At 73.4% G+C, this 755,610-nt stretch carries 581 protein-coding genes, 1 tRNA gene, 7 pseudogenes and 1 riboswitch (2 of these 590 only partly in view); of the genes and pseudogenes, 335 read left to right on the plus strand and 254 right to left on the minus strand.

Annotation, left to right across the window (positions count from 1 at the left end):
- Positions 1–275, minus strand: partial view of a response regulator transcription factor gene (locus J2S41_RS02830; RefSeq protein WP_310362656.1) — the 5' end (the start) only. Its footprint begins 403 nt before the window's first position; 275 of the gene's 678 nt are visible here — the first part of the coding sequence; the start codon lies at positions 273–275; its stop codon lies off the left edge, out of view.
- A 183-nt stretch (positions 276–458) separates the two neighbouring features.
- Between J2S41_RS02830 and J2S41_RS02835 the strand changes: the two genes are divergently transcribed.
- The 3 genes from J2S41_RS02835 (at position 459) to J2S41_RS02845 (ending at position 5,456) form a co-directional block, all read left to right on the plus strand.
- On the plus strand, positions 459–740 hold the full coding sequence (locus tag J2S41_RS02835; protein WP_310362659.1) for a DUF2087 domain-containing protein: 282 nt from the start codon (positions 459–461) through the stop codon (positions 738–740).
- A 158-nt stretch (positions 741–898) separates the two neighbouring features.
- On the plus strand, positions 899–2,965 hold the full coding sequence (locus tag J2S41_RS02840) for a DNA gyrase/topoisomerase IV subunit B (protein ID WP_310362661.1): 2,067 nt from the start codon (positions 899–901) through the stop codon (positions 2,963–2,965).
- A gap of 10 nt (positions 2,966–2,975) precedes the next feature.
- Positions 2,976–5,456 (plus strand): DNA gyrase/topoisomerase IV subunit A, encoded by a 2,481-nt coding sequence (locus J2S41_RS02845; protein WP_310362663.1) that lies wholly within the window; start codon positions 2,976–2,978, stop codon positions 5,454–5,456.
- 1,581 nt (positions 5,457–7,037) lie between these two features.
- On the opposite strand, the gene J2S41_RS02850 is transcribed toward J2S41_RS02845, so the two are convergent.
- On the minus strand, positions 7,038–8,873 hold the full coding sequence (locus J2S41_RS02850; RefSeq protein WP_310362665.1) for a LamG-like jellyroll fold domain-containing protein: 1,836 nt from the start codon (positions 8,871–8,873) through the stop codon (positions 7,038–7,040).
- A gap of 193 nt (positions 8,874–9,066) precedes the next feature.
- Here J2S41_RS02850 and J2S41_RS02855 point away from each other — a divergent pair, with 193 nt between their 5' ends.
- The 3 genes from J2S41_RS02855 to J2S41_RS02865 all read left to right on the plus strand — a co-directional run bounded on the left by J2S41_RS02855 (position 9,067) and on the right by J2S41_RS02865 (position 11,866).
- A complete protein-coding gene (locus J2S41_RS02855; protein WP_310376251.1) occupies positions 9,067–9,462 on the plus strand; it encodes a YciI family protein in 396 nt (131 codons plus the stop codon).
- Complete coding sequence (locus J2S41_RS02860) at positions 9,459–10,652, plus strand: RNA polymerase sigma factor (protein ID WP_310362667.1); 1,194 nt, start codon at positions 9,459–9,461, stop codon at positions 10,650–10,652. Before J2S41_RS02855 ends, J2S41_RS02860 begins: the two co-directional genes overlap by 4 nt.
- A gap of 173 nt (positions 10,653–10,825) precedes the next feature.
- A complete protein-coding gene (locus J2S41_RS02865; RefSeq protein WP_310362669.1) occupies positions 10,826–11,866 on the plus strand; it encodes a glycoside hydrolase family 19 protein in 1,041 nt (346 codons plus the stop codon).
- A 110-nt stretch (positions 11,867–11,976) separates the two neighbouring features.
- Here the strand turns inward: J2S41_RS02865 and J2S41_RS02870 are convergent, their stop codons facing one another.
- The 3 genes from J2S41_RS02870 to J2S41_RS02880 all read right to left on the minus strand — a co-directional run bounded on the left by J2S41_RS02870 (position 11,977) and on the right by J2S41_RS02880 (position 16,044).
- Positions 11,977–12,240, minus strand: coding sequence for a hypothetical protein (locus J2S41_RS02870; protein ID WP_310362672.1), 264 nt, complete (start codon positions 12,238–12,240; stop codon positions 11,977–11,979).
- 404 nt (positions 12,241–12,644) lie between these two features.
- Positions 12,645–14,786: a 3-hydroxyacyl-CoA dehydrogenase NAD-binding domain-containing protein gene (locus J2S41_RS02875; RefSeq protein ID WP_310362675.1), complete on the minus strand. Its 2,142-nt coding sequence runs from the start codon at positions 14,784–14,786 to the stop codon at positions 12,645–12,647.
- Between the two features lie 28 nt (positions 14,787–14,814).
- Complete coding sequence (locus J2S41_RS02880) at positions 14,815–16,044, minus strand: acetyl-CoA C-acetyltransferase (RefSeq protein WP_310362678.1); 1,230 nt, start codon at positions 16,042–16,044, stop codon at positions 14,815–14,817.
- Positions 16,045–16,161: 117 nt separating this feature from the next.
- On the opposite strand from J2S41_RS02880, the gene J2S41_RS02885 reads away from it, so the two are divergent.
- Both J2S41_RS02885 and J2S41_RS02890 read left to right on the plus strand, forming a co-directional pair.
- Positions 16,162–17,358, plus strand: a complete 1,197-nt coding sequence (locus tag J2S41_RS02885) for a TetR/AcrR family transcriptional regulator (RefSeq protein ID WP_310362680.1) — start codon at positions 16,162–16,164, stop codon at positions 17,356–17,358.
- Between the two features lie 157 nt (positions 17,359–17,515).
- Positions 17,516–19,372 (plus strand): AMP-dependent synthetase/ligase, encoded by a 1,857-nt coding sequence (locus J2S41_RS02890; RefSeq protein WP_310362682.1) that lies wholly within the window; start codon positions 17,516–17,518, stop codon positions 19,370–19,372.
- A gap of 19 nt (positions 19,373–19,391) precedes the next feature.
- On the opposite strand, the gene J2S41_RS02895 is transcribed toward J2S41_RS02890, so the two are convergent.
- From J2S41_RS02895 to J2S41_RS02915, 5 genes are all read right to left on the minus strand, one after another.
- Positions 19,392–20,306 (minus strand): oxygenase MpaB family protein, encoded by a 915-nt coding sequence (locus tag J2S41_RS02895; protein WP_310362683.1) that lies wholly within the window; start codon positions 20,304–20,306, stop codon positions 19,392–19,394.
- A gap of 111 nt (positions 20,307–20,417) precedes the next feature.
- Positions 20,418–21,713, minus strand: coding sequence for a P1 family peptidase (locus tag J2S41_RS02900; protein ID WP_310362685.1), 1,296 nt, complete (start codon positions 21,711–21,713; stop codon positions 20,418–20,420).
- Positions 21,714–21,853: 140 nt separating this feature from the next.
- Positions 21,854–23,446, minus strand: a complete 1,593-nt coding sequence (locus J2S41_RS02905; protein ID WP_310362688.1) for an oxygenase MpaB family protein — start codon at positions 23,444–23,446, stop codon at positions 21,854–21,856.
- A gap of 10 nt (positions 23,447–23,456) precedes the next feature.
- Complete coding sequence (locus J2S41_RS02910) at positions 23,457–23,642, minus strand: acyl-CoA dehydrogenase family protein (protein ID WP_445343916.1); 186 nt, start codon at positions 23,640–23,642, stop codon at positions 23,457–23,459.
- Entirely contained in the window at positions 23,639–24,712 is a 1,074-nt protein-coding gene (locus J2S41_RS02915) for a CaiB/BaiF CoA transferase family protein (protein ID WP_310376253.1), read from the minus strand. The genes J2S41_RS02910 and J2S41_RS02915 overlap by 4 nt, the downstream gene beginning before the upstream one ends.
- Before the next feature lie 35 nt (positions 24,713–24,747).
- On the opposite strand from J2S41_RS02915, the gene J2S41_RS02920 reads away from it, so the two are divergent.
- From J2S41_RS02920 to J2S41_RS02935, 4 genes are all read left to right on the plus strand, one after another.
- Positions 24,748–25,386, plus strand: coding sequence for a GntR family transcriptional regulator (locus J2S41_RS02920; protein WP_310362689.1), 639 nt, complete (start codon positions 24,748–24,750; stop codon positions 25,384–25,386).
- A gap of 94 nt (positions 25,387–25,480) precedes the next feature.
- Positions 25,481–26,602 (plus strand): acyl-CoA dehydrogenase family protein, encoded by a 1,122-nt coding sequence (locus J2S41_RS02925; RefSeq protein WP_310362691.1) that lies wholly within the window; start codon positions 25,481–25,483, stop codon positions 26,600–26,602.
- A gap of 60 nt (positions 26,603–26,662) precedes the next feature.
- Complete coding sequence (locus tag J2S41_RS02930) at positions 26,663–27,355, plus strand: dienelactone hydrolase family protein (protein WP_310362693.1); 693 nt, start codon at positions 26,663–26,665, stop codon at positions 27,353–27,355.
- Positions 27,356–27,357: 2 nt separating this feature from the next.
- Positions 27,358–28,008, plus strand: coding sequence for a phosphoribosyltransferase (locus tag J2S41_RS02935; protein WP_310362694.1), 651 nt, complete (start codon positions 27,358–27,360; stop codon positions 28,006–28,008).
- Between the two features lie 216 nt (positions 28,009–28,224).
- On the opposite strand, the gene J2S41_RS02940 is transcribed toward J2S41_RS02935, so the two are convergent.
- The gene (locus J2S41_RS02940) at positions 28,225–30,150 is read right to left on the minus strand and encodes an ATP-binding protein (RefSeq protein ID WP_310362696.1); all 1,926 of its coding nucleotides are present in this window, start codon (positions 30,148–30,150) and stop codon (positions 28,225–28,227) included.
- A gap of 78 nt (positions 30,151–30,228) precedes the next feature.
- The gene (locus tag J2S41_RS02945; protein ID WP_310362699.1) at positions 30,229–31,053 is read right to left on the minus strand and encodes a class I SAM-dependent methyltransferase; all 825 of its coding nucleotides are present in this window, start codon (positions 31,051–31,053) and stop codon (positions 30,229–30,231) included.
- A gap of 96 nt (positions 31,054–31,149) precedes the next feature.
- On the opposite strand from J2S41_RS02945, the gene J2S41_RS02950 reads away from it, so the two are divergent.
- On the plus strand, positions 31,150–31,749 hold the full coding sequence (locus tag J2S41_RS02950; RefSeq protein WP_310362701.1) for a DUF305 domain-containing protein: 600 nt from the start codon (positions 31,150–31,152) through the stop codon (positions 31,747–31,749).
- Positions 31,750–32,661: 912 nt separating this feature from the next.
- Here J2S41_RS02950 and J2S41_RS02955 read toward each other — a convergent pair.
- The 5 genes from J2S41_RS02955 to J2S41_RS02975 all read right to left on the minus strand — a co-directional run bounded on the left by J2S41_RS02955 (position 32,662) and on the right by J2S41_RS02975 (position 37,097).
- Entirely contained in the window at positions 32,662–33,135 is a 474-nt protein-coding gene (locus tag J2S41_RS02955; protein WP_310362704.1) for an aminoacyl-tRNA deacylase, read from the minus strand.
- 335 nt (positions 33,136–33,470) lie between these two features.
- Entirely contained in the window at positions 33,471–33,737 is a 267-nt protein-coding gene (locus tag J2S41_RS02960) for a hypothetical protein (RefSeq protein ID WP_310362707.1), read from the minus strand.
- A 182-nt stretch (positions 33,738–33,919) separates the two neighbouring features.
- Complete coding sequence (locus J2S41_RS02965; RefSeq protein ID WP_310362710.1) at positions 33,920–35,011, minus strand: alcohol dehydrogenase catalytic domain-containing protein; 1,092 nt, start codon at positions 35,009–35,011, stop codon at positions 33,920–33,922.
- A complete protein-coding gene (locus J2S41_RS02970; protein WP_310362713.1) occupies positions 35,008–36,414 on the minus strand; it encodes an aldehyde dehydrogenase family protein in 1,407 nt (468 codons plus the stop codon). Before J2S41_RS02970 ends, J2S41_RS02965 begins: the two co-directional genes overlap by 4 nt.
- 35 nt (positions 36,415–36,449) lie before the next feature.
- Positions 36,450–37,097, minus strand: a complete 648-nt coding sequence (locus J2S41_RS02975) for a TetR/AcrR family transcriptional regulator (protein WP_310362716.1) — start codon at positions 37,095–37,097, stop codon at positions 36,450–36,452.
- An 80-nt stretch (positions 37,098–37,177) separates the two neighbouring features.
- Between J2S41_RS02975 and J2S41_RS02980 the strand changes: the two genes are divergently transcribed.
- From J2S41_RS02980 to J2S41_RS03005, 6 genes are all read left to right on the plus strand, one after another.
- Positions 37,178–38,329 (plus strand): acyl-CoA dehydrogenase family protein, encoded by a 1,152-nt coding sequence (locus tag J2S41_RS02980; RefSeq protein ID WP_310362719.1) that lies wholly within the window; start codon positions 37,178–37,180, stop codon positions 38,327–38,329.
- Between the two features lie 14 nt (positions 38,330–38,343).
- Positions 38,344–39,513 (plus strand): acyl-CoA dehydrogenase family protein, encoded by a 1,170-nt coding sequence (locus tag J2S41_RS02985; protein ID WP_310362720.1) that lies wholly within the window; start codon positions 38,344–38,346, stop codon positions 39,511–39,513.
- 40 nt (positions 39,514–39,553) lie between these two features.
- Positions 39,554–40,540: an NAD-dependent epimerase/dehydratase family protein gene (locus J2S41_RS02990; protein ID WP_310362721.1), complete on the plus strand. Its 987-nt coding sequence runs from the start codon at positions 39,554–39,556 to the stop codon at positions 40,538–40,540.
- The gene (locus tag J2S41_RS02995) at positions 40,540–41,055 is read left to right on the plus strand and encodes a macro domain-containing protein (protein WP_310362723.1); all 516 of its coding nucleotides are present in this window, start codon (positions 40,540–40,542) and stop codon (positions 41,053–41,055) included. The genes J2S41_RS02990 and J2S41_RS02995 overlap by 1 nt, the downstream gene beginning before the upstream one ends.
- Positions 41,052–41,408, plus strand: coding sequence for a VOC family protein (locus J2S41_RS03000; protein ID WP_310362726.1), 357 nt, complete (start codon positions 41,052–41,054; stop codon positions 41,406–41,408). Before J2S41_RS02995 ends, J2S41_RS03000 begins: the two co-directional genes overlap by 4 nt.
- A 90-nt stretch (positions 41,409–41,498) precedes the next feature.
- Entirely contained in the window at positions 41,499–41,990 is a 492-nt protein-coding gene (locus J2S41_RS03005) for a YkvA family protein (protein WP_310362729.1), read from the plus strand.
- A 122-nt stretch (positions 41,991–42,112) separates the two neighbouring features.
- On the opposite strand, the gene J2S41_RS03010 is transcribed toward J2S41_RS03005, so the two are convergent.
- From J2S41_RS03010 to J2S41_RS03020, 3 genes are all read right to left on the minus strand, one after another.
- A complete protein-coding gene (locus tag J2S41_RS03010; RefSeq protein ID WP_310362731.1) occupies positions 42,113–43,606 on the minus strand; it encodes a hypothetical protein in 1,494 nt (497 codons plus the stop codon).
- A gap of 642 nt (positions 43,607–44,248) precedes the next feature.
- Positions 44,249–45,085 carry an LPXTG cell wall anchor domain-containing protein gene (locus J2S41_RS03015; RefSeq protein ID WP_310362734.1) on the minus strand — a complete coding sequence of 279 codons (837 nt, stop codon included), beginning with the start codon at positions 45,083–45,085 and terminating at the stop codon, positions 44,249–44,251.
- A gap of 54 nt (positions 45,086–45,139) precedes the next feature.
- Positions 45,140–46,306, minus strand: coding sequence for an RtcB family protein (locus J2S41_RS03020; protein WP_310362737.1), 1,167 nt, complete (start codon positions 46,304–46,306; stop codon positions 45,140–45,142).
- 137 nt (positions 46,307–46,443) lie between these two features.
- On the opposite strand from J2S41_RS03020, the gene J2S41_RS03025 reads away from it, so the two are divergent.
- Together J2S41_RS03025 and J2S41_RS03030 are read left to right on the plus strand one after the other, a co-directional pair.
- Complete coding sequence (locus tag J2S41_RS03025) at positions 46,444–47,868, plus strand: sigma 54-interacting transcriptional regulator (protein WP_310362739.1); 1,425 nt, start codon at positions 46,444–46,446, stop codon at positions 47,866–47,868.
- Position 47,869: 1 nt separating this feature from the next.
- On the plus strand, positions 47,870–49,846 hold the full coding sequence (locus tag J2S41_RS03030; protein ID WP_310362741.1) for a hypothetical protein: 1,977 nt from the start codon (positions 47,870–47,872) through the stop codon (positions 49,844–49,846).
- Between the two features lie 64 nt (positions 49,847–49,910).
- Here the strand turns inward: J2S41_RS03030 and J2S41_RS03035 are convergent, their stop codons facing one another.
- The 5 genes from J2S41_RS03035 to J2S41_RS03055 all read right to left on the minus strand — a co-directional run bounded on the left by J2S41_RS03035 (position 49,911) and on the right by J2S41_RS03055 (position 53,834).
- Positions 49,911–50,159 carry a hypothetical protein gene (locus J2S41_RS03035; protein WP_310362744.1) on the minus strand — a complete coding sequence of 83 codons (249 nt, stop codon included), beginning with the start codon at positions 50,157–50,159 and terminating at the stop codon, positions 49,911–49,913.
- A 69-nt stretch (positions 50,160–50,228) separates the two neighbouring features.
- The gene (locus J2S41_RS03040; RefSeq protein ID WP_310362747.1) at positions 50,229–50,765 is read right to left on the minus strand and encodes a hypothetical protein; all 537 of its coding nucleotides are present in this window, start codon (positions 50,763–50,765) and stop codon (positions 50,229–50,231) included.
- A complete protein-coding gene (locus J2S41_RS03045) occupies positions 50,755–51,774 on the minus strand; it encodes a hypothetical protein (RefSeq protein WP_310362749.1) in 1,020 nt (339 codons plus the stop codon). Before J2S41_RS03045 ends, J2S41_RS03040 begins: the two co-directional genes overlap by 11 nt.
- 23 nt (positions 51,775–51,797) lie before the next feature.
- Positions 51,798–52,199 (minus strand): TIGR03668 family PPOX class F420-dependent oxidoreductase, encoded by a 402-nt coding sequence (locus J2S41_RS03050; RefSeq protein WP_310362753.1) that lies wholly within the window; start codon positions 52,197–52,199, stop codon positions 51,798–51,800.
- The gene (locus J2S41_RS03055; protein WP_310362757.1) at positions 52,200–53,834 is read right to left on the minus strand and encodes an FAD-binding dehydrogenase; all 1,635 of its coding nucleotides are present in this window, start codon (positions 53,832–53,834) and stop codon (positions 52,200–52,202) included. It abuts the gene before it with no gap.
- 75 nt (positions 53,835–53,909) lie between these two features.
- Between J2S41_RS03055 and J2S41_RS03060 the strand changes: the two genes are divergently transcribed.
- Positions 53,910–55,061, plus strand: coding sequence for a PucR-like N-terminal domain-containing protein (locus J2S41_RS03060; protein WP_310362758.1), 1,152 nt, complete (start codon positions 53,910–53,912; stop codon positions 55,059–55,061).
- Here J2S41_RS03060 and J2S41_RS03065 read toward each other — a convergent pair.
- Positions 55,048–55,581: a hypothetical protein gene (locus tag J2S41_RS03065; protein WP_310362760.1), complete on the minus strand. Its 534-nt coding sequence runs from the start codon at positions 55,579–55,581 to the stop codon at positions 55,048–55,050. The two genes, J2S41_RS03060 and J2S41_RS03065, sit on opposite strands and share 14 nt — an antisense overlap.
- Positions 55,582–55,827: 246 nt before the next feature.
- On the opposite strand from J2S41_RS03065, the gene J2S41_RS03070 reads away from it, so the two are divergent.
- The 3 genes from J2S41_RS03070 (at position 55,828) to J2S41_RS03080 (ending at position 59,772) form a co-directional block, all read left to right on the plus strand.
- Entirely contained in the window at positions 55,828–57,513 is a 1,686-nt protein-coding gene (locus J2S41_RS03070; RefSeq protein ID WP_310362761.1) for a long-chain-fatty-acid--CoA ligase, read from the plus strand.
- A 241-nt stretch (positions 57,514–57,754) separates the two neighbouring features.
- On the plus strand, positions 57,755–58,879 hold the full coding sequence (locus tag J2S41_RS03075) for a cytochrome P450 family protein (RefSeq protein WP_310362764.1): 1,125 nt from the start codon (positions 57,755–57,757) through the stop codon (positions 58,877–58,879).
- A gap of 17 nt (positions 58,880–58,896) precedes the next feature.
- Positions 58,897–59,772, plus strand: a complete 876-nt coding sequence (locus tag J2S41_RS03080; protein ID WP_310362766.1) for a phosphatase PAP2 family protein — start codon at positions 58,897–58,899, stop codon at positions 59,770–59,772.
- Positions 59,773–60,241: 469 nt separating this feature from the next.
- On the opposite strand, the gene J2S41_RS03085 is transcribed toward J2S41_RS03080, so the two are convergent.
- The 4 genes from J2S41_RS03085 to J2S41_RS03100 all read right to left on the minus strand — a co-directional run bounded on the left by J2S41_RS03085 (position 60,242) and on the right by J2S41_RS03100 (position 65,243).
- Complete coding sequence (locus J2S41_RS03085; RefSeq protein WP_310362769.1) at positions 60,242–60,628, minus strand: response regulator; 387 nt, start codon at positions 60,626–60,628, stop codon at positions 60,242–60,244.
- Positions 60,629–60,721: 93 nt separating this feature from the next.
- The gene (gene hrpB / locus J2S41_RS03090; protein ID WP_310362772.1) at positions 60,722–63,253 is read right to left on the minus strand and encodes an ATP-dependent helicase HrpB; all 2,532 of its coding nucleotides are present in this window, start codon (positions 63,251–63,253) and stop codon (positions 60,722–60,724) included.
- A 32-nt stretch (positions 63,254–63,285) separates the two neighbouring features.
- Complete coding sequence (locus J2S41_RS03095) at positions 63,286–63,516, minus strand: hypothetical protein (protein WP_310362775.1); 231 nt, start codon at positions 63,514–63,516, stop codon at positions 63,286–63,288.
- Positions 63,517–63,599: 83 nt separating this feature from the next.
- Positions 63,600–65,243 (minus strand): ABC-F family ATP-binding cassette domain-containing protein, encoded by a 1,644-nt coding sequence (locus J2S41_RS03100; RefSeq protein ID WP_310362777.1) that lies wholly within the window; start codon positions 65,241–65,243, stop codon positions 63,600–63,602.
- A 99-nt stretch (positions 65,244–65,342) separates the two neighbouring features.
- Here J2S41_RS03100 and J2S41_RS03105 point away from each other — a divergent pair, with 99 nt between their 5' ends.
- The 3 genes from J2S41_RS03105 to J2S41_RS03115 are packed head-to-tail and all read left to right on the plus strand — an operon-like array spanning position 65,343 to position 66,817.
- Positions 65,343–66,299, plus strand: a complete 957-nt coding sequence (locus J2S41_RS03105; RefSeq protein WP_310362780.1) for a DUF4240 domain-containing protein — start codon at positions 65,343–65,345, stop codon at positions 66,297–66,299.
- A 33-nt stretch (positions 66,300–66,332) separates the two neighbouring features.
- Positions 66,333–66,491 (plus strand): hypothetical protein, encoded by a 159-nt coding sequence (locus J2S41_RS03110; protein WP_310362781.1) that lies wholly within the window; start codon positions 66,333–66,335, stop codon positions 66,489–66,491.
- Entirely contained in the window at positions 66,488–66,817 is a 330-nt protein-coding gene (locus J2S41_RS03115; RefSeq protein WP_310362783.1) for a hypothetical protein, read from the plus strand. The genes J2S41_RS03110 and J2S41_RS03115 overlap by 4 nt, the downstream gene beginning before the upstream one ends.
- A gap of 3 nt (positions 66,818–66,820) precedes the next feature.
- On the opposite strand, the gene J2S41_RS03120 is transcribed toward J2S41_RS03115, so the two are convergent.
- Positions 66,821–67,786, minus strand: coding sequence for an FAD-dependent oxidoreductase (locus tag J2S41_RS03120; RefSeq protein ID WP_310362785.1), 966 nt, complete (start codon positions 67,784–67,786; stop codon positions 66,821–66,823).
- 205 nt (positions 67,787–67,991) lie between these two features.
- Here J2S41_RS03120 and J2S41_RS03125 point away from each other — a divergent pair, with 205 nt between their 5' ends.
- A complete protein-coding gene (locus J2S41_RS03125; RefSeq protein WP_310362788.1) occupies positions 67,992–68,918 on the plus strand; it encodes an SCO2521 family protein in 927 nt (308 codons plus the stop codon).
- Positions 68,918–69,856, plus strand: a complete 939-nt coding sequence (locus tag J2S41_RS03130) for a phospholipase D-like domain-containing protein (RefSeq protein ID WP_310362791.1) — start codon at positions 68,918–68,920, stop codon at positions 69,854–69,856. Before J2S41_RS03125 ends, J2S41_RS03130 begins: the two co-directional genes overlap by 1 nt.
- Here the strand turns inward: J2S41_RS03130 and J2S41_RS03135 are convergent.
- The 5 genes from J2S41_RS03135 to J2S41_RS03155 all read right to left on the minus strand — a co-directional run bounded on the left by J2S41_RS03135 (position 69,840) and on the right by J2S41_RS03155 (position 75,375).
- A complete protein-coding gene (locus tag J2S41_RS03135; RefSeq protein WP_310362793.1) occupies positions 69,840–70,811 on the minus strand; it encodes an SCO2522 family protein in 972 nt (323 codons plus the stop codon). The genes J2S41_RS03130 and J2S41_RS03135 overlap by 17 nt on opposite strands.
- Positions 70,808–71,725 (minus strand): SCO2523 family variant P-loop protein, encoded by a 918-nt coding sequence (locus tag J2S41_RS03140; RefSeq protein ID WP_310362795.1) that lies wholly within the window; start codon positions 71,723–71,725, stop codon positions 70,808–70,810. Before J2S41_RS03140 ends, J2S41_RS03135 begins: the two co-directional genes overlap by 4 nt.
- Position 71,726: 1 nt before the next feature.
- Entirely contained in the window at positions 71,727–73,577 is a 1,851-nt protein-coding gene (locus J2S41_RS03145; protein WP_310362797.1) for an SCO2524 family protein, read from the minus strand.
- On the minus strand, positions 73,513–74,352 hold the full coding sequence (locus J2S41_RS03150) for an SCO2525 family SAM-dependent methyltransferase (protein WP_310362798.1): 840 nt from the start codon (positions 74,350–74,352) through the stop codon (positions 73,513–73,515). Before J2S41_RS03150 ends, J2S41_RS03145 begins: the two co-directional genes overlap by 65 nt.
- 390 nt (positions 74,353–74,742) lie before the next feature.
- Complete coding sequence (locus J2S41_RS03155; protein ID WP_310362801.1) at positions 74,743–75,375, minus strand: TetR/AcrR family transcriptional regulator; 633 nt, start codon at positions 75,373–75,375, stop codon at positions 74,743–74,745.
- 106 nt (positions 75,376–75,481) lie between these two features.
- On the opposite strand from J2S41_RS03155, the pseudogene J2S41_RS03160 reads away from it, so the two are divergent.
- Together J2S41_RS03160 and J2S41_RS03165 are read left to right on the plus strand one after the other, a co-directional pair.
- Positions 75,482–76,673 (plus strand): annotated as a pseudogene (locus tag J2S41_RS03160) (cytochrome P450).
- Positions 76,673–76,873 carry a ferredoxin gene (locus J2S41_RS03165; RefSeq protein ID WP_310362803.1) on the plus strand — a complete coding sequence of 67 codons (201 nt, stop codon included), beginning with the start codon at positions 76,673–76,675 and terminating at the stop codon, positions 76,871–76,873. The pseudogene J2S41_RS03160 and the gene J2S41_RS03165 overlap by 1 nt, the downstream one beginning before the upstream one ends.
- A gap of 370 nt (positions 76,874–77,243) precedes the next feature.
- Here the strand turns inward: J2S41_RS03165 and J2S41_RS03170 are convergent, their stop codons facing one another.
- On the minus strand, positions 77,244–78,758 hold the full coding sequence (locus tag J2S41_RS03170) for a metallophosphoesterase family protein (RefSeq protein ID WP_310362809.1): 1,515 nt from the start codon (positions 78,756–78,758) through the stop codon (positions 77,244–77,246).
- Between the two features lie 228 nt (positions 78,759–78,986).
- Positions 78,987–80,729, minus strand: coding sequence for a gamma-glutamyltransferase (ggt, locus tag J2S41_RS03175; protein ID WP_310376255.1), 1,743 nt, complete (start codon positions 80,727–80,729; stop codon positions 78,987–78,989).
- 193 nt (positions 80,730–80,922) lie between these two features.
- On the opposite strand from ggt, the gene J2S41_RS03180 reads away from it, so the two are divergent.
- Together J2S41_RS03180 and J2S41_RS03185 are read left to right on the plus strand one after the other, a co-directional pair.
- The gene (locus J2S41_RS03180) at positions 80,923–81,198 is read left to right on the plus strand and encodes a hypothetical protein (protein ID WP_310362814.1); all 276 of its coding nucleotides are present in this window, start codon (positions 80,923–80,925) and stop codon (positions 81,196–81,198) included.
- A gap of 42 nt (positions 81,199–81,240) precedes the next feature.
- Positions 81,241–82,569, plus strand: coding sequence for an APC family permease (locus J2S41_RS03185; protein WP_310362817.1), 1,329 nt, complete (start codon positions 81,241–81,243; stop codon positions 82,567–82,569).
- On the opposite strand, the gene J2S41_RS03190 is transcribed toward J2S41_RS03185, so the two are convergent.
- Complete coding sequence (locus J2S41_RS03190; RefSeq protein ID WP_310362820.1) at positions 82,547–84,349, minus strand: serine/threonine protein kinase; 1,803 nt, start codon at positions 84,347–84,349, stop codon at positions 82,547–82,549. The genes J2S41_RS03185 and J2S41_RS03190 overlap by 23 nt on opposite strands.
- 205 nt (positions 84,350–84,554) lie before the next feature.
- The gene (locus J2S41_RS03195) at positions 84,555–85,019 is read right to left on the minus strand and encodes a hypothetical protein (RefSeq protein ID WP_310362822.1); all 465 of its coding nucleotides are present in this window, start codon (positions 85,017–85,019) and stop codon (positions 84,555–84,557) included.
- A 151-nt stretch (positions 85,020–85,170) separates the two neighbouring features.
- On the opposite strand from J2S41_RS03195, the gene J2S41_RS03200 reads away from it, so the two are divergent.
- Entirely contained in the window at positions 85,171–86,070 is a 900-nt protein-coding gene (locus tag J2S41_RS03200) for an SPFH domain-containing protein (protein ID WP_310362823.1), read from the plus strand.
- A gap of 148 nt (positions 86,071–86,218) precedes the next feature.
- Positions 86,219–87,061 carry a hypothetical protein gene (locus J2S41_RS03205; RefSeq protein ID WP_310362825.1) on the plus strand — a complete coding sequence of 281 codons (843 nt, stop codon included), beginning with the start codon at positions 86,219–86,221 and terminating at the stop codon, positions 87,059–87,061.
- A gap of 4 nt (positions 87,062–87,065) precedes the next feature.
- On the opposite strand, the gene J2S41_RS03210 is transcribed toward J2S41_RS03205, so the two are convergent.
- The 4 genes from J2S41_RS03210 to pdhA all read right to left on the minus strand — a co-directional run bounded on the left by J2S41_RS03210 (position 87,066) and on the right by pdhA (position 91,251).
- Positions 87,066–87,866, minus strand: coding sequence for a carbohydrate ABC transporter permease (locus J2S41_RS03210; protein ID WP_310362827.1), 801 nt, complete (start codon positions 87,864–87,866; stop codon positions 87,066–87,068).
- Positions 87,863–88,711: a carbohydrate ABC transporter permease gene (locus tag J2S41_RS03215; protein WP_310362830.1), complete on the minus strand. Its 849-nt coding sequence runs from the start codon at positions 88,709–88,711 to the stop codon at positions 87,863–87,865. The genes J2S41_RS03210 and J2S41_RS03215 overlap by 4 nt, the downstream gene beginning before the upstream one ends.
- A complete protein-coding gene (locus tag J2S41_RS03220; RefSeq protein ID WP_310362833.1) occupies positions 88,708–89,997 on the minus strand; it encodes an ABC transporter substrate-binding protein in 1,290 nt (429 codons plus the stop codon). The genes J2S41_RS03215 and J2S41_RS03220 overlap by 4 nt, the downstream gene beginning before the upstream one ends.
- A 159-nt stretch (positions 89,998–90,156) precedes the next feature.
- On the minus strand, positions 90,157–91,251 hold the full coding sequence (pdhA, locus tag J2S41_RS03225; protein WP_310362834.1) for a pyruvate dehydrogenase (acetyl-transferring) E1 component subunit alpha: 1,095 nt from the start codon (positions 91,249–91,251) through the stop codon (positions 90,157–90,159).
- A gap of 180 nt (positions 91,252–91,431) precedes the next feature.
- Between pdhA and J2S41_RS03230 the strand changes: the two genes are divergently transcribed.
- Positions 91,432–91,968 (plus strand): YflT domain-containing protein, encoded by a 537-nt coding sequence (locus J2S41_RS03230; protein WP_310362836.1) that lies wholly within the window; start codon positions 91,432–91,434, stop codon positions 91,966–91,968.
- A gap of 90 nt (positions 91,969–92,058) precedes the next feature.
- Complete coding sequence (locus tag J2S41_RS03235; RefSeq protein WP_310362838.1) at positions 92,059–92,985, plus strand: hypothetical protein; 927 nt, start codon at positions 92,059–92,061, stop codon at positions 92,983–92,985.
- A 285-nt stretch (positions 92,986–93,270) separates the two neighbouring features.
- On the opposite strand, the gene J2S41_RS03240 is transcribed toward J2S41_RS03235, so the two are convergent.
- Entirely contained in the window at positions 93,271–94,152 is an 882-nt protein-coding gene (locus tag J2S41_RS03240; protein ID WP_310362840.1) for an LLM class F420-dependent oxidoreductase, read from the minus strand.
- Positions 94,153–94,167: 15 nt separating this feature from the next.
- A complete protein-coding gene (locus tag J2S41_RS03245; RefSeq protein WP_310362843.1) occupies positions 94,168–94,527 on the minus strand; it encodes a winged helix-turn-helix transcriptional regulator in 360 nt (119 codons plus the stop codon).
- A gap of 133 nt (positions 94,528–94,660) precedes the next feature.
- Here J2S41_RS03245 and J2S41_RS03250 point away from each other — a divergent pair, with 133 nt between their 5' ends.
- The gene (locus J2S41_RS03250) at positions 94,661–95,518 is read left to right on the plus strand and encodes an SDR family oxidoreductase (RefSeq protein ID WP_310362845.1); all 858 of its coding nucleotides are present in this window, start codon (positions 94,661–94,663) and stop codon (positions 95,516–95,518) included.
- A 260-nt stretch (positions 95,519–95,778) separates the two neighbouring features.
- Here the strand turns inward: J2S41_RS03250 and J2S41_RS03255 are convergent, their stop codons facing one another.
- The 4 genes from J2S41_RS03255 to J2S41_RS03270 form a co-directional block, all read right to left on the minus strand.
- On the minus strand, positions 95,779–96,732 hold the full coding sequence (locus tag J2S41_RS03255; protein ID WP_310376257.1) for an IS481 family transposase: 954 nt from the start codon (positions 96,730–96,732) through the stop codon (positions 95,779–95,781).
- Between the two features lie 110 nt (positions 96,733–96,842).
- Positions 96,843–98,051, minus strand: coding sequence for a diguanylate cyclase domain-containing protein (locus J2S41_RS03260; protein WP_310362847.1), 1,209 nt, complete (start codon positions 98,049–98,051; stop codon positions 96,843–96,845).
- 64 nt (positions 98,052–98,115) lie between these two features.
- On the minus strand, positions 98,116–99,216 hold the full coding sequence (locus J2S41_RS03265; protein WP_310362849.1) for a M20 family metallopeptidase: 1,101 nt from the start codon (positions 99,214–99,216) through the stop codon (positions 98,116–98,118).
- Between the two features lie 17 nt (positions 99,217–99,233).
- Positions 99,234–100,409, minus strand: a complete 1,176-nt coding sequence (locus J2S41_RS03270; protein WP_310362850.1) for a 4-hydroxybenzoate 3-monooxygenase — start codon at positions 100,407–100,409, stop codon at positions 99,234–99,236.
- A gap of 71 nt (positions 100,410–100,480) precedes the next feature.
- On the opposite strand from J2S41_RS03270, the gene J2S41_RS03275 reads away from it, so the two are divergent.
- Positions 100,481–100,777, plus strand: coding sequence for a hypothetical protein (locus J2S41_RS03275; RefSeq protein ID WP_310362851.1), 297 nt, complete (start codon positions 100,481–100,483; stop codon positions 100,775–100,777).
- Between the two features lie 11 nt (positions 100,778–100,788).
- Here the strand turns inward: J2S41_RS03275 and J2S41_RS03280 are convergent, their stop codons facing one another.
- Genes J2S41_RS03280 through J2S41_RS03290 form a run of 3 tightly spaced genes read right to left on the minus strand, consistent with a single transcriptional unit; the run spans position 100,789 to position 103,642 of the window.
- Entirely contained in the window at positions 100,789–101,532 is a 744-nt protein-coding gene (locus tag J2S41_RS03280; RefSeq protein WP_310362853.1) for an alpha/beta hydrolase family protein, read from the minus strand.
- The gene (gene kynU / locus J2S41_RS03285) at positions 101,526–102,791 is read right to left on the minus strand and encodes a kynureninase (RefSeq protein ID WP_310362855.1); all 1,266 of its coding nucleotides are present in this window, start codon (positions 102,789–102,791) and stop codon (positions 101,526–101,528) included. The genes J2S41_RS03280 and kynU overlap by 7 nt, the downstream gene beginning before the upstream one ends.
- Positions 102,792–102,847: 56 nt before the next feature.
- Positions 102,848–103,642, minus strand: coding sequence for a tryptophan 2,3-dioxygenase (locus tag J2S41_RS03290; RefSeq protein ID WP_310376258.1), 795 nt, complete (start codon positions 103,640–103,642; stop codon positions 102,848–102,850).
- A gap of 122 nt (positions 103,643–103,764) precedes the next feature.
- On the opposite strand from J2S41_RS03290, the gene J2S41_RS03295 reads away from it, so the two are divergent.
- Together J2S41_RS03295 and J2S41_RS03300 are read left to right on the plus strand one after the other, a co-directional pair.
- Positions 103,765–104,211, plus strand: a complete 447-nt coding sequence (locus J2S41_RS03295) for an Lrp/AsnC family transcriptional regulator (protein ID WP_310362857.1) — start codon at positions 103,765–103,767, stop codon at positions 104,209–104,211.
- 50 nt (positions 104,212–104,261) lie between these two features.
- Complete coding sequence (locus tag J2S41_RS03300; RefSeq protein ID WP_310362859.1) at positions 104,262–104,780, plus strand: RICIN domain-containing protein; 519 nt, start codon at positions 104,262–104,264, stop codon at positions 104,778–104,780.
- Here the strand turns inward: J2S41_RS03300 and J2S41_RS03305 are convergent.
- Together J2S41_RS03305 and J2S41_RS03310 are read right to left on the minus strand one after the other, a co-directional pair.
- Complete coding sequence (locus J2S41_RS03305; protein ID WP_310362863.1) at positions 104,777–105,931, minus strand: LCP family protein; 1,155 nt, start codon at positions 105,929–105,931, stop codon at positions 104,777–104,779. The genes J2S41_RS03300 and J2S41_RS03305 overlap by 4 nt on opposite strands.
- Positions 105,932–106,024: 93 nt before the next feature.
- A complete protein-coding gene (locus J2S41_RS03310; RefSeq protein ID WP_310362866.1) occupies positions 106,025–106,855 on the minus strand; it encodes a hypothetical protein in 831 nt (276 codons plus the stop codon).
- 54 nt (positions 106,856–106,909) lie between these two features.
- Here J2S41_RS03310 and J2S41_RS03315 point away from each other — a divergent pair, with 54 nt between their 5' ends.
- The 3 genes from J2S41_RS03315 to J2S41_RS03325 all read left to right on the plus strand — a co-directional run bounded on the left by J2S41_RS03315 (position 106,910) and on the right by J2S41_RS03325 (position 108,726).
- Positions 106,910–107,428: a MarR family winged helix-turn-helix transcriptional regulator gene (locus J2S41_RS03315; RefSeq protein ID WP_310362869.1), complete on the plus strand. Its 519-nt coding sequence runs from the start codon at positions 106,910–106,912 to the stop codon at positions 107,426–107,428.
- Positions 107,429–107,491: 63 nt separating this feature from the next.
- Positions 107,492–107,890, plus strand: a complete 399-nt coding sequence (locus J2S41_RS03320; protein ID WP_310362870.1) for a YchJ family protein — start codon at positions 107,492–107,494, stop codon at positions 107,888–107,890.
- A 68-nt stretch (positions 107,891–107,958) separates the two neighbouring features.
- Positions 107,959–108,726 (plus strand): hypothetical protein, encoded by a 768-nt coding sequence (locus tag J2S41_RS03325; protein WP_310362871.1) that lies wholly within the window; start codon positions 107,959–107,961, stop codon positions 108,724–108,726.
- Here J2S41_RS03325 and J2S41_RS03330 read toward each other — a convergent pair.
- From J2S41_RS03330 to J2S41_RS03345, 4 genes are all read right to left on the minus strand, one after another.
- Positions 108,723–108,998: a helix-turn-helix domain-containing protein gene (locus tag J2S41_RS03330; protein WP_310362872.1), complete on the minus strand. Its 276-nt coding sequence runs from the start codon at positions 108,996–108,998 to the stop codon at positions 108,723–108,725. The genes J2S41_RS03325 and J2S41_RS03330 overlap by 4 nt on opposite strands.
- Before the next feature lie 128 nt (positions 108,999–109,126).
- The gene (locus J2S41_RS03335) at positions 109,127–109,816 is read right to left on the minus strand and encodes a lytic polysaccharide monooxygenase (RefSeq protein WP_310362875.1); all 690 of its coding nucleotides are present in this window, start codon (positions 109,814–109,816) and stop codon (positions 109,127–109,129) included.
- A 1,619-nt stretch (positions 109,817–111,435) separates the two neighbouring features.
- Positions 111,436–112,068, minus strand: coding sequence for a hypothetical protein (locus J2S41_RS03340; protein WP_310362877.1), 633 nt, complete (start codon positions 112,066–112,068; stop codon positions 111,436–111,438).
- Positions 112,065–113,462 carry a selenium-binding protein SBP56-related protein gene (locus J2S41_RS03345; protein ID WP_310362879.1) on the minus strand — a complete coding sequence of 466 codons (1,398 nt, stop codon included), beginning with the start codon at positions 113,460–113,462 and terminating at the stop codon, positions 112,065–112,067. The genes J2S41_RS03340 and J2S41_RS03345 overlap by 4 nt, the downstream gene beginning before the upstream one ends.
- 95 nt (positions 113,463–113,557) lie before the next feature.
- Between J2S41_RS03345 and J2S41_RS03350 the strand changes: the two genes are divergently transcribed.
- The 3 genes from J2S41_RS03350 (at position 113,558) to J2S41_RS03360 (ending at position 116,517) form a co-directional block, all read left to right on the plus strand.
- The gene (locus tag J2S41_RS03350; RefSeq protein ID WP_310362880.1) at positions 113,558–114,742 is read left to right on the plus strand and encodes an SfnB family sulfur acquisition oxidoreductase; all 1,185 of its coding nucleotides are present in this window, start codon (positions 113,558–113,560) and stop codon (positions 114,740–114,742) included.
- Positions 114,743–114,769: 27 nt separating this feature from the next.
- The gene (locus tag J2S41_RS03355) at positions 114,770–115,933 is read left to right on the plus strand and encodes an LLM class flavin-dependent oxidoreductase (protein WP_310362883.1); all 1,164 of its coding nucleotides are present in this window, start codon (positions 114,770–114,772) and stop codon (positions 115,931–115,933) included.
- A gap of 185 nt (positions 115,934–116,118) precedes the next feature.
- Complete coding sequence (locus J2S41_RS03360) at positions 116,119–116,517, plus strand: hypothetical protein (protein WP_310362886.1); 399 nt, start codon at positions 116,119–116,121, stop codon at positions 116,515–116,517.
- A gap of 713 nt (positions 116,518–117,230) precedes the next feature.
- Here J2S41_RS03360 and J2S41_RS03365 read toward each other — a convergent pair.
- From J2S41_RS03365 to J2S41_RS03375, 3 genes are all read right to left on the minus strand, one after another.
- A complete protein-coding gene (locus J2S41_RS03365) occupies positions 117,231–119,333 on the minus strand; it encodes an ATP-binding protein (RefSeq protein ID WP_310362888.1) in 2,103 nt (700 codons plus the stop codon).
- 73 nt (positions 119,334–119,406) lie between these two features.
- Complete coding sequence (locus J2S41_RS03370; RefSeq protein ID WP_310362891.1) at positions 119,407–120,165, minus strand: CbtA family protein; 759 nt, start codon at positions 120,163–120,165, stop codon at positions 119,407–119,409.
- 14 nt (positions 120,166–120,179) lie between these two features.
- Positions 120,180–120,383: a CbtB domain-containing protein gene (locus tag J2S41_RS03375; protein WP_310362895.1), complete on the minus strand. Its 204-nt coding sequence runs from the start codon at positions 120,381–120,383 to the stop codon at positions 120,180–120,182.
- Positions 120,384–120,416: 33 nt separating this feature from the next.
- A riboswitch (cobalamin riboswitch) is annotated at positions 120,417–120,592 on the minus strand.
- 104 nt (positions 120,593–120,696) lie between these two features.
- On the opposite strand from J2S41_RS03375, the gene J2S41_RS03380 reads away from it, so the two are divergent.
- The 4 genes from J2S41_RS03380 (at position 120,697) to trmB (ending at position 124,766) form a co-directional block, all read left to right on the plus strand.
- Positions 120,697–121,383 (plus strand): hypothetical protein, encoded by a 687-nt coding sequence (locus J2S41_RS03380; RefSeq protein ID WP_310362897.1) that lies wholly within the window; start codon positions 120,697–120,699, stop codon positions 121,381–121,383.
- Positions 121,384–121,643: 260 nt separating this feature from the next.
- Complete coding sequence (locus J2S41_RS03385) at positions 121,644–122,591, plus strand: TolB family protein (protein ID WP_310362899.1); 948 nt, start codon at positions 121,644–121,646, stop codon at positions 122,589–122,591.
- Positions 122,592–122,778: 187 nt separating this feature from the next.
- A complete protein-coding gene (locus tag J2S41_RS03390; protein ID WP_310362901.1) occupies positions 122,779–123,888 on the plus strand; it encodes a cellulose binding domain-containing protein in 1,110 nt (369 codons plus the stop codon).
- A gap of 140 nt (positions 123,889–124,028) precedes the next feature.
- On the plus strand, positions 124,029–124,766 hold the full coding sequence (gene trmB, locus J2S41_RS03395) for a tRNA (guanosine(46)-N7)-methyltransferase TrmB (protein ID WP_310376259.1): 738 nt from the start codon (positions 124,029–124,031) through the stop codon (positions 124,764–124,766).
- A 2,127-nt stretch (positions 124,767–126,893) separates the two neighbouring features.
- Here trmB and J2S41_RS03400 read toward each other — a convergent pair.
- Positions 126,894–129,167 carry a putative bifunctional diguanylate cyclase/phosphodiesterase gene (locus tag J2S41_RS03400; protein WP_310362904.1) on the minus strand — a complete coding sequence of 758 codons (2,274 nt, stop codon included), beginning with the start codon at positions 129,165–129,167 and terminating at the stop codon, positions 126,894–126,896.
- The gene (locus J2S41_RS03405; RefSeq protein WP_310362906.1) at positions 129,154–129,720 is read right to left on the minus strand and encodes a hypothetical protein; all 567 of its coding nucleotides are present in this window, start codon (positions 129,718–129,720) and stop codon (positions 129,154–129,156) included. Before J2S41_RS03405 ends, J2S41_RS03400 begins: the two co-directional genes overlap by 14 nt.
- 194 nt (positions 129,721–129,914) lie before the next feature.
- Between J2S41_RS03405 and J2S41_RS03410 the strand changes: the two genes are divergently transcribed.
- The gene (locus J2S41_RS03410) at positions 129,915–131,804 is read left to right on the plus strand and encodes an IPT/TIG domain-containing protein (RefSeq protein WP_310362908.1); all 1,890 of its coding nucleotides are present in this window, start codon (positions 129,915–129,917) and stop codon (positions 131,802–131,804) included.
- 69 nt (positions 131,805–131,873) lie between these two features.
- Here J2S41_RS03410 and J2S41_RS03415 read toward each other — a convergent pair whose 3' ends face one another.
- A complete protein-coding gene (locus tag J2S41_RS03415) occupies positions 131,874–132,797 on the minus strand; it encodes a proteasome assembly chaperone family protein (RefSeq protein WP_310362910.1) in 924 nt (307 codons plus the stop codon).
- A 191-nt stretch (positions 132,798–132,988) separates the two neighbouring features.
- On the opposite strand from J2S41_RS03415, the gene J2S41_RS03420 reads away from it, so the two are divergent.
- From J2S41_RS03420 to J2S41_RS03440, 5 genes are read left to right on the plus strand one after another with little or no spacing between them, the layout of a single operon-like run.
- Positions 132,989–135,217: a putative bifunctional diguanylate cyclase/phosphodiesterase gene (locus tag J2S41_RS03420; RefSeq protein ID WP_310362913.1), complete on the plus strand. Its 2,229-nt coding sequence runs from the start codon at positions 132,989–132,991 to the stop codon at positions 135,215–135,217.
- 41 nt (positions 135,218–135,258) lie between these two features.
- Positions 135,259–137,145 carry a glycosyltransferase gene (locus J2S41_RS03425; protein ID WP_310362915.1) on the plus strand — a complete coding sequence of 629 codons (1,887 nt, stop codon included), beginning with the start codon at positions 135,259–135,261 and terminating at the stop codon, positions 137,143–137,145.
- On the plus strand, positions 137,090–138,253 hold the full coding sequence (locus J2S41_RS03430) for a hypothetical protein (protein WP_310362917.1): 1,164 nt from the start codon (positions 137,090–137,092) through the stop codon (positions 138,251–138,253). Before J2S41_RS03425 ends, J2S41_RS03430 begins: the two co-directional genes overlap by 56 nt.
- A gap of 46 nt (positions 138,254–138,299) precedes the next feature.
- The gene (locus J2S41_RS03435; RefSeq protein WP_310362922.1) at positions 138,300–138,449 is read left to right on the plus strand and encodes a hypothetical protein; all 150 of its coding nucleotides are present in this window, start codon (positions 138,300–138,302) and stop codon (positions 138,447–138,449) included.
- 48 nt (positions 138,450–138,497) lie between these two features.
- Positions 138,498–139,229 (plus strand): EcsC family protein, encoded by a 732-nt coding sequence (locus J2S41_RS03440; protein ID WP_374728105.1) that lies wholly within the window; start codon positions 138,498–138,500, stop codon positions 139,227–139,229.
- Positions 139,230–139,335: 106 nt separating this feature from the next.
- Here J2S41_RS03440 and J2S41_RS03445 read toward each other — a convergent pair whose 3' ends face one another.
- The gene (locus tag J2S41_RS03445; RefSeq protein WP_310376263.1) at positions 139,336–140,172 is read right to left on the minus strand and encodes an SGNH/GDSL hydrolase family protein; all 837 of its coding nucleotides are present in this window, start codon (positions 140,170–140,172) and stop codon (positions 139,336–139,338) included.
- Positions 140,173–140,331: 159 nt separating this feature from the next.
- On the opposite strand from J2S41_RS03445, the gene J2S41_RS03450 reads away from it, so the two are divergent.
- Positions 140,332–141,684: a transaminase gene (locus tag J2S41_RS03450; RefSeq protein ID WP_310362925.1), complete on the plus strand. Its 1,353-nt coding sequence runs from the start codon at positions 140,332–140,334 to the stop codon at positions 141,682–141,684.
- 130 nt (positions 141,685–141,814) lie between these two features.
- Here the strand turns inward: J2S41_RS03450 and J2S41_RS03455 are convergent, their stop codons facing one another.
- Positions 141,815–142,267 carry a response regulator gene (locus J2S41_RS03455; protein ID WP_310376265.1) on the minus strand — a complete coding sequence of 151 codons (453 nt, stop codon included), beginning with the start codon at positions 142,265–142,267 and terminating at the stop codon, positions 141,815–141,817.
- A gap of 140 nt (positions 142,268–142,407) precedes the next feature.
- Entirely contained in the window at positions 142,408–143,118 is a 711-nt protein-coding gene (locus tag J2S41_RS03460; protein WP_310376267.1) for a SigB/SigF/SigG family RNA polymerase sigma factor, read from the minus strand.
- Between the two features lie 363 nt (positions 143,119–143,481).
- On the opposite strand from J2S41_RS03460, the gene J2S41_RS03465 reads away from it, so the two are divergent.
- Complete coding sequence (locus J2S41_RS03465; protein WP_310362927.1) at positions 143,482–144,015, plus strand: RBBP9/YdeN family alpha/beta hydrolase; 534 nt, start codon at positions 143,482–143,484, stop codon at positions 144,013–144,015.
- A 92-nt stretch (positions 144,016–144,107) separates the two neighbouring features.
- On the opposite strand, the gene J2S41_RS03470 is transcribed toward J2S41_RS03465, so the two are convergent.
- The gene (locus tag J2S41_RS03470) at positions 144,108–144,983 is read right to left on the minus strand and encodes a class I SAM-dependent methyltransferase (RefSeq protein WP_310362930.1); all 876 of its coding nucleotides are present in this window, start codon (positions 144,981–144,983) and stop codon (positions 144,108–144,110) included.
- Between the two features lie 81 nt (positions 144,984–145,064).
- Between J2S41_RS03470 and J2S41_RS03475 the strand changes: the two genes are divergently transcribed.
- A complete protein-coding gene (locus J2S41_RS03475) occupies positions 145,065–145,565 on the plus strand; it encodes a GNAT family N-acetyltransferase (protein WP_310362932.1) in 501 nt (166 codons plus the stop codon).
- A 65-nt stretch (positions 145,566–145,630) separates the two neighbouring features.
- Positions 145,631–146,236, plus strand: coding sequence for a hypothetical protein (locus J2S41_RS03480; protein ID WP_310362935.1), 606 nt, complete (start codon positions 145,631–145,633; stop codon positions 146,234–146,236).
- On the opposite strand, the gene J2S41_RS03485 is transcribed toward J2S41_RS03480, so the two are convergent.
- Positions 146,223–146,603: a universal stress protein gene (locus J2S41_RS03485; protein ID WP_310362938.1), complete on the minus strand. Its 381-nt coding sequence runs from the start codon at positions 146,601–146,603 to the stop codon at positions 146,223–146,225. The genes J2S41_RS03480 and J2S41_RS03485 overlap by 14 nt on opposite strands.
- Before the next feature lie 134 nt (positions 146,604–146,737).
- Here J2S41_RS03485 and J2S41_RS03490 point away from each other — a divergent pair, with 134 nt between their 5' ends.
- On the plus strand, positions 146,738–147,871 hold the full coding sequence (locus J2S41_RS03490) for a PP2C family protein-serine/threonine phosphatase (protein ID WP_310362939.1): 1,134 nt from the start codon (positions 146,738–146,740) through the stop codon (positions 147,869–147,871).
- Between the two features lie 49 nt (positions 147,872–147,920).
- A complete protein-coding gene (locus J2S41_RS03495; protein WP_310362940.1) occupies positions 147,921–148,427 on the plus strand; it encodes a MarR family transcriptional regulator in 507 nt (168 codons plus the stop codon).
- Here the strand turns inward: J2S41_RS03495 and J2S41_RS03500 are convergent.
- From J2S41_RS03500 to J2S41_RS03520, 5 genes are all read right to left on the minus strand, one after another.
- On the minus strand, positions 148,401–149,270 hold the full coding sequence (locus tag J2S41_RS03500) for an NAD-dependent epimerase/dehydratase family protein (protein WP_310362941.1): 870 nt from the start codon (positions 149,268–149,270) through the stop codon (positions 148,401–148,403). The genes J2S41_RS03495 and J2S41_RS03500 overlap by 27 nt on opposite strands.
- Before the next feature lie 27 nt (positions 149,271–149,297).
- Positions 149,298–150,497 (minus strand): cytochrome P450, encoded by a 1,200-nt coding sequence (locus J2S41_RS03505; RefSeq protein ID WP_310362943.1) that lies wholly within the window; start codon positions 150,495–150,497, stop codon positions 149,298–149,300.
- A gap of 304 nt (positions 150,498–150,801) precedes the next feature.
- Positions 150,802–152,277 (minus strand): AMP-binding protein, encoded by a 1,476-nt coding sequence (locus tag J2S41_RS03510; protein ID WP_310362946.1) that lies wholly within the window; start codon positions 152,275–152,277, stop codon positions 150,802–150,804.
- Positions 152,277–153,281 carry a 3-oxoacyl-ACP synthase III family protein gene (locus tag J2S41_RS03515; RefSeq protein WP_310362949.1) on the minus strand — a complete coding sequence of 335 codons (1,005 nt, stop codon included), beginning with the start codon at positions 153,279–153,281 and terminating at the stop codon, positions 152,277–152,279. The genes J2S41_RS03510 and J2S41_RS03515 overlap by 1 nt, the downstream gene beginning before the upstream one ends.
- A 128-nt stretch (positions 153,282–153,409) precedes the next feature.
- Entirely contained in the window at positions 153,410–155,464 is a 2,055-nt protein-coding gene (locus J2S41_RS03520; protein WP_310362951.1) for an amylo-alpha-1,6-glucosidase, read from the minus strand.
- A gap of 350 nt (positions 155,465–155,814) precedes the next feature.
- Here J2S41_RS03520 and glgX point away from each other — a divergent pair, with 350 nt between their 5' ends.
- The 3 genes from glgX to treZ are packed head-to-tail and all read left to right on the plus strand — an operon-like array spanning position 155,815 to position 161,970.
- On the plus strand, positions 155,815–157,932 hold the full coding sequence (gene glgX, locus J2S41_RS03525; protein WP_310362954.1) for a glycogen debranching protein GlgX: 2,118 nt from the start codon (positions 155,815–155,817) through the stop codon (positions 157,930–157,932).
- Positions 157,933–157,936: 4 nt separating this feature from the next.
- Entirely contained in the window at positions 157,937–160,210 is a 2,274-nt protein-coding gene (gene treY / locus J2S41_RS03530) for a malto-oligosyltrehalose synthase (RefSeq protein WP_310362956.1), read from the plus strand.
- 23 nt (positions 160,211–160,233) lie between these two features.
- The gene (treZ, locus tag J2S41_RS03535; protein ID WP_310362958.1) at positions 160,234–161,970 is read left to right on the plus strand and encodes a malto-oligosyltrehalose trehalohydrolase; all 1,737 of its coding nucleotides are present in this window, start codon (positions 160,234–160,236) and stop codon (positions 161,968–161,970) included.
- 59 nt (positions 161,971–162,029) lie between these two features.
- On the opposite strand, the gene J2S41_RS03540 is transcribed toward treZ, so the two are convergent.
- Together J2S41_RS03540 and J2S41_RS03545 are read right to left on the minus strand one after the other, a co-directional pair.
- Entirely contained in the window at positions 162,030–163,766 is a 1,737-nt protein-coding gene (locus tag J2S41_RS03540; protein ID WP_310362961.1) for a hypothetical protein, read from the minus strand.
- A gap of 133 nt (positions 163,767–163,899) precedes the next feature.
- Positions 163,900–164,304 carry a hypothetical protein gene (locus J2S41_RS03545; RefSeq protein ID WP_310362963.1) on the minus strand — a complete coding sequence of 135 codons (405 nt, stop codon included), beginning with the start codon at positions 164,302–164,304 and terminating at the stop codon, positions 163,900–163,902.
- A gap of 159 nt (positions 164,305–164,463) precedes the next feature.
- Here J2S41_RS03545 and J2S41_RS03550 point away from each other — a divergent pair, with 159 nt between their 5' ends.
- Positions 164,464–165,420: a TIGR03885 family FMN-dependent LLM class oxidoreductase gene (locus tag J2S41_RS03550; RefSeq protein ID WP_310362966.1), complete on the plus strand. Its 957-nt coding sequence runs from the start codon at positions 164,464–164,466 to the stop codon at positions 165,418–165,420.
- A gap of 165 nt (positions 165,421–165,585) precedes the next feature.
- Entirely contained in the window at positions 165,586–167,847 is a 2,262-nt protein-coding gene (locus J2S41_RS03555; RefSeq protein WP_310362968.1) for a serine/threonine-protein kinase, read from the plus strand.
- A gap of 123 nt (positions 167,848–167,970) precedes the next feature.
- Here the strand turns inward: J2S41_RS03555 and J2S41_RS03560 are convergent, their stop codons facing one another.
- The 3 genes from J2S41_RS03560 to J2S41_RS03570 form a co-directional block, all read right to left on the minus strand.
- Complete coding sequence (locus tag J2S41_RS03560; protein ID WP_310362971.1) at positions 167,971–169,002, minus strand: LacI family DNA-binding transcriptional regulator; 1,032 nt, start codon at positions 169,000–169,002, stop codon at positions 167,971–167,973.
- Between the two features lie 77 nt (positions 169,003–169,079).
- Positions 169,080–170,342 carry a DUF1996 domain-containing protein gene (locus J2S41_RS03565; protein ID WP_310362973.1) on the minus strand — a complete coding sequence of 421 codons (1,263 nt, stop codon included), beginning with the start codon at positions 170,340–170,342 and terminating at the stop codon, positions 169,080–169,082.
- Between the two features lie 15 nt (positions 170,343–170,357).
- Positions 170,358–172,028: a discoidin domain-containing protein gene (locus J2S41_RS03570; protein WP_310362977.1), complete on the minus strand. Its 1,671-nt coding sequence runs from the start codon at positions 172,026–172,028 to the stop codon at positions 170,358–170,360.
- A gap of 212 nt (positions 172,029–172,240) precedes the next feature.
- Between J2S41_RS03570 and J2S41_RS03575 the strand changes: the two genes are divergently transcribed.
- The gene (locus J2S41_RS03575) at positions 172,241–173,272 is read left to right on the plus strand and encodes a glutathione S-transferase family protein (RefSeq protein ID WP_310362980.1); all 1,032 of its coding nucleotides are present in this window, start codon (positions 172,241–172,243) and stop codon (positions 173,270–173,272) included.
- A gap of 151 nt (positions 173,273–173,423) precedes the next feature.
- On the opposite strand, the gene J2S41_RS03580 is transcribed toward J2S41_RS03575, so the two are convergent.
- On the minus strand, positions 173,424–174,845 hold the full coding sequence (locus J2S41_RS03580; RefSeq protein WP_310362982.1) for an Nramp family divalent metal transporter: 1,422 nt from the start codon (positions 174,843–174,845) through the stop codon (positions 173,424–173,426).
- Positions 174,846–175,033: 188 nt separating this feature from the next.
- Between J2S41_RS03580 and J2S41_RS03585 the strand changes: the two genes are divergently transcribed.
- Positions 175,034–175,474: a DUF3307 domain-containing protein gene (locus J2S41_RS03585; RefSeq protein ID WP_310362985.1), complete on the plus strand. Its 441-nt coding sequence runs from the start codon at positions 175,034–175,036 to the stop codon at positions 175,472–175,474.
- 120 nt (positions 175,475–175,594) lie between these two features.
- Here J2S41_RS03585 and J2S41_RS03590 read toward each other — a convergent pair whose 3' ends face one another.
- The 4 genes from J2S41_RS03590 to J2S41_RS03605 all read right to left on the minus strand — a co-directional run bounded on the left by J2S41_RS03590 (position 175,595) and on the right by J2S41_RS03605 (position 179,682).
- A complete protein-coding gene (locus J2S41_RS03590) occupies positions 175,595–175,861 on the minus strand; it encodes a YggT family protein (RefSeq protein WP_310362987.1) in 267 nt (88 codons plus the stop codon).
- 63 nt (positions 175,862–175,924) lie between these two features.
- Positions 175,925–176,389 (minus strand): type II toxin-antitoxin system PemK/MazF family toxin, encoded by a 465-nt coding sequence (locus J2S41_RS03595; protein ID WP_374728241.1) that lies wholly within the window; start codon positions 176,387–176,389, stop codon positions 175,925–175,927.
- A 142-nt stretch (positions 176,390–176,531) separates the two neighbouring features.
- On the minus strand, positions 176,532–177,299 hold the full coding sequence (locus tag J2S41_RS03600) for a hypothetical protein (RefSeq protein ID WP_310362995.1): 768 nt from the start codon (positions 177,297–177,299) through the stop codon (positions 176,532–176,534).
- Positions 177,300–177,414: 115 nt separating this feature from the next.
- Entirely contained in the window at positions 177,415–179,682 is a 2,268-nt protein-coding gene (locus J2S41_RS03605) for a transglycosylase domain-containing protein (RefSeq protein WP_310362997.1), read from the minus strand.
- 370 nt (positions 179,683–180,052) lie between these two features.
- Between J2S41_RS03605 and J2S41_RS03610 the strand changes: the two genes are divergently transcribed.
- From J2S41_RS03610 to J2S41_RS03625, 4 genes and pseudogenes are all read left to right on the plus strand, one after another.
- A complete protein-coding gene (locus tag J2S41_RS03610) occupies positions 180,053–180,979 on the plus strand; it encodes a transporter substrate-binding domain-containing protein (RefSeq protein WP_310362998.1) in 927 nt (308 codons plus the stop codon).
- Positions 180,976–182,067, plus strand: a complete 1,092-nt coding sequence (locus J2S41_RS03615; protein WP_310363001.1) for a hypothetical protein — start codon at positions 180,976–180,978, stop codon at positions 182,065–182,067. The genes J2S41_RS03610 and J2S41_RS03615 overlap by 4 nt, the downstream gene beginning before the upstream one ends.
- Positions 182,068–182,167: 100 nt before the next feature.
- Positions 182,168–182,881 (plus strand): annotated as a pseudogene (locus J2S41_RS03620) (PP2C family protein-serine/threonine phosphatase); the annotation flags it as partial.
- A 165-nt stretch (positions 182,882–183,046) separates the two neighbouring features.
- A complete protein-coding gene (locus J2S41_RS03625) occupies positions 183,047–185,383 on the plus strand; it encodes a putative bifunctional diguanylate cyclase/phosphodiesterase (protein ID WP_310363005.1) in 2,337 nt (778 codons plus the stop codon).
- 7 nt (positions 185,384–185,390) lie between these two features.
- Here the strand turns inward: J2S41_RS03625 and J2S41_RS03630 are convergent, their stop codons facing one another.
- Both J2S41_RS03630 and J2S41_RS03635 read right to left on the minus strand, forming a co-directional pair.
- On the minus strand, positions 185,391–185,810 hold the full coding sequence (locus J2S41_RS03630; RefSeq protein WP_310363008.1) for an organic hydroperoxide resistance protein: 420 nt from the start codon (positions 185,808–185,810) through the stop codon (positions 185,391–185,393).
- 5 nt (positions 185,811–185,815) lie between these two features.
- The gene (locus tag J2S41_RS03635; RefSeq protein ID WP_374728242.1) at positions 185,816–186,247 is read right to left on the minus strand and encodes a MarR family winged helix-turn-helix transcriptional regulator; all 432 of its coding nucleotides are present in this window, start codon (positions 186,245–186,247) and stop codon (positions 185,816–185,818) included.
- A 91-nt stretch (positions 186,248–186,338) separates the two neighbouring features.
- Between J2S41_RS03635 and J2S41_RS03640 the strand changes: the two genes are divergently transcribed.
- The 7 genes and pseudogenes from J2S41_RS03640 to J2S41_RS03670 form a co-directional block, all read left to right on the plus strand.
- Positions 186,339–186,941 carry a nucleotidyltransferase family protein gene (locus J2S41_RS03640; RefSeq protein WP_310363012.1) on the plus strand — a complete coding sequence of 201 codons (603 nt, stop codon included), beginning with the start codon at positions 186,339–186,341 and terminating at the stop codon, positions 186,939–186,941.
- A 28-nt stretch (positions 186,942–186,969) separates the two neighbouring features.
- On the plus strand, positions 186,970–187,464 hold the full coding sequence (uraD, locus tag J2S41_RS03645) for a 2-oxo-4-hydroxy-4-carboxy-5-ureidoimidazoline decarboxylase (protein WP_310363015.1): 495 nt from the start codon (positions 186,970–186,972) through the stop codon (positions 187,462–187,464).
- Positions 187,461–187,799: a hydroxyisourate hydrolase gene (gene uraH, locus J2S41_RS03650; RefSeq protein WP_310363017.1), complete on the plus strand. Its 339-nt coding sequence runs from the start codon at positions 187,461–187,463 to the stop codon at positions 187,797–187,799. Before uraD ends, uraH begins: the two co-directional genes overlap by 4 nt.
- Before the next feature lie 5 nt (positions 187,800–187,804).
- Positions 187,805–188,641, plus strand: a complete 837-nt coding sequence (gene pucL, locus J2S41_RS03655) for a factor-independent urate hydroxylase (RefSeq protein WP_310363019.1) — start codon at positions 187,805–187,807, stop codon at positions 188,639–188,641.
- Positions 188,638–189,987 (plus strand): 8-oxoguanine deaminase, encoded by a 1,350-nt coding sequence (locus J2S41_RS03660; protein ID WP_310363021.1) that lies wholly within the window; start codon positions 188,638–188,640, stop codon positions 189,985–189,987. The genes pucL and J2S41_RS03660 overlap by 4 nt, the downstream gene beginning before the upstream one ends.
- 189 nt (positions 189,988–190,176) lie before the next feature.
- Positions 190,177–190,950: a pectate lyase gene (locus tag J2S41_RS03665; RefSeq protein ID WP_310363023.1), complete on the plus strand. Its 774-nt coding sequence runs from the start codon at positions 190,177–190,179 to the stop codon at positions 190,948–190,950.
- Between the two features lie 120 nt (positions 190,951–191,070).
- A pseudogene (locus tag J2S41_RS03670) lies at positions 191,071–191,994 on the plus strand (M28 family metallopeptidase); the annotation flags it as partial.
- A gap of 5 nt (positions 191,995–191,999) precedes the next feature.
- Here the strand turns inward: J2S41_RS03670 and J2S41_RS03675 are convergent.
- A complete protein-coding gene (locus J2S41_RS03675) occupies positions 192,000–192,503 on the minus strand; it encodes a pyridoxamine 5'-phosphate oxidase family protein (protein ID WP_310363026.1) in 504 nt (167 codons plus the stop codon).
- A gap of 95 nt (positions 192,504–192,598) precedes the next feature.
- Here J2S41_RS03675 and fdh point away from each other — a divergent pair, with 95 nt between their 5' ends.
- The 4 genes from fdh to J2S41_RS03695 all read left to right on the plus strand — a co-directional run bounded on the left by fdh (position 192,599) and on the right by J2S41_RS03695 (position 198,944).
- Complete coding sequence (fdh, locus tag J2S41_RS03680; protein ID WP_310363028.1) at positions 192,599–195,859, plus strand: formate dehydrogenase; 3,261 nt, start codon at positions 192,599–192,601, stop codon at positions 195,857–195,859.
- On the plus strand, positions 195,860–196,765 hold the full coding sequence (locus J2S41_RS03685; RefSeq protein ID WP_310363032.1) for a 4Fe-4S dicluster domain-containing protein: 906 nt from the start codon (positions 195,860–195,862) through the stop codon (positions 196,763–196,765).
- 146 nt (positions 196,766–196,911) lie between these two features.
- The gene (gene nrfD, locus J2S41_RS03690; protein ID WP_310376268.1) at positions 196,912–197,868 is read left to right on the plus strand and encodes an NrfD/PsrC family molybdoenzyme membrane anchor subunit; all 957 of its coding nucleotides are present in this window, start codon (positions 196,912–196,914) and stop codon (positions 197,866–197,868) included.
- Positions 197,865–198,944, plus strand: coding sequence for a Gfo/Idh/MocA family oxidoreductase (locus J2S41_RS03695; protein ID WP_310363035.1), 1,080 nt, complete (start codon positions 197,865–197,867; stop codon positions 198,942–198,944). Before nrfD ends, J2S41_RS03695 begins: the two co-directional genes overlap by 4 nt.
- Positions 198,945–198,947: 3 nt before the next feature.
- Here J2S41_RS03695 and J2S41_RS03700 read toward each other — a convergent pair whose 3' ends face one another.
- Positions 198,948–199,661, minus strand: a complete 714-nt coding sequence (locus J2S41_RS03700; protein WP_310363038.1) for a DUF2382 domain-containing protein — start codon at positions 199,659–199,661, stop codon at positions 198,948–198,950.
- Positions 199,662–199,787: 126 nt separating this feature from the next.
- A complete protein-coding gene (selD, locus tag J2S41_RS03705) occupies positions 199,788–200,798 on the minus strand; it encodes a selenide, water dikinase SelD (RefSeq protein WP_310363041.1) in 1,011 nt (336 codons plus the stop codon).
- Between the two features lie 186 nt (positions 200,799–200,984).
- Between selD and J2S41_RS03710 the strand changes: the two genes are divergently transcribed.
- Positions 200,985–201,078: transfer RNA gene (locus J2S41_RS03710), tRNA-Sec, on the plus strand.
- Here J2S41_RS03710 and selB read toward each other — a convergent pair.
- The 4 genes from selB to J2S41_RS03730 all read right to left on the minus strand — a co-directional run bounded on the left by selB (position 201,079) and on the right by J2S41_RS03730 (position 206,364).
- Positions 201,079–202,830, minus strand: coding sequence for a selenocysteine-specific translation elongation factor (gene selB / locus J2S41_RS03715; protein ID WP_310363044.1), 1,752 nt, complete (start codon positions 202,828–202,830; stop codon positions 201,079–201,081).
- Entirely contained in the window at positions 202,818–204,095 is a 1,278-nt protein-coding gene (selA, locus tag J2S41_RS03720; RefSeq protein ID WP_310363048.1) for an L-seryl-tRNA(Sec) selenium transferase, read from the minus strand. The genes selB and selA overlap by 13 nt, the downstream gene beginning before the upstream one ends.
- A 177-nt stretch (positions 204,096–204,272) precedes the next feature.
- Positions 204,273–205,403, minus strand: a complete 1,131-nt coding sequence (locus tag J2S41_RS03725) for a S1C family serine protease (RefSeq protein ID WP_310363053.1) — start codon at positions 205,401–205,403, stop codon at positions 204,273–204,275.
- A gap of 82 nt (positions 205,404–205,485) precedes the next feature.
- Positions 205,486–206,364, minus strand: coding sequence for a hypothetical protein (locus J2S41_RS03730; RefSeq protein WP_310363056.1), 879 nt, complete (start codon positions 206,362–206,364; stop codon positions 205,486–205,488).
- A gap of 87 nt (positions 206,365–206,451) precedes the next feature.
- Here J2S41_RS03730 and J2S41_RS03735 point away from each other — a divergent pair, with 87 nt between their 5' ends.
- From J2S41_RS03735 to J2S41_RS03760, 6 genes are all read left to right on the plus strand, one after another.
- Positions 206,452–206,730 (plus strand): DUF1707 SHOCT-like domain-containing protein, encoded by a 279-nt coding sequence (locus J2S41_RS03735; protein WP_310363059.1) that lies wholly within the window; start codon positions 206,452–206,454, stop codon positions 206,728–206,730.
- A gap of 23 nt (positions 206,731–206,753) precedes the next feature.
- Positions 206,754–208,310, plus strand: coding sequence for a malate synthase A (gene aceB, locus J2S41_RS03740; RefSeq protein WP_310363061.1), 1,557 nt, complete (start codon positions 206,754–206,756; stop codon positions 208,308–208,310).
- Positions 208,311–208,316: 6 nt separating this feature from the next.
- Entirely contained in the window at positions 208,317–209,498 is a 1,182-nt protein-coding gene (locus J2S41_RS03745) for a DUF6986 family protein (protein ID WP_310363064.1), read from the plus strand.
- Between the two features lie 83 nt (positions 209,499–209,581).
- A complete protein-coding gene (gene allB / locus J2S41_RS03750; RefSeq protein WP_310363067.1) occupies positions 209,582–210,898 on the plus strand; it encodes an allantoinase AllB in 1,317 nt (438 codons plus the stop codon).
- Positions 210,895–211,908, plus strand: a complete 1,014-nt coding sequence (gene alc / locus J2S41_RS03755; RefSeq protein WP_310363070.1) for an allantoicase — start codon at positions 210,895–210,897, stop codon at positions 211,906–211,908. Before allB ends, alc begins: the two co-directional genes overlap by 4 nt.
- Positions 211,909–211,979: 71 nt before the next feature.
- Complete coding sequence (locus J2S41_RS03760; protein WP_310363073.1) at positions 211,980–212,510, plus strand: hypothetical protein; 531 nt, start codon at positions 211,980–211,982, stop codon at positions 212,508–212,510.
- Between the two features lie 153 nt (positions 212,511–212,663).
- Here the strand turns inward: J2S41_RS03760 and J2S41_RS03765 are convergent, their stop codons facing one another.
- Together J2S41_RS03765 and J2S41_RS03770 are read right to left on the minus strand one after the other, a co-directional pair.
- Positions 212,664–213,152 carry a CAP domain-containing protein gene (locus J2S41_RS03765; protein WP_310363076.1) on the minus strand — a complete coding sequence of 163 codons (489 nt, stop codon included), beginning with the start codon at positions 213,150–213,152 and terminating at the stop codon, positions 212,664–212,666.
- A 139-nt stretch (positions 213,153–213,291) separates the two neighbouring features.
- On the minus strand, positions 213,292–215,205 hold the full coding sequence (locus tag J2S41_RS03770; RefSeq protein ID WP_310363079.1) for a hypothetical protein: 1,914 nt from the start codon (positions 215,203–215,205) through the stop codon (positions 213,292–213,294).
- A 206-nt stretch (positions 215,206–215,411) separates the two neighbouring features.
- On the opposite strand from J2S41_RS03770, the gene J2S41_RS03775 reads away from it, so the two are divergent.
- From J2S41_RS03775 to J2S41_RS03785, 3 genes are read left to right on the plus strand one after another with little or no spacing between them, the layout of a single operon-like run.
- Positions 215,412–223,925, plus strand: coding sequence for an RHS repeat-associated core domain-containing protein (locus J2S41_RS03775; RefSeq protein WP_310363082.1), 8,514 nt, complete (start codon positions 215,412–215,414; stop codon positions 223,923–223,925).
- Positions 223,922–225,013, plus strand: coding sequence for a hypothetical protein (locus J2S41_RS03780; protein WP_310363085.1), 1,092 nt, complete (start codon positions 223,922–223,924; stop codon positions 225,011–225,013). The genes J2S41_RS03775 and J2S41_RS03780 overlap by 4 nt, the downstream gene beginning before the upstream one ends.
- Before the next feature lie 56 nt (positions 225,014–225,069).
- On the plus strand, positions 225,070–229,800 hold the full coding sequence (locus J2S41_RS03785; protein WP_310363088.1) for a ricin-type beta-trefoil lectin domain protein: 4,731 nt from the start codon (positions 225,070–225,072) through the stop codon (positions 229,798–229,800).
- Between the two features lie 51 nt (positions 229,801–229,851).
- On the opposite strand, the gene J2S41_RS03790 is transcribed toward J2S41_RS03785, so the two are convergent.
- A complete protein-coding gene (locus J2S41_RS03790) occupies positions 229,852–230,853 on the minus strand; it encodes a coiled-coil domain-containing protein (RefSeq protein ID WP_310363090.1) in 1,002 nt (333 codons plus the stop codon).
- 265 nt (positions 230,854–231,118) lie between these two features.
- Between J2S41_RS03790 and J2S41_RS03795 the strand changes: the two genes are divergently transcribed.
- Positions 231,119–231,847 (plus strand): maleylpyruvate isomerase N-terminal domain-containing protein, encoded by a 729-nt coding sequence (locus tag J2S41_RS03795; protein WP_310363093.1) that lies wholly within the window; start codon positions 231,119–231,121, stop codon positions 231,845–231,847.
- A 123-nt stretch (positions 231,848–231,970) separates the two neighbouring features.
- Here the strand turns inward: J2S41_RS03795 and J2S41_RS03800 are convergent, their stop codons facing one another.
- The 5 genes from J2S41_RS03800 to J2S41_RS03820 all read right to left on the minus strand — a co-directional run bounded on the left by J2S41_RS03800 (position 231,971) and on the right by J2S41_RS03820 (position 235,448).
- Positions 231,971–232,213 carry a PspC domain-containing protein gene (locus J2S41_RS03800; protein ID WP_310363095.1) on the minus strand — a complete coding sequence of 81 codons (243 nt, stop codon included), beginning with the start codon at positions 232,211–232,213 and terminating at the stop codon, positions 231,971–231,973.
- 120 nt (positions 232,214–232,333) lie between these two features.
- Positions 232,334–232,948 carry an FMN reductase gene (locus tag J2S41_RS03805; RefSeq protein ID WP_310363097.1) on the minus strand — a complete coding sequence of 205 codons (615 nt, stop codon included), beginning with the start codon at positions 232,946–232,948 and terminating at the stop codon, positions 232,334–232,336.
- Positions 232,945–234,060, minus strand: coding sequence for an LLM class flavin-dependent oxidoreductase (locus J2S41_RS03810; protein ID WP_310376269.1), 1,116 nt, complete (start codon positions 234,058–234,060; stop codon positions 232,945–232,947). The genes J2S41_RS03805 and J2S41_RS03810 overlap by 4 nt, the downstream gene beginning before the upstream one ends.
- A gap of 168 nt (positions 234,061–234,228) precedes the next feature.
- Entirely contained in the window at positions 234,229–234,465 is a 237-nt protein-coding gene (locus J2S41_RS03815) for a hypothetical protein (RefSeq protein WP_310363100.1), read from the minus strand.
- 164 nt (positions 234,466–234,629) lie between these two features.
- Positions 234,630–235,448, minus strand: coding sequence for a transglutaminase-like domain-containing protein (locus J2S41_RS03820; protein WP_310363103.1), 819 nt, complete (start codon positions 235,446–235,448; stop codon positions 234,630–234,632).
- A gap of 61 nt (positions 235,449–235,509) precedes the next feature.
- On the opposite strand from J2S41_RS03820, the gene J2S41_RS03825 reads away from it, so the two are divergent.
- Together J2S41_RS03825 and J2S41_RS03830 are read left to right on the plus strand one after the other, a co-directional pair.
- Positions 235,510–236,739 (plus strand): phosphotransferase family protein, encoded by a 1,230-nt coding sequence (locus J2S41_RS03825; protein ID WP_310363106.1) that lies wholly within the window; start codon positions 235,510–235,512, stop codon positions 236,737–236,739.
- 4 nt (positions 236,740–236,743) lie between these two features.
- Positions 236,744–237,838, plus strand: a complete 1,095-nt coding sequence (locus J2S41_RS03830) for a protein-L-isoaspartate O-methyltransferase family protein (protein ID WP_310363109.1) — start codon at positions 236,744–236,746, stop codon at positions 237,836–237,838.
- Here J2S41_RS03830 and J2S41_RS03835 read toward each other — a convergent pair whose 3' ends face one another.
- Positions 237,839–238,174, minus strand: coding sequence for a hypothetical protein (locus J2S41_RS03835; RefSeq protein WP_310363112.1), 336 nt, complete (start codon positions 238,172–238,174; stop codon positions 237,839–237,841).
- A 147-nt stretch (positions 238,175–238,321) separates the two neighbouring features.
- On the opposite strand from J2S41_RS03835, the gene J2S41_RS03840 reads away from it, so the two are divergent.
- A complete protein-coding gene (locus J2S41_RS03840) occupies positions 238,322–240,658 on the plus strand; it encodes a putative bifunctional diguanylate cyclase/phosphodiesterase (RefSeq protein ID WP_310363114.1) in 2,337 nt (778 codons plus the stop codon).
- Between the two features lie 8 nt (positions 240,659–240,666).
- Here the strand turns inward: J2S41_RS03840 and J2S41_RS03845 are convergent, their stop codons facing one another.
- On the minus strand, positions 240,667–242,208 hold the full coding sequence (locus tag J2S41_RS03845; RefSeq protein WP_310363117.1) for a phospholipase D family protein: 1,542 nt from the start codon (positions 242,206–242,208) through the stop codon (positions 240,667–240,669).
- A gap of 143 nt (positions 242,209–242,351) precedes the next feature.
- Here J2S41_RS03845 and J2S41_RS03850 point away from each other — a divergent pair, with 143 nt between their 5' ends.
- Positions 242,352–242,477 (plus strand): hypothetical protein, encoded by a 126-nt coding sequence (locus J2S41_RS03850; protein ID WP_310363119.1) that lies wholly within the window; start codon positions 242,352–242,354, stop codon positions 242,475–242,477.
- Between the two features lie 72 nt (positions 242,478–242,549).
- Here the strand turns inward: J2S41_RS03850 and J2S41_RS03855 are convergent, their stop codons facing one another.
- Positions 242,550–243,011, minus strand: a complete 462-nt coding sequence (locus J2S41_RS03855) for a MarR family winged helix-turn-helix transcriptional regulator (protein WP_310363121.1) — start codon at positions 243,009–243,011, stop codon at positions 242,550–242,552.
- 59 nt (positions 243,012–243,070) lie between these two features.
- Here J2S41_RS03855 and J2S41_RS03860 point away from each other — a divergent pair, with 59 nt between their 5' ends.
- Positions 243,071–243,649, plus strand: coding sequence for a DUF1684 domain-containing protein (locus tag J2S41_RS03860; RefSeq protein WP_310363125.1), 579 nt, complete (start codon positions 243,071–243,073; stop codon positions 243,647–243,649).
- Positions 243,650–243,750: 101 nt separating this feature from the next.
- Entirely contained in the window at positions 243,751–244,233 is a 483-nt protein-coding gene (locus J2S41_RS03865; RefSeq protein ID WP_310363127.1) for a hypothetical protein, read from the plus strand.
- On the opposite strand, the gene J2S41_RS03870 is transcribed toward J2S41_RS03865, so the two are convergent.
- Positions 244,217–245,872: a CATRA conflict system CASPASE/TPR repeat-associated protein gene (locus tag J2S41_RS03870; protein WP_310363129.1), complete on the minus strand. Its 1,656-nt coding sequence runs from the start codon at positions 245,870–245,872 to the stop codon at positions 244,217–244,219. The two genes, J2S41_RS03865 and J2S41_RS03870, sit on opposite strands and share 17 nt — an antisense overlap.
- A gap of 106 nt (positions 245,873–245,978) precedes the next feature.
- Between J2S41_RS03870 and J2S41_RS03875 the strand changes: the two genes are divergently transcribed.
- From J2S41_RS03875 to J2S41_RS03885, 3 genes are all read left to right on the plus strand, one after another.
- The gene (locus J2S41_RS03875) at positions 245,979–246,464 is read left to right on the plus strand and encodes a Pycsar system effector family protein (RefSeq protein ID WP_310363132.1); all 486 of its coding nucleotides are present in this window, start codon (positions 245,979–245,981) and stop codon (positions 246,462–246,464) included.
- A 22-nt stretch (positions 246,465–246,486) separates the two neighbouring features.
- On the plus strand, positions 246,487–247,191 hold the full coding sequence (locus J2S41_RS03880; RefSeq protein WP_310363135.1) for a Crp/Fnr family transcriptional regulator: 705 nt from the start codon (positions 246,487–246,489) through the stop codon (positions 247,189–247,191).
- A 103-nt stretch (positions 247,192–247,294) separates the two neighbouring features.
- Entirely contained in the window at positions 247,295–248,608 is a 1,314-nt protein-coding gene (locus J2S41_RS03885) for a LuxR C-terminal-related transcriptional regulator (protein WP_310363140.1), read from the plus strand.
- A 71-nt stretch (positions 248,609–248,679) separates the two neighbouring features.
- Here J2S41_RS03885 and J2S41_RS03890 read toward each other — a convergent pair whose 3' ends face one another.
- From J2S41_RS03890 to J2S41_RS03915, 6 genes are all read right to left on the minus strand, one after another.
- Positions 248,680–249,408, minus strand: coding sequence for an SDR family oxidoreductase (locus tag J2S41_RS03890; RefSeq protein WP_310363143.1), 729 nt, complete (start codon positions 249,406–249,408; stop codon positions 248,680–248,682).
- On the minus strand, positions 249,405–250,550 hold the full coding sequence (locus J2S41_RS03895; protein ID WP_310363146.1) for an FAD-dependent monooxygenase: 1,146 nt from the start codon (positions 250,548–250,550) through the stop codon (positions 249,405–249,407). Before J2S41_RS03895 ends, J2S41_RS03890 begins: the two co-directional genes overlap by 4 nt.
- Before the next feature lie 460 nt (positions 250,551–251,010).
- Complete coding sequence (locus tag J2S41_RS03900; RefSeq protein WP_310363150.1) at positions 251,011–252,285, minus strand: phenylacetate--CoA ligase family protein; 1,275 nt, start codon at positions 252,283–252,285, stop codon at positions 251,011–251,013.
- The gene (locus tag J2S41_RS03905; protein WP_310363152.1) at positions 252,278–253,036 is read right to left on the minus strand and encodes an amidohydrolase family protein; all 759 of its coding nucleotides are present in this window, start codon (positions 253,034–253,036) and stop codon (positions 252,278–252,280) included. Before J2S41_RS03905 ends, J2S41_RS03900 begins: the two co-directional genes overlap by 8 nt.
- Positions 253,033–254,097: a 3-dehydroquinate synthase II gene (locus J2S41_RS03910; RefSeq protein ID WP_310363155.1), complete on the minus strand. Its 1,065-nt coding sequence runs from the start codon at positions 254,095–254,097 to the stop codon at positions 253,033–253,035. Before J2S41_RS03910 ends, J2S41_RS03905 begins: the two co-directional genes overlap by 4 nt.
- The gene (locus tag J2S41_RS03915) at positions 254,094–254,912 is read right to left on the minus strand and encodes a 2-amino-3,7-dideoxy-D-threo-hept-6-ulosonate synthase (protein ID WP_510183735.1); all 819 of its coding nucleotides are present in this window, start codon (positions 254,910–254,912) and stop codon (positions 254,094–254,096) included. The genes J2S41_RS03910 and J2S41_RS03915 overlap by 4 nt, the downstream gene beginning before the upstream one ends.
- 226 nt (positions 254,913–255,138) lie before the next feature.
- Here J2S41_RS03915 and J2S41_RS03920 point away from each other — a divergent pair, with 226 nt between their 5' ends.
- From J2S41_RS03920 to J2S41_RS03945, 6 genes are all read left to right on the plus strand, one after another.
- A complete protein-coding gene (locus J2S41_RS03920) occupies positions 255,139–257,007 on the plus strand; it encodes an anthranilate synthase family protein (protein ID WP_310363160.1) in 1,869 nt (622 codons plus the stop codon).
- 153 nt (positions 257,008–257,160) lie between these two features.
- On the plus strand, positions 257,161–259,884 hold the full coding sequence (locus J2S41_RS03925) for a helix-turn-helix transcriptional regulator (protein WP_310363163.1): 2,724 nt from the start codon (positions 257,161–257,163) through the stop codon (positions 259,882–259,884).
- A gap of 84 nt (positions 259,885–259,968) precedes the next feature.
- On the plus strand, positions 259,969–261,621 hold the full coding sequence (locus J2S41_RS03930; protein WP_310363167.1) for an FAD-dependent monooxygenase: 1,653 nt from the start codon (positions 259,969–259,971) through the stop codon (positions 261,619–261,621).
- The gene (locus J2S41_RS03935) at positions 261,618–262,244 is read left to right on the plus strand and encodes a hypothetical protein (RefSeq protein WP_310363170.1); all 627 of its coding nucleotides are present in this window, start codon (positions 261,618–261,620) and stop codon (positions 262,242–262,244) included. The genes J2S41_RS03930 and J2S41_RS03935 overlap by 4 nt, the downstream gene beginning before the upstream one ends.
- 113 nt (positions 262,245–262,357) lie before the next feature.
- Positions 262,358–263,716, plus strand: coding sequence for an alpha/beta hydrolase family protein (locus tag J2S41_RS03940; RefSeq protein ID WP_310363172.1), 1,359 nt, complete (start codon positions 262,358–262,360; stop codon positions 263,714–263,716).
- Between the two features lie 1,057 nt (positions 263,717–264,773).
- Positions 264,774–265,595, plus strand: a complete 822-nt coding sequence (locus tag J2S41_RS03945; protein ID WP_310363174.1) for a polysaccharide deacetylase family protein — start codon at positions 264,774–264,776, stop codon at positions 265,593–265,595.
- 49 nt (positions 265,596–265,644) lie between these two features.
- Here the strand turns inward: J2S41_RS03945 and J2S41_RS03950 are convergent, their stop codons facing one another.
- Positions 265,645–266,061, minus strand: a complete 417-nt coding sequence (locus tag J2S41_RS03950; protein WP_310363176.1) for an OsmC family protein — start codon at positions 266,059–266,061, stop codon at positions 265,645–265,647.
- 164 nt (positions 266,062–266,225) lie between these two features.
- Here J2S41_RS03950 and J2S41_RS03955 point away from each other — a divergent pair, with 164 nt between their 5' ends.
- Positions 266,226–267,122, plus strand: coding sequence for a universal stress protein (locus tag J2S41_RS03955; protein WP_310363179.1), 897 nt, complete (start codon positions 266,226–266,228; stop codon positions 267,120–267,122).
- Positions 267,119–267,652 (plus strand): hypothetical protein, encoded by a 534-nt coding sequence (locus J2S41_RS03960; protein ID WP_310363181.1) that lies wholly within the window; start codon positions 267,119–267,121, stop codon positions 267,650–267,652. The genes J2S41_RS03955 and J2S41_RS03960 overlap by 4 nt, the downstream gene beginning before the upstream one ends.
- 77 nt (positions 267,653–267,729) lie before the next feature.
- Here J2S41_RS03960 and J2S41_RS03965 read toward each other — a convergent pair whose 3' ends face one another.
- Positions 267,730–268,221 (minus strand): FBP domain-containing protein, encoded by a 492-nt coding sequence (locus J2S41_RS03965; RefSeq protein ID WP_310363184.1) that lies wholly within the window; start codon positions 268,219–268,221, stop codon positions 267,730–267,732.
- Positions 268,222–268,271: 50 nt separating this feature from the next.
- On the opposite strand from J2S41_RS03965, the gene J2S41_RS03970 reads away from it, so the two are divergent.
- From J2S41_RS03970 to J2S41_RS03990, 5 genes are all read left to right on the plus strand, one after another.
- Entirely contained in the window at positions 268,272–268,856 is a 585-nt protein-coding gene (locus J2S41_RS03970) for a TetR/AcrR family transcriptional regulator (RefSeq protein ID WP_310363187.1), read from the plus strand.
- A gap of 340 nt (positions 268,857–269,196) precedes the next feature.
- Positions 269,197–270,543: a glycoside hydrolase family 6 protein gene (locus J2S41_RS03975; RefSeq protein ID WP_310363189.1), complete on the plus strand. Its 1,347-nt coding sequence runs from the start codon at positions 269,197–269,199 to the stop codon at positions 270,541–270,543.
- 105 nt (positions 270,544–270,648) lie between these two features.
- Positions 270,649–271,590, plus strand: coding sequence for an aliphatic sulfonate ABC transporter substrate-binding protein (locus J2S41_RS03980; protein WP_310363191.1), 942 nt, complete (start codon positions 270,649–270,651; stop codon positions 271,588–271,590).
- On the plus strand, positions 271,587–272,354 hold the full coding sequence (locus J2S41_RS03985; RefSeq protein ID WP_310363192.1) for an ABC transporter permease: 768 nt from the start codon (positions 271,587–271,589) through the stop codon (positions 272,352–272,354). The genes J2S41_RS03980 and J2S41_RS03985 overlap by 4 nt, the downstream gene beginning before the upstream one ends.
- Positions 272,327–273,052 carry an ABC transporter ATP-binding protein gene (locus J2S41_RS03990; RefSeq protein ID WP_310363194.1) on the plus strand — a complete coding sequence of 242 codons (726 nt, stop codon included), beginning with the start codon at positions 272,327–272,329 and terminating at the stop codon, positions 273,050–273,052. The genes J2S41_RS03985 and J2S41_RS03990 overlap by 28 nt, the downstream gene beginning before the upstream one ends.
- Positions 273,053–273,109: 57 nt before the next feature.
- On the opposite strand, the gene J2S41_RS03995 is transcribed toward J2S41_RS03990, so the two are convergent.
- The gene (locus tag J2S41_RS03995) at positions 273,110–273,733 is read right to left on the minus strand and encodes a TetR/AcrR family transcriptional regulator (protein WP_310363196.1); all 624 of its coding nucleotides are present in this window, start codon (positions 273,731–273,733) and stop codon (positions 273,110–273,112) included.
- 61 nt (positions 273,734–273,794) lie between these two features.
- Between J2S41_RS03995 and J2S41_RS04000 the strand changes: the two genes are divergently transcribed.
- The gene (locus tag J2S41_RS04000) at positions 273,795–275,180 is read left to right on the plus strand and encodes an FAD-dependent monooxygenase (RefSeq protein WP_310363198.1); all 1,386 of its coding nucleotides are present in this window, start codon (positions 273,795–273,797) and stop codon (positions 275,178–275,180) included.
- Positions 275,181–275,271: 91 nt separating this feature from the next.
- On the opposite strand, the gene J2S41_RS04005 is transcribed toward J2S41_RS04000, so the two are convergent.
- Positions 275,272–275,961: an MOSC domain-containing protein gene (locus J2S41_RS04005; RefSeq protein WP_310363200.1), complete on the minus strand. Its 690-nt coding sequence runs from the start codon at positions 275,959–275,961 to the stop codon at positions 275,272–275,274.
- A 44-nt stretch (positions 275,962–276,005) separates the two neighbouring features.
- On the minus strand, positions 276,006–276,758 hold the full coding sequence (locus tag J2S41_RS04010; RefSeq protein WP_310363202.1) for an ROK family protein: 753 nt from the start codon (positions 276,756–276,758) through the stop codon (positions 276,006–276,008).
- A 54-nt stretch (positions 276,759–276,812) separates the two neighbouring features.
- On the opposite strand from J2S41_RS04010, the gene J2S41_RS04015 reads away from it, so the two are divergent.
- Positions 276,813–277,469, plus strand: coding sequence for an HAD family hydrolase (locus tag J2S41_RS04015; protein ID WP_310363204.1), 657 nt, complete (start codon positions 276,813–276,815; stop codon positions 277,467–277,469).
- 60 nt (positions 277,470–277,529) lie between these two features.
- Here J2S41_RS04015 and J2S41_RS04020 read toward each other — a convergent pair whose 3' ends face one another.
- From J2S41_RS04020 to J2S41_RS04040, 5 genes are all read right to left on the minus strand, one after another.
- Positions 277,530–278,882 (minus strand): glycoside hydrolase family 6 protein, encoded by a 1,353-nt coding sequence (locus tag J2S41_RS04020; protein WP_310363207.1) that lies wholly within the window; start codon positions 278,880–278,882, stop codon positions 277,530–277,532.
- 143 nt (positions 278,883–279,025) lie between these two features.
- A complete protein-coding gene (locus J2S41_RS04025) occupies positions 279,026–279,775 on the minus strand; it encodes a VOC family protein (RefSeq protein WP_310363209.1) in 750 nt (249 codons plus the stop codon).
- Positions 279,776–280,019: 244 nt separating this feature from the next.
- Positions 280,020–281,336 carry a cation:proton antiporter gene (locus tag J2S41_RS04030; RefSeq protein WP_310363211.1) on the minus strand — a complete coding sequence of 439 codons (1,317 nt, stop codon included), beginning with the start codon at positions 281,334–281,336 and terminating at the stop codon, positions 280,020–280,022.
- Positions 281,337–281,341: 5 nt separating this feature from the next.
- Positions 281,342–282,019 (minus strand): HAD family hydrolase, encoded by a 678-nt coding sequence (locus J2S41_RS04035; RefSeq protein ID WP_310363214.1) that lies wholly within the window; start codon positions 282,017–282,019, stop codon positions 281,342–281,344.
- 147 nt (positions 282,020–282,166) lie between these two features.
- The gene (locus J2S41_RS04040) at positions 282,167–284,248 is read right to left on the minus strand and encodes a SpoIIE family protein phosphatase (RefSeq protein ID WP_310363216.1); all 2,082 of its coding nucleotides are present in this window, start codon (positions 284,246–284,248) and stop codon (positions 282,167–282,169) included.
- 284 nt (positions 284,249–284,532) lie between these two features.
- On the opposite strand from J2S41_RS04040, the gene J2S41_RS04045 reads away from it, so the two are divergent.
- Positions 284,533–287,661, plus strand: coding sequence for a cellulose binding domain-containing protein (locus tag J2S41_RS04045; RefSeq protein WP_310363218.1), 3,129 nt, complete (start codon positions 284,533–284,535; stop codon positions 287,659–287,661).
- Positions 287,662–288,162: 501 nt separating this feature from the next.
- Here the strand turns inward: J2S41_RS04045 and J2S41_RS04050 are convergent.
- Positions 288,163–288,393: a hypothetical protein gene (locus J2S41_RS04050; RefSeq protein WP_310363219.1), complete on the minus strand. Its 231-nt coding sequence runs from the start codon at positions 288,391–288,393 to the stop codon at positions 288,163–288,165.
- A 174-nt stretch (positions 288,394–288,567) separates the two neighbouring features.
- Here J2S41_RS04050 and J2S41_RS04055 point away from each other — a divergent pair, with 174 nt between their 5' ends.
- On the plus strand, positions 288,568–289,719 hold the full coding sequence (locus J2S41_RS04055) for an MFS transporter (protein ID WP_310363222.1): 1,152 nt from the start codon (positions 288,568–288,570) through the stop codon (positions 289,717–289,719).
- Here J2S41_RS04055 and J2S41_RS04060 read toward each other — a convergent pair.
- Complete coding sequence (locus tag J2S41_RS04060; RefSeq protein ID WP_374728106.1) at positions 289,716–290,168, minus strand: hypothetical protein; 453 nt, start codon at positions 290,166–290,168, stop codon at positions 289,716–289,718. The genes J2S41_RS04055 and J2S41_RS04060 overlap by 4 nt on opposite strands.
- A 76-nt stretch (positions 290,169–290,244) precedes the next feature.
- Here J2S41_RS04060 and J2S41_RS04065 point away from each other — a divergent pair, with 76 nt between their 5' ends.
- The gene (locus tag J2S41_RS04065) at positions 290,245–290,604 is read left to right on the plus strand and encodes a DUF6401 family natural product biosynthesis protein (RefSeq protein WP_310363228.1); all 360 of its coding nucleotides are present in this window, start codon (positions 290,245–290,247) and stop codon (positions 290,602–290,604) included.
- Positions 290,605–290,654: 50 nt separating this feature from the next.
- Here the strand turns inward: J2S41_RS04065 and J2S41_RS39790 are convergent, their stop codons facing one another.
- From J2S41_RS39790 to J2S41_RS04080, 4 genes and pseudogenes are all read right to left on the minus strand, one after another.
- Positions 290,655–290,993 carry a hypothetical protein gene (locus J2S41_RS39790; protein ID WP_374728107.1) on the minus strand — a complete coding sequence of 113 codons (339 nt, stop codon included), beginning with the start codon at positions 290,991–290,993 and terminating at the stop codon, positions 290,655–290,657.
- Positions 290,994–291,123: 130 nt separating this feature from the next.
- Positions 291,124–291,974, minus strand: a pseudogene (locus J2S41_RS04070) (mechanosensitive ion channel family protein); the annotation flags it as partial.
- Positions 291,975–292,085: 111 nt separating this feature from the next.
- Positions 292,086–292,553, minus strand: a complete 468-nt coding sequence (locus tag J2S41_RS04075) for an SRPBCC family protein (protein WP_310363231.1) — start codon at positions 292,551–292,553, stop codon at positions 292,086–292,088.
- Positions 292,554–292,634: 81 nt separating this feature from the next.
- Positions 292,635–293,609, minus strand: a complete 975-nt coding sequence (locus tag J2S41_RS04080) for a YihY/virulence factor BrkB family protein (RefSeq protein WP_310363234.1) — start codon at positions 293,607–293,609, stop codon at positions 292,635–292,637.
- 103 nt (positions 293,610–293,712) lie between these two features.
- Here J2S41_RS04080 and J2S41_RS04085 point away from each other — a divergent pair, with 103 nt between their 5' ends.
- From J2S41_RS04085 to mmsB, 4 genes are all read left to right on the plus strand, one after another.
- Entirely contained in the window at positions 293,713–295,308 is a 1,596-nt protein-coding gene (locus tag J2S41_RS04085) for a phytoene desaturase family protein (protein ID WP_310363235.1), read from the plus strand.
- Positions 295,309–295,698: 390 nt separating this feature from the next.
- On the plus strand, positions 295,699–296,823 hold the full coding sequence (gene chvE, locus J2S41_RS04090; RefSeq protein WP_310363239.1) for a multiple monosaccharide ABC transporter substrate-binding protein: 1,125 nt from the start codon (positions 295,699–295,701) through the stop codon (positions 296,821–296,823).
- Between the two features lie 93 nt (positions 296,824–296,916).
- Positions 296,917–298,425, plus strand: a complete 1,509-nt coding sequence (gene mmsA / locus J2S41_RS04095; RefSeq protein ID WP_374728243.1) for a multiple monosaccharide ABC transporter ATP-binding protein — start codon at positions 296,917–296,919, stop codon at positions 298,423–298,425.
- A 7-nt stretch (positions 298,426–298,432) separates the two neighbouring features.
- Positions 298,433–299,692: a multiple monosaccharide ABC transporter permease gene (gene mmsB, locus J2S41_RS04100; RefSeq protein WP_310363245.1), complete on the plus strand. Its 1,260-nt coding sequence runs from the start codon at positions 298,433–298,435 to the stop codon at positions 299,690–299,692.
- Positions 299,693–299,812: 120 nt separating this feature from the next.
- Here mmsB and J2S41_RS04105 read toward each other — a convergent pair whose 3' ends face one another.
- The 3 genes from J2S41_RS04105 to J2S41_RS04115 all read right to left on the minus strand — a co-directional run bounded on the left by J2S41_RS04105 (position 299,813) and on the right by J2S41_RS04115 (position 302,373).
- Positions 299,813–300,868, minus strand: coding sequence for a MerR family transcriptional regulator (locus J2S41_RS04105; protein ID WP_310363247.1), 1,056 nt, complete (start codon positions 300,866–300,868; stop codon positions 299,813–299,815).
- A 77-nt stretch (positions 300,869–300,945) separates the two neighbouring features.
- Positions 300,946–301,872, minus strand: coding sequence for a hypothetical protein (locus tag J2S41_RS04110; protein ID WP_310363249.1), 927 nt, complete (start codon positions 301,870–301,872; stop codon positions 300,946–300,948).
- Between the two features lie 39 nt (positions 301,873–301,911).
- Positions 301,912–302,373: an SRPBCC family protein gene (locus tag J2S41_RS04115; protein WP_310363252.1), complete on the minus strand. Its 462-nt coding sequence runs from the start codon at positions 302,371–302,373 to the stop codon at positions 301,912–301,914.
- 90 nt (positions 302,374–302,463) lie between these two features.
- Here J2S41_RS04115 and J2S41_RS04120 point away from each other — a divergent pair, with 90 nt between their 5' ends.
- Entirely contained in the window at positions 302,464–303,450 is a 987-nt protein-coding gene (locus J2S41_RS04120; RefSeq protein WP_310363255.1) for a glycosyltransferase, read from the plus strand.
- 72 nt (positions 303,451–303,522) lie between these two features.
- Here the strand turns inward: J2S41_RS04120 and J2S41_RS04125 are convergent, their stop codons facing one another.
- The 10 genes from J2S41_RS04125 to J2S41_RS04175 all read right to left on the minus strand — a co-directional run bounded on the left by J2S41_RS04125 (position 303,523) and on the right by J2S41_RS04175 (position 312,769).
- A complete protein-coding gene (locus tag J2S41_RS04125; RefSeq protein WP_310363260.1) occupies positions 303,523–304,509 on the minus strand; it encodes a helix-turn-helix transcriptional regulator in 987 nt (328 codons plus the stop codon).
- Positions 304,506–305,438 carry an SDR family NAD(P)-dependent oxidoreductase gene (locus J2S41_RS04130; RefSeq protein WP_310363262.1) on the minus strand — a complete coding sequence of 311 codons (933 nt, stop codon included), beginning with the start codon at positions 305,436–305,438 and terminating at the stop codon, positions 304,506–304,508. Before J2S41_RS04130 ends, J2S41_RS04125 begins: the two co-directional genes overlap by 4 nt.
- 109 nt (positions 305,439–305,547) lie before the next feature.
- On the minus strand, positions 305,548–306,195 hold the full coding sequence (locus tag J2S41_RS04135) for a hypothetical protein (RefSeq protein ID WP_310363264.1): 648 nt from the start codon (positions 306,193–306,195) through the stop codon (positions 305,548–305,550).
- Positions 306,196–306,261: 66 nt separating this feature from the next.
- Complete coding sequence (locus J2S41_RS04140) at positions 306,262–306,864, minus strand: DUF4291 domain-containing protein (RefSeq protein WP_310363266.1); 603 nt, start codon at positions 306,862–306,864, stop codon at positions 306,262–306,264.
- Positions 306,865–306,913: 49 nt separating this feature from the next.
- Positions 306,914–307,417 (minus strand): hypothetical protein, encoded by a 504-nt coding sequence (locus tag J2S41_RS04145; RefSeq protein ID WP_310363267.1) that lies wholly within the window; start codon positions 307,415–307,417, stop codon positions 306,914–306,916.
- An 85-nt stretch (positions 307,418–307,502) separates the two neighbouring features.
- The gene (locus tag J2S41_RS04150) at positions 307,503–308,186 is read right to left on the minus strand and encodes a SanA/YdcF family protein (protein WP_310363269.1); all 684 of its coding nucleotides are present in this window, start codon (positions 308,184–308,186) and stop codon (positions 307,503–307,505) included.
- Positions 308,187–308,202: 16 nt separating this feature from the next.
- Complete coding sequence (locus J2S41_RS04155; RefSeq protein ID WP_310363271.1) at positions 308,203–309,366, minus strand: CehA/McbA family metallohydrolase; 1,164 nt, start codon at positions 309,364–309,366, stop codon at positions 308,203–308,205.
- A gap of 69 nt (positions 309,367–309,435) precedes the next feature.
- Positions 309,436–309,585: a hypothetical protein gene (locus J2S41_RS04160; protein ID WP_310363273.1), complete on the minus strand. Its 150-nt coding sequence runs from the start codon at positions 309,583–309,585 to the stop codon at positions 309,436–309,438.
- A gap of 340 nt (positions 309,586–309,925) precedes the next feature.
- Positions 309,926–310,861 carry a helix-turn-helix transcriptional regulator gene (locus J2S41_RS04170; RefSeq protein ID WP_310363275.1) on the minus strand — a complete coding sequence of 312 codons (936 nt, stop codon included), beginning with the start codon at positions 310,859–310,861 and terminating at the stop codon, positions 309,926–309,928.
- A 1,056-nt stretch (positions 310,862–311,917) separates the two neighbouring features.
- Positions 311,918–312,769, minus strand: a complete 852-nt coding sequence (locus J2S41_RS04175; protein ID WP_310363277.1) for a helix-turn-helix transcriptional regulator — start codon at positions 312,767–312,769, stop codon at positions 311,918–311,920.
- A gap of 161 nt (positions 312,770–312,930) precedes the next feature.
- On the opposite strand from J2S41_RS04175, the gene J2S41_RS04180 reads away from it, so the two are divergent.
- Both J2S41_RS04180 and J2S41_RS04185 read left to right on the plus strand, forming a co-directional pair.
- On the plus strand, positions 312,931–313,878 hold the full coding sequence (locus J2S41_RS04180; RefSeq protein WP_310363279.1) for an SDR family oxidoreductase: 948 nt from the start codon (positions 312,931–312,933) through the stop codon (positions 313,876–313,878).
- 23 nt (positions 313,879–313,901) lie between these two features.
- Positions 313,902–315,197, plus strand: a complete 1,296-nt coding sequence (locus J2S41_RS04185) for an MFS transporter (protein WP_310363281.1) — start codon at positions 313,902–313,904, stop codon at positions 315,195–315,197.
- Between the two features lie 168 nt (positions 315,198–315,365).
- On the opposite strand, the gene J2S41_RS04190 is transcribed toward J2S41_RS04185, so the two are convergent.
- The gene (locus J2S41_RS04190; RefSeq protein ID WP_310363284.1) at positions 315,366–315,494 is read right to left on the minus strand and encodes a hypothetical protein; all 129 of its coding nucleotides are present in this window, start codon (positions 315,492–315,494) and stop codon (positions 315,366–315,368) included.
- A gap of 85 nt (positions 315,495–315,579) precedes the next feature.
- Here J2S41_RS04190 and J2S41_RS04195 point away from each other — a divergent pair, with 85 nt between their 5' ends.
- A complete protein-coding gene (locus J2S41_RS04195; protein WP_310363286.1) occupies positions 315,580–316,146 on the plus strand; it encodes an ArsR/SmtB family transcription factor in 567 nt (188 codons plus the stop codon).
- Positions 316,147–316,181: 35 nt separating this feature from the next.
- Complete coding sequence (locus J2S41_RS04200) at positions 316,182–317,387, plus strand: MFS transporter (RefSeq protein WP_310376271.1); 1,206 nt, start codon at positions 316,182–316,184, stop codon at positions 317,385–317,387.
- Positions 317,388–317,603: 216 nt separating this feature from the next.
- On the opposite strand, the gene J2S41_RS04205 is transcribed toward J2S41_RS04200, so the two are convergent.
- Complete coding sequence (locus J2S41_RS04205; protein WP_310376272.1) at positions 317,604–318,119, minus strand: 2'-5' RNA ligase family protein; 516 nt, start codon at positions 318,117–318,119, stop codon at positions 317,604–317,606.
- Positions 318,120–318,289: 170 nt separating this feature from the next.
- Here J2S41_RS04205 and J2S41_RS04210 point away from each other — a divergent pair, with 170 nt between their 5' ends.
- On the plus strand, positions 318,290–319,417 hold the full coding sequence (locus tag J2S41_RS04210; RefSeq protein ID WP_310363288.1) for a PASTA domain-containing protein: 1,128 nt from the start codon (positions 318,290–318,292) through the stop codon (positions 319,415–319,417).
- A 2-nt stretch (positions 319,418–319,419) separates the two neighbouring features.
- Here the strand turns inward: J2S41_RS04210 and J2S41_RS04215 are convergent, their stop codons facing one another.
- Positions 319,420–321,090 (minus strand): RecQ family ATP-dependent DNA helicase, encoded by a 1,671-nt coding sequence (locus J2S41_RS04215; RefSeq protein ID WP_374728244.1) that lies wholly within the window; start codon positions 321,088–321,090, stop codon positions 319,420–319,422.
- Between the two features lie 242 nt (positions 321,091–321,332).
- On the opposite strand from J2S41_RS04215, the gene J2S41_RS04220 reads away from it, so the two are divergent.
- Together J2S41_RS04220 and J2S41_RS04225 are read left to right on the plus strand one after the other, a co-directional pair.
- Positions 321,333–322,508, plus strand: a complete 1,176-nt coding sequence (locus tag J2S41_RS04220) for an MFS transporter (RefSeq protein WP_310363294.1) — start codon at positions 321,333–321,335, stop codon at positions 322,506–322,508.
- Positions 322,509–322,666: 158 nt separating this feature from the next.
- A complete protein-coding gene (locus tag J2S41_RS04225) occupies positions 322,667–322,864 on the plus strand; it encodes a hypothetical protein (protein ID WP_310363297.1) in 198 nt (65 codons plus the stop codon).
- Positions 322,865–322,979: 115 nt separating this feature from the next.
- Here the strand turns inward: J2S41_RS04225 and J2S41_RS04230 are convergent, their stop codons facing one another.
- The 3 genes from J2S41_RS04230 to J2S41_RS04240 form a co-directional block, all read right to left on the minus strand.
- Positions 322,980–325,499, minus strand: coding sequence for a M14 family zinc carboxypeptidase (locus J2S41_RS04230; protein ID WP_310363300.1), 2,520 nt, complete (start codon positions 325,497–325,499; stop codon positions 322,980–322,982).
- An 82-nt stretch (positions 325,500–325,581) separates the two neighbouring features.
- Positions 325,582–326,025: a MarR family winged helix-turn-helix transcriptional regulator gene (locus tag J2S41_RS04235; protein WP_310363302.1), complete on the minus strand. Its 444-nt coding sequence runs from the start codon at positions 326,023–326,025 to the stop codon at positions 325,582–325,584.
- A 444-nt stretch (positions 326,026–326,469) separates the two neighbouring features.
- Positions 326,470–327,144 (minus strand): pentapeptide repeat-containing protein, encoded by a 675-nt coding sequence (locus J2S41_RS04240; RefSeq protein WP_374728108.1) that lies wholly within the window; start codon positions 327,142–327,144, stop codon positions 326,470–326,472.
- Positions 327,145–327,226: 82 nt separating this feature from the next.
- Between J2S41_RS04240 and J2S41_RS04245 the strand changes: the two genes are divergently transcribed.
- The 3 genes from J2S41_RS04245 to J2S41_RS04255 all read left to right on the plus strand — a co-directional run bounded on the left by J2S41_RS04245 (position 327,227) and on the right by J2S41_RS04255 (position 329,083).
- The gene (locus J2S41_RS04245) at positions 327,227–327,385 is read left to right on the plus strand and encodes a hypothetical protein (RefSeq protein ID WP_310363304.1); all 159 of its coding nucleotides are present in this window, start codon (positions 327,227–327,229) and stop codon (positions 327,383–327,385) included.
- Positions 327,386–327,473: 88 nt separating this feature from the next.
- The gene (locus J2S41_RS04250) at positions 327,474–328,100 is read left to right on the plus strand and encodes a winged helix DNA-binding protein (protein WP_310363305.1); all 627 of its coding nucleotides are present in this window, start codon (positions 327,474–327,476) and stop codon (positions 328,098–328,100) included.
- A 29-nt stretch (positions 328,101–328,129) separates the two neighbouring features.
- On the plus strand, positions 328,130–329,083 hold the full coding sequence (locus J2S41_RS04255; protein ID WP_310363308.1) for an LLM class F420-dependent oxidoreductase: 954 nt from the start codon (positions 328,130–328,132) through the stop codon (positions 329,081–329,083).
- On the opposite strand, the gene J2S41_RS04260 is transcribed toward J2S41_RS04255, so the two are convergent.
- Together J2S41_RS04260 and J2S41_RS04265 are read right to left on the minus strand one after the other, a co-directional pair.
- A complete protein-coding gene (locus tag J2S41_RS04260) occupies positions 329,080–329,361 on the minus strand; it encodes a GNAT family N-acetyltransferase (protein WP_310363310.1) in 282 nt (93 codons plus the stop codon). The genes J2S41_RS04255 and J2S41_RS04260 overlap by 4 nt on opposite strands.
- 41 nt (positions 329,362–329,402) lie before the next feature.
- Positions 329,403–330,608, minus strand: coding sequence for a cysteine desulfurase-like protein (locus tag J2S41_RS04265; protein WP_310363315.1), 1,206 nt, complete (start codon positions 330,606–330,608; stop codon positions 329,403–329,405).
- A gap of 59 nt (positions 330,609–330,667) precedes the next feature.
- Here J2S41_RS04265 and J2S41_RS04270 point away from each other — a divergent pair, with 59 nt between their 5' ends.
- The 6 genes from J2S41_RS04270 (at position 330,668) to J2S41_RS04295 (ending at position 334,361) form a co-directional block, all read left to right on the plus strand.
- Complete coding sequence (locus J2S41_RS04270) at positions 330,668–331,003, plus strand: hypothetical protein (protein ID WP_310363318.1); 336 nt, start codon at positions 330,668–330,670, stop codon at positions 331,001–331,003.
- A gap of 42 nt (positions 331,004–331,045) precedes the next feature.
- Positions 331,046–331,867, plus strand: a complete 822-nt coding sequence (locus J2S41_RS04275) for a DUF1206 domain-containing protein (RefSeq protein WP_310363321.1) — start codon at positions 331,046–331,048, stop codon at positions 331,865–331,867.
- 137 nt (positions 331,868–332,004) lie between these two features.
- Positions 332,005–333,198 (plus strand): mechanosensitive ion channel family protein, encoded by a 1,194-nt coding sequence (locus J2S41_RS04280; RefSeq protein WP_310363323.1) that lies wholly within the window; start codon positions 332,005–332,007, stop codon positions 333,196–333,198.
- Between the two features lie 39 nt (positions 333,199–333,237).
- On the plus strand, positions 333,238–333,693 hold the full coding sequence (locus J2S41_RS04285; protein WP_310363325.1) for a phage holin family protein: 456 nt from the start codon (positions 333,238–333,240) through the stop codon (positions 333,691–333,693).
- Positions 333,690–334,073, plus strand: coding sequence for a DUF3618 domain-containing protein (locus tag J2S41_RS04290; RefSeq protein ID WP_310363327.1), 384 nt, complete (start codon positions 333,690–333,692; stop codon positions 334,071–334,073). The genes J2S41_RS04285 and J2S41_RS04290 overlap by 4 nt, the downstream gene beginning before the upstream one ends.
- 15 nt (positions 334,074–334,088) lie before the next feature.
- Positions 334,089–334,361, plus strand: coding sequence for a DUF4235 domain-containing protein (locus J2S41_RS04295; RefSeq protein ID WP_310363330.1), 273 nt, complete (start codon positions 334,089–334,091; stop codon positions 334,359–334,361).
- A 300-nt stretch (positions 334,362–334,661) separates the two neighbouring features.
- Here J2S41_RS04295 and J2S41_RS04300 read toward each other — a convergent pair whose 3' ends face one another.
- The gene (locus J2S41_RS04300) at positions 334,662–334,973 is read right to left on the minus strand and encodes a hypothetical protein (protein ID WP_310363332.1); all 312 of its coding nucleotides are present in this window, start codon (positions 334,971–334,973) and stop codon (positions 334,662–334,664) included.
- The gene (locus tag J2S41_RS04305; protein ID WP_310363334.1) at positions 334,967–335,953 is read right to left on the minus strand and encodes an aldo/keto reductase; all 987 of its coding nucleotides are present in this window, start codon (positions 335,951–335,953) and stop codon (positions 334,967–334,969) included. Before J2S41_RS04305 ends, J2S41_RS04300 begins: the two co-directional genes overlap by 7 nt.
- 80 nt (positions 335,954–336,033) lie before the next feature.
- Between J2S41_RS04305 and J2S41_RS04310 the strand changes: the two genes are divergently transcribed.
- From J2S41_RS04310 to J2S41_RS04335, 6 genes are all read left to right on the plus strand, one after another.
- On the plus strand, positions 336,034–336,825 hold the full coding sequence (locus J2S41_RS04310) for a trans-aconitate 2-methyltransferase (RefSeq protein WP_310363337.1): 792 nt from the start codon (positions 336,034–336,036) through the stop codon (positions 336,823–336,825).
- Positions 336,822–337,829, plus strand: coding sequence for an adenosine deaminase (locus J2S41_RS04315; protein ID WP_310363341.1), 1,008 nt, complete (start codon positions 336,822–336,824; stop codon positions 337,827–337,829). Before J2S41_RS04310 ends, J2S41_RS04315 begins: the two co-directional genes overlap by 4 nt.
- A gap of 99 nt (positions 337,830–337,928) precedes the next feature.
- Positions 337,929–338,933: a zinc metalloprotease gene (locus tag J2S41_RS04320; RefSeq protein ID WP_310363344.1), complete on the plus strand. Its 1,005-nt coding sequence runs from the start codon at positions 337,929–337,931 to the stop codon at positions 338,931–338,933.
- Positions 338,930–340,111, plus strand: coding sequence for a trypsin-like serine peptidase (locus J2S41_RS04325; RefSeq protein WP_310363347.1), 1,182 nt, complete (start codon positions 338,930–338,932; stop codon positions 340,109–340,111). The genes J2S41_RS04320 and J2S41_RS04325 overlap by 4 nt, the downstream gene beginning before the upstream one ends.
- A complete protein-coding gene (locus tag J2S41_RS04330; protein ID WP_310363349.1) occupies positions 340,108–341,889 on the plus strand; it encodes a trypsin-like serine peptidase in 1,782 nt (593 codons plus the stop codon). The genes J2S41_RS04325 and J2S41_RS04330 overlap by 4 nt, the downstream gene beginning before the upstream one ends.
- On the plus strand, positions 341,886–344,894 hold the full coding sequence (locus J2S41_RS04335; protein ID WP_310363351.1) for a hypothetical protein: 3,009 nt from the start codon (positions 341,886–341,888) through the stop codon (positions 344,892–344,894). The genes J2S41_RS04330 and J2S41_RS04335 overlap by 4 nt, the downstream gene beginning before the upstream one ends.
- A 6-nt stretch (positions 344,895–344,900) precedes the next feature.
- Here the strand turns inward: J2S41_RS04335 and J2S41_RS04340 are convergent, their stop codons facing one another.
- The 4 genes from J2S41_RS04340 to J2S41_RS04355 all read right to left on the minus strand — a co-directional run bounded on the left by J2S41_RS04340 (position 344,901) and on the right by J2S41_RS04355 (position 350,254).
- The gene (locus J2S41_RS04340; RefSeq protein WP_310363353.1) at positions 344,901–345,212 is read right to left on the minus strand and encodes a hypothetical protein; all 312 of its coding nucleotides are present in this window, start codon (positions 345,210–345,212) and stop codon (positions 344,901–344,903) included.
- Positions 345,213–345,218: 6 nt separating this feature from the next.
- Complete coding sequence (locus J2S41_RS04345) at positions 345,219–347,753, minus strand: RICIN domain-containing protein (RefSeq protein ID WP_310363355.1); 2,535 nt, start codon at positions 347,751–347,753, stop codon at positions 345,219–345,221.
- Between the two features lie 378 nt (positions 347,754–348,131).
- Entirely contained in the window at positions 348,132–349,535 is a 1,404-nt protein-coding gene (locus J2S41_RS04350; RefSeq protein ID WP_310363357.1) for a sensor histidine kinase, read from the minus strand.
- 29 nt (positions 349,536–349,564) lie between these two features.
- Positions 349,565–350,254 (minus strand): response regulator transcription factor, encoded by a 690-nt coding sequence (locus J2S41_RS04355; RefSeq protein ID WP_306832792.1) that lies wholly within the window; start codon positions 350,252–350,254, stop codon positions 349,565–349,567.
- A 183-nt stretch (positions 350,255–350,437) separates the two neighbouring features.
- On the opposite strand from J2S41_RS04355, the gene mgrA reads away from it, so the two are divergent.
- The 4 genes and pseudogenes from mgrA to J2S41_RS04375 all read left to right on the plus strand — a co-directional run bounded on the left by mgrA (position 350,438) and on the right by J2S41_RS04375 (position 355,690).
- Positions 350,438–351,472 carry an L-glyceraldehyde 3-phosphate reductase gene (gene mgrA, locus J2S41_RS04360; RefSeq protein ID WP_310363365.1) on the plus strand — a complete coding sequence of 345 codons (1,035 nt, stop codon included), beginning with the start codon at positions 350,438–350,440 and terminating at the stop codon, positions 351,470–351,472.
- Positions 351,473–351,777: 305 nt separating this feature from the next.
- A pseudogene (thrS, locus tag J2S41_RS04365) lies at positions 351,778–353,778 on the plus strand (threonine--tRNA ligase); the annotation flags it as partial.
- 346 nt (positions 353,779–354,124) lie between these two features.
- Positions 354,125–355,144: a pectinesterase family protein gene (locus tag J2S41_RS04370; protein WP_310363368.1), complete on the plus strand. Its 1,020-nt coding sequence runs from the start codon at positions 354,125–354,127 to the stop codon at positions 355,142–355,144.
- An 84-nt stretch (positions 355,145–355,228) separates the two neighbouring features.
- Positions 355,229–355,690 (plus strand): HIT family protein, encoded by a 462-nt coding sequence (locus J2S41_RS04375; protein WP_310376275.1) that lies wholly within the window; start codon positions 355,229–355,231, stop codon positions 355,688–355,690.
- Positions 355,691–355,780: 90 nt separating this feature from the next.
- On the opposite strand, the gene J2S41_RS04380 is transcribed toward J2S41_RS04375, so the two are convergent.
- Positions 355,781–357,937, minus strand: a complete 2,157-nt coding sequence (locus J2S41_RS04380; protein WP_310363370.1) for an elongation factor G-like protein EF-G2 — start codon at positions 357,935–357,937, stop codon at positions 355,781–355,783.
- A gap of 219 nt (positions 357,938–358,156) precedes the next feature.
- Here J2S41_RS04380 and pgsA point away from each other — a divergent pair, with 219 nt between their 5' ends.
- The 21 genes and pseudogenes from pgsA to J2S41_RS04485 all read left to right on the plus strand — a co-directional run.
- Complete coding sequence (gene pgsA, locus J2S41_RS04385; protein ID WP_310363372.1) at positions 358,157–358,801, plus strand: phosphatidylinositol phosphate synthase; 645 nt, start codon at positions 358,157–358,159, stop codon at positions 358,799–358,801.
- Positions 358,798–359,694, plus strand: coding sequence for a phosphatidylinositol mannoside acyltransferase (locus J2S41_RS04390; protein ID WP_310363376.1), 897 nt, complete (start codon positions 358,798–358,800; stop codon positions 359,692–359,694). The genes pgsA and J2S41_RS04390 overlap by 4 nt, the downstream gene beginning before the upstream one ends.
- A gap of 10 nt (positions 359,695–359,704) precedes the next feature.
- On the plus strand, positions 359,705–360,847 hold the full coding sequence (locus J2S41_RS04395) for a glycosyltransferase family 4 protein (RefSeq protein WP_310363379.1): 1,143 nt from the start codon (positions 359,705–359,707) through the stop codon (positions 360,845–360,847).
- Positions 360,848–360,852: 5 nt separating this feature from the next.
- Complete coding sequence (locus J2S41_RS04400; RefSeq protein ID WP_310376277.1) at positions 360,853–361,461, plus strand: hypothetical protein; 609 nt, start codon at positions 360,853–360,855, stop codon at positions 361,459–361,461.
- 705 nt (positions 361,462–362,166) lie between these two features.
- Positions 362,167–363,084, plus strand: coding sequence for a pyridoxal 5'-phosphate synthase lyase subunit PdxS (gene pdxS / locus J2S41_RS04405; protein ID WP_310363381.1), 918 nt, complete (start codon positions 362,167–362,169; stop codon positions 363,082–363,084).
- A complete protein-coding gene (gene pdxT / locus J2S41_RS04410) occupies positions 363,081–363,686 on the plus strand; it encodes a pyridoxal 5'-phosphate synthase glutaminase subunit PdxT (RefSeq protein ID WP_374728109.1) in 606 nt (201 codons plus the stop codon). Before pdxS ends, pdxT begins: the two co-directional genes overlap by 4 nt.
- A gap of 23 nt (positions 363,687–363,709) precedes the next feature.
- Positions 363,710–364,465, plus strand: coding sequence for a YebC/PmpR family DNA-binding transcriptional regulator (locus J2S41_RS04415; RefSeq protein ID WP_310363384.1), 756 nt, complete (start codon positions 363,710–363,712; stop codon positions 364,463–364,465).
- A 160-nt stretch (positions 364,466–364,625) separates the two neighbouring features.
- Positions 364,626–365,369, plus strand: a complete 744-nt coding sequence (locus tag J2S41_RS04420) for a hypothetical protein (RefSeq protein ID WP_310363388.1) — start codon at positions 364,626–364,628, stop codon at positions 365,367–365,369.
- Complete coding sequence (locus J2S41_RS04425; protein ID WP_310363391.1) at positions 365,366–366,601, plus strand: sensor histidine kinase; 1,236 nt, start codon at positions 365,366–365,368, stop codon at positions 366,599–366,601. The genes J2S41_RS04420 and J2S41_RS04425 overlap by 4 nt, the downstream gene beginning before the upstream one ends.
- Positions 366,598–367,254 carry a response regulator gene (locus tag J2S41_RS04430; RefSeq protein ID WP_310363394.1) on the plus strand — a complete coding sequence of 219 codons (657 nt, stop codon included), beginning with the start codon at positions 366,598–366,600 and terminating at the stop codon, positions 367,252–367,254. The genes J2S41_RS04425 and J2S41_RS04430 overlap by 4 nt, the downstream gene beginning before the upstream one ends.
- 94 nt (positions 367,255–367,348) lie before the next feature.
- On the plus strand, positions 367,349–368,452 hold the full coding sequence (locus J2S41_RS04435) for a DUF1996 domain-containing protein (protein WP_310363397.1): 1,104 nt from the start codon (positions 367,349–367,351) through the stop codon (positions 368,450–368,452).
- A gap of 105 nt (positions 368,453–368,557) precedes the next feature.
- Positions 368,558–370,159: an MFS transporter gene (locus J2S41_RS04440; protein ID WP_310363399.1), complete on the plus strand. Its 1,602-nt coding sequence runs from the start codon at positions 368,558–368,560 to the stop codon at positions 370,157–370,159.
- A 101-nt stretch (positions 370,160–370,260) separates the two neighbouring features.
- The gene (locus tag J2S41_RS04445) at positions 370,261–370,875 is read left to right on the plus strand and encodes a TetR-like C-terminal domain-containing protein (protein WP_310363401.1); all 615 of its coding nucleotides are present in this window, start codon (positions 370,261–370,263) and stop codon (positions 370,873–370,875) included.
- An 82-nt stretch (positions 370,876–370,957) separates the two neighbouring features.
- Positions 370,958–371,533 carry a crossover junction endodeoxyribonuclease RuvC gene (ruvC, locus tag J2S41_RS04450; RefSeq protein ID WP_310363404.1) on the plus strand — a complete coding sequence of 192 codons (576 nt, stop codon included), beginning with the start codon at positions 370,958–370,960 and terminating at the stop codon, positions 371,531–371,533.
- Positions 371,530–372,132, plus strand: a complete 603-nt coding sequence (gene ruvA, locus J2S41_RS04455; protein ID WP_310363406.1) for a Holliday junction branch migration protein RuvA — start codon at positions 371,530–371,532, stop codon at positions 372,130–372,132. Before ruvC ends, ruvA begins: the two co-directional genes overlap by 4 nt.
- 46 nt (positions 372,133–372,178) lie before the next feature.
- A complete protein-coding gene (ruvB, locus tag J2S41_RS04460) occupies positions 372,179–373,228 on the plus strand; it encodes a Holliday junction branch migration DNA helicase RuvB (protein ID WP_310363408.1) in 1,050 nt (349 codons plus the stop codon).
- A 196-nt stretch (positions 373,229–373,424) separates the two neighbouring features.
- Complete coding sequence (gene yajC, locus J2S41_RS04465) at positions 373,425–373,769, plus strand: preprotein translocase subunit YajC (RefSeq protein WP_310376281.1); 345 nt, start codon at positions 373,425–373,427, stop codon at positions 373,767–373,769.
- Between the two features lie 162 nt (positions 373,770–373,931).
- A complete protein-coding gene (secD, locus tag J2S41_RS04470; protein WP_310363411.1) occupies positions 373,932–375,872 on the plus strand; it encodes a protein translocase subunit SecD in 1,941 nt (646 codons plus the stop codon).
- 1 nt (position 375,873) lies between these two features.
- Complete coding sequence (secF, locus tag J2S41_RS04475; RefSeq protein ID WP_310363413.1) at positions 375,874–377,037, plus strand: protein translocase subunit SecF; 1,164 nt, start codon at positions 375,874–375,876, stop codon at positions 377,035–377,037.
- A 104-nt stretch (positions 377,038–377,141) separates the two neighbouring features.
- Entirely contained in the window at positions 377,142–377,702 is a 561-nt protein-coding gene (locus J2S41_RS04480; RefSeq protein WP_374728110.1) for an adenine phosphoribosyltransferase, read from the plus strand.
- 201 nt (positions 377,703–377,903) lie between these two features.
- A pseudogene (locus J2S41_RS04485) lies at positions 377,904–380,364 on the plus strand (RelA/SpoT family protein); the annotation flags it as partial.
- Positions 380,365–381,083: 719 nt separating this feature from the next.
- Here J2S41_RS04485 and J2S41_RS04490 read toward each other — a convergent pair.
- The gene (locus tag J2S41_RS04490; protein WP_310376283.1) at positions 381,084–381,848 is read right to left on the minus strand and encodes a peptidylprolyl isomerase; all 765 of its coding nucleotides are present in this window, start codon (positions 381,846–381,848) and stop codon (positions 381,084–381,086) included.
- 112 nt (positions 381,849–381,960) lie between these two features.
- Positions 381,961–382,821 carry a peptidylprolyl isomerase gene (locus J2S41_RS04495; RefSeq protein ID WP_310363421.1) on the minus strand — a complete coding sequence of 287 codons (861 nt, stop codon included), beginning with the start codon at positions 382,819–382,821 and terminating at the stop codon, positions 381,961–381,963.
- A 211-nt stretch (positions 382,822–383,032) separates the two neighbouring features.
- Between J2S41_RS04495 and J2S41_RS04500 the strand changes: the two genes are divergently transcribed.
- The 7 genes from J2S41_RS04500 to urtE all read left to right on the plus strand — a co-directional run bounded on the left by J2S41_RS04500 (position 383,033) and on the right by urtE (position 389,943).
- Positions 383,033–383,719, plus strand: a complete 687-nt coding sequence (locus tag J2S41_RS04500) for an MBL fold metallo-hydrolase (protein ID WP_310363424.1) — start codon at positions 383,033–383,035, stop codon at positions 383,717–383,719.
- A gap of 30 nt (positions 383,720–383,749) precedes the next feature.
- On the plus strand, positions 383,750–385,090 hold the full coding sequence (gene hisS, locus J2S41_RS04505) for a histidine--tRNA ligase (protein ID WP_310363426.1): 1,341 nt from the start codon (positions 383,750–383,752) through the stop codon (positions 385,088–385,090).
- 184 nt (positions 385,091–385,274) lie between these two features.
- Entirely contained in the window at positions 385,275–386,495 is a 1,221-nt protein-coding gene (gene urtA, locus J2S41_RS04510; RefSeq protein ID WP_310363428.1) for an urea ABC transporter substrate-binding protein, read from the plus strand.
- A complete protein-coding gene (gene urtB, locus J2S41_RS04515) occupies positions 386,495–387,346 on the plus strand; it encodes an urea ABC transporter permease subunit UrtB (RefSeq protein ID WP_310363429.1) in 852 nt (283 codons plus the stop codon). Before urtA ends, urtB begins: the two co-directional genes overlap by 1 nt.
- A gap of 17 nt (positions 387,347–387,363) precedes the next feature.
- Positions 387,364–388,413 (plus strand): urea ABC transporter permease subunit UrtC, encoded by a 1,050-nt coding sequence (gene urtC, locus J2S41_RS04520; protein WP_310363431.1) that lies wholly within the window; start codon positions 387,364–387,366, stop codon positions 388,411–388,413.
- Positions 388,414–388,489: 76 nt separating this feature from the next.
- Positions 388,490–389,248, plus strand: coding sequence for an urea ABC transporter ATP-binding protein UrtD (gene urtD, locus J2S41_RS04525; RefSeq protein ID WP_310363433.1), 759 nt, complete (start codon positions 388,490–388,492; stop codon positions 389,246–389,248).
- Positions 389,245–389,943, plus strand: coding sequence for an urea ABC transporter ATP-binding subunit UrtE (urtE, locus tag J2S41_RS04530; RefSeq protein WP_310363437.1), 699 nt, complete (start codon positions 389,245–389,247; stop codon positions 389,941–389,943). The genes urtD and urtE overlap by 4 nt, the downstream gene beginning before the upstream one ends.
- A 14-nt stretch (positions 389,944–389,957) precedes the next feature.
- Here urtE and J2S41_RS04535 read toward each other — a convergent pair whose 3' ends face one another.
- Both J2S41_RS04535 and J2S41_RS04540 read right to left on the minus strand, forming a co-directional pair.
- Positions 389,958–391,586 carry a HAMP domain-containing methyl-accepting chemotaxis protein gene (locus J2S41_RS04535; RefSeq protein ID WP_310363439.1) on the minus strand — a complete coding sequence of 543 codons (1,629 nt, stop codon included), beginning with the start codon at positions 391,584–391,586 and terminating at the stop codon, positions 389,958–389,960.
- A gap of 105 nt (positions 391,587–391,691) precedes the next feature.
- Complete coding sequence (locus J2S41_RS04540; RefSeq protein ID WP_310363442.1) at positions 391,692–392,186, minus strand: PaaI family thioesterase; 495 nt, start codon at positions 392,184–392,186, stop codon at positions 391,692–391,694.
- 56 nt (positions 392,187–392,242) lie between these two features.
- On the opposite strand from J2S41_RS04540, the gene J2S41_RS04545 reads away from it, so the two are divergent.
- Together J2S41_RS04545 and J2S41_RS04550 are read left to right on the plus strand one after the other, a co-directional pair.
- Positions 392,243–392,722 carry a winged helix-turn-helix transcriptional regulator gene (locus J2S41_RS04545; protein ID WP_310363445.1) on the plus strand — a complete coding sequence of 160 codons (480 nt, stop codon included), beginning with the start codon at positions 392,243–392,245 and terminating at the stop codon, positions 392,720–392,722.
- Positions 392,723–392,730: 8 nt separating this feature from the next.
- A complete protein-coding gene (locus J2S41_RS04550; RefSeq protein WP_310363450.1) occupies positions 392,731–394,308 on the plus strand; it encodes an MFS transporter in 1,578 nt (525 codons plus the stop codon).
- A 476-nt stretch (positions 394,309–394,784) separates the two neighbouring features.
- On the opposite strand, the gene J2S41_RS04555 is transcribed toward J2S41_RS04550, so the two are convergent.
- The 5 genes from J2S41_RS04555 to J2S41_RS04575 form a co-directional block, all read right to left on the minus strand.
- Positions 394,785–395,618: an SDR family oxidoreductase gene (locus J2S41_RS04555; RefSeq protein WP_310363452.1), complete on the minus strand. Its 834-nt coding sequence runs from the start codon at positions 395,616–395,618 to the stop codon at positions 394,785–394,787.
- 13 nt (positions 395,619–395,631) lie between these two features.
- Positions 395,632–396,108, minus strand: a complete 477-nt coding sequence (locus tag J2S41_RS04560; protein WP_310363455.1) for a hypothetical protein — start codon at positions 396,106–396,108, stop codon at positions 395,632–395,634.
- A 117-nt stretch (positions 396,109–396,225) separates the two neighbouring features.
- Positions 396,226–396,603, minus strand: coding sequence for a DUF6069 family protein (locus J2S41_RS04565; RefSeq protein ID WP_310363457.1), 378 nt, complete (start codon positions 396,601–396,603; stop codon positions 396,226–396,228).
- On the minus strand, positions 396,600–397,256 hold the full coding sequence (locus J2S41_RS04570; RefSeq protein WP_310363460.1) for a TetR/AcrR family transcriptional regulator: 657 nt from the start codon (positions 397,254–397,256) through the stop codon (positions 396,600–396,602). The genes J2S41_RS04565 and J2S41_RS04570 overlap by 4 nt, the downstream gene beginning before the upstream one ends.
- Positions 397,257–397,389: 133 nt before the next feature.
- Positions 397,390–398,364 carry a 2-dehydropantoate 2-reductase gene (locus J2S41_RS04575; RefSeq protein ID WP_310363465.1) on the minus strand — a complete coding sequence of 325 codons (975 nt, stop codon included), beginning with the start codon at positions 398,362–398,364 and terminating at the stop codon, positions 397,390–397,392.
- 110 nt (positions 398,365–398,474) lie between these two features.
- Here J2S41_RS04575 and J2S41_RS04580 point away from each other — a divergent pair, with 110 nt between their 5' ends.
- Positions 398,475–399,143, plus strand: coding sequence for a TetR/AcrR family transcriptional regulator (locus tag J2S41_RS04580; protein ID WP_310363468.1), 669 nt, complete (start codon positions 398,475–398,477; stop codon positions 399,141–399,143).
- A gap of 45 nt (positions 399,144–399,188) precedes the next feature.
- Here the strand turns inward: J2S41_RS04580 and J2S41_RS04585 are convergent, their stop codons facing one another.
- The gene (locus J2S41_RS04585) at positions 399,189–401,861 is read right to left on the minus strand and encodes a hypothetical protein (protein WP_310363470.1); all 2,673 of its coding nucleotides are present in this window, start codon (positions 401,859–401,861) and stop codon (positions 399,189–399,191) included.
- 287 nt (positions 401,862–402,148) lie between these two features.
- On the opposite strand from J2S41_RS04585, the gene J2S41_RS04590 reads away from it, so the two are divergent.
- Positions 402,149–403,369, plus strand: a complete 1,221-nt coding sequence (locus J2S41_RS04590) for a glycosyltransferase family protein (RefSeq protein WP_310363472.1) — start codon at positions 402,149–402,151, stop codon at positions 403,367–403,369.
- A gap of 9 nt (positions 403,370–403,378) precedes the next feature.
- Here the strand turns inward: J2S41_RS04590 and J2S41_RS04595 are convergent, their stop codons facing one another.
- From J2S41_RS04595 to J2S41_RS04620, 6 genes are read right to left on the minus strand one after another with little or no spacing between them, the layout of a single operon-like run.
- Positions 403,379–404,170, minus strand: coding sequence for an urease accessory protein UreD (locus tag J2S41_RS04595; RefSeq protein WP_310363473.1), 792 nt, complete (start codon positions 404,168–404,170; stop codon positions 403,379–403,381).
- A 22-nt stretch (positions 404,171–404,192) separates the two neighbouring features.
- A complete protein-coding gene (ureG, locus tag J2S41_RS04600; protein WP_310363475.1) occupies positions 404,193–404,861 on the minus strand; it encodes an urease accessory protein UreG in 669 nt (222 codons plus the stop codon).
- Positions 404,862–404,898: 37 nt separating this feature from the next.
- On the minus strand, positions 404,899–405,558 hold the full coding sequence (locus J2S41_RS04605; RefSeq protein WP_310363477.1) for an urease accessory protein UreF: 660 nt from the start codon (positions 405,556–405,558) through the stop codon (positions 404,899–404,901).
- Positions 405,558–407,264: an urease subunit alpha gene (locus tag J2S41_RS04610; RefSeq protein WP_310363478.1), complete on the minus strand. Its 1,707-nt coding sequence runs from the start codon at positions 407,262–407,264 to the stop codon at positions 405,558–405,560. The genes J2S41_RS04605 and J2S41_RS04610 overlap by 1 nt, the downstream gene beginning before the upstream one ends.
- Positions 407,261–407,668 (minus strand): urease subunit beta, encoded by a 408-nt coding sequence (locus tag J2S41_RS04615; RefSeq protein WP_310363481.1) that lies wholly within the window; start codon positions 407,666–407,668, stop codon positions 407,261–407,263. Before J2S41_RS04615 ends, J2S41_RS04610 begins: the two co-directional genes overlap by 4 nt.
- A gap of 15 nt (positions 407,669–407,683) precedes the next feature.
- Positions 407,684–407,986 carry an urease subunit gamma gene (locus J2S41_RS04620; RefSeq protein WP_310376285.1) on the minus strand — a complete coding sequence of 101 codons (303 nt, stop codon included), beginning with the start codon at positions 407,984–407,986 and terminating at the stop codon, positions 407,684–407,686.
- Between the two features lie 740 nt (positions 407,987–408,726).
- Here J2S41_RS04620 and J2S41_RS04625 point away from each other — a divergent pair.
- From J2S41_RS04625 to J2S41_RS04690, 14 genes and pseudogenes are all read left to right on the plus strand, one after another.
- Positions 408,727–409,236 carry an Atu4866 domain-containing protein gene (locus J2S41_RS04625; protein WP_310363483.1) on the plus strand — a complete coding sequence of 170 codons (510 nt, stop codon included), beginning with the start codon at positions 408,727–408,729 and terminating at the stop codon, positions 409,234–409,236.
- A 2-nt stretch (positions 409,237–409,238) separates the two neighbouring features.
- Positions 409,239–410,546 carry an amidohydrolase family protein gene (locus J2S41_RS04630; protein WP_310363485.1) on the plus strand — a complete coding sequence of 436 codons (1,308 nt, stop codon included), beginning with the start codon at positions 409,239–409,241 and terminating at the stop codon, positions 410,544–410,546.
- 425 nt (positions 410,547–410,971) lie between these two features.
- The gene (gene aspS / locus J2S41_RS04635; RefSeq protein ID WP_310363487.1) at positions 410,972–412,774 is read left to right on the plus strand and encodes an aspartate--tRNA ligase; all 1,803 of its coding nucleotides are present in this window, start codon (positions 410,972–410,974) and stop codon (positions 412,772–412,774) included.
- Positions 412,771–413,595 carry an SDR family oxidoreductase gene (locus J2S41_RS04640; protein ID WP_310363490.1) on the plus strand — a complete coding sequence of 275 codons (825 nt, stop codon included), beginning with the start codon at positions 412,771–412,773 and terminating at the stop codon, positions 413,593–413,595. The genes aspS and J2S41_RS04640 overlap by 4 nt, the downstream gene beginning before the upstream one ends.
- Before the next feature lie 46 nt (positions 413,596–413,641).
- On the plus strand, positions 413,642–414,985 hold the full coding sequence (locus J2S41_RS04645; protein WP_310363492.1) for a sulfatase-like hydrolase/transferase: 1,344 nt from the start codon (positions 413,642–413,644) through the stop codon (positions 414,983–414,985).
- 64 nt (positions 414,986–415,049) lie between these two features.
- A complete protein-coding gene (locus J2S41_RS04650) occupies positions 415,050–415,271 on the plus strand; it encodes a hypothetical protein (RefSeq protein WP_310363493.1) in 222 nt (73 codons plus the stop codon).
- A gap of 216 nt (positions 415,272–415,487) precedes the next feature.
- Positions 415,488–416,924, plus strand: a pseudogene (locus tag J2S41_RS04655) (replication-associated recombination protein A); the annotation flags it as partial.
- 4,321 nt (positions 416,925–421,245) lie between these two features.
- Positions 421,246–422,028 (plus strand): hypothetical protein, encoded by a 783-nt coding sequence (locus J2S41_RS04660; RefSeq protein ID WP_374728245.1) that lies wholly within the window; start codon positions 421,246–421,248, stop codon positions 422,026–422,028.
- A gap of 108 nt (positions 422,029–422,136) precedes the next feature.
- Complete coding sequence (locus J2S41_RS04665; protein WP_310363497.1) at positions 422,137–422,589, plus strand: DUF948 domain-containing protein; 453 nt, start codon at positions 422,137–422,139, stop codon at positions 422,587–422,589.
- 27 nt (positions 422,590–422,616) lie between these two features.
- Positions 422,617–422,916 carry a hypothetical protein gene (locus J2S41_RS04670; protein ID WP_310363499.1) on the plus strand — a complete coding sequence of 100 codons (300 nt, stop codon included), beginning with the start codon at positions 422,617–422,619 and terminating at the stop codon, positions 422,914–422,916.
- Positions 422,913–425,597, plus strand: a complete 2,685-nt coding sequence (gene alaS, locus J2S41_RS04675) for an alanine--tRNA ligase (RefSeq protein ID WP_310363501.1) — start codon at positions 422,913–422,915, stop codon at positions 425,595–425,597. The genes J2S41_RS04670 and alaS overlap by 4 nt, the downstream gene beginning before the upstream one ends.
- An 89-nt stretch (positions 425,598–425,686) precedes the next feature.
- Positions 425,687–426,142 carry a Holliday junction resolvase RuvX gene (gene ruvX, locus J2S41_RS04680; RefSeq protein ID WP_310363504.1) on the plus strand — a complete coding sequence of 152 codons (456 nt, stop codon included), beginning with the start codon at positions 425,687–425,689 and terminating at the stop codon, positions 426,140–426,142.
- Positions 426,142–427,335, plus strand: coding sequence for an endolytic transglycosylase MltG (gene mltG / locus J2S41_RS04685; RefSeq protein WP_310363506.1), 1,194 nt, complete (start codon positions 426,142–426,144; stop codon positions 427,333–427,335). Before ruvX ends, mltG begins: the two co-directional genes overlap by 1 nt.
- Positions 427,332–428,165 carry a shikimate dehydrogenase gene (locus J2S41_RS04690; protein WP_310363507.1) on the plus strand — a complete coding sequence of 278 codons (834 nt, stop codon included), beginning with the start codon at positions 427,332–427,334 and terminating at the stop codon, positions 428,163–428,165. The genes mltG and J2S41_RS04690 overlap by 4 nt, the downstream gene beginning before the upstream one ends.
- Positions 428,166–429,445: 1,280 nt before the next feature.
- Here J2S41_RS04690 and J2S41_RS04695 read toward each other — a convergent pair.
- Positions 429,446–430,660, minus strand: coding sequence for a multidrug effflux MFS transporter (locus J2S41_RS04695; RefSeq protein WP_310363508.1), 1,215 nt, complete (start codon positions 430,658–430,660; stop codon positions 429,446–429,448).
- Between the two features lie 79 nt (positions 430,661–430,739).
- Between J2S41_RS04695 and J2S41_RS04700 the strand changes: the two genes are divergently transcribed.
- The 3 genes from J2S41_RS04700 to J2S41_RS04710 are packed head-to-tail and all read left to right on the plus strand — an operon-like array spanning position 430,740 to position 433,016.
- Positions 430,740–431,315: a MarR family winged helix-turn-helix transcriptional regulator gene (locus J2S41_RS04700; RefSeq protein ID WP_310363510.1), complete on the plus strand. Its 576-nt coding sequence runs from the start codon at positions 430,740–430,742 to the stop codon at positions 431,313–431,315.
- A 13-nt stretch (positions 431,316–431,328) separates the two neighbouring features.
- Complete coding sequence (gene aroC / locus J2S41_RS04705) at positions 431,329–432,507, plus strand: chorismate synthase (RefSeq protein ID WP_310363511.1); 1,179 nt, start codon at positions 431,329–431,331, stop codon at positions 432,505–432,507.
- A gap of 5 nt (positions 432,508–432,512) precedes the next feature.
- Positions 432,513–433,016 carry a shikimate kinase gene (locus tag J2S41_RS04710; RefSeq protein WP_310376289.1) on the plus strand — a complete coding sequence of 168 codons (504 nt, stop codon included), beginning with the start codon at positions 432,513–432,515 and terminating at the stop codon, positions 433,014–433,016.
- Positions 433,017–433,166: 150 nt separating this feature from the next.
- Here the strand turns inward: J2S41_RS04710 and J2S41_RS04715 are convergent, their stop codons facing one another.
- Entirely contained in the window at positions 433,167–433,499 is a 333-nt protein-coding gene (locus J2S41_RS04715; RefSeq protein ID WP_310363513.1) for an RNA polymerase sigma factor, read from the minus strand.
- A gap of 78 nt (positions 433,500–433,577) precedes the next feature.
- Here J2S41_RS04715 and aroB point away from each other — a divergent pair, with 78 nt between their 5' ends.
- Together aroB and aroQ are read left to right on the plus strand one after the other, a co-directional pair.
- Positions 433,578–434,669, plus strand: a complete 1,092-nt coding sequence (gene aroB / locus J2S41_RS04720; protein ID WP_310363515.1) for a 3-dehydroquinate synthase — start codon at positions 433,578–433,580, stop codon at positions 434,667–434,669.
- Positions 434,666–435,097, plus strand: a complete 432-nt coding sequence (gene aroQ, locus J2S41_RS04725; RefSeq protein ID WP_310363517.1) for a type II 3-dehydroquinate dehydratase — start codon at positions 434,666–434,668, stop codon at positions 435,095–435,097. Before aroB ends, aroQ begins: the two co-directional genes overlap by 4 nt.
- 210 nt (positions 435,098–435,307) lie before the next feature.
- Here the strand turns inward: aroQ and mptB are convergent, their stop codons facing one another.
- Positions 435,308–436,885, minus strand: coding sequence for a polyprenol phosphomannose-dependent alpha 1,6 mannosyltransferase MptB (gene mptB / locus J2S41_RS04730; RefSeq protein ID WP_310363519.1), 1,578 nt, complete (start codon positions 436,883–436,885; stop codon positions 435,308–435,310).
- A gap of 173 nt (positions 436,886–437,058) precedes the next feature.
- Here mptB and efp point away from each other — a divergent pair, with 173 nt between their 5' ends.
- Together efp and nusB are read left to right on the plus strand one after the other, a co-directional pair.
- A complete protein-coding gene (gene efp / locus J2S41_RS04735; RefSeq protein ID WP_310363521.1) occupies positions 437,059–437,619 on the plus strand; it encodes an elongation factor P in 561 nt (186 codons plus the stop codon).
- Positions 437,620–437,642: 23 nt separating this feature from the next.
- A complete protein-coding gene (gene nusB, locus J2S41_RS04740; RefSeq protein WP_310363524.1) occupies positions 437,643–438,053 on the plus strand; it encodes a transcription antitermination factor NusB in 411 nt (136 codons plus the stop codon).
- 328 nt (positions 438,054–438,381) lie between these two features.
- Here nusB and bldD read toward each other — a convergent pair whose 3' ends face one another.
- A complete protein-coding gene (gene bldD, locus J2S41_RS04745; RefSeq protein ID WP_033341766.1) occupies positions 438,382–438,870 on the minus strand; it encodes a transcriptional regulator BldD in 489 nt (162 codons plus the stop codon).
- A gap of 275 nt (positions 438,871–439,145) precedes the next feature.
- On the opposite strand from bldD, the gene pyrR reads away from it, so the two are divergent.
- From pyrR to metK, 13 genes are all read left to right on the plus strand, one after another.
- Positions 439,146–439,718 (plus strand): bifunctional pyr operon transcriptional regulator/uracil phosphoribosyltransferase PyrR, encoded by a 573-nt coding sequence (gene pyrR / locus J2S41_RS04750; protein ID WP_374728112.1) that lies wholly within the window; start codon positions 439,146–439,148, stop codon positions 439,716–439,718.
- The gene (locus J2S41_RS04755; RefSeq protein ID WP_310363528.1) at positions 439,715–440,623 is read left to right on the plus strand and encodes an aspartate carbamoyltransferase catalytic subunit; all 909 of its coding nucleotides are present in this window, start codon (positions 439,715–439,717) and stop codon (positions 440,621–440,623) included. Before pyrR ends, J2S41_RS04755 begins: the two co-directional genes overlap by 4 nt.
- On the plus strand, positions 440,624–441,910 hold the full coding sequence (locus J2S41_RS04760) for a dihydroorotase (protein ID WP_310363530.1): 1,287 nt from the start codon (positions 440,624–440,626) through the stop codon (positions 441,908–441,910). It abuts the gene before it with no gap.
- Complete coding sequence (gene carA, locus J2S41_RS04765) at positions 441,907–443,040, plus strand: glutamine-hydrolyzing carbamoyl-phosphate synthase small subunit (RefSeq protein WP_310363532.1); 1,134 nt, start codon at positions 441,907–441,909, stop codon at positions 443,038–443,040. Before J2S41_RS04760 ends, carA begins: the two co-directional genes overlap by 4 nt.
- The gene (gene carB, locus J2S41_RS04770; RefSeq protein ID WP_310363534.1) at positions 443,033–446,350 is read left to right on the plus strand and encodes a carbamoyl-phosphate synthase large subunit; all 3,318 of its coding nucleotides are present in this window, start codon (positions 443,033–443,035) and stop codon (positions 446,348–446,350) included. The genes carA and carB overlap by 8 nt, the downstream gene beginning before the upstream one ends.
- The gene (locus J2S41_RS04775; RefSeq protein WP_310363536.1) at positions 446,350–447,369 is read left to right on the plus strand and encodes a quinone-dependent dihydroorotate dehydrogenase; all 1,020 of its coding nucleotides are present in this window, start codon (positions 446,350–446,352) and stop codon (positions 447,367–447,369) included. The genes carB and J2S41_RS04775 overlap by 1 nt, the downstream gene beginning before the upstream one ends.
- Positions 447,366–448,649 (plus strand): adenosylmethionine--8-amino-7-oxononanoate transaminase, encoded by a 1,284-nt coding sequence (locus tag J2S41_RS04780; RefSeq protein ID WP_310363538.1) that lies wholly within the window; start codon positions 447,366–447,368, stop codon positions 448,647–448,649. The genes J2S41_RS04775 and J2S41_RS04780 overlap by 4 nt, the downstream gene beginning before the upstream one ends.
- A 149-nt stretch (positions 448,650–448,798) precedes the next feature.
- Positions 448,799–449,638, plus strand: a complete 840-nt coding sequence (gene pyrF / locus J2S41_RS04785; RefSeq protein WP_310363540.1) for an orotidine-5'-phosphate decarboxylase — start codon at positions 448,799–448,801, stop codon at positions 449,636–449,638.
- A gap of 173 nt (positions 449,639–449,811) precedes the next feature.
- Complete coding sequence (mihF, locus tag J2S41_RS04790) at positions 449,812–450,129, plus strand: integration host factor, actinobacterial type (protein WP_306832627.1); 318 nt, start codon at positions 449,812–449,814, stop codon at positions 450,127–450,129.
- 96 nt (positions 450,130–450,225) lie between these two features.
- The gene (gene gmk, locus J2S41_RS04795) at positions 450,226–450,828 is read left to right on the plus strand and encodes a guanylate kinase (protein ID WP_310363543.1); all 603 of its coding nucleotides are present in this window, start codon (positions 450,226–450,228) and stop codon (positions 450,826–450,828) included.
- Positions 450,829–450,862: 34 nt separating this feature from the next.
- Positions 450,863–451,126, plus strand: a complete 264-nt coding sequence (gene rpoZ / locus J2S41_RS04800) for a DNA-directed RNA polymerase subunit omega (protein WP_307245511.1) — start codon at positions 450,863–450,865, stop codon at positions 451,124–451,126.
- Between the two features lie 5 nt (positions 451,127–451,131).
- The gene (coaBC, locus tag J2S41_RS04805) at positions 451,132–452,385 is read left to right on the plus strand and encodes a bifunctional phosphopantothenoylcysteine decarboxylase/phosphopantothenate--cysteine ligase CoaBC (RefSeq protein WP_310363544.1); all 1,254 of its coding nucleotides are present in this window, start codon (positions 451,132–451,134) and stop codon (positions 452,383–452,385) included.
- Between the two features lie 81 nt (positions 452,386–452,466).
- Entirely contained in the window at positions 452,467–453,660 is a 1,194-nt protein-coding gene (gene metK / locus J2S41_RS04810) for a methionine adenosyltransferase (RefSeq protein ID WP_310363546.1), read from the plus strand.
- A gap of 65 nt (positions 453,661–453,725) precedes the next feature.
- Here the strand turns inward: metK and J2S41_RS04815 are convergent, their stop codons facing one another.
- From J2S41_RS04815 to J2S41_RS04845, 7 genes are all read right to left on the minus strand, one after another.
- The gene (locus J2S41_RS04815; protein WP_310363547.1) at positions 453,726–454,580 is read right to left on the minus strand and encodes an NAD(P)-dependent oxidoreductase; all 855 of its coding nucleotides are present in this window, start codon (positions 454,578–454,580) and stop codon (positions 453,726–453,728) included.
- Between the two features lie 681 nt (positions 454,581–455,261).
- Positions 455,262–455,684, minus strand: a complete 423-nt coding sequence (locus J2S41_RS04820; RefSeq protein ID WP_310363548.1) for a VOC family protein — start codon at positions 455,682–455,684, stop codon at positions 455,262–455,264.
- A 155-nt stretch (positions 455,685–455,839) separates the two neighbouring features.
- On the minus strand, positions 455,840–458,536 hold the full coding sequence (locus tag J2S41_RS04825) for an FtsX-like permease family protein (protein ID WP_310363549.1): 2,697 nt from the start codon (positions 458,534–458,536) through the stop codon (positions 455,840–455,842).
- On the minus strand, positions 458,533–459,255 hold the full coding sequence (locus J2S41_RS04830; RefSeq protein ID WP_310363550.1) for an ABC transporter ATP-binding protein: 723 nt from the start codon (positions 459,253–459,255) through the stop codon (positions 458,533–458,535). Before J2S41_RS04830 ends, J2S41_RS04825 begins: the two co-directional genes overlap by 4 nt.
- Positions 459,252–459,857: a PadR family transcriptional regulator gene (locus J2S41_RS04835; RefSeq protein ID WP_310363552.1), complete on the minus strand. Its 606-nt coding sequence runs from the start codon at positions 459,855–459,857 to the stop codon at positions 459,252–459,254. The genes J2S41_RS04830 and J2S41_RS04835 overlap by 4 nt, the downstream gene beginning before the upstream one ends.
- Positions 459,858–460,032: 175 nt before the next feature.
- Positions 460,033–460,746, minus strand: a complete 714-nt coding sequence (locus J2S41_RS04840) for an aspartate/glutamate racemase family protein (RefSeq protein WP_310363555.1) — start codon at positions 460,744–460,746, stop codon at positions 460,033–460,035.
- 2 nt (positions 460,747–460,748) lie between these two features.
- Entirely contained in the window at positions 460,749–462,260 is a 1,512-nt protein-coding gene (locus J2S41_RS04845) for an NCS1 family nucleobase:cation symporter-1 (protein ID WP_310363557.1), read from the minus strand.
- Positions 462,261–462,586: 326 nt separating this feature from the next.
- Here J2S41_RS04845 and J2S41_RS04850 point away from each other — a divergent pair, with 326 nt between their 5' ends.
- Complete coding sequence (locus J2S41_RS04850; RefSeq protein ID WP_310363559.1) at positions 462,587–464,137, plus strand: GGDEF domain-containing protein; 1,551 nt, start codon at positions 462,587–462,589, stop codon at positions 464,135–464,137.
- Between the two features lie 9 nt (positions 464,138–464,146).
- Here J2S41_RS04850 and J2S41_RS04855 read toward each other — a convergent pair whose 3' ends face one another.
- Complete coding sequence (locus J2S41_RS04855) at positions 464,147–466,126, minus strand: APC family permease (protein WP_310363561.1); 1,980 nt, start codon at positions 466,124–466,126, stop codon at positions 464,147–464,149.
- Between the two features lie 92 nt (positions 466,127–466,218).
- Between J2S41_RS04855 and J2S41_RS04860 the strand changes: the two genes are divergently transcribed.
- Positions 466,219–467,016 carry an alpha/beta hydrolase gene (locus J2S41_RS04860; RefSeq protein WP_310363563.1) on the plus strand — a complete coding sequence of 266 codons (798 nt, stop codon included), beginning with the start codon at positions 466,219–466,221 and terminating at the stop codon, positions 467,014–467,016.
- On the opposite strand, the gene J2S41_RS04865 is transcribed toward J2S41_RS04860, so the two are convergent.
- From J2S41_RS04865 to J2S41_RS04875, 3 genes are all read right to left on the minus strand, one after another.
- On the minus strand, positions 466,981–467,445 hold the full coding sequence (locus tag J2S41_RS04865) for a hypothetical protein (protein WP_310363564.1): 465 nt from the start codon (positions 467,443–467,445) through the stop codon (positions 466,981–466,983). The genes J2S41_RS04860 and J2S41_RS04865 overlap by 36 nt on opposite strands.
- 182 nt (positions 467,446–467,627) lie before the next feature.
- Positions 467,628–468,353, minus strand: coding sequence for a VOC family protein (locus tag J2S41_RS04870; protein ID WP_310363566.1), 726 nt, complete (start codon positions 468,351–468,353; stop codon positions 467,628–467,630).
- A 65-nt stretch (positions 468,354–468,418) separates the two neighbouring features.
- Positions 468,419–468,670: a hypothetical protein gene (locus J2S41_RS04875; RefSeq protein WP_310363568.1), complete on the minus strand. Its 252-nt coding sequence runs from the start codon at positions 468,668–468,670 to the stop codon at positions 468,419–468,421.
- A 114-nt stretch (positions 468,671–468,784) separates the two neighbouring features.
- On the opposite strand from J2S41_RS04875, the gene J2S41_RS04880 reads away from it, so the two are divergent.
- On the plus strand, positions 468,785–469,021 hold the full coding sequence (locus J2S41_RS04880; RefSeq protein ID WP_310363570.1) for a hypothetical protein: 237 nt from the start codon (positions 468,785–468,787) through the stop codon (positions 469,019–469,021).
- 174 nt (positions 469,022–469,195) lie between these two features.
- Here the strand turns inward: J2S41_RS04880 and J2S41_RS04885 are convergent, their stop codons facing one another.
- From J2S41_RS04885 to J2S41_RS04900, 4 genes are all read right to left on the minus strand, one after another.
- Positions 469,196–470,266: an acyltransferase family protein gene (locus tag J2S41_RS04885; protein ID WP_310363572.1), complete on the minus strand. Its 1,071-nt coding sequence runs from the start codon at positions 470,264–470,266 to the stop codon at positions 469,196–469,198.
- A gap of 78 nt (positions 470,267–470,344) precedes the next feature.
- Positions 470,345–471,550, minus strand: a complete 1,206-nt coding sequence (locus J2S41_RS04890; RefSeq protein WP_310363573.1) for a WD40/YVTN/BNR-like repeat-containing protein — start codon at positions 471,548–471,550, stop codon at positions 470,345–470,347.
- Entirely contained in the window at positions 471,543–472,133 is a 591-nt protein-coding gene (locus J2S41_RS04895; protein ID WP_310363575.1) for an RNA polymerase sigma factor, read from the minus strand. The genes J2S41_RS04890 and J2S41_RS04895 overlap by 8 nt, the downstream gene beginning before the upstream one ends.
- A gap of 139 nt (positions 472,134–472,272) precedes the next feature.
- Positions 472,273–473,010: a GntR family transcriptional regulator gene (locus J2S41_RS04900; RefSeq protein ID WP_310363577.1), complete on the minus strand. Its 738-nt coding sequence runs from the start codon at positions 473,008–473,010 to the stop codon at positions 472,273–472,275.
- 131 nt (positions 473,011–473,141) lie between these two features.
- Here J2S41_RS04900 and iolC point away from each other — a divergent pair, with 131 nt between their 5' ends.
- The 12 genes from iolC (at position 473,142) to J2S41_RS04960 (ending at position 485,596) form a co-directional block, all read left to right on the plus strand.
- Positions 473,142–474,089 carry a 5-dehydro-2-deoxygluconokinase gene (iolC, locus tag J2S41_RS04905; RefSeq protein WP_310363579.1) on the plus strand — a complete coding sequence of 316 codons (948 nt, stop codon included), beginning with the start codon at positions 473,142–473,144 and terminating at the stop codon, positions 474,087–474,089.
- A complete protein-coding gene (locus J2S41_RS04910) occupies positions 474,082–474,966 on the plus strand; it encodes a Cgl0159 family (beta/alpha)8-fold protein (protein ID WP_310363580.1) in 885 nt (294 codons plus the stop codon). Before iolC ends, J2S41_RS04910 begins: the two co-directional genes overlap by 8 nt.
- Positions 474,966–475,781, plus strand: a complete 816-nt coding sequence (gene iolB, locus J2S41_RS04915) for a 5-deoxy-glucuronate isomerase (protein WP_310363582.1) — start codon at positions 474,966–474,968, stop codon at positions 475,779–475,781. The genes J2S41_RS04910 and iolB overlap by 1 nt, the downstream gene beginning before the upstream one ends.
- On the plus strand, positions 475,778–477,643 hold the full coding sequence (gene iolD / locus J2S41_RS04920) for a 3D-(3,5/4)-trihydroxycyclohexane-1,2-dione acylhydrolase (decyclizing) (RefSeq protein WP_310363584.1): 1,866 nt from the start codon (positions 475,778–475,780) through the stop codon (positions 477,641–477,643). The genes iolB and iolD overlap by 4 nt, the downstream gene beginning before the upstream one ends.
- 62 nt (positions 477,644–477,705) lie before the next feature.
- Positions 477,706–478,695, plus strand: a complete 990-nt coding sequence (locus J2S41_RS04925; RefSeq protein ID WP_310363586.1) for a sugar ABC transporter substrate-binding protein — start codon at positions 477,706–477,708, stop codon at positions 478,693–478,695.
- A complete protein-coding gene (locus J2S41_RS04930) occupies positions 478,695–479,741 on the plus strand; it encodes an ABC transporter permease (protein WP_310363588.1) in 1,047 nt (348 codons plus the stop codon). Before J2S41_RS04925 ends, J2S41_RS04930 begins: the two co-directional genes overlap by 1 nt.
- Positions 479,738–480,580: an ATP-binding cassette domain-containing protein gene (locus tag J2S41_RS04935; protein WP_310363591.1), complete on the plus strand. Its 843-nt coding sequence runs from the start codon at positions 479,738–479,740 to the stop codon at positions 480,578–480,580. The genes J2S41_RS04930 and J2S41_RS04935 overlap by 4 nt, the downstream gene beginning before the upstream one ends.
- Positions 480,577–481,440, plus strand: coding sequence for a TIM barrel protein (locus J2S41_RS04940; protein WP_310363593.1), 864 nt, complete (start codon positions 480,577–480,579; stop codon positions 481,438–481,440). The genes J2S41_RS04935 and J2S41_RS04940 overlap by 4 nt, the downstream gene beginning before the upstream one ends.
- A complete protein-coding gene (locus J2S41_RS04945) occupies positions 481,437–482,606 on the plus strand; it encodes a Gfo/Idh/MocA family protein (RefSeq protein ID WP_310363595.1) in 1,170 nt (389 codons plus the stop codon). The genes J2S41_RS04940 and J2S41_RS04945 overlap by 4 nt, the downstream gene beginning before the upstream one ends.
- Positions 482,603–483,592: a Gfo/Idh/MocA family oxidoreductase gene (locus J2S41_RS04950; protein ID WP_310363597.1), complete on the plus strand. Its 990-nt coding sequence runs from the start codon at positions 482,603–482,605 to the stop codon at positions 483,590–483,592. The genes J2S41_RS04945 and J2S41_RS04950 overlap by 4 nt, the downstream gene beginning before the upstream one ends.
- Before the next feature lie 148 nt (positions 483,593–483,740).
- Entirely contained in the window at positions 483,741–484,418 is a 678-nt protein-coding gene (locus tag J2S41_RS04955; RefSeq protein ID WP_310363599.1) for a GOLPH3/VPS74 family protein, read from the plus strand.
- A 449-nt stretch (positions 484,419–484,867) separates the two neighbouring features.
- Positions 484,868–485,596: an SDR family oxidoreductase gene (locus J2S41_RS04960; protein WP_310363601.1), complete on the plus strand. Its 729-nt coding sequence runs from the start codon at positions 484,868–484,870 to the stop codon at positions 485,594–485,596.
- Positions 485,597–485,632: 36 nt separating this feature from the next.
- Here J2S41_RS04960 and J2S41_RS04965 read toward each other — a convergent pair whose 3' ends face one another.
- Positions 485,633–487,009: a glycoside hydrolase family 43 protein gene (locus J2S41_RS04965; RefSeq protein WP_310363602.1), complete on the minus strand. Its 1,377-nt coding sequence runs from the start codon at positions 487,007–487,009 to the stop codon at positions 485,633–485,635.
- Positions 487,010–487,114: 105 nt separating this feature from the next.
- On the minus strand, positions 487,115–487,519 hold the full coding sequence (locus tag J2S41_RS04970) for an SRPBCC family protein (protein ID WP_310363603.1): 405 nt from the start codon (positions 487,517–487,519) through the stop codon (positions 487,115–487,117).
- A 261-nt stretch (positions 487,520–487,780) separates the two neighbouring features.
- On the opposite strand from J2S41_RS04970, the gene J2S41_RS04975 reads away from it, so the two are divergent.
- The 6 genes from J2S41_RS04975 (at position 487,781) to J2S41_RS05000 (ending at position 493,467) form a co-directional block, all read left to right on the plus strand.
- Positions 487,781–489,199: an alpha/beta hydrolase gene (locus J2S41_RS04975; protein ID WP_310363604.1), complete on the plus strand. Its 1,419-nt coding sequence runs from the start codon at positions 487,781–487,783 to the stop codon at positions 489,197–489,199.
- 8 nt (positions 489,200–489,207) lie between these two features.
- Positions 489,208–490,326, plus strand: a complete 1,119-nt coding sequence (locus tag J2S41_RS04980; protein ID WP_310363605.1) for a sensor histidine kinase — start codon at positions 489,208–489,210, stop codon at positions 490,324–490,326.
- A complete protein-coding gene (locus J2S41_RS04985; RefSeq protein WP_310363607.1) occupies positions 490,314–490,967 on the plus strand; it encodes a response regulator transcription factor in 654 nt (217 codons plus the stop codon). The genes J2S41_RS04980 and J2S41_RS04985 overlap by 13 nt, the downstream gene beginning before the upstream one ends.
- On the plus strand, positions 490,964–491,683 hold the full coding sequence (locus J2S41_RS04990) for a hypothetical protein (RefSeq protein ID WP_310363608.1): 720 nt from the start codon (positions 490,964–490,966) through the stop codon (positions 491,681–491,683). The genes J2S41_RS04985 and J2S41_RS04990 overlap by 4 nt, the downstream gene beginning before the upstream one ends.
- Positions 491,684–491,879: 196 nt before the next feature.
- On the plus strand, positions 491,880–492,827 hold the full coding sequence (locus J2S41_RS04995; RefSeq protein ID WP_310363609.1) for an asparaginase: 948 nt from the start codon (positions 491,880–491,882) through the stop codon (positions 492,825–492,827).
- Between the two features lie 46 nt (positions 492,828–492,873).
- Positions 492,874–493,467 carry a formylglycine-generating enzyme family protein gene (locus tag J2S41_RS05000; RefSeq protein WP_310376291.1) on the plus strand — a complete coding sequence of 198 codons (594 nt, stop codon included), beginning with the start codon at positions 492,874–492,876 and terminating at the stop codon, positions 493,465–493,467.
- Positions 493,468–493,488: 21 nt separating this feature from the next.
- Here J2S41_RS05000 and J2S41_RS05005 read toward each other — a convergent pair whose 3' ends face one another.
- Complete coding sequence (locus J2S41_RS05005; RefSeq protein WP_310363611.1) at positions 493,489–495,210, minus strand: CocE/NonD family hydrolase; 1,722 nt, start codon at positions 495,208–495,210, stop codon at positions 493,489–493,491.
- Between the two features lie 180 nt (positions 495,211–495,390).
- Between J2S41_RS05005 and J2S41_RS05010 the strand changes: the two genes are divergently transcribed.
- A complete protein-coding gene (locus J2S41_RS05010) occupies positions 495,391–505,593 on the plus strand; it encodes a hypothetical protein (protein WP_310363613.1) in 10,203 nt (3,400 codons plus the stop codon).
- A 13-nt stretch (positions 505,594–505,606) separates the two neighbouring features.
- Positions 505,607–507,676: a hypothetical protein gene (locus J2S41_RS05015; protein ID WP_310363615.1), complete on the plus strand. Its 2,070-nt coding sequence runs from the start codon at positions 505,607–505,609 to the stop codon at positions 507,674–507,676.
- Positions 507,677–507,721: 45 nt separating this feature from the next.
- On the opposite strand, the gene J2S41_RS05020 is transcribed toward J2S41_RS05015, so the two are convergent.
- Positions 507,722–508,399 (minus strand): WXG100 family type VII secretion target, encoded by a 678-nt coding sequence (locus J2S41_RS05020; RefSeq protein ID WP_310363616.1) that lies wholly within the window; start codon positions 508,397–508,399, stop codon positions 507,722–507,724.
- Between the two features lie 225 nt (positions 508,400–508,624).
- On the opposite strand from J2S41_RS05020, the gene J2S41_RS05025 reads away from it, so the two are divergent.
- The 8 genes from J2S41_RS05025 (at position 508,625) to J2S41_RS05060 (ending at position 522,080) form a co-directional block, all read left to right on the plus strand.
- The gene (locus tag J2S41_RS05025; protein ID WP_310363618.1) at positions 508,625–511,567 is read left to right on the plus strand and encodes a hypothetical protein; all 2,943 of its coding nucleotides are present in this window, start codon (positions 508,625–508,627) and stop codon (positions 511,565–511,567) included.
- A gap of 117 nt (positions 511,568–511,684) precedes the next feature.
- Positions 511,685–512,326 (plus strand): response regulator transcription factor, encoded by a 642-nt coding sequence (locus J2S41_RS05030; RefSeq protein ID WP_310363620.1) that lies wholly within the window; start codon positions 511,685–511,687, stop codon positions 512,324–512,326.
- A 14-nt stretch (positions 512,327–512,340) separates the two neighbouring features.
- On the plus strand, positions 512,341–513,114 hold the full coding sequence (locus J2S41_RS05035; RefSeq protein WP_310363622.1) for a hypothetical protein: 774 nt from the start codon (positions 512,341–512,343) through the stop codon (positions 513,112–513,114).
- A 40-nt stretch (positions 513,115–513,154) separates the two neighbouring features.
- The gene (locus J2S41_RS05040; protein WP_310363624.1) at positions 513,155–515,896 is read left to right on the plus strand and encodes a right-handed parallel beta-helix repeat-containing protein; all 2,742 of its coding nucleotides are present in this window, start codon (positions 513,155–513,157) and stop codon (positions 515,894–515,896) included.
- A gap of 8 nt (positions 515,897–515,904) precedes the next feature.
- A complete protein-coding gene (gene eccCb, locus J2S41_RS05045; protein WP_310363627.1) occupies positions 515,905–519,954 on the plus strand; it encodes a type VII secretion protein EccCb in 4,050 nt (1,349 codons plus the stop codon).
- Between the two features lie 90 nt (positions 519,955–520,044).
- On the plus strand, positions 520,045–520,365 hold the full coding sequence (locus J2S41_RS05050) for a WXG100 family type VII secretion target (protein WP_310363631.1): 321 nt from the start codon (positions 520,045–520,047) through the stop codon (positions 520,363–520,365).
- A 26-nt stretch (positions 520,366–520,391) separates the two neighbouring features.
- Positions 520,392–520,703: a WXG100 family type VII secretion target gene (locus J2S41_RS05055; protein ID WP_310363634.1), complete on the plus strand. Its 312-nt coding sequence runs from the start codon at positions 520,392–520,394 to the stop codon at positions 520,701–520,703.
- Entirely contained in the window at positions 520,704–522,080 is a 1,377-nt protein-coding gene (locus J2S41_RS05060) for an EsaB/YukD family protein (protein WP_310363636.1), read from the plus strand. It begins immediately after the preceding gene.
- A 46-nt stretch (positions 522,081–522,126) separates the two neighbouring features.
- Here the strand turns inward: J2S41_RS05060 and J2S41_RS05065 are convergent, their stop codons facing one another.
- Positions 522,127–522,756 carry a hypothetical protein gene (locus J2S41_RS05065; protein WP_310363638.1) on the minus strand — a complete coding sequence of 210 codons (630 nt, stop codon included), beginning with the start codon at positions 522,754–522,756 and terminating at the stop codon, positions 522,127–522,129.
- A gap of 191 nt (positions 522,757–522,947) precedes the next feature.
- Here J2S41_RS05065 and J2S41_RS05070 point away from each other — a divergent pair, with 191 nt between their 5' ends.
- Positions 522,948–538,538, plus strand: a complete 15,591-nt coding sequence (locus J2S41_RS05070; RefSeq protein ID WP_310363640.1) for a hypothetical protein — start codon at positions 522,948–522,950, stop codon at positions 538,536–538,538.
- 43 nt (positions 538,539–538,581) lie between these two features.
- Here J2S41_RS05070 and J2S41_RS05075 read toward each other — a convergent pair whose 3' ends face one another.
- Positions 538,582–538,923, minus strand: coding sequence for a YbaB/EbfC family nucleoid-associated protein (locus J2S41_RS05075; protein ID WP_310363643.1), 342 nt, complete (start codon positions 538,921–538,923; stop codon positions 538,582–538,584).
- 301 nt (positions 538,924–539,224) lie between these two features.
- Between J2S41_RS05075 and J2S41_RS05080 the strand changes: the two genes are divergently transcribed.
- Positions 539,225–541,426, plus strand: coding sequence for a hypothetical protein (locus J2S41_RS05080; RefSeq protein ID WP_310363645.1), 2,202 nt, complete (start codon positions 539,225–539,227; stop codon positions 541,424–541,426).
- Positions 541,427–541,437: 11 nt separating this feature from the next.
- Here the strand turns inward: J2S41_RS05080 and J2S41_RS05085 are convergent, their stop codons facing one another.
- Positions 541,438–542,838, minus strand: a complete 1,401-nt coding sequence (locus tag J2S41_RS05085) for a S8 family serine peptidase (RefSeq protein ID WP_310363647.1) — start codon at positions 542,836–542,838, stop codon at positions 541,438–541,440.
- Positions 542,839–542,991: 153 nt separating this feature from the next.
- Here J2S41_RS05085 and J2S41_RS05090 point away from each other — a divergent pair, with 153 nt between their 5' ends.
- Entirely contained in the window at positions 542,992–544,722 is a 1,731-nt protein-coding gene (locus J2S41_RS05090) for a hypothetical protein (RefSeq protein WP_310363650.1), read from the plus strand.
- Here the strand turns inward: J2S41_RS05090 and J2S41_RS05095 are convergent.
- A complete protein-coding gene (locus J2S41_RS05095; RefSeq protein ID WP_310363653.1) occupies positions 544,698–545,627 on the minus strand; it encodes a hypothetical protein in 930 nt (309 codons plus the stop codon). The genes J2S41_RS05090 and J2S41_RS05095 overlap by 25 nt on opposite strands.
- Positions 545,628–545,806: 179 nt before the next feature.
- Here J2S41_RS05095 and J2S41_RS05100 point away from each other — a divergent pair, with 179 nt between their 5' ends.
- The 3 genes from J2S41_RS05100 to J2S41_RS05110 all read left to right on the plus strand — a co-directional run bounded on the left by J2S41_RS05100 (position 545,807) and on the right by J2S41_RS05110 (position 549,161).
- Positions 545,807–547,351 (plus strand): S8 family serine peptidase, encoded by a 1,545-nt coding sequence (locus tag J2S41_RS05100; RefSeq protein WP_310363654.1) that lies wholly within the window; start codon positions 545,807–545,809, stop codon positions 547,349–547,351.
- Positions 547,352–547,512: 161 nt separating this feature from the next.
- Complete coding sequence (locus J2S41_RS05105; RefSeq protein ID WP_310363655.1) at positions 547,513–548,085, plus strand: sigma-70 family RNA polymerase sigma factor; 573 nt, start codon at positions 547,513–547,515, stop codon at positions 548,083–548,085.
- Positions 548,086–548,123: 38 nt separating this feature from the next.
- Positions 548,124–549,161, plus strand: a complete 1,038-nt coding sequence (locus J2S41_RS05110) for a zf-HC2 domain-containing protein (protein ID WP_310363657.1) — start codon at positions 548,124–548,126, stop codon at positions 549,159–549,161.
- Between the two features lie 20 nt (positions 549,162–549,181).
- Here J2S41_RS05110 and J2S41_RS05115 read toward each other — a convergent pair whose 3' ends face one another.
- The 13 genes from J2S41_RS05115 to J2S41_RS05175 all read right to left on the minus strand — a co-directional run bounded on the left by J2S41_RS05115 (position 549,182) and on the right by J2S41_RS05175 (position 564,665).
- Positions 549,182–549,568: a hypothetical protein gene (locus J2S41_RS05115; protein WP_310363659.1), complete on the minus strand. Its 387-nt coding sequence runs from the start codon at positions 549,566–549,568 to the stop codon at positions 549,182–549,184.
- Entirely contained in the window at positions 549,565–549,945 is a 381-nt protein-coding gene (locus tag J2S41_RS05120; RefSeq protein WP_310363661.1) for a VOC family protein, read from the minus strand. Before J2S41_RS05120 ends, J2S41_RS05115 begins: the two co-directional genes overlap by 4 nt.
- A 10-nt stretch (positions 549,946–549,955) precedes the next feature.
- Complete coding sequence (locus J2S41_RS05125; protein ID WP_310363664.1) at positions 549,956–550,609, minus strand: response regulator; 654 nt, start codon at positions 550,607–550,609, stop codon at positions 549,956–549,958.
- Between the two features lie 235 nt (positions 550,610–550,844).
- Positions 550,845–552,359, minus strand: a complete 1,515-nt coding sequence (locus J2S41_RS05130; protein WP_310376293.1) for a sensor histidine kinase — start codon at positions 552,357–552,359, stop codon at positions 550,845–550,847.
- On the minus strand, positions 552,359–552,733 hold the full coding sequence (locus J2S41_RS05135) for a hypothetical protein (RefSeq protein WP_310363667.1): 375 nt from the start codon (positions 552,731–552,733) through the stop codon (positions 552,359–552,361). The genes J2S41_RS05130 and J2S41_RS05135 overlap by 1 nt, the downstream gene beginning before the upstream one ends.
- 116 nt (positions 552,734–552,849) lie before the next feature.
- A complete protein-coding gene (locus J2S41_RS05140) occupies positions 552,850–553,968 on the minus strand; it encodes a CE1758 family FMN-dependent luciferase-like monooxygenase (RefSeq protein ID WP_310363669.1) in 1,119 nt (372 codons plus the stop codon).
- Positions 553,969–553,986: 18 nt separating this feature from the next.
- Positions 553,987–558,024 carry a hypothetical protein gene (locus J2S41_RS05145; protein WP_310363673.1) on the minus strand — a complete coding sequence of 1,346 codons (4,038 nt, stop codon included), beginning with the start codon at positions 558,022–558,024 and terminating at the stop codon, positions 553,987–553,989.
- Positions 558,025–558,042: 18 nt separating this feature from the next.
- Positions 558,043–560,121 (minus strand): hypothetical protein, encoded by a 2,079-nt coding sequence (locus J2S41_RS05150; protein ID WP_310363676.1) that lies wholly within the window; start codon positions 560,119–560,121, stop codon positions 558,043–558,045.
- A 270-nt stretch (positions 560,122–560,391) separates the two neighbouring features.
- Entirely contained in the window at positions 560,392–560,784 is a 393-nt protein-coding gene (locus tag J2S41_RS05155; protein ID WP_310363678.1) for a nuclear transport factor 2 family protein, read from the minus strand.
- A 73-nt stretch (positions 560,785–560,857) separates the two neighbouring features.
- The gene (locus J2S41_RS05160; RefSeq protein ID WP_310363681.1) at positions 560,858–562,045 is read right to left on the minus strand and encodes a cytochrome P450; all 1,188 of its coding nucleotides are present in this window, start codon (positions 562,043–562,045) and stop codon (positions 560,858–560,860) included.
- Positions 562,046–562,150: 105 nt separating this feature from the next.
- Positions 562,151–562,816, minus strand: coding sequence for a carbohydrate-binding protein (locus J2S41_RS05165; protein WP_310363683.1), 666 nt, complete (start codon positions 562,814–562,816; stop codon positions 562,151–562,153).
- Complete coding sequence (locus J2S41_RS05170) at positions 562,813–563,472, minus strand: LuxR C-terminal-related transcriptional regulator (protein WP_310363686.1); 660 nt, start codon at positions 563,470–563,472, stop codon at positions 562,813–562,815. The genes J2S41_RS05165 and J2S41_RS05170 overlap by 4 nt, the downstream gene beginning before the upstream one ends.
- Positions 563,469–564,665, minus strand: coding sequence for a sensor histidine kinase (locus J2S41_RS05175; RefSeq protein WP_310363690.1), 1,197 nt, complete (start codon positions 564,663–564,665; stop codon positions 563,469–563,471). Before J2S41_RS05175 ends, J2S41_RS05170 begins: the two co-directional genes overlap by 4 nt.
- 182 nt (positions 564,666–564,847) lie before the next feature.
- On the opposite strand from J2S41_RS05175, the gene J2S41_RS05180 reads away from it, so the two are divergent.
- The 3 genes from J2S41_RS05180 (at position 564,848) to J2S41_RS05190 (ending at position 572,107) form a co-directional block, all read left to right on the plus strand.
- Positions 564,848–566,392, plus strand: a complete 1,545-nt coding sequence (locus J2S41_RS05180; protein WP_310363692.1) for a DUF1996 domain-containing protein — start codon at positions 564,848–564,850, stop codon at positions 566,390–566,392.
- 238 nt (positions 566,393–566,630) lie between these two features.
- Complete coding sequence (locus J2S41_RS05185; protein WP_310363695.1) at positions 566,631–569,210, plus strand: helix-turn-helix transcriptional regulator; 2,580 nt, start codon at positions 566,631–566,633, stop codon at positions 569,208–569,210.
- 2 nt (positions 569,211–569,212) lie between these two features.
- Positions 569,213–572,107, plus strand: coding sequence for a hypothetical protein (locus J2S41_RS05190; RefSeq protein ID WP_310363698.1), 2,895 nt, complete (start codon positions 569,213–569,215; stop codon positions 572,105–572,107).
- Between the two features lie 16 nt (positions 572,108–572,123).
- Here J2S41_RS05190 and J2S41_RS05195 read toward each other — a convergent pair whose 3' ends face one another.
- Both J2S41_RS05195 and J2S41_RS05200 read right to left on the minus strand, forming a co-directional pair.
- Entirely contained in the window at positions 572,124–574,550 is a 2,427-nt protein-coding gene (locus tag J2S41_RS05195) for a hypothetical protein (RefSeq protein WP_310363700.1), read from the minus strand.
- Positions 574,551–574,560: 10 nt separating this feature from the next.
- A complete protein-coding gene (locus J2S41_RS05200; RefSeq protein WP_310363701.1) occupies positions 574,561–576,330 on the minus strand; it encodes a hypothetical protein in 1,770 nt (589 codons plus the stop codon).
- 219 nt (positions 576,331–576,549) lie between these two features.
- On the opposite strand from J2S41_RS05200, the gene J2S41_RS05205 reads away from it, so the two are divergent.
- From J2S41_RS05205 to mycP, 9 genes are all read left to right on the plus strand, one after another.
- Complete coding sequence (locus J2S41_RS05205) at positions 576,550–576,798, plus strand: hypothetical protein (protein WP_310363702.1); 249 nt, start codon at positions 576,550–576,552, stop codon at positions 576,796–576,798.
- Positions 576,795–577,094, plus strand: a complete 300-nt coding sequence (locus tag J2S41_RS05210) for a hypothetical protein (protein ID WP_310363704.1) — start codon at positions 576,795–576,797, stop codon at positions 577,092–577,094. The genes J2S41_RS05205 and J2S41_RS05210 overlap by 4 nt, the downstream gene beginning before the upstream one ends.
- A 57-nt stretch (positions 577,095–577,151) precedes the next feature.
- The gene (locus J2S41_RS05215; RefSeq protein ID WP_310363707.1) at positions 577,152–578,096 is read left to right on the plus strand and encodes an anti-sigma factor; all 945 of its coding nucleotides are present in this window, start codon (positions 577,152–577,154) and stop codon (positions 578,094–578,096) included.
- 152 nt (positions 578,097–578,248) lie between these two features.
- Entirely contained in the window at positions 578,249–578,806 is a 558-nt protein-coding gene (locus tag J2S41_RS05220; protein ID WP_310363710.1) for a sigma-70 family RNA polymerase sigma factor, read from the plus strand.
- An 89-nt stretch (positions 578,807–578,895) separates the two neighbouring features.
- A complete protein-coding gene (locus J2S41_RS05225; RefSeq protein ID WP_310363713.1) occupies positions 578,896–580,590 on the plus strand; it encodes an RICIN domain-containing protein in 1,695 nt (564 codons plus the stop codon).
- 70 nt (positions 580,591–580,660) lie between these two features.
- The gene (locus J2S41_RS05230) at positions 580,661–582,343 is read left to right on the plus strand and encodes a S8 family serine peptidase (protein ID WP_310363714.1); all 1,683 of its coding nucleotides are present in this window, start codon (positions 580,661–580,663) and stop codon (positions 582,341–582,343) included.
- A gap of 106 nt (positions 582,344–582,449) precedes the next feature.
- Complete coding sequence (locus J2S41_RS05235) at positions 582,450–583,421, plus strand: zf-HC2 domain-containing protein (RefSeq protein WP_310363717.1); 972 nt, start codon at positions 582,450–582,452, stop codon at positions 583,419–583,421.
- A gap of 117 nt (positions 583,422–583,538) precedes the next feature.
- Positions 583,539–586,358 (plus strand): hypothetical protein, encoded by a 2,820-nt coding sequence (locus J2S41_RS05240; RefSeq protein ID WP_310363720.1) that lies wholly within the window; start codon positions 583,539–583,541, stop codon positions 586,356–586,358.
- Positions 586,355–587,596 carry a type VII secretion-associated serine protease mycosin gene (mycP, locus tag J2S41_RS05245; protein WP_310363723.1) on the plus strand — a complete coding sequence of 414 codons (1,242 nt, stop codon included), beginning with the start codon at positions 586,355–586,357 and terminating at the stop codon, positions 587,594–587,596. Before J2S41_RS05240 ends, mycP begins: the two co-directional genes overlap by 4 nt.
- Positions 587,597–587,665: 69 nt before the next feature.
- On the opposite strand, the gene eccCa is transcribed toward mycP, so the two are convergent.
- The gene (gene eccCa, locus J2S41_RS05250) at positions 587,666–591,619 is read right to left on the minus strand and encodes a type VII secretion protein EccCa (RefSeq protein WP_310376295.1); all 3,954 of its coding nucleotides are present in this window, start codon (positions 591,617–591,619) and stop codon (positions 587,666–587,668) included.
- Positions 591,620–591,767: 148 nt separating this feature from the next.
- On the opposite strand from eccCa, the gene eccD reads away from it, so the two are divergent.
- The 16 genes from eccD (at position 591,768) to J2S41_RS05330 (ending at position 654,008) form a co-directional block, all read left to right on the plus strand.
- Positions 591,768–593,165 carry a type VII secretion integral membrane protein EccD gene (eccD, locus tag J2S41_RS05255; protein WP_310363725.1) on the plus strand — a complete coding sequence of 466 codons (1,398 nt, stop codon included), beginning with the start codon at positions 591,768–591,770 and terminating at the stop codon, positions 593,163–593,165.
- A 1-nt stretch (position 593,166) separates the two neighbouring features.
- Positions 593,167–594,582, plus strand: a complete 1,416-nt coding sequence (gene eccB / locus J2S41_RS05260) for a type VII secretion protein EccB (RefSeq protein ID WP_310363727.1) — start codon at positions 593,167–593,169, stop codon at positions 594,580–594,582.
- 191 nt (positions 594,583–594,773) lie between these two features.
- A complete protein-coding gene (locus J2S41_RS05265; RefSeq protein ID WP_310363729.1) occupies positions 594,774–595,064 on the plus strand; it encodes a type VII secretion target in 291 nt (96 codons plus the stop codon).
- A gap of 42 nt (positions 595,065–595,106) precedes the next feature.
- Positions 595,107–595,397, plus strand: a complete 291-nt coding sequence (locus tag J2S41_RS05270) for a hypothetical protein (RefSeq protein ID WP_310363730.1) — start codon at positions 595,107–595,109, stop codon at positions 595,395–595,397.
- A 144-nt stretch (positions 595,398–595,541) separates the two neighbouring features.
- Complete coding sequence (locus J2S41_RS05275) at positions 595,542–596,207, plus strand: WXG100 family type VII secretion target (RefSeq protein ID WP_310363733.1); 666 nt, start codon at positions 595,542–595,544, stop codon at positions 596,205–596,207.
- 33 nt (positions 596,208–596,240) lie between these two features.
- On the plus strand, positions 596,241–599,267 hold the full coding sequence (locus tag J2S41_RS05280) for a hypothetical protein (RefSeq protein WP_310363736.1): 3,027 nt from the start codon (positions 596,241–596,243) through the stop codon (positions 599,265–599,267).
- Positions 599,264–600,136, plus strand: a complete 873-nt coding sequence (locus J2S41_RS05285; protein ID WP_310363739.1) for a hypothetical protein — start codon at positions 599,264–599,266, stop codon at positions 600,134–600,136. Before J2S41_RS05280 ends, J2S41_RS05285 begins: the two co-directional genes overlap by 4 nt.
- 51 nt (positions 600,137–600,187) lie before the next feature.
- On the plus strand, positions 600,188–600,643 hold the full coding sequence (locus J2S41_RS05290; RefSeq protein WP_310363741.1) for a YbaB/EbfC family nucleoid-associated protein: 456 nt from the start codon (positions 600,188–600,190) through the stop codon (positions 600,641–600,643).
- Positions 600,643–600,960: a hypothetical protein gene (locus J2S41_RS05295; protein WP_310363744.1), complete on the plus strand. Its 318-nt coding sequence runs from the start codon at positions 600,643–600,645 to the stop codon at positions 600,958–600,960. The genes J2S41_RS05290 and J2S41_RS05295 overlap by 1 nt, the downstream gene beginning before the upstream one ends.
- Positions 600,961–600,980: 20 nt before the next feature.
- Positions 600,981–644,894: a WXG100-like domain-containing protein gene (locus J2S41_RS05300; RefSeq protein WP_445343917.1), complete on the plus strand. Its 43,914-nt coding sequence runs from the start codon at positions 600,981–600,983 to the stop codon at positions 644,892–644,894.
- Between the two features lie 34 nt (positions 644,895–644,928).
- Positions 644,929–645,555 (plus strand): hypothetical protein, encoded by a 627-nt coding sequence (locus J2S41_RS05305; protein ID WP_310363749.1) that lies wholly within the window; start codon positions 644,929–644,931, stop codon positions 645,553–645,555.
- A gap of 121 nt (positions 645,556–645,676) precedes the next feature.
- Entirely contained in the window at positions 645,677–648,079 is a 2,403-nt protein-coding gene (locus J2S41_RS05310) for a right-handed parallel beta-helix repeat-containing protein (protein ID WP_310363752.1), read from the plus strand.
- 67 nt (positions 648,080–648,146) lie between these two features.
- Positions 648,147–648,674 carry a sigma-70 family RNA polymerase sigma factor gene (locus tag J2S41_RS05315; RefSeq protein ID WP_310363754.1) on the plus strand — a complete coding sequence of 176 codons (528 nt, stop codon included), beginning with the start codon at positions 648,147–648,149 and terminating at the stop codon, positions 648,672–648,674.
- A 166-nt stretch (positions 648,675–648,840) separates the two neighbouring features.
- Positions 648,841–650,865: a hypothetical protein gene (locus tag J2S41_RS05320; protein WP_310363757.1), complete on the plus strand. Its 2,025-nt coding sequence runs from the start codon at positions 648,841–648,843 to the stop codon at positions 650,863–650,865.
- A 1,217-nt stretch (positions 650,866–652,082) separates the two neighbouring features.
- Complete coding sequence (locus J2S41_RS05325) at positions 652,083–653,429, plus strand: discoidin domain-containing protein (protein ID WP_310363759.1); 1,347 nt, start codon at positions 652,083–652,085, stop codon at positions 653,427–653,429.
- A gap of 204 nt (positions 653,430–653,633) precedes the next feature.
- A complete protein-coding gene (locus J2S41_RS05330) occupies positions 653,634–654,008 on the plus strand; it encodes a zf-HC2 domain-containing protein (RefSeq protein WP_310363761.1) in 375 nt (124 codons plus the stop codon).
- On the opposite strand, the gene J2S41_RS05335 is transcribed toward J2S41_RS05330, so the two are convergent.
- From J2S41_RS05335 to J2S41_RS05355, 5 genes are all read right to left on the minus strand, one after another.
- Complete coding sequence (locus J2S41_RS05335; protein ID WP_310363764.1) at positions 654,005–654,718, minus strand: GntR family transcriptional regulator; 714 nt, start codon at positions 654,716–654,718, stop codon at positions 654,005–654,007. The two genes, J2S41_RS05330 and J2S41_RS05335, sit on opposite strands and share 4 nt — an antisense overlap.
- 53 nt (positions 654,719–654,771) lie before the next feature.
- Positions 654,772–655,593: a helix-turn-helix transcriptional regulator gene (locus J2S41_RS05340; protein ID WP_310376296.1), complete on the minus strand. Its 822-nt coding sequence runs from the start codon at positions 655,591–655,593 to the stop codon at positions 654,772–654,774.
- A gap of 306 nt (positions 655,594–655,899) precedes the next feature.
- Entirely contained in the window at positions 655,900–657,018 is a 1,119-nt protein-coding gene (locus J2S41_RS05345; RefSeq protein WP_310363767.1) for a carbohydrate binding domain-containing protein, read from the minus strand.
- A 73-nt stretch (positions 657,019–657,091) separates the two neighbouring features.
- On the minus strand, positions 657,092–658,345 hold the full coding sequence (locus J2S41_RS05350; RefSeq protein ID WP_310363768.1) for an ATP-binding protein: 1,254 nt from the start codon (positions 658,343–658,345) through the stop codon (positions 657,092–657,094).
- Positions 658,346–658,460: 115 nt separating this feature from the next.
- Positions 658,461–660,572 carry a primosomal protein N' gene (locus tag J2S41_RS05355; RefSeq protein WP_310363771.1) on the minus strand — a complete coding sequence of 704 codons (2,112 nt, stop codon included), beginning with the start codon at positions 660,570–660,572 and terminating at the stop codon, positions 658,461–658,463.
- A 97-nt stretch (positions 660,573–660,669) separates the two neighbouring features.
- Here J2S41_RS05355 and J2S41_RS05360 point away from each other — a divergent pair, with 97 nt between their 5' ends.
- Positions 660,670–661,848, plus strand: coding sequence for an LCP family protein (locus J2S41_RS05360; protein WP_310363774.1), 1,179 nt, complete (start codon positions 660,670–660,672; stop codon positions 661,846–661,848).
- A gap of 46 nt (positions 661,849–661,894) precedes the next feature.
- Here J2S41_RS05360 and J2S41_RS05365 read toward each other — a convergent pair whose 3' ends face one another.
- Complete coding sequence (locus J2S41_RS05365; RefSeq protein WP_310363778.1) at positions 661,895–663,610, minus strand: VWA domain-containing protein; 1,716 nt, start codon at positions 663,608–663,610, stop codon at positions 661,895–661,897.
- Between the two features lie 251 nt (positions 663,611–663,861).
- Between J2S41_RS05365 and J2S41_RS05370 the strand changes: the two genes are divergently transcribed.
- The 3 genes from J2S41_RS05370 (at position 663,862) to J2S41_RS05380 (ending at position 669,332) form a co-directional block, all read left to right on the plus strand.
- Positions 663,862–667,299, plus strand: coding sequence for a DUF6318 family protein (locus tag J2S41_RS05370; RefSeq protein ID WP_310363781.1), 3,438 nt, complete (start codon positions 663,862–663,864; stop codon positions 667,297–667,299).
- Between the two features lie 48 nt (positions 667,300–667,347).
- A complete protein-coding gene (locus J2S41_RS05375) occupies positions 667,348–668,541 on the plus strand; it encodes a sulfotransferase family protein (protein WP_310363784.1) in 1,194 nt (397 codons plus the stop codon).
- A gap of 284 nt (positions 668,542–668,825) precedes the next feature.
- A complete protein-coding gene (locus J2S41_RS05380; RefSeq protein WP_310363786.1) occupies positions 668,826–669,332 on the plus strand; it encodes a cupin domain-containing protein in 507 nt (168 codons plus the stop codon).
- A 28-nt stretch (positions 669,333–669,360) separates the two neighbouring features.
- Here J2S41_RS05380 and J2S41_RS05385 read toward each other — a convergent pair whose 3' ends face one another.
- Entirely contained in the window at positions 669,361–670,047 is a 687-nt protein-coding gene (locus J2S41_RS05385) for an alpha/beta fold hydrolase (protein ID WP_310363788.1), read from the minus strand.
- Positions 670,048–670,099: 52 nt separating this feature from the next.
- Here J2S41_RS05385 and J2S41_RS05390 point away from each other — a divergent pair, with 52 nt between their 5' ends.
- Positions 670,100–671,038, plus strand: a complete 939-nt coding sequence (locus J2S41_RS05390) for a GlxA family transcriptional regulator (protein ID WP_310363791.1) — start codon at positions 670,100–670,102, stop codon at positions 671,036–671,038.
- A gap of 9 nt (positions 671,039–671,047) precedes the next feature.
- On the opposite strand, the gene J2S41_RS05395 is transcribed toward J2S41_RS05390, so the two are convergent.
- Positions 671,048–672,328, minus strand: a complete 1,281-nt coding sequence (locus J2S41_RS05395) for a class I SAM-dependent methyltransferase (protein WP_310363794.1) — start codon at positions 672,326–672,328, stop codon at positions 671,048–671,050.
- Between the two features lie 274 nt (positions 672,329–672,602).
- Between J2S41_RS05395 and J2S41_RS05400 the strand changes: the two genes are divergently transcribed.
- Positions 672,603–674,465, plus strand: a complete 1,863-nt coding sequence (locus J2S41_RS05400; protein WP_310363797.1) for an Hsp70 family protein — start codon at positions 672,603–672,605, stop codon at positions 674,463–674,465.
- Between the two features lie 10 nt (positions 674,466–674,475).
- Here the strand turns inward: J2S41_RS05400 and J2S41_RS05405 are convergent, their stop codons facing one another.
- Complete coding sequence (locus tag J2S41_RS05405; protein ID WP_310363799.1) at positions 674,476–674,943, minus strand: Cif family virulence factor; 468 nt, start codon at positions 674,941–674,943, stop codon at positions 674,476–674,478.
- A gap of 84 nt (positions 674,944–675,027) precedes the next feature.
- Positions 675,028–677,259: a putative bifunctional diguanylate cyclase/phosphodiesterase gene (locus tag J2S41_RS05410; RefSeq protein WP_310363800.1), complete on the minus strand. Its 2,232-nt coding sequence runs from the start codon at positions 677,257–677,259 to the stop codon at positions 675,028–675,030.
- Positions 677,260–677,358: 99 nt separating this feature from the next.
- Here J2S41_RS05410 and J2S41_RS05415 point away from each other — a divergent pair, with 99 nt between their 5' ends.
- A complete protein-coding gene (locus J2S41_RS05415; RefSeq protein WP_310363802.1) occupies positions 677,359–678,003 on the plus strand; it encodes a class I SAM-dependent methyltransferase in 645 nt (214 codons plus the stop codon).
- Positions 678,004–678,573: 570 nt separating this feature from the next.
- Here J2S41_RS05415 and J2S41_RS05420 read toward each other — a convergent pair.
- Positions 678,574–679,539, minus strand: coding sequence for an SDR family oxidoreductase (locus J2S41_RS05420; protein ID WP_310363806.1), 966 nt, complete (start codon positions 679,537–679,539; stop codon positions 678,574–678,576).
- 176 nt (positions 679,540–679,715) lie between these two features.
- On the opposite strand from J2S41_RS05420, the gene J2S41_RS05425 reads away from it, so the two are divergent.
- A complete protein-coding gene (locus J2S41_RS05425) occupies positions 679,716–680,567 on the plus strand; it encodes a helix-turn-helix transcriptional regulator (protein WP_310363808.1) in 852 nt (283 codons plus the stop codon).
- Here the strand turns inward: J2S41_RS05425 and J2S41_RS05430 are convergent.
- From J2S41_RS05430 to J2S41_RS05445, 4 genes are all read right to left on the minus strand, one after another.
- Positions 680,549–681,274 (minus strand): hypothetical protein, encoded by a 726-nt coding sequence (locus J2S41_RS05430; protein WP_310363811.1) that lies wholly within the window; start codon positions 681,272–681,274, stop codon positions 680,549–680,551. The two genes, J2S41_RS05425 and J2S41_RS05430, sit on opposite strands and share 19 nt — an antisense overlap.
- Before the next feature lie 66 nt (positions 681,275–681,340).
- Positions 681,341–681,808: a hypothetical protein gene (locus J2S41_RS05435; RefSeq protein WP_310363814.1), complete on the minus strand. Its 468-nt coding sequence runs from the start codon at positions 681,806–681,808 to the stop codon at positions 681,341–681,343.
- A gap of 89 nt (positions 681,809–681,897) precedes the next feature.
- Complete coding sequence (locus J2S41_RS05440) at positions 681,898–683,121, minus strand: esterase-like activity of phytase family protein (protein ID WP_310363817.1); 1,224 nt, start codon at positions 683,119–683,121, stop codon at positions 681,898–681,900.
- Positions 683,122–683,192: 71 nt separating this feature from the next.
- A complete protein-coding gene (locus tag J2S41_RS05445) occupies positions 683,193–684,407 on the minus strand; it encodes an esterase-like activity of phytase family protein (protein WP_310363819.1) in 1,215 nt (404 codons plus the stop codon).
- Positions 684,408–684,513: 106 nt separating this feature from the next.
- Here J2S41_RS05445 and J2S41_RS05450 point away from each other — a divergent pair, with 106 nt between their 5' ends.
- The 4 genes from J2S41_RS05450 to J2S41_RS05465 are packed head-to-tail and all read left to right on the plus strand — an operon-like array spanning position 684,514 to position 688,787.
- Positions 684,514–685,695, plus strand: a complete 1,182-nt coding sequence (locus tag J2S41_RS05450; RefSeq protein WP_310363822.1) for a cytochrome P450 — start codon at positions 684,514–684,516, stop codon at positions 685,693–685,695.
- A gap of 52 nt (positions 685,696–685,747) precedes the next feature.
- Entirely contained in the window at positions 685,748–686,302 is a 555-nt protein-coding gene (gene def / locus J2S41_RS05455) for a peptide deformylase (protein WP_310363824.1), read from the plus strand.
- Positions 686,303–686,307: 5 nt separating this feature from the next.
- Positions 686,308–687,234 carry a methionyl-tRNA formyltransferase gene (gene fmt, locus J2S41_RS05460; protein ID WP_310363826.1) on the plus strand — a complete coding sequence of 309 codons (927 nt, stop codon included), beginning with the start codon at positions 686,308–686,310 and terminating at the stop codon, positions 687,232–687,234.
- Positions 687,231–688,787, plus strand: coding sequence for an RsmB/NOP family class I SAM-dependent RNA methyltransferase (locus J2S41_RS05465; protein WP_310363829.1), 1,557 nt, complete (start codon positions 687,231–687,233; stop codon positions 688,785–688,787). The genes fmt and J2S41_RS05465 overlap by 4 nt, the downstream gene beginning before the upstream one ends.
- A 147-nt stretch (positions 688,788–688,934) precedes the next feature.
- Here the strand turns inward: J2S41_RS05465 and J2S41_RS05470 are convergent, their stop codons facing one another.
- From J2S41_RS05470 to J2S41_RS05485, 4 genes are all read right to left on the minus strand, one after another.
- Complete coding sequence (locus J2S41_RS05470; RefSeq protein WP_310363832.1) at positions 688,935–690,167, minus strand: XdhC family protein; 1,233 nt, start codon at positions 690,165–690,167, stop codon at positions 688,935–688,937.
- Positions 690,168–690,173: 6 nt separating this feature from the next.
- Positions 690,174–692,387, minus strand: a complete 2,214-nt coding sequence (locus J2S41_RS05475; protein WP_310363834.1) for a xanthine dehydrogenase family protein molybdopterin-binding subunit — start codon at positions 692,385–692,387, stop codon at positions 690,174–690,176.
- Between the two features lie 85 nt (positions 692,388–692,472).
- Complete coding sequence (locus J2S41_RS05480; RefSeq protein ID WP_310363837.1) at positions 692,473–693,390, minus strand: serine hydrolase; 918 nt, start codon at positions 693,388–693,390, stop codon at positions 692,473–692,475.
- Positions 693,387–694,232, minus strand: a complete 846-nt coding sequence (locus tag J2S41_RS05485) for a LysR family transcriptional regulator (protein WP_310363839.1) — start codon at positions 694,230–694,232, stop codon at positions 693,387–693,389. Before J2S41_RS05485 ends, J2S41_RS05480 begins: the two co-directional genes overlap by 4 nt.
- A 112-nt stretch (positions 694,233–694,344) precedes the next feature.
- Here J2S41_RS05485 and bla point away from each other — a divergent pair, with 112 nt between their 5' ends.
- Positions 694,345–695,187, plus strand: coding sequence for a class A beta-lactamase (gene bla / locus J2S41_RS05490; RefSeq protein ID WP_310363840.1), 843 nt, complete (start codon positions 694,345–694,347; stop codon positions 695,185–695,187).
- A 28-nt stretch (positions 695,188–695,215) separates the two neighbouring features.
- Here the strand turns inward: bla and J2S41_RS05495 are convergent, their stop codons facing one another.
- Positions 695,216–695,800 (minus strand): TetR/AcrR family transcriptional regulator, encoded by a 585-nt coding sequence (locus J2S41_RS05495; protein WP_310363842.1) that lies wholly within the window; start codon positions 695,798–695,800, stop codon positions 695,216–695,218.
- 73 nt (positions 695,801–695,873) lie between these two features.
- On the opposite strand from J2S41_RS05495, the gene J2S41_RS05500 reads away from it, so the two are divergent.
- The 4 genes from J2S41_RS05500 (at position 695,874) to J2S41_RS05515 (ending at position 698,381) form a co-directional block, all read left to right on the plus strand.
- The gene (locus tag J2S41_RS05500) at positions 695,874–696,506 is read left to right on the plus strand and encodes an NAD(P)-dependent oxidoreductase (RefSeq protein WP_310363845.1); all 633 of its coding nucleotides are present in this window, start codon (positions 695,874–695,876) and stop codon (positions 696,504–696,506) included.
- 44 nt (positions 696,507–696,550) lie between these two features.
- Positions 696,551–696,733 (plus strand): hypothetical protein, encoded by a 183-nt coding sequence (locus J2S41_RS05505; protein WP_310363848.1) that lies wholly within the window; start codon positions 696,551–696,553, stop codon positions 696,731–696,733.
- Positions 696,734–696,828: 95 nt separating this feature from the next.
- Positions 696,829–698,103, plus strand: a complete 1,275-nt coding sequence (locus J2S41_RS05510) for an alpha/beta fold hydrolase (protein ID WP_310363851.1) — start codon at positions 696,829–696,831, stop codon at positions 698,101–698,103.
- Positions 698,104–698,228: 125 nt separating this feature from the next.
- Positions 698,229–698,381, plus strand: a complete 153-nt coding sequence (locus tag J2S41_RS05515) for a hypothetical protein (RefSeq protein ID WP_310363854.1) — start codon at positions 698,229–698,231, stop codon at positions 698,379–698,381.
- On the opposite strand, the gene J2S41_RS05520 is transcribed toward J2S41_RS05515, so the two are convergent.
- Together J2S41_RS05520 and J2S41_RS05525 are read right to left on the minus strand one after the other, a co-directional pair.
- On the minus strand, positions 698,378–699,046 hold the full coding sequence (locus J2S41_RS05520; protein WP_310363856.1) for a maleylpyruvate isomerase N-terminal domain-containing protein: 669 nt from the start codon (positions 699,044–699,046) through the stop codon (positions 698,378–698,380). The genes J2S41_RS05515 and J2S41_RS05520 overlap by 4 nt on opposite strands.
- Before the next feature lie 13 nt (positions 699,047–699,059).
- Positions 699,060–699,575, minus strand: coding sequence for a mycothiol transferase (locus J2S41_RS05525; RefSeq protein WP_310363858.1), 516 nt, complete (start codon positions 699,573–699,575; stop codon positions 699,060–699,062).
- 55 nt (positions 699,576–699,630) lie between these two features.
- Here J2S41_RS05525 and J2S41_RS05530 point away from each other — a divergent pair, with 55 nt between their 5' ends.
- Positions 699,631–700,224, plus strand: coding sequence for a TIGR03086 family metal-binding protein (locus J2S41_RS05530; RefSeq protein WP_310363860.1), 594 nt, complete (start codon positions 699,631–699,633; stop codon positions 700,222–700,224).
- Between the two features lie 142 nt (positions 700,225–700,366).
- Here J2S41_RS05530 and J2S41_RS05535 read toward each other — a convergent pair whose 3' ends face one another.
- On the minus strand, positions 700,367–701,773 hold the full coding sequence (locus J2S41_RS05535; RefSeq protein WP_310363861.1) for an aldehyde dehydrogenase family protein: 1,407 nt from the start codon (positions 701,771–701,773) through the stop codon (positions 700,367–700,369).
- 142 nt (positions 701,774–701,915) lie between these two features.
- On the opposite strand from J2S41_RS05535, the gene J2S41_RS05540 reads away from it, so the two are divergent.
- Genes J2S41_RS05540 through J2S41_RS05585 form a run of 10 tightly spaced genes read left to right on the plus strand, consistent with a single transcriptional unit; the run spans position 701,916 to position 713,269 of the window.
- Positions 701,916–703,559 carry a carbamoyltransferase family protein gene (locus J2S41_RS05540; protein WP_310363863.1) on the plus strand — a complete coding sequence of 548 codons (1,644 nt, stop codon included), beginning with the start codon at positions 701,916–701,918 and terminating at the stop codon, positions 703,557–703,559.
- On the plus strand, positions 703,556–704,926 hold the full coding sequence (locus J2S41_RS05545; protein ID WP_310363866.1) for a glycosyltransferase family 2 protein: 1,371 nt from the start codon (positions 703,556–703,558) through the stop codon (positions 704,924–704,926). Before J2S41_RS05540 ends, J2S41_RS05545 begins: the two co-directional genes overlap by 4 nt.
- Before the next feature lie 46 nt (positions 704,927–704,972).
- Positions 704,973–706,538 (plus strand): HAD-IIIA family hydrolase, encoded by a 1,566-nt coding sequence (locus J2S41_RS05550; protein WP_310363869.1) that lies wholly within the window; start codon positions 704,973–704,975, stop codon positions 706,536–706,538.
- Complete coding sequence (locus tag J2S41_RS05555; protein ID WP_310363872.1) at positions 706,535–707,467, plus strand: glycosyltransferase; 933 nt, start codon at positions 706,535–706,537, stop codon at positions 707,465–707,467. The genes J2S41_RS05550 and J2S41_RS05555 overlap by 4 nt, the downstream gene beginning before the upstream one ends.
- Complete coding sequence (locus J2S41_RS05560; RefSeq protein ID WP_310363875.1) at positions 707,458–708,678, plus strand: glycosyltransferase; 1,221 nt, start codon at positions 707,458–707,460, stop codon at positions 708,676–708,678. The genes J2S41_RS05555 and J2S41_RS05560 overlap by 10 nt, the downstream gene beginning before the upstream one ends.
- Positions 708,678–709,277 carry a D-sedoheptulose-7-phosphate isomerase gene (locus J2S41_RS05565; RefSeq protein ID WP_310363877.1) on the plus strand — a complete coding sequence of 200 codons (600 nt, stop codon included), beginning with the start codon at positions 708,678–708,680 and terminating at the stop codon, positions 709,275–709,277. Before J2S41_RS05560 ends, J2S41_RS05565 begins: the two co-directional genes overlap by 1 nt.
- A gap of 20 nt (positions 709,278–709,297) precedes the next feature.
- The gene (locus J2S41_RS05570; RefSeq protein WP_310363879.1) at positions 709,298–710,686 is read left to right on the plus strand and encodes a PfkB family carbohydrate kinase; all 1,389 of its coding nucleotides are present in this window, start codon (positions 709,298–709,300) and stop codon (positions 710,684–710,686) included.
- Between the two features lie 5 nt (positions 710,687–710,691).
- Positions 710,692–711,372: an SDR family oxidoreductase gene (locus J2S41_RS05575; RefSeq protein WP_310363882.1), complete on the plus strand. Its 681-nt coding sequence runs from the start codon at positions 710,692–710,694 to the stop codon at positions 711,370–711,372.
- Positions 711,369–712,292 carry a glycosyltransferase family 9 protein gene (locus J2S41_RS05580; protein ID WP_310363886.1) on the plus strand — a complete coding sequence of 308 codons (924 nt, stop codon included), beginning with the start codon at positions 711,369–711,371 and terminating at the stop codon, positions 712,290–712,292. Before J2S41_RS05575 ends, J2S41_RS05580 begins: the two co-directional genes overlap by 4 nt.
- Positions 712,293–712,324: 32 nt before the next feature.
- Positions 712,325–713,269 carry an AraC family transcriptional regulator gene (locus J2S41_RS05585; RefSeq protein WP_310363889.1) on the plus strand — a complete coding sequence of 315 codons (945 nt, stop codon included), beginning with the start codon at positions 712,325–712,327 and terminating at the stop codon, positions 713,267–713,269.
- 3 nt (positions 713,270–713,272) lie between these two features.
- Here the strand turns inward: J2S41_RS05585 and J2S41_RS05590 are convergent, their stop codons facing one another.
- On the minus strand, positions 713,273–714,832 hold the full coding sequence (locus J2S41_RS05590) for a beta-N-acetylhexosaminidase (RefSeq protein WP_310363891.1): 1,560 nt from the start codon (positions 714,830–714,832) through the stop codon (positions 713,273–713,275).
- Between the two features lie 42 nt (positions 714,833–714,874).
- Positions 714,875–716,311, minus strand: coding sequence for an MFS transporter (locus tag J2S41_RS05595; protein WP_310363893.1), 1,437 nt, complete (start codon positions 716,309–716,311; stop codon positions 714,875–714,877).
- A gap of 258 nt (positions 716,312–716,569) precedes the next feature.
- On the opposite strand from J2S41_RS05595, the gene J2S41_RS05600 reads away from it, so the two are divergent.
- From J2S41_RS05600 to fxsT, 3 genes are read left to right on the plus strand one after another with little or no spacing between them, the layout of a single operon-like run.
- Positions 716,570–717,178 (plus strand): hypothetical protein, encoded by a 609-nt coding sequence (locus tag J2S41_RS05600; protein WP_310363897.1) that lies wholly within the window; start codon positions 716,570–716,572, stop codon positions 717,176–717,178.
- Between the two features lie 13 nt (positions 717,179–717,191).
- Complete coding sequence (locus J2S41_RS05605) at positions 717,192–719,222, plus strand: VMAP-C domain-containing protein (RefSeq protein WP_310363900.1); 2,031 nt, start codon at positions 717,192–717,194, stop codon at positions 719,220–719,222.
- Complete coding sequence (fxsT, locus tag J2S41_RS05610; protein WP_310363902.1) at positions 719,219–723,010, plus strand: FxSxx-COOH system tetratricopeptide repeat protein; 3,792 nt, start codon at positions 719,219–719,221, stop codon at positions 723,008–723,010. Before J2S41_RS05605 ends, fxsT begins: the two co-directional genes overlap by 4 nt.
- Positions 723,011–723,018: 8 nt before the next feature.
- Here fxsT and J2S41_RS05615 read toward each other — a convergent pair whose 3' ends face one another.
- The 3 genes from J2S41_RS05615 to J2S41_RS05625 form a co-directional block, all read right to left on the minus strand.
- Complete coding sequence (locus J2S41_RS05615) at positions 723,019–724,656, minus strand: HEXXH motif domain-containing protein (protein ID WP_310363904.1); 1,638 nt, start codon at positions 724,654–724,656, stop codon at positions 723,019–723,021.
- Between the two features lie 197 nt (positions 724,657–724,853).
- Positions 724,854–725,033, minus strand: coding sequence for a hypothetical protein (locus tag J2S41_RS05620; RefSeq protein WP_310363906.1), 180 nt, complete (start codon positions 725,031–725,033; stop codon positions 724,854–724,856).
- Between the two features lie 255 nt (positions 725,034–725,288).
- A complete protein-coding gene (locus J2S41_RS05625; RefSeq protein WP_310363909.1) occupies positions 725,289–725,624 on the minus strand; it encodes a hypothetical protein in 336 nt (111 codons plus the stop codon).
- Positions 725,625–725,781: 157 nt separating this feature from the next.
- Here J2S41_RS05625 and argC point away from each other — a divergent pair, with 157 nt between their 5' ends.
- From argC to J2S41_RS05670, 9 genes are all read left to right on the plus strand, one after another.
- On the plus strand, positions 725,782–726,783 hold the full coding sequence (gene argC / locus J2S41_RS05630) for an N-acetyl-gamma-glutamyl-phosphate reductase (RefSeq protein ID WP_310363912.1): 1,002 nt from the start codon (positions 725,782–725,784) through the stop codon (positions 726,781–726,783).
- Complete coding sequence (gene argJ, locus J2S41_RS05635) at positions 726,780–727,949, plus strand: bifunctional glutamate N-acetyltransferase/amino-acid acetyltransferase ArgJ (RefSeq protein WP_310363915.1); 1,170 nt, start codon at positions 726,780–726,782, stop codon at positions 727,947–727,949. The genes argC and argJ overlap by 4 nt, the downstream gene beginning before the upstream one ends.
- Entirely contained in the window at positions 727,946–728,839 is an 894-nt protein-coding gene (argB, locus tag J2S41_RS05640; protein ID WP_310363917.1) for an acetylglutamate kinase, read from the plus strand. Before argJ ends, argB begins: the two co-directional genes overlap by 4 nt.
- 37 nt (positions 728,840–728,876) lie before the next feature.
- On the plus strand, positions 728,877–730,046 hold the full coding sequence (locus tag J2S41_RS05645) for an acetylornithine transaminase (RefSeq protein WP_310363920.1): 1,170 nt from the start codon (positions 728,877–728,879) through the stop codon (positions 730,044–730,046).
- Positions 730,043–730,969 (plus strand): ornithine carbamoyltransferase, encoded by a 927-nt coding sequence (gene argF, locus J2S41_RS05650; RefSeq protein WP_310363923.1) that lies wholly within the window; start codon positions 730,043–730,045, stop codon positions 730,967–730,969. The genes J2S41_RS05645 and argF overlap by 4 nt, the downstream gene beginning before the upstream one ends.
- Complete coding sequence (locus J2S41_RS05655; protein ID WP_310363927.1) at positions 730,966–731,475, plus strand: arginine repressor; 510 nt, start codon at positions 730,966–730,968, stop codon at positions 731,473–731,475. Before argF ends, J2S41_RS05655 begins: the two co-directional genes overlap by 4 nt.
- Positions 731,476–731,485: 10 nt before the next feature.
- Entirely contained in the window at positions 731,486–732,922 is a 1,437-nt protein-coding gene (argH, locus tag J2S41_RS05660; protein ID WP_310363930.1) for an argininosuccinate lyase, read from the plus strand.
- Positions 732,923–732,971: 49 nt separating this feature from the next.
- A complete protein-coding gene (locus tag J2S41_RS05665) occupies positions 732,972–733,586 on the plus strand; it encodes a DNA-3-methyladenine glycosylase (RefSeq protein ID WP_310363933.1) in 615 nt (204 codons plus the stop codon).
- A 98-nt stretch (positions 733,587–733,684) separates the two neighbouring features.
- A complete protein-coding gene (locus J2S41_RS05670; RefSeq protein ID WP_310363934.1) occupies positions 733,685–734,194 on the plus strand; it encodes a GNAT family N-acetyltransferase in 510 nt (169 codons plus the stop codon).
- A 257-nt stretch (positions 734,195–734,451) separates the two neighbouring features.
- Here the strand turns inward: J2S41_RS05670 and J2S41_RS05675 are convergent, their stop codons facing one another.
- Positions 734,452–735,624: an ROK family transcriptional regulator gene (locus J2S41_RS05675; protein ID WP_310363936.1), complete on the minus strand. Its 1,173-nt coding sequence runs from the start codon at positions 735,622–735,624 to the stop codon at positions 734,452–734,454.
- Between the two features lie 87 nt (positions 735,625–735,711).
- Between J2S41_RS05675 and J2S41_RS05680 the strand changes: the two genes are divergently transcribed.
- Positions 735,712–736,398: an SDR family NAD(P)-dependent oxidoreductase gene (locus tag J2S41_RS05680; RefSeq protein WP_310363939.1), complete on the plus strand. Its 687-nt coding sequence runs from the start codon at positions 735,712–735,714 to the stop codon at positions 736,396–736,398.
- Between the two features lie 10 nt (positions 736,399–736,408).
- A complete protein-coding gene (locus J2S41_RS05685; protein WP_310363942.1) occupies positions 736,409–738,097 on the plus strand; it encodes a phosphodiester glycosidase family protein in 1,689 nt (562 codons plus the stop codon).
- Between the two features lie 47 nt (positions 738,098–738,144).
- Here J2S41_RS05685 and recQ read toward each other — a convergent pair whose 3' ends face one another.
- A complete protein-coding gene (gene recQ / locus J2S41_RS05690) occupies positions 738,145–739,968 on the minus strand; it encodes a DNA helicase RecQ (protein ID WP_310376298.1) in 1,824 nt (607 codons plus the stop codon).
- A 248-nt stretch (positions 739,969–740,216) separates the two neighbouring features.
- Between recQ and J2S41_RS05695 the strand changes: the two genes are divergently transcribed.
- Positions 740,217–740,813 carry an acetoacetate decarboxylase family protein gene (locus J2S41_RS05695; protein ID WP_310363945.1) on the plus strand — a complete coding sequence of 199 codons (597 nt, stop codon included), beginning with the start codon at positions 740,217–740,219 and terminating at the stop codon, positions 740,811–740,813.
- Here J2S41_RS05695 and J2S41_RS05700 read toward each other — a convergent pair.
- The 3 genes from J2S41_RS05700 to J2S41_RS05710 are packed head-to-tail and all read right to left on the minus strand — an operon-like array spanning position 740,794 to position 744,111.
- Complete coding sequence (locus tag J2S41_RS05700; protein WP_310363948.1) at positions 740,794–742,242, minus strand: flavin-containing monooxygenase; 1,449 nt, start codon at positions 742,240–742,242, stop codon at positions 740,794–740,796. The two genes, J2S41_RS05695 and J2S41_RS05700, sit on opposite strands and share 20 nt — an antisense overlap.
- A 19-nt stretch (positions 742,243–742,261) precedes the next feature.
- Positions 742,262–742,975, minus strand: coding sequence for a carbon-nitrogen hydrolase family protein (locus J2S41_RS05705; protein WP_310363951.1), 714 nt, complete (start codon positions 742,973–742,975; stop codon positions 742,262–742,264).
- Positions 742,972–744,111, minus strand: coding sequence for a cytochrome P450 (locus J2S41_RS05710; protein ID WP_310363954.1), 1,140 nt, complete (start codon positions 744,109–744,111; stop codon positions 742,972–742,974). Before J2S41_RS05710 ends, J2S41_RS05705 begins: the two co-directional genes overlap by 4 nt.
- A gap of 276 nt (positions 744,112–744,387) precedes the next feature.
- Between J2S41_RS05710 and J2S41_RS05715 the strand changes: the two genes are divergently transcribed.
- Both J2S41_RS05715 and J2S41_RS05720 read left to right on the plus strand, forming a co-directional pair.
- Positions 744,388–745,164 (plus strand): SAM-dependent methyltransferase, encoded by a 777-nt coding sequence (locus J2S41_RS05715; RefSeq protein WP_310363958.1) that lies wholly within the window; start codon positions 744,388–744,390, stop codon positions 745,162–745,164.
- Positions 745,165–745,274: 110 nt separating this feature from the next.
- Positions 745,275–746,957 (plus strand): putative bifunctional diguanylate cyclase/phosphodiesterase, encoded by a 1,683-nt coding sequence (locus J2S41_RS05720; protein WP_310363960.1) that lies wholly within the window; start codon positions 745,275–745,277, stop codon positions 746,955–746,957.
- A gap of 82 nt (positions 746,958–747,039) precedes the next feature.
- Here the strand turns inward: J2S41_RS05720 and J2S41_RS05725 are convergent, their stop codons facing one another.
- Genes J2S41_RS05725 through J2S41_RS05735 form a run of 3 tightly spaced genes read right to left on the minus strand, consistent with a single transcriptional unit; the run spans position 747,040 to position 750,413 of the window.
- The gene (locus J2S41_RS05725) at positions 747,040–748,461 is read right to left on the minus strand and encodes an ATP-binding protein (protein WP_310363962.1); all 1,422 of its coding nucleotides are present in this window, start codon (positions 748,459–748,461) and stop codon (positions 747,040–747,042) included.
- The gene (locus J2S41_RS05730; RefSeq protein WP_310363965.1) at positions 748,458–750,116 is read right to left on the minus strand and encodes an NAD(P)/FAD-dependent oxidoreductase; all 1,659 of its coding nucleotides are present in this window, start codon (positions 750,114–750,116) and stop codon (positions 748,458–748,460) included. The genes J2S41_RS05725 and J2S41_RS05730 overlap by 4 nt, the downstream gene beginning before the upstream one ends.
- A gap of 33 nt (positions 750,117–750,149) precedes the next feature.
- On the minus strand, positions 750,150–750,413 hold the full coding sequence (locus tag J2S41_RS05735) for a UBP-type zinc finger domain-containing protein (protein WP_310363970.1): 264 nt from the start codon (positions 750,411–750,413) through the stop codon (positions 750,150–750,152).
- Positions 750,414–750,509: 96 nt separating this feature from the next.
- On the opposite strand from J2S41_RS05735, the gene J2S41_RS05740 reads away from it, so the two are divergent.
- Positions 750,510–750,974: a DUF5709 domain-containing protein gene (locus tag J2S41_RS05740; protein ID WP_310363973.1), complete on the plus strand. Its 465-nt coding sequence runs from the start codon at positions 750,510–750,512 to the stop codon at positions 750,972–750,974.
- 9 nt (positions 750,975–750,983) lie between these two features.
- The gene (locus J2S41_RS05745; protein WP_310363976.1) at positions 750,984–751,625 is read left to right on the plus strand and encodes a DUF1707 SHOCT-like domain-containing protein; all 642 of its coding nucleotides are present in this window, start codon (positions 750,984–750,986) and stop codon (positions 751,623–751,625) included.
- A 78-nt stretch (positions 751,626–751,703) separates the two neighbouring features.
- Here the strand turns inward: J2S41_RS05745 and J2S41_RS05750 are convergent, their stop codons facing one another.
- A complete protein-coding gene (locus J2S41_RS05750) occupies positions 751,704–752,513 on the minus strand; it encodes a zf-HC2 domain-containing protein (RefSeq protein ID WP_310363978.1) in 810 nt (269 codons plus the stop codon).
- A gap of 116 nt (positions 752,514–752,629) precedes the next feature.
- Here J2S41_RS05750 and J2S41_RS05755 point away from each other — a divergent pair, with 116 nt between their 5' ends.
- Positions 752,630–753,196, plus strand: a complete 567-nt coding sequence (locus J2S41_RS05755) for a sigma-70 family RNA polymerase sigma factor (protein ID WP_310363981.1) — start codon at positions 752,630–752,632, stop codon at positions 753,194–753,196.
- 44 nt (positions 753,197–753,240) lie between these two features.
- Here the strand turns inward: J2S41_RS05755 and J2S41_RS05760 are convergent, their stop codons facing one another.
- Entirely contained in the window at positions 753,241–753,774 is a 534-nt protein-coding gene (locus tag J2S41_RS05760; RefSeq protein WP_310363984.1) for a GAF domain-containing protein, read from the minus strand.
- 130 nt (positions 753,775–753,904) lie between these two features.
- The gene (locus J2S41_RS05765; protein WP_310363988.1) at positions 753,905–754,342 is read right to left on the minus strand and encodes a YdeI/OmpD-associated family protein; all 438 of its coding nucleotides are present in this window, start codon (positions 754,340–754,342) and stop codon (positions 753,905–753,907) included.
- Positions 754,343–754,526: 184 nt separating this feature from the next.
- On the opposite strand from J2S41_RS05765, the gene tyrS reads away from it, so the two are divergent.
- Positions 754,527–755,610, plus strand: the 5' portion of a protein-coding gene (gene tyrS, locus J2S41_RS05770) for a tyrosine--tRNA ligase (RefSeq protein ID WP_310363991.1). 206 nt of this gene lie beyond the right edge of the window; 1,084 of the gene's 1,290 nt are visible here — the first part of the coding sequence; it begins with the start codon at positions 754,527–754,529; the stop codon falls past the right edge of the window.

The following is a 755,610-nucleotide window of genomic DNA, read 5'->3' on the forward strand; positions in this document are numbered from 1 at the left end:
ACCAGCAGGTCCGTCTCGTCGTCGCGGGCGGTCAGCATCAGCACCGGCACCGGCCGCTCGGCCTGCAGCCGGCGGCACACCTCCAGGCCGTCGAAGCCGGGCAGCATCAGGTCCAGCACCACCGCGTCCGGGCGGATCCGGCGCGCGGCCTCGACCGCGCCCGGGCCGTCGGCGGCGCAGTGCACCTGGAAGCCCTCGGCGCGCAGCCGGGCGGCGACCGCGTCCGCGATGGTGCGCTCGTCCTCGACGACCAGGATCGTCCGTTGTGCGGTCATGTGTCCCCTCCTCGCAGTCCCCGTGAGGGTGACTCTAGGGACCGATCGTGCAGGCCGGACGCGGGACTTGTGAACGAACTGTGCAGAAAGCCGCGGGCGCTCCACAGTGGAAATCGGTTGACCCGCGGCGCGCCCGGCGTCCAGGGTGACGTGGATCTCTATCGTCCCACCGGAGGTGACGCAGTGTCAGACGCCGACGACGCTGCCGTCCGCACGTTCGTGCGCGACGGCCGGCTCACCGCCATGCCCGGCAAGCTGAGCCGCCGCCGCGCCGTGCTGGACCACCTCGCGCGCGCGTCGTTCGCGCCCGGCCGCCGGTATCGGGAACCCGAGATCAACGACATCCTCCGTGCCTGGTGCGACGGGGTGCCGGGGGTGGACCACGTGGCGATCCGGCGATACCTCATCGATCTGGACATCCTGGCCCGCGAGGACGGTCTCTACTGGCGCGCCTACGAGGCGTGATTAGCACAACTGTGCGATAGTCTTCCCGTTCGTGCGCGTGTGACGCCCCGCAATCCGCGGCATGGAGCGACGGACTCGTCGGACCCTGCGGTTAGGCTCGCGGGGTCGAGTTACGGCGCCCACCCAGCACAAGCGCGAGGATCTGGAGTCAAGAACCGGTGACTGCACAGCCCGAGACCCTGTACGGGGCAGCCGACCTCACCCACCTCGAGGGGCTGGACGCGGTCCGCAAGCGCCCCGGCATGTACATCGGGTCCACCGACAGCCGTGGCGTGAACCACCTGTTCAACGAGATCGTCGACAACTCCACGGACGAGGGCGTGGCCGGGTTCGCCACCCGCGTCAAGGTGACGCTGCACGAGGACGGCTCCGTGCAGGTCGACGACGACGGGCGCGGCATCCCGACCGACATCCACGCCAAGTCCGGCATGTCCGGCGTCGAGCTGGTGATGACGCGGCTGCACGCGGGCGGCAAGTTCGGCGGCTCCGGCTACAAGACCTCCGGCGGCCTGCACGGCGTGGGCGCGTCCGCGGTCAACGCGCTGTCGCTGCGCTTCGACGTGGTGGTGCGGCGGGACGGCAAGGTCCACGAGATCTCCTTCCGGCACGGCATCCCCGGCGAGTTCCACGGCCCGGGCCCGGACGCGTCGTTCACCGAGGGCGGCGGCCTGCGCGTCACCGGCAAGATGAAGCGCGGCGAGCCGACCGGCACCACCATCCGGTACTGGTACGACGCCCGCTACTTCGAGGCCGGCGCCGCGCTCGACGTCGAGGCGGTCCGGGCGAAGATGCGCAACACCGCGTTCCTGGTCCCCGGCGTGACGTACGTGCTGCGCGACGCGGGCGTGGACCCGATGTCCGGCGACGGCACCGAGACGTTCCACTTCCCGAACGGGCTGGCCGACATGGTCGACTTCCTGGCGCCGTCCAGTGAGAAGCCGGTCTGCGGCACGCTACTGATCAACGGCTCGGGGACGTACCGGGAGAACGCCGCGGACGAGAACGGCGTGATGCGCTCCAACGTCGAGCGGCACGCCGAGGTGGAGATCGCGTTCCGCTGGGGCACCGGCTACGAGCGGACCGTGGAGTGCTTCACCAACACGATCCGCAACGTGCACGGCGGCACCCACCGCAAGGGCTTCGAGCGCGCCGCGGTCCGCGCGCTGGTCGAGGCCGTGCGGAACACGCGCGGTCTGCTCAAGCCCAAGGAGGAGCCGCCGGTCCTGGACGACGTGCTGGAGGGCATGACCGCGGTCGTCCACGTGCGCGTGCCGGAGCCGCAGTTCACCTCGCAGACCAAGGACGAGCTGTCCACGGCCGGCATCACCCGGGTGGTGCAGCAGATCGTCGAGGCGCGGCTCAAGGACTGGGTGCAGGACAAGAAGACCAAGACCGAGGCGCGTACGGTCCTGCAGAAGATCGTCGACGCGGGCCGGGTGCGGCTGACCCAGAAGCAGCAGAAGGACGCGGCCCGGCGCAAGACCGCGCTGGAGGGCGCGTCGATGCCGGCCAAGCTGGTCGACTGCCGCTCCACCGGCGTCAGCCGCAGCGAGCTGTTCATCGTCGAGGGCGACAGCGCGCTCGGCACCGCCCGGATGGCGCGCTCCTCGGAGTACCAGGCGCTGCTGCCGATCCGCGGCAAGATCCTCAACGTGCAGAAGGCGAGCCTGCAGCAGGTCCTGGACAACGCGGAGTGCTCCGCGATCGTGCAGGTGCTGGGCGCGGGCTCGGGCCGCACGTTCGACCTGGGCGCGATGCGCTACGGCCGCATCCTGATCATGGCGGACGCGGATGTGGACGGCTCGCACATCCGTACCCTGCTGATCACGCTCTTCGCCAAGTACATGCGGCCCGTGATCGAGTCCGGCCGGCTCTACGCCGCGATGCCGCCGCTCCACAAGATCACCACCAAGGGGCGGAACAGCGAGACCATCTACACGTATACGCAGCCGGAGATGGACAGCACGGTCGCCCGGCTGACCAAGGCGGGCAAGCAGATCGTCACGCCGATCCCGCGGTTCAAGGGTCTCGGCGAGATGGACGCGGACGAGCTGTGGGACACCACGATGAATCCGGCGACCCGCGCCGTCCGCCGGATCACGCTCGGCGACGCGGAGGCGGCCGAGCGCACGCTGGAACTGCTGATGGGCGAGAAGGTCGAGCCCCGCAAGAACTGGTTGATCGAATCGTCCGACCGCGTCGACCGCGACGCCATCGACGCCTGAGGGATCTGTAATGGCACGCCGCAAGGACTCCAAGTCCGCCAAGGTCGACCTGTCCGCGTTCGACGCGGCCGGGGCGCGGATCATCGACAACCCGCTCACCACCGAGGTCGAGGACTCCTATCTGGAGTACGCGTTCTCGGTCATCCACTCGCGCGCGCTGCCGGACGCCCGCGACGGGCTCAAGCCGGTGCACCGCCGCATCCTCTGGTCCATGTACGAGCAGGGCTACCGGCCGGACCGCGGTCACGTCAAGAGCGCCCGCGTGGTCGGTGACGTGATGGGTAAGTACCACCCGCACGGCAACGTGGCGATCTACGACGCCATGGTCCGGCTCGCCCAGGACTTCTCGCTGAACGTGCCGCTGATCGACGGCCACGGCAACTTCGGCTCGCCGGACGACGGCCCCGCCGCCGAGCGGTACACCGAGGCGCGCATGTCCCGCGAGGCGATGCTGCTGGTCGGCGAGCTGGGCGAGGGCACCGTCGACTTCGTGCCGAACTACGACGGCTCGCTCGAACAGCCTTCGGTGCTCCCCGCCGCCTTCCCGAACCTGCTGGTCAACGGCGCGGCCGGGATCGCGGTCGGGATGGCGACCAACATGATCCCGCACAACCTCGGCGAGGTGGTCGCCGCGGCCCGGTGGCTGATCAACCACCCGGACGCCACGCTCGACAAGATCATGACGTTCGTGCCCGGCCCCGACCTGCCGACCGGCGGGCTGCTGCTCGGGCTGGACGAGGTGCGCCGCGCGTACGAGACCGGCCGCGGCGTGGTGCGCATGCGGGCCAAGGTGGTGATCGGGCCGCTGGAGGGCTCGCGCGGCCGCCAGGCGATCACGGTGACCGAGCTGCCGTACGGCATCGGCGCCGAGAAGGTGATCGAGAAGATCACCGACGAGGTCAACAAGACCCGCCGCCTCCAGGGCATCGCCGACGTCAAGGACCTCACCGACCGGGAGAACGGCACCCGCCTGGTCATCGAGTGCAAGGTCGGCGTCAACCCGCAGGCGCTGCTCGCCGACCTCTACCGGCTCACCCCGCTGGAGCAGTCCTTCGGCGTCAACAACCTTGTCCTGGTCGACGGCCAGCCGCAGACCCTCGGGCTCAAGGCGCTGCTGGAGGTGTTCCTCCGGCACCGCTACGAGGTGGTCACCCGGCGGACCACCTACCGGCGGACCAAGCGCCAGGAGCGGCTGCACCTGGTCGACGGACTGCTCATCGCGCTGCTCGACATCGACCGGGTGGTCGCGCTGATCCGGTCCAGCGACGACGCCGCGTCCGCCCGGGACGGCCTGATCGAGCAGTTCGGCCTCTCCGAGATCCAGGCGACGTACATCCTGGACACGCCGCTGCGCCGGCTCACCCGCTTCGACCGCCTGGAGCTGGAGTCCGAGCAGGAGCGCCTCAACTCGGAGATCGCTGCGCTGTCGCTGATCCTGGACGACGAGAAGGTGCTGCGGAAGGTCGTCTCCGACGAACTCGCCGCCGTCGCCAAGGACCACGCCACCCCGCGCCGCACCGCGCTGATCGACGGCGACCTCAAGGAGGTGCTGGCCGCGTCCGTACCGGCCGGTCCGCTCGAGGTCAAGGACGACCCCTGCCAGGTCATCCTCTCCGCGACCGGCCTGGTCGCGCGTACCGCCGCCGAGTCCGAGGAGTCCTCGGAGAGCACCCGCCGCAACGGCCGCGACCGCCACGACGCGGTCCGCGCGCTGGTCCACACCACCGCCCGCGGCCAGGTCCTGCTCATCACCAACCGCGGCCGCGCCTTCAAGACCGACGTGCTCCCGCTCCCGGTCCTCCCCGAGCACACCGGCACCGTCTCGCTGCGCGGCGGCATGTCCGCCAGCGAACTCGCCGACCTCGACCCCGGCGAGACCGTCATCGGCCTCGCCCCGCTCACCCCCAAGCCGGGCGAGACGCTCGCGCTCGGCACCCGCCAGGGCGTGGTCAAGGTCTGCGCCCCCGAGTGGCCGGTCCGCGCCGACGTCTTCGAGGTCATCGGCCTCAAGGACAACGACGAGGTCATCGGCGCCACCTGGATCACCGGCGACGAGACCCTGGCCTTCGTGACCAGCGACGCCGCCCTGCTCCGCTTCGCCGCCTCACTGGTCCGCCCCCAGGGCACCAAGGGCGGCGGCATGGCCGGCATAAACCTCACCACCGGCTCCACCGTCATCTTCTTCGGCGCCATCGGCACCGACGACCCGGCCCACGGCGCCCCACTGGTCATCACGTCCACCGGCCGCACCGTGAAGGTCACCCCCTTCGGCGAATACCCGGCGAAGGGACGTGCCACCGGCGGCGTCCGCGCACACCGATTCCTCAAGGGCGAGGACGCTCTGGCGGTCGCCTGGATCGGCGTCCGGCCCGCGGCCTCCACCACGACGGGCGAGCCGATCGACCTGCCCGCGATCGACCCGCGCCGCGACGGTTCGGGACACGCGGGCATCTGCCCGGACCTGGTGGGGCATCTGATCGAGCGCGATTAGCGGACATCTTTGCCCACTTCCGGCGTGGCTGGTGTCCGCATGCTCCCGCGGGCACCGGTCGTCGCTGGCGCTCCTCCCTGCCGGTCCCGCCGTGGCTCGGGACCCCCGGCTTCGTCACCACCGCCGGTTCCGGCCGGGCTCCGGTCCGCCCCGGTTCCCGGCCTCGGGCGCTCCGCGCCCGAAATTTCGTCATATGGGGGCCGATTGCGATCGGTCTTCCGTGGCGACGGCTCGCATTCGGATGGCGACTCGGAATCCGCCTGCTTCGTGCATCGGGAGCGCGGTCTCCTTCCTCGGCAGCGCGGCCTCCTTCCGCTGGATTCGGCGGACGACGCTGGCCCTTCGTTGGTGCCGCCGTGCTGCCCCGCAGGCGGTGCCGGATATTTCCGGACATTTTTGGCGCTTGTTGATCGCCAACGTCACTTTGTGAGCCTCAGGCACGTTATTCGGCCGGAATAACGTGCCTGAGGCTCACAAAGTGAGGTGATCAATCAGGATCTCAGGAAAGATTCCGAATTATCGAGCGCATAGCGGGCATTTCGGCTTGAAGTCCGGCTCGCATCGGCTCGAACGGCGATTGAGGGCGGAACGAAGATCCTCTTCAGTGCGGTATTTCCAGGCCGCCGGCCAAGAATTCGGCAGTCGTGTTAACGATCTCGCCATGGCCCGCGCCGCCCGCCATATAACCAACTCCGGGCAGCTCGTGGGAATGCCCACTCGACACGCAGCACGGCAACGTCCATCAGGTGCGCCTCCATTTCGGGTGCGCCCGGTTGCGGCCGCCAGGCCGCTTGGGGTTCGCTTTCGTGCGCCAGCACATACCGCCTCCGCCTGGCTGTCCCCGTCGCCGTCGACCTGCCCTTGGGGTGCAGATCATCGGCAGGGCCGCCACCACCGACGAAACCACCACCGACGAGACCAAAGCTGGCGGCCCTGCCGATGATCTGCTCGGCTTCGCCCGGGAGACGGTGACGGGGACAGCCAGGCACACCAGACGCAACCCACCCACCCACGAAAAAACAGCCGGGCCAACGACCCCCGCCGCGACCGGCAAAGCCACGCCCATTCCCCGGCGCCTGAGGCCCCCAGAGGGCGCCCTGAACGCAGCCACCCGACGAAAGCCCCCAATAAGCCGAAATTTCGGGCGCGAAGCGCCCGAACAGACTCCCCCGACCGTCAAGAGGCGCGGCCAGCACTCGAGAAAAGGGAGTAGCCCGTTCATGGCTGAAATAGAGCGGCCGGGTCCACGATTTTGCGGGAAGGAGTTGGCACGGCTGAAAGGGCCGACGCGATCGGTCGCGGAAAGCGGCGATGAAAGCCGCGATTTCTTGTCCGCGGGAGGGGAGGGCTTGCGGCCACGGATAGTGCAGGGAGGAGCGCAAGCGACGACCGGTGCCCGCGGGAGCATGCGGAAATCGAGCCGCCGGAAGTGGGCGATGAATAAGGATGGGATGCCGCCTCGCGGCACCGCCGGGCCGCGGGCAGCGAGACGGCACTACCCCTGGGACTGCGGTGGGGTAGGTGGGCGCCGGGCGGCGCGAAAGGTGAGTGGGTGGGCCGCCCGGCGCCCGGGAGGAAAGATCAGAAGGTGGTGGTGAGGAAGTCGCGGGTGGGGAGGGCGCGGGCGGTGATGCGGACGTCGCCGATCCAGCCGTAGAAGCCCTGGCCGAAGCGCTCGGCGAACTGGGTGGCGCCGATGGTGAAGGGCTTGCCGAGGGTGGAGATGCCGCGGGAGGACTGCGTGGGGTTGCGGGCGATCTTGGAGCCGTCGACGTAGATGGTGGTGCGGCGGCCGTCGTTGACGACGGCGAGGTGCATCCAGCGGCCGGTGGGGAGCGCGTGGCTCCAGGAGGTCGGGTCGGCGTCGCGGTCGGTGGGGTAGACGACGTACTGGAGGAAGCGCTCGCCGGAGATGTTGAGGCTGCAGGTGGGCTCGTCCTGGGACCAGCCGCTGGTCTTGCCGGCGTCGCCGCTGCGGCCCTGCCAGCTGAGGATGCCCATCCACGCGTGGTCGCCCTCGAACGGCGCGGGGAGCTTGATGAACGCCTCGATGGTGTAGCCGGACTCGAACCTGAGAGAGTTCAGCGGTGCGGTGGCGCCGGTGGCGAGGATGGTGCCGCGGTCCGGGCCCTTGCCGCCGTTGAAGCGGAGGCTGGCGTGCGCGGGCGCGCCGAGGTGGTGTTCGGTGGAGGCGAGCAGCGGGGCGCCGGCGCCGATCGACTGGACCGTGAGGTCGTTGCCGCGCTTGGACAGGTCGCGGATGACGGTGCCGGCGGCGACGGCGGCGCCGTCGGTGAGGCCGAGGTTGTCGAAGCGCCAGTAGGCGACGGTGTCGCGGACCAGGACGGCGGACGCGGGGCGCGGCGCCGGCGTGACGATCGGGGCGAAGCCGGCGAACCGGGCGTCGAAGTCGATCTCCAGGGAGAAGCGGTCGACCGGGCCGGTCAGCTCGATCGTCTCCTCCTCCAGCGCGGTGCGCTTCTCCGGGTCCTTGGACAGGAACCACGGCGAGAGCGTGGACACGTCGATCACGCCGCGGGCCAGGTCGAACGCGTACAGGCGGATCATGCCGGCGCCGCCGTAGTAGCGGTCCTGGTAGTTCGTGATGTGGACGTGCACGTCGTGGCCGGCGTCGTTCTTGAGCACGGTACGGCCGGGCGGCCAGTAGTGGCCGTTCAGCGTGAGGAAGATCTGGTCGTTCTTCCGGATCAGCTTGTTCCAGAGCTGCTGCCCGTAGGAGGAGAGGTACGCGGTGCCGCTGTCGTCCGCGTAGGCCAGCTCGTGCGTGGTGACGATCGCGGGGAGCGTCTTGTGCTTGTCCAGCACCGACTGCGCCCAGGCCACGCCGGCGTCGGAGATCCGCCAGTCCAGCGCCAGGATCAGCCACTTGCGGCCGCCGGCGTCGAGCACGTGGTAGCTGTTGTAGCCGTCGGGCGACGCGCCGCCGAACGTGGGCGCGGACTTGAACCGCTGCGGATTGAACGCGCGCAGGTACGCCGAGTCACCGCGGGTGTCGGCCGTGGTGCCGCCGTTGATGTCGTGGTTGCCGGCGAGCACGCTGTACGGGAACTTGCCGTCGAGGTCCTTGAACGTCTTCGACGCGAGGCTGATCTCGTGCTCGCTGCCGTGCTCGGTCACGTCGCCGAGGTGCGTCATGAACGCGACGTTGCCGTCCTTGCGGGCCTCGCGCAGGTACTTGAAGGTGGCGCGCAACGGCTCCGGGTCGGAGGCGTCCTCGTCGAACAGGTACTGCGTGTCGGGCAGCACCGCGATCGAGAAGCGCGGGCTGTCCACGTCGAACTTTCCGCTGCTCGCCTCGGCGGGCGCGGCGTCGAGGGTGCTGCCGGCGATGAGGCCGGCCGCCGGTGCGGCGACCGCGGTCTGCAGCAGCATGCGGCGTGGCAGGCGCTGGGACATTGTGGTACTCCCAAGTGTCGCGATCAGGTGATCCGGCGTGAGCCTGCGCCCCGTCCATGACGCCCGGGCGTCCTCCGCCTGAAAAAACCAGATCTTCGGCGGGTACGTGTCGAGAACGGCCGGACGGCTTCTACCTGTCTGTGAGAGCGTCGACGGCGGCGTCCCGACAGACAGGAGCAGCACCGTGAAGTACATGCTGATGATGCAGTTCTCGCAGGCGGCGGCCGAGTTTCCGGCGATCGGCACGTGGAAGCCGGAGGAGGTCGAGCGGCACATCGCGTTCATGGGGGAGGTGAACGCGGCGCTGACCGAGGCGGGCGAGTGGGTCTCCGGCGAAGGGCTGGCCGACCCGGCCGAGCTGAAGATCGTCCGCGCGGGTGCGGACGGCGCGCCGGTGGTTACCGAGGGGCCGTTCCCGGAGACGAAGGAGTTCCTGGCCGGCTACTGGATCGTGGACGTGGAGTCGCCGGAGCGCGCGATCGAGCTCGCCGCGCGCATCTCCACCGCGCCGGGCCCGGGCGGCCGGCCGCTGAACATGCCGATCGAGGTGCGCCAGATCATGGACGCGCCCGCGCCGGACGCGTGGTGACCGAATTCGCCTTCGAGGGCCTGCTGCGCGATCTCGCGCCGCAGGTCCTCGGCGTGCTCACCCGGCGGTTCGGCGACTTCGCGGCCGCGGAGGACGCGGTGCAGGAGGCGCTGCTGGCCGCGTTCCAGCAGTGGCCGGCCCAGGGGGTGCCGGGTAACTCGCGCGGGTGGCTGATCCAGGTGGCGCACCGGCGGCTGATCGAGCAGATCCGCGGGGCGGACGCCCGTCGCCGCCGGGAGTCCTCGGCGTTCCAGCTCTCCGCGCCGCTCGCCGACGCCGAGGTGGCGGACCGGGACGACACGCTCGACCTGCTGTTCCTGTGCTGCCATCCGGCGCTGAGCCGGGCGTCCGCGATCGCGCTGACGCTGCGCGCGGTCGGTGGCCTCACCACGGCGGAGATCGCCCGGGCGTTCCTGGTGCCGGAGGCGACTATGGCGCAGCGGATCAGCCGGGCGAAGCGCACCGTCCAGTCCGGATTCTCCGAGCCCGGCGACCTGGACGCGGTGTTGCAGGTGCTCTATCTGATCTTCAACGAGGGGCACACCAGCTCGGCCGGGCCGTCGCTGCTGCGGGTGGAGCTGTCGGCGGAGGCGATCCGGCTCACCCGGGCGGTGCGTGCGCTGCGGCCGGAGTCCGCGGAGGTCGGCGGGCTGCTGGCGCTGATGCTGCTGACCGAGGCGCGGGCGCCGGCGCGGACCGGGCCGGTCGGCGAGCTGGTGCCGCTGGCCGCGCAGGACCGGTCGCGGTGGGACGCGGCCGCGATCGCGGAGGGCATCGCGCTGGTGCACGAGGTGCTGCCGCGCGGGCCGGTCGGGCCGTACCAGGTTCAGGCCGCGATCGCGGCGCTGCACGACGAGGCGCCGTCGGCGGAGGCCACGGACTGGCCGCAGATCCTCGCGCTGTACGGCGTGCTGGAACGGCTGACGCCCAGCCCGGTGGTGGCGCTGAACCGCGCGGTGGCGCGGGCGATGGTGGAGGGACCGGCGGCGGGCCTCGCCACGCTGGACGCGCTGGCCGCGGATGAGCGCCTGGCCCGCGGGCACCGGCTGCCGGCGGCGCGGGCGCACCTGCTGGAGATGGCGGGCGCGCGGGCCGAGGCGGCGGAGGCTTACCGGCTGGCGGCGGCGCGGACGGCCAGCGTGCCGGAGCGGAACTACCTCACGCTGCGTGCCGCCCGGCTCGCCGAGTGATTTATAAGGTTCATTTACCATTCCTTTAGCCCGCCGCTGAACCCGTCGCTGCCACGATCATCCCGTCTCCGATCTATGGCTGTACGGAATGGGAGTGGTGCGCGGTGAAGCTTCGAGTCGTCGCTACGGTACTGGCGATCGCGGGTGCGGGAACGGCCGCAGCGGTCCTGCCGATGACCATGGCCTCGGCGGCCGAGTGCGCGAGCCCGTACAGCGCGTCCCAGGTGTACTGGGGCGGCAACACGGCGTCGTTCGGCGGCCACAACTGGCGGGCCAAGTGGTGGACCCAGGGCGAGCAGCCGAGCGCGGCCGGGACCGGGGTCTGGGAGGACCAGGGGACGTGCGGGTCGGGCTCGGGTTCCGGCGCTGGCTCGGGCTCCGCGGCCTGTGATCACCCGGCGTGGGTGGCGGGCAAGGCCTATGTCACCGGGAACATCGTGAAGTATACGGACGGTAAGTACTACATCGCCGAGCATGACAACCCGGGGTACGACCCGGTGATCAGCACCTGGTTCTGGGAGCCGTACACCTGCTCGGGCACCGGTGGTGGCACGCAGCCGACGCCGCCCGCGCCGACCGGTGGGGCCAACCCGTCCGGGTTCGTGGTGTCCGAGGCGCAGTTCAAGCAGATGTTCCCGAACCGGAACCAGTTCTACACGTACGCCGGCCTGGTGCAGGCGCTGTCCGCGTACCCGGCGTTCGCCGGCACCGGCAGCGACACCGTGCGCAAGCAGGAGGCGGCCGCGTTCCTCGCGAACATCAACCACGAGACCGGCGGCCTGGTCCACATCGTCGAGCAGAACACGGCGAACTACCCGCACTACTGCGACGCCAACCAGCCGTACGGGTGCCCGGCCGGCCAGGCCGCGTACTACGGCCGTGGGCCGATCCAGCTGAGCTGGAACTTCAACTACAAGGCCGCGGGTGACGCGCTCGGTATCGACCTGCTGCGCAACCCGAACCTGGTGCAGAACGACGCGGCCGTCGCCTGGAAGACCGGCATCTGGTACTGGATGACGCAGTCCGGCCCCGGCACGATGACCGGCCACAACGCCATGGTCAACGGCCGTGGCTTCGGCGAGTCGATCCGCAGCATCAACGGCGCGCTGGAGTGCAACGGCGGCAACCCGGCCCAGGTGCAGAGCCGGATCGCCGCGTACCAGAACTTCGCCGCGATCCTCGGCGTCTCGCCGGGCGCGAACCTCAGCTGCTGATACTTCCGTTCCCTGGCCGGTGCCGCCCGTCGCGGCACCGGCTGGTTCTCTCAACACGGGTACGGCGTGAGCGCGTCCCTTGTCTGTCAGATGTGACGGCGAGGGCGCGCTTACGCCGTTTCCTTCTTCAGAGTCAGCCGTAGCCCGATCGTGCTGTACCGCGCGGTCTCCGCCCGGCCGAACGCGCTCCGCCCGGCCAACTCGTGCAACTGCTCCGGCGTGTGCGCCCGCCGGCGCAACCAGCCCGGCGTGACCCGGGCGAACAGCGCGCTCCCCGGGCCCAGCCGCATCGCGGCGACCTCCGTGGCGATCTCGGCCCGGGACACGCGCGGGTCCAGGTCCTCGATCATCGCCACGCCGCCCGGCCGCGGCACGCGGTTCCGCGGCCCTGCCGTTCCGGGGGTTCCGCGGCGTGTGGCTCTTGCGGTCCCGTGGCCCTTGCGGTTCCGCGGGGTTTCGCAGCGCGCGGCGGTTCTGCGACCCTTGCGGTTCCGCGGGGTTACGCGGCCTGCGGTCCCGGCGTCCCGGCGGTCCCCGCGGTCCCGGCCGTCCCGGCGGTCCCCGCGGTCCCGGCGGTCCCCGCGGTCCCCGCGGTCCCGGCGGTCCCCGCGGTCCTCGCGGTTCCGGCGGTCCTCGCGGTCCCTGCGGTCCCCGCGATCCCTGCGGTCCCCGCGGTCCCACGGCCCTCGCGGTCCCGGCGGTCCCACGGCCCTCGCGGTCCCGGCGGTCCCACGGCCCGGCGGACCCCGGCCCGGCGGGACCGGCGGTGAGGTGGGTGTTACTCGAAGCGCTCCCCTCGATCGGCCTTCTCGAGGAGGAGGCGTGGGGGAGTGAAGCGCTCGCCGTAGCGGTCGGCCAGTTGCCGCGACCGGGCGATGAAGCCGGGGAGGCCGCCCGCGTACTGGTTGATGTACTGGAGGACGCCGCCGGTCCAGCCGGGGTAGCCGATGCCGAGGATGGAGCCGATGTTGGCGTCGGAGACGTCGGTGAGAACCCCCTCGTCCAGGCACTTCACCGACTCGATCGCCTCGATGAAGAGGAGGCGTTCCTTCAGGTCGTCGAACGGGATCGTGACGGCGGGGTTCGCCATGGACGCCAGGCCGGGCCAGAGGCGGGTGCGCGTGCCGTTCTCGTACTCGTAGAAGCCCGCGCCGCCGGAGCGGCCGGTGCGGCCGGCCTCGATGAGACGGTCGATGACCGCGTCGGCGGGGTGCGGGGTCCAGGTGCCGCCGGCGGCGACCACGGCGGCGGCGGTCTCCTTGCGGATCCGCTGCGGCAGCGTGAGCGTCAGCTCGTCCATCAGCTGCAGCACCGGCGCGGGGTAGCCGGCCTGGCTGCTGGCCTGCTCGATGGACGGCGCGGGCACGCCCTCGGCGAGCATGGCGACGCCCTCGTTGGTGAACGTGCCGATCACGCGGCTGGTGAAGAAGCCACGGCTGTCGTTGACCACGATCGGTGTCTTGCGCAGCCGGCGGACCACCGCGAGTGCGCGCCGCACGGTGGCGTCGCTGGTGCGCTCGCCGCGGATCACCTCGACCAGCGGCATCTTGTCGACGGGGGAGAAGAAGTGCAACCCGACGAAGTCGGCCTGGCGGCGCACGCCCTCGGCCAGCATCGTGATCGGCAGCGTCGACGTGTTGGAGCAGAGCAGCGCGTCCGGCGCGACCAGTTCCTCGATCTCGGCGAAGACCTTGTGCTTGAGCGCCGGGTCCTCGAACACGGCCTCGATCACCACGTCCACTCCGGACAGGGCGGCCGGGTCGTTCGCGGGCGAGATGCGGGACAGCAGCTCGGTGCCGGCGGACTCGGTGAGCCGGCCCTTGGCGACCGCCTTCGCCACCAGCCGCTGGGAGTAGCCGAGTCCGCGCGCGGCGGCCTCGACGGAGACGTCCTTGAGCACCACGTCGAGCCCGGCCTTGGCGCACACGTACGCGATGGCGGCGCCCATCATGCCGGCGCCGATCACGCCGACCCGGGTGAACGGCGGGACGTCGCCGATGTCGCGCGCGTTCGCCGCGTTCAGGTCGAAGAAGAACGCCTGGATCATGTTCTTCGCGATCTGGCCGGTGACCAGCTCCACGAAGTAACGGTTCTCGATCACGAACGCGGTGTCGACGTCGACCTGGGCTCCCTCGACCGCGGCCGCGAGGATGTTGCGGGGTGCCGGGTACGGCGCGTTCTTCAGCTCCTTGCGCAGCGTGGCCGGGAACGCGGGGAGCATCGCGGCCAGCGACGGGGTCGACGGCGTACCCCCGGGGATCTTGTAGCCCTTGACGTCCCACGGCTGGGCCGCGCCCGGGTTGGCGCGGATCCACTCGCGGGCCGCGGGCAGCAGGTCGTCGGCGGACGGCACGAGCGCGGAGATCAGCCCCAGGTCGCGGGCGGCGGCCGCGCGGTGCCGCTGGCCGCGCAGCAGCACCTGGGTGAGCGCGGTGACCAGGCCCAGCAGGCGCACGGTGCGCACCACGCCGCCGGCGCCGGGCAGCAGGCCGAGCGTCACCTCGGGGAAGCCGACCTCCAGCCGCGGGTCGTCGACCGCGATCCGGTGGTGGCAGGCGAGCGCCAGCTCCAGTCCGCCGCCGAGCGCGGAGCCGTTGAGCGCGGCGACCACCGGACGGCCCAGCGTCTCCAGCCGGCGGAACTGCGCCTTCACCGCCGCGGCGCCGGCGAAGGAGGCCGCTGCCTGGTCCGGCCCGGGCGTGCGGAGCTGGTCGAGGTCGCCGCCGGCGAAGAACGACTTCTTCGCGGACACGAACACCACGCCGGTGATGGAGTCGCGCTCCGCCTCCAGCCGGGTGACGGTCTCCGCCATGCTCCGCACATACGCCGCGGTCATGGTGTTGGCGGCGCGCGCGGGATCGTCCAGCGTCAGCACGACGATGCCGTCGTCCTCGCGGTCCCAGCGGATCGTCGACGTCATGTGCGAATCCTCCGTGTGCGTGCGCCGGTCAGAGCCGCTCGACGACCGTGGCGATGCCCATGCCGCCGCCGATGCAGAGCGTCACCAGGCCGTATCGGCCGCCGCGCCGCTCCAGCTCGTCGATGAGCGTGCCGAGCAGCATCGCGCCGGTCGCGCCGAGCGGGTGTCCCATGGCGATCGCCCCGCCGTTGACGTTGACGATCTCCGGGTCGAGCTTCATGTCGTCGATGTAGTGCAGGACCACGGCCGCGAACGCCTCGTTGATCTCGACCAGATCGAGGTCGTCGACGGTGAGGCCGGCGCGATCAAGCGCCTTCCTGGAGGCCGGGGCCGGACCGGTCAGCATGATGGTCGGATCTGCGCCGCTCAGCGCCGCCGAGACGATCCGCGCCCGCGGGGCCATGCTCGCCGCCTCGCCCGCGGCCTCGGACCCCACCAGCACCAGCGCGGCGCCGTCCACGATGCCGGACGAGTTGCCGGCGTGATGCACGTGCTCGATCCGCTCGACCCAGTGGTATTTCTGCAGGGCCACCGCGTCGAACCCGCCCTGCTCGCCGATCTGCGCGAACGACGGCGTCAGCGCGCCCAGGCCCTCGAGCGTGGAGTCCGGCCGGATGTGCTCGTCGCGATCGAGGATGAGCAGCCCGTTGCGGTCGCGCACCGGCACCACGCTGCGCGCGTTGCGCCCCTCCGCCCAGGCCTGGGCCGCCCTGTGCTGCGAGCGCACCGCGAACCGGTCCACATCCTCCCGGGAGAAGCCGTCGAGTGTGGCGATCAGGTCGGCGCTGATGCCCTGCGGGATGAAGTCGGTCGTCAGGTTCGTCTCCGGGTCGAGCGCCCAGGCGCCGCCGTCCGACCCCATCGGGACGCGCGACATCGACTCCACGCCGCCGGCCAGCACCAGGTCCTCCCAGCCGGAGCGGACCTTCTGCGCCGCGATGTTCACCGCCTCGAGACCGGAGCCGCAGAACCGATTGACCTGCACGCCGGCCACGACCGGTGGCAGGCCGGCCGCGATCGCCGCGGTCTTGGCCAGGTCGGAGCCCTGATCGCCGAGTGGGGAGACGATGCCGAGCACCACGTCGTCGATCCGCTCCGGATCGACGCCGGGGAAGCGCCGGCGCAGCTCGTGGATCAGCCCGACCACCAGGGAGATCGGCTTGACCCCGTGCAGCGCGCCGGTCCGCTTGCCGCGGCCGCGCGGCGTGCGCACCGCGTCGTAGATGAACGCCTCGGCGTTTCGCTGCGCGCCACCCATCGGAGCCTCCCGTGTCTGCGAACCGGCGTTAACTTTCCACCCCGTTTCCGCTCTCTGTCAAGGACTTCAACAATTCTCCGGTGCGAACACGCTCTCACCAGCGGTATGCTTCCGCCGGTGCGCAGCGCAGAGACGATCGAACCGCCACGGCGGCGGCCGAAGAACCGCAAGGACCAGATCGCCCTGGTCGCGGCCGAGCTGTTCTGCGCGCACGGTTACCACGGCGTCGGCATCGACCAGATCGCGGCCGCGGTCGGCATCAGCGGTCCCGCGGTCTACCGGCACTTCCAGGGCAAATACGCGATCCTGGTGTACGCGACGCGCCGGCTGATCGAGCGCGCGCTGGAGGCGGTGGACGCGGACGACGCCGATCCGGCCGCCCGGCTGGACGCGCTGCTCGCGGCGTTGGCCAGGGTCGCGGTCGAGGGGCGCCGGGTCGGCGGCCTCTACCAGTGGGAGTGGCGCTATCTGGAGCCGGTGCACGTCGCCGAGTTCGCGGAGCGGCTGGACGAACTGATGGGCCGCTTCGTCGTACCGTTGCTGGCGGTTAGAGAAGATCTTGACAAGCGTGCCGCGTCGGCGCTGGTCCGGGCGATGTTCAGCGTCTTCGGCAGCCTCTCGACGCATCGTGCCGCGATCGCGCGCGGCCGGGCCGAGCAGATCCTGCACCGCGTCGGCCTCGCCGTGCTGCACGGCGAGGCGCCGGTGCCCCGGCCGCTGACCAGGAAGCCCAGACCAGATCAAGATCTTTCGGGGGTACGGCCGGGAGCGCGCCGGGAGCTGATCCTCGCGGAGGCCATCCGGCTGTTCCACCGGCACGGCTACCACGCGGTCGGGATGAACGACATCGCGCTCGGCGTGGGCATCAACGCATCAAGCCTCTACCGGGTTTTCCCCGGCAAGGCGGACATCCTGGCCGCCGCGTTCTACCGCGCGTCGGAGCGCGTGGCGGAGGCGACCGCGGTCGCGCTGGACGGCGCCGCCGACGCGCGCGACGCGCTGCGCCGGATGGCCGAGTCCTACGTGGAGCTGACGTTCGAGCGCAGCGACCTGGTCTCGGTCTACCTGGCGGAGAACAGCAACCTGCCCGGCGGCGACCGCCATGAGCTGCGCAAGGTGCAGCGGCTGCACGTGGAGGAGTGGGTGCGGCTGCTGACCGGGGTCCGGCCGGACCTGCCGGTGCCGGAGGCGCGGGTGCTGGTGCACGCCGCGCTCAACCTGGTGACCGATCTGAGCCGATGGGTCCGGTTCGACCGGCGGACTGGGATGGACGCGCATCTGGTCCGGCTCGCGATGTTGATTATGGCCGCGTGAGTTAATCCCGGTTCGCGAGGCTTGGCGGCGACATCGTGACCGATTGAGCGGAATCTCTTCCCGCCGAAGTTAACCGCCGTTTACAGTCTCGGCATGAGCGACGCACCCCCGCCCGCAGCGCCTCCCACGCGGCGCGGCGCCGAAGGAGGCCACCGTCATGCCGTCCACCGTTCCCCCTGCCACTGACCGCGCCGCGCGCTGCGCCCAGACCGCGCGCGGCCTGACCGTCCCACGGCTGCTGCACCGCAACGCCACCGAGTTCGCCGACCTGCCCGCGCTGACCGCCCTCGGCGCGCAGGAGACGCTCACCTGGTCGGCGCTGCGCGACCGGGTCGCCCACGCCGCGCGGGGCCTCGAGGCGCTCGGCCTCGCCGCCGGCGACCGCATGCTGATCAACATGTCGAGCCGGCCCGAGCACTGGATCATCGACCTTGCCGCCGTCCATCTCGGTGCGATTCCCTCCACGATCTATGCCACGCTCAGCCCTGATCAGATCGACTACCTCGCCCGGCACAGCGGCGCCGAGATCGTGGTGCTGGAGGGCGACGCGGAGCTGGCCCGCTGGGCGCCGATCCTGGCCGAGGTGCCGACGATCCGGCACGTGGTGACCGTGGCCGGCCCGTCCTCCGCCGACGGCCGCGTCGTCACGCTCGCCGACCTGGAGTCCGCCGGCGCGGCCGCGCACCGGGCCGACCCGGAGGCGTTCGGCGAGCGCGCGCGTGAGGTGTCGCCCGAGGCGCCGCTCACCATGCTCTACACGTCCGGCACCACCGGCGACCCCAAGGGCGTCCTGCTCACCCACCACAACGTGATGTACCAGTGCGTGCTGATCGAGGACACGATCACCACGCCGGACCACCCGGCGTCGCTGGCCTACCTGCCGCTCGCGCACATCGCGGAGCGCATCCTCGGCATCTACTACCCGCTCTACCGCGCCGGGCACGTGCATGTCTGTCCCGACCAGAAACAGCTGGTCGCCGGGCTGGCCGCGGTCCGGCCGATCTCGTTCTTCGGCGTGCCCCGCGTCTGGGAGAAGATCGCGGCCGGCGTGCAGGCGCAGATCTCCGCCGCCGACCGCCGGGTGCGCGCCGCGTTCGAGGCGGCCGGTGAGGCCGCCCGGGAGAGCCATCGGCTGCGCGCGGCCGGTGCGCCGGTCCCGCCGGAGCTCGCGGCCCGGGTCGCCGCGCTCGACGAGTCCGTGCTGCGCCCGCTCCGGGCCCGGCTCGGGCTCGACAACCTGATCTGGGCGGGCAGCGGTGCCGCGCCGATCCCGGTGTCCACACTGGTCTACCTGGCGGGCATCGGCATCGACGTGTTCGAGGTCTGGGGCATGACCGAGACCACCGGCACCTGCACCATCAACACGCCGCAGGCGTTCCGGGTCGGCAGCGTGGGCCGGGTCAACCCGGGCATGGAGCTGCGCATCGCGGACGACGGCGAGATCCTGGTCCGCGGGCCGCTGGTCTGTGCCGGCTATCTGGCGGCGGGCGGCGGAGTCGAGTCGGTCACCGACGCGGACGGCTGGCTGCCCACCGGCGACGTCGGCGTGCTCGACGACGACGGCTTCCTGACCATCACGGACCGCAAGAAGGAGCTGATCATCAGCTCCGGCGGGAAGAACATGTCGCCCGCGCGGATCGAGTCGCTGCTGCGCGTGCACCCGCTGATCGGGCAGGCGGTGGCGATCGGCGACCGCCGGCCGTACGTGACCGCGTTGATCGTGCTGGACGAGGAGATCGCCCCGATGTGGGCCCGATCGAAAGGGCTCCCCGACACATCGATCGCCGGGCTCGCCGCCGAGCCGCGGATGCACGCGGAGATCGCGGCCGCGGTCGACGCGGCGAACGCGAAGCTCTCCCGGCCGGAGCAGGTCAAAGCGTTCCGCATCATGCCGTCGACCTGGACGCCGGAGACCGGCGAGCTCACCCCGACGCTCAAGCTCCGCCGACGGGTCGTCACCGACCGCCACGCCACCGCGATCGACGCGCTCTATGACACGCCGTCCGGCGTCTGACCGCGCGATGCGACCGCCGTCAGCCGGCGTGTGCGCTTGCCGGCTGGCGGTCGTCCTTCTCCGTCTGCTGCTGTCGCTCCGTGCGCCGCTTGCGTTCTTCGCGGTCGGCCAGCGCCGTCGTCACACGCGCCGCGCCGACCCCACCCGCGATCCGCAGCGGCCGGGGCACCACGGCCATCGTCGCGCGGACCACCCGGGCGAGACGGCGCAGCCGCCGCTCCTGCTCCGGGGACCAGGTGAGGCCGAGCCGGTCGCGCATCACCTCGGGCAGCGCGCCGACCGTGACCAGGTGGGCCAGCCGCCCGGCCGCGCCGCCGACCGGGCGCCACACGACGTCCGGGATCACGCGGAGCGGCTTCTTCAGGTGGCGGACGCTGTCGATCACGTCCCACACCGCCTGGTTGTCCTCCAGCCGGTTCAGCACGCGCTCGTCGTAGTAGGCGCGGAAGCTGGCCCAGTCCGCGGGCAGGTGGTGCTCACGCAGGCCGAGCAGCAGGCCGACCTGGCGCATGTCCGCGTAGTACTCCGCGATCTGCGCGTCGGTGAGGGGTCGGCCGAAGATCCGATGCGCGTCCACCGCGCCCTGGACCAGCGTGGCGTGCACCCACAGGTACGCCTCCGGGTTGAGCGCGTGATAGCGCCGGCCCTGGTCGTCGACGCCCTTGATCGTCTCGTGCAGCCGCCGCAGGCGCGCGCTCTCCCGCTCGGCGCCGCGCTGCCCGCCGTAGATCACGGTGGAGAGCGACAGGTAGGTGCGGACCAGGCGCTGCCACGGCTCCTCGCGATAGTTCGAGTGCTGCAACACGCCCGCGCCGACCACCGGGTGCGCCGTCTGCAGCACCAGCAGCGGCGGCCCGAGCAGCATGTTCCGCGCGTCGCCGAAGTACCGCCAGACCACCGATCCGCGCCGCGGGGCTCGTGCTTCCGCCGGCATGCCGTCGCCTCCCTCTGGCGTTGCTCTCCGCTGTCTCCGCGCGCCGGCCCTCGGCCCTCCCCGGAGATACCGCAACCGTATCCGCGCCCGCGTACTTTGTCCGAGGAGCGGCTAGACGGCTGCGTTCCGGATCGCGGCGGCGACGACGTCGATCGCGGTCGCGCGGATCGTGTCGAGTCCGTGCTCCCCGGTGGCCGGCGTGGTGCCGGTGGCGAGCGCCACCACGGCATCGCCGTCGAAGCGGGTGTGAGACGGATGCAGCGCACGCGCCATGCCGTCGTGGCCACTCTGCGCGAGCAGCAGGCACTCGGTCTTGGTCAGCGCCGCATCCGTCGCGACCACGACGATGGTCGTGTTCTCCCGCGCCGTCCCGCCGAACGGCCACACCGGTCCGTCGCCGGGCGCCGCGGTCGGCGACGTCGTGCCGTTGGAAGGAGCGGCAATCTGTGCCGCGGCGTCGCCACCGGCCGAGCCGCTCGGTGCGGTATCGCCGTTGCCGGTCGAGTCGCTCGGGGTGGGTGCGCTGGTGCCGGTCGCGTCGGTCGGTGCGGGCGTGTTGCGGGTCAGGGTGCTCGGGGTGGGTGCGCTGGTGCCGGTCGCGTCGGTCGGCGCGGGCGTGTTGTTGCCGGTTAGGGGGCTCGGTGTAGGCGTGCTGGTGCCGGTCACGCCGCTCGGTGCGGGCGGGGTGGAGCCGTTCGGTGTCGATGTGCCGCTGCTCGTCGAGCCGTTCGGCGGGGTGAGCGGGTGGGGATCGTCGGAGGGGGCCAGGTGACGGCCGTCGGGGGTGATGATTGAGCCGAGGGCGTTGACGACGGCGAAAGCGGTGACGATGGCGCCGCTGCTGTCGCGGGCGGAGGCGACGCCGAAGCCGCCGGGGTCCTGACGGCCGCGCCAGCGGCCGGTGGTGGCACCGGTTCCGGCACCGACGCGTCCCGTCCGGAGCACGTCGACGGGAGCGGACAGCGCGTCGAGGAGCGCGGCGCGGCCGGACGCGGCGTCCGGCGGGGTCGTGGCCACGGAAGCGTCGAAGATCGACATGCCGACCACGATGGGGACCGGGCCGTAGGCGGTGGCGAAGCCCTCGCCCCTGTCGCGCAGCGCGCGCATCACGCCGTCGCCCGCGGCCAGGCCGAACGCGGAGCCGCCGGACAGGACCACCGCGTCTACCCGATCCACCATCCGTTCCGGTGCGAGCAGGTCGAACTCCCGGGTCGCCGGGGCGCCGCCGCGCACCTCCCCGGAGGCGGTCGTTCCGGGCGGCGGCAGTACGACGGTGACACCGGTGCCGTCCCCGGTCCAGTGGCCGACGCGGACACCGGCCGGCATCTCGACCGTCACCACCACCGACCCGCCGTCGCCGTCGCGCGGATCGGTGACGCTTCCAGCGGCGCCGACACCCGTGGCCATGTCTCCACCGGCCGAAGCCAGGGCACCGGAAGGAAACGCGGTGGCCGGAGAGGGCGTGACGCTGGAAGAAGAGGCGGGGGAGGAAGCGGAGCGATGGGGATCAGTGCCCATGACGTGATGCTATGCCCGCCTCCTGCCTGCTAGGCGCCGTGGCGGCGGGATGGTGAGGCATCACGCACCTCCGGGCGGTGGAAGCCCTCATCGGAAGCGCGATCCGCGGACGACGCCGGATCCGCCGCAGGATGCGACGCCGGAATCGACCCGAGGTCCTGCGCCGGGCCCGCCGCGGGATGCGACGGCGGGTTGGTCGCCGGGTCCGCCGCTGGATGCGATGGCGTATGCGTCGCCGGGTCCGGTGCGGGATGCTGCGACGGCGAGTTGGTCGCCGGGTCCGGCGTGGGATGCGATGGCGGATCCGGCGCTGCGTCCGCCGTGGGATGCGATGGCGTATGCGTCGCCGGGTCCGGCGCGGGATGCGACGGCGGGTTGGTCGCCGGGTCCGGCGCGGGATGCGACGGCGGGTTGGTCGCCGGGTCCGGCGTGGGATGCGATGGCGTATGCGTCGCCGGGTCCGCCGTGGGATGCGACGGCGGGTTCGTCGCCGGGTCCGGCGTGGGATGCGATGGCGTATGCGTCGCCGGGTCCGGCGCGGGATGCGACGGCGGGTTCGTCGCCGGATGCGACGGCGGGTTGGTCGCCGGGTCCGCCGCTGGATGCGATGGCGGGTGCGTCGCCGGGTTCGGTGCGGGATGCTGCGACGGCAGATCCGGCGCCGGATGCGATGCGAGATCCGGCGGTGGTACACGGCTGGGCGGGGCCGTGTGCTCGGCACGCCGGTGGCCGGGATTCCGAAGGCAGTGGGCCGGGATGTCGGGACCCGGTGGCGGTGCGCCCAGCATTTCCGGGTGGTATCCCGACGGATAGCCCGGGTACGACCGGTTCCGCGGCATCACCGCCAGCGCCGACCGTGTCCGTGGCGGGAAGAGCCACCGCAGCGCGATCGCCCGCGCCCGCAGCCCCGCCCGCAGCACGGCGCCCACCCCGGGCGGCGCGGGGCGCATCCCGAAGGCGTGGAGTATCGCGGGGGTGAGCATGCTGCGGACGCCGGCGCGGGCGGCGGGGCGGAGGAATCGCGGGAACCACGCGGCGAACAGCGCGACCGTGTAGTCGCCGACCTCGCGATTGCTGGGTGCGAAGGCGAAACGGCTCTGCTCGTACCGCTGCTTGAAGTCCTCGAAGTGCGCGAACGAATCGGGGATGTCACGGATGCCCATCCGGGCGCCGACCTCGCGGTAGTAATGAAAAGCGGCCAGCCTCTCGTGCGCGTGCAACGGCCGCCAGCCGTACCGGTCCACCCACGCTATCGGGTCGTAGATGAACGTCGACAGTACGTAGAGCATGTCGTCGTTGGAGATGGCGTAATGGGCGTGGGCGCGATTGACGACCCGGAGCGCGGAGCGGCCGCGCGGGGAATCGTAGCCGTGGGCGGCGATCTCGGCCATCAGCAGGGCGGTGTCGTCGTAGCGTTGCTGCGGGCGGGCACGGAATTCGCCGGTGGCGGCCAGGAGTGCGGAGATGGACGGTACGCAGTACGTGCGGAACAGCGCGAACTCCAGCGCCCGCGTGTAGTCCCAGGGGAATTCCAGACCGGCGGAGATGCGGTAGATCTCCGCGTGGTCCCGGACCGGATCGAGCCGCTCGATCCGCCTCAGCCAGCGGTGACGGTCGCGCATGGGGGCATCCTCACAATCCGAGCGAACGGCCGATGACCTCCTTCATGATCTCGGTCGTACCGCCGTAGTCGGTGTGAACGCGCGAATCGAGGAACGCCCGGGCGATCGGGTATTCGCGCATGTATCCGTAACCGCCGTGCAATGGGAGGCAGCGGTCGACGACGCGCTGCTCCTCGGTGAAGATCTCCCGGGTCACGATCCCGCCTCCCATTCGGCGAGCACCTCGTCCGTGTGCTGTCCGGGCAGCGCCGGTGGCCGTCCGAGCGCGGCCGGCGTGCCGGAGAACCGGGGCGCCGGCGCCGGCTGCACCACGCCGTCCCGTTGCGTGAACGTGCCGCGGGCCACCAGGTGCGGGTCGTGCGGCGCCTCGCCGAGCGACAGCACCGGCGCCACGCACGCGTCGCTGCCCGCGAAGATCTTCACCCATTCATCCCGGGTACGGCCGGCGAACGCGCGCCCGATCCGCTCCCGCAGCTGCGCGTGGTCGCCGGCCGGGGTGATGCCGAGCAGCCGGGCGAACTCCGCGAAGAACCGCGGCTCCAGCGCGCCCACCGCCACGTGCCGGCCGTCCGCGGTCTCGTACACGTCGTAGAACGGCGCGCCGGTGTCCAGCAGGTTCACGCCGCGCTCGTCCCGCCACGCGCCGGCCGCGAGCAGCCCGGACAGCATCGTGGTGAGGTGCGCCGCACCGTCCACGATGGCCGCGTCCACCACCTGGCCCCGGCCGGAGCGCAGCGCGGCGAGCACGCCGACGACCAGGTAGAGCGAGCCGCCCGCGAAGTCGCCGAGCAGGTTGACCGGCACCTGTGGGGGACCGCCGGCCCGGCCGATCGCGTGCAGCGCGCCGGACAGCGCCAGGTATCCGATGTCGTGCCCGGCCGTGCGCGCCAGCGGACCGTCCTGCCCCCACCCGGTCATCCGGCCGTAGACCAGGCGCGGGTTGCGGGCCAGCGCCGGCTCCGGGCCGACGCCGAGCCGTTCCGCGACGCCGGGCCGCCAGCCCTCGATCAGCACGTCCGCGCGGGCGGCCAGCGACAGTACCCGCTCCACGCCCTCCGGCGTCTTCAGGTCCGCGAGCACCGAGCGTTTGCCGCGGTTGAGCAGGTCGCGGGCCGGGTCGACGGTCAGCGGCGAGCCGGGGCCGGGCCGGTCCACGCGCACCACGTCCGCGCCCAGGTCGGCCAGCAGCATGGCCGCGAACGGCGCCGGCCCGATCCCGGCCAGCTCCACCACCCGGAGCCCGTGCAACGGCCCGCTCACCACGATCTTCTTATATCGTGATATTTGATATTGTCGTCGCCATGCGACCGCAGCTTGCCGACGAGGTGGCGGCCGCGCTGCGTGCCCGGATCATGTCCGGCGAGCTGCGCCCGGGCGACCGGATCCGGCTGGAGGAGGTCGCCTCGCAGCTCGGCGTCAGCATCACGCCGGTCCGGGAGGCGCTGCTCCACCTGCGCGGCGAGGACATGGTGGAGCTGGAGCCGCGCCGCGGTTACGTGGTGGCGCCGCTGTCCCGGCAGGACATCCGCGACGTGTTCCAGTTGCAGGGCGACATCGCGGGCGAACTGGCCGCGCGCGTCGCCGCCCGGATCACCGACGCGCAGCTCGCGCAGCTGAGCCTGCTGGACCGGGCGCTGGCCCGCACGCGCGCGGCCGGCGAGGTCGAGACGCTGGAGTTCGACTTCCACCGCGCGGTGAACCGGATCGCGGAGGCGCGCAAGCTGAGCTGGTTCCTGCACACGGCCACGCGGTACACGCCGGCGCGCTTCTACTCCGCGGACGCGGGCTGGCGGGCCGGGATGCGCGAGGACCACGAGGCGCTGCTGGCCGCGTTCGCCGCTCGGGACGCGGCGGCGGCGCGCACGGTCATGACGCGTCACTTCACGGACGGCGCCGACCGGCTGGTCAAGCACCTGGACGACCTCGGCATCTGGTCCTGACATGCCTCTCCCAGCAGGGAAACGTACCGCCGGATTTGATATTTGATATGTTACGGTCGCTGTCAATGCCCTGTTCGGAGGCGGAGGACGCACGATGGACATCGATCTTGTCGAGCTGACCGATGAGCAGCGCGCGTTCGCGGAGGCGATCCGCGACCTCTGCCGCCGCGAGGCCGGCACGCGCGCCCGCCGCGACGAGCTGACCGGCCACGGCCGGCACGGCCACAACCAGGAGCTGTACGAGAAGCTGGCCCGCCTCGGCTGGCTCGGCGCCGGCGGCATGGCCGACGCGTGCGTGTTCCTGGAGGAGACGGCGTACGGGCTGCTGCCGATCGGCGGCTACACCACTTCGCTGATCGTCGCCGGCGCCGTCGAGCGCTTCGGCGGTGACGCGCAGCGCGCGCTGATCGCGGAGGGCATGCGGCGCGGACGCACCTACGCGATCTCCATGTCCGAGCCGGACGCCGGCTCCGACGTGGCCGCGCTGGCCTGCCGCGCGACGCCGGACGGCGACGGCTGGGTGATCGACGGCCAGAAGACCTGGTGCTCCAACGCCCACTTCGCGGACGCGATCCTGCTGGTCGCGCGCACCGACGGCGCGCCGGGCGACCACGACGGACTGACCATGTTCCTGGTCCCGGCGGACGCGCCCGGCCTGCGGATCAGCGGCATCGACACGATGGGCGGCCGCGAGGTCAACGACCTGTGGTTCACCGGGTGCCGGGTGCCGGCGGACGCCGTGGTCGGCACGCCCGGCGCCGCGTGGAAGCAGCTCATGGCCGGCCTCAACGTGGAGAGGCTCATCCTCGGCGCGGTCATGCTCGGCATCGCCCGCCGCGCGTTCGACGACGTGCTCGGCTACGTGCGGGAGCGGCGCCAGTTCGGCCGCCCGATCGGCAGCTTCCAGGCGCTGCGCCACCGGATCGCGGACCTGGCCGTCGAGATCGAGTGCACCCGGCTGCTCGTGCACCGCACCGCGCGCCTGGTCGACGCCGACCCCGCGCGCGTGCTGCCCCGCCAGGCCTCCATGGTCAAGCTCAAGGCCACCGAGGTGGCCCGCCGGGTGGCGCTCGACGGCATGCAGATGATGGGCGGGTACGGGTACGCCACCGAATTCGACATGGAACGCCACGTCCGCGCCGCGCTCGTCTCCACGGTCTACGGCGGCACCAGCGAGATCCAGCGCGACATCATCGGCCGCACCTACGGCCTCTAGCGTTTATCGCCCCCACCCACGGGTACGCCGTTGTATCCGCTGGTCAGAGGGGAGTCGGCGATGGGACTGCACACGCTCGCCACCGGAATCGACGCCGCCGGGGTGCGCCTCGACGCCGACCTCGTGATGCCCGCCGAGGCGCTCGGCGTGGTGCTGTTCGCGCACGGCAGCGGCAGCTCCCGGCACAGCCCGCGCAACACGGTCGTCGCGGAGCACCTGCACCGGCACCGGCTCGGCACGATCCTGCCCGACCTGCTCACCCGCGACGAGACGATCGAGGACGAGCACACCCGGCGGCTGCGCTTCGACATCGGGATGCTCGCGGACCGGCTGATCGGCGTGATCGACTGGATCGGCGCGCAGGACTGGCGGCACGGGCAGCCCTACCAGGGCAACCACGAGCCGAACGTACCGCCGGTGATCGGGCTCTTCGGCGCCAGCACCGGCGCCGCGGCGGCGCTGGTGGCCGCGGCCGCCCGCCGGGACGCGGTCCGCGCGGTGGTCTCCCGCGGCGGGCGCCCCGACCTGGCCGGCCCCGCGCTGGTGCAGGTGGCAGCGCCGACGCTGCTGATCGTGGGCGAGCACGACCCGGACGTGATGGCGCTCAACCGCGACGCCCGCGCGCAGCTCACCACGCTCTCCGACCTGCTGATGATTCCCGGCGCCGGCCACCTGTTCGAGGAGGAGGGCGCGCTGGAGCAGGTCTCCGCCGCGGCCGCGGCCTGGTTCGCCGACCACCTGCGGAGGGCGTGAGCATGCGGTTCGCCGACCGCACCGCCGCCGCCCGCCGCCTCGCCGCGACGGTCGCCGCGCACCTCGGCACGCTGCCCGCCGGCCGCCCGCTGATCCTGGGCCTGCCGCGCGGCGGCGTACCCATGGCCGCGATCATCGCCCGGCACGTCGGCGGCGACCTCGACGTCACGGTCGCCCGCAAGATCGGCGCGCCCGGTCACCCCGAGTTCGGCATCGGCGCGGTCGCGGCCTCCGGCGCCCCGATCTTCGACGCGCACTCGCTCCACCGGCTCGGTCTCACCCCGGACGACCTGGCCGTCGCCGTCGAACGCGAGCGCACCGAGGCACACCGCCGCCTCACCGCCTACCGCGGCACCCGCCCGGCCCCGGAGATCACCGGCCGCATCGTGATCGTCGTCGACGACGGCCTCGCCACCGGCGTCACCGCCCGCGCCGCCGTCCGCGCGCTGCGCGCCCACCGCCCCGCGCACCTGGCGCTGGCCGTCCCGGTCTGCACGCCCGAGGCCCGCGACCTGCTCGCCGCCGAGACCGACGCGGTCCTCTGCCTCCACTGCCCGTCCGACTTCCGCGCGGTCGGCGCCTTCTACGACGACTTCGCCCAGCTCACCGACGAGGACGTACACGCGGCGCTGGCCGCCGCCGTACACCCGTGAGATCTTCCGTTTCGATCAGCTTCCGCGGGAAACCGATTTTCCCGCTCCCGGCGTGGTGCGGCCCGCATGCTCCCGCGGGCCAACCTCGCGGCGGCTCCGCCGCCGCTCCGCCGCCGCGTCGGAGCCGGTCCCGCCGCCGGTCACCACGATCCGCGGCATCCGTGCCCGCCGCTTTCCGGCCGCGCGTCCCGCCGCCGGTGGGCCGGAGCGTGCCGGTCAGATCAGGGCCGGGGTGAGGGAGACCGGGAGGCTGATGGTGACGTGGGTTCCCTGGTCGAGTTCGGAGACGAGGCTGATGTCGCCGCCGTGGCCCTCGATGATGCTGCGCGTGATCGCCAGGCCCAGGCCGGAGCCCTGGATCGCCTGCTCACTGGCGTTGGCCGCGCGGTAGAAGCGGCGGAACAGGTTGGCCTGGTCCTCGACCGGGATGCCCATCCCGGTGTCGCTGACCGTGATCTCGACGTGGTCCGGCCGGCTGTTCGGGATCGCGCACCGGATCGTGACGTGCCCCGGCCCGGGCGTGAACTTGATCGCGTTCGAGAGCAGGTGCAGCAGCGCGCGTTCGAGCAGCTCGGGGTCGCCCGCCACGTGGGCGTCACGGGCCCGGTTGTCGACCGTGAAGACGATGCCCGCGCCGTCCGCCATCGGCGCCAGCGAGGTGGTGGCCAGCTCGACCACGCTGGCGATCCGGACCGGCCGCTTGTCCAGCTCCGTGCTGGCGGCCTCCACCTGGGAGAGCGTGAGCAGGTCCTCGACCAGGTTGAGCAGCCGGCGGGCGTTGCGGTCGACCACCCCGAGCATCCGCTGCTGCGCCGGCGGGATCGTGGACATGTCGTCCTGGATCGCCTCCAGGTAGCCCTGGATGCTGGTCAGCGGCGTCCGCAGCTCGTGCGAGATGGTGGAGACGAACTCGTCCTTGTGCCGGTCCAGCGCCTGCAACTCGAGCACGACCGCGCGCTGCTGGGCGTAGAGCGCGGCGTGGTGCAGCGCGCGGTTCAGGTCCTCCACCACCAGGTCGAGCAGCTGCCGGTCGTCGTCGGTGACCTGGCGGCGGCCGTCCAACTCGACGCTGATCACGCCGCGCGCCTCGTCGGTGACGCCGACCTGCCGGCTGAGATCCTTCCCGGGTACGGCGCGGTCGAGCAGCATCGGCTCCAGACCCGGCCGGTACCACTGCGCGGCCCGGGGCGTGCCGCCGCCGAGCCGGATCCAGACCCGGTCCGCGCGCATGGCGACGCCCAGCCGGTCGACCACCTCCTGAAGGATCACGTCGGTCTCCAGCGCGTCGCCGATCGCACCGCCGATCGCGCGGGCCAGCGCGCGCGTCTCCAACTGCTGTTGCAGCAGGCGGCGCAGCCGGTCGTTCTCCTCGGCGAGCGTGTTCAGCGAGATGCCGGCCTCGCGCAGTTCCGCCGGGCCGGACACGGTGGCCCGGGCGCCGTGCTCGGCCGCGGCCAGCCGGCGCAGCGTGCGGGTCAGGTTGGTCAGCGGCAAGCCCACGCCACGGACCACACGCACCGCGAGCAGCAGCACGAACGCCACGCTCAGCAGCGACAGCACCACCGTGGTGGCGTCCGCGATGGGGACCAGCCGGCTGATCGTACGTACCACCTGGTTCTGCTTGTCGGCCAGCCACTGCTCGGCCTCGCGGTGCGCGGCCCGGAACCGGTCCGTCCACTGCTTGCCCACCGCGTCCCAGGCCGTGCTGACGGCCGCGGGCCCACCCGGCCCGGCCGCGATCGGCGCGGCGAACTCGGTGAACCAGCGTTCACCGAGCGCGCGCTCGGTCTCCAGCAGGCGGCGCAGCGTGGCATCGTCGGTGTGGCTGAGCGCGTCCTCGATCGCGGGTACGAACGCGGCGGAACCCCGCAGGTACGAGTCGAGGAAGCGGGCGTCCGCGGTCAGCTGGTACCCCCGGATGCCGGTCTCCGCGTCGGTGAGCGCCTGGAGCGCGCGGGTGTTGGCGGCGCCGGCCGGGTAGATCGCCTCGGTGAGGACTCGGGCGGACGCGGTCAGCTGGCCGATCATCGACCACCGCACCACGCCGGCGACCAGCAGCAACACCGTGAGCACGGCGAAGCCGCCGATGAGCTGCCGGACCGCGGAGCCACGCGGAGCGTCACGCCACCATGCTGCGCGCATCTCTCTCCAGTCGTCGTGGAACCCCGTGCGGGTCCATACGGCGGCCGGGCAGCGAACCTGAGTCTTTGCGGTCCCGGCTCAGCCCGCGACGGCCCGCAGCGTGTAGGTCAGCGGCAGCCGCTCCGGCCGGTCGGTGAGGTGCCATTCGCCGAACTCGCCGGCCTGGTGCATGCGCCCCGGCAGCGCGTTCCACGGCACGGAGTCGTGCTCGGCCAGCCCGGTCAGCCGCAGGCCCGCGTCCAGCACCGCGGTCACGATCTCGCCGAGCCCGTGGTTCCAGCTGTGCGTGGTGGTGTTGGTCAGCTTCCGCTCCGTCGCCACGTACGTCTCCGCATCGTCCCAGACGAGCGGCTCCGGCGTCTCGAAGTACGGCAGTTCGACCGCGAGCGGGTCACCGTCGCGCCGCTCGTCGATGGTCCACAGCATCGGGTGGCCCTCCCGGATGAACAGCCGTCCGCCCGGCCGGAGCAGCCCCGCCACGGTCCGCGCCCAGCGCCGGATGTCGGGCAGCCAGCCGATCGCGCCGATCCCGGTGTAGACCAGGTCGAAGCGGTGCGCGCCGAGCGCGTCCACCGCGCCGTACACGTCCGACTCGACGTAGGTCACGTCCGCGCCGGCCGCCTCGGCGAGACGCCGCGCCTCGGCCAGCGACGCGGGGGAGAAGTCCAGGCCGGTCATCCGCGCGCCGAGCCGGGCCAGCGACAGCGTGTCCGTACCGAGATGACACTGCAGGTGCACCGCGTCCAGGCCGGAGACGTCACCCAGCCGCGGCAGGTCGAAGCGGACGGTGTCACTGAGGAACGCCGGATCGTCCACGAACCGGTGCAGCCGGTAGCCGGCCACGTGCAGGCCGGCGCGCTCGTCCCAGTTGCGGCGGTTGATGTCGAGGTAATCGCTGCCCACGGCCGAAGGCTAGCGGTTGATCGAGCGGGCACCGACCGAAATAATGGCGCTGCCTCCGGTTGACACCATCTGGGTGGCTCGCCAGACTGTGCCCCGATGAGAGCGCTCTCCGAGAGGCGGGGATTCGTGCGGTACAAGGCCTGGTGGGCGGCGCTCGTCGTACCGGTGCTGGCCCTGTCCTCCGGCTGCGCCGATCCCGCGCCGGAGGCCGCCGCCCCGCCGTCCGCGCCCAGCGTGGCGACGTCGAGCACCTTCAACGGTACGGACGTGGCCTGGATCCAGCTGATGATCCCGATGACGGAGCAGCTCGTACCGCTGCTGGAGATCGCCGCCGAACGCGCGTCGTCGGCACCGCTGCGGGACCTGTCGGCCCGGCTCCGCGACACGCACCGCGCCGAGGCGGTCGAGCTGCGCGCGCTGCTGGCCCGCACCGGCCTGCCCGACACGAACCCGCACGAGGGCCACAACATGCCCGGCATGGTCACGCCGGACGAGGTGACCACGCTCGCCCAGGCCCAGGGTGCCGCCTTCGACGAGGGCGTCACCACCTCGCTGCGCGACTACCTGGCCCAGGTCGCCATGATCTCCGGCAGCGAGAGCGAGGTCGGCACGGACCCGCAGACCACCGCCCTCGCCGCCCGCATCGCCGCGTCCCGCGAACAGGACCTCGCCGCCCTGGAGAAGGCCGCCACATAACGCTTCCCTCGCGCCGACTGTTGACTGACACCTCTGTCCGAAATATCGGCTCATGTGGGTGTGGCCACTGGGGTGTTGGCGACTAAAGATGCGTAGAGCACGTAGTGAGCGGCTCAGAACGTGCTCTACGTATCTTTAGTCAGTGGCTCATGGGGACGTAGGCGGTTGATCGGCAGGCGGCCAGGTTGCGGATATTCGCTTTCCGGACATAACGACCGCGGGATCGCTGGCTGAAGACGGGCTTGATCTTGCGGCTACGCAGCGTGCCCCGCCCCCGGCGCACGTCGGGATTCCGGCTTCCTGGCCGTGTTCGTGGCCGCGCGTGCGATCCGCGGCGCCGAACGCGACCACGCGCCGCAGCTGCCGCCGGAGGCGGTCCAGGAGCGGCCGGGGTGGCGGAATTGGCCTGCCCGCGGGACGGCCCGCGGCTTGCCCGCGACCGGGAAGCCCCGCGTGGAGGCGGCTTCGCCGCCGCCGAGATCGCCGTCTCCAGCGGCGGACCGTCACGCGCGCCGCCTGACGCGAGCGGCGGCGATTGGCGCGGGGTGTGCCCGGCTACGCCGGGACCGGCTCCGATGTCGCCCGCGGGGCGGAGCGGCCGGCGGAACGCTACGCGCGCCGCGGGACGTGAGCGGCGGCGGGGGCGGGTGGTTCTGGCCGGCCACGCCGGGACCGGCTCCGATGTCGCCCGCGGGGCGGAGCGGCCGGCGGAACGCTACGCGCGCCGCGGGACGTGAGTGGCGGCGGGGGGCGCCCGGTTCTGGCCGGCCGCGCCGGGACCGGCTCCGTCGCCGCGAGCGGAGCGGAGCGCCGGCGGAGTCGGAGCCCGCGGCGAGGTTTGCCCGCGGGAGCGTGCGGACCGCGACCGCGCCGGAAGCGGGAAGATCAAGGCCTTGATCTTGAAGAGGCCCGTCAGGGAGCCGGTTCCGGGTCGGTGACGTCGGCGACGGTGGCGGAGAGGGTGGTGATGGCGTCGTCGGCGGAGAGGGTGATGGCGGTGCCGTGGGCGCCGCCGCCGAGGGAGATCTGGCGGCCGGTGATGCGTTCGTCGGCGATGACGGGCCAGGGGGTGGTGGCGCCGAACGGGGTGATGGTGCCGCGTTCGTAGCCGGTGGCGTCCTTGGCGGTGGCGGCGTCCGGCATGGAGAGGCGGCTGACGCCGAGCAGCGTGCGCAGCTTGGGCCAGGAGATCATCCGGCCGCCGGGGACCAGCACGAAGAGGTAGTCGTCGGGGCCGCGGCGGACGACGATGGTCTTGACCACGTCGCGGATCTCGGCGCGCCGGGCGGCGGCGGCCTCGGCCAGGCTCGAGACCGGGCCGTGCGTGATCACCTCGTGGGCGATCCCGGCGGCGGCGACCGCGCGTACGGCAGGGGTGTCGCTCATGACGACGATCAAATCACCGATGCGCCGGTACGGTTCCCGGTAGTGGCGCACGTCGCCATCAGGAACCTCGGGCGCGATCTCGGCGTCTCACCCTTCGCCGGTCCACCGGGCCGGGAGACGGACAGCCGAGGGGGTCGTTGACTCGATGCAGCCGTACGCCGATGCACCCGATACCCGAATCCGCAGCCGCCGGGCGCCGATCGTGCCCGTGACCCGCGACGGTGAGCTGCCGTCCGTGGGAATCAACCCGCGCCCGCCGGTGAGGCGGGCGGACCGCCGGAAGCGGTGAAGCGAGCCGGGCCCTCGGTGCCTGGAAAGGCCCGAGGGCACCGGGCTCAGCGCGCGACGGCCGCGGCCTTGCGCAGTGCGGTGATCTCCGGATACGCCACCGCGAGTGTGTCGCGCACCCAGAGCATCCGCCGCACGGCGGTATCCGGATCGTCGCCGAACTCGGCCGCCATCACGGCGGCACATCCCTCACTGCCGAGGCGCAGGATCATCCGGGTCACTTCGGCCTGGACCGCCTCGCAGGTGGGGCGCTGCGACGGCTGCAGGCACGAGACGAAGAGTGCCTCCGCAGCCAGATCGTCAACTGTTGTCATCACCATGTCCCCGCTGCTAGCTCCAACACGTTTCCAACGTAGCACTTCTGTGATCTACCTAACTCCCAACTACGTACCGCATCGGCGGACAGTGGGTACGTCGACCGGCCATTTCGATAGTCGCCTGAACGGTCATATCCCGAAAAATGCTGGAAAAGCGAGCCCTGGCGTCGTTTTCCGGATCAGCTGCGTTTTGTGGACAGCAGGACGACGGTACGGGCGCCCTCGCCGCGGCTCATCCGGGCGAACGCGGCCGGCGACTCGTCCAGCGTGGCGTGATGGGTGACCAGCGGGCGCAGGTCCAGTGTGCCGTCCAGCACCGCGGCCGCCAGGCGCGGAATCTCCACGTCGAAGTCGGCGGCGCCGTAGACGCAGCCGCGCAGCGTCCGGCCGGAGTGGAACAGCTCCAGCGCGGACAGCTCCACGATGTCCGATCGCGCGCCCATGCCGACCACCGTGACCCGCCCGCCGCGGCGCGCGCTGCGGTACGCGGACCGGATCGTCGCGGCCCGGCCCACGCACTCGAACGTGACGTCCGCGCCGCGCCCGCCGGTCAGGCCGCGGATCGCCCGGCTGAGCGCGTCGTCCGCGACCAGGAAGTCGGTGGCACCCGCGGCGATCGCCAGCGCCTCCTTGGCGGGCGACACGTCGACCGCCACGATCGGCCCGGCCCCGGCGGCGCGTGCGGCGCCGACCACGGACAGGCCCACGCCGCCGAGCCCGAACACGACCACGGACTCGCCGGGCGCGACCCGGGCCGTGTTGCGGACCGCGCCGAAGCCGGTCAGCACCGCGCAGCCGAGCAACGCCGCGTCGGCGAACGACAGCTCGGCCGGCACCGCCACGGCGGCCCGGGCCGGGATCACCACGCGGGTGGCGAGCGCGCCCAGGCCCAGCGTGACGTGCAGCGGCGTGCCGTCCGGCAGCGTGCCGCGCGGCGCGGACGGCGCGCCGGAGGTCTCGCACAGCCACGGCTCGCCGCGCGCGCAGAACCAGCAGTCCCGGCACGGTGGCGACCAGTTCAGCACCACCCGGTCGCCGGGCGCCACGCGCGTCACGCCGGGGCCGGCCGCGATCACGGTGCCGGCCGCCTCGTGGCCCAGCACCAGCGGGAACGACGGCGCCAGCGTGCCGTTGACCATGGACAGGTCGGAGTGGCAGACGCCGGCCGCGCCGATCTCCACCTCGATCTCACCCTCGCCGGGCGGGTCCAGCAGAAAGTCCTCGACGGTCAGTGACGAGCCGCGCGCGATCAGGCCGCGGGCCGTGGTCACCGCTGGATGGCCTTGGTCTCGAGGAACTCGTGCAGGCCGTGCGGGCCCAGCTCGCGGCCGAGGCCGGACTGCTTGTAGCCGCCGAACGGCGCGAGCGGGTTGAACCGGCCGCCGTTGATGTCGACCTGGCCGGTACGCATCCGCCGGGCCACCCGCAGCGCGCGCTCCTCGTCGCCGGACCAGACGCCGCCGGCCAGCCCGTACCGCGAGTTGTTCGCGATGGTCACCGCGTCGTCGTCGTCCGCGAACGGGATGATCGACAGCACCGGGCCGAAGATCTCCTCCTGCGCCACGGTCGCGTCCGGCAGCACGTCCGCCAGCACGGTGGGCGCCACGAAGTGGCCGGTCGCGGGGACCGGGGCGTCCAGGCCGCCGGTGGTGAGCCGGGCGCCCTCGGCGAGGCCCTTCTCCACGTACCCCCGGACCCGGGTCTTCTGGGCCCGCGAACTGACCGGGCCGAGGCGCGTGTTCTCGTCGAACGGGTCGCCCATCGTGTACCGCGCGGCGGACGCGGTGGCGAGCTCGACCGCCTCCTCGTAGCGGGACGAGTGCACGAGCATGCGCGTCCAGGCGGTGCAGGTCTGCCCGGAGTTGAGCAACGCGTTGCCCACGCCGACCTTGACGGCCTTGGTCAGGTCCGCGTCGGCGAGGATCACGTTGGCGGACTTGCCGCCCAGCTCCAGCGCCACGCGCGCGATCCGGTCCGCGGCGAGGTGGCTGATCCGCGCGCCGACCCGGGTGGAGCCGGTGAACGACACCAGGTCCACGTCCGGGTGGGCCGCGACCGCCTCGCCGACCACCGGGCCGGTGCCGGTGACCAGGTTGACCACGCCCGGCGGCAGGCCCGCGGCGTCGATCGCGTCGAAGAGCAGGTACGCCACCAGCGGCGTGATCTCGCTCGGTTTCAGCACCACGGTGCAGCCGGTGGCCAGCGCGGGCGCCAGCTTCGCCACCACCTGGTGCAGCGGGTAGTTCCACGGGGTGATCGCGCCGACCACGCCGATCGGCTCGCGGACCACGGTGGAGTTGCCGATCGTCTCCTCCGGCAACGGCCGCGCGGCCAGGTCGGCATAGGACCGGAGCACGGTCAGCGGCAGCCCGGCGTGCACCGCGGTTGCCACCTTCATCGGGGAGCCCAGCTCGCGCGCGACCGTGCGGGCGATCTCGTCGGCCCGGCCGGCCAGCACGGTGTGCAGCTTGTCCAGGTGCGCCGCGCGCTCGGCCGGGTCCGCGGCGGCCCACGCCGGGAACGCCCGCCGCGCCGCCGCCACCGCGCGGTCCACGTCCTCGGCGGTGCCGGCCGGGACGTGCTCGATGATCGTCTCGTGCACCGGATCCTCGACCGGGATCGTGTCCCGGCCGGCCGGTGCCACCCATGCGCCGTCGATGTAGAAGCGGTCCATCGGTGTGCCCCTTCGTCGGTGAAGAGATCATAAAACTAGCGCCGCAAGTTTTCACCGTACCCGAATCGCTCGTAGGCGAGCGTCAGGCCGTCGATCAGCGCGTCCAGGCCGAGCGCGAACGCGCCCTCGTCCACGCTGCGCTGGTGCTCCGCGAGCCGATGTGCCTGGTGGAGGTGCGGGTAGTCCTCCGCGTACAGGCTCGGGTCCTCCACGAACCCGCGGGCGAACGAGCCGAGCGCGGACCCGGCCACGAAGTACCGCATCAGCGCGCCGATGTGCGTGGCCCGGGCCGGCGGCCAGCCCTCGCGCACCAGGCCGCCGTAGACCGCGTCCGCCATCCGCAGCGCGGCCGGCCGCCGCCCGGGGCCCTGTGCCAGGTACGGCACGATGTTCGGATGCGCGGCCAGCGCCTCCCGGTAGGAACGGCCCCAGGCCCGCAGCGCCTCCGGCCACGGCCGATCCGCGAACACGCCGATGTCGACGCGCTCGGTGATCGAGTCGGCGACCGCGTCCAGGATCTCGTCCTTCGTCGCGAAGTGGTTGTACAGCGACGGGCCGCGCACGCCCAGCTCGGTCGCGAGCCGCCGGGTGGAGACCGCGGCCAGCCCCTCCTCGTCGATCAGCGTGGTGGCGGTCGCGATGATCCGCTCCCGGCTCAGGAGGGCCTGCTTCGGCCTGGGCATCGGAATGTCTCCCTGGACTTCATAAAACTAACGGCGCTAGTTTAATGGCGTCGGGCCGCCCGCGGACAGGGGGACGCACCATGGATCTCGCACTCTCACCGGAACAGGACGCCGTGCGCGAGCTGGCCGCGCGGTTCGCCGACCGCGAGCTGCTGCCGCACGCGGCCGAGTGGGACCGCCGCGAGTCGATCGACCCCGGCATCGTCAAGCAGCTCGGCGACCTGGGCTTCCTCGGGCTCACCATCCCGGCCGCGCACGGCGGGTCGGAGGGCGACCACCTGGCGTACTGCCTGGTCCTGGAGGAGCTGGGCCGCGGCGACTCGGCGGTGCGCGGCGTGCTCTCCGTCTCGCTCGGCCTGGTCGCCAAGACCATCAACGGGTACGGATCGGACGCGCAGAAGGCCGAGTGGCTGCCCCGGCTGTGCGCGGGGGACGCGCTCGGCTGCTTCGCGCTGACCGAGCCCGGCACCGGCTCCGACGCCGGCGCGCTCACCACGCGCGCGGTGGCCGACGGCACGGACTGGCTGCTCACCGGCGCGAAGACCTTCATCACCAACGGTACGTGGGCGGACCTCGCGCTCGTCTTCGCCCGCACCGGCGGGGAGGGGCCGCGGGGGGTGAGCGCGTTTCTCGTACCCACGGATGCTCCGGGCTTCTCCCGGCACGAGATCAAGGGGAAGCTGGGGCTGCGGGGACAGGCCACCGCGTCGCTCGCCCTCGACGACGTCCGGGTGCCGGGAACGGCGCTGGTCGGCGAGGTGGGGAAGGGCTTCCGGATCGCCATGTCCGCGCTGGCCAAGGGGCGCATGTCGGTGGCCGCCGGGTGCGTGGGCATCGCGCGCGGCTGCCTCGACGCGGCCGTCTCCTACGCCACGGCGCGCACCCAGTTCGGCAAGCCGATCGCCGGCCACCAACTGGTCCAGCAACTGCTCTCGGACATCGCGGTGGACACCGCGGCGGCCCGGATGCTGACCTGGCGGGTGGCCGACCTGATCGACCGCGGCGCCGAGTTCGCCACCGAGTCGTCGATGGCGAAGCTGTTCGCCAGCGAGGCCGCGGTCCGGTGCGCGAACAACGCGCTCCAGGTCTTCGGCGGGTACGGATACATCGACGAGTATCCGGTCGGCAAGTACCTGCGCGACGCGCGCGTCATGACGCTCTACGAAGGCACCAGCCAGATTCAGCAGCTCATCATCGGCCGGGCGCTGACCGGCATCAACGCCATCTCTTGAGAGGGAGCTTTCCGGTGGATTTCTCGCTGAGCGACGAGGAAAAGGCGATCCGGGACACGGTCCGGAGTTTCGTGGAGAGGGAACTGCTGCCGCTGGAGGACACGGTGCTGCGCCGGGAGCGCGCGCACGAGCCCGGCCTCCGCCTGGACGAACTGCGCGAGCTGCAGCAGAAGGCGCGCGCGTTCGGATTCTGGGGGCTGGCCACGCCCGAGGAGTACGGCGGGATGGCGCTGCCGGCCGTGCTGCAGTCGCTGATCTGGACCGAGCTGGGCCGGACGATCGTGCCGTTCCGGTTCGGCGGCGAGGCGGACAACATCCTCTTCCACGCCTCCGAGGAGCAGAAGGAGGAGTTCCTGCTGCCGACGATCGAGGGCAAGCGGATCTCGTGCTTCGCGATCACCGAGCCGGGCGCGGGCTCGGACGCGGCGAACATCAGGATGTCCGCGCGGCGCGACGGCGACGACTGGGTCCTCAACGGTGAGAAGACGTTCATCACGAACGGCAACGAGGCCGACTTCGCCATCGTGGTCGCGGTGACCGACCGGGAGTTGGGGGCCCGGCGCGGAGGGGCCACGGCGTTCCTGGTCGACCGCGCGATGGGGTGGCGGTCCGAGTTCATCCAGACCATGGGCGAGGGCGGGCCGGCGTCGCTGATCTTCGAGGACGTGCGGGTGCCGTCCCGCAACGTGCTGGGCCGCATCGGGCAGGGCTTCGAGCTGGGCATGCAGTGGATCGGCAAGGGGCGGTACACGATCCCGTCGCACGCGATCGGCATCGCGGAACGCGCGCTGGAGATGGCGCTGGAGCACGCGCGCACCCGGGAGACGTTCGGCAAGGCCATCGGCGAGAACCAGGCGATCCAGTGGATGATCGCCGACTCCGAGGTCGAGCTGGAGGCCGCGCGCATGCTGGTGCTGCGCGCGGCGTGGACCGTGGACGCCGGGCTCGACCCGCGGCACGCCTCGTCGATGGCGAAGCTCTACGGCGCCGGCATGGTCAACAACGTGGTCGATCGCGTGCTCCAGATCCACGGCGGCATGGGATACACCCGGGAGTTGCCGATCGAGCGCTGGTACCGGCAGGTGCGCCTCTACCGGATCTTCGAGGGTACGGACGAGATGCAGCGGCTGATCATCTCCCGTGACCTGCTGCGCGGGTACACGAAGGTCGGGCTTCTGCTGTAGGCAGAGTGCATTCCGCGGGATTTCCGGCAATCTCAACGGCATGAGGCTGCTGGTGTTGGGCGGGACCGAGTTCGTCGGACGGGCCGTGGTGGAGGCCGCGGTCGCGCGCGGGTGGCGGGTGACCGTGCTCAACCGCGGCCGCCACACCGTGACACAGGCCGGGGTGGTGTCACTGCGCGGCGACCGGACCGCGCCGGACGGGCTGGCGGCGCTGTCCGGCCGGTCCTTCGACGCGGTGGTGGACACGTGGAGCTGGGCGCCGTCGGCGGTCACGGCGTCGGCGTCGCTGCTCTCCTCGGTCGCCGGCTCCTACGCGTACGTCTCCAGCCGCTCCGTGTACGCGTGGCCCGCTCCCCGGGGTGCGGCCGAGGACGCGCCGCTGGTCCCGCCGTCCGACGATCTCGCGGACTACGCGGGCATCAAGCGGGCGGGGGAACTGGCCGCGATCGAGCACTTCGGCGACCGGGCGCTGCTGGTCCGCGCCGGGCTGATCCTCGGCCCGCAAGAGAACGTCGGCCGCCTGCCCTGGTGGCTCACCCGGATCGCGCGCGGCGGCGACGTGCTCGCGCCCGGGCCGGCGTCGCTGCCCCTGCAGTACGTCGACGTGCGCGACCTCGCCGAGTGGACGCTCGACGCGCTCGCGGCCGGCCTCGGCGGTGCGTACAACCTGGTCAGTCCGCCCGGCCACGCCACCATGTCGTCGCTGCTGGCCGCGTGCGCCGACGCCACCGGCGCCTCCGCCGCGCTGCGCTGGGCCGACCCGGAGCCGATCCTGGACGCGGGCGTCGAACCCTGGACCGACCTGCCGATCTGGCTGCCGCCGGGCGAGACGCACGACGCGATGCACACGTCCGACGTGTCCCGCGCGCTCGCCACCGGACTGCGCTGCCGCCCGGTCGCGGAGACGGTCGCGGACACCTGGGCCTGGCTGCGCTCCATCGGCGGCGTCGCACCCCAGCGTGACGACCGGCCGCCGCTCGGCCTCGACCCGGACACCGAGGCCGCTCTCCTGAAGCGGCTCACCTGATGCCCGCGATCGAGGTCGTGCTCGGCGACCTGACCACGCAGCACGTCGACGCGATCGTCACCGCCGCCAACGAGTCGCTGCTCGGCGGCGGCGGAGTGGACCGGGCGGTGCACGCGGCGGCCGGGCCGGAGCTCGCGGCCGCCGGGTCCCGGCTCGCACCGCTCGACCCGGGCGACGCGGTCGCCACGCCCGCGTTCCGCCTGGACCCGCCGGTCCGGCACGTGATCCACACGGTGGGGCCGGTGTGGGAGGGCGGTGGATACGGCGAGGCGGACCTGCTCGCCTCCTGTTACCGGCGGTGCCTGGAGGTCGCGGACGCGCTCGGCGTGCGCAGCCTCGCCGTCCCGGCGATCAGCACCGGCGTGTACGGGTACCCGCCCGCGGACGCGGCCCGGATCGCGGTGTCGACGCTGCTGGGCACGCGTACCGGCGTGGACGTCGTCCGTTTGGTCGCCTTCGACGAGGGAACTCGTGATCTCCTGGAGACGGAGCTGGCGGCACAGGGGGGACGATGACGGTACGCCTCACACAGTGGACCATCGACGTGCTCGACGTGGAGCTGATGGCGTCGTTCTGGAGCGCCGCGCTGGGCTACCGCACGGAACGCGGCGACGACGGGGCCGCGAAGCTGTACCCCTCGTCCGCGTACGCGCCGACCGTGTGGCTGCAACCGGGCGGGGCGGTGAAGCGGGACAAGAACCGGAACCATCCGGACCTGACACCGGCGCCCGGGACCACGGTGGACGAGGAGGTGGAGCGGCTGATCGCGCTCGGCGCCCGGCGCGTCGACATCGGGCAGACGGGCGACGAGCCGTTCGAGGTCCTCGCCGACCCGGAGGGCAACGAGTTCTGCGTGCTGCATCCGTGAGGTCACGCACGCCGGACGGTCCCGTCTCACTCATGGATGACCGCGGCTCGTCGCGGGGCGGGGGAGTGACGGGAGCGCTACGGTAGCGGTATGTCTGTGGAAGACCGGCTGCTGATCGCCGGCATCGCCCTGCTCGCGCTCGCGATGCTGGCGGGCGTGATCGTCCTCGGTTTCCGGGTGTGGAAGATGCGCCGGATGCTGACGGAGCTGGGGGCGGGCGGCAAGTTCGCGTTCTGGGGCGCGATCATCTACACGATCTCGCCGGTCGACCTGCTGCCGGACCCGATTCTGCTGGACGATCTGGGTCTGCTGGCGGGCTCGTTGGTGTATCTGACCCACTTGGTCCGCAAGGTGCGAGCGAGTCGAGCCGCGCAGGTTCAGCCGCCGCACGGGCCGGGTCCGCAGCTCCGGGCGCCGCACCCGACGGGCTCGCAGCCACCTGTTCCGCAGGGGCAGCAGCCGTACCGGCCGGGTCCGCAGGTGTCGGCTCCTGCGCAACCGCAGCAGCCGCCGGCTCCGCAGCCGTTCGGTCCGCCGTATCAGCAGTCCGTGCCGCCGCAACCGCCCTATCCACCGCAGTAGCCGAAGGGGCGTGCCGCCCCTCGGCGGACAGGGTCGCGCTCATCCTGAGCTGCCGGTCAGCGCTTGCTGATCCATCAGTCAGCGATGTCCGTTTGACCGGTCAGTTGTGACTGGCTGAGGGATCAGTCCGCGTTCTCGGTCAGCCGGTCGCCGCGGCGGGCCAGCATCTTCAGGCCCGGGATACCGGCGACCGCGAGCCGCAGCTCCCGGGTGACCTCCAGCAGCTCGTGAATGTCCGGGCCGACCCGGTCCAGCGTGCTCAGCATCGGCAGGATGTTCTGCGTGACGTGCTGGGTCAGCTTCGGCAACTCGTCGATCAGCCGGATCGCCGCGGTGACCTCCTCCGCCGACAGCTGCTCCACGAACCGGTGCGCCATCGGCGCGGCCCGGTAGAGCGTCGGCGCGTACGACGCGAGCAACTCGTCCGCCGTGACCGCCGTGCTCTCCACCCGCGCGACCAGCGCCGACGCGCGGCCGGCCACCTTCTCCGCGCCGGAGACCACGCCCTCGGCGGACCCGGCGACCCGCGTCGCCGCCTCGATGATCCGCGCCGCCTCCTCGATCGCCGTGGTGGCCGCCGCGCTGATCAGCACCACCTCGCGGATCGCGGCCTCCGCCTCGGTCACCAGCGTCCCGGCCGTGCCCACGGCCTCACCCGCACGCCCGAGGAGCCCACCGGCCTCACCCAGCAGCGCCTCGATCGCCGTCACCGCATGCTCGGCCCGCGTGATCAGCCCCGACGCCCCGCTGATCGCCTCATCCGCATGGGTGACCAGCGCCTCGGCCCGCCCGATCGTCGTCCCGGCCCGCGCCACCAGCGCCCCGGCCTCATCGATGGCGCCACCCGCCCGGACGACCAGCAGCCCCGCGTCGTCGATGGTGTCACCAGCCCGCCCGACCAGCGTCCCGGCTTCGTCGATGGTGCCGCTCGCGCGGGTGACGAGCGTGCCGGCTTCGTCGATGGTGCCGCTCGCGCGGGTGACGAGCGTGCCGGCTTCGTCGATGGTGCCGCTCGCGCGGGTGACCAGCGTTCCGGCCTGGTCGATGGTGGTGCCGGCGCGCAGGACGAGGCCGTCGGCCGTGGTGATGGTGCCGTCGGCGCGGGTGACCAGGGCGCCGGCGGTCGTGACGATCTCGCCGGCGCGGATGACCAGGGCCTCGGCGGTGCCGACCGTGGTCTCGACGCGGCTGATCAGGGCCTCGGCGGTGTCGACCGCGGCGCCGACCCGGGCGGTGAGCGTCTCCACGTCGCTCAGCACGGTCAGCAGTCGTCCGGGGGCTCCGGCCAGCGCGACCGCGGTGGAGACCGCACCGCGCGCCGTCTCGGTCGCCGCGTCCCGGGCCGCACCGGCGACGCCCGGCGCTCCGGCGATCACGCCCTGCGCAATGTTGAGCGCACCCTGCGCCGCGCCTATCGCGCCCTGTGCGGCCAGCAGCCCCACGTCCACCGCGGTGCGGGCGGCCCCGGCGGCGGCCCGCCCGGCCGGGTTGTCGCGGGCGGCCCGCCCGATCGCGCGGTGCGCGACGCCGCCGAGCGAGGCGGCGCCGAGCGCGGCCCCCTCCAGCACGGCACGGCCGTGGCCGAACAGGTCAGCGGGGCGGGGTAGCGGAGCCATGCCGCCCATTGTCCCCTGCCGGGGCCATCGTCAACCAGGAACGGCCGACGCCTTCACCCCCGCCCAGGTCACGCGCCCCGCGCGGCGTGGCCCACCACCTCACCGATGCGGCCACCCACACCAACCCTCGACGGCATCCACCCGGACCGCCGCTCCGCCGGGCGCGTAGGTGCGAGGTGCGGCACCTGCCTGGACAGAGTGTGGCGTGGCCGGCGGCGTCGGCCACGGTGCGGTGCGGCTTACGGCGCCGGCCCAGACCGAATGCGGCTGGCCGCGTCGGTCTTGGTGCGGTGTGAGCTGCGGCGCGTGGCGGGACCGCACGTGGCGTGGCTGGCGGCGTCGGTTTTGGTGCGGTGCGGGCTGCGGCGCGTGGCGGGACCGCACGTGGCGTGGCTGGCGGCGTCGGTTTTGGTGCGGTGAGCTGCGGCGCCTGGCCGGACCCAGCGTGGCGCGGCTGGCGGCGTCGGCTTGGGTGCGGTGCGGGCTGCGGCATCGAAACAGAACGGGTGCGGCCCGGCCGGCGGCGTCGGCCGGGGTGTAGCCCAACGGGGCCCAGCGCGGCGCGGCCGGGCAGGCCGCGCCGGCTGCGGAACGCCCTTCGAGAGACGGAGAACGCTACGCGGCCGGCCGGCGGACAGCGTGTCAGGAGATGAAGCGGGTGCGGCGGCGGGCAAGGAGGAAGCCGATGGTGCCGGCCAGGACCAGGAGCGCGCCGACGCCGGCGATCACGGCGGTGTTCGCGCCGGTCACCGGGAGACCGCCACCCTCACCGCCGGGAGCGGGAGCGGAGGTGGGAGTGGAGGTGGGGGCGGGAGCGGCGGCGGTGCCGGAGGCGGTGGCGGCCGGGGACGCGGTGGGCGAGGCCGTGGCGGACGGGGTGACGAGCCTCGGATAGGCGAAGCCGACCCGGGAGGGCTGCGCCGGCACCGTGAGGGCGCGCGGTGCGAGGGTGAGCGCCGTCTTGGTGCCGGCCACCGGTACGACGCCGCCGCTGCTGTCGGCCGCGGCCAGGGCGTCGATGTCGCCGCCGAGGTCGGCCTCGGCCTTCGGGGTCCAGGAGAAGATGACGGACTGCACCCGGTCGGGCTGGGCGTCGGGTGTCGCGGCGATCTCGAACTGCGCGGTCGCGTACGTACCGCCGGCGGCCAGTTCCCCGTCGAACGAGCACCAGGCGCCGTCGAGGTTGCTGTCGGTGAAGTACCGGCAGTTGGTGAAGTCCTTCGGCAGGTCCAGGTCGTTCAGCGCGTAGATGCGCACCAGCACACCGGAGACCGGCTCGGCGCCGTAGTTGTGGACGCCCACCGTGACGGGCACGGACTCGCCCCGCTGGATCGGGAACGGGATCGGCTTACCGGCCGCGTCCACATCGGTCGCGGTGCCGAGCACGGCCGGGGCGGCGGCGGCCTGGGCGGCGGCCGGGACCGCGAGCGCGCCCACGGTCAGGGCCACGACGCCGAGCGTGCGGAACAGGTGATTCATCGGTCTCCCCGTCGGTCGAAAGCAACGGGGAGACCCTACAAAGGACACGCAACCTCAGTCGCCCTTGACGTTGACGAACTGGCGCAGCGTGTGGCGGATCTCGACCAGGTCGGCCGCGTCCGTCATCACCTGGTCGATCGGCTTGTAGGCCTGCGGGATCTCGTCGATGAACGCGTCCGTGTCGCGGTACTCGATGCCCTTCATCGCCTCGCGCAGCTGGTCGCGGGTGAACGCGCGGCGCGCGGCCGATCGCGAGTAGTTGCGGCCCGCGCCGTGCGGCGCGGAGTTCAGCGCGACCGGGTTGCCCTTGCCGACCACCACGTACGACGCGTCGCCCATCGAGCCGGGGATCAGCCCGGCCACGCCGCGCGCCGCGTTGATCGCGCCCTTGCGGGACAGCCACACCTCGCGGCCGAAGTGCTTCTCCCGGGTCGTGTAGTTGTGGTGGCAGCTGACCCGCTCGGACTCGATCACGGCCTCGCCCTGCCACTCGGAGAAGCAGGCCACCAGGCGGTCCATCATCTCCTCGCGGTTGAGCAGCGCGTACTCCTGCGCCCAGTTCAGCGCCGCGATGTAGGCCTCGAACTCGTCCGTGCCCTCGGCCAGGTACGCCATGTCCAGGTCGGGCAGGTCGATCCAGTACCGCTTCATCAGGTCGCGCGCGATCTGGATGTGGTGGCCGGCGATCCGGTTGCCGACGCCGCGCGAACCGGAGTGCAGGAACAGCCAGACCATGCCGTTCTCGTCCGTGCTGCACTCGATGAAGTGGTTGCCGGAGCCGAGCGAGCCCAGCTGCAGCTCCCACTTGGCCGCGAAGTCCGCCGGGTTGAACCCCGCCTTGTCCGCCAGCCGGGTCAGGTGGGCGATCCGTGCGGCCGCGGTGTCCGACAGGCGCGAGTTCACCCCGCCGGCGGAGAGCGGGATCGCGCGCTCGATCGCCTCGCGCAGCGCCGACAGGTTCCCGGTCAGCGACGAGCGGTGGAACTGCGTCTTCACGGCCGCCATGCCGCAGCCGATGTCCACGCCCACGGCGGCCGGGATGATCGCGCCGAGCGTCGGGATGACCGAGCCCACGGTCGCGCCCTTGCCCAGGTGCGCGTCCGGCATCAGCGCGAGGTGCGGGAAGATGAACGGCAGCGTGGACGTACGCTCCGCCTGCTCACGGGTCTTCGGTTCGAGGATGCTGGCCCAGTTGATGAGCCGTTCGTTGATCTTCTCCACGGTGACGTTCCTCCCCTCGGAACAACAAGAACGATGATCAGCCTGACGTACGTCCGCGACGGGAGCAGCCGATTTTTCAGCCGCCAGCGGACAAACAAAAGCGGCGGAGCCTCCGTTTCGCGGGCTAGGTTCGGTGGGTGACAGAAACGCCAGAGGCGCTTGTGCCGAACCCGCCCGCCGGCCTGCCCCGCACGATCGGGGAGCTCAAGGCCGCCGGGCACATCTTCCGTACCGTCAAGGAGGAGCTGCGGGAGAACCTGCTCGCCCAGCTCCGCAGCGGGGAGGCGCGCTTCCCCGGCGTCGTCGGCTACGACGACACCGTGCTGCCCGAGGTCGAGCGCGCGCTGCTGGCCGGGCACGACATGGTGCTGCTCGGCGAGCGCGGCCAGGGCAAGACCCGCCTGATCCGCTCGCTGGTCAACCTGCTGGACGAGTGGACGCCGGTGCTCCCCGGCTCCGAGCTCAACGAGCACCCGCTGAACCCGATCACCCCGTCCGCGCGGCAGCACGTGATCGAGAACAAGGACGACACCAGGATCGCCTGGCTGCACCGCTCCATGCGGTACGGCGAGAAGCTGGCCACCCCGGACACCAGCGTCGGCGACCTGATCGGCGACGTCGACCCCATCAAGATCGCCCAGGGCCGGACGCTCGGCGACCCGGAGACCATTCACTTCGGTCTGGTGCCGCGCACCAACCGGGGCGTCTTCGCGGTCAACGAGCTGCCCGACCTGGCCGAGCGCATCCAGGTCAGCCTGCTCAACGTGCTGGAGGAGCGGGACATCCAGGTGCGCGGCTACCAGCTCCGCATGCCGCTGGACATCCTGCTGGTCGCCAGCGCGAACCCGGAGGACTACACGAACCGCGGCCGGATCATCACGCCGCTGAAGGACCGGTTCGGCGCGGAGATCCGTACCCACTATCCGGTCGATCTTGATCTTGAACTCGACCTGGTCAAGCAGGAGGCGGACCTGGCCGCCGAGGTGCCCGAGCACGTGCTGGAGATCGTCGCCCGGTTCGCCCGCGCGGTGCGCGAGTCGCCGAGCGTGGACCAGCGCTCCGGCGTCAGCGCCCGGTTCGCCATCGCGGCCGCCGAGACCGTGGCGGCCGGTGCGCTGCGCCGGGCCGGGCTGCGCGGTGAGGCCCAGCCGGTCGCGCGCGTCGCGGACACCACCTCGATCGTCTCCACGCTGCGCGGCAAGGTCGAGTTCGAGAGCGGCGAGGAGGGCCGGGAGATCGAGATCCTGGCGCACCTGCTGCGCCTCGCGGTGGCGGACACGTTCCGTGCCCGGCTGTCCGGGCTGGACCTGTCCGGCTTCACGGACCTGGCCGCGGACGGCACCATCATCGAGAGCGGTGACATGGTCAGCGCGGACGAGCTGCTGGCGCAGGTCGGCACCGTGCCCGGCCTGGCCAAGGTCCTCGAGCGGCTCGGGCTCGGCGACGCGCCCACCCGCGGCGAGGCGGCGGCCGGCGTCGAGCTGGTCCTGGAGGGCCTGCACCTGACCCGGCGGCTGGCCAAGGACGTCACCGACGACGGCCGCACGATCTACGGGAGCTGAGATGGCCGGAAACCGCTTCCGGTACGGCGCGTGGCGGGACGGGCCCGACCCGCTCGCCCCGCCGTTCGACGTGCGCGCCGCGGTGGACCAGGTCGGTGGCGAGATCCTGGAGGGCCGCAACCTCCGGGACGCGCTGCGCGACCTGCTCCGCCGCGGCCCGCGGGGCGAGCGCGGCCTGGACGACCTCGCGGCCCGGGCCCGTCGCATGCGCCGCGAGGCGATGCGCCGGGGCAACCTGGACGGCGCGGTCACCCGCTCGCGCGCGCTGCTCGACCAGGCGCTCGCCGCGGAGAAGGACGCGCTCAACCGCAGCGACGACCCCGAGGCGATCTTCAAGCACGCGCAGCTGGACAACCTGCCGAGGTCCACGGCGCGCGCGGTCGAGGAGCTGTCCGACTACCGGTGGACCAGCGACGAGGCCCGGCGGCTGTACGACCAGATCCTCGAGGGTCTCCGGCAGGAGGTCCTGGAGCAGCGCTTCGCCGGCATGAAGCAGGCGCTGCAGAACGACCCGGAGGCCGCCGCGCGGATGGCCGAGATGATGACCGACCTGAACGCGCTGCTGGAACGGCACGCGCGCGGCGAGGACACCACGGACGCGTTCGCCGAGTTCATGCGCCGGCACGGCCAGTTCTTCCCGGAGAATCCGCGGGACGTCGACGAGCTGATCGACGCGCTGGCCCGCCGGGCCGCGGCGGGGGAGCGGCTGATGCGCTCGCTCTCCGCCCAGCAGCGCGAGGAGCTGGAGAACCTGATGGCGCAGGCCTTCGGGAACTCCGGGCTGGCCGAGCAGCTGGCCGCGCTCACCGACAACCTGCGCACGCTGCGGCCCAACCTCAACTGGGGCGGTCGCGAGCGCGTGCAGGGGCGCGGCGAGCTGGGCTACGGCGACGCGGCCGGCGCGCTGGAGGAGATCGGTGACCTGGACGACCTGATCGACCAGCTCGGCCAGGAGCACCCCGGCGCCACGCTGGACGACGTCGACGTCGAGGCCGTCGAGCGGCAGCTCGGCCGGTCCGCGGCGGACGACGTACGCCGGCTGCGTGATCTTGAACGGGAACTGCGCCGGCAGGGCTGGGTGCAGCGCGGCCAGGACGGGCTCACGCTCAGCCCCAAGGCGCTGCGCCGGCTCGGCGGCACCGCGCTCCGGCAAGTCTTCGCGCACCTCGCCGAGGGTCGCCGGGGCCAGCACGACCTGCGCTCCGCGGGCGCGGCCGGCGAGTTGACCGGCGCGTCGCGCGCGTGGGAGTTCGGCGACGAACAGCCGCTGGACGTGGTGCGCACGCTCGGCAACGCGATCCGGCGTACCGCCTCGCAGGGGTCCGCCCCGCTGCCGCTCCGGCTCCAGCCGGACGACTTCGAGGTGGCCGAGACCGAGCGCCGCGCGTCGGCCGCCGTCGCCGTGCTGGTCGACCTGTCGTACTCGATGTTCGCCGACGGCCGGTGGGGGCCGATGAAGCAGACCGCGCTCGCGCTGTCCCACCTGGTCGCCACGAAGTTCCCGCAGGACGCGCTGGAGATCATCGGATTCAACCGGTACGCCGTGCGCCTCACCCAGCAGGAACTGGCGGAGATCGAACCGACCCGGCTGCAGGGCACGAACCTGCAGCACGCCCTGATGCTGGCCGGCCGTCACCTCCGCCGGCACCCGCAGGCCGAGCCGGTGGTCCTGGTCATCACGGACGGCGAGCCGACCGCGCACCTGGACGCGGACGGCGAGGCGTACTTCGACTGGCCGACCACCGTGGAAACGCTGCGCGCCACGCTCACCGAGGTCGACCACCTCACCCGCTACGGCGCCACGCTCAACACGTTCATGCTCGGCGACGACGAGGGCCTGCGCCGCTTCGTCGAGGGCCTGGCCCGCCGCAACGGCGGCCGGGTGTTCGCGCCGGACGCGGACGAGCTCGGCTCGTACGTCGTCTCCGACTACATCCGGGCCCGCCGCGGCCGCCGGGGCGGCGGACTGGCGGCCTGACCGCCACCACCGGCGCCGGTTCCCCGCACGCGTCCCGTGCGCGGCCGGCGTCGGTGGTGCACCGTCAGCGGAGCTGGTCGACGGGCTGGTCCTCGACGATGATCCGGCCGCCGCTGTGCAGCGAGATCGCGCCGGCGATCTCCGCCCGGCCCGGCACCACGAACGCCAGCTCGATGGCGAGGTCCGCCCCCGACCGCGCCCGCCGCTTGCGCATCGCCTTGCGCAGCGCGTCGTTCGCCCCGGCGATCACGTCGGGGTCGCGCACCCGGATCAGGATCCCGCGATCCCAGAACGACCGGATCGTGAGCGTCACCCGGCCGCCGCTGACCCGCGCGACGTCGGCGCCACGGGGACACCCGGCCACGGAGGACGAGCTCGGGCGTCATGACCGGTCCGCCGGCGGACGACTCGTCGCGAGCGTGTGCCGACCGCCGCTGAGGCGGTGGATGGCCTCGGCGAGGCCGGGCCCGCTCGGAACGGAGGATGTCGTGGATATGTGCAGATCGGCGCCGGTGCGGCGGCGGTTGTGCCGCATCCGCTCGCGCAGCCGGGTGGAACGTCCGGCGACCGCGTCCGGATCGTGGAGACGGACGTGGATGACGCGCCCCGGCGTGAGCCAGATCCGGTCGATCCCCTCCCAGTCGACGTCGATGTCGTAGCGGAACAGGTGGGCGGCCCGGGTGCGCAACCCGGTGGCCGAGAAGCGGGTCGGCAGGGTCAGTCCGGTCATCGCGACGCCGATGATGAACAGGTAGAACGGCAGGATGACGAGGATTCTCAGCACGAGCGAGGCCGTCGGCTCCTCGGTGTGGGCCGCCATCGCGGCGCTGGAGCGCACGTAGAGCGGCAGCGTGACCATCGTCTGGAGCAGGATGATCCAGGTCCACGCCGGTTGACGGAGGGCCAGGTCAGGCGACATGTTCGAGCCTCCTGGTGCCGCCGCTGCGGTGGGCGACGGCGAGCGCGAGGTACGACTCGTCCATGTTCGAGCCCGCGGTCGGGATGATCAGGTCGGCGCCGGAGCGGGCGCGGTTGCGGCGCATGCGGGAGCGCAGGCGCGGGTCGCCGCCGGCCACCGCGTCCGGGTCGTCCAGGTGGACCAGCACGGCCGGGCGGCCGTGATACCGGCTGTGCCAGATGCGCTCGACGCGCGCCCAGGGCACCTCCAGGTCGTACGCGAACGGGCGCACCACGCGCAGCCGCAGCCCGCGCGGGCCGATGATGTGCGGCGCGTACAGCGGGCCGGCGATCCGCACCCCCGCCGGCACCGCCACGGCCGTGAGCGCCACGGCGACGGCCAGCGGCAGCAGCGGCGACTCACCCCCCTCGATCGCGCCCATGACGAACGTCCACGGCACGGCCAGCGGCAAGCCGATCAGCAGCAGGAACAGGAACGCCCGGTTGTCGCCGATCACCACGTCGAACGAGCCGGGCACCGGGTCGACGTGCGCGCGTTCCAGCCGAAGCCGCCCGCCGCCGAACCGGGCGACCGCGTCGGCGACCGCGAGCCTGCCCTGCTCGCCCGCGGGCATCGGCAGGAGCAGGTCGGCGCCGTACCGGGCGCGGTGGTAGCGCATGCGCGCCCGCAGCCGGGCGTCGCCGCCGGCCGCGGCGTCCGGGTCGCGCAGCCGGACCCGGATCGACGGCCCGTCCGTCCAGATCCGGCCCACGCCGTCCCACGGCACGATCGAGTGGTACCGGAAACCGACCACCATCCGTGCGGCGAACCGGATGCCGCGCGGGGACAGCCGGGGCGGGGTGAGCGCATGGCCGGCCGTCACCGCGACGATGAACGCGAACCAGGCCAGGCAGAGCACGCGCAGGACGGGGGGCAGGGAAAAGGCGCCGAAGAGGGAGACCAGGAGAAGCGGGTACAGCATGACCAGGGGCGAGACGGAGGGGCGGAGGACGAGTTCGTCGGCGCGCACGGACGTGATCCTAGGAGCGGACGTCAAACGTCCGAATAGGACCAGGCGGACCAGCGATCAGCGGTGAGGACCAGCATCGGGCCCGCCGGGGGCCTCGCGGCGTACTGCGGGTATTTGGCCGTCAACGCGGCCAGCGCGGCCGGGGACACGGCGGGCAGCACGGACACGGTGCCGTCCACCCGCACCCACCACAGCCGGGTCCAGTCGTCGTCGTACTCGTCGACGAGCAGCGACGCGACGCCGGTCTCCCGTGCGTTCGCCAGGCGGCGCAGCCGTACCGACCGCTTGGGTTTGTGGTCCACCGCGCTCACGATCCGGTCGCCGGCCAGCGCGAAGCAGATCGGCACCAGGTGCGGCCGGCCGTCCGCGCCGACCGTGGCCAGGCGCCCGACCCGGGCCGCCGCCACCCGCTCCCGCGAATCCACCTAGGCCACCGCCGCCGCGGCCTCGCGCCCGGCCACCCGCCCGGTGAACAGGCAGCCGCCCAGGAACGTGCCCTCCAGCGACGCGTACCCGTGCATGCCCCCGCCGCCGAAGCCGGCCACCTCGCCGGCCGCGTAGAGGCCGGGGACCGGCTGCCCGGCGGGGCCGAGCACGCGGGCGGACAGGTCGGTCTGCAGCCCGCCGAGCGTCTTGCGGGTCAGCAGGTTGAGCCGTACCGCGATGAGCGGCCCGGCCTTCGGGTCGAGGAGGCGGTGTGGTGCCGCGACGCGTTGCACCCGGTCGACGATATAGCGCCGGGTGGCCCGGACCGCGGTGAGCTGCGCGTCCTTGCCGAACGGGTTGGCCGCCTCCCGGTCCCGCGCCTCGACGGTCTCCTGGATCGCGGGCAGGCTGAGCGGCACCTCGGGGACCAGCTTCCGCATGCCGTCGACCAGTTCCGGCAGCGTCGGCGCGATCACGAAGTCCTCGCCGTGGCGCATGAACGCGGCGACCGGCGCGGGCGGGCCCGGCCGGACCCGCTGGACCACGCCGGGGACGCTGCGGCCGGTCAGGTCCGGGTTCTGCTCGGAGCCGGAGAGCGCGAACTCCTTCTCGATGATCCGCTGGTTGAGGATGAACCAGCTGTGGTCGTACCCGGTGGCCCGCAGGTGGGTGAGCGTGCCGAGCGTGTCGAAGCCGGGGAAGTACGGCGCGGGCAGCCGCCGGCCGGTCGCGTCCAGCCAGAGCGGCGACGGCGCGGGCAGGATGCGGATGCCGTGGTCCGGCCAGACCGGGTCCCAGTTGCGCAGGCCCTCGGTGTAGTGCCACATCCGGTCCGCGTTGACCACCCGGCCGCCGGCCGCCTCGGTGATCGCCAGCATGCGGCCGTCCACGTGTGCGGGCACGCCGGAGATCAGGTGCTCCGGCGGCGTGCCGAGCCGGGCCGGCCAGTTCGCCCGGACCAGCGCGGGATCGCCGCCGAGGCCGCCGGAGGCCACGATCACGGCCTGCGCGCGGTGCTCGAACTCGCCGGCGGCCACGCGTGACGTCGCGACGCCGCGCGGGGCGTCGCTGGGTTCCAGGATCGTGCCGCGCACGCCGACCACGGCGCCCGATTCGACCACCAGCTGATCGACGCGGTGCCGGAAGAGGAACCGCGCGGACGCGACGGCCCGGGCCGCGAACGGCGCCACCACGCCGGGGCCGGTGCCCCAGGTGATGTGGAAGCGCGGCACCGTGTTGCCGTGCCCGCGCGCGTCCCCGCCGCCGCGCTCGGCCCAGTACACCAGCGGGAACACCCGGTGGCCGAGGCCGCGCAGCCAGGCGCGTTTCTCGCCGGCGGCGAAGTGCACGTACGCCTCCGCCCAGCGCCGCGCCCAGTCGTCGGTGTCCCGGTCGAACGCGGCCGTGCCGAGCCAGTCGTGCCAGGCCAGCTCCACCGAGTCGCGGATGCCGAGCCGCCGCTGCTCCGGCGTGTCCACCAGGAACAGCCCGCCGAACGACCAGTGCGCCTGCGCGCCGAGGTTCTGCTCCGGCTCCTGGTCGAGGACGAGCACGCTGCGCCCGGCGCGCGCCGCCTCGACGGCCGCCACCAGCCCGGCGAGACCGGCCCCGACGACGATGACATCGACATCCATGCCGCCACGGTACGTACGATCGTGCCAAAATACTGTCCGCCGGCGTGACAAAGTGGCCGCACTATTATCATCCCGGTGACAAACGACGCGCTGCTCGACCTGGAACCCGGCCTGGCCCGGCTGCCGCCCGAGGCCGGCGCGCGGCTGCGCCTGCTCCGGCCGGAGCTGCACGCCCGCGTGCTGGGCGCGATCCGGTCCGCGCTCGCCGGCCAGGGCCGCCCGGTCGCCGTCCGCAACGTGGAGCTGGGCGTACGGACCGCGGTGGACGCGTTCGCGGAGGGCGTGGCGGACCCGGCCCGCCCGATGGGCGCGAGCCGCGAGGTCTTCCACGCGCTCGGCCGCACCGAGTTCGACGAGGGCTACCGAGTGGACGCGCTGCGCTCCGTGCTCACGCTGGGCGCGCGGGAGATCTGGTCGTTCGTGACCGCGCACGAGGTGGCGCCGCCGGCCGACCTGTATCTGCTGGCTGGCGCGCTGTTCGGCTTCGCCGACTCGCTGGCCGGCGCCGCCGCCGAGGGCTACCTGGCCGCGCAGCGCGACTCCGGGCACGACTGGGCGCTCGCCCGGCGCCGGCTGATCGCGCTGCTGGTGCAGGCGGACCCGCCCGGCGAGGCGGCGCTGCGCGCGGCGGCGGACGCGGCGCGCTGGCCGCTGCCCGCGACGGTCGCGGTGGCGAGCGTGGAGGGCACGGACGCGGACCACGTCGCGCGCGCGGTCGGCGGCGGCGCGGTGGCCGCGGTGATCGACGACGCCGTCCGCGTGGTCGTACCGTCGCCGCCCGGTCTCGATCCGCTGAAACGGGCGCTCGCGGGTCGCCGGGCCGCGCTCGGGCCGGTCGTGGACACCGCCCGCGCCCGGCTCTCCTACCGGTTGTCCCAGCGCGCGCTCCACCAGCTCGCGCCCGCGGCCGGGGTGATCGAGTGCGACGCCCACCTGGTGCCGCTGCTGATCGGCTGGGAGCCCGGGCTCGCCGATCACCTGGCCGCGCGCACGCTGGCGCCGCTGGACGGCCTGCGCCCGGCGGCCCGCGCCACGCTGGAGGCGACGCTGCTGGCCTGGCTGCGCGCGCAGGGTCAGGTGATCCCGGCCGCGGCGGCGCTGCACACGCACCCGCAGACCGTGCGGTACCGGCTGCGGCGGCTGCGCGAGCTGTTCGGCGACGCGCTCGACGACCCGGACGCGCGCCTGCGCCTGTGGCTGGCGGCCGGCGCGGTCACCAGCCGGTGAAGCCGGTCGCGGCCAGTGTGCGGGTGAGCTCCGGCAGGTGCAGCGCGCTGATCGCGTGCATCCGGTCCGGGTGACGCAGCTCCGCCGCCGCGGCCAGGTCCCGCGCGTCCGGCGCGGTGAGCCGGTCCACGTCGTCCGGCACCGGCGCGACCGCGGTCGCGGCCACCGCCAGGTCCGCGTCCGTGAGCAGCGCGGCCGCCCAACTCGCCAGCACCTCGTCGACCTGTGCGCGCCACGGCTCACCCGGCGTCGGGTGCACGTCGGAGCCGGTCAGCCAGTCCAGCCGCCCCGCGCCGCCGGTGCCGGTGATCAGCAGCAGGCCGGCCTCCAGGTCGGTCGGGTAGCGCAGCCGGGCCGCGACCGCGACCGCGGCGCGCACCTGCTCCTCGGCCAGCCGGAAGGAGAGGAAACCGGGGCGCGGAGGGTACGCCGAGAGCAGCCAGCGGGTCGTCGCATGGATCACCGGGGAGAGGTCGGTGAAGGGTGCCGACCCGGTGGACTCGATCGGCTCGGTCGTCATGAGAACCTCGCAAAGGCGTGGTGCGCTTGGAGACTCGCCGTGCGACGGTGCGAGCGAGCAGGCCTCATGGTAGGGGAGCCGGGCCCGCCCGCCAGCCCCGTGATCGGGTGAACCCGAAAAAATTACCCGTTCGCGGGGTGATCAATCGGACTTGTGGCCGTCGATGGACGCATGAGCGACGCTCGGATTCCGATCACGCTGCTGGTAACCTACGGACACGTAACTTACGGAGTCGTAGGAGAGCGCGTGGCAGACGATCGTCCCTGGCTGGCGGCGTATCCGGAGGGTGTCCCGGCGGAGATCACGGTCCCCGACAAGCCGCTCACGGCGAACCTGGACGCGGCCGTGGCACGCTTCCCGGACCGGGTCGCGCTCGACTTCCTCGGCGCCGCAACGACCTACCGTGAGCTGGGCGAACAGGTCGCGCGCGCAGCCGGCGCGCTGCACGAGCTGGGCGTCCGCGCCGGTGACCGGGTCGCGCTGGTCCTGCCGAACTGCCCGCAGCACGTGGTGGCGTTCTACGCGGTCCTCCGGCTCGGCGCGATCGTGGTCGAGCACAACCCGCTCTACACCAAGGACGAACTGGCGCAGCAGCTCGCCGACCACGGCGCGCGCGTCGCCGTGGTCTGGCAGAAGGTCGCGGCGCTGGTCGAGGCCACGCGCGACCGGACGAGCGTCGAGACGATCATCGCGGTGGACCTGCCCGCCGCGCTGCCCACGCTCAAGCGGCTGGCGCTGCGGCTGCCGCTCGCCCAGGCCCGCCGCACCCGCGCGGACATGACCGCGCCCGCCCCCGCCTCCGCGCTGAGCTGGGAGAAGCTGGTCGCGCGCGCGGCGCCGATCCCGGACGGCGTGCCCGGCCCGTCGGTGGGGGACACCGCGCTGTTGCAGTACACCGGCGGCACCACCGGCACGCCCAAGGGCGCGATCCTCACCCACCGCAACCTCGCGGCGAACGCGGAGCAGAACCGGGCCTGGGTGCCGGGCCTGCGCGACGGCGGCGAGGTGTTCTACGCGGTGCTGCCGATGTTCCACGTGTACGGCGTGACGCTCTGCCTCACCACGGCCGTGATGATCGGCGCGACCACCGTGCTGCTGCCCCGATTCGACCCCGGCATGGTGCTGGACGCGGCGAAGCGCCGGCCGCCCACGTTCTTCCCGGGCGTGCCGACCATGTACGACCGGCTCGGCGCCGAGGTGGTCAAGCGCGGCGCCGACCTCTCCTCGGCCCGGTACGCGATCTCCGGTGCGATGGCGCTGCCGCCGGACACGGTCGAGCGCTGGGAGAAGATCACCGGCGGGCTGCTGATCGAGGGGTACGGCATGACCGAGACCTCCCCGATCACGGTCGGCAATCCGATGTCCACGGGCCGCCGCGCCGGCTCGATCGGCGTGCCGTTCCCGTCCACCCGCGTCCGGCTCGCCGACCGCGACGACCCGAGCGTGGACGTGCCGCCCGGCGAGCCCGGCGAGTTGCTCATCCAGGGCCCGCAGGTGTTCTCCGGCTACTGGAACCTGCCGGACGAGACCGCGCGCGTGCTGCTGCCCGGCGGCTGGATCCGCACCGGCGACGTGGCCGTGATGAGCGAGGACGGCTACCTCACCATCGTCGACCGGATCAAGGAACTGATCATCACGGGCGGCTTCAACGTGTACCCGTCCGAGATCGAGACGCTGCTGCGCCGCCACCCCGACGTGGCGGACGCGGCCGTGGTCGGCCTGCCCTCGGAGAACGCGGGCGAGCAGGTCGTCGCCGTGGTGGTGCCGGCCGAGGGCGCCACGCCCGACCCGGACGAGCTGCGTGCCTGGGCGCGGGAACGACTGGCCGGCTACAAGGCGCCGCGCCGCATCGTGATCGCCACCGAGCTGCCGCGCAGCATGATCGGCAAGGTGCTGCGCCGCCAGGTCCGGGACAACCTGCTGGCGTCGTAGTTTTCCGGCGGGGTGGCCGGGTAGTTCCGTTCTCATGAGCGAGCGTGCGAGCGGGACCATCGGCTCAGCGCCGACCACACGGGCACCGCGGCCGGCGGACGGAGGCCGGGCATGGCTCGGCGCCGCGACCGCGGCCGCGGATGGGGCCGGGCATGGCTCGGCACCGCGGCGGGCGGATGCGGTCCGGCATGAGTGAACCATCGGCTCAGCGCCGGGACCGCGGCGGGCGGATCGGCCCGGCATGAGCGTTTCCGGAACCGCGGTCGGGGCGCCGCGCACCGAGAGCGGTCGCACGGAACGGCGGCGGCCACCCCGGGCCACCGCGCGGGACACGGTCCGCGTGCTCACCCGGGTGCTGGCGCCCGGCGTCGCGCGCGGCGTGGTCGCGCCGCGCCCGTGGGTGGGACGGCTCGGCCTGGACCGCTTCGCGGACGCGGAGATCAACCGTCTGCGCGACCGGTACGGCCTGGGCCCGCTGCGGCTCACGTTGCCGGGCCGCTCGGTCGCGCTGATCCTGGACGACGGCCACGCCCGGCGCGCGCTCTCCGGCGAGTTCCCGCAGGCGGCGCGCGAGCGCCTCAGCGCGCTGGCGCACTACGCGTTCCCCGGCGGCCCGTCCGCCGGTTCGGAGCCGGCCGGGGACGTCGAGCGGGTCATGCGGGAGGAGATCCGGCCGCTCGCCGCGGACGGCACGGTCGGCTGGGACGAGGTGCGGCCCGCGCTGCGCCGCGCGGTCCGGCGGATCGTGCTCGGCGACGCCGCCCGCGACGACGATCTGCTCACCGGCCTGCTCGACCGGCTGCGCGACGACGCGAACTGGGGCTACCTGCGCCGCCGCCGCGACCCGGTGCGCTGGCGCTTCCACGCCCGGGTCCGCGCCCACCTGCGCCGCGCCGGCCACCCGGCCCTCGCCGAACGCGCACCCGAGCTGCTGGCCGAGCTGGAGGACGCGGGCGCGGCGGCGTACCGGACGCTCGGCCTGCTCGCCACGCACCCGGGCGCGCTGGCCACCGCGCGCGCGGACACCGCGTACCTCCAGGGCTGCGTGCGCGAGGCCCGGCGGCTGTGGCCGGACGAGCCCGCCGCGCTGCGCCAGACCCGGACCCTGACCCGCTGGGACGGCGCCGAACTCCCGGCCGGCACCACGCTGGTCGTACCCACGATCTGGTCGCACCGGCCGGCCCGCTTCACGCCCGAGCCGTCGGCGCGGCCACCCGGCCCGGCGCTGCGTACCGCCAGCGCCATGATCCAAAGCCTGATCGACGGGTACGACCTGCGCCTCACCGGCTCGGACCGCCTCCACCCGCTCCCGCGCACGCTGTACCCGCACGAGTTGCGGTTCTCGTTCCGCCGTTCCCAGGTCTGACGGTTATCGTCTCGCGGATGGACCGGCGGCAGGCATACCTCGCGATCTGGCTCGTGCTGCTGACCGCGGCCCAGTCGGCCGCGCTGCTCGCCGTCTACCGCGTCTTCGTCCAGACCCGCACCGGCCAGGCCGTCGACACCATCTCGCTCACCGCCAACCAGATCGGCCGCGACGAGTTGGAGGGCCCGGTCACCCTGGTGCTCAACGCCATGTCCGTGGTGTCGCTCGCGCTGGTCACCGCGCTCGTCTTCTTCATCGCCGCGATCCGCCGCCGGTACCTGCTCGCCGTGGTCGCCATCGTGATCATCGTCGGCGCGAACGTCACCACCCAGTTGCTCAAGCTCCGCGGCCTGCGTCCCGACTACGGCATCGACCCCGACCGGGTCACCGTCGGCAACACCCTCCCCAGCGGTCACACCACGATCGCCGCCTCGGTGGCGATCGCCTTCATCCTGGTCCTGCCGCGCGCGCTCAGCGGCCCCGGCACGATCGCGGTGGCCGTCTGGTCCGCGTTCGCCGGCGTGGCCACGCTTGCCGCCGGCTGGCACCGCCCCAGCGACGCGGTGGCCGCGTTCCTGGTAGCGGGCGTCTGGGCCTCGGCCGCCTGCCTGCTGCTCGTCCCATCACTGCCCCGATCCGGCCTGGACCCGCCCGCCCGGGGCCTCGGCTGGGCCGCGGGCGTGCTGCTGGGCGCCGGCGTGGCCGCACTGATCATGGCCGTCCTGCTGCTCCGGCTCACCCACGACGTGATCAACTGGTCGATCGAGGACCTCAGCCGGTCCCGCCTGCTGGTGGCCTACGCCGGCGGCGCCTCCGGCATCGCCGGCACCGCCTGTCTCGTCCTGGGCCTCGTAGCGGCCACCGTTCCCCGAATGGTCCCCGCCCGCCCGTAGTCTCCCGCTGCGGCTGCCTGATTCATCACTCAGCGAGCGAATGCCGCGGCGAGGCTGCCGAGGCAGGACTCGCGGACTCGCCCGCAGTGGATTCAACCCTCGCCACGCTCGATATACGGATGTCGCGGGCGGTCGAGTGGCGTGGCGGCTGGCATGCGGTCCCGAGAGCGTCATATGCCGAAATATCGGGCGCGGAGCGCCGATCGACCGGCCCCTGCCGTCGGACCGGCGCGGCGAGCGCTGCGCATCCGCGCGGGCCTCAGCGCTGCTCGAAAGGGGGCGTGGCCAGGCCGCCCTGTCCCGTCCGGCCCGAGCCGGCTCCCGTGCCTCAGGCTCCGGATCGAATGCGATCGAGGCGGGAAACGGACGGCCCGGCCGGAGGTCTCTTGCGGGAGAACCGGTGATTCTGCCGGCGCGGGCCGCCGCGGCGAGATCCTACGGCCCGCGCCGATCAACATTGAGGCCGGGATCAGGTGCGGGTCACGGTGACCGCGGCCGCCGCCAGCGCGCGCTCCACGGTCTCCAGCAGTTGGCGGGACTGGAACGGCTTCGGGACCAGGTAGTCGCGCGGGCTCGGGGGGTCGTTCAGTTCCTCAGGGCGCAGTGAGCCGCTGGCCAGCACGATCGGCAGGTCGGCGGTGCGCGGGTCGAGGCGGAGCGTGTTGCGTACCTCCAGGCCGGTCATGTGCGGCATCTGGTTGTCGATGATCAGCACGTCCGGCTGCTCCGCGCGGACCCGGGCCAGCGCCGCCGCGCCGTCCTCCTCGACCCGGACGGTGTGGCCGGCGCGGCGCAGCACGGCCGCCACGATGGCGCGTAAGTCCGGATCGTCGTCGGCAGCGATGATGGTCGCCATACGGTCCTCCAAGTGCCCAACTGGCTTTCAAGCACTAAAACACCATATGTCGTAATTGTTGGTTGAATTTGTGTCGGGTTGGCGACAGGTGGGTCAGCTCCGGCGTGGCTGCGTCCGCCGCGTGGGTGGTGCGGTGGTCGGGTCCTCCGGCCACGGGTGGCGCGGATACCGTCCCCGCAACTCGGCCCTGACCTGCGGATATCCGTTCGCCCAGAAGGACGGTAGGTCGCGCGTCACCGCCACCGGACGCCCGGCCGGGGACAGCAGGTGCAGCACCACCTCCACCCGGCCGTCGGCCACCCGCGGCGCCCGTGCCCAGCCGAACGCCTCCTGCACCTTCACGGCCAGCACCGGCGCGGCCGGATCCGCGTAGTCCAGCCGTACCCGCGACCCGCTCGGCACCGTCACCCGCTCCGGCGCCACCTCGTCCAGCCGCGCCGCCTCCCGCCACGGCAGCAGTCGCCGCAGCGCCGCGCTCAGGTCGGCCCGCCGCAGATCACCGAGGCGCCGCGCGCCCGCCAGTTCCGGGCCCAGCCACTCGTCCAGCCGCGCCAGCAGCGCGTCATCGCTCACGTCCGGCCACGGCTCGCCCAGCGCGGCTCGGCAGAACGCCAGCCGCTCGCGCAGCGCGGTCGCCTCCCGCCCCCAGGTGAGCGTCCCGGTCAGGCCCCGATCGGCGAGGGCCTCGCGCAGCGCGGCGGCGATCAGCGCCGGGTCCGGCCGGGCCGGCGCGCGTTCGCGCAGCACCAGCGCGCCCAGCCGCTCCACGTGCCGGGCCCGCACCTCGTCGCCGTCCCAGGCCACCTCGTCGCCGGCGCTCAGCAGCGGCGCGCCGGCCTCGCGCGCGGTGGCCTCGTCGATCACGGCGGCCAGCCGTACCCGTGCGTTGGCCCGCCCCGCGGCCCGATCCGCGGCCGCGATCGCCAGCCACGGGCTGCCCGCCAGCGCCGACCCGTCCGCCAGTTCGGCGGCGGTCCCGCCGGCCATGAGATAACCCCCGCCGTCGGTACGCCGTGCCCGCGCCAGCCACTCCGGATACGCCAGCCCCGCCACCAGCCCCGCCGCGAGATCATCCGCCGGCCGCCGGCCTCCCGGGCGCCCGCCGTCCGGACCGTCGCCGGTCACGGCCGCGCGCAGGCGGCGGGACTCGGCGCGCCAGCGGCCCGAGGCGGCCGGATCGGCGCCGGAGCGCAGCGCCCGCCAGACCGCCGCCAGGTCGTCACGGCGCCCGGTCAGCGTGTCGTCGGCCAGCAGCGCCACCACCTCGGCCGCCCGGTCGGCGCCGACCGCCGCGGCGCCGTCCAGCAGCGCGCGGGCCAGCCGCGGATGCGCGCCCACCCGGGACATGGCCCGGCCGCGCGGCGTGACCCGGCCGTCCGCGCCCACCGCGCCGAGCGCGCGCAGCGTCGCCGTGGCGACCTCCATCGCGGCGGCCGGCGGCGGGTCGGGCAGCGCGAGCCCGGTGCCGTCCGGCGCGCCCCAGCAGGCCAGCTCCAGCGCGAACCCGGTCAGGTCCGCCGCGACGATCTCCGGCGCCGGGAACGCGGGCAGCCGCTCGTGCTCCGCCTCCGCCCAGCAGCGGTAGACGCGGCCCGGCGCCTCCCGGCCGGCCCGGCCCGCGCGCTGCGTGGCCGACGCGCGCGAGACCCGTACCGTGGCCAATGAGCCGAGACCCCGGGACAAATCCATCCGGGGTACGCGGCTGAGCCCCGCGTCCACGACCACGCGCACGCCCGGCACGGTCAGGCTGCTCTCCGCCACCGCGCTGGCCAGCACCACGCGCCGCCGCGGGCCCGGCCGCAGCGCCGCGTCCTGGGCGCCGGAGTCCTGCCGGCCGTGCAGCGTGATCAGGTCGGCGTCGTCGCGCAGCCCGGACAGCCGGCCCGCGACCGCGCCGATCTCCCCGGCGCCGGGCAGGAAGACCAGCAGGTCCCCGTGGCTGTCCGCCAGCGCGCGCCGCACCACGGCCGCCACGTGGTCGAGGAAGCGCGGCTCCACCCGCATCCCGTGCGGCGGCGGGATCGGCCGCTCCGGTGGCGCCCACACCACCTCGACCGGGTGCACGGCCGCGGTCGCGGTCACCACCGGCGCCGCGGGGGAGGCCAGGCAGCGGGCGATCCGGTCCGCCTCGGCGGTGGCGGAGGTGGCCAGCACCAGCAGGTCGGGGCGGAGGTTGGCGCGGACGTCGGCCGCGAACGCGAGCGCCAGATCGGAGTCGAGGTGGCGCTCGTGGCACTCGTCCAGGATCAGCGCGGCCGTGCCGGGCAGTTCCGGATCGCGTTGCAGCCGGGCGACGAGCACACCGGTGGTGACCACCTCGACGCGGGTGCGCGGCCCGGTCCGGCGATCGCCGCGGACCGTGTAGCCGACGGTCTCGCCGACCGGCTCACCGAGCAGCGCGGCCATCCGCCGCGCGGCGGCCCGCGCCGCCACCCGCCGCGGCTCCGCGACGATCACGCGCCCGCCGGCGGCCGCGGCGGAGAACGCCAGCGCCGGCGGGACCACGGTGGTCTTGCCGGTGCCGGGCGGCGCGACCAGCACGGCCGCGCCGTGGCCGGCGAGCGTGGAGATGAGCGACTCCAGGACCTCCTCGACCGGAAGCCCGGTGTCCCGCCAGCCCGTCACGCGATCGCCGCCTCTCGTCCGTACCGTGGGAATCAGTCTCGGTAGGAGCGGCTGACCATGTCGAGCGCCCAGGTCATCCGGTGCGCGGCGGACTCCGGGTGGTCGCCGAACTCGCCGGCGACCTCGCCGGCGCAGCCGGTCTCGCCGAGGCGGCCGAGCGTGTCGACGACGGCGGCGCGGACCTCGGCGTCGGCCGGGCGCTGGGACGCTTGCAGGCAGGAGGCGAACAGCGCCTCCGCGCGGACGGCTTCACGTGTGTTCACGGTGACCCCCTGGGTGTCTTGCCTGGTGACATAGCTAACCCGGCACACGGTGCCGGTCGGGTAGGCGCGCGGGTGCCAACCGGTTACAGCGGCGGCTCGGTGACCGTGCCCGCGTCGACCGCGAGCCGGCGGTTGACCCGGACCGCGTCCAGCATCCGGCGGTCGTGCGTGACCAGCAGCAGCGTGCCGGGGTAGCTCTCCAGCGCGGACTCCAGCTGCTCGATCGCGGGCAGGTCCAGGTGGTTCGTGGGCTCGTCCAGGACCAGCAGGTTCACGCCGCGCGCCTGGAGAAGGGCCAGGGCCGCGCGGGTACGTTCGCCCGGCGACAGCGACGCGGCCGGCCGCGTCACGTGCTCCGCCCGCAGCCCGAACTTGGCCAGCAGCGTGCGCACCTCGGCCGGCGCCTGGTCCGGCACGTGCGCGGCGAACGCGTCGACCAGCGCGTCGTCGCCGAGGAACAGCCCGCGCGCCTGGTCCACCTCGCCGACCACCACGCCGGAGCCGAGCGCGGCCGTGCCCGAGGTCAGCGGCACCCGGCCCAGCAGCGCCGCCAGCAGCGTCGACTTGCCGGCGCCGTTCGCCCCGGTGATCGCGACCCGGTCGGCCCAGTCGATCTGCACCGTCACCGGCCCGAGCGTGAACGACCCGCGGGCCACCACGGCCTCGCGCAGCGACGCCACCACCGCGCCGGCCCGGGGCGCGGCCGCGATGGTCATCCGCAGCTCCCACTCCTTGCGCGGCTCCTCGACCACCTCCAGCCGCTCGATCATCCGCTCGGTCTGCCGGGCCTTCGCGGCCTGCTTCTCGGTCGACTCCGCGCGGTGCTTGCGGCCGATCTTGTCGTTGTCCGTGGACTTGCGGCGGGCGTTGCGGACGCCCTTCTCCATCCAGTTGCGCTGCATGCGGGCGCGCGCCTCCAGGCCGCCGAGCGTGTCCGCGTACTCCTCGTAGGACTCGCGGGCGTGCCGGCGCGCGGTCTCCCGCTCCTCCAGGTACGCCTCGTAGCCGCCGCCGTACGTGTTGACCTGCTGCTGCGCCAGGTCCAGCTCGACCACCCGGTTCACGGTCCGGGCCAGGAACTCGCGGTCGTGGCTGACCAGCACGGTCGCGGCACGCAGCCCGGTCACGAAGCGCTCCAGCCGGGCCAGGCCGTCCAGGTCCAGGTCGTTGGTGGGCTCGTCGAGCAGCACCACGTCGTACCGGCTGAGCAGCAGCGACGCGAGCCCGGCACGGGCCGCCTGGCCGCCGGAGAGCCCGGTCATCGGGTGGTCGAGGTCGACCGCGAGCCCGAGGTCGGCCGCCACCTCGCCGGCCCGCTCGTCCAGGTCCGCGCCGCCGAGGTCGAGCCAGCGCTCCAGCGCGGCCGAGTAGGCGTCGTCCGCGCCCGGCCGCTGTTCGGCCAGCGCCGCCGTGGCCTCGTCCAGCGCCGTCTGCGCCGCGGCCACGCCGGTCCGCCGGGCCAGGAACGCGCGCACCGACTCGCCGGGCACCCGGTCCGCCTCCTGCGGCAGGTAGCCGACGGTCGCGGTCGGCGGATTGACCTGCACCGCACCCTGCTCGGCCGGGATCAGGCCGGCCAGCGTGCGCAGCAGCGTGGACTTCCCGGCGCCGTTCACCCCGACCAGCCCGACCACGTCGCCGGGCGCGACGACGAGGTCCAGACCGGAGAAGAGGACGCGGTCCCCATGGCCGGCGGCGAGGTCGCGGGCAATCATCGTGGCGGTCACAAGGAGACGATGCTACCGATGGCGGATTCCACCCCGGAGGTACGGCCGAGCGGTTACGTTGTGCCTGGTGGCCGGTGTGGCGGGAGCGGGGTGAGCGAGATGGATGAGCGTTCGTTCTGGACCGCGGTGGCGCTGCTGACGGCGGAGGAGCCGGACGCCGCGGTGGCCACGCTCACGGCCGAGCTGGCCGCCCGCCCGATCCACGAGATCACCGCGTTCGCGGACCACCTGGCCGTGGTCGTGCACGCGATCGACACGCCCGCGCACGCGTCCTACGTGCCCGGCGGCGCGGAGGCGTTCCTGGCGGCCCGGTGCGCCGTCGTGGCGGCCGGGCGAGACACGTACCAGCGGGTGTTCGCGGCTCCGCCGGAGATCGAGGCGTTCGCCGCGCCGGGCGCGGAGTGGCTGCTGGCGGTGCCGGCCAACGCGTACGAGCGGGCCACCGGCACGGCCTGGACGCACGAGCCGCCGGTCAGTGTGGAGACCGGCAGCAACCCGCTCTGGTCTCCGATCACGGCGGACGACACGGACGAGGAGAGCTGGCTGACGTACGGCGGCGGCCTGCACACCGTGCTCGGCACCCGCCCCGCCTACGACGCCACCATGCAGGTGCTGATCGCCGCCGTCGACGCCGACCCGCGCTGGCGGCGCTGGTGGTCCCGGGCCGGCGTGCACACGCTCGACCTGGCGCCGTACTACAGCGACGGTGACGCGCCGGGCGTGACGATCCGCCGGGGCCGGCAGCGCGTGGTGGTGGACGCGATCCTGGACCCGCGCGGCTTCGCCCGCACCGACCGCACGTTCCTCTGCGAGCTGGCCCGCACCGACCTGCTCACCATGCTCTCCGCCGTCCGTACCGCGCTCGACCTCGGCGCGCTGCCACCGCTGCCGCGCATCCCCGACCTGCCGGACATGCCCGACTCGTTCGCCCCCGGCCAGGACCTCCCCCGCCTCGACGTCGACGACGTAGTCCGCTTCGCCGAGGAGGTCGGCGGCGTCGATCTCGAGGAACTCCGCCCGGTCCTCCACATGCTCGCCACCGACCCACCCCTCTGACCCCCGGCCCGGCCGAATCGAGTGGGGGATTCCATGGCTTCCGAGCCCGTACGATCCGTCTGGCCGATCGCCGTCGCGGTGGCCGCCGGCGCACTCGGCTACGTGATTCTGGCGCTCGCCGCCGTGCCGCCGGCCGTGGGCGTCCCGCTCGCCGTGCTGGCCGCGGGCGGTGCGTTGCTAAGCGCGGGGTGAAGGTCCGCCGCATCTTCCTGATCGATCAGCCCGGTGGCGGCATCGAGCCCGAGGTCCGGCGCACGTGTGAGCGGCAGAGCCGGATGGGCATCGAGATCCGGTTGCTCGACCGCGCCATGATCCCCGACGTGCGGCGCGTGGACGGGCTCGGGTTCATCGTCTTCGACGGCCTGATGACGTACGAGGTCATCCCGTCGTCGATGGAGGTCGAGGCGCGATCGGCCATCGCGGAGACCCGGCTGCTGCTGTCCCAGAAGCGGGTGCGGAAGTTCACCGAGATCTTCCACGATCTGTGGGAGGCGGGGCAGGAACTGCCGAGGGCGTGACGGTCAGCGCAGCAGGCCGGTCACGACGTCGCGGACCTCGGCCGCGCAGCCCCAGGAGAGGCTGACGCCGGCGCCGCCGTGGCCGTAGTTGTGCACCACGTGATGGCCGTCGACCAGCTCGTGCTCCACCCGGACCGGGTCACGCGCCGGCCGGATGCCGATGCGGTGGCCGACGACCGGCAGCGCGGCGATCCGCGGGTCGACGCGGGCGCACCGGTCGACGATGCCGGCCGCGATGCGGGCGTCCTCGGCGACGTCGGCCCGGCCGGTCTCGGCGCTGCCGCCGAGCAGCAGCAGCTGGCCCTGCGGCAGCAGGTACGTCATCTCCCGCAGGTCGTCCGTGTGTTCCGCGAAGAACTCCTCGATGCCCGGGTTCTCCACCACGACCAACTGCCCCCGGATCGGTACGACCAGCGGGTCCGGCACGAACGCGCCCGCGCCCGGGCCGGTGCAGTTGACCACGACCGGCGCCTCCCCGGCGACGCCGGCCAGCCGCGGTGAGTGCCCGATCGCCATCGTGCCCCCGGCCGCCTTCAGCCGCCGTTGCAGGTATTCCAGGTAGACCGGCATGTCGACGACCGGCGCGGAGTACCGCCACCCGGCGGTGAACCCCGGCGGCAGCTCGCCGGGCGCGCACGGCCGGTAGCCGGGCAGGCCGGGCGCGTACTCCGCGGGGGTGGTGCGGGTGCGGGACGCCTCGGTGCCGTCCACCAGGCGGACGCCGGAGTCCGGCGCGGCGGCGGACAGCTCCGCGAGTGTCCGATAGGTGACGCCGCTCCACAGCGGAACCCGCTCGTGCGAGGCGTAGAGCGGATCCCAGATCGCCCCGGCCGCGCACGAGGTGGACTCCGACGGCGGGGTCGCGGTGCGGACGTGGACAGCCAGCCCGGCCTCCGCCACCAGCACCGCCGTGGTGAGGCCGGACACGCCGGCGCCGATGATCAGTACATCCGCGCGAACGCTGGTCATTCCGTGACGATATCGGGGCTCTGCGTAGTCCGACAGTGATCCGCGCTATGTCGTTCGTCGATATATCTGTAATGGGCACCTTGCGACTGTATGGTGCTGAATCCAAAACTGAGCGTTGCATTATCGACACGCAGTGCGGTGCAATCGGAGGATCTGCGTGAGCTGAGCCACTCCGGGGGCGACCCCGGATCCCGATAAGGAATCCATGTTGATCCTCGGAGAGATCCATACCGGGCTGCTACGGCATTCCGCCCCGGTCACCACGGGTCTGGCGCGGGAATTGCTCGATCTGGTCGCGGGCGAGACGGTGCGCGTCTCGGAGCGGCCGATATCGTGCGTCTGGTCGCCGGACCTGACCACGGGTGTCGACTGTGGCCTCACCGGCGCGTCCGGCGGGACCGGCCGGGCCGTCGGTACGGTGCGTCACCGCGCCGTCATCACCGGCGGGCGGGTGGTGCAGGCGTCCGCGCACGCGGTGGTGGACCGGGCCGCCGACGTCCGCCGGCTGCCGTGGTCGCACTACATCGCCCGGCCCGGCCACCTGGAGGTGCTGACCAAGGGGCCGCTGGACGCCCTCGCGGACGGCTTCCTGTCCACCGAGCGCGCTCCCGCCGCGCTCGACCTGGGCGGCATCTGCGCCCGGACGTTCGACCGCGTGCAGGCCGCGCCGCAGCTGGACCGCCGGGTGGCGCTGCGCGCGCCGCGCACCCGGTTCCGCTGGTCCGCGACGCCCGGCGCGAGCGCGGTGCATTTGGCGATCGAGGACGGTGACCTGCGCCGGCTCCGGCTCACGCTGCCCGAGCTGCCGGCCGCCCGGATCGCGGACCTGTGCGCGGACATCGCGCGGCACGACTGGCTGCTCAGCACGCTGATCGAGGTGATCGGCGCGAGCGCGCTCGGCGTCCGGTCGCGCGAGGAGGCGCTGCGCCGGCTGGCCCCGGCCATCGACACGCTGCTGGACCTGTGGATGCCGGCGGCCCGGCTGGACGACGACATGGCCGCGGTCTGGGCGTCGCTGGAGCGCCGGCCCGGCTTCACCCGGCAGTGGGACACGCTGGTCGGCCGCATCCGGGACCAGCTGCTGGCCGGCACCGTCCAGGCGATGTCGTCCACCGCCGGGGTGGGGGTCTGATGCAGAGCACAGCCCGGTCCCGGGTGGTGCGGCGGGTCGCGGTCACGCTGGCCATCGGCGCGCTGACGTACCTGGTCACCGACTACTTCGAGCAGCCGACGATCCTGGCGATCGCGCTCTCCATCCTGCTCGGCAGCGTCACGCTGATCAGCCAGTTCCTGATCGAGTTCGAGCAGCGGCTGGCCGCGGTCGAGGAGCTGGAACGCGACCGGTCGCAGCGGATGGAGGAGCTGGTCCGGGAGGCGTTCTCGAAGATCAATGAGGCGACCGAGCTGTTCGGGCTGGTGGAGGCGTCCGCGTTGCAGACCGACCTGGTCACGCAGCTGGTCCGGCACTCGACGCAGATCACGCCGGCCTCGCCGCCGCTGGTCTACGACTTCGTCCAGTCGGAGATCAGCCGGATGTCCGACTTCCTCAAGGAACTGGCCGAGGGCGGCAGCGTCACCTACTACGGCGAGGACCGGGACTGGCTGCTCGGCCTCACCCGGCACGCGCGGGTCAGCATCGACGCGGTCAGCATGGAGTGGGTCGACCGCGGGCTGTGGGACAGCGAGATCGGCCAGCGCTATCTGCACGCCCAGCGCGGCGCCGTGGAGCGCGGCGTGAAGGTGCGCCGCATCTTCCTCATCGACCGGCCCGGCGACGGCCTCGCGCCCGGCATCAGCGAGGCCTGCGAGGAGCAGAGCCGGATGGGCATCGAGGTCCGGCTGCTGGACCCGGCCGCGCTCCCCGGCCCGCTCAGCGTGCAGATGCGCGACTTCATCGTCTTCGACGGCCTGGTCAGCTACGAGACCACGCCGGTGATGCTGGACGGGAAGATCCGGCCGGTGGTGGCGGAGACCCGGTTGGTCATGCGCGATTCCCGGGTACGGGAACGGTGCGATCTCTACGGCGAGGTCTGGGACCTGGCGACGGAGGTTCCTACGCCCGGGAGGTGAAGACGTAGTCGATCCGGTCGACCACCTCGTCCGGCAGCGTGACGCCCTCCGCCGCGGCGCGCCGCGCGACCTGCGCGCCCACCTCGGGCTGGATCGCGACCTGGCTCAGGATCACCCGTACCGCCTGCTCGATCTCGATGAACCGGGTGTCGAGCACCGAGGCGGTACGGAACGCGGCGAACGGCGCGGCCCGCGGCTCCCACTGCACCACGGCCGGCATCTCGTGCCAGGTGCCCGGCAGCTCCGCGGGCGTGACCGGCTCCGGCCGCCACACCGGCTCACCGTGGTCGCGCAGCAGGCCCATCCGGAGCAGCTGCCAGACCGCGGCCAGGAACGGGCACGCCCACAGCCGGCCGGTCTTGTGCTCCTGCCAGATCTCCACGTCGACGTAGATCGAGTGGTTCTTCACCGCGTTCTGCCGGGGCGGCTGCCAGCCGGGGTGCGCGTCCATCGCCTCGGACACGGCCACGCCGGTGGACGGCGGCTCGCCGTTGGAGAGCCAGCCGCTCTGGTGGGTGGGCGGGCGCGACCCGTTCGTGCCCCGGGGCGGGTCCGCCACCAGGCGGCCCTCCACGATCCGCGCCACCTCGACGCCGTCCGCGGCGGCGCACGCGGACTCCCGCGCGATGTAGTCGATCCGCAGCCCGCTCTCCTCCGCCGCGCTCACCAGCGCGGGCAGCACCTCGGCGGGCGAGCCGAACGGCGCGAAGTAGTCGTCGATCAGGAAGCAGGTGCTGATCCGGGTGGCCTGGCCCGGCCGGCTGTCCGCCTCCATCCGCCGCAGCGCCTCCGCCCACGGCCGGACCCGCCGGAACTGCGCGCGCAGCCGCTCCGGCCCGGCCGCGAAGTCCTCCATGTAGAGGTGACCCAGCTCGATGGAGAGGTGGGAGAGCGGGGTGGACCTGACCTTCGGCGTCGCGGTGCTCTCGCTGTACGTCACCTCGGGAACGGTCACAGGCCCTCCCACGCGGCGTCGTCCACGATCCGCTTGGCCAGCGTCTCCAGCGCGTCCACGGTCTGCTGGTTGGCCGCGTGCCGCTGCCACACGTCGCCGTCGGTGAGCAGTTGCTCGCGCCACTGCAGCACCGGGTCGAGCGGGATCTGGCCGAGCATCAGCGTGCGCCCGACGCGCTCCCGCGCGGCCTGGCGTTGCAGCTCCTGGTTGCACGCGTTCACCCAGGCCAGTTGCTCCGGGCGGAGGCCGGCGTGCTCGGGCGAGCTGGGGTCGACCACCGCGGTGCGCACGAACCGCACCGAGTTCGCGAGCCGGTCCGGGTCGTGCCCACGGACCGCGCCGATCTTCAGGATGCCGCGCGCGCCGTAGACCAGGCTGGACGCCGCCACGATGTGCTGGCTGGTCCACCGGTGGAAGACCAGCCACCGGTGCCGCAGGTGGGCCAGCTCGTCCCGCGCGGTCGCGGCCAGCGCGATGTCGATCGCGTACGACCGGCCGGCGCTGAGGTCGACCAGGCAGAGATCGAACTCCTCGTCCAGCCGGAGGAACAGGTCGGCGCACCGGTCCACGATGTCGCCGGTCGAGGCGAACTCGCCGCCGCCCGCGTCACCCGGGTAGAGCATCAGCCGGCCCGCCCCGGCCGGCCGGGTGCGCAGGCTGGGCCGCTGCGACTCGGCCCAGACGTTCAGCCGGCGCGGCGCCGCGCACTGACCGCGCAGGTACGAGTGCATGCCCTCGCGCTCGACCCCGGCCTGCGCGGCGGAGATCTGGAAGATCGCGCCCGCCGTGGGCGAGCCGAAGTCGAAGTCGAGGTAGCAGGCGTTGCCGCCCTGCAACGCGTGCCGGTAGACCACGTTGCTGCTGGTCACCGACCGCCCGGTGCCGCCCTTGTCGGACGTGGCGAAGACGAGCATGTCACACCGGTTCCGCGGTGGCCTCGCGCGCGGCGGCGAGACGGTCGAGCCGGATGAGCACGTCCTCGGCCAGCGCCTTGGCGCTGCCCGGCCGCTGCCGCAGGATTCGGCGGGCGCGCTGGAGCTGCCGGTTGACCTGCTCGAGTTCGTTGCGCAGCCGCTCGCCGCGCTGGGGCAGGCCGTTGAGCTGCTCCTGGTCGTACAGGTGCTCGGCCTCGATCAGCAGGTCGGAGGCGATGTCCGCGAGCCGCTCACTGCGCGGCGGCGAGCTGCGGATCACCTGCGCGGCCGTGATCAGGCAGTCGACCACCCGCTTGGTGTAGTACCAGGACGGGAGCGTCTGCGTGGTGCCGACGTCGAACACGCGGGACGGGTCGTCCCACAGGTCGGCGGCGCGGTCGTCCGCGATCCGGCGCTCGGTCAGGTGCGTCCACACGCGACCCGCCAGCGACGTGGCGTTCTGCCGGGCCTCGTTGTCGGAGAGCAGGCCGGCCAGGTGCACCGTGCGCTTGAGCAGCACCGGCGCGAAGTCCGACGCCACCCAGCCGAGCTGCGGCCCGCCCGACTTCTCGCTGCCCACCAGCGGGAACGCCTCACCCGGGTGGTGCAGCCGGATCGCCGGGTCGTGCTCGAACGGGCGGCGGGTGATGCGGCTGCGGTTGGCCAGCTCGTCCAGCACCACGCCGACCCGGGCGAGATCCGCGTCGGACGCGCGCCGGGTGATCAGGTCCTGCACCACCATGCCGCTGATCAGCAGGCTGAAGTAGTCGGAGGCGCGCCCGTCCGTGGTCTGCCACGGCAGGTCCTCCAGCGGCCAGCGGTCCGACCCGAACGTGCCGACCACCGACCAGTACGACTGGGTGAGGTCCCAGCGCAGCTGGAGCGCCTGCGCCAGGCGCAGCTGGTCCTCGTTGAGCAGGCCGAGCAGGCGGGTGCGCTCGGAGAACAGCGACCGGATCGCGTCCAGCGCGACCACCGTGAAGTACAGGTACGGCTTCGGCTCGGCCACGCCGTCGCGCTGTCGCCCGATCGGGTCGTTGACCTGGACCACCGGCGCGTCCTCCACCAGCCCCCAGGACCAGCCGCACTCGAACAGCCGGTGCGGGTTGTCCAGCCGGCTGCCCTCCTCGGCGCCGGAACCGATCGTGACGTCGTCCCGCAGGCGGGCGTTGATCTCCCGCAGCGAGCGGCGGAGCTCCTCCACGACCTGCCGCTCCGGCTGCGCACCCTGGTTGGTGGTGCGCAGCAGTTGCCGGCCCTCCTCCTCGGTGGCGTCGAAGACGTTCACCGCGAAGCTGCGCAGCAGCCCGACCATCGCGGCGGTGAGCCGGGCGCTGGCCATCTGCTCCAGCCGGTCGACCTGCTGCCGCAGCGCCTCGCGGGTGAGCACCGCGCGGAACGTCTTCGCGAAACCGATGGTGGCGAGCATCAGCGTGACCGAGATCGAGAACGAGTCCACCACGTCGAGGCCGCGCTGCTCGGGCTTGATCTCGTCGATCGCCTCCGGGTCGGCCGCGCTGAAGTAGCTGTCACCGGAGAAGATCGGCGTGCCGTCGTCCGCCGTGTACTTCTCCAGGTACACCGTGATCAACTGGACCAGTCGCTTCGGCACCTCCAGGTGGTCGCCGAGCGCGGCCAGCGAGCCGATCACGTCATCCTCGGTCTCGTCCGGTCGGTCGATCCGGAACGTCGGCACGTCCGCGGCCGGGGACATGATGCAGAGCAGCTGCTCCGCGTCGCTGATCGAGTTGCTGCCGTCGCGGCCGCCCCAGCGCCAGTCGGCGCCGTTACCCGAGTAGCTGGCGAATGCCCGCCAGATTTCCAGGAGGTGCTGGCGAGGTTGGACGTCCATCCCGGTGGCTCACCTTCCTGTGAGACGCACTGCCTCTACCTGCGAAACCAGTTACGACGATCATTCCCTTGTAGCCGTCGCGGAGGGTGGTGTCGTCCACGGTGTGGACATCGATATTGTGCGTCAGCCCCGCAAGGCAACGCTCGATGTCGTTCTCGTCCACGGCCAGGGCGGGAAAGTCCAGCCCACCCACGCGGTAGCCCTGGGACTCCTTCATGAAGGCGGCGACGAACGGGGCGAATCGCTTCAGTGATCCGATGAAGTTGCGGGTGGCGCGCTCGAACTCCTTGCCGTTCTGCGTGATCGACTCGGCGACGAAGAACATCGTGCCCATGTCGTACTCACCGTCCTGCGGCAGCGTGAACACGTTTCCCGGCACGACCTCGGTCCGGTCCCGGATGGCGGCGGCCGGATCGGCGATGGCGTCGTAGTCGGGACGGCCGGCCCGGAGCCGTTCGGTGAACGCGGCCCAGCTCGGGCTCGGCGACTGCCGCTGGCGGGTCAGCCACGCCCGGTTGGTCCTGGCCCGCTCGTACAGCGTCACCCGGTCGGCCCAGGGCAGCATGGAGAGGGCGGGGTAGAGGTTCGTGCCGGTGCCGACGTCGATCGCCCGGCCGTGCCGGCGTGGCTGGGCCGCGGCGAAGAAGTCACCGAGATAATCCAGGATCTCGCTGTCGTCGTCCCGCAGGCTGCCGTAGTTGTGCTCGAAGTACCAGTCAGAGTCGAATGCGTCCCACGCCCACTCCGCGTTCGACCGAGTCCGTGTATCGGTCATAACCGACTGTAACTCCCTCGTTGGTCGCGAGCACTCAACTTGGGGTTCCGGGTCGGCTCCGGATGTGCGCGGTGACTCGCTTTGGAGACCCGACCCCGGTCGGTGTGCTGTCACTGTGATGGAGCCAGTTGAGTGGCCATATTGGACGGACCTAGTTATACACCATCTATGTGCGCGTTCGTGGCCCCGCACGATGTTTTGCCGAGATCTACCCACAAGCATGAAGCACGCCCGCCAGCCCGCGACGCTCCGTCGTTTGCGCGGCGACTCTGTGGCGTGATCATCTGCTTTCCCTCGCGCATTAATGCATTCGGGACATAAAGGAGGTCTCGCATCCGAATCGGTGTCGCCGTCGCATGGTGAACGACCGGGGCCGCCACGGGTTTCGGCTCAGCCCAGCCCTTCCACCGCCTCGCGCGCCCCCGTCGCCCGGCCGGGCAGCGGCGCGCCCGGCGACGCCCGCAGGCCGTCCAGCATGATCGACAGTGCCCGCGCGCGCATCTCGTCCGTACCGAACTCGCCCCGGCTCAGCAGCAGTGAGCCGAGCACCGCGATGTCGCCCGCGCCCACGTCCGCGCGCAGCGCGCCCTCCGCCTGCGCGCCCCGGACGATCTCGTCCAGCAGGTCCAGGATCTCGTCCCGGTGCCGCGCGGCCGCCGGGTCGTCGTGCGCGGCTCGGCAGGCGGCGGGGGAGAGCAGCGACAGGCGCAGGCTCAGGCGCAGGTCGCGCGAGTGCTCCAGCAGCCGGACCAGCGCGTCCCAGGCCGACGGCTGCTCCGCCACCGCGGTGCGCGCCTCCGCGGCCAGCGCGCCGAGGTTATCCCGCGCCACCGCGCGCATCAGCGCGTCCCGGTCCGGGAACCGCCGGTACAGCGTCCCGGTGCCGACGCCGGCCCGGCGCGCGATCTCCTCCATCGGGTGTTCCGTGCCCTCGTCCAGGAAGACCTGCTTGGCCACGGCGATTATCTGGTCGCGGTTGCGCCGCGCGTCGGCGCGCAGCCGCATCCCCTGCTCGGTGGACATGGCCAGATTCTGCCGTGGACTTCGCCGGGTGGCCGGTCTACGGTCGGACTGTAACCGGAAGCGTTTCATCCACTTCTAATCGATCTTTTGCGATGGGATGGCACCGATGACCGCTCCGCACCTCCAGACCACGCGCACCTGCCCGTTCGCGCCGCCCGCCGAGCACGAGCGGCTGCGCGACCTCGGGAAGCCGACCAAGGTCACCATGCCGAACGGTGAGCAGGCCTGGGCGCTCGGCCGGCTCGAGGACATCCGCGCGATGCTGTCCGACCCCCGGTTCAGCTCCGACCGCTTCCAGCCCGGCTTCCCGACGCTGGTCAAGGAGCGCCCGCAACAGCTGCGCCAGGGCGGGTTCCGGCCGTCGTTGATCATGATGGACCCGCCGGAGCACGGCGAGGTGCGCCGCACGATCATCGGCGAGTTCACCGTCAAGCGGATGGCCGCGCTGCGCCCGCGCATCCAGCAGATCGTGGACGACCACATCGACGCGATGCTCGCCGGGCCGAACCCGGCCGACCTGGTCAAGGCGCTGTCCCTGCCGGTCCCGTCGCTGGTCATCTGCGAGATGCTCGGTGTGCCGTACGCGGATCACGACTTCTTCCAGACCTCGTCCGCCACGCTGCTGCGGCTGTCCGCCCCGCCCGAGGAGCGCGCCGCCGCCTCCGAGGCCATCCGGGCGTACCTGGCCGATCTCGTCGACCGCAAGCGTGAGCAGCCCGCCGACGACCTGCTCAGCCGCCAGCTCGCCAAGACCGGCGACATCGAGGAACTGGTCGGCCTCGGCTTCCTGCTGCTGCTCGCCGGCCACGAGACCACCGCCAACATGATCTCGCTCGGCGTGGTGGCGTTGCTGGACCACCCCGACCAGCTCGCCGCGCTGCGCGCCGACCCGTCGCGCACGCCCGCCGCCGTCGAGGAGCTGCTGCGCTACTTCACCATCGCCGAGTTCGCCACCTCCCGGGTGGCCCGCGAGGACGTGGAGCTGGGCGGCGTGCTCATCCGCGCCGGCGAGGGCGTCGTGACGCTCGGCAACGCCGCCAACCGCGACCCGGCCGCGTTCGCGAACCCCGCCGACTTCGACGTCGACCCGCGGCGCCCGCCACCACATCGCGTTCGGCTACGGCCCCCACCAGTGCCTCGGCCAGAACCTCGCCCGCCTCGAACTCCAGATCGTCTTCGACACCCTCTTCCGGCGCGTCCCCACGCTGCGCCTCGCCACCCCCGCCGACGACCTTCCCTACAAGGACGACGCCACCATCTACGGCATCTACGAACTCCCCGTCACCTGGACCACCTGATGCCCACGATCGTGGCCGACGCCACCCGCTGCGTCGGCGCCGGCCAATGCGTCCTCACCGACCCCGACGCCTTCGACCAGGACGACGACCAGGGCCTCGTCCTCATCCTCCACCCCACCCCCACCAGCGCCGACGCGCTGTCCCGCGCCCGCCAGGCCATCCTCCTCTGCCCCAGTCAGGCCCTCTCCCTCCACGAATAACCCGCCCCGCCAGTCCCGGTCGCGTCGGTGCCGGTCCGCGAGTTCCGAAACGCCGTCGTCAGAGAGCCGCCGGGCACGGCGGCGCGGCCGGGAATGGCGGTGGCGAACTCGCGCGGACTTGCCGCCTCGGCTCCGGCAGGGAGGAGCGCCAGCGACGACCGGTGCCCGCGGGAGCATGCGGATCCCGTGCCGCCGGAAGCGGGAATATCAAGAACTGGAAACGCACGCGGCCGGTACGGAGGTCGCGCCGCATAGCGAAATTGCGCGAAAAAAGGTTCGCGCCATGATGTGCATCAATTTCGATTCGCTTCCGGTCCCCACTCGCGACGTTGATTGGGCAATCAGCCGAGCGCCCTCGACGCACCCCGCCTCACAGCGGAAACTCGTCGAACAGCAGCACGTCCCCACCCGCCACCGTGTCATAGCGGTAGGAGCGGACCACCCCCGCCGCCGAGTCGAGCACGCTGAAGACCGTCACCTCGTCGCTCGACACGAACGGCAACGGCGCCCCGCCCGGCCCGGTCAACGGCGCCACCGTCGGCACCACCGGCTCCAGCCCGCCCGGATCGCCCTGCAGCACGTAATCCGGACCCGCGGGCGCCGCCCGCACCCGCCCCGACAGCTTGTGGAACGCCCCCCACGTGTTCCCCACGTTCGACGTCTCCAGCCAGTTCACCCCCGCGTCGTCCCGGAACCGGGCCCACACGTGCGAGTGCCCGTTCAGCACCAGGTTCACGTAGTACGCCGAGAACACCGGCGCCAGATCCCGCAGCACGTAGTCGTCCGCCAGCGGATACTCGTACCGCACCGTGTCCTCCGTGATCACCGGCACCGGGTCGGTGAACGCCGGTACCGAGTTGAACCCCAGGCCGTGACTCGGGTGGTGGAACATCACCGCCCGGTACCGCGCCGCCCGCGCCTCCGCCGACGTCAGCGCCGACACCAGGAACTCGTACTGCGGTGACCCCTTGCCGATCGGCGCGAAGATGAACCGCCCGTGCGTGTGCGGGCCGTCCTGGTAGGTGCCGGAGCGCTCCGGCCGCCAGATCTCCGTGCCGAACAGCGACACCACGTACACGTCGCCGACCGTCCGGGCCCACCAGCGCGGCCCGCCGCTGTCGCTGGCCGGGACCGGGAACATCGCCTCGTACGTGCTGACGTCCCAGTCGTCCGGCACCGCGTCGTTGAACTGGAAGTCCAGCGTCTCCGTCGCCGACCAGCGCCCGATCACCTCGTGGTTGCCGATCGCCGGGTACAGCGGCGCGGACGAGATGAGCGGCGCCCCGGTGAACGTGCGCCCGGCCGCGGTCCACGAGGCGCGCCCGCCGAGCGCCGCGAAGAACGCCCGCCCGTTCGCGTGGTCGAACCAGTCGCTGGCCCGGTCCACCACGTTGACCATGTCGCCGGCGAACAGCACGCCGTCCAGCGAGCCCGCGGTCTCCGCCGCCAGCTCCAGGTTGGCCGGGACCATCGGCCCGAGCTGGTGGTCGCTGGTGAGCAGCAGCCGCACCGGGCTCCCGGCCGGCGGCGCGCCGCGCAGCGCGTGCACGCCGGAGACCGAGACCTCGCCGTCCGACCGGACCGAGACCACCCGGTACGGCGTGTCCTCCTCCGGTAGGCCGTCGACCACCGCGAGCTGGCGGTGCACCGGCCGCGGGACCGGCCCGGCGGGGGAGTCCTCCCGCATCCGGGGCAGCGGCGTCGTGCCGGCGCGCACCACCCGTACGCCCGGAACCGCACCGCGCAGTGCCGCGGCCGGATCGGCGGCGGCCACCGCGGGCCCGAGCAGCACCGCGTTGTCCGTGCCGGGGGAGGTGGTGTGCCAGACGACGGTGACGGATCCGGGCCGGGGATCGAGCAGGTACGGCTCACAGAGCAGGTCCATGATCCCAGGCTAGGGAGGACGGGGCGCCGGACCGGCGAACAGGACGTGACCGCGACGTGAGCAGACGCACACGGGAACCCAAGGTGAGCAGACGCACACGGAAAAGGGGTTGACCACCCACGGGGGAAGGTGGTCAACCCCTTGTGCGCTCAGCGTACGACGCCCGCGCCAGGAACACCAGGCCCGACGTCGTACTTTCGCTTCACCGTCCGGTCACCGTGCCGTCCCCTAACGTCCGGCGCGGACCACCCCGGCGGCGCCGACCCCTCGCCGGACCGGCTCGGCCACGGCCGTGAGCTGCCCGTTCCGGCCGAACTCGATCGCGGTCGCCGCGCCGATCTCGGCCGTGGAGGTGAACGCCGGATGCCCGAGCGCGGTCAGGTCCGCGCCGTACGCGGCGATGAACGCGGGCTCGGCCTGCGGCGTGGGCGAGTTGCGCTGCGACGCCCGCGGCGCGGCCACCGCCTCCGGCAGGGTCATGTCCAGGTCGATCCGGTTGACCAGGATCTGCAGCACGGTGGTGATGATGGTGGCGCCGCCGGGCGAGCCGACCGCCACGAACGGCTTGCCGTCCTTGAGCACGATCGTCGGCGACATGGAGCTGCGCGGGCGCTTGTTCGGCCCGGGCAGGTTCGGGTCAGCCGCGGTGCCCTGGGTCGGCGTGAAGTTGAAGTCGGTCAGCTCGTTGTTGAGCAGGATGCCCCGGCCCGGCACCACGATCCCGGAGCCGCCGATCTGCTCGATGGTGAACGTGTACGACACCACGTTGCCCCACTTGTCCGCCACGGTCAGGTGCGTGGTGCTCACGCTGTTGTCCGTGTCCGGCGCCGGAGAGGCCGCCGTGGCGCAGCCCGTGTACCGCCCGTCCGGAACGCCCGGCGCGACCGGCTTGGGCAGCGCCGTCGCGGAGACCGCGCACCGCCGCTCCGCCGCGAACCGGTCGCTGAGCAGCTCGTCCAGCACCGCGCGGCGGGTGTAGTCGCCCACGTACCGGTTGCGGTCCGCGAACGCCAGCGCGGACGCCTCCAGGTACCGGTGCAGCGCGTCCGCGTCGGAGAGCGCCCCCAGGTCGTACCCCTCCAGGATGTTGAGCGCCTCGCCCACCGCGGTCCCGCCGCTGGACGGCGTGGCCATGCCGTAGACGTCCAGCCCGCGATATCCCGAGCGGGTCGGGGCCGGGAACCGCGCCTGGTAGCGCGCCAGGTCGCGGACCGTCATCCCGCCCGGCCGGATCGGGTGCGCCCAGGTGCCGATCGGCGTGTCCGACACCGGCGGGTCCTGCACGGCCGCCGCGATGTCCCGCGCGACCGGGCCGGAGTAGAACACGTCCGTGCCGCGCTTGCCGATCAGCCGGTACGTGTCCGCCAGGTCCGGGTTGCGGAACGTGGACCCGACCGCGGGCGGCGCGCCGCCGGGCAGGAACAGCTCCGCGGACGAGTCGAACTGCCCGAAGATCGCCGCGTTCGCCGCGACCTGCGCCTGGAACGTGGCGTCCACCGTGAAGCCGCGGTCCGCCACGTCCGCGGCCGGGCGCAGCAGCTCGCCGAGCGGCCGGCTGCCCCACCGGTCCGCCGCCGCCTCCCAGGTCGCGAGCGTGCCCGGCACGCCGACGGAGAGGCCGCTGACCCGGGCCGCGTTGAAGTCCAGCGCCGTACCGTCCGGGTTCTGGAACGAGGTCTCGCGCATGGACGCGGGCGCCGCCTCCCGCCCGTCGATCGTGTGCACGCGCCGGGTGCGCGCGTCGTAGTAGAGGAAGAACCCGCCGCCGCCGATCCCGGCCGAGAACGGCTCGGTGACGCCGATGGTGGCCGCGGCCGCGATCGCGGCGTCGACCGCGTTGCCGCCCCGGCGGAGCACCTCGAGGCCGACCGCGGTGACGGTCGGGTCGACCGAGGAGACCGCGCCGCCGTACCCGGTGGCGGTGGGGGAGATCGCCGGCTGGTACGCCTGCGCGGGCGTGGCACTGATCATGGTGGCGGCTAGCGTGGCGGCGGTCAGCGCCGCGAGTTGCTTCACAGTGGCCCTCCGAGATCGACGAGTGTCAGACCAGACCTACCGCCCACCACCCCGCGACGCAAGCACCCGGAGCAGTTCGGTTGCGGCCGGGTAGCAACGGGCGGCCGGACCTTCCCCGGGCCGCACCCGATTTCCTACCGTCGTGACCATGCGTGACAACGAGAAGGTGCGGTTCGACCCCACCGCCCCCGACATCCGCCCGGTCGGCTGGCAGGTGCAGATGCGGATCGACTGGGTGGTGACCCAGGTGATGGCCACCCACCGCGGCCTGCCCGAGGAGCAGGTGCGCATCGAGTTGGCCCAGCGGCTGCGCGGCATGGGCGCCACCGCCGGCCAGCGTCAGGTGGACAACTACGCGCGCGCGATCTCCGCGATGCCGCAGCTCCCCGCGACCGGCACCGCCACCGACACCGCCGGTCGTTAAGACCACGTTTACCGATCATGTACCGGCGGCATTCCTGCCGCCATGACGACCACGGAGCGCACCGAGCTGCGGCGCGTGATCAGCCGGCCGGTGCTGACGTTCTTCATCCTCGGCGATGTACTGGGCGCCGGCATCTACTCGCTCACCGGCGAGGTCGGCGCGGACTCCGGCGGTGCGATCTGGGCCAGCTTCCTGATCGCGTTCGCGCTGGCGTTCCTCACCGCGTTCGCGTACCTGGAGCTGGTCACCAAGTACCCGCAGGCGGCCGGCGCGGCGCTCTACGTCGACCGCGCGTTCGGCATCCGCGCGCTGTCGTTCATGGTCACGTTCGCGGTGATGGCCTCCGGCGTGACGTCCGCGGCGTTCGCGGCCAGCCGGGTCGGCGGCCGCTACTTCACCGGCCTCACCGGCGTGGAGAACCCGCCGGCCGTGCTGATCGGCGTCGTCGCCATCCTGCTGGTCGCGGCCGTGAACCTGTGGGGCGTGGCCGAGTCGCTGCGGGTCAACGTGGCGATCACCTGCATCGAGCTGGCCGGCCTGCTGTTCATCATCGGCCTGGGCGGCTGGGTGCTGGCCACCGGTGGCGGCGACCCGTCCGCCGCGTTCGAGTTCTCCGGCACCGGCTTCGGCGTGGTCACCGGCCTGCTCGCCGGTGCCGCCACCGCGTTCTACGCGTTCATCGGCTTCGAGGACTCGGCGAACCTGGCCGAGGAGGTCACCGAGCCGCGCACGTGCTTCCCGCCCGCGCTGGTCACCGGCCTGGTGCTGGCCGGCGTCGTCTACCTGCTGGTCGCGTTCACCGCCGCGATGACCGTGCCGCTGGGCACGCTGATCGAGTCCACCGGCCCGCTGCTGGAGGTGGTCCGGATCGGCGCGCCCGGGTTGCCCGCCGACCGGGTCTTCTCCGCGGTCTCGATCATCGCGGTCAGCAACACCATGCTGATCAACATGCTGATGGCGTCCCGGCTGCTCTACGGCATGGCCAACCGCGGCGTGCTGCCGGCGGTCTTCGGCCGGGTCGGCGCGCGCCGCACGCCCTGGGTGTCGATCGCGTTCACCACCGCGGTCGCGATCCTGCTGCTGATCGCGGTGGACGACCTCGGCGACCTCTCCGACACCACGGTGCTGCTGCTCACCGCCGTGTTCCTGGCCGTCAACGTCTCCGCGCTGGTGCTGCGCCGCGACACCGTGGAGCACGACCACTTCCGTGCGCCGACCGCGGTGCTGGTGCTCGGCGCGCTCGTCTCGGCGGTCTTCCTGCTGCCCGTGGTCCGCGAGGCCGGGGTCTACCTGCTGGCGTTCTGGCTGCTGCTCGGCGGCGCGGTGCTCTGGGCGATCAACTGGGCGGTCACCCGGTCGACCGCACGCTGATGTCGCGCACCCGCACCGTGTAGGGCGGCGGGTTCTCCCGCGCGCTGCCGGACGCGCCGAGCGTCACCGTGCCGGCCGGCACCGGCTCCGGCAGCTCCATCACCGCGACCTGCTCGGTGCCGCGCCACACGGTGACCCGGTCCGGGCCGGCGCGCATGGTCAGCTCGACCGGCTCGCCGAGCGCGATCGGCGCGGCCAGCGCCTTGCTGCCGATCTCCGTCTTGGCGGCGCCGCCGGTCGGCTGGCGGTGCAGGTCCAGGCGGCCCTGGCAGACGTGCAGCACGTGCCCGTCCGGATCGTTCACGCCGAACCAGAGCGACGCGCACGCGCCCGGCGAGAGCAGCGTGATCGTGGCGGCGATCTCCAGGTCACCGCCGAACACCGTGGCCGGCCCGGTGCACCGGAACCAGCCGTCCGACTCGCGGGTGATCGTCATCCCGCCGTCCGCGCTGGCGCAGATGCCGCCGAACTCCGTGCTCGGCGCCCAGTTCGCGCCGGTGTTCAGCGCATCGGTCAGCGCCTTCCCGTTCGCGCCGGTGGCCAGCGGCTCCGGCAGCGCGATCCCGGTGCCGGACTCCGCGCCGGGCGCCTCCGGGTTCGGCCGCACGCCGCCGTCCCCGACGGCCGGCGGCGCGCTCGCACCCGCCTGGCCGAGCTCGCCCGCGGACAGCCCGCCGGCGCGGATCACCAGCAGGACCGCGATCGTGGCGACCAGCGCCACCGCCGTCAGCACGCCGGCCACGGTCGCGACCAGCCCGCTCCGCCACCAGGCCGTCCCGGCCGGTGCGGCCGGTGCCGCGGAAGCCACCGGGGACACGGGGGCGGCCGCGACCACCGGTTCGGCCGGCGGGTCCGGCGTCAGCACCGCGACCACCTCGGCCGGCGGCAGCTCGTCCGTGGCCTCGCCGCTCGCGTCCAGCAGCATGTCGAGCAGCTTGCGCGCGGTCGGCCGGTCCTCCGGCTTCTTCGCCAGCGCGGCCGCGACCACCTTGCGCAGCTCCGGCGTCAGCCCTTCCAGGTCCGGTTCCTCCGAGAGGATGCGCATCGCGGTCAGCGGCATCGACGCGTCCTGGAACGGCGTGCGCCCGGTCCCCGCGTACATCACCACGGCACCCCAGGCGAAGATGTCCGCCTTCGGGGTGGTCGTCACCTTGGTGGCCGTGTCCAGCCGCTCCGGCGGCATGTACGCCACCGTGCCCAGCATCTCGTGCGTCTTCGTGACGTTGCTGGTCGCGTCCGTGGCCCGGGCGATGCCGAAGTCGATCACCTTGGGGCTGCCCGGTGGCAGCAGCACGTTGCGTGGCTTCAGATCCCGGTGCACCACGCCCGCGCCGTGGATCGCGACCAGCGCGGTCGCCATGCCGATCGCCAGGCCGTGCAGGTTCGCCGCGGTGAGCGGCCCCTGCTCCTTGACCACGTCCGCCAGGCTCGGCCCGTCCACGAACTCGACGACCAGGTAGGGGTACTCGTGGTCGGGGTCCGCGTCCAGCACCTCCGCGGTGCAGAACGGCGGCACCTGCTTGGCCCGGTTCACCTCGCTGCGGAACCGCCGCCGGAAGTCCGGCTGGGCCGCCAGGTCCGCCCTGATCACCTTGACCGCGACCGGCCGCCCCTCCTCGTCCTCCGCGAGGTAGACCGTGCCCATGCCGCCCTCGCCGAGCCGGCCCTTGATGCGGTATCTGCCCAGCTCAGTGGGGTCGAGCGAGTGCAGCGGCGAGACCTTGGCACCGCGCGACACGTCCGCCGCGCCCTCGTCCGGCGCAACTCGAGGCGATTTCACCCGGCACAAGTTACTAGGCGCGCCTGTTCCGGGAGCGTGCACCGCCCCTTTAGGACGACTTTCGGATAGACCCGCTCCCGGCGCCAGACGATCCGCGTGCTCCCGCGGGGCCCCCGATGACCTGCCGGCCACGCTGCGCTGGTGGCGGATCGGGTGCGATCACGGTGCCGGTCACCGTCGTGACCGGCACCGTGGCGCTGAGGGATCAGTTGTCCGGGCTGGTCCACTCGCAGTGGGCGACGCCGCCGGTCTGCTTGCCGGCCTTGACCACCTGTACCGAGGAGCCGTGCACGAAGATCTCGCAGGTCACGTCGTCGGTCTGGCCGGACATGGCGATGACGACCACGTGCGTCGCGCCGCCGTCCGGGTCGACCGTCTTCTGCCACGGCATGGTCGCGTTCTTGTCGTCCGTGGCCGTGCCGTCGACCTGGTACGTCACCTGGGCCGACGTGCCCGCGCCGGTGACCCGCACCGTGATCCCGTCGGCCGGGACGGTGGAGGTGTCCGAGCCGCCGGCGCCACCGGTCGAGGCGGACGCGACGGGCGTGGGGCTGCTGGTCGGCGCCTTCGGGGAGGCGGACGCGCTATTGCCGGAGGAGCCGCACGCGGCCGTGGTGAGGGCGAGCAGCGAGGCGGCGACGACGAGGGGCAGACGACGATTGCGGATCAACGCGAATCTCTTTCACTCGTTGGGATGCCCCAAGCGTGACCGATTTGCCGAGTGAATCCTAATTCATGTGCATGTGCTTCCCGTCATACCGCGCCTCGTTGACGCAGCTCCCTACCCTTCGGTCACCACTTACCAGAACGGGAGGAGATCGATGCGGCGGACGGTGGCGGTGATCGCGGCGGCAGCGGTGATCATGCCGGTGCTCGCGGGGTGCAGCACGGTGAGCACGGAGTCGGACCAGGTGGCGTTGCACTACGACGCCGGGGCCTTCTCCAGCACGACGTTCCAGGAGTGCGTGACGCAGAACAACCGCACCTGGGACGGGCCGGGGGAGAAGTACTACAAGTACCCGGCCGGGCAGCGGAACTTCGACTTCACCGGGAGCGACGACGCGGAGAGCGCGCCGTACACCGTGGTCTCCCGGGACAACCAGGAGCTCACCGTCTCCGGCGGCCTCACGTTCCACCTGGACACCTCGTGCGATCCGGACGGCGGCATGCTTCGCGAGTTCCACGAGGAGATCGGGCTGAAGTTCCAGCCGACGATGGACGGCGACGGCCAGACCACGGACCGGTGGCTGGAGATGTTGCGCTTCTACATCGGACAGCCGCTGAACAAGGCGCTGGCCACGGAGGCGCAGAAGTACGACTGGCTGGCGCTCTACAACGACCCGGCCACCCGCGCGCAGTTCGAGACCGCGATCAACGCGAACCTGGGCAACGCGGTGATGGCCACCACCGGCGGCAAGGCGTACTTCCTGCAGTTCAACCTCACGCTGCAGAAGCCCACGCCGCGCAAGGAACTGGTCGACGGGCTGGCCGCGGTCCAGGTGGCGATCACCGAGCGGCAGGCGGTCAAGGAGCAGAACGCGACCGTCGACGAGAAACTCAAGCAGATCGAGAAGCTGGTCGCGGTGCTCGGCCCGGACGGCTACGTGCTCTACGACGCGATGCAGCGCTGCCTCACCGGTGAGGCGCCGAAGGGCTGCCCGCAGTTCCTGGCGCTCCCGCAGGGCGGCAGCGTCGATGTCCCCGCGCCGGCGAGCAGCTGACGGGTTTCCCTTGGGCCGGCAGGCGCCGCGCCGATACTGCTGACGCACCGCTCACGGACGAGCGGCGGGGCGAGCCCGGGGATCCACGGGCTCGCCCGTTCACATGCTGAGCACGGAGGCGGCGATGGCGGGCCGGTGGAGATTCAGGATGGCTACGGCCGCGCTGGCGGTGGTCGCCGCCGCGGTGCCGGTCGCCGCGCCGTCGCTGACCAGCGTCGGCACGCCGCAGGTCGCGGCCGGGTCGCGGGCCATGTGGCTGTGGAGCCGCGCCGAGGCCGCGGAGGTCGTGCCGTGGGCCGCGGCGCACGGCGTCACCGAGATCTTCGCGTACGTGGAGACGGACGTGGCCTCGACGCCGCAGCTCGCCCGGCTGAAGGAGATCCGGAAGCGGGCCGGCGCGGTCGGCATCCGGCTGATCGCGCTGAACGGCGAGCCCGGCTGGGTGAACGACCCGGCCGCGGCCGTCGCCTGGCGCCGGGCCGTCACCGCCACCGGTCTCTTCGCCGGCCTGCACGTCGACGTCGAGCCGCACGTGCTCCCCGGCTGGGAGGCCAACCGTTCCACGATCGGCGCCCGCTACGTGTCCATGCTGGACAAGCTGCGCACCGGCGCCACGCTGCCGATCGAGGCGGACGTGGCGTTCTGGTACGGCGAGGTCACCGTCACCGGCGGCCGCAACCTGGCCACCGAGACGCTCAAGCGCGTCGACGCGGTCACGGTGATGAGCTATCGGGACACCGCCACCGGCGCGAACTCGATGTACGCGGTCAGCCGCGACTGGCTCGCCCGCGGTGCCACCGCGGGCAAGAAGGTCCGTCTCGGCGCGGAGACCGCACCGCTGCCCGACTGCGCCTACTGCAGCTTCGCCGAGGAGGGCGCCACGATCCTCGGCGCCGAGCTGGCGCGGCTGGACGTCGCCGCGGCCCGGGACCGCGCGTACAACGGCATCTCGATCCAGCACTACGCCAGCTGGCGCGCGCTGCACGCCTGATCCGTCAGCCCTTGACCGCGCCCGCGGTGATCCCGGCGACGAACCAGCGCTGGAGGAAGGCGTAGAGCAGCACCATCGGCACGGACGCCACCACCACGCCGGTGAACAGCAGCGGATAGTCGGTCAGGTACTCGCCGGAGAAGTCCAGCAGCGCCAGCGGCAGCGTGCGCCGGGCCGGGTCGTCGATGAACAGCAGCGGGTAGAGCAGGTCGTTCCAGTGCATGACCAGCAGGAAGATCGCGGTGGCGGCGAGCGACGGCAGCGACAGCGGCACGGCGACGCGGCGGTAGGCGGCCCACGACCCGGCGCCGTCCAGCGCGGCCGCCTCGAACAGCTCGCGCGGCAGCGTGCGCATGAAGCCGGACAGGATGAAGACCGCGACCGGCAGCGTCACCACCACGTTGATCAGCATCAGGCCGGCCAGGCTGTCGCGCAGGCCGAGCCGGTCGAACTGCACGTACTGCGGGATCATCATCGCCTGCGCGGGCACGGCGAGCCCGGCGGCGAAGACGGCGAACAGCACCCGGGACGGCCAGCGGGGGAGCCGGGCCACCGCGTAGCCGACCAGGCTGGCCAGCAGCAGCGTGGCCGGGACCGAGACCAGCACGACCAGCACGCTGTTGCCGAAGACGCGCAGCAGCCCGGCGTCGCCGAGGATCTCGCGGTAGTTGGCCAGCGTGGGGGAGAGCGGCGGCCCGAACGGCGACGCGAAGAGATCCGGCGTGGTCTTGAACGACCCGAACAGCACCACCAGCAGCGGTACGGTGATCAGCAGCGCGTAGAGCGCGAGCAGCGGGCGCCTCACCGTCCGGCTCCGATCCGGGCGGCTCGGCCCTGCAGCCAGGTGACCACGCCGATCGCCACCATGAACACGACGGACTCCGCCGCGGCGTACCCGAGCTGGCTGTTGGCGAACGTGGTGTAGATGCGCGTCGACAGGATGTCCAGCGAGGACCGCGGCGGATTGCCCGCCAGCCCGAGGATCAGGTCGAACGCCTTGAACGACTGGATCGTCGTGTACGCCACCACCAGCGCGGTCGCCGGCGCCAGCATCGGCCAGGTGACGAACCGGAAGCGCTGCCAGCGCCCGGCGCCGTCGACGTGCGCGGCCTCGTGCAGCTCGGCCGGGATCTGGTTGATGCCCGCTATGAAGATCACCATCATCTGTCCCGCGTGGAACCAGACCTGTGCCACCGCCACCCACAGGATCGCGGTGTCCTCGTCGCCGAGGAACGTGCCCGGCACGCCGAGCGAGTGCAGCAGCCCCAGGTTCGGGTCGTAGACGAACCGCCAGACGAACGCGACCGAGATCGAGGAGAGCACGGTCGGCAGGAAGAACAGCGCGCGCAGCGCGGTCGAGCCGCGGCTGCGGGCGGCGAGCAGCACGGCCAGCCCGAGCGCCAGCACCGTCTGCCCGCTCACCACGGCCAGCAGGAACGTCAGGTTGTTGCCGAGCGCGTTCGCGAACTGGTCGTCATCGGTGGCGATGCGCACCAGGTTGTCCGCGCCGACGCGGTTGAAGCCGGGGCTGAACCCGTCCCAGTCCGTCGTGGCGTACTGCAGGCCCTGCGCGGCCGGCAGCACGAAGAAGGCCAGGTAGAGTGCGAGCGCCGGAATCGGGAAGAGGTAGAGACCCCAGGTGCGCCTCACCGCTTCTGGTCCACCACCCGCTGCGCCGCCTCGGCCGCCTCCTCCGGCTTCGTGCCGCCGACCACCTTCACGGCCGCCTCCTCCACGGCCGTACGGATGTCCAGGTTGTTGAACTGGAAGCGCGGTGCCAGCAGTGTCTTGCGGGTCAGCCAGGGCGCGAACGCCTTGAGATCCGCGTTCGTGTACTCCACGCCCTTCACGGTCACGTGCTGCGACGTGCCGTTCGCGTAGACCCCGGCCACGGCCGGATCGGACAGGTGCTGGAGCCAGGCCAGCGCCGCGCCCCTCTTCGACGAGTTCGCGTTGACGCCCAGGATGAACGTGGCGTTGAAGATGCCCTCGTACCGCGCCTGCCCGGCCGCGACCGTGATCGGCGCGTAGAGCCCGAGCGGGAACCGCGCGCCGAGCTTGCGGACCGGGCCGGCCGCGTAGGAGCCGGTGGCCAGGAACGCGGCCTTCCCGGTGGCGAACAGCTGCATCGCGGCCTCGTTCGCCGAGCCGGTGGCGCCGTCCTGGAAGTACGGCTTGAGCTGCTCGTACTGCCGGAGCGTGGTGAGGAACCAGTCGTCCGTGACCTTCAGTGTGCCGGCCTCGACCCGCGCGAAGGCGTCGTCGGCGGGCGCGTTGTTCATCACCATCGAGTTGATCAGCTGGCCGCCGTTGCCGCTGTCCCCGCCCGGCCAGGCGATCGGCGTGACGCCCTTGGACCGCAGCCCGTCCAGCACGCCGAGGAAGCCGTCCCAGTCCTGCGGCAGGTTCGCGTACCCGTGCGTGGCCAGCAGGTCCGGGTTCGTCACCGGCATGTTGAAGACCAGCTGGTACGGCAGGCCGAGCTGCTTCCCGCCGCCGGCCCCGGCCGTGATCAGCGCCGGTTCGTACGCATCGACCAGCGACTGCCCGGTCAGGTCGCTCCACACGCCGGCGGACGCGATGTTGGCGAACTGCGCGCCGCGGAACGCGGTGAACGCGTCGCCCACGCCGCCGCCGCGGATCTTCGTCAGCGCCGTGCTCTGGTAGTCCGCGGAGGCGGAGATGTCCTGCCGGACCGTGACCTTCGGGTGCTTCCGCGTGAAGCTCGCGATCACCTGGTCGAAGACCTCCTTGTCCTCGGCCCGCCAGTGCGCGAACGACAGCTCACCCTCGACCGGGCCGTCGAACCCGGCCGCGCCGCTGCCCCGCGGCGCGGCCTCACCGCCCGGCCCGGCGCACGCGGCGAGCGCGACGGCGCCACCGGTGAGACCGGCGGCCTTCAGCAGGCCTCGGCGGGAGAAGACGTGGTTGGACATGCGCGTGCGCCTCCGTGCGATGAGATCGTTGCGCCGAAACTTCCCACATTTCCTACCGACTTGCAAGGTTTTAGTGATGACGTCGTGTGTTCACGTGCACGGCGTGATCGTCATGAGCGCGACGGTACGCGCCGACCGTCCAAGATCGACAGAGGGCGGTCAGCTCTCGAACGAGGTGGCGTACGCCTCGAACCGGGCCCGCTGCTGCTCGACCAGCGGAGACCCGTGCGCGTACGCGTGATCGAAGATCGCCGACCGGCCCGGGTTCGGCAGGTTCACCACCCGCTCGCGCAGCCCCACCGCGAGGTGCTGGACCTCCTCCTCGATCTTCACGAAGAAGTCCTCGTCCGCGAGCTGCTGACGGCGCAGGAACGTGGCCAGCCGGGCGATCGGGTCGCGCGCCGCCCACGCCTCCTGCTCCGCGGCCAGCCGGTACCGCGTCGGGTCGTCCGAGGTGGTGTGCGCGCCCATCCGGTACGTGTACGCCTCGATCAGCGTGGGCCCGCCGCCGCGCCGCGCCCGGTCCATCGCGTGCCGCGTCACCGCGTAGCTGGCCAGCACGTCGTTGCCGTCCACCCGCAGGCCGGGGAAGCCGAAGCCGGCCGAGCGCCGGTGGATCGGCGCCCGGGACTGCCGCTCGGTGCCCACGCTGATCGCGTACTGGTTGTTCTGGCAGAAGAAGACGATCGGGGCCTGGTGCACGCCGGCCCAGATGAACGACTCGTTGACGTCACCCTGTGCGGTCGCGCCGTCACCGAAGTAGACGATCACGGCCTCGCCGTCGTCGCCGATCCGCCCGTCCAGCGTCACGCCCATCGCGTACCCGGTGGCGTGCAGCGTCTGCGCGCCCACCACCAGCGTGTACATGTGCGTCTTGTAGGCCTCCGGGTCCCACGCGCCCTGATCCACGCCGCGGAACAGGCCGAACGGCAGCAGCGGGTCCAGGCCGCGCGCGGTCAGCACGCCGTGCTCGCGGTAGCTCGGGAACACCATGTCCTGCGGCCGCAGCGCCCGGCCGGAGCCGATCTGCGCCGCCTCCTGCCCGTACAGGCTGGCCCACAGCGCCATCTCGCCCTGCCGTTGCAGCGCCACGCCCTCCGCGTCCAGCCGCCGCGTGACGACCATGTCGCGGTAGAGACCGCGGTACTCGTCGTCGGTCAGGTCGACGGTGTACTCCACGCCGTCGTGGCCGACCGCGCGCTCGGTCCGCTCGCCGTCCGGCGTCAAGAGCTGTACGAAGTCCCCGTCGCCCATGTTCAACCCTTCGCTGGATGTTTCCGCTGGATCTTGAGGCGCCACAGATTCTCGCAGGCGGCAGCCTGTCACCCCGGTGACCCTGCACACAACGAATTCACATCGATACCGGTACAGAACCGTGTCGTTACGCGGGTAATCCCTTCGGGTACAGCGGACCCCGAACACCTGGAGGAGATCATGACCGTTCCCGATTCCGGTACGCCCATCCCGCCCGGCCCGACCGGCGCCGTACCCGCCGCGCCCGCGCCCACCGACACGAGTTCCTCGGTCTCGGTGGCGAGCTACCCCGACTACCAGTCCGCGCAGCGCGCCGTCGACTACCTCTCCGACAACCAGTTCCCGGTGGAGAAGACCGCCATCATCGGCACCGACCTGCGCCTGGTCGAGAACGTGCTGGGCCGGCTCACCATCGGCCGCGCCGCGCTCGCCGGCCTGGCCAGCGGCGCGTACTTCGGCTTCTTCATCGGCCTGCTGCTCGGCCTCTTCACCGAGGGCGGCTGGCTCGGCATCATGCTGTCCGCCGTGCTGATCGGTGCGCTGTGGGGTGCGGTCTTCGGCGCGATCGCGCACGCCCTCACCGGCGGTCGCCGTGACTTCACGTCTCGTAGCTCGCTGCAGGCCGGCCAGTACGCCGTCACCGCCACCCCCGACGTCGCCGAGCAGGCCCGCCAGCTTCTCGTCCGCCTCAACTGGCAGGCGTCCGGCGCGTCCTGAATCACGTCCGGTCGATTCCGTGGTTCGTCGCCGGCTCGTGGGTATGTCCACATCGGGACCCGCACGCGAGGGAGGGGAACGGGCCACGGAATGACCAGGGACCAACACCACGAGGACAGGGACGAACGCCGCGTCTGGTCGAAGATCGACCTGATCAAGCTCTCGGCCGGCACGCTCGCCGCGATATCGTCGGCCGTGTGCGCGTCCTGGCTGGGCGTCGCCGGCACCATCGTCGGCGCCGCCGTCGCCAGCGTGATCGCCACGGTCGGCCAGGAGCTCTACGCCCACTCCCTCAAACACACCTACCAACGCCTCCGGGGCGTACGCCTGGAACAGGCCCTCGCCGTCGTCGGCGCCACCAACCGCCCCGCCGCCAACCCTCCGGTGCGCCCCGCCGACCGGGCCATCGCGGCGGACACGGTCGAGACGGTGCTCCTGGACGACTTCGCCGACGCGGACCCCGGCCCGTCGCGCACCGCCCCGGACCGCCGCGCCTCCGACCGCCCGATCCCGGCCCGCGCCGCCGCTTCGGCCTCGGCGTCCGGCCCCGATCACGACGAACCCGCCGCCCGCACCCGCTTCGCCGACCGCTCCGACGACGACTCCACCGTCCGCCGCGCGCACCGGCTCCGCCTCGTCCTCGCCACGGTGGCCATGTTCGTCTTCGCCATGCTGGCCATCACCGCCTTCGAGCTGATGGCCGGCGACTCCCTGGCCGGCCTCTTCGGCGACGGCTCCGCCGGTGCCACCACGCTTCCCTTCGTGACCGGCAACGGCGACCCGACCCCGATCTACACCCCGGAGCCACCCCTCTCCACCGTGCCCGCCGACGCGACCCCCACCGCCCCGGCCGACCCGCTCCAGTCCACGGCCCCCGCCGAGACCCCCGCCGCCACCGACCCGGCGCCGACCACCGAAACCAACCCCCGGCCCGACCAGCCCACCGACCCCCTGACGCCACCGGCGCCCGCCGACCAGCCCCCACCCGCCGCCGACCCGGCCGCCCCGATCGGCTGACCACCCACCTTCTCCGAGGCGTCCCCCACTCGCGGGGGACGCCTCGGCGTCTACGCCACCATCCCGCCGGCTCGATCCGATCGGGGGATGCGACCGCCCGATCGGAGTTCCATCGATGTGCGGTCCGCGCATGATCAGCTCTGTCGCGCGCCGCAGGGCGCCACGAGCCCACCACCACGACGCGATTCGCGCCCCGAGGGCCGGCGGGCCGATCCCGTGCCGCGGCGACGCGGCGGCCCCGGGGTGGACGCCACGAATTCCACCCCGGGGCCACACGCGAGAACGTCAGGAATACTGCGGAATGATCTCCGAAGCGAACATGAGCAACTGGTCGTGGTTGTAGGCGACCCGCGGGAAATACAGGATCGGATAATCCGCTCCCGCCTCCAGCACCGAGTCGATCTTCGCCTGCAGCCGCTCCTTCGACCAGTCCACCTCCACATTGACCGACGTCGACTTCACGATGTCGTCATAGTCCCGCCCCACCGTCTCGCAGTGACGACGCAGGATCTCCAGCTTCTCCCGGATCACCTCAGGATCGCCGTTGCCGAAGTTCGCGCCGTTCGCGTACTTGGCGACCAGCTTCAGCGTCACGTTCTCCCCACCGCCGCCGATCCAGAACGACGGGTGCGGACGGCGTACCCCCTTGGGCTCGTTGATCGGCTTGTCGATCGAGTAGTACCTGCCGTTGAAGACCGGAGAATCCTCGGTCCACATCTTGGTGACGATCTCGACGGCCTCGCGGAACGCGCCCATCCGGTCGCGCAACTCCGGCCACTCGTAGCCGTACGCCCGCCACTCGTGCTCGTACCAGCCGGCGCCGATGCCCGCGTAGAGCCGGCCGTGGCTGGCCACGTCCACGGTCGACGCGATCTTGGCGTAGAGCGCGGGGTGGCGGTAGCCGTTGCAGCCGACCATCTGGCCGATGTTGACGCGCGAGGTGTCCCGGGCCAGCGTGGACGTGATCGTCCAACACTCGAACACGGTGTTCATGGTGGGCTCGGGCGTGGTGTGGAAGTGGTCGTAGACCCAGATCGAGTCCCACGGACCCGCGTCCGCGGCCTTCGCCACCGCGGTCATCGCCTCGTACTGCTCGATGGGGTCGGCGATCTCGGTGAGATCCATCCGCCAGCCCTGGGGAACGAACACGCCAAATCGTACGGTCATGGGATGATCCTATGATCATCCGACGTTGCGGCGATCCACCTCGTCCTGGATGAGTTCGACCAGTTCGACGACCTTCCCGGCGACGGTCGCGCCGAACGGCGTGAGGCTGTACTCGACCCGCGGCGGGATGGTGGCCTGCACGTCGCGGCGGACCAGGCCGTCGCGCTCCAGCGCCTGCAACGTCTGGGCGAGCATCTTCTCGCTGACCCCGTCGACGCGGCGGCGCAGCGCGTTGAACCGGTAGGTGCCGCCGTTCAGCGCCGCGAGCGCCAGCACCCCCCACTTGCCGGCGACGTCCTCCAGGATGCCGCGCGAGGTGCAATGACGCGCGAAGACGCTGGCGGCGAGCTGGTCGACGGCATCCTGCGTGGTCACGCCCTCCACCGTATCCGGTTCCGCGGCACGGCGTTTCGTGTCGGTGCTCACTTCTGGTTGGCACTTTCTAAAAGTTAGTACAGTCTCGGTGTGCAGCACTGAGCTGTCGCACGGACCAACCGAGGAGCAATTCATGATCGTCGTCACCGGCGCCACCGGACACCTGGGCCGCCTCGTGGTGCAGGACCTGCTCGACCGCGGCGTGCCCGCCGGCGAGATCGTCGCCGCCGTGCGTACCCCGGACAAGGCCGCCGACCTGGCCGCGAGCGGCGTGCAGGTGCGCGAGGCCGACTACGACCGGCCGGAGACGCTGGCCCCGGCGTTCGCCGGCGCGGACCGGCTGCTGTTCATCTCCGGCAGCGTGCCGGGCGCGCGCCTGCCCCAGCACCACGCCGTGGTCGACGCCGCGAAGGCCGCGGGCGTGGGCCTCATCGCGTACACCAGCATCCTCAAGGCCGACACCACCACGATGCTGCTGGCCGCCGACCACCGCGCGACCGAGGCCCGGATCCGCGAAACCGGCCTGCCGCACGTGTTCCTGCGCAACGGCTGGTACCTGGAGAACTACACCGAGCGCCTCACCGACACGCTCCGCAACGGCGCGATCCTGGGCGCCGCCGGCGACGGCCGGCTCGCCGCCGCGGCCCGCGCCGACTACGCCGCGGCCGCCGGCGCCGTGCTCACCTCGGACGGCCCAGTCAACGTCGCCTACGAACTGGCCGGCGACGAGTCGTTCACGATGGCCGAACTCGCCGCGCAGATCACCGAGCACTCCGGCACCCCGGTCACCTACCGCGACCTCCCGGTCGACGAGTACGCGACCACCCTGACCGGCTTCGGCCTGCCCCCCGAGGCCGCCACGGTCATCGCCGACGCCGACGCCGGCATCGCCCGCGGCGAGCTCACCACCGACTCCCGCGACCTGTCCCGCCTGATCGCCCGCCCCACCACCTCCATGCCCGACGCCATCGCCACCACCCTCAACAACTGACCCCCTCCCCCCTCCCCACGCCGGCCGCCCCCTCGCCGGCCCCTCTCGCCGGCCGCCCCCACGCCGGCCCCCCTCGCCGCGTCGATCTAGGCCGGATTCACGTGATCGGAGATCACCTCGTCGGAATCCGCCCTAGATCGGCGCGGCGCGGCGAGGGGCGGCGCGGCGCGGCGAGGGGCGGCGCGGCGCGGCGAGGCGAGGGGCGGCGCGGACGAGGGGGCGGCGCGGCGAGGGGCGGCGCGGCGCGGGGGCGGCGCGCGCTAGCTGTGCTGTCCCGACAGGTTGGTGACGCGGTGGGCGGGTGGGTGGCCGCCGAGGGCGGTGTGGGGTCGGTGGTAGTTGTACCAGTCGAGCCAGCCGGGGTAGGCGTCGCAGCGGGCGGTGTCGGTGGTGTAGGGCTGGTGGTAGGCCCATTCTTCGGTGAGGGTGCGGTGGAAGCGTTCGACTTTGCCGTTGGTCTGGGGTCGCCAGGGCCGGGTGTGGCGGGGTTGGATGCCGAGGTCTGCGCAGGTGGTGTGCCAGGTGTTTTTGGTGTAGGCCCAGGCGTTGTCGGTCAGGACGCGGTGGACGCGCACGCCGTGTGCGGTGAACCATGCGGTGGCGCGGCGTAGGAATCCGGCGCAGGTGGCGGCGGTTTCGTCGGGAAGGATTTCGGAGTAGGCCAGGCGGCTGTGGTCGTCGAGGGCGGTGTGGATGTAGGCGTAGCCTGCGCCGTTGCGGTTGGTGCGGCCGGCGGGTCGGCCGAGGGTTTTGTGTCCGCCGCCGTCGGGGATACGGGCGAGTTTCTTGACGTCGATGTGGACGAGTTCGCCGGGCTGGTCGCGTTCGTAGCGGCGTACGGGTTCGCCGGTGGCCCGGTCCAGGCAGGCCAGGACTGGTTCGCCGTGCCGGACGAGGATGCGGTGCGCGGTCGACGGTGCGATACCGGCGCGGGTGGCCAGCCGGGCAGGGCCGATGCGGTGCGCACGGCGCATCGCGAGGACGTGTGCCTCGACTGGGGCGGGGGTGCGTGCGGGGCTGTGGTGCGGCCGGCTGGAACGGTCGGTCATCCCGGCTGGTCCGTGTTCGCGGTAGCGGCGGGCCCACCGCTGTGCGGTGGTCGGCGAGACCTGGAACCGCGCCGCAGCGGCCCGTAACGGCCATCCGTCATCGACCACGCAACGCGCCAGGCGCAGCCGCCCGGTCGGTGTCAGGGATGCATTAGCGTGAGTCACGAGGACCTTCCTGAGATCGGTGCGGCTGTTGTGGTAGCTCCACACCTATCCGGAAGGTCCTCACCTCATCAAGATCCCGTACCCGTCACCAACGTCCCGAGACAGCACAGCTAGCGCGGCCGGGCCGCCTCTGGTGGGGAGGCGCGGTGGCGGCCGCGCTTCGCCGCCGCCTCCGTCTCCGCGGGGGTGGGGGGTGGCGGGGTGCGAGCCGGGTCCTGCTTGCGGTTCGCCTTGACCGTGTACATGTGCGCGTCCGCTGCCCGGAGTACGCCGTCGAAGTCGCGCCGGCCGAAGCTGGCGGTGCCGGGCACGCCGACCGTCCCGTCGCCGACCGTGGTGGCGAAGCCGATGCTGGTCCCGACGTGCACCGTGGTGCCCTGGAGTTGGATGGGGGCCGCGACCGCCTCCATGCAGCGCCGCGCCACTTCCGCGGCCACGCCCGCGTCCGCGCCGGACAGCACGATGACGAACTCGTCGCCGCCCAGGCGGGCCACGATGTCGTCGTCGCGGGCCTGGGCGAGCAGGCGTGCCGCGACCACCTTCAGCAGTTCGTCGCCGGCTGCGTGCCCGAGTGTGTCGTTGACCTGCTTGAAGCCGTCCAGGTCGAGCGCGAGCACGGCCATCTCGCGCCGGTCGGCCATCGCCTGCCGGGCGAAGTCGTGCAGCCGGGTACGGTTCGCCAGCCCGGTGAGCGCGTCGTGGTGCACCTGGTAGCTGAGCGCGGCCTTGACGTCCTGCATCGCCCGGATGCGCTTGTTCGCGCCGCGGGCCGGCAGCCCGGTGAGCAGCGTGAGGCAGACCAGCACGGTCACGATGACGATCAGCGAGAATCCGTCGCCGGGGGAGAGCCAGACCGGTTCGTGGATGAGCACGGTGCCGAGCAGCCCGGCGATCGCGGCGGCGCCGGAGACGAACGCACCGCGCAGGTCGTCGCGGAACGCGGCGGCGTAGATCGGGACCAGCAGCACCGCCCACATCTGCCCGGCGCGCGGATCCTCGGACGTGCCGTAGACCAGCACCAGCGCACTGAGCAGGTCGATCGGGATCTGCGCGAGGCTCAGTACGCGGTAGCCGCGCCCACCCCGGTGGCGTAGCGCGATCAGCGAGAGCAGGCAGCCGACGGCGATCAGCGCCACGGCCAGCAGCACCCAGGTCAGTTGCGCCAGCCCGTGCGGCGCCGGCCCGGGAGTGATCATCGAGAACGTGACCAGGCAGGCGACGGCACCGAATACGCGCACGCCGAGCGTGGCCAGCTCGACCACGCGCCGCTGCTGAAGCGAGCCGGCGTCGCCTTCGCCGTGCCCCGCCTTACCGTTCATCCCCACCGTCCCCGGCCGCCGTGCCTGTCCCATCGGCCGTGAAGGTGCGAACTTTACAAACCGCCTACCCGGTCACACCGAGCAGGAACTCGCGGAGCGCCGCCCGGTACGGCGGGACCGTGGTGAGGTCCGCGTGCTCGTCCGGGCCGTGCTGCCCCTCGCCGCCGATGCCGAACGCGACCGCGGCCATCCCGGCCTGGAAGTAGAACCGGCCGTCCCCGGCGCCGTGCCGTCGCAGGTACTCCCCGCCGTACCCCTGCGCCCGCGCGGCGCGGCGGAGCACGGCCACGTCCGGATGGTCGCGCTCGGCCAGGTGCGGCGCGTCCACGTGCGCGACGCCGACCGCCACGCCCGGGCCGGCGATCTCGGAGAGGTGCGTGGTCACCTCCGCGACGCTGCGCCCGGTGAAGTCCGGGTCGGTGGGCGGGAAGCGCAGGTTGAGCCAGGCGGACGCGGCGGCCGGAACCTGGTTGAACGCCACGTTCGGCGTGTCGATCTTCGCGACGTTGATGGTGGTGCGCCAGGCCTCCTCGCGCGGCACCGGGTAGCGCTCCAGCAGCGCGCGCACCGCGCCGACCACGGTGAGCAGCGCGTTGTCGCCGAGCCAGGGGTACGCACCGTGCGCCGCCCGGCCCTCCGCGGTGAGCGTGACGTCGATCAGGCCCTTGGACTCGACCGTGATGTCCAGCCGGCTCATCTCGCCGATCACCGCGAAGTCCGCGCTCACGCCGGCCTCGATCTGGTGCCCGGTGCCGTCGCGGCCGCCGACCTCCTCGTCCGCCACCAGCTGAAGGCCCAGCGGGTACGGCAGCTGCGGCGCCAGTTCCCGGAAGACGTCCGCCATGACCAGCGCGGACAGCTTCATGTCCTGGGCGCCGCGGGCGTACAGCAGGTCGCCCTCGCGGCGCGGCGTGAACAGCGCGTCCGGCGCCGGCACCACGTCCAGGTGCCCGTTCAGGATGATCCGGAACCGGCCGGGCCGCACGTCACCGCGGTAGAGCAGCACGCTGGGCTTGCCGCGGGACTCGAACCGCTCGACCGTGAAGCCGGGCCCGGCCCGGTCGACCATCCAGTCCAGCGCGCGGGCCAGCTCGCCCGGCCGGTCCGCGGTGCTCGGAATGCGCAACAGCTCATCGGCCGCGGTCAGCCACGCCTTGTCCAGCATCGCTTCAGTGTGGCGGCTCAATCCGAATACGGCAGGCCGACGTAGTTCTCCGCGAGTGACGTCGCGGCGGGTTCGGAGGTGGCGGTGTAGCGGAGCTGGGCCAGTTGCAGCTCGCGCTGGAAGGGGTCGTGCTCCGGGAACGTGTGCAGCATCGACGTCATCCACCAGGAGAAGTGCTGCGCGCGCCAGACCCGGCCGAGGCAGGCGTCGGCGTACCCGTCGGCGAGTCGTTCGTCGCCGGACCGCAGCAGCGCGGTGAGCGCGAGGCTCAGCCGGCGCACGTCGGCGATCGCGAGGTTCATGCCCTTCGCGCCGGTCGGCGGCACGATGTGCGCGGCGTCGCCGGCCAGGAACAGCCGCCCGTGCCGCATCGGCGCGACCACGAAGCTGCGCATGCCGGTCACGCCCTTCTCCAGGATCGGGCCCTCGGCCAGCGTGAATCCGTCCGCGGCGAGCCGGGTGTGCAGCTCGTCCCAGATCCGCCGGTCGGACCAGTCCTCGATCCGCTCGTCCGGCGGCACCTGGAGGTAGAGCCGGGTGACCGACGGCGACCGCATGCTGTGCAGCGCGAACCCGCGCGGGTGGTACGTGTAGATCAGCTCGTGGTGCGACGGCGGCGCCTCGGCGAGCACGCCGAGCCAGGCGAACGGGTACGTGTGCTGGTGCACGGTGAGCGCGCCGGCCGGCACCGAGTCCCGGGTGATGCCGTGGAACCCGTCGCACCCGGCGATCGCGTCGCAGTCGAGCGCCCGCGCGCTGCCGTCCGCGTCCGTGAAGCTGATCAGCGGCCGGGTCGAGCCGACGTCGTGCACCGCCACGCCGGAGACGCCGAAGCGCAGGTCACCGCCGTCCGCCAGGCGCCGCGCGATCAGGTCCTTGACCACCTCCTGCTGACCGTAGACCGTGATCCGCCGCCCGGTGAGCGCGGCGAAGTCGATGCGGTGGTCGGCGCCGTCGAAACGCAGCGAGATGCCGTCGTGCGGCAGGCCCTGCGCGTCCATCCGGGTGCCGACGCCGGCGGCGCGCAGCAGCTCGACCGTGGGCTGCTCCAGCACGCCGGCCCGGACGCGGCGCTGCACGTAATCCCGGTCGCGCAGCTCCAGCACGACGGAGTCGATGCCCTCCAGGTGCAGCAGGTGTGACAGGAGCAGGCCGGCGGGGCCGGCGCCGATGATCCCGACCTGAGTCCGCATGGCAGCACGCTATCGCCTGAACCGCTCGGTGAGAACAGCCGCCTACCCGTGAGTAGGGTAGCCTCGCGCACATGAGCATCTCGGGAACCTGGAACGTAGAGATCAGCACGCCGATGGGCAAGCAGTCGGCGATCCTCGACCTGGTGGCGGACGGTGACGTGCTCACCGGCACCGCGAAGCAGGGTGGCGAGACCGCCCCGATCCAGGACGGCACGACCTCCGGCGACAACGCCACGTTCACGCTCGACCTCACCAAGCCGATCCCGGTCAAGCTGGCCTTCAACGTGACCGCCAGCGGCGACGCGCTCTCCGGCGATGTCAAGCTCGGCGCGTTCGGCACCTCGAAGGTGTCCGGCACGCGCGCCTGACACCCCGCGGCTCACGCTCTCCGGCTCAGCCCGGAGAGCGTGACCGTGAGCGCCGGCCAGTGCGGGCCGAGCGGGTCGATGAACGAGTAGTGGTGCGCGTCCGCGGGCGCGACCAGCGCGGCGCCGTGCCGCGCCGCGTAGGCCTCGGAGAGCCCGACCGGCACCGTCCCGTCCCGCCGGCCGTGCAGGAGCACGACCTTCTCCGGCGGTACGGACGGCAGCCGCATCGGATCGAGCCCGGCGTGCCCGGTCGCCGGCCCGCCGAGGAACGCGCGCACCGCCCCGTCGCCGAGCCCCAGTTCCTCCGCCCGGCACAGGTCCGCGACCGGCGCGATCGCCACCACCGCGTACACCGACCGATCATGTGCGGCCACCGCGAGCGCGAGCTGGCCGCCCGCGGAGTGACCGATCACGATCATGCGGCCGTCGTGCGCGGTGACCAGCGACGGCAGCGCGCCGAGCGCGGCGCGCACGTCGGACGCGGTCACGCCCGGGTCGCCGGGGACGCGGCGGTACTCGGCCGAGGCCGTGGTCCAGCCGGCCGCGCGCAGCGCCTCCGCCATCGGGCCGGTGTGCGCGTGGCCGAAGCGCGGGCGCCAGAAGCCGCCGTGCAGGAGCACCAGCAGCGGGCGGTCCGCGTTCCCGGTCCGTACCGCCGCGATCTGGTCCTGGTGGTCGCCGTAGGCGACCGTGAAATCAGGGGCTGGGGCCGGCCGGGACAGGACCGACTCGTCGTCCGCGACCGGGTTCAGCACAGCGCGGCCAGCGCGGCGGCGGCGCGCCAGCAGTCGTGGTAGCTGGAGTAGAGCGGCACCGGGGCCAGCCGGACCACGTCCGGCTCGCGCGAGTCGACCAGCACGCCGTGCTCGAAGCGCAGCCGCTTGGCAAGCTCGCCCGCGCTCTGCCCACCGACGCGCACGGAGACCTGCGCGCCGCGCCGCCCGGGCTCGCGCGGCGTGATCACGTCCAGCGGCCGGCCGGGCGTGACCGCGTCCAGCGCGTCCATCAGGTACGAGGTCAGGCGCACGCTGCGGGCGCGCAGCCGAGGCATGCCGGCCTCGTCGAACAGCTGGAGCGCGCTGGTCATCGGCGCCAGCGCGAGCGTCTGCGGTGTGGACACCTGCCACGCGTCCGCGGTGGCCGGCGGCCGGTTGACCGGCGCCATCTCGAACCGGGTGCTCTCGTCGTTGCCCCACCAGCCGTCCAGCCGGCGCACCGCGGGGTCGCCGAGGTGACGGGCGTGCACGAACGCGCTGCCGGGCGCGCCCGGCCCGGAGTTGAGGTACTTGTAGTTGCACCAGGCGGCGAAGTCGACACCCCAGTCGTGCAGGCGCAGCTCCACGTTGCCGGCCGCGTGCGCCAGGTCCCAGCCGACGATCGCGCCGGCCGCGTGCCCGGCCTCGGTCACGGCCGCGATGTCGACCAGCTCGCCGGTGAGGTAGTTGACGCCGCCGAGCAGCAGCAGCGCGACCGTGTCGCCGGAGTCCCGCAGGTACCCGACGACGTCCTCGGTGCGCAGCGCGTCCTCGCCGGCGCGCGGGCGCAGCCGTACCACCGTGGTCTCCGGGTCCAGCCCGTGCAGCGCGGCCTGGCTGCGCACCGCGTAGCTGTCCGACGGGAACGCGGCGTCCTCGATGACGATCCTGGTCCGCGTGCCGGACGGCCGGTAGAACGAGATCATCAGCAGGTGCAGGTTGACGGTCAGCGAGTTCATCACCACCGTCTCCTCCGGGCGTGCGCCGACGAGGCGCGCGGACGGCACGGCCAGCCGCTGCGGCAGGCTCAGCCAGGGATCGTGCGCCTCCCAGTGACCCTCGACGCCGAGCGTGGCCCAGTCGTCCAGGTGCGCGGCCAGTTCGTCGCGGACCGCGCGGGGCTGCAGGCCGAGCGAGTTGCCGACCAGGTAGGCGGCCTCCTCGTACCGGCCGCCGGACGCGGGCGGCACCAGGAACATGTGCCGCCGGCCGGGGTCGTCGGCGTCCCGGCGCAGCGCGTCGGTCTCGTCCAGCGTCATCGGGTCTCCTGGATCCACGTCGAAAGGGCGCACGTCTCGTCTCTCCGGCTCACGGATCACATGTGGGTGCGAGCTTCCCACAGCTCCGGGAAGACCACGCGGGACATGGACCGTTCCAGCCACGCGATGCCCGCGGAGCCGCCGGAGCCGGGCTTCGCGCCCATCGTGCGGCGCACCGCCAGCAGGTGCTGGTGCCGCCACTCGCCGAACGCGACCGCCACGTCGGTCAGCGCCTCGCCGAGCATGCGCAGGTGGTTGTCGGGGCCGTCGCCGTCCCGGTAGACCTGCACCCAGTCCGCCTTGCCGCGGCGGGCCAGCAGCGCCATGGTCTCGTCCCACAGGCTCGGGTCCTCGAAGGCCCTGACCAGCCGCGGGTACGCGGCCGAGCGCCGGAACGGCCGGATCAGCGACTCGGTCTTGAGGCCGAGGATGAACTCCAGCTCCCGGTACGCGGCCGACTGGAAGCCCGAGCCCTCGCCGAGCAGGTCCCGGAAGCGGTTGAAGTCGGCCGGCGTCATCCAGCTCAGCGCCTTCCACGCCGCGTTCAGCCCGTCCAGGTCCAGCGCGGCGCGGCGCAGCGGGGCGAGCGCGCCCCAGGCGTCGTCCTTCACGATCAGCGTGCGGGCCTCGTCCAGCTCGAACCGGGTCAGCCCGAAGTAGAGCTCCATGATCTGGCTGACGACCAGGAACGACATCTCGCCCGGGTCGCCGCTGAGCGTGCGCTGCAACGAGTGCAGCGTGCCGGCGTGGACGTAGGCGTCGTACGGGATGCGGCCGGGGAACTCGGTGGTGGGCTCGCCGCCGTTGGCGCCGGCCCGGGCGTCGCGTTGCTCCGCGGTGCGGCTCTCGATCACGTCGACAATGATTGCTCCGTGGTTCGCCTTTTCGGAATGCCTTGTCCACGGTCCCGGCGCGGTTCTACTTTCTGAACGGTACGTTGTTTCGCCATCGACTTTGTGATCGGAAACCACGCATGGATGACATGGACTGGGCAATCCTCGGCGAGCTCCAGGTGGACGCGCGGCTGTCCTACTCCGAGTTGTCCCGGCGCGTGCACCTCTCCGCGCCCGCGGTGGCCGAGCGGGTGCGCCGGCTGGAGGAGTCCGGCGTGATCACCGGCTACCACGCGCACGTCGACCCGGCGAAGGCCGGCCGCAGCGTGCTCGCGCTGATCCGGATGTCCTGCTACGGGCCGCTCTGCGTGCTGCGCGACCCGGACGTGGCGGCCTGGCCGGAGATCCTCCAGATCCACCGCGTCACCGGCGACACGTGCTGCATGCTGCGAGTGGCGGCCGCGTCGATGATCGGGTTCGAGCGCGTGATCGACCGGCTCGGCCGGTACGGGCCGCCGTCCAGCACGATGATCCTTTCCACGCCGCTGGAGTGGCGCCCGCTCACGCCCACGTCTACCGTAGACTGATTCGTCGATTTGCGGATTATCGGCGCGTTATCGCCGGTAGCCTTCCCGGCATGACGAGAACTGCGAAGTCAACCTTTATCCTCGCCGCATCCGTCTCCCTCGCCGGGCTCTCTCTCGCGCTCTCCGCACCCGCATACGCGGACGACAACGCGTACTTCGAGATCCGTAACGTATACAACGACAAATGCCTGGACGCGGACAAGAGCATGCTCGTGAAAGCCGGCACCCGGCTGCAGTTGTGGGACTGCCACGACGGCGACAACCAGCTCTGGTACGCCGACGGGGACGCCATCCGGAACAAGGCCAGCGGGCGCTGCCTGGACGCGGACACCCAGACCGCCGCCATGAACGGCACCCGCGTGCGGCTGTGGAACTGTTCCGGCTCCACGCAGCAGCAATGGCGCATGGAGCGGATGGAGAACGGCAACACCATGATCCGGAACGTGGCCACCGGGCGCGGGCTGGACGCCGACCGCAACGTGCTCTTCCAGAACGGCACCGAGGTCCAGTTGTGGGAGGACTGGAACGGTGCGGACAACCTCAACCAGCAGTGGTACACCACGCCCTAATCGTCATTCACCACCGTCGGATTGCTCGTCAGAAAAGACTCGACCTCGTCCTCCGCGATCGCGTCGAACAGCGCGACCGACGTGTCGTCGAGAATCTCCGCGCTGCCCACTCCGTCGATGGTCTCGGAGTTGAATTCGCCGTCGTTGACCTTGAGCGTGGTCAGCGCGTCGGAACGGATCCCGCGCATCGCGAAGATCCAGTCCTCCAGCGGAATGCCGCCGTCGTCAACCGTCATGGTCCTGCCGACGGCGGCCAGCAGGGACGGCAGCTCGGTCGTCTCCTCGTCCAGCACGTTCTTGAGCACCGCGCGCATGAACTGCTGCTGGTGCCGCTGCCTGCCGTAGTCGAAGTCGTTCGTCTCCAGCAGGTCCCGCTGCCGGACGAAGTCCAGCGCCTCCTCCGGCGTGAAGCAGCGGTTCCCCTTCTCGTACACGTTCGGCGTCACGCCGCGGACCTTCGCCCGGATCGTGCCGTCCGGGTTCACGACGTACGGCGCGGCCCGCTCGCCGGTCCGGTCGTTCGTGCCGAGGTGGATCGACGTGACCGTGCCGTCCACGTACATGCAGACCTCACCGAGTTCCTCCACCACCTCGGTGAACCCGTCGAAGTCGATGATCGCGCCCGCGTCCGGCGTGATCCCGGTGGCGTCCCGCACGGTCATCGCCAGCAGCTCGAACCCGCCGGACAGCGCCGCCGCGCCGGTGAGCCCCTGGCTGCCCAGCGCGAACGCAGCGTTGATCTTGTTGGCGCCGCCCGGGAAGGACACCTCGCCGTTGTCGTACTCCGGGATCTCCACCAGCGTGTCCCGCGGCAGCGACACCAGGTAGGCGTGGTCGTGCGCCTCGGGAATGTGCAGGATGATGATCGAGTCGGACCGGGCCGGCTGGTCCTCCTCGCCCGGCCGCGTGTCCAGGCCGACCAGCAGGATGTTCTTCGCGCCCTCGACCTCGACGCGCTCCCGCTGCGGGCGCGCGTCGCCGAGCAGGTCCTGCCGGGTCACCGTGCCGGTGGCCGCGGACAGCAGCATCCGGCCGCCCACGACCGCACCACCGCCCAGCACCAGCATCGTGGCGGCCGCACCCGCGAGAATCCTGCCCCACGGTGTCCTGCGGCGCCCCCAGCCCTGATTCCTCCTGCTCGTACGCCTCACGCGCTCTCCTGATCGTTTCAGGCGGCCGGCACCTCGCACGCCGGCCGCCGCGGCGGTCATTACCGGCGAGCACGCGCAAGAACGACAAAGGGTTCAGATCTCACTCTCCGTCAGCCCCTCCTGACGTCCGGTCGCGGCCGTGGGGTCGGTGCCGGCGAGGAACGCGCCGGCCGTGGCGGCGAGGCGGGTGGCGCCGAGCGCGGTGGCCCAGCGCGCCACCTCGCGGCCGAGCGCGGTCGCGGCGGCCTCGTCGCCGGCGTCGCGGTGCAGGACCGCGAGCAGCAACTGCTGGGAGAGCGTGCCGGTGACGGCGCCGGCGCGGGCGCCCAGCGCGGTGGCGTGCTCCCACCGGCTGCGGGCGGCGTCGTGGTCGCCGGCGTCGTGGTCGTGGTCGCCCAGGTGACGGAGCGCCTCCCGCTCCAGCAGGTCGTCGCCGGTGCCGAGCGCGGACCGGTAGCGCGCGGGCGCCGCGTCACGCCGACCGGCCAGGTTGTCGTCGATCAGCCCGCGGTAGAAGCGCGCCCAGCCGCGGCGTACCCCGTCCTCGGCTTGATCTTCGAGCCGGTCGGCATCGGCCGCCAGCGCCTCGATCACCCGCGGATCGCGGCCCGCCGGGCCGGGGCGGAACGTCCCCCGATCGAAGAGCAGCGCGCGGTACGCGGCCCGCAGCCGCAGAAACCCGACGTCCCAGACGTCCGCGTGCGCGAGCGCCGGGTGCCGCAGCCGCGCCTCGGCATGGGCGGTGCCGGCGTACCAGTCGCTCTCCAGCGCCACCTCCGCGGCCGCGAGCGCGATGCCGGGCTCGGCGCCGCCGGTCCGCCGGGCGGCGTCCAGCAGGCGGATCGCGCCGGACCAGCGGCCGGCGTGGGCCAGCGCGCGGGCGGCCCGAGTCAGCTCATGAGCGTCGATCTCGATCGTGGTCATGGCCGCGAAGGTAGTTATCGTGAAAACTATCCACAAGAAAACAGACTCCGGTCGATGAAAAGGGGTTCGATGCGCGACTCGGTGGACCGGCACGTCGAGACCTGGGCGCGCGAGCTGCCCTGGATGGATCCGGTACAGGAGGCGATCGCCGTGCGGATCTCCATCCTGGCCCGCCACCTGGCCCGGGGTCGCCGGGACGCGTTGACCGCCGGTGGACTGCGGCAGTGGGAGTTCAAGGTGCTCCTGACGCTGCGCCGCCTCGGCCCGCCGTACAGCACCAGCCCGTCCCACCTGGCCGACCTGCTCGGGCTCACCCGCGGCGCGCTCTCCGCGCGGCTCCGGCCGCTCGAGGAGGCCGGTCTGCTCACCCGCGCCACCGACCCGGCCGACCGGCGGCGCGTCCACGTCCGTCTCACCGACGCCGGCTCCGCCGCCTTCGACCGGCACGCCTCCGCCGAGAGCCGCACCGAGTCCGGTCTGCTGGCCGCGCTGACCCCGGAGCAGCGCCACGAGCTGGCCGGCCTGTTGCGCACGCTGGTCCAGGCCGCCGAGTCCGCCGGCCCGGCGTCGTAGCGTCGGCGCGGTCCGTACCGGGGTGCTCCGGTTGCCGTCACGGTGGGACGGGAGAATGGGCGAATGGCGAAACGACGGCGGGAGACCGGTGGCGGGGCGTGCCCGTGCGGCACCGGTGCCGGGTACGACGAATGCTGCGGGCCGCTGCACCGCGGCGAGTCCACCGCGCCGACCGCGGAGGCGCTGATGCGCTCGCGGTTCAGCGCGTTCGCCCGCGGCGACGCCCGCTATCTGCTCCAGACGTGGCATCCGAGCACCCGCCCGGGTGAGCTGACGCTCGACCAGGGACAGCGCTGGCTGCGCCTGGACATCGTGGACACCGGCGGCGGCTCACTGTTCGAGGCGGGCGGCGAGGTGGAGTTCAAGGCGCACTACCGGGCCGGCGGGCGAACCGGCACGGTGCACGAGCGGAGCCGGTTCACGCGCGAGGACGGCCGCTGGTTCTACGTCGCGGAGGCATGATCGAGTCATATCCATGTTGGAACGCGCCGGGCCGCCTGGATAGCCTCTGTCGAAGGGGGTGAGCGGCCGTGCACGGTGCGTTGTTCGGTGTCACGTTCGTGCTGGCGAGCGTGTCCGCGACCGTCTTCCTGATGCTGCGGTGCGAGGGGAAGGGGCGCCCGTTCGGCCCGAGCGCGCGGCGCTGGGCGCTCGCGGTGATCGGCGTGACCAGCGTGCTCTCCACCGTGACGGCCGGGCTCGCGATGCTGATCGTGTCGCAACTGCCGGCCGCGCTCCTCGGGCTCGGCGTGGCGGCGCCCAGCATGCTCTGGCTCAGCGAGATCAACAAACGCGGCGCGGACCGGCGCGACCTGCGGCGGGACCTGTCCTCGGTGTGGCTGACCCGGCTGCTCACCCGGCTCCAGGAGGGGATGGCCGACGACCGGGAGGCATGGTGCGCGGCGCGCGTCGACGACGAGTGGTCGACGGACGAGCTGAGCATGGCGGCGCGGCACTACCACGAGTACCTGATGGAGCGGCTGACCGTGGAGGAGCGGCGCCGGGGGCGCATCCACGCGCAGCTCAACGCGATCCAGTCCCGGCTGGACGTGGTGCACCTGATCGAGGCGAGCGCCAGCCGCGCCAAGGTGCTCGCCGCGTTGCAGGGCTCACGGACCACCAAGGAGCCGCGGTACGTCAAGGCCGCGGACGACCTGGGGCGGATGGCCGGCATCCTGCGGCACGACGCATACCGTGACCTGATCCGGCTCCTGGGCCTGGCCTACAACGCGGGACATCACAAGATGGCGCCGTATCGGCCACCGATGGTGCTCAGCCCCGCGATGAGCAGGACCTAGGTGAGCGCCTCGTCCACCGGGCGGAGCGCGAACTCGACCTGGGCGCCGAGCGCCTCGACCACGGAACAGAGCGTGCGGAGCGTAAGATTCTCCTCACCGGAGAGGATCTGGCTGACCCGGCCGGGGGAGACGCCCATCGCCTGGGCCAGCTCACCACGGGTCACCTTGTTCTCCCGCATGTACCACGTGACCTCGTCGACCACCAGCCTGCCGAGGTCGCCTGCGGCGGGATCTCCGATCCTGGACGACTCGCTGCGGAACGGGTTTCGCATGACGGCCTCCTTCGCTTCTCGACCCTGCCATCGATGTTAGGCAGAACTAAAACCTTTAGGCAAGACTAAAGCGGTACGTCAAGAGTGCGCGGCCCCGGATCTGGCACATCCGGGGCCGCGCCCGTCGCTCACGCGAAGATCACGTCACTGCACAGGTAGTACACCTGGTCCGCGTGGCTGGCCTTCCAGATCGTGTAGAGCACCGCCCGGCCGGTGCGCCCCGGCGCGTTGACGTTCACCGTGTAGGTGCGCCCGTTCAGCGCCGGGTCGGACTCGGTCTGCCCGCCCCCGGGCGGGATCACGCCGGTCTGCCCGACCAACTGCAGGTCGCCCCAGCCCATCCGCTGGGTCAGCGGATTGAAGCCGGGCCTGGTTACGTACGTCAACAGGTAGTCCGCGCCGTGCTGCGCCTGATCGTGCATGCGCAGCGTGAAGCTGGTCGACACGGTCTGCGCGGTCCACGCACCCGGCGTGTCCAGCGCGGAGTACCGGGTGCCGCCGGTGTTGCCCGCGCTGCACAGCGTGCCGTCCGGGATCGCGGCCTGGTGGTTGCCCTGCACGTTCTCCCGGTAGAGGCCGTTCCAGTTCCACATCGCGGTGGAGTCCGCGTTCCAGGCCTGCCAGCACATCGGGTCCTGGGTTGCCATGATCGGATTCTGGAAGTCGCTGCCCCACCGCTTCCAGCAGCCATAGTTGCGGGACGGCGGATTCACCGTGGAGCCGTGCGCGGACGCGGTCTCCACCAGGCCGGTGGTGAGTACGAGCATGGCCGCGGCCGCGACGAGCAGCAGGCGGCGCAGCATTCTGGTGATGGGCATGAAAACTCCAAGCACTCTCGTCGACGCTGATTGCGAAAGTGCCCGAGCGCAGGTCCCGTGGGTGGGTCGGTGCTGTAAGCGCCGCACGTGGTGCGCGCCGGGGCGTGCGCGGGAAGGTGCCCGCCCACCCGCGCCGTACTGCGAGGATTATCGGCTCCCGCAGGAGCCGAGCGTCACACAATCAAGAGATATATGTCAATGAGTCCGCAGCGCGCGTCTCGATCCCGTCATCCGTCCCCCAGACGCGACGCGAGTCCCGCCGTCCGCCGCCGGTTGCTCGCAGGCCGTTGTCCGCGGCGCCCGTTGTCCGCGGCCCGGCGCATCCGGCGCGAATGGCGCGTTGCCAGCGGCTGTCGGCTGGTTCACCGGCAGGCGCACGCTGCCGGTGGCTGGTGGCCGGTGGCCGGTGGCCGGTGGCGGGTGGCGGGTGGCCGGTGGCGGGTGGCGGGTGGCCGGTGGCCGGTGGCCGGTTGCGGGTGGCCGTGGCGGGTGGCGGGTGGCCAGTGGCTGTCGGCTGGTTCACCGGCAGGCGCACGCTGCCGGTGGCCGGGTGGCCGGTGGCCGGTGGCCGGTGGCCGGTGGCCGTGGCGGGTGGCCGTGGCGGGTGGCCAGTGGCTGGCGGCTGGCGGCTGGTGCTAGCAGGGGCATGCTGCCAGCCCGTTGACTGTTCGCTGTCGGTTGGCTGCCGACCTATCCGCTGCCAGATGTCCGCTGCTGGCTGCTGGACTGGATCACGTTCGGCGCTGACGGCTGCCCTTTGCTGGCGACTGCTAGACATCCCATGCCGACTGTCATTGATCCGAATCGTGACCTTTCCAGCGGCTCTGATCGATCGCCTCACTTTGTGAGCCTCAGGCACCTTATTCGGCGCTAATTACGTGCCTACGGCTCACATAGTGACCGCGATGATCAATTCGGCTCGCAAATATGGTGAAATTTCGGGCGCGGAGCGCTCGCAACCCAAGGCTTAGCACCGTCCTCACCGTCAGCGATCGAGAGATGCGGTGACCGAGACCAACAGCGGAATGACGGATAACAGCGCGAGCCCGCCGATCCGGCCGCAGCGGGGCGGAGGCGATCGTCTCCTTGGCTGCGGCTGCGGCTGCGGCTGCGGCTGCGGCTCCGCCGCAGCCGCTTGTTCCCTGGCGGGCCGTGGTTTGCTGCGGGCCGAGTTTGCTGGCGGGCCGAGGTTTCCTGGCCGGCCGTAGTTTGCTGGCGGGCCGTGGTTTGCTGGCGGGCCGAGGTTTCCTGGCCGGCCGTAGTTTGCTGGCGGGCCGTGGTTTGCTGGCGGGCCGAGTTTGCTGGCGGGCCGTGGTTTGCTGGCGGGCCGTGTTCCCTGGGCGGCCGACATTCCCCGCCGGCCGAGGTTCCCAGCCACGGCACGAAATGCGCGCCATGCAAGCTCGCCCTCGGCGGCCGCCGCGTGGGTTTCCCAGCCACGCCGGGACCGGCTCCGTCGCCGCGAGCGTAGCGGAGCGCCAGCGGAGTCGGAGCCCGCGGCGAGGTTTGCCCGCGGGAGCATGCGGAACCCGGCCCCGCCGGAAGCGGGAAAGCCTGGGTCTGCGGGGTATCCCCGGTGCCCGCGGGTGCGTGCGGAACCCTGCCACGTCGGAAGGGGGCTACGCCGTCGCGATGGTGAGGAGGCCGGCGGTGATCAGGACGCCGGCCCAGAGCCGGTCCAGGTTGAACCACGCCGTGCGGAGAATCCGCAGCCCCGCCACCTGATAGACGACCACCGCCACCACCCCCGCCACCACGAACATGGCCAGCGTATGGAGCCCGGCCGCCACCAGGCCCGCGAGCGCGTCGCCGCCCACGTGAGCGACCGCGTGCCCGTCATGCCCGGCCGCCGGGACCGGTGCGGTGGCGAGGACCGGCAGCAGCATGAGCCCGGCCCCGTGGGCCGACGACATGAGGAACGACCACCCCGCCAGCTCTGGCAGCGAGAGCCGCATGCCGGCCCAGCGGAAGTGCCGCCGGGACAGCGCCCGCCACAGCCCGAACCCGACCAGCAGCGCGCCGCCGCCGATCGCGACCCACCGGGTGGCGACCACCGAGCGGGTGGCGGTGACCAGCGCGGCGACCACCCCTACCGAGGCGAGGTGCCCGGCCGCGATCGGGGGTAGGGAGAGCAGCAGCGCGCGCCGGGAGCGTTCCTGCAGGCCGCGGGCCACGGCGAAGAGCCAGCCCATGGCCGGGTTGATGCCGTGGAACGCGCCCAGCGCGGCCAGTGCGAGCAGGGAGAGCGTCACGGGAAGCAGTACGAGTCGGAGGAGGCGTCGCCGCCCTGGAGTCGCGTCTGGTGCACGCGCAGGCCGCGGAAGTCGTCGCCGTGCGGGAAGTAGCGGTCGTCGAGCGTGAGGCCGTCGCCGGAGGAGTGCAGCAGTGCCTGCCACGCGCCGACGCCGTCCGGGTAGAACTGGTCGTCCCAGGCGCCGTAGAGCGAGTTCGTCACGTAGACGCGGCGGCCGTCGCGGCTCACCTCGACCATCTGCGGGCCGCCGGCCAGGCGTTCGTCCGGGAACGACGGGTGCGGGGTGCGGCGCACGATGCCGCCCAGGTGCACGGAGCCGGCCTCGACCGGATGGAACGGGTCGCTCACGTCGTACCGTTTCAGCTCGCCCGTGCCCCAGCAGGAGACGTAGAGCCAGCGGTCGTCGACGGACAGGTCGATGTCGGTGACCAGCGGCGGAACCGCGCCGAACGGTTGCAGCGCGGGCGGCAGCAGCGCCGGGTCCGCGGGCTCGGCCGGGATGTCGATCACCTTGGTGACGGCCCACTCGTCCCCGGACCGGTGCCAGACCCAGACGGACGCGGAGAGGTCCGCCACGCTGACCACCACGCCGACGAACCCGTACTGCCGGGTGGGGTCGTGGGCCGGGCGCAGTTCGAGCGGCATCTGGTACTGGTCGCCGAGGTCGACGCGCTGCACGTGCCGGCGGCGGCGCAGGTCCCAGAAGTGCAGCGCGTGCCCGTACTGGCGGCCCAGCAGCAGCTCGGGCACGATCCCGTCCTCGATCATGGAGGGCGTGCCCCACTCGGACGTGACCAGCACGTCCTGCGTGAGGTGCCACCAGAAGTCGTAGGCCAGGTACTGCGGGCCGCGGTCGGCCTCCCAGGCGCCGCGCACGTCGAACGTGGTGTGGTCGAGCACCGCGATCCCGCCGGGGCCGTCGCCGGCCGCGCCGCCCAGCGCGGACAGGTAGATGCCGTCCGGCCCGCAGTGGACGGTGTGCGGGCGCGAGTAGCCGGCGCGCGTGGCGAGTTCCTCCGGCTGCAGCACCTTGGTGACGGCCGGCGCCCGGGGGTCGTCCTTGGTGTCGAGCACGTAGACGCGGGACGAGCGCAGGCCGGGCACGATCAGGTAGCGGCGCTCCACGTGCGGGTGCGGCGCGGTCGGGCAGAGCGCGCTGCTGCACGCGTTCCATCCGAAGTGGTGCAGTTCGTCGCCGGTGTACGGCAGGTCGGTCCAGCCGACCACCTGCCCGAACGAGCCGGACTCCGGATCGGTGTCCAGCACCGCGATCGCGTCCGGCCGGGTCGCCGACCGGTCGAACGCGGCCACGTAGGCCAGGGTCTCGGGCGGCGCGCCGGCCGCGTCGCGGGGCGAGGCGTAGAAGCTCGGATCGGGTCTCCACAGGGCCATGACAACCTCCAAGGTCTGGAGACAAGCCTAGTATTCATGTAGGAAATGTGGGTAAGCTCCGGTCACGTTTTTCTCTCCCGAGGTGAGGGTGTCGCATGACCGGGGTGCATGTCATCGCCGACGCGGCCGAGGCGCTGGACGTGGCACGCCGGCTGGCCGCCGAGTTCGCCAAGGACGCGTCCGCGCGCGACGCGGAGCGGCGGCTGCCCCGGGCCGAGCTGGACCGGCTCTCCGCGGCCGGGCTGCTGGCGATCACCGTGCCCGCGGAGCACGGCGGCGCGGACGTCGACGCGGTCACGCTCGCCGAGGTGATGCGCCTGCTCGCGGCCGCCGATCCGAACATCGCGCAGATCCCGCAGAGCCACTTCGTGTACGTCAACGTGATCCGCGCCCGGGGCACCGAGCGGCAGCGGGCGTTCTTCTTCGCGGAGTTGCTGGCCGGGAAGCGGTTCGGCAACGCGCAGTCCGAGGCCGGCACCAAGCACGTGCAGGACTACCGCACCCGCCTGATCGCGCGGGAGGACGGCTTCCGGCTGGAGGGTACGAAGCACTACAGCACCGGCGCGCTCTTCGCGGACTGGATCCCGGTGCTGGCCCGCGGCGACGACGACAAGCTGCACGTGGCGTACGTGGCGGCGGACTCGCCCGGCCTGACCGTGATCGACGACTGGAACGGCATGGGCCAGCGCACCACGGCCAGCGGCACGGTCCGGCTGGACGGCGTGCACGTGCCCGCGGACCGGGTGCTGCCGCACCACCTCACGTTCACCGGCCCGCAGCTGCACGGCGCGGTCGCGCAACTGCTGCACGCCGCGATCGACGCCGGCATCGCGGACGGCGCGCTGGCCGAGGCGGTCGAGTTCGTCCGCACGAGGTCCCGGCCGTACTTCGAGAGCGGTTTCGAGAAGGCCTCCGACGACCCGCTGCTGATCCAGCGCTTCGGCGAGCTGGCGATCGAGGTCCGGGCCGCGAACGCGCTGCTGTCCGACGCGGCCCGGGCGGTCGACGCGGCCCGCGCGGAGCTGACCGACGACAGCGCGGCCACGGCCTCGATCGCGGTCGCGGCGGCGAAGGCGTACGCCGACCGGGCCGCGCTCGCGGTCACCAACGCGCTGTTCGAGGTGTCCGGCACCCGGTCCAGCCTGGACCCGCTCAACCTGCACCGGCACTGGCGCAACGCGCGCACCCACACACTGCACGACCCGGTCCGCTGGAAGGTCCAGCACATCGGGCGGTACGTGCTCAACGGCACCCGGCCGCCCCGGCACGGGCTGCTCTGACCGAAGCGAGACAAGGGGAGATCCACGATGAGCCTCACGTTCCACTGGTTCCTGCCGACCTCCGGTGACAGCCGGGACATCGTCGGCGGCGGGCACGGCGTCGCACCCGGTGCCGCCGCGCAGGCCCGGCCGGCCACCACGGCGTACCTCGGCCAGATCGCGCGCTCGGCGGAGCAGCTCGGCTTCGAGGGCGTGCTCACCCCGACCGGCGCGTGGTGCGAGGACGCGTGGATCACCACCGCGATGCTCACCGAGGTCACCGAGCGGCTCAAGTTCCTGGTCGCGTTCCGGCCCGGGCTGCTGTCGCCGACGCTGGCCGCGCACATGGCCACCACGTACCAGCGGCTCTCCCAGGGCCGGGTGCTGCTCAACGTGGTCACCGGCGGGGAGAGCGCGGAGCAGCGCGCGTACGGCGACTTCCTCGACAAGGAGGCGCGGTACGCCCGTACCGACGAGTTCCTGCACGTGGTCCGCGCGCTGTGGCGCGGCGAGACCGTCTCGCTCACCGGCGAACACGTGCGCGTCGAGAACGCGCGGCTGAACCGGCTGCCCGACCCGATCCCGCGGGTCTACTTCGGCGGGTCCTCCGCCGCGGCCGGCCCGGTCTCGGCCAAGCACTCCGACGTCTACCTCACCTGGGGCGAGCCGCCCGCGCAGGTCGCCCGCAAGCTGGAGTGGATCCGCGGGCTGACCGCCGCCGAGGGCCGCACCCAGCGGTACGGCATCCGCCTGCACACCATCACCCGGGACACCTCCGAGGAGGCGTGGGCCGAGGCGGGCCGGCTGCTGCGCGGCATCTCCGACGAGGAGATCGCGAAGGTCCAGGCCGGGCTGCACCGCAGCGAGTCCGAGGGGCAGCGGCGCATGCTCGCGCTCAACGGCGGCACCCGCGACGGCCTGGAGATCTCCCCGAACCTGTGGGCCGGCGTCGGCCTGATCCGCGGCGGCGCCGGCACCGCGCTGGTCGGCAGCCACACCGAGGTCGCCGACCGGATCGAGGAGTACGCGAACCTCGGCCTGAGCGAGTTCATCCTCTCCGGCTACCCGCACCTGGAGGAGGCGTACTGGTTCGGCGAGGGCGTGCTCCCGATCCTCCGCGAGCGCGGCCTGTGGCGGCACCCGGCCGGCGAGCCGGCGCTTCTCGACGCGGTGACGGTCCCGTTCACGCCCGAGCCGGTCCGGTCGAGCTGACCGCCGTACCGCTGCGGCTCCTCCCGCGCGATGCCCGCGATCCGCTCCAGCCCGCCCGTCCCGCCGAAATCCGCTGACCGGCACCCCCGGCGGCGTACAACCGAGACCATGGCACGACGACGACCCGGCCGGCCGCGCCCCGGCACCACCCGCGCGCCCTACGCGGGCCCCCGGCCGGGGACGCGGTGGACACGTCGTTCTTCGGCGACCGGCCGCTGGAGACCCCCGCCATGCCCGGCGCGTTCACGCGGCTCGCGGAGCTGGTCGCGGGCCGGTTCCAGGGACGGGTACACCTGATCTCCAAGGCCGGGCCCGAGGTCGAACGGAACACCCGCGACCGGCTGCACCACCACGACTTCTTCACCCGCACCGGCGTACCGGCGGAGAACGTGCACGTCGTCCGGGAACGCCGGGACAAGGCGGCCGTCTGCACCCGGCTCGGCATCACCCACTCCATCGACGACCGCCCGGACGTGCTCGCCCACCTGACGACCGTCCCGCACCGCTACCTGATGGGTTCGCCGCACGTCCCCGACTGGGGCACGCTGGCCATGCTGTGCCAGCAGCAAGATCCAAAACCATAGGGCTTTCCCGCTTCCGGCGTGGTCGCGGCCCGCATGCTCCCGCGGGCACCGGTCGTCGCTGGCGCTCCTCCCTGCCGGTCCCGCACGTGGCCACCCGACTCCCGCCCCGGCCGTCCCTCCCGAGCGGCCTCCACCCCGGCCGGCCCTCCTAGACAGCTTCCGTCGCCGTGCCGTTTCCGCCGCCGCGCCGGTTTCCGTCGTCGGGCTGGTTTCCGCCGCCGGGCCGCTTCCGCCGCGGCGCCGTTTCCGTCGTCGGGCCGTTTACGCCGCGGCGCCGCTTCCGCGCCTTCCTGCGCGGCGTCAGCACCGGCTGGCTCTACCGCGACTTCAGCACCTGTCGTCCCTCCCGCGTCCGCACTGGCAGCTCCTCTCCTGCGGCCTCTGCCGCCGCGCGCCGCACCGTGCCCGTCGATCCACCCTCCGCCGCGTCGATCTAGGGCGGATTCACGCGATTGGAGATCGAAACGCTGCAATCCGCCCTAGATCGGCGCGCCCAACGCGCCCAGCGCGCCCAGCGCGCCCAGCGCCCAGCGCGCCCAGCGCCCAGCGCGCCCAGCGCCCAGCGCGCCCAGCGCCCAGCGCGCCCAGCGCCCAGCGCGCCCAGCGCCCAGCGCGCCCAGCGCGCCCAGCACGCCAGCACGCCCAGCGCGCCAGCACGCCCAGCGCCCAGCGCGCCCAGCGCGCGCGGGGCGGGGCGGGGCGGGGTGGTGGGGTCAGTCGGAGGTGTTGAGGGGGAGGCGGATTTGGAAGGCGGTGCCGGAGTCGCGGTGGAGGAGGGCGATCGTGCCGTGGTGGCGTTCGATGATGGCGCGGCTGATCGCCAGGCCGAGGCCGCTGCCCGGGATCGCCCGGTCGCGCGTGCGGGAGCTGCGGTAGAAGCGGGAGAACAGCCGGTCGCGTTCCTCCGGCGGGATGCCGATGCCCTGGTCCGCCACGACCAGTTCCGCGACGTAGTCGCCGTCGGCCGCGAGCGTGACCGTGACCTCGCCGCCGTCCGGGCTGTACTTGATCGCGTTGCCGATCAGGTTGTCCAGCACGCGCCGCAGCCGCAGCCGGTCGCCGGGCAGCACCAACTCGTCCGGCGCGTTCACCCGTAGCGTGATCGGTGACCGAGCGCCGGCGAGCGCGTCCTGCGCGGCGTCGGCCGCCTCGCGTACCACCTCGGCCAGATCGCACGGCGTGAGCTGCACCGACGCGTGGCCGGTGTCCAGCGCTGCCAGGTCCAGCAGGTCGTCGATGATGCCGCGGAGCAGCGTGGTGTTGCGGTCGATCACCTCGAGCAGCGCGGGGCCGTCCGCGGCGAGCTGGGCGGGGGTCGCGTCGCGCAGCAGGCTGGTGTACGCGCTGATCGAGGTGAGCGGCGTGCGCATCTCGTGCCCGATCAGCGCCAGGTACTCGTCCTTGCTGCGGGCCAGCTGCAGCTCCAGGTCCTCGGCGCGGCGCCGCTCCAGGAACTGCCCGACGTGCGCCGCGATGCCGGCCAGCAGCGCGACCAGCGCGTCCTCCGGGTCCTCGACCACCTCGGCGAAGAACGCCAGCACGCCCAGCGTGCCGGTGCCGGACCGGACCGGGATGGCGAGCGCGGCGTGCAGTTTCGCGGCCTCCACCGTGTCCGCGGGCAGCAGCGGCTCGCCGTCCGCCGCGAGGTCGCGGATCCAGACGGGCTCGCCGGTCAGCCAGGCCTTGCCGGAGATGCCCTGGCCGTACGCGAGCTGGTCCGGCACGTGCATCGGTGCCACGCTGCCCGGCGCGCTCCACCGGGCGGCCGGCCGCAGCACGCCGCCGGGGCCGTCGACCAGCCACAGCTCCGCGTGCGCCCAGCCCAGCGTGCCGGCCACCGCCTCCAGCACGCGCGGACCCGCCTCGGCCGCGCCCGCCGCCTCGGCCAGCGCGGACGCCACCGCCAGCTCGCAGTCGCGGAAGCGCTCGGTGCGCTTGAGCTCGGTGACGTCCTGCAGTGCGATCACGGCGCCGAGCCGGTTGCCGGTCGCGTCCGCGATCGGCTGGCCGTCGACCAGCAGCACGCGCGGGTGCTGGAGCGGCGAGTCGGCCAGCACCTGGAGCCCGTGCAGTTCCTCGCCGCGGAACGCGCGGGACAGCGGCGTGTCGTCCGGCGCCATCGGCCGCCCGTCCGCGTGCCGGAGCCCGAAGTCCAGGGGATGGGTGCCGGGCGCGAACGGTTCCGGCGTCCGGCCGGTGAACCGCAGCATCGGCGCGTTGATCAGCACCCGGCGGCCGTCGGCGTCGCAGGCGACCACGCCGTCGTGCAGGTTGTCCAGCACCGCGTCCAGGAAGCGCCGGTGCCGGTCCGCGATGCGCAGCGCCTCCCGCTCGGCCACGAACGTGCCGCACACCTCGGCCGCGTGCCCGACCACGGACTGCTCCGCCGCGGTCCACTCGCGCGGCCGGTAGTCGACCACCGCGCAGACGCCGGCGATCGCGCCGGTCCGGGACCGCACCGGGTAGCCGAGGTAGGCGCGCGCGTCCGCCTGGCGCACCGGGGCGTCCGGCGGTACCCGCGCGTCGTCGTGCACGTCGTTGACCACGAGCGGGCAGCCGGAGTCGAAGATGATGCGGGCGAGCGTGGAGGCGGCGGGCACCGCGTCCAGGCTCGCCCAGGCGGCCGGCATGCCGAAGCCGCCGCTCATCAGAATGCGGCGGCCCTCCAGCAGTTGCACCAGGCCGGTCGGCGCGCCGGCGGCCCGTGCAGCCAGCTCCGCGATCCGGTCCGCGGCCTCCTGGGACAGCGAGCGGCGGGCGAGGTGGACCCAGTCCGCGTCCGTACCGGTGGCGTCGGGCGCCGTCGTCGTCGCCACCGGTCGTGTCCCTTCGTCGGGCCTGCTCCTGCCCCCTCAGGTTAAAGCGGCGAGCCACCTCAAAACCGGCAAATCACAGACCAGTGGCGGACGTGCTCCCGTCGGCCCGGGCGGCCGGCCCGCCCGTACGCGGAGTGAGCAGCAGCCCCAGCACGGCGCCCATGGTCGCCCACATGGCGGTCAGCTCGGCCAGCGACGCGACCCGGAAATCCCAGATCAGCCGCGCCGGCACGTCCGCCGGGATCTCCACGGTGCCGCCCGGCCAGATCAGCATGAGCGCGAGGTAGCCGGCGACGCCGGCCAGCACGCCGCCGGTGACCGCGAGCGGCGCGGACCACCCGCGCTCCACCAGCACCTGCCGGACCAGCACGGCCAGCCAGGCGATCGCCACGCCGGCAGCGATGAGTGACAGGTACTGCGCGGTGCGCGCGCCCACCGTGTCCGGATCGCCGACGGCCGGCGGGTTCGCCGGGTACTTCAGCGCCGGGACCAGTGAGAACGACACGAACCCGAGGAAGGCCAGCAGCACCGCCCGGCCGAAGTCGGTGCGGGCCGGGAGCCGGTGCCGCACCGTCGCGAACACCACGGCCAGCACCAGCGCCAGGCAGACCGCGACCGCGACGGCCGCGACCATGCCGCCGGCCACCTGCATGGCGCGGCCGACCAGCGGCTCCTCCGCGGGCGTGCCCGCGGACCTGGCCTCCTCCACCGCGAGGGCCCGCGCGATCACCGGCTCGACGACGGCGAACGCGACGACCGACGCCACCACGCCGGCCGCGACGCCCGCGAGGGCGCCGCGCCGGAGGATGCCGCCCAGCGTGGGCGTGGTCATGTCCCGTGCCGCGGTCAGTGGCACGGAACGCCGAGCGCGTGCCGGCCGTCGTGGGTGAACTCGTGCAGGTACGCCGCGATCTGGCCGGTGGTGACCAGCCCGTTCTCCTGGAGCAGCAGGTAGACGACGCCCAGCGCGACGACGGCCAGCAGCCAGGCGATCAGCGGGACCCGGATCGGAGCGACGACGTCGGCACCGGTGGAAACGGTCGGCGGCATGATGGTTGATCCTCTCGTCCATGCCTCGTGGCGATGTGATGCGACGCCATGGCCGGTCTCCTGGCTCCCGGATCATCACGCCCGCCCCGGCCTTCCCAGATCCGCGCGGATCCGGTGGCGAGGGTGGAACGGGCACTCCCCGGTCACAGTGGCGAGGACCGCGCCGGAATCACACCGGCTTCCCGAGCACCATGGCCAGCGCAGCGTACCGCCGCCCGAAATCCCCGGACAAGGGGCCATGATCAATCTTGGTGCGGGCGGGCTGTGGCCATGCCGTCACCGTGGGTGGGAAATGTCGTACCCGTCGATTAGTATGTGTGTACGAAAGACGCCACCCCACCAGGGAGGATCTTCAACCGTGCCCACTCTGGAGACCGATCTCACGCCGTACGCGACGATGCTCTCGTTCACCCGCTACGTCGGCCGCACCGGGCCGAAGAAGGCCTCGTTCGTCAGCGGGCTGCGCCGGGCGCGGCAGACCAAGTCCGGATTCAACCCGCACGGGCAGCTCGTCAAGGCGCTCAAGGCGGACATCCAGTTCCGCACGCCGGGCACCCACCTGGCCGCGGTGGTGCAGGCGGTCAAGCCGCGCTGGCGCCCGCTCTACGAGGCGTCCACCGCCGGTGCCGCGCGCTACCTGGAGACGCTCGGCGACCTCGACAAGGTGTGGCTCGCCCAGACCCGCGACGCGCTCGCGGTGATCGGCGGCCTGCCCGTCAAAATCAACCCCCACCTCGGCCTGCGGTACGAGGGAGGTCGCGCCGAGGCGGTGCGCCTGCACTTCGACGAGACGCCCCCCGGCGACGAGGCCGTGGTCGCCACGCTGCACCTGATGGCCGCGCACATGGACCAGATCCTCCCGCACGCGGAACCGGTCCTGGTCGACGTCCGCCGCGGCGCCGTCTTCCGCGCGGACCCGGCCACCCGGCCGGCGGACATCGACCGCTGGCTCACCGGCGAGGCCGCCGCCTTCGCCGCCATGTGGTCCGCCGCCTCGTAACGCCCGGCGTCCCGGCCCGCGCCAGAACGGCGCGGGCCGCGCGCTCTCCGTGCGGGCCGAGCGTCACTCCCGTGCGGCGCGATCCCGCCCAGCCGCCCACTCCCGCCCCGCGACCCGCCCGATTTGGGGTGATTACGCCGAATTGACCGACTGGGGTCGTAGGGTGCCAACCGGGAAGCGCTCAGGTGCCGTTCGGTTGCGACGATCGTCTCCCCGTGGAGATATGCAGGAGCGCGGAGCCGCGAGCCCGGGAGACCGTCATGCGCAAGACCCTCAGCCGATCCCGCATCGTGCGCGGCGCCGCCGTCGCGCTGACCGCCACGGTTGCGATCACCACGCTCACCGCCACCACCGCGCGGGCGCGGGCCGCCACGACGCCGGACCTGGCCTTCGTGCGCGACGGCAACGTCCTGCTGCTGCGTGACGGCGCCGAGAAGCAGCTCACCAAGGGCGGCGGCGCGGCCCGGCCGCGCTGGTCGCCGGACGGCACGCGCATCGCGTACCTGCTGAAGAACCGCCTTTGGATCATGAACGCGGACGGCAGCGGCCAGCGCGCGCTCGACGGGCACCCGTCCGGCGGCGCGGACTGGTCGCCGGACGGGAAGTGGCTGGCGTTCGCGGCGCCCGGCTGCACCGGTGGGCCGGTCGTCTACCGCATCGCCACCACCGGGAAGGGTCGTCCCGAGGTGCTGTTCCCGGCCGAGTGCAAGGGTCAGCCGCTGCCCACGGAGAAGCCCGAACCGGCCCGTGGCGGCACCATCGCGGAGCGGATCGCGGTGGACGACACGGTCTCCTGGGCGCCGGACGGCACCCGGATCGCGTTCCGCGGCGGACTGTGCGAGTCCGTCTTCGACGCGTGCCTGACCATCGGCACGGTGGCCGGCGCGAAGGAGCGCGCGGTCGCCACGTTCGGCGGCGGCGGGCAGGGGAGCGGGTTCGCGACCGTGCCGTCGTGGCGGCCGGACGGCGCGCGCCTCACCTGGACGGCCGCCACCTCGGCGAAGCTGTCCGTGATCGAGTACGACCCGGCCACCGGGGCGAAGCGGACGCTCGGCCTGCCCGGCGACCGGGAGTTGAGCTACCAGACCACGCGCACCGCGTACGTCACCGGCGAGCGCGCCGGCCGGTCCTGGCTCTTCCGGCTGGACACCGACGGCGGCGCGCGGGTGGCGCTGCGCCAGGGCTCGCAGCCCGACCCCCGCCCATAGACGATCGTTGACATATGATGGCGCCGGAGCCGTACCGGCCCGTCGTGCGGGAGGCAGGGCAAAGCCTCCCCCCACCAGCCGTCGGGAGTCTCGCCACGCTGCCCGGCTGCCGCCCCGACCGCCCACCCCCCGGGCGGACCGCGGCAGCGCCTTCCGGAACCCGCAGCGACCCGTTCGGAGATGAGTCATGCCCGCACGACGACGCCCCCGCCTGCCCGGCATCCTCGCCACCATCGTCACCATCACCGCGGCCGTACTCGCGCTGATCACCATCCAGCCCGCGCTGGCCGAGGTGGACCGACAACCCCGAACCGCCGCCGATCCGGTACGGATCATGGCGCTCGGCGACTCGATCACCGGCTCGCCCGGCTGCTGGCGCGCGCTGCTCTGGCGGCAGCTCCAGACCGCCGGCCACACCGACACCGACTTCGTGGGCACGCTGCCGCCACAGGGCTGCGGCTTCGCCTACGACGGTGAGAACGAGGGCCACGGCGGCTTCCTCGCCACGAACATCGCGAACCAGTCGCTGCTCCCCGGCTGGCTGTCCGCCACCGACCCGGACGTCGTGCTGATGCACCTCGGCACGAACGACGTCTGGAGCAACATCCCGCCCGCCACGATCCTGGCCGCGTTCAGCACGCTGGTCGATCACATGCGCGCCAGCAACCCTGCCATGCGCATCCTGGTCGCCCAGATCATCCCGGTGGACCCGCCGAGCTGTGCCGAGTGCGCGGCGCGGACCGTGGCGTTCAACGCGGCGATCCCGGCGTGGGCCGCGTCCAGGAGCACGGCCGCCTCGCCGATCACGGTGGTGGACCAGTGGACCGGCTTCGTGCCCGCGACCGACACCGGCGACGGCGTGCACCCGAACGCGGCCGGCGACGCCAAGATCGCCGACCGGTGGTTCGCGCCGCTGGTCCAGGCGATCACCGGGGTCCCGGCCGGCACGCCGTCCGCCACGCCATCAGCCACGCCGTCCGTCTCGCCGCCCGGCGCCGGGTGCGCCGCGACGTACCAGATCGTCGGGCAGTGGGCGGGCGGCTTCCAGGGTGAGGTCACGGTCGCGAACGCCGGCGCGGCGGCCAGCCGGTCCTGGAGCGCGCGATTCACGTTCGGCGCGGGTCAGCGGGTGTCGCAGATGTGGGGTGGAAACGTCACCCAATCGGGTGCCGATGTCACGGTGAGCAACGCGGAGTGGAACGGCGCGCTGGCTCCGGGCGCCTCTACCACGGTGGGCTTCATCGGGTCGTGGACGCAGAGTAACCCTGCCCCTACCACCACCTGCACTTTCGGATAAACAACCACAAAAAACCATCAAACCGCACCGGGGGTACGGCGGGAGCTGCGCTTCCGTCGTACCTCCTGGGTATTGTCTTGGGTCTGATGAGTATCGAGACGAACACTGATCTTGCAGACGCGCTCCAGCTGTCCGAGCAGATGGACGCGCTGGCCGAGCAGATCAACGCGCTGCCTCCCGCCCGGGTGCGGACGTTCCACCCCCGCCGGGGCCGGATGAGTCCGAAACACCACGACGCGCTGGAGCGGCTGTGGGAGAGCCACGGCGTCGACGTGCCGCTCGACCCGGCGGAGGCGCTGCCGCTCGACCTCGCCGCGCTCTTCGGCCGCGAGGCGCCCACCGTGCTGGAGATCGGCTCCGGCATGGGCGAGGCGACCGTGGCCATGGCCGCCGCCGACCCCGACCGCGACTACCTCGCCGTCGAGGTGCACACCCCCGGCGTCGGCAACCTGTTGAGCATGACCGAGCGCCGCGGCCTGACCAACGTCCGCGTCGCCCTCGGTGACGCGCTCACGCTGGTCGGCCACCAGCTCGCCCCCGCTTCGCTCGACGCCATCCACGTCTTCTTCCCCGACCCGTGGCCCAAGGCCCGCCACCACAAGCGCCGCCTCATCCAGCCCGCGCACCTCGGCCTGCTCCGCTCCCGCCTGCGCCCCGGCGGCATACTCCACTGCGCCACCGACTGGGCGGAGTACGCGGAGGCCATGCTCACCGCGATGACCGCCGAGCCCGGCCTCACCAACGACTTCGACCGCTTCGCCCCCCGCCCCGACCACCGCCCCATGACCAAGTTCGAGCGCCGCGGCATCACGGCCCACCGCCGCATCTACGACCTCATCTTCCGCCGCACCCCCACCCAGGACGACCAGCCCCAGTAACGTGGCCGCTGCCGATCGCGAGGCGCCCCGGTTTGCCAGCACGGCGAACCCGACTCCTCCACCTGAGTCGCGGCACCCCTGCTCGCACGCAGACCACGATGCGCCTGACCCGACATGAGCCGCGGCGCGGTCAGCCTGGCATAATCCGCGGCCCGGCTGGTCCGGCGTGGGAGGCGGCACGGCTGGCCCGGCGTGAGCTGGGGCGGGTTGGCCGGGCGTGAGTGTGGTGCGGTTGGCCCGGCGTGAGAGGCGGCGCGGCTGGTCTGGCGTGAGCTGGGGCGGGTTGGCCGGGCGTGAGTTGTGGCGCGGCTGGTCCGGCGTGAGTTGTGGTGCGGCTGGTCTGGCGTGAGTTGTGGTGCGGCTGGTCTGGCGTGGGAGGCGGCGCGGCTGGTCCGGCGTGGGCTGGGGTGGGTTGGCCGGGCGTGAGTGTGGTGCGGTTGGCCCGGCGTGGGAGGCGGCGCGGCTGGTCTGGCGTGGGCTGGGGTGGGTTGGCCGGGCGTGAGTGTGGTGCGGTTGGCCCGGCGTGGGAGGCGGCGCGGCTGGTCCGGCGTGAGCTGCGGTGGGTTGGCCGGGCGTGAGTGTGGTGCGGTTGGCCCGGCGTGGGAGGCGGCGCGGCTGGTCCGGCGTGAGCTGCGGTGGGTTGGCCGGGCGTGAGTGTGGTGCGGTTGGCCCGGCGTGGGAGGCGGCGCGGCTGGTCCGGCGTGAGCTGCGGTGGGTTGGCCGGGCGTGAGTTGCGACGCGGCTCGTCCGGCGTAAGTGTCGGCGCGGTTGGGTTGGCGTGAGCCGGCGAAGCCGGCCTGGCGTAGGTCGCGGAGCGGCTGGCCTGGTGTAAATCGCGGAGCGGCTGGCCTGGCGTAGGTCGCGGAGCGGCCGGCCTGGCGTAGGTCGCGGAGCGGCCGGCCTGGTGTAAATCGCGGAGCGGCTGGCCTGGCGCCAGGCATGGAGCGGCTGGTCTGGCGTGAGCCGGGCGAAGCCGGCCTAGGGTAAGTCGCGGCGCGGCAGGCCTGGCCTGAGCCGCGTTGCGGCCGGACTTCGCGTGATTAGCGGCGCGGCTTGCGCCGGCGCTGTCAGCGCGGCCTTCGGGAACGCCACCCACCGCAGTCCCGTCAGCCCTCCCGCAGCCGATGCTCGCTGCGCCTTCCGTGCGTGGAGATCGGGACCTGTGCCGGGGCGTCGGGAGACGGTCCAGGCGGGAACCGGGCACTCCGTGCCCGAAATTTCGGCATATCTTGGGCGAGCATGATCGTCCACTGTGACTTTGTGAGGCGTAGGCACGTTATTCGGCCCGAATAACGTGCCTACGCCTCACAAAGTGGGGATCGCGCGACTCCGCGGAAGATCACGACCGCTGAGCCGCGCCGGTCCTGGCGGTGACTCGGGATCGCCGCCCTTCGGCGCGCTGTGGTCGGGCCGGTGGCGAGTGTTACCGCAGGCCGACGGCGGGTCGTCTAGTCAAACGGCGAACCTGATCGAGTGGGATCGGGGCAGATGCCCCGCCGGGCACGCGAACGGTCTCCCGCCCGAAGCCCGGAGGCAGATCGAAGACAGCCGTAGGGTCGAGGCCGCGCAAGCCAGGAGGATCGGAAGGCATCGGAAGCCGGAGGACCGAAAGATGGTGGAAGGCGGGAAGGTCGAAGGGGTGCCGCAAACCGCAGGGCGAAGGGCTGCTGGAAGCCGGTAGCGCCGAAAAGCCGGAGGCGGCGGCTGCTGGAAGCCGGAGGAGCCGAAGACAGGCCGGTAGGGGCCGGAGACCGGTAGGGCCGAAGGGCGCCGGGGCCGGTAGGGCCGAAGGGCGCCGGAGACCGGTAGGGCCGAAGGGCGCCGGAGACCGGTAGGGCGGAAGCGCGCCGGGGCCGGTAGGGCCGAAGGGCGCCGGAGACCGGTAGGGCGGAAGCGCGCCGGAGACCGGTAGGGCGGAAGCGCGCCGGAGACCGGTAGGGCGGAAGCGTGCCGGGGCCGGTAGGGCGGAAGCGCGCCGGGGCCGGTAGGGCCGAAGGGCGCCGGAGACCGGTAGGGCCGAAGCGCGGCGGAGGCCGCAGGCGGAGGGCGGCGGGAAGCCGGTAGGGCCGAAGGCCGCCGGAGGGCGGGAGGATCGAAGACTGCCGGTCGGCGGGAGGCGAGGGCGGATCAGGAGGGGGTGGCGGCAGCGCGCTCGTCCGCGAGGACCTTGGAGAGTTCCTCGGGTGGCAGGGGGTTGGAGAAGAAGAAGCCCTGGCCGAAGGCGCACTGCAACCCCCGCAGCCGGTCCAGTTGGTCCGGGGTCTCCACGCCCTCCGCGATCTGTGAGATGCCTAGCGTTTCCGCCAGGTTGACCAGGGCCTGGGTGACGGCGGAGCTCGTCGAGTCGTCGCCGAGGCGCTGGACGAAGGAGCGGTCGATCTTGATGGCGTGGATCGGCAGGTTCTGCAGGTAGCTCAGCGAGGCGTAGCCGGTGCCGAAGTCGTCCAGCGCCACGCGCACGCCCATGTCGGCCAGTTCGGTCAGCGTGACGGCGGCGCCGGCCAGATCGTAGAGCAGCGACGTCTCGGTCAGTTCCAGCACGAGACGCTCGGCCGGGAGTCCGGAGCCGTGCAGGGCCTCGCGGACGTCCTGGACCAGGCGGCCGGAGAGCACGTGGCCGGCGGTGACGTTGACGCTGACCGAGAAGCCGGCGTCGCCCTGCCACTCGCGGCCCTGGCGCGCGGCCTGGTGCAGCACCCAGCGGTCGATCTCGGGGAGCAGGCCGTTCGCCTCGGCGGCGGGCAGGAACATGGCCGGCGGGAGCAGGCCGCGCTGCGGGTGCTGCCAGCGCAGCAGCGCCTCCGCGCCGGTGAGCCGGCCGGTGCCTAGGTCGACCACGGGCTGGTAGTGGATCCGCAGTTCGTCGCGGAGCAGCGCGTTGCGCAGCTCGCCGTCCAGCTCCAGCCGGTGGAGCGACTCCGCGATCAGGGCCTCGTCCGCGAACCGGTGGCGGCCCTTGCCGTCCGCCTTCGCGGCGTACAGCGCCAGGTCCGCGTCGCGGAGCATGCGGCCCGGGTCGTCGAGGTAGTCGGTGCCGCTGAGCGTGATGCCGATGCTGGCGCCGACCGAGGCGTCGCCGTTGTCGACCCGGACCGGGCGGGTCAGCTCCGCCAGCAGGCGCTCGGCCAGGCCGGCGGCGGTGTCCGCGTCCGCGTCGGCGAGCAGCACGGCGAACTCGTCGCCGCCGAGCCGGGCCACGGTATCACCGCCGCGGGTGAGCGCGGCCAGCCGCCGCGACACCTCGATCAGCAGCGTGTCGCCGGCGCCGTGGCCGAGCGTGTCGTTGACCGCCTTGAAGCCGTCCAGATCGACCATGAGCAGCGCGGGTACGCCGTCCCCGCCCGGTGCCAGCGCCGCCGCCAGTCGTTCCGCGAACACGGACCGGTTCGCCAGCCCGGTCAGCGGGTCGTGCGCGGCCTGGTGCGCCAGGCGCTGCCGCTGCTCGGTGAGTTCCGCGGTGAGCCGCGCGGTCATCCACAGGCTCAGCCCTTGCCGGGTCAGGATCGCGACGATCATCAGCGCGGCCAGCCCGACCACGACCAGGTCGAAGTGGCGGGCGGCGAGCACGTGCGCGAGCCCGATGGTCAGGCTGCCGACGGCCGGCAGGTACGGCATGAGCCAGCCGCCCACGACCGGGCGCGGCGTCCAGGCGGTGTCCGTGCCGGTGCCCAGCGGCATGCGGGGCGTGCCCGCGACCAGCAGGATCACCAGGAGCATCAGGCCGTCGAGGTACCGGTCCGGGGCCAGCGACGTGTTGATCGTGAGGTAGGTGGCGATCAGGTTGTAGATCGCGGCCAGCGACACCGCGCCGCTGAGCATGCCGAGCGCGGGCTGTCCCTGTGCGCCGGAGAGCAGCAGCAGCGCCACGGCGAGGACCGCGAGCGAGCCGATCGTGTACGAGATGCTGACCCACTGGAACGTGTCGCCGTGCAGCGCGGGCTCGACCGCGAGGATCCAGCCGGGCATCAGCAGCGCCGTGCTGATCTGCACGCCGTCGAGCGTCATCCGCAGCTTGCCGGCCCAGCCCTCCGGCGCGGTCGGCAGCATCAGCAGCGCGGTGAACGCGCAGGCGAACATGACCAGCGTGGGCAGCGCGACCACGGCGTGCGGCACCAGGTGCCGCCCGGTCGCCTCGGCGGCCAGCATCATCACGTTCGAGGCGAGCCACAGCACCAGCCCGGCCGCGGCGATCGCCCACATCCAGAACCGGCCGTGCCGGCGTCCGCGTGCGGCCCGGAGGTAGACGACGACGGCCCAGCCGAGCGCGGCGCAGAGCACGGCCTGACCCATGGGTGCCGCCCCCGAGGCCGGCCAGATCAGCAGCAGCGTCTGGAAGAGCGCGGCGACCGCGGCGGCCGCGACCGCGAACCGCACCCCGCCGCGGGAGTCAGCGGACGTCATCGGTGCGCGCCTCCCAGACGAAGTCGACGCGCGCGTCCGCCGGCGTGGCCGTGTCCGTCGCGTAGCTGAAGCCGTACGGGTGTGACTGCTCGCCCGCGAGCGGCCGCCAGACCCCGACGCCGGTGCCGTACGCGGTGCGGGTGGTGGCGAAGTCCGCGACCGTGCCGTGGTAGACCGTGACCGCCTCGCCGAACGCGGAGCACGACGGCCCGCTGCCCGTGGTGATCGTCAGCCGCACCCGCCCGTCCGCCGGGTCGTGGTTCGCGCCGTAGAGCCGGACCACCGTGCCCGGGCCGCCGGTGTAGTGCACGGTCGCGCAGTGCTCGCGGGCCGCGCCGGGTGTCATGCCGGTGACCTCCAGCCGGGCCGCGCCGGTCTCCTCCGGCGTCACGGCGACCGCGCCGCGCTGCCACGCCGCGACCGCCGCCGGCATCGCCGCCACGTGCCGCTGCCAGACCAGTCCGCCGGTCACCAGCAGGCCGATCACGAGCGCCGCGCCGATCAGGGTGAGCCGGGCACTGCCCGCGCTGGTGTCGGCCTGGGTCCCGGCCATGGTCGGTTCTCCTCGTCGCCACCGGCGCGGCGGGGGAGGGCCGCGCTCGGTGGGTTGTATCGGCGTTGCGGACCGGTACCTGAGCGGTAGGAAAGGCGGCCGGAAACCCTCAGCCGCCACCGGGGCGCGTCGAAGTGTGCGGCCAGCCCGGCCCCGGGCCGTCTCCGCGGGCCGGTCCCCCGGAAGGAGCCGGTATGCGCATCACCCGCAGGGCCCTGATATCCAGTGCCGCCGCATTGCTCGCCGTGGCCGTCGGCGTCACGGCCGGCCCGGTCCCGGCGTCCGCCGCGGCGGGCGTCACGAGACTTCCGCACCCGGTCGGCGGGTACGTCCAGAGCCCGCAGCTGAAGAAGGCGGAGGCGCGCGCGTCCGCCGTCACCGACCTGCCCGCGAGCGTCGACCTGCGCCCGTACGCGCCGGCACCGGGCGACCAGGGCCAGGTCGGCTCGTGCGTCTCGTGGTCGATCGCGTACTCGATCATGGGCTATTACGCGAAGCGGCAGAACGGTGCGGGCGCGCCGTACGCGCCGCTGTTCCTCTACATGCGCACGGTCGCGGCCGGCGGCGCACCCGGTGCCGGCACGAACCCGGATTACGCGCTGACCCGCGCGCAGGCCGGCGGCGTGGACACCCAGGCGCACTACTTCCAGGGCACCACCGGCTGGCAGACGCCGCCGACCGCCGACCAGATCGCCAACGCGGAGAACTACCGGATCACCGGCTGGCAGCGGCTCTGGGTCGGCGGCAACCAGGGCACGAACGCGCAGGCCGCGGTGAAGCAGGCGCTCGCCTCCGGCCAGCCGGTCGCGATCGGCTTCCCGGTCTACCGGGACTTCATGTACCTGCGCAGCCACACCAACTACGGCACCACCACCGGTACGAGCCTGGGCGGTCACATGGTCGCGCTGCTCGGCTACGACGCCACCGGCGTGTGGATTCGCAACTCCTGGGGCACCGGCTGGGGCAACGGCGGCGACGCGCACCTGTCCTGGTCGTTCGTGCAGACCGCGGTGAACGGCGCGTACACGGTCAGCGGCATCGACACGCCGGCCCAGGAGACCGAGCCGGTGCCGACCGTGGCGGCGCTCTCCGCGAGGAGCGGCCCGGCCGTGGGCGGCACCGCGGTCACCATCACCGGCTCCGGCCTGGCCACCGCCACCGCGGTCACGTTCGGCGGCAAGCCCGCCACGTTCAGCGCGAGCGTGACCGGCGGCGTCACGAAGCTGACCGCGACCGCGCCGGCCGGCGTCTCCGGCACCACGGTGGACGTGGCGGTCACCAACGGTGGCGGGACCAGCGCGGCCGGCACCGCGGCGCGGTTCACGTACACGCCGAACGGGCCGGCCGTCTCCGCGCTGGCGCCGTCCAGCGTGGTGGTCTACGGCGGCAGCACGGTCACGCTGACCGGCACGGACCTGACCGGCGTCCGGTCGGTCACGGTCGGCACGCGCGCGGTGGGCTACCGGGCCGTGGCCGGCGGCGCCACGCTCACGTTCACCACGCCGGCGCTGGCCGCGGGCACGTACCCGGTCACGGTGACCACCGCCTACGGCAAGAGCACGCCGGTCACGCTCACCTATGTGCCGCCGGCCGCGCCGGCGGTGACCGCGGCGTCCGCCACCACCGCCTCCACGGTCAAGGCCACGCAGCTCACGCTTACCGGCACCGCCCTGCTGAAGGCCGCGATGTCGCTGGGCGGCCGGACGGTCGGCGGCAGCGTCACGGACACGAAGATCACGGTCACCCTGCCGCCGCGCGCGGCCGGTGAGGTCCCGCTGGTCGTGACCACGCCGGGCGGCACCACCACGGTCACGATCACCTACGTGGCGCCGCCGAGGCCGGTGGTCACCGCGCTCAGCGCCACCTCCGGCCCGGCCGGGAAGGCCGCCACCATCACCATCCGGGGTACGGCGCTGGGCGACGTCACCGCGGTGACCGTGGGCGGGACGCGGGTGGCGTTCACCCGGGTGTCCGGCACGGAGCTGCGGGCGACGTTCCCCGCGAAGGCGGCCGGCACCTACGACGTGCAGGTCACCGCGCCGGGCGGCACCAGCGAGAAGGCGACGTTCACGTACATCAGGTGAGCGCCGGGGTTGGGGTGATGAGAACGGGGCCGTGCCACGGATGGCACGGCCCCGTTTCGCGCGTACGCGTCAGTTGTCGTCGTTGCGGGACTGCTGTTCCGCGAGGAAGCGCTCCAGCTCCGCGCCGAGCTCGTCCGCGGTCGGCAGTTCGACGGCCGGGCTGGCCAGCAGGCTGTTCGACGCGCGCCCGCGCAGGAACGCGTCGTACTGCTGCTCCAGCGCGCCGACCAGGTTGCGGCCCTGGTCGTCCTCGGCGATCTGCCGGTCGACCTCGGCCCGGACCTCGGCGGCGGACGCGCGCAGGCCGTCCAGCGGCAGCAGCAGGCCGGTCGAGTGCGACACGGAGGAGAGCAGCGTCTCGGCCGCGGCCGGGTACTCCGTCTGCGCGAGGTAGTGCGGGACGTGCACCGCGTACCCCATGGCGTCCTTGCCCTGTTCGCCGAGGCGAAGCTCGAGCAGGTTGCCGATGCTCGCCGGCACCTGCACCTTCTGCATGAACGACTCCTGGTCGCCGAGCAGCGCGCGCCGGGTCGCGTGCCCGGTGACGCTGGCCGGGCGGGTGTGCGGGACCGCCATCGGGATCGCGTTCAGCCCGATCGTCAGCCGCACCCGGAACCGCTCGGCGAGCTGGATCACGGCGGCGATGAACCGCTCCCACTGCAGATCCGGCTCCGGGCCGGTGAGCAGCAGGAACGGCGCGGAGACCGTGTCGTGCACCAGGTGCAGCGCGAGCTGCGGCGTCTCGTAGCTGACCCAGTGGTCGCGGTCGAAGATCATCGGGGGCCGTCGCGAGCGGTAGTCCATGAGCTGGTCCACGTCGAACGTCGCGAGGACCGTGCTGTCCAGCGTCGTGAGTACGTGGTCCACCGCGAGCTGGGTGGCGCTGCCCGCGTCCACGAAGCCCGTCATCGCGTGCACCAGCACCGGCTCGTCGAGCTCCGCGAGCGTCGGCAGGTCGTCGGTGAGCTGGTAGAGCTCCTCCGGATCGAGCACCGGTCTCTCCCCCTCCTGGAAAGAACAAACCGACTCGGCCAACGTCCCGGTGTCGCGGCACATTCCCGCGTCACCGGGTGTTCCCCGCGAGATTCTCTCAAATTCCCCTCACGGCGCCCACGGCAGGCACCTCATCTCGGCGTCCTCGTCGCCGATCAGACAGGAGCGGAATCGGTACGGCGGGAGAGTCGATGCGACGGTCAACGGCCGGGTTCTACGGCGTCACGGGTGGTGCCGTGTTGACCGCCGCCGTCCTGACCCTGACCGCGCCGCTGGCCGCCGAGCTCCGCACCGTGGTAGTGCCGCAGATCGCGATGCTGGTCGCGGATGTGCTCGCGGTCACGTTCGCGGTCCGCGCCGCGCGCCGCCCCGGGCCGGACGCCGCGACCCGCCGCGCCTGGTGGATTCTGGCCGCGGCGTTCACCGCGCTGTGCGTCGCGTCCGTGCTGTTCGCCGCGTTCCCGGGCGCGCGGTCGTTCCCGGTGCCGGGGCACTGGGCGCGGCTCGGCGTGTTCCTGCCGCTGATGCTGGCCGGCCTGCTCTCCATGCCGCGACGGCCGGCCGGGCAACTGGCGCACTGGAAGACACCGCTGGACGTGGGCGCCGTGGTGATCGGCGGCGCGATGCTGATGTGGTACCTGGTGACCGGGCCCGCGCTGGCGGCCGGGGCGGCGCTGGGACCGCACACGGTCGCGTTCGCCATCGCGTACCCGATCGGCGATCTGGTGCTCCTCTTCGGCGTCACGCTGGTGCTGATCCGCGGCGTGGACGCCTCGGCCCGGCTGCCGATGACGCTGCTCGGCGCCGCGCTGATCTTCGAGATCGTGGGCAACACCTACCTGGGGTTTCTGGCCGTGCACCCGGGCGGCCCGGCCGTGGTGGGCTGGCAGTTCTGGTGCTGGATGGTCGCGCACGCGCTGGTCGCGACCGCCGCGTTCGAGGCGTCCCGGATCGAGGGCGCGTCCCGGGTCCGGGTGCCGGGGTCGCTGTCCGTGAGCCGCCTGCCCTACCTGGGCATCGCGGCCGGGCTGTCGCTGCTGGTCGCGGCCACGCTCCGGGAGGAGCGGATCTATCCGTGGACCGGGCTGGTGCTCGGCGCGCTGCTGCTGGTCGGCATCGTGGTGCTGCGGCAGGTCGCGACGCTGCGGGAGAACCACGAGCTGGCGATCACGGACGGGCTTACCGGGCTGGCCAATCGCGCCCGGCTGCACGACGCGCTCGGCCGCGCGCTGGCCCGGGGCCGGCGCTCCGGGCACTCCACCGCGGTGCTGCTCGCCGACCTCAACGGCTTCAAGCAGGTCAACGACGGGCTCGGGCACGCGGCCGGCGACCGGCTGCTGGTCGAGTTCGCGGGCATGCTGCGCCGCGCCGTGCTCGGTTCCGACGTGGTCGGCCGGCTGGGCGGCGACGAGTTCGCGGTGGTGCTGCACGACATCGGCCCGGCGGAGAACGCGCAGGCGGTGGTGCGGCGGCTGCGCCAGGAGATGGAGATGCCGATCCTGATCGGCGACGTGGTGGTGCAGGTGCGGGCCGCGATCGGCGTAGCGGTGACCGGCCCCGGCGAGCACGACGCGGACGCGCTGCTGCGGATGGCCGACGAGGCGATGTACCGGGCGAAGCGCGCGGAGAAGGACGGCCTGGACCCGCACGCGGAGGAGTTGGCGGCGGAGCTCGGCGACGCGGTCCGCGCCGGGCAGTTGCGCGTGCACTACCAGCCGATCGCGACGCTGCCGGACGGGCGGATCGTGGGCGTGGAGGCGCTGGTCCGCTGGGCGCACCCGGTGCGCGGCGAGGTGCCGCCGCTGTCGTTCATCCCGCTGGCCGAGGAGACCGGCGCGATCCGCGAGATCGGCGCGTGGGTGCTGGAGCAGGCCTGCCGGCAGGTCGCGGCGTGGCACGCGGCCGGGCACTCGCTGCACCTGGCGGTGAACGTGTCGCCGCGACAGCTGGTGCCGGGGCTGGCCGAGCGCGTGTTCGCGGTGCTGGACGACAGCGGGCTGCCGTACCGGGACCTGATCGTCGAGGTGACCGAGAGCGTGCGGGTGGAGGACCCGGTCGCGGTCGAGGAACTGCGGAAGCTGCACAAGCGCGGCATCCGGATCGCGCTGGACGACTTCGGCACCGGCTACTCCACGCTGCGCTACCTGACCGCGCTGCCGGTCGACATCCTGAAGATCGACCGGTCGTTCGTGGCCAAGCTCGACGGTACGCCCGAGGGCGCGGCCGTGGCCGAGACCGTGCTGCGGCTGAGCCAGATGATGCACCTGGAGACGGTCGCGGAGGGCGTCGAGTCACCCGGCCAGGCCGCGGAGCTGGCCGGCCTGGGCTGCGTCAACGCGCAGGGCTACCACTTCGCGCGCCCGATGGCCGCGGACGAGGTCTCCGACCTGCTCACCGAACAGAACCCGGCCAGCGTCTGATTCCCCGCTTAAAGAGGAAATTTCCGTCATATCGTGTGGGAATGACGATGCGGGTGGGCGCGAGCATCCCGGTCGGTGACCTGCTGGTCGAGGCCGGCCTGCTGACCCGGCAGCAGATGTCGGACGCGGTACGGACCCGCGTGCGCACCGGCGCCCGCCTGGAGACCATCCTGATCAACTCCGGCGTCGTGCGGCGGCTGGACGTCTACCGCGTGCTGGCCCGGGGCTGGGACATCCCGTACCTGGAGGACCTGGACCAGCACCCGGTCGACGAGACGCTGCTGGCCGGCCTGGAACCCACCGAACTGGTCGCCGGCGCCTGGTTCCCGGTCCGGCGGCGCGAGGACGGCACGGTCCTGGTCGCCACGGCGGAGGCGCCCACCGAGCGCCGCCGCACCGAGGTGGGCCGGCGGCTCGGCGGCGCGGAGGTCGAGTTCGTCGCGGTCACCGGTCTCGACATCGACGTGGCCGTGATGCGCGGCTTCCGCGGCCTGGTGCTGGACGAGGCCAGTCTGGGCCTGTGGCGGCGCGACGAGAACCGCTCCGCGCGCACCGTGCTCAGCCGCGGCCAGCGCTGGGTGTTCGGCATCGCACTGGTCGTGCTGGTGATCCTGTCGATCCTGTTCCCGCGCGCGGTGCTGGTCGCGCTCTCCGCCGCCGTCGGCGCCGCGTTCCTGATCAGCGTGGGGTTCAAGTTCGCCATCTGCATGTCCGGCGCGCGGTTCGAGTACTACGAGACGGTGAGCGCGGCGGACGTGGCCGCGCTGCGCGACGTGGACCTGCCGGTCTACACCGTGCTGGTGCCGGTCTACCGCGAGGCGAACGTGGTCGGCGACCTGGTGGCGAACCTCGGTGCGCTCGACTACCCACCGGCCAAGCTGCAGATCCTGCTGCTGCTGGAGGAGGAGGACGACGAGACACGGGAGGCGGCCAAGGCGGCCCGGCCACCGCAGACGATCACGTTCGTCACCATCCCGGCCGGGCAGCCGCAGACCAAGCCGAAGGCGTGCAACGTCGGGCTGTTCCTGGCCAAGGGCGAGTTCCTGGTCATCTACGACGCGGAGGACAAGCCCGACCCGGACCAGCTCAAGAAGGCCGTGGTCGCGTTCAGCCGCGGCGGGCGCAGCCTGGCCTGCGTGCAGGCGGCGCTGAACTACTGGAACGCGGAGGAGAACGCGCTCACCCGCATGTTCACGCTCGAGTACTCGTTCTGGTTCGACTACATGCTGCCCGGGCTGGACGCCAGCCGGATGCCGATCCCGCTCGGCGGCACCTCCAACCACTTCCGCACGGACGCGCTGCGCCGGCTGGGCGGGTGGGACCCGTTCAACGTCACCGAGGACGCGGACATCGGCATCCGGGCCGCCGCGCTCGGGCGCACGGTCAGCGTGATCAACTCGACCACGTTCGAGGAGGCGAACCGCGCGTACGGCAACTTCATCCGGCAGCGCTCGCGGTGGATCAAGGGGTACCTGCAGACCACGCTGGTGCACCTGCGGCAGCCGGTCACGCTGCTCCGGATGATCGGCCCGCGGCCCGCCTTCGGGTTCGCGCTGCTGGTCGGCGGCACGCCGCTGACGTTCCTGTGCGTACCGCCGCTCTACCTGCTGTTCGCGGTGTCGCTACTGCTGCCGCCGGACGCGCTCTCGCCGTACTTCCCGGGCTGGGTGCTGTGGAGCGGCCTGGTGAACCTGCTGGTCGGGAACGCGATGATGATCTACGTGTCCATGATGGGCGCGTTCAAGCGGCGGCGGTACCGGCTCGTCGCGTGGGGCCTGCTGAACCCCGCCTACTGGCTCATGCACTCGATCTCCGCCTACAAGGCGCTCTGGCAGTTGATCACCCGACCGCACTACTGGGAGAAGACCACCCATGGCCTCAGTACCGTCGCGGGGCACACGCACGGCGACGGCGCCGTTCACGCCTGAGTGGCCGCCGCGGGCCACCACCACGGTCACCCGCCGGCCGCAGCGGGCCAGGACCCCACGGACCGAGCGCCGCGCCGGTACGGTGCGCCGCTGGGCGTTCCGGCTGCTGCTGGCCGCGCCGTTCGTGGCGCTGGCGGTGGCCTGGACCGGCGACGTCACCGCGAACGCGGCCATCGAGCGGGACGGCATGATCATCAGGTGGGGCGCCGACGACCTCGGCTTCGTGAGCGCGCTGTTCCCGCCGCTGCCCGCGGCCGTGGCCGGGCTGGCGCCGTTCGGCACCAGGGGCCTCGGCGTGGCCGGCGCGCTGCTGGCCGGCGTCGTGCTCGGCGTGCTCTGGGACCGGCTCCGGCGCTACGGGCTGCCGCGCCGGCTGGCCGCGGTGCTGCTGGCCGGGCTGGGCGCGATGCCCGCGTTCGGCGCGCTGGCGGTCAGCGACTTCCACCGGTTCGCCACCGTGGCGCTGTTCTCGGTGGCGCTGGCCGGGATGGTCCGGTTCGCGGTCGACGGCGATACCGGCGGCGGCTTCACCTGCGGGCTGGCCATGGGCGCGGCCGTGCTGTGCGACCTCTACGCCGTGCTGTTCACCGTGATGCTGGCCGTGACCTGCGCCGTGATCATCCGCTGGCGCGGGTTCGGCGGCACGGCCCCCGGGCCGGGGATGCTGCGCGCGACCGCGCTGGTGATCACGTTCCCCGCCGCGGCGGCGGTGTGCGGCTGGGCGTTCCTGGAGTGGCGCTTCGCCGGCACGTTCTTCCAGGGGGTACGGGACAGCGGGTGGGGGCCGAGCGTCCTCACCGGCGGGTGGGCGGCGCTCGCCGAGCAGCCGTGGCGGGAACTGGGGGAGGCGGTGCTGCGTACCCCCGTGCTGCTGGCCGCGCTGCTGCTGGCGCTGGTCAACGGCCGATGGTTGCTCTCGCTGCTGCTGCCGGTGCCGCCGCTGCTGATCGCGCTGGCCGTCGCGCTCGGCGTGCCGCTCACGCCGGGGGAGGCGCTGCTGGTGCTCGGCGCCGCCGCGCTGGTCGTGCCGGTGCCGTCCGGACGGGTCGCGGTCGCCGTGCTGACGGTGGCCGCTTCGTGCCAGGTCGGTCTCGGGTGGTTCTGGTGACCTGGCGCGTGGGTAGCACCATGGAAAGAGTCACGAGGAGGCAGTCATGGCACGCATCGTCGACCGGATCCAGACGTTCCTGCGCTCGCCCGCGGGCCGCAAGGCCGTGGAGCGCGCCCAGCGGGAGCTGGCCAAGCCGCAGACGCAGCAGAAGTTGCGCGGTCTGCTGACCCGGTTGTCCGGCCGCCGCCGCTGACCGGCATCCTCGAATCCTCACCACCCGCACATCACCCGGAGCGCACACGTGACCGTACCCCCGGATGGATTCTCCAGTTCCGCCGCCGATGACGACCCGGTCGCCGAGGACGAGACGATCGCGGCGCCGCCCGGCAACCTGTGGGACCGGATGAAGAGCGACCCGCAGTACGCGCCGGAGCATCTGGCGCTGGAGGCGGTGCGCCGGCTCGGGCCGCAGGCGCGCGACTGGGCCGAGCGGTCCCGCGCGATGCAGCCAGACGTCCCGGCCGACGTGCTCGCCCAGCGCGCCGTCAAGCGCTTCCGCAACCACGCGCGGCTCTCCGGCGCGGTCTCCGGCGCGGCCGGCCTGCCCGGCGCCGTGGTCGACGTCGGCGTGCTCGCCTGGACCCAGGCGCGCATGGTGCTGCACATCGCGGCCGCGTACGGCATCGACCCCACCCATCCGGACCGCGCCACCGACCTGCTGGTCCTGCAGAAGGTGCACAAGGCCGCGGAGGCCGCCCGGATCGCGCTCGGCGTGGCGGCCGGGCGGGAGCGGGCCAGCGCGCTGTTCGCCCGCTCGGGCGGCACGCCGCTGACCGGCGTGATGCTGCGGCTCGGCATCCGGCTGGCGCAGATGGCCGGCGTGCGCGCGGCCAAGCGGATGGTGGCCAAGGTGGTGCCCGGCGCGTCAATCGCGCTCGGCACCTGGGCCAACTCCAGCGCCACGACCGCGCTGGCCAAGCGCGCCGTGGAGATCTTCCGCGACACGCCGCGCTCGTTGCCGTCGGCGACCTGACCGGCGTTCTTCCGGCGACCACCGCGGAACCGGCAGGGAGGCCGCCCGCGGCCGACCGGTGCCCGCGGGAGCATGCGGCCGGCACCACGCCGGAAGCGGGAAAAGGCTAGAAGGGGTAGGTCTTCTCCGCGATGGCGGCCTGGCCGGCGACGTTCGGGTGGAAGAAGTCGAGGTGGTTGACGAGGTCGAGCGTGAACCGGACCCGGTGCACGGCGCCCTCGTCATCCCGGCAGCGCTCGCCGAACTCTCGGCATGCCCGGCGCAGCTCGCGGTTGTAGTCCTCGATGCGGTGGTCCACCTCGCGGCGGCGGTCCTGGTCCGCGTCGGCCAGCGACTCCGGGTTGCCGAGCATGGACGGGCAGATGCCGCGGTTCCAGGCCGCGACCGCCCGATCGTCCGTGTGCCCGAGTTCCCACAGCCGGTAGACGTCCGGGATGCTGGCGACCAGCACCTCCGCCTCCGGCAGGCCCTCGCCGATCGTGGCCAGCGCCGCGTCCACCTGGGCGCGGAAGTCCTCCACCGGCGTCATCGCGGCGGTGGTGGCGCGGCAGGCGTCGTTCGCGCCGATCATGACGGTCACGTACGACGCGCCCGACCGCACCGCCGCCTCGGCCTGGCCCGGCAGGTCGGCCGCGCGGGCGCCCGCCTTCGCGAAGTTGTGCGCGTTGTCGGTGATGTCCGGGTTACCGGCGCGAATGCGCAGGTAGTGGCTGTCCACGTCGGCGTCGAACCCGGTCGACCAGGAGTTGCGCACGCAGACGACCAGCGTCACGCACGTGCCGTAGCCGGCGGTGATCGAGTCGCCGAGCGCGGCCATGGAGGCCGGGAGTTGGCCGGAGTCCGGCGGCGGGTCCGCCCCGGGGGTGCCGCCCGCCTCCCCCTCGCAGGCGAGCGCGAGCACGCTGAGCGCGGCCAGGACCGCGACCTGCCAGCGTCGTAACACCATCAACATCCTCCGATGCTGCGGACGGCGATGACCATGTGACTCTACGTTGTTGAGGTGGCGAGACGCATGCCAAGTTCTCGTCCGGGTGACACCTGAAAACCGAGCGGTCGGCTGTTATTTTGAGGGGCCCTCACCCGCCGGATCGGAGGGCCGTTCATGATTGACCGCGGGCGTCTGGCCACCCTGCTGGCACGCGAGCGCGTCACGTACGCCGACCGCAACCCACGCTCCGCCGCCGCGTACGCGCACGCCGAGCACCTCTTCGGCCGGACGCCGATGACCTGGATGAACAAGACCGCGGCCGGGTTCCCGCTCTACCTCGGCACGGCCCGCGGCGCGCACGTCACCGACCTGGACGGGCACGACTACGCGGACTTCTCGCTCGGCGACACCGCCGCGATGGCCGGCCACAGCCCGATCCCGGTGGTCGAGGCCGTGCACCGCCGGCTGGCGGCGCTCGGCGGCGCCACCGCGATGCTGCCCACCGAGGACGCCGAGGTGGTCGGCGCCGACCTGGCCCGCCGCTTCGGGCTGCCGCTGTGGAGCTTCGCGCTGACCGCCACCGACGCGAACCGGTGGGCCGTCCGCCTGCTGCGCGCGGTCACCGGCCGCCCGCGCATCCTGGTCAACAGCTACTGCTACCACGGCTCCGTCGACGAGACGCTGATCGTCGTGGGCCCGGACGGCCGCCCGCGCGCCCGCGCCGGAAACGTGGGCGCGCCGGTCGACGTCCTCGCCACCAGCCGCGTCGCCGAGTTCAACGACGTCGACGGCCTGGCCCGCGAACTGGCCCACGGCGACGTCGCGGCGGTGCTGATGGAGCCCGCGCTGACCAACGTCGGCATCGTCACGCCGGAGATCGGCTATCTCGCCAAGGTGCGGGAGCTGACCCAGCGGTACGGCACCTACCTGATCAACGACGAGACGCACACGTTCTCCGAGGGGCCGGGCGGGGCCACGCGTGCGTGGGAGCTGCAACCCGACGTGGTCACCATCGGCAAGGCGATCGGGGGAGGCCTGCCGTCGGCGGCGTACGGCATGACGAGCGAGCTCGCCGACGCGCTGGCCACCCGTTCGGACCTGGACCTGGTGGACGCCGGTGGGGTGGGCGGCACCCTGGCGGGGAACGCGCTCTCGATGGCCGCCACCCGCGCGACGCTCACCTCGGTGCTGACGGACGCGGCGTTCGAGCACATGATCTCCATGGCGCGGGCGTTCGCGGCCGGGGTCCGGCTGGTGCTGGACCGGCACGGGCTGTCCTGGTCGGTGTGCCAGCTGGGCGCGCGAGTGGAGTACCGCTTCGTCTCCCCCGCGCCCCGGAACGGAACCCAGTCGGCGGCGGCGGCGGACCCGGAACTGGAGGACTACCTGCACGTGTACATGGCGAACCGGGGGGTGCTGCTGACCCCGTTCCACAACATGGCCCTGATGTGCCCGGAAACCACCCTGGACGACGTGTCCCGCCACCAGGAGTCCTTCGACGCGGCCATCAAGGAACTGGTGGGTTAGGGCGGTTCTCCCGGTTCCGCTGGTGGCAGCGGGCCTCCATCGGCCACGCGGCCGGCGCCCGGCCGCGGGACCGGTGCCCGCTCCGCGTATGCGGGCCGCGACCCGCCGGACGCGGGAAGATGAGATTCCCCTACGACCAGGACTGCTTCGGCAGCACCACGATCTGGCCGAAGAATTCGTCGATGTTGCGGACGACGTGCTCGAACTCGTCGAGGTCGATCGGCTTGGTCACGTACGCATTGGCCTGGAGCGTGTAGCTGGACAGGATGTCGGTGTCCGCCTTGGAGGTGGTCAGGACCACGATCGGGATGAGGCGGAGCCGCTCGTCCGCCTTGACCTCGGCGAGGACCTGGCGGCCGTCGACGCGGGGCATGTTGAGGTCGAGCAGGATGAGGTCGGGGCGCGAGGCGTCGGCGTGCTTGCCCTCGCGGCGGAGGAACTGGAGCGCCTCCTGGCCGTCGCCGACCACGTCGACGTGCTTGGGGCTGCCGGAGGCCTCCAGGGCCTCCTCGATCATGAGCACGTCGCCCGGGTCGTCGTCCACCACGAGGATGCGGACCGGCTGCGTGGAGGTGGACATCATCACCGGGGGTTCCTCGTTTCGGTTCGCGTGCGGGAGAGCAGTCTAAGGCACGCGAGGGGGTATGGCGGGCGCGACGAAGGCGCGCCGGCCAGGCACGGGGGAACCTGGCCGGCGCGCGGTCTCGTGGGGGTCCGGACGACTCAGCAGTCGTCGGGGCCGAAGTGGCCGCGGAGCTTGGTGAGCGCGCGGGCCAGCAGGCGGGACACGTGCATCTGGGAGACGCCGATCTGGTCGGCGATCTGCGACTGGGTGAGGTTGCCGTAGAAGCGGAGCGTCAGGATCTTCTGCTCGCGCTCGTCCAGCGTGGCCAGCGCCGGGCCCAGCGCCACGCGCAGCTCGGCCAGCTCGTACTCGCGGTCGACGCCGCCGAGCGTGTCGCCGAGCTCGGTCGAGCCGTCCGCGGTGGCGGGCGTGGAGAGCGAGGTGGCCGTGTACGCACGGGCGCCCTCGAGGCCCTCCAGGACCTCCTCCTCGGTGACCTTCAGGTGCGCGGCGATGTCCGCGACCGTCGGCGAGCGGCCCAGCGACTGCAGCAGCGTGCTGTTCGCCTCGGAGATGGCCAGGCGCAGCTCCTGGAGCCGGCGCGGGACCCGCACGTCCCAGGTCCGGTCGCGGAAGTAGCGCTTGATCTCACCGATGATGGTGGGGATCGCGTAGCCCGCGAAGTCGACGCCACGCTCGGGGTCGAACTTGTCGATCGCCTTGATCAGGCCGATCGTGGCGGTCTGCTCGAGGTCGTCCATCGGCTCGCCGCGCCCGGAGAAGCGCAGCGCGAGGTGACGGGCCAGCGGGAGCCATGCCTCGATCGCCCGGTCGCGGAGTGCCTCGCGGGACGGGTGCCCGGCGGGCATCGCGCACAGCGTCTGAAGAAGTTCGGTTGCCTTGTCTGCCTGCGTGGCGCGGCTGCTCAGCGGCTCGGTCTTCGTATCGGCCGCCGCCGCGGCCGGCGTCGTCGTTGCGGTCATGGTGGTCCTCCCGGCACCTCGATGTCCTCCGAACCTCGGGGGCGCGAGTCGATGGTTGGTGCACGACATCGACCGGAGGCTCGGCGACGTCTTGATAGCCGCTGGCCTCCCGGCTCAAACCACTTTTCTTCAAGAATATTTGCCGTCAGCCAATCGAGTTCGGTTACCATGCGCAGCGTAGTGAATCAACTACCAGATGTGACGGACTTCCGACTCTCCTATCAAACGATGAGTGTCTATGATGTCGCCGTGGCACGGATACTTCTCGTACCCGGGCGCAGCGCCGCCTCACCTGACCACTGGCAGTCCCGTTGGGCCGCCGCGAATCCGGAGTACCAGTGGGTGCCCCGCCCGAGCGGCCCGCTGTTCGACCTCGACCTGCGCGTCGCCGCGCTGCACCGGGCGATCACCGCGTCCCGCGAGCCCGCCGTCCTGGTCGCGCACAGCGCCGGCTGCGTCACCACCGTGGTGTGGGCGGTCCGGCACGCCGGGCCGGTGCGCGGCGCGCTGCTGGTCGCGCCGCCCTACATCGATCCGGAGTGGACGCCCGGGCCGGACGACCCGGACGAGCCGGCCATCGACGTGCCGCGCACCGCGCTGCCGTTCCCGGCGATCCTGGTGGCCAGCCGCACCGATCCGTACGCGGAGTTCGAGGAGTCCAGGGAGTACGCGGAGGACTGGGGCGCGCAGCTGATCGACGCCGGCGACGCCGGGCACGTGAACAGCTCATCCGGCTACGGCCCCTGGCCGGCCGGCGAGCAACTGCTGAAGAACCTGCTATAAGCGGTCTTCCCGCTTCCGGCGTGTTGCGATCCGCATGCCCGGAGCGGGCACCGGCCGGCCGTGGCCGGCCTCCCCGCGCGTTCGGAGTCTGGTCACGAAAGGGCCCGTGCGGCGTGGACGGTGCGGGCGGTGAGCATGAAGACGTCGGGGCGCAGCGGCACGCCGTCCGGGGCGTGCGCGTCGATCAGGCGGTCCAGCGTGGCGACGTCCTCGCCGGACAGGTGCTCCGCGAGCGTCTCCCGGCGGCGGGTCAGATCGCCGAGCACGTGCTCGCGCGCGTGGTCCGGCAGCGGCGCGGGCAGGTCGGTCAGGAACGAGCGCGTCCCGGCCGGCTCCAGCCCGGCCGCGGCCATCATCGCCGGCCAGTGTTCGTGCGCGCGCGTGTGGCCGGGCAGCGACGCGCGCATCGCGGCGAACCACTCCTCCTGCGCCGCGTCCAGCCGCTCCTGCAGGCCGGGCCGGCCGAGCCCGAAGTCGCGCGGCAGGTAGCGCGGCGCCAGCCCGCCCTCCTGGAGCGCCAACAGACCGCCCGGGCGCAGCAGCCGCGCGATCCGGCGCAGCGCGTCCTGCTGGTCGCCGAGGTGGTGCAGCGCGCCGCTCACCCACACCAGCCCCGCCTCGCCGGCCGGCAGCGTGTCCAGGCCGTCCGGCAGGTCCGCGTGCCGGGTCGTGATCCGCAGGCCGTCCCGTTCCGCGCGGGCCCGGGCGCGGTCCAGCAGCGGCGCGCTGCCGTCGACCGCCACCACCTCCGCCTCCGGGAACGCCACGGCCAGCAGCGCGGAGATCGCACCGGGGCCGGCGCCCAGGTCCAGCACGTCGGCGACCGGACCGGTCAGGCCGCGCAGCCAGGCGAACGCCTCGCGCAGGGCGGGCGCGTACAGCCCGGCGCCCCGCTCCAACTGATCGCCCATGCGCGCCCAGTCGATGTCGGTGTGCCCGTGACCGTGTCCGTGTCCGTGTCCGCTCATGGTGGTGACTCTGCCACCCACGTCGTACCCCCGTCGGAAAACGTTTGGTCGACGGTGACGTCGGTTGGCTAGGGTCGAGTGATGATCACGGTACGGCGGGCGGACCCATCGGACGCGGCGGAGCTGGTACGGCTTCGCGCCGTGATGATCCGGGACGCGTTCGGCGAGCCCGAGCCGCGACCCGGTGAGTGGAGTGAGATCGCGCAGCGCCAGTTCCGGGCGCGGCTCGCGGACTCGGCCGGGCTGCTCGCCGCGTTCGTGGTCGACCGGCCGGACGAGCCGGAGCGGCTGGCCTCCTGCGCGGTCGGCAGCGTGGACACCCGGATCGCCAGCCCGAACTCGCTGACCGGCGAGAGCGGCTACATATTCAACGTCGTCACCGACCCGGAGTACCGCGGCCGGGGCTTCTCGCGCGCGTGCATGGAGGAGCTCATCGAGTGGTTCGCCAAACGCGGCGTGGCGCGGGTGTCGCTGCACGCGTCGCCGAGCGGCGAGCCCGGCTACCGCGCGCTGGGCTTCGCGCCGCCCCGGCACACCGCGCTCCAGCTCGACCTCTGGAACCGTTCGGCTCAGGACGGCTGAGGCCCGGCCGATGGTGCGTCACGACCGCCACGGACGGCGGTCGCGCACACCACGGAAGGGCGACCATGAACCGCACCCCACGGGCCACCGGCCTCGGCATCGCCGGGGTCGCGATGCTGCTCGCGCTCTCCGGTTGCAGCCTGCTCGGGCTGACCACGGAGAGCACGACCGGGTCCGGTGCGGCCGAGGCCGGTACCGCCGACTGGTCCACGCGCGTGCTCGCCGGCACCCCCGCCGCCAGTCCCACGCCCGGCGCGCCGCTCAGCCCCACGCCCACCAGCGTGCTCACGCTCGAGCCGGACCCGCCGGTGTCGGTCAGCCCGGTCCCGTCCGAGTGCGTCGGCAACCTGCGGCCGAACGTGCTGAACGGGCTCACCGTCACCCCCGGCGCCGGGCAGGCCACCGTGAGCTGGGTCAACGTCGGTGACCCGGCGGTCGCGTCGTACCGGCTGGCCGCGATCCCGCAGACCATCTACCACGGCGAGCAGCCGCCCGCGGACTGGCAGGACGTGCCGGCCGGCGAGGGCTGCACCACCATCACGCAGACCGTGACCGGGCTGAAGAAGGGCGAGGCGTACATCTTCTGGCTGGACGCGATCGTCAACTCGTACGAGTACGGCGTAGGCCGCGACATCCAGATCGCCCGCTCGACGCCGGTCATCGTCCGGTGACGGGCGCGGTCACCGTCGCCGTGCGGGTCCGCGGCACGCGCTGACCGGCGCTGAGCACCAGCAGCGCCGCGTTCTCCGCCGCGTGCGCCAGCGCCACCTCGGGCTCGCCCAGCATCAGCTCGCGCACCACCGGCGGGCGCGCGGGCAGGCCGCGTACCGCGTCGTCGATCGCCTCCGCCTGCGCGCGCTGCAGCCGCCGCCGCTCGTCCGGCAGCGTCCCGGCCGCGCGCGCCACGTCCCGGTCCCGGGCCGGCCAGGCGGTCACCACCCGGAGCGAACCCTGCCGCCGGGCCGCCGTTCGCGCCGCCCACCGCAGCGCCGCCGCCGACTCGGGTGTGCCGTCGTAACCGATCGCGATCCGCTCCATGACAGCCTCCTCGGGCTCCCTTCGAGTCTTGCGATCCGGCGCGGTTGGGTAACAGGGCCGTTGGTCCCGCCCGTGGGCCTGGACCCGCGGCCGGGGGTGCTGGCAAGGTGGACCCACCAGGGGAGGAGCGGCGGATGGCGGACGACGACTTCGGCGCGCTGTTGCGGGCGACCGCCCCCGATCGCCTGGTCGAGGCCGCCGACGAGCACCTCCGTGAGTGGTACGGCGTGGCCCGCGTGGACGTGCTGATGGCCGACTACCGCATCTCCGGGCTCTGGCCGGTGCTGGACGGCCACGAGGACCCGGTCGGCGGCGTGCTGCGCGACCGCGGCGCGTCCGCCCGCTGCTTCGCCGGCCAGCAGCCGGTGTTCGAGGACGGCCGGGTGTTCCTGCCGCTCACCGTCTGGGGCGAGCGCGTCGGCGTGCTGGTCCTGGACGGCGACGACCTCGACGTGGACCGGCTCGCCGAGGCCGCGGACGAGCTGGCGATCGCGCTGCGCGCCGCGGACCGGGACACCGACCGTTACCGCCGCGCCCGCCGCCGCGAGCGACTGACCATGGCCGCGGAGATGCAGTGGGACCTGCTGCCCGGCCGCAGCCTCAGCCACCCGCGCTTCGAGCTGGCCGGTCAGCTGGAGCCGGCGTACACGGTGGCCGGTGACCACTTCGACTGGGCCGTCACCGACGAGCGCCTGACCATAACGGTGCTGAACGGGGACGGCACCGGGCTGGCCGCGTCCGCGCTGGCCGGGCTCGCGGTCAACGCCATGCGCAACGCGCGCCGGTCGCACGGCGACATCGTGGAGCAGGCCGAGCTGGCCTCCGACACCATCTTCGCGTACCACGGTGGCGAGCGGCACGTGGCCACGCTCCTGCTGGAGGCGGACCTGGCCAGCGGCCGGGTGCTCGCGGTCGACGCGGGGTCGCCGCGCGCGTTCCGGGTCCGCGGGTCCCAGCTGTCCCCGGTCCTGCTCGACCAGCAGCTGCCGCTCGGCATGTTCGGCGAGGCGCGATACTCCACTCAGGCCTTCATGCTGGAGCCCGGCGACCGGCTCTTCATCGTCAGCGACGGCGTGCACGCGGCCGCACCGGGCGAGCGCGAGTCGTTCGGCGAGGCGGCGCTGCACGCCGCGATCCGCGCGACCCGGCTGCAGCCGCCGGCCGAGGCGGTCGGGTCGGTGATGCGCGGGCTGCAGGACTATCACGACGACGCGGACCCGGAGGACGACGCGGTCATCGTCTGCCTTGATTGGCACGGTACGGACTGATCCGCTTCCACCGGGTTGAATTCGCCGGACGTGGGTATGCGCTCCGGTTATGAAGAGCGTGGCTGATCTGGCCGTCGCCGTGGAGGCGGCCGTCGGGCCGCTGCTCGACGTGCTCGACTCCGCCCGTAACGACCCCCGCCTCCCGGTGTCGGCCACCCAGTTCCGGGTGCTGACCATTCTCGCCCGCCGGCCCGGCCTCAACCTCGGCGGACTCGCCGAGGCGCTGGACGTGGTGCCGTCCTCGGCCAGCCGGCTGTGCGACCGGCTCGCCGCGACCGGGCTGATAACCCGGGCGCCCGACCCGCGCGACCGGCGTGAGGTGCACCTGACGCTGACCTCCACCGCCACGGAGCTGCTCGAGGACCTGCGGCAGCGGCGGTGCGACGCGATAGAGGGGGTGCTGACCAGGATGCCGGCCGGGTCGCGCCGCGCGCTGCTGCGGTCGCTGACCGCGTTCGCGATGGCGTCCGAGGCGGTGGCGATCGAGGCCGCCAAGGCGATCGAGGCGATCCCGCCGGACCCCGGCCCGTCAGCCGACGGGCTCGGCGCCGCGTAGGAAGTCGCCCAGGTCGCGCGCCGGCTCCCAGCCCTGCGCGCGGGCCCTGCCGATGTCGAGCACCAGCCCGTACGCGAGCTGCTCCACCGCGTACCGGGTGACCCCGGGCGCGCGCAGCGCCGCCGCGGCCAGCGCGACCGCGACCGGGATCTCCCGCACCCGCACGCCCGGCAGCACCCGGGCGATCGTCTCGTTCCGCGGGTACGGCCGGGCGTCCGCGATGTTGTACGGCCCCGCCGGCCACGCGCACGCCCGCAGGCAGGCGTCCGCCAGGTTCTCCACCGCGGTCAGGCTCAGCCGCGTGTCCGCGCCGGGCAGCCGGATCACGCCGCGCCGCACCGCCCGCCGCAACCGGGGCAGCAGGTGCGGATCCCCCCGCCCGTACACCGCCCGAGGCCGCAGCACCACCGCGCCCGCCTCGATCGCCAGCCGCTCCCCGGCCGCCTTGGTCCGCCCGTAGACGCTCCGCTGCCCGTCCACCGGATGGTCCTCGGTCACCGTGCCGTCATGCGGCCGGTAGACGCTGCCGCTGCTCACCCACACCACCGGCCGCCCATCCGCCGCGTCCAGCAGCCGCCGCGCCCCGTCCACGTTGACCGCCCGCGACGCCCGCTCCGGCGCCGGATCACCCACAGCCGCCGCGAGGTGCAGGATCAGGTCCGCGCCCCGAAGATCGGGCGGCCCGCCGGCGGCATCCCACGGCAGGTGGCGGGTTCCGTCCGGCCCCGGACGCCGCCCGAGACAGACCACGTCGGCCCCACGGGCCACGGCCGCCCGTGCCACGTACCCACCGCAGAACCCGCTGCCCCCGGTCACCGCGACCCGCACCCCCGGCCCGATCACGCGACCCTCCCGGGCCTGGTCACGCGTTCATTCGACTGGACCATGCGCCCGTCCCGGCCCGGTCAGGCGTTCGTCCGGCTCGATCGGGAGCCCATCCCCGGTTGAGCGCGTCGCCGTGATTCGCAGCGTGCGCCAGCCGGGGAGCGCGGCGGCGCGGTCGGGCCGCGCGGCGACGACCGCGGGACGCAGCGGCGCCAGCGCCTCGAGCACGTCCCGCAGTTGTGCCCGGGCCAGGGCCGCGCCGGGACAGGCGTGCGGCCCGGTGCCGAAGACCAGCTGCGCCACGTGCGGCGGCGCCGGATCCAGCGGGTCCGGATCGCGGTGGTGCGCCCCGGCGGCGTGCCGGGTCACCAGGACCAGCCGGTCGCCGCGCGACACCGGGCAGCCGCCGATCGTCGCGTCCCCACCGGCCGCCCGGGGCAGCAGCGGCGTCGGCACGATCACCCGCAACAGCTCCGCGACCAGCGCGTCCACCCGCTCGCCACCCGCCGCATGCTCCCAGAGCCCGTCATCGGCACACCACGCCACGGCCCGCGGAATCCCCGCCACCGTCGTGTTGATGGCCGCGACCGCCACCATCGCCGCCAGCCCCGCGCCCATCTCCGGCCCCAGTCCCTCCGGTGAGGAGCTGGTGCCGCAGATGCGAGGGGAGGTGGCGAGCAGCGTGGTGAGCCGCGCCGCCGTGGTCGCCGGATCGTGGCCACGCCGGGGTGGCAGGTGCGGTCCCGGCAGGTGGGCGCGGGCCGCCGCCGCGGCCGCGCCGCGGGCGGCCGTGGCCAGCGCGCGCGGGTCGGCGTCGATGGCGAGCAGCGCCGCCGCCGTGCGACCCGCCAGCTCCGCCGCGAGATCGACCACGTCGAGCCGGCCGCCGTCGCGCAGCTCGCCCAGCCGGTGATCGAGTACGGCGCGCCACACCGGCCGCAGCCGCTCCACGCCCGCGCTGCTCAGCCGCGTGGCGAGCGCGCGCCGCGCGTCCCGGTGCGCCGCACCCTCCTGATCGAAGAGCAGATCCGCGTCGGCCAGGTCCCGCGCGATCGCGCCGGTGGTCCCCGCCGCCCGCCGATCCAACGGCACCCGCGTCATCGCCTCGATGAACTCCTCGGTCCCGTTGACCAGCAGCGTCCCGCCCACCCGCGCGACCGGCCGCCGCCGCACGGCCGCCAGCAGCCCGAACAGGAACGGATGCGCACCCAGATAGACCCGCCGATCCCGCTTGCGCCCGCTCATCGCACACTCCCGGCCCGCCGGCGCCCCGACTCGACCACGGCCCGGCTTCCCACCGCCGCCCAGCCGTTTCCGGCGGCTTTGCTCTGCTTACCTGGGCGCGCCGTCGCCACATCGACCGCTGCCCGCACGTTTCCGGCGGCTTTGCTCTGCTTACCGGCGCGCGACGGTGCCGCATCGAGCGCTATCCGGACATTTCCGGCCGGTTTGTACTGCTTACCGGTGTGCGACCGCGCCGCCTGCCGCCGCCCCGGACCGGCCGCCGCCGGTTGGTAAGCAGAGCAAAGGCGGGCGGCCACCGGCGCACTCACCGGGCGCGCCCGGTGGCGACCATCCGGGCGGCCACGTCGGAGGCGGCCGCCCGGTCCGGCTTGCGGGAGCGGCCGGACACCGGGACCGCGGCGAAGATCAGGTGGTCCGGGCGCGCCTCGCCCATCCGGGACAGCGGTCCCCGCAGGGCCGCGCGCACCGCCGCCTCCGACGCCCCGGGTTCCAGCTCGATCAGCGCCGCCACCGTCTCGTCCTGGTCCGGTGCGGGTACGCCGACGATCAGCGCGAGCGCCACGCCCGGTACGTGCAGCGACGGCTCGTACAGCCCGGGATAGATGTTCTCCGCCGCGCGCAGGATCATGTCCTTCGCCCGCCCGGACAGCACCACCCGCCCCGCGTCCAGCGTGGCGACGTCGCCGGTGGAGACCCAGTCGTGCGGCGCCAGGCCGAGGTAGCGGTGGCACATCTGGGGTGCCCGCAGCTCCAGCACGCCGTCGGCGGCGCGCCGGGCGCAGACGCCGGGCAGCGGCGCGCCGAGCAGGTCGCCGTCGCCGGTGAAGCCGAGCTTCTCGCGTGACTCGACGGCGGCGGCCGGGAAGACCTCGGTCAGCGCGTACACGCCCCACGCCTCGGTGGCGCCCGCCCGCCGTACCCGGGAGAGCAGCGTGGCGGACACCGGCGCGGAACCGCTGTAGACGCGGCCGGTGAAGCGCGCGCCCGCGTCCAGCGCTGCCCGCAGCTCCGGCGGCGTGAGGTAGGTGGCCTGTGGGTGCAGCCGGGCGAGCTGCCGCGCCAGCGTGCGTGGCCGGCCGGCCGGCATCGCCACCGGTGCGCCGGCGGCCAGCGCGGGCGCGAGCACGAAGAACGTGCCGCCGGCGACCGGCGCGTCCGCGTCCGGCCGGACCAGCTCGGTGACCGCGCGCATGCCGGCGTCCAAGCCGGCCCGGCTGTGCACGACCGCGCGCGGGCTGCTGGTGGTGCCGGACGTGAACACGACGACCGCGTCGCCGTCCCCGTCGTAGACCGGCGGTGGCGTACCGCCGGAGGGGATCTCCAGCGCGGGTGCGGAGCCGGGCCAGCGGCGGCCGAGCGTGGCCACCGGCGCCAGGTCGCCGAGCGGTGGCAGCGCCAGCTGGGCACGCCGGGCCAGCGGTGCGGCCCAGGACGCGAGCGCCTGGGCCGCGCCGTCCGCCACGATCAGCGCCGGCGACGCGAGCCGCAGGCGGGCCAGCAGCACGTCCGGGCCGGCGGACGGGTCGAGGATGGCGGTGCGCAGGCCGAGCCGGTGCGCGGCGAGCATCAGCGCGAGCGCGGCCGGGCCGGGGATGACCGCGACGCCGAGCGTGTCGCCGGCGCGCAGGCCGCGGTGGTGCAGTGCGCGGGCGTACCCCTCGGTGAGGTCGTGCAGGTGGCCGCGGGTGGCGCGGACGACCGGGCGGCCGGTGCGGGTGGTGCCGAGGACGGCGGGACGGTCGGTGTCGCGGCCGAGCGCCGCGCGGAGCGGGCCGAGCATCAGGCCTTCTCCCACACCATGGTCATCATGCTGACGCCGCCGCCCAGCCCGACCAGCAGCACCCGGTCGCCGGGCAGCAGATCAGCGAAGATCCGGCTGAGCTGTACGCCGAGGCTGGCGCTGGCCAGATTGCCGAGCGACGGCAGCGTGGGCACCAGCTTCTCCGCCGGCACGCCGGTGATCTCCACGAACCGGGCGAGGTACGGCCCGGTGACCTGGTGGACGAGCACGTGCCGGTAGTCGTCCCAGTCGAGCCCGGTGCGCGTGCCGACCCGCTCGACGATCCCGGCGCCGATCTTCTCGAAGACCGCGCGCAGCGTGTGCCCCTCGCCGGTGAAGTACGTGTACTCGTCGCCGCGCGGGTGCCGGGAGCCGCCGCCGGGGATGCCGCCGACCCGCCAGTGCTCCGAGTGCGTCTCCGTGTCGACGTCCAGGATGCCGCCGCGCGCGACCGGCTCGACCAGCACCGCCGCGCCGCCGTCGCCGAACGTGTACCCGGCGAACGACTCGCGGACCTGGCGCATGTCGGTGAGCGTGTGGCGCATCGCCCGGGTGGGGGTCTCCCCGGTGACGACCAGGACGCGCCCGGCCCGGCCCGCGATGATCATCGACCGGGCCAGGTCGATGCCGTTGATGAAGCTGTTGCACGCGTTGGTCACGTCCAGCGCGTGCGCGCGCGACCCGAGCGCGGCCTGCACGATGTGCGCGGTGGCCGGCTCGACCATGTCCCGGCTGGCGGACGCGAAGAGCAGCACGTCGACGTCGAGCGGGTCGAGGCCGGCGTCGTCGAGCGCGCGGCGGGCGGCCGCGGTCGCGAGCGTGGACGCGTACTCGTCGTCGCCCGCGATCCGGCGCCGTCGCACGCCGGTGAGCTGCTCGAACATGCCGTCCGGGAGGCGCAGGCCGCTGGCGCCGGATATTCGCCGCTGCAGCTCCGCCGTCTCCACCTCATGGTCCGGCAGCGCGGCGGCGGCGGCCGTGATCCCCACCCGAGTCATGATCATGCGGTGTAGCCTCTCGCAGCCGTCCCCCTCGCCGGATGAGTAGGGGCACTCAGTGCAGCACACGCAGGCCAGCGCACATGATCGAGGCGCCGCCCGGGTGATCCGGACGGCGCCTCGTTCGTACCGGGTCAGAGACGGTGACGGATGCGGTTGAGCTCCGCGACCGAGCGGGCCGAGAACGGGACGCCGGTGGCGGCGTGCGGCGCGTCACCCTCCGCGGTCTCGCTGACCGAGCCGAGCCCCCACTCGTTCAGGTGGGCCTCCAGGCCGGTCAGCACGCCGTCGGTGGGCAGCCCGGCCGCGATGCACGCGTCCAGGTACGGCCCGATCAGCCAGGGCCAGACCACACCCTGGTGGTACGCGGCGTCGCGCACGATCCGGTTGCCCCGGTGGGTGCCCAGGTAGCCGAACTCGCCCACCGCGAGCGAGCGCAGGCCGAGCGGCGTGAGCAGCGCGGACCCGGCCACCCGGATCGGCGACGGCATGGCCTCGCCGCGCAGCGGCGCATGCGGCAGGCTGAACGCGAGCAACTGGTTGGGCCGCAGGCTGGCGTCGTCGTGGTGGGTGCCGCCGAGCGGGTAGACGGCCGGCGGCGCGTCGACCACGTCGTAGAGCCAGCCGTCGGGCGCGGCGAAGCGCTGCTGGAACGACGCGAGCGCGGTCTCGTGCGCCTTGGTGAGGTCCGGGTTCTCCCGGCCGGCCGCGCGCAGCAGCCCGATCAGGCCGGCCAGCGCGTTGACCCAGAGCGCGTTCACCTCGACCGGCTTGCCGGTGCGCGGCGTCACCGCGACGCCGTTGAGCCGCGCGTTCATCCAGGTCAGCGCGTTGCGGTCGGAGTCGTGCCGGAGCAGGCCGTCGGAGTCGGCGACCTGGAGCACCGGCGCCTGGCGCTGGGCCGGCGTTATCGGCGTGAGCGCCTGGGTCGGCGTCTGGAGCACCGCGGCCAGCGCGGACCGGGTCACCTCCGGCCGCTCCTCGCGCGGTGCCGGGCGGGTGGCCTGGCCCAGGCCGACGTGCCGGAGGATCAGGTCGGTCAGCGGGTCGGCGAGCGCGGCGGCGAGGTCGGTGTCGCCGAGCCGGGTGACGTGCCGCTCGACCGCGTGGACCAGCCACAGCGGGCCGTCCACCGGGTCGTGCAGCAGCCCGGCGTCGGCCGCCTCGACCGCGGCGGTGACGCGCGCCTGGAGCAGCGCGGCGCCCTCGGAGCCGCGGCCGGTGTCCAGGAACAGCCCCTCGTACGCCGTCATGGTGTCGCCGAGGTAGGCGTTGAACCACGGGTAGCCGGCGATCACGTCCGGCCCGCTCGCGGTGTCCACGATGAACGCGTCCGCGGCGAGCGCCAGCGCCGCCGCCGTGGAGTCGGCCGGGTCCGCGCCGGTGACCAGCTTGTGCGCACGGTCCCGGGCGGCCGCGACGATGGTGGCGGCCGGCGGCGGGCGCTCGCCCAGGTCACCGGCCCAGGCGGACACCTCCAGCGCCTGCCCGATCTCCAGCGTGGCGGCGAACGAGCCGGCGTGCCACAGATCCTCGACCGGGTTGAGCCCGCGGTCGGCCTCGGCGCGCGCGAACGCGTCCAGGTGCCACTGGCCGCCGGCCGTCCACCCGGGACCGGCCAGCCGGTACGCGTCCTCGATGACCACGCCGTCGGAGACGGTCCGCACGGTCAGCGGCGCGCCGTCCGCCCGGCGCTCGCCGTGCGCGTCGCGCCAGGTGCACATCGCGGCCAGCGACAGCTTCACCGGGCCGGGCGCGGAGATCAGGCGGTGCACCACGCCGAGCGACGGCTGGCCGTGCGCCATCGCCAGCTCGCGCTCCAGCACCACGTCGCCGATCCGCCACCGCCAGCGCGGCAGCCCGTCGGCGAGCTCGAACAGCTCCAGGTGCGCGTGGCCCCTCGGCGCGATGGCGCCGGACGCCCACTCGTGCGTGTAGAGCGGCACCGTGGCGCCGGAGGGCAGGGTGACGGTGGCGTCCAGCGCGGCGAGCGCCACGTGGCGTTCGGTGAGCGCGGCGTCGGCCACGGCGAGCAGTGCGTGGTACCGCCGGGTGCGCAGGCCGGAGATCGTTCCCATGGCGTATCCACCGACGCCGTCGGGCACCAGCCATTCGCGGGACGCGCCCGCTCCCTCCGACAGGGAGGCGCACACCTGGGGACCGAAGATCAGCGGTGCGTTCAACAGCACGAGCCCTCTGTGATCGATTGGATCGCGACAGGATCCATCGGGGTCTTCACCGAACGGAGAAGACCCAGTGTTGGCAGGCGATGCGGTCGACGTTAGCAGCTTCCGCGCAAGATTTTGGCTCCCGTCCATGAGGAACTTCGGCGGTACGCGGGGCGAGATCCTCTCGTGGCAACTGGGTGGATTAGCCCGGTGACTCTCGGGGCATAAGCGCTGCGCCCTCCGGCGCGTCAGCGGGCGCGCCAGGGGTACGGGTGTCCGGAATCACCGTCGCGTGGCGTCGCTGCGGTGCGGGTCCGATCCGGCGAGGATGGGTTCGCGGGCGTCCGCGACGGCGAGGGGGAGCAGCAGACATGCAGACATGGCCCGGACGGCGTTATCCGCTGGGTGCTACCTACGACGGCACCGGAACGAATTTCGCGATCTTCTCCGAGGTCGCGGAGTCCGTCGAGCTGTGTCTGTTCGACGAGTGGGACATCGGTGCGGAGCAGCGCATCGAGCTGCAGGAGGTGGACGCGTTCGTCTGGCACGCCTACCTGCCGGGTGTGCAACCGGGACAGCGGTACGGCTACCGCGTCTACGGCCCGTACGACCCGGCGAACGGCGCCCGCTGCAACCCGCACAAGCTGTTGCTCGACCCGTACGCCAAGGCGGTCGACGGCGACGTGCAGTGGCATCCCGCGCTCTACGGCTACCAGCTGGACGACCCGAGCCGGATGTCCGAGATCAACTCCGCGCCGTACATGCCCAAGGGCGTGGTGGTGAACCCGTACTTCGACTGGGGCAACGACCGGCCGCCGCGCACGCCGTACCACCACTCGGTGATCTACGAGGCGCACGTGAAGGGCCTGACCAAGCGGCACCCGCGGATTCCCTCGGAGCTGCGCGGCACGTACGCCGGCATCGCGCACCCGGAGATGATCGAGCACCTGCTCAAGCTGGGCATCACCGCGATAGAGCTGATGCCGGTGCACCAGTTCGTGCACGATCACCGGCTGCACGATCTGAACCTGCGCAACTACTGGGGCTACAACACGATCAGCTTCTTCGCCCCGTACCACGGCTACTCCGCGCTGGGCTATCTCGGGCAGCAGGTGCAGGAGTTCCGCGGCATGGTCAAGGCGCTGCACACCGCGGGCATCGAGGTGATCCTCGACGTGGTCTACAACCACACCGCGGAGGGCAACCACCTGGGCCCGACCATGTCGATGAAGGGTGTGGACAACGCGGCCTACTACCGGCTCTCCGAGGAGAACCGGGAGTACTACGTCGACTTCACCGGTACCGGCAACAGCATGAACATGCGCGGGCCGCAGACGCTCCAGCTGATCATGGACTCGCTGCGGTACTGGGTGCAGGAGATGCACGTGGACGGCTTCCGCTTCGACCTGGCGGCCACGCTGGCCCGCGAGTTCTACGAGGTGGACCGGCTCTCCACGTTCTTCGAGGTGGTCCAGCAGGACCCGGTCATCAGCCAGGCCAAGCTGATCGCGGAGCCGTGGGACGTCGGCCCGGGCGGCTACCAGGTGGGCAACTTCCCGCCGGTGTGGACGGAGTGGAACGGCAAGTTCCGGGACACCGCGCGGGACTTCTGGCGCGGCGAGCCGGCCACGCTGGCCGAGTTCGCGTCCCGGCTGTCCGGCTCGGCCGACCTCTACCAGGACGACGGGCGCCGGCCGTTCCACAGCATCAACTTCGTCACCTGCCACGACGGGTTCACGCTGAACGACCTGGTGTCGTACAACGACAAGCACAACGAGGCGAACGGCGAGGACAACCGGGACGGCGAGAGCCACAACCGGTCGTGGAACTGCGGCGTCGAGGGGCCGACGGACGACCCGGCCGTGCTGGAGCTGCGCGCCAAGCAGCGGCGCAACTTCCTGGCCACGCTGATGCTCTCGCAGGGCGTGCCGATGATCGGGCACGGTGACGAGCTGGGCCGCACCCAGCACGGCAACAACAACGCCTACTGCCAGGACAGCGAGATCGCCTGGATCGACTGGGAGAACGTCGACGAACAGCTGCTCGACTTCACCCGTACCCTCGTGGCGTTCCGCAAGAAGCACCAGGTCTTCCGCCGCCGCCGGTTCTTCACCGGCCTGCCGGTGGGCGGACGCGGCAGCGGCGAGGCACTGCCGGACCTGGCCTGGTTCACGCCGGACGGGCGCGAGATGAACGACGGCGACTGGGGCAACGACTTCGGCCGCGCGGTCGCGCTGTTCGTCAACGGCGACGGGATCAAGGAGCGCGGCCAGTACGGGCAGCGGCACCAGGACCAGTCCTTCGTGCTCTGCTTCAACGCGCACGACGCGCCCCTGGAATTCACGCTTCCGCCCACCGAATACGGGCAGAAGTGGGAGAAGGTCATAGAGACCGCCGACCCGTCACCAGACAACCCCGTGGTCGCCGAGGCCGGCGGCCGCATCTGGGTGCCGGATCGTTCAATCGTCGTGCTGGACAGGACGGTCTGAGAACATGACAACGCCCGCCGCCACGTACCGGGTTCAGGTCCGGCCCGGATTCGACCTTGCCGCCACCGCCGATCTCGCCGGTTACCTCGCCGACCTCGGGGTGACCCACTGCTACACCGCGCCGCTGCTGGCCGCCGTGCCCGGCTCGGCGCACGGCTACGACGTCGCCGACCACACCCGGGTCAACCCGGAGTTGGGCGGCGAGGAGGGCCGGCGGCGTCTCGTCGACGCGCTGCGCGAGGCCGGCCTGGGGCTGGTCGTCGACATCGTGCCGAACCACGCCGGCATCGCCGACCCGCCCAGCAACCCGGCCTGGTGGGACGTGCTCAAGAACGGCCGGGACTCGCCGTACGCGTCCTGGTTCGACATCGACTGGACGCGCGGCCGCCTGGTGGTCCCGGTGCTGGCCGACTCCGGCGAGCCGCTGGACGACCTGGAGTTCAAGGACGGCGACCTGCACTACTTCGAGCACCGGTTCCCGGTCGCGCCGGGCACCGGCGAGGGCACGCCGCGGGAGATCCACGACCGGCAGCACTACGAGCTGGTCGACTGGCGGCGCGGCGACACCGAGCTCAACTACCGGCGGTTCTTCGCGATCACCACGCTGGCCGGGCTGCGCGTGGAGGAGCCGGCCGTCTTCGACGCCACGCACGCGGAGATCCTGCGCTGGTACGCGGACGGCGAACTGGACGGCATCCGCGTGGACCACCCGGACGGGTTGCGCGACCCCGCCGACTACCTGCGCCGGCTGCGCCGGGCCGCGCCGAACGCGTGGATCGTGGTGGAGAAGATCCTGGAGACCGGCGAGAAGCTGCCGGACTGGCCGGTCGCGGGCACCACCGGGTACGACGCGATCCGCGAGGTGTGCGGCCTGTTCATCGACCCGGCCGCCGCGCCCGCGTTCACCGGCCTGGACCAGCACCTGACCGGCAAGCGCATCTCCTGGGCGGAGCTGACCCACGGCACCAAGTACGCGGCGGCGACCCGCATGCTCGCGGCCGAGCTGAACCGGTTGTCCCGGCTCGCGTCCGAGGTGGCCGGCGCGCGCGAGGGGCTGGCGGAGCTGGCCGCGGACTTCCCGGTCTACCGGTCGTACCTGCCGGACGGCGCCCGGCACCTGGCCAAGGCGCGCGCCGAGGCCGGCCGCCGCCGCCCCGGCATGGGCCGCAGCCTGGACGCGCTGACCGCGCGGCTGCGCAACCCGGTGGACGAGCTGGCCGTGCGGTTCCAGCAGTTCACCGGCGCGGTGATGGCGAAGGGCGTGGAGGACACCGCGTACTACCGATGGAGCCGGTTCATCGCGCTCAACGAGGTCGGCGGCGACCCGGAGCGGTTCGGCGTGCGGCCGTCCGAGTTCCACGCGGCCTGCGCCGCGCGCGCCGAGAGCGCGCCGGAGGGGATGACCTCGCTCTCCACCCACGACACCAAGCGCTCCGAGGACGTGCGGGCCCGGCTGGCCGCGCTCTCCGAGGTGCCGCGCGAGTGGACCGCGATGGCGACGCGGTGGACGGAGGCGTCCGGCTTCGCCGATCCGGCGCTGGCGCACCTGCTGTGGCAGACCGCGGTCGGCGCCTGGCCGATCGAGCGGGAACGGCTGAAGGCGTACGTGGAGAAGGCCGCCCGCGAAGCGGGTACGTCGACCAGCTGGACCGATCCGAACGGCGATTTCGAGCGCGCCCTCGCCGCGCTCGTCGATCGCGTCTACGACGATTCGGAACTGTGCCGGGAGATCGGCGATTTCGCCGAATCGATCACATTCTCCGGATGGGTGAACTCGCTCGGCCAGAAGGTCGTGCAGTTGGCCATGCCCGGGATTCCCGACGTGTATCAGGGCACCGAGCTGTGGGACAACTCGCTGGTCGATCCGGACAACCGCCGGCCCGTCGACTTCGCGGCCCGGCGCGAGCTGCTGGCCCGCATCGACGGCGGCGAACTGCCCGGCATCGACCCGTCCGGCGCCGCGAAACTGCTGGTCACCAGCCGTACGCTGCGGGCGCGCCGGGACCGCCCGGAGCTGTTCACCGAGTACACCCCGCTGGAGGTGGAGGGCCCGGCCGCCGCGCACGCGATCGCGTTCGACCGCGGCGGGGCTTGCGTGGTGGCGACCCGGCTCCCGATGGGACTCGCGCGTCAAGGCGGCTGGGGTGAAACATCACTGAAACTTCCCGACCGGGAATACATCGATTCGTTCACGGGACGCGACTACAGTGGTTCTCGGCTGACGCTCGCCGAGGTGCTCGACACATATCCTGTGGCACTTCTGATCAGGCGCGGATAGCGGCCGGAAAGCGTGTTGATTCGATGACGAATTTCGCCGTGTGGGCCCCCGACTCACGCGTCCGGCTCCGCCTCGCCGAGGGCGACGTGCGGGAGATGAAGCGCTCCGAGGACGGCTGGTGGCAGGTCGACGTGCCCGAGGCCGGCCCCGGCACCGACTACACGTTCCTGCTCGGCGACGATGACGACCGCCCGCTGCCGGACCCGCGCTCCGCGTGGCAGCCGGCCGGCGTGCACGGACCCAGCCGGGTCTACGACCACGCAGCGTTCGCCTGGTCGGACAGCGGCTGGTCCGGCCGGCAGCTTCCCGGCAGCGTGCTCTACGAGCTGCACGTCGGCACCTTCACGCCGGAGGGCACGTTCGACGCCGCGATCGCCCGCCTCGACCACCTGGTCGAGCTGGGCGTCGACATGATCGAGCTGCTCCCGGTCGCCGCGTTCAACGGCGACCACAACTGGGGGTACGACGGGGTCTGCTGGTTCGCGCCGCAGGAGAGCTACGGCGGCCCCGACGGGCTCAAGCGGCTGGTCGACGCGGCCCACGAGCGCGGCCTGGGGGTGGTCCTCGACGTCGTCTACAACCATTTCGGCCCGTCCGGGGCCTACGCGCCGATGTTCGCGCCCTACCTGCTGGAGGGCACGCAGACGCCGTGGGGCAGCTCCGTCAACATCGACGGCCCGCGCTCCGACGAGGTCCGCCGTTACATCATCGACAGCGTGCTGATGTGGCTGCGCGACTACCACCTCGACGGCCTCCGGCTGGACGCGGTGCACGCGCTCGCCGACCGCAGCGCCGTGCACCTGCTGGAGGAGATGGCCGCCGAGGTGGAGGCGCTCTCCACCCACCTCGGCCGCCCGCTCTCGCTGATCGCCGAGTCCGACCTCAACGATCCACGCCTGATCACCCCGCGCGAGGCCGGGGGTTACGGATTGCACGCGCAGTGGGACGACGACGTGCACCACGCGCTGCACACGCTGCTCACCGGCGAGCGCCAGGGCTACTACGCGGACTTCGGCTCGCTGGACTGCCTGGCCACGGTGCTCACCGGCGCGTTCTTCCACGCGGGCACGTTCTCCAGCTTCCGGCAGCGGCGGCACGGGCGGCAGATCGACCGCTCGCTGGTGCCCGGTCACCGGTTCGTGGCCTACCTGCAGAACCATGACCAGATCGGCAACCGCGCGATCGGCGACCGGCTCTCCAGCACGCTCTCCCCGGGCCTGCTCAAGGTCGGCGCCACCCTGCTGCTCACCTCGCCGTACACGCCGATGCTGTTCATGGGTGAGGAGTGGGCCGCGACCGCGCCCTGGCAGTACTTCACCAGTCACCCCGAGCCCGAGCTGGCGACCGCGGTGGCGAACGGGCGGCGGCGCGAGTTCGCCAGTCACGGCTGGGCGGAGAGCGACATCCCCGACCCGCAGGACCCGGAGACGTTCCGGCGGTCCAAGCTCGACTGGGCCGAGCTGGACAAGCCCGCGCACGCCACCATGCTGGACCTCTACCGGCGGCTGATCACGCTGCGCCGCTCCCACGCCGCGCTGTCCGAGCCCCGGCTCGACCGGGTCCAGGTCTGGCACGGCAACCAGTACGTCGTGATGCGCCGTGGCGACTGCGCGGTCGCGGCGAACCTGGCGCCGGTCACGCAGCGGATCAGCCTGCGCGCGGTGCCGCGCGGCGTGCTGCTGGCCACCGAGCCGGGCACGATCCTCACCCGCGACGTGGTCGAGCTGCCGCCGGAGAGCGCGGTCGTCGTGTCCCTCTGAATCTCACCGGTACGACAACGGCCGCGCGGGTCACACCCGCGCGGCCGTTTCCGTTCGGGTCAGCGGGTCGCGAGCACCGTGACCGCGCTGCTGGTCGGGTCGTCGTCGTCCGAGTCGGTGGCGGTCGCGTCGGCCGGCTCCTTCGAGCCGACCACCGCGACCACGCGCGGCGCCACCACGGTGGCGCGGCCGGCCACCACGGCACCCGGCGCGGTCACCGCGGCCCGCGCCGAGACGGTCGGCGCGTCGCCGGTGGTCTCCACGACCTCGTCCGCGACGCGCGGCACCGGGATGCCCGGCACGGTCCGCAGCGGCACCCGGGCGATGCCCATCACCGGCAGCGAGGCCGGCTCCAGCGCGGCCGCGTCCTCCGGCGAGGCGTCCTCGGCCCGGGACGCGGCGGCCTCGATCTCGGCCTGCGCGGCCGCCACGACCGCGCTCGCCTCGATCTCCCACTCGACGGTGCTGTCGGCGTCCGCGGCGGTGGTGCTCTCCGCGACCTCCTCGGCGTCCACCGTATCCGTGGTGTCCGTGGCCTCCGCGGCGTCCTGGGTGGACGCCGCCACCGCGGCGGCGATCACGGTCAGGTCGCTGGTCGCCTCGACGTCCTCGGTGGTCCCGGCCACGGTGGACGCCTCGGCCCCGGCCGTCGCGGTGACCGGTGCGGACGCGACCGCCTCGGCGGGCACGCCGGCCGTGGCCGCCGTCACCGGCTCGCCGGTCGTGGCAGCCACCGATGCGGACGCCGCCGCCGTGAGCGCGGTGAGGTCCGTCGTCGCCTCGATGTCCTCGGCGACCACCGGCGCGACGGCCGCGACCGGCAGCGGCACGGTCTCGATCGCCGGCGCCGGAGCACCGGCCGCCGGCGTGGCCGGCAGCACCACGCGGCGGACGCGCCGGACGCCGCCCGGCCGCGGCAGCCGCATCGCGCCGACCCGGGCCAGCATCGCCGCGACGCCCTTCGGCGCGGCGGCCTCCGCGGCCGCCAGCGACGCCTTCAGCTCCGCCTCGGTCGCCTCCTGCGCCAGGCTGGTCTTGGCGGCGGACGCGGTCGCGGCCACCTCCCACGCGCGGCGCTCCACCCGGGTCGCCTCCTGGTACGCCGCGGCCAGCCGCTCCTGCGCCAGGCGCAGCAGCGACCGCTCGTGCTCCAGCGGGGACACGCTCGGCGCCCACTCGCCCGCGAACGTGAGCACGGTGCTCAGCTGGTCGTACCGGATCTCTCCACGGTGGAACGCGCGGGTCGCGGCGCGCCGCAGGTGCCGGCGCCGCTCCTCCAACTCGTCCGCGCTCGGCTCCGCACTGGACTGTTCGATCTCGTCCACCACGGACGGGAACACGGCGGCCTTGTTCGCCCGCTCGGCCGCCTCGGTCGCCACCTGGAGCGCGCGCCACACCGACTGCTGGATGCGCTCGGCCGCCTCCCACTCGGTGCGGCAGCGGGCCGCGGTCTGCTCCGCGTGCAGCGCCGCGGTGGTGACCTCGTTCGCGTACCGCTGGAGCTCCTCGAGCGTGGTCAGCCGCGCCTCGCCGGGCAGCGGCTTGGAGACCACGGCCTCGGTGGGCACGCCGGCGCGGGCCGCGGCGGCCCGCGCGGCGCGCAGGCGGCGGCGGTGCCGGCGGCGATGACGCCGGTACTCCCGCTGCTCCGCGACCGCCTCCCGGTCCCGGTTGAGCAGGGACAGGCCGAGGAGCGCGAGCATCGCGAAGGCGAAGAAGGCCAGCCAGGTCAGCGTGGCCGTACGACCGAGTCCGAGGACCTCGTCGATGTTGGCCTGCTGGAAGAAGCCGTCCATGTCATGAACCTCATCGGTGAGGAATGGCGGTGGAGCCCGGGGGGACCGGGAAGACAGGTGGCATCACCGCGCGGCGGCGACACGGTCACGTGGAGGTGCGGCTATGGTCACAGGATGTGACAGCAGCGAGGCGTCAGACGAGTCGTAACGGCGGCGCCCGATCGCCGCGCGGCCCGTCGAGCGCGGCGGGGGCGGATGCCCGGCGACTCTCCGGAGCCGTGGCCAGCAGCAGCGCCGCGATCACCAGCAGCGGCAGCGCGCCCGGCAGTGCGGGTGGCGTGTCGCCCGGGAGGGGCGCGTGGACGACGTCGACGGCGGAGCCCGCCGGGGTGGTCCCGGTCGGCTCGGCCCCGGCCGGCACCAGATCGATGCCGCCCGCCGGAGCGGTCGCGACGATCGCGGGCGCCGACGAGGCATCCGTGGTGGTGGATGGCCACCCGCCGGTGAAGGCGAGCACGAAGAGTGCGAACGCCCCGGCCAGGCGCAGCGTGCGCCGGGTCACCCAGGTGAGGCGTCCGGAGCGGATGGCAACTGGCACGAAACAAAGGTACCGCCGGTCACCACGGCTCGCAGGGTTCGTGACCCTGCGGGTGATGACCAGCACTCCGGCGTGTTGCTCTTGGTGTGTCATGGCACCTCTGGTAAAGCGCCGAAACTCGGAGAATGATCAAAAACCATCGGGGGTACGGGGGAAGCCGTGACGGTATACGGAATCCACAACTCGCATGAACAGATCGGGCCGGCCGCGCTCCTCGACTTCGTGACCAGGGCAGAGTCGGCCGGTTTCGCCGCCGCCATGTCATCCGACCACTTCTCGCCGTGGAGCGCCCGGCAGGGCCAGTCCGCGTTCGCCTGGAGCTGGCTGGGCGCCGCGATGCAGGCCACCTCGCTCCCGTTCGGCATCGTCAACGCGCCGGGCCAGCGCTACCACCCGGCGATCATCGCGCAGGCGATCGGCACGCTCGGCGCCATGTTCCCGGGCCGGTTCTGGGCGGCGCTCGGCACCGGCGAGGCCAGCAACGAGCACATCACCGGCGACCCGTGGCCGCGCAAGGACGTGCGCACCGCCCGGCTGCGCGAGTGCGTGGACGTGATCCGCGCGCTGCTGGCCGGCGAGGAGGTCAGCCACGACGGCCTGGTCCGGGTGGACCGGGCGCGGCTGTGGTCCCGCCCGGAGGTGACGCCGAAGCTGGTCGGCGCCGCGGTGAGCGTGGAGACCGCGCGCTGGTGCGCGGAGTGGGCGGACGGGCTGATCACCGTGAACGCGCCGGGCGAGCACCTGCGCCGCATGATCGACGCGTACCGGGAGGCGGGCGGCAAGGGCGCGCTGCACCTCCAGGTGCACCTCTCCTGGGACCCGTCCCCGGAGCGGGCCGAGGCGATCGCGCTGGACCAGTGGCGCAGCAACGTGTTCCCGCCGCCGGTGTGCTGGGACCTGGACACCGCGGAGGCGTTCGACGTGGTCTCCGAGCGGGTCGGCATCGAGCAGGTGCGCGAGGTCGTCAACGTCTCCGCCGACCTCGGCGAACACCTCGAACTGCTCCGCGGGTACGCGGATCTGGGCTTCGACGAGATCTACCTGCACCACGTGGGCCAGGACCTGCGCGAGTTCATCGATACGTTCGGCGAGAAGGTGCTGCCGCAGCTCGATTAGTCGTTTTTCAGACCTGCGATTCACCGGTATGGGGGCAACTTGGCGATATGCCCCGATGTGTCGGTTGCATGGGCGTTTCCCACGGGTTAGGAATACCGGGCGCAACGACGCGACTGCGATCCGCGTCACCCCGAATACTCCGCCCCCGTACGAAGGAACCCGCCGATGCGCCCCTCCGACTCATCCGCCGGCGCCCCGGCCACCGACCCGGCCGGGGCGCCACCGCCCCGCCAGATCGGCGGCGCCTACGCGCTGCAGGAGGAGATCGGCGGCGGTGCGACCGGCACGGTCTGGCGCGCGCTCGAGTCCTCCACCGGCGAACAGGTCGCGATCAAGCTGCTCCGCGACGACCTGGCCGGCGAACCGAAGATCGTCATGCGGTTCGTGCAGGAGCGGGCGATCCTGCGCATGCTCCGCCACCCGCACATCGTCCCGGTTCGCGAGCTGCTCACCGTCGGCCCGTCCCTGGGGCTGGTGATGGACCTGATCCCGGGCGGCAGCCTGCGCCGCCGGCTGCGTGTCGCCGGCACGTTGCCGCCCGCCGAGGCCGCGGTCGTGCTCGGCCAGACCGCGGCGGCGCTCAGCCACGCCCACCGTCGCGGCGTCGTGCACCGCGACCTCAAGCCGGACAACATCCTGCTCACCCGCCCCGGCGCGCCCGACCCGACGGTGCGCCTCACCGACTTCGGCGTGGCCCGCGTGCTGCACGGCACCCGCCTCACCACCACCGGCGCCGTGATCGGCACGCCCAGCTACCTCGCACCCGAGGTGATCGCGGGCGGCCGTCCCACCCCCGCCGCGGACGTCTACGCGCTCGGCGTGGTCCTGTTCGAGCTGCTGCTGGGCCGGCCCCCGTTCGCGGGCGTGACCCCGTACGCGGCGCTCAGCGGCATCTCCCCGGTGCGCCCGCCGTCCGTACCCCCGGAGGCCTGGCACATCATCGAGTCCTGCCTCGCCGGCGACCCCAGCCACCGCCCCACCGCCGCCGAACTCATCGACCGCTTCCGCCACCTGGCCGACGCCACGGCCGGCCTGGACGCGCTCGACCCGCTCGACGCCCTCACCGGCGACTTCATCCCCGCGGTCGCGCACCTTCCCCGACAGGCCGGCCCCTCCGCCCCGCCGGCCGGCCCGCTCCCGCCGGACGTCCCCGCGCCGGCCGGTTCACGCCCCTCGACCGGCGGCCCCGCGCCGGCCGATCCCCTCCCGTCGGCCGGTGATGCCGACCCGGCGGACGGCCCTGTCTCCGCTGGAGTTCCGGACTCGGCGGCCGGCTCCGCGTCGGCCGGCGATCCCGCCCCGACCGGTGGCGCCGCGCCGGCCGGGGTTTCCGGGCCGGCTGCCGGTGCCGCGTTCGCCGGCTCTTCCGCGCCGGCCGATGGTCGCGAGCCGGCCGTCGTCCCGCCGCCGGCGCACGATTCCGGGGCGGCTGCCGGTCCCGGATCGGCCGGTGAGCTCGCCGGTCGGTCCGGTTCCGCTGGTGGCCCGGTGGCAGCCGGCGGCGCCGGGCCGGCGGGCCACCCCGCGGCGGCCGGTGGGGGAGCGGACGGCTCGGCGCCCGGCGGCGGCAGGGCCGACAGCGACGGCGTGGGTGTCAACGACCACGGCGGCGCGAACGACGGCGAGGGCGTGGCCGATGGCGACGCCACGGCCCCCGTGGAGAACGAGCGCCGGCGGCGGGTACCCGGGCGGCGGCGGAGCCGGCCCGGTGTGGCCGCCGGGCGGTTGCGCCGCCGGGTGGCCGGGCCGCTGGCCGGGCTGGCCGCGATCGCGGTGCTCGGTGGGGCGGTCGCGCTCGCGATCCGGCACAACGCGGAGGCCCGGCACTACGCCGTCGCCGCGCCGGCCACCACGACGGCCGAGCCGAGGCCGGTGGCGCCGCCGCCGAAGAGTCCGGCGCCGGCCGTGCACGCGCCGCGCCAGGTGCCCACGGCCGCCACCGCACCGCCCACGCCGGCCGCCGCGCCGACCAGCGTCCCGGCGCGGCCGGTCACCCGCACCGCCGCACCGGCCGCCACCAGCGGGCCGGTCGCCACGCCGGAGGCGGTCACCTACACCTGGGGGCCGACCCGCTGCGAGTCCGTGATGCAGTGGGCCACCACCCGGCCCGCGGTGATCCAGACCTGTTACGCGATCGGGCCGGCCGTGCGGCTCAGCGGCGTGATCTCCGCGCTCCCCGGCGCGTCCGTCACGGTCTCGCTGCACCTGGTGGAGGAGTCCTCCGGCCGCACCGTGGCGGGCCCCTACACCTGCCCCAAGGTCACCTTCACCCGGGACGACATCCAGCACTCCTGCGGCGGGTTCGAGGCCGCCGTGACGCGCGGCCGCCGCTACGCCGTGGTGCAGACCTGGCGCTCCTCCTCGCAGGCCTACGGCGGGCTCGCGCCCGGCACGGCGCGCACCGCGTTCTTCACCGTCCCAGGCTGAACCGTCCCAGGCTGAACCGTCCGGGGCCGAACCGTCCGGGGCCGAACCGTCCGGGACCGAACCGTCCAGGGGCGAACCGTCCCGGGGGACGAACCGTCCCGGGGGACGAGCCGGCCCGCCGGCTCAGGCGGACTCGCGGACGATCAGGTTCGGCTGGAAGATCACGGAGCGGGGGAGGCGGGTCGGGTCGTCGATCGTCGCCAGCAGCAGGCGCGCCATCTCCGCGGACATCTCCTCGACCGGCTGCCGGACCGTGGTCAGCCGTGGACGGCAGGCCAGCGCCGCGCTGCTGTCGTCGAAGCCGACCACCGCGATGTCCTCCGGCACGCGCCGGCCCAGCTCGTGCAGCGCGGCCAGCGCCCCCTCGGCCATCACGTCGCTGGCGACGAACAGGCCGTCCAGGTCCGGGTGCTTGAGGAGCAGGTCCCGCGTGACCCGTTCCGCCTGGGCGCGGGTGAAGTCGCCCTCCGCGTACGGCGCGTCCACCCCGGCCGCGCCCAGGAACCCGTCGTGCCGGTCGTGGCCGGCCTGGGTGTCGAGCGGGCCGCTGACCGTGCCGATCCGGGTCCGGCCCAACGAGCGCAGGTGCGCCACCGCCAGCCGCGCGCCGGCGCGCTGGTCCACGTCGGTGTGGCTGAGCGGGACCGGGTAGCCGGGCCGCGCGGACATGACCGTGGGGATGCCGAGGTCGGAGAGCTGGCGCGGGATCGGATCCTCACTGTGGCTGGAGATCAGCAGCACGCCGTCCACGTGTCCCTGGCGCAGGTAGCGCACGACCAGGTGGTGCGCGGGCGGGTCGGCCGGGATGATCACCAGGTGGATGCCGCGCGGGCGGAGCACGTCCTGCGCGCCCGCGGTCACCCGGCCGAAGAACGGGTCCGTGAACACCCGGTTCAGGAACGGCGCCTCGTACTCGCGGTCCGGCTCGGAGATGACCAGCGCGATCGAGTTCGTGCTGCGGGTGACGAGCGAGCGGGCGGCCAGGTTCGGCACGTACCCGATCTCGGCGATCGCGCGCTCCACCGCGGCCCGGATTCGCGGATCGACCGTGGGCACCGCGTTGATCACGCGGGACACCGTGGCCCGGGAGACGCCGGCGGCCTCGGCGACCGCTTCCAGGGTGGGTGGGCGGGAGTCACGCGACGTCCGGGGCATGAAGCTCTTTATACATCGGGAGGGCGCTCCCGTTCGTACCCGCGAAGGCCGGGTGCGAACGGGAGCGCCGGGACGGATCAGGGACGGCCGTTGGCGCCGCACTTGATGATCGGGCGGATGCAGTCGTTGACGCGCCGCGCCATCTCCTCCACCGGCCAGGCGTTGAAGAAGTCGCCGTGCATCGTGAACCCGCCACCGGACGCGAGCCGCAGCCGCGCCGGGTCACCGCTGACCGGGTAGCGCAGCACCTGGCGCAGCTTCGGCACGTGCACCGGGTGGGTGGCCGGGCAGGCCTGGTTCACCGGGTACGCCATGTGCGACTTGTGGTCCGGCGAGTCCAGGTCGCGGCCGTTCCAGCACTGCGGGAAGTCCAGGTAGGACTCGAGCATGGTGCCGGACGGGCAGTTCACGAAGTCGTGCGACGACCCGACGTGCCCGGCGTGCAGGCAGGACCAGCGCGAGATCGTGTTGTCGCCCGGGCCGGTCGCCCGCGCGTTGCCGGCCACTATCCGCAGTCCCAGCGGGATCGGCTGGGTGTTCGCGATGACGTCGTCGCGCACGCCCTCACCCAGGTAGTAGAACGTGACGATGGTCGGCTCGACCGGCACGTTGTCCTGGTACAGCGTCGGCACCCAGTACGAGCTCTTGTCCTCGCGCGGGTTGCAGGTGGTCTGCGAGTTGAGCAGGTCGGACAGGTTGGTCATCGCGTTGGTGACCGTGGCGCCGAAGAAGCTGTGCATGTGCGACGCGCCGGGCATGCCGGGGAAGATGATCGGGTCGTCCGGCAGCCGGTGCGAGTACGGGCAGTCGGCCAGGAACTCCGCGACCCGCACCACGTTCGGCGGCAGCGACGTGGCCGGCGCGCCACCGGCGCCGAACACCTCGAACTCCCAGACCGAGACGCCGTACGCGGTGGCGCGCGCGGTCGTGTACAGCCGCACGTACCGCCCGGTGCCGTTGATCGTGATGCTCTGGTTGCCGCCGGTCGCGTTCGTGGCCGTGTGCACGGTGGTCCAGGTGTTACCGTCCGCGCTGGTCTGGATCTGGAATCCGCGGGCGTACGCGGCCTCCCAGCTCAGCGCGACGCGACTGATGGTGGCGGACGCGCCGAGGTCGACGCGCAGCCACTGCGGGTCCGCGGCCGCGGACGACCAGCGGGTGCCGCGGTTGCCGTCCACCGCCGCGCTCGCCGGGAAGGTGCCGGACTCGGTGGACGAGGCCGCGGCGGTACGCCCCTGGGACAGCAGCGCCTCGGCCGCGTTCGCGGTGGCCGTGGTGACGACCAGGTACGTGCTCAGCAGCCCCAGCAGCGCGACCCCGAGTGTGATCAGACGTTTCATGCGCGTGCCTTTCGTTCACTGGTAGACGCGGACGTAGTCGACGTACATGCGGGACGGGAACGGGGTGGTGGCGTCCACCGGGCCGGGGAAGTCACCGCCGACCGCGAGGTTGAGGATCAGGTAGAACTGGTGGTCGAAGATCCACGGCCCGCGGGTGGACTCGACCGTCGCCTTGTCGGCCGTGAACACCAGCCGCCCGTCGAGGAAGAAGCGGATGCCCTTGCTGTCCCATTCGGCGGCCCAGACGTGGAAGTCCTGGGAGAGGTCGACGGTGGCGTACTTCTGGCCGTAGCCGGCGGCGCCGTTGTAGGCCGGTGCGTGCAGCGTGGAGTACGCCTCGGAGGTGTTGCGGCCGAGGACCTCCATGATGTCGATCTCGCCGTTGTACGGCCACGGCCGCCCGGTGAGGAAGTCCGAGCCCATCATCCAGAACGCCGGCCACAGCCCGTTGCCCTTCGGCACCTTGACCCGTGCCTCGATCCGGCCGTACTGCACGTGGAACTTGTTGCTGGTGTTCATGCGGTGCGAGGTGTAGTCGCGCCCGCCTGCGGTCTGCCGCCGCGCCTCGAGCACCAGTGCGCCGTTGCCGTCCAGTGAGGCGTTCTCGTTGTTCGTGTAGTACTGGACCTCGTTGTTCTGGCCGGTGCCCGGGTCGATCGTCCACTTCGCCGGGTCCGGCTTGCCGCCGGCGGCGCCGTTGAACTCGTCGCTCCAGACCAGGCGGGTGGCCGGGAAGACCGGGTCGGCGGGCTGCGCCGGGGGCGGTGTCGGGTTGCCGCCGGTGCCGTACACCTGGAACTCGTAGAGCGAGTAGCCGTACGCGCTGGACCGCGCGGTGCCGTACATCCGCACGTACCGGCCGGTGCCGCTGACCGTCAGCGTCTCCTTGAAGCCCCGCCCGCTGGTGGTGGAGTAGATGCTGGTCCACGCGTTGCCGTCGGCCGAGACCTGGATCTGGTACGACGTGGCGTAGGCCGGGTCCCACTGGAGCACGACCTGGCTGATCTGCGCGGTGGCACCCAGGTCCACCGCGATCCAGCCCGGGTCCACCCAGCCGTTCGTGGAGCTGGTCGCCCACCGGCTGGCCGGGTCCCGGTCGAACGCCTTGTCCGGCGTGCACTCCCAGCAGTTCGCGTCGCTCTGGCTGGTCGACGCGGTGCCGGGCTTGCCGTAGGAGAGCAGCGTGGCCGCGCCGGACGTGGTGCCGCCGAACACCTGGAACTCCCACAGCGACACGCCCCACTGGGTGGCCCGCGCGGTGGTGTGCACCCGTACGTACCGCCCGGTGCCGGTGACCGCGATGCTCTGGTTGCCGCCGGTCGCGTTCGTCGCGCTGTGCACCGTGGTCCAGCTGTTGCCGTCGGAGGAGGTCTGTAGCTGGAACGAGGTGGCGTACGCGGCCTCCCAGGAGAGCGAGACCCGGCTGATCGCGGTGGCCGCGCCGAGGTCCACGCGCAACCACTGCGGGTCGCCGATCGCGCTGGACCAGCGCGTGCCGCCGTCGCCGTCCACGGCCGCGCTCGCCGGGAACGTGGCGGACTCGGAGGACGAGGCGGTGACCGGCCGTCCCTGGGAGAGCAGCGTCTCCGCGGCCTGCGCGGCCGGGCCGGAGACGACGAGGTAGCCGCCGAGCAGGGCGGCGACGGCGGTGGCGATCCCGGCCACGCGCCATCGGGGTGGGGACATGTGGACTCCTCTGAGGGGGGCGGGGGAGCGCTCTTGTGTCCGGCCGATGTCGGTGGCGTTTCATCGTCATGTCGGAGAGCGCTCTCTTGTCGTGTACTGTGACTCCGTTCACCGTTTGTGTCAATAGTTCGGTGTCGATCCGGGGGAGCGCTCTCCAGTGCGGTGCCCGTTTCCCGGTGTCGCGGGCCCGCCGGGCGGGCATCATTGCAGGCATGGCCACCGAGTCGCAGCAAGGCGCCTACGTCAACCCCACGGGCGAGTTCGCCCGCGACCAGCGGTACATCACCACCCGGATCACCCGCGACGGCCGCGACGGCTGGCCGGTGGAGCCGGGCCGCTACCGGCTCATCGTCAGCCGCGCCTGCCCGTGGGCGAACCGGTCCATCATCGTGCGCCGGCTGCTCGGCCTCGAGGACGTCATCTCGATGGGCATCGCCGGCCCCACCCACGACGCCCGTAGCTGGACGTTCGACCTGGACCCGGGCGGCGTCGACCCGGTCCTCAAGATCGAGCGCCTGCAGGAGGCGTTCTTCAAGCGCGTCCCCGGGTACGAGCGGGGGATCACGGTGCCGGCCATCGTGGACGTGCCGACCGGGCAGGTGGTCACGAACGACTTCGCCCAGATCACGCTGGACATGTCACTGGAGTGGGCCGACCATCACCGCCCCGGCGCGCCGGCGCTGTATCCGGAGGAGCTCCGGCCGGAGATCGACGCGGTGAATCAGCGCGTGTTCAAGGACGTCAACAACGGGGTGTACCGGTGCGGGTTCGCCGGCACGCAGGAGGCGTACGAGTCCGCCTACACCCGGCTCTTCGACGCGCTCGACTGGCTCTCGGCACGGCTGTCCACCCAGCGGTACCTGGTCGGTGACACGATCACCGAGGCGGACGTGCGGCTGTTCACCACGCTGGCCCGCTTCGACGCGGTCTACCACGGGCACTTCAAGTGCAACCGGAGCAAGCTGTCGGAGATGCCGGTGCTGTGGGCGTACGCCCGCGATCTCTTCCAGACGCCCGGTTTCGGTGACACGACCGACTTCGTCCACATCAAGCGCCACTACTACGAGGTCCATCGCGACATCAACCCGACCGGCATCGTGCCGGCCGGCCCGGACCTGGCCAACTGGCTCACCCCCCACGGCCGTGAGGCGCTCGGCGGCCACCCCTTCGGCAACGGCACCCCGCCCGGCCCTCCCTCTCCCGCCGACACCGTCCCCGCCGCCCACACCCCGCTCCCCGCCTGACCCCGTCCCCGGTGCGATGCGCGGCCCGTGCGGTCGCCGCGCCGCTGCTCGCCCCCGTCCGCGTCGATCCGGGCCGAAATCGCGTGATCGAAGATCGAACCGCGGGAGTCGGCCCCGGATCGACGCGGACGGGGTGGGGAGGCGACCACGTCTAACCCAGCCAGGCCGCGAGCCTTCCGCCCTGCTGCCAGAGCGTCAGAGCGGAGAACACCCCGAAGAGCAGCACCGACCACACCAGCGCCGCCACCCGGTACGCCCGGGGACGGATCTCCGGCGGGAGGACGCGGCGGTTGAGGAGAAGCAGCAGGATCGAGTAGATGAACATCATCAGGCCGCCCACGCACGCGGCGATCACCAGCAGCGGCAGCGGCTGGTTGAGTCCGGCCAGCAGGATGATGATGCCGATCGCGACCAGGCCCCAGACCAGCGCGAAGTAGATGCGGTTCTCGGATCGGCCGCGCAGGTAGGACGTCTTGAGCACGTCGGCGGCGAGGCGGCTGGTGTAGTCGACGATGCCCATCGCGGCGGCGAACAGGGAGAGCGCGCCGATCGCCCAGAACAGCGTGCCGAACCAGCCGCCGACGGTGGACTTGAGCGCCTCGCCCTCGATGCGGAGGAACTCGACGCTGTTGGCGAGCCCGGGCGTGCCGTAGACGGTGGAGTACGCGAGCAGCGACATCAGCGTGATGGTGACGAACGAGATCAGGCCGAACGTGAGCGCCTGCTCCTGGTTGGCGAGCCGCCACCAGCGGCGCCACCGGGACAGGTTCTCCGCGTCCGGCTCGAAGATGAACCCGGTGGAGGGCGCGGCCTCCTCGGCCCCGGTGACCGGGCTGACCAGGCGCGGGACGTAGCTGCCCATGCCGTAGCCCTTGTCCCGGATCCAGTTCGACTGGCAGAGGTTCTGGCCGCCGCCGGCGCCCGCGAAGACCAGCGCGGACAGCATCAGCGCGAAGCCCAGCTCGGTGGGGAACTGCGGCGCGGTGACGGTGGACGGCAGCTCGGCCCAGGCGTCCGCGGTGATCGCGAAGCCGATGGCGACCACGATGAACAGTCCGACCAGGATGACCTTGACGCTCTCGATGCCCTCCAGCGCCGTGTAGATCACCGGGGCCAGCGTGAGGGTCACGCCGATCAGCAACAGCATGCCGATCGCGATCCAGGTGGCGCTGCCGCCGAACAGGTAGGTGACCATCGTCGCCGAGCTGGTCGCCCAGCCGGGCCAGAGGTTCGCGAAGTACACCATGATCGCGAAGACCAGGCCCCAGTGCCGCCAGAACCGGGAGAAGCCGGTGAGCGCGGTCTCGCCGGTGGCCAGCGTGTAGCGCTCGATCTCCATGTTGAGGAACCACTGCGTCACGATGCCGACAGCCGCGGCCCAGAGGAAGACGAGCCCGACCTGCGAGGCTATATATGGGAAGAGCACGAACTCGCCCGAGGCCAGACCGACGCCGGCGGCGACCACGCCGGGCCCGATCACCCGCCGGGCCGACGAGGGTGGTGGCGGCAGCTCCCGGACCACGACCCGGGGTAGGTGGCGTGCCGGGAAACGATCGGCTGCGGTCTGCGTCACGGCGGTCCCTTTCGCGCTGCGGGAATGGGTCGCCCTCTATACCCTCGACGAAATCCGGCCGAAACGTAGCGGTGTCTTGATCTCGGGCATTACGCGATGTTCACCACATTTGTCCCGAGTGTCGGATGGTGCGCAGCACCGCGGAGCCGGAGCCCGGACGATGTGCTAACCCGGCGGAAAGGCCCTTCATGATCGAGTACCCGCTTGCCGCGCAGCAGATGACGTTCGTGGTCACCCTGCTGGCGCTGATCGTGGGTCACCAGCTCGGCGATCACGTGATGCAGACCGACCACCAGGCCGCGAACAAGGCCGGCCGGGGCCGCGCCGCGATCACCGCCATGCTCGGGCACCTCACCGCCTACCACGCCACCATCGGCATCGTGCTCTTCGTGACCGCGTGGGCGCTGCACCTCCAGCTCACCTGGCTCGGCGTCACCGCGGGCTTCCTGTTCAGCATCGTCACCCACGCCATCCTGGACCGCCGCGCCGTCGTCCGCCTCGTCCTGCAGCACACCGGCTCGCGCCAGTTCGCCGACCAGACCACCCCGGTCTGCGGCATGTACGTCGCCGACCAGTCCCTCCACTGGGCCTGCCTGCTGGTCTCCGCGCTCCTGATGGCGCGTCTCTAGATCCACACCTGGTGTCTCCCGCGTCCCGCGGGAGCCGGCCGCACGAGCCGTGCCGGGTGACGAAAGGCCCGGGGCGGAGCGGTGGCTCCACCCCGGGCCACCCAACCCCGGGAACGACTGTCAGATGAAGGCCTGGAGCAGGACGACGACGGCGAAGACCACGATGAAGGAGAGGTCGATGCCGACCGCGCCCAGGCGGACCGGAGGCAGGATGCGGCGGACCGGGGCGAGGACGGGCTCGGTGACCGCGTGCACGACGCGGGTGGCGCGGTCGCGGAACGAGCCGGGCATCGACGGGCCGGCCAGCACCGTGCTCCAGTCGAGCAGGGCGCGGGCGATGAGCAGGAACTGGAACAGCAGCAGGACCGTGCTGATCAGGGCGAGCATGGTGACCTCCCGGGTACGTCACCCAAGAGTGCGGCACCTTCCTGAGTGCCGCCTGTGAGCGGCTCAGCCCCAGTTGTACGTGTGCCGCAGCACGCCCGCGATCCGGTCGAAGCGGGGGCGGTCCAGGATCGCGCCCTCGCGCCGGATGCCGTCCTCCCGCACCTGGATGACCCGGTCGAGCCGGACGAAGCTGGGCCGCTTCTCCCGGTCCCAGTCGCCGGGGCCGAGCGCCAGCCAGTGCCGCTGGCCCTGGCGCTCGCTCTGGCTGGAGAGCATCAGGCCGAGCAGCACCGCGCCGTCCCGGCCGACGACCAGCACCGGGCGGTCCTTGCCCTGCGACGCGTCCTCCTCGTACGCGACCCAGGTCCAGACGATCTCGCCCGGGTCGGCCCGGCCGTCCAGCTCCGGCGAATAGACCAGCTGGCGGCCCCGGCGGATGCGCGCGGTGGCGGGCGTGGGGCGCGCGGGACGGCCCTCGCGGCCGGTGCCGGGCCGCGCGGTGGGGCGGCCGGTCAGCCGCCGGGTCAGGTGCGCCGCGTTCGCGCGCAGACCTCCGGTGCGCTGACCGGGCACGGACGAGCCGGTGAGCCTGGATGTGATGCCCTGCAAGATTCCCGCCACGGCAGCACCCTACGACGCACCCGCCAGGTCCGCGCGGCCCGGGGCCGGGCTACTTCGCGGCGTAACCGGTGACGGACGGCGTGTAGGTGGCGATCGAGGTCTGGCCGTACGCGTCGGTGACCCGGTAGCGGACCGGCGGGACCGGCCCGGGGGCGGCGCCGCGCGCGGGCGTGAAGGTCACGTACCCGGCCGCGGAGATGAGCGTCGGGTCGAACGGGCGGTCCGCCTCCGCGGACACGCCGGAGATCGCGGTCAGCGAGAACTCGCCGCGCGCGGTGGCCGGCGCCGGGATCTCCGCGCCGGCCGCGTCGACGTAGCCGATCCCGGCGCCGGGCGGCAGCAACACCTCCACCGACTGTTGCTTGCCCGGGGCCCCGGCGCTGGTCAGGTCCTTGAGCGCGGGCGGTGCCGGGCGGGTGACGGTCGCGGTGTACGTGGTGGTGTGCCGCTCCCCGGCCGGGTCGGTGAGCTCGATCGTCACCGGGTCCGCCGTGCCGACGAAGCCCAGCGTCGGCGTGTAGCTGATCCGGTTCGCCGACTCGCGCGCGTAGAAGCCGTTCGGCACGACCACGCAGCAGGGGTAGTCCGGGTGCCGGTTCGCCAACTGCATCGTCCAGCCCTCCGGGACCACGACCGTGACCTCCTGCTTCACCAGGCCGGCCGCGGTGGAGGCGAGCGGGGCCCAGACCGGCGCGAGCTCGGTGGCCCCCGCGGCCGGGGCGGCGGCCGCGGGGGAGGCGGCGAGCAGCGGCAGCGCGAGCGCGGGCGCGGCGAGCACGGCGGCGGTGGCGACGGTCAGCGATCTTGGAGTGGGCACAGGCCCAGGATAAACGCCGATAAGCCGGCTACCGGCGCAAACACCGGGGGAGTCGGCCCATAAAACCCGTCCGGGGGTACGCCAGATGCCTGGCGTACCCCCGATCGGGCTCGCGTCAGCGGGGGCGGTTGTTCCCGCCGCCGCTGTTGCCGGGCCTGCTGGAGTTCTGCGGCGCGGGCGCGCGCTCCGGGTTCGACGCGGAACCGGACTTGAACGCGATCTTCTCGCTCGGGGCCGGGAAGTTGTTCATCTTCTGCCCCTTGGCCGCGTCGCGCAGCGTGCGCGCGGCCGCGTTGATGATCGAGTCGTGGATCGCGTCGCCGACCGCGTCGCGCGGATTGTCCGGGTTCACCGCGATGCCGGCGATGGCCAGCTTCGGGGTGACGCCGATGAACGACACGGTCTCGTTGGCCGACGCGGTACCGGTCTTGCCGGTGATCGGGATGTTGCCCATGATGCCGGCCACCTGCGTCGAGGTGCCGTTGCTGCAGGTGCCCCGCTGCGGGCGCTGACCGACCGGGCAGCGGCCCGCGTCCGCGGCGGCCCGGGCCACGTCCTTGTCGATGGCCTGCACGCAGTCCGGCTGGGAGACCTTCGCGGCCGCCTCGCTGGACGTGCCGGTGGTGTCCGTGATCGAGACGACCGGAGTCGGCTGGCAGTACTTGCCGTCGGCCGCCAAGGTGGCGTACGCGTTCGCCATCTGCAGCGGCGTGGTGGCGGACACGCCGAGCGTGAACGTGCCCCAGCTCTTGGCCGCCTCCGGCTCGGCGAAGTCCGCGTCGCTGCCCCGGAACTTGATCCCGAGCCGCTTCGCCATCTCCACGGCCTTGTCCGCGCCGACCGTCTCCTCCAGCTTGACGAAGTAGGTGTTGGAGGACTTGCCGAAGCCGGTCCACATGTTCTGGTAGCCGTCCTGGTAGCTCGGGACCGCGTTGCCCGGGCACCAGTAGCCGCCGCAGTTCGGCGTGCCGCTGATCGGGTAGATCGACTTGTACGGCGACTTCGTGGTGAAGCCCTTGTCCAGCGCGATGCCGTTCTCCAGCGCGGCCAGCATGACGAATCCCTTGAACGTCGAGCCCCACTGGTAGCCCGCGGAGTCCTCGCTGCCGGCGATCAGCTGGTTCACCGTGTTCGGGTACTTCTTCCCGCCCGGGTTGTCCTCGATGCTGTACCGCCGGTTGATCGCCAGCGCCTTGACCTTGCCGGTGGCCGGCTCGACCGCGGCGTACGGCGCCGCCTTCGGGTTGTCCAGGGCGTAGATCTTCTTCGACTCGTCGGCCAGCTTGTTCTGGATCGCCGGGTCCATCGACGTGACGATCCGGAAGCCGCCCTTCTTCAGCGCGTCGAGCCGCGCGGACGGCGTGGAGCCGAACTCCTCCTGCTCCGACCACCACTGGGTGAAGTAGTCGCAGAAGAAGCCCCAGTTGTTGTACTGCTCGGGGACCGCGGTGCAGTTGCCGGGCGAGCGGTTCGGCTTGAGGTTGAGCGGCTCGGCGAGCGCCTTGTCCGCCTCCGCCTGGGTGATCGCGCCGGTGCCGACCATCGCGCCGAGCACGTAGTTGCGCCGGGTGATCGCGCCGTCCTCGTCGTTGTTGACCGGGTCGTAGAGGTCCGGCGACTGCACCAGGCCGGCGATGGTGGCGGCCTGGCCGAGCGTGAGCTTGTCCGCCGTGGTGGAGAAGTACGCGTTCGCGGCCGCGGAGATGCCGTACGCCTGGTTGCCGAAGTAGGCGATGTTCAGGTACCGGCGGAGGATCTCCTCCTTCTCCAGCGAGTCCTCGATGGTGACCGCGTACCGGATCTCCTGGAGCTTGCGGCCGGTGGTCTGCTCCGTCGCGGCCTTGCGCTCCTCCTCGGTGATGGTCGGGTCGTTCTTCAGCACGTTACGCACGTACTGCATGGTCAGCGTGGACGCGCCCTGGGAGACCTCACCGCCCTGCGCGTTGGAGACGAACGCGCGCACCAGGCCCTTGATGTCGACGCCGCCGTGCACGTAGAACCGGGTGTCCTCGGCCGCGACGATCGCGTCCTTCATCACCTTCGCGATGTCGTCGCTCTCGACGTCGGTGCGGTTCTCCTCGTAGAACTGCGTGATCTGGGTCTTGCCGTCGTTCGCGTACAGGTACGACGTCTGCGCGGTCGGCGGCGTCTGGAGCGCGCTCGGCAGGTCCTCGAACGAGTCGCTGGCCAGCTTCGCCGCGAGGCCGGCCGTGGCGCTCGCCGGAAGCGCGGCGCCGGCCACCACCGCGCCGCCCACCAGACCGAGCATCCCGAGGGTGAGCACCTTGCGGGATATGGACAGGATCGTGCGCGCCTTGCCGGGAGCCGCCTGAGGAACCGGTGCGGTGTCCTCCGGGGCGGGCGGTTTTGCCGGTACCTGCATTGCGGGAAGGATCCCCTCGTAAGTCGATGTGGGCCGTCTTCAAGAGTCGCGCCGCGAAGCGTAGAACTCCACTCCACGGGCGGAAGTCACAGGCCGTGACCGGTGACTGATCGCTTCACGGCACGTACATTCCTGTTCGCGTGCCGTGATCATCGGTGTACCTCGGTGCGCCGGTGCGGTGCGCTCGTCCGGATTGTGGTCTGTCCTCGTGCGGTCTCTTAGGAGAACATGAACGCTCCATCGATTCAGCACGGGGTGCGGTGTTCGCGGGGGGTGTGGTGACGTGTCCGACCAGGAGGATCCCGGGGCCGGCGACGAGGTGGTGGAAATCCCTGACCGGAAGCCGACAGTTCTGTCGCACCCGCTCTGGATGCGTTTTCGCTTCGTGACGCTGGCGGGACTGTCGGTGCTGGTCGTGGCCATCACCGTCAGTCTGGTCTTCCTCGGTCGTACCCCGTCCGTGGACGAGCTACGCGCCGAGGCCGGGCTCAACGGCAAACGATCCCTCCGGATCGGCGTGAAGTTCGACCAGCCCGGAATCGCCGAGCGGCAGCCGGACGGCACGTTCACCGGTTTCGACATCGAGATCGCCTACCTGGTGGCGGAGGATCTGGGGTTCCGCCGCAACGAGGTCGAGTTCTACCAGATCCAGAGCGAGGACCGCGAGCGCATGCAGGCGGAGACGCCGGACGGGGCGAACGTGGTCATCGTCGACCTGGTCATCGCCAGCTTCAGCATCACGGAGGAACGGAAGTCGACGCCCGGAGTGTCGTTCTCCGCGCCGTACCTCTACACCGAGCAGTCCGTGCTCACGCTGGGTGATCATCCGCCGGTCGCCACGCTGGACGACCTGCGCGGCAAGCGGGTGTGCAGCCTGGCGACCGCCACCAGCGCCACGGCGGCCGCGGCGGCCGGCAACATCGTGCAGTCGCAGCTCACCATCAGCGAGTGCGTCAAGGCGCTGCGCGCGGGCCAGGTGGAGGCGGTCAGCACGGACGCGGCGATCCTCGGCGGCATCCGGGCGAAGAACCCGGACCTGCGGCACTGGGACATCGGTCTGACCACCACCGAGGCGTACGGGATCAACGTCGGCGAGAACGACGCGCTGCTCCAACTGGTCAACCTCAGCCTCTGGCACTCCCGCGAGGACCCGGACGACGCCCGCTGGGAGGAGGCCTTCGACCGCAACATCCGGTCGAGCGTGCCGCACAACCCGGGCGTGCCGCTGGCCCGGCCGGAGCAGCCGCAGGTGGACAAGCCCGAGGTCCGGGAGTGGTTCTCTGGAGGGCTCGGATGACCGAACCGGCGGCCGACTCGCTCCGGCTGCCGGCCGGCACGCGCGCGCAGCAGCAGTGGCTGCTGTCGCTGCTGCCCGCGTTCCCGCTGGTCCTGCTGGTGCTGCGGCTGTGGTACCTCAGCCGGCAGGACCTCGCCACCATGCTGCTGCTCGTCCAGTACGTCAGCCCGCTCGGCCTGATCACCTCGCTGACCATCACGCTGGTCTGGGTGCTGCCGGCGATGGTGCTGCTGATCCGGGTGTTCGGCACGCTGCTGCTGATCAGCGCGCCGAGCCGGGAGGACGCCCGCCGGTCGCTGCTCGCGGTGGTGACGCTGCGCATGCCGGACTGGGCCGTGGTCATCGCGGTGCTGCTGGCCGCGATCACCTGGCAGATGCGGTTCCTGCCCACGCTGCTCATGCTGGTGCTGATGAGCGTCGGGCTGACCACCTGGCTGCGCCGCGGCGACGACCGGATCGTGCTGCTGTTCATGGGCACGGCGGTGCCGGTCGCGTCCGCGATCCTGGCGTACCTCTGGCTCGGACCGGCGATCATGGCGGCGATCCGCGGCGGGGAGACGATCAACGCGGTGCTGCTCGGCGTGCCGCCCGCGGTGGCGCCCGTGCTGACCGGCCCGATCCCGCCCGGCGTCGCACGGCTCGGCACGCACTGGGCCGCGGTGGCGGCCTCCATCGTGGCGCCGTTCGCGATCGGCGTGCTGTTCATGCGCGCGCCGATTCTGCCGGACACCGCGATCGAGGCCACGGCCGGCGCGGTCGTCACCCCCGAGGCCACCACCGTCACCCGGGAGGCCGTAACCCCGGCGGGGGACGACGAGGAGCCGGCGGTCGAGGTGTGGCGCGGGCGCCTGATCACGGTGGACGACAGCATGGTCACGCTGATGGACGCGGACGGCCGGGTCAGGTTCATCCCGTCGTCCGCCGTGCGGTCCCGTACGCTGTGTCCCGAGGCGGAGCAGGTGCCATCCAGCGCGGTCTACGTGCAGGGGTGGTACGCGGAGGACACCGCGCTGGAGTGGATGGCACCGAAACAGCGACGAACCGAGCCCGACCCACGGTGTCAGGGGCGACCCGTGCGGGCCGAGTGATTCTCCCGCCGAACCCGGCGCACGACGTGACCGGTTGGCGGACCATGATGGGATACCACCGCCTGGAGACAGGCCGACGACGATTTGGCAGGCTTCCGCCATGACCTTGCAGCTGCGATCCGCGGCCATGACCGACCGCGGCCTCATCCGGAGCGGTAACCAGGACTGCGCCTACGCCGGGCGCTACCTGGCGGCCGTCGCCGACGGCATGGGCGGCATGGCCGCCGGCGAGGTGGCCAGCCAGCTCACCATCGAGGCGGTCACGCCGTTCGACTCGCTGATCGCGGACGACCAGCAGGTCGAGGCGCTGCACGCGATGGTCGAGGCGGCCAACGCGCGCATCCACGAGCACGTCGCGGCGAACCCGTCGCTGCAGGGCATGGGCACCACGCTCACCGCGCTGCTGTTCTCCGGCACGCAGTTCGCGCTGGTCCACGTGGGTGACTCCCGGGCGTACCTGTTGCGTGACGGCAAGCTGGTGCAGCTCACCCGCGACGACACGTACGTGCAGATGCTGGTGGACGAGGGCGTGATCACCGAGGACGAGGCGAGCGTGCACCCGCGCCGGTCCGTGGTCACCCAGGCGTTGCAGGGCGAGGCGGTCGCGCCGGCGTACGCGAAGATTCCGCCGCAGGCCGGCGACCGCTGGCTGCTCTGCTCCGACGGCCTCTCCGGCGTGGTGTCCGCGGAGACCATGACGCAGACCATGACGGACTACCCGGACATGCAGGAGTGCGCGAAGCGGCTCATCGATCTCGCGCTGCGCGCCGGCGGGCCGGACAACATCACGGTGGTGCTGGTCGAGCTGGTCGAGGGCCCGGCCGAGCCGGACCCGCAGGGCGCCACCTGCGCCTCCGAACCGGCAGAGCCGGCGAACGCGGGCACCGGCGCCGGGTAGCGCCGAATCGCGCGGCGGCGCGACCTGGGGTAGGTTACGGACCGGTCGCGGGAATCCCCGCGCAGCCTCCGGTGAGTGGTGATGACCTCTACGCGCCTCGCGACGGCGATGCTGCCCCTCGGCGACGCTCCCGCTCGCCCGCGCACCAGGTTCGCCGCCGTCGCCGCGGTCACGCTCCTGGCGGTCGCGCTCGTCGTCGCCGTGAGCACCAGCGGCGTGGTCACCGGCCGGGCCGGCGTCGCGCTGGACAACCTGGCGCAGTTGACGGCCGGGATCGCGGCCGCGGTCTGCTGCCTGGTCACCGCGCGCGGCACGAGCGGCGCCGGCCGCGCGTGGCGGCGGCTGATCGGCGCCGGCATGGTCGGCTGGGCGCTCGGCCAGCTCATCTGGACCGTGTACCAGCTGTTCGGCACGGACTACCTGCCCGGTCCGGCGCCGGCCGAGCTCGGCTACATGGCGCTGCCGGTGTTCGCGCTCTGGGCGCTGCTGACCGTCGCGGCCGTCTCGCCGCGCCGGGTGCTCAACCCGTCCCGTCGCGCGCACGTGGTGACCATGCTGGACGTGGTGATCGTGCTCGGGTCCGTGGTCATGCTCTCCTGGGCGCCGATCCGCGCGGTGCTCCAGGCCGGCGAGGGCCCGCCCGGCGCGCTGGTCGCCGCCGTCGCGCACCTGGTGATGGACGCCCTGCTGGCGGTGCTGCTCGCGCTGCTGCTGGCGGTGCGGCAGCCACCCCGCGCGCTGCGGCCACCGCTGCTGCTGCTCGGCGGCGGCCTGCTGGCGCTGGCCGTGTCCGACGGCTTCTACGCGTACCTGGTGTCCACCGGCGCGGAGCGGATGTCGCCGCTGCACAGCGCCGGCTGGGTGCTCGGCCCGGCGCTGGTCGCGCTGGCCTCGCTGGCCCCCGCGCCGGAGGAGCCGCCGTCGGCCGACACGGACGGGCTGGACCCGGTCTTCCTGCTGCTGCCGGTGCTGCCGGTGGTCGCGACCGGGGTCACGCTGGCCATCCGGACGCTGGTCGGCCACCCGCTGACCTGGCCGGAGGTGGCGCTCGGCTGGCTCGGGCTGCTGTTGGTGATCGTGCGCCAGATGGTGACCATCGTGGACAACCGGGCGCTGCTGCTGTCCGTCGCGGAGGCGCGGCGCCGGCTCGCCCACCAGGCCACCCACGATCCGCTGACCGGGCTGGCCAACCGGGAGCTGTTCGGCCGGCGGCTGAGCGCGGCCGTGGACGCGCACCGGGAGGAGGGGCGGCCGATCGCGCTGCTCTTCGTGGACCTGGACGACTTCAAGTTCGTCAACGACAGCTTCGGGCACGCGGCCGGCGACCGGATGCTCCAGGAGATCGCGGCCCGGCTGCAGCGCTGCGTGCGCCGGGACGACCTGGTCGCGCGGCTCGGCGGCGACGAGTTCGCGGTGCTGCTGGAGGCGGACCACGTCGCGCCCGGCCTGGTGGGGGAGCGAATCCTGGCCGCGCTGCGCGAGCCGGTGCTGGTCGACGGCAAGCCGGTCACGGTGGCGGCGAGCGTGGGCGTGGTGGCGCCGGAGCCGTACGACATCGGCCTGACCGGTGACGCGCTGCTGCGGCGCGCGGACGCGGCCATGTACGCCGGCAAGCGGCGCGGCAAGAACATCCTGGTGCGGTACGCCGGCACCCGCGACGGCGGCGGCGACGCGGACCTGCCCGGCCTGCTCGCCGAGGCGCTGGCCGCCGAGCCGGCCTCGTCCGGGTTCGCGGTGCACTACCAGCCGATCGTGGACCTGCACGGCGGTGCGGTGCTGGCCGTGGAGGCGCTCGCCCGCTGGACGCACCCGGACCTCGGCGTGATCGGGCCGGACGTGTTCGTCGCCGTCGCGGAGCGGGCCGGGCTGGTCGCCGCGCTGGACGACTTCGTGCTGGACACCGCGGCGCGGGACGCCCGCGCGCTGGCCGAGCTGCACGGCCGCGACGTGGCCGTGCACGTGAACGTCTCCGCCGGCCGCCTGGGCCGCCCGGAGCTGGAGATCGCGGTGGCGGACGCGCTGCGCCGGCACGGGCTGGCGCCGGAGCGGCTGATCCTGGAGATCACCGAGACGCGCCGGATCGCGGACCTGGGCGCGGCGGTGGCGGCGGCCGGGCGGTTGCAGCGGATGGGCGTACGGCTGGCGCTGGACGACTTCGGCACCGGCTTCAACTCGCTGGCGCAACTGCACGCGCTGCCGGTCTCGATCGTCAAGCTGGACGCCACGCTGACCACGGCGGACGAGCGGTCGCGCGCGCTGGTCCGGTCCGTGCTGGCGATCTGCCGGGACCTGGGCGCGTCCGTGATAGCGGAGGGCATCGAGGCGGCGCCGCAGGCCGACGCCCTGGCCGCGCTCGGCTGCCCGCTCGGCCAGGGCTACCTATACGGCGCCCCGGTCCCGCTGGAGCGCGCCGCGTGAGCGCCGTTCAGCCGTGCACCACCCGCACGTCGACGTTGCCGCGGACCGCGTTGGAGTAGGGGCAGACCTGCTCGGCCGCGTCGGTCAGCGCGGTGACGGCCGCCGCGTCCAGCGTGGGCACCGCGACCTCGAGCGTGACGGTCAGCCCCAGCGCCGGCCGGTCGGTGGCGCGGACCAGGCCGACCTTCGCGGTGACCGTGGAGTCGCCCAGGTCCAGCTTCTGACGGCGGGCGACCAGCCGCATCGCGGAGTGGAAGCACGCCGCGAACCCGGCGGCGAACAGCTGCTCCGGGTTGGTGGCGCCGCCCGCGCCGCCCAGTTCCCTCGGCGCGGCGACCGGGAAGTCGATCAGGCCGTCCGAGGAGGTGACCGCGCCGTTGCGCCCGTCGCCGGACGACGTGACCTCGGCCGTGTAGATGGCGGACATCCGCATCACTCCTTCGTACCGTGGATGGTGTTGGTGATCTGCTCCAGCGCCCGGTGCAACCGGGCGTAGTCGTCGAGGGAGATGCCGAGGCCGCCGGCGATCGTCATGGGCACGGCCGCGCACTCGGCGCGCAGCGCGCGCCCGGCGTCGGTGAGCCGGACCTCGACCACGCGCTCGTCCGCGGCGCGGCGCTGCCGCCGGATCAGCCCGGCCGCCTCGACGCGCTTGAGCATCGGCGAGAGCGTGCCGGAGTCCAGTCGCAGTGCGGTGCCCAGTTCCTTGACGGTCACCGGCTCGTCCGGCCGTTCCCAGAGCACCAGCAGCACCAGGTACTGCGGGTAGGTCAGGCCGGCCCGGTCGAGCAGCGGCCGGTAGAGATCGGTCACCGCGCGCGACGCCGAGTAGAGCGCGAAGCAGAGCTGGTACCGCAGACTCATGCCGATCGCCGGATCGTCCGTCACCCGTCAAAGGCTAGCGGCCGATTAAGTTGTGCACAACCGAAATCCGGCCGCGGGTACGCTGACGCGGGTGAGCCACGTCGCAGGACTCCTTCTCGCCGCGGGCGCCGGCCGCCGCTACGGCATGCCCAAGGCGCTCGTCCCGCTCGACGGCGAGTTGCTCGCCGACCGCGCCGCCCGCGCGCTGGCGGCCGGCGGCTGCGATCCCGTGCTGGTCGTGCTGGGTGCCGCCGCCGCGGACGTGCGCGCACGGGCCGCGCTCACCGGCGCCGACGTGGTGATCAACGAGGAATGGGCGACCGGCATGGGCTCGTCGCTGCGCGCCGGCCTGACCGCGCTGGCCCGCCGTGCCGAGGTGGACGCGGCCGTGGTGCTGCTGGTGGACACGCCGGGCGTCTCCGCGGCCGCGGTGCGGCGGCTGGCCGCGGCCGGTGCGCCCGACGCGCTGGCGATGGGCGGATACGACGATCACGCCGGGCATCCGGTGCTGCTCGGCCGCGATCACTGGGCCGGCGTGGCCGCGCTCGCCACCGGCGACGTGGGCGCGCGGCCGTACCTGCGGGCACATCGCGACCTGGTGCGGATCGTGCCGGTCGGCGACGTGGCGTCGGACGAGGACCTGGACCACCCGATCGTTTCCGGTTCGCAAAATGATGATCAAAGAGCTTCATGATCGATGCCTGGGCTGATTGACTGTCCGGGTGACGCTCGCTGAACTCAACGCACTCCCGGAGGAGGCGGCGCGCGAGGAGCTGCGCACCTGCTGCGCCTCGTCCCGGTGGGTGTCCGAGGTGGCCGCGCGCCGGCCGTACCCACGGCTCGACGCCCTGCTGGCGGTCAGTGACGCGGCGCTGGCCGTGCTCGGCTGGGACGACGTGCTCGAGGCGCTCGCGGCGCACCCGCGGATCGGGCAGCGCGTCACCGGCGCCGACCGGGAGAGCGCCTGGTCCCGGCGCGAGCAGTCCGGCATGGACGCCGCCACCGACGACGTGCGCGCCGCGCTGGCCGAGGCGAACGCGGCGTACGAGGAGCGGTTCGGGCACGTGTTCCTGATCTTCGCGAGCGGCCGGTCCGATGTGGAGATGCTGGCCGCGGCGCGGTCCCGGCTGGACAACGACGAGCCCACCGAGCGCCGCGTGGTGCACGGCGAGCTGACGAGGATCGTGCGGCTGCGGCTGGAGAGGCTGTTCGGATGACCGAGTACGCGAGCATCTCCACGCACATCCTGGACACCGTCTCCGGGGAACCGGCCCGCGGCGTCTACGTGCGGCTCGAGCGGCGGGACGCGGACGGCTGGTCCACGGTCGCGGAGGGCCGCACCGACGACGACGGCCGGCTCCGCGAGTGGGCGCCGATCAACGCCTGGCAGGCGGGCGGCTACCGGCTGGTCTTCTACGTCGAGCCGTACCTGGGCGGGAACGCGTTCTTCCCGGAGATCACCGTGGCGTTCCACGTGCACGACCCGCGGCGGCACTACCACGTGCCGCTGCTGCTCAGCCCGTACGGGTACACCACCTACCGAGGGAGTTAGACGACGTGGCGATCGTGCTCGGCCCGAACCGGTACGGCAAGGCGGAGACCCGGGTCGTGCGGGTCACCCGCGACGGCGGCACCCACTCCATCACCGACCTGAACGTCAGCGTGGCGCTCTCCGGCGACCTCGCCGACACGCACCTGACCGGCGACAACGCCAACGTGCTGCCCACCGACACGCAGAAGAACACGGTGTACGCGTTCGCGAAGCAGCACGGCATCGCCTCGCCCGAGGCGTTCGCGCTGCTGCTGGCCCGGCACTTCACGTCCTCCCAGGAGACGATCACGGGCGCGCGGGTGGAGATCGAGGAGTACCCGTGGAACCGGCTCGGGCCGCACTCGTTCTCCCGGGACGGCTCCGCCGTGCGTACCGCGGAGGTGGTCGTCGCGGAGCCCGGCACCGAGGTGTTCGGCGGGCTCACCGGGCTGACGCTGCTCAACTCGACGGACTCGGAGTTCTCCGGGTTCATCAGGGACCCGTACACCACCCTGGCCGAGACGTCCGACCGAATCCTGGCCACTGCGGTGGACGCCCGGTGGCGGTTCATCACGCCCGAGGCCGACTTCGACGCGGTCTTCGGCCGTGCCCGCGCGGCCATGATCGAGGCGTTCACCGGCACCTACAGCTACTCGCTGCAGCAGACGCTCTTCGCGATGGGCAAGGCCGTGCTGGAGGCGTGCCCCGACCTGGCCGAGATCCGGCTGCGCCTGCCGAACAAGCACCACTTCGTGGTCGACTGCACGCCGTACGGGCTGGACGCCGCGCCCGAGGTGTTCCACGCGGACGACCGCCCGTACGGCCTGATCGAGGGGTCGGTGGTCCGGGACGACGTCTCGTGATCATCATCGAGAACTGCGCGGTCGCCACCGTCTCCGGGCCGGAGCACCTGGACGGCCACGTGATCGTCGACGAGGGCACCGGCCGGATCACCGCGGTCGGCAGCGGCCACGCCGGGCGCGTGCACGGCGCCGTCCGGCGCATCGACGGTACCGGCTGCCTGCTCACCCCCGGCCTGGTCAACACGCACCACCACCTCTACCAGTGGGCCACCCGCGGACTCGCCCAGGACGACACGCTGTTCGGCTGGCTCACCACGCTCTACCCGATCTGGGCCCGCATCGACGAGGAGATCGTGCACGCCGGCGCGGCGGCCGGGCTCGGCTGGCTGGCGCTCACCGGCTGCACGCTCAGCACCGACCACCACTACCTGCACCCGGCCGGTGCCGGGGATCTGCTCGCCGCCACCGTCACCGCCGCCGCCGAGATCGGCCTGCGCTTCCACCCCACCCGCGGCGCGATGGACCTCGGCGCCTCCGCCGGCGGCCTGCCGCCCGACTCCGTCGTGGAGACCACGGACGCCGCGCTCGCCGCCACCGCGGACGCGATCGACCGCTTCCACGACCCGTCCCCGTCCGCCATGCTCCGGATCGCGGTCGCGCCCTGCTCGCCGTTCTCCGTCACCGACACGCTGATGCGCGAGTCCGCCGCGCTGGCCCGCGACCGCGGCGTCCGCCTCCACACCCACCTCGCCGAGACCGCCGACGAGGAGGACTACTGCCGCGCCACGCACGGCTGCGACCCGGTCGAGTACGCCGCCGGCCTCGGCTGGCTCGGCGACGACGTCTGGCTCGCCCACGCCGTCCACCTCTCCCCGGCCGCGATCTCCACCATCACCTCGTCCGGTACGGCCGTCGCGCACTGCCCCGCCTCCAACGCGCGCCTCGGCGCCGGCACCGCCCCGGTGCGCGCCCTGCTGGACGCCGGCGGCACGATCGGCCTCGGCGTCGACGGCGCCGCCTCCCAGGAGAACGGCGCCATGATCGCCGAACTCCGCCACGCCCTCTACACCGCCCGCCTCCGCGGCGGCCCCACGGCGCTGACGGTCCGCGAGGCCCTCACCATGGCTACGCTCGGCGGCGCCCGCTGCCTCGGCCGTGACGCCGACCTGGGGTCCATCGAGGTCGGCAAACTCGCGGACCTGGCGCTGTGGCGCCTCGACGGTCTGGGTCACGCGGGCATCGCGGACCCGGTGGCCGCGCTGGTCCTCGGGCCTCCGGCTCCGCTGGAGGCGCTGCTCGTCGGGGGCCGGGAGATCGTCCGCGACAACACGCTGGTCACCGCGGACTCCGACCACCTGGCCCGCCGCGCCCGCCGCGCCGCGCGGAAACTCGCCCGCTCCCGCTGACCCGGTTCTGCCGGCGTCGCGGCCCGCGCCGCCGTGCCTGCATGGCGGATTCGGGGCTTATGGGGCCTTTAGGGGTTGCTTAATTTTCTGCGGTGGTCAAACCGGGTCGAGACTCGCCGCGTGCGCATGGGCAGGGCCGCCCGCCCCCGGGACCAGGGCGGCCGGCGAACGCGACAGGAAGGCTTGATCATGACAGGTGCTGTACGGCGGAAGCTGATCATCGCGGCCGTGGCCGTGCTGGGAGCCGGAGCCGCGGTGGCGACCACGACGCTGGCGTCCGCGGAGACGCCGCCCGCCACCGGGGAGCGGGTGGTGACCGAGTCGATCGAGGTCGACGGCGTGTTCGACGGGGCCGGTCAACGGTTCATCGGCGGTGGTGACCTCGGTGGCGGTGGGCAGGAGGAGGGACAGGACCCGCTGTTTCGGCTGGCCGACGGCGCCACGCTGGAGAACGTGATCCTCGGCGATCCGGCCGCGGACGGCGTGCACTGCGCCGGCAGTTGCACGCTGCGGAACGTCTTCTGGGAGAACGTGGGGGAGGACGCGGCCACGTTCCGCGGTACGAACGCGACCGTGGTGATCGACGGCGGCAGTGCGGCGGGCGCGGACGACAAGGTCTTCCAGGACAACCGCGGCGCCGGTGGGTCGGTCACGATCCGGAACTTCGAGGTGTCCGGCTTCGGCAAGCTCTACCGGTCGTGCGGCAACTGTTCCACGCAGGCCGCGCGCACCGTCACCATGGAGAACATCACCGTGACCGCGCCGGGTGACACGCTCGCCGGCGTCAACGCGAACCTGGGCGACCGGCTCACCGTCGACGGTGTCACGATCATCGGGGACGCGGACGAGGAGATCTCGCTCTGCGACCTGTTCGAGGGCAACGACACCGGCGACGAGCCGGTGAAGATCGGCGAGGGCCCGGACGGCGAGACGTGCGTGGTGACCGGCGTCGTGCGGCGGTGACGGAAACCAGCGGCATCTGAAGGATCGACGTCCGACTATTGAAACGTTCCCCGGGGTGTAGGGAGCCTGATCACGGCCGCGTCCCTACACCCCCGGGGAGACCCCGTGCTGATCCACGCGCTGAGCGCCGCCCTCCTGCTCGTCACGTCGGCGCCGGTGGTCGCGGCCCCGCCCGCGGCGCCGGACATCCCGCTGTCCGCGGTGAAGGCGCACCTGGCCGAGTTCCAGTCGATCGCCACCGCCAACGGGGGCAACCGGGCGCACGGCCGGCCGGGCTTCCTCGCCTCGATCACGTATGTGAAGGGCCGGCTGGACGCGGCCGGTTACACCACGGTCGTGCAGTCGTTCACGTACGGCGGCGCCACCGGCTACAACCTGATCGCGGACTGGCCGGGCGGCGACCCCGACGACGTGCTGATGGTCGGCGCGCACCTGGACAGCGTGGCCGCGGGACCGGGCATCAACGACAACGGCAGCGGTTCCGCCGCGATCCTGGAGACCGCGCTCGCGGTCGCCGCGCAGGGCCTCGTGCCCGGCCGTCACCTGCGTTTCGCCTGGTGGGGCGCGGAGGAGCAGGGGCTGCGCGGCTCCACGCACTATGTGAGCACGCTGCCGGCGGCGGCGCGGGCGCAGATCACGGGCTATCTCAACTTCGACATGGTGGGCTCGCCGAACGCGGGCTACTTCGTCTACGACGGCGACAACTCCGACGGTACGGGTGCCGGTCCCGGCCCGGCCGGGTCCGCGGAGATCGAGGCGGTGATCGAGGGCTACTTCGCCGGCATCGGCGTACCCACGCGGGGCACTGACTTCGACGGGCGCAGCGACTACGGCCCGTTCATCGCGCGCGGCATCCCCGCGGGTGGCACGTTCACCGGGGCGGAGGGCGCGAAGACCAGCGCGCAGGCGGCGCTCTGGGGCGGCACCGCGGGTGCCCGCTTCGACCCGTGCTATCACGCGCGGTGCGACACCACGAGCAACATCGACGACGTCGCGCTGGACCGGAACGCGGACGCGGTCGCCCACGCGGTCTGGACGCTCGCCGGAGCTCAGAACGTGTAGCGGGTCTGCGAGTACGGCGCCTTGGTGAACGCGAGGATCTTGACCGGGGTCAGCGCGTAGACCGGCGCCACGGTGCCCTGCGCGGGATCGGTGAACGCGCCGCCCCGCACCTCGAACGTCCAGTCCAGCTTGGACCGCCACAGCGCGGCCAACTCGCCCAGCAGCTCCTCGTCCCGGGTGATCGCGGCGGTGCCCTCGATCACCAGGTCAATCCCCGCACGGTACGTGCTGGTGCCCGTGGTGAGCGCGCACGACGGGTGAACGGCGAGGTTGACCGCCTTCTGCTCGTGCGCGCCGGTGCAGAAGTGGGCGCGGCCGTCCACCCACATCGCGGGCAGCGGTGCCACGTGCGGGCGGCCGTCCGCCCGGACCGTGGAGAGCCAGAACATCTCGGACTCGACCAGCACGCGCTCGGCCTCGGACCAGGGCAGCGCGGACGAGCCGGGCTCGCTGAACTCGGCGACGTGGGTGACGGTAGGTGTCATGGTCATGGTCTTACCGGACGGGTATGACATTTCGTGTCCCGAAAGGGTGGTTGCGCGGCGATCATCGGGGTAGACAGGAGGTCGAGGGAGGTGAGCGCGCCATGGGAGTCAAGACCTTCATCGAGGGGTGGCCGGTGTGGCGGCAGCTCACCGGCACCGATCCGCTCGGCCGCGGGCTCGCCGCGCAGTCGTCGCGCTCCAAGAGCCTGACCGCGCGCACCGAGACCGCCGACTCCGTGGCGAAGTCCGTCTGCCCGTACTGTGCGGTCGGCTGTGGCCAGCGCGTCTACGTCAAGGACGGCGCGGTCACCCAGATCGAGGGCGACCCGGACAGCCCGATCTCCCGCGGCCGCCTCTGCCCGAAGGGCTCGGCCAGCAAGAGCCTGGTGACGAACCCGGACCGGGTGCGGACCGTGCTCTACCGCCGGCCGTACGGCACGGACTGGGAGGAGCTCGACCTCGACACGGCGATGGAGATGATCGCCGACCGGGTCGTGGCCGCGCGCGAGCGGACCTGGGAGGACGCGGACGCCGACGGCCGCCCGCTGCACCGCACGCTCGGCATCGCGAGCCTGGGCGGCGCCACGCTGGACAACGAAGAGAACTATCTGATCAAGAAGCTCTTCACCGCGATGGGCGCCATCCAGATCGAGAACCAGGCGCGCATTTGACACTCCGCCACCGTTCCCGGTCTGGGAACTTCTTTCGGCCGTGGCGGGGCCACCGGGTTCCAGCAGGACCTGGCCAACGCGGACTGCATCATCATCCAGGGTTCCAACATGGCCGAGGCACACCCGGTCGGGTTCCAGTGGGTGATGGAGGCGAAGAGGCGCGGCGCGACGATCATCCACGTCGACCCGCGGTTCACCCGGACCAGCGCGCTGGCGCACAAGCACGTGCCGATCCGGGCCGGTGCGGACATCGCGTTCCTCGGCGGCGTCGTCAACTACATCCTGGAGAACGAGCTCGACTTCCGGGAGTACGTGCTGGCGTACACGAACGCGGCCACCATCGTCTCCGACGACTTCCGTGACACCGAGGACCTGGACGGGCTGTTCTCCGGGTACGACCCGGAGAACAACGTCTACGACCAGACCAGCTGGAACTACGCCGGCCACCAGGCGCGCACGCACGACAGCGAGCAGGAGTCGCACACGCAGCGGGAGACCGCGGCCGGGCTCCAGCAGGAGTCGCACGGCCCGCCGGTGCCGGCACAGACGCGCCGGGACGAGTCGCTCCAGGACCCGCGCTGCGTCTACCAGATCCTGAAGCGGCACTTCGCGCGCTACACGCCGGAGGTCGTCGAGGGCCTCACCGGCGTACCCGCGCGGGAGTTCCTGAAGGTCTGCGAGGCCTGGACGCGCAACTCCGGCCGGGAGCGGACCACGGCGCTGGTCTACTCCGTCGGCTGGACCCAGCACAGCGTGGGCGTGCAGTACATCCGGACCGGCGCGATCATCCAGCTGCTGCTCGGCAACATGGGGCGGCCGGGCGGCGGCATCATGGCGCTGCGCGGTCACGCCAGCATCCAGGGGTCCACCGACATCCCGACGCTGTTCAACCTGCTCCCCGGCTACCTGCCGATGCCGACCGTGGGCCAGCACGACACGTTCGACGACTGGATCGACAGCATCCGGCACCCGGGCCAGAAGGGCTTCTGGGCGAACGCGCGCGCCTACGCGGTCAACCTGCTCAAGGCGTACTGGGGCGACGCGGCCACGCCGGAGAACGATTTCGGGTACGGATGGCTGCCCCGGCTCAGCGGCGACCACGGCACGTACCAGCAGGTCCTGAACATGATCGACGGGAAGGTCAAGGGTTACTTCCTGCTCGGGCAGAACCCCGCGGTCGGGTCGGCGCACGGCAAGGCGCAGCGGCTCGGCATGGCCAACCTGGACTGGCTGGTCGTCCGCGACCTCTACATGATCGAGAGCGCCACGTTCTGGAAGAACGGGCCGGAGGTGGAGACCGGGGAGATCACGCCGGAGAGCTGCAAGACCGAGGTGTTCTTCATGCCGGCCGCCAGCCACGTGGAGAAGGAGGGCACGTTCACCCAGACGCAGCGCCTGCTCCAGTGGCGCGAGAAGGCGGTCGAGCCGCCCCAGGACTGCCGCTCCGAGCTGTGGTTCTTCTACCACCTCGGCCGCATGATCCGCGAGCGGCTGGCCGGCTCCGAACTGCCGCGCGACCGCGCGGTGCTGGACCTGGCCTGGGACTACCCCGAGCACGGCGCGCACCGGGAGCCGAGCGCGGAGGACGTGCTCAAGGAGATCAACGGGTACGAAGTGGCGAGCGGCCGCCCGCTCTCCTCGTTCACCGAGATGCGCGACGACGGCAGCACGCTCGGCGGCTGCTGGATCTACACCGGCGTGTACAAGGACGGCGTCAACCAGGCCGCCCGCCGCAAGCCGCGCGGCGAGCAGGACCACGTGGCCGCGGAGTGGGGCTGGGCCTGGCCGGCGAACCGGCGCACGCTCTACAACCGCGCGTCCGCCGATCCCGACGGGCGGCCGTGGAGCGCGCGCAAGGCCTACGTCTGGTGGGACGAGGACAAAGGCGAGTGGACCGGGCACGACGTGCCCGACTTCGAGAAGACGAAGCCGCCGTCCTACCGCCCGCCGGAGGACGCGAGCGGCGTCGACGCGATCGCCGGCGACGACGCGTTCATCATGCAGGGCGACGGGAAGGGCTGGCTGTACGTGCCGAGCGGGCTGATCGACGGCCCGATGCCGACGCACTACGAGCCGGCCGAGTCGCTGATCCGCAACCCGCTCTACGGCCAGCAGGCGAACCCGACCCGGAAGATCTACCGGCGCGCGGACAATCAGATCAACCCGAGCCCGCCGGAGGCGCACAGCGAGGTCTTCCCGTACGTGTTCACCGTCAGCCGGCTCACCGAGCACCACACCGCCGGCGGCATGAGCCGCACGCTGCCGTACCTCGCGGAGCTGCAGCCCGGCCTGTTCGTCGAGGTGTCCCCGCAGCTCGCCGGCGAGCTGGGCCTGCGGCATCTGGACTGGGCGCACCTGGTCACCGGCCGGTCCGCGGTCGAGGCGCGGGTGTTCGTCACCGACCGGCTGCGGCCGCTGCGCGTCGAGGGCCGCACGGTGCACCAGATCTGGCTGCCGTACCACTTCGGCGCCAACGGCGTGGTCACCGGCGACTCCACGAACGACCTCTTCGGCATCACGCTGGACCCGAACACGCTCATCCAGGAAAGCAAGATCGGCACATGCGACCTGGTGCCCGGGCGGCGCCCTACGGGTAAGGCACTGCTGGAGTACGTGGCGTCGTACCGGCGCCGCGCGGGCCTGACCGACGACCACGTGACGCCGATCGCCACCACCGGGGAGGACGACTAGATGGGCAGCCTGTACGGTCCGCTGGACCCGGCGCCCGACGCCGGGTACGTGGACGCGCCGCCCCGGATGGGCTTCTTCACCGACACCAGCGTCTGCATCGGCTGCAAGGCGTGCGAGGTCGCCTGCAAGGAGTGGAACGGCGTACCCGCGGACGGGTTCGACCTGCTCGGCCAGTCCTTCGACAACACCGGCGGGCTGTCGGCGAACTCGTGGCGTGCCGTCCACTTCGTCGAGCAGCCGATGCCGGCCTCGGTGAGCGCGGTGGACACGCCGGTCAAGGCGCCGGCCGTGTCGCTGGGCATGCCGGGCATCGGGCCGCCGCCCGGCGAGACGCGGCCGGACTTCCGCTGGCTGATGATGTCCAACGTGTGCAAGCACTGCACGCACGCGGGCTGCCTGGACGTGTGCCCGACCGGCGCGCTGTTCCGTACCGAGTTCGGCACGGTCGTGGTGCAGGAGGACATCTGCAACGGCTGCGGCTACTGCATCCCGGCCTGCCCGTACGGCGTGGTCGACCAGCGCAAGGACGACGGCCGCGCCTGGAAGTGCACGCTCTGCTACGACCGGGTCGGCGACGGCCTGACGCCCGCCTGCGCGCAGGCCTGCCCGACCGAGTCCATCCAGTACGGTGAGTTGTCCGAGCTGCGCGAGCGCGCGGCGCAGCGGGTGGACGCGCTGCGGGCGGCGGGCGAGACCACGGCACGGCTCTACGGGCACGACGAGAACGACGGCGTGGGCGGCGACGGCGCGTTCTTCCTGCTGCTCGACGAGCCCGAGGTGTACGGTCTGCCGCCGGACCCGGTCGTCACCACGCGCGATCTCCCGGCGATGTGGAAGCGGGCCGGGCTGGCGGCGCTGGCGATGGCCGGAGCGGCGATAGTGGCGTTCGCGGGGCGGTCACGGTGAGCGTCTTCGAGACCCCGGAGCGGGACGCCGCGGCGCCGGGCGTCGGCAAGGGCGGCCAGGACGTGGACCGGCGGGCCGAGCGCGACGTGGCGGACCGGCCGAAGCGCTCCGGGTCCCGGTCGCGGTCGCGGTCGCGCGAAGAGATCATGGTGCCCGAGGCGGAGTTCCGCTCGTACTACAACCGGCCGATCGTCAAGGCGCCGGTCTGGACGCACGAGATCGCGGCGTACCTGTTCACCGGCGGACTCGCGGCCGGGTCCGCGCTGCTCGGCGCCGGCGGCGACCTCACCGGGCGGCCCGCGCTGCGCCGCGCCGGCCGGATCGCCGCGCTCGGCGCGCTCGGCGCCAGCACGTACTTCCTGATCGCGGACCTCGGCCGGCCCGAGCGCTTCCACCACATGCTGCGCATCGCCAAGCCGACCTCGCCGATGTCGATGGGCACCTGGATCCTCTCCGCGTTCGGCGGCGCGGCCGGCGTGGCCGCCGCGGCCGAGATCGCGCCCGCGGTGCTGCCCGAGCGCGGCCCGCTCGGCCTGCTGCGCCGCGCCATGCCGCTGACCGGCCGGGCGTCCGGGCTGGCCGCCGCCGCGGCCGCGCCCGCGCTGGCCACCTACACGGCGGTGCTGCTGGCGGACACGGCCACGCCGTCCTGGCACGAGGCGTACCCGGAATTGCCGTTCGTGTTCGGCGGCAGCGCGCTCGCCAGCGGTGCCGCGGTCGGGCTGATCGCCGCGCCGGTGGAGCAGAACCGGCCGGCGGTACGGCTCGCGGTCGCCGGCGCGGTGCTGGAACAGGCGGCGGCGCACCGGGTCGAGCACGGGATGGGGCTGCTCAGCGAGCCGTACCGGCAGGGCCGGGCCGGCCGGCTGCTGCGGCTGAGCCGGGTGCTGACCATCGCGGGCGCGGCCGGCGCGGTGCTCGGCCGCCGCAGCCGGGTGATCTCCGCGCTCTCCGGAGCGGCGCTGCTGGCGGCCTCCGCGGCGACCCGGTTCGGGATCTTCGACGGCGGCGTGGCCTCGGCGAAGGACCCGAAGTACACGGTCATCCCGCAGCGCGCCCGGCTCGCCGCCCGCGAAGCGGCGGCCGCCGACGACGCGTCTTGACCACCACGTACGCGCTGGTCGGCTTCGGCTTCCGCGCCGCCACGCTGCATCGCGTCGCCACCGCGCTGGACGGCCTGCGCTGCGTGGGCGCGGTCGTGCGCACGCCGCGCCCGCTGCCCGTACCCAGGTACGACTCGCTCGGCGCGTGCCTGCGCGACGCGCGGCCCGGCCTCGTGATCACCGCGGTGCCGTGGGACCGGAACCCGGACGTGATCCGCGAGTGCGTGGCGCACGGCGTGCCGGTGCTGGCCGAGACGCCGCCCGCGCCGGACCTGCCGGCGCTGCGCGCACTCTGGGCCGACGTGGGCGGCAGCGGGCTGGTGCAGGTCGCGGAGCAGTACCCGCTGATGCCCACGCACGCGGCGCGCGCCGCCGCGGTCCGTACCGGCATCATCGGCGCGCCGACCCAGGTCCAGGTGTCGTCCACGCAGCTCTACCACGCGGTCGCGCTGATCCGCGGCCTGCTCGGCGCCGGGCACGATGCCGCGACGGTACGGGCCGGCCGCACCGAGGCGCCGCTGCTGCACCCGCTGGACCGCGCCGGATGGACCGGCGAGACCACGCCACGCCCGGCCGTCACCACGATCGCCATGCTCGACTTCGGCGCCGGCCGGTCCGCGCTCTACGACTTCACCACCGGGCAGACCCGCAACCTGCTGCGCTTCCGCCGGCTGCTGATCCGCGGTACGCACGGCGAGCTGCACGACGACGAGATCGTGCACCCGACCGGCCCGCGCGGGCTGGCCCGGACGCCGCTGACCCGCCGGCAGAGCGGCCACGAACTGGACCTGAACGGCTTCGACACGGAGTCGATCACGCTGGGCACCGAGGTGCTGTGGACCAACCCGTACCCGGGCCGCCGCTGGAACGACGACGAGATCGCCACCGCCGCGCTGCTGGACGCCACCGCGGCCTGGGTGCGCGGCGCGGGCCCGCCGCCGTACCCGCTGGCCGAGGCCGCCCAGGACCACCTGATCGGGCTGGCCATCGAGGAGGCCGCGGCGGCGGACCGCCCGGTCACCACGAGCGCGGAGGCCTGGTCGGGGATGCCGTCCTCCGGCACCCCCGACTCCTAGCGGTCAGCGCCGGCGGTCCGGCAGGTCGGCCTCGATGCGCTCCTTGCGGACGCGCCCACCGACCGTCTCCTCGTCCTGGACGGTCTCGGTGCCGAGGCGCACCCGCTCCACCGGGACCGCCTCCTTGCTCACCACGGGCCGTTCCGCGTGCAGCGTCACCTCGTGCTCGGCCTCGCTGATGTCCGGGCCGGCGTAGGCGTCGTCCCGGTTCGCGTCCGTGATCGGCTCGCGCTCCAGGCGCACCTCCTCCCGCTGCACCGGCACGGTGGTCCGGACCTCCTCGGTGACCACGTACTTGCGCAGCCGGGCCTTGCCGGTCGTCTGCCGCTCCGTACCGACCTGGAGCCGTTCCTCGGACCGGGTCATGGCCTTGTCGCCGCGGTGCCGGCCGCCGTTGGCGAAGCCGGCGTAGTAGGAGTACAGGCGCTGCACCTCGGTCTGGTCGAGCGGCTCGTCGCCGTCGTTCTCCACCCGCGGCGCCTGCTTGATCGTCGACTTGTCGAACGGCACGTGCAGCTCGTCACCGCGCAGTTCGGCCGGGCCGAGCGGGATCAGCGTGTCCCGCAGGCCGAACAGGCCGGTGCGCACGCTGATCCACTCCGCGCCGGTCCCGTCCGCCCCGGTCCACACCTGACCCACGGTTCCCACCCGGTCGCCGTCGCGGTCGAAGACGGTACGGCCGGGCAGGGACTGCCAGTGCTCGGACGTGATGCTCATGGTTCCTCCTCGTGCCCTTGCTTGTCGCTTCCCTTGTGTCCTCGCGGACGAAGCGAGTGGTACCCGGGTCACGGAGAGCGATGTGTACGGACACGAAAGGTGACATGAGTGAGCGGATCGTTCATGTCAGCGGACGATCAGCGTGCGACCCTCCCGGTCCGCCGCGCGCAGCTCGCCGATCACCGGGTGCCCGGGGAGCTCGCCCGCGACCAGCAGGCCGCCGGAGGTCTGCGCGTCCGCGAGCAGCAGCAACTCGCCCTCGTCCACGCCGTCCGCGTCCAGGTGCGGGCGCACCCAGTCCAGGTTGCGCCGGGTGCCGCCGCTGACGAAGCCGTCCGCGAGCGCGGACCGCGCACCGTCCAGGTAGGGCACGGCCGACGCGTCCACGAACGCGGTCACGCCGCTCGCCCGGGCCAGCTTGTGCAGGTGGCCGAGCAGCCCGAAGCCGGTCACGTCGGTGGCCGCCACCGCGCCCGCCGCCACCGCCGCCTCGGCCGCGTCCCGGTTCAGCGCGGTCATCGCGGCCACCGCGTGCGGGAACCGCTCGCCGGTCGCCTTGTGCCGGCTGTTCAGCACGCCGATGCCGAGCGGCTTGGTCAGCGTCAGCGGCACGCCCGGCCGCCCCGCGTCGTTGCGCAGCAGCCGCCCCGGGTCGACCAGGCCGGTGACGGCCATGCCGTACTTGGGCTCCGGATCGTCCACGCTGTGCCCGCCGGCCACCGGGCAGCCCGCCTCCCGCGCCACGTCCAGCCCGCCGCGCAGCACCTCTCCCGCCAGCTCCAGCGGCAGCCGATCCCGCGGCCAGGCCAGCAGATTGATCGCCACGATCGGGGTGCCACCCATCGCGTACACGTCGGACAGCGCGTTCGCCGCCGCGATCCGCCCCCAGTCGTACGCGTCGTCCACCACCGGCGTGAAGAAGTCCGCCGTCGACACCACCGCCCGGTCCGCCCCGATCCGCACCACCGCGGCATCGTCCCCGTCGTCCAGCCCCACGATCAGCTCCCGCTCCGCGGGCGACGGCGTGCCCCGCAGCCCCGCGACCACCGCCTCCAACTCCCCGGGCGGGATCTTGCAGGCACAGCCGCCCCCGTGCGCATACCCGGTGAGCCGTATCGCCGTCTCGCTAGCAGTCATGCCGGGCTCCCGGCCGCGCTGCGGTCGCGTGGTGGTCGGCGCTGCGCTGATGATTCGTTCGCAAGCTCACTCATGCCGGGCTCCCGGCTGTGGTGCGGTTGCGTGGTGGTCGGCGCTGCGCTGATGATTCGTTCGCAAGCTCACTCATGCCGTCGACTCTCCCACGCACCTTGCTAGGCTGCCCGGGAAGGCGATCGAGTGGCTGGTGCCCTCCCCGATCTTCAAAATCGGTGTGACCGAGGATCTCGGTCAGGCGGGTTCGATTCCCGTCCGCCTTCGCTCACGTGAGTTCGCGGGTGTTGTCCGGCAGGCGGCGGGTGAGGCCGGTGCGGTCGAGCAGTTCGAGCAGCGGGACGGCCACGCGGCGGGAGCAGCCGAGGGTCTGGCGGGCCTCGCTGACCGTGAACGGGTGGCCGAGCGTGGCGAGCCGCCGGGCCGCCTCCTCGGGTGCGCCCGGGAGCAGGAAGACGCCGTCGGCCACGCGGAGGAGCAGGCCGGCGCGGACGGCGGCGGCGGCCTCGCGGCGGCCGAGGCCGAGGTCGGCCAGGCGGGCGGCCTCGGGGGCGGCGAACGGGGTGTCGCGCAGGTCGTCGCGGACGGCGGCGACCATGCGGGCCAGCGCGGGTGGCACGGCGGACGCGGTGGCGGTGACCACGCGGCCGTCGCGGTAGGACAGCGGGGGAGTGACCAGCGCCTCCACCAGCGCGATGTCCGGCAGGCCGAGGCGGTGGCGCAGCGCCTCGGCGGGGGCGCCGGGCTCCAGCGGGTGTTCCTTCGCGTACGTGGTGGCCGCGTCCACCAGCCGGGCGCGCAGCGCGGACCAGTGTGCGGGGTCGGCCAGCCAGTCGCCGCTGACCGGGGTGACCGTGACCGGCACGCCCATCCGGAGCAGGTCGCCGCGCCGGATGAGGCCGCGGCGGCGCAGCTCGTCGTGCTCGTCCGGCACGCCGGTCATGGTGGCCAGCACGGCGCCGCGGGCCGCACCGGCGCCGCGCCGGCCGAGCGCGGGCGGGGCCACGTCCAGGATGGTCGCGCCGCCCAGGATTCGGGGGCCGGCGCGGCCGGGGTCGCGCAGCAGCATCCGGTCGCCGAGGCGGAGCGGCAGCGGGCGGGCGAGCCGGAGCCGGAGCGTGTCCGCGCCGAGCGGGCGGACGCGGGCCACCACGGCGGCGGAGCCGACGTGGACGGTGACGGTCGGTGGCAGGTCCGCGGCGGGTACGCCGTCGAGGCGCAGGTCGAGCTCGTCGGTGGCGGCGTACGCGCCGGGCGTGAGCAGCACCGTGCCGCGTCCGGCCGCGTCCCGGTCGGTGCCGCGCAGGTTGACGGCGACACGCGCGACCGGGCCGATCCGCTCGGCGGTCTCGCCGAGCGACTGGAGCCCGCGGACCCGGACCGGGCGGCCGTCCAGCTCAAGTTCGTCGCCGACGCGCAGCCGCCCGGCGCCGAGCGTGCCGGTGACCACGGTGCCGGCGCCGCGTACCGTGAAGACGCGGTCGACCCAGAGCCGTACCGGCGCGGTGTCGTCCGGCGCGGGCAGCGACGTGACCAGGTCGTCCAGCGCCCGGCGCAGCTCCGGCAGCCCGTCGCCGGTCACCGCGCTCACCGCCACCGCCGGTACGTCGCCGAGCGTGGACCGGGCGATCCGCTCCCGCGCCGCGGCCAGCACCTGGCCGGGCGGCGCCAGGTCAGCGCGGGTCACGCAGAGCAGCCCGTGCCGGACGCCGAGCGCGTCCAGCGCGGCCAGGTGCTCCTCCGACTGCGGCATCCATCCGCCGTCCGCGGCCACCACCAGCATCGCGGCCGGAACCGGGCCGATGCCGGCCAGCATGTTCGGCACGAAGCGTTCGTGGCCGGGTACGTCCACGAACGCCACGGTCTCGCCGGACGGCAGCCCGGTCCAGGCGAACCCGAGGTCGATGGTCATGCCACGGCGGCGCTCCTCGGCCCACCGGTCCGGTTCCATCCCGGTCAGCGCGCGGACCAGCGTGGACTTGCCGTGGTCCACGTGCCCGGCGGTCGCTATGACGTGCATGCCGCGTGCAGCTCCCGATCGCGGTCCGCCGGTACGCAGCGCAGGTCCAGCAGCAGCCGCCCGCGCTCCACCCGTCCGAGCACGGCCGGGTCGCCGAGCCGCAGCCGCCGCGCGTAAGCCTCGGGCAGCGACACCGCCCACGACGGCAGCGTGCGCCCCGGCGCGCCACCGCCGCCCACGACCGCGTCGGTCGCGGCCGGGACCGCGTCGATCCCGTCCGCGCGCAGTCCCGCGGCCAGCGCCTCCGCGCGCGCCCGCAGCGCCTCCGGGTCCTCGTCCAGCGCGGCCGGCACCGGCGCGGTCCCGCCGCGCAGTGTCGCCTCCAGCGCGGCCAGCGTCAGCTTGTCCACCCGCAGCGCGCGCGCCAGCGGATGCCGCCGCAGCCGCTCCACGATGTCCGCGTCGCCGAGCAGCAGCCCCGCCTGCGGCCCGCCGAGCAGCTTGTCACCGCTCGCGGTCACCAGCATGGCGCCGGCGGCCAGCGCGGACGCCGCGTCCGGCTCGTCCGGCAGCACCGGATGCGGTGCCAGCAGCCCGGACCCGATGTCCACCACCACCGGAGTCCCCAGACCGGCCAGATCATCAACGGGTACGGCGGAGGTGAACCCGGACACCACGAAGTTCGACGGATGCACCTTGAGGACGAACCCGGTGTCCGGCCCGATCGCGCCCGCGTAGTCGGCCCGGGTGGTCCGATTGGTGGTCCCCACCTCGCGCAGCCGCGCACCGGTGCTGACCAGCAGATCCGGCAGCCGGAACCCGTCGCCGATCTCGACCATCTCGCCGCGGCTGACCACGATCTCCCGCCCGGCGGCCAGCGCGGTCGCGGCCAGCACCAGCGCGGCGGCGCCGTTGTTGACCACGTGCACGCCACCGGCGCCCGGCACCGCCGCGGCGAGTGCCGCCATCGCGGTCCGCCCGCGCCGTGCCCGCCGGCCGTCCGCCAGGTCGAGCTCCACGTCCGTGTACCCGGCCGCGTCCACCACCGCGTCCACCGCGGCGGCCGACAGCGGCGCGCGCCCCAGGTTCGTGTGCACGATGACGCCGGTCGCGTTGATCACGGGCCGCATGCCGGCGTCCGGCAGCGCCGCCACCGCCGCCGCGACCACGTCCTCCGGCGCGATCTCCCCGCCGCGCGCCCGCTGCTGCGCCGCCACCACCGCGGCCTTCACCGGCCCCCGCCCCAGCCGCGCGGCGGCGCTCACCAGCCGCGGGTCCGCGAGCGCCAGATCGGTCCGCGGAATCCGCCGCCGGAAGTCGGTCACCCCCCGACCGTAGTCCAGCCCGACCCACCCCGCCGCACGACCACCGCGCCCGGCCGGCCGGTCCGGCGGGTGTGCGGAACCCACCGCGGAACCGGCAGGGAGGAGCGCCAGCGACGACCGGTGCCCGCGGGAGCATGCGGGAATCGGCCACGCCGGAAGCGGGAAACGAAAGGCTTGTCAGCTCTCGGCGGCGATGAGGGACTGGGCGACCTCGGAGGCGCGCTCGATCGGGATGGCGAAGCCGATGCCGATCGAGCCGCCGCCCTCCAGCGTGGCGATCGCCGTGTTCACGCCGATCACCTCGCCCGCGGAGTTGACCAGGGGCCCGCCGGAGTTGCCCGGGTTGATGGAGGCGTCGGTCTGGACCGCGGTCTGGCGGGTGGCGCCCTCGCCGCCGAGGCGGACGCGGCGGTCGACGGCGCTGACGATGCCGGAGGTGACGCTGCCGGTGAGGCCGAGCGGGGCGCCGACCGCGAGGACGGTCTCGCCGACCCGCAGCGTGCTGGACTTGCCGATCGGCAGTGGCTCCAGCGCCTCGGAGGGCGTGATGCGCAGGACCGCGATGTCGGTACGCGGGTCGGTGCCGATCACGTCCGCGTCGATGGACTCGCCGTCCTGGCCGCTGACGGTGACGCTGTTCGCCCCCTCGACCACGTGGTTGTTCGTGATGATGTGCTGCGCGTCGTCGATGACGAAACCGGAGCCGGAGGAGGCGCCGTCGTCCGTGCGGACCTCGATCGACACGACGCCGGTCAGCACCTGCTCGGCCGTGCTGGTCAGCTCGCCGTCCGCGCCGACCAGCTGGGTGCCGGCGGAGCTGCCGGTCTGGCTGACCACGCCGGCGCGGTTCGCGCCGTACCAGGCGCCCGCGGTCCCGGCACCGGCGGCGACCGCCACGATGAGCGTGCCGGCCAGCACGAACCGGGGCCCGCGCCGCGGCTCCCGGTCCGGACGATCCTGACGGCGGGTGGGGCGCGGCGGCTGCTCGTAGGCGGGGGTGCCGACGGACGCCCACGGGTCCGGGGGAGCCTCCCAGGAGGTGACCGGGGTGCTGTAGGACGCCGCGGGACCGGACGCGCCGGAGAACCCGGCGTACGGATCGGAGCCGTCGGGCTGGTACGCCGGATAGCCGCCGGTGCGGTACGCCGTGAACGACGAGCCGCCGGTCGGGACCGGCGGCTCGTACGCGTCCTGCTCGGGGGCCCGGCGGCGGCCCGCCCGCCCGGCCGGCTCGTGGTCGTAACCGCCGTAGGGGGCCGGACGTCGCCAGCTCTGCGAGTCCGTGTCGTCTCGCCCGAGCGTTGCCATCTGCGCCTCCACGGTTCGTCCCACCCCGTCGCGGGTAGATACGGAGAGGAACGCGAAACGGCTCACTGATCCGCGGAAAGAATCACTGGCCGACGATCAGCCGGCCGATCGTGGTGATGATGTCGGCGTAGAACGTGCCGTCCACGTCCCGGAAGACCGCGAACGGCTCGGACGGGCTGCCGAAGAACGGGCGCAGCGTCCACGCCAGCTGGGTGCCGACGAAGCCGAACAGCGCGATCCAGATGTAGAGCAGCGTCATGCTGGCCGGCCGCTGCCCGGCGGGAAGCTCGTGCACGGCGCGGGCCTGCGGGCGGGACGGCTCCCAGCCGCCCGGCAGCAGGCCGTCGCCGGCCGGGCCCGCGGACGCGCCGTTGGCCGCGCCGACCAGCGCCGGCTCCTTCGCCGGAACCTCGGCCGGCTCCCGCTTCTCCCGCTCGATCGCGGCGGCGACCAGCGCCAGCTTGACCTGGTGCTCGTTGAACGCGGCCATGCCCGCGGTCAGGAAGCGCAGCCCGACCACCGCGGTCAGCACCAGGATCGCCACGTTGAGCAGCTTGAAGAACGAGTAGCTGTTCGACGTGATCAGGAAGAACAGGCTGATCGGCGCGAAGGCCAGCGTGAGCACCGCGGTGACCGTGATCGGCACCATGATCAGCGTGACCGCCTGCATGACCGACAGCCGGGCGCCGAAGACCAGGTTGAAGAGGTACAGCGTGGGGAGGCAGATCGCGAGCGTGGCGAGGAACAGCAGCGGCAGCTTCACGAACGAGGAGATCGCCTGGACCCAGCTGTGCGAGGCGCCGAGCACGACGCCGTAGAGCGCGAAGCTGAGCGAGGAGCTGGCGAGCATCTGGAGGCTGATCGCGCCGAGGTCCCGCTCGTCGATGATCTGTCGCCACACGCCGTCCCGGTCGCGCAGCAGCCGCTCGATGATCAGCAGCCCGCCGGGGGAGTTGGTCACGGGAGCCTCCAAGGCCGGGGAGAGTTGGCTGAGGGTACATCGAAGAAGACGGGTTCCGGGAGCCGGAATGTTGCGTAGTCTGTGCGCGTGAACGACCCCCGGCTACGCGCATCGGACGCGGACCGGCAGCGCGTGGTCGCCGACCTCGAGCGGCACACCGCGGCCGGACGCCTGTCCCTGGACGAGTTCTCGACCCGGGTGGACGCGGTCCTCGCCGCCCGCACCCACGGTGACCTGGGCCAGGTGGTGGGCGATCTGCCGCCCGAGGCCCGGCCGAGCGCGGACGCCCGGCACCTGCTGGTGGCGTTCGCGGTCGCGGCCGTCGTCGTGGCGCTCCTCGCGGTGATCATTTCGGTATACCGTTGAGCCGGACCCACAGTGGAGGGACCATGACCGAGATCCTTACGCCCGAAGCCAGGGAGTTCGTCGCGGACCTGCACCGGCAGTTCGCGGCGCGGCGGGACGAACTGCTGGCGCTGCGCGCGCTGCGCCGGGCCGAGGTGGCGCGCACCGGCCGGCTGGACTTCCTGCCGGAGACCGTGGACGTGCGCGAGGGCGCGTGGACGGTGCCGGCCGCGCCGGCCGACCTGGTGGACCGCCGTGTGGAGATCACCGGGCCGACCGAGCGCAAGATGACGATCAACGCGCTGAACTCGGGCGCGAAGGTGTGGCTGGCCGACCTGGAGGACGCGAACACGCCGCACTGGGCGAACGTGATCGGCGGGCAGGTCAACCTGTACGAGGCGGTGCGCCGGACGATCTCGTTCGACTCGCCGGAGGGCAAGCATTACGAGCTGGGCCCCGGTCCGTACCCGACGATCGTGGTCCGGCCGCGCGGCTGGCACCTGGACGAGCGCCATCTGCCCCGGGAGGACGGCACCCCGGGCGTGGGCGCGCTGGTCGACTTCGGGCTGTACTTCTTCCACAACGCGCAGGAGCTGATCGAGCGCGGCTCCGGGCCGTACTTCTACCTGCCGAAGATGGAGTCGCACCTGGAGGCGCGGCTCTGGAACGACGTGTTCATCCACGCGCAGGACCACCTGGGCGTCCCGCGCGGCACGATCCGCGCCACCGTGCTGATCGAGACGATCCCGGCCGCGTTCGAGATGGACGAGATCCTGCACGAGCTGCGCGACCACGCGGCCGGGCTGAACGCGGGCCGCTGGGACTACCTGTTCAGCATCATCAAATACTTCCGCGACGCCGGTGAGTCGTTCGTGCTGCCGGACCGCGCCGCCGTGACCATGACCGCGCCGTTCATGCGGGCGTACACGGAGCTGCTGGTCGCCACCTGCCACCGGCGCGGCGCGTTCGCGATGGGCGGGATGGCCGCGTTCATCCCGAGCCGCCGCGACCCGGAGGTCAACGCGGTCGCGATCGGCAAGGTGCGGGACGACAAGGAGCGCGAGGCCCGGGACGGCTTCGACGGCTCGTGGGTGGCGCACCCGGACCTGGTGCCGGTGTGCCGGGAGATCTTCGACGCCGCGCTCGGTAACGGCGCCAACCAGCTCGGCAAGCAGCGCCCGGACGTCTCCGTCACCGCGGACGACCTGCTGAACATCGCGGCGACGCCGGGCAGCGTGACGGACGCGGGCGTGCGCGGCAACGTGGAGGTGGCGCTGCGCTACCTGGAGGCGTGGCTGCGCGGCAACGGCGCGGTCGGCATCCACAACCTGATGGAGGACGCGGCCACCGCGGAGATCTCCCGCTCCCAGGTCTGGCAGTGGATCCACCAGGGGGTACGGACCGAGGAGGGCACCCCGATCACGGCCGAGCTGGTGCACCGGCTGGAGGACGAGGTGCTGGCGGAGATCCGCGGGCAGCTCGGCGACGAGGGCTACAAGGCGAGCCGCTTCGACGACGCCCGGACGCTCTTCGAGCGCGTCGCGCTGGCGGACGACTTCGCCGACTTCCTGACCGTGCCCGCCTACGAGCTGATCGACTGATCGCGGATGGGACGGCTGGACCCGGGCCTCCTCCCGGAACTGGACGCGCTGCTCGCCCCGGTGGACCGCGAGCTGAGTCGCCGCTATCCGGGCGACGCCGGTGACCGTCAGCCGGTGCACACGGTCTACGTCCCGGCGGACCGGGTGCACGCCGGGCTGGTTCCGGAGTGGGGTGCCGCCGCGCGCCGGGCGCTGGAGCGCGCGCCCGCGCTGCCGTACCCGGCCGGGCTGCACGCGCGGGTGACGGCCAAGCTCGCCCGCGAGCCGATCGAGGACCTGCGGATCGACTTCGAGGACGGGTACGGCATCCGCGCGGACGACGAGGAGGACGCGGCCGTGGAGGCCGCCGCCAAGGCGCTGGTCGGCGCGGAGGTGGTGCCGCCGTTCGTGGGCATCCGGGTGAAGTCGATGGAGGCGCACACCCGGCGGCGCTCGGTCCGTACCCTCGACGGCTTCTTGGACGTGCTCCTGAACGCGGGCCTGCCGGAGCACTTCGTGATCACGCTGCCCAAGGTGAGCGACCCGGCGCAGGTGGCCGCGTTCGAGACCGTGTGCGGGCGGCTGGAGTCGGCCTACGGGATTCCCGCCGAGCGCCTGCGCTTCGAGATCCAGATCGAGACGCCGCCCGCGATCCTCGGCGCGGACGGCACCGCCACGGTCGCCCGGATGATCACCGCGGCGGCAGGCCGGTGCACCGGCCTGCACTACGGCACCTACGACTACAGCGCCGCCTGCGGCATCGGCGCCGCCTACCAGAGCATGGAGCACCCGGCCGCGGACCACGCGAAGGCGGTGATGCAGGTCGCGGCGGCGGGCACCGGCGTGCGGCTCTCCGACGGCTCCACCAACATCCTGCCGGTCGGCACGGACGCCGAGGTCGCGGACGCGTGGGCGCTGCACGCCCGGCTGGTCCGGCGCTCCCTGGAACGCGGCTTCTACCAGGGCTGGGACCTGCACCCGGCGCAGCTGCCCACCCGGTACGCCGCCACCTACGCGTTCTTCCGGGACGGCGCCGCCGCGGCCCGCGACCGGCTCGCCGCCTACCTGGATCGCCGCGACACCGGCATCCTGGACGAGCCGGCCACCGCCCGCGCGCTCGCCGGGTTCCTGCTCCGCGGCCTGCGCTGTGGTGCGCTCGACCAGGATGAGCTGGGAGACTTCACCGCGGACCGGCTCGCCGCCCTGTGAGCGGGCCGGGCCAGAACGCCAGAACCGACCTGTGATCAGCGCCGATCCCGGTCCGGAACCACCTCGGTAACAAGGAGGCGGATGTGACGGATTTCGACCTGGTCGTCCGATCCCAGCGGGCGATCACCCCGGACGGTGAGCGCCCCGCCGCGATCGCGGTACGGGACGGCAGGATCGCGGAGGTCGCCGGCTACGACGCGCCGCTGCGCGCGGAGCGCGAGGAGGACCTGGGCCGGCTCGCGCTGCTGCCCGGTCTGGTGGACACGCACGTGCACGTCAACGAGCCCGGCCGGACCGAGTGGGAGGGCTTCGCCAGCGCGACCCGGGCCGCCGCGGCCGGCGGCGTCACCACGATCATCGACATGCCGCTGAACTCGCTGCCCCCGACCACCACGGCCGACGCGCTGGAGATCAAGCGGAAGGCCGCGGCCGGGCAGGTCCGGGTGGACGTCGGCTTCTGGGGCGGCGCCGTGCCCGGCAACCGCGCCGTCCTGCGCCCGCTGCACGACGCGGGCGTGTTCGGCTTCAAGGCGTTCCTGATCGACTCCGGCGTGCCGGAGTTCCCGCCGCTGACCCCCGGCGAGCTGAGCGAGGCGTTCCGGGAGGTGGACGCGCTGTTCCTGGTCCACGCGGAGGACCCGGACGAGGTCGGTGACCACGCGTCCTCGGCCAGCTACGCCGACTTCGTCGCGTCCCGGCCGCGCAGCGCGGAGAACACCGCGATAGCCCGGGTCATCGCGGCCGCCCGGCGGACCGGCGCCCGCGCGCACATCCTGCACCTCTCCTCGTCCGAGGCGGTGCCGCTGATCGCCGCGGCCAGGGCCGAGGGGGTACGGATCACGGCCGAGACCTGCCCGCACTACCTGGCGCTGACCGCGGAGGAGGTGCCGGACGGCGCCACCCAGTTCAAGTGCTGCCCGCCGATCCGGGACGCGGCGAACCGGGACGCGCTCTGGGCCGCGCTGGCGGACGGCGTGATCGACCTGATCGTCTCGGATCACTCCCCGTGCACGCCGGAGCTGAAGCGGGCGGACACCGGCGACTTCGCCGCGGCCTGGGGCGGCATCGCGTCGCTGCAGCTCGGCCTGCCGATCATCTGGACCCAGGCGCGGCAGCGCGGTCACTCGCTGAGCGACGTGGTGCGCTGGATGGCCGCCAACCCGGCGTCGCTGGCCGGGCTGGACGCCAAGGGCCGGCTCGCCGCCGGCGCGGACGCGGACCTGGTCGTCTTCGACCCGGACAGCACCCAGCGCGTCGACGTCGCGCGCCTCCAGCACCGCAATCCCGTCTCGCCGTACCACGACAGGGTCTTGACCGGGGTGGTGCTCGGCAGCTGGCTGCGCGGCGCGCCCACGGTCGGCGAGCCGGCCGGCCGGCTGCTCACCCGGGGGACCCGATGACCGACGTCACGCAGCTGACCGACCTGGCCGCCCGCGCGCTCGGCGGCGGCGTCGTCTACGCCAGCGACGAGTTCTTCGCGTTCGCGGCCGACCTGATCAACGACCACGCGCCCACGTTCACGCCGCAGAGCTTCGGCGCGCGGGGCCAGGTCTACGACGGCTGGGAGACGCGCCGCCGCCGGCCGCGCGGCACCGGCGACGACCACGACGTCGCGATCGTCCGGCTGGGCGCGCCCGGCGTGATCCACGGCGTGGTGATCGACACCGCCTTCTTCACCGGCAACTTCCCGCCGGCCGCGTCCGTCGAGGCGTGCCGCATGCCCGGTCATCCGTCCCCGGACGAGCTGCTGCGCGCGGACTGGACGCCGGTCCTGGCCCGCGCCGCGCTCAAGGGCGACGCGCGGAACACCTTCGAGACCCGCGGCGACGAGCGCGTCTACACGCACGTGCGGCTGCGGATCTATCCGGACGGCGGCGTGGCCCGGCTGCGCGTGCACGGCGAGGCCGTACCCGACCCGGCGCTGCTCCCGGAGGTCTTCGACCTGGCCGCGGCCGAGAACGGCGGCACGGTCACCGCGTGCAGCAACATGTTCTACGGTTCCGCGCCGAAGATGCTGCTCCCCGGCCTGGCCCGCTCGATGGGCGAGGGCTGGGAGACCTCGCGGCGCCGCGACGACGGCAACGACTGGGTGCTGGTCCGGCTCGGCGTGCCCGGCCGCGTCCAGCTCGCCGAGATCGACACCTCGCACTTCAAGGGCAACGCGCCCGGCGAGTTCCGGCTGCGCGGCATCCCGGACGCGCGGTCGCTGGACTCGCCCGGCGACTGGGTGGAGCTGCTGCCGCGCACCCGCGCGCAACCGGACACCCGGCACCGGTTCCCGGTCAGCGACGCGCCCAAGGTCACGCACGTGCGGCTGGACGTCTACCCGGACGGTGGCGTGGCCCGGCTGCGGCTGTGGGGCGGCATCTCGGAGAAGCAGCGCCGGCGGCTGGCGGAGCGGCACTTCTGAGTTTCGTACGCCTGTCGGGTAGGTTCTCAGGGTCGTGTTCCACGCGGCCGAATGAAGGAGCAGCTCACCCCATGGGTAAGAAGACCGTCCACGTGTCCGACTTCAGCGGCGCCGTCATCGGCGACGACGCCGAGGTGGTTCGCATCGTCGTGCTCGAGCACCCCGACCTGATGACCGGGCCGGTGCAGCTGGAGGCGCTCCCCGCGGAGGTGGAGAGCATCGACGACGCCGCGCTGGACGTGGTGGTGGTCGACGTCTTCGACGCGCACGGCGACGGCGAGGCGCGCCGGGTCACGCTCAACGCCAGCGAGTTCGACGCGCTCGCCACCGGCACGCCGATGGCCGAGGTGCTCAGGACCGCGGAGCGGGTCAAGCCGCCGAAGCAGGCCCGCAAGGCCCCGGCGGACAAGGTCGACTACGCGACCATGGAGCACGCCGGCAAGCCGCACCGGGGCCGGACCACGGAGGAGGAGGCGGAGCTGGTCCGCGAGAACCTCGACAAGATCAACGAGCGGCTGGCGGCCGAGGGCATCCGCCTGATCGACCCGGCGAACCCGGAGCACGCGGCCCGCTACGGCTTCCCGGAGCCGAGCGAAGCCTAGGCATTCATAGGCGATTTTCCCGCTTCCGGCCTGGTTGTGGTCCGCATGCTCCCGCGGGCACCGGTCGGCCGCGGGCGGCCTTCCTGCCGGTTTCGTCGTGGCATGCGGAAAGGCCCGGGGCGGCTCTCATTCGCCCCGGGCCTCTCACGTCTTCTACTTGCCGAACTCCTGGGTCCAGTACAGGACGCCCTTGGCGTTGCGGGCGGCGCCGACGCCGATCAGCGTCGACTTGCAGTTCATGATGTTCTTGCGGTGGCCCGGGCTGTTCAGCCAGCCCCGGACGACGCCCTGCGCGTCCTTGTAGCCCCACGCGATGTTCTCGCCCATGGCCGTCTTGGCGAAACCGGCCCGCTTGGCGCGCTGGGTGAAGTTGCTGCCGTCCGCGCCGGTGTGGCTGAAGTAGTTCTTGGCCGCCATGTCCGCGCTGAAGTCCCGCGCGGCCTTGGCCAGCGACGCGTTCACGGTCAGCTTCTTGCAGCCGGCCTTGACGCGGGCCTCGTTCGTCAGGGACACGACCTGCGACTCGAGCGTGGTCGTCGCGGTGGCGGCGGACGCGGAGGCCGCCGGGGCGACGAGCGTCATGCCGAGAGCGGCGGCGGGAGCGAGAACGGCGAGGGCGGCCTGGCGAACGAACTTGCGCAAGATGTGAACCTCTCGGTCGGTGTGTGTTTTCCGCGTGCACTTGTTCATTCGGCGGCGCCCCGTCCGGGCTGACGAATCGATCGGGTGCCCTCCCGTGAGCCCTCGGTTTCCGTCGGGGTGCCGGGTTCAGGGCCCGCTCTCACGTCCGGCGCAGGGACCGGGTGAGCGCGGCGGCGATCGTGGTGGCCAGAATCCAGCCGGCCGCGATCAGCAGGTAGGACAGCCACAGGTAGCGGCCGGCCGGCACGAACGCGGACTGCTGGCCGAAGTCCACCAGCGGCAGCAGCACGTCGAGCGTGTAGACCACGGCGTGGAACTCCGGCGCCTTGCCCGGCTCGGCCGCGCGGGGCGGGTGCGCCGAGTACGCGGCCGTACCGGCCCCGAGCAGCACCACCAGCCACAGCGCGGCCAGCATCGGGCGGTAGCCGTAGCCGACCGTGACGTCCTGCAGCACACCCCAGGCCCGGGACGCCCAGCCCGCGGACCGGGTGTGCGCCCGCTGCCGGGTGAGCAGCACGGATCGGGCGGCGTCGTCGTCCCCCTGCGCCCGGAGCACGGCCGCGAGCTGCTCGTACGGCTGCCGCTGCCCCTTGGCCGGGTCCCGCGCCAGCCATGCCCGCCGGTCCGTCTCGGTGGCCGGCGGCTCCAGCGTCTCGTAGGTGAGCCCGGTCAGGTGCAGCGCCTCCGGCCAGCTCGCCGGATCGTCGCGCAGCAGGCCGACCCGGGCGTGCCGCAGGTCCACCGGCCCGGTCACCGACGTGATGCGCAGCCGCAGCTCCGGGACCTGCGTCCGCCACAGCCGCAGCGCGAACGCCGCGTTCCGCCGGGTGTCCGCCGGATCGGGGGAGGCGGTCAGCGTGGCCAGGTCGAGGCAGAGCACGCTCCCGATCCGGCTGCCGGAGAGCTGCACCTGCCCGACCGCCGAGAACCCGTCGCACAGGTTCACCGTGCTGGACGCGGCCACGCCGTTCATCGCGAGCGCGACCCCGCCCGGGTTCGTCAGCGTGGCGCCGACGAAGCTGGCCGGCCCGTTCAGCACCGAGTCGTCCAGGTGGACCAGCCCGTCCAGGTGGCTCCCGCGCGCGTCGAGCGTGCCCTGCAACGTCATCGACGCGGCCCGCAGCGCGGACCCGCCCGGGTTCGACAGCCGCGCGCCGCGCAGCGCGAACGTGCGGCTGATCTGCGCGTACACGGCCCGGATCTCCCCGGTCGCGGAGAAGTCGTGCCCGATGAACAGCCCGCCGTCCAGCGTCGCCGAGTCCAGCCGCATCGCGACCCGGCCCGGGTTCGTCAGCGTGCTGTCCGTGAGGCTGACCGCGCCGCTGATCCGGCTGTGCCACATCCGCAGCTCGCCGTCGAACGTCGCGCCCCGGGCGAAGAACCCGCCCTCCACGACCAGGCTGTCCGCGCCGATCACGCCCCGGTCCCCGGCCAGCAGCGCGTGCGGCTCACCGACCGTCTCGGGCTCGGCCGGCGCCACGCACCGGGCGCGATCCAGGTCCACGTCACCGGAGATCCGCCCCTGCGACACGATGACCAGACCTTCGATGTCCGCGCGCCCGGCCGCCAGGTCACCGCCGATGATGATCCGCTCCGCCTGCACCGCGACCCCGGCCGACCGGATCCGGGCCCGGTCCAGCACCAGCCCACCGCTGATCCGGGCGCCGGGCATGCGCAGCTCCCCGTCGACCCGCGCCTCGTTCAGCTTGAGATGCCCCTCCACGGTCACGTTCGACGCGTGCAGCCCCGGCATCGTGGACCGGGCGAAGCTGGTGAACCCCAGCCGCGCCCAGTTGATCACCGGTCGCCGCTCGAACTCGCAGTCCTCCAGCAGAATCGGCGCGTCCACCTGCGCGAACCGGAGCGCGAACTCCCCGATGATCACCGCTCCGTGCAACCGCAGCGAGGCCCTCGCCCCCGGGGCCGGCGGCTGCGCACCGAGCAACAGCCGGGTCAGAACCTCGCCACGCACCTCCCGCTCCCCGTCCCGATCCGCCGTGACCGGCGTACCCGTCGGGAACGCCTCCCAGATCCGCTGTTCGAGCCCATTCACGCACTCATGATGGTCCATCCGGGCAATGCGGACGTCCGATGTGGACGACGCGCCGATGTTCATGTGAAGAAGGCGCGCGAGCTATGGCTCTTAGTTGATCATCCTGCTAGTGTCACGCGTCGCAGGGGATCGATTACCGATCGCGAATGTGTCGGCCGGCGGGTCGGATTGCTCCTGCGTCGCCGAGAGCCAACGGGGAGACAGCTGTGATCGCATGGCGTCGCGTTCTCGCGTGCGCACTGGCCGGACTGCTGCTGGGACAGGGCCTGCAGGTCCCGCCCGCCCTCGCCTTCCCCGCGGAGGAGCCGCGCCCCGGCCGTCCGGCGGGTGCCTCCGACACCGCACCGGAGCCGCTCGCGGGTCGCGCCCCGGCCGACGGCGAGCATGTCCTGCCCACCGGCGCCACCGACTCGACGCTGCGGGTGGCCGGCCGGTCCACCGCACGGCCGCAGGGTGCCGTTCCCGACCGGCTGACCGTGCCGAGGACCGAGCGGCCCACGACCGTGGTTCCGCAGCGCGTCCGGCCCGAGGTCACCGAAAAGCCGGCGCCGGTGCGCGGCTACGACGCGGCGACCAGCGAACTGGTGGCCGAGACCGGTGACGGGATCCGGCTGTTCAGCAACGCCGACGGCACGACGACCGCGCTGATCGCCGCCTCCACGGCGATCAGGACGGACGGCGACACGTTCGTGATGAAGGACGCCGGTGACCTGTCCGGCTCGCTCGATCTGCAGGTCGGCACGCAGGACGGTGGCGCGCACATCGGTCGCGCGTACCTCAACTTCGGCGGGCTGTCCACGGCGCTGCGGAACAAGTACGTCAACGGCGCCGCCCTCACGGTCTACAACACCTGGTCGGCATCGTGCACGCCGACGCCGGTCACGGTCTACCGGGTGGGCGAGCCGTGGTCGCCGTCGTCGCTGCGCTGGCCCGGCGCGTCCGTCAACCGCGCCTACGAGACCCGTTCGTTCGCGCACCAGGGCGGCTCCGCGACATGCGGCGCCGACTGGGAGTCACTGGCGCTGAACGCGGACGACGCGACCGGCTGGACGCACGGCCGCCCCTTCCACGGCCTCAGCCTGCGCGTCCCCAACGAGAAGGCGAACTCGCAGTTCAAGCGCTTCGCGGCCGCGGAGAGCGCGAACCCGCCACAGCTGAGCATCACCTACTCGGACGAGGGTGCGTCCTATGCGGTGGACGAGGTGCTGCTTCCCACCAACGCCACCGCGGGCGAGGCCACCGTCACGGTGACCAATCAGGGCGGTAGCACGTGGGCGGCGGGCGGCGGCTTCAAGCTCGGCGCCGTCATCAAGCGAGGTGCCACCACCGTCGCCACGGGAGCGAAGATCGCGCCGTCCGTGGCGATCGCGCCGATGGCCGCGGGCACGATCAAGGTGCCGCTGCCGGCCGTCAGCCCCGGCGACTACACGGTCGAGATCCAGATGTACAACGCGGCCGGCACCGCGTTCCACACCGCCTACGGCGTGCCGGTCGGCACGTTCCCGATCAAGGTGAGCAACGTGCTGCCGGCCTCGAACTACCAGCAGCCCGGCTCCGGCGGCACCGTCGAGACCATCACCCCCACGCTGTACGCCGAGGGCACCGATCCGGACAACTGGCCCGCCGGCGCGAAGCTCACGTACGACTTCAAGCTCTGCTCCGGGACGCCGGAGAAGCCCACCGACTGCGTGACGTCCGGCTTCACCGGCCAGACCTGGACCACCCCGGCTCTGAAGTGGTCGAGCACCTACTACTGGTGGGTTCGCGCGCACGACACCATCGGCGCCGGTCCGTACGCGGGCCCGCTCATGCTCACCACCCGGGTGCCGCAGCCGGCGATCACGTCGAACCTCGCGGGCAACCCGCACAGCGTGCAGGCACCCGGCGTCGATCCCGGGATCGGCAACTACTCCACCGTGGCCACCGACGCATCCGTCGCCACGGTCGGGCCGGACCTGACGATCACCCGTACGTACAACAGTCTGGACCCGAGGCGGGACAACGCGTTCGGCACCGGGTGGTCGTCGCGGATCGACACCCGGCTGACCGAGGACCGGATCGCCGGCGCGGCCACCGGTGCCAGCGTCGTCATCACGTTGCCGACCGGCCGGCAGGTGCGCTTCGGCCGCAATCCCGACGGCTCCTACGCGCCGCCGCAAGGCCAGGCGCTCACCCTGGTCCGCGACTCTGTGACCGCCACCTGGACGCTGCGCGACGCCAGCGGCGACCGGTGGGTGTTCGACGCGCTGGGGCGCCTGGTCACGCTGATCGACCAGGACGGGCTCACCGAGACGCTGCGCTACGGTCCGGACGATCGGGCCGTCGAGATCGTCAACAACGTCAGCGGGCGGCGCCTGACCCTGAACTGGTCCGGCGGCCACGTCACCGGCGTGCGCGCCAACGACGGTCCGATGTGGACGTACGGCTACGACGGTGACCGGCTCACCTCGGTCTGCGGGCCCGATCCGGCCCCCAACTGCACCAGGTACGAGTACACCTCGGGCAACCACTACCGCACCGCGATCCTGAACGACAGCCCGCGTGCGTACTGGCGTCTCGGCGAGACCTCCGGGCCGACCGCCGCCAGCGTGTCCGCCCGCTCACCCGGGAACGACGCGGGCACGTACACCGGTGTGGTGCTGAACGCCGACGGCGCGATCGGCGGCAGCACGGACCGCGCGGCCGTGTTCGACGGCGTCAGCAGCCGCGTCGCCCTGCCCGCCAAGCTGGCCAGCGCCTCCATGTCGGCCGCGGTCGAGCTGTGGTTCAAGACGACCGAGTCCGGCACGCTGCTGAGTTCGCAGAGCGGGCAGCCGTACCCGGCCGCCGCCACCGCGTCGACGCCCGTGCTCTACGTCGGCGTCGACGGGCTGCTGTACGGCGGCTTCTCCGTGCCCCGTCCCGACGGTCCCCGCCAGGCCGTCAGCGACGCCGCCGTCAACGACGGGCGGTGGCACCACGCCGTCCTCTCCGCCTCGATCGGCACCCAGACGCTCTATGTGGACGGCGTCGCGCAGAAGAAGGTCGCCACCGGGCTGATCGACCACGACCAGCAGATCCAGTACGCGATCGGTGCCGGGCACGGCAAGGACTGGCCGGCCACCAACGGCGAGGCCTTCCACTTCGACGGGGCCATCGACGAGGTCGCGATCTACACCAACGCGCTCAGCGCGCTCGCGATCGCCGGACACTACGCGGCCGCCACCGGCACCGACGTCCTCACCGGCGTCGTCCTTCCACAGGACGGCCGCCGTTACGCCACGGTCGGGTACGACAACGTCGCCGACCGGGTCCGTACGCTGACCGACAGCTGGGGACGTGCCTGGACGCTCGACGCCCCTACGCCCAACGGCGGCATCGGCGTCATCACGCTGCACGGGCCGTACCCCGACTGGACCTACCAGGTCGACTACGACAACGGCGGTCGGATCATGTCGGTCAAGCACGACGGCGCCGGAACTTTCTACGACTACAACGCCGCCGGCTTCCTCGCCAAGGTCACCGACCCGAACAACCATTCGGTCTCGTACACCACCGACGCACGCGGCAATGTGTTGTCCACGCAGACCTGCCGGGCCGCCGGCGCGTGCAACACCAGTTACTCGACCTACCACCTGAACGCCGCGAACCCGCTGGATCCGCGCAACGACAAGGTCACCTCGCGGTCCGACGCGCGCTCCAGCGGGCCGGCCGACACGACCTACCGCACCACCCTCGAGTACGACGAGGCCGGCCGGCTGACGAAGACGGTCTCGCCGAAGCCCGCGGGGGTCACCACCGCGCCCACCGAGATCTGGACGTACGCCAGGGGCACCGAGGCGGCGGAAGGCGGCGGCACCGTTCCGGCCGGGTCGCTGCTGCAACACGTCGGCCGGCGCGGGCAGTCGACCACGTACACCTACCGCGCCACCGGCGACCTGAGCGTCCAGACGTCGCCGCGCGGACTGCGCACCTCGTACACCTATGACGACCTCGGCCGGGTCGCGACCGTGACCGAGCGCAACGACGGCGGGGCGATGCTCTCCAGCCGCGCCGTCACGTACACGCCCGGCGGAAACGTCAAGACCGAGACCGGCCCGGCGGTGCGCAACCCGATCACCGGCGTCACCCACCAGAAGGTGACCACCTACACCTACGACGGCAACGGCAACACGCTGTCGGTGACGGAGTCCGACGCGACCCCGGCCGCCTCCGGCGGTGACCCGGCCCGCACCACGTCCTACGCCTACGACGCCCACGACCGGATCGTCCAGACCACCGCGCCGGGCGGCGCCGTCACGCGGACCGAGTACTCGGCCGACGGGCTCAAGACCACCACCGCCGACGCCGCCGGCATCCGCTGGTCGGACCTCTACGACGACCAGATGCGGCTGCTGACCAGCACCGCCGAGGGCCCGGGCGTCGACCCGCAGGATCCGAAGGCCACCGCGCTCACGCTGGAGTGGCGCGGTTACGACCCGGCCGGCCGACTGGCCCAGCACACCGACGCGGCCGGTCGCGTCACCCGGTACACCTACTACGACGACGGGCTGCTCGCCTCGTCGTACCGACCCGCCTTCACCGGCGCGGACGGCCGCACCCGGGACATCATGCTGGAGCAGGTCACCTACGACCCGGCGGGCAACCCGACCCGGCGCACCACGAACGGGGTCACGACCGCCTACACCTACGACGCCGCCGGCTACGTCGCACAGGAGACGGTCGACCCGGACGGGCTGAAGCGCACCGTCACCTACCAGCGCGACGCGGACGGCAACCCGGCCCGCGCCGACGTCACCGGCGCGGCGCAGCCCGGCCGCACCGAGACGGTCCGCAGCGACTACGGGCCGGACAACCAGGTCACCACCGCCGAGATCGCGCTCGCCGACGGCGGCACGCTGACCAGCGCGGTCACCTACGACGAACGTGGCCTGCCGCGGAGCAAGCGCAACGCCCGCCTGGCCATCACCGAATTCGAGTACGACGCCACCGGTGCCCTGACGAAGACCACGGGCGCGCCGGTCGACACCTGGACCAACGGCGTCAAGGCGACCAACGTCCGGCCGACCGAGACCACCGGGTACAACACGTTCGGCGAGCCGACCGAGGCCCGCGACCCGGCCGGTGCGGTCACGAGGAGCACGTACGACGTCGACGGCCGGCTGCGCACCATCACCAAGCCCGCGTACGCGCCTCCCGGCCGGATCACCATCCTCCCGGTGACCAGCCTGGAGTACGACGAGGTGGGCAACCTCGCCAAGACCACCGACCCGCTGAAGGGCGTCGCCGAGGCGGACTACGACCCGCACGGCAACCTGCTCACCGAGAAGGCGCCGCCGGTCGGTGATCAGCCGTCCACGACCACGTACCGGTACAACCGGGTGGGTGAGCCGCTGTCGGTCACCACGCCCGGTGGCGCCCAGACGCTGACCACCTACGACGATCTCGGACGGGCCGTCACCACCACCACGGTCGAGCGGGAGCCCGGGCCGGTCTCCTACCTGATCACCTCCACGGAGTACGACGACCGCGGCCGCCCGGTCCGCGTCACCAGCCCGCAGGGGCGGACCACCCGGATCGCGTACAACGGTGCCGGCGAGGTCGTCTCGACGACCGACCCCGCGGGCCTCACCTCCACCATCGACTACGACATCGCCGGCCGGGTCCGGTCGCGCATCGACCCGACCGGGCTCACCATCGCCACCACCTTCGACCTGGCCGGCCGGGCGGTCGCGGCCGAGCAGCGCCGCGGCGAGACGGTGCTGCGGACCACCAGCACCGAACTCGACCCGAACGGCAACGTGCTCTCCTCGGTCAGCGGGGAAGGGCGGCGGGACACCTTCGAGTACGACCTCGCCGACCGGGTCACCGCCCAGAACACCGTCGCCGGCGGCGGCCGGACCCTTCGCGTCGAGACCGGCTACGACATCGCCGGGAGGCTGACCCGGTACGTCGACGGGAACAAGAACGTCACCGGGTACACGTACAACGTCTGGGGCCTGACCGAGTCGACGGTCGAGCCGGCCACGCCGAGCACCCCGGACCCCGCGCAGCGCACCTGGACCGTCGACTACGACGCGGCGGGCCAGGCGGTCACCGTCCGCCTGCCCGGCGGCGTCGTCCGTACCCAGGAGTACGACGCCCAGGGGCGCCCCACGGTGGAGCGCGGAACCGGTGCCGAGCAGGCGACCGCGGACCGCCGGTTCGACTACGACGCCGACGGCCGGGTGGTGCGGATCTCCGGTGCCGCCGGCGACACCACGTTCCGCTACAACGACCGGGGCAGCCTGGTCGAGACCGGCGGCGCGAGCGGCCACAGCGTCTACGGCTGGTCCGGCGACGGCGACCTGACGATGCGCACCGACGCGGCCGGCACCGCGACCTTCACCTACGACAGCGCGGGCCGGCCCGAGTCCTTCACCGACCCGATCACCGCGCGGACCGTCGACTACGCCTACGACTCGGCCGGCCGCCTCGGCTCGGTCACCGACCGGGCGGCCAGCAAGTCGGTCAGGCGGGTCCTCACCTACGACGCGCTGAACCGGCTCGCCACGGACCAGGTGCAGCAGACGATCAACGTCGGGTTGCCCGCGCGAGTCCTTCTCGGCACCGACTACGGGTACGACCGGGACGACAACGTCACCGGCAAGAAGACGTACCAGCCGGCGGGGAGCACGGCGAACACGTACACCTACGACGGCGCGAACCGGCTGTCGACGTGGAGCGCCGGTGGCGCGACGACCACGTACACGTTCGACGACGCGGGCAACCGGACCGGCGCGGGTACGGCGACAGCGGTCTACAACGCCCAGAACCAGCTCGTCGACGACGGCACGAGCACGTACACGTACACGCCGCGCGGCACCCTCGACACCGTCACGCCGAAGAACGGCACCGGCGGCGTCCGCGACCTCGGTTACGACGCCTTCGAACGGCTGATCACCGACGGCTCGGTCACCTACGGCTACGACGGTCTGGACCGCCTCTCCACCCGCAGCGGGCTCGCCGGTCTCACCTACGACGGGACGGGCAACCAACTGGTCTCCGACGGCACCCGGGTGGTCAGCCGGGACAGCCTCGGCGAGCCGTTCTCCGACAGGGCCGTGACCGCGGCGACCGGGCGCATGCTCTACACGGACCAGCACGACGACGTCACCGGCCGGTACCTCTCGGCCAGCGCCACCGACACGCGCACCTACGACCCGTTCGGCAAGGTCATCGCGGCCACCGGGGAGACGCCGGCCCTCGGCTACCAGGGCGGGTGGACCGACACGTCCACCGGCTCGGTCAATATGGCCGCGCGCTGGTACAACCCCGAGTCCGGCACCTTCCTCAGCCGGGACAGCGTCACCAACGCGCCCGACACCGACGGCAACGCCAACCGCTACGCCTACGGCAACGGCGACCCGATCGGCAACACCGACCCGAGCGGGCACGCGGTCCTCATCGGCGAGATCGGCAACCGTACCGTGCTCGCGTCGCCGCGGACTCCGACGATATATCCCGACTCGGAGGAGCGCCTGCCGACGTCCGCACCGAGCGGGACGATTCGTAAACCGGGCGACATCCTGCCGCGTCAGTACCGAGGCGTCAGCCGCAAGCTCCCCTGGACCGCCATCCCGACGGTCATGTGGGAGATCCTCTTCGAGGACGCCGCGCCCGCCGGCGGCACGTGCCGCACCCCCGGTGGAGCGGAGCACGACTCCGGCATGTCCATCTGCAACCCCAAGAACTGGTGTGCCGCCGGCTACACCTGGTTCGTCGAGTGCCGGAAGGGGGCCGGCGCCGGTACCAAACCGGGTAGCGGCACCGCGCCCGGGACCGGGAACGGGACCGGCTCGGGTCCCGGCTACGGTCCTCTCCAGGGCATCGCGTTCTGGATCGCCGCCCTGTTCCAGATCGGGGCCACCGGCTTCGGTGGCGCCGGCGGCTCCGGGGGGCCCGGGGCCTCCGGAGGTGGGGGCGTCGGCATCGGCGGCTACCTGCCGGCACCGCCTCCACCGCCCCCGCCGTGGATTCCGCCGCTCCTGATCAGGAACCCGCCGCCACCCCCGGGTACGCAGGTCAAGCCCCGGATCCCCGTGATCCCCGCCGACCGCCCCGGCACCACCCGCGTCGACCCCGGTCCCGACCTCACCTCGCGGGCGACTGAGGTCACCAACACGGTTATCCTCCCGACCACGCCGCTGGTGCAGGAGTTCATAGACCTGGCCGGCCGCGTTCATTACAACAATCACCGGATCGTGGCGACCGACGGGCGAAATGATCCCAACGTGGCGGCTTACGACCAGCAGCGCAACCGTTGCCTGAATCAGAACGGGGGCGCGGGATCTTGGATCAATTACTCGCCGATGAAGGCCGGCGTCGCCTCTGGTGCCGAGGCTTGTTATGAGAACGGGAAGATCCCGCCGGGGGGAAGCCGGGCCACGTTCAAGCCTCGTGGGTTCGTTACCGGAGCCGGCATGGCGCGAGGGCACTTGATCGCCAGAGAGCTCGGTGGGAGCGGCACGGACGGCAGGAACGTCGTCGCTCTCTACCAGGACAAGGTCAACAACAGCGCGATGTGGCACGGCACTGAACAAGTGGTGCGCCAGTGGGTCAGGAGTGGTGACACTGTCTATTATCGAGTGGAGCCCGAATTCCTTAATAACGATCCTCTCAATCATCCGGTGCCCACGTTTGTGAACATCGTTGCCGCCAGCAAGCGCGGAACCGTGTTCATCAGAATCGAGAACGTATGAGTGACAACGTCGAAGCGCTGCGTCAAGCGGTTGGTTGGTCGTCCGTCCCGCGAGTGATCGATTGGCGCGGTCCTGTTGAAGAACTCGGTATCGCTCTACCCGGTGAGTACAAAGCTCTGGTAGAGGCTTTTCCGCCTGGCGAATTTCAAACATTCGTCAAGATTCTGCACCCCGCGGCATTCGTCGATCCGAGTGAATTCCGCACGGAGATCACCGGTTATGCGGCGATCGTTGCAGATTGGGCGGAGGATCAACCCGAGAGCTATCGGGTGTATCCGGCGGCCGGCGGGCTGATCCCGTGGGCGATAGTCGGTTTTGATTACGTCTTCTGCTGGCGGGCGGATGGGGCGGATCCGGACGCCTGGCCGACCATTATTTGCAGCGGCGGTGGCGAGCCGTGGCCAGTTGTCGAACTGCCGACAGCGGCGTTCCTCAACGCAGTGGTGACCGATCCCCCCGTTATCGAAGAGCTGGACTATATTGCGGCGGAGGTGCAGCCGCCGGAATTCACGCCACTGCGAGGATTCGAACCGGTTCCAGACCGCCCGGTGCGCAAGCCTGACCCGCAGTACTGGATTGAGCGGCTGCAGCCTTACACGCCCAGGATTTTGAGTGAGATTCCGGCTCGTGAACTGGCTCCGCTGGTCGAAGCCGTACCAGTGGCCGGGTTCGACGAGTATGCATTCCTGGAGCGCGCGGGGCGAACGCTACCCGGAGGCTACTGCGACATCGTCGCCACCCTCGGCGTGGTAACCGTAGGACCCGCTCGACTTTGTGCACCCGACGGGTCTGACAACGACTTCTTCACCGTGGGCAAGGCACTCAGCAAACGTGTCGCGGCGGAACGGAAGCAAGGCGGCGGCCCCCTCGGGACGGTCCACCCCGAGCGCGGTGGCCTGATCCCTTGGGGTCGTCTGGACGGAGGCGGTTATCTCGCCTGGGCGAGGATCACGGACGATCCCTACGAATGGCCGGTGGTCGCGCTCGACGCGACACTCCGCCACCACGTGGCGTATCCGATGTCGACGTCTCGTTTCCTGCTCGAACTTGCCACGAACCCGGACGGGGTCGTGTTGCCGCCGGCGTGAGCCGGCCCGTTGATGCGCATCATGGGAGGATTTCTGTGAGATCGATACGGGGGACGGTGGCCGGGGTTCTGGCCGCCGCTCTCGCCGGTGGCGGGCTCGTGGCCGGTGCCACGCCCGCGTCGGCCGAACCCGATAACCGTGCCGGCTACGTACAGCCGGACGTGCCGCGGGCACTCGACGTCGGGCTGCTGCCCGCCATCGGCGACCGGCGGTTCAGCACGGTCGAGACGCCGGCCCGGGACGACGCCGGGCGTACGTTCGTCTACGTCGAGGGCGCGTCGGCGGCCGAGGCCGTCGAGGACGCCGGCGGGGAGGTTCTGCAGACCAGCGGTAACCGCGTCCGCGCGGCGGTGCCGGGCACGAACCTGGTCACGCTCGCGAAGCAGGACGGGGTCTCCTCCGTACGCCAGCCCGACCGCGCCTTCCCGCTGGCCGTCACGTCCGAGGGTGTCGAGACGTCCGGTGCCGGTGCCTGGAAGCGCAGCGGCAAGACCGGTGCCGGGGCGAAGGTCGGCGTCGTCGACATCGGCTTCGACGGCCTCGCGGACGCGCAGGCGGCCGGCGAGGTCCCGGCGAACGCCACGCTGCACCCGGCGGACTGCCCGGCGGAGAACGGCTCCTCCCACGGCACCGCCGTGACGGAGATCGTGCACGACATGGCGCCGGGCGCGACGCTGTTCCTGGCCTGCGCGCCCGACTCGATGACGTTCGCGTCGGCCGTGGACTGGATGATCGCCCAGGACGTCGACGTCGTGGCCGGTGCGGTCGGCTTCCCGAACACCGGCCGCGGCGACGGCACCGGGATCGCCGGTTCGCCGGCGGCCGCGGTGCGCAAGGCCCGGGACGCGGGCATCCTGTGGGTCGCCGGCGCCGGCAATCAGGCCCAGTTGCACTGGGGCGGCGCCGCGGCCGACGCCAACGCCGACGGGTACGTGGAGGTCGGCGGCGCCGCGCAGGGCAACGGGTTCACGATCCCCGCCGGCGGCACCTCGACCGTGAGCCTGCGCTGGGACGCCTGGCCCACCACCCGGCAGGACCTGGACCTCGTGGTGATGTCGGTGAACCGGCGTCCGACCGGGCCGGGCGACGCCGCGATCGTGGCCCAGTCGACGAACCCGCAGGCGGACGCGGCGGAGGCGCTGCCGCCGACCGAGCAGGTCACGCTCGAGAACAAGACCGGCGGCGCACAGACCTACTGGATCTATACGGCCGCCCGCGCGTCGTACCCGCAGACCAAGGCCGATGTGTTCGTCATGGGCGACGCGATGAGCCTGTCCTACCCGGTGGCCGCCGGCAGCCTGCTGGAGCCGGCCACGTCGCCGTACGCCATGGCCGTCGGCGCGTCGCAGACCGGGAGCGGCGCGGTGGACGCCTACAGCTCCCGCGGGCCGACCGTGGACGGGCGTACCAAGCCCGACATCACCGGTCCCGCGGGCGTGAGCACGTACACGTTCGGTCCCGCGCCGACGATGGCCGGGACGTCGTCAGCCGCGGCACACGTCGCCGGCGCGGCCGCGCTGCTCAAGGGCGCCAACGGCGCGCTGGACGCGGCGGCCCTGCAAAGCCTGCTGGAGGCGCGGACCAGCCCGTCCAGGTACGACAGCGACTGGGGGCACGGCCTGCTGGCGCTCGGCGCCCCGGATACCCCGCAGACGCCGCAGACCGGCGGGTTCACGCCCGTCCAGCCGATCCGCATCCTCAAGGACGCGCCCCTGGCCGCCGGCGAGGTGCGGACCCTGTCGAGCACGGCACCCGCCGGGGCGACGGCCGTCGTGCTGAACGTGACCGCGTGGGGATCGACCACCGCTACGCGGATCGAGGTCTACCGGGACGCCGACACCGCATCGGGCCTGCCCACCATCGATCTGGCGGCCGGCGACAAGCGGACCGCGATGGCGATCGTCCCGCTGTCCGCGGCACGCACTGTCACGATTCGCAGCGACGCCGGAGCCGCGACCGTCAACGTCGATCTCCAGGGCTACTTCAGCCCGGCCGGCGCCGGCACCTACTTCACGCCGAACGCGCCGGTGCGGCTGCTCGACACCCACACCGCGACCGGCGGGCACAAGCGCCCGTTCGGTGCCGCCGAGGAGTACGCGCTCCAGGTGCGTGGCGTGGCGGGTGTGCCGGACAACGCGACGTCGGTGTTGCTCGACGTGACGCTCTCCGAGAACAGCGAGGACACGTACGTCCAGCTGTACCCGCAGCTGCTTCCCGACGCGGCGAACGTGGAGGCGGGCCCGGTCTCCAACAGCGTGCGCGGCAACCTGGCGGTCACCGGCATCGGCGACGACGGCAGGATCCGCATCCGCAACGCCCGCGGTAACACCGCGCTGGCCATCGACCTGATCGGCTGGTTCGCACCCGGCACCGGCGCCCGCTACGTGCCGCTGCCCCGGACCGCGAAGGTGCTGGACACCCGCACCGGCACCGGTGCGCCGATCGGTGCGCTCGGCCAGGGCGCGACGACCACGGTGTCGCTCAGCGGTGTCGCGGGCGTGCCCCGTGACGTGGCCGCGCCGGTCCTCGCCGTGTCGGCCACCGGCGACGGCGCGGGTGCGGTCACCGCCCGCCCGGCCGGTAAGGCACTGCCGTGGACGACCGGTCTGCAAGGGCTGCGCCCGGCCCGGACCACCACGGGCACGCTGTTGCCCCGCGCCGACGGTGCGGGCGCGGTGGAACTGCGCACGGACGCGGGTACGACCGAGATCGTCGCCGGGGTGTCCGGCTACTTCGTCGGCGGCGCGGCCGTGGCGGACCCGGCCGGGTCCTGCGCGGTCGGGCCGGAGCCCGGGTTCACCGCGCTCTACGACGGGCGCTCGCCGCTGAGCGCGGAGTGGCGTGCCGCCGGGTCGGGCGCCACGAAGACCGAGGCCAACTGCGAGCTCACCTCGGCGCCGAACAACTCGTTGCAGTGGTTCTCGGCCCGGGCCCTGCCGGCCGCGTACACCCTGCGGCTGGACTACCGGGCGTCCGGCGCCGGCGCCGATGCCGGCGTGATGATCGGGTCCGCCTCGCCGCTGACCGGCAGTTTGACCGAGGGCGGTGGATACGAGGTGCAGATCAAGCCGGACGGCGTGGGCACCACCGCGACCGGGGCGATCGAGAGCACCCAGGCGCCGGCCACGGGCGCGGAGAAGCCGGCCGGCCAGTGGAACGCGATGGAGATCACGGTCAACGGCAAGCGGGTGACGGTCAGGCTCAACGGCACCGTCGTCAACGACTTCGTCGCCACCGCCGACACCCGGCTGCTCGACCCGGGCTTCGTCGGCCTCCAGGGCAGCTCCACCACCGCGCCGGTGTCGTTCCGCAACGTGCGGGTCCGCGTCGACCGGGCGGCGACCCGGTTCGGGGAGATCCGCACCGCGGCCGACACCTGCATCGACGTGATCAACGCGACGCGGGCGGCCGGTACCCAGTTCCAGGCGATCGTCTGCAAGGCCAACGACGCACAGCTGTTCACCCTCCCGGGCGACGGCACGCTGCGGATCTTCGGACTCTGCGTGGACGCCAACGGGCCGGTCCGCAACGGCGCGAATCGGTCCCCGCACACCGCCACCTGCACCGGCGCCGCGACTCAGCAGTGGCAGTACCGGGCTGACCGCACGCTCTACAACGCCGCGAACAACGTGTGTCTCGACTCACCGACCTCGCCGGTGTCGGGATCGATGGCGCTGTGGACCAACGGCTGCCACGGCGCGTCGAACCAGCAGTGGAAGCTGCCGACCGGCCGTGCCGCGTTCGGCCCGCTGGTGAAGAACGGTTACTCGAACCTGTGCCTCGACATCCTCAACGAGACCGCGGCCGTCGACGCGCAGGTGCAGATGGTCAACTGCAAGCGTGACATCGGCGCACAGCAGTTCACCCTCCCCGGCGACGGCACGCTGCGCATCTACGGCTTCTGCGTGGACCAGAACGGACCGGTCCGTTCCGGTACCGACAAGTGGCTGAAGCTCAGCGTCTGCACCGGTGCCGCGTCGCAGCAGTGGGTCGTCCGGCCGGGTGACGAGCTGTACAACCCGGCCAGCAACTCCTGCATGGACTACGCGGTCGGCAGCGGGATCCGGGTGTCGTCCTGGACCTGCAACACGACGTACAACCAGTGGTTCGCCATGCCGTGGTCCGGGGTCGACGGCACCCTCACCAAGGGCGCGCCGGCCACGCCCGTGGCGTCCTGGGCGATGGACGAGAACAACGGCACCACGCTGGCCGACGGCTCCGGCAACGGCCGGCCCGCGGCCTTGACCAGCGGCACCTGGACGACCGGCCACACCGGCGCGGCGGTCGAGTTCAACGGCACCGGCACGGTGGCGAGCACGGCCCGCACGGCGCTACAGACCAACCGGTCGTACAGCGTGTCGGCCTGGGCGAAGATCAATCCCACCACCGGTACGCGGACGATCGTTTCCCAGGACGGCTCCGGGCGTAACCCGTTCTCGCTCAGCGCCAACGCCAACACGCCCGAGTGGCAGTTCCTGGTCACGCAGACGTCGGCGTCCACGTACACGAAGGTCAGCGCCGGCGCGGGCAGCATGGTCGCCAACCGCTGGACACATCTGGTCGGCGTCTACGACGCCGAGGCGGGCGAGATCCGGCTGTACGTCGACGGCGAGCTGAAGGGTGCCACGGACGTGGCGCCGTTGTGGCTGGCCGGCGGCAACTCGGTCGTCGGGCGAGGCTGGTACGACGGTAAGGCGACGGACTGGTTCCCGGGCGCGATCGACGACGTACGTCTCTACCAGGGGGTCCTCACCCAGCAGGAGATCACGGCGCTGAGCCGCGTCTGAGCATGCGAAGGGCCGCCGGGCTGATGCCCGGCGGCCCTTTCACGACCGGTGTCAGACGATCGACATGTGGACGTGGTCCTCGTGGGTGCTGTCGCCCGAGTACGGGCTCCAGCCGGTGGCGGGGAACCACACCATCCTGTTCCAGATGACGTAGAGGATGCCGAGGCGGTCCGCGTTGCGGACCAGGAAGGCCATCAGGTCGTTGCCGTACTGCAGCTCGTCGTTGTTCGACCAGACGGCGAAGCCGCTGCGGCGCAGTGACCAGTCGCAGGCACGGCCCTTCGGGTGCTCCCAGATGTCGCCGGTGCGGAAGCAGCCGACGAAACGGTCGAAGCCGGCCTTCTTCACCTCGTTGTACGCATGCAGCGTGCGCGGTGTCAGGCAGCCGCTGGTGGTCGGGTCGTCCTCGGAGCAGGACTCCGACGGCCAGCCGCCGCTGCTCGTGCGCGGGGCCGGGGCCGCGACCGGCGAGGTGGCGGTGACCAGGCCCTGCGTGGTGGCGTTGCCGCCGACCAGCGCGAGCGCCTTCTCCGCCTCCTTCTTCTGCTTGTCGATCGCGGCGAGCGCCTTCTGCTCCTCCGCGACCTCCGCGTCCAGCTCGGCCTTGGCGCGGTCGATGGTGTCGCGCGCCTCGATGTAGTCGTGCAGTTTCGCGTCGTTGTGCGCGGCCAGCTCGTTGATCGAGGTCATCCGGGCCATGAACCCGGTCGGGTCCGCGCTGCCCAGCATCAGGCTCGGGCCGGTGAGCCGGCCCTGCCGGTACTGCCGGGAGGCCATCTCGCCGACCTGCTTGGTGAGCAGGTCCAGGTCGGCCTGGGCCTTGGTCAGCTTCTTGGTGATCTCGCCCTGCTTCTTCTTGGACGCGTCCAGCACGGCCTTGGCCTCGAGGTACCGCTTGCCGGTCGACTCCAGAACGTCACCGAGCGTGGCGTTGCCGGCCTCGTCCGGGCCGTTCGGCTCCGCGCTCGCGGGGGAGAGCGGCGCGGTCAGCAGTGCCACCGCGGTGGCGACCGCGGCGACCGCTGCGGCGCATCGACGACCGAGTGGGGTCATCAGAACGGATTCCTCTCGTCGTGCTGGGAAGCCCTCGCGGCGGAGTTGATCCGCCTTCCCTGGAGTTACGGAGTCGGAGGCGAGGCGGTTCGAATCCGCCGGGCCCGCGCAGAGAGCGTCACGGCAAAGAAGGGTACGTCACCGTCCGGACGAACGCGTAGCTCAGGGCGCCTGTCCACGCACCGTGACCGTCAAATATGCGGTGCGCGTCGGCCGTACCCGATAATGTGTCTCGTCTATGCGTAGTGAACGATTCAGAGAGTGCTTGGACGCTGACGCGACCCGACTGCGGGCGGCGATCGCCGCGGCCCCCTCCGCGCCGGTGCCGACCTGTCCCGGGTGGAGCGCGACCGATCTGGCCGACCACGTGACCCACGTGTACCGGCACAAGACGGTCATCCTGCGGACCGGCGCGTTCCCCGAGGAGCTGCCGCCGGCGCCGCCGGGCGACGCGCTGGCCCGGCTCGACGCCGCGTACGCGGAGCTGGTGGCGGCGCTGGCCGCGCGCGAGCCGGGCGAGGCCGTGGCGACCTGGGACCCGGCGGATCAGACGGCCGGCTTCTGGATGCGGCGGATGGCGCACGAGACCGTGATCCACCGGGTGGACGGCGAGCTGGCGGCCGGGCTGCCGCGCGCGCCGATCCCGGCGGACCTGGCGGTCGACGGCGTGGACGAGGTGCTGGTCCGGTTCCTCGAGCACGGCTCGCGGCACTGGCCGGACGACTTCGGCGACGCGCTCGCCGCACTGGACGGCCGCGCCGTCCGGGTGTCCACCACCGCGGGCGGGTCCTGGCTGGTCCGGCTCGCCCCGGACGGCGTCACCGTGACCCCGGACGCCCCGGCGGCCTCGGACGCCGCGGCCGAGGTCACCGGCGATCCGGTGGACGTGCTGCTCTGGCTGTGGCGCCGCGGCGGCGCGGACGGCCTGATCGCCACCGGCGACGCCGCCCTGATCGGCGAACTCCACGAGCTGATGGCCAAGCCCACGCTGTAGACCGGCGGCGGGATGAGAAGGGGGCCGCCCGCCACGTCACCCGTCGGTTCTCGGCGCGCGGGGTGCGGGCGGGCGGCCGTGACCCGGCCGGCCTCGGGGAGCGGGACCGGCCGGGAGCCGGGGTCACATGCCGGGCGCGGCCGGGTGGAGGTCCTCGGACTCGTTCGGCATCACGATCCAGAGCAACGGGTAGATCAGTAGCTGGCTGCCCGGGACGGTGAGCAGGACCAGGACGAAGAGCAGCCGCGCGACGTTGGCGTCCAGGCCGAAGCGCCGCCCGAGCCCGGCGCAGACGCCGGCCAGCAGACGGCCCTCGCGCGGCCGGACCAGGCCCTGACTGCGGAAGTGGGTGTGCACGCTCGCCATGTTCGGATCACTCCTTGTGGGATGTCGCAGGTGCTCGCCTGCTGACTCCACGGTCTCCGAAAGCGGCGTACCCGACATCGGGGAACGGCCCCATCCGTCCCCCGATGTCCGGGCTCAGGGTCAACCCAGAAGCTGGTCGAACGACGGCGCCGACTCGAACGGGTCGACCACGGTCACCGGCTCGCGCGCCGTGATCAGCGCGGCCAGCTCGCCGGCCGCGCGGTCGACGCGCCGGGCCAGGCCCTGGTGTGCCTTGCCGCCGCCGCTGCCCCAGTCCTCGGAGGCCGCGTAGACGCCGGTCGGCACCACCACGGAGCGCAGGTAGGCGAAGAGCGGCCGGACCGCGTGCTCCAGCACCAGCGAGTGGCGCGGCGTGCCGCCGGTCGCACCGATCAGCACCGGCTTGTCGGCCAGCGCCTCCTCCTCGACCACGTCGAAGAACGACTTGAACAGGCCGCTGTACGACGCGCGGAACGTCGGCGTGACCACGATCAGCCCGTCCGCCGCCGCCACCGCGTCCAGCACCTCCCGGAGCCCGGTGGGGGCGAACCCGGTGAGCGTGTTGTTGACCACGTCGTGCGCGTGGTCACGCAGTTCGACCGTGCGGACCTCGACCTCCTCGCCGCGGGCGCGCAGCTCACGCGTGGCCGCGGTGGCGAGGTGGTCGGCGAGCAGCCGGCTGGACGAGGGCTGGCTCAGCCCGGCGCTCACCACGACCAGTCTGCGGGTGTTCATGACCGCACCTCCTCCAGGGCGTCCTGGTTCTCGGCCGCGACCGCGGCGGCGGCCAGCATCGACGCGTGCGTGGGCGCGTCCGGCACGTGCGCCGGCCGGCCGATCTCGAACTCCTCGCGCAGCACCGGCAGCACCTCCTCGCCGAGCAGGTCGAGCTGCTCCAGGACGGTCTTCAGCGGCAGGCCGGCGTGGTCGACCAGCAGCATCAGCCGCTGGAAGTCGCCGAAGTGGGTGCGGTAGCTGAGCAGCCGCTCGATGATCTGCTGCGGGCTGCCCACGGTCAGCGGCGTCTCCCGGCTGAAGTCCTCCAGGCTCGGGCCGTGGCCGTAGACCGGCGCGTTGTCGAAGTACGGCCGGAACTCGTTCACCGCGTCCTGCGAGTTCCGCCGCATGAAGATCTGCCCGCCGACGCCCACGATCGCCTGGTCCTCCGCGCCGTGGCCGTAGTGCGCGAACCGCTTCCGGTAAAACTCGATCATGCGCTTGGAGTGGTCGAACGGCCAGAAGATGCCGTTGTGCAGGAAGCCGTCCCCGTAGTAGGCGGCCTGCTCGGCGATCTCCGGGCTGCGGATCGAGCCGTGCCAGACGAACGGCGGCACGCCGTCCAGCGGCCGCGGCGTGGACGTGAAGCCCTGCAGCGGCGTACGGAACTTGCCCTCCCAGTCCACGACGTCCTCGCGCCACAGCCGGCGCAGCAGCCCGTAGTTCTCGATCGCGAGCGGGATGCCGGCCCGGATGTCCTGGCCGAACCACGGGTAGACCGGGCCGGTGTTGCCGCGGCCCATCAGCAGGTCCACCCGGCCGTCCGCCAGGTGCTGGAGCATCGCGTAGTCCTCGGCGATCTTCACCGGGTCGTTCGTGGTGATCAGCGTGGTCGCGGTGGAGAGGATCAGCCTCTCCGTCCGCGCCGCGATCCAGCCGAGCATGGTGGTGGGCGAGGACGGCACGAACGGCGGGTTGTGGTGCTCACCGGTCGCGAAGACGTCCAGGCCGACCTCCTCCGCCTTCAGCGCGATCTGCATGATCGCCTTGATGCGCTCGTTCTCCGTGGGGGTCCGCCCGTTCGTCGGGTCGGTGGTCACGTCGCCCACGGAGAAGATCCCGAACTGCATTGGCATGGTCCCGCCTCCGTCGTACCGCTGGTCGTTCAAATCTTAACTATTACGTCGGCAAGTAACCAGGCCCGGACCCGCGCTATTCCACCCCGGACCGCTCCCGGCGAGACGCGCCTCACATCGGAGCGCCGTCCCCACGCCCGTGGTCACGCGGGGACGGCGTTCTCATCTCCGTAGTGGCAGAGCCGTCACGCGAACGTAGATTTCGCGAACCGCCCCTGCGTCCGTCGGTGCGCGGCGGCAGAGGCCACGCACCCGTACCCACAGCTCTCCGTCGAGCGTCACCCGTTCCAGGATCTGCTCGACGACGATCGACAACTGCCCCACGCCGAACTTGTAGTCCTGATCCCTCAGCGTGAGCTCGTCGCCCGGCCGAAGCCGGTACTTCGCGTTGCCGGTCATCCGGCCGCCTCCGAGGACACGGCCGTTCTCTTCCAGTGTTGGTGCACAGCGACGCTCCCTAATGGGCGGAGCGCCGCCAGGTGGCTGGCTCGCAGAGGACATCCTGCCGGATGCGGGCGGATTTCGCGGTACCGCCACCCGAACGGCTGATCACCCCTGCGGGGTCAGCGCAGCGAGACGGGCTCGCCGGGGTCGTCGCCGGGCAGGTCGCCGTCCGCCACGGCCAGCACCTCCATCCGGGTCATGGTGAGGCGGCCCCCGGTGAGCAGCGTGGAGAACGCCACGTCCGCCGCGTCCCGGCCGGTGGCGATGCGGATCATCGAGGCGCGCGGCGCCAGGCCGGTGGCGTCCACGATCCGCCACACGCCGTCCACGGCCACCTCGCTGACCAGGTGGAAGTCCATCGGCGCCAGGCCGGGGGCGTAGACCGCGGCGACCCGGGCCGGCACGCCGGACGCGCGGACCAGCGCGGTCACCAGGTGCGCGTAGTCGCGGCAGACGCCGGCGCCGGCCAGCAGCGTGTCCGCCGCGTCCGTGCTGGAGTCGCTGACCGGCGCGTAGCGCAGGTGGCCGCGGACGAACTCGGTCACGTCCCGGACGATCTCCGCGTCCGTGCCGCCGAACCGGCGCGCCGCGAACCCGGCCATCCGGTCCGACGGGCAGTAGCGGCTCGGGCGCAGCGCCTGCACGCGGGCCGGCGCGGAGACCCGGCGGGGCGGTGCGGCGTCCCGGCGTACCGTGGCGGTGTAGCGCACGCGCAGCGCGCCCGGCGTGGCCCGGACCAGGTGCTGACGGCCGCCGTGGTGGGACGCCGGGATCGTCTCCGCCTCGGCCTCCGCGTCGTCCACCGTGACGGTCAGCCGCTCGTCCGCGTGCACCGCGCCGCCGGTCGTCACCGCGATCTGGAACACGAACTCGGTGGGGGAGTCCACTGTGTAGTCGAGCGTGCAGGCGACGCTGCCGCCGTCCGGGTGAGAGGTCACAGCACACGGTAACCGCCTGGCGTGTCAATGTTGTGTCCCGCGGTTGGTAGGTTCACCGGTCATGTCCCGCGTCGTCACGCTCGTGCTCGTCGATCCCTCCGGTGCCGTGCTCGGCGCGCTGCCGCCGTACGAGGTGCCGATGCCGTGGTGGCAGGAGGTGGCGGACGTGGTCGACGGCGCCCGCCAGCACTACGGCGTGGACGTCACCGTGCTCCGCCTGCTCCGCGCCTCGCGCGACCGCCCGCACGGCGGCGCGGTGGTCTACGCGGCCGAACTCCGCGGTCCCGGCACACCGTCGATCGTGGACGCCGCCCCGGCCGACACGGCCGCGCTCGCCCCGCACGCGCGGCGAGCGCCCTGGGCCGAGCCGGGCGGCGCGCACGCCACGCTGAGCTGGGCCGCGGACCGGCTCGCCGCGCGCGGGCGGCTGGTCGCCCGGACCGTGCAGCAGCGCACCTGGAACCTCTCCGCGATCTGGCGCCTGGAGACGGTCTCCGCGGGCGACACCGCGCCGGTCGACGCGCCGCACCCGGTCGACCTGGCCCGCGAGACGGCCTGGGTCAAGCAGGTACCGCCGTTCTTCGCGCACGAGGGCGCGGTGCTGCGCTGGCTCGGCGAGGCGCTGCCCGGCACCGCGCCCGCGCTGCTCGCCGAGGAGCCGGGCCGGCTGCTGCTCGCGCACGTGCCGGGCGTCGGGCGGTACGAGGCCGACGCCACCGAGCTCGACGAACTGGCCCGGGACATGCACCGCGTCCAGGTGCGCGCCGCCCGCGACCTGGAGACGCTGCTGGCCGCGGGCCTGCCGGACCTGCGCGCGCCCCGGCTCGCCGAGCGCGTGCGCGCGGTGGTGGCGGCGTACGCGCCGGACGACCCGGCCCTGACCGCGCTCACCGACGGGCTGGAGGCGCGGCTCGCCGCGGTCGCGGAGTGCGCGCTGCCCGACACGCTGGTCCACGGCGATCTCCACCCGGGCAACGCGATCGGCGCGCACGACGGCCGGGTGATCATCGACTGGGGCGACGCGTTCGCCGGGCATCCCGCGTTCGACATCCTGCGGCTCACCGCGGGCGTACCGGAGGCGCCCGCGCTGATCGAGTCGTGGGCCGCGCGGTGGCGCGCCGACGTGCCCGGCTGCGACCCCGAGCACGCGGTCGCGCTGCTGGCCCCGGTCGCGGCGCTGCGCAACGCCGCCGTCTACGCCGGGTTCCTCGCCGCGATCGAGCCGTCCGAGGCGCCGTTCCACGCGGCCGACGTACCGTTCTGGCTCGACGCCGCGCGTGCACTACTGTGAACGGATGCCCGGCATGGACCGGTACCTGGAGGAGTTGCACGCCGCCGGCGTGCTGACCGACCCGGCCCTGGCCGCCGCGTTCCGGGCCGTACCCCGGGAGATCTTCCTGGCCTCGGGTTTCCATCGCCCCGACGGGCGCGTCCTCCCCGGCGACCCCGGCTTCCTGGAGACGGTCTACCGCGACACGGTCCTGGTCACGAAGGTCCACGACGGCGTGCCGGTCAGCTCGTCGAGCCAGCCCTCGCTGATGGCGGAGATGCTGACCGCACTGCACGTCGCGCCCGGCCACCGAATCCTGGAGATCGGCGCCGGCACCGGCTACAACGCCGCGCTGCTGGCCGCGCTCGGCGCGGACGTGACCACCGTCGAGGTGCAGGAGGACGTCGCCGCCGCGGCCGCGTCCGCGCTGGACCGGGCGGGCGTGACCGGCGCCCGGGTGCTGCGCGCGGACGGCTGGGACGGCGCGCCCGACCTCGCCCCGTTCGACCGGATCATCGTGACCGTCGGCATCACCGGCGTGTCCGCCGCGTGGCCGGACCAGCTCGCACCCTCCGGCATGATCGTGGCCCCGATCGCGCACGGCGGCCTCCACCCGGTGATGACGGTCCACGGCACGCCATCCGGCCCGCGCGCCCGGCCGGTCTCGGCGGCCGGTTTCATGACCGCGGCCGGCCCGCTGTCCGCGCCGCACGCGGGCTCGCACCCGCCGCCGGTCCGGGTGCCGCTGCCCTCGCCCGCGGCGGGCCCGTCGCTGCCCGCGCTGAACGCCCGCGACTATCACTCGCTGTGGTTCGCCGCGGCGGTCTGGGACCGGCGGGTGACCTCGGTCCCGGCGCTGCACGCGGACCAGTTGGGCGGATTCGGGCTGTACGAGCCGGGGCCGCCGCCGTCGCTCGCCGCGCTGCTGCCGGACGGCCACCTCCGCACGCTCGGCCCGGCCGGCGACCGCCTCCGCCACGACCTGGCGGCGCTGGCCGACCGCTGGCTCACCGCCGGCTCACCGCCACTGACCTCGTGGACGGCCACCCTGACGCTCGCCGGCGACCCCACCCGGCCGATCCGGGTCCCCGCGGCCTTCGCACCGGCCACGTACGAGTAGTCATCGACGCACACCCCGGCGTCCGTCCCATCGGAACAGCCGGAGGTGTGCGGCGATCCGTTCCAGCCGGCCGGTGGTGCCGGCGGCGCGGACCAGCGTCAGCGTCCCGGGCGAGACCGGGACCAGCACGCCGGGGTACGCGCCGGTCCGGAGCGCGGCCGGCGCGTGGGTGCCGAACACCGGCACGACCGGGTGCGGCACGCCGGGCCGGTCGCCGGCGCCGATGCGACGCGGCCGGGCGGGCGTGGCCGGCAGCGGGCGCGGGCCGCCGAAGGTGACCACCGCCGCCAGCGCGGCGCCGGCCAGCGTCAACGAGAAACACCTGGTACGCATCATGACCGCCTCCTTGATCCGGTCCGTGAAGACTCGCGCCCGCGGCTGTCCGCGGCTGCGGTGGCGGCTGTGCACCCCCGGTGCGACGCGAACGCTCAGCTGCGGCCTTCACCGGTCGATGTCGAGGTCAGGGACCGGAGGAGGACCGCGATGGGCGGGGGTGGGGCGGCGCGGCGGCCGGCACCGCTGCTGGCCGTCGCCACGCTGCTCGCGTTCTGGTCGGCCGGCTGGTTCACGGTGTCGCTGGCGCACCCGTTCACGCCCGCGTTCGTCGGCTGGCTCGCCCCGCCGCTGCTGCCGCTGGTGGGCGCCGCCGCATGCCGGCGGGCCGCGGCCGCGGACCGGCGGCGCGGCGTGGTCCGGCGGTTCTGGCGGCGGTTCGCGCTGGCGTCCGCGTTGGCCGGCCTGGCCGCGGCCGGAAACGCCATGGCCGGAATCGGTGCGACCGGGAACGGTGTGCACCGGCCCGCGGAGCCGGCCGGCCCGTTCGTCGTCGCGCTCTACCTGGCCGGCGTGGTGGTGGCGCTGTGGGCGCTGCTCGGCCTGCCGGTGCGACGCGCCCGCCGGGCCGGTCCGCGGCTCGCCATGGACATGACGATCGTGCTGCTCGCGACCGGTCTCTTCCTCTGGTACGGGGTGCTGCGGCACACCGGCGGCGGCACGCTCTCGTCCGGCGCGCTGGCGGCCGTGCTGGTGCTCGGCACGCTCGGCGTGGCCGCCCTGGTCGCGTTCGCCACGCTCGAGGTCGGCCGCGCGGACGGGGTGGATCCGCGATCGCTCTACCTGCTCGCGGCCGCGCTCGCCGGCGGGATCGCGGCCGGCGCGCTGCACCCGCTGCTGGGCGCCCGCGCCGACCTGCACCCTGCCCAGCTCGCGCTGCCGGTCACGTACCTGCTGATCACCGTGGCGGCGGACCGGCAGCGCCACGCCGCCGGCCGGGCCGGGTCCGCGCGAGGGCGGCGCGAGTCGTCCGGGCTGTGGCCGTTCGTGGCGGTCGGCGGCACCGGCGTGTTGCTGGTGACGGTGAGCTGGGACGATCCTGACGCGCGCGTGGTCGCGCTGGTGTCGATGGCGCTGACCGGCATCGTGATGGCCCGGCAGCTACTGGCGCTGGCCGAGAACGGCCGTCTGCTCGCCCGCGTCGACGCCAGCCTCCAGGAGCTGCGCCGGGTGCAGGACGAGCTGACCACGCAGGCCACCCATGACGCGCTGACCGGCCTGGCGAACCGGACGCTGTTCGAGCGGCGCACCCGTGCGGCGATGGACCAGCTGAGCGGCGACGAGGTGCTGCACGTGGCGCTGATCGACCTGGACGACTTCAAGGGCGTCAACGACCGGCTCGGCCACGCGGTCGGCGACGCGCTGCTGGCCGTGGTCGGCGAGCGGCTCCAGGGCTGCGTGCGGAGCGGCGACACCGTGGCCCGGCTCGGCGGCGACGAGTTCGCGATGATCCTGGAGGACGCCACGCCGGACGCCGCCACCACGGTGATGACGCGCGTGGCCGAGGTGCTCGGCCAGCCGATCTCCGCGGCCGGCCACGATCTGCTGGTCCGGGCCAGCGTGGGCCTCGCCCAGGCCGGCGTCGGCGGCACCCCGGACGAGTTGCTGCGCCGCGCCGACGTGGCCATGTACGCGGCGAAGGCGGCCGGCAAGGGCCGCTACGCGTACTACAGCCCGGACCTCGACGCGCATCAGGCCGCGGACGCCCAACTCGCCGCGGACCTGCAACAGGCGATCGATTCCGCCCAGTTCGACCTGCTCTACCAGCCGATCGTGCGGCTCGCGGACCGCCGCTGGATCGGCGCGGAGGCGCTGGTCCGCTGGCGGCACCCGGTCCGCGGCCTGATCAGCCCGGAGGAGTTCCTGTCCACCGCGGAGCGCACCGGCCTGATCGTCCCGCTCGGCGACTGGGTGCTGCGCGAGGCCTGTGCCCAGGCGGTCCGCTGGCGTACCGCGCTGGGCGACGCCGCGCCCACGATCGGCATCAACGTCGCCGACCGCCAGCTCCGGGAGACCGGCTTCGCGGCCCGCGTCGCCGAACTGCTGCGCGCGTCCGCGCTGCCGGCGTCCGCGCTCTCGGTGGAGATCACCGAGGCGACCGCGCTCGGCGGCGGCTCCGCCATCGCCATGGTCGGCGAGCTGAGCCGGCACGGCATCCGCGTGACGCTCGACGACTTCGGCGCGGGTGCCTCGTCGCTGGATCTGCTGCGCCGCGCGCCGGTGCACGGCCTCAAGATCGACAAGGCGTTCGTCCGGGGCCTGGAGGCGGGCACCGGTACGCAGGAGTTCGTCATCTCCGCGGCGCTGGTACGGATCGCGGCCGGCCTGAGCCTGACCGCGTCCGCCGCCGGGGTGGAGACGGCCGGTCAGGCGGAGGCGCTGCGCGACATGGGGTACCTCTCGGCGCAGGGCTACCACTTCGCGCCCCCGCTCCCGGCGGAGGAGTTCACCCACCACGTCAGCCCGTCCTCCGCCTCGCTGTCCTGAGCGCCGCCTCACCAGGTGTTCGCGCGTCGGTCGCGCAGCGGGCGACCGTCCGGGTCGTAGACCAGGCGGTACGCCGGGAGCGCCCACGCCCTGGTGAGCGGCCCGAGCCGTTCCGGGCGGTGCGGGCGCAACCGGCCCGGCGGGCGCGGACCCGTCCGGCCGCCGGCGTGCCACTCGTCCAGCCGGCGCGCGGACTCGGTGATCGCGGCGATGGCGGAGGCGGGGTCGATCAGGTCCGCGTCGTCGCCGTCGGCGCGGTCCAGGTGCTCGCGCCACAGCCGCAGCCGCAGGTCGCGCGCGAACGTACCGCCGGGATCGAGGACCGCGCAGGAGAGCTCGCTGTCGTGGGTCCACGATCGGCGGTTGAAGTTGTCGCTGCCCACGCTGGCCCAGACGTCGTCCGCCACGCACACCTTGGCGTGCACGTAGACCGGGTCGCCGGCGTGGTTCTCCACGTCGAACACGTGCACCCGGTCGCCGCCGGCCCGCCGGCAGACGGCGATCGCCTCGGCGCGGCCGACCAGGTTCGGCGGGAGCGCGAACGCGCCGTCCACGTCCGGGTGGCGCGGCACCACCGCGACCAGGTGCAGGCCGGGGTTGGCCCGCAGCGCGTCCGCGAACAGCGTCGCCACCTCGGCCGACCACAGGTACTGGTCCTCCAGGTAGATCAGCCGGCGCGCCCGCCGGATCGCCTTGGTGTAGCCGCGGGCCACGGTCCGCTCGCCGTCCGGCGCGAACGGGTAGCCGCGGTCGAGCGTCAGGTCGGGATAGGTGCGCAGCACCTGGACGGCGTGCGGCCCGCACTCCGGCGGGTCCGGCAGCGGTTCGGGCAGCGAGTCCGCGTGCAGGTCGGCGCCGGCGCTGAGGTCGCGCGCCCAGGCGAGCGGGCTGCGCGCGTCCAGCGGGTGCGGGTCCGTCCACCGCTCGCGGAACGTCAGGTCCAGCGCGCCCACCACCGGGCCGCGCAGCATCAGCTGCACGTCGTGCCAGGGCGGATGCTCGCCGTAGCGCGGCGACATCCGTACCGCCTGGGGGTCTCCGTGGTGCGCGGCCGTGTCCCGGCGGCTGTGGCAGAGGTCGATGCCACCGGCGAACGCGACGTCCCGCTCCGGCGCGCCCGGATGCCGGAGCACGACCAGCTTCTGATGGTGCGAGCCGCCGCGCCGGACCCGCTGGTCCAGCAGCACCTCGCCGCCCGCGGCCGCGACCGACTCGCCGAGGTGCCGGTTCTCCTCCTCGGAGTACTGGAGCCTGTCCAGGTGCGAGCGCCACATCAGGCCCTTGACGATCACGCCGCGCCGGGCCGCGGCGGAGAACAGCTCCGCGACCGTCGGCCCGTCCGGGCGCAGGCGCTCGTCCGGGTCGCCGCGCCAGTCCGTGAAGAACAGGTGGTCACCGGCCCGGAGCGCCGAAATCTCCGTTACCAGGTGATCGAAGTATGAATCTCCGTGAACAAGTGGTTCTGCGAGGTTGCCGGTGGTCCAGGTGGGTATAGCGCTGGACGGGTTACCTCGTTCCCGTTCGGTGAGAAACCACTCCTCGACGTCCACGCGGTTACCTCCGAGGTCGGCGACGTCCTCGGTAATCCCCCCGCACCCCCTGGCCCGAAACGCCGCTGGCACGAAACCAGGATCACCGCCCTCCGGCCGCGCCCTACCGTGATAGACGCAGCCGGGTCCTGAAGGAGAGACCGATGACCACCGAAGCCGCCACCACCGAGACCGCCAAGCCCGAGGTCGACTCCGAGCGTCCCCTGCTCATCGCGATGGCCCTGATGGTGTCGCTGGGCACCGTCGCGATGTACTTCATGGTCGGCTGACCACGATCGAGACCTCACGAGGGTACGGCTGGAGCGCGCCGCACCGGAGCCCGGTGCGGCGCCCGTACCGTCTCATCGCGTCTGGCGGAGCCTCGCCTGGAGTCGGGTGAAGACGCGGGTCAGCACCTCGGTCTCGGCCTCGTCCAGATCGTCCATCAGGTAGCGGCGCACCGCCGTCAGATGCCCGGGTGCGGCCCGGCGCAGTTGGTCCAGCCCTTCATCGGTGAGCACCGCCTCGCTGCCCCGGCGATCGTCCGGGCACGGCTGACGGCGCACGAGCCCCCGCTTCTCCATCGCCGAGATCTGGTAGGTCAGCCGGCTCGGCGAGAAGACCAGCCGGCTGGCGATCTCCCCCATCCGCAGCCGCCGTTGCGGCGCCTCGCTGAGCAGCACCAGCACGTGGTAGTCGGAGATGCTCAGCCCGGTATCCGCCCGCAGCTCGTCGTCCAGCCGGGTCTGCAGGTGCCAGCTACCGTCGATCACCGCGCGCCAGGCGCGCAGCTCGGCCCCGTTCAGCGGAAGCGTGTCGCTCACGCTCGCCAGCGTACTCGTTAAAATCTGAACGACCACTCCATCGGGGTACGGTGGTGATCATGGATCTGCTGGACCTGGCCGACTGGCGCGAGCGGGTCGCCGCACTCTACCTCTCCGACCTCGACCTGCTCGGCTTCCGCGCCGCCCGCGACGACCTCTTCGCCACCCATCCCCAGTCCCCGATCGCCGGCCCGTTCTCCGGGCTGCGCTACTTCCCGCCCGACCCGGCCTTCGTGGCCGAGTGCGAGGTGCGCCCCGCCCCGTCCACCGAGCCCCTGGAGATCGACACCGGCGGCGAGGACGGCGTGATCAGCTACCGCCGCCTGGGGGTCGCGGCCACGCCGTGGGGGGACCTCACGCTGTTCTGGATCTCCGCGTACGGCGGCGGCCTGTTCCTGCCGTTCCGCGACGCGACCGCGCCCGCCGAGACCTACGGCGCCGGCCGCTACCTCGCCGACACGGTCAAGGGCACGTTCGGCCGCGGCCTGACGCTGCTCGGCCCCGACCGCGTCCGCCTCGACTTCAACTACGCCTACAATCCGTCCTGCGTCTACGACGACCGCTGGGCCTGCCCGCTCGCGCCACCGGAGAACCGCCTGACCGTCCCGATCCGCGCGGGCGAACGCAACTACCACTGATCGGCCGCTCCGGTTTCGCTGATCGGGGTGTGCCGCGCGCGGTATCGTCGGGGTTCCCCTGGTTTGGCTGGATCCATCACTGATGTGACGGAGGACGGCCCATGTCCACGATCATCCGCGGCGCGATCGTCTGCGCGCTGCTGACCGCGGCGGCGCCGTATCCCGCGTCCGCGGCGACCGCGTACCGGGGTTGCGGCACCGCCCGGTCCGACTGGGTGGTGTGGCAGTACGGCTACCTCGGCGACGTCTCGGTCACCACGGCCGACGGCGAGGCGCCCGCCCGGACGCACCACCGCTACCTGGACGTGCTGCCGGACGGCGAGGTGGCGCTGCGGACCCCGGACCACGACGTGTTCGAGGGTCACGGCACGTTCGCCGGCGACTCGCCCCGGATCTGGGAGCGCGGCCTCACCTGGGAGGTCCCGCGCACCCGCTGGACGCCGGGCGGCACCGCGTCGTTCCTCGGGCCGCGCTGCCGGCAGGGCACCACGATCGTCGAGTCCGCCATCTACCGCTTCGAGGCGGCCGACGCGGACCACACCGGCGTGACCACGGTCTGGGGCGTGCTCACCCGCGACGGGTGAGCGCCGGCCCCGGCGTCCACAGCCAGGCGCGGGCCTGGTACGACTTGACCAGCACCGCGGTCTCGGCGAAGTCGGTGGGATCGAGGCGGGCATGGCCCTCCGCGACCGTGAACGGGTAGAGGCGGTCGGAGACGAGCGCGGCGAGCAGCAGGCCCGGGTCCCGCTTCATCACGTCGCGCAGCGGTGCGCTGTCGACCAGGCGGCTGGTCTCGATGACGGTGGCGTCGGACCAGCCGAGCGCGGCCACCCGCACCGTGCCGATCGAGACTCCCATCCGCAGGCGCAGGGCCTCGGCGTACCGGCGCCGCTCCGCCCGCAACGCGCCGGCGGTGCCGTGCAACAGCTGGGCGAGCGTGCGGGGCAGGTCCAGGTCGGCGGGGAGCACCACGTTGATGCCGTCGCCGGTGCCCTGGTGGTCGGTGTCGGCCAGGGTCAGGTGCATGTCGCCCAGCACCTCGCCGATCACGTCGGCGATCCGGCGCTGGCAGAGGTCACGGCCGGCGGCGTCGTTGCCGCTGTAGCCGACGGCGTCGACCGTGAAGCTCATCCGGAGCGCGTGCTGCGGCGTGCGCGCACGCGGCACCCGGGCCGGCTCGTCCTGCCGGGTCTCGGCCGGCGGCGCCGGGATGGACCCCGTGGTGGCCCTGCCCGGTGCCGGAGCGGCCGGCTCCGCGCGGACGGAGGGCTCCACGGTGCGTGGCCCGCTCGCCGGCGCGAAGAGATCGCCGACCGGGCCCGCCTCGCGCAGCAGGTTCTCCAGCCCGGTCCTGGCATCCTCCAGCTGCCGCGTCAGCCACTCGCCGAACCGCCGGTCGTCCGTCACCGGGTCCAGCGGGCCCTCGCCGCGCATCTCCGCGGATTCCGCCACCGTGGTCAGTGCGCGCAGCGCGGTGGCCGAGGCCGCGTGCATGGAGTACAGCCGGGCGAAGTCGGCCCGGAGGCTGTCCCGCCCCGGCCGCGCGTCCCGCAGCGCCATGATCCGCCGCTGCTCGCCGGTCCAGACCCGGTAGTGGTAGCGCAGCACCGCGGCGTGCATCAGGTACCGGCCCAGCGGCGGGAGTTCGTGCCCGGCACCCCAGGCGATCGCGTCCAGATTCGTCCCCGCCAGCACCAGCCGCCGGTCGCGCCGGGTGTCCTGACGCGGCGACAGCTCCCAGGCGCAGGCGTGCGCGCCGAACCACACGCGGCTGTCCTGCCAGCCCACGTGGGTGACGATCGGCGGCAGGGCGTCCCGGGCCGGCGGGTACGCCGGTTGCGCCGCCGGCATGCGGTAGACCCGCGCCGTGCCGATCAGCGCGTCCACGCCGCCCGCGGTGGCGTCGTCGAGCCAGCGGTCCAGGTCCACCCAGCCGGTGTCGCCCGCAGCGGGCAGCGCGGCCGAGAGGACCAGCACGTCGCGGACGCGCCGCAGGACCGCGCGGAAGCCGTCGTCGCCGGGCCGCTCCCGGGCCGCCAGCGCGGTCACCCGCGGGCCGCCGCGCCAGTCGGGCGGCGTGATCGGCAGCGCCGAGCCGTGCACCGGCGACTCCATGCCGAGCACGCCGCCGCAGGCGGACCAGAGCGCCCGCAACTGGTGCTGGGCCAGCGGGGCGGCGGGACCGTCGAGCGGCGCGAACGCGTGCAGGACCAGTGAGGTCACGGCGTCCACTCTAGATAACGCGATCTGCGTCACCAAGAGGCTACGGATCGTAGGGAACGCGGATTTTTAGCAGGTCCGGACCGTGCGGCCGACGCAGGATCGAGGCATGACACGGACGATGGAGCCACCGGAGGTGGCGTTCACCTGGCGACTGCACGCCGGGCTGGAAGCGATGGCGGCCCGCGCCGACGCGAAGGCGGGCATCCTGCTGGCGCACCAGGGCGGTGCGTTCGTGCTGGGCGTCACCGCGTTGCAGGTGCACCGCGTCGGCTGGCTGCTGGCGCTCGCGCTGATGCTGGTGGTGGCCGCGATGGGTACGTCGGTCGCGGTGGTGGTGCCGGTGCTGCGCCCCAAGACGCACATGGTGACATCGGACGACATCGTCTACTTCGGCCACCTGCGGGAATGGCAGCCGCCGTCACTCGCGCGGCGGATCGAGCGACTGAGCAAGGAGGACGAGATCGCCATGGTGACCCGGCAGTTGGTTACACTGAGCCGGATCAACTGGCGCAAACACCGGCTGTTGCAGATCTCCCTCAGCCTGACCGTTTCCGCGATGAGCGTCGGCGCCGTGGCCGTGACGCTCCTCTAGAGAACGTTCGCCGGAGGAGTCAGTGGAACCTGAGCCCGCAGCCCGCTATCCGTACCCGGAGTGGGGTCCCGGCACGTTCCTCGCGCAGCTTCCACCGGAGCTGGTCGCGGAGATGATCGCGCTCGGCGCGCGCCGCCGGTTCGACGCGGGGCAGGTGCTGCTCCGCCAGGGCGACCGCGGCACCCACGTGGAGCTGCTGCTGCTCGGCTTCGTCAAGGTCACCACGCTGGCCGGCGACGCGGACACGCTGCTGTCCATCCGGATGCCCGGCGAGCTGCTCGGCGAGACCGCGGTGCTGACCGGCGCACCGCGCAACGCGACCGTCACCGCGTGCGGCCGGGTGGTGTCCGTGGTGCTGGCCGGCCCCGCGTTCGAGGGCTTCCTGCGCCGCCGGCCGGAGGCGATGCGCCTGGTCACCGCGTCGGTCGCGGGCCAGCTCCAGTTCGCCAACCGGCGGCGTACGGACTTCGGGGCCTACCCGGCGCACATCCGGCTGGCCCGCGTGCTGGCCGAGATCGCGGACGGGTGCGGGCGGTCCCGGGCCGACGGCAGCGTCGAGCTCGGCGTCACGCTCAGCCAGCCGGAACTGGCTACGATGATCGGCATCGCGCAGGCCACCGTTCAGAAGGCCATGCAGGAGCTGCGGACCAGAGGGCTGATCGAGACCGGGTACCGCCGGCTGGTCGTGTGTGACCTCCCCGCGCTGCGCGCGCTGACGAACGTCTGATTTTCCCGCAACCCCCTACTTCTACATGGTTCCGCCGCGCTTCCGCCGCCACGATCGAGTCACACGCACCTCACGCGTGACCGTTACGAGGGGGGAGACGACGATGACGGGAATGTTCGGCCGAGATCGCGAGTACCGCGCGATCTCGGCGCTGCTGCGCCGGGGCGGGGAGGGCCCCGCGCTGGTGGTGATCGAGGGTCCGCCGGGCGCCGGCCGGACCCGGCTGCTGGAGGAGATCGGGGCCGGCGCGCGGGCCGCGGGCCGGACCGTGCTGCGGTTGCCGGCCGGGCCGGTCGACGTGGCCGGGCTGGCGCGGCAGCTCGCCTCGGCCGCGGCCCGGCCGGCCGGCGACGGGCCGGCACCGCTGCTGATCGACGATCCGCAGTGGACCGACCCGGGCGTGGCGGCGGCGCTGTCGGCCGCGTACCGCACCGCGCGGGTGCTGCCGGTGCTGGCCCGGCGGACCGGGCTGCGCCTGCCCGGGCTGGACCCGCTCGACCTGGGGCGGGCGCGGCGCGTACCGCTGGATCCGCTCGGCCCGGAGGCGGCCGCCGCGGTGCTGGCGGCGCTGTTCGGCGCGGAACCGGACGCGGCGCTGCGGGAACTGGCCGCCGTGGCGGGCGGCCTGCCCGGACCGCTGATCGAGCTGGCCCGCGGCCTGCGGGACGAGCACCTGGTGGCGGTGGAGGGCGGGCACGCGACGCTGCGCGACCCGCGGCTGCCGGCGCCGGTCCGCGACCGGATCGGGCACCGGGTCGGGCTGCTGACCCCGGCGGCGCGGCACCTGGTGCAGGTGGCGACCACGCTGGACGAGGACTTCGACCTGGTGGAGGTGGCCGGGCTGCTCGGTGGCCCGGTCGCGGCGCTGCTGCCGGCCGTCGACGAGGCGCTCACCGCGGGACTGCTCGCCGACCGCGGCGAGTGGCTCTCCTTCGCGCACGCCCTGGTCCGCGCCGAGGTGTCCCGGACGATTCCCCGGGCGGTACGCGTGGCGCTGCACGACGGCGCCGCATGCCTCGACCGGGGCGCGCCCGGCGGCTTCCGGACCCGGCAGCCGATGGCCGGCGGTCCCCGTACCGCGGTCGCGGACCTGCACCGGGACGCCGCGCGCCCGGGCCGGGTACGGCGCCCACCGGTGGCCCGCCCCCGGTCCGCCGGTGGGAACCCGTTCCAGCGGTCGCGTCCCGGCTCCCGCCCCGCGGGGGCGCCGGGCGCGGCCGTGTCCCAGCTCAGCGACCGGGAGCGTGAGATCGCGCTGCTGGTCGCGACCGGGCTGACCAACGCGGCGATCGCCACGAAGGTCGACCTGTCCCCGCACACCATCAACTACCACCTGCGCCAGATCTTCCGGAAGCTCGGCATCACCTCCCGCGCCGAGCTGGCCGCCCTGATCTCCGGCGACGACGGCCCGCGCTGATCGCCACGCACGGCCGGTCACTCACCACGAGCGCCGCGATCCCGCCCCCGGATCGCGGCGTTCACCACGTCTCAGGCGCGCAGCGTCGCACCGCCGTCCACGTACAGGTCGTGCATGGTCACGTGCCGGGCCCGGTCCGAGACCAGGAACGCGACCGCGTCCGCCACGTCCGACGGCGCGGCGACCCGGCCCAGCGGGATGCCGGTCTTGAACGTGTCCCCGGACCCGGCGATCACGTCCGCGGAACAGGGCGCGACCGCGCGCAGCATCTCCGTGTCCGTGGACCCGGGCGCGACCACGTTGCACCGCACGCCGCTCGCCGCCAGCTCCAGGCCCAGACAGCGGGTGAAGTGCGCGGCGGCGGCCTTCGCGGCCGCGTACGCGGCCATGTGCATGCGGGGTACGCCGGCCGCGTTGGACCCCACGGTGACGATCACGCCGGAGCGGCGGGCGGCCATCCGGCGCGCGACCGCGCGGCTGACGTGGAAGACGCCGGTGGCGTTGACCGCGAAGACCGCCGCCCAGTCCGCGTCCGTGGTCTCCAGCACCGGCCCGACGCGCAGCACCCCGGCCACGTTGACCAGGACGCCGATCGGGCCGACACCCGCCTCCACGTCCGCGACCAGCGCCTCCACCGCGCCGGCGTCGCGCACGTCGAGCGGGCGCACGCCGGGCCCGGCGGCGAGGTCGGTGCCGATCACGGTGGCGCCGTCAGCGGCCAGCGCCCGCACCACGGCCGCGCCGATCCCGCCGGCCGCGCCGGTGACCAGCGCGACGCGTCCGGCCGGCCGCGCGGTCACGACGCCGCTCCGGCCGCGGCGTCGTATCCGTAGAGCCAGTCCCGGTCCGGGGGAGTGGCCAACCGGCGGTCGCGGCGGCGTTGCCGCAGGCCGTCCGGCAGATGGTGCTCGTCCGCGGCGGTCCTGACCGCGGCCGCGACGCGCTGGGCGCGCGCGCCGCGCAGCGCGTCGTACCGGGACAGCGGCGCGCCGGCGGCGAGGCAGCGGGCCAGCGTGACCGCGTCCTCCAGCGCCTGGGACGCGCCCTGCGCCACCCACGGCAGCGCCGGGTGCGCGGCGTCGCCGAGCAGCACCAGCCCGCCGCGGTGCCGGTGCGGCACCGGCGCGCCCGCGTACAGCGGCCACACCCGGCCCCGGCCCGCCGCGGCGGAGAGCAGCGCGCGGACCGAGCCGCACCAGTCGGCGTATCCGGTGATCAGGCGCTCGGCCGGCACGGCGGGCGAGCGCGACGGCGCGGTGGCCACGACGTTGACCATGCGCCCGCCGCGCACCGGATAGCAGACGCAGTGCCGGCCGGGACCGAGCCAGACGCGCACCCGGTGCGGCCGGACCAGGTGGGCGGGCAGGTCGTCGGCCGGGATGACGGCCCGGTACGCGACGTGCCCGGAGAACCGCGGACCGAGCCCGCCGTCGCCGCCGAGCACGCCGCGCAGCGCCGAGTGCACGCCGTCCGCGCCGACGACCAGGTCCGCGAGGTGTTCGCCGCCGTCCGCGAATCGCAGCCGGACCCCCTCGCGCCGGACCTCCGCGCCGACGCAGCGCCGGCCCAGGTGCAACTCGCCACCGTCCATCGCGGACAGCAGCGCGCCGGACAGCTCCGCGCGGGTGAGCGCGAGATACGGTGCGCCGTACCGGTCCTCCGCGTCGTCCAGCGGCGCGCGGCCGATCAGCGCGCTGTCCCGCCACCGGCGCAACTCCACCGCATCCGGCCGGATCACGCTCTCCGGATGCGGCACGGCGCCGACGTCACGCAGCGCGCGGGCGCCGTTCGGTGAGATCTGGATGCCGAGCCCCAGCCCGGACAGTCCCGGATGATCGCGACGGTCGAAGACGTCGCAGTGCAGCCCCGCGCGCGTCAGCGCGGCGGCCGCGGCCAGCCCACCGATCCCGGCGCCGACCACGGCTATCCGTGGCGTCCCCATGAAATCCCCCCTGACGATCCACTGGAAATTCCTCTTCCCGCTCCCGGCGTGGTCGCGGTCCGCACGCTCCCGCGGGCCAACCTCGCGGCGTCTCCGCCGCCGCTCCGCCGCCGCATCGGAGCCGGTTCCGCCGCCGGTCACCGAGCCCCGCGACTCCCACGCCCGGCACCGCCCGGCCGCGCCGCCGGTCGCCGCCCACCGCGATTCCATGCCGCGCCCTGCCCGGCCGCGCCGCCGGTCGCCGACTCCCGGGACTCCCATGCCGCGCCCTGCCCGGCCGCGCGGGACGTGCCTCGCGGGGCTTGCCGCCGGTGGCGGTGGTCGCGTGGCCCTGGCCCGGCCACGGATCGCGCAGGGAGGAGCTCTGCGACGACCGGTGCCCGCGGGAGCATGCGGACCGCCACCACGCCGGGAGCGGGTAGATCCCGAACTTGATCTTCTAACTGCCATGCCGGGTGCCCTAGTAGTACGACAGGGCCTTGGCCCAGTCCTCGTCCGGCCCGAACAGCGCGCGCGGCTTGACCACGTCCGGTGCGGCGGTGAGCAGCGCGCGCGGTACCAGCGCGCCGGGCGGCAGCGCGGTGACCTGCGCCGGTACGCCGTAGCGTGCCCGGATCGCGGGAACGAGCGCGTCCGCGGTGTCGCGGTCGGCCTCCAGCTCGACGACCAGCCGGTCCGGCAGCGCGCGGGCCCGCCAGAAGAGCACGCCGGGCAGCGCGAGGACCAGTTCCTCCAGGTCGCCCTGGGTGACCGCGGTGCCGGCCACCCGGTGTACGGCACCGCCGCGGCCGAGGACGCGGACGGTCGGCAGCGCCCAGCCGCACGGGCACGGCGCGTCGGAGACCTCCGCGAGGTCCTCGGTGTCGTAGCGCAGCAGCGGCATGGCCTCGCGGTAGAGCGGCGTGACCACCAGGTGCCCGCGGCCGGCCGGCGTGGTGCGGCCGGTGGCCGGGTCGCGGACCTCGAAGATCGCCCGGTCGGCCCACAGGTGCAGCCGGCCGGCCGGGCATTCGCCGGCCAGGCTGCCGCACTCGGTCGCGCCGTATTCCTCGACGACCGTGGCGTTCCAGGTGTGCGCGATCCGGGCGCGCTTGGCGGCGCCGAGTGGCTCGCCGCCGACGAACAGCGCGCGCAGCGCGGGGAAGTCGCGGCCGGGCGTGCGGCCGGCGGCGTGCGCGGCGGCGGCCCAGAGCAGCGTGTCGGTCGGCATCGACCAGGTGAGCGTGACGTCCAGGTCGTGCAGGACGCGGACCACCCGGGCGTACGGCATGGCGGTCGAGCGGTTGTCGGCCGGCACCACGGTGGCGCCGCGCATGCGGGCCGCGGCCTGCGCCAGGTGACCCGTGATCATCAGCGCGTACGGCGTGCGGACCAGGAACGTGTCGTCGTCCCGGATGCCGACCCACTTGCGCGCGTACCGTTCCGCCAGGTCCAGCCAGTCCTGTTCGGTGTAGTACGACGACGTGGGCGTGCCGGTGGTGCCGCTGGACTCGTGGTAGGTGGCCACGCGGCGCCGGTCGACCGCCAGCATGCCGAACGGGTATGCGCCGCGCAGGTCGGCCTTGGTGGTCAGCGGCATCGCGGCCAGCCCGGCCCGGTCCGCCGGCACGCCGCCGCGCGCGCGGTAGAACGGCGAGCGGGCCGCGGCAGCGAGCGTGTGCGGCAGCCGCGCGTCCTGGATGGCGGCGAGCCCGGCCGGGTCGTTCCAGTCGCCGAGTTCCGGGCGGTCAGACATGGGCGGGCTCCTTCAGGCAGAGCAGCCGGCACGCGTTCTCCGCGGCGACCGCGCGGCGGTCCGCGGCGGTGAGGCCGAGCGCGCCGAGCTTGGCCACCTCCACCCGCGGGTCCTGGAGCGGGTACTCGGTGCCGAACAGCACCCGGGACGCGCCGAGCCGCCGGACCGCCAGCCGCGCCACCGCGGTGTACGCACCGGACGTCTCGGCCAGCACGTTCGGCAGCGGCGCGAGCCGGTTCAGCCCGTCCGCGTCCAGGCCGTTGCCGCCGCAGTGGCCGAAGACGAACGTGGTGGCCGGCCGGGTCGCGGCCAGCGCGGCCAGGTCCTCGGCGCGGGCGCCCGGCCGGCCCAGGCACACCACGTAGACCGGGTGGCCGAGTTCTCCGGCGATCCGGGCCAGCGCGGCCACGCCGGGCTCGCCGAGCGTGAACCCGTGCACGGCCGGCGACAGTTCCAGACCGCGGAACCCGGCCGCGGCGCGGCGGTACTCGTCCGGGCCGCGGCGCGGGTCGGCGAAGTAGAACGGGATCAGCCGGCCCGCGGAGGCGTCGCAGGCGCGGCGTACCCCCTCGTTGTCCGGTCGTGCCGCGGAGCGGCCGCCGTGGCTGAGCTGGCGGGCGAGCCGGTCGATGCCGACCACGCCGCCGGCGCTGACCGCGGCGGTCCCGATGCCGGCCCGGTCCATGGCCGCGAGCAGCGCGGACGGCTCGCCGGGACCGGGTGTCAGCCGCGCGTGGAAGTCGATGATCATTGCTCCACGCAGCTCTCGTCGATCGGGTAGCCGACGTGCCGGTCCGCGTCCGGCAGGCAGCCGAGGATCTCGTCGCCGGGGCGCAGCGCGGTCGAGTTGAGCACCGTGCCGCCGGGCCCGAGCACGCGCACGTGCCAGTCGTCCTGCACGATCAGGTTGACCGGCTCGCCGCCGGGCGCGACCGCGTCGATGGAGAGCAGCGGCCGGGTCTCGATCTTGATGCGGCCCACGGTGACCGGGCGGGTCCGGCCGTCCGCGCTCACCGCCAGCACGCGCGCGCCGGCCCGCAACTCGCTCAGGTACGCGGTCCGCTCACCGGAGACCAGCGTGTACGACATGATCGCGCCCGCGTTCACCCGGAACGGCCGGGTCGGCATGTACGGCAGCGGGTGCGTCTCGCTGGCGCACAGCACCAGCCCGCGCGACCGCGACCCGATCAGGATGCCCTCGTCCGGGCGCAGCATGGCGCAGGTGTCCACGCAGGCGCGGTCGCCGCTGCCGGCGTGCGTCACGGCCGTGACCCGCAGCGGCACCAGCGCCAGTTCCGGCGTGGTGGTGCGGACCGCGGCGCGCAGCCGGGTGGCGTCGCCGACCCGGGACGGCGCCAGCAGCACGCCGTGCGGGCCGTGCTCCAGCACCGCGTGCTGCACCGCCGCGTCCCGCGGGTCGGCCGCGACCGTGATGATCGTGCCGGACGCGCCGGCGGCGGAGGCCAGCACGATCTCCAGCGGGATGTACGTCGGGTCGGCGAAGCGCAGCAGCGTGAACGCGTCCCGGGCCGCGCTCGCGCAGGCCACCGCGAGCGTCTCCGGGTCGGTGACCTCGACGTACCGGCCCCACGACGGCCCGGTGGCGGGCGGCTCACCGGTCGTGATCACCAGGTCCGCGCCCTCCGGCTCCGGGTCGTCCGACATGAGCACGCGCAGCACGGTCGGCGGCAGCGTCGCCAGCAGGTGCGGATCGTCCGAGACGATCGCGTCCAGCCCCTGGTGCAGCGCCTCCTCGCAGATCTCCTTGGTCAGTTCCCCGGTCGCCCGGACGTCGAGCCAGCACTGGGTCATCGGTGTTCCCTTCCGAGTGGGACCAGCGCCGGCACGGACCGCCGGACGCGCTGGTCGTGGACGAGTGCGGCGACGGACCGCGTCATGGCGGCCGGGTCCGGCGCCTCGAAGATCAACCGGCCGACGGCGGCGCCCCCGGCACCGGACCGCAGCGCGATGCCCAGGTGCTCCAGGACCGCGGGCGCGCCGCCGCCGGTCGCGCCGCCCGCGGCCAGCACCGGGATCGGGCAGGCCGCGGTGATCCGGGCGATCTGCGCGGCGCCGGCCGGCAGCGCGGTCTTCACCAGGTCCGCGCCGACCTCGGCCGCCACCGTGACCGCGCGCGCCACCAGTTCCGGGTCCCGCTCGTCGCGGATGCCGGGCCCGCGCGGATAGACCATGGCCAGCAGCGGCAGCCCCCACCGGTCGCAGGCGTCCGCGACCGACGCCAGGTCGGCGAGTTGCCGGGCCTCGGTCAGCGACCCGGCGTTGACGTGCACGCTGACGCCGTCCGCGCCCAGCCGCAGCGCCTCCTCGACGCCGGTGACCAGCACCTTCGCGTCCGGGTCCGGCGCGGTGCCGGTGCTGGCGCTCAGGTGCACGATCAGGGACAGACCGTGGAACCAGCGGGTACGGACGTGCCGCAGCGCGCCCTTGTGCAGCACCACCGCGTCGGCGCCGTTGTCCGAGGCCGCGCGCAGCAGCGGGTCCAGCCGGCCGTCCGGCACGATCGGCCCGGCGCCGATCGGGTGGTCCAGCGCCACCACCAGGAGTCCCCGGTCGCCGTGCCGGTGCAGTCGCTCGCGGCGCATCCGCCGGGCGAACGTCTCATTCACCGGCATGGTGCACCGACCTGGGAATTGCAAATCCACATCGGGCCTCCAAAGCGTCCGTTCAGCCTTTCGCCGAGGACGCTAGGCGCCGGCCGGTGTCGCTCCCACTACCTCTCCGAGCAGCCCGTGGCCCGGTCGGGTAGTTGTCCGCGGGAATGGCGCGGTGCCACCGTTTCCCCGGATTCGCCGCCGTATCGACGGTGGTATTAGCAAAATTGAGGGGGAGATCGTGACCGCACTCCCGCGTACCGGGCCGGAGCGGCTGACCGCCGGCCGGGCCCGCGCGCTGCTGCGTGACGGCGCGCCCGCGTTCGCGGTGCTGCGCCGCGGCGACGGCCCGGTGGAGATCCTGCTCGGGGACGTGCACGAGCACACGCTGGTCGCGGACCTGCCGCTGCCGCCGCCGGACGCGCCCGGCGCCGGGCCGGACCTGGTGGCGGTGCTGCCGTACCGGCAGATCGCCGAGCGCGGGCTGGCCTGCGTGGACGACGGCGCGCCGATCCTCGCGATGCCGGTCCGCGCGGCCGGGCGGCTCGGCCGGGACGAGGCGCTGGACGCGCTGCCGGACGGCCCCGTCCCGCTCACCGGGGGCGGCTTCGACGTGGACGACGACGGGTACGCCGACGCGGCCCGCCGCGTGGTCACCGGCGCGATCGGCCGCGGCGCCGGCTCCAACGTGGTGCTGCGCCGCCGTTACCGGGCCGTCGCGCCCGAGTGGTCGGCCCGCGCCGCGCTCGCGGTCTTCGGCCGGCTGCTGCGCGCGGAGACCGGCGCGTACTGGACGTTCCTGTTCCACGGCGGCGGGCGCACGCTGATCGGCGCGTCCCCGGAGGGCCACGTACGGCTCGCGGACGGGCGCGCCGCCATGCACCCGATCAGCGGCACCTTCCGCTGCCCGCCCGGCGGCCCGACCGAGGAGGGCCCGCGCCGCTTCCTCGCCGACCGCGGGCAGGCGGAGGAGCAGTTCGTCGTCGCGGACGAGGAGCTGAAGATCATGGCCCGGGCATGCACCGGACCGCGGCTGCGCGCCGTGTCCCGGCCGGCCCGCACCGCGTACGTGGTGGCCGGCCCGGCCCGGCTCGGCGCCCGTGACCTGCTGCGCGAGACGCTGCCCGCGCCCACCGTGACCGGCAGCCCGGTGCCGAGCGCGTGCCGGGTGATCGCGGCGCACGAGCGGGACGGGCGCGGGTACTACGCCGGCGCGATCGCGCTCGCCGGCCGCTCCGGCGGGCGGCGCACGCTCGACTCCGCACTGATCGTGCGGACCGCGGAGGTGGGCGCGGACGGCGGTGTCTCGGTCTCCGCGGGCGGCACGCTGGTCCGGCACAGCGACCCGGCCGCGGTGGCGGAGGAGACCAGGGTTGAGGCGTCCGCGCTGCTCGCCGCGTTCTCCGGCGCGCCCCGGACGCGGCCGCCGGAGCGGCTGCTCTCCGCCCGGAACGGGGGGCTGTCCCGGTTCTGGCGCGGCGCGCCGGTCGTGGCCGCGGGTGAACTGGCCGGGCGGCACGCCGTGATCGTCGACGCGGGGGACGACTTCACCGCCATGCTCGCGGAGCTGGCCCGCGCGCTCGGCCTGGCGGTCCGCGTGACGGCGCTGGCCGCGTACCGCCCTGGTGCGGAGGAACTGGTGGTGCTCGGCCCCGGGCCCGGCGACCCGCGCGACCTCACCGACCCGCGCATCGCACGGCTGCGCGCGCTGGCCGGCGAGCTGATCGCGTCGCGCGCGCCGACGCTCGCGGTCTGCCTCGGTCATCAGGCGGTCGCGGCCACGCTCGGTATGCCGATCCGTACGCTGCCCCGCCCCGAGCAGGGCGTGCAGCGTGTGCTACGGGTCGACGGCCGCCCGGAGCGGGTCGGCTTCTACAACACGTTCGCGGCGCTGTCCGGCGTGGACGCGTTCGACTGCCCGCTCACCGGCGACCGCGTCGGCGTGCTGCGCGACCCGGCCACCGGCGTGGTGCACGGCCTGGCCAAGCCCGGCCTGCGCACGGTGCAGTTCCATGTGGAATCGCTGCTGACCGAGAACGGCCCGGCGATCCTGCGGCGGCTCATTGCCTACACGCTGTCGGTGGAAAAGTTTTCCACCGCGATTGTGTAATGTGGCGGAACCGTTTGCCGCGCTGTCCCTTCCGTATGGCGGGAGATCACCCGATAGTCGTTCGGCCGGGCCACCCGAAAGGGTGTTCTCGGGCCCGGCCGCGATCGCCCACAATCGGCACCGGAAAGCGCCGGGGGTCCGGGACGGAGCACGATGAGTGATGACCACGACCTGATCGGCCGGGAGCGGGAGTGGGCCGCGCTGGCCCGCGCGGTCGCGGCCACGGCGGGGGGAGCCGGCGGCTGCGCGGTGCTGAGCGGGCCGGCCGGCATCGGCAAGTCGCACCTGGCGCGCGCGGCCGTCCGTGCCGCGGGCAGCGCCGGGCTGACCGTGGCGTACCGGGCGGCGATGGAGGTGGACCGCAACGCGCCGCTGATGACGCTGGCCGCCACGCTGCGGGAGACCGACCTGCCCGCGCTGGCCTGGCTGAGCGCGGAGTCGCCGGCGCAGTCGACGCCGGAGCGGCTCGGCCGCGTGCTGGAGGAGGTCGCGGCGGACCGGCCGGTGCTGGTGGTCGTGGACGACGCGCAGTGGATGGACGAGTTCACCGTGTTGGCCGTGCGCACGCTGGTGCCGCGCCTGTCGTCGTCCGCGGTGCTGTGGTTGTTCGTGCGCCGGCCCGGCACCGGCGGCGCGGCCGGGAACGCGCTGGACGACCTGGTCACACTCGGCGCCGAGGAGATCGTGATCGGCCCGCTGCCGGACGCGGACGTGGAGCTGCTGTGCGAGCAGCGGGTCGGCTCCCCGGTGGACGCGACCGTGCTGGCCCAGGCGGACCGGTGCGGCGGCAACCCGCTGTGGATCACCCAGCTGCTGGCCGGCATGCGCGCGGAGGGGCAGCTGGCGATCGTCGGCGGCCGGGCCACGCTGGTCGGTGGCGAGGTGCCGACCAGCTTCATCGGCGCGGCCGAGCAGCGGCTGGGCGGCATGCCGCCGGAGGCGCGGCTGCTGTTGCGCGCCGGTGCGGTGTTCGCCCGCCCGTTCCGGCTGGGCGAGGCCGCGGCGCTGCTGGCGCAGCCGGAGGAGTCGCTGTGGACGTTCGCGGACGCCGACGTCACGGACGGCATGCTGGTGCCGCGCGGCGACGGGTACGCGTTCGAGCACGACATGCTGCGCGAGGTCGTCTACAACACCATCCCCGGGCCGCTGCGCGACGGCCTGCACCGCAAGGCCGCGGCCGTGATCGGCGCGGTCGGCGGCCCACCCGCCGAGGTCGCCGAGCACCTGATGAGGGCCGGCCCGAAGGCGGCGGCCGAGCAGTCCGAGCTGCTGCGCACCGCGGCCGCCGAGATCGCCGCGCTGGCGCCCGGCGCGGCGGCCAACCTCTACCTGCACGCGGCCGCCGGCTTCGGCGCGCACGACCCGCGCCGCGCCGCGTTCACCGCGGAGGCGGTGCCGCTGCTCGCTTCCGCGGGCCGGCTGGACGAGGCGCGCCAGCAGGGCGAGGCCGCGTTCCGCTCCGGGCTGGACGCCACCACCGCGGCCCGGCTCTGTCTGGGGCTGGCCGAGGCGTGCAAGCACGCGGGCCGCAACCGCGAGTCCGTCGAGTACACCAGCCGGGGCCTGCGGCGCGGTGGCGTCGCTGCGGACGTGCGGGCGAAGTTGTGCGCGGTGCGCGCGCACGCGCAGTTCTACGCGGGCGACCTGGCCGAGGCGGACATCTCCGGCGCCGAGGCGCACGCCATCGGCGCGGACCCGGGCGCGGCCGTGTTCGGCCTGGCCGCGCGCTCGCTGGTCGCGGCCGCGCAGGGCCGGTTCGCCGACGCGCTGGAGCACGCGCGCACCGCGGTGGAGCTGGCCGACGACGCGGGTGGCGAGGCGGTGCACCGGCACCCGCAGATCTGGCTGGGCAGCGCGCTGACCATGGTGGACCGGCTGGACGAGGCACACCGCGTGCTCCAGGAGGGCCGGCGCGAGTCGATCGAGCTGGGCACCGGCTGGTCCGGCCCGCTCTGGCACTACTACGAGGCCGGCGTCGAGGCCGGGCGCGGTGACCTGACGGTGGCGGCGAAGGTCGCGGCGGCCGGGGTGGAGCTGGCCGAGCAGCAGGCGGTCTGGCAGCTCACCGTGCCGCTGCTCGGCACGCTGATCCGGCTCAGCCTGCTCCGCGGCGACCTGACCGCGGCGCGCGGGTTCGCGGAGAAGATGCGCGAGCGTACGCGTACCGGCATCACGGCCGCGCCGGAGGACGTGCTGTGGCCGGAGGCGCTGTTGGCGTACGCCGAGGACGGCTCCGAGCCGGCCGTCTCCCACCTGCGGCCGCTCTACGAGACGATCGAGGAGCGCCCGGTGCTGATCGGCCAGGACCCGGGCGCCGCCGCCGTGCTGGTCCGGATCGCCGTCGACGCCGGCCGCACCGACCTGGCCGAGGCCGTGGTCCGCGCGGCCCGCGCGCTGGCCGGCCGCGACCCCGCACTGCCGTCGCCGGCCGGCGCCGCCGCGCACGCCGAGGGCCTGCTGCGCGACGACGTGGAGCTGCTGCGCGAGGCGGTGCGGCGGTTCCGGGAGGGTCCGCGGCGGCTGGCGCTGGCGGCCGCGCTCGACGACCTCGCCGCGGCCGAGCGCCGGCACGGGCGGCCGGCCGCCGCGCGGGCCGCCGCCACCGAGGCCGGCGACCTGCGGACCGCCTGCGGCGCGGCCAAGGTGCCCAGGCAGCGGCGCAACGGCCGGCGTGCGACCGGCGGGCCGCTCACCGAGACCGAGCTGCGGGTCGCGGAGCGGGTGGCGAACGGCCGGGCGAACCGGGAGATCGCGGACGAGATGTTCCTGTCCCCGCACACGGTCGACACCCATATCCGGCACATCTACACGAAGCTCAACATCAACAAGCGGTCCGCGCTCGCCACCTGGTACACGAACCAGCGCTCCATCACGTGAACGCGTGATGTGCGCCCGCCCCGGCGCGCGAAGGATGACCTGCGGTGGTGAGGTCGCCGAACGAGGGGGAACGGGGCGAATCGCGTGACCGTGCAAGCAAGCATTCCGGTGCTCATCGTCGGAGCAGGCCCGGTCGGCGCGATCCTCGCGCTCGAGCTGGCGCATCACAGCGTCCCCTGCACCGTGGTGGAGCGGTCACCCGAGCCGCCCCGCCACCCCGGCGTCATCTTCCTGGACGGCCGGAGCATGGAGCTGCTGCGCCGGCTCGGGCTGGCCTCCCGCCTGCGCGCGGACTGCCGGATCGAGGGCCCGGCCGGCGGCGTGGTCTGGACGAGAGGGCTGGACCAGCCGCCGGCCGGGATGTGGCCGGCGCCGCCGGAGCCCCGCGCCGACGCGGTGGACGGCACCGCGGCGCTGGAGACCGGGCTCTGGGTCCGGGGCGCCGCGCTCGCCGCGTTCCTGCGCGCCGCGCTGCGCCGCGACCCGCTGATCGACCTGCGCGAGGGCTGGACCTTCACCGACCTGCGGGTGGAGGGCGACCGCGTGCTCGCCACCGTGCTGGAGCAGCGCACCGGCGTACGGCACGCGCTGGAGGCCGCGCACCTGGCCGGCTGCGACGGCGCGCGCAGCACGGTGCGCCGCTGCCTCGGCATCCCGCTGGACCGGATCGGCCCGCCCGCGCGCCGCTGCGCCGTGCTGTTCCGCAGCTCGGACGCGACGCTGGCGGCGCACGCCGAGGCCGCGCCGGAGATCGTCGCGGGTGAGGCCACGCTCACCTGGCAGGGCGACGGCGACGCCTGGGTCGGCACCGTGCCGCTGGACGAGGGGGCACCGGCGGCGGTGGACCCGGCTGAGGTGCTCCGTGACCGGCTGGGCCTGGACGGTACGTACGACGTGCTCGCGGTCTCCGAGTGGGACGAGTCCCCGGCCGTCGCCGCCCGGTACGTGCGGGGCCGCGCGTTCCTGGCCGGGGCCGCCGCGCACCGGCTGCGCACCGCGGTCGGCCGCCGCGTCGGCACCGACGTGGCGGACGCGGTCGACCTCGGCTGGAAGCTCGCGGCCACGGTCCGCGGCTGGGGCGGTCCCCGGCTGGCCGCCAGCTACGAGCCGGAGCGCCGGCACGCCGCGCTGATCGACCGTGAGCTGCACGACCTGGCCGTCCAGACGCGGCTGCGGTTCGGCCGGCTGGCCGCCGCGCACGCGTCCCGTGAGCTGCTGGCCGGGTTCGTGGCGCAGGAGGCGCACCAGGTCGGCGACGCCGGGATCGCGTTCGGGCGCCGGCTGGCCGGGTCGCCGGTCGTCTGTCACGAGCCCGGCAGCCCCGGCGACCTGCCCTGGGATCGAATCGTGCCCTCCACCTGGCCGGGCAGCCGCGCACCCGCCGTGCCTCTCGCGGACGGCGCGCCGCTGTTCGACCGGCTCGGCCCCGAGCTGACGCTGGTCGACCTCGGGGCCGGGGGCGCCGGGCGCGTGCTGGCGGAGCGCGCCCGGCGCCGGGGCATGCCGATGACGCACCTGCTGGCCGGCGGGCCCGCGGTCGGCGCGGCCTGGGACCGGCGGTACGTGCTGGTCCGCCCCGACCACCTGGTCGCCTGGCGGTCCGACGCGGCGCCCTCGGACTGGACCGCCGTGCTTGACCGCGTCACCGGCCACATGTCGCGTGAACACGTGATGTCCGGTGATCCGTTCCCCGGTGACACTCGGTCGACTCCGCTGACGACCGAGAGGACGGCGTGACCGTGACGGCTGCGATCGCGTTCACCGACAGCTGCCCGACGCTGCTGAGCAGCACCGTCATCGCCGGCTGGCGACGCCGCCTGGCCCGCGACCGGCACCGGGAGCGCAGCCACTGGCGGACCAAGACGGCCTACTACCGCGCGGCCGACACGCTGCTGCGGGACGGCGCCGGCCGTACCCCCGGCTGGCGCGACGTGGTCGGCACGGTCCTGCCGCAGGGCAGCCGCACCACGTTCTACGAGGTGGCCGGCGAGCACGCGCGCCACCCGATGATGCGCGACCTGACCCGCGACGGCTCGGCCGACTCGATCCAGCTGGCGCTGGTCTACCGGCGGGACGACGCGGTCGCGCAGCTGATCGACGAGACCAAGGTGTGGTCCTTCTGGGAGTACCGGGAGGAGCTGGTGCGCCGGTTCGTGGCGGAGATGCCCGGACCGGACGAGGCGGGCAGGGAGGTGCGGGCGGCGCTGCTGGCGTGGGCCGCCGACCACCCGGAGCTGGCCGCCGCGCTCGACCACGCGCCACCGGCCTGCACCGTCGAGGACCTGGTGGTGCTGGGCCGGGGACGCGCGATGGCGATGCGCGTCGAGCGGGAACTGGCCGCGCTGCTCCACGCCCGCTGAGTGTCCCGGCGGCCCGGGCCAAAGGGGGCTTCGGCCCGGGCCGCCGGGGCCGATCGGGCGTCTTGACAGGCGTCGATGCGAGGTCGTTGGATGTGTTACCGGGAGGTGCCGCCATGGCCGCCGGATCCGTCGCACTCGCCGCACTGCTCGCCGTCACGATGCTGCCCGCCGCCCCGGCCGCGCCGCCCGTGGTCTGCGATGCGCCCACGCCCAGCGCCACCCGGCCCGGGCTGCTGATCGCGGACCCGGACTGCGATCCGGACGGCACGCCGTTCACGCCGATCCGCGGGTCGGCCGTGCATACCGGCATCGAGCAGGGCGCGGCGTACCGGATCGAGGTCCCGCGCCGGTGGAACGGCCGCCTGGTGATCTTCGCGCACGGCTACCGCGGCGACGGCCGGCTGCTGTTCGTCAGCAACCCGCGGCTGCGCGAGCACTACCTCGACCGCGGCTACGCCTGGGCCGCGTCCAGCTACCAGCTCAACGGATACGAGGTCGGCCAGGGCGTCCGGGACTCGCACGCGCTGGTCCCGCTGTTCCGCCGCGTCACCGGCACCGCCGCGCGCTCCGTGCTGATGACCGGCGAGTCGATGGGCGGCCACGTCACCGCCGTCGCCATCGAGGAGTTCCCGCGCACGTTCGACGGCGCCATGCCGGTCTGCGGCGTGCTCGGGGACGTCGCGCTCTTCGACTACTTCCTCGACGCCAACGTCACCGCCGCCGCGCTCGCCGGCGTACCCATCGGCTTCCCCGACGCGCCGAGCGACGCGTTCGACCGCGAGTGGCGCGCCCAGGTCACCGAGATCTCGGCTCGGCTCGGCCTGAACGCCGGCGCGCCGCCGTCACTGACCCCCGCCGGCCGGGCCTGGTCCGACGTGGTCGAGCGGCGCACCGGCGGCGACCGCGCCGGCTTCGACGCGTCCTTCGCCTACTGGAACACCGCGACCTCGCTCGAACCCTTCGCCGACCTGCCATTCCTCTTCGGGCTCTACCCCGGACTGTCCGGCCGCGCGGACAACGTCGCCGGCAACCGCCACACCGTCTACCGCATCACCGACGCCCCGCACCCGACTCCCGCCGAACGCCGCCTCAACGCCGACGTCCTCCGCGTCTCACCCACGCTGCCCGCCGACCCCGGCCTCGGCAGCATCCCGCGCGTCGACGGCCGCCCCCGCGTGCCCGTGCTCTCCCTGCACACCACCGGCGACCTGTTCGTCCCGTTCTCCATGGAACAGATCTACGCCCGCCGCGCCGCCACCCCGCTCTTCGTCTCCCGCGCCATCCGCGCCCCCGGCCACTGCGACTTCACCCTCGACGAACTCCGTACCGCCTTCGACGACCTCACCCGCTGGACCTACACCGGCCACCGCGCCCCCGGCGACCCCATCCTCGACCGCCGCGCCGTCGCCGCCCCCACCTTCGGCTGCCGCTTCACCACCGAAACCCGCCCCGGCTTCCCCGCCTGCCCCTGACCCCGATTTCTCTTTCCCACTCCCGGCCCCCTCACCTCCCGCACGCTCCCGCGGGCACCGGTCGGCCGTGGCCGGCCTCCCTGTCCGATCCGAGGCCCCTCCCGAAAAACCCCGCGCCCTTCTCCGCGTCCCACCGGCCGGCCCGCGCCGCGGGCGCTCCCCGGCCAGACGACCCGAGCGCCGGTCGCGCTCCACCCGGGCCGGGCACCTGTCTCGGCGTCCAGCCGTCGAGGGCTGATCTCCGGTCCGTCATGTCGCCGCACCCCACCAGCCTCCGTGGGGCCCGGTCCGGCTCGCCATCTCCACACCGCCGCGTCGAACGGCCCATCGCGCCTGCCGCGAATATGCCGATATCTCCGGCTTCGAGCTGTGTGGACGGTGCCGCATCCGGACGATCCGACATCGATATCCCCACGGCCGGGTGCAACCGCGGCGCGGGTAGCGGCGGTCTAGTGATCGTGGGGATCGAGGCGGGGGGCGTGCCGGCGCACCGGCATGACGAGCGTGCGGGCGCCGGCGCCCGCCGCGTGGCCGCGCCCGGGACCGCCGGTGGCGCGACTCGCCGAAGCGAAACGCGCCTGCCCGACCGAACCGGCGGCGGCAGGGGCGAGGCGCGAGCCGACTGCGATGCGCGCCCGGCCGGCCGTGTCGCGTCGGCGGTGCGCCCCCGAGGTGATGCCGCGCCGGTGGTGGCGCCGACGGGTGATGCCGCGCCGGTGGTGCCGCCGACAGGTGATGCCGCGCCGGTGATGCGGCTGGCAGGTCGTGTCGCGTCGGTGGTGCGGCCGGCAGGTGGTGTCGCGTCGATCGGAGGGCTGGCCGGGCGGGTTGTGGCGGGGGTGTGGCCGGCCGGGTGTCGCGTGGCGGGCGGGCGGGGGAGTGGTGGTAGGGCGAGGCGTCGTCGGTCACCGACAGTGTTCGCCTTTGATCGGAACGCAGTGTGGCCGTTCGATTGGTTGACACTCCTGTGGCATCACCGTTTCATGTGTAGCCGGGGCGGAGCGACTGGCGACGATGTCCGGATATTTCCGGTGGTGGATGGGATGGCACACGGCCGATGACGAGGTGGATTACCGAACCGCGGCGGATCGCGCTTCTCGCCACGATTCTGGTGGTGGCGGTGATCGCGGGATTGCTGGTGACGGCCCGGCTCTCATCGAGCAGTTACGCTGCGTCAGCGGCGCCGTATCGGCCGAACCCCCGCGCGGTGGCCACGCCGGAGCAGGCGCGGGAGTCCGTGCCGAGGCCGCCGATGCGGGCGGAGCCGCCGAGTCGGCAGCGCGCGTGGAACGGGCCGGACGGCACGCAGCGGACCACCGGGACGCCGTCGATGAGTCTCACGTTCGACGACGGCCCGTCGCAGTTCACCGACGAGGTACTGGACATGCTGGACAAGCATGACATCAAGGCCACGTTCTGCGTGATCGGCAGCCAGGTGCGGTCGCACGCGGCGCAGATGCGCCGGATCGTCGCCGACGGGCACACGCTGTGCAACCACACGTGGAGCCACGACCTGCGACTCGCGGACCGTACCCCCGATCAGATCGTCAAGGATCTGGTGCGCACGAACGACGCGATCCACACCGTGGTGCCGCAGGCGAAGGTCCGCTACTTCCGCAACCCGGGCGGCAACTTCAACCACCGTACGGTCTCGGTCGCGCAGAACCTGGGCATGGTGCCGCTGCACTGGAGCATCGACTCGCGCGACTGGGAGAGCCGGGACTCCAAAAAGATCTGTGACCTGGTCGAGGGGAACGCGCACCCGGGCGCCGTGGTGCTGCTGCACGACGGCGGCGGCGACCGGCGCGAGACGATGAAGGCGCTGAAGAAGCTGCTGCCGTTCCTCAAGGAGCGGTACGAGCTGATCGCGATGCCCTGAGCGAGCGATGAGAAGGCCGCCCCCCGCGAGAGGAGGGCGGCCGGGAGACTCAGACGAGCGTGGCGTCGACCGTCATCGGTACGGCGGAGAGCGCGGCCGAGACCGGGCAGCCGGCCTTCGCGGTCTCGACGTGGCCGGCGAACGCGTCCGCGTCGAGGTTCGGCACCGAGGCCTCGACGGTCAGCGCGATGCCGGTGATCTTCGGGCCGGCGCCGAGCGTGACCGCGGCGGAGGTGCGCACCGAGTCGGCGGTGAAGCCGGCGCCGGCGAGCACGTTGGCCAGGAACATGGAGAAGCAGCCGGCGTGCGCGGCCGCGATCAGCTCCTCCGGGTTGGTCCCGCTGCCGTCCTCGAAGCGGGAGACGTAGGTGTACGGGCCCTCGAAGACGCCGGAGCCGAGCGCGACGGTGCCGGCACCGCCCTTGAGGTCACCGTTCCAGACAGCGGATGAGGTACGAGTAGGCATGCCCGGCATTCTGCCCGGATCGTCCGCCGGTGCCCAGCTCACCCCCTGCTCAGTTTGTTCGCCGCGCCGAATCCCGTGGGTCCCGGCGGGTCGGGGGTTTCGGCGCGGGTGCCCGGGTGTAAAAGCAGCAGGAGAGGCTCCGCGCGGGGCCGGAGGAGGCTGCCATGTCCGGGATCGTCGTCGGGGTCGACGGATCGTCCGGGGCGGAGACGGCCGTGCGCTGGGCCGCCGCCCGATCACGGGCCAACGGCGCGCCGGTGCGGCTGGTCCACGCCTACTCGCTGCCGGTGCCGTACCCGGGCTCGCCGTTCGTGCCGGCCGCGGGCGTCGCCGCCGACTCGGGCGCGTACGCGAAGGCCGCGGCGGCGGTGCTCGCCGAGGCGGCCCGGATCGCCACCGAGGCCGGCGCCGCGTCGGTGACCACGGAGGCGGTGGTCGGCGGCGCGGCCGGCGTGCTGATCGACGCGTCGGACGGCGCGGGTCTGGTCGTGGTCGGCTCCCGCGGCCTGGGCGGGTTCACCGGGCTGCTGCTCGGCTCCGTCGGCGTGCAGGTGTCCGGCCACGCGCGGTGCCCGGCCGTGGTGGTCCGCGAGCCGGCCACGCCCGGTGGCCCGGTGGTGGTGGGGGTGGACGGTTCGCCGCCGTCGCACGCGGCCGTGCTGTTCGCGTTCGCCGAGGCGGAGCGGCTCGGCGCGGAGCTGATCGCGGTGCACGCCTGGGGCCTGCCCGCGCCGGTCGACCCGACGCTGATGGCGTTCCCCACCGAGCGGGACCGGGACGACTACGCGACCGCGGCCGGCCGGGTGCTGCACGACGCGCTGGCCGAGGGCCGGTCGCGGCACCCGTCCGTGCCGGTGCGCGAGGCGTCCGTGGAGCGCGCCGCGTCGACCGGCCTGCTGGAGATCGCGGAGCACCCGGCGCTGATCGTGGTCGGCTCGCGCGGCCACGGCGGCTTCGCCGGCCTGCTGCTCGGCTCCACCAGCCAGTACGTGCTGCACCACGCGCACTGCCCGGTGGCGGTGCTGCGCGCGGACGTCGATCCGGAAGCATCGGAGGCGTGACGGATCTGGACGGGCTCTGGGTGGCGGACCGCGCGCGGCAGAACGAGGCCTACGAGCGGGTGATGGCCGCGACGCGGGACGCGGCCGTGCCGTGGGCGGACGCGCTGTGGCCGGTCGCGGTGGCGCGGCTGGGCGACGCGGACAACCACAGCCGCGCGATCGCGGCGCAGGTGCTGTGCAATCTGGCCGCGCACGACCGGTCCGGCCGGATCGCGGGCGACCTGGACGCGCTGATCGAGGTCACCCGCGACCCGCGGTTCGTGACCGCCCGGCACTGCCTGCGCGCGCTGTGGCGGATCGGCCTGGCCGGCGACGTGGAGCGGGCGCTGATCGTCGCCGCGCTCGGCCGCCGCTACCGGGAGGCCGCGACCGAGAAGAACGGCACGCTGATCCGCAGCGACATCATCGAGTCGCTGCGCCTGCTCCGCGACGCCACCGCCGACCCGGCCGTCGAGCCGCTGGCCCGCGAGCTGATCGCGCTGGAGGACGATCCCAAGTACCGGAAGAAGTACGCCGGCCACTGGCGATGACGGTCCGGGTGTCCCACGCCGGAACCGGTGCCCGCTCCGAGCATGCGGAGAGCCACCACGCCGGAAGCGGGAAATGATCAGTTGATGACCTTGTCCACGAATCCGGCGAGGTGGCCAATCAGGCGCGCGATCTTCTCCTCCTCGTCCAGCGAGTCGCGCAGCGGCGTGCCCGGGCCCGCGCCCGGCCGGCCGCGGACGTAGAGCGAGCAGGCGAGATCGCCGCAGATGTAGGTGCCGACCGAGTCGCCCTGGCGGCCCGCCTTTCCGGCCTTCGGGGCGACCATCAGCGGTACGCCGCCGTCGTGCGTGGTCAGGCAGAGCGAGCACAGGCCGCGGCGGGCCGTGCGGGCGGGCGACGGGACCGGGTAGCGCAGCGCGAGCGCGATCGGCGGGTCGCCGGGGACGACCAGGTAGGCGCGCTCCGGCGCCTTCGGGTCCCGCCAGCCGAGGAAGTCCAGGTCGTCCCACGGGCGGGTGGCCAGGTCGCGCGGCACGGACAGGCGGGCGGCCTCGCCCTTCGAGCAGTTCACGAACGCGGCGCGGATCTCTGATTCAGTCAGCGGCCTCATGCGGTCGAGGCTAAGTTGCCTAAAACCTTTAGGCAAATCAATAATGTCGTATGGCACGCGCGGGACTGACCACCGAACGCCTGGCGCTGGCCGGCGCGGAGCTGGCGGACGAGCTGGGGTTCGACGCGGTGACGCCGTCCGCGCTGGCGCGGCGGTGCGGCGTCACGGTCGCGAGCCTCTACTCGCACGTCGCCAACGGGCAGGAATTGCGTACCCGCGTGGCGCTGCTGGCGCTGGAGGAGTTGGCCGACCGCGCCTCGGACGCGCTCGCCGGGCGCTCCGGCCGGGACGCGCTGATCGCGCTCGGGAACGTGTACCGCGACTACGCGCGGGCGCATCCGGGCCGCTGGGCGGCGGCGCAGGCGCGGCTCGACGCGCCGGTCGCGGCGGCGAGCGCGGGCGTGCGGCTGTCCGCGCTGACCCGCGCGCTGCTGCGCGGATACGACCTGCCGGAGCCGGAGCGGACCCACGCGGTGCGGCTGCTGGGCAGCGTGTTCAACGGCTGGGTGAGCCTGGAGTCGGGTGGCGCGTTCGCGCACAGCGCCCCGGACTCCGCGGAGAGCTGGACCCGCGCGCTGGACGCGCTCGACGCGGTGCTGCGCAACTGGCCCCGCAGCGAGCCGCCGCGCGCGTGAGAACGCGTTCCCGCTGGTGAAGCCGCAAACCCGGCCGGCCATCCCAAAACGATTTCCATCACGCCATTCGGATTTCCCGGGTGTAACACCCTTGTAAATCATCGAAGTCTATGAATAGCCTGTTTCCAGGACGCGCCAGGGCTACCTGGTCCTTAGTGGCCTCAATCCGCTCTTTCGCGGAAGATCCGGGGCAATGGCCTGCTCCCGGATATGCCCGGCGCACCAGCCCATCCCCGGCCGGGCTGCGGGGACGACTGGCAGGCGGTCTGCGGCACGGCGTCGCAGCGGAGCCGCGGGCCGCCACGCTCGATCCGCGTAAATCTCTCCGAGGAGTGCACGCATGCGTGTGTCATTGAGAAAATCCCTGGTCCTGGCGGCCACGGCGACGCTGGCCACGAGCCTCGTCGTCGTCGCCACCAGCACCGCCAACGCGGCGGCGAAGCTGGACAACCCGTACGCGGGTGCCCAGGTCTACGTGAACCCGGACTGGTCCGCGCAGGCCGCGGCGTCCGGCGGGCAGGCCATCGCGAACCAGCCGACCGCCATCTGGCTGGACCGGATCGCCGCGATCGAGTCCGGCTCGGCCGGCTCGAACACGATGGGCCTGCGCGATCACCTGGACGCCGCCGTGGAGCAGGGTGCGAACCTGATCCAGGTCGTCATCTACAACCTGCCCGGCCGTGACTGCGCCGCGCTGGCGTCCAACGGCGAGCTGGCCCCGACCGACCTGGCGAAGTACGAGAACGACTACATCGACCCGATCGTCGAGATCATGGGCGACGCCGCGTACGCGAACCTGCGGATCGTCACGATCGTCGAGATCGACTCGCTGCCGAACCTGGTGACGAACGTCAGCCCGCGCGAGACCGCCACGCCCGAGTGCGATGCCATGAAGGCGAACGGCAACTACGTCCAGGGCGTCGGGTACGCGCTGGCGCAGCTCGGCGCGCTGCCGAACGTCTACAACTACATCGACATCGGCCACCACGGCTGGCTCGGCTGGGACGACAACTTCGACGCGGCCGGCGACGTGTTCCTCCAGGCCGCGAACGCCAACGGCGCCACGCCCGCGGACGTCCACGGCTTCGCGGCGAACGTGGCGAACTACGGCATCCTGGACGAGGCGTACTTCGACGCGAACACCGCGGTCGGCGGTCGCCCGGTCCGCGAGTCCACCGAGTGGGTCGACTGGAACCGTTACGTCGGTGAGCTGGAGTACGCGCAGGCGTACCGGGACCACCTGGCCGGCATCGGCTTCGACTCCGGCCTCGGCATGATCATCGACACCTCGCGCAACGGCTGGGGCGGCCCGGACCGCCCGACCCGCGCGAGCACGTCGACGGACCCGAACACGTTCGTCAACGAGTCGCGGCTCGACCGGCGCATCCACCTCGGCAACTGGTGCAACCAGGCCGGAGCCGGCATCGGCGAGCGGCCCAAGGCCTCGCCGGCCACGGGCATCGACGCCTACGCGTGGATCAAGCCGCCGGGTGAGTCCGACGGCGCGTCCCGCGAGATCCCGAACGACGAGGGCAAGGGCTTCGACCGGATGTGCGACCCGACGTACACCGGCAACCCGCGGAACAACAACAACATGTCCGGGGCGCTGAACGACGCGCCGCTGTCCGGCCACTGGTTCCAGGCCCAGTTCGAGGAGCTGCTGGCGAACGCCTACCCGCCGCTCTGATCCGCCGAACACCAGTCCCGCGGGGCCTCCGGGTCCCGCGGGACTTCCTATTAATCCTACCGTCTTACTAGACTAAACCGGCGGTCGTCGGTAACGTCGGCGCGGATGAGAACGCATCGACTTCTCCGGATGATCGCCGTCGCGCTGCTCCTGGGTGCCACCGCCGCCGCCTGCGGTGACGACGCGGCGGGTGACGGTGGCACGCTGCGCGTCGGTTACCAGCGGTTCGGCGGGCTGAGCCTGGTCAAGGCGCGGGACGCGGCGCCCGGCGTGACGTGGTCGCTGTTCGAGAGCGGCCCGGCGCTGACCGAGGCGCTCAAGGCCGGCTCGATCGATCTGGGCCAGACCGGTGAGGCTCCGCCGATCTTCGCGGCCGCCGGCCGCATCCCGTTCAAAATCATCGGTACGTCGGCCGAGGTGCCGCAGGGCGAGGCCGTGCTGGTCAAGGAGGCGAGCGGCATCAGGTCGTTCGCGGACCTGCGCGGTAAGCGGGTCGCGCTGAACAAGGGCTCCAACGTGCACTGGCTGCTGGTCAAGCTGCTGGAACGGCACGGCATGACGCTCGCCGACCTCGACGTCCGCTACCTCAAGCCCGCGGAGGCCCGGCCCGCGTTCGACAGCGACCAGGTCGACGCGTGGATCATCTGGGATCCGTACTTCGCGCTCGCCGAGGGCCCCGGCGTGACGGTGCTGACCGACGCCACCGGGCTGGCGTCGAACCGGGAGTACCTGCTGGCCGCACCGGGCGCGGTCGACGGCAAGCGGGCCGAGTTGGAGCGCTTCCTCCGGACGTACCGCGAGGTCACCGACTGGGGTATCGCGAACCCGGGCGAGCGCGCGGCCGTGCTGGCGCCGGAACTGAAGATCGATCTGCCGGTGACCGAGCGCGCGCTGGCCCGCAGCGCCAAGCCGCTCGCCCCGCTCACCCCCGCGGTCGGCGACGAGTTGCAGACCATCGCGGACGGGTTCAGCGAACTGGAGCTGATCCCGGAGAGGATCGACATCCGGTCCTACGTGGACGACTCGTTCACCGTGGCCTTCCAATGACGCTGGGCGAGCTTCGGCCGCGGCGGGTGATCACGCCGGTCCTGCTGGTGGCGGCGTGGGAGGCCGGGTCGCGGACGGGTCTCATCCCGGCCACCAAGCTGTCCGCGCCGAGCGAGGTGCTGGCGACCGGCGTACGGCTGGCCGCGGACGGCACGCTCGGCGCCCACCTGCTCGACTCGCTCACCCGCGCGGTCGTCGGGCTGGCCGTCGGCGGCGTGCTCGCGGTCGCGCTCGGCGCCGCCGCCGGGCTGCTGCGGCTCGGCGACGACCTGGTCGACCCGCCGGTGCAGGCCGCGCGCATGCTGCCGCACCTCGGCCTGGTCCCGCTGCTGATCATCTGGGTCGGCATCGGCGAGGAACTGAAGATCACGCTGGTGGCGCTCGGCGCGTTCTTCCCGATCTACTTCAACACGTACGCGGGCATCCGCGACATCGACGAACGGCTGGTCGAGGCCGCGCGCGCCTGCGGGCTCACCGCCTGGGAACGGCTGCGGCACGTGGTGCTGCCCGGCGCGCTGCCGTCGCTGTTCCTCGGGCTGCGGCTGGCGATCGGCGCCGCCTGGCTCAGCCTGGTCGTCGGCGAGCAGGTCAACGCGCAGACCGGCATCGGTTTCCTGATGATGGAGGCGCGCGAGTTCAGCCAGACCGACGTGGTCGTGCTCGGCCTGCTGGTCTACGCGCTGCTCGGCCTCGCCTCCGACCTGCTGTTGCGCGCCGGGGAGAGGAGGGCGCTGCGATGGCGGCGCGGACTGAGGGCGACCTGACCCCGCTGGTCACGGCGGCCGGCGTGCGCCGCGCGTTCGGCCCGGCGACCGTGCTCGACGGCGTCTCGCTGGACCTGCGGCGCGGCGAGGTCGCGGCGCTGATCGGTGGCAGCGGCTCCGGCAAGAGCACGCTGCTGCGCGTGCTCGCCGGCCTGGACCCGGACGCGACCGGCGACGTCACCGTGCGCGGCAGGTCCGCGGTCGTCTTCCAGGAACACCGGCTGCTGCCGTGGAAGCGGGTGGCCGCGAACGTGGCGCTCGGCGTCCGCGGTCCCGGCGTCGCCGCCCGTACCGCCGCCGCGCTCGACGAGGTCGGCCTCGCCGATCGCGGCACCGCCTGGCCCGCCGAACTCTCCGGTGGCCAGGCCCAGCGCGTCGCGTTCGCCCGCGCGCTGGTCCGCGAGCCGGACATCCTGTTGCTCGACGAGCCGTTCGGCGCGCTCGACGCGCTGACCCGGCTCCGCATGCAGCGACTCTTCGGCCGCCTGCGCGACCGCCACGGCTTCGCCGCCCTCTTCGTCACCCACGACGTCGAGGAGGCCCTCCTGCTGGCCGACCGGGTACTGCTCCTCGACGCCGGCACCATCGCCGCCGAACTCCCGATCGAACTCGACCACCCCCGCGCCCCGGACTCCCCGGGCTTCGGCCCCCTGCGCCGCAAACTCCTCGACCTCCTCGGCGTCCCGTCGACGACCTGACCCGCCTGCCCACCGCCCATCCGGCAGTCGTGCGCGTCTCGGCCCGCCCGCGCCCGGCTACGGGCGGAGGAGGGTACGGCAGGCGGCGTCGCGGAGCCAGGATTCGGCGTCGTCGAAGGGCCAGCCCTGCGTGGTGACCAGGCCGTACCAGGCGTCGGGGCCGAAGTAGAAGTAGAGCGCGTCGAGCAGGCGATCGCCGGGCAGGTCGGTGCGGACCCCGTCCAGTTCGCGGAGGCGGCCGGCGATCGCGGCCAGACCGGTGCGGCACTTGGCCACGGCGTCGTCGACGGCCAACTGGGCGGCGGGCTCGCCGGGGGCCTGGCGGATCAGGTGGTGCAGCAGCTCACGGTAGGTCTCGTGGACGCGGCGGGTGCCGGCCGCGGCCAGCGCGATGACCGCGCGCGGGTCGGTCGTGCGGCGCGCCTCCGCGTTGGCGGTCGCGGCGCCGTCGTCGTCCAGCAGCGGTTGCAGCAGCGCGGCCAGCACGCCGGACTTTCCGCCGGCGCTGGCGTAGACGGTCTGCGTCGCGACCCGCGCGGCCCTGGCGATCTCGGGCACCGTCACGGCCGGGTAGCCGCGCTCCAGGAACAGCTCGCGGGCGGCGTCCAGGATCGCCGTGCGGGTGGCGGCGGCCGAGTCCTCGCGGCGCGGTGAGCGATATCTGCTGGTCGGAGCGGTCACCGGCCCAGTGTAGCGGTCGTTACGTTGAATAAAGCGCCCTCTAATGAATAGTGTTTCGTACATGGACAACGTGATCGTGGTGGGTGCCGGGCCGGTCGGGCTGTGGCTGGCCGGCGAACTGAGACTGGCCGGCGTGCCGGTGACCGTGGTGGAGCGGGAGCCGGGCCGCCGCGCGTTCACCCGCGCGCTCGGCATCCACGCGCGCACCGTGGAGGTGCTGGCCATGCGCGGCCTGGCGGAGACGCCGCTGGCCGAGGGGCGGGCGCTGCCGCGCTGGCACTTCGGGATGCTGCCGGCGTTCCCCGACTACAGCGGCCTGGACACGCCGTATCCGTTCGTGCTGGCGTACCCGCAGAACGCTCTTGAGGATCTTCTCGAGCGCCGGGCCGTGGCGCTCGGCGCGATCGTGCGCCGCGGCGTGGCGGTGACGACCCTGACCCAGGACCACGCCGGGGTACGGGCACGACTCGCCGACGGCACCGAGCTGACCGCGTCGTGGCTGGCCGGGGCGGACGGCGCCGGCAGCGTCGTGCGCAAGGCCGCGGGTATCGCGTTCACCGGCACAGACGCGACGCTCTGGGGCTACGTGGCCGACGTGACGCTGAGCGCGCCGCCGGAGATCACCGGCACGCTGTCCACACCGGACGGTGCGCTGGTCGTCGCGCCGCTGCCGGGCGGCCGGTTCCGGCTGGCCGGGTTCGACCCGCGCGACCAGGAGCCGGACCGGGAGATGACGATGGAGCGGCTGGTCGCGTCCGTCCGCCGGGCGGCCGGCCGGGACCTGGGCATCGTGGCGGCGAGCTGGATCTCCCGGTTCGGCAACGCGACCCGGCAGGCCGCCGACTACCGCGCCGGGCGGGTGCTGCTGGCCGGCGACGCCGCGCACATGCACATGCCGACCGGCGGGGTGGGCCTCAACATCGGCGTGCAGGACGCGATGAACCTCGGCTGGAAGCTCGCGGCCGTGGCCCGCGGCGCGGCGCCGGAGTCGCTGCTGGACACCTACCACGCGGAGCGCGCCCCGGTCGGCGCCGCGATGCTGGCGAACACGCAGGCGCAGACCGCGCTGGTCGCCGCGTTCACGCCGGAGGGGCAGGCGCTGCGCGCGCACCTGTCCGCGCTGCTCGAGCGGCACCCGGCCGTCCAGCACGACCTGGCACTCGGCGTGTCCGGGTTGGACGTGCGCTACCCGCCCGCGGACCCGGGCGCGCATCCGCTGACCGGCCGGCGCTTCGCGGACCCGGCCGTCTTCCCGCTGCTGGCGGACGCGCGGCCGGTGCTGGTGCGCGCGCCCTCGACACCGCCGGTGGAGACGCACCTGCCCGTGCTGGAAGCGGCACCGGATGCCGCCTACGCGCTGATCCGCCCGGACGGGCACGTGTGGTGGGCGACGGACGAGCCGGACCCGCGCGCCGCCGCGGAGACGATCGCGCGGCTCTGGGGATAGTGGACGCCCGGCCCACCCCCAAACGGTGGGCCGGACGCACCCGCCATTGTGCACGCGGCGGTCCACGCCCGCCCGGCCGCGCCGGTACCGCTCACGCCTCCGGCGTGGGACCCCCGGTCGCGGCGAGGCGGTCGGCGTACTTGCGGGCCGCGGCGAGCGTTCTGGCCGGCAGCGCCGGTGCGTCCAGCAGGCGGGGGAGCAGCTCGCGCTCGAGCGTCATGGCCCGGAACGCCAGCCCGACCGTGACCTCGTGCTCCGGCCGGTGCTCGACCACGATCTCGTCGCCGGCCCGGACCTCGCCGGGCGTGACGACCCGCAGGTACGTGCCCGGGAGCGCGCGCCGGGTGAAGGTCTTGAGCCAGCCGGGCACGTCCATCCAGCGGGCGAACGTGGTGCACGGCTCGCGCGGGACGGACACCTCCAGCACCAGGTCCGCGCCGACCCGCCACCGCTCGCCGATCAGCGCGTGCGTGATGTCCAGCCCGGTGGTGGTCAGGTTCTCGCCGAAGACGCCGCCGGGCAGTTCGCGGCCGAGCTCGGCGGCCCAGGCGTCCAGGTCCTCGCGGGCGTAGGCGTAGACAGCCTGGTCGTCGCCGCCGTGGTGCCGGTTGTCGAAGATCTCGTCGTGCTGGAGCCCGCTGCCCGCGCCGGTCGCGCGGTCGCCGGGCGCGCGGACGAGCACCGGGCCCTCCACCGGGCGCTTGTCGATGCCGGTCTTGCGGAGCGTGCCGGGGACACGCCGGGGTACGGCGAGATTCACGGAGAGCACATGAGCAGCCACCGAGGAAGCCTACCCGTTCGCCGTACCACCGAATGATCGTGAAATTAGTGAACCCTGAGCGACCAGGCGCGCACGCCGCCCACGATGCCGGCCGTGTTCGGCACGATCACCACGTCGTCGCCCATCCGGAGCAGCTGCTCGGGGATGATCCGCCGGGAGTTGCCGCCGCCGATGTAGAGCCGGTCCCAGAGGAACACCGGGCGCAGGCCCTCGACCACCCGCGCCACCCGCCGCGACCAGAACGAGTCGCCCAGCCGGCGGCGCTCGTGCTCGCCGATGTACGTGTCGTAGGACATGCCCCAGCGCACCGGCGCCTGCGAGAACTCCAGGTGCGGCGCGAGCCGGCCGCCGTCGAACAGCGCGCAGCCGAGCCCGGTGCCGAGCGTGATCACCAGCTCCAGGCCGGTGCCCGCGACCACGCCCGCGCCGTGCACCTCCGCGTCGTTGAGCACCAGCGTGGGGGCGCCGAACGCGGCGCCGAGCGCGGTGCGGGCGTCGAAGTTCGCCCAGGCCCGGGCCAGGTCGGGATCGACGCGCGTGCGCGGGCCGGCCTTCGTGATGTAGTGCGGGGTCGCGACCACCACGCCGTGACGGATCATGCCCGGCATCCCCACGGTCACCCGGTCCGCGGGCGGAAGCTGATGGGAGAGCTCCACCAGCGTCTTCACGAACAGATCGGGATGCAGGGGGTACGGGGTGGGGACGCGCAGCGGCTGGGCCCGCATCGTGCCGGACTCGTCCAGCACGGAGGCCTTTATGCCGCCGCCGCCACAGTCGATCGCCAGGGTCGTATGCACGTCGCCCAGTGTGCCAAGCCTTGCCCGGGTCCGCCGCTCTGGCAGTCTGGTCCGATGATCCAAGCGGTGGTATTCGACCTCGACGGCGTGCTGATCGACACCGAGCCGGTCTGGGAGGAGGTGCGCCGAGGGCTGGTCGCGGAGGCGGGCGGCACCTGGCTGCCGGACGCCCAGCAGCGGCTGATGGGCATGAGCACCGGCGAGTGGTCCCGTTACCTGGCCGAGGACCTGGGCGTCGGCGGTATGCCGGAGGAGGTCGCGGCCGAGGTGCTGCGGCGGATGGCGGAGCGCTACGAGACCCGGCTGCCGCTGATCCCGGGCGCGGTCGAGGCGGTGCGGCGGATCGGCGCGGAGTACCGGCTGGCGGTGGCGAGCTCGTCCGCGCGAGTGCTGATCGATCACGTGTTGGCCGCGGCGGACGTCACCGCGCTGTTCGAGGCCACGGTGTCGACCGAGGAGGTGCCGCGCGGCAAGCCGGCGCCGGACGCGTACCTGACGGCGGCGTCCCGGCTCGGCCTGACGCCGGAGTCCTGCGCCGCGGTGGAGGACTCGTCGAACGGGCTGCGGTCCGCGTCCGCGGCCGGGCTGGCGCTGGTGGCGATCCCGCAGCCGGCCTACCCGCCGGCGGAGGACGCGCTGGCGCTGGCCGACCGGGTGCTGCCGTCGCTGGCCGAGCTGACGCCCGCGCTGATCGCGTCGCTGCGGCCCTGATTCCACGGGCGCCGGCCGGGACCTCATGATCCGGCCGGCGCCCGGAATCCACACCGGGAATTACGCCGGGGACGCCGTGCAGGGCGTGCCGTTGAGCGTGAACGCGGACGGCGCCGCGGGTGCGCCGCCGCTGACGGACGCCTGGAACCCGGTGCTGACCGTGCCGCCGGCCGGGACCGAGCCGTTCCAGGCCATGTTCGCGCCGGTCAGCGTGGTGCCGGACTGGGACCAGGTGCCGTTCCAGCCGTTCGCCAGCGTGACCGTGCCACCGACCGTGAGCGCGAGCCGCCAGGAGCTGAGCGCCGCGCCGTTGTTGGTGACCCGCAGGTCGGCGGTGAACCCGGTCGACCACTGGTTGATCGTGTAGCGCACCGTGCAGCCGGCCGGGGCCGGGCCGCCGGTGGACGTCGGCGCCGGGCTCGCGGTGGGACCGCGGGTCGCGGTCGGCGTCACCACCGGGCCGGCCGCGATCGCCAGGTCGTAGGCGCGCTGCGGGACGAACTGCCCGGCGTTCGCGATGCAGCCGTCCGCCTCGCCCGGCAGCTTGATCCACAGGTACGCGTCCAGGATCGGGTCCTCCACCGCGTCGGTGGACGGGATGCCGATCGCGCGGCCGGGCGGGTCGCACCACTCGCCGCCGGCCGGGCCGTTGCCGTTGCGGCTGGTGTCGATGACGCCCTTGAGGGAGGAGTCGCCGATCGCCGCGATGACGGCCCGCACGTACGGGATCGACTCCGCGTTGGTCCGGTAGTTCGACACGTTGACGGAGATGCCGTCCGCGCTGTTCGTGATGTCCGCGCGGACCAGCCGGGCGGCCATCTCGTCCGGTGCCAGCCACGCCGAGTGCGCCGCGTCGAAGTAGACCTTGGCCTGCGCGGAGGCGGCCTTGAACGCCTTGCCCGCGTACGCCATCGACGCGTACACCTCGGCCTGCTGCGACTGGGACATGCAGTCGGTCATCAGCGCCAGCACGTCCGGCTCCAGGACGATCGCGGCGGGCCGGCCGCGCAGCCCGGCCGCCACCTGGTCCACCCAGGCCCGGTACGCCGCGTGGTTCGGCAGCCCGCCGGAACTGGCGCCGCTGCAGTCGCGGTTCGGGATGTTGTAGACCACCATGATCGGGATCTTCCCGGCCGCCGCGGCGGCGCCGACGAACGCGTCGACCTCGCTCGCGACCGTGCCCGCGTTGTTCGCGGTGAACCAGCGGCCCTGCGGCACGCTCGCGATTCGGTCGCGGATGACGGCGGCGCGGGAGTCGTTGGGGTTGGCGGCGACCCACTTCGCGGCGTTCGTGGCCGGGTCGACGTAGTAGGGCGATTCGGCCGCGGTCGCGGGGGACGGCTGCAGCAGGCCGGCACCGGCGACGGCGGCCGCGGCGACCGCGACCGCGGCCAGGACGGATCTGGGGCGCATGGGTGCTCCTCGAAGGCGGTGGGACGGGATCGACGGGAGCGCTCCCATGACCGTACAGATCAAAGGGCATCAATGCAAAGGACACGAAGAAGTCCGCCGTCCCCGCGGTGCAGCGCGGGGACGGCGGACTTGTGCAACGCCCGTTACGCGTGCAGTTCCGGCAGGAAGCTGATCACGCCGAACTCCGCGCCGCTCGGGTCGGCGAGGATCGCGTACGACCCCATGGTGGCGGCCCGCATGCCGGCCACCACGGAACCGCCGAGCGCCACGCACCGGCCCGCGGTGGTCGCCACGTCCTCCGCCTCGAAGCAGGTGAGCCAGCGGGCCGCGCCCTCGGTGACGCGCATGCCGGACACCACGCGCGCGCTGCTGGTGACGTACTCCGAGTACCGGACGCCGGGCGCGTACTCCGCGTCCTGCTCGGTCCACTGGAAAATCTTGCCGTAGAAGGAGGCGGCGGTGTCCGGGTTCGGCGTGCTCAGCTCGAACCAGCAGGACGCGCCGGGCTCCTCGTTGATCTGGGCGCCGCCGAACGCGCCCTTCTTCTGGAAGGCGCCGAAGACCGCGCCGTCCGGGTCGGTGAACAGTGCCGCCAGGCCACCGTTCGTCATCTCGTGCGGTGCGCGCAGGACGGTGCCGCCCGCGTCGGCCACCAGCACGGCCACGGCCTCGAGGTCCTCGACCGCGACGTACGTCGCCCAGGTGCTGCCGCCCAGGTCGGGGGCGTCGTCCAGGTGGGACAGACCGGCCGCCGCCAGGTCCCGGAGCCGGAAGGTCCGATCGTCCGCCTTCCAGCCGAAGAGCTCGCCGTAGAACGCTGTAGCGTCGGCGGACTCCTCACCGATGAGTTCAGCCCAGCACGGCGTGCCCTGCGGGTAGCCTCTGACTCGCACCGCCAACCTCCTTGTCGCCTGCGGTTTGATCCGTGATCATTCCGGCATTACGTCACTCTGCGTGCACGACTCTTGTGAAGTCGCATGCCGGGCCGAAGGGGTGTTCGGCATCCACAGTGGGTGATCCACACAGAGGCCGCGTCGTCGGGTCGACGGCACCGGTTGGGGTCCACCTTACGGGTTGGTATCACGCAGAGCTACAGAAGTTGGGTCCGAAATCGGTCACCTCACACGAGAAAGCTCCTCAGTGCTCACGTGGCGTTACATGTACAGTGCATCGAGTGCTGTCGTCATCGCACGCGTCACCTGCACGTTCCGACTGCACGTGCGAGCGCTCGTGCATTCGGTCGAGTCGTTCCATCACCGGAGTGGCCGCTACGCCGTGTAGCACCACCGAGATGATCACGACGAACGCGGCGGTCGCCCACAGCAACGGAGCGTCAGGGATCTCGGCGTGCCCGAGCGCGTACGACAGGTAGAAGAACGTGCCGACGCCACGGATGCCGAAGATGCCCACCACCCAGTGCTCCGCGGGCCGGCCCGGCGCGCCGATCAGCGACAGCCGGCCGGCCAGCGGGCGCACCAGGAACACCAGCGCCAGGCCGGCCGCGGCGGCGCCCCAGGTCAGCGGCGCCAGCAGCCCGTCCACCACGGCGCCGCCGAGCAGCAGCAACAGCAGCACGGTGAGCAGCCGCTCGATCTGCTCCGCGAAATCGTGCAGCACCTGGTGGTACTCGTGGTCGCGTTCGGCGCCGCGGATCGCACGCGCGGCCACGAACACGGCCAGGAAGCCGTAGCCGCCGATCAGTTCCGTCAGCCCGTAGGCCAGGAACGTCGCGGCCAGCGCCATCAGCCCCTCGGCGTGCACCGCCGGGCGGACGCGCTCCGGCAGCGCGCGGAAGAACAGCCGGCCCAGCACCCAGCCGATCCCGGCGCCCCCGGCCGCACCGGCGAAGATCTTCCAGCCCACGTCGACCAGCGCCCAGTGGCCGAGCGAGCCCCAGGTCAGGCCCGGGATCATGGCCAGCGCCAGCGCGACGAACGGGAACGCCAGCCCGTCGTTCAGGCCCGCCTCCGCGGTCAGCGAGAAGCGGACCTCGTCCTCCGAGTCCTCCTCGTCGGTCGGCTCGCCGACCTGCACCTCCGCGGCCAGCACCGGGTCCGTCGGCGCCAGCGAGGCGGCCAGCAGCAGCGCGGCGGCCGGCCCGAGCCCGGCCCACGCCCAGCCCAGCAGCGCCACGGCCGCGATCGTCAACGGCATCGCCAGCGCCAGCAGCCGCCACACCGCCGACCAGCGCCGCCAGCCGAGCGGCCGGTCGATCTTCAGTCCGGCACCCATCAACGCCACCAGCACGACCACCTCGGTCAGGTGCTGGGTCAGCCCGGGGTGCGCGAGCGGGTCCATCCGCGGCAGCGGGGACGGGATCGCGAAGATCAGCATCCCCAGGCCGAGGAACGCTATCGGCATCGAGAACGGCTTGCGCTCCACCAGGCGCGGGAGCACGCCCGCCAGCAGCGCGCCCGCGCCGAACAGCGCGAACGCCATGTCGATCAGATCCATGCCGGCTACCGCAGCGATCCGAGCGGCGACTCGTCCAGCGCGGCGAGCAGCGCGGCCGGGTCGTCGTAGATGGCCACGGCGCCGGCCCCGGCCAGCTCGCTCTTGCAGGTGCCGCCGCAGGTCAGGCCGATGCACGGCAGGTCGAGCCGGCCCGCGGCCGCGGCGTCCCACACCGAGTCGCCGACGAACACCGCGCGCGCCGGGTCCATCCCGGACTGGGACAGCGCGGCCTGGAGGATGTCCGGCGCCGGTTTGCTGGCGCCGTCGCCCACGTCCGCGGACGACGTGGCCGCGGTGATCGCGTCCTCCGCGTCCAGCGCGGCGCGCAGCGCGTCCAGCTCGGCCGCGTCCGCCGACGACGCCAGCACCACGGTGAGGCCGCGCTCCGCGCACGCGTACAGCAGCTCCCGCGCGCCGGGGAGCGGCCGGAGATCGCCGTGGTAGTCCGCGTACCGCGCCCGGTGCGCCGCGCGCAGCGCGTCGTCCTGCGCCGGATCCCGGTCGTCGCCGAGCAGGTGCCCCGGGATACGGTCACCGCCCATCCCCACCGCCCGGTGGATCACCGCCATCGGTACGTCGTGCCCGCACTCGCGCAGCGCCGACCACCAGCACACCGCGTGCAGGTAGGTCGTGTCGACCAGCGTTCCGTCCACGTCGAAGAGCACTCCGCGTCGCTCACCCATGCGAGGCCCATACCCGCTTTGACCGTCCGCGTCACGCTCGGTTTCCGGTGACCGGCCACGGATTCGGCAGGGAGGCCGCCCGCGGCCGACCGGTGCCCGCTCCGAGCATGCGGAAAGCGGCCACGCCGGAAGCGGGAAACGAGGGGCTCAGGAATGCGGGTCCGGCTGGTTGCGCTCGTCGGCGAGGAGGATCTCGAACCAGACAGTGGAGCCGCGGACCGTGGGGTCGGTGCCCCAGGCATCGCTGAGCTCCTCGATCAGGCCCAGCCCGCGGCCGCGGCTGCTCAGCGTGTCCGTGTGGGCGCGGGTGACCGTGCCGCGGGTGCCGCTGTCCTGGACGGAGACCAGCAGGCGCTCCGGCGTGAGGTCGATGTGCACGCGGGCGGCAGTGCCGGCGTGCAGCAGCGCGTTCGTGGTCAGCTCACTGGTGCAGAGCACGGCCGCGCCGATCACGGCCTCCGGCACGTCCCACGCCGTGAGCTGCACCTTCATCCACTGGCGGACGCGGCCGGGCATGGTCGGCTCGGGCGGCACGTTCATGGTCGCGGAGCGGCTGGGCGTGGTCGCGTACTCCACCGCGAGCACGGCCACGTCGTCCTCGGTGGCACCGGCGACCGCGGACGTGGCCAGCGCGCAGAGGTTGCGCGGATCGCCGCTGACCGCCTCGGAGACCGACTTGGCCAGCGCGGCCAGGCCGTCGTCCAGCTCCCGGCGGCGGCGTTCGATCACGCCGTCGCTGAACAGAAGGATCGTGTCGCCGGGGGAGAGGACCGTGGTCGTCGCGCGGTGCGCGCCACCCAGGCCGAGCGGAGTGCCGGTGGGTACGTCCAGGTAGCCGACCGTGGCGTGCTGGCCCTCCGCGCTGGCGTGCCGGATCAGCGGCGCGGGATGGCCGGCCGACGCGATCGTCAGCCCACCGTCACGCTGGTCGAGCAGGCCGTACGCGACCGTGACGAACAGCTCGTGCGAGCGCGTGCCGGTGCCGAGCATGCCGACCAGCTTGTCCAGGCCGTCCAGCACCACCACCGGGTCCGGGTTGGCCAGCGCCAGCGCGCGCAGCGCGGCCCGGACCTGGCCCATCAGCGCGGCCGCGTGCATGTCGTGCCCGGCCACGTCGCCGAGCACGATCGCCAGCAGGCCGTCCGGCAGCACGAACGCGTCGTAGAAGTCGCCGCCGGCCGCGCTGCCGTCGATGCCGGGGTCGTAGCGGGCCGCGACGCGGAACCGGTCCAGGTTCGGCAGGTGCTCCGGGAGCATGCTGCGCTGGAGCAGCTGTGCGGTGCCGTACTGGGTCTCGAAGCGGCGGGCGCGCTCCGCGGCCTGGCCGATCAGGTCCGCCGCCGCGGCCAGCTGCGCGCGCTCGGCCGGCTGCCACACGTGCGCGTGCCGGCGGCCGAAGGTGAGCGCGCCGCGCAGCGAGTGCGTCCGCAGCGGGATCGCGGCCATCGCGCGCTGCCGCTGATCGTGGCGGTCCGCGGCGACCTCGCGCAGCGGCGCGCCGTCCTCGGTGAACTCCGTCGTGCCGGACGCCGCCGCCCTGGCCAGCGGGCTCGGCGAGTCCAGCGGCAGCCGGCGCCAGAGCGGGGGGAGGCGCTCGTCCGCCTCGTCCAGCAGTTCGCCGCGCACCCGCCGGACCACGCGCCAGGCGCTCGCGTCGTCCACACCGAACGTCATGTGGTCGACGTCGAACGCGGTCAGCCCGTAGCGCAGCGCCACCCGGGCCACGTCGTCCAGCGTGAGCGCGCTGGCCAGCGCGCCGGTCAGCTCGCCCAGGCTCTGCAGCCGGCTGGTCGCCTCCGTGGTCTCGGTCGCGACCGTGAGCACGCCGATGATGCGGCCCGCGCTGTCCCGCACCGCGGAGCAGCCCCGGGTGAACACGGCCTGCTCCGGCTCGCCGGCCGGCGCGCGGACCAGGCTGACCGCGGTCTCCGCCTCGCGGAACGGCTCTCCGGTGCGGTAGACCCGGTCGACCACGTCCCCGATGCCGGGCGTGGCCCACACGTCCGCGAACACCTCCGCGGCCGGGCGCCCGAACGCGTCCGGATGCCGCCGCCCGAGGATCGTCGCGAACGCGTCGTTGTATATCAGCGTGTACGCGTCGCCGTACGCCAGTGACATCGCCACCGGCGAGCCCATGATCACATCCAGCGTCGCGCGCAGCGCCGGATCCCAGCTGCCGGGAGCGCCGAGCGGGGAGGTGTGCCATGGGTGGCTCGCCAGCAGATCCACGGCCGTTCGATGGGCATGGTCCTCCTCCGCCTGGCCCCCGACATGCGCCGTTGGGGAGGCGGAGACTGCCCGGACGACTGCGCCTGCCATGTCATGAGCGTATCCGGGGTCATCCGATCGGGCGATCGGGTCCCGGTCCGTCCGGGGGACCCAATAGCGGAGAGTGACCGTCGCGCATCTCAATGCTGCGCGTCATCCCGGTCGTCACGCGGTCGGCCGCAGTCGCGTCTTAGGAGCGTCTTAAGCCTTGTCGGTATGTTGTATGAGGTGCTTATAGTCGGCGCGTGACCGACATCGAGCCGCCTGGCGCCCGCGCATCCCGCAGGCCCTCCGGCGTCCTCGAATACGTGGCCGCGCTGCAACAGCTGGACGAGTCGGTCATCGGCGACGCCGTTTTCCTCGTCTCCGATCGCAATGCGACACTGTCCCCTTCGGACCCGCCCGCCGTCGCGATTCCGGAATCGGATCCGGTGGGCGAATCGCCATTGATGCCCACATCTTCCGGTGTCGGATATGCGGCAGGCGACCCATTACTCGCGGTAGTCGGCCGCGAGGTAGGGGATTCCCATGCTGTGGAATCGACGGGTGGGCGGCAAAGCTGGTCGGCGGACGCCGCCTCGGCCGTAACCCGCGGTGCGGACCCGGAGACGCTGCGAATACCACCGGCGAACGGCGACGAGCCGACCGCCGTGCCTCCACTGCCCCACGAAACTCCCGCTCCGGCCGACGGCTCGCCGACCGCTGTTGTGCAGCAGTCCGGCGGTGGTGGGTCCGCCGCGTCGGTGCCGGCGCCGGTCGATGGTGAGCCGACTGCGGTCGTGCGGCAGTCTGGCGATGGTGGAGCTCTAGCGCCGGCCTCGGTTCTGCGCGTGCCGTCGACGGCTGCCGAGCCGTCACCCGCCGCGGATGCGCGGATACCCGCGTTTCGTGCGGCCGGGTCCGTGCCGCCGGGGGCGGGAGACGACCGGGCGGGGCGGGCCACCGGCCGGGACCGGCGGAGCGTCGAGGAACCCACGGCGCGGATCGGGGCTCCCGGTGGTAGCGGACGCGCACGGGAGGGCACCACCCCCGGTGCGGCACGGGAGGCTCCCGCCGGAGGCGATGAACCCGGCGATTTACCTGACGGACCGTCGGCGGAGCCGGCGGATGGTGACGAGACAGCGGTCGCGGGAGCGGCCGTGGCACGACCGGCCGCGGACACGGCCGTAGGCACGGCGCCGGGGACCGGCGGCGGACATGGCGCAACGTTCGCCGAAGGGGGCGCAGAGATGCTGACGAACAACGACGATACGAACCCCACGAGGGGCACTACGGCGTCCGAGACCGGGACGATGCCGGGCCGGCCGCAGCAACAGGCGGACGAGCCGCCGGTCGAGGCGACCGCCGCCGGTGACAGTGCCGGCGGTGAGGGTGCCGGCGGTGAGGGTGCCGGCGGTGAGGGTGCCGGCGGTGAGGGTGTCGGCGGTGAGGGTGCCGCCGATGTGGTTGCCGACGCGGGCATCGCCGCACCGACGGATATCGTCGGCCACCCGGACACCGCCGGCGAAACCGATGCCGCCGCCGGGGTGCTGAATTCCTCCGGCGTTGCGGCAGTTCCGGGCACCACCGCCGACATCGGTGGGGCCGACACCAATGGCGCCGTGGACGTCGCGGAGTCGGCCCGTCTGGCGGACGCGGCGGATGTCGTCGGTGAGCCCGACGCCTCTTCTGGTCCGGATGGTGCCGCCGCGGCGGATGTCGTTGGTGAGCCCGGCGCCTCTTGTGGTCCGGATGGTGCCGCTGCGGCGGATGTCGTCGGTGAGCCCGACGCCTCTTGTGGTCCGGATGGTGCCGCTGCGGCGGATGTCGTCGGCGAGCCCAACGCCTCTTGCGGTCCGGGTGATGCCGCCGCGGCGGATGTCGTCGGCGAGGCCCGTGCCGCTGGCGATCCGGAGGACGCGGGGGAGGCGGATGTCGTCGGCGAGGCCGACGCCGCTGGCGGGCCGGACGACGTGGTGGAGGCCGATACAGATCATGAGGTCGGCGTTGTCGGTGATGCGGATATCGCCGCCGCCGGGCGGGCGGACGTGGATGCCGTCGATTCGGCGGTGAGTGGCGGCCGGGCGGCGGACGAGGCGACCTCGGCGGCCGGGCCGGAGGCGATCGCCGGGCCGGCCGATGACGTGGAGACGGCGCTGACCGCCGGGATCGGCGCGGGGCAGCGGATCGCGTGGGACATGCCGGGGGAGGACGAGTCGGAACGGACCGGCGAGATCGTCCTGCTGCTGCCGGCGGACGAGGACGAGTCGGAGCGTACCGGCGAGATCGTGCTCCGTGCCCCTTCGGCCGCGGAGGTGGACGCCTCCCCGCTGCCCGACGGAGCGCGGACCGAACCCCCGGCACCCGAGCCGCAGGTGGAATCAGCGAACGGCCCGGACCCGGCCGAAGACGCGGAGCCCGAGCCGCGGGACGCCGGGCGGGTGGAGGCGGAACCCGAGTCGCGGGACGCCGGTTCCCGGACCAGCGCCGAGGTCACCGACGCCGACGTCGGAGATCCGCGGGCGGCGGTGACCAGGGTGACCGGGTCGTATCCGGTGGTGCGGCGTCGGCCGGTGATCGACACGCCGTCCGGTGGATATTCGGTGATCAACTCCAGTCTCCCGGCCGGGTCCGGGGCCTACCTGTCGCTCAACGGGAACTCGGCGGCGTACGCGGCGCTCAACGGAGCTTCCGGGGCCTACCCGATCGTGGCGGCGGAGGAGGACGGCCGGGCCGTGGGTGCGGCGCGGGTCGTGGGGCCGCCGCGGAGGTTCGTGGGGTCGGCGCCGGCGGAGATCTCCGCGGGCCAGGCGCCGAGCCGGCGTGCTGACGTCTGGATCGCGACGCTGGTCGTGGCCGTGGCGGCGGTGGTGATCCTGGGCGTGGCGTACGGGATCGCGGTCATGAGCCGCCCGCCCGCGGGACAGCAGGTGATGCTGCCGCCGATCACGATCGAGTCGGCCGGCGCGACGTCCACGCCGTCCGGGCCGGCCCCGGCATCCACCGTCCGGCCGTCGTCGGGCGACACCACTCCGTCAACCCCACCCGGCGGTACGGCGGCGGGCGGCGCGACGGCCGGGCTGACCGCCGCCTACAGCCGGGTCGCGAACACCGGCTTCCTCGGGCTCACCGGATACCGGGGACAGGTGACGATCACCAATGACGGTACGTCGCCCGCCGCCGGCTGGGAGCTGACACTCAGCCTGCTCGACGGCCAGACGGTATCGGCGGTGAGCGGCGCCGACCACGAGCAGTGGGGCACGATGGTGCGATTCACGCCGGCCGCGGGCCGGACGGTGCCGCCGGGCGGCTCGGTCACGTTCACGTTCGACGTGCCGGGATGGATTCAGGGCGAGCCGACCGGCTGCCAGCTGAACGGCGCCGCCTGCCGGTGAGGTTCCGCCGGGAGAGACCCGGCACGTGACCGACGCGACACCCGCTGCGGCGAGCGGCGCGAATGCGCGCCATCACCGGAAGCGGCACGAGCGCCGCGCTCTTACGGGAAGCGGCACGAGCGCCGCGCCCTTTCGGGAAGCGGCACGAGCGCCGCGCCATTACAGGAAGCGGCACGAGCGCCGCGCCATCACCGGAACGGCACGCGCCTCGCGCATCACGGCAGGAGGCGCGGACGCTGCGCCTTCCCGGGCACGTCGCGCGGGGTGCGGCGTTCCGGCCGAACGGTGGAGTTTGCGGCCGAGCGAACCCGGGAACGACGTAGGGGTGGAGTGGTGCGGTCACGCCCACGCGACCGCACCGGATGGAGATCGGAGAACCCGGCGCAGCCGGGGCGGAGATCAGGGGTGGTACGGCGGCCCGGCCGCCGGCGGAGCCGGTCGAGCGGGCGTCCCGCGAAGCGCCCGAGGAGGAGGACCTCCCTGGCGTACCCCCTGGTGGTTCTAATCTTGAAGATCGTCCGCGCGGACGCGGGCCGACTCGGGCCGGCGGCGCTCGGTGTCGTCGGCGATGATCACCGTGGCGACGAGCATGGCGACGACGACGGCGAAGAACCAGGACGCGTCCGTCGCGAGACTCGCCGAGACGGGAGCGTGGACGGCGGCCAGGACGAAGCCCAGCCAGGCGAGGCGCCGCTGGCGCGGAGTCAGGAAACCGGTGGCTCGCTGCTGCATCCGAGCAAGTCTGCCCAAAGATCTCCCCGGCGCGTTCACCCTTTCGGCCGATCCCACTACGTCCGTCCGTACCTTATGGGTTTGCCTTGATCTTGATCATGTGAGGTATTCGCCCCAATACGAAGATCCGGGGTTCGCGCCGGGCCGCCGCCGGCCGCCAGGCATGATCGCGGGGTGCCTCTTCTCGCGCTCGCCTACTTCGGTTTCATCAGCCTCGGACTGCCCGACGGGTTGCTCGGCGTGGCGTGGCCGTCGATGGCCGCGGACTTCGGCGTGCCGCTGGACGCGCTCGGCTTCCTGACCGTGGCCGGCATGATCGGCTACTTCACGTCCAGCGTGGCGGCCGGTTTCGCGCTCGGCCGGCTGGGCGTGGGCTGGCTGCTCGCGATCAGCACGGGGCTGGCGTCGCTGGCGCTGACCGGGTACCTGAGCACCCCGGTCATGGTGCTCGCGGTGCTGTGCGCGCTGGTGCTGTCGCTCGGTTCCGGCGCGATCGACTCGGGGCTGAACGCGTACGCCGCGACCGCGTTCGGCCCGCGCCACATGAACTGGCTGCACGCGTTCTTCGGGCTCGGCGTGGCGATCGGCCCGCTGATCATGACGACCGTGCTGGAGTCGGGCCTGTCCTGGCGGTGGGGTTACGGGATCGTGGCGATCTTCCAGGCCGGTCTGGCGGTCGCGTTCGCGCTGACCGTGCGATTGTGGGTGCGCCCGGTGGCGGCCGACGCGCCGGCAGAGGTGCCGAAGGCCGGGCACACGCTGCGCATCCCGGCGGTCTGGCTCGGCCTCGGCGCGTTCGTCTGCTATGTGGCGATCGAGGCGGCGGCCGGGTTGTGGGCGTACACGGTGCTCACCCAGGGGCGCGACATGTCGCCGCGGGCGGCCGGGCTGATCGTCTCCGCGTACTGGGGCGCGCTCTTCGTCGGCCGGGTCGTCTTCGGCTGGGTGTCCGAGCGGATCAGCAGCCACCGGGTGCTGGTCGGCGCGCTGGTCGGCATGGCCGCGGGCGCCGCGCTGATCGCGCTGCCCGCGTCCGGCTGGGTCGCGGCGGCCGGCCTGGTCGTGCTCGGCTTCGCCGCCGCCCCGGTGTTCCCGCTGCTCACCCTCACCACGGCGGATCGGGTGGGCGCCGCGCACGCGGACCGGGCGATCGGCCTGCAGGTGGGCGCGTCCGGCGCGGGCGGCGCGCTGGTCCCGGCGCTGATCGGAGTGCTGCTCAACCGCGCCGGGTTCGGCTGGCTCGGCCCGGCGCTGCTGGCGCTGTCCGTGCTGCTCGTCGGCCTGTACCTGCTGGCCTCGCGCGGTCGCCGGCCGGTCGCGGTCTAGGTGTGCTCGGGGGCGGGTTCATGGCCCGGCTCGCCGTGCGTGCGGCGCCGCTCCTTGAGACGCGCCTCCCACAGGTGCCGCCGCCCGCCCGCGAGCGTGTCCCGCGCGGTGCGCTCCAGCTCGCGGAAGACCGAGACGTACCCGTCCTCGTACTCCTCCACCAGCTGGAACGTCCACCGGCCGGCGATCACGTTGCGCCCGATCAGTTCCGTCTCCACCCGGTCGGCGAGCTCGTGGTGACCGGCTTCGCGCAGCTTCGCCACCGCGCCGTCAAGTTTGAAGTCCGCTTCGCCGGTCAGCTGGTGCATCGCGTACAGGTGCCCGCGCGCCCGCTCGGTCGTCTCCAGCGCCTCGGTCAGTCGCCCGAGCGCCTCGACCGTCACGTCATCGATCTCCACGGCGCCGTGCATACCCATAATCTTTCGGGGGTACGCCGTAGAGCGCGACATTCCTGGGTGAATCGGGCTTCGGTTCGACCGTCCGGCTGAGGCGGCGCACAGCCGCGGGCGGCTAGCGTCACTCCACATGACTCTCGGGTCCCCGGGCTCCGCCGATCAGCACACCGCCACGCAGCGTGCACGCACCGCGCTCGCCGGGCTGATGTCCTCGGTCGGCTCCCTCGGTCTCGCCGCGGCCGCGACCGCTCCAGCCCTGCTCGCCGCGATCGACCAGCACGCCGCCGCCGTCCGCGACAGCCTCCAGGCCGACCTGCGGCCACTCTCCGCGATCGCGCTGGCCGGATACGTGGAGGGCATCCGCGACGCGGCCCGCGAACACGGCTGGCGCATGCCGGAGGGCCACATCGACTTCGCCGCCGGCGACTGGGTCCTGACCCGCCTGCTCGCGGTCTGCTCCCTGGCCCAGGGCCTCCCCACCCGCGCGTGAAAGCGGGGCGCGTCCCGGTGGGACACGCCCCGCTTCTCTGGGGGAGGGAGTCAGCTCTTGTCGCGATCGGCCGGTGGTGTGCTCTTGATCACCGCGGTCACGTCCGGGTCGCCGGCGTCCGGTGCGGTCCGGCTGATCGGCGCCGTCACGTCCGCCTCGCCGCCCGCGCGGCCCGGCTGGAACGAGGCCGGCTCGCCCGGGCCGTCCGTGGAGACCGGGGCCAGCCGCCCGGACGGTGCCACGCTGCCGGACTGGTAGAGCCCGCGACCCGTGTTGATCGCCTGGGTGGCCTCCGCGTCGCCCGCACCGGAGACGGACACGCCGCCGGCCGGGACCGCGTCGGAGACGTCGCCGTCCTGCCGCGGCACGACCGTGGGCCGGTCGGACATCTGCCGGTTCGTGTCGTCGCGTCCCGCCTCCTCGGCCGCGGCCCGCTCGCGCGCCTCGGCCTGGCTGCGCGCCTCGGCCTCGGCCCGGGCGCGCGTCTCGGCCTCCGCCTCGGCCCGGGCACGCGCCTCGGCCTCGGCCTGCTGCGCCGCGATCCGCTCGCCCTCGAGCCGCTCGGCCTCGCGGCGTTCCGCGTCGCGGCGCTCGGTCTCCTCGGCCTCCAGGCGGGCCTTGCGCTCCGCCTCCAGCCGCTCCGCCTCCGCGCGGGCCTGGCGCTCGGCCTCGGCGCGCGCCTCGGCCTCGGCCGCGTACTGGCGCGCCCGCTCGCGGATGACCTCGGTCTCGGTCGCGGCGCGGGTCAGCCAGCCGTCCCAGCGGGACTGCATCGGGCGGACCAGGCCGCCGCCGACGCCCACGATCAGGATGCCGGCGATGGTGGCGAGCACCGCGACCAGCACCGGCGTGGTGACCGTGGTGGCGATGCCGGCCTGGTTGAGCGCGGCGATGACGCCGAGCCCGACGATGAACGCCCAGGCGAAGCCCGCGATGATCCGGCCGTACGTGAGCCCGCCCAGCGCGGCGCGGATGAGGTCGCGGACCGCGCCGGCGATGGCGGCGGCCACGACCACGATGACGATCGCGACGAACGCGCGCGGCAGCCACGCGACCACGCCGGCGATCAGGTCGCTGACCGGATTGGGTCCCCACACGCCGAACGCGAGCTGCAGCGTGAGCAGCAGCACCGCGTAGTAGGCGAGCTTCGCGAGGATGTCACTCGCGTCGTACCGGCTGCGCTCCAGCGCGCGGCCGATGCCGCCGCGCTCCACCGCGCGGTCGAAGCCGACCCGCTCCAGGATCTTGTCGACGACCTTGCGTACGCCCTTCGCCACGAAATATCCGACGACCAGGATCGCGAGGAACGCGACGGCCTTCGGTACGAAGAGCAGCACCGATCGCCACATGTCGGTGATCGCGTCTGCCATTCGGTCCCTCCCTCGGAAAGCTCGGTTCACCGAGCCATACCCCGGCCCGGATAGACGGAAACCGCCGGGCCCAGGAGTGGCGGGCCCGGCGGTTTCGACGATCAGTGCAGGTCAGGGCTGCGGACGGTCCACCTCGCCGCGCCACGCGCCGGTCTCGATGCCGGAACGGTCGGACTCGATGAACTCCTTGAAGCGCTTCATGTCGCCCTTGATCCGGCGGTCGATGATGCCCAGCTTGTCGCCGGCCTGCTCCGCGATGCCCTCCGGCTCGAACTCCATCTGCGCGGTGACGCGCGTGTGGTTCTCGTCCAGGCGGTGGAAGGTGATCACGCCGGACTGCTTGGTGCCGCCGGTGGACGTCCACGCGACGCGCTCGTCCGGCAGCTGCTCCGTGATCTTCGCGTCGAACTCGCGCTTGACGCCGGCGATCTCCGTCTTCCAGTGGGTGTCGGTGTCCGAGATCTGGCGGATCTCGGTGACCCCCTCCATGAATCGGGGGAACTCCTCGAACTGGGTCCACTGGTTGTAGGCGGTGCGGATCGGCACGGCCACGTCGACGTGTTCGGTCACGGTACCCATCGAAATTCCTCCTTCGCAGTACGCATGCTCTTGCAACGTCCGTACTGATGGCCTACCCGGAGAGATTCGCCGTAAACGGATCTAGGGCTCGTCCTTGGGCGGCAGCGGCGGGTCCGGGTCCTCGACGCCGCCCTGCATCGCGCGTCCGCGCGCCACCTGAGCGTTGATCTCCACGCCCAGCATCACGGCCGAGTTGATCAGGTAGAGCCAGACCAGGAACGCGATGACCGCGCCGAGGCTGCCGTACGTGCGGTCGTAGTTGCCGAAGTTCGTCACGTACAGGCCGAACCCGAAGCTGACCAGCGCGGAGGCGAGCAGCGTCACGAAGCCGCCCACGGTCAGCCAGCGGAACCGCGGCTGCTGCACGTTCGGCGCGATCCAGAACAGCAGCGCCAGCAGCATCATCCCGACCAGCACCAGCACCGGCCACTTCGCGATGCCCCAGATCATCCGCGGCGTGTCGCCCAGGTGCAGCGCGTCGCCGACCGCGTCCGCGACCGGCCCGCTCACCGCCAGCCCGAACGCGCCGACCGCGAGCAGCACCAGCGCCACCGCGGTGAGCAGGATCTGCAGCGGCCGCAGCTTCCAGAACGGGCGGCCCTCCTCGACGCCGTAGATGGCGTTGGAGGCGCGGGTGAAGCCGCCCACGTAGCCGGACGCGGACCACAGCGCGCCGATCACGCCGAAGCTGAGCAGCGCGCCGGCCGAGGTCTGGCCCAGCACGGTGTCCCGGATGAACGTCTCGAACGACGCGTTGTCCAGCAGCGACCGCGCGCCCAGGTCGTAGAGGATGTCCAGGATCGTGTTGACCGCGGCCTCGCCCTCGCCCTCGGAGACCAGTCCGACCATCGCCACGATCACGATGGCGGACGGGAAGAGCGAGAGCACGGAGTAGTACGTCAGGCTCGCGGCCCAGTCGGAGCAGTTGTCGTCCATGAATCCCTTGCCGGCGCGCCAGAGGATGCCGCGCCAGGTGCGCCAGCGCAGCTGCCGGAGCCGCTCGGGCAGGCGGAGCGAGTCGGACCGGTCATCGGGAACGGTGGTCGACGCCGCCATCACGCGCCTCCGCGGGTCAAAGGGTGGCGAGACGATACCCGGGGTAACCAGGTGCCAAACGAACCTAGGCTGGGCACGAGCTGTCGGAACGATAGGGGCGAAAATGGACACCGCGGACGCGATCGTCGTCGGGGCCGGGCACAACGGACTGGTGGCGGCGAATCTCCTGGCCGACGCCGGGTGGGACGTGCTGGTGCTGGAGGCGACGCCGCACGCGGGCGGCGCGGTGCGGTCCGGCCGGATCACCGCCTCCGGATACCTGTCCGACCTGTTCAGCGCGTTCTATCCGCTCGGGTACGCCTCCCCGGTGATCAACCGGCTGGGCCTCGGCGAGCACGGCCTCAGCTGGCGGCACGCGCCGGACGTGCTGTGCCACCTGCTGCCGGACGGCCGCGCCGTGCGGATCAACCGGGACCCGGCGCTGACCGCGGAGTCGGTGGAGGAGTTCGCGGCCGGCGACGGCGAGCGCTGGATGAACGCCTACGACGACTGGCGCGCGGTCTCCGACCCGATGCTGGACGCGATCACGTCGCCGTTCCCGCCGGTCAAGGCCGGGCTCGGCCTCGCCAACCGGCTGCGCGTCTCCGGTGGCCTGCGCCTCGGCCGCCGCCTGCTGCTCTCCGCGCGCGAGCTCGGCTCCGAGCTGTTCCGCGGCGAGGGCGCGAAGCTGCTGCTGGCCGGGAACGCGCTGCACACCGATCTGTCCCCGGAGGAGGCCGGCGGGGCGGTCTACGGCTGGCTGCTCGCCATGCTGGGCCAGCAGATCGGCTGGCCGGTCCCGGTCGGCGGCGCGCAGCGCATCGCGGACGCGCTGGTCTCCCGGCTGGTCTCGCGCGGCGGCCGGATCGTCTACGGCGTGCGCGCGGAACGCGTGCTGATCGCGCGCGGCCGGGCCATGGGCGTGCGCTCGGCCGGCGGCACCGACTGGCGCGCCCGGCGCGCGGTGCTGGCCGACGTGCCCGCGCCCTCGCTCTACCTGGACCTGGTCGGCGCGCGGCACCTGCCGCCGCGGCTGGTCGAGGACCTCGCGCACTTCCGCTGGGACGGCTCCACCATCAAGATCGACTGGGCGCTGTCCGGGCCGGTGCCGTGGAAGAACCCGATGGTCGCCCGCGCCGGCACCGTCCACCTCGGAGCGGACCTCAACGGCCTCACCCGGTACGCCGCGGAGCTGGCCTGCGGCGGCCTGCCCGAGGAGCCGTTCCTGCTGGCCGGCCAGATGACCACGGCGGACCCGTCGCGCTCGCCGGCCGGCACCGAGTCGCTCTGGGCCTACTCGCACCTGCCGTTCCGCACCGAGTGGGACGGCGAGTCGGTGGCCCGCCAGGCCGCCCGCATGGAGGAGGTGCTGGAGCGCGCCGCGCCCGGCTTCGGCCGGCTGGTGGTGGCGCGGCACGTGGCCGGCCCCGGCGACCTGGAGCGGGAGGACCCGAGCCTGGTCGGCGGTACGGTCGGCGGCGGCTCCTCGGCCGCGTACCAGCAGCTGTTCTTCCGCCCGATCCCCGGGCTGGGCCGGGCGGACACGCCGGTGGACCGGCTGTTCCTGGCCGGCTCGTCGGCGCACCCGGGCGGCGGCGTGCACGGCGCGCCGGGGGCGAACGCGGCGCGCGCCGCGATGGCCCGGGACCGCGCGGTCGGCGGCGGTCTCTACGCGGCCGCGATCCGGGCCGCGCACCGGGCGGTCTACGCGGACCGGTGACACGCGCTCCGGTGCGCCGGGAACGCTTCGTGATCGAATCGCCACCTATCGGCGCCGATTCGATCTTCGCAGGTCATGCCGGCGCACCGAAGGTCACAACACCAACACGGTCGTCCGTACCGTGTCTGGTTTAAGGCTTATATAGGTGTTTCGACGGCCGAAGAGTGATCCATCGGGGTGGCGCGCACCACTCGGAGGCGATTAGATTTCATTTCGCTGTAGGCCTTGACTGGCCAGTTGTTAGCGCTAACACTTCACCTCAACCACCACGGCGAAACACCGGAGTAACTCCGACGACATGTGGCTACGAGGCTGGTGCGGGGCACCTTCGCACCTCTCACGGCCGGATGTGGGCACCGCCTGGGGGCTTTCCAGATCAAGGGAGAGAGCATGAAACTCGCGAGGCTCGCCGCCGCGGCCATAGGTCTGAGCGTCGTCCTTACCGCCTCCGCCTGCGGTTCGACCGAGAAGGCGTCCGAGGGCGGCGACACTGGTTCGGCCGAGGGCGCGCTGGTCGGCGTGACCATGCCGACCAAGGTCTCCGAGCGCTGGGTCGCGGATGGCAACAACGTCAAGGCCGCGCTGGAGAAGCTGGGCTACAAGGTCGACCTGCAGTACGCGGAGAACGACGTCCCGACCCAGGCGAACCAGATCGACAACCAGATCACCCAGGGCGCGAAGCTCCTGATCGTGGCGTCGATCGACGGCAAGGCGCTCACCACGCAGCTGGAGAACGCCAAGGCGAACAACATCCCGGTCATCTCGTACGACCGGCTCATCCTCGGCTCGCCGAACGTGGACTACTACACCACCTTCGACAACAAGAAGGTCGGCGTCCAGCAGGCCACCTCGCTGCTGGTCGGCCTCGGCATCAAGAAGGCGGACGGCACGGACGGCACCGCGAAGGGCCCGTTCAACATCGAGCTGTTCGCCGGCTCGCCGGACGACAACAACGCGACGTTCTTCTTCAACGGCGCGATGGAGACCCTCCAGCCGTACATCGACAACGGCACGCTGGTCGTCAAGAGCGGTCAGAAGGACTTCAACACCGTCTCCACGCTGCGCTGGGACCCGGCCACGGCCCAGCAGCGCATGGAGAACATCATCACCACCACCTACACCGGTAACAACAAGGTCGACGGCGTGCTCTCGCCGTACGACGGCATCTCGATCGGCATCATCTCCGCGCTGAAGAGCAACGGCTACGGCACCGGCGGCCAGGACTGGCCGATCGTCACCGGCCAGGACGCCGAGGTCGCGTCGGTCAAGTCGATCATCGCGAACGAGCAGTACGCCACGATCTACAAGGACACCCGGCAGCTCGCCGACGTGACCGTGAAGATGGCGGACGCGGTGCTCAAGGGCCAGCAGCCCGAGGTCAACAACACCACGGACTACAACAACGGCACCAAGGTCGTCCCGTCGTACCTGCTGGAGCCGGTCATCGTCTACAAGGACAACTACAAGCAGACGCTGATCGACACCGGTTACTACACCGAGGACGCCCTCAAGTAAGACCGCGTTTCATCCCGGCGGCGGGCTCCGGCCCGCCGCCGGTCACCTTTAGAGCAACGAGGAGCAACCGCCGTGGCCGACGCGCTACTGCAGATGCGGGGAATCACCAAGACCTTCCCCGGCGTCAAGGCGCTCTCCGACGTGAACCTCACCGTCAAACGCGGCGAGATCCACGCCATCTGCGGGGAGAACGGGGCCGGCAAGTCGACCCTGATGAAGGTGCTCTCCGGTGTGTACCCGCACGGGACGTACACCGGTGAGATCATTTTTGATGGCGAAGAGTGCCACTTCTCCGACATCCGGGACAGCGAGAAGCGTGGCATCGTCATCATCCACCAGGAGCTGGCGCTCAGCCCGTACCTGTCGATCGCGGAGAACATCTTCCTCGGCAACGAGGTGGTGCACCGCGGACTGATCGACTGGAACAAGACCAACGCGGAAGCGGCGAAGCTGATGCAGCGGGTCGGGCTGCACGAGAACCCGACCACTCCGGCCATGGACATCGGTGTCGGCAAGCAGCAGCTCGTGGAGATCGCCAAGGCGCTCTCCAAGAAGGTGCGCCTGCTGATCCTGGACGAGCCGACCGCGGCGCTGAACGACGAGGACTCCGCCAAGCTGCTGAACCTGCTGCGCGGTCTGCGCGAGCAGGGCATCACCTGCGTGATCATCTCGCACAAGCTGAACGAGATCGAGGCGATCGCCGACTCGCTGACCATCATCCGGGACGGCCGCACGATCGAGACGCTCGACATGAAGGCGGACAACGTCACCGAGGACCGGATCATCTCCGGCATGGTCGGCCGCGACCTCGAGCACCGTTACCCGCCGCACGAGCCGACGATCGGCCCCGAGGTGCTGCGGATCGAGAACTGGACCGTGTTCAGCCCCACCCAGCACGGTCGGAAGATCATCGACAACGCCAACCTCACGCTGCGCCGCGGCGAGATCGTCGGGCTGGCGGGCCTGATGGGCGCCGGCCGCACCGAGCTGGCGATGAGCGTGTTCGGGCGCGCGTACGGCGTGGACATCTCCGGCAAGGTCTACAAGGACGGCAAGGAAGTCCACCTCAGGAACGTCGGCGACGCGATCAAGCACGGGCTGGCGTACGCGACCGAGGACCGCAAGCGCTACGGCCTGAACCTCATCGAGGACATCCAGCGCAACGTCTCCGGCGCGAGCCTGGAGAAGCTGGCCAGCGGCGGCTGGGTGAACGAGAACGAGGAGTTCAAGGTCGCCGACCAGTACCGCCGGGACCTGAACGTGAAGGCCCCGAGCGTTGCGGCGATCACCGGCACGCTCTCCGGCGGCAATCAGCAGAAGGTCGTGCTGGCCAAGTGGATCCACACCGACCCGGACGTGCTCATCCTGGACGAGCCGACCCGGGGCATCGACGTGGGTGCCAAGTACGAGATCTACACCATCATCAACGCCCTCGCGGACCAGGGTAAGGCGATCCTCGTGATCTCCTCCGAGCTGCCCGAGCTGCTCGGCATCTGCGACCGGATCTACGCGCTCTCCGCCGGACGGGTCACCGGCGAGCTACCACGCGCGGAAGCAACCCCGGAGCGACTCATGCAGTACATGACCAAGGTTAAGGAGTAAGGCTCCGATGAGTAGCGTCGCGCCGGCGACCGGCGGCATAACGACCAACACGGCCAAGGTGCCGGATGGGGGCGGCCCGAAGGGCGCCAACGGCAGGTTCTCGATCAACCTGCGGCAGAGCGGCATCTACATCGCGTTCGCGCTGATCGTCGTGCTGTTCACGGTGCTGACCGACGGTAAGCTGCTGGGCTTCCAGAACATCAGCAACATCATCATTCAGCACTCGTACATCCTGATCCTCGCGATCGGCATGATCCTGATCATCATCGCCGGCCACATCGACCTCTCGGTCGGTTCCGTGGTCGCGGCCACCGGCGCGCTGGCCGCCGTGTTGATGGTCAACATGGACGTACCGTGGCCGCTGGCCATTCTGATCACGCTGCTCGTCGGCGGCGCGATCGGCGCCTGGCAGGGCTTCTGGGTCGCCTACTTCGGCATCCCCGCGTTCATCGTCACGCTCGCCGGCATGCTGCTGTTCCGCGCGGTCGCCATGTGGACGCTGGGCAACCAGGGCATCGGCCCGTTCCCGGACGAGATCCGGACGATCGCGAACGGCTTCACGCCCGGCACGCTCGGCAACGTCGCACTCGGCCCGCTGGGCGGCGCGGACATCATCACGCTGCTGGTCGGCATCCTGGTCTGCGTCGGCATGGTGGTCACCCAGTGGCGGACCCGCCGGGTGCGGATCGGCTACCAGCAGGCGGTCGAGTCGATGGCGATCTTCGTGCTCCGCAACGTGCTGGCCATCGCCGTGATCATGACGATCGTCGTGCAGCTCGCCCGGTTCAAGAACCTGCCGTGGGTGCTGGTGCTGCTCGCCGCGCTGGTGCTGCTCTACACGCTGGTCGCGAACCGGACGGTCTTCGGCCGCCACATCTACGCCATCGGCGGCAACCTCCAGGCCGCGTCGCTGTCCGGCGTGAAGGTCAAGCAGGTCACGTTCTGGCTGTTCGTGAACATGGGCGTGCTCGCCGCGGTCGCCGGCATCATCCTGTCCGGCCGCCTCAACGTCGCGCTCCCCGGCGCCGGCAACCAGTTCGAGCTGGACGCCATCGCGGCCGCCTTCATCGGTGGCGCCGCGGTCCAGGGCGGCGTCGGCAAGGTCGTCGGCGCCATCACCGGCGGCCTGATCATGGCCGTGATCAACAACGGCATGTCCCTGCTCGGCTCCGAGCCGGCCGAGGTCATGCTGGTCAAGGGCCTGGTCCTGCTCGCCGCGGTCGCGCTCGACGTCTGGGCCAAGCGCCGGGCCGGCGCCAGCCGCTGACCCTCGCATCGCCGACGACAGCGGCGGTCCCCGGCATCGGGGGCCGCCGCTGTCTCGTCCGGTGAGCCGGGTGCGGCTCCCGCGGCCGACGCACGGGACGCCGACCGCACATGTGGACCGTCAGACCGCGACCACGTCCGCGACCACGCACGCGATGTTGTCCGGGGCGCCGCTGTCGTAGGCGAGCGCGATCAGCCGGTCCACCGTGTCGGCCGGGCTCACCGTGTCGCGGAGCGTCGACTCCAGCGCGGCCGGATCGACGACCGCGGACAGGCCGTCGGAACAGAGCAGGTACCGGTCGCCCGGCTCGGCGGTGTGCAGCGAGAGATCCGCGGTGGCGTCGTGGCCGAGCGCGCGGACCAGCAGCGCGCGCTCCGGGTGGGACCGCGCCTCCTCCGGCGTCAGGCGGCCCTCGTCGACCAGCGTCTGTACGTACGTGTGGTCGGTGGTGATCCGGAACAGCGCGTCCTCCCTGAGCAGATAGGCCCGGGAGTCTCCGATGTGGACCAGCGCGAGCTGCGAGCCGGACCAGAGCAGCGCGGTCAGCGTGGTGAGCGACTGCGGGTCGTCGGCGGACCGGATGGCCGAGTCGGCGGACCCGATCGCCTCGGACAGCGCGTTGAGCAGCGCTCCGGCCGGCAGATCCGCGTCCTCCAGCGGCCGCAGCGCCTCGATCGCGGTCGCGCTGGCGCGCCGGCCGAGCGGGCCGCGCATGCCGTCGGCCACGGCCAGCAGGCGCGATCCGGCGTAGACGGCGTCCTCGTTGGTGTCCCGGCCACGCCCGGTGTCCGTGCGGGCGGCGTACCGGATGCCGAGCTCGATGTGCTGGTCTGACATGGGGGAGCCCCTTCCCGACAGGTAGTCGACGAGGAAGGTGGCGAGCCGCTCCCGGGCCTGTGCCTCCGCGGCGATCCGGTCCCGGAACGCGGCCACGGCGTGCGCGGCCTCGTCCGGCGGCAGCGCGCAGACGTCGCGGATGCGGGCCAGCGGCATGCCGAGCCGGCGCAGCCAGGCGACCAGGCGGGCGCGTTCCAACTGCGCGGGATCGTAGAGCCGGTAGCCGGACGACGGGTCCACGGCCGCGGGCGGCAGCAGACCGAGGTCGTCGTAGAGCCGCAGCGCCTTGGGTGACAGCCGGGACAGCCGGGCGAACGCCCCGATGGTCAGCAGGCCCACGCGCGACTCACCTCCTCCTCGTGCCGGTCACCGTGACCGGCACGAGGAGAAGCGTCGGGCTTTCCCAAGGGTGAAGGTCAAGCCTTCATCAGGTCGTCGCAGTCGTGCTCGTCCGGCAGCAGCGGGCGCAACTGGACCGTGTACCGCTTGCCGCCGGACGTCCACGGCGTGATCGCGGTGGCGTCCTTAGCCGCGGTGAACACGTCCTTCGCGGCCTGGCCGGTGGCGGCGACGCAGCCCATGTCCAGGCCCTCGCCGAGCGACGTGCCGGGCAGCGCGGGGCCGGGCCAGGCCACCTCGGTCTGCGCGGGGTCGCCCTCGGCCTGCTGCCACGGCATGGCCACGCCGGCGATCTCGGCGGGCTGGTACTCGTCCGGCTCCTTGACGCGACCGGGGCCGAGCGTGGACTCCAGGTCCTGCAGCGCGGTGATCAGCTCGGAGAGCAGGCGGCGGTCACGGACCTGATCCGCGGTGAGGCCGCTGTCCGCGCCGGTCGCCTCGGCCAGCGCGTACGCCTCGGTGGTCTGCACGCCCTGCTCGGTCAGCAGCGTGAAGCGGGTGGTCTGCGCGTCCGCGACCGGCGGCTGGCCGAGGTTCACGCCGTTCTGCACGCCGGCGGACCGGGCGCGCTCGACGAGCTTGTCGACGTCCGCGGCCTCGAGCTGGTGGACCCGCAGGTTCGGCAGCGCGGGGCCCGGGTACTGCTTCGTGGTGGGACCCTCGGTGATCACGCGGCCGTCCGCGTAGACGCTGATCATCGGGAGCCGGGTGGCGAGCATGGCCGGCGTGACGTAACCGCCGGTGTAGTCGACCCGCAGCACCAGCGTGGTGCCGGTGATCTCCGGGAGGTCGCCGGTCGGCGCGACGGCGTTCGCGGTGGCGGAGGCGGAGCCGGCGGCACCCTGAGCGGCGCTGTTCGTGTTCGCACAGGCGCCGGTGAGCAGGAGGGTGGCGGCCGCGGCGGTCCCGATGAGGGCGCGCGCGGGACGGGTGAGTGTCGGCATGACCTGTATGACGAACGGAACGGGGTCCGGGTTCCGCCGTTATTGATGGGTTTTCTGGTGGATCGCCTTCTGCCGGGCCGCCACGTCCGACAGCCGGCGCAGCGACTCCCGGTTGCGCTGGTGCAGGACCAGGTCGTTCAGCCGGTTGTGCGCCCACTTGAACGGGCCGGCCACCGGCTCCTCCTCGAAGGTGATGCGCGTCGCAGTCTCCCCCTGCGGCACGAGCGTCATGGTCACGCTGGCCTCGCCGACCGGCCAGATGCCGACGCGCAGCTTCAGCCGCCGGCCGGGCTCGCACTCCAGCACCCGCGAGCCGTCGTGCAGCGAGAACGGCCACGGGCCGGCCTTGTGGTAGAGGCGGGACCCGGGCGCCGGCCAGTTCTCGTCCACGTCCCGGATGTGCACGGTGCCGACCACCCAGTCGCTGTACGTCCAGCCGTCCGCGAGGGCGGCCCACACCTGCTCCGGGGACGCCGGGATCACCTGCTCGACCTTCGCCATGCCCGTCGTATACCCGCGCGCGGGCCAGGGTAACGACGGGTTCCGGTAAGCCGCCACGAAAGATCCCGTTAAACGCAAATAATTGCCCTTATGCGCATTGCGATGGTTGCCGCCGAGGTGGAGACCGGCGAGCTCTCGGCCGCGCTCGCGCGACTCGGGCACGACGTGCGTGAGTACGACGCCGCCGGCCGGCGCGCCGGTGAGCGGCTCGCCGCGGCCTGGGCGGACGGCTGGGCGCCCGAGGTGGTGCACGCGCACGGGTGGGCGGCCGGCGTCGCCGCGCTCGCGGCCGGCGCCTCCCCGCTGGTGCAGTCGTTCCACGGCGTGGGCGGGCCGGGACCGGACGAGCGCCGCACGTACGAGCGGCTGCTCTGCCGCGTCGCGGACCGGATCGTGGCCGGGTCCACGGACGAGGCGGGCGAGCTGTTGCGACTCGGTGTGCCGCGCGGCCGGATCACGGTGATCCCGCCGGGTGTGGACTGCGAGCTGTTCACGCCGGCCGGTGACGCGGTGCCGCGGGAGCGCCCGCGCGTGGTCGCGGTCGCGGACGGCCGCGCCTGGCCGGAGGAGTTCATCCGCGCGATGCGCCTGGTGCCGGGCGCGGAGGCGGTGATCCTGGGCGGCGGGCCGGACCTGGCCGAGCTCGCCGCGCGCTGCCGCGTCGCGGATCGGGTGGTGACGCACGGCGCGGTGCCGCCCGCCGGGCGTCCGGCCTGGTACCGCTCCGCGGACCTGGCGGTCTGCGCGCCCTGGCGGGACCCGTCCGGCAGCGCGGCGATCGAGGCGATGGCGTGCGGCGTACCGGTGGTGGGCACCGCGACCGGGCTGGTCCGCGACGCGGTGATCGACGGGCTGACCGGCGAGCTGGTGCCGCCGCGCGACCCGCGTGCGCTCGGCATGGCGATCCGCGCGCTGCTCGCCGACCCGGTGCGCCGCTACACGGCCGCCACCGCGGCGCTGGACCGGGCCCGTCAGGTCTACCCGTGGGCGCGCGTCGCCGACCGTACCGCCGCGGTCTGTCTGGAGGCCTGCGGGCAGGCCGTGCCGATCGCGGCGGACGAGCTGACGCTGTCCTGAGATGATTGTCCGCTGCCGGCGGGGGCCGGGGCGGCAGCAGGGGCATGCACCGGTCGCGTGGTGCAAGGGCGATCAGCGGGCGCGTGCCCGCTGCGGGGTGGTGCCGGACCACTGGCGGAACGCGCGGTAGAACGAGCTGGGCTCGTCGTACCCGAGGAGGAACGCGATCTCCGGGATGGACACGTCCGGGCGGTTGAGGTACGTGCGGGCGAGCGCGTGCCGGGTGGTGTCCAGCACGGCCTGGAACGTGGTGCGCTCCGCGGCCAGGCGGCGTTGCAGCGTGCGGCCGCTCAGCGCCAGCCGCCGGGCGACGCCCGCGGTGGTGCCCTCCCCGGCCGGCAGCAGCTCCACCAGCGCGGCGCGGACCCGCTCGGCCATGGACTCCGCGCGCTCCAGGTCGGCCAGCCGGCGGCGCAGGTCCGGCTCGAAGACGCGCCACATCTCCGCGTTCGCCGTGAGGAACGGGCGGCGCGCGTCGTGCGCGGCGAACACCACCACGGGCTCGGCGGCCCGGCCGAGCGGCACGCCCAGGTAGTCCCGCCAGGACGCCGCGACCGTGCCGCCCGGCGGGTCCGGCACGGCGATCCGGGCCGGTACGACGCGGGCGCGGGTGGCCAGGCGGGCGATCGCCACCCACAGCGCCAGCTCGTAGACGACCAGCCCCGGCGGCGGTGGCGGATCCGGCGGCCACCCCATGGTCAGGTGCAGCTCGTCGCCCGGCCCGATGAGCAGGCGCTGCGGGCCGAGCAGGCGCTTGTGCACGGCGATCCGCTCCGCCGCCCGCCGCAGGTGCGGACTGCACAGCGCCGCGAACAGCGGCGGCTGGAACGTCTCGGTGCTGGTCCGCTCCACCACCCGGATGCCCAGCTCCGGATCGCCGGAGAGCTCCTCCATCGCGGTCCAGCAGCGGTAGAACTGCTCCGGCGTGAGCGTCACCGGCCCGTGCAGGAACAGGTCCTCGGGCAGTCCCGCCGCGCGCAGCACTGGACCGGCCGGGATGTCGTGGTCCGCGAACGTCGCCGTGATCGACGACGTGAGCGTGAACCCGGTCGTGCTCACGGGCGCGCGACCGGCCGGCTGCCGCCCAGCGCGCGCGCCACGTCCACGTCCAGGCCGGTGAGTCCGCGGGAGACCTCCCACAGCGCGCGGATCGCCCGGTCGCTGCCCGGCCGGATCAGCCGGCGGCGCACCGGCGGGCCGCTGATCGCCCAGCGTGGCCCGTACATGGTGCCGCCCTCCGCGCGCGGATCGGTCGCGGCCCGCATCTGACTCAGCGCGCCGCGCTGCGCCGACATGCCGAACCAGCGCGCCATCGAGAACAGGATCGCACCCCGCACCCCGGCCGCCGTGGCCCGGTCCATCAGGTCCGAGCGCGCGAACCCCGGATGCGCGGTCAGCGCCCGGGCGGACAGCCCGGCGTCCCGGAACCGCCGGTCCAGCCCCTGCGCGAAGTGCCGGTTGGCGAGCTTCGAGTCGTCGTACGCGCGCCAGCCCCCGCGCGCGGGCGGCAGGGCGAGCGGCCGGCCGTTGTGCTGCGCGCTGCTGGTCAGCGTCACCACCCGGGCGTCCGGCGTGCGTACGATCGCCGGAAGCAGGTGCGCGGTGAGCGCCCAGTGCCCGAGGTGGTTCACGCCGAGGTGGATCTCGAAGCCGTCCACGGTGGTCGCCGCCGGCACCGCCATCACGCCCGCGTTGTTGATCAACAGGTCGATCCGCCGATGCCGGTCGAGGATCTCCCCGGCCGCGCTCTCCACCGACGCCAGCGACGCCAGCTCCAGCCCCACGATCTCCACCGACGCCCCCGGATGCGCCGCCCGGATCCGCTCCCGCGCGGCCACCGCCCGCCCCCGGTCCCGCGCCGCCATCACCACGTGCGCCCCCTTCCCGGCGAGCACGGTCGCGGTCACCAGCCCCAGTCCACCGCTGCCGCCGGTCACCACCGCCACCCGCCCGCGCTGCTCCGGAATCTCCGCCGTCGACCAGGACATTCGTGCCACCTCTCGGGACGATTCGTTTCGCGTCGAGATCGACGCTACGAATCGCGGAGGCGGCGCACAGTGGCCGATGACGCCGAGCTGGTGGCCGATCGCGCCAGGCTCAGGCGGGCGTGCCGATCGTCTTCTCCCAGCCGGGGGAGAAGGTGACGCCGTACTGGAGCGGGGGGACGTCGGCGTCGGGGTAGGTGATGCCGAGGTGGCGCCAGAAGTCGACGAAGACCCAGGAGTCGGTGAGGGCGTACTCGTCGTCCGGGTGGGCGCGGCGCTCGTCCTCACCGTCCAGGTCGTCCTCGGTGAGCGGGGTGAGGTAGTCGGTGATGTCGGCGGCACCCACGCCGAACAGGCCCGCGACCACGGCCGGGTCGGAGGTCCAGCGGTGTTCGGTGCCGGCCTCCTCCTCGAAGTAGTCCGGGCGGGAGGTGAAGCGGTCGCGTTCCCGGCCGGCCTCGAAGACCAGGTGGCTCCAGAAGTCGTCCTCGTAGGCGGAGACGCAGCTCGCCACGGTGCCGAGCCGGCCGCTGACCGCCCGGGCCAGCTCGACCGCGGCGTCCCCGCTGGTGCTGGGCCACATCACCACGGTCCAGCCGTCCAGTGGCTCGTACACGTCCGCCTGGTCGGCGATCTCGCCACCGCTCGCGGATCCGACGCGCGCCTCCACGCCGCGTTCCGCGGCGTACGCGACGACCAGCCGGGCGACCTCGCCGGCGTCGTCGTGCCGGAAGGCACCGAGCTCCTTGACACCGCTCACGGTTGGACCCCTCCGTCTCGACCTCGCCTCATCGTATGAGCCGTTTCATCACGACAAAGGGGGATTTCAGGGATTGGCTTTGATGGTTGCGGCCACGTCCGCGGGCAGCGGGTACGGCCGCTCGGGCGGCAGCGCGGCCCACGCCGCGGCGCGATCGGCGGCGGCCAGCGCGCGGACGTGCCGGGCGAGCGGCGTGATGTCCTCGATCGAGGTGATCCATTCGTCGACGTACCGGGCGGAGGCCGCGCCGGAGAGGCCGACCTGCAACGACCGGTGCGGCAGCGGACGCAGCGCCAGATCGCGCTCCGGGTCCCACTGCACGCGGACGTCGCCGCGCTTCACGGCGCGCGACCACTCGGCCCGACCGGCGTGCCGCTCGGGGTCGTAGTGGCTGAGGACGGCGGTGCGCAGCGCGTCCTCGAACGGCCGGCGGCGGATCGCGATCGCCAGCACGAACTCCTGACCCGGCTTGGTGGCCCAGCCGCAGCGGTACATCATCCAGCGGAAGGACGGCTTGATCCAGGTCATCCGGCCGGGCCGGAACGGTGGCACGAAGCGGCCGGCGGTCAGCGCGGGCAGGGCGATCTCCGGCGAGTAGGCCTGATAGACCGTGATCGTGGAGTCGGTGAAGACGGCGCGGACCTGCCGGGCGGGGACGGGATCGGACACCGGCCGATGATCGCCCGCCCGGCGGGGAGCGCGCGAGCCGATTTCCGGCTCAGTCGTTGAAGATCGCGGAGAGTTCGTCGCGGAAGCGGCGCTCGCCCTCGGTGACCACGTCGCCGCCGATGCCGAGGATGCCGCCGGACGGGGCGGCCGTCACGACCTGCTCGGCGATGGTGACGAGCCAGTGCGTGTAGGCGCCGGCCTGGCCCTCGTCGACCTTCTCGCGCAGCAGCGTGTGCGCCTGCCGCGCGCGGTCGAGCACGTCCGCGATGTACGCCTTCGGGTCGCTGGGCGTCAGGGCCGGCAGTTCCTCGCCCGCGTCCGGGTCGCCCACGCGGACGACCAGCTCCTTCGCGATCTCCGTGACCAGCCAGTTCCCGGACTCGCGCCCGGCGGCGATGCCCTCCAGGCCCGCCGCGTTCTCCTGCAGCGTGCGCTTGGAGCCGTCCGACTCGGCGGCCGACGCGGCCGTCAGCACCGCGTGCGGGAGGCCCACGAGCAGGCCCCACTCCTGGTCGGAGAACCCGAGCTGGCTGAATACCGGCTGCTCCGTCATGTGACACCTTTCGTGGTGGGGGAAGTCATGGAGGATCATGCCAGTCTTACCCCCGGGTCGTGCGCGGGAACCCCGGCGTGCGAGCTCAGGAGAGCGCGTCCGCCACGCCGGTCTCCACGCGGCCGAGGTGCACCGGGTCGCGGCCGGAGATCAGGTCCAGCACGGCCTTGACGTGCGCGAGGTGCTCGCGGGTCGACGCGTTGCGCCACACCATCGGCTGTACGCCGCGGACCGTCTCGTCGCCCACGCCGTCCGTGTCGATGCCGAGCTCGCGGCAGAGCGCGACGGACCGGGCGATGTGGAAGCTCTGCGTGACGACGATCGCCCGGTCCACCCCGAAGATCCGCTTGGCGCGGAAGCACGAGTCGTACGTGTCGAAGCCCGCGTAGTCGCGCACCACGTGCTCGGCCGGCACGCCGTTGCGGACCAGCCAGGAGTACATCGCGGTGGGCTCGTCGTACCCCCGGCGGCCGTTGTCCCCGGAGACCAGGATGGCGCGGACCTTGCCGGTGGTGTAGAGCTGCCGGGCCGTCTCCAGCCGCCCGGCCAGGAACTCGCCGGGCTCGCCGGTCCGCAGCACCTGCGTGCCGAGGACCAGCGCGACCGGCGCGGCCGGGACCGCCTCGATCGAGTAGAGGTGGCCCTCGGCCCGCGCGTGGATCCAGGACTCGCTGGCGACCACGGTGGCGACGGCGGTGATGCCGCCGAGGATCGCGGTCAGCGCCACGCGCCGCCAGCTGAGCAGCTGGCGAAACGATGGAAGTTTCACCGTTCCCAGTATGGCATCACGTCGAAAGCCAGAACGGGCTCGCGTACGCCACGCCGTAGTTGTTGGCCGCGTGCCCGCTCGGCCCCGGGCTCGCGTTCGCCCGCGCCGGGTCGGCCACGCGCAGCACCACCCAGTCGCCGTCCGCCGCGTCCAGCCGGACCGTGAACGTGGTGACGCCGCCGGCCGCCGCGTCGACCACGTCGGCGACCACGGGCGCGCGCGTGCCGGGCCGCAGCACCTGGATCTGCAGCGGCAGGCCCACCCAGTCCGGGCCCCGGTCCAGGTCGACCGCGAACGTGACGTCGCCGGACGAGATCGGCAGCGTGCCGCCCATCCGGACGCCGTTGGCGGTGACGTCCACCCGCAGGCCGGACTCGCGGGTGGCGAAGAACCGCCGCGCGCGCATCGCGGACCGCACCTCGGCCCGCGTGTTCTCGGTCACCCAGAGGCCGGTGCGGCCCTTGCCCTCCGGGTAGCCCCAGTCGGTGCCGTGCTCGTCGGAGACGCCGGACAGCCCGGTGCGCCAGCCCGCGTTGAGGCACGCGTTCAGCGGCGAGCTCTGCCCGCTGGACCAGCCGTCGAACAGGTAGTCGTCGGTGCGGTTGAAGATCTCCATGGAGACCAGGTGGTCGCGCGCGCCGGCGTCGAAGGCGAAGTCGCCGAAGCGGCCGACCTCCCGGCCCGGGTGGTTGAAGCTGGCCAGGCCGCCCGCGGCCTCGATCCAGTCGTAGAGGCGGCCCATCCCGGTCGCACCGCCCAGGTCCACGTAGTCGGCCGTGAACCAGACGTTGACGTGCCCGAGCAGCGGGTTCGACCACTCGAAGCCGCGGATCGCGGTGTACGCACCCGGATCGTCGGCCGCGTCCGCGAGCGCGCCCACCCGGTTCCACTCGCTGCGGGACAGGCCCTCGATCGAGAAGAGCGTGGTGTGGTCGGTGATGGCCGCGACGTCCAGCCCGGCCGAGCGCATCGACGCGAACGCGAGCGCGGGATCGCCGTCCCCGTCGGACAGCAGCGTGTGGTTGTGCAGGTCGGCGTGGACCAGGGTGGTCCCCTGGGTGATCATCGAGGCGCGGCCGGCTCCGGCGCTCGCGGCCTTGGCGGCACGGGCCGGGACCGGCGGCGCGGCGGCGAGCAGCAGGACCCCGCCCGCGCCGGCCAGCAGCGTACGGCGAGTCACATGGTGGTGTGCGGTCACCGGATCAGTCCAGCGCAGCGCGGCCAACGCATCAAGACATGCAGATGTACGTCAGCCGACGAACAGGCCGGGTGCGCGGTCCCGCCACGGCGCCGTCTCCTCCGACTGCGCGGCCACCCGGAGCGGCAGGTCCTCCCGGCCGGACCCGGCGGCGACCTGCACGCCGATCGGCAGGCCGGCGCAGCCAGCCGCGGTCGTCATGGGATTTCTAGATCGAGTTTCGCCGAACGTTTCGGTGACACCGTTGCGACGGTAATGGTTCGGCAATCCCGGTGTGAGGAAACATCTCAATGAATGAGTAGCCGGTTCGACACCATGATGCGGATGCTTCAGGTCGGCGACCCGCTAGCCGACACCGTGATTCGAGAGGCTGCCCACGCCGAGCCACCGTGATCGTGCGGGCCATCCTCGTTCTACACCACGCCGAAACCAACCGCTACGCCGGATGAAAAAGGCTCAATGATGTGGATAAGGCTGTCGAACGTCATGCCGTTCACCTTGTTGCGTCCGGATGGGCGACCTGGAAAGTGGCCAGCGTCTATTATTCGCTTGTGCCGGGGTCATCCCACTCGGGAAATATGTACCGGCTTTCGTCCTGCGGTGATGACTGTGGAAAGACTTGCGTGCCAATAACGGACAGGAGGTGCAATCGGTCGTGACTTTCGCTGCAGGGTGTGGCGGTGTAAACGAGGAGTGAGTGGTTCTGCCTCGGGTCGATCAGCTGCTGGCAACACAACTCCAACGCGCCGACCTGCGGGTGCGCGAAATATATGATGTCGTTCTGCTGAACGCTGCGCTCGTGACTGTTCCAGAGTTTTCTGAACTCTGGGCTCCGGGCAAAGAGCAGGTTCGCAAGGCGCGCCGCACGGGATCCGGAACCGCGCAGGGCGGCAACCGTCCGCGCTCGCGACACGAGCAGCCGGGCCAAGTATGTATGGTCGTCTTGTCGGTAGCGTTGCCGGGCTTCCGGATCGGTGAACCAACGATAGGCAAGGCTACGAGCGAAGCCGGTGTAGGAGGTCGTATCCCCGGTGAGGGCGGCGCCGAGCACGTTCTGGCGCAGCGTCATACCGATTTCGTTTACTATTTCTGCCGGGGTGTCGCTGAGGCGGTCGAACACGTGTAGAAGGCCGGGACGGATATGATCATCGGCCTCTCCTCTAGCGGGCGGGTTGTGGCCGGTAAGAACGAACAAATGATCGCGCTCGTCAAGAGTGAGATGAAGTCCCTGCGCGATAGCGGCGACCATCCGTACGGACGGCTGAGATCCACGCTGCCGTTCGAGTCGTGCGTAGTAGACGGTTGACATGTGACTCAACGACGCCACCTCCTCCCGCCGCAGTCCTCTGGCTCTGCGTCTATCTCCACGAGGAAGGCCCACGTCTTCGGGTTGCAACGCCTCGCGGTGGCGCCGGAGGAAGTCCGCAAGTCCGGTCCTGTCGATCACTATTGCGTTTCCTTTCCGGTACGGAATCATTGTGGCCGCCGGCGTGCCAGCGTCGCCACGGACTGTCGATCCCCCTTACGCGGTGTCGCCGCGAGACCCGAGCCGGTGGCGTGGTGATGTCGGGTCTGCCAGCCCGACGGAACTGGTTCCCTGCTTGGCTCGGCATTTACATGCTTCGATGAATGGGCAGCGTCCCTCCTGCGGTGGCTGCCTCCGCCGGGTCGAGCGTCGCTGAAGGGGATCGGCTTACCGCAGTTCGGGCCGGGCGTGGCCGCGCATTCTCGTAAGCACCAGTGGCCGACAAGGGAGTAGCACCATGGCACGCGTCCAGAGATCGGCCGGCCGCGGGCCGCCCCGCAGCAACGGTGAATCCGCATGCTTTCGCGTCGCGGCTTGCTAGTCGGCACCCCCGAGACGGCGGCACCGCTCGCGCTGATGGCCGCCACCGATCCGGACGCCCAGGGCGGCCGGTTCTACGGTGCGAGCGAGCCCGGTGGTCTGGGCGGCGCACCCGCCGAGCGTCAGCTCTACCGCCCTCTGCGCCCGGTGGACGACGCCGGGAAGTGCGGACGTCGAGTGCGCGAAGTTGAGGCGGGCGCCCAGGTCGGCCCGTCCCGGCGCGAATCTACTCGCCGCCCAACCCGGGCGGCGCGGCGCTGCCGGTATTCATACGTTTGCGGGCGGCTTCGTCGCCGGCGGGGGGTGGTGATCAGTGGGATGGGTTGAACTCGGCCATCGCCGCATCCGTGCCGGCGGTGGTCGTTCACCCCGATTTCCGCCGGAGCATCCTTTCCTGGCCGGCCTGACTGGCAACTGGGCTGTGCTCAACCGGATTGCCGCAGGCGGCGATCGCCACGGCTGGTATCCGAGCGGATGGCAATAGGCGGCGGCTGTTCAGGCGGTCGTGCAGTCCTTCGTATCCCCGCCGCGGTCGACCGGGCGGCAGGTGGAGCTCGGACGGATCGGGAGCGGGCGCTATCGCGCGGCCGTCCCCGGCCGGCTTTACCGTGCAGGCTCGGCCCGGAAGCGCCATGCAGCTCAGTGAAACGGGGCGAACGCGGTCGGCCGACGGTGCGTACCGGCAGATCAATGCAGATCAGTAGAAACGCTCTGAGCGTTGTTCGCCCACAGGCGCTTGAGCTTCCGGTAGCTTTCGCTTCCCGGGACGGCGGTGTAGATGAGCAGCACATGGGACTGCTCATGATCGTGCAGTGTCTGGCAATCGAACTCCAGCAGGCCGACCTCCGGATGCACGTAGCGCTTGACCTCGTGCGGACCGATCCCGACGTCATGCTGATTCCACAGCGCCGCGAACTCCGGGCTTTCGGCGAGCAGCAGGTTGGCGAGGCCGGCGGCCTTTGAACCGGGCCCGCGGACGGTGGTCAACCGGCGCGCTCCGGAGACGAAAACGCGGGACATGCGGCCGTGGTCGTCGGGGTGATAAAGCTCCCGGGTGGCCGGGTCGGTGAACCAGCGATAGGGCAGGCTACGAGCGGGCCCGGAGTATCGGGTGAGGTCGCCGGTCAGCGCGACGGCAAGCGGGGTCTGCCGCAGCGTCTCGCCGAGTTCGGTGACGATCTCGCCAGGGCTGTCGGTGAGCCGGTCGAAGATGCGCAGCAAACCTGGACTGATGTGCTCGCTGGTCGCATCCCGAGCCGGCGGGTGATGGCCGGCGAGCCGAAACAGATGGTCGCGTTCGTCAAGGGACAAGTGCAGTCCTTGGGCGACGGCGGCTATCAAGCGTTCGGACGGCATCGGGCCGCGCTCCTGCTCGATCCGGCTGTAGTAGTCGGTGGAGAGGTGACAGAGGGCTGCGACCTCCTCGCGGCGGAGACCGGTGGTCCGGCGGCGCGGCCCGCGGGGCAAACCGACGTCCTCGGGTTGCAGTGACTCCCGCCGACGGCGCAGGAACTGGGCGAGGCCGGCTCGATCGATCACATGACCGTTATAACAACCCCGTCAGGCGGCATCCAGGGCCTCCCAATCCCCCTTTCCCAGGGCCCTCGGCCGGATCGACGAGCCAAGGACTCGCAGGCCCTGGATGTGCTTTCGGCTGTGCACCAATCTCGATCCCAGCCGAGAGAATATGGAGCACCACGATGGCCCGCACGAAGATCGACATTTCCCTTCCCGACCTCACCGGCAAACGGGTCGTAATCACCGGTGCGAGCGACGGGATGGGCCTGGTCATGGCCACCCGGCTGGCCGCGGCCGGCGCCGAACTGATTTTGCCGGTACGCAACGCTGCCAAGGGCGACCGGGCAATCGGACGGATCCGGCATGACCACCCGCGAGCGAAGATTTCCCTGCGCGCCCTCGACCTGTCGTCCCTCGCCTCGATCGCGGCCTTCGGCGACACCTTGCGCCGGGAGGGCAACCCGGTTCACGTGCTGATCAACAACGCCGGTGTCATGCGACCGCCGAACCGGCAGACCACGGCCGACGGTTTCGAGGTGCAGTTCGGCACCAACCACCTGGGCCATTTCGCCCTCGTCGGGCACCTGCTGCCGCTGCTGAGCGCAGGCCGCGCCCGAGTCACCTCCCAGCTCAGCGTGTCCGCCCGCTGGGGCAGGGTCAACTGGGACGACCTCAACTGGGAACGTTCCTACAACGTCATGCGCGCCTACAGCCAGTCTAAGATCGCGTTCGGGCTGTTCGGCCTCGAGTTGCAGCGGCGCAGCGAGGCATACGGCTGGGGCATCACCAGCAACCTGTCCCACCCCGGCGTAGCCCCCACCAGCCTGTTGGCCGCCCGCCCCGAGCTCGGCCGCAGTAGCAGCGTTCCGCAATACCGGCTGATCCAGGGACTGTCGTCACGCGGCATTCTGCTCGGCACCGTTGAGACCGCCGGGCTGCCGGCGCTGATGGCCGCGACCGACCCCACCGCCAAGTCCGGCGTGCTCTACGGGCCCAGCGGTCCGGGCAACCTCGGCGGCCGGCCGGCCGAACAGCGGATGTATCCGCCGCTGCGCAGCGACGCGGAGGCCGCACGCGTCTGGGAGGTTTCCGAGCAGCTCACCGGCGCCCCGTTCCTGACCGCCGCATGAGCCGGCCCCGTAGTCCCTGGTGGGTGGTCGTCGGCGGGGGCGTGGCCGCCGCCTTCGGCCCTCAGATGTATCTGGCCTCGCTCGGCCTGTTCGTGGATCCGATCTCCGCGGAGACCGGATTCAGCCGCACAACCGTCACCGCGGCCGCCTCCGTCGCCGCGGTGGGGATGGCGATCGGTCTGCTGCTGGTGGCGCGGATCGCGGATCGCTTCGCCGCGCGGTACCTGCTCGTGCCGGGGTTCGTGCTGTTCGCTGTTTCGATGGCGCTGATCGGTCTGACGCCGTCGAGCCCGGCGGTCTACCTCGTCCCGTGCTTCTTCGTGGGACTCTTCGGCGCCGCCACGATGGTGCCCGCCTCCCGAGCCGTGGTGAGCTGGTTCGACAACAACCGCGCCCTGGCCGTCGGGGTGGTGACCGGATTCATCGGTCTGGGCGCTGCCCTGGCCCCGATGCTGGCCGGGGCCCTCATCGACAGCCTCGGCTGGCGCCTCGCGTACGCCTGCATGGCGATGATCTCGATCGTGGTGCCGGTCACGATGGTCACCTTGTTCGTCCGGGCCCGCGCGGAACGGCACGTCCGTGGGCGCCTGGTGCAGGAGGCGCGGGTCGAAGGCCGCGATGTCAGCCTGGAATTGCCCGGCCTGACGTTCGCCGCGGCAGTTCGCACCCGGCAGTTCTGGGGCATCGCGGTCGGGCTGGGTCTGGTCGGTGTGGTGGTTACCGGACTGCAGGTACACCTCGTGCCGATGATGACCGACCGCGGACTGAGCGACGACCAAGCCGCCTCCCTGCTCGTCATCTTCGGCTTGGCGTCACTCGTCGGACGGGTGGCCGGCGGTTTCGTCATCGACCGTGTTCACGGCGCCGTCGTCGGGCCCATCGTGATGCTCGCCCCCATCGTAGGCCTGTTCTTCCTGGATCTGCCGTTCGCCGGCGCCGCCACCGCGGTCGCCTTCATCGGCGTCGCGTTCGGCATCGAGGGCGACCTGCTCGCCGTGCTCATCACCCGCTATCTCGGCATGCGCAGCTTCGGCCGGCTCGTCGGTTCGGTGCAGGCCGCATTCATCCTCGGCTCCGCTTGCGGGCCGTTGCTGCTCGGGCTGGGCTACGACTCGCTCGGTTCCTACGATCCCGTCATGCCGGTGCTGATGGCCATCCTCGCGATCGGTGCGGTCCTCATCGCGACCCTGGGCCCGTACGTGTATCCGGCCGTCGCCGGCTTCGACCGGCTCGCCGCCCGTGACGAACTGGCCGCCTCCGCGATCCTAAGCGACGTGGCCGCCAGCCGACCCGCCCGGATCCACCAATCCTCCGCCTGAGATTCAAGGAAGGAGTTCGCCATGTTCCGCATATGACCATCCCCTGTGTGGACCGATCACCGTCGCCGATCCCCACCTGTCCGACGACGCCGCGGCGCTGCCCGCGGTGTCGCCGCGGTGGTGCTCGCAACGCCCGGCAGCAGCGGGAACAACACGGATCGGCGCCGACTACGCTCGCCGCCCAGGGCTTTGGCGGCCGTCGCGTTCGAGTTCCGGCGCCTGCGGCACGAGTTCGTCGCGAAGGTCGCAGTCGCGCAGGCCCGTGGCGTCGTGGTTCGCGTACTCGTGCACCTGCACGGCGACAGCGTGGCGGCTCCCGGGCGTATCGGCCGATTCTAAAGAAGTGTTGCTAAAGATAGCTTTCTAGAGCATGCTTTAGGGTATGTCCGAGGGAGAGCTCCACCTCAACGATCCGCGTGCGTTGCGGGCCTACGCCCACCCGCTGCGCCTGAGCCTGGTCGGGCTGCTGCGCCGCAACGGGCCGATGACCGCCACCCAGTGCGCGGCCGAGCTCGGGGAGAACGTGCCGAACTGCTCGTTCCACCTGCGCCAGCTCGCCAAGTACGGCGTGGTCGAGCGCGTGCCCGGCGCGGACGCGCGGGAGCGGCCGTGGCGTGCCACCGCCACCATGACGTCCTGGTCCGACGACTCCGACGACCCGGAGATGCGCGCCGCCGCCGACCAGCTCAACGCCGCGATCCTGGCGCAGTACGTGCGGCGTGCCGAGGCCTACCTGGCGGTCCGCGACACCGAGCCGGTGGAGTGGCGGCAAGCGGCCGGGTTCGGCGACACGATGATCTACGTGACCGCGGAGGAGCTGGCCGACGTGGTCGCGCGGGTGGAGGAGGTGCTGGCGCCCTACACCGACGGCGCCGCCCGGGCCGAGGGCTCGCGGCGCGTCACCATGGTGCAGCTCGCCATCCCGACGCCGGAGACGGGTGCGCCGTGACGCTGCTCGCCCCGCGCACGCTGCTGCGCGACCGGATGTTCCGGCGCTACTGGTCGGCGCACGTGGTGTCGCTGACCGGGGAGCAGATCACGCTGCTCGCGCTGCCGCTGCTGGCCGTGCTCACGGTCGGCGCCGGCCCGGCCGAGATGGGCTATCTGACCGCGGCCTCGCTGCTGCCGACGCTGTTCTTCTCGCTGGTCGCGGGCGCCTGGGTGGACCGCCGCCCGATCAAGCGCCGGGTCATGATCGTCACGGACCTGGGCCGGGCCGCGCTGCTGGTGATCGTGCCGGTGCTCGCGTTCGCCGGCGTGCTGGAGCTGTGGCACCTCTACGTGATCGCCTTCGTCACCGGCACGCTCACCGTGTTCTTCGACGTCGCCAACAGCAGCCTGTTCGCCTCCGTGGTCCGCCGGGAGGACTACATCCGGGCGAACTCGCTGGTCAACGGCGCCCGCGCGGCCGCGTCCGTGGCCGGTCCCAGCGCCGGCGGCCTGCTCGTCCAGATCCTCACCGCGCCGGTCGCGCTGATCGCGGACGCGCTGTCGTACGTCGGCTCCGCGCTGCTGCTGGCCCGCATCCGCCCGGACGAGCGCGCGGCCGTCGCCGAGGCGGAGGACCAGAGCATCCTCGGCGGCCTGCGCTACATCGCCCGCTCCGTGGTGCTGCGCTCGCTGCTGGCCGGCGTCACCGTGCTCAACCTCTTCAACTACATCTTCTCCGCGCTGTTCATCCTGTACGCCACCACCGAACTCGGCCTCTCCCCGGGCCAGCTCGGCGTGCTGCTCGGCCTGGCCTCCGTCGGCACGCTGATCGGCGCCGCGATCACCGGCCCGCTCACCACCCGGTTCGGCGTCGGCCCGGTCGCGGTCGCCGGCTACATCCTGTTCCCGCTGCCCCTGGTCCTGGTCCCGCTCGCCGCCGGCGGCGAACCCGTCATCATGGCCATGCTCTTCGCCGCGGAGTTCCTCAGCGGCGTCGGTGTGATGCTGCTCGACATCGCGGTCAACTCCCTACAGACCGCCGCCGCCCCACTCTCCCGCCTCTCCTTGATCAGCGGCGCCCGCCGCACGATCAACTACGGCATCCGCCCGATCGGCGCGGTGCTGGGCGGCATCCTGGGCGAGACGATCGGCGTCCGCCCCGCTCTCTGGATCGCCACGGTCGGCGCGGTCACCGGCGTGCTCTTCGTCCTCAACTCCCCGATTCCCCGCATGCGGGACCTGCCGGAACAGCAGGAGTGACGCGAAGGTGGTCGCGTGCCGCGGGCACCGGAACGCGACCACCTCCGGCGGCCGAACCCCAACCCCGATTTTCCCGCTCCCGGCGTGGTCCCGACCCGCATGCTCCCGCGGGCAAACCTCGCGCCGGCTCCGCCGCCGCTGCGCCGTCGCATCGGAGCCGGTTCCGCTGTCGGTCCCGGAGAGCCGCGACCGCTGATGCAGCGGCGGGCGGATCGGTCAGGGGAGTGGGTGGTGGATGTCGTTGGCGTGGTCGGCCACGGCGGCGCCGGTGACCGTGGCGTGGAGGGGGAGGACCTCGATGCAGCGGCGTACCGCGTGCGACATCTGGGTGTTCGGGACGCGCATGGAGATGGTGCAGTGCGGGACCCAGCGGCCCGGGCGGTAGTGGTCCCACACCTCGACGCCGGCGGCGGCCAGTCGCTCGTGCACGGTGCGATGGTGGGCCAGCAGTTCCTCGGTGGGGGTGATGCCCAGCCACAGGACGCGGCCGACGAACTGGCCGGAGAAGTCCATGCTCAGCGTCAGGCCGGCGCCGACGCGCAGGCCGTCCAGCGCGGCCTCGACGGCGCGTGGGTCCAGACGGTGGGCGGCGGCGAGGGACACGTGCGGGCGGTGCCGATTACCGAGCAGACCCGCCATCGTGGGTACGCCCTCGGCCTCCAGCGACCGCCACAGCGTCTTGATCCGCCGGGTGGCGTCGACGTCCAGGTAGAGCTCGATCGCGGCAACCACGCGGGACACGGTAGACGATCATCGGCCGGCGGCTGATCCGATATCGCGCCGCCGGGGAAACGGTGGGGTGAAAGTGGCCATTTGTCCGATCGGGAGGCCGTTGCCCCGGCGCGTCACCGCCGTTAGTGACGGCAACCAGCATCGACGAGGCCGCAGTGGGCGGAGGTCCCGTGACACAGTCGACCACACCCGGAGAAGACGCACGATCAGACGAGGCCGGAGCGGAGACGGTCACGTTACCGCCCGCACCGGAGCGGACGCCGGCCGAGGCCGCCCGGCGTGGCGCCACGGAGCCGGCCCGGCGTGACGGCACCGAGGGCGAGCGGCGTGGCGGCGCGGAGGCGGGACCGGATGGTGAGGACGAGCCGGCGCAGCGGGTGCGGCTGCACACCCGGATTCTCCGCCGGTTCGAGGGACAGGTTCAGCTCCCCGGCGGGCTGGTGCTCAACGGCGCGGGGAAGGTCGGCCTGGTCTTCGTGCTGCTCTTCGCGGCCGTCGCGGGGACCGTGTTCGCGATGCGGTGGGAGCCGACCGCGAAGGTGCCCGCGCTGGTCGGATTGACCAGGGCGGACGCGGAGGCGCGGCTCGCGGACGCCGACCTCGTGGTCGGCGGCATCGAGTTCGAGGACTCGGCCGAGCCGCCCGGCACGGTGCTGCGGACCGACCCGCGGATCGGCACGAAGATGGCTCACGACTCCGGCGTGACGCTCGTGCTGGCCCGCGCGGCCGCGGGCCCGCAGGTGATCGTGCCGAGCCTGCCGCCCGGCACGCCGCAGCCGGGCTCCGCCGTCGCGCCGGGCGGCGACGTCAACGTCGTCGTCCCGGGCCCGGGGGCCCCGGTACCGGCTCCGCCGAACCCCGGCCCGAACGCGAACCCCGGCAATCCCGCGAACCCGAACAACCCCGGCCCGCCCCGCCCCGCACCCGGCGGAACGACGCAGCAGCCGCCGCCTCCGCCGCCGGCGACGGTGACGATGCTCGCGGGGGAGGCCGTGCCCGATCCGGACGCCGACAACTGCACCACCGGCTACCGGACGATCTTCAGGCAGACCGTGGCGATGTCCGGCCCCGGCCGGGTGACCCTCCGCTGGCTGCGCTCGGACGGCGCGCTCGGGCCGGTCGAGACCGTCGACTTCACCGCGGCCGGCACCAGGACGTTCGAGACCACGTGGCTGCGGACCGGCGCCCCCGGCGACACCCTCGGCGGCTGGCAACAGCTCGACGTGAGCGCGCCGAACGCCGCCCGCGGGGCCCAGCTCACGTTCACGCACACCTGCCCCGGGGAGAGCCCCGGCTGACCTCAGCCCGGCGTGAGCAGCGACCGCTTGGCCACGACCGTGACGGACAGGGTCTTGTACCCGACGGTGTCGAAGAGGACGGTCATCTTGTCCTCCTCGTAGCCGAGCACCATGCCGGTGCCCCACTCCTGGTGCCGGACCGTGCTGTGCACCGGGAACAGCTCGGCCGCGTCCGGAGTCGCGTCCGCCCCGGGGGAGGCCGGCGCGGGGGATACGGGCGCGTCGGCCGGGGGATTGAGGCAGTTGTCGCAGTGGCCGCAGGGGTCGGGGGCGTGCTCGCCGAAGTACGCGAGCAGGATCTGGCCACGGCAGGACCGGGTCTGGGCGAACGCGCGCATCATGTCGATCCGGGAGCGCTGCACGGTCTGCTGGCGCTCGGCCTCGGCGGCGGCGAGCTTGGCGGCCTCGGCCGCGGGCGGCGCGTAGTTCGGCGCGAGGACCTTGGTGGTGCCGATCGTGGCGACCGAGTCGACCTGCTCCAGCAGCGCGAGCAACTGGCCGAGCTTGCGGGTGCCGAGGCCGGTCTTCTCGCGCAGCTCCGCCTTGGTGTGCGCGCCGGTGCGCAGCACGGCCGCCAGCTCGCGCAGCTCCTTCTCGTCCACGGCGCCGCCGGTGAAGTACCGCTGGATGTTCTCGTCCTCGGCGCGCCATAGCAGCAGCGCGCGGGCGGGCGCCCCGTCCCGGCCGGCCCGGCCGATCTCCTGGAAGTAGCTGTCCGGCGAGTCCGGGAGCGCCACGTGCGCGACCCAGCGGATGTTCGGCTTGTCGATGCCCATGCCGAACGCGCTGGTCGCGACCATCACCTGCACCTTGTCCGCGAGGAACGCCTCGTGCCGCTCCTCGCGCGCGCCGGCCGCCATGCCGCCGTGGTAGAACTCGGCCTGGTAGCCGGCGTCGGTGAGCTTCTCCGCCAGCTCCTCGGCCGCGCGGCGGGTGGCGACGTAGACGATGCCGAGGCCCTCGTCCTCGTCGAGCAGCGCGGTCAGCCGCCGCCACCGGTACGCCTCGTCCGGGCAGTACGCCACCTCGAGGAACAGGTTCGGCCGGTCCAGCCCGGAGATCATCGGCTTGACGTCGCGCAGCCCGAGCCGCTTGATGATGTCGTCCCGCACCGGCGGTGACGCGGTCGCGGTGAGCGCCAGCACCGGCGGGCGGCCGATCGCGCGGATCAGGTGGCCGAGTGCCAGGAAGTCCGGCCGGAAGTCGGGGCCCCACGCGGAGATGCAGTGCGCCTCGTCCACCGCGACCAGCGCCGGGCGCAGCGCGCGGATCTCCACCTGCATCGGCTCGGAGGCGAGCTGCTCCGGCGTGGTGAACAGGAACCGGGCCGCGCCCGAACGGATCGCCTCCAGCGCCTCCGCCTTCTGGTTCGGCGTCTCGGCCGAGCTGATCCGCACCGCGCGCAGCGCCGGCGTGCCGTGCTCGTTGAGCGCCGCGATCTGGTCCTGCTGGAGCGCGAGCAGCGGGGAGACGACCACGGTCGGACCGGGCAGCAGCGTGCCGGGAACCTGGTAGAGCGCGGACTTGCCACCGCCGGTGGGCATGACGACCAGCGCGTCGCGCCGCTTCAGCACGGTCCGCATCGGCGCCAGTTGGCCGGGGCGCAGGGACCGCCAGCCGAAGTGTTTCTTCGCGGCGCGCTTGATGCGGGAGGAGAGCAGGGGCAGTGTGATCATGGCGCGGTCATTGTCCCCGTTCGGTCGGCCCGCGTCGATGCGGCGAAGGCGTGTGGTTCCTGATTTTCCCGCATATGAGAGGCGACAAACGCGGCCGGAGTCCCGCGCGCGGGCAGGGCCGCGCACGCCGCCTCCCAGGCCGCGGCCGTCATGTTCACCGCGACCCCGGCTTTCCTGAACCAACCCCGACCCCGGAGTTCTCCCCGGCGCACCTCCCGGCGAGGACCCATACTCCACGTGTGGATCGATATACGGAGCCGGCCGGCGACTTCACGCGTGACGCGCCGACCGTGCTGTCGTACGCGATGCTCGGCTGCTTCAGCTTCTGGCTCTACGCGTTCGGGCCCGCGGTGACGCTGCTCCGCGACGAGCTGCGGTTCTCGTACTCGGTGCTCGGTCTCTACGAGGTGTTCTGGTCCGGCGGCGCGGCGCTGGCCGGGGCCGGGTTCGCGTGGGCGGCCCGCCGCCTGGAGCGCGGCGTGCTGCTGTGGGGCTCGGCCGTGGCCACGGCGCTCGGCGCGGGCCTGTTCACGATCGGCGGTGGTGTCCCGGCCACGCTCCTCGGTGCCGGCGCGTTCGGCGCCGCCGGCACCATGCTGCTGACCGTGATCCAGGCGATCCTCTCCGACCGGCACGGCGGCATGCGCGACCGGGCGCTCACCGAGGCCAACGTGGGCGCCGGCGCGTCCGCGGTGTTCGCTCCCATGGTGCTCGGCGTGCTGGCGGGCACCGCGCTCGGCTGGCGCGTCACGTTCGCGCTGCCCGCCGTCGTCCTGGTCCTGCTCTACCTGCGCTACCGCGGCCGGCCGCTGCCCGCGCGCCCGCACCGGGCCGCCGCGAGCACGGCCGGGCGGCTGCCGGCGGCCTGCTGGCTGTTCGCGGTGGTGACCGCGGTCAGTTCGGCGATCGAGTTCTGCCTGGTCTACTTCGGGCCGCAGACGCTGATCGGCCACGGCTGGACCGCTGCCGCCGCCGGCACGGCGATGAGCAGCAACCTCGCCGGCATCCTGGCCGGCCGGGTGGCCGGCGCCCGGCTGACCCGCCGGCCCGGCCGTACCGTGGCGCTGCTATACGCCTCCCTGGCGCTCACGCTGGCCGCCGTCGTCCTGTTCTGGCTGACCGCGCGGCCGGCCGTCGCCGTGGTCGCGCTGTTCCTGACCGGCGTGGGCATCGCGAACCTGTATCCGCTGGCACTGTCGCTCACCCTGGACGCGGCCGGCGGGCAGGAGGACCGGGCGAACGCCCGTTCGCAGCTGATCCTCGGCGTGTCCGCGGCCGCGTTCCCGTTCCTGCTCGGCGGCCTGGCCGACCGGTACGGGCTGACCGCCGGTTTCGCGCTGGAACCGGCCCTCGTCGTGGCCTGTCTGGTGCTGCTGTGGATCGGGCTGCGCGTGCGCCGCCGCGCGGCCGGGTGACGCCTCGTCCGGTGCCCCGGCCGGAACGGGACTGCCGTTCAGCGGCATTCCCGCGGAAAACGACGGCGAACCGCGACTCGACGGCCGACGCGCCGGCGTCGACGGTCGTCGTTGGATGGAGCGGGACGTGACACTCGGCCGGCCGCGGAGGGCGGGACATGCATCCGGCGCACTATCTGGCGGAACTACAGCGGATCGTCCGGTCGAACCCGGACGACCACGTCGACTCGCACGGCTTCCGCTGGACCCGGCGCGGCGCGGAGCTGGTCTGCGAGTCCTGGTCGATCAGCGCGAGCATGTGCGAGGTCGGCGACCGGCTCAGCTTCCGGATCACCCAGCTGCCCGACGACCGGTGACCCCTATCCGCCGGGGAGAGCGGTCAGGGATCTCGACCGGCGCGCCGCGCCGCGGCCCGGGCCGCCCCGATGACGCCGGGCCGGCGGCGGCGGGATCCGCCGCCGGCCCGCACACTCACACGCCGGCGGGCACGCCGGCCGTCACCGACCAGAACAGGGCGCGCGCCACCTGCGGGTACAGGCCCTTGGGGTGGGCCCGGAACAGCGGCTCCGTGCCGAACAGGACCGCCGCGGTGCCGGACGCGGAGACGCCGGAGACCACGGCGGCCTGGCCGGCGGCGGCGCCGGGCCCGCCGGTGCCGTCCTCGGCCGGACGCCAGTGGCCTGCCACCAGTGGCGTGGCCGCGTAGCGCTGCTCCGCGACCACCCCGGCGCCCAGACCGGTGAACCACAGCGGGGAGTAGACGAACGAGTGCGGCGGCGCGGACGCGCCCACCGGGCCCCGGCCGTTGACCACGGAGACCACGCCGTTCGCGTCCGAGCGGCCGGCGACCGCGGTGACCGGGAGCAGCGCGGCCTCCGCGTTGAACCGGGCGCCGGTGGTACCCCGGGTGATCACCGCGCCGACCGACGCCACCTCGGCGCGGGCCGCCGGGGTGAGCGACGCGTAGGACAGGCCGGCCGAGACGTACAGCGCGGACACGCCGTCCAGGGACTCGCCCGCGTTCAGCGCGGCGGTGGAGATCGTCCGGACCTCGAAGCCGAGGTCCCGGAGGACCAGCAGCTCGTCCGCGGCAGCGGCGGCCGCGATCACCGGGCGGGTGAGCGGGACACCGGCGGCGCCGCGAGGCGCGGTGGTGAACCGTACCCCGTAGGTCGTGGCGACCGAGACGGCCTCGCGGCGGGACGCGGACGGGACCACGACGGTGCCGTCCGGCAGCCGCCGGGCCGGGACGCCGGCGGCGAGCAGTGCGTTGAGCGCGCGGACGTCGGCCGCGTCGGCGAGCGTCAGCAGCAGGTCGCCGCGGCCGGCCGGGACCGCGCCGGTGGGGGCGGCGGTGGACACCGGGCGCAGGCCGGACGGCAGCGCGCCACGCTCGACGACCGAGACCGGCGCGCCCCAGAGCAGCCGGTGCGACCAGCCGGAGATGTCGTACATCTGCGGGACCGCCGCGGAGATGTCCCGGCCGGCCTCCAGCATCGCGTTGGCCAGGCCGCGCTTGGGCTGGTGCATGTCGACCACGTAGGTGCCGGCCGGGTAGGCGCGCCCGGTCAGCGTGAACGGCCGGGACGCGCGGGTGACCCGGATGTCGTGCGCGATCAGGTGGTCGACCAGGCGGGCGGCGGCGGGCCCCCCGGCCGGGATCACGTACGCGCGCGGGAACGTGGTCTGGTAGCGGTCCTCCGGGCCGTAGCCGGGCACGAACCCGTCCGGCACGTCGCGCAGCGGCTCACCGGCCCAGCCCCGGCGGAACTGCTCGATCTGGCCGGCGATCAGCGAGGCGCGGTTCGCGTCCGTGTACGTCAGCGTGCCCCGGATCGTCGCCTCCACCACGGACGTGTTGATCGCGGCACGGCGCCGCAGCTCGGCCACGGGCAGCGCGTCGTAGTCGGCGTTGTTCACCCGCAGCGGGATCTCCACGGTGTGGCCGATCGCGCCGTGGTACATCGCGTACATCGGGGTGAAGACCGGCGGCCAGTCGTCCCAGTCACCGGGTGCGAAGTCGCGGAACGGGATGTCCACCGGCAGGCCGAGGGCGTTGACGTTCTTCTCCATGCCGAGCGCGTTGCCGTACGCCGGCGGCAGGTACAGGTCGTACTCGTAGTTCTGCCCGTGCGGTGGCGTGCACGGCTCGATCAGCGTGGTGCCGGTGTAGCCGTGCTCGTCCAGCATCACCAGCGGCTGCGCGTCGATCGCGACCGCGCGCACGGCCCGCGACTCCGGCTGCGAGGACGTGACGTGGTCGCGGTTGACGTCGAAGCCGGCGCCGTTGGCCCGGGTGCCGGCGATCCGCCCGTCCGGGTTGTTGGTGACCGTGAAGTAGACGCGGGTGCGGCGCAGCAGCGCGGCCGTGGCGGCGTCGGTCGCGGTGGCGAGCTGCTCGATCAGGCGCAGCGAGCCGTCCGTCCCCTCCCACTCGTTGCCGTGGATGTTCGCGTTGATCCAGATCGGGGCCTTGTAGTCGCGCGCCAGCGACCGGTCACGCGCGGCTCGGACCGGGTCGTCCTCGATCAGCCGGCGCCACTCGGCCTGGCGGCGCGTCTCCGCGGCGCTCTCCGGCGCGGTCACGGTCACCAGGTACAGCTCACGGCCGAGCGCGGACCGGCCGATCACCTCGGCGGAGACCCGGTCACTGGCGGCCTGCAACGCGTTCAGCTTCGGCGCGATCGCGTGGTAGGGCACCAGGCCCAGCTTGATCGACTTGTCCGCCGGGTTCTCCGGGTAGACGTGCAGCGCGGTCCGGCGCGGGTAGCCGCCACCCCGCCGGTCCGCCGACCAGGACGAATCCGGCGCCGCCGCCGTCGCGGCGAGCGTCAGGGCCGCGTCGGCCGCCGCGATCTGGTTGCGCTCCGGCCCGTTGCCGAAGTCGCGGACCGGCCGGTCCGGCGGCGCACCCAGCGCCGCCGACGGAAGGAGAGAGACACCGAGACCCGCTATCAGGAGCCCGGTGAGGATCTTGCCCGGTGAGCGCACGAAGCACCTCCACGATGGATGTGCTCAAGATCCTGCTTGGACAGGCCTGATCGAATCAATGGCCGTCGCTGTCAAATGCGTGTTACGGATGGAGCTGGTGCAGCGCGCGGACCAGCGGCGCCAACTCCGGCATCCGGCCGGCCTCGTCCAGCGCGCTCGCCAGCACCTCGTCGTGCGTGGGCCGCGCCTTCGCCAGCAGCTCGCGCCCCTCCTCGGTCAGCTCCGAGTAGATGCCGCGCCGGTCGTCCTGACACAGGTACCGCGCGAGCAGCCCGCGATCCTCCAGCCGGTTGACCAGCCGGGTCGCCGCGCTCGACGACAGCGCCGCCGCCCGGGCCAGCTGCGACATCCGCATGTGGAAGCCGTCCTGCCGGGACAGCGCGTCCAGCACCGTGAACTCGACCACGGACAACCCGTGCCCCGACGCGAGCGCCCGTTCCAGCGTCGCGTCGATCAGCCCGTGCAGCGCGGCGAGCGTCCGCCACCCCTGCGCCCGGACCTGCACCGCGTCATCCGCGATTCCCATGGCCAACAGCCTAACAGGCGCGAGCCCATACCCCGCGCGTGCAAATATCCCTAGATCATCTTCCCGCTTCCGGCGTGGCCGCTTCCCAGTGCTCCCGCGGGCACCGTTCGGCCGTGGCCGGCCTCTCTGCCGGTCCCGCCGTGGTCCGGCACCCCGATCACGCGCGCACGGCCGCGCAGGGCGGTCCCCCTCCGGGCGGTGATGATCGTGGGCGGGTGCGGCCTTCGCCGGAGACCCGGCTGGTCCGGCGCCCCGGTCACGCACCCCCGGGGCGTGATGGGCGCTCGGTGGTGATCGCGGGCGTGCGCGCGGCAAGGCGCCGGCTCGCGTGGTCTGCTGCCCCTGCCGGCGGGGTCCGCCGGCCACGGCTCGACGCTTCGCGGCGACGGCGTGCGGAGGCTCGGGTGACGGCTTTTTGGGCCGGTGGCGGCTGTGCGGTGCGCGTCAGTCCGGGTCGATGGTGATGCCCATGGCGGTGGCGAGGACGTAGGAGAGGGCGAGCAGGTCGCTTTCGTGGACTACGGCGCCGCGGAGGCGGTCGGGGCCGCCGATGCCGGCGAGGGTGCAGCCGCGGAAGCGGGTGCCGGTGAGGTCGGCCTGGTGGAACTGGGCGCCGGTGAGGTCGCACCGGGTGAAGCGGGCGCCGCGCAGGTCGGCGCCGGTGAAGTCGGCGCCGGTGAGGTTGCAGCCGGTCAGGTGGACGGCCTCGAAGCGGGTGAAGCGCCAGGCGGACAGGTCCAGGCGGCACTCCTCGAAGCGGACGTCGCGCAGCGTGCCGTCGCCGATGGTGAGGCCGGTCATCCGGGACTCGCGCAGCTCGACGCGGGTCAGTGCGCCGCCGTCGGTGGTCAGGTTCGCCCAGTTGGAATTCTGCACCAGGCAGTCGGTGAGGGTGAGCCGGTCGAGGCGGGCGCCGGAGAGGTCGGCCGCGCGGAACCGGCACTGGGTGAACGTCACCGACTCCGCCTCGCGCCCGGACAGGTCGACGTCGTAGTAGGCGAGCCGGGCGTACGCGTCCTCCGGTTCGGGCTCGCCGGTGGCCAGGTCGACGCTGGGCGGCGGCTTGGGAGACCGCGGCGCGGCGGAGACCGGGGCGGGGCGGCGGCGGGGCGGTGGCACCGGGACACCCTACGGAGTGCGCGCACCGCCGGTCCGACGCGCCCGCTCGCCGTACCCCCGAAAGGGTCCTATGGTTTCAGTCGTGGAGGCATTTCAGGCACCCGTCCGAGTGATGTCCGTGCTCGCGGCCGAGGAACGACCCTGGTCGGAGATCCCGGTGGTGCGCGGGCTGGGCGTGATCGTCGGCATATTGTTCCTGGTCATCGCCATTAGAGCGATGTTCGGCGGCGGTAAACGATAGCCGTTCGGCCGTCATGCTCTGCAATTTGCAAACCGGGTACTGTGACGAGCTGCACAGAGACGGAGAGTAGCCGACCCGGGGCGGAATTGTGGATCTCGAACTGTCGCAGCACCATCTCGCCGCCGGGCTGGCCCGCGTGGCGGTCGCGGTCCGCGCGGCCGACGACGGCGCGCCGGCGGCCGAACGCACGCTCGCCCAGCAGCAGGTCCTGCTCGTGCTGGGGCGGCGGCCCGGCAGCTACCCGCTGAGCGAGCTCTCCAAGGACCTCGGCATGACCACGAAGTCACTGCTCGCGGCCGTGGAGACGCTGGTGGCGGAGGGGCTGGTCACGATGGGCCCGACGCCGTCGTTCTCGCCGGGCGACGTGCGGCTGTCGCTGACCGAGCGGGGCCGGGCCGAGCCGGTCGAGCCGATGAACTGGGCCGCGGACCTGCTGCACGGCCTGCACGACCTGGACGCGCTGCGCCGCCAGCACCTGCTCGACGTGGTCACCACGAAGATCCGGACGATGCAGCAGGCGGATCAGATCCCGGTCACGAAGATGTGCGTGACCTGCCGATTCTTCGAGTCGTACGCGTACCCGGGGAGTGGTCAGCCGCACCACTGCTGGCTGGTCGGCAGCCCGTTCGGCCACCTGGACATCCGGCTGCGCTGCCCGGAGGCGAAGCCGGGCGAGGCCATGCACGTGATGCTGGCCCCGCGCGACGACGATTGACCAGCCCTTTCGCGGGTACGACAGTCGGCATGAAGGTGGGTTACTTCCTGTCCAGCGAGGAGTTCACGCCGGCCGAACTGCTGGAGCAGGCGCGCGGCGCCGAGCAGGCCGGCTTCGAGGCACTCTGGATCTCCGACCACTACCATCCGTGGGTCGACGCACAGGGCCAGAGCCCGTTCGTCTGGTCGATGATCGGCGCGCTCAGCCAGGTCACCACGCTGCCGGTCACCACGGCCGTGACCTGCCCGACCGTGCGCATCCACCCGGCCGTGCTGGCCCAGGCGGCGGCCACGTCCGCGGTGCTGATGAACGGCCGCTTCGTGCTCGGCGTCGGCTCCGGGGAGGCGCTCAACGAGCACATCCTCGGCGACGCGTGGCCCAGCGCGGACGTGCGGCTGGAGATGCTCGAGGAGGCCGTGCACGTGATGCGCGAGCTGTGGAAGGGCGGCTTCGTCGAGCACCGCGGCAAGCACTACACGGTGGAGAACGCGCGGATCTACACCATGCCGGAGACGCCGCCACCGATCTACGTCTCCGGGTTCGGGCCGAAGGCGGTGGACCTGGCCGCGCGGATCGGCGACGGCTACGTCAGCACCATGCCGGACGGCGAACTGGTGGGCCGGTTCCGGGACAACGGCGGCGGCGACAAGCCCGCGCAGGGCGGCTTCAAGGCCTGCTTCGCGCCGACCGAGGACGAGGCGGTGCGGATCGCGTACGAGCGATGGCCGAACGCGGGCGTGCCCGGCGAACTGTCCCAGGTGCTGCCGTCGCCGCGGCACTTCGAGCAGGCGTCGCAGCTGGTGCCGCCGGAGAAGATGCGCGAGGCGCACGTCTGCGGCAGCGACCCGGACGCGCACCTGCAGCAGATCGAGCAGTACGCCAAGGCCGGCTTCGACGAGGTGTACGTCTCCAACATCGGCCCCCACCAGCAGGGCTTCTTCGACCTCTACCGGTCGAAGGTGTTCCCGTCGCTGCGCGGCTAGGCCGCGAGGAGGTCCTGGTACGCCGGGTGGCGCTCGATGTAGGCCTTGATGAACGGGCACCGCGGGACGACCGTGGCGCCGCGCTCCCGGGCCGCGTCGAGCGCGCCGGCCGCCAGCTTCGACCCGAGGCCCTGGCCCTCGTGCCCGGGGTCGACCTCGGTGTGCGTGAAGACCAGCGCGTCCTCGCGCACGGTGTAGGCCGCGATGCCGGCGACCGTGCCGTCGAGCAGGATCTCGAACCGCCCGTCGGCCGCGTTGTCCCGCACCTCGACACCCATGGTGGCCTCCCCGCCCTCGATCGACTCCGGCAAGGGTAGCGCTAGGCCAGCTCGGACAGCGCGGTGAGCAGCGCGTCGACCTCGGCCTCGGTGTTGTAGTGGTAGAGCGACGCGCGGACCGCGCCGCCGCTGTCCCGCAGGCCCAGCGCCTCGAAGTACTCGTAGGCGTAGTAGTCGCCGGCCGAGACGCAGATCCCGCGCTCGCCGAGCAGCGCCGCGGTCCGGGCCGGCGGCTGGTCCGCGAGCCGGAACGACACGGTCGGGCAGCGGCGCGCGGGCGCGGGCAGCAGCGACACGCCGGACAGCGACGCCAGCCCGTCGTGCAGGCGGGCGAGGAGCGCGGACTCGTACCGCTGGATCTCGGCGAACGACTCGCGGAGCCGGCCCCGGCGGTCCAGCCCGGGCGTGGCCGGGGCCAGGTCGGCGAGGTGCTCGACCGCGGCGATCACGCCGGCCAACTGCTCGAAGCTCGCGGTGCCCAGCTCGAACCGGTCCGGCACCGACTCCGGCGACGGCGCCAGCTTCATCGGGCGCAGCCGCTCCCAGAGCGCCGGGTCGGCCGCGACCGCGGCGAGGTGCGGGCCGGACCACTTGTACGCGCTGGTCACGTAGAAGTCCGCGCCCAGCGCGGCCACGTCCGTGGCGACGTGCGGCGTGCGGTGTACGCCGTCCACATAGGTCAGCGCGCCGGCCGCGCGGGCGATCGCGGCGACCGCGGCCACGTCCGGCGCGGCGCCGTTCGCGTTGCCGGCCGCGGTCAGCGCCACCAGCCGGGTCCGCGCGCCGACCAGCCGCTCGTACTGCGCGACCGGCAGATCACCGGTGGCCCGGTCGAACTCGGCCCAGCGGACCGTCACGCCGGCCCGCGCGGCGAGCTGCACCCACGGTCGCACGTTCGCGTCGTGGTCGAGCCGGGAGACGACGATCTCGTCGCCGGGCCGCCAGGTGCCGGCGAGCGCGCGGGCCACCCGGTAGGTCAGCGCGGTGGCGCTGGGCCCGAGCACGACGCCGCGCGGCACGGCGCCGAGCAGGTCGGCCAGCGCGTGCCGGGCCGCCGCCACGATCTCCCCGGACCGGCGGCCCGGCTCGAACGCGGTGCTGCGGTTGGAGACGGCCGCGCGCATCGTGTCCGCCACCGCGTCCGCGACCGGCGCGGCGACCTGGCTGCCGCCCGCGTTGTCGAAGTGCAGGTAGCCCTCGGCGAGTGCGGGATAGCGGGAACGGATCGCGTCGACGTCGAACGGCATGCGGCGCACGATAACCGGCGTTGATCATGTCGGTGGTGCCGCCCCCGTACCCTGGAAGCGTGACGAACCGACGCATCATCCGCGCCGTGCCCGCCGCCCTTCTCGGAGCCGTGCTCGCACTGTCGCTCGCCGCGTGCAGCGGCGAGGGCTACGACACCGCCTGCGGTCTCGACCAGTGCACCGTGACGTTCGACCGCGGCGCCTCGGCGACCGCCAGTGTCCTGGGCGTCGAGGCCAAGCTGGTGGAGGTGCAGGGCCAGGTCGCCACGTTCGAGGTCGCGGGCGAGCAGATCCAGCTCACGGTCGGCCAGGCCGCCACCGAGGTCGGCGGCTTCCTGGTGCAGCTGGAGTCGCTGACCGACACGCAGGCAGCGATCCAGATCTCAGTCGCCTGAGCACGGGGTTTACGAATCTCCCCATTCGGTGACTGACACTTCATGTCGCTCACCCATGACGCTCGAGGCACGGCGTCCCGTGCCGCCAACAGCAAGTCGCTGGAGCTGCTCGCCCGGGCCGGATTCATCGGGTACGGCGTGCTGCACCTCCTGCTCGCGTGGCTGGCCCTCCAGGTCGCGTTCGGCAATGCCAGCCAGGAGGGCTCGCAGTCGGGCGCGCTGGAGGAGCTGGCGTCCCAGCCGTTCGGTGCGTTCCTGGTCGGCGCGATCGGCGTCGGCCTGGTCGCGATGGCCGTCTGGCAGGCGCTCGAGGCCGCGGTCGGCCACCAGGCCGAGAACGGCAGGGAGCGGGTGGTCGAGCGGCTCATCTCCGTCGGCCGCGCGCTCGCCTACCTGTACTTCGCCTTCACCGCCTACAAGGTGCTCTCCGGCGCGAAGTCGTCCAGCGGTGACAGCTCTCAGCAGCTCACCGAGAAGCTGATGGACTCGGCCGGCGGGCGCGGGCTGGTCGGCCTGGCCGGGCTGGCGGTGCTCGGCATCGGCGCCGGCCTGATCTACCACGGCGCGAAGAAGAACTTCGAGGAGCACCTGAAGACCGGCGAGATGAGCCCGAAGCTGCGGACCGTGTCCCGGCGCCTGGGCATGGCCGGTTACATCTCCAAGGGCATCGCGTACGGCATCGCCGGTCTCCTGGTGATCGTCGCGGCTGTGACGTACGACGCGGAGAAGGCGCGCGGGCTGGACGCCGCGCTGCGCACGCTGGTCGAGCAGAGCTACGGGCCGTTCCTGCTCGCCCTGGTCGCGCTCGGGATCGGCTGCTACGGCGTGTTCTGCTTCGTGCAGGCGCGCTACCGGAAGGTCTGATCAACATTGCGTTAAAACCGGGCCGGGTCGCGTCGCGCGACCCGGCCCGGGCGCGTGTTGTGCCTAGCATGGGTGCGAAGTTTCCTCAGTAACGATCTGTGCATGAAAAACCCCGACACGGAGGGAGAGACGTTTCCGTGGAGGACATCCTGATCACGGTCGGTGTGACGGCCGCGGCGGCAGCGCTGGCGCTGATCTTCGTCGCGGTCACCCACGTGATCATCAAGAAGCTGGCCGCGCACTCGCGGCTGGCGTCCGAGCTGGCCGAGCACACGCACCGGCCGGTGCAGTTCGCGATCACACTGATGGCGATCCAGCTCGCGGTGCGGTTCACCACGGCGGACTCGGCCGGCGCGGAGTGGCGGCGGCACCTGCTGCACGCGCTGGTGCTTCTGGTGATGGCCGCGACCGCGTGGCTGATCGGCGCGTTCCTGGTCGCGTTCGAGGACCTCACGCTGTCCCGCTGGCGCACCGACGTGCCGGACAACCGGCGCGCCCGCCAGTTGCACACCCAGGTGGTGATGCTGCGCCGGGTGACCATCGCGGTGATCGTGGTGGTGACGGCCGGGGTGATGCTGATGACGTTCCCGGACGTGCGCGCGATCGGCGGCGGCCTGCTCGCCTCCGCCGGCCTGCTCTCCGTCGTCGCGGCGCTGGCCGCGCAGACGCTGCTCTCCAACTTCTTCGCCGGTCTGCAACTGGCGTTCAGCGACGCGGTGCGTCTCGACGACGTGGTGGTCATCGAGGGGGAGTGGGGCAAGATCGAGGAGCTGACGCTGTCGTACGTGGTGGTCCAGATCTGGGACGACCGCCGGCTGATCCTGCCCACGTCGTACTTCACCAGCAAGCCGTTCCAGAACTGGACACGCACGCAGTCCGCCGTGCTCGGCACCGCGGAGTTCGACGTCGACTGGTCCGTGCCGGTGCAGGACATGCGCGAGGAACTGCGCACGCTGCTGGAGGGCACGCAGCTCTGGGACGGCCGCGTCTGCGTGCTCCAGGTGACCGACGCGGTCGGCGGCGTGGTCCGGCTCCGCGCGCTGGTCAGCGCGCAGGACGCGCCCACGCTCTGGGACCTGCGCTGCCTGGTCCGCGAGCACCTGGTCGCCTGGGTGCGCGACCGGCAGCCGTCCGCGATGCCGCGCTGGCGCGCCGAGGTGGGCGACTCGCGCGGCGACCTGAGCTGGCAGTGGGGCGAGAAGCGCCGCCCGCCGCGGGAGCGGCCGGCCGCGGAACCGCCCGACGACGCGCGCCTCTTCGGCGGCAGCGACGACGGCGAGGAGCGCAGTCACGCGTTCGTCGGGCCGGAGGAGCCCGTACACACCCACTAGACCTGCATAAACCGCGCGGATGCGGGGAAGTAATACGGCATGGCGGATGTCCTGAACCGAAGTTCCGCTCAGGCGGGTAACGGCCGGGTGGTGACCCGGGTCGGCGAACCCTCCACGTCCGAGCTGGTGCAGCGGGCCAGCGAACAGATCACACGACTCATCAAGGACGAGTTCGCGCTGGCCAAGGCCGAACTCACGGAGAAGGGCAAGCACGCCGGAGTGGGCGTGGGGCTCTTCGGTGGCGGTGGCGCGCTCGCGCTCTACGGGCTCGGCGCCGGCATCGCGACCATCATCCTGGCGCTCGCGCTGGTCATGCCGGCCTGGCTGGCCTCGCTGATCGTCACGGTCGTCCTCTTCATCGGCGCGGGCATCCTGGCGCTGCTCGGCCGCAAGCAGGTCAAGCAGGCCGTACCCCCGATGCCGCAGGCCGCCACGGACGGCGTGAAGGCCGACGTGGAAGCGGTCACCGAGGCCGTGAAGCGAGGACGGTCATGACCATGGAGGATGTGCGCAAGAACGACGGGTCGTCGCAGGACCTCGACGCGCTGCGCGCCGAGATAGAGCGCACCCGGGCCGAGCTCGGCGACACGGTGCAGGCGCTGGCCGCGAAGGCGGACGTGAAGGCGCGCGCCAAGGAGCAGGTCGAGCAGGCCAAGGCGAACCTGGCGCTGCGCGTCCAGGACGCCAAGGAGACCGTGTCGCAGCGCGCGCACGAGGCGGCCGACGTCGTGTCGGTCCGTGCGCACGAGGTGTCGGTTCGTGCACATGACGCCGGTGAGGCGGTGCGCCGCAACCCGGTGCCCGCCGCGGCGATCGCGGCCGCCACGGCCGCGGCGCTCGTGCTGGCGCTGTGGCTGATCCGGCGTCGTCGCTGAGAGGGGAGGATCACGATGGGCAAGAAGATCAACTCATTGGCGTACAAGCCGGTCGGCATCCTCGCCGGCGTGGCCGCGGGTGCGATCGCGGGCGCGCTGTTCAAAGAGGTGTGGAAGCTGGCCGGCAACGACGACGACGCACCCAACGCGACCGACGAGGACCGCGGCTGGGGCGAGATCCTGGTCGCGGCCGCGATCCAGGGCGCGATCTTCGCGGTGGTCAAGGCCGCCGTCGACCGCGGTGGCGCCGTCGGCGTCCGTCGCGTCACGGGCCACTGGCCCGACTGAAACCCACCACACGATACGGACGGCAGCGCGGGCCCCGAAGCCCGCGCTGCTCCGCGGCGGGTGCGCCCATCGGGCCGCACCCGCCGCGCCGCGTTTCCCGCGGTTCCCGGCCCGCGGGTCGATGCCATGACGCCCCACGGCTCCAGGCGGGCGGTCGCCGCGCTGTCCGGCGCCGATCTGGTGAACCTTCTCCCGGTCGCGGAGCTGTCACCGCGCCGTGGGACTGTGCGTCGCCGGGACGGACGCGCCGCGTGGTGTGAGGCGTGCGGCGCGTCCGTATCGCTGGATGGAGTGGGGTTTCTAGCGCCACCTCGGCAGTGGCGCGTCCTCGCGGATGGCGGGGAGGCCGACGGCGGTGGGCTGTTCCGTGATCGGGAGGAGAGCGGGGTCGGTGGGGGCGGGGGTCGGCGGGCGCAGGCGGGAGCGGACGCGGACGCCGACGACCATGGCGATCAGGCCGCTGACCAGCAGGATTGTGCCGGCGATCGCCCAGGGCGGGCCCTTGGTGACGGAGCTGCCGGGGATCATCTCGAGGCCCTCGAAGATCCATAGGGCGCCGAGCACGAAGCCGAGCAGGCCCAGCGTCAGCGTGCCCCACACCTTGGTCACCATCGCGAGTGCACCTGGGGGCGGATCAGTTCGTCGTAGACCTCGGTCACGGCCGCGTGCGTCTGCGCGGGCAGCGGCGGCAGTGCGGCGGCGGCCGCGTTCCCCTCCGCCTGGGCGGCGTTGCGCGCGCCCGGGATGACCACGGTCACGGCGGGCTGGTCGATGATCCACCGGAGCGCGAACTGCGCGGTGGTGGCGCCGTCCGGGACCAGCGGCGCGAGCCGGCGGACGGCCTCCAGGCCGGTCTCGAAGTCGACGCCGGAGAACGTCTCGCCCACGTCGAAGGACTCGCCGTGCCGGTTGAAGTTCCGGTGGTCGTTCTCCGGGAACGAGGTGGTCGCGTCGTACTTGCCGGAGAGCAGGCCGCTGGCGAGCGGGACGCGCGCGATGATGCCGACGCCGGCCTCGGACGCGGCCGGGAGCACCGCCTCCAGCGGCTTGAGCCGGAACGCGTTCAGGATGATCTGGACGCTGGCCGTGCCGGGGCGGGAGATCGCCTCCAGCGCCTCCGCGCAGGTCTCCACGCTCACGCCGTACGCCGCGATGCGCTTCTCCTCGACCAGCGTGTCGAGCGCGTCGTAGACGGCCTGCGCCGAGAAGACCGGCGTGGGCGGGCAGTGCAACTGGACCAGGTCGAGCGTGTCCACGCCGAGGTTGGCGCGGGAGCGGTCGGTCCAGGCCCGGAAGTTGTCGAGCGTGTAGTTGCCCGGCTCCTGCGGCACCCGGCGGCCCATCTTGGTCGCGACGGTCAGCCCGTGCCCGGGGTGCTCGCGCAGGTAGCGGCCGATCAGCTGCTCGCTGCGCCCGTCGCCGTAGACGTCCGCGGTGTCCAGGAACGTGACGCCCGCCGCGACGGCGGCGTCGACCGTGGCGAGCGCGTCGTCCTCGTCGACCTCGCCCCAGTCCGCGCCGAGCTGCCAGGTGCCGAGGCCGATGACGCCGACCGACCGTCCGCCGAGCTTGGGGAAGCTTCTTCTCTCCACGGCGCGAGCCTATCCCCCGGGACGGCCGCTGTCGTTTAGAGTCTTGCAAGACGAACGTACGGTTTGTGGTGGAGGTGCGTATGTGGGATCCGGACGTCTACCAGCGGTACGGCGACGAGCGCTCGCGGCCGTTCTTCGACCTGGTCGGCCGGGTGCCGGTGGACGCACCCCGGCGGGTGGTGGACCTCGGCTGCGGGCCCGGCGACCTGACCGCCACGCTGGCGCGGCGCTGGCCGTCCGCGCGGGTCGAGGGCGTCGACTCGTCCGCCGAGATGATCGCGAAGGCGTCCGCGCTGGGCGCGCCGGTGGCGTTCGCGGTCGGCGACGTACGGTCGTGGCAGCCCGCGCCGGACGTGGACGTGCTGGTCAGCAACGCGGTGCTGCAGTGGGTGCCCGGCCACGAGGAACTGCTGCCGCGCTGGGCGGCCTCGGTGGCACCGGGCGGCGTGATCGCGCTCCAGGTGCCGGGCAACTTCGGCGCGCCGTCGCACCGGGCGCTCCAGGAACTGGCCGCGTCGCCGCGCTGGGCCGACGCGCTGAACGGCGTCGGGCTGATCCGCCGGGTGCCGGACTTCGCCGCGTACGGACGGATCTTCGCGCGGCTGGGGTGCGCGGTCGACGCGTGGGCCACCACCTACCTCCACCCGCTGCCCGCCGCGGACGGGGCGGAGCACCCGGTGCTGCGGTGGATGGACGGGACCGCGCTGCGGCCGGTCAAGGCGGCCCTGCCGGAAGCGGATTGGCCGGTGTTCCGCACGGCGCTGGGTGAGCGCCTCGCGGAGGCGTACCCGGTGGAGAATGGTCTCGTCTTCTTCCCCTTCCACCGCAACTTCGTGGTGGCCCGCACTCCCGAGAAGGACGCACGCGCGTGAGCGACCTGACCGATTTCATCGCCGGACTGCCCAAGGCCGAGCTGCACGTGCACCACGTCGGCTCCGCCTCCCCGCGGATCGTGGCCGAGCTGGCCGCGCGGCACGAGGGCAGCACGCCGGTGCCGGCCGACCCGGAGGCGCTCGCGAGGTACTTCGAGTTCCGCGACTTCGCGCACTTCATCGAGGTGTACCTGAGCGTGGTCGACCTGATCCGGGACCCGGAGGACGTGCGAATCCTGACCTACGAGATCGCGCGCGAGCTGGCCCGGCAACAGGTGCGGTACGCGGAGGTGACGATCACGCCGTTCTCCACGGTCAACCGCGGCATGCCGGCCGAGGCGTTCTGCGAGGCGATCGAGGACGCCCGGCTGCACGCGGAGAAGGAGCTGAACATCGCGCTCCGCTGGTGCTTCGACATCCCGGGCGAGGCCGGGCCGACCGCGGGCGAGGACACGCTGCGGATCGCGCTGGACCAGCGGCCGGACGGGTTGATCAGCTTCGGGCTGGGCGGGCCGGAGGTGCCGCGGCCACAGTGGAAGCCGTACTTCGACGCGGCGCGCGCGGCCGGGCTGCGCTCGGTGCCGCACGCGGGCGAGACCACCGGGCCGGAGACGGTGTGGGACGCGATCCGGCACCTCGGCGCGGAACGGATCGGGCACGGCATCGGCGCGGCGCGCGACCCGGAGCTGATGGCGTACCTGGCCGAGCACGGGATCGCGCTGGAGGTGTGCCCGACGTCGAACGTGCGGACCCGCGCGGTGCCGTCGCTGGCCGAGCACCCGCTGCCCACGCTGGTCGCGGCCGGCGTGCCGGTGACGATCAACTCGGACGACCCGCCGATGTTCGGCACCACGCTGAACGACGAGTACCGGGTGGCGGCGCAACTGCTGGGCCTGGACCGGGCCGGCGTGGCGGAGCTGGCCAAGGCCGCGGTCACCCACTCGTTCATGCCGGAGGGCGACAAGATCACCCTGATCGGGGAGATCGACACGTACGCGTCCTAGCACTATCGGGCATCCGTCGTTGACACCGGCCCGACGTGGGCGAATGCTCCGAAGCGAGGACTTGAGCGTCCATCGTGGGGGGTGCGGATCATGGCGCGAATGCTGGATTCACTGCCGGAGCCGATCGAGGCGGCCGTTGAGGTCCGTGACGCCTGGCGTCGCCGGGTCGCGGCGGAGACGGCCGGACTCGAGTTCCTGGTCCAGGACCTGTCCCGGTGGGCGCCCGGCGCCGTGCTCCGGGTCGCCTTCCTGGACGGCGACACCGAGGCGCACGCCAAGGTGGAGGAGGCCACCCGTCAGATCACCGACGTCTGCGGCATCACGCTGGACTTCGGGCGCGACCCGGCCACCGGGGCGTACCGGCGGTGGACCACGAAGGACACGGAGTACGCGGCGGAGATCCGGGTCAGCTTCGACCAGGGCGGCTACTGGTCGCTGGTCGGCACGGACAGCACGGACGCCACGCTCGCGGACGCGAGCTCGCCGATCGGCGGCGCGCCGCACCAGCGCAGCCTGAACCTGTCCGGCTTCGACGGCATCCTGCCGGACGACTGGGCCGGGACGGTGCGGCACGAGTTCCTGCACGCGCTCGCGTTCAAGCACACGCATCAGAACATGCGCGGCCCGTGCGCGGACGAGTTCCGGTGGGAGGACGACGAGGGCTACGTGCCGACCAAGGACCCGCGCGGCGTGTTCGTCGCGGACGAGGCGGGCCGGCGGCCGGGCGTGTACACGTACCTGGCCGGCCCGCCGAACCGGTGGACCCGGGCGAAGGTCGACTTCAACCTGCGCACCCGGGAGTCGGACGAGACGCTCGCCGGCCCGTTCGACGCCAAGTCGGTGATGCTGTACCAGTTCGAGCCGTTCTTCTACAAGACCGCGCCGTCGCCGTGCGCGCCGGCCGGCAACGGGATCGACCTGTCCGAGGGCGACGTCCGCGGGCTGCAGGTGCTCTATCCGCGCGCGGCCGAGCCGGACCTGATCAAGCAGGCGTCCACCGCGCTGGCCACGCTGAGCGGCGGCCTGGAGTCGGCCACCGCCAACCCGTACCGGCAGCGGCTGGTGGACGTGCTGTCCGGGCTGGTGGAGGGGCGGGTGCCATGACCGGCGACCCGGCGCGGTACCTGGATCTGATCTCCACCGGCGGCGGGCGCCAGTCACTGGCCGAGTCGGCCGCGACCTCCGCGGGCAACGCGGCACCGGGGGCCAGGACCGAGCTGGTCGAGCGCCTGGAGGCCGAGCTGGCCTACATCGAGACGAAGACCGGCGTCGCGCCCGACCCGGTGCTGCGCGACGCCCTGCTCGCCCGGGCGGACACCGCGCTGGACAAGCTGCTCGGCGACGGCACCGCCGCCGCGCTCACCGCGGAGGACGTCTCCGGCCTGGAGGCGGTGGTGGTCACGGACGGCACCCGCCCGGTGCTGTTCGTCGAGGACGACTTCGTCGACCTGCTCGCGCCCAGCATCGGCGACTACGCGGCGCCGCTGTCCCGGCTCGCCGAGGAGGTGCGGGGCGTCTGCCGGTCGGTGGGCCGGGTCGACGACCCGGCCGCGGCGCCGCTCGGCTACCAGGGCACCGCCTGGGTCGTGGCGGAAGGGCTGGTCGCCACGAACTTCCACGTGCTGCAGGGGATCGCGCCGCGCGGCGTGCGCCGGGACGGGCAGTTCACCGGCCGGCTCAACCCGGGCGTCGCGGTCCACTTCGGGCACGAGGTCGGGCGGCCGTGGCCGGACCGCCGGTTCCCGATCCGGCGCGTGGTCTCGGTCGGCCGCGAGGGCGCGCCGGAGCACGTCCACCCGGTGCTCGGCGGCCTCAACTTCGACGGCCTCGACCTCGCGATCCTGGAGCTGGAGCCGGTCCCCGGCCGCGCGTTCCCGCCGCCGGTCCCGGTCGCGCGCGGCGACGACCCGGTGACCCGCGGCGGGCTGGCCACCGCCGGGCGCGGCGTCTACGCGGTCGGCTACCCGGGCAACGAGCACTCCACCACGCGCGAGCTGTTCACCCGGATCTTCGCGGGCGTGAAGAGCTACAAGCGGCTCGCGCCCGGCCGGATCACCGCGGCCGCCGGCGAGCTGCCCGACGACCCGCGCGGCTGGATCCTCACGCACGACGTCTCCACGCTCGGCGGCAACTCCGGGTCCGCGGTGGTGGACCTGGACGCGGACGGCCGGTCCGTGCTCGGGCTGCACTTCGCCGGCCAGCCGGAGCGGCGGAACTGGGCACACGCGATGGAGCGCATCACCGCCGAGCTGACGGCCGTGCTGCCCGCCGCGGCGCGATGACGGACGCGGCCGGGCTCGCGGACACGGTGACCGCCGGGCAGACCGACTGGATCGTGGTCGAGCGCGTGTGGGAGCGGGTCAGCCGGGCGTACGGCGTGCGCCAGCCGCCACAGACCACGCCGGACCTGCGGGACCTGCTGGCCGACGCGTTCACGGTCTCGGCCAAGCACGGCTTCCTGGACGTGTTCGCGTTCGAGCTGATCAAGGAGGGGCTGGCCGGTCCGTCGCTGGTCACCCGGCTGCGCGCGATCGACGAGAACGCCGGCCGGTTCCAGCTCCAGGCGTTCCAGAACGGGAAACGGCACGCGGTCAACCCGATGATGTACGCGGAGGGCCTGCTGCGCGCCTGCGACTACGTCTGCCGGATAGACGTGGACGGCACCCAGGCCGGCACCGGCGTGCTGGTCCGGCCCACCGTGGTGGCCACCATGGCGCACGTGGTGTGGCCGCTGCTGGTGTCCACGGAGGACACGCTCGCCGCCGCGCCGGACAGCCTGCGCCGCCTGGAGATCACGTTCCGGGACTACGTGGACCGGGCCGCGACCCGGCTGGCCGGCGAGACCGCCACGCTGCACCCGGAGTGGCTGCTCTACGGCAGCCCGCCGACCGAGAGCGAGCGCCTGGCCAAGGACGTGCGTGACATCGCCGGCATCGCCGCGCCCGCCGGGCCGTGGGACCTCGCGCTGATCCGGCTCGCCGCACCGCCGAAGGGCGCCACCCAGGCCGAACTGATGGGCACCCCGCCGGCCGGCCCGTTCGAGGTCAGCCTGCTGCACCACCCGCACGGGCCGAACCCGCAGGGCGAGCCGCTGCTGCTCTCCGACGGCCACCTCGACGAGCAGCTCGGCGACCCACCGGTGCGCTACCTGCACGACGTGAACACGCTCGGCGGCTCCTCCGGCGCGCCCGTCTTCGACCAGCGGTGGCGGATCGTGGCTCTGCACCAGGGCGGCGTCACCGGCGTGCGCAACCGGGCCGTACCGGTCCGGGACTGGTCGCCGATCCTGGACCGGCCGCTCCCGGACGGCGTGCCCTACGTGCACGTGCTGCCGCGGCTGAACAACCACCCGGTGATCGGCCGCCGCCTCACCCAGCAGCGGATGTGGCGCGCGATCCGGCACGACGCGCCGCCGGTCGAGCGCCTCTTCGTCCTCCGCGGCGCGCCCGGCACCGGCAAGCGCTTCACCAAGCTGCTGGTCCGCGAGTTCGTGGAACGGCACAGCGACGGCGTGGTGGTCACGCTCGACCTGGCGAACGCGCTCGCCCAGGACGCGGACGGCTTCGCCCGCTGGATCACCGGCGCGCTCTCCGCGCCCGAGCCCGCGCTCGCCCACAGCGACGTGCTCACCACCGCGCCGCGCGAGGTCCGCGACGGCGTGCTGCCCGGACTCACCCAGCGCGTGTCCGAGGTGGGCGGTGACCGGCCGGTGTGGCTGGTGCTGGAAGGATTCGGCGGGGCTTCCCTGGACGTACCGGCGGGGGTGAAGGACGTGGTGGTGAACCTGATGGGCCGGCTGGCCGACAACCCGTCGCAGCGACTGGTGCTGGTCGGCTGGGACGAGCCGCCGCCGGAGGGCTTCGAGGCGGCGATCGAGGAGCTGTCGTTCCCGACCGCGTACGACGTGGCCGCGCACTTCACGCCGGAGGGCGCGCAGCCGCCGGACGCGCTGGTCGCGGCCGTGCCGTCGCTGCTCGCGCTGCAACAGGCGCAGGGCCTGCACGGCTATCCGGCCGCGCTCGCCGTGCTGCGCATGCTGGCCGCGGGCGTGGCGCGATGACGCAACCCTCGTCGGAGGCGGCCGCGCTCGCCGCGATCCGCGAGATGTGGGAGGGCCGCTCCGCGGCCGAGCGGTCCGCGTTCGCCTCGTCGCTGGCCGCGCCGCCGCCCGCGGCCGACACCGGCCACGAGGACCACACCGCGAGGGTACGGCGCAGGGCCGCGCTCTCCGGCGCGGCCGACCCGGGCGCGCTGGTGATCGGCCTGGACGCCGCGGACGGCGCGCGCGTGCTGGACCTGCTCGTGCCCGCGTTCGACCGCGCGCACACGGAGGACGGCTGGCGCTGGACCATGCGCAGCGGGCCGCGCCGCGAGACGCTGCACGGGCTCACGCCGGAGGCGCTGGTCGCGGCGCTCGCCGACGTCGGCGACATCCCCACCGACGAGGCCGGCCGCTACCTGCGCCTGCTGGCCGCGCGCGCGATCGGCGCCGCGCGGCCGTCCGTCTCGGCCGAGCTGGGCGCGGCGGCCGGCGTGGTCACCGGCGCCAGCGGCGACTACGCGGCCTCGGTGGCGGGCGCGCTGGCCGGCGCGCTGCCCGAGTCGGTCCCGGAGGAGCCGTCGCCGCGCGTGGTGCTCCAGGCGCTGGCCTGGGCCGAGCCGCTCGGCGGGTTCGCCGGCGACCTCGCGGAGGCCCGGCGGCGGGTCCGCGTGGAGGCGGTGGCGGACAGCTACGGCGCGCTGCTCGGCAACGGGTTCTTCGGGCGGGAGGAGGAACTGCTCCGGCTGCGCGAGTTCGCCTCCGCGCCGATCGCGGTCGCCGGGGACGTACCGGTGCCGCTGCTGCCGGTGGTCGGGCTGGGCGGCTCCGGGAAGTCGACCGCGCTGGCCGCGTTCGCCGAGCCGTACCTGCGGGAGATCCTGCGCCCCGGCTCGACCGGCCCGGTCGTGATCGTCATCGACTTCGACCGGGTGCAGTTCCGCATCGACGCGGAACTCGAACTGTCCTTCGAGGTCACCCGCCAGCTCGGCAACGCGCACCCGGTCGCGGCCGCGGACTTCTCCGCGCTGCGCTACCAGGTGCGCCAGGAGCGCGCGGGCACGGCCCCGGCCCGCTACACCGGCTCGCTCGCGGCCGGCGAGGGCGCGGGCGACGCGACCGCGTTCGAGCGGGACGCGTCACTGCTGGTGCGCATGCACGAGCTGGACTCGCGCGTGGTGCTGCTGATCCTGGACACGTTCGAGGAGTGGCAGCGCGACCGGCCCGACCCGTCCCGCCCACGCCTGCACGACAACGACCCGGAGGCGCGCATCCTCCGCTGGATCGCCCGCCTCCGCGACACCATGGACCTGCGCGGCCTGCGCGTCATCCTGTCCGGCCGCGCCGACGTCGCCATCGACCCGGCCGGCATCACCGGCCGGGTCACCGTCGCGGAGGCCGTCTGCCTCGCCGACCTGGCGCCGGGCGCGGCGGCCCAGCTGCTGGTCGCGCACGGCGTCGCGGACACCCAGGCGCCCGCGCTGGTCGAGCTGATCGGCGGCAACCCGCTCACGCTGCGGGTGGCCGCGCGGTTCTTCGCGCACCTGTCGCCGGCCGAGCGGGACGAGTTCATCGCGGGCAACGCCGCCTCGGTGCGCGGCCTCGACGGCGAGATGCGGCGCGAGGTGCTCTACGAGCGCTTCCTCGGGCACATCCCCGGCCCGCGCGTCCGCCGCCTGGCCCACCCCGGCCTGGTACTGCGGCGGGTGACGCCGGACCTGATCCGCCACGTGCTCGCCCCGCACTGCGGACTCGGCGACGTCACCGACGACGAGGCCGCCGAACTGCTGGAACGCCTCGCCGACGAGGTGTGGCTGGTCAAGCGCGACGGCGACGTGCTCCGGCACCTGCCGGACGTGCGCCGGGCGATGCTGCACCTGATGACCTCCGACCCCGTGCAGGCCGGCGCGCTGGCCGCGATCCACCGCGCGGCCGCCGCCTGGTACCGCGAGGGGCGCGACCTGACCGGCGAGGCCGCGGCCGTCGAGGTGCTCTACCACGAGCTGATGCTGGACGGCGACGAGATCATGGACGCCGGCGACGCGCGGCTGTCCACCCGGCTGGTCGCGCTCGGCGACTCGGTGGCCGACCTGCCCGCGACCAGGGCGGCCGAGGCGCGGGTGCTGCGCGGCGAGCTGCCGCCGCTCGCGGACGTGCTGCCGGTGCGGGACCGGATCTGGGCGCGCTGGGTGGACCGCAAGGGCCGCACGCTGCTCGACAACAACGCGCCCGGCGAGTCACTGGAGTTGCTCGACGCCCGGCCCGTTCCCGCGGAGCCGGTGTGGCTCGCTCAGGCGTTCAACGACCTCGGCCGCTGGGACGACTACCACGCGGCGGCCGCCGCATACGGTTCCGGACGCGCTGCCCCGCACCGCTACCACGTCGTGGCGGCGGTGGTGACCGCGACCGAGGCGTCGATGTTCTCGCAGCCGGACGTGGAGGGCTTGGGCGCCGATGACGAGGCCGACTACAACAGTCACGTCCTGACGCACTATTTCTATCGGCTCCTGCTCCAGCGCCCGGACGACATCGCGGACTGGCGTCGCAGGGATCCACGCCTCGTCCAATTCGCCGAAGGCGTCCCGGCTCACGACAGCACCTTCTCCGACCTCTTCCCGGTGGACGAGTTCCGGAGGACCCTCGTGTGGGTGGTGGCGGGCTGTCCGGCCGGCGCGTTCGTGGCCAACATCGCATGGCCCAACGGTGGCGAGATCGTCTCCCGTAGCGTGATCGAGCGTTCGCCAGGATGGTTGTGGAATCTCCGGGGCGACAACCCTGAACTGCGAGCCGCCGTGCGAACGGCGCTCGTGCGGACGGGAGACCCGGCCCCGCCGGACGCCGACTTCCTCGCCCGGATCGACCGGGACGGCGGCCTCGGCGCCTTCCTGGACACCAGCGTCGCGCGGTGGCCCGAGGCGGCGCTGCTGCGCACCGTCCGGGACGCCTTCCACCGCTGGGACCGGGCCAACAACGACGTGATCGCCGCCGTCATCCGGGACGTCGAGGCGGGCTGGCCCGGCACGTGAGCCCGGTCAGGGGCGGCGGCGGAGCGTGGCCAGCGTGATCGCGGTGAAGAGGAGCGTCACCACGCCCGTGACGATCAGCAGCGCGGTCACGGAGGCGTGACCGGCGGTAGGCGTGTCGACGTCGGCCATCCGGACCGGGACGGCGGTGGGGACGGGCTCGGCGCCGGGGGTCGCGTAGACCGGGTCCTGCCAGCAGGCGAGGAAGAGCAGGACGGCCAGGAACAGCAGGATCGCCCAGCGCACCACGCGGCGCCGGGTCAGGAACGGGCCGGCCTCCGAGGTGGAGGCCGGGATCGCGGGAGACCGGCGCGGGCTCATGGACGGCTACCCGGGGAGCGCGGTCCAGGACTGGTGGAGCAGGCCCTCCGGGTTCTGGAGCGCGAGCACGCGCGCGCCGCCGTACCGCTGCTCGCCCAGGCCGACCACCAGGTTGGCGCCGGCCGCGCGGAGCGTGAAGCCGTTGTCGGTGGGCAGCACGACCCAGAGCTGTTCATCGGCCGCCTCCTTGCAGGTGACCTGGACGAGGGGGACTCCGGCGGCGACCTCGCCGCCCAGCGGGACCACGCACTTGTCGGTGACCCGGGAGACGAGCCGGAAGGCGTTGCCGACCCGGCGCAGGCTCCACTGCTGCTGGGTGACGCCCTCGGCGCGCTGGACCACGATCGGCGTGGACTCGTTGGTACGGGCCCCGTAGAGGTGCGCGGCGCCACCGGTGAGAGCGTTGTTGAGCTGGAACCAGCCCTCCATGATCGGGCGGGCGGCCGGCGCGGTCTTGGCGGCCAGCGCGTCCGTGAACCGTTCGCCGTCGCTGGTCAGCACCTGGATGCTGTACTCCGTGCCGGGCTGCAGGCCGATGATCCGGGCCCGGGTCGCCGCGGTGACGCCGATGATCTGCCCGTTGACCGCGACCGTGTAGTGCACCGCGTCCGCGTCCGCGTTCCAGCTGATCCGGGTGGACGTGCTGGTGGTGTCCCGGATCTTCAGGAAGCCGGGTGGCGGCGGTGCGCCGATCGGCGGCTCGCTGGCCAGGCCGGACTCGTCCGGCGGCGGGGCCGGCAGCGACGGCGTCGGCGAGGCGGCGGACGGCGTGGCCGAGGGCGCGGGTGAGGCGGTCGCGCCGCCGCCCACGCCGCCGCGCACCGGCTCCGGCAGGCTCTGATCGTCGTCGTCGCCGGCGTCCTCCGGGTCCTCGGGGTCCTCGGGGTCGTCCTCGCCGCCGGTGGGCGTGGGCGAGGCCGGCGTGGGCGAGGGCGATCTGGTCGCGGCCGTGGACCGCTGCGGCGACGGTGTGGGGCTGACGCGCGCCGGCGGTGCGACGCCGGCCGGCCGGTCGGGCGTCTGCCCGGTGGCCGGTGCCTCGGCCGGGGCGGGCTCGCGGATCAGGAACTCGCTGTTCGCCAGGTTCCAGTTCTGCGCGAGGTAGCTGCCCGGCTCCGGGGCGGTGTTGAAGTAGTCGTCGCCGCCGCAGTCGAGCAGCGCCTCGGCGGACGGGCTCTCGCAGCTGGTACGGACCTCCTCGCCGCTCTCGTCGGCGTAGCACATCAGGTCGTGGTCGTCGAGGCAGTGGCCCATGCCGGTGCCGTTCGGCGCGGTGTCGGCGACGCCGCCGAGCGTGTGCACGAGCTGGTGCGTGGCCATCGGCGCGGACCAGCAGCCGGCGTCCACCCGCGCGTACGACGGGCCGCCGTTGTTCAGGTTTCCCGCCTCGGCGCGGGTGTCCTTGATGAACGTGGCGATGCCGCAGTAGACGTTCGTGTCCGCAAAGATCAGGTACTTCCGGTCGGTGCGGTCGTAGCCGAGCGCGCGCATGCCCTCGAGCGTCTGGTCGAAGCTGCGCAGCCGGTCGGCCGGGAGCTGCACCTCGGTCACGTCCACGCGGCAGTCGGGCGTGGTGACGTAGCGGACGTGGCGGATGCCGCCGGTGCGGGCCGCGCTCGCGGAGAAGATCTCGTCGACCTCCGCGGACCACCGGCGGATCGACGGCAGGTACCGGCTGTACCGGCTGACCGCGTCCGTCGGGTACGCGTAGATGACCTGCACCCGCTTGCCCTGGTAGCCGTCGCCCTCGCAGGCCACGCCGTCGTCGCCCATGGTGAACGCGTCGTCGCCGCTGGCCGGGTCCGGCACCAGCGCGGGCATCGAGCTGGCCGGCACGACCGCGCCCTCGTCGCGCACCACCTCCGCGTCGTCCGGCACGCCGGTGGTGTCCCGGACCGGCTCGACCAGCGGCGGCACGCCCTCCGCGATCGGCGCCACGTCCTGGGTGACCTTGAACGACGGCGGTGCCGGGTCCGGCCCGTACGAGCAGACGTCCTCGGTGCCGTTGACCTCGTAGGCGCCGATGCAGAGCGAGTTGCGGGCGGCCGGTGTGAGCCCGTCGTAGACCAGTCCGTCCTCGGGCTGGCTGGCCGGCAGCGCCGCGATCGGCACCAGGCCGGGCAGCGAGGAGATGCCGGGCGACCACTGGGTGAGCACCGCGGGCATCAGCAGCAGGAGCACGCCGAGCAGCACGGCGCCGGTGGCCAGGTTGATCCGCCTGGGCAGGCGCGCGGTGGCGGCCAGGTCGCGCGCGGCCGAGGTGCGCCGGACGACCTCGCCGTGCCGTTTCGCGGCGCGCGGGGAGACCGGGGCGGCCACCGCGGGACGGCCGCCGCGGTCGCGCCGGATCGCCTGCACGCGCATGAGCTGCGTGCGGCTGGCCCAGGCGGGCAGTTCCTGGACGCGGCGGCGGGCGCCCTCCCGGCGTACCGCCGAGGGGGTCAGGGTCTCGTTCTCCGGCGTCACCTGCGGCGTCGGCGTGAGGCGGTCGCGCAGCGACGTGATCGCCGGGACCACCCGGGCGGTGACCAGCGCGCGCACGCTGTCCCAGCGCCCCTTCAGGCGCGGCTCGGGCGCGCCCGCGCGACGGTGCCGCGCGGACGTCGAGGCGAAGGACGCCGGAAGATCCCGGATGAATGAGCGCGTTGTGGCCGTTCGCCGCCGGGGAAGCTCGCGGTGCGACGACACGCGTGTGATACCTCCGCATGGTGGGCGCGCGACGGGGTGAGGGTTTGGGGGACCGCACCCCGCCGCGCGCGGGTTACACCGGACCGGGGTGTGGGGACGAAATGCGGGCGGTGGTCCGACGTAACCGGATGGGATCGGGTAGAAGACTGCCACCTGGCAGATGGCTGTGGGAATGGGCTTAAGGCGAAACTAAGCAAAGTTTGGATTTCGGATCGTTGGGTGTCCTGCACATCACTCCGAGTGATCCCGCGGGCGCGGCCACCGGGGCCGTCCGGGTTCGCCCGCCAGGCGTCCGACCAGGCCGAACCGGCTGGCCTGCTTGGGTTTGGCCTCCGCGTCGCCGAACAGCATGACCACGCTGGCACCGCCGAGCGACGACCGCGCGATGCTCACCGAGCCGCCGGTGGCCAGCGTGGCCCGCTTCGCGATGTCCAGCCCGAGCCCGGTGGAACCGCGGTCGGACGCGCCGCGCTGCAGCGCCCGCTCCGGGTCCGCGATGCCGGTGCCCGCGTCGTCGACCCGGATCGCGATCCAGCCGTCCCGCCGGGACACACCGATCTCGAACGCGGTGCCCTGCGCGGTGTACCGGAACACGTTGCCCAGCACCGCGTCCAGCGCGGCGGCCAGCTCGGACCGGGGTACCTGCACCGGGATGCGGGTCTGCGCGCCGATCACCCGGTACGGCCGGTTCTGGTCGCCGGCCAGCGCGGACCAGAACGTCATCCGCTCCCGGACCACCTCGCTGGCGTCGCAGCCGCCGTCCTCCGGCGGTGGCGCACCCCGGTCCGCGACCGCGCGCCGGGTGGTGGTGATCAGCGCGTCCACCTCGCCCTCGAGCGTCACGATCGCCTGCCGGATGCGCCGGATGGTGCGCCGCCGGTCCAGCTCCGCCGCGGAGAAGTCGCCGACGCTGGTGTCGTCCGGGTCGAGCGCCTCCGCGTCCAGCCGCAGCACGGTCAGCGGGGTACGCAGCCGGTGCGACAGGTCCGCCACCATCTCCCGCTCGTTGGTGCGCGAGGTGACCAGCCGGTCCGCCATCCGGTTGAACGCGTACCCGGCCTCGGCCAGCTCGCGCGGCCCGGTCGGCTGGATGCGCACGCCGAGGTCGCCGTCGCCGACCGCCATCGCGGCCCGGACCAGCGACCGCGCGGAGCCGACCGTCTTCGCGGCCAGCCGGTCGACGACGAACACGCTGGCCGCGACCAGGCCGAGCGCGATCAGCGCGAGCGTCCACCAGATCGCGGGCACGCCGTCGTTGAGCGCGTGATCGGGCACGAAGACCTCGATCACCGCGGTGTTCTCGCCGACGATCACCGGCTCCAGCCGCAGCGCGCCGCCGTCCGAGTCCACCACGATCGGGCGGCCGGCGCCGACCGTCCGCTCCAGGTCGGCGTCGGAGGCGCGGCCGGTCGCGGACTCGTTGGAGAGCCCGAGCACCACCGGGGTGTCGGTCAGCGGTCCGCTGCCGGCCGCCTCGATCGCGCGCCGCACGCCCGCCTCGTCGGCCTGCGCGGCCAGCGCGCCGGCCACGATCGCACTGCGCCGGCCGGCCTCGGTCAGCGCGCGCTCGCGTGCGTCCTCCCGGACCTGGACGGCCAGCGGGATCACGAAGACCAGCGCCGCCACCGCGGTCATCGCCGCGCTGACGTACGCCAGCCCGGCCCTCAGTCCGGTGCCACCAACCGGAATCCGACCCCCCGCACGGTGCGCAGGTAGCGGGGTTTCGCCGCGGACTCGCCCAGCTTGCGACGAAGCCAGTACAGGTGCACGTCGATCGTCTGGTCCTCGCCGACCGATGGCTGTCGCCATACCTCCTCCAACAGCTCCCGGCGGGACACCACGCGGCCCGGGCGGGCCGCGAGATAGGCGAGCAGGTCGAATTCCTTGCGGGTCAGCGCCAGCGGCGCGCCGTCGAGCTGCGCGGAGCGCTCGCCGACGTCGACGCGCAGGCCGCCGACCTGGTGCACGGCCGGCTGGGCCGTGCGGGTGGCCCGCCCGGCGCGGCGCAGCACGGTGGTGATGCGCGCGTCCAGGTGGGCGCCGGTGAACGGCTTGACCATGTAGTCGTCCGCGCCGGAGCGCAGCAGCCGGACGATGGACTGCTCGTCGTCCCGCGCGGTGGCGATGATGATCGGCACGTCCGTGATGCCGCGCAGCATCCGCAGCGCGTCCGCGCCGTCCAGGTCGGGCAGCCCGAGGTCCAGCACGACCAGGTCCGGGGTCTCCGCGGCGACGCGGCGCAGGGCTTCCAGCGCCGTGCCGACGGCATGGACGGCATGCCCACGATCGGCGAGGCTGCGCAACATCGCACCCCGCACGACGTGGTCGTCCTCGACGAGCAACACCGTGGCCATGCGAAGAACGTACTTGGCGTGGCAAGCGTCGCGGCGCGCAGGGCATCGATGTTGTGGGATGAGTCAGGAAATATCAGGCGATAAAGACCGGTCCATCGGTACGGATTTCGACCGCTCTCCCGACCCGCCGCCGCCGTTCGGCGTACCCCTGCCGACCGGGGGACGAACTGCTAAGAATGCGGAATGACCTACATTCCGGCTCCCGACCGTTATGACGGCCCGATGCGGTACCGGCGCACCGGGCGTTCCGGACTCGACCTGCCGGTGCTGTCACTGGGGCTGTGGCACAACTTCGGCGACGACGTGGCGATCGAGACGCAGCGGGACATCGTGCGGCACGCGTTCGACGCCGGCATCACCCACTTCGACCTGGCCAACAACTACGGGCCGCCGTACGGCGCGGCCGAGCTCAACTTCGGGCGGCTGCTGCGGGAGGACCTGCGTCCGTACCGTGACGAGATCGTCGTCTCCACCAAGGCCGGCTGGGACATGTGGCCGGGGCCGTACGGGCAGGGCGGCGGCTCGCGCAAGTACGTGCTGGCCAGCCTGGACCAGTCGCTGGCCCGGCTCGGGCTGGACCACGTCGACACCTTCTACTCGCACCGGTACGACCCGGACACGCCGCTGGAGGAGACCGCGACCGCGCTGGACACCGCGGTGCGCTCGGGCCGGGCGCTGTACGTCGGCATCTCCTCCTACGACGCGGACCACACCCGTGAGATGGCCGGCCTGCTGCGCGGGCTCGGCACACCGTTGCTGATCCACCAGCCGTCGTACTCGATGCTCAACCGCTGGATCGAGACCGAGGGCCTGCTCGACGCGGCGGCCGAGGTGGGCGCCGGCGTGATCGGCTTCACCGCGCTGGCCCAGGGCCTGCTCACCGGCAAGTACCTGGACGGCGTGCCGTCCGGGTCCCGCGTCGACCAGGGCAAGTACACGATCGACGACGACCGCGTGGCGCAGCTGACCGCGCTGAACGAGATCGCCGGCCGCCGCGGGCAGACGCTCGCGCAGCTGGCGCTGGCCTGGGCGCTGCGCGACCCGCGGGTGACCTCGCTGGTCATCGGCGCGAGCAGCACCGCCCAGCTGGACCAGAACATCGGCGCGCTGGCCGTCCCGGACTTCTCCGGCGAGGAGCTGGCGGAGATCGACAAGGTGCTGGCCACGAACACCACCTCGGTGGACGAGTGGGAGGACGCGCGCCGCGGCACGCTCTGACCCGGCGCCGGGCCGGACTCCGGCGGCCGGTGGGTACAGCCCGAAACCACTGCTGCCGGACATCCGCCGGTACGCGGACACCGGCGCCGTCGCGGCGCGGGGCCGGTGCTCGCCCGCCCGCCGCGCGTGCGGGAGGATCGCGCGCGGGAAGCGTACGACCTGGCCGACGCGCCCGGGGCGGGTCCGGCGGCTCGGTCCGTGCGGCGGCCCGGACCGCGCGAGGCAGGAGCGCGTCCCTCGTCGGCGGCGGCGTGCGCAGCGATAGCATCGGTGGGTTACTCGACCGACCGAACGGAGATCCCACCGTGTCCGCACCGACATCGAAGCCCGCTGAGACGGACCAAGTCGTCGTCCCGGCCGGGACGACGGCGGCCGACGCGGTGGCGGCGATCGGCCTGCCGCTCGCCGGCCCGAAGGCGATCGTCGTGGTCCGCGACGAGCACGGCAAGCTGCACGACCTGGACTGGTCCGCCGACCACGAGACCGTGATGACGCCGGTCCCGCTGGACTCGCCGGACGGGCTGAACGTGCTGCGTCACTCCACCGCGCACGTGCTCGCCCAGGCCGTGCAGGACCTGTTCCCGGAGGCGAAGCTCGGCATCGGGCCGTACATCCGGGACGGTTTCTACTACGACTTCGACGTGGCCAAGCCGTTCACGCCGGACGATCTCGGCAAGATCGAGAAGAAGATGCAGGAGATCATCAAGAGCAACCAGCGGTTCCGCCGCCGGGAGTTCTCCTCCATCGAGCAGGCCCGCGAGGAACTGGCCAACGAGCCGTACAAGCTGGAGCTGGTCGGCGAGGCCGGCGCCGGTGGCTTCGACGCCGAGGAGATCATGGAGGTCGGCGGCGGCGAGCTGACCATCTACGACAACCTGGACGCGTCCGGCGAGAAGGTCTGCTGGGGCGACCTGTGCCGCGGCCCGCACCTGCCGAACACGCGGCTGATCGGCGCGTTTAAGCTGCAGCGCTCCGCCGCGGCCTACTGGCGGGGCAGCGAGAAGAACCCACAGCTCCAGCGGGTGTACGGGACGGCCTGGCCGACCCGGGACGCGCTCAAGGCGTACCAGAAGCTGCTGGAGGAGGCGGCCCGCCGCGACCACCGCAAGCTCGGCGCGGAGCTCGACCTGTTCTCCTTCCCGGACGAGATCGGCTCCGGCCTCGCGGTGTTCCACCCGAAGGGCGGCATCATCCGGCGCGAGCTGGAGAACTACTCCCGCGAGCGGCACGAGACGGCCGGCTACTCGTTCGTGAACACGCCGCACATCACCAAGGGCAGCCTGTTCGAGACCTCCGGGCATCTGCAGTGGTACGCGGACGGCATGTTCCCGCCCATGGAGGTCGAGGGCGCGAACTACTACCTCAAGCCGATGAACTGCCCGTTCCACAACCTGATCTTCCGGAGCCGCGGCCGGTCCTACCGTGAGCTGCCGCTGCGCCTGTTCGAGTTCGGCAGCGTCTACCGGTACGAGAAGTCCGGCGTGATCCACGGCCTCACCCGGGTGCGCGGCATGACGCAGGACGACGCGCACATCTACTGCACGCCGGAGCAGATGGGCGACGAGCTGAAGTCGCTGCTAACGTTCGTGCTCGACCTGCTGCGAGACTACGGCCTGGACGACTTCTACCTCGAGTTGTCCACCCGCAACCCGGAGAAGTCCGTGGGTACGGACGAGAACTGGGACCGGGCCACCGAGGCGCTGCGGATCGCGGCCGAGGACTCCGGCCTCGAACTGGTCCCCGACCCGGGCGGCGCGGCGTTCTACGGCCCGAAGATCTCGGTCCAGGCGCGCGACGCGATCGGCCGCACCTGGCAGATGTCCACCATCCAGGTGGACTTCAACCTGCCGGAGCGGTTCGACCTGGAGTTCGCCGCGTCCGACGGCTCCCGCCAGCGGCCCGTGATGATCCACCGAGCGCTGTTCGGGTCGATCGAGCGCTTCTTCGGCGTGCTCACCGAGCACTACGCGGGCGCGTTCCCGGCCTGGCTGGCGCCGGTGCAGGTGGTCGGCATCCCGATCCGCGAGGACCACGCCTCCTACCTGGAGGGCTTCATCTACCTGCTGAAGGCCGCGGGCATCCGGGCCGAACTGGACGCGGGCGACGATCGGATGCAGAAGAAGATCCGTACCGCGCAGCAGCAGAAGATCCCGTTCATGGTGCTGGCCGGCGACGACGACGTGGCCGGTCAGACCGTGTCGTTCCGCTACCGCGACGGCTCGCAGCGCAACGGCGTGCCGCTGGACGAGGCGGTCCGGCACGTCTCCGACATCGTCCGCTCCCGCACCAACGTGCCGCCGTCGGCGAACCCGGTGGCGGAGCCGCCCGCGCCCGACACCAGCGCGGCCGACCTGGAGGAGCGGACCATGCAGGAGGTGACGGCGCTCGCCAACCAGGCGGCCGCCAAGCACGCGCGGTGACGTCGTGACGCGACGGGCCGGGGCGCGTGACCCGGCCCGTCGCGCGTTTCCGGGGCGTTGCAACAAAGCTGCACATCGATGTCATTGACCGTGTCGCCGGGCGCGCGTTAGCGTCGTTCCAGGTGCGCGGGTAAGCGCTTTCCCTCGGTGTCGCGGTCCCGCCGGCTCCACGTGTTCACCGCTCAGTCCCGTGTTTCCGCGCCGCGTTCGCCCACCCCGGAGGAGCACGCCCATGCGCCGACGGACCATCTTCACCGCGACCGGTGCCGGCGCGCTCGCCGCGCTCACCGGCGCACCCCCCGCGTTCGCGGCCGCCGGGCGCGACGGCCTCACCGTCGCGCCCGGCGACAGCCTCCAAGCCGCGGTCGACGCCGCGCCGCCGGGCCGGCCGTTCACCATCCGGCTCCGCCCGGGTACGTACCGTGGGCAGGTCGTCATTCCGGCCGACCGGCCGGGCCTGACGCTGATCGGCCTCGGCCGGCGCCCCGCGGACGTGCTGGTCGTCGACGACCGCGCCAACGGCACGCCCAACCCCGCCACCGGTGGCACCTGGGGCACGTCCGGCAGCGCGTCCGTCACCATCTCCGCCGACGACGTGACCGTCCGCAACCTCACCGTCGTGAACGCGTTCGACGAGGCCGCCCACCCGGAGATCTCGGGTCACCAGGCCGTCGCCGTGCTCACCCGCGGCGACCGGCTGGTCTTCGCGCGCGTCGCGTTCCTGGCCAACCAGGACACGCTCTACGTCAACAGTCCCGCCGCCACCACGATCTCGCGCGCGTACTTCCGCGACTGCTACGTGGAGGGCGACGTCGACTTCATCTTCGGCCGCGCCACCGCGGTCTTCGACCGCTGCCGCATCCACTCCCTCAACCGCCGTCTCGGGTACGTGACCGCCGCCAGCACCGACGCCGGCAACCCGCACGGGCAACTCTTCACCCACTGCCGCTTCACCGGCGACGCCCCCGCCGGCACCGTCTACCTGGGCCGCCCCTGGCACCCGGGCAACGACCCGAACGCGATCGGCCAGACGATCATCCGCGACTCCTGGCTCGGCGCGCACATCCGGCCCGGCACCCCGTGGTCGGACTTCGGCACCTGGCCCTGGACCGAGGCCCGCTACGCCGAGTGGTGCAATCTGGGCCCCGGCGCCGGTCGCGGTCCCGCGCGTCCGCAGCTGACGTCGCCGCACGGCTACGACGCGCGCACGTTCCTGGCCGGTGCCGACGGGTGGCATCCGCGTACCCCATAGGATCGCTGCGTGGGAGAGACCTTCATCAGCCCGGTCGAGACCGGCGAACCCGACGATCTCGACCGGCTCTGGACCCCACACCGGATGACCTACATCGCCGGCCAGGAGCGCCCGTCGGACGGCTGCGCGTTCTGCCTCGCGCCGGGGCTGCCGGCCGCCGACAGCCTGGTGGTGGCGCGTGGTGCGCTGGTCTACGCGGTCCTCAACCTGTATCCGTACAACCCCGGCCACCTGCTCATCTGCCCGTACCGCCACCTGCCCGACTACACCGACCTGACGGTGGAGGAGACGGCGGAACTCGCGGTCTTCACGCAGACGGCGATGCGCGTGGTGCGGTCGACGAGCAGCGCGCACGGGTTCAACATCGGCATGAACCAGGGCTCCGTGGCCGGGGCCGGCATCGCGGCGCACCTGCACCAGCACGTCGTCCCCCGCTGGGGCGGCGACGCCAACTTCATGCCGATCGTGGGCCGCACCAAGATCCTGCCCCAGCTGCTGACGGAGACGCGCGACCTACTGGCGCGGGCGTGGCCGGCCACCGGCTGATCGACGGTTTCGGCCGCCGCCGTCGGCATCGTGCTCCCGACGACGGGGCCCGAGGCGCCACACCCGCCCCGGGCCCAGACCTCACCCACCTCACGCCGTGGCGTGTTCCTTCTTCACGGCATCCGCCAGGTGGGACGGCATCGGGTCGTAGCGGACGAACGCACGGCTGAACGTCCCGGCTCCCGACGTCATCGAGCGCAACTCGACCGCGTACCGCACCAGTTCCGTCGCCGGGACCTCCGCCCGGATCAGCGTCCTGCTGCCGTCCGGGTCCGCGTCGCTGCCCATGACCCGCCCGCGCCGGCCGGACAGGTCGCTCATGACCGCTCCCACGTAGGCGTCCGGGACCCGGATCGTGACGTCGTCCACCGGTTCGAGCAGCGTGATCGTCGCCTTCTCGGCCGCGTCCTTCAGCGCGAGCGAGCCCGCTGTCTGGAACGCGGCGTCGGACGAGTCGACGCTGTGCGCCTTGCCGTCGAACAGCGTCACCCGCAGGTCCACCACCGGATAGCCGGCCGCGATGCCGCGCTCCATCTGGGCGCGCACGCCCTTCTCCACGGACGGGATGTAGTTGTGCGGGACCGCGCCGCCGACCACCTTGTCGACGAACTCGAAGCCGGAGCCGGGTGGGAGCGGCTCGACCGAGATGTCGCAGACGGCGTACTGGCCGTGGCCGCCGGACTGCTTGACGTGCCGGCCGTGGCCCTTGGCCGGGCCGCCGAACGTCTCGCGCAGCGGCACCCGGACCGGCTCGGTGTCCAGGTCGGCGCCGCCGGTGCGCAACCGGTCCAGCACCACGTCCGCGTGCGCCTCGCCCATGCACCAGAGGACGAGCTGGTGCGTGTCCGGGTTGCGCTCCAGGCGCAGCGTGGGGTCGCCCGCGACCAGCCGGGCCAGGTTCTTGGCGAGCGCGTCCTCGTCGGAGCGGGACTTGGCGACCACCGCCACCGGCAGCAGCGGCTCCGGCATGTCCCACGGCTCGACGAGCAGCGGCTGTTCCTTGGTGGAGATGGTGTCGCCGGTCTCCGCGCTGCCGGACTTGGTGATCGCGCAGATGTCGCCGGCGATGCACGCGCCGACCTCGCGCAGCGCGGTGCCGAGCGGCGAGTAGATGTGCGCGATCCGCTCGTCCGCGTCGTGGTCGGGGTGGCCGCGGGAGGCGAGGCCGTGGCCGGAGACGTGCACGACCTTCTCCGGGGTGAGCGTGCCGGAGAAGACGCGGACCAGGGAGACGCGGCCGACGTGCCGGTCGATGGTGGTCTTGACGACCTCCGCGACGAGCGGGCCGTCGGGGTCGCAGAGCAGTGGCTCGCGGGCGGAGCCGTCGATGCCGGTGACGGTGGGGAGGTCGTGTTCGAGCGGGGAGGGGAACGCCTTGGTGAGCAGCTCCAGCAGCGCGTCGAGGCCGACCCGGTCGGGCGCGCAGACCGGGACGACCGGGTAGAAGTGGCCGCGCGCCACCGCCTTCTCCAGGTCGTCGATGAGCACGTCCACCGGGATCTGCTCACCGGCCAGGTAGCGGTCCATCAGCGTCTCGTCCTCGGACTCCGCGATGATGCCCTCGATCAGCTCGTTGCGGGCCTCCTCGATCGCGCCGTAGTGCTCCGGGTCGGGGTCGCGGACCTCGGGCGGGTAGCCGTTCGTGTAGTCGAAGACGCGCTGGGTGATGAGTCCCATCAGGCCGGTGACGTTCTCACCGTCGTCGTCGAGCATCGGCAGGTAGAGCGGGAGCACGTTGTCGCTGAAGACCCGCTGGCAGAGCGCCACGGTCTCGTCGAGGTCGGCGCGCGGATGGTCGAGCCGGGTGACGGCGACCGCGCGCGGCATGCCGACCGCGGCGCACTCCTCCCAGAGCGCGGCGGTGGCCGCGTCCATGCCGTCGACCGCGGAGACCACGAACAGCGCGGCGTCGGCGGCGCGCAGCCCGGCGCGCAACTCGCCGACGAAGTCCGCGTAGCCGGGGCTGTCGAGCAGGTTGACCTTGATGCCGTCGTGCATCAGCGGCGCGCAGGCGAGCGTGACGGAACGCTGCTGCCGTATCGCGGCCGGGTCCTGATCGCAGACGGTGGTGCCGTCGGTCACGGTGCCGGTGCGCGGAACCGTGCCGGTCGCGGCCAGCAGCGCCTCCACCAGAGTCGTCTTGCCGGCGCCGGAGTGACCCACCAGCACCACGTTGCGTACCCTGCCGGGTTCATCCACCACCGGCGCACTGCCGGTGACCGCCCTCTCCTGCGTCTTCTGCGCCATGATGCGGCGCACCTCCCTCGGGTCGATTTGTGTCGTTCATGGCCCCGTCGCGTAGAGGCGTCGCGATGATCTCCCAACGCCGCTCTTAACCTGAAGTTTCGCAAGGTGATACCGGTCACGTTGCCTGATGTAATAGGTCGGTGGCAAGCGGTGACTGTGCGTCAGCTATCAGCGCGTGCGGTGTCGCGTGCCGCGACACGCCGCTATGGTGGGACGGCCATGGCAAAGATCCTCTCGGTCTCGGCGCGCGCCGGGATGGCTCACCTCATCGAACCGGTCAGTCGTGCCCTCCTCCGGCTGGGTGTGACGCCCAACGCGGTCACCGTCGCGGGCACGATCGGCGTGGTCGTCGGCGCCGTGGTCTTCGGCACCCGCGGTCACTTCATCATCGGCGCGCTGTTCATCACGGTCGCGTGCCTCACGGACCTGATCGACGGGACGATGGCCCGCCTGCGCGAGGGGCCGAACGGTAGGTTCGGCGCGCTGCTGGACTCCAGCATGGACCGGGTCGCGGACGCGGCGATCTTCGGCTCGCTGGTGTACTGGTTCGGCAAGGAGGGCGACTGGGTCACCGCGACCGTGGCGCTGGTCTGCCTGGTCGCGAGCGTGCTGGTGTCGTACGTCAAGGCGCGCGCGGAGGGCCTGGGCTTCGACTGCAACGTCGGCATCGTGGAGCGGGCCGAGCGCCTCATCGGCATCGGCATCGGCGCGCTGAGCACCGCGTTCGGCGTGCTCTGGGGCCTGCAGGCGGTGCTATGGATACTCGCCGTCCTCTCGATCGTGACGGCGTGGCAGCGCATGCGGCACGTCTACAAGCAGGACCAGGCGGCACTGCGCGCGCAGCGGCAGAGCACGACCGCATGAGCGGATTAGCGGAGTTCGCCTTCCGGGCCGGGTGGCAGGCCGTGCAGTGGCTGCCCGAGCGGGTGGCGATCGCGCTGTTCCACGCGGGTGCGGACCGCGCCGTGCGCAAGCGCGGCAAGGGCGTCGAGCGCCTCCGGGCCAACCTGCGCCGGGTCCGGCCCGAGATATCCGACGCGGAACTGAACGACCTGGTCAGACGCGGCATGCGGTCCTACGCGCGCTACTGGATGGACACCTTCCGCCTGCACACGTACTCCCGCGACGAGCACCTGCGCCGGTTCCGCTTCGACGGCGAGGAGGAACTGGCCCGGCTCGCCACGTCCGGCCACGGCGCGGTGCTGGCGCTGCCGCACGCCGGCAACTGGGAGGCGGCCGGCGCCTGGGTCGGCGCGAACGGCTGGAAGCTGATCACCGTCGCCGAGCGGCTCAAGCCGGAGGGCGTCTACCAGCGGTTCCTGGCGTTCCGCCGATCGCTCGGCATGGAGATCATCCCGACCAGCGGCGGCGAGCGCGCCCCGCTGGACCTGCTGGCCGAGAAGGTCACGTCCGGTTACCTGGCGCCGCTGCTGGCCGACCGGGACCTGTCCCGGCGCGGCGTCGACGTGACGTTCTTCGGCGGTCGCGCCCGCATGCCCGGCGGCCCCGCACTGCTGGCGCTGCGCACCGGCGCGCCGCTCTACGCGGTGCACATGTGGTACGACCCGGATGGAATCGCCCACGGTCGGCTGGTAGGCCCGATACCCGTGCCGGAAGGGGGCACCCTGGAGGAGCGGGTGCGGTTCCTGACGCAGGAGATCGCGGATCGGCTCGCACAGGGGATCGCCGAGCATCCGGAGGACTGGCACATGCTGCAGCGGGTGTGGGTGGACGAGCCCGCGCAAGCAATGGCCTGAGGGGGTACGAGTGCGGATCGGCATCGTATGCCCGTACTCGTTCGACGTGCCGGGCGGCGTGCAGAACCACGTGATGGACCTGGCCGAGGCGCTGATCGGCCTCGGTCACGAGGTGAGCGTGCTGGCCCCCGCGGACGAGGACTCGTCGCTGCCGCCATACGTGGTGGCGGCCGGGCGGGCGGTCCCGTTGCCGTACAACGGCTCGGTGGCGCGGATCTCGTTCGGCCCGGTGTCGACGGCCCGCGTCCGGCGCTGGCTGGCCCGCGGCCACTTCGACGTGCTGCACGTGCACGAGCCGCTCACGCCGAGCCTGTCGCTGCTGGCCGTGCTCTCCGCGGACGGGCCGGTCGTGGCCACGTTCCACACCGCGATGACCCGATCCCGCGCGCTGGCCGCGGTGCACGGCGCGCTGCAGATCGTGCTGGAGCGGGTGACCGCGCGCATCGCCGTGAGCGCGCTCGCCCGGCGGGTACAGGTGGAGCACCTGGACGGCGGCGCGGTGGAGATCCCGAACGGCGTGGCCGTGGCCAAGTTCGCCGGCGCGGAGCCGCTGGACGGCTGGCCCGGCCCCGGCGGCGCGATAGGTTTCCTGGGCCGCTTCACCGAGCCGCGCAAGGGCTTCCCGATCCTGCGCGAGGCGTGGGTGTCGCTGGCCCGGTCGCGTCCCGGCCTGCGCCTGCTGGTGGCCGGTCCGGGCGACCGCGACGACCTGCTGGAGGGCGTACCGGTGGAGCTGCGTGACCGGGTGTGCTTCCTGGGCCTGGTATCCGAGCGCGACAAGGCACGCATGCTGCGCAGCGTGGACGTCTACGTGGCGCCGAACACCGGCGGAGAGTCGTTCGGCATGATCCTCACCGAGGCGATGGCGGCCGGCGCCGCGATCGTCGCCAGCGACCTGGACGCGTTCCGCCGCGTGGTCGACAACGGCCGCGCCGCCGAGCTGTTCCCGGTCGGCGACGCGGCGGCGCTGGAGAACGCGCTGGCCGGGCTGCTCGACGACCCGGCCCGCCGGGCCGAGCTGTCCGCGCTCGCGCGCCGCGCCGTGGACGCGTTCGACTGGCCGTCCGTCGCGCGCCGGGTGCTGGAGGTCTACGAGACCGCGATCGAGGCCACGGACGGCCGCGTGCTGGAAGCCCCGCAGGTGATCGAATGAGCACGATGCCCGAGCTGTGGTGGTGGGCCGGCGCTGCCGTGGTGGTCTCGCTGCTCGCCGCGTACCTGGTCTGGACCGACCGCCGGGTGGAACGCCTGCACGCCCGCGCGTCGTCCGCCGCCGCCGCGCTCGACGCCCACCTGCTGCGCCGTGCCGCGGCCGCCGCCGTCCTGGCCGAGCAGCTGGACGCGGTCGAGCTCTACGCCGCCGCCCGCATCGCGCTGGACGCCGGCTCCCGCCTCGACCCGGGCACCGCGCTCGGCACCGGTCCCCGGCTCGGCACGGTCGCCGACTCCGGCGAGCGCGAGGCCGCGGAGAACGACCTCACCCGCCAGCTCCGCCGGCTCGCGCCCACCACCGGCCTGGCCGCGGCCGAGCCGGTCATCGCGGCCAGCCGCCGCGTCGCGCTCGCCCGCCAGGTCCACACGGACTCGGTCCGCGACGCGCTGATCAACCGCGACCGCCCGCTGGTCCGCCTGTTCGGGATGGCTCGCGGCCACCCGCGCCCCCGCTACTTCGACATCGACGAGCCGACGCTGACCCCGTCCCTCACCGAGCCACCCCGCCAGATCACACCGCACCAGGTGGCACCGCGAAGCGACGTCAAGACCTAGGTCGACCCGGGCGTGGCCCGCATGCTCGCGCGGGCGCTGAGTTTGCCCGGGGCCGAGCCCCGGACCCCACGGTCGATGTGCCCGCTTCCGGCGTGGTGCGGCCCGCATGCTCCCGCGGGCGCTGAGTTTGCCCCGGGGCCGAGCCCCGGACCCCACGGTCGGTGTGCCCGGTTCCGGCGTGGTCGCGGCCCGCATGCTCGCGCGGGCGCTGAGTTTGCCCGGGGCCGAGCCCCGGACCCCACGGTCGGTGTGCCCGGTTCCGGCGTGGTCGCGGCCCGCATGCTCGCGCGGGCGCTGAGTTTGCCCGGGGCCGAGCCCCGGACCCCACGGTCGATGTGCCCGGTTCCGGCGTGGTCGCGGCCCGCATGCTCGCGCGGGCGCTGAGTTTGCCCGGGGCCGAGCCCCGGACCCCACGGTCGATGTGCCCGCTTCCGGCGTGGTGCGGCCCGCATGCTCCCGCGGGCCAACCGAGCGGCGGCTCCGCCGCCGCTCCGACGCCGCGTCGGAGCCGGTGCCGCCGTGGGTCGCGGAAGTGCCCCGGTGGTCCGGTTGCGGTGCGGAGGGCGCGTTCGCGTAGGCGGCATGTCGGACATCGGCAGGCCGATTCGCTGTGGAGGAGGCCACCCGGGGGCCGATTGGCCGTCGGCGGGGCAACCAGTCGCGCGTACCATTCGCTGCGTCCACCACACTCCCGAGGAGCATCTCGTGTCCGAGAACCCCGCCACCGAAAACCCAGGTCAGCCCGTCATCGGCAGCGCCCGCGTGAAGCGCGGCATGGCCGAGATGCTCAAGGGCGGCGTGATCATGGACGTGGTCACGGCGGAGCAGGCGAAGATCGCGGAGGACGCCGGCGCCGTGGCGGTCATGGCGCTGGAGCGGGTACCCGCGGACATCCGCGCGCAGGGCGGCGTCTCGCGGATGAGTGACCCCGACATGATCGAGAGCATCATCGAGGCCGTGTCGATCCCGGTCATGGCGAAGGTGCGGATCGGCCACTTCGTCGAGGCCCAGGTGCTCCAGGCGCTCGGCGTGGACTACATCGACGAGTCCGAGGTGCTGACGCCGGCAGACTACGCCAACCACATCGACAAGTGGGCGTACACGGTGCCGTTCGTCTGCGGCGCGACGAACCTGGGCGAGGCGCTGCGCCGGATCACCGAGGGCGCCGCCATGATCCGCTCCAAGGGCGAGGCCGGCACCGGCGACGTCTCCAACGCGACCACCCACATGCGGAAGATCCGTGCCGAGATCAAGCGGCTGACCAGCCTGCCGGAGGACGAGCTGTACGTCGCGGCCAAGGAGCTCCAGGCGCCGTACGAGCTGGTCAAGGAGGTCGCCGAGACCGGCAAGCTCCCGGTGGTGCTGTTCACCGCGGGCGGCATCGCCACGCCGGCCGACGCCGCGATGATGATGCAGCTGGGCGCGGAGGGCGTGTTCGTCGGCTCCGGCATCTTCAAGTCCGGCAACCCGGCGCAGCGCGCGGCCGCGGTCGTCAAGGCCACCACGTTCTACGACGACCCCGACGTGATCGCCAAGGTCTCCCGCGGCCTGGGCGAGGCCATGGTCGGCATCAACGTCGACGACATCCCGGTGCCGCACCGCCTGCAGGAGCGGGGCTGGTGAGCCGCGATCTGACGGTCGGCGTCCTTGCGCTCCAGGGGGACGTCCGCGAGCACCTGCGCGCGCTGGCCGAGTGCGACGCGCTGGCCCGGCCGGTGCGCCGCCCGGAGGAACTGGACACCGTGGACGCGCTGGTGATCCCGGGCGGCGAGTCCACCGCCATCTCCAAGCTGGCGGTCGACTTCGGCCTGCTCGACCCGATCCGCAAGCGGATCGCGGACGGCATGCCGGTCTACGGCTCCTGCGCCGGCATGATCATGCTGGCCGGGACCGTCCTGGACGGGCGCCCCGACCAGCAGTCCTTCGGCGGCATCGACATGACGGTCCGGCGCAACGCGTTCGGCCGCCAGGTCGACTCGTTCGAGGCCGCGGTGGAGATCGACGGCATCGACGGCGACCCGTTCCACGCGGTCTTCATCCGCGCGCCGTGGGTCGAGGAGGTCGGGCCGGACGCGCGGGTGCTGGGCCGCGTAACGTCCGGTGCGGCCGCCGGTAGGATTGTTGCGGTTCGGCAGGGGCACGTGCTCGCCACCGCCTTCCATCCGGAACTGACCGGGGATCTCCGAGTGCACGCGGCATTCGTCGAGATGGCGCGGGCGAGCTAGACGACGACTACGGGAGGCATGTGATGTCCGGCCACTCCAAGTGGGCAACCACCAAGCACAAGAAGGCCGTCATCGATGCCAAGCGCGGCAAGATGTTCGCCAAGCTGATCAAGAACGTCGAGGTCGCCGCCCGCACCGGTGGCGGCGACCCCGCCGGCAACCCGACGCTCTACGACGCCATCCAGAAGGCGAAGAAGAGCTCGGTGCCGAACGACAACATCGACCGCGCGGTCAAGCGCGGCTCCGGCCTGGAGGCGGGCGGCGCCGACTGGCAGACGATCATGTACGAGGGCTACGGGCCGAACGGCGTGGCGCTGCTGATCGAGTGCCTGACCGACAACCGGAACCGCGCCGCCACCGAGGTCCGCACCGCGCTCACCCGCAACGGCGGCAACCTGGCGGACGCCGGCTCGGTGGCGTACATGTTCTCCCGCAAGGGCGTCGTGATCGTCCCGAAGACCGACGGCCTGACCGAGGACGACCTGCTCATGTACGTGATCGACGCGGGCGCCGAGGAGGTCAACGACCTCGGCGAGGCGTTCGAGATCGTCTCCGAGCCGACCGACATGCCGGCGGTCCGCTCCGCGCTCACCGACAACAAGATCGAGTACGACTCGGCCGACACGAACTTCGTGGCCTCGGTCAACGTCCCCCTCGACGAGGAGGGCGCTCGCAAGATCTTCAAGCTGATCGACGTCCTCGAGGACTGCGACGACGTGCAGAACGTCTTCGGCAACTTCGATGTCTCCGACGAGGTCATGGCCGCGGTCGACGCGTAGTCCTCGGTGACGGGGTTCCCGCCCGGAACCCCGTCACCTACCGCGCTGAGCTGCGGGAGAAGGCTCTCTCGGCATCGCGGGTCCCGGGTCGCTAGGATTCCCGCTTGACCCCGGCCGGGCCCGCGCCGGGCGATGACCCGAGCGGTGAGGCGGCGAGCGCGTGCAGGCGGAGCGGACGCGGTGGGGCCGATACGCGGCCCTCGCCGTCGCGGTCGGCGCGATCGCCGTGGGCGTGCCACCGCTGATCGCCCCGCCCGGCGAGCCGCCCCGTCCGGTCGCGGCATCACCGCAGGTCACGACGCCACCGCAGGTCACGACGCCTGTGCCCGGCCGGGAGGCGTCCACCGGCCCGTCCACGCCGCAGAGCCCGGGCGAAAGCCCCAGCGCGAGCCCGAGCCCCAGCACGAGCCCCGGCCCCGCCGTGCCGCCGTGCGTGGCGACCGGAGCCTCACCGCGCCCGGCCTGCGCCGTCTACACCACCGCACTCGGCTCCGGCTGGTCCGCCGAGGGCGTGGGCGTCAAGGTCGTACCGGCCGGTCTGGTCCCCGGCACCGACATCGTGGCGCTGCGCGTGGAGCCCAAGGAGAAGACCGCCTCCGTCTCGCTGGTCGCCGCCGAGCCGTTCACCGTCCCGGAGGGCGCCCGGCTCCGGCTGCGCATCTACGGCGGCCGGCTGCACGGCACGGTCGCCCGGCTCTCGCTCTCCGGCACCACCGCGTTCTCCCGCGACCGCCCCGCCACGCTGAACGCGCCGGTCGACGAGTGGGTCCCGTTCACCGTGCCGGTCGCGGACCTGCTCCCGGGCGGCGGCCCGATCCGCCGCATCGACCTGGAGATCGCCACCGAGGCCGTCCCGAACGCGTACCGCTTCTTCATCGACGACGTGGAATTCACGCGATCATGAGCGAGTTCGCGAGCGAATCGCCGACCACGGCGGGTCCGCGGTCGCACGGCGGGTCCGGCATGAGCGGCCAGCTCGTCGCGCCGGCCGCGATCGCCCGGGCCGTGCTGCTCGGGCGCGCGGTCGTGACCGTCACCGCGGCCGCCGCGGGGCTGCTGCTGATCGATGAGCGGTGGCGGGTCCCGGCCGTGGTCGCGCTGGTGGTGGCCGCCACCGTGGCGCAGGTCGCGGTGCTCACCCGGCGGCCCGGCGCGCTGGTGCGGCACCCGTGGCCGGCGCTGCTCGCGGACCTGCTGGTGGCCGGCGGCGTGCTGGCGCTCAGCCGCGGCGGCATGGCGTTCTTCTGCTACTCGGCCGGCGCCGCCGCGCTGGCCGGCGCGCTGATCGGCATGCGCGCCCTGCCGCTCTGGGCGCTGCACGCCGCGCTCGGGTTCGCCTCGGCCGCGGTGCTGCTGCGGCAGAGCCGCCCGTCGCCCGAGGTGACCGCGTTCGTCGCCGCGTTCCCGGTGCTCGGCCTGCTGGCCGGGGTCGGCGCGACCGTGGCGACCGCGGCGCTGGTCCGGTACGTGGAGCTGACCGTGGCCGTGGTCGCCTCCGCGCAGCGTTCGGCCGCCGCGTCCGAGCGCGCCCGGCTGGCCCGCGAGCTGCACGACTCGGTGGCGAAGACGCTGCGCGGCGTCTCGTTCGCCGCGGTCGCGCTGCCGCAGTCGCTGCGCCGCCACCCCGCGCTCGCCGAGCAACTCGCCGACACCGTCTCCCGTGGTGCCGAGGCCGCCGCCCGGGAGGCGCGGGAGCTGATGGAGGGCCTGCGCGCCGACGACCCGGGCGAGGACTTCGGGTACGGCGTGGCGCGCGCGTGCCGGGACTGGGAGCGGCGCACCGGCATCCCGGTGCGGACCAGCATCGACGACGTCGATCCACCGCTGGAGACCCGGTACGAACTGCTCCGCATCCTGCGCGAGGGCCTGGCGAACGTGGAGCGGCACGCCCGCGCCGCCCGGGTCTGGGTGCGGGTCGCCGCGATGCCCGGCGAGGTGGAGCTGAGCGTGGCCGACGACGGCGTCGGGTTCGCCGCCGCGAGCCTGGACGACCTGCGCGCGGCCGGCCGGCTCGGGCTGGTCGGCGTGCACGAGCGGGCGAGCGGCGTGGGCGGCGCGGCCGAGGTGCGCTCCGCGCCCGGCGAGGGCTCGCTGCTGCGGGTCCGGGTGCCGGTGCCGGCCGGTGCCGCCGCGTGATCCGGGTGCTGGTGGTGGACGACAACCCGACCGTGCGGGACGCGCTCCGCGCGCACCTGGACGCGTCCGGGGCCGCGCTGGTGGTGGGGGAGGCCGGGGACGGGCGGGCGGCGCTGGACGCGGCGCGCCGGCTGCGCCCGCACGTGACGCTGCTGGACTACCGGATGCCGGTCGCGGACGGGCTGTCGATCGTGGCGGAGCTGGCGCGGCTGACCGCGGTGCTGACGTTGACCAGCGACGACAGCGACGCGGTGGTACGCGAGATGCTGCGCGGCGGCGCCCGTGGCTACCTGGTGCACGGCGAGTTCGACCCGGCCGAGCTGCTGCGCGCGGTGACCGTGGTGGCGTCCGGGCGGAGCTGGCTGTCACCGGCCGCCGCGACCGTGGCCGCGGAGGCGCTGCGGCGCGCGCAGGAGACGGCGGAGGCGGCGGCGCGCGAGGCGGAGCGGCTGGACCGGGCCCGCCGGCGGTACGGGCTGACCGCGCGCGAGCGCGAGGTGCTCGACCTGGTCGCGGAGGGCCTGGCGAACGTGGTGATCGCGGAGCGCCTGGGCCTGACCGAGAAGACCGTCAAGAACCATCTGCACGCGGTCTTCACCAAGCTCGGCGCGCGCAACCGGACCGAGGCCGTGCTCCGCTGGACCGGCCGCTGAGCCGGTCCTGGGACTTTCGGCTCAGGAAACGGGTTCCCGGCGGATCTAGCCTGCTCCCGGACGTACCCCTCCATGTGGGAATCGGAAGGAAGCCGTGAGAACCGATCGCCTGAGCCGCCTGGTGCCGGTCGTGGCGCTGGTGCTGGCCGCGAGTGCCTGCTCCGTGACGACCGTGCCGACCGCGGACGGCTCGTCGGCGCCCGCGCTGGTGCTGCCGACCTGCCTGCCCGCGGAGTACGCGGACCTCGCCACGCCGGCCGAGCGGGCCGGCGTGACCATGCCGCCGTGCGCGCCGGCCACCGGGGCACCGTCCCCGGCCGGCACGCCGGCCGGCGCGCCCCCGTCGGCGTCGCCGTCGCCCAGCCCGTCCCGGACCGGCGGTGGCGGCGCCGCGCCCACCGTGACCACGCCGGTGACCGTGCCGACGTTCGACGGCCCGCCGCCGCGCGCGCAGTACCGGGAGGTGGCGGCGAACTGCACGATGACGCACCGGCGCGGCGACGACCCGATCGTCTTTCCGGGGCTGACCGGCGCCTCGCACGACCACACGTTCGTCGGAAATCCGGCGACCGACGCGTTCAGCACGCCGGAGAAGCTGGTCGGCGGGAAGACCTCGTGCCAGGACCCGAAGGACGCCTCGTCGTACTGGTTCCCGACGCTGCTGCAGAACGGCAAGGCGCTGACGCCGCAGCAGGTGACGGTCTACTACAAGTCCGGCATCGACGACTACCGGCGGGTGCGCCCGTTCCCGGCCGGCTTCCGGCTGCTGGTCGGCAACGCCAAGGCGCCGGCCGGTGAGACGTTCCAGGGCACCTGGAGCTGCGGCGGGCAGACCGGCCCGGAGATCCCGGCGTCGTGCCCGGACGGCTCCTCGCTGATCGTCCGCCACAAGGCGCCGAGCTGCTGGGACGGCAAGCACCTGGACACCCCGGACCACAAGTCGCACATGGCGTGGCCGGTGCGGGGGGAGTGCCCGCGGAGCCACCCGGTGCCGCTGCCGATGTTCGAGATGAAGGTGCCGTACAAGCTGCCCGGCGGTGTTACCAAGGGGCTGGCGCTGTCGTCCGGGGCGGCGAACACGTTCCACTTCGACTTCATGAACGGGTGGGACCCGGCACGCCAGGCCGAGGTGATCGCGCACTGCGTGAACGGTGGACGACAGTGCAACGGAGTCGGGTACGACCAGCACAAGCCGTGACCGGCACCACTTCCGATACGAAACGGTTCCGTATCGCAACGACACGTTGTAGTGTCTCGCACGGATACGGAACCGTTTCGTATCGAAACTTCTGGGGGGACGCGGATGGATCCGCAGACCAACACCGGTCACCCGCGGCGCTGGGCCATTCTCGGCGTCCTGGTCATCAGCCTGCTCGTGGTCGTGCTCGACAACACGATCCTCAACGTCGCCATCCGCGTGCTCGCCGACCCGAACGAGGGCCTCGGCGCCACCCAGGCGGAGCTCGAGTGGGCCGTCAACTCGTACACGCTGGTCTTCGCCGCGCTGCTGTTCAGCTTCGGCATCCTGGGTGACCGCTGGGGCCGCAAGCGCTTCCTGATCGCCGGCCTGCTCATCTTCGGGCTCAGCTCGCTGGCGTCGGCCTACGCGCAGACCCCCGGCCAGCTGATCGCGACGCGCGCGCTGATGGGTCTCGGCGGCGCGGCGATCATGCCGGTCACGCTCTCCATCATCTCGGTCGTCTTCGACCCGCGCGAGCGCGCCCGGGCGATCGGCCTCTGGTCCGGCTCGGTCGGCCTCGCGGTCGCGATCGGCCCGATCCTCGGCGGCGTCCTGCTGGAGCACTTCTGGTGGGGCTCGGTCTTCCTGATCAACGTACCCATCGCGCTGCTCGGCATGGTCCTGATCGCGGTGCTGGTGCCGGAGTCGCGCAACCCGAACCCGGGCCGGATCGACCTGCTCGGCGTGGTGCTCTCCGTGGTCGGCCTCACCTCGCTGGTCTACGGCATCATCGACGGCGGCGAGAACGGCTTCGACCAGCCCGCGGTGTGGGCGTTCATCGTGGCCGGCGTGGCGGTGCTGGCCGCGTTCGTCGCCTGGGAGCGGCGGTACGCCTACCCCTCGCTGGACGTCAAGCTGTTCCGCAACGGCCGGTTCTCCGCCTCGATCGCCTCGATCGGCCTGGTCTTCTTCGCCAGCATGGGCACGTTCTTCTTCATGAGCTTCTACCTGCAGCTGGTCCGGGACTACACGCCGCTGCAGACCGGCCTGCTGCTGCTGCCGTTCGCCGTGGCCCAGCTGGCGTTCGCGCCGGCCAGCGCCGGCATGGTGCAGCGCTTCGGCGGGCGCGCGGTGTCGGTGGCCGGTCTCGCGCTGGTCGGCGTGTCGCTGCTCGGGTTCCTGCTGGTCGACACGGACGTCCCGATCTGGGTGGTCGCCGTGCTCTTCTTCGTCCAGGGCGCCGGCATGGCCAACATCATGCCGCCGGCCATGGAGGCGGTCATGTCCACGCTGCCGCGCGAGCGGGCCGGCGTCGGCTCCGCGATCAGCAACACGATCCGGCAGGTCGCGGTCGCGCTCGGCATCGCGGTGCTCGGCTCCGTGCTGGCCGCGGTCTACCGGAGCCAGATCGCCGACGCGGTCGCGCCGCTGCCGGACGCCGCGCGGGACGCGGCCTCCGAGTCGATCGCCGGCGCGTACGCGGTGGCGGCGCAGGCCGGGCCGCAGGGTGCCGGGCTGGTGACCGCCGCGAACGACGCGTTCGTCAACGCCATGCACGTCTCCGCGGTCGTCGGCGCGGTCGTGGTGTTCATCGGCGTGCTGGTCGCGCTCAGGTGGCTGCCCGGCCGCGGCCGGGCGGCGCACACGCCGCCGACGCAGGTGGAGCGGGTCCGCGAGGAGGTCGCCGAGACCGGTGGCGATCCGAACCTGGTCGACGTCCGATAATCGCCGTGCTCACGGTGTCCCCCAGGCCGCGGAAACCGGCGTGGGGGACACCACCGCACCCGCGCCGGCCGGTTGAAATCAAGATCAAGGAGAATGGGACGATGACACTCACCGCGCCGGATGCGCCGCGACCGCCCGAGCCGCGCGCGCCAGGGCGCCCGCGGAGCAGCCGCGCGGACGAGGCGATCATCGAGGCCACGCTCGACCTGCTGGCCGAGGGCAGCAGCATCGAGGCGCTCGCCATCGAGGCGATCGCGGCCCGGGCCGGCGTCGGCAAGGCCACCATCTACCGCCGCTGGGCGGGCAAGGACGCGCTGCTGCGCGACGCGCTGGCCCGCCTCAAGCGCCCGCCGGCCGACCCGGACACCGGCGACGTGCGCGAGGACCTGCTGATCCTGGCGCGGTCCATCGGCAAGAACAAGGACCCGCGCGCCGAGAAGATCATGCCGTGCCTGGTGCCGGAGGCGATGCGTTCCGCGGAGCAGTACACGACGTACCAGCAGATCGTCGAGCCGCGCCGCGCGGTCACCCGGGAGATCCTGCGCCGCGGCATCGCGCGCGGCGAACTGCGTGCCGACCTGGACGTCGAGGTGGTGCTGACCGCGCTCACCGGCCCGATCCTGATCCAGCGGATGCTGCGGTGGAACCCGCGGCTGGACGAGGAGCGGTTCCCCGAGCAGGTCGTCGATCTCGTGATGAAGGCGATCACGGCCTGAGGCGTGTCGCCGCGAGCGGGCGCGCGCGGCGGCGCTAAGGTGTCGAACAGGTGTGCGGCCGGACTCGGGGAGGGGTGGGCGCGTGCGGGTGCTCGGCATCGACCCGGGCCTGACCCGGTGCGGCGTGGGCGTGGTCGAGGGCGTGCCCGGCCGTCCGTGCACGCTGGTGGCGTACCACGTGGTCCGCACCGACGCCGCCGACGAGCTGCCGGTGCGGCTGCTGCGCCTGGAGACCGAGCTGAACGAGCTGGTCGCGCGCTACGAACCGGAGAGCGTCGCGGTCGAGCGGGTCTTCGCCCAGCACAACGTGCGCACCGTGATGGGGACCGCGCAGGCCAGCGCCGTCGCCGTGCTCTCCGGCGCGCGGCGCGGGATAGCCGTGGAGACGTATACGCCGAGTGAGGTCAAGGCCGCCATCACCGGCTCCGGCACCGCGGACAAGGCGCAGATGATCACCATGGTCCAGCGCCTGCTCCGGCTGGACGCGCCGCCCAGGCCCGCGGACGCGGCGGACGCGCTCGCGCTCGCGATCTGCCACGTCTGGCGCGGCGGCACCCGGGCGCGCGTGGCCGCGGCCGCGGCGAAGATCGAGGCAGCGGTGCGGAAGGCCAAGACCGAGCAAGCAGCGGCGGTACGCCAGCGAGGGGGGACCCGATGATCGCCAGTGTCCGGGGGCGGGTGGTGGCCGTCGCGCCGGACGCCGCCGTGATCGAGGTCGGCGGCGTCGGCATGGCCGTGCAGTGCAGCCCGAACACGCTGGCCGGCCTGCGCCTCGGCGAGGAGGCGCGGCTCGCCACCTCGCTGGTGGTCCGCGAGGACTCGCTGACGCTCTACGGTTTCGCCGACGACGACGAGAAGCAGCTGTTCGAGCTGCTGCAGACCGCGTCCGGGGTCGGGCCGCGGCTGGCCCAGGCCGCGCTCGCGGTGCACTCGCCGGACGTGCTGCGCAAGGCGATCGGCGGCGGCGACACGGCGACGCTCACCCGCGTACCCGGGATCGGCAAGAAGGGCGCGGAGCGCCTGGTCCTGGAACTCCGCGACCGGATCGGGCCGCTGCCGATCGGCGCGGACGGCGTCACCGGGCCGACCTCCGGCGCCTGGCAGACCCAGGTCGCGCAGGCGCTCACCGGGCTGGGTTGGACGCAGAGTCAGGCCGACCAGGCGGTCGCCATGGTCGCGGAGACCGTCGACGGCCCCACCCCGCCCGTCCCGCAGCTGCTCAAGCAGGCGATCCGGCTGCTGGGCAAGACCCGATGAGCGCGTGCGCCGCACCGCGTGACCGCGGCGGGGAGGCCCGGCCGGCATGAGTTCCGAAGACGTGATCGTCTCCGCCTACGCGAACCCGGGCGACCGGGAGGCGGAGGCCAGCGTCCGGCCGAAGCGGCTGGACGAGTTCATCGCGCAGCACCGCGTGCGCGACCAGCTCGACCTGCTGCTGAAGGGCGCGCTCGGCCGCGGCGCGCCGCCGGACCACATCCTGCTCTCCGGCCCGCCCGGTCTCGGCAAGACCACGCTCGCCAACATCGTCGCGGCGGAGCTGGGCGTGGGCATCCGCACCACCAGCGGCCCGGTGATCGAGCGGTCCGGCGACCTGGCCGCGATCCTCACCAGCCTCTCCGAGGGCGACGTGCTGTTCATCGACGAGATCCACCGCATCGCGCGCCCCGCGGAGGAACTGCTCTACAGCGCGATGGAGGACTTCCGGGTCGACGTGGTGGTCGGCAAGGGCCCCGGGGCCACCGCGATCCCGCTGGACGTGGAGCCGTTCACGCTGGTCGGCGCCACCACCCGGTCCGGCCTGCTGACCGGCCCGATGCGCGACCGGTTCGGCTTCGTCGCGCACCTGGACTTCTACGACGCGGCCGATCTGGAGGCGCTGATCCGCCGCTCGGCCGGCATCTTCGGCGTGCCGATCACGGACGACGGCGCCGCCGAGATCGCCCGCCGCTCCCGCGGCACGCCCCGCATCGCGAACCGGCTGCTCCGCCGCGTGCGCGACTTCGCGGAGGTGCGCGCGGACGGCGTGGTCACCCGCGACGTGGCCAAGGCCGCGCTCAAGGTCTACGACGTCGACGACCTGGGCCTGGACCGGCTGGACAAGGCGGTCGTGCACGCGCTGGTCACGTCGTTCCGCGGCGGCCCGGTCGGCCTGTCGACGCTGGCCGTCGCCGTGGGGGAGCAGCCGGACACGGTCGAGGAGGTGTGCGAGCCGTTCCTGGTGCGGGCCGGGCTGCTGGCGCGCACGCCGCGCGGCCGGGTCGCCACCGAGGCCGCGTGGCACCATCTCGGCAAGACGCCGCCCGGCCCGATCTCACTCGGTCAGCCCGACCTGTTCTCGAGGGGCGGGGAGTAATCGGGGATCAACGGATTGCACGCCCCTACGACGAGTTTTCAGTCACAGGGGCTACACTCGCCGCGATCCGATAGACATTAATCTGCCTCCTCGCCCGCGCTCCGCCGGCCGTCGGGCAGACCACCAGCTGGAAGGTCTCAGCGTGTTCACACCTATTGCACAACAGGCGGCGAGCGGCTCCGGCAGCCCGATCCCGATGATCCTCATGGTGGTCGGCCTGGTGGCCGTCACGTACTTCATGATGATTCGTCCGCAGCAGAAGCGCCGCCGCGAGGCCGAGCAGATGCAGAGCCGGCTGACCGTCGGCGACGAGGTGGTGACCATCGGCGGGCTGTACGGCACGGTCGCCGGCCACGACGACGAGACCGTCACCATCGAGGCGCACCCCGACGTGCTGCTGCGCTTCGCCCGCCCGGCGATCGCCCGCGTCGTGACCAGGGCGGACGCGCCGGAGGCCGAGGAGGCCGTCGCGGTCGCGGACGAGACCCCGGCCGACTCGCAGCGTGCCTCTCTGGACAGCAAGGACGTTGTCAAGGAGTGACCCCTTCACAAAGGGTCATCGAAGTTGTTGGATAATCGCGCGAGGTGTGCCCGCCAGCGGGTCCCTCTCGCACCACACCACGCTCCTCGCCGGTTCGCGTCGGCGCTCCAACTCAGCCGCCCCACCCGGCGGCCACCAGGCCCGTAAAGGAACTCAACAGCCGTGGCACCACCTCAGGGACAGATGCGCCCCGGGCGGCAACTCGCCGTGCTCGGCCTGATCTTCGTCGTCCTCTTCCTCATGGTCTTCTTCGTCGGCGGCAAGGGCAGCTTCACCGACCGTCTGGAGCCCAAACTGGGCCTGGACCTGATCGGTGGCACCCGGGTCACGTACACGGCGACCACCATGGACGGATCGGACCCGCCGGCGGAGCAGCTCGAAGAGGCCCGTCAGATCATCGAGAGCCGCGTCAACGCGCTCGGCGTCTCCGAGGCGGAGGTGGTGGTCGAGGGCAACCGGAACATCGTCATCTCGCTGGCCGGCGAGAACCGGGACGATCTGAAGCAGGTCGGTGAGGCCGCCCAGCTGCGCTTCCGGAAGGTTCTGAAGGCCGCGGACGGCTCCGGTGTCGCGCCGCAGGTCACCGAGACCGCCACGCCGTCGCCGGGCGCGTCCGCGTCGCCCGGCGCCAGCGGCTCCCCGGCGCCCAGCCCGTCCGGCGCCGCGGTGACCTCCAGCCCGTCCGCCAGCGGCGGCTCGGGCGGCGGCACCGGCGGCCAGGGCGGTGGCGCGGAGGCGACCCCGACGCCGACGCCGGCCGCGTCCGGCGACCCGTCCGCCACGCCGACCCCGGCCCCCAGCGGCTCCGCGACGCCGGCCCCGGTCAGCACGGACGTGGCCGCGATCCGCACCGCCATCCAGAAGAAGGTCGGCGACGCCGCCTGGGCCGCCGCGACCGGCCTCCAGGGCGTGGCCGACCTGACCACCGACCCGACCCTGGCCGAGACGCTGGCGCCGTTCGCCACGCTCAGCCCGGAGACGGAGGTGTGGGCGCTCGACCCGGCCATGCAGTTCAACGTGCCGCAGATCAGCTGCGCGCTGCTGGACGCGCGCCCGGCCGGCTCGATCGTCGACGAGACCAAGCAGGCGGTCGCCTGTGAGGCCGGCGCGAAGTACCTGCTGGACGTGGCCAAGGTGCTCGGCACCGACGTCGAGGGCGCCAGCGGCGTGCTCGACCAGCAGACCGGCGACTGGGTGGTCAGCCTCGACTTCACCGGCGAGGGCCAGGAGAAGTGGACCGCGCTGACCCGCGAGGCGTACAACAACGAGGGCGGCACCTGTGACCAGACCGCGCTCGGCGACGGCAGCCGCTGCCGCGTCGCGGTGGTGCTGGACAACCAGGTGATCTCCTCGCCGGAGATCCAGGCCGTGCTCACCGGCGACTCGCAGATCACCGGCAGCTTCAACTCCGCCTCGGCGAACGAGCTGGCGTCCAAGCTGCGGTACGGCGCGCTCCCGCTGACCTTCGTGGCCGACGAGGCGCAGAACGTGTCCGCCACGCTCGGCGCGGAGCAGCTGCGCGCCGGTCTGATCGCGGCCGGTCTCGGCATGGCGCTGGTGGCGATCTACGCGTTCTTCTACTACCGCCTGCTCGGCACCGTGATCTTCCTGAGCCTGATCCTGTCCGCGCTGCTCACCTACGGCGCGCTGATCGTGCTCGGCCGGCAGATCGGCTTCACGCTGACGCTCGCCGGCATCGCGGGCTTCATCGTGTCACTCGGCGTCGCGGCCGACTCCTTCATCATCTACTTCGAGCGATTGAAGGACGAGATCCGCGAGGGCCGCAGCCCGCGCAGCGCGGTCGGCCGGGCCTGGACCCGGGCCCGCCGCACGATCATCTCGGCCAACGCGATCTCGCTGATGGCCGCGGTCGTGCTCTACGTCGTCTCGGTCGGCCAGGTGAAGGGCTTCGCGTTCGCACTGGGTCTGGCCACGCTGCTCGACCTGATCGTCGTGTTCCTCTTCCGGCACCCGGTGATGACCATGTTCGCCCGGACCAAGGCGTTCCTCTCGCCGCGGGTCAGCGGCCTGGGCCGGGTCGTGGCCCAGAAGCCGACCGCCGACACCGTCAAGCCGCGCTCGTCGCGCGTGAAGGAGGCCTGACATGGCTGCCAAGGAAGGTCTCGCCAGTCGCCTCTACAAGGGCGAGGCCGGTCTCAACATCATCGCCCGGCGCCGCATGTGGTTCGTGGTGGCGGCGATCGGCGTGCTGATCGCGGTCGGCAGCTTCGCGTTGCGCGGCTTCACGCTCGGCATCGAGTTCACCGGCGGCACCGAGTTCCAGGTGCCGGCCGCGGGCGTCACGATCCCGGAGGCGTCGGACGCGGTGGCCAAGGCGATCGAGGCCGCGGACCCGGGCGACGAGATCAAGGTCGAGTCGTCGCAGCAGGTCGGCGACGCCGCGACCGGCACCATCCTGATCCGGACCGGCGAGGTCTCGGCCGAGGACTCGATCGAGATCAAGAACTCGGTGGCGGGGACGCTCGGCGTCGACCCCGCGCTGGTGTCGAACAGCCAGGTCTCCGGCGCCTGGGGTGCCTCGGTGACCGAGCGCGCGGTGCTGGCGCTGCTGGTCTTCATCGCGGTGGTCTCGCTCTACCTGGTCCTCCGGTTCGAGTGGCGGATGGCGGTCGCGGCCGTGGTCTCGCTGCTGCTGGACCTGGTGCTCACCGCGGGCGTCTACTCGATCGTCGGCTTCGAGGTCTCGCCGTCGACGGTCATCGGCTTCCTGACGATCCTCGGTTACGCGCTCTACGACGTGGTGGTCGTCTTCGACAAGGTCCAGGAGAACACCCGCGGCATCACGGCGGGCAGCAACCAGACCTACGCGGAGGCGGCGAACCTGGCGATCAACCAGACGCTGATGCGGTCGATCAACACCTCGCTGGTGGCGCTGCTGCCGGTCGGTGGCCTGCTCTTCATCGGTGCCGGTCTGCTCGGCGCCGGCACGCTGGAGGACCTGGGCCTGGTGCTGTTCGTCGGCATGGCGCTGGCGATCTACTCGTCGCTGTTCTTCGCCACGCCGGTGCTGGTCGCGCTCAAGGACTTCGAGCCGCGGATCAAGGTGCACAACCAGCGGGTGCTGTCCCGCCGGGCGGCGCTGGCGAACCGCGCGGCCGAGGGCGGCGCGGAGACCGCGGCCGGGGAGTCGGAGCACGCGCTGGCCGGCTCCACGCCGCGGGTCGGCGCCCGGCCGAACACCAAGCGCCAGAACGCGGGCAACCGCGGCGGGCGCCCGGGCAGCACCGGGGCCAAGCGCCGCGGCTGAGAAACCTCACCGAAGGGCCCGTCCGGCGTCAGCCGGGCGGGCCCTTCGCCATGGAACGCGGCCCCGAGTTGAAGTCCGGCCGCGGACTCCCGAAGAATGACTCCGTGACATCCACTCCCTCACTCTCCGGCGACCTCGGTGCCGACGTGGCCGCGCTGGTCGCGAGCCGGACGCTCGACGTGCCCGACTTCCCCAAGCCGGGCATCCTGTTCAAGGACCTGATGCCGCTGTTCTCCGACGGCATGGTGTTCAAGGAGACGATCGACGCGATCGCCGCCCACCACGGCCCGGACTCGTTCGACGTGGTCGTGGGCGTGGAGGCGCGCGGGTTCGTGATCGCGGCCGCGCTGGCCTACGCGACCGGCGTCGGCGTGGTCCCGATCCGCAAGGCGGGCAAGCTGCCCCGCAAGACCCACTCCGAGTCGTACGCGCTGGAGTACGGCGAGGCCACGCTGGAGGTGCAGGAGGACGCGTTCGTGGCCGGGCAGCGCGTGCTGGTCGTGGACGACGTGCTGGCCACCGGTGGCACCGCGCGGGCCACGCTGGACCTGGTGGAGAAGGCGGGCGGCACGGTCGCCGGGTTCACCGTGCTGCTGGAGCTGGCGTTCCTGGAGGGCCGCCGGCGACTCGCCGGTCGTACCGTTGATGCGCTCTTGACCGTTTGATCCTTGTTCGTCGGATGGTCGAGCGTGGGGTGTCTCCGCTGGCCGGACGGGTACGATTGGCGTCCGGACGTGACGCCCCGGTGGCGCGGACGTGGACCGGGCGGATACGGTCAGGGCGTCCACACATGTGGCCGATGGGAGAGGTGAGGGGTCGATGTCGAGTCACGTCGCCTCTCCCGGTGAAGGCGGAGCAGGCGAGGGCGCGGTGGCGACGAACGAGGTGGAGCGACTCCCGGACATCGTCTCGGCCGTCGAGGCCGAGCGGGTGCCCGAGCCCCCGATGAACGATCTCGAGCCGCATCCCACCGACGACGGCGACGGCGTGGTGCTGCCGTTCCCCGGCGGCCCGAGCGTGGCCGACCAACTGGCCGCCGGCGAGCAGGAGGAGGACCCCACCTTCCTGTCCAACGCGCCGTCCGGCCGCCGCGTGCGCGCCCGCCTGGCCCGGTTCAACGCGCCGTGGCAGACGCCGCAGGTCGCGGAGGTGCTGGAGCCGCTGATCTCGATCCACCGGGCCTCCCACCCGAAGGCGGACGTCCGGCTGCTGCAGCGCGCGTTCGACGTCGCGGCGAAGTGGCACCTCGGGCAGTACCGCAAGTCCGGCGATCCGTACATCACGCACCCGCTCGCGGTCGCCACCATCCTGGCCAACCTGGGCATGGACACGACCACGCTGGTCGCGGCGCTGCTGCACGACACCATCGAGGACACCGACTACAGCCTCGACGCGATGCGCACCGACTTCGGCGGCGAGGTCGCGCTGCTGGTCGACGGCGTGACGAAGCTGGACAAGGTGAAGCTCGGCGACGCGGCCAAGGCGGAGACGATCCGCAAGATGGTCGTGGCGATGGCGAAGGACCCGCGCGTCCTGGTCATCAAGCTGGCCGACCGGCTGCACAACATGCGCACGCTGACCTTCCTGCCCCGCGCCAAGCAGGAGCAGAAGGCCAAGGAGACGCTGGAGATCCTCGCCCCGCTGGCGCACCGGCTGGGAATGAACACGATCAAGTGGGAGCTGGAGGACCTGTCCTTCGGGTTCCTGTTCCCCAAGCGGTTCGAGGAGATCAACCGCCTGATCGGCGAGCACCAGCCGCAGCGCGACACGCTGCTGCGCGAGGTGACGAAGAAGGTCCAGGCCGACCTCAAGTCCGCGAAGATCAAGGCGGAGACCACCGGCCGTCCCAAGCACCTGTACTCGATCTACCAGAAGATGATCGTCCGGGGCCGGGACTTCAACGACATCTACGACCTGGTCGGCGTGCGCATCCTGGTGGACACCGTGCGCGACTGCTACGCGGCACTCGGCGTGATCCACGCGAACTGGCAGCCCGTTCCCGGCCGGTTCAAGGACTACATCGCGATGCCGAAGTTCAACATGTACCAGTCGCTGCACACCACCGTGATCGGCCCGTCCGGCAAGCCGGTGGAGATGCAGATCCGGACGTACGCGATGCACCGCACCGCCGAGTTCGGCATCGCCGCGCACTGGAAGTACAAGGAGCAGAAGGGCGCGACCGTGGTCGGCCCGCCCGCGCACATCGACGAGATGACCTGGCTGCGGCAGTTGCTCGACTGGCAGCGCGAGGCCAGCGACCCGAGCGAGTTCCTGGACGCGCTCCGCTTCGACCTCTCCAGCCAGGAGGTCTACGTCTTCACGCCGAAGGGCGACGTCATCCCGCTGCCTACCGGTTCGACGCCGGTCGACTTCGCCTACGCGGTGCACACCGAGGTCGGCCACAAGTGCATCGGCGCGCGGGTCAACGGCAAACTGGTCCCGCTGGAGTCCACGCTCTCCAACGGCGACGTGATCGAGATCTTCACGTCCAAGTCCGACTCGGCCGGCCCTTCGCAGGACTGGCTCGGCTTCGTCAAGTCCCCGCGGGCCCGCACCAAGATCCGGCAGTACTTCAACAAGGAGCGCCGCGAGGAGGCGATCGAGGCCGGCAAGGAGGCCATGGTCAAGGCCATGCGCAAGCAGGGCCTGCCGCTCCAGCGCCTGCTCACCTCCGACGCACTCATCGCGATCGCCCGCGACCTGCACCTCAACGACGTCTCCGCGCTCTACGCCGCGGTCGGGGAGAACCAGGTCTCCGCGCAGTCCGTGGTGCAGCGCCTGGTCGCCGGCTACGGCGGCGAGGAGGGCGCGGTCGAGGACATCGCCGAGACCGCCGTCCCGACCCGCCCGCCGAGGACCCGCGCCACCGGCCACGACCCGGGGGTCGAGGTCCGCGGCGTCTCCGACGTCTGGATCAAGCTGGCCCGCTGCTGCACCCCGGTGCCCGGCGACTCGGTCTTCGGCTTCGTCACCCGCTCCGGCGGCGTCAGCGTCCACCGCGACGACTGCGCCAACGCCGAGGACCTCAAGGTCCAGGAGGACCGCATCGTCACGGTGACGTGGAAGCCCACCAGCGCCTCCACGTTCCTGGTCGCGATCCAGGTCGAGGCGCTCGACCGCCACAAACTCCTGGCCGACGTGACCCGGGTCCTCTCCGACGAGCGCGTCAACATCCTCTCCGCCACCGTGACCACGACCCGCGACCGGGTGGCGGTGAGCCGCTTCAGCTTCGAGATGGCCGACCCCAAGCACCTCGGCCACCTGCTCGCCGCGGTCCGCAAGGTCGACGGCGTCTTCGACGCCTACCGGGTGACGTCAGGCGCCTGATTTCCATTTTCCCGCTTCCGGCGGGCCTGTTCCCGCATGCTCCCGCGGGCACCGGTCGTCGCTGGCGCTCCTCCCTGCACGATCGTGGCGAGACGTGATCTCTCCCGGAATCGCGACTGATCGCCCACTTTGTGAGCCTCAGGCACCTTATTCGCCTGGAATTACGTGCCTGAGCCTCACATAGTCGCTATCGACGATCAGCGCCGTCGCCGATATGCCGAAATTTCGGACGGAGGCTTCGCGTGCCGGCGGTGTTCATATGGAAAATGTCCGGCCGGGCGGCACCGGATCATGTCGCAGACCGGCAGAGACAGGCCGGTCCGGTCCTCCCGGTGTGCGGGCGATGCGGCTGCCTGCGCAGGGGCCCCAGGCAAGCCGGTGATCACCTTGATCGGCGCTCAGGGCCCGCGCCGGCGTTCGGCCGGGTGCTTCGGCCGGTCGGCTTGGTGGCGGCACGCGACTCGGTGAGCTGGGACAGCGGCGCGGCCGGGCGTCCGATGGCCCGGTGGCTGGGGCGATGGTGGCGGGGCGGCGGCGCGGCTGGACAGTGGAGGGGCCGGGCGTCCGGTGCGGCGACGCGGCGGTGTGACCGAGAGGCGACGTGACCAGCCGGCGGTATGACCAGGCGGGGCCCCGGCGGTCGCCGGGAAGGGCGTGCCGGGGGAACGAGAAGGCCCCCGTCGCCGGGAGGGGACGGGGGCCGGGGGAACTCGGGAGGGTCAGGCGGCGGCGACCGTGACCGTTTGGATGTTGACCTCGTTCTTGGGGTGGCCGCCGCCCGGGCTCGGGTCGAAGGCGCCGTCGTGGCCGGCCTCGGTGGCCTTCTTCAGGATGGCGAGGCCGGCCTCGGAGACCTTGCCGATGATGGTGTAGTCCGGGGACAGCTCGACGTCCTCGTAGATGAAGAAGAACTGGCTGCCGTTGGTGCCGTCCGCGCCGCTGTTGGCCAGGGCGACCACGCCCGCGGGGTACGCCGGCAGGTCGTTCGTCGGCAGGTACTCGTTGCTGTAGCGGTAGGCGGGCCCGCCCGTACCGTCGGACTCGCGGTAGCCCTCGCCCTTGGCGCTCGGGTCGCCGCACTGGAGCATGCCGGGGAACATGCGGTGGCACTTGGTGCCGTCGAAGAACTTCTTGCCGGACAGGAACGTGAACGACTCGACCGCGCACGGCGACTTGGTCCGGTCCATGGTCACGTCGACCGCGCCGAAGTTCGTGGTGACCGTCATGACCGACTTGCCGGTGTTGGCGGCGCTGGCCGGCGGCGTGCCCACGTCGACCGTGGTGCCCTGGCCCTGGTCCGGCGACGGCGTCCAGGTGCAGGTGGTGGTGCCGGCCTGCACGGGGGAGGCGGTGGTGTCGTCCTCCCGCAGCACCGTGACCGCGATCAGCACGCCGGCGGCCACGATCAGGACCGCCGCGCTCGCGGAGGCCACGATCCAGAGGGTCTTGCGCCTACGCGCGGCGGCCTCTCGGCGAGCCGCCATCTCGCGCTCGAGCTTTGCCCGTGCTGCGGCGCGCTGCTGCCGCTCCTTGATGGACGACACGGTGTTCCTCCTGGATGACTATGTGCTGGCAGCCGATAAGAGTGAGGGTAGGTCAGGAAGCTGTGGACGCGGAGGCGGCGGGCGCGGGCGGTGCGGCGGTGGCGCCGACCTCGCCCACGGTCAGCGACGTGATGAGCACGTCGGACTTGGGCACGACCTTCTCGCCGGCCTCGTTGGCGACGGTCTCGGTCTTGCCGATCTCCTGCACCGTCTCCAGGCCGGTGGCGACCGACCCGATGATCGGGTACTGCGGGGTGGCCGGGTTGAAGTCCTTGAAGAAGATCAGGAACTGGCTGCCGTTCTGGCCCGGGGTGGGCGAGGTCAGCGCGATCGTGCCGGCCGGGTACGCCGGGGTGACGCTGCCCGACGGCGGCGCGGACGGGTCGGTGGCGGCCGGCACGTTCTCGTCCCAGTACGTGTACGTCGGCCCGCCCAGCCCGTCACCGGTGAGGTCGCCGCAGTGCAGCGCGCCCTCCTCGGTGATCTCCGTGCACTTCGAGTTGTCGAAGTACTGCCGGCCGGCCAGGTAGGTGAAGCTGGCCACGGAGCACGGCGCGTCCGTGATGTTCAGCGTGGCGGTCACCGGCGCCAGCGAGTTGAACGTGATGGTCGCCGGCCGGGTGCCCTCGGACGGGATGTTCTCCGTCGGCGGCTGGCCCACGTCGCGGCTGGAGTCGGCCGCGGACTGGGTGGTCCACGCGCACGACTCGCCGCCGGCCTCGGTGCTGTCCTCGTCGCGGTCGAAGACTCCCAGCGCCCAGACCGCGACGCCCGCGCCGAGCAGCACCACGACGCTGATGGCGGTGATCGCCCCGAGCCGGCGCCTGCGGCGCTCCTTGGCCGCCCGCCGCGCCATCTGACGGTCGAGCTTCGCGCGCGCGAGCTTTCGCTGACGAGCCTTGCTGGGAGCCACGAGTCCTATCTCCTGTCACAGTCCGCGGGGGCGATCGCACTTTGAGTGCGGCACGCCACACGAGGGCGTAGTGTACGGCCCGGCGCTGTGAAAGTGACGCTCAGGTAGCGCCGACACGCCATCAAAGATCATCGACGCGCTTCGCGCCCTCCGGATTGTCGTTTGCCGGTGCGGATAAGCTGGTCGCGAAATCCCGGACCATGGAGGGCACGTGCTCGTCGACGGCTTTGCGGCCGATGCCTTCGGGACCAACTGCTACGTGGTGGCGACCGGTCCCGGGGAGCGGTGCGTGGTGGTCGACCCGGGCATCGGCGTCGTCGACCGGCTCGAGGAACTGCTGGCGAAGCACCGTCTCCAGCCCGCCGCCGTGCTGCTCACGCACGGGCACCTGGACCACACGTTCTCCGTGACGCCGGTCTGCGGCGCGCGCGGCATCCCGGCGTACGTGCACTCCGGCGACCGCGAGCTGCTGACCGACCCGGCCAAGGCGCTGTCGATGGACTATCGGGCGCTGTTCGGCGGCCGGTTGGAGTACGCGGAGCCCGACGACGTCGTGGAGATGACCGACGGCGCCGTGCTGAGCCTGGTCGGCCTGGAGATCGCGGTCGACCACGCCCCGGGCCATACCGGCGGGTCGGTGCTGTTCCGGCTCCCCGGCGAGCGGGAAGAGGAGATCTGCCTCTCCGGGGACGTGCTCTTCGCGGGCTCCATCGGACGCACCGACCTGCCGGGCGGCAGCATGGACGCCATGCTGACGAGCTTGCGGGAGAAGATCCTGCCGCTCCCCGACGACACCGTCGTCCTGCCCGGCCACGGCCCCGCCACGACCATCGGGCGCGAGCGCGCCACCAACCCGTACCTTCGCGAGCTGCGCGACGCGCCGGCCCGCGGCCTGTGACGGGTTCTCGATCAAGAGGAATCGATTGTCTTGAGCAAGATCATGCCGTTGTCCGGCTTCCCCGAGTGGCTGCCGTCGCAGCGCCTCATCGAGCAGGAGATCATCGGCCGCGTCCAGCGCACGTTCGAGCTGTACGGCTTCGCGCCGCTGGAGACGCGCGCGGTGGAGCCGCTCGACCAGTTGCTGCGCAAGGGCGAGACGTCCAAGGAGGTCTACGTCCTGCGCCGGCTCCAGGCCGACGACGGCGAAAGCGGATCGGCTGACACTGGGCAACGAGATGAACTTGGCCTGCACTTCGACCTGACCGTGCCGTTCGCCCGCTTCGTCCTGGAGAACGCGGGCAAGCTGCAGTTCCCGTTCCGCCGCTACCAGATCCAGAAGGTGTGGCGGGGTGAGCGCCCGCAGGAGGGCCGGTACCGCGAGTTCTACCAGGCGGACATCGACATCGTGGACCGGGACTCGCTGCCCGCGCACTACGAGGCCGAGATCCCGCTGGTGATCGGCGACGCGCTGGGCGGGCTGCCGATCCCGCCGGTGACGATCCAGGTCAACAACCGCAAGGTCCTGGAGGGCTTCTACCGCGGGCTCGGCATCGAGGGTACCGAGGACGTGCTGCGCCAGGTCGACAAGCTCGACAAGATCGGACCGGCCAAGGTCGCCGAGCTGCTCACCGGCCAGGGCCTGTCCGCGGCGCAGGCGGAGAGGGTGCTCGCCCTCGCCGAGATCACGGCGCCGGACAGCGGCTTCGCGGACCGGGTGACGCGGCTCGGCGTGAGCGACCCGCTGCTCGACGAGGGCCTGGAGGAGCTGGTCCGGGTGGTGGACACCGCGGTCGCGGAGAAGCCGGGCCTGGTCGTGGCGGACCTGCGGATCGCACGCGGCCTCGACTACTACACCGGTACCGTCTACGAGACCCTGCTCCGGGGGTACGAACGGTTCGGCTCGATCAGCTCCGGTGGCCGTTACGACAACCTGGCCACCGCGGGCCGGGACGTCTTCCCCGGCGTCGGCATCTCGATCGGCATCACCCGGCTGCTCGGCATCCTCTTCGGCCGCGACGCGCTCACCGCGTCCCGCTCCGTGCCGACCTGCGTGCTGGTCGCGGTGAACAGCGAGGAGGAGCGCCCGCGCAGCGTCGCGGCCGCGGCGGCGCTGCGCCGCAACGGCATCCCGGCCGAGGTGGCGCCGAGCGCCGCGAAGTTCGGCAAGCAGATCCGGTACGCGGAGCGGCGCGGCATCCCGTTCGTCTGGTTCCCCGGCGAGCGCGACTCGGTGAAGGACATCCGCTCCGGCGAGCAGGTCGACGCGGACGCGGCCACGTGGACGCCGCCGGAGGAGGATCTGCGGCCGGTCGTCTCCGCGGCCGTCTGATCTCACGCGTACGCGGCGCGGCGGCGCAGGATTCGCCGCGCCGTTACGCTGAGTGTGCAACATCTCACAAATGAGTGACGCGGCCTGTGAGGTGTCCTTAAACGGCAAGACATCTACGGGTACGGATGCGTGAAATCGCGCGACCCTAGCTTCTCTGCACCCGCACCGGCAGAGAGGAAGTCGGATGTCACGAGGTCTGCGGAGTCCGTTCGTCGCGCTGGGGCTCGCCGTCGCGCTCGCCGTCACGGCCGGTTGCGTCGGCGAGGCGCCGTCGGGGGGCGCGGCGAGCGGCGACACGATCAAGGTCGGCGTCCTGCACTCGCTCAGCGGCACCATGGCGATCAGCGAGGTCACGGTCAGGGACGCCGAGCTGCTCGCGATCGAGGAGATCAACGCCGCCGGCGGCGTGCTGGGCAAGAAGCTGGAGCCCGTCGTCGAGGACGGCGCCTCGGACTGGCCCACGTTCGCCGAGAAGGCGCAGAAGCTGATCAGCCAGGACCGGGTGGCGACGGTCTTCGGCGGGTGGACGTCCGCCAGCCGCAAGGCCATGCTGCCGGTCTTCGAGCGCAACCGGGCGCTGCTCTGGTACCCGGTGCAGTACGAGGGGCTGGAGAGCTCGCCGTACATCTTCTACACCGGCGCCACCACCAACCAGCAGATCGTGCCCGGCCTGGACTACCTCAGGGAGCAGGGCAAGAAGAAGGTCTTCCTGGTCGGCAGCGACTACGTCTTCCCGCGTACCGCCAATAAGATCATCAAGGCCTACGCCGCGGCGAACGGCATGGAGATCGTCGGCGAGGAGTACACACCGCTCGGCCACACCGAGTACAGCACCGTGGTGAACAAACTCGGTCAGGCCCGCCCGGACGCGGTCTTCAACACGCTGAACGGCGACTCCAACGTGGCGTTCTTCAAGGCGCTGCGCGGCGCCGGGATCACCGCGGACGCGATGCCCACGGTCAGCGTGAGCGTGGCCGAGGAGGAGGTCGCCGGCATCGGGCCGGACAACATCGCCGGTCACCTGGTCGCCTGGAACTACTACCAGACCACGCCGGGCGCGGCGAACCAGACGTTCGTCGCCGCGTTCAAGGCCCGGTACGGCGCGAACAAGGTCACCTCCGACCCGATGGAGGCCGGCTACAACGCGGTCAAGCTGTGGGCCGCCGCGGTCGCGAAGGCCGGCACCACCGAGACCGAGGCGGTCAAGGCCGCGGCCAAGGGCATCGCGCTGGACCTGCCGGAGGGCACGGTCACGATCGACGGCGAGAACCAGCACGTGTTCAAGACCGCGCGGATCGGCCTGGTGCAGCCGGACGGCCAGATCCGGGAGGTGTGGAACTCCGGGCAGCCGATCAAGCCGGACCCGTACCTCAAGGGCTACTCCTGGGCGACCGGGCTGAGCTGATGGCCATCCTCAACCAGCTGTTCATCGGCGCGAGCATGGGCGCGGTGCTGCTGCTGATCGCGCTCGGGCTGACGTTCACGTTCGGCCAGATGGGCGTGATCAACATGGCGCACGGCGAGTTCATCATGATCGGTGCCTACACCGCGTACGTGCTGCAGGGCGTGGGTCTGCTGGTCGCGCTGCCGGTGGCGTTCCTGATCGCCGGCGCGCTGGGCGTGGTCCTGGAACGGCTGCTGATCCGCCGCTTCTACGGCCGGGCCCTGGACACGCTGCTGCTCACGTTCGGCGTCAGCCTGATCCTGCAACAGCTCGCCCGGGACATCTTCGGCGCGCCGAACGTGGGCGTCACCGCGCCCGCCTGGCTCACCGGCGGCGTCGGCCCGCTGCCGTACAGCCGGATCTTCATCCTGGTCCTGGCCCTGGCCTGCGTCGCCGCGATCGCGGTCTACCTGACCCGGATGCGGCAGGGCCGCCGGATGCGCGCGGTCATGCAGAACCGGCAGCTCGCGGCCGTCAGCGGCGTCGCCACCGAGCGGGTCGACCAGCTCACGTTCCTCCTCGGCTCCGGGCTGGCCGGCGTCGCGGGTGTGGCGCTGACGCTGATCGGGCCGGTCGGGCCGTCGCTCGGCACCTACTACATCGTGGACGCCTTTCTCATCGTGGTGGCGGGCGGGCTCGGCCGGCTGGGCGGCGCGGTGATCGCGGCGTTCGCGCTGGGCGTGCTGAACAGCTTCGTCGAGTTCTGGACCGACGCCAGCCTCGCCAAGGTGGTGGTGTTCGCCGTGATCGTCGCGTTCCTCCAGATCCGTCCGCAGGGCCTGTTCGTCCTCCGCACCCGGGCCCTGACATGAGGGCCTCCAGGTGGGGTGTGTTCCTCGTCGTCGCGCTGCTGCTCCTCGCCGCTCCGGCGCTGCTGCCCGCGTTCCGGCTGGAGCTGCTGGCCAAGTGGCTCTGCTACGCGATCGTGGCGGTCGGCATCCACCTGGCCTGGGGGCGGGGCGGCATGCTCACACTCGGCCAGGGCGTCTTCTTCGGGCTCGGCGGCTACGCCATGGGCATGCACCTCAAGCTCGCCGACGCCGGGCCCGGTGCGCTGCCCGACTTCATGGTGTGGAGCGGCGTGGAGACGCTGCCCGCGCTCTGGGCGCCGTTCCGCGACCCGGTCTTCGCGCTGGCCATGGTGGTCGTGCTGCCCACCGTGACCGCGCTGCTGCTCGGCACGCTGGTGTTCCGGCAGCGGGTGCGCGGTGCGTACTTCGCCGTGCTCTCCCAGGCGCTCGCGGCCGCGTTCGTGATCCTGCTGGTCGGCCAGCAGGGCCTCACCGGCGGCACCAACGGGCTGACCAACGTGCGGTACTTCTTCGGCCTCGACCTCTACGACCCGGCGGGCAAGCGGATCGTCTACTACCTGGTGCTCGGCGCGCTGCTGGCGGTGTTCCTGGCCGCGTGGCAACTGTCCCGCAGCCGGCTCGGCCGCCTGCTGGTCGCGGTCCGGGACGGCGAGGACCGGGTGCGGTTCCTCGGCTACGACCCGGCCGTGGTCAAGACGCTGGTCTACGCGGTCTCGGCGGCCATGGCCGGGATCGCGGGTGCGCTGTTCGTACCGGTGGTGGGCATCCTCGGCCCGGCCGACCTGGGCGTGGTGCCGTCGCTGGAGATGCTGGTGGCGGTCGCGATCGGCGGGCGCTTCTCGCTCGGCGGCGCGATCGGCGGCGCGGTGCTGTACCACTACGCCAGCACCGGGCTCAGCGAGACGTTCCCGTCCGCGTGGACGTACCTCCAGGGCGCGCTGTTCATCGCGGTGATGCTGTGGGCGCCGCGCGGCCTGGCCGGGCTGCTCGCCTCCGGCCTGTCGCTGCTGCGCCGCCGGAGAGCCTCGCCACCGGCGGCACCCGCGCCCGAGGAGGTGCCGGCATGACCGAGCGAAGCGAGGGCATCAGGGGGCTCAGCCCACGTAGGTCATGCCGACGGGGGAGCGAAGCGGAGGAGGCGGCATGACCGGACGGCTGGAGGTCAGGGGGCTCAATGTGGTCTTCGACGGCTTCCATGCGCTCACCGACCTGGACTTCACGGTGCAGCCGGGCGAACTGCGGTTCCTCATCGGGCCGAACGGCGCGGGCAAGACCACGCTGATCGACGTGATCACCGGGCGGGTCCGGGCCACGTCCGGCTCGGTCCGGTTCAACGGCACCGAGCTGCGCGGGCGCCGGGAGCACGCGATCGTCCGGCTCGGCGTCGGCCGTACCTTCCAGACCTCGGTCGTCTTCGAGGAACTGAGCGTGCTGGAGAACCTGGACCTGGCCGCGTCCTTCCGGCGGAGCCCGCTCGCGCTGCTGCGCGCGCGGCGCGGCGTCTCCGCCGAGGTGGCCGGGGTGCTGGAGACCACCGGCCTGACCGAGCTGGCCGACCGGCCGGCCGGTGTGCTCTCGCACGGCCAGCGCCAGTGGCTGGAGATCGGCATGCTGCTGGTGCAGCGGCCCAGCCTGCTGCTGCTCGACGAGCCGGTGGCCGGCATGAGCCGGGCGGAACGCGAACGCACCGGCCGGCTGCTCCAGACCGTGGCGAAGGAGCACACGGTCGTGGTGATCGAGCACGACATGGAATTCCTGCGCCGGTACGCCAGCCAGGTCACGGTGCTGCACGAGGGCCGGCTGCTCCGCGAGGGCTCGGTCGCGGACGTGCAGGCCGATCCACGCGTCCGCGAGGTCTACCTCGGACGGTCGCGGTCCGAGCCGGAGAGGGAACCCGCATGACGCTCGACGTGTCCGGACTCGATGTGGCGTACGGCCGCGCGCAGGTGCTCTTCGGGGTTGATCTCCACGCCCCCGCCGGGGAACTCACCTGCGTCATGGGCCGCAACGGCGTCGGCAAGTCCACGCTGCTCAAGGCCATCATGGGCGTGCTGCCCGCGCGCGCCGGCACGATCACGTTCGAGGGCGAGGACATCTCCACCCTCAAGACCCACCAGCGGGTACGCCGAGGGCTCGGCTACGTCCCGCAGGGCCACGAGACGTTCCCACAGCTCACCGTGGCCGAGAACCTCCAGGTCACGCTGGAGGCCGCGCCCGGCGGTCAGCGGTCCGCGCTGGACGAGGCGCTCGACCTGTTCCCGGCGCTGCGCGCGCTGCTCCCGCGCCGCGCCGGCTTCCTCTCCGGCGGCCAGCAACAGCAGCTCGCGATGGCCCGCGCGCTGGTCACCCGCCCCCGCATGCTGCTGCTCGACGAGCCCACCGAGGGCATCCAGCCCTCCATCATCGTCGAGATCGAGGAGGCGATCGCGCGCCTGCACACCGAGGCCGGGCTCGCCATCCTCCTCATCGAGCAGTACCTGGAGACCGCGCTCCGCCTGGCCGACCGCTTCCTCATCCTGGACGCCGGCGAGGTCGTCCGCGCCGGTCCTCGCGCCGCCCTCCACGACGACTCCCTCCACCACCTCCTCTCGGTGTGACCCGGTGGCCGGCGTCAGTAGGTGAAGCGGGAGACCGTGCTCTGGAGCTCGTTGGACATCCGGGAGAGCTCGGCGGCGGAGCGCTGGGCGTCGGCGACCGACTCGGCGGTGATGCGGGCGTTCTCCGCCACGTTGTCGATGCTGGCGCTGATCTGGCCGGTGGCGTTGGCGGCCTCGGTGACGTTGCGGTTCATCTCGGCGGTGGTGGCGGATTGTTCTTCGACGGCGGAGGCGATGGTGGTGGTGTAGTCGTTGATGCGGCCGATGACTTCGGCGATCTCCTGGATGGCGGTGACGGCCTGGTTGCTGTCGGCCTGGATGGCCTCGACGCGGCGGGAGATGTCCTCGGTGGCGCGGGCGGTCTCCTGGGCGAGGTCTTTGACCTCGGTGGCGACGACGGCGAAGCCTTTGCCGGCCTCGCCGGCGCGGGCGGCTTCGATGGTGGCGTTGAGGGCGAGCAGGTTGGTCTGTTCGGCGATGGCGGTGATGACCTTGATGACGTCGCCGATCTGGCGGGAGGACTCGCCGAGCGTGGCGATGGTCTGGTTGGTCGACTCGGCCACGGCCACGGCCTGACCCGCGACCTCGGCGGCGTTGTTGGCGCTCTGCGCGATCTCGCCGATCGCGGCGCCCATCTCCTCGGAGCCGGCCGCGACCGTGGTCACGCCCTGGGAGACCTCCTCGGACGCGGCCGAGACGACCTTCGCCTGGGTGGAGGCCTCCTCGGCGTTCTTGGCGATCTGGTTCGCGATCACCGAGGTCTGCTCCGCGGCGGCGGCGAGGCTCTGTGAGGCGGCGCCGACGGAGGCCACCACCTCGCGGGTCTGCCGCAGCGCCCGCGTCAGCATGCCGGCCATCTGGCCGACCTCGTCCCGGCCGTGCACGTCCGGCTCCAGCGTGAGGTCACCCTCGGCCATGTGGCTCAGCGAGCGCTTGACCTTGGCCAGCGGGCCGACGATCTGCCGGGCCACCCAGATGCCGAGCGCCAGCGCGAGCAGGATGCCGACGAGGCCCACGACCACCAGCGTGATCTCGCCGGTCTCGGCGGCGGCGCTGGCCTCCTCCGCACGCAGCTTGGCCTGGCCGGCCTCGGCCGCGTTCTCCGCCTCGATGGCGTCGGCGGCGTCGGTCATCACCGGCACGAACTGCGCGCGGTACTGCGTGAAGAACTCCGCGGTCCGGTTCTGTTCCGCCAGCGGGATGAGCGTGTTGTCGGCCAGGTCCACCAGCCGGACGAAGTCCTCCTCGAACGTCTTCATGGCATCCGCGTCGACGGCGTGCGACAGGTACGAGCCGATCCCCTCGTCGATGCTGCGCTCCCGGTCGTCGATCTCGGGCCGCAGCGTCGTACGGGTCTCCGTGCTCGCGCCGCCGTACTCCAGGACGCGGGCTCGCCAGGTCTGGAAGTCCCGTTGCAGCGACGACAGCACGGTCAGCGGCGCCACGTTGTCGGTGTAGAGCGTGTCCGCCTTCTGGTCGAGCGTGTCGAGCTCCACGTACCCGGTGACGCCGATGACGCCCGCGGCGATCGCGGCGACCGCCACGGCGGAGAGGATCTTCGAGTTCACGCTCCGGTCGGTGAACCAGCGTGCCGGGCCGCCGCGCCGAGCGGACGGCGCGGCAGCGGAGGGCTCAGTGCTCATCTGTCATCTCCCGCTCGGACCGGATGCAACCCGAAACACACCGGACTGCAACCCGATCGACCGGGAAACGCGCGGTCTTACGTTTTCCGCCCGTTTAGCGTGGTGTCACAGCTCGAAGATGAGGCAGCTCGACGTGCCGTGGGCCAGGAGCTTGCCGGCCGCGTCGGTGAGCCGCGCCTCGGCGAGCGCGGTCCGGCGTCCCCGGCTGAGCAGGGTGCCCTCGCAGCGCACCCGGCCGGTCGCGAGGGTGACCGGGCGGACGAACTTCACGGTCAGATCCAGCGACGTGTAGCCGACGCCGGCCGGCAGCGTGGTGTGCACCGCGCACGCCGCCGCGGTGTCCAGCAGCGTCGAGATGACGCCGCCGTGCACGGAGCCGAGCGGGTTGTAGTGATACTCCTGCGGGTCCAGGTCGATGCCGATCCAGCCCTCCTTCGCCTCCATGCCCGCGATCCCGACCGTGTGCATGATCGGCGGGGCCGGCAGCTCGCCCGCGCACATCGCCCGGATCAGGTCGAGGCCGCCGCGGCGACCGAGGTGAGCGGCGACGGCGGCGGGGTCCGTCCAGGTGTACGTACGGCTGCGCTGAGTCTCTTCCATGGACGCAGCCTCCCAGCCGGTTGCTGGGTCTGTCAACGAGACTTAGCCTGGTTGTCGTGAGACCCGAGGCGTTGAACTGGTCCGTGGAGAACTGCCCGATCGACGGCACGATGGCCGTGCTCGGCGAGAAGTGGGCGGTCGCGGTGATGCGCGAGGTGTTCAGCGGCGTCCGCCGGTTCGAGGACATGCGCGAGCGCACCGGCGTGCCCCGGCAGGTCCTCACCAACCGGCTGGCCATGCTGGTCGAGCAGGGCCTGCTGCGCCGCGAGCCCTACCAGGAGCCGGGCAGCCGCCGCCGGTACGAGTACCGCCTCACCCCCAAGGGCTTCGACCTCTACCCGATCCTGATCGCGCTGCGCGCCTGGGGCGAGCGCTACCTCACCGGGCCCGAGGGACCGTCCGTGCGGGCGATCCACCGCGGCTGCGACGCCGACGTCCACCTCACCGTGCACTGCGCGGACGGCCACGAACTGACCGACCCGCGCGAGGTCGCGCTGACGCCCGGCCCGGGGGCGATTCGTCTCGATCCGGCATAGACTGCGGCGTGTCGATCACCGGTCCGCTGCGCATCGCCGTCTACCGCAACCTCTGGCTCGCGGTCCTGGTCAGCAACGTCGGACTCTGGATGCAGACGGTCGGCGCCCAGTGGCTGCTGGTCGCCGAGCCGAACGCGTCGACGCTCGTCTCGCTCGTCCAGACCGCCAGCCTGGCACCGGTGTTCCTGCTCGCGCTGCCGGCCGGCGCGCTCGCCGACAGCCTCGGCCGGCGCCGCCTGCTGCTGGCCGTGCAGGCCGGGCTCGCGCTGGTCGCCGGCCTGCTCACGCTGCTGACCGCGCTCGGCGACGTACACCCGGCGCTGCTGCTCACGTTCACGTTCGCGCTCGGCGCCGGCCAGGCGCTCACGCTTCCCGCGTGGCAGGCCACCATCCCCGACCTGGTGCCGCGCGACCAACTCGTCTCCGCGTCCGCACTCGGCTCGATCAGCATCAACGCGGCGCGCGCGGTCGGGCCCGCGGTGGCCGGCCTGCTCATCGCGCAGGCCGGCGCCGCCGTCGTGTTCGGCATCAACGCGCTCACGTTCGTGCTGTTCGCCGCCGTGCTCGCGGCCTGGCGCCCGGACCGTACCAGCGCGCCGCGCACGCCGGAGCCGTTCACGTCCGCGGTCCGCGCCGGCACCCGGTACGTACGGCACTCGCCGGTGGTCCGCCGCATCCTGCTCCGCGCCGTGCTGTTCATCGCGCCCGGCAACGCGCTCTGGGCGCTGCTCCCGCTGGTCGCCAGCCAGCGCCTCGGCTTCGGCTCCGGCGGATACGGCCTGATGCTCACCGTGCTCGGCGCCGGCGCGGTCGCCGGCGCGTTCCTGCTCGCGCCGATCCGCGACCGGATCTCCAACAACCAGATGCTGCTCGCCGCCGGCATCGGATACGCCGCCGTGCTCGCCGTGCTCGGCCTGGTCCGGGTGCCCGCGCTCGTCATGATCGCGCTGCTGCCCGCCGGCATCGCCTGGGTCGCGGTGCTGTCCACCATCAACGCGTCCATGCAGCTGTTCCTGCCCGGCTGGGTGCGCGCCCGCGGCCTCGCGATCTACCAGATCGTCATCTCCGCCGCCCAGGCGCTGCCCGCGCTCGCCTGGGGCCTGCTCGCGGACGCCACCGGCCTCCCGGTCGCGCTCACCGCCGCCGCCGCGCTGATGCTGGCCGGCGCGCTCACGCTGCGCTTCTGGGCGCTGATCGACACCCGCACCATGGACCGCGCCCCCGCCGTCTTCTGGCCCGAACCCCACCTCACGCTCGAACCCGACCCGCGCACCGGCCCCATCCTGGTCACGGTCCGCTACAAGGTCAGCGCCGCCAACGCCCCCGCGTTCGTGACGGCCATGGACGCGGTCCGCCGCGCGGTCCAGCGCACCGGCGCGTACCGCTGGGGTCTCTTCCGCGACGGCGCCGGCTCCGGCACCTTCGTCGAGGTCTACCTCGTCTCCTCCTGGGAGGAACACCTCCGCCAGCACACCGGCCGCCTCACCGGCGCCGACCGGGCCGCCGAGGAACACGCCCGCTCCCTCGCGGACGGCCCACCCGAGGTCAGCCACCTCTTCCCCGCCACCGCCGCACCAACCGCTTGATCTATCTCCCGCTTCCGGCGTGGTGCGGCCCGCTTGCTCCCGCGGGCGCTGTGCCGGCTCCGGGGGCGACCCCGGACCCCGATCTTCCCGCTTCCGGCGTGGTGCCGCCCGCATGCTCCCGCGGGCGCTGTGCCGGCTCCGGGGACGACCCCGGACCCCGATCTTCCCGCTTCCGGCGTGGTGCCGCCCGCATGCTCCCGCGGGCAAACCCGCGGCGGGCTCCGGCTCCGCTGGCGCTCCGCTCCACCCGCCGCGTCGGAGCCGGTTCTCGGCGAGGTCACCACGAGCCGCGGGTGGACCGGCCACCTGATCCGGCCGCGCCCGCGTCACGTCCGCCTGCCGGAGATCGCCGCCGCACGATCTGTCCGTGGCGGCGTGCGGCCTGGTGCGCGGATTCGGGATGGGGGCCGCCGTCATGCCGTGGCGCTGATCGGACGCGGCCCGGGGGCTGAGTCGGCACGCTCGCGCGCCGCGGGTCAGGTGGGGAGGAGGGCGGTGATGGGCGTGGCGGGGTGGCCGGAGAGGAGGGCGACGTGGTCGGTGACGGGGGAGAGGGAGCCGGAGGCGATGGCGGTGTAGGTGGAGATCCAGGCGTCGAGCTGCCAGGTGGGGGCGGCGTAGTGGGCGCGGGAGGCGTAGGCCTCCGGGAGCGTCTCGGGGTGGTAGGTGATCGGGCGGCCGGTGTGCCTGGTCAGCAGCGCGGCGACGTCGGCGAGGGAGACGGCCTCGGGGCCGGTGAGGTGGTAGACGCGGTTCGCGTGCGGGGCGGGGGTGCGGAGCACGGCGGCGGCGCAGTCGGCGACGTCGGAGCGGGACACGGCGGAGACGCGGCCGTCGGCGGCGGGGCCGCGGATGACGCCGTCGGGGCCGGGCAGCGTGAGCAGGAAGTCGGCGTAGAGGTTGTCGCGCAGCGCGGTCCAGGTGAGGCCGGAGGCGCGCAGGTGCTCCTCGGTCGCGTGGTGATCGCGGGCCAGCGTGAACGTGGCGTCCGGCGCGGCGCCGAGGAACGAGATGTAGACCAGGTGGCGTACGCCCGCGGCGGCGGCCGCGTCGATGAACGCGCGGTGCTGGTCGACGCGGTCGGCGGACTCCGCCGCCGAGACCATCAGCGCGACCTCGACGCCGTGCAGTGCGCGTTCGGCGGCGGGGCGGTCGCCGTACGAGGCGGGTACCACCGTGGCGTGCGGCAGCGCGGGGGCGCGCTCGGGCGAGCGGGCGAGGAGGCGCAGCGGGAGGCCGGCGGCGGAGAGGCGGCGGGCGACGGCGCCGCCGAGGTGGCCGGTCACGCCGGTCACCGCGATCTCGATCATGACCGCGATTCTGTCACTCTTCGTCGTCGGTGGGCTCACGGCGTACCCGTGGCGGGGTCTTGTTCGTGGGGGTTGGGGATTGTTCGCGCGGGCCGCGCATCGGGTCGAAGAAGGCGTCCTCGGCCGACTCCGGAGCCCGGCGGAACCAGGCGCGCGCGCTCGGCGTGCTGACCAGCGCGGCGTAGATGATCGGCCAGCCCAGGCCGGGCATGCCGGCCAGCACGGTCTCGTAGACCATCCGGGCCACGGCCAGGGCGGCGCCGATGCCGCAGAGGACCAGCAGCAGGACGCGTCCCCAGCCGTGGCCGCGGAGGACGGCCCAGGCCAGGAGCAGGTAGAGCGCGCCGTACGGCACGAGCAGCCACGGCGGGAGCAGGCTGCCCATGGTGTCGCCGGAGAGTCCGAACGCGAGCGTCAGGCCGCCACCGGCGCAGAGCAGCACCGAGGTGGCCAGCACGGCGGCCGGAGGGAGCCCGCGACGCATGACCATGGGCGGATCTAACCATGAGTATCGTTCGCGAATGAGTCACCGGCCGGTCCGCCTGCCGTCGTTCATCCGAACGAGGAGTCGATCATCGCGCTCCGCGTAACGGCCGGTGACGGAGGATCATGAAGCGCGGCGGCGGAGGAATCCGGCGAAGAGCGCGGCGGCCACCAGCACGTGCATGACGCCGAGCGTGACGCGGGTGCCGGTGTCCATCTCGCCGGCGAGCGGGGCGAACGAGACCAGCAGCACCAGCGTCGCGACGATCGCCCAGATCACCGCGGCCCGGCGCGGGAGCAGGCGCTCCAGCAGAGCCAGGAAACCCCAGCCGAGCAGCGAGAAGACCAGGGCGAAGAGCATCACGGTGGGCAGGGGTACGTCGATGGTGCGCCCGTCCGGGGAGCTGACGGTGAGCGGGTGACCGCCGATGCCGGCCACGGCCAGCCAGAGCAGCGCGGGTCCGAGCACCGCGGCCGCTACCGCTATGAGCCTGGTTCTCATGATTTTTCCTCTCGGGTCACGGCGCCGTACAGGAAGAGGTCGACGAGGTCGGTGGCGGAGGGCGGGCCGGGCAGGCCCGGCCGGTGGAGCACGGTGAGCATGCCGAAGAGCGCGGTGGCCAGCTCGGTCGGCGAACGCCGCAGCGTCCCGGCCGCCACCTCGGGCTCGAACAGCTCGGCCAGCGCGGCGATGGTGCCCATCATGGCCCGCTCCCGGCCACCGGGCGGCGGCGCGGGGCGCGCCGTGGGCGCATCCGACGTGGGCTCATCCGATGTGGACTGGCCCGGTGTGGGCGTATCCGATGTGGACTCGTCCGGTGCGGGTGCTTCCGAGGTGGAGGGATCGCCGGGGCGGAAGCCGGTGGCGTGCAGGGCGCCGGTGATGGTGCCGATGCGGGTCACGTAGGCGCTGAGCGTCTCGGTCGCCTCCACGAGCCGGTCCGCGAGGGGTGCGTCGAGGCTGATCGCCGCGATGTCCGCGTGCACCGCGTCCGGCTGCAGCGCCTCGGACATGCAGGCGGTGAGCAGCTCGTCCTTGTCCGCGAAGACGCGGAAGATGGTGCCCTCCGCGATGCCGGCCGCGCGTGCCACCTGCGCGGTCGTCACCTTCGCGCCGAACTCGGCGACCAGTGGCAGGGTCGTTCTGATGATCATTTCGCGGCGTTCCTCCGGGCTCATGGCCGGAGCGCGCCGCCGCGTGCCGGGTGGCGTCATGCCACCAGGATATGAGTGAGTCCTCACTCATTCAAGGGCCTGCCGCGCCCGGACCGGGCGCGGCAGGTCGGGCTCACTTGTGGTTCAGGCCCCGCATCAGCGCCAGGATCGCCCGGTTCAGCGGCACGTCCACGCCGTGCCGGTCGCCGAGCCGCACTATCGAGCCGGTGATCAGTTCGTGCTCGGTGGCCCGCCCCCCGGCCCGGTCGTAGTACATCGACGTACCGTCGTCCGGTCCGAACTCGTCGTAGACCGCGATGGTGCGCGCCACGTCGTCCTCGGTCAGCGCCGCGCCGGCCGCCGCGCCGACCCGGACCGCCTCGTGCAGCAGCGCGCGGGTCAGCGCGCGCACCGAGTCGTTCTGCTGGATGACCACCATGCGCTGCATGGTGAGCGCGGTTATCGGGTTCGCCGCCGCGTTGGTGAGCAGCTTGCGCCACGCCGCGGTGCGGAAGTCCGCCACCCGCTCCACCGCGAGCCCGGACCCGGACAGCAGCGCGGCGAACCGGTCGCCCGGCAGCGTGCTGTCCGTGGCCGCCGTGGCGGCCGGCGCGGCCGTGGTGGTGAAGCCGGCCAGCGACTCCGGGCCGGCGGTGTCCGGGCAGCCCTGCACGGTGAGCCGCGCGCCCTTGCGGTGCAGCACGTGGCCGCGCTCCAGCAGTTCGGCGGCCACGTAGACCAGCGCGGGCAGCACCGTGGTCCCGGGCGGCAGCAGCGGGCCGACGCGCTCGGCGTGGTCGACGCCGTTCTGCAGCACGACGACCGTGGTGTCCGGGCCGATCAGCCCGTCGAACCAGGCGGCGGCCCCGGCCACGTCCTGCGCCTTGGTGGCGAGCAGTACCCAGTCGGCGTGCCGCGCCTCGCGCGGGTCCACCAGCACCGGTACGTCCAACTCGCGCACGCGGTCGGCGCGCTCGATGACCAGCCGCTCCGGCCGGGTGCGCGCGCACATCACGACGTCGTGGCCGGCGTCGTGCGCGGCCTCCGCGACCACCAGGCCGACCGCGCCGGCACCGATCACCGCGACGCGGGTTTGTCTCGTGGACATGAACCAGCCTCCCGAATAACTGAGAAGATCTTCTCAGTTGCGAGTGTGGCCCAGCCAGTTTGCGATCTCATTACGGGGACGTGGCGAGGCCGGGCGATACAATCCCGGACATGTCGCTGCCAACGGGACGGGTCCGGTCCACGCAGGCCCCAGCAGCGGAGGAGGACGAGCGCCCCCGGCGCAGCGACGCACGGCAGCGCCGCTCCGCGCTGCTCGCCGCCGTTGGGACGCTGATCGCCGAGCGCGGGACGGAGTTTCCGCTGGCCGAGGCCGCGGAGCGGGCCGGAATCTCGACCGCCACGGCGTACCGGAACTTCTCCGACACCGGCAGCGCGGTCGATGCGTACTTCGCCGATCTGATGGGTGATCTGCTGGAGGCGTTCGACGGGCTGCCGGTCGGCGACGACCCCCTCGCGGACATCCGTGTTCTATGTCACGAGTGGGTGGCGCAGGCCACCCGGTGGGGCGCCGCCGCCGTGCACATGCGGTCCCCGCGCGGCCTGCTGGCCCGGCGCAACATGGAGGACCCGTTCATCGGCGCGCTCTACGACCGGCTCGCCCGGCTGGTGGAGACCGCGATGACGCGCGGCCGCATCCCGCAGCAGGACGTGCGGTTCGCGGTGCTGATGTGGGTGACGATCTTCGACGAGCGCGTGGTCGTCGACCTCACCGGCACGCTCGGCTGGAGCGAGAAGACCGCGGCCGACCACCTCACCGAGGCGCTGCTGCGCACGTTCGGCGTACCGCCGGCGGTCCTGCCCCGGGCCATCTACGGCTGATCCGCCGGCGCGAGGAGCCCGTGCCCCCCGCGCCGGCGGGCGCACTCACTCCGGGAACGCGTTCGGGTCGACGTCGCTGGTGCTGGCGTTGCCGCCGGTCGTCGCCTGAAGGCTGATCTCCCAGATCGTGTACTGCTCCGCGGTCGTCTCGAACGTGATCGACTCGTCGAACTTGCTGAAGTCGCAGTCCCGGTTGAACCGCGTGCCGTCGAAGTCGCTGCCGGACGTCACGAAGATCGTGTACGCGCCGTCGTTGATCGAGGTGGCGGTGAAGTTGCCCTTCGCGTGCACGTAGAACGACATCTCCGGGCTGCTCTGCCCGTTCTTCACCAGGTTGACCAGCGCGTCGCGGTCACCGCCGTTGTCCACCTTCAGCTCGCCCAGGCCGCCGCGCACCTGCCGGTAGTAGTTGCCGTTCGGGGGACGCCGGTTCTCCTCCTTGAGCGCCTTCGGCATCCAGCCGCCGACCTTGAAGTTGGACGCCGGGTCCGCCGCCGTCAGCGCCGTGGACGCGTCCCGCATGGCCGCGCCGCCCTGCGAGCGGGACACCACGTTCACCGCCGAGGAGCCGGTGCACAGCGTGGACCCCTCCGCGGAGAGGCTGGTGTCCAGCACGTCCGTGCTCAGCGCGCTCAGCGCCGCGACCAGCTGCTCGTGCGCGTCCGACACCGACTCCGGCGCGGTCACCCGCTCCAGCTCCTCCGCCTGCAGCGCGAGCATCTCGCCCAGCTCGTCCGCGGCCGTGGACAGGTCGTCCGGCTTGGTGGTCTTGTTCATCTTGTCCCAGGCCGGCTGGATCGCGCCGTCCATCGCGGACAGCATCGCCTGGTACTGCCCGGGCGTCATCGCGACCGGCGTGGGGCTCGCCGCCGGCGTGGGGCCGCCGCCCCGGCCCTGGTCGTCCGGCCCCGCCGGGTCGTTGCCCACCAGCCACGGCACCGCGAGCACGCCGGCGCAGAGCAGAACCAGGACCAGCACGCCCGCGCCGACGATCAGGCCGGTGTTGCGCTTCGGCTTCGGCGGCTGCGGAGCCGGATAACCCAGCGGGTACGCACCCGGCTGTCCCCACCCGGGGGCGCCGCCCGCCTGCTGCTGGCCCCAGACCGGCGTGCCCGGCGCGGGCGCGTTCGGGTCCGGCACGCCGGACGTGGGGTAGCCGGCCGCGGGCACGCCGGAGGTCGGGTGACCGGGGGCGCCCGGGTAGCCGGGATGCTGCGGGTATCCGGGGGAGCCGGGCGCCGGCGGGTAGCCGGAGGCGCCGGAGACCGGCGGATATCCGGGCGCGCCGGAGGTCGGGTAGCCGGGCGTGCCGGCCGCCGGCGGGTAGCCGGAGGCACCGGACATCGGCGGGTAACCGGCGGCCGGGGCACCGGAGACGGGCGGGTGACCGGGGGCCGGGGCGCCGGAGACCGGCGGGTAGCCGGGCGTGCCCGGGGCCGGGGCACCCGAGACCGGCGGGTAGCCGGGCGTGCCCGGGGCCGGGGCGCCGGAGGCGGGCTGGTAGCCCGGGCCGGGCGTGGGCGGGTAGGCGGTCGACGGCGCGCCGGAGGTCGGCGGGATGCCCGCGCCGGCCGCGTCGCCGGAGGTGTCCGGTGCGGTGCCGCCCGGCAGCGTGTAACCGGGCGTGGGCGCGGCTGCCGTGTCGGCGGCGGCCGGCGCGGCGGTGGTGGTGTCACCGGCGGGCTCGCTCGACGCGGCGGCGGGCACGTGCTGGGTGGTCTCCGCGTTGACCGGCGCGTCGGCGGGCCGCGACTCCGGCTCGCCGGACCGGGAGCCCGCCGCGGCCGCGGCTGCCCCCGCCGCCCCGGCCGCGAACGCGGCCGGGGCGATCACCGAGGTCTTGTCGCCGTCGTCGGCCTTCTCCGGGTCGGACGTCGCCGCCGTCGCTGGTGCCGGGGCCGCGACCGGCTCGGCCGGGGTGGTGCCGGCCGTCGGGATCACGGTGGTGTTGTCCTCGTCGGTGCCGGACCGGACCGCCGAGGTTTCGCCGGTCGCGCGCGCCGGGGGCTCGCCGCCGGCGGCCGGCGCGGTGCCGGTGGAGATCACGGCGGTGCGGTCCTCGTCGGCGCCGGAGGGCGGCGTCGAGGTCTCGCCGGTCGCGGGCGAGGGGGTCTCGCCGGTGCCGGTGGAGATGGCGGCGGTGTTGTCCTCGTCGGCGCCGGACGGCGGCGTCGAGGTTCCGCCGGTGGCGGGCGGCGCGGTGCCGGTGGGGATCACGGCCGTCCGGTCGTCGTCCGTGGCGCCCGGCGAAGCCCCGGCGGCCGGGGTGGGGGGCGTGGCGTCCGGTGCGCTCGCCTGCGTACCGGTGGAGATGACGGTCGTCCGGTCCTCGTCGGCCGGGGCCGGTGGCGTGCCGTCCGCGCCCGTCGGGAGCACCGTGGTCCTGTCGTCGCCGGTGGGCGGAACCGCGATCGGCGCGGTCGCGTCGTAGGGCGTCGGCAGCGGAATGATCGAGGTGGTGTCCTGCCCGGCGGCGGACGTCACCGTGATGTGGATGGTGAGCTCCGGCGGCCCGTCCGCGGACGAGGCGTCGTTGCGAGGAAGCCGGAGGATCGCGCCGTCGCCGATGCCGGCCGGCAGGTTGATCGCGATGAGCCGCCCGTCCGGCGGCAGCGCGATGGTCTTCGTCGTGCCCGCGGCCGCCTCCGCGGCGGTGAGCTCGACCGTAACGATGTCGGACCCGCCGCTGGGCAGTCCGCTCCCCGAATCCCGTGCCATCACTGGATTATGCAAGTGCGTGTCACGCCCTTCCCGAGCAGGGAGACGCCCGAGAAGCCCGGTTTGCAGGCCGGAAAGCCATATGTCGGTGAATGTCGAGCGGACTCGTTCATAACGGCGCGCGCAGGTGAGCCGATCACACAGTGTCCAACCCTGTCCACTTAGAGTGAAGTCGCGGATGGTGGACCGCCGCACGCTGTCCCCCTCTCGTGACGTACGTCGGATATCGACCGGGCGAACGGGGGGCGACGGCGCAACCGGAATCCGTACGGCCGCGTGTGGACGGCATGACCACCCCGCGACCACAGGCCGGAGGCGACCCGACAGTGATCTTCGCGATTCTGAGATCTCCCGCGTTCCGGGAGATCGCGCTCGCCGTCGGTGCCGCGTCCGCGCTGACCGCCGCCTGGCTGCTGATCCTGCCGCACGCGGCGACCTCCGGCGGCGACACGATCCACTACCTCGCGCTGGCGGAGAACCCGCGGGCGCAGGTGCACACGCCGTACACGTACCGGATGCTGACGCCGCTGCTGGCGCACGAGCTCGGCGGCCCGGAGCGCTACCGTGAGGCCTTCCGCCTGGTGAACGCGCTCGCGGTGGCGGCGTCCGGCGTCGCGGCGCACCTGCTGACCCGGCGGCTCGGCGGCACCCGCGGCGCGGCGTACCTGGCCATGGCCGGGCTGCTCAGCCTGCCCGGGTTCCTGTTCTACCTGCACCAGCCGTACCTGATCGATCCCGCCGCGATGGCGCTGCTCGCCTGGTCGATGCTGGCCGCGCTGGCCGGCTGGACCGCGGTGCTGCCACTGCTGCTGGTCGCGGCCGCGCTCGCCCGGGAGACCGTGATCTCGTTCGCCCTGCCGATCTACATGATCTTCCGTACCCGGTGGATCGACGTCCCGGCCGCGGCCCGGACCGCGCTGGTGATCGTCCCCGGCGTGCTCGCGACCACGGCGGTGCAGGCCAAGCCCACGCACGGCTGGCCGACCCAGGAGCTGCTGGTCCGGGCGGGCGTCCGGATCGTCGGGATGAAGCTGGAGCAGCAGGGCGTCGTGGACGCGCTCGGCATCGCGGTCGGCACGTCGCTCGGCATCTGGTGGGCGCTCGGGCTCTACGGCTTCCGGCACGCCGGACGGCTCGGCTGGCTGATGATCCCGGTGCTGCTCCAGTTCGTGGTGGGCGGCGACTGGGGCCGGTTCTGCCTGTACGCGTTCCCCGCGCTCGTCCCGGCCGGTGCGATCGCGCTCTGGCGGCACCCGCGGCGCGCGGTGCTGATCGGCCTGGTGGTCGTGCAGAGCCTGCTGATCTTCCTAGACCTGTCGATCGACGGGCGTCCGAAGATCAACCAATACCAACCCTCCACGTACGTCAGCCTGGCCCTGATCCCGCTCACGCTGCTCGTCCTGCTGTGGCCGTCCCGGCGGCGGGCGCCCCGCCCCGAAGCCGGCCAGGGTCTCCCGGCGGTGCCGAGGCCCAGCACGGGTGCGGAACGGGCGGCCGAGCCGCGCTGACCGAACGGATCAGACGAGCGCCGGCGTGAGGTGCAGGCAGGCGTCCAGCGGCGCGCGGACCGCCCGCAGGTCCGCACCGATCGCGGTGGCCAGGATCGCCGGGCCCGGCAGCGGCATCACCGCGGCGGTGTCGCCGACCGGAGAGGCCGGTGGCGGCCCGCCGTCCGCCCAGGCCGGGTCGATCACCAGCAGCGAGCCGGTCGCCCGCCCGCCACCGGCCCGCAGCCCACCGGCGCCGAGCACGGCGGGCCCGGACCAGCCCGGCGCGGACGGGCCGGCGGACAGGTCGTGGCGGTAGAGCGTGCGGCCCGCGTACCGGATCGTGGTGTGCAGCCGGACGTCGCCGCAGGGCTCCCCGTGCCGGCCGCAGACGAGCTCGTCGCGCCAGACCAGCGTGCCCCCGTCCGCCACGTCGACCTCGGTGATCGCGTCGTGGTCGCAGCCGGCCGCGCCGATCAGCGGCTCCGGCAGCCAGTGCAGCACGCCGCCGGGCGCGACCGTGGCCCGCACCTCCACCCGCGAGGTGTCCGGGCGGCCGTGCGCGTGCGGCGTGGGCAGCGCGATCGACGCCGCGACCGTACGGACCACCAGCGACGCGCCCGGCTCGACGGTGATCTCGATGCGCAGCCGGTCGCCGCCGAGCGGTCCGGCCGCGCCGCCGACCAGGTGCACGTCCGCGGGCACGCCGGGCCGCCGCGCGCCGGTGCGCCGGACCAGCAGCGGCGGCTCCCCGGCGAGCGTGGGCAGCCCGGTGCCGCCGCGCCCGTCCGGCACCGCGACGATCCGCGCGGTGGCCCGCATCAGCCGGCCCTCCCGCGACGGCTCATGAAGCGACCGGCAGCCGGGCGGTGAGCTCGCCGCGGATCCAGTCCGCCACCTGCGAGGCGCCGCGGTCCTCCGCGATGGACTGGAAGATGGTGGGCAGGTCGCCGCGGCGGGCGCGGGCGTCGCGGTCCATCACGGACAGGTCCGCGCCGACCAGCGGGGCCAGGTCGGTCTTGTTGATGACCAGCAGGTCGGCGGTGGTGACGCCGGGCCCGCCCTTGCGCGGGACCTTGTCGCCGCCGGCCACGTCGACCACGAAGATCTGCTTGTCGATCAGGCCCTTGCTGAACGTGGCCGTGAGGTTGTCGCCGCCGCTCTCCACCAGGATCAGATCGAGCGGGCCGAGCGAGGCCTCCAGGTCCTCGACCGCGTCCAGGTTCGCGGAGATGTCGTCGCGGATCGCGGTGTGCGGGCAGCAGCCGGTCTCCACCGCGCGCACCCGCTCGGCCGGGAGCACGCCGTTGCGCAGCAGGAAGTCCGCGTCCTCGGTGGTGTAGATGTCGTTGGTGACGACGGCCAGCCGCAGCTCCCCGCCGAGCGACCGGCAGAGCGCGGCGACCAGCGCGGTCTTGCCGGAGCCGACCGGGCCGCCGATGCCGATCCGGAGCGCGCGCGGCGCGGCGCCGGAGGCGGGGGCGGGGGCGTGCGGGTCGGGGCCGGCGTCCATCGGTCCGTGGCCGTGCGGCAGGGAACCGTCGGTGTCCTTATGAGGCAAAGAGACGCACCTCCCAGGTGGCGTGGTGTTCGGCGCCGATGTCCAGCAGCGGCGCACCGTCGGCCGGCAACTCGTCGACCGGCTTGTCGAGACAGGTCATGGCGCGCTCCGCGATCGCGTCGCACTCCGGGGCGAGCCGGGCCAGCAGCGCGTGCACGCCGTACGGGTCCAGGCCCAGCAGCCGCACGGCCGCGCTCGCCGGGCCGCCGATCGTGCCGTACGCGGCGGCCACCGCGGCCCGCGCCGGTGACACGCCGGCGGCGGAGGCGACCACGCCGAACGCGATCGGCTGGTGCGGGTCCGCGCGAGGCGGGGCCGGCACCGTCCACATCGCCCGGCCGGCCCGCAGCAGCGCGCGTCCCTGCGCGCGTGAGGCGGCCCGCAGCGCCGGCGACGGCGTTCGGACGTCGAGCCCACGATCAAGATCTTCCAGCGCCGCGGTACGACCGCAGGCCGCCGCCGCGAACGCCGCCGCCACCAGCCCGCCCGTGGCCAGCCGCCCGCGCAGGAAGCCGTCCAGGTCCTCGATCGAGCGCACCCGCCCGGCGCTGACCTGCGCCTCCAGGCCGGACGAGTGCGCGTGCCCACCCGCCGGGAGCCGCCCGTCCGCCAGGACGAGCAGCGTGGCGAGCGAGTCGGTCGCGCCCATCAGAACAGGAAGTAACGCTGGGTCATCGGCAGCGAGTCGACCGGTTGCGGCTCGACCACGTCACCGTCGATCCGGACCGTGAACGTGTCCGGCTCCACCTCGATCCGCGGCGTGGCGTCGTTCAGCGGCAGGTCGGCCTTGCCCACGTCCCGCGTGCTGGCGACCGGGACCAGGCGGCGCTTGACGTCCAGCCGGTTCGGCAGCCCGCCCTCGATCGCGGCCTCCGCGACGAAGGCCAGGCTGGTCGCGGCCGCGGCCGTGCCGTACGCGCCGAACATCGGCCGGGGCAGCATCGGCTGCGGCGTCGGGATGGACGCGTTCGCGTCGCCCATCTGCGCCCACGCGATCATGCCGCCCTTGATCACCAGCGCGGGGCGGACGCCGAAGAACGCCGGATCCCACAGCACCAGGTCGGCGAGCTTGCCGGGCTCGACGGAGCCCACCTCCCGTTCGATCCCGTGCGCCACGGCCGGGGCGATCGTGTACTTGGCGACGTACCGCCGGGCCCGGAGGTTGTCCTTGCCACCGTCGCCGGGGAGGCTGCCGCGCCGCGTCTTCATCACGTGCGCGGTCTGCCAGGTCCGCATGATCACTTCGCCGACGCGGCCCATCGCCTGCGAGTCCGAGCCGATCATGGAGATCGCGCCGAGGTCGTGCAGCACGTCCTCCGCGGCCATCGTGGTCGGCCGGATCCGGCTCTCCGCGAACGCCAGGTCCTCGGGGATCGACGGCTTCAGGTGGTGGCAGACCATCAGCATGTCGATGTGCTCGGACAGCGTGTTCCGCGTGTACGGCCGGGTCGGGTTCGTCGAGGACGGCAGCACGTTCGGCTCGGACGCCACCGTGATGATGTCCGGCGCGTGCCCGCCGCCCGCGCCCTCCGTGTGGTACGCGTGGATCGACCGGCCGCCGATCGCGGCGAGCGTGCTCTGCACGTACCCCGCCTCGTTGAGCGTGTCCGTGTGGATCGCGGCCTGCACGCCGGACGCGTCACACACCCGCAGGCAGGCGTCGATCGCCGCGGGCGTGGTGCCCCAGTCCTCGTGCAGCTTGAACCCGCCCGCGCCGCCGCGCAACTGCTCCCACATGGACTCCTCGGAGACCGTGTTGCCCTTGCCGAGCAGCAGCACGTTCACCGGCCAGACGTCCAGCGCCTCGAACATCCGGGAGAGATACCAGGCGTTCGGCGTGACCGTGGTGGCCTTGGTGCCCTCGGCCGGGCCGGTGCCACCCCCCATGATCGTGGTGATGCCGGAGGCGATCGCCTCCTCCAGGATGCCCGGCGCGATCAGGTGCACGTGACTGTCGATCGCGCCCGCCGTGAGGATCTTGCCGTTGCCGGCGATGACCTCGGTGCCCGGGCCGATCACCAGGCCGGGGTGGACGCCGTCCATGGTGTCCGGGTTGCCGGCCTTGCCCAGCGCGACGATCCGGCCGTCCAGGATGCCGACGTCGGCCTTGATGATGCCCCAGTGGTCGAGGACGACCGCGCCGGTGATGACGGTGTCGAGCGCCTTCTCCGCGCGGGTCGCCAGCGACTGGCCCATCGACTCTCGGATGACCTTGCCACCGCCGAAGACGGCCTCGTCACCGCCGCCGCTGCGGTCCTCCTCGACCTCGATCAGCAGATCGGTGTCCGCCAGCCGGATGCGGTCACCGGTCGTCGGACCGTAGAGCGCGGCGTACCGTCGTCGGTCGATCCTCATGCGGTTCCGTCCTCGTCTCGCGGGCCGGTGGCGCTGTCTCGCGGGCCGGTCGGGTTGTCTGCGGGGCCGGTGGTGCTGTCCAGCGGGCCGGTGGTGCTGTCCAGCGGGCCGGCGGCCTCGCCGCGCAGGCCGGGGACGATGCGGCGGCCGCCGAGCGGCACCAGGTCCACCTCGCGCGGCACGCCCGGCTCGAACCGCACGGACGTGCCCGCCGGCACCGCCAGCCGGTGCCCCCACGCGGCCCGCCGGTCGAAGTCCAGCGCCGGGTTCGCCTCCGCGAAGTGGTAGTGCGAGCCCACCTGGATCGGCCGGTCACCGGTGTTCGCCACCGGCAGCGTGAGCACCGGCCGCCCTGCGTTGATCTCGATCTCCCCGTCGCCGGGCACGATCTCTCCGGGAATCATCCGCTGCCCCTCCGCCTACGGGATCGGCTCGTGCACGGTGACGAGCTTCGTGCCGTCCGGGAACGTGGCCTCCACCTGCACCTCGGCCAGCATCTCCGGCACGCCCTCCATGACGTCCGCCCGGGTCAGCACGGTCCGCCCGGCCTCCATCAGCTCCGCCACGGTCCGCCCGTCCCGCGCCGCCTCCAGGATGTAGGCCGTGATGATCGCCGTCGCCTCCGGATGATTGAGGCGCAACCCTCGCTCACGGCGCTTCCGCGCCACCTCCGCGGCGACGTGGATGAGCAGCCGATCCTGCTCGTGGCGGCTGAGGAACAAGACTCCGACCTCCATGTCCGCTGACCCGGGTGCGCGCTGATCCGGGCTCACATGGCGACCGATGCTGACACCGGCACGTTTCGTCCCTGTTAACCCCTCACTGCCCGTTGATCACCACGCTACCGGCCGCCCCGCCCCACGTACCCACCTTTCGCCCCTCACCCGCCGCGGACGTTCGACATGGTCGAGGCGCCGTGGCGACGAATCGGCGATCCGTGCGAGGAGGGTCGCCTCGTACGGCGCCTCATCCCGGCCCTCGACATCGGCGGAGGCGTAGCTGCGGGGCTGAAGCGCTGTTCGAGTTTTTGCCGCTAGCGGGCAAGCGCCGACGGACCGTCCGTCTCGGTTCTGCGGCCCGGAATCGCGGCACCGAACTCTGGCTCAGGACTGCGGGCCGTAGCTGCCGACCGAGCCTTCTGATTTCGCATCGCCGTGCGAAATCTACCCATAACGTGACGCTGGTTGACCGTCCAATGTGGCTTTGTGAGCCGTGGGCACGTAATTCGGCGGGAATAACGTGCCTGCGGCTCACAAGGTGGGTGGCCGGTTGGAGGCGCGGGAATGGTCGCGTTCTTGTGGGCCGTGCGGCGATGGAGGGCGTGGGGGCGGGGGCAGGCAGGGTGCACCGCACCCTGGTTGGGGCGTGCGGGGAGAACGAGGGTGGGGGTGAGGAAAAACCGCTTCGGAGGTGTGTGGTGAGTCGGCTCTTTGTCGGTGGGCGGGTCTGGATGCCGGATCCGGTGGACGGGATCGATCTGCGGGTCGAGGGCGGGCGGATCGTCGAGGCGGGGCCGGGGCTGGGCCGGGACGGGGCGGAGGTCGTCGAGTGCGCGGGGCGGATGGTGGTGCCGCTGTTCGGGGGGCCGGTGCGGGTCGGTGGGGCGGCGACGTTCGCGGTGGTGGAGGCGTCCGAGGGGGCGCAGGAGATGGTGGTGTGGTGGCCGTCGCGGGGGGTGGTGCTCGTGGTGGACGGGGAGGTCGTGTCGACGGTTGACGCGGTGCCGGGGGGCTCGGCCTCGCCATATCTGGGGATGTGGGTCGACCGGACCGGCTACATCCGGCAGGAGCTGACGGCGGACGGGCGGTATGACGAGACGCGGGCCGGGCGGCGGCATGCGTACCAGGGGGCGTTCCGGATCGATGGGGACCGGATCGTGTACCGGGATGACCAGGGATTCTGGGCCTACGGGCGGTTCGCCGACGGCGTGCTGCACCACGCGGGGTACACCTTCGACCGGGGAGCGCGGTAGATATGGCGATGCTGTTCACCGGTGGCGCGGTCGTCACCATGGACCCGGAGATCGGTGAGCTGGGGCGCGGGGACGTGCTGGTCTCCGGGTCCGAGATCGTCGCGGTGGGGGCGGACCTGCGTGACCATCCGGGCGCGCGGGGGGCCGAGGTGGTGGACACGACCGGGAGCATTGTGGCGCCGGGGTTCGTGGACACGCATCGGCATGCCTGGCAGGCGCAGATGCGGCGGACCATTCCGGATGTGGGGGATCTGGGGGAGTACCTGTCGACCACGCTGGCCGGTGTGGCACCGGTCTATACGCCGCACGACATGTATGTGGGGACGCGGCTGGCGGCGCTCTCGGCGCTGGACGCGGGGATCACCACGATGCTGGACTTCTCGCACAACTCGCGCAGTGCGGCGCACTCGGACGCGGCGGTTCGTGGGCTCGTCTCGACCGGCATCCGGGGTGTGCACGCGTCGATGGGGCCGCACTTCGGGGAGTGGGATCGGCAGTGGCCGGCCGATCTGAGCCGGCTGCGGGCGGTGCTGCCGGACGGCGGGCTGGTCACGCTGCGCCTGGCGGCGCTCGCCACGGACATCGTGGGGCCTGATCTGGTGTACGGGACGGAACTGGCCGCGGTGGCCCGTGACCTGGACATCGCGGTCAGCGTGGACGCGGTCTTCGGTGCGGCGTCGTCCGAGGCGATCCTGGGCTGGGAGCGACGCGGGCTGCTCGGGCCGGGGCTGGAGCTGATCCACGCCACCGGACTGACGCCGGACGCCTGGCGCGCGATCGGGGCGACCGGCACGGCGATCTCGCTGGCGCCCAGCTCGGACACGCAGATCGGGCTGGACACGGCGATTCCGGCGGTCGACGAGGCGCTCGCCGCGGGCGTCCGGCCGGGGCTGAGCATCGACGTGGAGGTCGCGCTGGCGGGGGACATGTTCACCCAGCTGCGGGTGTTGCTGGCGGTGCAGCGGATGCGGGCGGTGGACCGGCCGAAGGAGCGGATCACCACGCGGGACGTGCTCGGCTTCGCCACGCTGGACGGTGCGCGGACGATCGGGCTCGACGCGGTGACCGGGTCGCTGACGCCCGGTAAGCAGGCGGACCTGATCGTGGTGGACGGGGAGGCGGTCAACACCATGCCGCTCAACGACGCGATCGGCACGCTGGTGCTCGGCGCCGACTCGCGCAACATCACGACGGTGCTGGTCGCGGGCCGGATGCTGAAGTCCGGCGGCCACCTCACCGGCGTCGACCCGGACGCGCTCCGCCGCGAGGTCACGGCATCCCGCGACGCGCTGTCCGCCGCGCTCGCCTGACCGGCGGCGCGAGCATCCGGAACCGGCCGCGATCTGGGCTCGCGGCCGGTTCCGCACGGGCGCGGTGATCGCGGCTCGCCGGGACCACCGCGGCACCGGCTCCGACGCGGCGGCCGGAGCGGCGGCGGAGGCCGCCGCGAGGTTGGCCCGCGGGAGCATGCGGGCCGGACCCGGCCGGGAGCGGGAAGATATGAATATGGGTCGGGCGCGGGACCCGCGGCGGCTGGGACGGCCGGGGTCCGGGGTGGTCCCCGGGGCTGGTGCGGTGCCCGCGGGAGCATGCGGGCCGGACCCGGCCGGGAGCGGGGAATGAGAATCCGTTTGCTGATCGGCAGGGCTGTGGTGCCGCCGGAAAAGGTGAGCGGCAGGCCTGACAGAATGCGAGGCTGACGACACCTGACAGCAACGACGAGGAGTTCACTGTCGTGATCCGAACTCATGACGCCGGGAGCCTGCGCGCGACGGACGCCGGCGCGACCGTGACGCTGGCCGGCTGGGTGGCCCGCCGGCGCGACCACGGCGGGGTCATTTTCGTGGATCTCCGTGACGGCTCCGGCGTGGTGCAGGTGGTCTTCCGCGAGGACATGGACGCCGCGCACGCGCTGCGCAACGAGTACTGCGTGAAGGTCGTCGGCGAGGTGGCCGCGCGGCCCGAGGGCAACGAGAACCCGGAGCTGCCGACCGGCGCGATCGAGGTGATCGTGTCCGATCTGGAGGTGCTCTCCGAGGCGGCGCCGCTGCCGATCCCGGTCGACGACGACGTGAACGCGGGCGACGACATCCGGCTCCGCTACCGCTACCTGGACCTGCGCCGCAGCGGGCCGGCGAAGGCGATCCGGCTGCGCTCCAAGGCGTCGCAGATCGCCCGGACCGTGCTGCACGAGCGCGACTTCCTGGAGATCGAGACGCCGACGCTGACCCGGTCCACGCCGGAAGGCGCGCGCGACTTCCTGGTGCCGGTGCGCCTGCAGCCGGGCAGCTGGTACGCGCTGCCGCAGTCCCCGCAGCTGTTCAAGCAGCTGCTGATGGTCGGCGGCATGGAGCGGTACTACCAGATCGCCCGCTGCTACCGGGACGAGGACTTCCGCGCGGACCGCCAGCCGGAGTTCACCCAGCTCGACATCGAGATGTCCTTCGTCACCCAGGAGGACGTGATCGACCTGGGTGAGGGGATCGTCAAGAACCTGTGGCGTGAGCTGGCCGGGCACGAGATCACCGAGCCGATCCCGCACATCACCTACCTGGACGCGATGGCCCGCTACGGCTCGGACAAGCCCGACCTGCGCTACGGCGTGGAGCTGACCGAGCTGACCGACTACCTGCGCGGCACCGAGTTCCGGGTGTTCGCGTCCGCGATCGACAACGGCGGCTACGTGGGTGCCGTGGTGATGCCGGGCGGCGCGGCGCAGACCCGCAAGGAGCTGGACGGCTGGCAGGACTGGGCGAAGGCGCGCGGCGCCCGCGGCCTGGCCTACGTGGTGCTGGACGCGGAGACCGGCGAGGCGCGCGGCCCGGTCGCGAAGAACCTGTCCGAGGCGCACCTGTCCGGGCTGGCCGACGCGGTCGGTGCGAAGCCGGGCGACGCGATCTTCTTCGCCGCCGCGGCAGAGCGCCGGGAGGCGCAGGAGCTGCTCGGCGCCGCCCGGGTGGAGATCGCCAAGCGGGCGAACCTGATCGACGAGTCCGCCTGGGCGTTCTGCTGGGTGGTCGACGCCCCGATGTTCGAGAAGACGGACGAGGGCGGCTGGACCGCGGTGCACCACCCGTTCACCTCGCCGAACGCGGAGTGGATCGACAACTTCGAGACCGCGCCGGACCGGGCGCTGGCGTACGCGTACGACATCGTCTGCAACGGCAACGAGATCGGCGGCGGCAGCGTCCGTATCCACCGCGGCGACGTGCAGCGGCGCGTCTTCGACCTGCTCGGCATCTCGCCGGAGGAGGCGCAGGACAAGTTCGGCTTCCTGCTGGAGGCGTTCAAGTACGGCCCGCCGCCGCACGCCGGCATCGCGTTCGGCTGGGACCGGGTCTGCATGCTGCTGGCCGGCGCCGACTCGATCCGCGAGGTCATCGCGTTCCCGAAGACCCGCGGCGGCTTCGACCCGCTGACCAGCGCGCCCACGCCGATCACGGCGCAGCAGCGCAAGGAGGCCGGCGTGGACGCGAAGCCGGCCGCCGCGGTCACGGCCGGAACCGCCGGCACGGCCGTGCCGGTCGAGCTGCATTGAGCCTGCTGGTCGTCGGTGCCGGAGGGCTGCTCGGCGGCGAGGTCTGCCGCCGGGCGCTGGCGCTCGGGCACCGGGTGATCGGGACGTACCACTCGGCGCCGGGGGAGATCCCCGGCGTCGGGTGGCGCCCGCTGGACATCCGCAACCGGGTGGCGGTGCGCGAGCTGTGCGCGGCGGTCCGCCCGAGCGTCGTGATCAACGCGGCTTCCCGGTACGAGGACTGGACGGTCAACGCGGACGGCGCCGCCGCGGTCGCGCAGGGCGCGGCGGACGTCGGCGCGCGGCTGGTGCACCTGTCCAGCGACGCGGTGCACGGCGGCCGGCCCGAGCCGTACGGTGACGACGAGGCGCCGTCGCCGATCACGGCGTACGGCGCGTCCAAGGCCGCGGCCGAGACCGCGGTCCGCGCGGTGCACCCGGCCGCGGTGGTGGTCCGGACGTCGCTGATCATCGGCGACGAGCGCAGCGCGCACGTGCGGACCGCCGTCGACCTGATCACCGGCCGCCGGTCCGGCGTGCTGTTCACGGACGAGGTCCGGTGCCCGATCGGCGTCGCGGACCTCGCGGCCGCGGTGCTGGAGCTGTCCGCCGGGACCGGCGTCACCGTGCTCAACGTGGCCGGCCCGGACACGGTGACCCGGGCCGAACTGGGCGAACTGATCGCGGTCCGCTACGGCCTGGACCCGCTGCGCGTGCCGGTGAGCACGGTCGCCGCGTCCGGCCTGCATCGCCCCGGGCACGTGGTGCTGGACTCGTCGCGCGCGTCCGGGCTGCTCACCACGCGGGTGCGCGGCATCCGCGAACTCCTCGGAGTGACATAGCCCGAATTGGGCCGTTTAAGCCCGACATAGTCGGAACCATGGCTGGATGATGGTCACTCGCCGCCGCGTTCTGGCGGCCGCACTGCTCACCGGCCTGACGATGCTGACCGCGGCGCCCGCGGTCACGGCCGCGCCGGTGACGCGCCCCAACGTCCTGCTGGTCGTGCTCGACGACGCCGGGATCGGCCAGACCGAGGTCATGCGCCACACCCGGGCCTGGCTGGGCCGGACCGGCCGCGAGTTCACGCACGCGGTCGCCACCACACCGTCCTGCTGTCCCAGCCGCTCGTCCATCCTCAGCGGCCGCTACGTGCACAACACCGGCGTCACGCAACAGGACCGGATCGGCGTCTACGACCACGACCGGACGTTGCAGCGGGAGCTGAAGCGCGCCGGGTACGCCACGGCCGCGGCCGGGAAACTGTTCAACGGCTGGGAACTGGCGAAGAAGCCGCCGCACATCGACCACTGGGCGCTCCAGCACGGCGGATACGTCAAGGCGCACTTCAACGTGGGCGGCACCGACGTGTACCCGGCGTACTCGACCACGTTCACCGGGCGGCAGGTGACCGGGTACATCGACCGGTTCGAGCGCGAGAACGACCGGCGGCCGTGGTTCATCTACGCCGGGTTCGTCGCGCCGCACTCGCCGTACACGCCGGAGCCGAAGTACGCGGACGCGCCGCTGAGCTGGCGGACCAACCCCGCCGGCCGGGAGCGGGACCGCGCGGACAAGCCGGCCTACGTCCGGCGCTTCCGGTTCAGCGCCGAGGAGGGGGCGCGAACCGCGGTCGCGCAGATGCGCACGCTGCTGTCCGTGGACGACCAGCTGGAGGCGATCCGGCGCCGGCTCGCGGCCACCGGCGAGCTGGACGACACCGTGGTCGTGCTGCTCTCCGACAACGGCAAGTCGCTCGGCGAGCACGGGCTGCCCAGCAAGTTCGTGCCGTACCAGGGGTCGATCCGGGTGCCGCTGCTGCTGTGGTGGCCGGGGCGGGTGCCGGCCGGCCGCGACACCCGGCTCGCGCCGCTGATCGACGTGGTGCCGACCGTGCTGGAGCTGGCCGGTCTCGCGCCCGGCTACCGGGTGGACGGCCGCAGCCTGCTCACCGGCGCGCGCCGCGACCGAGTGCTACTGGAGTACTGGCACGACGCGGTCAACGGCAGCTACCCGACCTGGGCCTCCACCTACGCGCCCGGCCGCTACCAGTACGTCGAGTACCAGGAGGGCCCGCGTGTCGTCCGGGAGTACTACGACCTGCACCGCGACCCCTGGCAGCTGACCAACCTGCTCGGCGACCGCGGCACCGCCGGCGACCCGGACGTCGGGCCGCTCTCCGCCACGCTCGCCCGGGACCGCACCTGCGTGGGGGCCGGCGACTGTCCGTGAATGAGATTTCGCGCGGTTGGGTACAGCCAGGTCAACCTCGTAGTACACCCCCTCGGAGGATGGCATGCTGGCTCTCATCGCCGCCGGAGTCTTCGCGTTCGCGCTCCTGCTCGACCTGCTGAACACGAACTTCGGCGCCCCCGACCTGTTCAACTGGAACACCCTGGTCCTGATCGGCCTGCTCCTGCTCGCGCTCTACCTGGGGGGCGTGGGCTCCGGGCCGCGCGCCGGCTCGGGCACCGGTGCGGGCCGCCGCTACTGGGGCCGTCGCCCGGGCCGCGGCTGACGATCACAATCCAGATACGGTACGGACGAGCCCGTTCCCTCCGTTCGCCCGAGGCGCACCGCCCGGCCGTTCGGAGGGGGCGGGCTCACGTCCGTACCCCGGCTGCCGCCCCGACCACCCGCCCCGGCCGGGCTGAAGGCCGCCCTCAAATGGATCTTCATGCGGTCGGGGTCCGGCGTGCGAGGACGTGAAAGCGTGAGCGGTATCGTTCGTGGGGTGGAGGTCGAAGGGCTTTTCGCCGTCACCGAAACGGGCGGCGTCAGCGTGACGCCGGACCGGAACGGCACCGGCTCCGCCCTCGATGCGCAGGGTGCAAGCTTCGTCGCGCCCGGTGAGGACTCACCGCTGGCGGTCCGCATGCGACCGCGCGTCATCGACGAGCTCGTCGGCCAGTCCCACCTGCTCGCGCCCGGTGCGCCGCTGCGCCAGCTGGTCGGCGGCGACACCCCGATGTCCGTCATCCTGTGGGGCCCGCCCGGCAGCGGCAAGACGACCATCGCGCACCTGGTGGCCGGCGCCACCAACCGCCGCTTCGTCGCCATGTCCGCGCTCTCCGCTGGCGTCAAGGACGTGCGCGCGGTGATCGACGCGGCCCGCCGGGAGCGGCGCTACGGCGGCCCGCCCACCGTGCTGTTCATCGACGAGGTCCACCGGTTCAGCAAGACCCAGCAGGACTCGCTGCTCGCCGCGGTCGAGGACCGCACGGTCACGCTGCTGGCCGCGACCACGGAGAACCCGTACTTCTCGGTCATCTCGCCGCTGCTGTCCCGCTGCGTGCTGCTCACGCTGCACCCGCTCACCGAGGACGACGTGCGCGGCCTGATCGACCGCGCGCTCACCGACCCGCGCGGCCTCGGCGGCACGCTGACCATCGCCGAGGACGCCGTCGAGCACCTGATCCGGCTGGCCGGCGGCGACGTGCGCAAGGCGCTGACCGCGCTGGAGGCCGCGGCCTCGTCCGCGCTCGCCCAGGGCGCCACCGAGATCGACCTCGCCACCGCCGAACAGGCCGTCGACGTGGCCGCGGTCCGCTACGACCGCGCCGGCGACGCCCACTACGACGTGACCAGCGCGTTCATCAAGAGCATGCGCGGCTCCGACCCGGACGCCGCGCTGCACTGGCTGGCCCGCATGCTGGTCGCCGGCGAGGACGCCCGCTTCATCGCTCGCCGCCTGGTCATCTTCGCCTCCGAGGACGTCGGCATGGCCGACCCCACCGCGTTGCAGGTGGCGACCGCGGCCGCGCAGGCGGTGCAGCTCATCGGCCTGCCCGAGGCCGGCCTCAACCTCTCCCAGGCCGTCATCCACCTCGCCACCGCGCCCAAGAGCAACAGCGCCACCACCGCGCTCTCCGCGGCCATCGCGGACGTGCGGGCCGGCCGTGGCGGCCCGGTGCCGCGGCACCTGAGGGACGCGCACTACCCGGGGGCGAAAGGGCTGGGGCACGGGACCGGGTACCGGTATCCGCACGACGACGCACGCGGCGTGGTGCGGCAGCAGTACGCGCCGGACGACCTGGCGGCGGTGGAGTACTACACGCCGACGGACCGGGGGTTCGAGCGGGAGGTGGCGGAGCGGCTGCCGAAGCTGCGGCGGGTCGTCCGCGGGACGCCGGTTCCGCCGCGCCGGGAGTCGCGGATGGCGGGTGCGGGGCCGGCCGCTCCGGCGCCGGGTGCGGGGTCGGTGGTGCCGGGCGACTCCGGTCCGGCCGCGGTCTCCTCGGCCCCGGCTGCGGTGTTCTCGTCGCCGGCTGTGGTGCCCGAGGCGCCGGCTGTGGTGTCCCAGGTGCCGGGTGACGCCGCGCCGATGGGCGTCGCCGAATCGGCGGAGCCGCCGGCCGTGGGCGCCGTCTCGGACAGGACCGCCGGCGCGGGCGGTACCGCTTCGGCTCAGGCGACCGCTACCGAGTCCGCTACCGGGACCGACCGGCTGACCGGATCGGCCGGGGACGGCGGCACGTCGGAGGCGGTCGAGGACGACGGGCGTCCGGCGGTGCCCGAGCACGCCGAAGGCCCGGAACAGGGGCGGAGCGCCGGTGGGCGGCGGAAGGCCGGTGGCCGGCGGCGGACGCCGGAGCCGCCGGTGGAGGCGGGCGCATGAGCCGGGAGGCGGCGCGCGGGACCGGGATCGGCACGGCGGACCGGCGTGACCGGCCGTCCGGTGGTGGCGAAAACCGGCGACGTGGCGCACGCTCATCAGAGGGCCCGGGCCGTCCGGCGGGCGACGACGTGACGTCGGTCACCGCCGTGCGCGGTGGCGGGCGCGTGGCCTGCGGGCCCGTGGATCGGGCGTTGCCCGTTCGGGGCGGGACGCTCCCCGGGGCGGGCGAACGGTTTGTAGCTTGGTGGGTCATGCCCGGGGCGCACCGGCCGGGGACGGTCAGCCCGGGCGGCGCGCAGCCGATCGGTACGGGGCACGGCCGGCCGGCGAGCGTGACAGTGGCGGAGCGCGTCCCCGCCGGTCCGGGCACGACCGGGCGGGACGCGACGATCGCGGCCGGTGCGGCCGTGACCGGCAGGACTTGGGTGACTGACCGCGTGTCGGTGGAGACAGAGAGAGTGGTTGCGTGAGGGCACGGGGTTCGGACGGTGCGGACGAGGGCCAGGAGGGCGGCGGCCAGAAGCGCGGGCGCCGGTGGGGCATCGGCCGCTCCGGCACGCCCGAGAACACGGCGCCGGAGGAGGAGATCTCCGGTGAGGAGACCGGCTGGCTCGACGACCTTCGCACCGCGAAGCAGTCCAACGTCGATCTGAGCGACGGCGCGCCCGCGCTCCCCGCGGGCGCCGGCTTCCCCTCCGCGCCGGATCTGGCCCCGGACGACGACTTCGACGCTCCGGCGGGCCCCGGCGGCGCACCCGGCGCCGGCCCCGGCTTCCCGCCGGGCGGCCCGGCACCGCGCCCGAGGCCGGGCGTGGAGCCCGGTCCCATGCCTCAGGGCGGCCGCGGTCCGGACGGTGGTCCCGGCCCGGTCGTCCCCGGCGCAGCGGGCCCGGCCGGGCGGCGCCCGGACGGCGCTCCCGGTGGTCCTGGCGGCTTCGGCCCCGGCGGTCCGGTCGGTGCCAGCGCTCCGGTCGGTCCCGGTGGCCCGGGTGCGCCCGGTGGCCCGGGCGGGCGTCGTCCCGCCGGTCCCGACGGCGGTTTCGGTGGCGAGCCGACCAGCGGTGAGGTGCGCGGCGGCCGTGCCGCGGTCGGCATGGGCCCGCAGAACGGCCCCTTCGGCCCGGGTCGGCCGGCCGGCCCCCAGGGCGCGCCCTACGGCGCTCCCGACGCTCCCGACCAGGGCGGACGACGCGCGGGCGGCCCGGAGCAGGGCGTTCCGTTCGGCGGCGAGCCGACCAGCGGTGGCCGTCGCGGCGGTCCGGACGGCCCCTACGGCCCCGGCGAGCCGGGCGGCGGCCGTCGCGGCGCGGTCGAGCCGGGACGCGCGTACGCCGGGGAGCCCACGAGCGGTGAGATCCGCGCGGGTCGTCGTGCCGCGCCCGACGGTGCCTATGAGCCGACCAGCGGTGAGATCCGCGCGGGTCGTCGTGCCGCGCCCGACGGTGCCTATGAGCCGACCAGCGGTGAGATCCGCGCGGGTCGTCGTGCCGCGCCCGACGGTGCCTATGAGCCGACCAGCGGTGACATTCGCGCGGGTCGTCGTGCCGCGCCCGACGGTGCCTATGAGCCGACCAGCGGTGACATTCGCGCGGGTCGTCGTGCCGCGCCCGACGGTGCCTATGAGCCGACCAGCGGCGAGATCCGGGCCGGTCGTCGTGCCGCGCCGGAGGGTGCGGCCTACGAGCCGACCAGCGGGGAGATCCGGAGCGGGCGGCGGCGTGCGGCCGAGCCCGGTGCTCCGGAGCCGCGCGGCGGTGGGCCGTACCCGGCGCCGCGCCGCGGTGACGACCAGCCCGTTCCCGGTGACCGGCGCCCGGGACCGCCCGCGTCGCGGCACCCCGGGCCCGGCGAGAACGGGCCGCTGATCGACATGCGCTCCACCGCGGCCACGGACGAGGAGATGGGCGCCGGCAACCCGCAGTCGTGGGCGTTCACGCCATCCCGGCAGAACCCCGAGGTCGGCCGGCGCGGTGGCCCGGGCGGCTCGCGGTCCCGGTTCGCCGGCCCGTCCGAGCAGTCCGGCGAACTGCCGGCGTCCGGCAACGCCCCGGCCCTGCCGCCGGGCGCGGTGGCGCCGGTGTCCGGCGGGCGTTCCGGCCCGGTCGGCAGCCGGCCCGACCACGGCGGCGGCGCGCACAGCGCGGGCGGCCCCGGCGGTCCCGGCGCGGTGCGCGACCGGTTCGGCGACGAGCGCGGCCCGGACGGCGGGCGCGGCTTCGCCGGCCCCGGCGGCCAGCGGCGTCCCGGCCCGGACGGTCCGCCCCCGGGCGTGACCGGCATCGACGGCCTCACGGGCGGTCGCCCCGGTCCGGATGGCGGACGCGGCGGGCGGCCGGGCTTCGACGGCCCCGCCGGCTTCGACGGTCCTCGCGGCGGTCGTCCCGGCGTCGATGGCCCGCAGGGCGCCCGCCCCGGTGCGGGCGGGCCGGGCGGCCGGGCCAGCGCACCCGTACCCCCGGTGATGCCCGGACGCCCCGGCGCGACGCCGCCGGCCTCGCTGCCCCCGTCGGCACCGTCGCTGCCGCCCGGCGTGGAGCCGGTGTCCGGCGCGCCGGGCAGCCCTGCCGGTCCTCGCGCGTACGGATCGGACGCGCCCACCGGCGCGGTCTCCGGCCGCGACCGCTTCCGGGCGCCGCAGCCCGCGGACGGCCCCGATCCGTCGGGCCCCGGCCGCGTGCCCGGCCAGCCCGTCGGCCCGGGCCGCGCGGGCGCGGCCGGCATGCCCGCAGCGCCGCGGCGGCCCGGCGATGACGAGCCGGGACGGCCCGGCGACGACGGCTACGGCCGGGGTCCGGGCAGCGGCGAGTACCGCCAGGTCGGCCGTCGCGGGCGGACCGGCACCGGCGAGTTCGGCCAGGTCGGGATGCGCGGTGAGGGCTCACGTGACGGGGCGTACGGCCCCGGCGAGCCCGGCCGTCGTGGCGGCCGGACCGGCACGGGCGAGTTCGGCCAGGTCGGCATGCGCGGTGAGGGTGCGCGCGACGGCGGTTACGGCCGTGGCGGCCGGGCCGACAGCGGCGAGTTCGGCCAGGTGGGCATGCGCGGGCAGGACGACGGCGGTCGCCGTGGCCCCGGTCGCGCCTCGGTGCCCGGCCCCGGCGACTCCGGCCCGGTCGCGTTCCGCGAGCCCGGTTTCGGCCCCGACGGCCCGCACGGTCCGGGCGGCGGCCCCGGTGGCCGCGACTTCGGTCCCGGCCGTGACGGCGGCCCCGGCGGCTACGGCCCCGGTCGTGACGGCGGTCCGGGCGGGTTCGGCCCCGGCCGTGACGGCGGCCCCGGCGGCTTCGGTCCTGGTCGCGACGGCGGCCCCGGCGGCTTCGGCCCCGGCCGGGACGGCGGTCGTGGCTACGGCCCCGGCCGTGACGGCGGCCGAGATTTCGGCCCCGACGACGGCCCAGGTGGCCGCCCAGGTCCCGACGGAGGCCCTGGCGGGCGTGACGGCGGTCCCGGCGGCCCGGATTTTGGCCCGGGCCGCGAGAGCGGCCCGGCCGGCACCGGCGGTCGTGACCAGGCGTCCGCCCCGCGCGAATCAAGCCCCGACGAGCCGGCCCTCCGCGGCCTAGCCCCGGGTGCCCCCGGCGGAAGTCCCCGGGAGATCGGTGCCGCCCGCGCCGCCGTGCGCCCACCGGCCACCGACGGCGCCGCACCCGGCCCGGCCGGCCCGCTCGGGGCTCCCGGCCCCGCCGGCGCTCCCGGCCAGGCCGCGGTCCCCGGGAAGGCGGCCGTGCCCGGCCAGGCCGCCGTGCCCGGCCAGGCCATCGTCCGGCGCGGCCCGCTGCCCGAGGAGGGCAGCCTGGACGCCGCCGCCCGTGCGGTGGCGCGCGGCCCCCGCACGCTCCCCGCCGAGATGGCCGCGCTGCCCGCGCGCGCCGCCGTGGCCGCGCTGCCCGCCGGCAACGGCGACGGCGGACCGCTGGACAGCGGCGCGCTGCGCCCCGCGGCCGGCCGGGACGGCGTACCCGCTGATGACGACGACGTCGCCGAGAAGAAGGCGCGCGAGCAGCGGCAACTGCGGCTCGGCGCGCTGGTGCTGGTGACCGTGCTGCTGCTCGGCGCGCTGCCGCTCTACTTCGGCATCCGCGCCGCGACCCGGGACCCGGTGTTCAACTCGCTGGACGACCTGGGCGTGCCCGCCTGGGCGGCGCAGAACACCGAGGACCAGATCAGCGGCTCCCGCTGGTGCTTCATCGAGTGCCGGCTGCGGGAGCGGACGGCCACGTCGGAGCGCGCGCCCGAGGAGACGACGCAGGTCTACCACACGGCGCTGGCCGGGTCCGGCTGGCAGCGGTGGGAGGTCGCGGGCTGCCCGGACCAGCCGGTGGACACCGGTGACTACTCCTGCTGGCGGCGCGACGAGCTGACGCTGGACCTGTACATCCGGCCGCCGACCTGCGCGAACGACCCGCTGGCGCAGCGTCCGTCGGTGGACCCCGAGGTCGCGGTGCCGGAGAGCACGGACGCGGCCGCACCGCCGGATCCGGCCGCGGCGGACTGCCCCGGCGCGGCGGTGTCGATCAAGGTGAACAACGCGATCGACGACGGCCGTACGCAGCCGCAGCCGAGCGTGAATCCGGACCTGATCGGCGAGACGCCGGACGTGACGTTCGACCTGCCGACGGATCTGCCCACGGAGCTTCCGGCCCCGGAGGAGACGTAGCCGCGCGGCGGCGTGTCACTGAGGGTAGGGTTCGCACGTTGGCGCAGAGTGGACGGTGTCACCTGCCCGAATACCGAAGTGCCCGGATACCTGTGGAGGGGAAGACGCGTGGACGGTGGAGAGATCGCGGCACTGATCGGAGCCGGGGCGTTCGCCATGCTCGTACTGGTGCTGGCCGTGCCGATCCTGCGGCTGCGGCACACGATCGACGCGGCGACCCGGGCGATCAACGACCTGAACGACCGCACGGAGCCGATGCTGCGCAACGTGAACCTCACCATCGAGGGTGTGAACACCACGCTGGACCAGGTGCACACGTCGCTGGACGGGGTGAACGTCCAGCTGGCGAAGGTGGACACGATCACCGGGCACGTGCAGAACGTCAGCGCCAACGTGGCGAACCTGACCACCGTGGTCTCGGCCGCGGCCGCGAACCCGCTGGTGAAGGTGGCGGCGTTCGGCTACGGCGTGCGCAAGGCCGCCGCCGCCCGGCGTGGCGCCGAGGAGGAGCGCGAGGTCAAGGCGGAGCTCAAGGCGCGCCGCCGGGCCGGTCGTCGCTAACGGAAACCGGCACGGAAGGATGTGCTCATGAAGCGTCTGCTCTGGCTAGGACTCGGCATCGGCGTCGGTGTCCTCGTGGTCCGTCAGGTCACGAAGATGGCGCATGCGTACACGCCGCAGGGCATCGCGGAGTCGGCCCAGGAAACCGCTGGCGGGCTGGTCGAGTCCGTACGTAGCTTCGTGGAAGACGTCCGCATCGCGATGGCCGAGCGTGAGCAGGAGATTCACGCCGCCTTCGCCGAGGGCGTGCTGTACGAGGACCAGTTCGCCGAGGAGCGGGGCTACCCGCTGGACGGCATCGACATCGAGGAAGGCCCCCGACGATGAAGACCGCGGAGATCAAGCGACGGTACCTGGCGCACTTCGAGGCCAACGGCCACGCCGTGGTGCCGTCCGCTCCGCTGCCGGCCATTGACGACCCGAACCTGTTGTTCGTCAACGCCGGCATGGTGCAGTTCGTGCCGTACTTCCTGGGTCAGCGCAAGCAGCCGTGGCCGCGGGCCGTGTCGGTGCAGAAGTGCATCCGTACGCCGGACATCGACGAGGTCGGCAAGACCTCGCGGCACGGCACGTTCTTCCAGATGAACGGCAACTTCTCGTTCGGGGACTACTTCAAGGCGGGCGCGATCCCGCTGGCGTGGGATCTGGTCACCAAGCCGGTCTCCGAGGGCGGCTTCGGCCTGGACCCGGAGCGGATCTGGGCGACGGTCTACCTCGACGACGACGAGGCGATCGAGATCTGGAAGCAGACCGGCATGCCGGCCGAGCGGATCGTGCGCCGCGGCAAGAAGGACAACTTCTGGTCGATGGGCATCCCCGGCCCGGCCGGCCCGTGCTCCGAGCTCTACTACGACCGCGGCCCGGAGTACGGCCCGGACGGCGGCCCGGAGGCGGACGAGGACCGCTACCTCGAGTTCTGGAATCTCGTCTTCATGCAGTACGAGATCACGAACGTGCGGTCCAAGGAGGAGTTCGACATCGTCGGCGAGCTGCCGGCGAAGAACATCGACACCGGCATGGGCCTGGAGCGGATGGCCGCCCTGCTGCAGGGCGTCGACAACATGTACGAGATCGACGAGATCCGCCCGGTGCTGGACAGGGCCGCGGCGCTGACCGGCAAGACGTACGGCGCGAAGTCCGGCCACGCCGCGTCCGAGTCGCACCCGGACGACGTGCGCCTGCGCGTGATCGCGGACCACGTCCGTACCTCGCTGATGCTGATCGGCGACGGCGTCACGCCGTCGAACGAGGGCCGCGGCTACGTGCTGCGCCGCATCATGCGCCGGGCGATCCGGGCGGTGCGGCTGCTCGGCTGGCAGGACAAGGCGCTGCCGGAGCTGCTGCCGGTCGCGCGCGACTGCATGGCCCCGTCGTACCCCGAGGTGGCGGAGGAGTTCGACCGCATCTCGTCGTACGCGTACGCGGAGGAGGACGCGTTCCTCGCCACGCTGCGCGCCGGCACCACGATCCTGGACACCGCGATCGCGGACACGAAGAAGGCCGGCGGGGCGAAGCTCTCCGGCGACAAGGCGTTCCAGCTGCACGACACGTACGGCTTCCCGATCGACCTGACCCTGGAGATCGCGGCCGAGCAGGGCCTGTCCGTCGACGACGAGGGCTTCCGCCGGCTGATGACGGAGCAGCGCACCCGGGCCAAGGAGGACGCGCGGGCGCGCAAGACCGGGCACACGGACGTGTCCGCGTACCGGAGCGTGCTGGAGGACGGCGGCGCGGTCGAGTTCACCGGCTACGCCGAGACCTCGCGCGAGTCGCGCGTGCGCGCGCTGCTGGACGGCAGCGGCGGCCGGCTGCAATCCGCCGGTGAGGGCGAGACGGTCGAGCTGGTGCTGGACACCACGCCGTTCTACGCCGAGGGCGGCGGCCAGCAGCCGGACAACGGCCTCATCACGGTCGGCGGCGGCCAGGTGGAGGTCTACGACGTCCAGCAGCCGGTGCCCGGCCTGATCGTGCACAAGGCGCGCGTGGTCCGCGGCGAGGTCCGGCCCGGCGAGTCCGGCTTCGCCGAGATCGACACGAACCGGCGGCGCGCGATCTCCCGCTCGCACACCGCCACGCACCTGGTGCACCAGACCATCCGGAACTTCCTCGGCGAGGCGGCGACCCAGGCGGGCTCGCTGAACGCGCCGGGCCGGCTGCGGTTCGACTTCAACACGCCGCAGGCGGTCCCGCCGGCCGTGCTGCACGACGTGGAGCAGCAGGTGAACGAGGTGCTGCTGGCCGACCACGAGGTGCACGCGTTCATCACCTCGCAGGAGGAGGCGCGGCGGCTCGGCGCGATGGCGCTGTTCGGGGAGAAGTACGGCGACGAGGTCCGGGTCGTCGAGGTCGGCGACTACGCGCGCGAGCTGTGCGGTGGCACCCACGTGGCCCGTTCCGGCCAGCTCGGCCTGGTGAAGATCCTGTCCGAGTCGTCGATCGGCTCCGGCGTGCGCCGCGTCGAGGCGCTGGTCGGCATCGACGCGTTCGGCTTCCTGGCCAAGGAGCACCTGCTGGTGTCCCGCCTGGCGGATCTGTTCCGCATTCCGGCGGACCAGGTGGGGGAGCGCGTCGAGCAGACCGTCACGGCGCTGCGGGACGCGGAGAAGGAGCTGGAGAAGCTGCGCGCCCAGATGGTGCTCGGCGGCGCCGGCGCGATCGCGGACGCGGCCCGGGACATCAACGGCATCGCGTACGTGGGGGCGGAGGCGCCGGAGGGCGCGGCCGGTAACGACGTGCGCACGCTGGCGATGGAGATCCGCGGGAAGATCGACCAGAAGCGCGCCGCGGTGGTGGCGGTGGCCGCGAAGTCCAACGGCAAGGCGTCACTCATCGTAGCGACCAACGCGGCAGCCCGCGATCGTGGCGTCTCCGCGGCGGATCTGGTGAAGGGTGCGCTCGGCGGTCGCGGCGGCGGTAACGCCGAGCTGGCGCAGGGCGGCGGCGTGCCCGCATCGGAGACCGTTAAGCTTCTGGGCGCGATCGAGAGGGCGATTTCCGACGCGGGCTGATGGCGCCATTGCCCGATCGGCCATTACTCTTCGCATCGTGGCCCGATCGACGGCAGGAGGCGCGTGTTACAGCTTGGCAGGGTGATCGTGTGACGTTCACTCGCGGAGTTCGCCTGGGCGTGGACGTGGGAGCGGTGCGGGTCGGGGTCGCGGTGTGCGACCCCGACGGCATCCTCGCGAGCCCGGTGGCTACCGTTCCTCGTGACCAGAAAGCGGCCGATGATGCGGTTCCGGGCGATATGGCGGAAGTTTCACGCCTTGCCAGGGAGCATGACGCGGTCGCGGTCGTCGTGGGTCTCCCCGTCGCCCTCAACGGGCGGGAGGGACCAGCGGCGACCCTGGTCCGCACCTATGCCGAACGACTGGAACGGGTGATCACCCCCGTACCGGTCGTTCTGACGGACGAGCGGATGTCGACGGTGGTGGCTACCCGTAGGCTGTCCGAGCGTGGCGTTCGGGGGCGGCGTCAGCGCGCGGTGGTCGATCAAGCGGCCGCCGTCGAGATCCTGCAAGGCTGGCTGGACGCGCAGCGGAGGCGCAACTGATGCTGGACGACTTGGAAGCTGCGTTCGACGAGCAGCAGCAGCCCCAGAAGGGGCGGCCGCTGCATCGGCGCAAGAAGAAGCGCGGTGGCGGCGGCAAGTCTGCCATCGCCCTGGTCCTGGTGGTGCTGATCTTCGGCGGTCTCGCCGGAGCCGGGTACTACGGATTCGACCGGGTGCGGAACTACCTGACCACGCCCGATTACCCCGGTCCCGGTGAGGGCGAGGTGACGATCGAGGTCAAGACCGGCGACACCGCCACCGCGATCGCGAACACGCTTTACAACGCGGACGTGGTGAAGTCGGCCAAGGCCTTCATCGAGGCGGCCGACGCCAACCCGGACAGCAAGAACATCCAGGTCGGATTCTACAAGCTCAAGAAGCAGATGAAGGCGTCCGACGCGGTGCTGGCGCTGCTCGACCTGAAGAACCGGGTCTCCACCAAGGTGACCATCCCGGAGGGTTCGACCTCGTTCGAGATCTTCCAACTCCTCTCCGACGCGAGTGACATCCCGGTCGAGGAGTTCAAGGAGGCGGCGAAGGACCCGGAGGCGCTGGGGGTGCCGGACTTCTGGTTCACCCGCAGCGACGAGAAGAAGGTCACCAAGTCGATCGAGGGCTTCCTCTTCCCGGAGACCTACAACTTCGACCCCGGCCTGACCGCGGAGGAAATGCTCAAGGAGATGGTCCAGCACTTCCTGGCCGCCACCACCGCGATCGACTTCGTGAAGAAGGCCGAGGCCCGCCAGATCACGCCGTACGACGTACTGATGATCGCCTCGCTCTCCGAGGCCGAGTCCGGCGTCACGGCCGACCTGCCCAAGGTCTCCCGCGTCATCTACAACACGCTGTTCGAGCCGAGCGCGGAGATCGGTTTCAAGCCGGTCCTGCGGCTGGACGTGACCATCAACTACGGTCACCAGCTCGAGGGCCGCGACGCCAAGTCGTCGAAGAACATCACCGCGGAGGAGTTGGCCGACGGCTCCAACCCGTGGAACTCGCACCTCAACGAGGGGCTCCCGCCGACCGCGATCAACAACCCGGGCAAGGCCGCGCTCGAGGGCGCGGTGACGCCGGCGGACGGCAAGTGGTACTTCTTCGTCGCCATCGACAAGGACGGCAACTCGGCGTTCGCCGAGACCTACGCCGAGCAGCAGGTGAACGAGCAGAAGGCCCGGGAGGCCGGGGTTCTGTGACGTCCACCCACCGGGCGGCCGTGCTCGGCAAGCCGATCGCGCATTCGCTATCACCCGTGTTGCACAACGCCGGTTACGCGGCCGCGGGCCTCACCGGGTGGGCGTACACCGCGATCGAGTGCGCCGAGTCCGAGCTGCCCGGTCTGGTGGCCGGCCTCGGCCCCGAGTGGCGCGGCCTGTCCGTGACCATGCCGCTCAAGGAGGTCGCGCTCACCGTCGCCGCGGAGGTCAGCCCGGCCGCCGCGGCGCTCGGCGTCGGCAACACCCTGGTCCGGCGCCCCGACGGCTCCTGGTTCGCCGACAACACCGACGTGATCGGCATGGTCACCGTGCTCCGCCGCGCCGGCATCACCGACGGCGCCACCATCGCCCTGCTCGGCGGCGGCGGCACCGCCCGCGCCGCCCTCGGCGCCGCCGCCCGCCTCGGCCACGCCCCGGTCACCACCTTCGTCCGCCGCCCCGAGGCCGGCGCCGAACTGGCCCCCGTGGCCGACGCCCTCGGCGTACCGTTCCGGGTCGCGCCCTGGTCCGACGCCCCCCACACCCTCGGCACGTTCGACGTGATCGTCTCGACCGTCCCCAAGGGCGCCGCCGACCACCTCGCCACCGGCCCGCACTGGCCCCCCACCACCGTCTACTTCGACGTGGTCTACCACCCCTGGCCCACCCCGCTGGCCGCCTGGGCCGCCACCGCCGGCTGCCCCGTCCTCTCCGGCCTCGACCTGCTCCACGCCCAGGCCCTCGACCAGTTCACCCACTTCACCGGCCTCCCGGCCCCCGCCGCCGCCATGCGCGAGGCCCTCGACCGGGCCATAGCCACAAAGCCCTGACCTTTTCCCACTCCCGGCGTGCCCACTCCCCGCACGCTCCCGCGGGCAAACCTCGCGCCGCCTCCGCCGCCGCTCCGGCACCGCATCGGAGCCGGTCCCGCCTTCGGTCCCGCCCCGGTGGTCCCGCGACCACCCCGGCCCCGCCCGGAGGGCGGCCACCCGGGTAGCGTCACCGCGCGCCCACCCGGAACTCCTCGTCGATGGGCTGTTCGAATGGCGTCCTGGAGATCGCTGTTGAGTCGCGTCGTCCTGGAGATCGCTGTTGAGTGGCGTCGTTGTGGAGTTCGTTGTGAGCGGCGTCGTTGTCGAGGTCGCTGCGAGGCGCGGCGACGAGCAGCCCTAGCCCCTGTCGGATATTTCGGTATATCTGCCGCACTATTCGATCATCCCTGCGACTTTGTGAGCCTCAGGCACGTAATTCCGCGCGAATAACGTGCCTGAGGCTCACAAAGTCGGTGACCAGCAGAAATCACGCAAAATAAGCGCCTTTCCCAATCACCTCGCGGCCCGGCTGCGCAGGCAACGGCAGAAGTTCGCCACCGGCGGTGCGGGCCGGGCGCGACCCTCGGGTTCACCAGGCACGATCGGCACGTGCCCCCGGTGCGAGGCCGCACCGTGCTTGTTTTCTCGTGCGCCAGCACGTACCGCCGCCGCCTGGCTGTCCCCGTCGCCGTCGACCCGCCCTTGGGGTGCAGATCATCGGCAGGGCCGCCACCACCGACGAAACCGAAGCCGGCGAGACCAAAGCTGGCGGCCCTGCCGATGATCTGCTCGGCTTCGCCCGGGAGACGGTGACGGGGACAGCCAGGCACACCAGACGCAACCCATCCACCCACGAAAAAACAGCCGGGCCAACGAACCCCGCCGCGACCGGCAAGCCACGCCCGTCCCCCGGAGCCCGAGGCCCCCCGGAGGGTGCCCGAAAAGCGGCCCACCACCTACAGCCACCAATAGACCGAAATTTCGGGCGCGCAGCGCCCGACAGATCCCCGCAGCTCTCAGAAGAAGCGATCGGGACCCGCGTGGGAGGGGACGGCGAGCCGGCCGGGAGAGAATCCGTTAGATGGAGGGGTGGTCATACGGCGGTGTGGGACCGGGCCGAGGGTCGGGACCGGCGGGAGGGCCGGTCGCACGGTGGTGTGGGACCGGGCCGGGGCCGGAACCGTCAGGAGGGCCGGTCACACGGCGGCGCGGGAGCGGGCCGGGACCGGAACCGTCAGGAGGGCCGGTCACACGACGGCGCGGGACCCGGCCGGGGCCGGAACCGTCGGGAGGGCCGGTCACACGGCGGCGCGGGAGCGGGCCAGGGTCAGGACCGTCAGGAGGGCCAGTCCCGCGCACACGCAGATGACCAGGGTCATCGGCACCGCGGTGGACTCGCCGCCCAGGCCCACCAGTGGTGCCGCGGCCGAGCCGATCAGCGTTTGGACCGTGCCGAGCAGTGCCGCCGATGTTCCGGCGCGGTCGCGGTGGCGGTCGAGCGCCAGTGCGGCGCTGTTGGGGTTGACCATGCCGATGCTGGCCAGGAAGAAGAACAAGAGCACCACCACGCCCAGCATGCTGGTCAGGACGGCCGCGCCGAGCAGCGCGGCACCCACCACGGCACCGGTGGCGAGTGAGGCTACCAGCAGCCGGCGGGACGAGAACCGGTCGAGCAGGCGGCCGTTGAGCTGGCTGGCGGCGACCAGGCCGATGGCGTTGAGGCCGAAGAGGATGCCGTAGGTGGTGGTGGAGAGGCCGAAGACGGTCTGCAGCACGAACGAGGAGCCGGAGAGGTACGCGAAGAGGCCGGCCATGGCGAGGCCGCCGGCTACCGCGTACCCGATGAAGATCCGGTCTTTGGCGAGCACGCGGGTGGTGTCGGCGACGTCGGCCAGGCCGCGGGTGCTGCGGCGGGCGGGCGGCAGCGTCTCCGGCAGCACGCGGACGACGGCGATGGTGATCAGGGTGGCGAGGGCGGCGAGTACCAGGAAGATGCCGCGCCAGTCGGTGACGCGCAGGATGAGGGTGCCGAGGCTGGGTGCCAGCACGGGCGCGACGCCGAAGACGAGCGTGAGCTGGGAGAAGTATTTCGCGGCGGCGCGGCCGGAGTAGAGGTCGCCGACGACGGCGCGGGCCACGACCGTGCCCATGCCGCCGGCGAAGCCCTGGGCGAAGCGGACGGCGGCCAGCGTGCCGGTCGACGGCGCGAAGGCGCAGGCGACGGAGAGGAGGGCGTACGCCACCATGCCGACGATCACGGGGGTACGGCGGCCCAGGCGGTCGCTGAGCGGGCCGGTGACCAGTTGGCCGACGGCCATGCCGACCATCAGTGTGGTGAGTGACAGCTGCACCTCGGGCGGGGCCGCGTTCAGGTCGTCGGCGATCTGGGGGAACGCGGGCAGGTACATGTCGATCGACAGCGGGCCGATGGCGGTGAGCGTGCCGAGCAGCGCCACCAGGGCCATGGCGGCCCGTCCCCGCGGCGGCGCCGTCTCGACGGTGGTCTGTGACACTCTGGGTCTTCCTCCCCGAAGAAAAGCTCTGTGGTCAGACTAGTTGCACAAGGCGAATAAAAGACAGCGGGAGTACGCCATGACCTCGGCGGATGAGATCAGCGACACGCTCGGTCACCTGCATCAGGTTCTGCGCCGCGCGGCGACCCGGCGCGACGGCGAGCGGCTACCCGACGCCCAGGTCGAGGTGCTGCGGCTGGTGGAGCGGCAGCCGGGCATCCGCGTCCGGGACGCGGCCGAGGCGCTGCGCACGGCGCCGAACACGGTGAGCACGCTGGTCGGCGACCTCGCGAACGCGGGGTTGATCGCGCGCGAGCGCTCGCCGGAGAACCGCCGCGAGGTACGCCTCACGCTCACCGACGAGGCGCGCCGCCGGATCGACGCCTATCAGCTGCGGCGCCGCGCGCTGGTCGCGGACGCGCTCGACCGGCTCGGCGACGACGCCCGGGACCGGATCGCCGCGGCCGTCCCCGACCTGCGCCGCCTCGTCCAACTGCTGACCGACGGTCCACGACACGGACGGGCCGCGGACTCGCGGGGTGAACGGGCCGCGAATCCCCAGGAAGAGCGGGTCGCGAGCCCGCGCGAGGAACGGGCCGCGAGCCCGCAGCGTGAGACGGCGATGCCGCCGCGTGGGACGGGGACGGCGCCATGACAGACTGGGCGGCGTGTTGCGCTGGTTGACCGCAGGTGAGTCCCATGGCCCCGCTCTCGTCGCGCTGCTGGAGGGTGTTCCCGCCGGCGTGCGGGTGACGAGCGCCGACATCGGGCGGGAGCTGGCCCGTCGCCGTCTGGGTTACGGCCGCGGCGCCCGCATGTCGTTCGAGCAGGACGAGATCGAGATCATCGGTGGGCTCCGGCACGGCGTCACGCTGGGCAGCCCGGTCGCGATCCGGATCGGCAACTCCGAGTGGCCCAAGTGGCAGACCGTGATGGCCGCCGATCCGGTCGACGCGGAGGAGCTGGCCGGTCAGGCCCGCAACGCGCCGCTGACCCGTCCCCGCCCGGGTCACGCCGACCTGGCCGGCATGCAGAAGTACGGGCATACCGACGCCCGCCCGATCCTGGAGCGCGCCTCGGCGCGGGAGACCGCGGCGCGCGTCGCGGTCGGCACCGTGGCCAAGGCGATCATCGAGCAGACGCTCGGCGTCCGGATCGTCTCGCACGTGGTCGAGCTCGGCTCCGTCGCGGCCAAGCCGGGCCTGCAGCCGCGCCCGGAGGACTTCGACCGGATCGACGCGGACCCGCTGCGCTGCCTCGACCCGGAGGCCAGCGCGCGGATGGTCGCGGAGGTCGACGCCGCCAAGAAGGACGCGGACACGCTCGGCGGCATCGTGGAGGTGCTGGCGTACGACGTACCCCCGGGGCTCGGTTCTCATGTCCAGTGGGACCGCAAGCTGGACGCGCGGCTGGCCACCGCGGTGATGTCGATCCAGGCGATCAAGGGCGTGGAGATCGGCGACGCGTGGCTGCAGGCCCGGTCGCGCGGTTCGGTCGCGCACGACGAGATCGCGCCCACCGCGACCGGCGTTAAGCGGCTCACCGATCGGGCCGGGGGCCTGGAGGGTGGCATCACCACCGGCGAGCCGCTGCGCGTCCGCGCGGCCATGAAGCCGATCTCGTCGCTCAACCGCGCGCTCTCCACGGTCGACGTCGTCACCGGCGAGGTCGCCACCGCGATCAACCAGCGCTCCGACGTCTGCGCGGTCCCGGCCGCCGCGGTCGTGGCGGAGGCGATGGTGGCGCTGGTGCTGGCCGAGGCCGCCACGGAGAAGTTCGGCGGCGACTCGGCCGAGGAGATCCGCCGCAACCTGGCCGGGTACGTCGACAACCTGATCATCAGGTGAGCGGGGTGAGGCCGGCCTGCGTGCTGGTCGGGCTGATGGGCGCCGGCAAGACCACGGTCGGGACCGCGCTGGCCGGGCGCCTCGGCGTCGAGTTCCGCGACACCGACCACGACGTGGAGGCGATCGCGGGCAAGCCGGTCTCGGAGATCTTCATCGACGAGGGCGAGGACCACTTCCGCGCGCTGGAGCGGCAGGCGGTCGCGACCGCGCTGGAGTCGTTCGACGGCGTGCTCGCGCTCGGCGGCGGCGCGGTGCTGGCGGACGAGACGCGCGCGCGGCTGGCCGGCCACACCGTGGTCTTCCTGTCCGTGGAGCTGACGGACGCGGTCAAGCGCGTCGGGCTCGGCGCGGGCCGCCCGCTGCTGGCGATCAACCCGCGCGCCACGCTGCGGCATCTGATGGCGCAGCGCGCGCCGCTCTACCAGGAGGTGGCCACGCACGTGGTGATCACCGACGGCCGCGAGCCCGACGAGATCACCGACGAGATCGAGGCGCTGCTCGGGCGGTAGCGGGGGAGACCGCCCGAGCGGCGCGAAACCTCAGACGAACGGCCACCCGGACGGCTGGCCGGCCGCGATCCGGCCGGGGCGCGTCCACTGCGTGGCGGGCAGGTTCGCCGCCTGCGGCGACCGGTGAGAGCGCGCCGTGTGATCCACACCTCAGGCGCGCGGGATCTCCCCGTAGGCGACGCCGAGCCGCGCGACCCGCCCCTCCCGCAGGCGCAGTAGCCAGGCGAACGTGGGTGGGCAGTGATCAGGATCGGACGGCGGGTTGACGAAGTCGCCCGCCGCCGGCTCGCGCAGTACCGGCAGCCCGCGGAACGCGGTGATCAGCGCGTCCTGGGCCGCGTCGTCGACCTCGCCGGTACGGTAGCCGAGCAGCGAGATCGCGGTCGCGCGCAGCCCGGCCCGGTGCCGCTCGGCCGGCGCCGCGAACGAGGCGGCGTCCCCGCCCTGGGCGGCGCATGCCGGCCCGGCGTCCGGCGACTCCATCCGCGCGACCGTAGCGACCGCGCCACGAGGTGGGAGAAGGCGTGGCCGGACGCGCGGTGCGTACTAGGCTCAGCGCCGATGAGTGAGCTGACTGTGACCGGACCGACGCGCATCGACGTCGGCGGAGACGCCCCCTACCAGGTGCTGGTCGGCCGCGACCTGCTCGGCGAGCTGCCGGCGCTGCTGACCGGCGCGGAGCAGGCCGCGCTGCTCTACGCGGAGCCGCTCAAGCCGCGCGCCGAGGCGCTGGCCGGGCTGCTCGACGCCGCCGGCGTGCGGGCGCTCCCGATCGAGGTCCCGGACGCGGAGGACGGTAAGACCATCGGCGTCGCGGCCGGGTGCTGGGACGCGCTCGGCGCGAACGGCTTCACGCGTACCGACGTGGTGATCGGCCTGGGCGGCGGCGCGGTGACCGACCTGGCCGGATTCGTGGCCGCGGCCTGGCTGCGCGGCGTGCGCTGGGTGCCGGTCTCCACGTCGCTGCTCGGCATGGTGGACGCCGCGGTCGGCGGCAAGACCGGCGTCAACACCGCGGCCGGCAAGAACCTGGTGGGCGCGTTCCACCCGCCGGCCGGCGTGCTCTGCGACCTGGCGATGCTGGACACGCTGCCGCACGCCGACCTGGTCGCGGGCCTGGCCGAGGTGGTCAAGTGCGGCTTCATCGCGGACCCGGCCATCCTCGACCTGATCGAGGCGGACCCGGCCGCCGCGCAGGACCCGGCCTCGCCCGCGCTGCGCGAGCTGGTGGAGCGCGCGATCCGGGTCAAGGCGCACGTGGTCACGCACGACCTGCGCGAGTCCGGCCTGCGCGAGTTCCTCAACTACGGGCACACGCTGGCGCACGCGATCGAAAAGGTCGAGCACTACCGCTGGCGGCACGGGCACGCGGTCTCGGTCGGGCTGATCTACGCGGCCGCGCTCTCGGTCGCGGCCGGTCACCTGGCGCCGGAGATCGCGGCCCGCCACCGCCGCGTGCTGGCCTCGCTGGGCCTGCCGGTCGGCTACGAGGCGGACGCGTGGCCCGCGCTGCTCGCCGCGATGCGGGTGGACAAGAAGGCGCGCGGCAGCCGGCTGCGGTTCGTGGTGCTGGACGACCTGGGCAGCCCCACGATCCTGGCCGGCCCGGCCGACGAGCTGCTGGAGGCCGCGTACCGCGAGGTGATCGCGTGACCGTGCTGGTGCTCAACGGGCCTAACCTCGGCCGGCTCGGCACCCGTCAGCCGGAGATCTACGGGCGCACCACCCACGCCGACCTGGTCCGGTTCTGTGAGGAGGCGGGCCGCGAGGCCGGGCTGGAGGTCGAGGTCCGGCAGACGAACGCGGAGCACGAGATGCTGGCCTGGCTGTACGAGGCCGCCGACGCCGGGATTCCCGTGGTGCTCAACGCGGGCGCCTGGACGCACTACAACTACGCGCTGCGCGACGCCTGCGCCATGCTCACCGCGCCGCTGGTCGAGGTGCACATCTCCAACATCCACACGCGCGAGGAGTTCCGCCACCACTCGGTGATCTCCGCCGTCGCCACCGGCGTCATCGCCGGCCTCGGCATCGAGGGCTACCGCCTCGCGCTGCGCTACCTCGCCGCCCACCCCGCCTGACCACCCCCGCGTCCCACGACCCGCGCCTCACCACCCGCGCCTCACCACCCGCACCGCACGACCCGCACCGCACGACCCGCGCCGATCTAGGGCGAATTCGCGTGATCGGAGATCACAACGCCGGAATTCGCCCTAGATCGGCGGCTGAAGGGGTCGGCGGCGGGAGGGGGCGGCGGCGGGGGAGGGCGGGGGAGGGCGGGGCGGGGAGGGTCAGGCGGGGACGCGGGCGCGGTCGCGGTAGGCGGGCTCCTCGGCGTCGTCCTCCCAGCTCGGCAGCCACCACAGCACCACCGCGGCCGAGAGCACCAGCATCAGCACGCCGCCCAGCACCGCCATCACCACCTGGCCGACCGTGGCCGAGGCGCCGGTCGGGATCAGCAGCAGGGAGAGCGCGGCGCTGCCGATCGCCACCCAGCGCCGCACCGGGCTGTCCGCCGCGCTCGGCGCGCCGGCCGCGACCAGCACGATGCCCCACAGCAGGTACCACGGGTGCACCACCGGGCCGAGCAGGACCAGCGCGAGCAGGCCGAGGCCGATCGCGTAGACCGGGCCGAGCACGCGCGCCCGCACCCACATCAGCAGCCCGTAGCCCACCGCGGCCGCGAGTCCCACGCCGCGCCAGAACGGCACCGCGTGGTGGGCCAGCCCGGACCCGATCGCGTCCAGCAGGTGCGCGGTGATCGCGCCGGCGTCCGTGCTCAGCGACATCCAGTTGTGCACCACCGCGGGCGTGTCCAGCGCGGCGATCCAGCCGTACCCGGTACCGGCCACGGCGTGCACCACGATCGCGGTCGCGGCCGCGCTCAGCACGGTCAGCGGCGCGGTGCGCAGGAACGGCAGCAACGGCCAGGGCATGTTCCGCAGGTACGCCAGGAACGCCCAGCGCGTCGGGGCCGCCGGCTGCTTGGCCCGGCCCTGCTGGATCTTCAGCGCCCAGAGCAGCGCGCAGAACGGCAGCACCAGCGCGGCCGGCGCCTTGACCAGCGCGGCCATCGTCACCAGCGCCACGCCGATCACCGGGCCGGCCGCGCCCGCGCGCCGGGAGACCACCGCGGCCAGCCCGGCCGCCAGCAGGCCCAGCATCAGTGAGTCGTTGTGCGCGCCGGCCACCAGGTGCGTGAGGACCAGCGGGTTCAGCACGCCGAGCCAGAGCGCCTGGCCGGGGGAGACGCCGAGCCGGCGGGCGAGCACCGGCACCGTGAACGCCAGCATCGCCACGCCCAGCATGGCGACCAGGCGCATGCCGAACACGCCCGCGATCACGTGCGTGCCGGTCACGGTCGTCACCAGCGCGGCCACGGCCAGGAACAGCGGACCGTACGGCGCGGGGGTGTGCTGCCAGATGCCCGGTACCTCGGCCGCGAGCGGGCCGCCGAGCGTGGACGGGCCGTACAGGTAGACGTCCATCCCCTGGGCGAACATCTTGCCCTGCGCGAGGTAGCTGTACACGTCCCGGCTGAACATCGGCGGCGCGATCATCAGCGGCGCCGCCCAGAGCCCGAGCGTGATCTGCAACGAGCGGGCCGTCGCCTCCGTCGTACCCAGCCGCCACCAGGCCACCACGAGCAGGGTCAGGCCGGCGTACGCCAGCGCCATGCCCATGCCGACCAGGTCGGCGCGCTCGGCCGTCTGTTGGTACGGCAACGCACCGGCCGCGGTGCCGCCGGCGGCGAGCATGACCGCGCCGGCGAAGCCGAGCCATCGTGGCACGCTCCCGATCGAGGTCAGGCGCACCATGATCTGGCGGTCGGCGAATAGGACGTTCGGCAGGCTGGAGGCAGTCGGCACGCCCGCACGCTGCCAGTAGCGGGTGTCTATTCGGCGACGCGAAGGTAACGATTGATAGATCGTCGCACCATCACCGGCCCGGGAGGCGGCGCGACCGGTACGCCGGTAGACTGGGCTATTGTCCGCTAACGTTTTGCCGGTTTCACACACACGGCTTCACACCAAGGCAGGAAATGGCCACCACCAACGACCTCAAGAACGGCCTGGTCCTCAACCTCGACAAGGAGCTGTGGTCCGTCGTCGAGTTCCAGCACGTGAAGCCCGGCAAGGGCCCGGCCTTCGTGCGCACCAAGCTGAAGAGCGTGCTCTCCGGCAAGGTCGTCGACAAGACGTTCAACGCCGGCACCAAGGTGGAGACCGCCACGGTCGACAAGCGGACCATGCAGTACCTCTACCAGGACGGCGACGAGTTCGTCTTCATGGACCACCTCGACACGTTCGAGCAGCACCACGTGCCGGGCGCGGTCGTCGGGTCCGCCGCCGACTTCCTGCTTCCCGAGGCCGAGGTCACGGTGGCGTTCCACGAGGGCGCCCCGCTCTACGTCGAGCTGCCGACCTCCGTCATCGTCGAGATCACCTACACCGAGCCGGGCCTGCAGGGCGACCGCTCGACCGGCGGGAACAAGCCCGCCACCGTGGAGACCGGCGCGACCGTCCAGGTGCCGCTGTTCATCACCACCGGTGAGAAGATCAAGGTCGACACCCGCGACGGCCGCTACCTCGGCCGCGCATAATGGCGGAGGGTCCGAAACAGTCGATGCCCGCGCGCCGCAAGGCGCGCAAGCGGGCGCTCGACGTCCTCTACGAGGCCGACCTCCGTAACCTGCCGCCGGTCGAGGTGCTGGCGAGCTACCTGGAGCGCATCGAGCAGCCGCGCCCCGACCACATCGGCTACACGATCCGCATCGTCGAGGGCGTCGCCGAGCACCTCGACCGGATCGACGAGCTGCTGGCCAGCTACGCCGAGGGCTGGACCCTCGACCGCATGCCGGTCGTCGACCGGAACCTGGCCCGCATCGCGGTCTACGAGCTGCTCCAGGCCGACGACGTGGACGACGCGGTCGCCATCACCGAGGCGGTCGAGCTCGCCCGCCAGATGTCGACCGACGATTCGCCCCGGTTCCTGAACGGCCTCCTCGGCCGCATCGCCGAGTACGCCACCCGCTGACCCGCGGACCAGCCCGCTCGAGGGCCCGCCAGGCCACCCGGCCCGGCGGGCTCTCGTCGTTTCCCGCTGGGGCGCCGACGTCGTTGAGGAGCGGCGCGCACTCCGCGGTGAACCGGGCCGGAAGACGCGAAAAACCGCGCAGCGGAGGCTGCGCGGTGGGCCTGGGCGCTCTGCGTAGCGATGCGCGGCGCGGTGGGCCGGAGCGTGAGGGGGATGGAGTATGCGGTCGGCGGAGGGGAGCCGGCCGGTTTGACGTTGCGGTCGGGCGGTCCGTGCTGGGTCGGGGCACGGGCCGCCCGGAGCTGGGCCGGGAGGGGCCTGAAGCGCCCTAGGAGGCGAAGAAGGCGCGCGGGTCGGCGACCAGCACACCGGCCTCGGTGAGGCGCTCGATCAGGCCGGAGGGGGAGATGTCGTAGACGATGGCGAGCGCGCGCAGGTCGTCGGCCCTTATGGAGAGGACGCGGCCGTTGTAGTCGCCGCGCTGCTGCTGGATGGCGCGGGCGTAGCGGGCGACGTACGCGAGGTCCTCGCCGGCCTCGTCGTACAGCTTCTCGAGGTCGAGGACGATCTTGTTGGTCGGCTCGTGCCGGATGCCGCTGCCGTCGGGCAGCAGCTCGGAGACCGGCACCCGGTAGAAGTCGGCCAGCTCGGCCAGGCGCGAGACGGTGACCGCGCGGTCGCCGCGCTCGTAGGAGCCGACGACGACGGCCTTCCAGCGCCCGTTCGACTTCTCCTCCACACCCTGCAGGGAGAGCCCCTGCTGCTGGCGGATAGAGCGCAGGCGGGCGCCCAAAGACTTGGCGTACTCAGAGGGCATCAGGACACTCCAGTGCTGGCGTGGGCTTCGACCCACCGCGCGATCGCTACGCTGCGTGACGGTACGTCGCTAAAGACACGCGGTCAAGTGGCGATTACGGTCCAGTTGGCGAGATCATAGGACTTGACCGGTTTTTCGCTTTCCTGAGTCGGGGGTCAGTCAGATCACCACCAGGTCGACCGGAGTGACGTGTGGGAACGCTGGTAACGTAGCGTGCTGACCGGCGCAGACATCCTTTAACGACCCGTCCAGTGAGGCGGGGAAGGAGGTCCCACGTGGCGTTGCCAGACGCTGCCCATGACCAGGTGAGAACGGGCAAAAGCATCCTCACCGACACCGAGGTCCACCGGGTGGTGGACCGGATAGCGCATCAGATCCTGGAGAAGACCGAGGGTGCGCGCGACACCGTCCTCTTCGGGATTCCCACCAGGGGCGTACCGCTGGCGCGGCGGCTCGCCGCCCGGATTCACGCTTTCGAGGGTATCGAGATGCCGGTCGGCATCCTCGACGTCACGCTCTACCGCGACGACCTCCGGCTGAAGGCGGCCCGCGCGCTCGGCCCCACGGACGTGCCCCCGGGCGGCGTCGACGGCCTGCGCGTGATCCTCGTCGACGACGTGCTCTTCTCCGGCCGTACGGTCCGGGCCGCGCTGGACGCGCTCGGCGACCTGGGCCGGCCGGCCTCGGTGCAGCTCGCGGTTCTGGTCGACCGTGGCCACCGAGAGCTGCCGATCCGCGCCGACTACGTCGGCAAGAACATCCCGACCGCGCTGAGCGAGAGCGTGAGGGTCTCGCTCGCCGAGATCGACGGCGCGGACGAGGTCAAGCTGTACGGGGGCGACGCATGATCCGGCACCTGCGCGAGGCCGCGGACCTGGACGCGGAGAACGCCACGCTGATCCTGGACACCGCGCGCGAGCTGGCCCGGCTGACCGGCGGCCGCGAGGTGAAGAAGCTGCCGACGCTGCGCGGGCGCACCGTGGTGAACCTGTTCTACGAGGACTCCACGCGTACCCGCATCAGCTTCGAAGCGGCCGCGAAGCGGCTCTCCGCCGACGTCATCAACTTCTCCGCCAAGGGCTCCAGCGTCTCCAAGGGCGAGAGCCTGAAGGACACCGCGCTCACGCTCCAGGCGATGGGCGCGGACGCCGTGGTGATCCGGCACGGCGCGTCCGGCGCGCCGCACCGGCTGGCGAACTGGGTGGACGGCTCCGTGGTCAACGCCGGCGACGGCACGCACGAGCACCCCACGCAGGCGCTGCTGGACGCGTTCACCATGCGCGAGCGCCTCGGCCGGCTCGCCGGGCTGAACGTGACCATCGTCGGTGACGTGCTGCACAGCCGCGTCGCCCGGTCGAACGTGGTGCTGCTCGGCACGCTCGGCGCGAAGGTGACGCTGGTCGGGCCGCCCACGCTGATCCCGGTGGACATCACCAACGCGGAGGTCAGCTACGACCTGGACGCGGTGCTGCCGGCCAGCGACGTGGTGATGATGCTGCGCGTGCAGCACGAACGGATGTCCGCCTCCTACTTCCCGTCCGCCCGGGAGTACAGCCGCCGCTACGGCATGGACGGCGCCCGCATGCGCCGGCTGCCGGAGCACGCGATCGTCATGCACCCCGGTCCGATGAACCGGGGCATGGAGATCTCGCCGGAGGTGGCGGACTCGCCGCGGTCCACGATCGTCGAACAGGTCGCCAACGGCGTGAGCGTCCGGATGGCCGTCCTCTACCTGCTGCTCGGAGGAAAGTAAGTGGCGTACCTGATCAAGAACGTCAGCGTCCTCGGCGGCGCTGCCCGTGATCTCCTGATCGAGGACGGGGTGATCAAGGAACCGGCCGGCGAGAACCCGCGGAACATCATCGACGGTACGGGCCTGGTCGCGCTCCCCGGCCTGGTCGACCTGCACACCCACCTGCGCGAGCCCGGCCGCGAGGACGCGGAGACCGTGGAGACCGGTTCCCGGGCCGCGGCGCTCGGCGGCTACACCGCGGTCTGCGCGATGGCGAACACGTCGCCGGTCGCGGACACGGCCGGTGTGGTCGAGCAGGTCTGGCGGCTCGGCCGCGAGGCGGGCCTGGTCGACGTGCAGCCGATCGGCGCGGTCACCATCGGGCTGGCCGGCGAGCGGCTGGCCGAGCTGGGCGCGATGGCCGACTCCGCCGCCACCGTGCGGATCTTCTCCGACGACGGCCACTGCGTCGCCGACCCGCGCCTGATGCGCCGCGCGCTGGAGTACGTGAAGGCGTTCGACGGCGTCATCGCGCAGCACGCGGAGGAGCCGCGGCTGACCGAGGGCGCGCAGATGCACGAGGGCGAGGTCGCCACCCGCCTCGGCCTGACCGGCTGGCCCGCGGTCGCGGAGGAGGCGATCATCGCGCGTGACGTGCTGCTGGCCGAGCACGTCGGCTCCCGCCTGCACGTCTGCCACCTCTCCACGGCCGGCAGCGTCGAGGTGGTCCGGCAGGCGAAGGCGCGCGGCGTCCGGGTGACGGCCGAGGTCACGCCGCATCACCTGGTGCTCACGCACGACCGCGCGGAGAGCTACGACCCGGTGTTCAAGGTCAACCCGCCGTTGCGTACCGCCGATGACGTGAAGGCTCTTCGGACGGCGCTGGCGGAGGGCATCATCGACGTCGTGGCCACCGATCACGCGCCGCACGCGGTGGAGGACAAGGAATGCGAGTGGGCGTACGCACGCCCCGGCATGGTCGGCCTGGAGACGGCGCTCTCCGTGGTGCTCTCCACTGGCGCGCTGACCACGAGCGACGGCACCATCGACTGGGACCTGATCGCGGAGCGCATGTCGCGCACGCCGGCCCGGATCGCCGGGCTGGCCGAGCACGGGCACGATCCGCTGCCCGGCGCACCGGCCACGTTCACGCTGGTGGACCCGGCGGCGACCCGGACCGTGGACGCCACGGAGACGGCCAGCCGCAGCACGAACAACCCCTACGCGGGCATGAGCCTGCCCGGACGGATCGTCGCCACGTTCCTGCGCGGCGAGCCGACGGTACTGGACGGAAAGGCACAGAAGTGAGTTCCGCTGCGAAAAGGCAGTCCGCGATTCTGGTGTTGGAAGACGGCCGGTCGTTCCGTGGGGAGTCCTACGGCGCGGCGGGGGAGACGTTCGGCGAGGCCGTCTTCACCACCGGCATGACCGGTTACCAGGAGACGCTGACCGATCCGTCGTTCCACCGGCAGGTCGTGGTGCAGACCGCGCCGCACATCGGCAACACCGGGGTCAACGGCGAGGACGACGAGTCGTCGAAGATCTGGGTCGCCGGGTACGTGGTGCGCGACCCGGCCCGGATCGGCTCCAACTGGCGCGCGACCGGCGGGCTGGGCGAGCGCCTGGCCGCCGAGGGTGTGGTCGGCATCTCCGGCATCGACACCCGCGCGCTCACCCGCCACCTGCGCGAGCGCGGCGCGATGCGGGTCGGCATCTCCACCGTCGACCTGGACCCGGCGTCGGTGCAGGCCCGGGTGCGGGCCCAGCCGGAGATGCTCGGCGCGGACCTCTCCGCCGAGGTGACCACCGCGAAGCCGTACACGGTCCAGGCCGAGGGCGAGCACCGCTACACGGTCGCCGCGGTCGACCTGGGCATCAAGGCGAACGTGGCCCGCCGGCTCGCGGCCCGCGGCGTGACCACGCACATCATGCCGGCCACCTCGTCGCTCGCGGAACTGCTGGCGGTCTCGCCGGACGCGGTGTTCTTCTCGCCCGGCCCGGGCGACCCGGCCACCGCCGACCACCCGGTCGCGCTGGCCCGCGAGGTGATGAACCGCAAGGTGCCGCTGTTCGGCATCTGCTTCGGCAGCCAGATCCTGGGCCGCGCGCTCGGCTTCGACACCTACAAGCTGGGGTACGGCCACCGCGGCATCAACCAGCCGGTGCTGGACCGGACCACCGGCAAGGTCGAGGTCACGTCGCACAACCACGGGTTCGCCGTGCAGGCGCCGCTGAACACCGTGATCGACACCGACTTCGGCGGCGTCGAAGTGAGTCATGTCTGCCTCAACGACAACGTGGTCGAGGGGCTGCGGGCGCTCGAGGTGCCCGCGTTCACCGTGCAGTACCACCCCGAGGCGGCGGCCGGCACGCACGATGCCGACTACCTGTTCGACCGCTTCGTCGAGCTCGTCGAGGGGCGCAAGACCAATGCCTAAGCGGACCGATCTCAAGCACGTCCTCGTCATCGGCTCCGGCCCGATCGTCATCGGTCAGGCCTGTGAGTTCGACTACTCCGGCACCCAGGCCTGCCGGGTGCTGCGCAGCGAGGGCATCCGGGTGAGCCTGGTCAACTCGAACCCGGCGACGATCATGACGGACCCGGAGTTCGCGGACGCCACCTACGTGGAGCCGATCACGCCGGAGTTCGTCGAGTTGGTCATCGCGAAGGAGCGCCCGGACGCGATCCTGCCCACGCTGGGTGGGCAGACCGCGCTGAACACCGCGGTCGCGCTGCATGAGAACGGCGTGCTGGACAAGTACGGCGTGGAGCTGATCGGGGCGAACATCGACGCGATCCAGCGCGGTGAGGACCGGCAGCTGTTCAAGGAGATCGTCGCGAAGGCGGGTGCGGAGACGCCGCGTTCGCGGGTCTGCAAGAGCATGGACGAGGTCCGCGAGACCGTGGCCGAGTTGGGGCTGCCGGTGGTGGTGCGGCCGTCGTTCACGATGGGTGGCCTCGGCTCCGGCATGCCGCACACCCACGAGGACCTGGAGCGGATCGCCGGTGCCGGTCTGGCCGCCTCCCCGGTGCACGAGGTGCTGATCGAGGAGAGCGTGCTCGGCTGGAAGGAGTACGAGCTCGAGCTGATGCGCGACCGCAACGACAACGTCGTGGTGGTCTGCTCGATCGAGAACCTGGACCCGATGGGCGTGCACACCGGCGACTCGGTCACGGTCGCGCCGGCCATGACGCTCACCGACCGGGAGTACCAGAAGCTGCGCGACGTCGGCATCGCGGTGCTGCGCGAGGTGGGTGTGGACACCGGTGGCTGCAACATCCAGTTCGCGATCAACCCGCGCGACGGGCGTCTGGTCGTGATCGAGATGAACCCGCGCGTCTCCCGGTCGAGCGCGCTGGCGTCGAAGGCGACCGGGTTCCCGATCGCGAAGATCGCGGCGAAGCTGGCGATCGGGTACACGCTGGATGAGATCCCGAACGACATCACCCGGGAGACGCCGGCGGCGTTCGAGCCCGCGCTCGACTATGTGGTGGTGAAGATCCCGCGGTTCGCGTTCGAGAAGTTCCCCGGCGCGGACGCGGAGCTGACCACCACGATGAAGTCGGTGGGTGAGGCGATGAGCCTGGGCCGCAACTTCACCGAGGCGCTGAACAAGGCGATGCGGTCGATGGAGACGAAGGCCGGCGGCTTCTGGACCACGCCGGACCCGACCTCCTCGGTGGAGGAGACCCTGGCCGCGCTGAAGGTTCCGCACGACGGCCGGCTGTACACGGTGGAGCGGGCGCTGCGGCTGGGCGCGAGCATCGAGCAGGTGCACGAGGCCAGCGGTGGCATCGACCCCTGGTTCCTGGACCAGATCGTGTCGCTGCTGGAGTTGCGGGCCGAGATCGAGGCCGCGCCGGTGCTCGACCTCGAACTGCTCAAGGCCGCCAAGCGGGCCGGGCTGTCCGACCGGCAGATCGCCGCGATCCGGCCCGAACTGGCCGGCGAGGACGGCGTGCGCACGCTGCGCCACCGGCTCGGGCTGCGCCCGGTCTACAAGACCGTGGACACCTGCGCGGCCGAGTTCGCCGCGAAGACGCCGTACCACTACTCCTCCTACGACGAGGAGACCGAGGTCGAACCGTCCGACCGGCCCAAGGTCCTGATCCTCGGCTCCGGCCCGAACCGGATCGGCCAGGGCATCGAGTTCGACTACTCGTGCGTGCACGCGGTCATGGCGCTGCGCGGCGCGGGCTTCGAGACCGTCATGGTCAACTGCAACCCGGAGACCGTCTCCACCGACTACGACACCGCCGACCGGCTCTACTTCGAGCCGCTCACGTTCGAGGACGTGCTGGAGGTGTTCCACTCCGAGGACAGCTCCGGCAAGGCCGCGGGCGGGCCCGGCGTGATCGGCGTGGTCGTGCAGTTGGGCGGGCAGACGCCGCTCGGGCTGGCGCAGCGGCTGAAGGACGCGGGCGTGCCGATCGTCGGCACCAGCCCCGAGTCGATCCACCTGGCCGAGCACCGTGGCGCGTTCGGCGCGGTCCTCGCGAAGGCCGGGCTGCGCGCGCCGGACCACGGCACCGCGGTCAGCTTCGACGACGCCAAGGCGATCGCGGACGAGATCGGCTACCCGGTCCTGGTCCGCCCGTCCTATGTGCTCGGCGGCCGGGGCATGGAGATCGTCTACGACGAGCCGACGCTGTCCGACTACATCGGACGCTCGACCGAGATCTCCGAGGACCACCCGGTGCTGGTCGACCGGTTCCTCGACGACGCGATCGAGATCGACGTGGACGCCCTCTGCGACGCGAACGGCGAGGTCTACCTCGGCGGCGTGATGGAACACATCGAGGAGGCCGGCATCCACTCCGGCGACTCCTCCTGCGTGCTGCCACCCATCACGCTCGCCGGGCCGCACCTGGAGCAGGTGCGGCGGTACACGGTGGAGATCGCCCGCGGCGTCGGCGTGCGCGGCCTGCTCAACGTCCAGTACGCGCTCAAGGACGACGTGCTGTACGTGCTGGAGGCGAACCCGCGCGCGTCGCGTACCGTGCCGTTCGTCTCCAAGGCCACCGCGGTCCCGCTGGCCAAGGCCGCCGCGCGGATCATGCTGGGCGCCACCATCGCGGACCTGCGCGAGGAGGGCCTGCTGCCGGCCGAGGGCGACGGCGGGCACCTGCCGGACACCGCGCCGATAGCGGTCAAGGAGGCGGTGCTGCCGTTCAAGCGGTTCCGCACGCCGGCCGGCAAGGGCGTGGACAGCCTGCTCGGGCCGGAGATGAAGTCCACCGGCGAGGTGATGGGCATCGACACCGGCTTCGGGCAGGCGTTCGCGAAGTCGCAGGCCGGCGCGTACGGTTCGCTGCCCACGTCCGGCAAGGTGTTCGTCTCCGTGGCCAACCGCGACAAGCGCGGCATGATCTTCCCGATCAAGCGGCTGGCCGACCTCGGCTTCGAGATCATCACGACCGCCGGGACCGGCGAGGTGCTGCGGCGGTACGGGATTCCGTGCGAGATCGTGCCGAAGCACTACGAGTCGCCCGGCACCAACGCGGTCGAGCTGATCGCGCGCGGCGAGATCGCACTGGTGATCAACACGCCGCAGGGCTCGGGCGCGCACGCGCGCACGGACGGCTACGAGATCCGCAGCGCGGCCGTGACCGCGGACATCCCGTGCATCACCACGGTGCCGGGCGCGTCCGCCGCGGTGATGGGCATCGAAGCCACGATCAACGGCCAGATGCGGGTCCGCCCGCTCCAGGACCTGCACGCCGCGATCAAGGCCGAGGCGAAGTAGTGCTCTGGGAGCAGTTCGCGCGCCCCGCCCTCTTCCGGATCGGGGGCGGGGACGCGGAGACCGCACACGAGTGGACGCTGCACCGGCTGGCGCGGCTCTCCGCCGTACCCCCGGCGCTCCTGGCCCTGTCGCGCCGATACGGGACGGACAATCCCGTCGAGGTGTTCGGCGTCCGGTTCCCGAACCCGGTCGGGCTCGCGGCCGGCATGGACAAGAACGGGATCGCGTTGCCCGCGTGGCCCGCGCTCGGCTTCGGCTTCGTCGAGGCCGGCACGGTGACCGCGCTGGCGCAGCCCGGCAACGACCGGCCGCGGGTGTTCCGGCTGCGCGAGTCCGCCGCGATCATCAACCGGATGGGTTTCAACAACGAGGGCGCGGCGGCCCTGGCCGAACGGCTCGCCGCGCTCCCGGCGAAGCTGCCGGTCCCGATCGGGATCAGCCTGGGCAAGTCCAAGATCACTCCGCTTTCCGGCGCGGTCGAGGACTACCTGACCTCGCTGCGGCTGCTGCACCCGTACGCGGACTACATCGCGGTCAACGTCTCCTCGCCGAACACGCCGGGCCTGCGGCAACTCCAGGGGCGCGAGCACCTGGACGAGCTGCTCGGCGCGCTGGTCAAGGAGGCGAACGGGCTGCCCGTACTGGTGAAGATCGCTCCTGATCTGACCGACGCCGCGATCGGCGAGGCGCTGCGCGTGTGCGCGGACACCGGCGTGGCCGGGCTGATCGCGACGAACACCACGCTCGCCCGGAACGGGCTCGCGCCGGTTGATCAACCGACGGCCGCGGAGGCCGGCGGGCTCTCCGGCCGCCCGGTCACCCGGCGGGCGCGCGAGGTGGTGTCGTTCGTGCACCGGGAGACCGGCGGCTCACTGCCGATCATCGGCGTCGGCGGGATCATGACGCCGGACGACGCGGCCCGGATGTTCGACGCCGGCGCCAGCCTGATCCAGCTCTACACCGGATTCATCTACGGCGGGCCCGCGCTCGTGCGGGCCGCGGCCTCGGTCCGGCGATGACCGCGCCGGACGAGCTGCTGCGGCTGGACCGGGCGCACGTCTGGCACCCCTACGGCCCGATGCCCGGCCGCTCCGCGCCCTTCGTGGTCTCGGAGGCGGCCGGCGCGGTGCTCACGCTCGCGGACGGGCGCGAGCTGATCGACGGCATGTCGAGCTGGTGGTCGGCGATCCACGGCTACCGGCACCCCGTGCTGGACGCGGCGGTCCGCGACCAGCTCGGCCGGATGAGCCACGTGATGTTCGGCGGGCTCACCCACGAGCCGGCCGTCACGCTGGCCCGCACGCTGGTCGAGCTGACGCCGGACGGGCTGGAGCACGTCTTCCTCTGCGACTCCGGCTCGGTCAGCGTCGAGGTCGCGGTGAAGATGGCGTTGCAGTACCAGCGCGGCGCCGGACGGCCGGAGCGGCGGCGCCTGGCCACCTGGCGCGGCGGCTACCACGGCGACACCTGGCACCCGATGAGCGTGACCGACCCGGACGGCGGCATGCACGCACTCTGGGCCGGCGTGCTGCCGCGGCAGCTGTTCGCGCCGCCACCACCGGGTGGATTCGACTCCCCGATCGATGGGTCCTATGCGGACTCACTCGTTCGCATGGTGGAGGAGCACGCGGACGAGCTCGCCGCCGTGATCGTGGAGCCGGTGGTGCAGGGCGCCGGCGGCATGCGCTTCCACCACCCGGGTTACCTCCGGATTCTGCGTGAGGTCACGGCCCGGCACGGGATTCTGCTGATCTTCGACGAGATCGCCACCGGGTTCGGGCGTACCGGCGAGATGTTCGCGGCCGGGCACGCGGGCGTCACGCCGGACGTGATGTGCGTGGGCAAGGCGCTGACCGGCGGGTACCTGACGCTGGCGGCGGCGCTGTGCACGACCGAGGTGGCCAGGGCGATCTCCGACGGGGAGGGCGGCGGCCTCGCGCACGGGCCCACGTTCATGGGGAACCCGCTGGCCTGCGCGGTCGCGAACGCCTCCATCGGTCTGCTGCGAGGTCAGGACTGGCGCGGCCTCGTCCACGTCATGGAGAAGCGGCTCCGGGCCGCCCTGGAGCCGCTCAGCGGGTTCGCCGGCGTGCGCGACGTGCGCGTGCTCGGCGGCATCGGCGTGGTGCAGCTCGACCACCCGGTGGACCTGCCCGCGGCCACCGGTGCGGCCGCGGCGGAGGGCGTCTGGCTGCGCCCGTTCCGCGACCTGATCTACACGATGCCGCCGTACGTCACGTCCGGCGAGCAGATCGTCCAGATCGGACGGGGCATCGCGGCGGCCGTCCGGGCCGGTTGAGCCGGCCGACTCGGGCGAGGAGCGGAAAATCAAGACCCCTGATCAGGGGTACGCCGACGAAGTCGCCTGTCGGCTTTCGGACTAAAACGCGATTTAGCGGTAGGAACGGGACGTGGCCGCGCTGGCGGCGCGAGGGAAGGGGTGTGCCCGTGGAGAGCTTCGGGGCCCGGCTGAACCGGATGGTGGCCGCGCGCGGCCCGCTGTGCGTGGGAATCGACCCGCACGCGACTCTGCTGGAGCGATGGGGCCTGAGCAACGACGTGGAGGGCCTGACGCGGTTCAGCGAGACCGTGGTGGAGGCGCTCGCGGACCGGGTCGCGGTGTTCAAACCGCAATCGGCCTTTTACGAACAATTCGGATCAAAGGGACTGGCGGTCCTTGAGTCAATTATCCGACAGTTGAGAGAGGCCGGAGCGCTTGTCCTGCTGGACGTGAAGCGGGGTGACATCGGCTCGACGGTCGCGGCGTATGCCAACGCATACCTGGACGCATCGAGTCCGCTCTATGTCGACGCGATCACCGCCAGCCCGTTCCTGGGCGTCGGTTCGCTGGCTCCGATGTTCGACCTGGCGGCGAAGAATGGCGGCGGCGTTTTCGTTCTGGCGCTCACGTCGAATCCGGAGGGCGGTTCCGTTCAGCGCGCGGTGGCCGCCGACGGCCGCACCGTCGCGCAAACCGTCATCGACGAGATTTCCCAGCTCAACGCGGGTGCGACGCCGATCGGAAGCATGGGTCTCGTGGTGGGCGCCACGGTGGGTGACACCGGACATGATCTTTCTCGGGTGAACGGTCCGCTGCTCGCGCCGGGTCTCGGGGCCCAGGGTGGTACCGCTCGGGACCTACGCACCGTGTTCGGCTCCGCGGTCGGCTCGGTGCTTCCGTCGTACTCGCGTGAAGTTCTCGGAAAGGGTCCGGAAATCGCCGGGTTGAGGGCCGCCGCCGAGCGCGTACGGGACGACGTCCGGGCGGCATTGTCCGCCGCGAGCTGAGTAATTGCCTAGTCACGCTTAGTCGATCATGGTGTGGCCACGTTGCCGAAAGCGGCGCTGACCGCTAGTTTTCCCCGCGCTGGGAACCACATGCCCCTTTGGTTCCTGGTCACACCACGTTTCACAGAGCGCCGGTAGTGGATGCCGACGCGTAAGGGACCTGAGGAGAACTGGTGCCGCTCCCGTCACTGAGCCCCGAACAGCGTGCAGCCGCGCTGGAGAAGGCTGCTGAGATCCGTAAGGCTCGTGCTCAGCTCAAGGAGGAGCTCAAGCAGGGCAAGACGACCCTCGCCTCCGTGCTCGACCGCGCGGAGGGCGACGACGTCGTCGGCAAGCTGAAGGTTTCGGCCGTCCTCCAGGCGCTGCCGGGCATCGGCAAGATCCGGGCCACCCAGATCATGGAGAAGCTCAAGATCGCCGAGAGCCGTCGCCTTCGTGGCCTCGGCGAGCAGCAGCGCAAGGCTCTGCTCGCGGAGTTCGCGTCCAACTGAACGCGGAAATCGCCTCGTGCGGGTCTGCCGGGCGCCGGGAATCCGGGGTTCGCTGCAGGCCCGCACGGGGCACCGTGTAGGAATTAGCGTGTGAGCATGAGTGACGACGCCCGCCCGCCTGCCCGGCTCACCGTCCTCTCCGGCCCGTCAGGGGTCGGCAAGGACAGCGTGATCGAGCTGATCCGGGCCCGCTCGCCGTGGATCTGGCTGTCGGTGTCGGCGACCACCCGGCGCATGCGCGACTACGAGGTCGAGGGTGAGCACTACTTCTTCGTCGACCGCGCGGAGTTCGAGCGCCTGCGCGCCGGCGATCAGCTGCTGGAGTGGGCCGAGTTCGCCGGCAACCTCTACGGCACGCCCCGCGGCCCGGTCGAGGCCCGGCTGCGCGAGGGCGCGCCCGTCCTGCTGAAGATCGACCTCCAGGGCGCGCGGCAGGTCAAGGCCGCGATGCCCGACGCCCAGCTGGTCTTCCTGGCCCCGCCCTCGGTCGAGGAGCTGCGCCGCCGCCTGATCGGGCGCGGCACGGACGACGAGGAGACCATCCGCCGCCGGCTGGCCCACGCGGACGAGGAACTGGCCGCGCAGTCGCTCTTCGACGTGACCATCGTCAACGACTACGTCGAGCGTGCCGCGGACGAGCTGGTAGGGTTGCTCAGTTCGCCGGTCTTGACACCGGCGCAGCCGGCACCTCAGGCTTGATCGTTCTGCTGTTCGTTAGGGGTTTGAGAGAACCGTGGGAATCATCGCTGACCCGCAAGGCATCACCAGCCCGCCCATCGACGAGCTGCTGGAGAAGACCACCTCCAAGTACGCGCTCGTCATCTTCGCCGCGAAGCGCGCCCGCCAGGTGAACGCGTACTACAGCCAGCTCGGCGAGGGCCTGCTGGAGTACGTCGGTCCGCTGGTCGAGACCACGCCGCAGGAGAAGCCGCTCTCCATCGCCATGCGCGAGATCAACACCGGCCTGCTCACGGCCGAGCCGACCGACCAGCCGTAAGACCGATGAGTGGTCCGCAGGTCGTCCTCGGCGTCGGGGGCGGAATCGCCGCGTACAAGTCATGCGAGCTCCTGCGGCTCTTGACCGAGTCCGGTCACCGGGTCCGGGTGGTGCCCACCGCCGCCGCGCTGCGGTTCGTGGGCGCCCCGACCTGGGCCGCGCTCTCCGGGCAGCCGGTCGCCGACGAGGTCTGGGACGGCGTCCACGAGGTCCCGCACGTGCGCATCGGAAAGTCCGCCGATCTGGTGGTGGTCGCACCCGCCACGGCGGACCTGCTGGCCAAGGCCGCGCACGGCATCGCCGACGACCTGCTGACCAACACGCTGCTCACCGCGCGCTGCCCGGTGATCTTCGCGCCGGCCATGCACACCGAGATGTGGGAGCACCCCGCCACGGTGGCGAACGTGGCGCTGCTCCGCGAGCGGGGAAGTCTCGTCATCGAGCCCGCGTCCGGGCGCCTCACCGGCGCGGACACCGGCAAGGGCCGCCTGCCCGACCCCTCCGCGATCTTCGCGTTCGCCCGCCGGGTGCTGGCGCGCGGCCCCGCTGCCGCCCCGGCCAACCCACCCCCGACCGGGCTGAAGGCAGAGCTTGCCGATCTTCAGGGCCGGCACGTCGTGGTCACCGCGGGTGGCACGCGCGAGCCGCTCGATCCGGTGCGGTTCCTGGGGAACCGGTCGTCCGGCAAGCAGGGGTACGCGTTCGCGACCGCCGCGGCGGCCCGGGGCGCCCGGGTGACGCTCGTCTCGGCGAACGTCGCGTTGCCCGACCCGGCCGGCGCCGACGTCGTCCGGGTGGGCACCACCGAGGAATTGCGCAAGGCGGTCGTGGCGGCCGCGGACGGCGCGGACGTGGTGGTGATGGCCGCGGCGCCGGCCGACTTCCGGCCCGCCGCCGTGGCCGATCAGAAGATCAAGAAGGCCGAGGACGGCGCCGCGCCGGTGATCGAGCTGGTGACGAACCCGGACATCGCGGCCGAGCTCGGCGCGCGCAAGCCGCCCGGGCAGGTGCTGGTCGCCTTCGCGGCCGAGACCCACGACGCGATCGAGAACGCGCGCGGCAAGCTGCGGCGCAAACGGGCCGACCTGATCGTGGTCAACGAGGTCGGCGTGGACAAGGTCTTTGGCGCCGACGCCAACGCAGCTACTGTTCTGGCTGCTGACGGATTCGAGACCCGGTTCGACGAGCGGCCCAAGGAAGATCTGGCGGACGCCGTGCTGAATCTGGTAGTCAGGCAGCTAAGCTCGACCACCGCATAGCGTTTGCCCCCCAAACCCAGGGGATTGGTAGACAACTAGGCTGCATCTGCAGTTTCGTTTCGACTTACCTAGAGGAGCACCGTGGCACGCCGTCTGTTCACCTCCGAGTCGGTCACGGAGGGCCACCCGGACAAGATCGCTGACCAGATCAGCGACGGCATTCTGGACGCGCTTCTCGCGCAGGACCCGGCCAGCCGGGTCGCCGTGGAGACGCTCATCACCACCGGCCAGGTTCACGTCGCCGGCGAGGTGACCACGAAGGCGTACGCCGACATTCCCGCAATCGTCCGCGAGACGATCCTGAACATCGGCTACGACTCCTCGAAGAAGGGCTTCGACGGCGCGTCCTGCGGCGTCAGCGTCTCCATCGGCGCGCAGTCGCCCGACATCGCGCAGGGCGTCGACACCGCCATCGAGGCCCGCGAGGGCGAGTCCGACCACCTGCTCGACTCGCAGGGCGCCGGCGACCAGGGCATGATGTTCGGCTTCGCCTGCTCGGAGACGCCCGAGCTGATGCCGCTGCCGATCGCGCTGGCCCACCGCCTGGCCCGCCGCCTGTCCCAGGTGCGCAAGGACGGCACCGTGCCGTACCTGCGGCCCGACGGCAAGACCCAGGTCACCATCGAGTACGACGGCCTGCGCCCGGTCCGGCTCGACACGGTCGTGGTCTCCTCGCAGCACGCCGCGGACATCTCGCTGGACTCGCTGCTCACGCCGGACATCCGCGAGCACGTGATCGCGCCGGAGCTGGAGGGTCTCGGCCTCGACGTCGAGGGCTACCGCCTGCTGGTCAACCCGACCGGCCGCTTCGAGATCGGCGGCCCGATGGGCGACGCCGGCCTCACCGGCCGCAAGATCATCGTCGACACGTACGGCGGGTACGCCCGGCACGGCGGCGGCGCGTTCTCCGGCAAGGACCCGTCGAAGGTCGACCGCTCCGCGGCGTACGCGATGCGCTGGGTCGCCAAGAACGTGGTCGCGGCCGGCCTGGCCGAGCGCGTCGAGACCCAGGTGGCGTACGCGATCGGCAAGGCCCACCCGGTCAGCCTCTTCGTCGAGACGTTCGGCACCGAGAACGTGCCGGTCGAGCGGATCGAGAAGGCCATCCACGAGGTCTTCGACCTCCGCCCGGCCGCCATCATCCGCGACCTCGACCTGAAGCGCCCGATCTACCAGCAGACCGCCGCCTACGGCCACTTCGGCCGCGAGCTGCCGGAGCTGCGCTGGGAGTCCACCGACCGCGCCGCCGACCTCAAGTCCGCCGCGGGCGCCTGACCGCACCACCGCACGGGCCCGGAAACGCTTCGGCGTTTCCGGGCCTTCGTCGTGTGCCGTGCGGGTCAGGCGTCGCGGAACTCGAGGGCGTGCAGGGCGGCGGTGAAGTCCTGGGAGCCGTGGCCGAGAACGACGGTCTCCTCCATCAGGCGGTGCATGGTCTCGGTGAGCGGGACCGAGACGCCGGCGGTGCGGGCGGCGCCGGCGACCAGGGACAGGTTCTTCAGGACGTCGGCGGCGCCACCCTGGATGCTGAAGTCGCGGTCGACCAGCTTGGGTGACTTCACCCGGGAGATGTCGCTGGTCATCTGGCTGTCGTCGACGATGGCGCGCAGCGTGGCCAGGTCCAGGTTGTTGCGGGCGGCGAAGTGGAACGCCTCGACCAGGCCCATCACGCTGCTCAGCATGAAGATGTTGGTGGCCAGCTTCATGGTCAGCGCGTCCGGGACCGGGCCGCAGACGATGATCTCGCGGCACATCGGGGCCAGGACCGGGCGTACCGTCCCGATCGCGTCCGGCTCGCCGGCCACCATGGCGACCAGCTCACCCTTCTCGGCGGGCACCCGCGAGCCGGAGACCGGCGCCTCGACGTACGTGCCGCCGCCCGCGTGGACGGCGGACCGCAGGCGCAGCGAGTCCTCCGGCGAGATCGTGCCCATGTGCACGACGGTGCGGCCGGCGACGTCCGCGTCCTCCAGCACGGCATCGGCCGCGGCGGCGTTGGCCAGCATCAGGACGATCACCCCGGCGCGCGTGAAGACCTCGGCGGCGGTGGCGGCGACGTGCGCGCCGGCCTCCCGCAGCGGCTCGGCCCGCGAGGCCGTGCGATTCCAGACGACGAGGTCGGTGCCGGCGCGGACGAGGTTCAGCGCCATCGGCTGACCCATGGTCCCCAGCCCGACGAAACCCACGGTTGTCATAGGTGCCCTCCGAAGTCACGGCAACTCGCGGTGAGAGAACGTGACCGGCACCGCCCCCGGTTCGCCCCCTATGGCTCACCTCACCCCACCCCCGCCCGCGTGCGCTCTGCCCGCGCGCGCTCTGCCCGCGCGCACTGTCCGCGCGTGCTCTGTCCGCGCGTGCTCTGTCCGCGCGTGCTCTGTCCGCGCGTGCTCTGTCCGCGCGTGCTCTGTCCGCGCGTGCTCTGTCCGCGCGCGCCCCGTCCGCGCCGATCTAGGGCGGATTCGCGTGATTGGAGATCGAAGTGCGGGAATCCGCCCTAGATCGGCGCGGCAGCGGGGCGGCGCGGCAGTGGGGCGGCGGCGCGGCAGTGGGGCGGCGGCGCGGCAGTGGGGCGGCGGCGCGGCAGTGGGGCGGCGGCGCGGCGGCGGGGCGGCAGTGGGGCGGCGGCGGGGCGGCAGTGGGGCGGCGGGGCGGCGGCGCGGCGGCGGCGCGGCGGCGGGGCGGCAGGGCGGCAGCGGGGCGGCGGCGCGGCGGCGGGGCGGCGGCAGCGGGGCGGCGGGGCGGCAGCGGGGCGGCGGCGCGGCAGGGCAGCGGGGCGGCGGCGCGGCAGCGCGGCAGGGCAGCGGGGCGGCGGCGCGGCAGCGGGGCGGCGGCGCGGCGGTGCGGTGGTGCGGTGGTGAGCGGGGGCGGTGGGTGGGTCAGGGGGCGACGAAGATGCAGAAGGGGTGGCCGGACGGGTCGGCGTAGACGCGGAGTGGCTCCGGGGTGTCGTCGCCGGTGCGTTCCAGCAGCAGGGTGGCGCCCAGAGCGAGTGCGCGGGAGTGCTGGGCGTCCAGGTCGGCGACGCTGGGCACGACGAGGTCGAGGTGGAGCTGCTGGGGGATGCCGGGGGTGGGCCAGGTGGGGCGGGGCAGCGAGGGCACGTGCTGGAAGGCGAGCCGGGGCGGGCCGCCGGGTTCGCGGAGTACCAGCCAGTCGCGGCCGAGCGGGTCGTCGGCACCGGGGGCGGGGGGCTCGTCGCCGGGGCGGTATTCCAGGGCGAGCAGTTCGCGATAGAACTCGGCGAGGGCGCGCGGGTCGGGGGTGTCCAGCACCACCTGGCGGATGGCCGGGACGCTCACGCCGGCCCGTTCGGTGCGGTGTCCGTCTGTTTCGCGCGCAAGCTCGCTCATGCCGGACGGTTCTGTCCGTGTTGGTGGCGCCGAGCCGGTGATTCGCTCATGCCGCCATTGTGCCCACCGCCGGGCCGGATGGCCCGGCCCGGCGGCGTCGGGGCTCAGGTGGGGCGGCGGCGTTCGATGGGGAGGCGGGAGCGGGTCAGCAGGCCCGCGCCGAGCATCGCGACCAGCGGCACCACCAGGATCAGACCCAGGTGCGCCCACGGTACGGCCAGCGGGTAGAGCGCCTCCAGCGGCCACGTGCCGGAGATCGTGGCGTTGCGGGCGGCCAGCACGGCGAAGGCCGAGCCGATCCCGGCCAGGATGCCGAGCACCGAGCCGAGGCCGGCGATCACGCCGGACTGGCTCAGCGACAGCAGCCGGCGCACGCGTGGTGCGGCGCCGATCGCGGCCAGCGTGGACAGGTCCGCGCGGCCGTCCGCCGCGGCCAGGCCGGTCGCCATCCCGGCCGCGCCCAGCGTGATCAGCCCGGATGCGGCGGCGAGCATCAGGGCGACCGGGTCCCCGTCGTCGGCGGGGCCGCTCTCCACGTGCGCGCTGCCGGATCCGGCCTCGGCCAGCGCCGAGTTGAGCCGGTCGAGGTCACTCACCGCGGGCGCCGGGGCGGTGGCGACGACCAGCCCGGCCGGCGCGTGGGCCAACCCGGCCCGCTCGACCGCGGCCGGGGACAGCACCACGCCGGCGCCGAACGGGCCGGACTCCAGCAGGTATCCGGGCACCGTGATGTCCTCGGACTCCGACTCGTCGGCCCCGGGCAGCATTCGCAGCCGCTGCACCGAGACCATGCCGTTGTCGATGTGGGACGGGTCGCCGACGACCACGCCGCCCCGGTCCAGCATGGCCGCGGCCCGGTCCAGGTCGGCACCGGACGCGCCGGTCAGCGCGACCAGCGCGTCGCGCCCGCCGACCGCGGACCGGAACGTCACGCCGGTGTGCCGCCAGATCCGCTCGCACCGGGGGTCCCGGGCCAGCGTCTCGATCTCCTCCCGGGTGGTGGGCTCGTTCTCCTCGCCGGGGCAGCGGTGCGCCGGCGCGACCATCAGCTCGATCGCGCACGACTCGTACCCGCTCCCGTCCGGGCAGGTCACCTCCGAGATCTCGGTGGCCGTCGCGCCCGGCAGCGCGGCGGTGACCGCGGCCCGCGCCAAGCCCTCGGACGCCGGGTCGTAGTCGTCGCGGTAGGTGTCGTACTGGACGGTGACGTACCCGTCCGGCACTCCCGGCCGGTAGCCGGCGTTGTCCTTCGCCTCCGTACTGACCAGGTAGACGCCGATCGCGACCGTGCCGGCGACCGCGGCCATCACGGCGGAGACGGCCGGTGCGGCCGCCGCGCGGTTGCGGGCGGCGTCGCGCAGCGCGATGCGCGGCGCGGGCGGCAGCGCGCCGCCGAGCCGTGCGATCAGGCCGACCAGCGACGGCGTGCACAGCACCAACCCGAGCTGGGCGATCACCAGGCCGGCGACGATGCGCTCGGCACCCCAGTTCGCGGCGTCCTGCGGCCCGGTGGCGGCGATGGCGCCGCCGGCCGCGGCCAGCACCAGGCCGGCGATCAGCCACCGGCGCTTGGACCGGACCACGCCCCGGCGCCCGGTCAGCGCCGCCACCACGTCGGCCCGCGCGGCGGTGAACGCGGGCACCGCCGCGGCCAGCACGCCGGTGACCACGGCCAGCACCACGATTCCGGCCAGCGAGGTCGGGCTGAACCGGTAGGCGCCGAACCGCGCGTCGACCAGGTCCTCCACGAACGGGCGCCCGACGACGGCCAGAATCACGGCGAGCACCAGGCCGATGGCCGCGCCGGCGAGGCCGAGCGTCAGGCCGTCCGCGAGCACGATGCGGCGCAGGTGGGCGCGGGTGCCGCCGTTGGCGGCGACCAGGGCCAGGGAACGCTGCCGCCGCCGGGCGCCGACCGCGAACGCCGGGCCGGCCAGCAGGATGATCTCCAGCATGGCGAGTCCGGACACCACCGGCAGGAGCGCGAACGTCCGGCTCGGCGGCGTGTCGTCGAACGTGACGGCGGTGGTCGACGGGTCCGGCGGGTCGAGCAGCACGGCGCGCGAGGTGACCGCGATGCCGCGCCGGTTGATCTGGTTGACCTGGGCCCAGTCGACCGGCTCCGGCGTGTCGGCCAGCCACACGGACGGGCTGCCGCCCTGCTCCAGCGCGTGGGTGCCGGGCGGGAAGAGCATCAGCTCGCCCAGCTCGGCCGGGAACTCGACGGTGCCGACCACGGTCCAGGTGCGGTCGCGCTCCCGGTTCTGGATCGTGTCGCCGAACCGCTCCCGGGCGGCCTCGGACATGGCCACCTCGCCGGGCCCGGCCGGTGCCCGGCCGTCGACCAGCTCCACCATGCCGCGGAAGATCGGGTCGGCCAGGTCCAGCTCCACGAAGGGGGCGTTCGCCAGGCCACCGGCCGCGGTCCGGAACTGGTCGCCGGAGCTGCCCATCGACACGACGCGGCTGCCCATGGGCAGCACGTCGAGCGCCTCGGCCTCGGTCATGCTGGCCCGGCCCTGGTGGCTCTCGGAGTCGGTCGTGCTCGCCGGCATCCACATGTCGCCGTCCGGGCCCTGCACGATCGGCTCGGTGAGTCTCGGCAGCAGCAGCGCGTCCGCGGCGCCGAGCTGGCGGGTGGCCGTCTCCTCGGGCGTGAGCACGTACATGTCGTAGGAGGCGGCCGCGTATCCGAGCGCGGCGACCGGGACCGCGATCATGGCGACCACCATCGCGGACCGGCCCTTGGCGCGGCGCATCTCGCGGCGGGAGATCCGCAGCGCGGTCAGCCACGATCTCATGAGGCGCGCTCCAGCAGGTCGTCCGCGCTGCCGAGCGGGCCGGACGAGTCGATGATCACGCCGTCGCGCAGGAAGATCACCCGGTCGGCCCAGCCCGCGTGCCGGGCCTCGTGCGTGACGAGCAGGCCGGCCGCGCCCGCGTCGACGCGCTCGCGCAGCACCCGCAGCACGGCCTCGCCGGTCTGCGAGTCCAGCGCGCCGGTCGGCTCGTCGGCCAGCACCAGGCGGCGCTCGCCGACCAGCGCGCGGGCGATCGCCACGCGCTGCTGCTGGCCGCCGGACATCTCGTCGGGGAAGCGGCCGGCCAGGTCGGCGAGCCCGACCTCGGACAGCGACGCGATCGCGGCGCGGCGGGCCGCGCGGATGCTCACGCCGTCCAGCTCCAGCGGGAGTGACACGTTCTCCGCGGCGGTGAGGCTGGGCAGCAGGTTGAAGTCCTGGAAGACGTAGCCGATGGTCCGGCGCCGCACCCGGGAGAGCTCGCGGTGGCTGAGCGTGCCGAGCGAGGCGCCCTCCACGCGCACCTCGCCGCTGGTCGGGCGGTCGAGGCCGCCGGCCAGGTTGAGCAGCGTGGACTTGCCGGAGCCGGACGGCCCCATGATCGCGACCAGTTCGCCGGGGCGGACGGTCAGCGTGACGCCGCGCAGCGCCTGCACCGCCTGCGGGCCGGTGCCGTGCGTGCGGTGGACGTCGTCGAGTGCCAGCACCGAGTCGGTCATCGTCCGGCTCCCTCGGGTTCCTTGGCCGCCGGGTCCGCGGCGGGCGTGGGTGCGGCGGCGGACGTGGGGCCGGTCCCGGATGGGCGGCGGCGCAGGATCGTCGCCTCGCAGTGGTCCAGCCAGCGGATCTCCGCCTCACACTGGAAGATCATCGCGTCCAGGACCAGCGGCCACGACAGATCGGCGGACTCCGCGGCGTCCTGGCCGCGCTTGAGCCGGGTGTACTCCTGGAGCGCGCGGATGCCGGCGGCGCGCTGGCTCTGCACGACCGCCGACACGTCCACGCCCGGCGTGGCCATGGCGAGCGCGAGCTTGATGGCGAGTTCGTCGCGCGGCCGGTCGGTGCGTTCGATCGGCGTGGCGAACCAGCGGGTCAGCTCGGCGCGGCCGGTCTCGGTGATCTCGTACGGCCGCTGGCCGCCGTCGTTCTCCGGCAGCGGGTGCACGAACCGGTCGCGTTCGAGGCGCGACAGCGTGGTGTAGACCTGCCCGATGTTCAGCGACCAGGTGCCGCCCACGCTCTCCTCGAACGCGGCGCGCAGCTGGTAGCCGTACATGGGACCGCGCTCCAGGAGCGCGAGCAGGCCATGGCGAATGGACATACCTACGGAGTATGCATACCGAGTATGTGGTGCGCAAGAAGCGCAGGTCAGCGCCGGCGCGCGAGTGTCTACGCCGGTTGCGAGTGCCGCGGCGCGGGCAGCGAGCCCCATGTCCGCGGCCGACCCGTGCCCGCGGGAGCATGCGGGACCGGCGCCGCCGGAAGCGGGCAGATCATCATCGGGCGAAGCCCGTGAGGAGGCCGGTGTAGAGCTTGGCCGGGGGTGGCGCGTACTCGTCGCGGGGCGACGTGCGCAGGCCGAGGCGGACCAGTGACTCGGCCAGCGTGACGGCCGCGGCGACGCCGTCGATGACCGGGACGCCCAGCTCGGCGGTGGCGGCCGCGCAGAGGTCGGCCATGCCGGCGCAGCCCAGCACGATCACGTCGGAGCCGTCGTGGTCGAGCGCGTGGCGGGCCAGCGCCACCACGCGGTCCAGCGACTCCGGCGAGAGCGAGAGCACCGGGATGTCGGTGGCGTGCACGCCCCGGCAGGCGTGCGGCGGGCAGTACCGGGCCGCGAGGTCGCGGGCGCGTCCGCGGGTCCGGGACAGCGTGGTGACCACGCTGAAGCCGCGGCCGAGCAGTGTGGCGGCGTGCATGGCGGCCTCCGCGATGCCGATCACCGGGCCGGTCGCCAGCTCGCGGGCCGCGTCCAGGCCGGGGTCGCCGAAGCAGGCGATGACGTGCGCGTCCGCCGGGGCGTCCGCGACCGCGCGCAGGACGCCGGGCACGGCCAGCGCCTCGTCGTAGTGGCTCTCGATGGAGGCCGGGCCCATGACCGGCGTGATCGCCTCGATCAGCGTGCCCGGGCCGGCCGCGGCCCGGGCACTCGCCTCGATCGTGGCGGTCATCGCCTCGGTGGTGTTCGGGTTGATGACCTGGATCCGCACGGTCAGGCCCGGCTCAGCTCGCGCACCCGGAACGGGCCGGCCAGCGCCAGGTACGCGCCGAGGCCGAGCGCCATGCCGATGAACCAGCTGTACTGGGCGATCCCGTGCATGCCCGGCCCGCCGGTCCAGAGCACCGGGACCATCGCGACCAGCGCGCCGATCGCGGTGGCGGTGAGCGCGGCCGGGTTGTAGCCCTTCCGGTAGTGGTAGCGGCCGGTGGGGGAGAGCGTGAACATGTCGTCCACGTCGACGCGCTGGCGGCGGATCAGGTAGTAGTCGGCGATCAGCACGCCGAACAGCGGGCCGATGAACGCGCCCAGCACCTCCAGCGTGTAGTGGATGACCTCGGGGTTGTTGTAGAGGTTCCACGGTGTGATCAGTACCGACCCGACCGCGGCGATCATGCCGCCCGCCCGCCAGGAGATGCGCTGCGGGCTGACGTTGGAGAAGTCGAACGCGGGGGAGATGAAGTTCGCGACGATGTTGATGCCGATCGTGGCGATGGTGAAGGTGAGCGCGCCCAGCACGATCGCGAACGTGCTGTCGATGCGCGCCACGGTGGCGACCGGGTCGGTGATCAGCTCGCCGAAGACCGGCATGGTCAGCGACGCGGTGACCACCGTGAGCAGCGAGAAGACCAGGAAGTTGACCGGCAGGCCGAGCAGGTTGCCGGTCTTGACCGCACGGAAGCTGCGCCCGTACCTGGAGAAGTCGCCGAAGTTCAGCATCGGGCCGGAGAAGTAGGAGACGACCAGCGCGATCGCGCCCAGCATCACCGGCAGCGCGTCCCAGCCGTGGTAGCGGACCTCGCCGAGGGTCAGGTTGATCGAATCCCAGCCGGCCCGGTAGATCAGGTATCCGGTCAGCGCGAACATCACCACGTAGACCGCGGGGCCGCAGAAGTCGATGAACCGGCGGATCGTCTCCATGCCGGTCCAGAACACGGCCGCCTGCAGGACCCAGAGCAGCGCGTACGAGCACCAGCCGAGCAGCGGCAGGCCGAGGAAGCCGTACTGGTCCACGTCCGCGTACGGTGCGAGGCCGGGCCACAGCTTGAGCAGCACCACGTCGAGCGCGGCGCTGGCCAGGTAGGTCTGGATGCCGTACCAGGCGACCGCGATCAGGCCGCGGATCACCGCGGGCACGTTCGCGCCGAGCACGCCGAACACGCTGCGGCAGATCACCGGGTACGGCACGCCGGTCAGCTGCGACGGCTTGGCGACCAGGTTGCAGAAGACGTAGACGATGGTGATGCCGGCCAGCAGCGACACCAGCACCTGCCAGCTGGACAGCCCGAGCGCGAACAGGCTGCCCGCGGTGACGTAGCCGCCGACGCTGTGCACGTCCGACATCCAGAACGCGAAGATGTTGTACGCGCCCCACCGCTGTTCCCGCAGCGGGGCCAGATCCTCGTTGGTCAGCGCCGGGTCGTACCCGGGCTTGATGTTCCCGCTGCCGACCGGCATGCCGGCGGCCTCGACGAGATCCTGCGGGGGGTGCAGTGTGTCGGCCATGGTGCGCTCCTGGTAATCGGGCCTGCGCGATCCGTGAGGCACACGCTATGAACGTTTGATTTCGCCGGGATGAGCGGAGATATATATCTTCCGGGCCTGCCGGGGCGGTGTTCACGCTGCGTACAGGCCCGCGACGGCGAGCTACAGTTCTGTCGCATTACCGGCCAATCGGTGCAGGAGGTGTGCGGGTCTGCCACACAGGTCAGACGGAGATCTTGCGTACAATCCGCGTCTGCGGACGGGACCCCTCACCTTCGCGGTTTCGCCGCCGACCGTATGGGTCGACCGGACGTCGAGCACGAGCACAGGATCGGGAGGACACGCTGGTGCGTAATGACCGCCTGCCGGTGCCCGTGTCGCCCTATGGTCCGTGGCCGGAGCTGGCGCTGCGCGTCCACGACCTGACCATCCGCGGCCACCACACCGAGGGCCTGCACACCGCGGACGAGTCCGAGGCGATCCTGCTGCTGCTCGGCGACCAGCGCACCTGGCGGGTGGCCCGGCTCGGCCGGATGTACGCGCTGGCCGCGCTCGGCCGGCACGACGAGGCGCTGACCATCGGCGAGGCGCTGATCGCGGACACCTACTACGGCGGGCCGCGCGCCACCGATGCCAAGATCATGGCGGACACCGCGCGGGCGTACATCAGCATCGCGCGCATCGACGAGGGGCTGCACTACATCGCGCGCGCCATGTCCGTGCTGGACACGGCGCCGACCGGCGGGCCCCGCTACTTCTCCGCGATGGCGTCGCTGTGCGAGGCCGCCAAGTACGCGGAGCTGTTCGAGCTGGCCGACGAGATCATGCGGCGCGCGCTCGGCGCCCCGGAGGCGCCCGAGCTGTGGCGCACCTCCGCCGAGCTGCAGCACGCGGAGCTGCTGCTGGAGTGGGGCGTCCGGCTGGAGCAGGTGGACCGGATCGAGGACGCCGCGCTGGAGACCGGCAAGGCCGTCGTGCTGCTGCGGAAGACCACCGACCGGGACATCGACTCGCCGCTGGCGTTCGCGCTGCTCGCGCTGGGTGCGGCGAAGCAGGGCGACCACGCGGAGGCGATGGGGCACGTCGACCGGCTGCTGCTGAGCATGCGCGCGGCCGGCCAGAGCCACGAGGCCCGGCTGCTGCACCTGGCGCACGGCATCGTGCTGCGCGACCGGGGGGATCTGCGCGGCGCCCGCCGCGAGTTCCAGGCCGGCCTGGAGCTGGCCGTGCTGGCGTCGCAGCGGCTGCTCTACCGGTACGAGCTGGCTCGCCTGGCGCTGCGCGAGTCGCCGGGTGAGGCCACCGCGTCCGTCTTCGCCGCGCTGCGCCTGCACGTCGAGGCGCTGTGGCGGCTGCGGCTGGACCGCCGCACCATGCTCCGCCAGGCGCACCGCCGGGTGGAGCTGGAGGCGGCGCGGTCCCGCGCGGACGCGGCGGCCAGCTCGGACGCGCTCACCGGGCTCGGCAACCGGCGCATGTTCGACCGGCGGATGGAGCACCTCAGCGACGTCGGCTCGCTGCTGCTGATCGACGTGGACGAGTTCAAGGGCATCAACGACCGGTACTCGCACGGCGTCGGCGACCGCGTGCTCGGCGAGATCGCGGCCGTGCTGCGCGCGCACTGCCGCCACGACGAGGTCGCGATCCGGTTCGGCGGCGACGAGTTCGCCATGTTCCTGTCCGTGGGCGAGCGCGAGGCCCGGGTGGTGGCGGAGCGCATCCGCCAGGTCATCCTCACCCGGGACTGGCACCAGATCGCGCCCGGCCTGCGGGTCACGCTGAGCATGGGCCTGGCCCAGTGCGTGGCCGGCGACTCCGGCCGCGACCTGTACGACCGCGCGGACGCCCGGCTCTACCTGGCCAAGCGCGGCGGCCGCAACCAGCTCGCGGCCGCCTGACGCCCGCCCTCAGCCCACGTGGATGCCGGGGCGCCGGGCCGCGTCCCGCTCGGTCTGGCGGATGATCTCGCGGACCACCGGCGCGGTGTCGCCGCGGCCGAGGAGCAGGTAGCGCAGCAGGTGGACGACCGGGCTGCCCTCGGCCCACTCGAAGTAGCAGTGCGGGCGTACCCCGGTGGCGTCGCGCAGCGCGAGCAGCACGGCCGCGATCGCGTTCGGCGCCGCCGGTGACTGGGTGCGCAGGACGCGGTACGGGCCGACCTGCACGCCGGTGACCCGCAGCACGCCGCTGAACGCGGACGGATCGGCCACGTCGACCTCCAGGAACAGCACGTCGGCGCGGCCCGGGACCGGGTTGATGCCGCGCTGCTCGCCCTCCTTCTCCGCGTACTCCTGCTCGGCGCCGGTGTGCCGCCGGTTCGCGATCAGGTTCAGCGCGCCGTCGTGCGCGATCGAGTCCGCGATGAACGCCCGGGCCGCGTCGTCGAACTCGATCCGGTCCGCGCGCAGCTCCGTCGTGCGCGTCACCCGGGAGATCAGCGAGACCACGATGATCCCGGCGATGAACAGTGCGGAGATGGCGATGCCGTCCGGCTTGGCGATGATGTTCTCCGCCATCGCGTACAGCAGCACCAGCGTCAGCACGGCGAACCCGATGCTCGCCCAGCGCCTGCGGTGCCGGATGGCGAACACGGTGACCGCGACCGCGCCGGACACCATCATCGCCAGGATGCCGGTCGCGTACGCGCCGGCCTGCGCGTTGACGTCCGCCCCGAACGCGATCGTGAGCACCACGCTGATCAGCGTGTAGACCAGCACCACCGGCCGGACCGCGCGGGACCACTCCGGCGCCATGCCGTAGCTGGGCAGGTAGCGCGGCACGATGTTGATCAGGCCGGCCATCGCGGACGCGCCGGCGAACCACAAGATCAAGATCGTGCTGATGTCGTACGCCGTGCCGAACGCCTCCCCGAGCCGCTCGTGGGCCAGGTAGGCCAGCGCCCGCCCGTTCGCCGGGCCGCCCTCCTCGAAGGCCTCGTGCGGGATCAGCACGCTGGTCACGAAGCTGGTCGCGATCAGGTAGAAACTCATGATCACCGCGGCGGCGGTGAGCAGCCGGCGCGTGTTGCGCACCCGGCTCTCCAGGCGCTGCGCCGCGTCCTCGCCCTTCGCCGCGACCAGCGGCATCATGCTCACGCCGGTCTCGAATCCGGACAGCCCCAGCACCAGCAGCGGGAACGCCACCACCGCGGTGGTCACCACGCCGAAGAACCCGTCCTGGCCGGTGGTCAGCGCGGTGGTCCAGCCCGCCAGCGCGCCCGGCGTGCTGAACACGTCGGTCAGCCCGACGCCGACCACGACCAGGTTCAGCCCGAGGAACACCGCGACCAGCGGGATGGCCACGCCGACCGCCTCGCTGAAGCCGAGCAGGAAGACGCCGCCGAGGATGAGCAGCATCACCACCGTGATCAGCACGGCCTGGCCGTGGAAGACACCCGGCAGGTACGGGTTCTCCAGCAGGTGCACGGACGCGTCCGCGGCGGAGAGCGTGATCGTCACGATCCACGAGGTGGCCACGAAGCCCAGCAGGATCAGCACGAACAGCTTGCCCCACCAGAACGGCAGCAGGTTCTCCAGCATCGCCACCGAGCCCTGGCCGTGCGGGCTCTCCCGGGCCACCCGCCGGTACATCGGCAGCATGCCGAGCAGCGTCAGCGCCACGATCAGCAGCGTGGCCAGCGGCGACAGCACGCCCGCGGCCAGCGCCGCGATGCCCGGCAGGTAGGCCAGCGTGGAGAAGTAGTCCACGCCGGTCAGGCACATCACCTTCCACCAGGCCTGCGGGCGGGCGTGCGACTCGTCGGTCTCCGGGCCGGGCGGCTGCACCCGGTCCTTCAGCAGCCAGCGGCCCAGCGGCGTGCCCGGCGGCCGTTCCCGGGCCGGGCTGTCCACGTACGCCGGAATCGTCAGCTCCGGGCTGCCGCCCATGTCGTCTCCCTCGATCGTGATCCGTCGGGCACGGTACCCCTCCGCCGCCCGCCGTCAACGTCGCGTCGATACCTTCGTGATCCGCTCGCGCCATGCGAGCTTCCTACGACGCGACCGCCGGCGAGGACCTGAGCGTGTTCGACGTGGTGCGGCGGGACATCGGCGTGGACGGTCACCGGGGTGCCGCGCTGGCCGGCACCGTGTTCGGCCGGCCGGACCACACCGGCACCGGACCGGGGGTGTTCGTGCTGCACGACGGCGGCAACCGGTTCACCGGGCTGTCGCTGATCCTGCCGTTGCTGGCCGCGCACGACGTGGTGGTGGTCACGGTCGACCGCCGGCTGCCGCCGGAGCATCCGGACCCGTACCCGGTGGAGGACGCGTACGCGGCGCTGACCTGGACCGCGCGCAACGGGGGCGACCTCGGCATCGATCCGGGCCGGCTGGTCCTGGCCGGGATCGGTGCCGGCGGGGGACCGGCCGCCGGGACCGCGCTGCTGGCCCGCGACCGCGGCGGGCCGGCGCTGCTCGGGCAGTTGCTCATCGACCCGATGCTGGACGACCGGGACCGGGCCGGCGGGCACCACCGGCACGCGTGGTCCGCGCTGCTCGGCGCGCGGGCGGGCACGTCGGACGTGTCGCCCTACGCCGCGCCGGCCCGCGCCTGGGATCTGTCCGGGCTGCCGCCCGCGTTCGTGGACGTGGACGCCGACGACGTGGTCCACGACGAGGCCACCGGGTACGCGAGCCGGATCCGGGCCGAGGGCGGCGCGGCCGAGTCGCACGTCCGGCCGGGCGGCACACCGGCGGCGGACCGCGCCGCGGCCGAGGCCCGGTCCGCCTGGCTGGGACGGCTAGTCGCCGCCACCACCCCCGTCGCCGCCGCCTGAGTCGCCCCAGCCGCCGTCGTCGCCGCCGCCGTCACCGCCGCGCGACCAGCGGCCTCCCCGGGAGAAGATCAGGAAGAGCCCGGCCACGACGAACAGCAGCGGCAGGCAGTAGAGCGCCAGCGTGACCGTGCCGGGGATGACGATCGCGGCGTCGCCGTCGACGCGCGCGTCCACCGCTGAGCCGGTCTCCAGGTTCACGCCGCGGATCTCGCCGGTGACCGCGGCGCCGTCCCGCGTCCAGGAGGCGGCGCAGAGCCGCTCGGTCTGGTTGACGCCGGACTCGCACGGGCCCTCGACCAGCACGGTGGTCTCCGGGTACGTGTACGACACCAGGTACGGCCAGCCGAGCTGGCCGAAGGCGAACACACCGACCACGATGAAGATCGCGCCGATGAGGAGCCGGCGGACGGCCGACAGGAGCGTGCCCATGGCGCGTCACCCTATCGACCGCCGCCCATTTTATCGAGGTATATCGGCCCAGAACTCGCATTGATGCGCGGTCTCCGCGTCCAGCTCACCGATCGCGTCCGGGGCCGGGAGAAGCGGCACGTCCGGGTGCCGCCGCCACGACGATCGCGGCGGCGGCCCAGGCACTGCGCACAGGGGAATTCTTACCCGGTCCGGAGCGCGTGGAAGCGGTTCCCCTCCGGGTCCTCGAGCAGCCAGCCGTCCTCGTCCACGTCCGGCCCGGAGATCAGCCGGGCGCCGTGCGCGATCAGGTCCTTCGGCGTCTCGTCGCGCAACGTCACGTGCCAGTGCAGGCGGTTGCGGACCGGCCGCGGGTCGGTCACCGGGTCGAAGACCATGTAGTCCCACGGAAACTCGGGCGCGCCGGTCACCGAGACCGCCTCACCCTCGTGCTCCAGCCGGCCGCCCAGCACCTCGCTCCACCACCGCGCCAGGTCGCGCGGCTGCTCACACTTCACGACCAGCTCGAAGATGCCGGCGGGCCGCTCGTCGGCCGCCGGGTACGCACAGAACTCGTTGCCCTCCGGGTCGGCCAGCACGTACCACGGCTCCGCGCCGGGATCGCGGACCACCCGCGCGCCGGCGTCGACCAGCGCGTGCGGCTCCTTCTCCGGCAGCCGCAGGTCGACGTGCACGCGGGCGCCGTCCGGCGGGAGACTCCGCATCTGCCGCAGCCGCAGGATCTCGGCGTCCGGACGCCGGGGTATCTTGTCGATCCGGGCCCGCCCCGGCCCCTCCGGCCGCAGCGTGCCACCGCCGAGCGCGGCCCGCCAGAACGTCGCCTGGGCGTCCGTATCGAGAACGTCGAGTGACAGCCCGTCGAATTGCACCATCGGGCGCGTCGCCTTGATCAGATCTTCGGAAAGCATGACCAGGAGTACCGCGTCGAACGGCGCGGTAAACGGGGTTAACTGATTTCACCGGAATGGGTGCCCTATAGCAACGGCTCGGTCGGCTCCAAACGGTCGCGATACCAGGATTCGATCATCGGCCAGAGGTCGGCGTCATTGTTATCAAGCGCTTGAGCAGCTCTTTTGCCTAGCTTGGCGGGCAGATACTCCCACAGGTGATTGCCGTCCGCGGCCTGCACAGAGCCCTTCGCCAGCAGCGGCTCGTAACGCGCGGTGCCGGCCGGGCCGGAGACCGTGTAAACGCCGTGCTCGTGCCGTCGGATCAGATCCGCCACCGTCTTTCTCCTTTCTCCTCCCGATTCGTACCCGTTCTTTTCGGGATGTCACCATGCCTGCGGGGGATTGCGCTCCCGGGTTTCATCTTTCCCGCTCCGGGTAGCCACGACGTCATGACGACGGACCCGCAGTACGTAGCCGCCGGCCTGGCGGCCGCCCGCGCCGCCGCGGACCGCGCGGAGAACGACGACGCCACCCACGCCGGCGAGGTCGTCGGCGCCGACGACGCCCGCGCCGACGCCATCCGCGCCGGCGCCGACGACACCCTCCCGGCCCCCACCCGCGACACCGACCCCACCCCCGTCGGCCGCGCCGACGCCGAGGCCGACCGCGACCGCGCGGCGGGCTGATCCACCCCCAGTGCGTGGCCGTGGTCCGGGTGGGGCGCCCGGACCACGGCCATTCCCATGCCGCCGGACGCGGCTGGCGCTGATCGCCGACGTTCGCCCCGTGTCGCGGAGGATGCGGAACTCGGCCAGGCCGGGAGCGGGCACCGGGAGCGGGCACCCGGGAATCGCCGGCCGTCAGGTCGGTTCCCGGCGCCGGCGGAACGGCGTCTCGCACCCGGCCGCGAACACCCGGGCCGTGATCAGGGCGGCCGGGACGGCCAGGGCCACGGTGAGCCAGAAGGCGGCCGGGCGGGAATCGGTGTGCGGCCGGGCGAGCAGCGTGCTGATCGCCGCCACGATCGGCATGTGCACGAGGTAGAGGCTGTAGGAGAAATCGCCGAGGGCCCGCAGCGGCCCGCTGTGCAGCAGCTGGATGGTGCGGGCCGGGCGCCCGGTGGCCAGCCCGGCGAGCAGGAACGCGATCGCCGGGCCGATGGCGAGGTCCAGCCAGTAGTAGTGTGCGCCGGTCCAGGCCGGGCCGCGGACGGCGGCCAGCGTCAAGACCGGTGCGGCGGCCAGCACGGCCAGCCCGAGCCAGGGCAGGCGCCGGATTCGCGGGCCTGCCGGGATCACCCCGGCGGCCAGCATGCCGAGCGTGAACAGCGGGGCGAGTTCCACCGTGTAGCCGGTCGCCCGCGGCCCGGAGGCCAGGCCGAGCAGGCCGGCGAGGACGACCGGCACGATGACCAGGCCGAGGGTGGCGGTCGCGCCGAGGTGCCGGCGGGCCGCCAGCAGCAGCGGGAAGGACAGGTACAGGCCGGCCTCCACGGCGATCGACCAGAACGCGCCGTTCGGCGTGGGCACGGCGATGACGTCCTGAAGCAGGAGAGTGTGGACGATCATCGCGCGGAGCGTCGGTGGCGCACTCTGCGGCAGCGACGGCAGGGCGGCCGCGACGACGGCGCTCCCGGCCAGCGCCGCCCAGTAGGCGGGCAAAATCCGCAGCGCCCGCCGCCGCACGAAGCGCGCCGCGCCGCCGAGCCGCCAGCCGTGCCGCGCCGGTGCGACGGCCAGCGAGAAGCCGGACAGCGTGATGAACACGACCACCGCGAACCGGCCGTGCACCAGCCAGTCGAGCCCGCCCGGGCCGGTGTTGGCCGGGTAGCCCGGGAAGGACAGCAGCCAGCAGTGGTGCAGCACGACGTACAGCGCGGCCAGGCCACGGATCCCGTCCAGCCCGGGGATGCGGTTGTCGTCGACGGTCACGGGGTCCGTTCCTGGGTTCGGGCGCACGGCGGCGGCAGGCATGACCGGCGGTCATGCCTGGGCGGGACGGGATGCGGGTCAGGGCAGGCGGTGCCGCCGCCAGGTGCGGCCGTCCTCGGAGAGGTACGGTCCGGTCTCCGAGGCCACCAGGTAGCGGCCGGCGGCCACCGGTTCCGGCTGCACCGCGTCGGCGGGGAAACCGGGCAGGTCCACCGGCGTGTACGGCTCGGCGCCGCGACCGCCGAGCGGACCGGCCCACGTCCGGACGACGTGCAGGCCGTCCGCGGTGACGAAGCTGTCGGCGAGCACCGCGCCGGCGATCGTCGCGCCCGCCTGCCAGGTCGTGCCACCGTCGACCGTGTAGTACGTGTCGGACCGGTCGCCCGCCCGATACGTCTGGACGTACGCGGTTCCATCCGGGCCGGCCGCCACCTGCGGCACGTGCATCGCCAGGTCGGTCACGGCCACGTCGGCGCCGGCGAAGACGTGCGTGCGCCAGGTCCGGCCGGCGTCGGCGCTGGTCGCCACCGCGGGTTTGTTCGTGACCGGTTCCAGGCCGGGCACCCACAGGCGCCCGTCGGCCGGCGCGGTGACGTCGGCCGTCCACCGTGCCCGGACGTCGATGCCGGTGGGCTGGGCGGCCAGCGGTGCGAACCGGCCGGTCGCGGGGTCGAGGACGGCGACCGCGCAGTCCGGAAGCGCCAGGAGATGGTCGCAGTCGACCGGCCGGGTGCCCGCCGGGACCGCGTCCACCGGTGTCGTGTCCACCGCGGCGCGCCGCCACGTCCGGCCGCCGTCGCCGGTGATCCACAGTCGGCGGGGCGTCTCGTTGAGCGGGATCTCGTGCCAGACCACGGTTTCCGGGGCGAGGGAGGTGAGCACGGCCCGGCGGGCGTCACCGCCGGAACCGGTCGCGGGCGGCACGGTGCGCCGCTCCCAGGACGCGCCGTCGTCCGAGGAGGCGTAGAACTCCGGCGGGCACGTCGTGCAGCGGGTGAGCAGCCCGTACAGGTCCGTTCCGCCGGCCGTCGCCGAGGTCATCCGCGGCCAGGCCGCATCCTGATCGAGGGTCGGCGCGGCGGCCGGGACGGCGGGACGCTCGTCCGCCGTGCCTCGCACCGCCACGCCGAGCCCGGCGAGGACCAGCACGGCCGCGAAGAAGGCCGAGGCCACGGTACGGCGCCGGCGCACCGCACGCGCCCGCCCGCGCACGGTGCCGAAGTCCGGCTGGCGCACCGCCGCACCCACCTCGGCCCGGAGACCGTCGAAGTCCGATTCAGGCATGACGGACCTCCCGGGGCAGCGGCGCGGGTTCCTCGCCGGACAGCCGTGCGGGTTCTCCGCCGGACGACGCCGGGGGTGCCTCGCCGGACAGCGGTGTGGATTCCTCGTCGGACAGCAGGCGGGCGAGCGCGGTGCGGCCGCGGGCCAGCCGGGCCTTGACCGTGCCGACCGGGATGCCGAGCGTGACCGCGACCTCGGCCACCGGCAGGTCGGCCACGTGGTGCAGGACCACCACCTCGCGGGTCGGCGGTGCCAGCCGCCGCAGCGCCGCGACCAGCGCCACCCGGTCACCGGAGATCCCCGGCACCGGCGGCGCGACCTCGACCCGGCCCGACCGGACCAGACGGTCGAACAGCCACCGCCGCCGATACCGGGTCCTGGCGATGTTGAGGGCCGCCACCCGGAGCCACCGCTCGGCGTCCTCCGCCTCCAGGAACGACCGCGGCGCCGCCAGCACCCGCGCGAACGCCTCGTGCACCGCGTCCTCCGCCTCGGCCAGCTCACCGACCAGGCCGAACACCTGCGTCACCAGCCGTCGGTAGTGGGCCTCGTACGCCTGCCGCACCGCGTCCTCGGCCTCCACACACCCCTCCCGTCACCACCGCTCGTCCATCAGAGGACAAACGGCCTCCACGTGCGGTTGCATCGGTTCGGCGATTTTCTCGCGCGCGTGATGCGGCGGGCGCCGGGCCGGCCGGGCGGGCCGTCGGGGGGTAGCCGGATCATCGGTGGTAGACGGTGACGTCGATGGTGTAGTGGTCGGCGCGGTAGAGGTTGTCGGCGAATTCGACGGCGGTGCCGGCGGCGTCGAAAGCGGTGCGCTGCATGGCGATCAGCGGGGCGCCGGGGCCGATGTCGAGCAGGCGGGCCTGGGCGGCGGTCGCGGCGCGGGCGGTGATCTGCTGTTTGGCGACGGACGGGCGGCCGTTCTGGGCGCCGAGCAGGTGGTAGAGGCCGTGTGTGGCCAGGTCGGCGGCGGTCACGGACGCGAAGCGGGGCGGGAGCCAGTTGCGCAGGATGGCCAGCGGCGCGCCGTCCGCGTAGCGGAGGCGTTCGCAATGGATCAGACGTTCGCCGTCCGGCAGACCCAGCATGCGGCTGGCGTGCCGGTCCACCGCGAGCGGATCGAAGGCGAGGACCCGGGTGGTCGGGTGGCGGCCGGCCGCGGTCAGGTCGTCGTGAAGGCTGGTGAGGGCGACCCGGCGCCGCACCTGGAGGTCGTTGACCCGGGTGCCGGCGCCGCGTTTGCGGGTGAGCAGCCCGTCCGCGCGCAGTTCCTCGATCGCGCGGCGCATGGTGGGGCGGGAGACGCCGAGGGAGGCGGCGAATGACACCTCGTCCGGCAGGCGTTCGCCGGGCGCCAGCAGGCCGGTCTCGATAGCGTGCACGAGGGCGGTGCTGACCTGCAGGTACAGCGGGTCGGTGGCGCTGCGGTCGAGGTCGATGGGCGGGAGTGGCACGTGATCACCCCGGACAAGCGAGCGTGTTTGTCAGGACAAAGTATTGACCGGGGCGGCGGGTGAGCGGAAGCTCGCGGAACGGAAACGTTCCCGACACCTGGGCGCAATCCATCGAGGGAGATACGTACCTTATGGCCGGGTTTGAGGTTGTCACGATGGGGCGCGTCGGCGTCGACATCTATCCGCTGCAGACCGGGGTCGGGCTGGAGGATGTCGAGTCGTTCGGCAAGTTCCTGGGTGGCAGCGCGACGAACGTGGCGGTGGCGGCGGCGCGGCACGGACGGCGGACCGCGGTGATCACCAGAGTCGGGCCGGACCCGTTCGGGCGCTACATCCGGCGGACGCTCACCGAGCTGGGCGTGGACAACCGCTTCGTCAGCGCGGTCGAGGGCCTGGCCACACCGGTCACGTTCTGCGAGATCTTCCCGCCGGACGACTTCCCGCTCTACTTCTACCGGCAGCCGATCGCGCCCGACCTGGTGATCCGCGCCGAGGAGCTGGACGAGGAGACCATACGAGCGACAAGCCTCTTCTGGTGTACGGTGACCGGCCTGTCCAAGGAGCCCAGCCGCGAAGCACACCACGCCGCGTGGGCCGCGCGCCGACGACGACAGCACACCGTCCTGGACCTCGACTACCGCCCGATGTTCTGGGACTCGCCCGGCGAGGCCCGCGCAGAGATCGAGAAGGCGCTACCGAACGTCACCGTCGCCGTCGGCAACCTCACCGAGTGCACGGTCGCGACCGGCGAGACCGACCCGGAGAAGGCCGCCGACGCGCTCCTCACGACCGGCGTCGAGCTGGCGATCGTCAAGCTCGGCCCCGAGGGCGTACTGGCCAGGACCGCCACCGAGTCGGTACGCGTCCCGAGCACCCCGGTCGACGTGGTCAACGGCCTGGGCGCCGGTGACGGCTTCGGCGGCGCGCTCTGCCACGGCCTGTTGACCGGCTGGCCCCTGGAGCGGCTGATCCGCTTCGCGAACGCGGCCGGTGCGATCGTCGCCGGTCGGCTGGAGTGCTCGACCGCGATGCCCACCACCGACGAGGTCGAGCGCGCGCTGGTGGCGAACCATGCCTGACGTCGAGAAGCTGCGGGAGCTGCGCGCCACCAATCCGGAGGCGATCGCGGAGAAGGCCGCGAACCGGCGACAGGGCTCGCTCCACACCCCGGACGGCCGCCTGATGCTGATCGCGGCGGATCACCCGGCCCGGGGCGCGCTCGCGGTCCGTGGCGACCGGACCGCGATGGCCGACCGGCGCACGCTGCTCACCCGCCTGATGACGGCGCTGGACCGGCCCGGCGTGGACGGCGTGCTCGGCACCGCGGACGTCCTGGAGGACCTGCTGCTGCTCGGCGCGCTGGACGGCAAGGTCGCGATCGGCTCGATGAACCGGGGCGGCCTGGCCGGCGCGGTCTTCGAGATCGACGACAGGTTCACCGGCTACGACGCCGCGGCCGTGGCGCGGATGGGCTTCGACGGCGGCAAGATGCTGGTCCGGATCGACCTCGAGGACCCGGCCACGGCACGCACGCTGGAGTCCGCCGCGAAGGCGGTCGATCACCTGGCGGCGGCGGGCAGGATGGCCATGGTCGAGCCGTTCCTGTCCCGCCGCGTGGACGGCAGGGTGAGCAACGACCTGAGCACCGAGGCCGTGGTCAGGTCCGTGACGATCGCGTCCGGGCTCGGCGGAACCAGCGCGTACACCTGGCTGAAGCTCCCGGTCGTCGACGACATGGAGGCCGTGATGGCCGCGACCACGCTGCCCACGCTGCTGCTCGGCGGCGACCCGTCCGGCAGCCCGGACGAGACCTACGAGCGCTGGGGCCGGGCCCTGGCCGCGCCGGGCGTGCGTGGCCTGATGGTCGGCCGCGCGCTGCTCTACCCGCCGGACGGCGACGTGGCCGCGGCGGTCGACACGGCGGTCGCGCTGGTCCACGGGCAGGGGGTGCGGTGATGACCGTGCTCACGGACATCACGCCGGAGGACGCCGGTTGGGCCTACTCCGGCCTGCGGATCGTCGCGCTGGAGCCGGGGGAGACCTACTCGGCCGAGACCGGCGGCACCGAGGTGATCGTGGTCCCGCTGAGCGGCGGCTGCACGGTGGTCACGGGCCGGGGGGACAGGGCGGAGCTCCGCGGGCGCGCCGGCGTCTTCGACGGCCCGACCGATGTCGCATACATCCCCGTCGACACCACGCTGACGATCACCGGGTCCGGGCGGATCGCCCTGGCGAGTGCGAAGGCCACGAACCCCAAGCCGTTCCGGTACGTCCCGGTGGACGAGGTTCCGGTGGAACTGCGCGGCGCCGGGAACTGCTCGCGGCAGGTGCACAACTTCGGCGTGCCGGAGGTGCTGGACGCGGACCGGATCATCGCCTGCGAGGTGCTCACGCCCGGCGGCAACTGGTCGTCCTACCCGCCGCACAAGCACGACGAGGAGCGCGACGGCGAGTCCGTGCTGGAGGAGATCTACTACTTCGAGGTGGCGAACGGCGGCCCCGGCTACCAGCGCGTCTACGGCACGCCGGAGCGGCCGATCGACGTGCTCACCGAGGTGCGCGGCGGCGACGTGGTGCTGGTCCCGCACGGCTGGCACGGGCCGTCGATGGCCGCGCCCGGCTACGACCTCTACTACCTGAACGTGATGGCCGGGCCCGGCGCCCGCGCCTGGCTGATCCGCGACGACCCGGAGCACGCCTGGATTCGGGACACCTGGGCGGGCCAGCCGATCGACCCGAGGCTGCCGTTCGGGAAAAGGAGTCTGGCATGAGGCTGACCGTGGGACAGGCCGTGGTGCGGTTCCTGGCCGCGCAGCGCACCGAGCGCGACGGCGTCGAGCACCGGCTGATCGAGGGCTGGTTCGGCATCTTCGGGCACGGCAACGTGGCCGGGCTGGGGCAGGCGCTGCTGGAGGCGGAGCTGACCGATCCGGGCGCGGCACCGTACCGGCAGGCCCGCAACGAGCAGGGCATGGTGCACGCGGCGGCCGGGTTCGCCCGCATGCGGAACCGGATGTCGACGCTGGCCTGCACGTCGTCGATCGGCCCGGGCGCCACCAACATGGTGACCGGCGCGGCGCTGGCCACGGTGAACCGGCTGCCGGTGCTGCTGTTCCCGGGCGACGTGTTCGCCACCCGGGTCGCCGACCCGGTGTTGCAGCAGCTGGAGGACCCGCGCGCCGGCGACGTGTCGGTCAACGACACGTTCCGGCCGGTGAGCCGCTACTTCGACCGGGTGTGGCGGCCGGAGGCGCTGCCGTCCGCGCTGCTCAACGCGGCGCGCGTGCTGACCGACCCGGTCGAGACCGGCGCGGTGACGATCGCGCTGCCGCAGGACGTGCAGGCGGAGGCGTACGACTGGCCGGAGGACCTGTTCGCGCCGCGGGTCTGGCACGTGCCGCGCCCGGTGCCGGAGCCGGCGGCGCTCGCCCGCGCGGCCGAGATCCTGAGGTCCGCGGCGCGGCCGCTCATCGTGGCCGGCGGCGGCGTCATCTACGCGGAGGCGACCGAGGCGCTGCGGGAGTTCGCCGAGGCGACCGGCATCCCGGTGGCGGAGACCCAGGCGGGCAAGGGCTCGTTGCCGTACGACCACCCGCTCAGCCTCGGTGCGGTCGGCGCGACCGGCACCACGGCCGCGAACGAGTTCGCCCGCGAGGCGGACGTGGTGATCGGCATCGGCACCCGGTACAGCGACTTCACCACCGCGTCCCGGACGGCGTTCGCGGCACCGGGCGTGCGGTTCGTGAACATCAACGTCGCGGCGTTCGACGCGGCCAAGCACTCCGGCGCCATGGTGGTCGGTGACGCGCGCGAGACGATCACGCGGCTGCGGGAGGCGCTGGCCGGATACCGGACGGGCGACGCGTACCGGGAGCGGGCCGGGCGGCTGGCGGCCGAGTGGGACGCGACCGTGGAGCGCGCCTACCGGCTCGGCCACCGGCCGCTGCCCGCGCAGACGGAGGTGATCGGCGCGGTCAACGACGCGGCCGAACCCCGCGACGTGGTGGTCTGCGCGGCCGGCTCGATGCCCGGTGACCTGCACAAGCTGTGGCGGACGCGGGACCCGAAGGGCTACCACGTGGAGTACGGCTACTCGTGCATGGGCTACGAGATCGCCGGTGGCCTCGGCGTGAAGCTGGCCGCGCCGGACCGGGAGGTGTTCGTCCTGGTCGGCGACGGTTCGTACCTGATGATGGCGCAGGAACTGGTCACCGCCGTGCAGGAGCGGGTGAAGCTGATCGTGGTGCTGGTCCAGAACCACGGGTACGCCTCGATCGGCCGCCTCTCCGAGTCCGTCGGCGCGCAGCGGTTCGGCACCGCCTACCGGTACCGCGACGGCGAGGGCCGGCTGGCCGGGGACACGCTGCCGGTGGATCTGGCGGCGAACGCGCGCAGTCTCGGCGCCGAGGTGATCCGCGCCACCACGGTCGATGAGCTGACCGACGCGCTGGCCCGGGCGCGCAAGGCGGAAGGCGTCATCGTGGTGCATGTCGACGCAGATCCGTACGTGGATTCCCCGGGAAGTGGATCGTGGTGGGACGTGCCGGTCGCGGCCTCATCTACCTTGAACACCGTGCGCGACGCGAACGCGCGGTATCGGGAGGGCAAACGCGCCCAGAATCACTACCTGTAACCGCGCGTACGCGGAGGGCACCCCGCGTATCGCGCGCTGTAATCCTGAAAGGACCCTCGGTAATGAAGACTCTCTACCGGGTCGGGGCCTCCGTGGCAGCCCTGGCCCTGCTTGTGACCGCCGCCGCATGTTCCAGCGAGAACGCGGTGAACCGTGACGACGATGACACCTCGGGCGGCGGCGGTGGCACCTACGGCTACAGGATCGCGGTGGTGACGCACGGCGCGGCCGGTGACGCGTTCTGGAGCATCGTCAAGAACGGTGTCGAGAAGGCCGGCACCGACCTCGGCGACACCATCACGTACAGCAGCGACGGTGACCCGCAGAAGCAGGCGCAGCTGATCGACGCGGCCGTGAACCAGAAGGTCGACGGCCTGGTCGTCTCCATGGCGAATCCGGACGCGCTGAAGGCGTCCGTGGAGAAGGCGGTCGCGGCCGGCATCCCGGTCATCACCATCAACTCCGGCGCGTCCCGGTCGGCCGAGTTCGGCGCACTCACCCACATCGGCCAGGACGAGCGGGTGGCCGGCGAGGCGGTCGGCACCGAACTCAAGAACCAGGGCGTCAAGAACGTGGTCTGCGTGATCCACGAGGCCGGCAACGTGGGCCTGGAGGAGCGCTGCGCCGCGGTCGGCGCCACGCTCGGCGGCCAGCTCCAGAACCTGCAGGTCGACATCAACAACCTCCAGGCCGCGCAGTCGACGATCAAGGCGAAGCTGCAGTCGGACACCGCGATCGACGGCGTGGTCACGCTCGGCGGCCCGGTGGCGAACGTGGCCGCGGCCGGCATCACCGAGGCCGCCTCGTCCGCGAAGTTGGCCACCTTCGACCTGAACGCGGAGGTCGCCAAGGCGGTGCAGGACGGCAAGATCCTCTTCGCGGTGGACCAGCAGCCGTACCTGCAGGGGTACCTGGCCGTCACCATGCTCACCCAGTACAAGGCGAACCTGAACGTGCTCGGCGGCGGCCAGCAGGTGCTGACCGGCCCCGCGCTGGTCACCAAGGAGAACGCGGCGCAGGTGGCCGAGCTCGCCGCGGCCGGAACGCGCTGATGACCGCGGCCGTCGCGACCGAGGCGGGCGACGAACGCGTCGCCCGCGTCGGGCCCCTCACCCGGCTCCTGCTCAAGCCGGAACTGGGCGCGCTGCTCGGCGCCGTGCTGGTCTTCGCGTTCTTCGCGCTGCTCTCCGGCGTGTTCCGGTCGGCCAGCGGCGTGGCGAACTGGCTGGACCCGGCGTCCACGCTCGGCATCATGGCGGTGGCGGTGGCGCTGCTGATGATCGGCGGTCACTTCGACCTGTCCGCGGGCGTGCAGACCGGCACGGCCGCGATCACCAGCGGCATCCTGACCACCTACTACGGCGTGAACACCTGGGCCGCGCTGGCGCTGTCGCTGCTGCTCTGCCTGGCGATCGGCTTCGTCAACGGCTATCTGGTGGTGCGCACGAAGCTGCCCAGCTTCATCATCACGCTCGGCACGTTCCTCATGCTCCAGGGCCTGAACCTGGGCGTGACGAAGCTGGTGACGAACACGGTCCAGGTCAACAACTTCGACAAGATCCAGGGGTACGGGGTCCTCAAGGCGATCTTCGCCAGTGAGATCACGATCGGCGGCGCGCCGTTCCAGATCGCGATCGTCTGGTGGGTGGTCGCCACGGTGATCGGGTCCTGGGTGCTGTTGCGCACGCGCTTCGGCAACTGGATCTTCGCGGTCGGCGGCGACCTCACCGCGGCGCGCAACGTCGGCGTACCGGTGCAGCGCACCACCATCGCGCTGTTCATGACCACGTCGTTCGCGGCCTGGTTCGTCGGCACCACGCAGATCGTGCGGCTCACCTCGATCCAGGCGCAGGCCGGCTTCGGCCAGGAGCTGATCTACATCGTGGCCGCGGTGATCGGCGGCTGCCTGCTGACCGGCGGCTTCGGCTCCGCGATCGGCGCGTCGATCGGCGCGCTGATCTTCGGCATGACGTCGCAGGGCATCGTCTACGCCGGCTGGGACGCGGACTGGTTCAAGTTCTTCCTCGGCGCGATGCTGCTGCTCGCCGTGCTGGCCAACCAGTACATCCGCCGCTTCGCCGAACAGTCCCGGAGATGACCATGCCCTCGGAAAACGGCGCTCCGCTCCTGGAGATCAAGAACGTCGCCAAGACCTTCGGTACGGTCATCTCGCTGGCCGGCGTGTCGACCACGGTCCGGGCCGGCGAGGTCACCTGCGTGCTCGGCGACAACGGCGCCGGCAAGTCCACGCTGATCAAGATCCTGTCCGGCGTGCACCGGCCGGACGGCGGCGAACTGCTGATGAACGGCGCGCCGGTGACGCTGGCCAACCCGCGGGCCGCGCTGGACGCCGGCATCGCCACGGTCTACCAGGACCTGGCGATGGTGCCGCTGATGGCGATCTGGCGGAACTTCTTCCTCGGCTCGGAGCCGACGAAGGGGTGGGGCCCGTTCCGGCGGTTCGACCGGCGGACGGCCATCGACATCACCCGTCGCGAGCTGCGCGAGATGGGCATCGACATCCGCGACCCGGAGCAGCCGGTCGGCACGCTCTCCGGCGGCGAGCGGCAGTCGGTGGCGATCGCCCGCGCGGTGTACTTCGGCGCGAAGCTGCTGATCCTGGACGAGCCCACGTCCGCGCTGGGCGTGAAGCAGGCGGGCGTGGTGCTGCGCTACATCGCGGCGGCCCGGGACCGCGGGCTCGGGGTCATCTTCATCACGCACAACCCCCATCACGCGTACCCCATCGGTGATCGGTTCCTGCTCCTGAACCGGGGCCGGAGCCTCGGCGACCTGGCCAAGTCCGAGATCTCCCTCCCGGAGCTGACCCGGCTGATGGCCGGCGGCGCCGAACTGGAGGAGCTGGCCCACGAGCTGGAGCGCGACCCTTCGACGAGTTCGGCGGCGAAGGCGTATCAGGAGGAGGCTCAGGCATGACCGCAGCGGCGGAGCGGATCGGTGGCGCACCGATCTCCTGGGGTGTGTGCGAGGCGCCCGGCTGGGGGCTGGAACTGCCCGCGGACCGGGTGCTGTCCGAGATGCGGTCGCTGGGCCTCCCGGCGACCGAGCTGGGCCCCACCGGATACCTGGGCAAGGACGCGGCCGACGTGCGGGAGCTGCTGGACCGCAGCGGCCTGCGGCTGATCGGCGGATTCCTGCCGGTGCCCATGCACCTCGCCACCGCCGCGGACCTGGACGAGGCCGCGGCCGCGATGGACACGCTGGCCGCGGCCGGCGCCACCGTGGTCGTCCTCGCCGCCCGCTCCGCCGACGGCGGCTACGACCGTGCGGTCACGCTGGACGAGACCGAGTGGCGGACGCTGTTCGCCACGCTCACGACGCTGCGGGAGATGGCGCGCGAGCGTGGCCTGCTGCCGACGCTGCACCCGCACGTCGGCACCGCGATCGAGTCGCGGGACGCGGTGCTGCGGCTGCTGGACGGCAGCGACGTGCCGATCTGCCTGGACACCGGCCACCTGCTGCTCGGCGGCATGCGGCCGGAGGAGCTGATCGCGCTGGCCGGGGACCGGATCGCGCACGTCCACCTGAAGGACGTGGACACCTCGGTCGCCGGTCGCGGGCTGGCCTACATCGACGCGGTACGGGCCGGGCTGTACCGGCCGCTCGGCGCCGGCGACCTGGACATCCCCGGCATCGTCCGGAGCCTGGAGGCCGCGGGCTACCGCGGCTGGTACGTGCTGGAACAGGATTGCGCGCTGCACGAGGTGCCGCCGGCGGGCGAGGGCCCGATCGGCGACGTGCGGCGCAGCGTGAACTACCTGAGGGAGAACGTGTGACCGCGTCCGACCGGATCGGTGCCGGCCCGGTCGGCGTCGGCGTGGTGGGCTTCGGCTGGATGGGCGAGGTGCATGCCCGCTCCTACCAGCGGGTCCGCCACCACTACCCGGACCTGCCGCTGGTCCCCACGCTGGTCGCGGTGGCCGATCCGGCGCCCGGCCGGGCCCCGGCCGCCGCCGCGCGGTACGGCTTCCTCTCCTCGTCCCCGGACTGGCGGGAACTGATCGCCGACGACCGGATCGGCGCGATCAGCGTGACCGCGCCGAACTTCCTGCACCGGGAGATCGGCGAGGCGGTCGTCGCCGCGGGCAAGCACCTGTGGATCGAGAAGCCGGTCGGCGTGGGCGCCTCCGACGCGCGCGCGGTGCGTGACGCCGCCGCCGCGGCCGGGGTGCGGAGCACGGTCGGGTTCAACTACCGGGCCGCGCCCGCGGTGGCGCACGCCCGGGAGCTGATCGCGGCCGGCGACATCGGCACGGTCACCAACGCGCGCATCCGGTTCTTCAGCGACTACGCGGCGCACCCGGACGGCGGGCTGTCCTGGCGCTTCACCCGCTCGCACGGCGGCGACGGCGTGCTCGGCGACCTCGCCTCGCACGCGGTCGACCTGGGCCGGTACCTGCTCGGCCCGCTGTCCGCGCTGGTCGCCGACACCTCGGTGATCATCCCGGCGCGGCCCACGGTCTCCGGCGCGGGCAGCCACTTCTCCCGCGCGGACGGGCCGCCCGGTGCGGTGGAGAACGAGGACTACGTCTCCGCGTTGCTGCGGTTCGCGTCCGGCGCCCGCGCGGTGCTGGAGGCCAGCCGCGTCGCGGTCGGCGAGCAGAACACCTACGGCTTCGAGGTGCACGGCACCACCGGCGCGCTCTCCTGGGACTTCCGGCGGATGGGCGAGCTGCGGGTCAGCACCGGCGCGGACTACCAGGACCAGAGCTACCGCACGGTGTACGCCACCGCCGGTCACGGCGACCTGGCCGCGTTCCAGCCCGGCGCCGGCATCCCGATGGGCTACGACGACCTGAAGGTGATCGAGGCGGCCGGGTTCCTCACCTCCATCGCGACGGGCAAGCCGCACGGCCCGACGCTCGACGACGCGGTCGCGGCGGCCACCGCGCTCGACGCCATGTCCGAGTCCGTCCGTACCGGAGGGTGGGTATCGCTGTGAAGCGCGTGGGCATCATCGGCACCGGGATCATGGGCGCGGACCATGCCCGGCTGCTCACCACCTCGGTCTCCGGCGCGATCGTGGCCGGCGTTCACGACCTCGACCCGGTCCGGGCCGCGGAGGTCGCGATGCACAGCGGCGGCGCCCGCGTGTTCGGCAACCCGTACGAGCTGATCGTCGACGACGACATCGACGCGGTGCTGGTCGCGTCCTCGGACGACACGCACGAGGAGTACGTGCAGGCCTGCATCACCGCGGGCAAGCCGGTGCTCTGCGAGAAGCCGCTCGCGCCGACCGTGGAGGCGTGCACCCGCATCCTGGACGCGGAGGACCGGGCCGGCAGCCGCCTGGTCTCGGTCGGCTTCATGCGCCGCTTCGACCCCGGCTACGCCCAGCTGCGGCGCATGCTGCGGCTCGGCGAGATCGGCGCGCCGCTGATCCTCCACTGTGTGCACCGCAACCCGGCCGCGGTGCCCGGCCTGCCCGGCGCCTCCGTCATCACCAACTCCGCCGTGCACGAGCTGGACATCACCCGGTGGCTGTTCGCCGAGGAGATCACCGAGGTGTCCGTGCACGCGCCGCGCGCGACCAGCCACGGCGGCGGCACGCCGGACCCGCAGATCCTGCTGCTGCGCACCGCGTCCGGCGCGATCGCGGACGTCGAGGTGTTCGTCAACGCCCGATACGGCTACGACGTGCGCGCGGAACTGGTCGGCGAGCTGGGCACGGTCACGCTGGACGGCCCGCCGCCCACGGTGCTGCGCCGCTCCGGCATGGACGGCCGGGCGCTGCCGGCCGACTGGCGCCCGCGCTTCGCGGAGGCGTACCGGCTGGAACTCCAGGACTGGGTGGACGGGGCGGCCAACACCGCCACCGCCTGGGACGGCTTCGCCGCCACGTTCGTGGCCGCCGCGTGCGTGCGTGCGCTGGAGACCGGCACGCCGCAGCAGGTCACGCTGCCCCCGGTGCCGAAGCTCTACCGCTGACTTTTGGCACAGTGACATGGTCCGTAATGCGCCCGCTCGGCTAGGACGATAGCGTGAGGCCCGGGAGGACGGTCATAATTGCCCCTATGGGCTATGACGAATCCTCCCGGGCCTGACGAACCGTCATCACCGAAGGGACGCCCCCGACATGCTGATCGTCGAGGATCTGCTGTTGCTCCTGCTGGACGACGAGACCGGAACGCCGGCCAAGGCCGGCACGCTGCCGTACGCGCTCGGCGGCGCGGTGCTGGTCGAACTGGCCATGCTGGGCCGGGTCGACACCGCGAAGGGCAACCTGCTGACCGGCGCCCAGGTCACCGCCGTGGGTGACGGCCCGCTGCCCGACCCGCTGCTCCAGGAGGCGTACGACGAGATCGCCCGCAAACCGCGCAGCGTCCAGACGCTGCTGCTGAAGATCGGCGGTGGCCTGTGGGACACCGTGGTCGAGCGGCTGATCGCGCAGGGCCAGATCCGCCGCGAGAGCAAGCGCGTGCTCGGCCTGTTCCGCACGACGCGGCTGCCCGCCGCCGACACCGGCCACGAGGCCGAACTGCGCCGCGTCATCCGCGCCGTCCTGGTCGACGGCGCGGAGCCGGACCCGCGCACCGCCGCCATCATCGCGCTCCTCTCCGGCAGCGGCGCCCTCCCCGAACTGCGCCCGCTGATCGCCTGGTCCGGCGACGTCCACCGGCGCGCCAAGGAACTGGAGAAGGGCCACTGGGGCGCCGCCGCCGTCGGCACCGCGGTCGCCCGCACCGCCGCGGCCATCGCCGCCGCCAGCGCGGCCGCCTCCGCCGCCGTCATCACCACCACGGTCACCTCCTGACCACACCGGTACGGACCCCGCGCCCCGGGGTCCGTACCGGTCAGAGGATCAGCACGGCCAGCAGCGGTGCCGGAGCCCCACCCGTCCCGGCTGGTGTCCCGCACGGTCTTGGTGGCGAGGATGCCGCGCCTCGCCACGCCGGCCGTGATCGACCCGGGTGCTCTCCCGCCGCACCGTGCTGACCACCCCTGCCGCGGACGGCACGGACACCGGCGCGGGGCCGACCTCGTTGTCCGTGGTGGAGCGGGAGAAGCCGAGGGTGTCGCCGCCGACCCGGCGCCCTCGTCGAGCCGGTCGACGGTGCGGGCCGGTGCCACGGTGGAGAGGGCTGGACGCGCGCCGGGACAGCGGTACTTTAGCCTGCCGAAAGCAGGGGGTCCGAGGAGTCGTTTCCTGCCGGATGCATGGCTTGGGGCAGGACGTGAACTGTCAACAGCGGGGGGTCTGCGATGGATGTCTGTGTGATCACCGGGGGGACGCGGGGGATCGGGGCGGCGGTGGCGCGGGTGCTGGCGGGGGAGCCGGGGCGGGCTCTGGTGCTGGGGTATCGGGCGGAGCACGAGCGGGCCCGGGCGATCGCGGCGGAGCTGGATCGGGCCGGGAGTCCGGCGCGGGCGGTGGCCTGTGACGTCGCGGACCCGGCGGGGGTGCGGGCGCTGTTCGCGGCCGCCGACGAACTCGGGGAGCTGACCGGGCTGGTGAACGGCGCGGCGGTGCTGGAGCGGCAGGGCGGCTTCGAGGAGATCTCGCCGGAGCGGTGGGCGCGGGTGCTGGGCGTGAACGTCATCGGGCTGGCCGGCTGCTGCCGCGAGGCGATGGAGAGGATGCGCGAGGGTGGCGTGATCGTCAACCTGTCGTCGCGGGCGGCGGTGCTGGGGTCGCCGGGGGAGTACGTGGACTACGCGGCCAGCAAGGCGGCGGTCGACACGATCACGCGCGGGCTGGGGCTGGAGGCGGCGGCGCGCGGCATCCGGGTGGTCGGCGTGCGGCCCGGGATCATCGACACGGAGATGCACGCGTCCGGTGGCGATCCGGATCGGGCGCGGCGGGTCGGGCCGACGCTGCCGCTCGGGCGGGCGGGTACGCCGGAGGACGTGGCGGCGGCGGTGAAGTGGCTGCTGTCGCCGGCGGCGTCGTACGTCACCGCGACCACGATCGACGTGTCCGGCGGGCGCTGACGGGGACGGGCCAGCCCGGCCGGGCCGGCCCTGTCCTCAGTGGACGACGCGGAACGTGGCGTCCTGGCGGTCGGTGGCGGGGGAGCCGGACGTGATCGGGTCGATCCGCAGCACGTAGCCGCTGTGCCGGAGGTAGCGGTCCGGGACGTTGTGCGACCGGAACGAGGTCCAGGAGGAGTCCGCGAGCCCGGCCGTACGGTGGAACGTGGCGTCCGCGCGGAACGTGGCGCTGCCGTCGTCCGCGGCCAGCACCAGCGCGTAGCCGGAGTGCCGCAGGTACATGGCCGGGAAGTTCACGCTCCGGAACGACACGCCCGCGGCGTCGGCCAGCCCGGGGACGAGCGTCCACTGCTGGTCCTGGTACGGATCGAACGGGTAGACGTCGATCCGCGCCACGTTGTCCGCGTGCCGGACGTACCGGTCGGGGAAGTTGTAGCTCTTGATCCGGTTCCACGCCGGGGTGCCGAACGTGGCGGTCAGCCCGGACAGCTCGGCCGCGGTGACCGGCGCGATGCCCGGGTGCTTGGAGTTCAGCGGCTGCGTGTAGGCGCGGTCGTTGAGCGGCGTCCACGAGCCACTCGCCACGTCCGCGGTCTGCCAGGCGAAGAACCGGCCGTTCGGGCTCCACGTGTCGCCCCACATCCACCAGGTGTTCGCCGTGTTCGACTTGACGATCTGCGGTGCCTCCACGCCCCGGCCCGGCGAGATCGCGCCGGTGTAGACGCTCCAGCTGTTCGGGCCGGCCGTGCCGGACCGGGTGCCGAGCAGCGTGCTGTTCGTGTTGTTCTTGTAGTACATGTAGTGCACGCCGCCGACCGTCACGAAGCTGCCGTCGATCGCGTCGTACCCCGGGTCGAAGAAGACGACGCCGTCGGTGGCCGTGCGGAAGTCCGTGGTGTAGCTGACCATCAGCACGTTGTGCCCGGACGCGTTCACCGCGGAGTAGACGATCGCGTACTGGCCGCGCGCCGGGTCCCACACCGCCTCCGGCGCCCACGCGTGGGTGGCCAGCGAGTGGACCTTGAGCAGCCGGTACCCGGTGAAGCCGCGCAGATCCGCGGAGTCCCAGACGTGCAGGTGCCGGCTCTGGTACGCCCAGTCCGTCCCCTTCAGATCGGTGGCCAGCACCGTGAACGTGCCGTCCTGCTTGCGCAGGATGAACGGGTCGCGCAGCCCGGTGCTGCCCAGCGTCGGCATGGCCACCGGGCGGTTCTGGTTCAGCGGCGTCCAGTTCAGCCCGTCGGAGCTGACCGCCAGGTGCAGGCCGTAGACGGCCGCGGCCATGGTCGGCGACTCCGTGAAGTAGGCCATCGCGTATCCGGTGTAGGCCGCGGCGGCGGCCGGGCCGGGCCCGGCGACCGCACCGGCGACGGCGGCGCCGCCGGCGGCGGCCATCAGCGTGCGACGCTTCATCTCGCACCTCTCATGTGAGCGCTCACAAAATCGGGCCGGAGATGTGGCGGGAGAATGTCCGGCGGGTTGCGAACATCCTCGGCGATGAACGGATTCAAGTCAACGTCATCGATGAATGGACTCGGCTCGCCGGGCCAGCCGGTCCGCGTTGCCGCGCATCTCGCGCCGGAGGTACCAGGGCCAGAACCGGCTCAGCAGCGCGTGCCGGCTGCGAAACGTGGCGTGCCACCGGATGTCGGTGCCGCCGCCGTCCGCCGGCGTCAGCTCGATCGTGGACCGGTAGTCGTGCCACAGCGTCCCGGAGGTCTCCACGTAGGTGAGGGAACGGTCCGGCACCACGTCGACCACCCGGATGACCGTGGTCGGGGAGCCGCCGACCACCCACTCCTCGCCCTGCGGCCGCACCCTGTCGATCCGCTGCCAGGACGGCCAGCTGGACACGTCGGTGACCAGGCCGAACACGGTCGCCACGCCCGCCGCGGACCGCGCCCGCACGTCGTAGTGGGACATATCGCCAGACCTCCATATATGAACGGCTTCGCGGCACGGTGATGCTAGTGCCCTGACCACGAACGTTCGAGGTTTGGGGGTCGGGCTGCGCGGGTTGCGGGGAGCCGCCGGTCTCGTACTCGATGCGGCGATTCGGGTTCCGCTACGGATCGGCATCGAGGGTAGGGTTTGCCTTACCCGAGCGGGGCCCGCTGTCCGGGTTCTGGCAGCGGTCGTGATCCCCGAGTCTGGTGGGGTTCGTTCCTCGCTGACAGGAGCATCATGACAAGGCACCTCTCGAAACGCCGCCGGCTTGCCGCCGTGGTGCTGACCGGGCTGACCGCGATCGCGGCGACGGCGGTCGGCACCGCGTACGCGGGCACGACGCCGGACCAGAGCCGCTTCCACCGGCAGAAGCTGACCTGGCAGGCGTGCCCCAGCGGCGATCTGCCACTGGACTGCACCCGCGTCACGGTGCCCGTCGACTGGGCCGCACCGGACGGCGCCACCCTCACGCTGAAGGTGACCCGGCACCGGGCGACCGGCACCCGGCGCGGCTCCCTCCTGATCAATCCGGGCGGTCCCGGCGGGTCCGGCGCCGGGTTCACCGAGCGGGCCGCCGCGGCCTTCGGCGAGAAGACGCTCGCCGCGTACGACGTGGTCGGCTGGGACCCCCGCGGCGTCGGTGAGTCGTCGCCGCTGACCTGCCCGGCGAGCGCGAACGCCGACTACTGGAACGCCCGCCTGCCCACCACGGTGGCCGAGCGCGTCGAGTTCGAGCGGATCACCGCGAACTGGGCGGCGGCCTGCCGGGCGGAGTCCGGTCCGCTGTTCGACCACGTCGACACGATCAGCACCGTGCGCGACCTCGACGTGCTGCGCGCCGTGCTCGGCGACCGGAAGCTGTCCTACATCGGCATGTCGTACGGCACCCGGATCGGGATCTTCTACGCCGACCTGTTCCCCGGCCGGGTCGGCAGGATGGTGCTGGACGCCGCGACCGATCCGGCGAGCGACGGCGCCGACTTCTGGCGCGGCACGTCGCTGGCCGCCGGCCGCGGCTTCGACGACTATCTCGCCGGGTGCGCGGACCGCGAGGGCTGCCCGCTGGCGGACCGGACGGCCGCGCAGGCCCGCGCGGACGTCGGCCGGCTGCTCAGCACGCCCGGCCCGGCCCAGGACTACCTGGCCACCGTCGCGGCGTATCTGGTGAAGTCGCCTGAGAACTGGGTCAACCTGGACGGGTTCCTCAGCGAGGCGCTCAACGGAGAGGTGGTCCCGGAGAACGCCGAGCCGGACATCGCGAACGCCGCGATCAACTGCATGGACCTGCCGGATCACCGGACCGCCGCTCAGGTCATGGCGGACACCGCGCGGGACGTCGCCGACCGGCCGGTGTTCGGCCACATGATGATGGCCAGCACGCTCTGCCCGCAGTGGCCGGTGGCCGCGACCGGGCGACCGCACCACGTCACCGCGCGCGGGGCGGCGCCGATCCTGGTCGTCGGCGCCACCCGGGACACCGCGACGCCGTACGAGTGGGCGGTGTCGACCGCACAGCATCTGGCCAACGGACGCCTGCTGACCCGGGACGGCACCGGGCACGTGGCCTACCCGCGCACCCCCTGCGTGACCGAGGCCGTCGACGGCTACCTGGTGGACGGCGCCCTGCCCCCCGCCGGAACGGTGTGCGCGGGATAGTGCGACACGTGCGCGGTGTGTGGCTCGCTACGGTGCACAGCCTGACCGGTCTGCCGGCCGGGCTGTGCACCGCGGTGCTGGCCGGATGCGCGCTCCCGCTGAGCCCGGTGACGGTGGCCCCGCTGCGCGCCGTCGTGCGTGGCGCCACCGCGATGCAGCGCGCACGGTTCCGGGCGCTGCTCGGCGCCGAGATCCCCGACGTGCCGGGGGTCCGGGACGCCACCCGCCGCACGACCGCCCTCTGGCGGCAGACCGCGTACCACCTGCTGGCCCTGCCGTTCGGGGCGGCCGGGGCGGCGGTCGTCACCGCCGCCTGGTCGGCCGGGCTCGCGTTCGCCGGCCTGTCGTTCACCTTCGCGACGGGTGTGCGGGGCACGCTGCTGACGGCCGCCGGGCTGGCCCTGCTGGTCGTCGCCGCCGCGCTCGGGCGGGGCGTCGCCCGGCTCGACGCCGCCGTGGCCCGGCGGCTGCTCGGGCCGAGCCCCACCGAGGCGCTCGCCGCCCGGCTCGACGAGCTCGCCCGCAGCCGGTCCCAGGCGATCGAGGCAGCTGACGCCGAGCGCCGCCGGATCGAACGCGACCTGCACGACGGCACCCAGCAGCGGCTGGTCTCGCTCGCCCTGACGCTCGGCATGGCCCGCGCGGAGCTGCCCGACGGCCCGGCCCGCGACGCCGTCGGGCAGGCGCACGAGGAGGCCAAGGCGACCCTGGCCGAGCTGCGCGGTTTCGTACGCGGCCTGCACCCGGCGGTGCTCGACGACCGGGGCCTCGACGCCGCGCTCTCCGGCCTGGTCGTGCGGCTGCCGCAGCCGGTCGACCTGCACGTCGACGTGGTGCCGCGCTGCCCGGCGGTGATCGAGGCGATCGCCTACTTCGTGGTGTCCGAGTCGCTGACGAACATCGCCCGGCACGCCCGCGCCACGCACGTGCGGGTCAGCGTCGTCCGGAGCCGGGACCGGCTGCGGATCACCGTCACCGACGACGGGATCGGCGGCGCCGCCGCCCGGCCCGGCGGCGGCCTGCACGGCCTGGGCCAGCGGGCCGCGTCGGTGGACGGTACCCTCCGCGTCCAGAGCCCACCGGGCGGACCGACGACTGTGGAGGTCGAGCTGCCGTGCGGATCGTGATCGCGGAGGACTCGGTGCTGCTGCGCGACGGGCTGCGCAGGCTGATGGCCGCCAGCGACATCGACGTCGTCGCCACCGCCGGCGACGCCGAAGAGCTGCTGCGTGCGGTCGAGGAGCACCGGCCCGACCTGGCCCTCATCGACGTGCGCATGCCGCCCACCCACACCGACGAGGGCGTCCGCGCCGCGCTGGTCCTCAAGCGGCAGTGGCCGGAGACGGCGATCCTGCTGCTGTCGCAGTACATCGAGGAGCGCTACGCGGCCGACCTGTTCGCCGAGCGCACCGGCGGGCTCGGCTATCTGCTCAAGGACCGGGTCGCCGACGTCACCGAGTTCATCGACGCGGTACGCCGGGTGGCGGCCGGCGGCACCGCCCTGGACCCCGAGGTGGTGGCGCAGATCCTCGCGCGCCGCCGCGGCGACCCGCTGGGCAGCCTGACGCCCCGGGAGACCGACGTGCTGGCCACGATGGCGGAGGGCCGGTCGAACGCGGCGATCGCCGCGGCGCTGGGCATCGGCGGGCACGCGGTGGAGAAACACGTCAACAACATCTTCGCGAAGCTGGGCCTGCAACGGGCCGACACCGACCACCGCCGCGTCCTCGCCGTGCTGCGGTTCCTGCGAATCGATCCGCGCTCGTGACCGGGACGATCGGCTGGCGGGTCATCGGTTCGGTGTGGAGCGCGCTGATCCTGCTGGCCTGCACCGGCGTCACGGCGGCCGTCGCCGCCGCGCAGAGCAGCCACACCACCACCGTGCACCACGGCATCCGGAGCCTGGTGGTCGAGCTGGACGAGGGACGGCTCACCGTCCGCCGGGGCGGCCCGGACGTGCGGGTGCACCGGCACCTGTCCTGGTCCTGGTTCGCGCCCCGGGTGACCGAGCGCCGGGACGACTCCACACTCACCCTCGGCGCGGGCTGTGCCACGCGGGTCTCCGACCGCAGCGACATCGTCGTCGCGGTCAACTGCTCGATCGACTACGAGATCGAGGTGCCGCCGGACCTGACCCTCACCGCCACCACGACCTCCGGCATCGAGGTCGACGGGCTGACCGGCGCGGCGAACCTGACCTGCGAGGAAGGTGACATCGTCGTCACCGGCGCGGGTGGTCCGGTCGTCGCGCGCACCTACATCGGTGACGTGGACGTGGTGTTCGTCCGCCCGCCGCTCACCGCCGACCTCACCACCGGCGAGGGGAACATCCGGATGCTGGTCCCGCCGGGGCACGACTACCGGGTCTCCAGCTCGGCCCGGCACACCGCCAGCGCGGTCGTCAGCGCGCCGTCGGCCGCGCACCAGCTGATCGCGCGCGGCGACGGCACGGTGTCGATCGGATACACCGCCGGGCCCGGCTGACGCGGGTCAGGCGACGACGACCCCGCCCTATCCCGCTCGTACCTGTTCGCCACAGCCGGCAGCCGGGTGTACCACCCCGCCCACCCGGCGCCGCTCGCTCACCTGCACCGATACCTGCCCCCCCCCGCACCTCGAACGTTCGTGGTCGGGGCACTGGCGCTGCGGTCGGAGCGCGGCAACCGGTAGCGTGCGGATCATGAGAGATGGGTATCGCGGCGGGGCCGTGCTGGCCGAGGTGGTGCGGTCCGGGTTCACGGAGAGCGTGCACCGTGGGTCCGTCGTGGTCCTCGACGCGGGCGGGGCGCCGGTCGCGGTGCGCGGCGACGGGCGCGGCCCGGTCTTCCCGCGCTCGTCGAACAAGCCGTTGCAGGGCGTCGGCATGCTCCGCGCCGGTCTGCGGCTGGAGGCCGAGTCCGATCTCGCGCTGGTCTGCGCCAGCCACTGGGGTGAGGACGTGCACGTCAGCCGGGTGGAGGCGCTGCTGGACGCGCACGGATTCGCGGGCGCGGACCTGCGCTGCCCGCCCGACCTGCCGGCCGGGCCGGTGCCGCGCGAGGCGGCGCTGCGGGCCGGGGAGGCGCCCACGCGTACCCGGATGAACTGCTCCGGCAAGCACACCGGCATGCTGCTCACCTGCCGGGCCGCGGGCTGGTCCACGGACGCGTACTGGGACCCGGCCCACCCGTTGCAGCGCATGCTGCGCGCCACGGCCGAGGAGCTGACCGGCGAGCCGGTCGCGGCGGTGGGCGTGGACGGGTGTGGCGCGCCGGTCTTCGCGTTCTCGCTGACCGGCGTGGCCCAGGCCTTCCTGCGCCTGGTGCACGCGGCACCGGGCTCGTTCGAGCGGCAGGTGGCGGACGCGATGCGCGCCCACCCGCGGATGGTGGCCGGCACCGGCGCGCTGGACACGGTGATCATGACGGAGGTGCCGAGGCTGCTGGCCAAGGGCGGTGCGGAGGGCTTCGCCGCGGTGGCGGTGCCGGGTGCCGGCGCGATCGCATTGAAGATCGACGACGGGAACCCGCGCGCGATCCCGGCCGTGTTGCGGGCCGCACTCGGTACGCTCGGCGTCGACTGGACCGCGCCGCCGTCCCCGGTTCTCGGCGGCGGAGAAACCGTTGGTGAACTTTCGGCGACCTGGTAGCAACAAGTCCCCTTTAAGATGCTTCACCGTGGACGTTACCGAGTGCATGATCGCGGTACCGGCGGGCGAGGTGGCCCCGTTCCGCCTCGCCGCGCTCCCGGTGACCCGGGGCCTGTACGCGGAGGTCATCGGCTGGTGCCCCGGCGACGACCGGCTCCCGGTCACCGACGTGAGCTGGTGGGACGCGGTGCTGTTCTGCAACGCGCTCTCCGCGCGCGACGGCCTTGCCCCGGTCTACCGGGTCGACGCCGGCGCGACGTGCGTCACCTGGGACCGCGGCGCCGACGGGTACCGGCTGCCGTCCGAGGCCGAGTGGGAGTACGCGTGCCGGGCCGGGACCACCGGGCCGCACTACGGCCCGCTGAACGAGGTCGCCTGGTACCGCGACAACTCCGGTGACCGGCTGCGCGCGGCCGGCGGCAAGATCCCGAACGCGTGGGGCTTCCACGACATGCTCGGCAACGCCTGGGACTGGTGCTGGGACGCCTACGACACCGGCGGGTACGGCGGCGGCCACCGGGTGCTGCGCGGTGGCGGCTGGTGCGACGAGCGGTGGAGCTGCCGCGCCTCCGCCCGCCGGCGCAGCCACCCCAGCCTCGCGCTGGACGACGTCGGCTTCCGGGTGGCCCGCAACGCCTGAGCGCCGCGGGCCACCGGAGCGTCACCGCATCGGCAACTGGACCGTGCTGCTCACCGGGCGGACCGACACCCGGGTGCCGGGCAGCGGCCGCAACGTGTAGTCGTAGTCGGTGGAGATCACGACCACGCCGAGCCGGTGTCCGGCCGGGACGGTGCGGTCGATCGGCTGCAGGTCCCAGCGCAGCCGGTACGTCCTACCCGGCGTGACCGGCTCGGACCGGGACACCGAGCGGCGGTTCTGCGGATCGGTCCAGCCGCGGGTGAGGATCGTGGCCGTGCCGTCCGGTGCGTAGTCGACCAGCAGCGCGGTCAGGTTCGCCGCGGTCCGGTCGATGCTGACGTCCGCGGTGATCCACGGTGTGCCGCTGAGCCGGGTGTCCTCGGTCAGGACCGGCAACTGGTACGTCAGCGCGTGCGCCGGCTGGGAGAGCAGTTGCTCCGCGGTCCGGGTGCGCCCCTCGTCGACGAACGTGTCCGTCCGCGGCCGGCCGGTGGCCAGCGGGAAGGTGACGGCCCGGGTGCCGGGCGCGGGCCAGGCCCGGTCCGTCCCGGTGACCCGGCAGCCGTTGTCCTCCAGCGTCACCGGCGCCTCGTCCTCGATGCCGCTGTCCACCCGGTACAGGTAGTGGTCGACCCAGCGGTGCATGGCGGGCGCGAACTCCGGCGCGCAGGACGAGCCGTGGCCGCGGTCGTAGAGCCAGAGCTTCTTGTCGCCGCGCAGCGCCTGCCACAGCTGGATGCCGTGCTTGGGCTTGACGTTCCAGTCCTGGAGGCCCTGGACCACGAAGACGCTGGCCTCGATCCGCCCGGCCCGCGCGGTGTAGTCGCGGGCGGCCCAGACCGGGGAGTAGTCGCCGGTCGTCCGGTCCTGCACGCGTTCCAGGTGGTCCATGTTGGACGCGCACACCTCCGGGTTGGTGCGGCTGAGCACGTACTTCGCCATGATGTCCAGATCCTCGCCCTGCCACCCGCCGGGCGCCACGACCAGGCCGTTCGCCCGGTAGTAGTCGTACCAACTGGTGACCGCGGACATCGGGATGATCGTCTTCAGCGCGGACCGGCCGGTGATCGCCGCCATGATCGGCAGCGTGCCGTTGTAGGAGACGCCGTACATGCCGACGCTCCGGGCCGACCAGCGGGCGGAGACCACGTTGCCGTCCGCGTCGAACGCGCGGCCCCTGCCGTCCAGCCAGTCGACGACCGCGCGGGTGGAGACGATCTCGGCGGGACCGCCCGCGTCCGGGCAACCGGTCGAGGTGGCGGTGCCGATGCTGTCCATCGCGATCATCGCGTACCCGCGGGTGGTGTAGTACTCCCACGTGCTGACCGCGGCCGGTGCCGTGTTGAGGCTGGTCAGCGCGCGGTCGGCGGCGTGCGTCGCGCTCAGCGTGGCGGGCGCGCCCTCCTGCGGCAGCCGGTCCACGTCCACGTCGGGGTACGGCACCTCCGGGGCGATCCCGCCGTACGGCGTCGGCATGATCAGCGACGCGACGCGCAGGCCCGCGGTCTCGGTCTCGCCGGGCCGGGTGATCTCGAGGTGGATCCGGTCCCGCACGCCGTCGTGGTCGGTGTCGGTCGGCGACTCCACCCAGACGTGCTCGTGGATCGCGTCGGCGTAGTCGAAGACCGGCTGGGTCGCGCCGTCCCGGACCACGATCGTCGTGCGGCCGCCGGCCGCGTGCGCCGGGGTCCCGGCGGCGACCGCTGTCAACACCAGGACAGCGGCCATGGCGGTACGAAGCATGCGTCCTCCACCGATGTAGGGAGATGTATCCATGGCAGACGCTAGTCGTTCCGGGGCGGCCGGGGCAGGGGCCGGAGCCGTTTACCACGCCTTAAGCGACGGTTCACGGTGAGCGCTCGAACGGACCATCCGGTGGCGTCGTAAAGGAGGTTCCGCAGCGTCCACCAGCAGGGAGACACCGTGGCCTTCTTCCAGATCTGCGCCGACGGCCGGTTCATCCCGGTACCGTCCGGCGTCTTCTTCCACGACGGCCCGATGACGACGCCGGTCGATCTCGGCGCGCTGACCCGCGCGATGACCGCGGAGCGGCCCGGTGGCGGCATCGCGGTGTTCCTCACCCCGCGGGCGCTCACGGACCCGGCCGCGGTCAACCGCGTCCGGCTCGCGCTCGGCGGCGTGCCCGCGGCCGCGCGCGACGGGCTGCTGATCGGGTCGCTGTCCGGCGAGACGTACGACCCGGCCGGCTGGATGACGCTGACCGAGACGTTCGGGCTGCAGAAGCACGCGCCGTTCCGGGACGGCACGCCGCTGGACCGGCGCGTGATCGGCGTGGACGCGCAGGGACTGGAGGCGGTCGGCGTCCCGGACGCGATCCGGGTGCTGCCGCGCGCGCAGGCCGCCGCGCGGGAGACGCTGCGGGCCGCGGTGCGGCTGGGCACCGAGCGGACCGGCTCGCCCTGGCAGCGACTGGAGGCGCTGCTGGCGGAGGCGTCCGCGGTGCGCGACGCGCTGGGCGTGCCGGCGGCGTTCGCGGACGAGGCGAACCCGTCACCGGCGTACCAGCTCGCGGTGGGCCTGGCGCTGTTCGGGCCGCCGCCGGGGACGGACACCGGACTGCTCACCCGCGCGGTCCTGCCGCCCACCACGGCCGAGCTGCTGGCCGTGTTCGCCCCGGGCACCACCGGTGAGCCGGCGGACCCGGCCGCGCTGCGCGACGCGCTGGTGGCGATGCCCGGCTCGGCGGCGCTGGTCCGCAGCGGCGATCGGACGCGCTGGCTGGTGTCCCGGGACGGCGCGGCGTACTGGGTGGACCCCGGCGCGGACCGGAACGCGGTCGCGCCGTTCGACCCGGAGTCCGGCGGCCGGCGTACGAACGAGCTGCGCGCGCCCGGCACCACGGTCACCATGCTCGACCCGGCCGGCCGGATCGTCACGTTCGCGCGGGCGGCGACCGCGCTGCCGCCCGGCGCGTTCACGCCCGCGCCGGAGCCGGTCGGGCCGGCCCCCGGCACGCCCCCGGCCGAGCCGGTGCCGCCGGCGGAGGCGGGCCCGGAACCGGAGGCCACACCGGGCGACCAGGCCCGCGACCTGGTCGCGGCGCTCGAGCTGCCGGCCGGCGAGCCGGTCATCGTGTTCTCCACCGCGGTCCGGACCGGGCTGGGCGGCGGCGACGGGCCCGCGCTGGCGCCCGCGGTGCTGCGGGACCTGGTCGACGGGCTGCGGCGGCAGTACCCGGACGGGCGGGTGCTGCTGATCGGCCCGGAACCCGCGGGAGACCTGCGCGAGCGCGCGCCGGAGCTGTTCGCGCTGCGCGACACGGCCGCCGCGCGCGGCATCGACCTGGCGGACGAGACGCGGCTGGACGCGATCCTCCGCGAGCTGACCAGGGTCGCGGACTCCACGCTGGCCGGCACGTCGGACCGGGTGCCGGCGGTGTCGGAGCGGCTCGGCATGCGCACGGTCCGGCTCGGCGCCGGGCCGGAGTTCGACGGCACCACGCGGGCCGACCTCGCCCGGCGGCAGCGCCTCGACGTGCCGATCGACTGGCCGGAGCTGCACCGGCGCGGCGCGGACGCGGTCGAGGCCGGCGACCGGGACGCGCTGGACCGCGCGCTGGACGACTGGACGGACTCCGCGACCGCGTACCGTGACCTGCTGGACCGGACCACCGCGCTGGGCCGCAGCCGGGCGCGGATCACCGATGGGCTGCTCGGCGTGCTGCGCGACGGCCGGAACCTCGACGCCGAGGCCGCGCGCGCCTGGTGGCAGGCGTTCTCCGCGGAGTCGCCGCTGGCGGACACGCTGACGCTGCACGACGACGACGCCACGCCCGCACCGGTCACGGCCGCCGACGTCGACGGGCTCGTCCGGGTCTTCACCACGGACGTGGACGGGCTGGTGCGCCGCGTCGTCGACCTGGACCGCGAGTACGGCCGGCCGGTCCTGCCGAAGAAGGTCAAGCCCGAGGAGCGGGACGTCTTCGGCGGCAACGACGCCCCGCTGCTGCGCCCGGCCGCACCGGAGGACGCCGGGGAGCCGTCCCGGAACCCGCTGTTCCTGCCGCTGGACCCCGCCGCGATCGAGGAGTTCCTGCGCGGCGCGCCGCGCAACGGCGAGCTGAAGAAGGACCGCATCCTGGAGGGATTCGTCCGGCGGCCCGCGCTCTGGATGCCCCTCGCCGAGCTGCGGCCGGACATGCTGACCGAGCACCCGGGCACGGAATGGCACTACTTCACCACCGCCGAGGGCGAGATCTTCATCGCCAGCGAGGTGCCGGTCGACAAGCGCCTGCCGGCCGCCATGGAGGAGCTGGCCCGCCAGACCCGCCGGCTCGTCGGCGAGCGCGCGCCCGAGCTGGTCGGCCTGTCGCCGGACGAGGAGCGGCTGGCGCCGGTGATCGCGGCCATCGGCGCGGAGCTGGAACCGTACGTCGCGCGGATCACCGAGCTGGAGCGGACCTCCGTGATCAGCGCCAAGGAACTCCAGGCGCTGTACGACGGATGGAAGCCGATCTACCCAGGGCTGACGCTGGACCACCTGGTGGAGGCGCTCAACACGGTCGGCCACCCGGCGCTCGGCGCGGTCGAGCTCCCGTCCCGGAACGGGTCGTACCTGCTGCGCGCGTCGCTCGGCCGGACCAGCGGCGAGCTGCACTTCATCGAGCCGCTGGAGACGCTGGACATCAACACCAAGTCCGGCCGGTACATGAGCCTGCGGGTGCGCCCGCCGCAGGCCGGCGACCAGCCGCTGCGCTGGGCCGCCAACGTCGCCCGCCGGATCTCCGCCCAGCTCGGCATGCCGGTGCGGCTCGGCGAGATGAAGTACAGCGGCCTGCCGCCGGTCGAGGACAACCCGCTGGCCGAGGGCCTGCGGCCGACCGTCTCGCAGGTGGTCCCGGACGGGCTGGGCGGGTTCCGGGCCGACGGCATGGAGTTGATGATCCGCCGGGTGAAGGTCTCCGGCCGGGACGTGATGGTGCTGGTCTCGGACGCCGAATGGGAGCGGCTGCGCGGGCGCAACTGGCTGCCGGCGACCGATCGGCTCGGCGCCGGCCTGCCGGTGGTGGCGGTGCACAACGAGGGCGGCCACGTGCGCGTACCGGCCCGGCTGGACGGCGTCGACGGCGAGGTGCTGCTGACCCCGGACCAGCTCAGGACCGTCACCGAACGGCTGGGCGCGAACCAGGCGCTGCTCTCCTGCGAGATCGCCGCGCTGCGGCCGGAGTTCGTCCAGGCGTACGCGGACGCGCTCGGCGGCGACGTGCTGGCCGCCCCGGGCGACCTGCTGGCCGGCGCCGCCGGGGGCCGGCTGCTGACCCGCGGCGGCGACCCGTGGCTGCTGTTCACGCCGGAGGGCCTCGGCGAGAGCTGGGACACGCTCAACGACCTGCGGTCGTTCGACGGCTTCCGGTCGCGGGACGACCCGGAGGCGTTCGGCGCGTACGCGGCCGGCGAGCCGGAGTCCGGCGTCCTGCTCACCCGTACCCCGACCCCGGACGACGTGGTGAGCCGCGCGCGGGACGCCGAGCGCCGGGTCGAGGCCTGGCTGACCGAGGCCGGCGGCGAAGCCGCGGTGCGGCAGCGGGTGCGCGGCGACGAGGTCGCGCTGGACGCGCTGCGGGCGGCCCGGACGTTCCTGACCGACATCCGCCGGGTCATCGATCCGCCCGGGACGGCGGCCGGCACCACGGCCGCTCCGGCCGCGCTGATCGGCGGCCTGGACGCGGCGATCCAGGCGTTCGACACCGGCGTGGCGCCGCTGCGCAACCGGACCGGCGTGCCCGCGCCGCCCTGGCTGGACGAGAGCGCCACTGAGCGGATCACGGACGCGCTGGCGGCGGCGGTCCAGCAGGTGAGCGCGGGCGGGCACGGCTGGACGCTGGCCGTGGCGGACGACGACCCGACCACGGTCGTGCTCACCCGGGACGGCATGTCGTCGCGCCTGCGGGTGATCACCGACGGCACCGTCGGGGATGCCGACCTGATGCTGCGCGAGCAGGACAACGCGGCGTCCGCGTATCGGCGCGAGGCGGCCCCGGCGGAGCTGCGCCTACCACCGTCGATGACGGTCGCGGACCTCAAGAGCACGCTGATCTGGGCCGGTGAGCAGCTCGACGCGGACCGCCGGGAGTGGATGCGCCGGATCACCCGGGTGATGTTCCACGCGCCGCCGCGCGCGCGGCTGGGCCCGGACGGCAAGCCGGCGTGGTTCCGGTCGTTCGGGCCGGCGGATCGCGGGCGGCTGGAGTCGCTGACGTACCAGCTGCGGCAGCCCGTCTCCGCGGGGCGGAACACCCGCATCGTGGCGGACCTGACCGCGCTGGGCGTGCTCAGCGACCAGAAGGGCGCCGCGCCGCGCGCCCAGGCGCTGGATCGCCGGCTGCGGCAGCAGAACCTGCCCGAGGAGGCCCGGCAGTTCGTCCGGGACCGGATGTTCGACACCCGGTCCAAGGACGCCGGCGCGGGCGTGCTCGACGCGGTGCGGACCGCGGCGGCGGTGCTGGTGGAGAACTCCGGCGAGATTCGCGGCGCCGGCCTGACGAAGGAGAACGGCGACGACATCCTGCGGCTGCGGGTCCCCGAGCATCCGCTCGCCGACGGCGAGGGCATCGTCCGCATCCGGATCGTGCCGGAGCCGCCCGACCCGATGGGCGACCTGGACGACACGGTCCGGCTGGAGACGGCAGAGACGCCGACGCTGCGGGTACGGACCCGCACCAGCGACGCGGCTCTGCGCGTCCTGGTGGCGGGCCGGCTGTCGGTGCTGCTCACCACGCTGGAGAAGGCCGCACCGGGCGGCAAGGGCAAGGTCAGCAAATCCCGGTTCGAGGACGGACGACGGCTGCTGGCCGAGGAGACGGCGCTGCGCCAGATCCGCAACGCGAACACGGGCGCGATCGCCCGGTGGAGCCGGTCGAGGACGCAGCGGCTGACGCTGCACCAGGAGATCCTGGACGCACTGATCGAGCGGCGGCGCGCCGAGATGCGCGGCCTGCTGGAGGGCGCCCTGCCGGACGACCTGCGCGCCCGGCTGACGGCCGCGCTGACGCAGCCGACGTGGCGGGCGAACGCGACGCCGGGCCCGATCGCCGACAAGCCGGGCATGGCCCTGCACACCGCGCGCCGCGTGCTGTCCGCCCCGGTGGCCGTCACGACCACCGTGGGCGCGGGCGTGCTGGCCGGCCGGCAGGGCTATCTGATCGGCTCCAGCGTGGCCGGGCAGGGCATGGCGGCGGTGCCGCAGGCGTGGTCGGACGCGGCGAACGCGCGGATGGGCGCCACCGGCGGCCCGCCGAAGGACCGCCTGATCAAGCCGGGCGCGACCGCCCCCGGCTACGCGCTGTTCAGCGCGCCGAGCTGGTCCTCGCCGGCGCAGAACGTGATCAAGCGGTCCCCGTCCGGGTTCGCGCAGTCGCTGGCGTCGATGCTGGTGGCGGGCGCCGCGAGCACGCAGTGGGACAAGGGCGGCGCGGCGCTCGGCCTGACCGTGCTGGCGAACCTGATCCAGGCCGAACTGGACCACGTGTTCGACCGCCCGGAGGGCGTCTCCTCGAAGCGGTACGCCTTCGAGCACGCCCGCACCTGGGACAAGATGCGCAACGACTTCGTGGAGAGCGCCTACTTCCGCGTCCGGGAGCTGATCGGGCGCAGCCAGTCGCAACCGCTGAGCCGCGAGGTGCGAGAGTCGCTGGAGGACACCCGCACCCACATCACCGCCATGATGCAGGGCATCCTGCACGAGGTCGACGTGGCCACCAGGGAGATGGTCCGGCGCCGCAACAGCCCCTGGCGCCGCTCCGCGCTGTCCGAGACGTACGACCTGGTCGCCCGCGGCCTGGGTGACGGCATGCCCAGCCGCTTCCACAACGCGCTGCGGGTCGGCGGCCAGCACGCGGCGGCGCAGATCCCGTCACTGGTGCTGGGCGTCCTGGCGAACAGCGCGGTCGACCTGGTGACCATGAACATCGGGGCGGCCGGCGCCAGCGGTGCGGTCTACGGCGCCGGTTGGAGCGGGCTCAAACGGCACGAGTTCGCCGATCTCGTCGCGGTCGCGAGCTGGGACACCCTCAACCACCTCAGGTACCTGCTCGACGCGATCACGTTCCTGCTGGACAAGGATCTGCCGCTCACCGACGGGCGGCAACCGAGCACCCCGCCCCTCGGGATCGACGAACTGCCGCAGGCGAACCCCGACCGCTCCCGGCTGCTGACCGCGATGCGGAAGATCGGCCTCCGGCGCCTGTCCGAGGCGCGCGCCCAGGGCCGGGCCAACGACGCGGCCGGGCGCCCACGGGAGGTGTCCGGCCGGTTGCAGATGCTCTACAAGCACATACCGTCGTTCGTCACGCACCTGGCCGCGGCCGGTGCGATCGGCGGTGCGCTCAACCTGCCCGGCGCGGTGCTGGGGGTCGGCATCGCGGTCGGTGGCGTCGCCAAGCTCGCGACCGGCGTGGGCGAGAACCTGCTGCGGGTGTCGGCGCCGCTGTTCGCGCAGCAGGCCGGAATCCGGCAGTCGCTGGCCGAGACCGCGCGGATGACCAGCACGCGCGAGGAGTTGGCCACCGAGATCAAGGACCTGATGGGGGCCGCCGCCGCGGCGCACCAGGAGATCAAGCCGGCACCGGTGCCGGGCTGGACCGGTTTCACCGGCACGATGCGGTCGATCCCCGGCGGCGTGCGGTCGCGGCTCGGCCGGGCCCACCGCGCCACCTCGCGCGGGCTGACCCGGGTCGGTGACCTGACGACCTGGCGGGAGCCCCCGGCGCTCTGGCGGGGCCCGGCGCCGACCGGGCCGGTCGAGCTGACGCACCGGGACCGGACCGCGCTCAACGAACTGCACGAGATGGCCCGGGACCTGGACTACGCGCACGACCCGGCGCGGACGGCACGGGCCGACCTGACGCCGGACGCGGTCGGCCGCAAACTGGTCGTGCTGCTCGACCGGCTCGGACTGCGTACCGCCCAGGACCCGCACGGCCACCGCTGGCGTGCGGCGCGGGCGGATCTCCTGCGCCGGCACGGCTACCGCGTCCCGCCGAACGGGCCGCTCGACAGGCTCCGCAACGCGCGGGTGACCGGGGACGGGGGCGCCGGCCGGCACACGCCGGTGGACGTGATCGAGGAGGCGCTGGCCGAGCACCACACGGCGGACCCGCTGACCACGACGCTCTGGACGGTCGCGAACCGCCCCTACTTCCGGCCGCTGCGGATGGACGTGCGGGCGGGCGGCTGGATCAAGGTCTTCCTCGGTGACGGCCGCCGGTACCGCATCCGGGTGAGCACGGCCGTGGTCGGCGCGGACTCCGGGGCGCGGCTGCGCCTCGCCCCGGACGACCTGTGGCACGCGGTCCGCGGCACCACCCGCGACGAGGCACACACGCTGGTGCTCGATCCCGCGCACGCGGCCGACCCGGACCTGCTGGACTCCGCGCTGCGCTGGGCCACCGCCCAGATTCACCGGCACCGGACCGGCAACCGGCACCGCGTCCAGGACATGATGACCGGGCCGGCGCGGATACTGCTCACGATGCCGTCGACCGGCGTGTCCGAGGTGCCGGAGGCGCGTGCGCGGGCGAGCGCCGGCCGTACCCTCGACGGTCAGGTGCCCGCGGCGACGATCCGGGGGATGGAGGATCTGCTGCCGGCGCTGACGTCGGCCGATGACGCCGGCGTCCGCACGTTCGTCTCCGGCGCGATGAACTGGGGCGAGGTGACGCTGACCCGGCTGGGTGAGCAGTTCGAGACCGGCTCCGGCGCCATCGTGCACCGGGCGCGGGGCCCGGCCGGCACCGAGCCCGTCGTGGTGAAGATCTTCCCGCGGATGAGCCGGTTCGTGGAGGAGCTGTCCGCCCTGGAACGGCTCTCCCGGCCGGGCTTCACCGCGTTCACGGTGCCGGAGGTCCGCGCGGTCGGTGCCGTCAACCGGTCCGGTACGCCGGTCGGCGTGCTGGTGATGTCCGAGGTAAACGGCGTCACGCTCACCGATCTCCTGGCCGGCGTGGGCGCCGCGGCCCTCGCCTCGCTCCGCGCCGACGCGCTGGCCCGGGCCCGCGAGGCGATCGCCGCGCTCGGCCGGGCCATGGCGGACCTGCACGCGCGGCGCGGCGGGGCGGTGAGCCAGGCCTACCTGGACGGTCAGGTGGCGTGGGTCCGGGACCAGGTGAGGCACCTGCCGGAGGGCCACGAGCAGCGGACCCGGGCGGAGGCGGCGATCTCGCTGGTGACGGCGGATCCGGGCCCGGCCGGCCTGGTCCACGGCGACGCGCACCCGGGCAACGTCGTGTGGCACCCGGTGGACGGCATCACGTTCCTCGACGTGTCCGGCGCGCACCGGTCGATCGGCCCGGACGGCGCCCCGGCCGGCATGCCGGAACGCGACATCTCCACGTTCCTGTCCAAGCTGCGCAGCCAGGGCAGCGCACTCGGGCTGCGGATGCGGGACGAGCTGATGGTGTTGCGGCAGGCGTTCCTGGACGCGTACGACGGGGCCGGCGGCGTCCGCGCGCAGCACGTCGCCGACATGTTCCAGGCGGCGCGACACGCCCGTCAGGTCCGGGAGGGCGCCCCGGTGGAGCTGATGGTGTTCCCCGCCGCCGTGCCGGACCAGCTCGGGCTCTCCGACCCGGCCCGCCTGCCGAACCCGGCCGCGCTGCTCGGCCAGGCCGTGCTGCTCGGCCGCCGCTACCGCGGGCACGAGGCCGGCCGGATCACGGTCGCGCTGGCCCGCGCGAACGCCGCGCCGCAGACCGAGCGGATCACCGAGCTGCTGGACACGTTCACCGGCGGCCTGGCCTCGGTCGTCGACGGGCTCGGCACCCTCCTCCGGACCGCCGGCCAGGACCCGGCACGCCTCTCCGCGTACCGCGACGAGTTCCTCGAGGTCCTGGAAAGCTACGGTGCCGCACGCCGGATGCTCGACCAGCTCGCCACCGAGACCGGCGACGGGACGCTGCGCCTGCCGCCGTGGCGGGAACTGGTCGACGTGCGGGCGCCCGCGACGCCGGCCATGGAACCGATCCTGCTCGGCGAGTGGTCCGGCCCGCACGCCGGGGCGGCCGCCGACATCCTTGCGTCCGCGCGGGCCACGGGCGTGCCGGTGGTCGCGGTCGACCTGAGCGGGCCGGCCGGGATCGCCGGTCCGGTGGTGGAGGAGCTGCGGGCGGTGCTGGCCGGGTTCCGGCGCATGCGGACCGCGCCGGTGGTGGTCGCCACCGCGGCCACCCGCGCGTCCGGCGAGCTGTTCGAGAGCGTGCGGCGCGAGTTCACGCCGGTGCTGATCCAGTCGGCCGCGGCCGGGTTCGACCGGGTCTGGGTGCTCCAGGCGCCGGACGGCGAGTCCCGGCTGCTGGAGTCGCGGCTCGGCACCGAGATCTTCACGGCGGCCGGGCCGCTGGCGCGGCTGGTCCCACAGCGCGCGGACGGCGTGCACCTGCCCGGCGCGCTCGGCCTGTGGACCATGTCCCGGACCTGGTCGGCCGCGGCGGACCTGCACCGGGAGCACCTGGCCGAGCTGCACACGGACGCGGCGGCGGAGGCGCTGGCGGCGGCGGTCGCGGCCGAGCCGGGCGACGCGCGGCTCGCCGCGTTCCGCACCGTACTGGACGTGGCGCGGGCGGCCGGCGGCCTGCCCACGGACGGCGACGCGCGGCTGACCCCGGTGGCGCGGTCGCTGCTGGAGGTGGAGCCGGTGCCGGCGGCCGGGCCACGGGACCGGGCCACCGCCGGGTTCGTCTACGACTATCTCGCCACCATGGGCCCACGGACCGGGCGGTACGCCATGGACGGCCTGCTCTTCCAGCTCATCCGGGCCGGCGCGCTCACCTGGGACCAGGGCCTGTCGCTGGTCCGCGCGACCGCCGCCACCCCGGCCGACCGCGCGAACCTGGCCGTCTTCGAGGCGGTCCGGGACCTGCTCGCGGTGGATCCGGCGCTGGCCGGCGAGGACCCGATGACGCAGCCGGAGCTGCGCGCGATCATGAGCCGGATCGGCGGCGTCGCGGCGTCCCGGCTGACCACGGACGGGCGCAACCCGGACTGCGTCACCCCGAGCGACCGCGTCAACTGGGTCAAACACCTCGACGGGCTGCGTGACGCGCTGCGGGCGACGGAGCCCGGCCGCGCGTCCCTGATCGAGGTCGCCACCCACATCCTCACCAACTGCTGACCGGAGGACCGCCGTGACCCTGCCGCTGACCCCGCGCGTCATGGACGCGATCTGCCTGGAACACGTCATCCCGACCGGCACCGGCAGCCTCATCGTCAACGCGGCGCCGTCCACGCTGGACCGCGACGCGCTGCTGCACGAGGCGCTCACGCTCCCCGCGATCCCGAAGTACACCACCGTGTCGTTCGGACCGGGCATGCGCGACGCGCTCGTCGACGCCCGGCCCGGCACCGTGACCTGGGAGGACGGCATCGCACGCCCGACCGGTGAGCTCGGCCCGGAGCACGGGACCGTGCGGGCGCTGATGTACCAGTACTTCCGCGGCATCCCCGGCGAGGCGATGGACCGGATCGTCGAGCGGCCGCTGTTCGGCCCTTCCGGGGAGGCCGCGACGATGAGCCCGGACGAACTCGGCGCGCGCGCCGACCTGATGGGGTTGCCGGTGGAGATCCCGGCCGACCGGCTGCGCCCGGCGGCGACCACGCTCGACCCGCACCGGATTCTGTACTTCGACGAGCACGGCCGGCTCACCACGGAGCCGTACGCGCGGATGATCCGGGTCGTGCCGGCCCGGCACTGGGAGCCGGACCCGTACGCCACCGCCTCGCCGGAGGCGCGCGCGGAGGCGCTGCGGGACGGCTACCCGACCGCGCGGATCGTGCCCGCGGGGGGCCGGGTGCAGCTCGGCCTGCCGCCCGCGCTGACCGCGCACGCGCACGGCGACGCGGTGCGCGGCGCCCGGCAACCGCGCGCGGAGGATCTGGAGCGGCTGCCCGGCCAGGTCACCGTGGCCACCTACGGCGATCTGCTCGCGCACGTGGCCGGCGGGACCGCGACGCACTCGCTGGTCGAGGTGCGCGCGCCCGGAGCGGCCGCATCCGAGGTGTTCCTGGCCGTGCACGACCCGTCCGGCGACGCGTTCCTCGACCTGGGCACCGGCCGGGCCGCGCTGTTCCCGCCCGGCCCGGAGCTGATCCGGGTGGCCGCGCTGCCCGGCGAGATGACCGTGGCGGAACGGGTGCTCGACCTGGCCGCCGGCGACGTCACGGTGCGGCCGATCGTCCGGCCGCGCGGGGTGACCGCGTACCGCACGTTCGGGCCGTCCGGCATCCGCGCGGTCGACGTGCTGGGCGACGTACCCCCGAAGATCCTGGATCCGATCGCGGACGCGGCGGAGGCGATCGGCCAGTCCGTGATCGTGGTCGGGCCGCGGGCACGCACCGGGCCGTCCCGCCGCGACCTGCTCCGGCTGGAGAAGATGCTGTTCCAGCACCTGCAGAACGGCGGGCCGGCCCCGATCGTGCTGGACCACGGCGAGGCCGGGACGCACCAGGCGGAACTCACCGCGATCGCCGGCCGGTACGGCGCACCGGTGATGCGCCGGGTGCCGGGGCTCGGCCTCGACCTCACGCTCAAGTGGACCGGTGCCGGGCCGGGCGACACCACCGCGGTCCCGCCGTTCACGGAGATCAACCGGGAGACGCTGAAATCGGTCGGCGACCGGCAGCGCGCGAACGAAAGGGTCAAGACCGAGTCGGCGCTCGCGTCGTACCTGTCGATGGACCCGGCGGACACCACGCGACTCCGTGACACGCTGGCCAAGGAGGGCAGCGCGCTCAAGGCGCTGCGCGAGCAGATCTCCGCGCTGCCCGCCGACAGCGCGCTGTTCGCGCCGCACGCCGCGCTGCTGGACATGTTCGGCCGGCAGGACGGCCTGTTCGAGGCGGCGCTCGGCTATCTGGACGCGACCGCGGACGGCGCCATCAAGACCATGCCGTCCGTCACGTCGGCGCTGGACCGCGAGCCGGCGGCGCGCTCCGCCGCGCTGGAGGAACTCAAGGCCGTCACCGCCGGTACGCTCGACGACGGCGCCAGCCGGGCCATTCTCGACGCCATCAAGCTGCGGTTGGAGGGCGCCGACGCGAAGGCGGTCGAGCAGGCCATCCACACCCACTCGGGGTACCTGCCGAAGGAGGGCGGCCGGGCCGACTTCATCCGCCAGCTCAGCGCGTGGCAGCAGCAGATGCCCGAGCACGCCGAGGTGTTCAGCGAGGTGGCGCTCTACGTGACCACCTGTCCGTGACGGCCGGGCCGGTGGCCCCGCGCGCGGCGGGGCCACCGGCACACCTCAGTGGTCGACGGGCTCGCCGGTCTCGTCGTCGATCCACTCGACCTCGACGCCGGGACCCTCCACGCCGTTCCAGATCGCGCCGTCGTGCACGGTGATCCGCAGGTCGTGCGGGCCCTCGCGGGTCTCGACCCAGGTCCAGTCGCCCTCGACCTCCTGGCCGCGGGTGAACCACGGGCGCGAGTACACGCTGTCCGGCCGCTCCGGCGTGTTCGACGACACCGGTGGCGCGTCCGTGTCGCGGAACCCCTCCGGGTGCTCGGTACCGTCGTCCGCGGGCAGGTCCCAGGTCGCGTTGTCCGGGATGTAGTTGTTCCGGTCGCCGTCCGGTGGGCCCACCTCCAGCAGCGCGTCGCCGAACATCCGGAACGCGGCCGTCAGGCTGGACTCCGTCTGCGCGTACGCGTTGCCGGCCCCCATCAGCCCGCCCGCGAACTGGCTGAGCAGGCCGACCTTCCCGCCGTTCTCGGCGGTCGCGCCCTCCTCACCGAAGAAGTCCGTGACCGCCGCCAGGTACGTGTCGGAGAACGCCTTCGCCTCCTGCTCGCTCCGCCCGGACCAGCCCAGGTGCAGCTGGTCCCAGGCGTTCGCGATCCGCTCGAACGCGCCGCTGATGGCGACGCCGATGTCCCTGATGTCCTTGCCGCACTGGAACAGCTCCGGAGCGTCGATCCTCATGACCTCGGTCGCGAGGCTGTACGGCAGCTGATCTCCAGTGGGAATGTTGCCGTGATCGGGCACACCCACCCCCTCTCCAGGCCGAATACGCCATCACAGAGCGTGGGGCCCGGGGCGTGGAGGCGTCCACGTCCCGTTTCGCGTGGCTTGCCGGTGCCCCAGCGCCGCTCGCTACCCTCGGCCGCGCCGCGCCGGCGGTTATCGACTGCGACGAATGGTGGGACGATGAGCACCTCCGAGATCGGTTCCGTCGCCGGTTACCGCGACGGCAGCACCGCCGAGTTCGACCTGGACGGCATCCTGGCCCGGCAGACCCGGCCGGACGGCGTCGTCCTCGACGCGTTCGACGCGCACCAGCGGCCGACCGCCGGGCACACGGACGCGGCCCGGTTCACCGTCGCCTATCCGGAGGCACGCAATGACCTTCCGCAGGAAAGAGACGGCGCAGGCGTTGAGCTCTCACCGGCCGGGGACGTCATCCGCCGGCGATACGCCGACGGCACCGTCCATGAGTCTTTTGACTCCCTCGGCCGACCGCACCAGGGAATCGCGGGCGATACTCGCTTCGACATCGAATACGGCGCGAACGGCCGCGTCACCAATCGTTTCGTCGACGGTACGGTCGTCGACTACGACGGCGCCGGCCGCGTTCTCCGCCACGAGACGCCCGACGGCACCGTCTACGATTCCTTCGACCCGGCGGGTCGCCCCACGGCCGGTCACGGCACCACGGATTTCACCATCGACTATCCGGCCGGCGGCGGCTCCGTCATCCGCTACGCCGACGGCTCCTCCGCCACCTTCGACGCGGACGGCACCCTCGTCTCCCAGTCACCCGGCCCCGCGCCGGATCCCGGCACCACCGTCACCACCGCCGCTGCCGAACCACCGGCCCGGCAGGTAGCCGACGACGGCACGGTCTTCTCGTCGTTCGACGGGGACGGCCGTCCGCTGGCCGGTGAGACGCCGGAGGGCGACCGCTTCACCATGTCCTATGACGCCGGCGGCGGTTCGACGGTGTCGTACGCCGATGGTTCCACGGTCGTGTTCGACGCCGCCGGTGACGTGGTGTCCCAACGGCTGGCGGACGGGACGGTGTTCTCGTCGTTCGACGGCGAGAACCGGCCGCTGAAGGGAGAGACGCCGGAGGGCGACCGTTTCACCATGTCCTACGACGCCGCCAGCGGCTCCACCATGTCGTACGGCGACGGCTCGTCCGTGGGGCTCGACGCCGACGGGAAGGTGATCTCACAGCGGCTGGCCGACGGGACCGCCTTCACGTCGTTCGACGGCGATGGTCGGCCGCTCACGGGCCGGACGCCGGAGGGCGAGCGGTTCACGATCTCCTACGACGCCGGCGGCGGTTCGACGATGTCGTACGCCGATGGTTCTTCGGTCGTGTTCGATGCCGCCGGTGAGGTGACGCGGCAGACGCTGGCGGACGGGACCGTGTTCACGTCGTTCGACGGCGAGGGACGGCCGCTGAGCGGTGTGACGCCGGAGGGGGACCCGTTCACGATCTCCTACGACGACGGCGGCGGCTCCACCATGACGTACCCCGACGGGTCGTCCGTGGTGTTCGGCGCCGACGGTGCCGTGACGCGGCAGACGCTGGACGACGGCACCGTGTTCACCGCCTTCGACGACGACGGGCGGCCGGTCGCGGGAGAGACGCCCGAGGACGACCCGTTCACCGTCGCGTACGACGAGCGCGGCTCGCGGACCTCCTACGCCGACGGGTCGAGCGTGCGGTTCGACGCGAACGGCACCGTGGTGTCGCAGCGGCTCGCGGACGGGACGGAGTTCACCCGGTTCGACGCCCAGGGCCGGCCGCTGGCCGGGACCACGCCGGAGGGGCAGCGGTTCGCGGTCTCCTACGACGACCGGGGCGGCTCGGTGATGACGTACGCGGACGGGTCCTCCGTGTCGTTCGCGGCGAACGGGGCCGTGGTGTCGCAGACGCTGGCGGACGGGACCGAGTTCACCGGGTTCGACCCGGAGAACCGGCCGCTGGCCGGGAGGACGCCGGAGGGGCAGCAGTTCGCGGTCTCCTACGACGACCGCGGCGGGTCCGTGACGAGGTACGCGGACGGGTCCTCGGTCACGGTCGACGCGAACGGCACCGTGGTCGGGCAGCGGCTCGCGGACGGCACCGTGTTCACCGCGTTCGACGGCGAGGGGCGGCCGTGGAAGGGGATGACGCCGGAGGGCCGGTCGATCACGCTGACCTACGACGGCGGCACCGTCACCACGGCGTACGGGGACGGCTCCTCGCTCACCACGGACGCGGACGGCGATCCGCTGCGGATGACCACGGTGGACGGCACGGTGTTCACCGAGTTCCACGGCGACGGGCGGCCGAAGGTGGGCGTGACGGCGCAGGGCGAGCGGTTCACGATGACCTACGACGACACCGACCACACGACCCGGATCGCGTACGACAACGGCACCACGATCGTGCTCGACGCGAACGACGACCCGACGTACATGAGCACCTCGGACGGCTCGGTCTTCACCGACTTCCTCGACGACGGGCGGCCGCGCTCCGGGACCGGCCCGAACGGCGAGCACATCTCGTTCACCTACGACGACCGGGCCGGCACGTCGACCGCGGTGATCGGCGACAACACGATCGTCTACGACGCCGGCGGCAACCCGGTCTCGCTGACCACCGCCCAGGGCTACGTCTTCAGCGACTTCGAGAACGGCAACTTCACCCGCGGGTACGACCCGGCGAGCGGCCGCCACTTCGACATCAGTTACGGGCCGAACGGCGAGACCACCTGGCGGTACGGCGAGCACGACTCCGTGACGTTCGACCGGAACGGCAGGCCGATCTACGCGGAGTACGTCGACGGCGACGGCCGCGCCATCGGGGTCGACTACGCGATCCAGATCCCGCTGCTGCAGCAGACCGCCGAGTACACCCGGACCGAGCGGGAGACCGTCTCCGCCCAGCTGGAGCTGCTCAAGGGGCAGATCACGGAGGCGAAGGGCTACTGGGTCAGCCCGGCCGGCCGCACGTTCGAGGCGTACAGCGCGGTCGTGGAGACGGCCGCGAACAACCTGCTCGGCGTGCTCGACGCCGCGATCAGCAAGCTGGAGCTGACCCACGCCAACTACGTCGGCAGCGAGAGCACGAACGCCGGCAACATGACGCCGAAGTAATTCCTCCGTCGTCTTGAACCGGCCCCCGGGCGGCTCCGTAGTCAGGGCGTCCGGGTCCCCGCGCCCGGGCGCACGGACCGGCGCCGGCCGGTGTGTGGGACTGACCAGGAGGATCAGATGCTCACGATCGCGATCATCGACGACCACCCGGTGAAACGGGCCGGTCTGGAGAAGTTCGTCGCCGAGACGCCCGGCCTGGCCGTGGCCGCGTCCGTGCGGGCGGTGGCGGACCTGGCCGGCGACGTACGGTTCGACGTCGCGATCCTGGACGTGCCGCTGCGGCCCGGCGGCCCGGCACTGTCCGAGATCGAGGCGCTGGTGGCGCGCGGGCCGGTCGTGGTCAGCTCCACCTGGGAGCGCCCGCTGACGTTCGGGGCGGTGCTGCGGACCGGCGTGCGCGGGTTCGTGGCCGGGCGCGCGGACGGGCGCAACATCGTGGCCGCGCTGATCACGGTGGGGGAGGGCGGCTTCTACGTCTGCCCGCAGCTGGCCGGCCGGTTCCAGGCCGAGCTGGTCCGCAACGTCAACGAGGACCCGGCCGGGCTGGCACCGCGCGAGGTGGAGACGCTGCGCTGGATCGCCCGCGGGCTCACCCACTCGCAGATCGCGGGCCGAATGGGGCTGACCGAGGCGACGGTCAACACGTACGCGAAGCGAATCCGGGCGAAGCTCAACGCGGGCAACAAGGCGGAGCTGACCCGGATGGCGATCGAGCTGGGCCACATGGCGGGCGAGACCCGCCGCTTCCCGGCCGCGTAGAAGGGGCGATCCCGGTGGACGAGCAGCAGCCGACGACGATCTCGCGACAGGGCCCGCCGCCGTCGCCGCACGCGGAGCGCCTGGAGTTCGTGCGCGCGTTCATCGACCACGCGCGTCACCAGCCGAGCCCGGACCGGCTGGTCGCCCGGCCGCACACCGCCATCTTCGTCGCGTCCGGCTGCGCCATCATGGCGGTGCTGGTCGGCCTCGTGTTCAGCCTGTTCACCGGCGACCGGTACGGCAGCGACCCGGCCGCCGCCGCGTCGCCGAGCCCGACCGGGCCGCCCACGTTCACCGCGGTCACCGGCTGGGACTGCCGGGGTGAGCCGGAACACGTCTTCGAGGCGCGCGGCCGTACGCCACAGTGGCAGATCGTCGCCGGGAACGCGTGGGCGCGGGACGGCTGCCGCGGCAACTACGCGACCGTGCCGCTGACCGGCGACAACGGCTACGACGACCCGTCCGTGGTGCTCATCTGGGCGTTCACGCCGGGCTTCGGGGTGGACAAGTGCGACGTCGCCGCGTACGCGCCGAAGCTGGATGTGAAACAGGTGACTCCCGCGGTGAAGGCGCACTTCACCATCACCGCCGGGCGGGACGGCGAGAACCTGGGTACCTTCGACCTCAACCAGGGGAGCAGGCAAGGCGAATGGCTGGAGGCCGGGTCGTTCCCGGTAGCCAACGGCAAGTTTACGATCCGCCTGGGAAACCGGGGGAAGTCCGAGAACAGCCGTGAGCGGCTGATCGTCTCTCAGCTGCGAATCACCTGCGGAAAGGCCGACAGGTGAGGCCCCCGGACGGAACTACCAGGACGGAGGAGCCGCACGGATGCGCACCGGGATAGCTGACGCCTCGTCGTCGGCCCGGATAGAACGGGTCGGCACCAAGGGATGGGGCCGGCACCGGACCATCGGCGAGGCGGTCCGCGCCGCGCAGGACGGCGGGATCGTCTCCGTCGCCGCGGGCCGGTACGCCGAGAGCGTCGTGGTCGACAGGTCGGTGCGGATCGTCGCGGAGTCCGGTGGCGTGGAGATCGCGCCCGCGGACGGCCCGGCGATCGAGGTGCGGTCCGGCACCGCCGCGGTGCAGGGTCTGCGGCTGCTGTCCGCGCAGCCGATCCGGCCCGCGGTCACGGTCGCGGGCGGAACGGTCACCGTGGACGGCTGCGAGATCCAGGGCGGCCGGGTGGAGGTGGCCGGCCAGGCGACGGTGACGCTCACCGACTGCACGATCACCGGCGCGGCCGGCGCCGGCCTGGACGTGGCCGACTCCGCGCGCCTGCACCTGAACGGCGGCGCGGTCCAGCACGTCGACGGCGCCGGCGTGATGGTCCGCGGCGGCGCCCGGGTCACCCTCACCGAGACCGCGGTGCGGCACGTCACCGCCGCCGGCCTGCACCTGCGCGAGTCCGCCGGGGCCGAGGCCGTGCGCGCCGAGTTCTCCCACGTGGGGATCTCCGCGCTGCTGGTCGAGGACGAGGCCGCCGCCACCGTACGGGACTGCCAGTTCTTCGACAACGACGGCGACGTGCTCCGAGCCACCGGCAGCGCGCCGTTCCACGCGGACTGGTGGCCGGGCGCGCTGCCGGACCGCCCGCAGCTCGACCCCCCGGCGCTCGGCGACGGCGAGCCCGGCGGCATCCGGATGGAACGCTGCACCGTGGACCGCACCGGCGGCACCGCGGTGCACCTGTCCGGCACCGCGCACGCGGGCATCGCGGACTGCCGCATCGACACGGTCACCGGCGCCGGCGTGGTCGCGACCGGCGACGCACGGCTGGTGATGACGGACACGCACGTGGTGCGCCCGCGCAGCACCGGCGTGGCACTGCTGGCCCAGGCGCACGCGCGGATCGAGCGCTGCTCGGTCACCGACTCCGGCGCGAACGGGCTGTTCCTGGCCGGGGACTCGCGCGTGCTGCTGCGCGCGCTCGGCGTCAAGCAGACCCGGTACACGGCCGTGCACCTGGGCGGCACCGCGATCGCCACGCTGGCCGACTGCGAGATCGCCGACACCCCGGAGTGCGGCATCCGGATCACCGGTCGCGCCATGGCCCGGATCGACGGCGGCCGGGTGGACCGCGCCCGGCAGGCCGGCGTGGCCGTGGAGGAGACCGGCGACGTGCACCTGCGCGGCATGACCGTGGCCGAGGGCGAGGTCGGCGTGCGCGTCGACTCGCCGCATCACGCGCTGGTCGAGCGCTGCACCATCACGGAGATCGCGCAGACCGGGTTCGAGGCCGCGAAGGGCTCCGGCCCGATCGTGCGGGACACCCGGATCGACGGCTGCGGCGGCGCCGGGCTGTTCGTGGACGCGGACGCCGCGCCGATCGCGGACGGCCTGACCATCGAGCGGATCGGCGGCACCGGCGTGGTGGTCTGGGGCGGCGCCGCGCCGGTCATCCGCGCCACCACCATCGCCAACTGCAAGAAGAACGGCCTCTACCTGGGTGCGGAGGCGCGCGGCACGGTCGAGGACCTGGACGTCACCGGCACCGGGTACCCGGCGCTCTACATCGGGGCGTCGGCCACGCCGGTGCTGCGCCGCGTCCACGTGCACGACGTGGAGGAGGACCTGACGCTGGTCGACGGCGCCGACCCCACGTTCGAGCAGTGCACGGTGGACGCGGTCGGCACCTCCACGATGCCGGTGGAGGGCGCGAACCCGCTGGTCCGCCGGGCCGGCGCGGCCGTGACCTCACCGTCGGCGACCCGGCCGCCCGCGTCCGCGGCCACGCCGGACCCGGCCGCGGCGGAGACGCTGCCGGAGCTGCTGGCGCAGTTGGAGCGGCTGGTCGGCCTGGAGAAGGTGAAGCAGGACGTCGGCTCGCTGGTCAAGCTGGTCCAGATGGTGCAGAAGCGCCGCGAGGCCGGGCTCAGCCCGCCGCCGATGTCGCGCCACCTGGTCTTCGCCGGCAACCCGGGCACCGGCAAGACCACGGTCGCCCGGCTGTACGGCCGAATCCTGCGCGCGCTCGGCATGCTGGGCAGCGGCCACCTGGTCGAGGTGGACCGGTCCGCGCTGGTCGGCGAGTACGTCGGCCACACCGCGCCGAAGACGCAGGCCGCGTTCCGCCGCGCGCTGCACGGCGTGCTCTTCATCGACGAGGCGTACGCGCTGACCCCGGACGGGCACGGCGCGGACTTCGGCCAGGAGGCCATCTCCACGCTGGTCAAGCTGATGGAGGACCACCGCGAGGAGGTCGTCGTCATCGTGGCCGGCTACCCGTACGAGATGGTCCGGTTCATCAGCACCAACCCGGGTCTGGCCTCCCGCTTCTCCCGCACGCTCACGTTCGAGGACTACTCCTCGGACGAGCTGGTCCGCATCGTGCAGTCGCAGGCCGCCGACCACGAGTACCACCTCGGGCCGGAGACGGTCGAGAAGCTGCGGCGGTACTTCGACTCGGTCGACCGGGGCGAGGGCTTCGGCAACGGCCGGTTCGCCCGCGGCGTCTTCCAGCACATGACCGAGCAGCACGCGGCGCGCGTCGCGGAACTGGCCGTGCCCACCACCGAGCAGCTCACCCGGCTCGAACCCGAAGACCTGCCAGACGTGCCTGATTCATAGGAGACCGCGTGTCCCGCATCTCGTTCCACCGCCCGGCCCGGTTCCTGCCGCCGGCCGCACCGCAGGACAAGGTGGTGCTGCCCGCGCCGCCGGAGCAGAAGCAGAGCAACGCCGGCTTCATCAGCCTGCTGCTGCCGCTGCTGTCCAGCCTCGGCATCGCGGCGTACATGGTGTCGTACGGCCGGCCGATGCTGATCGCGCTCGCGATCATCTTCGCGGTCGTGTCGTTCAGCGCCACGATCGCGTTCCGGGTGCAGAACAAGCACCTGGAGCGGCGGACCGTGATGCGGCAGCGGGCCCGGTACCGCGCGCTGCTGATGGACGTGCGGACGAACGCCCGGCAGGTGGCGTCCACGCAGCGCATGCTCGGCGCGTGGGCGCACCCGGAGCCGGACCGGCTGCTGGCGATCGCGCACAGCGGCCGGCGGGTGTGGGAACGGCGGCAGGGCGACCCGGACTTCCTTCGGGTGCGCATCGGCCTGGGCGACGCGGAACTGTCCACGCCGATCCAGATCGGCACCCGGCTGGACCCGCTGGCCGATTACGACTGGGAGTCGATGCGCGCGGCCCGGCGACTGGTCGACTCGATGAGCAAGGTCGCGGCGCAGCCGATCGCGATCGACCTGGGGACCGCGGGCGTGGTCAGCGTGCTCGGCGCGCCCGCGGACACGGCCGCGCTGACCCGGGCCATGCTCTGCCAGCTCGCGGTCATGCACGCGCCGGACGACGTGCTGGTCGCGATCGAGGCGCCGGACGTGACGGAGTGGGAGTGGGCGAAGTGGCTGCCGCACACGTTCGAGCCCGGGTCCCGGCGCCGGGGCCGTGCGGTGCCGCTGGTCAGCACGGAGCACGGCGGGCTGGCCGACGTGCTGGACCGGGAGCTGCGCCGGCGCTCGGACGCGGCCGGCGCGCGGCGGCTGCAGACCGCGTTCGACCGCGGCGCGGCGCCGGAGCAGCAGCGGCTCGTGGTGGTGTTCACCGCGTTCGACCCGGTCTCCGAGTGGGGGCGCTCGCCGCAGCTGCGGGCGCTGCTGGAGGCGGCCGGGCCGCAGCTGGGCATCACGCTGATCTTCCTGGGCCGGCGTGAGTCGCAGGAGCCGGGCCGGGTGGACCTGCGGGTGAGCGTGGCGGCCGGCGGCGGACTGTCGCTGACCGGGCGCACCGGCGGCGCGGTCACGTCCGAACTGTCCCAGCAGGACCGGGTGAGCACGCCGATGGCCGAGCTGATCGCCCGGAAGCTGACGCCGCTGACGCTCACGGACGAGCAGGAGCAGGTGCTGGCCCGTACCGTGTCGCTGATCGAGACGCTGTTGAACGGCCGGGCCCTGGACTCGTCGCTGGGCGGGCTGTGGGAACCGCAGCTGGGCCCGGACCGGCTGCTGCGCGTGCCGATCGGCACGGACGGCGACGGGCAGAGCGTGGTGCTGGACATCAAGGAGTCCGCGCAGGGCGGCTCCGGGCCGCACGGCCTGATCGTGGGCGCCACCGGCTCCGGCAAGAGCGAGCTGCTGCGGACGCTGGTCGCCGGCCTGATGGTGACGCACTCGCCGGAGCTGCTCAGCCTGGTGGTGGTCGACTTCAAGGGCGGTGCCACGTTCGCGCCGCTGGCCGGCATGCCGCACGTGGCCGGCATGATCACGAACCTGGCCGACGACGCCATGCTGATCGACCGGGTGCGGTCCGCGCTCGCCGGTGAGCAGCAGCGCCGCCAGCAGCTGCTGCGCCTGGCCGGCAACGTCGACTCGATCCGGGAGTACCAGCGGCGGCGGCTGGCGGGGGAGAGGGGCGCCGACGGTGCGCCGCTGCCGCCGATGCCGTACCTGCTGGTCATCATCGACGAGTTCGCCGAACTGCTCAGCGCGCACCCGGAGTTCGTCGACCTGTTCGTCCAGATCGGGCGGGTGGGCCGGAGCCTCGGCATCCACCTGCTGTTCTCCACCCAGCGGCTGGAGGAGGGGCGGCTGCGCGGGCTGGACTCGCACCTGTCGTACCGGATCTGCCTGCGCACGTTCAGCGCGCAGGAGAGCCGGACCGTGATCGGCACCCAGGACGCGTACCGGCTGCCGCCGATCCCGGGCTCGGCGTACCTGAAGGTGGACGAGACGATCTACCGCCGGTTCCGGGTCGCGCACGTCTCCGCGCCGTTCGTGTCGCCGGAGGAACGGGACGCGGACGGGGCGGCGCCGACCTCGATCCTGCCGTACGAGATGCGCGGCCTGACCGCCGCCGACCTGTACGAGGAGGACGAGGAGGACGCGCCGATGCCGTCCGGCGACGGACCGACCGAGCTGAGCGTGATCGTCGACCGGCTCTCCGGCCGCGGCACCCCGGCCCGGCAGGTGTGGCTGCCGCCGCTGCCCCGCGCGGTGCCGCTGGACGTGCTGCTCGGCCCGATCGCGGTGCAGTCCGGCCGCGGCCTGTCCGCCACCATGTGGCCGGCCGCCGGTGAGCTGCGCATCCCGGTCGGCGTGGTGGACCTGCCCGCCCAGCAGGCGCAGGAGCCGCTGCTGCTGGACCTGGGCGGCCCGCACGGCAACCTGGCGATCGTGGGCGCGCCCCGGTCCGGCCGGAGCACGCTGCTGCGTACCCTCATGCTGGCCACCGTCCTGACCCACACGCCGGCGGAGGCGCAGTTCTACTGCATCGACTTCGGCGGCGAGACGCTGCACCCGTTCACGGCCGCGCCGCACGTCGGCGACGTGGCCGGGCGGATGGACCGGGAGATGGTCGGCCGCATGCTGGCCGACATCCGGGCGCTGATCGCCGGCCGGGAGAAGCTGTTCCGCGAGCTGGGCATCGACTCCGTGGCGGAGTTCCGGGCGCGGCGCGACTCCGGGCGGCTGCCGGACGGGCTCCGGGCCGCGGACGTGTTCCTGATCGTGGACAACTGGGGCGCGCTGCGCACCGAGCTGGACACGCTGGAACCCGTCATGATCGAGATCGCGTCCCGGGGGCTCGGCGTCGGCGTCCACCTGATCCTGACCACGAACCGGTGGATGGAGATCCGCCCGGCGCTGCGGGAGAGCATCGGCACCCGGCTGGAGCTGCGGCTCAACGACTACAACGAGTCCGACATCCACCGCCGGATGGCGCAGGCGATGCCGTCCAACCTGCCCGGGCGGCTGCTCTGCCCGCCCGGCGTCTACGGCCACGTGGTGCTGCCGCGCCTGGACGGCCGGGACACCGACGAGGGCGTCCGCGACGCCCAGCAGGACATCCTCGCCAAGATCGGGCCATCCTGGCACGGCAAGCCCGCGCCGCGCGTGCGCATGCTGCCGGAGAGCATCGTGCGCGACGACCTGGACGCGAACGGCATCGCGCCGACCGCGGTCCCGATCGGCATCGGCGAGCCGGACATCGCCACGGTCGGCCTGGACCTGGTCGAAGGCGACCCGCACTTCGTGGTCTTCGGCGACACCGCGTCCGGCAAGAGCACGTTCCTGCGGACCTGGCTGCGGAACCTGATCGACCGGCAGACCGGCTGGGAGGCGCGCGTGGTGCTGATCGACTACCGCCGCTCGCTGCTCGGCATCGTCCCCGAGGGACACCTCGGCGCCTACGCCGCCGACGCGCAGACCACCAAGGTGTACGCCGCGCAGATCGCCGGGAAGCTGCGCGAGCGCATGCCCCCGGCCACGGTCACCCCGGAGGAGCTCAAGGCGCGGAGCTGGTGGGAGGGCCCGGAGATCTACGTGGTCATCGACGACTACGACCTGGTCGGCGGCGGCATGCAGTCACCGCTGGCGCCGCTGGTCGAGTTCATCCCGCACGCCCGGGACATCGGCTTCCACGTGGTGCTGGCGCGCCGGGTGGCCGGCGCGGGCCGGGGCGCGGTCGGTGACGTGTTCCTCTCCCGGGTGCGGGACCTGGGCGGCGGCGGCCTGCTGCTGTCCGGCGACTCCCGCGAGGGCCAGCTGCTCGGCACGGAGAAGCCCGCGACCCGGCCCGCCGGGCGCGGCGCGCTGGTCAGCCGCGGCCGGCCCACCCGGCTGGTGCAGATCGCGCTGGACGAGGCGGCCGAGCCCGCCGAGCCGGACGCCGCGGTGTCCGCGCGCTGACCCGGGGGACACCCGAATCGGTCACTGTCGGAGTCCAGTGCCCGGTTGGGATGCTGCGACCGGAATCCGGCATCGCAGCGAGGAGGGCTCGTGGAGGGCTACGACGTAACACCGGAGGACGTCCAGCAGGCGGCCACCGACTGCTGGACCACCGCGGAGGACATCAAGCAGGAACTGGCCGCGATCAAGGGGTACGTGGCCGGCCTGCGCGACCAGTGGCAGGGCGTCGCGGCGCAGAACTTCGACCAGCTGATGATCGACTTCGACGCGTTCGCGCTGATGCTGAACAACGCGCTGGTCAACATCAGCTACGGGCTCCGCGGCAACTTCAACAACTACGTCAGCGTCGAGGAGTTCGCCTCGAACAACCTCGTCGCGGTCAACAACGAGATCCCCGGCGTCTACCTGTAACGCCCCGGCCGACAGGAGTTCCGGACATGCCCGACATCTTCGAGACCCACATCCGCGTCCCCACCGACCTGGAGGGGGCCGGCACCTTCATCAACGGCGCGTCCGCCGAGATCATCGGGGACCTCACCCGGCTGGAGAACCAGCTCGCGCCGCTGGCCGCCACCTGGGTCGGCAGCAGCGCCACCTACTTCGAGGACCAGCGCCTCGCGTGGAACGTCGCGGCCGACGGGCTGTTCGGCCCGGAGGGCGTGCTCGGCATGATCGCGCACGCGCTGAACGTGAACTACCAGAACTACTCCGAGGCCGAGCTGGCCAACGAGAACACCTGGAAGCGCTAGATGGCCGACCAGCGCAGCCTCGTGACGGTCGTCGGCGCGCGCAAGCGCGTCGACGTCGCGCTGCCCGCGACCACGCCGGTGGGCGAGTACGCGGGCCGGCTCGCCGACCTGTGCGGGCAGGACGGTCACGACGTGTTCCCGCCGGCCTGGTCGCTGACCCCGGCCGGCGGGGCACCGCTGGCGCTGGAGGACTCGCTCGTGGACGCGGGCGTGGCCGACGGCGCGGTGCTCTACCTGATCGACGTGGCCGGCGACCCCGGCGGCGAGCCCGCGATCGAGGACATCGAGGAGCTGGTCGCGGACCAGACCGAGAGCTACCGCGCGGCCGAGCCGCCGCGCGGCCTGATCGTGATCGCGCTGTCGCTGGCCTGGCTGGCCGCGACCGGGTACGTGCTGCTGCGCGCGCACGGCGGGCTCACCGCCGCGATCGCCATGACGCTCGCGGCGCTGGTGCTGCTGGGCACGTCCTGGGGGCTGCAACAGCGGCGCTCGGCCGTACCGCCGGGGCTCTGCCTGGCCATGTCGATGGCCTCGGCCGCGTGCATGGCCGCGGCCGGCGGGCTGCTGTTCGCGGAGCTCAGCGCCGGGCTCTGGTGGGTCGGCGTGATCGCCGGCGCGAACCTCGGCATGGTGATGGCGCTGGCCACCACGCCCGAGCTCATCCTGTTCGCGGTGGAGTTGCAACTGCTGGTCGCGGGCCTGCTCATCCCGCTCTTCCTGCCGCTGCGGGTGACCGCCGCGGAGGCGGCCGCGGCCGTGGTGGTGGCCGCCGTCGCGCTGCTCGGCGGCTCGAAGTGGATCGCCGCCAGCATCACCGCGTGGGCCTCCCGGCCGCCGAAGTCCAGCGCGCCGATGGCCCAGGCGGTCACCGGGCTGCTGGTCCGCGCGCGCCGGGTGCTGACGTTCGTGATCGCCGGGCCGGTGCTGGCGCTGACCGTGGCGCAGCCGGTGCTGGCGCTCTCCGGCAACTGGTGGGCGATCGTGCTGGCCGCGGTCTCCGGCACGGCGCTGCTGGTCCGTACCAGGCAGGCCGGGTTCCGCGGCGAGACGATCGCGTTCGGCGTGAGCGGGCTGGCCGGCGTGTTCGCCGCGATCGGCGCGGTCGCGCACCGCTTCGGCGGCACCGGCGCCACCGCGGTCACGCTGGTGCTGTGCGGATTCGTGGTGCTCGCCATCGGCGTGCTGATCTCGCTGGTCCAGCTCCCGATCACGGAGTCGACCACGGACGTGTCGCTGGCCGGTGCGGCGGCGGCCGGGCGCCGCTCGGTCGCCGAGGTGGTCGGCATGCTGTGCAACCTGGCGGTCGCGCCGCTGGCCATGGGCGTCTACGGCGTCTACGGCGAGCTGGCCGCGATCGGCGCCGGCATCATCCACTGAGGAACGCCGGGTCCGCGCGAGCGGCCCGGCGTTCTCTCGTGCCCGGTCAGAAGATCTCGGTGATCTGCGGCGGGTCCGGGAACTGCGACGCGTAGTCGATGTTGGCGTAGGCCTGCGCGGCCGCGTCGACCGCCATGATGTACTGCCCGACCAGCGTGATCAGGTCCGCGGACGCGGTGAGCAACTGGTGCTGGTACGTGTTGAGCTGGGTGACCTGCTGCGGGCTGGCGCCGTAGTAGTCGTCGACCGTGTGCGTCTCCCAGTTCCACTGGCCGCCGCCCGGGGTGGACGTCGTCGACTCCTCGTGGATGCCGCCGTTGTACGGATTGCCGTCGCCGCCCACGTCCGCCTCGCTGGAGACCGCGAAGATCCAGCTCTCCCGCTGCCCGATGTAGGTCCGCAGGTCGTTGTACTTGGTCACGGTGTCACCGACCACCTCCAGCGCGCCGACCACGCGGTCCACGATGTCGCCGGTGTTCACCTCGAACGGGTTCACGTCGACCGTGGCGGTGGGCGCCTCGGCGTCGCCGGACGTCTCCTCCGGCGTCCGGATGGTGATCTCCGGCCCGGACAGCCACTGTGGATCGTCCGGGTCCGGCCCGTCCCCCCAGGTGCCGTCGAACTCCAGCACCGGTGGTGTGACGTCCGGAGTCGGATCTTGTAACTCCTCCGGCATCCCGCACTCCTCTCACGGCGGATAGTTCCACCCTGACTGTCCGGCGCCGGTCCCCACCGGGCAACGTCCCTTTTCCGATGACCGGAGCCGCGGCGAACGTGGGGCTGTCGCGTGCGGACCGGCCGCGCCTAGCGTCGGGGTGCTCGCCCGCCGTCGGCGGCGACCCTGCCGCGATCCTGGGAGGTACGCACGTGGCGGACGGAGCCCTGCACCCGGATCCGGCCAACATCGACGCGCTCGCCGGTGAGTGGGACAAGTTCGCCATCGAGATCGGCGAGCTGTCCGGCGCGCTGGACCAGCTGATCAACGCGCAGTGGAACGGCGACACGGCCGTGCAGTCCGACCGGGTCGCCGAGGCGATCAAGACGCGGGTCACCGAGATCAGGGACGCCTGCACCCAGATGGCCACCTCGCTGCGGGAGATGGCCGAGGAGGTCCGCAAGGCGATCCAGGCCCGCCGCGCGCAGGAGCTGATCGAACGAATCTTCCTGATCCTGACCATCGTCGGCACGTTCTTCCTGTTCCTGACGCCGTTCTTCGCGATGATCGGCAACCTGGGCCGGCTCGGCGCGATCCTTTCCGTGGTCGGCCGCGCGCTCAACGTGGTCGGGGACCTGGTCGCCACCATCCTGAGCCGGCTGCCGATGGTCACGGCCGCGGCAGCGGAGAACATCGGCGCGTTCGTCAACGGCGTGTTCTGGGCGGTCGGCATCAGCTTCGGCATCCAGGGCGGCGTGCACGCCGGCTTCGGCGTGCCCTGGCAGCCTGACGTGTGGAACGAGGTGACGAACGCGCTGGTCGGTGGCGCCACCGCCATCATGTTCGGCGGCATCCAGATCTACTCGTGGGGCAAGAACGGCGCTGTCCAGACCCGGTCCGTGCACGACCCGTCGCGGCTCAACCACAGCAACCCGGGCCCGGTCACCATCCCCCGGGTCGACGCGGCCACCCCGACGCCGATGCCGGTCGGCGACGGGCACCTTCCGCCGCCCGCCGCGTTCGCCACGGCCGACGGCACGGTGCCACCACCGAGGTCCATGCCGCACCTGGACGAGGTGTCCAGCCGGCCGCCGGGCGTCGACGGCGACCTGCCGGTGCTGGCCTCCTCGACCGGCGTCAACCACCAGGTCGGCGAGATCGGCGCGCTGCCGCCCGCCGGCACCACGGCCGGCGGGGCGCACGTGCCGCCGCCCACCCCGCGCGGCGGCGAGCACCAGGCCGTGGCGCCCGTCCCGCACGGTACGAGCGCCACGCACGCGGGCACGCCGCCGCTCGGCCGCACGCCGTCGCCGGAGCCGCACCGGCTGGGCGACCCGCCGATCACCCACGGCGGCTCGCGGGCCGGGACGCCGCCGGTCGCGCACCTCGACAACACCGTGCTGCCACCGGCCGGGCGGCCGTCCACACCGGACGGACGGCCGGGCGGGGTCACGCCGCCGGCGCCGCACGGTCTGACCCCGCAGACGCCGCACTCGCCCACGCACGCGCCGCTGCCCGGCGACCCGGTCACCCACGGGAACGGGCGGATGTCGCCGCCGCCGGGCGATCCGCAGCCGCTCGCGGGCGGCCGGCCGGCCACACCGGCGCCGCAGCAGCCCCACGACGTGATCGCGTCCGGGCGGCCCACGGCCCGGGCCGAGCCGGTGCCGCACGGCACGGCCGGCCGGCCGGGCACGCCCACGCCGCCGCCCGAGCCGGTGCCGCACGGTACGGCCGGCCGGCCGGGCACGCCCACCCCGCCGGCCGAGCCGGTGCCGCACGGTGCGGCCGGCCGGCCGGGCACGCCCACGCCGCCGGCCGGGGAGCCGCAGCGCCCGGTGGTCAGCGAGTCGTCCCGGACGGTGGCGGACCTGACGAAGCCGTCCAGCCTGCCGCAGACGCCGTCCGGCGGCGGCCGGTCCGCCGTGCCGGAGCCGCCGCTCGGCCGGCCCGGCACGCCGCAGGCGATGCCGGTGCACGACGGCCCGAGCACGGCGCCGGAGGGCCCGCGCGGCCGGACGCCGTCCGACGCGTCGTCGGTCTCGTCGCTGCCACCGGCCCGGCGGCCGGCCGGCGGCGACGGCCAGGTGCCCGAGCCGATCGTCCGCCGCGCCCGCTCGGCCGAGTCGTTCGCGTCGAGCACGTCACCGGAGTCGCCCGCGCCGGCCGTCCGCCGCGCCGACCCGGCCGACCCGCCGGCAGCCGGCACGACGACGCCCGAGCCACCCGTCTCCCGCCGCCCCCCGACCGCCACGGAGATCGTGGAGAGCGCACCGATGACGCCGCGCCGTCTCCCGTCGGCCGAGTCGCTGCGCGCGCCGGTCCCGCTGTCGCGCGGCGGCGACGATCCGGCGAGCGCGCCGTCGCCGTCGCGGGCCGGGGACGACGCGATCGTCCGCGACCTCGACGACCTCCGGCAGCGGCTGCGGGACCGCGGCGTGGCGGACCGGGAGTTCGACCGGCGGGTGACCGAGTACCTGGCCGGCCAGCGGGCCCGGGAGAACGGCGCGGACGCGCCCACCGTGCGGCGGGAGGACCTGGACGACCTCCGGCACGACTTCTACACCGACACGGACCGCGGGCTGAAGGACCTGTTCACCGGCGCCGGCCCGGTCCGGGTGAAGGACGGCGTCGCCTACGTCCAGGAGCGGGGCACGGCGCTGCACGAGGCCTTCACGTCGCGGATGGAGCCGCCGACCGACCCGGGAACACCGGTGATCAGCGCGTCGTCGCGCCCGAGCGCCTACGAGGCGATGTGGCGGGACGGGGACGACACGCCGACGGCCGGCCGGCGTCCCGGATCCGACGCGGACGACGAGGCCGCGGCGATCACGGCATGGCGGGCCGAGGACCTCGACGCGACCGTCAAGGACTGGAACGACCTGAAGACGCGGCTGGAGGCAGGGCAGCGCGCGGACGCCGAGTTCAACTCGCGGGTGCGGGGCTTCGTCGACGACTGGTTCGCGGCGCACACCGGCCCCGACGCACCGCCCTTCACCCGGGCCGAACTCTCGGCGGAGCTGCAGAGGCGCCGCCTCGACTTCTCCGAGTTCGGCCGGCCGGAGCTGCGGAAACTCGTCGCCGAAGGCCGGCTCGGGACGGTCGGGGACGCGGTCGCCGTCATCCGCCGGCAGGGCGAGGGCCTGCTGCGGGACTTCACCCTGGACGCCACCCGGCTCACCGGTGCCGACCCGGCCGGGGCGCCCGCCGCGGTGTCCCGGCAGGCCGGCACCCGGAACGAGATCGCCGGAAACCGGGACGTGCTGGCGGACCGGCTGTGGGCCCGTCAGGAGGCGGACGCGGTGTTCAACGCGCGGGTCCGCGAGTTCGTGGACGACTGGTTCGCGCGGCACTCCGGACCGGACGCGCCGTCCTTCACCCGGCGCGAACTGGCGGACGCGCTGGAGAGCCACCGGTTCGAGTTCTTCTACGACAGCCAGCTCACGCTGCGCCGGCATTTCGCGGACGGGATGCGAATCCGGGTGCAGGACGGGGTCGACTTCCTCACGACGCAGGGGGAGCGGCTGCCGGAGGTGTTCGGGCAGGAGACGTACCGGCTGATGGCGCGGCGCCAGGCGAACGAGATCTCGGCCGGCCTCGGCCGCGAGCACGCGGAGCGCCACCCGGGCCTGCTGGCGCCGGAGGCCTACCGGCGCGTGGCGAACGAACTGCGGATCGAGGCCTCGTCCCACGCGGTCGGCCGTCGCTACGACGCCGACGGCACGCCGCGAGCCACGCCGGACGAGCACTGGGACCACGACCCGACCACGCCGCAGGGCCGCGAGCGGCTGGAACGGTACTACCGGGACCGGATCGCGGAGGAGGTCCGGGCCGCGCACGATCCGGTGATCCAGCGCGAGTTCACGCCGATCGCGGACGAACTGGACGCGCTGGCGGCGGCCGGACGGCCGGACGTACCGGCGCCGTGGGAGCCGCCGACGAAGGCGTCACTGCTTCGCGAGTTCCGGGACCGGGTGCTGGACCGGCTGATCGCGCGGCGGGACGCGACCGACCCGGTACCGGCCGTCCGCGAGGAGATGATCGAGCGGCTGCGCACCCGGCGCCTGGCCGAGGAGGAGTTCGCCCGCGGCCGGCAGGAGCTCGACGCCGTGATCGACCGGCGCGGCGGCATCGACCGGCCGTGGGAGCGCGCGTTCCGCGCCGACCTGGAGCGGGACCTGCGCACTCGGGTCGCGAACGCGGGGCCGCACCCCACGCCGGACCGGGTGGCCGCGATCCGGGACCAGTGGACCGCCGAGCTGCCCACCCGGCTGGACCGGGCGATGCGCGCCGTCACGTACGCGCGCTTCGACGACGTGCTGACCGGCTGGCGGAGCCGGCAGACCGAGACCGGGCAGCCGCACCACCTCACGGACGAGGCGGTCGAGACGCTCCGGGCCCGCTACGAGCGCGCGACCGGCGACGACGTGGCGGCTTGGCGCGGCACCGACCGCGACACCGACCCGCGGATCATCCAGGACCGGCTGGCCTCGCGCGCGGACGAGGCGCGGGCCTGGCTGACCGGCGCGGCTCGCCTGGAGCACGACCTCTCCGCGGTACGGACCCACGCCGCCGCCGTCGAGCGGGACTTCCGCCAGGGCACCGCCGGCGGCAACCCGCTGAGCGAGGCCGGGTACGCCCGGGCCCGCGCCGACCTGCTCGCCGACGTGCGGGGGGCGCGCGTCACGGGCGACCGGGCCGGCGTACGGCGGCACCTCGACGACTACCGCGGCCGGCTGGAGCGGGAACGCCTCTTCGAGGCCGAGCACGCCCGGGTCGCCGACCGGGTGGACGCGCGACTGCGGCCGGACGGCGGCCCGGTCACGCCGGAGCGGCGGACACTGCTGGACCAGGCGCTGGAGCGCTTCCGCGGCCGGGTGCACGACGCCGCCCGGCCGTCGGCCGTGTTCACCGGCGACGACGTACCCGGCACGGTCACCGACGCCCGCGCCGCCCGGCTCCGGCAGGCCCGCGCGCGGTTCCTGGAGGAGCTGTCCGCGCCGCCGTCCGGGCGCGCCGCACCGGAACCCGCGCCCACGCCACGGCGCGGTGCCGCGCCGGAGCCGGAGACCGTGGTCGACCGGCTGGCCGACGACGCGGGCCACTGGGCCGACCGGCGGTTCGCCGAGCGGCACGCGTCCGACCCGGACCGCACGCCGTCGCCGGAGGGGTACGCCCGCGCCCGCGACGAGTTCGTCCGGGACGTACGCGCCGCCGCCACCACCGAGCTGCGGCACGGCGCGGTCGAGCCGCCCGCGCTGCGCGACCGGATCCAGGAACTGGAACGCGGCTTCGCCGAGCGGCTGCACGCGGAACGGCGGTTCGAGGACCGGCTCGCGATCGAACGCGCGCACCTGGACGAGACGGTCGGCGGGTGGGTGGCAACCGATCGGGACCTGGCGCCGTACGACGCCGCGATCCGCGCCGAGCTGGTCGCCGACCTGCGGGCCCGGGTGCTCGACGCCGGGCCCGACGGTGCCGGCACGGCCGCGGCCCGGTGGCGCGACGGCCTCGGCGACCGGCGCGACGCGATCACCCGCGCCGTGCGGACCTCCGCCGACATCGACGGCATGGTGCGGGCCGCGCACGCGGACCTCGACCCGCACCACCCGGTGGATTCGCGGACCGTCGATCCGGTCCGCCGGAGACTGGCGGACGCGATCGTCGCCGAGCTGCGCGCCTGGCGCGACTCGGCCACCGGCGGCGGCACCGCGATCCGGGCCGGCGAGCTGACCGAGCGGCTGGACGGCCACGTCCGGGCCGCACGGCGCGAGGTGGAGCTCGGCATCCGGCGGGACGCGTACGCGCGCGGCGAACGCACCTGGGCCCGCACGACCGTGACCCGGATGGACACACCGGTACCGGCCGGTGCGCGCGACCGTGCGATCGCCGGCCACCTGGACGAGACGCGGGCCGCGTTCACCGAGGCGGGCGGCCCCGGCCGGGCGCTGGACGAGCGGATGGCCACGCTCCGGGACGGCTTCGCGCGGCGGGTGCGGCGGGAGGCCGCGATCGAGGAGGCCTACCGCACGTCGGTGCTGCCGGCGCTGGACGAGCGACTGCCCCGGCCGCACGGGAACACGGCGGAGGCGGCCCGGGTGGCCCGCATCCGCGGCGAGGAGTTCAACGACTTCCGGGACCGGATGCTCCGCCACGACGGCTCCGACGCGCGCGCCGTGGTGGGCGAGTGGCGGGCCGGCCTGGAGGAGCGGATCGCCGGCGCCGGGCACCTCGGCGGGCTGGAGCGCGCGTTCGGCGAGTTCTTCGACACGCAGGTCTCCGCGCGGGTACGCACCGGCGAGCACGTCTCCGCCCGGTTCACCGACGGGCAGTCGCGGCGGATCGCCAACCGCGCCGCGTACCTGCACGACCGGGCCTGGCTGACCGGCGGTGAGGGCGCGCGGGCGGTGGACGTGCACCGTACCGTCCTGGACCGGCTGCGCCGGGACGCGGTCGCGGCCGCGCACCGGATGGAGCTGGACGCCGCGGTCCGGAAGGTGTTCAGCGACCAGCAGGCCGCGCAGACCGAGCACTTCGGGCCCGCGCGCGACGCCGGGGACCTGACGCTCCGCCCGGCCGAACTGGACCGGCTCCACGAGCGGCTCACCCAACGGCTCACCCGGGACTTCTGGAACGTCTGGGGCCGCGAGCCGGGCGGCGTGAACCGCGCGCCCGAGCTCTCCGGCGACCGGCACCGGGCCTGGCAGCAGCGGCTGGACCGGGCCCGCGCCGACCTGGCCGAGTGGATGCACCAGGCCCGCGTGGACCGGATCGGCGCCGGTCACGGCCCGATCACGCCGCGCGCGGAGCACCCGGCGGCCGCGCCGTCCGGCCCGGACACCGGCCGGCCGCACACCATCATCAGCGGCCGGGAGCGCCTCGCCGCACTGGCCGACTCGCTGCGCGCCCGGTTCGGCCACGGCCCGGCCACGCCCCGGGCGCCGCTGCCGGACCCGGAGCCGGTGCCGCCGAGCCGCGGCGAACCGATGGCGCTGAGCGCGTACCAGCGCGAGCAGGTGTGGCAGCGGACGCTGCCGGAGCTGCGCGAGCACGGCCTCCAGCGGGCCCGGCTGGAACAGGACCTGGTGCTGCGCGGCTACGACGGCGACGCCGCGTTCCGCCGTGCGGTCCGGACCTGGGAGCGGGACAACCCGGAGCTGGTCGCGTACCTCAGCGAGCGGGACCGGCGGGCGATCCGCTCGGCCGACTTCGACCCCGGCATGCAGACCATCCGGGAGTACGCGTGGGGCCGTCGTGGCGAGAGCGTCGCCGACCCGGCCGAGGTCCGCGCGATGATCGACGCCAACGCCGCGATCCTGCGCGAGCGGTTCACCGCGGTCGCGGACCACCACCGCACGCTGGAACGGCAGGGCAGGACGCCCACGCCGCCCGCGGACGAGCCGATGCCGCGTGACTGGCCCGCCGGCGAGTCGTCCTGGCGCGAGCTCCAGCGCATCCCGGACGCGCGGGCGCGCCGGGACGCCGAGGCCATGTTCCGGGACGTGGCCGCGACCTACGCGGGCACGCGCGGCCCGGGCCGGCGCACGCTCCCGGCCGAGCACGTCGACCGGGCCGGCGCGTCCTTCTTCCGGGAGGCCCGCCTGCACCACGAGGGCGCGCCGGCCGGCGGGCTGATCACGCCGCGGGACGCGTTCCTGAGCCGGATGGGGCCGGCCCGCGGCCGGCTGGCCGACGACCTCTCCCTGGCACAGGTCGCCGACCACGCGTTCGCGACCGCGACCGCACCGTCCACGCTGGCCGACGGCGTCGCGCGGCTCACCCGCCGGCCGGCGCCGGCCGAGTCGCTGGCGCGGCTCACACCGGACCAGCTCTCCCGCGTCCGCGAGACGTTCCACGGCTCGCTGCGGCAGCTTCGGGACGAGCTGTGGGCCGGCCGGCCCGGCGAGTTCGCCCGCCGGCACGACGCCGGCGACCTGCTCGGACGCTCCGGCGACGACCCGTCGCCGACACCGCGGTGGAACGCGCGGCTGGACCGGCTGGCCGAGACGCTGCCCGCCCGGATCGAGCAGGAGCACCTGTTCGGCGGGCTCACCGGCCAGGCGGCCACGGAGTTCGACGCGGTGATGGGCGGGCCCGGCCGGCACCGGCTCCCGGACGCCACCTACGACGCGCTCGCCGACCGGTTCCGCAGCGACTACGTGACCGCGCACCGGGAGATGTACGGCATCGGCGAGCGGGAGACCCGGACCTGGCTCGGCCACGAGGCCGCGCACGAGAACGGGTTCGGCACCCGCCTGGACGAGCTGCGCGAGCAGGCCGCCGGGCGGGCCTGGGACGCGCCGTTCACCGAGGAGACGGTGCACGACCCGGTGCCCACCGGCACCGCGCCGCTCGGCCGGGACGACGCGCACCTGGTGCCGGAGGACTTCGGCGGCGTACCGCGGTGGAACGCCCGCCCGGACGTGGACACGGCCGGCGGCGGCGAGCGCGCCGGCGGCACGCCGGAGCCCCGGGAGCTGCCGGAGCCGCCGCGGGCCACGCCGGAGCAGGACGCGCTGTTCCAGCGCCTGGAGCGGGAGCTGTCCGGCGCGTACGCACGGCGGGTGCGGCACGCCGCCGGGATCGAGACCCGCCGCCCGGACCTGGCCGAGGGCTTCGACGACCAGCTCCGGGAGACCGGCGCCGCGTTCGCCGGCGCGGACCCGCGGTTCGGTTCGCTGCACACGCTCCCGGCCGGGGAGCGCGCGGCCTGGCGCAGCCGGTTCGTGGCGGACGGCGACGCGCTGTTCGAGCGCGTCTGGGAGCCGGTGCTGCGCGACGGCGCGCCGGAGGGATCGCCGGCCTGGCGCCGCGCGGAGGCGGACTGGGAGGCCGGCTACCAGCGGCTGCGCGCTCAGCTGCGGCTCGACGCGTTCCACCGGCACCAGATCGGCCGCCACCACGACGTGGTCGCCCGGCACGTGGAGGCCGCCCGGACGATGGGTATCGCCGACCACGACATCGCGGTCGGCGTGCAGGCGTTCGCGCGGGACGTGCAGGTGACCGCGGACTCGCTGATCGCCTCCCGGCCGCGCCCGCACGCCGGCCCGGACCGGTTCGACGCGGGCGACCTGGCCCGGTGGGACGCGGCCGACGCCGCGCTGCACCGGCGCCTGCGGGAGTACGTGATGAACGCCGGCCTCGACGCGGACACCGCGGTCGGCCGGGTCAAGGAGCACGTCGGCGGCCAGTTCGACCGGTGGAACGCGTCGGCGTCCGACGACGCGCCGCCGATGCACCGGCTGCGTGACGAGGTGGAGCGGCAGGCGCCGCAGCTGGTCGAGCGGACGCGCGCGCACGTGATCGACACCTGGGTGCGGCACCGCGACTCGCTCGGCACCGGCCACGCGCGGGCCGCCATCGAGCGTGACCTCGACCTGGTGGCCGGGCAGGTGGCGGCGGAGCACCTGAGCACGTTCCGTGACGTGCACGGCGGCGCGGGCGCGCGGCAGCGGCACGCCTACGAGCACACCCGCGACCTCCACACCGGGCGCGCGGTCGACGAGCTGATCGACACGCTGCGCGGCTCCGGCAGCACGCTGCCCCGGGCCGGCGTGGAGCGGATGGTGCTGGAGATCCGGGACCGGATGCGCGAGGTCGACGCGGAGCTGCGCGGCGAACTGGGCGCGTCCCGGTACTCGCCGGAGTCGGTGGACCGGGCCGTCGAGCGCCTCTCGGCCGAGGCCGACCAGATCCGCGCGGAGGTCCCGGCCCGGATCCGCTACGAGGAACGCCTGGACGCCGGCCTCCAGGGCGCCGCGCGACGGTACGCCGGCCTGCTCGGCGACAGCCCGCACGTCGCCGTCAACCGCACGCTCGCCGCCGGCTTCGGACGCGAGTGGTTCGGCCGGTTCGACGCGGTGTACGGCGGCGAGAGCGCGCTGCTGAGCCGCCCGCTCCCGGGCCGTACCGTCGACGACCTCGCCGCACGGGTACGCCCCGCCGCGGCGGAACACCTGGCCGAGGGCGCGCCGTGGACCGCGTCCGAGGTGCGGGCCGTCATCGCCCGGCGCAGCGCGCCGCCGGACGGCGGGCAGCCGTTCGCGATCGGGTTCGCCGGCGACGAACGGACGGTCCGGGTGGTGGCCGGCGGCGACGAGGCGACCGTCCGGGACATGCTGGACTGGTACCTGGGCGACCTGCCGACCGCCGCCCGCCGGGCCGTCGTGCTGGACATCGGCCAGGTCACCGACGTCGTCCCGGCCACGTTCGGGGCGCGGCTGGCCGACGCGCACGACGTCGTGGTCGAGTTCCCCGGCGGCGGGCCCGGCACGGCCGGCGACTCGCCGCGCCTGATCGGGTTCGGCCCGCGCGGCGACCGGGTGCCGCTGGCGTTCGCGGAGACCGTGCGCGTCACGCCGTCCGCGCGCGCCGGGCACACCGCGGAGCACTTCGGACTGACCCCGCACCCGGACGGCGGCTACGACCTCGGCAACGGCTGGCGGCTCTCGGTCACCCGCGACGCCGGCGGCGTGCCGCGCACGGTCGGCACCACCGGCCCGGACGGCATGCCGGAGGCGGTCGGCGGCCTGATCCGGCGGTTGCACGAGGCCGGGATCGACCCGGTCGCGGCCGGCGCCGCGCCCGAGTTCACGGTCACCGTCCGGGACGGCTTCGGCACCAGCCTGGATGCGCTCTACCGCGGCTTCCGGGACATCCGCGCGGCGAACCTCGGCCGGGCCGGTACGAACGACGCCGTCAACCGGTCGATCGACGAGTTCGTCGCGTCCCGCGGTCGGACGGCCGGCGACGCCGCGGAGTCCCGGTTCCCCCGCGTGCCCGACGACGCGGACCTGACGCTGCGGCTGGCGAACCTGCGCCGGGACGATCCGACCGGCACCGCGCACCCGGGCGAGGAGCCGGACACCCCGCCGGTCGTCGACCCGGAGCCGGCCGAGTTGCGGGCCCGGGTGGACGCGCTGCGCGGCGACGACGGCCGGGCGAGCGACTGGCTGGACCCCGGCACCGGGCGCACCGAGCGGTACGGGTACCGCGCCATCCGGGACGGTGCGGCACCGCCCACCCGGGAGGAGGCCGCCGCGCTCGACCACGAGTGGCGCACGCTCTCCCACGGCCGGGACCAGCGCGCGATCGACGCGTACTGGGACAAGCTCGCCCGCCGCGGCATCGAGCCGGCCACCGGGGCGCCACGCGACGAGCCCTCGTTCCCGGTGGCGCCGATCTCGGACGACGAGTTCGTCCGGATGTACTCCGACGCCGCCGGCGCGCGCGGACGCGAGCGCGGCCTGGCCACGGACACCATCGACGCACATCTCGCCGAGGTGGACCGGGTGATCCGGGCCGGTGACGCGGAGGGGTTCGCCCGCGCGGTCCACCGGTACGACACTGACGTGTGGGACGCGGTGTACGCCGCGAACGCCCGCGAGCGCGCGCTGGAGCAGGCCCGCGCGGCCGGCGTCGCCGAGGACGACGCGCTCGCGTACCACCGGGAACTCATGGGCCTGCCCGGGGACGACCCGGCGCGCGGCGCTGCGCTGCGCGAGGCGTGGCTGCGGCGGATCGGCGAGGAGGTGCCGGCCGCCCCGCCGGAGCGCCCGGCGAGCCCGGCGCCCGCGACGGAGGCCGATCCGGAGCTGCTCCGCCGGCTCGAGGGCCTGGCGGCGCCCCGACTCGGCACGGCCGCGATGCCGGACGCGCCCACCGGGGCGCCGGGCGGCCGCTCCGGGCCGCGCGGCGGGGACGGCGACGGCGCGGCCCACGTCGTCCGGTCGCGGCGGCAGCCGTCGTCCGCGGCGGAGCACGCGGCGCTGCAGGGCCGGCTGGACCGGCTGCGCGGCGGTGACCGCGGGCCGGAGACCGTGCCCGGCGCCCCGTCGGCCGACCTGAGCGACCTGCGCGCGCTCATGGGCGGCTCCGGCGACGACACCCCGCCACCCCCGCCACCCGGCGACGGTCACGGGGACGGCGGCCACGGTGGTCCCGGTGACGGCGGCGCGCCCGGCACGCCACCGCGCGGGCAGGCCGCCGGCTCGGAGACGATGCCGCTCCAGCAGCGCCCCGCCGAGGCGCCCGCGCCGCGCGCCGTGGAACGGCCCGACGCCCGCTCGTTCACCGCCTCCTACGACTACCGCCCGGTGCGCGAGGACGTGCCGCCCGCGAGCCGGCAGCGGATCGCGCGGTTCGAGGGCGGGCTGGAGACCGCGCGGGCGACCGGCGACCCCGCGCGGGTCCGCGCCTGGCACCACGAGCTGGACCGCGCCGGATACCGGGCCGCGCCGCTCACCGGGACCGCGCTCACCCCGCTGGCACCGCACGAGGAGGAGTTCCTGCGCGACCAGCGCCGGGCCGCGAGCGCGCACCCGGTCACCGAGTCGACGGTGGACACCTTCCTGATCGGCGCGGAGCGGGCGGTCCGCGCCGGGGACCGGGACGCGTTCGCCCGCGCCGTGACCGAGCTGCTGGACGCGGCCGCGGCCGGGCGACGGGACCAGCGACTGCGCGAGCAGGTGGAGGCGGTGCGGCGCGAGGAGGCGCGCGCGGCGGGCATGTCCGCCGCGGCGTTCACCGCGCACCGGGCGGCGGTCCACGAGGCGGTCGAGTCCGGCTCGGCGGCACGGCTGAGCGCGGCGCTGGACGCGTACGCCCGGGACCTGGCCGCGGCCCGGGACTCCGGCGAGCGCTCCGACCTGACCGCGCCGGTGCGGCACCCGGGCGACGACGCCGCCGCGCGGCGGGACCTCGACCGGCAGCTGCGCCGGTTCGACGCCATGCGCGGGACCGCGGCGCTGAGCGGGCCGGAGGCGGCGGAGCACCGCAGGATCGAGCTGACCCGGACGTACACGACCGTGCTGACCACGGTGATGGAGTCGGTGCACCGGGTGGACGCGATGCTGGACCGGCAGCGGGAGATCCTGACCGAGGACGAGCGCGAGGCGATCCGGGCCCAGCACCTGGTCACGGCCGCGGACCGGCTCGCCGGTGCGCTGGACGACGGCACCACGGCCGGCCTGGCCGATGTGGAGGCCGCCACCGGGGCCCGGATCGACGGCGTGCTCGCCGCCCTGGAGCGGGGGGAGGAGCCGGACGTACCGCCGATGCCCGCGCGCCGGATCGCCCCGCCCGCCGCGGCGACGGAGACCGTGCCGCCGCTGCCCGCCGGGCTGGACGGCGCGGACCTGGCCCGGCTGACCGCCGACGCCGGCGCCGCGGTCGACCGGGCGCTGCGGCGGGACCGCGCGGAGGAGAGCCGGCCGCCGCACCCGCTCACCGTGGCGGAGATCCGCCGTCGGGTCCTGCACGGCCTGGCCGAGGCGTTCCAGGTGACCTGGGGCGCGCTGCCGCCGGGCCGGTACGCGGCCGAGGCGCTGCTCGACGCGCCGCACCCGCTGGACCCGGCCGGGCAGCGCGCCTGGCAGCGGGCGCTGCGCGACGCCGAGCACGCGGCGCAGACGGCGCTCGCGGAGGCGGACGCGCTCCGCGGCGCCCTGGAGGAGGCCGCCGACCGGTTCCACGACCTCACGCTGCGCGCCGGCATCGAGCCCGGCCCGATCCTGGACCGGCTCGCGCTGCGGTTCCGCGAGGACGCGGCGCGCGAGCACTACCGGGCCCGGGGCCTGCCGGAGGAGCGGCTCGCCCGGGACCTGGACGCGGAACGGCACCGGGACGACGCGTTCGTCACCCGCCTCACCCGGCCGCACGGCCCGGCCACCGGCGACGCCGCGGCCGAACCGGACCCGGAGCGGCACGACCGGTGGGAGGCGCGGCGCGAGGCGCTCGGCCGGGAACTGCGCCGCCGCGCCGAGCTGCGCGCCCGGGTCCAGGAGAACCGGCCCGACTGGGACGCGGTCTTCGACGAGGAGTCGCGGCGGGGCCGGCCCGGCGCGCCGCCGGAGAGCGCGCGGGCGGACTTCGCCCGCCGCGCCGAGCAGGCCTACGAGCAGCTCTGGGGGTACGTGGCCGAGCGCGCCGAGAGCCTGGACGCACCGCTCTGGGACGCGGCCCGGCAGCAGTGGGAGAACACACTCCGCGACCTGCTCCGGCCCCCGGCCCCCGCGAACCCGGGCACGACGGTCCAGGCACCGCCCCGCCCACCGGCGGAACCGGTCGCCCGGCCCGAGAAGCGCTCCGGCACGGCCGCCCCGACACGTCCGCCCCAGCCGTTCGCCCCGGCCGAACAGGCACTGGACTCCATTCACGCGGCCGTCCGGCGCGCGGAGCACCGCGCCTCCGCGCTCGTGCGCGGCCTGGACCTGCCGGACGAGATCCGCGAACGCGTCCGCGCCGACGCGCGGGAACTGCTGCACGCGGAACTGACCACGGCCACCGAGCAGCTGAACCGGCTGCGGTACACCGAGTCCGGCCGGGCCACCGCGGTCGGCGACGCGAACCGGCGGCTGATCGCGCTGGTGGACGGCCTGCCGGCCCGCGCCGCGCTGTGGCGTCGGATGGTCGCGGACGCGCCGCGCGCGGCGCAGGACTTCGCCGCGGAGATGAACCGCGCCGCCGCGGTACGCCGCACCGTGCTGGCCACCGCGCCGGTCTTCGCGCACGAGTGGCTGACCGAGTACGCGCGCACCCACGGCGGCCCGGTGACGCTCTCCGAGCCCGCGCTCCGGGCGTACGCCCGGGAGGTGGCGCACGCCGCGGCCCGGCGCGCGCTGGACGGCGTGGCCGGCCGCGACGCGCTGGCCGAGGCCGAGCGTGACCTGCTGCGGATGGCGGACGGCCTGTTCACGGACGAACCCGCGCCGCACGACGCGGCGAACCGGGTGCCGCGCCTGCCCCGCGGCCTGGGCGCGGACGACGACGGCATCATCCGGATCGGCGACGCCGGCCACCACTTCCTGCGGCAGCTCCGGGACGGGCGCCGGTCCGCGGGCGTCGACGGGCCGGTCGTCGTGGTCGGCGGTGACCTCGCCCCCGACACGGTGCGGGACCGGCTCGGCGGCGTGCTCGAGGCCTACTACGAGCTCGGCACGCGCCCGGTCGTCGCGCTCGGCGACGGTGTCGGCCCGGACGCGTACCGCGACCTGATCACGCTCTACCAGGTGCCGGTCGTCCGGCGTACCGAGCGGTCACCCGGCGGGCTCCGGCTCGACCGGGCCTGGGAGGTGCGGCTGCCGGCCGGCCCGCGGGACGCGCCGGACGCGGCCGGCGCGCTCACCCTGGCCGCGCGGGCGCCGGGCCTGGACGGGTACGGCGACGTGCTCTCCGAGGAACTGCACCGGTGGCTGTCCGCCGGCACCTGGACGGAGAAGCGGGACCTCTTCCGCGACCTCGGCGACACGCTGTCCACACCGGACAACCGGCACGCGGTCGAGCGCATCCTGCTGCGGCGCCCGGCCCGCGACGTCCGGCACGGCCACGGTGCGGTGCGGGAGCTGCCGCGCCCGGTGGCCGGCGGCACCGAGGCCGCGGTCGATGCGGTCGGCACCCACCGGGCCGTCCTGGAGCTGGCCGCGCGGGGCCGCGCCGGCACCGCGTTCGACTACCTGACCGCGACGGACGCGGCCACCCGGACCACGCTGCTCGCCGACGAGGTGGTCCGGGACCCGCGGCCGGATTCGATCGCCACGCTGGTCGGGCTGGCCAACGGCGCCAACGACGACGTCACGCACGGCGCCAACGCGGCCGTGCTGGAGGCGCTGCGCCTCACGCTGGCCGAGACCGACGGCGTGCCGCCCGCGGCCGAACAGCTGATCACCGCGAACCGGATGTACCTGGCCGACGGCACGGACCGCGCGCACTGGGCGCGCCGGCTCCGCGACATGGCGGCCGGCATGCCGGACCGGGTGGCGCAGCTGGCCAGGATCTCCGAGCTGGTGATGACGTGCATGCCGTGACCGCCGGCGCGCCGGGCGCTCCCACCCGGCGCGCCGGCCCCGCTCAGGGCCGGTCGAGCGTCTCCGGCCGGATGCCGGTCACCGCCCCGATCTGGTCGGTCATCGGCCGCAGATGCTCCTCGGCCACCCGCTGGAGCGAGCCGCTGGCCCGGGTGAACGCCTCCGCCACCAGCCCCTCCAGCAGGCCGCGCCGGGACGGGTCGAGCAGGCTCGGGTCGATGGAGACCTCCGAGACGCGGCCGTTCGCGCCGAGCGCGACCGTGACCAGGCCGTCGCCGGCCTCGCCGGTCATCGTCATGGACGCCAGGCGGGACTGCATCTGCGCCATCTGCTCCGCCATGGCCCGGGTCCGGGCGGCGAACTGCTCCAGGTCGAACGATTGCATGACTGCGACTCCCTGTCGTGGCGGGACTGACGGTTCGCGCGTTCTACGAGCCCGGCCCGGCCCCGGTTCGACCGCGTCCCCGGCGGGGACACCCGAACGAGGGCGGTGACGGTTCCGGACCGCCCCTGCTTGACTGGGCCTGCCCACGAGACCCCCGCCCGGACCGTCACCCCGGTCCCGCGACACCCCGGCGCGACGGCCCCGGAGCCGCTCCCGCTCGCGGGAGCGGCACGAACCGGCACCGCCGCCGGACCGTCGCGGACCGGGCACGGTGCCGGGCGGGTCCGCCCGGAGGTAGACCATGAAGGCTCGGCTCGCGCTCACCGCGCTGATCGGTGCGCTGCTGGCGCTGGCCGGCGCGCCGGCCCACGCGGAACCACCCGCCACCGGCAAGTACTACGTGGTCGGCGAGCCCGTGAACGGCCGGCCCGAATACCTCTACGCGATCGCGCTGAAGACGCTCGGCGACGGCAACCGCTATCCCGAGATCGCGGAGCTGAACCTCGGCCGCACCCAGCCGGACGGCGGCGCGCTCGACTCCGGCGGCGCGGTCCGGCCCGGCTGGGTGCTGGTGCTGCCGGCCGACGCGGGCGGCGAGGGCGTGCAGGACGGCCCGCTGCCCGCGATCGCGCCGCGTCCGGTGGCGACCCGCCCGGCCGCCGCACCGCCGCGGCCGGAGTCCACCGGCAGCGCGGGCATCCTGTGGGGCTTCGCGTTCGTGTTCATGCTGCTGCTGGTCTTCGCGGTGGTGAACATCCTGCACAGCGGCGCGCGGGCCGCCGCGCTGGCCGCGTCCCGGCCGGGCGGTCGGCCGCTGCCCGGTCCCGGCGATCCGCCGCCGCCCCCGGCGCCGCCGGGCACGGCGCTCGCGGAGGCGGACGAGGACGACGAGGAGGACGCCGGGCTGGACCTGGCGGTCTCCGCCGCGTCCTCGGCGGGGTGGGGGCGGTCGTCCCCGCCGGCGGAGGAGGGGACCCGTCCGGCGACACCGGACCAGCGGGAGACCTGGGGGCCGCCGGCGGGGGAGACCGCGACCGTCCGGATCGGGCCGTCGGGCGGTTTCGTCCCGCCCGGCGCGCCCGCGAAGCGCGGCGAGGACCAGACCGACCCCGATCCGGGGGTACGGGTGACGGCCGCGTCCTCCGCACCGGAGACGCCGGTGGCATTGTCCACATCGGATGGCGGTGCGGCGGGGGCCTCGCGGGCCGACGACGCCACGCGCGACGACGGCGGCGCCGGGGACGCGCTCCACGATCCGGAGAGGTCGGCCGCGACGGACTCGGCCGCGACGGACTCGGCCGCGACGGACTCGGCCGCGACGGACTCGGCCGAGATCAGTTCAGCCGCACCGTCTCCGGCCACGTCCGGTTCGGCCGCACGATCCTCAGCCCCGTCCGGTTCGGTCGCGTCCGGTCCGGTCGCGTCCGGTTCGGCCGGGACGACCTCGGGCGCTGTGACGACCTCGGCCGCGACGTCGCCGGCCGCTGTGACGACCCCGGCTGCCGCGGCCTCGCCGGCGACGAGTGCGGCAGTCACGACGCCGGCCGTGAGCGCGGCCGGGGTGGCGGGCTCGGGCGCCTCGCGTACCGAGGAGGCGCCGACGGAGACGTTCGCGGCGCCCGGCGCCGAGCCGACGGCGAGCCGGTTCGCGCCGCGGACGGAGACGTTCGCGCCGGTCGCGGCGGAGGTGCCGGCGGGGGCGAGCGCGTTCGCGGCGGACGAGCCCGGGGAGACGTTCGCCGCGCGGGTGCCGGAGGAGGCGGTGGCGGCGTTCGCCGAGCCCGCGGTCACGCCGTGGAAGAGCCGCGTGCTCGCCACCGCGGGCGCGCCCGCCCGTGGACGCTCCACCGTGGACGTACCGCTGCCGGACGAGCCGATCACGGCCACCTCGGCCGGGACCGGCGCGCCCCGCCGCCCCTCACCCGGCGGCCGTGGCCCGGCCGGTCCCAAGCCGCCGCTGCCCGGCCCCGGCGACGACGAACCGGAGCTGAACGAGGCGGTACGGGCCGAGGAGGGCACGGTCGTGGTGCGGCTGAGCGGTCTCGGCGCGGTGCGGAGCGCGCCCGCGTACGCCTGGCTGGCCGAGGACGACCTCCCGATGGGCGGCATCGTGCCGCTGGTGCTGGGCCGGCGGGACGGCTGGCTGCTGCACGCGGACCTCGGCCGTACCCCGGACTGCGTGGCGATCACCGGCCCGCTGGCGGCGGTGCGGCGGCAGGCGGCCGGCTACGCCCGGCGGCTGCACGAGACCGGGCACGGCGTCTCCGTGATCGGCGGCGCGCTCGGCGACCGGATCGTGCCCGGCCTGCGCCTCGACCGCGTGCCGGAACCGCCCGCACCCGGCGCGGAGCCGCCCGCACCGCAGGTGGTGTTCTGCTCCGCGGAGGACGCCGCGGCCACGACCGGCATCCGGCGGCTCGCCGCCGCGACCGCCGGCCGGATCGTGCCCGTGATCCTGGGCCCGGCCGCGTCCGCGCGCTGGACCCTGCACCTGCACGGCTGACCGCCGCGATGTCACCGGACCCGGCGGCGGCGGACCAGCCAGAGCGGCACCTGCCAGGCGGCCACGAAGGTGCCGAGCCCGGCCACCAGCAGCGCGACCTGCCCGGCACCGCCGGTGCCGGTGGCCTGCTCGCCGGTGGTGTCCGGCCGGGCGGCGACCGCGGCCGTGACCGCGGCGACCGGGTCGATGAACCCCCAGCCGGTGGCCGGGTCCGGGGAGCCGCCGTCGCGGTCCGCGGTCGCCTCCACGATCTGGGTGGCGTCGACGGCGGACAGCTCCGGCGCGGCGGCGCGGACCAGCGCCAGCAGCCCGGCCGCGAACGGCGCCGCGAAGTCGGAGCCGGTGCCCTGCAACGGCGGCCGGCCGGCGGTGCCGATGGTGGTCACGCCGATGCCGGGGGCGAGCACGTCGACGCCGCCGCCCTGCCGCGGCTCCGAGGGCGCGCCGTCCGCGCCCACGCCGCCGACGCGCAGCAGGCCGGGACGGTCCCCGGGGCCGGGGCCGGCCGCGGAGGCCGGCACGACCACGGCCACGTCCTGCGTGACCGCGGCGTCGATCGCGGCCGCGACCTCGGGCGCGGCGGTGTCGGTGGGGATGGTCAGCGCCACCACGGACGCGCCGGCGTCGACGGCGAGCGCGACCGCGTCCGCGGCGTCGCGCGCGGCGGCGCGCCCGCCCTCGCCGGTCCGCACCCGGACCGGCACGATCTCGGCCTCCGGTGCCATGCCGCTGAACCGCCCGCCGCCCTTGGCGCGCGCGGCCGCGATGCCGGCCATCGCGGTGCCGTGGCCGGTGCAGTCCACGGTGGCGGGGCTCTCGCCCACGCCGGGCCGCACGCGCCCGGCCAGCGCCGGGACGGACGCGTCCACGCCGCCGTCGACGATCGCGACCGCGACGCCGGTGCCCCGGCCGCGGTCCCAGGCGCCGTCCAGGTCGAAACGCAGCTGCGCCCAGGGCAGCCCATCCGGCGCGAGGCGGTCGGGCGCGCGCTCCGGGCAGGCCCCGGCGGACGGGGACGGCGCGGGGGACGCGCTCGGCACGGGACCCACGCCGGGGAGCACGCCGTACCGGACGTCGCCGCCGGCCGCGTCCCAGGGCAGGGCCAGGATCCAGCCGGCCCGCAACTGCTCCGGGTCGCTCAGCACACCGCCGTCCGGCTGCCGGCGACCGCCGTTGAGCGCGACCAGCTCGGAGTAGCGCGCGCCGTCGCCGAGCAGGCGGGCGGAGATGTCCCGCAGCCGCTCCGGCCGCCCGTCCGCCCCGGTGGTCACGACGTAGTACTTCCAGAACTCCGCCGGCTCCGCGGCCAGCGCCCGTGCCGGGAGCAGTGGCGCGGCCACCAGCAGCAGGAACGGTGCCAGCCAGCGGAGGGGGAGGCGTCGGGTGCGGTGGCCGGCCACACGCGGGGTCATGCCGGTCTCCAAATCGGATCTTCGCGCTACGGTGTCCACGGGAACGCTCCCGGCCACCGTAGGCCATCGGTACCCCACCCGGCGACACCGCCCGCACCGCGGGCGCGTGGCCGGGCACACCACGTCCACGACCTCGCGAGGGAGGGCCGCGCGGTGTCCCGCCGGTTGATGCTGATGCTCGCCGTGATCGCCGGCGCACTGCTCGGCGCGCCCGTCCCGGCCTCGGCCGAGCCGGCCGGCACCGGGAAGTACTACGTGGTCGGCGAGCCCGTCGGCGGTCAGCGCGAATACCTGTTCGCAATCGCGCTGAAGACGCTCGGTGACGGCAATCGCTATCCGGAGATCGTGGAGCTGAACCGGGGACGGCCGCAGCCGGACGGCGGCGCGCTGGTCGACCCGACGGACGTGCGCCCCGGCTGGATCCTGGTGCTCCCGGCGGACGCGGCGGGGCCGAGCGTGCGTACCGGGCCGCTCCCGTCGGTCTCCACGGCGGCGGACCCGCCGGTGAACGCGGTGGCCGGCCCGGAGCCGGCCCACGACGGCGGCCGGGGGAACCCCACGCTGTTCGGTGTCGGCACCGGGCTGGTCGTGGCCGGCGCGCTGGCCCTGACCATGCTGGCCGTCCGCGCCGGCCGCCGTCCGGCCCCCGCGGGCGCCCCCGGGGTGACACGGCGCCGGTCCGCCGGCGGCGAGACCACCGCGACGCTGCCCAGCGGCGGAACGGTCACGCAGCGGACGTTCTCCGGGCCCACGTTCGCGGAGCCGGTGGCGGAGCGGACCGTCGCCGGGCCGATCGGCGAGGCCTCCTCCGCGGCGACCGCATCCCCCGCCGAGGCGGTGGACAGCCGCGTCGCGGCGGCCGAAAGTCGCGCCGCCGAGGCGGAACGGCGTGCCGCGGAGGCGGAGATCCGCGCCGCCGCGATCGAGGGCCGCCTCCGCGCCGGCGAACGCCGCGAACCGCCGGTCGCGCAGGCGGGCGAGCCCGCGGCACCGCAACGGACCCACGCCGCGGACGCGGACGCGGCGAGCCTGGCACCCGTCCCGCTCGACGTACCGGCGGACGGCCCGATCCGGCTCGGCACCGGCGGGCTCGTCGCCGGCCTCCCGCCCGCCGACCGCCGGGCCGCCGACCCGGACGCCTCCAATGCACCCGGCCCCGAGTCGGCATCCGGCCCTGGGTTGGCATCCGGCCCTGGGCCGGCATCCAGCCACGAAACGGCACCCGACACCGAGCCGGCACCCGGGCAGGGAGCGGCATTCGGCCCGGGGCCGGCTCCCGGCCCGAAGCCGGCATCCGGCCCGGACGTGCCGGCCGCCCCCGTGGGCGACAAGCCCCCGCTGCCCGCCCCCGCCGACCGTGCCCCCGAGGTGCGGGAGACCCTGGACGCCGGCACCGGACCCGTCCGGGTACGCCTGCTCGGCGCCACCCGCGCCCCCGCCGCGCCCGCCTACGCGTGGCTGGCCGACGGTGAGACACCGCCGCCCGCGGCCGTGCCGCTGGTGCTCGGCCGCCGGGGCGGATGGCGGCTGCACGTGGACCTGGCGCGGACCCCCGACGTGGTGACGATCGTCGGCCCGGAGGACGACCGCCGCCGCCAGGCCGCCGCGTTCGCCCGCACGCTGCACGAGTCCGGGGTGGACGTGGCCGTGGTCGGCGACACGCTCGGCGCCGAGCCGCCGGCCGGCGTGCGGCGGATCGACGAGTTCCCGCCGCTGCCCCCACGCGGCGCCGCGCCGTCCGCGCCGCACGTGGTGATCTGCGAGCGGATGCCGGCGCACGCCCGGCGGATGGCCGTGGCGACCGGCGGGCGCGCCGTACCCGTGCTGGTGGGGGACGTGCCGGCCGCGCGCTGGTCGATTCAGCTCGGCGGCGGCGCGGCCTGATCCGGCGTCAGCCGCCCGTCCGGCCCGGACCGGAACCCGGAGCCGCCGCGCGCGCCCGCCGGGTGGTACGGCCACCACGGCTCCGGCTCCCCGTACTCGCCGATCGCGCACAGCCCGGACCGGTCCGCGAGCAGCTCGGCACCGCCACCGGGCGGCGGCGCCCACACGGTCGCGCCGGTGGCGTCCGCCAGCGCGGCCAGGTTCGCCCGCAGCCGGGCGCGTTCCGGCTCCGGAGTCGGCCAGGTCAGCCAGAGCCGCAGGTCGCCGCCGTAGAGCGGCAGGTCGCCGAGCACGGCCGCCAGGCCCCGGCCCGGGTACGCCGCGCACGTACCGTCGTAGTCGCCGGCCACGAAGTCGCCGTCCCGCACGGTGACCGCGACCGTGGCCAGGCCGGGATGCCCGGGGCGCAGCCGGTGCGCGGCCGCGCGCCGGGTGACGAAGTCGGCGCGGGTGGCCAGCGCGAACCCGCCCGGCAGCGGCAGCGCCACCAGCCCGGTGCGCGGCCGCACCACGCCGCCGTCCACCGCGAACCAGCCGGGCAGCGGCGTGGCCAGGTCCGGCGGCTGGATCACCGTCCACTCCACCGGCACGCCGGTGACCCGGTCCCTTGCGATCACGGCCGGATCGCCGCCCAGCACCGCGCCCTCCGGCACGCACAGCACGTCGCGCCCGAGCAGCCCGGCCACCTCGCGGAACAGCGGCGCGAACGCGGCGCCGTCGTCGATCAGCATGCGCGCGTCGTCCGAGGGCTCGCCGCCCCGGCGGACCAGCTCCGCCAGCCGGCGCCCGGTCAGCGGCTCGCCTGGCGCGTCCGGCGTGACCAGGCCGCCGTCCGGGTGCGGCGTGAGCCGGACGTCGACGAGCCCGGCCGGATGCCGGTGCGTGGCCGGTCGCGTCGCGTGCATGCCCTCACCCTGATCGTCGCCCCGCGCGTGGTCGGGACAGCCTCTCATCGCCACGGCCGCGGTGCGAAGCCGGAGACGATCTGAATTCGTCCGCGACCGCGTTGAACGGGTCGGACCGGCGAACCGTAGTCGGGGCGACGGAGACCCGGGCAGGTGCGGCGTTGTGGAGGAGAGTTCCGGTGCCGAGGACGGATCGAGCCCTGTACCGGCTGCTCATCGGGCTGTTGCTGGCCTGTGGAGCGGCCCAGCTGACCGCGGTCGCCGGTGCCTCCGCGGCCCCGGCGGCGGAGCAGTACGTGAAGTACTACACAGTCGCCGGGTCCTACCGGGACGAGCCGGAGAACCTGACCGAGATCGCGGTGCGGTTCCTCGGCGACGGCTCCCGGTCGACCGAGATCTTCACATTGAACTCGGGCCGGCGGCAGCCCGGGGGCGGCACGCTGACCGACCCGAAGGCGCTGCGCGAGGGCTGGTCGCTGGTGCTGCCGTGGGACGCCTACGGCGACGGCGTCCGGTACGGGCTGCTCCCGGGCACCGCGTCGCCGTCCCCGACGCCGTCCGCGTCGCCGCCGCCGACCCGGCAGCAGACCACGCCGGCGCGGCCGGAACCGCCGGTTCAGCAGCCCGCGCCGCCGGCCGCCGCACCGCCGACGCCCGCCACGCCCGAGGCGCCGCCTGCCCCGCCGTCCCAGGACTGCGGCGTCACCGGCCCGGCCGCCGCGGAGTCGACCTGGGCGCAGCAGAGGCTCGCCCCGGAGGGCGCCTGGGAGACCACGCGCGGCAACGGCGTCATCGTGGCCGTCGTCGACTCCGGAGTGGACGCCAGCCTCCCTCAACTCAGCGGCCGGGTGATCGCCGGCGCGGACATCACGGCCGGCGACGGCAACGGCGACTCCGACTGCCTGGGCAGCGGCACCGGCATGGCCGCGATCATCGCGGGCGCGTCCGACCAGCCCGACACGCCGTCCGGCCTGGCGCCGGACGCCACCATCCTGCCCATCCGCGTGGTCGGTGACGGCGGGCCCGCGGACCCGGCCGAGGAGGCCACCGCGATCGAGGTGGCGGTCTCCGCCGGCGCCGGCGTCATCGCGGTCGGCACGCACGTCGACCCGGGCGACCCGCTGGTCTCCGCCGCGATCTCCAACGCGCTCACCCACGACGTACTGGTGGTGGTGCCCGCCACCGCGACGCCGCTGCCGGAGCCCGCGAAGGGCGCGGACGGCGCGCTGATCACGGTCGGCGCGGTGGACGCGGACGGCGCGCTCGCGGGCGAGGAGGGCGCGTCCGCGGACGTGGTGGCGCCCGGCATCGGCGTGGCCACGCTCGGCGTCAACGGCAGCGGCACCATCACCACCAGCGGCCCGCAGTACGCGGTCGCCTTCGTCGCGGGCCAGGCCGCGCTGGTCCGCGCCGCCCACCCCGGGCTGAACGCCGCCCAGGTCAAGCACCGGATCGAGGTCACCGCGGACCGGATGGAGACCGACGACGACGGGTACGGCTGGGGCCTGATCAACCCGGTCGCCGCGGTCAGCGCGGTCGTCGAGGGCGAGGTGGTCACGCCACCGGCCGCGTCCGACCCGGGCATCGGCCTGGGCGCCGTGATCGCGATGGTGATTGTGGTGCTCATCATGCTCGCCGCCGTGGCGCTGCTGGTGCTCCGCGCCCGCCGCTGGGCGCAGGGGCCGGTCAGCGAGCCGTACGAGGCGGAGGTGCCGGTCCGATGACCGCGCCGGCGGTGGCCGGGCCGCGGCGGGTGGCCGCACCCGGTGCACCGGAGCCCTTCGCCTGCCGTAGATTTGGCCGCGTTCTGGAGGACGGACGGTTACCCACCACATGGGAGTCACCTCGTGACCGAGTTTTCGGTGCGGTGCACCGGGGCCACGCCGTGAGCGGTCAGGAGGCACCGGTGCCGGCCGCGCACGACGAAGACCCCGGGCCGGACGCCGCGGAGCTGTCGCCGGAGGAGCGCATGCGCCTCATCCACGAGGCGCACTCCGGGCCGGTGCTCCGCTTCCTCACCCGGCTCACGCTCGGCGACCAGGACCTCGCGGAGGACCTGCTCCAGGAGGCGATGCTGCGCGCCTGGCGCAACATCGACGTGCTGCCGCGGGACACCGCCCGGGTGGCGCCCTGGCTGTTCACGGTGGCGCGCAACGTGGCGATCGACGCGGCCCGCGCCCGCAAGGCCCGCCCGCCGGAGATCGTGCTGGCCGACATCTCCCGGCTGCCGGAGCCGAGCGACGCGGTCGACGGGATGGTCGCCGGGCACATCGTCCGGCAGGCGCTGGAGCAGCTCAGCCCGGACCACCGGGCGGTCCTGATCGAGGTGTACTTCCGGGGCGCGTCCACCGCGGAAGCGGCGGCCAGGCTCGGCATACCGGAGGGTACAGTGAAATCGCGTGCCTACTACGCGGTGCGGTCCATGCGGTCGGCCGTCGGCTCGGTGGAGCCGGAATGACCACGGGGCAGGAGGGCGCGAGGGGAGGCGCGGCGCACATGGGTGACGATCACCAGCATGCCGCGCTGGCGCTCTATCTTCTCGGTGCGCTGCCGGAGCGTGAGCGCGCCGACTTCGAGCGACACCTGGCCGGCTGCGACCGCTGCCTGGACGAGGCGATGGACCTGGGCCCGACCACGAGCGGCCTGGGCCAGTTCAGCGACGACGACATCCACGCGTTCCTGACCGCGGTCGGCACCGACGACCCGCTCGCGCCGATCCCGGCCACCGCGCCCCGCGCGGCCCCGTCCGATCAGGACGGTCCGGCCCGCGAGCCCTCGCCGGGCGACCTCCCGGCCAGCGGCACGCCGGCCCACCATGTCCCGTCAAGCGGCACGCCGGCCCGCGACCTTCCGGCCAGCGGCACGCCGGGCCACGACCTTCCGGCCAGCGGCACGCCGGGCCACCATGTCCCGTCAAGCGGAACGCCGGCCCGCGACTCTCCGGAGAACGGGACGCCGGCCGCCGGCATCCCGGTCGGCGGGACCCCGGACCGCGGGATACCGGCGGGTGACACCGCGACGCGCGGTGAGACCCCGGCCGCACCCCGCCCCAGGGGGCGGGCGGACGCGCCGAGCCGCCCCGCCGACAACCGTCCGTCGTCCCGGCGCCGGCGCCGTACCGTGGTGACCGCCGCCGCGGCCGTGCTGCTGGTCGTCGTGGCCGGGCTGTCCGTGGTGTTCCTGCGCGGCGGCGACCCGTCCACGCCGGGCGATCCCGCGCTGGTCACGATCGCGGAGGCGGAGGGCTCCGGCGTCACGCTGGCGGTCTCCATCATCGAGACGCCCACGGACGGCGAGATCGTCCGCGCCACGGTCAGCGGCCTTCAGCCCGGTACGCCGTACCGGCTCTACGCGGCCGGCCGCAGCGGTGAGACGTTCGTGATCCGCGACTGGGCCGCGCGTCCCGGCGTGCACGACGTCGAGGGCCGCCTGCCCGCCCCGGCCGACACGCTCGCCTCGTTCACGGTCGCGCTCGCCGACGGCGGCCCGATCATCACCGCGCTGATCTCCGGCGCCACCCCGACCCCACGCTGACGCTGTGAGCGGCCCGCCGCTCACGGCCGGCTCAGGTCGCCGACCACCACCATGAGCTGCAACGGCAGTTCCCGGTCCGCGTGACCGACCTCCAGCACCAGGCCACGGTCGCCGATCACCCACAGGTCGACCTCGAAGAACCACGTGGTCAAATGCTCGAACAGCTCCCGCCCCGGCTCGTCGGGCAGGTCGTCCGCGAAGTACGCCTCCAGGCTCCTCCGGACCGGCTCGCCGTACCGCGCGGTGACCTGCGCGGCCAGCCGGTCCCGCTCCGCCTCGAACTCGGCGCGCACCGCGGGCAACTCGTCCGTACCGTCGAAGAAGTCCCGGCTGACCCGGAGGTCCACGTGGTGCGGCTGGCCGTGCCGCAGCGGCATCTCCAGCAGGTCCTCGAACAACGCGGTCACTCCCAGACGGTGGCGAGCCGGGCGAACACCTCGGGGTCGCTGTGCAGCGGGATCACGCACAGCAGGTGACCGCCGGGCGCGCGCAGGATGCGGCAGTCCAGCCAGCGGTCGACCTCCACGGCGCCGAGCCCGATCAGCCGCGCGGTCTCCGCGTCGAGGTCGTCGGTCTCGATGTCCAGGTGGTACCGCGGCGCGTCGTCCACGGCCTGGACCGCCAGCGACAGGTCCGGCAGCGCGCCGGGCAGCGAGGTGAACTGCGGCTCGTCGGTGCCGGGCCGCGCCGGCACGCCGAGCGCCCGGGACCAGAACGTCGCGGCCCGGTCCGCGTCCGCGCGGGGCACGTCGATGAGCCAGGTGGACAGCCGGCTGCGATGCATGACCCGCAGCCTAGTGGAGCAGCCCGGCCTGGGTGGCCAGCAGCGCGGCCTGTACGCGGTTCTCGCACTCCAGTTTGAGCAGGATCCGGCTGACGTGCGTCTTGACCGTGCTCTCCGAGATGACCAGTTTCTCGCTGATCGCGGTGTTGGACAGGCCGCGGGCCAGCAGCCGCAGCACCTCGGCCTCCCGCTCGCTGAGGTCGGCCGCGGCCAGCCGGGCGCCGGCGTCCGAGGACGGTGCCGTGCCGAGGCCGCGCAGCCGGGTGACCGCGTGCCGGGTGACCGGCGGGGACAGGAACATCTCGCCGGCCGCGGCCGCCTTCAGCGCGGGGCCCAGTTCCTCGGCCGCGGAGCTCTTCAGCACGAACCCGGCCGCGCCGTTCGCGAGCGCCTCGTCGATGTACTGCTCCTCGCCGAACGTGGTCAGCATGATCACGCGGGTGGGCCCGGTGATGGCGCGCAGCGCCGCCAGCCCGTCCACCACCGGCATGCGGATGTCCATCAGCACCACGTCCGGCTTGAACCGGTCGACCGCGGACCGGGCCTCCCGCCCGTTCCCCGCCTCCGCGACCACCTCCACGCCCGGGAGCGCGCCCAGCACCAGCCGGATGCCGCCCCGGGTCAACTCGTCGTCATCGGCGATCACGACGCGCAGCAGGCTCATGCCGCGTAATCCCGCATGCCGCGGTGTCCGTGTGGTCGCCGAGCTGATTCGCTCGCGAGCTCGCTCATGCCGCGTAGTCCTCCATGCCGCGGTGTCCGTGTGGTCGCCGAGCTGATTCGCTCGCGAGCTCGCTCATGCCGCGTAGTCCTCCATGCCGCGGTGTCCGTGTGGTCGGCGCTGAGCTGATGATTCGCTCGCAAGCTCGCTCATGCCGCTCCAGCCGGGCGAGGCGTTCTCATTGGTCCAGCATCTCCTTCGACACCAGCGCACCGTCGCGGAAACAGAAACGGTACCGGCCGAAGAACGAGTCCGCACGCAACGTGAACCGCGCCTGGTAGGAGACGCAGGTGAGACCGGGTGGCGGGTTCGTGTCGACGATCGCGGCGGTCGGCTCCGGCAGCCGCGCGCGGACCTCCGGCTCCGGCGTGCCGATCGCGATGTCGTCGTAGGTGTCCCGGCCGACCATGTACGTGGCCACCGACGTCCAGGCGGTGCCCACGCAGAGCGCCAGCACCGTGCTGACGCCGACCGCGATCAGTGCCCAGCCCAGGCGGCGGGACCGGTCCGCCCGGCGGAATTCGGTCTGCACGTCCGCGACCGGGCCCGGCGTGGTGGGCGCCTGTGGCGTCAGCGGCAGCGTGGCCGCGATCCGGAAGCCGCCGTCCAGTTCCCGGCCGTGGTAGAGGACGCCGCCGGTCAGCCGTACCCGCTCGCCGAGCCCGTGCAGGCCCTGCCCGCTGCTCGGTACGCCGCTCGGCTGGCCGGGCGTGTTGACCACCTCGGCGACCAGCGCGTCCGGTTCGTACCGCAGCGCCAGCGTGATCTCTCCGCCGCGCGCGTGCCGGAGCGCGTTCGTCACGCCCTCCTGCAGCGTCCGGTAGGCCGCGTGGTCGATCAGTGGATGCAGCGGCACCGGCTCGCCCTCCCGGCGCAGCGTGATCCGGGCACCCGCGGCCCGCGCGCCCTCGACCAGCGCGTCCGCGTCCGCGAGCCGGGCCGGTGCGGACTCGGCGTCGTCCGGGCCGCCGTCGCGCAGCACGGCCAGGATCTGCCGCAGCTCGTCCATCGCCTGCATGGACGTGCCGTGCAGCAGCTTCAGCGTGTCCGACGTGCGCACCTGGTCCGGTGCGGCCTGCAGCGCGCCGCTGTACAGCGAGATGAGCGTGAGCCGGTGACCGAGCGAGTCGTGCATCTCCCGCGCGATGCGGCTGGCCTCGCGCACCCGTACCCGCTCGGCCATGGTCTTCTGCTGCTCCTCCAGGTGCAGCGTGCGCTCGCGCATCAGCGACAGCAACTGGCGGCGCTGCGCGGTCATCCGGGCCACGATCGCCGGGAGCGCGTAGAGCATCACGAATGTGACCAGCGAGAACAGGGCCTGCACCACGCCGGGCTCGCTGTTGCGGAGGTCGCCGAGCAGCGTGATCACCAGCACCGCGAGGAACGCGCCGGTCACCCGCGGGCCGCTGCGCACGCGCAGCCCGGCCGAGACGCTGAGCGCGAACATCAGGACCACGCCGGCCTGGCCGCTCACCGCCGTGAGCAGGGCCGCCAGGACCAGCGCGGTCACCGGGTACCGCCGGCGCACCAGCACCAGCACCACGTCCACGCACCCGACCAGCACCGCCACCGCCACCGGCAGCGGGATCCGGGTCACCCCGGGCATCCCGACGGCGGTGGCGGTGAGGATCAGTGCGAGGCCGGCCTCGTAGGCGAGAAAGGCGGGCCGTGGCCACCTCGACTGCATGTCCATCACTCGGCGACAGTAATCCGGCTCTTCTCCGCGAGCGCGCCGTCCACGAAGCAGAACCGCCACATCGGCTGCTCCGCGCCCTCGGACAGCGGCTTCACCGTGTAGTAGACGCACGACGCGCCGGCCGGCATGCCCTGCTTACCCGGGTCGTCGCCGTACAGGTCCTCGTCCTTGACGTCGCGGAGCGGCTCGGGCAGCGCGGCCCGCACCTGGCTCTCCGGCGTGCCCTCCTTCTGCGCGTCGAACTGCTCCTGCGTGACGCCCGCCTCGACGATCTGCCGGCCGATGTTGTAGCCGTTCCACCCGAGCCACCCGACGCCGGCGCACAGCACCACGAGCACGATCGCGACCGCGATTCCGATCTTCTTCCGCATGACAACTCCTCGATCTCGGTGGGATGTCTCCAGCCTCCCGAGATTCCGGCGCCGATTCGTCAGCGTATCGACGGATCTTCACCGCGATGCGGTGGTACGAAAGTGCCATCGGCCGATCAGACAGAAGACCATGATTTACCCGCTTCCGGCGGGCTGAGGTCCGCATGCTCCCGCGGGCACCGGTCGGCCGCGGGCGGCCTCCCTGCCGGTGCCGTGGGTGGTGCGGGGCGCGTCTCCCGGCGGAGGACGGGGAGGATCTCCGCGCCGATCAGGTCGATCTGTTCCAGCACGGTGGAGAGCGGCAGGCCGGCGTGGTCGATCAGGAACAGCTGACGGCGGTAGTCGCCAGCGTACTCGCGGAAGCCGAGCACGCGGTCGATCACCTGCTGCGGGCTGCCCACGGCAAGCGGCGTGGTGAGCTGGTACTCCTCCAGCGAGGGCCCGCGGCCGTAGACCGGCGCGGCGTCGAAGTACGGCCGGAACTCCCGCACCGCGTCCTGGCTGCGCGGGCGCACGAAGACCTGCCCGCCCAGGCCGACCGGCGCCGCCTCGGCCGGACCGTGCCCGGCCGCGGCGTAGCGCTCGCGGAAGTGCGCCACCAGCCGGCGGGTGTGCGCGGGCGGCCAGAAGCTGTGGTTGGCGAACAGGCCGTCGCCGTACCGGGCGGCCAGCTCCGCGGTCTCCGGGCTGCGCGTGGTGCCGTGCCAGACGAACGGCGGGACGCCGTCGCGCGGGCGCGGGACCGCGGTGAATCCGGTCAACGGCGTGCGGAACCGGCCGGACCAGTCCACCTCCTCCTCGTCCCACAGCCGGCGCAGCAGGCCGTAGTTCTCCGCCGCCAGCTCGTAGCCGTCGTCGAGGTCCCGGCCGAACCAGGCGTACACGCCGGGGTGCAGGCCGCGCCCGAGCATCACGTCCAGCCGCCCGCCGGCCAGGTGCTGGAGCGTCGCGTAGTCCTCGGCCAGCCGTACCGGGTCGGCGGTGGTGATCAGGGTGGCCGCGGTGGACAGCACGATCCGCTCGGTCCGCGCCGCCAGCCAGCCCAGCAGCGCCACCGGCGCGGAGACCGCGTACGGCCGGTGGTGGTGCTCGCCGACCGCGAACACGTCGAACCCGGCCCGCTCGGCCCGCACCGCGATGGCACCGATCGCGGCCAGCCGCTCACCCTCGCCCGGCGCGCGGCCGGTGACCGGGTCGGGCGTGCGGTCGCCGATGCTGTACAGCCCGAACTCCACGATGGACCTCCTGACCGGTCAGCACGTGAGCACCAGGTTCGACAACGCCTCCAGCTGCGCGCGCCGCTCCGGCATCCCTGCCGCGAGGTCGCTGACGGCCTTGGCCCACGCGGTCTTCTGATCGCCGTCGAGCCTGTTCCGGTGGGCCTCGACGAACGTCCGCGCTTCGGTCAGCTCGCCGCCGCTGATGATCGCCTTCAGCCGGTCCAGGACCCCGCGGGTGAAGTCGTCGGCCGAGTACCGCGTCGCCTCGTCCGCGCCGACCGCGACCGCGGCCGACAGTCCGACCAGCTTGTCGACATTGTCGACGTCCTCCAGGAACTCCTTGATCAACGTCGCCGGGCGCGCCGTCGCCGACGTCTCGACGAAGCGCGGCACCAGATCGTTCCGCACGCCGAATTCGAGCAGCTGCTCGAGCACCGCCACGGACTGATCGTCCGCCAGCCGTTCCCGCATCTGCGCGATCCGCCGCCGGTTCACCTCGGTGTCGATCGACTCCTGTGCGGCCTGCAGCCGCTTGTACCGTTCGCGCACGGTGGCGGGACCGAACATCCAGGCGCCGAAGGCCGGCTCGACCTGGGCGACCGCCTCGGTCGGATCGGCCAGCCGCACCGCTTCGTCGAACATCTCGGCGGTGATCTCCGAGCTGGCCGCGGGGCGCTCGCCGAGATCGACCCGGCCGGAGGACTGGGTCCTGGACGCCGAGACGGCGTATCTCTTGTCGAGATCGAAGCCGGACCCGCCGGACACCACCGGGTGGATGACGGCGCCGCCGTACCGGCCGATCAGGTTCTTCGTGCCGGCGTCGAGGCCGGCCGGGACGACCGTGACGACCGTGGTCCGGTCCGCGCTGAACTGCTCCAGCAGCAGCGCCAGCCGGTTCCGCTGCGCCGTGACCGCCTCGCCGTCCTTCACCTGGTCGAGCAGCACGACAGGCGTGTGCGGCCGGGCCCGGGCGGCGGCGAGCAGCCCTTTCGGCATGCTGACGCGGGTGAGGTCCGTCCCGGGCGTCAGAACGATCAGGTTCTGCGCGCCGTCGGGCCGGAGCAGGCTCTGCGTGGCGCTGACCAGCCAGGAAGCCGGCGCGTGCACCTGGACGGCGGTGGGTGGCGTGGCGATGGCCGCCGCCGGGCCGATCGGTTCCAGCCAGACCAGCGTCTGCCGTTCCATCGCCTGGGTGAGGTGGTCGCGGTGCCCCAGCGGGGAGACCGAGTCGGCGTCCCCGGGCCGGGTCACGGACGGGTCGGTGAAGAGACTCTCGACGTCCGGGATCGGCCGGTCGGTCGCCCGGTGCCGGTCCAACTCCTCCTTGATCAGCCTGCGCAATTCGTCGCGTACCGATTCGGCGCGCAGCTGCGCGGTGCTCGCCGCGTTTCCCCGCGTGCGGACGCTGCGGTGGCCGCCGCCCTCGATGCGCACCTTCAGCAGTCCGGTGCCGGCGTTGTGGACCTCGGCCAGGTGCAGCGCGCGCTGCGCGGCGTGCACGGCGAACTGCCGGAGGGCCCACCGGTCGTGGACCGGCGGGTGGGCGGGGTCGTCGAGCGTGTGCTGCCTGCTGGCGAAGTCGACCGCCAGGACCGCCGGGGGCTCCCAGGAGAACTCCCTGATCCAGTCCTCGTGGGCGGAGAACACCTGGTGCAGGTTGTACTCGTCACTGTCCATGCCGGAGGTCGGGCTCATCGGGTGCGCCCACTCCCACACGCCCTGATCCGAGATGAACAGGTACGGGCGGAAACCGCCGACGTGTTCGGAGCTGCCGGGCTCGGTGAACGGCGGCCGGTACCAGGCACCGCGGACCGTGACGCCACCGGCGATGGTGTAGTGGTCGGGGCCGACCGCGCGCCTCAGCCACTCGTGCTGCGGGACGAAGGCCGACTGGTCCGGCCGCACCGGGGTGAAGCCGCGCGTGGCGACGTCCAGGTCGCCCCAGATCAACGTCTCCTGGACGCGGACCGCGACCCGTGCCGTCCGCTCGGTGGACGGCAGCGGCGCGTACCGTTCCACGCGCCGGCCGAGGTGGTCGACTCCGGCCACGGTCGCGGGCATCCGGGTGAAATCGGTGGCGTCGGTGGTCGGTGCCGGGGTGATGCCGGACGTGGGCTGGTCGACCACGCCCATGATCAGGCCACGGAGGTTGTCGCCGGTGATCTGGTCGAGAGGCTTCGGCGGCATCACCGCGGTGATCAGGCGCACCAGCGAGGCCATCACCACCTCGGTCGCGATCCCGCCCACGGCGAACCACTCCGGATTGCCCTTGATCGCGTCGTCGGCGGTCTTCCAGGTCTCCGGGCTCTTGACCTTCTCCAGGATCTTGTCGTACGCCTCCTGGAGCATGTCCTCGAGAAGCTTCTTGTTGAGGACCGTGGCACCGTTGTTCGCCTCGACCCGGTGAAGGGTCCGCTCCAGCATGTTGTCGAGGTAGCCGTTGACCACCTGGGTGACGCCGGCCGAGATGATCGGCCAGCCCACGAAGTAGGCGCCACCCACGCCGGCGAGCGCCATGACCAGCTCGAAACCCCGCTTGTACGACGCGATGATCTGCTTGGCCATCAACGTGGGGTCCGCGTCGTGCCGGTTCAGGGCCTCGCCGATCGAGTGCGTGCCGGTGTACTCGTGCCGCTGCCAGATCTCGATCGCCTTCAGTGCGAGCTGCGTGGTGGCGGTGGTGCCGACGCCCAGCAGGGCGGGCGCCGCCGCGACGCCGGTGGGCATCGCCGCTCCCGCGCCGATGTTCAGCACCGCCATGGCGTAGGTCAGCGCGGTCTCGGCCCGGTCCCGCAGCGAGCTCTGTTCGCCGGAGACGACCGCCTTCACGACCCTGTCGTCGATGGCCGCCTGGGTGAGCTGCGTGACCGTCTCGCTGAGCGTGGTCAGGTCCTCGAGGCCGGCGGACAGCGCGCGGTGCAGACCATCCCGGCGGCGCCCGGACGCCTCGTCGATGCGCCACACGGTGTCGTCGTCGAACGCCGCGTGCGCCTTCCGGAGCCGTTCGGTCGCGTGGCGCACCTTGGTGATCTCAGCCTTGATGAGTCCGAGCGTGGTGAGGCTCTCCTTGTTGACGAAGTCCTGGTGCAGCAGGGTGTCGAGGCCCTTGACCAGCGCCAGGCCGAAATCGATGTGCTGCTTGGCCGTCGCGCGCATCATCTCGGTCGCGGTGTACTCCGCGGCCAGCTCGATCGGCACCGCGCGGTGCAGGCGCTGGTCCGGCGCCGGTGCCGTGGACACCGGTTCCGTCAGCCCCGTCGTCTCGATCCGCACCGAGCGGAACCGGCGGGGCAGCGGCCCGGCGGCCACGGTGGTCCCGTGGCCGCGCAGCACGGACAGCCCGTCCGCGTCCCGGATCACCAGATACCGCCGAGGTCTCGCCTCGCCGTCCACCGTGACGACGAGGATCCGCCGCTCGCCGGTGGTCATGGCGTCGAGCTGGCGGATGAGGTCGTCGTGGCTGATCGCCGAGCTGATCATGCCGGTCGGCGCGGGCAGCGCGGTCAGCCCGCCGTGCCGGCCGTTCACCACCTCGGCGGGCAGCCCGAGATGCGTCTCCGCGTCGCCGAGGTGCCGGATCTGCCCGTGCATCGGCTCGTAGTGGGCCGCGATCGCGGGATCGGTGGCCGGCCGCTCGTGCTCGCGGTCCAGCAGATGCCGCTCCGGGACGATCCGGACACCGGTGGCGAACTCCGGGCTGGTGACCCGGTGCCGGGCGTCGATCGGGAGGACCCGGTCGTCGCCCTCGGTCAGCAGGTCTCGGCGCCCCTGCACGTCGAGGTAGAGCCCGTGCGCCGCGCCCCGCCGGTCCAGGGCGTCCCGGGTGATCGTGGCCGCGGTGTCGCCGGCGAGCACCTCCACCATCCGCCCGCCCGCGCTGCCCTGCTCGTGCAGCACGGCGCCGATGTTCAGCGCGCCCAGCGCGCCGTCACCGAAGTGCACCTGGACGAGGCCGTCGACCCGCTCGGCCTGACGTGCCCACGCCGGGATCTCGTGGTGCGAGTCCAGGGCGAGGAACAGGCCGGACGGTACGACCTGGACGGAGCTCAGGCAGTCGGTGAGCGCAGGCATCGGGTCTCCCGGCGAGGATCAGTGGCAGGTCGCGATCTTGGTCAACAGGGCATCGAGCCGGCCCTTACGCTCCGGGGCGGCGGGCGTCAGCACGTCCCAGATGATGTGCGCCCAGGCGGTGCGGTCCTCGCCGGTCAGGCAGTCCAGCGCGTCGAGCAGCGCGTCGTGGTCGGCGGCGGGGGCGTCCGGGGAGGCGTGGACGATGTCGAACGCACGCGCGGCGATGGTGGCGTGGGCGCGCAGGATCTCGGGGTCGCGTGGCCCGCGGGCCGCACGCTCGCCGTCGAACTCGCCCTTGCCCCGCATGATCGCCAGCGTGTCCGCCACGGAGAGGCCGGCCGCCGGGCTGACCGTGGCCTGGATCAGCTCGCGCAGCCAGAGCAGCCCGGTCGCGTACGGCCCGGCCGGCATCGCGCCGCCGTGCAGCGCCGGCGTCAGCGGGCGGTTGGTCAGGTAGCCGAGCAGGAACTCCGCGGTCACCGGCCCGGTGTGCGGCGCGGTCACCTCGGTGACGAACACGTTCTGGGGTTCGGCGACCGAGCCCGCGCCGTCCGTCACCCGCCCGGCGGTCCGGAGCAGGACCTCGACCGCCGGCAGCACACGGTCCGGATAGACCGTGGCCGGGTGCGGCGTCGATGCGGCGCGCCGCTCGGACGCCGCGAGCAACCGGTTGAGGTGCGCGGCATGCTCCGGTGCCCGCAACCGCTCGGCGTGCGCGCGGTAGTGCGTCTCGGCCGCGGCCCAGGTGTGGACGGCGAGCAGGTCACGCACGACGGCCGGCGTGCTCGTGTCGGGCGCCGCGGCGACCTGGAGCGCCCGGTGGATCATGTCGCTGGTCGGCGTGGCGTACCGCTCGGTGGCCGCGCCACCGCGCAGTTCCCAGACCAGTTCGTCGTCCAGGCCGGCCGACTGCGTCAGCGGCTGGACCGACGTGCCCCCGTACTGCTCGACGATCGCGGTCAGCTCGTCGTTGGCGGCGGTGGCCAGCACCACCGGCGGGTCCGTGTACCGGCGCAGCGTCTCGTGCAGGTCGCCGCGGAGTTCCGCGGTGAGCCTGCCCCGGAGGGCGGAGTGGCGGACGTCCACCAGGATGACCGGCCCGTCGAAGGCGGCGGCCGCGTCCAGCAGCGTCCCCTTGCGGCCGGACCGCCCCGCCCACGGGCCGACCAGGACCGCGCGGCCCTCGGCGCGGGTGTTGACGGCCAGCCGCGCGGGCGCCGGCGGCGCGGGCTCCGGGGTGGGTGGGGTGTACGGCCTGCCGGCCGGATCGAGCAGCAGCGCGGTGGCGTGCCGCTCCGCCGCCCTGGTGTACGCGTCCACCGCGCCGTCCACGTCGAACGGCACGAACCCGCGGTCGTACTCCGGCACCCACACCGGGGTCCCGTCCGGCCCGGTGATCAGCCACGTCGCGGTCTGCCTGCCGGTCTCCGGCACCCAGCCCTGGACCAGCGCGGCCGAGGCGCGCCCCGAGGTCAGGTGCGCCGCCAGCCCGGCCGGGTCGATCGGCTGGAAGGTCCCGCCGAGCAGGTCCGCCACCCGGGCCGGTGTGACCGGCACCGGCGAGTCCGGGGCGCTGATCACGGAGCCGAACAGCACCTCCGGCACCGCGGCCAGCGTGGCGCCGGTCGAGGCCGCCGACGCGTGGGCGCGCCATCCCGACAGCCGCTCCAGCGGGGACCCGTCCGGCCGCTCCCGCAGCGCGGCCAGTCCCGCGCGCTGCGCCTCCACCTCCGGCGGGGCCAGCCGCTCCGGAACGCCGTCCGCGTCCCGTACCGGCCGGCTGACCGCCACGCCGAGGTACTCCATCGCCTGCCGCAGCACGCCCGGGTCGTCGACCGCGGTCAGCGGTCCCGGATCGAACACCTTGACCAGCACGTCGACGCCCTGGCCGACGTTGCGGCGGAGCTGCTCACGCAGCCGGACCGAGGTGACGTCCGTCGTGGAGACCAGCACGGTCACGCCGGCCGGCGGGTCGGCCCACGCGCGCAGCGCGGCCAGCAGCCCGTCCGGGATCCCCCCGGCCCGATCGCTCCGGAAGATGACCTGGCCGTCCCCGGCCGGCAGCAGGAGATCGTCGCAGATCGGAATCAGGCCCACGTCGGTCTCCTCACCCTGGCTCAGCGGATCCGGGCGGGCGCCTCACCGTCCGGCCGCGGGCTCGCCGTACCGGACTGTCCGGTGGATCGACCCTGCCAGGGCGGCCGGGGAGTTCGTCAGTCCCCGAAAGCGAGGACCACCGGGTCCCCCGTTCCGGTTCCGGAGCGGGGACGCCGGCGCCCCGGCCGGCTCATCCCCCCGCCGGCCGGGGCGCTTCGCGGGCGGCGGCGGTGACGCCGGGTTCCCGGCCCACCGCACCCACCCGTCCGGTCAGCGCGTGTCGCGGGCGATGCGCGGACCGCCGGGCACGCCGGCGCCCGGCGAGTCGACCGCCTCCATGTAGAACCGGGAGTGCCGGATCAGGCCGTCGCGGACCGTGACGATGATGACGCCGCGCAGCTCCTGGCCACCGGCGTTGGCGTAGTGCCACTCGCCCCACACCTCGTCGCCGGCCTCCACCGCGCGCGTGATCGACACCTGGATGTCCGGGGACTGCGCGAAGATCACCTCCCAGTTGCGGCGCACCTGCGCCGGCCCGTCGAAGGAGCGCGCGGGATGCGCGGGCCACTCCGCCGAGAAGTCCTCACCGAAACACGCGGCCACCGCGTCGAGATCATGGTCGTTGAGCGCCTTGACCAGGCGCATCACCACGGGGTTGTCCATGCCGACGACGCTAACCCGGCCCGTCGCCCACCCGCCGGGGCCAGGATGTACCACCCGGGGGCGCAGCCGGCGGTCAGGACAGGCGGTAGGTGATCGGCAGGGACTTGAAGCCGCCGATGAACGTGGTGTCCGTGAGCGCGGCGTCGCCGGCCAGGTTCACCGCGGCGAGGCGGGGGATCAGCGCGCGGAACAGCGTGCGCATCTCCATCCTGGCCAGCGCGGCGCCGAGGCAGTGGTGCGGCCCGAAGCCGAACGCGAGGTGGCTGCCCGCGTTCGGCCGCGTCACGTCGAACGCGACCGGGTCCGGGAACTTCTTCGGGTCGAGGTTCGCGGCCGGGTAGGACAGCAGCAGCCAGTCGCCGGCCGCGATCGGGGTGCCGCCGACCTCGGTGTCCGCGGTCGCGGTGCGCATCATGTGCCGCAGCGGCGAGGCGTACCGGATCATCTCGTCCACCGCGCCGTCGATCAGCTCCGGGTTGCGCCGCAGCCGGTCCAGCTGGTCCGGGTGCGTGATCAGCGCGTGCAGCCCGCCGGTCAACGCCTTGGCGGTCGACTCGTAGCCCGCGGTCGCCACCATCATGTGGTAGCTGGTCGCCTCCACCTCCGGGATCGGCTCGCCGTGGACCAGGCCGTTGGAGACCGCGCTGGCCAGGTCGTCGGTCGGGACGGCCCGGCGCGCGGCGGTCAGCGCGTACATGTAGCCGAACATGTTCTGCAGCACCTGCGCGTCGCCGTCCCGGGCGAAGAAGTCCTGGGTGAGCGCGATGACCCGCGGATACTCCTCCTCCGGCAGGCCCATGATCTCCAGGATCACCTTCAGCGGGTACGGCATGGCGACGTCCACCGCGAAGTCGCACCGCCCGTCCAGCTCGGCCAGCCGGTCGAGCGCGTCCTGGGCGAGCCGGTCCAGCCGCGTCTGGAGCCGGGCCAGGCTCCCGGGCCGGAACCAGTCGTTGCCGAGGCGCCGGTACGCCGCGTGGTCCGCGCCGTCCATGTGGATCAGCGTGCGCGGCGCCGGTCCCGCCTCGCGCTGCGCCCGCAGGTCCGCCTGGTTGATCAGCCACGGCTGCGGCGCGTTCTGGAACAGCTCCGGCCGCCGTTCGACCTCCATGACCTCCTCGTGCCCGATCACCGCCCAGAACGGGTCGAACCCGTCCGCCGTGATCCGGTGGATCGGTGACCGCATGCGCAGCTCCGCCACCTCCCGATGCCAGGCGTACATGTCCGTGTAGCGGTCGGGATCGGTGAAGACGGTGGTCACGTGGCCCCCAGCGAGGATCAGCTGTCACGATACGGACGAATCCTCGCGGCCGGTGCGAACAACTACAATTCTTGACTGTCCACTCAGGAACCGCTAAGGGGCGACTCAGTCGATCACGAATTGGTCGAGGTCGACGGAGGAGTGGGTGGCGTGGAAGAAGCGGATCTCGGTGTCGCCGACCGGCAGGTCGATCGGGATGGTGACGGTGGCCGGGTCGATCCAGCTGTCCTTGCCGGCCAGCGAGAGCGAGACCTTGTCGCCGTTGTTGACGATGACGTCCAGCGGGCGCGGGCCGCCGCCGCAGGTGTAGTAGATGGTCAGCTGCCGCCGGCCGGCCACCGGCACGCCACGCACGTGCACGGTCAGCGCCTGCCCCTGCCCCAGGTACTGGATGCGGCTGCCGGACGCGCAGGTCGGGCACTCGGTCGCCTCCACCCGGAAGCGCTCGTTGGCCGGATCGGTCGCCGCGATCCTGATGGTCCGGAACGTGGGCGGCGCCGGGGAGGACGGCGCGGCGGAGGACGGCGAGGGCGGCGTGGACGGCGACGGGGACGGTGACGGCGTGGGGGAGCGGCCGAACCCGTCCTCGGCCGACGGGCTGGGCGACGGTGACGGTGACGACGGCACCGCCGCGGGCGCGGACGGCGTCGTGACCGAAGCATCAAGATCAAGATCAGGGTCGGAGACCAGCGCCGGTACGGCCAGCGTGGTCGCCAGCACGGCCGCGGCGAGCGACCCGATCGACCACCAGCTGCGCCCCGCCACGCTCATCGCCACCCCTGCCAGCGCGCCACGGCCTCGGTCCGGTTGGTCACGCCCAGCTTCGCGAACAGCTTGTTCAGGTGGTTCTTCACGGTCTTCTCGCTGACCGCGAGCCGCTGCCCGATCGCCGCGTTCGACAGCCCGCCGGCCAGCAGCGTCATCACCTCACGCTCCCGTACCGTCAGCTGGAAACCGTTCCGGGCCGCGCGCTGCCGCTCCGCGCGCGCCGCGGCCTCCTGCTCCCGGGCGAAGGCCTCGCGCATCGCGCTGGCCGCGATGGACGCGGCGGTGGGCGTCAGCCAGCCCTGACCGGCCGCGACCGCGTGCACCGCGCGCAGCAGGTCCGGCGGGTCGAACTGGCCGTAGACCAGGTAGCCGCGGGCGCCGCCGCGCAGCATCGGCGCGATCAGCTCCGGCTCCGCCGAACCGGTCAGGACCAGCACGTTCGACTGCCGGGAGATGTCCGTGATGACGGAGAGGCCGTCCGCGACCGGCATGCGGTAGTCGAGCAGCGTGACGCGCGGCCGGTGCCGGATCACGGCCTGCAGCCCGGCGCGGCCGTTGCCGGCCTCGGCCACCACCGCGACCGTGCCGTCCGACTCCAGCAGCGGGCGCAGCGTCGCCCGTACCGTCGGATTGTCGTCCACGATGACCACCGTGATCATGTCGTGGATCCTGCCAGTGGCACCTGGACGTGCACGCTGGTGCCCCGGCCCGGCCGGGTGACCACCTCCAGGCCGCCGCCGATCGTCCGGGCCCGCTCGGCCATGCCGACGATCCCGTGATGCCCGAGATCCTGCAGCGTGAGCAGGTCGGCCGGCATGGTGAACCCGTCGCCGTCGTCGCGCACCGTGAGCGTCACCGCGCGCCCGCGCCGGGTCAGCGCCAGCGTGACCGTGACCCGGCCGGCGTTCGCGTGCCGCTCGATGTTGGTCAGCGCCTCGTGCGCGATCCGGGTCAGCTCGTAGCGGACCGGCACCGGCAGGTCGGTCACGTGCACCTGCGCGCTGGTGTCGATGCCGGTCCGGGCGGAGAACCGGCCGCAGAGCCGGTCCAGCGTCACCTCCAGCGCCTCGTCCGGCGAGTCCAGGCGCAGGCCCTCCAGCAGCTCACGGGCCTGGAGGCTGGCCGCGGCGGCGCCCTCGGAGATCGCACCGGCGAGCTGCTCGGCCAGCGCGGGCTGCCGGCGGACCGAGCCGGGCAGCGCGACCGCGGCCAGCGACATGCCGCGCAGCGTCTTCGCCACCGAGTCGTGCAGCTCGCGGGCGAGCCGGGCGCGTTCCAGCGCGGCCGCGTCGCGCTGCGCGATCGCCACCCGCATCACGTTCAGCCGCATCTGCCGGATCAGCGCGCGGGCCGCGATCGCGGCGGCCACCCCGGCCAGCACGCCCGCCACCGGCGCCGCGACCAGGTAGACCGCGACCGCGGCGTCCGGCCGGGTCTCGCGCAGGATGGTCACGCAGACCGCGTACCCCTGCGCCGCCTGCGCCGTCCACAGCGGCCACGCGGCGGCGCCGAGCAGCACGCCGGCCAGCGCGGCGGACCCGGCCGCGTGCACGAAGTAGGGCACGCCGCCGCGGCTGAGTGCCAGCACCGCGAACAGCAGCACCGCCTCCGCGGCCAGGATCGCGACCGGATGCGCGACCACGCGCGGCCACCGGGTGAGCACCGCGATCTGCGCGGCGGACGCCACCACCAGCACCACGATCAGAACCACCAGCCGGTATGGACGATCGTCCGCGACCGCCAGCCCGGCCGCGGCGGTGGCCACCGTCACCAGCGCCCGGCCCAGCAGAACGGCGCGTCCGAGCGCCGCCGCGACGACGGGCTCGACGCGGCCGTCAGCGGTTTCGGTCAACGGTGCGGCCCTCGCCTGGTGAAGGAGAACGGCCCTGGCGGGCGGCCCACACAGTAACCGAAATCGGGTCGGGGCGGGAAGTTTCCGGTTCTGGGCCTTTAGGCCTACCTCGGCGCGGCGGGGGAGCGCTTACCGTACCGGCGGCCCTGAGGGCCTATGCCAGCTTTTATGGGGAGTGACCCGTGTCGTACACGTTTACGAAGTTCCGTGAGGCGGACGAGCGGCCGCGCACGCGGTTCGGCCGCCTGGGCCGGTGGGTGCGCGGCCACCGCACGCTGGCCGCGACCGCCGCCGGCATCACGCTCGTCGCGGCCGGTGCCGCGGTCGCCGGCGGCCCGCTGGCCGGCGCCGCCACCAACGGCGAGCCCGCCCCGGCCGGCGCGGTCCGCGCCGCCGCGTTCACCGCGCAGTCCGGCGCGCAGACCGAGGGCACCAGCGACGCCGGCGGCGGCCAGAACGTCGGCTGGCTCGCCGCCGGCGACTGGCTGCGGTACAACGGCGTCGATCTCGGCGCCGCGGGCACGCTCACCACGTCGCTGCGGATCGCGGCCGCGTACCAGGACCGCCCCGGCAGCGTCGAGGTCCGCGTCGACTCCGCCACCGGCCCGGTCGTCGCCACCGTCCCGGTCACCGCGACCGGCGGGTGGCAGAGCTGGAAGACGGTCACCGCGACCGGCACCTCGCCCGGCGGCAAGCACGACGTGTTCCTGCTGATCAAGAGCGACCAGAAGCAGGACTTCGTCAACCTGAACTGGTTCGCGTTCGCCGGAGCCGGCACCGGCGCCACCCCGTCCGCGACCCGGCCGGCCACGCCGACGACCGGTGCGCCCGCGCCGTCCGCCTCGACGTCCACGCCCGCGCAGCCCGCGCCGGCCACCGGCTGGATCCCGGTGGACCAGGCCGCGTGGCAGGCGCAGCTCGACGCGTTCGCCACCACCGTGCCGCAGGCGCCGCCGCCCGGCCGAGGCCGCAACCCCGAGTTCAACGCGACCTGTACGTACAGCCACTCGGCGCCGGACGACCCGATCGTCTTCCCCGGCATCGCGGGCGCGTCGCACATGCACTCGTTCTTCGGCAACCGGTCGACCAACGCGAAGACCACCACCGAGAGCCTGTTCTCGATGACGGACACCACCTGCGAGCCGGTCGAGGACCACTCCGCGTACTGGATGCCGACGCTCTACGTCGACGGCAAGGAAGTCCAGTCGAACATGTTCATCGTCTACTACGGCTCGCTGATGAAGGACACCACCGGAGTCATGCCGATGCCCAACGGCATGCGCATGCTCCAGGGCGACGCGAAGCGGCAGGTCAACACGCCGGTCGGCGCGCAGAACCAGTTCTACTGCTCCGGCGGCCCGCTGGACGGCGTGGGCCGCAGCGCGGACGGCAACTTCCCGATCTGCGGCGACGGCGGCACCGTGCACTTCACCATGCGGTTCCCGGACTGCTGGGACGGCAAGCACGTGGACAGCCCGAACCACAAGGACCACGTCACGAACGGCTTCAACGACGCCTGCCCGCCGAGCCACCCGGTCAAGATCCCGGCCGTGACGCTGTCCATCTACTTCCCGACCGCGGGCGGCAAGGACATGAAGCTCTCGTCCGGGCTCGCCTCCTCGATGCACGCGGACGGCTTCTTCGCCTGGGACGTGCAGGCGATGAACCAGCGCGTCAAGAACTGCGTGCACCAGGCCGTCGCCTGCAAGAGCAACGGCGATTTCTGACCATCCCCGGGTACGAGGCCGGCCGGCGCACCACGCGCCGGCCGGCCCTTCCTGCGTTACATCCCACATGACCCGAATTTCCGTGAACGATCGCGCTTCCCATCTCGTTTGCAAGTCACGCCCGGCGGGCGCCAGGCATGAGCGAGCGCGCGAGTGAGTCATCGGCTCAGCGCCGGCCACACGGACACCGCGGCCTGGTGGACGGTCCGGCATGAGCGAGCGGTACGGGAGGGGACACATGCAGCGACGGCGGACGGCGGCGGGACGCGAGGAGCAGCTCGCCGCGCTCGGCACCGCGCGTCAGGAAGCCGCGGCCGGCGGGCGGTTCGTGCTGGTCACCGGCGAGGCCGGCAGCGGGCGCAGCACGCTGCTCGACGCCGCCGCGGACGCCTGGGCGGCCGAGGGCGCCGTGGTCCTGCGCGTGCCCCACCCGGACGGGGACGACTCCGCCGCCGGGTACGCCGCGCTCCTGCACGCGGTCCGCGAGCAGTACGAGCGGCTCGCCGACCCGCAGCTCGCCGGCCTGCTCAGCGCGATCGGCCGGCTCACCTCCGCCGGTGCACCGGACGGCCACCTCGCCACGCTCGCACAGGAGACCTCCGCCGCGTTCGGGCTGATCGGCCGCCGGGTGCCCACCGTCGTGATCGCGGACGACGCGGACGACGCGCCCGGCCTGACCGCCGCGCTCGCCGCCGCGGTCCGGGACGGCTGCCTGGTCGCCGCGTCCGCCCGCGCCGCCGAGGGCCGGCTCGCCGCGCTGGCCGGCACGGTCGTGCCGCTGCCGCCGCTGCCCGCCGCCGCGATCCGCGAGATGCTCTGCCAGCGGCACGGCGCACCGCTCGACGAGGCGGTGCTGCCCGCGCTGCGCGGCGCGCTCGGCTCGCTGGCCGGCCACCCCGCCACCGTGCTGCAGACCGCGGACGCGCTGGTCCGCACCGGCCGGCTGCGCGTCGTCCGCGGGCACCTCTGCCTGGTCGACCCGCTCGCCCCGATCGCGCTGCCGGCCGAGCACCCGATCGTCGTCGCGCTGCACGCGCGCGGCCCGGTCGCGGTCCGGCTCGCCACCATGGCCGCGGTCACCCGCTTCGGCCTCGACGACCTGGAACTCTTCGCCGACGCCACGCTCGGCCGGCTGGATCGGTACGGCTGGGTGCTGGACGCGCTGGCCGCGGACGGCACGCTGGTCGCCACGCCGCAGGGCAGCTTCCGGCCGCGGAGCGCGGCGCTGGCGGCCCGGCTGGTCGAGGACGCGGGCCCGGCCGCGGCGGCCCGGCTGCACCGTGCGTACGCGGCCGCGATGTTCCGCCGGGCCGGCGCGGGCGTCCCCGCCGACCAGGCCACGCTGGCCGACCACGTCACCTCCGCCGGCGTGGCGATGCCGACCGACCGCGGCACCGGCGTGAGCCTCGCCGCCACCGCGGCCGCGGCCACCGACCGCGAGCCGGACCGCGCCGCCGACTGGCTGCGCGCCGCGCTCTGGCACACCGGCGGCGGTCGCGCGGCCGACGACATCCTGGCCCGGCTGCTGCGCCTGCTGGTGCGTACCGGCCGGTTCGGGCAGCTCGCCGAGGTGGTGCAGGCGGCCGGACCGGCCGCGCACCGCGGCGGCGACCTGGCCGCGGCCGCCGCGCTCGCCGCGCTGCACACCGGCACGCCGGTGCCCGGCGACGCCACCGGACCGCTCGCCCTCGCGCACGGCTGGCTCACCGGCGCGCCCTGCCCGGCGACCGTGACGACGTCGTCGACGCTGGTCACGGCGGACGAGTTCACCCGCGCCGCGCACGCGGCCGGCGCCGGCACGGACGCGGACGACCTGCTCGTCGCCGGTACGCACGGCGACCTCGCGGAGATCCTCCGGCTGGTGCTGGGCGAGCAGCGGTACGGCGTACCCGCGGACGGCCCGCTCGCCGCGTACCACCGGCTGCACCTGGCGTACGCGCGCGGCGACCTGCCCGGCCTGCTCTCCGCCGCCCGCTCGGCGGACCTGACCGGCGGCGACGCCCCGGCCGTGCGCCGCCTGGCCCGGCTGTGGGGCGCGGAGGCGCTCGGCCTGCAGGGCCGCCCGGACGAGGCCGCGTCCTGGATCGCCTCCGTCCCGGACGAGGCGCCCTACGCGGCGCTGCGCTGGTGGGCGGCGAACGGCCCGGTGGGCGAGCCGCAGAGCGCGGGCGACGCGGCGGACCGGCTCGCCGCCGCGCACACCGCGCTCGCGCGCCAGCTCGCGCACGGCAGCCGGATCGGCACCGAGCAGCTGGTGGTCCGCGCCACCGTGCTCGCGGTCCGGTTCGGCCTGTCCGCGGAGGCCGCCGCGTGGCGGGAGGTGGCCGAGGCGCCGGGGCGGTGCAGCACCGAGACCGCGCTGGTGGTCCGCGCGCTCGCCACCGCGGACGCCGCCGCCGCGGACCGCGCGGCCGAGCTGCTGCGCGCCCGCGACCACCGGTGCACGCTCGCCCAGGCCGGCATCGCGCTCGCCCGGGTGTCCGCCGAGCCGCGCCGCCGGCTGCTGGAGGCGCAGTCCGCAGCGGACGCGATCGGCTCGCCCTGGCTACGCTCCGCGGTCACCGCCGCCATGCGCGAGCACGGCGTGCGCCGGCCCCGGTCCCGGTCCACACAGGACGCGTTCAGCGCGGTCGAGATGCAGATCATCGAGCTGATCCGGCGCGGCCGTACCAACCGGCAGATCGCCGTGCAGGTGCGGATGAGCGAGAAGACCATCGAGAACTACCTGACCCGGCTGTTCGCGCGCACCGGCTGCCGGTCCCGGGTGGAGCTGGCCGCGGCCAGCCTCACCCCGGACTTCCTCGGCGCATCGTCGTGACCGTGGAGTCGCTGGTCACCGCGCTCACCCAGTTCTCCGGCCCGCATCTGACGGTGCTGGCCGGCCCGGTGGGAATCGGGCGCTCGCACGCGCTGCGGCAGGTGCGCGAGGCGATGACCCGCGCCGACCGGCCCGTGCTGGACGTGCGGCTGGCGCCGGAGGACCGGCACGAGCCCGGATACCTCAGCGGCCGGCTGCTGGCCGGGCTCACCGCGCTCACCAGCGTCCGGTCCTGGCCGTCCGAGCCGCCGGGCTTCCCGCTGATCCGGGCGCTGCACCGGCGGCCCGGCCTGGTGGTGCTGGTCGACGACCTGCAGTGGGCCGATCCGGCGTCGGCGGAGACGATCCGGGGCGTGCTCCACGACGTGTCCCGCGTGCCGGTGCGGTTCGTGGCCACGGTGCGTACCGGCGCCGCTCCGCGCGCCGACCTGGCCGCCGCCTACGCCGACCTGCGCCGGGCCGGCCTGGCCCGGATCGAGCGGCTGCGCCCGCTCAGCCCGGCCGCCGCGGACGCGCTGGTGTCCCGGCTGTTGCAGGCCACGCCGCACCGCACGCTCCGGTGCCGGCTGCGGCGGCTCAGCCGGGGGCGGCCCGGTGCGCTGATCGCGGCCGTGGAGGGCTACCGCGCGTCCGGGTCACTGCGCGTGGCGCAGCGTCGCGCCTACCTGACCGACCCCGAGGCCGAGCCGCGCATCCCCGGCGACCACGACCTGCTCGGCGCGGTGCACCGGCTGGACGACGGCGCCCGGCGGGTCGCCCGCGCGCTGGCCGCGCTGCAACCGCTGGGCCCGGCCGTGCCCGCGCTGATCGGCCGCGCGCTCGCGCTCCCACCGGACGAGGTCGACACCCACCTCGGCATGCTGCGCGAGGAGGGTTTGGCGCACGGCGGCCGGATCACGGTCCCGGCGGTCGCGGTCGCGCTGCGGGACACCCTCGGTCCGTACGAGCGGCGGCGGTTCGCGCAGGTGGCGGCCGAGGCGCTGTGGTCAGGCGAGGCCGAGTGCGCCGACCCCGGCTTCCTCCCCGACGCGCTCGCCGTCGCCGGCACGCTGGTCGACCCCGCCCGCGCGGTGGCGGACCTGCGCGCGCACGCCCGCGCCGCGGCCGTGCGCGCGCCCGCGTCCGCCGGCCGCTGGTGGTCCGGCGCCGCCGCGCTCGGCGGCGACCCGGCCGACCGCGCCGAGGCGCTGCTCGCGCGCGCCGCCGCCGACCTCCGCGCCGGTCGCCACGCCGACGCCCGGCCGCCGCTCCAGCGTCTGCTCACCGACCACGCGGAGACGCTGACCGCGCCCGCGCGCGAGGAGGCCGAACTGCTCTCGCTCACCGCCGCGCGCGGCGCCCGCGACCTCACCGCGATCCGCGCCGCCGCGGCCGGCGACCCGTGGTTCCCGGCCGGCCCCGCCCCCGCCCCGGCCACCCGCGCCGCCGCGCTGTCGCTGCTCAACCGCTGGGCGGAGGCCCGGCGCGCGCTCACCGCCGCGCCGTCGCCGTCCGGCGTGCCCGGCACCGCGGGCGAGCCGGCCGGCCCGGTCGTCGGCGAGGGCGCACGGATGATCGCCGCGGAGATCGAGGCGGTCACCGGCCGGTCCATCGCGCTGCCCCCGGCCACCGTGGACGACGACGGCCCCGGCGCCGCCCGCCGCCACGCGGCCGCGGCCGCCGACCGGCTCACGCTCTCACTGGTCACCGGCGGCCCGATCCCTCCGCCGGGCGGAGACGGCCCGGCCCACCCGCGCGACGACGCGGTTGCCCGGCACACCGGCGGCGTGGCCGCGCCGGTGCGGAGGGACGCGGCCGGTCGCCTCAACGGTGCCGGCGGCGTGGCCGCGCGTGGCAACGACGGCGCGGCCACGCCGCCGGCGGGTCACCCGGGCGGTGCCGGCGGTGTGGCGGCGCCGATGAGGAGTGACGCGGCCGGTCGCGTGAGTGTTGACGCGGCGAGGCCGCCGGCCGGTCACCCGAGCGGAGCCGACGGGGACCCGGCCGCGCCCGAGCGGTGCCTGGTCGACTGGCAGCGGGGCCGGTGGGTGGAGGCGCTGGACGCGGCCACCGTCGCGATCGCCGCGGATCTGGCGGTCGGGCGCCGCACCGGGCACGCGGCCGTGCACCGGGCCGCCGCCGAGATCCTGCTGGCCGGCGGCTGGCCGGCCCGGGCCCGGTCCATGCTGGACGGTGCGCGCGACGGCGTACCGCTGCCGCACCTGCTGGCGCCGATCGAGGCCGAGCTGGAGTGGGTGCTCGGCGACGCGGCCGGGGCCGCGCGCGTGGTGGACGCCGCGCTCGACGACGCCGCCGCGCACGGACTGGTGATCGGCACCGACGAGCTGTGGGCCGCCGCCGCCGAGCACGCGGCCGAGCGCGGCGACCGCGAGGCCGCCGCACGCGCGGCCGGTTGCGCGACCGCCGCGGCCGGCACACTCGGCACCGGGACCGCCGCGCTGCACGCCGCGACCGCCCGCCTGATCGCCGGCACCGCGGCGAGCCCGGTCGACGAGGCCGCCGTGGTCGACGCGGCCCGCGCGCTGGACCGGCCCTACCTGCTGGCCCGCACGCTGGAGCGCGTGGTGCGCTGGACCGGGCGCCGGCCCGAGCTGCTCGCCGAGGCGTACGAGCTGCTCGGCGACCTCGGCGCCACGCTGCACCGGTCCCGCGTGCGGCAGGCCATGCGCGAGCACGGCCTCGCGGTCCCGGGCCGGGTGGAGACGCTCGCCGAGGGCGATCAGCTGCTCGCCGCGCTGGTCGCCGAGGGCCTCTCCAACCGCCAGCTCGCCGCCGCCACGCAGAGCAGTGAGAAGAGCGTCGAGGGCCGGCTGTCCCGCCTGTTCACCCGCACCGGCTACCGGTCCAGGGTGGAGCTGGCCGCCGCGGTGCTGGTCGGCGACTACCGCATCGGCTGAGCGCCGGGCGCGCGGATCAGGCCCGCTCCGGCGCGATCAGGCTGGACAGCGGCAGGTCGATGCCCTTGGCGCGGTGCTTCCACTTGCCGGCCTCGACGAACAGCACCTGGTCGACCGGCGTGCGCTCGTAGGAGCGGCGCGGGAGCAGCAGCGTGACGCCGTCCGCGACCAGCTCCGGCAGGCGCGACCGCACGGACGTGAGCGTGACCAGCGCCGCCGCGCTCGCGGTGACGTCGATCGCGCGGCCGGCCGGCACCTGCAGGTGAACCAGCCGCTGGCCCTCGTGGATCGGTGGGCGCTTGGTGTGCAGCGGCAGGAAGTCACCCTCCGGTACGGCCGGCGACTCCGGGATCAGCGCCCACGCGCCGCCGCCGCGCTCGGTGCGCGGCCAGGTGGCCACGTCGTTCGGCAGGCCCTCGGTGCCGTGCCGGGCGCCGGTGCTGCGCAGCACGATCGGGTTCGCCGCGACCTCGACCTCCTCGCCGGGGCGCCCGTCGTCGCCGATCGTGTACGCCACCTGGAGCCGGGCCTGGTCCAGCCAGCCGGCCGGCAGCAGGTACGTCCCGCCCTCGGTGGCCAGGTGCTTCAGATCCGCCGGTACGGTGCCGACCCGGCCCAGGTCGACCGCGCCGCCGGCCTCCACGCGCAGGCAGAGCAGGTGCTTCTGCGGCGCCGCGCCGGCCACCCGCTCGCCGTCCAGGTGCGCGATGAGGAACAGGTTCGGCGACGGCACGCCCTCGATGGAGACGCGCTGCGGCGACCACGCGGACGCCAGCCACAGCCGGACCGGCTCCGCGTTGACCTCGGGCTGGTCCGGCAGCCAGCGCACGCCGTGCGCGCGGGTGGCGCGGCCCGGCACGGTCAGCGCGGGGCGCGGGCTCGGCGGCGGCAGCACCCGGTCCGGCGGCGGCGCGGCCGCGGCGGGCTCGGCCGGGGGCGGCGGCGCGGGCAGCGGCCGGGGCGTGTGTCGGCGGCGCGGGATCAGCCAGCCGTCGTCGTTGCGCCAGCGTCCGGTGTCCACGGTCGCCGGGTCGGCCGCGCGCAGCCACCGGGCGGGCTTGCGCTGCTCGTCGACGGCGCGGGCCAGGCCGTCGCGGACCACCACCTCGGCGCCCGGGGACAGCGACCAGATCTCCACGCCCAGCTCGGCCTCGAGCACGGTCAGGTGCTCGCGCAGCCCGTCCGCCCGCTCCGGCGTCACCGGCGTGAGCAGCTGCAGGTCCTCGCTCTTCCAGCCGGAGCCCTCCAGCAGCGAGCGCAGCCCGGCGGTGCCGGCCGCCAGGTGCGTGCCGTCGCCGTAGCGCAGTGCCAGCCGCCCGTCGTCCAGCACGGTCAGGTCGATCAGCATCATGCCGGGCTCGGCGGACAGCTCGCCGTACCGGTCCAGCAGCTCGTCCTCGGACGCGCGGCCCACGTTGAGCAGCGAGACGCCGCCGACGGCCGTCACCTTCGGGCCGCCCCGCGGGACCAGCCGCCCGTCCAGGTCGGTCTCGAACCGGTCCTGCTCCGGCGTGTGCGGCGGCCGGTACGCACGCCACCCCACCACCGTGCCGTCCCGCCCGCGCGCGGCCAGGTCGCGGGAGCCGCGCAGCAGCACGGCCTGGCCGCCCGGCTCCGGCGCCCAGACGGTGGCGCCGGTCGACTCGGCCAGCGCGGCCACCTCGGTCTCCAGCCGCGTGCACTCGCCGGTGTCGTCCGGCCAGCGCAGCCAGAGCCGCAGGTCGCCGCCGTACAGGTAGATCGAGGACAGCGCCGCGGCCACGTCCCGGCCGGAGACGCGCCCGCGCTGGTCACCGGTGCGGTCCACGCGGTACGTGGTGAGCCGGAACCCGCCGCCGCGGGTGGCCAGCGCCACCGTCACCAGGTCCGGGTGGCCGAGCCCGAGCCGGGACGCGGCGGCCCGCCGGAGCACGAAGTCGTCCCGGTTGGCGAACTCCAGCCCGCCCGGCAGCGGCAGCGTGACCAGCCCGGCGCGGTGCAGCACCAGCCCACCGGCCAGGTCGAACCAGCCGGGCAGCGTGGTCGCCAGCCCGGCCGGCTGGATCAGCAGCCAGTCCACCACCTCGCCGCTGGCCCGGTCGACCGGCACCGCCTCCGCGCGGGTGCCGCCGCCGGGCCCGGCCAGCCGTTCCACGGTGGCGCCGGCCGGCGTGACCAGGATGTCGCAGCCGAGCGCGTCGGCGACCCGGCCGAGCAGCGCCGCGTTGCGGGCGCCGTCGTCGACCAGCACGCGCAGGTCCCGCCCGGAGACGCCGGCCGCGTGCGCGTGGTCGGCCAGCTCCTCCGCGGTGAGCGCGGCGCCGGGCGCGTCCGGCCGGGCCAGCCCGCCGTCCGCGGTGCGGGTCAGCACCAGGTCGCACAGGCCCTCGACGGGCAGCGGCAGATCCACCTCGGAGAATCCGTCCGGGGTGGTCTCCGGCTGCTGCGGTCGGGTCGGTCGCACACGTTCCTCACTAGCTCGCGCTGGACTGGACGGCCGCCGGGCCGGCCTCGGACGGTACCGGGTCGCCGATCAGGCGCACCGACCACCGCGCGGCCGGTGCCTCGCCGATGACCACAGGGACGGTACGGCCCCGGCTGGCCGGCACCGTGCGCAGCCGGGCGAACAACGCCTCCGCGCCGGCGGCGTCGCAGATCAGCACGCGGGTCGCGGCGGCCGGGCGGTCGAGGCCGAGCTCCGACACCGACCCGATCCGGCGGACGCCGTCCGGCACGGAGCCGCCCAGCACCTCACCGGCGACCACCACCTCGGCCGCGCCGGCGAGCTGACCGGCCAGGTCCCGGCCGAGCGCGCGGGCCGCGTCCGGGTCGCCGCCGAGCACCAGCACGTCGGGCGCCACCGTGAGGTCGGCCCACAGCCGGCGGCCCTGGTACGCGCCGAGCACCACCGGCGTGCTGGACGGCGGCGGCGACTCGCCCTCGGCCAGCCACCCGTGCGCGGAGCCCCAGCGGGCCGGGCGCGCGCCGATCAGCCGTACGGTCGCCGGCACGCCGCCGCAGATCAGGTCCGTGACCAGCGTGGCGAACGGGTTCGGCGGCGAGGGCATCAGCTCGGTCACGTGGCCGCCGGGGCGGGGCAGCGCGATCGCGGACAGGAACGAGGTCTCGGCCGGCCCGTCGTAGTTCTCGAACCGCGGCATCGCCGGTACCGACCGGGAGCCTCCGGAGACCTCCGGCGCGGCCTTCACCGGCGCCTCGGTCTTCTTCGCCGGCGTCGCGGCCGGTGCCTTGGCCGGAGGCGCGGCGGGGGCCTTGGCCGGAGGCGCCGCGGGGGCCTTGACCGGCGGCGGGGCCGGGGTCTCGGCAGGCGCTGGCGCGGTGGGCGGCGCGACCTCGGCCGGACGCGCCTTCTTCGGCGGTGCGGGCGGCGGGTTCCGCGGGGGCAGCGGTTCGAGCACCGGTGGCGCGGCCGGGACCGGTGGCGCGAACGTCGGGGCCGGCTCCGGCGCGGGTGCGAACGTCGGCGGTGCGAACGTGGCCTCGGCCGGCGGCGCGGCCGGGGTCTCCCGCCGCCGCCCGCCGAAGCCGAGCCGCGCCGGTCTGCGCTGCTCCGGGAGCGTCACCGCGGAGATGACCTGGGTACGCGTACCGCCGCTGACCGACACCTCGCCGCTGCTCTCGCCGGCCGGGACCGGCCGAGCCCGGCGCACCGGCCGGCGCCGCGACTGCAACGCCAGCTGTGCCCAGATGAGCAACAGGATCGCCAACACGATGAGTGCCACCCGCAGCGCCGTGGGTGACCAGAGGAAGTCCAATTCGGACCGGTCGGCCGGCCCGCCCGCGTTCGCGGTGCCGCCCGGCGCGGCGTCGCCCTCCGCCCCCGGTGACGGCGTGGCGGGCGCGCCCGTGGCCGGTGGCTCCTCCACCTTCGGCGGCGCGCCGTTGCGCACGCCGTCGCCGGACGCGTCCTCCGGCAGGATCAGGATCCAGCCCGGCTTCAGCGTGGTCGGGCTGGTCATCCGCTCGCCGTCCGGCTGGAGCCGGCCCTGGTTGAGCGCGAAGATCTCCTCGGCGCGGTTGCCGTCACCGAGCGTCTTCGCCGCGATGGCGAACAAATATTCCTGCTGCCCGTTGACTGCCGGGCCGACCACGTAATACTTTCCCGTCTCCACCCGGACGAACCGGACAGTGGCGGGCGGGGGCGCGGCCGCGGCGGCGGGGGCGGCGACGACCGGCGCGAGCAGCAGGGGAAGCATGCCGAGCACCGCGAGTCGTCGTCTCATCGTGTCATCGTCCTTCGCCGGGATTCGTGCCGTCGTGCCGGGGTGGGAACCCGCCGGAAGGTGGTTCGCGCGTGCCGGCTCGGAGAACTCGGATCGAGCGATTTGTTAACTCCGGATGATTCGTGAACCAGCGGGTTCCGCCCTCCGTTTCCAGATTGTTCTTCCGAACCTGGAGGGGTTATGAGCGGAATTACACCGTATCCACCGTGTGAGGGCAACGTGGCCGACACCTGCCGCACCGCGGCGGCCGGCATCGGCGCCCAGCTCGAGCTGCTCCGTGGTCACCTGGCCGGCCTCGACCCGGCCCGGCTCGGCATGTCCGCCGCCCAGCTGCGGGCACTCCTCGCCGGGTACGACATCTACGTGCGCATGCTCGACGACGCGATCGAGGACATCGCCGGCTCGGTCCGGCGGCCCGCGGGCCCGCGACGCTCCGATGTGGAGCTGGCCGGCGGTGAGTCGCGGTGAGCGAGGCCACCCCGGACGCGGACCTGGCCGAGGTGGGCGCCACCATCAACGCGCTGGCCGCGGACGTGGCCGAGCGGCTGGCCGCGCTGCGTGACCAGCTGGAGCCGACGCGTGAGCAGTGGACCGGTGGCCGGGTCTACCTGGGCCCGGCGGACGAGTGGACGATCGCGGTCGACGGCCTGTTCGGCCCGTCCGGTGTGCTCAACATGATCAACAATGCGATGAACGTGACCCCGCCGGACTTCCCCGCCGCGGGCTGGGGCGACGCCCCGGCCGGTGGCCGGGTGGCGGGCTGAGGACGAGTGAGGAATGCTGCCGCGGTGCACCGTACGCCGGAGGGGAGGGACGCCGTCATGAACGCACCCGTCTGCGACGACGGGCGCATGCGTACCCTCGTCGGCTTCCTGGCCCTGGACCGGCTCGCCGACGCCGAGCGTGACGGGGTCCTCGCGCATCTGGAGACGTGCGAGGCGTGCCGGGCCGAGCGGGACGAGGTCGAGCGCATCGTCGCGATCCTGGGCCGGTTGAGCCCGGACGACGTGCGCGACCTGATCACCGAGTTCGGCCCCGGCCCGGCCGCCGCGGCCCGGGCCCCGCTCCCCGGCGACGAGCTGTTCGGCGCGCCCGGCGCCCCGCGTCCCGCGCTGGTCGCCGCGCCGCCGCGCACCCCGCCGCTCGCGCTGCCGGCCGCGCCCGTCCCGCCCGCCGCGCGCCCGGTCGTGCCGGCCGCCCGCGCGGTCCCGGAGAGCCGGCCCGCGATCGCCGCGCCGCCGCGGATCGGGGTCGGCGAGGGCTACCTGCCGCCGCGCCCGGCCACCGGCCCGCTGGCCCGCGGCCCGCACTCGCACCGCCGCGCCCGCCGCACCCGGCTGCGCGCCGCGGTCGGGCTGTCCGGCGCGCTGGTGGTGGCGCTCGGCGCGGTGCTGGTGATCCGGCCGTGGGGCACCGCGGACGAGCTCGGCCCGATCGCCGCGGTGGCGGCCACCGCGGACGACGCCAGCGGCATGGGCATGAACGCGGTCATCTATCAGGAGGACGGCCAGGCCAGCGTCCGGCTGACCGCGGACGGACTGGCGCCGGACACCCGATACCAGCTATACGTGGTCACCGGTGACGGCGAGGAGCTGCTGCTGGGCCAGCTCAGCGGAGAGGCCGGTGGCGGTACGTACACGGGGGACATCGCCGTACCCGTGGATGATCTGTGGTATTTCACCGTCCGTCAGGTCGACGGCTCGGTCATGATCTCGGCGAACGTGGTCATGGGTTCACCGGGGCCGAGCGAGGGGGCGGGGAAGTGAGCGCAGCGTCCCGGGCCGAGCCACGATTCCAGCAGGTCAGCATAGCCAGTGAGGTCAGGGAACCGATGAGCCGCACCTCCCCGCTCCGAGATTCATCGGGAAATCACTCGCGCAATGTGAACTTGAGCGCTCAACCGCTCGTTATCACTCCCATGGATGCGGCCACTGGGAACACCGTGCCCGGCGAGTCGACGCCTCTGCCCACTCACGACGATGCGCTGAGGCTCGCGTACGAGACTCACGGGCCGATCCTGCTCAACTACCTCCTGCGCCTGACCATGGGAAATCGCGGCATGGCCGAGGACATCCTGCAGGAGACCCTGATGCGCGCCTGGAACCATCCGGAGGCGCGCACCGAGGACGGGCAGTGGAGCCGGGGCTGGCTGTTCACCGTGGCCCGGCGGATCGCCATCGACCACATCCGGGCCGCCCAGGGACGCACCACCGAGCAACTGGACGAGCGGATCGAGGCGCGGCACACCGCGACCGACGACATCGATCGGATGATCAACACGCGCGAGGTGCGCAACGCCGTGGCCCGGCTGCCGGAGCGGCTGCGCAGCGCGCTGATCGAGATCTACTTCCAGGAGCACTCGGTGGCCGAGGCCGCGCAGAACCTCTCCGTCCCGGAGGGGACCGTCAAGTCCCGCACGTTCTACGCGCTCCGCGCGTTGCACGAGGATCTCACCGCACGCGGCTTCCACCTCTAGGGACAGCCGGAAGAAATCACCCATCGCCGTGAACTCGCGCCCAGCCCGCGACGTTCACAGGACACACTTCGGTGGAGAGGGAATCAACCGTGAAAGTCAGATCGCTGTTGACGGCGATTCGCTCGGCCTGCGTGCGGGCCTGGCGGTCCCTGCGGACGACCCGGCAGCGCATCGAGGCCGGCGTGGCGTTCGTGGCGGCCGTGGCCTGCATCGTCGTGGCGGCCATGCAGGTCGGCCCGGCGCTCGCGGAGCCGAAGGTCGAGGGAAAGCCGGTGCCGGACACCCTGCTGGCGTCGATCGTCCTCGGCACCACGTCCTGCCCGGCGCTGACCGGCGAGCGGCTCGCCGCCCAGCTGATGGCCGCGTCCGAGTTCGAGGTCAGCGCGGTGTCGGACACCGGCGAGGGCCTGGCCGGCATGGACGCCGAGCAGTGGGCGCAGTGGGCGCCCTGGCCGGACGCGCAGCGCTCGGACGCCCGGGCGAACGTGCTGGCGCTCGCGCACCAGACCTGCGAGCTGGTCGGCCAGGTGCGCGCGGCCGGCGTCGACGCCGACCACTGGGAGGCCGCGGTCGCGGCCCGCAAGGTGGGCCTCCAGGCCGTGGCCACGGAGAAGCGCATCCCGGACGCCGCCGCCGAGCACGTCGACCTGGTCGTCGGCTACTCCAACTGGTACGCGGACCAGCCACAGTTCGCCGAGAGCGGCGCCGAGCCCGCGCCGGCCGTCGCGTCGGCCGCGGCCGGCACCGGCGTCCCGGAGGAGTACCTCGACGCGGTCCGCCGGGCCGGGCAGGTCTGCCCCGCCGCGATCAGCCCCGCGCGGATCGCCGCCCAGCTGATGGCGCTCTCCGGCTTCAACCCGAACATGCGCGGCGACGACCGCCAGGGCATCGCGCAGTTCACCACCCAGATGTGGAAGCAGTACGCGCCGAAGAACGCGTCCGTGTGGGACCCGCAGGACGCCATCCCGGCGCTCGGCACCGCGATGTGCGACCTGAAGAACCAGCTCTCCGGCATGCGGCTGAAGGGCGCGGAGCAGGCCGACTCGTACACGCTGGCGCTCGCCGCGTACCAGTGGGGCATGACCGCGGTCCGGGCCGAGGCCGGGGTGCCGCGCAAGGCGTCCGTGCCGCAGCTCGCCGACCAGGTCGACGCGTTCCTCCCGGTCTACTCGGCCGACACGCGGCTCAGCACCGCGCCGCCGTCCCCGCCGACGTCCGCGCCGGCCTCGCCCTCGCCGTCCCCGACCGCCGCCGGCCCGTCGCCGACCGGCTCGCCGAGCCCCTCTCCGGAGAGCTCGACCCCGGCCGCCCCGGCCGCCCCGGCCGTGAAGACGTGGGACCCGACGATCTCCTACCAGTTCGTCAACGCGCTCAGCGGCCGGATCCTGGAGGTGCCGGGCACCGACAACATCACCGCGGGCGGCACCACCATGCAGCTCTGGGACAACCTGCGCGAGAAGGACATGTTCTGGCACATCGCGAACGCGGAGGACCCGGCGTACGTGGTGATCACCAACGCGCACAACAACAAGGCGCTCGGCATCCGGGACGGGTCGGTGGACAACTCCGCCGAGGTCGTCATGCTGGACCCGGCGTTCGCGGACCACAACCAGCAGTGGCAGCTGGTGGACGGCGGCGACCAGGGCTACTTCCTGATCAACCGGAAGAGCGGCAAGGCGGTGGACATGTCCGGCGACGACTGCTGCGCCGGCAACGGCGCGTCCGTCCAGCAGTACGACCGGCAGGACCACGCGGTCGACCAGCACTGGAAGGTCGTCCAATGAGCGCGCGTGCGAGCGAATCATCGGTGCGGCGCCGACCATGGCGTGACCGCACCCTGGCAGGGGGCCCGGCATGAGCGTCTTCACGGGTAGGGTGACGCGCCGGCTGACCGGCGTGGCCGCGTCCGCGCTGGCCCTCGCGCTGGTCGGTCTGGGCGCGCCGTGGCCGGCCGCCGCGGCCGTCGCGGTCGACGAGTACGTGCTGTACTACACGGTCACGTCCGCGCAGCAGGGACAGCCGGAGAACCTCGACGAGATCTCCCAGCGGCTGCTGGGCGACCCGGAGCGCTCCGACGAGCTGTTCAACCTCAACTCGGGCCGCGAGCAGCCGGACGGCGGCGCGCTGAGCGACCCGGCCAAGCTGACCCCGGGGTGGTACATCGTGCTGCCCTGGGACGCGGTCGGCCCGGGCGTGCAGTACGGCGTGCTGCCGTCCTCCGCGCCCGAGACCGGCGGGTCCGCCCCGAAGCCGGGCACCACCGCCGGCCCCGGCGAGAACCCGGGCGGTAGCCCGGCCGACCCCGGCACCGGCGGGACGAATCCGGGCGGCGGCACCAACCCCGGCGGCGGCACCAACCCCGGCGGCGGCACCAACCCCGGCGGCGGCACCGCGCCGGCGTCCCCGAACGCGGTGCCGCCCGCGGCCCAGCGGCCGTCCGGCCTGAAGCCGGCGGAGGAGTCGGGCAAGTGCGTGGCCGCGACCGCGGCCAGCTCGCCGTCGAACTGGGCGACCGTGCGGCTCGCGCCGGAGCAGGCCTGGCCGACCAGCCGGGGCCTCGGCCAGATGGTCGCGGTCGTGGACTCCGGAGTGGACGGTTCCAAGGTGCACTTCACCGACCGGATGCTGCTCGGCGGCAACCCGGTGACCGGTGAGGGCCGCGGCGACACCGACTGCCTCGGCACCGGCACCGCGATGGCCGGCCTGATCGCGGCGCAGCCGCAGGAGGGCGACACGTTCGCCGGCGTGGCGCCGGACGCGCTGATCATGCCGGTCCGCGTGGTCACCGACAAGACCGAGGCCGAGGAGAAGCACCAGGTCACCGCGATCCAGGTGGCGATCTCCGCGGGTGCGACCGTGATCGCGCTCGGGTCCTACGTGGACACCTCGGCCGAGCCGGTGGCGAAGGTCATCGAGGAGGCGCTGTCCCACGACATCGTGGTGGTGGCCGGCGCGCCGACCGGGTCCGGCACCCCGCTGCACAAGGACGTGATCAGCGTCGGCGGCATCGGCATGGACGGCAAGACCGTGGAGGAGTACGCCGCGGACTCCGTCGACGTGGTGGCCCCCGGTGCGAACATCACCAGCCTCGGCGCCGGCCCGAAGAACAAGACCTTCGTCGGCAGCGGTACGCAGTACGCGGTCGCGCTGGTGGCCGGCGAGGCCGCGCTGGTGCGGTCCGCGCACCCGGGCCTGTCCGCCGCGCAGGTGGCCAACCGGGTCGCGGTGACCGCGGACAAGATGGGCGACGCCCAGCCGGACGCCCGGTACGGCTACGGCATGATCAACCCGGAGGTGGCGGTCACCAAGGTGCTGCCCGAGGAGGCCGTGCCGATCTCCGAGCAGCGCCGGGCCGTGGGCGACACGGCCGGCGGCGACGGCGTGCGGATCGCGTTCGTCCTCACCGTGCTGGCCGGGCTCGCGCTCAGCACGCTGCTGGTCTTCCGCGTGATGCGCGGCGTGAACCGCGCTCGGGCGGAGGACGGCGGCCCGGGCACGCCCGGGGACGACGGCTCCCAGGCGAAACCGGCGGTGTGACGGGCGAAATCGCTTGGCCGTGAACTTCGGAACTGTAAGTCTCGTTCAGAGTAGGTCGGGTCGCGGGGGCGACCTCGCGGAAGAGGGCTGAGGGGGTTGAAAGCACATGGTTGACGACGTGTGCGCCGAGCCTCAGCTACGCGCCGCGCTCGGCCTGTACCTGGCCGGTGCGCTGCCGGACGACGAGAGCCGGGCGGTGGAGCTCCACCTGTCGAGCTGCGCGCAGTGCCTCGCGGACGCGGAGGCGCTGGGCGAGGCGGTGGCCATGCTCGGCCTGCTGACCGAGACGGACCGCCGTGAGCTGATCGAGGAGTTCGGCGTGCGGGCCCCGGCGGAGGCGCCGGAGCCCGCACCGGGCCCGGAGCCCGCACCGGGCCCGCCCGGAACGTCCCCAGCCGCTCCCGCGGCGTCGGCGGCTCCTGCGGCGTCGGCGGCTCCTGCGGCGTCGGCGGCTCCTGCGGCGTCGGCGGCTCCTGCGGCGTCGGCGGCTCCCGTGGTTTCAGCGGCTTCCGAGGTCGCGGCGGCCGCGCGGCCCACGACGCCGTCCACCCGGCCGTTCGGCACCGCGCGGGCCGGCCGGACCGACGGCACGCGGCCCGGCGGCGGCACCGGCCCGGGCCGCGCCCGGGGCAGCCGCCGGTCCCGGCTGACGCTGGCCGCCGCGGGCCTGGCGGTGGTGCTGCTGCTCACCACCGGCATCGCGCTCGGCCGCCCGCTGGTGGCCGGCTGGTTCGGCGGGGGTGGCGACACCTCGGTCACGCTGGTCACCGACGCGGCCGACCAGACCACCGGCGCGACGCTCACCGTCACGCTCTCCCAGGAGGGCGACGCGGTCAGCATGAAGGCCACGGTGGACGGGCTGCGCCCCGGTGCGCTGTACCGCTTCTCCGTGACCGACCTGGACGAGACCACCTGGGAACTCGCGACGATCACCGGCACCGGGAGCGCGCAGGACGTGGAGCGCACCTCCCCGGTCCCGCTCGACCGGGTGGACCGGTTCAGCGTCACGGCCGAGGACGGCGCGCTGGTGGTCGTGGCCGTGGTCGACCGGGCCGCACCGTCCGGTTCCCCCTCCTGAGGACTGGCGGAGGATTACCCGCAAGTTTGCCCCGGGGGTGCCGGTTACGCGCGCTGGCCCACCGGTCCGCGGAATGCTCGACTCGGTGGACTCGGCGAGGTGAGGAGGTCCGGTCGGATGGGCGCGTTGCGGACTGCCTGGCGATCATTGCGGCAGACCGGGCGCTCCGCCGACCCGGGGGTGCAGGTCGAGTGGTTCGGCTCGGGCGCGATCGTGTCCGCGGACAACGACTCGCCGTACCGGCTGTGGCAGCTGCTGACCGCGGCGGCCGTACCGTCCGATGATTTCCTGATCGTGCCGTCCGGGCGCGCGCTGCGGCACCCGGCCGGCATCGACGCGCTGCGGGACGCCACGCTTCGGGCCGCGGAGGAGAGCGGGCGCAACCGGATCTGGATCGCGGCCGCGGGCATCGGCCGGCCGGACGACGTGCACGCGGGCTGGCTGCACCACATCGCGGTCCGTACCGGCGTGCAGTTGCTCGCCCCGGACGGCCCGATCGAGGCGACGCCGGACGGCACGCTCTACGTCGCGGGCGCGACCGGCGGCTGGGGGTGGCGGTCCTTCCTGGAGGAGGGGCGCTGCCCGGTGGCCGGCAACCGCTGCCCGCTGCCCGACTGGGAGCGGGTGCTGCCGGACCGGTCGATCCCGGTCGGCGGGCTGTGGCTGGACCCGATCCCGGCCGGCGTGGCCCTGCGCGCCGGGCCGGTGCCGACCTCGCCGCAGGACGCGGCGTTCCGGGTACCGGTGGATCCGGACGGCCCGACGCTGGTGATCCGGCACTTCGGCGGCCCGGTGGTGGAGCCGTCCCGGATCGTCGAGGTGTTCGCCGGGCTGCCCGCGCGCACGCCGGTCCGGCTCGAGGTGCGGCACGCCCAGGGCCCGGTGAACGCGGGCTGGCTGGACGCGCTGGCCGGCGCGCTGTACGGGGCCGCCGACCCGGCCGGCCCACGGCGTACCCGCCAGGTGATCTTCCGGCCCGCCGCGCTGCTCGACCTGGGCTGGCAGCGGACCGGCCAGCGGCTGTTCCGCAGCCACGCGGAGCCGCGCCTGCTGGCCGAGGTGATCCCGGCCGGCATCCTGATCCGCCCGGACGGCGTCTACACCTCGGACGGACTCGCGATCTTCGACCCGCGCACCCGCACGCTGACCGTCGGCGCGGACGGCGTGACCGCGTCCGCGGCGCTGGTCGAGCCGCTCAGCCGCATGCTGGAGGCCGCGCCCGCCGACCCGATCGGCCCGGTCCGGCTCACGCTGGCCGGTGAGACGGACGGCCGGTGGCGCGACCGGCTGATCGACGCGGCGCTGCGCGGCGGCCTGCTGGTCGGCGCGGGCGCGCTCGCCTGGGAGGCGGCGGACTCCGGCGCGCCGGCCGCGGCGCATCCGGCGGCCGAGGCGCCGACCGGCGACGTCTTCGCCAAGGTCGTGCCGTGGGCCGGGTACGACGTGCTGGAGGGCGACACCGGCGGCCGGATGATCGGCGGGTTCGAGGAGGACACGCCGGTCCTCGGCGGTGCGGTGCCGGCGCAGTGGCCGGCGGTCTCGACGACGTCCGCGGCGTCCGGCTCCGGCGACTGGCAGCCGGCCGCGCCCGCCGCTGACGGCTGGCAGCAGCGGGGTACGGCCGCCTCGGGCGGCTGGGAGCACGGCGCACCGGCCTCCGGCGGCTGGGAGCAGGAGGTGGCGGCCTCCGGCGGGGGACAGGTCGCGCCGGCGTCGCAGGGCTGGGGGACCGGCGCGGCGGAGTTCGGCGCACCGGCGACCGGCGCCGACGACCCGGGCACGGACTCCGGTGCGGTGCCGCACCCCGGGGTGACGCCGGACGAGGCGCACGTGACCGCGGAGGCTTCCGCGCCGGACGGCGGCATGGCCTACCTCGTGCCGGGCCGGCGCCCGGACGGCGCCGAGCGGCAGACCCGCCCCGCCGGCCCGGACCCGAACCCCCCGGCCGCGCCGGAGACCGAGGTCGCGGAGGCGCCGACCCTGCCGGGCGCCGAACTGCCGACCGCGGCCGTGCCGCCGGCCGCGATGGGTCTGATGGTCACGTCCGGTCCCGACTCGGCCGCGGAGTCCGGCGGGACCACCGTGGTGACGCCGCCGGGCGCGATGCCGGTGCTCGCCACCGCGCCGGCCCGGAAGCAGGGCGACCTGGAGAGCGACAGCGACGACCAGGCCGCGTTCGCGGCCGGCCTGGGCGCGAACTTCCACGACTCGATCACCACGGTCAACGCGGCGCTCGCGGCGTGGCCCGCGCTGCGCCGCGACACCTCGCCGGCCGCGAAGACCGACCTGGTGGCGATCCGCACCTACCTGAGCCACACCAAGCTCGGCGCCACCTACCTCAACGGCGTGCTCCGGGCCGGCCGCCGCCCGCAGCTCGACGGGTACGTACCGTGCCTGCTCTCCGGCCTGAACCGGATGCCGCCGTGCCGCCGCGTGATGGTCACCCAGGCGCGGCTGCCGGTCCCCGCGGGCGAGCTGTACCGGGAGGGCGCGATCCTGGTCGAGCCCGGCTTCCGCAACGTCGGCGGATCGCTGACGCACACGGTGGCGCGCACGGACGTGGACTACCTGATCTGGTCGCGCAGCGCCCGCCAGATCACCATGCTGAGCGAGTTCCCCGACTTCGACGAGGCCGTGTTCCTCGCCGGTACGAGGTTCAAGGTGCTGGCCGTCCGCGGTGACACCGGCGACGGAAAGAAGAAGAAGGAGGAGGTACGGGTGCCGTCGAGCGCCGTACTGCTGCGTGAGCTGCTTCCCGGCGAGACGTCGCCGGAGTCCGAACTGGACGACACCGACCGGTCCGCGCTCAACCGCCTGGACAAGGCGCTCACCCGCCGCCGGGCGTCCACGATCGAGCCGATCGAGGATCCGGACCTGATCCGCCGGCTGCTCGGCGGACCGCTGGGCTACGTCGACGCGCCGGACGGTGCCGCATGATCCGCGCCCGGTACGCCGCGGTGCGCACGCTGCTGGCCACCGGCCTGGCCGGCGCCGCCGTGCTCGCACCGTCCGCCCCCGCGTACGCGCTGCCCGCGGCGCCCGACCCGGCGCCGTCGGTCGCGCAGGGCGCCTGCCTGCCGCCGCCGACCGGGACCGACGGCGAGATCCCGTGGGCGCAGCGGCAACTGGCCCCGGAGCGGGTCTGGGACCTCACCCGCGGCGCCGGCATCACGGTCGCGGTGCTCGACTCCGGTGTGGACGGTCAGTCGCCGCAGATCAAGGGCCGGGTGCAGCGCGGCGTGGACACGACCGGCTCGGGCGGCCCGGGCGACCGGGACTGCCTGGGTCACGGCACGTTCGTGGCCGGCATCATCGCGGCCGGGTCCGCGGAGGGCGCGGGCTTCGCCGGCATGGCGCCGGAGGCGCAGATCCTGCCCATCAAGATCACTAACACGCCCGAGGACGGCCCGATCCCGGCGCTGGCCGAGGGCATCCGCGAGGCGGTGGACGGCGGGGCCCGGGTCATCAACATCTCGGCCGGCACCGCCACCGACGACCCGGGCGTCAAGTCCGCCGTGGAGTACGCGATCGAGCGCGACGTGCTCATCGTGGCCGCGGCCCCGAACGACTCCGGCGACTCGGTGGACGCGTACCCCGCGGCGTACCCGGGCGTGCTGGCGGTCGGCGCGATCGACGCCACCGGCGCGCGCGCCGGCTTCTCCCAGGACGGCGCCACGGTCAGCCTGGTGGCCCCGGGCGTGGACGTGGTCTCCATCGGCCCCGGCGGCCCCGGGCAGTGGCGGGGCAGCGGCACCAGCTACGCCACCCCGTTCGTGGCCGGCACCGCCGCGCTGGTCCGTGCGTACCGGCCGAATCTGACCGTGGAGCAGGTGCGGCACCGCCTCCAGGCGACCGCGGACTTTCCGGCCGCCACGCTGCCCGACCAGGGCGTGGGCTGGGGCGTGGTCAACCCGCTGGCCGCGGTCTCCACCGTGCTGCCGGAGGAGGGCCTGGCCGGCAACGCGGTGCCGCGCGCGCAGCCGGCCCGCGCGCCGGAGAGCGCCTTCAGCCACCCGGTCGCGCCGATGCTCACGTTCGCGGTGGCGACGCTGGTGGTGGTGGCGACCATGGCGGCGCTGCTCGCCGTGCTCGGCCCGGTGGGGCACCGCCGCCGCTGGGCGCCGGCCCGCGAGGCCGTCACCGAGGACCAGCAGCCACCGGCCAAGACGTCCTGATCCGGTCGATGCCCTGACGGCGAAGGCCCGCTCGCTACCGAGCGGGCCTTCGCCGTCCGTGGACACGGATCAGCTGGCGCTGACCGGGGTCTGGACCAGCCGGACGGTGCGCCGGCGGTCGATGTACTGGGCACGGCCGGTGGGGAGCAGCCGCGGCTTGACGGTGCCGAGGAACGAGCCCTCCTCCCGGGGGCAGGAGAGCAGCAGCGCGGGGGCGCCGAGTTCCCAGGCCCGGCGGATGGTCGCGTTCATCATGGCCCGGGAGGCACCGGCGGTACGGCGGGCGATGATCAGGTGCAGGCCGATGTCCGCGCCCTGGGGCAGCAGCGGCAGCAGCGCGTCGATCGGCGTCTCCCGGCCGCCCTCGGCCAGCTCGAAGTCGTCGACCAGCACGAACAGGCGGTGCCCGGTCCACCAGTCGCGGCGCGGGAGCCGGTCCGGCGTGATGTCGTTGCCGGGCACGCGCTCCTTCAGCATGCCGGCCGCCTCCTTGATCGTGGCGGTCAGCGCGTCCGCCGCCACGGAGTAGCCGGTCTGGTACTCCTGCGGAACCGCGTCGTACAGCTCGCGCCGGAAGTCGCCGAACACGATCTTCGCCTCGTCCGGGGAGAAGTGCGAGGTGATCGAGCGGGCGACGTGCTTGAGCATGTTCGTCTTGCCGGTCTCCGCGTCGCCGAAGATCAGCAGATGCGGGCTGAGGTCGAAGTCGTGCCACATCGGCTGCAGGCGCGCGTCGTCCAGACCGATGACGATCTTCGGGTCCGCGGACGGCGAGGCCGCGCCCGGCTTCGGCAGCGCGGTGGCGGGCAGCTCGGCCGGGAGCAGGCGCACCTCGGGGGCGCGCGGCGCGGTGCCGGACGCGATCATCTCGACCAGGTCGGCGGTCGCGTCGCTGAGGCTCTCCTCGTCGCTGTCGCCGTCCACGCGTGGCAGCGCGCCGAGGAAGTGCAGACGTTCCGGCACGATGCCGCGGCCGGGGATGGCCGGCACGGTCGCGGCGAACTTGCTGTTGATCTCGGAGTCGATCGGGTCACCGAGGCGCAGCTCGAACCGGGTGCCGAGCACGTCGCGCAGCCACGGCCGCATCTCCGCCCAGCGGTTCGCGGCGATGACCAGGTGGATGCCGAAGCTCAGGCCGCGCGCCGCGATCTCCTGGAACCGGCTGTCCAGCTCGTCGAAGTCCTGGCGGACCGTGTACCAGCCGTCCACGACCAGGAACACGTCACCGTACGGGTCCTTGTCGCGCAGCACGCCGGCCGCGCGCGCCCGCCGGTAGTTCGCCATCGAGTCGATGTTGTTCTGGCTGAACAGGTTCTCCCGGAACGCCAGCAGGTTCGACATCTCCTGGACGGTACGGGTGACCCGGTCGCGGTCGAGCCGGTTCGCCACGCTGCCCACGTGCGGCAGCTTCGCCACCGAGGCGAGGCTTCCACCACCGAAGTCGAGGCAGTAGAACTGCACGTCGCGCGGGGAGTGGGTGAGCGCCAGGCCGGTGATCAGCGTCCGGAGCAGCGTGCTCTTGCCGGCCTGCGGGCCGCCGACGATGCCGACGTTGCCCTTGGCGCCGCTCAGCTCCGCCAGCAGCAGCTCGCGGCGCTGCTGCGCGGGCATGTCGAGCAGACCGATCGGTACGACCAGCGGCGCGTACCCGCCGGTCGGCATCAGGCCGCGCTCCTCGTCGTCGATCAGCGGCGGCAGCAGCTTGTCCAGCGTGGCCGGCTCGCGCAGCGGCGGCAGCCACACGGTGTGCGCGGCCGGTCCGATGCCGCGCATGCGCTCCAGCAGCACCTCGGAGAGGGCCGGCGGCTTCTCGTCCTCCTCGGTCTCCTCCGGCTCCTCCTCGGGCTGCTGCGGCTCGATGTAGTCGGTGCCGAACGCCAGCAGCCGCGCCGGGCCGGAGCCCGCGGTGCCCTTCACCTTGGCGGCCCGGTACGGGCCGGACGAGTACGCGCCCTTGAACCGGGTCAGCGTGTTGATGTCCGAGCGCAGGTAGCCGTTACCGGGCGCGTTCGGCAGCTCGTACGCGTCCGGCACGCCGATCACGCTGCGGCTCTCCATCGCGGAGAAGGTCCGCAGACCGATCCGGTACGACAGGTGGGACTCGATCTGGTGGATGCGGCCGTCGTCGAGCCGCTGGCTGGCCAGCAGCAGGTGCACGGCGAGCGACCGGCCCAGGCGGCCGATCATCGCGAACGTGTCGACGAACTGCGGCTTGCTGGTCAGCAGCTCGGAGAACTCGTCGACCACGATGAACAGCGCGGGCAGCGGCTCCAGCGGCGCGCCGCCGGCCCGGGCCATCTCGTAGTCGCGGCGGGACGCGTAGTTGCCGGACGCGCGCAGGTGCTCCTGACGGCGGACCATCTCACCGGTGATCGCGTCCTGGAGGCGGTCGACCAGCTCGGCCTCGTCCGCCAGGTTCGTGATGATCGCGGCGGTGTGCGGGATCCGGTCGAAGCCGAGGAACGCCGCGCCACCCTTGAAGTCGACCAGGATGAAGTTGAGCTCCTCCGACGAGTGCCGGACCGCCAGCGCCAGCACTAGCGTCCGCAGCAGCTCGGACTTTCCGGAACCGGTGGCGCCGACCATCATGCCGTGCGGGCCCATGCCGTTCTCGGCCGCCTCCTTGATGTCCAGCTCGATCGGCTGGCCCGTGGTGGTGATGCCGATCGGCACGCGCAGCCGCGAGCTGGGGCCGCGGCCCCGGCGGTACGACTCCAGGTCGAGCATCTCCACGTCCGGGATGTTGAGCAGGCCGGCGAGGTCGTAGTCGGTGGCCATCGGCTCGTCCGCGTCCACCGCCGTACCGATGCGGTACTTGGACATGCTGCGCGCCAGCGAGTCCACCGACGGGATGCCCAGCCGGTCAGGCCGGCACAGCTCGGTGCGGTTCGGCTTGCCCAGGTGGTCGAACGTGACCATCTCCACGAGCTCGTCGCTGACCTCGAGGAACAGCGTCTGCGGCCGGGACTGCCAGGCGATCGCGCCGCCCAGGTCCAGGATCACCGCGTTGCGGTAGCCCTCCGCGGCGACCCGATGGTCCGGCGGCATCTGGAGCCCGTCGAAGACCACGATGGTGAACGGCTCGGACGTGGTGATCGGCGTGTCCGGCTCGAACGCGGGCCGGCCCAGCAGGCCCACCTCGGTGAGCAGCTTGTCGGCCTCCTTCGGGTCGGTGGTGAACAGCCGGCGCGGTCCGGCGGCGTCCGGCGTGTCGTCGGCCTGCGCGTGCGGCAGCCACTTCACCCAGTCCCACTCCTCGCGGAACTGGTCGGCGACGCCGAACACCAGGCGCAGATCCCCGGGGGCGTGTGCGAAGACGGCCTGGGCGAGCAGCGCGCGGACCATCGGGCGGGTCGCCTCGGGCCGGCCGTGCAACTGCACCCGGGCGTACCCGCGCAGGTAGATCGCGATCGGCGCGTCGGTCACGCTGGTGTACGCGCGGAGGAACCGGCGCAGCGCGTGCGCGGCCATCGGCTCCAGCTCGTCGATCGGCTTGGTCGCCGGCGGCTTCAGCCGCATCGTGGACTTGCGGTTGCCGATGCCGATCCGGACCTCGCCGAAGTCGTCGTGTGCGGTGCGCCGCTCCCACAGCCGCTGGCTGAGCGCGGCCGACCAGAGCGACCGCGGGTCCGGGTGCAGCCAGCGCGCGGCCCGGTGCTGGTCGACCAGCGCCTTGCGGACCTTGCGCCGGGTCTGGGTCAGATAGCGGTGGTAGTCCCGCCGCTCCGCGTGCATGCGCTCCTTGTGGTCGCTGGCGTTGCGGAAGAACGGCACGATCACGCCGGCCGCCACCGAGACGACCATCAGGCCCATGCCGAGGTACGCCAGCGTGCCCGCGCCGGCACGCACGAAGACCAGCATCATCGCCAGCGAGCCCAGCGCGACCGGCACGTAGAGCCAGATCTGCCCGATGCCGCCGGCCGCCGGCTCCGGCACGACGGGCGGCTCGTGCAGCTCGATGTCGCCGGTGGGGGCGACCGGCCCGGTGCGGCGGGGCCGGCGAACGAACGCGACCGTACCCATGGTGTGCTCCTGAATCCTCTGCGGGGGCACCTCGTGAGGGTTATCCCCCCGCCGTCCGGTCCCGCGCGCGTGCGCGCGTGGCCGGGGCGGCGTTCCGGTTAGCTTCACGGCCGGATGCAGGGCTGGAAGGGGAACCGGAAAACAGCGGATGGAAGAGTCCACACAGCGTCGCACGGCAGCGCCGGTAAGGCTACGGTTTGTCCTGGGGCAGAATGTGACAGATGTCGCGGTGCCGGCCGAGGTCGCGCTGATCGACGTGCTGCCCGCGGTGCTGCCCGCGTTGCAGTCCGACGCCGCCGACCACGGCACCGACCACGACGGGTACGTCGTGCAGCGCCTCGGGCAGAAACCGCTGGACGAGGAGAAGTCCGCCGCCGAGCTGAACCTGCTCGACGGCGAGACCGTGCACGTGCGCCCGCGCGCGGCGGCACTGCCCCCCATCGACTACGACGACCTGATCTCCGGCATCGCGGACCAGGTCACGCACCACTCCGACCACTGGTCACCGGCGCGCCTGCGCGGCATGCTGCTGGCGCTGGCCGGACTGTCCATCATGCTCGCGCTGCCGGTGCTCGGGCTCAACGGCCTGCCGCTGGAGCGCGCGTTCGCGTCGGCCGGCCTGTGCGTGGTGCTGCTGACCGCGGCGGGCGTGGCCAGCCGGGCCGCGCTGGACCCGGTCACCGGCACCATCTTCGCCGGGGCCGGTGCCGCGTACGCCGCGGTCGGCGCCTGGGCGTTCGCCGGCTACGCGCTGCCGGACGCGGGCTGGGCGCTGCCGGTGGCGACCACCGCCATCGCCACGCTGGCCGCGCTGTGCGTGGGGCTGGCCGCGGTCGCGGACAGCGCGCTGATCTTCACCGGCGCGATCACGTTCACGATCGCGATCGGCGTCCCGTCCGTGATCGCCGCCTACACCGGCTACTCCCAGCAGGCCATCGCCGGCATCTCGCTGGTGATCAGCCTGGGCGTGATGATGGGCCTGCCGCTGATCGCGTTCCGGCTCGGCGGCTCCTCGCTGCCGATGCTGCCCGGCCGCCCGGACCAGCTCAACGAGGACATCGACCCGGTGCCGCACCAACTCGTGGTGGACCGGGGCAAGGCCGCGGTCAGCTACCAGTCCGCGCTGCTGATCGGCATCTGCCTGGCTCAGGTGCCGCTCGGCATGATCCTGATCGCGCCGGGCGGGTTCTGGATGCTGCTGTTCGCCGGGATGGCGGCCGCGCTGCTGTTCCTGCGCGCCCGGCACCTGACCACGGCCATCCAGCGATGGGCCGTGCTGGTGCCCGGCACCACCATCACGGTCGGCGTGCTGATGCGCTGGCTGGTGGAGCAGGACCTGCTGATCCGCGCCGCGGTGGCGCCGTTCATGCTGGCGATCGGGCTGGCGTTCGTGGTGGCCGCGACCGTGGTGCCGGGGCGGCGGCTGCGGCCGTACTGGGCCCGGGCCGCGGACATCGGCGAGCTGATGATCGCGGTCGCCACGCTGCCGGTGCTCGGCCAGGCGCTCGGCATCTACCAGTTCATCCGGCACTGGGCGGGCGGCTGACATGAGGTCGCGCAGGGATCAGGTACAGGCGTACCTCTTCGAGGCCAGCCGCATCGTCGGCGGCATGATGAAGGGCCGGCCGGACAGCGACGACCCGCCGCACCGCCGGTTCGCCATCGGCGTCGTGGTCGGGCTGCTGTTCGCGGTGCTGATCACGGCCGGCTTCGGCATCTACGGCCTGCTGCGGCCGGGCGGCAGCACCCAGTGGAAGCGCGAGGGCTCGATCATCCTGGTCAAGGAGACCGGCGCGCGCTTCCTGCTGATGGACGGCCAGCTCCGGCCGGTGCTCAACTACACGTCGGCGCGGCTGATCCTGCAGAACGAGAACGCGGTCATCACGGTGGCGCGCAAGTCGCTCACCGGCGTGCCGGTCGGCGGCCCGATCGGCATCCTGGACGCGCCGGACAACCTGCCGATCGCCTCCGCGCTGCACACGGGCACGTGGACGGTGTGCGCCCGGCCGCCGGCCGAGCCGAACGACCCGCCGCGGACCACGCTGATCTTCACGCCCGCGGCCGCGGCCTCGTCCGCCGGCACCGGCGCGCTGCTGGTGTCCACGCCGGACAAGGTGCTGTACCTGGTCTGGGAGGGTCGCCGGTACCGGATTCCGGAGCCGACCGCGATGACCGCGCTCGGGTACGACTCGACACCGCCGATCGCGGTCAACCCGGCCTGGCTCAACTCGATCCCGGCCGGCCGCGACCTGGCCGCGCCGGACATCCCGGGACGCGGGGAGGACGGCCCGCAGCTCAACGGCCGGCCCGGCGTGGTCGGGCAGATCTACGAGGTCAGCAACGCGGTGGTGAACACGCGGCAGCTCTACCTGCTGAGCAAGGAGGGGCTGCAGCCGCTGAGCCGGACCGCGGCGGCGCTGATCATGGGTGATCCGGAGACGCGCAGGGCGTACCCGAACCAGAAGGTCGACATCATCCCGGTGGGCGCGGACGGACTGCGCAACGTCCCGGTGGTCGAGTCCGCCACGCACGTGGTCGGTTACCCGGCGTCACCACCGATGCCGGTCAACGCGATCGGCTCGGACATGCCGTGCGTCCGGCACGCTATGTCCGGCGGCGGCACCACGGTCACCACCACGTCGCTGAAGGAACAGGACATCGCGGGCGCGGTCACGGTACCCACCAAGACGGCGACGCCGTCCACCGTGGACGAGGTGGTGGTGCCGACCGGCTCCGGCATGTTCGTGCAGGACCGGGCCGCACCCGGCGCGGTGGCCGGCGCGCGCTACCTGGTCTCGGAGTACGGCGTGAAGTTCCCGCTGCCGGACGACAACACCGTCGGGGCGCTCGGCTACGGCGGCGTCGCGCCGGTCGACATGCCCTCGCAGATGCTCGCCATGCTGCCGACCGGGCCGGTGCTCAGCCGCGACGCCGCGCTCCAGGGGCAGGTGTGGGGCCAGTGACGTCACGGCGATGGCCGGGGCGAGGGTCGCGGCGAGACGAGGCGAGGGAAACCCCCGCCGAATACCCCCGGGGCCGCGGCTCCACCCCGGAACATCACCTTCGGTGATTGCATGACGGGGACGGATCGCCGGCCGCGCGGCGGCGTTACCAGAACGAATCAGATCAGCCCGAATGACCAGTGGAGGTCGCAATGGCGCAGACAACTGATGTAACCCCGGACATGATCCGGGCCTGCGCGGATCGGCACGAGACCACGAAGTCCAACTTCAAGAGGGCCGAGGACGGCGTCACCCAGCAGGTCGAGGACCTGTACGCCAAGAACAGCGGTGACCTCATGAAGAAGCTCAAGGAAATCCAGGAGATGTGGACCGGCGAGATGGAGGAGTGGCAGAAGGTCCTCGGTGACCTCGCCGCCTACATGGACGAGTGCGCCAACAAGCTCGAGGAGCGCAACCGCGCCCAGGCGCAGGAACTCAACTAGTCCACCCCTTCCCGAAGTCATTCAGTCGAGAAAGGAACCTCCATGCAGGACGGTCAGATCAAATACGACTACGCGGCGATGGACGACGCGTACGAGGAGATGCTCCAGGTCTCCAAGAACATGCAGAGCGAGATCGAGGCGCTGATGGACGACGCCCGCGAGCTGCTCGCGGCGTCCGACGGTACGTTCGTCACCGAGTACAACGCCAAGGCCGGCAACATCAGCGAGGAGTTCACCCGGCTGAACGAGGAGATGTCGTTCCGCGCGAACCAGCTCCAGCAGATGTTCAGCGACATGGGCGTCTTCGACCAGAAGCTCGGCGACGGCATCTGAGCGTCTCGGTCCGGCCGGTGTGACTCCGCGCGAGTCCACCGGCCGGTTCTCGGTTTCCCGTACCGATTATTGACCTTGTCGTTGCCGACCTCCGTGCGGTGACCACGCTTCCCTTGGAACACCAGGCCTGGAGAGGGCAGAGGAATGAGTACACCGTCCACCACCGTCGTAGCGGACAAGCTCCAGGCTGCCGCGACCAAGCTCCGTGATCTCGTCGACGACGCCGACATGAAGGTGTTCGGCGTGCTCACCAGCGATTACAAGGACCTCGAAGCCGGCAAGTTCGACTCGGCCGTGTGGCTCGAGGCGCTGGTGCAGGACCGCCTGAGGGGCATCGACGAGCACGGCAAGGCGATGAAGAAGGCGCTCGACGACCTCGCGGACAAGCTCGACAAGATCGCGGACCTGTTCCGCAAGAACGACGACGCCAACGCCGCGTCGCTCCAGGGCGAGGCGTACGACATCATCACCACCTGGGCCGACTCCACCGCGGATCTGTCGATCCCGAAGGCCGAAGAGGGCTCGTACGACACGAACGACAAGGGCGCCACGAACAACAGCGCCAAGTTCGAGATCGACAGCTCCGGCGGCGCGGTGTGGAAGGACGGCAAGCTCGACATCAAGATGACCGGCGAGGACAAGCTGGTCATCAAGGACGGCAAGGTCGTCATCGACGAGGCGAACAACGCCAAGCCCGGTGGTGAGGACGTCACCTTCGACGGCGGCTTCTTCAGCGGCAAGCCGGACGCGCCCAAGGACGAGAAGGGCGAGTTCACGTTCACCATCGGCAAGGACGACCCGGAGAACTAGGGCTGATCATGACGACCTTCATGGAGGCCCGCCGTGGCCACTGACGAGTCCTACGTCGGTTCCTTCGACGTGCCGGCGCCGACCGGCCAGACGTTCGCCAGCCTGCGGGTGTGGACCGACCTGTACCCGTACGTCAAGGAACTGGTCGACAACACCGTCACGGTCGGTAATCACTGGCACGACGCCGGGCGCGACATCGGCAAGGCCATGGAGCGGATCAACGCGATCAACACCGGGCTCCAGGAGGTCATCAACTCGCTGGTCGGCCACTTCGAGGGCAAGGCCGGCGAACGGTTCGGCGATGTGGCGGACGCCCTGCACCGCCACTCCGTCGGCGTCTACAACAACCTCGAGGGCTACCCCACGAAGGTGGGCGACGCCGGGCACGACATCAAGGTCTTCGCCAAGGAGTTCTGGGAAGCGCACAAGATCTTCCACCAGCTCACCGAGGCCCAGGAGGACCTGTACGAGGCGGTCGTCCGCAAGGCGTACGCGGGTACCGGCGAGGACCCGCCGGCCTCGCTGATCCAGCGGGCGCGCGACGCCGCGTACCAGATGGTCGAGCAGGACCAGATGATGCCGCACATGCGCTCGCGGCTGGTCAACCTGTCCGAGAAGTACAACCGCCGTGGCGCCTCGATGGACGAGCTCCAGATCGAGATGACCAACTTCGAGAACGGCTACAGCGGCGAGGGCAGCGGCGGCGAGACCGAGGAGGAGCGCAAGAAGCGCGAGGAGGAGGAGCGGAAGAAGCGGGAGGAGGAGGAAGAGGAGGCGGAGCGGAAGAAGGAGGAAGAGGAGGCCGAGGCCAAGGAGAAGGAGGAAGAGGAGAAGGCCGCCCAGAAGGAGAAGGAGGCCGAGGAGAAGGCCGCGAAGAAGGAGGCCGAGCAGGAGGCCAAGGAGAAGGAGGCCGAGGAGAAGGCGGCGCAGAAGGAGAAGGAGGCCGAGGAGAAGGCCGCGAAGAAGGAGGCCGAGGAGGAGGCCAAGCAGAAGGCCGCCGAGGAGAAGGCCGAGCAGAAGGCCAAGGAGCAGGAAGAGAAGGCGGCCGCCAAGGAGAAGGAAGCCGAGGAGAAGGCCGCCGAGCAGGAGAAGAAGGCTGAGGAGGCCGCGAACGAGGCGCTCGCCGGCATGGGCGGCGACACCGGCGGTGGCATGGGCGGCGACACCGGCGGTGGCATGGGCGGCGGCATGGGCGGTGGCACCGGCGGTGGCACCGGCGGCGGTAGCGGTGGCGGCAACTCGGCCCGCGACAAGGCGCTCGAGGACGCCAAGCAGGCGGCCAACGACGCCATCGAAGACCTCAAGAACGGCGGCGAGGATGTCGGCGGCGAGGCGGGCGGCACGCCGTCCACCGGCTCCGCGGACCCGGCCGCCGAGCAGGCCGAGGCCGAACGGCAGCAGGCGCTCGAGGACGCCAAGAAGGCGGCCAACGACGCTATCGAGGGCCTGATGGGCGGCGGTTCCGGCTCGACCGGCGGCGGTTCCGGTTCGACCGGCGGCGGTTCCGGTTCGACCGGCTCCGGCTCCGGCTCGGGCAGCCCCGCCTCGGAGGCGACCCGGCAGAAGGCGCTGGACGACGCGCAGAAGGCCGCGAACGACGCGATCGACGGCCTGATGGGCGGTTCCGGAGACACCGGCAGCGGCGGCTCTCCCGCGGCGGACGCGGTCGAGGAAGCTCAGCAGGCGGCGAACGACGCCATCGAGGACCTGATGGAGGACACCGCCTCCGATCCCACGCTCAGCGACCAGGAGAAGGAAGACCGCACCGAGGCGCTGGAGGACGCGCAGGACGCGGTCAACGACGCGCTCGACGAGATGGAGGCCGGCCTCGGCGGCGGCACCGACACCGGCGAGGAGGCGGTCGACGAGGCGCAGCGGGCGGCGGACAAGGCGCTCGACGGGCTGCTCGAGACCACCAGCGACGACCCGGCCGCGAAGGACGCGGTGGAGGACGCGCAGAAGGCGGTCGACGAGGCGCTCGAGGGCGTGGACGACTCCGGCTCGCCGCAGCAGGCGCTGGACAACGCGCGCAAGGCCGCGGACGAGGCGATCCAGGGCCTGATGGACAGCACGGCCGCCGACCCGAACCTCTCCGCGGAGGAGAAGGCCGACCGGATGGACGCGCTGGAGAACGCCCAGGAGGCGGTCGACGAGGCGCTCGACGAGGTCGAGAGCGGCCTGGACTCCGGCAAGGGCGGCATGCCCGCGGTCGGTGGCCTGGGTGACACCGGCGGCGGCACGGGTGGCGGCAGCGGCGGCGGCGACCCGAGCGCCGCCGAGCAGGCCGCCCGTGACCAAGCGCTGGAGGACGCCAAGAGCGCGGCGAACGACGCCATCGAGGACCTCGAGGCGCTCGGCCTGGACGAGAACGGCAAGCCGCTGGACGGCGTCGGCGGCGGCTCCGGTGACGGTACCGGCGAGGGCGGCGAACTGAACCCGGACGACGCGCTGCGTGACGACGCGATCGGCGAGGCCCGCAACGCGATGTCCGACACGCTCGACGAGATGATCGCCGAGGCCGAGGCCATGCCCGGCGACACGCCGGAGGAGCAGGCCCGGATCGAGGCTCTGGAGGAGGCGAAGGCCGCGGCCGAGGGCGCGCTCGACGACCTCATCGAGGAGGACGGCATCCACACCGGCGACGGCGCGGAGACCAGCCTCGAAGACCTGCTGGGCGGCGGTGGCGACGGCACCGGCGGCAGCAGCGGTGGTAGCGGCGGCGGGGTCGGCGACCTCGGCGACCTCGGCGGCGGCGGTGGTGGCGGTGGCGTCGGCGGTCCGGAGACGCCGGCCGGCGAGGGCGTCAACCTGATGCCCGCGACCGGCGGCGGTGAGGGCGGCGGCACGGCACAGGCGGCACAGACGTCCACGGCCGGCGGCTTCAGCGGGGCGACCGACCCCAACCAGCCGATGCAGGCCATGCCGCCGGGCGGTGCCGGCCACGGCGCCCAGCCGCCGAAGGACCGGGAGCGCAACACCTGGATGGAGGCGGAGGACGGCGCCTGGGACGAGTTCGACTCCGGCCTCACCACCGGCGCGGTCGGGCGGCAGTCGTCATGAGCGAGACCCCGGTCACGCTGGACGACGTGGCCCGCCTGCTGCTCGGTGCGCGCCCGTACGCGCTGTACGAGGAGGCCGACCGATTCGACGCCCGGCGCCGCGCGCTGGCCGATCTCGGTGCCGACTTCGACATCGCGATGCGCCGGGTGGACGAGGCCTGGGAACGGCCGCCGGAACTGGGCCCGCTCTCCCAGTCCGGCGCCCGGCCCGCGCTGATCGCCGCGACCCTGCGGGAACTGCGGTCGGCCGACTACGGCGACTCGCTGCGCCGGGCCGGGGACGCGCTGCTCAACGGCCAGCAGCAGGTGCGTGAGCTGCTGCTGGCCCGCGACGCGGCCCCGGCCGACCAGCGCGCCGGCTTCGATCACAAGGGGCTGCTGACGCTGCACTCGGTCAACAGCGCGTTCGTGACCGCCGGCACCGACCTGCCGGAGCCGCCCGCGGTCACCGCGACCGGCGAGCCGCTGTCCACGCGGCAGCTGCCGGAGCCACCCCGGCTCACGCCGCCCACCGGCGTGACGCTGGCCGGGGTGTCGCTGTCGGCGGCGGCGGTGCAGACCGCCGACGAGCCGGACCCGCTGGCCGGTCCCGGCAACAGCGGCGGTGGCGGCGGTGGTGGCGGTGGCGGCAGCGGCGCTCCGATGGGCGCCATGCCGATGCCGATGAACAACGCCGGCATGGGCGGCATGGGCGGCATGCCGGGCGCGATGGGCGGCGCGGGCATGGCGGGCGGTGCCGGGATGACGGGCACCGCCGCCGCCCGTACTCGCAAGGAGGGCAAGGGGCCCACCGGCGAGGTCGAGGCCTGGCTGGAGACGCAGGAGCGGGAGGGCTGGGACATTCCCGGCCGTGGCAAGGTCAAGTTCTGAGTCCCGCTCGGGTTGTGATCACATAGCACCCGGCACGGAGAGGAAACGCGGATGAACGACAGGGCAGGGAACGCGCAGCGGGAACTCGACGCCGCGCTCGCGCAGCTCGACGCGGAGCGCGCCAAGCTGGCCGATCTGGGTGAGCAGATCGGGTCGGGCAGCACCGTGCACACGACCAAGGACCGCATGCTCACCGTGACGCTCAACGGCCGCGGCGACCTCACCAAGCTGGCCTTCAACAACCCCAAGTACCGGCAGATGGCACCCGCGGAGCTGGGTGCCGCCATCGTCGACGCGATCGCCGCGGCCCGTACCGAGGCGATGGGCAAGATGGACGAGATGCTCGGCGCGGACCTGCTCCCCGGCATCTCCTTCAAGAGCCTGGCGAACGGTGACATCCCGCTCGACCAGATCGTCGGCAACTTCATGGAGACCGCGCTCAAGGCGCTGCCCGCGGACGCGATCAGCGCGGACGACCGCGCCCGGCTGAAGGGTGAGAAGCACTGATGTCCGAGATCACCAGGGTGGAGATCCCCGTCGTCAACGGCTCGTCGCGGGAGCTGGACGGCATCGCGGATCAGTTGGAGACCGCGCTCATCTCGCTCAAGCGGCGGCTCGAGGCCGTCGACGGGTGCTGGGGCGACGACGAGGCCGGCAAGAAGTTCGCGCAGAGCTACATCCCGAAGGCCGAGGCCACGCTGGAGAGCAGCCAGCTCAGCCACGAGGCGCTCTCCACCGTGGCGGAGAACCTGCGCTTCATCACGACCGAGTTCGCCAAGCTCGACGAGTACGGCGCCGACAAGCTCGAATTCAAGGACGAGTAGGCGGGAACAGGCACCAGCCCATGCCCGGAGGATCCATCGAACTGCCCGAGCACCTTCAGAGATTCCTGAAGGTGACCGTCGGCATGGAATGGCCCGAGGGCAGTGAGGAAGGCCTGGAGGAGATCCACCACGCGTGGATGGAGTTCAAGAAGGTCGCCCAGGCCGTCAAGGAGGACCTGGGCCCGGTCGGCCGGACCGTGGCGGACGCGATGGACGGCTCCGCGGCCCGGCTGTACACGGACAACCTCCAGCGGAACCTTCCGGAGGCGCTCGATCAGCTGATCAAGGACGCTGACGAGATGGCCAAGAGCGCGATGAACGCGTCGGCCAGCATCGAGAAGACGAAGATCATGATCGGCGTCCAGCTGGCCATCCTGTTCGTCTCCATCTGCGCCCTGATCGCCTCCATCTTCGGCGCGCTCGCGGTCCCGGCCGTGCTCGCCGCCGGACGTGCCATCCTGTGGGCGATCCTCCGGACGCTGTTGCAGGAGATCGCGGTCGAGTTCGTCGTCGGCTTCGGCATCGACTTCCTGCACCAGGCCATCAAGCAGATGCTCGGCCAGCAGTACGGCTGGGACACCGACTCGCTCAAGCAGAGCGCCTGGGGCGCCGTCCTCGGCGGCGTCGCCGCCGGTGCCGGCCGCGCCGCCGCCGGCGGCATCATGAACAAGATCGCCAAGGGCCGCCCCACCGGCCCGGACGGGCCCGACACGTTCAAGGACGCGGCCGACAACATCACCAAGGAACTCAAGCCCGACTCGATCACCCGCGAGATCACGGACCTCAAGTTCAAGGCGGGGTACGGCCTGACGTCCGCGGCCGCACAGGGCGCGGGCGGCGCGATCTCCGAGGGCATCACCGCGAAGATCACCGGTGAGGAGTTCAACTGGGGTTCCGTCACCTCCGCCGCGATCGGCGGCGCCGGCGAGGGCGGCGACGGTGGAGCCGGGGCCAAGGCGGCCGGCGACAGCCTCCGCGGCATCGACGAACTCGACGGCACATCGCTGGCCGACGGCCCGGACACCACCTCGGAGGGCCCGCCCGAGTACTCCGCCGAGGACAAGGGCGCCGGCAGCGGCTCCGACGACGGAGCGGAACCCCCGGCATACGGCTCCGACGAGGTCAACCGCGGCGACGGCTGGGCCGGCGGCTCGAACACCACCGGCGACGGCAAGTCCGACGGCAAGACGGACAGCCGCGGCGCCGGCACGCCCGACCGGTCCACCGGCGACGCGAAGAGCGGCGCGCAGACGGACACCTCCACCCCGCTGGCCACCACCAACTCCAGCAGCACCAGCAACTCCTCCGGCAACACCGCGACCGGCAACAAGTCGTCGAGCACGTCCGGCCAGCAGTCGCAGCAGGGCTCGTCGTCCTCGACGAACTCCTCGCAGTCGAAGGGCACCTCCGGCTCCCCGCTCCCCACCTCCTCCAGCGGCCCCCAGGCAACCGGCGGCCAATCCCAGTCCTCCGGTGCCGGCCAGTCGCAGGGCCAGGGCCAGTCGTCGGGCCAGTCGTCGGGCCAGGGGGCGGGCCAGGGCCAGGGCCAGGGCCAGTCGTCGGGCCAGGGCCAGTCGTCGGGCGCCGGGCAGGGTCAGTCTTCCGGTGCTGGCCAGTCGCAGGGTCAGGTACAGACCCAGTCGTCCGGTGCCGGCCAGAGCCAGTCTTCCGGTGCTGGTCAGGGCCAATCGCAGTCCGCTGGTGCCGGTCAGTCGCAGTCGTCGGGTGCTGGTCAGGGTCAGGGCCAGTCGTCCGGCGCCGGCCAGTCGCAGTCGTCCGGCGCGGGCCAGGGCCAGTCCTCTGGGGCCGGCCAGGGTCAGGTGCAGACCCAGTCGTCGGGTGCCGGCCAGGGTCAGGGGCAGTCGTCTGGTGCGGGTCAGGGTCAGGGGCAGTCGTCGGGTGCTGGTCAGGGTCAGGGGCAGTCGTCGGGTGCTGGTCAGGGTCAGGGGCAGTCGTCGGGTGCTGGTCAGGGTCAGGGGCAGTCGTCGGGTGCTGGTCAGGGTCAGGGGCAGTCGTCGGGTGCTGGTCAGGGTCAGGGGCAGTCGTCGGGTGCTGGTCAGGGTCAGGGGCAGTCGTCGGGTGCTGGTCAGGGTCAGGGGCAGTCGTCGGGTGCTGGTCAGGGTCAGGGGCAGTCGTCGGGTGCTGGTCAGGGTCAGGGGCAGTCGTCGGGTGCTGGTCAGGGTCAGGGGCAGTCGTCGGGTGCTGGTCAGGGTCAGGGGCAGTCGTCGGGTGCTGGTCAGGGTCAGGGGCAGTCGTCGGGTGCTGGTCAGGGCCAGGCGCAGGCGCAGCCGCAGACCCAATCGTCCGGCGCTGGTCAGGGCCAGTCGCAATCTTCGGGTGCTGGTCAGTCGCAGTCCTCGGGTGCCGGGCAGTCGCAGGCGCAGCCGCAGACGCAGTCGTCCGGTGCTGGTCAGCCGCAGGCGCAGTCGCAGACCCAATCGTCCGGCGCTGGTCAGTCGCAGTCGTCCGGTGCGGGTCAGGGCCAGGTACAGACGCAGTCGTCGGGCGCCGGTCAGTCGCAGTCGGGTGCTGGTCAGGGCCAGGGGCAGTCGTCGGGTGCGGGTCAGGGCCAGGCGCAGGCGCAGCCGCAGACCCAATCGTCCGGCGCTGGTCAGGGCCAGTCGCAATCTTCGGGTGCTGGTCAGTCGCAGTCGTCGGTTGCCGGTCAGTCGCAGTCGGGTGCTGGTCAGGGCCAGGGGCAGTCGTCGGGTGCGGGTCAGGGCCAGGCGCAGGCGCAGCCGCAGACCCAATCGTCCGGCGCTGGTCAGGGCCAGTCGCAATCTTCGGGCGCTGGTCAGTCGCAATCCTCGGGTGCCGGGCAGTCGCAGGCGCAGACGCAGACGCAGTCGTCCGGTGCTGGTCAGCCGCAGACGCAGTCTTCCGGTGCTGGTCAGGGCCAGGTACAGACGCAGTCGTCGGGTGCCGGTCAGTCGCAGTCGGGTGCTGGTCAGGGCCAGGCGCAGGCGCAGCCGCAGACGCAATCGTCGGGCGCTGGTCAGTCGCAGTCGTCGGGCGCCGGGCAACCGCAAACCTCGCCGCAGTCGCAATCGTCGTCGCCTTCTCAGGCGCAGACGTCGAACCCGCAGCCGCAGAACACGTCGTCGACGTCTCAGGCGCCGGCGAACCAGCCGCAGACCCAAACGCAGGCACCGTCCAGCCAACCGCAGACTCCGTCGCAGTCGCCGGCTGGCCAGTCGGTATCGCAGTCGTCGGCGAATCAGCCGCAGACTCAGTCTCAGGCGCCGGCCGGCCAGCCGCAGTCGCAATCGCAGTCGCCGGCTGGCCAGTCGGTATCGCAGTCGTCGGCGAATCAGCCGCAGACTCAGTCTCAGGCGCCGGTCAGCCAGCCGCAGTCGCAATCGCAGTCGCCGGCTGGCCAGTCGGTATCGCAGTCGTCGGCGAATCAGCCGCAGACTCAGTCTCAGGCGCCGGCCAACCAGCCGCAGTCGCCGTCGCCGGTGAATCAGTCGCAGTCGCCGGTCAGCCAGCCGCAGACGTCGGTGAATCAGCCGCAGACGCAGGTGCAGGCGCCCGCGAATCAGCCGGCGTCGCCGACGCCGGCGCAGGCGCCGGCGAATCAGCCGCAGTCGCAGGCGCCGGCCAGCCAGCCGCAGTCGCAGGTGAGTCAGCCGGAGAGCGACAGCCAGTCGCAGGTGGGGGCGCCGAAGCCGGTCGTGGCCGCGTCGCCGCAGCCGGATCAGGTGGGGACGCCGGAGATCGCGGACGACGGCGCGGGCGGCGTGGACGTGCCGGGGGCGGTGGCGCCGGAGAGTACGCCGGATGCGGGCCGGGACGGCGAGTTCATGCGGCCGGAGGACTGGCGGAGCAAGGGGGATCAGGCGCCGACGCAGCGGGTCGAGGTCGAGTCGCAGGGGAAGGGTGGCGCCGGGAAACCGGACATCCGGTTCGACGTCAAGCACATCGAGGTGTCGCCGGGGCGGAGCGTCGCCGAGGTCACCTGGAAGCCGCAGCTGGTGCCGGGGCAGGTCACGCAGTCGCAGGTGGACACCGCGCGGGTCGCGTTGCAGACGGACGGGCCGCTGACCCGCGGGCAGGTGGCGGCGCTGCACGACGCGCTGCGGCCGGGTCCGGGACTGAACCCGGCGGACGTCGAGGCGGCGCGGTCGTCGATCACGCCGGGTACGCGGCTCACGCCGGACCAGGCGACCCGGATCGACAGCCTGCTGGTGCCCGGCCCGCGGGTGACGCCGCAGCAGCTGTCCACGCTGGCGAACAACCTGATCTCGCAGGTCGACTCCGACATCAACGGCAAGTATCACCTGCGCGGCGACAGCCACCAGTTGCACCTGAACATCGTGCCGCCGGAGACGCCGGAGGACGCGCACGCCACGATCACGGTGTGGCCGGGCGACCAGCACGGCGACGCGAACTCGATCGGCATCGACGCGCCGGTCGTGCAGCAGATGATCCACATCGCGCCGAGCCTGGGCCTGCCGGACCTGACGATCGACGACTCCGGGTCGCGTTCGGGCGACGACGCGGTCAGCAGCACGCCGGATGGCGCGCCGCTGTTGATTCCGCCGCACGCGCTGCAGAACATGTGGCAGACGATGGTGGACAGCTTCGACCGGCAGCTGCCGCGCACCACGTCGACGCCGGGGCCGGAGTCCGGCCTGACCACGGACTCGCCGGCGATGCGCAGCATGCTCCCGGCGGTCGACGTCGCGGGCGGGCGGAACGTGCCGGGCAACTGGAAGCCGGTCGGTTCCGGGCGCGCCGTGCGTACCCTGGTGAGCGAGAACCGGGGGATCAACCGGATCAACTCCGGGCGCACCCGGGGCGGTGAGTTCCTCACCAACTGCATTCCGGTGTCGATCGCGGTCGACCTGCACATCGGCGACCGGGAGGCCCGGGGCCGGGGCCGGAGCACCACGCGGTACGAGGCGTTCCCGTCGGTGGCCACCGAGGTGTCGGTGCTGGAGGGCTGGTCCGGCAAGAAGCTGACGCCGGTGCCGGACCTGGCCACGATCGAGGACTCGGTGCTGACCGAGGTCGGCTCCCGCGGCGTGGTCGTGGTCAGCGATCCGGTCTCCGGGTTCCAGCACTCGTTCAACGCGGTACGGGTGGCGCCCGGCCCCGAGGGCGTGGCCTTCTACGATGGACAGTCGGGCGCGCAGGCGACCGCGCCGGACGATGCGCGGGTGCGGTTCCTGCCGACCAGCGGCGTCGACCCGGCCGCGCTGGACGCGGTGGCGCTGGACCCGGCCGAGCAGGACTCGGACCTGGATCCGGACACGGCCGAGGGCGGCAAGGGCAAGGACCGGGACACCTCCGGCGCGGACAACCCGATCATCGCGGACTGGAATTCCGGCTACGCGGACAGCTCGCTGGTCACCAGCAAGTACACGCCGCTGGCCGACATCACGCTGGACGCGGAGACCGGCGCGCTGACCGCGCAGGCGGCGGCGGACCGGATCCGGCTGCTGCAGGACAGCGGCCTGCTCGACTCGGTGCACTTCACCGGGCCGGACCTGGCCACCGTGCTGGAGAACGAGGCGCGGGCGGACCGGGAACCGCCGATGATCGTCATCTCCAGCGGCCGGTCCGAGTGGATCAAGCAGCAGCTGGCGGACGCGCGGGCGAGCGAGAGCCCGGCGTTCGAGAAGGCGGGCAAGACCGCGGACGGCCGGGACCGGTACGAGCTGACCTACGAGCACGACCCGGTGCCGATCTACGCGGAGAAGTCGGCCGGCTCCGACCGCGGCGTCTACGTGGTCGTGCACGACTCGGAGCTCGCGACGTACCAGGAGGCGCTGAGGGATTCCGGCGTCCAGGTGGTCGGCTACTCGTTCGGCGGCCCGGTGCCGAAGGCGACCGGCGGCAAGCGCATCCCGAGCGTGGACGTGGACCTGGTCGGGTTCGGCGCCGCGCGGCACGCCGCGATCAGCTTCGCCAAGGACGTCCGGGGCCGGCTGCTGGACCAGGACGGGGACCGGTCCCAGACCGCCTGGGACAAGGCGTGGATCCTCGACGACAACGTGGCCGGCCTGAAGAACCTCGACGTCAAGGAGCACCCGGCGGAGGGCGGCCGGGCCCGCCCGGACTTCGGCGCGGTGGAGAACACCCTGGGCGACGACTTCGTGGTCGGGTTCGGCGGCGGCACCGCGGCGAAGCCGGACTCCGAGGTGCGCAGCGAGCTGAACACCGGCCTGGGGTCGCGGCCGGCCAACCTGGACGTGCCCAAGAAGAAGGGCATGATCCAGCAGGCGGCGCTGTGGAACATCCAGCGGATGACGGACGAGAACCTGAACTTCTCGCCGATCTTCGCGACGTCCGCCGAGGACGTCAGCATGATGAAGCACCTGGACAACCTGGATCCGCACGGCGAGCCGCCGTACCAGATCAAGTCCGGCGTGCAGGTGCTGAAGACCTCGGCGTACCCGGACTCCGAGGTCAACGTCCAGGCCGACAAGACGTACCAGAACCTGCGCAACAACCAGGCGTGGTGGCTGACCGAGTCCAGCGAGGCACCCGGCAAATCGATCCATGTCAAGCCCGGCGGCGATCGGCCCGTCGGACTGTACGACTTCGTCGGTGACAAGGTCGCCAGCAAGGGCCCGAGGCCGACCAGCCGGGCCGAGCTGGTGCAGCGGGCCCGGCAGGCGCAGTTCGCCAAGAGCCAGGCGATCGAGCAGCTCATCGCGGAGGGCCTGGAGAAGAACTACATCAAGCCGGACCAGAGCAAGCAGATCTTCGGGCTGCAGCCGGAGGTGAACTGGGGAGCGCGCCCGGACCGCGCCGGCGGGCCGCCGACGCCGGAGACCGACCGCGCGGGTGGCGGTCCCACGCCGGAGCGGCCGGGCCGGCCCGATCCGGAGCGCAACCCGGTCCGCGCCGAGCCGAACGCGCACTACCTGGCCGGCAACCTGGTCACGAACAAGTACACGCCGTTCGACAGCCGCAGCATCACGTTCGACGGGGACAGCGCCAAGCTGGCCCAGGAGATGGCGAGCGACCGGCTCAACGTCCTGCACGCGGCCGGGTTCCTGGAGTCGGTGACGTTCACCGGGCCGGACCTGAACACGGTGATCGAGGCGGAGTCCGCACGCGACCGGCAGCCCCCGATGATCGTCGTCTCCAGCGGCCGGTCGAAGTGGATCAGGGAGCAACTGGAGGCGTCGCGGGACGGCTACACCACCGCGATCACCAAGGACGACGGCGGTTACCGGGTCGACCGTCCGCTGGAGCCGATCTACGCGCCGAAGTCGGCCGGGCCGAACCGCGGCGTCTACGTCGTCGTGCACCAGTCGGAGGTCCGTACGTACCAGCGGGATCTGCGGGGTCTCGGGGTGGAGGTCGTCGGCTTCTCGTTCGGCCAGCCGCTGAAGGGGAAGGGCCTGATCGGCAAGACGCCGAAGGACGTCGAGCTGGTCGGTTTCGGCGCCGCCCGGTACGCCGCGATCAGTTTCGCCAAGGACATCCGCGGCCGGCTGCCGCAGGACGGTGACGCGCCGCGCAACCCGTGGAACCAGGCCTGGGTCATGGACGACACGGTCGTCGGCCTGAAGAACCTGCCGGTGTCCGAGCACGTGGACGCGGACGACATCACCCAGGTGACGCCGGACTTCCGCGCGGCCGAGACCGTCCTGGGCGACGACTACGTGCTCGCGTTCGGCGGCGGCACCCGGGCGAAGCCGGCCGCCGAGATCCAGAACGAGATGAACAAGTCGCTGGCGACGCCGTCGGCGGACCTGCAGGGCCCGAAGGAACGCGGCATCATCCAGCAGGCCGCGCTCTGGAACATCGAGCGGATGGCGGACGAGAAGCGGAACTTCTCGCCGATCTTCTTCGCCTCCGCCGAAGACGTCAGCATGACGAACCACTTCAACCCGGCCGACCGGGATGCGCCGCCGCCCTACCAGTTCCGCCCCGGCGTGCAGGTGCTGAAGGCCGAGGCGGCGGGCGTGGACAACCCGCGGCGGGCCGTGCTGGCCTGGTGGCTGAGCGAGTCCAGCGACGTGCCCGACCCGGCGCTGCGCGTGCAGACGCCGGGCGGCCGGCCGGAGCCGCTGTACGACTCCATCGAACGGCAGGTCGGGGAGATCCAGGACCGCCGGCCCGATCGGCGCCCGGACCCGACGAAGGTGTGGTTCGCCAAGAACCACGCGGTCGAGCAGATCATCAGCAAGGGCATCGACGACAAGGTCATCTCCTCGGATCCGAGCGATCCCGGCACGAACCTCTTCGAGCTGGACATCCCGTCCGGCTGGGAGGACCGCGCCGGTGGCGTGCCGCCCCGGGAGGACCGGGCCGGCGGGGTGCCGCCGGCCCAGGACGCCCCGGACCCGGTGGCGAACCCGGTCCGCGCGGACTGGAACACCAAGTACGGTGCCGACGAGCTGGTCACCAGCAAGTACGCGCCGTTCGAGGGCAAGAGCATCACGTTCGACGGGGAGAGCGGCAAGCTCACCCAGCAGATGGCCGACGACCGGCTCGCCGCCCTCCAGCAGGCCGGGTTCCTCGACTCGGTGAACCTGACCGGGCTGGACCTGAACGACGTGGTCACCGCGGAGAACTCGGCGGACCGCAAGCCCCCGATGATCGTCATCTCCAGCGGCCGGTCCAAGTGGATCAAGCAGCAGCTCACCGACTCGCGGGACTCGTTCGCCACCCCGATCTCCAAGGACGGCGCCGGCAACTACCGGCTCGACCGGGACCTGGAGCCGATCTACGCGGCGAAGTCCGCGGGTGACGGCCGCGGTGTCTACATCGTGGTGCACGAGTCGGAGCTCCGGACGTACCAGCGGGATCTGGACGGTCTCGGGGTGAAGGTCGTCGGCTACTCGTTCGGCCGGCCGCTGCGGGGCGAGGGACTGATCGGCAAGACGCCCAAGGACGTCGAGCTGGTCGGCTTCGGCGCGGCGCGGTACGCCGCGGTCAGCTTCGCCAAGGACGTGCACGACGCGCTGCTGCGGCAGAACCCCGAGTCGCCGCGCAGTTCCTGGGACAAGGCGTGGCTGCTCGACGACAACGTGGTCGGGCTGAAGAACCTGCCGCTGACCGACAGCACCGACGACGACGGCATCACGAACGTGTCGTGGGACTTCGGCGCGGCGGAGAACGCGCTGGACGGGGACATCGCGCTCGGCTTCGGTGGCGGCACCATGGCGAAGTCGCCCGGCGACTTCCACGGCGAGATGAGCACGTCGCTCGCTTCGGACCCGGCGGACCTGCGGCGTACCGGCCCGAAGGAGCGCGGCCTGATCCAGCAGGCCGCGCTCTGGAACATCGACCGGATGACGCGGGACAACCTCAACTTCTCGCCGATCTTCGTGGCGTCCGCCGAGGACGTCAGCATGGTCAACCACCTCAACCCGAAGGACAGCGACGCCGATCCGCCGTACCGCTGGACGCCCCGGGTCCAGATTCTGAAGGCCAAGGCCGACTCCGCGCCGAACATCCAGCGCCCGGTCATGGCCTGGTTCATGAGCGAGTCCCGCCACGCGCCCGAGCCGACGCTGCGGCTGACCACCGAGAACGGCGCGCCGACGCCGCTGTACGACGCGGTGGCGGACCGCAACGCGGAGATCGAGGCGCGGAAGCCGGCCGGCCGCAAGGACCCGACCAGCGAGTGGTTCGCCAAGAACCGCGCGGTCGAGCAACTCATCGCCGCCAGCCTGGACAAGCAGAAGTACGAGCCGGCGCAGAGCACCACCACGAACTTCTTCCAGCAGAGCATCCCGGTCACCTGGAACGCCACCCCGCCGGTGCCCGCGCCGACGCCCGACGCCGCGGGCGCGCGCCCGACCCCGGCCGCCTGGCAGCCGATCGGCTCGCCGCGCCCGGTCGCCCTGCTCAAGGCGCGGCACCCGGGCACCGAACGGCTCAACCCGGACTACGCCCGGGGCGGCCAGAACCGGACCAACTGCATCCCGGTCTCCATCGCGACCGATCTGCACCTGGGCAAGCAGGACCAGCCGGACGGCAGCACCACGACGTACCAGGCGTTCCCGAGCGTCGCGAACGAGGTCGCGGTGCTGTCCGGGTACGCCGACGCGCCGCTGACCCGGATGCCGGACCTGGCCTCGATCGAGTCCGTGCTCACCGAGGTCGGGTCCCGTGGCGTGGTCGTCGTCAAGGACCCGGTCTCCGGCTTCACGCACTCGTTCAACGCGGTACGGATGGAGCCCGGCCCGGACGGCGTCGCGTTCTACGACGGCCAGTCCGACGCCCAGGCCACCGCGCCGCCGAACGGGCAGTACCGGTTCGTACCCACGAAGGGTGTCGACCCGGCCGTGCTGGAGGCCGCCAGCCTGGACGCGGTGCACGACGTACCGCCCTCGGTCAGCACGCCGGTCCCGCCCGCGGACAACCCGATCGCCGCGAAGTGGAACGACGGCTACGACCCGGCCAGCGACCTGGTCACGTCCAAGTACACGACGCTCGAGAAGATCGAGTTCAACGGTCGCAGCGGCGAGCTGACCGAGCAGGTCGCGACCGCGCAGCTCGACCTGATGAAGGCCAAGGGCCTGCTCGGCTCCGTCAACATCTCCGGCCCGGACCTGGGCGCGCTGGTCACGGCCGAGTCCGCGGCGAACCGGCAGCCCCCGATGGTGGTCATCTCCAGCGGCCGGGCACAGTGGATGCGCGACCAGCTCACGCAGGCGCGCGACAGCGAGAGCCCGGTGTTCGAGAGGGCCGGCAAGACCGCGGACGGCCGGGACCGGTACGAGCTGACCTACGAGCACGACCCGGTGCCGATCTACGCGCGGAAGTCGGCCGGCGGCGACCGCGGCATCTACGTCGTGGTCCACGAGTCCGAGCTGAAGACGTACCAGGACGCGCTCGGCGACCTCGGCGTGCACGTGGTCGGCTACTCGTTCGGCCGGCCCATGCAGAAGCCGGTGAAGGTCGGCGACGGCAAGTACAAGAACGTCAAGATCGAGCTGGTCGGCTTCGGCGCCGCGCGGCACGCCGCGATCAGCTTCGCCAAGGACATGCGCAAGCACGTCCAGCAGCGCAAGGGCGAGTCCGCCGGCAACGCCTGGGACAAGGCGTGGCTGCTCGACGACAACGTGGTCGGCCTGAAGAACCTGCCGGTCGCGGACGGCGCCGACGGTGCCCGCCCGGACTTCGGCGTGGTGGAGAGCGCGCTCGGCGACGACGTCGCGGTCGGCTTCAACGGCGGCACGCTGACCAAGAGCGCCGACCAGGCCCGGTCCGAGCTGAACACCGGCCTGGCCGCGCCGCCGGCCGACCTCTCCGGCCCGAAGAAGCCTGGCATCATCCAGCAGGCCGCGCTCTGGAACATCGAGCGGATGACGGCCGAGAACCTCAACTTCGCGCCGGTCTTCACCGCGTCCGCCGAGGACATCAGCATGGTGAACCACCTGAACCCGGCGCAGGGCGACCCGCCGTACCGGTTCACCACCGGCATCCAGGTGATGAAGGCCAAGGCCACGCCCGACCCCGCGCCCAAGGGCGGCTCGGAGTACCAGAAGCTGCGCGGCCGCCTGGCCTGGTGGCTCACCCAGTCGGACGACGCGCCGGGTAGGTCGCTCGAACTGGCGCCGGAGAAGGGCGGCCAGTCCAACCTCTTCACGTACGTCGAGAAGCAGGTCGGCCGGAAGGGCGAGAAGACCTGGTTCGCCCAGAGCCAGGCGGTCGAGCAGATCGTCGCCGAGGGCATCGCCAAGGACAAGGTCCGCCCGGACACCGACCGCAAGAACTTCTTCTCCCTCGACATCCCGGTCCGCTGGGACGAGCCCTCCGACCGCGCCGGCGCGACCCCCACGATCGAGCCGGAGTCGCCGGCCGAGAGCTCCAACGCGCGAACCGGCACCGAATCCGCCGGCACCCGGGGACCGGGCACCGGTCCGGAGACCGAGACGCCGGAGAGCCGGGCCGCGATCGACACGGTGCTGAACAGTGCCGCGCCGATCGTGCGGAATCGGCTGGAGCCGGTGGTGGCCGCGGCGGCGCGGCAGGTGGACGACGCGCGCGGTGCGCTCGCCGCGCACGACCTGACCATGCGGCGGGCGGCCGAGGCGCGCGACGCGCTCACCACCGCCACGCGGGCGCTGGACGAGAGCCGGGCCGCGCACACCGAGGCGGCCGGCGCGCGGGACCGGCTCGGCGAGAGCATCGGCCGCGCCGACGACCGGCTGACCGGCGCGCGGGCCGAGGCCGACCGGGTGCGAAACTCGCTGCGCGGGCTGCGTGAGCAGGTGGTCAGCACGTTCGCGGCGCTGCAGGAGGCGCGCGCCGCCCGCCTGGACACGAACCGGATCAGGGAGGCGGACGCCGAGCACCAGCGCGCGCTCGGCGAACTGGACACCGCGCAGCGCCGGGTCGAGGCGATGGACGAGGCCGTGGCCAACCTCGACCGGGTCGTCGACCCGCTCCGGGACCAGCTTCGGACGTTGACCGAGAACGCGGCCGAGGCCGAGTCCCGGGTACGCGACGCCGAGCGCGCCCACGGCGACGCGGTGCGGGAGAACGGCCGGTACCCGAGCGAGACCGACCTGGCCGCGGAGCGCGACCGGCTGGCCCGCGCGGTGACGGACGCGGAGACCGCGCACCGGGACGCCGCCGCGCCGGTCGACGCGGTCAAGGACGCGCTCCGCGAGGTGCGGACGATGCGGACCGGCGAACTCCAGCGCCCGAGCCGCGAGTTCTTCAACACGGTGCAGCGCGGGTTCGAGCGGTGGAACCCCAGCGACCGGCCGGGCGAGCTGGACCTGGTGCCGGCGATCGGCGACGACCCGGCCACCGCCACCCCGGAGGACCTGGCCGCGGCCGTGCCCGCCTACGTGATGCACACGGCGTACCAGCGGATCCAGGCGCTCTACACCACCGAGGCGGCCAAGACGCGCCTGGCCGAGCTGGTGCCGGACGACGCGGTCAGCAAGGACGTCTACCGGCAGGGCGTCACCCGGGCCTGGGCGCTGCAGACGTTCGACGGCCTGCGCCCGGTCGTCCAGGCCGCGATCGACACCGCCGTCGCGTCCGCCGCGGACATCGTGGCGACCAACCCGCCGGAGCGGGTGTACGACGCGCTGCAGAACGCCGGGCTGCTGCCGCCGAAGACGGACGGGTTCTACAGCGACCCGAGCGAGGGCATGGCCGCCTGGCTGCGCGGGCCGGAGATCCTCGAGCAGGCGCGCAAGGCCGGCGAGGCGTACCCGGACACCGACGCCGGCCTGTCCGCACGCCCGCAGTGGTCGCTGGCGGAGCACAACGTGCTCGGCGACGGTTACGTGCTCGGCCTGATGGACCCGGCGCAGAGCACGGACGTCGGCGCCCGCGTCGACGCCTGGCTGGACGGGCTCCAGCTGCAGGCGCCCTGGGTCAAGAGCGCCCGCGCCGAGATCAAGGCGCTGCTGGTCAACCCGGAGCGTGCCAAGGACAAGGACGCGGAGAACCGGCACTGGGAGGCGATGCTCCAGCACGGCGCCATGATCAAGGTGGGCGGGAACCGGGTCCGGCTGCGCTTCGGGCTCCAGGGGCTGGCCGAGACGCCGCCGGCGCCGAAGGACCCGAACGACCCGGACGCGAACGTCAAGCTCGCGGTCAACGAGTTCGGCGACACCTCGTACACGGACAACAAGGCGGTCAAGACCCAGCAGGGGCTGCCGGTCGCGATGGAGCCGATCCTGCACGCGCACGGCGCGGTCGGCGACGTCGCGCACATGGGCTTCCAGCTGAAGGTGGACGTGCAGGCCAAGCAGTCCCGCACGCACGGCATCGCGATGGAGGTGCAGTCCGGCGACCGCGTCCCGCTCAACGACATGCTCAACTTCGCCGGCGGGCTGACGGTCGAGGCCGAGCTGGTCGGGCCGCCGAAGGGCGGGCGGCTCCGCAAGCCGGGCCTGGACGCGCTGCGCCCGGCCCCGGAACCGAGCGTGAAGCTGTTCGACCTGCGCCTGGCACAGCCGCGCGCGTTCTCCAGCCCGGCCGACGGCCGCCCCGCCGGACCGGGCCGGCCGGTCACCGACCCGAACGCGCTGCACGACTTCACCACCGTGCTCAACTCGGTGGACACGCAGGGCGTGCTGGACAAGCTGAACACGTCGCTGCGCGACGCGGGCGTGCCGGCCACCACGCGCGCCGACATCCTCTTCGAGATCGAGAAGGAGTTCCTGAACCAGAAGTCGGTCAAGCAGCGCAACCGCTGGTTCCTCTCGGACAGCCTCTCGTCGTCCCGGATGGCGACCAAGGGGGCCTGGTTCGAGACCAAGCGGCTGGTCCCGAAGGGATTCGCCGGTCACATCCTGATCGGCGCGCGGCCGAGCCGGATGGACTACGTGGACACCACGGACGTACCGGCGATGCTCCGCGAGGACATCGCGGAGACGTTCACCGCGCACGTCGGCGGCTCGAAGGAGACGAGCACCTCGATCACGTTCGGCTGGGACCCGTCCGCGCCGGTCAAGTCGCACGCGTCCGCGCCCGAGGTGACCGTCAAGGTCGGCTCCGGGACCGGGCGCGGCGAGTCCGCGTCCGGGCAGGGCCAGGCGAAGGGGGCGATCGCGCGCACCGACTACCTCACCCGGTACCGCAGCGCGCTCACCGTGGACGTCACCGTGGTCTCCGACGACTACGGAACGATCACCACGCAGGCCACCACGCCGGGCGAGATCGGCGTGCTGGACGCGGACCGGGCGGACTTCGAGGCGCGCGTCCTCGGCGACCCCACCACGCCGGAGACCACGCCGGCGCCGAAGGGCTCGCCGCTGCCGCGCGTGTTCAGCCACCGGGCCGACGTGCTGGCCCACCTGAACGCGGGCGAGCGGATCGCGATCATCCCGCCGAAGTACCTCTCCGGCCTGGCGCGGCTGCGCTGGCGGTCGGTGCTCGCGCACGAGAACGCGGTCCTCGCCACCCGGGAGGACCTGAACCAATACCAGACCCCCGGCTTCGGTACGTACCGGGTGGACGCGCTCGGCCGGCTGGTGCGCGTGATGCCGCGCGGCATCGCCAACACCTACACGGCCGACACCCCGGAGACCACCGCCGGTACGCCGGCCCCGGAGCCGGGCACCACCAGCACCGAGCCGGAGACCGTCACCACGGAGCCGGCGCAGACCGGGGAGACGACCGTCACCACCGAGCCGGTGGGGACCGAGTCGCGGGCCGTTGTGCTGGCCGGGTCCGGTGCCGGCATCGTGGTGGAGACGCCGCCCACCGGGCCGGACCCGGTGGCGGCCCGCGAGCCGCTGTCGCTCCACAAGGGAATCGGCACCGGCGGCGGCGTGTTCGAGCGCACCGGCGCGGAGCAGGTGCTGCCGACCGTCCACCGGCTCATCGACGGCCGGATCGAGGCGCTCGGCATCAAGGCCGAGACGGACGGCGCGCTCAGGTCGCGTACCGACCGGGCGCTGCGGGAGAAGTACGGCGCGCCCGGCGCCCGCGGCGCGATGCGCGGCGGCATCGGCGGTGGCGCGCTCTCCCACCGGATCCAGATCGGCGAATACGTCATCACCACCCGGGTCGGCGCGAAGATGCTGCCGCTGAAGTCCTACACGGACCTCGGTGGCACGCCGGGCCCGCGGCCGGTCCCGAAGGGGATGCGCAAGCGCATCGAGAAGTACGGCATGACCGTCGACACGCAGACCAAGGGCACCCGCCAGGTCGACGTCATGAAGGACCGGCACCGCAAGGTCGGCGCCAAGGGCCGCGCCACGTTCCGGCTGCGCGCCCACAAGGTGGTGAACTTCCAGGTCACGCCGGGCATGGTCGGGTACCAGTTCAGCCGCCATCACAAGATCGTCGCGACCTCGGCGATCAAGGGCTACCGGCGTACCAAGGCCTCCGGCGGCACGCGGCGCTTCACGTACCCGATGGTCTACACGGTCTCGGTGGTGGCCCGGCGCGGCGACTTCGGCCCGGTGCTCAGCGCGGCCGTGGAGACGATCACCGGCGACAACGTCACGTCCACGGTCGCGGTGCCGCACTCGCTGCTGCGCCCGGTGGACCTGCCGCTCAGCACCGCGGACTCGATCGGCAAGATCACCCAGGGCGACGACCTGTCCTCGGTGCTGCGCGAGGACGACACCGTGCTGCCGCTGCACGAGGAGGGCCTCAACGGCATCCCGCTCACGCTGCTGCGCACGGACGCGCTGGTCAAGGCCGCGGCCGAGCTGCCGGCCAAGCTGGACCGCAAGCTCGCCGACGAGGCCGCCTACCGGGACGCGCACCCGAACAAGCTGCGCAAGGCCCCGCCGCCCGGCCGGACCCCGGCTCCGGAGACCGCCGAGACGGCACCGGACGCCGAGACGCCCGGCACCACGAGCGAGGCGGTGCCGGAGACGACCGACGAGACCGGCATCGCCGAGACCGTGCCGACCGACTTCGACGGCCTGGTCGACGTGCTCAACGACTTCGTCACCACCGCGCTGATCGCGCCGCCCACCGAGCACCAGGAGCGCAGCACCCGGCCCACGTTCCTGGAGTCCTCCGGCCCGTTCCTGGTCAGCGAGGACGGCCTGCCGATCCCGCTGCCCGACCTGCCCAACGGCCACCAGCACGCGCTCACGGTCAAGCTCCGCACGGTCAACGCGAGGCACGAGAACGCGCTCGGCACGTCGGTGCACGAGAACTACGCCGAGTCCGACATCAAGCTCAACAAGACGGACGGGCACACGAACGAGTTCGAGGCCGGCGCCATGGTCGGCCTGCTCTTCCCGGCCGCGAAGGCGGACGCGCACGCGCACAGCGCGACGACCGACCACACCGAGCCCGGACACGACACCCCCGACACCTCGCACGCGGTCACCGACAACCTGGTGATCCTCGCGGTCAAGGGCGGTGGCTCCACGCCGGGCACCACCGGCACCGGCGGCACGCTCGGCGAGGCGGCCGGCCGCGGCGAGGACCACTCCGGCGCCGTGATGGGACCGCGGTACCCGGGCCCGGCGGCCGGTGTCACCGGCATGGTCGCCCGCGGCCACGACACCGGCGCGATGAGCGGTAGCATCGCGCTGAACCTGGGTACCTACCAGGACACCGGCAACCAGTACCGGTCGGACGCGGTCTACGAGATCACCTACGACCGCTGGACGTACTCGCGCCGCGGCGAGTTCCGCAAGCTCGGCACCGTGACCACGTTCGTCCGCGCGGACGGCAGCGCCGAACTGTCCATGCCGCACCAGCGCGCGCTCCAGCTCGGCCTGACTCCGCCGGAGCCGGCCGACGACGCGCCGAAGCCGCACACGCCGGACCCGGCCGACCCGAACCTGGACGTCATCGACCCGGACCTCGCGACCGGCGTCGCCTACATCGAGGGCGTCAAGGCCAAGGACGTGCTCACCACCGTCAAGCGGATGATGGTTGACGCGAACCTGGTCACGGCGGACGAGCTGGAGGTCGGCTCGACGCTCAAGGCCGGCCTGCAGGCGCACTTCTCCGACGTCGCGCTCGGCGCCAAGAGCCCGTCCGTGGACGCGAGCGGCATCCGCTACATCCACCCGAAGAGCGCCGGGTTCGGCCGGATGCGGTACATCGGCGTCAAGGTCACCCAGACCGTCGACGGGCGGACGCACACGCAGTCCCGGCCGGACGTCAAGATCACCACCGGTGGCCAGTCGCTCGACGTCACGAAGGACTCCCACCACGAGGGCACCGCCATCGCGGGCACCGCCGCGGTCGGCGGGCGCTGGGCCGACGAGGACGCCAACCGGGTGTCGCTGGCGCTCGGGTACCGCGGCGAGCGGGGCGGCGCCCAGGTCACCAGCGAGGTCGGCACCGACCGGGACATCCGCCGCGCCACCGCGAAGGACGCGGTCGCGCAGGAGTTCGACCAGAACCTCGGCTACACGATCGAGCTGTTCAGCGTCACCGACTCGCCGGAGATCCTCCGCCTGCTCGGCCGCACCGCGGAATCGCCGCTGCTGGCCGCGAACTTCTTCACCGGGCAGCGGATGTCCAGCGCGTGGCCGCGGCTGTTCGGCCCGAACCAGAAGCCGATCGCCACCTCGACGGACGTCAAGGGCACCTCGCGCGCGATCGTGCCGAGCCACCTGACCACGTACCGGCCGTCCGAGCCGCACCTGGCCGCGCTCGCGCCGCCGGCACCGGCGCCCGCGCCGCTGGAGATCACGGCGGAGCCGCGCTTCATCAAGCCGCCGGCCGTCTCCGACTTCGACGCCAAGCTGGCGAACGTGGTGCACGCGCTCAAGCTGCCGCACATCGGCGACCTGGCCGGCTGGACGCTCACGGTGTCGGAGAACCGGTGGAGCCCGACGACCGAGCAGCGCAACCACATCGGCGGCGCCACCATCCCGCCGACCGCGCCGCCGGCCAGCCGCAAGGCCGACCCACTGGGCATCGACGGGTATGCACGGCAGCAGGCCCTGGAGCACGAGAACGCGCGGCACCGGATCAAGGCGCTGCTCACCCGTACCTTCGAGGTCGAGGGCCTGAACGGCAAGCCGGTCAAGGTCCACGTCACGCTGACCAACGGCCGCTGGCTGACCCGCGGCGAGGCCAACACGCTCAACTTCCCGGAGACCTCGAAGGAGGAGGAGAGCGAGTTCGAGCGCATCCGCCGCAGCGAGCTGGAGTGGTCGCAGCGGCAGGGCGGCGAGTTCGCGGAGCCGGTGCTCGGCAGCGAGGAGACGCCGCTGTTCGACGCGTCGGCCGACGCGGTCGGCGCGCGTGAGCGGGAGGACGTGGGCGCGACCTCATCCGCCGGGTACGTCGAGGTCAACAAGATCCGCGAGGGCGACTTCGACTACTACGTCTTCGACGCCACCTGGACCCAGGAGGGCGACAACGACTTCCGGATCAAGGCCAAGGACCAGCGCGGCTTCATCGGCATGATGCCGAAGGAGTGGGCCAACGCGCTGGCCGACGACCACCCGGACCGGATCGGCCGCCCGCCGGCGGACGTCGCGACGCTGGCCCAGGACTGGAAGACGGACGACGGCGGGTTCGACCCGTCCCGCGCGCCGCTCACCTGGCCCGAGGGCGACACGCCGAAGCTGTTCGCGGACGCCCCCACGGACCCGCGCCCGACCGCCACCGAACCGCAGGCGCTGACCGTCGCGAAGGCCGCGGCCACGTCGCTCGGCCGGCCGGTCGACCTGGTGCTGCGCCAGCCCGGCGGCCGGCTCGGCACGCAGCGCGTGGACACCGACACCAGATGGCTGGCGATGGGCAGCCCCACGCTGGACAAGGCCGCGGCGGAGGTGGTCAAGGACGGGAACGCGCTGACCTCCCGCAGCGGCGCCGACCCGACGATCACCGAGGGCATGGCGCGGGCCCGGGCGCTGCTCGGCCGCCTCTACCCGGGCGGGCCGCTGCCGCACGCGGTACGCCCACCGCGCACCCGCGACGACTCCGGCATCGGCCGCGGCCCGAGCGCGGACGTGGAGGGCTTCGCACCGGTCGGCTCGCGGCAGTCCGTCGAGGTCGAGGTGGAGAAGCTCGGGCCGGGCGCGTCCGCGGTCGTCACGGTGCAGCAGCCCGGCCGCGACGCCGGACGCGTCTACCTGGTCCACCGCACCCCGGACGCGGGCGTGCGCTGGCAGAACCTGAGCGACCCGCCGGCCACCCGGTCCACCGCTGCGCGGCCCCCGGCCGAGTCGTTCGTGTCCGCCCGCGCGCTGCTGATCGACCCGAACGGCGTCTCCCGGCCGGGCGACTTCGAGCCGCCGTCACTGGACGTGCGCGCCCTCACCGACCTGCCGATGAGCAGCCGGCCGGTGGACGCGGACCTCACCGCGCCGCGGGCGCGCTCCACCGAGCCGGAGCCCCGCCGCGACGGTACGGACGTCACGCGCCCGCGGACGGAGCCCGAGCCCCGGGAGACCACCGACCCTGAGGTCCAGGAGACCCGCGACCCGCAAACCCCGGAGCCGACCCGCGAGCCCGAGGACGAGGGCCGGAGCCGGAACACGGAGTCCGAGGACGAGTCGCAGAATTCCGAGCCTGCGGATGAGTCCCGGGATTCGGATTCTGAGGATGAGTCCCGGGGCTCCGAGCCTGAGGACGAGTCCCGGGATTCGGATTCTGAGGATGAGTCCCGGGGCTCCGAGCCTGAGGACGAGTCCCGGGATTCGGATTCTGAGGATGAGTCCCGGGGCTCCGAGCCTGAGGACGAGTCGCAGGACTCCGGGCCCGAGGAGGAAGTCCGGTACGCGGAGTCCGAGAACGAGAGCCAGGAGCCGGAGCAGGAGCCGGAGCAGGAGCAGGAGCAGGAGCAGGAGCCGGAGGGTGGCCGGACCGAGGGGGCGCCGCCCGCGCCCGTGCTCGACAAGCCCTGGTACCTCGGGGTCGGCGCGCTCGGCCAGGCCAACGTGGTTACGGCCGGCATCCGCCCGGGCGACACCTCCGCCCAGCGCATCCAGACGATGGCGCGCGGCTACGCCGACGACCTGTTCCCGGCCGACTCGGACACCGCTGTGCAGGACGCCGCCATCCACGACCTGGTCAGCGACAAGATCGTCGATCTGCTGACCGCGCCCGCGCCGCAGGAGGGCCGGACCGACGCGAAGACGGACGCGTTCCTGGAGAAGTGGGACGACGCGCTCTACCAGGGCGTGCACGGCGTGGCGAACGGCAGGCTGGTCCGGGTGCTGCCGGTCCTGCAGGCGTTCACGCCCGCCGAGACCCCGGAGGGCCCGCGCTCGTACAAGGTGAACTTCGGCTCGACCACGTCCAAGAGCGAGAAGAAGACCGGCACCGGCGCGGGCAACGAGACCGCGCTGGACGGCTCGATCGGCGGCCTCGGCTGGCGGGTCGCGCGGCTGATCATGCACCTGCCGGAGATCGGCACCACCAGCGGCATCAGCAGGTCCGAGGCGGCCGAGCGGCGCCTGGTGGCCGGCCGGCAGATGTTCATCGAGAACTCGCAGCCGTTCGAGGTCCGGCTCGGCTTCGAGGTCTACGTGGACGGCGAGCTGCGTGGCACCAGCACGCCGGGCCGCGCGGACGCTGCCACGGCCACGGTCGCGTTCCCGAAGGAGTACACGGACCCGGCCAACGGCACGGACGCGCCGCCCGCGGACGCGACCACCGAGCGGGCCGGTCCCGCGGGGCCGGAGCCGACGCCGGCCGATCAGCGGCGCCCGCACCGCGCGCACACGGTGCTGAACGCGTTCGCCACCAAGAATCTGATCGCCGCGTGGGAGAAGGCGCTGGTCGCGAAGCTGGGCGCGGAGAAGGCGCTGCCGTACGTCCAGCAGGGGGTGAAGCAGTTCCTGAACGAGCGTGCGGTGATCAACCGCAACCGGTTGCTGTTCACCACCGGCGACCGGGAGGGCGGCCTCACCGGCGACGAGGGCACCATGCAGCTCGACCTGTCCGTGAAGCTGGGCACGCTGCAGTTCCTCGGCACCGCGCCGGGCATCGCGGTCCGCGACGACATGGGCGTGGTCTCCACCGAGTCGAAGAGCACGGAGGGCGCGAGCGGTGTCTCCGCGGACCATCAGCTCTTCGGCTACAACCTGACCGCGCAGCCGAAGCCGCCGAAGGGCGTACCGGACGAGCGGTTGAAGGGCATCTTCGGCGGCGGCGTGGAGATCTCGTCCACCCGCGAGTCCGGCTCCGAGCTGGCGATCGACGCGTCGAACCACACCATGCTCAAGCGCAAGGAGGATCAGGCCCGGTACAAGCTGACGATCAGCGGGCAGTTGCTCACCTCCGGTGTCAAGGGCGTTCCGCCGGTGACCACGGACGACTTGACCATCGAGTTCGGTGTGCCGGTGTCGGAGCGGGCGGATTTCGAGCAGTCGCTGATCGGGACCACCGCGGAGCCGGGCCGGCGTTACGACGTGGACGCGCCGCCGGTGGAGCCGGTCACCGAGCCGGTCACGTCGGTGGAGGCGGACCGCCGGCTCGGCGCGCCGCGGCAGAGCGCGCCGCAGGCCCGCCGCCCGTACCACCAGGTGCCGCACGAGACCGAGCCGCTGCAGCTGGCGTCGAGGCGCGGTCTGGGCGCGGGCGTGGTGGTGGGCCTGCCCGGCTCCGAGGCGGTCATGCCGACGATCGTCACGGCGCTGCAGAAGCTGTCCGGCAAGCCGGACATCGGCAACGCGGCCACCACGGTGGTGAAGACGAACAACGGCCGCGCCGCGATGGAGGCCGACTACGGCCGCGTGGAGGCCGGCCAGCCGTACACCGTGGAGATCGACGGCCAGGAGTACGACGTGGCCGTGGTCGCGCACACCGGCCGGCGGCGCGCGAACAACGACTACAGCATGGACGTCAACCACCGCGCGGTGATCGGCGCCACCACCGAGGGGTCGCTCGGCAGCGAGACCGAGATCAAGGGCAAGGTGGCCGGCGGCCTGGTGGTGCCGCTGCCGTCCGGCGTCAAGATGCAGCTCCCGCGCGTGCAGGTCGAGGGCGCGCGCTCGGTGTCCGAGGGCACCACCTACAAGGACACGGTCAAGCACTACCGGCGCACCGAGACCACGGACAAGGTCACCGAGTACACCTACGACGTCACCTACGAGGTCGTGGTCCGCAAGAAGGGCCAGGATCGGGAGACGTACCTGGTCGGCAAGCCGGACCACACGGTGAACCAGGTGGCGGTGCCGCACGAGCACCTGCCGTCGACGCCGGTCACCTCGACGGAGCGGATCGACGCCGGTTCCGCCACGATCACCCGGAAGCCGCCGGCGTCCTGGACGAACGGGCGGCACGTGCCGTTCGACTCCAAGGGCGCCTCCGGTACGTACCCCTTCTTCATGACCATGCCCTCGGTGGTGGCCGCGGCCGCGCGCGCCTACCGGGACCTGAACCACCTCAGCACCACGTGGTACAGCGAGTGGCTGAACTGGCCCAAGCCGATCTTCAAGGCCGGCATCCCGTCCGAGCTGGGCGCGCACTTCGCGGAGCAGACCAGCGAGAACGGCTGGACCATCCCGCTGCCGGACCAGGACGGCTGGCACCAGGCGATGGTGGTCCGCACCCGGTTCGTCGAGCCGGAGCACCAGGGCAAGGGCACCGGCACGGAGATCGAGCACTACGTGCAGTCCGCGCTCAGCCAGGACCGGGAGCGCAAGGTCGAGTACGGCGCCGAGGCGGGCGTCGGCGTCGGGGTGGTGGCGCCGGTCAGCAAGGGCGGCGAGCAGGCCGCGAAGAACGGCACCGAGCCGGGCACCCAGGACGGCGGCCTCCAGCGCCGCGCGATCATCGGCGGCCCGACCGGTCAGACCGAGTCCGACTCGGACCGCATCGCGATCGGCTTCGCGGGCGGCGCCGGGAAGTCGACCGCGGAGGCCACGCCGACCGGCAAGGGCAACATCGACATCACCCGGGCCACGTACAACGACACGGTCCACTCGTACCGGGGCACGCCGGTCTTCGAGGTCACCATGGTGCGCTGGCGCGAGGCCGGCGTGCAGACCACGAACGGCGTGCCCACGTACGTGACCGAGGCTGTGGAGTCGCAGACGCGGTATGTCGAGGTCAAGCACGGTGCGGATTTCATCACTCCGGATCGGATCGCGGAGGATCTGGGGCTGCCGGAGGCGGTCAAGGAGGGTGCGTCCGAGCCGACGTTGACCCGGCAGATCGTGGATCCGGCGCTGACCCGGGCGGCCGGTCATCCGGAGCGGGTCACGGCGCCGGACGTGCTGCCGAAGATCGTGGAGGCGTTGCGGGCCAAGGGTCTGCTGCCGCCGCCGGACGCGAACGGCCGGCCGGTGCCGACCCCGCTGCAACGCGCGCTGGAGACCCGGTTCGCGGACTGGGCGCTGGAGTCGCAGTACTTCCCGCTGACCGGCGAGGGCGTGCTGGCCTGGGTCCCGATCGTCACGCCCTACGGGAACACGAAGTATCTGGCGATCCAGGTCAACGCGACCGAGGGCACGCCGACCTCCAGCCGGGACCGGGACGAGGCCGGGCTGACGCTGCGCGGCGAGGGCCACGACGCGCGCAGCCACGAGCACGAGAGCTCGACGACCGGCTTCTTCGGCGGCAAGTTCCGCGGCCGGGCCGGGGTCGGCGACGGTGACCTCGGCGGCCAGGCGCAGGGCGGCCGCGAGTGGGAGAGCTCGCACTCGCGCGGCATCGGCGAGACCGTCAAGAACATCTTCCGGGTCGGCCCGAAGAAGTCCGTCGAGCTCAACCAGCCGCTCCAGTTCGAGATCAACATCGGCCTGACGAACGAGAAGCCGGAAGCGTTCCGGGTGGTCTCCTCGGCGATCCGGGAGTCGCTGTTCACGGTCACCAACGACCACCCGCTGGCCCGCCAGCTCTGGTACAGCCCGAAGCTGCGGTTCATCAACTGGGACTGGACGATGACGCCGCGGGCCGAGGACGGCTCGGCCCGCATGCTCGTACCCCGGTACCTGACGCTGCCGGTCGACGGGCAGGGCGACTGGCAGCGCGCGACGCACGAGTCCACGCCCGCGCGCGACCCGCGCTGGGCGCCCCGGCCGCCGGACCCGCCGACCGGGGACCGCATGCCGGCCGGCGTGCCGGACCTCAACCGCGAACTGTTCCGCGACAAGACGGTGCACCCGTTCACGCTGCTGCCGATCGCGAAGGCGCTGAGCAAGTGGGCGCCGTTGGTCAGCCAGTCGCCGCGCTGGCGGCCGACCACGGAGCAGTTGACCCAGGACGGCGTGCACGAGGTGCCGGGCAAGGGCCGGTTCAGCGACTTCGAGCGGGAGATCCGCCGCGAGGGCAGCGACTCCATGCAGCGCCCTCGCCTGGATCAGTTGCTGCGGCACGACTTCACCATCCCGGGTACGGACCTGCGGGCCGGCATCAAGGTCCGCGGCGGCCACTACTACCGGATGCCGGCGCCGCCGGAGACCGCGCCGGACGGGACCGCGACCGGCGACGGCGGCACGCCGCAGGACACGGTCCGGCCGCTGACCGAGTCGCACAAGGGCCGCGGCTACCAGCAGGCCGCGACCGCGCCCACGCACGAGTCGTCGACCAGCGTGGAGACCGAACTGTCCGCCGGCTTCCTGGGCCGCGGCAAGATCGGCGAGGAGAGCAAGCTCGGCAGCGGCTTCTCGCCCGGCATGGCGTGGTCCAGCGAGTCCGCGTTCGAGGCGGCCAGCAGCGCGGTCTCGGAGCGCAACTCGGAGGCACGACGAAACTACTTCCTCTACAAGTACGACGTCACGCTGGTCATCTACGGGCCCAAGGGCGAGGTGCTGGAGGTCGACCTCGACGACGCGATGCACCTGATCAGCGGCGAGCGGCCGAACCCGCCCGCGGACCCGACGCCGCCGCCGGACCGTACCGTGCCGGCGCCGCTGTCCGCGCGGGCCGCGTCCGTGCGGAACCAGGCGCTCGGCGAGGACGCGGAGTCGATCGAGCTGGACCGGCTCTCCACCGACGGCGTGACGATCGCGCCGGCCGGCACGTCCGAACTGGACGTGGACGGCCCGACGCCGCTACCGGAGCGGGTCGTGCCGGCGGAGGTGACCGTGCCGCGGCCGCGCACGCCGGAGTCGGACACCGCCGCGCGGGACGCCCGGATGCTGCTCAACGGCCGGCCGGACGGTGAGCGGCCGGACGGCGAACTGCTCGAACTGCGCGACCTGCCGGCGAACCGCACCGGCTCGGGCGCGGATGCCGCGCCGTTCGAGGGCGAGCTGCGCGACCTGCCGCGCGAGCGACTCTCCCCGCCGTCGAGCCGATCCTCGTCCGGCGTCTCCACGCCCGCGGACGTCGAGCCGCAGGAGCTCGTGGCGCAGCCGGAGACCGGGTCGCCGCAGACCCGCGACCCGTCGACGGCACAGGAGCCCCGGGACCCGGCCGAGCCGGAGGAGACCCGGGCGCCGGCCGAGCCGGAGGAGACCCGCGACCCGGCCGAGCCGGAGGAGACCCGCGACCCGGCCGAGTCGGAGGAGACCCGGCAGCCGGAGACCCAGGAACCGGAGGAGACGCGGGAGCCGGAGACCCGGGAGCCGGAGATTCCGGCGTCCGCGCCGGAGACGCCGGAGACGCCGCGGGAGCCGACCGGCCCCTGGTTCCTCCGCGTCGGCGCGCTCGGCCAGACCAACGTGCTCAAGGCCGGCGTCCAGGCCGACCAGGACCCGGCCGCGGTCACCGGCACGTCGTCGGAGCAGCGGATCGCGGAGCTGGCCCGCAGCTACGCCGACGACCTGCCCCGGAACGAGTCGCTCACCGCCGCCCAGGACGCGGAGATCCGCAACCTGGTCAGAGACAAGATCGCCGAGCTGCTGACCGCGCCCGCGCCGCAGGAGGGCCGTACCGACGCGAAGACGGACGCGTTCCTGGAGAAGTGGGACGACGCGCTCTACCAGGGCATCCACGGGGTGGCCGGCGGCAAGCTGGTCTGGCTCCGCCCGATCATGGACTCGTTCACGCCCGCGTCGCAGCCGGACGGCCCGCGCGTGTACAAGGTCAGCTTCGGCTCGACCACCTCGAAGAGCGAGACCAGCCGGGGCAGCGGCGGCGCGAACGAGTCCAGCCTGGACGGGTCGATCGGCGGGCTCGGCTGGCGCGCCGCGCGACTGATCATGCACCTGCCGGAGATCAGCAACACCAGCAGCGTCTCCGAGTCCGAGGCCGCGGAGCGGCGCCTGGTCGCGGGCCGGCAGATGTTCATCGAGAACAACCAGCCGTTCGACGTCAACCTCGGCTTCGAGGTGCTGATCGACGGCGAGCCGCTCGGCCGCACCACGCCGGACGGCACGAACGACCGGCCCGCGCGCGCCACCGCCACGGTCACGTTCCCGAAGGAGTACACCGACCCGGCCAACGGCACGGACACGCTCACCGACCGGGCCGGTCCCGCGGGGCCGGAGCCGACGCCGGCCGATCAGCGGCGCCCGCACCGCGCGCACACGGTGCTGAACGCGTTCGCCACCAAGAATCTGATCGCCGCGTGGGAGAAGGCGCTGGTCGCGAAGCTGGGCGCGGAGAAGGCGCTGCCGTACGTCCAGCAGGGGGTGAAGCAGTTCCTGAACGAGCGTGCGGTGATCAACCGCAACCGGTTGCTGTTCACCACCGGCGACCGGGAGGGCGGCCTCACCGGCGACGAGGGCACCATGCGGCTCGACCTCTCGGTCACGCTCGGCGACCTGCAGTTCCTGGGCACGGCCCCGAAGGTCGCGGTCCGCGACGACCTGGGCATCGTCTCGTCCGAGTCGCAGGGCGTCGACGGGTCCAGCGGCGTCTCGGTCAGCACGGAGGTCTTCGGGTACGGCCTGACCTCCGAGGGCAAGCCGCCGGCGGGCACCGAGGACAAGCGCTTCAAGGGCATCTTCGGCGGCGGCCCGGAGTTCAGCTCCACCCGCGAGTCCGGTTCCGAGATCGCGGTCGACGCGTCGAACCACACCGTGCTCAAGCGCAAGGAGGATCAGGCCCGGTACAAGCTGACGATCAGCGGGCAGTTGCTCACCTCCGGTGTCACGGGCGTTCCGCCGGTGACCACGGACGATCTGACCATCGAGTTCGGTGTGCCGGTGTCGGAGCGGACGGATTTCGAGCAGTCGCTGATCGGCACCACCGCGGAGCCGGGCCGGCGCTACGACGTGGACGCGCCGCCGGTGGAGCCGGTCACCGAGCCGGTCACGTCGGTGGAGGCGGAGCGCAAGCTCGGCCCGCAGCGGACGAACGCGCCGCAGGCCCGCCGCCCGTACCGCCAGGACCCGCACGAGACCGAGCCGCTGCAGCTGGCCTCGCGGCGCGGTCTGGGCGCGGGCGTGGTGGTCGGCCTGCCCGGCTCCGAGGCGGTCATGCCGACGATCGTCACGGCGCTGCAGAAGCTGTCCGGCAAGCCGGACATCGGCGACGCCGCCACCACGCTGGTCAAGACGCACAGCGGGCGCCCGGCGATGGAGGCCGACTACGGCCGCGTCGAGGCCGGCCAGCCGTACACCGTGGACATCGACGGCGAGCAGTACGACGTGCTGGTGACCGCGCACACCGGCCGGCGGCGCGCGAACCACGACTACGACATGGACGTCAACCAGCGCGCGGTCTACGGCGGCACCACCGAGGGCGCGCTGGGCACGGAGAACGAGGTCCAGTTCTCGCTCGCCGGCGGCCTGCTCGTCCCGCTGCCGTCCGGCGTCAAGCTCCAGCTCCCGCGCGTGCAGGTCGAGGGCGGGCGCTCGGTCTCCGAGGACACCGCGTACAAGGACTCGGTCAAGCACTACCGGCGCACCGAGACCACCGGCTCGGTGACCGAGTTCGCCTACGACGTCACGTACGAGGTGGCGATCCGGAAGAAGGGGCTGGACCGGGAGACGTACCTGGTCGGCAAGCCGGACCACACGGTGAACCAGGTGGCGGTGCCGCACGAGCACCTGGCGCCGTCGAAGGTCACGCCCGCGCAGCGCGTCGAGGCCGGCGCCACCACGATCACCCGGAAGCCGCCGGCGTCCTGGACCAACGGGCGGCACGTGCCGTTCGACTCCAAGGGCGCCTCCGGTACGTACCCCTTCTTCATGACCATGCCGTCCGTGGTGGCCGCGGCCGCGCGCGCCTACCGGGATCTCAACAAGCTCGGCCGCGCCTGGTACCAGGAGCCGCTGAACTGGCCGCAGGCGATCTGGAAGGCCGGCATCCCATCCGAGCTGGGCGCGCACTTCGCGGAGCAGACCAGCGAGAACGGCTGGACCATCCCGCTGCCGGACCACGACGGCTGGCACCAGGCCGTGGTGGTCCGCACCCGGTTCACCGAGCCGGAGCACCAGGACAAGGGCACCAGCACGGAGATCGAGCACTACGTGCAGTCCGCGCTCAGCCAGGACCGCGAGCGCAAGGTCAAGTGGAGCGCCGGCGGCGCGGCCGGCGTCGGCGTGGTCGCGCCGGTCAGCAAGAGCGGCGAGCAGGCGGCGAAGGGCACGCCGGCCACGCCGAAGGACGGCGGGCTGCACCGCCGGGCCATCATCGGCGGCGCGACCGGCGTGGGGGAGTCGGACGCGGACCGGATCAACATCGGGTTCGCCGGCGGCGGTGGCAAGTCCACCGCCACGGCCACGCCGACCGGCAAGGGCAACATCGACATCACCCGGGCCACCTACAACGACCTGGTCCACTCGTACCGGGGCACGCCGGTCTTCGAGGTGACCACGGTGCGCTGGCGCGACGGCGGCGTGCAGCTCGACGGCCTCACCCCGAAGATCGTGACCGAGGCGGTGGAGTCGCAGACGCGGTATGTCGAGGTCAAGCACGGTGCGGATTTCATCACTCCGGATCGGATCGCGGAGGATCTGGGGCTGCCGGAGGCGGTCAAGGAGGATGCGTCCGAGCCGACGTTGACCCGGCAGATCGTGGATCCGGCGCTGACCCGGGCGGCCGGTCATCCGGAGCGGGTCACGGCGCCGGACGTGCTGCCGAAGATCGTGGAGGCGTTGCGGGCCAAGGGTCTGCTGCCGCCGCCGGACGCGAACGGCCGGCCGGTGCCGACCCCGCTGCAGCGCGCGATCGAGAGCCGGTTCGCGGACTGGGCGCTGGAGTCGCAGTACTTCCCGCTGACCGGCGAGGGCGTGCTGGCCTGGGTCCCGATCGTCACGCCCTACGGGAACACGAAGTATCTGGCTATCCAGGTCAACGCGACCGAGGGCACGCCGACCTCCAGCCGGGACCGGGACGAGGCCGGGCTGACGCTGCGCGGCGAGGGCCACGACGCCAAGGGCCACGACGTCTCGCACTCGTCCAGCGGGTTCTTCGGCGGCAAGTTCCGCGGGCGCGGCGGCGTACCGGGCGGCGACCTGGGCGGGCAGGCCGAGGGCGGGCGCGAATGGGAGAGTTCGCACTCGCGCGGCATGGGCGAGACGGTCAAGGACATCTTCCGGGTCGGTACGAAGAAGTCCGTCGAGCTGAACCAGCCGCTCCAGTTCGAGATCAACATCGGGCTGACCAACGAGAAGCCGGAGATCTTCCGGATGATCTCGTCGACGATCCGGGACTCGCTGTTCACCATCACCAACGACCACCCGCTGGCCCGCAAGCTCTGGTACGACCCGGACCTGCGGTTCATCAAGTGGGACTGGACGGCCACGCCGCACGCGGACGACGGCTCGGCCCGCATGCTGGTGCCGAGGTACCTCACCGTGCCCGTGGACCAGGAGGGCAGCTGGCAGCGCGCCACGCACACGCCGGCCACGGCCCGCCCGCCGCGCTGGGCGCCACGACCCGCCGATCCGCCGCCCGCGCCGCGGATGCCGTCGCACGTGCCGGAGCTGAACGGCACGCTGCTGCGGGACAAGACGGTGCACCCGTGGACGCTGCTGCCGATCGCCAAGGCGCTGAGCAAGTGGGCGCCGCTGGTCAGCCAGCCGCCGCGCTGGCGGCCGACCACGGAGCAGTTGACCCAGGACGGCGTGCACGAGGTGCCGGGCAAGGGCCGGTTCAGCGACTTCGAGCGGGAGATCCGCCGCGAGGGCAGCGACTCCATGCAGCGCCCCCGCCTGGACCAGCTCCTGCGGCACGACTTCACCATCCCGGGTACGGACCTGCGCGCCGGCATCAACGTGCGCGGCGGCCGTTACTACGCGGTGCCGGTGCCGCCGCCGCAGACCACCCCGGACGGGACCGCGCCGGCCGAGGGCACGGCCACGCCGCGGCCGGACTGGCAGCCGCTGACCGAGTCGCACAAGGGCCGCGGCTACCAGCAGGCCGCGACCGCGCCCACGCACGAGTCGTCGAAGAGCGTGAACACGGAGCTGTCGGCCGGCTTCATCGGCCGCGGCAAGGTCGGCGAGGACAGCAAGCTCGGCAGCGGCGTCTCGCCCGGCATGGCGTGGTCCAGCGAGACCGCGTTCGAGGCGGCCAGCAACTCCGTCTCCGAGCGCAACTCGGAGGCGCGGCGCAACTACTTCCTCTACAAGTACGACGTCACGCTGGTCGTCTACGGGCCCAAGGGCGAGGTGCTGGAGGTCGACCTCGACGACGCGATGCTGCTCAGCAGCGGCGAACGGCCGGACCCGCCGGCGGAGGCGACGCCGCCACCGGTCCGTACCGCGCCGCCGCCGGTCCGTACCGCGCCGCCGTCCGCGCGCGCCGCGTCCGTCCGGAACCGGGAACTCGGCGAGGACGCGGACTCGATCGAGCTGGGCCGGCTCTCCACCGACGGCAGCACACCGGACGCCGAGATCGAAGGGCCGCTGCCGGAGCCGCTGCCGCTGCCGGCGCCGGCCCTGGGGCGCTCGCGCTCGCCGGAGCGGGACACCACCGTGCGGGACGACGACACGGACTCGTTCTCCGACGAGGACGATCTGCCGCTGCCCGAGCTGTCCATGCACCTGCGCACCGAGCCGCAGCCGATCCGGATGCAGCCGATCGCGCCGCGGACGCGCACGCCGGAGCGGGACCCGGCCGTCGACGACCTGGCCTCGCTGCTGGACGACGACAGCGACGCGCGCTCCGACAGCGACGACGACGATCTGCCGCTGCCCGAGCTGTCCGCGCAGCCGCCGGCCGAGCTGGAGCCGGTCCGCCCGACGGCTCCGGCGCCGCGCGCGCCGGAGCGCGACCGGGCCGCGGAGGACCTGGCCTCGCTGCTGGACGACGACATCGACACGCGTTCGGACAGCAGCGACGACGACCTGCCGCTGCCCGAGCTGTCCCGGCCCGCGCCGGCCGAGCCCGCGCCGGCCCGCGCCGAGCCCGCACCGGCCCGGCCGGTGCCGGTGGTCGCGGCCGCCGCGTTCCGTGAGGCCCGGCGGCTGTTCACCGGCCTGTTCAGCCGGCCACCGGCGGAGTCCGGCGTCGAACTGGCCGACTTCTCCACCCGGCCGGGGTCGCGCGACGTCGCCGGCGCCACGCCGCCGGACACCTCCACCTGGCGCCCGATCGGCCCGGACCGGTCGCCCGAGCGGATCAGCCGCGGTTTCTCCTGGCTGTCCTCGATGAACCCGGCGCGCGAGCAGGGCGGCGAGGGCCTCACCAACTGCATCCTGGCCTCGATCGCGACCGCGCTGCGACTGCGCGGGCGCGGCGGCCCGTACCAGGCGGTGCCGTCCGTGGTGACGGACGTGGCGGTGCTGGAGAGCTGGGCCGACCGCACGCTGCGTGACGTGACCGCGCCGCCCGGCAGCACCGACCCGTACGCCGGCGTGCTGGCCGCGGCGCAGGACCCGGGCACGATCGGCGTGGTCGTGGTCAACGACGCGGACGGCGACGTCGCGCACGCGTTCACCGTGGTCCACGACGGCGAGGGCATCGTCTTCCTGGACGGCCAGACCGGCGAGCGGGCCAAGGGCCCGCAGGACCCCGCGCGGGTACGGTTCCTCCTGGTCGAGCCCGGCACGCCGCCCCGCACGCCGGAGGTCGCCGGCCGGCTCGGCCTGCACGCGCTGGGCGGCTCCGACGGCACGCTGCTCGGCGCGATCACGACCGGTGCGGACCAACTGCTCGGCGGCCCGAGCGTTCGGTACGACGCGGCCTACGCGCACGCGGTCACGCCGGACGACGCGTCCGCGCCGGAGCGGATCGCGAGCGACCTGGACCTGCGCCTGGTGGTCTTCGACGACGACGGCGTCCACGGGTACGGCGACACCGGCAACCCCGAGATCTACCTGCACCGGTCCACGGTGGACGGACGTACCGTCTTCGTCCCGATGGCGCCGCACGGCACGCCGCACAGCCTGCCCGCCACCCGCCCGGCCACGGAGATCGGTGCCGGCTACGTCACCACCGGCCTGGAGCCGCTGGGCGGCGAGGACCGGGCGCGCGGCGGCGACGTGCTCGCCCGCGCCGCGTCCCGGTTGCTGGCCGAGCACGCGCCGGAGATCGACATCGAGGCCTCCTGGCAGGCCGGCTCGCGGTCGCTGCCGCTGCGGATGACCGGCCACCTCACCATGCACCGACTCGCCGACCGCATGCCGCAGTTGTACGGCCGCGGCCTCACGCTGCGGCCGGCCGGGCGGGCCGCGAACGGCGACCGGGTGGAGCTGGTGATCCGTGCGCGGCGCGGCGGCGACTACGGTGCGCTGCCGTTCACCGGCGAGGGCGCGCAGTACGGCGGCCTGGTCGACGTGGACATCCACCTGCGGCGCATCCCGGCGTCCGGCACCGGCACGCGGACGGTCACCGCCACCGAGCGGCTGTTCGAGCGGGTGCGCCAGACCGCGCCGCCGCCGATCGTCGCGGACCCGGAGCAGCGGTACCCGCTGGAGCGCCCGGTCACGGTCCCGGCCGAGATGTTCCGCGACGGCTCGGTGTCGCTCGGCGCGATCAGCCCCGCGCTCGGCCGGCAGCTCGCGAACGAGATGCGGCCCGCGCCGGCGACCGGCCTGCTCGGCATGGTCGCGGGCCGTGGCGCCCGGGCCGTCCGCCCGGCCGCGCCGATCCCCACCGAGGAACTGCGCCGCGACCTGATCGCGTCGTTCGGGGCCAAGCAATTCGGCACCGGGCGCGACGGCAGCGGCGCGCGGCTGCAGCTCGGCGAGATCACTCCGACCGGCTTCGTCCGCACGCCGGACGGCTACCGGATGGCGCTGCTGGCGGGCGTGCGGGCCGAGGTGACGCCGGAGGGCCGGGGGGTGCGCGACCGCATCGCGTACGTGCCGGACGCGGTCGAGCTGCTGGTCGACCTGCCCGCGGCCGAGCGGCTGCTCGGCGGCCTCGGCGCGGCGGCGCCCGCGCTGGCGCCGTACCAGAGCCCGGACGCGTACCCGGCACCGCGGGCCACGCACGTGGTGCCGTTCCCGGCCGGGATCGACGCGGAGCGCTGGGACCGGGTGCTCGGCGATCCGCTGCTGGACGCGGGCGGCGAGCGCCTCACCGGCCTGGCGGCGCGCTCCGGCGTACCGCTTTCCGACCTGCTGTCGCTGGTGGAGTCGATCGGCCGGGTGCCGGACGACGTCACCGCCACGGCCCGCGAGGCCGGGCTGCGCCGCGACCCGTACCGGCTGCTGCCGCTCGCGGTCACGCTCGGCGTCGACCCGCGCGGCCTGCGCGTGTTCGGCGAGCACCTGCACGACACCACGGACCCGGCCGCGCTGCGCGAGCGGCTCGAACCGTTCGGCGCCCGGACCGAGGACGACCTGTCGCTGCTGGCCGGCATCGCGGCCCGGGCCGGCCTGACCGACGCCGACCTGCCGCTGTTCAAGACGTTCCGGGACGACGGCGTCCCGCTGGAGCTGCTGCACGCGCTGCCGGACGGCCTGCTCACCCACGCGCTGGACAAGGCCCGGCTGAAGCTCCTGGCCCGTACCGACCCGGACCGGGCGGCGGCCGAGCTCGGACTCCGCGACGGGCTCGCGCTCCGCACGCTCGCCACCACGCTCGGCATCACCGACCCGGCGTACCTGACCGTGGTCGCGGACCAGGTGCGCGCGGCGGCGGCCACCGCGAACCACGGCACGGTCGAGGCCCGGCCCGGCCGTACCGAATGGATGCGGCTGCGTGCCGACGACGGCACCTGGGGCGACTGGCGGCCGCGGGACGCCGGCGTGGTCGAGGCCACGCCCGCCGACCGGATCGAGACCCGGGGCCCGACCGTCACCGAGCGGCGCGGACGCGAGCCGGACGGCACCTGGGGCGCGTGGCAGCCGGTGGAGCACGGCCAGGGGCGGGCGCTCGCGATCCAGGTGGAGCGGGAGAGCCGCGGCCAGGGCGAGGCGGTGGCGGCGCTGCTGCCCGCCGAGCTGCACGCCGACCGGCTCACCGAGGCCGGCCGGATCGGCCACTACGTGGAGATCTCCGGCCGGCTCGGCTTCCCGGTCAGCGACCTCGCCCACCTGCTGCCCTCCCGGCACCTGGAGTTCCTCGCGTACGACCTGCTCCAGGACGTGCCGCTGAACCGGGTCGCGGAGGCGCTGCGGCTGCACACCGACGGCGGGATCGCGCCGAGCCCGGCGCTGTGGGACAGCCTGCCGGCGAAGCCCACCCCGGCTCAGCGCGACGACCTGGCCGGCCGGCTCGGCGTGCCGCCGGAGGCGATCGACCGGCTCACCGGGTCGGCGCTGACCGACCCGGCCGCGCTGCTCACCGTGGCCGACCGGCTCGGGCTGGACACCACCGAGCGGGCGCGGCTGGTGGAGCTGGCCGAGACGACCGGCCGGGCGCCCACCGACCTCGGCTCGCTCGCGATGCGCGCCGGCACCACGCCGTCGACGCTGCTCGAGGTGGCACACGGCGTGGGCGTCGACCCGAGGCACCTGATGCCGTTCCGTGCGGTCCTGACCCGGATCGGCGACGCGGACGGCGTCGACCCGCGCCATGTGCTCACCGTGGACGACGCCGTGCACGAGCTGGGCTCCACCGCGGACGCGATGCTGACCGGGCTCGCCGACCGGTGGCGCCGGTCCTGGACGTTCCGGCTGGCGGCCATGGGCCCGGCCGGTACCGGCCGGTATCGCTTCGATCCGGCGGCGGTGCAGACGCTGATCATGGACGTCGGGCAGGCCGACGGCGAGCTGATGCATGAGCGCATCCATATCGCCCGGGACCTGCGGCCGCGGGTCACCGAGACCTCCGAGGCGGTACGGACGGCGCCGGGCCTGGACGCGGACACGGAGCGGCAGGTGACCGCGCTGACGTCGTGGGCCGCCAAGCAGGACGACGTGGGCCGGATGGCACACCAGATCCGCGAGTCCACCGCTCGGCTCCACCGGCGCGACGCGCAGACCGCCCCGGCCCTGGACGCGATCCGGGCGCTGTCCGGCACCGAGGCCGGCGCCGCGCGGGTCACCATGGTCGAGGCGGCGCTGCGCGACCGCGACGCGGCGCGGGCGGAGCTGGACGCGGCGAGCCCGGCCGACCGGGCGAATCGGAAGCGGCTGGAGCTGATCTACCAGCGCCGGGACGTGCTGTTCGCCCGCGCGCTGAGCGGCGCGGCGGCGGACGCGCTCCGGGGCCGGGCGGCGACGCTGGCCGAGCCGGACGCACGGCAGGCGTTCGAGCGGTTCGCCGACACGCTCACCGCGCTCACCGACGCGTACGCCGGCGTCTCCGACATCTCCCCGGTGGACGTGCTGGTGGAGCAGATGACCGCGGCCGAACTCGAACTGCGGCTGGACGCGCTGATCGAGGGGCACAGGGCAAGCCGGTCGTCGGTGCTGCCGGAGCCCAACGCGGTGCACCCGCGCTGGCAGGACCGGGAACGTGCGGACCGCGCGGCGGAGACCTGGCTGCCCGCCTGGTGGACGGCGGAGTCCCGGCTCGGCATCTCGATGCTCGACTTCCTGAACGACTTCGAGGACGTCCGGGCCGGGGTGGACCACCGCGCGCTGCTCCGCCTGGCACACGAGCTGTCCGTCGAGGTCAGCGACGTGTACGAGCTGGTGAGCAAGGACCCGGTCCGCCGGGTTCCGGTCGAGCTGCCGGAGACCGCCCGCCGGCTCGGCCTGGACCGGCCCGCGGACCTGCTGGACCTGGCCACCCGGTGGACGGTCGACCCCGCGCTGCTGCGGGCGCTGGACCCGGAGGCCGTGCGTGCCGAGGGGCTCGACACGGTGGCCGCCCGGATCGAGGCCGAGGCGGAGCGCCACATCACGGACGTGCCGGCTCAGTGGGACCGCCGGGGCCACCGCGACACCGACGCCGAACTCGGCAAGAAGGTGGCGCAATACCTGGGCCTCGCCGCGGACGAGGGCATCCTGGTCGGCGCGCCCGGTGTGGACGGTGCCGCGCCGCGCGGGCCGCAGCCGAGCGCGTCCCGGCCGGCGCTCGCCCGGCTCACCGGCGCCGGCGCCGCGAACGTGGCCGTGCCGGAGCCGGCTCCGGCACGGCCCGCCCCGTCGCCGAGCCCGTCGATCCGGTTCGCGATGCCGGAGCTGCCGATCATCACGACCGGTACGGCCGGGCTGCCGACGCCCGTGGACTCCTCGGTCGACGACGCCTCCTCGGAGTCGTCGGGCGACGTGGCCACGGATCCGGGCGCGCAACACCCGGAGGACTCCGACGGCGAGACCCTGTCGCTGGCGGACGACACCGAGCCGCTCACGGACGCGCCGGCGCAGACCGGCGCCGGCGACGACACCGACGACGTCCCCGGCGCGCAGCAGCCGGAATGGGACGTCGAGTGGAACGTCGACGAGGACGGCATCCCCGGCGAGCAGATGCCCGAGTGGCCGCTCGAGCCGGACGGCGCCTTCAACGCCGGGATCGTGCCGGACATCGCGTTCGACGGCGGCATCGTGCCGGACGGCGCGGTCCCGGGCGTCCGCCCCGCCTCCCTGGCCGACTCCCTGGACCTGGCCGGCCGTTCCCGCGGCGGCCGGCGGCCGCACGTCACGGTCACCGAGGCCCAGCGGTGGGCCACGGTCATCGACGCCGCGGTCACCGAGCTCCAACTGGACCGCTCCGCGATCGCGGCGCTCGCGGCCGAGCTGGGCGTGTCCCGCGACTGGGTGGCGGCGTACTCGCTGCGCATCGGCCGGGTCCCGGCCGACCTGCCGCGGGTCGCGGCGGACCTGCGGGTCGACGATCCCGGCGCGTTCTTCGCGCTCGCCGCCACGCTCGGCCGGCCGCCGTCGTTCTTCGCCGGCGAGGACCTGTCCGCGCTGAACACCGCGCCCGTGGACGACCGGTTCGCGCCGGTGGCCGAGCTGCTCGGCGGGCCGCACCCGGAGACCTGGGACACCCCCGCGCCGGACGGTTTCGGCGACCACCTGTGGGCGATCCACCGGGCCACCGGCGCGGTGCCGGAGGACATCATCCAGCAGGCCCGCAACGCGCGAATGGACGTGCGCGACCTGGCCCGGGCCGCGGCCGAGCTGGGCCGGCCGCCGGTGGTGGTCGCGATCGCGGCGCAGACGCTGTCGCTGGCCGGCATCCAGCGCTTCCACGAGCGCCCGGAGAACGTGGGCGAGCGCCCGCGGCCGGGCGAGCCCGCCACCGAGCCGAACCCGCAGGCCGGACCCGCGTGGGAGGGTGCGCTGATCCTGCCCACGATGCCGGACGAGCGCACCGGCGGCGGAGACGTCCGCGCCGACCGGCTGATCGCCGCGTTCCCCGGCTGGGCCGACGAGCTGCACCGCCGGTTCACGATCACCGAGGCGGACATCCCGTGGGCGCACAAGCACCTGCGCCAGACCGGCCAGACGCTCGACTCGCTCACCCGGATGTCCGACCAGCGCGGCCTGGCCCGGGTCCTCGGCTGGCGCCTGGACGAGGGCCGGATCACCCCGGCCGTGCTCGACGACCTGGCCACCCACCCGGTCGGCGGCTACGACGCGCTCGTCGCGATGAACGCGGCCGACGAGATCATGCCGGACCTGCGGCTGCCGATCCACCCCGGCATCCCGCGTCCCGAGGGCGTCACGATCCGGCTGCCGATCGACGACACCGTACGAGCGGACGAGCTGACCGCGCGGCACCCCGGCGTCACCGTGATCGAGGGTGAGGGCGGCCGGTACGCGGAGTTCGCCCCGGCCCGCATGCCGGACGGCTGGGAGGGCCTGGAGAGCCTGCTCTCCGACGCCATGACGCGCGACGAGTTCGGGCGCCTCACGCACGAGCCCACGTACAGCGTCCGGATCGACACCGGGTACGGCGCCGACCGCGACGCGTACCTGCGGCTCGCCGCGCTCTACTTCGGGCACCTGCCGCAGCTCGACCGGATGATGCTGCTGCCGAACATGGACCTCGACGAGGCCGCGCGGGCCGGCTACCCCTCGTTCGAGGACTTCGTGGCGGACAACAGCCGGCCCACCGACCCGATGCGCGTCGACCCGGAGCGCGGCACGGTCACGTTCGAGGTGCCGTGGTCCGTGCCGTTCACCGTGCAGACCACCACCACCACGCTCTCCGCCATGGTCGGCGCGGCCGGGCGCCCGGAGACGGCCGCGCTCACCGCCGGCCGCTGGTTCGAGGCGCCGGGCGAGGTCCACGCGTCCTCCACCCTGGACCGGGCGCTGTCCGACCACGAGGCCAGCGGGCGCGACCTGGTCGGGCTGGTCCCGCCCGGCCCCGGCCAGGCCCAGGCCGCGCTGCTGTTCCACCTGTTCCCCGGCGAGCACCCGGCGGAGGACAGCGGGCCCCGGCCGCCGGCGTCGCTCGGCCCGGTCTACACCGACCAGCCACCGGCCGACCCGGCCCGGGTGCTGGCCCGGGACCCGGAGACGGCCGGCCTCGCCGGGCGGGTCGGCGAGCTGGACGCGCTGGCCGACCTGATCGGCGCGCGGGCCGGCGTGACCGACCGCACCGAGGTGCTGATCGGCCTCAGCGCCGGCCGGGCCGGGCTGGCCGGGCTGGCCGACAGCGACCTGACGGTCGGCGAGGCGTACCGGCGCATGCTCGACCACCGGATGCCGGCACCGCCGGCGCTGCTGCGCGCCGCGTACCGCAGGCTGGCCGCGATCGACGCGATGCCGGAGCCGGACCGGACCCGGTGGATCGACGGCGCGCTGCGCAACTACCTGCGACACCGCGACGCCGTGCTCGGCAACGAGTCCACGCTGCGGCAGTTCCTGACGCCGCCGGAGCCGGACGGCCGCGCGCCGGAGCAGGTCGCCGAGTGGCTGGACCGCCGCGTCACCGCCGGCCTGCATCCGGTGCCGGAGCTGGACGACGCGCGGCCGAGCGGCCTGACCGGCCGGACCGGCCCGGTGACCGTCACGTTCGCGGTGAGCCTGCCGGTGATGCCGACGCCGGACCCGTGGACCTCCGTCGACGTGGAACGCCGCGCCGCGCTGATCGAGGCCGCGGTCGCGGACGCGGGCCTGACCGGGCGCGTCGAGCTGGACATCGACGAGGACACCGGCCGGGCCGACGTCACGATCGCGGACCTGCGCGCCGCGGAGCGTCCCTGGGCGGACCTCGGCCGGGTGCTCACCGTGCTGCGCGGGCACGGCGCCCGACCGGTCGCGGACTCGCTCGCGGTCACGGTCGGCCTGCCCACGCCGGAGACCGGCGCGGCGCTGACCGCGCTCACCGACACGCACGCGGGCACGTTCACCCGGCTCGGCACCGACCCCGCGGCCGACGTGATCCCGGACGCGGACGCGCGCGGCGTCGAGATCGAGGACGGCGCGGCCACGTTCCGCTTCGGGCTCAGCCTGGACGCGGCCGTGCCACAGGCCCAGATCAACCTGGCGGTACGGGCGGTCGCCGCCGCGTCCGGGCCGGTCACGCCCGCGCCGCAGGTGGCCGGCCCGCCGCGCGCCGGCACGCCGCTGGGCACCTGGCGGCTCTACGACGCGCCGGACCCGGCCACCACCGCGCTGCTGGACCGGCTCTACGGCGACGCGCCGGACCGACTCCAGGCCGAGGCGCTGCTCCGCGTCACGCCGCCGCACCCGGGCCCCGGCCACGGTGGACTCCCGATCGGCCTGAGCAGTGCGGAGGCCGAGGCGATGCGCGTGCTCTCGCTCCAGCCGCAGGCCTCCCGGCTGGGCCGTACCGAGCACCCGGGCGCCACGCTCGCCACGGTCGCGGAGACCGTGCCGCACCTGCCGGCCCGGTACCTGGGCGAGAACACGCCGGCCCGGTTCACCGAGGGCTGGGTGGAGCGCGCCCGGGCGGCGTACCACTCCGCCGCGCCCGGTGCCGGTCAGGCCGCGCTCCAGGCGCGCGCCACCGCGGCCGGCCGGATGTGGAACCAGCAGCTCGGCACCAGCGTGCTCACCCTCGGCCAGTGGCGCCGGCAGCCCGGATTCGACGTGCCGCGACCCGGCCCGGCCGAGCCGGTGCGGGTGCCGGACACCGACGAGGTGGCCGGCGGCGTCCGGCGGTCGCTGGACGTCACGCGCGACCCGGCCGTGCTGCACGACCTCGCCGCGCAGCTCAGCGATGCCGAGCCGCACAACGCCGCGCTCGACCCGCTGCGCGCCGAGATCCGCGCCCGGCGGGCCGGCGCCGCCCAGCGCACCGGCCGGGCGGCCGACGACGGCACCACCGCCGGCTGGGACGTCCGTTCGGCCGGCGACGGCCCGGACGCGCTGTTCGAGGCCGTGCTGCACAGCGCCCACGCGCAGCGCGTGCCGCTGCCGCGCGGCGCCGCGACGCCCATGTCGATGCGCTCGATGGCCGCGGGGACGTTCCGCGCCAACGCGGGGACGTTCGACGGACTGCTGCCGGACAGCACCGGCCGCCTGCGCACCGACGACCTGCCGTACGGCACGCTGCTGGCGATGGCGCCCGACTTCCGCCCGGAGCCGCCGTCCCCGGAACGGATCGAGACCTGGCGCGCGGAGGTGACCGACACCGACACGCTCGCCGAGGCGGCCCGGCGCGACCTGCCGCTCGTCCTCACGCCGGCCGGCGCTCGCGACCGCATGCCGGACTGGACGCCGCCGGACCCGGCCGCCGCGGTGGATGCGCGGACCGCCCAGGACGCGCGCATCCAGCTGCGCGCCGAGGTGGCCCGCCGGATCGACGCCGGCGACCCGGTCGTCACCGACCTGCTGCGCCTGCTGGAGACCGCGGACGGCGTCGGCCCGGTGCACGGCTACCTGCGCAGCAACTCGCCGCTCGACGGCCTCAGCCGCGGGCAGCAGCTCCTGCGCAGCCTGCTGACCGGCTCCACGCTGAGCGGTGCCTCCATCGAGGCGCTGACGCCCGCGGTGCTGGCCCGCGCACTGAACCTGAACATCGTGCTGCACGAGAACGGGCACCACACCGAGCTGCTGCCCGGCGCGCCGCACACCGTCCACATCGGTCTGGAGGGGCAGCACGGCTTCCAGGCGCTCGTGCCGGCCCGCGACCATCTGCAGAGCAACCCGGAGGCGTTCGACGCGATCGGCGACGACATCCGCGATCTGGCCGGCGTGAACCCGATCGAGCCGCGCGACGCCCGGACCAACGGGGTGCTGCTGGAGCTGGAGCTCACGCTCCCGCCGGGCCCGGAGCGGACCGCGCTGCTGGCCGCCATGGCCACCGAGATCACCACCCAGCGCGCCGACGGCGACGACCTGATCGTCACGGTGCCGGACGCCGGCGACTACCTGCGGCTGGCCGCCGTGCAGGCCAGGCTGATCGCGGCCGGCCTGACGCCCAGCGCGTTCGCCGTGGTGGCGCGACCGGAGGTGGCGGCCGCGGACCTGGTCGAGACCGGGCGGCTGAGCGAGCCGGAACTGGCCCGCGCCACCGCGATCGCCGCCGGGCACGAGGCCACGCTCCAGCGGATGATGACCGTGGGCAGCGGCCGGCGCGGCCCGGCCACCGCGTCCGTGACGGTGTCCCACGACGGGGTACGCCTGGGTGCGCGCGGCGTCGGCCGTTTCGACCCGGCGACCGTGCTGGCCCAGTTCCGGGTGGCCGGCGGGATGCTCTCCACCGCGCGGTTCACGGCCGGCGAGCCGGATCCGGACTGGACCGCGGACCGCGGCCCGCGGCCGGGCGCGGACGTGACGCTCCCGGCCCGCCGTCTGAGCGACCTGTTGTTCACCGACCCGCGGGACCAGCGGGACACGGCCGCGCTCTACCACCTCGGCCGGTGGACCACCACCGCGCCCGCCACGGCCGCGCCGGCAGTGCCGACCTCGATCCGCCGGCAGGGCGTACCGTCCGAGAGCCTGGCCGGGATGGCGGACCGCGCGGCGCCGCCGCCGATCCCGCCGGAGTCGCGCGGCCCGCGGCGGCGGCCGGCCGGCGAGGGCCCGCGCCGTGGACCGCTCGGCGACGGCCGGGACGTGGCCGGCGCGCTGCCCGCGGACCGCAGCGGCTGGAAGACCATCGGCCGGAGCCGTGGGCCGCGCGCGATCACCCGCCGGTACGGCTGGATGGAGGCGCTGCGCCCGGCCCTCACCGCGGCCGGCACCTACGCCACGAACTGTGTCTTCGCCGCGATCGTCACGGACATGGCGCTGCGCACCGGCGGGAAGGGCCGCTTCGAGGCGCCGCCGTCGTTCGCCACCGACGTGGATCTGATCTCCTGGTACGCCGGCGCGCCGCTGCGCACCATGCGGCGCGGCTACGCCGACGTGCTGGCCGAGATGGGCGACCCGGACACGCCGGTGGGCACGCAGGGCATCGTGGTCGTCGACGACCCGGACGGCGGGGTGAGCCACGCGTTCAACGTGGTCCGCGACGCGGTCGGCGTGATCTTCCTGGACCTGCAGAACGGCGGCGAGGCGACCGCGCCGCCGAACCCGGGCGCGGTGCGCTTCGTCCGCACGCCCCCGGGCCTTCCGTTCACGTTCACCGAGCCGCCCGAGCCGGCCGCGCCCGAGCCGGCCGCGCCCGAGCCGGCCGCGCCCGAGCCGGAGGCGCCCGCGCCGGGGACGGCCGCACCGGAGACGGCACCGGAGTCGCCGCTCACCGTGCCCGCGGAGGAACTGCCCGCGGACGGCTTCGTGGCGAACCCCGGCGACTTCGCGGCGGTCCGCGAGCACGTCAAGCAGCGCATCGAGGCCGGTGACGACCCGATCGCGTACCGCGCCGCGGACGGTGCACTGGCGGGCGCGGGAAGTGCCGCCGAGCCCGCGCTGTCGATCAGCCTGCACCTCGGCGAGGCGGCGCGCGACGGCATCGGCCTCGCCGACCTGACCGAGCGGCTCTGGTCGCCGGATGCGCTCACCTACGACGGCACCACCGGCACGCTGACCATCGCGCTGGACGACACCCGCCACTCCTGGAACGACCTGCGCACGGTCGTCCGGCACCTGCGCGGGCAGGGCATCGGCGAGGCGGATGCCACCCTCACCGCCGGCCTCGGCCACCTCGACCAGGACCACGCGGCCCGCGACCACCTGGTCACGCTGGTCGGCTACCACCGGGACATGCTGGAGTACATGATGCGCGCGGACACCGCGCCGCCGGCGCCGGAGAAGCCGGTGCCGGACGAGAAGGCGTCGTGGCCCATGCCGGTCGCCACCGAGGACCTGTTCTCCGTACCGTTGCGGGGCACGCGGTTGAATCTGGGTGTGCTCCAGGCGCAGGCGCGCGTGCTGCTGGCGCTGCGCGCCACCGCCGAGCGGTACGCGGAGAAGAAGGTGCCGGTCGGCACGCCGGTGACCGCGCCGTTCGTCATGCCGCGCACGGCCTGGTTCGGCTCGCACCCCAACTGGCACCTGGGCGAGGAGGAGGAAGAGGACCTGCGCGACACCGAGCGGATCCGGCGCCTGCTCGACCTGCTCTTGGCCGAGCTGCGGGACCGCCGGGAGGCGGCCGTGCTGTACCACCTGGGACGCTAGTGACGACGCATCGCACAGAAGGGCGACGGGCGAGATGACGGACGCGGAGTACGAGTACCGCTACCAGATGGTCTACGAGCAGGGCCGTAAGCGGGTCATGTCGGACGATCCGGCCGAGCTGCTCGACCACCTGATCCCCGGCTACCTGGACCTGCCGGAGGAGCTGCACCCCGCGCTGCGCCTCAGCCACGCGGAGGAGTCGGTGCACCGGCTGCAGCAGCGGATCAACGTGGCGTTCGGCCTGGACGAATCGGACCCGGAGCGGTGGCGCCTGCTGACCACCGAGCGCACCCGGCCGCCGGCGATCGAGGCGTGGTCCGGGCCGGTGCCGCTGGTCCTGGTCGCCGCGCACTACGCGCCGCACACCGAGCTGCCGCGCCCGCGCGAGGAGGACGGCCGGATCGTCTGGCTGGACACCGAGGACGACGACTCGTACCTGCGCAGCGTCGCACTGGCCGGCGACATCTTCCTGGCCATGCGGGTGACCGACGAGCCGGAGCCGGTGGACGAGCCGGAGGAGCCGGAGACCCCGGAGAACCCGGAGACGCCGGAGCCCGCGCAGGTCACTCCGCCGCCGCCTCCGCCGCCGAACCTGCCGCAGTGGTCCATGCCGTTCTCCACGGCGTCGTCCGGCCCGGCGGGGGATGTCCCCCTGAATTAGCCGGGTCCGCGCGGCCCGCGTCGACGCTGCCGCGCGCCGGGTGATATGACTGACCGGGCGAAAATCCGGTATCGGGCCCGGGTACGGCGTGCCGAGACGGGTTACGGAGGTGTCAGCCGGCGTGAGCAGTAGGAAGATCGTCGTTTCGCAGTCGGGTGGTGGCTACCGCTCGATCCGGCAGGCGATCGAGGCGTCCTCCCCGGGCTCGCTGATCGTGGTGCAGGCCGGTCACTACCAGGAGAACCTGCTGCTCGATCGCGTGGTCACGATCGCGGCCGAGGACGGCCCCGGCTCGGTCAAGGTCACCGCGCCGAGCGGGCCGGCCGTGGTGCTGACCGCGGAGTCCGCCGCGCTGAACGGGCTGACCATCGAGGCCGCCGACCCGCAGAGCCCCGCGGTCGTGTTCGAGCAGGGCCAGCTGGCGATGACCGAGTGCGACGTGTCCTCCGGCGCCTGGGCCACCATCTTCGTGCTCGGCCGCGCCTCGCTCCAGATGCGCAGCAGCCGGGTGGGCAACACGGTCGGCGCCGGCGTGGTGGTCACCGCGTCCGCCGGCAGCGTGCTCGACGACTGCACGCTCGACCAGCTCGGCACGTCCGGCGTGGTGGTCGGCGAGAGCGGCGTGCTCCGGCTGCGCGCCAGCACGGTCAGCCAGGTGCAGGGCAACGGCGTCTGCCTGAACGGGCAGGGCACGATCGACATCGAGGACTGCGAGATCATCGGCGCGGTGAAGCCCGCGCTCGCGGTGGAGCAGCAGGCCGGCGCCGCGGTGCGCCGGCTGTCCATTCGCGACGGCCGCGGCATCGGCGCCTACCTGGCCACCACCGGCAGCGTGTCCATGGAGGACAGCCGGATCAGCGGCTCCGGCCACGACGGCGTCTTCGTCGGCAACCGCTGCGCGCCCCGGCTGACCCGGCTGACCGTCTCCCGGTCCGGCCGGCACGGCATGCGGTTCATCGGCCAGTCCGCGGGCGTGCTGGAGCGCTGCACCGTGCAGAACGCGAGCGAGGCCGCGGTCAGCCTGGACGAGCGCTCCAACCCGGAGTTCACCCGCCTGGAGATCGAGGGCGGCAAGGACGGCGTGCACCTGGAGGGCGGCGCCGACCCATACCTGCGCCAGGTCCAGATCGTCGACATCAGCGGTACGGGCATCCAGGCGACCGGCGACGCGCGCGGCAGCTTCGAGAACGTGACGATCGACCGGTGCGGCGGCACCGGCGTCTCCGCCTCCGGCGGCGCCCGCACCTCGATCAGCGGGCTGAGCCTGCGCGCCAGCGGCGGCCCCGGGCTGAAGGTGCTGGACGCGGCGCTGACCTGCGCGGAGGGCGACTTCGCCGGCACCGGCGGGCACGGCGTGGAGGCGGGCGACGGCGCGGAGCTGTCGCTGTCCCGCTGCCGGGTGCGTGACGGCAAGGCGTCCGGCGCGGTGTTCACCGCCCGGTCCGCCGGCACCATCAACGACAGCGAGTTCACCGGCAACGCGGGCGACGGCGTCTCCGTGGAGAGCAACGAGATCGTCCGGCTGCTGGACGTGACCGTGCGGGACAACCGCGGTGCGGGCCTGCGCCGGGTGGTCGCGTCCGCGGACACGGTCATCGTCGAGGGCCTGACCAGCAACCGCAACGGTGAGCCGGACGTGGAGACCCTGGCGGTCACGGCCGGTGAGGGCGGCGCCGCCACGACGGCCACGGAGGAGCGCGCGCCGGCCGCGCGCGCCGGCGACCCGCTGCAGGAACTGCTCGGCCTGGTCGGCCTCGCGGGCGTCAAGGCCGAGGTGTCCTCCCTGGTCAACCTGAACAAGATGTCCCAGCGCCGCAAGGAGGCCGGGCTCTCCGCGCCGCCGATGGCGCGTCACCTGGTGTTCGCCGGCCCGCCCGGCACCGGTAAGACCACGGTCGCCCGGCTGTACGGCACGATTCTGGCGGAGCTGCGCGTGCTGCGCTCCGGGCACCTGGTCGAGGTTGCGCGCGCGGACCTGGTGGCGTCCATCATCGGTGGCACCGCGATCAAGACCACCGAGGCGTTCAACCGGGCGCTCGGCGGCGTGCTCTTCATCGACGAGGCCTACACGCTGAGCAGTTCCGGCCGGGGCACCGGGCCGGACTTCGGCAAGGAGGCCATCGACACGCTGGTCAAGCTGATGGAGGACCACCGCGACGACGTCGTGGTGATCGCCGCGGGGTACACCAAGGACATGAAGCAGTTCATGGAGACCAACCCCGGTCTGGAGTCCCGGTTCAGCCGGACCATCGAGTTCGAGAGTTACAGCGCGCCCGAGCTGGTGACCATTGTGGAGAACCAGGCGGTCAAGCACGATTACGTGCTGGACGAGGAGCTCCGCGCGGCCCTGCACGACTACTTCGAGGTCATGCCCAAGGACGGTACGTTCGGCAACGGCCGTACCGCCCGGAAGGTCTTCGAGCGGCTGGCCGACCGGCAGGCGACCCGGCTCGCCATGGCCACCGGCATGCTCACCGACGAGGACCTGCGCCTGCTCACCGCCGCGGACCTGACTGACCGCTGACACAGGTTACCCGCGAGTCATGGGGCCCCTGAGAGGCGTCCCGGGCGGGCATGGCACGGTAGGCGTCGTGAACGTACGGGAGCAGTCGCCGATCGATGGTGACGCATGGCTGAGATCGCTGCATGCCGATCACGGCCCGGCGGTGTATCGATACCTCACCGGCCTGACGCTCGGCGACCGCGCGACCGCGGAGGACCTGCTGCAGGAGACGCTGCTGCGCGCCTGGCGGCACCGCGCGGTGCTGTCCCGGGACCCGTCCGGCGTGCGCGCCTGGCTGTTCACGGTGGCCCGCAACCTGGTCATCGACGCGGGCCGCGCGCGGCGCACCCGGCCCGCCGAGGTGAGCCCGCCGGACCTCACCCAGGTGCCCGCGTCCGGCGACGCCATGGAGCGCGTGCTGACCGCCGGCGTGGTCCGCGAGGCACTGCGGCGGCTGAGCCCCCGGCACCGTACAGTCCTGGTCGAGCTGTACTTCACGGAGAACCAGGCGGCCGACATCGCGAGCCGGCTGGGGGTCCCGGAGGGCACCGTCAAATCGCGTGCCCACTATGCTCTGCGCGCGCTGCGGCAGGTGCTGCGCGAGATGGAGTCGTAAGGAGCCGCGCAGCTCAGCGGTACTGACCGGTAACGTTGATGAGCGAACTGTCCTCTCATTGACAATTGATTTCGCCGAGTCGAGTATGTGGTGATTCCGGCGTGAGGTGCAGGGTGGAACTGAGAGGTCCAAGAACGATGGGTCTCGTGCTGGTGGTGCCGCGGCGATGACGCTGCCCGGGCATCTCTTCCCCACCGCGCCGCGCCGTGGCACCGCGAGCGCGCTCAACTGGGTCGGCGAACACCTCGCGGTGGTCGGCCCCGACCCCGGCGGCGCGATCACCTCGATGGCGAGCCTGCTGCCGGCCGAGCCCGGCGTGGTCACCGTCGTCGGCCAGCTCGCCGGCCCCGCCGACTGGGCGCTGATCACCGAGGTGCTGCCGATCGCGGTGCCGCCCGGCGCCGCGGCCCGGCTGGCCGTCTCCGGCGCCGGCATGAGCACGGCGAAGGGCGCGCCGGCCGCGGACCTCGCCGCCCAGCTGCAGGCGGACGTCTACGCGCCGAACGGGCAACTGCTGCTGGTCCCGGGCGGCGGCATGTTCGCGGTCGACGAGTGGCGCTGGTTCACCGCGGACGGCCAGGTCCGGCAGGGCGGCCGACGGCACCCGCGCCCGGCCTGGGAGGCCGAGGCCGACATGCTGGTCCGGCACGCCACCCCCGGCATCCGGGCGTACGCGATCCCGGCCGGCATCTGGCTGTTCGCCGACGTCCCCGGCATGCCCGACCCCGACCTGGACGACCTGGTGCTCGCGGTCCCGATGGACATGGAGCGGGTCACGGTCGTGATCGGCCGCCCCGGCACGCCACCGCCCGGCGTCGACGCCTGCCTGTCCGTGATCGAGGCGCTCGACCCGTCCATGGTCCTGGCCCCCTACGGCGGTACGGCCACGGAGGCGCTGCGGATCGCCGAGATCATCGCGGAGCGCTGGGACCGCCCGGTCGAGATCGCCACCGGACTGCCCACACTGGACGACGAGTACCGGCTGGTCTCCGTCGCGGTCGACCCGGACGGCGGTAGCTGGTGGACGCCCCCGGTGTCCCGGCTGCGCTGCGTGCCCGGCGTGCCACCGGCCCCGGCCGGCCGTCTGGACCTGCTCGCCGACCTGCGCCCGGCCGGCCCGGACGCGTACCGGGTGAACGAGCGCTGGGTGGTCGAGCCGACCCAGTTCGGCCTCTGGGTACGCCCGCCGTTCGCCGGCCAGCACGTCAGCGAGGTCCGCCGCCGCGAGTGGCAGCCGGACCGGCTGGTCATCGCGGTCGGCCTGCCCGGACTGCCGCTGCCCGACGACGTCCTGCCGGTGCTGCACGCGCTGCTCAACCGGCTCACCGACGACGTGCGCGCCCGTGTCGAGTTCGTCCCGGAGGAGCTCAACCACCTGGTCGAGCCGGACTCCGAGGACCGCCCCGAGCTGGTGCTGGCCGCGCAGCGCTCCACCCCGCCGCGCTGGTGGCGGCGCGACGACCGGCTGTTCGCGGTGCTGCTCACCGTGGACGGCCCGACCGGCATGGTGCGCACCGACGCCGGCGAGGTCGAGCCGGGCCAGCTCGGCGACATCATCGCCACGCACCGCGACCCCGACCCACGGCCGGTGCTGCTGGTCGCGTCCGCGCCGGTCGCGCCGGAGGTCGAGCAGCACCTCGCCGACCAGCTCCAGGCCGTCACGATCGGCCGCCGCGCGGACGGCTGGTGGGCCAGCACGCCCCGCCGGATCGGCCGCGAGGACCGGCCCGGCGTCAAGCTGGAGACCGGCTTCCCGTTCTCCGACGACGACTTGGACGCCGCGCTCACGCCGCCGCGCGCCGTGCCGCACCGCGCCCCGGCGCACCCCGCCGACGAGGAACCGCTGCTCTCGCTGGCCCCGTCGCCCCCGGCCGCGCCGGCCCGGCCGCCCGGCGCCCGTACCGTGGTGGTGCAGCGCGGCCCCGACTGGCGACGGCCGTTCCGGCTCGGCGGCCAGCCGGTCACCGCGTGGGAACTGGCCCTGACCGTGGCGGAGCGGCGGCCTGGCTGGGTCGGCGAGCGCGACGTGATCTGGCTGGAGGCGGGCGAGGTGGCGGAGCCGCTGCTCCGGCTGCTGGCCAACTACCTCGGCGCGCCGGTCGGCGCCCGCGCCCGCCTGGTCCCCGACGCGTCACCGGCCGCCCGCGCCTCCGGCTGGTGCGCCGTGCGACCCCGGACCCCCCAACCATGAGCGACCCAACCGGTACGGGCACCACCGCGTCACCGGGCAGGAGAGGCACCACCATGGCGAAGTCCGACCGCGATCCGACCCCGGAGAGCGGCCACACCCCCACGGCCCCGACCCCGGTCCCACCGGCCACCCCGGCGGACCAGGCCCCCGGCGCCCCCACCACCACCACGCCCGCGAACCGCGCCGCCGAGGCGGCGGACCGCCCGGCACCGGCTCACCCCGGCCCGGCCGAGGACCGCGTCGTCCCGGCTTCGGGCGGCGCCGGTTCGCCTGCGGGCGGCGGTGCGGCGCCTTCGGGCCGCACCGGTTCGGCTGCGGATCGGGTTGTCCCGGCTCCGGGCGGTGCTGGTTCGGCTGCGGGCGGCGTTGCGGCGCCTTCGAGCCGCACCGGTTCGGCTGGGGATCGCGTTGTCCCGGCTTCGGGCCGCACCGGTTCGGCTGGGGACCGCGTTGTCCCGGCTTCGGGCGGTGCCGGTTCGGCCGGGGATCGCGTCGTCTCGGCTTCGGGCGGTGCCGGTTCGCCTGCGGGCGGCGGTGCGGCGCCTTCGAGCCGCACCGGTTCGGCTGGGGACCGCGTTGTCCCGGCTTCGGGCCGCACCGGTTCGGCTGGGGAGCGGGTTGTCCCGGCTTCGGGCCGCACCGGTTCGGCTGGGGAGCGGGTTGTCCCGGCTTCGGGCCGCACCGGTTCGGCTGGGGAGCGGGTTGTCCCGGCTTCGGGCGGTGCCGGTTCGGCCGGGGATCGGGCTGCTGCGGCGTCGGGCCGCAGCGGTGCGGCCGGGGAGCGCACCACACCGGCTTCCGGTGGTATGACCGGGCCGGCGGGGTCTCCGGTGCCGGCCGCCGAGGCCGAGAAGACCGGTCAGCCGCGAGTGCCGGCGCGGTCCGGGCCGGCGGGTGCCGATCGGCGGGTGGCTCAGGCGCGTGGCGCCGAGGCGTCCGGGGCGGGTGACGCGGAGACGGGCGAGAGGGCCGCTCAGATGCGCGGTACCGGACGGTCCGGGGGAACCGGGGGCCAGGGCGCCGACCGGGGCGCCCAGGGCCGTGGAGCGGACGACAGGCCCGCGCAGGGCGGGCAAGGCGCGACCGGGCCGGCCGACAGTGGCGGCCATCGTCGTGGGCCGGCGGACAGCGGCGGTCATCGGCGCGGGCCCGGGGCCAGCGGCGGTCAGCGGCTGCGTTCGTCGGACAGCGGCGGGCATCCCACCGGACGCCCACCGGTGCAGCGCGCCGTCGCGCTGAGCGGCCTCCCGCCCTACGTCGGCCCGGCGGCCGACCCGGCCGACGGCCCGGTTCCGCCGGCCGCACCACAGCCGGCGCCCGTCCGGCAGCCGCCGCCCACCCCACCGCGGCAGACGCCGCCGCGCCAGGCGCCACCGGCGCCGGCCGGCCAGATGCCACCCGCGCCGCCTCACCAGGCGTCGCCCGCGCCGGCCGGGCAGACACCGCCCGCGCCGGGCGCGCAGACACCGCCCGCGCCGGGCGCGCAGACACCGCCCGCGCCGGCCGGGCAGACGCCGCCCACGCCGCGGCGGCAGAGATCGCCGGAGCAGGCCGCCGCCGGCCAGGCGCCGGACGAGGCGGCCGGGCGGCCGGGCCCGGACCGTGCGCCGGTGGTGCCGGTCCAGGCGGCCGAGTCGCAGCGGGCCACGGCGCAGAACCATCCGCCGACCTTCGCGGCGGCGGGCGGTGCGTCCGCCGCCGGGGCGCCGGTGTCCGGGGGGCCCACGTTCGCCGCGCCCGGGTCCGTACCGCTGTATTCGGATCTTGAAGAGGAGGACGCCACCCGGTCGCTGCCGAACGCCGTGCCGCCGGCGCCGCCGGCGCGGCGTACCGGGGAACGGTTTCGTCCGTGGCTCGTGCCGCTCGTGCTGGTGGGCGTGATCGCGGTGGCCGCGGCCGTGCTGGGCAGCCGCGTCCCGGGCGACGACGCGTCGACCGCGCCGCAGGCGACGCTCGTGCCGGAGACCGGCACCGTGATCACGCTCGGGCCGCCGTCGCCGGCCACCACGGCCGTGACGCCGAGCGGCTCGCCGTCGCCGTCCGTCTCGCCGTCGTCCACGGGCTCGCCCGCGCCGTCCGCGTCGGGCGGTGCCAGCGCGGCGGCGCCGGTCGCGCCCGCGCCGGCCACGTCCGGCGCGCCGAAGGCGTCGCCGCCGGCCGCCGGCAAGGTGAACTCCGGCGGCGCGAACCTGGCGCTGGGCCGCCCGGCGGTGGCGTCCAGCCTGGAGGATGACCGCTGGCCGGCCGGCGCGGCCGTCGACGGCGACATGAGTTCGCGGTGGAGCAGCGGATTCGCCGATCCACAGTGGATTCAGGTGGATCTGGGGCAGACGTGGGCGGTCACCACCGTCGACATCTTCTGGGAGCACGCCTACGCCACCGCGTACCGGGTGGATCTCTCCACCGACGGGCTGGCGTGGAAGACCGTCTACACCACCAGTTCGGGTACCGGCGGGGAGGCGATCGTCCAGGCGGGTGGCGCGGCCGCACGGTACGTGCGGGTCTGGGGCACCGCCCGCAACGGCCAGTACGGCTACTCGATCCTGGAGCTCCGGGTCTTTTAGCCCGGCTTTCCGACTTCGCCCGTTCGCGTCCGTCTCGGTCCGAATGGAGGCTGCGCGTGTCCGAGTAGGTGGAAGGGGGATTACTTTCACCGAAACGTCGAACTGAAGGCTCGTATCCGCCGTTAAAACGGCGACCGCTAGTTACGAGCAAAGGCTGAACGCTATGGGCACCAAGGGACGCCGGGTTCCACGACGGGCGCCGCGATGACCGACGACCGCTGCGTTGACGACGATGCCCGGTCCCTGCTCGGTCTGCACGTGCTCGGCCGGCTGACCGAGGCGGAGGACGAGTACGTCCGGTTCCACCTCGACGACTGCGGGTCCTGCGGTGTCGAGCTGGCCGGCCTTCGCCAGGTCACGGCCGCGCTCGACCTGCTGTCCCCGGCGGACGTCGCCGAGCTCCTGGTCGCCGATCCGGCCGAGGACGCGTCCGACGCGCCCCTGCCCGAGCTGCGGGAGTTCTGCCGCTTCGTGATCTACCGCTCCGCGCGCCGCTATGGCCGCTCACCCGCGCGCCGCGGGGGCGCCGGCGGGCGACCGGCCACCCAGCTTCCGCCCGGCAGGCCGAGGAAACGCTAACCGGGCTCCGCGAACAGTCCGGTGTGCTGGGGCAGCCGTGTGATGAACGCCTGTAGTCGCCGGTGATGATCGGCGCACACGCTGATCAGTCGGTCAGCGTCGTGCGCCGTGAACGCCGCCAGCATGCCCGCGTGATCGGCGTGCAACAGCGCGCGCTCCGCCGCGTCCAGGTGCGACATCGGCTGCAGCGGCTCGGTCATGTTCCACGCCGTGCCGAGCATGGTCAGCAGCCGCCGCATCCGGCACGGCTCGATCAGCGCCAGGTGGAAGCGCCGGCTCTCCCGGTGGTGCGCGCGCCCGTCGCCCTCGTGGACCGCCCGTTCCAGCGCCGCGTGCGCGACCCGGGCCCGTTCCACGTCCGCGGCGCCCGCGCGCTCGACCGCCACCCGCAGCGCGGCCGTCTCCAGCGCCTCCCGGACCAGGTAGATCTCCGCGAACTCCTGCGCGGTCATCATCGCCACCCGGTACCCGGCGTGCGGACGATGGTCGACCAGCCCCTCACCGATCAGCGTCATCAGCGCCTCGCGCACCGGGATGCGGCTCACCCCGAACGCCGCCGCCACCGCGTCCACCGGGATCGGCGTGCCCGGCGGCGTCTCGCCGTCCAGGATGCAGGCGCGCAACTCGTCCAGCACCGCCGGCTGGGCACCGGCCCGCAGCCGCCCCGCCAGCCGCGAGACCAGCACCGACCGATGGCGGGGAGCCGACATGCCCCGACGATATTCCGGCACCGTTATCGGCAGGTTTCCCGCCGAGCCGGTGATCAGCGATCGGCCGCCAGCCGCCGGAGCTTCCGGTGGCTCTCGCTGCCCGGCACGGCGGTGTAGACCAGCAGCGAGTGCGACTGGTCGGCGTCGATCAGCGTCTGGCAGTCGACCTCCAGCCGGCCCAGCTCCGGGTGGACCAGGCGCTTGACCGTGTGGCGGCGGACGCCGACCCGGTGGTCGTGCCACAGCGCCCGGAACTCCTCGCTGCGCGCGAGCAGTTCCTCGGCCAGCCACGCGGGCCGCGAGCCCGGCCCGCGCCGGGTGGCCAGCTCGCGGGCGCGGGAGGCGAACAGCCGGGAGATGAAGGCGTGGTCCTCCGGTGCGTACCGCTGCCGGGCGTCGGGATCGGTGAACCACCGGTACGGGAAGCTGCGCGCCGGGCCGGTGTAGCCGGTCGTCTCGCCGAGCAGCGCGACGCCGAGCGCGTTGCGCCGCAGCGTCTCCCCGAGCTCGGTGACGATCTCCGCGGGTGTGTCGTCGAGCCGGTCCAGAATCCGCAGCAGCCCGGGTCCGAGGTGGTCGCCGGAGGCGCCCCGGGCCGGCGGGCTGTGCCCGGCGAGCCGGAACAGGTGGTCGCGCTCGTCCGGCGACAGGCGCAGTCCCTGCGCGATCGCGGCGATGAGCTGCGGTGACGGGTGCGGCCCGCGTTCGCGTTCGAGCCGCGCGTAGTAGTCGGCCGACAGGTGGCAGAGCACGGCGACCTCCTCCCGGCGCAGTCCGCCGGTCCGGCGGCGCTGCCCGCCCGGCAGGCCGACGTCCTCCGGCCGCAGCGACGCCCGGCGGCGCCGGAGGAACTCGGCCAGCCCGGCCCGGTCGATCGCCACGCGGTGCTCCTCTGCTCGGCGTCGCCCCCATGTCTACCGGTCGCGCGCCGGCGCATCCACGGCCGGTCGATCCCCGTTGAGCGGTGACGGGGACGGGTCCGCGACCCCCGTTTTCGCCGCGGAACCGTCCTGCCTCGCACTCTCCAGGGCGCCGGCAGCGGTGCCGCCGGCGTCCGGGTGTAGTCCATCAACCGGTCCGGTGCGCGGTCAGCGATTCCGCAGCAGATCGGAGGAATCGCGACTTCTCGGCAGGTCAGGGCGGGTCCGGACGGTGCCGGTTCCGGAGGATTCCGGAGCGGTTCACGCCCCCAGGTCGGTCAGCGTCACGTCGGTCATCTCGACGCGCATGGCCGGGTTCCCACCCAGCTGGAACGTCAGCTCGCTGGTGGCGCTGGTGTGCGTGCCGAGGAACTCGTAGGTGTACGTGCTCGGCTGCGCGCCCACGGTGAACTCCTTGTGCAGCGACGCCTTGTACGGCTCCTCGTTGTGCTGCACCCGCACGCCCAGCGTGGTGTCGAGGTTCGCCGACGCGGTGAACGTCAGCCGGTAGCGGTGGCCCGTCGTCACCGGCAGGCAACCGCGGATGACGAGCAGGTACCACGGCTCCCGCCCGGCGCTCGCCTGCGCGACCGCCGCCCAGCGGTGGGTGTCGAAGCGCTCGAACGTCACCTCGTCCGGCTTGTCCGCCCACCACGCCTGCGACGTGCGGCTCTGGCCGTCGGGCAGCGGCAGCTCCAGCAGGTCGCCGCCGGCGGCGGGCGGCGTCGCCCGGCACGGGGACGCGGCGGCCGTGGCCGGGACGGCGTCCTGCCGCGGCAGCCCGGTCGCGATCGGCCCGCCCGCGTCCTGGCCCGGGCCCGGTCCGCCGGTCAGCGCCCAGGCCAGGCCGCCCGCGGTCACGCTCAGCACCGCCACGACCGCGGCGGCCAGCAGCGGCCAGCGGCGGCGCCGGGCCGGCTGAGGCCCGGCCGGCCGGAAGCGGTTGTAGCCGGGCGGCACGTCGAACCCGGCCGGCGGCCCCTCGGACCCGGCCGGATCAGGAGCCCCGGAGACCGGAGCGGCGGAGACCGGAGCGGCGGAGACCGGAGCCTCGGCGGCGCCGGAGTCCGTGTCCGGACCGGCCGGGGCCTTGCGGCGCAGGGACTTCTGGAGCTCGTAGACGCGGACCATGGTGTCGTGCCGGGTGCGCCACTGCGCCACCGCGGCCGCGTCCCCACCGCAGATCTCGACGACCGGCACCACCATGCGATCGAACGACGGCGGCGTCTTCACGGTGCCGGCCAGCACCGCGTACACCTGCGAGTCGCTCATCGGATGCCGGCTCACCACGTACGACCGGGTCTGCCCGGACGCCCGGACAAAGGCGTCGAGCTGCCCGCAGAAGTGCCGTACCGGACTTTCCTGGCTCTCCGTCGTCATGCCACTCCCTGCTTACGAATACGGCCGAACGACATCGTAGAGTGACACGCCCATCGATGTCCGTTCCGCCCGCTCAGGCCTCCGGCGCCGCCACCTGCCACAGCGCGCTGACCGGCATCGCACGCAGCCGCTCGCCGAACGGCAGCGTCGTCGTTCCGGTGTAGAGCACCACCCCGGCCACGAAGTCGTCACCGAGCCGGTCCTCGAGGCGCCGTAGCCCGCGGAAGTCGTCGGACCGGACCGTCGAGGCGGCCTTCACCTCGATGCCGACCACCTGTCCGCGCCGGTTCTCCAGCACGGCGTCGACCTCCACCCGGTCCCGGTCGCGGTAGTGGGACAGCTCCGCGAGCTGGTCGGACCAGGTCAGCTGCCGGGCCAACTCGGACAGGACGAATCCCTCCAGCAGCGGCCCGAACGGCGCGCCCGGCCGCAGCAGCGCGTGCGCGTCCATCGCGAGCTGCTGGGCCGCGATCCCGGAGTCGACGAAGACCATCTTCGGCGCCTGGGTGGCGCGGGTGCCGAGGTTCCGCGACCAGCCCGGGATCTGCTTGATCAGAAAGATCTCGTCGAGCAGCTGGAGATATCGGGCGATCGTCGGCCGGCTCAGCTCCAGATCGTTCTCCAGGCCGCGCACGATGGTCGCGGACCGCGCCGCGAGCAGCCCGATCAGGCGGCGCAGCTGCGGCACCCGCTCGATGTCGGCGAGCTGCCGTACGTCGCGGTCGATCAGTGCCTGCACGTAGCTGTCGAGGAACCGCCCGCGCCGCCGGGCGTCGGCCCGGGCGACCGCCTCCGGCATCCCGCCGCGCACGATCCGGGCCGCGTAGTCCGCGCGGCCGATCGCGGAGTCGTGCCGGAGCGCCGGGCCGAGCGCGAAGATCGCGTCGACGAACCGGTCGGGCGTGCCGTCGATCTCGCCCTGCGAGAACGGCCACAGCTCGACCGTCTCCATCCGCCCGGGCAGCGCGTCCGGCAGTCCGCGCAGCGCGAGCAGCCGGGAGGAGCCGCTGAGCAGGAAGCTGCCCGGCCGCGGGTCCGCGTCGACCGCCGCCTTGATCGCAAGCATCAGGTCCGGGGCGCGCTGAATCTCGTCGATCACCATCAGACCCTCGAACTCCACGAAACCGACCGGGTCCGCCAGTGCGGCCTCCCGGTCCTGCGGCAGATCGAGGTCGCGCCGCTGCGAGGCACGGGCGCCGGCGACGACGGTGACCAGCGTGCTCTTGCCGGACTGGCGGGCGCCGTTGACCAGCACCACCCGGGTGTCCTCGAGGGCGGCGTCGACGAGCGCCTGCGCGCGTCTGGGGATCAGATCAGACCTGGCCACGCGCTCATCGTACGGCTCAATCTTGCGTCGCGCGACCGTGGATCTTTACACTTGCGGGCCCATTGACTTTACATTTGCGGACGCCGCGTCTTTACCGCCGCGGGCCGCGGGCCGGTCAGAAGAGGTCGTGCGGGTCGATCTGGACGCGCACCGGGTGCGGGGCCTTGCGGGCGCTGCGGACACCGGCGGCCTCGTGCAGCGCCCTGGCCAGCGCCACCGCGGCGCCGCGGCGCACCCGCACCAGCATGCGCTCCTGGTCGTCGGCGGCCGGGACCGGGCCGAGCAGCTCGGCGTCGTCCGGCAGGCGGGCGGTGTCGAGCAGATCGGCGACCGCGTCCGGCGGGCCGGTGAGGCTGGCCATCCGGGACGCGGGCGGGAACGCGAGCTCGCGGCGCTCGGCCAGCTCGCGGGCCGCGTACCAGGCCGGGTCCCAGCGCAGCAGCGCCTGCACGGCCGGGATGCCACCGTCCGCGACCACCACCACGCGGCCGCCGTCGCGGTGCGGGCGGGCCAGCGCGGCCGCGGTCAGCCAGCGGCGCAGCGCCTCCTCGGCGGCGCGCAGGTCGGCGCGGGTGAGCAGCGCCCACGTGTCCAGCAGCAGCACCGCGCCGTAGCCGCCGTCCGCGACCGGCTCGGCGCCGGGCGTGCACACCACGACGGCCGGCTCCGCGGGCACCCGCAGCAGCACCTCGTCGCGGCCGGACGTGCGGACCGGCGTGCCGGGGAACGCACGCCCCAACTCCTCGGCGGTGCGGCGGGCGCCGATGATCGACGCGCGCAGCCGGTGGCCGCCGCACTCCGGGCAGGTGTAGTCCGCCGCCACCCGGCCGCACCAGCGGCAGCCCGGCACCGCGTGCGACGAGCGCAGCTCCAGCGGGCCCTGGCAGTGCGCGCAGCGGGCCGGCGTGCGGCAGCTCACGCACGCCACGGACGGCAGGTAGCCGCGCCTGGGCACCTGCACCAGCACCGGCGCGCCGGCGCGCAGCGCGCTCCGCGCGGCCTCCCAGGCCAGGCTGGGCAGCCGGGCGGTGGCGGCGGCCGGGTCGCGGGCGAGCTGCGGGTCGTCGCCGATCGGCGTCACGTGCGGCGCGCGGGCCCGGATCGCCTCCCGGCCGCCGGTCAGCTCGTGCGCCCAGCCGGTCTCGACCAGCAACTGCGCCTCCGCCGTCCGGGTGAAGCCGCCGGCCAGCACGGCCGCGCCGGTCAGCTGCGCGCGGGTGAGCAGCACCTCGCGCGCGTGCGGGTAGGGCGCGCGCGGCTCCGCGTGCGAGTCGTCGCCGTCGTCCCAGATCACCACCAGGCCGAGCGCGTGCACCGGCGCGAACGCGGCGGCCCGGGTGCCGATCACCACCGGGACCTCGCCGCGCAGCGCGGACAGGAACGCCCGGTAGCGCTTGGCCGGGCCGAGCGAGGCGGCGAGCGTGGCGTGCCGGCCGGGGCCCAGCGTCCCGGTCAGCGCGGCGTCCAGCCGGTCCAGGTCGCGCGCGTCCGGCACCACCGCGACCACGCCCTGACCGGCGGCGACGGTCACGGCCGCGGCCTCGGCGATCCGGCGCGGCCAGTCCTCACCGGGCACCGCGGACCACACGGCCCGTGGCGCGCGCCGCTCGCCGAGCGCGGACAGGAAACCGGGACCATGCGGGTACGCGGACCAGCCGTCCCCGGCCGCGGCGGGCTCCGGTCGTACCCCCGGGTCGTCGATGTGCCTCGGCGGCTCCTGCTCGGCGCGCGCGTGCCGGGCGGGGACGGCCAGCCGGAGCACATCGGCCAGACTCCCCGCGTAGCGCTCGGCGACCGCCCTGACCAGGTGCGACACCTCGTCGCTGAGCACCCGCTCCGGGGAGACCAGCCGGTCGATGAAACCGAGCTTGCCCTCGTGCGTGGACTCCGCGACGCGCTCCAGCAGCCACCCGTCGACGAGCTGACCGGCGAACCGCACCCGCACCCGCGTGCCCGGCCGCGCGGTCTCGCCCAGCTCGGCCGGGACCAGGTAGTCGAACGCGCGGTCCAGGTGGGGGAGCGGCACATCCACGCAGACCCGCGCCACCGGCAGCGTCTCCGCGGCCTCCCGCGGCGGTTTCGGCTTCGGCGCGCGCGACCGCCCCGGCGTGCCGGCCGGGGCCGCGGCCCTGGAGGCGACCGCGCGCGCCGCCGCCGCGCCGCCACCGACCGCGTCCGCGGTCAGGGTCAGCCCGTCCAGCGACAGCTCCGCCGACTCGTCTCCCACCACAGAATGTTGACACGCGCCTCCGACAGGAACGTGCGGGAGTGAGTCGACCGCCCGGCGGGTATGCCGGACGAGGAGCGATCACGAGGGGGTACCGGTGACGATCAACGGCCGCGAGGTGCCGCGCTGGGCACGAATCCTGCTGATAGCCGGCCTGGTGATGGTGGTGCTGGGCATCGGCTCGGTGGCGGTCGCCCGCGGGATGGTCGATCGCTCGGTCCCGCAGACCACGCTGCTCGACGGCGCGGCCGCCGCGGAGGACAGCGAGACCGGCAACAGCATCGACGGCCCGGTGAACCTGCTGCTCGTCGGCCTGGACGCGCGCGAAGAGGGCTCGCCCGGCGCGACCGACAGCGTGCTCTCCGACACGATCATCATCCTGCACGTGCCCCGGACGCACGACCGCGCGTACCTGATCTCGATCCCGCGGGACTGGCGGGTGGACATCCCGGCCTACGCCAAGACCGGCTTCACCGGCTCGACCGAGAAGATCAATTCCGCCTTCGGTTACGGCTACCAGGGCGACGGCACCGAGGTCGAGAAGCGGGCCCGCGGCATGGAGCTGCTCTCCACCACGCTGCACGAGCGCACCGGCATCCGGTTCAACGGCGCCGCGATCATCGACTTCGGCGGGTTCGAGAGCGTCATCCACGCGCTCGGCGGCGTCGACATGTGCGTCGACGAGCGGGCCGAGTCGATCCACCTCGGCGTCGACGCCGACGGCAAGCTCGTTCAGGGCTGGTACTCCGAGGCGTACGGCATGCAGCTCCCGCCGGGCGCCACGCCGCTGGTCCACGAGGAGGGCTGCCGCCGGATGGGCGCCACCGAGGCGCTCGACTACGTCCGCATCCGCAAGAGCCCGAGCGACGGCGACTACGGCCGGCAGCGCCACCAGCAGCAGCTGATCAAGGCGATCGTGGACGAGGCCACGTCCAGCGGCGCGCTCACCGACCTCGGCCGGCTGAACGCGCTGGTCCGCGCCGCCGGCGACACGTTCCTGCTGGACACCGGCGGCATCCCGCTGGCCGACTACGTGTTCACGTTCAAGGATCTGCGCTCCGACGACCTCACGCTGATCAAGACCAACGCCGGCGAGGTACGGACCGTCCAGATCGACGGCGTCGCGTACGAGGAGCTGGACGAGCGGTCACTGTCCATGCTGACGGCCGCGCGGACCGGCGAACTGGACGCGTTCCTCGCCGACCACCCCGAGTTCGTCGCGGAGCCCGGCGCGTCCGCGTCACCGTCCGCGTCCGCCCCGGCACCCGGCCGGTGACCGGCGGCGGGCCCGGCCTCGCGGAGGCCGGGCCCGGTGTCCCGAACTACTGCAGGCGGCCGGTGAACGCCAGCACCAGCGTCTCGATCGCGGAGCCGGGCTCGCGCAGCACCAGGTTGCGGCCGCCGGCCGCGGTCGCGACCTTCTCCAGCGACTCCGCGTCCGCGTCCGGTCCGACCGCGATCGTGACCACCTGGACCGGCTTCTCCTTGATCTGCTCCTTGCCGAGCTTCTCGGTGAGCTGCTCCAGCGTCAGGCCGGTCGCGACCTCGTTGGCGCCGTCCGTGATGATGACGACCGAGTTCGTGCTGCCGGCCTCCCACTGCTCCTGCATGGTCTTGAACGCGTCGTAGACCGTGTCGTACAACGGCGTGTCACCCTCGGCCCGCAGCTTCCCGACCGACTCGTTCAGCGCCTGCGCGCGCGGGACCGCGCCGGCCATCCCCGGGTACGGACCGAACGGCACCAGCTCCCGGTGCGGCTCGCCGCCGCGCCCGGAGAACTCCCACAGACCGATGCTCATCGTGTACGGCAGCAGGTTGAACCCGGTGCCGGCGGTCTGCTGGAGCAGCGCCAGCCGGTTGAGCTGGGTGCCCGGCACCGGCGCGGTCATCGACCCGGACGTGTCCAGCACGACCAGCAGGTTCACCTTGCGCTGCAGGTCCGCCCACGCGGCCATCACCTGGCTGAGCCGCTCCGGCGTGATCGCCTTCCGGGCCGCGGGCGGCGCGGCCGGGTACCCGGCGGAGGCCGGCAGCGTGGTGCCGTCCGCGACGGTGCCGTCCGGCGTGCGCAGGTAGTGCCGGGCCAGGATCGCCCGCGCCTCCGCGCCGCCCAGGTAGTCCCGGATCCGGTCCACGGCCTTGCGGTCCCGGTCGGAGACCCAGTCCGCGGAGATCGGCACGTACGGGAAGTCCGCGATGAACGACTGCTGCGCGTCGTAGACCGGCGCCATCTCACCGGCCGGGTTCGCCGCGTTGTACTCGGCGATCTCCTTCTCCAGCGCCGGGAACGCCGCCACGGCCGCGTTCGTGTCGATGGCGGCCGCGGTCTGCTGCGCCGCGAAGAACACACCCGCGTCCGGCGCGAACCCGCCGACCACCCGGCTGACCTGGAGACCCGCGATGAGCTGCTGCTCGCCCAGCTCACCGGAGCCGGTCGGGTCGAGGATGGACAGCACGGACGCCAGGCCCGCGGTGGAGGTCGCGGGGTCGGTCAGCCCGACGCGCAGATTCGCGTACTCCGGGTGCCCGGCCTTGGCCCACACGTCCGGCTGGGACAGCGCGCCGATCACGTCCTGCCGGCCGAGCTGGCGCTGCGGCCAGCCGAGCGCGCTGGCCATCGGCTTGCGGATGGCCAGCACCGCGGGCGACGTGGCGATGCTGGTGCCCTGCTCGGTGAGCAGGCTCGCCGCCTCCGGGCGGGAACCGGCCACGCTCAGCCAGATGCCGGAGTCCGGCACCCACACGTCCGGCTTGTCGCCGTCCCGGGCCGGGTCCCAGCCGGGACCGACGGCCGCCGCGGCCTGCCCGGACTGCTGGACGATGGTACGGGCGGTGACGCACGCACCGTCGACGGCCGGACGGGTCGCGTTCCACTCCGCGACCGCCTGGTTCAGCGCGGGCTCCACGGTCGGCGACGCCACGATCGTGACCGTCGACGAGGTCGAGCAGCGCCCGGCCACCGACAGCATCCCCTGTTGCCAGAGCACCCCGACCGTACCGGCCGCGACGGCCGCGCAGAGCAGGATCACCAGACCCACCCGCAGTACGGTTATCCCAGGCCGGCGACGGACTCCACCGCCGGCATTCTGCCGTGCATCCACGGACGCCTACCTTTCCCACGGCTCGACGCGGGTAGGTTAAGGCCCCCGGCCCGGTGGGCAGCGTCTGTTGTGAACAACCAGGCAAGATTCGCGATTCGTGAACTCGGGGGCACTCGCGGTCGTTGCCAGGATGTTCCCCTGCCCGGCCGACGCCGCCCGGGCGCAGCGAATGTCGCGCGGACGGTGAAATGACGGTGCAGAAGGTCCTGGCCGGCCGGTACGAGCTGCGCACTCCGTTCGGAGTGGGCCCGCACGGCACCACCTGGCGCGCCATCGAGGCCGAGACTCAGGCCGCCCACGCGGTGAAGATCCTGTCCGCCGAGTACGCCCAGGACGAGCGCGTGGTCGCCCGCCTGCTGCGCGAGGCCCCGGCGCTGCGGGAACGGGTGCACCGCCGCTGGCTGCCCGTGCAGCGCGTGCTCGTCGACGACCACACCGTGGCGCTCGTCTCCGAGCTGATCGACGGCACCGACCTGCGCCGCCGGCTGGCCCGGAGCTGGTCGCTGTCGATCCCCGAGACGCTCGCGGTCGCGGTGCCGTGCGCCGGGACGCTCGCCGCCGCGCACGCCAAGGACGTGGTGCACGGCAACCTCAAGCTCAGCAACATCCTGCTGGTCGACGGCGGCGGTGAGGTGCGGATCACGGACGCCCGCCTCGCGCTGCTCACCCGCCGGGTCGACGACGACAAACTTGAGGAACCGGACCCGGCCGCGGACGTCCACCGCTTCGGCGAACTGCTCTACGAGATGATGACCGGCCGCCCGGTCCCCGAGGACGAGGGCGCGGAGCCGGCGCTGCCCGAGCCGGCCGGCCCGGAGCTGACCGCGCTGCTGCACGCCTGCCTGTCCCCGGCCTCCGGCGACCGGCCCACCGCATCGGACCTGGCCGTCCGGCTGCGCGCGGCGCAGGAGGCGTCCGGCGTCACGCCGGAGTCGACCAGCGGCGCGTACGTCGGCCGCCGCCGCGCCGGCGCCGCTGAGCCCGAAGCGGAACCGCCGGCCCGGCCCGCGGCGACGCCCGCACCGCGTACCGAACCCGGCTGGAACTCGCCGTCCGGCAGCGGCGCGAACCGGGTGCCGCGCGTGCAGACCGCGGTGGCGCTGACCGGCCTCATCCCGCCGGGCCCGCTCCGCCCACCGGCGGCGAAGCCGGCGCTTCCCGCCCCACCCACGCCACCGGCCCCGGCCGGCCCCCGACGGACCGGCACTCCCGGGCAGCTTCCACCGGCGCCCCGCAAGGCGCCGGTCCCGATCGACGCGCCGGCGCCGCGTGTGCGGCCGGTGCCGGTGGATGAGCCGGAGCCGCGTGTGCGGCCGGTCCCGGTCGACGGGCCGGAGCCGCGTGTGCGGCCGGTCCCGGTCGACGGGCCGGAGCCGCGTGAACGGCCCGTGCCGATCGACGTACCGGGGCCACGCAAGAAGCCGGTGGCGATCGAGCCGGCGGCATCGCGTGACGAGCCGGAAGCGGCTGGTGCTCAGCGGGTCGCGGCACCAGCGGCCACGGAACCGCCACCTCCGGCGCCGGCGGTGGAGATGCCCGTCGCGGCGGCCCTGCCGGTCCTTCCGGCGGCGCCCGCGCGCCCGGAGCCCGAGACCGAGCCGGCCCGGGCCGAGGGAGAAAACGCGACGTCGCCGGCCCCGGCCGAGGGACGGTCCGCGACGTCGCCGGCCCCGGCTGAGGGGCGGTCCGCGACGTCGCCGGCCCCGGCCGGTCCCGCGCCGCTAGTCGGCCGGGTGACGCCGGTGGGTGCGCCGGCTTCCGCGGACGCGTCGAGCGAGCGGGCGACGCCGGAGGGGCCGGAAGCCCCGGGCGGTGACCGGGTGCCGCGTGCCGCGGTGGCGCCGGGCACGGTTGCGCCGGCGCCGGCACCGGCACCGGCACCGGCACCGGCACCGCGCACTGTGGACTCCGGCACGGCCGGTTCCACGACGCGGACCGCCGCGGAGGAGCCCGGCACCCCGGCCCGAAAGGTCGATCCGGCCGCCGCGGCCGGACCCACGGCGCCGACCGCGCCCGTGCAGCCGTCCAGGCCGGCGAGACCGTCCGGGCGGCCCTCCACCTGGGCGCCGCCGGCGGCCTGGACCGAGCCGGCCACGCCGGCCGATCGGACCCGGCCGTCCGGTCCGACCCCCGCCACCCCGGCTGCCTCGGCGCCCCGAGGGCTTCCCGGCGCTCCCGCTGACCGCGCCAGACCGGCGGATCAGGTCCCGCGGATCACGGACGCCGGACAGGCCGCCCCGGTCCGCCGGGCGCTTCCCGGAACACCGTCCCGTCCGGCATCGTCGCCCGCACCGGCTGACCCCGCATCGCCGCCCGCGCCCGCCGATCGGGCCGCGCCCGCCGCCCGCGCCGCGTCTGCTGACCGGGCCGTGTCTGCTGACCGGGCCGTGTCTGCTGACCGGGCCGTGTCTGCTGACCGGGCCGTGTCTGCTGACCGGGCCGTGTCTGCTGACCGGGCCGTGTCTGCTGACCGGGCCGTGTCTGCTGACCGGGCCGTGTCTGCTGACCGGGCCGTGTCTGCTGACCGGGCCGTGTCTGCTGACCGGGCCGTGTCTGCTGACCGGGCCGTGTCTGCTGACCGGGCCGTGTCTGCTGACCGGGCCGTGTCTGCTGACCGGGCCGTGTCTGCTGACCGGGCCGTGTCTGCTGACCGGGCCGTGTCTGCTGACCGGGCCGTGTCTGCTGACCGGGCCGTGTCTGCTGACCGGGCCGTGTCTGCTGACCGGGCCGTGTCTGCTGACCGGGCCGTGTCTGCTGACCGGGCCGTGTCTGCTGACCGGGCCGTGTCTGCTGACCGGGCCGTGTCTGCTGACCGGGCCGCGTCTGCTGACCGGGCCGCGTCTGCTGACCGGGCCGCGTCTGTTGACCGGGCCGTGTCCGCTGACCGGGCCGTGTCCGCTGGTCGCGCCGCGTCGGCCAGGCCCGGTGCGCCGGTCGAGCCGGAGGAGCGCTCGGGTGCAACGACCGTGGTGACGCCGGTGACGCCCGGGGCCGTGCCGGTGCGGCCGGGAAGGCGTACCGGTGGGGGTGAACGGGCCGCGGGCCGGCGGCGGCAGCCGCTGGCGGTGACCGGTGCGCTGGCGACCGCGGTGGCCACCGGTGCGGTGGTGCTCGCGGTCACCTACGCCTCGACCGGGGGCGGGCCCGTGCCGTCGCCGGTGCCGCCGGCCGGCCAGGTGTCGACGTCCGTGTCCGGGCCGGTGGCGACCGGGCTGGCGACGGAGCAGAGCAGCGCGGGCGCCAAGGTCTTCGTGCCGTACTGGTTCAGCACGCTCGATCACGCGCTGAGCACCGGCGACACCGGGTCGCTGGCGGCCGCGAGCGATCCGTCCTGTGTGGCGTGCGGCGCGGCGGTGCAGGCGATCCGGGACGCGTACGACGGTGGTGGCGCGATCCGGGACGCCGGTTACGTGGTGCGCAGCGTCAACCCGGACAGCTTCTTCACGCTGGACCGCCCGATCCTGCGCGTGGTGGTGGACCGCAGCCCCGGCACCGTCGTCGGCCCGGACGGCCGGCCCGGCCGCGCGCTGCCCCGCCTGACGTTCCTGTCCTGCCAGGTCACGCTCACCCGGGCCGGGGACGCCTGGGTCGTGGCGGACATCCAGACCACGGCCCCGCTCGCCTGACACTCACGGCCGATCAGCCCGTGCATCCGTACGGTCGAAAGGAACCACATGACTGAGCCGACCGGCCCGCGCCTCGCGCCTTGGGTCGATCCGGTCAACGCCGTGCTCGGCGTGGCGGATCCGCTGATCCGCGCGTCGTCCCGGTTCGACGCGCTGCGCCGCGGCGCGCGCTGGAGCACCGGCCTGCGCGACGACGGCGACGAGGAGTTCCTCGACGGCATGCGCACGCTGAACGAGCACATCCAGGCCGCGGACCTGACGCCGATGGGCCGGCTGGCGATGCGCGCGGAGGTGTCCCGCCGGCTGGCGAACCGGATGCGCGTGCGGCACACGCTGCGGACCCGGCCCGGGATCGCCGCGGCGCCGGTGTCCCGCCCGATCTTCGTCACCGGGCTGCCGCGCACCGGCACCTCGCTGTTGCACGGCCTGCTCGGGCACCGTACCGGCGCGCGGGCCCCGATGTTCTGGGAACTGCTGCACCCGGCCGCGCGTGGTGCGGAGGCGGCCGGCCGCCGGGCCGCCGCCCGGATGCTGGCCACGCTCTACTACGCGATGATGCCGGCGATGCGGACCATCCATCCGCTGGCCGCGACCGAGCCGGAGGAGTGCGTCTTCCTGTTGCCGCACAACGGCGTGCACCTGACCCGGGTGCCGATGCCCGGCTACCGGGCGTGGTACGCGGAGCACGACTTCCGCCCCGACTACCGCTTCCTCCGGGATCAGCTCCGGGTGCTCCAGCGCGGCGCGTCACCGCAGTGGGTGCTCAAGACGCCGTGCCACCTGGGCAACCTGGACGCACTGCTGGACGTGTTCCCGGACGCGGTGATCGTCACCACCCGCCGCGATCCCGCGGTCGCGCTCGCCTCCTGGTGCAGCTTCTGCGAGGCCACGCTGCGCATGCACAACCGCACGGTCGACCTGCACGGCATCGGCGCGCTGTGGCTGGAGTTCTGGAGCGGGGCCGCGGCCCGGGCCACCCGCGTGCGCGAGCGGTCGCCGGACCGGTTCGTCGACGTCGCCTACGAGGACCTGGTGGCGGACGCGGCCGGCAGCACGGCCGCGATCTGGGAGCGGCTCGGCGACGGCCTGTCCGCCGGGGAGCGCGCCGCGCTCGACGCGCACGCGGCCCGGGATCGGCGCCGGAACCCGGGCAGCCACCGCTACACGCTGGACCGGTACGGCCTGGACGCCTCCACCGTGCGCGCCGCGTTCGACCGCACCGCCGTGTCCGTCCCCGGCTGACGTCGTACTTCCGTCGCTATATGAATTGAATCTGGTAAATGTGTTGTGAACGGATGATCCGGCGTGCGAATGAAATGTGGCGAATGGACGGTGATTGCGCCGCGACTCCGGGTGAAGGTGGCGAATGTCCTCTGTCACGGAGATTCGCAAAGGCGCTGATCACGGCAGTGTCCCAGATAAATAGTCCAAAAGGCTGGTGACATTGATCTAGCGCGGTGACATAGTTCGGCGTGCCATAGGCGGACGGCCGTGGCGCCGAATCATCGTTCGCGTAGGAGTCGCACATGAGCTTCGTACTGCCCGCGCAAGGCCTGCACGTTCCGGCGGGGGAGGGGCCGGCGCGGTGGTTCTCCGGTGACGTCTACACCGTCAAGCTGGAGGCCAAGGCGACCAACGGCACGGTCGGCCTGATCGAGGCGTCCGTTCCGCCCGGCGGTGGCCCGCCGCCGCACATCCACAATCACGCGGACGAGACGTTCTACCTGCTGAACGGCGAGCTGGAGTTCCTGGAGGGCGACCGCACGTTCACCGCCCGGACCGGTGACCTGGTGTTCGTGCCGCGCGGCGCGACGCACCGGTTCCTGAACACCGGCATCCGCCCGGCGACCATGTTGTTCTTCTACACCCCGGGCGGGCCGGAGGGCCTCTTCCTCGAGGGCGGCGACGAGCCCCGGCCCGGCGTCCAGGTGGAGCCGTGGGGGCCGGAGCGCTTCGGTGACCACATGACCGCGCTGCTGGACAAGTACGACAACGTGATCCTTCCCCCGGCCGAGCCGGGCCGGGACGGCTGACGCCCGGCACCGGTCCGGCCGGGGCCCGTCACAGCAGCGCCTTCGCCACCTCGTCCGGGTGGGTGAGCAGCGTCTCGTGGCCGCCCGGGACCAGCACCGGTGCGACGCCGAGCCGGGCCGCGAACACCGCGCCCGGCTTGGCCAGCGCCCGGTCGTCGCGCGCCAGCACGTAGCGGGCGGGCACGCCGAGCGCGGTGGCGTCCAGCGCGTCCAGGAAGTACCGCCCGGGGTGCGGGACCAGCAGCTCGTACACCATCCGCCGGACCGGCTCCGGCTCGTCCGGCAGCATCACGGTCCGTACCGAGTCGAGGTCGATCGGCACGGTCCCGGACGCGGCGATCGTCGCGCGGACGAACGCGCCCAGCTGCGCGGGCAGTTCGTCCGCCTGCGAGACGCCGGGCTCCGGCACGACCGCGCTCACGAAGGCCACCTCCGCGATCCGGTCCGGCACCCGCAGCGCCGCGCCGGTCGCCGGGTAGCCGCCCCAGCTGTGCGCGGCCAGCACCACGTCGCGCAGGTCGTACCGGGTGATGGTGTCCACGACGTAATCGACCGCGTCCGCGAGCGTGACCCCGGACGGGTCGTCGCCGTCCACGCCCGGCATGGTCAGCGCCAGCGCGCGGTGCCCGGCCTCGCGCAGCCGCCGGGCGACCGGCTGCCACACCCACGCGCCGTGCCAGGCGCCGGGGATCAGGACATAGTTCTTCTGTGTCACAAAGCCGATCATGGTGCTCGGCACCGGGGCCGGACAGTGCTATGAATCGCAGATGACGATCCGTTTGTCGCAGGTGGCCGTGCTGGTGGCGGAGCGGGCCAGCGCGTTCGAGGTCGGGGCGGTCACCGAGTTGCTCGGCCCGCCGCACTACGACGTGACCATCTGCGCGGAGTCCGGCGGCACCGCGTTGCGCGGCGGCATGCTGGCGCCGGCCGCCGGCCTGGACCCGCTGACCGCGGCCGGCACCGTCGTCGTCCCGGACCGTCCACTGGAGATCGAGCCCGGCACCGCGGTGCTCGATGCGCTGCGCGGCGCGCGTGCTCGGGGCGCCCGGATGATCGCATTCGGCGGCGGCGTCTTCACGCTGGCCGCGGCCGGGGTGCTGGACGGCCGCCGGGTGACCACCCACCGCGATCTGGCGCAAACCCTGCGGGATCGATTCCCGGCGGTACGGGTGGAGCCCGACTCGCTGTTCGTCGACGACGGTGAGGTGCTGACCGCGGCCGGCAGCGCCGCCGCGCTCGACCTCGGCCTGCACGTGGTCCGCACCGACCACGGCGCCGAGGTCTGCTGCGCGGTCGCGAAGCGGCTCGCGTTCCCGGTGCACCGGGACGGCTTCCAGTCGCAGTCCGTCGAGCGTCCGCTGCCGGCGGTCCGCGACGAGTCGGTGACGCCGCTGCTGACCTGGGCGCAGGCCCGCCTGCACGAGCCGATCGGCGTCGCCGACCTGGCCGCCGCGGCCGGGATCAGCGTGGCCACGCTGCACCGCCGGTTCGCCGGGCAGGTCGGCGTCACGCCGCTGGCCTGGCTCACCCGAGGCCGGCTGCTGATCGCCTGCCGGCTGCTGGAGCGCGGCGAGACACGGATGGAGGTGGTGGCCCGCCGCAGCGGGCTCGGCACCGCCTCGCACCTGCGCACGGTCATGCGCCGCGAGCTGGGCATGACGCCGTCGGCCTACCAGCGCCGGTACGCGGGCGCGCCGGCGCACTGACCCCGGTGGTCAGGGCATCATCCAGGCCCGGGTCATCGGGAGCGGGTCGCGGCCGTCCTCGTGCGGCCGCACCGCGAGGATCTGGTTGACGCCGATCCGGTCGGTCTCGAACGCCAGCGCGCACGCGGCCATGTAGAGCCGCCACACCCGGGCACGCCCCAGGCCGGCCAGCTCGACCGCCTCGTCCCAGTGCGCCTCCAGGTTGCGGCTCCACTCGCGCAGCGTCAGCGCGTAGTGCGGGCGGAGCGCCTCCACGTCGCGGATCTCGAAGCCGGCGTCCTCGATCAGCGTGGCCGTGGTGCCGAGCGGCACGAGCTGGCCGTCGGGGAACACGTACCGGTTGATGAACGAGGGATCGTCGGCGTCGACCGCGGTGGTGTCGGTGCGGGCGGCGATCTGGTGGTTGAGCAGCCGGCCGCCGGGGCGCAGCAGCCGGAACAGGATCGCGGCGTACGCGGCGTAGACCGCGGGACCGACGTGCTCGGCCATGCCGACGCTGGCGATCGCGTCGTACGGGCCGTCGGTCACCTCGCGGTAGTCCTGCAACCGGATCTCCACCCGGTCGGCGAGCCCGGCCTCGGCGGCGCGCTTGCGGGCCAGGTCGGCCTGCTCCCGGGAGATGGTGACGCCGACCACCTCGACGCCGTACTCGCGGGCCGCGTGGATCGCCAGCGAGCCCCAGCCGCAGCCCACGTCGAGCAGTCGCTGTCCCTTCCGCAGGCCGAGCTTGCGGCAGATCAGGTCCAGCTTGTCGCGTTGCGCGACGTCCAGTGTGGACTCATCGTCGCGCCAGTACGCGCAGGAGTAGACCATCGACGGCCCGAGGATCAGCCGGTAGAAGTCGTTGCTCACGTCGTAGTGGTGACTGATCGCGCGCCGGTCCCGGCTCCGGGTGTGCGCCCGCCCGGGCATCCGCACCTCCTCCGGCGGTGGTGGCGGCTGCGGGCCGAGCACGCCCAGGCTCGCGGCCTCGCGCAGCAGCCGGAGCGCGCCGGGCCGGTCGCCCCCGCCGTCCTCGTTCCAGACCACGGTGGCGAGGCGGAGCAGCAGTTCGTAGAGGTCACCGTCGACGTCGATCTCGCCCGCCACCCAGGCGCGCGCGAGGCCGAGCTGATTCGGCTTCCAGAGCAGCCGGCGCAGCGCGCGCCGGTCGTGGATGACCAGCGCCGGCGCGTCCGCGGGGCCGGTCTCCGAGCCGTCCCACGCGCGCAGCCGGATCGGCGTCCCGCCGCGCAGGACCGGTTGGAAGAGGGTGCGCAGTCGATCCGCTGTGGAGGGGGTCGTCGACATGCCGGATCTCCAGGTTCTGTTCTCGAGTGGCCGCCGCGCGTCCGGCGAATGTGCAGGTCAACCGCGTATCGCACCAGCGAGGGCGGCCAGATGCTACTCGGGATCTCCGATATTTGACATACCGTGCTATGCCTATTGTTGTGGGAGCCCGAATAGGCATCGGATGCCGATGCACATCGGCACCGGCCGGCCGGAGAATCGGCCGCGTGTTCTCTCCTGAGCGGACGGTCAGGTGAGCGCCGAGCGGGCGGATCGGCCCGGTTATCGTGGTCGCGTGACGCACCTCTGCATCGACTTCGGCACATCCAGCACGGTGGCGGTGGTGGCCGGCCCGCGGGGCGCGCACCCGGTGCTGTTCGACGGCGCGCCCTCGCTGCCGTCCGGCGTCTGCGCCGACCCGACCGGCCGGCTGCTGGTCGGCCCGGACGCGGCGCACGCGGCCCGCACCGCGCCGGAGCGTTACGAGCCGTACCCGAAGCAGCGCATCGACGAGCGGTCCGTGCTGCTCGGCGACGTCGAGGTGGCGGTGCCGGACCTGATCGCGGCCGTGCTCCGCCGGGTGCTCGACCAGCTCGCCGCGCCGCCGCGGCGAGTGACGATCACGCACCCGGCCGCGTGGGGCGCCCGGCGCCGCGAGGTGCTCCGCGACGCCGCGTCCCGTGCCGGGCTGCACGAGGTGCGGCTGGTCAGCGAGCCGGTCGCGGCAGCGGCCTACTTCGCGGGCACGGCCGGTGCCACCATCCCGGTGGGTGCCAGCGCGGTCGTCTGCGACCTCGGCGCGGGTACGTACGACGCGTCCGTGATCCGCCGTACCGAGGACGGTTTCGCGCTGCTGGCCACGTCCGGCCTCTCCGACGGCGGCGGCCTGGACATGGACGCCGCCATCGTCGCGCACCTCGGCGCCGTCTACGCGCCCAAGGAGCCGGCGGCCTGGCAGCGGCTGACCGCGCCGGCCGACGCCGCGGACCGCCGCGCCTCGCGCGCGCTCTGGGCGGACGTGCGCACCGGCCGCGAGATGCTGTCCCGCGCCCCGGCCACGCACATCCACCTGCCGCTGCTGGAGACGGAGGCGCCGCTCGGCCGCGAGCAGTTCGAGGCGCTGGCCCGGCCGGTGATCGACCGGACCGTGGCGACCACCCGCCTGGTGCTGCGCGAGGCCGGCGTGGAGATCTCCGCGCTGAGGGGCGTGCTGCTGGTCGGCGGTGCCAGCCGGGTGCCGCTGGTCGCGTCGATGCTGCACCGCGCGCTCGGCGTGGCGCCGGCCGTGGTGGAGCAGCCGGAGCTGGCGGTGGCGAACGGCGCGGTCACCGCCGAGGACGCGAGCGACCCCGACCCGGAGTCCACCGTGCGCGTCACCCGGGAGCAGGTGGCGGTGGCGGTGGCCGCGCAGGCCGCCCCCGCGCCGTTGCGGGATGACGCCGTTCCGGCGCAGCCGGTGTCCGGCTCCACGCTCGCGGCCGTGCTGCACGGACCGCCCGTCCCGCTGGCGCCGCTGGCCACCGCGGAACGGCCGCGCGCCGACGACGGTGACGGGCTCGCCCCGACCCGCCCGTACGAGCGGGTCCGTGCGTCCGGCGCCGCCACCGTGCCGGCCGGCGTCGCGCGGCGCCGGCGTCGCTGGCCGGCGGTGGTCACGGCGCTGCTGGTGCTGGCCGCGGGTGGCGCCGGTTACGCCGTCTACCGCGGCGACCAGCGGGACCCGGGCGGCGTCGGCCCGGGCGGTCCCAGCACCGCACCGACCGAGGGCCCGCTGCGCAACGACCGCGGCGAGCCGCTCGACGCGCGCGTCGTCCAGGCGGTCAAGGACGCGAACCCGGACGACCCGGACGCCTGGCGGTCGCTGCCGGGCACCGACTACACCGCGCCCGGCCCGTTCATAATGGTGATCGACTCCTCGAGCGAGGCCGACGGCGTGCTGTGGTTCCGGATCCGCGAGGTGGCCCAGCCCCGCACCGCGAGCGGCGGGAAGGGGCCGTGGTGGATCGTCCGCGGGGACGGCGCCGAGTTCCAGAACATCAACGGCGGGTCGTACCCGCTGGAGAGCTTCGTGGCCGGCCTGCCCGACTACCCCGACACGCAGGAGTACGCGATCACGTTCGACGCGAACCTGGCGATCACCCGGATCCGCCAGCAGTGACCCGCGGCCGTCAGGCGAAGTGCCGCGCGGCCTCGTCGGCCGGCATCGGCGCCACCGCGGTCTGGTCGCGCACGATGTGCCAGTCCCGGTCCGCGGTGCGCCGCCACACCAGGGAGTTGTGGCAGCGCAGGTACGTCGTGCCGCCGTCGGCGCCGGTCAGCGCCGCGAGGAAGACCATCCGCCCGGCCGCGAGGTCGCCCGAGACCAGCACCTCCGGCTCCTCCTCGATCGCGTGCGCCGCGGACCGCAGGCGCTGGAACGCCGGCCAGAACGCGTCCGCGTAGTCACCCACCGCGCGGAACGTACGCCGCTCGGCATCGGCCTCGTCGAACAGGATCACGTCCGCCCCGAGGTCGTAGAACCGGCCGAACACGTCGTCGAAGGCGCGCGGCGGGTCCCCCTCGGCCACGTCCCACCCGAAGATCCATTCCCGCTGGAGCCTCGCCACGGTCTCCGCCGCCGTCCGCTGCTCGTCCATCCGTCGCCCTCCTCGGCCATCGGTGTCGCGCTCGACGCTAGGCGTGGCCGGCGGGCGGGAACCAGGGTGCGTCGCACCCACGCGTCACCGCACGCGCACCGCACGGGTGGCGCGGGTGAAGTCCGGCTGTGCCACCGGCTTGCCGAAGTGGTAGCCCTGGGCCAGGCGGTAGCCGAGCCGGAACAGCTCCTCCGCCTGCTCCGCGGTCTCCACGCCCTCCGCCACCGCCTGCAGCCCGAGGCCGTCGCTGACCTGGATCAGCGCGGTCGCGATCACCGCGTGCCGGCCGGCCATGGTGACCTTGTCGACGAACGACTTGTCCACCTTCAGCACGTCCACCGGCACGGTACGCAACAGCGTCAGCGACGAGTGACCGGTGCCGAAGTCGTCCAGCGCGATGCGTACCCCGCGCCGGTGCAGCGCCTCCACGGTGCGCAGCGCCTGGCCGCCGTCGAAGACCGCGGTCTCGGTCAGCTCCACCACGAGCTGCTCCGGCCGCAGCCCGGTCTCGGTCAGCACCGCGGCGACCAGGCCGGCGAACCCGGGCTCGGCCAGCTGGCGGGCGGAGACGTTCACGCTGATCCGCTGCGGCGCGGCGGCGCCGTACTCCCGGTGCCAGGCCACCGCCCGCGCGCACGCCTGCCGCAGGATCCACTCGCCCAGCTCCACGATCAGGCCGGTCTCCTCCGCGATCGGCACGAACTCGGCCGGGCTGACGAAGCCGCGCTCCGGATGCGACCACCGCACCAGCGCCTCCACCGACACGATCCGGCCCTCCGGCAGCTGCACGATCGGCTGGTAGACCAGGTGGAACTGGCCGGCCTCCAGCGCCTCCCGCAGCTCCGCGCCGGCCCGGGCCCGCACCGTGGCCTGAGCGTCCAACTCCGCGGTGTAGCGCAGGTGCCGGCCGCCGCCGGCGCGCTTGGCCGCGTACATCGCGGCGTCGGCCCGGCGCAGCATCTCGTCCCAGGTGACGTCCGCGCCGTCCTCGTTGCCGGCCGTACCCACGCTCGCGCTGACCAGCAGCTGCTGACCGTTCGCCTCGACCGGCCGGCGCAGCGACGCGCCGATCCGCTCCGCGATCGCGGACATCGCGGCCGGTGACACCTCGCGGACCAGCACCGCGAACTCGTCGCCGCCCATCCGCGCGACCACGTCGTCGTCCCGGACCGCCTCGCGCAGCCGCTGCGCCACCACGGTCAGCAGCCGGTCGCCGGCCGCGTGCCCGAACGTGTCGTTGACCTCCTTGAATCCGTTCAGGTCCAGCACCGCGACCTGCACCAGGCCGCCGCGCAGCGCCACCGCCAGGTTCTGCTCGAACAGCCGCCGGTTCGCCAGCCCGGTCAGCTCGTCCGCCATCGCCAGCCGCTCCAGCTGGTGCGCCTGCCGCTGCACCGTGGCGAAGAAGCCGGACAGCCGGATCAGCATCAGCAGGAACAGCACGACCGCGCCGACGCCGATCGCCTCCACGTCCGCGTGCTCGTTCGCGCGGTGCGCCTCGATGAACAGCATCAGCGGCACCAGCAGCGTGGACGCGCTGAGCACGGCGATCCGCTGCCAGCCGTCGTGCGGCGCGGCCCGCGGCGGCTCCGGCGCGTCGCCGGACGGGTGCAGCGCCGCGCCCGCGAAGCAGAAGTAGGAGAACAGGAACACGCCGAACACCAGCCGGTCCAGCGCCGGGTGGAGGCCCGGCAGCAGCGTGTAGCCGACGTTCCCGGCCGCGGCCGCCGCGCTGCCGAACGTCAGCATCCACAGGCTCGGGCTGCGCCGCCCCGGCCGGATCAGCAGCGGCCCGACCACCGCGACGAGCAGCACACCCGCGGTCGGGTACGCGGCGGTCACCATCCGTACCGCGATCGGCGTCGCGTCGTCCCGCACGATCGGCCCGATCACGAACAGCCAGTAGACCAGCCCCAGCCCGGTCGCGATCATCGCGGCGTCCAGCAGGGCCGCGAAGTCACGCGGCCGGCGGTCCCGGGTCAGCCGGAACAGCGAGATCACGAACAGGGGGTACGCGGCGAGATAGCACGCGTCCGCCCACGACGGGTACGGGTGCGTGCCGGTCACGAACGCGTCGTAGGCGTAGATCTCGTCGCCGGCCACCCAGGCCACCAGCCCGGCCCCGAAGATCCACCACGGTCCCCGGCGCCCGGCCGGCTTGCGCCGCACCCCGGCCAGCACCAGCGCCACGGCGCCGGACCCGACCACCGCGGACATCACGGCGGACGCGCGCCCGTCCGGCATCGCCACGTAGAGCAGGCAGGCGATCATGCCGCCCGCAGGCCACCACGGCCACGCGCGCGCCGCCCACCTCATCTCCACGATCACCCTGATCGGCGCGGGTCCGCGCGTCCTGAGCGGCTCCTACGGGTGAAACGTGCGCTTTATCTGCACGGCGTCCCCTATGGTCGGTCCATGGAGCAGCAGTTCTGGGTCGACTCGTGGGACGAGGGCGGCACCAAGACCAGTTTTCACCTCCGCGACGTGCACGAGCACGCCGCCATGCTGGCCTCGCAGGGCGTGCTGGACGGGGCGCGGGTGCTCGTACCGCTCTGCGGCAAATCGGTGGATCTGCCGTACTTCGCGCGGTATGCCCGGGAGGTGATCGGGGTGGAACTGGTGCCGCGCGCGGTCACGGAGTTCTTCGACGAGACCGGCCTGACCCCGGTCGAGGGCCCGTCCGGCGTCTTCACCGCCGGCAACCTGACGATCCACTGCGCGGACCTGTTCGCGCTGACCCCGGCCGCGCTCGGCCCGATCGACGTCGTCTACGACCGCGCCTCCCTGATCGCCTTCCCGCCCGACATGCGCGACCGGTACGTCACCGCGCTGACCGCGCTCACCCGGCCCGGCACGCGCTACTGGATCAACACGCTCGAATACCGCCCGGCACTGCCGTCACCACCGTTCAGCGTCGGCCCCGCCGACATCGAGGCCTATTTCGGCGCGGCCTTCGACATCGACCACGTCCGCCGCGACCCCCGCCCCGGCCACCGCATGGTCGAGAAATTCGCCCTCGACTTCCTCATCGAACACGGCTTCATGCTCCACCGCCGCTGACCCTCTCTCCCCGGCGATCCGACCCCGTCCCGGCGCCGCGCCACCTCCGGCCGACGACCCCGGCCCCCCGATCCCACCTCCTACACGACATGGCCCCGTCCCGCCCGGTCTGGTCTGGTCCCGCCTGGTCGCGCGGTCTGGTCCCGCCTGGTGCGGTCCTGGATGGCGCGGTCGGGTCTGAAGTCGCGCAGTCTTGCCCGATATTTCCTGATAAATGCCGGTCGTGGTGGGCGTCCATTGTGACTATGTGAGCCTCAGGCACGTTATTCGGCGCGAATTACGTGCCTGTGGCTCACATAGATGAAAACTGGTTGATCAACAGGCCCGCTGCGGTCGCGGACGCGGCGCAGCGTGCGGCCGGGAGGCTGGGACGGCGTCGATGGCGTGGGTTTCGGTGACCACACGGATGCCGGCTTCGATCGGCGGACCGGAGCGGAGCGCCAGCGGAGTCGGAGGGGAGCCGGAGGTTTGCCCGCGGGAGCATGCGGGCTGGACTGGGCTGGGAGCGGGAAGATCGGGGTCCGGGGTCGTGGTGCGGTGGACCGGCGCCCGCACACGGGAGACGGGAGATCAGCGGCGGCCGGCGGGGGAGGGGATGGTGGGGAAGGTGACGCCGGTGAGGGTTTCGGAGAGGTGCCAGAGGCGGGTGGCCTCGTCCTCGCTGCGGAGCCGGGAGTAGATGGCCTGCTCGGCGGGTGGGCCGCCGAGGTGGCCGGGGCCGCTGGGGCCGTAGAAGCGGCCGCGGCTGGCGGTGGAGGAGGTGGCGGCCATCAGGGCGGCCTGGGCCGCGGTCTGCGGGGTGCCGAGCAGGATGCCGAGCCGGGAGAGCAGGCGGATGGCGCGGACCTCGACGGTGTCGCGGGGGCGGCCGATGCCGGGCTGCGCGGACAGCAGGTTGGTGGGGCTGATGCCGGGGTGGGAGATGTTGCTGGTGATGCCCCAGCCGCCGGCAATGCTGCGCCGGTCGAGTTCCAGGCCGAACAGGCCGAACGCGATCTTGGACTGGCTGTACGACCGGAACGGGTGGTACGACCGTTCCCACTGGAGGTCGTCCCAGTTGATGGCGTTGCGGTCGGCGGCGGGGCTGAGCTGCGACGTGACCCGGGCGCGGCCGGCGCGCAGCAGCGGCAGCAGGTGACCGACCAGTGCGAAGTGGCCGAGGTGGTTGCTGCCGAACTGGAGCTCGAAGCCGTCCGCGGTGGTCTGCCGGGTGGGTGGCGTCATCACGCCGGCGTTGTTGATGAGCAGGTGGATCGGCCGGTCCTCGGCGCGCAGCGTGGCGCCGAGCGCGGCGACCGAGCCGAGCGAGGACAGGTCGAGGTCCCGCAGCGACAGGACGGCTCGGGGGTGCTGCTCGCGGATGCGGGCGATCGCGGCCTCGCCCTTGGCACGGTTGCGGACCGGCATGACGACCTCGGCGCCGGCGGCTGCGAGGCCGGTGGCGATGTGCAGGCCGACGCCGTCGCTGGCGCCGGTGACGACGGCGAGCCTGCCGGTCAGGTCCGGAACGGTGAGGTTCGGTCGGGTGCGTGACATGCTGCTACCTCTCGAAGCGGGGGTGTGTTTCGAGACTGCGCCCGGGCCCCGGTGCCTGCCAGGGCCTTGGGATCCCCCTCTCGCCCGGGGTACGCGCGCCGATAAGGGGGGATCGGGGGTCCCCTGGTGGTGACCCGGCGGCGGCGGTAGAACGGTCAGCAGGAGGTGCAAAGCGGATGATCGATCGTGCCGGGCTCGCGGAGTTCTTGCGCCGTCGGCGGGAGTCGTTGCAGCCGGAGGACGTGGGGCTGCCGCGCGGGATACGCCGGCGGACCGCCGGGCTGCGCCGCGAGGAGGTCGCCGGGCTCTGCTTCATGTCCACCGACTACTACCGGCGGCTGGAGCAGGAGCGGGGGCCGCACCCGTCGGCCGAGATGATCGCCTCGATCGCGCAGGGCCTGCACCTGTCGCTGGACGAGCGCGACCACCTGTTCCGGCTGGCCGGGCACGCCCCGCCGCTGCGCGGCTCGGCCAGCGAGCACATCAGCCCGGGGCTGCTGCGCATCTTCGACCGGCTCACCGACAGCCCGGCCGAGATCGTCACGGAGATGGGCGAGACGCTCCGGCAGACGCCGCTGTGCGTCGCGCTGACCGGCGACAACACGCGATACGAGGGGCCGGCGCGGAGCGTGGGCTACCGGTGGTTCACCGATCCGGCCGTGCGCCGCCGCTACGTCGCCGAGGAACATCCACTGCATTCCCGGGTGTACGTGTCGGGGCTGCGCGAACTGGTCGCCCGCCGCGGTCCCGCGTCCCGGCCCGCGCAGTACGCGAACCTGCTGCTCGACCTCAGCGACGAGTTCCGCACGCTGTGGGAGGAGCACGACGTCGGCGTCCGGTTCGGCAACGTCAAGCGCCTGGTGCACCCGGAGGTGGGCGTGCTCACGCTGGAGTGCCAGACGCTGCTCGACCCCGAGCAGTCACACCACCTGATGGTCTACACCGCGGTGCCGGGCAGCGAGAGTTACGAGAAGCTGGCGCTGCTCGCCGTCATCGGCGACCAGATGGCTCACGCGCCGCGTTCGTGAGGCAGCAGCCGCCGGTACGCGGCGGTCAGCACCGCACCGGACGGCGTGCGGTAGAGGAGCCAGCCCGCCGGCAGGCCGCGGACCACGGCGCGGGCGGCGGCGCCGTACCGGTGCTCCACGCTGCGCCACGCGCCGTCCGCGAACGCCGGCACCGCCACGCCGGCCGGCCACGGGTGGATCTCCGCGGCCGGGTCCGTGCCGTCCACCGCGACCGCGACCAGCTTGACCGCGTCCGGGCGGTAGCGCACCCCGTGCATGCGCACCCGCGCGGTCGCGGCCTCCACCGCGTCGAGCAGCGCGTAGGTCACGGCCGGGTAGCCGCCGTACTCCCGGTACATCTCGAGCGCGTACGCGCTGAGCCGGTGCCGCCGGGTGCGGAAGTACGTGTGTGGCGCGTCCGCCACCCGCGGGTCGTCCGGGCCGAGCGTGAGCGTGCCGTTGGCCGGGTCGCGCACCACGGCCTCGGCGTGCCGCACGAGTGCGTCCGCGTCCCGTAGCCGCCACCGGCGCTCCGCGTCCGCGATCGCGGTCCCGTCCCGGTAGACGACCAGCGTGGGCGGGCTCAGTTCATTCCAGCCGGACGGTACGAAGCCGCCCTCGTGTCCGTACTCCAGCGCGGGCCGGCCGGTCGCCGCCGACGCCGGTCCGGGCAGCGCGATGACCAGGCCGGCCGCGGCCGCACCGGTCAGCAGTCCTCTGCGATCCATGCGGCCAGACTGGCACCGGGACGGCGGCCGGGAGGCGGAACGGCGACAAACCAGCCGGAGGGCTGATCAGGTGCGGTCCCGGCGGGCCAGTGACGCCCAGTCGCCGAAGCGGGGGACCGGCTCCCAGTGCCCGGAGACGTCCGTGTCGCCGCGGTCCTCCGTGACATGCTCCGGCGCGTCGTCGTCGGTGACGATCCGGCGCACCTCGCCGTCCTCACGGAAGCGCCGCTCGGAGACGCGGGTGGCGCTGTCGCCGCCGGCGTAGTCCCACTCGGTCACGGAGTGCAGGAACAGGCGGTCGCCGGCGCGGCGGAACTCGTACAGCAGGGTCTGCCGGCCGCGGTCGTCGAGGAACCAGACGCCGGCGTGGTCCTGCCGCCAGGCGATCTCCAGGACCGCGCCGGGGAAGGCGCCGCCGGGCAGCGCGACCGCGTAGTGGTCGCCGCGCGCGTCCCGGGCGGCGGCGGCCGAGGCGGAGATCGGATAGACCGGCTCGTGCCGCCGGAAGTTCCATTTCCGCCCGTAGACCGTCACGCGTCGATCATCCCGATTCCAGCCGGTGAGAGCATGAGACCCCGGCGGCACGAGGTGTGCCGCCGGGGTCTACCCCTCGGAGGTTAGGTCTAGCGCTGCGCGAGGATGCGCTTGTCCGCGTCCAGGGACTTCGGGAGGCGGATGGTGATGAACTCGTTGTTGTCGGCGACGCCCGCGGCGCGGCCGGCCGAGCCCGGGAAGTTGTTGTCGTTCAGCACCGCGATGGTGGTGTCGTCCAGGATGAGGACGTCCTCGATGGTCTGGAACGGGAACGTGAACGTGGTGCCGAAACCGGCGATGCGCTTCGGGTTCGCCACGTTCATCAGGTCGACCAGCAGCGTCTTGTCCATCAGGCCGTCCTTGTTGCGGTCCCGCTTGTCGGCCAGGTAGATCTTCTTGATCACGGCGGTGGCACCCTGGCCGCCGTCGCGCTCGATCACCAGGAAGCGGTTCGCGTCGACCGAGATCGCGTCGCCGATCGCCAGGTTCGCGGCGTCGAGCTGATAGGTCAGGCGCTTGCCGGTGTACGCACCGGTGCGCGTGTCGAACTCGTTGAACCGCAGCGTGGCCGCCGGGTCGCCGGTGACCGTGCCCTCCAGCAGCGAGTAGAGGTAGCGGCCGTCGGGCGACTTGGCCAGGCCCTCGAAGCCCTTGCTGGACCCCAGGTTGGCGGCGGTGCCGGTGCGGGCCGCGGTCTCCGGCGCGGTCACGCCGGGCAGCGGGACCGGCGCGGACAGCAGCTTGCCGGTGCGGTCGAAGTGCAGCAGGTACGGACCGAACTCGTCACCGATCCAGTAGCCGCCGTCGGCGTCCCGCACGACGGACTCGACGTCGAAGTCGGCGCCGGTCAGCACGCGGTCGTCCCGGACCAGGTCCCAGGAGACGTGGCCGTCCGGGTCGGTCAGGTTGATGCCGCCCAGCACGTCCACCTCGTGCGTGCCGAAGACCGGCGCGATCCGCTGGATGCGCAGCAGGAAGTCGGCGCTGTTGGCCTTGGTGCCGAAGCCGTTGTCGGAGAGCACGTCGAAGGTGCCGTCCGCGTTGCGCAGCACGCCGGAGAAGCCCTGCACCGGCTGGTCGGCCCAGGGGGCGGCGATGCCGTTGACCGGCGCGGTGCCGAGCGCGGAGCCGGACGGCTCGCTGCCGGGCACGAACGTCAGGGCCGGCAGCGACGCCCAGCCGGTGAGCGTCGGGGTCTTAACCTTGTCACCGTGCGCCTGGGTCGGGGCGCCCGCGATAGCCAGAGTCAGGGCGAGTACGCCGGCGCCCGCGATCGCGCGCCCGGCGTACCCGTTGATCGTGATCTTTCCCATGGTGGCTCAACGTAGAAGCCGTCGGTGAATGACGGCCGACATCCCGGTGACCGCCACCGGGCACGGACCCGTCAGCCGAGCGCGCGCGGGTCCGCTTCCAGGGACTTCGGCAGACGAATGGTGATGAACTCACTGTGATCGGCGACGCCGCGGTAACGGCCGGCCGAGCCCGGGAAGTTGTTGTCGTTCAGCACCGCGACGGTGAGGTCGTCCAGCACGATCACGCCCTCCGGCTGCACCGGGAACGTGAAGGTGCCGCGGAACCCGCCGACCAGCTCCGGGTTCGCCACGTTCATCAGGTTGACCAGCAGCGTCTTGTCCATCGCGCCGTCGCGGTCCCGGTCGCGCACGTCGGCCAGGTAGATCCGCTTGGTCCCCGCGTGATCGCCCAGGCCGGCGTCGTGCTCGATCACCAGGAACCGGTTCGCGTCCAGCGCGACCACGTCGCTGGCCACCAGGTCCGCGCGGTCCAGCCGGTAGACGTGCCGCGTGCCGGTGTACCCGCCGGTGCGCGGGTCGAACTGGCTGAACCGCAGGTCACGCGCGCCGTCCCCGCCGACCGGGCCCTCCAGCAGCGCCCACAGGTGGCGGCCGTCGGGCGACGCGGCCAGGCCCTCGATGCCCTTGCTGGCGTCCAGGTTGGCCTTCACGCCGGAGGCGTCCGCGGACTCGGGCGCGGTGACGCCGGGCATCGGCACCGGCGGCGCGAGCAGCCGGCCGGCGCGGTCGACGTGCAGCAGGTACGGCCCGAACTCGTCGCCGATCCAGTAGCCGCCGTCCGCGTCCCGGGCGATCGACTCCGGGTCGAAGTCGGCGCCGGTCAGCGCGCGGTCCGGCCGGGTCAGCTCCCACGGCACGTGGCCGTCCGGGTCGGTCAGGTAGAAGCCGCCGACCACGTCGATCGTGCCGGTGGCGACGTCCGGCGCGATCCGGTGCACGCGCAGCAGGAAGTCCGCGCTGTTCGCCCGGGTGCCGAAGCCGTTGTCGGAGAGCACGTCGTAGGTACCGTCCTTGTTGTGCAGTCCGCCGGAGAAGCCCTGCACCGGCTGTTGCGGGAAGGGGACGGGTATGCCGTTGATCAGGGTGTCGCCCAGCGCGGCGCCGGACGGCCGGCTGCCGGGCACGAACGTCTCCGGCGGAAGCGCGGCCCAGCCGGTGAGTGTGGGCGTGGTCACATATGTGTCGTCCGCGTGCGCGGGCGCGCCGGCGCACGCGAGAGCCACGGCCGCCGCACCGGCGCCGATGATCCCGTGAACCGCGTACCGGAGAATGTCGATCAAGTTCATGGTCGCTCAGAGTAAGGGCCATCCGTGAACGACGCGCGACATTGTGGCGGCCTTCACCAGGCATGATAGGTCGAGGTCACTGGTCTACAGAGGAGGCACGGGGGCGATGGATTACCAGAGCGCATTGGCGTCACTCTTCCTGCCCGAAGGGCGTAACGATCCGTACCCGGCGTACGACGTGCTGCGTGCGCACGCGCCGGTCTTCATGGCGGACGGCCGGTGGTGGATCACATCGCACGCGCTGACCAACCGGGTGCTGCGCGACCCGGCCATGCGCATCGCGGACGCGAACGACTACGACCAGTTCTGGCCGGAGTGGCGGCAGAACCGCGGCGTCGCCTCGATCGTGCTCTCCATGCTGCAGACGAACCCGCCGGACCACTCGCGGGTGCGCCGCGCGGCCGCGGCCACGTTCACCCCACGGCGCGTGGCCGCGATGCGCGACGTGATCGCGAAGCTGGCCGAGGAACTGATCACCGCGCTGCCGCCGCGCGCGGACTTCGTGGAGGCGTTCGCGTACCCGCTGCCGATCGGCGTGATCTGCGCGCTGCTCGGCGTGCCGGACACGGACCGGCCCTGGTTCCGGCGGCGCGTCGCGGACCTCACCGTGGTGCTGGAGCCGATCAGCACGGAGCGTGAGATGCAGCGGGCCGACGTGGCCGGGCGCGAGCTGGAGGACTACTTCGTCGGGCTGATAGCGGAGCGCCGCCGCAGCCCGCAGGAGGACCTGACCAGCGCGCTCGCCGACGGCGACTCCCCGCTCACCGGCGAAGAACTGCTCGCCAACCTGGTCCTGCTGCTGGTCGCCGGCTTCGAGACCACCACGAACCTGCTCGGCACCGGCCTCAAGATCCTGCTGGACCGGCCGGAGCACGCGGCGCGGCTGCGCGCCGACCCCGGCCTCGCGCCCGCCTACGTTGAGGAGATCCTGCGGTACGACTCGCCGGTGCAGATGGCCACCCGGTTCGCCGGCGCGCCGGTCGAGTTCGACGGCGTGCGCTTCGCGCCCGGCGACTCGGTGAGCATGCTGCTCGGCGCCGCCAACCGCGACCCCGACCGCTACCCGGACCCGGGCCGCTTCGACCCGGACCGCACCAACGTGCAGCCGGTCTCCTTCGGCGGCGGCGCGCACTACTGCCTCGGCGCGCCGCTGGCCCGGCTGGAGACCCAGGTGGCGCTGCCGATGCTGGTGACCATGCTGCCCGGGCTCGCGCAGGACGGGCCGGCGATCCGCCGCGACCGGCTGGTGCTGCGCGGATACTCCGCCCTGCCGGTCACGATCGGGTGAGTCCGTAGACTGGTACGTCAGCCCAGTACATTGTCAGCGAGGAGTGCGCAGCGTGACCGTCCAGCCCATCCGACTCTTCGGGGATCCGGTGCTGCGCTCGCCGGCCGAGGCCGTCGTCGACTTCGACAGGGAGCTGCGCAAGCTCGTCGCGGACCTGACCGAGACCATGCGGGAGGCGGGCGGCGCCGGGCTGGCCGCGCCGCAGCTCGGCGTGGGCCTGCGGGTCTTCGCGTTCGACGTCGACGACGTGGTCGGCCACCTGGTGAATCCGGTGCTGGAGTTCCCCGATGAGGAGGAACAGGACGGGCCCGAGGGCTGCCTGTCCATCCCGGGGCTGTACTACGACACCAAGCGCCGGCTCAACGTGGTGGCCAAGGGCTTCAACGAGCACGGCGACCCGGTGCAGATCGTCGGCACCGGCCTGATGGCGCGCTGCGTGCAGCACGAGACCGACCACCTGGACGGCGTGCTGTTCCTGGACAAGCTGGACCCGGAGGCGCGCAAGGCCGCGATGCGGGAGATCCGCCAGGCCGACTGGTACGACCGGGACAAGCCGCCGACCGTGAAGGTGAGCCCGCACTCCAGCCCCTTCGGTCTGGGGCGGTGACCGGCATGCGCATCGTCTTCGCCGGCACGCCGGCCGTCGCACTGCCCGCGCTGGACGCCATCGCCGCGTCGCACCACGAGCTGCTCGCGGTCGTGACCAGGCCGGACGCGCCCTCCGGCCGGGGCCGCCGGCTGGTCCGCTCGCACGCCGCCGCCTGGGCCGACGAGCGCGGCATCGAGGTGCTGACCCCGGCCAGGCCGCGCGAGCCCGAGTTCCTGGAGCGGCTGTCGTCGCTGGCGCCCGACTGCGTGCCGGTCGTCGCGTACGGCGCGCTGGTCCCGCCCGTGGCGCTGGAGATCCCGAAGCACGGCTGGATCAACCTGCACTTCTCGCTGCTGCCCGCGTGGCGCGGCGCCGCGCCCGTGCAGCACGCGGTGCTGCACGGCGACGAGGTGACCGGCGCCAGCGTGTTCCAGTTGGAGGCCGGCCTGGACACCGGCCCGGTCTTCGGCACGCTCACCGACGAGATCCGGCCCACCGACACCTCCGGCGACCTGCTCGACCGGCTCGCCGTGTCCGGCGCCGGGCTGCTGGTCGCGGTGCTGGACGCGATCGAGGAAGGCACCGCGCGCGCGGAGCCGCAGCCGGCCGACGGCGTCTCGCTCGCCCCGAAGATCATGGTGGAGGACGCGCAGATCCGGTGGACCGAGCCGTCGTTCGCGGTGGACCGGCGGGTCCGGGCGTGCACGCCCGCGCCGGGCGCGTGGACCACGTTCCGCGAGGAGCGGGTGAAGCTCGGCCCGGTCCGGCCGGTGGCGAACGCGCCCCGGCTCGAACCCGGCGACCTGCTGGTCGAGCGCACACAGGTACTGGTCGGGACCGCCACCACGCCGGTGGCGCTGGGTGAGGTGCGCGCGGCCGGCAAGAAGCCGATGCCGGCCACGGACTGGGCGCGCGGCGTCCGCGTCGAGACGGGGGAGTCCTTCGCATGAACAGCCCTGATCGACGTGATTTCGGTGCGGCTGAGCGGCCGCTGCGTACCGACGCCGGCTCCGGATCTTCCGACCGGCATCAGGCGGACCGGCCGCACAACGCCGGCCGCCCGCGGCGCTCCGACGCGCCCGGCGACGGGCGTGGCCGGGACCGCGACTCGCGCGGCGGCGGCCGTGCCCCGCGCGGCGGGCGCCCGCCGTCCGACCCGGCCCGGCAGGCCGCCTACGAGGCGGTCGCGGCCGTGCACCGCGACGACGCGTACGCGAACCTGGTGCTTCCGCAGATCCTGGCGGACATGCGGCTGTACGGCCGGGACGCCGCGTTCGCGACCGAGCTGACCTACGGCACGCTGCGCCTGGTCGGCACGCTAGACCTGATCATCAAGGAGGCCGCGGGCCGCGACGTCGAGCGCATCGACCCGCCGGCCCGCGACGCGATGCGGCTCGGCGCCTACCAGCTGCTGCATACCCGCGTGCCCGCGCACGCCGCGGTCGCCACCACGGTCGACCTGGTCCGCTCCGTCGCGCCCGGTGCCGCCGGCTTCGCCAACGCGGTGCTGCGCCAGATCACCACGAAGAACTGGGACGAGTGGATCACCGAGGTCGCGCCGAAGCGGGACGAGGACCCGGTGGGGAACCTGTCGGTGACGCACGCACACCCGCAGTGGATCGTGCGCGCGTTCGCCGAGTCGCTCGGCGGGGACATGGCCGAGACCGCCCGCGCGCTCGCCGAGGACAACGAGCGCCCGCCCGTGCACCTGTGCGCGCGCCCCGGCCGCGCGGACGCGGTCGCGCTCGCCGACGAGTTGGGCGGCGCGCCGGGCGCGTTCTCGCCGTACGCGGTCTACCTGCCCGGCGGCGCGCCCGGTGACCTGTCCGCGCTGGCCCAGGGCCGCGTCCACGTGCAGGACGAGGGTTCCCAACTGGTCGCCACCGCGCTGACCAATGCCACCATCGAGGGTCCGGACGAGCGCTGGCTCGACCTCTGCGCCGGCCCCGGCGGCAAGGCCGGCCTGCTCGGCGCGCTCGCCGCCGAGCGCGGCGCCCAAGTGACCGCGGTCGAGGTGGCGGAGCACCGGGCCCGGCTGGTCGCCAACGCCACGCGCGGCCTGCCGGTCACCACGGTCGTGGCCGACGGCCGTACCGCCGGGACCGGCGACCTGCCCGCCGAGTCCTTCGACCGGGTCCTGGTCGACGCGCCGTGCACCGGCCTCGGCTCGCTGCGCCGCCGCCCCGAGTCCCGCTGGCGCCGCAAGCCGACCGACCTGCCGCCGCTGACCAGCCTCCAGCGCGAGCTGCTGGTCGCCGCGCTGAAAGCGGTCCGCCCCGGCGGCGTGGTCGCCTACGTGACCTGCTCACCGCACGTGGTGGAGACGCAGGTGACGGTCACCGAGGCGGCCCGCCGCTCCAAGCTGCCGGTCGACTTCGTGGACGCCCGCCCACTGCTGCCCGCGGGCATGCCCGGCCTCGGCACCGGCCCGACCGTCCAGCTCTGGCCCCACCGCCACGGCACCGACGCCATGTTCCTGGCGATCCTGCGCCGCACGTCCTGACGGTCACCGCGTCGCCCGGCCCGGGTGGGCCGGGCGACGCGCACGCCGCTCGGCTTGCGGCCGGAGCGCGCACGCCGCTCGGCTTGCGGGCGGAGCGCGCACGCCGCTCGGCTTGCGGGCGGAGCGCGTAGGCGGCTCGGCCTGCGGTCAGAGCGCGCAGGCCGCCGCGAGCGCGGCGCCGCCGGGCAGGAGCGCGCCGGTCAGCGGCGGTTCGGTGAGTGCCGGCGCCGCGCGGATCGGGGTGGTGCGGGTCGCCAGGTGGCCGCCGTCGCGGTCGTGGGCGGTGGCGATGATCTCGGCGAGGATGGACAGCGCGGTCTCGGCGATGGAGGTGGCGCCGAGGTCGAGGCCGGCCGGGCCGGCGAGGCGGTCGAGGCCGGGGGTGCCGGCCAGCCGGGCCAGCCGCGCGCGGTGGGTCTCCCGGCTGCCGAGCGCGCCGACGTATCCGGTCCGGCCACCGAGCGCTGCCCGCAGCGCCCGGTCGTCGATGCGCGGGTCGTGCGTGATCGCGACGACCGCGTCGGCCGGCGAGGGCGGGTGCGCGGCCAGCCACGCGTCCGGCCACGCCCGCTCCACGCGGCTCGCACCGGGGAAGCCGTCCGGCAGCGCGTGACTCTCCCGCGGATCGACGATCTCCACCCGCCGGCCCACGGCCCGCCCGAGCGTGGCCAGCGCGGCACCGAGATCCGTCGCCCCCACCACGACCAGCCGCGGCCCCGGCCGCAACTGCTCGGCGAACATCGGGGCGGTGATCACCGGATGGTCCGGCGCGGCGGGTCCGGCACCGGTGGCCGAGCCCGCGTGCGGGCCGGTGATCCCGGGCGCGGCGGGCCCGGAACCGGTTGTCGAGGCCGCGTGCCGGTCGGCGAGTTCCGGTGCTGCGGGTCCCGAACCGGTGGCCGAGCCGGACGCGGCGGGTCCGGCACCGGTGGCCGGGCCCGGCGTGGCGGGGCCGGATCGGGCCGGTCCGGTTCGCCAGCGCCAGGGGGCCGCCGTTTCCACGCTCACCGTGATCGGCGGGCCGGCGGCCAGGGCCGTGGTGATCTCGTCGTGTACCGGGGAGGGCGGCGCCGGGACGATCAGCACGCTGAGGATGCCGCCACAGGCCGGGGCCGCCTCCCACGGCATCAGGTGCGCGCCCGGATCGACCGCGAGCAGGCGTGGCCCGCCACCGGCCAGGACCGTGCGGGCCTCGTCGAGCACGATGCCCTCGACGCAGCCGCCGGAGATCGATCCGCACCAGGAGCCGTCGCCGGCCACGGCCATGGTGGCGCCGAGCGGCCGGGACCCGCGCCCGTCCCGGCCCACCAGGCGCACCAGCACGACCGGCACCCCGCGCGCCCGCGCCCGCACCACGAACGGCCACACCTCGACCAGCATCGCCGGTCAGCCCAGCGCCGCGAGGATCTTGTCCTGCGTGATCGGCAGGTCGCGCATCCGGTGGCCGATGGCGTGGAACACGGCGTTGCCGATCGCGGCGGTCATGCCGGTCATCGGCACTTCGCCGAAGCCGCGGGCGCCGAGTGCTGGGCTGGTCGGATCGGGTACGTCGACGAAGTCGACGTCGATGTCGGGGATGTCGGCGTTGACCGGTAGCAGGTAGCCGGACAGGTTCGGTGTGACGATCCGCCCGAGGTGGGGGTCGATGAGGGTGTGCTCGGTGAGGGTGAATCCGATCGCCCAGACCGCGCCGCCGATGGCCTGGCTGCGTGCGGTCTGCCGGTTCAGCACCCGGCCGGTGTCGAAGACGCCCACCACCCGGCGCACCCGGACACGGCCGAGCAGCGGGTCGACGTGCACCTCCACGAAGACCGCGCCGGTCGACCAGCCGGGCGGTACCGGCGCGGGCGTGGTCGTCGCGGTGATCGCCACCCCGTGCCGGCGCATCACGTCCCGGTACGCCACCCGCCGCGACGGCTGCCCGGCGGCGAACAACCAGCCGTCCGCGGCACCCACCTGGTCCGGTGCCAGCCCGTGCAGCGGCGAGCCCGGGTCGGCGACCGCGGCCGCGACCACCTGGTCCCGCGCGGCGGTCGCGGCCCGGATCACGGCCGCGCCGACGCTTGCCGCGGTGCCCGATCCGGCGGACGGGCCCGCGACCGGGAAGCGCGTGTCACCCAGCGCGAACGTCACCTGGTGCGCGGTCAGCCCGAGCGTCTGCGCGCCGACCTGCTGCATGATCGTGTACGTACCGGTGCCGATGTCCTGCGTCCCGGACTCGAACCGCGCGCTGCCGTCCACGCCGATCGTCACGGCGGCGGCGGCGCCGAACGAGCCCGCGGTGTGCGCGGCCGTGGCCATGCCCCAGCCGATCAGCCCGTCCCGGTCCCGCATCGACCCCGGCCGCGGATTCCGCCGTGACCAGCCGAACCGTTCCGCGCCGCGCCGGTAGCACTCACGCAGCTGGTTGCTGCCGTGCGGCGCGCCGGTCTCCGGGTTGACGCCGGTCCAGTTGCGCAGGCGCAGCTCCACCGGGTCGATGCCGAGCCGGTACGCCAGCTCGTCCATCGTGCACTCCAGCGCGTGCCCGGTGGGCGCCTCCGGCGAGCGCATCAGCCCGCCGGTGGGCAGGTCCAGCCGGACCGCGCGCTGGAGCGTGTGCACGTTCGCGCAGGCGTACAGCAAGCGCGCCGAGTGGGCGCCGTTGACCAGCCCGAACTCCTCGGTGGTGGACACCTGCTGGGTGACCACGTGGTCGATCGCGGTCAGCCGCCCGTCCCGGCCGGCACCCAGCCGGACCGCCTGGAGCGTCTCCGCGCGGTGCCCGTGCGAGGTGTACATGTCCGCCCGGCTCAGCACCAGCTTCACCGGCCGGCGAAGGTGCCGCGCCACCGCCGCGGTCAGGATCGTGTGCGGCCACACCGCGCTCTTCGCGCCGAAGCCGCCGCCCAGATACGGCGAGATCACCCGCACGTTGGCCCGGGGCAGCCCGAACGCCTGCGCCAGCGCGCCCTGGGTGCCGCTGATGAACTGCGTCGACTCGTACACGGTGAGGTGGTCGCCGTCCCAGACCGCGACGGTCGCGGACGGCTCGATCGGATTGTGGTGATGCGTCGGCGTGGCGTACTCCGCCTCCACCGTCACGTGCGCGGCGGCCAGCCCGGCCGCGACGTCGCCGCGGGTGCGCTCGTTCGGGCCGAGCGGGCCGGGCGGCGGCGTGAACGCCTCGTCCAGCGCGTCCGCCAGCGCGGCCCGGTGCGGTTGCGCGTCGTACCGGACCACCACGCGCGCGGCCGCCTCCTGCGCCTGGGCCGGTGTCTCCGCGACCGCGATCGCGACCGGCTGCCCCGCGTGCCGGATCACGTCGTCCCGCAACGGCAGGAACCGCTTGAGCACACCCGCGTCGATCCCCGGCACGGTCATCGCCAGGCCGGTACGGTGCGTGACCACGGCCAGCACGCCGCGCCCGGCCGCCGGGCCGGTATCGATCGACACGATCCGGCCGCGCGCCACGTCGCTCGTCACGAGCACCGCGTGCACCACGCCGGGCACGTCGGCGTCCGCGGCGTAGGTCGCCGCGCCGGTCACCTTCGCGACGCCGTCCGCGCGGGCGATCGGCCGCCCGACCACGCCGGGCTTACTACTACTGGCAGGGAACACAGCGCCTCCACCGGTCGTCCTCATTGCTCACCCCCCGACCCTCCGTCCGCCGGTGGTGGGGCAACAAGGGGACGCTCGATCCCCGTCAGCCGCCGGCGGCGCCCTCGGACCGCAGCAGATCGCGCAGCAGGCGGGCGACCCGGGCCATCGTGGCCTCCGCGGCCGGCTGCACCACCGCGGGCACTCGCGACTCGGTCAGCGCCACGATCGCGTACGCGGCGCCGTCCGCGTGCTCCACCACACCCATCTCGTGCCGCATGGTCAGCACCGTGCCGGTCTTCGACGACCAGCGCGACGAATCCGAGGCCAGGTCCGGCGCCAGCCGCTGCCGGTGCACGTTGTCGCCCAACAGCTCGCGCAGCCGCGCCGCGACCGGCGGCGCGACCGCGGACGGCGTCCACAGCGCGGTCAGCAGGTCCGCGAACGCGCGCGCGGAGCCCGCGTGCGTGCGGCTCACGTCGAGCTGCGGGATCGGATGCCCCTGGCCGGTGGTGACCGCGCCGATCGCCAGCGCGTGAGCCAGGTGCGCCTCCTCGCGCGGAAACCGCTCGACCGGGGTCTCGGAGAGGTCGCGGATGCCGTGCCGCACCGCGATCCCGTCCAGCCCGAGCCGGCGCAGCTCGTCCATCACGGCGCGCGGCGGCACCAGCGCGAACAGCGCGTCCGCGGCGGCGCCGTCGCTGATCGCCACGGCCAGGTAGAGCAGGTCCTCGACCGCGATCGTGGCCGCGTGCCGGAACCGCATCAGCCCCGGCGGGCCCGGCGCCGCCACCCGGTCGGCCGGCGCGGTCACCGGCGCCGCGAGATCCAGCTCGCCGCGGTGCGCGCGCTCCAGCACCGCGACCGCCAGCGGCACCTTGACCAGCGACGCGGCCGGGAACACCGCGTCCGGCTCGATCCCCAGCTCCTCGCCGGAGCGCAGGTCCCGCACCAGGAAACCACCGCGCAGCCCGGCGTCGTCGAGCGCCTGCCGCGCCTCGCGGAACACCCTCGCGGTGCTCACGCCACCACCCCCAGACATTCCCCCACCGGTACGTACAGCAGCGTGCGCAGCAGGTGCAGCCGCGCGGGCGGGCCGGACGCCACGTCGTAGCCGCGGGCCACGTCCAGGTCGGCGGCCGGCGACCAGGCCAGCCCGTGCGCCCCGGCCTGCGCCGCGGAACAGAGCAGCAGGTCCGGCCCGGACAGCGCCTCCGCGGCGGCCTCCACCAGCGACCCGGCCACCACGAGCTGCGCCGGGCGCAGACCGGCCGCGGCGCCGGCCCGGGTCACCCGGTCCCGCACGTGCGGCACGTCGTCCTCCGGCTGGATCCAGATCCGCCGGTCCGGGCGGCCGGAATCCGCCCTGGACGGGCGCAGCCGCTCCACGTGCGTGACCGGCTCGTCGCGCGCGGCCAGGCCGAGCGGCACCACCCACACCCCGACGTCCGGCGGTACGGCGAGCAGCGCCGCGCCGTCCGCCCGCTCCTCCCGCCCGGCCGGGACCGGCTCCAGGTGCAGCCCGTGCGCGCGGGCCGCCGCGACCAGCCGGGCCAGCGCGGGTGGCGGGCAGATCGCGGGCACGGTCAGCCGGAACGGGCGCCGCCGCGCGCGCTCCGCGTCGTGCTCCAGCTCATCCGCGAGCCGGATCAGCCGCTGCGCGGCCGGCAGCAGCCCCGCGCCGAACTGCGTGAGCGTGACCGCGCGCGCGGACCGGTCCAGCAGGTCGCCGCCGAGGTGCGCCTCCAGCGCGGAGACCCGCCGGGACGCCACGGACTGCGGGATTCGCAGCGCGGCGGCGCCGACCGTGAAGCTGCCGTGCCGGGCGACCGCCACGAACGCGCGACTGGCGGCGACAAGGTCCATGAACCGGCACTATGCCAGATCGGCATGAGAACCACGCTTCCCGTCTTCGACAGCATGAGACGCCTCTGCCAGAGTCGGGTCGTCCGATTCGTACCCACCAGAGGGGTTGGTCTTGAAGGTCCTGAAGATCGTGACGGTGGTCGCGGCGGTGCTCGCGCTGACGCCCACGGCCGCGTCCGCGACCGGCGTCTACCAGCGGCTGGAGCAGCGGTACGACGCGCGCCTCGGCGTCTACGCGGTGGACACCGGCACCGGCCGGACGGTGACGTTCCGGGCGGACGAGCGGTTCGCGTACGCGTCCACGTTCAAGGCGCTCGCGGCCGCCGCGGTGCTGGACCGCACCACCGACGCCGAGCTGCGCCGCGTGGTCCGCTACACCGCGGCCGACCTGGTCGACTACTCGCCGGTCACGGAGCTGCACGTGGACGAGGGCATGACGCTCGCCGCGATCGCCGAGGCCGCGATCACGGTCAGCGACAACACGGCCGGTAACCTGCTCTTCCGCGAGCTGGGCGGCCCGGACGGGCTGGAGCGCGCGCTGCGCGCGATCGGCGACCGCACCACCTCCGCCGACCGGATCGAGACCGAGCTGAACACCGCGATCCCGGGCGACCGCCGCGACACCAGCACGCCGCGCGCGCTCGCGGCCGACCTGCGCGCCTACGCGCTCGGCGGCGAACTGTGCCGGGGCGACCGGGAGCAGTTCGTCGCGTGGCTGCGGGCGAACACCACCGGCGGCGAGACGATCCGCGCGGGCGTGCCGTCCGACTGGGTGGTGGGGGACAAGACCGGCTCCGGCGGGTACGGCACGCGCAACGACATCGCGGTCCTGTGGCCGCCGTCCGGCGCGCCGATCGTGCTGGCGGTGCTGTCGACCCGGGAGACCGAGGGTGCCGAGTACGACAACGCGCTGCTGGCGGACGCCGCCGCCGCGGTGGTGGACACGCTTCGCTGAGGGGGAGGCCGCCCGGCGAGCCGGGCGGTCACCCTTCGAGGCCGGCGAGCAGCGTGGCGACCACCGTGCCGGCGAAGTCGGCCGGGTCGCCGGTCTCGGTGAAGTTGCCGAGGAACGCGCGCTGGAACGCGGCGCCGAGCAGCATCGCCGCCGCCGCGTCCGGGTCGGCGTCCGCGCGCAGCCGGCCCAGCCGCCGTTCCGCCTCCAGGTAGCCGGCCAGCGCCGCGAGCGGCACCTGCGGCCCGGAGTTCCGCTCGCGCAGCCGGCCGAGGTGCGCGGCGAACAGCGCCGGGTCGGAGAACAGCGACGCGGCCATCGGGAAGCCGTGCTCGTAGAAGTCGGCCGCGGCCAGCACCACCTCGCGGAGCACGTCCGCGACCGGCTCCGCACCGACCCGGCCCGGCAGCCCGCCGAGCACCGCGACCAGTGTGGTCGGCCCGCGCTCGCCCAGCACCGCGAGGAAGATGTCGGTCTTGTCGCGGAAGTGCTTGTAGAGCGCCGCCTCGGACAGGCCGGCGGCCAGCGCGATCTCCTTGGTCGTCGCCCGGGCCAGCCCGCGGTCCCGGATGACGCCGGCGGCGGCGCTGACGATGCGATCGCGGGTGGTCGACATTCCGCTCCTTGACGCAGGGGTGAGTGTTCACTAACCATAGTGGTTAGTGAGCACTCACCAACCAGGAGTCGTCATGAAGATCACCGTTCTCGGCGCCACCGGCGGCACCGGCACGCACGTGCTGCGCCAGGCCCGCGCGGCGGGCCACGACGTCACCGCCGTGGTCCGCGACCCGGCCCGGCTGCCCGACCTGCCCGGCCTCACGGTCGCGACCGCGACCGTGACCGACCCGGACGCGATCGGCGGCGCGATCTCCGGCCGGGACGCGGTCGTCTCCGCGCTCGGCCCGCGCGGACTGCGCGCACCCACCACCATCTGCGCGGACGGCGCCGCCGCCGCGGTCGCGGCCATGCGCCGGCACGGCGTCCGCCGCCTGGTCGTGGTCAGCAACAGCGGCATGCACGTGGACGACCGGGACGGGCCGCTCACCCGGTACGCGGTGAAGCCGATCCTGAAGCGGGTGCTCGCCCACGCGTACGCGGACATGCGGGCGATGGAAGACCTGGTCGCGGCCACGGACCTGGACTGGACGATCGTCCGGCCGCCGATGCTCACCGACGGGCCGCGGACCGGCCGCTACCGCACCGAACTGGGCCGGGGGGTGCGCGGCGGCAACCGGATCTCGCGCGCCGATCTGGCCGACGCGGTGCTGCGCTGCCTGGCCGATCCGCGCACCGTCCGTACCACGGTGGCGGTCGCTGTTTGACCCACCGCCACCACCGGTTCACCGATGAGGGTATCGGTCACCCCGTGCTGGCCTATCTGCTCGTGGCGCTCGCGCTCAGCGGCGGTGCGACCTGGACCGTGCTCGACGGCCCGGTCGCCGGCTCGCGCCGCCGCAACCACCTGCTCGGCGGCGTGCTGCTGGCCGCGGCCGCGGCGGTCTGGATCGGCGGGCTGATCGCGGTGCTGGCCGGGGCGCTCCGGCCATGATCGGCTGAAACTCGGCGAAGCGCCTGCTGGCGGCGTACCCAGGAATGATCCTTAACGGGGGCCGCCGGGGCGGCCCGCGCGAAGGAGGCCGCCACATGATCGAATACGCGATGCCCGGGGCGTGGGTCCGCGAGTTCACCGTCGACGTGCCGCTGGACTGGGACGACCCGTCCGCCGGCACGATCGCGCTCTTCGTCCGCGAACTGGCCGACCCGGAGCGGCGGCACGACGACCTGCCGCTGCTGACCTACCTCCAGGGCGGTCCGGGCGGCGCGAACCCGCGGTTCACCGGCGTGGACGGCTGGCTCGCCGAGGCGCTGCCGGGTTACCGCGTGGTGCTGGTCGACCAGCGCGGCACCGGCCGCAGCTCGCCGGTCGACGGCACGGTGATCGCGCGGGTCGCGGACCCGGGCGCGTACCTGCTGCGGTTCCGGGCCGACTCGATCGTGCGCGACCTGGAGCACGTGCGCCGCACCCGGTACGACGGCAAGCGCTGGGCCACGCTCGCGCAGAGCTTCGGCGGGTGGATCACGCTCACCTACCTGTCCACCGCGCCGCAGGCCCTGACCGCCTGCTACGTGTGCGGCGGCATCCCGGGCGTCCCGGCCGACCCGGACGCGGTCTACCGGCGCACCTTCGACCGCGCCGCCGCGAAGACCGCGGACCTCTACCGCCGGTACCCGCAGGACGCGGAGACGGTCGCCGCGATCGCTGACCGACTGGCAGCCGGCGGCACCCGGCTGCCGGACGGCTCGCCGCTGTCCGTGCGCCGCCTCCAGACGCTCGGTGCCGACCTCGGCTTCGGCCGCGGCCACCTGCGCCTGCACTGGCTGATCTCCGAGGCGCTCACCGACGACGGCCGGCTCACCGACGGATTCCTGGAGGGCGTGCTGACCCGCACGTCCAGCGCGTCGAACCCGCTGTACTGGACGCTCCAGGAGACCATCTACGGCGACGGGGCGAACGGGCCGTTCCGCTGGTCCGCGCAGCGCGAACGGGACCGGCGGCCCGAGTTCGCCGAGGACCGCCGGCCGCTGCTGTTCACCGCCGAGATGACGTTCCCGTGGATGTTCGAGGAGATCCGCGCGCTGCGCCCGTTCGCCGCCGCGATGGAGCAGCTCGCCGCCGTGGAGACGTGGACGCCGCTCTACGACCCGGACCGGCTCGCCGCGAACGCGGTCCCGCTGGCCGCGATCGTCTACCACGACGACGTGTTCGTCGACGAGAGCCTGCAGCGGCAGACGCTCGCCCGGCTCGGCAACGCCACCATGTGGATCACCAACGAGTTCGAGCACGACGGCATCGGCAGCGGCCGGGTCCTCACCCGCCTCCGCGAACTGATCCGGGACCGCGGCGGCGAACTGCGGTGAGGATTCACGCGCAGGCGGCGGCGGCTCGGCGCAGCGCTCCGACCAGACCGGCAGCGGTGCCGCGCCGAGGTGCGCGGCGAGCCGGCCCAGGAACGCGCGCGTGCTCGGGGACGAAACCGCGCGCGTTGCGCGCTCCGGACAACCTGCGCTCCCGCCGCGCCCTCGAGAAGATCGGCGCCAGCCCCGACGGCACCCACCCCGGCGCCTCCGGCCACGCCACCCTCCGCTACCGCCTCCGCCGCGCGGATCGCCGCCCGCCGGGTGCGGCGACCGCCTAGCCCAGCAGCGGGAAGAGGCCGGCGGCCGGGCCGAGGGTGGTGCGGTCGGTGGTGCTGAGCGCGAGCCGGCCCGCGCCCTTGAGCAGGTAGTCCTCCACGCCCCAGTCCGCCGGGCGGGTCGCTCCGCGCAGGGCGAGCAGGCCGTCCAAGGTGGAGACGGCGGGCTCGGGGGCGGGTGGGAGGCCGAGCAGCAGGTCCAGGTGGTGGATGACGGCCTCGGTGGCGAGCGTGGTGAGCAGGTCCGGGGTGGCCAGCACGTGGCCCTGGGTGGCGACGAACGGGTGGGGCGCGGCGACCGCGGCGTGCACGGCGGCGGCGGAGGTCTCCCGCCACAGGCCGACCAGCAGGCCCGGCTCGCGGGCGGCCGAGGCGGCGCGGCGGCCGGCCCAGGCGGACGCGGCCGCGGCGCGCTCGGCGCTCTCCCAGTCGGGCTCGGGCGCGGTGGGTGCGGACCAGTACGTCACGTACGTCCGGGTGGGCGGGCCGGCCGCGGGGGTGGCCAGCGCGACCAGCGCGCGACGGGCGTCCTCCGTGAGGTGGTGCACCAGGTCCGCGACCGTCCACCCGTGACACCGGGTCGGTGCCAGCAACTCCATCGGGCTCAGCGGGGTGAGGACCGCCGTCACCCCGTCGTACGCAGCCCGCAGCGCCTCCGCCTCCCGCATGCGGACGATCGTGTCAGACTCGGCGGTCCGGCAGCAGCCCCCGGACGTACGCGGCCTGGCCCGCGTGTTGCGCGTCGTCGTCGTACACGCTGATCAGGCGCACGCCCAGCGTCACCGGCGGGTCCCAGCGCTCGTCGACGACCCGGTCCAACTCCGCGTCGGTGAGCGTGCCGATCCAGCCGACCGTGCGCTCGTGCACCGCGGTGTAGTAATCGGTCAGCGCCCGCGCGTCCCGGGGGCGGACCGCGGCGACGTCGCGCCGGCCGTGTCCGTACCCCGTGTTGCCCGGATCGGGTGTCAGGCCGAACGCCGCGGCGAAGTCACCGGTCGCCCAGAGCTGCTCCACGCCCATCACCTCGGCCACGTGGTCGTCCTGCACCCGGGTCAGGTGCCACACCAGCCACCCGATCGGGTTCGCCCCGTCACCCGGTGCCCAGGTCAACTGCTCCGCCGTCAGACCGTCCACCGCGCCGCCGACCAGCTCGGGCAGCCGCCCGAACGCGTCGAGTAGAACCTCATTCGCCCGCATGACGTCCGACAGTACCCACCGGTTTCTGTCGTACCCCGGTGGGATGGTGGTGGCCATGACGGAGACGTTCGATCTGCGCCCGGCCGCGCGCGAGCTGGCCACCCTGGTCGCGACCGTGCCCGACGACCGGCTGACGCTGCCCACGCCCTGCCCCGGCTATTCGCTCGGCGACCTGCTCGCGCACGTCGCCGGCCTCGCGCTCGCGTTCCGGGCCGCCGCGGACAAGGCGCTCGGCCCGCTGACCGGTGCCGCGCCCTCCGGCGAGGCGGCGTCGCTGCCGGCCGGCTGGCGCACCGAGATCCCGCGCCGCCTCGACGCGCTCGCCGACGCCTGGGCCGCGCCCGCCGCCTGGGAGGGCATGACCGAGGCCGGCGGCGTCACGCTGCCCGGCGCGGTGGCCGGCCTGGTCGCCGCGGACGAGCTGGTCGTGCACGGGTGGGACGTGGCCCGCGCGCTCGGCCGCCCGTTCACCGCCGCCGACTCGCCGCTCGAGGCGGCGTACCGGTTCGTGCTCGCCTCGGCCGAGCCCGGCGCCCCCCGCGACGGCCTCTTCGGCCCGATCGTCCCGGTCCCCGACGACGCCCCGCTGCTCGACCGCGTCCTCGGCCTGGCCGGCCGCGACCCCGCCTGGGAGCCGCCCCGCCACTGACAGATCAAGAGCACCGTCATGTTCCCGCTTCCGGCGTGGTCACCGTCCGCATGCTCGGATCGGGTACCGGTCGGCCGTGGCCGGCCTCCCCGCCGGTTCCGCGAGTGGTCACGGAGAACCGGCTGGGCCGTCACGATGCGGGTCACCAGCCGGAGGGCGGGGCCTCGATGTGGACCGCCTTGGTGGCGGTCATCTCGTCGAGGAGCTCGGGGCCGTAGCCGAAGCCCTGGCCGCTGCCGCGGCGCGGGTGGGCGGCGCCGCCGGGGGCGCCGCCGAAGACGGCGTTGACCTTGACGGTGCCGGCCGGCAGCTCGCGCCAGGCGCGCTGGGCGTGGCCCATGGACGGGGTCAGCACGGTGGCGGCCAGGCCGTACGGGGAGTCGGCGGCGCGCTTCAGCGCCTCCTCGAAGGATGCGACCACCATGACGGGCGCGACCGGCCCGAACGTCTCGTCGCGCATCACGGACATCTCGTCGGTGCAGCCGGCCAGCACCGTCGCCGGGTAGAACGCGCCGGGGCCGTCCGGGATCGTGCCGCCGGCCAGCGGGCGCGCGCCGGCCTCGATCGCGGTGCTGACCTGGGCGTGCACGCCGTCACGCAGCCGCGTGTCGACCAGCGGGCCGATCCGGGCGGTCCACGCGGTGGCCTCGTCCGCCAGCGCGGTGAGGAACGCGTCGGCCACGTCGCGGTGCACGTAGATCCGCTCGACCGCCACGCAGATCTGCCCGGAGTTGGCGAACGCGCCGGTCGCGGCCTGCGCGGCGGCCCAGGCCGGGTCCACGCCGGCGTCCACGATCAGCGGGTCGCTGCCGCCGTTCTCCAGCAGCGCCTTGGCGCCGGTCTCCGCGCACGCGGCCGCGATCGACCGGCCGGTGGCGGTGGAGCCGACGTGCGCGACCACGTCCACCTCGGACGCGGCCAGCGCGGCGCCGACCGGGCCGTCGCCGTTGACCAGCGACAGCACGCCGTCGGGAAAGTGCGGTGCGAGCAGCTCGGCCAGCCGGTGGCCGGTCGCGGGCGTACGCTCGCTGGGCTTGTGCACGACCGTGTTGCCGGTGACCAGCGCGGCCCCGAGCAGCCCGCAGGCGACCGCGACCGGGTCGTTCCACGGCGTGATCACCGCGACCACGCCGCGCGGTCCGTACGCCATCAGGTCGATCGCGCTGTCGTCGCCGGCCAGTGCGCGGCCGCGGTGCACCGGGCCCAGCTCGGCGTACTGTCGCAGGGTGCCGACGCCGGCCGCGATCGAGTCCGCGGCCTCGCCGGCCGGCTTGCCCATCTCCGCATGCATGAGCGCGGCGAGTTCCCCGGTGGCGCGCTCCACGTCCGCGGCGGCCGCGCGCAGCGCCGCGGCGCGGTCCCCGGGGGAGGTGGCCGCCCAGCCCGGCGCGGTGTGGCGCGCCGTCCGGACCGCCGCGGTCACGTCCGCGTCGGAGGAGACCGGCACGGTGCTGACGGGTGCACCGGTCGAAGGATCAAAAACGGTCAGGGTGCGGCCGGAGCCGCCCTCGGTCCACGTTCCGCCGATGAGCTGTCGCACATGATTCATCGCGCACGTTTTCCCTCGCGCAAATAGTTGAAACCTGCCCGTTTGAACCTCGATAACCCAGGTCGGCCGCGCTGAGCGATGAATTTTTGAGAAGTCGGTGATCTTGCGAATACTCCGGCACTTGTAGGGAATCCGGCCCACCATGCGAGTCCTGGGAATCAATGCGATCTTCCATGATCCGGCCGCCGCGCTGATCATCGACGGCCGCGTGGTCGCCGCCGCCGAGGAGGAGCGGTTCAGCCGGCGCAAGCACGGCAAGCGGCCGGTGCCGTTCTCCGCGTGGGAGCTGCCGGAACTCTCCGCCGCCTGGTGCCTGGAGTCGGCCGGGCTGCGGCCCGACGACCTCGACGCCGTGGCCTACTCGTTCGACCCCGCGCTGACCGCGGACGCGGAGAGCCTCGGGCTGAAGGACCCGTGGGACCACGTGCGCGTCGACTACGCGCGCCGGGCCCCGCAGTTCCTCGCGGCCGCGCTCCCCGGACTCGACCCGGACAAGGTGCGGTTCGTGCCGCACCACGTCGCGCACGCCGCGTCGGCCGGCCTGTCCGTACCGGAGGACAGCGCGGTGCTGGTGCTGGACGGCCGCGGCGAGAGCGCCAGCCACCTGGCCGGCGTCTACCGCGACGGCGAGCTGACCACGCTCGCGGCGCAGCGCCTGCCGCACTCGCTCGGCCTGCTCTACGAGGACCTGACCCGCCACCTGGGATTCCTGCACTCCAGCGACGAGTACAAGGTGATGGCGCTCGCCTCCTACGGCACGCCGCGCCACCTCGGGCTGTTCCGCGAGCTGGTGCGCGCGGACGGCGAGGGCGGGTTCCGCGTCGAGCGGATCGACTGGGGCGCGCTGGCCAAGGCCCGCACCGCGGACGGCGAGATGACCGCGGAGCACGCCGACCTCGCCTCCTCCGTGCAGACCCGGCTGGAGGAGGTGCTGCTCGACCTGGCCCGCTGGACGTACGACGCGGCGGGCGGCCCGGCCACGCTCACCATGGCCGGCGGCACCGCGCTCAACTGCGTCGCCAACGCGCGGCTCGCCGCGGAGGGCCCGTTCCGGCGGGTCTGGGTGCAGCCGGCCGCCGGCGACGCCGGGACCGCGCTCGGCGCCGCGCTCGCGGTGGCCCGCCCGTCCGGGCCGGTGGAGCCGTTCACCGGTGCCGACCTGGGCCGCGGCTGGTCCGACGAGGAGTTGGAGGCGGAGCTGCGCCGCGCCGCGCTGCCGTACACCCGGCCGGACTCGATCGCGGCCGAGGCCGCGCGCGTGCTGGCCGGCAACGGGATCGTCGCCTGGTTCCAGGGGCGCAGCGAGTACGGCCCGCGCGCGCTCGGCCACCGCTCCCTGCTGGCACACCCGGGCGACCCGGAGACGCAGACCCGGATGAACGACGTGAAGGGCCGCGAGCAGTTCCGGCCGATCGCGCCGATGGTCCGCGCCGAGCGGTTCGCGGAGATCTTCGAGGGCGTCTTCCCGAGCCCGTACATGCTGTTCGTCCACACGGTCAAGCCGGAGTGGAAGGACCGCATCCCCGCGGTCACGCACGTGGACGGCACCGCCCGGGTGCAGACCGTGCACACCGAGACCGAGCCGCGGGTGGCCGAGATGCTGGCCGAGTTCGAGCGGCTCACCGGCCTGCCCGTCGTGATCAACACGTCGCTCAACACGGCCGGCCGTCCCATGGTGGACACCCCGCGCGAGGCGATGGAACTGTTCGGCTCCGCCCCGGTCGACCTGCTGGCGCTCGGCCCGTTCGCGGTGCACCGCGCGTCCGCGTTCGGAGCCGCCCGATGACCGGCGTCTCCATCGTCATCCCCACGCTCGGCCGCCCCAGCCTCACCACGCTGCTGACCGCGCTCACCCCCGCCCCGGCCGCCACCGGACCGGCCGCGACCCCGGCCACTGTGCACGCCGGGACGCCCGGATCGATCGCGGACACGGCCGATGGTTCCGGCGTCCACGCGGGCGCCGCGGCCGACGGCGACTCCGCGGCCCGTGCGGGCGCCGGGATGCTCGTCGGCGCGGCCCGGACCGCGCTGCCGGGCCGGACGCCGCCGGCTGAGCTGACCGGGCTCGCCGGACGCAGCGCGCTCCCGGGCCGCGCCCCGGCTCCCGACCGGACCGGCCTGGTTACCGACCGGACCGGCCCGGCTGCCGACCGGACCGGCCCGGCTGCCGACCGGACCGGCCCGGCTGCCGACCGGACCGGCCCGGCTGCCGAGGGGAGCGGCCTGGCTACGCACGCCGGGCGTACCCGCATGCCGGTCGAGATCGTGATCGTCGACGACCGGGCGGACCGGGGCGCGCCGCTGCCGGTGCCGGCCGGGGTGACCGTGACCGTCCTGCCCGGACGCGCCGCCGGGCCGGCCGCCGCCCGGAACGTCGGCTGGCGCGCCGCCCGGCACGAGTGGGTGGCCTTCCTCGACGACGACGTGATCCCGGAGCCGGGCTGGCTGGACGCGCTCGTGGACGACCTGGCCGGCGCGCCCGACGAGGTCGGTGGCGTGCAGGGCGGACTGCGCGTGCCGCTGCCGGACGACCGCCGGCCCACCGACTGGGAACGCGGGACCGCCGCGCTCGCCGACGGCCGCTGGATCACGGCGGACATGGCGTACCGGCGGAGGGTCCTGGATCTGGTCGGCGGTTTCGACGAGCGGCTGCCGCGCGCGTTCCGCGAGGACGCGGAGCTGGCCTACCGGGTACGCGACGCGGGCTGGGACCTGATCCGCGGCGCGCGGATCGTCACGCACCCGGTGCGCGAGGAGGATCGCTGGGTCAGCGTGCGCCGGCAGCGCGGCAACGCGGACGACGCGCTGCTGCGCCGGCTCTACGGGCGTGACTGGCGCTACCTGCTGGAGATCCCGCCCGGCCGGCGCGCCCGGCACGCCGGCGTGACCGCGGCCGGCGCGGTCGCGCTGCTGGCGCTCGCCGCCCGCCGCCCGCGGGTGGCGGCCGTCGCGGGCGCGGCCTGGGCGGCCGGGACCGCGGAGTTCGCCGCGGCCCGCATCGCGCCGGGGCCGCGCACCGCCCGCGAGATCACCACCATGGCGGTGACCAGCGCGGTCATCCCACCGGCCGCGGTCACCTGGTGGCTGCGCGGCTGGACCCGCTGGCGCGGCGCCCGCCCACTGGCGCGGCGCCCACTGGAGCCGACCCGATGAGCACCGCCACGCCGGCCGGCGGTTCGTGGCCGCCGGGGGCCGTGCGGTGACCGCGCTCTACGACGCCGTTCTGTTCGACCGGGACGGCACGCTCGTGGTGGACGTCCCCTACAACGGCGATCCCGCGCTGGTCCGCCCGATGCCCGGCGCGCGGGAGGCGCTGGACCGGCTGCGCGCGGCCGGGCTGCGGCTCGGCGTGGTCACGAACCAGTCCGGCCTGGCTCGCGGCCGGTTTACCCGCGCCCAGCTGGACGCCGTGAACGCGCGGGTCGAGGAACTGCTCGGCCCGTTCGACACCTGGCAGCTGTGCCCGCACGACGAGCGCGCCGGCTGCCGCTGCCGCAAGCCCGCGCCCGGCATGATCGAGGACGCGGCGGGGGCGCTCGGCACCGATCCGCGCCGGTGCGTGGTGGTCGGCGACATCGGCCGGGACATGGGGGCCGCCGCGGCCGCCGGCGCCGCGGGCGTGCTGGTCCCGACCGAGGTCACGCTGGCGCCCGAGATCGCGGCCGCGCCCGCGGTCGCGGGGACCGTCGGCGCCGCGGCCGACCTGATCCTGGACCGCATCGCGCTGGTCACGCCCGCGGAGTCCCGCGACGGCGGGCACGTGCTGGTGGTTCGCGCGGACTCCGCGGGCGACGTGCTGGTCACCGGCCCCGCGATCCGCGCGGTCGCGGCGCACGCGGACCGGGTGACGCTGCTCTGCGGGCCGCGCGGACGCGCCGCCGCCGGGCTGCTGCCGGGCGTGGACGACATCGTCGAGGTCCGGCTGCCGTGGATCGTCCCGGACCCGGAGCCGGTCGGCGCGGACACGGTCGCGCAGCTGACCGCCACGCTGGCCGCGATCGGCGCGGACCAGGCCGTCATCTTCACGTCGTTCCACCAGAACGCGCTGCCGCTGGCGCTGCTGCTGCGCGCGGCCGGCGTCGGGCGGATCACCGCGATCAGCGAGGACTACCCCGGCTCGCTGCTGGACGTGCGGCACCGCGGCGTGCCGGCCGGCGTGCCCGAGCCGGAGCGGGCCCGGTCGGTCGCGGCCGCGGCCGGGTTCCCGCTGCCGCCCGGCGACCACGGTGAGCTGCGCATCGACCTGCCGGCGCCGCCGCGCGGCGACTACCTGGTGGTCCACCCCGGAGCATCGGTGCCGGCCCGCTCCTGCCCGCCCGCGGTGCTGCGCGAGATCACGGCCGCGCTGGTCGCGGACGGTCACGACGTACGCGTCACCGGCGGGCCGGACGAGCGGGAACTGGCCGCGTTCGTGGCCGGCGCCGGCGCCACGCTCGCGGAGCCCACCGACCTGGCCGGGCTCGCCCGCCTGCTGGCCGGCGCGGCCTGCACCGTGGTGGCGAACACCGGTCCCGCGCACCTGGCCGCCGCGGTCGGCACGCCGGTGGTCAGCCTGTTCGCGCCGACCGTCCCGTACGGACAGTGGGGCCCGTACCGGGTGCCGCACGTGCGGCTCGGCGACGCGGCCGCGGCCTGCCGGGACACCCGCGCCACCCGCTGCCCGGTCGCCGGGCACCCGTGCCTGTCCACCGTCACGCCGGCCGAGGTCCTCGCGGCCGTGCGCACGCTCGTTCCGTACCGACACATCAGGGAGATGGCCGCGTGAACATCCTGTTCTGGCACGTGCACGGCTCCTGGGCCACCGCGTTCGTCCAGGGGAAGCACCGCTACCTGGTGCCGGTCAACGAGGCGCGGGACGAATGGGGCAGGGGCCGGGCGCGCACGTTCCCGTGGCCGGAGACGGCCGAGGAGGTCGACGTGGCGGCGCTGCGCCCGGACGACGTGGACGTGATCGTGCTCCAGCGGCCGGAGGAGCAGGACCGGGTCGCGCACCTGGCCGGCGTGCCGCGGATCTATCTGGAGCACAACACGCCCAAGGGGGACGTGCCGAACACGCGGCATCCGATGGCCGATCGGGACGACCTGGCGATCGTGCACGTCACCCACTTCAACGAGCTGTTCTGGGACTGCGGCGGCACCCGTACCCACGTGATCGAGCACGGCGTGGTGCCGCCGGCCGTGCGCTGGACCGGCGAGCTGGAGCGCCTCGCCGTGGTCACCAACGAGCCGGTACGCCGCCACCGCGTCACCGGCACCGACCTGTTCCCCCGGTTCACGCCGGTCGCGCCGCTGGACGTGTTCGGCATGGGCGTGGCCGGCCTGCACCTGCCCGGGGTGACCACGCACGACGACCCGCCCCAGGCCGCGATGCACGAGCAGATCGCGCGCCGCCGCGCCTACCTGCACCTGTGCCGGTGGACGTCGCTCGGGCTGAGCCTGATCGAGGCGATGCAGATCGGCATGCCGGTGCTCGCGCTGGCCACCACGGAGGCGGTGGTGGCCGTACCCGCGGACGCGGGAGTGCTGGCCACCCGCGTCGACACGCTGGTCGAGGCCGCGCAGTGGCTGATCGACGAACCCGACGCGGCGCGGCGGCTCGGCGACGCCGCCCGCGACGCCGCCCTCGCCCGGTACGGCCTCGACCGCTTTCTCGCCGACTGGGACCGACTCCTGGAGGACCACACATGCGGATAGCCATGATCTCGGAACACGCGAGCCCGCTGGCCGCGCTCGGCGGCGTCGACGCGGGCGGGCAGAACGCCCACGTGGCCGCGCTCGCGGCCGAGCTGGCGCGGCAGGGCCACGACGTGCGCGTCTACACCCGCCGCGACGACCCGGACGTGCCGGAGACGGTGACGGTACGCGGCTTCGAGGTGGTGCACGTGCCGGCCGGGCCCCCGGCCGTGCTGCCCAAGGACGACCTGCTGCCGCACATGGCCGCGTTCGCCGAGTGGATGGCCGCGGACTGGCGGGCCACCGGCATGCCGGACGTGGCGCACGCGCACTTCTGGATGAGCGGGCTGGCCGCGGTCACCGCCGGGCGCGCCTGCGACGTGCCGGTGGTGCAGACCTACCACGCGCTCGGCGCGGTCAAGCGGCGCCACCAGGGCACGGCGGACACCAGCCCGGAGCACCGCACGTCGTACGAGCGGCAGCTCGGCCGCGTCGTCGACCGCGTGATCGTGCAGTGTCACGACGAGGAGCGCGAGCTGACCGGCATGGGCGTGCCCCGGGAGCGGATGACGCTCGTACCGTCCGGAGTGGACCTGGATCTCTTCCGCCCGGACGGCCCGGCCGCGCCGCGCGGTGGGCGCCCCCGCATCCTCACGGTCGGCCGGCTGGTCGAGCGCAAGGGCTACGCCGAGCTGATCCGTGCGCTGGCCGGCGTGCCGGACGCGGAGCTGGTCGTGGTCGGCGGCCCACCGGCGGAGCAACTGGCGGACGACCCGTACGCGCGGCGGCTGCGCGACCTGGCCCGCGAGTGTGGCGTCGGGCACCGGGTCACGTTCACCGGCGCGGTCGGCGTCGCGGACATGCCCCGCTGGTACCGCTCCGCGGACGTGCTGGCGGCCACCCCCTGGTACGAGCCGTTCGGCCTGACCCCGCTGGAGGCGATGGCGTGCGGCGTGCCCGTGGTCGCCACCGCGGTCGGCGGCCTGACCGACACCGTGGTCGACGGCGTCACCGGCGAGCTGGTCCCGCCGCGCGACCCGAAGGCGCTCGCGGCCGTGCTGCGCCGCCTGCTCACCGACGACGTGCGCCGCGTCTCGTACGGCGCCGCCGCGCTGGACCGGGCCCGGCTCGTCTACGGCTGGCCCACGATCGCGGGCCGCCTCGCCGACGTCTACGCCGAGACCGCGCACGCCTTCGCCGACACCACCGACGTCCGAGAGGCGGTCGCCTGATGGATCCGCTCGACAACCACCTGCGCGGGCTCCAGGCCGCGCTGCCCGAGTTCCGCGCGCTCGCGTCCACGATCCTGCCCCGCTGGGGTGAGCGGCTGGCCCGCCACCTCGGCACCGGCGGGCGGCTGCTGGTCGCCGGCAACGGCGGCAGCGCGGCCGAGGCCCAGCACCTGGCGGCCGAACTGGTCGGCCGGCTGCGCGACGAGCGGCAGCCGCTGTCCGCGATCGCGCTCACGCCGGACTCGTCCGCGGTCACCGCGATCAGCAACGACTACGGGTACGAGGAGGTCTTCGCCCGCCAGGTCCGCGCGCACGGCCGCCCCGGCGACGTGCTGATCCTGATGTCGACCAGCGGGCGCAGCCCGAACCTGGTCAAGGCCGCGCACGCGGCCCGGGAGGCGGGCGTGCGCACCTGGGCGATGACCGGGCGGGAGCCGAACCCGCTGTCGATGGCCTGCGACGAGACGCTCGGCTGCCCGTCCGGCGACTCGCAGGTCGTGCAGGAGCTGCACCTGGTCTCCGTGCATCTGCTCTGCGAGTACGTCGATCTCGCGCTGCCCACCGTGGTGGACGCGCTGGAGGAGGCACTGGCGCGATGAGCCACGAACAGGTCAGTGCGATGAGTCGACAGCTGCTGGTCGTCATCGGCGACACGCTGCTGGATCGGGACGTGGACGGCAGCGTGCGCCGGGTCGCGCCGGACGCGCCCGCGCCCGTGCTGGACGAGGAGTCCACCACCGACCGCCCGGGCGGTGCCGGGCTGGCCGCGCTGCTGGCCGCCGGCCCGGGCCGCGAGGTCGCGCTGGTCACCGCGCTCGCCTCCGACCCGGCCGCGGCCCGGCTGATCGAGCTGCTCACCGAGGCCGGCATCGAGGTCTACGCGCTGCCGTCCACGGTGCCCACGCCGGAGAAGGTCCGGCTGCGCGCGGGCGGTCAGGTGCTGGTGCGGCTGGACCGGGGCGGCGAGCCCGCGGTGCCGCCGGACGTGCCGCAGGCCGCGCTGGACGTGATCGGCCGGGCCACCGCGATCCTGGTCTCCGACTACGGGCGCGGCGTCGCCCGGCAGCCGTTGCTGCGCAAGGCGCTGGAGGAGGCGCGCGCGCCGATCGTGTGGGACCCGCACCCGCGCGGCCCGGCGCCGGTGCCGAACGTCCGCCTGGTCACGCCGAACGCGGCGGAGGCGCGCGCGATGTCCGGCGACGCCGGCGGCGGCACCGCGCTGGCGGCGGCGGAGCGGGCCGGGTTCCGGCTGCGCCAGCACTGGCGGGCCGGCGCGGTCGCGGTGACCGTCGGCTCGGCCGGCGCGGTGCTGTGCCACGGCGGGTCGACGCCGCTGGTGGTGCCCGCGCCGGACGTGCCGGACGGGGACACCTGCGGCGCGGGGGACCGGTTCGCGTCCACGGCCGCGCTGGCGCTGGCCCGCGGCGCGCTGGTCTCCGAGGCGGTCCGGGACGCGGTGAGCGCCGCGTCGGCCTACGTCGCGGCCGGCGGCGCGGCCGGGGCGTTCGCCACGGCACCGGTCGCGGCCGGCGCGCTGCCGGCCGAGGCGGGCGCGCTCGCCGACGAGGTACGCGCCCGGGGCGGCACGGTGGTGGCCACCGGCGGCTGCTTCGACCTGCTGCACGCGGGCCACCTCGCCACCCTGCGCGCGGCCCGCAAGCTGGGCGACTGCCTGATCGTCTGCCTCAACTCCGACTCCAGCGTCGCCGCGCTCAAGGGCCCCGACCGGCCGCTCAACAAGCAGGACGACCGGGCCGCGCTGCTGTCCGCGCTGGACTGCGTGGACGCCGTCGTGATCTTCGACGAGCCGACGCCGGAGGCGGTGCTCACCTGGCTCCGGCCGGACGTCTGGGTCAAGGGCGGCGACTACTCCGGCGAGGCGGAACTGCCGGAGGCCGCGCTGGTCCGGCGCTGGGGCGGCCGGACCGTCATCGTGCCGTACCTGAGCGGCCACTCCACCACCTCCACCATCGAGGCCGCCCGGGCCTCTTCACTGAGCAAGGGATGATCGAGATGGACGCAGTCATCGTCACCGGCGGATCGAGCGGCCTGGGCGCCGCAGTGGTCGACGCCGTCGGCAAGGCCGGCGGGCGCCCGCTGGTCATCGACCGCCAGGCGCCCGCGGACGGCGTCGAGTGGATCGAGTGCGACCTGGCCGACACGCGCGCGGCCGAGGCCGCCACCCGCGAGCTGATCGCGCGCGCCGGGGGCAGCCTGGACGGCGTGGTCACCGCGGCCGGGTTCGACGTCCCGGGCGCGCTCCGCGACGTGCCCGGCGACGTCTGGGACCGGATCGTGGCGGTGGATCTGCTGGCCACGGCCGCGGTGATCCGCGCGGCGCTGCCCGCGCTGGAGGCCTCGCACGGCGGCGTGGTCACGATCTCGTCCACGCTCGGGATCAAGGCGGTCAGCGACGCCACCGCGTACTGCGCCGCGAAGTTCGGCGTGGTCGGCTTCACCCGCGCGCTCGCGGCCGAACTGGCCGGCACGGTCGGCGTCACGCTGATCATCCCGGGCGGCATGCGGACGAAGTTCTTCGACGAGCGCGACGAGCGGTACAAGCCCGGCCCGGACGCGGTGCTCAACGACCCGGCCAACGTGGCGGAGGCGATCCTGTTCGCGCTGCGCCAGCCGGCCGGGTCCGCGGTCCGCGAGCTGGTCATCGCGGCCGAGCGGGAGAGCTCGTACCCGTGATCCTGGTGCTCCGCGCGCTCGGCGTGGGCGACCTCGCCACCGGCGTGCCCGCGCTGCGCGCGCTGCGGGCCGCGTTCCCGTCCGAGGAGCTCGCGCTGGCCGCGCCCACCTGGCTGACGCCGCTGATCGACCTGATCGGCGGCGTCGACCGGGTGGTGCCCTGCGCGGGCCTGGACGATCCGCTGCCGCCGCTGCCGGACGTCTCGGTCGCGGTCAACCTGCACGGGCGCGGTCCGCAATCACACCACAGGCTCGCGGCGGTACGACCGGGGGCGCTCTGGGCGTTCGCCACGCCGGAGTTCCCGGACGGTCCGCCGTGGCGGGACGACGAGCACGAGGTGCGACGCTGGACCGGGCTGGTGCGCGCGTACGGCGTACCGGCGAATGATCTTGATCTTGATCTTCGCCCGCCCGCGCGGGACGTGCCGCACGGCGTGACGATCATCCACCCCGGCGCGAAGTCGCCGTCCCGGCGCTGGCCACCGGACCGGTACGCGGCCGTCGCCCGCGCGCTGACCGACGCCGGCCACCGCGTGCTGGTCACCGGGTCCGCGGCCGAGCGGGAGCTGGCCGCGGACGTGGCCGCGCGGGCCGGGCTGGGCGCGCCGGCGGTGCCGGAGACCGGCCTGGACGACCTGGCCGCGCTGATCGCTCACGCCCGGCTGCTGATCAGCGGCGACACCGGCGTGGCGCACCTGGCCACCGCGTTCGGCACGCCGTCGGTCACGCTGTTCGGCCCGATGCCGCCGAGCCGCTGGGGGCCGCCGCCGGGCCGGCCCCGGCACCGCGCGATCTGGCACGGCACCCGCGCCGAGCGCGGCGACCTGCCCGGTCCCGGCGTGCATCCCGCGCTGCTGGCCGTCACCGTGGAGGAGGTACTGGCCGCGACTCACCCGTCCGTGTCGGCCGCCCGGCGGTAGGCTGGGAGGTCTGCCGAGGAGGTCACGTCACTGTGGTCACGCCGCATCGCCTGGAGGTCGTCACGCAGGACCGGGAGGTGATCGCGGACGCGCTCAACCGGATCGTCGAGCACCGGGCGCGGGTCTCCTTCGACGAGCCGGGCGCGGCCGACTTCGCGATCCGCTCGGCCACCTACGGTGACTTCCGCGCCTGGCGGGTCCGGATCGGCGGTGTCCGGTACACCGCGACCGTGCCGCCGCTGCCGATGATCACGGCCGGCGTGATCGCCGAGGGCCGGGCGCTCAGCCGGTTCGGCCGCGCCGAGATGCCGCTGCGCGCCGGCGACGGCGTCCTCTTTCCGGAGGGCGGCCAGCACGACGGCGAGTACGGCAACACCGTCATGCTGTACGTCCAGGTCCCGCACGCCTACGTGGCCGGCGTCGCGGGCGAGCCCGGCCTGCGGTTCGAGGCGAACACGCCGGTGTCCGCGCGGATGCGCCGGTACTGGGGTGAGACCACCGCCTACCTGTTCCGGCAGCTCACCGCGCCCGGCGCGGACCTGGGCCCGCTGCTGGTCGAGCAGTTGCGCCGCCTCGCCGCGACCAGCGCGCTCTGCGCCTTCCCGCACACGGCGATGACCCGCGCCTACCGCCCCGGCCCCGGCCACGAGCCGGCGTCGGCGGTGCGCCGCGCCGTCGCGTACATGGAGGACAACGCGGCCCGGCCGCTCACGGTCGCGGACATCGCCGCCGCGGCGGGCGTGGGCGCGCGCGGCCTCCAGGCGGCGTTCCGCCGGCACCTGGACACCACGCCGCTGGAGCGGCTCCGCCGGATCCGCCTGGAGCGGGTGCGGCAGGAGCTGCGGGACGCGGACCCGGGCGGCGGGGTGACGGTGCGGGAGGTGGCGCGCCGCTGGGGTTTCGCCAACCCGGGCCGGTTCGCCGGCCAGTACCGCGTCCTCTTCGGCGAGACGCCCGCCGAGACGCTGCGATCGTGACTGTCAGGCGGTGGACCAGGGGATCTGCGGGGAGGGGTGGAAGCCGACGCCGCGCGCGGTCCAGCGGGGGCCGTAGGCGCCGAGCCGGGTGCGGAAGGACTCCCAGTCGCGGGTGGTGGACCAGCCCAACTCCGCGATGGCGGGCAGCCGGGGGAAGGCCATGAACTCGATGTCGTCCAGGGTGCGCAGGGTCTCCGACCACAGGGGCGCCTCGACCCCCAGGACCGCCTCCTCCGGTACGCCCTCCAGGTGCGTCCCCGGGTCCCAGTCGTAGGCGGTGCGCACCTCGATGTAGCCGGCCCAGCTCAGCCCGAGCGGCGTCGACGGATCGTACTTCTGGTCCAGGTAGGCGACGTTGGCCGGCGACATGATCACCTTGGTGCCGTCCGCGACGGCCGCGGCGAGGGTGGCGTCGGCGCGGGCGCGCCCCCAGTACTGGGCGATGGCCCCGGCCGCGGCCGGGGACGCGGCGATCTCGTTCCAGCCGTACGCGACCTTGCCGTACCTGCTCACCAGCGGCAGCACCCGCGCCTGGAAGGCGAGGTAGTCCGCGTCCGTGGTGGCGTGCGCCTCGTCCCCGCCGATGTGCAGGTACGGCCCGGGGGTGATCGCCGCCAGCTCGCGGATCACGTCCTCCACGAACCGGTACGTGACCTCCTTGCCGATGCAGAGCGAGCTGTAGCCGACCTCGGTGTCGGTGCGCGGCGGCGGCGCCTGCCCGTCACAGGTCAGCTCCGGGTAGGCGACCTGCGCGGCGTTGACGTGCCCCGGCATGTCGATCTCCGGCACGACGGTGACGAACCGGCCGGCCGCGTACGCCACCAGGTCGCGGTAGTCCGACGTGGTGAGGAACCCGCCGCCGGCGCCGTCCACGCCGGTGCCGGGCGCCCCGCCCACGGCCGTGAGCCGGGGCCACGAGTCGATCTGGATGCGCCAGCCCTGGTCGTCCGAGAGGTGCAGGTGCAGATAGTTGATCTTGAAGCGGCTGATCTCGTCGATGTAGCGCTTGATCTCGTCCGGCGTGTGGAAGTGCCGGGCCAGGTCCAGCATGGCCCCGCGGTAGGCGAACCGGGGCCGGTCGACGATGTCGCCGCCGGGCACCGTCCAGGCGGCGCGCTGCGGCGTGGTGGCGTCGATCCGCGCGGGCAGCAGCTGACGGAGGGTCTGCACCCCGGCGAAGAGCCCCGCGTTCGTGGTGGCCCGGATGGCGACCCCGCCGGGCCGGACGCTGAGCCGGTATCCCTCGTCGCCGAGGCGGGGGTCGTGCCGCACCAGCTCCAGCGAGATGGCCGGCGCTCCCCGGCCGGCGCGCCCGACGATCGGCAGCCGGAACCCGGTGGCGGGCCGCAGCGCCTCGGCCAGCCGGTCGGCCACGACGCGGGTGCCGCCCGGCGCCTCGATCACGGTGCGCGCGCCGAGCCGGAAGCCGGGCCCGTGCGGGCGCACCTGCTGCGGCGCGGGCAGCACGCTGCCCAGCGAGACGGCCGGTTGCGCCTGGGCCGGCGCCGGAATCCCGGTCAGAAGGAGGACACCCGCAAGACCCGCCACCAGAGAAGCCCGCATTCCCGTACCGTACATTCAGCCGATTCGATCTGTGAAGACTATTTACCGATTCGGCGTCACGCCCTCCGACGGGATCGTGGGTGCCGTCGGGGTGGTGGCCGCGACGGTGCCGGGCGCGGCGTCGTCGACGGGCTCGGTGGACTCGGCGGGCTCGGTGGACTCGGCGGCGGACGCCGCGTAACGGTCGCTGAGGCGGCGATAGGGCCGGCTGCCCAGCGCGACCGCGGTGGCGATGATGCCCAGCGCGCCGGTCAGCACGAAGACCAGCGCGAGCCCGCGGTCCGGCCCGGTGCCGAACCACGTGCCGATCGTGCGGGCGCCCGCGCCGTCGGTCATGAACGGGATGAAGACGAACTGCGCGATCGGCGAGATCAGGAACGCGGTCAGCGGCGACGCCGCCTGCTCCACGCTCTGCGCGAAGCCGAAGACCCGGCCCTGCCGCTCCAGCGGCACCACCCGCTGCAGGATCGTCTGCTCCGCCGCCTCCGCGTACGGCACCAGCAGCATGTAGACGTACATGCCCGCGGCCAGCGGAATGATCGACGCGCTGAGCGGGAACAGCAGCACCACCACCCACAGCACCAGGTTGACCAGCAGTAGCAGCCGGACCGGCGCGGACCCGAGCCCGGTCCGCGCGATGAGCAGGCCGCCCACGATGAACCCGGTGCTCAGCACGCCCCACAGCACGCCCCACGTCTGCACGGAGACGAGCGACAGACCGTACGCGTCCATCAGCGCCATGAAGACGCCGCCCAGCAGGTTGTTGAACGCCGAGAAGAACACCAGCGCCATCAGCCCCGGGATGCCGTTGACGACCCGCACCGTGCCCCGCAGATCCACCCGCCGGTGCCCGTCGGCCGTCGGGTCCGGCGCCGGCTCGCGCACCGTCACCGTGGCCAGGTGCACGATCGACAGCCCGAGCACCACCAGCGCCAGGACCAGCACCGACCGCATCCCGTCGAACGCGACCAGCAGACCGCTGATCACCGACGTGGTCAGCATCGACACCCCCGAGACGGTGCCGACCAGCCCGTTCGCCCGATCCCGGTCCCCCTCCTCGATCAGGATCGTGACCAGCGTCGGCAGCGCGATCGTCCGGATGTTCCCCGCGATCACCCCGCACATGAGCAGCACGACGAAGACCCAGAGCCGCGCACTCGCCGGATTTTTGAACGCCTCGGCCGGCGTGACCAGCCAGACACCCAGCGCCGCCAGATAGAGCAGGACCGACGCACCCGCCGACACCTGCATCATCACCGTCCGCCGGTGATGGTCGACCAGGCTGCCGAACCAGATGCCGGTCAGCGCGGTCAACACCAGGAAGATCCCCGAGATCACCCCGGTCGCGAACACCGACCGCGTCTCCAGGTACACCCAGAAGGTGACCGCGAACCACACCGTGAAGTTGATGACGGACACGAGCAGCGTATTGACCAGCAGCTGGTAGAAGACCCGCCGGTCCCCTCGAATAGCGCTCACCGGGCCACCGTAGTGCCTGGGTCCGACACTTTCGCCGCAATATCCCCGGCCGGACGATCGTCGGCGTCGGCGCCCGGGCCGGCGGCGCCGTTACCCTGGCGCAAGATTCCCCGATGGAATGGCTCGCCATAGAGCATTTTCAGCCGGAGTGACCTCGTCGAATCGGTCACTTCACGCCGGTGGTGCGCATCGGCCATACTTGGAATCCGACCGGGTATCGCCGGGCGGCTCCCGATCGTGATCGGACCGGAGACTGTCGTGAGATATGACGAAGTCAGCTCCGCCGCCGTGATCCTCCATGAGTACGAGAGACTCAAAGAGGAACAGTTGCAACGCATTTCCACCCGGGACAATCTGGTCTATGCGACGCTCGCCTCCATCGGCGCGGTGCTGTTCGGCGTCCATCAGGTGGGCGCGGTCGATCTGGTGCTCCTGCTGCCGCCCGGGTGCGTGGCGCTCGGCTGGACCTACCTGGTCAACGACGAGAAGATCTCCGCCGTGGGCCGGTACGTCCGCGCCGAGCTCGCCCCGCGCCTGGCCCGCATGCCGGAGGTCGGCGAGCCGGTCTTCGGCTGGGAGACCTTCCATCGCTCGGACGCGCGCCGGCGGAGCCGGAAGCTGATCCAGCTCGCGGTGGACGTCCTGATCTTTTGTGTGCCCGGTGTGGTCGCGATTGCCGTGCGGCTCGCCGCGGGTGAGATCTCATTTCTTGCCGGGCTGGTCGTGGTGGCCGAGATTACGATGGTGCTGTTCCTCGTCCAACAGATAGTCGTCAATGCAGATTTGCACCGAGACGGACCCAGGAGCGCTGCCGATGACAACGCCCCCGCATTCGCGAGCTTTCGATCCGGACGAGGTACGCAATAGGGTCACCATCGGCATGATCACCGCCCTCGTGGTGGAGGGCCGCGCGGTGGCCGACCTGCTGCGGGGCGGCCACGAGTTCCGGTACGAGAACGATCCGCAGCCCTACCGGGTCGGCATGCTGGCGAGCGCCGTGCCGGACCGCCCGCACCACGTGGCCCTGACGGTGCTGCTCCAGGACGGCACCCGGCACGCCGCATCGGCCTGCGCCGACCTGCTCCGCACCTTCCCGAACGTGAACTGCGTGATCCTGGTGGGCATCGGCGGCGGCATCCCCCGTCGTGGGCAGCCGGACCGGCACGTGCGACTCGGCGACATCGTCGTGGCCACGGAGGGCGTGCTCGACTACCGGTACGTCAATCGCGAGGGTCCGCTGGAACGCCTGCGGCGCTGGGGCGGCGCGGACGGGCTCTCCAGCCCGCTGCGGCGCGCGCTGACCGAGCTCGGCATGCGCGCGGCCACCGCCGGGGAGGGATGGCAGCGCTGGCTGGACCCGGAGGTGACGCCGGCCGCGGCCGGCTATCCCCGGCCGGATCCGGCGCACGACCGGCTGACCGAGGACGGCCACCCGGTCACGCATCCGTCCGAGGAGGCGTCGGGGCACGTCGTGGGCCTGCCGAAGGTGCACGTCGGCCTGGTCGCCTCCGGCGACGTGCTGCTGCGGGACGAGCACGAGCGGGACCGCCTCGCCGCGGAGTTCCCGTCGCTGCGGGCGTTCGAGATGGAGGCGTCCGGCGTCACGGTGGCGACGGCCGCGCGCGACAACCGCTGGTTCATGGTCCGCGGGATCACCGACTACTGCGACGGGCAGAAGAACGACGTCTGGCACCGGTACGCGTCCTACGCCGCCGCCGCGTACGTCTGCGCGCTGCTGGAGGTGTGTCAGCCGGTGTTCGTGCAGCCGTGGCTGCGACTTCCGGTGCGGGACCGCGTGGTCGAGCTGCTGAGCCGCATCCCGCCGGGTACGGATCTGCGCGCGATCTGGTCCGCGGCCGTGCCGGAGATCGACTGTCCGGCCACCGGCGACGAGATGACGGCGCTGCACGCGTTCGACTACCTGACCCAGTGGAACTGCGCGGGCGACGGCCTGTCTCCCGCGCTGACGTTCGTCGACGCGCTCGCGCGCAGTGCCGCGGGCGCCGGGGTCGCCGCCGAGCTGCGGCAGTGGGTGGACGAACAGGCCACGGCGACGCAGGCCGACCGGGCGCTGCGGGAGTGGCGGGAACGCCCGCCGCCGGCGCCTCCGGCCGATCCCGCGGGACCGTGCCTGGTGATCGAGATCGAGCCGGACGGCATCGACCGGAGCCTGTGCCAGGTGGGCAGCTACCTCCAGCGGAAGGCCGGTGACTGGGAGCCCGAGCGCGGCCCGTCGCTGCACGCGCCGGTGAGCGTGGCGGAACTGGACCGGGCGGTGCCCAAGCTGGTGGACGACGTGGAACAGCAGCGGCCGTGGGACGCCGGCACGGAACCGGTCATCGAGTTCCTGCTCCCGGCCGGACTGATGAACCTGCCGGTGGAGTGGTGGTGCGCGCCGTCCCAGCGCGACATCCCGCTGTGCGTCGACTACCAGGTCGCGATGCGCAGCCTGGAGCGGATGCGGGAGAAGCCCCGCCTGCGGTTCTGGCGAGACCGGTGGAGCACGCTATCGGCGCGCGGCGGCGACGGCTTCTACCCGGGAGTGCACCCGCGGAACGCGGATGAGCTGCACCGCTGGGGCGTGCGCCTGCACCGCCGGCGGGACGTGTCGTCGGTGGCGCTGAGCGGCCCGCCCGAGGAGTGGCCCGGCCGCGGCGAGCTGGACTACGCGCTGCAGGCCGGGGTGCCGGTGATCCTCTGGGATCGCCGCCCGAAGCCCACGCCGGAGAGCGACGAGGCGCTGGCCCAGCTCGCCTCCGAGGCCGGCCGGGACCTGCCCGGGCGGATCGAGGAACTGCGGACCCAGGCCGCCGAGCTGCCGGAGGAGGAGCGCACGGCGCACGAGGGCGGCTACGTGGCGCTGCTCTGGGACGATCCGAACCGGCTGATCCCACCGGTGGTGGAGCCGTGAGCGACGAACGGCCCGGCCCGCGCCCGCCCAGCCCGGTACCCCAGCTGACCGACCCGGGTGGCCTGCTGACCGCGTTGCGCGGCCTGGCGCGGCACGGCCCGCGGCTGTCGCTCGTGGTGGACGAGTGCCGCACCATGCGGGTCTGGCAGCCCGCGGTCCGCGAGCTGCACGGCCTGGCCGCCCAGGCGTTCGGCGGCGAGCACGTGCATCGCGTGCAGTTGCAGACGATCGAGGACGGGGACCGCCCGGAGGCCGAACTCGCGGTGATCGTCACGGACGGGCTGGACGAGATCTGGCGGCAGCCGTTCGCGCACCGGCTGCTGTCCCGCTGGGGCGGCCTGGTCCCGGTGGCGATCGTGAATCCGTACCCGCAGGGCCGCTGGAGCCGCACGCATCTGGCGCCCCGCCCGGTCCGGCTGACCGCCCGCCACCCGCGTGCGCCGAACACCGGGCTGCACGTCGCCGAGGACGAGCGGTGGCGGAGCCCGCTGCACGAGCCGCTGACCGGGAGCCCGCTCGCCGTGCCGCTGCTGGAGCTGGACCCGCGCTGGCTGGGCTGGTGGGCGACGCTGGTCGGCCGGGCCGGCGAGGCGGTGCTGGACGCCACCGTGCTGCTCGTCGCGGAGGAGCCGTCCGGCACGGAACCACCGGCACCGCCGGTCGCCGGCGTCTGGGAGCCGGCCCGGGCGGTGGCGGTCTTCCGCGGCACCGCCTCGGAGCGCGCGCTGCGCCTGGCCTCCTACGTGGCCGCGGCACCACCGGACCTGGCCGCGGTACGGGTGGTGCAGGGCGGGATGATGCCGGCCTCCACCCCGCTGGACCTGGCGGACGTGGTGGTCAGCGACGCGCTGATGGAGCCGGGTACGCCGGCCGCGTACCGGGGCGACTTCCGGTTCCGGCCGGGCGTCCGGGAGGCGCTGCTGGCCCGCACCACCCGCGTCGAGACCGCGCGCGTGGTGGAGATCGTGGCGCGGCACTACGGCGACCGGCGGCCGGAGGCGCAGAGCCTGCTCCGCGCGCTGGAGAAGCCCGAGACGGTACGGGACACGCCTGTCACGCTGGAGACGGTGGCCTTCGCGGAGACCGAGGTCGCGGTGCTCCGCGCACTGTCCGGGCCCTACCTGGTGCGCGCGCGGCAGCGGGCCAGAGCCCTGGACAACTTTCACAGATCGGGGTCGGCGGCCACGCCGGCCGGCACGCGGACGCACGCCGGGAGCAGTGGGACGATGAGCAACCTTTCACCGGATCGGCCGGTGCAGCCGATCGACCAGTCACTGACGATGCCCGGTGAGCAGACGGCCGCCGGCAACACCGTCTGGGGCAGCCTGCCGCCGAGGAACGGCGACTTCATCGGGCGCAATCAGCTGCTGGAGGCGCTGGAGCGCCGGCTGCGCGCCGAGCACGTGACCGCGGTGCTGCCCCAGGCCCTGCACGGCCTCGGCGGCGTCGGCAAGTCACAGATCGCGGTGGAGTACGCCTACCGGCACCGCGACGAGTACGACATCGTGTGGTGGATTCCCGCGGAGCAGCCGGCGCAGATCCTCCGGGCCATCCTGGCGCTGGGCGAGAAGCTCGGGCTGGAGGTCGAGGGCGAGGCCAGCACCGCGGTCGTCGACGTGTGGAACGCGCTGCAGACCGGTGCTTCGTACCCGAAGTGGCTGCTGATCTTCGACAACGCGGAGACGGTCGACACGGTCCAGCCCTATCTGCCCCGCGAGGGCAGCGGCAAGGTGTTGATCACGTCGCGCAACGAGCGGTGGACCGATCTGGCGCAGACGCTGGAGATCGACGTGTTCAGCCGGGCGGAGAGCGTCGAGCTGCTTCGCAAGCGCAACCCGCAGCTGACGCCGGAGGAGGCGGACCGGATCGCGGAGGTGCTGGAGGACCTGCCGCTCGCGGTGGGCCAGGCCTCGGCGTGGCTCAGCGCCGCCGGCATCGGCTTCGAGGAGTACCTGCGCCTGCTGCTGGAGAAGCGGGAGCAGCTGGCGGAACGCGCGACGGCGGGCGACTACGACCTCGCGGTGGCGGCCGCCTGGACCGTGGCCCTGGACCGGCTCGGCGTGGAGAGCCCCGCCGCGCTGCAACTGCTCCAGGTGTGCGCGTTCTTCGCGCCGGAACCCATCGCGCGCGAACTCTTCGTCGCCTCCCGGAACTCGCCGATCGCGCCGGAACTGGACGCCACGCTGCAGAACCCGAGCCGGCTCAACCGGGCGTTGCGTCAGATCCAGCGGTACGGACTGGCGCGCATCGACCACCGCGACCAGACCGTGCAGCTGCACCGGCTGGTGCGTACCGTGATGGTCGACCAGCTCAGTCAGGAGGTGCGCGGCAGGCTCGAGCACGGCGCGCACGTGCTGCTGGCCGGCGGCAACCCGGGAAACCCGTCGAGCGCGGCACACTGGCCCCGCTACCACGCGCTGCTGCCGCACGTGGAGGCCTCGAACACGGTGGCCTGCGAGGACGCGTGGACCCGCCAGCTGGTCCTGGACGTGATCGGCTTCTACTACTGGTGGGGTGACCAGGCGAGCTGCCGGGACCTGGCGCGGCGCGTGGTGACCGGGTGGCGCACCATGCTGGGCCCGGACGACCTCCAGACGCTCAAGGCGGCACGCTGGCTCGCCTACGTGCAGCGGCTCCTCGGCGAGTTCGCCGAGGCCGCGCAGATCAACGAGGACTGCCTGGCCCGGTTGCGGGCCACCGTCGGCGAGGACGAGGAGGACACGCTCGACGCGATGAGCCTGGTCGCGGCGGACCTACGGGCCAAGGGCGACTTCGAGGCGGCGCGCACGCTGGACCGGACCGCGCTGGACCGCTGCCGCGACGTACTGGGCGACGACGATCCGTTCACACTCAAGGCCGCGCACAGCCTCGCCGTCAGTCTCCGGCTGACCGGCGAGTACGAGGAGGCGCTGCGGCTGGACCGGGAGACGTTCCGGCGGCGGGTCGAGGTGCTCGGCGAGGACCACCTCGAGACGCTGATGACCAGGACCGGGCTGGCGCTCGATCTCCGCGAGCGCGGCGACTACCTCGACGCGCACACGAATCTGGAAGGGCTCTACGACGAGTGCCTGCGACACCTCGACCCCGACCACCCGCAGGTGCTGGCCGTGGCCCGGAACCTGGCGGTGGCCCGGCGCCGGGCGGGCGATCAGGAGGGCGCGCGCAAGCTCGCGGAGGAGACCATGACCCGGCTGCGCCAGCGGTTCACCGCGCTCCAGCCCGAGGCGATCGCCGCGGCCATCGACTACGCGGTCGACCTGCGCGAGAGCGACAACCTGGAGGCGGCGCGCGAGCTGTCCGAGGCGACCGCCAACGACTACGGCCGGACCCTGGGGCCGGACCACCCGTACACCCTCTACGCGCGGACCAACCTCGCCATCGTGCTGCGGCTGCAGGGCGACGCCGCCGGCGCCCACGCGCACGACGAGGCCGCCTACCGCCGGCTGGCCGAGCGGCTCGGCGAGGACCACGTGCTGACGCTCACCTGCGCGACCAACCTGGCGAGCGACCTGGCCGAGCTCGGCGAGCACCGGCGCGCGTACGAGCTGGACGCGACGACCCTGCGGCTGTCCCGGGAACGGCTCGGCGCCGACCACCCGTCCACCCTGGCGTGCGCGCTGAACCTGTCGTTCGACCTGGCCGCGCTCGGCCGCGCGGCGGAGGCCGACCGGTTGTACGAGGAGGTGCTGGCGGCGATGCGCCGGGTGCTCGGTAGCGACCACCCGGCGATCGACGCGGCCGTCGCGCGCGTGCGGGCCAACTGCGACGTGGACCCGATGCCGCTGTAGGCCACCGGTCAGCGCAGCACCTCGGTGCCCACCCAGTCGGCCAGATCCCGCGGCGAGCGGCCGGCACCGGGGTAGAGCGCGGCCACGATCTCCGGCCGCTCCAGCAGCGCGGCCGCCGCGGCCTTGTCACCGTCCGCACGGAGCGCGAGGCCCAGCCCGGTCCACGCGTCCGGCCGGCCCGGGTCCTCGGCCACCAACTCGCCGAACTCGCGCACGGCGGTGCGCGCGTCGCCGCGGAACAGCGCCAGGTCGGCCGGGAACAGGCCGGCGCCCCACGCCTCGCCGGGCGACGCCTCGAACCGGTCCGGCGCCACGATGCGACGGCGGGCCAGCCCCAACCGGCCCTGCGACCAGTGCCGCATCGCCGGGTCGGGCCGCACGGTGGACGCGCGGACGCGCGAGGTCACCGGCGCCGCCGCGCGCAACGCGTCGCGCAGGGTCTCGATGTCGGCCGGGTCCGGCCGGCAGTGGCGGATGCGCCAGCCGGCCCGATGCGCGTCCGCGACCAGGCGGGCCAGCTCGGCGGCGCTGCCCGGCGTCTCGTCCCGGGGCCAGGACGCCAGCTCCGCGCCGAGCGCGTCGGTGAACCGCCGGCCGGCCTCGGTCAGCTCCGGGGCGGCCTGCGCCGTGGCCAGGCCCTCCTGTGCCTGGGAGCGGGCGTAGGCGTACTCGAATTCCACGATGGCGGCCTCGTCCGGTCCCGCCTGCCGCAGGTAGCGCCGCCAGAAGTCGGCGATGCCGGCGAACGCGTACACACCCTGCAGCAGCCCGCCGGGCGGGCGCGGGTCGTCACGCCACGGCGCGTACAGCGTCGGCTCGCCGCCCGCGCCCATCAACGGGACCAGGTGCATCAGGCCGCCGAGCTTGATGTGCATGAACTCGTGCGCCAGCGAGACCGCGAGCGTCACCGCGTCCGGCGGCAGCGAGCACATGATCGCGCCGAACGCGTCGCCGGTGGAGGCGCTCCGCGTGTCCCAGCCGTCGTTGACCGGCAGCGGGACCAGCGACGTGACGCCCACCTCCATGGCGGCGGCCATCTCCGGGTTCACCCGGCAGAGGATCGACCACGCGTCCGTGATCAATTCCGTCCACCGGCTGAGTTCTGCCGCGGAGAGGCGGGCCGGGGCCACCGGGTCGGCCAGATCGCGCAGCGGGTCGAGGTCGTCGAGCCAGACCGACAGCCGGGGGCCGTCGCCGGCCGTGACCCGGCGCAGCGCGTACCAGCCGTCGCCGTCACCGGACGCGGGCACGTCGATGCGGGTGCCGCCGTGGCTCAGCCACAGCCGGCCGCCGGTCGTACCGGCCTCCGCGGTGTCCCACCCGGCGGCGCCGTCGAAGTGCGCCATGCCGAAACACGGCACGTTCGCCCGGCCGTCGCGCAGCGGCACCCGCGTGGTGAAGTCCTGTCCGGCGAGCGCCGCGGCGGCGAGCGCCAGTGCGGTGAGCTGACCGAAGTCGTGCGCGATCGGGGCGTCGCTCGACGTGCCACCGCGGTGCCGGCGCAGCGCGTAGGCGATCCAGGCGCCGACGTGCGGGTGCATCAGGAGACCGGTGATCGCCTCGGGCGCGGCGTCCTGTGCGCGTTCCAGCGCGTTCCACGCCTCTGCAACATTGAACCCCGCGGTCAGCGCGGGGTTCTCGGTCATCGCATCGAGGAAGGCTTTCAGCAACACTTTTCGGCGACTTAGTTGACCGGACAGTAGCTCACCGATGACTATTGGTGAGCCGCCGCCGATGGCGAGTTCGGTGATTGCCTCCTGGCGGAGCACGTGAAGGCGGGTGCTCTCTTGTGTCGCGGGCACGGACACTCCTAGTCCCGGGTCAGAATGGAAGCGGGGGAGATTCAGTCCGCGCGGCCGGGCGGGCCGGAGCCGCCCAGATTGGCGCGGGGGCGCTCGACCTGCCGCAGGGCCCGACGGACCGCGGCCGCTGGCACGAGGTCGTCCTTCAGGCGCAGGTCGCGCAGGGTGCAGTCGCTGAGGTCGATCAGCTCGGTGATGACGTCACCCGGGCGGTGTGTCATGTCGTTGAGTCTCCTCCTTCGGGCGTCGGTTCGCCCGAGGATCGGGAAATGTGAAGATCATTTGAGAATGAATATGGGAGCGTGCTGCCCCCCGCTCCGAGAGAAACGGGGGGCAGCACCGTATCCAACCATCAAACGAGTCAAAACGCCATCGCGCTCGCGGGTATAAACGCCCGAACGGGTTGTTGCGCCGCTAAAGCCGAAAGCCCTCCGGATTTCCGCTATTGACCACCGAATACTGCGGAAATGCGCGGGCTAGGCGCTGATCGACTTCTTCCGGCGCAGGTGTTCGCGGATGCGGAGGCGGGCCAGGTTCTCCGCGTCCTCGCGTTCTTCGGCGTACTGGTAGGACTGGTCGTGGCTGGCCTGCGTGCCGGCCAGGATGGGCAGGGCCTGCTGGGTGCCGTCGCGGCCGACCACGTGTTCCCAGGCGATGACGCGGTACGTGTGGGGGAAGATGAAGTCGACCAGGTCCTCGGTGACGACCTCGCCCTCGCTGGTCATCAGCGGCTGCTCGTCGGAGTGTGCCGGGACCTCGGCGGCCCAGAGCGGGTAGGCCTGCGGGGTGATGATGCGGATCGCGTCGCCCATGGCGGCGTCCCCTCTCTCGGAAGCATGATCAAGCTTTCCGAGCATATGTGGCTTAGGGCGCAAAGGGGGCGAAACCGAGGAGGGGTGGGCTTTAACCCTTTGCCGCCGCCCGGTGAATGTTGATACATTGGGCCGCATAGTGATGCGGAGGTACGGCATGGGTATCAGGGTCGGCGTCGCCGGGGCCAGCGGGTACGCGGGGGGCGAGCTGTTGCGCCTGCTCGCGGGGCACCCGGAGTTCGACCTCGTCACCGCGACCGCGCACAGCCAGGCGGGCCGCCCGGTCGGCGCGGTGCACCCGCACCTGAGCGGGCTGGACCTGACGCTGACGGCCACCGGGCCGGACGCGTTCGCCGACGCGGACCTGGTGTTCCTCGCGCTGCCGCACGGGCAGTCGGCGGCGCTGGCGAACGAGCTGCCGGAGACCGTCAAGATCGTGGACCTCGGCGCGGACTTCCGGCTGCACGACGGCGGTGCCTGGGAGCGGTACTACGGCGGGCCGCACGCCGGCACGTGGACCTACGGCCTGCCGGAGCTGCCGGGGCAGCGCGAGCGGATCGCGAACAGCGCCCGGGTGGCGAACACCGGCTGCTACGCGGTCACCACGATCCTCGCACTCGCGCCGCTGATCGCGGCCGGCGTCGCGGACCCGGAGGACGTGGTGGTGGTCGCGTCGTCCGGCACGTCCGGCGCGGGCAAGTCGCCGAAGCCGCACCTGCTGGCCAGCGAGGTGATGGGCGGCCTGTCGACCTACAAGACCGGCCGCCACCAGCACGTGCCGGAGATCAAGCAAGCCACCGGCGCGAAGAGCCTGTCGTTCACGCCGGTCCTGGCGCCGATGCCGCGGGGCATCCTGGCGACGGTCACGGCGAGAGCCCTCGGCGACGCGGACCCGCACGACGTGCTGAAGCGCGCCTACGCGGCGGACCCCTTCGTGCACGTGCTCGAAGAAGACCAGTGGCCGCGGACCGCGAGCGTCAGCGGGTCCAACTCCGTGCACCTTCAGGCCACGGTCGACGTCGACTCCGGCCGGATCATCGCGGTCAGCGCCTCCGACAACCTCGGCAAGGGCGCGGCCGGCCAGGCCGTCCAGAACGCCAACCTCATGTTCGGGCTGCCCGAGACCACCGGGCTGCAGATCTACGGAGTCGCACCATGAGCGTCACCCATCCGAAGGGCTTCCGGGCGGCCGGCGTCGCCGCCGGACTCAAGCCGGACAAGCCCGACGTCGCGCTGGTCGTCAACGACGGGCCGGACGCGACCGCGGCCGGCGTGTTCACCGGCAACCGCGTCAAGGCCGCGCCCGTGCTCTGGAGCCAGCAGGTGCTCAGGGGCGGCGTGGTGCGCGCGGTCATCCTCAACTCCGGCGGCGCGAACGCGTGCACCGGCCCGGCCGGCTTCCAGGACACGCACGCCACCGCGGAGCACACCGCGGCCGCGCTGCGCGGCGGGCCGAAGCCGCTGCTGCTCGGCGCCGGTGACGTGGCGGTCTGCTCGACCGGCCTGATCGGCGAGCGGCTGCCGATGGACAAGCTGCTGCCCGGCGTCGAGGCGGCCGTGCGCGGGCTGTCCCGCGACGGTGGCCCCGCGGCCGCGGAGGCCATCATGACCACGGACACCGTCTCCAAGACCGCGATCGTCGAGGGTACGGGCTGGAGCGTCGGCGGCATGATCAAGGGCGCCGGGATGCTGGCCCCCGGGCTCGCCACCATGCTCTGCGTGCTCACCACGGACGCGGTCGCCGGGTCGGACGCGCTGGACGCGGCGCTGCGCCACGCCACCCGCCGCACGCTGGACCGCGTCGACTCGGACGGCGCGATGTCCACGAACGACACCGTGCTGCTGCTGGCCTCCGGCGCGTCCGGCATCGAGCCGAGCCCGGAGGAACTGGCCGAGGCGGTCACCGAGATCTGCCGGCAGCTCTCCCGGAAGCTGATCGCGGACGCGGAGGGCGCCACCAAGGAGGTCGCGATCGCGGTCACCGGCGCGCTCACCGAGGACGACGCGGTCGAGGCCGGGCGCGCGGTGGCCCGCAACAACCTGGTCAAGACCGCGCTGTTCGGCAACGACCCGAACTGGGGGCGGATCCTGGCCGCGGTCGGCACCACCTCGGCCACGTTCGAGCCGGACCGGCTGGACGTGGCGATCAACGGCGTGTGGGTGTGCCGGGGCGGCGCCGCCGCGGAGGACCGGTCCAAGGTGGACCTGTCCGGCCGCGACGTGGAGATCCACATCAACCTCAACGCCGGCGGCGCGGAGGCGACGATCTGGACCAACGACCTCTCCCACGCGTACGTGCACGAGAACTCGGCGTACAGCTCATGACCGCCGCGCTCACCCGTGACCTGGCGGTGGCGCAGCAGAAGGCGGCGACGCTGATCGAGGCGCTGCCCTGGCTGCGCGAGTTCTCCGGCGAGACCGTGGTGATCAAGTACGGCGGCAACGCCATGGTCGACCCGGAGCTGCAGCGCGCGTTCGCCGCGGACATGGTCTTCCTGCGGTACGCCGGGCTCCGGCCGGTCGTGGTGCACGGCGGCGGCCCGCAGATCTCCGCCATGCTGACGAAGCTGGGGCTGGAGAGCGAGTTCCGCGGCGGCCTGCGCGTCACCACGCCGGAGACCATGGACGTGGTGCGGATGGTGCTGGTCGGCAAGGTCGGCCGCGAGCTGGTCGGCCTGATCAACGAGCACGGGCCGTACGCGGTCGGCATGTCCGGCGAGGACGCGAAGCTGTTCACCGCGGTCCGCCGCCCCGCGATGGTCGACGGCGAGCCGGTCGACGTGGGCCTGGTCGGCGACGTCGCCTCGGTCAATCCGTCCGCGGTCGCGGACATCATCGCGGCCGGCCGGATACCGGTCATCGCGACGGTGGCGCCCGACTCCGACGGCGTGCTGCACAACGTGAACGCGGACACCGCCGCCGCCGCGCTCGCGGTCGCGCTCGGCGCCCGCAAGCTGGTGGTGCTCACGGACGTGACCGGGCTCTACCGCGACTGGCCGGACCCGGACAGCCTGATCACCCAGATCACCACGACCGAGCTGGCGGAGCTGCTGCCGAGCCTGGAGTCGGGCATGGTCCCCAAGATGGAGGCCTGCCTGCGCGCGGTCGAGGGCGGCGTCCCCGCCGCGCACGTCGTCGACGGCCGGGTCGCGCACTCGACCCTGCTGGAAGTCTTCACCTCAGAAGGATTCGGAACCATGGTGATGGGGTCATGAGCGAGCTTGCGAGCGAATCATCGGCAGGGAGTCCGGCATGACCTCACTCATCGACCGGTGGCAGGGCTCCATGATGGAGAACTACGCCACGCCCGGGCTGGCGCTGGCCAGCGGTGCGGGCGCGGTCGTCGTCGACGAGGCCGGCAAGCCGTACCTGGACCTGCTCGGCGGCATCGCGGTGAACGCGCTCGGCCACGCCCACCCGGCGGTGGTCGCGGCCGTGACCCGGCAGATCTCCACGCTCGGTCACGTCTCCAACTTCTACGTGGCCGAGCCGACCATCAAGCTGGCCGAGCTGCTGCTGGCGCTGGCCGGGCGGCCGGGCCGGGTGTTCTTCGGCAACTCCGGCGCGGAGGCGAACGAGGCGGCGTTCAAGATGTCGCGCCTCACCGGCCGTACCCACGTGGTGGCCTCCGCGGGGGGTTTCCACGGCCGGACCATGGGCGCGCTCGCGCTGACCGGCCAGCCGTCGAAGGCCGCGCCGTTCCAGCCGCTGCCGGGCAGCGTCACGCACGTGCCGTACGGCGATGTAGACGCGCTCCGGAACGCGGTCACGGACGAGACCGCCATGGTCATTCTGGAGCCGATCCAGGGCGAGGGCGGCGTGCTGGTGCCGCCGGCCGGCTACCTCACCGCGGCCCGGGAGATCACCGCCGGCAAGGGCGCGCTGCTCGCGCTGGACGAGGTGCAGACCGGCATCGGCCGCACCGGGCACTGGTTCGCGCACCAGGCCGAGGGCGTCGAGCCGGACATCGTCACGCTCGCCAAGGGCCTCGGCGGCGGCCTGCCGATCGGCGCGGTGCTCGCGTTCGGCCGCGCGGCCACGCTGTTCCAGCCCGGCATGCACGCCAGCACGTTCGGCGGCAACCCGGTCAGCTGCGCCGCGGCGCTCGCCGTGATCCAGACGATCGCGAACGAGGGCCTGCTCGACCACGTCAAGCGCGTGGGGGAGCGGCTGCGGCGCGGCGTCGAGGCGCTGGGCCACCCGCTGATCAGGGAGGTGCGCGGCGCCGGCCTGCTGCTCGGCATCGTGCTCGACGCCCCGGCCTCCGGCGCGCTGACCGGCGTGCTCAGGGACGCCGGGTTCCTGGTCAACGCGGTCGCGCCGCACGTCGTACGGCTGGCACCGCCCTTGATCCTCACGGCCGAGCAGGCCGACTCGTTCCTCGCCGCGCTGCCCCACGCCCTGGACACGGTGACCTCATGACCCGGCACTTCCTCCGCGACGACGACCTCACCCCGGCCGAGCAGTCCGCGGTGCTCGACCTGGCCCAGCTGATGAAGGCCGACCGGTACGCGCACAAGCCTTTCGCCGGCCCGAAGTCGATCGCGGTGCTGTTCGACAAGCAGAGCCTGCGCACCCGGCTGTCGTTCGACGTGGGCATCGCGGAGCTGGGCGGCAACCCGATCATCGTGGACACCCGGGCCACCCACTTCGGCCGCGGCGAGACGCTCGCGGACGCGGCGCAGGTGCTGTCCCGGTACGTGTCCGCGATAGTGATGCGCACCTACGGCGACGAGCGGATCGCCGAGATCGCGTCCGTGGCCACGGTGCCGGTGATCAACGCGCTCACCGACGGCTTCCACCCCTGCCAGCTCCTCGCCGACCTGCTCACCATCCGGGAGCGGTGCGGCACCACGCACGGGCGCACGCTCGCCTACGTCGGCGACGCGGCCAACAACATGAGCCACTCCTACCTGCTGGCCGGCGCCACCGCGGGCATGCACGTGCGCGTCGCCGGCCCGTCCGGCCACGACCCGGACCCGGCCGTCGTGGCCCGCGCCTCGGAGATCGCGGCGTGGACCGGCGGCTCGGTCAGCGTGCTGCGCGACCCGTTCGAGGCGGCCGACCGGGCCGACGTGATCGCCACCGACACGTGGGTGTCGATGGGCCAGGAGGGCGACGGCCAGGACCGGCACACCCCGTTCCGGCCGTACCAGGTGAACAAGGACCTGCTCGCCGCCGCGAAGCCGGACGCGATCGTGCTGCACTGCCTGCCCGCGCACCGCGGCGACGAGATCACCGACGACGTGATGGACGGGCCGCAGTCCGCGGTCTTCGACGAGGCCGAGAACCGGGTGCACGCGCAGAAGGCGCTGCTGGCCTGGCTGGCAGGGTACTCGGCATGACCGCGCCCACCACCCGCACCGCGCGGCACGCCCGGATCGTGGAGCTGATCCGCGAGAAGGCGATCCGGTCGCAGACGGAGCTGGCCGAGCTGCTCGCCGGCGACGGCGTGCAGGTCACCCAGGCCACGCTCTCCCGTGACCTGGAGGAACTGGGCGCGGTGAAGGTGCGTGGCACCGCGGGCGGCCCGGCCGTCTACCTGATCCCCGAGGACGGCACGCCGGTCATCCGGCAGGCCGAGCAGGCACCGGCGCGGCTGCTGCGGCTGCTGCGCGAGCTGCTCACCGGCGCCGACGCCAGCGGCAACATAGCGGTGCTGCGCACCCCGCCCGGGGCCGCGCAGTTCCTGGCCAGCGCGCTCGACCGGTCCGGCCTGCCGGACGTGGTCGGCACCATCGCGGGCGACGACACCATCCTGGTCGTCGCCCGGGACCCGTTCGGCGGGCCCGCGCTCGCCGAGAAGCTCTCCGCCTGGGCCCGCACCGGGCCCACCGACTCCGATCATTGAGAATGGGCTCGTGACCTCCTCTACTTCCACCAACCGGACCAGCCTCTGGGGCGGCCGCTTCTCCGGCGGCCCCGCCGAGGCGCTGGCCCGCCTCTCCGTCAGCGTGCAGTTCGACTGGCGGCTCGCGCCGTACGACCTGGCCGGCTCCCGCGCCCACGCCCGCGTGCTCGCCCACGCCGGCCTGCTCGACGCGGAGGAGCTCGGCAAGATGCTCGCCGCGCTGGACGACCTGGAGGCCGCCTGCGCGTCCGGCGCGTTCCGGCCCACGGTCGAGGACGAGGACGTGCACACCGCGCTCGAACGCGGCCTGCTGGAACGCCTCGGCACGCTCGGCGGCAAGCTCCGCGCCGGCCGCTCCCGCAACGACCAGGTCGCCACCGACCTGCGCCTCTACCTGCGCGACCACGCCCGCGGCGTGGCGCTGCGCCTGGTCGAGCTGGCCGACGCGCTGGTCGAGCAGGCCGAGCGGCACGTCGAGACGCCCGCGCCCGGCATGACCCACGTGCAGCACGCGCAGCCGGTCACGTTCGGGCACTGGCTGCTCGCGCACGTCCAGCCGCTGCTGCGCGACCTCGAGCGGCTGCGGGACTGGGACGCGCGGGCCGCGGTCAGCCCGCTCGGCTCCGGCGCGCTCGCGGGCTCGTCGCTGCCGCTCGACCCGGTGCAGGTCGCCAAGGAGCTCGGCTTCGCCACCGCGGCGCCGAACTCGATGGACGCGGTCGCGGACCGGGACTTCGTGGCCGAGTTCCTGTTCGTCACCGCGATGATCGGCGTGCACCTCTCCCGGCTGGGCGAGGAGGTGGTGATGTGGACGTCGCAGGAGTTCGGCTGGGTCGAACTGGACGACGCGTTCGCCACCGGGTCGTCGATCATGCCGCAGAAGAAGAACGCGGACATCGCGGAGCTGGCCCGGGGCAAGTCCGGCCGGCTGATCGGCGGCCTGATGACGGTGCTGACCATGCTCAAGGGCCTGCCGCTGACCTACGACCGGGACATGCAGGAGGACAAGGAGCCCGCGTTCGACGCCGTCGACCAGCTCCAGCTGGTGCTGCCCGCGCTGGCCGGCATGATCTCCACGATGACCGTGCGCGCGGACCGGCTCGCCGCCGCCGCGCCGGTCGGGTACACGCTGGCCACCGAGGTCGCGGACTGGCTGGTCCGCAAGGGCGTCCCGTTCCGCGAGGCGCACGAGATCACCGGGAAGCTGGTCGCGCTCTGCGTGGCCCGGGACTGCGCGCTGGACGAGGTCTCCGACGAGGACCTGGCCGCGATCTCCGACCACCTGGACCCGGACGTGCGCTCGGTGCTGTCCGTCAAGTCCGCGCTGGCCGCGCGCACCACGTACGGCTCCACCGGCCCCGGCCCGGTCGCCGACCAGCTCGCCGCCGCCGCGGACAAGCTGATCACCTGGCGCACCTGGTCCGAGGAGTCGGTCGTCCCCCGTTAGAGGTCCTTCGGGTCGCCCGTTCGCCGGGCGACCCATAAGGTCATGATCCATGGGGTACGCGTGGCTGGCGGCGCCGGCATCCGAGATCGCGGACACCGCCGCCGGCCTGCTCGGCTGGGAGATCGCGGCGAACGGCGTGCGCATCCGGCTCACCGAGGTCGAGGCGTACAGCGGGCTCGGTGAGGACCCGGCCTCGCACGCCCACCGCGGCCCCACCACGCGCAACGCGGTCATGTTCGGCCCGGCCGGCCACCTCTACGCGTACTTCGTCTACGGTGCCCACTGGTGCCTCAACATCGTCTGCGGCGAGCCCGGCCGCGCCGCCGCCGTGCTGCTGCGCGCCGGCGAGGTCGTCGACGGCCTGGACACCGCCCGCGCCCGCCGCCCCGCCGCCCGTACCGACGCCGACCTCGCCCGCGGCCCCGCCAAACTCTGCACCGCGCTCGCCCTGGACGGCGCCGCCACCGGCACCTCGGCCATCGACGGCACCGGCCCCGCGCTGCTCACACCCCCGACCCGCCCGCCGGCCCGGTCCGACATCGAGGCCGGCCCCCGCGTCGGCGTCGCGGCCGCCCACGACGTCCCGTGGCGCTTCTGGCTCCGCGCCGACCCCACCGTCTCCGCGTACCGCCGCCACACCCCCCGGGCCCGCCGCCGCCCCTGATCATCGGTGCCGCCGGGCCGGGCGCCGGTGACGTACCGTGATGATCGGGTCGTGGGCCTGCCGGTGGGGCGATGGGCGGAATGTGGTGGGATGGGGCGATGAGGCTGGAGCTGACCCCGTGGGCCGAGGAGGACCTCGGCCTGCTGCGGCGGATCAACGTGCCGGAGATGAAGGGTCACCTCGGTGGGCCGGAGTCGGAGGAGAAGATCGTCGACCGGCACCGGCGGTACGTGCACATGCCCATCACCGGGACCGGCGTCATGTTCCGGGTCGCGCTGCTGCCGGAGCGCACGCCCGTGGGCAGCATCGGCTACTGGGACCGGGAGTGGCACGGCGACACGGTGTGGGAGACCGGCTGGAGCGTGCTGAACGAGTTCCAGGGGCGCGGGATCGCGTCCGAGGCCGCGCGTGAGGTGATCGCGCGGGCGGCGGCGGACGGGCGCCGCCGATGGCTGCAGGCGTTCCCGAAGGTGAACAACGCGGCGTCGAACGCGGTCTGCCGCAAGGCCGGCTTCACCCTGGTCGGCGAGACCGACTTCGAGTTCCCGATCGGCACCCCGATCCGCTGCAACGAGTGGAAGCTGGACCTGAGCCGCGTAGCGGCGTGAGCACGAGGCCGCGGCGCGGCCGCCGCCCGCCGAGTCGCCGCCCGCCCGCTCGCCGAGTCGCCGCCCGCCCGGTCGCCTCTCGAGCGGCTGCTGTCCGAGCGACCGCCGCCCGACCGGGCGACGCGCGCCGGTCGCCCGCCGGCCCGGCGACGACCAGCCGGCGGCCGACTGACACGGCGACCGCTGGTGCGCCGCTTCGCGGCCCACAGGCTGGTGCGCCGCTTCGCGGCCCACAGGCTGGTGCGCCGCTTCGCGGCCTACAGGCTGGCCGCTAGCGTTGCCTCCAGGTTGTCGAGGCAGGCGCGGATGGCGCCGAGTACGCCCGCACGGTCGCCGAGGGCGGAGAGGGCGAGGCGGGGTGGGACGAGCGTGCGCGGGCGCAGGTGGCGTTCCAGCGCGGCCAGCAGTGGCGGGCCGCCGCGGGAGACGCCGCCGCCGATGACCACCAGTTCCGGGTCCAGCACCAGCAGCGCGGGGGCCAGGCCGCGGGCGAACCGGGCGGCGATCTCGTCGATCGCGGTGAGCGCGGCCGGGTCGCCGTCGGCGGCGGCGCGCAGCACCGCGCCGGAGTCGGGGAAGGCGCCGCCGCCGAGCCGGCCGATCGCGTCGGCGCCGACCACGCGTTCCAGCGGGCCCATGCCACCGACGACCGGCGGCGTCTCGTCCAGGTCGATGAACCCGATCTCGCCGGCGGCGCCGCCGACGCCCCGGTGCAGCCGCCCGCCGACGACCAGTCCGGCGCCGATCCGCGAGCCCCAGTGCACGAACAGCACGGTGGCGGCGTCGGTGGCCACGCCCTGCCAGCGCTCGGCGAGCACGGACAGGTTCACGTCGTTCTCCACCAGCACCGGGCAGCGGAACATCCGGCCCAGTTCCGCGTCCAGCGGCAGCGACGCCCAGCCGGGGATGCTGGGCGCGAGCCGGAACGTGCGGTTCTCTGGGTCCGCGATGCCGGGCGAGCCGATGCAGACCGCGTAGACCTCGTCCTCGGTGCGTCCGGCCCGGGCCAGCGCGGCCCGGACCGTGTCCGCGATCAGCGTGATCAGCTCGGGGCCGTCGCCGGCCGACCCGGTGGAGACGCGCAGCTCGGCCAGCGGGGCGCCGATCAGGTCGGTGATCATCACTATCGCCTTGTGCGGGCCGACGTCCGCGCCGACCAGGCAGCCCGCGCCGGCGCGGAACGAGACCAGTTGCGCGGGGCGGCCCTTGCGCGGCGCGGCCGTGACGTCGGCGGTGCCGTGCACCGGCGAGATCCAGCCGGCGCGTTCCAGCAGCGTGAGCGCCTGCGTGACGGTGGGGCGGGTGAGCCCGGTGCGGTCCATCAGGTCGGCGACGCGCTGCGGCCCGCCGGTGCGCAGCGCCGTCAGTACGGCGCTCGCGTTCAGCCGGCGCAGCACGTGCGGTCCGCTTCCCCTTGACGTGGTGCTCACGACAGAGCAGAGTACCCGTTTATTAAAGAAAATTCCTTTATTAAGTAACCCAGGTCCGCGACCATCATCCCGGCCGGGGAGGCCCGCATGCCCGATGAAGACCTTGCCCACCGCACCGCCGTCGTGGCCGGTGCCGCCCACCCGATCGGCCGGGCCGTCGTCGCCGAACTCGCCATCCGCGGCGCCTCGGTCATCGCGGTCGACGTGACCAGCCCGTGCGAGGCGCGCGATCGGGTGATCGGCGTCGTCGCCGGGCACCGGCCGGCCGAGTTCGCCGATCGGGCCATCGCGGCCTGCGAGGTCCTCGGCGCCACGCCGGACATCCTGGTCACCTGCCCGCTGCCGATCACGCACGCCGCAAGCGTCCACCTCGGACTGACCGCGCTGGTCCGCGACGGCGGCGCGGTGGTCAACGTCGCGGAGGCGCCCGCCGCCCCGGACGCGGCCCGCACCGCGGCCGTCGCGCTCTCCGGGCTCACCCGGCTGATGACCGAGCGGCTGCGCGCCCGCGCCGTCCGGGTCAACGGCGTGCTCGCCGCCGGCCTCGCCGACGAGGACCGGCCCGCGCCCGTGCTGCCGCCCACGCCCGTCGGCCGCCCCGGGTGGGCCGACGAGGTGGCGCGGTGCGTGGCGTTCCTCGCGTCACCGCAGGCGTCCTATGTGGCCGCCGCGGTGCTGCCGGTCGACGGCGGGCTCGGGCTGATGCGGCCCGAGCCGTCCGGCTACTGGCACCGCACCACCCTCCGCACCCCCGAACCGGCACTCGCTCACTGAAGGAGCCTCCATGCAGCGTCGCGGCCGTCTCGCGCTCGCCGCTCTCACCGGTCTCGTGCTCGCGGCCGGCGCGGCCGTACCGGCGCAGGCCGTTTCCGGTCCGTCCCGGCCCGACCTGCCGCGCGGCCCGCTGCCGCTCGGCCCGGCCGGGCTGACCGAGACCCGCACCGAGCGGACGCTCGCGCCCGGCGTGGTCATGACCACCATCGCCCGCGGCCAGGCCGACCCGGCGAGGGCCTACTGGACGATCGGCATCAACCTGCCCATCGGTACGGCCCGCGGCGCGCTCGGCACGCTCGCCGACGCCCAGGCCGTCCGCGCGCGGCTGCTCGCGGACCCCACGGTCGCGGCGCTGCTGGCCGAGCGCGGCTGGGAGCCGCGCGTCGAGGCGGTCGACTACGCGCCGACGCTGGCCGGGTACGCCGGCGGCACGATCGGCTACACGCTGCGCATCGGCCGGTACACCGAGAAGCCGGCCGGTTCCGACCCGGTCCTCGCCGCGCTCGGCGCCGCCGGGTTCCCCGCGTTCACCCTGCACACCGGCCAGGACGGCCGCCCGGACAGCACCGGCCCGTGGGCGATGCGGGTGCTCACGGTGGACCCGAGGCGCTTCCGCGGCGACGTCACCGCGTCCGTCGGCGACGCGGTCACCGGCCAGCAGAACACCAGCGCGATCGCGGCCGCGGCCGGCGCGCTCTACGCGGTCAACGGCGGCTACTTCGTGGTCAACGGCGCCGACGGCGCGCCCGGCACGCCGGCCGGCCTGAGCGTGATCGACGGTGAGCCGAAGACCGCCGCCACCGCGGGCCGCCCCGTGCTGCTGATCCGCGACGACGGCCGGCGCACCGAGATCGAGAATCTGACCAGCCGGTACGCGCTGCGCTTCGGCGCCGGCCGCCCGCACCTGGTCGACGCGCTGAACCGGGTGCCCGGCAAGATCCGCAACTGCGGCGGAGTCGGCGGCGACCTGCCCACCCAGCGCCCGGTCCACGACTTCACCTGCACCGACCCGGACGAGATCGTGGTCTTCACGGACGACTACGGCACCGCCACCCCGGCCGGCGACGGCGTCGAGGCGCTGATCGGCCCGTCCGGCCGCGTCGTCGAGGTACGTGCCCGGACCGGCGCCACCGTGCCGGCCGGCCACCGCATCGTGCAGGCGATCGGCGCGGACGCGGCCTGGCTGACCGCGCACGCGAAGCCCGGCGCCAGGCTGACGCTGGACACCACGGTCGCCGACGCGCGTGGCCGCACCGTCTGCTTCGGACCGCGCGACTTCGTGGTCAACGGCGGCCCGCGGCTGGTCCGCGGCGGGCGCGTGGCCGTCGACCCGGTGGCCGACGGCCTGGTGCACGAGGACCCGGCGCTCGGCCTGCCCGACTCGGCGCAGGGCGCGGCCTGGGGCTACAACTGGTTCATCCGCGACAACCCGCGCACCGGGGCCGGCATCGACCGGCAGGGCCGGCTGATGCTGATCCAGGTCGACGGCCGTCAGGCGAACCTCAGCCAGGGGCTGCCGATCGCCGCGTTCGCCGAGGTCTTCCGCTCGCTCGGCGCGGTCGAGGCGATCAACCTGGACGGCGGCGGCTCGTCCGCGACCGTGGTCGACGGCGTGCTGGTCAACTCGCCCTCCGACCAGAACTCCGCCGGGCAGCAGGTCGAGCGCGCCACCGGCGACGCCATCCTGATCACTCGCTGATCCCCGCCCCGGCCGGCTTCCCGTCACCACGGGGAGCCGGCCGCGGCTCAGCCCTCCGCCAGCACCTCCAGGATCGCCTCGCCGTACCGCGCGAGCTTGGCCTCGCCGACGCCGCTCACGCCGGACAACTGCGCAAGCGACGCCGGCTTGACCGCGGCGATCTGCCGCAGCGTCGCGTCGTTGAACACGATGTACGCCGGCATGCCCTGCGCCTTGGCCTCACCGGCGCGCCACGTCCGCAACCGCTCGAACAGCGCGGTGTCCGCGGGCGCCAGGTCGGCCGGCGGCGCCTTGACCGCGCCGGAGGACGACGAGCGCGCCGCCCTCGCCTTCCGCTTCGGCTCGGTGCGCAGCATGACCGTGCGCTGCCGGGCCAGCACCTCGCGGCTGCCGTCGGTCAGCACCAGCACGCTGTAGTCGCCCTCGACCGTGAGCAGCCCCTGGGCCAGCAGCTGCCGGACCACGCTGCGCCACTGCGCCTCGGACAGGTCGGTGCCGATGCCCCAGGTGGACAGCTCGTGGTGCCGGCCGCGGCGCGTCTCGTCCGTCTCCCGCCCGAGCAGGATGTCGATCGACCGTCCCGCGCCGTACTTCCGGCCGCGCTCGCGCTGCAGCCGCAGGATCGTGGAGAGCAGCTTCTGCGCCGGGACGGTGCCGTCCCACGACTCCGGCGGCGTCAGGCAGGTGTCGCAGTTGCCGCAGGGCGTCGACTCCTCGCCGAAGTACTTCAGCAGTTGCACGCGCCGGCACTCGACGGTCTCGCAGAGCGCGAGCATCGCGTCCAGGTGCGTGGTCAGCGACCGCTTGTGCGCCAGGTCGCCCTCGGAACTCTCGATCATGCGGCGCTGCTGGACCACGTCGTTCAGCCCGTACGCCAGCCAGGCGGTGGACGGCAGCCCGTCCCGCCCGGCGCGGCCGGTCTCCTGGTAGTAGCCCTCCACCGACTTCGGCAGGTCGAGGTGGGCGACGAACCGCACGTCCGGCTTGTCGATGCCCATGCCGAACGCGATCGTGGCCACCATGACCAGCCCCTCCTCGCGCAGGAACCGGGACTGGTTGCGCGCGCGGAGCCCGGCGTCCAGACCCGCGTGGTAAGGCAGCGCGGGGATGCCCTCGCGGGACAGGAACTCGGCCGTCTTCTCCACCGAGGCGCGGGACAGGCAGTAGACGATGCCGGAGTCGCCCGCGTGCTCGGTGCGCAGCAGCTCGAGCAGTTGCTTCTGCGGACCGTCCTTCGGGACGATGCGGTACTGGATGTTGGGCCGGTCGAAGCTGGCGACGAAGTGCTTCGCCTCGGTCAGCTTCAGCCGGGTCGCGATCTCCGAGTGCGTCGCCGTGGTCGCGGTCGCGGTGAGCGCGATGCGCGGCACGTCGGGCCAGCGCTCGTGCAGCATCGACAGCTGGAGGTAGTCCGGCCGGAAGTCGTGGCCCCACTGCGACACGCAGTGCGCCTCGTCGATCGCGAACAGCGAGATCTTGCCGCGGTCGAGCAGTCGCTGCACGCCCGCGGTGCCCAGCGCCTCCGGCGCCAGGTAGAGCAGGTCGAGCCGGCCGCCCACGAACTCCTGCTCGACCAGGCGGCGCTGGTCCAGCGTGAGCGTGGAGTTGAGGAAGTCGGCGCGCACGCCGAGCGCGCGCAGCGCGTCCACCTGGTTCTGCATCAGCGCGATCAGCGGCGAGATCACCACGCCGGTGCCGGGCCGGACCAGCGCCGGGATCTGGTAACACAGCGACTTGCCGCCGCCGGTCGGCATCAGCACCAGCGCGTCCCCGCCCGCGACCACGGTGTCGATGATCTGCTGCTGCTCGCCGCGGAAGGAGTCGTAGCCGAAGATGCGGCGCAGCACCTCGGCCGGGCCGGCGCCGGTCAGGTCGGGCGCGGACTGCGGCACGGGCGCGCCGGCCGGAACCGCGTCCTCCCAGCTGCCCAGCTCCTCCTCATCCGCCCAGTCCTCCGCCGGGGGCTCGTCGTCCACCGGCCAGTCGCGCCACTCCTCGTCCACGGCGGCGACTCTACCCACCCCCACCGACAGGTTCCGACCCCGCGGACCCGGAAACCGCCCGATCGGTCACGTTCCTCCCTTGTGGTGCGCGACGGCCGGGTGTCACGGTGGATCGCATGGCCTATCCGCCGGAACCGTGGCACCTCAGGGGGCAGATGCACGTCTCGGTCTGGCTGGTCCCGGCCGCCGGCCTGCCGCCGCACCCGCAGGGGCTGGCCGCGCCGCCGCTGACCGTGGCCGGCCGCGTCCCGGTCGGCGCCGCCTGGGTGAGTTACCGGCCCGGCGGCGTGCTCAGCTACCGCGAACTGCTCGCCGGGCGCCTGGTCCGCGACCACGGCCGCCCGCGCGCCACCATCACCGAGATCTGGGTGGACAGCGAGGCCTCCCGGGACGGCGGGCGCGAGCTGTGGGGCATCCCGAAGGAGCTGGCCGAGCTCACGGTCGACGCGCCGGAGCCGGCCGCGCCCGGCATCGCGCACGCCGTGCTCCGCGCCGGCCCGCGGTTCCCCGGCCGCTGGCCGGTCGGCCTGCGCGTGCTGCAGCTGCTGCACGGCAGACCCCTCACCACGGGGGTACGCGGCCGCGCCGCGCTCCGCCTCGACCGGATCGCCTGGTCCCCGCTGCCGGACGGCCCGCTCGGCTACCTGGCCGGCCGCCGCCCGCTGCTGTCCGTCACGTTCGCCGACTTCGACATCACGTTCGGCTCGCGGTGACGCCGGCGTAGTCGGCGAGGTTCAGCCGCGCGGTGCGCCGGACGTACTCGCGGCCGGTGCCCGGCCAGTTCGTCACGATCCGGCCGCCCGGTCCGACGTACCAGCTGTCACAGCCGGTCCAGACGCTGGCCGACAGCCGGCGCCGCAGCTCCGCGTCGTGCCGCGCGGCCACCTCGGGCGACACGCACAGCGGCGGCGCGCCCGCGGCCAGCGCGCGCACGGCCTGCACGATGTAGCGCGCCTGGGCCTCCTGGAAGATCACGACGGACGTGGTGCCGGTGTTCGTGTTCGGGCCGTACACCAGGAACATGTTCGGGAAGCCCGGCACCGCCATGCCGAGATAGGCGTGCGCGCCGTCCCGCCACGTCTCGCGCAGCGTCACCCCGTCGCACCCGGTGATCCGCATCGGCGCCACGAACTCCGCCGCCGCGAAGCCGGTGCCGTAGACCAGCAGGTCCGCCTCGTGCAGCACGCCGTCGGCGGTGCGCACGCCGCGCGGCTCGACCGCGGTGATCCGCTCGGTGACCAGCTCCACGTCCGGGCGGCCGAGCACGGGCAGCCACGCGTTCGTGAACAGCGTGCGCTTGCAGCCGAGCGGGATGGTGGGCGTGACCTTGGCGCGCAGCACCGGGTCCCGTACCTGCCAGCGGCGCTGCGCCGCGGACAACCGGGTCACCAGCGTACGGGCGAGCACGTCCCCGGTGACCGCCCGCGTCGCGAACCAGGTCAGCGCCAGCGTGGCCGCGCGCGCCGGCCACATCGCGCCGGGCACCCGGCGGTAGAGGAGGCGCCGCACCGGTCCGTACCGCCGATCGGGTTTGGGCATGGTCCACGCCGCGGTGCGCTGGAAGACCGTGATCCGCGCCGCGTCCCCGGCGATCGCCGGCACGAGCTGGATCGCGCTGGCCCCGGTGCCGATCACCGCGACCCGCCGGCCGGTGACCTCGACCGTGTCGTCCCAGGCCGCGGTGTGCAGCGCCCGGCCGGCGAACGTGCCCGCGCCCGGCAGTGCCGGGATCACCGGCCGGGACAGCTGCCCGACCGCGGGGACCAGCACGTCCGCCTCGATCCCGGTGCCGTCCGCGGTGGCGATCAGCCAGCGGCCGGCGTCCCAGCGGGCCGCGACGACCTCGGTGTTCAGCCGGACGTGCGGCGTGACGCCGAGTTCGTCCGCGCAGCGCCGCACGTACGCCAGGATCTCGTGGTGCGGCGGGTAGCGCCGGGACCAGTGCGGGTTCGGGAAGAACGAGTACGAGTAGAGCGGCGCCGGCACGTCACAGGCGCACCCCGGGTAGCGGTTGTCCCGCCACACGCCGCCGATCCGGTCCGCACGCTCCAGCAGCACGACGTCGGTGAACCCGGCCCGGCGCAGGAGCGCGGCGACCGCGATCCCGCCGAGACCGGCGCCCACGATGGCCACCCTCGGCATCCACGGAAGTTAACATCCGTTAACCAGCACATTCAACCGGGTGAATGGCAAGATCGCCTGGTAGCGGGCCCGCCTCGGCCACCACGCGACCGTCCGGCGCCCAGATCGTGGAGTGCCCGGCCGCCTCCGTGAAGCCGAACCCGGTGCCGCCCGCGAAGCTCGCGAACGCCACCCAGACGCCGTGCTCCGCCGCGATCCGCCGGGCCCGCTCGCCGTGCACGTGCCGCTCGTGCGCGTGATCCAGCACGCCCGCCAGGTACGCGTCGATGCCGAGCGCGGCCGTGCGCGCGGCCTGCTCCGGCACGCCGGTGTCCTTGCACACGGCCAGGCCCAGCCGCACGCCGTCCACCGTCACCGCGGCCGGCTCGTCCCCCGGCGTCATGAACTCCGGCTCCGCCCCACCGACGAACATCTTCCGGTACGCCACCCGCGCGCCCGTCCCGTCGACCGCCAGCACGCCGATGTGCTTCCCGGCCGCCGTGCCCACCGGCGCGCCCGCCAGCGCCAGCGCGCCGGTCTCCGCGCACGCCTCGACCAGCGGCGCCAGCCGGGGATCGCCGGGCGACAGCGGGGGAGCGTCCAACTCGTACCCGGTGAGCGACATCTCCGGGAAGACCACCACCCGGGCCCCCTCGGCCCGCCGCACCAGGTCCGCGTGGGCCCGTGCGTTGGCCGCCACGTCCCGCGCCACACACTCCGGCTGCGCGACCGCCAGCCGTACCGTCCTCGTCATCTGCGCACCATGATCCTCTCGTAGGCCCGGAGTACGAACGTCGGCCGCCGCACCGGCTCCTCGGCCGGTTCCAGCGGCTCGTCCAGCAGCGCGGCCAGCCCCGCCCGCAGCTCCAGCCGGGCCAGCGGCGCGCCCAGGCAGAAGTGCAGGCCGGCACCGAAGCCGACGTGCGGATTCGGGTCGCGCCCCACGTCGAGGCGGTCCGGCGCGGCGAACACGGCCGGGTCCCGGTTCGCGGCGCCGAGCAGCGCGCCGATCCGCCCGCCGGCCGGCACGGTCACGCCGCCGACCGCCACGTCCTCGATCGCGGTGCGGACGAACAGGTGCAGCGGCGGGTCGTACCGGATCGTCTCCTCCACCGCGGACGGGATCAGCGACCGGTCCGCGCGCAGCCGCGCCAACTGGTCCGGATGCCGCCACAGTGCTACCCACCCGCCGCCGAGCGCGTTCACCGAGGCCTCGTGGCCCGCGTTGAGCAGCAGGATGGCGGACGCCACCAGCTCGTCCCCGGTCAGCTCCACCGCGGTCAGGTGCGTGATCAGATCCTCGGCCGGGCGCCGTCGCCGCTCGTCGGCGAGCGCGCGCAGATAGTCGGCGAAGGCGGCCGACGCGGTCAGCGCCGCGGCCTCGTCCGCCGGCGTGCGCGACGGCTCGTACATCCGCACGATCGCGGCCGACCACGGCCGCAACAGGTGCCGGTCCGCGCGCGGCACCCCCAGCAGGTCCGCGATCACGTCCACCGCCAGCGGCTCCGCCACGTCCGCCAGCAGGTCGAACTCGTCACCCGCGGCGCGGAGCAGCTCGGCCGCGCGCGCCGCGATCGCCGGCTCCAGCCGCGCCACGTGCCCACGCGCGAACGCGGACGCCACCAGCGACCGCAGCCGGGTGTGCGCCGGCGGCTCGTTCTCCATCATCTGATTCCGATGAAGCAGGTTGAACGCGGCATATCGGTCCGCGGGCTCCCGGTCCCGCCAGATCCGCCCGAGCCGCCGGTCCCGCAGCACGGTCCGTACCGTCGCGTGGCTCGCCGCCAGCCACATGTCCTCGTGCCACACCACCGGCCCGCGTTCGCGCAGCTCCGCCAGGACCGGATACGGATTCCTGATCAGCTCCGGATCCGCGAAGTCGATCACCATCGTTCTACCCTATGGCCCATGCCCGCGATCACCATGGCCGAAGGCGGCGGCCGGTCGGTGCGGGGCCGGCCTCGCCGCGCGGGCCCGCCGCGATCCGGCCCTGCACGATGCTCGGCCGCGGCGGCGGGTCGAACCCGCCGCCCGCACCGGCCACGATCACGGAACGCGCGGCGGCGGCACCGTCATCGACACGGCGCGAATCCCATCAACGATCGAATGGGCATTCGAGTTACGTACCTTGACCGGTGGCACAGCGTCCGGAAGGGTCGGAAGGCTATGAGGGAGCTTCCCGATCGGGTGCCGGACGGAGTGGACTTCTCCGTGCCGAACGCCGCGCGGATATATGACCACGCACTGGGCGGATATCACAACTTTGCGATAGACCGCGAATTCTGGCGGACCGCGGAGGAACTGGTCCCGGGCGCGCGCGGCATCGCGCACGCGCACCGCGCGTTCCTCGGCCGGGCCGTGCGTGAGCTGGCCGCCCTGGGCATCCGCCAGTTCCTGGATCTCGGCTCCGGCCTGCCGACGCTCGGCAACGTGCACGAGGCGGCCCGGGACGCCGACCCGGGCGCCCGGGTGATCTACGTGGACAACGACGCGGCCACCGTGGTGCAGGGACGTGCGCTGCTGGAACGCGAGCCCCGGGTGCGCGTCATCGAGGGTGACCTGCGCCGGCCGGAGGACGTGCTATACCACCCGGAGGTGCTCGATCTGCTGGACTTCGCGGAGCCGGTCGCGGTGCTGCTGGTGGACGTGCTGCACCTGGTGCCGGACGCGGACCGGCCCGCGGAGATCGTCGCGCGGCTGGGTGAGGCGTGCGTCTCCGGCAGTCACGTGGTGCTCTCGCACCAGGCGCCGGACCCGGAGCACGCGGGGCTGCCGTACCCGATGACGGTCTTTCCGCGTACCGCCGGCGAGCTCTCCGCGATATTGGGGGATTTCGACATCGTCGATCCCGGAGTGGTGCCGGCGACCGATTGGCGTCCCGATCCGCTGGCGGCCGAGACGTCACGGCCGAGCGCGCTCGCGGCCGTCGCCCGAAAACGGTGAAAAAAGCGTCCGTGCAAAAACCGGGTGTGGATTTCCGAATGCGCGAGCGGCCATAATCGCTGACGCGACACCTCAACCCTCACGAGGATCGCGCGCGGAAAGGTCGGCTCATGTGGCAATCCGATGAGGCGGCGGATGTCGTCCGCCTCGCGCACGCGTGGATGCGTGCGATCTCGGCCGTCACGTTCGTGCCCGGGCCGCGCCGCCGCGCGCTCGACCTGATCGAGTCGTTCACGGTCCGGCTGGCCGACGCGCTCGCGGAGGACCCGTTCGACGCCGAGGCCGGCTACCGCGTGGGGGAGGAACTCGTCGACGCGCGGATGGCCGCGCCGGCCGTGCTCGGCGAGACACTGGCCGTGCTCACGCCCGGGCTGCTGGCCCGCACGGACGCGCCGTCCCGGGTCGGCGCGCTGCTCGGCCGGCTCGCCACCGGGTTCACCGGCACGCTGCGCGAGCGCGGCGCGGACGCGACGGACTGCCTGCGCCGCGCGCTGGAGGCGACCCGGCGCCGCGAGGAGGCCGGCATCCAGCGCCGGCTGCGGAACACGCTGCTGTACGACCCGCTCACCGGCCTGCCGAACCGGTCGAAGTTGCTGGACGGCCTCGCCGCGGTGATCGGCAACGCGCTGCCCGGCGAGCGCGTCGGCCTCTGCCTGCTGGAGCTGGACCGGTTCGCCGCGGTCGTCGACACCATGGGCCACGAGCGCGGCGACGACCTGCTGCGCCTGGTCGCGCAGCGGCTGCGCGCGGTCGCCCACCGCCACCACTACTTCCTGCACCACCCCGGCGAGGACCGGTTCGCCGCGGTGATCACCGGCACCGGCGGGCCGAACGATCTGATCAAGGCCGCCGACCTGCTGCTGCGCGCGCTGCCGAATCCGTACGTGGTGGACGGCCACGCCATGCCGATCTCCGGCCGGGCGGGCATCGCCGAGACCACGGCCGCGGACACCACCCCCGAGTCACTGCTGCGCTCCGCCACGATCGCGCTCGGCTGGGCCACCCACGACGACGCGGGCCCGGTCGCGGTCTTCGACCCGGACCGTGGCGCCACCGACATCCGCCGGCACCGGCTGACCGCGGCCATGCCGGGCGCGCTCGACGACGGCCAATTCCTGCTGCACTATCAGCCGCTCGTGGACCTGCTCGACCGCCGGACCGCCGGGGTGGAGGCGCTGGCCCGCTGGCGGCTGCCGGCCACCGGGCTGGTCCCGCCCGGCGAGTTCATCCACCTGGCCGAGCGGACCGGGCTGATCAACGCGCTGGGCATGCGCCTGCTGGAGGCGGCCTGCGCGCGCGGTGCGGAGTGGCACCCGGCCGGCGTGTTCGTCAGCGTCAACCTGTCACCGGTGCAGTTGTCCGATCCGGGCCTGGTCGCCATGGTCGCGGCCGCGCTGGACCGGACCGGCCTGCTCCCGTCCCGCCTGCAGCTGGAGGTGACCGGCAGCGCCCCGCTGACCGGGCACCACGACACGCTGCGCGGCCTCGCCGACCTGGGTGTCCGGCTGGCCGTCGACGACTTCGGCGCCGGGTCCGCCAGCGTGGCCGACCTGGCCGGGCTGCCGTTCTCCGCGGTCAAGCTGGCGCCGCGGTTCCTCCGCGACCTGGACGACCCGACGCTGCTCGCCGGCGTCATCCGGCTCTGCCACGACCTGGGCATCACGGTCACCGCGGTCGGCGTCGAGACCGACGAGCAGGCCGCCGTGCTCCGCCGCCTCGCCTGCGACCTCGGCCAGGGCTTCCGCTTCGCCCGCCCGGTTCCCGCGTCGGACATCACCCGCATGCTCGGGTAAGACGACGAGATCCGGACCCGGACACGCTGCCGCGCGCCGCGTGGCGCAGGCCGGCCGCGGCCCCGGGAGAGCCGCGGCCGGCTCAGGCCGGCTGGGGCCGGGGCGTGATCGGCAGGTACACCCGGAACCGCGTCTCGCCCGGCTTCGACGTCACGCGGATGTCGCCGCCGTGCTTGTTGACCACGATCCGGTACGAGATGTCCAGCCCTAGCCCGGTGCCCTCGCCCACCGGCTTCGTGGTGAAGAACGGCTCGAAGATCCGGCTGAGGTTCTCCGGCGGGATGCCGTGCCCGGTGTCGCCGACCTCGACGACCACGCAGTCGGCCTCCCGCTCGGTCCGGATGGTCAGCGTCCCGCTCTCGCCCATCGCGCCGATCGCGTTGTCCAGCAGGTTCGTCCAGACCTGATTCAGCTCCGCCGCGTAGGCCGGGATCGGCGGCAGCGTCTTGTCCACGTCCTTGACGATCGTCACGCCCGGCGGGATCTTCGACTTGATCATCGTCATGGTGGCCCAGAGCAACTCGTGCACGTCCACCGTCTGGTACGGCGCACGGTCCAGCTGCGAGTACTGCTTGGTGGCCTTGACCAGCCCGGAGATCCGCCGGACCGCGTCGTCGATCTCCTTCATCAGCAGCTCGGTGTCGACCGTGTACGTGATGTACCGGATCGCCAGCTCCGCGTAGTCGTCGCCGACCGCCGCGGTCACCCGGGACAGCCAGTCCGCGTCCAGCCCGCCCGCGACCAGCGTGCCCGCGAGGTCCCAGCCGCCCTCCACGCCGTGCTCGTCCAGCCAGTCGCCGAGCTCGTCCTCCGCGTCCGACGTGGCCAGCGGCGACATCTCCTCCGCGTGCGCGGCCCGCTTGACCGCGTCGTCCTGGAACCGCACCAGCTCGTGCAGCCGCGACCCGTCCAGCCGCCCGTCCGCGATCCGCGCCAGCTTGTCCCGCATGCCGGCGACCCGGCCGCGCAGCGCCTCGGTCGCCCGGACCGCGGCCGCGGCCGGATTGTTCAGCTCGTGGGTCAGGCCGGCGGAGAGCGCGCCGAGCGCGAGCAGCCGCTGCCGCTCGCCGACCACGGTGCTGACCGCGCGCTGGCCGACGAACAGACCCTCCAGCAGGTGCACGGCCATCGGGAACCAGTCGCGCATGATGCCGGCGAACGTCTCCGCGGGCAGCACCCACAGTCGCAGGTCGGTGACCGCGTGCATGCTGTGCGGGTACGTGTGCTCGCTCGTCTCGCCCACGTACGCCCGGGTGGCTCCCCCGTACGACCCGCGCTGGTCGCTCCGGGCGAACTCGACCCGGTCGCCGTTCACCAGCGCGCTCAGCGAGACCGTGCCCTCCAGCAGCACGTAGAAGCAGGTCGCCGGCTCCCCCTCGCGGAACACCGTGTCGCCCGCGGACGCGGTCTCGATGGTGCCGTTCTCCGCCAGCCAGGCCAGCTTCTCGTCGTCCAGCTTCTCGAACAGGAACAGCCCGCGCAGTTCCCCGGCCGTCAGCTTCACTGCGCCTCCAGGTATCGGTGGATCACGGAGACGGCCATCGCGCCCTCGCCGACCGCGGACGCCACCCGCTTCACCGATTCCGCGCGCACGTCACCGGCCGCGAACACGCCCGGCATGCTGCACTCCAGGTGGTACGGATCGCGCGGCAGCGTCCAGCCGTGCGGCCGCTGCCCGTCCGTGATCAGCGACGGGCCGGTCACGATGTAGCCGCGATCGTCGCGGGCGACCGCGCCGTCCAGCCAGTCGGTGCGCGGCTCCGCGCCGATGAAGATGAACATCCACGACGTCTCCACGGTACGCGTCTCGCCGCTCGGCAGGTCGCGCAGCGTGAGCCGCTCCAGGTGCTCGTCCCCCTCGGCCCCGATCACCTCGGTGCACGGGTGCACCACGATCCCGTCGTTGCCCTGGATCTGCTCGATCAGGTAGCTCGACATCGACCGGGTCAGGTCGGGCGCCCGGATCACCATGTGCACGCGGGACGCGTACCGGGAGAAGTAGAGCGCGGCCTGGCCGGCCGAGTTCGCCCCGCCCACGATGTAGACGTCGCTGCCCGTGCAGGACGGCGCCTCGGTCGCGGCGGAGCCGTAGAACACGCCCCGCCCGGTCAGCTCGCGCAGGCCGGGCGCGTCCAGCAGCCGGTACGACACGCCGGTCGCCAGCACCACGGTGTGCGCCGCGATCTTCGTACCGTCGCTGAAGCGCAGCACCCGGGTCGGCCCGGCCGCCTCCAGCCCGGTCACCTCGCGCGTGCTGAGCAGCTCCGCGCCGAACTTCAGCGCCTGCCGCCGCGCCCGGTCGGTCAGCTGCGCGCCGGATACCCCGTCCGGGAAGCCCAGGTAGTTCTCGATCCGGCTGGACTGGCCGGCCTGACCGCCGGTGGCCCGCTGCTCGATCAGCACCGTGCGCAGCCCCTCGGACGCGCCGTACACGGCCGCGCCCAGCCCGGCCGGCCCGGCACCGACCACGACCAGATCGTAGAAGTCCGACGCCGGCGTGGTGGACAGGCCCACGCTGCCGGCCAGCTCCGCGGTGGACGGCTTGACCAGCGCCTTGCCCTCCGGCGTGATCACGATCGGCACGTCGTCCTCGGTCGCGCCCGCGGCCGTCAGCAGCCGCTTGCCCTCCGGGTCGTCGCACAGGTGCCACCGGTACGGCACCAGGTTCCGCGCCAGGAAGTCCCGCACCTTGAACGAGGGCTCCGACCAGCGATGGCCGATCACGCGCGTCTCGGTCGACGCGGCCTCCGGCGTCGCCAGCCACGCCTCCAGCAGGCTGTCCAGCACCGGGTAGAGCTTCTCCTCCGGCGGGTCCCACGGCTTGAGCAGATAGTGGTCCAGATCCACGATGTTGATCGCGTCGATCGCGGCGCTGGTGTCCGCGTACGCCGTGAGCAGCACCCGCCGGGCCCGCGGGAACAGGTCCATCGCCTGCTCCAGGAACTGGATGCCGTTCATGTGCGGCATGCGGTAGTCGGCCAGCAGCACCGCGACCTGCTCGCCGCGCAGCTTCAGCTCGCGCAGCGCGTCCAGCGCGGACTCGCCGGAATCGGCGCGGACCACGCGATAGCGGTCACCGAACCGGCGCCGGATGTCGCGGGCCACGGCCCGGGACACCGCCGGGTCGTCGTCCACGGTCAGGATCGCGGAGTTCACCATGCGCTCATCCCAGCATCCGAAGGTTACGAGGGCTCACTTCTGCGCCCCGACCTGGTCGACGAAACACCAACGCCAGGTCTCGCCCGGCTCGATGGACTTCATGACCGGGTGCGCGGTGGCGTGGAAGTGCGCGGTGGCGTGCTTGCCCGGTGACGAGTCGCAACAGCCCACGTGCCCACAGGTGAGGCATTCGCGGAGGTGGACCCAGTCGTGCCGGCCGTTGGCGAGGCAGTCCTGGCACCCTTCGTCGCTCTGCGGCGGCGGAACGGCGGCCTGCGCGAGGTGTTCACACTTCAACGAGACTCTCCCCGAGTGAGACGTTTTCCCGCCAAGTCTGCCCGCCGCCGCCTCCGGCCGCCATATGCCAGATCACGCATGGGTACGCTGGCCGCCATGACCGATGGACCCACCCAGGAGCAGGCCGACCGGGAGCTGTGGCTGCCGGAGAACGACGAGGGTCAGCTCTCCGCCGACGACACGCTCAGCGACCGCGGCCTCGACGACGATCTGGACGAGGGTTACAGCCCGCCGGAGCGCTACCGGGGCGCCACCGCGTTCGGCGTGACCGCGGAGGAGGCCCGGCAGGGCGAGTCGCTCGACGACCGGCTCCGCCAGGAGGTCCCGGACTCCTCCGGCGACGAGCCGAGCCGGGACGCGCTCGACGACGGCGAGGGCGAGGAGTCCGACGAGTTCTACGACGCGGCCGAGACCGGTGACCGCCGCGCCGGCCGCCTGGTCGCCCCGGACGAGGGCGCCGGCGAGGACACCGAGGACGAGTCGTGGGGCAGCGACGTCGGCATCGACGGCGGCGCGGCATCCGCCGAAGAGGCGGCTGTCCACATTGTCGACAACCCGTAGGCTCGCGGTGTGAGCGACCTCCTGCCCGAGCCGGTCGACCCCCGGCAGCTGCGCGCCTCCGACACCGACCGTGAGCGGGTGGCGGAGGTGCTGCGCGCCGCCGCCTCCGACGGGCGCATCGACCTGCACGAGCTGGACGAGCGGCTGGGCCGCGTCTATTCGGCCCGCACGTACGGCGAGCTGGAGCCGCTGACCCGCGACCTGCCGCTGGTCGTGGCCACCCCGGCGAACACGGTGCCGGACGGCGATGTGCCCGCCTCGCGCGGCGGGCTGGCGCTGATGAGCCAGTTCGTCCGGCGCGGCCGGTGGGCGGTCGGCCGCACGTTCACCTGCCTGTCGTTCTGGGGCGGCGGCGTGATCGACCTGCGCGACGCGTACTTCGCCGAGGGCAGCACCCGGATCACCGCGGTCGCCGTCATGGGCGGCGTCGAGGTGATCGTCCCCGAGGACGCGAACGTGCACGTCACCGGCCTGGCCGTGATGGGCGGCTTCGACCACGGGGCGAACGGCGCGGGCGCGCCCGGCGCGCCGACCGTGGTGATCGGCGGGCTCGCGTTCTGGGGCGGCGTGACCATCAAGCGCCGGCCCTCCGACGCCGAACTCAAGCGCCGCAAGCAGGAGAAGAAGCGCCTGAAGGGCCAATCCTCGTAGTCGCCGGCGGTCCCGCGACCGGCACGCTCCCGCGCACGGCCGGCCAGGTCCGTCCCGCCCGGGAAACCGGTGGGCCGGTCAGGCCGCGCGGGCGTCCGTGGACGCCGACGCGGAGGCCATGGCCGCGCCGCCGGGGAGCACCCGCAGCCGGCCCGGGGCGCCGGCGGCCGGCGAGTCCGGGTCGGTGTCCAGCGAGAGGCGCCAGCGGGAGCCGCCGTCGCGGCGGCCGGCCGGCGGCTCGCCCGGCTCCGGCGCGGTCCGGGTCAGCGCCACCACCACGAGGTACCCGGCCAGCACCAGCCCGTGGCTGAGCAGCCGCACCGGCTCGACCCGGCCCGCGACCAGGTCGCCGGCCGAGAGCAGCACCAGCACGGAGACGAACACGGTCAGCGTGGGCAGGATGCCGCTCGGCCGGCCACGGCGCATCGCGATCCAGGCGAAGCCGGCACCGAGCGCCAGGTTCCACGCGGCGGACTCGTTGAGCAGATGGTTCGCGCTGGCGCCGCCGACGCCGGTGTGCAGGTGCTGGACCGCGGCGATGCCGGTGATCTGCGCGACGCCGAGCACGAACTGCCCGGCGCCGAGCAGCCCGAGCAGCACCCGCAGGGCCGGCACCGGCGACCGGCGGACCGCGGCCGGGAGCGTCGGCATCCGGAACCGGCGGCGCGGCGCGGGCAGCGCGTCCAGCACCGAATCGTCCACGCCCGCGAACGTGCCGCCACCGCCGGACAGCGCGGCCATCCGGGTCACCAGCGCGGCGTCCTCCGCGTACGCCCGGCAGTCCGCGCACCCGTCCAGGTGCCGGTCCAGCGCGTCACCCGGCCCGATCTCCTCGCCGTCGAGGCGCGCGGAGATCGCATCCCGGAACGTCTCGCATCCGCCGCCCATGTCCCACCGTCCCTCAGCGCCGCCCTGGCCCGTCCACCTCCATAGTCGCGCACGCCCGGTGGGAAGTTCCCGTCGCGGTGCGGACGCGCCCGGCCGGACCGGGTAGCCTGCCAGCCATGCATACCAGCGGGCCGGACGAGGCGGAGCTCACCACCTGGGCGCTGCGCGCCGGCAAGGGCGACCGGGCGGCCGCGTCCGACTTCGTCCGCGCCACCCAGCAGGGCGTGCACCGCTTCCTCGCGCACCTGGTCAGCCCCGGCGAGGCGGAGGATCTCGCCCAGGAGACCTACCTGCGGGCGATGCGCGCGCTGCCGTCCTTCGCGGCCCGCTCGTCCGCGCGGACCTGGCTGCTGGCGATCGCGCGCCGCGTCGCCGCCGACCACATCCGGTCCGTGGTCGCCCGCCCGCGTACCGCCGCGCTGGAGAACTGGGAGCTCGCCGCGGACGCGGCGGCACCGGCCGCGGACGTGGCCGACGGCGTGGTCCTCGACCACCTGCTGCGCGGCCTCGACCCGGAGCGGCGCGAGGCGTTCGTCGCCACCCAGGTGCTCGGCCTCAGCTACCAGGAGGCGGCCGAGGTGTGCGGCTGCCCGATCGGCACGATCCGCTCCCGGGTGGCGCGCGCCCGGGAGGACCTGGTGGCCGCGCTCGGCGCCCGCCGCTCCGCGCACCGCGCCGGCTAGGGCACGCCGCAGGCCGGCGAAGATCCGCCAGACACGCCCTCGCCCTATGCTCCGGCGACCGCGCCCCTGATCGCCATCAGCCGCAGTTCGAGTTCGTCCGCGACGATCTCGGCGAGGTATTCCAGCGACCGCAGCTGTTTGTGCTCCGGGTCGCGCGGCCTCTTGTCGATCACGTTGACCGTGCCGAGGCGGAAACCGTCACGGGTACGGATCGGCGCCGCCGCGTAGAACCGCAGTTTCAGTTCGCCGGTGACCAGCGGGTGGGCGACGGTCCGCGGATCGGTGGCCGCGTCGCGCACCACGTAGACGCCGTCGTGGCCGATGGCGGACGCGCACAGCCCCGGCTCCGCACCGATCTGGCGGACCGTGAGTCCGTAGCAGGCGGCCAGCCAGACCCGGTCCTCCTCCACCATGGTCACGGACGCTATCGGGGTGTCCAGGATGGTCGCCGCGATGTAGGCGATCCGCTCGTACGCCGGCTCCGCCGGCCGGTCGACCAGCTGGTAGCGGCGCACGGCGGCGAGCCGTCGCGCCTCTTCCGCGGGGGTGCTGTCGAGGTACTCGTAGGTGTCGACCACGGAAACCACCTATTGCTCGACGTCTATGGACCTGCGGATGCCCGTCTCACGCCGATGCTAGCGGCCGGGGTGAATGCGCGGAAAGTCGACATGAGGTTTCGCGTGCACATTGCATCCCGATACCGGTTCGTCAGGCGCGGAGCGTGTCGATCGTCTTGGCCACCCGCCGGGCCCGCGTCTCCGCCGTCTTCGCGTCCATGATCGGCAGCACCAGCGCGCGCTTCCGGCTGTACGACAGCGCCTCGAACGCGGCCCTGGCGTCCGGCGCGCCCGCCAGCGCGGCCGCCAGGTCGTCCGGGACCTCCACCTCGCGCGGCACGGAGTCCAGCTCGACCGTCACCGTGACCGTGTCGCCGGCGCTCACGCCCGCGCCCTTCCGGTGCTCCGCGCTCAGCGGCAGCATGAACACGCCGCCCATCACCGCGACCGTGCTCCGATAGCCGTACCCGTTGATCGTCACGCTGACCGGCGGCTTCTTGCCCGCGCCGAGCGCCTCCACCACCTCCTCCGGCACGCGCAGCCCGGTGGCCGACTTCCCGCTCAGCAGCACTTCCGTCGTGAACTCCATGAGCCAATATCAACACCGCGAACCCATCGGGGGGTACGGAACGCGCGTGTCGTGCTTCGGCACCTCTGCGGGCCGGGTACCCGCTCGTCCGTACCGGCTGATGTCGATTTTGAATGTGATCCTCGGTTGTGGTCGCGGCTTACCAGGTGGGAACCCGGACGGGTGATGGGGGACAATCTCCGGCGTGACGGACCGCAACGACGTCCCGGCCGTGGGCGAGGATCTCCTCGACGACCTGCGGTGGCGGGGGCTGATTCAAGACTCGACCGACCTCGACGAGCTGCGCGCGCGACTGGCCGCCGGGCCGGTGACGTACTACGTGGGCTTCGACCCGACCGCCGCCAGCCTGCACGTCGGCCACCTCGTGCAGGTGCTCACCGCGCGCCGCCTCCAGCTCGCCGGACACAACCCGCTGCTGCTGGTCGGCGGCGCCACCGGCCAGATCGGCGACCCGCGCGAGTCCAGCGAGCGCTCGCTGAACCCGCCGGAGGTGGTGGCCGGCTGGGTCGGGAAGATCCGCGACCAGCTCTCCCCGTTCATGAGCTTCACCGGTGACAACGCGGCCCGGATGGTCAACAACCTGGACTGGACCGGCCCGACCTCTGTGATCGACTTCCTGCGCGACGTCGGCAAGCACTTCCCGGTCAGCCGCATGCTCGCGCGCGAGGTGGTGAAGGCGCGGCTCGAGTCCGGCATCAGCTTCACCGAGTTCAGCTACCAGCTGCTCCAGGCCAACGACTTCTTCCAGCTTCACGAGCGGTACGGGTGCGCGCTCCAGTTCGGCGGCTCGGACCAGTGGGGCAACATCACCGCGGGCGTGGACTTCATCCGGCGGCGCGGCGGGGGACCGGTGCACGCGTTCACCACGCCGCTGGTCACCAAGGCGGACGGCACCAAGTTCGGCAAGTCCGAGGGCGGCGCGGTCTGGCTCGACGGCACCATGACCAGCCCGTACGCGTTCTACCAGTTCTGGCTCAACGCGGACGACCGGGACGTGAACAAGTACCTGCGCTTCTTCAGCTTCAAGCCGCGGGAGGACCTGCTCGCGCTGGAGGCCGCGACGGCGGAACGTCCCTTTGCGCGTGAGGCGCAGAAGGCGCTGGCGCTGGAGCTGACCACGCTGGTGCACGGGGAGGCCGAGGCGAGTGCGGCCGTCCAGGCATCGCTGGCGCTCTTCGGCCGCGGCGGTTCACTGACCGACCTGCCACCGGAGACGCTGCGCGCCGCGCTGGCCGAGGCCGGCCTGGTGCAGGTGAAGTCGCTGGGTA

The sequence above is a fragment of the Catenuloplanes atrovinosus genome, assembly GCF_031458235.1.
Classification (GTDB): Bacteria; Actinomycetota; Actinomycetes; order Mycobacteriales; family Micromonosporaceae; genus Catenuloplanes; species Catenuloplanes atrovinosus.

Bases quoted from the DNA above. Each gene is read 5' to 3' on its own strand.
- J2S41_RS04120 (WP_310363255.1), top strand. From the start codon at position 302,464: ATGCGCATTGCGATGGTTGCCGCCGAGGTGGAGACCGGCGAGCTCTCG.
- J2S41_RS02920 (WP_310362689.1), top strand. From the start codon at position 24,748: ATGCGACCGCAGCTTGCCGACGAGGTGGCGGCCGCGCTGCGTGCCCGG.
- J2S41_RS04355 (WP_306832792.1), bottom strand. From the start codon at position 350,254: ATGGCCACGGTGTTGCTCGTCGAGGACGACCACGTCGTGCGGGGTGCG.
- fmt (WP_310363826.1), top strand. From the start codon at position 686,308: ATGCGCATCGTCTTCGCCGGCACGCCGGCCGTCGCACTGCCCGCGCTG.
- J2S41_RS03040 (WP_310362747.1), bottom strand. From the start codon at position 50,765: ATGTCGCCTGACCTGGCCCTCCGTCAACCGGCGTGGACCTGGATCATC.
- J2S41_RS03685 (WP_310363032.1), top strand. From the start codon at position 195,860: ATGGGCAGCCTGTACGGTCCGCTGGACCCGGCGCCCGACGCCGGGTAC.
- J2S41_RS05155 (WP_310363678.1), bottom strand. From the start codon at position 560,784: ATGGACAACCCCGTGGTGATGCGCCTGGTCAAGGCGCTCAACGACCAT.
- J2S41_RS04830 (WP_310363550.1), bottom strand. From the start codon at position 459,255: ATGACCGACTCGGTGCTGGCACTCGACGACGTCCACCGCACGCACGGC.
- J2S41_RS04060 (WP_374728106.1), bottom strand. From the start codon at position 290,168: ATGTCGCGCTCTACGGCGTACCCCCGAAAGATTATGGGTATGCACGGC.
- J2S41_RS05135 (WP_310363667.1), bottom strand. From the start codon at position 552,733: ATGCGGAAGAAGATCGGAATCGCGGTCGCGATCGTGCTCGTGGTGCTG.
- J2S41_RS03905 (WP_310363152.1), bottom strand. From the start codon at position 253,036: ATGATCATCGACTTCCACGCGCGGCTGACACCCGGTCCCGGCGAGCCG.
- urtB (WP_310363429.1), top strand. From the start codon at position 386,495: ATGGCCATCCTCAACCAGCTGTTCATCGGCGCGAGCATGGGCGCGGTG.
- J2S41_RS03185 (WP_310362817.1), top strand. From the start codon at position 81,241: ATGACGACCACGGAGCGCACCGAGCTGCGGCGCGTGATCAGCCGGCCG.
- J2S41_RS05215 (WP_310363707.1), top strand. From the start codon at position 577,152: ATGAACGCACCCGTCTGCGACGACGGGCGCATGCGTACCCTCGTCGGC.
- J2S41_RS03925 (WP_310363163.1), top strand. From the start codon at position 257,161: ATGAGTGATGACCACGACCTGATCGGCCGGGAGCGGGAGTGGGCCGCG.
- J2S41_RS02875 (WP_310362675.1), bottom strand. From the start codon at position 14,786: ATGACGTCGACGATCCGCTGGGACCGCGAGGACGACGGCATCGTCGTG.
- J2S41_RS03310 (WP_310362866.1), bottom strand. From the start codon at position 106,855: ATGACCACGATCGAGATCGACGCTCATGAGCTGACTCGGGCCGCCCGC.
- J2S41_RS03570 (WP_310362977.1), bottom strand. From the start codon at position 172,028: ATGTCCCCACCCCGATGGCGCGTGGCCGGGATCGCCACCGCCGTCGCC.
- pgsA (WP_310363372.1), top strand. From the start codon at position 358,157: ATGGCAAAGATCCTCTCGGTCTCGGCGCGCGCCGGGATGGCTCACCTC.
- J2S41_RS02890 (WP_310362682.1), top strand. From the start codon at position 17,516: ATGCCGTCCACCGTTCCCCCTGCCACTGACCGCGCCGCGCGCTGCGCC.
- J2S41_RS04235 (WP_310363302.1), bottom strand. From the start codon at position 326,025: ATGGGAATCGCGGATGACGCGGTGCAGGTCCGGGCGCAGGGGTGGCGG.
- J2S41_RS03460 (WP_310376267.1), bottom strand. From the start codon at position 143,118: ATGCCCGCCGGGCACCCGTCCCGCGAGGCACTCCGCGACCGGGCGATC.
- nrfD (WP_310376268.1), top strand. From the start codon at position 196,912: ATGGTGCCCGAGGCGGAGTTCCGCTCGTACTACAACCGGCCGATCGTC.
- J2S41_RS04075 (WP_310363231.1), bottom strand. From the start codon at position 292,553: ATGGGTACCGTGACCGAACACGTCGACGTGGCCGTGCCGATCCGCACC.
- J2S41_RS03940 (WP_310363172.1), top strand. From the start codon at position 262,358: ATGGCCGCCGGATCCGTCGCACTCGCCGCACTGCTCGCCGTCACGATG.
- J2S41_RS02895 (WP_310362683.1), bottom strand. From the start codon at position 20,306: ATGCCGGCGGAAGCACGAGCCCCGCGGCGCGGATCGGTGGTCTGGCGG.
- J2S41_RS04645 (WP_310363492.1), top strand. From the start codon at position 413,642: ATGATGGTCACTCGCCGCCGCGTTCTGGCGGCCGCACTGCTCACCGGC.
- J2S41_RS02935 (WP_310362694.1), top strand. From the start codon at position 27,358: ATGCGGTTCGCCGACCGCACCGCCGCCGCCCGCCGCCTCGCCGCGACG.
- J2S41_RS05545 (WP_310363866.1), top strand. From the start codon at position 703,556: ATGACCGGCGTCTCCATCGTCATCCCCACGCTCGGCCGCCCCAGCCTC.
- J2S41_RS03885 (WP_310363140.1), top strand. From the start codon at position 247,295: ATGACGGGAATGTTCGGCCGAGATCGCGAGTACCGCGCGATCTCGGCG.
- J2S41_RS05320 (WP_310363757.1), top strand. From the start codon at position 648,841: ATGACGCTGCCCGGGCATCTCTTCCCCACCGCGCCGCGCCGTGGCACC.
- J2S41_RS05670 (WP_310363934.1), top strand. From the start codon at position 733,685: ATGAGGCTGGAGCTGACCCCGTGGGCCGAGGAGGACCTCGGCCTGCTG.
- J2S41_RS05655 (WP_310363927.1), top strand. From the start codon at position 730,966: ATGACCGCGCCCACCACCCGCACCGCGCGGCACGCCCGGATCGTGGAG.
- mmsA (WP_374728243.1), top strand. From the start codon at position 296,917: ATGCGGGGAATCACCAAGACCTTCCCCGGCGTCAAGGCGCTCTCCGAC.
- J2S41_RS03120 (WP_310362785.1), bottom strand. From the start codon at position 67,786: ATGACCAGCGTTCGCGCGGATGTACTGATCATCGGCGCCGGCGTGTCC.
- J2S41_RS05605 (WP_310363900.1), top strand. From the start codon at position 717,192: ATGATCACCGCCCTCGTGGTGGAGGGCCGCGCGGTGGCCGACCTGCTG.
- J2S41_RS03665 (WP_310363023.1), top strand. From the start codon at position 190,177: ATGACAGGTGCTGTACGGCGGAAGCTGATCATCGCGGCCGTGGCCGTG.
- J2S41_RS03000 (WP_310362726.1), top strand. From the start codon at position 41,052: ATGACGGTACGCCTCACACAGTGGACCATCGACGTGCTCGACGTGGAG.
- J2S41_RS03585 (WP_310362985.1), top strand. From the start codon at position 175,034: ATGATCGAGTACCCGCTTGCCGCGCAGCAGATGACGTTCGTGGTCACC.
- J2S41_RS05695 (WP_310363945.1), top strand. From the start codon at position 740,217: ATGGCCTATCCGCCGGAACCGTGGCACCTCAGGGGGCAGATGCACGTC.
- J2S41_RS04570 (WP_310363460.1), bottom strand. From the start codon at position 397,256: ATGATCATCAGAACGACCCTGCCACTGGTCGCCGAGTTCGGCGCGAAG.
- J2S41_RS03835 (WP_310363112.1), bottom strand. From the start codon at position 238,174: ATGATGCGTACCAGGTGTTTCTCGTTGACGCTGGCCGGCGCCGCGCTG.
- J2S41_RS03455 (WP_310376265.1), bottom strand. From the start codon at position 142,267: ATGATGTCCACCTCCACGCAGCCGGTCCGCATCCTCGTGGTGGACGAC.
- J2S41_RS05680 (WP_310363939.1), top strand. From the start codon at position 735,712: ATGCCCGATGAAGACCTTGCCCACCGCACCGCCGTCGTGGCCGGTGCC.
- J2S41_RS04160 (WP_310363273.1), bottom strand. From the start codon at position 309,585: ATGACGACCGCGGCTGGCTGCGCCGGCCTGCCGATCGGCGTGCAGGTC.
- argJ (WP_310363915.1), top strand. From the start codon at position 726,780: ATGAGCGTCACCCATCCGAAGGGCTTCCGGGCGGCCGGCGTCGCCGCC.
- J2S41_RS03350 (WP_310362880.1), top strand. From the start codon at position 113,558: ATGACCGGGGTGCATGTCATCGCCGACGCGGCCGAGGCGCTGGACGTG.
- J2S41_RS04325 (WP_310363347.1), top strand. From the start codon at position 338,930: ATGACCGGCGACCCGGCGCGGTACCTGGATCTGATCTCCACCGGCGGC.
- eccCa (WP_310376295.1), bottom strand. From the start codon at position 591,619: ATGGGTACGGTCGCGTTCGTTCGCCGGCCCCGCCGCACCGGGCCGGTC.
- J2S41_RS03540 (WP_310362961.1), bottom strand. From the start codon at position 163,766: ATGGACGGCTTCTTCCAGCAGGCCAACATCGACGAGGTCCTCGGACTC.
- J2S41_RS03355 (WP_310362883.1), top strand. From the start codon at position 114,770: ATGAGCCTCACGTTCCACTGGTTCCTGCCGACCTCCGGTGACAGCCGG.
- J2S41_RS04560 (WP_310363455.1), bottom strand. From the start codon at position 396,108: ATGGTCATGCGTCGCGGGCTCCCTCCGGCCGCCGTGCTGGCCACCTCG.
- J2S41_RS04390 (WP_310363376.1), top strand. From the start codon at position 358,798: ATGAGCGGATTAGCGGAGTTCGCCTTCCGGGCCGGGTGGCAGGCCGTG.
- J2S41_RS04870 (WP_310363566.1), bottom strand. From the start codon at position 468,353: ATGCTTTCCGAAGATCTGATCAAGGCGACGCGCCCGATGGTGCAATTC.
- J2S41_RS05530 (WP_310363860.1), top strand. From the start codon at position 699,631: ATGACGGAGACGTTCGATCTGCGCCCGGCCGCGCGCGAGCTGGCCACC.
- J2S41_RS04755 (WP_310363528.1), top strand. From the start codon at position 439,715: ATGATCCGGCACCTGCGCGAGGCCGCGGACCTGGACGCGGAGAACGCC.
- J2S41_RS03945 (WP_310363174.1), top strand. From the start codon at position 264,774: ATGACGAGGTGGATTACCGAACCGCGGCGGATCGCGCTTCTCGCCACG.
- J2S41_RS03555 (WP_310362968.1), top strand. From the start codon at position 165,586: ATGCGCCCCTCCGACTCATCCGCCGGCGCCCCGGCCACCGACCCGGCC.
- J2S41_RS05200 (WP_310363701.1), bottom strand. From the start codon at position 576,330: ATGAGACGACGACTCGCGGTGCTCGGCATGCTTCCCCTGCTGCTCGCG.
- J2S41_RS03405 (WP_310362906.1), bottom strand. From the start codon at position 129,720: ATGGCCGGGACCCAGGCCGACACCAGCGCGGGCAGTGCCCGGCTCACC.
- J2S41_RS04935 (WP_310363591.1), top strand. From the start codon at position 479,738: ATGACCATGCCCTCGGAAAACGGCGCTCCGCTCCTGGAGATCAAGAAC.
- J2S41_RS03260 (WP_310362847.1), bottom strand. From the start codon at position 98,051: ATGAACGGTAAGGCGGGGCACGGCGAAGGCGACGCCGGCTCGCTTCAG.
- J2S41_RS04200 (WP_310376271.1), top strand. From the start codon at position 316,182: ATGTTCCGGCGCTACTGGTCGGCGCACGTGGTGTCGCTGACCGGGGAG.
- argB (WP_310363917.1), top strand. From the start codon at position 727,946: ATGACCGCCGCGCTCACCCGTGACCTGGCGGTGGCGCAGCAGAAGGCG.
- J2S41_RS05715 (WP_310363958.1), top strand. From the start codon at position 744,388: ATGAGGGAGCTTCCCGATCGGGTGCCGGACGGAGTGGACTTCTCCGTG.
- kynU (WP_310362855.1), bottom strand. From the start codon at position 102,791: ATGACGCTGGACGAGACCGACGCGCTGCGCCGGGACGCCGACGACCCC.
- J2S41_RS05295 (WP_310363744.1), top strand. From the start codon at position 600,643: ATGTCCGAGATCACCAGGGTGGAGATCCCCGTCGTCAACGGCTCGTCG.
- J2S41_RS05235 (WP_310363717.1), top strand. From the start codon at position 582,450: ATGGTTGACGACGTGTGCGCCGAGCCTCAGCTACGCGCCGCGCTCGGC.
- J2S41_RS04145 (WP_310363267.1), bottom strand. From the start codon at position 307,417: ATGACGGAGCAGCCGGTATTCAGCCAGCTCGGGTTCTCCGACCAGGAG.
- J2S41_RS02940 (WP_310362696.1), bottom strand. From the start codon at position 30,150: ATGCGCGCAGCATGGTGGCGTGACGCTCCGCGTGGCTCCGCGGTCCGG.
- J2S41_RS02855 (WP_310376251.1), top strand. From the start codon at position 9,067: ATGCTGATGATGCAGTTCTCGCAGGCGGCGGCCGAGTTTCCGGCGATC.
- J2S41_RS05065 (WP_310363638.1), bottom strand. From the start codon at position 522,756: ATGCCGGAGGAGTTACAAGATCCGACTCCGGACGTCACACCACCGGTG.
- J2S41_RS05270 (WP_310363730.1), top strand. From the start codon at position 595,107: ATGCAGGACGGTCAGATCAAATACGACTACGCGGCGATGGACGACGCG.
- J2S41_RS03295 (WP_310362857.1), top strand. From the start codon at position 103,765: ATGGATGACATGGACTGGGCAATCCTCGGCGAGCTCCAGGTGGACGCG.
- J2S41_RS05125 (WP_310363664.1), bottom strand. From the start codon at position 550,609: ATGAGCCTGCTGCGCGTCGTGATCGCCGATGACGACGAGTTGACCCGG.
- urtA (WP_310363428.1), top strand. From the start codon at position 385,275: ATGTCACGAGGTCTGCGGAGTCCGTTCGTCGCGCTGGGGCTCGCCGTC.
- J2S41_RS04255 (WP_310363308.1), top strand. From the start codon at position 328,130: ATGAAGGTGGGTTACTTCCTGTCCAGCGAGGAGTTCACGCCGGCCGAA.
- chvE (WP_310363239.1), top strand. From the start codon at position 295,699: ATGAAACTCGCGAGGCTCGCCGCCGCGGCCATAGGTCTGAGCGTCGTC.
- J2S41_RS03745 (WP_310363064.1), top strand. From the start codon at position 208,317: ATGGGACGGCTGGACCCGGGCCTCCTCCCGGAACTGGACGCGCTGCTC.
- J2S41_RS04265 (WP_310363315.1), bottom strand. From the start codon at position 330,608: ATGCCGTTCGACGTCGACGCGATCCGTTCCCGCTATCCCGCACTCGCC.
- J2S41_RS05415 (WP_310363802.1), top strand. From the start codon at position 677,359: ATGGAGCAGCAGTTCTGGGTCGACTCGTGGGACGAGGGCGGCACCAAG.
- J2S41_RS05120 (WP_310363661.1), bottom strand. From the start codon at position 549,945: ATGCATCGCAGCCGGCTGTCCACCTGGCTCATCGACGTGCCCCGCGCG.
- J2S41_RS03790 (WP_310363090.1), bottom strand. From the start codon at position 230,853: ATGACCCCACTCGGTCGTCGATGCGCCGCAGCGGTCGCCGCGGTCGCC.
- J2S41_RS03220 (WP_310362833.1), bottom strand. From the start codon at position 89,997: ATGTCCAACCACGTCTTCTCCCGCCGAGGCCTGCTGAAGGCCGCCGGT.
- J2S41_RS04595 (WP_310363473.1), bottom strand. From the start codon at position 404,170: ATGCGGGCCACCGCGCGGATCGTCGCGGTGCCGGACGGGCGCGGCGGC.
- J2S41_RS03450 (WP_310362925.1), top strand. From the start codon at position 140,332: ATGATTGACCGCGGGCGTCTGGCCACCCTGCTGGCACGCGAGCGCGTC.
- J2S41_RS03110 (WP_310362781.1), top strand. From the start codon at position 66,333: ATGGCTTCCGAGCCCGTACGATCCGTCTGGCCGATCGCCGTCGCGGTG.
- ggt (WP_310376255.1), bottom strand. From the start codon at position 80,729: ATGATCAGTGCCACGCCCGCGCAGGCGTACCAGCCGGCGATCTCCCCC.
- J2S41_RS02930 (WP_310362693.1), top strand. From the start codon at position 26,663: ATGGGACTGCACACGCTCGCCACCGGAATCGACGCCGCCGGGGTGCGC.
- J2S41_RS05615 (WP_310363904.1), bottom strand. From the start codon at position 724,656: ATGACCGAGAACCCCGCGCTGACCGCGGGGTTCAATGTTGCAGAGGCG.
- J2S41_RS04375 (WP_310376275.1), top strand. From the start codon at position 355,229: ATGACCTACATCGCCGGCCAGGAGCGCCCGTCGGACGGCTGCGCGTTC.
- J2S41_RS05285 (WP_310363739.1), top strand. From the start codon at position 599,264: ATGAGCGAGACCCCGGTCACGCTGGACGACGTGGCCCGCCTGCTGCTC.
- J2S41_RS04700 (WP_310363510.1), top strand. From the start codon at position 430,740: ATGACCTCGGCGGATGAGATCAGCGACACGCTCGGTCACCTGCATCAG.
- J2S41_RS04290 (WP_310363327.1), top strand. From the start codon at position 333,690: ATGACCATGGAGGATGTGCGCAAGAACGACGGGTCGTCGCAGGACCTC.
- J2S41_RS02925 (WP_310362691.1), top strand. From the start codon at position 25,481: ATGGACATCGATCTTGTCGAGCTGACCGATGAGCAGCGCGCGTTCGCG.
- J2S41_RS04715 (WP_310363513.1), bottom strand. From the start codon at position 433,499: ATGGAGTCGCCGGACGCCGGGCCGGCATGCGCCGCCCAGGGCGGGGAC.
- J2S41_RS04610 (WP_310363478.1), bottom strand. From the start codon at position 407,264: ATGAGGATCGACCGACGACGGTACGCCGCGCTCTACGGTCCGACGACC.
- J2S41_RS04195 (WP_310363286.1), top strand. From the start codon at position 315,580: ATGTCCGAGGGAGAGCTCCACCTCAACGATCCGCGTGCGTTGCGGGCC.
- J2S41_RS04400 (WP_310376277.1), top strand. From the start codon at position 360,853: ATGCCCGAGCTGTGGTGGTGGGCCGGCGCTGCCGTGGTGGTCTCGCTG.
- J2S41_RS03170 (WP_310362809.1), bottom strand. From the start codon at position 78,758: ATGGACCTGCTCTGTGAGCCGTACCTGCTCGATCCCCGGCCCGGATCC.
- J2S41_RS03130 (WP_310362791.1), top strand. From the start codon at position 68,918: ATGCAGAGCACAGCCCGGTCCCGGGTGGTGCGGCGGGTCGCGGTCACG.
- J2S41_RS04630 (WP_310363485.1), top strand. From the start codon at position 409,239: ATGGCGATGCTGTTCACCGGTGGCGCGGTCGTCACCATGGACCCGGAG.
- J2S41_RS05395 (WP_310363794.1), bottom strand. From the start codon at position 672,328: ATGTCGACGACCCCCTCCACAGCGGATCGACTGCGCACCCTCTTCCAA.
- J2S41_RS03825 (WP_310363106.1), top strand. From the start codon at position 235,510: ATGTCCCGCGTCGTCACGCTCGTGCTCGTCGATCCCTCCGGTGCCGTG.
- J2S41_RS05130 (WP_310376293.1), bottom strand. From the start codon at position 552,359: ATGGACATGCAGTCGAGGTGGCCACGGCCCGCCTTTCTCGCCTACGAG.
- J2S41_RS04615 (WP_310363481.1), bottom strand. From the start codon at position 407,668: ATGATTCCCGGAGAGATCGTGCCCGGCGACGGGGAGATCGAGATCAAC.
- J2S41_RS04170 (WP_310363275.1), bottom strand. From the start codon at position 310,861: ATGATTCCGTACCGGAAAGGAAACGCAATAGTGATCGACAGGACCGGA.
- J2S41_RS03085 (WP_310362769.1), bottom strand. From the start codon at position 60,628: ATGGCGACCATCATCGCTGCCGACGACGATCCGGACTTACGCGCCATC.
- J2S41_RS05185 (WP_310363695.1), top strand. From the start codon at position 566,631: ATGCAGCGACGGCGGACGGCGGCGGGACGCGAGGAGCAGCTCGCCGCG.
- ruvA (WP_310363406.1), top strand. From the start codon at position 371,530: ATGATCGCCAGTGTCCGGGGGCGGGTGGTGGCCGTCGCGCCGGACGCC.
- J2S41_RS04575 (WP_310363465.1), bottom strand. From the start codon at position 398,364: ATGTCCACGAGACAAACCCGCGTCGCGGTGATCGGTGCCGGCGCGGTC.
- J2S41_RS03425 (WP_310362915.1), top strand. From the start codon at position 135,259: ATGACGATGCGGGTGGGCGCGAGCATCCCGGTCGGTGACCTGCTGGTC.
- mycP (WP_310363723.1), top strand. From the start codon at position 586,355: ATGATCCGCGCCCGGTACGCCGCGGTGCGCACGCTGCTGGCCACCGGC.
- J2S41_RS04995 (WP_310363609.1), top strand. From the start codon at position 491,880: ATGAGAGATGGGTATCGCGGCGGGGCCGTGCTGGCCGAGGTGGTGCGG.
- J2S41_RS03400 (WP_310362904.1), bottom strand. From the start codon at position 129,167: ATGACGTCCGCTGACTCCCGCGGCGGGGTGCGGTTCGCGGTCGCGGCC.
- J2S41_RS04080 (WP_310363234.1), bottom strand. From the start codon at position 293,609: ATGGCGGCGTCGACCACCGTTCCCGATGACCGGTCCGACTCGCTCCGC.
- J2S41_RS04085 (WP_310363235.1), top strand. From the start codon at position 293,713: ATGGACACCGCGGACGCGATCGTCGTCGGGGCCGGGCACAACGGACTG.
- J2S41_RS05020 (WP_310363616.1), bottom strand. From the start codon at position 508,399: ATGAGGATCGACGCTCCGGAGCTGTTCCAGTGCGGCAAGGACATCAGG.
- J2S41_RS03860 (WP_310363125.1), top strand. From the start codon at position 243,071: ATGGATCTGCTGGACCTGGCCGACTGGCGCGAGCGGGTCGCCGCACTC.
- J2S41_RS05275 (WP_310363733.1), top strand. From the start codon at position 595,542: ATGAGTACACCGTCCACCACCGTCGTAGCGGACAAGCTCCAGGCTGCC.
- J2S41_RS02880 (WP_310362678.1), bottom strand. From the start codon at position 16,044: ATGGGTGGCGCGCAGCGAAACGCCGAGGCGTTCATCTACGACGCGGTG.
- J2S41_RS03605 (WP_310362997.1), bottom strand. From the start codon at position 179,682: ATGCAGGTACCGGCAAAACCGCCCGCCCCGGAGGACACCGCACCGGTT.
- secF (WP_310363413.1), top strand. From the start codon at position 375,874: ATGGCTGCCAAGGAAGGTCTCGCCAGTCGCCTCTACAAGGGCGAGGCC.
- J2S41_RS03420 (WP_310362913.1), top strand. From the start codon at position 132,989: ATGCGACGGTCAACGGCCGGGTTCTACGGCGTCACGGGTGGTGCCGTG.
- J2S41_RS04925 (WP_310363586.1), top strand. From the start codon at position 477,706: ATGAAGACTCTCTACCGGGTCGGGGCCTCCGTGGCAGCCCTGGCCCTG.
- J2S41_RS05590 (WP_310363891.1), bottom strand. From the start codon at position 714,832: ATGCGGGCTTCTCTGGTGGCGGGTCTTGCGGGTGTCCTCCTTCTGACC.
- J2S41_RS05560 (WP_310363875.1), top strand. From the start codon at position 707,458: ATGCGGATAGCCATGATCTCGGAACACGCGAGCCCGCTGGCCGCGCTC.
- J2S41_RS03065 (WP_310362760.1), bottom strand. From the start codon at position 55,581: ATGACGACCGAGCCGATCGAGTCCACCGGGTCGGCACCCTTCACCGAC.
- J2S41_RS04110 (WP_310363249.1), bottom strand. From the start codon at position 301,872: ATGCCGACACTCACCCGTCCCGCGCGCGCCCTCATCGGGACCGCCGCG.
- J2S41_RS05685 (WP_310363942.1), top strand. From the start codon at position 736,409: ATGCAGCGTCGCGGCCGTCTCGCGCTCGCCGCTCTCACCGGTCTCGTG.
- J2S41_RS05030 (WP_310363620.1), top strand. From the start codon at position 511,685: ATGCTCACGATCGCGATCATCGACGACCACCCGGTGAAACGGGCCGGT.
- urtD (WP_310363433.1), top strand. From the start codon at position 388,490: ATGACCGGACGGCTGGAGGTCAGGGGGCTCAATGTGGTCTTCGACGGC.
- pdhA (WP_310362834.1), bottom strand. From the start codon at position 91,251: ATGGGCGACGGGGACTTCGTACAGCTCTTGACGCCGGACGGCGAGCGG.
- nusB (WP_310363524.1), top strand. From the start codon at position 437,643: ATGCCCGCGCGCCGCAAGGCGCGCAAGCGGGCGCTCGACGTCCTCTAC.
- iolB (WP_310363582.1), top strand. From the start codon at position 474,966: ATGACCGTGCTCACGGACATCACGCCGGAGGACGCCGGTTGGGCCTAC.
- J2S41_RS03965 (WP_310363184.1), bottom strand. From the start codon at position 268,221: ATGAGGCCGCTGACTGAATCAGAGATCCGCGCCGCGTTCGTGAACTGC.
- J2S41_RS03155 (WP_310362801.1), bottom strand. From the start codon at position 75,375: ATGTCCACCGAGCAGGGGATGCGGCTGCGCGCCGACGCGCGGCGCAAC.
- J2S41_RS05420 (WP_310363806.1), bottom strand. From the start codon at position 679,539: ATGTCACGCACCCGACCGAACCTCACCGTTCCGGACCTGACCGGCAGG.
- J2S41_RS04130 (WP_310363262.1), bottom strand. From the start codon at position 305,438: ATGTCCTGGTCGACGGCGGAGATTCCGGAGCAGCGCGGGCGGGTGGCG.
- J2S41_RS05445 (WP_310363819.1), bottom strand. From the start codon at position 684,407: ATGAACTTGATCGACATTCTCCGGTACGCGGTTCACGGGATCATCGGC.
- J2S41_RS04540 (WP_310363442.1), bottom strand. From the start codon at position 392,186: ATGGAAGAGACTCAGCGCAGCCGTACGTACACCTGGACGGACCCCGCC.
- J2S41_RS03320 (WP_310362870.1), top strand. From the start codon at position 107,492: ATGGCGAAACGACGGCGGGAGACCGGTGGCGGGGCGTGCCCGTGCGGC.
- J2S41_RS05165 (WP_310363683.1), bottom strand. From the start codon at position 562,816: ATGAGCGTGGCGGGGCGCAGCTGGTGGTCGATCGGGTCGCTCGCCGCG.
- J2S41_RS03010 (WP_310362731.1), bottom strand. From the start codon at position 43,606: ATGGCTCCGCTACCCCGCCCCGCTGACCTGTTCGGCCACGGCCGTGCC.
- J2S41_RS05705 (WP_310363951.1), bottom strand. From the start codon at position 742,975: ATGACGAGGACGGTACGGCTGGCGGTCGCGCAGCCGGAGTGTGTGGCG.
- J2S41_RS04855 (WP_310363561.1), bottom strand. From the start codon at position 466,126: ATGGGCGGCAGCCCGGAGCTGACGATTCCGGCGTACGTGGACAGCCCG.
- J2S41_RS03950 (WP_310363176.1), bottom strand. From the start codon at position 266,061: ATGCCTACTCGTACCTCATCCGCTGTCTGGAACGGTGACCTCAAGGGC.
- J2S41_RS05410 (WP_310363800.1), bottom strand. From the start codon at position 677,259: ATGAGGTGGGCGGCGCGCGCGTGGCCGTGGTGGCCTGCGGGCGGCATG.
- J2S41_RS05390 (WP_310363791.1), top strand. From the start codon at position 670,100: ATGACGATCCGTTTGTCGCAGGTGGCCGTGCTGGTGGCGGAGCGGGCC.
- J2S41_RS04815 (WP_310363547.1), bottom strand. From the start codon at position 454,580: ATGACAACCGTGGGTTTCGTCGGGCTGGGGACCATGGGTCAGCCGATG.
- J2S41_RS04780 (WP_310363538.1), top strand. From the start codon at position 447,366: ATGACCGCGCCGGACGAGCTGCTGCGGCTGGACCGGGCGCACGTCTGG.
- J2S41_RS03150 (WP_310362798.1), bottom strand. From the start codon at position 74,352: ATGACCGATACACGGACTCGGTCGAACGCGGAGTGGGCGTGGGACGCA.
- J2S41_RS04065 (WP_310363228.1), top strand. From the start codon at position 290,245: ATGACTCTCGGGTCCCCGGGCTCCGCCGATCAGCACACCGCCACGCAG.
- treY (WP_310362956.1), top strand. From the start codon at position 157,937: ATGACAACGCCCGCCGCCACGTACCGGGTTCAGGTCCGGCCCGGATTC.
- J2S41_RS05335 (WP_310363764.1), bottom strand. From the start codon at position 654,718: ATGTCGGCTCCCCGCCATCGGTCGGTGCTGGTCTCGCGGCTGGCGGGG.
- coaBC (WP_310363544.1), top strand. From the start codon at position 451,132: ATGAGTGGTCCGCAGGTCGTCCTCGGCGTCGGGGGCGGAATCGCCGCG.
- J2S41_RS04330 (WP_310363349.1), top strand. From the start codon at position 340,108: ATGACGGACGCGGCCGGGCTCGCGGACACGGTGACCGCCGGGCAGACC.
- J2S41_RS02955 (WP_310362704.1), bottom strand. From the start codon at position 33,135: ATGAGCGACACCCCTGCCGTACGCGCGGTCGCCGCCGCCGGGATCGCC.
- J2S41_RS04035 (WP_310363214.1), bottom strand. From the start codon at position 282,019: ATGGGTGAGCGACGCGGAGTGCTCTTCGACGTGGACGGAACGCTGGTC.
- J2S41_RS05495 (WP_310363842.1), bottom strand. From the start codon at position 695,800: ATGTCGACCACCCGCGATCGCATCGTCAGCGCCGCCGCCGGCGTCATC.
- J2S41_RS04275 (WP_310363321.1), top strand. From the start codon at position 331,046: ATGTCGCTCACCCATGACGCTCGAGGCACGGCGTCCCGTGCCGCCAAC.
- J2S41_RS03315 (WP_310362869.1), top strand. From the start codon at position 106,910: ATGAAAAGGGGTTCGATGCGCGACTCGGTGGACCGGCACGTCGAGACC.
- J2S41_RS04225 (WP_310363297.1), top strand. From the start codon at position 322,667: ATGCATCCGGCGCACTATCTGGCGGAACTACAGCGGATCGTCCGGTCG.
- J2S41_RS39790 (WP_374728107.1), bottom strand. From the start codon at position 290,993: ATGTCCGACCGGCCCACGGTCGTGCCGCGGCAGGACGGCGACGTCTCC.
- J2S41_RS05450 (WP_310363822.1), top strand. From the start codon at position 684,514: ATGGATTACCAGAGCGCATTGGCGTCACTCTTCCTGCCCGAAGGGCGT.
- J2S41_RS04370 (WP_310363368.1), top strand. From the start codon at position 354,125: ATGCGCCGACGGACCATCTTCACCGCGACCGGTGCCGGCGCGCTCGCC.
- J2S41_RS04835 (WP_310363552.1), bottom strand. From the start codon at position 459,857: ATGTCCATTCGCCATGGCCTGCTCGCGCTCCTGGAGCGCGGTCCCATG.
- J2S41_RS05405 (WP_310363799.1), bottom strand. From the start codon at position 674,943: ATGGACGAGCAGCGGACGGCGGCGGAGACCGTGGCGAGGCTCCAGCGG.
- J2S41_RS05425 (WP_310363808.1), top strand. From the start codon at position 679,716: ATGATCGATCGTGCCGGGCTCGCGGAGTTCTTGCGCCGTCGGCGGGAG.
- J2S41_RS04910 (WP_310363580.1), top strand. From the start codon at position 474,082: ATGCCTGACGTCGAGAAGCTGCGGGAGCTGCGCGCCACCAATCCGGAG.
- J2S41_RS05080 (WP_310363645.1), top strand. From the start codon at position 539,225: ATGAAGGCTCGGCTCGCGCTCACCGCGCTGATCGGTGCGCTGCTGGCG.
- efp (WP_310363521.1), top strand. From the start codon at position 437,059: ATGGCCACCACCAACGACCTCAAGAACGGCCTGGTCCTCAACCTCGAC.
- J2S41_RS03895 (WP_310363146.1), bottom strand. From the start codon at position 250,550: ATGGGGACGCCACGGATAGCCGTGGTCGGCGCCGGGATCGGTGGGCTG.
- J2S41_RS05750 (WP_310363978.1), bottom strand. From the start codon at position 752,513: ATGGGCGGCGGATGCGAGACGTTCCGGGATGCGATCTCCGCGCGCCTC.
- J2S41_RS05740 (WP_310363973.1), top strand. From the start codon at position 750,510: ATGACCGATGGACCCACCCAGGAGCAGGCCGACCGGGAGCTGTGGCTG.
- selD (WP_310363041.1), bottom strand. From the start codon at position 200,798: ATGACTGCTAGCGAGACGGCGATACGGCTCACCGGGTATGCGCACGGG.
- J2S41_RS03435 (WP_310362922.1), top strand. From the start codon at position 138,300: ATGGCACGCATCGTCGACCGGATCCAGACGTTCCTGCGCTCGCCCGCG.
- J2S41_RS05540 (WP_310363863.1), top strand. From the start codon at position 701,916: ATGCGAGTCCTGGGAATCAATGCGATCTTCCATGATCCGGCCGCCGCG.
- J2S41_RS04425 (WP_310363391.1), top strand. From the start codon at position 365,366: ATGAGCGAGTTCGCGAGCGAATCGCCGACCACGGCGGGTCCGCGGTCG.
- J2S41_RS04340 (WP_310363353.1), bottom strand. From the start codon at position 345,212: ATGAGCCCGCGCCGGTCTCCCGCGATCCCGGCCTCCACCTCGGAGGCC.
- J2S41_RS03985 (WP_310363192.1), top strand. From the start codon at position 271,587: ATGACGCTGGGCGAGCTTCGGCCGCGGCGGGTGATCACGCCGGTCCTG.
- gmk (WP_310363543.1), top strand. From the start codon at position 450,226: ATGAGTGACGACGCCCGCCCGCCTGCCCGGCTCACCGTCCTCTCCGGC.
- J2S41_RS03490 (WP_310362939.1), top strand. From the start codon at position 146,738: ATGGCGGACGACGACTTCGGCGCGCTGTTGCGGGCGACCGCCCCCGAT.
- J2S41_RS04350 (WP_310363357.1), bottom strand. From the start codon at position 349,535: ATGACCGCGGTGGCGGCGCTGGTCTTCGTGATCCCGCTGGCCGTCCAG.
- J2S41_RS03575 (WP_310362980.1), top strand. From the start codon at position 172,241: ATGGCCACCGAGTCGCAGCAAGGCGCCTACGTCAACCCCACGGGCGAG.
- J2S41_RS05570 (WP_310363879.1), top strand. From the start codon at position 709,298: ATGAGTCGACAGCTGCTGGTCGTCATCGGCGACACGCTGCTGGATCGG.
- argC (WP_310363912.1), top strand. From the start codon at position 725,782: ATGGGTATCAGGGTCGGCGTCGCCGGGGCCAGCGGGTACGCGGGGGGC.
- J2S41_RS03475 (WP_310362932.1), top strand. From the start codon at position 145,065: ATGATCACGGTACGGCGGGCGGACCCATCGGACGCGGCGGAGCTGGTA.
- J2S41_RS05370 (WP_310363781.1), top strand. From the start codon at position 663,862: ATGACGGTGCAGAAGGTCCTGGCCGGCCGGTACGAGCTGCGCACTCCG.
- J2S41_RS03230 (WP_310362836.1), top strand. From the start codon at position 91,432: ATGACCGTTCCCGATTCCGGTACGCCCATCCCGCCCGGCCCGACCGGC.
- J2S41_RS03480 (WP_310362935.1), top strand. From the start codon at position 145,631: ATGAACCGCACCCCACGGGCCACCGGCCTCGGCATCGCCGGGGTCGCG.
- J2S41_RS05290 (WP_310363741.1), top strand. From the start codon at position 600,188: ATGAACGACAGGGCAGGGAACGCGCAGCGGGAACTCGACGCCGCGCTC.
- J2S41_RS03205 (WP_310362825.1), top strand. From the start codon at position 86,219: ATGGCTACGGCCGCGCTGGCGGTGGTCGCCGCCGCGGTGCCGGTCGCC.
- J2S41_RS05380 (WP_310363786.1), top strand. From the start codon at position 668,826: ATGAGCTTCGTACTGCCCGCGCAAGGCCTGCACGTTCCGGCGGGGGAG.
- J2S41_RS05240 (WP_310363720.1), top strand. From the start codon at position 583,539: ATGGGCGCGTTGCGGACTGCCTGGCGATCATTGCGGCAGACCGGGCGC.
- J2S41_RS02990 (WP_310362721.1), top strand. From the start codon at position 39,554: ATGAGGCTGCTGGTGTTGGGCGGGACCGAGTTCGTCGGACGGGCCGTG.
- glgX (WP_310362954.1), top strand. From the start codon at position 155,815: ATGCAGACATGGCCCGGACGGCGTTATCCGCTGGGTGCTACCTACGAC.
- J2S41_RS03005 (WP_310362729.1), top strand. From the start codon at position 41,499: ATGTCTGTGGAAGACCGGCTGCTGATCGCCGGCATCGCCCTGCTCGCG.
- J2S41_RS04930 (WP_310363588.1), top strand. From the start codon at position 478,695: ATGACCGCGGCCGTCGCGACCGAGGCGGGCGACGAACGCGTCGCCCGC.
- J2S41_RS03515 (WP_310362949.1), bottom strand. From the start codon at position 153,281: ATGATCATGACTCGGGTGGGGATCACGGCCGCCGCCGCCGCGCTGCCG.
- J2S41_RS05055 (WP_310363634.1), top strand. From the start codon at position 520,392: ATGCCCGACATCTTCGAGACCCACATCCGCGTCCCCACCGACCTGGAG.
- J2S41_RS04440 (WP_310363399.1), top strand. From the start codon at position 368,558: ATGGATCCGCAGACCAACACCGGTCACCCGCGGCGCTGGGCCATTCTC.
- J2S41_RS03875 (WP_310363132.1), top strand. From the start codon at position 245,979: ATGACACGGACGATGGAGCCACCGGAGGTGGCGTTCACCTGGCGACTG.
- J2S41_RS02905 (WP_310362688.1), bottom strand. From the start codon at position 23,446: ATGCGCGACCGTCACCGCTGGCTGAGGCGGATCGAGCGGCTCGATCCG.
- J2S41_RS05575 (WP_310363882.1), top strand. From the start codon at position 710,692: ATGGACGCAGTCATCGTCACCGGCGGATCGAGCGGCCTGGGCGCCGCA.
- J2S41_RS03900 (WP_310363150.1), bottom strand. From the start codon at position 252,285: ATGTCTGACCGCCCGGAACTCGGCGACTGGAACGACCCGGCCGGGCTC.
- J2S41_RS03760 (WP_310363073.1), top strand. From the start codon at position 211,980: ATGGGTAAGAAGACCGTCCACGTGTCCGACTTCAGCGGCGCCGTCATC.
- J2S41_RS04415 (WP_310363384.1), top strand. From the start codon at position 363,710: ATGTCCGGCCACTCCAAGTGGGCAACCACCAAGCACAAGAAGGCCGTC.
- J2S41_RS03410 (WP_310362908.1), top strand. From the start codon at position 129,915: ATGCGCATCACCCGCAGGGCCCTGATATCCAGTGCCGCCGCATTGCTC.
- J2S41_RS04490 (WP_310376283.1), bottom strand. From the start codon at position 381,848: ATGGCGGCTCGCCGAGAGGCCGCCGCGCGTAGGCGCAAGACCCTCTGG.
- bldD (WP_033341766.1), bottom strand. From the start codon at position 438,870: ATGCCCTCTGAGTACGCCAAGTCTTTGGGCGCCCGCCTGCGCTCTATC.
- J2S41_RS05265 (WP_310363729.1), top strand. From the start codon at position 594,774: ATGGCGCAGACAACTGATGTAACCCCGGACATGATCCGGGCCTGCGCG.
- J2S41_RS03840 (WP_310363114.1), top strand. From the start codon at position 238,322: ATGGGCGGGGGTGGGGCGGCGCGGCGGCCGGCACCGCTGCTGGCCGTC.
- J2S41_RS05470 (WP_310363832.1), bottom strand. From the start codon at position 690,167: ATGCTGGTCGAGGTGTGGCCGTTCGTGGTGCGGGCGCGGGCGCGCGGG.
- J2S41_RS04940 (WP_310363593.1), top strand. From the start codon at position 480,577: ATGACCGCAGCGGCGGAGCGGATCGGTGGCGCACCGATCTCCTGGGGT.
- J2S41_RS03345 (WP_310362879.1), bottom strand. From the start codon at position 113,462: ATGGCCCTGTGGAGACCCGATCCGAGCTTCTACGCCTCGCCCCGCGAC.
- aroB (WP_310363515.1), top strand. From the start codon at position 433,578: ATGAGTGAGCTGACTGTGACCGGACCGACGCGCATCGACGTCGGCGGA.
- alc (WP_310363070.1), top strand. From the start codon at position 210,895: ATGACCGACGTCACGCAGCTGACCGACCTGGCCGCCCGCGCGCTCGGC.
- J2S41_RS03970 (WP_310363187.1), top strand. From the start codon at position 268,272: ATGGCACGCGCGGGACTGACCACCGAACGCCTGGCGCTGGCCGGCGCG.
- J2S41_RS05625 (WP_310363909.1), bottom strand. From the start codon at position 725,624: ATGGGCGACGCGATCCGCATCATCACCCCGCAGGCCTACCCGCTCTGG.
- J2S41_RS04180 (WP_310363279.1), top strand. From the start codon at position 312,931: ATGGCCCGCACGAAGATCGACATTTCCCTTCCCGACCTCACCGGCAAA.
- J2S41_RS05730 (WP_310363965.1), bottom strand. From the start codon at position 750,116: ATGGTGAACTCCGCGATCCTGACCGTGGACGACGACCCGGCGGTGTCC.
- J2S41_RS04585 (WP_310363470.1), bottom strand. From the start codon at position 401,861: ATGGCACGGGATTCGGGGAGCGGACTGCCCAGCGGCGGGTCCGACATC.
- J2S41_RS03265 (WP_310362849.1), bottom strand. From the start codon at position 99,216: ATGCTGGACAAGGCGTGGCTGACCGCGGCCGATGAGCTGTTGCGCATT.
- J2S41_RS05565 (WP_310363877.1), top strand. From the start codon at position 708,678: ATGGATCCGCTCGACAACCACCTGCGCGGGCTCCAGGCCGCGCTGCCC.
- J2S41_RS04955 (WP_310363599.1), top strand. From the start codon at position 483,741: ATGCTGATCGTCGAGGATCTGCTGTTGCTCCTGCTGGACGACGAGACC.
- J2S41_RS05710 (WP_310363954.1), bottom strand. From the start codon at position 744,111: ATGGTGATCGACTTCGCGGATCCGGAGCTGATCAGGAATCCGTATCCG.
- J2S41_RS04965 (WP_310363602.1), bottom strand. From the start codon at position 487,009: ATGAAGCGTCGCACGCTGATGGCCGCCGCCGGCGGCGCCGCCGTCGCC.
- J2S41_RS02850 (WP_310362665.1), bottom strand. From the start codon at position 8,873: ATGTCCCAGCGCCTGCCACGCCGCATGCTGCTGCAGACCGCGGTCGCC.
- J2S41_RS05765 (WP_310363988.1), bottom strand. From the start codon at position 754,342: ATGGAGTTCACGACGGAAGTGCTGCTGAGCGGGAAGTCGGCCACCGGG.
- J2S41_RS02980 (WP_310362719.1), top strand. From the start codon at position 37,178: ATGGATCTCGCACTCTCACCGGAACAGGACGCCGTGCGCGAGCTGGCC.
- J2S41_RS05170 (WP_310363686.1), bottom strand. From the start codon at position 563,472: ATGATCACGGTGGTCATCGTGGACGACAATCCGACGGTACGGGCGACG.
- J2S41_RS05345 (WP_310363767.1), bottom strand. From the start codon at position 657,018: ATGACGACGGAGAGCCAGGAAAGTCCGGTACGGCACTTCTGCGGGCAG.
- J2S41_RS03015 (WP_310362734.1), bottom strand. From the start codon at position 45,085: ATGAATCACCTGTTCCGCACGCTCGGCGTCGTGGCCCTGACCGTGGGC.
- J2S41_RS03865 (WP_310363127.1), top strand. From the start codon at position 243,751: ATGTCCACGATCATCCGCGGCGCGATCGTCTGCGCGCTGCTGACCGCG.
- J2S41_RS03560 (WP_310362971.1), bottom strand. From the start codon at position 169,002: ATGCCCCGGACGTCGCGTGACTCCCGCCCACCCACCCTGGAAGCGGTC.
- J2S41_RS03200 (WP_310362823.1), top strand. From the start codon at position 85,171: ATGCGGCGGACGGTGGCGGTGATCGCGGCGGCAGCGGTGATCATGCCG.
- J2S41_RS03030 (WP_310362741.1), top strand. From the start codon at position 47,870: ATGGCCGGAAACCGCTTCCGGTACGGCGCGTGGCGGGACGGGCCCGAC.
- J2S41_RS02950 (WP_310362701.1), top strand. From the start codon at position 31,150: ATGAGAGCGCTCTCCGAGAGGCGGGGATTCGTGCGGTACAAGGCCTGG.
- J2S41_RS04295 (WP_310363330.1), top strand. From the start codon at position 334,089: ATGGGCAAGAAGATCAACTCATTGGCGTACAAGCCGGTCGGCATCCTC.
- J2S41_RS03470 (WP_310362930.1), bottom strand. From the start codon at position 144,983: ATGAGCGGACACGGACACGGACACGGTCACGGGCACACCGACATCGAC.
- J2S41_RS05430 (WP_310363811.1), bottom strand. From the start codon at position 681,274: ATGGATCGCAGAGGACTGCTGACCGGTGCGGCCGCGGCCGGCCTGGTC.
- J2S41_RS03630 (WP_310363008.1), bottom strand. From the start codon at position 185,810: ATGTCCGCCATCTACACGGCCGAGGTCACGTCGTCCGGCGACGGGCGC.
- J2S41_RS04825 (WP_310363549.1), bottom strand. From the start codon at position 458,536: ATGAGATCGTGGCTGACCGCGCTGCGGATCTCCCGCCGCGAGATGCGC.
- J2S41_RS03625 (WP_310363005.1), top strand. From the start codon at position 183,047: ATGACCTCTACGCGCCTCGCGACGGCGATGCTGCCCCTCGGCGACGCT.
- J2S41_RS05645 (WP_310363920.1), top strand. From the start codon at position 728,877: ATGACCTCACTCATCGACCGGTGGCAGGGCTCCATGATGGAGAACTAC.
- J2S41_RS05465 (WP_310363829.1), top strand. From the start codon at position 687,231: ATGAACAGCCCTGATCGACGTGATTTCGGTGCGGCTGAGCGGCCGCTG.
- J2S41_RS04845 (WP_310363557.1), bottom strand. From the start codon at position 462,260: ATGGCCGACACACTGCACCCCCCGCAGGATCTCGTCGAGGCCGCCGGC.
- J2S41_RS05510 (WP_310363851.1), top strand. From the start codon at position 696,829: ATGATCGAATACGCGATGCCCGGGGCGTGGGTCCGCGAGTTCACCGTC.
- J2S41_RS03125 (WP_310362788.1), top strand. From the start codon at position 67,992: ATGTTGATCCTCGGAGAGATCCATACCGGGCTGCTACGGCATTCCGCC.
- J2S41_RS04865 (WP_310363564.1), bottom strand. From the start codon at position 467,445: ATGGGCACGCTCCTGTCGGCCGTCCGCCGGCTCCTCATCGGCGCGATC.
- J2S41_RS05665 (WP_310363933.1), top strand. From the start codon at position 732,972: ATGGGGTACGCGTGGCTGGCGGCGCCGGCATCCGAGATCGCGGACACC.
- J2S41_RS03815 (WP_310363100.1), bottom strand. From the start codon at position 234,465: ATGACCGGCAACGCGAAGTACCGGCTTCGGCCGGGCGACGAGCTCACG.
- J2S41_RS02975 (WP_310362716.1), bottom strand. From the start codon at position 37,097: ATGCCCAGGCCGAAGCAGGCCCTCCTGAGCCGGGAGCGGATCATCGCG.
- J2S41_RS03725 (WP_310363053.1), bottom strand. From the start codon at position 205,403: ATGGCAACGCTCGGGCGAGACGACACGGACTCGCAGAGCTGGCGACGT.
- argF (WP_310363923.1), top strand. From the start codon at position 730,043: ATGACCCGGCACTTCCTCCGCGACGACGACCTCACCCCGGCCGAGCAG.
- J2S41_RS02865 (WP_310362669.1), top strand. From the start codon at position 10,826: ATGACCATGGCCTCGGCGGCCGAGTGCGCGAGCCCGTACAGCGCGTCC.
- J2S41_RS03140 (WP_310362795.1), bottom strand. From the start codon at position 71,725: ATGCTCGTCTTCGCCACGTCCGACAAGGGCGGCACCGGGCGGTCGGTG.
- aceB (WP_310363061.1), top strand. From the start codon at position 206,754: ATGACCGAGATCCTTACGCCCGAAGCCAGGGAGTTCGTCGCGGACCTG.
- J2S41_RS05060 (WP_310363636.1), top strand. From the start codon at position 520,704: ATGGCCGACCAGCGCAGCCTCGTGACGGTCGTCGGCGCGCGCAAGCGC.
- J2S41_RS03180 (WP_310362814.1), top strand. From the start codon at position 80,923: ATGCGTGACAACGAGAAGGTGCGGTTCGACCCCACCGCCCCCGACATC.
- J2S41_RS05085 (WP_310363647.1), bottom strand. From the start codon at position 542,838: ATGACCCCGCGTGTGGCCGGCCACCGCACCCGACGCCTCCCCCTCCGC.
- J2S41_RS02960 (WP_310362707.1), bottom strand. From the start codon at position 33,737: ATGACAACAGTTGACGATCTGGCTGCGGAGGCACTCTTCGTCTCGTGC.
- alaS (WP_310363501.1), top strand. From the start codon at position 422,913: ATGAAGACCGCGGAGATCAAGCGACGGTACCTGGCGCACTTCGAGGCC.
- J2S41_RS03250 (WP_310362845.1), top strand. From the start codon at position 94,661: ATGATCGTCGTCACCGGCGCCACCGGACACCTGGGCCGCCTCGTGGTG.
- J2S41_RS04975 (WP_310363604.1), top strand. From the start codon at position 487,781: ATGACAAGGCACCTCTCGAAACGCCGCCGGCTTGCCGCCGTGGTGCTG.
- J2S41_RS04320 (WP_310363344.1), top strand. From the start codon at position 337,929: ATGCTGGATTCACTGCCGGAGCCGATCGAGGCGGCCGTTGAGGTCCGT.
- J2S41_RS03385 (WP_310362899.1), top strand. From the start codon at position 121,644: ATGCGCAAGACCCTCAGCCGATCCCGCATCGTGCGCGGCGCCGCCGTC.
- J2S41_RS05095 (WP_310363653.1), bottom strand. From the start codon at position 545,627: ATGCACGCGACGCGACCGGCCACGCACCGGCATCCGGCCGGGCTCGTC.
- mgrA (WP_310363365.1), top strand. From the start codon at position 350,438: ATGACCTACATTCCGGCTCCCGACCGTTATGACGGCCCGATGCGGTAC.
- J2S41_RS05110 (WP_310363657.1), top strand. From the start codon at position 548,124: ATGGGTGACGATCACCAGCATGCCGCGCTGGCGCTCTATCTTCTCGGT.
- J2S41_RS04300 (WP_310363332.1), bottom strand. From the start codon at position 334,973: ATGGTGACCAAGGTGTGGGGCACGCTGACGCTGGGCCTGCTCGGCTTC.
- J2S41_RS03055 (WP_310362757.1), bottom strand. From the start codon at position 53,834: ATGGATGTCGATGTCATCGTCGTCGGGGCCGGTCTCGCCGGGCTGGTG.
- J2S41_RS03590 (WP_310362987.1), bottom strand. From the start codon at position 175,861: ATGCTCGCCCTGATCAGCACGGTCCTGCTGCTGTTCCAGTTCCTGCTC.
- J2S41_RS04030 (WP_310363211.1), bottom strand. From the start codon at position 281,336: ATGGATCTGATCGACATGGCGTTCGCGCTGTTCGGCGCGGGCGCGCTG.
- J2S41_RS05720 (WP_310363960.1), top strand. From the start codon at position 745,275: ATGTGGCAATCCGATGAGGCGGCGGATGTCGTCCGCCTCGCGCACGCG.
- J2S41_RS05005 (WP_310363611.1), bottom strand. From the start codon at position 495,210: ATGCTTCGTACCGCCATGGCCGCTGTCCTGGTGTTGACAGCGGTCGCC.
- trmB (WP_310376259.1), top strand. From the start codon at position 124,029: ATGGACGCGCTGGCCGAGCAGATCAACGCGCTGCCTCCCGCCCGGGTG.
- J2S41_RS04880 (WP_310363570.1), top strand. From the start codon at position 468,785: ATGACGACGGACCCGCAGTACGTAGCCGCCGGCCTGGCGGCCGCCCGC.
- uraH (WP_310363017.1), top strand. From the start codon at position 187,461: ATGACCGAGTACGCGAGCATCTCCACGCACATCCTGGACACCGTCTCC.
- urtE (WP_310363437.1), top strand. From the start codon at position 389,245: ATGACGCTCGACGTGTCCGGACTCGATGTGGCGTACGGCCGCGCGCAG.
- J2S41_RS04605 (WP_310363477.1), bottom strand. From the start codon at position 405,558: ATGGGCGCGACCGACTCGCTCGCCACGCTGCTCGTCCTGGCGGACGGG.
- J2S41_RS03275 (WP_310362851.1), top strand. From the start codon at position 100,481: ATGAGCATCTCGGGAACCTGGAACGTAGAGATCAGCACGCCGATGGGC.
- J2S41_RS03495 (WP_310362940.1), top strand. From the start codon at position 147,921: ATGAAGAGCGTGGCTGATCTGGCCGTCGCCGTGGAGGCGGCCGTCGGG.
- J2S41_RS03675 (WP_310363026.1), bottom strand. From the start codon at position 192,503: ATGACCATGACACCTACCGTCACCCACGTCGCCGAGTTCAGCGAGCCC.
- J2S41_RS03105 (WP_310362780.1), top strand. From the start codon at position 65,343: ATGGATGAGCGTTCGTTCTGGACCGCGGTGGCGCTGCTGACGGCGGAG.
- J2S41_RS03700 (WP_310363038.1), bottom strand. From the start codon at position 199,661: ATGAGCATCACGTCCGAGCACTGGCAGTCCCTGCCCGGCCGTACCGTC.
- J2S41_RS03370 (WP_310362891.1), bottom strand. From the start codon at position 120,165: ATGACCACGCCCACGCTGGGCGGCATCCTCCGGCGCGGCGCCCTCGCG.
- J2S41_RS04310 (WP_310363337.1), top strand. From the start codon at position 336,034: ATGTGGGATCCGGACGTCTACCAGCGGTACGGCGACGAGCGCTCGCGG.
- yajC (WP_310376281.1), top strand. From the start codon at position 373,425: ATGATCCTCATGGTGGTCGGCCTGGTGGCCGTCACGTACTTCATGATG.
- J2S41_RS04380 (WP_310363370.1), bottom strand. From the start codon at position 357,937: ATGGCGCAGAAGACGCAGGAGAGGGCGGTCACCGGCAGTGCGCCGGTG.
- eccD (WP_310363725.1), top strand. From the start codon at position 591,768: ATGGAAGAGTCCACACAGCGTCGCACGGCAGCGCCGGTAAGGCTACGG.
- J2S41_RS03980 (WP_310363191.1), top strand. From the start codon at position 270,649: ATGAGAACGCATCGACTTCTCCGGATGATCGCCGTCGCGCTGCTCCTG.
- J2S41_RS04285 (WP_310363325.1), top strand. From the start codon at position 333,238: ATGGCGGATGTCCTGAACCGAAGTTCCGCTCAGGCGGGTAACGGCCGG.
- J2S41_RS02845 (WP_310362663.1), top strand. From the start codon at position 2,976: ATGGCACGCCGCAAGGACTCCAAGTCCGCCAAGGTCGACCTGTCCGCG.
- J2S41_RS03430 (WP_310362917.1), top strand. From the start codon at position 137,090: ATGGCCTCAGTACCGTCGCGGGGCACACGCACGGCGACGGCGCCGTTC.
- J2S41_RS05230 (WP_310363714.1), top strand. From the start codon at position 580,661: ATGAGCGTCTTCACGGGTAGGGTGACGCGCCGGCTGACCGGCGTGGCC.
- J2S41_RS04335 (WP_310363351.1), top strand. From the start codon at position 341,886: ATGACGCAACCCTCGTCGGAGGCGGCCGCGCTCGCCGCGATCCGCGAG.
- J2S41_RS05525 (WP_310363858.1), bottom strand. From the start codon at position 699,575: ATGCGGGCGAATGAGGTTCTACTCGACGCGTTCGGGCGGCTGCCCGAG.
- J2S41_RS03810 (WP_310376269.1), bottom strand. From the start codon at position 234,060: ATGCAGTTCGGGATCTTCTCCGTGGGCGACGTGACCACCGACCCGACG.
- J2S41_RS04580 (WP_310363468.1), top strand. From the start codon at position 398,475: ATGTCGCTGCCAACGGGACGGGTCCGGTCCACGCAGGCCCCAGCAGCG.
- J2S41_RS05700 (WP_310363948.1), bottom strand. From the start codon at position 742,242: ATGCCGAGGGTGGCCATCGTGGGCGCCGGTCTCGGCGGGATCGCGGTC.
- J2S41_RS05440 (WP_310363817.1), bottom strand. From the start codon at position 683,121: ATGGGAAAGATCACGATCAACGGGTACGCCGGGCGCGCGATCGCGGGC.
- J2S41_RS03955 (WP_310363179.1), top strand. From the start codon at position 266,226: ATGTCCGGGATCGTCGTCGGGGTCGACGGATCGTCCGGGGCGGAGACG.
- J2S41_RS05300 (WP_445343917.1), top strand. From the start codon at position 600,981: ATGCCCGGAGGATCCATCGAACTGCCCGAGCACCTTCAGAGATTCCTG.
- J2S41_RS03165 (WP_310362803.1), top strand. From the start codon at position 76,673: ATGCCCACGATCGTGGCCGACGCCACCCGCTGCGTCGGCGCCGGCCAA.
- J2S41_RS05520 (WP_310363856.1), bottom strand. From the start codon at position 699,046: ATGCGGGAGGCGGAGGCGCTGCGGGCTGCGTACGACGGGGTGACGGCG.
- J2S41_RS05075 (WP_310363643.1), bottom strand. From the start codon at position 538,923: ATGCAATCGTTCGACCTGGAGCAGTTCGCCGCCCGGACCCGGGCCATG.
- J2S41_RS03830 (WP_310363109.1), top strand. From the start codon at position 236,744: ATGCCCGGCATGGACCGGTACCTGGAGGAGTTGCACGCCGCCGGCGTG.
- iolD (WP_310363584.1), top strand. From the start codon at position 475,778: ATGAGGCTGACCGTGGGACAGGCCGTGGTGCGGTTCCTGGCCGCGCAG.
- eccB (WP_310363727.1), top strand. From the start codon at position 593,167: ATGAGGTCGCGCAGGGATCAGGTACAGGCGTACCTCTTCGAGGCCAGC.
- J2S41_RS05145 (WP_310363673.1), bottom strand. From the start codon at position 558,024: ATGCCTGCGCTCACCGACTGCCTGAGCTCCGTCCAGGTCGTACCGTCC.
- J2S41_RS04015 (WP_310363204.1), top strand. From the start codon at position 276,813: ATGATCCAAGCGGTGGTATTCGACCTCGACGGCGTGCTGATCGACACC.
- J2S41_RS04555 (WP_310363452.1), bottom strand. From the start codon at position 395,618: ATGATCGAGATCGCGGTGACCGGCGTGACCGGCCACCTCGGCGGCGCC.
- mltG (WP_310363506.1), top strand. From the start codon at position 426,142: ATGCTGGACGACTTGGAAGCTGCGTTCGACGAGCAGCAGCAGCCCCAG.
- J2S41_RS03270 (WP_310362850.1), bottom strand. From the start codon at position 100,409: ATGCGGACTCAGGTCGGGATCATCGGCGCCGGCCCCGCCGGCCTGCTC.
- J2S41_RS03910 (WP_310363155.1), bottom strand. From the start codon at position 254,097: ATGACCCAGTGCTGGCTCGACGTCCGGGCGACCGGGGAACTGACCAAG.
- J2S41_RS03390 (WP_310362901.1), top strand. From the start codon at position 122,779: ATGCCCGCACGACGACGCCCCCGCCTGCCCGGCATCCTCGCCACCATC.
- J2S41_RS04650 (WP_310363493.1), top strand. From the start codon at position 415,050: ATGCTGGCTCTCATCGCCGCCGGAGTCTTCGCGTTCGCGCTCCTGCTC.
- iolC (WP_310363579.1), top strand. From the start codon at position 473,142: ATGGCCGGGTTTGAGGTTGTCACGATGGGGCGCGTCGGCGTCGACATC.
- J2S41_RS05025 (WP_310363618.1), top strand. From the start codon at position 508,625: ATGAGCACCTCCGAGATCGGTTCCGTCGCCGGTTACCGCGACGGCAGC.
- J2S41_RS04860 (WP_310363563.1), top strand. From the start codon at position 466,219: ATGCGAGCTTCCTACGACGCGACCGCCGGCGAGGACCTGAGCGTGTTC.
- J2S41_RS04115 (WP_310363252.1), bottom strand. From the start codon at position 302,373: ATGGCGAAGGTCGAGCAGGTGATCCCGGCGTCCCCGGAGCAGGTGTGG.
- J2S41_RS03850 (WP_310363119.1), top strand. From the start codon at position 242,352: ATGACCACCGAAGCCGCCACCACCGAGACCGCCAAGCCCGAGGTCGAC.
- J2S41_RS05755 (WP_310363981.1), top strand. From the start codon at position 752,630: ATGCATACCAGCGGGCCGGACGAGGCGGAGCTCACCACCTGGGCGCTG.
- J2S41_RS03080 (WP_310362766.1), top strand. From the start codon at position 58,897: ATGGACCGGCGGCAGGCATACCTCGCGATCTGGCTCGTGCTGCTGACC.
- J2S41_RS03510 (WP_310362946.1), bottom strand. From the start codon at position 152,277: ATGCTCGGCCCGCTCCGCGCGGCGCTCGGCCGCGACACCGACCGTCCC.
- J2S41_RS03975 (WP_310363189.1), top strand. From the start codon at position 269,197: ATGCGTGTGTCATTGAGAAAATCCCTGGTCCTGGCGGCCACGGCGACG.
- J2S41_RS05305 (WP_310363749.1), top strand. From the start codon at position 644,929: ATGACGGACGCGGAGTACGAGTACCGCTACCAGATGGTCTACGAGCAG.
- J2S41_RS03300 (WP_310362859.1), top strand. From the start codon at position 104,262: ATGACGAGAACTGCGAAGTCAACCTTTATCCTCGCCGCATCCGTCTCC.
- J2S41_RS04670 (WP_310363499.1), top strand. From the start codon at position 422,617: ATGAAGCGTCTGCTCTGGCTAGGACTCGGCATCGGCGTCGGTGTCCTC.
- J2S41_RS05500 (WP_310363845.1), top strand. From the start codon at position 695,874: ATGAAGATCACCGTTCTCGGCGCCACCGGCGGCACCGGCACGCACGTG.
- ruvB (WP_310363408.1), top strand. From the start codon at position 372,179: ATGAGTTCCGAAGACGTGATCGTCTCCGCCTACGCGAACCCGGGCGAC.
- J2S41_RS03145 (WP_310362797.1), bottom strand. From the start codon at position 73,577: ATGGACGTCCAACCTCGCCAGCACCTCCTGGAAATCTGGCGGGCATTC.
- J2S41_RS04000 (WP_310363198.1), top strand. From the start codon at position 273,795: ATGGACAACGTGATCGTGGTGGGTGCCGGGCCGGTCGGGCTGTGGCTG.
- J2S41_RS03380 (WP_310362897.1), top strand. From the start codon at position 120,697: ATGTGTGTACGAAAGACGCCACCCCACCAGGGAGGATCTTCAACCGTG.
- J2S41_RS03235 (WP_310362838.1), top strand. From the start codon at position 92,059: ATGACCAGGGACCAACACCACGAGGACAGGGACGAACGCCGCGTCTGG.
- J2S41_RS05000 (WP_310376291.1), top strand. From the start codon at position 492,874: ATGATCGCGGTACCGGCGGGCGAGGTGGCCCCGTTCCGCCTCGCCGCG.
- J2S41_RS03485 (WP_310362938.1), bottom strand. From the start codon at position 146,603: ATGGAGCGGATCGCGATCGGTTACGACGGCACACCCGAGTCGGCGGCG.
- J2S41_RS04970 (WP_310363603.1), bottom strand. From the start codon at position 487,519: ATGTCCCACTACGACGTGCGGGCGCGGTCCGCGGCGGGCGTGGCGACC.
- J2S41_RS03635 (WP_374728242.1), bottom strand. From the start codon at position 186,247: ATGAGTCTGCGGTACCAGCTCTGCTTCGCGCTCTACTCGGCGTCGCGC.
- J2S41_RS04590 (WP_310363472.1), top strand. From the start codon at position 402,149: ATGACCACCCCGCGACCACAGGCCGGAGGCGACCCGACAGTGATCTTC.
- J2S41_RS03375 (WP_310362895.1), bottom strand. From the start codon at position 120,383: ATGCCGCCGACCGTTTCCACCGGTGCCGACGTCGTCGCTCCGATCCGG.
- J2S41_RS03335 (WP_310362875.1), bottom strand. From the start codon at position 109,816: ATGCCCATCACCAGAATGCTGCGCCGCCTGCTGCTCGTCGCGGCCGCG.
- J2S41_RS03330 (WP_310362872.1), bottom strand. From the start codon at position 108,998: ATGCGAAACCCGTTCCGCAGCGAGTCGTCCAGGATCGGAGATCCCGCC.
- J2S41_RS04960 (WP_310363601.1), top strand. From the start codon at position 484,868: ATGGATGTCTGTGTGATCACCGGGGGGACGCGGGGGATCGGGGCGGCG.
- J2S41_RS03615 (WP_310363001.1), top strand. From the start codon at position 180,976: ATGACCGAACCGGCGGCCGACTCGCTCCGGCTGCCGGCCGGCACGCGC.
- treZ (WP_310362958.1), top strand. From the start codon at position 160,234: ATGACGAATTTCGCCGTGTGGGCCCCCGACTCACGCGTCCGGCTCCGC.
- ureG (WP_310363475.1), bottom strand. From the start codon at position 404,861: ATGGACGCCGGCCCCGACCCGCACGCCCCCGCCCCCGCCTCCGGCGCC.
- J2S41_RS04535 (WP_310363439.1), bottom strand. From the start codon at position 391,586: ATGAGCACTGAGCCCTCCGCTGCCGCGCCGTCCGCTCGGCGCGGCGGC.
- J2S41_RS04260 (WP_310363310.1), bottom strand. From the start codon at position 329,361: ATGGGTGTCGAGGTGCGGGACAACGCGGCCGACGGGCGGTTCGAGATC.
- J2S41_RS03240 (WP_310362840.1), bottom strand. From the start codon at position 94,152: ATGACCGTACGATTTGGCGTGTTCGTTCCCCAGGGCTGGCGGATGGAT.
- carB (WP_310363534.1), top strand. From the start codon at position 443,033: ATGCCTAAGCGGACCGATCTCAAGCACGTCCTCGTCATCGGCTCCGGC.
- J2S41_RS05375 (WP_310363784.1), top strand. From the start codon at position 667,348: ATGACTGAGCCGACCGGCCCGCGCCTCGCGCCTTGGGTCGATCCGGTC.
- J2S41_RS02995 (WP_310362723.1), top strand. From the start codon at position 40,540: ATGCCCGCGATCGAGGTCGTGCTCGGCGACCTGACCACGCAGCACGTC.
- J2S41_RS03610 (WP_310362998.1), top strand. From the start codon at position 180,053: ATGCGTTTTCGCTTCGTGACGCTGGCGGGACTGTCGGTGCTGGTCGTG.
- J2S41_RS05040 (WP_310363624.1), top strand. From the start codon at position 513,155: ATGCGCACCGGGATAGCTGACGCCTCGTCGTCGGCCCGGATAGAACGG.
- J2S41_RS05535 (WP_310363861.1), bottom strand. From the start codon at position 701,773: ATGAATCATGTGCGACAGCTCATCGGCGGAACGTGGACCGAGGGCGGC.
- J2S41_RS03075 (WP_310362764.1), top strand. From the start codon at position 57,755: ATGAGCGTTTCCGGAACCGCGGTCGGGGCGCCGCGCACCGAGAGCGGT.
- J2S41_RS05620 (WP_310363906.1), bottom strand. From the start codon at position 725,033: ATGACACACCGCCCGGGTGACGTCATCACCGAGCTGATCGACCTCAGC.
- J2S41_RS04565 (WP_310363457.1), bottom strand. From the start codon at position 396,603: ATGAGAACCAGGCTCATAGCGGTAGCGGCCGCGGTGCTCGGACCCGCG.
- selB (WP_310363044.1), bottom strand. From the start codon at position 202,830: ATGCACGTCATAGCGACCGCCGGGCACGTGGACCACGGCAAGTCCACG.
- J2S41_RS03505 (WP_310362943.1), bottom strand. From the start codon at position 150,497: ATGAGCGGGCGCAAGCGGGATCGGCGGGTCTATCTGGGTGCGCATCCG.
- J2S41_RS04445 (WP_310363401.1), top strand. From the start codon at position 370,261: ATGACACTCACCGCGCCGGATGCGCCGCGACCGCCCGAGCCGCGCGCG.
- J2S41_RS03565 (WP_310362973.1), bottom strand. From the start codon at position 170,342: ATGAAACGTCTGATCACACTCGGGGTCGCGCTGCTGGGGCTGCTGAGC.
- J2S41_RS03800 (WP_310363095.1), bottom strand. From the start codon at position 232,213: ATGGCGAGCGTGCACACCCACTTCCGCAGTCAGGGCCTGGTCCGGCCG.
- J2S41_RS02900 (WP_310362685.1), bottom strand. From the start codon at position 21,713: ATGGCCACGGGTGTCGGCGCCGCTGGAAGCGTCACCGATCCGCGCGAC.
- mmsB (WP_310363245.1), top strand. From the start codon at position 298,433: ATGAGTAGCGTCGCGCCGGCGACCGGCGGCATAACGACCAACACGGCC.
- J2S41_RS04890 (WP_310363573.1), bottom strand. From the start codon at position 471,550: ATGCCTGAATCGGACTTCGACGGTCTCCGGGCCGAGGTGGGTGCGGCG.
- J2S41_RS03780 (WP_310363085.1), top strand. From the start codon at position 223,922: ATGAGTGACAACGTCGAAGCGCTGCGTCAAGCGGTTGGTTGGTCGTCC.
- J2S41_RS05330 (WP_310363761.1), top strand. From the start codon at position 653,634: ATGACCGACGACCGCTGCGTTGACGACGATGCCCGGTCCCTGCTCGGT.
- J2S41_RS04050 (WP_310363219.1), bottom strand. From the start codon at position 288,393: ATGCAGCAGCGAGCCACCGGTTTCCTGACTCCGCGCCAGCGGCGCCTC.
- J2S41_RS05220 (WP_310363710.1), top strand. From the start codon at position 578,249: ATGGATGCGGCCACTGGGAACACCGTGCCCGGCGAGTCGACGCCTCTG.
- J2S41_RS03990 (WP_310363194.1), top strand. From the start codon at position 272,327: ATGGCGGCGCGGACTGAGGGCGACCTGACCCCGCTGGTCACGGCGGCC.
- J2S41_RS04020 (WP_310363207.1), bottom strand. From the start codon at position 278,882: ATGCGCCCCAGATCCGTCCTGGCCGCGGTCGCGGTCGCCGCGGCCGCC.
- J2S41_RS02970 (WP_310362713.1), bottom strand. From the start codon at position 36,414: ATGGACCGCTTCTACATCGACGGCGCATGGGTGGCACCGGCCGGCCGG.
- J2S41_RS05485 (WP_310363839.1), bottom strand. From the start codon at position 694,232: ATGGACCTTGTCGCCGCCAGTCGCGCGTTCGTGGCGGTCGCCCGGCAC.
- J2S41_RS03805 (WP_310363097.1), bottom strand. From the start codon at position 232,948: ATGAACACCCGCAGACTGGTCGTGGTGAGCGCCGGGCTGAGCCAGCCC.